877 protein-coding genes, 6 tRNA genes, 3 rRNA genes, 19 pseudogenes, 1 CRISPR repeat array, 6 riboswitches and 3 other annotated features (2 of these 915 running past the window's edge) are annotated in these 922,746 nt (G+C 36.4%); of the genes and pseudogenes, 245 read left to right on the top strand and 660 right to left on the bottom strand.

Features of this window, described 5'->3' with window-relative positions; all coding sequences use genetic code 11:
- The 45 genes from UtA1_RS08335 to UtA1_RS08115 form a co-directional block, all read right to left on the bottom strand.
- Window positions 1-251, bottom strand: partial view of a FliA/WhiG family RNA polymerase sigma factor gene (locus UtA1_RS08335; protein WP_096550672.1) — the beginning only. 514 nt of this gene lie to the left of the window's left edge; 251 of the gene's 765 nt are visible here — the first part of the coding sequence; it begins with the start codon at window positions 249-251; its stop codon lies beyond the left edge, outside the window.
- Between the two features lie 172 nt (window positions 252-423).
- On the bottom strand, window positions 424-786 hold the full coding sequence (locus tag UtA1_RS08330; RefSeq protein ID WP_232019922.1) for a hypothetical protein: 363 nt from the start codon (window positions 784-786) through the stop codon (window positions 424-426).
- On the bottom strand, window positions 783-1,286 hold the full coding sequence (locus UtA1_RS08325; RefSeq protein WP_016836781.1) for a chemotaxis protein CheD: 504 nt from the start codon (window positions 1,284-1,286) through the stop codon (window positions 783-785). The genes UtA1_RS08330 and UtA1_RS08325 overlap by 4 nt, the downstream gene beginning before the upstream one ends.
- A 1-nt stretch (window position 1,287) precedes the next feature.
- Entirely contained in the window at window positions 1,288-1,911 is a 624-nt protein-coding gene (locus tag UtA1_RS08320) for a chemotaxis protein CheC (RefSeq protein WP_096550671.1), read from the bottom strand.
- A gap of 24 nt (window positions 1,912-1,935) precedes the next feature.
- Window positions 1,936-2,382: a chemotaxis protein CheW gene (locus tag UtA1_RS08315; protein ID WP_096550670.1), complete on the bottom strand. Its 447-nt coding sequence runs from the start codon at window positions 2,380-2,382 to the stop codon at window positions 1,936-1,938.
- A gap of 23 nt (window positions 2,383-2,405) precedes the next feature.
- Window positions 2,406-4,478, bottom strand: a complete 2,073-nt coding sequence (locus tag UtA1_RS08310) for a chemotaxis protein CheA (protein WP_096550669.1) — start codon at window positions 4,476-4,478, stop codon at window positions 2,406-2,408.
- Between the two features lie 15 nt (window positions 4,479-4,493).
- The gene (locus tag UtA1_RS08305) at window positions 4,494-5,567 is read right to left on the bottom strand and encodes a protein-glutamate methylesterase/protein-glutamine glutaminase (protein ID WP_232019944.1); all 1,074 of its coding nucleotides are present in this window, start codon (window positions 5,565-5,567) and stop codon (window positions 4,494-4,496) included.
- A gap of 51 nt (window positions 5,568-5,618) precedes the next feature.
- A complete protein-coding gene (locus UtA1_RS08300) occupies window positions 5,619-6,488 on the bottom strand; it encodes a MinD/ParA family protein (RefSeq protein WP_096550667.1) in 870 nt (289 codons plus the stop codon).
- Window positions 6,485-7,621 (bottom strand): flagellar biosynthesis protein FlhF, encoded by a 1,137-nt coding sequence (gene flhF, locus UtA1_RS08295; RefSeq protein ID WP_126434462.1) that lies wholly within the window; start codon window positions 7,619-7,621, stop codon window positions 6,485-6,487. The genes UtA1_RS08300 and flhF overlap by 4 nt, the downstream gene beginning before the upstream one ends.
- Entirely contained in the window at window positions 7,618-9,651 is a 2,034-nt protein-coding gene (gene flhA, locus UtA1_RS08290; RefSeq protein ID WP_016836774.1) for a flagellar biosynthesis protein FlhA, read from the bottom strand. The genes flhF and flhA overlap by 4 nt, the downstream gene beginning before the upstream one ends.
- A gap of 18 nt (window positions 9,652-9,669) precedes the next feature.
- On the bottom strand, window positions 9,670-10,758 hold the full coding sequence (gene flhB, locus UtA1_RS08285) for a flagellar biosynthesis protein FlhB (protein ID WP_096550666.1): 1,089 nt from the start codon (window positions 10,756-10,758) through the stop codon (window positions 9,670-9,672).
- A 1-nt stretch (window position 10,759) separates the two neighbouring features.
- Complete coding sequence (fliR, locus tag UtA1_RS08280; protein ID WP_016836772.1) at window positions 10,760-11,533, bottom strand: flagellar biosynthetic protein FliR; 774 nt, start codon at window positions 11,531-11,533, stop codon at window positions 10,760-10,762.
- Between the two features lie 5 nt (window positions 11,534-11,538).
- Window positions 11,539-11,808 (bottom strand): flagellar biosynthesis protein FliQ, encoded by a 270-nt coding sequence (gene fliQ / locus UtA1_RS08275; RefSeq protein ID WP_016836771.1) that lies wholly within the window; start codon window positions 11,806-11,808, stop codon window positions 11,539-11,541.
- A gap of 13 nt (window positions 11,809-11,821) precedes the next feature.
- Entirely contained in the window at window positions 11,822-12,487 is a 666-nt protein-coding gene (gene fliP, locus UtA1_RS08270) for a flagellar type III secretion system pore protein FliP (RefSeq protein ID WP_016836770.1), read from the bottom strand.
- On the bottom strand, window positions 12,487-13,137 hold the full coding sequence (locus UtA1_RS08265) for a flagellar biosynthetic protein FliO (protein WP_016836769.1): 651 nt from the start codon (window positions 13,135-13,137) through the stop codon (window positions 12,487-12,489). Before UtA1_RS08265 ends, fliP begins: the two co-directional genes overlap by 1 nt.
- A gap of 8 nt (window positions 13,138-13,145) precedes the next feature.
- A complete protein-coding gene (locus tag UtA1_RS08260) occupies window positions 13,146-13,508 on the bottom strand; it encodes a response regulator (protein WP_016836768.1) in 363 nt (120 codons plus the stop codon).
- Window positions 13,509-13,535: 27 nt separating this feature from the next.
- A complete protein-coding gene (gene fliY, locus UtA1_RS08255; RefSeq protein ID WP_096550665.1) occupies window positions 13,536-14,768 on the bottom strand; it encodes a flagellar motor switch phosphatase FliY in 1,233 nt (410 codons plus the stop codon).
- A complete protein-coding gene (gene fliM, locus UtA1_RS08250; protein WP_016836766.1) occupies window positions 14,761-15,756 on the bottom strand; it encodes a flagellar motor switch protein FliM in 996 nt (331 codons plus the stop codon). Before fliM ends, fliY begins: the two co-directional genes overlap by 8 nt.
- A 28-nt stretch (window positions 15,757-15,784) precedes the next feature.
- On the bottom strand, window positions 15,785-16,213 hold the full coding sequence (fliL, locus tag UtA1_RS08245) for a flagellar basal body-associated protein FliL (RefSeq protein WP_096550664.1): 429 nt from the start codon (window positions 16,211-16,213) through the stop codon (window positions 15,785-15,787).
- Window positions 16,203-16,424 carry a flagellar FlbD family protein gene (locus tag UtA1_RS08240; protein ID WP_016836764.1) on the bottom strand — a complete coding sequence of 74 codons (222 nt, stop codon included), beginning with the start codon at window positions 16,422-16,424 and terminating at the stop codon, window positions 16,203-16,205. Before UtA1_RS08240 ends, fliL begins: the two co-directional genes overlap by 11 nt.
- A 91-nt stretch (window positions 16,425-16,515) precedes the next feature.
- Window positions 16,516-17,466 carry a flagellar basal body rod protein FlgG gene (gene flgG, locus UtA1_RS08235; protein ID WP_096550663.1) on the bottom strand — a complete coding sequence of 317 codons (951 nt, stop codon included), beginning with the start codon at window positions 17,464-17,466 and terminating at the stop codon, window positions 16,516-16,518.
- Window positions 17,467-17,549: 83 nt separating this feature from the next.
- Window positions 17,550-17,921, bottom strand: a complete 372-nt coding sequence (locus tag UtA1_RS08230) for a TIGR02530 family flagellar biosynthesis protein (RefSeq protein WP_026018946.1) — start codon at window positions 17,919-17,921, stop codon at window positions 17,550-17,552.
- 13 nt (window positions 17,922-17,934) lie between these two features.
- On the bottom strand, window positions 17,935-18,594 hold the full coding sequence (flgD, locus tag UtA1_RS08225; RefSeq protein WP_096550662.1) for a flagellar hook assembly protein FlgD: 660 nt from the start codon (window positions 18,592-18,594) through the stop codon (window positions 17,935-17,937).
- A gap of 3 nt (window positions 18,595-18,597) precedes the next feature.
- A complete protein-coding gene (locus UtA1_RS08220) occupies window positions 18,598-19,854 on the bottom strand; it encodes a flagellar hook-length control protein FliK (protein ID WP_096550661.1) in 1,257 nt (418 codons plus the stop codon).
- A gap of 15 nt (window positions 19,855-19,869) precedes the next feature.
- Window positions 19,870-20,481 carry a MotE family protein gene (locus tag UtA1_RS08215; RefSeq protein ID WP_096550660.1) on the bottom strand — a complete coding sequence of 204 codons (612 nt, stop codon included), beginning with the start codon at window positions 20,479-20,481 and terminating at the stop codon, window positions 19,870-19,872.
- 4 nt (window positions 20,482-20,485) lie between these two features.
- Window positions 20,486-20,935 carry a flagellar export protein FliJ gene (gene fliJ, locus UtA1_RS08210; RefSeq protein ID WP_096550659.1) on the bottom strand — a complete coding sequence of 150 codons (450 nt, stop codon included), beginning with the start codon at window positions 20,933-20,935 and terminating at the stop codon, window positions 20,486-20,488.
- Complete coding sequence (fliI, locus tag UtA1_RS08205; protein ID WP_096552460.1) at window positions 20,935-22,257, bottom strand: flagellar protein export ATPase FliI; 1,323 nt, start codon at window positions 22,255-22,257, stop codon at window positions 20,935-20,937. The genes fliJ and fliI overlap by 1 nt, the downstream gene beginning before the upstream one ends.
- 5 nt (window positions 22,258-22,262) lie before the next feature.
- Window positions 22,263-23,060, bottom strand: coding sequence for a flagellar assembly protein FliH (gene fliH, locus UtA1_RS08200; RefSeq protein ID WP_331855299.1), 798 nt, complete (start codon window positions 23,058-23,060; stop codon window positions 22,263-22,265).
- A complete protein-coding gene (fliG, locus tag UtA1_RS08195) occupies window positions 23,044-24,060 on the bottom strand; it encodes a flagellar motor switch protein FliG (RefSeq protein WP_096550657.1) in 1,017 nt (338 codons plus the stop codon). The genes fliH and fliG overlap by 17 nt, the downstream gene beginning before the upstream one ends.
- A gap of 18 nt (window positions 24,061-24,078) precedes the next feature.
- Complete coding sequence (gene fliF / locus UtA1_RS08190) at window positions 24,079-25,677, bottom strand: flagellar basal-body MS-ring/collar protein FliF (RefSeq protein ID WP_096550656.1); 1,599 nt, start codon at window positions 25,675-25,677, stop codon at window positions 24,079-24,081.
- Window positions 25,678-25,737: 60 nt separating this feature from the next.
- Window positions 25,738-26,007 (bottom strand): flagellar hook-basal body complex protein FliE, encoded by a 270-nt coding sequence (gene fliE, locus UtA1_RS08185; protein WP_408647339.1) that lies wholly within the window; start codon window positions 26,005-26,007, stop codon window positions 25,738-25,740.
- A 70-nt stretch (window positions 26,008-26,077) separates the two neighbouring features.
- Entirely contained in the window at window positions 26,078-26,533 is a 456-nt protein-coding gene (flgC, locus tag UtA1_RS08180; protein ID WP_096550654.1) for a flagellar basal body rod protein FlgC, read from the bottom strand.
- Window positions 26,534-26,535: 2 nt separating this feature from the next.
- A complete protein-coding gene (flgB, locus tag UtA1_RS08175) occupies window positions 26,536-26,928 on the bottom strand; it encodes a flagellar basal body rod protein FlgB (RefSeq protein ID WP_026018944.1) in 393 nt (130 codons plus the stop codon).
- Between the two features lie 397 nt (window positions 26,929-27,325).
- Window positions 27,326-28,105 carry a GTP-sensing pleiotropic transcriptional regulator CodY gene (codY, locus tag UtA1_RS08170; protein WP_016837419.1) on the bottom strand — a complete coding sequence of 260 codons (780 nt, stop codon included), beginning with the start codon at window positions 28,103-28,105 and terminating at the stop codon, window positions 27,326-27,328.
- A gap of 78 nt (window positions 28,106-28,183) precedes the next feature.
- Entirely contained in the window at window positions 28,184-29,572 is a 1,389-nt protein-coding gene (gene hslU, locus UtA1_RS08165; protein ID WP_016837420.1) for an ATP-dependent protease ATPase subunit HslU, read from the bottom strand.
- Window positions 29,572-30,108: an ATP-dependent protease subunit HslV gene (hslV, locus tag UtA1_RS08160; RefSeq protein WP_040764442.1), complete on the bottom strand. Its 537-nt coding sequence runs from the start codon at window positions 30,106-30,108 to the stop codon at window positions 29,572-29,574. The genes hslU and hslV overlap by 1 nt, the downstream gene beginning before the upstream one ends.
- 25 nt (window positions 30,109-30,133) lie before the next feature.
- Window positions 30,134-31,033 (bottom strand): tyrosine recombinase XerC, encoded by a 900-nt coding sequence (gene xerC, locus UtA1_RS08155; protein ID WP_172597855.1) that lies wholly within the window; start codon window positions 31,031-31,033, stop codon window positions 30,134-30,136.
- Between the two features lie 280 nt (window positions 31,034-31,313).
- Complete coding sequence (gene trmFO, locus UtA1_RS08150) at window positions 31,314-32,627, bottom strand: FADH(2)-oxidizing methylenetetrahydrofolate--tRNA-(uracil(54)-C(5))-methyltransferase TrmFO (protein ID WP_096550653.1); 1,314 nt, start codon at window positions 32,625-32,627, stop codon at window positions 31,314-31,316.
- A 19-nt stretch (window positions 32,628-32,646) separates the two neighbouring features.
- Window positions 32,647-34,725 carry a type I DNA topoisomerase gene (gene topA / locus UtA1_RS08145; protein WP_096550652.1) on the bottom strand — a complete coding sequence of 693 codons (2,079 nt, stop codon included), beginning with the start codon at window positions 34,723-34,725 and terminating at the stop codon, window positions 32,647-32,649.
- Between the two features lie 108 nt (window positions 34,726-34,833).
- Entirely contained in the window at window positions 34,834-35,715 is an 882-nt protein-coding gene (gene dprA / locus UtA1_RS08140; protein WP_232019921.1) for a DNA-processing protein DprA, read from the bottom strand.
- Window positions 35,716-35,835: 120 nt separating this feature from the next.
- Window positions 35,836-36,738, bottom strand: coding sequence for a succinate--CoA ligase subunit alpha (gene sucD, locus UtA1_RS08135; protein WP_016837427.1), 903 nt, complete (start codon window positions 36,736-36,738; stop codon window positions 35,836-35,838).
- 18 nt (window positions 36,739-36,756) lie between these two features.
- Entirely contained in the window at window positions 36,757-37,917 is a 1,161-nt protein-coding gene (gene sucC / locus UtA1_RS08130) for an ADP-forming succinate--CoA ligase subunit beta (protein WP_016837429.1), read from the bottom strand.
- Window positions 37,918-38,092: 175 nt separating this feature from the next.
- Window positions 38,093-38,368 carry an EscU/YscU/HrcU family type III secretion system export apparatus switch protein gene (locus UtA1_RS08125; protein ID WP_096550650.1) on the bottom strand — a complete coding sequence of 92 codons (276 nt, stop codon included), beginning with the start codon at window positions 38,366-38,368 and terminating at the stop codon, window positions 38,093-38,095.
- Window positions 38,365-40,221 (bottom strand): hypothetical protein, encoded by a 1,857-nt coding sequence (locus tag UtA1_RS08120; protein ID WP_096550649.1) that lies wholly within the window; start codon window positions 40,219-40,221, stop codon window positions 38,365-38,367. The genes UtA1_RS08125 and UtA1_RS08120 overlap by 4 nt, the downstream gene beginning before the upstream one ends.
- Window positions 40,218-40,997 (bottom strand): ribonuclease HII, encoded by a 780-nt coding sequence (locus tag UtA1_RS08115; protein WP_096550648.1) that lies wholly within the window; start codon window positions 40,995-40,997, stop codon window positions 40,218-40,220. Before UtA1_RS08115 ends, UtA1_RS08120 begins: the two co-directional genes overlap by 4 nt.
- A 148-nt stretch (window positions 40,998-41,145) precedes the next feature.
- Between UtA1_RS08115 and UtA1_RS08110 the strand changes: the two genes are divergently transcribed.
- Complete coding sequence (locus tag UtA1_RS08110) at window positions 41,146-41,631, top strand: PCYCGC motif-containing (lipo)protein (RefSeq protein WP_096550647.1); 486 nt, start codon at window positions 41,146-41,148, stop codon at window positions 41,629-41,631.
- Between the two features lie 52 nt (window positions 41,632-41,683).
- Here UtA1_RS08110 and ylqF read toward each other — a convergent pair whose 3' ends face one another.
- The 20 genes from ylqF to sdaAB form a co-directional block, all read right to left on the bottom strand.
- Window positions 41,684-42,559, bottom strand: coding sequence for a ribosome biogenesis GTPase YlqF (ylqF, locus tag UtA1_RS08105; RefSeq protein ID WP_096550646.1), 876 nt, complete (start codon window positions 42,557-42,559; stop codon window positions 41,684-41,686).
- A gap of 54 nt (window positions 42,560-42,613) precedes the next feature.
- On the bottom strand, window positions 42,614-43,177 hold the full coding sequence (lepB, locus tag UtA1_RS08100) for a signal peptidase I (RefSeq protein WP_016837437.1): 564 nt from the start codon (window positions 43,175-43,177) through the stop codon (window positions 42,614-42,616).
- A 107-nt stretch (window positions 43,178-43,284) separates the two neighbouring features.
- Window positions 43,285-43,629: a 50S ribosomal protein L19 gene (rplS, locus tag UtA1_RS08095; RefSeq protein WP_016837438.1), complete on the bottom strand. Its 345-nt coding sequence runs from the start codon at window positions 43,627-43,629 to the stop codon at window positions 43,285-43,287.
- A 194-nt stretch (window positions 43,630-43,823) separates the two neighbouring features.
- The gene (trmD, locus tag UtA1_RS08090) at window positions 43,824-44,561 is read right to left on the bottom strand and encodes a tRNA (guanosine(37)-N1)-methyltransferase TrmD (RefSeq protein WP_016837439.1); all 738 of its coding nucleotides are present in this window, start codon (window positions 44,559-44,561) and stop codon (window positions 43,824-43,826) included.
- Complete coding sequence (rimM, locus tag UtA1_RS08085) at window positions 44,558-45,079, bottom strand: ribosome maturation factor RimM (RefSeq protein WP_096550645.1); 522 nt, start codon at window positions 45,077-45,079, stop codon at window positions 44,558-44,560. The genes trmD and rimM overlap by 4 nt, the downstream gene beginning before the upstream one ends.
- A gap of 141 nt (window positions 45,080-45,220) precedes the next feature.
- Window positions 45,221-45,451, bottom strand: a complete 231-nt coding sequence (locus UtA1_RS08080) for a KH domain-containing protein (RefSeq protein ID WP_016837441.1) — start codon at window positions 45,449-45,451, stop codon at window positions 45,221-45,223.
- Between the two features lie 23 nt (window positions 45,452-45,474).
- Window positions 45,475-45,753, bottom strand: coding sequence for a 30S ribosomal protein S16 (gene rpsP, locus UtA1_RS08075; RefSeq protein ID WP_016837442.1), 279 nt, complete (start codon window positions 45,751-45,753; stop codon window positions 45,475-45,477).
- Between the two features lie 102 nt (window positions 45,754-45,855).
- Window positions 45,856-47,217: a signal recognition particle protein gene (gene ffh, locus UtA1_RS08070; protein ID WP_096550644.1), complete on the bottom strand. Its 1,362-nt coding sequence runs from the start codon at window positions 47,215-47,217 to the stop codon at window positions 45,856-45,858.
- 12 nt (window positions 47,218-47,229) lie between these two features.
- Window positions 47,230-47,562, bottom strand: coding sequence for a putative DNA-binding protein (locus UtA1_RS08065; RefSeq protein WP_016837444.1), 333 nt, complete (start codon window positions 47,560-47,562; stop codon window positions 47,230-47,232).
- Between the two features lie 178 nt (window positions 47,563-47,740).
- Window positions 47,741-48,982, bottom strand: a complete 1,242-nt coding sequence (ftsY, locus tag UtA1_RS08060) for a signal recognition particle-docking protein FtsY (protein ID WP_096550643.1) — start codon at window positions 48,980-48,982, stop codon at window positions 47,741-47,743.
- A gap of 1 nt (window position 48,983) precedes the next feature.
- Window positions 48,984-52,556, bottom strand: a complete 3,573-nt coding sequence (gene smc / locus UtA1_RS08055) for a chromosome segregation protein SMC (protein ID WP_096550642.1) — start codon at window positions 52,554-52,556, stop codon at window positions 48,984-48,986.
- 1 nt (window position 52,557) lies between these two features.
- Window positions 52,558-53,319: a ribonuclease III gene (gene rnc / locus UtA1_RS08050; protein WP_096550641.1), complete on the bottom strand. Its 762-nt coding sequence runs from the start codon at window positions 53,317-53,319 to the stop codon at window positions 52,558-52,560.
- A gap of 219 nt (window positions 53,320-53,538) precedes the next feature.
- Window positions 53,539-53,775, bottom strand: a complete 237-nt coding sequence (locus UtA1_RS08045; protein WP_096550640.1) for an acyl carrier protein — start codon at window positions 53,773-53,775, stop codon at window positions 53,539-53,541.
- Between the two features lie 111 nt (window positions 53,776-53,886).
- Window positions 53,887-54,633, bottom strand: a complete 747-nt coding sequence (gene fabG, locus UtA1_RS08040) for a 3-oxoacyl-[acyl-carrier-protein] reductase (protein WP_016837449.1) — start codon at window positions 54,631-54,633, stop codon at window positions 53,887-53,889.
- A gap of 4 nt (window positions 54,634-54,637) precedes the next feature.
- Window positions 54,638-55,576 carry an ACP S-malonyltransferase gene (gene fabD / locus UtA1_RS08035; protein ID WP_016837450.1) on the bottom strand — a complete coding sequence of 313 codons (939 nt, stop codon included), beginning with the start codon at window positions 55,574-55,576 and terminating at the stop codon, window positions 54,638-54,640.
- Window positions 55,577-55,588: 12 nt separating this feature from the next.
- Window positions 55,589-56,587 carry a phosphate acyltransferase PlsX gene (gene plsX / locus UtA1_RS08030; protein ID WP_016837451.1) on the bottom strand — a complete coding sequence of 333 codons (999 nt, stop codon included), beginning with the start codon at window positions 56,585-56,587 and terminating at the stop codon, window positions 55,589-55,591.
- On the bottom strand, window positions 56,584-57,162 hold the full coding sequence (fapR, locus tag UtA1_RS08025) for a transcription factor FapR (RefSeq protein WP_026018997.1): 579 nt from the start codon (window positions 57,160-57,162) through the stop codon (window positions 56,584-56,586). The genes plsX and fapR overlap by 4 nt, the downstream gene beginning before the upstream one ends.
- A 199-nt stretch (window positions 57,163-57,361) precedes the next feature.
- On the bottom strand, window positions 57,362-59,410 hold the full coding sequence (recG, locus tag UtA1_RS08020; RefSeq protein WP_408647338.1) for an ATP-dependent DNA helicase RecG: 2,049 nt from the start codon (window positions 59,408-59,410) through the stop codon (window positions 57,362-57,364).
- 7 nt (window positions 59,411-59,417) lie between these two features.
- Complete coding sequence (gene sdaAA / locus UtA1_RS08015) at window positions 59,418-60,296, bottom strand: L-serine ammonia-lyase, iron-sulfur-dependent, subunit alpha (RefSeq protein WP_096550639.1); 879 nt, start codon at window positions 60,294-60,296, stop codon at window positions 59,418-59,420.
- A gap of 13 nt (window positions 60,297-60,309) precedes the next feature.
- A complete protein-coding gene (sdaAB, locus tag UtA1_RS08010) occupies window positions 60,310-60,972 on the bottom strand; it encodes an L-serine ammonia-lyase, iron-sulfur-dependent subunit beta (RefSeq protein ID WP_016837455.1) in 663 nt (220 codons plus the stop codon).
- 204 nt (window positions 60,973-61,176) lie between these two features.
- Here sdaAB and UtA1_RS17640 point away from each other — a divergent pair.
- Window positions 61,177-61,567: pseudogene (locus UtA1_RS17640) on the top strand (IS5/IS1182 family transposase); the annotation flags it as partial.
- Between the two features lie 108 nt (window positions 61,568-61,675).
- Here the strand turns inward: UtA1_RS17640 and UtA1_RS08005 are convergent.
- The 4 genes from UtA1_RS08005 to UtA1_RS07990 are packed head-to-tail and all read right to left on the bottom strand — an operon-like array spanning window position 61,676 to window position 65,795.
- Window positions 61,676-62,761, bottom strand: coding sequence for a GerAB/ArcD/ProY family transporter (locus UtA1_RS08005; RefSeq protein WP_096550638.1), 1,086 nt, complete (start codon window positions 62,759-62,761; stop codon window positions 61,676-61,678).
- A gap of 32 nt (window positions 62,762-62,793) precedes the next feature.
- A complete protein-coding gene (locus UtA1_RS08000) occupies window positions 62,794-63,015 on the bottom strand; it encodes a hypothetical protein (protein ID WP_096550637.1) in 222 nt (73 codons plus the stop codon).
- A gap of 6 nt (window positions 63,016-63,021) precedes the next feature.
- Window positions 63,022-64,221, bottom strand: a complete 1,200-nt coding sequence (locus UtA1_RS07995; RefSeq protein ID WP_232019920.1) for a Ger(x)C family spore germination protein — start codon at window positions 64,219-64,221, stop codon at window positions 63,022-63,024.
- A complete protein-coding gene (locus tag UtA1_RS07990; RefSeq protein WP_096550636.1) occupies window positions 64,218-65,795 on the bottom strand; it encodes a spore germination protein in 1,578 nt (525 codons plus the stop codon). The genes UtA1_RS07995 and UtA1_RS07990 overlap by 4 nt, the downstream gene beginning before the upstream one ends.
- Before the next feature lie 291 nt (window positions 65,796-66,086).
- Between UtA1_RS07990 and UtA1_RS07985 the strand changes: the two genes are divergently transcribed.
- The 3 genes from UtA1_RS07985 (at window position 66,087) to UtA1_RS17125 (ending at window position 67,774) form a co-directional block, all read left to right on the top strand.
- On the top strand, window positions 66,087-66,668 hold the full coding sequence (locus tag UtA1_RS07985; protein ID WP_197722757.1) for a primase-like DNA-binding domain-containing protein: 582 nt from the start codon (window positions 66,087-66,089) through the stop codon (window positions 66,666-66,668).
- 360 nt (window positions 66,669-67,028) lie between these two features.
- A complete protein-coding gene (locus UtA1_RS17130; RefSeq protein WP_096550635.1) occupies window positions 67,029-67,361 on the top strand; it encodes a transposon-encoded TnpW family protein in 333 nt (110 codons plus the stop codon).
- 260 nt (window positions 67,362-67,621) lie between these two features.
- Window positions 67,622-67,774 carry a hypothetical protein gene (locus UtA1_RS17125; RefSeq protein ID WP_172597853.1) on the top strand — a complete coding sequence of 51 codons (153 nt, stop codon included), beginning with the start codon at window positions 67,622-67,624 and terminating at the stop codon, window positions 67,772-67,774.
- A 77-nt stretch (window positions 67,775-67,851) separates the two neighbouring features.
- Here UtA1_RS17125 and UtA1_RS07975 read toward each other — a convergent pair whose 3' ends face one another.
- The 3 genes from UtA1_RS07975 to UtA1_RS07965 all read right to left on the bottom strand — a co-directional run bounded on the left by UtA1_RS07975 (window position 67,852) and on the right by UtA1_RS07965 (window position 71,792).
- The gene (locus UtA1_RS07975; protein ID WP_096550634.1) at window positions 67,852-68,259 is read right to left on the bottom strand and encodes a YbaN family protein; all 408 of its coding nucleotides are present in this window, start codon (window positions 68,257-68,259) and stop codon (window positions 67,852-67,854) included.
- Between the two features lie 183 nt (window positions 68,260-68,442).
- A complete protein-coding gene (locus UtA1_RS07970; RefSeq protein ID WP_096550633.1) occupies window positions 68,443-71,130 on the bottom strand; it encodes a YhgE/Pip domain-containing protein in 2,688 nt (895 codons plus the stop codon).
- 446 nt (window positions 71,131-71,576) lie between these two features.
- Window positions 71,577-71,792: a helix-turn-helix domain-containing protein gene (locus tag UtA1_RS07965; protein WP_096550632.1), complete on the bottom strand. Its 216-nt coding sequence runs from the start codon at window positions 71,790-71,792 to the stop codon at window positions 71,577-71,579.
- 343 nt (window positions 71,793-72,135) lie between these two features.
- Here UtA1_RS07965 and UtA1_RS07960 point away from each other — a divergent pair, with 343 nt between their 5' ends.
- Together UtA1_RS07960 and UtA1_RS07955 are read left to right on the top strand one after the other, a co-directional pair.
- Window positions 72,136-72,369 carry a hypothetical protein gene (locus UtA1_RS07960; RefSeq protein WP_331855287.1) on the top strand — a complete coding sequence of 78 codons (234 nt, stop codon included), beginning with the start codon at window positions 72,136-72,138 and terminating at the stop codon, window positions 72,367-72,369.
- Window positions 72,321-72,596: a DUF4368 domain-containing protein gene (locus UtA1_RS07955; RefSeq protein WP_232019919.1), complete on the top strand. Its 276-nt coding sequence runs from the start codon at window positions 72,321-72,323 to the stop codon at window positions 72,594-72,596. Before UtA1_RS07960 ends, UtA1_RS07955 begins: the two co-directional genes overlap by 49 nt.
- Window positions 72,597-72,686: 90 nt before the next feature.
- Here the strand turns inward: UtA1_RS07955 and UtA1_RS07950 are convergent, their stop codons facing one another.
- Window positions 72,687-74,330 carry a DAK2 domain-containing protein gene (locus tag UtA1_RS07950; protein ID WP_096550631.1) on the bottom strand — a complete coding sequence of 548 codons (1,644 nt, stop codon included), beginning with the start codon at window positions 74,328-74,330 and terminating at the stop codon, window positions 72,687-72,689.
- Window positions 74,331-74,347: 17 nt separating this feature from the next.
- Window positions 74,348-74,713 carry an Asp23/Gls24 family envelope stress response protein gene (locus UtA1_RS07945; RefSeq protein ID WP_096550630.1) on the bottom strand — a complete coding sequence of 122 codons (366 nt, stop codon included), beginning with the start codon at window positions 74,711-74,713 and terminating at the stop codon, window positions 74,348-74,350.
- Window positions 74,714-75,029: 316 nt separating this feature from the next.
- Between UtA1_RS07945 and rpmB the strand changes: the two genes are divergently transcribed.
- On the top strand, window positions 75,030-75,218 hold the full coding sequence (rpmB, locus tag UtA1_RS07940; protein ID WP_096550629.1) for a 50S ribosomal protein L28: 189 nt from the start codon (window positions 75,030-75,032) through the stop codon (window positions 75,216-75,218).
- 430 nt (window positions 75,219-75,648) lie between these two features.
- Here rpmB and UtA1_RS07935 read toward each other — a convergent pair whose 3' ends face one another.
- The 15 genes and pseudogenes from UtA1_RS07935 to UtA1_RS07865 form a co-directional block, all read right to left on the bottom strand.
- Entirely contained in the window at window positions 75,649-76,305 is a 657-nt protein-coding gene (locus UtA1_RS07935) for a thiamine diphosphokinase (protein WP_096550627.1), read from the bottom strand.
- A complete protein-coding gene (gene rpe / locus UtA1_RS07930) occupies window positions 76,302-76,970 on the bottom strand; it encodes a ribulose-phosphate 3-epimerase (RefSeq protein ID WP_096550626.1) in 669 nt (222 codons plus the stop codon). Before rpe ends, UtA1_RS07935 begins: the two co-directional genes overlap by 4 nt.
- Before the next feature lie 2 nt (window positions 76,971-76,972).
- Complete coding sequence (gene rsgA, locus UtA1_RS07925) at window positions 76,973-77,857, bottom strand: ribosome small subunit-dependent GTPase A (RefSeq protein ID WP_096550625.1); 885 nt, start codon at window positions 77,855-77,857, stop codon at window positions 76,973-76,975.
- An 11-nt stretch (window positions 77,858-77,868) separates the two neighbouring features.
- Window positions 77,869-79,836 carry a Stk1 family PASTA domain-containing Ser/Thr kinase gene (pknB, locus tag UtA1_RS07920; protein ID WP_096550624.1) on the bottom strand — a complete coding sequence of 656 codons (1,968 nt, stop codon included), beginning with the start codon at window positions 79,834-79,836 and terminating at the stop codon, window positions 77,869-77,871.
- Window positions 79,837-79,839: 3 nt separating this feature from the next.
- Entirely contained in the window at window positions 79,840-80,586 is a 747-nt protein-coding gene (locus tag UtA1_RS07915) for a Stp1/IreP family PP2C-type Ser/Thr phosphatase (RefSeq protein WP_096550623.1), read from the bottom strand.
- 5 nt (window positions 80,587-80,591) lie between these two features.
- Window positions 80,592-81,728: a 23S rRNA (adenine(2503)-C(2))-methyltransferase RlmN gene (gene rlmN / locus UtA1_RS07910; protein ID WP_096550622.1), complete on the bottom strand. Its 1,137-nt coding sequence runs from the start codon at window positions 81,726-81,728 to the stop codon at window positions 80,592-80,594.
- Window positions 81,729-81,746: 18 nt separating this feature from the next.
- On the bottom strand, window positions 81,747-83,105 hold the full coding sequence (gene rsmB / locus UtA1_RS07905) for a 16S rRNA (cytosine(967)-C(5))-methyltransferase RsmB (RefSeq protein WP_096550621.1): 1,359 nt from the start codon (window positions 83,103-83,105) through the stop codon (window positions 81,747-81,749).
- The gene (gene fmt, locus UtA1_RS07900) at window positions 83,102-84,040 is read right to left on the bottom strand and encodes a methionyl-tRNA formyltransferase (protein ID WP_096550620.1); all 939 of its coding nucleotides are present in this window, start codon (window positions 84,038-84,040) and stop codon (window positions 83,102-83,104) included. The genes rsmB and fmt overlap by 4 nt, the downstream gene beginning before the upstream one ends.
- Before the next feature lie 3 nt (window positions 84,041-84,043).
- The gene (gene def / locus UtA1_RS07895; protein ID WP_096550619.1) at window positions 84,044-84,535 is read right to left on the bottom strand and encodes a peptide deformylase; all 492 of its coding nucleotides are present in this window, start codon (window positions 84,533-84,535) and stop codon (window positions 84,044-84,046) included.
- Window positions 84,536-84,553: 18 nt separating this feature from the next.
- Window positions 84,554-86,962, bottom strand: coding sequence for a primosomal protein N' (gene priA / locus UtA1_RS07890; RefSeq protein WP_096550618.1), 2,409 nt, complete (start codon window positions 86,960-86,962; stop codon window positions 84,554-84,556).
- Window positions 86,963-86,967: 5 nt separating this feature from the next.
- Window positions 86,968-87,513: pseudogene (gene coaBC / locus UtA1_RS07885) on the bottom strand (bifunctional phosphopantothenoylcysteine decarboxylase/phosphopantothenate--cysteine ligase CoaBC); the annotation flags it as partial.
- Between the two features lie 81 nt (window positions 87,514-87,594).
- A complete protein-coding gene (rpoZ, locus tag UtA1_RS07880) occupies window positions 87,595-87,819 on the bottom strand; it encodes a DNA-directed RNA polymerase subunit omega (RefSeq protein ID WP_096550616.1) in 225 nt (74 codons plus the stop codon).
- Between the two features lie 2 nt (window positions 87,820-87,821).
- Window positions 87,822-88,439, bottom strand: coding sequence for a guanylate kinase (gene gmk / locus UtA1_RS07875; protein WP_016837471.1), 618 nt, complete (start codon window positions 88,437-88,439; stop codon window positions 87,822-87,824).
- A gap of 37 nt (window positions 88,440-88,476) precedes the next feature.
- The gene (locus UtA1_RS07870; protein ID WP_016837472.1) at window positions 88,477-89,352 is read right to left on the bottom strand and encodes a YicC/YloC family endoribonuclease; all 876 of its coding nucleotides are present in this window, start codon (window positions 89,350-89,352) and stop codon (window positions 88,477-88,479) included.
- A gap of 98 nt (window positions 89,353-89,450) precedes the next feature.
- Window positions 89,451-90,371, bottom strand: a pseudogene (locus UtA1_RS07865) (NAD(P)H-binding protein).
- Between the two features lie 167 nt (window positions 90,372-90,538).
- Here UtA1_RS07865 and UtA1_RS07860 point away from each other — a divergent pair.
- Entirely contained in the window at window positions 90,539-91,975 is a 1,437-nt protein-coding gene (locus UtA1_RS07860; RefSeq protein WP_096550615.1) for a DDE-type integrase/transposase/recombinase, read from the top strand.
- A 320-nt stretch (window positions 91,976-92,295) separates the two neighbouring features.
- On the opposite strand, the gene UtA1_RS07855 is transcribed toward UtA1_RS07860, so the two are convergent.
- Entirely contained in the window at window positions 92,296-92,862 is a 567-nt protein-coding gene (locus UtA1_RS07855) for a TetR/AcrR family transcriptional regulator (protein WP_096550614.1), read from the bottom strand.
- A 202-nt stretch (window positions 92,863-93,064) separates the two neighbouring features.
- On the opposite strand from UtA1_RS07855, the gene UtA1_RS07850 reads away from it, so the two are divergent.
- A complete protein-coding gene (locus tag UtA1_RS07850) occupies window positions 93,065-94,750 on the top strand; it encodes an Rqc2 family fibronectin-binding protein (protein WP_096550613.1) in 1,686 nt (561 codons plus the stop codon).
- Between the two features lie 127 nt (window positions 94,751-94,877).
- On the opposite strand, the gene pyrE is transcribed toward UtA1_RS07850, so the two are convergent.
- The 47 genes and pseudogenes from pyrE to UtA1_RS07615 form a co-directional block, all read right to left on the bottom strand.
- The gene (gene pyrE, locus UtA1_RS07845) at window positions 94,878-95,507 is read right to left on the bottom strand and encodes an orotate phosphoribosyltransferase (protein WP_096550612.1); all 630 of its coding nucleotides are present in this window, start codon (window positions 95,505-95,507) and stop codon (window positions 94,878-94,880) included.
- A complete protein-coding gene (gene pyrF / locus UtA1_RS07840; RefSeq protein WP_096550611.1) occupies window positions 95,507-96,205 on the bottom strand; it encodes an orotidine-5'-phosphate decarboxylase in 699 nt (232 codons plus the stop codon). The genes pyrE and pyrF overlap by 1 nt, the downstream gene beginning before the upstream one ends.
- Window positions 96,205-97,116 carry a dihydroorotate dehydrogenase gene (locus tag UtA1_RS07835; RefSeq protein WP_096550610.1) on the bottom strand — a complete coding sequence of 304 codons (912 nt, stop codon included), beginning with the start codon at window positions 97,114-97,116 and terminating at the stop codon, window positions 96,205-96,207. Before UtA1_RS07835 ends, pyrF begins: the two co-directional genes overlap by 1 nt.
- Entirely contained in the window at window positions 97,113-97,886 is a 774-nt protein-coding gene (locus UtA1_RS07830; protein WP_096550609.1) for a dihydroorotate dehydrogenase electron transfer subunit, read from the bottom strand. The genes UtA1_RS07835 and UtA1_RS07830 overlap by 4 nt, the downstream gene beginning before the upstream one ends.
- A complete protein-coding gene (carB, locus tag UtA1_RS07825) occupies window positions 97,883-101,080 on the bottom strand; it encodes a carbamoyl-phosphate synthase large subunit (RefSeq protein ID WP_096550608.1) in 3,198 nt (1,065 codons plus the stop codon). Before carB ends, UtA1_RS07830 begins: the two co-directional genes overlap by 4 nt.
- Window positions 101,067-102,170 carry a carbamoyl phosphate synthase small subunit gene (locus tag UtA1_RS07820; protein WP_096550607.1) on the bottom strand — a complete coding sequence of 368 codons (1,104 nt, stop codon included), beginning with the start codon at window positions 102,168-102,170 and terminating at the stop codon, window positions 101,067-101,069. Before UtA1_RS07820 ends, carB begins: the two co-directional genes overlap by 14 nt.
- Entirely contained in the window at window positions 102,170-103,444 is a 1,275-nt protein-coding gene (locus tag UtA1_RS07815) for a dihydroorotase (protein ID WP_096550606.1), read from the bottom strand. The genes UtA1_RS07820 and UtA1_RS07815 overlap by 1 nt, the downstream gene beginning before the upstream one ends.
- Window position 103,445: 1 nt before the next feature.
- Window positions 103,446-104,315, bottom strand: coding sequence for an aspartate carbamoyltransferase catalytic subunit (locus UtA1_RS07810; protein WP_096550605.1), 870 nt, complete (start codon window positions 104,313-104,315; stop codon window positions 103,446-103,448).
- Between the two features lie 134 nt (window positions 104,316-104,449).
- The gene (locus UtA1_RS07805; RefSeq protein ID WP_016837485.1) at window positions 104,450-105,781 is read right to left on the bottom strand and encodes a solute carrier family 23 protein; all 1,332 of its coding nucleotides are present in this window, start codon (window positions 105,779-105,781) and stop codon (window positions 104,450-104,452) included.
- Window positions 105,782-105,802: 21 nt separating this feature from the next.
- Window positions 105,803-106,348, bottom strand: a complete 546-nt coding sequence (pyrR, locus tag UtA1_RS07800; protein ID WP_016837486.1) for a bifunctional pyr operon transcriptional regulator/uracil phosphoribosyltransferase PyrR — start codon at window positions 106,346-106,348, stop codon at window positions 105,803-105,805.
- A 114-nt stretch (window positions 106,349-106,462) separates the two neighbouring features.
- Window positions 106,463-106,606, bottom strand: a complete 144-nt coding sequence (locus tag UtA1_RS17120; RefSeq protein ID WP_172597783.1) for a hypothetical protein — start codon at window positions 106,604-106,606, stop codon at window positions 106,463-106,465.
- Window positions 106,607-107,282: 676 nt separating this feature from the next.
- Window positions 107,283-108,197: an RluA family pseudouridine synthase gene (locus UtA1_RS07790; RefSeq protein WP_096550604.1), complete on the bottom strand. Its 915-nt coding sequence runs from the start codon at window positions 108,195-108,197 to the stop codon at window positions 107,283-107,285.
- Complete coding sequence (gene lspA, locus UtA1_RS07785) at window positions 108,194-108,673, bottom strand: signal peptidase II (RefSeq protein ID WP_096550603.1); 480 nt, start codon at window positions 108,671-108,673, stop codon at window positions 108,194-108,196. The genes UtA1_RS07790 and lspA overlap by 4 nt, the downstream gene beginning before the upstream one ends.
- 464 nt (window positions 108,674-109,137) lie before the next feature.
- Window positions 109,138-111,900: an isoleucine--tRNA ligase gene (gene ileS, locus UtA1_RS07780; protein ID WP_016837490.1), complete on the bottom strand. Its 2,763-nt coding sequence runs from the start codon at window positions 111,898-111,900 to the stop codon at window positions 109,138-109,140.
- A 100-nt stretch (window positions 111,901-112,000) separates the two neighbouring features.
- Window positions 112,001-112,231 (bottom strand) — a binding site (T-box leader).
- 71 nt (window positions 112,232-112,302) lie between these two features.
- Window positions 112,303-112,857 (bottom strand): DivIVA domain-containing protein, encoded by a 555-nt coding sequence (locus UtA1_RS07775; protein WP_096550602.1) that lies wholly within the window; start codon window positions 112,855-112,857, stop codon window positions 112,303-112,305.
- An 86-nt stretch (window positions 112,858-112,943) separates the two neighbouring features.
- Entirely contained in the window at window positions 112,944-113,729 is a 786-nt protein-coding gene (locus UtA1_RS07770; protein ID WP_016837492.1) for a YlmH family RNA-binding protein, read from the bottom strand.
- A gap of 84 nt (window positions 113,730-113,813) precedes the next feature.
- The gene (locus UtA1_RS07765) at window positions 113,814-114,077 is read right to left on the bottom strand and encodes a YggT family protein (RefSeq protein ID WP_016837493.1); all 264 of its coding nucleotides are present in this window, start codon (window positions 114,075-114,077) and stop codon (window positions 113,814-113,816) included.
- Window positions 114,078-114,100: 23 nt separating this feature from the next.
- Window positions 114,101-114,559 carry a cell division protein SepF gene (locus UtA1_RS07760; protein ID WP_016837494.1) on the bottom strand — a complete coding sequence of 153 codons (459 nt, stop codon included), beginning with the start codon at window positions 114,557-114,559 and terminating at the stop codon, window positions 114,101-114,103.
- Window positions 114,560-114,571: 12 nt separating this feature from the next.
- On the bottom strand, window positions 114,572-115,243 hold the full coding sequence (locus tag UtA1_RS07755; RefSeq protein WP_096550601.1) for a YggS family pyridoxal phosphate-dependent enzyme: 672 nt from the start codon (window positions 115,241-115,243) through the stop codon (window positions 114,572-114,574).
- A 75-nt stretch (window positions 115,244-115,318) separates the two neighbouring features.
- Window positions 115,319-115,555: a hypothetical protein gene (locus UtA1_RS07750; protein ID WP_016837496.1), complete on the bottom strand. Its 237-nt coding sequence runs from the start codon at window positions 115,553-115,555 to the stop codon at window positions 115,319-115,321.
- Window positions 115,556-115,767: 212 nt separating this feature from the next.
- Window positions 115,768-116,547, bottom strand: a complete 780-nt coding sequence (gene sigG, locus UtA1_RS07745; RefSeq protein ID WP_026019001.1) for an RNA polymerase sporulation sigma factor SigG — start codon at window positions 116,545-116,547, stop codon at window positions 115,768-115,770.
- Window positions 116,548-116,652: 105 nt separating this feature from the next.
- Window positions 116,653-117,327: an RNA polymerase sporulation sigma factor SigE gene (gene sigE, locus UtA1_RS07740; protein ID WP_238536180.1), complete on the bottom strand. Its 675-nt coding sequence runs from the start codon at window positions 117,325-117,327 to the stop codon at window positions 116,653-116,655.
- A 53-nt stretch (window positions 117,328-117,380) separates the two neighbouring features.
- Window positions 117,381-118,208, bottom strand: a complete 828-nt coding sequence (locus UtA1_RS07735; protein WP_096550599.1) for a sigma-E processing peptidase SpoIIGA — start codon at window positions 118,206-118,208, stop codon at window positions 117,381-117,383.
- Between the two features lie 255 nt (window positions 118,209-118,463).
- A complete protein-coding gene (ftsZ, locus tag UtA1_RS07730; protein WP_016837500.1) occupies window positions 118,464-119,615 on the bottom strand; it encodes a cell division protein FtsZ in 1,152 nt (383 codons plus the stop codon).
- Window positions 119,616-119,667: 52 nt separating this feature from the next.
- A complete protein-coding gene (gene ftsA, locus UtA1_RS07725; protein ID WP_096550598.1) occupies window positions 119,668-120,960 on the bottom strand; it encodes a cell division protein FtsA in 1,293 nt (430 codons plus the stop codon).
- Between the two features lie 107 nt (window positions 120,961-121,067).
- Window positions 121,068-121,436, bottom strand: coding sequence for a small basic family protein (locus UtA1_RS07720; RefSeq protein WP_016837502.1), 369 nt, complete (start codon window positions 121,434-121,436; stop codon window positions 121,068-121,070).
- A 3-nt stretch (window positions 121,437-121,439) separates the two neighbouring features.
- Window positions 121,440-122,156, bottom strand: a complete 717-nt coding sequence (locus UtA1_RS07715; protein WP_016837503.1) for a DUF881 domain-containing protein — start codon at window positions 122,154-122,156, stop codon at window positions 121,440-121,442.
- 14 nt (window positions 122,157-122,170) lie between these two features.
- A complete protein-coding gene (locus UtA1_RS07710; protein WP_016837504.1) occupies window positions 122,171-122,893 on the bottom strand; it encodes a DUF881 domain-containing protein in 723 nt (240 codons plus the stop codon).
- Window positions 122,865-123,692, bottom strand: a complete 828-nt coding sequence (locus UtA1_RS07705; RefSeq protein ID WP_096550597.1) for a cell division protein FtsQ/DivIB — start codon at window positions 123,690-123,692, stop codon at window positions 122,865-122,867. The genes UtA1_RS07710 and UtA1_RS07705 overlap by 29 nt, the downstream gene beginning before the upstream one ends.
- Window positions 123,693-123,712: 20 nt before the next feature.
- Entirely contained in the window at window positions 123,713-124,801 is a 1,089-nt protein-coding gene (gene ftsW, locus UtA1_RS07700) for a putative lipid II flippase FtsW (protein ID WP_096550596.1), read from the bottom strand.
- Window positions 124,802-124,844: 43 nt separating this feature from the next.
- Window positions 124,845-126,197 carry a UDP-N-acetylmuramoyl-L-alanine--D-glutamate ligase gene (gene murD / locus UtA1_RS07695; protein ID WP_096550595.1) on the bottom strand — a complete coding sequence of 451 codons (1,353 nt, stop codon included), beginning with the start codon at window positions 126,195-126,197 and terminating at the stop codon, window positions 124,845-124,847.
- Complete coding sequence (mraY, locus tag UtA1_RS07690; protein ID WP_096550594.1) at window positions 126,194-127,168, bottom strand: phospho-N-acetylmuramoyl-pentapeptide-transferase; 975 nt, start codon at window positions 127,166-127,168, stop codon at window positions 126,194-126,196. Before mraY ends, murD begins: the two co-directional genes overlap by 4 nt.
- A gap of 161 nt (window positions 127,169-127,329) precedes the next feature.
- Window positions 127,330-129,249: a stage V sporulation protein D gene (locus UtA1_RS07685; RefSeq protein WP_096550593.1), complete on the bottom strand. Its 1,920-nt coding sequence runs from the start codon at window positions 129,247-129,249 to the stop codon at window positions 127,330-127,332.
- A 63-nt stretch (window positions 129,250-129,312) separates the two neighbouring features.
- Window positions 129,313-131,520, bottom strand: a complete 2,208-nt coding sequence (locus tag UtA1_RS07680; RefSeq protein ID WP_096550592.1) for a penicillin-binding transpeptidase domain-containing protein — start codon at window positions 131,518-131,520, stop codon at window positions 129,313-129,315.
- Entirely contained in the window at window positions 131,517-131,897 is a 381-nt protein-coding gene (gene ftsL / locus UtA1_RS07675) for a cell division protein FtsL (protein WP_096550591.1), read from the bottom strand. The genes UtA1_RS07680 and ftsL overlap by 4 nt, the downstream gene beginning before the upstream one ends.
- The gene (rsmH, locus tag UtA1_RS07670; protein WP_096550590.1) at window positions 131,898-132,848 is read right to left on the bottom strand and encodes a 16S rRNA (cytosine(1402)-N(4))-methyltransferase RsmH; all 951 of its coding nucleotides are present in this window, start codon (window positions 132,846-132,848) and stop codon (window positions 131,898-131,900) included.
- 30 nt (window positions 132,849-132,878) lie between these two features.
- Window positions 132,879-133,310, bottom strand: coding sequence for a division/cell wall cluster transcriptional repressor MraZ (gene mraZ, locus UtA1_RS07665; RefSeq protein ID WP_016837513.1), 432 nt, complete (start codon window positions 133,308-133,310; stop codon window positions 132,879-132,881).
- A gap of 186 nt (window positions 133,311-133,496) precedes the next feature.
- On the bottom strand, window positions 133,497-135,110 hold the full coding sequence (gene bshC / locus UtA1_RS07660) for a bacillithiol biosynthesis cysteine-adding enzyme BshC (protein WP_096550589.1): 1,614 nt from the start codon (window positions 135,108-135,110) through the stop codon (window positions 133,497-133,499).
- A gap of 108 nt (window positions 135,111-135,218) precedes the next feature.
- The gene (locus UtA1_RS07655) at window positions 135,219-135,611 is read right to left on the bottom strand and encodes a DUF3397 family protein (RefSeq protein WP_096550588.1); all 393 of its coding nucleotides are present in this window, start codon (window positions 135,609-135,611) and stop codon (window positions 135,219-135,221) included.
- Entirely contained in the window at window positions 135,608-136,501 is an 894-nt protein-coding gene (locus UtA1_RS07650; protein WP_016837516.1) for a ketopantoate reductase family protein, read from the bottom strand. Before UtA1_RS07650 ends, UtA1_RS07655 begins: the two co-directional genes overlap by 4 nt.
- 233 nt (window positions 136,502-136,734) lie before the next feature.
- Complete coding sequence (locus UtA1_RS07645; RefSeq protein WP_016837517.1) at window positions 136,735-137,133, bottom strand: transcriptional regulator; 399 nt, start codon at window positions 137,131-137,133, stop codon at window positions 136,735-136,737.
- Window positions 137,134-137,297: 164 nt separating this feature from the next.
- Entirely contained in the window at window positions 137,298-138,068 is a 771-nt protein-coding gene (locus UtA1_RS07640; protein ID WP_096550587.1) for an enoyl-CoA hydratase/isomerase family protein, read from the bottom strand.
- 176 nt (window positions 138,069-138,244) lie between these two features.
- Window positions 138,245-139,360, bottom strand: a complete 1,116-nt coding sequence (locus tag UtA1_RS07635; RefSeq protein WP_096550586.1) for an RNA-guided endonuclease InsQ/TnpB family protein — start codon at window positions 139,358-139,360, stop codon at window positions 138,245-138,247.
- 11 nt (window positions 139,361-139,371) lie between these two features.
- Window positions 139,372-139,757: pseudogene (gene tnpA / locus UtA1_RS07630) on the bottom strand (IS200/IS605 family transposase).
- Between the two features lie 274 nt (window positions 139,758-140,031).
- Window positions 140,032-140,175, bottom strand: coding sequence for a hypothetical protein (locus UtA1_RS17115; protein WP_172597779.1), 144 nt, complete (start codon window positions 140,173-140,175; stop codon window positions 140,032-140,034).
- Between the two features lie 497 nt (window positions 140,176-140,672).
- A complete protein-coding gene (rpmF, locus tag UtA1_RS07620; RefSeq protein WP_016837519.1) occupies window positions 140,673-140,846 on the bottom strand; it encodes a 50S ribosomal protein L32 in 174 nt (57 codons plus the stop codon).
- Window positions 140,847-140,867: 21 nt separating this feature from the next.
- A complete protein-coding gene (locus UtA1_RS07615) occupies window positions 140,868-141,407 on the bottom strand; it encodes a YceD family protein (RefSeq protein WP_016837520.1) in 540 nt (179 codons plus the stop codon).
- 158 nt (window positions 141,408-141,565) lie between these two features.
- Between UtA1_RS07615 and UtA1_RS07610 the strand changes: the two genes are divergently transcribed.
- Window positions 141,566-142,774, top strand: a complete 1,209-nt coding sequence (locus UtA1_RS07610; protein WP_096550585.1) for a nucleotidyltransferase — start codon at window positions 141,566-141,568, stop codon at window positions 142,772-142,774.
- 2 nt (window positions 142,775-142,776) lie between these two features.
- On the opposite strand, the gene UtA1_RS07605 is transcribed toward UtA1_RS07610, so the two are convergent.
- A complete protein-coding gene (locus UtA1_RS07605; protein ID WP_232019917.1) occupies window positions 142,777-143,826 on the bottom strand; it encodes a SepM family pheromone-processing serine protease in 1,050 nt (349 codons plus the stop codon).
- A gap of 217 nt (window positions 143,827-144,043) precedes the next feature.
- Here UtA1_RS07605 and UtA1_RS07600 point away from each other — a divergent pair, with 217 nt between their 5' ends.
- Window positions 144,044-144,838, top strand: a complete 795-nt coding sequence (locus UtA1_RS07600; protein ID WP_232019916.1) for a hypothetical protein — start codon at window positions 144,044-144,046, stop codon at window positions 144,836-144,838.
- 53 nt (window positions 144,839-144,891) lie between these two features.
- Here UtA1_RS07600 and coaD read toward each other — a convergent pair whose 3' ends face one another.
- Genes coaD through UtA1_RS07585 form a run of 3 tightly spaced genes read right to left on the bottom strand, consistent with a single transcriptional unit; the run spans window position 144,892 to window position 147,383 of the window.
- The gene (gene coaD, locus UtA1_RS07595) at window positions 144,892-145,377 is read right to left on the bottom strand and encodes a pantetheine-phosphate adenylyltransferase (RefSeq protein ID WP_016837525.1); all 486 of its coding nucleotides are present in this window, start codon (window positions 145,375-145,377) and stop codon (window positions 144,892-144,894) included.
- Between the two features lie 13 nt (window positions 145,378-145,390).
- On the bottom strand, window positions 145,391-145,942 hold the full coding sequence (rsmD, locus tag UtA1_RS07590) for a 16S rRNA (guanine(966)-N(2))-methyltransferase RsmD (protein WP_096550584.1): 552 nt from the start codon (window positions 145,940-145,942) through the stop codon (window positions 145,391-145,393).
- 19 nt (window positions 145,943-145,961) lie between these two features.
- The gene (locus UtA1_RS07585) at window positions 145,962-147,383 is read right to left on the bottom strand and encodes an RNA polymerase II (RefSeq protein ID WP_096550583.1); all 1,422 of its coding nucleotides are present in this window, start codon (window positions 147,381-147,383) and stop codon (window positions 145,962-145,964) included.
- A 55-nt stretch (window positions 147,384-147,438) separates the two neighbouring features.
- Here UtA1_RS07585 and UtA1_RS07580 point away from each other — a divergent pair, with 55 nt between their 5' ends.
- Window positions 147,439-147,828 carry a DUF7147 family protein gene (locus UtA1_RS07580; protein WP_096550582.1) on the top strand — a complete coding sequence of 130 codons (390 nt, stop codon included), beginning with the start codon at window positions 147,439-147,441 and terminating at the stop codon, window positions 147,826-147,828.
- A gap of 4 nt (window positions 147,829-147,832) precedes the next feature.
- Here the strand turns inward: UtA1_RS07580 and UtA1_RS07575 are convergent, their stop codons facing one another.
- Window positions 147,833-148,111: a YlbG family protein gene (locus UtA1_RS07575; protein ID WP_096550581.1), complete on the bottom strand. Its 279-nt coding sequence runs from the start codon at window positions 148,109-148,111 to the stop codon at window positions 147,833-147,835.
- Between the two features lie 181 nt (window positions 148,112-148,292).
- On the opposite strand from UtA1_RS07575, the gene UtA1_RS07570 reads away from it, so the two are divergent.
- The gene (locus UtA1_RS07570; protein ID WP_096550580.1) at window positions 148,293-149,231 is read left to right on the top strand and encodes a glycerophosphodiester phosphodiesterase; all 939 of its coding nucleotides are present in this window, start codon (window positions 148,293-148,295) and stop codon (window positions 149,229-149,231) included.
- An 84-nt stretch (window positions 149,232-149,315) separates the two neighbouring features.
- On the opposite strand, the gene UtA1_RS07565 is transcribed toward UtA1_RS07570, so the two are convergent.
- The 3 genes from UtA1_RS07565 to UtA1_RS07555 form a co-directional block, all read right to left on the bottom strand.
- A complete protein-coding gene (locus tag UtA1_RS07565; RefSeq protein WP_096550579.1) occupies window positions 149,316-149,759 on the bottom strand; it encodes a YlbF family regulator in 444 nt (147 codons plus the stop codon).
- Window positions 149,760-149,853: 94 nt separating this feature from the next.
- Window positions 149,854-151,344 carry a UDP-N-acetylmuramoyl-L-alanyl-D-glutamate--2,6-diaminopimelate ligase gene (locus UtA1_RS07560; protein WP_096550578.1) on the bottom strand — a complete coding sequence of 497 codons (1,491 nt, stop codon included), beginning with the start codon at window positions 151,342-151,344 and terminating at the stop codon, window positions 149,854-149,856.
- A 146-nt stretch (window positions 151,345-151,490) separates the two neighbouring features.
- Entirely contained in the window at window positions 151,491-152,540 is a 1,050-nt protein-coding gene (locus UtA1_RS07555; protein WP_096550577.1) for a CAP domain-containing protein, read from the bottom strand.
- 145 nt (window positions 152,541-152,685) lie between these two features.
- Between UtA1_RS07555 and UtA1_RS07550 the strand changes: the two genes are divergently transcribed.
- The gene (locus tag UtA1_RS07550; RefSeq protein WP_096550576.1) at window positions 152,686-153,048 is read left to right on the top strand and encodes a YugN family protein; all 363 of its coding nucleotides are present in this window, start codon (window positions 152,686-152,688) and stop codon (window positions 153,046-153,048) included.
- Window positions 153,049-153,166: 118 nt separating this feature from the next.
- Here UtA1_RS07550 and UtA1_RS07545 read toward each other — a convergent pair whose 3' ends face one another.
- The 6 genes from UtA1_RS07545 to coxB all read right to left on the bottom strand — a co-directional run bounded on the left by UtA1_RS07545 (window position 153,167) and on the right by coxB (window position 158,735).
- Window positions 153,167-153,628, bottom strand: coding sequence for a DUF420 domain-containing protein (locus UtA1_RS07545; RefSeq protein ID WP_016837535.1), 462 nt, complete (start codon window positions 153,626-153,628; stop codon window positions 153,167-153,169).
- A 19-nt stretch (window positions 153,629-153,647) separates the two neighbouring features.
- The gene (gene ctaG, locus UtA1_RS07540; RefSeq protein WP_096550575.1) at window positions 153,648-154,580 is read right to left on the bottom strand and encodes a cytochrome c oxidase assembly factor CtaG; all 933 of its coding nucleotides are present in this window, start codon (window positions 154,578-154,580) and stop codon (window positions 153,648-153,650) included.
- A 174-nt stretch (window positions 154,581-154,754) separates the two neighbouring features.
- Entirely contained in the window at window positions 154,755-155,096 is a 342-nt protein-coding gene (locus UtA1_RS07535; protein ID WP_016837537.1) for a cytochrome C oxidase subunit IV family protein, read from the bottom strand.
- A 1-nt stretch (window position 155,097) separates the two neighbouring features.
- Entirely contained in the window at window positions 155,098-155,724 is a 627-nt protein-coding gene (locus tag UtA1_RS07530) for a cytochrome (ubi)quinol oxidase subunit III (RefSeq protein WP_096550574.1), read from the bottom strand.
- Window positions 155,721-157,613 (bottom strand): cytochrome c oxidase subunit I, encoded by a 1,893-nt coding sequence (locus tag UtA1_RS07525; RefSeq protein ID WP_096550573.1) that lies wholly within the window; start codon window positions 157,611-157,613, stop codon window positions 155,721-155,723. Before UtA1_RS07525 ends, UtA1_RS07530 begins: the two co-directional genes overlap by 4 nt.
- A 45-nt stretch (window positions 157,614-157,658) precedes the next feature.
- Entirely contained in the window at window positions 157,659-158,735 is a 1,077-nt protein-coding gene (gene coxB / locus UtA1_RS07520; protein WP_096550572.1) for a cytochrome c oxidase subunit II, read from the bottom strand.
- A gap of 806 nt (window positions 158,736-159,541) precedes the next feature.
- Here coxB and UtA1_RS07515 point away from each other — a divergent pair.
- Entirely contained in the window at window positions 159,542-160,471 is a 930-nt protein-coding gene (locus UtA1_RS07515; RefSeq protein WP_016837541.1) for a COX15/CtaA family protein, read from the top strand.
- 225 nt (window positions 160,472-160,696) lie between these two features.
- Here the strand turns inward: UtA1_RS07515 and pyc are convergent, their stop codons facing one another.
- From pyc to UtA1_RS07500, 3 genes are read right to left on the bottom strand one after another with little or no spacing between them, the layout of a single operon-like run.
- The gene (pyc, locus tag UtA1_RS07510) at window positions 160,697-164,134 is read right to left on the bottom strand and encodes a pyruvate carboxylase (RefSeq protein ID WP_016837542.1); all 3,438 of its coding nucleotides are present in this window, start codon (window positions 164,132-164,134) and stop codon (window positions 160,697-160,699) included.
- On the bottom strand, window positions 164,131-165,318 hold the full coding sequence (locus UtA1_RS07505) for an FtsW/RodA/SpoVE family cell cycle protein (protein ID WP_016837543.1): 1,188 nt from the start codon (window positions 165,316-165,318) through the stop codon (window positions 164,131-164,133). The genes pyc and UtA1_RS07505 overlap by 4 nt, the downstream gene beginning before the upstream one ends.
- A gap of 54 nt (window positions 165,319-165,372) precedes the next feature.
- Window positions 165,373-165,660, bottom strand: coding sequence for a YlaN family protein (locus tag UtA1_RS07500; RefSeq protein ID WP_016837544.1), 288 nt, complete (start codon window positions 165,658-165,660; stop codon window positions 165,373-165,375).
- 177 nt (window positions 165,661-165,837) lie between these two features.
- Here UtA1_RS07500 and UtA1_RS07495 point away from each other — a divergent pair, with 177 nt between their 5' ends.
- Both UtA1_RS07495 and UtA1_RS07490 read left to right on the top strand, forming a co-directional pair.
- Window positions 165,838-166,338 carry a molybdopterin-binding protein gene (locus tag UtA1_RS07495; protein ID WP_096550571.1) on the top strand — a complete coding sequence of 167 codons (501 nt, stop codon included), beginning with the start codon at window positions 165,838-165,840 and terminating at the stop codon, window positions 166,336-166,338.
- Between the two features lie 10 nt (window positions 166,339-166,348).
- The gene (locus UtA1_RS07490) at window positions 166,349-166,552 is read left to right on the top strand and encodes a YlaI family protein (protein ID WP_016837546.1); all 204 of its coding nucleotides are present in this window, start codon (window positions 166,349-166,351) and stop codon (window positions 166,550-166,552) included.
- A 97-nt stretch (window positions 166,553-166,649) separates the two neighbouring features.
- Here UtA1_RS07490 and UtA1_RS07485 read toward each other — a convergent pair whose 3' ends face one another.
- The 6 genes and pseudogenes from UtA1_RS07485 to UtA1_RS07460 all read right to left on the bottom strand — a co-directional run bounded on the left by UtA1_RS07485 (window position 166,650) and on the right by UtA1_RS07460 (window position 170,058).
- Entirely contained in the window at window positions 166,650-167,444 is a 795-nt protein-coding gene (locus tag UtA1_RS07485) for an ABC transporter permease (RefSeq protein ID WP_016837547.1), read from the bottom strand.
- Window positions 167,434-168,198, bottom strand: a complete 765-nt coding sequence (locus UtA1_RS07480; RefSeq protein ID WP_016837548.1) for an ABC transporter ATP-binding protein — start codon at window positions 168,196-168,198, stop codon at window positions 167,434-167,436. The genes UtA1_RS07485 and UtA1_RS07480 overlap by 11 nt, the downstream gene beginning before the upstream one ends.
- 1 nt (window position 168,199) lies before the next feature.
- Window positions 168,200-168,664 (bottom strand): annotated as a pseudogene (locus tag UtA1_RS07475) (ABC transporter substrate-binding protein); the annotation flags it as partial.
- Window positions 168,665-168,882: 218 nt separating this feature from the next.
- Window positions 168,883-169,452, bottom strand: a complete 570-nt coding sequence (locus UtA1_RS07470; RefSeq protein ID WP_016837551.1) for a hypothetical protein — start codon at window positions 169,450-169,452, stop codon at window positions 168,883-168,885.
- Window positions 169,453-169,454: 2 nt separating this feature from the next.
- Window positions 169,455-169,730 (bottom strand): YpjP family protein, encoded by a 276-nt coding sequence (locus UtA1_RS18040; protein WP_126434567.1) that lies wholly within the window; start codon window positions 169,728-169,730, stop codon window positions 169,455-169,457.
- 22 nt (window positions 169,731-169,752) lie between these two features.
- A complete protein-coding gene (locus UtA1_RS07460) occupies window positions 169,753-170,058 on the bottom strand; it encodes a hypothetical protein (protein WP_096550570.1) in 306 nt (101 codons plus the stop codon).
- Window positions 170,059-170,321: 263 nt separating this feature from the next.
- Between UtA1_RS07460 and UtA1_RS07455 the strand changes: the two genes are divergently transcribed.
- The 3 genes from UtA1_RS07455 (at window position 170,322) to UtA1_RS07445 (ending at window position 174,579) form a co-directional block, all read left to right on the top strand.
- Entirely contained in the window at window positions 170,322-171,683 is a 1,362-nt protein-coding gene (locus UtA1_RS07455) for an IS4 family transposase (protein WP_096550514.1), read from the top strand.
- Window positions 171,684-172,767: 1,084 nt separating this feature from the next.
- Window positions 172,768-172,971, top strand: coding sequence for a hypothetical protein (locus UtA1_RS07450; protein WP_016837553.1), 204 nt, complete (start codon window positions 172,768-172,770; stop codon window positions 172,969-172,971).
- A gap of 21 nt (window positions 172,972-172,992) precedes the next feature.
- Window positions 172,993-174,579 carry a recombinase family protein gene (locus tag UtA1_RS07445; protein ID WP_096550569.1) on the top strand — a complete coding sequence of 529 codons (1,587 nt, stop codon included), beginning with the start codon at window positions 172,993-172,995 and terminating at the stop codon, window positions 174,577-174,579.
- A gap of 199 nt (window positions 174,580-174,778) precedes the next feature.
- On the opposite strand, the gene UtA1_RS17110 is transcribed toward UtA1_RS07445, so the two are convergent.
- The 7 genes and pseudogenes from UtA1_RS17110 to typA form a co-directional block, all read right to left on the bottom strand.
- Window positions 174,779-174,922, bottom strand: coding sequence for a hypothetical protein (locus tag UtA1_RS17110; protein WP_172597779.1), 144 nt, complete (start codon window positions 174,920-174,922; stop codon window positions 174,779-174,781).
- A gap of 499 nt (window positions 174,923-175,421) precedes the next feature.
- On the bottom strand, window positions 175,422-176,363 hold the full coding sequence (locus tag UtA1_RS07440) for a hypothetical protein (protein ID WP_096550568.1): 942 nt from the start codon (window positions 176,361-176,363) through the stop codon (window positions 175,422-175,424).
- A gap of 15 nt (window positions 176,364-176,378) precedes the next feature.
- A complete protein-coding gene (locus UtA1_RS07435; RefSeq protein ID WP_096550567.1) occupies window positions 176,379-177,005 on the bottom strand; it encodes a hypothetical protein in 627 nt (208 codons plus the stop codon).
- A gap of 72 nt (window positions 177,006-177,077) precedes the next feature.
- Complete coding sequence (locus UtA1_RS07430; RefSeq protein WP_096550566.1) at window positions 177,078-177,491, bottom strand: hypothetical protein; 414 nt, start codon at window positions 177,489-177,491, stop codon at window positions 177,078-177,080.
- A gap of 214 nt (window positions 177,492-177,705) precedes the next feature.
- A pseudogene (locus tag UtA1_RS07425) lies at window positions 177,706-178,197 on the bottom strand (ABC transporter substrate-binding protein); the annotation flags it as partial.
- Window positions 178,198-178,820: 623 nt separating this feature from the next.
- A complete protein-coding gene (locus tag UtA1_RS07420; protein ID WP_016837559.1) occupies window positions 178,821-179,186 on the bottom strand; it encodes a YlaH-like family protein in 366 nt (121 codons plus the stop codon).
- Window positions 179,187-179,221: 35 nt separating this feature from the next.
- Window positions 179,222-181,069 carry a translational GTPase TypA gene (gene typA, locus UtA1_RS07415; RefSeq protein ID WP_096550563.1) on the bottom strand — a complete coding sequence of 616 codons (1,848 nt, stop codon included), beginning with the start codon at window positions 181,067-181,069 and terminating at the stop codon, window positions 179,222-179,224.
- A 126-nt stretch (window positions 181,070-181,195) separates the two neighbouring features.
- On the opposite strand from typA, the gene UtA1_RS07410 reads away from it, so the two are divergent.
- Window positions 181,196-181,381: a DUF5325 family protein gene (locus UtA1_RS07410; RefSeq protein WP_016837561.1), complete on the top strand. Its 186-nt coding sequence runs from the start codon at window positions 181,196-181,198 to the stop codon at window positions 181,379-181,381.
- 171 nt (window positions 181,382-181,552) lie between these two features.
- Here the strand turns inward: UtA1_RS07410 and UtA1_RS07405 are convergent, their stop codons facing one another.
- Both UtA1_RS07405 and UtA1_RS07400 read right to left on the bottom strand, forming a co-directional pair.
- Window positions 181,553-182,344 carry an inositol monophosphatase family protein gene (locus UtA1_RS07405; RefSeq protein WP_096550562.1) on the bottom strand — a complete coding sequence of 264 codons (792 nt, stop codon included), beginning with the start codon at window positions 182,342-182,344 and terminating at the stop codon, window positions 181,553-181,555.
- A 339-nt stretch (window positions 182,345-182,683) separates the two neighbouring features.
- A complete protein-coding gene (locus tag UtA1_RS07400) occupies window positions 182,684-182,881 on the bottom strand; it encodes a hypothetical protein (RefSeq protein WP_016837563.1) in 198 nt (65 codons plus the stop codon).
- A 118-nt stretch (window positions 182,882-182,999) separates the two neighbouring features.
- Between UtA1_RS07400 and UtA1_RS07395 the strand changes: the two genes are divergently transcribed.
- Window positions 183,000-183,629 (top strand): YktB family protein, encoded by a 630-nt coding sequence (locus tag UtA1_RS07395; protein ID WP_096552451.1) that lies wholly within the window; start codon window positions 183,000-183,002, stop codon window positions 183,627-183,629.
- Between the two features lie 523 nt (window positions 183,630-184,152).
- Here UtA1_RS07395 and UtA1_RS07390 read toward each other — a convergent pair.
- A complete protein-coding gene (locus tag UtA1_RS07390) occupies window positions 184,153-184,443 on the bottom strand; it encodes a UPF0223 family protein (protein WP_016837565.1) in 291 nt (96 codons plus the stop codon).
- Between the two features lie 24 nt (window positions 184,444-184,467).
- Window positions 184,468-185,427 carry an NAD(P)H-dependent flavin oxidoreductase gene (locus UtA1_RS07385; RefSeq protein ID WP_096552449.1) on the bottom strand — a complete coding sequence of 320 codons (960 nt, stop codon included), beginning with the start codon at window positions 185,425-185,427 and terminating at the stop codon, window positions 184,468-184,470.
- Between the two features lie 145 nt (window positions 185,428-185,572).
- Here UtA1_RS07385 and UtA1_RS07380 point away from each other — a divergent pair, with 145 nt between their 5' ends.
- Entirely contained in the window at window positions 185,573-187,042 is a 1,470-nt protein-coding gene (locus tag UtA1_RS07380) for an aminotransferase class I/II-fold pyridoxal phosphate-dependent enzyme (protein WP_016837567.1), read from the top strand.
- A gap of 47 nt (window positions 187,043-187,089) precedes the next feature.
- Here the strand turns inward: UtA1_RS07380 and UtA1_RS07375 are convergent, their stop codons facing one another.
- The 8 genes from UtA1_RS07375 to pdhA all read right to left on the bottom strand — a co-directional run bounded on the left by UtA1_RS07375 (window position 187,090) and on the right by pdhA (window position 197,518).
- A complete protein-coding gene (locus tag UtA1_RS07375) occupies window positions 187,090-187,767 on the bottom strand; it encodes an LrgB family protein (protein ID WP_016837568.1) in 678 nt (225 codons plus the stop codon).
- The gene (locus UtA1_RS07370; protein WP_096550561.1) at window positions 187,742-188,197 is read right to left on the bottom strand and encodes a CidA/LrgA family protein; all 456 of its coding nucleotides are present in this window, start codon (window positions 188,195-188,197) and stop codon (window positions 187,742-187,744) included. Before UtA1_RS07370 ends, UtA1_RS07375 begins: the two co-directional genes overlap by 26 nt.
- A gap of 561 nt (window positions 188,198-188,758) precedes the next feature.
- Complete coding sequence (locus tag UtA1_RS07365) at window positions 188,759-191,833, bottom strand: efflux RND transporter permease subunit (RefSeq protein ID WP_096550559.1); 3,075 nt, start codon at window positions 191,831-191,833, stop codon at window positions 188,759-188,761.
- A gap of 236 nt (window positions 191,834-192,069) precedes the next feature.
- Entirely contained in the window at window positions 192,070-192,213 is a 144-nt protein-coding gene (locus UtA1_RS17105; protein ID WP_172597779.1) for a hypothetical protein, read from the bottom strand.
- 467 nt (window positions 192,214-192,680) lie between these two features.
- Window positions 192,681-194,093 (bottom strand): dihydrolipoyl dehydrogenase, encoded by a 1,413-nt coding sequence (gene lpdA, locus UtA1_RS07355; protein ID WP_016838298.1) that lies wholly within the window; start codon window positions 194,091-194,093, stop codon window positions 192,681-192,683.
- A 3-nt stretch (window positions 194,094-194,096) separates the two neighbouring features.
- Entirely contained in the window at window positions 194,097-195,413 is a 1,317-nt protein-coding gene (locus tag UtA1_RS07350) for a dihydrolipoamide acetyltransferase family protein (protein ID WP_096550558.1), read from the bottom strand.
- A 20-nt stretch (window positions 195,414-195,433) separates the two neighbouring features.
- Window positions 195,434-196,411, bottom strand: coding sequence for an alpha-ketoacid dehydrogenase subunit beta (locus UtA1_RS07345; RefSeq protein ID WP_016838296.1), 978 nt, complete (start codon window positions 196,409-196,411; stop codon window positions 195,434-195,436).
- Between the two features lie 3 nt (window positions 196,412-196,414).
- Window positions 196,415-197,518 carry a pyruvate dehydrogenase (acetyl-transferring) E1 component subunit alpha gene (gene pdhA / locus UtA1_RS07340; RefSeq protein ID WP_016838295.1) on the bottom strand — a complete coding sequence of 368 codons (1,104 nt, stop codon included), beginning with the start codon at window positions 197,516-197,518 and terminating at the stop codon, window positions 196,415-196,417.
- A 378-nt stretch (window positions 197,519-197,896) separates the two neighbouring features.
- Here pdhA and def (UtA1_RS07335) point away from each other — a divergent pair, with 378 nt between their 5' ends.
- Complete coding sequence (gene def / locus UtA1_RS07335; RefSeq protein WP_096550557.1) at window positions 197,897-198,451, top strand: peptide deformylase; 555 nt, start codon at window positions 197,897-197,899, stop codon at window positions 198,449-198,451.
- 115 nt (window positions 198,452-198,566) lie between these two features.
- Here the strand turns inward: def (UtA1_RS07335) and UtA1_RS07330 are convergent, their stop codons facing one another.
- Window positions 198,567-199,337 carry a Cof-type HAD-IIB family hydrolase gene (locus UtA1_RS07330; RefSeq protein WP_096550556.1) on the bottom strand — a complete coding sequence of 257 codons (771 nt, stop codon included), beginning with the start codon at window positions 199,335-199,337 and terminating at the stop codon, window positions 198,567-198,569.
- Window positions 199,338-199,757: 420 nt separating this feature from the next.
- Here UtA1_RS07330 and UtA1_RS07325 point away from each other — a divergent pair, with 420 nt between their 5' ends.
- The 7 genes from UtA1_RS07325 (at window position 199,758) to UtA1_RS07305 (ending at window position 205,685) form a co-directional block, all read left to right on the top strand.
- Entirely contained in the window at window positions 199,758-201,110 is a 1,353-nt protein-coding gene (locus UtA1_RS07325; protein WP_096549708.1) for a transposase, read from the top strand.
- A 226-nt stretch (window positions 201,111-201,336) separates the two neighbouring features.
- Complete coding sequence (locus tag UtA1_RS07320; protein WP_016838289.1) at window positions 201,337-201,546, top strand: DNA-dependent RNA polymerase subunit epsilon; 210 nt, start codon at window positions 201,337-201,339, stop codon at window positions 201,544-201,546.
- A gap of 5 nt (window positions 201,547-201,551) precedes the next feature.
- Window positions 201,552-203,216, top strand: a complete 1,665-nt coding sequence (gene rnjA / locus UtA1_RS07315; RefSeq protein WP_016838287.1) for a ribonuclease J1 — start codon at window positions 201,552-201,554, stop codon at window positions 203,214-203,216.
- A 955-nt stretch (window positions 203,217-204,171) separates the two neighbouring features.
- Window positions 204,172-204,357: a class I SAM-dependent methyltransferase gene (locus UtA1_RS17905; RefSeq protein WP_331855258.1), complete on the top strand. Its 186-nt coding sequence runs from the start codon at window positions 204,172-204,174 to the stop codon at window positions 204,355-204,357.
- Window positions 204,358-204,421: 64 nt separating this feature from the next.
- The gene (locus tag UtA1_RS17900) at window positions 204,422-204,592 is read left to right on the top strand and encodes a methyltransferase domain-containing protein (protein ID WP_331855257.1); all 171 of its coding nucleotides are present in this window, start codon (window positions 204,422-204,424) and stop codon (window positions 204,590-204,592) included.
- Between the two features lie 131 nt (window positions 204,593-204,723).
- The gene (locus UtA1_RS17895; RefSeq protein ID WP_331855256.1) at window positions 204,724-204,945 is read left to right on the top strand and encodes a hypothetical protein; all 222 of its coding nucleotides are present in this window, start codon (window positions 204,724-204,726) and stop codon (window positions 204,943-204,945) included.
- An 80-nt stretch (window positions 204,946-205,025) separates the two neighbouring features.
- Window positions 205,026-205,685, top strand: a complete 660-nt coding sequence (locus tag UtA1_RS07305; RefSeq protein WP_016838285.1) for a potassium channel family protein — start codon at window positions 205,026-205,028, stop codon at window positions 205,683-205,685.
- Between the two features lie 123 nt (window positions 205,686-205,808).
- On the opposite strand, the gene UtA1_RS07300 is transcribed toward UtA1_RS07305, so the two are convergent.
- Window positions 205,809-206,252 (bottom strand): TlpA family protein disulfide reductase, encoded by a 444-nt coding sequence (locus UtA1_RS07300; RefSeq protein WP_096550555.1) that lies wholly within the window; start codon window positions 206,250-206,252, stop codon window positions 205,809-205,811.
- 41 nt (window positions 206,253-206,293) lie between these two features.
- The gene (locus UtA1_RS07295; RefSeq protein ID WP_096550554.1) at window positions 206,294-206,836 is read right to left on the bottom strand and encodes a peroxiredoxin; all 543 of its coding nucleotides are present in this window, start codon (window positions 206,834-206,836) and stop codon (window positions 206,294-206,296) included.
- Between the two features lie 301 nt (window positions 206,837-207,137).
- On the opposite strand from UtA1_RS07295, the gene UtA1_RS07290 reads away from it, so the two are divergent.
- From UtA1_RS07290 to UtA1_RS07265, 6 genes are all read left to right on the top strand, one after another.
- Window positions 207,138-207,680: a helix-turn-helix domain-containing protein gene (locus UtA1_RS07290; RefSeq protein WP_096550553.1), complete on the top strand. Its 543-nt coding sequence runs from the start codon at window positions 207,138-207,140 to the stop codon at window positions 207,678-207,680.
- A gap of 18 nt (window positions 207,681-207,698) precedes the next feature.
- On the top strand, window positions 207,699-208,799 hold the full coding sequence (locus UtA1_RS07285) for an ABC transporter ATP-binding protein (RefSeq protein ID WP_096550552.1): 1,101 nt from the start codon (window positions 207,699-207,701) through the stop codon (window positions 208,797-208,799).
- Complete coding sequence (locus tag UtA1_RS07280) at window positions 208,792-209,598, top strand: ABC transporter permease (RefSeq protein ID WP_016838280.1); 807 nt, start codon at window positions 208,792-208,794, stop codon at window positions 209,596-209,598. The genes UtA1_RS07285 and UtA1_RS07280 overlap by 8 nt, the downstream gene beginning before the upstream one ends.
- Window positions 209,598-210,401, top strand: coding sequence for an ABC transporter permease (locus tag UtA1_RS07275; RefSeq protein WP_096550551.1), 804 nt, complete (start codon window positions 209,598-209,600; stop codon window positions 210,399-210,401). The genes UtA1_RS07280 and UtA1_RS07275 overlap by 1 nt, the downstream gene beginning before the upstream one ends.
- Window positions 210,398-211,474, top strand: a complete 1,077-nt coding sequence (locus UtA1_RS07270) for an ABC transporter substrate-binding protein (RefSeq protein WP_016838278.1) — start codon at window positions 210,398-210,400, stop codon at window positions 211,472-211,474. The genes UtA1_RS07275 and UtA1_RS07270 overlap by 4 nt, the downstream gene beginning before the upstream one ends.
- Window positions 211,475-211,693: 219 nt before the next feature.
- Window positions 211,694-212,809, top strand: a complete 1,116-nt coding sequence (locus UtA1_RS07265; RefSeq protein WP_096549683.1) for an IS4 family transposase — start codon at window positions 211,694-211,696, stop codon at window positions 212,807-212,809.
- Between the two features lie 187 nt (window positions 212,810-212,996).
- On the opposite strand, the gene UtA1_RS07260 is transcribed toward UtA1_RS07265, so the two are convergent.
- A complete protein-coding gene (locus UtA1_RS07260; protein WP_096550550.1) occupies window positions 212,997-213,449 on the bottom strand; it encodes a GNAT family N-acetyltransferase in 453 nt (150 codons plus the stop codon).
- Window positions 213,450-213,756: 307 nt separating this feature from the next.
- Between UtA1_RS07260 and UtA1_RS07255 the strand changes: the two genes are divergently transcribed.
- Window positions 213,757-214,959: an MFS transporter gene (locus UtA1_RS07255; RefSeq protein WP_096550549.1), complete on the top strand. Its 1,203-nt coding sequence runs from the start codon at window positions 213,757-213,759 to the stop codon at window positions 214,957-214,959.
- A gap of 116 nt (window positions 214,960-215,075) precedes the next feature.
- Here UtA1_RS07255 and UtA1_RS07250 read toward each other — a convergent pair whose 3' ends face one another.
- The 12 genes from UtA1_RS07250 to UtA1_RS07195 all read right to left on the bottom strand — a co-directional run bounded on the left by UtA1_RS07250 (window position 215,076) and on the right by UtA1_RS07195 (window position 227,554).
- Window positions 215,076-215,966, bottom strand: coding sequence for a LysR family transcriptional regulator (locus UtA1_RS07250; RefSeq protein WP_096550548.1), 891 nt, complete (start codon window positions 215,964-215,966; stop codon window positions 215,076-215,078).
- A 90-nt stretch (window positions 215,967-216,056) separates the two neighbouring features.
- A complete protein-coding gene (gene cbpB / locus UtA1_RS07245) occupies window positions 216,057-216,503 on the bottom strand; it encodes a cyclic-di-AMP-binding protein CbpB (protein WP_016838274.1) in 447 nt (148 codons plus the stop codon).
- Between the two features lie 110 nt (window positions 216,504-216,613).
- Complete coding sequence (locus tag UtA1_RS07240; RefSeq protein ID WP_232019915.1) at window positions 216,614-216,862, bottom strand: short-chain dehydrogenase; 249 nt, start codon at window positions 216,860-216,862, stop codon at window positions 216,614-216,616.
- A 79-nt stretch (window positions 216,863-216,941) separates the two neighbouring features.
- A complete protein-coding gene (fadH, locus tag UtA1_RS07235) occupies window positions 216,942-217,709 on the bottom strand; it encodes a 2,4-dienoyl-CoA reductase (protein ID WP_096550547.1) in 768 nt (255 codons plus the stop codon).
- A 377-nt stretch (window positions 217,710-218,086) separates the two neighbouring features.
- Entirely contained in the window at window positions 218,087-219,727 is a 1,641-nt protein-coding gene (locus tag UtA1_RS07230) for a putative bifunctional diguanylate cyclase/phosphodiesterase (RefSeq protein ID WP_096550546.1), read from the bottom strand.
- A gap of 97 nt (window positions 219,728-219,824) precedes the next feature.
- Window positions 219,825-222,002 carry an RNA degradosome polyphosphate kinase gene (locus UtA1_RS07225; protein ID WP_408647329.1) on the bottom strand — a complete coding sequence of 726 codons (2,178 nt, stop codon included), beginning with the start codon at window positions 222,000-222,002 and terminating at the stop codon, window positions 219,825-219,827.
- The gene (locus UtA1_RS07220; RefSeq protein WP_096550545.1) at window positions 222,002-223,549 is read right to left on the bottom strand and encodes a Ppx/GppA family phosphatase; all 1,548 of its coding nucleotides are present in this window, start codon (window positions 223,547-223,549) and stop codon (window positions 222,002-222,004) included. The genes UtA1_RS07225 and UtA1_RS07220 overlap by 1 nt, the downstream gene beginning before the upstream one ends.
- A 176-nt stretch (window positions 223,550-223,725) precedes the next feature.
- Window positions 223,726-224,628, bottom strand: coding sequence for a chemotaxis protein (locus UtA1_RS07215; protein ID WP_096550544.1), 903 nt, complete (start codon window positions 224,626-224,628; stop codon window positions 223,726-223,728).
- Window positions 224,629-224,704: 76 nt separating this feature from the next.
- A complete protein-coding gene (locus UtA1_RS07210) occupies window positions 224,705-226,012 on the bottom strand; it encodes an MFS transporter (protein WP_096550543.1) in 1,308 nt (435 codons plus the stop codon).
- A gap of 32 nt (window positions 226,013-226,044) precedes the next feature.
- Complete coding sequence (locus UtA1_RS07205; protein WP_096550542.1) at window positions 226,045-226,914, bottom strand: NAD(P)-dependent oxidoreductase; 870 nt, start codon at window positions 226,912-226,914, stop codon at window positions 226,045-226,047.
- 232 nt (window positions 226,915-227,146) lie between these two features.
- Window positions 227,147-227,317 carry an aspartyl-phosphate phosphatase Spo0E family protein gene (locus UtA1_RS07200; protein ID WP_096550541.1) on the bottom strand — a complete coding sequence of 57 codons (171 nt, stop codon included), beginning with the start codon at window positions 227,315-227,317 and terminating at the stop codon, window positions 227,147-227,149.
- Window positions 227,318-227,365: 48 nt separating this feature from the next.
- Window positions 227,366-227,554 (bottom strand): hypothetical protein, encoded by a 189-nt coding sequence (locus UtA1_RS07195; RefSeq protein WP_016838264.1) that lies wholly within the window; start codon window positions 227,552-227,554, stop codon window positions 227,366-227,368.
- 114 nt (window positions 227,555-227,668) lie between these two features.
- Between UtA1_RS07195 and UtA1_RS07190 the strand changes: the two genes are divergently transcribed.
- From UtA1_RS07190 to UtA1_RS07180, 3 genes are all read left to right on the top strand, one after another.
- Window positions 227,669-227,863: a YkvS family protein gene (locus tag UtA1_RS07190; protein ID WP_016838263.1), complete on the top strand. Its 195-nt coding sequence runs from the start codon at window positions 227,669-227,671 to the stop codon at window positions 227,861-227,863.
- 79 nt (window positions 227,864-227,942) lie between these two features.
- Window positions 227,943-228,560 carry a CPBP family intramembrane glutamic endopeptidase gene (locus UtA1_RS07185; RefSeq protein WP_096550540.1) on the top strand — a complete coding sequence of 206 codons (618 nt, stop codon included), beginning with the start codon at window positions 227,943-227,945 and terminating at the stop codon, window positions 228,558-228,560.
- A gap of 57 nt (window positions 228,561-228,617) precedes the next feature.
- Window positions 228,618-229,265, top strand: coding sequence for a hypothetical protein (locus UtA1_RS07180; RefSeq protein WP_096550539.1), 648 nt, complete (start codon window positions 228,618-228,620; stop codon window positions 229,263-229,265).
- 121 nt (window positions 229,266-229,386) lie between these two features.
- On the opposite strand, the gene UtA1_RS07175 is transcribed toward UtA1_RS07180, so the two are convergent.
- From UtA1_RS07175 to UtA1_RS07130, 10 genes are all read right to left on the bottom strand, one after another.
- Complete coding sequence (locus tag UtA1_RS07175) at window positions 229,387-229,833, bottom strand: MarR family winged helix-turn-helix transcriptional regulator (protein ID WP_016838260.1); 447 nt, start codon at window positions 229,831-229,833, stop codon at window positions 229,387-229,389.
- A 74-nt stretch (window positions 229,834-229,907) separates the two neighbouring features.
- The gene (locus tag UtA1_RS07170; RefSeq protein ID WP_096550538.1) at window positions 229,908-231,362 is read right to left on the bottom strand and encodes a PAS domain-containing sensor histidine kinase; all 1,455 of its coding nucleotides are present in this window, start codon (window positions 231,360-231,362) and stop codon (window positions 229,908-229,910) included.
- A gap of 567 nt (window positions 231,363-231,929) precedes the next feature.
- Window positions 231,930-233,279, bottom strand: coding sequence for a TrkH family potassium uptake protein (locus tag UtA1_RS07165; RefSeq protein ID WP_096550537.1), 1,350 nt, complete (start codon window positions 233,277-233,279; stop codon window positions 231,930-231,932).
- 101 nt (window positions 233,280-233,380) lie between these two features.
- Window positions 233,381-234,151: a TerC family protein gene (locus UtA1_RS07160; protein WP_096550536.1), complete on the bottom strand. Its 771-nt coding sequence runs from the start codon at window positions 234,149-234,151 to the stop codon at window positions 233,381-233,383.
- Window positions 234,152-234,597: 446 nt separating this feature from the next.
- On the bottom strand, window positions 234,598-235,722 hold the full coding sequence (locus UtA1_RS07155) for an IS4 family transposase (protein ID WP_096550535.1): 1,125 nt from the start codon (window positions 235,720-235,722) through the stop codon (window positions 234,598-234,600).
- 118 nt (window positions 235,723-235,840) lie between these two features.
- The gene (locus UtA1_RS07150; RefSeq protein ID WP_096550534.1) at window positions 235,841-236,941 is read right to left on the bottom strand and encodes an SDR family oxidoreductase; all 1,101 of its coding nucleotides are present in this window, start codon (window positions 236,939-236,941) and stop codon (window positions 235,841-235,843) included.
- 299 nt (window positions 236,942-237,240) lie between these two features.
- A complete protein-coding gene (locus UtA1_RS07145; protein WP_096550533.1) occupies window positions 237,241-238,818 on the bottom strand; it encodes a peptide chain release factor 3 in 1,578 nt (525 codons plus the stop codon).
- Between the two features lie 188 nt (window positions 238,819-239,006).
- Complete coding sequence (locus tag UtA1_RS07140; protein ID WP_096550532.1) at window positions 239,007-240,479, bottom strand: UDP-N-acetylmuramoyl-L-alanyl-D-glutamate--2,6-diaminopimelate ligase; 1,473 nt, start codon at window positions 240,477-240,479, stop codon at window positions 239,007-239,009.
- A gap of 81 nt (window positions 240,480-240,560) precedes the next feature.
- Complete coding sequence (locus UtA1_RS07135; RefSeq protein ID WP_096550531.1) at window positions 240,561-241,922, bottom strand: IS4 family transposase; 1,362 nt, start codon at window positions 241,920-241,922, stop codon at window positions 240,561-240,563.
- A 355-nt stretch (window positions 241,923-242,277) separates the two neighbouring features.
- Window positions 242,278-243,666, bottom strand: a complete 1,389-nt coding sequence (locus UtA1_RS07130; RefSeq protein ID WP_096550530.1) for an aldehyde dehydrogenase — start codon at window positions 243,664-243,666, stop codon at window positions 242,278-242,280.
- A 141-nt stretch (window positions 243,667-243,807) separates the two neighbouring features.
- Between UtA1_RS07130 and UtA1_RS17100 the strand changes: the two genes are divergently transcribed.
- Window positions 243,808-243,972, top strand: coding sequence for a hypothetical protein (locus UtA1_RS17100; protein ID WP_016838252.1), 165 nt, complete (start codon window positions 243,808-243,810; stop codon window positions 243,970-243,972).
- A 49-nt stretch (window positions 243,973-244,021) separates the two neighbouring features.
- Here the strand turns inward: UtA1_RS17100 and UtA1_RS07125 are convergent, their stop codons facing one another.
- Window positions 244,022-244,612: a phosphatidylglycerophosphatase A family protein gene (locus tag UtA1_RS07125; RefSeq protein WP_096550529.1), complete on the bottom strand. Its 591-nt coding sequence runs from the start codon at window positions 244,610-244,612 to the stop codon at window positions 244,022-244,024.
- A gap of 127 nt (window positions 244,613-244,739) precedes the next feature.
- Here UtA1_RS07125 and UtA1_RS07120 point away from each other — a divergent pair, with 127 nt between their 5' ends.
- Together UtA1_RS07120 and UtA1_RS07115 are read left to right on the top strand one after the other, a co-directional pair.
- Window positions 244,740-245,465 (top strand): alpha/beta hydrolase, encoded by a 726-nt coding sequence (locus tag UtA1_RS07120; RefSeq protein ID WP_096550528.1) that lies wholly within the window; start codon window positions 244,740-244,742, stop codon window positions 245,463-245,465.
- Between the two features lie 67 nt (window positions 245,466-245,532).
- Window positions 245,533-246,048, top strand: coding sequence for a 2'-5' RNA ligase family protein (locus tag UtA1_RS07115; RefSeq protein WP_016838249.1), 516 nt, complete (start codon window positions 245,533-245,535; stop codon window positions 246,046-246,048).
- Window positions 246,049-246,290: 242 nt separating this feature from the next.
- Here the strand turns inward: UtA1_RS07115 and UtA1_RS07110 are convergent, their stop codons facing one another.
- From UtA1_RS07110 to UtA1_RS07085, 6 genes are all read right to left on the bottom strand, one after another.
- Window positions 246,291-246,536, bottom strand: a complete 246-nt coding sequence (locus UtA1_RS07110; protein WP_016838248.1) for a stage VI sporulation protein F — start codon at window positions 246,534-246,536, stop codon at window positions 246,291-246,293.
- 11 nt (window positions 246,537-246,547) lie between these two features.
- Window positions 246,548-246,730 carry a YjcZ family sporulation protein gene (locus tag UtA1_RS07105; protein WP_096550527.1) on the bottom strand — a complete coding sequence of 61 codons (183 nt, stop codon included), beginning with the start codon at window positions 246,728-246,730 and terminating at the stop codon, window positions 246,548-246,550.
- A 69-nt stretch (window positions 246,731-246,799) separates the two neighbouring features.
- Complete coding sequence (spoVAE, locus tag UtA1_RS07100; RefSeq protein ID WP_016838246.1) at window positions 246,800-247,168, bottom strand: stage V sporulation protein AE; 369 nt, start codon at window positions 247,166-247,168, stop codon at window positions 246,800-246,802.
- A gap of 10 nt (window positions 247,169-247,178) precedes the next feature.
- Entirely contained in the window at window positions 247,179-248,174 is a 996-nt protein-coding gene (locus UtA1_RS07095; RefSeq protein WP_096550526.1) for a stage V sporulation protein AD, read from the bottom strand.
- Window positions 248,168-248,623: a stage V sporulation protein AC gene (gene spoVAC, locus UtA1_RS07090; RefSeq protein WP_096550525.1), complete on the bottom strand. Its 456-nt coding sequence runs from the start codon at window positions 248,621-248,623 to the stop codon at window positions 248,168-248,170. Before spoVAC ends, UtA1_RS07095 begins: the two co-directional genes overlap by 7 nt.
- A complete protein-coding gene (locus UtA1_RS07085) occupies window positions 248,623-249,018 on the bottom strand; it encodes a YhcN/YlaJ family sporulation lipoprotein (protein WP_096550524.1) in 396 nt (131 codons plus the stop codon). The genes spoVAC and UtA1_RS07085 overlap by 1 nt, the downstream gene beginning before the upstream one ends.
- Before the next feature lie 154 nt (window positions 249,019-249,172).
- On the opposite strand from UtA1_RS07085, the gene UtA1_RS07080 reads away from it, so the two are divergent.
- Entirely contained in the window at window positions 249,173-249,688 is a 516-nt protein-coding gene (locus UtA1_RS07080; protein WP_172597851.1) for a CotY/CotZ family spore coat protein, read from the top strand.
- A gap of 231 nt (window positions 249,689-249,919) precedes the next feature.
- Entirely contained in the window at window positions 249,920-250,267 is a 348-nt protein-coding gene (locus UtA1_RS07075; protein WP_016838241.1) for a hypothetical protein, read from the top strand.
- Between the two features lie 139 nt (window positions 250,268-250,406).
- Here UtA1_RS07075 and mgtE read toward each other — a convergent pair whose 3' ends face one another.
- The 5 genes from mgtE to UtA1_RS07050 form a co-directional block, all read right to left on the bottom strand.
- Window positions 250,407-251,780 carry a magnesium transporter gene (gene mgtE, locus UtA1_RS07070; protein ID WP_016838240.1) on the bottom strand — a complete coding sequence of 458 codons (1,374 nt, stop codon included), beginning with the start codon at window positions 251,778-251,780 and terminating at the stop codon, window positions 250,407-250,409.
- A 116-nt stretch (window positions 251,781-251,896) separates the two neighbouring features.
- Window positions 251,897-252,787, bottom strand: coding sequence for an RluA family pseudouridine synthase (locus tag UtA1_RS07065; RefSeq protein WP_172597850.1), 891 nt, complete (start codon window positions 252,785-252,787; stop codon window positions 251,897-251,899).
- A 5-nt stretch (window positions 252,788-252,792) separates the two neighbouring features.
- A complete protein-coding gene (locus UtA1_RS07060) occupies window positions 252,793-253,584 on the bottom strand; it encodes an NAD kinase (RefSeq protein ID WP_026019069.1) in 792 nt (263 codons plus the stop codon).
- Between the two features lies 1 nt (window position 253,585).
- On the bottom strand, window positions 253,586-254,251 hold the full coding sequence (locus tag UtA1_RS07055) for a GTP pyrophosphokinase (protein ID WP_096550522.1): 666 nt from the start codon (window positions 254,249-254,251) through the stop codon (window positions 253,586-253,588).
- Between the two features lie 36 nt (window positions 254,252-254,287).
- On the bottom strand, window positions 254,288-254,674 hold the full coding sequence (locus tag UtA1_RS07050; RefSeq protein WP_016838236.1) for a UPF0738 family protein: 387 nt from the start codon (window positions 254,672-254,674) through the stop codon (window positions 254,288-254,290).
- A 103-nt stretch (window positions 254,675-254,777) separates the two neighbouring features.
- On the opposite strand from UtA1_RS07050, the gene UtA1_RS07045 reads away from it, so the two are divergent.
- From UtA1_RS07045 to UtA1_RS07030, 4 genes are all read left to right on the top strand, one after another.
- Window positions 254,778-255,368, top strand: a complete 591-nt coding sequence (locus UtA1_RS07045) for a CYTH domain-containing protein (RefSeq protein ID WP_096550521.1) — start codon at window positions 254,778-254,780, stop codon at window positions 255,366-255,368.
- Window positions 255,369-256,067: a lytic transglycosylase domain-containing protein gene (locus UtA1_RS07040; protein ID WP_096550520.1), complete on the top strand. Its 699-nt coding sequence runs from the start codon at window positions 255,369-255,371 to the stop codon at window positions 256,065-256,067.
- A gap of 163 nt (window positions 256,068-256,230) precedes the next feature.
- On the top strand, window positions 256,231-256,632 hold the full coding sequence (locus tag UtA1_RS07035) for a globin domain-containing protein (protein WP_016838233.1): 402 nt from the start codon (window positions 256,231-256,233) through the stop codon (window positions 256,630-256,632).
- Window positions 256,629-257,453, top strand: coding sequence for a DsbA family protein (locus UtA1_RS07030; RefSeq protein WP_096550519.1), 825 nt, complete (start codon window positions 256,629-256,631; stop codon window positions 257,451-257,453). Before UtA1_RS07035 ends, UtA1_RS07030 begins: the two co-directional genes overlap by 4 nt.
- Before the next feature lie 579 nt (window positions 257,454-258,032).
- Here UtA1_RS07030 and pepF read toward each other — a convergent pair.
- From pepF to spxA, 4 genes are all read right to left on the bottom strand, one after another.
- Window positions 258,033-259,838, bottom strand: a complete 1,806-nt coding sequence (pepF, locus tag UtA1_RS07025; protein ID WP_096550517.1) for an oligoendopeptidase F — start codon at window positions 259,836-259,838, stop codon at window positions 258,033-258,035.
- A gap of 45 nt (window positions 259,839-259,883) precedes the next feature.
- The gene (locus tag UtA1_RS07020; protein ID WP_172597849.1) at window positions 259,884-261,020 is read right to left on the bottom strand and encodes a competence protein CoiA; all 1,137 of its coding nucleotides are present in this window, start codon (window positions 261,018-261,020) and stop codon (window positions 259,884-259,886) included.
- A gap of 138 nt (window positions 261,021-261,158) precedes the next feature.
- Window positions 261,159-261,803: an adaptor protein MecA gene (gene mecA / locus UtA1_RS07015; protein ID WP_016838227.1), complete on the bottom strand. Its 645-nt coding sequence runs from the start codon at window positions 261,801-261,803 to the stop codon at window positions 261,159-261,161.
- Window positions 261,804-262,196: 393 nt separating this feature from the next.
- On the bottom strand, window positions 262,197-262,592 hold the full coding sequence (spxA, locus tag UtA1_RS07010) for a transcriptional regulator SpxA (RefSeq protein ID WP_172597913.1): 396 nt from the start codon (window positions 262,590-262,592) through the stop codon (window positions 262,197-262,199).
- A gap of 434 nt (window positions 262,593-263,026) precedes the next feature.
- Window positions 263,027-263,239 (top strand) — a binding site (T-box leader).
- 56 nt (window positions 263,240-263,295) lie between these two features.
- Here spxA and trpS point away from each other — a divergent pair.
- The gene (trpS, locus tag UtA1_RS07005) at window positions 263,296-264,291 is read left to right on the top strand and encodes a tryptophan--tRNA ligase (RefSeq protein WP_016838221.1); all 996 of its coding nucleotides are present in this window, start codon (window positions 263,296-263,298) and stop codon (window positions 264,289-264,291) included.
- 267 nt (window positions 264,292-264,558) lie between these two features.
- Here the strand turns inward: trpS and fabF are convergent, their stop codons facing one another.
- A complete protein-coding gene (fabF, locus tag UtA1_RS06995) occupies window positions 264,559-265,797 on the bottom strand; it encodes a beta-ketoacyl-ACP synthase II (protein WP_096550515.1) in 1,239 nt (412 codons plus the stop codon).
- Between the two features lie 214 nt (window positions 265,798-266,011).
- On the opposite strand from fabF, the gene UtA1_RS06990 reads away from it, so the two are divergent.
- Window positions 266,012-267,373: an IS4 family transposase gene (locus UtA1_RS06990; protein WP_096550514.1), complete on the top strand. Its 1,362-nt coding sequence runs from the start codon at window positions 266,012-266,014 to the stop codon at window positions 267,371-267,373.
- A gap of 32 nt (window positions 267,374-267,405) precedes the next feature.
- Here UtA1_RS06990 and UtA1_RS06985 read toward each other — a convergent pair whose 3' ends face one another.
- Window positions 267,406-268,344: a beta-ketoacyl-ACP synthase III gene (locus tag UtA1_RS06985; RefSeq protein ID WP_096550513.1), complete on the bottom strand. Its 939-nt coding sequence runs from the start codon at window positions 268,342-268,344 to the stop codon at window positions 267,406-267,408.
- 190 nt (window positions 268,345-268,534) lie between these two features.
- Between UtA1_RS06985 and UtA1_RS06980 the strand changes: the two genes are divergently transcribed.
- A complete protein-coding gene (locus UtA1_RS06980; protein WP_016838218.1) occupies window positions 268,535-268,735 on the top strand; it encodes a DUF2929 family protein in 201 nt (66 codons plus the stop codon).
- 771 nt (window positions 268,736-269,506) lie between these two features.
- Here the strand turns inward: UtA1_RS06980 and UtA1_RS06975 are convergent.
- Window positions 269,507-271,642, bottom strand: coding sequence for an ATP-dependent Clp protease ATP-binding subunit (locus tag UtA1_RS06975; RefSeq protein WP_096550512.1), 2,136 nt, complete (start codon window positions 271,640-271,642; stop codon window positions 269,507-269,509).
- Between the two features lie 179 nt (window positions 271,643-271,821).
- Here UtA1_RS06975 and UtA1_RS06970 point away from each other — a divergent pair, with 179 nt between their 5' ends.
- Complete coding sequence (locus tag UtA1_RS06970) at window positions 271,822-272,529, top strand: Crp/Fnr family transcriptional regulator (RefSeq protein WP_408647337.1); 708 nt, start codon at window positions 271,822-271,824, stop codon at window positions 272,527-272,529.
- A 523-nt stretch (window positions 272,530-273,052) separates the two neighbouring features.
- Here the strand turns inward: UtA1_RS06970 and UtA1_RS06965 are convergent.
- The gene (locus UtA1_RS06965) at window positions 273,053-273,367 is read right to left on the bottom strand and encodes a metal-sulfur cluster assembly factor (RefSeq protein WP_016838215.1); all 315 of its coding nucleotides are present in this window, start codon (window positions 273,365-273,367) and stop codon (window positions 273,053-273,055) included.
- A gap of 76 nt (window positions 273,368-273,443) precedes the next feature.
- The gene (locus UtA1_RS06960; protein ID WP_096550510.1) at window positions 273,444-274,205 is read right to left on the bottom strand and encodes an alpha/beta fold hydrolase; all 762 of its coding nucleotides are present in this window, start codon (window positions 274,203-274,205) and stop codon (window positions 273,444-273,446) included.
- A gap of 118 nt (window positions 274,206-274,323) precedes the next feature.
- On the opposite strand from UtA1_RS06960, the gene UtA1_RS06955 reads away from it, so the two are divergent.
- Window positions 274,324-275,133, top strand: a complete 810-nt coding sequence (locus UtA1_RS06955; protein WP_096550509.1) for a Cof-type HAD-IIB family hydrolase — start codon at window positions 274,324-274,326, stop codon at window positions 275,131-275,133.
- A gap of 94 nt (window positions 275,134-275,227) precedes the next feature.
- Window positions 275,228-276,079, top strand: a complete 852-nt coding sequence (locus tag UtA1_RS06950) for a DegV family protein (protein ID WP_016838212.1) — start codon at window positions 275,228-275,230, stop codon at window positions 276,077-276,079.
- Window positions 276,080-276,181: 102 nt separating this feature from the next.
- Here the strand turns inward: UtA1_RS06950 and UtA1_RS06945 are convergent, their stop codons facing one another.
- The 13 genes from UtA1_RS06945 to UtA1_RS06885 all read right to left on the bottom strand — a co-directional run bounded on the left by UtA1_RS06945 (window position 276,182) and on the right by UtA1_RS06885 (window position 295,256).
- A complete protein-coding gene (locus UtA1_RS06945; RefSeq protein WP_096550508.1) occupies window positions 276,182-277,930 on the bottom strand; it encodes an oligopeptide ABC transporter substrate-binding protein in 1,749 nt (582 codons plus the stop codon).
- Window positions 277,931-277,999: 69 nt separating this feature from the next.
- Window positions 278,000-278,893, bottom strand: coding sequence for an ABC transporter permease (locus tag UtA1_RS06940; RefSeq protein ID WP_096550507.1), 894 nt, complete (start codon window positions 278,891-278,893; stop codon window positions 278,000-278,002).
- Window positions 278,894-278,914: 21 nt separating this feature from the next.
- Window positions 278,915-279,877: an oligopeptide ABC transporter permease gene (gene opp4B, locus UtA1_RS06935; RefSeq protein ID WP_096550506.1), complete on the bottom strand. Its 963-nt coding sequence runs from the start codon at window positions 279,875-279,877 to the stop codon at window positions 278,915-278,917.
- Window positions 279,878-280,822, bottom strand: a complete 945-nt coding sequence (locus UtA1_RS06930; protein WP_096550505.1) for an ATP-binding cassette domain-containing protein — start codon at window positions 280,820-280,822, stop codon at window positions 279,878-279,880.
- 21 nt (window positions 280,823-280,843) lie between these two features.
- The gene (locus UtA1_RS06925) at window positions 280,844-281,836 is read right to left on the bottom strand and encodes an ABC transporter ATP-binding protein (protein ID WP_096550504.1); all 993 of its coding nucleotides are present in this window, start codon (window positions 281,834-281,836) and stop codon (window positions 280,844-280,846) included.
- A gap of 225 nt (window positions 281,837-282,061) precedes the next feature.
- Window positions 282,062-283,525, bottom strand: a complete 1,464-nt coding sequence (locus tag UtA1_RS06920) for an alpha-amylase family glycosyl hydrolase (protein ID WP_096550503.1) — start codon at window positions 283,523-283,525, stop codon at window positions 282,062-282,064.
- 389 nt (window positions 283,526-283,914) lie between these two features.
- Window positions 283,915-284,277 carry a DUF1516 family protein gene (locus UtA1_RS06915; protein WP_016839267.1) on the bottom strand — a complete coding sequence of 121 codons (363 nt, stop codon included), beginning with the start codon at window positions 284,275-284,277 and terminating at the stop codon, window positions 283,915-283,917.
- 167 nt (window positions 284,278-284,444) lie between these two features.
- On the bottom strand, window positions 284,445-285,353 hold the full coding sequence (locus UtA1_RS06910; protein WP_016839266.1) for a fumarylacetoacetate hydrolase family protein: 909 nt from the start codon (window positions 285,351-285,353) through the stop codon (window positions 284,445-284,447).
- An 89-nt stretch (window positions 285,354-285,442) separates the two neighbouring features.
- Window positions 285,443-286,615, bottom strand: a complete 1,173-nt coding sequence (locus UtA1_RS06905; protein ID WP_232019914.1) for a DUF418 domain-containing protein — start codon at window positions 286,613-286,615, stop codon at window positions 285,443-285,445.
- A 74-nt stretch (window positions 286,616-286,689) separates the two neighbouring features.
- Window positions 286,690-290,415 (bottom strand): helicase-exonuclease AddAB subunit AddA, encoded by a 3,726-nt coding sequence (gene addA, locus UtA1_RS06900; protein WP_096550502.1) that lies wholly within the window; start codon window positions 290,413-290,415, stop codon window positions 286,690-286,692.
- Window positions 290,396-293,911: a helicase-exonuclease AddAB subunit AddB gene (gene addB, locus UtA1_RS06895; protein WP_096550501.1), complete on the bottom strand. Its 3,516-nt coding sequence runs from the start codon at window positions 293,909-293,911 to the stop codon at window positions 290,396-290,398. The genes addA and addB overlap by 20 nt, the downstream gene beginning before the upstream one ends.
- Before the next feature lie 134 nt (window positions 293,912-294,045).
- Window positions 294,046-294,693, bottom strand: a complete 648-nt coding sequence (locus tag UtA1_RS06890) for a TVP38/TMEM64 family protein (protein ID WP_096550500.1) — start codon at window positions 294,691-294,693, stop codon at window positions 294,046-294,048.
- Window positions 294,694-294,704: 11 nt separating this feature from the next.
- Window positions 294,705-295,256, bottom strand: a complete 552-nt coding sequence (locus tag UtA1_RS06885) for a helix-turn-helix domain-containing protein (protein WP_096550499.1) — start codon at window positions 295,254-295,256, stop codon at window positions 294,705-294,707.
- Window positions 295,257-295,531: 275 nt separating this feature from the next.
- Between UtA1_RS06885 and UtA1_RS06880 the strand changes: the two genes are divergently transcribed.
- A complete protein-coding gene (locus tag UtA1_RS06880) occupies window positions 295,532-296,257 on the top strand; it encodes an AzlC family ABC transporter permease (protein ID WP_232019913.1) in 726 nt (241 codons plus the stop codon).
- Window positions 296,254-296,577, top strand: coding sequence for an AzlD domain-containing protein (locus UtA1_RS06875; RefSeq protein ID WP_016839259.1), 324 nt, complete (start codon window positions 296,254-296,256; stop codon window positions 296,575-296,577). The genes UtA1_RS06880 and UtA1_RS06875 overlap by 4 nt, the downstream gene beginning before the upstream one ends.
- 157 nt (window positions 296,578-296,734) lie before the next feature.
- Here UtA1_RS06875 and UtA1_RS06870 read toward each other — a convergent pair whose 3' ends face one another.
- Complete coding sequence (locus UtA1_RS06870) at window positions 296,735-297,901, bottom strand: PDZ domain-containing protein (RefSeq protein WP_096550497.1); 1,167 nt, start codon at window positions 297,899-297,901, stop codon at window positions 296,735-296,737.
- Between the two features lie 317 nt (window positions 297,902-298,218).
- Here UtA1_RS06870 and UtA1_RS06865 point away from each other — a divergent pair, with 317 nt between their 5' ends.
- Window positions 298,219-299,340, top strand: a complete 1,122-nt coding sequence (locus UtA1_RS06865) for an RNA-guided endonuclease InsQ/TnpB family protein (protein ID WP_096550496.1) — start codon at window positions 298,219-298,221, stop codon at window positions 299,338-299,340.
- Between the two features lie 194 nt (window positions 299,341-299,534).
- On the opposite strand, the gene UtA1_RS06860 is transcribed toward UtA1_RS06865, so the two are convergent.
- The 5 genes from UtA1_RS06860 to ftsE form a co-directional block, all read right to left on the bottom strand.
- On the bottom strand, window positions 299,535-300,974 hold the full coding sequence (locus tag UtA1_RS06860) for a S41 family peptidase (protein ID WP_096550495.1): 1,440 nt from the start codon (window positions 300,972-300,974) through the stop codon (window positions 299,535-299,537).
- Window positions 300,975-301,043: 69 nt separating this feature from the next.
- Window positions 301,044-301,625 (bottom strand): peroxiredoxin family protein, encoded by a 582-nt coding sequence (locus UtA1_RS06855; protein WP_016839256.1) that lies wholly within the window; start codon window positions 301,623-301,625, stop codon window positions 301,044-301,046.
- Window positions 301,626-301,797: 172 nt separating this feature from the next.
- The gene (locus UtA1_RS06850) at window positions 301,798-303,027 is read right to left on the bottom strand and encodes a murein hydrolase activator EnvC family protein (protein WP_096550494.1); all 1,230 of its coding nucleotides are present in this window, start codon (window positions 303,025-303,027) and stop codon (window positions 301,798-301,800) included.
- Window positions 303,028-303,047: 20 nt separating this feature from the next.
- Entirely contained in the window at window positions 303,048-303,947 is a 900-nt protein-coding gene (gene ftsX / locus UtA1_RS06845; RefSeq protein WP_096552442.1) for a permease-like cell division protein FtsX, read from the bottom strand.
- Entirely contained in the window at window positions 303,937-304,623 is a 687-nt protein-coding gene (gene ftsE / locus UtA1_RS06840; RefSeq protein WP_016839253.1) for a cell division ATP-binding protein FtsE, read from the bottom strand. The genes ftsX and ftsE overlap by 11 nt, the downstream gene beginning before the upstream one ends.
- Before the next feature lie 638 nt (window positions 304,624-305,261).
- On the opposite strand from ftsE, the gene UtA1_RS06835 reads away from it, so the two are divergent.
- The gene (locus tag UtA1_RS06835; protein WP_096549658.1) at window positions 305,262-306,386 is read left to right on the top strand and encodes an IS4 family transposase; all 1,125 of its coding nucleotides are present in this window, start codon (window positions 305,262-305,264) and stop codon (window positions 306,384-306,386) included.
- Window positions 306,387-306,667: 281 nt separating this feature from the next.
- On the opposite strand, the gene UtA1_RS06825 is transcribed toward UtA1_RS06835, so the two are convergent.
- From UtA1_RS06825 to UtA1_RS06800, 6 genes are all read right to left on the bottom strand, one after another.
- Window positions 306,668-307,120, bottom strand: a complete 453-nt coding sequence (locus UtA1_RS06825) for a GNAT family N-acetyltransferase (RefSeq protein WP_016839252.1) — start codon at window positions 307,118-307,120, stop codon at window positions 306,668-306,670.
- 219 nt (window positions 307,121-307,339) lie between these two features.
- Window positions 307,340-308,569, bottom strand: a complete 1,230-nt coding sequence (locus UtA1_RS06820) for a DUF4097 family beta strand repeat-containing protein (RefSeq protein ID WP_096552440.1) — start codon at window positions 308,567-308,569, stop codon at window positions 307,340-307,342.
- A 432-nt stretch (window positions 308,570-309,001) separates the two neighbouring features.
- Window positions 309,002-309,553 carry an ECF transporter S component gene (locus tag UtA1_RS06815; RefSeq protein ID WP_096550492.1) on the bottom strand — a complete coding sequence of 184 codons (552 nt, stop codon included), beginning with the start codon at window positions 309,551-309,553 and terminating at the stop codon, window positions 309,002-309,004.
- 276 nt (window positions 309,554-309,829) lie between these two features.
- On the bottom strand, window positions 309,830-312,697 hold the full coding sequence (gene uvrA, locus UtA1_RS06810) for an excinuclease ABC subunit UvrA (protein ID WP_096550490.1): 2,868 nt from the start codon (window positions 312,695-312,697) through the stop codon (window positions 309,830-309,832).
- Window positions 312,698-312,832: 135 nt separating this feature from the next.
- Window positions 312,833-314,815 (bottom strand): excinuclease ABC subunit UvrB, encoded by a 1,983-nt coding sequence (gene uvrB / locus UtA1_RS06805; protein ID WP_096550489.1) that lies wholly within the window; start codon window positions 314,813-314,815, stop codon window positions 312,833-312,835.
- Between the two features lie 262 nt (window positions 314,816-315,077).
- The gene (locus UtA1_RS06800; protein ID WP_096550488.1) at window positions 315,078-315,314 is read right to left on the bottom strand and encodes an IDEAL domain-containing protein; all 237 of its coding nucleotides are present in this window, start codon (window positions 315,312-315,314) and stop codon (window positions 315,078-315,080) included.
- 352 nt (window positions 315,315-315,666) lie between these two features.
- Between UtA1_RS06800 and UtA1_RS06795 the strand changes: the two genes are divergently transcribed.
- Entirely contained in the window at window positions 315,667-316,203 is a 537-nt protein-coding gene (locus UtA1_RS06795) for a competence protein ComK (RefSeq protein WP_096550487.1), read from the top strand.
- Here UtA1_RS06795 and UtA1_RS06790 read toward each other — a convergent pair.
- On the bottom strand, window positions 316,193-316,570 hold the full coding sequence (locus UtA1_RS06790; RefSeq protein WP_016839245.1) for a hypothetical protein: 378 nt from the start codon (window positions 316,568-316,570) through the stop codon (window positions 316,193-316,195). The genes UtA1_RS06795 and UtA1_RS06790 overlap by 11 nt on opposite strands.
- 521 nt (window positions 316,571-317,091) lie before the next feature.
- Here UtA1_RS06790 and UtA1_RS06785 point away from each other — a divergent pair.
- A pseudogene (locus UtA1_RS06785) lies at window positions 317,092-318,448 on the top strand (transposase).
- A gap of 88 nt (window positions 318,449-318,536) precedes the next feature.
- On the opposite strand, the gene UtA1_RS06780 reads toward UtA1_RS06785, so the two are convergent.
- Together UtA1_RS06780 and UtA1_RS06775 are read right to left on the bottom strand one after the other, a co-directional pair.
- Window positions 318,537-318,782, bottom strand: a complete 246-nt coding sequence (locus tag UtA1_RS06780) for a hypothetical protein (RefSeq protein ID WP_096550486.1) — start codon at window positions 318,780-318,782, stop codon at window positions 318,537-318,539.
- A gap of 207 nt (window positions 318,783-318,989) precedes the next feature.
- On the bottom strand, window positions 318,990-320,192 hold the full coding sequence (locus tag UtA1_RS06775; RefSeq protein ID WP_096550485.1) for a transposase: 1,203 nt from the start codon (window positions 320,190-320,192) through the stop codon (window positions 318,990-318,992).
- A 230-nt stretch (window positions 320,193-320,422) separates the two neighbouring features.
- On the opposite strand from UtA1_RS06775, the gene UtA1_RS06770 reads away from it, so the two are divergent.
- From UtA1_RS06770 to UtA1_RS06750, 5 genes and pseudogenes are all read left to right on the top strand, one after another.
- A complete protein-coding gene (locus tag UtA1_RS06770) occupies window positions 320,423-320,716 on the top strand; it encodes a hypothetical protein (RefSeq protein WP_096550484.1) in 294 nt (97 codons plus the stop codon).
- Between the two features lie 15 nt (window positions 320,717-320,731).
- Entirely contained in the window at window positions 320,732-321,097 is a 366-nt protein-coding gene (locus tag UtA1_RS06765) for a hypothetical protein (protein WP_096550483.1), read from the top strand.
- Window positions 321,098-321,202: 105 nt separating this feature from the next.
- Window positions 321,203-321,589 (top strand): annotated as a pseudogene (locus UtA1_RS06760) (winged helix-turn-helix domain-containing protein); the annotation flags it as partial.
- A 115-nt stretch (window positions 321,590-321,704) separates the two neighbouring features.
- Window positions 321,705-322,016, top strand: a complete 312-nt coding sequence (locus tag UtA1_RS06755) for a DUF6220 domain-containing protein (protein ID WP_096550481.1) — start codon at window positions 321,705-321,707, stop codon at window positions 322,014-322,016.
- A gap of 105 nt (window positions 322,017-322,121) precedes the next feature.
- On the top strand, window positions 322,122-322,316 hold the full coding sequence (locus tag UtA1_RS06750) for a DUF5957 family protein (protein ID WP_096550480.1): 195 nt from the start codon (window positions 322,122-322,124) through the stop codon (window positions 322,314-322,316).
- A 90-nt stretch (window positions 322,317-322,406) separates the two neighbouring features.
- Here UtA1_RS06750 and UtA1_RS06745 read toward each other — a convergent pair whose 3' ends face one another.
- The 3 genes from UtA1_RS06745 to UtA1_RS06735 all read right to left on the bottom strand — a co-directional run bounded on the left by UtA1_RS06745 (window position 322,407) and on the right by UtA1_RS06735 (window position 323,931).
- Entirely contained in the window at window positions 322,407-322,475 is a 69-nt protein-coding gene (locus UtA1_RS06745; RefSeq protein WP_096552438.1) for a hypothetical protein, read from the bottom strand.
- 66 nt (window positions 322,476-322,541) lie between these two features.
- Entirely contained in the window at window positions 322,542-323,282 is a 741-nt protein-coding gene (locus UtA1_RS06740) for an SDR family NAD(P)-dependent oxidoreductase (protein WP_096550479.1), read from the bottom strand.
- Between the two features lie 406 nt (window positions 323,283-323,688).
- On the bottom strand, window positions 323,689-323,931 hold the full coding sequence (locus tag UtA1_RS06735; RefSeq protein WP_408647328.1) for a PepSY domain-containing protein: 243 nt from the start codon (window positions 323,929-323,931) through the stop codon (window positions 323,689-323,691).
- A 311-nt stretch (window positions 323,932-324,242) separates the two neighbouring features.
- Here UtA1_RS06735 and UtA1_RS06730 point away from each other — a divergent pair, with 311 nt between their 5' ends.
- Complete coding sequence (locus UtA1_RS06730) at window positions 324,243-325,598, top strand: transposase (protein ID WP_096550478.1); 1,356 nt, start codon at window positions 324,243-324,245, stop codon at window positions 325,596-325,598.
- 37 nt (window positions 325,599-325,635) lie between these two features.
- Here UtA1_RS06730 and UtA1_RS06725 read toward each other — a convergent pair whose 3' ends face one another.
- The 3 genes from UtA1_RS06725 to UtA1_RS06715 all read right to left on the bottom strand — a co-directional run bounded on the left by UtA1_RS06725 (window position 325,636) and on the right by UtA1_RS06715 (window position 327,379).
- Entirely contained in the window at window positions 325,636-326,202 is a 567-nt protein-coding gene (locus UtA1_RS06725) for a YheC/YheD family protein (protein WP_096550477.1), read from the bottom strand.
- A gap of 20 nt (window positions 326,203-326,222) precedes the next feature.
- Window positions 326,223-326,759, bottom strand: coding sequence for a hypothetical protein (locus UtA1_RS06720; protein ID WP_096550476.1), 537 nt, complete (start codon window positions 326,757-326,759; stop codon window positions 326,223-326,225).
- Window positions 326,760-326,827: 68 nt separating this feature from the next.
- On the bottom strand, window positions 326,828-327,379 hold the full coding sequence (locus tag UtA1_RS06715) for an SdrD B-like domain-containing protein (RefSeq protein WP_096550475.1): 552 nt from the start codon (window positions 327,377-327,379) through the stop codon (window positions 326,828-326,830).
- Between the two features lie 77 nt (window positions 327,380-327,456).
- On the opposite strand from UtA1_RS06715, the gene tnpA (UtA1_RS06710) reads away from it, so the two are divergent.
- From tnpA (UtA1_RS06710) to tnpC (UtA1_RS06700), 3 genes are read left to right on the top strand one after another with little or no spacing between them, the layout of a single operon-like run.
- Entirely contained in the window at window positions 327,457-327,783 is a 327-nt protein-coding gene (gene tnpA / locus UtA1_RS06710; RefSeq protein WP_096550474.1) for an IS66 family insertion sequence element accessory protein TnpA, read from the top strand.
- Window positions 327,773-328,129 carry an IS66 family insertion sequence element accessory protein TnpB gene (gene tnpB, locus UtA1_RS06705; RefSeq protein WP_096550473.1) on the top strand — a complete coding sequence of 119 codons (357 nt, stop codon included), beginning with the start codon at window positions 327,773-327,775 and terminating at the stop codon, window positions 328,127-328,129. Before tnpA (UtA1_RS06710) ends, tnpB (UtA1_RS06705) begins: the two co-directional genes overlap by 11 nt.
- A gap of 49 nt (window positions 328,130-328,178) precedes the next feature.
- On the top strand, window positions 328,179-329,774 hold the full coding sequence (gene tnpC, locus UtA1_RS06700; protein WP_096550472.1) for an IS66 family transposase: 1,596 nt from the start codon (window positions 328,179-328,181) through the stop codon (window positions 329,772-329,774).
- Between the two features lie 128 nt (window positions 329,775-329,902).
- On the opposite strand, the gene UtA1_RS06695 is transcribed toward tnpC (UtA1_RS06700), so the two are convergent.
- Window positions 329,903-332,737, bottom strand: a complete 2,835-nt coding sequence (locus tag UtA1_RS06695; protein WP_096552434.1) for a beta strand repeat-containing protein — start codon at window positions 332,735-332,737, stop codon at window positions 329,903-329,905.
- A 238-nt stretch (window positions 332,738-332,975) separates the two neighbouring features.
- On the opposite strand from UtA1_RS06695, the gene UtA1_RS06690 reads away from it, so the two are divergent.
- Window positions 332,976-334,247, top strand: a complete 1,272-nt coding sequence (locus tag UtA1_RS06690) for an IS4 family transposase (protein WP_096550285.1) — start codon at window positions 332,976-332,978, stop codon at window positions 334,245-334,247.
- A 150-nt stretch (window positions 334,248-334,397) separates the two neighbouring features.
- Here UtA1_RS06690 and UtA1_RS06685 read toward each other — a convergent pair whose 3' ends face one another.
- Entirely contained in the window at window positions 334,398-334,808 is a 411-nt protein-coding gene (locus tag UtA1_RS06685) for an S-layer homology domain-containing protein (protein WP_096550471.1), read from the bottom strand.
- A 976-nt stretch (window positions 334,809-335,784) separates the two neighbouring features.
- Between UtA1_RS06685 and UtA1_RS06680 the strand changes: the two genes are divergently transcribed.
- Both UtA1_RS06680 and UtA1_RS17095 read left to right on the top strand, forming a co-directional pair.
- The gene (locus UtA1_RS06680; protein ID WP_172597848.1) at window positions 335,785-336,765 is read left to right on the top strand and encodes an S-layer homology domain-containing protein; all 981 of its coding nucleotides are present in this window, start codon (window positions 335,785-335,787) and stop codon (window positions 336,763-336,765) included.
- Window positions 336,766-336,814: 49 nt separating this feature from the next.
- On the top strand, window positions 336,815-336,955 hold the full coding sequence (locus UtA1_RS17095) for a hypothetical protein (RefSeq protein WP_232019912.1): 141 nt from the start codon (window positions 336,815-336,817) through the stop codon (window positions 336,953-336,955).
- A 184-nt stretch (window positions 336,956-337,139) separates the two neighbouring features.
- Here UtA1_RS17095 and UtA1_RS06675 read toward each other — a convergent pair whose 3' ends face one another.
- On the bottom strand, window positions 337,140-337,727 hold the full coding sequence (locus UtA1_RS06675; RefSeq protein WP_096550469.1) for a PepSY domain-containing protein: 588 nt from the start codon (window positions 337,725-337,727) through the stop codon (window positions 337,140-337,142).
- A gap of 300 nt (window positions 337,728-338,027) precedes the next feature.
- Between UtA1_RS06675 and UtA1_RS06670 the strand changes: the two genes are divergently transcribed.
- The 3 genes from UtA1_RS06670 to UtA1_RS06660 are packed head-to-tail and all read left to right on the top strand — an operon-like array spanning window position 338,028 to window position 341,155.
- Window positions 338,028-338,933, top strand: coding sequence for a DoxX-like family protein (locus tag UtA1_RS06670; RefSeq protein ID WP_096550468.1), 906 nt, complete (start codon window positions 338,028-338,030; stop codon window positions 338,931-338,933).
- A 4-nt stretch (window positions 338,934-338,937) separates the two neighbouring features.
- Entirely contained in the window at window positions 338,938-339,552 is a 615-nt protein-coding gene (locus UtA1_RS06665; protein ID WP_096550467.1) for a DUF4166 domain-containing protein, read from the top strand.
- The gene (locus UtA1_RS06660; protein WP_172597846.1) at window positions 339,539-341,155 is read left to right on the top strand and encodes a YndJ family protein; all 1,617 of its coding nucleotides are present in this window, start codon (window positions 339,539-339,541) and stop codon (window positions 341,153-341,155) included. Before UtA1_RS06665 ends, UtA1_RS06660 begins: the two co-directional genes overlap by 14 nt.
- A 685-nt stretch (window positions 341,156-341,840) precedes the next feature.
- Here UtA1_RS06660 and UtA1_RS06650 read toward each other — a convergent pair.
- The 3 genes from UtA1_RS06650 to secA all read right to left on the bottom strand — a co-directional run bounded on the left by UtA1_RS06650 (window position 341,841) and on the right by secA (window position 346,020).
- Window positions 341,841-342,140: a hypothetical protein gene (locus UtA1_RS06650; RefSeq protein WP_096550464.1), complete on the bottom strand. Its 300-nt coding sequence runs from the start codon at window positions 342,138-342,140 to the stop codon at window positions 341,841-341,843.
- Window positions 342,141-342,159: 19 nt separating this feature from the next.
- Window positions 342,160-343,270, bottom strand: a protein-coding gene (gene prfB / locus UtA1_RS06645; RefSeq protein WP_184656240.1) for a peptide chain release factor 2 whose coding sequence is annotated in 2 segments (ribosomal slippage) — window positions 342,160-343,209 and window positions 343,211-343,270 — 1,110 coding nt in all. Because the reading frame shifts where the segments join, the coding sequence is not laid out codon by codon here.
- 245 nt (window positions 343,271-343,515) lie between these two features.
- Window positions 343,516-346,020, bottom strand: a complete 2,505-nt coding sequence (secA, locus tag UtA1_RS06640) for a preprotein translocase subunit SecA (RefSeq protein ID WP_096550462.1) — start codon at window positions 346,018-346,020, stop codon at window positions 343,516-343,518.
- A 234-nt stretch (window positions 346,021-346,254) separates the two neighbouring features.
- Between secA and UtA1_RS06635 the strand changes: the two genes are divergently transcribed.
- Window positions 346,255-347,376, top strand: coding sequence for an RNA-guided endonuclease InsQ/TnpB family protein (locus UtA1_RS06635; protein WP_096550461.1), 1,122 nt, complete (start codon window positions 346,255-346,257; stop codon window positions 347,374-347,376).
- A 208-nt stretch (window positions 347,377-347,584) separates the two neighbouring features.
- Window positions 347,585-347,962 (top strand): VOC family protein, encoded by a 378-nt coding sequence (locus UtA1_RS06630; protein ID WP_096550460.1) that lies wholly within the window; start codon window positions 347,585-347,587, stop codon window positions 347,960-347,962.
- A gap of 63 nt (window positions 347,963-348,025) precedes the next feature.
- Here the strand turns inward: UtA1_RS06630 and thiD (UtA1_RS06625) are convergent, their stop codons facing one another.
- A complete protein-coding gene (thiD, locus tag UtA1_RS06625) occupies window positions 348,026-348,856 on the bottom strand; it encodes a bifunctional hydroxymethylpyrimidine kinase/phosphomethylpyrimidine kinase (RefSeq protein ID WP_096550459.1) in 831 nt (276 codons plus the stop codon).
- Between the two features lie 663 nt (window positions 348,857-349,519).
- Here thiD (UtA1_RS06625) and UtA1_RS06620 point away from each other — a divergent pair.
- Window positions 349,520-349,768, top strand: a complete 249-nt coding sequence (locus UtA1_RS06620; RefSeq protein WP_126434446.1) for a hypothetical protein — start codon at window positions 349,520-349,522, stop codon at window positions 349,766-349,768.
- A 38-nt stretch (window positions 349,769-349,806) separates the two neighbouring features.
- Here the strand turns inward: UtA1_RS06620 and UtA1_RS06615 are convergent, their stop codons facing one another.
- A complete protein-coding gene (locus UtA1_RS06615; RefSeq protein ID WP_096550457.1) occupies window positions 349,807-350,019 on the bottom strand; it encodes a hypothetical protein in 213 nt (70 codons plus the stop codon).
- 434 nt (window positions 350,020-350,453) lie between these two features.
- Here UtA1_RS06615 and UtA1_RS06610 point away from each other — a divergent pair, with 434 nt between their 5' ends.
- Window positions 350,454-351,335 carry a DMT family transporter gene (locus tag UtA1_RS06610; RefSeq protein WP_172597845.1) on the top strand — a complete coding sequence of 294 codons (882 nt, stop codon included), beginning with the start codon at window positions 350,454-350,456 and terminating at the stop codon, window positions 351,333-351,335.
- A 261-nt stretch (window positions 351,336-351,596) separates the two neighbouring features.
- Here the strand turns inward: UtA1_RS06610 and UtA1_RS06605 are convergent, their stop codons facing one another.
- The 5 genes from UtA1_RS06605 to UtA1_RS06585 form a co-directional block, all read right to left on the bottom strand.
- Window positions 351,597-352,040: a hypothetical protein gene (locus UtA1_RS06605; protein WP_016838018.1), complete on the bottom strand. Its 444-nt coding sequence runs from the start codon at window positions 352,038-352,040 to the stop codon at window positions 351,597-351,599.
- Between the two features lie 25 nt (window positions 352,041-352,065).
- Window positions 352,066-352,878: a DUF3100 domain-containing protein gene (locus tag UtA1_RS06600; RefSeq protein WP_016838016.1), complete on the bottom strand. Its 813-nt coding sequence runs from the start codon at window positions 352,876-352,878 to the stop codon at window positions 352,066-352,068.
- Between the two features lie 26 nt (window positions 352,879-352,904).
- On the bottom strand, window positions 352,905-353,777 hold the full coding sequence (locus UtA1_RS06595; protein ID WP_232019911.1) for an NAD(P)-dependent oxidoreductase: 873 nt from the start codon (window positions 353,775-353,777) through the stop codon (window positions 352,905-352,907).
- Window positions 353,778-353,800: 23 nt separating this feature from the next.
- Window positions 353,801-354,205 (bottom strand): carboxymuconolactone decarboxylase family protein, encoded by a 405-nt coding sequence (locus UtA1_RS06590; protein ID WP_016838013.1) that lies wholly within the window; start codon window positions 354,203-354,205, stop codon window positions 353,801-353,803.
- Window positions 354,206-354,302: 97 nt separating this feature from the next.
- Window positions 354,303-355,502: a M20 metallopeptidase family protein gene (locus UtA1_RS06585; protein WP_096550454.1), complete on the bottom strand. Its 1,200-nt coding sequence runs from the start codon at window positions 355,500-355,502 to the stop codon at window positions 354,303-354,305.
- Between the two features lie 224 nt (window positions 355,503-355,726).
- Between UtA1_RS06585 and UtA1_RS06580 the strand changes: the two genes are divergently transcribed.
- The 3 genes from UtA1_RS06580 to UtA1_RS06565 all read left to right on the top strand — a co-directional run bounded on the left by UtA1_RS06580 (window position 355,727) and on the right by UtA1_RS06565 (window position 358,343).
- Complete coding sequence (locus tag UtA1_RS06580; RefSeq protein WP_096550453.1) at window positions 355,727-357,070, top strand: helix-turn-helix domain-containing protein; 1,344 nt, start codon at window positions 355,727-355,729, stop codon at window positions 357,068-357,070.
- Between the two features lie 522 nt (window positions 357,071-357,592).
- Window positions 357,593-357,829: a hypothetical protein gene (locus tag UtA1_RS06570; protein ID WP_096550452.1), complete on the top strand. Its 237-nt coding sequence runs from the start codon at window positions 357,593-357,595 to the stop codon at window positions 357,827-357,829.
- Window positions 357,830-358,112: 283 nt separating this feature from the next.
- Window positions 358,113-358,343 carry a hypothetical protein gene (locus UtA1_RS06565; RefSeq protein ID WP_096550451.1) on the top strand — a complete coding sequence of 77 codons (231 nt, stop codon included), beginning with the start codon at window positions 358,113-358,115 and terminating at the stop codon, window positions 358,341-358,343.
- Window positions 358,344-359,561: 1,218 nt separating this feature from the next.
- On the opposite strand, the gene UtA1_RS17815 is transcribed toward UtA1_RS06565, so the two are convergent.
- From UtA1_RS17815 to fliS (UtA1_RS06530), 8 genes are all read right to left on the bottom strand, one after another.
- Window positions 359,562-359,684, bottom strand: a complete 123-nt coding sequence (locus UtA1_RS17815; protein WP_269471063.1) for a hypothetical protein — start codon at window positions 359,682-359,684, stop codon at window positions 359,562-359,564.
- Between the two features lie 160 nt (window positions 359,685-359,844).
- Window positions 359,845-360,399, bottom strand: coding sequence for a ribosome hibernation-promoting factor, HPF/YfiA family (gene hpf, locus UtA1_RS06560; protein WP_096550449.1), 555 nt, complete (start codon window positions 360,397-360,399; stop codon window positions 359,845-359,847).
- Between the two features lie 120 nt (window positions 360,400-360,519).
- Window positions 360,520-360,912: a PilZ domain-containing protein gene (locus tag UtA1_RS06555; protein ID WP_172597844.1), complete on the bottom strand. Its 393-nt coding sequence runs from the start codon at window positions 360,910-360,912 to the stop codon at window positions 360,520-360,522.
- Between the two features lie 224 nt (window positions 360,913-361,136).
- Window positions 361,137-361,541: a flagellar export chaperone FliS gene (gene fliS, locus UtA1_RS06550; RefSeq protein WP_096550447.1), complete on the bottom strand. Its 405-nt coding sequence runs from the start codon at window positions 361,539-361,541 to the stop codon at window positions 361,137-361,139.
- 93 nt (window positions 361,542-361,634) lie between these two features.
- Window positions 361,635-361,994, bottom strand: coding sequence for a flagellar protein FliT (locus UtA1_RS06545; RefSeq protein ID WP_096550446.1), 360 nt, complete (start codon window positions 361,992-361,994; stop codon window positions 361,635-361,637).
- A 24-nt stretch (window positions 361,995-362,018) separates the two neighbouring features.
- Window positions 362,019-363,596, bottom strand: coding sequence for a flagellar hook-associated protein 2 (locus UtA1_RS06540; protein WP_096550445.1), 1,578 nt, complete (start codon window positions 363,594-363,596; stop codon window positions 362,019-362,021).
- A 26-nt stretch (window positions 363,597-363,622) separates the two neighbouring features.
- Window positions 363,623-363,982, bottom strand: a complete 360-nt coding sequence (locus UtA1_RS06535) for a flagellar protein FlaG (protein WP_096550444.1) — start codon at window positions 363,980-363,982, stop codon at window positions 363,623-363,625.
- Between the two features lie 99 nt (window positions 363,983-364,081).
- Complete coding sequence (gene fliS / locus UtA1_RS06530; protein WP_096550443.1) at window positions 364,082-364,480, bottom strand: flagellar export chaperone FliS; 399 nt, start codon at window positions 364,478-364,480, stop codon at window positions 364,082-364,084.
- Window positions 364,481-364,585: 105 nt separating this feature from the next.
- Between fliS (UtA1_RS06530) and UtA1_RS06525 the strand changes: the two genes are divergently transcribed.
- Window positions 364,586-365,395: a flagellin gene (locus UtA1_RS06525; protein ID WP_096550442.1), complete on the top strand. Its 810-nt coding sequence runs from the start codon at window positions 364,586-364,588 to the stop codon at window positions 365,393-365,395.
- A gap of 146 nt (window positions 365,396-365,541) precedes the next feature.
- On the opposite strand, the gene UtA1_RS06520 is transcribed toward UtA1_RS06525, so the two are convergent.
- A complete protein-coding gene (locus UtA1_RS06520) occupies window positions 365,542-366,666 on the bottom strand; it encodes an IS4 family transposase (RefSeq protein ID WP_096549658.1) in 1,125 nt (374 codons plus the stop codon).
- Window positions 366,667-367,317: 651 nt separating this feature from the next.
- Between UtA1_RS06520 and UtA1_RS06515 the strand changes: the two genes are divergently transcribed.
- The 4 genes from UtA1_RS06515 to UtA1_RS06500 all read left to right on the top strand — a co-directional run bounded on the left by UtA1_RS06515 (window position 367,318) and on the right by UtA1_RS06500 (window position 371,109).
- Window positions 367,318-368,754, top strand: coding sequence for a DDE-type integrase/transposase/recombinase (locus UtA1_RS06515; RefSeq protein WP_096549911.1), 1,437 nt, complete (start codon window positions 367,318-367,320; stop codon window positions 368,752-368,754).
- A gap of 347 nt (window positions 368,755-369,101) precedes the next feature.
- The gene (locus UtA1_RS06510; RefSeq protein WP_096550441.1) at window positions 369,102-370,457 is read left to right on the top strand and encodes a transposase; all 1,356 of its coding nucleotides are present in this window, start codon (window positions 369,102-369,104) and stop codon (window positions 370,455-370,457) included.
- A 205-nt stretch (window positions 370,458-370,662) separates the two neighbouring features.
- On the top strand, window positions 370,663-370,869 hold the full coding sequence (locus tag UtA1_RS06505; RefSeq protein WP_096550440.1) for a helix-turn-helix transcriptional regulator: 207 nt from the start codon (window positions 370,663-370,665) through the stop codon (window positions 370,867-370,869).
- Window positions 370,870-370,929: 60 nt separating this feature from the next.
- Window positions 370,930-371,109 (top strand): hypothetical protein, encoded by a 180-nt coding sequence (locus tag UtA1_RS06500; protein ID WP_096550439.1) that lies wholly within the window; start codon window positions 370,930-370,932, stop codon window positions 371,107-371,109.
- On the opposite strand, the gene UtA1_RS06495 is transcribed toward UtA1_RS06500, so the two are convergent.
- A complete protein-coding gene (locus tag UtA1_RS06495) occupies window positions 371,106-371,870 on the bottom strand; it encodes a hypothetical protein (RefSeq protein WP_096550438.1) in 765 nt (254 codons plus the stop codon). The genes UtA1_RS06500 and UtA1_RS06495 overlap by 4 nt on opposite strands.
- 66 nt (window positions 371,871-371,936) lie before the next feature.
- On the opposite strand from UtA1_RS06495, the gene tnpA (UtA1_RS06490) reads away from it, so the two are divergent.
- The 3 genes from tnpA (UtA1_RS06490) (at window position 371,937) to UtA1_RS06485 (ending at window position 373,680) form a co-directional block, all read left to right on the top strand.
- A complete protein-coding gene (tnpA, locus tag UtA1_RS06490; protein WP_096550437.1) occupies window positions 371,937-372,263 on the top strand; it encodes an IS66 family insertion sequence element accessory protein TnpA in 327 nt (108 codons plus the stop codon).
- Window positions 372,264-372,405: 142 nt separating this feature from the next.
- A complete protein-coding gene (locus tag UtA1_RS17475) occupies window positions 372,406-372,705 on the top strand; it encodes a transposase family protein (RefSeq protein WP_197722756.1) in 300 nt (99 codons plus the stop codon).
- Between the two features lie 12 nt (window positions 372,706-372,717).
- On the top strand, window positions 372,718-373,680 hold the full coding sequence (locus UtA1_RS06485) for an ISL3 family transposase (RefSeq protein WP_197722755.1): 963 nt from the start codon (window positions 372,718-372,720) through the stop codon (window positions 373,678-373,680).
- A 152-nt stretch (window positions 373,681-373,832) separates the two neighbouring features.
- Here the strand turns inward: UtA1_RS06485 and UtA1_RS06480 are convergent, their stop codons facing one another.
- The 13 genes from UtA1_RS06480 to UtA1_RS06420 form a co-directional block, all read right to left on the bottom strand.
- Window positions 373,833-374,651, bottom strand: a complete 819-nt coding sequence (locus UtA1_RS06480; protein ID WP_096550436.1) for a flagellin N-terminal helical domain-containing protein — start codon at window positions 374,649-374,651, stop codon at window positions 373,833-373,835.
- A gap of 213 nt (window positions 374,652-374,864) precedes the next feature.
- Window positions 374,865-375,083 carry a carbon storage regulator CsrA gene (gene csrA / locus UtA1_RS06475; RefSeq protein WP_096550435.1) on the bottom strand — a complete coding sequence of 73 codons (219 nt, stop codon included), beginning with the start codon at window positions 375,081-375,083 and terminating at the stop codon, window positions 374,865-374,867.
- Window positions 375,083-375,526 carry a flagellar assembly protein FliW gene (fliW, locus tag UtA1_RS06470; RefSeq protein WP_096550434.1) on the bottom strand — a complete coding sequence of 148 codons (444 nt, stop codon included), beginning with the start codon at window positions 375,524-375,526 and terminating at the stop codon, window positions 375,083-375,085. Before fliW ends, csrA begins: the two co-directional genes overlap by 1 nt.
- A gap of 14 nt (window positions 375,527-375,540) precedes the next feature.
- Window positions 375,541-376,104 (bottom strand): DUF6470 family protein, encoded by a 564-nt coding sequence (locus UtA1_RS06465; RefSeq protein ID WP_096550433.1) that lies wholly within the window; start codon window positions 376,102-376,104, stop codon window positions 375,541-375,543.
- 111 nt (window positions 376,105-376,215) lie between these two features.
- A complete protein-coding gene (flgL, locus tag UtA1_RS06460) occupies window positions 376,216-377,118 on the bottom strand; it encodes a flagellar hook-associated protein FlgL (RefSeq protein WP_096550432.1) in 903 nt (300 codons plus the stop codon).
- 38 nt (window positions 377,119-377,156) lie between these two features.
- Window positions 377,157-378,848 carry a flagellar hook-associated protein FlgK gene (gene flgK / locus UtA1_RS06455; protein WP_096550431.1) on the bottom strand — a complete coding sequence of 564 codons (1,692 nt, stop codon included), beginning with the start codon at window positions 378,846-378,848 and terminating at the stop codon, window positions 377,157-377,159.
- A 165-nt stretch (window positions 378,849-379,013) separates the two neighbouring features.
- Window positions 379,014-379,511: a flagellar protein FlgN gene (locus UtA1_RS06450; RefSeq protein ID WP_096550430.1), complete on the bottom strand. Its 498-nt coding sequence runs from the start codon at window positions 379,509-379,511 to the stop codon at window positions 379,014-379,016.
- A 119-nt stretch (window positions 379,512-379,630) separates the two neighbouring features.
- Complete coding sequence (flgM, locus tag UtA1_RS06445; protein WP_016837982.1) at window positions 379,631-379,894, bottom strand: flagellar biosynthesis anti-sigma factor FlgM; 264 nt, start codon at window positions 379,892-379,894, stop codon at window positions 379,631-379,633.
- Between the two features lie 151 nt (window positions 379,895-380,045).
- Entirely contained in the window at window positions 380,046-380,468 is a 423-nt protein-coding gene (locus UtA1_RS06440; protein ID WP_096550429.1) for a TIGR03826 family flagellar region protein, read from the bottom strand.
- Window positions 380,469-380,742: 274 nt separating this feature from the next.
- On the bottom strand, window positions 380,743-381,363 hold the full coding sequence (locus UtA1_RS06435) for a ComF family protein (protein ID WP_096550428.1): 621 nt from the start codon (window positions 381,361-381,363) through the stop codon (window positions 380,743-380,745).
- Window positions 381,364-381,389: 26 nt separating this feature from the next.
- Entirely contained in the window at window positions 381,390-382,814 is a 1,425-nt protein-coding gene (locus UtA1_RS06430) for a DEAD/DEAH box helicase (RefSeq protein ID WP_096550427.1), read from the bottom strand.
- A gap of 71 nt (window positions 382,815-382,885) precedes the next feature.
- Window positions 382,886-383,737: a DegV family protein gene (locus tag UtA1_RS06425; protein WP_096550426.1), complete on the bottom strand. Its 852-nt coding sequence runs from the start codon at window positions 383,735-383,737 to the stop codon at window positions 382,886-382,888.
- Window positions 383,738-385,497: 1,760 nt separating this feature from the next.
- The gene (locus UtA1_RS06420; RefSeq protein WP_096550425.1) at window positions 385,498-386,049 is read right to left on the bottom strand and encodes a nuclear transport factor 2 family protein; all 552 of its coding nucleotides are present in this window, start codon (window positions 386,047-386,049) and stop codon (window positions 385,498-385,500) included.
- A 446-nt stretch (window positions 386,050-386,495) separates the two neighbouring features.
- Here UtA1_RS06420 and UtA1_RS06415 point away from each other — a divergent pair.
- Window positions 386,496-387,612, top strand: a pseudogene (locus UtA1_RS06415) (IS110 family RNA-guided transposase).
- Window positions 387,613-387,955: 343 nt separating this feature from the next.
- Here UtA1_RS06415 and UtA1_RS06410 read toward each other — a convergent pair.
- Window positions 387,956-388,630 carry a response regulator gene (locus tag UtA1_RS06410; protein ID WP_016837976.1) on the bottom strand — a complete coding sequence of 225 codons (675 nt, stop codon included), beginning with the start codon at window positions 388,628-388,630 and terminating at the stop codon, window positions 387,956-387,958.
- Window positions 388,631-388,655: 25 nt separating this feature from the next.
- A complete protein-coding gene (locus UtA1_RS06405; RefSeq protein ID WP_096550424.1) occupies window positions 388,656-389,828 on the bottom strand; it encodes a sensor histidine kinase in 1,173 nt (390 codons plus the stop codon).
- Window positions 389,829-389,996: 168 nt separating this feature from the next.
- On the opposite strand from UtA1_RS06405, the gene UtA1_RS06400 reads away from it, so the two are divergent.
- Together UtA1_RS06400 and UtA1_RS06395 are read left to right on the top strand one after the other, a co-directional pair.
- Window positions 389,997-390,632 (top strand): YigZ family protein, encoded by a 636-nt coding sequence (locus UtA1_RS06400; protein WP_096550423.1) that lies wholly within the window; start codon window positions 389,997-389,999, stop codon window positions 390,630-390,632.
- 218 nt (window positions 390,633-390,850) lie between these two features.
- On the top strand, window positions 390,851-391,936 hold the full coding sequence (locus UtA1_RS06395; protein ID WP_408647327.1) for an LCP family protein: 1,086 nt from the start codon (window positions 390,851-390,853) through the stop codon (window positions 391,934-391,936).
- Between the two features lie 537 nt (window positions 391,937-392,473).
- Here the strand turns inward: UtA1_RS06395 and UtA1_RS17810 are convergent.
- The 4 genes from UtA1_RS17810 to UtA1_RS17805 form a co-directional block, all read right to left on the bottom strand.
- On the bottom strand, window positions 392,474-392,599 hold the full coding sequence (locus UtA1_RS17810; RefSeq protein WP_269471062.1) for a hypothetical protein: 126 nt from the start codon (window positions 392,597-392,599) through the stop codon (window positions 392,474-392,476).
- A gap of 124 nt (window positions 392,600-392,723) precedes the next feature.
- Complete coding sequence (locus UtA1_RS17090; protein ID WP_172597843.1) at window positions 392,724-392,891, bottom strand: hypothetical protein; 168 nt, start codon at window positions 392,889-392,891, stop codon at window positions 392,724-392,726.
- Between the two features lie 14 nt (window positions 392,892-392,905).
- Window positions 392,906-393,058 carry a hypothetical protein gene (locus UtA1_RS17085; RefSeq protein ID WP_172597842.1) on the bottom strand — a complete coding sequence of 51 codons (153 nt, stop codon included), beginning with the start codon at window positions 393,056-393,058 and terminating at the stop codon, window positions 392,906-392,908.
- A gap of 167 nt (window positions 393,059-393,225) precedes the next feature.
- Entirely contained in the window at window positions 393,226-393,351 is a 126-nt protein-coding gene (locus UtA1_RS17805; protein ID WP_269471061.1) for a hypothetical protein, read from the bottom strand.
- Between the two features lie 574 nt (window positions 393,352-393,925).
- Here UtA1_RS17805 and UtA1_RS06390 point away from each other — a divergent pair.
- The gene (locus tag UtA1_RS06390) at window positions 393,926-394,219 is read left to right on the top strand and encodes a helix-turn-helix domain-containing protein (protein ID WP_172597841.1); all 294 of its coding nucleotides are present in this window, start codon (window positions 393,926-393,928) and stop codon (window positions 394,217-394,219) included.
- The gene (locus UtA1_RS06385) at window positions 394,216-395,088 is read left to right on the top strand and encodes an IS3 family transposase (protein ID WP_096550421.1); all 873 of its coding nucleotides are present in this window, start codon (window positions 394,216-394,218) and stop codon (window positions 395,086-395,088) included. Before UtA1_RS06390 ends, UtA1_RS06385 begins: the two co-directional genes overlap by 4 nt.
- Window positions 395,089-395,505: 417 nt before the next feature.
- Here the strand turns inward: UtA1_RS06385 and UtA1_RS06380 are convergent, their stop codons facing one another.
- The gene (locus tag UtA1_RS06380) at window positions 395,506-396,570 is read right to left on the bottom strand and encodes a glycosyltransferase family 4 protein (RefSeq protein ID WP_096550420.1); all 1,065 of its coding nucleotides are present in this window, start codon (window positions 396,568-396,570) and stop codon (window positions 395,506-395,508) included.
- A 284-nt stretch (window positions 396,571-396,854) separates the two neighbouring features.
- On the opposite strand from UtA1_RS06380, the gene secA2 reads away from it, so the two are divergent.
- Window positions 396,855-399,215: an accessory Sec system translocase SecA2 gene (gene secA2 / locus UtA1_RS06375; protein ID WP_096550419.1), complete on the top strand. Its 2,361-nt coding sequence runs from the start codon at window positions 396,855-396,857 to the stop codon at window positions 399,213-399,215.
- Entirely contained in the window at window positions 399,215-400,111 is an 897-nt protein-coding gene (locus tag UtA1_RS06370) for an accessory Sec system S-layer assembly protein (RefSeq protein ID WP_096550418.1), read from the top strand. The genes secA2 and UtA1_RS06370 overlap by 1 nt, the downstream gene beginning before the upstream one ends.
- Before the next feature lie 28 nt (window positions 400,112-400,139).
- Here UtA1_RS06370 and UtA1_RS06365 read toward each other — a convergent pair whose 3' ends face one another.
- The 3 genes from UtA1_RS06365 to UtA1_RS06355 all read right to left on the bottom strand — a co-directional run bounded on the left by UtA1_RS06365 (window position 400,140) and on the right by UtA1_RS06355 (window position 404,016).
- A complete protein-coding gene (locus UtA1_RS06365; RefSeq protein ID WP_096550417.1) occupies window positions 400,140-401,786 on the bottom strand; it encodes an IS1182 family transposase in 1,647 nt (548 codons plus the stop codon).
- 469 nt (window positions 401,787-402,255) lie between these two features.
- The gene (locus tag UtA1_RS06360; protein ID WP_096550416.1) at window positions 402,256-402,771 is read right to left on the bottom strand and encodes a C40 family peptidase; all 516 of its coding nucleotides are present in this window, start codon (window positions 402,769-402,771) and stop codon (window positions 402,256-402,258) included.
- 309 nt (window positions 402,772-403,080) lie between these two features.
- Complete coding sequence (locus UtA1_RS06355) at window positions 403,081-404,016, bottom strand: C40 family peptidase (RefSeq protein ID WP_096550415.1); 936 nt, start codon at window positions 404,014-404,016, stop codon at window positions 403,081-403,083.
- A gap of 230 nt (window positions 404,017-404,246) precedes the next feature.
- Here UtA1_RS06355 and brnQ point away from each other — a divergent pair, with 230 nt between their 5' ends.
- The 3 genes from brnQ to UtA1_RS06340 all read left to right on the top strand — a co-directional run bounded on the left by brnQ (window position 404,247) and on the right by UtA1_RS06340 (window position 408,978).
- Entirely contained in the window at window positions 404,247-405,581 is a 1,335-nt protein-coding gene (gene brnQ, locus UtA1_RS06350; protein ID WP_096550414.1) for a branched-chain amino acid transport system II carrier protein, read from the top strand.
- 369 nt (window positions 405,582-405,950) lie between these two features.
- Entirely contained in the window at window positions 405,951-407,153 is a 1,203-nt protein-coding gene (locus UtA1_RS06345) for a transposase (protein ID WP_096550413.1), read from the top strand.
- 385 nt (window positions 407,154-407,538) lie between these two features.
- The gene (locus UtA1_RS06340) at window positions 407,539-408,978 is read left to right on the top strand and encodes a S41 family peptidase (RefSeq protein ID WP_096550412.1); all 1,440 of its coding nucleotides are present in this window, start codon (window positions 407,539-407,541) and stop codon (window positions 408,976-408,978) included.
- A 185-nt stretch (window positions 408,979-409,163) separates the two neighbouring features.
- On the opposite strand, the gene UtA1_RS06335 is transcribed toward UtA1_RS06340, so the two are convergent.
- Window positions 409,164-409,736: a TetR/AcrR family transcriptional regulator gene (locus UtA1_RS06335; RefSeq protein ID WP_096550411.1), complete on the bottom strand. Its 573-nt coding sequence runs from the start codon at window positions 409,734-409,736 to the stop codon at window positions 409,164-409,166.
- Between the two features lie 847 nt (window positions 409,737-410,583).
- Between UtA1_RS06335 and UtA1_RS06330 the strand changes: the two genes are divergently transcribed.
- The gene (locus UtA1_RS06330) at window positions 410,584-411,945 is read left to right on the top strand and encodes an IS4 family transposase (RefSeq protein ID WP_096549894.1); all 1,362 of its coding nucleotides are present in this window, start codon (window positions 410,584-410,586) and stop codon (window positions 411,943-411,945) included.
- On the opposite strand, the pseudogene UtA1_RS06325 reads toward UtA1_RS06330, so the two are convergent.
- The 5 genes and pseudogenes from UtA1_RS06325 to UtA1_RS06300 all read right to left on the bottom strand — a co-directional run.
- Window positions 411,941-412,453 (bottom strand): annotated as a pseudogene (locus tag UtA1_RS06325) (protein rep); the annotation flags it as partial. The gene UtA1_RS06330 and the pseudogene UtA1_RS06325 overlap by 5 nt on opposite strands.
- 244 nt (window positions 412,454-412,697) lie before the next feature.
- Window positions 412,698-413,960: a MobV family relaxase gene (gene mobV, locus UtA1_RS06320; protein ID WP_000119405.1), complete on the bottom strand. Its 1,263-nt coding sequence runs from the start codon at window positions 413,958-413,960 to the stop codon at window positions 412,698-412,700.
- 563 nt (window positions 413,961-414,523) lie between these two features.
- The gene (gene tet(L) / locus UtA1_RS06310; RefSeq protein ID WP_001574277.1) at window positions 414,524-415,900 is read right to left on the bottom strand and encodes a tetracycline efflux MFS transporter Tet(L); all 1,377 of its coding nucleotides are present in this window, start codon (window positions 415,898-415,900) and stop codon (window positions 414,524-414,526) included.
- Window positions 415,901-415,933: 33 nt separating this feature from the next.
- Window positions 415,934-415,996, bottom strand: a complete 63-nt coding sequence (locus tag UtA1_RS18035; protein WP_012779615.1) for a tetracycline resistance efflux system leader peptide — start codon at window positions 415,994-415,996, stop codon at window positions 415,934-415,936.
- A gap of 103 nt (window positions 415,997-416,099) precedes the next feature.
- Window positions 416,100-416,588, bottom strand: a complete 489-nt coding sequence (locus UtA1_RS06300; RefSeq protein WP_232019910.1) for a protein rep — start codon at window positions 416,586-416,588, stop codon at window positions 416,100-416,102.
- Between the two features lie 249 nt (window positions 416,589-416,837).
- Between UtA1_RS06300 and UtA1_RS06295 the strand changes: the two genes are divergently transcribed.
- Window positions 416,838-418,199 (top strand): IS4 family transposase, encoded by a 1,362-nt coding sequence (locus UtA1_RS06295; protein WP_096549894.1) that lies wholly within the window; start codon window positions 416,838-416,840, stop codon window positions 418,197-418,199.
- 1 nt (window position 418,200) lies between these two features.
- On the opposite strand, the gene murJ (UtA1_RS06290) is transcribed toward UtA1_RS06295, so the two are convergent.
- The 5 genes from murJ (UtA1_RS06290) to UtA1_RS06270 all read right to left on the bottom strand — a co-directional run bounded on the left by murJ (UtA1_RS06290) (window position 418,201) and on the right by UtA1_RS06270 (window position 425,833).
- A complete protein-coding gene (murJ, locus tag UtA1_RS06290) occupies window positions 418,201-419,736 on the bottom strand; it encodes a murein biosynthesis integral membrane protein MurJ (RefSeq protein WP_096550409.1) in 1,536 nt (511 codons plus the stop codon).
- Entirely contained in the window at window positions 419,733-420,833 is a 1,101-nt protein-coding gene (locus tag UtA1_RS06285; RefSeq protein ID WP_096550408.1) for a glycosyltransferase, read from the bottom strand. The genes murJ (UtA1_RS06290) and UtA1_RS06285 overlap by 4 nt, the downstream gene beginning before the upstream one ends.
- Window positions 420,830-421,975 (bottom strand): polysaccharide pyruvyl transferase family protein, encoded by a 1,146-nt coding sequence (locus tag UtA1_RS06280; protein ID WP_096550407.1) that lies wholly within the window; start codon window positions 421,973-421,975, stop codon window positions 420,830-420,832. The genes UtA1_RS06285 and UtA1_RS06280 overlap by 4 nt, the downstream gene beginning before the upstream one ends.
- A gap of 207 nt (window positions 421,976-422,182) precedes the next feature.
- Window positions 422,183-424,459 carry an S-layer homology domain-containing protein gene (locus UtA1_RS06275; RefSeq protein WP_172597840.1) on the bottom strand — a complete coding sequence of 759 codons (2,277 nt, stop codon included), beginning with the start codon at window positions 424,457-424,459 and terminating at the stop codon, window positions 422,183-422,185.
- Window positions 424,460-424,708: 249 nt separating this feature from the next.
- A complete protein-coding gene (locus tag UtA1_RS06270; protein WP_096550405.1) occupies window positions 424,709-425,833 on the bottom strand; it encodes an IS4 family transposase in 1,125 nt (374 codons plus the stop codon).
- A 238-nt stretch (window positions 425,834-426,071) separates the two neighbouring features.
- Between UtA1_RS06270 and UtA1_RS06265 the strand changes: the two genes are divergently transcribed.
- Window positions 426,072-427,985, top strand: a complete 1,914-nt coding sequence (locus UtA1_RS06265; protein WP_096550404.1) for an S-layer homology domain-containing protein — start codon at window positions 426,072-426,074, stop codon at window positions 427,983-427,985.
- A gap of 2,640 nt (window positions 427,986-430,625) precedes the next feature.
- Here UtA1_RS06265 and UtA1_RS06260 read toward each other — a convergent pair.
- The 11 genes from UtA1_RS06260 to UtA1_RS06210 all read right to left on the bottom strand — a co-directional run bounded on the left by UtA1_RS06260 (window position 430,626) and on the right by UtA1_RS06210 (window position 446,089).
- On the bottom strand, window positions 430,626-431,912 hold the full coding sequence (locus tag UtA1_RS06260) for an oligosaccharide repeat unit polymerase (RefSeq protein WP_096550403.1): 1,287 nt from the start codon (window positions 431,910-431,912) through the stop codon (window positions 430,626-430,628).
- A gap of 390 nt (window positions 431,913-432,302) precedes the next feature.
- Entirely contained in the window at window positions 432,303-433,481 is a 1,179-nt protein-coding gene (locus UtA1_RS06255; RefSeq protein ID WP_172597839.1) for a DHHW family protein, read from the bottom strand.
- A 48-nt stretch (window positions 433,482-433,529) separates the two neighbouring features.
- On the bottom strand, window positions 433,530-434,954 hold the full coding sequence (locus UtA1_RS06250; protein ID WP_096550401.1) for an MBOAT family O-acyltransferase: 1,425 nt from the start codon (window positions 434,952-434,954) through the stop codon (window positions 433,530-433,532).
- 182 nt (window positions 434,955-435,136) lie between these two features.
- The gene (locus UtA1_RS06245) at window positions 435,137-436,594 is read right to left on the bottom strand and encodes an N-acetylmuramoyl-L-alanine amidase (RefSeq protein WP_096550400.1); all 1,458 of its coding nucleotides are present in this window, start codon (window positions 436,592-436,594) and stop codon (window positions 435,137-435,139) included.
- A 295-nt stretch (window positions 436,595-436,889) separates the two neighbouring features.
- Entirely contained in the window at window positions 436,890-437,762 is an 873-nt protein-coding gene (locus UtA1_RS06240) for a C40 family peptidase (protein WP_096552431.1), read from the bottom strand.
- A 396-nt stretch (window positions 437,763-438,158) separates the two neighbouring features.
- On the bottom strand, window positions 438,159-440,123 hold the full coding sequence (locus tag UtA1_RS06235) for an N-acetylmuramoyl-L-alanine amidase (RefSeq protein WP_408647326.1): 1,965 nt from the start codon (window positions 440,121-440,123) through the stop codon (window positions 438,159-438,161).
- 221 nt (window positions 440,124-440,344) lie between these two features.
- The gene (locus tag UtA1_RS06230) at window positions 440,345-441,295 is read right to left on the bottom strand and encodes a C40 family peptidase (RefSeq protein WP_096550399.1); all 951 of its coding nucleotides are present in this window, start codon (window positions 441,293-441,295) and stop codon (window positions 440,345-440,347) included.
- Between the two features lie 242 nt (window positions 441,296-441,537).
- Window positions 441,538-442,638 carry a CAP and S-layer homology domain-containing protein gene (locus tag UtA1_RS06225; protein ID WP_096550398.1) on the bottom strand — a complete coding sequence of 367 codons (1,101 nt, stop codon included), beginning with the start codon at window positions 442,636-442,638 and terminating at the stop codon, window positions 441,538-441,540.
- A 257-nt stretch (window positions 442,639-442,895) separates the two neighbouring features.
- On the bottom strand, window positions 442,896-443,555 hold the full coding sequence (locus tag UtA1_RS06220; RefSeq protein ID WP_096550397.1) for an S-layer homology domain-containing protein: 660 nt from the start codon (window positions 443,553-443,555) through the stop codon (window positions 442,896-442,898).
- Between the two features lie 279 nt (window positions 443,556-443,834).
- Window positions 443,835-445,133: an S-layer homology domain-containing protein gene (locus UtA1_RS06215; protein WP_096550396.1), complete on the bottom strand. Its 1,299-nt coding sequence runs from the start codon at window positions 445,131-445,133 to the stop codon at window positions 443,835-443,837.
- 509 nt (window positions 445,134-445,642) lie between these two features.
- A complete protein-coding gene (locus UtA1_RS06210; protein ID WP_016839601.1) occupies window positions 445,643-446,089 on the bottom strand; it encodes an Hsp20/alpha crystallin family protein in 447 nt (148 codons plus the stop codon).
- Window positions 446,090-446,507: 418 nt separating this feature from the next.
- Here UtA1_RS06210 and UtA1_RS06205 point away from each other — a divergent pair, with 418 nt between their 5' ends.
- The 3 genes from UtA1_RS06205 (at window position 446,508) to UtA1_RS06195 (ending at window position 448,736) form a co-directional block, all read left to right on the top strand.
- Window positions 446,508-446,981 (top strand): hypothetical protein, encoded by a 474-nt coding sequence (locus tag UtA1_RS06205; RefSeq protein ID WP_096550395.1) that lies wholly within the window; start codon window positions 446,508-446,510, stop codon window positions 446,979-446,981.
- Between the two features lie 118 nt (window positions 446,982-447,099).
- Window positions 447,100-447,384: an amphi-Trp domain-containing protein gene (locus tag UtA1_RS06200; RefSeq protein WP_096550394.1), complete on the top strand. Its 285-nt coding sequence runs from the start codon at window positions 447,100-447,102 to the stop codon at window positions 447,382-447,384.
- Window positions 447,385-447,611: 227 nt separating this feature from the next.
- On the top strand, window positions 447,612-448,736 hold the full coding sequence (locus UtA1_RS06195) for an IS4 family transposase (RefSeq protein ID WP_096549658.1): 1,125 nt from the start codon (window positions 447,612-447,614) through the stop codon (window positions 448,734-448,736).
- Window positions 448,737-449,055: 319 nt separating this feature from the next.
- On the opposite strand, the gene UtA1_RS17800 is transcribed toward UtA1_RS06195, so the two are convergent.
- The 7 genes and pseudogenes from UtA1_RS17800 to UtA1_RS06160 form a co-directional block, all read right to left on the bottom strand.
- A complete protein-coding gene (locus UtA1_RS17800; RefSeq protein WP_269471059.1) occupies window positions 449,056-449,358 on the bottom strand; it encodes a macro domain-containing protein in 303 nt (100 codons plus the stop codon).
- A 262-nt stretch (window positions 449,359-449,620) separates the two neighbouring features.
- Window positions 449,621-450,671, bottom strand: a pseudogene (locus UtA1_RS06185) (tartrate dehydrogenase).
- A 251-nt stretch (window positions 450,672-450,922) separates the two neighbouring features.
- Window positions 450,923-455,323, bottom strand: coding sequence for an S-layer homology domain-containing protein (locus UtA1_RS17080; protein ID WP_172597838.1), 4,401 nt, complete (start codon window positions 455,321-455,323; stop codon window positions 450,923-450,925).
- Window positions 455,324-455,780: 457 nt separating this feature from the next.
- Window positions 455,781-457,433: an S-layer homology domain-containing protein gene (locus UtA1_RS06175; RefSeq protein ID WP_016839608.1), complete on the bottom strand. Its 1,653-nt coding sequence runs from the start codon at window positions 457,431-457,433 to the stop codon at window positions 455,781-455,783.
- Window positions 457,434-457,698: 265 nt separating this feature from the next.
- Window positions 457,699-459,054, bottom strand: coding sequence for a serine/threonine-protein kinase (locus tag UtA1_RS06170; protein ID WP_172597837.1), 1,356 nt, complete (start codon window positions 459,052-459,054; stop codon window positions 457,699-457,701).
- A gap of 338 nt (window positions 459,055-459,392) precedes the next feature.
- A complete protein-coding gene (locus UtA1_RS06165) occupies window positions 459,393-461,102 on the bottom strand; it encodes a phospho-sugar mutase (RefSeq protein WP_096550391.1) in 1,710 nt (569 codons plus the stop codon).
- A gap of 246 nt (window positions 461,103-461,348) precedes the next feature.
- The gene (locus tag UtA1_RS06160; RefSeq protein WP_172597836.1) at window positions 461,349-461,837 is read right to left on the bottom strand and encodes a competence protein ComK; all 489 of its coding nucleotides are present in this window, start codon (window positions 461,835-461,837) and stop codon (window positions 461,349-461,351) included.
- Window positions 461,838-462,160: 323 nt separating this feature from the next.
- On the opposite strand from UtA1_RS06160, the gene UtA1_RS06155 reads away from it, so the two are divergent.
- Window positions 462,161-462,652 carry a sigma-70 family RNA polymerase sigma factor gene (locus UtA1_RS06155; RefSeq protein ID WP_096550389.1) on the top strand — a complete coding sequence of 164 codons (492 nt, stop codon included), beginning with the start codon at window positions 462,161-462,163 and terminating at the stop codon, window positions 462,650-462,652.
- Window positions 462,653-462,936: 284 nt separating this feature from the next.
- On the opposite strand, the gene tnpC (UtA1_RS06145) is transcribed toward UtA1_RS06155, so the two are convergent.
- The 20 genes and pseudogenes from tnpC (UtA1_RS06145) to UtA1_RS06050 all read right to left on the bottom strand — a co-directional run bounded on the left by tnpC (UtA1_RS06145) (window position 462,937) and on the right by UtA1_RS06050 (window position 484,072).
- On the bottom strand, window positions 462,937-464,532 hold the full coding sequence (gene tnpC / locus UtA1_RS06145; RefSeq protein ID WP_096550388.1) for an IS66 family transposase: 1,596 nt from the start codon (window positions 464,530-464,532) through the stop codon (window positions 462,937-462,939).
- A gap of 49 nt (window positions 464,533-464,581) precedes the next feature.
- Complete coding sequence (tnpB, locus tag UtA1_RS06140) at window positions 464,582-464,938, bottom strand: IS66 family insertion sequence element accessory protein TnpB (protein WP_096550387.1); 357 nt, start codon at window positions 464,936-464,938, stop codon at window positions 464,582-464,584.
- Window positions 464,928-465,254, bottom strand: a complete 327-nt coding sequence (gene tnpA, locus UtA1_RS06135) for an IS66 family insertion sequence element accessory protein TnpA (protein ID WP_096550386.1) — start codon at window positions 465,252-465,254, stop codon at window positions 464,928-464,930. The genes tnpB (UtA1_RS06140) and tnpA (UtA1_RS06135) overlap by 11 nt, the downstream gene beginning before the upstream one ends.
- 206 nt (window positions 465,255-465,460) lie before the next feature.
- Window positions 465,461-467,035 carry an IS66 family transposase gene (gene tnpC / locus UtA1_RS06130; protein WP_096550385.1) on the bottom strand — a complete coding sequence of 525 codons (1,575 nt, stop codon included), beginning with the start codon at window positions 467,033-467,035 and terminating at the stop codon, window positions 465,461-465,463.
- 47 nt (window positions 467,036-467,082) lie between these two features.
- Window positions 467,083-467,436, bottom strand: coding sequence for an IS66 family insertion sequence element accessory protein TnpB (gene tnpB / locus UtA1_RS06125; protein ID WP_197722754.1), 354 nt, complete (start codon window positions 467,434-467,436; stop codon window positions 467,083-467,085).
- The gene (locus UtA1_RS06120; protein ID WP_096550383.1) at window positions 467,426-467,623 is read right to left on the bottom strand and encodes a hypothetical protein; all 198 of its coding nucleotides are present in this window, start codon (window positions 467,621-467,623) and stop codon (window positions 467,426-467,428) included. Before UtA1_RS06120 ends, tnpB (UtA1_RS06125) begins: the two co-directional genes overlap by 11 nt.
- Before the next feature lie 234 nt (window positions 467,624-467,857).
- Window positions 467,858-469,432 carry an IS66 family transposase gene (tnpC, locus tag UtA1_RS06115; protein ID WP_096550384.1) on the bottom strand — a complete coding sequence of 525 codons (1,575 nt, stop codon included), beginning with the start codon at window positions 469,430-469,432 and terminating at the stop codon, window positions 467,858-467,860.
- A gap of 47 nt (window positions 469,433-469,479) precedes the next feature.
- The gene (gene tnpB / locus UtA1_RS06110; protein ID WP_197722754.1) at window positions 469,480-469,833 is read right to left on the bottom strand and encodes an IS66 family insertion sequence element accessory protein TnpB; all 354 of its coding nucleotides are present in this window, start codon (window positions 469,831-469,833) and stop codon (window positions 469,480-469,482) included.
- Window positions 469,823-470,020 (bottom strand): hypothetical protein, encoded by a 198-nt coding sequence (locus UtA1_RS06105; protein WP_096550383.1) that lies wholly within the window; start codon window positions 470,018-470,020, stop codon window positions 469,823-469,825. The genes tnpB (UtA1_RS06110) and UtA1_RS06105 overlap by 11 nt, the downstream gene beginning before the upstream one ends.
- A gap of 126 nt (window positions 470,021-470,146) precedes the next feature.
- Entirely contained in the window at window positions 470,147-471,133 is a 987-nt protein-coding gene (galE, locus tag UtA1_RS06100) for a UDP-glucose 4-epimerase GalE (protein WP_096550382.1), read from the bottom strand.
- Window positions 471,134-471,443: 310 nt separating this feature from the next.
- A pseudogene (locus UtA1_RS06095) lies at window positions 471,444-472,578 on the bottom strand (IS3 family transposase).
- Window positions 472,579-472,670: 92 nt separating this feature from the next.
- Entirely contained in the window at window positions 472,671-474,197 is a 1,527-nt protein-coding gene (gene murJ / locus UtA1_RS06090) for a murein biosynthesis integral membrane protein MurJ (protein ID WP_096550381.1), read from the bottom strand.
- 30 nt (window positions 474,198-474,227) lie between these two features.
- A complete protein-coding gene (locus UtA1_RS06085) occupies window positions 474,228-475,346 on the bottom strand; it encodes a glycosyltransferase family 1 protein (RefSeq protein ID WP_096550380.1) in 1,119 nt (372 codons plus the stop codon).
- Window positions 475,346-476,821 (bottom strand): O-antigen polysaccharide polymerase Wzy family protein, encoded by a 1,476-nt coding sequence (locus UtA1_RS06080; RefSeq protein ID WP_096550379.1) that lies wholly within the window; start codon window positions 476,819-476,821, stop codon window positions 475,346-475,348. The genes UtA1_RS06085 and UtA1_RS06080 overlap by 1 nt, the downstream gene beginning before the upstream one ends.
- 68 nt (window positions 476,822-476,889) lie before the next feature.
- The gene (locus tag UtA1_RS06075) at window positions 476,890-478,179 is read right to left on the bottom strand and encodes a glycosyltransferase (protein ID WP_096550378.1); all 1,290 of its coding nucleotides are present in this window, start codon (window positions 478,177-478,179) and stop codon (window positions 476,890-476,892) included.
- Window positions 478,172-478,795, bottom strand: a complete 624-nt coding sequence (locus tag UtA1_RS06070; protein WP_096550377.1) for a sugar transferase — start codon at window positions 478,793-478,795, stop codon at window positions 478,172-478,174. The genes UtA1_RS06075 and UtA1_RS06070 overlap by 8 nt, the downstream gene beginning before the upstream one ends.
- Complete coding sequence (locus tag UtA1_RS06065) at window positions 478,776-479,678, bottom strand: NAD-dependent epimerase/dehydratase family protein (protein ID WP_096550376.1); 903 nt, start codon at window positions 479,676-479,678, stop codon at window positions 478,776-478,778. The genes UtA1_RS06070 and UtA1_RS06065 overlap by 20 nt, the downstream gene beginning before the upstream one ends.
- A 21-nt stretch (window positions 479,679-479,699) precedes the next feature.
- On the bottom strand, window positions 479,700-480,818 hold the full coding sequence (locus tag UtA1_RS06060) for an ATP-grasp domain-containing protein (protein WP_096550375.1): 1,119 nt from the start codon (window positions 480,816-480,818) through the stop codon (window positions 479,700-479,702).
- Between the two features lie 6 nt (window positions 480,819-480,824).
- On the bottom strand, window positions 480,825-482,054 hold the full coding sequence (locus UtA1_RS06055; RefSeq protein WP_096550374.1) for a DegT/DnrJ/EryC1/StrS family aminotransferase: 1,230 nt from the start codon (window positions 482,052-482,054) through the stop codon (window positions 480,825-480,827).
- Window positions 482,055-482,197: 143 nt separating this feature from the next.
- Entirely contained in the window at window positions 482,198-484,072 is a 1,875-nt protein-coding gene (locus UtA1_RS06050) for a polysaccharide biosynthesis protein (RefSeq protein WP_096550373.1), read from the bottom strand.
- 1,592 nt (window positions 484,073-485,664) lie between these two features.
- Between UtA1_RS06050 and UtA1_RS17470 the strand changes: the two genes are divergently transcribed.
- The 3 genes from UtA1_RS17470 to UtA1_RS17460 all read left to right on the top strand — a co-directional run bounded on the left by UtA1_RS17470 (window position 485,665) and on the right by UtA1_RS17460 (window position 486,903).
- Entirely contained in the window at window positions 485,665-485,964 is a 300-nt protein-coding gene (locus tag UtA1_RS17470; RefSeq protein ID WP_197722753.1) for a transposase family protein, read from the top strand.
- 12 nt (window positions 485,965-485,976) lie between these two features.
- On the top strand, window positions 485,977-486,606 hold the full coding sequence (locus UtA1_RS17465) for a transposase (protein WP_197722752.1): 630 nt from the start codon (window positions 485,977-485,979) through the stop codon (window positions 486,604-486,606).
- Window positions 486,607-486,699: 93 nt separating this feature from the next.
- On the top strand, window positions 486,700-486,903 hold the full coding sequence (locus UtA1_RS17460; RefSeq protein WP_197722751.1) for a transposase: 204 nt from the start codon (window positions 486,700-486,702) through the stop codon (window positions 486,901-486,903).
- Window positions 486,904-487,041: 138 nt separating this feature from the next.
- Here UtA1_RS17460 and UtA1_RS06040 read toward each other — a convergent pair whose 3' ends face one another.
- From UtA1_RS06040 to UtA1_RS06015, 6 genes are all read right to left on the bottom strand, one after another.
- A complete protein-coding gene (locus tag UtA1_RS06040; RefSeq protein ID WP_096550372.1) occupies window positions 487,042-487,728 on the bottom strand; it encodes a hypothetical protein in 687 nt (228 codons plus the stop codon).
- Window positions 487,729-487,782: 54 nt separating this feature from the next.
- Window positions 487,783-488,694: a nucleotidyl transferase AbiEii/AbiGii toxin family protein gene (locus UtA1_RS06035; protein WP_096550371.1), complete on the bottom strand. Its 912-nt coding sequence runs from the start codon at window positions 488,692-488,694 to the stop codon at window positions 487,783-487,785.
- Window positions 488,694-489,302 carry a type IV toxin-antitoxin system AbiEi family antitoxin domain-containing protein gene (locus UtA1_RS06030; RefSeq protein ID WP_096550370.1) on the bottom strand — a complete coding sequence of 203 codons (609 nt, stop codon included), beginning with the start codon at window positions 489,300-489,302 and terminating at the stop codon, window positions 488,694-488,696. The genes UtA1_RS06035 and UtA1_RS06030 overlap by 1 nt, the downstream gene beginning before the upstream one ends.
- 316 nt (window positions 489,303-489,618) lie before the next feature.
- On the bottom strand, window positions 489,619-490,005 hold the full coding sequence (locus UtA1_RS06025) for a type II toxin-antitoxin system PemK/MazF family toxin (protein ID WP_096550369.1): 387 nt from the start codon (window positions 490,003-490,005) through the stop codon (window positions 489,619-489,621).
- Window positions 490,005-490,313 (bottom strand): AbrB/MazE/SpoVT family DNA-binding domain-containing protein, encoded by a 309-nt coding sequence (locus tag UtA1_RS06020; RefSeq protein ID WP_096552427.1) that lies wholly within the window; start codon window positions 490,311-490,313, stop codon window positions 490,005-490,007. Before UtA1_RS06020 ends, UtA1_RS06025 begins: the two co-directional genes overlap by 1 nt.
- A gap of 353 nt (window positions 490,314-490,666) precedes the next feature.
- Entirely contained in the window at window positions 490,667-490,909 is a 243-nt protein-coding gene (locus UtA1_RS06015; protein WP_096550368.1) for a hypothetical protein, read from the bottom strand.
- 708 nt (window positions 490,910-491,617) lie between these two features.
- Here UtA1_RS06015 and UtA1_RS17455 point away from each other — a divergent pair.
- From UtA1_RS17455 to UtA1_RS17445, 3 genes are read left to right on the top strand one after another with little or no spacing between them, the layout of a single operon-like run.
- Window positions 491,618-491,827 (top strand): hypothetical protein, encoded by a 210-nt coding sequence (locus UtA1_RS17455; RefSeq protein ID WP_197722750.1) that lies wholly within the window; start codon window positions 491,618-491,620, stop codon window positions 491,825-491,827.
- A gap of 1 nt (window position 491,828) precedes the next feature.
- Window positions 491,829-492,335: a transposase gene (locus UtA1_RS17450; protein ID WP_197722761.1), complete on the top strand. Its 507-nt coding sequence runs from the start codon at window positions 491,829-491,831 to the stop codon at window positions 492,333-492,335.
- The gene (locus tag UtA1_RS17445) at window positions 492,280-492,891 is read left to right on the top strand and encodes a transposase (RefSeq protein WP_197722749.1); all 612 of its coding nucleotides are present in this window, start codon (window positions 492,280-492,282) and stop codon (window positions 492,889-492,891) included. Before UtA1_RS17450 ends, UtA1_RS17445 begins: the two co-directional genes overlap by 56 nt.
- A gap of 187 nt (window positions 492,892-493,078) precedes the next feature.
- Here UtA1_RS17445 and galE (UtA1_RS06005) read toward each other — a convergent pair whose 3' ends face one another.
- Complete coding sequence (galE, locus tag UtA1_RS06005; protein ID WP_096552425.1) at window positions 493,079-494,071, bottom strand: UDP-glucose 4-epimerase GalE; 993 nt, start codon at window positions 494,069-494,071, stop codon at window positions 493,079-493,081.
- A gap of 264 nt (window positions 494,072-494,335) precedes the next feature.
- Here galE (UtA1_RS06005) and galU point away from each other — a divergent pair, with 264 nt between their 5' ends.
- The 3 genes from galU to UtA1_RS05990 all read left to right on the top strand — a co-directional run bounded on the left by galU (window position 494,336) and on the right by UtA1_RS05990 (window position 497,527).
- Window positions 494,336-495,214: a UTP--glucose-1-phosphate uridylyltransferase GalU gene (galU, locus tag UtA1_RS06000; RefSeq protein WP_096550367.1), complete on the top strand. Its 879-nt coding sequence runs from the start codon at window positions 494,336-494,338 to the stop codon at window positions 495,212-495,214.
- Between the two features lie 266 nt (window positions 495,215-495,480).
- On the top strand, window positions 495,481-496,842 hold the full coding sequence (locus tag UtA1_RS05995) for an IS4 family transposase (RefSeq protein WP_096549894.1): 1,362 nt from the start codon (window positions 495,481-495,483) through the stop codon (window positions 496,840-496,842).
- A gap of 25 nt (window positions 496,843-496,867) precedes the next feature.
- The gene (locus tag UtA1_RS05990; protein ID WP_126434563.1) at window positions 496,868-497,527 is read left to right on the top strand and encodes a glucose-6-phosphate isomerase; all 660 of its coding nucleotides are present in this window, start codon (window positions 496,868-496,870) and stop codon (window positions 497,525-497,527) included.
- A 78-nt stretch (window positions 497,528-497,605) separates the two neighbouring features.
- Here UtA1_RS05990 and istB read toward each other — a convergent pair whose 3' ends face one another.
- From istB to istA, 3 genes are read right to left on the bottom strand one after another with little or no spacing between them, the layout of a single operon-like run.
- A complete protein-coding gene (gene istB, locus UtA1_RS05985; protein ID WP_096550366.1) occupies window positions 497,606-498,361 on the bottom strand; it encodes an IS21-like element helper ATPase IstB in 756 nt (251 codons plus the stop codon).
- Window positions 498,358-498,756, bottom strand: coding sequence for a hypothetical protein (locus UtA1_RS17630; RefSeq protein WP_232019834.1), 399 nt, complete (start codon window positions 498,754-498,756; stop codon window positions 498,358-498,360). The genes istB and UtA1_RS17630 overlap by 4 nt, the downstream gene beginning before the upstream one ends.
- 9 nt (window positions 498,757-498,765) lie before the next feature.
- Entirely contained in the window at window positions 498,766-499,890 is a 1,125-nt protein-coding gene (gene istA, locus UtA1_RS05980; protein ID WP_232019835.1) for an IS21 family transposase, read from the bottom strand.
- A gap of 157 nt (window positions 499,891-500,047) precedes the next feature.
- On the opposite strand from istA, the gene UtA1_RS05975 reads away from it, so the two are divergent.
- A complete protein-coding gene (locus UtA1_RS05975) occupies window positions 500,048-500,668 on the top strand; it encodes a glucose-6-phosphate isomerase (protein WP_197722748.1) in 621 nt (206 codons plus the stop codon).
- A 472-nt stretch (window positions 500,669-501,140) separates the two neighbouring features.
- Here UtA1_RS05975 and UtA1_RS05970 read toward each other — a convergent pair whose 3' ends face one another.
- The 10 genes and pseudogenes from UtA1_RS05970 to UtA1_RS05925 all read right to left on the bottom strand — a co-directional run bounded on the left by UtA1_RS05970 (window position 501,141) and on the right by UtA1_RS05925 (window position 513,829).
- The gene (locus UtA1_RS05970) at window positions 501,141-502,508 is read right to left on the bottom strand and encodes a sugar transferase (RefSeq protein ID WP_096550365.1); all 1,368 of its coding nucleotides are present in this window, start codon (window positions 502,506-502,508) and stop codon (window positions 501,141-501,143) included.
- Between the two features lie 96 nt (window positions 502,509-502,604).
- Complete coding sequence (locus UtA1_RS05965; protein WP_096550364.1) at window positions 502,605-503,357, bottom strand: glycosyltransferase family 2 protein; 753 nt, start codon at window positions 503,355-503,357, stop codon at window positions 502,605-502,607.
- A 3-nt stretch (window positions 503,358-503,360) separates the two neighbouring features.
- A complete protein-coding gene (locus UtA1_RS05960; RefSeq protein WP_096550363.1) occupies window positions 503,361-504,506 on the bottom strand; it encodes a glycosyltransferase in 1,146 nt (381 codons plus the stop codon).
- A gap of 214 nt (window positions 504,507-504,720) precedes the next feature.
- Window positions 504,721-505,845: pseudogene (locus tag UtA1_RS05955) on the bottom strand (IS4 family transposase).
- Window positions 505,846-506,252: 407 nt separating this feature from the next.
- Entirely contained in the window at window positions 506,253-507,281 is a 1,029-nt protein-coding gene (locus UtA1_RS05950; protein WP_096550362.1) for a glycosyltransferase family 4 protein, read from the bottom strand.
- 6 nt (window positions 507,282-507,287) lie between these two features.
- A complete protein-coding gene (locus UtA1_RS05945; RefSeq protein ID WP_096550361.1) occupies window positions 507,288-509,567 on the bottom strand; it encodes a methyltransferase domain-containing protein in 2,280 nt (759 codons plus the stop codon).
- Window positions 509,568-509,571: 4 nt separating this feature from the next.
- Window positions 509,572-510,837, bottom strand: coding sequence for an ABC transporter ATP-binding protein (locus UtA1_RS05940; protein ID WP_096550360.1), 1,266 nt, complete (start codon window positions 510,835-510,837; stop codon window positions 509,572-509,574).
- 13 nt (window positions 510,838-510,850) lie between these two features.
- On the bottom strand, window positions 510,851-511,639 hold the full coding sequence (locus UtA1_RS05935; protein ID WP_096550359.1) for an ABC transporter permease: 789 nt from the start codon (window positions 511,637-511,639) through the stop codon (window positions 510,851-510,853).
- 116 nt (window positions 511,640-511,755) lie between these two features.
- Entirely contained in the window at window positions 511,756-513,318 is a 1,563-nt protein-coding gene (locus UtA1_RS05930) for an O-antigen ligase family protein (protein ID WP_096550358.1), read from the bottom strand.
- A 16-nt stretch (window positions 513,319-513,334) separates the two neighbouring features.
- Window positions 513,335-513,829 (bottom strand): tetratricopeptide repeat protein, encoded by a 495-nt coding sequence (locus tag UtA1_RS05925; RefSeq protein WP_096550357.1) that lies wholly within the window; start codon window positions 513,827-513,829, stop codon window positions 513,335-513,337.
- Window positions 513,830-514,312: 483 nt separating this feature from the next.
- Here UtA1_RS05925 and UtA1_RS05920 point away from each other — a divergent pair, with 483 nt between their 5' ends.
- Window positions 514,313-515,587, top strand: coding sequence for an ISL3 family transposase (locus UtA1_RS05920; protein WP_096550356.1), 1,275 nt, complete (start codon window positions 514,313-514,315; stop codon window positions 515,585-515,587).
- 162 nt (window positions 515,588-515,749) lie between these two features.
- Here the strand turns inward: UtA1_RS05920 and UtA1_RS05915 are convergent, their stop codons facing one another.
- From UtA1_RS05915 to UtA1_RS05880, 9 genes are all read right to left on the bottom strand, one after another.
- Complete coding sequence (locus tag UtA1_RS05915; protein WP_096550355.1) at window positions 515,750-518,965, bottom strand: S-layer homology domain-containing protein; 3,216 nt, start codon at window positions 518,963-518,965, stop codon at window positions 515,750-515,752.
- A 666-nt stretch (window positions 518,966-519,631) separates the two neighbouring features.
- Entirely contained in the window at window positions 519,632-520,351 is a 720-nt protein-coding gene (locus UtA1_RS05910; RefSeq protein ID WP_096550354.1) for a WecB/TagA/CpsF family glycosyltransferase, read from the bottom strand.
- A gap of 238 nt (window positions 520,352-520,589) precedes the next feature.
- On the bottom strand, window positions 520,590-521,861 hold the full coding sequence (locus UtA1_RS05905) for a nucleotide sugar dehydrogenase (protein ID WP_096550352.1): 1,272 nt from the start codon (window positions 521,859-521,861) through the stop codon (window positions 520,590-520,592).
- A 222-nt stretch (window positions 521,862-522,083) separates the two neighbouring features.
- Window positions 522,084-522,344, bottom strand: a complete 261-nt coding sequence (locus tag UtA1_RS05900; RefSeq protein WP_126434436.1) for a hypothetical protein — start codon at window positions 522,342-522,344, stop codon at window positions 522,084-522,086.
- The gene (locus tag UtA1_RS05895) at window positions 522,299-522,487 is read right to left on the bottom strand and encodes a hypothetical protein (RefSeq protein WP_126434434.1); all 189 of its coding nucleotides are present in this window, start codon (window positions 522,485-522,487) and stop codon (window positions 522,299-522,301) included. Before UtA1_RS05895 ends, UtA1_RS05900 begins: the two co-directional genes overlap by 46 nt.
- Entirely contained in the window at window positions 522,484-522,660 is a 177-nt protein-coding gene (locus tag UtA1_RS17075) for a hypothetical protein (RefSeq protein ID WP_172597834.1), read from the bottom strand. The genes UtA1_RS05895 and UtA1_RS17075 overlap by 4 nt, the downstream gene beginning before the upstream one ends.
- A 16-nt stretch (window positions 522,661-522,676) precedes the next feature.
- A complete protein-coding gene (locus tag UtA1_RS05890; protein ID WP_145986154.1) occupies window positions 522,677-523,036 on the bottom strand; it encodes a hypothetical protein in 360 nt (119 codons plus the stop codon).
- Between the two features lie 27 nt (window positions 523,037-523,063).
- Entirely contained in the window at window positions 523,064-524,008 is a 945-nt protein-coding gene (locus UtA1_RS05885; protein ID WP_096550350.1) for a nuclease-related domain-containing protein, read from the bottom strand.
- A gap of 477 nt (window positions 524,009-524,485) precedes the next feature.
- On the bottom strand, window positions 524,486-525,340 hold the full coding sequence (locus tag UtA1_RS05880; protein ID WP_096550349.1) for a flagellin N-terminal helical domain-containing protein: 855 nt from the start codon (window positions 525,338-525,340) through the stop codon (window positions 524,486-524,488).
- Window positions 525,341-525,697: 357 nt separating this feature from the next.
- Between UtA1_RS05880 and UtA1_RS05875 the strand changes: the two genes are divergently transcribed.
- Both UtA1_RS05875 and UtA1_RS17070 read left to right on the top strand, forming a co-directional pair.
- Window positions 525,698-525,967, top strand: a complete 270-nt coding sequence (locus UtA1_RS05875) for a hypothetical protein (RefSeq protein WP_126434432.1) — start codon at window positions 525,698-525,700, stop codon at window positions 525,965-525,967.
- Between the two features lie 55 nt (window positions 525,968-526,022).
- Entirely contained in the window at window positions 526,023-526,175 is a 153-nt protein-coding gene (locus tag UtA1_RS17070) for a hypothetical protein (protein WP_172597833.1), read from the top strand.
- Between the two features lie 631 nt (window positions 526,176-526,806).
- Here the strand turns inward: UtA1_RS17070 and UtA1_RS05865 are convergent.
- Window positions 526,807-527,274, bottom strand: a complete 468-nt coding sequence (locus UtA1_RS05865; RefSeq protein WP_096550348.1) for an IDEAL domain-containing protein — start codon at window positions 527,272-527,274, stop codon at window positions 526,807-526,809.
- Window positions 527,275-527,870: 596 nt separating this feature from the next.
- On the opposite strand from UtA1_RS05865, the gene UtA1_RS05860 reads away from it, so the two are divergent.
- Window positions 527,871-529,430, top strand: a complete 1,560-nt coding sequence (locus UtA1_RS05860; RefSeq protein WP_096550347.1) for an SWIM zinc finger family protein — start codon at window positions 527,871-527,873, stop codon at window positions 529,428-529,430.
- On the top strand, window positions 529,427-532,201 hold the full coding sequence (locus UtA1_RS05855; RefSeq protein WP_096550346.1) for a DEAD/DEAH box helicase: 2,775 nt from the start codon (window positions 529,427-529,429) through the stop codon (window positions 532,199-532,201). The genes UtA1_RS05860 and UtA1_RS05855 overlap by 4 nt, the downstream gene beginning before the upstream one ends.
- A gap of 461 nt (window positions 532,202-532,662) precedes the next feature.
- Here UtA1_RS05855 and UtA1_RS05850 read toward each other — a convergent pair whose 3' ends face one another.
- Entirely contained in the window at window positions 532,663-533,055 is a 393-nt protein-coding gene (locus UtA1_RS05850; protein ID WP_096552423.1) for a single-stranded DNA-binding protein, read from the bottom strand.
- A gap of 262 nt (window positions 533,056-533,317) precedes the next feature.
- Here UtA1_RS05850 and UtA1_RS05845 point away from each other — a divergent pair, with 262 nt between their 5' ends.
- Window positions 533,318-533,734, top strand: a complete 417-nt coding sequence (locus UtA1_RS05845; protein ID WP_096550345.1) for a YwpF family protein — start codon at window positions 533,318-533,320, stop codon at window positions 533,732-533,734.
- A 165-nt stretch (window positions 533,735-533,899) separates the two neighbouring features.
- On the opposite strand, the gene UtA1_RS05840 is transcribed toward UtA1_RS05845, so the two are convergent.
- From UtA1_RS05840 to UtA1_RS05630, 42 genes are all read right to left on the bottom strand, one after another.
- Window positions 533,900-534,280 (bottom strand): hypothetical protein, encoded by a 381-nt coding sequence (locus UtA1_RS05840; RefSeq protein ID WP_096550344.1) that lies wholly within the window; start codon window positions 534,278-534,280, stop codon window positions 533,900-533,902.
- A 129-nt stretch (window positions 534,281-534,409) separates the two neighbouring features.
- Window positions 534,410-534,799 (bottom strand): hypothetical protein, encoded by a 390-nt coding sequence (locus UtA1_RS05835; RefSeq protein WP_096550343.1) that lies wholly within the window; start codon window positions 534,797-534,799, stop codon window positions 534,410-534,412.
- Window positions 534,800-535,001: 202 nt separating this feature from the next.
- Window positions 535,002-535,445 carry a 3-hydroxyacyl-ACP dehydratase FabZ gene (fabZ, locus tag UtA1_RS05830; RefSeq protein ID WP_096550342.1) on the bottom strand — a complete coding sequence of 148 codons (444 nt, stop codon included), beginning with the start codon at window positions 535,443-535,445 and terminating at the stop codon, window positions 535,002-535,004.
- A gap of 307 nt (window positions 535,446-535,752) precedes the next feature.
- A complete protein-coding gene (locus tag UtA1_RS05825; RefSeq protein WP_096550341.1) occupies window positions 535,753-536,037 on the bottom strand; it encodes a DNA-directed RNA polymerase subunit beta in 285 nt (94 codons plus the stop codon).
- Between the two features lie 37 nt (window positions 536,038-536,074).
- The gene (locus tag UtA1_RS05820; RefSeq protein ID WP_096550340.1) at window positions 536,075-536,914 is read right to left on the bottom strand and encodes a flagellar hook-basal body protein; all 840 of its coding nucleotides are present in this window, start codon (window positions 536,912-536,914) and stop codon (window positions 536,075-536,077) included.
- Window positions 536,915-536,928: 14 nt separating this feature from the next.
- Entirely contained in the window at window positions 536,929-537,747 is an 819-nt protein-coding gene (locus UtA1_RS05815; protein ID WP_096550339.1) for a flagellar hook-basal body protein, read from the bottom strand.
- 256 nt (window positions 537,748-538,003) lie between these two features.
- The gene (gene mreB / locus UtA1_RS05810; protein ID WP_016839307.1) at window positions 538,004-539,002 is read right to left on the bottom strand and encodes a rod shape-determining protein; all 999 of its coding nucleotides are present in this window, start codon (window positions 539,000-539,002) and stop codon (window positions 538,004-538,006) included.
- Between the two features lie 259 nt (window positions 539,003-539,261).
- Complete coding sequence (locus tag UtA1_RS05805) at window positions 539,262-539,519, bottom strand: sporulation transcriptional regulator SpoIIID (protein WP_016839306.1); 258 nt, start codon at window positions 539,517-539,519, stop codon at window positions 539,262-539,264.
- A 226-nt stretch (window positions 539,520-539,745) separates the two neighbouring features.
- A complete protein-coding gene (locus UtA1_RS05800; RefSeq protein ID WP_016839305.1) occupies window positions 539,746-540,405 on the bottom strand; it encodes a M23 family metallopeptidase in 660 nt (219 codons plus the stop codon).
- Window positions 540,406-540,597: 192 nt separating this feature from the next.
- Window positions 540,598-541,551 carry a stage II sporulation protein D gene (gene spoIID, locus UtA1_RS05795; RefSeq protein WP_096550338.1) on the bottom strand — a complete coding sequence of 318 codons (954 nt, stop codon included), beginning with the start codon at window positions 541,549-541,551 and terminating at the stop codon, window positions 540,598-540,600.
- A gap of 1,107 nt (window positions 541,552-542,658) precedes the next feature.
- Window positions 542,659-543,975 carry a UDP-N-acetylglucosamine 1-carboxyvinyltransferase gene (murA, locus tag UtA1_RS05790; RefSeq protein ID WP_096550337.1) on the bottom strand — a complete coding sequence of 439 codons (1,317 nt, stop codon included), beginning with the start codon at window positions 543,973-543,975 and terminating at the stop codon, window positions 542,659-542,661.
- Window positions 543,976-544,346: 371 nt separating this feature from the next.
- Window positions 544,347-544,592 (bottom strand): DUF1146 family protein, encoded by a 246-nt coding sequence (locus tag UtA1_RS05785; protein ID WP_096550336.1) that lies wholly within the window; start codon window positions 544,590-544,592, stop codon window positions 544,347-544,349.
- A gap of 134 nt (window positions 544,593-544,726) precedes the next feature.
- Window positions 544,727-544,876 carry a hypothetical protein gene (locus UtA1_RS17065; RefSeq protein WP_172597782.1) on the bottom strand — a complete coding sequence of 50 codons (150 nt, stop codon included), beginning with the start codon at window positions 544,874-544,876 and terminating at the stop codon, window positions 544,727-544,729.
- Window positions 544,877-545,334: 458 nt separating this feature from the next.
- Window positions 545,335-545,742 carry a F0F1 ATP synthase subunit epsilon gene (locus UtA1_RS05775; protein ID WP_016837233.1) on the bottom strand — a complete coding sequence of 136 codons (408 nt, stop codon included), beginning with the start codon at window positions 545,740-545,742 and terminating at the stop codon, window positions 545,335-545,337.
- 25 nt (window positions 545,743-545,767) lie between these two features.
- Window positions 545,768-547,183 (bottom strand): F0F1 ATP synthase subunit beta, encoded by a 1,416-nt coding sequence (atpD, locus tag UtA1_RS05770; protein ID WP_096550335.1) that lies wholly within the window; start codon window positions 547,181-547,183, stop codon window positions 545,768-545,770.
- 47 nt (window positions 547,184-547,230) lie between these two features.
- Complete coding sequence (gene atpG, locus UtA1_RS05765) at window positions 547,231-548,097, bottom strand: ATP synthase F1 subunit gamma (protein ID WP_016837235.1); 867 nt, start codon at window positions 548,095-548,097, stop codon at window positions 547,231-547,233.
- 79 nt (window positions 548,098-548,176) lie between these two features.
- Window positions 548,177-549,688: a F0F1 ATP synthase subunit alpha gene (atpA, locus tag UtA1_RS05760; protein WP_016837236.1), complete on the bottom strand. Its 1,512-nt coding sequence runs from the start codon at window positions 549,686-549,688 to the stop codon at window positions 548,177-548,179.
- Between the two features lie 20 nt (window positions 549,689-549,708).
- Window positions 549,709-550,251 (bottom strand): F0F1 ATP synthase subunit delta, encoded by a 543-nt coding sequence (locus UtA1_RS05755; RefSeq protein WP_016837237.1) that lies wholly within the window; start codon window positions 550,249-550,251, stop codon window positions 549,709-549,711.
- A complete protein-coding gene (atpF, locus tag UtA1_RS05750; RefSeq protein WP_016837238.1) occupies window positions 550,248-550,808 on the bottom strand; it encodes a F0F1 ATP synthase subunit B in 561 nt (186 codons plus the stop codon). Before atpF ends, UtA1_RS05755 begins: the two co-directional genes overlap by 4 nt.
- Window positions 550,809-550,997: 189 nt before the next feature.
- Window positions 550,998-551,210: a F0F1 ATP synthase subunit C gene (gene atpE / locus UtA1_RS05745; protein ID WP_016837239.1), complete on the bottom strand. Its 213-nt coding sequence runs from the start codon at window positions 551,208-551,210 to the stop codon at window positions 550,998-551,000.
- 83 nt (window positions 551,211-551,293) lie between these two features.
- The gene (gene atpB, locus UtA1_RS05740; protein WP_096550334.1) at window positions 551,294-552,019 is read right to left on the bottom strand and encodes a F0F1 ATP synthase subunit A; all 726 of its coding nucleotides are present in this window, start codon (window positions 552,017-552,019) and stop codon (window positions 551,294-551,296) included.
- Between the two features lie 29 nt (window positions 552,020-552,048).
- Window positions 552,049-552,423 carry an ATP synthase subunit I gene (locus UtA1_RS05735; protein ID WP_096550333.1) on the bottom strand — a complete coding sequence of 125 codons (375 nt, stop codon included), beginning with the start codon at window positions 552,421-552,423 and terminating at the stop codon, window positions 552,049-552,051.
- A 455-nt stretch (window positions 552,424-552,878) separates the two neighbouring features.
- On the bottom strand, window positions 552,879-554,003 hold the full coding sequence (gene wecB, locus UtA1_RS05730; protein WP_096550332.1) for a non-hydrolyzing UDP-N-acetylglucosamine 2-epimerase: 1,125 nt from the start codon (window positions 554,001-554,003) through the stop codon (window positions 552,879-552,881).
- Window positions 554,004-554,079: 76 nt separating this feature from the next.
- Entirely contained in the window at window positions 554,080-554,709 is a 630-nt protein-coding gene (gene upp / locus UtA1_RS05725) for a uracil phosphoribosyltransferase (RefSeq protein WP_016837243.1), read from the bottom strand.
- Window positions 554,710-555,865: 1,156 nt separating this feature from the next.
- Window positions 555,866-557,128 carry a serine hydroxymethyltransferase gene (gene glyA / locus UtA1_RS05720; RefSeq protein WP_016837245.1) on the bottom strand — a complete coding sequence of 421 codons (1,263 nt, stop codon included), beginning with the start codon at window positions 557,126-557,128 and terminating at the stop codon, window positions 555,866-555,868.
- A 217-nt stretch (window positions 557,129-557,345) separates the two neighbouring features.
- Entirely contained in the window at window positions 557,346-557,912 is a 567-nt protein-coding gene (locus UtA1_RS05715; protein ID WP_096550330.1) for a TIGR01440 family protein, read from the bottom strand.
- 8 nt (window positions 557,913-557,920) lie between these two features.
- A complete protein-coding gene (gene rpiB, locus UtA1_RS05710) occupies window positions 557,921-558,358 on the bottom strand; it encodes a ribose 5-phosphate isomerase B (RefSeq protein WP_096550329.1) in 438 nt (145 codons plus the stop codon).
- A gap of 471 nt (window positions 558,359-558,829) precedes the next feature.
- Window positions 558,830-558,922 (bottom strand): hypothetical protein, encoded by a 93-nt coding sequence (locus tag UtA1_RS18030; protein WP_408647336.1) that lies wholly within the window; start codon window positions 558,920-558,922, stop codon window positions 558,830-558,832.
- A 178-nt stretch (window positions 558,923-559,100) separates the two neighbouring features.
- Window positions 559,101-560,396 (bottom strand): methyl-accepting chemotaxis protein, encoded by a 1,296-nt coding sequence (locus UtA1_RS05700; protein WP_096550328.1) that lies wholly within the window; start codon window positions 560,394-560,396, stop codon window positions 559,101-559,103.
- Window positions 560,380-560,844 carry a low molecular weight protein arginine phosphatase gene (locus UtA1_RS05695; protein WP_016837252.1) on the bottom strand — a complete coding sequence of 155 codons (465 nt, stop codon included), beginning with the start codon at window positions 560,842-560,844 and terminating at the stop codon, window positions 560,380-560,382. The genes UtA1_RS05700 and UtA1_RS05695 overlap by 17 nt, the downstream gene beginning before the upstream one ends.
- Before the next feature lie 22 nt (window positions 560,845-560,866).
- The gene (locus UtA1_RS05690; protein ID WP_016837253.1) at window positions 560,867-561,364 is read right to left on the bottom strand and encodes a manganese efflux pump MntP; all 498 of its coding nucleotides are present in this window, start codon (window positions 561,362-561,364) and stop codon (window positions 560,867-560,869) included.
- A gap of 270 nt (window positions 561,365-561,634) precedes the next feature.
- Complete coding sequence (locus tag UtA1_RS05685) at window positions 561,635-562,684, bottom strand: L-threonylcarbamoyladenylate synthase (protein WP_096550327.1); 1,050 nt, start codon at window positions 562,682-562,684, stop codon at window positions 561,635-561,637.
- 155 nt (window positions 562,685-562,839) lie between these two features.
- The gene (locus UtA1_RS05680) at window positions 562,840-563,433 is read right to left on the bottom strand and encodes a stage II sporulation protein R (protein ID WP_096550326.1); all 594 of its coding nucleotides are present in this window, start codon (window positions 563,431-563,433) and stop codon (window positions 562,840-562,842) included.
- Window positions 563,434-563,478: 45 nt separating this feature from the next.
- Window positions 563,479-564,342 (bottom strand): peptide chain release factor N(5)-glutamine methyltransferase, encoded by an 864-nt coding sequence (prmC, locus tag UtA1_RS05675; protein ID WP_172597831.1) that lies wholly within the window; start codon window positions 564,340-564,342, stop codon window positions 563,479-563,481.
- Complete coding sequence (gene prfA, locus UtA1_RS05670) at window positions 564,329-565,405, bottom strand: peptide chain release factor 1 (RefSeq protein ID WP_096550324.1); 1,077 nt, start codon at window positions 565,403-565,405, stop codon at window positions 564,329-564,331. Before prfA ends, prmC begins: the two co-directional genes overlap by 14 nt.
- 1,144 nt (window positions 565,406-566,549) lie before the next feature.
- On the bottom strand, window positions 566,550-567,122 hold the full coding sequence (locus UtA1_RS05660; protein ID WP_096550323.1) for a thymidine kinase: 573 nt from the start codon (window positions 567,120-567,122) through the stop codon (window positions 566,550-566,552).
- A gap of 89 nt (window positions 567,123-567,211) precedes the next feature.
- Window positions 567,212-567,412 carry a 50S ribosomal protein L31 gene (gene rpmE, locus UtA1_RS05655; RefSeq protein ID WP_016837259.1) on the bottom strand — a complete coding sequence of 67 codons (201 nt, stop codon included), beginning with the start codon at window positions 567,410-567,412 and terminating at the stop codon, window positions 567,212-567,214.
- Between the two features lie 186 nt (window positions 567,413-567,598).
- Complete coding sequence (rho, locus tag UtA1_RS05650) at window positions 567,599-568,876, bottom strand: transcription termination factor Rho (RefSeq protein WP_016837260.1); 1,278 nt, start codon at window positions 568,874-568,876, stop codon at window positions 567,599-567,601.
- Between the two features lie 126 nt (window positions 568,877-569,002).
- Window positions 569,003-569,965 carry a class II fructose-bisphosphatase gene (glpX, locus tag UtA1_RS05645; protein ID WP_096550322.1) on the bottom strand — a complete coding sequence of 321 codons (963 nt, stop codon included), beginning with the start codon at window positions 569,963-569,965 and terminating at the stop codon, window positions 569,003-569,005.
- A 180-nt stretch (window positions 569,966-570,145) separates the two neighbouring features.
- Complete coding sequence (locus UtA1_RS05640) at window positions 570,146-571,432, bottom strand: UDP-N-acetylglucosamine 1-carboxyvinyltransferase (protein WP_096550321.1); 1,287 nt, start codon at window positions 571,430-571,432, stop codon at window positions 570,146-570,148.
- 191 nt (window positions 571,433-571,623) lie between these two features.
- Entirely contained in the window at window positions 571,624-572,274 is a 651-nt protein-coding gene (fsa, locus tag UtA1_RS05635; RefSeq protein ID WP_096550320.1) for a fructose-6-phosphate aldolase, read from the bottom strand.
- A 147-nt stretch (window positions 572,275-572,421) separates the two neighbouring features.
- A complete protein-coding gene (locus UtA1_RS05630) occupies window positions 572,422-573,279 on the bottom strand; it encodes a class II fructose-bisphosphate aldolase (RefSeq protein WP_016837264.1) in 858 nt (285 codons plus the stop codon).
- Window positions 573,280-573,485: 206 nt separating this feature from the next.
- Between UtA1_RS05630 and UtA1_RS05625 the strand changes: the two genes are divergently transcribed.
- Genes UtA1_RS05625 through UtA1_RS05595 form a run of 8 tightly spaced genes read left to right on the top strand, consistent with a single transcriptional unit; the run spans window position 573,486 to window position 575,610 of the window.
- Window positions 573,486-573,752 (top strand): hypothetical protein, encoded by a 267-nt coding sequence (locus UtA1_RS05625; RefSeq protein WP_096550319.1) that lies wholly within the window; start codon window positions 573,486-573,488, stop codon window positions 573,750-573,752.
- Window positions 573,742-574,044 carry a hypothetical protein gene (locus UtA1_RS05620; protein ID WP_126434426.1) on the top strand — a complete coding sequence of 101 codons (303 nt, stop codon included), beginning with the start codon at window positions 573,742-573,744 and terminating at the stop codon, window positions 574,042-574,044. Before UtA1_RS05625 ends, UtA1_RS05620 begins: the two co-directional genes overlap by 11 nt.
- Window positions 574,034-574,168: a hypothetical protein gene (locus tag UtA1_RS17795; protein WP_269471058.1), complete on the top strand. Its 135-nt coding sequence runs from the start codon at window positions 574,034-574,036 to the stop codon at window positions 574,166-574,168. The genes UtA1_RS05620 and UtA1_RS17795 overlap by 11 nt, the downstream gene beginning before the upstream one ends.
- Complete coding sequence (locus UtA1_RS05615; protein ID WP_126434424.1) at window positions 574,158-574,460, top strand: hypothetical protein; 303 nt, start codon at window positions 574,158-574,160, stop codon at window positions 574,458-574,460. The genes UtA1_RS17795 and UtA1_RS05615 overlap by 11 nt, the downstream gene beginning before the upstream one ends.
- A complete protein-coding gene (locus tag UtA1_RS05610) occupies window positions 574,450-574,668 on the top strand; it encodes a hypothetical protein (RefSeq protein WP_126434422.1) in 219 nt (72 codons plus the stop codon). Before UtA1_RS05615 ends, UtA1_RS05610 begins: the two co-directional genes overlap by 11 nt.
- Window positions 574,658-574,918: a hypothetical protein gene (locus UtA1_RS05605; protein WP_126434420.1), complete on the top strand. Its 261-nt coding sequence runs from the start codon at window positions 574,658-574,660 to the stop codon at window positions 574,916-574,918. The genes UtA1_RS05610 and UtA1_RS05605 overlap by 11 nt, the downstream gene beginning before the upstream one ends.
- Complete coding sequence (locus tag UtA1_RS05600) at window positions 574,908-575,168, top strand: hypothetical protein (RefSeq protein WP_126434418.1); 261 nt, start codon at window positions 574,908-574,910, stop codon at window positions 575,166-575,168. The genes UtA1_RS05605 and UtA1_RS05600 overlap by 11 nt, the downstream gene beginning before the upstream one ends.
- On the top strand, window positions 575,158-575,610 hold the full coding sequence (locus tag UtA1_RS05595) for a hypothetical protein (protein ID WP_126434416.1): 453 nt from the start codon (window positions 575,158-575,160) through the stop codon (window positions 575,608-575,610). The genes UtA1_RS05600 and UtA1_RS05595 overlap by 11 nt, the downstream gene beginning before the upstream one ends.
- Here UtA1_RS05595 and UtA1_RS05590 read toward each other — a convergent pair.
- Window positions 575,526-575,903, bottom strand: a complete 378-nt coding sequence (locus tag UtA1_RS05590) for a response regulator (protein WP_096550318.1) — start codon at window positions 575,901-575,903, stop codon at window positions 575,526-575,528. The two genes, UtA1_RS05595 and UtA1_RS05590, sit on opposite strands and share 85 nt — an antisense overlap.
- Before the next feature lie 169 nt (window positions 575,904-576,072).
- Between UtA1_RS05590 and UtA1_RS05585 the strand changes: the two genes are divergently transcribed.
- Complete coding sequence (locus UtA1_RS05585; protein WP_016837267.1) at window positions 576,073-576,603, top strand: DUF2529 family protein; 531 nt, start codon at window positions 576,073-576,075, stop codon at window positions 576,601-576,603.
- 127 nt (window positions 576,604-576,730) lie between these two features.
- Here the strand turns inward: UtA1_RS05585 and UtA1_RS05580 are convergent, their stop codons facing one another.
- The 23 genes from UtA1_RS05580 to speB form a co-directional block, all read right to left on the bottom strand.
- Window positions 576,731-578,383 carry an IS1182 family transposase gene (locus UtA1_RS05580; RefSeq protein ID WP_096550317.1) on the bottom strand — a complete coding sequence of 551 codons (1,653 nt, stop codon included), beginning with the start codon at window positions 578,381-578,383 and terminating at the stop codon, window positions 576,731-576,733.
- Between the two features lie 211 nt (window positions 578,384-578,594).
- Entirely contained in the window at window positions 578,595-579,797 is a 1,203-nt protein-coding gene (locus tag UtA1_RS05575) for a transposase (RefSeq protein ID WP_096550268.1), read from the bottom strand.
- 230 nt (window positions 579,798-580,027) lie between these two features.
- The gene (locus tag UtA1_RS05570) at window positions 580,028-581,635 is read right to left on the bottom strand and encodes a CTP synthase (RefSeq protein WP_096550316.1); all 1,608 of its coding nucleotides are present in this window, start codon (window positions 581,633-581,635) and stop codon (window positions 580,028-580,030) included.
- A 402-nt stretch (window positions 581,636-582,037) separates the two neighbouring features.
- Window positions 582,038-582,622 (bottom strand): DNA-directed RNA polymerase subunit delta, encoded by a 585-nt coding sequence (gene rpoE / locus UtA1_RS05565; RefSeq protein WP_096550315.1) that lies wholly within the window; start codon window positions 582,620-582,622, stop codon window positions 582,038-582,040.
- 69 nt (window positions 582,623-582,691) lie between these two features.
- Window positions 582,692-582,850: a hypothetical protein gene (locus tag UtA1_RS17060; RefSeq protein WP_016837270.1), complete on the bottom strand. Its 159-nt coding sequence runs from the start codon at window positions 582,848-582,850 to the stop codon at window positions 582,692-582,694.
- 251 nt (window positions 582,851-583,101) lie between these two features.
- Window positions 583,102-586,395: a fused isobutyryl-CoA mutase/GTPase IcmF gene (icmF, locus tag UtA1_RS05560; RefSeq protein WP_016837271.1), complete on the bottom strand. Its 3,294-nt coding sequence runs from the start codon at window positions 586,393-586,395 to the stop codon at window positions 583,102-583,104.
- Between the two features lie 158 nt (window positions 586,396-586,553).
- Window positions 586,554-587,189: a TetR/AcrR family transcriptional regulator gene (locus tag UtA1_RS05555; RefSeq protein WP_096550314.1), complete on the bottom strand. Its 636-nt coding sequence runs from the start codon at window positions 587,187-587,189 to the stop codon at window positions 586,554-586,556.
- A gap of 5 nt (window positions 587,190-587,194) precedes the next feature.
- Entirely contained in the window at window positions 587,195-588,334 is a 1,140-nt protein-coding gene (locus UtA1_RS05550) for an acyl-CoA dehydrogenase (protein ID WP_016837273.1), read from the bottom strand.
- A gap of 60 nt (window positions 588,335-588,394) precedes the next feature.
- Window positions 588,395-589,525 carry an acyl-CoA dehydrogenase gene (locus UtA1_RS05545; RefSeq protein ID WP_016837274.1) on the bottom strand — a complete coding sequence of 377 codons (1,131 nt, stop codon included), beginning with the start codon at window positions 589,523-589,525 and terminating at the stop codon, window positions 588,395-588,397.
- Window positions 589,526-589,540: 15 nt separating this feature from the next.
- Entirely contained in the window at window positions 589,541-590,392 is an 852-nt protein-coding gene (locus tag UtA1_RS05540; protein WP_096550313.1) for a 3-hydroxybutyryl-CoA dehydrogenase, read from the bottom strand.
- A 23-nt stretch (window positions 590,393-590,415) separates the two neighbouring features.
- Complete coding sequence (locus UtA1_RS05535; RefSeq protein ID WP_096550312.1) at window positions 590,416-591,603, bottom strand: acetyl-CoA C-acetyltransferase; 1,188 nt, start codon at window positions 591,601-591,603, stop codon at window positions 590,416-590,418.
- A gap of 1,420 nt (window positions 591,604-593,023) precedes the next feature.
- Window positions 593,024-595,174: a (Fe-S)-binding protein gene (locus tag UtA1_RS05530; RefSeq protein ID WP_096550309.1), complete on the bottom strand. Its 2,151-nt coding sequence runs from the start codon at window positions 595,172-595,174 to the stop codon at window positions 593,024-593,026.
- A gap of 280 nt (window positions 595,175-595,454) precedes the next feature.
- The gene (locus UtA1_RS05525) at window positions 595,455-596,015 is read right to left on the bottom strand and encodes a cob(I)yrinic acid a,c-diamide adenosyltransferase (protein WP_016837278.1); all 561 of its coding nucleotides are present in this window, start codon (window positions 596,013-596,015) and stop codon (window positions 595,455-595,457) included.
- A 15-nt stretch (window positions 596,016-596,030) separates the two neighbouring features.
- Window positions 596,031-596,444: an ATP-binding cassette domain-containing protein gene (locus UtA1_RS05520; protein ID WP_197722747.1), complete on the bottom strand. Its 414-nt coding sequence runs from the start codon at window positions 596,442-596,444 to the stop codon at window positions 596,031-596,033.
- Window positions 596,434-596,646 (bottom strand): hypothetical protein, encoded by a 213-nt coding sequence (locus tag UtA1_RS05515; protein ID WP_197722746.1) that lies wholly within the window; start codon window positions 596,644-596,646, stop codon window positions 596,434-596,436. The genes UtA1_RS05520 and UtA1_RS05515 overlap by 11 nt, the downstream gene beginning before the upstream one ends.
- Before the next feature lie 292 nt (window positions 596,647-596,938).
- Window positions 596,939-597,694 (bottom strand): amino acid ABC transporter ATP-binding protein, encoded by a 756-nt coding sequence (locus UtA1_RS05510; RefSeq protein WP_016837281.1) that lies wholly within the window; start codon window positions 597,692-597,694, stop codon window positions 596,939-596,941.
- Window positions 597,695-597,709: 15 nt separating this feature from the next.
- Entirely contained in the window at window positions 597,710-598,414 is a 705-nt protein-coding gene (locus UtA1_RS05505) for an amino acid ABC transporter permease (protein ID WP_096550308.1), read from the bottom strand.
- A 15-nt stretch (window positions 598,415-598,429) separates the two neighbouring features.
- Window positions 598,430-599,143, bottom strand: coding sequence for an amino acid ABC transporter permease (locus tag UtA1_RS05500; RefSeq protein WP_096550307.1), 714 nt, complete (start codon window positions 599,141-599,143; stop codon window positions 598,430-598,432).
- 73 nt (window positions 599,144-599,216) lie between these two features.
- Entirely contained in the window at window positions 599,217-600,095 is an 879-nt protein-coding gene (locus UtA1_RS05495; protein ID WP_096550306.1) for a transporter substrate-binding domain-containing protein, read from the bottom strand.
- 18 nt (window positions 600,096-600,113) lie between these two features.
- The gene (locus tag UtA1_RS05490; protein ID WP_096550305.1) at window positions 600,114-601,286 is read right to left on the bottom strand and encodes an acyl-CoA dehydrogenase family protein; all 1,173 of its coding nucleotides are present in this window, start codon (window positions 601,284-601,286) and stop codon (window positions 600,114-600,116) included.
- A 318-nt stretch (window positions 601,287-601,604) separates the two neighbouring features.
- The gene (gene argS, locus UtA1_RS05485; protein WP_096550304.1) at window positions 601,605-603,272 is read right to left on the bottom strand and encodes an arginine--tRNA ligase; all 1,668 of its coding nucleotides are present in this window, start codon (window positions 603,270-603,272) and stop codon (window positions 601,605-601,607) included.
- Window positions 603,269-603,706, bottom strand: coding sequence for a DUF1934 domain-containing protein (locus UtA1_RS05480; protein ID WP_096550303.1), 438 nt, complete (start codon window positions 603,704-603,706; stop codon window positions 603,269-603,271). Before UtA1_RS05480 ends, argS begins: the two co-directional genes overlap by 4 nt.
- A gap of 200 nt (window positions 603,707-603,906) precedes the next feature.
- Entirely contained in the window at window positions 603,907-604,779 is an 873-nt protein-coding gene (speB, locus tag UtA1_RS05475) for an agmatinase (RefSeq protein ID WP_096550302.1), read from the bottom strand.
- Between the two features lie 285 nt (window positions 604,780-605,064).
- On the opposite strand from speB, the gene UtA1_RS05470 reads away from it, so the two are divergent.
- Window positions 605,065-607,122 (top strand): transglycosylase domain-containing protein, encoded by a 2,058-nt coding sequence (locus UtA1_RS05470; RefSeq protein WP_096550301.1) that lies wholly within the window; start codon window positions 605,065-605,067, stop codon window positions 607,120-607,122.
- Window positions 607,123-607,425: 303 nt separating this feature from the next.
- Here UtA1_RS05470 and UtA1_RS05465 read toward each other — a convergent pair whose 3' ends face one another.
- Window positions 607,426-607,947, bottom strand: coding sequence for a YwhD family protein (locus UtA1_RS05465; protein ID WP_016837290.1), 522 nt, complete (start codon window positions 607,945-607,947; stop codon window positions 607,426-607,428).
- A 70-nt stretch (window positions 607,948-608,017) separates the two neighbouring features.
- Here UtA1_RS05465 and UtA1_RS05460 point away from each other — a divergent pair, with 70 nt between their 5' ends.
- Complete coding sequence (locus UtA1_RS05460) at window positions 608,018-608,203, top strand: 2-hydroxymuconate tautomerase (RefSeq protein ID WP_016837291.1); 186 nt, start codon at window positions 608,018-608,020, stop codon at window positions 608,201-608,203.
- 44 nt (window positions 608,204-608,247) lie between these two features.
- On the opposite strand, the gene UtA1_RS05455 is transcribed toward UtA1_RS05460, so the two are convergent.
- The 3 genes from UtA1_RS05455 to UtA1_RS05445 all read right to left on the bottom strand — a co-directional run bounded on the left by UtA1_RS05455 (window position 608,248) and on the right by UtA1_RS05445 (window position 611,687).
- Window positions 608,248-609,447 (bottom strand): polysaccharide deacetylase family protein, encoded by a 1,200-nt coding sequence (locus UtA1_RS05455; RefSeq protein ID WP_096550300.1) that lies wholly within the window; start codon window positions 609,445-609,447, stop codon window positions 608,248-608,250.
- Between the two features lie 439 nt (window positions 609,448-609,886).
- Entirely contained in the window at window positions 609,887-611,209 is a 1,323-nt protein-coding gene (locus UtA1_RS05450) for an HD domain-containing protein (protein WP_096550299.1), read from the bottom strand.
- Window positions 611,210-611,456: 247 nt separating this feature from the next.
- Window positions 611,457-611,687, bottom strand: coding sequence for a DUF1450 domain-containing protein (locus UtA1_RS05445; protein ID WP_016837294.1), 231 nt, complete (start codon window positions 611,685-611,687; stop codon window positions 611,457-611,459).
- Between the two features lie 250 nt (window positions 611,688-611,937).
- On the opposite strand from UtA1_RS05445, the gene UtA1_RS05440 reads away from it, so the two are divergent.
- Window positions 611,938-612,597 (top strand): RsfA family transcriptional regulator, encoded by a 660-nt coding sequence (locus UtA1_RS05440; protein WP_096550298.1) that lies wholly within the window; start codon window positions 611,938-611,940, stop codon window positions 612,595-612,597.
- A 7-nt stretch (window positions 612,598-612,604) separates the two neighbouring features.
- Here the strand turns inward: UtA1_RS05440 and UtA1_RS05435 are convergent, their stop codons facing one another.
- Window positions 612,605-613,438: a lipoate--protein ligase family protein gene (locus UtA1_RS05435; RefSeq protein ID WP_096550297.1), complete on the bottom strand. Its 834-nt coding sequence runs from the start codon at window positions 613,436-613,438 to the stop codon at window positions 612,605-612,607.
- A 181-nt stretch (window positions 613,439-613,619) separates the two neighbouring features.
- Between UtA1_RS05435 and hemQ the strand changes: the two genes are divergently transcribed.
- Entirely contained in the window at window positions 613,620-614,372 is a 753-nt protein-coding gene (hemQ, locus tag UtA1_RS05430) for a hydrogen peroxide-dependent heme synthase (RefSeq protein WP_096550296.1), read from the top strand.
- A gap of 32 nt (window positions 614,373-614,404) precedes the next feature.
- Here hemQ and UtA1_RS17055 read toward each other — a convergent pair whose 3' ends face one another.
- Entirely contained in the window at window positions 614,405-614,575 is a 171-nt protein-coding gene (locus UtA1_RS17055; RefSeq protein ID WP_016837298.1) for a hypothetical protein, read from the bottom strand.
- A 335-nt stretch (window positions 614,576-614,910) separates the two neighbouring features.
- Between UtA1_RS17055 and UtA1_RS05425 the strand changes: the two genes are divergently transcribed.
- Both UtA1_RS05425 and UtA1_RS05420 read left to right on the top strand, forming a co-directional pair.
- On the top strand, window positions 614,911-615,279 hold the full coding sequence (locus UtA1_RS05425) for a cell wall hydrolase (RefSeq protein ID WP_210730808.1): 369 nt from the start codon (window positions 614,911-614,913) through the stop codon (window positions 615,277-615,279).
- 30 nt (window positions 615,280-615,309) lie between these two features.
- Window positions 615,310-615,741, top strand: coding sequence for a spore coat protein GerQ (locus UtA1_RS05420; protein ID WP_016837300.1), 432 nt, complete (start codon window positions 615,310-615,312; stop codon window positions 615,739-615,741).
- 179 nt (window positions 615,742-615,920) lie between these two features.
- Here UtA1_RS05420 and UtA1_RS05415 read toward each other — a convergent pair whose 3' ends face one another.
- The 6 genes from UtA1_RS05415 to UtA1_RS05390 all read right to left on the bottom strand — a co-directional run bounded on the left by UtA1_RS05415 (window position 615,921) and on the right by UtA1_RS05390 (window position 620,711).
- A complete protein-coding gene (locus tag UtA1_RS05415) occupies window positions 615,921-617,591 on the bottom strand; it encodes a methyl-accepting chemotaxis protein (RefSeq protein ID WP_096550295.1) in 1,671 nt (556 codons plus the stop codon).
- A 102-nt stretch (window positions 617,592-617,693) separates the two neighbouring features.
- Window positions 617,694-618,869, bottom strand: a complete 1,176-nt coding sequence (locus tag UtA1_RS05410; RefSeq protein ID WP_096550294.1) for a M20 family metallopeptidase — start codon at window positions 618,867-618,869, stop codon at window positions 617,694-617,696.
- Window positions 618,870-619,056: 187 nt separating this feature from the next.
- On the bottom strand, window positions 619,057-619,440 hold the full coding sequence (locus UtA1_RS05405) for a DUF423 domain-containing protein (protein WP_016837303.1): 384 nt from the start codon (window positions 619,438-619,440) through the stop codon (window positions 619,057-619,059).
- A 29-nt stretch (window positions 619,441-619,469) separates the two neighbouring features.
- On the bottom strand, window positions 619,470-619,760 hold the full coding sequence (locus UtA1_RS05400; RefSeq protein WP_016837305.1) for a YwdI family protein: 291 nt from the start codon (window positions 619,758-619,760) through the stop codon (window positions 619,470-619,472).
- On the bottom strand, window positions 619,757-619,936 hold the full coding sequence (locus UtA1_RS05395) for a hypothetical protein (RefSeq protein ID WP_016837307.1): 180 nt from the start codon (window positions 619,934-619,936) through the stop codon (window positions 619,757-619,759). The genes UtA1_RS05400 and UtA1_RS05395 overlap by 4 nt, the downstream gene beginning before the upstream one ends.
- 97 nt (window positions 619,937-620,033) lie before the next feature.
- Complete coding sequence (locus UtA1_RS05390; protein WP_096550293.1) at window positions 620,034-620,711, bottom strand: uracil-DNA glycosylase; 678 nt, start codon at window positions 620,709-620,711, stop codon at window positions 620,034-620,036.
- Window positions 620,712-620,929: 218 nt separating this feature from the next.
- Here UtA1_RS05390 and thiD (UtA1_RS05385) point away from each other — a divergent pair, with 218 nt between their 5' ends.
- The 3 genes from thiD (UtA1_RS05385) to bshB2 all read left to right on the top strand — a co-directional run bounded on the left by thiD (UtA1_RS05385) (window position 620,930) and on the right by bshB2 (window position 623,015).
- Entirely contained in the window at window positions 620,930-621,763 is an 834-nt protein-coding gene (thiD, locus tag UtA1_RS05385) for a bifunctional hydroxymethylpyrimidine kinase/phosphomethylpyrimidine kinase (RefSeq protein ID WP_096550292.1), read from the top strand.
- A gap of 213 nt (window positions 621,764-621,976) precedes the next feature.
- A complete protein-coding gene (locus UtA1_RS05380; RefSeq protein ID WP_096550291.1) occupies window positions 621,977-622,324 on the top strand; it encodes a YojF family protein in 348 nt (115 codons plus the stop codon).
- 13 nt (window positions 622,325-622,337) lie between these two features.
- The gene (gene bshB2, locus UtA1_RS05375; protein WP_096550290.1) at window positions 622,338-623,015 is read left to right on the top strand and encodes a bacillithiol biosynthesis deacetylase BshB2; all 678 of its coding nucleotides are present in this window, start codon (window positions 622,338-622,340) and stop codon (window positions 623,013-623,015) included.
- A gap of 598 nt (window positions 623,016-623,613) precedes the next feature.
- On the opposite strand, the gene UtA1_RS05365 is transcribed toward bshB2, so the two are convergent.
- A complete protein-coding gene (locus UtA1_RS05365) occupies window positions 623,614-624,753 on the bottom strand; it encodes an IS110 family RNA-guided transposase (RefSeq protein ID WP_096549889.1) in 1,140 nt (379 codons plus the stop codon).
- 286 nt (window positions 624,754-625,039) lie between these two features.
- Window positions 625,040-625,519, bottom strand: coding sequence for a hypothetical protein (locus UtA1_RS05360; RefSeq protein ID WP_096550289.1), 480 nt, complete (start codon window positions 625,517-625,519; stop codon window positions 625,040-625,042).
- 529 nt (window positions 625,520-626,048) lie between these two features.
- Here UtA1_RS05360 and UtA1_RS05355 point away from each other — a divergent pair.
- A pseudogene (locus UtA1_RS05355) lies at window positions 626,049-626,285 on the top strand (helix-turn-helix domain-containing protein); the annotation flags it as partial.
- 218 nt (window positions 626,286-626,503) lie between these two features.
- Window positions 626,504-626,965, top strand: coding sequence for a hypothetical protein (locus tag UtA1_RS05350; RefSeq protein WP_096550288.1), 462 nt, complete (start codon window positions 626,504-626,506; stop codon window positions 626,963-626,965).
- 110 nt (window positions 626,966-627,075) lie between these two features.
- Here the strand turns inward: UtA1_RS05350 and UtA1_RS05345 are convergent, their stop codons facing one another.
- Window positions 627,076-627,372 carry a hypothetical protein gene (locus UtA1_RS05345; RefSeq protein WP_096550287.1) on the bottom strand — a complete coding sequence of 99 codons (297 nt, stop codon included), beginning with the start codon at window positions 627,370-627,372 and terminating at the stop codon, window positions 627,076-627,078.
- 339 nt (window positions 627,373-627,711) lie between these two features.
- Here UtA1_RS05345 and UtA1_RS05340 point away from each other — a divergent pair, with 339 nt between their 5' ends.
- Window positions 627,712-629,064: a YjiH family protein gene (locus UtA1_RS05340; RefSeq protein ID WP_096550286.1), complete on the top strand. Its 1,353-nt coding sequence runs from the start codon at window positions 627,712-627,714 to the stop codon at window positions 629,062-629,064.
- Window positions 629,065-629,408: 344 nt separating this feature from the next.
- On the opposite strand, the gene UtA1_RS05335 is transcribed toward UtA1_RS05340, so the two are convergent.
- Window positions 629,409-630,689, bottom strand: a complete 1,281-nt coding sequence (locus tag UtA1_RS05335) for an IS4 family transposase (RefSeq protein ID WP_232019937.1) — start codon at window positions 630,687-630,689, stop codon at window positions 629,409-629,411.
- Window positions 630,690-631,226: 537 nt separating this feature from the next.
- On the bottom strand, window positions 631,227-632,441 hold the full coding sequence (locus UtA1_RS05330; RefSeq protein WP_096550284.1) for an IS110 family RNA-guided transposase: 1,215 nt from the start codon (window positions 632,439-632,441) through the stop codon (window positions 631,227-631,229).
- A gap of 527 nt (window positions 632,442-632,968) precedes the next feature.
- Between UtA1_RS05330 and ilvA the strand changes: the two genes are divergently transcribed.
- On the top strand, window positions 632,969-634,228 hold the full coding sequence (ilvA, locus tag UtA1_RS05325) for a threonine ammonia-lyase IlvA (protein ID WP_096550283.1): 1,260 nt from the start codon (window positions 632,969-632,971) through the stop codon (window positions 634,226-634,228).
- A 168-nt stretch (window positions 634,229-634,396) separates the two neighbouring features.
- Here the strand turns inward: ilvA and UtA1_RS05320 are convergent, their stop codons facing one another.
- The 3 genes from UtA1_RS05320 to UtA1_RS05310 are packed head-to-tail and all read right to left on the bottom strand — an operon-like array spanning window position 634,397 to window position 637,272.
- Window positions 634,397-635,191 carry an ABC transporter ATP-binding protein gene (locus tag UtA1_RS05320; RefSeq protein ID WP_096550282.1) on the bottom strand — a complete coding sequence of 265 codons (795 nt, stop codon included), beginning with the start codon at window positions 635,189-635,191 and terminating at the stop codon, window positions 634,397-634,399.
- Window positions 635,184-636,215, bottom strand: a complete 1,032-nt coding sequence (locus UtA1_RS05315) for an ABC transporter permease (RefSeq protein ID WP_096550281.1) — start codon at window positions 636,213-636,215, stop codon at window positions 635,184-635,186. Before UtA1_RS05315 ends, UtA1_RS05320 begins: the two co-directional genes overlap by 8 nt.
- 34 nt (window positions 636,216-636,249) lie before the next feature.
- Window positions 636,250-637,272 carry an ABC transporter substrate-binding protein gene (locus UtA1_RS05310; RefSeq protein ID WP_096550280.1) on the bottom strand — a complete coding sequence of 341 codons (1,023 nt, stop codon included), beginning with the start codon at window positions 637,270-637,272 and terminating at the stop codon, window positions 636,250-636,252.
- Between the two features lie 372 nt (window positions 637,273-637,644).
- Window positions 637,645-637,688, top strand: a riboswitch (PreQ1 riboswitch).
- Window positions 637,689-637,696: 8 nt separating this feature from the next.
- Between UtA1_RS05310 and UtA1_RS05305 the strand changes: the two genes are divergently transcribed.
- The 8 genes from UtA1_RS05305 (at window position 637,697) to UtA1_RS17050 (ending at window position 645,072) form a co-directional block, all read left to right on the top strand.
- A complete protein-coding gene (locus UtA1_RS05305) occupies window positions 637,697-638,185 on the top strand; it encodes a QueT transporter family protein (RefSeq protein WP_016837317.1) in 489 nt (162 codons plus the stop codon).
- Between the two features lie 319 nt (window positions 638,186-638,504).
- Window positions 638,505-638,735, top strand: a binding site (T-box leader).
- A gap of 94 nt (window positions 638,736-638,829) precedes the next feature.
- Window positions 638,830-639,864, top strand: a complete 1,035-nt coding sequence (gene trpD / locus UtA1_RS05300) for an anthranilate phosphoribosyltransferase (protein ID WP_096550279.1) — start codon at window positions 638,830-638,832, stop codon at window positions 639,862-639,864.
- Entirely contained in the window at window positions 639,864-640,652 is a 789-nt protein-coding gene (trpC, locus tag UtA1_RS05295) for an indole-3-glycerol phosphate synthase TrpC (protein ID WP_096550278.1), read from the top strand. Before trpD ends, trpC begins: the two co-directional genes overlap by 1 nt.
- Before the next feature lie 4 nt (window positions 640,653-640,656).
- A complete protein-coding gene (locus UtA1_RS05290; protein ID WP_016837321.1) occupies window positions 640,657-641,268 on the top strand; it encodes a phosphoribosylanthranilate isomerase in 612 nt (203 codons plus the stop codon).
- Window positions 641,269-641,290: 22 nt separating this feature from the next.
- Window positions 641,291-642,478, top strand: a complete 1,188-nt coding sequence (gene trpB, locus UtA1_RS05285) for a tryptophan synthase subunit beta (protein ID WP_096550277.1) — start codon at window positions 641,291-641,293, stop codon at window positions 642,476-642,478.
- Window positions 642,475-643,254 carry a tryptophan synthase subunit alpha gene (gene trpA, locus UtA1_RS05280; RefSeq protein ID WP_016837323.1) on the top strand — a complete coding sequence of 260 codons (780 nt, stop codon included), beginning with the start codon at window positions 642,475-642,477 and terminating at the stop codon, window positions 643,252-643,254. Before trpB (UtA1_RS05285) ends, trpA begins: the two co-directional genes overlap by 4 nt.
- A 55-nt stretch (window positions 643,255-643,309) precedes the next feature.
- Window positions 643,310-644,473 (top strand): tryptophan synthase subunit beta, encoded by a 1,164-nt coding sequence (gene trpB / locus UtA1_RS05275; protein WP_096550276.1) that lies wholly within the window; start codon window positions 643,310-643,312, stop codon window positions 644,471-644,473.
- A gap of 455 nt (window positions 644,474-644,928) precedes the next feature.
- A complete protein-coding gene (locus UtA1_RS17050) occupies window positions 644,929-645,072 on the top strand; it encodes a hypothetical protein (RefSeq protein ID WP_172597779.1) in 144 nt (47 codons plus the stop codon).
- Window positions 645,073-645,241: 169 nt separating this feature from the next.
- On the opposite strand, the gene UtA1_RS05265 is transcribed toward UtA1_RS17050, so the two are convergent.
- The 3 genes from UtA1_RS05265 to UtA1_RS05255 all read right to left on the bottom strand — a co-directional run bounded on the left by UtA1_RS05265 (window position 645,242) and on the right by UtA1_RS05255 (window position 648,153).
- A complete protein-coding gene (locus UtA1_RS05265; RefSeq protein WP_096550275.1) occupies window positions 645,242-646,195 on the bottom strand; it encodes an NAD-dependent epimerase/dehydratase family protein in 954 nt (317 codons plus the stop codon).
- A gap of 143 nt (window positions 646,196-646,338) precedes the next feature.
- A complete protein-coding gene (locus UtA1_RS05260; RefSeq protein WP_016837326.1) occupies window positions 646,339-646,656 on the bottom strand; it encodes a YolD-like family protein in 318 nt (105 codons plus the stop codon).
- 198 nt (window positions 646,657-646,854) lie between these two features.
- Window positions 646,855-648,153, bottom strand: a complete 1,299-nt coding sequence (locus UtA1_RS05255; protein WP_096550274.1) for a Y-family DNA polymerase — start codon at window positions 648,151-648,153, stop codon at window positions 646,855-646,857.
- Window positions 648,154-648,388: 235 nt separating this feature from the next.
- Here UtA1_RS05255 and UtA1_RS05250 point away from each other — a divergent pair, with 235 nt between their 5' ends.
- From UtA1_RS05250 to UtA1_RS18025, 3 genes are all read left to right on the top strand, one after another.
- The gene (locus UtA1_RS05250) at window positions 648,389-649,897 is read left to right on the top strand and encodes a coiled-coil domain-containing protein (protein WP_096550273.1); all 1,509 of its coding nucleotides are present in this window, start codon (window positions 648,389-648,391) and stop codon (window positions 649,895-649,897) included.
- An 880-nt stretch (window positions 649,898-650,777) separates the two neighbouring features.
- Window positions 650,778-651,341 carry a coiled-coil domain-containing protein gene (locus tag UtA1_RS17045; protein WP_172597829.1) on the top strand — a complete coding sequence of 188 codons (564 nt, stop codon included), beginning with the start codon at window positions 650,778-650,780 and terminating at the stop codon, window positions 651,339-651,341.
- Window positions 651,342-651,363: 22 nt separating this feature from the next.
- Window positions 651,364-651,672: a coiled-coil domain-containing protein gene (locus UtA1_RS18025; RefSeq protein ID WP_408647325.1), complete on the top strand. Its 309-nt coding sequence runs from the start codon at window positions 651,364-651,366 to the stop codon at window positions 651,670-651,672.
- 55 nt (window positions 651,673-651,727) lie between these two features.
- Window positions 651,728-653,347: direct repeats of the CRISPR family, unit length 36 nt; unit sequence ATTCAACTATACCGAAAAACTGGAGAGTACCGAAAC.
- 35 nt (window positions 653,348-653,382) lie between these two features.
- Here UtA1_RS18025 and UtA1_RS05240 read toward each other — a convergent pair.
- Genes UtA1_RS05240 through cas1 form a run of 3 tightly spaced genes read right to left on the bottom strand, consistent with a single transcriptional unit; the run spans window position 653,383 to window position 655,359 of the window.
- The gene (locus UtA1_RS05240) at window positions 653,383-654,342 is read right to left on the bottom strand and encodes a hypothetical protein (protein ID WP_096550271.1); all 960 of its coding nucleotides are present in this window, start codon (window positions 654,340-654,342) and stop codon (window positions 653,383-653,385) included.
- Window positions 654,339-654,635, bottom strand: coding sequence for a CRISPR-associated endonuclease Cas2 (gene cas2 / locus UtA1_RS05235; protein WP_197722745.1), 297 nt, complete (start codon window positions 654,633-654,635; stop codon window positions 654,339-654,341). Before cas2 ends, UtA1_RS05240 begins: the two co-directional genes overlap by 4 nt.
- Window positions 654,636-654,651: 16 nt before the next feature.
- The gene (gene cas1 / locus UtA1_RS05230; RefSeq protein WP_232019936.1) at window positions 654,652-655,359 is read right to left on the bottom strand and encodes a type II CRISPR-associated endonuclease Cas1; all 708 of its coding nucleotides are present in this window, start codon (window positions 655,357-655,359) and stop codon (window positions 654,652-654,654) included.
- Between the two features lie 159 nt (window positions 655,360-655,518).
- Between cas1 and UtA1_RS05225 the strand changes: the two genes are divergently transcribed.
- A complete protein-coding gene (locus UtA1_RS05225) occupies window positions 655,519-656,721 on the top strand; it encodes a transposase (RefSeq protein ID WP_096550268.1) in 1,203 nt (400 codons plus the stop codon).
- An 80-nt stretch (window positions 656,722-656,801) separates the two neighbouring features.
- On the opposite strand, the gene UtA1_RS05220 is transcribed toward UtA1_RS05225, so the two are convergent.
- The 6 genes from UtA1_RS05220 to UtA1_RS05195 all read right to left on the bottom strand — a co-directional run bounded on the left by UtA1_RS05220 (window position 656,802) and on the right by UtA1_RS05195 (window position 664,772).
- On the bottom strand, window positions 656,802-657,029 hold the full coding sequence (locus UtA1_RS05220; protein WP_096550267.1) for a CRISPR-associated endonuclease Cas1: 228 nt from the start codon (window positions 657,027-657,029) through the stop codon (window positions 656,802-656,804).
- 174 nt (window positions 657,030-657,203) lie between these two features.
- Entirely contained in the window at window positions 657,204-660,398 is a 3,195-nt protein-coding gene (cas9, locus tag UtA1_RS05215) for a type II CRISPR RNA-guided endonuclease Cas9 (RefSeq protein WP_096550266.1), read from the bottom strand.
- A gap of 233 nt (window positions 660,399-660,631) precedes the next feature.
- The gene (locus UtA1_RS05210; RefSeq protein WP_096550265.1) at window positions 660,632-662,002 is read right to left on the bottom strand and encodes an RsmF rRNA methyltransferase first C-terminal domain-containing protein; all 1,371 of its coding nucleotides are present in this window, start codon (window positions 662,000-662,002) and stop codon (window positions 660,632-660,634) included.
- A gap of 177 nt (window positions 662,003-662,179) precedes the next feature.
- Window positions 662,180-663,232: a DUF4179 domain-containing protein gene (locus tag UtA1_RS05205; RefSeq protein WP_096550264.1), complete on the bottom strand. Its 1,053-nt coding sequence runs from the start codon at window positions 663,230-663,232 to the stop codon at window positions 662,180-662,182.
- Entirely contained in the window at window positions 663,216-663,767 is a 552-nt protein-coding gene (locus tag UtA1_RS05200) for a sigma-70 family RNA polymerase sigma factor (protein ID WP_126434413.1), read from the bottom strand. The genes UtA1_RS05205 and UtA1_RS05200 overlap by 17 nt, the downstream gene beginning before the upstream one ends.
- Window positions 663,768-663,977: 210 nt before the next feature.
- Entirely contained in the window at window positions 663,978-664,772 is a 795-nt protein-coding gene (locus UtA1_RS05195; protein ID WP_096550263.1) for a carbon-nitrogen family hydrolase, read from the bottom strand.
- A 137-nt stretch (window positions 664,773-664,909) separates the two neighbouring features.
- Here UtA1_RS05195 and UtA1_RS05190 point away from each other — a divergent pair.
- The 6 genes and pseudogenes from UtA1_RS05190 to UtA1_RS05165 all read left to right on the top strand — a co-directional run bounded on the left by UtA1_RS05190 (window position 664,910) and on the right by UtA1_RS05165 (window position 674,087).
- Window positions 664,910-666,089, top strand: a pseudogene (locus UtA1_RS05190) (aminotransferase class I/II-fold pyridoxal phosphate-dependent enzyme).
- A gap of 190 nt (window positions 666,090-666,279) precedes the next feature.
- On the top strand, window positions 666,280-668,874 hold the full coding sequence (locus UtA1_RS05185) for an ATP-dependent Clp protease ATP-binding subunit (protein WP_096550262.1): 2,595 nt from the start codon (window positions 666,280-666,282) through the stop codon (window positions 668,872-668,874).
- Window positions 668,875-669,356: 482 nt separating this feature from the next.
- Window positions 669,357-670,724: a dihydrolipoyl dehydrogenase gene (gene lpdA, locus UtA1_RS05180; RefSeq protein ID WP_096550261.1), complete on the top strand. Its 1,368-nt coding sequence runs from the start codon at window positions 669,357-669,359 to the stop codon at window positions 670,722-670,724.
- Window positions 670,725-670,849: 125 nt separating this feature from the next.
- Complete coding sequence (locus tag UtA1_RS05175; RefSeq protein WP_197722759.1) at window positions 670,850-671,785, top strand: thiamine pyrophosphate-dependent dehydrogenase E1 component subunit alpha; 936 nt, start codon at window positions 670,850-670,852, stop codon at window positions 671,783-671,785.
- Between the two features lie 30 nt (window positions 671,786-671,815).
- Window positions 671,816-672,850, top strand: coding sequence for an alpha-ketoacid dehydrogenase subunit beta (locus UtA1_RS05170; protein WP_096550259.1), 1,035 nt, complete (start codon window positions 671,816-671,818; stop codon window positions 672,848-672,850).
- Between the two features lie 16 nt (window positions 672,851-672,866).
- Window positions 672,867-674,087 carry a dihydrolipoamide acetyltransferase family protein gene (locus UtA1_RS05165; protein WP_096550258.1) on the top strand — a complete coding sequence of 407 codons (1,221 nt, stop codon included), beginning with the start codon at window positions 672,867-672,869 and terminating at the stop codon, window positions 674,085-674,087.
- A 132-nt stretch (window positions 674,088-674,219) separates the two neighbouring features.
- Here UtA1_RS05165 and UtA1_RS05160 read toward each other — a convergent pair whose 3' ends face one another.
- A complete protein-coding gene (locus tag UtA1_RS05160; RefSeq protein ID WP_096550257.1) occupies window positions 674,220-675,281 on the bottom strand; it encodes a nucleotide kinase in 1,062 nt (353 codons plus the stop codon).
- 68 nt (window positions 675,282-675,349) lie between these two features.
- Window positions 675,350-676,537 (bottom strand): glycine C-acetyltransferase, encoded by a 1,188-nt coding sequence (locus UtA1_RS05155; protein WP_096550256.1) that lies wholly within the window; start codon window positions 676,535-676,537, stop codon window positions 675,350-675,352.
- Window positions 676,538-676,785: 248 nt separating this feature from the next.
- Between UtA1_RS05155 and UtA1_RS05150 the strand changes: the two genes are divergently transcribed.
- Entirely contained in the window at window positions 676,786-677,283 is a 498-nt protein-coding gene (locus tag UtA1_RS05150) for a GNAT family N-acetyltransferase (protein WP_016837344.1), read from the top strand.
- Between the two features lie 105 nt (window positions 677,284-677,388).
- On the opposite strand, the gene UtA1_RS05145 is transcribed toward UtA1_RS05150, so the two are convergent.
- The 12 genes from UtA1_RS05145 to UtA1_RS05090 form a co-directional block, all read right to left on the bottom strand.
- A complete protein-coding gene (locus tag UtA1_RS05145) occupies window positions 677,389-678,036 on the bottom strand; it encodes a YczE/YyaS/YitT family protein (RefSeq protein WP_096550255.1) in 648 nt (215 codons plus the stop codon).
- Window positions 678,037-678,103: 67 nt separating this feature from the next.
- Window positions 678,104-678,589: a Cys-tRNA(Pro) deacylase gene (gene ybaK, locus UtA1_RS05140; RefSeq protein WP_096550254.1), complete on the bottom strand. Its 486-nt coding sequence runs from the start codon at window positions 678,587-678,589 to the stop codon at window positions 678,104-678,106.
- A 344-nt stretch (window positions 678,590-678,933) separates the two neighbouring features.
- On the bottom strand, window positions 678,934-681,117 hold the full coding sequence (locus tag UtA1_RS05135) for a DNA topoisomerase III (RefSeq protein ID WP_096550253.1): 2,184 nt from the start codon (window positions 681,115-681,117) through the stop codon (window positions 678,934-678,936).
- Window positions 681,118-681,245: 128 nt separating this feature from the next.
- Window positions 681,246-682,112, bottom strand: a complete 867-nt coding sequence (locus UtA1_RS05130; protein WP_096550252.1) for a glycosyltransferase family 8 protein — start codon at window positions 682,110-682,112, stop codon at window positions 681,246-681,248.
- Window positions 682,113-682,288: 176 nt separating this feature from the next.
- On the bottom strand, window positions 682,289-682,936 hold the full coding sequence (locus UtA1_RS05125) for a YdhK family protein (protein ID WP_096550251.1): 648 nt from the start codon (window positions 682,934-682,936) through the stop codon (window positions 682,289-682,291).
- Window positions 682,937-683,278: 342 nt separating this feature from the next.
- A complete protein-coding gene (locus tag UtA1_RS05120) occupies window positions 683,279-685,708 on the bottom strand; it encodes a heavy metal translocating P-type ATPase (protein ID WP_016837350.1) in 2,430 nt (809 codons plus the stop codon).
- Window positions 685,709-685,803: 95 nt separating this feature from the next.
- Window positions 685,804-686,010, bottom strand: a complete 207-nt coding sequence (gene copZ / locus UtA1_RS05115) for a copper chaperone CopZ (RefSeq protein WP_016837351.1) — start codon at window positions 686,008-686,010, stop codon at window positions 685,804-685,806.
- 19 nt (window positions 686,011-686,029) lie between these two features.
- On the bottom strand, window positions 686,030-686,347 hold the full coding sequence (locus UtA1_RS05110) for a metal-sensitive transcriptional regulator (protein WP_016837352.1): 318 nt from the start codon (window positions 686,345-686,347) through the stop codon (window positions 686,030-686,032).
- A gap of 138 nt (window positions 686,348-686,485) precedes the next feature.
- The gene (locus tag UtA1_RS05105) at window positions 686,486-687,613 is read right to left on the bottom strand and encodes a Ger(x)C family spore germination protein (RefSeq protein WP_172597828.1); all 1,128 of its coding nucleotides are present in this window, start codon (window positions 687,611-687,613) and stop codon (window positions 686,486-686,488) included.
- Window positions 687,585-688,703, bottom strand: a complete 1,119-nt coding sequence (locus UtA1_RS05100) for a GerAB/ArcD/ProY family transporter (protein ID WP_096550250.1) — start codon at window positions 688,701-688,703, stop codon at window positions 687,585-687,587. Before UtA1_RS05100 ends, UtA1_RS05105 begins: the two co-directional genes overlap by 29 nt.
- Complete coding sequence (locus UtA1_RS05095; RefSeq protein ID WP_096550249.1) at window positions 688,700-690,043, bottom strand: spore germination protein; 1,344 nt, start codon at window positions 690,041-690,043, stop codon at window positions 688,700-688,702. The genes UtA1_RS05100 and UtA1_RS05095 overlap by 4 nt, the downstream gene beginning before the upstream one ends.
- A gap of 543 nt (window positions 690,044-690,586) precedes the next feature.
- On the bottom strand, window positions 690,587-691,141 hold the full coding sequence (locus UtA1_RS05090; RefSeq protein WP_016837356.1) for an NADPH-dependent FMN reductase: 555 nt from the start codon (window positions 691,139-691,141) through the stop codon (window positions 690,587-690,589).
- A 519-nt stretch (window positions 691,142-691,660) separates the two neighbouring features.
- Between UtA1_RS05090 and UtA1_RS05085 the strand changes: the two genes are divergently transcribed.
- The 6 genes from UtA1_RS05085 to UtA1_RS05060 all read left to right on the top strand — a co-directional run bounded on the left by UtA1_RS05085 (window position 691,661) and on the right by UtA1_RS05060 (window position 695,715).
- Window positions 691,661-692,707: a PseG/SpsG family protein gene (locus UtA1_RS05085; protein WP_016837357.1), complete on the top strand. Its 1,047-nt coding sequence runs from the start codon at window positions 691,661-691,663 to the stop codon at window positions 692,705-692,707.
- A 194-nt stretch (window positions 692,708-692,901) separates the two neighbouring features.
- Complete coding sequence (locus tag UtA1_RS05080; RefSeq protein ID WP_016837358.1) at window positions 692,902-693,273, top strand: response regulator; 372 nt, start codon at window positions 692,902-692,904, stop codon at window positions 693,271-693,273.
- Between the two features lie 3 nt (window positions 693,274-693,276).
- Window positions 693,277-694,170, top strand: a complete 894-nt coding sequence (locus UtA1_RS05075) for a hypothetical protein (protein ID WP_096550248.1) — start codon at window positions 693,277-693,279, stop codon at window positions 694,168-694,170.
- 113 nt (window positions 694,171-694,283) lie between these two features.
- Window positions 694,284-694,469, top strand: coding sequence for an SE1832 family protein (locus tag UtA1_RS05070; protein ID WP_016837360.1), 186 nt, complete (start codon window positions 694,284-694,286; stop codon window positions 694,467-694,469).
- 348 nt (window positions 694,470-694,817) lie between these two features.
- Window positions 694,818-695,228, top strand: a complete 411-nt coding sequence (spx, locus tag UtA1_RS05065) for a transcriptional regulator Spx (RefSeq protein WP_016837361.1) — start codon at window positions 694,818-694,820, stop codon at window positions 695,226-695,228.
- A gap of 49 nt (window positions 695,229-695,277) precedes the next feature.
- Entirely contained in the window at window positions 695,278-695,715 is a 438-nt protein-coding gene (locus tag UtA1_RS05060) for a MarR family winged helix-turn-helix transcriptional regulator (RefSeq protein ID WP_096550247.1), read from the top strand.
- Window positions 695,716-695,846: 131 nt separating this feature from the next.
- Here the strand turns inward: UtA1_RS05060 and UtA1_RS05055 are convergent, their stop codons facing one another.
- Entirely contained in the window at window positions 695,847-696,392 is a 546-nt protein-coding gene (locus UtA1_RS05055; protein WP_016837363.1) for an RNA polymerase sigma factor, read from the bottom strand.
- 221 nt (window positions 696,393-696,613) lie between these two features.
- On the opposite strand from UtA1_RS05055, the gene UtA1_RS05050 reads away from it, so the two are divergent.
- Both UtA1_RS05050 and UtA1_RS05045 read left to right on the top strand, forming a co-directional pair.
- Entirely contained in the window at window positions 696,614-697,993 is a 1,380-nt protein-coding gene (locus tag UtA1_RS05050) for a dipeptidase (protein WP_096550246.1), read from the top strand.
- 243 nt (window positions 697,994-698,236) lie between these two features.
- Window positions 698,237-699,676 (top strand): tetratricopeptide repeat-containing diguanylate cyclase, encoded by a 1,440-nt coding sequence (locus UtA1_RS05045; protein ID WP_096550245.1) that lies wholly within the window; start codon window positions 698,237-698,239, stop codon window positions 699,674-699,676.
- Between the two features lie 470 nt (window positions 699,677-700,146).
- Here UtA1_RS05045 and UtA1_RS17040 read toward each other — a convergent pair whose 3' ends face one another.
- From UtA1_RS17040 to UtA1_RS05000, 9 genes are all read right to left on the bottom strand, one after another.
- Window positions 700,147-700,290, bottom strand: coding sequence for a hypothetical protein (locus UtA1_RS17040; RefSeq protein WP_172597780.1), 144 nt, complete (start codon window positions 700,288-700,290; stop codon window positions 700,147-700,149).
- A 468-nt stretch (window positions 700,291-700,758) separates the two neighbouring features.
- Window positions 700,759-701,646 (bottom strand): heme o synthase, encoded by an 888-nt coding sequence (gene cyoE, locus UtA1_RS05035; protein WP_096550244.1) that lies wholly within the window; start codon window positions 701,644-701,646, stop codon window positions 700,759-700,761.
- A 169-nt stretch (window positions 701,647-701,815) separates the two neighbouring features.
- Entirely contained in the window at window positions 701,816-702,865 is a 1,050-nt protein-coding gene (locus tag UtA1_RS05030; RefSeq protein ID WP_096550243.1) for an AbrB family transcriptional regulator, read from the bottom strand.
- A gap of 163 nt (window positions 702,866-703,028) precedes the next feature.
- On the bottom strand, window positions 703,029-703,301 hold the full coding sequence (locus UtA1_RS05025) for a DUF1292 domain-containing protein (RefSeq protein WP_016837368.1): 273 nt from the start codon (window positions 703,299-703,301) through the stop codon (window positions 703,029-703,031).
- A gap of 26 nt (window positions 703,302-703,327) precedes the next feature.
- A complete protein-coding gene (locus tag UtA1_RS05020) occupies window positions 703,328-704,779 on the bottom strand; it encodes a protein adenylyltransferase SelO (RefSeq protein ID WP_096552417.1) in 1,452 nt (483 codons plus the stop codon).
- 186 nt (window positions 704,780-704,965) lie between these two features.
- Complete coding sequence (locus tag UtA1_RS05015; RefSeq protein WP_096550242.1) at window positions 704,966-705,496, bottom strand: D-glycero-alpha-D-manno-heptose-1,7-bisphosphate 7-phosphatase; 531 nt, start codon at window positions 705,494-705,496, stop codon at window positions 704,966-704,968.
- 204 nt (window positions 705,497-705,700) lie between these two features.
- Window positions 705,701-706,711, bottom strand: a complete 1,011-nt coding sequence (locus UtA1_RS05010; protein ID WP_096550241.1) for a DUF1835 domain-containing protein — start codon at window positions 706,709-706,711, stop codon at window positions 705,701-705,703.
- Between the two features lie 195 nt (window positions 706,712-706,906).
- Complete coding sequence (locus tag UtA1_RS05005) at window positions 706,907-707,203, bottom strand: RNA polymerase alpha subunit C-terminal domain-containing protein (RefSeq protein ID WP_016837372.1); 297 nt, start codon at window positions 707,201-707,203, stop codon at window positions 706,907-706,909.
- 15 nt (window positions 707,204-707,218) lie between these two features.
- The gene (locus UtA1_RS05000; protein ID WP_096550240.1) at window positions 707,219-707,638 is read right to left on the bottom strand and encodes a hypothetical protein; all 420 of its coding nucleotides are present in this window, start codon (window positions 707,636-707,638) and stop codon (window positions 707,219-707,221) included.
- Window positions 707,639-708,264: 626 nt separating this feature from the next.
- Here UtA1_RS05000 and UtA1_RS04995 point away from each other — a divergent pair.
- On the top strand, window positions 708,265-708,849 hold the full coding sequence (locus tag UtA1_RS04995; protein ID WP_016837375.1) for a TetR/AcrR family transcriptional regulator: 585 nt from the start codon (window positions 708,265-708,267) through the stop codon (window positions 708,847-708,849).
- Window positions 708,849-709,244, top strand: a complete 396-nt coding sequence (locus UtA1_RS04990) for a DUF5367 family protein (protein ID WP_096550238.1) — start codon at window positions 708,849-708,851, stop codon at window positions 709,242-709,244. The genes UtA1_RS04995 and UtA1_RS04990 overlap by 1 nt, the downstream gene beginning before the upstream one ends.
- Before the next feature lie 119 nt (window positions 709,245-709,363).
- Here UtA1_RS04990 and UtA1_RS04985 read toward each other — a convergent pair whose 3' ends face one another.
- The 6 genes from UtA1_RS04985 to UtA1_RS04970 all read right to left on the bottom strand — a co-directional run bounded on the left by UtA1_RS04985 (window position 709,364) and on the right by UtA1_RS04970 (window position 715,721).
- Window positions 709,364-710,149: a PhzF family phenazine biosynthesis protein gene (locus UtA1_RS04985; protein ID WP_096550237.1), complete on the bottom strand. Its 786-nt coding sequence runs from the start codon at window positions 710,147-710,149 to the stop codon at window positions 709,364-709,366.
- A 607-nt stretch (window positions 710,150-710,756) separates the two neighbouring features.
- Window positions 710,757-711,821 (bottom strand): branched-chain amino acid aminotransferase, encoded by a 1,065-nt coding sequence (locus UtA1_RS04980; RefSeq protein WP_096550236.1) that lies wholly within the window; start codon window positions 711,819-711,821, stop codon window positions 710,757-710,759.
- A 313-nt stretch (window positions 711,822-712,134) separates the two neighbouring features.
- A complete protein-coding gene (locus UtA1_RS04975; protein ID WP_096550235.1) occupies window positions 712,135-714,270 on the bottom strand; it encodes a bifunctional diguanylate cyclase/phosphodiesterase in 2,136 nt (711 codons plus the stop codon).
- A 594-nt stretch (window positions 714,271-714,864) separates the two neighbouring features.
- Entirely contained in the window at window positions 714,865-715,017 is a 153-nt protein-coding gene (locus UtA1_RS17035; protein ID WP_016837380.1) for a hypothetical protein, read from the bottom strand.
- Between the two features lie 152 nt (window positions 715,018-715,169).
- Window positions 715,170-715,313, bottom strand: coding sequence for a hypothetical protein (locus tag UtA1_RS17030; protein WP_016837381.1), 144 nt, complete (start codon window positions 715,311-715,313; stop codon window positions 715,170-715,172).
- Window positions 715,314-715,448: 135 nt separating this feature from the next.
- Window positions 715,449-715,721 (bottom strand): DUF1450 domain-containing protein, encoded by a 273-nt coding sequence (locus UtA1_RS04970; protein ID WP_016837382.1) that lies wholly within the window; start codon window positions 715,719-715,721, stop codon window positions 715,449-715,451.
- A gap of 159 nt (window positions 715,722-715,880) precedes the next feature.
- Here UtA1_RS04970 and UtA1_RS04965 point away from each other — a divergent pair, with 159 nt between their 5' ends.
- Window positions 715,881-716,486: a class I SAM-dependent methyltransferase gene (locus tag UtA1_RS04965; RefSeq protein WP_016837383.1), complete on the top strand. Its 606-nt coding sequence runs from the start codon at window positions 715,881-715,883 to the stop codon at window positions 716,484-716,486.
- On the opposite strand, the gene UtA1_RS04960 is transcribed toward UtA1_RS04965, so the two are convergent.
- Entirely contained in the window at window positions 716,467-716,658 is a 192-nt protein-coding gene (locus tag UtA1_RS04960) for a hypothetical protein (protein WP_096550234.1), read from the bottom strand. The genes UtA1_RS04965 and UtA1_RS04960 overlap by 20 nt on opposite strands.
- A 332-nt stretch (window positions 716,659-716,990) precedes the next feature.
- On the opposite strand from UtA1_RS04960, the gene UtA1_RS04955 reads away from it, so the two are divergent.
- Entirely contained in the window at window positions 716,991-718,385 is a 1,395-nt protein-coding gene (locus UtA1_RS04955) for an amino acid permease (RefSeq protein ID WP_096550233.1), read from the top strand.
- Window positions 718,386-718,623: 238 nt separating this feature from the next.
- On the opposite strand, the gene UtA1_RS04950 is transcribed toward UtA1_RS04955, so the two are convergent.
- On the bottom strand, window positions 718,624-719,154 hold the full coding sequence (locus UtA1_RS04950) for a YceI family protein (RefSeq protein ID WP_016837386.1): 531 nt from the start codon (window positions 719,152-719,154) through the stop codon (window positions 718,624-718,626).
- A gap of 330 nt (window positions 719,155-719,484) precedes the next feature.
- Window positions 719,485-719,561: riboswitch (glycine riboswitch) on the top strand.
- Window positions 719,562-719,635: 74 nt separating this feature from the next.
- Here UtA1_RS04950 and UtA1_RS04945 point away from each other — a divergent pair.
- Both UtA1_RS04945 and UtA1_RS04940 read left to right on the top strand, forming a co-directional pair.
- Window positions 719,636-719,914 carry an ACT domain-containing protein gene (locus tag UtA1_RS04945; RefSeq protein WP_026018995.1) on the top strand — a complete coding sequence of 93 codons (279 nt, stop codon included), beginning with the start codon at window positions 719,636-719,638 and terminating at the stop codon, window positions 719,912-719,914.
- A gap of 14 nt (window positions 719,915-719,928) precedes the next feature.
- The gene (locus UtA1_RS04940) at window positions 719,929-721,290 is read left to right on the top strand and encodes a PFL family protein (protein WP_016837388.1); all 1,362 of its coding nucleotides are present in this window, start codon (window positions 719,929-719,931) and stop codon (window positions 721,288-721,290) included.
- Window positions 721,291-722,116: 826 nt separating this feature from the next.
- Here the strand turns inward: UtA1_RS04940 and UtA1_RS04935 are convergent.
- From UtA1_RS04935 to UtA1_RS04890, 10 genes are all read right to left on the bottom strand, one after another.
- Window positions 722,117-722,455 carry a rhodanese-like domain-containing protein gene (locus UtA1_RS04935; RefSeq protein WP_016837390.1) on the bottom strand — a complete coding sequence of 113 codons (339 nt, stop codon included), beginning with the start codon at window positions 722,453-722,455 and terminating at the stop codon, window positions 722,117-722,119.
- A 20-nt stretch (window positions 722,456-722,475) separates the two neighbouring features.
- Window positions 722,476-722,979 (bottom strand): DinB family protein, encoded by a 504-nt coding sequence (locus UtA1_RS04930; protein WP_016837391.1) that lies wholly within the window; start codon window positions 722,977-722,979, stop codon window positions 722,476-722,478.
- A gap of 181 nt (window positions 722,980-723,160) precedes the next feature.
- Window positions 723,161-724,054, bottom strand: coding sequence for a serine O-acetyltransferase EpsC (gene epsC, locus UtA1_RS04925; protein ID WP_016837392.1), 894 nt, complete (start codon window positions 724,052-724,054; stop codon window positions 723,161-723,163).
- 212 nt (window positions 724,055-724,266) lie between these two features.
- A complete protein-coding gene (locus UtA1_RS04920) occupies window positions 724,267-725,139 on the bottom strand; it encodes a cysteine ABC transporter substrate-binding protein (protein WP_096550230.1) in 873 nt (290 codons plus the stop codon).
- Between the two features lie 11 nt (window positions 725,140-725,150).
- Window positions 725,151-725,891, bottom strand: coding sequence for an amino acid ABC transporter ATP-binding protein (locus tag UtA1_RS04915; protein ID WP_096550229.1), 741 nt, complete (start codon window positions 725,889-725,891; stop codon window positions 725,151-725,153).
- A gap of 15 nt (window positions 725,892-725,906) precedes the next feature.
- Complete coding sequence (locus UtA1_RS04910; protein WP_096550228.1) at window positions 725,907-726,584, bottom strand: amino acid ABC transporter permease; 678 nt, start codon at window positions 726,582-726,584, stop codon at window positions 725,907-725,909.
- On the bottom strand, window positions 726,565-727,224 hold the full coding sequence (locus UtA1_RS04905) for an amino acid ABC transporter permease (protein WP_096550227.1): 660 nt from the start codon (window positions 727,222-727,224) through the stop codon (window positions 726,565-726,567). Before UtA1_RS04905 ends, UtA1_RS04910 begins: the two co-directional genes overlap by 20 nt.
- A gap of 2 nt (window positions 727,225-727,226) precedes the next feature.
- On the bottom strand, window positions 727,227-728,477 hold the full coding sequence (locus UtA1_RS04900) for a threonine synthase (protein WP_096550226.1): 1,251 nt from the start codon (window positions 728,475-728,477) through the stop codon (window positions 727,227-727,229).
- A 276-nt stretch (window positions 728,478-728,753) separates the two neighbouring features.
- Window positions 728,754-729,314: an NADPH-dependent FMN reductase gene (locus tag UtA1_RS04895; RefSeq protein ID WP_016837394.1), complete on the bottom strand. Its 561-nt coding sequence runs from the start codon at window positions 729,312-729,314 to the stop codon at window positions 728,754-728,756.
- 124 nt (window positions 729,315-729,438) lie between these two features.
- A complete protein-coding gene (locus UtA1_RS04890) occupies window positions 729,439-729,858 on the bottom strand; it encodes a hypothetical protein (RefSeq protein WP_016837395.1) in 420 nt (139 codons plus the stop codon).
- Between the two features lie 197 nt (window positions 729,859-730,055).
- On the opposite strand from UtA1_RS04890, the gene UtA1_RS17025 reads away from it, so the two are divergent.
- A complete protein-coding gene (locus UtA1_RS17025) occupies window positions 730,056-730,208 on the top strand; it encodes a hypothetical protein (RefSeq protein ID WP_168411853.1) in 153 nt (50 codons plus the stop codon).
- Between the two features lie 78 nt (window positions 730,209-730,286).
- On the opposite strand, the gene UtA1_RS04885 is transcribed toward UtA1_RS17025, so the two are convergent.
- The gene (locus UtA1_RS04885) at window positions 730,287-730,670 is read right to left on the bottom strand and encodes a hypothetical protein (RefSeq protein WP_016837397.1); all 384 of its coding nucleotides are present in this window, start codon (window positions 730,668-730,670) and stop codon (window positions 730,287-730,289) included.
- Between the two features lie 128 nt (window positions 730,671-730,798).
- Between UtA1_RS04885 and UtA1_RS17020 the strand changes: the two genes are divergently transcribed.
- A complete protein-coding gene (locus tag UtA1_RS17020) occupies window positions 730,799-730,942 on the top strand; it encodes a hypothetical protein (protein ID WP_168411855.1) in 144 nt (47 codons plus the stop codon).
- Between the two features lie 94 nt (window positions 730,943-731,036).
- On the opposite strand, the gene UtA1_RS17015 is transcribed toward UtA1_RS17020, so the two are convergent.
- A complete protein-coding gene (locus UtA1_RS17015; protein ID WP_172597779.1) occupies window positions 731,037-731,180 on the bottom strand; it encodes a hypothetical protein in 144 nt (47 codons plus the stop codon).
- Between the two features lie 546 nt (window positions 731,181-731,726).
- A complete protein-coding gene (locus tag UtA1_RS04875; RefSeq protein ID WP_096550225.1) occupies window positions 731,727-733,178 on the bottom strand; it encodes an aminotransferase-like domain-containing protein in 1,452 nt (483 codons plus the stop codon).
- A 102-nt stretch (window positions 733,179-733,280) separates the two neighbouring features.
- Here UtA1_RS04875 and UtA1_RS04870 point away from each other — a divergent pair, with 102 nt between their 5' ends.
- Both UtA1_RS04870 and UtA1_RS04865 read left to right on the top strand, forming a co-directional pair.
- On the top strand, window positions 733,281-733,892 hold the full coding sequence (locus tag UtA1_RS04870) for a LysE/ArgO family amino acid transporter (protein ID WP_016837400.1): 612 nt from the start codon (window positions 733,281-733,283) through the stop codon (window positions 733,890-733,892).
- Window positions 733,893-734,173: 281 nt separating this feature from the next.
- Window positions 734,174-735,385: a DUF5068 domain-containing protein gene (locus UtA1_RS04865; protein WP_232019906.1), complete on the top strand. Its 1,212-nt coding sequence runs from the start codon at window positions 734,174-734,176 to the stop codon at window positions 735,383-735,385.
- Between the two features lie 74 nt (window positions 735,386-735,459).
- Here UtA1_RS04865 and ltrA (UtA1_RS04860) read toward each other — a convergent pair whose 3' ends face one another.
- Window positions 735,460-736,722 carry a group II intron reverse transcriptase/maturase gene (ltrA, locus tag UtA1_RS04860; RefSeq protein WP_096552415.1) on the bottom strand — a complete coding sequence of 421 codons (1,263 nt, stop codon included), beginning with the start codon at window positions 736,720-736,722 and terminating at the stop codon, window positions 735,460-735,462.
- Window positions 736,723-737,429: 707 nt separating this feature from the next.
- Complete coding sequence (locus tag UtA1_RS04855) at window positions 737,430-737,663, bottom strand: hypothetical protein (RefSeq protein ID WP_096550224.1); 234 nt, start codon at window positions 737,661-737,663, stop codon at window positions 737,430-737,432.
- Between the two features lie 168 nt (window positions 737,664-737,831).
- Here UtA1_RS04855 and UtA1_RS04850 point away from each other — a divergent pair, with 168 nt between their 5' ends.
- From UtA1_RS04850 to UtA1_RS04835, 4 genes are all read left to right on the top strand, one after another.
- The gene (locus UtA1_RS04850) at window positions 737,832-738,329 is read left to right on the top strand and encodes an Lrp/AsnC family transcriptional regulator (protein WP_016837404.1); all 498 of its coding nucleotides are present in this window, start codon (window positions 737,832-737,834) and stop codon (window positions 738,327-738,329) included.
- Window positions 738,330-739,496, top strand: coding sequence for an aminotransferase (locus UtA1_RS04845; protein ID WP_096550223.1), 1,167 nt, complete (start codon window positions 738,330-738,332; stop codon window positions 739,494-739,496).
- 228 nt (window positions 739,497-739,724) lie between these two features.
- Window positions 739,725-740,324, top strand: a complete 600-nt coding sequence (locus UtA1_RS04840) for a hypothetical protein (protein ID WP_096550222.1) — start codon at window positions 739,725-739,727, stop codon at window positions 740,322-740,324.
- A 41-nt stretch (window positions 740,325-740,365) separates the two neighbouring features.
- Window positions 740,366-740,563 (top strand): hypothetical protein, encoded by a 198-nt coding sequence (locus UtA1_RS04835; RefSeq protein WP_232019905.1) that lies wholly within the window; start codon window positions 740,366-740,368, stop codon window positions 740,561-740,563.
- Window positions 740,564-740,700: 137 nt separating this feature from the next.
- Here the strand turns inward: UtA1_RS04835 and UtA1_RS04830 are convergent, their stop codons facing one another.
- A complete protein-coding gene (locus tag UtA1_RS04830; protein ID WP_016837407.1) occupies window positions 740,701-741,279 on the bottom strand; it encodes a YdhK family protein in 579 nt (192 codons plus the stop codon).
- Window positions 741,280-741,424: 145 nt separating this feature from the next.
- On the opposite strand from UtA1_RS04830, the gene UtA1_RS04825 reads away from it, so the two are divergent.
- On the top strand, window positions 741,425-741,607 hold the full coding sequence (locus tag UtA1_RS04825; RefSeq protein ID WP_016837408.1) for a hypothetical protein: 183 nt from the start codon (window positions 741,425-741,427) through the stop codon (window positions 741,605-741,607).
- Window positions 741,608-741,738: 131 nt separating this feature from the next.
- On the opposite strand, the gene UtA1_RS04820 is transcribed toward UtA1_RS04825, so the two are convergent.
- From UtA1_RS04820 to UtA1_RS04795, 7 genes are all read right to left on the bottom strand, one after another.
- The gene (locus UtA1_RS04820) at window positions 741,739-742,014 is read right to left on the bottom strand and encodes a CC/Se motif family (seleno)protein (protein WP_016837409.1); all 276 of its coding nucleotides are present in this window, start codon (window positions 742,012-742,014) and stop codon (window positions 741,739-741,741) included.
- Window positions 742,015-742,264: 250 nt separating this feature from the next.
- Window positions 742,265-742,402, bottom strand: a complete 138-nt coding sequence (locus UtA1_RS17010; RefSeq protein ID WP_016837410.1) for a hypothetical protein — start codon at window positions 742,400-742,402, stop codon at window positions 742,265-742,267.
- Window positions 742,403-742,509: 107 nt separating this feature from the next.
- Window positions 742,510-743,754, bottom strand: a complete 1,245-nt coding sequence (locus UtA1_RS04815) for a sensor domain-containing diguanylate cyclase (RefSeq protein WP_096550220.1) — start codon at window positions 743,752-743,754, stop codon at window positions 742,510-742,512.
- A gap of 102 nt (window positions 743,755-743,856) precedes the next feature.
- Window positions 743,857-744,471, bottom strand: a complete 615-nt coding sequence (locus tag UtA1_RS04810; protein ID WP_096550219.1) for a flavin reductase family protein — start codon at window positions 744,469-744,471, stop codon at window positions 743,857-743,859.
- Window positions 744,472-744,908: 437 nt separating this feature from the next.
- Window positions 744,909-745,145, bottom strand: a complete 237-nt coding sequence (locus tag UtA1_RS04805) for a hypothetical protein (protein WP_016837414.1) — start codon at window positions 745,143-745,145, stop codon at window positions 744,909-744,911.
- A gap of 564 nt (window positions 745,146-745,709) precedes the next feature.
- Window positions 745,710-746,153 carry an SgcJ/EcaC family oxidoreductase gene (locus UtA1_RS04800; protein WP_016837417.1) on the bottom strand — a complete coding sequence of 148 codons (444 nt, stop codon included), beginning with the start codon at window positions 746,151-746,153 and terminating at the stop codon, window positions 745,710-745,712.
- A 762-nt stretch (window positions 746,154-746,915) separates the two neighbouring features.
- The gene (locus UtA1_RS04795) at window positions 746,916-747,581 is read right to left on the bottom strand and encodes a hypothetical protein (protein WP_096550218.1); all 666 of its coding nucleotides are present in this window, start codon (window positions 747,579-747,581) and stop codon (window positions 746,916-746,918) included.
- A gap of 309 nt (window positions 747,582-747,890) precedes the next feature.
- Between UtA1_RS04795 and UtA1_RS04790 the strand changes: the two genes are divergently transcribed.
- Complete coding sequence (locus UtA1_RS04790) at window positions 747,891-749,030, top strand: IS110 family RNA-guided transposase (protein ID WP_096550217.1); 1,140 nt, start codon at window positions 747,891-747,893, stop codon at window positions 749,028-749,030.
- Between the two features lie 172 nt (window positions 749,031-749,202).
- Here the strand turns inward: UtA1_RS04790 and dcm are convergent, their stop codons facing one another.
- From dcm to UtA1_RS04735, 11 genes are all read right to left on the bottom strand, one after another.
- Window positions 749,203-750,462, bottom strand: a complete 1,260-nt coding sequence (dcm, locus tag UtA1_RS04785; RefSeq protein ID WP_096550216.1) for a DNA (cytosine-5-)-methyltransferase — start codon at window positions 750,460-750,462, stop codon at window positions 749,203-749,205.
- An 86-nt stretch (window positions 750,463-750,548) separates the two neighbouring features.
- Window positions 750,549-751,697: a hypothetical protein gene (locus UtA1_RS04780; RefSeq protein ID WP_096550215.1), complete on the bottom strand. Its 1,149-nt coding sequence runs from the start codon at window positions 751,695-751,697 to the stop codon at window positions 750,549-750,551.
- A gap of 5 nt (window positions 751,698-751,702) precedes the next feature.
- Window positions 751,703-753,064 carry a Sau3AI family type II restriction endonuclease gene (locus UtA1_RS04775; RefSeq protein ID WP_096550214.1) on the bottom strand — a complete coding sequence of 454 codons (1,362 nt, stop codon included), beginning with the start codon at window positions 753,062-753,064 and terminating at the stop codon, window positions 751,703-751,705.
- 255 nt (window positions 753,065-753,319) lie between these two features.
- Complete coding sequence (locus tag UtA1_RS04770) at window positions 753,320-753,766, bottom strand: NUDIX hydrolase (protein WP_096550213.1); 447 nt, start codon at window positions 753,764-753,766, stop codon at window positions 753,320-753,322.
- A 148-nt stretch (window positions 753,767-753,914) separates the two neighbouring features.
- Window positions 753,915-754,547, bottom strand: coding sequence for a malonate decarboxylase holo-ACP synthase (locus tag UtA1_RS04765; RefSeq protein ID WP_096550212.1), 633 nt, complete (start codon window positions 754,545-754,547; stop codon window positions 753,915-753,917).
- Entirely contained in the window at window positions 754,538-756,223 is a 1,686-nt protein-coding gene (gene mdcD, locus UtA1_RS04760; protein ID WP_096550211.1) for a biotin-independent malonate decarboxylase subunit beta, read from the bottom strand. Before mdcD ends, UtA1_RS04765 begins: the two co-directional genes overlap by 10 nt.
- Window positions 756,201-756,512, bottom strand: a complete 312-nt coding sequence (locus tag UtA1_RS04755; RefSeq protein ID WP_016838819.1) for a malonate decarboxylase subunit delta — start codon at window positions 756,510-756,512, stop codon at window positions 756,201-756,203. Before UtA1_RS04755 ends, mdcD begins: the two co-directional genes overlap by 23 nt.
- 17 nt (window positions 756,513-756,529) lie before the next feature.
- Window positions 756,530-757,387, bottom strand: a complete 858-nt coding sequence (gene mdcB / locus UtA1_RS04750; protein WP_096550210.1) for a triphosphoribosyl-dephospho-CoA synthase MdcB — start codon at window positions 757,385-757,387, stop codon at window positions 756,530-756,532.
- A gap of 16 nt (window positions 757,388-757,403) precedes the next feature.
- Window positions 757,404-759,062, bottom strand: coding sequence for a malonate decarboxylase subunit alpha (gene mdcA, locus UtA1_RS04745; RefSeq protein WP_096550209.1), 1,659 nt, complete (start codon window positions 759,060-759,062; stop codon window positions 757,404-757,406).
- Between the two features lie 13 nt (window positions 759,063-759,075).
- Window positions 759,076-759,996 (bottom strand): malonate decarboxylase subunit epsilon, encoded by a 921-nt coding sequence (gene mdcH, locus UtA1_RS04740; RefSeq protein ID WP_096550208.1) that lies wholly within the window; start codon window positions 759,994-759,996, stop codon window positions 759,076-759,078.
- Between the two features lie 14 nt (window positions 759,997-760,010).
- Window positions 760,011-760,664 carry a GntR family transcriptional regulator gene (locus UtA1_RS04735; protein ID WP_096550207.1) on the bottom strand — a complete coding sequence of 218 codons (654 nt, stop codon included), beginning with the start codon at window positions 760,662-760,664 and terminating at the stop codon, window positions 760,011-760,013.
- Between the two features lie 229 nt (window positions 760,665-760,893).
- Between UtA1_RS04735 and madL the strand changes: the two genes are divergently transcribed.
- From madL to UtA1_RS04695, 8 genes are all read left to right on the top strand, one after another.
- Entirely contained in the window at window positions 760,894-761,295 is a 402-nt protein-coding gene (madL, locus tag UtA1_RS04730; protein WP_096552413.1) for a malonate transporter subunit MadL, read from the top strand.
- Window positions 761,288-762,049 (top strand): malonate transporter subunit MadM, encoded by a 762-nt coding sequence (madM, locus tag UtA1_RS04725; RefSeq protein WP_096550206.1) that lies wholly within the window; start codon window positions 761,288-761,290, stop codon window positions 762,047-762,049. Before madL ends, madM begins: the two co-directional genes overlap by 8 nt.
- A gap of 915 nt (window positions 762,050-762,964) precedes the next feature.
- On the top strand, window positions 762,965-763,798 hold the full coding sequence (locus UtA1_RS04720; protein ID WP_096550204.1) for a PHP domain-containing protein: 834 nt from the start codon (window positions 762,965-762,967) through the stop codon (window positions 763,796-763,798).
- The gene (locus UtA1_RS04715; protein ID WP_096550203.1) at window positions 763,759-764,613 is read left to right on the top strand and encodes a sugar phosphate isomerase/epimerase family protein; all 855 of its coding nucleotides are present in this window, start codon (window positions 763,759-763,761) and stop codon (window positions 764,611-764,613) included. Before UtA1_RS04720 ends, UtA1_RS04715 begins: the two co-directional genes overlap by 40 nt.
- Window positions 764,591-765,355 (top strand): 5'/3'-nucleotidase SurE, encoded by a 765-nt coding sequence (gene surE, locus UtA1_RS04710; protein WP_096550202.1) that lies wholly within the window; start codon window positions 764,591-764,593, stop codon window positions 765,353-765,355. The genes UtA1_RS04715 and surE overlap by 23 nt, the downstream gene beginning before the upstream one ends.
- Window positions 765,356-765,370: 15 nt before the next feature.
- Window positions 765,371-766,426, top strand: a complete 1,056-nt coding sequence (locus UtA1_RS04705; protein WP_331855059.1) for an ABC transporter substrate-binding protein — start codon at window positions 765,371-765,373, stop codon at window positions 766,424-766,426.
- A 3-nt stretch (window positions 766,427-766,429) separates the two neighbouring features.
- A complete protein-coding gene (locus UtA1_RS04700; RefSeq protein WP_232019904.1) occupies window positions 766,430-768,139 on the top strand; it encodes an ABC transporter permease in 1,710 nt (569 codons plus the stop codon).
- Complete coding sequence (locus UtA1_RS04695; RefSeq protein WP_096550201.1) at window positions 768,129-769,187, top strand: ABC transporter ATP-binding protein; 1,059 nt, start codon at window positions 768,129-768,131, stop codon at window positions 769,185-769,187. Before UtA1_RS04700 ends, UtA1_RS04695 begins: the two co-directional genes overlap by 11 nt.
- A 347-nt stretch (window positions 769,188-769,534) precedes the next feature.
- On the opposite strand, the gene UtA1_RS04690 is transcribed toward UtA1_RS04695, so the two are convergent.
- From UtA1_RS04690 to UtA1_RS04670, 4 genes and pseudogenes are all read right to left on the bottom strand, one after another.
- Entirely contained in the window at window positions 769,535-770,089 is a 555-nt protein-coding gene (locus UtA1_RS04690; RefSeq protein ID WP_096550200.1) for a chromate transporter, read from the bottom strand.
- 995 nt (window positions 770,090-771,084) lie between these two features.
- Window positions 771,085-771,594 carry a YfiT family bacillithiol transferase gene (locus UtA1_RS04680; RefSeq protein ID WP_096550198.1) on the bottom strand — a complete coding sequence of 170 codons (510 nt, stop codon included), beginning with the start codon at window positions 771,592-771,594 and terminating at the stop codon, window positions 771,085-771,087.
- Window positions 771,595-771,658: 64 nt separating this feature from the next.
- A pseudogene (locus UtA1_RS04675) lies at window positions 771,659-772,564 on the bottom strand (tetratricopeptide repeat protein).
- 130 nt (window positions 772,565-772,694) lie between these two features.
- Window positions 772,695-774,212: a succinate CoA transferase gene (locus tag UtA1_RS04670; RefSeq protein WP_096550197.1), complete on the bottom strand. Its 1,518-nt coding sequence runs from the start codon at window positions 774,210-774,212 to the stop codon at window positions 772,695-772,697.
- A gap of 271 nt (window positions 774,213-774,483) precedes the next feature.
- Between UtA1_RS04670 and UtA1_RS04665 the strand changes: the two genes are divergently transcribed.
- Window positions 774,484-774,556: transfer RNA gene (locus UtA1_RS04665), tRNA-Ala, on the top strand.
- A gap of 312 nt (window positions 774,557-774,868) precedes the next feature.
- On the opposite strand, the gene UtA1_RS04660 is transcribed toward UtA1_RS04665, so the two are convergent.
- The 5 genes from UtA1_RS04660 to ggt all read right to left on the bottom strand — a co-directional run bounded on the left by UtA1_RS04660 (window position 774,869) and on the right by ggt (window position 779,989).
- Window positions 774,869-775,435, bottom strand: coding sequence for an NUDIX hydrolase (locus tag UtA1_RS04660; protein ID WP_096550196.1), 567 nt, complete (start codon window positions 775,433-775,435; stop codon window positions 774,869-774,871).
- A 107-nt stretch (window positions 775,436-775,542) separates the two neighbouring features.
- On the bottom strand, window positions 775,543-777,009 hold the full coding sequence (locus UtA1_RS04655) for a GGDEF domain-containing protein (RefSeq protein ID WP_096550195.1): 1,467 nt from the start codon (window positions 777,007-777,009) through the stop codon (window positions 775,543-775,545).
- Window positions 777,010-777,118: 109 nt separating this feature from the next.
- Window positions 777,119-777,646 (bottom strand): chromate transporter, encoded by a 528-nt coding sequence (locus tag UtA1_RS04650; protein WP_096550194.1) that lies wholly within the window; start codon window positions 777,644-777,646, stop codon window positions 777,119-777,121.
- On the bottom strand, window positions 777,643-778,197 hold the full coding sequence (locus UtA1_RS04645) for a chromate transporter (protein ID WP_016838807.1): 555 nt from the start codon (window positions 778,195-778,197) through the stop codon (window positions 777,643-777,645). Before UtA1_RS04645 ends, UtA1_RS04650 begins: the two co-directional genes overlap by 4 nt.
- Before the next feature lie 157 nt (window positions 778,198-778,354).
- On the bottom strand, window positions 778,355-779,989 hold the full coding sequence (ggt, locus tag UtA1_RS04640) for a gamma-glutamyltransferase (RefSeq protein ID WP_096550193.1): 1,635 nt from the start codon (window positions 779,987-779,989) through the stop codon (window positions 778,355-778,357).
- 257 nt (window positions 779,990-780,246) lie between these two features.
- On the opposite strand from ggt, the gene UtA1_RS04635 reads away from it, so the two are divergent.
- Window positions 780,247-780,600 carry a hypothetical protein gene (locus UtA1_RS04635; RefSeq protein ID WP_096550192.1) on the top strand — a complete coding sequence of 118 codons (354 nt, stop codon included), beginning with the start codon at window positions 780,247-780,249 and terminating at the stop codon, window positions 780,598-780,600.
- Between the two features lie 533 nt (window positions 780,601-781,133).
- On the opposite strand, the gene ltrA (UtA1_RS04630) is transcribed toward UtA1_RS04635, so the two are convergent.
- The 3 genes from ltrA (UtA1_RS04630) to UtA1_RS04620 form a co-directional block, all read right to left on the bottom strand.
- Complete coding sequence (gene ltrA / locus UtA1_RS04630) at window positions 781,134-782,390, bottom strand: group II intron reverse transcriptase/maturase (protein ID WP_096552407.1); 1,257 nt, start codon at window positions 782,388-782,390, stop codon at window positions 781,134-781,136.
- Window positions 782,391-783,347: 957 nt separating this feature from the next.
- Window positions 783,348-784,703 (bottom strand): aspartate aminotransferase family protein, encoded by a 1,356-nt coding sequence (locus tag UtA1_RS04625; RefSeq protein ID WP_096550190.1) that lies wholly within the window; start codon window positions 784,701-784,703, stop codon window positions 783,348-783,350.
- A 378-nt stretch (window positions 784,704-785,081) separates the two neighbouring features.
- A complete protein-coding gene (locus tag UtA1_RS04620; protein ID WP_016838803.1) occupies window positions 785,082-786,668 on the bottom strand; it encodes a PucR family transcriptional regulator in 1,587 nt (528 codons plus the stop codon).
- A gap of 241 nt (window positions 786,669-786,909) precedes the next feature.
- On the opposite strand from UtA1_RS04620, the gene UtA1_RS04615 reads away from it, so the two are divergent.
- The 4 genes from UtA1_RS04615 to UtA1_RS04600 are packed head-to-tail and all read left to right on the top strand — an operon-like array spanning window position 786,910 to window position 791,519.
- Window positions 786,910-788,550: an amidohydrolase gene (locus UtA1_RS04615; protein WP_096550189.1), complete on the top strand. Its 1,641-nt coding sequence runs from the start codon at window positions 786,910-786,912 to the stop codon at window positions 788,548-788,550.
- Complete coding sequence (locus UtA1_RS04610) at window positions 788,537-788,737, top strand: DUF3311 domain-containing protein (protein WP_016838801.1); 201 nt, start codon at window positions 788,537-788,539, stop codon at window positions 788,735-788,737. Before UtA1_RS04615 ends, UtA1_RS04610 begins: the two co-directional genes overlap by 14 nt.
- Window positions 788,734-790,248 carry a sodium:solute symporter family protein gene (locus UtA1_RS04605; RefSeq protein ID WP_016838800.1) on the top strand — a complete coding sequence of 505 codons (1,515 nt, stop codon included), beginning with the start codon at window positions 788,734-788,736 and terminating at the stop codon, window positions 790,246-790,248. The genes UtA1_RS04610 and UtA1_RS04605 overlap by 4 nt, the downstream gene beginning before the upstream one ends.
- Window positions 790,249-790,268: 20 nt before the next feature.
- Entirely contained in the window at window positions 790,269-791,519 is a 1,251-nt protein-coding gene (locus UtA1_RS04600; RefSeq protein WP_016838799.1) for a Zn-dependent hydrolase, read from the top strand.
- 166 nt (window positions 791,520-791,685) lie between these two features.
- On the opposite strand, the gene UtA1_RS04595 is transcribed toward UtA1_RS04600, so the two are convergent.
- Both UtA1_RS04595 and UtA1_RS04590 read right to left on the bottom strand, forming a co-directional pair.
- Window positions 791,686-792,309: an ECF transporter S component gene (locus UtA1_RS04595; protein ID WP_016838797.1), complete on the bottom strand. Its 624-nt coding sequence runs from the start codon at window positions 792,307-792,309 to the stop codon at window positions 791,686-791,688.
- Between the two features lie 349 nt (window positions 792,310-792,658).
- Window positions 792,659-794,185 (bottom strand): CoA-acylating methylmalonate-semialdehyde dehydrogenase, encoded by a 1,527-nt coding sequence (locus UtA1_RS04590; protein WP_096550188.1) that lies wholly within the window; start codon window positions 794,183-794,185, stop codon window positions 792,659-792,661.
- A 346-nt stretch (window positions 794,186-794,531) separates the two neighbouring features.
- On the opposite strand from UtA1_RS04590, the gene UtA1_RS04585 reads away from it, so the two are divergent.
- From UtA1_RS04585 to UtA1_RS04575, 3 genes are all read left to right on the top strand, one after another.
- Window positions 794,532-795,020, top strand: coding sequence for a DUF2269 family protein (locus UtA1_RS04585; RefSeq protein ID WP_232019903.1), 489 nt, complete (start codon window positions 794,532-794,534; stop codon window positions 795,018-795,020).
- Between the two features lie 344 nt (window positions 795,021-795,364).
- The gene (locus tag UtA1_RS04580; protein ID WP_016838793.1) at window positions 795,365-796,261 is read left to right on the top strand and encodes an Rpn family recombination-promoting nuclease/putative transposase; all 897 of its coding nucleotides are present in this window, start codon (window positions 795,365-795,367) and stop codon (window positions 796,259-796,261) included.
- Window positions 796,262-796,608: 347 nt separating this feature from the next.
- Window positions 796,609-797,505 carry a DMT family transporter gene (locus UtA1_RS04575; RefSeq protein ID WP_096550186.1) on the top strand — a complete coding sequence of 299 codons (897 nt, stop codon included), beginning with the start codon at window positions 796,609-796,611 and terminating at the stop codon, window positions 797,503-797,505.
- An 85-nt stretch (window positions 797,506-797,590) separates the two neighbouring features.
- On the opposite strand, the gene UtA1_RS04570 is transcribed toward UtA1_RS04575, so the two are convergent.
- Together UtA1_RS04570 and UtA1_RS17625 are read right to left on the bottom strand one after the other, a co-directional pair.
- Window positions 797,591-798,163 carry a methyltransferase family protein gene (locus tag UtA1_RS04570; RefSeq protein WP_197722744.1) on the bottom strand — a complete coding sequence of 191 codons (573 nt, stop codon included), beginning with the start codon at window positions 798,161-798,163 and terminating at the stop codon, window positions 797,591-797,593.
- Window positions 798,164-798,369: 206 nt separating this feature from the next.
- Window positions 798,370-798,555 carry a hypothetical protein gene (locus tag UtA1_RS17625; protein WP_232019902.1) on the bottom strand — a complete coding sequence of 62 codons (186 nt, stop codon included), beginning with the start codon at window positions 798,553-798,555 and terminating at the stop codon, window positions 798,370-798,372.
- A 508-nt stretch (window positions 798,556-799,063) separates the two neighbouring features.
- Between UtA1_RS17625 and UtA1_RS04560 the strand changes: the two genes are divergently transcribed.
- Entirely contained in the window at window positions 799,064-799,591 is a 528-nt protein-coding gene (locus UtA1_RS04560; protein WP_096550185.1) for a DUF2179 domain-containing protein, read from the top strand.
- 134 nt (window positions 799,592-799,725) lie between these two features.
- Here the strand turns inward: UtA1_RS04560 and UtA1_RS04555 are convergent, their stop codons facing one another.
- Together UtA1_RS04555 and UtA1_RS04550 are read right to left on the bottom strand one after the other, a co-directional pair.
- The gene (locus tag UtA1_RS04555; RefSeq protein ID WP_331855330.1) at window positions 799,726-800,580 is read right to left on the bottom strand and encodes a fructosamine kinase family protein; all 855 of its coding nucleotides are present in this window, start codon (window positions 800,578-800,580) and stop codon (window positions 799,726-799,728) included.
- Between the two features lie 200 nt (window positions 800,581-800,780).
- Window positions 800,781-801,895, bottom strand: a pseudogene (locus UtA1_RS04550) (IS4 family transposase).
- Between the two features lie 1,131 nt (window positions 801,896-803,026).
- On the opposite strand from UtA1_RS04550, the gene UtA1_RS17005 reads away from it, so the two are divergent.
- Complete coding sequence (locus UtA1_RS17005) at window positions 803,027-803,716, top strand: sensor histidine kinase (RefSeq protein ID WP_172597827.1); 690 nt, start codon at window positions 803,027-803,029, stop codon at window positions 803,714-803,716.
- Between the two features lie 15 nt (window positions 803,717-803,731).
- Window positions 803,732-804,490 carry a LytR/AlgR family response regulator transcription factor gene (locus tag UtA1_RS04540; protein WP_096550182.1) on the top strand — a complete coding sequence of 253 codons (759 nt, stop codon included), beginning with the start codon at window positions 803,732-803,734 and terminating at the stop codon, window positions 804,488-804,490.
- 125 nt (window positions 804,491-804,615) lie between these two features.
- Here the strand turns inward: UtA1_RS04540 and UtA1_RS04535 are convergent, their stop codons facing one another.
- Complete coding sequence (locus UtA1_RS04535) at window positions 804,616-805,212, bottom strand: nitroreductase family protein (protein WP_096550181.1); 597 nt, start codon at window positions 805,210-805,212, stop codon at window positions 804,616-804,618.
- 148 nt (window positions 805,213-805,360) lie between these two features.
- Complete coding sequence (locus UtA1_RS04530; RefSeq protein ID WP_232019935.1) at window positions 805,361-805,888, bottom strand: amidase domain-containing protein; 528 nt, start codon at window positions 805,886-805,888, stop codon at window positions 805,361-805,363.
- Window positions 805,889-806,108: 220 nt separating this feature from the next.
- Between UtA1_RS04530 and UtA1_RS04525 the strand changes: the two genes are divergently transcribed.
- Window positions 806,109-807,137 carry a DUF2804 domain-containing protein gene (locus tag UtA1_RS04525; RefSeq protein ID WP_096550179.1) on the top strand — a complete coding sequence of 343 codons (1,029 nt, stop codon included), beginning with the start codon at window positions 806,109-806,111 and terminating at the stop codon, window positions 807,135-807,137.
- A 213-nt stretch (window positions 807,138-807,350) separates the two neighbouring features.
- Here UtA1_RS04525 and UtA1_RS04520 read toward each other — a convergent pair whose 3' ends face one another.
- From UtA1_RS04520 to UtA1_RS04510, 3 genes are all read right to left on the bottom strand, one after another.
- Window positions 807,351-808,241, bottom strand: a complete 891-nt coding sequence (locus UtA1_RS04520) for a DMT family transporter (protein ID WP_096550178.1) — start codon at window positions 808,239-808,241, stop codon at window positions 807,351-807,353.
- A gap of 143 nt (window positions 808,242-808,384) precedes the next feature.
- Window positions 808,385-809,104, bottom strand: coding sequence for a glycerophosphodiester phosphodiesterase (locus UtA1_RS04515; protein ID WP_096550177.1), 720 nt, complete (start codon window positions 809,102-809,104; stop codon window positions 808,385-808,387).
- Between the two features lie 68 nt (window positions 809,105-809,172).
- Window positions 809,173-809,748: a TetR/AcrR family transcriptional regulator gene (locus tag UtA1_RS04510; protein WP_096550176.1), complete on the bottom strand. Its 576-nt coding sequence runs from the start codon at window positions 809,746-809,748 to the stop codon at window positions 809,173-809,175.
- A gap of 99 nt (window positions 809,749-809,847) precedes the next feature.
- On the opposite strand from UtA1_RS04510, the gene UtA1_RS04505 reads away from it, so the two are divergent.
- Entirely contained in the window at window positions 809,848-810,378 is a 531-nt protein-coding gene (locus tag UtA1_RS04505) for a hypothetical protein (RefSeq protein WP_096550175.1), read from the top strand.
- Between the two features lie 286 nt (window positions 810,379-810,664).
- Here UtA1_RS04505 and UtA1_RS04500 read toward each other — a convergent pair whose 3' ends face one another.
- From UtA1_RS04500 to UtA1_RS04455, 12 genes are all read right to left on the bottom strand, one after another.
- Window positions 810,665-812,812 carry a heavy metal translocating P-type ATPase gene (locus UtA1_RS04500; RefSeq protein WP_096550174.1) on the bottom strand — a complete coding sequence of 716 codons (2,148 nt, stop codon included), beginning with the start codon at window positions 812,810-812,812 and terminating at the stop codon, window positions 810,665-810,667.
- On the bottom strand, window positions 812,799-813,176 hold the full coding sequence (locus UtA1_RS04495) for an ArsR/SmtB family transcription factor (protein ID WP_096550173.1): 378 nt from the start codon (window positions 813,174-813,176) through the stop codon (window positions 812,799-812,801). The genes UtA1_RS04500 and UtA1_RS04495 overlap by 14 nt, the downstream gene beginning before the upstream one ends.
- Before the next feature lie 154 nt (window positions 813,177-813,330).
- Window positions 813,331-813,528 carry a hypothetical protein gene (locus tag UtA1_RS04490; RefSeq protein WP_096550172.1) on the bottom strand — a complete coding sequence of 66 codons (198 nt, stop codon included), beginning with the start codon at window positions 813,526-813,528 and terminating at the stop codon, window positions 813,331-813,333.
- Window positions 813,529-813,612: 84 nt separating this feature from the next.
- Window positions 813,613-813,741 (bottom strand): hypothetical protein, encoded by a 129-nt coding sequence (locus UtA1_RS17790; RefSeq protein WP_269471057.1) that lies wholly within the window; start codon window positions 813,739-813,741, stop codon window positions 813,613-813,615.
- A 110-nt stretch (window positions 813,742-813,851) separates the two neighbouring features.
- Complete coding sequence (locus UtA1_RS04485) at window positions 813,852-814,148, bottom strand: rhodanese-like domain-containing protein (RefSeq protein WP_096550171.1); 297 nt, start codon at window positions 814,146-814,148, stop codon at window positions 813,852-813,854.
- Window positions 814,149-814,163: 15 nt separating this feature from the next.
- Window positions 814,164-814,505 (bottom strand): rhodanese-like domain-containing protein, encoded by a 342-nt coding sequence (locus UtA1_RS04480; protein ID WP_096550170.1) that lies wholly within the window; start codon window positions 814,503-814,505, stop codon window positions 814,164-814,166.
- 72 nt (window positions 814,506-814,577) lie between these two features.
- A complete protein-coding gene (locus tag UtA1_RS04475; protein WP_016837692.1) occupies window positions 814,578-814,835 on the bottom strand; it encodes a metal-sensitive transcriptional regulator in 258 nt (85 codons plus the stop codon).
- Between the two features lie 105 nt (window positions 814,836-814,940).
- Window positions 814,941-815,078 carry a hypothetical protein gene (locus UtA1_RS17000; protein ID WP_172597826.1) on the bottom strand — a complete coding sequence of 46 codons (138 nt, stop codon included), beginning with the start codon at window positions 815,076-815,078 and terminating at the stop codon, window positions 814,941-814,943.
- 70 nt (window positions 815,079-815,148) lie between these two features.
- A complete protein-coding gene (gene thpR / locus UtA1_RS04470) occupies window positions 815,149-815,724 on the bottom strand; it encodes an RNA 2',3'-cyclic phosphodiesterase (RefSeq protein ID WP_172597825.1) in 576 nt (191 codons plus the stop codon).
- 39 nt (window positions 815,725-815,763) lie between these two features.
- A complete protein-coding gene (locus UtA1_RS04465) occupies window positions 815,764-816,081 on the bottom strand; it encodes a DMT family transporter (protein ID WP_096550168.1) in 318 nt (105 codons plus the stop codon).
- Window positions 816,063-816,419 (bottom strand): DMT family transporter, encoded by a 357-nt coding sequence (locus UtA1_RS04460; protein WP_096550167.1) that lies wholly within the window; start codon window positions 816,417-816,419, stop codon window positions 816,063-816,065. The genes UtA1_RS04465 and UtA1_RS04460 overlap by 19 nt, the downstream gene beginning before the upstream one ends.
- A 40-nt stretch (window positions 816,420-816,459) precedes the next feature.
- Window positions 816,460-816,550, bottom strand: a riboswitch (guanidine-I (ykkC/yxkD leader).
- Window positions 816,551-816,609: 59 nt separating this feature from the next.
- Window positions 816,610-818,301: an FAD-dependent oxidoreductase gene (locus UtA1_RS04455; protein ID WP_096550166.1), complete on the bottom strand. Its 1,692-nt coding sequence runs from the start codon at window positions 818,299-818,301 to the stop codon at window positions 816,610-816,612.
- A 350-nt stretch (window positions 818,302-818,651) separates the two neighbouring features.
- On the opposite strand from UtA1_RS04455, the gene UtA1_RS04450 reads away from it, so the two are divergent.
- Complete coding sequence (locus UtA1_RS04450; RefSeq protein ID WP_096550165.1) at window positions 818,652-818,864, top strand: hypothetical protein; 213 nt, start codon at window positions 818,652-818,654, stop codon at window positions 818,862-818,864.
- A 455-nt stretch (window positions 818,865-819,319) separates the two neighbouring features.
- Window positions 819,320-819,763 (top strand): hypothetical protein, encoded by a 444-nt coding sequence (locus UtA1_RS04445; RefSeq protein WP_096550164.1) that lies wholly within the window; start codon window positions 819,320-819,322, stop codon window positions 819,761-819,763.
- Between the two features lie 32 nt (window positions 819,764-819,795).
- On the opposite strand, the gene UtA1_RS04440 is transcribed toward UtA1_RS04445, so the two are convergent.
- From UtA1_RS04440 to UtA1_RS04425, 4 genes are all read right to left on the bottom strand, one after another.
- On the bottom strand, window positions 819,796-820,683 hold the full coding sequence (locus tag UtA1_RS04440; RefSeq protein WP_096550163.1) for a glycine betaine ABC transporter substrate-binding protein: 888 nt from the start codon (window positions 820,681-820,683) through the stop codon (window positions 819,796-819,798).
- 17 nt (window positions 820,684-820,700) lie between these two features.
- Entirely contained in the window at window positions 820,701-821,552 is an 852-nt protein-coding gene (locus tag UtA1_RS04435; RefSeq protein ID WP_016838371.1) for an ABC transporter permease, read from the bottom strand.
- Window positions 821,545-822,747, bottom strand: a complete 1,203-nt coding sequence (locus tag UtA1_RS04430) for a quaternary amine ABC transporter ATP-binding protein (RefSeq protein WP_016838372.1) — start codon at window positions 822,745-822,747, stop codon at window positions 821,545-821,547. The genes UtA1_RS04435 and UtA1_RS04430 overlap by 8 nt, the downstream gene beginning before the upstream one ends.
- 173 nt (window positions 822,748-822,920) lie before the next feature.
- Entirely contained in the window at window positions 822,921-823,556 is a 636-nt protein-coding gene (locus UtA1_RS04425) for a TrkA C-terminal domain-containing protein (protein WP_016838373.1), read from the bottom strand.
- 154 nt (window positions 823,557-823,710) lie between these two features.
- On the opposite strand from UtA1_RS04425, the gene UtA1_RS04420 reads away from it, so the two are divergent.
- The 6 genes from UtA1_RS04420 (at window position 823,711) to UtA1_RS04395 (ending at window position 829,138) form a co-directional block, all read left to right on the top strand.
- A complete protein-coding gene (locus tag UtA1_RS04420; protein ID WP_016838374.1) occupies window positions 823,711-824,475 on the top strand; it encodes a MerR family transcriptional regulator in 765 nt (254 codons plus the stop codon).
- A gap of 142 nt (window positions 824,476-824,617) precedes the next feature.
- A complete protein-coding gene (locus tag UtA1_RS04415; RefSeq protein WP_096550162.1) occupies window positions 824,618-825,298 on the top strand; it encodes a hypothetical protein in 681 nt (226 codons plus the stop codon).
- 87 nt (window positions 825,299-825,385) lie between these two features.
- Window positions 825,386-826,468: a type III polyketide synthase gene (locus tag UtA1_RS04410; RefSeq protein ID WP_096550161.1), complete on the top strand. Its 1,083-nt coding sequence runs from the start codon at window positions 825,386-825,388 to the stop codon at window positions 826,466-826,468.
- A gap of 1 nt (window position 826,469) precedes the next feature.
- Window positions 826,470-827,018, top strand: a complete 549-nt coding sequence (locus tag UtA1_RS04405; protein WP_016838377.1) for an isoprenylcysteine carboxyl methyltransferase family protein — start codon at window positions 826,470-826,472, stop codon at window positions 827,016-827,018.
- Window positions 827,019-827,495: 477 nt separating this feature from the next.
- Window positions 827,496-827,918 (top strand): DUF1641 domain-containing protein, encoded by a 423-nt coding sequence (locus UtA1_RS04400; protein ID WP_016838378.1) that lies wholly within the window; start codon window positions 827,496-827,498, stop codon window positions 827,916-827,918.
- Window positions 827,919-827,953: 35 nt separating this feature from the next.
- Window positions 827,954-829,138, top strand: a complete 1,185-nt coding sequence (locus tag UtA1_RS04395) for an NAD(P)/FAD-dependent oxidoreductase (RefSeq protein ID WP_096550160.1) — start codon at window positions 827,954-827,956, stop codon at window positions 829,136-829,138.
- A 34-nt stretch (window positions 829,139-829,172) separates the two neighbouring features.
- Here the strand turns inward: UtA1_RS04395 and UtA1_RS04390 are convergent, their stop codons facing one another.
- Window positions 829,173-830,411, bottom strand: coding sequence for an MFS transporter (locus UtA1_RS04390; RefSeq protein WP_016839070.1), 1,239 nt, complete (start codon window positions 830,409-830,411; stop codon window positions 829,173-829,175).
- Window positions 830,412-830,659: 248 nt separating this feature from the next.
- On the opposite strand from UtA1_RS04390, the gene UtA1_RS04385 reads away from it, so the two are divergent.
- On the top strand, window positions 830,660-831,826 hold the full coding sequence (locus tag UtA1_RS04385; RefSeq protein WP_096552405.1) for an MFS transporter: 1,167 nt from the start codon (window positions 830,660-830,662) through the stop codon (window positions 831,824-831,826).
- Window positions 831,827-831,921: 95 nt separating this feature from the next.
- Here the strand turns inward: UtA1_RS04385 and UtA1_RS04380 are convergent, their stop codons facing one another.
- A complete protein-coding gene (locus UtA1_RS04380) occupies window positions 831,922-832,539 on the bottom strand; it encodes a DedA family protein (RefSeq protein WP_016839068.1) in 618 nt (205 codons plus the stop codon).
- Window positions 832,540-832,747: 208 nt separating this feature from the next.
- Here UtA1_RS04380 and UtA1_RS04375 point away from each other — a divergent pair, with 208 nt between their 5' ends.
- On the top strand, window positions 832,748-834,277 hold the full coding sequence (locus UtA1_RS04375) for an NAD(P)H-hydrate dehydratase (protein WP_096550159.1): 1,530 nt from the start codon (window positions 832,748-832,750) through the stop codon (window positions 834,275-834,277).
- 101 nt (window positions 834,278-834,378) lie between these two features.
- On the opposite strand, the gene UtA1_RS04370 is transcribed toward UtA1_RS04375, so the two are convergent.
- The 4 genes from UtA1_RS04370 to UtA1_RS04355 form a co-directional block, all read right to left on the bottom strand.
- Complete coding sequence (locus UtA1_RS04370; RefSeq protein ID WP_016839066.1) at window positions 834,379-834,849, bottom strand: DinB family protein; 471 nt, start codon at window positions 834,847-834,849, stop codon at window positions 834,379-834,381.
- A gap of 138 nt (window positions 834,850-834,987) precedes the next feature.
- Window positions 834,988-836,256: a cytochrome P450 gene (locus UtA1_RS04365; RefSeq protein WP_096550158.1), complete on the bottom strand. Its 1,269-nt coding sequence runs from the start codon at window positions 836,254-836,256 to the stop codon at window positions 834,988-834,990.
- A gap of 107 nt (window positions 836,257-836,363) precedes the next feature.
- Window positions 836,364-836,924 (bottom strand): hypothetical protein, encoded by a 561-nt coding sequence (locus UtA1_RS04360; protein ID WP_096550157.1) that lies wholly within the window; start codon window positions 836,922-836,924, stop codon window positions 836,364-836,366.
- Window positions 836,925-837,529: 605 nt separating this feature from the next.
- Entirely contained in the window at window positions 837,530-837,673 is a 144-nt protein-coding gene (locus UtA1_RS04355; RefSeq protein ID WP_016839063.1) for a YpzG family protein, read from the bottom strand.
- Between the two features lie 196 nt (window positions 837,674-837,869).
- Between UtA1_RS04355 and UtA1_RS04350 the strand changes: the two genes are divergently transcribed.
- Entirely contained in the window at window positions 837,870-838,172 is a 303-nt protein-coding gene (locus tag UtA1_RS04350; RefSeq protein WP_016839062.1) for a YunC family protein, read from the top strand.
- A 43-nt stretch (window positions 838,173-838,215) separates the two neighbouring features.
- Here the strand turns inward: UtA1_RS04350 and UtA1_RS04345 are convergent, their stop codons facing one another.
- Window positions 838,216-839,355, bottom strand: a complete 1,140-nt coding sequence (locus UtA1_RS04345; RefSeq protein ID WP_172597824.1) for an MGDG synthase family glycosyltransferase — start codon at window positions 839,353-839,355, stop codon at window positions 838,216-838,218.
- 373 nt (window positions 839,356-839,728) lie between these two features.
- On the opposite strand from UtA1_RS04345, the gene UtA1_RS04340 reads away from it, so the two are divergent.
- Both UtA1_RS04340 and UtA1_RS04335 read left to right on the top strand, forming a co-directional pair.
- Complete coding sequence (locus UtA1_RS04340; RefSeq protein ID WP_096550155.1) at window positions 839,729-840,457, top strand: glycosyltransferase family 2 protein; 729 nt, start codon at window positions 839,729-839,731, stop codon at window positions 840,455-840,457.
- Entirely contained in the window at window positions 840,447-841,142 is a 696-nt protein-coding gene (locus tag UtA1_RS04335; RefSeq protein WP_016839059.1) for a lysophospholipid acyltransferase family protein, read from the top strand. The genes UtA1_RS04340 and UtA1_RS04335 overlap by 11 nt, the downstream gene beginning before the upstream one ends.
- 163 nt (window positions 841,143-841,305) lie before the next feature.
- Here the strand turns inward: UtA1_RS04335 and UtA1_RS04330 are convergent, their stop codons facing one another.
- Window positions 841,306-841,806 carry a pyridoxamine 5'-phosphate oxidase family protein gene (locus tag UtA1_RS04330; RefSeq protein ID WP_096550154.1) on the bottom strand — a complete coding sequence of 167 codons (501 nt, stop codon included), beginning with the start codon at window positions 841,804-841,806 and terminating at the stop codon, window positions 841,306-841,308.
- A 197-nt stretch (window positions 841,807-842,003) separates the two neighbouring features.
- Here UtA1_RS04330 and UtA1_RS04325 point away from each other — a divergent pair, with 197 nt between their 5' ends.
- Window positions 842,004-842,231: a phosphate-starvation-inducible protein PsiE gene (locus tag UtA1_RS04325; protein WP_096550153.1), complete on the top strand. Its 228-nt coding sequence runs from the start codon at window positions 842,004-842,006 to the stop codon at window positions 842,229-842,231.
- A gap of 45 nt (window positions 842,232-842,276) precedes the next feature.
- Here the strand turns inward: UtA1_RS04325 and UtA1_RS04320 are convergent, their stop codons facing one another.
- A complete protein-coding gene (locus UtA1_RS04320) occupies window positions 842,277-842,645 on the bottom strand; it encodes a thioredoxin family protein (RefSeq protein WP_232019901.1) in 369 nt (122 codons plus the stop codon).
- A 34-nt stretch (window positions 842,646-842,679) separates the two neighbouring features.
- Here UtA1_RS04320 and UtA1_RS04315 point away from each other — a divergent pair, with 34 nt between their 5' ends.
- Window positions 842,680-842,943: a YqhV family protein gene (locus tag UtA1_RS04315; protein WP_232019900.1), complete on the top strand. Its 264-nt coding sequence runs from the start codon at window positions 842,680-842,682 to the stop codon at window positions 842,941-842,943.
- A 9-nt stretch (window positions 842,944-842,952) separates the two neighbouring features.
- On the opposite strand, the gene corA is transcribed toward UtA1_RS04315, so the two are convergent.
- From corA to UtA1_RS04260, 12 genes are all read right to left on the bottom strand, one after another.
- Window positions 842,953-843,903 carry a magnesium/cobalt transporter CorA gene (corA, locus tag UtA1_RS04310; protein ID WP_096550151.1) on the bottom strand — a complete coding sequence of 317 codons (951 nt, stop codon included), beginning with the start codon at window positions 843,901-843,903 and terminating at the stop codon, window positions 842,953-842,955.
- A gap of 39 nt (window positions 843,904-843,942) precedes the next feature.
- Window positions 843,943-844,119 (bottom strand): hypothetical protein, encoded by a 177-nt coding sequence (locus UtA1_RS16995; RefSeq protein ID WP_172597823.1) that lies wholly within the window; start codon window positions 844,117-844,119, stop codon window positions 843,943-843,945.
- Window positions 844,120-844,129: 10 nt separating this feature from the next.
- Window positions 844,130-845,290 carry a Ger(x)C family spore germination protein gene (locus UtA1_RS04305; protein ID WP_096550150.1) on the bottom strand — a complete coding sequence of 387 codons (1,161 nt, stop codon included), beginning with the start codon at window positions 845,288-845,290 and terminating at the stop codon, window positions 844,130-844,132.
- The gene (locus UtA1_RS04300) at window positions 845,283-846,389 is read right to left on the bottom strand and encodes a GerAB/ArcD/ProY family transporter (protein WP_096550149.1); all 1,107 of its coding nucleotides are present in this window, start codon (window positions 846,387-846,389) and stop codon (window positions 845,283-845,285) included. The genes UtA1_RS04305 and UtA1_RS04300 overlap by 8 nt, the downstream gene beginning before the upstream one ends.
- A complete protein-coding gene (locus tag UtA1_RS04295; RefSeq protein ID WP_232019899.1) occupies window positions 846,386-848,542 on the bottom strand; it encodes a spore germination protein in 2,157 nt (718 codons plus the stop codon). The genes UtA1_RS04300 and UtA1_RS04295 overlap by 4 nt, the downstream gene beginning before the upstream one ends.
- A 125-nt stretch (window positions 848,543-848,667) precedes the next feature.
- Window positions 848,668-849,636, bottom strand: coding sequence for a bile acid:sodium symporter family protein (locus UtA1_RS04290; RefSeq protein ID WP_016839045.1), 969 nt, complete (start codon window positions 849,634-849,636; stop codon window positions 848,668-848,670).
- Between the two features lie 140 nt (window positions 849,637-849,776).
- A complete protein-coding gene (locus tag UtA1_RS04285) occupies window positions 849,777-850,655 on the bottom strand; it encodes a LysR family transcriptional regulator (protein WP_096550147.1) in 879 nt (292 codons plus the stop codon).
- A gap of 205 nt (window positions 850,656-850,860) precedes the next feature.
- A complete protein-coding gene (locus UtA1_RS17785) occupies window positions 850,861-852,174 on the bottom strand; it encodes a globin-coupled sensor protein (protein WP_096550146.1) in 1,314 nt (437 codons plus the stop codon).
- A gap of 332 nt (window positions 852,175-852,506) precedes the next feature.
- Window positions 852,507-852,866: a radical SAM family protein gene (locus UtA1_RS04275; RefSeq protein WP_232019898.1), complete on the bottom strand. Its 360-nt coding sequence runs from the start codon at window positions 852,864-852,866 to the stop codon at window positions 852,507-852,509.
- Between the two features lie 134 nt (window positions 852,867-853,000).
- On the bottom strand, window positions 853,001-853,561 hold the full coding sequence (locus UtA1_RS04270; protein WP_096550145.1) for a DUF4256 domain-containing protein: 561 nt from the start codon (window positions 853,559-853,561) through the stop codon (window positions 853,001-853,003).
- Window positions 853,562-853,734: 173 nt separating this feature from the next.
- A complete protein-coding gene (locus UtA1_RS04265) occupies window positions 853,735-854,598 on the bottom strand; it encodes a thermonuclease family protein (protein WP_096550144.1) in 864 nt (287 codons plus the stop codon).
- Window positions 854,599-854,899: 301 nt separating this feature from the next.
- A complete protein-coding gene (locus UtA1_RS04260) occupies window positions 854,900-855,475 on the bottom strand; it encodes a hypothetical protein (protein ID WP_096550143.1) in 576 nt (191 codons plus the stop codon).
- A gap of 149 nt (window positions 855,476-855,624) precedes the next feature.
- Between UtA1_RS04260 and mscL the strand changes: the two genes are divergently transcribed.
- Entirely contained in the window at window positions 855,625-856,020 is a 396-nt protein-coding gene (mscL, locus tag UtA1_RS04255) for a large conductance mechanosensitive channel protein MscL (protein WP_096550142.1), read from the top strand.
- Window positions 856,021-856,101: 81 nt separating this feature from the next.
- Here mscL and UtA1_RS04250 read toward each other — a convergent pair.
- Window positions 856,102-856,365, bottom strand: a pseudogene (locus tag UtA1_RS04250) (GyrI-like domain-containing protein); the annotation flags it as partial.
- Window positions 856,366-856,602: 237 nt separating this feature from the next.
- Between UtA1_RS04250 and UtA1_RS04245 the strand changes: the two are divergent.
- Both UtA1_RS04245 and UtA1_RS04240 read left to right on the top strand, forming a co-directional pair.
- Window positions 856,603-857,094, top strand: a complete 492-nt coding sequence (locus tag UtA1_RS04245) for a hypothetical protein (protein ID WP_096550141.1) — start codon at window positions 856,603-856,605, stop codon at window positions 857,092-857,094.
- Between the two features lie 226 nt (window positions 857,095-857,320).
- Window positions 857,321-857,656 (top strand): annotated as a pseudogene (locus UtA1_RS04240) (winged helix-turn-helix transcriptional regulator).
- Between the two features lie 172 nt (window positions 857,657-857,828).
- Here UtA1_RS04240 and UtA1_RS04235 read toward each other — a convergent pair.
- The 4 genes from UtA1_RS04235 to UtA1_RS04215 form a co-directional block, all read right to left on the bottom strand.
- Window positions 857,829-859,019: an MFS transporter gene (locus UtA1_RS04235; protein WP_096550140.1), complete on the bottom strand. Its 1,191-nt coding sequence runs from the start codon at window positions 859,017-859,019 to the stop codon at window positions 857,829-857,831.
- A gap of 701 nt (window positions 859,020-859,720) precedes the next feature.
- Window positions 859,721-860,581: a 23S ribosomal RNA methyltransferase Erm gene (erm, locus tag UtA1_RS04230; RefSeq protein WP_096550139.1), complete on the bottom strand. Its 861-nt coding sequence runs from the start codon at window positions 860,579-860,581 to the stop codon at window positions 859,721-859,723.
- 618 nt (window positions 860,582-861,199) lie between these two features.
- Window positions 861,200-861,721, bottom strand: coding sequence for a GNAT family N-acetyltransferase (locus tag UtA1_RS04220; protein ID WP_096550138.1), 522 nt, complete (start codon window positions 861,719-861,721; stop codon window positions 861,200-861,202).
- Between the two features lie 20 nt (window positions 861,722-861,741).
- Window positions 861,742-862,194 carry a MarR family winged helix-turn-helix transcriptional regulator gene (locus tag UtA1_RS04215; protein WP_096550137.1) on the bottom strand — a complete coding sequence of 151 codons (453 nt, stop codon included), beginning with the start codon at window positions 862,192-862,194 and terminating at the stop codon, window positions 861,742-861,744.
- A 167-nt stretch (window positions 862,195-862,361) separates the two neighbouring features.
- Window positions 862,362-862,473: riboswitch (TPP riboswitch) on the top strand.
- Window positions 862,474-862,526: 53 nt separating this feature from the next.
- Between UtA1_RS04215 and UtA1_RS04210 the strand changes: the two genes are divergently transcribed.
- The 6 genes from UtA1_RS04210 to UtA1_RS04185 are packed head-to-tail and all read left to right on the top strand — an operon-like array spanning window position 862,527 to window position 868,327.
- Window positions 862,527-863,615, top strand: coding sequence for a LuxE/PaaK family acyltransferase (locus UtA1_RS04210; protein ID WP_096550136.1), 1,089 nt, complete (start codon window positions 862,527-862,529; stop codon window positions 863,613-863,615).
- A complete protein-coding gene (locus UtA1_RS04205; RefSeq protein WP_096550135.1) occupies window positions 863,612-865,051 on the top strand; it encodes an acyl-CoA reductase in 1,440 nt (479 codons plus the stop codon). The genes UtA1_RS04210 and UtA1_RS04205 overlap by 4 nt, the downstream gene beginning before the upstream one ends.
- A gap of 12 nt (window positions 865,052-865,063) precedes the next feature.
- Window positions 865,064-865,813: an ABC transporter ATP-binding protein gene (locus UtA1_RS04200; protein WP_096550134.1), complete on the top strand. Its 750-nt coding sequence runs from the start codon at window positions 865,064-865,066 to the stop codon at window positions 865,811-865,813.
- Window positions 865,810-866,559 (top strand): ABC transporter permease, encoded by a 750-nt coding sequence (locus UtA1_RS04195; RefSeq protein WP_016839012.1) that lies wholly within the window; start codon window positions 865,810-865,812, stop codon window positions 866,557-866,559. The genes UtA1_RS04200 and UtA1_RS04195 overlap by 4 nt, the downstream gene beginning before the upstream one ends.
- 5 nt (window positions 866,560-866,564) lie before the next feature.
- Window positions 866,565-867,566 (top strand): ABC transporter substrate-binding protein, encoded by a 1,002-nt coding sequence (locus UtA1_RS04190; protein WP_096552399.1) that lies wholly within the window; start codon window positions 866,565-866,567, stop codon window positions 867,564-867,566.
- Window positions 867,563-868,327, top strand: a complete 765-nt coding sequence (locus tag UtA1_RS04185) for an SDR family oxidoreductase (protein WP_096550133.1) — start codon at window positions 867,563-867,565, stop codon at window positions 868,325-868,327. The genes UtA1_RS04190 and UtA1_RS04185 overlap by 4 nt, the downstream gene beginning before the upstream one ends.
- Before the next feature lie 196 nt (window positions 868,328-868,523).
- Here the strand turns inward: UtA1_RS04185 and UtA1_RS04180 are convergent, their stop codons facing one another.
- The 24 genes from UtA1_RS04180 to UtA1_RS04065 all read right to left on the bottom strand — a co-directional run bounded on the left by UtA1_RS04180 (window position 868,524) and on the right by UtA1_RS04065 (window position 889,604).
- Window positions 868,524-868,712: a hypothetical protein gene (locus UtA1_RS04180; RefSeq protein WP_096550132.1), complete on the bottom strand. Its 189-nt coding sequence runs from the start codon at window positions 868,710-868,712 to the stop codon at window positions 868,524-868,526.
- Window positions 868,713-869,146: 434 nt separating this feature from the next.
- On the bottom strand, window positions 869,147-870,262 hold the full coding sequence (locus UtA1_RS04175; RefSeq protein WP_096549683.1) for an IS4 family transposase: 1,116 nt from the start codon (window positions 870,260-870,262) through the stop codon (window positions 869,147-869,149).
- Window positions 870,263-870,359: 97 nt separating this feature from the next.
- The gene (locus tag UtA1_RS04170; RefSeq protein ID WP_232019897.1) at window positions 870,360-870,974 is read right to left on the bottom strand and encodes a TnsA endonuclease N-terminal domain-containing protein; all 615 of its coding nucleotides are present in this window, start codon (window positions 870,972-870,974) and stop codon (window positions 870,360-870,362) included.
- A 220-nt stretch (window positions 870,975-871,194) separates the two neighbouring features.
- Entirely contained in the window at window positions 871,195-871,785 is a 591-nt protein-coding gene (locus tag UtA1_RS04165) for a hypothetical protein (RefSeq protein WP_232019896.1), read from the bottom strand.
- A 168-nt stretch (window positions 871,786-871,953) separates the two neighbouring features.
- Window positions 871,954-873,756, bottom strand: a complete 1,803-nt coding sequence (glmS, locus tag UtA1_RS04160) for a glutamine--fructose-6-phosphate transaminase (isomerizing) (protein WP_096550131.1) — start codon at window positions 873,754-873,756, stop codon at window positions 871,954-871,956.
- Window positions 873,757-874,395: 639 nt separating this feature from the next.
- Entirely contained in the window at window positions 874,396-874,926 is a 531-nt protein-coding gene (locus tag UtA1_RS04155; RefSeq protein ID WP_016839585.1) for a type 1 glutamine amidotransferase domain-containing protein, read from the bottom strand.
- Between the two features lie 98 nt (window positions 874,927-875,024).
- Window positions 875,025-875,243, bottom strand: a complete 219-nt coding sequence (locus UtA1_RS04150) for a hypothetical protein (protein ID WP_126434408.1) — start codon at window positions 875,241-875,243, stop codon at window positions 875,025-875,027.
- Between the two features lie 89 nt (window positions 875,244-875,332).
- On the bottom strand, window positions 875,333-876,685 hold the full coding sequence (gene glmM, locus UtA1_RS04145; RefSeq protein ID WP_096550130.1) for a phosphoglucosamine mutase: 1,353 nt from the start codon (window positions 876,683-876,685) through the stop codon (window positions 875,333-875,335).
- Window positions 876,686-876,792: 107 nt separating this feature from the next.
- The gene (locus UtA1_RS04140; protein ID WP_096550129.1) at window positions 876,793-877,827 is read right to left on the bottom strand and encodes a CdaR family protein; all 1,035 of its coding nucleotides are present in this window, start codon (window positions 877,825-877,827) and stop codon (window positions 876,793-876,795) included.
- Window positions 877,820-878,656 (bottom strand): diadenylate cyclase CdaA, encoded by an 837-nt coding sequence (gene cdaA, locus UtA1_RS04135; protein WP_016839588.1) that lies wholly within the window; start codon window positions 878,654-878,656, stop codon window positions 877,820-877,822. Before cdaA ends, UtA1_RS04140 begins: the two co-directional genes overlap by 8 nt.
- Before the next feature lie 315 nt (window positions 878,657-878,971).
- The gene (locus UtA1_RS16990) at window positions 878,972-879,115 is read right to left on the bottom strand and encodes a hypothetical protein (RefSeq protein WP_172597779.1); all 144 of its coding nucleotides are present in this window, start codon (window positions 879,113-879,115) and stop codon (window positions 878,972-878,974) included.
- Between the two features lie 653 nt (window positions 879,116-879,768).
- On the bottom strand, window positions 879,769-880,389 hold the full coding sequence (locus UtA1_RS04125; protein ID WP_016839644.1) for an anti-sigma factor family protein: 621 nt from the start codon (window positions 880,387-880,389) through the stop codon (window positions 879,769-879,771).
- Between the two features lie 12 nt (window positions 880,390-880,401).
- A complete protein-coding gene (gene sigW, locus UtA1_RS04120; RefSeq protein ID WP_096550127.1) occupies window positions 880,402-880,965 on the bottom strand; it encodes an RNA polymerase sigma factor SigW in 564 nt (187 codons plus the stop codon).
- A gap of 139 nt (window positions 880,966-881,104) precedes the next feature.
- A complete protein-coding gene (gene rocF, locus UtA1_RS04115) occupies window positions 881,105-882,010 on the bottom strand; it encodes an arginase (protein ID WP_016839642.1) in 906 nt (301 codons plus the stop codon).
- Window positions 882,011-882,327: 317 nt separating this feature from the next.
- Window positions 882,328-882,402 (bottom strand) — tRNA-Gln (locus UtA1_RS04110).
- 5 nt (window positions 882,403-882,407) lie between these two features.
- A tRNA-Tyr gene (locus tag UtA1_RS04105) sits at window positions 882,408-882,492 on the bottom strand.
- A 22-nt stretch (window positions 882,493-882,514) separates the two neighbouring features.
- Window positions 882,515-882,590: transfer RNA gene (locus tag UtA1_RS04100), tRNA-Val, on the bottom strand.
- 18 nt (window positions 882,591-882,608) lie between these two features.
- A tRNA-Glu gene (locus UtA1_RS04095) sits at window positions 882,609-882,680 on the bottom strand.
- 149 nt (window positions 882,681-882,829) lie between these two features.
- Window positions 882,830-883,609 (bottom strand): ABC transporter ATP-binding protein, encoded by a 780-nt coding sequence (locus UtA1_RS04090; RefSeq protein WP_096550126.1) that lies wholly within the window; start codon window positions 883,607-883,609, stop codon window positions 882,830-882,832.
- A gap of 78 nt (window positions 883,610-883,687) precedes the next feature.
- Window positions 883,688-884,935, bottom strand: coding sequence for an ABC transporter substrate-binding protein (locus tag UtA1_RS04085; RefSeq protein WP_232019895.1), 1,248 nt, complete (start codon window positions 884,933-884,935; stop codon window positions 883,688-883,690).
- A 40-nt stretch (window positions 884,936-884,975) separates the two neighbouring features.
- Window positions 884,976-886,037: a branched-chain amino acid ABC transporter permease gene (locus UtA1_RS04080; protein WP_096552395.1), complete on the bottom strand. Its 1,062-nt coding sequence runs from the start codon at window positions 886,035-886,037 to the stop codon at window positions 884,976-884,978.
- A 5-nt stretch (window positions 886,038-886,042) separates the two neighbouring features.
- Window positions 886,043-886,924, bottom strand: coding sequence for a branched-chain amino acid ABC transporter permease (locus UtA1_RS04075; RefSeq protein WP_096550125.1), 882 nt, complete (start codon window positions 886,922-886,924; stop codon window positions 886,043-886,045).
- Window positions 886,899-888,818, bottom strand: a complete 1,920-nt coding sequence (locus tag UtA1_RS04070; protein WP_096550124.1) for an AMP-dependent synthetase/ligase — start codon at window positions 888,816-888,818, stop codon at window positions 886,899-886,901. The genes UtA1_RS04075 and UtA1_RS04070 overlap by 26 nt, the downstream gene beginning before the upstream one ends.
- A 12-nt stretch (window positions 888,819-888,830) precedes the next feature.
- Window positions 888,831-889,604: an ABC transporter ATP-binding protein gene (locus UtA1_RS04065; RefSeq protein ID WP_016839636.1), complete on the bottom strand. Its 774-nt coding sequence runs from the start codon at window positions 889,602-889,604 to the stop codon at window positions 888,831-888,833.
- A 516-nt stretch (window positions 889,605-890,120) separates the two neighbouring features.
- Here UtA1_RS04065 and UtA1_RS04060 point away from each other — a divergent pair.
- Entirely contained in the window at window positions 890,121-891,365 is a 1,245-nt protein-coding gene (locus UtA1_RS04060; RefSeq protein WP_197722743.1) for an ISL3 family transposase, read from the top strand.
- Window positions 891,366-891,640: 275 nt separating this feature from the next.
- Here UtA1_RS04060 and UtA1_RS04055 read toward each other — a convergent pair.
- The 4 genes from UtA1_RS04055 to UtA1_RS04040 all read right to left on the bottom strand — a co-directional run bounded on the left by UtA1_RS04055 (window position 891,641) and on the right by UtA1_RS04040 (window position 897,160).
- Window positions 891,641-891,715 (bottom strand) — tRNA-Asn (locus UtA1_RS04055).
- A gap of 478 nt (window positions 891,716-892,193) precedes the next feature.
- A 5S ribosomal RNA gene (gene rrf / locus UtA1_RS04050) occupies window positions 892,194-892,309 on the bottom strand.
- Between the two features lie 68 nt (window positions 892,310-892,377).
- Window positions 892,378-895,304 (bottom strand): 23S ribosomal RNA (locus UtA1_RS04045).
- A 303-nt stretch (window positions 895,305-895,607) separates the two neighbouring features.
- A 16S ribosomal RNA gene (locus UtA1_RS04040) occupies window positions 895,608-897,160 on the bottom strand.
- Together the 16S, 23S and 5S rRNA genes with 1 tRNA gene alongside form the textbook arrangement of a ribosomal RNA operon.
- A 243-nt stretch (window positions 897,161-897,403) precedes the next feature.
- Between UtA1_RS04040 and UtA1_RS04035 the strand changes: the two genes are divergently transcribed.
- The gene (locus tag UtA1_RS04035; RefSeq protein WP_096550122.1) at window positions 897,404-898,054 is read left to right on the top strand and encodes a hypothetical protein; all 651 of its coding nucleotides are present in this window, start codon (window positions 897,404-897,406) and stop codon (window positions 898,052-898,054) included.
- Between the two features lie 67 nt (window positions 898,055-898,121).
- Here UtA1_RS04035 and UtA1_RS04030 read toward each other — a convergent pair whose 3' ends face one another.
- Both UtA1_RS04030 and UtA1_RS04025 read right to left on the bottom strand, forming a co-directional pair.
- Window positions 898,122-899,774 (bottom strand): IS1182 family transposase, encoded by a 1,653-nt coding sequence (locus UtA1_RS04030; protein ID WP_096552131.1) that lies wholly within the window; start codon window positions 899,772-899,774, stop codon window positions 898,122-898,124.
- Window positions 899,775-899,950: 176 nt separating this feature from the next.
- The gene (locus UtA1_RS04025; protein WP_096550121.1) at window positions 899,951-900,625 is read right to left on the bottom strand and encodes a KinB-signaling pathway activation protein; all 675 of its coding nucleotides are present in this window, start codon (window positions 900,623-900,625) and stop codon (window positions 899,951-899,953) included.
- A gap of 153 nt (window positions 900,626-900,778) precedes the next feature.
- On the opposite strand from UtA1_RS04025, the gene gerD reads away from it, so the two are divergent.
- Both gerD and UtA1_RS16985 read left to right on the top strand, forming a co-directional pair.
- A complete protein-coding gene (gene gerD, locus UtA1_RS04020) occupies window positions 900,779-901,399 on the top strand; it encodes a spore germination lipoprotein GerD (protein WP_096550120.1) in 621 nt (206 codons plus the stop codon).
- A gap of 518 nt (window positions 901,400-901,917) precedes the next feature.
- Complete coding sequence (locus tag UtA1_RS16985; protein ID WP_172597779.1) at window positions 901,918-902,061, top strand: hypothetical protein; 144 nt, start codon at window positions 901,918-901,920, stop codon at window positions 902,059-902,061.
- A 79-nt stretch (window positions 902,062-902,140) separates the two neighbouring features.
- On the opposite strand, the gene UtA1_RS04010 is transcribed toward UtA1_RS16985, so the two are convergent.
- The 4 genes from UtA1_RS04010 to UtA1_RS03995 all read right to left on the bottom strand — a co-directional run bounded on the left by UtA1_RS04010 (window position 902,141) and on the right by UtA1_RS03995 (window position 907,845).
- On the bottom strand, window positions 902,141-903,193 hold the full coding sequence (locus UtA1_RS04010; protein ID WP_096550118.1) for an Mrp/NBP35 family ATP-binding protein: 1,053 nt from the start codon (window positions 903,191-903,193) through the stop codon (window positions 902,141-902,143).
- A gap of 78 nt (window positions 903,194-903,271) precedes the next feature.
- A complete protein-coding gene (cwlD, locus tag UtA1_RS04005) occupies window positions 903,272-903,985 on the bottom strand; it encodes an N-acetylmuramoyl-L-alanine amidase CwlD (protein ID WP_016839509.1) in 714 nt (237 codons plus the stop codon).
- 322 nt (window positions 903,986-904,307) lie between these two features.
- Window positions 904,308-906,113 carry an ABC transporter ATP-binding protein gene (locus UtA1_RS04000; protein WP_096550117.1) on the bottom strand — a complete coding sequence of 602 codons (1,806 nt, stop codon included), beginning with the start codon at window positions 906,111-906,113 and terminating at the stop codon, window positions 904,308-904,310.
- Window positions 906,106-907,845, bottom strand: a complete 1,740-nt coding sequence (locus UtA1_RS03995; protein ID WP_096550116.1) for an ABC transporter ATP-binding protein — start codon at window positions 907,843-907,845, stop codon at window positions 906,106-906,108. The genes UtA1_RS04000 and UtA1_RS03995 overlap by 8 nt, the downstream gene beginning before the upstream one ends.
- 196 nt (window positions 907,846-908,041) lie before the next feature.
- A riboswitch (cobalamin riboswitch) is annotated at window positions 908,042-908,216 on the top strand.
- 88 nt (window positions 908,217-908,304) lie between these two features.
- On the opposite strand from UtA1_RS03995, the gene cobT reads away from it, so the two are divergent.
- On the top strand, window positions 908,305-909,375 hold the full coding sequence (gene cobT, locus UtA1_RS03990; RefSeq protein WP_096550115.1) for a nicotinate-nucleotide--dimethylbenzimidazole phosphoribosyltransferase: 1,071 nt from the start codon (window positions 908,305-908,307) through the stop codon (window positions 909,373-909,375).
- Between the two features lie 44 nt (window positions 909,376-909,419).
- Here the strand turns inward: cobT and UtA1_RS03985 are convergent, their stop codons facing one another.
- On the bottom strand, window positions 909,420-910,097 hold the full coding sequence (locus UtA1_RS03985; RefSeq protein WP_096550114.1) for an SOS response-associated peptidase: 678 nt from the start codon (window positions 910,095-910,097) through the stop codon (window positions 909,420-909,422).
- A 122-nt stretch (window positions 910,098-910,219) separates the two neighbouring features.
- Here UtA1_RS03985 and UtA1_RS03980 point away from each other — a divergent pair, with 122 nt between their 5' ends.
- Window positions 910,220-911,074 (top strand): carbon-nitrogen hydrolase family protein, encoded by an 855-nt coding sequence (locus UtA1_RS03980; RefSeq protein ID WP_016839504.1) that lies wholly within the window; start codon window positions 910,220-910,222, stop codon window positions 911,072-911,074.
- A 13-nt stretch (window positions 911,075-911,087) separates the two neighbouring features.
- Complete coding sequence (locus UtA1_RS03975; RefSeq protein WP_096550113.1) at window positions 911,088-911,753, top strand: GNAT family N-acetyltransferase; 666 nt, start codon at window positions 911,088-911,090, stop codon at window positions 911,751-911,753.
- Window positions 911,754-911,818: 65 nt separating this feature from the next.
- Here the strand turns inward: UtA1_RS03975 and UtA1_RS03970 are convergent, their stop codons facing one another.
- From UtA1_RS03970 to UtA1_RS03950, 5 genes are all read right to left on the bottom strand, one after another.
- Window positions 911,819-912,889, bottom strand: a complete 1,071-nt coding sequence (locus UtA1_RS03970) for a PQQ-dependent sugar dehydrogenase (protein ID WP_096550112.1) — start codon at window positions 912,887-912,889, stop codon at window positions 911,819-911,821.
- 134 nt (window positions 912,890-913,023) lie between these two features.
- Window positions 913,024-913,845, bottom strand: coding sequence for a cobalamin-binding protein (locus UtA1_RS03965; RefSeq protein ID WP_096550111.1), 822 nt, complete (start codon window positions 913,843-913,845; stop codon window positions 913,024-913,026).
- Between the two features lie 37 nt (window positions 913,846-913,882).
- Window positions 913,883-915,274, bottom strand: coding sequence for an ABC transporter ATP-binding protein (locus UtA1_RS03960; RefSeq protein ID WP_096550110.1), 1,392 nt, complete (start codon window positions 915,272-915,274; stop codon window positions 913,883-913,885).
- Window positions 915,268-916,338 carry a FecCD family ABC transporter permease gene (locus tag UtA1_RS03955; RefSeq protein WP_096550109.1) on the bottom strand — a complete coding sequence of 357 codons (1,071 nt, stop codon included), beginning with the start codon at window positions 916,336-916,338 and terminating at the stop codon, window positions 915,268-915,270. Before UtA1_RS03955 ends, UtA1_RS03960 begins: the two co-directional genes overlap by 7 nt.
- Window positions 916,304-917,278 (bottom strand): ABC transporter substrate-binding protein, encoded by a 975-nt coding sequence (locus UtA1_RS03950; protein WP_096550108.1) that lies wholly within the window; start codon window positions 917,276-917,278, stop codon window positions 916,304-916,306. Before UtA1_RS03950 ends, UtA1_RS03955 begins: the two co-directional genes overlap by 35 nt.
- A gap of 150 nt (window positions 917,279-917,428) precedes the next feature.
- Window positions 917,429-917,628, bottom strand: a riboswitch (cobalamin riboswitch).
- A 150-nt stretch (window positions 917,629-917,778) separates the two neighbouring features.
- On the opposite strand from UtA1_RS03950, the gene UtA1_RS03945 reads away from it, so the two are divergent.
- On the top strand, window positions 917,779-918,411 hold the full coding sequence (locus tag UtA1_RS03945; RefSeq protein ID WP_096550107.1) for a LysE family translocator: 633 nt from the start codon (window positions 917,779-917,781) through the stop codon (window positions 918,409-918,411).
- A 229-nt stretch (window positions 918,412-918,640) separates the two neighbouring features.
- Here the strand turns inward: UtA1_RS03945 and UtA1_RS03940 are convergent, their stop codons facing one another.
- The 5 genes from UtA1_RS03940 to UtA1_RS03920 form a co-directional block, all read right to left on the bottom strand.
- The gene (locus UtA1_RS03940) at window positions 918,641-919,264 is read right to left on the bottom strand and encodes an ABC transporter ATP-binding protein (protein ID WP_096550106.1); all 624 of its coding nucleotides are present in this window, start codon (window positions 919,262-919,264) and stop codon (window positions 918,641-918,643) included.
- A complete protein-coding gene (locus UtA1_RS03935) occupies window positions 919,251-920,237 on the bottom strand; it encodes an oligopeptide/dipeptide ABC transporter ATP-binding protein (protein ID WP_096550105.1) in 987 nt (328 codons plus the stop codon). Before UtA1_RS03935 ends, UtA1_RS03940 begins: the two co-directional genes overlap by 14 nt.
- Before the next feature lie 15 nt (window positions 920,238-920,252).
- Entirely contained in the window at window positions 920,253-921,089 is an 837-nt protein-coding gene (locus tag UtA1_RS03930) for an ABC transporter permease (protein ID WP_096550104.1), read from the bottom strand.
- Window positions 921,086-921,937, bottom strand: a complete 852-nt coding sequence (locus tag UtA1_RS03925; RefSeq protein ID WP_408647318.1) for an ABC transporter permease — start codon at window positions 921,935-921,937, stop codon at window positions 921,086-921,088. The genes UtA1_RS03930 and UtA1_RS03925 overlap by 4 nt, the downstream gene beginning before the upstream one ends.
- A gap of 164 nt (window positions 921,938-922,101) precedes the next feature.
- Window positions 922,102-922,746: the 3' end of an ABC transporter substrate-binding protein gene (locus tag UtA1_RS03920; protein ID WP_096550103.1), read on the bottom strand. The gene runs 954 nt beyond the window's last position; only the last 645 of its 1,599 coding nucleotides appear in the window; its start codon lies off the right edge, out of view — the gene reads right to left on this strand; it ends in the stop codon at window positions 922,102-922,104.

Here is a 922,746-nt window from a genome sequence, read left to right as displayed (position 1 = left end):
CGAAAAGATGCGTATGTATCAAACTTTAAATCTCTATTAATATCAAATTTATTTAAAGCGTCAAATAGTCCCATCATACCTAAGCTAGTCAAATCATCCCGAGACACATTTTTTGGCAATCCAGTACCTATACGTTGAACATGATAGGACACAAGCGGTATGTATTTTTTTATTAGTAAATTCCCTGCATGCGGATCTCGATCTTTTATCCAGCTATTCCATAATTTTTGTTCATCTAGCTTACTTACCATCGAATCCACCTTTCTTTAACAAACGCTTTTCTTTCCATTATTATACCAAATATAGGTTTAAAAAACACAGCATTCTATAGGACTAAATCATTTACTAACCATTAGAAAATTCCTCTTAATAGATATGAAAAAAGAGCCTAAATTCGGCTCTCTACAATTTATAAAATAGTTCTTAGGTATCTCTTTCTTCTAGCAACCTACGCACGACATCTGCAATTTCTTCTGGATTTTCATCTTGAAAATCATTAGAAGCTCTTCTAAATCTATTATCCATTTCCTCATCCATTATATTTTCACTGTTCTTAGATGCAACTTCTTCAATAAAATCTGCAAAAAGCGCGTCATCGGGTGTATACAAAATATAGCCTATTAAATACCGTACAGCGAACATTACAACAAAGGCAGCGAGTGCAACAATGAATGAAACAAGTAAAATCTGCGAAGGAAATATAGAAATTTGAAACATAATCGCAAAGGTAATGGTAAATGCTATTAAACTACCCCAACAATTATAAAATATTGAGCCATACATCATATTTCGCTCACCCCTTTATTGACTGTTCGAATCATTAATTTACTAGTATCAGGATCAAATTCAATCGTCCTACCGCTATTACCACCTGTATCTTCCGCAATGAGAGGAATCCCCAATTCTTTTAATACTTTTTTCACAGCTTCAACATTGCGAGGACCTATTCTCATCATATTCTTATCTGAAGCAAATTGGAACATTTGGGCTCCACCAGCTATTTTGGCCTTTAACCGATACTTTTGAGCCCCTTCTACTAATAACATCTCTAGTAGACCTTGAATACCAGTATCGGCAAATTTTGCACAATTGATTGTTTCTGAACGGCTTAATGAAGAATCCGGTAACATAATATGAACAAGCCCTGCAACCTTCTTCGTTTCATCATATAAAACGACTCCCACACATGATCCTAGTCCCGAAGTTCGAATCGTATCCGGAGATTTGACTACATCCATTTGGGCAATTCCAACTTTAACTACCTTTCCTTCCTTCGATGCAAACATACTATTCGACCCCTAACGCCTTAAATATTACATTAAAAGACTCAGGGTCAGGTAATAATAAAAAGTGCCCTTTCATTTCTGTATTTTCAAGCCCTTCTTCCGAAATGGATGTATTGATGACAATCACATAGTCGCTTACTTGAGAAATTTCAATGAGGCCAATACTAATGATTGCCCCAAACATATCAATGCTTAAACCAGGTACTGTAGGATACATTTTTAATTGCAAAAAATCAGACAAGGCGGATAGATAAGATCCAGATAATATGTTTCCCATTTCTTGCATTGCGGACATTCCGATGAAAGAGCCATTGGATTGAAAATCGAACTGGTCATCTTGAATGAGATGTTGAATGAACCGATTGGCCTGTTCAATCGGCAATATGAAAAACATGCTTCCTTCTAAATCGCCTTCGATTCGCAAGAAAATACCTACAACTACTTTTTCCGGTCCGCCAGCTAAATCCATCATTTCATTAAATGTAATCATTTCTACTTTTGGGACGCGCATTTCGATTTTTTTCTTTAGCAAATCCGATAAAGCAGTCGCTGCATGAGCTGCACCTATATTTCCAATCTCCTTCAGAATGTCTAAATGCATAGAATTAATTTTAGGATGCCCCATATGAATCCCTACTTTTTTAATATACTATTCAGATATATTTAATACTTTATCTAAATGTAGCAATATTAATAAACGATTATCAATTTTAGCAACCCCTGAGATGAATGCTTCTTCTATCACACCTACTACTTCTGGTTGAGGTTCAATAGAATTCACTGGAAGATCTATGACATCGTTCGCGGAATCTACTACAAATCCTACTTCCATGTCATCAAACTGAACAATAATAATTCTTACGGATTCAGCATTTTCCGATGATGGAAGACCAAAACGTTCACGCAAATCAATAATAGGTGTTACAACTCCGCGCAAATTGATGACACCTTTTACGAATTTTTCTGTTCTTGGTACTCGAGTAATATGCATCATTTTCTCAATACCTTGAACTTGGCTTACAGGAATAGCATATTCCTTATCCATTAATTGGAAAACTATTACTTTTATACTTTCTTGCTCTACTACAGTTGCCATTTACAACACCTCATTTCATGGAATTATTTCATTAACGCATTAATATCAATAATTAACGCTACTTGTCCATTACCTAAAATTGTAGCACCTGAAATGGCAAAAATATTTTTTAAATAGTTGCCTAATGATTTTAAAACAATTTCTTGTTGGCCAATGAATGAATCAACGACTAAACCAGCTAATTTATCACCTTTTCGAACAATCACAACAGATAAATACTCATCATCATAAATTTCATTGCGCGGTACTTCAAATACTTCATCTAAGAAAATTAACGGAACAACTTTTCCTCGGAAATCAATTACTTTTTGATTATGAGCATTTAAAATCTCAGATTTCTTAATAATTGAAGTTTCGATAATTGATGATAACGGAATCGCATAAATTTCTTTCTCAATTTCTACGAGCATGACAGAAATAATAGATAGTGTTAATGGCAATTGAATGGAGAATTTCGAACCAACATCTTGTTCTGACTCAATAGAAATGCTGCCTCCAAGAGACTGAATCGTTGTTTTTACTACGTCTAAGCCGACACCGCGCCCAGAAACATCCGTTATCTTTTCAGCTGTTGAGAAACCTGATTCAAATATGAGTTCATTAATTTGCTTATCGGTTAATACTAACGCCGATTCTTTCGTCACAATACCTCGATCGATTGCCTTTTTTAATACTTTATCTTTGTTGATTCCAGCTCCGTCATCTTCTATTTCAATAAATACATAATTTCCACTATGATATGCCCGTAAGATGACCGTACCTTCTTCTGGTTTACCTTTTGCTTTTCTCACTTCCGGACTTTCGATACCATGGTCTACAGAATTACGGATTAGGTGAACTAACGGATCGCCAATTTCATCGATTACTGTACGGTCTAGTTCCGTTTCTGCACCGATAATTTCCAGATTTATTTTTTTATTTAAATCTCTGGATAAAGAACGAACCATTTTAGGGAAGCGGTTAAATACCGTTTCAATTGGAATCATGCGCATTGTAAGGACAATATTTTGTAAATCTCCCATCGTACGGCTCATTCGCTCAACTGTTTCTGTTAATTCTGAATGTTTAACATCTGTCGCAATCGATTGTAATCGTCCCCGGTCTATTACTAATTCTTCAAATAGATTCATTAAAATATCAAGGCGCTCGATGCTTACCCGAATCGTTTTTGACTGTGCACTTTGTTTCGTCGCATTCGATTCTTTCTTTAACGGTTCAGATTTTTTCTGCTGTTTTGAAGGTTGTTGTTCAGATTTTTTTGATTCTTGTTGAAGTTGTTCTTTTGAAACCAATTCTTCTTTGCTTGCTTCTTTAATCATTTCTTTCGTCAATGGCATTACTACAACTTTATCAATCTCAGAAACTTTATTAATTTTCTTTTGAATTTCTTCCGCAGAATCTTTCGTAATGAATGTTACTTGGAATGTTTGATCGAACTGTTCTTCCTCAAGCTTTTCAACCGTTGGAAAAGATTTTAATACTTCACCATTTTTTTCCAAAACCTCAAAAACCATGTATACTCGAGCTGCCTTTAATAGACAGTCAGGTCGAAGGGAAACAGTAATTTCATATACATTAAACCCTTGTTCTTTCGATTGTTGCAATACTGTAACATCGTACTCATCATAAATTAAATATCGGTCAGTAGTAGGTTCTTCCGTGTATACATCTGCTGCCATTTCTTGTTCAGTTGGAGTGCTTGTAGGAATCAGTTGACCTGCTTCAATCGCTTTTAATTTCGATACTATATCGGAAACATCCCGTTTCCCATCACCGCCATTTGCTATATCCACTATCATCGCTTCTAAATGGTCTACCGATTCAAATACAATATCTAATAGATTTGAATCAACAACGATTTTTTCATTTCGAATGGCATCTAGAACGTTTTCCATTTTATGTGTTAAATCCGCTAAGTCTTCAAATCCCATCGTAGCAGCCATTCCTTTTAATGTATGAGCCGAGCGGAAAATCTCATTAACGATGTATAAATCATTCGGATTCTTTTCAAGTTCTAATAATTGATCGCTACAAGCTTGTAAATGTTCTTTACTTTCTTCTATAAACATGTCCAAATATTGCTGATTCATTTCCATTCGAAAACACTCCCTTTATGACAAATATTTCATCATTGTCTCTGAAATTTCATCTAAATTGACTACTTCATCAACTAACTTTGTCTCAACGGCAGCTTTTGGCATACCATAAACGATACAAGTTTCAGCTGATTCAGCAATCGCGATGACATTTCCAGATTTCTTCAATGCCATTAACCCTTTAGAACCGTCATTACCCATCCCAGTCATGATGATTGCAATTTTATCTAATTCATTAAACTGGCTAATATTTTCAAAGAGAACATCAACGCTTGGTCTGTGGCCAGCTCTTGGTGGTTCCTGATTATCTAAAACAATTTGATAATGTTGGCCATTTTTTTTCATTTTTAAATGGTAACCACCTGGTGCAATATAAGCTGTTCCTTTTTCAACAATTTCACCCTGTTCAGCTTCCTTCACTCGGATTTTACTAAGATGGTTTAACCTGTCTGCTAATGATTTTGTAAACCCTGGTGGCATATGTTGAACAATTAATATGGGTGCCGATAAGGATTCAGGCAAATTTGTAATCACTTCTTGCAAAGCTCGTGGCCCACCAGTTGATGTACCTATTAATACAATCTTCTCTGAAGTTTTTGTCCAATTTTTATTACTAGTAGATGAAAATTCTGTTACTACTTGCGTTTCATTAATGTTTAGTGTTGTTTCTTGTTGAATATTGTTTATATAATGTTTTTTTGGATTAATTTGCTTTCTTAATTTTTCAATTGGAATTTTTGAAGCGAGCTCTACTTTTCGAATAAGCTCGTCCTTAACTTTATGTAAATCAAGAGAAATCGTGCCCCCAGGTTTTGTCACAAAATCAACTGCCCCATATTCCATTGCCTGCAATGTTTTCTGAGCACCTTTTTCAGTAAAACTGGATATCATAACGACAGGAACAGGGGAAATTTCCATTATATGCTTTAACGTTTCAATACCATTTAATTCCGGCATTTCAACATCCATTGTGACAACATCTGGGTTTAGTTGTTGAATTTTTTGAATTGCATCCTTTCCATTCCTTGCTGTACCAATTACTTCAATCGATGGATGTTGATGAAAGAAATCACTGATTACTTTCCTCATGAAAGCGGAATCGTCTACTATTAGCAATTTATGTTTTTTCGAAGGTTCCAATTAATCACGACCTTTCGAGAAAATACGTTTTAGTCTAGTAATAAATGAATTGGATGAAAGAGGAATCTCTTCTCCTAACTTATTATGAATAAAACGATTTACAATTTCATGTAATGATTTTGAAATTTGAGCATTTGGATATGAAATTGAAAAAGGAACTTGCTCAATCACTGCTTTTCTGACTGCACTATCCTCTGGTAACCAACCAAGAATCACAACTTCTTTTGATAAAAATTTCAACATTGCATTTTTTAGCCTCTGCAACGTTTCCCTTCCTTCTTCATTTGAAAACGCTCGATTACATAATAGATAAAATGTTTTACTCGGTTCTTTTAAATAAATGAATTTCATCATTGAATAGGCATCTGTAATCGAAGTTGGCTCAGCAGTTGTGATTACAATGACTTCCTCAATGGACGTAACCACATCTAGCGCCCAATTTGTTGCTCCTGCTCCCATATCGAATAAAATATAATCATAATTTTTCTGCAATTCTTCAAATGCATGTATGAAGGCATCAAACATCTCTTCTGACCATTCAATGACCGATGAAAAACCGGAACCTCCGGAAATGTAATGAATGTCTTGTGGACCTGCATAAATGATTTCTTCGAATGAAACATGTCCTTCTAAATAGTCCTTCAAATTATATTGAGCCTGTTTCCCTATTAAAATGTGAACATTTGCCATTCCGAGATCCATATCTAATATGACAACTTTTTTCCCACGTTTCGCTAGATTAATAGCAAAGTTTGTTGTAAAATTACTCTTTCCTACTCCGCCTTTACCGCTAACAACAGCGATGGATCTCCCTAATGCACCTTGACGCTCCAACATTTTCATTCGTAATTTTTCTGCTTGATCTCTCATTTGAATTCTCCTTGGAAGAACAATTCAAGTAATTTGTCTGCAGTTGCTTCTTCAATATCTTCCGGTACTTCTTGCCCAGTTGTATAGTAAGCAAGTCCTTTATTATATTTAATCATTAAATTATACATCGCGCCAATAGAATTTGTTTCATCAATTTTAGTGAAGACAAACTTCTCAACAGGTAATTCATTAAATTGTTCGATTATCGTTTCAATATCTTTCTCTTTAGCAGTCAAAGATAGAACAAGATAAGATTCAACTTCTTCATCGAAAGAAATCAGTTTCTTTAATTCATTCACATATTTTGCTTCTTTATAGTTGCGCCCAGCTGTATCAATGAACACTAAATCTAAATGTTCAAATTTTTTTATTGCTTCTTTATAATCATTGAAGTTGTAAACAATCTCTACGGGGGCTTGAAGAAGATTAGCGTATGTTTTTAACTGTTCAATTGCTGCAATTCGATATGTATCGGTTGTTATAAATCCGATTCTTTTCTTCTTCTCCAAAACACTTCGAGCTGCCATTTTAGCAATCGTCGTTGTTTTTCCTACCCCTGTCGGACCTAAGACACACACGTATTTTTTCTCATAGGATAAACCTCCTAATGGGAGGGGAGAAAGTTTCGCTTGTAAAATTTTTTTTGCAATGTTTTTTATTTCTTGATTAGATATTTCCTTCGTCGTTTGCATATGTACAAAAAGCTCATCACAAATGGCCGTGATGAGCTCTTGATTAAGCTCTTGACGTTTCATATATTCAGCAAATGGTTTAAGTTCATCAGGCAATGAAGATTGAATTGATTCATGTTTCATTGATTGTAATATTTTTTTTAAGCTGTCAATCTCTTCTTTTAGCTCCAAAACATTTCCTGCTATAGGTAGTTCGTCTTTTTTTGGAACGATGGGCTGAACTTTAACAGGGCTATCCATTTGTTCTGGCATATCAAATTTTGGACGTTCAACTACGTCAATTCCAGCCAGAACCTCAAAATTTTTCTGTCTTATCAATCCGAAAAATTTCTTTTTGACAATTACTTTAGAATTGATGATGACAGCATCTTCACCTAATTCTGAACGCACTTGTTTCATCGCTTCAGCAATAGAAGGTGCTATATATTTTTTCATTTTCATTCAACAGTCACCACCCCAACACTTTGGATTTCAACGTTGGCATCCAATTCGTTATAAGACAATATAGGAATTTGTGGGAAATATCGTTCCGTTAATTGTCTTAAATACATTCGAATACCTGGTGAACATAAAATAATTGGCGTTTGTTCCATGTATGAAACTCTTTCCACTTCTTTTGCAATGGACTCAAGAACGTTTTGAGATTCTTGTGGATCCATCGCCAAGTAATTTCCGTGTTCTGTTTGCTGAACGCTATCTGCAATGATTTTTTCTAATTTTGCCGGAACGGTAATTACTTTTAATTGCGATCCGTCTTGTACATATTGCCTTGTAATTTGTCGTGCAAGGGCTTGTCTTACGTATTCTGTTAGTACATCCGTGTCACTTGTCAATTTTGCATAATCTGCCAAAGTTTCAAAAATAACTGGTAAGTTGCGAATCGAAACATGTTCCTTTAATAATTTTGCGAGTACTTTTTGAATTTCACCAATCGATAATGGGGTTGGTGTTAGTTCGTCGACTAAAATAGCATGTGTTTCTCTCAAATGATCGATCAGTTGCTTTGTTTCTTGTCGACCGAGTAGTTCATGAGCGTTTGCACGAATGACTTCTGTTAAATGTGTGGATACAACACTTGGCGGGTCAACAACAGTAAATCCTCGCATCTCCGCCTCTTCTTTTACTTCCTCAGTAATCCATTTTGCAGGGAGACCAAAAGATGGTTCAATTGTATCAATACCTTCAATCGAATCGTCATCACCAGGGCTCATCGCTAAATAATGGTCTAATAATAATTCTCCCCTTGCCATTTCATTTCCTTTAATTTTAATACGATACTCATTCGGCTGTAATTGGATGTTATCTCGAATGCGTACAACAGGAATTACAAGACCTAGTTCTAATGCAAGCTGACGACGAATCATCACAACTCGGTCAAGCAAATCCCCACCTTGCTGCGCATCAACTAAAGGAATTAAACCATAACCAAATTCAAATTCAATTGGATCAACATTTAATAAATTGACAACATTTTCTGGACTCTTCATTGTATCGGTTACTTGTTCTTCCTCAATTTCCAGCAATTCTTCTGGGTCCTCTTCTTTTTTGCGACTCATTAAAAAGGCTCCAATGGCAAGTAATGCAGCAATTGGAATTGTAATCCAGTCAGGAATCGGAGTAAAGAGGCCAAGCAAGAAAATGGTTCCCGCTGCTACATAAAGCAATTTTGCTTGAGAGAATAATTGCCCTATTATATCTTCTCCGAGATTACCATCGCTTGCTGCTCGAGTTACTACAAGACCTGTTGCTGTTGATACAAGTAAGGCTGGAATTTGAGCAACGAGACCATCACCGACTGTTAATTTGGAGAAGTGGTCTGCCGCTTCAGAAAAAGAATATCCCATTTGTAACATCCCAATAAACAAACCAAAAATTAAGTTTATAAATACCATGATGATGGAAGCAATGGCGTCACCTTTTACAAATTTCGTAGCACCATCCATCGCCCCATAGAAATCTGCTTCTTTCGCAACTTTATCGCGACGTTCCCGTGCTTCCTTTTCAGAAATTAATCCTGCATTCAAATCTGCATCAATACTCATTTGCTTACCAGGCATCGCATCTAACGTGAAACGTGCTGCTACTTCCGCAACCCGTTCTGAACCTTTCGTAATAACGATAAAGTTCACAATGACAAGCAACATGAAAATAACTAAACCAACTAGTATATTACCGCCCGTTACGAATTCCCCGAACGTTTCAACGACGTCACCGGCATCTCCTTGAGAAAGAATGGCACGAGTAGTTGAAATACTCACACCAAGTCGGAACAACGTCAAAATCAATATAATTGACGGGAAAATCGCAAATTGCAACGCCTCTTTCATGTTCATTGCAGTGAGCAATACAAGTAAAGAAAGCGTAATATTAATGATGATTAAAAAACTTAGCAACCATGTTGGTAGAGGGATTACGAGCATCGCTACTATCACGATGATAAATGCTAATACTCCTAAGTCGCGAAATTTCATGTTTTTCCCTCCTACAAACTAAATTTTACGTTTAACTCGATAAACATAAGCTAATATTTCTGCCACTGCTTTGAAAAATTCTTCAGGCACTTCTTCACCAATTTCCACTTGATCATATAGCGCTCTTGCTAATGGTCTATTTTCTACCATGACGATATCATTTTCCTTTGCAATTAATTTGATTTTTTGTGCTACAAAGTCGACACCTTTTGCAACGACTTTAGGAGCTTCCATGGACTCATCATCATATCTTAAGGCAACTGCAAAGTGAGTTGGGTTTGTAATAACCACATCCGCTTTCGGTACTTCTTGCATCATGCGTCGCATAGCCATTTCTCGCTGCCGTTGCTTAATTTTCGATTTGATGAGTGGGTCCCCTTCCGTATTTTTATACTCATCTTTAATGTCCTGTTTCGACATTCTTAATTTTTTTTCATAATCGAATTTTTCATATATGTAATCTAGAATAGCGACTAATAGTAAGGCAATGGCACTAGCGATGCCCATCATAGCCGTTAGTTTTGCAACTATTATTAATGCTTCCCAAGGGCTATGAAATGCTAAAGACAATACATCGTCAAAATTAAGCCAAATAACAAATCCAGTTACTGTCCCAATAAATGCTACTTTTAACAAAGACTTAATTAAGTTCACAATAGCTCTTAATGAAATAATTTTCTTAATCCCTTTTATTGGATCAATTTTTTTCAAATCAAATTTTATTGTTTCTGTTGTAAACAAGAAACCAAATTGTAAAAAGTTAGAGAACATTGCCACAACCATTGCTACTACCATCACCGGTAATAAAATGACAGCCATTTCTGAAATAGAGTCAACATAGATATTCATGATGGTATCAACTGTCACTGTCTCAAAAAGTATGTATTTTTCAAAGGCTTGTATAAAAAAAGAAAGGAGACCTTTAAACATAAACGGTGCCATAAAGATGAGAAAAAGAAAAAGGATTAAAAACAAAATCGCTGACGAAAAATCTTGGCTTTTTACAACTTGTCCCTTTTTTCGAGCATCTTTCCGTTTCTTTGGAGTCGCTTTTTCTGTTTTTTCACCAGCAAAATATTGTAAGTCTAAAGGAAGCAGTAACTTCAAATTATGCACCACCTAAAAACTGCATGAATTCACGCATAACGGTAATCATTAATTCAATCACCTTTTGCATCACTTCAATCATAATCCCCATTGAAATGAACAATACAAGAAATCCTACGATAATCTTTAATGGAAATCCGATAATAAAAATATTTAATTGAGGAACCGTTTTTCCGGTAATACCAATAGCAAGCGTTAATAAAAACAATGCTGCTACTAAAGGTGCTGACATTTGAAAAGCAACCGAAAAGACTACAGCAATCAACTTTACTGTAAATTCCGCCATGCCAGCATCCCCAAAGTTCGGAAAATGATTAATTGGAATAAACTGATAACTATAGTAAATTCCATCTAAAATAAGGTGGTGACCGTTAGTAGCAATTAATAAATATAAAATTAGTAAGTTAAAAAATTGTCCCATCATTGGACTTTGTGCACCGGTAAGCGGATCAACGATATTTGCCATGGCAAATCCCATTTCAAAATCGATAAAACCACCAGCTATTTGTACGATGGATATTATGATGGTTGCAGCTAATCCAATAATAAGCCCAATCATCGCTTCTTTCATAATAAGCAATATGTAATTCCCATCAATTGGAATCACTTCTGTTTGAATCGTATAATACATCATCCAAGCAAGCATTAAAGCTAACAAAATTTTTAATTGGGGTGGTATCGTACGATATGAAAAAAAAGGGACGGTAACAAAAAATGCAGAAATCCTTACAAACATTAATAGGAATACAGAAAATTGTGGTATGATTTCTAACATTTATGTCACCCTATGTATCGCGTTAAATTGTTCAAAATGTCAATAAAGTATTCTGACATTTTTGACACCATCCATGGTCCAAAAAATACGATGGCTACTAACACCGCAATTATTTTCGGAGCAAACGCCAATGTTTGTTCTTGAATAGACGTTGTAGCTTGGAAAATGCTGATGATTAGACCAGTAACTAAAGCGACTAACATTAGTGGACCTGCAACTAAGAGGACAACCCATACCGCTTGTTCAGCTATTTGAATGACTGTTAATTGTGACATTGAGTTTCCTCCCTTAGAAACTTTGGAGTAAAGATTTAATGACTAAATACCATCCATCGACAAGTACAAATAATAAAATCTTAAATGGCAACGAAATCATGACAGGCGGTAACATCATCATCCCCATAGACATGAGTACACTTGCTACAACCATATCAATGACAATAAACGGAATGAAAATCATAAATCCCATTTGGAAAGCGGTTTTCAATTCACTCAAAGCATAAGCCGGTACCAATATGGTTAAAGGAATCTCCTCAATGGATTGTGGTCTTTCTGCTTGACTATATTGTAAAAACAGTTCCAAATCTCCTTGTCTTGTATGTTTTGCCATAAATTCCTTAAATGGAAGACTTGCTCTAGAATATGCTTCTTCAAGGCCAATCTCTTCGTTAAAGAGCGGTTGCAATGCTTCATCATTTACTTGTTGGAAGGTTGGAGCCATAATAAAGAAAGTTAAAAATAATGCTAACCCAATAATTACTTGATTGGGAGGCGTTTGATTCGTCGCTAAAGCTGTCCGAGTAAACGAAAGGACTATGACGATACGTGTAAATGATGTCATTAAAATTAAAATACTTGGTGCAAGTGATAATACTGTCAATAATAATAGTAATTTTACAGAAGTAGCGACGTTCGTAGGATCAGAGTCAGAAAAGAATGAGATAAATTGTTCCATTATTTATCGTGCTCCTTTTCCTTCCATTTTTCGAGCTCGTCGCGACGCATCTTTTGAATTTCAGATAAACGCTGATTTAACATATTCCCGAAATCTGAATGATTACTATTTTCACGCGTTTTTGACTGCCCTTTCAATTTTTTAAATAATTCTGCAATGAATGGTGGACTTGTTGTTAACATTTGTTTTTCATTGTAAAGATTAAGCAACTTGTCAATTTCATCACGATTTGAAATTTCCTTAATGAGTTCTACATTTTCACCTACACCAACGATGTACAGCTTATCTCCAATTTGCAAAATTTGAACAGACTTTTGTGAACCTACTGAAATACCACCGATATTTCGAACAATTTGATTTTGTTGAAAATGATAGCTTTTTTTATTAATAAACTTTAACACCCAAATTAATAATAAGAGTACAAAAATGAGTGCGAGCAGCATTTTGATATAATCCCAAGCTGTAAGACCTACAGCTGCCGATTCTTTGACAGCTGTAGAATCTTGATTGAAAGTTTCAGGATTATCAAAATAGCCTTCGTCAATCATTTTATTTTTTTGGTTCGCAAAAGTGAGCTGTGCTGGAGCAGTCATTATAAAAACTGCGAACAACATAAGGACAATGCTAATTTTTTTATAAAGGTTTTTCATCTTTCCTATCAACCTATTGCTTTTTGGATTGCTTCAATAACACGATCTGCTTGGAATGGTTTTACGATAAAGTCTTTCGCACCCGCTTGGATGGCATCAATGACCATCGCTTGTTGACCCATAGCTGAACACATAATTACAACAGCGTTTGGATCAATCGATTTAATTTGTTTCAATGCTGTTATGCCGTCCATTTCTGGCATAGTGATGTCCATTGTCACTAAATCTGGTCGCAATTCATTATATTTTTCTACAGCCTGCATTCCATCTGCTGCCTCTCCAACTACTTCATAGCCATTCTTCGTCAAAATATCTTTAATCATCATGCGCATAAATGCTGCATCGTCAACTATTAAGATTTTTTTAGACATAGTAAGATTCCTCCATTATTATTACATCTATCTTAGATTATTGATGCGTTCTTTCTGACTGATAATATCTGTAATTCTCACACCAAAGTTTTCATCAATGACTACAACTTCACCCTTCGCAATTAGGCGATTATTTACCAATATATCAACTGGCTCACCAGCAAGTCGATCTAGCTCTATAATGGAACCTGAAGCTAATTGTAATATTTCTTTCACTGAATGCTTCGTCCGTCCTAATTCAACAGTTACTTGTAAAGGAATATCAAGTAACATATTTAAATTTCGAGCTTCTGCCTCTGTCATCTTCGGTTGTTCAAATGTTGCAAATTGTGCTTGTTGAACATTTACCGGCTGAGGTTTTGGTTGTGAATAAGTTGTAAAACTTGGTATTTCATGAGTAGTAGCAGCTTGCTGCTGATATACTGGTTGATTAGCCTGTTGTATTGGTTGTTCCAATTGCGATGTTGTGCTTTGTTGCATTGGCGATGCAGTTAATTGTTTCGGCTCAGCTTGTGCATGAGGTTGTGCCTCAGGTTGATTCGCATCTGCATTTTCACCGAATAAGGATTTTACAAGCTTTTTACTTAGATCTAATGGTAGTAATTCCATGATTGTAGAATCTACTAAATCCCCGATGAGTAAACGGAAGGAAACTCTTACCAATATTTCATCATCAGGAATATTCTCTTCACCTTCATTTTCCTTAATATTTAGTAAAGCTAGAGAAGGTGGTGAAATATCTACTTTTTTGTTAAACATCGTAGACATGGAGGTTGCAGCTGAACCCATCATTTGATTCATCGCTTCTTGAACAGCACTTAATTGGATTTCTCCTAAATCTGGGTTCGGATTGCGTCCATCTCCCCCAAGCATTAAATCTGCAATGATTGCAGCGTCTGATTGTTTAATGACTAATAAATTCACACCGCTTATACCAGTTGTATATTCTACTGATACAGCAACATATGGATGTGGAAATTCTTCTTCCAAATTATTTCTATTAATTAGTGACACTACAGGAGTTGTTATTTCAACTTTTTGCCCTAACAATGAAGATAGTGCAGTTGCTGAGCTCCCGAAAGAAATATTTCCTATTTCACCTAACGCATCGCGTTCCATTTCTGTTAAATAATCTTCAACAACTAATTTTTCGTTTGAATTTGTTTTAGAATTTGAAGCCATTTCCTCGATTTTATCATCTAGTGTTCCACCTCGAAGTAGGGCTTCAATTTCTTCTTGGGAGAGCATATCATCACTCATCTTCTTCTCCTCCTTTCAACGTCTCAATAATCTGAACTGCCATTTTTTTCTTTAATTTACCCGGCTGAACAGTAAATTTTGGAATATCTCCAATTCTAAGAATTAATGGATCAGAAATTTTCTGATCGAGCTGGATGACATCACCGATATTCATCGTTAAAAAGTCTTCGATTGAAATCGTAGATGTACCGAGTTCAGCTACGAGCTGTAAGTCAGATTGTTTTACTTTTGTTTCTAACGCTTTGATTTGTGCTTCTGTTGGCTCTTTTGTATTCGATTGCATCCAGTATTGGACAGACAAATTATGTATAATTGGTTCCAATACGACATGTGGAATACAAATGTTAATCATGCCAGAAGTTTCACCAATAACGGTATTCATTGAAATAACGATTACTGTTTCATTTGGTGAAATCATTTGTAAAAATTGTGGGTTCACTTCGAGTTCAACAAGCATTGGGTCAATTTCAGCGATATTTTCCCAAGCTTCACGCAAATTATCGAAGGAACGTTCAAATAAGTTTGTCATGATTTTTTGTTCGATTTCAGTTAAATTGTCAACATTTGAATAACTTGTACCGCTACCACCCATGAGGCGATCTAACATGGAGTAAGCAATGTTTGGATTGATCTCCATTAAAATATTACCATCTAAAGGCGGTACTTCAAATACATTTATTAATGTCATATTTGGAATCGAGCGAACAAATTCTTCAAAGGGAATTTGGTCAACAGATGCTACAGAAATTTGTACATATGTTCTAAGTTGAGCAGAAAAGAATGTAGTTAAAAGTCTTGCAAAGTTTTCATGAATTCGCGTCAGACTTCGAATTTGATCCTTTGAAAAACGAAGGGCACGCTTGAAATCATAAACTTTGACTTTTTTCTTTTCTTCTTCTTTTTTCATTTCATCTGCTGACATTTCCCCAGTAGAGATTGCTGAAAGCAGCGCATCGATTTCCGATTGGGATAATACATCACCTGGCATTTGACCACCTCCATTTCAACAGATTTCTTTACTGAATGATGTAGGAGGTAATGTATACTTGTTGCACTTCACCCTCTTGCATCAATTCATTTAATCGGGCTTTAATCGTTGATTCTAATAGAATTTTTCCTTCTTTTCCTTTTAGGTTTTCCTCCGTTAATTCAGATAGTTCCTCTATGATAATGTTTTTTGTTTGGAAGTCGCGTTTAGCTAGTTCCTTTGCTGCTTTAGGGCTATCTGTTTGGATTTTCAATTCAATGCGGATATAATTTCCATCTGCTAAATTGGTCGTTATTTCAGGTACATCTACGCTAGATTCGATAATTTTATCGATGGTTGGTTCGAGGGTTGTAGATTGTTTATTGAATTGAGTCAATAAAACTACAAGTACAACCCCAATTAACGTAATCGACACTAAAATGATGAGCATTACTGTTAATAATTTATTATTCTTCATTTTCATCACCTCGTAGATGGGGGTTAGAAAGCACTTGAATCGTGCGATAATAATTTGTCACTTTTTTTCTAACTTCTTCTTCAGTTTCCTTTACAATATATTTCCGCCCAGTCGTTAGCGTAATGGTCGTATCTGGAAAGGATTCGACTGTTTCTATGTATAAAGCATTCAATGAAAATGTTTTGCCATTAAGGCGTGTTAGTTGAATCATTGAAATAGGGCCGGGAAGGATAGAGCCGGCCCGACCCTCCTTTTCTTTAAAATAATCTAAAGACTAGTAAGTTAAAAGATTACTAGATTGATTATCGTTTTAAGTTCACTAATTCTTCTAAAATTTGATCGGAAGTTGTAATTACGCGAGTATTTGCTTGGAAACCGCGTTGTGCCACAATCATTTCCGTAAACTCTTCTGATAGGTCAACATTCGACATTTCAAGGAAACCAGATTCAATGGATCCTAATCCTGAAGCAGTCCCCACTTGTAAGAATACTTCTCCGGAGTTCGTTGTATCTGTATAGTAATTGCTTCCTACTTTTTGAAGACCTCCAACATTAGGGAATTTTGCTAATACAATTTGACCAGCCCATCTTAATTCTCCATCAGCATCTACAAATGTAATTGTTCCATCTTGACCAATACTCATTTCAGAAGCATCTGTTGGAATTCGAATTGGTTGATAAGATCCATCATCTGCTGGTGATGTCCAAGTATCTCCTGCTAAATTCCCTAGTTCTTCGTCAATTTCTATCTCATCCGGAGTTGGGAATTCATCATACCCTGCTTCTAAATCTCCTGCAGCATCAGGAGCAATACCTACTAAATATTTACCTTCTGCATTTACAAGGTATCCGTCTTTGTCCATGTAGAAGTTCCCAGCTCTTGTATATAAAACATTATTAAAGTTAGTACCAGCAACACCTTCAGCGTCATCTTTATTTGCTACCATAAAGAATCCTTCACCATCAATGGCTAAATCCAGTGTACGCGCAGTGGATTGTAGTGATCCAGTAGAATGAATGATATCGATAGCTGCCATTGTTGACCCTAAACCAACTTGTTTTGGGTTCACCCCACCAAGGGTTTGAGTTGGAGATGATGCACTACCTAAATTTTGAGATACCATATCTTTAAAAATTGTACGGCTTTTCTTGAAACCGTGAGTGTTCACATTTGAAATATTATTACCGATAACATCTAGTTTTGTTTGATGATTTCTTAAACCTGAAATTGCAGAGTACATTGAACGTATCATACGTCTAATTCTCCTTTCGAATAATAGAAAGATATTGTTTGCTTCTGTCAGTCCGCAAACGAGGCATCCTACAAGGTCCTGCCTTATAATACAATAGTGCCATCAATATTTGTAAATAATTGTTCTTTTGCTTCATCTCTCTCCATTGCTGTAATGACTGTTCCATTTTTAGCGCTCACGATTAACGCAGCTTGATCCATTAATACGAGTGGTTGTTTAATCCCTTTCGAACGAGCTTCAATTACTTTGTCCGTAATTTTTTCCCACTCTTCTTCTGAAATTTGAATATTTCGTTCCCGAATTCTTTCATTAGCATGTTTGCTTATTTTCAGTTCATTTTTCGCTTGTTCAAAATGCTCAATGAAGCTTGTCGTCTTTTTTTCTGTTGTTGGTTTCGAGCTATGTTTTAGATGAATCGGTTGTAATGGTACGTGCTGAAATTGTATTCGATGCATGGATTCACCAACCTTATTCACTGACAATTTCAAATTGCTCTTTCTTTAACCGAACTTGGTTATCTAAAATATATTCAATTGTTTGATTGTTTGTTGTCACAGCTTCGATGATTCCTTGAACAAACTCACCGTTTTCATTTTGGTATTTGACAGTTTTTCCAATAAGTTTACTTACCTCTACTAGAGGATTTTCAACTACAGGTTTTTCGCTATTCTTTTTTAAAATAGAAGAAATATTGCCTACAGTAATTTCTTTTCCATCATCTAATATAAACAATGGCATGCCGTTTTTAAATTTTATTTCAACGATCACCCCTTGGCCTTCGTTAATCATCGGCTTTCCTTTTTCATCCAATTTATCGGTAATTTCATGCCATTTTACTTCTTGCCCTATGAAAGATGTGTATGCCATCAATTGTGTTTGCAATTGTGATTCGAGCAAATCCTCCATTGCTTTCGTCATGTTCTGCATTTGTTCTAATGTTGAAAACTGAGCCATTTGAGCAATGAATTCTTTATCTTCTACTGGATTAGTTGGATCTTGATGCTGCAACTGAGTGATTAGAATTTTTAGAAAATCATCTTTACCAAGGATAGAGTTTCCTGTACGTTTTTCTACTTTTTTATTGTTAGATAAATAGTAATCATTTGTGATTTTTGACATTTCTGCCATATGCTACACTTCCTCATTTACTAAAAATTCTTTAAAAGACAGTTTTTCATCATCTTGCTGCTCTTCTGAATCTTTATCATTTTCTTCAGACTGTTGCTGACCTTTAAACATATTGTTAAATAAATTTTGGTCACGTAAATCCGTCTCTTGTAAACTTTGTTGAATATCGATTCGATCAAGTTGAATGTTTTGTTGAACAAACGCTTGCTTTAATTGATGAATTTGACTATCCAGTAATTCTTTTCCAAGTGCAGTTGAAGCAAGCAATCTAGCAGAAATCACACCTTCTCTTTGTACTAATTCGATTCGAATAGATCCTAAATGTTCAGGATAAAGTTTTAATAATAATTTCGTTGTTCCTTGAGAATTGGATATTTGGCTACGTTGTAATATCGATTCAATTTGTTTTACTAATGATTCAGCCTGTGATCCATTATTTGTATTTGGCAAAGTAATCGTAATTGTTTTCGTTTCCGAATTTTGATGTAAAGAAATATTGGAAGTTGTATGAGCGTTAGAATCAACTTCTGTTTTTACCTGTTTAACTACGACTTGCTGGAAATTTTCTAATGAAAATTTGCCAGTTGATGTTGTCATTTCCTTTATAATTGTTTTTTCAATATTCAGTAAGAACGTTTTTAAGTTAGAAATCTGTTCTTGTTGTTCTAATTTTAATTGAGACTGTTCGCCAACTAATTGGGCTAATTTTATTACTTGCAAAAATTTCACTACATCTCTTTGTAATCTATTCTCTTCGCCAAATAAAATTGAAGTCATTTTGTCCAACAATTGCGACTCAACGTTGGCGTTTAAAGACTGCTGTTCATGATTTACGAGATGAATGAAATCCCAAATATTATCGATGCGAACTTCTTCTCCCAAAAGCTCTTGAGCAATTTCATTTAGTTGCTCAGTATTCATATTTAATAGTGTTAAAATGTCATCGATGTTTGACATTAATTCTTCTATTGTAATTACTTGCTCTTCTTCACCTTGGGAGAGTATAATCAATCCTTCATCGTTAGGAATTTCGAGTAAATCAAATATGTCTTCTACGGAATCAGCTTTTAATAGTGGTTGAATTTCTTTTTCTACCGTTTCCATAATTTCGGATGACATTTTCTCTTCACTTTGAACAACCTTAGTAAAAACATCACCAAACTTACTAAAACCTTCTTTGTTTTTGAAAACATTTTGCTGTCCTTTTATGGATCCTAACGATTGGGATTGAGATATAATAAATGGCATTCCTATACTCATTCTTTCACCTCCTTTCTAGTTGGTATTTGATTCTTTGTTTTTAGATAATAATTCTGTATATCTTGCAGCCTCTTTCGGATCCATTTTGGCTAAAACTTGAGAAAGTGTATCTGGCTTCAAATTCGATAATATTTCCAACGCTTGTTCATCTTTCATTTCTACAATGATTGGTGCAACTGCTTTAGCCGACATTTTTTCATAAGTGTTAACAATTTCTTTCAAATCTTTTTTTGATTCTTGTTTACCAGCTTCTAATTCTTCAATTCTTTTACGCAATTCTTTCTGTATTGCTATATGATTTTCGTTCTCAGCTAAAGCAGTATCCAATTCGCTTTGTAATTTTTCAATTTGCGCATCTTTTTCTTGAATTTGCGCTTGTAATTCAACAATTTTATTGTCCATATCAATAGCGCTGGCAGGTGTTTCTTCGTCAGTACGAGGCAACATTTCAGAAGCCTTTTCGAAGATGTTCGTATTTGTAAATTGAGCAACGACGAGCAAAATGGCTATAACGAATAGCAGCGGAATAATCACCCAAGCGAAGAATTTTTGAAAAAATCCTGGTGATTTTTTTTCCATAAAATCTTCAGTATAATCATTTTTCAGCTTTTTGTTCACTTTCACCATAAAATCACCTAAATATCTTCTTGTTGTACATAAGTGAGGAAATCTCATCCAAGTGTTGAGCCTCTAGGCGATTTTGTTCCTCTTGAAATGCGCTATAATCCTTCTCTCGCATTTTTTCATACTTACGTACTTCCAAGTTTTTTTCTACTAATTTGTGTTCATACCATTGCATTTTTACACGTGCTTGTTTTACTTTTTGTTGTACTTCATCAATGGTATGTTCCAAACTATCAATAAACTTTGCAAAATGGTGGATTTCATCAATCGTTAGTCCATTTTTTAACCGCTCATTTTGATATTCAATTAAGTTTTCTTTTTTCTTTAACAATTCATATAATTGTGTCGCTACTTTTTCGAAAGATCGAACCGCTTCTTTGTAAGCCATTTCTGTTTGCTGTTTTTCTTGTTCGCGAATTGTTAATAGTTTTTCAAATCGATACGTATATTGAACCATTATTTGCCACCGCCATTCGCTAAAGCAATTAGTTCATTAACACTTTCTTCAAGGGTTACTTTTTCTTTAAATCCTTGTTTTAAAAATTGAGTAATAAGGGGTTCATAATAAATCGCTTCGTCAATTTCTTTCGACGTTCCTTTTTTATAAGCCCCAATGTTTATTAAATCTTCTGATTTTGCGTATGTATAATACAATTCTCTAATTCTCTCAGCAGCTTTTACATGTTCTTCAGAAGAAATATGATTCATTAAACGGCTGACACTTTTTAGTACGTTAATAGCCGGATATTGTCCTTTATTTGCTAAGGTGCGGTCTAATACGATATGTCCATCTAAAATACCTCGAACTGCATCTGCAATTGGTTCATTCATATCATCCCCATCAACAAGCACCGTATAAAAGGCCGTTATACTCCCTTTCATGCTTGTCCCGGTTCTTTCTAACAATTTCGGTAATATAGAAAAGACTGATGGCGTATAACCTTTTTGAGCAGGCGGTTCACCTGTTGCTAATCCAATCTCCCGTTGTGCCATTGCAACACGAGTAACAGAATCCATCATTAACATGACATTTAAACCTCGTTCTCGGAAATACTCAGCAATGGCTGTCGCAGTAAAAGCACCTTTTATCCTCATTAATGCAGGCTGATCACCTGTAGCTGCAATCACGATGGATCGTTTTAATCCTTCTTCACCTAAATCCCGTTCGATAAACTCCCTCACTTCTCTGCCGCGCTCACCAATAAGAGCTATCACATTTAAATCTGCTCTTGTGTTACGTGCAATCATGCCGAGAAGAGTACTTTTACCCACACCAGAACCTGCAAAAATACCAACCCTTTGTCCGCTTCCTACCGTCAACATCGCATCAATGGCTTTTACTCCCACTTCCAATTGCCGATCAATGGGCGGACGATGCAAAGGATTTGGAGGTTCGTTTTCTGTAGGTACCGAAACTAATCCTCTCGGAAGAGAAGTCCCATCAAAAGGGTTGCCTAGCGAATCTAGTACTTTTCCAATTAATTCTGGACCGACTTTAACTTCTAATGGACTCCCTGTTCCTTCCACTAAACAGCCAATAGAAATTTCTCGTACGGAAGTAAAAGGCATTAACATAACATACTCATCTTTAAAGCCTACTACTTCCGCTAAAATTACTTCGTGCCCTTTTTTCGTACGAACATGAATTTTGCATACGTCATTGATGGAACATTCTGGACCTTGAGATTCTATCAATAGTCCAACAACTCTCGTAACTTTTCCATATTTTTTGAACGTGTTGATGGCAGGTATATTGTTGACCAAGTCAGCCGCTTTCATCGGAATCAATCCTTACTCTCCAAAATTTCACTAAGCTTTAAGCGCAATTCTTTCAATTGTTCATCAATTGATAATACGATGCGCCCATGATTTGTTTCAATGTAGCTATCTGTATCGTTCAAATCTTCATTTACAAAGATTAAGAACGGAACATCCGGCGGGAACATTGCTGCTAGTTCATCTCGATTTTCAGTTACCAACTTGTAATATACTGGTGATAAATATAGTTTAATTTCTTTGCTTTCTTGCGCTTCTTTTAAACCTCTTCGAACTATGGATAAAAATAACGCTTCATCTTTTTCTAGCGATGCACCAATAATTTTTTCCGCTGATTTAATCGCCAAATCTAAAATAACATGTTCCTGCTCCTCAACATATTTCATTCCATTGATGCGAGCATTCTCAACTGTTTCATTCGCTAGTTTTAACGCATTTTCCATATCTGCAGTCGCTTTCTGAATTCCTTCTTCATAACCTTGTTGAAAGCCTTCATCATATGCTTCTTTTTGAAGAATGAGCTTTTCCTCTTGCCATTGCTGTCTTAATTTCTCGATTTCTTCTAGTTTCGCTTGGCAATACAATTCAAATTCTTCCCGCTTTGAAGAGATTTCTAGATTTGCTTCTTCCAGAATGCGATCTCGCTCTTTGTACACCACGTCTAATGTGATTGAATGCTCCTCTTCTCCTATATCCTGGGTAGAATCAAACTGTTTCGCAAAAAGATTTCGAATTTCAATGTGAACCGGCCCATTTTGCTTTTTAATTGCCTCGCTCGAACGGATTAACTTAGACAATGACGTCATCTCCTCCACCTCGAGCTATAATAATTTCTCCAGCTTCTTCTAATCGACGAATGATAGCAACAATTCTCATTTGTGCTTCTTCTACATCACGTAGGCGTACAGGTCCCATAATTTCCATCTCTTCTTTAAATGTATCCGCCATTCGTTGTGACATATTGCGGAAAATAATTTCTTTTACCTCATCACTACATACTTTCATTGCGAGCAGCAAGTCTTCATTTTCACAATCTCGAATAACTCGTTGAATTGAACGATTATCGAGAGTCACAATATCTTCAAATACAAACATGCGTTTTTTGATTTCTTCTGCCAACTCTGGATCTTGAATTTCAAGCGCATCGAGTATTGTTTTTTCTGTTTGGCGATCCACACCGTTTAATACTTCTACTACAGCATCGATGCCGCCAGTTTCCGTATAATCTTGCGTAAAAGTGGATGACAATTTTCTTTCCAATACCGATTCAATTTCACTAATGACTTCTGGTGAAGTCGATTCCATAGTGGCAATTCTTCTTGCGATATCCGCTTGCACTTCTTGTGGTAATGAAGATAAGATAACACCAGCTTGCTGCGGATCTAAATATGACAAAATTAACGCAATTGTTTGCGGATGCTCATTTTGTATAAAATTTAAGATTTGTGATGGATCAGCTTTTCTAGCAAAGTCGAAAGGTCGAACTTGCAAGGAAGATGTTAAACGATTGATAATATTTTGTGCCTGTTCAGGACCTAACGCCTTTTCTAATATTGTTTTTGCGTAGCCGATACCACCTTGCGAGATATAATCTTGAGCTAGAGCAATGTTATGAAATTCTTCGATAATCTGTTCTTTCACTTCAGGTTCAACTTTTTTCACTGCTGAAATTTCTAATGTAAGTCGTTCAATTTCCTCTTCAGATAAATGTTTATAAACATTTGCGGAAACTTCTGGTCCTAAAGAAATTAACAGCAGTGCAGCTTTTTGTTTTCCTGTTAAAAATTTCTTTTCTTTTTTAGACACAGTCGAACCTCCTATCCATTAATCTTCAGCTATCCAGCTCCGCAATAATTTTGCAAAATCTTCCGGTTTTTCTTTTGCCATTTTTTCTAATTGCTTGCGACGAACTGTAGATTCTGTTTCTTTTTCTTGATTAATATCTTCCACAAGCAACTCTTCTTGTTCTTCAATAATTTCCATAGCTTCTTCTTCCGCTTTTCGCTTTTTCGAACGCAAGATGTAAACAATAAGAAGAAGAATTGCAGCAACTAAAATTCCACCAACAACCCAAATCCACCATGGAATCACTGGTGTTTCTTCGATATTTTCTACGTCATTGCCATAGAATTGTTGAACAGAAACAACAATTTTGTTTTCAATTTCTTCATCTGTTAATTCTCCAGCAGCTTCTTTATCAATTGAAGTTCGGACAATAGTTGCTAAAATTTGTTCAATATCTTCCACAACTGTAGCTGAAAGGGATGTTGGATCTTCAGGAACAGGTGGCTCAACCATGACTTGAATACCAATATCGCGAATTTTGTACGGGCTTTCTTGGATTACACGGTTAATGCGATTTACATCATTATTAATTGTTTCTTCAATTCGTTCGTAATCACCATTGCCATTTAAAGCTTCTTGATATCCGGTTGCATTATCAGTCGGATCGCCCATCTCCGTTGGACCTGTTGCGCCATTCATACCTGTATATGTTTCAGTAATGCGTTGGGCACTGATTTCAATGCCTTCCATATTCTCCTCATCTACAGGTTTTACTAATTTCTCCTCACGATTTTCTTTCTTAAAATCGATATCTGTAGTGACTGATACAACAACTTTGTTTTGTCCCATTAAGGTTCCAAGCATTTTTTGAACTTGACGTTCAAGATCACGTTCAATCGTTTTCTTTACATTCATTTGACCTTCTACAGAGTCGATTGAACCACTTCCAGCTATAGCGGATTCTAAATCGTAATATTCAGAATACTGATTAGATATTGTAATATTGTCTGTGCTTAAATTAGGAACACTTTTCGATACAAGGTTATATAATGTTTTAATTTGGTCATCAGTGAACTTATGACCTGGTTCAGTATGTAATACGACAGCAGCAGAAGCGTTTTGATTCTCCGCATTCTGATTAATGAATACACCTTTTTCTGGCATAGAAATCATAACTTTTGCATCTTTTACCCCATCGATTTTCTTTATGAGGTTTTCAAGTTCTGTTTCTAGGGCTTTATGCTTGATGACGTTAAATTCATTATCCGTCATACCAAAGCCAGCATTTTCTGTGAAGAAGGTTGTACTAATTCCTCCAGTTTCAGGGTATCCTTGTGCGGCTAAGGAAACTTTGATGGAATCAACTTGCTTTTCTGGAACTAAAATGTTCGTTCCACCTGGAGCAATTTCATATGTAACACCTTGAGAGCTTAATACTTCCGCAATCTCCCCAGTTTCCTTTGCTGATAATTCTGTGAAAAGGGGAACCATGTTTGTTCGAGTAGTAAAATATGTAATAATAGCCGCTATCGCTATAACCCCTACGAAGGTTCCAATTATTGCACCTTTCTGCTTCTTTGTCCGACTTTTCCAAAAATTAATGGAATCGGTTTTTAATTTATTAAGTCGATTATTCATTACAAATCCTCCGGTACTAGTGAATACACTAACACTTTATATTCCGTGCGTAACCGTAGATTATACAGTCATTCGCATAACTTCTTGATAAGCTTCAATTACTTTATTGCGAATTTCAACCGTAGCATTTAATGTAATGCTCGCCTTTTGTGCTGCAATCATTACATCATGCAACTCAACGTTTTCTCCATGAATCAACTTATTTGTTAATTCATCTGATTGAACTTGGTAATCATTTACTTTGTCAATCGCTTCTTTTAATGTATTGGCAAAACTTTTTTGCGCTTCAAATGGCGTTTGTTGATTGGATATCGCTCTATTACCATTCACATTTTGAAGTGGAATAGATAAGTTTACTTGGTTTATTGCCACATCAATTCACCCCTCTCATTGTTCACCCTTATTTACCTATTTCTAAAGCCTTTGTTAACATCGCTTTACTTGCATTTAAAACGGTTATATTTGCTTCGTATGAACGAGTAGCAGAGATCAAATCGACCATTTCTTTTAACACATCGACATTAGGCATTTGTACATATCCATCCTCGTTTGCATCTGGATGGCTTGGATCATATACGAGTTTGAACGGCGTTTCATTATCCTCATTTATTGTTGTTACTTTTACTCCATTGCCTACGCCATTGCTCTTCCCTACTGCTTTATTTAAAAAGGATGAAAATGTACCTTCATTTGCAGTCAGTGTCACCGTTTTCCGACGGTACGGCTCCCATTCACCATTCACTTGTCTAGCACGAGTTGTATCAACATTCGCTATATTTGAGGAAATGACATCCATTCGTAAGCGTTGAGCAGTTAAAGCTGATGTTGTTGTATTGATGCTAGAAAAGATTGACATTACTATTTCCCTCCTTTAATGACTGTATTTAATGTATTGAATTTACCGTTAATGCGATCAATCAAAGCATTGTAGTAAATCGTATTTTTCGCTAATTCTGCTTGTTCTTTATCCATATCTACACCGTTGCCGTTATGGCGATATTGAAAGTTTTCATAACTATAAACAACATGGGTAGATTGTTCAAAACTAAAATCATAATGTCTCTTATCTGATTTGTTCGCCCTAAGTTGTTTTTCATTTTCATCATTCAATAGTTTTTTAAATTTGACATCTTTTGCCTTGTAATTAGGCGTATCGACATTTGCAATGTTATGTGCAATAGTCTTATTTTTTAGCGATGCGTATTTTAAACCATGCTCTAAGTTACTTATTGTTCCTCCAAACAAGTTCAAACCGTTCACCTCGTTCTATTTCATTACAAAAATGACAAATTTCTTACTCAACACTAGTATTTATTGTAAATAAGATAATTCACAGTGTCTATCGTCTTTTGGCACTTTTTCATAGTCTATCTGAATCAATTTTTCATGCCATTTTTTTTAAAAGTTCACATTTCGATAACAAAAGTTTCAATTCGACAAATTTTTTGACTTTGCAATTCCCAAAAGTTACTATCAGCTATCACTTAATTGATAAAAAAGTACTACAATTATATAAAACTATTCCCTTAATGAAATTATTAAAAGGAAAATAAAAAGGTCTCATTAATAATGAGACCTTTTTAATAGTTGTAGTTATTACACAACAATATTGTTATGAATTCATTATTCTAGTATAGGAAGAACTTGCTTATTTCATTTTAATTTCAGCTAAAGCCGTCAAAAACTTATCATTTAATACTTTAATATATGTTCCTTTCATGCCGAGAGATCTTGATTCAATTACTCCTGCAGACTCAAGTTTACGTAATGCGTTAACGATTACTGAACGCGTAATACCAACACGATCAGCAATTTTAGATGCAACGAGTAAACCTTCATTTCCATCTAGTTCCTCAAAAATATGTTCAATTGCTTCTAATTCACTATAAGAAAGGGAGTTGATAGCCATTTGCACGACTGCTTTACTGCGAGCTTCTTCCTCAATTTCTTCAGCTTTTTCACGCAAAATTTCCATGCCGACTACCGTCGCACCATACTCTGCTAAAATTAAATCATCGTCACCGAATCGTTCCTCTAAACGCCCTAAAATCAACGTACCTAAACGTTCACCACCGCCGATAATAGGCACAATTGTCGTTAAACCATTTTTGAAAATATCGCGGTTTTCAATAGGGAAAATTGTATAATCACTATTGATATCAATATTTGAAGATGTTTCATTGATGTCTTTCAGACTATTTGTATATTCTTCAGGGAATTGACGTTCTTCTAACATTTTTTTCATTCTGTCATTCTCGATTTTTTGATGAATGGAAATCCCCAATAATTTCCCTTTTCGACTAACAATAAATACATTACTATCAATCGTTTCACCTAATGTATCTGCCATCTCTTTGAAATTAACTGGTTTTCCAGCTGTTTTTTGCAACAATGCGTTAATTTTTCTAGTTTTTGTTAATAAATCCATATTAATTGCCTCCTAGGGTTACATTGTTCAATTATTATCGTAGAAAATGCTTTATACTTATTTGCTAAAGTATTCATGTTAAAGGATAAATTGTGACAAATCCTTGTTCTTTGAAATTTCACCAAGTTTTTTGTCTACATATGAACGAGTGATTTGAATATGTGTTGGAGCAATTTCAGGTGCTTCGTAAGATAACTCCTCCAATAATCGCTCCATAATCGTATGCAATCTACGTGCACCAATATTATCCGTTTCTTGATTTACTTCCGTTGCAATTTCCGCAATGCGTTCAATTGCATCATCAGAAAAATCAATAGATACGCCTTCAGTTTCAAGCAAGGCTCTATATTGTAAAATAAGAGATTGATCAGGTTCTTTTAGAATCCGAACAAAGTCTTCTTTTGTTAACTTATCCAACTCTACTCGAATCGGGAAACGACCTTGTAACTCTGGAATTAAATCACTCGGCTTCGACATATGGAAAGCTCCTGCAGCAATAAAGAGCATATAATCCGTTTTAACAGGTCCATATTTTGTCGTCACTGTTGATCCTTCTACAATTGGGAGAATATCTCTTTGTACTCCTTCACGCGAAACATCCGCAGACGAATGCTGACCTCTGCTTGCAATTTTATCAATTTCGTCGATAAAGATTATTCCAGATTGTTCTGCACGTTTAATCGCTTCTTGCGCTAGCTCTTCGGAATCGATTAATTTGTTCGCCTCTTCGATTGCTAATACCCGACGAGCATCTTTCACTTTCATGCGACGCTTTTTCGTTTTTTTCGGCACAAGACTTGATAACATATCTTGCATACCGCTAGAGCCTAGTTCAGGCATTCCCGGAATCATCATGTCTAGAAATGCTGTATTTTGTTCAGTCACTTCTACAGTTACCCATTCGTCTTCCAGTTTACCTGCTAATAAGTCTTCCTTTACTTTAGAACGTTTTAATCGAATTTCAGTTTCTTCTTGAGAATCCGTTTGGCTTTCCGTTTTTTGTCCACCAAATAAAAGTTCAAATGGATTTTGCGTCATTTTTGACTTAGATTTAGAAGGAACAAGCAATTTTACTAACACTTCATTAGCCTGTTGTTCTGCTTGATCTTTAACTTTTTCCATCATCTCTTCTTTCACAAGTCTTCTGGAAGCTTCAACAAGATCCCGAACCATCGATTCCACATCTCGGCCAACATAGCCCACTTCGGTAAACTTTGTTGCTTCAACTTTGACAAACGGAGCATTTGTTAACTTAGCTATTCTTCTTGCTATTTCCGTTTTACCGACACCGGTAGGACCAATCATCAATATATTTTTTGGAATCACTTCACTTTTTAGTTCATCGCTAAGAAGCGATCTCCGGTATCTATTTCTTAATGCAATCGCTACTGCCCGTTTTGCAGCATCTTGACCAACAATATATCGGTTTAATTGTTCTACAATTTGTCTTGGCGTAAGTGTCGTCATCAGTTTAGCGCCTCCACAATAATGTTATGATTTGTATAAACGCAAATATCGGCTGCAATTGTTAGGGCCGCCTTTGCAATTTCTTCCGCTGTCATATGCTGCCCCGCATGTTGCTTTAAAGCTCTCCCTGCTGCAAGAGCATAGTTTCCTCCAGAGCCGATTGCAAGTATTCCATCATCTGGCTCAATTACTTCGCCGGTACCAGAAATAAGAAGCAACGTGTTTTTGTCCATGACAAGTAATAGCGCCTCTAATTGTCGGAGCATCTTATCTCCACGCCATTGTTTCGCTACTTCAACAGCTGCTCGTTGCAGATTGCCGCTATATTCATTCAATTTGGATTCAAACATTTCAAACAGCGTAAACGCATCAGCAACAGAACCCGCAAATCCCGCTAATACTTGCCCGTTAAATAATTTTCTCACTTTTCTAGCTGTATGCTTCATAACGACGGAATTCCCTAATGTAACTTGCCCATCTCCTGCCATTGCACATTTGCCATTATGATGAATGGCAAAAATCGTAGTAGCGTGCATTTCCAATTTTTATTCCTCCCTACCATTATGCTCTTGGATGCGACTTCATATAAGTACTTCGAAGGTGTTCCTTCGTCACGTGTGTATAAATTTGAGTGGAGGATAAATTCGCATGTCCTAGCAATTCTTGAACTGTACGTAAATCTGCCCCATTATTCAATAAATGCGTCGCAAAGGTATGTCTTAACATGTGAGGATAAATTTTCGTATGCATACAAGCATTTTGAATCATTTCATTTAAAATATAATGGACACCACGAGCAGTAAGTTCGCCTCCACGCATATTCACGAATAACCTGTTGTGCTTATTATTTTTCATAATCAATGGTCTTGCTTCATTGATATATTTTATTAAAGCATCATGAGCATATTGCCCAAATGGAACAATTCTTTCTTTCCTCCCTTTTCCCATCACCCGAAGAATGGAATAATGAAAATCGATATCGTCTAATTCAATCGATGTACACTCACTTACACGAATTCCTGTAGCATATAGTAATTCAAGTAGCGCCATATTGCGTAGTGATTTTAAATCGTCGCCTGCATTTGCTTCAAATAACTGTGCAAGTTCATCTTCATAAAAAAAATTGGGTAGTAATTTTTCTTTTTTCGGATGATATAAAGATAGAAAAGGCGAAAGGTCAATCCCATAATCTCGATTTAGAAAACGAAAAAATGTGCGAATGGAGGAAATTTTTCTAGAAACTGTTGTACGAGACAGTTTTTCTTCATATAGTTTGGTCACAAACAACCTTGCATGTATATACTCCACTTCGCGTAAATCGTCAACTCCTTCTGCTCTTAAAAAGGTAAGGAATTGGGTAATGTCTCGTTCATATTCCTTTACCGTATGAACAGAAAAATTTTTTTCCAATTGAATTACTCGGAGAAACTCATCCAAAGCTTTTGTTGGTTGAATATTCAACTTGGGTCACCTCTATTTCGAAGTACCATGAAGAAAATTGCGGCATTTAGGGCATATTTTTCGTCATTTCTTTATTGGAACACATACAGTGAAAACATCCATTCTCGACTGTATACCGAACTTCGAGATATATCAAGCAAAAAATCAGTAATTTTGTAAAAAATCAGTTTACCTTCACAAATTGTTAAAAATTTAACCTTTTTTATCCACGTTTATTCAAAGATGATGACATAAATAATAGCCTCTAAACATTATATCAACATTTAGAGGCTAAAATCAATTATATAGTTTGAGTATTCATAAAATTCCGAATTGTTTCAATTGCTCGCTCAGCATGTTTTAATGCTCGTTCTTGCTTAGATTTTATTCGTTCACCTAATTCCGGGAAGATACCAAAGTTAACGTTCATCGGTTGGAAGTTGTTTGGATCTGCTTCAGTAATATAGCGGGCCATGCTACCTAACGCCGTTTCAATTGGGAATTCAATCGGTTCTTTCCCAAGTGCCAAGCGGGCTGCATTCACTCCCGCAATAAGTCCGCTACCAGCCGATTCAACATAGCCTTCCACTCCCGTCATTTGACCAGCAAAGAATAAATTAGAACGAGATTTCAATTGATAAGTTTTCTTTAATACTTTTGGTGAATTAATGAATGTGTTACGATGCATTACCCCGTAGCGTACAATCTCTACATTCTCTAAACCAGGAATTAATCGAAATACTTCTTTTTGCGCTCCCCATTTTAAATGAGTTTGGAATCCAACAATGTTATATAATGTGCCAGCTGCATTGTCTTGTCGTAGTTGTACAACCGCATATGGACGTTCGCCAGTTCTTGGATCTTCCAATCCGACTGGTTTTAAAGGACCAAATAATAATGTTTGCGGTCCACGCTTTGCCATCACTTCAATCGGCATACAACCTTCAAAGTAAATTTCCTTTTCAAATTCTTTCAATTCGACTACTTCTGCATTTACTAAAGCATCATAAAATCGTTCAAACTCTTCCTTTGTCATTGGACAGTTTAAATATGCAGCTTCTCCTTTATCATAACGTGATTTTAAATACACTTTATCCATATTGATGCTATCTTTTTCAACAATTGGGGCAGCAGCATCATAGAAGTAGAGATAATCTTCACCTGTCAATTGTTGAATTTTCTTAGCCAAAGTTTCAGAAGTTAATGGTCCAGTTGCGATTACCGTAATGCCTTCAGGTATTTCCGTTACTTCTTCATTAACTACTTCAACAAGAGGATGATTTTTTAATTGTTCTGTAATAAATCCAGAAAATTCATGGCGATCGACTGCGAGAGCGCCTCCTGCTGGAAGGCTAGCCTGGTCAGCAGCTTTAATAACTAATGAGTTCATCATTCTCATTTCTTCTTTTATTACTCCAACTGCGTTTGTAAGCGCATTCGCTCGCAATGAGTTGGAACAAACTAATTCTGCAAATTTGTCTGTATGATGAGCTGGTGTTTGTTTTACAGGTCTCATTTCATAAAGTTTTACTTTTACACCACGGCTTGCAATCTGCCATGCCGCTTCGCTTCCTGCTAGTCCTGCACCAATTACATTTACTACTTGTTCTGTCATAATTATCATCTTCCTAACTTCATTGTGTTGGTTGTTCTTCGTAGTCACAATTTGTACATTGTACTTGAATACCTTTTTTCACTTTTTTCTCAACTAATAATGAACTACATTTTGGACAAGGTCTGCTGATCGGTTTATCCCATGAGACAAAATCGCATTCAGGATAATTTTCACAACCGTAAAAAATGCGTTTCGTTTTACTTTTTCTCTCCACAATTTCTCCAGTTTTACATTTTGGACATGTTACGCCGATTGGTTTTGTAATCGTCTTTGTATTTCGACATTCTGGGAAATTGGAACATGCCATGAATTTTCCATAACGGCCTAATTTAAATACCATTGGTGCTCCGCATTTTTCACAATCTTCTCCAGCAGGCTCATCTTTAATTTCGATTTTTTCAATCGCTTCATCAGCATGCTTTACATTTTTTTCAAATTCTTTATAGAAATTATCGATAATTTGAATCCAATCAGTTTTTCCTTCTTCAATTTTATCTAAATCAGCTTCCATTTTCGCGGTAAATTCAATATCGATAATTTCCGGGAAAAACTCCATCATCAATGAATGGACAATTTCTCCAAGCTCCGTCGGGACAAAACGTTTATTATCAAGTTGCACATAACCACGTCTTTGGATGACGTCCACAGTCGGAGCATAGGTGGATGGTCTTCCTATTCCAAGTTCCTCCAATTCTTTCACAAGTCTGGCTTCCGTATAGCGTGGAGGTGGTTGTGTAAAGTGTTGCTTTGGAATGATTTCAACTGATTTGATTTTGTCTCCAACGTGCAACTCTGGAAGTATTTTGGTTGTTTCTTCCGTTTGATCGTCAGTTCCTTCAATGTATACTTTCATAAATCCTGAAAATTTCAGTTGAGATCCATTTGCTCGGAAAATACAGCCAGAATTTTTTAATTCTACAGATACTGTATCTAGAATAGCTGGAGCCATCTGACTTGCTACAAATCGGTCCCAAATGAGACGATACAGACGCAATTGATCACGAGTTAATACATCTTTCAATTGGTCTGGTGTTCTTAACACGCTTGTTGGTCGAATCGCTTCGTGAGCATCTTGAGCATTTGTTTGTTTTTTCGCCTTCGGAATTTCTTCAGAGACATATTCTTTGCCATATTTATCGTGAATATATTGAATTGCTTCTGCTTTTGCAGCATCCGAAATACGTGTGGAATCGGTACGCATATACGTAATTAAACCGATCGTACCCTCATCTTTACCAATATCAATACCCTCGTAAAGTTGCTGAGCAATCATCATTGTTTTCTTTGCTCGGAAGTTCAATTTTCGCGCCGCTTCTTGTTGAAGTGATGAAGTTGTAAACGCTGGAGCAGGATTTCTTTTTCTCTCTTTCTTTGTCACATTTACAACTTCAAATTCGGATCCCTCTATTTTTTTTAAAATTTCTTCCACTTGTTGTTGATTTGTGAGCTTTACTTTTTCCTTTTCATCTCCATAGTAAAGCGCTTCAAATTGCTTTTTATTCTTTTCAAATTTTCCTTCAATTGTCCAGTATTCTTCTGGAACGAAATGTTTAATTTCATTTTCTCTATCGATAATCAACCGCATTGCAACGGACTGAACACGTCCTGCGGATAATCCTTTTTTCACTTTTCGCCACAAAATTGGGCTTATGTTATAACCAACAAGCCTGTCTAATACTCTGCGAGCCTGTTGAGCATCCACAAGATGCTTATTAATTGGACGCGGATATTTAAAAGATTCTAACACCGCATCTTTTGTAATCTCGTTAAATACTACTCGACAATCGCTTTCAGTATCGATATTTAAAGCTTTTGCTAAATGATATGCGATCGCTTCTCCTTCGCGGTCAGGGTCGGCTGCAAGATACACTTTTTTTGCCTTTTTCGCAGCTGTTTTTAACTCTTGTAATATAGGCCCTTTTCCACGAATGGTGATATATTTAGGTTTATAATTATCTTCCGTATCAATCCCCATTTGGCTCTTCGGAAGATCAATTACATGTCCAATGGATGCTTTTACTTTATATTTTTTTCCTAAATATCGTTCAATGGTTTTCGCTTTCGCTGGTGATTCTACTATCACTAAATAGTCTGCCATCTTCAACTTCCTCCTCACTAGAGGCACCTTTATATATTTTTAAAGAAATTCCTGTTGCAAAATGTATAACAGTTTGACTAATAATGCAACTTTTTTTCAATATATTTCCTAAAAAAACAAATTTAATTCATCTAAAATTTGTTGACCGTTCCATACAGGAATTGCTCCTTCTCTTAACAATCGATTCGTTCCCTCTGAAAGTTTTGAATCAATAGGGCCTGGTACTACAAATATATCTTTTCCATGTTCTAAAGCATGATCTGTCGTAATTAACGTACCGCTTTTCACCGCAGCTTCTGTTACTACAATCGCTTCACTAATACCACTTATAATACGATTCCTGAGTGGAAAATGCCACCTTTTGGGACCAACATAGGGTGGAAATTCCGTTACCAATAAGTGTTGATTAGCCATTATCGTCGCTAATTTCTTATTTTCTTTAGGATAAATATGAAATAATCCATTCCCTAATATACCAATCGTTTTCCCGCCGTATCGAATAGTTGCCTCATGAGCCATTCTATCTGCACCTTTTGCCAATCCACTAACGACAACTATATCCTTTTCAATTAAAGGTGGAACAATCGACTCCAGCGCTTTCACAGTATATTGTGTAGCCATTCTAGAACCGATAATAGCAATTTTTCTTCTAGTTAATAAAGATAGATCCCCTTTCGCATAAAGCACAGTAGGTGAATCGACTAATGTAAGTAAAGATAGGGGATAATTTGGATCGGTATAAGGAATTACATGTATTCCTTCATGATTATATGCATCAAGCAAATTTTTCTTTAACATTCTCTTATAATTAGTTAGGATTTTTTCTGCTTTTTCCGATGAAATTTGGAGAATGGACGTTAATTTTGTAGGCGATAAAAATTGCAGTTCATGAAGGGAGGAAATTTCATCTAATAATTTGTGAAATTGATTTAGTGGAAGTGGGTAAACATAGTGGAAGGTAATCAACTCATCAATTGAAAATGAGCTCACATTACCCCTCCTATAGTAGAACATATCCTTTTCGTGACCGCACAAAGAATTGTCCAAAAAATATTATAAAATAAAGAAATGAAAAAGTGTAACGCAAATAGATGCGCTACACTCTTTATATTAATGGGTTTTACATTTTTCGTATAGCCCTTTTTCTTTTAATACTTTAATTAATGTTTCACCAATTACAGACGGTGTTGGAGCGATTTCAATTCCCGCATCATTCATCGCCTTAACTTTTTCCGCTGCTGTACCTTTACCGCCAGAAATAATCGCACCAGCATGTCCCATTCGTTTTCCTGGAGGTGCTGTTTGACCTGCGATAAATCCTACAACCGGTTTTTTCATATTTTCTTTAATCCATGCTGCTGCTTCTTCTTCAGCTGTACCACCAATTTCACCAATCATCACAACTGCGTATGTTTCCGGATCTTCATTGAATTCTTTTAATACATCTACAAAGTTTGTACCGTTAACTGGGTCACCGCCAATTCCCACAGCAGTTGTTTGGCCAATACCAGCATCTGATAATTGAAGTACTGCTTCATATGTTAAAGTACCAGAGCGGGATACTAAACCAACATGACCTTTTTTCAAAATATATCCAGGCATAATACCGATTTTACATTCTTCAGCTGTCACGAGTCCAGGGCAGTTTGGACCTAGTAAGCGCGTTTTCTTCCCTTCCATAAAACGCTTAACTTTCACCATGTCTAATACTGGAATATGTTCCGTAATACAGCATGTAAATTCTAATTCAGCTTCTACCGCTTCCATAATCGCATCAGCAGCAAATGGCGCCGGTACGAAAATAACAGAAGCATTCGCTCCTGTAGCTGCTTTTGCCTCAGCTACCGTATTAAATACAGGTACTCCTTCGATTACTTGTCCACCTTTACCAGGTGTTACCCCTGCTACGATTTTTGTACCGTACTCCAACATTTGTTTTGTATGGAATAAAGCTGTTTCACCAGTAATACCTTGAACAATTACTTTCGTATCTTTATTTACATAAATCGCCATTGTTCTCCCCAGCCTTTCTTACCTTACGAGTTCTATAATTTTTTGTGCACCTTCAGCCATTGAAGTCGTTCCGATAATATTTAATCCAGATTTATTTAGTATTTCTTTACCAAGAGCAGAGTTTGTTCCTTCTAAACGAACAACTAACGGAACATTTAAACCAATTTGTTTCGCTGCTGCTACTACACCTTCAGCGATGACATCACATTTCATAATGCCCCCGAAAATATTTACAAAAATACCTTTTACGTTCGGATCAGAAAGAATAATTTTAAACGCTTCTGTTACTTTTTCCGTATTTGCACCACCACCAACGTCTAAGAAGTTGGCTGGAGAGCCTCCATAATAGCTGATTGTATCCATTGTTGCCATCGCAAGACCTGCACCATTAACAAGACATCCGATATTTCCGTCTAATGATACATAGTTTAAATCGTACTTTGATGCTTGAATTTCTTTTGGATCTTCTTCATCAAAGTCACGTAATTCAACGATATCAGGATGGCGATAAAGAGCATTTGCATCAAAGTTAAATTTCGCATCTAACGCCATAATTTTATCGTCTTCTGTTAGCACAAGTGGATTGATTTCAAGAATAGAAGCATCTTTTTCCACAAAAGCAGTGTATAATCCAATCATGAGTTTAGCAGCTTGATTTACTAACTTTGGTGGAATTTCCATATTAAATGCTAATCTTCTTGCTTGGAATGGTAATAATCCTGTTATCGGATCAATTACTTCTTTAAAGATTTTTTCAGGTGATTTTTCTGCTACTTCTTCAATCTCCATTCCACCTTCTGCTGAACCCATAACAGTAATGCGCGAAGTGGATCTATCCAAAATAAAACTGATATAGTACTCTTTTTTAATTTCGCAACCTTCTTCAATATAAAGGCGTTTTACTTCCTTACCTTGTGGACCTGTTTGTTGCGTAACTAAAATTTTTCCTAATAAATCCTTCGCATATGCACGAACTTCATCCAAATTTTTGGCTACTTTTACCCCGCCGGCTTTCCCACGTCCACCAGCATGGATTTGAGCCTTCACCACTGTGATATTTGATCCAAGTTCTTTTGCAACTTTAACTGCTTCATCCGGTGAAAAAGCAACTTTTCCGTTTGGAACTGCTACACCATAATTCCTAAGAATTTCCTTACCTTGATATTCATGGATATTCATTTGCCATCCTCCAATTCACCAATTTGGGAAATAGTTTGTTACCAATACTATTTTAATCAAACAGTAACCTATTGTCTATGTTCGCATTTTTTTCGTATTTTTCTTAATTTTCGACACATTTTTCTACTTCGCGTAAAATAAGCATTTTTGCTTTTACAATACTACAATAGTCATGTTAAGAATGTGAAGAAACTTTTCGATCTAATCGATAAATAAAAGCAAATACTTCTGCCACTGCTTCATATAAGTCTTGTGGTATCGACTCGTTTAAATCGAGTTGTCCCAGCAATTCTACTAGGCTGGGATCTTCATATATAGGTACATCGAATTCTTGCGCTTTTTGCAGGATATTTTCTGCAATTTTCCCTTTACCTTTCGCAATCACTTTCGGACTATTTTCTTCAGGATTATACATAAGGGCAACTGCTTCTTTTCTTTTTTCCGAATTCATACGCGAATATCCACTCCCCTTTGTACTGCCCCTCTGTCATTCAATTTTTCAATATTTTTCTCAAGATTTTTTTGCAAAGTTTTTTTATAAGGTTTAATCAATACACCGGATAAATGATAGTTTTTTTCTTCAAGGCCCACTTTTAAAGCTTTTTTTAACGGCTCAGCTAGTACATCTAACCCTTCCAGTTCATTGTACACATAAATTGAAACAATTCGGTTCTGCACCTGCATATCAATCACCGTTTCTTTTAATGCTTCCAAATTTAGATAAAATAAAATCCGAGCATAGTTGGAATCAATTTTTCCATCTTTTTTCATTCTTCCATTCCATTGAATGGTCGCATCTACGTGCTTTCCTAAAAATTGCAATGGAAGTTGCATAATGATTTGATGTTGATGACCTGTTTCTCCAGAAAGCAGTTGCATTCCATTTAATCGGGCTAACACCATCTCAGCACTATTCTTCAATTCTGTAGATGCCTTCTCATCTTGAATAAGGGACAATAATTGGGGCTTTATAGATTGGATGAGGTTTGTAACATCTTCTCCTTTGTTCAGTGCAGCTTCATAACTTAAACCAAGCCTTATTAATATTTGTTGAATCGCTTTTTGTATCCCTTGACTGTTCAACGATGACTCCAAAATTGCTTGAGATTCCGCCATCATAACTTGTGTAGATGGTTCTTTAGATGCTTGAAAAGCTTTTGCCATTTGAATAAATTCCATGTCGCTCTTTATAGTCATTTCCTGTTTTAGTAGTGACAATAAATGCTCCTTCGGCGAAACTCCATCTTCGTTTAAAAATAATCGATTTACTGTTTGTTCTGAAAAGGCTTTTAACAATTGGACATGGAGTTGTTTAGCCAATTGTTCAACATGATTAGTGTTTTCGAAGGATTTGAGCAATTCATGAATGGTATTTTTCTGTTGTTCTGTAAGCGTCACTTCCCCTTTAATCCAATGGGTAATCTGTTGAATTGTTTGAGCAATTGAAACAGTTGAACTTGATTGCAACTGTCTGACAAAGAATCCTGCTGTTTCATTGCGAGAAGAGAGCGTTGCGGTGTTCAACCAATTATTAAGTGTTGCATCTTTTGGTAAAATATTTGCTTCTTTTAAAATATTTAACGCTTCAAGTTGCTTTGTTTCTTGTCCATCACTTTGTAGAAGAATTTGCACAGAGCGTGCAATCATCATTCCCGCTGTTTCTGCTTCGAAAGGTTTGGCAATGGACTGCAACGCATTTAGTAAATTTTCTTTTATTTGAGGTGAAATTAAGTGATTTTGTTGCAATAATTGGGTAAGTTGTTCAAGGTTATTGGAAATGCCACTTGTTTTCGAACCGAGTAGTAGCGCCTTAAATGTTACTTCCGAAAAAGGAATTTTCAATTCCATCATCTTTTGCAATGTTTGTAACGCTTCTTGCTTTGTTACTCCGTCAGGTAAATTTTTCAACCATATGTCCGATTGCAATATTTGTTCCTTAACAATAGGAAGCTGATGTTTGATGAAATGCGTCAACAGTTGCTGCATTTCAGGAGACTTCGGCAAATGCAATGTTTCAATCAATTGTTGCACATTTACAAATTCCTTCGTCATTGGCCCTGTAACCACTTTTAACTCCGTCTGGGGGGAAGTGCTCATCACTTGGAAATAATGCGAATCTCCCGCTTTTAAAGGCGTTTCCAGTTTTGCTATGAGACGATGCTCGCCAATTTGGATTTCCGCCATTTGATTTGGATATAATTGTTTAATCTTTCCATGGAATACTTGTCCTTGTTTCAACACAAGAGGATTTATTTGTGCGGACACTTGTTGTTGTTGAATCGGTTGAAAGGAAGGAATTGTCATATCATCACCTTCTTCTCCAGCATTGTTTTAATTGGTTCAAATGATTTGCGATGATGAATGGTTGGCCCAAATTGTTCAATTGCTTCTAAATGTTGCTTTGTGCCATAACCAGCATGCTGATCAAATCCGTATTGAGGATATTCTTTATGTAACTTTTCCATATATAAATCCCGTTCGTGTTTAGCTAATATCGATGCCGCTCCAATCGCAAGACTTTTCGCATCGCCTTTTATTATATTTTTTTGAGGTATATCAATCGGGACTGTAACTGCATCTACAATGCAAAAATCTGGGCGTATTTTTAAACTTTCAACACACATTTTCATCGATTGTTTTGTTGCTTCTAAAATATTCATCTCATCAATGATTTCCGCGCTCTGAAAATGTATTGAATAATCAAGAGCATGCTTTTTAATTAACTCAGCAAATTCTGCGCGTTTCTTTTTGGATAGTTGTTTTGAATCATTGACTCCAACAAGTTCTGGACAATCCTTTGGTAAAATGACTGCGCAAGTGACAACTGGTCCAGCTAGAGGACCTCTTCCTGCCTCATCTATTCCAGCTAAATAGGCATCTTCAAAGGGAAGAAAACTTGCATCAAATGCTTGCTTTTGACGAAATTGTTCAAGCATTTTCTCCTGATTTTGTAATCTCTTTTTAAACTGTAAAAAAGCTTTTTGTACTCCCGCTCTTTCGTCATTTTCAAGTTCCTTCATCCATGGCTCATATGTATTCGCACTTTTTAATGCTTCTGTTATTTCCTTAATTGTTTTCATACTTGCTTTCTCCTAATATTTTTATTTTATATCGGCTTAAATAGATTTCTTATAAGATTGACTAGAGTGATTCCATGATTCCACTCATGCTGTACTTTATCATAAATTCATTCTATAATGAGGGGGAATATACTGTGGAGGAAAAGAAATGAAAAAAATATACATATTGCTCTCTCTTCTTTTTATACTGAGCGCTTGCAAAGGCGAAACAACTCAACAAGAAGTTCACAGTGATACAAGCCATATTCAGCACAATCCATTGTCGGGAGATTTACAAGAACTAACCTCTATTAATGAATTGCCTTCTTTTTTACAAGAAAAACATGAAAACATAACGACTGTATACAAAATCGCATTCGAACATGCCGATGTGTTGCAATGGATTCCTTGTTATTGCGGTTGTGGAGAGTCAGCTGGCCACCGAAGCAGTTTAAATTGCTTCGTTGCTGAAATTCGCGACGAACAAGTTCTGTGGGATGACCATGGAACTCGCTGTCTCGTATGTATGGAAATTGCAGTTGAATCTGCAAAGCTCTCAAATGATGGAAAATCCATTAAAGAAATTCGAAAATATATTGATGAAAAATATCAAGAGGGCTTTTCGAAACCAACTCCGACTGAAATGCCTGCATAAAATTAAACCATCCATAAAGTTTCTCGATGGGACTTTTGGATGGTTTTTTCATCTAATTGTGAACAAGTTCTTTTTCTAATTCTTCATCAACAAAATCAAAAGTTAATTTCCCTAATTCTAAATTGCGAATATCGCGTACAATCAATTCTGATACTTTATCATAGTCAATTGTACCACCAGGACCTAATACATTGCGCAATTTTCCGATATGGTCATAAGTCTTTACGATATCTTCATCTACTGAACTAATACCATAGCGTTCATTCATTCTCTCAGGATAATGGGTAGATAAAAAATTCAACGCATAAGTTGCTAAATCTTCCATATTGATGATTGTATCTTTAATTGCTCCCGTTAAAGCCAGCTTTAAACCTACCTCTTTATCTTCAAATTTTGGCCATAAAATTCCTGGCGTATCTAATAATTCTAATTCTTTTCCAACTTTAACCCATTGCTGGGCCTTCGTGACCCCCGGAGTATTACCAGTCTTGGCTATGTTTTTTTTGGCTAGACGATTGATTAAAGTTGATTTTCCTACGTTCGGAATCCCTACAATCATCGCTCGAATGGCGCGGGGTTTCATCCCTTTTGCTTTCATGCGAGCCCATTTTTCTGCTAATATTTGTTGAGCAGCTTTTGTGACCTGGTTTAATCCTTTCCCTTCAAAGGAGTTGATGGCAATTGCCGTTAATCCTTTATTTGAAAAATATTCAACCCATTTTTTCGTCTCTGTTTCATCAGCCATGTCTGCTTTATTTAATAATATCAATCGAGGTTTTTGGTTAATGACTTCATCAATCATTGGATTTCTTGAAGATAATGGCAATCGGGCATCAACTAATTCAAAGACAATATCAACAAGTTTTAAATGTTCTTGAACTTGTCGTTTTGCTTTTGCCATATGCCCAGGAAACCATTGAATTGTCATTGTTATTCCTCCTTCAGTCAAAAAAGAAAAGGAGTGTTCATCTACTCCTCTTTTTTATTTCACAATTTTTATTTCACTTAAAGGCCAAAAGACTACGCTTGTACTGCCAATGATTTCATCTTCACTGACGACTCCGATGTGGCGGCTATCCTTGCTGAATCGTCGGTTATCCCCCATTACAAATACATAACCTTCCGGAATTACGTCAAGGCTTGGATCAATATCTTGGAGGGTAAAATCTTGCGTTAATTGACCTTCTGAGAGTTGTGATTTATATTCATCTAAATATGGTTCATCGATGGGTTCACCGTTAATATACAACTGGTCATCTTTATATTCAATATGTTCACCAGGCAATCCAATAACTCTTTTGATATAGTCTTTGCCTTCTGGTGCATGGAATACAACAATGTCAAACCGCTTTGGTTCACCTAATCGATATCCGATTTTATTGACGATCATCTTGTCGCCATCTTTTAGCGTTGGCATCATCGATTCTCCATCTACCACAATAGGAGTAAATAAAAAGTAACGAATAACTACAGCAATGAGGAGAGCAATGATTAACGCTTTTGTCCATTCCCAAATCTCGTTTTTTTCTTTTTTTACTTTTTCCACGAGAGCATTCCCCCAAATCTACTATCTACATTTTATTTCATTCTTATTCTTTATGACAAGCAAAAGAAAGGAGGCTTTTTAAAACAAAGCCCCCTTTAGTAGAATGATTATCGAATTTCTTTAATACGTGCTGCTTTACCACGTAAATTACGTAAGTAGTAAAGTTTTGCACGGCGCACTTTACCTCGACGAACAACTTCTAATTTTGCAATTTTTGGTGTGTGAACAGGGAAAGTACGTTCAACCCCTACACCGTAAGAAATTTTACGCACTGTAAATGTTTCGCTAATTCCACCACCGCGACGTTTAATTACTACGCCTTCGAATACTTGGATACGTTCACGGTTACCTTCTTGAATACGAACGTGTACGCGAACTGTATCACCAGGGCGGAATTCAGGAAGATCTGTGCGAAGTTGTTCTTTTGTAATTTCTGCAATAATATTTGACATGTTTATTCTCTCCTTATACCGAATGTTCATATAGTCTTATTCACTACAGCGGAACACCGTAATTAAAGCTTCTCATAGAAGCACAGATTGAATATTATCATACTTTAAATCAACGTGCAAGGAAAATTCTAAACACGAATTAATAATCAACTAAAAGGGACTGTTTATTCATATTGATTATTTTTATAAAATATTCATGATTTTTCATTTTTTCTTTTTAAAGTTTCAAGATATTCCAGTTGTTTTGGTGTTAGTTCAATATTTTTCAATAAGTCAGGTCTTCGCTCAAAAGTGCGCTTGATTGATTGTTCCATACGCCATTCTTCAATTTTTTGATGATTTCCTGACAATAGCACATCTGGAACTTTCATTCCTCTAAATTCTTGGGGTCTTGTGTAATGCGGGTGTTCTAACAGCCCTGTAGAAAATGAATCATGAATATGTGAAGCTTCTTGTCCCAATACTCCAGGAATTAAGCGAACAACCGAATCAATAATCGCCATTGCCGGTATTTCTCCACCAGTCAATACAAAATCCCCAATGGATATTTCATCGGTTACAAGATGCTCTCGAATACGTTCATCATATCCTTCGTAATGTCCGCAAATAAAAACAAGTTCCTCTTCTTCCGCCAATTCTTCCGCTTTCGACTGAGTGAAACGTTCTCCTTGTGGACACATGAGAATAACGCGAGGATTTCGGCCTTCAGTAATCGATTCAACCGCATGAAACACTGGCTCAGGCTTCAACACCATGCCAGCTCCCCCACCATAAGGATAATCGTCTACCTGTTTATGTTTGTTGTCGCTGTAATCACGAATATTGGTTACTTGAATATCAACGATTCCTTTTTCTTGGGCTTTTTTTAAGATGGATGAACCGAACACACCATCAAACATTTCAGGAAATAAGGTAAGCACATGTATTTTCATGATAATAATCCTTCCATCACATGAATGGTAATTCGTTTATTGTCAACATCAATATCTTTAACTACATCTTCAATATAAGGGATATAATGTTTTTTCCCTTTTCCGTCTTTTAATTCCCAAACATCGTTAGCGCCAGTTTCTAAAATATTTGTGATTTCCCCTAAGTGTTCTCCTTCTTCTGAATAAACTTGGCAGCCAATGATTTCAAAATAATAATATTCGTTTTCGCCTAATTCGTCTTCTTTTAATTGGTCTTTTGAAATTTTTAATACACTGTTTTTAAATGGTTCTACTTGATTGATGTTATAATATCCTTCAAATGTTAACAAAATAAAGTTTTTATGTCTCCGGGCATTTTCTACTGTCACCCAGATTGGTTCTGCATTATCACTTTTAAAAATAGCAAGTTGCGATCCTTTTTTGAAACGAATATCTTCAAAATCTGTGGAAGAAATGACGCGCACCTCTCCACGAATGCCGTGTGTATTGACAATGCGACCCACATTTAACCATTCCATCAAACGACACCTCTTTACATTGAAAGTTTTCTAATTAACTGGCTTTTCTCCAACTAGTTCATCATGGTACACGATATAGTTTGATTAACCTAGGAAGATTTTATATGTATAAAAAAGGGGCTAAAGTAGCCCCTTTTTGCATTAGTCCAATATATCGACGTAAGTTTTTTTCTTTTGGTGACCGCTAGCTGAATAAACAATAGTACGAATCGCCTTCGCAACACGACCTTGTTTACCAATCACTTTTCCTCGATCCTCTGGATTGACAAAAAGTTTATAAACAATGCGACTAGCATTTTCATCTTTTTCAACGCGAACGTCTTCGGGATAATCAACTAGTGGTTTGACAATTGTTTCAATCAGCTTTTGCATGCGGACACCTCCAAAGTTTTTTATTAAGCGTTTTTATTGAATTTTAAATTGTGGAATTTTTCCATAATTCCTTGTTGTGAGAACAAGTTACGTACTGTATCAGATGGTTTCGCACCATTTGCTAACCATTTAAGAGCTTTCTCTTCATCGATATTGATTGTTGCTGGAACAGTTAGAGGATTGTAAGTACCAACTGTTTCAATTGAACGTCCGTCACGTGGAGAACGAGAATCAGCAACTACGATACGATAGAAAGGAGATTTTTTAGCTCCCATACGTTTTAAACGAATTTTTACTGCCATGTTTATTGCACCTCCGAATTAGTTTCACACAAGATAGAATAATATCAGTGTTTGATTTGTTTGTAAAGTGTTTTTTCTTAACAGTTCATTTTTTCTTTTATATTAAAATTTAAATAATGAATCGAATCCAGGAAGTTTCATTTTCTTCTTGCCTTTTCCCTGTGTCATGCTCGTCATTTGCTTCATCATTTTTTTCATATCTTCAAATTGTTTTAATAATCGGTTGACCTCCTGAATGGATGTACCAGAACCGTTTGCGATTCTCTTTTTACGGCTAGCATTGATGATTTCTGGACGCTCTCTTTCTTCAGGCGTCATGGAATAAATAATAGCCTCCAGGCGATCGATTTGTTTTTCGTCGATTTGAATATTATTTAAACCTTTTATTTTATTGGCACCTGGAAGCATTTTTAATAAGTCTTCCAACGGTCCCATTTTTCGGACAGCTTTAATTTGTTCTACAAAATCATCGAAAGTAAAGCTTTGCGTTTTAAACTTATCTTCCAATTCTTTCGCTTTTTCTAAATCCACATTTGCCTGTGCTTTTTCAATTAGCGATAGGACGTCGCCCATCCCTAGTATACGAGAAGCCATACGTTCTGGATGGAAAGGCTCTAAAGCGTCCATCTTCTCACCCATACCAACAAATTTTATTGGCTTTTCTGTCACAGCACGAATCGATAACGCAGCACCACCGCGTGTATCTCCATCTAATTTTGTTAAGATGACGCCTGAGATGCCAATTGCATCGTTGAAACTTTGAGCAACATTAACTGCATCTTGTCCGGTCATGGCATCAACAACTAAAAATACTTCGTCTGGTTCTTTAATGGCCCGAATATTTTTTAATTCGTCCATCAGTTCTTCATCGATATGTAATCGACCAGCTGTATCGATAATGACCACGTCATAATGTTCTTTTTTTGCATGTTCGATTGCTTCTTCCGCAATTTTCACAGGAGAAACATCCGCACCAAGAGAAAACACAGGAATCGAAAGTTGTTTTCCTAATGTTTCTAATTGTTTAATAGCTGCTGGACGATATATATCGGCAGCAACTAAAAGCGGTTTACGGTTGTATTTCTTCCTTAAAACATTTGCAAGTTTTCCGGAAGTCGTAGTTTTACCAGCACCTTGCAAACCTACCATCATAATGACTGTTGGAGGCTTTGTATTAAATTTAATTTGACTCTGTTCTCCACCCATCAACTCAGTCAATTCATCTTTTACAATCTTAATGACTTGTTGACCAGGTGTTAAACTTTTCATAACTTCAACGCCGACTGCTCTTTCACTTACTTTTTTTACAAAGTCTTTTACAACTTTTAAATTTACGTCGGCTTCAATCAATGCAAGGCGCACTTCCCGCATCATTTGTTTTACATCTGCTTCAGTAACTTTTCCCTTGCCTTTAATTTTTTGGATTGTGCTTTGGAGTCGTTCTGATAATCCTTCAAATGCCAAACTTTTCGCCTCCTAATCCGTTTCTTTTAATTGATCTATTAACTTTAATTGTTCTTCAATAGAGGCATTGCCTTTGATTGCAGCGGCTAGCTTTTCAATCGTTTGCTGACGCTTTTGAAACTTTTCAAATAACTTTAGTTTTTCTTCATATTCTTCAAGCATTGCTTCAGTGCGACGGATATTATCGTATACAGCTTGTCGAGAAACTTTGTAGCTTTCTGCAATTTCACCTAAGGAAAGATCATCTAAATAATATAGCTCCATATATGCCCGCTGTTTATCCGTTAACAAAGCTTGATAAAAATCGAAGAGAAAATTCATCCGCGTCGTTTTTTCAAGTAACATCGAATGTCTCTCCATTCATATTTTTTCTACTGTATCATATCGGTTTTACTTATAAGTGTCAAGTAAATTCCCTTTAACACTGATAATATACACGAATCGGAAATGTTATTGCTAGCGCCATTAAGTATTTGAGCCTGGCCAAAAATTTTTGGTCAGGCTCCTTTTCAAATATCTCTTCTTATTGTTCAGCTTTTTTCAATTCTTGGTCTAATGAATCAGCAAATAATCCGTATACATATCGTTCCGCATCAAATGGTTGTAGGTCATCAATTTTTTCACCTAAACCAACGAATTTAACCGGAATATTTAATTTGTTACGAATTGCTAAGACAATACCACCTTTTGCTGTACCATCCAATTTTGTTAATACAATCCCCGTCACATTTGTCGCTTCTTTAAATGTTTGAGCTTGAATTAACGCATTTTGACCCGTTGTCGCATCTAACGCAAGCAACACTTCATGTGGGGCGTTTGGAATTTCACGAGAAATAACGCGATGCACTTTTTCTAGTTCCTTCATTAAGTTCACTTTATTTTGCAAACGGCCAGCTGTGTCACAAATCAACACATCAACACCGCGCTTTTTCGCAGCATTTATAGCATCATAAATTACCGCAGCGGGATCTGAGCCTTCTGATTGTTTAATTACTTCGCAGCCAACTCGATCGCCCCAAACTTGAAGCTGTTCTATGGCACCAGCACGGAACGTATCACCAGCAGCAAGCATCACTTTTTTTCCTTGATTTTTCAAACGATGAGCAAGTTTACCAATTGTCGTTGTTTTCCCTACACCATTTACACCCACAAATAAAATAACTGTTAGCTCACCATTTGGTTGCAAATTAAGCTCAGAAATGCCTTCCTCGCCCTTTTCATAAATTTCCACTAATTTTTCACAAATAATTTCATAAATGCCATCTGTATCTTTTATATTTTTTCGTTGTACTTCAAAGCGGAGTTCGTCCATTAATTCCATAACTGTTTCAAAACCTACATCCGCTTGCAATAATATTTCTTCTAATTCTTCAAAGAATTCTTCGTCTACCTTGCGATAACGTGCAATTAAATCGTTCACTTTAGAAGTAAACGTATCACGGGTTTTTGCAAGACCTATTTTAAATTTTTGAGTGATCGACCATGCGGAAGGCTTCTTCTCCTCTTCCTTTTCATCCTCTTGTTGAACCGTTTCAACGTCGTCACCAAGAGTTTCTTCCGCTTTTTCGCTGTCATCGGAAAAAGTTTCTTCAGTTTCTATCGTTTCATTTTTTTCTTCAATTACTTCTTTTGATGTTTCTTCCACATCATCAGCTTCATTTTGAACATCTTCGCTTTGTTCAGCCGTTTCCTCAACCGTGTCCTGCTGTAATTTTTCTTCTGATTTTCCACTTAATTTTTCCTTCAAACGTTTAAAAAAGCTCATATTATTCGCTCCTTTGTCCAACAAGTACTACTTCATCTTCCAATTTAACCGAAACGAGCTTCGATACACCAGATTCTTGCATCGTAATCCCGTATAATACATCGGCTCCTTCCATCGTTCCTTTTCGATGGGTAATCACAATGAATTGTGTATCTCGGCTTAATTTTTTTAGATAGGTACTATAACGCTCTACATTTGCTTCATCAAGAGCCGCTTCCACTTCGTCTAAAATAACAAACGGTACTGGGCGCGAATTCAGAATGGCAAATAATAGGGCGATTGCAGTTAATGCTCGTTCACCGCCAGAAAGTAAGCTTAAGCTTTGCAATTTTTTCCCTGGAGGTTGAGCTACTATTTCTATTCCTGTTTCTAGTAAATTGTTCGAATCTAATAAAATTAAATCTGCATGGCCGCCGCCGAAAAGTTCACGGAAAACTTCGCGGAATTGTAGTTGAATTTTCTCAAAAGACTCTTTAAAACGAGTCGCCATTTCTTCATCCATTTCTCTAATTGTTTCGTTAAGCGTTTGTTGCGCTTCAATTAAGTCATTTCGTTGTTCCGTTAAAAATGTATAGCGTTCTAACACCCGCTCATACTCTTCAATAGCAGTTAAATTAACCGGCCCTAATTCTTCAATAGACTGTTTTAACAATTTTACTTTCTTGCGAATCTGCTCTACATCGTCCAGTTCAACAGCTTCATTTTTCGCTTCATCAAAATCAATTTCATACTCTTCTTCTAATAGATTAGTTAATCGATTAATTTCAAATTCGATACGGCTTTTCTTTACATCGATTGAACGTAATTGTTCTAAAAAACCTTTATGAATTCTTTGCAATTCCTTGAACTGTTCGTCCAATTGATAGAGCTGTTGTTGGTATTCAATTCGCAATTGACGATTTTCTTGAATTGTGAACGAATATTGATCACGCTTTTCAGCCCACTCAGAAATCGCTTGTTCAATTTCTTCATCGGTCAAATGATTGTCTCGCTCATTTTGAATCCATTCAATTTCTCGTGAAATGGATTCCATTTGTTGAAGAACTTTCGAACGCTTCAAAGCGATATCCGCCGTTTGAATTTGAAGTTGATTTAATTGTTCTTGCAATACCGCAAGTTCTGAGCGTTTTTCAGCTGACTGTTCACGAAGCAAGTCTTTTTCCGTTTCGCTTTGAATTTTTGCTTTGGATAATTGCTCAACTTTGTCGTTTACTTTTTGCAATTCTTTATTCAGTTCAGCTAGTCGTTCTTCTGTTTGGCTTTTTTGTTTAAGTAACGCCTCTCTTCTTGAAGATGCGGACGATTTTTCAGAAGTTGCGAGATTTACAGTATTTTTTAAGTTTTTCTCTTCCAATTCTAATTCAACATATTTCGAATGCAACTCCATTTCCTCTTGGCGGTATTGTTCGCTTTGCACCTTTAACAATTCCACTTGTTCACGTAAGGTTGTTAACGTTTCCTTTTCTGTTGCCAGCGTTTTTTCCGCTTGATAAATGGATTGCTCAATTTGGGATAAATTTTTCTTTAACTGTTCTAACTCCGCTTTTCTAGTAAATAAAGAGTTTTGTTGTTTGACGGAACCGCCTGTTAATGAACCGCCAGCATTTACGATATCTCCATCTAATGTAACAACACGATATTTATAGCCACATAACCTCGCGATTTGACTTGCTCCTTCTAAGTTTTCAGCAACAAGAACATTTCCTAATAAGTATTCCACAATATTCCGGTTATGTTCATCAAATTCTACTAATTCATGAGCAAGTTGAATATAAGCTGGATGGTTCATTGCTTCTTGAATTTGTGTAGTAGATAGTTTTCGAGATTTCATGACGTTTTTTGGCAAGAAAGTAGCTCGTCCAGCTTTTTTTGCTTTTAACCAGCCAATCGCTTTTTGCGCATCTTGCTCTGTATTTGTGACAATGTGTTGGGTTGCTGCTCCTAAAGCGGTTTCAATGGCTTTAGAATACTTACCTTCCACTTTTAACAGCTCTAGAACGGCTCCTTCAATTCCTTTTAATTCTCCCCGTTCTCTTGCTAGTAAAATTTCCTTCACACCAAAAGTGAAACCAGAAAAGTCTGATTCTAGTTCCTCAATCGCTTCTTTTCTAGACTTCAATTGTTGTTGATGTTGATATGCTTGATACAGCATTCGTTGTTTTTCTTCAAATGAGGAAGTGGCAGCGTTTAGTTGACGTTGTAATTGTTCATATTGCTCCAACACGTCACTAACTTTATTTCGTATATATTCGAGCTTTTGTGCGAGTTCATTTTTCATGTTGGAAACTTGTTTTAATTTTTTTAACATCTCTTCAGAGCGGTCGTTCATACGCTCTTCTGTTTCTTCATATTGGGTTAATTGCTGCTCAATATGTTTTAACTCATTCTTTGCAGTTGCTTCTTCGTTCAATAAATCAATATATAAATTTTTATATTCTTCGATTTGTTGTTCAATTTGAGAAACAGAACTATTTAACGAAACATCCAATTGTTTAATTTCAGCTTTTAGCTGTTGAATTTCATTTTTTTTCAAATCAAACAATTTTTTATTTTCTTCCTCAGTTTTCGCTAGTTCCATTTCTTCTTCTTTTGCTTCTTTTAAGGCAAGTTGCAATTGTTGAAACTGCTTTTCTGCATTGGAGCGTTTTTCCTGCATTAACGCTTTTCGTCCTTCCCAACGCTCCACTTCAGCACTCGCTTCAACTAGTCGTTCTTGCGCAGCATCAATCATCTCATCAATATTATGGATTTTTGTGCGGAGTTCGTCCATTTTTGTTTGGTAATTTGCAATTTCTGATGCTTGATGTTGCTCTTGTTGTTCCAGTTGTTCGTGCTCTTCCTTGACAATGAGTAGTTCTTGATGGTGCTTTTCTAAATCATGAACGATTAGGGACATATCCAATTCTTTCAATTCTTCTGTCATGTGAAGGTAGTCTTTTGCTGCAGAACTCTGGATTTTTAATGGCTCTAAACGGCTATCCAATTCATGTAAAATGTCTAACACTCGATGTAAGTTGTCATCGGTTTCTAATAATTTTTGCTCTGCCTTTTTTTTGCGCAGTTTATATTTTAATATTCCAGCTGCTTCTTCAAATATTGTTCGGCGATCATCCGGTTTACTATTTAAAATTTCATCAACTCGGCCTTGAGAGATAATAGAAAAGGCTTCTTTCCCTAATCCTGAATCCATGAACAAATCCGTAATATCTTTCAGGCGACATTGCTGATTATTCAATAGATATTCGCTTTCACCCGAACGATATACTCGTCGAGTTACGCTAATTTCAGAATAGGGAATACCCACTTCTTCATCTTCATTGTTTAAAATCAATGTAACTTCAGCAAAGTTCAAAGGTTTTCGAGATGCGCTTCCAGCAAATATAACATCTTCCATTTTCGAACCGCGCAAGCTTTTTGCCGACTGTTCCCCTAAGACCCAACGAATCGCATCGGTTACATTGCTCTTTCCACTACCATTAGGGCCTACAACCGCAGTTACCCCTGGAACAAAATCGATACCGATGCGATCCGCGAATGATTTAAAACCTACTACTTCAAGTCGCTTAAGGAACATATTATTCCTCCTTATGCAAGGACTGATTAAGCGCAACCATTGCATTTTGTGCAGCTTGCTGTTCAGCCTCTTTTTTCGATTTTCCGCGTCCAATTCCAAGTTCTTTGTCGTTTAGCAGTACGCGGGAAACGAATGTCCGATTGTGGGCAGGCCCTCTTTCATCAATAATTTCGTAATGTAATACTCCAGTATTTGATTGCTGCACCAATTCTTGCAATTGGCTTTTAAAATCCATCACATGCGAAAAAGCACCGACTTCAACTTTAGGGAACACGACTCTTTGTAAAAACTGAACAACAGAATCGAAACCTTGATCTAAATAAAGGGCACCAATAAAGGATTCAAATACGTCGGCAAGCAACGCTGGTCTCTCTCTTCCACCAGTCAATTCTTCACCTTTACCTAAAAGTACATATTTTCCGAAATTCAATTCGTTTGCGAATATCACAAGGGATGGCTCACAAACGATGGAAGCTCGAAGCTTCGTCAATTCTCCTTCACTCATATGCGGGTAACGATCAAATAAAAATTTAGATACTGATAGTTCAAGAACTGCATCACCCAAAAATTCTAATCGTTCATTATCTGCAAATAATCTTTTGCGATGCTCATTCACATAGGATGAATGGGTAAAAGCTTGGTAGAGTAAACTCTTGTTATTGAACGTGATATTTAATTCTTCTTGTAATTCTTCAAATTGCTGTTTAATTTTTTCGGGAAACACTCCATTTTTTTGTTGAGTACCTTTTCTTTTTATCGTCATGAACAATCTGCCTTCCTATTCATTTCTCTCGTAAATATATCGTTGTTATTCGAAACAGTAAAGATATAAGGATAAAAGATTTATCCACATATCTTCACATCGAATAAATACATTGTTTTTATTATAACCCAAATTCACTTTTCATTTTTCTTTTCATGAATTTAAGCAATGAAAAGAGGCACCCATCAGCCACGTTGTGCGGGATGTGCCTCTTATAAATTAGTTTAATTTACTTTCGATATACTTGATTGCATCGCCAACAGTAACGATTTTTTCTGCATCTTCATCAGAGATTTCCATATCGAATTCATCTTCAAGTTCCATAACTAATTCTACAACGTCTAATGAATCAGCACCTAAATCTTCACGGAAAGATGCTTGTTCTGTTACTTCGCTTTCGTCAACACCAAGACGGTCAACGATTACTTTTGTTACACGTTCTAATACTGTGCTCATTTAGGTCACCTCCCTTCAATAGTATACATAAAAGTGTTTCCTGTTCAAAGAGTCTTTCATGAAAGGATGGTTAATCAACATTATTTATAGTTAGTAGCCCACAATTTTTGATTACATTGCGATGCCGCCATCCACATGAAGAACTTGTCCAGTAATATATTCAGCATCGTCTGAAGCCAAAAATACAACTGCTTTTGCTACATGTTCTGGCTTACCAAGTTTGGCTAATGGAATTTGTGAAAGCATAGAGTTTTTAATATCTTCCGGAAGAGCGTCTGTCATTTCTGTCGTAATAAATCCTGGAGCTACAGCATTCACTAAAATATTTCGTGATGCCAACTCTCTTGAAGTCGTTTTCGTCAATCCAATAACACCTGCTTTTGCTGCTGTGTAATTGGCTTGTCCAGCGTTCCCCGTCACGCCAACGACTGAAGCAATGTTGATAATGCGACCAGAACGTTGTTTCATCATTTGGCGAGTTACAGCTTTTGTGCATAGGAATACGCCTTTTAAGTTCGTTTGAATAACTTCATCCCATTCTTCTTCCTTCATGCGCATCAATAAATTATCTCGAGTAATGCCTGCATTGTTTACGAGAATATCAATTGAGCCAAATTCATCTAATGCTGTTTTCATTAAGTTTTGTACTGATTCATTATCTGCAACATTAGCTTGAACTGCAATAGCTTTTTTACCAATTTTTAAAATTTCTTCTACCACTTCATCTGCTTTTTCTTTACTGCCGCTGTAGTTCACGACTATATTGGCACCCTCTTTTGCCAGTTCCAATGCAATGGCACGTCCGATTCCTCTTGAAGCTCCCGTTACAACTGCCGTTTTACCATCTAACTTTCCCATGTTTTCACCCCTTCAATTCCTTTACAACTTCTTCAAACGTTGCTATATCATATACACAATATGTTTTTACTGAGCGATCGATTTTTTTGACTAATCCTGATAATACTTTACCTGGTCCACATTCGATAAATGTTGTAACACCACATTCCAACATCTTGCGAACATCACGTTCCCATTGTACAGGGCTATAAACTTGTTCCACCATTTCTTTCTTGATGGATTCCACATCTTCCAATATTCCTGCATGTACATTACTAATAATCGGAATATTTGGTTGTGAAATTTCTACTTGCTCGATTTCCTTTTCTAATTTTATTGCCGCATCTTTCATCAATTCAGAGTGGAATGGTCCACTTACATCAAGTGGGATGGCTCTTTTCGCACCTTTTTCTTTCGCCAATTGAGATGCTTTTTCTACACCTGCTTTTGTACCTGAAATGACAATTTGGCCAGGGCAGTTTAAGTTAGCAAGTTGTACTAAATCACCGTTATTAGTGATTTCAGCACATACTTCTTTTAAAGGCTCTTCATCCATTCCTAAAATCGCAGCCATAGCACCTTGACCAGCTGGCACCGCTTCATTCATGTAAAGACCTCGTTTATGAACGATTTTGACAGCCTCTTCAAAAGATAACGATCCTGCAATAACGAAAGATCCATACTCTCCTAATGAATGTCCTGCTGTATAGTCAGGAGTAATACCAGCTTCCATTAATTTGGATGCAATCATCACTCCTGTTGTAAGCAGCGCAGGTTGAGCATGGTAAGTTAACGTTAGTTCTTCTTGTGGTCCCTCTAACATTAATGTTGATAGTTTAATATTTAAAGCTTGATCCGCTTGATCATAAAAAGCTTTGCTCGCTTCATCATTGGCTACAAACTCTGCACCCATTCCTACTTTTTGAGAGCCTTGTCCTGGAAAAATAAATGCTATTTTTGACATTTGTCGTCTCCTTTACTCATTTTCTTTCTGACTTTCTAGTATTGCTTGCTTCATGACGTTGACGATATCATTTTCAACCATCATAGCAGCTTGGCGTATTGTATTATAAATCGCTCTCGCATCGGATGATCCATGAGCTTTCACGACAGGAGCCTGCAACCCGAAAAGCAATGCTCCGCCATGTTCGGAGTAGTCTAGTTTATTTTTTAATCCTTTTAATTCATTTTTTACGAGTAATGCACCAAGCTTTGTTTTAGTAGAAGCCATGAATACGTCTTTTAACATTTTCATTAATGTTCCTGCTGTACCTTCAATGGACTTTAACACCATATTGCCTGTAAAGCCATCTGTTACAACGACATCTGCAACCCCTTCAAGCAAGTCGCGTGCTTCCACATTACCGACAAAGTTGAAATCTCCTTGCTGCAACATGCCATAAACTGCTTTTGTCAGTTCATTCCCTTTATTTTCTTCAGTTCCAATATTCAACAACCCAATTCGAGGGCGTGCTATTCCTTGAACTTTTTGAGCATAAATATTACCCATCACCGCATATTGAAAAAGATTTTCAGGTTTTGCGTCTGCATTTGCACCTAAATCTAGCATTAAAAACCCTTTACCATCGACTGTTGGGAGGATTGTTGCGAGAGCAGGCCTTGATACCCCTTCTATTCGCCCCACTTTGAATAATCCGCCGGACATATATGCACCTGTATTACCAGCAGAAATACATGCGTCTACTTTCCCTTCACTTACAGCTTCCAACATGCGTGTCATCGATGAATCCTTTTTTCGTCGAACGGAACGGACAGGATCATCTTCTCCAGTAATGACTTCTTCACAGTGAATGATTTCTAGACGGTCATTTTGTATAATGTATTTTTCTAATTCTTCTTTTCTTCCAAATAGTTGTATTTCTATGTTTGTAAAATCTTTTAAAGCTTCGTTGACACCTTCCACAATTTTCTGAGGTGCATGATCTCCGCCCATACCGTCAATTGCAATTTTCATTTTTGTTCACCTTCACCTTTCGTGCGATACATTTCAAATTCGCCTTTGAACACGGTTTCGTTGTTTACCGTCGAAATAACATCGATATACGTTCGATTTTTTTCAGTGTTAGTTTCTCGGACAATCGCTTTCGTTACTACTCGGTCTCCTGCACGAACAGGTTTAATAAATACAACATTTGACCGAACTGTTAATGCAAGTTCATCATTAATCACTGCAACACATAGGGAGTTGGCTTGGGCAAATAAATGATGTCCACGGGCGATTCCATTTCTTTGGAAAACATGTTCTTCTTTTACATCAAAAATGGATATGGCTCTCTTATCTAACTCGATATCAATAATTTCACCGATTACTTCGTTAATAGGTAATGACTTTACTTCATTTTCTAAATTTCTTTCCGCAACATCTTTTATTCGTTCTCTTAGTTCCGGAATTGATAATTCCATCCGATCGAGGCGAATCGTTTGAACGCTCACACCAAATTTTGTAGCAAGTTGTTCATCCGTGACGAATGGATTTTCCTCAATCGTTTCTAAAAGTAATTGTTGCCGTTCTTTTTTCGATTTTTTGATCAACATTCGTCACCTACTTTCTTTCCGTTTTAGCACTTGGTACTAATACCAGTATACATTTCCATAAAAAAGAACGCAACAACGAATTGTTACGTTCAAATATTGAGTTTTTTTCAATGCTGAAAAAGCTATTTCCTTTTGTTCAACAAAACTTCTTTCGAGTTTATGATTTGTTCTCGCCTTCTATTAATTGATATTATCAATCCATTCTTTCTCCGCTTAATGCACCGGATTGTTCCAGCATTTCTCGCAGATGCTTATAGTCATCTTCTCTCCAAAAACGCTCGTCATAGACGAGTTTTACCGCATCATTTCGAGCAACTTCTAACACACGATAATCATGTACTAAATCAGCAATCTTAAAATTTGGCAAACCGCTTTGTTTTTTACCAAAGAAATCTCCTGGACCACGCAATTCTAAATCTTTTTCAGCTAAACGAAAACCATCATTTGTTTCCGTCATGCTCCTCATTCGTTCGATTCCTTCATCGGTTTTCGGATTTGCAAGCAACACGCAATAAGATTGATAGTTTCCTCGCCCAACACGGCCACGTAACTGATGAAGCTGCGCAAGTCCAAAACGATCCGCATCATAAATTAACATAAAACTTGCATTCGGTACGTTCACACCCACTTCCACAACTGTCGTGGATACGAGCACCTGTAATTTTCCTTCTTTAAACTCTCGCATTACTTGATCTTTTTCATCGGGATGAAGCCGACCGTGCATGAGCCCTACTTTGTAGCGTCCGTGGAATATTCTTCTTAACTGTTCATATACCTCTACCGCGTTTTGTACATCTATCTTTTCAGATTCTTCAATAAGTGGACAAATTACATATGCTTGGCGACCTTTTTTTAATTCCATATCCATTTTCACAAGGCTTGCATTCAACTGTTCTTTTTTCATCCAGTGGGTTTCAATTTGTTTTCGTCCTGAAGGCATTTCATCGATGATAGAAACATCCATTTCACCAAATGCCGTAATTGCTAATGTTCGTGGAATCGGTGTTGCAGTCATAAAGAGCACATCAGGATGCATCCCTTTATCACGCAAGATTCGCCTTTGTTCCACTCCAAAGCGATGTTGTTCGTCAGTAATAACAAACCCTAAACGATGAAATGTTACATCAGGTTGAATAAGAGCGTGTGTGCCGATAATGATTTGAATTTCACCCTTCTCCAACTGTTCTAAAATCAATTTTCGTTCCTTCGCTTTTGTAGAACCGGTAAGAAGTGCAATTTTTACCCCCATCGGTTGGTACAATCTTTCAAAGGAAGCAAAATGCTGCTCAGCTAAAATTTCTGTCGGGGCCATTAAAGCACCTTGGAAACCCGCTGTAACGCAAGCATAAAGCGTAATTGCAGCGACAATTGTTTTTCCTGAACCAACATCCCCCTGCAATAGACGATTCATACGATAAGGGGATTTTAAATCTTTGCAAATTTCATTCACGACTCGTTTTTGGGCATTTGTCAATTCAAAAGGAATTTGTTGAATAAATTTCTTAAGTTTTTCTAAATCATACTGAATAACAATTCCTTTTTCATGATCTTTTCTCGACTTACGCAATGCTTGAATGCGCAGTTGAAACATAAGAAGTTCCTCGTAAACAAAACGCCTGCGAGCCTGCTTCAAATGATTAGCATCTTTCGGAAAATGAATGCCCTCTAATGCTTCTTCGATAGATAACAATTGATATTGTTGTCTTATTTTATTTGGCAGCTTTTCAGCCATCTGCCCTTTTGCAAGATCGAGTGCTTGCCGCATAAACTTCCGAAATTTATTTTGATGCAGATTGCCTTTTAAACGATAAACCGGTTCAAAATCTTGGTTAATCTCCTTCGCTCCAAATTTGACTGACGATGCAGTTATCGTTTGCCGTCCTCTATCCCATTTCCCTGAAACAGTAATAATGGTACCTGGAGTTAACCGTTCTTTTAAATAATGTTGATTAAAGAAAACCACTTTAACAATATGCCTACCAGAGAAAACGCTTACTTGAAGTCTTGACTTTTTCCGTCCGGTAAAAAAGACGACAGGCATGCCTTCTACTCTTGCTTCTATTGTTACTTGTTCGTTATGAGGCGTTTCTGCTAAATCCTTTAATCGAAAGTCCTCATACCGATATGGAAAATACATGATTAAATCATGTATATGATAAATCCCTAATTCATTTAATAATTCAGCGGTTTCTGTTCCTACGCCTTTAATATTGGTAACGGGTTCTAATTCGATTTGTCCCAATATATCTTCACGCTCCAAATATTTTTGCAGCAATTGCTTTTCCAGTCGGTGTAGCAGCAAGTCCTCCTCTACCAGTTTCTTTCAAGTTTGGATGCATTGTTTGCCCAATTCTAAACATAGCACCAATTACTTCATCACAAGGAATTCTACTTTCGATTCCAGCAAGCGCCATGTCCGCAGCAACAAGAGCGTTGTTAGCACCGATTGCATTACGTTTTACACAAGGAACTTCCACCAATCCAGCGACCGGGTCACAAACTAGACCTAGCATATTTTTTAACGTAATGGCGAAAGCTTCTGCACTTTGTTTTGGAGTTCCTCCAGCCATTTCTACAATGGCAGCAGCGGCCATTCCTGCGGCTGAACCTACCTCCGCTTGGCAACCTCCAGCTGCACCAGAAATGCTTGCGTTATTTGCTACTACAAACCCGAAAGCACCTGCAGTAAATAAATAACGAATCATTTGTTCACGAGTAGGATTAAGCTTATTCTTTACAGCAAAAAGAGTGCCAGGCACTACTCCGGCGGAACCAGCAGTAGGTGTTGCACAAATGATTCCCATAGCTGCATTCACTTCATTTGTTGCCATCGCCTTACTTACCGCATCTAACATCAATTCCCCTGATAGAGTGTTTCCTTTTTCAATGTACTTTTGCAATAAAACACTATCACCACCAGTCAAACCAGTGACTGATTTTACACCTTTTAATCCTCGTTCAACTGCTTGTTCCATCACAGTTAAATTTTTATCCATCTGCTCAATAATTTCTTCTCTAGAGCGATTCGTCATTAATATTTCTTGTTCAATCATCACTTCAGAAATGCTTTTATTTTCATTTTCACAAAGCTCAATTAATTCTCTGACATTTCGAAATAGTAAATCCATAGCATCTCCTCTTTTAAGTATTGATTTTCGAAACTTTCGTAATATTAGGGATTAAAGAAATTTGAGTTAGTATTTTTTCATCTACATTTTGGTCAACTTCAATAACCATTAATGCTGTAGAACCGCGGTCGATTCGAGACACTTCCATATGCCCGATATTCACATCATGCATGGCTAAAATGTTGGCTACATTGGCAATGCACCCTGCTCGGTCATTGTGAACGACTAAAATAGTAGGCATCCCGCCAGTTAAACGCAATTTAAATCCATTTACTTCACTAATTTCAATTTTTCCACCGCCAATCGAAATCGCTTCAATCGACAATTCCGATTCTTCATCACCCAATACTATTCTTGCTGTATTAGGATGTTCTTTGTTTGCTGTTTCTGGAATAAATTCAAATTGTAAATTTTCTTCTTTTGCATGCTTAAAGGAATCAATAATTCTAGTATCGAAAGTGTCAAAATTTAATAATCCACCTACAATGGCAACATCTGTCCCATGACCGCGGTAAGTTTCCGCAAAAGAACCATATAAATGGATTTTTGCCCACGTTGGTTTTTTTCCAAATAAATCCCTTGCCACTTTCCCTATCCGAACAGCTCCTGCTGTATGAGAGGAAGAAGGTCCTACCATGATGGGACCGATAATATCAAAAACAGAGGTAAATTTCATAACATCACCTATTTGTTAAGTTTGAATTAAGTGTAACATGAACTGTTATTTTGTATCAAAACAATAATTTTTATTTTTCTCTGCCACTAATTAGAAGTTCTATATATAAATAAAAAAACGTCCCTAAAAGAAGCGTTCACTTAGGGATGAAGAAAAACTTAAATGAACAGCTTCAAGCGGGGCAGAAAAAAAGACCAGTAAACTGACGATACGGTTGCCATAGATGCAACTCATATCGAAGCTCGAGATCAAGCGCCTATAAAGCAAGAAAATGAACAGCCAAAACCCAAAAAAACGTGGGCGAAAAACCAAAGCCGAACGTGAAGCTTGGCTGAAACAAAAACAAGAAGAAGAGGAACAAAAATCAATCTTTGAGAAAGAAATCGCCGCCTAATTTCATGAGCCGTTCCATGTTTTACGAGATCACATGCCCCTTGACCCGCAGTGGGGAGTCAAGAAAAATAGCGATGGAAAACATGTCTTTTGGTATATAGGTATAAAGGTTACCTTGACGTAGGGACACAGAGTCAATATATCCTTGGAGCCAAACTCTTCCCGGAACTTGAATGACAGTAAAGCCACCATTCCACTCCTAACAAGGGTATGGAGGTGCATGTCAAATCTTGGATAAGGCTATACGGCTTGTTCAACATTTTGAAGATACCGATGTACAAACACAACTCCTCAAACAACAGGAGATTGTTCAGTTATGCAATCTGTTTACTATCGAGACAATGCATAATAGGAGTGTTGGGATGATTACGAACATGGTTATCATGGCAAGAGTAACAGGACCAGCTATCGCTTCTGTTAGCACCTGGTAATTAGGAGCCACCCATTGGCTGAACAATAGAAGCAACAAGCCAAGCGGGTACACGATTGGCTGATAATTGGAAAGTTTCATCCATTGTGATGCGACAAGAACCGTAACATAATAAAATACACATATTTTAACAAATGCACCCAATACCCATATAATCATATACAGCGATTCCAGATGATTTATAAAATTTGAGATATTTATATATCTCGCTAATATAAGAAAAGGATACGAAAAATAGCCTGTTAATTCTCCGAGCAGCAGTAAGGTAGCCAGATTGGAAACAGAAAGCGTTACCATGATCGCTAGCAAACTTCTTGAGAGGTTCTTTTTCGCATTATGATGATCTGCTACAAAAGGGAGAAGAAATGATGCGATGATCATTTCACTAAACCAGGTTTGCAGCACAAAAGCTCCCTCTATCGAGGGTCTAATTCCCTCTCCCAATATAGGGAACAAGTTTGACCATTGCAAATCAGCAATGATCGGTATGATATTGAACAGGAAAAGTGTGATGAAAATTGGGAGAAACAGCTCGGCAAACCTTCCTACGATTTCTAAACCTCCTCGAACTGCCATAGCGCACACTAATACCATGAGTCCCGAAATGACGACAATTGGGGTCGTATGTAGAAATGTACTCACTACAAATTCGCTGTATTCTCTTACGATAACACCATTAACATACAAAATAAAAAGCAAATAGATGCCGCTAATTATCTTGCCGGGAATTCGTCTTCCAATTCGTTCCATAATCTGAATGATATTTTCGGATGGGTACATGCGATAAAACCGCAAAACAATAAAAAGGGTGATAAAACCGCTAATTGCCCATATTGGTGACAGCCACATATCCTGTTTAGCATATTTGAACGTTATGGAAGGTGTGGTGAGAAGCGAAGTGGGAATAATCGCCATATACAATATTTTTCCCAATTGGGAAGCTGAAATTCTCCCTTTTTCAATCATTTTTTCTCTGCCTACCTTTCAGTGATCCTAGATTACAATATGTTTGTAATCGGCCGACATACCGCATCTATTAACTGCGTAGGACCTGGCACATCAGGAAAGAGCAATAGTAAATAAGCAAGGATTACTCCTGAAATGACCAGTACAATGAAAGCAGTTTTTTCACGCTTCATCTGACGGCTCATCTTCTGCCATTCGATGATGACCATCAGGATCACGATTACTACGATCATAAAACCTGCAATCCATTTCATATGCGATTACTCCTGATTCGATTTCAAGATACTCTTTCCTATCTCTCCTGGTCTTGAAATTTTTGCATCAGCTTCGACAACAACATCTAGGTTAGTGAAAATATCGCTCCAACGATCTTTATTTTGTTTCCATATGTTAGGATATTTGCGATAAAACGCATCAGCAAATTGAAAAATATCGGCGTTCATCTGTTCTTGTGCAACTGTAAGCGCCTCATTTATACGACGCTTGATGTCATTCTCCAATTCCATTTCCAGTTCTTCAATATGTTTGGAAACTGATAAATCCAGATCTGTCGTATTTTCAATGATATCATCCAGCGTTTGAATTCTGAGCGTAATTCTCCAAAGATCCCCATGAATATGTGGAATGACTTCGGTAGAGCTGCGTAGCAATTGAAAAGAAATATATCCTTCAGAATTTTCCGGTGATATCGTCACAGTGCCTCTGTCTAATTCATTTCTAGCCCACATGATCCCTCTCGTTGTACTAGAATCTACAAGACCTGCGAGTTTCCCTTTTTTTAAAATTGCGCTTCCATGTATAAACGGATAGGATTGTTGGTGATCCTGTTTAGTCTCGATAATCAAGCATGGGATGACAGCTGCTTGCGATTTACTGATTATCATTTGCATTAACTCTTTCAATGTAATATTCAATCCCGTCTGCAATCTAGCCATTTCCAGTAAATCATCCGCAACATACTGATCTATTTGAGGAGCAAGAGAAAGGACTTCTTTGGCTGAGCCTATACTAATAAATATATTGGCTCTTTCTCTGGTATTTGGATGACGCATTAAAAATTCGAGAGGATCAGCAATTCCTTCTTTAGCCAGTTTTTCTCCAAAAATAATGATCTCGTTATGTCCCCAGAACAATTGTCGAGATAGCTTCTGCTGCAACTTTGACACTGCTTCCGCCAGTGCATTTCCAGTTGTTGACAGAATAACGGACACTCCATTTAGTTGCCCGCTGCTGGAATCACTATTTTCCTGTGGCTGTTGAGATGAAGTACGCGCAATATTTACCGATAGCTCCAATTGGTTTTCGTCTGTCAAATCCAAACCGGCCATCGTAACAATCGCTAAATCGTTCACCTCAACCTGATCCCAGCACCCGGTAAGCAAGAGCGAACAGGACATTAAAGCTAAGAGGATAAAGCTAATTTTTCGCCTATAATTCATAAAATCCACCCTCTTCATCATTCATCGTCATCCTCTGCTGGTTGATCCCCCCGCTGATTAGAAGACTGGCGGTAAAGATTCTGCATGCCAGTTAAGTGTGGTCTTGTATTCATTCTCCAGTGTGGAGCCCTCCACAGCACATCTTTGTTATCACTGCTTTGTACAGGAGCCAGCGGCGTTAAATAGGGTACCCCGAAAGATCGAAGGGCTAAAAGATGATTCAAGATGACAATCACACCAAGAAGCAATCCAAGCAATCCAAGAAATCCTGCAAGAAACATCAGCGGGAAACGGAGTAACCTGATCGGGATTCCTAAAACGTATCGTGGCACCATAAACGATGCAACGCCGGTGATGGCCACAACCATTACCATAGGTGCGGATACAATACCAGCGGATATAGCTGCCTGTCCAATGACAAGTGCTCCGACAATACTAACGGCAGCTCCAATTTGTTTGGGGAGTCTGGCACCAGCCTCTCGTAACGCTTCAAACATTATTTCCATTAGCAAGGCCTCCACAAGCGCTGGGAACGGTATTTGTTCACGTGATTTAGCCATCGTTAATAAAAGTTTGGTTGGAATCATCTCTTGATGAAAAGTAATTACTGCAATATAAATCGAAGGTCCAAGTAATGAAATAATAAAAAATAGATATCTAAGCCAGCGAATGGCAGTACTGCCCACATAGCGTTCATAATAATCCTCTGGAGACTGCAGTAAAGCAAACATCGTTGTCGGAGCAATTAGCACGCTAGGAGAGCCATCGACAAGGACAACGATATGCCCTTCTAATAAATAAGCTCCAGCTACATCAGGCCTCTCAGTCGAAAGAACTTGAGGAAATGGGGAGTATGGATTGTCCTCGATCAATTCCTCAATGTACATACTATCAAGAATGCCATCGATCTCAATCCGTTCCAAGCGACTCATCATTTCTTGGATCAAATCAGGCTCGGCAATTCCTTCTATGTAGGCAATGCCGATCGGTGTTGCAGTATAAGTACCGATGGACATCGTTCTAATTTTCAGATTGGAATTTCTCACTTTTCGACGAAGTAAAGCTGTGTTCGCTTGTAGCGATTCGATGAACCCTTCTCTTGGCCCCCGTAATACAGACTCTGCAGAAGGCTCTTCAATGCTGCGTGTTTTCCATTGGGATACCCCGATTGATAATCCTTGATTTTCTTGATCCACAAGCAGGAATGCATTTCCTACAGATATTTCCGCAATGATATCGTCGATTATTTCTACTTGTTTGATGTAAGAGACGGCAATTTTTTTGCGAATCGTTTCCAGATTGTATTCATGAGGAAAATCTTTCTGCAGCGGTGCCAGAACATGTTGATCAACTTCTTCGGTATTTGTAAGACCATCGATGTAAATGAGTACAGCTTGTATTTGATCTCCAATCCAAAAATTGTGAAAGATGATGTCGGAACAGTCCGCATAAACCTTTTGAAGCAATTGAAGATTGTTATCCAACTGATTGGATAATGCTGCCTTAGTTTTCTGTGTATGCTGAAGATCACGATTTACAGACCGTTGCCGTTCAGAACGAGACCAACGATTGATCAAATGTTTAAATAGACTCAAAGCACTCCCCCCATCGAACAGGATATTTCATTATATTGCATGGTCTGTTTCTCCTTCTAATATGTAATAATATTGTGCCTCCTCTTGACCATTTTTGTTAGTAGCAACCATCTTCTTGTAACCATCTATCAGGCATACACATATAAGAAATAAACAATCGAACCGTGGTCATATATGAAAGGAGTCTATCATGAGAATTCCACACATACCGGAATCCATACACAGACCATCCATGGATGAAGTGATTATTGCTAGAAGAGGACTTGTTCTAAATGCGGCGCAGGAAAAAGCATGACGGGCGGTGACACCATTAATGCAAGGTTTCTGCACGAGAATTCCTTTGACTTCTCACCGAAGTTTAAGTTGTATATCAACACCAATTATCTGCCTGTTATTACGGATATGACGCTGTTTTCCAGTGACAGAGTGGTGATGATCCCTTTTGAACGACACTTCGATGAAAGCGCGCAGGATAAAAACTTAAAACAATTCGCCAAATCGAAGAATCAAAGTGCTATCCTCAACTGGCTCATTGAAGGTTATCGACTGTTAAAGAAGGAAGGCTTGACGTTACCTGAATCCATTAAGACAGCAACGGAGGCATATAAACGTGACAGCAATAAAATCGCATTGCTCTTTGAAGATGCCTTGGAGGAAAGTCCTAACAGTGAGGTGCGGACATCCGAAGTGTATGACCGGTATCAGCGCTGGTGCAGTGCCAATGGCTGTTATTCGGAGAATGCCAGAAACTTCAAACAGGCCTTGTCCGCCATCACCCGTGAGGAGCGGAAACGACCCCGTTCTGGCGGTGGGATGACCACACTTTTAATTGGCTATAAGCTGGCCAATGACGATGAGTTTTTCTTCTTTTAAACACATTGTAGCAGCTTGTAGCAAGTAAAACAGGTTATATGAAAAAACGCTCTCGTATAGAGAGTTTAGTTTTTACCTGCTACATCTTGCTACAAAGCTTAAAAACATTGATAGTACAGGCTTTCATCCCATGTGTTCAACATGGAAAGAAAGGACGCAGAACATGATTAAAAATAGACTTTTCAAATCCTATGACCCTAGCGATTTTGATACAGAGCATGATGAAGGAATGTTTATACTACCACAGGCAAAAGGCTCTCCAGTAATTATTCAACGTAGTAAAAATGCAGATCCTTCGCACTGGTGTATCGTGCATGGATACTCCAGCAATGTCTATTACAGCTATCAGGAGGGCACGATATGGAAAATCAAATTAACATCCACACAACCGAATCTGCTATCGGAGGTACGGTCTATGTGGTGGAATCACGAGTAAGTGATTCTGCAAAGGAAAGTGCCTATTCCAAGCTGAAACGACTGATTACAGTCAACGCAAAAAGCCTTTCAAAGTTATCAGATAGTTCTTCTAAAAAATCCTACAAGAGCAAAGTCAAGATATTGAACAATCCAGAAGATTGGATGGTTTTCAAGCAAGTCCAATTTGCAGCCCTAATTCTTTTGCTTCTTCTAAATACTCTTTTACTCCTTCGCGCGCTTCCATTTTCTCCATTTGAATCGTATGTAAGCTTTTAGCCTTTGTTTCAATTTCTGCGAGATTGCAGCGCTCCCCTAGCTGTGCATGAAAGAACTCATGAAGAACGGTATCATCTGTGCCGACTCATTGACTAAACAGTTCAAGAGGCAATTCACAGTCATACGTTTTCATGGTTTCGTTAAAGGCATGGTACCAGGCGGTTTCTGTAAAAAGGGAAATATCTCACAAGTATGAGCTTAATTGCATATCGTGTATGCGTAGGCATTTTTAAAATGAAAAATAATGGAGGAACAACATCGTGGCATATGAAATGAAAAAAGCGAAAATTAAATGTGAATTTACAAATGATTTTTCCCTTGCCCCAGATGCTTCAGAGGAAAAAGCTTTACGGACGATTTTGAATGCAATTAAAAAAGGAGAAACTGCTGAAATTAAAATGGCGGTTGAATAGATGGATGGAACAGAGGCAGATTTTGAATTTGCAGATGAAGAGTTGGAAGACGAAGATGAATGACAAATCAGCCAGGGTTACCCTGGCTGATTCGTGTTTTCATGGTTGGATGGCTTTCGAAATGATTTAACGGATAGTACAATCACTGTCCAAAACAATGCACCGAAAATAAAAAAAGCTTTGAGCCAAATGTGGTCAACTACAAAGATAGCCGAAAAGCCAAATGACAGCCATACGGTCCCAATCGCCATCAGTTTTACTTTGATCGGAATGGCTTTTCCGGAACGGAAGCTTTGAATATATAAGCCGAGAACTTTATGTGTAATTAACCATTGATAAAGCTTTTCAGAGCTTTTAATATAACAAGCGGCGGAAAGTAGTAAAAATGGTGTTGTCGGCAATAAAGGCACAATAATCCCGAACACACCTAAAGCGAGGGAAATCAATCCAATAATAATTAATAACGTTTTAACGAATGGTTTCATCTAATCACACCGTTACAGTTAATGGTTGGACTCTCCATCTGAAAGAGAGCAGTATAACGCCCTAAATGTACAGTGATTATACGGTTGTGTCAACAACATAACATTGCCATGCTATTTGTTGCTTACATAAAAAAATGGAAAGACGCCTTTACAATGGCCGTCCTTCCATAAGAGTACATCTCATCAATGAATAATTTTACTCATTTTTGCCATTTCAGTTACACGCTTTGTCGATTTGCTGAGCGGTCCTTTTAAGGCGACACCGATTAAAAAAGCACCTGCGAGAAACAGCAATAAACAGACGATATCACGAATGACAATATCCGCTAGCATTCCTCCTACTGTTTCGCGCATTAAGCTAATCGCATACGTGAACGGTAAAAACGAATGAATAGCTTGGAAAAACGGTGGTGTAACTTGCACCGGAAACGTGCCGCCGGATGCAGATAACTGCAAGACAAGCATAATAATGGCAAATGCTTTTCCAATGTTGCCAAACACCGACACGAATGTGTACACGATAGTCATAAATACAAGACTAATCAATATCCCGAATAACACAAAGAAAAATGGGTCAGCCACATATGCTCCAAGTATTACCATATCCCCGATTGTTACAATAAGTGCTTGAAAAAATCCAATTGTCCAAAAGGTAAACAGGCGCCCAAAATAAATGTGATGGCTTTTATAGGCCTCTTCTGGATTTTCTACATCAAACCGCAGTAAGGACACAAGCAAAAGAGCGCCTACCCATAAGGATAATGTTGTGTAAAACGGTGACATAGCTGATCCGTAGTTTGGAATCGGAAATTTCTTGTTTTCTTTTAAGTGAACAGGATTAGCTAAAAAATCACTTTCGTTTTGAATATCATTTTTCAGCAATGCAATTATGTCATCCAAATCTTGTGACTGTTCAAATTGCCGAATTTTATCAGCTGCCTTTCTCACCGAGTCTTCTAATTCTGGTAAATCGGTACGAACAAGGTCCGCTAATCTATGCACACTTTCTTCAATTTCGGGCAGCTTTTGCTGAATAAAATCAGCCAATTGATGAATTTCTTCTTCAGCCTTTGGCAAATCGGTACGAACAAACTCTGCAGCTTCGCGAATTTTCGGTTCCAACTGCGGCCAATCTTGCTTCATGAAAGCGGCGGCTTGATTCACGGCTTCTGTCAGCTGATCCATTTTTCCTTGAATCGTTTCAGCCGCTTCATGCAAGTTGGTTCTAATAGCCGGCAATTCATTTTTTAGCCGGGCTAATTCTTCCTGACTATAGTCCACCCCTTTTGCCGCATCATCTAATATAGCTTCTATATCTGGCAGACGTGTTTGAGCCATTTCTAATACGTCAGCGGCGTTTTGAGCTGATGATTTCAAATTGGCTAGTGCTTCTTGAATGGATGGAACAATTTCTGTGTCATAGCGTTCTAAAATATCGCCAAGTGTGCGGCTGGCATTCTTTGATAAACTATTCAAATTGTTAATCGCTGTTTTGGCAGGCTGCTCTCCTCGCTCAATAACCGTTTGAATGCTTTTCATCGCTTCGGTTTGTTGCTCGAAATTTGTTTGCACATCGTTTAAACGCTGAATGACATGGTCAAGCGGTTGGGTTGGCAAATAGGCGTTCAGCTTTGTAAACAAATCAGCTATTCGACCTGCAATGGTTGCCCCTGAAGCAAGACGTTCTTGTAAAAAGGCTAAAGCGTCAAGCGTCGGTTCTGGATTAATCTTTTCTTGTTTCAGTATATCTGTCAGTTGAGTCACAGCATCAGCTGTTTGTTGAAGAAGACTTATATTTTGCTTTATCACAGGTGCAATCGCCGCAAACGCTCCGTCATTTTGCTGTAAAAAATCATTTAAGCTAGCAGCGAACGCCCCTCCATCTTTGGCGATTTTCTCTACTTTCGGCAAAGCTTCTTGTGCCTCACGAATAATTACATCCGCTTTTTCCGCATTCTCTATCGCTTTATTCAACGCTTCTTCTACTTTGTAAAAGTTTTGGTCAATTTCAACAATCCGGTCCACCGCTTTTTGGATGTCTGGTAGCTTTTGCTGAATAACGATGATTTCATTGCCAACTTCCTCTATTTTGGGGAGGGATTCTTCAAGCTTCAAAATATAGTCGCCCGCTTGCATAATTTCCGGGATTTTCTTCTCAAGCTCGACGATTTTTTCGCCTTTATCCCGAATCTCCGGTAGTTTTTGTTCGAAGGCTAATGCTTTTTTCCCTGCTTCTTCAATAGCTGGAAGACGCTTTTCCAGCTCGAACACACGCTGTTCCATATGCCGGATTGTTGGCAATTCTTTTTCAAGTTCAAGTCCAATTTTATTGAACTCTGTAAATAGCGCCTCACTGACCGTTTTCACAAAATTTTTGTTCACTTCTTCAATAATGCTTGTGGCTCCTTTTGCCGTAATTTTCGGAGCAATGGCATTAATTTTTTCATTAACGCTGTACTGAATTTCTGGATGTTCAGGATTTTCTTCTAAAATCGTCGCAAGCTGAGCAGAAAAATCATTCGGAATGAAAATACTTGCATAATAGTCGCCATGATTCACTCCTCGCTCCGCTTCTTCCGTACTGACAAATGTCCAGTCGAACACGGGATTGTCTTTTAAGCTTTTAACAACCTCTTCGCCCACCTTTATTTCTTTCTTTACACCTTGATGATCAATAACCGCTCCCTCGTCTTCGTTCGTAACAGCAATCGCAATCCCTGAAGTATCTCCGTACGGATCCCATGCTGCTTTTAAATTGAACCATGCGTAAAAAGATGGAAGAATCATTAATCCAACAATTAAAAATAAAGCGATTGGCATTTTGAAAATATTTCGCCAATCTGTCACGTAAATGTGAAACATCTTTTTCATCTATTGTCCAAGTCCCTTCTCTTGCCTTATTTATTGCTTCCCATGATTTGTTTTTTTGTATATTAAAAACATCTTTTCTGCCAAACCATTGCTCATCAATAAGATTGTTTTGTTCATTGCATATCCATGAAGGTGTAAAGACTTCAGCCTTTTCTCTTGTTCGAATACTCTTTTTCTTGTAACTCTTAGTTGTTCTAGGTTGTATCAGTTTTTTCTTAGGGTTTGTAATTAAATGTGCCTTAATTTCATATTCAGCCTTATACATATCGCCAAATTTTGAATAATCATTTGTAGCCCATATTATATTTTGATTTGTAGTTCTATCTTTCAGGAGAATATTTAGCAATGACTGATCATATTTCTCAAGATCTTCTTTGATATCCATAATTGCATACATCTTCATTCTATCCCTCCTTTTGTACAATTTATTATTAGCCAAATAGAAATTACTTTTTATCTTCATTCGGAACAAACTCCAATATATCTTCCACACCACAATTTAATGTTCTACATATACTTTCTATAGTTTCCAGCGAAACATATCCGTTTCGTTTAAGTCGAGTAATAATATTAGCGGAAAAACCAGCTTGTTTCTGTAAATCCGTATTTGTCATTTCTTTTTCTATTAACAAATGAAACAGTTTTTTATAGCATACTGCCATCTGTTTAGCCTCCTTGAAGTTTCATTTACTAACTTTATTAAGTATATCACGCAAACGTGAATTTTTCGACGTATAATGAGTATATTTAAGTGGTAGACAAAAAGTTGGAAAGTCTATTGTAAAAGCAAAAGTATGCAGCCTTCTTAAACTAAATACCACTTTTGCTCTAATTTGAGCAAAAGCATAAGCATTACAGCCGTCTTTACCGGAAAAAAGACAGGCTGTTTTTTATTTTAAGGGGTTCGAATTAGTTCTCATGAACTATCAATGAAATCATAGTTTTTCTCTCACTGCTCCTTGACAACTGAATACCCCGAAACGTAAGAGATACTTCAAGCAGACTATGCCATGTACTCTATTCCTGTTATCGATGGAGTTTCGTCCTCACAACAGTGAGGATAGACTCACAAAGATATCCAGCGTTAAATATGACCCAGAAGCAAAAAGCGAGCGCTGGAATAGATTCATTCATGAAATTATGAGCGGTGATGAGGAAAAGGCAAAATTCCCGAAGAGCGTTTTTACAAAATGTCAGCCGAATATGAAGCCGAGCAGAAGGCGCTGGAAGAAAGGATAACCAAATTAAAGCATACCATTGATGCAGCAAATGAACAGTCCCTCAATACCGACCGCTTCCTTGCACTGGTTAAAAAGTACACAGAAATTACAGAATTGGATGCAGAAATTATCCGGGAATTCATTGACAAAATTATTGTATTCAAGGCTGAAAAGGTGGATGGTCGCAGAACTCAGCGGATTCAGATTTTCTATAACTGCATTGGCGCTATCGATTTGCCAAACTAAACGAAAAACGGCATAGCCGCAAATCAACGACTATGCCGAATTTTTTAGGAATTATAAATCCCTATCTGACCGCTCCAAAAGAGACGTTTTTTATTCTACAGAGAATATGAATGGATATAATGCTTGTTTTCCATCAATAATATCCAATTCTACATTTGAATACTGTTCCTCAATGAATTGAACAACTGCATGAACTTGTTCTTTATTTACATCTTCACCATAAATCATCGTTACGATTTCCGTGTCATCATCAATTAGTCGAGTTAATAAATCTCGAGTAGCATCTAACATACTAGATGTTGATGAAACAATTTTTTCATCAGCTATTGCCATGTAATCATCTTTATGGATTTCTACGCCGTCAATTGTCGTATCTCTTACAGCAAAGGTAATTTGTCCCGTCTTCACTCCTGAAATCGCTTCTGTCATCGCTTCTTTATTTTCTTCAACAGATGCGCCCGGATTGAATGCAAATATCGCTGCCATCCCTTGAGGAATTGTTTTTGTTGGCACTACAGCCGCTTCAATATCTAATAGTTCTACCGCCTGTTCAGCAGCCATCACAATATTTTTGTTATTTGGTAAAATTATTACTTTTTCTGCACCGATTTCTTTTACTGCTCTCACGATATCTTCTGTGGAAGGATTCATCGTTTGACCGCCTTCTATGACATAAGACGCTCCGATGCTACGAAGCAAGTTGCTAATCCCTTCACCCATTGCAACTGTCACGATAGCATATGGATGTTTTTCAACAGTTTGTTTTTCATTCTTCTCGGGACTCACGATTGCTGAATGTTGTTCACGCATATTGTCGACTTTTATTTTAATGAGGCTTCCGTACTTTTGCCCTTCGTTTAGAACAACTCCAGGTGTTTCAGTATGGATATGTACTTTTGCAATTTCATTGTCTGAAACAACCAGTAAAGAATCCCCGAGCTTACTTAAATCTTCACGAAACTTCGCTTCATCAAAGGGATCTTTTCCCGACTCAAAACGAACCATAATTTCCGTACAATAACCGTATACGATATCCTCTGTGCTCATAAACTCTTGTGCCCGATGATGTTCAGCATTTACTAATTCTTCAAGATGATCGACTTTCGTTTTTTCTGGTAGCGCTTCCCCTTTTAATGATGCTAGAAAGCCTTCATAAATAAAAACAAGACCTTGTCCGCCACTATCAACTACACCAACTTCTTTCAGTACAGGGAGCAATTCTGGTGTGCGTTTTAATGAATTTTTAGCTTCTTCTACAAGCGCTTCCATCACTTTAATGATATCTTGTTCATGTTCTGCCACTTCAACCGCTTTTGCCGCTGCTTCACGAGCAACTGTTAAAATTGTCCCTTCTACAGGCTTCATAACCGCTTTATAGGCAGTGTCTACTCCCGCTTGAAAAGCTTGAGCAAATTGTTTCGCGTTAATTTCACTTTCTTTTTCTAAATATTTTCCAAAGCCACGGAATAGTTGGGATAAGATTACCCCAGAGTTTCCTCGCGCCCCCATCAATAAACCTTTTGATAAACTTTGGGCAGTTTTACCGATATGTTTTTGGGCGTTTGCTTCCGTTTCTTTTGCCCCGGATATCATTGATAAATTCATATTAGTTCCCGTATCTCCATCTGGTACTGGGAATACGTTTAATGAATCTACAAAATCTGCATTTTGAGTTAGATGGTGCGATCCCATCTGAACCATCTCTGCAAATTTTGTTCCATCTAATAACTTCATTCGATTAATATCCTCCTCTATTCACCGTTCATTACACGAACGCCTTGAACGAAAATATTGACTGATTTCACGTTCAAACCTAATGTCTTATTTATTGTGTACTTTACTTTTGATTGGACTTGATAAGCTACTTCAGAAATTTTAGTCCCATAGCTGACAATGATATACATATCAATGTGGAGATTTTCTCCTTCTTGCCGTACAATGACACCTTTCGCAAAATTCTCTTTTCTCAAAATATCCGTTAACCCATCTCGAATTTGATGTTTACTTGCCATTCCAACAATACCATAACATTCAATAGCTGCTCCACCAGCAATTTGAGCGATAACATCATTAGAAATATCAATTTGGCCGTAATCTGTTCTAATTTCGATTGACATGATACTGCCCCCTTGGCTCATTTTAACTAAAAATATTGTACTATACAAAATTTGATTATAAAAGAGAACGATGTTGCTCGTCTAGTTTATCAGTATTTTCCTATAACTTCGTTAAAATCTTGTGTTATATTTTATTTTGTAACAACATTTTTTCACCTAATCCTTCATCTTTTTTATTAGACTGTAAAGGCTTTTTTCTTGAAACTATTCTCTAAAATAGTTGCATAGATTTTTTGTCTATGTTAAATTATTATGGTATGTGAAATACTCGAACTGAAAAAAATCTTTCAGATTCATCTGTAAGGAGGGAATATAGATGCCAAAAAAATGTGTAGTAACTGGTCGTAAAACTCGTACAGGTAATAAACGTTCACACGCAATGAACGCTAACAAACGTACTTGGAAACCTAACCTTCAAAAAGTACGTATTTTAGTTGATGGAAAACCTAAACGCGTTTGGGTTTCTACTCGTGCTTTAAAATCAGGTAAAGTAGAACGTGTATAATGACGCGTATATAAAAGCGTAAGTAAAGTCGTTTTTACGTACTTTATTTACGCTTTTTTATTTTGAAAGAAAATAAAAGGAGGTGTGTAGAAAATTGAAAACTTTCTACACACCTACTTCTTATGTTGTCTCTGATAAATCTTTTACTCCTGCAGTAGTCAAAACAAAGTTTTCACTATCCTTGTCGCAACTTGTCTGTAACTATGCGTGCGCGACAGTCACAAAAAGACCGTCTCAAATTGCTTTTCAGACAGCCCCTTTACTGGGACCTAGACCAAAATAATCAAAGATCATAACAGATGAATACGATAAACTACTCTTTTCTTTTTTTCTTTTTATTACTGCCTGAGAACAAATTGATGCAAGAACGGGTAAGATTACTTAAAAACTTTGGCAATTGAAAAGTATAAACTCGCACACTGAGACCCCCTTATAAGTCACTGCTTCTTATCATTAAACATATGCCTGATGAAAAGGAGATATAACCTTGCTCCCCTATGAGCTCATTGCTAGTAAATCGGCTAGAACCCACTTCAATCCTTTCCCGCGTTGTCTCATATTTCACACCGCGTAACGTCACATTTTCTACCGCTTGTATAAAAGAGAAAAATGAAAGGTAACGATATCTTTCATCCCGATAAATCGTATGCGTTCCTGGTAACAGTATGCTAATTTCATTGTGGCTATTAATAATTCTATGTTCAATATGCGGACATTGTGCCTTCATTTTATATAAAGAACGAAGAGCCGCTTCAAAATGATCCAAGCGTCCACCAGTTACCCCTGTAATCAATATTTCATTTGGATTGTAGGAAACAGCTTTTAGCAGTGCTAAGTCGGTGTCAGTTTCATCTTTTTCTGAGCGATACTTTTCAATTTTTTTTACTTTAGAGTGAATTATTTTCCATTCTTCCTTCGATAATGAATCAAAATCCCCGATGATTTCATCTGGAACAATTCCTTTTTCAAGCAAATAAAGTGCGCCGCGATCTGCACCAATAAAATACATGTCCTTTTCTTTAGCATACATTTCAAATGAACATAATTCGTTTTTTGGACCGCCAGCACAAATTAATACTCTTTTCATTGTTGAATTGCAGCCTCACCACTCGTTTTAATAGCATGCAACGCAGATTTTCGATCTTCTTTATTGTAAATAGCTGAACCAGCTACAAAAATCGTCGCTCCCGCTTTCGCACACGGAATAATTGTTTCCTCCGTAATGCCGCCATCAATTTCAATTTCTACATTATATCCGTTTTCTTTAATCATTTTGGAGAGAGCTTCAATTTTGGGCACAACGCTATCAATAAACTTTTGTCCCCCAAAACCAGGGTTCACCGTCATCAACAATACAAAATCTACATCTCCTAAAACGTGTTGAATCATTTCAATCGGTGTGTGCGGATTTAATACTACTCCAGGTTTTACACCAAAAGAACGAATTAGTTGAATCGTGCGATGTAAATGTGGACAAGCTTCGACATGAACAGAAATCCAATCTGCTCCAGCTTTTGCAAATGCCTCAATATACTGATCTGGATTTTCAATCATTAAATGCACATCTAACGGTAATTTTGTAACGGGACGTAAAGCCTCCACAACGATAGGACCCATTGTAATATTAGGAACGAAATGACCATCCATTACATCAATATGAATAAGGTCTGCTCCAGCTTCCTCCACTTCCTTTACTTCGTCCCCTAATTTCGCAAAATTCGCTGATAATATGGATGGTGCTATTTTTATCATAACTAATACCTCGGCTTTCGATCTATTATTTCTTGCAAAAATTGTAAATAATGTTCGTAACGAAATTCTAGAATGTCTCCAGTTTCAACCCCAGCCTTTATGGCACATTTTGGTTCTTTCAAATGAAGACACCCACGAAATTTGCATTCATCTTTTTTTCGTTCAAACTCAGGAAAACAAGTTGTTAAATCCTCTTTTTCAAGATGGTCAAATTCAAAAGAACTAAATCCTGGTGTATCTGCAACAAGTCCACCAGCAACTTCGATTAACTCAACATGTCTTGTCGTATGCTTTCCTCTTCCAAGGCTTTGGGATATTTCCCCTGTTTTTAAATTGAGATTTGGAATTAAAGTGTTTAATAATGTAGACTTTCCAACTCCAGATTGTCCTGCCAATACTGTTGTTTTTCCTTTAAGGATCGGCTCTAATCTATCTAGTAATGTTGGATCGTTTTTGTAAGTATCTACCACTTCATAGCCAATATCTTTATAGATTTTGATATATGAATTTATTTCATCTTTTTCTTTTTCCGTCAACAAATCCATCTTAGTTAAGCAAATGATTGGGATCACTTGATGAGATTCCAATATTACTAAAAAACGATCTAGTAAAATTGTATTAAAATCAGGCTCTTTTACAGAAAATACGAGCAATGATTGATCAACATTTGCAATAGGTGGTCGTATTAATTCATTTTTTCGCGGAAAAATTTTCTTTATAACACCATCAGATCCTTCTTCCACTTTCTCATATTCAACAAAGTCGCCGACGAGAGGCTGTTCCCCTCGCTTACGGAATACCCCTCGTCCTCGACATTGCAATAATTTTCCTTCATCATATACATAGTAATATCCACTTAAAGCCTTTCGAATTTGCCCATTAGGCATCCAATTCCTCCTTAATCTCCTCTTTCAAATGGTATTGTATCTTTTTCAATAATTACCGAATCTTTTTCAATCATGTAGGATGCTGTTGAACCCTCTTGAATTACTAATTGAATTTGATAAGTCGTATCTTCAGTAATTTTAATTTCATCATACGGTTTATCCATCGTATTAGATTTGTCTTGAATATAAATTCTAACTATTTGTTCTTCACCCATTAATGCATGATCATACGGTATCACAACTTCTTTTACGTATAATTTTTCGCGTTTTTGTTTTGGTCCTTTTGATATTACTACGTTCACCGATTCTCCAATTTCTAATTTTGTGTTCGGCTTAGGATCTTGTGATACAACGCTTCCAGCTGGAATGTCGTCTGAATACACTTCTTCGACAATTTTTATTTTAAATCCTGAAGTCTTTTCATATTCCCTCATAGCAGATTGATTAAAGCCTGTTAAATCACTGACAGTTCCAATTTGTTTCCCTTTACTAACTGTAAGCGTTACAATTGAATCTTCAGGAACAACTTCTTCTCCCGGTGCTGGATCTTGACCAATGATTATCCCTTCCGGTTGATTTGAATATTCCTCGATGATTTTTACATCCTTAAATTCTTCACTAATGATGGAAAGAACTTGATTTAATTGTTTTCCTACATAATCGTTCATTTCAACTTTTTCGTTGCCAATTGAAATGATTAAATCAATTTCTGTTCCTTTTACTCTTGATAAACCAGCTTTTGGATCAGTTTCTATGACTAGCCCTTCTTCAATTTCATCGGAATTCTTTTCACGGATTTCACCGATGACAAATCCTTCCTTTTCTAGAATCTCAGTAGCTTCTTCCACTTCCATATTTGAAACGTCCGGTATCTCAACTTTATCCGGCATCATCAAGTTAACGAGTCCAATTAGTCCAATGATGAGAACAAGAGCAGCTGCCCCGATGATTGTCCAAAGTTTTTTTCTATTTTTCTTTAGTTTTGTAGGTTTCTTTTCCACTTCTTCATTTTTTGTTTTCTTTTTATGATCTGAAATGATCGGTTTTATTTCTTTCGTTTTTGCCAATTCATCGATCGGCATTACATCTTTTATAACTGGAATAGCTTTCGTTTCTTCATTATCAACAAGAGGGTGAAATTTCGGTTCATGTTGCCGAGAGGGAGATAATACCGTTTCTAAATCCGCTGCCATCTCTTCCACTGAAGCATATCTATGGTCAGGATTTTTTGCTGTCGCCTTTAAAATGACATTTTCTAAACTTTGTGGAATGGATGCATCGAAGTTACGAACAGAAGGTGTTTCTGCTTGCAAATGTTTTAAAGCAATTGATACTGCGGATTCCCCAGAGAAGGGTACCTCTCCAGTTAGCAACTCATATAACACAATCCCTAGTGCATAAATGTCTGATTTTTTCGTTGCTATTCCGCCGCGTGCTTGTTCAGGAGACAAATAATGAACTGTCCCAATGACTGAATTCGTTTTTGTATAACTTGTTGCAGCAAGGGAAGTAGCAATCCCAAAATCTGTTATTTTCACATTACCTGCTTCATCCATTAAAATGTTTTGCGGTTTGATGTCCCGGTGTATAATTTGATTTTCATGGGCATGACTGATGGCGCTCGTTAGTTGTTTCATAATTTGAACGCTTCGAGCAGGAGAAAGCGGTGCGTTTTCTTTTATGTACTGCTTTAGCGTTTTCCCTTTTACATACTCCATAACAATATAATGCATATCGCCATCTTCGCCGATATCATAAATACTGACGATATTCGGATGCATTAAACTTGTTGCAGATAAAGCTTCCCGATGAAAGCGGCGCATACTTTCTTCTTCATTTGTTGAATCATAACGCAACACTTTAATGGCCACATCTCGATTTAATATAACGTCATGGGCTAGATACACATAACTCATGCCCCCGCCGCCAATGAGTTCAAGAACTTTGTAGCGATCATTAATGCGTTTACCTTCAAGCATAATTTACACCTCCTCTTCAGTCATCATTAATAGAATGAGGGAAATATTGTCTTCTCCTCCGCTATCATTTGCTAATTGCACTAGTTTCCGACCTTTTTCAGCAATAGGCATCGGATAAGTAATGATGGCAGCCATTTCCTCCGTTGATATTTTATTGCTTAACCCGTCTGAACAGATAAGTAAATAAGAATATTCCTTCAGGGTTAGCTCGTAAAAATCCGGTTCAATGGTGGGTTCTGTGCCTAAAGCTTTCACAATAAAATTTTTTTGCGGATGATTTTGTGCTTCTTCCTCACTGATTTCTCCACTATCTACTAATATATTAACGTACGAATGATCACGAGTTATTAAGTCAACGCTAGTTGATGTAAAATGATATACTCGACTATCTCCAATATGACCAATTAAACAATGATTATGGTCAATCAACACCGCTATAAATGTCGTTCCCATTCCTTTACAGTTTTCGTGTTCTAAGGAATAGTTGTAAATTTTTTTGTTGATGTTTGATATGGCTTCCTGCATCCACTTTCGCTTTTCTTCCACCGTTGCATTTTGAAATTCTGCCTGTAGAAAATAATTGGACATTTCTTGAATTGCCATTTCACTTGCAACATCACCAGCGTTATGACCACCCATTCCATCAGCTAATAAAGCAAGTTTTAATGAATCAGGGCGCTCTAAAAAAGCTGCCCTATCTTCATTAACAACTCTTTTTCTCCCTACATCACTTTCAACCGTAAACTTCACAATTGTCACCTCGTCTCGTGAACTCTCTCTTTCGCCCGTAATTGCCCACACGCCGCATCAATATCTGAGCCATGCTCTCTGCGAATTGTTACATTGATGCCATTCTTTTTTAATGCTTTTTCAAAGGCAAATATTTGATTTCTTGGAGTACGCACATAATCTCGCTCTGGTACGTAGTTTACGGGAATTAAATTGACATGGCTTTTAATTCCTTTTATCAGTTGGGCTAGTTCTTCTGCTTGCTCAATAGAATCGTTTACACCACCGAACAACCCATACTCAAATGTGACACGGCGTCCAGTTTTATTCGTATAATAGCGTATTGCTTCCATTAATTTATCTAACTTATACGCTCTAGCAATCGGCATTAAACGTTCACGCAGTTCTTGATTTGGTGCGTGAAGAGACAATGCGAAATTAATTTGCAATTGTTCATCCGCGAACTGGTAAATTTTAGGTATTATACCAGAGGTAGAAACAGTTATATGACGCGCTCCAATATTTAAGCCTTTTTCGTGATTGATGACTTTTAAAAACTTCATCATTGCATCATAATTATCGAATGGTTCACCGATTCCCATAATCACCACATGGGATACTCTTTCTCCGACTTCATCTAACGTTTGTTGCACTTTGACCACTTGCTCAACGATTTCTCCTGCAAGCAAATGTCTTTTTAATCCGCCTAAAGTTGACGCACAAAAAGTACAACCAATCCGACAACCCACTTGCGTTGTCACACAGACGGAGTTTCCATAGTCATGGCGCATTAATACCGTTTCAATGGAATAGTTGTCTTGTAATTGAAATAAAAATTTGATTGTTCCATCTTTTGATTCTTGTTTTACAATCGTTGAAAGGGTTGTAAATGCAAAGTTTTCTTTAAGTTTATCTCGCAATTGCTTCGATAAATTTGTCATTTCATCAAAAGTTTTAACCCGCTTATTATAAAGCCATTCATAAATTTGTGTAGCACGGAATGGCTTTTCTCCATTTTCATTCAACCATTGTTTTAATTCATCCAATGTTAATGAATAAATGGATTCTTTTAATTGTGGTTTTTCTTTTTTTACACGTTTCTGTGATGATTCTGCATGTTCAACTAATTCATTTATACGTTCATTAAAAATAGCGTTATCCATTAAATAGGATTCTCCTTTTTACTTAACTTTTTCAAAGGCAGCAACAAAGAAACCATCACTTCCAAAGTCTTGTGGAAAAACTTGCAGCATGCCTTCGTGCTGTGCTTCTAGTAATTGCTTTGGCAAATGGTTTATTGGTACAAGTTTCATCTCAGGGTGAGACGCTAAAAATGCTTCGACTGTTCCTTCATTTTCTTTTTTGCTGACTGTGCATGTGCTATACACAAGTCTTCCACCAGGTTTTAATAATTTTTCAGCATTATCTAACAGCTCCAATTGAATTTCATGTAAGCGGTCAAAATCCTCTTCTCTTTTTGTATATTTGATATCCGGTTTTCGACGCATTACACCTAATCCAGAGCATGGTGCATCAACAAGGATTGCATCGAATGATTCAGGCTGTAATAATTCCACTGCTTTCCTACCGTCAATTGGCGCTGTTTCAACGATATTAATTCCAAGCCTTGCACAGTTTTCTTCAATTAAATCTAATTTATGAGGATGAATGTCCGTTGCAAGAATGGAACCTTCATTTTTCATGATTTCTGCCATATGAGTCGTTTTTCCACCAGGAGCGGCACACATATCTAGTACCCGTTCGCCCGGCTTTGGATTTAAAACGATTGCTGGCATCATTGAACTCTCATCTTGAATCGTTATGATGCCTTGTCGAAAAGTTTCCGTTCTAGCAGCTTGTCCATTTAATAGATTTAAACATTGTGGAATTACTTTACTTTGTTCTGCTTGAATATCTTCTTGAGCTAATAACTCTATTGCTTCACCTACTGTAGCTTTTAAAGTATTCACTCGGACAGTTTGCTTCGGAGGAATATTATTCTCTTTTAACATAGCAACCGTTTTTTCTAGTCCATATGAGTCAACAAACATTTCTACAATCCATCTAGGATGGCTTGTTTCTATAGCTATACGCTCAATCGAATCTTTTATTTTTTCTAGCGACGGAATGCCCATTCTGGTGATAGATCGCAAAATACCATTCACCATGGAAGCAATCCCTTTATGGCCTCTCCTTTTGGCAATTTCTACAGCTTCATGAACAATTGCATGCTCAGGAATTTTCGATAAATAGACCATTTGGTAAACCGAAAGTCTTAAAAGCCATCGAATCCATTGTTCTATTTTGCCACGAATATACGGTTCTAAATAATAATCCAAGGCATATTTATATTGAAGAGTTCCATAGGTTAATTCCGTCAGCAAGGCCCGATCTTTTGCTTCAATATGATATTTATTGATTGTTTGGTTTAATAATAGGTTGGAATATGCTTGGTTCTTGTCTACGGCAAGTAGTATGCTTAACGCCGCATCTCGCACATTACCATCCCAAATATGAATACTTTTCTTCTTCTTTCTCATTCAAATAAATCTCCAATCTGCAATTTTGAACCCACGCCACGTAAATAATCTTCCGCTGACATGCGTTTTTTACCTGCAGGTTGTAATTCGATTATTGCAAGGGTTCCTTCACCAGTAGCCACTTCAAAATAATCTTTTTCAATTTTCACCACTTCACCAGGACGAGCTGTAACTTGTGAGTCACCTACTTTTGCCCACCAAATTTTCACATTGTCACCTTTAAAGGTTGTATAGGCAATAGGCCATGGATGTAGGCCACGCACTTGGTTATAAATACTTCTCGCACTTTTTGTCCAATCTATTCGCTCTTGTTCCCTTGTAATAATATGTGCAAAAGTCGCTCTTGTTTCATCCTGCGGAATGCGTTCATTTGTACCATTTAGGATGCTAGGAAGCGTGTCCTTTAATAAATCTCTTCCCAAAAGGCTCAGTTTTTCAAACATGATGCCCGTATGGTCCATTTCTTCAATAGGGATTTCTCTTTGGGAAATGATATCACCCGCATCTAATTTTTCTGCCATATACATAATGGTAACGCCTGTTTTCTCTTCTCCGTCAATAATGGCTTGATGAATCGGCGCACCACCGCGATATTTTGGCAATAGCGATGCATGCACATTAATGCATCCCCATTTTGGCGCTTCCAACAACTCTTTCGGCAAGATTTGACCATAAGCAGCAGTAACAATTAAATCGGGATTCATATGAATTAATTCGCTCATTTCATCAGAACCTTTTAATTTCTCAGGTTGAAGAACTTTTAATCCTAAACGAAGGGCTTCTTCTTTTACTGGAGGAGGAGTTAGCACCCGTTTTCTTCCAACAGGACGGTCCGGTTGCGTGACGACTGCTGCAACTTCATATCCTTCTTCATGAAGCATGCGCAAAATAGGAACTGAAAATTCCGGAGTGCCCATAAATACGATTTTTGTCATATTTTATTCTTCCTCCTCCTCGAACATTTCCTCTAATTCTTCTTCAGTATAGACACGTGTAATTTTAGAATTGAATAAAATGCCATCTAAATGGTCAATTTCATGTAAAATACAGCGAGCATCGTAATCCGTTGCTTCCAATTGATATACTTGACCGTTTCGATCATGGGCTTCAATTTTAACATAATTCGGTCTTTCCACTTCTCCATAAAGCCCAGGGAAACTTAAACAACCTTCGATGTCCACTGATGAACCGTCCGTTTCGATGACTGTAGGGTTAATCATTTCGATCAACGTTCGCTCTTCACCTAACTCAACAATAGCAATACGAAGGGGAACATTAACTTGAGGAGCAGCAATACCCATACCGTCATATTCAACCATCGTTTCGTACATATCATCTAATAAAGTGATAATCTCTTCATCAATTACTGTTACTTCTTTACATGGCTGTGTTAATACTTTTGCCGGATGCTTTACGATTTCTCTAATCATTAGGTAACCTCTTTCTATTTAAATCATGGAGGGGTCTAAATCAATTGTTAATACGACACCCTTTTTTATCCAATCCGTACGATATATTTTCATTAACTGTAAAAATGTTGGAATTAAATTCGGCTCTATTTTGTATTTTATCAAACATTGATAGCGATATCTATTTAGCAGACGAACGATGCCTGCTGTCGTGGGTCCAATAATAGAAGCATTAAAAGAAAGATGTGTACGAAGAAATTCTGCACATTTATTAGCATATTCTGCTGCTAACAATACGTCTTCATGTGCTATTTGGATGAGTGCTATAAAATAATATGGTGGATATGCCGCACCATGGCGAACCATCATTTCTCTTTCATAAAATGGTTCATATTGTTGGGTTTTCGCAAGTTCAATTGCATAATGTTCCGGTGTGTAGGATTGAATAATTACCTCACCATGCTTTTCCGCTCTACCCGCACGACCACTTACTTGAGTAAGCAGTTGGAATGTCCGCTCAGCTGCGCGAAAATCTGGCAAATGCAGCGAAGTATCGGCACTTAGTACACCAACAAGGGTAATGTTTGGAAAGTCCAATCCTTTGGCAATCATCTGAGTTCCGAGCAGTATATCCGCTTTGCCAGCTCCAAAATTCTCTAATATCGCCTCATGTGCACCTTTCTGTTTTGTCGTATCTACATCCATTCTTAATACCCTTGCCTCTGGAAAGAGTTTCATCAATTCTTCTTCCACTTTTTGAGTACCTGTTCCAAAATAACGAATATGGTCGCTACCGCATTCTGGACAAATTGTTGGTACAAACTGTTCATATCCACAATAGTGGCATTTTAATTTTTCATTGTAACGATGATATGTTAAGGAAATATCACAATTTTCACATTGCATCACCGTTCCACAATCTCGGCATAAAACGAAGGAAGAATACCCTCTCCGATTTAAAAACAACACGATTTGCTCTTTCTTTTTTAACCGATTACGAATGGACTCAGTTAATTTTTCAGAAAACATGGAACGATTTCCCTTTTTTAATTCTTCCCTCATATCAACAATTTCAACAGTCGGTAGGGGTTGATTTAATGCACGCCCTTTTAATGTCAATAATTTATACACGTTTTTTCTAGCACGAGCATAGGATTCAAGGCTTGGCGTAGCGCTTCCTAAAATCACTGGACAATGATGATATTTACTTCTCCAAATGGCAACATCCCTTGCATGATATCTCGGTGTATCTTCTTGTTTATAAGACGATTCATGCTCTTCATCGAGGATGATGAGTCCTACATTTTCAAAGGGAGCAAATATTGCGGATCGCGCACCAACAACAACCTTCACTTTTTGTTGATGAACTTTCCTCCATTCATCGTACTTTTCACCGATCGACAAACCGCTATGCATCACCGCAACAAGTTCACCAAATCTTGAACGGAAGCGATTTGTCATTTGCGGAGTGAGGGAAATTTCTGGAACAAGTACAATCGCATCTTTACCTTGCTGAATGCAATGCTGAATTGCCTGCAAATAAACTTCCGTTTTACCGCTTCCGGTTACCCCATGTAATAAGAACGTTTCAGGGGAACGATTGTCCATCGCTTCTACAATTTTATGTAATGCTTGTTTTTGTTCCTCTGTTAAAGTTAAAAAATCTGTTTTTTTAACATCCTTCTTAAAAGGATTTCGATACACTTCTTCTAATATAAATTCAGCAGCACCTTGCTCAATGATTGCTTGTAACACTTGAGGGGAACAGTTTGTTTCCTTGTAAATAAAATCAGGTTCCAATATTTCCCCAACGTGTTGTTTCATCCATAAAAGCAGTTGTTTTTGTTTTTTGGCACGGTTGGATAACTTATCATATACTTCTTGAAGAAGTTGAAGATTATCTGAAACTTTTACTTTTCTAATTTCTTTTACTTGGCCTTTTTGTTTAACTACATTTTCAAGGGAAAGTAATTTCTTATTTAACGCTTTTTTTAAAGGGATGAGCAAATTATTTTTCTCAAATTCTTTATAGTTCACTTTTGTCGACTTTTGGAAGTAATGTTTTAAAGGTTCATCTAAATTTTCTACATTAGTTTGAAGAACGACCATTTTTTCATACTTTGCCCTAAGTGCTGATGGCAACATTACTTGTAAGCAATCGATTTCATAACAAATCGTTTCTTGTTTCAACCATTTTGCCAATTGAAGCATTTCACTTGTCAATACCGGCTCAATATCGAGTAATGACGCGATTGGCTTAATTTTATCTAACGGAACATCCGTCTCATTCTTTATCCCAACAACAAATCCGAGAACATTCCGATTTCCAAAAGGCACTTTTACTCGACAACCACATTCAATAAGCTCTTCTACTTGTTCTGGAATGAAGTAATCAAAAGGGCGGTCGACTGGATATGCGGACACGTCAACAATGACTTCGGCAATCATCATTTTTTCTCTTCTCTTTCAAAATATTGAATCACCAACTCCGTTATTTTCTCCGGCTCTTCTAATCGTCCCTTACCAACATATCCACAAGCTAAATACCCTTCTGATGGTTCAATAAAGGAATAGCCGTCTCTTGCAAGCTGTGCGATATTGCGTTTTACAGCAGGATGGTCATACATATGCACGTTCATAGCTGGGGCAATCCATACTGGGCTCGTTGTAGCGAGCAGTGTTGTTGTCAACATATCATCAGCAATTCCATTGGCAAGTTTACCAATGATATTCGCTGTCGCAGGTGCAACAATCACTAAATCCGCCCAGTCAGCTAATTCAATATGGGCAATTGAACTTGGATCTTTTTCGTCGAACGTATCAATATACACATCATTTTTTGACATTACTTGGAAAGTAAGGGGTGTAACAAATTTCATCGCTGATTCGGTCATCATTACTTTTACTTGAAACCCTGCTTGAGTTAATTTACTTACTAATGCTACTGCTTTGTAAACCGCAATACCGCCAGACACTCCTAGTAAAATTTTTCGACTCATCAACTTTCACCCTTTCAAAGGATAAGCTCCCAAAGAATGTTTCTCCGGGAGCTACTCGTAGTTTTACATTAAATTTTACTTCTATTGTTCATCAGAATAAACTTTGTTAGCATCTTGGATTTCCATTTCTAATAAACCTGCAGCAACTTCTTCCAACGCTTTCCCAACTGGTTTATGTGATTTATACTCAGACAATTTAAAGTTTCCAAGTTCTTGTAATTGACGGGCACGTTTTGATGCTAAACTAACTAATGAATATTTGGAGTCTACTTTTCCTTTCAACACATCAATGGATGGATATAACATCATCATTCTCCTTTCAACATCGATAAATATCTTTTTTCAACACGTTCACGGCGGCAATGTTCAGCCATGATGATTGCATTTATTTTTTCACAAGCTTTTTGAATTTCATCATTTTCTACAACATAATCATATAAACTCATCATTTCAAGTTCTTCTTTTGCAGTTTCAATTCTCTTTTGAATAATTTCTTCCGTTTCTGTACCGCGACCTATTAATCGTCTTTCTAACTCCGACAAACTAGGAGGTGCTAAAAAGATGAAAAGAGCTTCCGGAACTTTTTCGCGAATTTGAGCCGCTCCTTGAACTTCGATTTCTAAAAAAACATCGCGGCCTGCATCCAATGTTTCATTTACATAATCGAGAGGGGTGCCATAATAGTTGCCTACAAATTCAGCATACTCTAATAGTTTTCCCTCCTCGATTAATTTTTCAAACTCTTCTCGAGTTTTAAAAAAATAATCGACTCCATCGACTTCTCCCTCACGAGGTTTTCGAGTTGTCATTGAAATGGAGTATTCATAATTTGTATTCGGTTGTTTAAAAAGCTCTTTTCTTACTGTTCCTTTCCCAACACCAGATGGGCCAGAAAGAACAATTAATAATCCGCGCTCTTTTTTCATCGATTTCATACTCTCCCTTATTACTACCTTTCCAAGCTTATTCAATATTTTGAACTTGTTCTCGCATTTTTTCTAAAATAGTTTTTGATTGAACAACCACTGGTGAAATGATTACAGACTGATTTTTCGACCCAATTGTATTAATTTCTCTGAGCATTTCTTGCATAAGGAAATCTAATTTTCTTCCTATGGAAAAAGGTTCTTCTAACGTCTCTTCTAACTGCTGGAAGTGACTTTCAAGTCGATCCAATTCTTCCGATATATCAATCCGATCAGCGAAAATAGCGACTTCAGCAAGTATTCTATCTTCTACTTCTTCCACATTTGCAATTTCTGCTAATCTTTCTGTCAATTTTTCTCGATGTTTTTTTACTGCATCTTGCGAATGTTCACGAATAAATTTTACTTGCGCTTTAAGCTCATCATTATATTCGAGCAACACTTGTTTTAATTCTTGTCCTTCTCGCTCTCGCATTTCTACTAATTTTTCCATCGCTTCTCGGACAGCAATTTCAACACTAGATGCAATCTCTTCTGGTGTTAACTCTTTTTTTTCATATAAAAGTGCACCTTCTAATGATAGCACTTCTTGCATAGAATATTGCTCATCTATTGGGATTACTTGGCGAAGTTCATCTTTTGCATTTTTATAGGCTTCAATAAGAGACCAATTAATTTTAAAATCTTTTACTTCTTCACCAGTAAGTTTTAAGTTTACTAAACAATCAAATTTCCCTCGTTTTACATATTGAGATATGATTTTTTTTGCAAGCAGTTCTGCCTCTAACCACTCTTTTGGAAATTTTGTATAAATTTCTAAAAAGCGATGATTCACTGATCGAATTTCTACTGTCAGTTGATAATCATTCGTAGTTGTGACACCTCTGCCAAAACCAGTCATACTACGCACCAAGGTAAGTCACACCTTTCATAAAGCTATGCTCCAATTATAACACATGATTAAAAAATTATAACGTATTTATCCGTTATTAGAAGATTAACTTAGCTTTTTTATTTTATTTGAAAAATTTCTCTTAGTCCATCATAGTATGATGTTTTTGGTAGGGGACCGATTTCCCGCTCATATTTTTCACCGCTTAAAATAACAGGTTCATCAATTAAATAAAACATCTCCGAAAATTCACGCATAAATGGGTTGAATAATCCTACCATTTGAACCATTCTTTTCGTTACAATGGAGATTTTTTTATCATATCCCGTAAACTCTCGAATCATTTGAATGATTTCTTCCCCGGTAATCGGACCGTAAGAAGGAATATTCCACTCTTGCCCATAAGCCTTTTCATTCAATACTAAGTTTACAAAAGCCTTTGCTCCATCAGGCAAATAAATGTATTCCCTCGCCAACTTTGGATTCCCTATAAACATGGCCTTTTTATTGTTGATAACGGCACTGATGGTTGTATTTAATGTGGTATTGTCCGCATTTGGACCGTAAAAATCCGGGAAATGGGCAATTGTATATGTAATTTCGGAATTCTTGATTATGTTTTCTAATTGCAATCGGATTTTCCCTTTTTAAGTATGAGGATTTTTCGGCATATCCTCCGTCATTTTTTTGCCAACACTTCGACCATAAGCATATATATTATCAACATAAGCAAATTTTATGTTGTACTTTTTTACAGTTTGAATAACATTGTCTATTAATACAGGAAGTTTTTTCCATTCTTGATAAGGGATATTCACTGAATGGACGATTAAATCCACATCTTGGGCTGCTTTAAGTAAATCGGTTTGATTAAATAAGTCTCCTTGCACCACTTCCACTCGTTCTTCGTTGTGGAATAGCCTCAGCAATTTCTCCTTATTTCGTGCAAAAGCTTTCACTTCGATTCCCCGATCGGAAAATTCTTTTACAAGTGAAGAACCCATATTCCCTGAAGCACCAAGAACCAATACTTTTTTCATAAAAAACTCCTCCTTTTTATTGTCGTATTGTCAAAAATTACTTAATAAAACTTACGTTTTTGTTGATATAACTAGTTTTATATAAAAAAAACTTGCCACCCCCTTAAAATTAGGGTATTTATGAGGTAACCACACACTCAAAAATCCCTAATAAAGGAAGTGACAAGTTGTTACCTCAATTATTAACCTATTTGCTTGAATATATCAAGTACCAAGATCAAATGATTCGAACATTACTTACCCTTCTGATTGGAAAAAACATGTTTGATAAGCCAACTGAAAAGCCTGTCAATAAGCCTTATCAAAAACTCCAGGTGGATGAGCTGCCAATCATTGAAACTCTACAAAAGCTCGATTATCAAATTCTTCTCAAAGAATATTTGGAGAAGAACGGGAAACCTCTCAAACCTGTTCAGAGGCGTTCCAATTCAAAAGGTAAAGTACCTTCATCCATGAAATGTCCAAGGTGTGGTGCTCCGTCAGATTATCTTTATGCCAATAACGGAGGTAAAGGACAGTATCAATGCAAGGTGTGTGCGTGTCTGTTTAATAAAAAGAATCAATATGCCAAGGAGGCTGTACTAAAATGTCCACACTGTTCGAAAACACTCGAGAAGATCAAGGAAAGAAAAGATTTTCTCGTATTTAAGTGCAAAAACAATGACTGTCCGTATTACAAAAAGAAACTGCGAGGAATGTCTAAAAAAGAGAAAAAGCAGTTCGAAAAGGATCCTCAGTCTTTTAAAGTTCGATACATATTCCGTCAGTTTCAAATTGATTATCAGCCGTTAGCCAAACATTCACCTAAGAAGCCAAAAGTGGATTTGTCCAGGCTTCATGTGTCACCGCACACATTGGGGCTCATTTTAACCTACCATGTAAACTATGGCTTATCGGCTCGGAAAACAGCTGCACTGATGAAGGATGTTCATGGCGTACCCATCTCTCACCAGAGTATATTGAATTACGAAAACAGCGTAGCACTTCTTCTTAAACCTTATGTGGATCATTATCCTTACGAGCTTTCTGATCAATTCTGCGGAGACGAAACATACATTAAGGTGAATGGTCGTTGGCATTATCTTTTTTTCTTTTTTGATGCGGTAAAGAAAATTATTCTGTCCTACCCTGTTTCTCCAAATCGTGATACGGTATCAGCCATTCGTGCGATTGATGAGGCCTTATGGAAGATGAAAGAGATCCCGGAAGACCTCACCTTTGTCGTAGATGGCAATCCGATTTACCTTTTAGCACAACACTTTTTTGCCCAGCACGGTATTACGTTTGATGTGAAGCAGGTCATTGGACTAACCAACGAAGACCAGGTTTCAACGGAATACAGACCGCTAAAACAAATTATTGAAAGACTGAATCGAACATTTAAGGGCAATTACAGATCGACACACGGATTTGGATCAGATCACGGATCCGTTTCTTATGTGACTTTGTTTGTGGCTTATTTTAATTTCTTGCGGCCACATTCAGCCCTGGAAGGCAAAGTGCCTGTAGTTATTCCAGAGCTAAAAGGACTGCCGAATATGCCTGCACGTTGGACAAAACTGATTGGTTTAGCTCAACAATGGCTAGTAGAGCAAACTGCCTAACTTTTTGTTTAGCAGAGCCCTTACCAGCATCGGCGAAGCGAACTCTTGACAAACCGAACCAGTCAATGGTTTAAAATGGGAATTGGCAAGGGCTTCTTTGGTGTGCCTTCTTTTTGTTCCCTTCGCCCTTGTTGGTTCGAAATCAAACCATTGACGTGTTTGTCAAGAGCGATTGCGGCGGCATTTCCTCTAGTTTCGCTAGATCACATCCCTCCAAAACTAAGTTTTCATAGATTTTTTGACACTACCTTTATTGTCCAGTGATCAATTAAAGGTTCATCAAGTTTTATTGACCACTGGTTAAATATATGTAAAAAAAATTAACACACTCCCTTAAGCAAAAATTTCACATGATCAATCGCAGCACCCTCCACCTCATCATAACCAACAATATGCGATAAATAGTGACTGACAAAACCATGCAAGGAAAGAAAAATTGACCAAATATCCTTTAATTGCAATTTTTGATTCGATAATGTGTATAAAGCATTGGCAAACTTCTCATATACCTTCATCGGTTGTTCATTGATGAAATTGCGTACCTCATCATCTTTTAGCATAAACATTATTTCATAATGGCTCTGATGGTTTAAACCAAACTTGATATACCCAAGCATACATTGCTCAAGTTTTTCTAAATTTTCAATGTCCTTCTGTAATACATTGTTTAATTCCTGTTCTAATAGAACAAAATATTCCTTCACCAATGCATAAAATAATTCCGCTTTACTTTGAAAATGATAATACAGAGCTCCGTGTGAGCAGCCAAGTTCTTTTGCAATTTGACGCATCGAAACTTGCTGATAGCCGTTTTTTACGAACAAATCTCTTGCTGCATCCATTATCATGTTTGGCGTAAGAACAGGTTTTGACGCATCTCTTGCCATAATAAATCCTCCATGTCTTTCTCGTTGCAATCAATTGATTGACCACCGTTCAATAATAAGATAATTCAATTGTTGTTAAATGTCAAAAGAATTTTTCTTAATAAACTTTTCATATCTTGGGAATTGCTTTAGAATCAATGCAGAGATATAGAAACATAATAAAATAATATCTCAGTGATTTTTCAAGAAAAGAGGAACAATTATGGCATTTGATGGATTATTTACAGTAGCGATGATCAATGAACTGAAGGGACTTGAAACCGGACGGATTTCAAAAGTTCATCAACCGAATGCATTGGAAGTAGTGCTCCATATCCGGGCAAAAGGGAAAAATGAGAAATTATTATTTTCCATTCACCCATCATATGCCCGTGTTCACATAACAAAAGAATCGATTGATAATCCACAAGAACCGCCAATGTTTTGCATGCTCCTCAGAAAACATATCGAAGGCGGCATTATTACAAGAATTGAAAATGAAGGTTTTGAACGGGTGATCACGTTTCACATAGAAAGCAAAAATGAAATCGGCGATCCGGTCAACCGGAAATTGATCATTGAAATCATGGGAAGGCACAGCAATTTGGTCTTAGTCGATGGCGAAAGCAATAAAATCATCGATGGATTAAAACATTTACCACCTTCCGTTAACAGTTATCGAACAGTGCTTCCAGGATTTGAGTATATCCATCCACCAGCACAACAAAAAGCCAATCCGATTACAATATCTGATGAGGAGATTACGAACTTTTTCTCAAATGAAAAAACATCACAAGAAGTAGTTGCTCATTTTGCTGGATTTTCTCCTTTTCATGCGAAAGAATTATTGCATCGAATGAAGGACGAAAACAATAAAATTGAAATATTCCGCACGTTTATAAACGAAATTCTTGCTAGTGCTAATCCTACTTATTTAGAAGTTGATGGAAAACCTTATTTTTCACCGACAACAATTACTCATGTATCGGGGAAAAATACGTTTTTTGTTGATTTAAGCTCCCTCCTAGACCGAGCATTTTACAGAAGAGCTGAAAGGGACCGTGTAAAACAACAAGCGGGCGACTTAGAACGCTTTTTACAAAATGAAATCAATAAATTGAAAACAAAATTAAAAAAGTTACATAAAGATTTAGAACAAGCTTCCAAATTAAATCAATACCAGTTATATGGCGAACTATTAATGGCTAATTTATACCAATTCGACAAAGGCATGAAGGAAGTTACCGTAACGAATTACTACAATGAACAAGAATTGACAATACCATTAGATGAAAGAAAAACACCTATTGAAAATGCCCAAAGCTATTATGCGAGATACAATAAAGCTAAACATGCGCTCATTCGGGTAAAAGAGCAAATTGATAAAACAAAAGAGGAAATTGAATATTTTGAAATGCTCATCAACCAAGTAAACCAAGCAAGCCCAACGGATATTGAAGAAATTCGTGATGAACTGGCAGAACAAGGCTATTTGAAAAAAAGAAACAAAAAACAAAAGCAAAAACAATTAAAACCTGTTCCTGAAAAATTTATGTCATCAACAGGAGTTCCTATATCGGTCGGCAAAAACAATAAACAAAACGACTATTTAACCTTTAAATTAGCTAAAAAATCCGATACTTGGCTTCACACAAAAGATATTCCAGGATCACATGTCGTCATTCATTCGGATAATCCAGACGACACAACATTGAAAGAAGCTGCTATATTAAGCGCCTATTTTAGCAAAGCAAGAAGCTCCTCTTCTGTGCCAGTAGACTATACGAAAATTCGACATGTAAAAAAGCCGAATGGAGCAAAACCAGGTTTTGTGATTTATTTTGAACAAAAAACGCTCTATGTCACACCGGATGAAGAAGTTGTATTAAAACTTAAGAAAAAAGATTGATTTTTTACTATTTTCAGTCCAGGGCGATCCTTTTCATCCCGCACCGGATCTACTGGATATTTTTTCCTGGCTTTGCATAATAAAAAATTCTCCTGAATCATTTTAATGACTCAGGAGAATTTTTTTATTATAATCTACCAGCTTTCAAATCTTCATGCCAATTTTTTAAGAATGGAATATCGTCGGACTTAATAGCACCAGAATCTTTTGCCGCTTCAATTAAATAGTCGAAATTCGTTAAGCTGACATACTTTATACCCTCATTTTCAAAAGCATCCTCGGCTTTTGGCAAATTGTATGTATAAACACATACAACACCCACGACTTCGCATCCTGCATCTCTTAATGCTTTTACTGCAGTAAGTGATGAACCGCCAGTTGAAATGATGTCTTCTACAACAACAACCTTCTGACCTGGTTCTAGTTTCCCCTCAATTTGATTGCCTCGTCCATGATCTTTCGGTTTGGAACGCACATATACCATCGGCAATTGTAATACATCACTCACCCATGCAGCATGAGGAATTCCTGCTGTTGCTGTGCCTGCAACCACTTCTGTTTCAGGAAAATGTTCCTTAATTTTTTCCGCTAAACCTTTCGCAATTTGTTTTCTTGCTTCTGGATAAGAAATGGTTAAACGTGTATCACAATAAATGGGTGATTTAATTCCACTTGCCCAAGTAAATAATTCCGATGCGTTTAATTCAACAGCACCTACTAATAACATGATTTGGGCAATTTCTTTTTCAATAGCCATTAAATTCCCTCCCAAAGTTGGCATACCTTTTTATAAGCTGCTACAGGATTTTCTGCTTTAGTCACTGCTCGTCCAATAACAATATAAGAAGAGCCATTGATTCGGGCATAGTCAGGGGTTGCAATCCGTTTCTGATCGTGAGCATCTCCACCAGGCAGTCGAATTCCAGGTGTCACTCGTAAGAACGTTTCTCCACATACATCCGCAATATTTTTTGCTTCATGAACAGAGCAAACAACTCCATCTAATCCAGCATCTTTCGTTAATTGTGCATAATGCAATACTGAATCTAACAAGGATAATGGGATTTTTTGCTCCTTTTGCATTTGTTCTTCCGTTGTAGACGTTAATTGAGTCACGGCAATGAGCATTGCCCTTTTGTCAGTACTTCCTGCCTCTAATCCTTCAATGGCTGCTTCCATCATATTTTTTCCGCCGGCTGCATGCACATTTACTAAATCAACGCCCAAACGAGCTAGCCCTTTCATTGCAGATTTCACTGTATTTGGAATGTCATGAAGTTTTAAATCAAGGAATATATCATGTCCTAAATCCTTAATTTTTCTTACAATATCAGGACCTTCTTGATAAAAAAGCTCCATTCCAATTTTCACAAACAATTTTTCATCGAATTGGTTTAAAAATTGAAAAACTTTTATTTCACTTGGAAAATCTAATGCAATAATCGGTTTGTTCATTAACGATGGCTCCTTCCGATAATCTCTTTAATATGCTTTACTTCAAGCTCATCTAACTTCGCTGGAAGGGCATCAATAATATTCGGACAAATGAATGGATCGATAAAGTTCATTGTACCCACTGCAACTGCTGATGCACCAGCAGACATAAAGTCGATTACGTCTTGTACGCAAGACACGCCACCCATACCGATAATCGGAATATCTACCGTTTTATATACTTCATAAACCATTCGTAAAGCAATCGGTTTTACCGCTGGACCGGATAGTCCTCCTGTAACATTGGCGATGACTGGTTTTCCAGTTTTTTCATCGAGTCGCATGCCCAATAATGTATTAATCATCGTAATTCCATCGGCTCCGCCTATTTCAACCGCTTGTGCCATTTCCACGATATTCGTTACATTAGGTGAAAGTTTCACATATACAGGCACTTGAGAAACGGCCTTCACTTGTTCTACAAGTTCTCTAGCAATCACAGGGTCTGTTCCGAACGTAATGCCTCCTTGCTTAACATTCGGGCACGAAATATTTAATTCTAATGCTTTGACATTTGGAGCAGTTGAAATGCGTCTTGCCACTTCCACATAATCTTCCGGCGTTGTACCTGCCACATTGGCGATAATCGGCACATCAAAGCGTTCTAACCAAGGCAATTCTTCAGCCATGACTTTTTCGAGTCCTGGATTTTGTAATCCGATGGCATTCAGCATTCCAGCAGGTGTTTCTGCTACACGAGGCGTCGGATTTCCAAGTCGGGGTTCTACTGTCGTTGCTTTAATCATAATGGCTCCCAACTTGGAAAGGTCATACAACCCGGCATATTCACGGCCAAATCCGAAACAACCAGAAGCAGGCATAATCGGATTTTTTAATTGCAAACCAGGGAGTTGGATATCTAATCGATTCATAATTTCACAACTCCTTTCTCAAATACAGGACCATCTGAACAAATTTTAACGTAGCCTTTCTCTTGCCCTTCTTCTGTTTTGCAAATGCACGCAAAACAAGCACCAATACCGCAGCCCATTCGTTCTTCAAGGGATAAATATCCTTTTTTCTCCTCATACATTGAAGCCAATGCTCTTAACATCGGCAGCGGGCCACATGAATAAAAGATATTAAAATCTGGTTTTAATTCGTTCAATAAATCCGTTACAAATCCTTTAAATCCTTTTGATCCGTCATCCGTTACATAATAGGTTTCGCCCAATTTTGAAAACTCTTCTTCATAAAACGCTAACTCTTCTGTTTGGAAGCCAAATACGTGGATGGTGCGAACATCTCGAGCATTTAACTGCTTTGACAGCTCATATAGAGGGGGCACACCGATCCCACCTCCAACAAGAAGAGCAGTTTCTCCTTCACGTGCTGCTTCAACTGGAAAACCATTACCGAGAGGACCTAATACATCTACTTCATCGCCAACTTGTTTCTGAGATAAAACTTTTGTCCCTCTCCCTTGAGCTCGATAAATAATTGTAAATTCGTCTGCTTCTTTCTGAATATTCGCTATACTAATTGGTCGTCTTAACAAAGGCTCCAACAAATCTGAAACTCGTATATGAACAAATTGTCCAGGAGACATCTCCTGAACAATTTGCCCTTGCAAAGTCATTTCAAAAATGTCTTTCGCAATTTCCCTTTGACTTACTACCGTCATACGCTCTTGTCGAATCATGAATATACCTCCGCTTTCGGCATTTCCTGTATTGCAAATGTCATGGATTCAATGACTGTTATTAAAGCATTAGCTGTATCCAATGATGTTAAACAAGGAATGCCGTTTTCAACAGTTTCTCGGCGAATGCGGAAACCGTCGCGGGCAGGTTGTTTTCCTTTCGTTAAAGTATTAATTACGACTTGGGCTTCACCGTTTTGGATTACATCCACCAACGTTTTGCCTTTGCCCCCAATTTTATCTACTACTTCTGTTCGTATGCCTGCTTCTTCGAATTTTTTCGCTGTTCCCTCTGTCGCCATGATGCGATAACCTACAGATTGGAAACGTTTTGCAAGGCTAATGGCTTCTTCTTTATCTTTATCGGCTACTGTAAATAACACAGTTCCATACGGTTTGATTTCTATACCTGAAGCAACCAACCCTTTATATAACGCTTTTTCTAACGTTATGTCTTTGCCCATTACTTCACCAGTTGACTTCATTTCAGGGCCAAGTGTGATATCGACGCGTCGAAGTTTTGCAAAACTGAATACAGGTACTTTTACATATACACCTTTTTTCTCTTCAACTAGACCTGTTTCGTAACCTTGTTCAACAATTGATTGACCTAAAATCGCTTTTGTTGCAACATTCGCCATCGGGATGTTTGTAATTTTACTTAAGAACGGTACTGTTCTTGATGCACGAGGGTTTACTTCAATGACATATACATTTCCATCTGAAATGACATATTGGATGTTCATTAAACCGACAATATTTAATCCTCTAGCCAATCTAGTTGTGTAATCCACAATCGTATCAATTTGTTTTTGCGTTAAACTTTGTGGTGGATAAACAGAAATTGAGTCACCTGAGTGAACCCCAGCCCGTTCAATATGTTCCATAATGCCAGGAATGAGTACATTTTCTCCATCAGAAATCGCATCTACTTCTACTTCTTTACCTGTTAAATAACGGTCAATTAATACAGGATGATCTGGAGAAGCTTCTACCGCATTTTCCATATAATGTTTCAATTCATTTTCGTTATAAACGATTTCCATTGCACGGCCGCCAAGAACGTAAGAAGGGCGAACCAATACCGGGAAGCCGATTCTCTTTGCAATTTCCAATGCTTCATCTAATGAAACTGCAGTGTCCCCTTCTGGCTGTGGAATTTCTAATTCTTTTAAAGCTTGTTCAAACAAGTTGCGATTTTCTGCTCTGTCGATATCTTCTAATGATGTACCTAAAATTTTCACACCATTTGCTGCAAGTTTATCTGCTAAGTTAATTGCTGTTTGTCCACCGAATTGTACTACTACTCCAATCGGTTTTTCTAAATCGATAATGTGCATTACATCTTCAATCGTTAAAGGCTCAAAGTAGAGTTTGTCGGAAATTGAAAAGTCTGTTGATACCGTTTCAGGGTTTGAGTTGATAATAATTGCTTCATACCCTGCTTCTTGAATTGCCCAAACCGAATGCACTGTTGCATAGTCGAACTCAACGCCTTGTCCAATTCGGATTGGACCAGAACCAAGCACGATGACAGATGGTTTGTCGGAAACAATCGATTCATTTTCTTCTTCGTAAGTTCCGTAATAATAAGGAGTTGCTGATTCAAACTCCGCTGCACAAGTGTCAACCATTTTATAAACCGGTACAATACCATTTGCTTTGCGAAGTTCGTAAATTTCTTTCGCTTCCATATCCCAAAGCTCAGCAATTTTTTGATCTGCAAAGCCTAGACGTTTTGCTTGTTTCAACACTTCTAAATCATTTTTATTTTCAGAAAGAACAGTCTCCATGTCGATAATGTTTTTCAGTTTATATAGGAAGAATAAATCGATTTGTGACCATTTATGAATTTGTTCCACAGCGACACCGCGGCGCATTGCTTCAGCGATAAAGAATAGCCGTTCGTCGCCTGCTTTCTTAATGCGTTTTTCAATCCAGTTATCATCATGATCTTCTGCATGTTTTAAATCGATATGAACATGGCCAGTCTCGAGAGAGCGAACTGCTTTTAAGATTGCTTCTTCAAAATTACGTCCTAAAGCCATTACTTCCCCAGTGGCTTTCATTTGCGTACCTAAATTTCGTTTTGCTGATTCGAATTTATCAAAAGGCCAACGTGGAATTTTTGCTACTACATAGTCGATGGCAGGTTCGAAGTCTGCATATGTAGTGCCGGTAACAGGGTTTTTAATTTCATCCAGCGTTAAACCAACCGCAATTTTTGCTGCGATTTTTGCAATCGGGTAACCTGTTGCTTTGGATGCTAAAGCAGATGAACGGGATACCCGCGGATTCACTTCAATCACATAGTAGTTGAAGCTGTTTGGATCAAGGGCTAATTGAACGTTGCATCCACCTTCGATTTTTAATGCGCGGATTATATCTAATGAGATTTTGCGCAGCATTTGATATTCCCGATCAGTTAACGTTTGGACTGGTGCTACTACAATTGAGTCACCAGTATGAATACCAACTGGGTCCACGTTTTCCATGCTACATACAACAATCGCATTATTTTTCGAGTCGCGCATTACTTCAAACTCAATTTCTTTGTAGCCTGCAATGGATTTTTCAAGTAGACATTGTTTTACTGGGCTGTATTTCAAACCGCTTGAAACAATTTCTTCCAACTCTTGTTCATTGTGACAAATTCCTCCGCCAGTACCTCCTAGCGTAAAGGCTGGTCGAACAATCACTGGATAACCGATTTTTTCAACAAAAGCTTTTGCTTCTTCAACACTATGAACAATGTCGGATTCAGGCACTGGAGCACCTAATTCAAACATCAAACTTCTGAATAATTCACGGTCTTCTGCATGATGGATTGCTTCTAATTTTGTTCCTAATACTTCTATCCCTAATTCATCCAAAATACCTGATTTTTGAAGTTCAATTGCCATATTTAAGCCAGTTTGTCCACCAAGAGTTGGAAGTATGGCATCTGGTCTTTCTTTTCTCAATATTCGGGAAACAAACTCTAAACTAATCGGTTCGATATAAACCTTATCTGCAATTTCTGTATCTGTCATAATCGTTGCAGGGTTTGAGTTTATTAGAATCACTTTATATCCTTCTTCTTTTAATGCAAGACAAGCTTGAGTACCAGCATAATCGAATTCTGCAGCTTGCCCAATAACGATAGGACCTGAACCAATAACTAAAATGCTTTCAATATCTTTACGCTTTGGCATATGCTATTTCCTCCCCTGCTCGTTCCATTAATGCAATAAATTCATCAAATAAATAGTTCGAATCTTCCGGACCTGGTGAAGCTTCCGGATGAAATTGCACTGAAAAGACTGGATGTTTTTTATGTTTTAAACCTTCGATTGTACCATCATTTAATGAAACATGCGTAATTTCTAAATCCGTACCTTCCAATGAGTTTTCATCGATCACATAACCATGGTTTTGCGAAGTGATTTCAACAACACCAGTTTGAAGATTTTTTACTGGATGGTTTCCACCACGATGTCCGAAAGGTAACTTATAGCTTTTCGCACCGCAAGCCAATGCAATCAATTGGTGCCCTAAGCAAATACCAAACATCGGAACTTTCCCAATTAATTCTTTGATTGTTTCAATAGCTTCTGTTACATCGGCGGGATTACCTGGACCATTGGATAATAGAATGCCTTCTGGACGAAAACTCATGATTTTTTCAGCAGGTGTATTATAAGGAACTACAAGAACATCACAATGACGATTATTTAATTCACGCAATATCCCGTTTTTCATTCCAAAGTCCATTAGCACTACTCGTTTCCCTCTACCAGGACTTTGGAATGGCATTTTTGTCGAAACTTCTTTTACATGATTTTTCAAATAAGGCGTTTCATTTAATTGTTTAACAATTTCTTCTACATTCACTTCCTCGCCTGCTGCAGTTAACATCGCACGAACTGCACCTTTTGAACGAATGATGCGAGTAAGTTTTCTTGTATCAATTCCTTCAATTCCAGGAATATTATGTGTTTTTAAATACTCATCCAAAGTGATTTCAGAACGGAAATTTGATGGGATTTTCGTTAATTCACGAACAACAACACCTCGAATAACAGGAGCAATCGTTTCAAAATCATCGCTGTTTATTCCATAGTTACCGATTAATGGATAAGTAAATGTTACAATTTGACCGTAAAAAGAAGGGTCAGTAATTGTTTCTTGATACCCAGTCATCCCAGTTGTGAAAACAACTTCTCCTTGACTGCTTTGTTCACTTCCAAACGCTTCTCCCTGAAATACTGTCCCATCTTCCAAAATTAAGAGACGCTTTTTCATCATTCTTCCTCCTTATAAACCACATTTCCTTCAAAGATTGTCATGACCGGCCAACCTTTTGCTTTCCATCCATTGAATGGCGTATTGCGACCTTTAGAATAAAACTCATTTGCATCAATTGTTTTCTCTTTATTTAAATCAATAATTGTTAAGTCAGCAGGTGCACCTACCTCAATTTTTCCATAAGGAAGCTCGAAAATTTCAGCAGGTTTTGTAGCCATCCAATCCACTAATTGTTTTAGTGTAAAAATTTCTGTTTCTACAAATCTTGTATAAAGCAATGGAAAGGCTGTTTCAAATCCTACAATTCCAAAAGGAGCTCCAACCATTCCGCAACATTTTTCTTCAGTAGTATGTGGTGCATGGTCTGTGGCGATGCAATCGATCGTACCATCAAGTAATCCTTCAATTAAAGCTTTTTTATCTTCTGAAGCTCGTAACGGAGGATTCATTTTCCAATTTGCATCATCACTTGGAATGTCCATATCTTCTAATAGGAGATGATGTGGACAAACTTCTGCAGTAACACGAATGCCCGCTTTTTTAGCATCTCTTACTGTACGAACGGATTCTTTCGTAGAAACGTGACAAACATGATATCTTGCCCCAGCTGCCTCGGCAAGTAATACGTCCCGCGCAATTTGTACCGATTCACAAACGCTTGGAATTCCAGGTAATCCTAATTGTTTATTACGAACCCCTTCGTGCATTACACCGCCATAGATTAATGAGTTATCTTCACAATGGGCAACAACAATTGCACCAACTTTTGCTGCATCTTGCATTTGTTCATACATTGTTGCAGCAAGTTGAACACCCACGCCATCATCTGAAAAAGCTACAGCACCATGTTCTTTTAATTCAGCGATATTGGTACGTTTTTCCCCGGCTTCATCAACAGTAAGTGAGCCATAAGGAAGGACACGAACCACTGCACTATTTTTAATTAATCCTTTAATATATTCAAGGTTTTCAACAGAATCTGGTACAGGCTTTGTATTTGGCATAGCACAAATTGTTGTAAATCCACCTCTAGCAGCTGATCGAGTGCCCGTTTCAATTGTTTCTTTATGTTCAAAACCAGGTTCCCTTAAATGAACATGTACATCGACAAATCCTGGAGAAACAAAATTTCCTTTTCCATCAATTACTTCAGCATTTTCTGGTTTTGATTCACCGATTGCAGCAATTTTGCCTTGTTCAATCGTAATCGTTGTTTCAACAAGTTCACCGTGGTCATTTAACATCTTGATATTCTCTATAAACGTCGCCATGTTATCTCTCCTTCAAAATTGTTTCAAGAATTGCCATTCGAACAAATACACCGTTTTGTACTTGTTGAAAAATTCTTGAACGTCCGCATTCCACTAGTTCTGAAGCAATTTCCACATCCCGATTGACTGGCGCCGGGTGCATGATGATTGCATGTTCCTTCATTTGCTTTTCTCGTTCGGGTGTCAACCCAAATTGTTGATGATAATTTTCCTTAGAAAAATATACATCATGTCGTTCATGTTGAATTCGAAGCAACATAATCACATCACTTTCTTCTAACAGACCGTTCCATGCGTGCTGTGCCTCAAAATTACCGGCCCATTCAGGAGGACAAAGGAAATTTACATTTACTCCTAATCGTCGCAATGCGATGGCATCAGATTTTGCAACTCTGCTATGAGAGATATCCCCTGCAATCGTTACTGTTAAACCTTCGAAGCGTCCAAATTCTTTATAAATCGTATATAAATCCAATAAACTTTGGGATGGATGCTGTCCTGTTCCATCACCGGCGTTAATAATGCCGACATTAATTCCTTCAAGCAATTCTTTGTAGTATTCATCTTCCTTTGCCCGAATGACAACCGCATCAAGTCCAATCATTTCCAACGTTTTTACAGTATCGTACAAAGTTTCCCCTTTTAGCATACTTGAAAATCCTGCTTCAAAGGGGATGACTGTACATCCTACTTTTCGTTCTGCCATTTCGAAACTTGTTTTTGTTCGAGTGCTTGGTTCAAAAAATAAATTCGCTACATAATAGGAACGTGGTAGCTTCGTTTCCGCTCCCTGTTCAAATTCTCTTGCTCTTTCTAAAATAGCCAACACTTCATCGTTTGATAAATGTTCCATTGAAAGTAAATTTTTCATTGTCAGTTTCCTCCTAATTTTATTTACACTCATTGCCATATACATGGCTTAGGAGGGATGACAAGTATGCACTTGCCATTCGTCTCCTTTTTTGCCTCACTGGACAAATCATTAAAGGATTATTGAATATCTTCTTATTTAAATTCTTCTATATTCTTTTCTCTACCCGGAAGGATTAAGTTTAAGATAACGCCAACAATAGCAGCAAGTGCCATACCTTCAATCGCAAATGCTTCAGTAAATCTGATTGCTGCGCCACCAATTCCCACCACTAAAATGACAGATGCTATAACCATGTTGCGGTTTTGACCAAAATCAACTTTGTTTTCTACAACCATTCGAAGACCACTTGATGCGATAATCCCGAATAATAGGATGGAGATTCCTCCTAAAACGGCTGTTGGAATTGTTTGTACTAACGCCATAGCTTTACCGAAGAATGAAAGTAATATTGCTATCACTGCAGCACCCATGATGACATACACTGAATACACTTTCGTAATGCCTAATACACCAATGTTTTCTCCATAAGTCGTTTTCGGTGGACCACCAATTAGCGCACTTACAAATGTACCTAAACCATCACCAAGGATGGAGCGGTGCAATCCTGGATCTTTAATATAGTTTCGTTCAACGATTTTTCCTAATACAAGTTGGTGACCGATATGTTCTGAAATCGTTACGATCACAATTGGAACCATGGCTAATAAAATTGTTGATGTTACGTTAAACTCATAATGAATTCCAGGAATTAAAAAGTCTGGGACTGCAAACCATGATGCTTCTTTTACTTTTGTAAAATCTACGATACCGATGATTGCGGAATATATATACCCGACTACTAATCCTAAAAGAATTGGCATCGCGCTTAAAATATTTTTAAAGAACACGTTGAAAAATATCGCTGCAAATAAAGTCACTAATGCTGCTGAAAAATGCCAGCCACTATATTGTTTTACTAATTCTGTTTGACCTGTATCAGAATTTACTTGTTCCACTGAAATATTCATTGCCATATCTACCGCTACTCCAGCAAGTCCAAGTCCAATTACCATGATCACTGGTCCTACTACAACAGCTGGCAATATTTTCATAATCCATTTATAGCCGGTTTTATATATTAGTAATGAAACAATTCCATATACTAAACCAACTGCCATCGCACCAATCATTGCATTTCCAGGATTCACTGCTGCACCCTCTGGATCTAAACCGCCAGATACTAATAACATCGGTGCAATAAATGCGAAGGATGAACCTAAATAAGCTGGTACTTTAAATTGTGTTACAATCAAAAAGATTATTGTTGCAATACCGCTTGTTAAAAGTGCAATCGCTGGACTTAACCCAACTAATTGGGGCACTAAAATCGTCGATCCGAACATGGCAAACATATGTTGAAAACTTAATGTAATGAGTTGTCCACTAGAAGGTTTTTCATTAATATCAATAACTTGATTTGACATAATTTTACCTCTCTATCTTCATTAGTTTGATTTGTGTAAAGTAACTTGATCCTTTCCGTCTACTTCTGTTACATGAACAACAATTTTTTCAGAACTGGAAGTCGGAATGTTTTTCCCAACATAATCTGCCCGAATTGGCAATTCCCTATGTCCTCTGTCAATTAATACAGCAAGCTGTATTTGAGCAGGACGCCCTAAATCCATCACTGCATCAAGTGCTGCGCGTACAGTTCTACCTGTATAGAGCACGTCATCAACAAGAACTATTTTTTGATCATTCACAACGTAATCAATATCCACTTGTTGTACAGTTGGCTCGTCCTCATCAAATTTCGTAGATAAATCATCGCGGTATAATGTAATATCTAATTCACCTGTGCGAACTTTTGTACCTTCAATTTTTTCGATTCTCTCAGCCAATCTCCTTGCAAGATAAGTACCGCGAGTCCTAATGCCAACTAAAATAACTTTGTCAATTCCCTTATTTCGTTCAATAATTTCGTGAGCAATTCTCGTTAACGCTCGGTTCATCGCCTGTGCGTCTAACAATTCTGTGACTTGAGCCATTCATAAATTCCTCCTTATTTCATAATCCAATCACTTTGCAATCGAGTAGGAGGGAGCGATTAACTCCCGTCCTCTCACACCACCGTACGTACGGTTCCGTATACGGCGGTTCAATTAAGATGATTGACGCAAGTCTTTATAACTTCCGTGAATAGCTATTCTCTTTATGCCAGTGGTCACTCCACCCTCCAAGAGGTCTCCCACGGGATTCACCGCTTCCTTCCTCAAGTGAGGTACTACGTTTTCTGTGTTCATCATGACTCACTGAATGCCAAGGGCTATTCTCTCTTAATTGTTCGGTCCTTCTTAGTAGTTCTAAACCAACTAATACTATGACCTCTGCTGACTTCTGACGGTTCAGCTACTTATCACTAAGTAGGTTATGAAGCGTACTTCACATATCCGCCAGACCTCCCCGGGTAAGTACATGCACTTTCACACCATCTATCCGCCTCATCTACTCGATATGACCTTCGACAGAAAGAGCTTTGTTTTGTTTGGCAAACTCACTCAATCATACCTAGCCTTATATGAGGTTCGTGTTCCTCGGACCGGTGTTTTGCCTCCAGCTTCCTTCAGATTCCGCGTCACCACGGACACCCTTGCTCTTGGCTAACCTCTACTTCTGTCTTCGGGGTTCGGGACTTACACCCTATAGTTCATGTACATGCCGGGCGCACCAAAAAAACCTCTTAAGCCGTCAGCTTAAGAGGTTGAAGTTACAGTAAAATAGTATGTTGGTATAGTAATTGAGTACAGTAATCCCTGTAAAATTGGGTACACTTCACCCTAATTAGATATAATTATACCCATTCCATCCAACATATCTCATTACCTTTTCAGCCTCTCTGGACTGCCATTAAAGGTACTCATATTTTATTGTCGATTGATGTTATTCTACTTCTGTAAAGTATAGAACTAATTATCTTCCAAGTCAACACTCTTTTCTTAATTGTTCAAGTAAATTTACAAAATCATGAGGTAAAGGTGCTTCAAATTCCATAAATTCATTTGTTCTAGGATGCACGAAACCTAAAACACCTGCATGTAAAACTTGTCCTCCAAAATCAATCGTTTTCTTTGGACCATATTTCGGATCTCCCACTAATGGATAACCAATATATTTCATATGAACGCGAATTTGATGAGTGCGCCCTGTTTCTAATTGACATTCCACTAATGTATATTTTCCTCCAAAACGTTCCAACACTTGGAAATGAGTAATTGCTTCTTTTCCATTGTTGACAACAGCCTGTTTTTGGCGGTCTTTCGGATCCCGACCAATGGGAGCATCAATTGTACCTTTATTATGTGGAATATGTCCATGAACTAATGCAGTATATTTTCGTTTTACTGTTTTATTCACTAACTGTTCAACAAGCGAATGATGGGCTTGGTCATTTTTAGCAACCATTAACAGACCAGAAGTATCTTTATCGATGCGATGAACAATCCCTGGACGAAGAACCCCGTTAATTCCAGATAAATCTTTACAATGATACATTAAGCCATTCACTAATGTACCTGTCATATGTCCTGGGGCAGGATGAACTACCATCCCCCTTGGTTTATTCACAACAAGTACATCAGAATCTTCATACACAATATCCAACTCTAAATTTTCAGGGATTACTTCAAGTATTTCAGGTTCGGGAACATCTACTTCAATAGAATCCCCTTCTTTTACTTTATATTTAGCCTTTACTTCCTTGCCGTTTACTTTTATTAGCCCTTCTTCAATCCAATTTGATATTTGTGTTCTAGACCAGTCCTCTTGAATAGTTGATAAAGCTTTATCAATTCGTTCTCCTGCATGTTCTGCTTCAATTGTTATGGATACAACTGTCATTGTTTCACCTTTCTCTGTTCTTTTTGATCTTCCTTTAATATCACAATTATCAACATGACTACGGATATCGTCAATGCCGCATCAGCTACATTAAAAATAGGAAAATCATAGCGGATAATTGGAATGAAAACATCAATAAAATCAACCACTTCACCTCGAAAAACTCGATCAATAAAGTTGCCGAATGCTCCACCTAATAAAATCATTAAACTAACGCCAAGGAAAGGCTTATTTTTTCCTTCTTTATGAAAATAATAAATCACACCGACAATTACAATAATCGTGACAATATAAAAAATCCACATTTGTCCTTGAAGCATTCCCCAAGCTGCTCCACGATTTCGATGACTTAAAATACCAATCCAAGGATCCCATATGCCAATCCGATCACCTATTTGCATCCTCGTCACGATAAACCATTTTGTAATTTGATCAATCAATATGATGAATAGTGCTAAAACGTAGTATTTAAACACATTCTTTCCCCCGTTTGCCTATATATCTTCATTATTCTAACATATTCCTTCAATTAATACAGAGAAACTATTCCTTTTATTTCAATTCTGATGTAAAATTACAAAACACTTGTGCGGATACACTCCTCGCTCGTGTAGATAATCCTCCTACTTGTGCGAATACACTCCCCGCTCGTGTAGATATCCTCCTACTTGTGCGGATACACTCCCCGCTCGTGTAGATAATCCTCCTACTTGTGCGAATACACTCCCCGCTCGTGTAGATAATTCTCCTACTTGTGCGGATACACTCCCCGCTCGTGCAGATAACTCCATTGTTCATGTGAAAAACCATTTTGTAACAATCTTACAAATTCATATATCGCTCCATTAAATTTCCCTACTAACCATTTTATTAAAAAAGATGTATTTGCAAACAAAAACCGCCCTTGAATTACAAAAGTAATTCAAAAGCGGTCTATTAATTATTCGTAATGATTGATTACAATTTCTGCACAGCGAGCACACAATGTTGAATGTTTTTCGTTTTGTCCAACAGTTTCAGCATAAGACCAGCAACGTTCGCATTTTTCGCCATTCGCTTTCTCAACAGCGATGGATGTTTTATCTAACTCTACAGCATTGTTTGGTGCATCTTTTCTATTGCCTAGAACAACAAATTGTGATACGAGTGAAATTTGTTTAAAGTCAACATGTTCATCATTTAATAATGCTAATACTTCTTCATCATCTGCATAAACAGCCACTTTTGCATCTAATGGTTTACCAATGATTTTCGCGTTTCGTGCCTCTTCTAAAGCTTTTAATACTTCGTCACGAATCTCCATCACTTGATTCCATTTTTCACGAAGTTCTTTGAAGTTGCTGCGTTCATCAACTTCTGGGAAGTCTGTTAATTGAACAGAAGCTTCTTCTTCATTTAAATATGACCATAATTCATCCGTCGTATGTGGGATGATTGGTGTTAGAACCTTTAATAATGTATGCAAGCAATCATACATCACTGATTGCATCGCACGGCGAGCTGGATTGTTTGGCGCCTCAATATATACTACGTCTTTCGCAACATCTAAATAGAATGCTGACAATTCAACAGACACAAAGTTGTTGATGGAATGATAAACTGCTGAGAAATCATATCTGTCATATGCAGCACGCACTTGTTTTAATACATCCTGCAAGCGCATGTACATATATTGATCCACTTCACGCAATTCTTCATATGGAACTCGGTCCGTTTTTGGATTGAAATCATATAGATTCCCGTGTAAATAACGAAGCGTATTTCGGATTTTACGATACACTTCAGAAATTTGTTTTAACATGTCCATCGAAATACGAACATCACCTGTATAATCTACAGAAGCAACCCATAGACGAAGAATATCCGCACCATATTGTTTCATCACTTGTTCAGGAGCGATGACGTTTCCAAGGGATTTACTCATTTTGCGTCCTTCACCATCTAAAACGAACCCATGAGATAAAAGCCCTTTATATGGAGCATGTCCATTAATTGCAACAGATGTAATTAACGATGAGTTAAACCATCCACGATATTGGTCAGAACCTTCTAAATAAAGGTCAGCAGGATATTTCATACCTCGTTCAACAAGCACACCTTGGTGAGTGGAACCAGAATCGAACCACACGTCCATAATATCTTTTTCTTTCGTAAATTTTCCGTTTGGACTGCCTGGATGAGTAAAACCTTCAGGTAATAAATCTTTTGCTTCTTTTTCAAACCAAATATTTGAACCGTGTTCACGGAACAATTTTGCTACGTGAGCAATTGTTTCTGGTGTAATAATTTCTTCTCCATTTTCAGCGTAAAATACCGGAATTGGCACACCCCAAGCGCGTTGACGGGAAATACACCAGTCACCACGATCGCGAATCATGTTGTAAAGGCGAATTTTACCCCAGCTTGGTGTAAATGTTGTATTTTCAATAGCTTCCAACAATTGATCGCGGAACGGTTCGATGGAACAGAACCATTGCGGCGTTGCACGGAAAATAACCGGTTTTTTTGTACGCCAGTCATGTGGATAGGAGTGCGTAAAGAAATTTAATTTTAATAAAGCTCCGACCTCTTTTAATTTTTCAGTCACCACTTTATTGGCATCATCATAGAACATGCCTTCAAATCCAGGTGCTTCATTAGTATAGCAACCTCGGTCATCGATTGGGCTCAATACGTCCAAACCGTATTTTTTCCCTACGATATAGTCGTCTTCCCCGTGTCCAGGTGCAGTATGAACACATCCAGTACCTGCATCGAGTGTTACGTGTTCTCCAACCATTACTAAAGAATCGCGGTCATAGAATGGATGTTTCGCAACAATATATTCCAATTGTTGTCCTTTTACTTCTTGAACGATTTCAACTTGTTCCCATCCAATTTCTTTTGAAACGTTTTCAATCAATTCTTTTGCAACGATATATAAGTTGCCATCCACTTTCACAACGGCATACGTAAATTCCGGGTTAACAGAAATACCTAAGTTAGCTGGAATCGTCCAAGGTGTAGTTGTCCAGATGATGAATTTTGCATCTTCAGGAACAACGCCTTTTGCGTCTTTAATTTCAAAGCTCACATAAATGGATGGTGATTTCACATCTTTATATTCAATTTCCGCTTCCGCCAATGCAGACTCGGAAGACGGAGACCAGTAAACAGGTTTTAACCCTTTGTAAATGTACCCTTTCTCCGCCATGCGGCCGAACACTTCAATTTGGCGGGCTTCGAATTCAGGTTTTAATGTAATGTATGGATTTTCCCAATCACCCCGTACGCCTAAACGCTTGAATTGGGCCTTTTGATTTTCAATTTGTTCGTAAGCATATTCTTCGCAAAGTTTGCGGAATTCGGCAATTGACATTTCTTTGCGATTAACACCTTTTTTCGTTAACGCATGTTCAATTGGAAGCCCGTGCGTATCCCAACCTGGAATATATGGAACATGGTAACCTGTCATAGAACGATGACGGTTAATCATATCTTTAAGGATTTTATTTAATGCATGTCCAATATGAATATCCCCGTTTGCATATGGAGGACCATCATGTAATACGAATTCTGGTCGGCCTTTCGTACGGTCATTTACCAGCTTATTAATATTCATTTGTTCCCATTTTTCTTGAATTTTTGGTTCGTTAACCGGAAGATTTCCACGCATTGGAAAATCAGTTTTAGGCATTAATAACGTATCTTTATACTCTACCATTCAACTTCCTCCTTTAATTATTTTGACCTATACGTATTTTTAAATTTGGATTTTGCAAAATAGAAATTCACTCTCAAAATAAAAAAAGTTTCTCTATCCCTATAGGGACGAGAAACGATTGCCCGTGGTACCACCCTTATTCACAACGTCAATAAAATAATTGACCGTTGCCTCATGACACTGTAACGTCGTGTAAAACGAAATCACTTACTTTCCTTTCAGTGATTTGGCTCAGGAGCGATTTTCTTTTTTGCTGCTTGTTCGAGCTTCCACCGTCCTCGAATCGCTAGTTGCCGCAAGCAAAAAATACTGTCTCCGTCAACACCTATTATCCCTGTTGATTAAATTCCTGTGTATCAGTATATGAAAATCATACCACCTAGTCAAGTATTAAGAAAATTATTACAATTTCCCTTGTTCTGATGTACTATTTTTAATAAATTCTTCTTCATCCTCTAACTTAAATTGTTCTTGTATCTCCGTTAATCCAATATCGTATTCCATTAAGTGATCCCAATCATCGGCATTCAACAAGTCCAACTGCGCTTCTACTAACATTTTGAAACGGTTTCGGAATACTTTTGATTGCTTTTTTAATGCATCAATTTCAATTGTTATTTTCCGTGCTTTTGCTAATGCTTCATTGACAATACGATCCGCATTTTTTTCCGCTTCTTTAATGATAAGTTTTGCCTCTTGTTGAGCATTTCTGCGTACTTCCTCTGCCGCTTCTTGCGCTACGACAATCGATTTTTGCAAAGTATCTTCCATTGTATTATAGTGCTCCATTTGAGCAGTCATTTGTTTTACCTTTTCTTCAAGCTCTTTTTTCTCTCGAATAATGAGCTCATAATCTTTAATAATTTGATCTAAAAATTCATTTACTTCGTCTTCTGCATAACCTCGAAAAGCCCTCGTAAATTCTTTATTATGTATATCAAGAGGTGATAGTGGCATGGTCTCGCACTCCTTTAGTCAAAATGTAAGCTTATAATTATTATAACGTTCGATGAAGTTCTTTACAGTAAATTTTTAAAACAATCTTACTTTCGCTCAAATAGTCCTATTGTTAATCGAATTTTGTCTTTTTTCGTTCGCCCTTCAATACGTGTAATTTTGAAACGCCCAAAGCCTCGACAAGAAATTGTATCCCCTTCTTGCAGCTCATAGGATGTTTCTTCACAAAGAGCAAAATTAACTTTTACTTTACCTCCACGAATTAAGTTTTGGGATTTTTGCCTTGAAATATTAAAACTATTTGATAATATCGCATCTAATCTCATTGAAGATACAGTAAGCACTTTCTCTATCCATTCATCTTGCGGAAGAATTAGCTCTTCCATGTTTTCTAATTCATCAATCCGCACATTTACCCTGCCGATTTTCGTCAAATTAGTTTTCACGTATAGTGCAATCTCTTTTGTACAGGCAAATTGAATAATTTCCTTATCAATACGGATGTCTCCAAAATGTTTGCGGTCAATTCCTAAGGAAAGCAAAGCTCCTAACACATCCGGATGCCTTAATTCAACAAATTTAGAAGGGAATGTTAATTTTAATATGATAATTTCAAAATCTTTTATAGTTGGTTCAAAATAGGATGGGGCAATGTACAACCTTTTCCTTTCCGCTTCTTGAAACGCCCCTTCACTATAAACGTTAATTTCATCATGAGTTCCAATAACGGATTGTACTATATGTTGTTCTCTCGGATCTAAGAACACGGTTAATTTCGGGGCATATCGATCTTCCACTTCTTTTTTCCATTCAATGACACGTTCGATAAATGGTTGTTCATCTTTTCGAAAATGTTGCAAAATATTCTGCATGTCGTCAACTCTCTCATGAATAATTCAGAAAATAAAGAACATTATATAAAAAGGATGTGACTCTTCTTTGAGCCGCACCCATCGTTAAAATAGAATATAACTTAATACTTTATAAACTCCACGCTCAATAAATGTGAGAACAATTAAGGCGATAATTGGTGAAAAATCAATCATTCCAATCGGTGGAATAAATTTTCGGAAAAACCCTAAATAAGGTTCACAAAACTTTTCTAATATCTGACCAAAAGCAGTACCTCTAGATGCTGGAACCCAAGACATTAAGATATAAATAATCAACATTAATGAATAAATTTGAAATCCTATCGATATGATTTGTATGATTGCCATAAATTCCTAATTACCTCTCTATTTTAGATATCGTCGTAATAATAATTGGAAATTTCACCTTGCACTTCAACATTTTCTGGAGTGCATAGAAAAATATTGTCACCAATTCGCTGAATATCCCCACCTAGAGCATATACGGTGCCGCTTAAAAAATCAATGATGCGCTTTCCAGCCTCATGGTCAATTCGTTGAAGATTGACGATGATGGCACGTTTATTTTTTAAATGCTCAGAGATATCTTGTGCTTCAGCATACACCCTTGGCTCTACTATAACGACTTTGGCGTTTTTCAATGAATTTGCAGATTGAATATTAATAACATTTAACGTTTTCTCTTCACCATGGCTATTGACAATTTTTTTCGTTTTCCTAGTTACAGTCTCTTGTGGTAATGAAACTGGTTCTTTTGCTGTTGGTTGAATTTCTTGCTCTTCTTCTTCATCTAAGTAAAAGAAATTTTTTAATTTGCTAATCATGCCCATCTTTTCAACCTCCTATCCTACAAGAGCTGTTCCGATTCTTATAAAAGTTGCACCTTCTTCAATAGCAATCTCATAGTCGTTGGACATCCCCATCGATAACTCTTGGCATGGTGCATACGGTAAATTCAGCTTCATAACCTCTTGTTGTAATTCTTTTAAATCACGAAAAACTTTTCGAATAATTTCTTCGTTCTCTGTATTTGGAGCCATTGTCATTAAACCGACTACTTGAATTTTGCTGAATTTTTCTAAAGATTGAATGAAAGGAATCACTTCTTCTTTGCTTAAGCCATGTTTTGATTCTTCACCTGAAACATTTGCTTGAACAAAACATTTTACTGGTTTTATTGCTCGCTTTTCAATTTCTTCCGCTAAGCTCATACGATCCAATGAATGTAAATAATCAATTTCGTTAATGACTTTTTTTACTTTTTTTGATTGTAGGGTGCCAATATAATGCCAAGCAGCTTGATCTTGAATCGATTCTTTTTTCGCAAGTAATCCTTCTGGACGATTTTCGCCAAGATGAATTAATCCTGCATTTAATACTTCTTTCGTGCGTTCAACAGATACTTGTTTTGTTACTGCAATAATTTGAATATGATCATGTTGTCGGCCTGCTCTATTTTTGGCTCCTTCTATTCTTTGTTGAATAATTTCTAAGTTTTCGCGAATACTTGCCATCATAATCCCATCTTTACAACTATAGTTTCTTTCATTTTAACAATCAAATCTCTATTTTTCAATGAATACCAATAATTAAGAAACCCCTTTTACTAAAATGACATCTTTGCCGATTACTAAAATATCGTTGATGAATACTTTGCGAACAGGTTCTTCACCTTGTAGAAAGGTTAAAAACTTTTTTGGTTCTGATACAAGAAAAGCTGTAATCATTCCGGTTTGTTCACAAACTTCTGCATCGATAATGTACCCGATAAATCTGCCACTGCCCGCCTCAATTATTTCCTTTTGTTGAACTACTGAAAATTTCAATTGAATCTCCTTTCAATAAATGATTACTTCAAGAAAATACAAAACTTCGTTCAGAAAACTTCAAAATACTTTGAATTTATTCTAGAGCAGCGATGAGAAGATAAAATTTAATCTATTTTACGACAAAAGCATACTCGATAGGACCTATACTACTCTTTATAAAAATAAAAACGCACTTGTGAAAAGTGCGTCGGATTTTACAGTGATGATCCTTATCCTAATTTATAGTCTTTTTGCATGGTTTCAATCGCATTCTTTTCAAGTCTAGAAATTTGAGCTTGTGATATTCCAAGGGATTTTGCTATTTCTGTTTGTGTTTCGCCATAGTAGAAGCGTTTTGCAAGAATTAATTGTTGACGTTCATCGAGCTTTTGAATACTTTCTTTTACACTAACATACGCAACCCATTGGTCTTCTGACACGGCTTCATCCCTTAATTGGTCCATGATATATACTGCATCTCCACCATCGGAATAAATCGGCTCTTGAAGAGATAGTGGATCTTGTATCGCATCTAAAGCATATAGCACATCTTCTTTTTTCATGTCAATCATTTCAGCTATTTGTTCAATTGTTGGCTCATATAAATTTTCAGATATGAACTTTTCTTTTGCCTGCATTGCTTTATAAGCTATATCTCTTAAAGATCTTGATACGCGAAGAGCATGATGATCTCTTAAGTGTCTTCGAATCTCACCAATAATCATTGGTACAGCATATGTTGAAAATCTTACATTATGCTTTAAATCGAAATGGTCGATGGCTTTTAATAATCCGATACATCCAACTTGGAACAGGTCATCTGCTTGTTCACCTCGATAAGAGAATCTGCCGACGATACTCAGTACCAGCCGTAGATTACAAATCACCAATTCATCTCTAACCCATGTTTCTCCGTTTTTCAAACGAACAAATAGCTCTCTCATTTCTTCATGTTTTAATACTGGCAAAGAAGCAGTATCAACACCACAAAGCTCAACTTTTGTACGCACCATCTTCTTTTCCTCCAGACTTTTTATCTCTTGGATTGTTTTTTAAGTTTGTCCGAAAAGGAAAAGAATATGCGTATTGTTACTAGTCCAATTTCAGCCAATTCTTTATGAGATTGGTTGGTTTAAGGATTCTCTTAACTCGGAAATAATTTTCTTTTCTAAGCGAGAAATATATGATTGAGAAATTCCTAAGTGATCCGCAACTTCTTTTTGCGTCATTTCCTTTTTACCGTTTAAACCGAATCTGCATTCCATAATGTATCTTTCTCTCTCGCTTAATCCGTTAATAGCTTCAAACATTGACGCACGTTCAATTTTCTTCTCAACATCATTCATAATAATTTCTTCATCTGTGCCTAAAATATCTGATAGTAGCAGTTCATTACCGTCTGGATCTGAGTTTAATGGTTCATCTAAAGAAACTTCACCCTTCATACGACTTGTCTTTCTTAAATGCATTAAAATTTCATTTTCAATGCAGCGAGAAGCGTATGTGGCAAGTTTAATATTCTTTTCTTTATTGTAAGTTTCAATCGCCTTTATTAATCCGATAGAGCCAATACTAATTAAATCTTCTATAGGTGTACCTGTGTTATCAAAACGCCTTGCAATATATACAACAAGACGTAGATTTCTTTCAATTAATGTATCACGAGCTTTCATATCACCATTCATAAAGGCTTCTATTACTGACATTTCTTCTTCTCTAGATAATGGTACCGGCAATGAATCATGACCTCCTATATAGTATGTTTTTTTAGTGCGAAACTTACTAAATATTCTCGTGATCAGTTCTTTCAGTTTTTTAAACAACCATTCTCCCCCTTTATGAATTAGTTCAACGCTAAAACGTGGAGTATCATTTGTGCATTCTGCGGAAAACGAGCATCGTGTCTAGTAAAAACAACATATTCATCCAATATTTCCTTCTTTACGTTTCCGTAAAGAATCAGACGGTCAAAACGAAATGCTAATGCGGTTGACGTTTCTTTTTGGACCGTTGACAATATCAAAATTCTGATTTTAGGGTACATAAAGCTAGGAAACATTGTTAGTTGATAAGGATTCTTGTCGTCCCACGTAAGCAAACCTTCTTTTAACTCTTTTGGCAATTTTTCTTCTACCGCTTGATACGATAAGAAATGAACCGGTTTTCCGCTAATCGGTTCCACACATTCATTTCCCGTATCAATGAATCCTTTCAACGAATATGTTTTTTGAAATAGCTCTAATTCACAATCAACGACAAAGGATTGTTGCAACCTTTCTTTTGTCATATTTCTCCATTTCGAATGAATAAAAGTTAAACTAAGAACAGCGATACTTAAACAAAAGATAAAAAAAATAAGATCCGATTGTCTAAGTAAAAAAGGTAATAAACTTGTGAGCAACCCACCTAGAAAAAAGGTGGCAACAAGCAACACTGTTCCTTGTTTCAACAGTGTTTGAATTCGAAAGGAGAAAGCGAGTCCAATTAATAAAAGAAAACTTGCAACTGCTCCTATAAATGTGTGATAAAGTATTGAAGACACGAGTCCGCTAATGAATGCACTAAATAACAATCTTCTTTTCCTTACATACAATCCCGTTATTTCCTTCGTAAACTTTAATAAAAAGTAATTAAATAACGTATTGTATAGTACGAGTAATTCTCCAATCATTTTAGCGTCCTCCTATTGATAGATTATCACTGTCTCCATGTGGAAAATGTCAAAACGTTGTAGGGAAAGTGGAGTTTTTATTGACAAAATATTGCATATACCGAGAAAATATGCATAAAAAAAGGAACAATCTAGCGTAATTTTTAATACGCTAGATTGTTCCTTTGCTACTTTTTCGTTGATAGATAAATATTTTACTTGAGAAAATGTCGAATTTTCAATTTTTGTGTAACATTATTTCTTAATTTAAAATAGTTATTGGTTTCGATGACGACGATTTCTTAAAAATGTCGGAATGTCTAAAATATCTTCTTGTTGATTGCGATTATATTCCGCTTGCTGTTGCGGTTCTACATTGCGTTCCCGCATTGGTTGTTGTTGTTGAACTATGTTCTGCTGTGAGCTACGAGTATTGATAGAAGGTCTTACACTTTGTGTGTTTTGAGGTGCAGCATCTTCTGAAAAGCCCGTTGCAATCACTGTTACAATGATTTCATCATTTAAGTTTTCGTTAATCACTGATCCAAAGATCATATTCACTTCTTCATCAGATGCAGACGCAACGATATCAGCTGCTTCTTGCACTTCAAATAGACTTAAATTTGTTCCTCCAGTAATATTCATAATGACACCTTTCGCGCCATCAATGGAAGTTTCAAGTAGTGGACTGGAAATCGCTTTTTTCGCAGCTTCAGTCGCACGATTTTCGCCAGAAGCAATACCGATACCCATAAGTGCTGATCCCTTATTGGACATAATTGTCTTTACGTCCGCAAAGTCTAAGTTGATGAGACCTGGTGTAGCTATCAAGTCGGAAATCCCTTGCACCCCTTGACGTAATACGTTGTCAGCTTCACGGAAAGCTTCAAGCATTGGAGTGCTTTTATCCACAATTTGTAATAATTTATCATTCGGAATGACAATCAGAGTATCCACCGCTTCTTTCATTGCAGCAATACCACTAATTGCCTGTGTTTGTCTCTTCTTACCTTCAAAAGAAAACGGTCTTGTCACAACCCCAACAGTTAATGCTCCCAAATCCTTTGCAATTTGTGAGATAACTGGTGCGGCACCTGTTCCAGTTCCTCCACCCATGCCTGCAGTGACAAATACCATATCTGCTCCACGAACAACTTCTTCAATTTGTTCTCTACTTTCTTCAGCAGCTTTTTTACCTATTTCAGGATTTGCCCCTGCACCTAATCCACGAGTCAGTTTACTACCAATCTGTAATTTTATTTCCGCTTTTGATAGTTTTAAAGCTTGAGCATCTGTATTTACTGCAATAAATTCAACACCTTGAACTCCATGTTCAATCATTCTATTTACAGCATTATTTCCACCGCCGCCTACACCAATTACTTTAATATTGGCTAGCTGGTCAATATTCGTATCAAATTCTAACATTCTTTCTCCTCCTGCCACACTAGTCTAAGTTTTTTTATATTCTTCTTTTTATTTATTCAAAAAATTTATCAAATAACCTTTTTGCTTTATCGATAACGCTCGATTTATTACCGTTATCAGCTTTTTCAGATGCATGAGATTGTTTTTTAGGAGGAGTAGTAACTGAACCTACCGCTTGATAAACAGGTGCTTTTGATACCGGGCTTCTTCCAAAAAATTCATCTTCCATATGTGCATAACAAATTAAGCCAACAGCAGTTGTAAATGAAGGTTCTCGAACCCCGATATAATCAGGAATATAAATTCTCACGCGCGTTTGCAAAACTTGGCGTGCAAGTTGAGCAATACCTTCTAATGAAGCAACACCGCCTGAAATGACGATTCCACCAGGTAAATCTCTTACTCCTAAGCGAGCTAATTCGTCTAAAACGAGATCAAACAATTCTTCCAAACGGGAACTGATAATTTCCGCTAAGAATTTTTGACTGTACTCTTCTGTGGCATCTGTACCTACAACTGGCACTTCAAATACTTCCTCTTCCGAAGCATCCTCATAGAAGGCATGTCCATATTGTCTCTTTATTTTTTCGGCTTGTTCAGTTGGAGTTTTTAATATGATGGATAAATCTTTTGTAATATGGTCGCCACCAATCGGAACGACTCCTGTATGAGTTAACAAGCCATCTTCAAATACGGCAATCGTGGTTGAACCGCCACCAATATCAATAAATGCGGTACCTTGGTTCTTTTCGTCTTCCGTTAATGCAAAATATCCTGCTGCCAAGGGTTGCAAATAAATTTCTTTTATATCAAGTCCTGCACGCTCTACACATCTCAGAACATTATGCAACAATGTGCGAGATGTAGTAATCATTGTGGCATCCATTTCAAGTCGAATACCAATCATACCGCGGGGATCTTTAATTTCATCCAAGTTATCGACAATAAATTGTTTTGGAATTAAATTGACAAGTTCCCGCTCTGGTGGTATCGACATCACTTGAGCAGATTCAAACACTCGCTCTAATTCATCATCTGTAATTTCACGATTTTCGCTATTAACTGCCACAACACCTTTCACTGGCTGTAAGGCTGTTTGATTTGCAGGTATACCTAAAACGACCTCTCGAATTTGAATTCCTGTCATTCGTTCTGCCTGTTCAACGGCTTTTTTAATTGATTGAACGGTTGCATCTATATCAACAATTGCACCTTTTCTAACGCCATTCGTTTTGACGTTTCCAACTCCTATAACATGCAACTGGCCATCTGTTACATCACCAATTAATACTTTAATAGAAGAGGAACCTATATCGAGTGAAATATATATATTTTGATGGTTCATCTCACCGCACCTCCTTCGAATGCTACTACACTCATTTTATTTTAAAATACTATATATGTCTAAGTAAATTCTTGTATAACATAATACATAATAAAATTCTACAGCTATTATACAGTTTTTTCATCCTTTTTTACATGTCTGTCTTCCCACTTTTGTATCAAAATTCGTCGAATGATTGCAATATTTTGAAAAAGTCTGACTCCAAAAGCAAAAACCGCTGCTAAATATAAGTCTACTCCCAAATGGACACCTAAAAAAGCTAGTCCAATAGCTAACGCGATATTAAAGAAAAAACCTGTGATAAACACCTTATCATCGTAAACTTGTTGCAAATTTGCCCGAATTCCTCCAACAATTGTATCTAGCGCAGCAAGTACAGCTATTGATAAGTAATTTTCATAAACTGAAGGAATTTGAATATCGGTCAATAAACCTAAAGTTAATCCTAATACTAATCCTAAAAATGGTAACCACATATTCTAATCCCCTTCACTTTTCAGCAAATAAGTATTAGTTAAATCCCCATCATAGGCATCAATCGTAATCTCCTCTTTTGCTGGGTGTATTGTCAACTTCAAATTATCGAGATAAAAATCATCTTGAAAAGTCGAAGCATATAAATAGCTATGAAGTTTTTCTGCTTGTTCAAAGTTTTCCGTAATAATATAAATATCTACATTTGAATTGCTTATTGGAACACTGTTGACTGTCGTTTTTCCATTAATATCCCGAATGGCAGTAGTATGGACAATTCTCTGTCCATCTATTTCAATATAAAGACCGTTATAACGATATATTTCGTTCACAAGTCTAATTAAAAGATCAGGGGATATTGGTTCCACTTTATAGCCGCTCAGAATCAACTCTTCTGCAGGCCTAATATTTAAATGAACTCCTGGACCAACCACCTTTGTCAGACCTGCCCTCTTTTTTAAATTGTCAACAGTTGATTGTAATACTTTTCCTTGTTCTTCAATGTTTGCATCTTCATATTCTGCTGCAATTTTTTTTAATGAAACAATTTCGTTTAATAGTTCAGAGTGCACTTTTTTTTCTTCTGATAGCTCTTGACGTATTTCCCAAATGTCTCTAGTATCTCGTGATTCAGGTTTTTGTATTGTATTATATTGAACAGCAATCATTAACCCTACAATAAAAGAAATAATCGTGATTCGAATGACTACTTTATTTTCCACCTGCCTGCCCCCTTTTAAGAATTTATTGAAGGCATTTCAATATTATCCAATGCTTGAATAGTTACGATAATTGAATCATTTAATAATTGATCAAAAACTCCACCTGCTATTTTTAAAGAAGAAATTAATGTTTCTGAATTTCCGATTGCTTCAATTTCAAAAGGAGCAGGATATTGTGTTCCATCCACCGTAATCACAGGACCATTGCAATGAATATAAGAATTTGGTTTCAACCGATGTCCATTAATAGCAATTGCTTCAGCACCGGAAATTTTTAATTCATTAATGACCATAAAAATATGACTTTCATGAACAATATAGTCATTTGGATTTGTCGATTTCGGGTTGTAATGTCCGTCTTTTAGTGTAACTCTGATTCCTTCACCATGAGCAGGCAATTCGCCTAGTATTAGCCTCAATTTTTCAGCTTCCTGTGCTAATTCTTTATAGTCATTTGTACTTTCAGTAAAAGACTTTTCATATTCTCTTATTTGAGCTTTTAATGCATTGAGCTCATCCATCAATTCTTTATTTCTCTCTTGTTGCTCAATAAGCTCTGTGCGGTATATATCTTCCTGTTCAAAATAATTCGAATCAAATTGTTTATCGTCTCTTGCCAAATTATAGGCATAGCCAATAATGAAACCTGTTACGATACTAACGAATAGAAGGATAAAATGTTTTCGCTTAAATTTATTTTGTTTTTTCTTATGAAGTGGATTCATCATTTTCCACATCCTGTTCTTCCTTCTCACTATCGGTTTGCGTACCTATATTCAAAACCTTATATTCTTCTGAATAGGGTTTGTAATAAGAACCAACTTCAATATCGATAATTCCCTTTTCATACTCTCCAGTGCTTTCGATTTGAGCAACGATTGCCGGATAATATTTAAGTTTTTCAGCTAGAGAAGTAATTTCCGCCCTTACTTCATAGCCATCGTTCATAAACAATGTAATCGCAAATGGATCCGTTTCTGTAGAAGCTAAATTAATTTGTGAAATTAACGCTAGCACCTCTTCATCAAGTTCAGCCAATTCTTTTAGTACCAATTTCCTTAAGTCCTCATCATGGAAATGCAAAAAGATTGGTGCATCAATTGGAGGAAATTCTTCCGATTTTTTATAAACAACCCCATTTTCCAATATCGGGTAAAAATGATTATTTTCAAAGATGTAGGCTACTTTTCGATATTCTTCTATTTCAATTTCTACTGTTGTAAGCAATTTTCGCTTCACAACTACATGTTTGACCCATTCATCTTGTAAAGTTTCTTCAACGTTTGAAATTTTAAACCCCCACATTGAATGGCCGATTTCAAGTCCAGACTTTTGTAAATAATATTCTTTTTTTGCTAAGTCCGCTCCATGCACCGTAATTTTTTGTATATTACTATAAGGAGATTGGAAATAAAGGAGTAAAAATAACGTCGCTACAAATAGTGATATGATGACAGCAAACTTTATGTTTGTTCGTCTTCTTCTTTTTTTCTTCAAAGTTGGTATGCGTTCTTCTATATCAATAACTTTGTCCATTTTTACTCCTCCTTTCCAATTTATACGGTTCGATTGGATATTGAAACGATGACGCCAACAATAAACCAAATAATCATTAACGAAGTACCGCCATAACTAATAAATGGTAATGTCACACCAGTTACAGGAATCAGCCCGATTACAACACCAATATTTAACGCTGCTTGAAAACCAATCATTGCTACAAGGGAACTAATGGCGAAAAAATCAAAGCTTCTAGTTGCTTGCAGAGCTAATCCTATTCCGGAATAGATAAATAAACAGAACAGTCCAATGATTAAACAACCGCCCAAAAAACCGATTTCCTCTAAAATAATTGAAAAAATAAAATCATTTTGCGGCTCTGGCAAATATAAAAATTTTTGTCTACTTTGTTGAAATCCATGCCCGAGTAACCCAGCAGGTCCAATGGCCAGCAAAGACTGTACCGCTTGGAAACCGCTTCCTAATGGATCTTGCCATGGATCAATGAAAGCCTCAATTCGTTTCAAGCGATAAGGAGCCGTAGCAATTAGACCGATTAATCCGGCAACACCAAGTAAGATAAATGCCACATACAGTTTTATTGGATATTTTGCAATAAAGAGCAATATAAAAGAGGATACAATTAAAATAAACACAGATCCGAAATCGGGTTGTAACATGATTAAAGCACTTGGGATTAGAATGATGAGGAAGTGCTGGAGTCGGACAACCCGTTCACCGTTTGGCACTTTGCTTAATAGAAAACTTAAATACATTAATGTCGTAATTTTTACTAATTCGGCAGGTTGAACTGTCAATGGGCCAATTCCGATCCAGCTTTGTGATCCATTCCGCTCAAGACCAATTCCTGGAATTAAGACAAGAACAAGGAGTACGAGAGAAAATATATATAAGCTAATCCATGTTTTTTCATTGTGAAATATCGGCATATTCGAAACAATGTAGAAGACAATTAATGCCAATAAAAGATAAATGGATTGTTTAATGTAAAATGGAATTTCACCTTCATAGTGAATCGCACTCCAATATGTACCTGCCGAATAAATGAAAATTACACCAATAATCGAAAGTATGAATGCCGAAATAATAAATAGCCTTTTATACGTAAATTTCAGGGATGGCATCCTTTCCTAAATAATTTTTGCTTCAAAATCAAGTTGGCATTTTTTAAGAAAGCTTCATTGCCGCCTCGATAAATAAATCTCCTCGCACTTCAAAACTTTTATATTGATCCCAACTAGCACAAGCTGGTGACAATAATATAACGTCGCCATTCTCAGATAGTTGCGCAGCCTTTTCAACAGCTTCCTCGATATTTGTAGCAATGTCCCATTTCTTAACATTGCAAGATTTTGCAAATTCGATAAATCGGTGTTTCGTTTCGCCCAAAGCTACTACCGCTTTTACATTCTTCATTGCTTCACGCAATTCTTCAAAGGAATGTCCTCGATCAAGTCCACCGGCAATTAATACAATCGGCTGATGAAATGCTTCTAAAGCTACTTTTGTTGCTAAGCAATTCGTCGCCTTGGAATCGTTATAAATTTTTCGACCATTCCATTCACGTACAAATTGAGTACGATGGCGAACACCAGAAAAGTTTTTTAACACTTCTTCCATCGCTGATTTGTCGCATCCATAAATGTTGCAAGCAGCAATGGCTGCTAATATATTTTGCAAATTGTGTTTACCAGGTAAAGCAATCAATTCTCGATGAATAAACGGTTCTCCTTCCCAGTAAATCATAGAATCATCAGCACTAATTCCTTCTTTCATGCGACCTTTTACGCTGAATGGAATTTTTGTTGCATTGGATTTACTTGCCCAATCTGCAACCACATTTTGATCTTTGTTAAAGATTAAATAATCTTCTTCTGTTTGATTTTTGGTAATACCAAATTTCGCTTTTGCATAATCCTCAAAAGTTCCATGATAGTCTAAATGTGCATCATATAAATTTGTTAACACTGCAATTTTGGGCTTAAATTGTTCAATCCCCATTAATTGAAAAGATGATAATTCCGTTACAATTACTTCATCAATGCTGGCATTTTCAGCTACACCGCATGCTACAGTCCCAATATTTCCAGCAATTTTTGGCTTGCGATTCCCCGCTTTTAACATTTCAAAAATTAATGTCGTCGTCGTCGTTTTGCCGTTTGTTCCTGTAATACCAATCATTGGTGCTTCGCTTACTAGATATGCTAATTCAATTTCAGTAATGACAGGTATATTCTTTTTCAAAGCATCTTTGACAATTGAATTTGTATAAGGAATGCCAGGATTTTTTACAACAAGTTCGAAACCTTCATCCAACAAATCTTCTGGATGTCTCCCACATATTACTGTAATTCCCATTTTCAATAGATTTTGAGCATCGGGATTTTCTTCGAATGGCTTCGCATCATTAACTGTTACAAATGCCCCAAGTTTATGTAGAAGCATTGAAGCTGCTACACCGCTTTTTGCTAAACCTAATACTAAAACTTTTTTATGTTGAAATTTTGTTGTATGAATCATAAATATGCCTCCGCTATCACAGCAATCATTGCTACTAGTAATGCCGTTGACCAAAATACAGCGACAACTTTTCGCTCCGACCATCCAGATAATTCAAAATGGTGATGGATAGGGGCCATTTTAAAAATGCGTTTTCCTCTCGCTTTAAAACTTACTACTTGAAGGATAACAGATAATGTTTCAATTACAAAAACTAGCCCAATAAGCAATAGCAATAATTCTTCCTTTACAATGACAGATACGAGTCCTAGAGCTCCTCCAAGAGCGAGAGAACCCGTATCTCCCATAAATACCTTTGCTGGATTCGCATTGAAAATTAAAAATCCTAGCAAAGCTCCTGTTACTGCAAAAGTAAATAATGCCACATCCGTCTGCCCATTAAATAGTGCGATGACGCCAAAGGCACTAAAGGCGATTGATGCTGTGCCAGCCACCAATCCATCTAAACCATCTGTTAAATTGACCGCATTGGAAAAACCAACGAGCCAAAAAATTAAGAAGGCCACGTAAAGTATTCCTAAATCAACCGACCAGTCGGTAAAAGGAATGCTGATGGAAGTATCAAATGTACCTAGCCTTAATAGTAAAAAGGCTAAAATGGAAATAATGATTTGACCGACTAATTTTTGCAATGAAGTCAAACCTAAATTTCTTTTAAAAACAATTTTAATGCCATCATCAAGTAATCCGATGACACCAAATCCTGCCAAAACTAATAACATAACAACGGATTGGGTAGTAAATAATTGAAGCATTTTTCCAACAACGATTGTAGTTGTAACGATGGAAATTAAGAAAATCACTCCACCCATCGTTGGCGTTCCGGCTTTTTTCATATGGGATTTGGGACCTTCCGTTCTAATACTTTGGCCAAACTTCAACCGTCGAAGTATTGGTATTATCAACGGCCCCAATATTACTGAAATAAGAAAGGATACTGCTAAAATAGTTATTGTTATTTCAATAGACATGTTAGATCTCCCTCAAAAACTTCATTCTGAATCGATTTCTACAATATCATAGATGGAAGCATGGTACTATTAACAAAATAAGGAAAGTTCCTCTCTTGTTATTGATGAACTCCCGCGAGGAAAAGCTTCCTTGCCGCAGGAGCAGTAAAATTCAATTCTATTTAATCTCCTAAATATAAATGAATCGTTCCATCCACTTCAATAATATTATCCGGTTCAGGCAATTGACTTTTTACAACTTTTCCTGTTCCATGCATTTCAATATGGAATGGGTATTGAAGCTTCATGATTTCATCCACTTTCATTCCAACTAAGTTTGGTACCCGTTCTGTCATTGGATCTCCCCAACGATACTGCTTTTCCAATTGCCCTTCCCGATTACCTTCCAAACCGATGATTGGCGCAATGTCTTCTATAATTTGCCCGACGATAGGTGCTGCAATGGTACTACCAAAAACGACTGAACTTTTCGGACTATCAATCGCAACATATACAACGACTTGAGGATTATTACTCGGCGCAAAGCCGATGAAAGAAACAATATAATCCCCAACCTTATATCGACCATTTTCTACTTTTTGAGCAGTTCCTGTCTTCCCACCAATACGCAGCCCATCACGATATGCGTTTCGTCCGGATCCATTTGCAACAACAGATTCTAACGCATACCTTACCTTTTCGGAAGTTTGTTCACTGATAACCGTACGTTTTAATTCCGGTTGATTTTCAAGAATGATTTTTCCCGTTTCTGAATCAACAATTTTTGAAACGACATATGGCTTAAATAGTTTCCCTCCATTAATGGCTGCAGATACAGCTTGAACTTGTTGAATAGGCGTTACAGCAATTCCTTGCCCGAAAGACGTTGTTGCATGCTCAACAGGTCCAAAAGCTTCTTTTGAGAATAATATGCCGCTCGCTTCTCCGGCAATGTTTGATCCAGTCGGTTCACCAAAACCAAAGTTTTTAATGTACTGCAATAACTTATCTGGACCCACTCGATGCCCAAGTTCAATAAACCCCGGGTTGCAAGAATTTTCTACTACTTGTAAAAATGTTTGTTGTCCATGTCCCTCGCGCTTCCAACAGCGAAGTCTTGAATCTTCTACAATTGTATACCCCTTATCATAAAAAGTCTCTTTTTCTAAATCCACTTTCCCTTCTTCAATGGCAGCGGCTAGTGTAATGATTTTAAATGTTGATCCTGGCTCAAAAGTCATCCAAACGGGCAAGTTGCGGTTATAAATTTCAGGTTTCACTTTTTCTAAGTTACTTGGATCGTATGTAGGATAAGAAGCAAGGGCTAAAATTTCTCCCGTATTTGGATTCATGGCGATTGCTAAGGCTTGTTCTGCATTATATTTTTTCATCGCTTGCGACAATTCTCTTTCAACCACTTGCTGAACTTCTAAGTCAATTGTTAGTTGTACAGTTGCTCCTTGATGCCCTTCTCGCCACTCATCATCTACGTGTGGTAAAGTATTTCCTTTTGCATCCGTAAACAAACGAATTGCCGCATCTTTTGATGTGAGGTATTTGTCATATTGATATTCAATGCCTGCTAAGCCTTGCGTATCATAGCCAGTGAATCCAATAAAACGGGATAATAAATTCCCATAAGGGTAATGTCGAACATAATCGACACCTGTATATAGACCATCAATTTTTAACCCTTGAAGTTCAACAGCTTGTTCATAAGTAATGTTTTTTGCTTCTGGTGCAAGCTTTACTAAGTACGATTTTGAATTCATTTTTTCATACAACTTTTTTTCATCAACTTTTAAGACAGAAGCAATTTGTTTGGCAGCTTGTTCAATATTATCATTTTGTGCAGGCATAAAATACAAGGTCGGCGCTAATTTATTTGTTACAATGACTTCACCGTTACGATCGACTATTTCTCCTCTTTCTGAAGCAAATGGAATTTCTCGATCCCAGTTTTCCTTTGCCAGTTCTGTCAACTTGTCATGCTGAATAATTTGAACAATAAACAGTCGGACGATGGCGGCTATCACAAAAAGAATAAAGCCGTACATTACAATCCGCAACCGTTTTTTGGAGACGGTTGAAATCCACTTCATTCGACATCACACCTCGTTTTTTACAAGGTATGAAACGAACTTCTCATCTATTCAAAAGCTAAGCTAATCTTGGGGCAATTCCTCAGATTCCTCACCACTTATTAAGAATAATTCTTCAGGAGTTTTTAATTTAACAACGATCGGGGAGGAATCAGTAATTATTGTATTTTCTGATACACTTTGGCTTTCTACATAGCCTTCTCCTACGATTTCAATGTTTATACCGGACATCGCTTTATAGATTAGTAAATTTCTCAATGACCAATTTTCAAAAGAAGGCAATGTCACAACGCCATCCGTTTTTAAAAAGACGATGCTATCTTTTACCATTGAAACTCCTTCTTTCGGATATTGGTCAATAATTTCTCCGCCTTCACCAATGATAATTGTTTTTAAACCTTGACTCTCTAATTCTTGTTTTAAGTTCGCAGCTTTTTTCCCAATATAGTTCCCTATCGTTATTTTCTCTACAGGTTTCGCATCTTCTGGATTAATGTTTAAATATTTTAAGCTATTTTCCATTACAGGCTTAAATACTTTTTCCACCGGTTCAGAACCAATTTCAGTTCCTTTAAGTTTTGGTCTTTTCACTGCTACATAAACAATCAATTGTGGATCATCAACAGGGGCAAAACCTAAGAAGGAATATAAATAATTGTTTTTTCCATATAAATAGCCTCTTCCATTTGGATTCGGTATTTGAGCTGTACCTGTTTTCCCCGCAACTTCATATCCATCAATTTTATAGTTTCTCGCAGTACCTACTTCCGAAGTAACGGTAGAAGCCAAAATTGCTCTTACTTGTTTCGCTGTGCTTGCAGAAATCGGTTTTCCTTTTTCTTTCGGTTGATGATTTTCAATCACTTTTCCTGTGGAAGAATCCACAATTTTATCTATAACATATGGTTGCATCATAACGCCATCATTCGTAATGGCTGTCATGGCTTGCACTAGCTGTATCGGCGTCACAGTAGAACCTTGTCCGAATGAAGTTGTTACATAGTTAATTGGATATCGGGTTAAAATTGTTCCTGTTACTTCTCCCGGCAAATCAATGCCTGTTTTTTTCCCGAATCCAAAGGCTTCTAAATAATCAATAAAAGTATCATTGCCCATTAGTTCTAGTAAATTGGCCATCGCAGTGTTGGATGAACGTTGGAAACCTTCTAAATAAGTAATTCTTCCCCAACCATGAATATTGTGGTCACGAATCGTTCTGTCCAACACCCTATAAGAACCAGATTGATACGTAGCATTCGGATGCCAATTGCCTGTCTCAATTGCAGCAGCTAAAGTAAATGTTTTCATTGTAGACCCGGGTTCAATTACTTCTTGTGTCACGTAGTTTAACCAGTTGTTTTCCAAACCAATTCTAGTTTCAGGATCGAATGTAGGACGTTGAGACAATGCAAGAATTTCACCTGTTTTTGCATCCACTACAAGGCCAACCATCGAGTCAGGATTATATTCTCGGTCCACATTTGTCATCGCATCTTCCAAGAAGTTTTGAATTGTTTTATCAATTGTTAAATAAATATTGTCACCATTTTTCGCTGGTTGTACCATCTTATCTCTGTTTGGCAATAAATAGTGAAATGCATCGCTTTCATATTTAATTTTCCCGTTTTCTCCAGTTAATTGTTCGTTGTAAATCAATTCTAATCCCATTTTCCCTACAGGAATAAACGTTCCATCCTCTTGCTTTTCTCTTTGCGTAAAACCAATTAAATGGGATGCAAAAATACCGTTTGGATAATATCGCTTCGTATCACTTACAAATTTAATACCAGGTAATTTTTCCTTTTCAATTTTCGTTTTGATTTCGTGACTGATTCCTCTTCCTGCAGAACCGAATTCAACTTGATAATAATATCCACCATTCGGCCTTCGTTTTGTTAATATCTTATAAATAGTCGATTCATCCATATCAATATAATTTGCTAATATTTCAGCTGTTTTTTTAGGATCTACAACATGTTGTGGGTTATTTGGGTTTGTTGTTGCAACTGGATTGACAACGGCGATTAGTCGATAGCTTAACGTATCTTCTGCTATTACATTTCCATTCCGATCTAATATTTTTCCGCGTTCAGCAGTAATCACCGCTTCCTTTTGGTACAATGCTGCAGCCCTTGCCTTTAATTCTTCTCCTTCAACTTGTCCAGTAATTTGGATGTAAGTAATCCTTAAGAATAATGCAAAAAAGAGCCCTCCATATAATAAAAACATTAGAAAGGCTCCCCATTGAAAACGAAATTTCTTTTTCTTCATTCTCCCGGCACTACCTTTACGTTATCTTCTTTAAGAGTTAAACCGAGTGAATTGGCTTTTTCCCAAATTCTTTCATATGTTGATAATTCGCTAACCTGTACTTTTAAATCCGCATTTTCTTTTTCAATTTCTGCGATTTCTCTTTCAATTTTTTGTATTTCAATCGTTGTTTTTTGAATTGAGCTTTGTTTATGTAATACGAATACAGATAAAGTTGCAACAACTATAACAAATGCGATATATAAAAACTTTTCCCTTGCTGTAATGATTTTACGTTGCTTCTTTTTTGCTTGCCTTGTATTTGGTTGATTGGTGGGTTGTTGATAGGGTATTTCTTGTTGTTGATAATATAATGGTTGCCTAACCCGAACTGCCATTTAGCCACGCCCTTTTTCATGAATTTTTTCAGCGATACGTAATTTTGCTGATCTCGCTCGATTGTTTGCCAACAACTCTTCCTCCGATGGAACAATCGGCTTTTTCGTAATATTTTTTAATACCGGTTGGAATTCATCTGGTACGATTGGTAAACCTGGAGGTAATTCTGGTAATGATGAAGCCTCTTTAAATATTGTTTTAACTATGCGATCTTCCAAAGAGTGGAATGTGATAACGCTTATCCGACCGCCAATACGTAATAAATCAATGGCATCTGTCAGCGACTCTTCAATCGCCCCTAATTCATCATTCACTGCAATGCGAATTGCTTGGAAAACTCGCTTTGCTGGATGTCCACCTGTACGACGACGAGATGCTGGAATGCCCTCTTTAATTAAATCGACAAGCTGTCCTGTTGTTTCAATGGGTGCTTTTTTTCTTGCCATTTCAATTTTTCGAGCAATTTGCTTTGAAAATTGTTCTTCCCCATAACGGAAAAAAATACGCACTAAATCTTCATATGGCCATTCATTTACAATATGGTAGGCAGTTAGTTCTTGAGTTTGATCCATTCGCATATCTAAAGGAGCATCGTGCTGGTAACTAAATCCTCTTTCCGGAGTATCTAATTGGGGTGAGGAAACTCCTAAATCATAGAGAATACCATCAACTTTCTGAATATTAAGTTTATCCAATTCCTGTTTTATATACCTGAAATTGGAATGAACAAAATTCACTCTATCCTTATAATTTTCCAAACGTTTTTTCGCATGTTCAATGGCAGTTAAGTCTTGATCAAAACATATTAGTCTACCATTGCTAGAAAGTTGTTGAACTAAGTACTCGCTATGACCAGCACCACCTAATGTACAATCCACATATATTCCGTCTGGATGAATATTTAAGCCATCGACAGTTTCTTTTAATAGTACAGTTGTGTGATCAAACATGAAATGATTGCTCCTTCATCGATGTATTCGCTAGAAGTCAAAGCCAATAAGATTTTCTGCAATATCATTGAAAGATTCCTCTGCTTCGTTGAAATATTCTTCCCAAAGTTCTTTAGACCATATTTCAATCTTAGTTGAAACACCTAAAATAACACATTCTTTTTCAAGTTTTGCGTAAGTAGCAAGATTCGAAGGGATGTTAATGCGCCCTTGTTTGTCTAATTCAACTTCGGTAGCCCCAGAAAAGAAGAACCTAGCAAATGCTCTTGCATCTTTTTTCGTCATTGGCAAGTCTTTCAGTTTTTCTTCGAGCTTTCGCCATTCGTTCATAGGATAACCAAAAAGACAGTTATCAAGCCCCCGTGTAATGACAAAAGTATTTCCTAATAATTCACGGAATTTTGATGGTATGATTAAACGTCCTTTGGCATCAACAGTATGTTGATATTCTCCCATGAACATGCTACTCACCCCACTTTAGTAAATAATGTACCACATTCCCCCACTTTCCACCACATATTTCTTCGCATAGTTTGTAAACTTTTCACAAATTATGCCAATTGTACTCCGTAAACAGAGCAGTGTATAAGAAAAAAGAATTAAAAAAGCTATCTCCTACGAGATAGCTCTAAAAAAATAGAAAAAACGCTATAATTTTATCAAATAATGATAATTCCCAATTTTCATTGGTAATTGTAATAAGTGTGTAATAAGACTAAAGCCATAAAGATTTAAATATTGATATGGGTTAAATACACGTTCTTGGAAATTGTTGTTTGGATACAACTCACTTACAATTGTATTCAACCGGCGAATTGTGTGATGATGTTTTAGTAAGACTTCTTGTTTGATTTTTTGACTTAAATAATCAAGTTGCATATTGTGGTAATTCTTATTTCTTTCTAATATCCTTTCCAAATGGAGCTGTTTCGCATTCAATAGTTGTAATAACTCATCATATTGCTCGTCTAACATCTTTCTGATTCGCTGTATTTTTTCCTCTGCTTCAACCTCTTGAATATCCTGAATAAATTGTTTCATTATTTTTTGCACTTCACCAGCCATAACATCTTCAAAAGTTAGTTGATATTCAAAAAGCAGTTGTTCTACACGACGAGTAATAAAAGTAATATTTAACCTTGGGGCTAAAATCGGCATTTGTAAGTCTAATACTTCAAATGCATCTTTTAAAGCCGCCCAATAATGAAGTTCTCCAGGACCAGCCACAAAAGCCAATACTGGCAAACACATTTCTTGCATTAAAGGTCTCGTTACCACATTATTACTTAGTTGTTCTGGTGATTGTTCAGCAATTTGTAAAAGTTCTTCAAGGGTAAATTTTACGTTTGCAGCCGAATTAACAAATAAGCCATTCTTTCTTTCAAGTAAAAATCGTTCTCCATTTCGCACATAAAAGAGGTTCGCATTTTCCTCCGTTGCAACAATCGGAGTACCATACCCTCTCTTTTCTAATAATCGTTCCTTTTCAATTACTGCTAAACTAATCTCCTCATTTTTTTCGATGATTCGCTGGAAAAAAGTGGTTTGATATTGTCGAAATGGTAGAAACGCTGAATCGATCATTAGCAGTCCTTCATCTTTAAATAAATCATTCATTAAACGAGCGAAGAAATCAGTAAATGTTTCACTGTCATTCATATGTCGCAGTACCGAATGATAGAGATCATGCGTGTATTCCGTTTCACCATAATCTTTAAAAATTTCATCTATATAATCTTTCATTAACGAATGATCAAACCGAGTTTCGGAAGCAATTGTCTTTTTGCGAGGAGCTACGTCAAAAATTTTCTTTTTTGGCAATCCATCGACAATCGTATAAGTATGATTAATTTCTAAAATATCGTGGTCTTCACCCGCAATCCAAAAAATCGGTACGACATCAATACCTAGTTTTTCACTTTGTTCTTTCGATAGCAAAATAACACTAATTGCTTTATTAACAGAATAAAGCGGACCCGTCAACAATCCCGCTTGTTGACCACCAACAACTGCCAACGCACCTTTTTCTAATTTTTTTAGATTCTCCATTGATTTTTCTGAAATGCCAAAAGGCTCCATATACTGATAAATAACGTTACATAAACTTTTTCGATTATACGCTTGTTCTCTCAAATAATGAGCTCGTACTCGAAATGATTCATCTTTATATGGATATTGATAAAATGAGAGCAAATGTTCACTTTCCGCCCAATAATCAGATAACAATTGATTGTTAACTGGTGATAATTTTTCCAGTTTCATATTACTACTCCTCTACTTAACTCAATACGTTCATTTCATTGAAAGTCAATATTTATTCCTGTTATATTGTAATCTTTGAAACATTGTCTGAAAAGAAAATGGCTCAATCTATGTAATAAAAAATATAATACTTTGAATAATGCCTACAATCCAAACAATTGTATAGATGAAAATTAAATATAAAAATTGCATGCGCCATATTCTTCTCAATAAAGGAAATACTTTAATTTCTTTTTTCCTTTTCCATTCTTTATAAGTCATCAACATCGCAATCAATATGGAAATTACAACGGCTACAATACTTATTGTAGAGTTCCATAGGGTTGCAATGGAGAGGGTGACGGAGAAAAATAAAAAAAAGGTCGTGATATCTGCTGCTAAACTAAAACTACTGTCCGCCTGTTTTTTCAAGTATTTCCGAAATAAAAAAAATGAAATAATGAAGGCAGTCATTGGCAATAAAATTAGGGTGCCAAGAATGTATGTTAAAACTAATTTCACGTTTTTTCACCCTCTAGTGACAACACTAAATGATATAACGTTTTTAAAGTCGGTAAGCTTTTACCTTTTAATTCTGCTTTTTTTATGATTGCTCCGACAATCGATTCCACTTCTGTTTTCTTATTCATTAATCGATCTTGTAACATCGAAGAAGTGTTAGAAGCTGTTTTTTCGCACAACGAAACAACATCTTCAAATGAGACAATCATTCTTTGTTCAGGGAAAGCATTCATTAATTCTTCATATAAATCTTTTAACAATTTTTTCGCATGAATATTGTTGATTAATTCGCCGTTTTTTACTTGCAACACAGCTGTCAAGGGGTTGATAAAACAATTATATAACGCCTTCTCAAAAAGCATTTTTTCAGCATCATCGACAAATTGTAAAGGAAACAATTCGTTTTCTATCCCGTGTAACAATTGAAAAACCTCGTCATTTCCCCTTTCAACTGCTAATTTTAACACACCAATTCCATTATGAATAACTGTATAATCATTTGCCTTTTGTGCACCGAATTGGCATGAGCCAAATCCAATAGTCTGTTGAGGAAGTTTCAGCGCTTCTTCAAAATGAGCTAAACCGTTTTGTACAAATAAAATTGGTATGTCCTGTGGCAGCTTCTGAAGTTGCAGGAAAACTTCTTGCAGATGTGTATATTTTACTGCCACAATTACTAAAGATGCTGTCGCAATTTCATTATATGTAGTCGTAACATTCACATATTTCTTCGTAATAGTTCCATCCAAATTTTTTCTATAAAGGCCATGTTTTCGTATTGCTTCTTCTTGTTTTAGCCTTCGAACTATTAACGTTACTTCATATTTTTCAGCTAAAAACGAGGACATCAACATTCCGACAGAACCTGCACCAATTATAACTATATTCATACGCGCTTCCCTCTTTACAACTTATTTATTCCATTAAATTGATATTAATTGTTTTGCTGGTTTGTACATCCTTATTTTTTCAAGAACGAAAACGACAAAAAGGTGTGACCGAAAGAGTGTCACACCCTTTTTTTCATATTATACTGGAAATATTTGAAGTTTTCGATATTTAACTGCAGCTTCCTTTACCTTGATTGATGGATGATGGTGATAAAAAAGAGGAATAATGGCGATTATTGCTGCTGTTTTTGCTGTTGTTGTTCGATGAATATTGCACCTTGTTGAAGCCATTTTAGCACTCTATCATGCTCAGTTTGAAGCTCTCGATATTTTAGTTCTAATTCATTGTATGCTTCTGTCAATTCATCAAAACTATTAAGAGCAAGCTTTAAGTGGCTTCGCATTAATTGCTTTGGTCGTTTTCTAACACTATTTAACATTTGACCATATTGTTGCCTTAATGTTTTATTCCAGCGGAAACCGCAAGCCTGCTTTGTTCGATTCAGCACTTGCGCAGCCTCAGCAAACGCTTCTAATTGAGTTCTTCCATTTTGTACAGCTGTGATGACAATCTCTGCTAATTTTTCGTCATCTTCAGCTGTCCATTGATCTTTCCTTCTTTTCCCTTCCATACTTATCACCTCTCATTTTTTTACTACTATATGCAAAAAGAGAGTAAATAGAATTAAAGAACATAGAAAAAAATAGGTTGCGACATATAAAAATTTTGTCGCGACCTATTTTCAAATGGATATAACCGATTATTCAGTAGTATTGTTGAAGACAATATTTTGTATTATTTATGATTGCTTGATTTTGATAAGAAGCGTTCAACTGCTTTTTCATGATCTTCACTTTCCCAAAGTTTTGCACAAAGTTTGATTTCTTCCATAACACGTCCATACATATTTCGCTCTCTCCATTTGCGAAGTTCAATCTCTTTATATGCATGATGGACAGAAGGATGAATTTTTTTCATATCTTCAATAAACGCTTCCAATGCTTCTTCTTTTGGACCGTCAAATATTCTCATAGCCCAACCAATTTCATATAATTGCTGAGCAGTGTATGGCTTCGCATCAATCAGCATTTTTAATGCACGGTCATGACGCAATCCACGTTCAAATAAATACGTACCGCCACCCCATCCGGTCGTAATTGCCAACGTTCCTTGAATAAATCCGCATTTTGCATGACTTGCCACCAAACGAAAATCACATGCTGTAGCGATTTCACAACCACCCCCAACGGCTGTCCCGTTAATTAAGGCAATGGTTGGAACATGCAATGTAGCAAGTTCATATAATATATTTCCCATTTTGCTTAACATCCCAAAAGCTTCTTCAGCCGTTTTTAAACTATGAAATTCCGTCAAATCTCCACCAGAACAAAACGCTTTATCCCCCGCACCAGTAACAACTAAAAATCGCACATCTCTGTTCTCTTTAATATGTTTAATTACTTGTTTTAGGCCATTCATTACTTCGTCATTTACTGCATTTCTCTTTTCTTCTCTATCAATAATAAAAGTTAGAATACCGTCCTTTTGTTCAATTTGGTAAGACAATGAATACATCCCCTTTTTGATATTATTTCAACATAATACGATATGTTTTCATAGTAATAAAGGTTGTGAACTACCCTCCACCTACGCTTCGGTTAGAGGTGGGGGCTTCTCGGTTTATCGTATCTAACAATACGAAATAGACCGAGCTATCCCTCTCGTTCCAAGAGTTCTTTTTACTATACTAACCCTAACAACCGAAATCCTTCATGTTTGATATTGATAGAAGCGTTCCAATCACGGTCTGCCACAAAACCACAATCACAGCGAAATGTACGCTCAGAAAGAGATAGAGACTCCTTTACTCGACCGCAACATGAACAAGTTTTGGATGATGGAAACCATTTATCTATTTTGATAAGCTTTTTCCCTTGCTCTTCTAACTTGTATTGGAGAAATGTTGTAAACATCCCCCATGCGTTATCAGTAACACTTTTACCAAAATGTAGGGCTTGTGACATTCCCTTCATGTTGAGGTCTTCGACAACAACACAATCGTACTTGCTTGCAAGATGATGGGACAATTTGTGTAAAAAGTCTCTTCGTTGGTTTGCAACCTTTTCATGTAAGTTCGCTACTTTCAGTCGCTGTTTGTGCCAACGATTAGAACCTTTCTTCCTGCGTGACAAAATACGTTGTTCCTTCGCTAATTTTTTCAATGCTTGTCGATAGAAACGAGGATAATTGGCTCTCTTACCCTCTTCACTATCGACATACAGACCATCCATAGCAAAATCTAATCCAACCACATGTTGAATGTTTACTGTAGTAGTTTCTTTCTCATATTCTGTCAAAATCGAAATATAGTATTTGCCTGTCTTTGTTTTCGAAATAGTGCAAGATTTGATTTTGTAATCAGCAGGAATCTCTCTATGTTGCTTCATTTTCAGCGGCTTTTTGAACTTTGGTAATTTGATATGACCATCTTCAATCTTAATATTTCCATTGACCATATTGGTTGTATAGGATTGCTTGTGTTTTTTACTTTTGAATTTAGGGAACTCTGCACGACCTTCAAAAAAGTTCTTATAAGCATTTTGTAAATGGATTTGTGCGTTGGCTAAAGCTAAAGAATCCACTTCTTTTAGGAATGGGAATTCATCTTTGTACTTTGCCGGTGTCGGAAACTTTTGTTCTTTAAGCTTCTCTTTGTCGTCTTTGAACTTTTCATATATTTCTTTACGTTCTGCCAGCATCTGATTGTAAACAAAACGAACGCAACCGAAGATTTTCGCAAGAAGTTGCTCTTGTTCTTTCGTTGGGTACAGACGGAACTTATATGTTTTGTTTGCCATATCGAATCACCTCACTTCATCCCTTGATTTTCTATATACTGCTTTATCACTTCAATGGGGGCGCCACCAGTTGTAAGTAAGCAAAAGCTTCTTGACCAAAAATACTCTTTCCAAAGTTTTCTTTTCACTTGTTGATAAGTCGAGAACTTGCACTTTTATAGGCATTGATGAACTTTGATAATTCACTATTCGGATGTGCTTTGAACAAAATATGCACATGGTCAATATCGTGATTCCATTCGACCAAGGAAATATTGTAATTTTCACCAAGTCGAATAAACATATCTTTTGCATAGTCAGATATGGTATCATCAATCACTTTTCTGCGATATTTTACGACCAGGACAAGATGGTAATACAACAAGAACACTGAATGATTATTATTATCTAATTTCATTGATATAACAACCTTTCATTTATATAAGACTTATTATATCACAACACAAAAAAAGAGACATCTTTAGGCTACGCCTACCAAAATTCATCTCCCACTTTCACTGGTGCATATGCACCTCTCGTTTAGAAGTAGGAGACTTCTTTCGGAGGTATGTTAAATTTTGACAACAATTGGTTTTTACCTATTTCATGAACATAATGATCGAGTAGGAGGGAGCGATTAACTCCCGTCCTCTCACACCACCGTACGTACGGTTCCGTATACGGCGGTTCAATTAAGATGATTGACGCAAGTCTTTATAACTTCCGTGAATAGCTGTTCTCTTTATGCCAGTGGTCACTCCACCCTCCAAGAGGTCTCCCACGGGATTCACCGCTTCCTTCCTCAAGTGAGGTACTACGTTTTCTGTGTTCATCATGACTCACTGAATGCCAAGGGCTATTCTCTCTTAATTGTTCGGTCCTTCTTAGTAGTTCTAAACCAACTAATACTATGACCTCTGCTGACTTCTGACGGTTCAGCTACTTATCACTAAGTAGGTTATGAAGCGTACTTCACATATCCGCCAGACCTCCCCGGGTAAGTACATGCACTTTCACACCATCTATCCGCCTCATCTACTCGATATGACCTTCGACAGAAAGAGCTTTGTTTTGTTTGGCAAACTCACTCAATCATACCTAGCCTTATATGAGGTTCGTGTTCCTCGGACCGGTGTTTTGCCTCCAGCTTCCTTCAGATTCCGCGTCACCACGGACACCCTTGCTCTTGGCTAACCTCTACTTCTGTCTTCGGGGTTCGGGACTTACACCCTATAGTTCATGTACATGCCGGGCGCACCAAAAAAAGACTATTAGAGAGCCATGGTCACTCTAATAGTCTTTCGTAAGCAGCGTATAACGAATCTACGCTTTATTATTTACTTACCACTTCTTTACCTTTGTAATGTCCGCAAGATTTGCATACATGGTGAGATAAAGTTGGTTCACCACAATTTGGACAATTCACCATACCAGGTACTGATAATTTGTAATGTGTACGGCGTTTTCTTTTTGCAGTTTTAGAAGTTCTTCTAAATGGTACAGCCATGATTGGCACCTCCTTGCAGATTTATTCATCTGTTTTTGATTGATCAAAAAACTTAGCTAATCCAGCAAGTCTTGGATCCACTTTTGGTTCGTCATTTACTTTTTGACTAACGTCTTCTTCTGTTGAATAACTCCAGTCTTTACCACCTTTAATAGTACCTTCAGTACCTTCTTTAAATACTTGCATCGGCACTTCAAGAAGAATGATTTCTTCTAAGACTGGCTTCAAATCGATGACTTCTCCATCTATGTAATGGATATCTTCATCTTCTTCATTTCCCCGAAGTTCTGGATCAACCCAGCTAAAGACTTCTACCGTCTCAACTTCAATAGGAAATTCAACATCCTCCCAAGTACGAGCACAAGGGAGTATTAAGGTCGCTGTCAAAGTAAACTGACAAGTCATTTGTGAACTTCCGATTGTACAGTGACCTTTTACATGAACGGGTGAAATATCGCGAATTTCTTGATTTCGCTTTTTCACTTCATCCAATTGCACAACTGTATCGATCGGCATTCCTTTATGGCGATACTTCGAAAGTTGATGAATTGACCATTTCATTCACGAATCACCCCGAGACAACAATGTTGATTATATAATGAGGTAATATAGATGTCAAGATATTTTCTTGTCACTTTACAAAAACGCTTCTATAATTCAGTATTAACTAAAGAGATAATTTTAGAAGAAAGATTGTATTATTTGAAAGGGGCTTTTTTATGAAAGCGGTTGGAATAGTCGTTGAGTATAATCCATTTCATAACGGACATTACTATCATGTTACCCAATCTAAAAAGATTACAAACGCCGATGTAGTCGTCGCTGTTATGAGTGGCCCCTTTTTACAAAGAGGTGAACCTTCTCTTGTCTCTAAATGGCATCGAGCAAAAATGGCTTTACAAAGCGGTGTCGATATCGTTGTTGAATTACCATATGTTTATAGCACAGCTAATGCACCTGTATTTGCTGAAGGTGCGATATTTCTCCTTGACGCATTACAATGCGATGCTTTTTCATTTGGGAGCGAAGAAGGAAAACTCGAACCTTTTATTAACACTCTTAATCTAATTGAAGAACATAATGAAGAATATAATGCGCTCATCAAGAAGTACGTATCAACAGGAACCAGTTATCCACAAAGCTTATATTACGCTTATGAACAATTAAAACAAAAGAAAAATGAAAATTACATCGACTTGTCCAAACCAAATAACATTCTTGGTTATCACTATATTGCCGCTGCAAAAAAATTCAATTTATCAATTCAACCAATGACAATTCAACGATTGCATGCAGGCTATCACGATGCAATCAATGAAACATCGACAATCGCCAGTGCAACTGGTATTCGTAAAGAAATATTTCAAAAGAGAAATGTTGAAGCGATACGTAATTTCGTACCAAATTCAACTTACGTCCATCTTGTTGAATGGAAGCAACAATTTTCAAAATTTGTTGACTGGGATGCTTTTTGGCCACTATTAAAATATGCCATCATGCATTATCATCCAGAAAACTTGAGAGCCTTTGCAGATGTTTCGGAAGGAATTGAATATGCTCTCATCAAACATGTAAAACATAGTGAAAACTTTTCACAATTTATGTCAGAAATAAAATCAAAGCGGTATACTTGGACGAGATTGCAAAGAATGCTGACGCACATTTTTACTGGCATAACGAAAGATGAATTGCATCAATTCAAGCATCCAACCTACATTCGTTTACTCGGAATGACAAAAAATGGACAAGCTTATTTATCAGAAAGAAAAAAGAATTTAGAGTTGCCGATTATTAGCCGAGTAGCACAAGCAAAAGATCAAATGCTTCAAATCGACATTAGAGCATCTGAAATGTATGCTTTAGGCGTTGAATTATTTTCACAAAAGAAAATTGACGGAGATTATAAAACTCCGCCAATACGATTATAGAATTACGATTTATCTTTTTCAGGAAGACTTGCTAAATAATTTAATGCATCGTCAATCGTTTTTACCGGCACGATTTTCATGTCGGTATTTAATTTTTTTGCGATATTGACAGCAGCTTCATAATTGGAAAGAATGGCTGGATTATTCTTCTTGACTTCTTCAGGTATTTCATCATCAGGAGCGAAGAAAATTTCCATGCCATCTTCATGAGCTGCAACAACTTTCTTTTCAATGCCTCCGATACGACCGACTTTGCCGTCTTCATGGATTTCTCCAGTTCCTGCAACTAGATATCCCTTTGTAATATCTTCTTCTAACAGTTGATTCAGAATTTCTAAAGTGAACATTAACCCTGCAGAAGGTCCTCCAATATCTTCTGCATTCACTTTTACCATCGGTTCTGTTTTAATCGTTTTATTTTCGGAATAAGTAATCCCTAAACCAACCTTCCCATCACTATCTGGGATTTCCTTTAATGTAATAGTGCGATCCAGCAATTTATCATTGCGGTGAATCACTAATTGGACGACATCATTTTCTTTTTTCGTTTCTAAAATATGAACTAAATCTTCCGCTTTTTTTATAATATTCCCATCAATTTCTTGGATTTTATCTCCAGGCTCTAATTGCCCATCACTGGCACCACCAGCTAATACATTTAAAACAGTGATGCCCTGATAATCAACTGTATACGGTAAACCAGCCTTATTATAAGCGACGTAAATAGCATTAAATTGTGAATCCTTCATTAGCTTTAATTGACGAACGTTATATTCCCGTTCATCCTCTTCTTTATGGTAAACTTCCTCTTTTTTCAAAATATCTTCATACTCTTTAAACTTTGCGATGAGATATGTCAAGGGTGTCGCTGGTCCCATTGCAACCGTCATAAGACTGATTGTTCCTTCATCGTCCAAATCCCCATTTTCCACAGTAACAAATTCGCTAACATCATAGGAGCTTCCAGGTTTCATAATATAGTAGTCCAGCTTGTAAAAAGATAAAAAAAATAAAAACAACATCGTAACGATTATCGTAATAAAATGTTTCAAAAGTTAAAGCACCTCCTATGTTAGCTCGAAAAAGACTAAAAAAATTAAATCGTGCATATATTAGTTTAGCATTTGGTTCATCGAAAAAACAAAAGTTGAAAAGAGTTGATGGCTTATTCCACTACTATATCTTTTCGTATGTATAACGCTCATTTGTTTACTATTACTATTTCCAGGAATCGCTCATAAAGGAGCGGACCTTGGACTTCAACTATTCATGGAAGCTTTATTCCCATATTTACTTCCGTATTTGATTTTAACACAATGGTTTATTCGCTTAACACCTGAAAAGGAAAATTCCTTATCAAGATTCAAATTATATTTTAAAACATACGGCATCAGTGCACTCGGTGGTTTCCCAACCGGTGCCGCAACCATTGCCTATTTAAAAAGAACAAATCAAATTTCAAAAAGTGAAGCAAACGGCTTATTAAGTATTTGTCATGGTCCAAGCCCTTTATTCGTATTAGGATTTGTTGGACATGACTTACTACATGATACCCGCTTCAGCTGGCAATATTTAATTTTATATCATACAGTTTCTCTATTCCTTTTGCTGTTATATTATTTTTACCATCGTTCCAATCCTCGGCAAGAAATCAAATTAGACAACCTTAGAAGAAATGAAAATCCATTCATTTCTAGCATCAAAGACAGTATTCCTACTGTTCTTGTCGTTGGTTCAACAATCATTTTTTTTACAACAATTTATACCGTCGTCATGTTTACAATTCAGACAATTTTGCCAAATATACATAAAAATCTACTACTATTAACAGCAGCATCTTTAGAAATGACGAACGGACTTAAAATTGCACATAAGTTTTTTGCCGATGAATCAATTATACTTCCTTTGCTAATGGCTACTTTCTTATCAATCCAAAGTTTAAGCATTCATATGCAAGTAGCAGTCATCGCAAAAAGTGAAAACATTTCGCTCAAACCCTACATTCTATTAAGAGTTCTCATCACGATTATTATTCCGTTGCTATATTTTATATTATTTTTATAACTTTATAAAAAGAGAAAACTCGGCAGATGCATTTTATCTTGCCGAGTTTTCGATTATTGATGAAATTTCTTCTTTAATGCTTCTTCTACTTCACAAGGTACTAATCCTTTTACACTTCCACCATAGCGAGCAACTTCCTTCACAATACTAGAACTTAAGAAGGAATATTGATTTTTAGTCATGATGAAAAATGTTTCAATCGATTCATCTAAAAAACGATTCATCGATGTTATTTGCATCTCATATTCGAAGTCTGATACTGCTCTTAAACCTCGAACAATAGCGATGGCGTTTCGAGACTTCGCATAATCCACAAGCAATCCAGAAGAACTTTCAACGCGAATATTTGGAATATCCTTCGTTACCTTTTCGATCAACTCAAGTCTTTCTTCAATAGTAAACAACGGATTTTTTGAAGAATTTTTCAATGCAGCAACATATACAAGATCAAATACATCTGCTGCCCGTTTAATAATGTCTAAATGTCCATTCGTAATCGGGTCAAAACTTCCCGGTACTACTGCAATTTTTTGCGACAATTTCTCCCTCTCCCTAATTCATTCGATAAATTGAAATAATAGTATTTCCATAAGTTTCATCTCGGATGCATGAATATCGTCCGTAAGCATCTGGCAATTGTACTTCAGTCGAATGTTCACAAACGATTATTGCATCGTCAGCCAGCTTTCCGCCTTCTACAAGAAATGAAATGTAATCATAATATTCTAGCTTTTTATATGGCGGATCAACAAATAAATAATCTATTTGGATATCCCTTTTTAGCAGTGCCTTTACAGCACGGCTTGCATCTGTACAATACACTTCCGAAAACTCTTCGTAACGGCACTTTTTTATATTTTCTTTCAATACTTGAACAGCTCGGCGATCTTTCTCAATAAAGATAGCTTTTTCCGCACCTCTACTTAATGCTTCAATTCCTAGTCCGCCGCTGCCAGCAAATAAATCTAATGCTATTCCACCTTCGAAAAAAGGCCCGATGATATTAAATAGTGCTTCTTTCACTTTATCCGTTGTAGGTCTCGTAGTCGTTCCGGCAATCGCTCTGAGCGGTATCCCTTTCCTTTCACCGGCTACTACTCGCATCTTCATCACCAAGCTTTCACTATTGTTGTTCAGTGTCAATGTTTTTTATGGAAATAGAGTCTTTCTTTTTATCCATTTCAATGAAAAATAGCTTTTGCACCCAAGACTCTTCAATGTAATACTTATCAGCTATCACTTTTATTGGTTGTGACACGGTATTGTAGCGTCTTTGGTTATAAACATAAAATTCATGATTAAAAGGAAAACGATATTGTCTAATATCATTATTTACATAATAACCTTTTTCCCCAACTCGTGTTTCATAACCGAGATGATGTAATAAAGAGTCAGCAGAATATAACACTTGACCATCTTTAAAAATTACTTCAACGTCATCTACTAATCGAGCATTTACATAAACATCTCGGAAATCATTGAATAGTAACGGAAATACTCCATCAGTTGCGACGTTTGACTGGAAATATTGTGTATGGTTTGCAAACACTTCGCTTAATTGTTCATCTAAAAGCGCTGCATCGATTTTTTTACCTTCTAAATCATGTAACTTTTGTTTCCAAAGTTCAAGTTGTTCTTCTGTCAATCGACTTTTTAAAGTCATTGTTATTTCTTTAGCTTTTTCCCCACCAATCTCAGAATCAGATAAAATCGAAGCCATAACCTCAGTTACCCATGCAGGTACATTTTCAAACTGAAATTTCGTGCGTAATTGGGACAATATAACTTCTTCCTTTAAGGCTTCTATTGACAAATTATTAGAAAACAAAATACGTTCGCCTTGTTTACCAGAAAGATTCGAACCATGAACAACCGCGACGTGTTCATCATTTAAGAAATTCACTTTATTTAGCTGTTCTACTAATTCGTTTTCGATTTTATTTGTCGAATAAATAGAAATCAAATCAAGTTCATTTTGCAATTGTAAATGATCAGCATAAAAAAGTTCTTTCACTGGACCTGTGCCGCTAAACATTGAATAATGCACAAGGGATAATGATTGCTGACCAACTAAAGGTAAACCTGTAACCCATGTTCCAGCAATTGATTGTTCAGTTGTAATATGTACTGTTGAATAAGATACAATACCATTTTCTAACGTCACAAAAATATCTTTCATTAATTGATTTGGTTTTAATCCTCCATCAAGGGGTATTATGTATGAGATCGACTGAGTTTGTATATCACTTTCTTGGAATTTAGAAAAATCCTCGCTTAACCGTTTGCAGCTATTTTCTGATTCAATAAAACAATCGGGGTTTACAGCTTGTTCTGGCCAGTTGATAGAAATCGTTTGATTTGGTAAATTTCTAAAGTGATGACGAATATCTAAACTTTGACCTCTGTATACAATATCAATTTCTTGCGTGTAAGTAAAATCGTCTACTTCGCTCTCTCGATAATCGGAATAAACTTGGTATTGAAAAAAAAGCACGCCGCTAATAAGCAAAACTAGCAGACTAAAAAAACTAATGATATATTTCATATGCAAACCACCTCGAACATGCTACTATTATGTACATAGAAAGGATGATAACGATATGACGCAACAGTTTGTTGAACTCGGACAAGGCTACGGAGATATTTACGAGCTTTGTGAATTAATTCGTACAAATGAAAAAAGATTCCATAATGCCTTTTTGTTTATTTCTTATAAAGGTAATCAAGCATATGCCTCTCCTGCAGTAGCCTTTCAACCAGTTGGTGATAGCAACTTTATGCCAATATACATATGTAGAGAAGGGATACCATACACTCCAGAAAAACCTTCTAAACGGCTACAATTATTTGAAGAGTCATTAAAGGCAATTGGCAAAGAAGCCGTTCAAATGGATATTAAACATTCCTGCTATTATTCCGAAACGATTTTATTCTACCAACATTTGATTGGTGTATTAAGAATGAACCGTTTAATTCCGCAACTATCTTAATAATTCAAAGTCCTATTTTATAATCGTATTCTTGGTCCTGATCTTTCTTAGACTTTGAATTTTCAAATTCATTTTTAACAAACGGTAAGTACGATTCAACAACGTCTTTCACAAAAGGAAGGCGTTGTATTTTATTTTTTATATAAGAAATTTCATCTCGATTACAATAGAGCACCACGTATTTTAGTTTTCTTGAAATGTATTGGACATTTCCAAACTTCCTCAAGCTTTTAGCATGTTTCAGTTGATAAACATACACGATTAGCCCTTGACGTTCTTGCATTTTTATTACCCCTTTTCTTCATTTAAAGGATACCATATAGTTATTTTTGATAGCAACTGACATTCGTGACATGATGTAACAATTTCCGTTATAATCATCTTTATAAGATGTAATCTATACAAGTAATGATTATAGAAATCCTATTCGTTAATATATAGAAGCTCGTAAAGGAGGCCTAGTCATGGGTAAAAAAACGAAACTGGCACTGGCTATTGCCGCCGCAAGTGCAGCAGCATGGGCTGGAAGTAAAGCTTTTCTAAAACCCCAAAAACGTGAAGGAAAAGAAGTATTAAGCATGGATATACCTGTCGTCTTAGCTCATAGGGGCGGTGCACTAATCGCACCTGAACATACAATGATTGCTTTTGAAAAATCCTTTGAACTCGGGGTAGATGGTTTTGAAATTGATATACGATTAACAAAAGACGAAGAGATTGTTGTACTTCATGATGAAACAATTGACCGCACTTCTGATGGAATGGGTGCTGTAAAAGATTTTACCCTAGAAGAACTAAAAAACTTTAATTTTGGTTTCCATTATAAAGATAACAATGGAAATTTCCCTTATCGCAATCAAAAAGTAGAAATCGTAACGTTAAGAGAGTTATTTGAAAAGTTCCCAAATATGTTTATTAACATCGATATTAAAGATAGTCCAGAAACTTATGAAGGTAGTTTAATGCCTTCGAAACTTTGGAGATTGATTGAAGAATATAACGCAGAAAATCGAGTGGTGGTAACGAGCTTCTATAGTGAACAAGTGGATCGTTTTAATTTGTACGCCCAAAACCGAGTCGCATTAGGAGCTGGAGAATCGGATGTCCGAAAAGCGTTTGCAGCATTTACAAGCCAATTTGGTCATCTTTATCATCCAAAAGTAGATGTTTTTCAAATCCCAATAAAGTCCGGAAGGTTCTCTTTAGACTCACCGAAATTTATCGCCTTTTTAAACAATTTAAATATCCCTGTCCATTATTGGGTAATTGACGATGAAGAATTGATGAGAAAACTACTAGATAATGGAGCGCAAGGCATTATCACCGATAGACCGGATATTGCTGTTCCCCTCGTTCGGGATTGGGTAGAACACCATAAAGAAAAAGGGGAAAATCTTTCATAAAGTCTTTGAATTCTTCAAATAAAAAACGGCTTAAGCATTAATAACTTAAGCCGTTCATTTATAAACTAAATATATCACACGAAATCAAGCTGAACAGGAGCAACTTCCACCTGATCCGCATCCGCCTGAACTGCAAGATGTTTCAAAAAATGGGTTGCTAACTGGAACTTTAACCGCTTCAGAAACAGACTTTCCGATAATAAGACTTATTTCATCCAGCATATCTTGCAGCTCATTTTCTGCAAGCTTTAAATTCGCTACTTTTTCATCAAGATCCAGCTCTCTCTTCAACTTCCTGATTTCTTTCATAATTGTATGGTAATCGGGATGATATTTGCCAAAGCGTTGTACATCCTCGTACTGCACTTTCATTCGATTAAATGCGGCAATTTTTTCAACTAATACTCTATCACTATATACAGCATGATGAGCTTGTTGATAATTGCGTACGGGCTCAGAATTGAGAATCATTGAGCTTAACGCATCCGCTTCATCTAAAATGAAGGCCCATTCTGATGTCATCATCATCATTTATTCCTCCAATCTGTACATCTATCATAGCAAAATTTGAACAAAGTTTAAATTTGCAATTCTTGTTTTCTTGACCTTCATTTTGAAATTATTAAGACTGGCAATCATCCACTTTATTTTTTAACGATTTAGTTAGTACAGATTGCACACACTCATAATCGGAAAAATAAATCTCCTTATCTTTAAACGTTTGTGTCGTTTCATGGCCTTTACCCGCAATAACAATCGTATCTCCTTCTTTTGCAGATACAATCGCCTTCTCTATAGCTTCTGCCCGATCTAAAATCATTTCATATTTTTGAGTGGATATAAAACCAGCTGCAATTTGAGAATTAATATATGCAGGATCTTCACTTCTTGGATTGTCTGTTGTTAAATAAATCATATCTGCATACTTTGTAGCTACTGCTCCCATTTTAATTCGTTTATGTTTATCTCGATCTCCACCACAACTAAAGACTAATATTAAATCACCTTTGGCAGTTTTTCTTAATGTTTTCAATATTGCTCTAAGTGCTGCTTCTGTATGGGCATAATCGATATAAATAGACAAATTTAAATGGTTTGGAATGGACTCAAGCCGACCTTTAGGCAATCGCAACTGCTCTGCCGCTTCACAAATATTTTCGATAGAAAAGCCTAATTCGCATACTGTCGTAATAGCTGCAATAGCATTTTGCAATTGATGTTCTCCTACGAATGGCAGTGTAAATACTTTTTGACCTTTATCGCTCTGTAAACAGCAAGTGGAATGATGATTTCCCTCTGCTAATAGTTGCAATTGATAATTTACACGATTTCCAAGACCAAAGTAAGTTTTTTTCTTTTTCGATTGCAAGCCTACTGTGCGGCAAAATGAATCATCACCATTTAGTACTAATTTATCTGCTAGTTGAGCCAAAATTTGTTTTGATTGTTTATATTTCTCGTAAGATCCGTGATCTTCAATATGATCTTCCGTTAAATTTAAAAATACGCCAATATCAATATCACAATCATCTAGTCGATGAGTAGATAACCCCATGGAAGATGCTTCTAGTACGACATATTGAACTTTATTGCGTACTGCATATTGCAATATTTTGTGTAAATGTTTTGGTTGTAGCGTTGTTAATACTTCATATTCTATTTGTAATTCTTCACCGTTTATAAAAACTCCATTCGTTCCAATTACCATTACTTTTTTATGTAGTGCTTGTAGTAATTGACCAATAAAATGACTCACAGTCGTTTTTCCATTCGTCCCTGTAATGGCAATCACTTGCATCGCTTCTGCCGGAAATCGATAAATTTTTGCAGCACTAAATGACATGAATTTTAAACAGTTTGGTACCCAAATAAGTGGAACGGATAACTTTAATTGATCAAGTTGTGTTTCATCTTCAATGACAACTCCAACTGCTCCATTTTTTACTGCTAAATCAATATACTGATATCCATCAAATTTTCTTCCTTTTCGTACAACAAATAAGTCACCAGGTTTTACATGTTGTGCATAGTCTTCAACGCCCTTTACTTCTACACGGATGGAACCGCCTTTTACCGTACATGGCCAATCTTTCAATAATTCTGCTAATTGCACTGTGTCACTCCTTTTCCCTATCATATGCCTAGGTCGTTAATGTGACACTGTCAGAAAAGGGTTCGCAGCAATCTGTATAGACCATTTATTAAAAAAAAGCCACCATTGTCCCTGTGGGATATGGTGAACTTTTATTTAATGGCTCATTATTTATCAAGAAAGATTTGAGTATAATAATTAATGAAAACGCCTGATCCTACATGAGTGAAATCATCATTCAAAATTAATTGACGATGATCTTCCGAATTGAACCAACCGTGGGCAGCTTCAATAGCGTCAAAATAAGCAGTTGCCAAGTTTTCGCCAGCTTCATTATATGAAACAGAATGAGATTCCAATCTTTCTTTTAACGAACCAAATTTTGGCGAATCATGGGAAACATAATTTTCGGTATACATTTCTTCACTATGCTCCATCGCTACAATGCTTGTATCCACATCCCATTCTAAAGCTGGCAAGTGTTCATACTGCCTGAAAACATTCACAATATCAAACAATTGCCTTGAATATCCTTCATTGCTTTGTTGAAGGACATATGAATTTAAGTTTGGCGTTGGTATTAAATCTCCTACAAAAGTCATCTCATATGGTCTATGCTTCACAAGCGTTTCACTATTCAGAAAACGAATTCCAATTAAAGTGTCGGTGAATTGATCAATATATAATTGAGCAAAAACTTCGTCAAATTTTACTAAAATCCGGGTGTGCATATCGTATTCCGTCAAAGAAAAGGTATAAATATTTTCACCAATATTGACAGTAATTTCCGGATTCACAATCGTCATTCGATAAATTTCATCAAGAGTCTGGCCAATTTTATATGGCGTTACATCCAATTTTTCTCCTGCTATGTACGCTTGGACAATCTTCCCGCGTTCCACTCCAAACATTGCAATGGATTTATTATCATAATTATAAACCCACCATTCATAACCAAAAGCACTTTTATCAATTCGACTCGGTTCACCAAAGTCCTTGTATAGCTTTTTACTTTCTTGATTTATGTATGTAGAAATTCCTGTTTCAGGTCTTGGCAAGGCATCCTCAAACCCCTCCGGAACGACTGTTTTAGGAATTACCGTTGACTTAGAATTTGGACCCTCCAAAGGTTTTAATTCATCGGTTGAATCCGATGTATAATAATACAGAATGGCTAAAGAAAAAAGGACAATCAATATTCGAAAAAGAGTTTTCATACGATTCATATCCTTTGCTATAATGGTTTCATTATACTAAATTTATCTTGTATGACACAATGTTGTCATTGCAACTCTTGAGAAATTGCACTATTATAAAATTATGCGTAAAATTTTGTGCGATGTAACTAAAGGAGGAACATTCATGTATTTCGAAAACAAAACGCTTGAAGATATAGTAGTAGACCAAGCAGTACTTGTTGATATTATGGAAAAAAACGGTTTAGAATGCCATGGCGCATGGGACTATGATCGTATGACATTTGACAAACGCTTCGATATAAAAGAAGGCCGTTATTATCTACGCGTATTCTGCACAGCAATTTCAGGTGACTGTGGAAATAACACTGCAACTTTAAAAATCTTAAAACCTGCACTTGGTAAATATTATTATCCACATGGTGTAGAATACGGTGATGATGAAGTATTCCCAGCACATTTAGTAAAAAAATGTGAAACGATTTTAGAAAATGTGAAAAAAGATTTAGCCGAATTAGGCATCGCATAATGCACTCATATATTCATTTATTTTACAAAAGAGGCGGTTGAATAGCCTCTTTTTATTTTTGCTTCAAATTTTACTTAAAAAATAGAAATAAAAAAAGGAGCTATTAAATTAGCTCCTATTAAAATCCAAATATTGCTTTAATGACAGAAGTCGTTTCTCCACCTTCATAAATAACATATAGAAGTAAATAGACAATAACGCCTGTAATAGCAGTAAAGAACCATATAATACTCGTAATCGGTCCTAGTCGATTATGAGTTCGATATTTTTCCCTTAATCCTGTCACAATGCTAACAATACCGAAAACAGCTCCTACTGTAGCTAATAGGATATGGAAAAATAAGAAGAACGTATAATATATTTTTAACTCTTCCGGTCCACCAAAAGAAGTATTACCAATAAAGATAGTTCGACTAGCATAAATAATAAAGAATATTAATGCACTAACACCAGCTGCTAACATTACTTTTTTATGTGCTTCTTTTTTTCCTTTAATGATTAGCCCCCATCCAATTGCAACTAAAATTGCACTGATTACGATGAAGGCTGTGCTAATTGTTGGTAAAATTGGTACACCCATACTTTACAAACTCCTATTCTTAATATTGATTTCTTTTTTTCGCTTGAAACTCACTATATGCTTTCGCAGTAATTTCTTCTTCACTAATTTTGTGTTCATCTCTCCACCAGTCGATGAATACAAAATACAGCAAAATTCCTAAAATTATTTCTTGGATAATTTTCATAAGTACTCCGCCCAATTGTTGGTCACGAATTGGTGATAAATTCGTAAACAATTCTGGACCAGATAGTTGAACTGTTGTACTTATGCTAGCTAGAGTTTGATCCGGCACACATAGAGCCATTGCTCTTAACCATGCTTCTCCATCAGTATATGTTGCATAGACAGGATCTTTTGTAAAAATAATTAATGCACAAGCAGGAGTTATGACAACAGCTGTAGCAATTATATATCCAATCTTGTACAACCCTTTTAATTTCGGTTGCCCTGGCACTTCATTCACAAGTGGCCAGTACATAAAAAAGGCAGATAAAAACAATACAAGACTAGCTAAACCATGTAAAGTTTCATCAATTTTAATGTAGTCAAATACTAAAGGAATATGATATACAGAGAAAGTTAATGCAAAACCCAGTACCGAAACGATCGGATTTGTAAACACTTTAATTAGTTTATTGACTACCGGAAACCCAACTACGACTTTCCAAACCCACCATGGAATTCCTTTAATAATCAATATTGGTAGTAATAGCAAATAAAAGGCCATTTGAACCATATGCATTGTAAACGTTATATTCGACATTAAATCAATCGGCGATCCTTTTATTACATATAAAAGCACGATTCCTAAAACAAAGTAAATCGCCTCTCGTTTCTTCAATGGTTCACTCTCTTTAAAATCACTTCTCCAACGAATTGTAATGAGAAAATAGACAATGACTAAAAAAATCAATGTCCCAATCATATATGGGCTCCACAAAGCTTGAAACCCAAATATACTTAAAGGCATATTATCGCTCCTTAAAACCAAGTAGTAAAAATAGCAAAGTTCTATTGACATTATATCATTATTTCACTATACGAAATGTAATAAAAAGGCCATCTTTTTGAAGAAAATATGATATTTTTCAAAAGTAAATATATGTAAGAATGGCTGCCTAGAAATTCTAGACAGCCATTTTCATTACCACCAAATAATTGTGTTAAATGCCAAGAAGAATGTGAATGCAATGACAGCTCCTACCCATACAAAAGTGGAGATTACACCGATAAAAGGTGCATGTTTATCATCCATATGCATGAAGGAATATAGTTGTAATACAACTTGAATACCAGCTAATAGTAAGATCACTGGTTTAATAAAAGTTGGTGCAAAGTCAGCAACAACTGTTGCAAATGCAACGAATGTTAAGAAAATCATAATCGCAAAATTAATAACTTGCTTGCGCATTTGTACTGCGCTTTTTCTGCGATCAAATTCGTATTGGGACTGGCTTCTACCTTGAATCTCAGTATCGTGACTCATATTATCCTAACACCCCCATGAGGTATACTACCGTAAAGATGAATACCCAAACAACGTCAATAAAGTGCCAATAAATGGACGCTACAAAGTATTTAGGTGCGTTGTATAGATTCAGACCACGACTAGCATTACGGACGATTAAGCAGATCATCCAAACTAATCCGATAATTACGTGAAGACCGTGCGTTCCTACAAGTGTAAAGAATGCTGAAGAGAACGCAGATTGAGTATAACCAAAACCAATGTGTACATAGTGATAGAACTCATAAATTTCAAGGGCAAGGAAGCCAAGTCCAAGAAGAACTGTTACTCCAGTCCAAAGTTGAACCCCTTTGAAATTATAGTTTTTCAAATGATACATCGCATATACAGAAGTTAATGATGATGTTAAAAGGAACATCGTCATCACAAAGGCCAATGGTAATTCAAATAGTTCTTGAGATGTGAACTGCATACCTGCTGGACCTTTGTTTCTCAAAGAAATGTATGTTGCAAATAAACTTGCGAATAACACAATATCGCTACAGATAAAAATCCAAATACCTACGTACTTATTTTTACCTTCAAGTGTTGCTTGTTCTGGGTGTTCTGGCCAAGTTTGAGGGGTGAATTTAGTATTTAGCATTATTTATTTCCCCCTTTTCCATAAAGCTCATTTTCAATTGCAATAATTTCTTCTGCATGTAAGTGATACCCTAAATCATCTTTTACTGAACGAATAATCATTGCAAGCACAGTAATACCAATTCCAATTACCATTACTGGTACTGACCAAGATACTCCATCTGGATGATATAATGCACCAAATGCAGCGACGAATAATCCGATTGACATAATAAGCGGTAAAATTGAGTTATTTGGCATATGAACATCGCCAAGTGGCTCTGCATATGTCATGCCTTCAGGATTTCCTTCTTGTTTTTCAATCCAATATGGGTCAAATCCACGAACAAGTGGAGTTTGTTTAAAGTTATAGAATGGAATAGGCGTTTTTAATGCCCATTCTAAAGAACGTCCATCTCCCCAGTAATCGCGGCAGTTTAATGGTTCCGATTTAATTGATAACAACATGTTAATAACCATTAGCACTACACCAATTGCCATCATAATCGCACCGATGGATGAAATGAAGTTGAATAAATCCCAACCTTGACCTTCCATGTAAGTGAATACGCGGCGTGGCATACCCATTAATCCAAGGAAGTGCTGTACAAAGAATGTTAAATGGAATCCGATAAAGAAAATCCAGAATGTCCAATAACCTAATTTTTCGCTCATTGCACGGTTGAAGAATAACGGCCAATAGAAGTGGAATGATGCAAAGATTGCCGTTACGATACCACCAACGATTACGTAGTGGAAGTGTGCAACGATAAAGTATGAATCGTGTAATTGATAGTCAAGTGGTGCAGTTGCCTGCATTACACCTGTTACCCCACCAGCAACGAAAGATGGGATAAATCCTAAAGCGTAAATCATTGGTACAGTAACTTTAATAGAACCGCCCCAAATTGTCAGAATCCAGTTAAATACTTTCATACCTGTAGGAACAGCAATCGCCATTGTTGCAACTGCGAAAATAGCGTTAGCTGTTGCACCAAGACCAGTTGTAAACATGTGGTGAGCCCAAACCATGAATCCTAAGAAACCGATTAAGATTGTCGCGAATACCATTGAAGAGTATCCAAATAAACGTTTACGAGCAAATACCGGAATAATTTCAGAGAATAATCCGAATGCTGGTAAAACTAAGATATACACTTCAGGGTGACCGAAAATCCAGAATAAGTGCTCCCAAATAATCGTATTACCACCCATTGTATGATCGAAGAAGTTTGCATCGAACATACGGTCAACTAACATCAAGAATAACCCTACAGTAAGTGGAGGGAATGCGAATAAAATTAATGTACTAGAGATTAGCGATGTCCAAGTAAATAAAGGCATACGCATAAATGTCATACCTGGTGCACGCATAGTGATAATAGTAACAATGAAGTTAATACCAGAAATTAATGTACCTGCACCAGAAATCTGTAAACCTAATACATAAAAGTCAATACCATGTCCAGGTGAGTATAAAGATAATGATGCATATGAAGTCCAACCAGCATCAGGTGCTCCACCCATAAAGAATGATAAGTGCAAGAATGTAGCACCTAAGAAGAATAACCAAAATCCTAATGAGTTCAGGAATGGGAATGCTACGTCACGAGCACCAATTTGTAAAGGTACAACCATGTTCATAAAGCCGAATAATAGTGGTGTTGCTGCTAAAAAGAGCATTGTTGTACCGTGCATTGTTAATAACTCATTGAAAGTACCGGCAGAAATAAAGTCGCTATTTGGAAACATTAGTTGAATGCGCATTAAAAGCGCTTCAAAACCTGCGATAGCAAAGAATAATAGCCCAGAGAATAGGTACAATACCGCAAGTTTTTTATGGTCAACAGTTGTTAAATAGTCCCAAATAACCGCACCCACGCCCTTTTTCTTTGTGACTGCTACTGAGCTCACAACTTTAACCTCCTTAATTAATCTCTATCTATATCTTTTAAATGATTATTTTTCAACTGATAAGCTCATTAAGTAATCAGCTACAGCACTTACTTCCTCATCAGTTAATTCTTTATACATGTCAGTCATTAAGTTGCCTGGTTTATACTTTTCAGGATCTTTAATCCATGCTTCTACGTTCTCTTTCGTATGCTCTAAGAATCCTGCAACACGGTTGCGATCACCAAATGTTGCTAAGTTAGGACCCATTGCACCGGCAGGGCCAACAGCAGATACTGCGTGACATCCTAAGCAGTTTTGAGCAAATACTGCTTCACCTAAATCTGTTGAATCAGTAGAAGCTGTTTGACCTTCTGTAGCTTGCATAGCAGCTACCCAAGCATCAAAGTCTTGACGACTTAATGATTTTACTTTGAAATCCATTAATGCGTGAGAAGGACCGCAAAGTTCAGCACATTTTCCGTACCATACACCTTCTCCATCGTTTAAGCCTGCAGATTCTTTATCGAATACTAGATAGAATTTATTTACGTTTTCAACGTTAGTATCGATTTTTCCGCCGATTGCAGGAATCCAGAATGAGTGTTTAACGTCAGCTGCTTTTAAGTTGAAGTAAACCTTTTCATTTGTTGGAACAACTAGTTCTTGGGCAGTGACAATACCATATTCAGGGTATTCAAATTCCCACCAATATAATTTTGCAGTAACATTTACTGTTAGCGCAGTTGGATTACCTTCCTCATCCACTTCATCCATAGCAGATACATCGGCAAATTTATAAGTAGCCAAAATAGTTGGAACAGATAAAATTAATAAAAGAATAATTGGGATAACTGTCCAAATTACTTCTAAAGTGTGGCTACCTTCCACTTGTTTTGGCATGTAATCTTCGCCGAGTTTAGAGCGACGGAATTTCGCGAAAGTAAGTAAATAAAGAACTGAAACTACTATAACTACTAACGTCATGATGCTTGTAGCTAGTAATAGTAGATTAAATTGCTCTTTTCCGACAGCACCAGATGGTCGAAGTGTTGAAATATACTCTTCACCACAGCCCGATAAAATAATAGCAAATGCTGCTAATAACGGGAAAAGAGACCATTTTTTAAGCCCTTTCTTCATAGCTTAATTAAACCCCTCTTTCTTTTGATTGTCTTGTCTAACAGGACATTATGGCTCTATCTATTTGAATTCTTTATTGAAGAAAGAATCCCTGATGGTATAAAACTGTTAATTAATGAGTGAAATTTTTACTGTAATTCATATCATCAATCAAACTAATACAACATATACTTAGTATAAACAGTACTTAATCTAATAATGGTGCTTAATAAGTGCAAAAACCGCTATTTAGCAGTTTATACATAAAAATGAAACAATAACCATATTAACATACAATTTTCATTAGATGAATGACATTTTTTTAAAATAAAAATTTAAATATAACTCCATGCATTTATTACATACATGTCCTAATGAAAACACAGTTTCCCCATGAGCTCCATTTTCACTAGCTCTGAGTTTACTATGACGATCATTATATTGGCAAGAAAATTCAATGCCTCAAAATTTCAGCCCGCTATTATTTCCCTCCTTTTTTTCCTTTCAAAATTGTAAGCTTTACTTACTAAATTCTACTATATCGAACTTTGTGCCAAATTTCTAGATTATAAGGTGAATTTTGTGTGAAACACCAAGTTCAATGACCTTAATTTCTACTTTACTACAAAGCATATTATAAGGAACTATCAATTAATAGTATTTTTGTGAAATCTTTTTCACATTTCTGTGAACAGTTTGTGAAATTTCATATCAATTATTTCGTGCGAATTCTTTGAAGTTGTCTTTTTTGTATGAATTCGCTATCATCATAAAAGCATAGCTTTTTTCATGCAATTTTTACAGAGTATAAAAGTAGGTGTCAATTAATGCAACACAGGTATTATTGGATATTAAAATGGGTTGCAGTAGCTACTACCCTTGGTATGTTGCTTATTCTATTAGGGGGAGCTCTCGTAACAAAAACGGATAGCGGTTTAGGCTGTGGTCGAAATTGGCCAGATTGTAACGGATCATTGATTCCAAAAGAAATTACTACTGAAGTGTTGATTGAGTTTTCCCATCGCTTTGTTACCGGGGCAGTCTCCATCCTAGTTTTAATATTAGTTTTTTGGACATGGAGATCTCTCAGTCACGTTAAGGAAGTTAAATTTTTAGGATTTCTAGCAATCTTTTTCCTTGTATTGCAAGCATTAATTGGTGCTGCCCAAGTGCTTTGGGGACAAGGCGATTTTATTTTAGCCCTGCACTTTGGTATTTCCCTTATTTCCTTTGCAGCCGTAATGTTGCTTGCAATGATTGTTTTCGAAGTCGATCAGAAATTTGATGCTGATCGGGTTATTATTCGTAGAAAATTAAAGTGGCATACCATTGGTGTTACCCTTTATTCATACATAGTAATATATACCGGAGCGCTAGTTAGACATACAGGATCAAGTTTAACATGCCCTAGTTGGCCGTTTTGCTATAACGATAAACCATTTAGTTTACCTAGCAAAATGTATGAATGGGTGCACATGGGGCATCGTTTAGCCGCATTATTAATTTTCATTTGGATTTTATATATTATGATTCATGCCTTTAAACATTATAAAGATCAACGGGTTATTTATTGGGGCTGGATTATCGCGTTTATTCTTGTTGCTTTGCAAATTATTGCAGGCATGTTCATTATCTTGACTCAATTAAATTTAGTCGTGTCCTTACTGCATTCATTGTTTATTACACTATTGTTCGGACTGTTATGTTATATGATTTTATTAGTTGCCCGTAGTTCTTATAACGAAAATAAAAGATAATTTTCATGTGGATTGTTCTCTTAATGAGAGGCAATCCATTTTTATTTCATTACTATTGAATCGAATCTTCAAATCCTTAAAGATATTCCCCAAGCAATAATTGCTATACTACTATATTTCTTACGCTCTAGAGAATTTATCAACCAAATATTAAAAAAAATGAGCGAATTAGAAAACATATCGCTTTCTAAATTCGCTCCATTTATGAAATTTCATATTCTTACATTATTCAAGTTCAATTAATAAGTCACCAGTTGAAATGGCATCGCCTGGTTTCGCGTAAATTTCTTTTATAACCCCATCGTTAGGTGCTTGTACAGTCGTTTCCATCTTCATTGCTTCTGTAATTAATAAATGATCTCCACGTTTTACACGACTACCATTTGATACAAGAACTTTTAATACCGTTCCAGGCATTGTTGCACCAATTTGATTCGGATTATTCGGATCTGCCTTAATAGCAATTGTTCCATCTGCTTCAACCGTTAAATCTTCAACTACGACTTCACGAGGTTGACCGTTAAATTCGAAGTAAATAACTCTCGTTCCATCGTGTTCTGCTTCACCAATCGATACTAATTTAATAATAAGTGTTTTTCCTTTTTCAATTTCTACTTCAATTTCCTCTCCGATTCTTAAACCATATAGGAATGAAGGCGTATCTAAAGCAGAAAGGTTGCCATATTTTTCAACAGCTTTAAAGTAATCTTCAACTACTTTTGGATAAAGTGCATAGGAGATAACATCTTTTTTCGTTAACGATTTGTTAACTTTTTTCTCCAGTTCTTCTTTCAATTTGTCAAAATCAACTGGTTCTAATAATTCACCAGGTCGAACTGTAATCGGTTTTCGATCTTTTAATATTACTTTTTGTAGTTCTTCAGGGAAACCACCGTGAGGCTGACCTAAATATCCTTGGAAAAATTCAACTACAGAATCAGGGAAATCAATCGTTTTTCCTTTTTCTAAAATGTTTTCCTCATTTAAATCATTTTGAACCATGAATAATGCCATGTCGCCAACAACTTTAGATGATGGCGTTACTTTAACGATGTCGCCAAATAATAAGTTAACACGAGAGTACATCTTTTTCACTTCATCCCAGCGATCAGCAAGGCCAACTGCTTTCGCTTGTTGCTGTAGGTTACTATACTGACCACCAGGCATTTCATGAACATAAATTTCTGAATGCGGGCTTTTCATGCCGCTCTCAAAATCTCGATAAAACTCTCGAACATCTTGCCAATAATAGGATAATTGCTCAAGAGAATCGATATCCGCACGTACTTGTCGATTTGAGCCGCTCATGGCATAATAAAGTGTATTTGCACTAGGCTGAGATGTTAAACCTGCCATGGAACTTAATGCCGTATCAACAATATCAACACCCGCTTCAATAGCTTTTGCATATGTGTAAATTCCATTGCCGCTCGTGTCATGAGTATGCAAATGGATTGGCAAGTCTACAGCTTCTTTTAGTTCAGAAATAAGCACATAAGCAGCTTCTGGCTTCAATAATCCCGCCATATCTTTGATGGCTAAAATATGTGCTCCAGCTCGCTCCAATTCCTTCGACATTTCTTTATAGTATTGAATTGTATATTTCGAACGAGTTGGATCTAAAATATCGCCAGTATAACAGATCGCAGCTTCTGCGATTTTGCCTGTGTTTCGAACTTCATCGATGGCAATTTCCATACCTTTAATCCAGTTTAAGCTATCGAAAATTCGGAATACGTCAATTCCTGCATTTGCAGCTTCTTTAATAAATTCGCGAATTAAGTTATCTGGATAGTTTGTATAACCTACCGCATTAGCACCACGGAACAACATTTGGAATAATATATTCGGAATTTGTTCACGGAGTTTCACAAGTCTTTCCCATGGATCTTCTTTTAAGAAGCGGTAACTCACGTCAAATGTTGCGCCACCCCAAAGTTCTAATGAGAAGAAATTATGCAACATGCGAGCATTATAATCTGCAATTTGATACATATCTTGGCTGCGAACACGGGTTGCTAAGAGCGACTGGTGAGCATCACGGAATGTTGTATCCGTTAACAATACATCTTGTTGCTCCTTAATCCAACGAACAACCCCCTCTGGACCTTGTTCGTCTAAAAGTTGTTTTGTTCCCCGTGGTATCTCAGTGTTTTTAATATCCAATTTCGGTTTTGTCGGTTTGACAAAAATCGGTTTCTTCTTTTTCTCAATTCCAGGGAAGCCATTTAATGTTACATCCCCGATATATCTCAATAACTTTGTACCGCGGTCTTTGCGTGTAGCAAAGTTAAATAATTCAGGGGTTGAATCAATAAAACTTGTATCAAAATCACCAGATAAAAACTTCTCATGTAAAACAACATTTGTTAAAAATGGAATGTTCGTTTTTACACCACGAATTCGGAATTCACGCAAGTTTCGATCCATTTTCGCAGCAGCTTCTTTAAATGTTCTACCCCAAGTGGAAATTTTGACAAGCAAAGAATCGTAATAAGGGGTTACAACAGCTCCTTGGAATCCGTTGCCTGCATCTAAACGCACCCCGAATCCACCGCTTGAACGATAAACCATGATTTTTCCTGTATCCGGCATAAAATTATTTGCTGGATCTTCTGTTGTAACGCGAGATTGAATCGCATGTCCAAATAAAGGAATTTCACTTTGTTCAGGGATTCCGATTTCTTTGGAATGAAGATTGTACCCTTCTGCAATTTTAATTTGCGCATGAACAATATCAATGCCCGTAATCATTTCAGTGATCGTATGTTCTACTTGAATACGCGGATTCACTTCGATGAAATAGAAGTCGTCACCGGAAACTAAAAATTCTACTGTTCCAGCATTCACGTATTCAACGTTTTTCATCAACTTAACTGCAGCTTCACAAATGGAGTTTCTCAAATATTCTGAAAGCGAAATCGACGGCGCAATCTCTACCACTTTTTGATGACGACGCTGAATAGAACAATCGCGCTCATATAAATGAACGATATTGCCTGTTTTGTCCCCTAAAATTTGCACTTCTATATGTTTCGGTTTAATAATCGCTTTTTCCACGTATACTTCATCGGAACCAAAAGCAGCCTTTGCTTCTGATTTTGCCCTTTCATAGGCACTCTGTAATTCGTCTTTTGAATGCACCAATCGCATTCCTCGACCGCCACCGCCAAGCGCCGCTTTAATCATCACTGGATAACCTACATCATCTGCAAAGCGCTCTAATTCCTCAAAGGATGAAACAGGGCCATCGCTACCAGGAATAACTGGAATTCCCGCAAGAATTGCTTGTTCCCTTGCTTTCACTTTATCTCCAAAAATTTCTAAATGTCTAGAATTTGGACCGATGAAAATAATACCTTCTTCTTCACAGCGTTTCGCAAATTCAACATTTTCAGCTAAAAAGCCATAACCTGGATGGATGGCGTCTGCTCCTGATTCTTTTGCGATTTCAATGATGCCTTCAATATCTAAATAAGCATCGATTGGACCTTTCCCAACACCAACGATATAGGCTTCATCAGCTTTATAACGATGGTGTGAAGCACGATCCTCTTGAGAATAAATCGCAACTGTCTTAATGTCTAATTCATTGCAAGCTCGTAAAACACGAATTGCAATTTCCCCTCTGTTTGCCACTAATAATTTACGAATTTTTCTCATTGTGTCCCCCTAAGTTTTCTTTTTTCTAGTTTCTCATACATAGAAACATTGATTAATATGCCCATTGCGAAAGATAGAACCAATATAGATGATCCACCGTAACTAATGAATGGCAACGTTACCCCAGTTAATGGAATTAGTCCCGATAAACCACCTAGATTAGTAAAGGTTTGGATGGCAATCCAGCTAGCAATGCCCGCTGATATCATTCTTGCTAAAGGATCTTTCGTAAGCAAAGCAATCAAAATTCCTTTAAATACGATAAATCCTAAACCACCAAGTACAATAATAACGCCTAACAAACCCAATTCTTCCGCAATTACAGCCATTATAAAATCAGTTTGCGGTTCCGGTAAATACCCCAGTTTTTGTACGGATTGACCAAGACCTACACCTTCTAATCCACCAGAACCAATCGCCATATAGCCTCGAATGACTTGAAGGCCTGAACCTTGCTCATACTCAAATGGATTTAAAAAAGCTTTAATTCTCCCAATTCGATTTTCTGTAAAAATTGAATCCCTTTTAAATAACGCTAAAATTCCAATAATGGCTCCACCAAAAAGTGCTAATTCCGCAAAAAATTTAAAAAAGGTTCGTATGCGAATTCCACTTGCGGCAACAACTGCTATAGCGATGCCAGAAATAATAAGCACAGCTCCAATGTCAGTTTCATTTGCCACAAAAAAGATAATCGCAATCCATACTATAATGGGATAAATAATATGGTTTGGGTGTAAGTCTACCATCGGTGTTTTTAAACTTTTGTTATAAAAGGCACCGGCAAAATACAGTATGATTATCAGTTTTGCGAGTTCTGAAGGTTGGAATGACATAATTCCAAATAAATTAATCCAACTTCTTGATCCCGTCTCGGCTTCACCCGTACCAAATAGCAATAGCCAAAACATTAAAGTGATAATTAAGCCAACCATAAACATCATAATTTTTTTCCTACTATAATGTTTATACGGGAAAAAAGCACCGAGAACAAAGGTAAAAAATGCAACCACTAAATTAAATAATTGTTTTTTATAATAATAATCCGGTTCTTTACCGTTGACAATAGCTACCATCATACTGGAACTATAAATCATGACAAGTCCAAATAAACATAGGAACACATATACGAAAAATAATGGATAATCAAAATTTCTAATATAGTATGAAATATATTTTCTCATAGTAAAGACCTCTTTTAGAAAAAAAACTCAAATCAAATCGATTTGAGTCTTCTGTTACTTGTTTGTGTTTGTATATGCTTCATGTAACAAGGACAATTCCTTTTCTAATGTATCCAAAATCTTCCTGCCTTGTTCACGTTCAATCAATCCCAACTTTACGGCGAAATCGATTTCACGGGATAAGCCAAACATTTGTGTATCCAACACTTCTTCATACAAAGGACACTGTGGCATCGTTAAATGGTCCATTTGCACTTTAATTAAACGAGCTATTTTATCTGCATCTTCCAATAACAATTCTAAAGCTTTTTCTTGGAAGGAAGCTTGTGTTTTTTTCTCCATGAGGACGCCCCCATTAATGTGATTTCTTCTATTCTATCTTTATAAAGTTTAGCTTTTAGCACATAAAAATGCAAGTAGCAAACAATAGGTAGAACCGTGATAAATGATTATTTCTTTATTAAGATAGAATCTAGCTGTATACTGATATATGTAAAATAGTTAAGGGGGATATTTAAAATGGAAAGCATCATTCCAATTAAAGGTAAAGTCAAGTATAAATTAACATTAGATCCATCCGTATGGATTTTTGATGATCGCAGAATTGATTTAAAATCTTATTTCACCAATCCGAAACAAGAAGAAGATGAAGATTTAAAATACTTATTTAACATGGGAAAACACTGGTCCCGTGAAATCATGGAAGGTGCAACATTCCCTCCTACATTAAAAACTGAAAGAAAATTTGACCGTCAAGGTATGAAAACTGGTACATTCGGAATGGAAATTAAATATTTTTTAAATCACGCTGAAATTGAAAAAGATGCAAATACAATTGTATTTGAATGCAAAGATGGTTCGGAACATGCTTTTCCAATTGAAGAAGCATACAAATTTATTTTTAAATATAGCCAAGATGGTAAGCCGCTAACAGAGGATGGACCTGTTCATTTAATTTTTGGAGATGGTTCAAACGTGGACAATCCTATCAAAAATATTTCCGCTATCCGAGTGGAATAGGATTGAGTGTATGCGTGTCCAATGTGTACTTTGTGATACCATCCACGAACTGGAAGACGACTCACCATTGGCTAAAAAATTAAGAAATCGACCAATACACACATATATGTGTGAAACATGCAATGATCGCATTACAACGAAAACCCTTGAGCGATTAGCAACTGGAAAATTTCGATTTTTCCGCAGCTCATCCAGCATTGATGAAGAATTATAAAAAATATCCAATTAAACAACATATGACCTATTATGAAATTTACTCTATTTTCATAATAGGTCATTCTTTATCAAGAAACAGTGATTCCCTGTTGCTGTTATTCATTTTTAATTAATCTTTTCTCTAACATTTCAACCAATTGATACATGAGTGTTGCAAAAATCGCGATAATGAGCAACGACATTAACACGAGATTGAAATTAAACACTTGGAATCCGTAAATAATTAAATATCCAAGTCCTCGGGAAGAAACAAGGAACTCTCCAACAATAACCCCTACCCAAGAAAGGCCAACGTTTACTTTTAATGTAGAAATAATCGTTGGGAAAGAAGCTGGTAAAATCGCTTCCTTAAACATTTGCCATTTGGTTGCATTAAATGTTTGCAATACTTTTAAGTAATTGGCATCCACATTTCGAAAAGATGTGTAGATTACAATGGTTGAAATGATAACTGAAATGATTGCTCCCATCGTGATGATGGAAGTCATTCCTGGACCAAGCGCTACAATTAATATAGGTCCGAGTGCCACTTTTGGCATGGAATTTAAAACGACGAGATAAGGATCTAAAATTTTTGAAACAGTTGGGAACCACCAAAGTATGGCCGCTAAAATTGTTCCGATCAACGTTCCAAGAATAAACCCAAGAACTGTTTCAAATAAAGTATAGTTTATGTGGATAAATATCGTACCGTCTGATACCATATTCGTTAACAACTTAAATATTCTGGAAGGTGCACTAAATATGAGCGGATCAATCCAGCGTTTAGAAGAAGCCATCTCCCAAAGTACAAAAAATCCTACTAAAATGAAGAGCTGGTAAAACTTGATCCACCGTTTTTCCTTTGCTAACCGTTTTTTATATTGTAAATGAAGTTCTTTAATGTTCAAGATGTTCAAGCTCCTTCCATATTTGTTGGAATAATGGGGAGTAGCTTGAATGACTGCGAGCTTCAAATGGAGTTAACGTTCTAATTTCTTCAGGTATATCAAACACTTTATGAATTTTACCGGGTCTTGCGGAAAATAGATAGATACGGTCACTCATAGCTATAGCTTCACCTATATCGTGCGTAACAAGAATGGCCGTTTTATTATATTGCTTTAACATTTTTGAAACGAGATCCTCAAGCTTTAATTTTGACTGATAATCCAGTGCAGAAAAAGGTTCATCTAATAGCAAAATTTTCGGATCTACCGCAAGCGTCCTGGCTAGCGCCACCCTCTGTCTCATTCCACCAGATAGTTCTCTCGGATATTTTTTCTCCACTGGCGGTAACCCAACATCTTGCAATAATTTCGATGCAATGCTCATATCAACATGTTTGTTTAGTAGTTTTAATCCGAGTGTAATATTCTCTTCAATTGTCTTCCAAGGAAATAAATAATCTTGCTGAAGCATATAGCCAATGGATAACTCTTTATTTCCATACACTTGCTGATTTTCTATGAACACGTTTCCATAGGTCGGTTGAAATAATCCTGCTATTATGGATAACAATGTTGTTTTTCCACAACCACTCGGACCAATAAAGGAAACAAACTCTCCTTCTTCTATCGTTAAATGAATATCCCGTAACGCTTCCGTTGCCGCATCCTTTGAAAAATACGTATGGCTGACATGTTCTACAACTAAGAAACTCATATTACTTCGAAACCTTCTCTGCGAAAGTTGTATCTACTAGTTTCGAATAATCCATGCGCATCGGAAGTTCCCCTGCTTCATCCATAATGTCTTGCAAGTTATTCCACTCTTCTTCATCTAAAATTGGATCTTTGGCATAGGATTCTTGCTGGCGATAACGTTCTACAACTTGTGCAATCAATTCAATGTCCGTATCTTCAAAGAATGGCTGAATCGCTTTTGCCACCTCTTCTGCAGGTGCTTCATATACATAGTCTTGTGCTTTTTTAATAGCTCTTGTAAATTTCTCTGCCACTTCCGGATTTTTCTTTAAGTAGCTTTCTTTCGCCATAAACACCGTATATGGCACATGGCCGGATTCTGTACCAAAGGATGCAACTACATGGCCAATACCCTCTTTTTCAAACACACTTGCTGTCGGTTCGAATAGCTGTACGAATTCACCAGTACCGGATGCAAAGGCATGGGGGAACAAAAGACATTACTGAAAATGAAGGAGAAAGTAAAAATGAAGCAAGTAATATTTCATAGCGTTTTTACTAATTGGGGAACGAAAGTGGATTTTACACGAGAACCTCCTTATTGAACCATCCCCTATTAGCTATGCTAGCAGTGGAGGAAAGTTCAATAAGTCAGTTACCTGAATGGTTTTTTAAATAATTAAATTATTTAGAACATCGAAAGTCATAGATTTACCAAATTATAAATTTTCTGTATCCAATCTCTTACTTCTAATTTTCGCTTTTCATAACTTATTCCATAATCTAATTCTAAGGAATGTAACTCAGGAGGTAACAGCTGTAGTTGAGAACGAATCAATGCATTGCCTTCTGCTTCTTCATCTATTAAATAGACGATTGTTTTTCTATCAATTGTAACTAGAGATCGAGCAGAAAATTCAATATGATTTATTTCCACTTCAATATGGCCCCTAGCGTTAATTGGACAACGAATATGTTTGCCTTTAACAGAGATAGAAAGTGAATCTTCAAAATCTTTTAATTGTTCTTCGCTTATATGATATAGGTGAAAATAAAAATCTTCGAGCTTTCTATTATTCTCCCTATTCACATCATAAGCTTCATAACGAAATAATATTTTTCTTCCATCATCACAATCTAAAGTTTTAGGAATATCCTCTTCAGGAATACCATACCTTTCAATTTCAAACGCACTTAATTTATCTTTGACTAAATTGTTAATAACATAATAATCTAATCCGCAACCATAAGTAGCTAATAGTATTTTTTCCAAATTTATTCAGAACCCCATTTCGGTAAACTGTTATGTTGAAGTTGTATCTGACCGTAATGTTCATTAAAATTATCATCTCGAAGATGCCAATGCCATGTTGTAGTATTTCTACTAGGGTTTATATTAACATGGAAACGGATAAAATCCCCCTTATCATCTTGTATAGAAAGTATATGTTCACCTTGATTAATTTGTCCATTATCATATTCAGGACCTTTGTGGCCTTTATAACCATATTTTTTTGTAGCGTTTTCAGCAGCATCTTGGAATTTTGGGATTACTTTTTTTCTACTTCATCTCCTATACGTTCTTGAATTTTTTTCCCATTTTTTTCTTAACAGCTTGACTTACTAGTACACGGACCAAACTACCCCAAATAGTAGGTTGAATAATAGCATCATTTGAAGATAAGGTTCTAGCATTTACATTGTTATTAATTTGATCTGTATTTAAAAAATATAGTAGTAAAGCGGTATTTTCATCTTCAATATTATAAGAATCTAATTCTTCTTGATCAACAATCTCCATAAATAGCTCTTTGTTGTTTGAGATTAGTTCTAGACTCTTTTCTAAATCTTCATCAGATATATGCCATTTTTGTTGCAATTTTTCAATTTCATTTTCCTTAGCAAAACTAAAAATTGGAGTAGTTGTTACTATTAGTTAGAAAATCAAAGCAACAGAGATTAATTTAATAACTCAACTTTCGCAGAGTAATATCTTATTGCAACTCTTGATATGACTGTTTTATATCGTCTTTCATTATTTCTCTTGTTTTTTATTGATTTTATTTTTTTAAAAGAAAAAGACACCTATCTTTTGGTAAAATTATGGTGAACAAACCAAATACCAAAGAAGGTGTCACCATTATGATAACGAAAAAAGATACTTTTGCACAACTACCAAAAGAACTTGAACGAAGATTTTCTGAATTAAATATAGGCAAACATTTGAGAAAAGCGAGAATTACTAAGGGATTTGGTTATTCATGCTTATCTATTTTCCGTCTTATTTTTTTGCTTGTTTTCCAATATAAAAATTGGTTTCAAGCACTTCAAAGTAAGAAAGCCGTGGACTTACCTAAAAAAGATACGATCTACCGTTTTCTAAATTCATCTACTTATGCTTGGCGAACTTTTTTACTTTCCTTATGTCAAGATCTTACTGGACGTATAAAAAAGCTTACATCAAACAACAGAGTGAAGGTGTTTATTGTTGATGATTCACTCTTTTCACGCAACCGAAGCAAGTCTGTTGAACTTCTTTCACGAGTATTTGATCATACAGAGAAACGATTCTATAAGGGGTTTCAGTTGCTTACTCTTGGTTGGTCTGATGGATATTCTTTTCTACCTGTAGACTTTGCTTTATTGAGTTCAGCGAAAAAGGAAAATCAACTTAACGGGGTCGATGAATCCATTGATAAACGCACTTCCGGCTACAAGCGTCGTCTTGAAGCACAACAAGATAAGCCAAGCGTTGTCTCTGCTTTATTGGATCATGCCTTAAATGCAGGAATTACAGCTGATTATGTGTTAATGGATACTTGGTTTACGCATGAGCCTTTGATTGAAAAAATCACGGATAAAGGTTTATTTGTCATTGGTATGGTCAAGCAGCTAAAACAACGTTATTTCATAGATGGTGAAGCCCATACTCTGGATGAACTCTTTAAAAAAGCAAAGCGTACCATGGAAAAGAAAGACCTACTCGGTTCGATCCATGTTCATCTTGCAAAAGGACGACAAGTCAAGATTGTATTCGTGCGTAACCGCAATAAAAAGAGTGAATGGTTAGCCATTTTGAGTACAGATACCACACTTTCAGATGAAGAAATTGTGCGTATTTACGGGATGCGCTGGGACATCGAAACATTTTTCAAGTGTACCAAATCATTGCTTAACCTAGCAAAAGAATTTCAAGGTCGTTCGTATGATCTGTTGATTAGTCATACAACGATTGTGTTTACTCGCTTTATACTCTTAGAGTGGGAGCGTAGACAAAACAACGATCCTAAAACGATTGGAAATCTCTTTTTTCTATTATGTGAAGATGTAAAAGATATGAATCTAGAGAGTGCATTGAATCAATTATTAGCGATCTTCCAAACATTAGCAGAAGCTAATGTTTGTTTGAACATGGAATTATTTAAAAGTAAAGTACAAGAATGGATTGCGTCTTTACCCAATTACATCAAGAGATGTCTGACAATATCTGTGTGCGAAAGTTGAGTTAATAATATTCTTCATTTTTCCATCGTATTCTTTCTTCAATTAATTATTAGAGAGATTATTTTTTCTTCTTGCTACAATTCTGAAACACTGGCAGAATCTGTGTCGCTGAGAATTATAATAAGAAAGTAACGTTAATTATGTAGTAAATCTATTTTTCCAAGTCATTCCATCTCCTATATAATAAATTTTTACATAAATAGAAATTTTTATAAATGAATTCGACAAAACTAGTAATAATATTACATAAATTTACAACACATTATCACGAAGTAATTTAATAAAGGACTTGGAGAAATTGATGTAAATACCTTAAAAATAGGCCTTTCTTGTGAAATAATTTCCCTGTCCTGTTGTAAGTTCAATAAACTGCTTCTAATAAAGTAACTACATAAATGTTCTAAAAAAGACAATAAGAAATTAGAATTATCAGTGAGAGGTAACTTATTCAAAGAGATTGTCAAAGTTAAAAGATCAATTGTCATTCTATTTGGGACGTAGGGAAATTAAACTCATATCTGTTGTCCAAAAAAATGCGAAGGGTTAGTATTTTATATCTCAAAGATTGCACTGCTACTAGACTAATCTTTTATATTCATCAGGTGTCAAAAAACCGATGCTTCCATAAATTCGTTTTCTTGCACCTAATGAAGTTCATTTCAGTATTAGAAAAGCAAGTCGCTAAATATGAATGCTTATGTACGAATTGATTATAATTAATCAACTCAATTCATACCAATATATGTAAAAAACCTAAATGATACTTTAGTTCCATAAGAACCTGTATTATGATTACCGCTTGAGGTCGATAGCAACCAATTTATAAAAATACCTTTATAAGAATAGAGTCACCCTCAGTAGAGAACAAACATTCTCATACAACACCAAATTGGTAACATAAAATGATTGAACCCCATAGAAAATTACACATATGTGTATGTCATTTCAATGGGGTTTCCTTTAAAAAAATTTAAACCCGGTGGAATTAGTCGAGTTTTTTCGACATTTTCGCTTAGGAAAATGACTAATATAATCAATTCAAAGTGAATACAATTTAACACCCTACAAAATCGGAGGGATATTATTGAAGGATAGAACTCTCTCACAATCATTGGGTGAAATTGACATTGGCGGAGTAAAATATCTACACAAATCATATGGGCAATTTGATTATTTAACGGATATTTCAGACAACGAAGTGAAAATTCATTTAAAATTTACGAAAAACCCCGAAAAAAGAACATATGCCAAAAATGCATTAAAAACCTTTTTCTTAGAGCTTATATAATAGTGAAACGGGTGTGTGGAAATGAAGCGGGTTTGGTGTCTTTATCGGGTGTCGAAAAAACAACAAGTCAGTGCAGATGAAGACATTCCCATGCAAAAAAATGCTTGCTACGAATTCGTAAAAAACAAACCCGATTGGACCATCACAAATGAATTGTACGAAAAAGGTGTATCTGGTTGGAAAAAATCATTAAATGAACGCGATGAAATGGCAATACTTAAAGAAGGCGCATTAAATAAAGAATTCGACGTATTATTAGTGTTCATGTTCGATCGTTTAGGCAGGCGAGAAGATGAAACACCTGTCATGGTCAATTTTTTAATTCAGAACGGTATTGAGGTCTGGTCTGTTAAAGAAGGACAAAGAAAAATTGAATCTCATGTTGATAAGCTCCTCAATTACATTAGCTTTTGGCAGTCAGATGGTGAAAGCCAAAAAACATCCATAAGGGTTAAAGAAGCAAAAAAGCAGCTGAGCGAACAAGGATATTTTCAAGGTGGAACTGCACCCCTTGGATACAAAATTATTGAAACCAATCAACAACATTGGAAGTATAAAGATCGTCGAATTAAAGAACTAGTACCGGATGAAGTAGAATCACAAATGATTAAGTTAATTTATCATTTATATGTGAATAAACTAATGGGTTATCGAAAAATTACAGATTATTTAAATGCACATGGGTTTCGAACAAGGGATGGAAAAGAGTTTGTCATAAGCACTATAAAGAGAATATTAGAAAATCCAATTTACATTGGACGAAAACGATATAAAACTGCTACTGGCGGCACTCAGCCATTTAACAACAAGCTACAAATCATTTCGGAAGAGCTTTATTATCAAGCCGAACAAATAAGAAATACAAGACGCAGTTGTATTAAAAAACAAGATAAAACAGGCATTCCAAGATCCGGAAAACTCTTATTTTCAGGGTTAGCCTATTGTAAATATTGTTGTTCTAAATTAACCACTAACTATCTTTATAGGACATCAAAAAGAAAAAATGGAACTTATAAAAATGTCATTTATCGATATCGATGCCCTTTAAACAAAGGAAGTTTACATTGCAATCACGAACAAAACATTTGGGGCGGAAAAAAATACGATACGCTCATTCTTAATAAAATAAAAGTAATCTTATCACATTTCGAATTACAATCCTTCCTTGATTCAAGTAAGAATATGAAATCTGAATTACTTAGGATAAAGGAGCGTAATATTCAAAATTTAAAGAAGGAGCTTTCCGATTTAGAAAAGCAACATAATCGATTAAAACTTGAAATTGGGAAAGCACTACTTGGTGAAAGCACTTTTACTCCTGAACAATTATCTGACGTGATTACTGAATTAGAAAAACAGATAGAGGAAAAATCGGCTCAAATTCAAACGCTAAATAAAGAATTAGTAAAAGAGCGCGAGAATTATTCAGACGTCAATTACTTGGCTAACAAATTAGAAAATTGGGAGCAAAAATTCAACGAAGCAGACGAACATCTAAAAAAAGCCATGCTCTCAAGAGTAATCAATAAAGTTTACTTAGGGAAAAATGAAATTGAAATTGAACTGAACATCTGGTTGTCGGATTATTTTGAGGGGAGATTTGATTAGAATGTTCTGATTGAAAAATTGAAAAACTTTATATAGCGCTAGGTTAACTGGCAATTCGGACTACTGAATAAATTATCAATCTATCATAATAACAAACATATCCAAAAAAACAACATATATATTAAATCGAGTAGGAGGGAGCGATTAACTCCCGTCCTCTCACACCACCGTACGTACGGTTCCGTATACGGCGGTTCAATTAAGATGATTGACGCAAGTCTTTATAACTTCCGTGAATAGCTGTTCTCTTTATGCCAGTGGTCACTCCACCCTCCAAGAGGTCTCCCACGGGATTCACCGCTTCCTTCCTCAAGTGAGGTACTACGTTTTCTGTGTTCATCATGACTCACTGAATGCCAAGGGCTATTCTCTCTTAATTGTTCGGTCCTTCTTAGTTGTTCTAGACCAACTAATACTATGACCTCTGCTGACTTCTGACGGTTCAGCTACTTATCACTAAGTAGGTTATGAAGCGAACTTCACCTATCCGCCAGACCTCCCCGGGTAAGTACATGCACTTTCACACCATCTATCCGCCTCATTTACTCGATATGACCTTCGACAGAAAGAGCTTTGTTTTGTTTGGCAAACTCACTCAATCATACCTAGCCTTATATGAGGTTCGTGTTCCTCGGACCGGTGTTTTGCCTCCAGCTTCCTTCAGATTCCGCGTCACCACGGACACCCTTGCTCTTGGCTAACCTCTACTTCTGTCTTCGGGGTTCGGGACTTACACCCTATAGTTCATGTACATGCCGGGCGCACCAAAAGCACAAAACATTTATAAAATCAATGTTTTGTGCTTTTGGCTATATTCTATATTCATAGTATAAAGTCGAAGATCACGCTTGTTCTCCTTGCAACAATAGTTTCCAATAATTTTCGATTCGTTTAAATGTTTCTTCAGAATGTTGTGAAACAAATTCTCTCGATAATTGATAATCTGCATCCATTGGTGAAATTCCTTTGATTACAAATGAAAGAAGTTGTTCTTTGATTTCTAATAATGTTGAGGCCAAGCTCTCTTCATCTTTTATTTGCTTATATAATTCTTCATAATTTTTGATTACCGATTGAATTTCTTCGTGGGTATAAATGGTTTTTCCTAATTTATTTGTCATAGACAAAAGTTGTGATTGCTCGGAAGTCCTTGGTGCATTAATCCACTTTATTTTTGCTCGTGCAGCATAAAATCGTTCCTCTTCAGACTGATATTCCATCACTTTTTTCGTATTGTGTTGAACATATTCTTGAATGAGTTGATCAAATCCAGCTTTTACATCGCCACTTAAAAACTTGTTACTAAAATATTCAAGGGCAGCAGTCGATGAAGCTAATTCAAGCTGTGCTTCATAAGATTGAAGTTGTTGCTTTTTTATCCCGAATAAATTGATACCTGTATATTTAGCAATACTATCAATTCCATCTGTGATATGTTGTAAGATTGATTCAATGTCTTTTACATTTTCATCGCTTAATGAATCAAAATATTTCGCTTCATGCAAATATTGACTAAAGATAAGCCATTGATCTTGAGGACGATAAGAAAAAAGATCGGAAGGATCTGCATTTTTTACGTTAATATCTTTTGAAAAAAATTCTTCCATTGTCATTCTCATAAGCCCTTGAACTTGTTTGAATTCATCGGAAAAAGTGATTTGATAGGCAGTGCCGTTTTTGATGACTTCAACTTGTTTACCAGCCATTACATTTGTAGTTTCAAATAATCGCTTTTCACGATTTCGTGCTGCAATGGCTCCGATATATCCAAGATCTATTTTCATGGGTTATCACCTCTCTTATTGCAAATAAGAAATGGATGGTAATGGCTCAATTCCACTTGCATAATAAAAATTCAGTACACTAAAGAAGTCAATTGATTTTCCAGTTGTTAAATCTACAATTAAGATATGATTACCATAATTAAAATCATCAATATCCAATCTACGTGGTGTAGTTTTTCCTAAAGTGTCAACAAATGAACTGTAATAGTATGGGTTTGTACCAGATTGATATTGTGACTCATGATATGTGAATAATGTCCCTACATTTAAATAGACCATCATTGCAAAATTAGAACTTGCATAATTAGAAGAATAAGTAATTGGATTTGAAATAGCGGATATTTTTATATCTGATAGAGAATGTGTTCTTTGAGAGTATCCTCCATTATATGAAAAATAATATTTTCTTTCCCAATTAAGCTGTTCGTTAGTGCCATTAACATTCAAAATATATTTACCATTTGAATAAAGAGAACCATCACTATATTTTGCAACAAATCTAGTAAGATCTTGTGTGACAAAAATAGCTTCACTGAAATTAGCAGGATTGGAAGCATTCATTTGAATAGTGTATGAATCTCCCAAAGTTCCTTCTGAAATCACTCCTAAAGCATAATCACCCGCAGGTAAATTTACTAGCATTAGTTCTTGTGGTAAAGTGGAAATTTGTGTTGGATAGGCGAGTCCATTTTCGTAATCTATTACATAAAGTCGTTATGTATAATTTTCGTTTTCAGATAATATTCTAGAGATTAGAATTTTATTAGATGTTGGACTAAAGAAATATAAATCTAACGGGTTATTTTCTGTTAAAGTACCTTGTGTATTTAAGATTAATCCTTCTACATCATAGTAGGATTGAAGTTTGATTTTATTATTGTTTTTAATTTTTATAGCTTCATTTTCATCAATTTGTATCTCTGGTTTTATATTTTCTTTATTAATATCTACTATTAATGATTCTTTTGTAAACTGCATATTATTTTGGGATTCAATGATGGAATTCATATTTTGATCAAGTAAAAATTCTTTCGCATAGCTTCTCTCAAATCCAATCGCCATTAAAATAAAAATTACAGTAAAAGCCAAAAACAATATTTTGCCTTGTTTTCCAAAGAATGAATTCATTTGTACATTCCTCCTCCAAAATAATAGTTCATTATAATTATCGGATTTTAAAATCAACTCTTTACTAATTTGTGTAAAATTAAGTATATTATGGTTAATCACAAAAATTTTAGGATAATAAAATCAATGCCCTTTTCCAATCGCAATCGAAGGAACAAATGAGCATCGTTTCAGTAACGTTTTGAGACGATAGGTAGTGTTTTTTGTACACTCATGCAAAGGCTGTTGCAATATTGGCAAATTCAATGTTTTGGATTAAATTCAGATCCTTATGTGGATTGATTCCGTGTTTTTTAAGAACAAATTCTCCAACCATTTGCGGCATACCACCTTTACGTTGGCCAAGGAAAGTAGAACCTTTCAACATATCCCATGAAAATTCATCAATTTTCTCTCTAGACACTAAAAACGTACCATCTGTTTGAGTTAATTGAGCAAAGTTTTTTATCGGATCGTTAGCACCTTGAGCTGTCACATATATAGAAGTTTCAGCCCCTACAAGGGCAATATCTATCCCATCAGAAAGAAGTGCAGTCATTGTTTTATCCCCACCAGGGATAGTAGACAACTCTATTTCCAATCCTTCTTCTTCAAAATATCCATTGGAAATCGCAACGTATTGTGGTGCATAGAAAATCGAACGCGTTACTTCCCCTACTTTCACTTTTGTCATCTCTTTTTCTCCACAAGCAGCAAGGATAACCATTACCGCTGCCAGCAAGACAACAAGACTAATTTTCCACCATTTCATCCCTCTTACCTCCTTATTTCGTAGTTCTTTCAATTATCAAGAGTAGGTTATGCGAAGGAGAAAAGATGTGTGATTACCTAAAGATGGGAGAAAAATTCAATTTTGAGCGGATATTTTCTCCTCTTGAGAGGATAGCACACCGATTTGTGTAGATACGCTCCTTGCTTGTGCGAATACTCTCTTCACTCGTATAGATAGTACACCAGCTCGTGCGGATACTCTCTCTGCTCGTGAAAATATCCTCTCCTCTCGTACAAATAGCATACTCTGGTAGATACTCTCTCCCCCACACATAGAAATTCCTTATTTCTGTGAAATCTCTAACTACTTATAATGTTTAACATTTACTCTATTTACCAAAAAAGAGCGAATTGGGAAAACACAATGTTTTCTCAATTCGCTCTTCATCTAAGCTCATTTTTTCTGTGACGTGACAGGGATTCTTCTATTACTTAAAAGACACTGCTACTTGCAAATTCATTCATAGGAATTGTAATTGAATAGCGATAGGATCCCTAATCAATAATAAACTACCTAATATTCTAATGCATCTGGAATCACATTTTTCCACATACAAATTAAGCTTCTTGTTCTTCCTTCTTCTCTCGCCATAAACGAATTTTATAAAGAATTAATACAAGTGCTGCAACAATTAATCCTTCAATCATTGGCAAGAAAATCGCGAAGAATGTCAGAAGAATACAACCTAAAAATAGGAAAATATAAATAATTATATTTTTACCTAAACTAAGTTTTTTCGCAAAGCCGAGTTTATACACGATTGCAGATAAGATGAAAACTAAGAAAAAGATAATATATCCTGCAGTTGTATTGCTTGGAGCACTTTCGTAAACATAACGAGTAATCGGTGACATGCGATTAAACACTCGTTCTGTATCACTAAGTACTGGTGCAGACGCTAATATCAAACTGAAAAGCTTCAATTCGAACAACACCTTTCATACTTTAAAAGAAAGAATTATACTTGTTCAGCGTATTTTTTCTTTTTCGCTACTTTTTCTCTTTCGTTTTTATCTAATATTTGTTTACGTAAACGAATCGATTCTGGTGTTACTTCTAAGTATTCATCATCGTTTAAAAATTCCAATGCTTCTTCCAACGTTAAAATGCGTGGTTTTTTAATCACTGCTGTTTGATCTTTTGTTGCGGAGCGGATATTTGTTTTTTGCTTTTGTTTTGTAATATTCACAGCAAGGTCATTATCTCGGTTATTTTCTCCAACAATCATGCCTTCGTAGATTTCTGTTCCGGGCTCTACAAATAGAGTACCACGATCTTCAATTTGCATCATCCCATAAGTCGTTGCTTTTCCTGTCTCCATTGAAACCAGCGCTCCATTATGGCGTCCGCCAACACGACCAGGAACAACCGGTTGATAGCTATCAAATGAATGGTTAATAATACCGTACCCTTTTGTAATGGACATAAATTCCGTTGTATATCCAATTAGTCCTCGAGAAGGCACCATGAAAATTAGACGTGTTTGTCCATTTCCGTTATTTGTCATATCCATCATTTCGCCTTTACGATGTCCTAATGATTCAATGACTGTACCCACGTATTCTTCAGGAACATCCACTTGTACTCTCTCTACTGGTTCACATTTGACACCATCGATTTCTTTAATGATTACTTGCGGTTTCGATACTTGTAATTCATATCCTTCACGGCGCATGTTTTCAATTAAAATTGATAAATGCAACTCCCCACGGCCAGAAACGATCCATGCATCTGGAGAATCCGTATCTTCTACACGTAAAGAAACGTCTGTTTCTAATTGTTGTTTTAACCGTTCTTCTAGTTTTCGAGCCGTCACAAATTTCCCTTCTCGACCTGCAAATGGAGAATTATTTACAAGGAAAGTCATTTGCAATGTTGGTTCATCAATGTGAAGCGGTGGCAATGCGTCTTGATGATCAATCGGACATACCGTTTCTCCGACGTTAATCTCTTCCATTCCTGACACTGCAACAATATCTCCAGCGCTCGCAGATTCAATTTCTTCTCGTTTCAATCCTGAATAACCTAATAATTTCGTAACTCGATATTGCTTTACACTGCCGTCTAATTTCATTAGTGCAACTGATTGGCCAACATGAATTTTTCCTCGGAATATACGGCCTACCCCAATTCGGCCTACGTAATCATTATAATCGAGCATCGTTACTTGGAACTGTAAAGGCTCTTCTGAATTATCAACTGGTGCTGGGATGTGATCTAAAATTGTATCAAATAAACATTGCATATTTTCTTCTTGATTTGCTGGGTCCGGATCAAGACTTGCTGTACCATTGACTGCAGAAGCATATACGACAGGGAAATCTAATTGATTTTCATCGGCACCTAATTCAATTAATAAATCTAATACTTCATCTACGACTTCAAGAGGGCGGGCAGAATCTTTATCAATTTTATTCACCACAACGATTGGCGTTAACTTTTGTTCTAATGCTTTTTTCAAAACGAAGCGAGTTTGAGGCATACATCCTTCAAACGCATCAACAACAAGTAAAACTCCGTCAACCATTCTTAAAATTCGCTCTACTTCGCCGCCGAAATCCGCGTGTCCTGGAGTATCTAAAATATTGATTTTTGTACCTTTATAGTGAACGGCTGTATTTTTTGCTAAAATAGTAATGCCGCGTTCACGCTCTATATCATTCGAGTCCATTACTCGTTCTTCTACATGTTCATTTATTCGAAAAGTTCCAGATTGTTTTAATAATTGATCCACTAATGTTGTTTTTCCGTGGTCAACGTGTGCGATGATTGCAATATTGCGAATATCTTCACGTAATTTCGTCATATTTCCACTCCAATTTCTTTGTTCATAAGATTAACTGTGTTATTATATCACAAGACCGTAAAAAATTGTCCTTTTCTGAAATATTACATTTTTTTAACATTCGGAACATTAAAGGGGGCGCTATGCATGAATAAAGCGAAAATCGTGATGTTTATATTTTCCTTAGCCGCACTTTTGTCAATGATCTCCATCGGTTATGCAATTGCTACGGAAAGCGTTGTAACAATCATTGCAAGTATCATTGCATTATGTGCTGTCATGGGACTTGGATTTCGCATGAAAAAAAAGTTTCGAGAAAAGGGGCTTTTATAAAATAAATGGCCTGACTAAAAAGTTTTGCACTTTTTGGTCAGGCTTAACTATTTTTTATAGTTCTTTCTCTGCTATGGTCACATCAATTGCGTCTCCTCGTCGAATTTATCAGCGACGAAAGCGATAGCGGCAGTCGTAATTAACGCTCATTCTTTTTGTTACCTCAATATCCTATTTTAATTCGATAAATTCATCTAACAACTTTTGATGAATGGATGGATTTGCAATTAAAAATGTATCATTGGACAATAAATTGAATGGTTCACCTTTTAAATTTGTTACAACGGCTCCTACCTCTTGTGCAATCACCATTCCTCCACCAATATCCCATGGCGCTAATCGCATTGATAGATAAGCATCAAGTTTCCCAGTAACAACTAAAGCGATTTCCATGGCAGCAGAGCCATAAGATCGAGTTCCTCTAACCGTTCGAATGAGATTGGCGATTTTTTCATGATTGATTTTTCCATTTTGAATCACCCAACTTGAATTGATGCCAATAATCGCTTCTTCAATTGTCAAAGGTTCTAATTTGCGAATTGGATGATGGTCAATATACGCTCCTTCTCCTCGTATTGCATATATCAGCTCATTCCGCATGACGTCATATAAATATCCTAGCTTCCCTACTCCATCAACAAAAAAACCAACTGTAATCATGAAATTGCGATGTTGTTTAATAAAGTTCATTGTGCCATCAATCGGGTCAATAATCCAAATGGGGCCATCAAGTGTGACGATTTTGTCGCCCAACCCTTCTTCTCCCATAATTTTATGGGATGGATCTAATTCTTTTATTTTCTTTACAAAAAATTGCTCGATTTGACAATCAATATTTGTCACTAAGTCATTCGCATCTGTCTTCGTTTCTATAATCAATTCCTTCGAAAAGGATTCTCGTATTTGTTCGCCAGCATCATAAATCAATTTTATCGCAAATTCATTTATTTTTTGTAAATCCATTCCACTAACCCTACCTTCTTTATCAGCAATCGAATTCTTCTATTCTAGTATATTATTTACAAAATTCAGAAATTTACTTCGGATAAAATAAACGAAATATTCTAATACTTTAACATTTTAACATGAATTCTTCAAATGGACCCCTGTTTATTTTAGTTGTATATTTCATGTAAAGTCTTTATTTTTTTCATTTTCAAATTGTTATTATATACTTTTTGAGAAGGAAAGAGGGATAGCAGGGAGTAATTTTTTCAAAAATATTAAGGAGTTATATTTTCAAAATAAAAAATCACTTGCTCTACAAATGAAAGCAAGTGACTTTAATGGAAGGGAAAATGTTTACGCATATGCGTGCAGACCATTTAGCTCATCCTGAATTTCTTTTAAACGTTTTTTACATCTTTCCATTTCTTTCGTATCGTTTTCCTGCATCGCGGAATATAAGGAAGCCAACTCATAATCTAATTCTAACCGTAAAACATGTTCATATTGCTTTTCAATATCGACTTTGCGGATGATCTTAACCATTTGTTTCATGAACATCACTTTCCTTTCCCAATTATTTTTTGTCAAAAGGATAAATGCTATTGTTACAAGATTTTTCCCAAAAAACGTGAAAAATAAACATTTGATTCAAAAAGGAGGAAAACAAATCATGGTCGATATAAAATGGACAAATTCCGATTTCAATGTCTTTACCATTGACGGCTTAGATCATCGGATGGATGCACTAAAAACCATCGTACGTCCAAAATTCGAAGCATTAGGTAACCATTTTGCCGGTTATTTCAGCGCTAAAACTGGAGATGAATTTTTTGCCCATATAGCAAAACATGCAAGAAGAACAGTCAATCCGCCTAACGATTCATGGGTAGCATTTGCACCTTACAAACGAGGTTACAAATCACTTCCTCATTTTCAAATTGGGCTTACGTACACCCATTTATTCATTATTGTTGCAATTATTTATGAAGCCCCACAAAAATCTGCCATGGCAGATCGTCTATTAAATTCAATTGATGTTTTTTACGAATTGCCAGATGATTTTATTATTTCAGGGGATCATACATCTTTAGAAGCTATTCCGCTAAAAGAAGCATTGAACGGTCAATTGAATGAACTTCTTATTCGTTTAAGAGACGTCAAAAAAGGAGAATTTTTAGTTGGGCGTCATATTCCTCGGGAACAATGCATAAATCTATCTTCGGAAGAGTTTTTAAAAGTCGCTGAAAATACTTTTGAAGCCCTTTTCCCAATTTACGATATCATCGTTGGGAAAAATTAGGATTTCCAATCGGATATATTTACAGATATAATTTCCTATTTTGAGGAAAAGTCGATTTTCTGCTATATGTTGTATAATTAATATGCTCAGGACGACTTTAATCATTACATTTTTCTTCCGCTTTTTTTCATCAAATTCATTTATAAACTCCATTAATAATTCATATATTGATGTTTGGGAAAGGAAGAGGTTGAGACAAATCTAAAAAAAACATCATTTTCTCCAAGGAGAAAATGATGTTTTTTTGATATGTTATTAAAATTGATTTCCGTTCCAGGGACGCTTTCCGCGGGCCCGGATCGAGCCTCCTCTGATTCAATCCTTCGCTCCTGCGGTGTCTCGAGAGGGCTCGTCGCAGGAAAGCTTTGAATTTACTTCCTTGAACTTGCTCCGCTTTGCGACTAAGCGTGCGCGACAGAAACTTGCCCCGTCACTACAATCATTTTTTCGTTATATCAATTTTTTATCAAAACTCTTTCAACTGTCCCTTTATTTTTTGTTTATGTCCCTGCCTCTGTTGTCTTTATCTTCGTTTTTTTTGTGATTCAAGTACAATTGTTTCCCCATTTTCCAGTTTTCTTGCCTGTTTCACTACCGGGTAACTAGCATATCCACTGACCTCTTCAAATTCACGAAACAGTGTTTTTTCTTCTGCTTTCGATGGAACGATTTCTTTAAAACGCCGATACTTTTCTAACATCACTTCTCTTTTAATGCCTTTTTCATATGCTTGTTCAATTCCTTCAAAAAATTTTACTACCGTGATAATTTCTTCCGTTGTCCAATCCGGCGAAATAGGATACGCATATTCCATTGACAGTACCTCTCTTTTTTCTCTTTATCTTCCCCACTTTAATCGAATTTCTTCCGCTTCCCGGATCATTCGATCAATCAGTTCTTTTACGGTTGGTACATCTTTTATTAAACCAGTTACTTGTCCTGCCCAACCGAATCCGTTCTTTGCATCTCCATCGTAAATGAAGCGTTTATTGGCCTTTCCGCTTATGTATTCTTTTAACGCTTCATAAGTAGGGGTTTCCTTTTCAATTTCCAAAATTTTTTCAGTAAATTCACTTTTTAATGCGCGAGCTGGAGTTCCTAATGAGCGTTTGATAACCGTAGTATCTGTTTCTGTACTGTTGATTAGCGCGTCGATATAGGCAGGTGATGCATGCACACACTCTTTTGTCGCAATGAATCGTGTCCCCATTTCGATTCCTTCTGCCCCAAGGGACAATGCTGCCATCAAACCACGGCCATCCCCAATTCCCCCAGAAGCAATTACTGGGATTGAGACGCTATCTACTACTTGCGGAACGAGCACCATTGTCCCCACATCATCTCGACCTAAATGCCCTCCACCTTCTTGTCCTACAACCATCACTGCGTCCGCACCAAGTTCTTCAGCTTTTTGTGCTTGACGGCGTGCCGCTACTAATACTAACTTTTTCACATCAACACCTTCAAGTAATTTGAACATCGGTGCTGGATTTCCTCCAGTCATCGATATAACGGGCACTTTTTCTTCAATGGCTACTTCCATCATTGGCTCATATCCTTTCCCGTAATTGCCAAAAGCAAAATTGACGCCGAAAGGTTTATCCGTTTTCTCTTTCGTTTTTCGAATTTCTTCTCTTAATTGTTCTGGTGTTTCTAAACTGAGAGCAGTAATTTGTCCAAGTCCACCAGCATTAGATACGGCTGCAGCTAAATCTGAGTATGCTAAATAAGCTAAGCCACCTTGTATGATTGGATATTGTATTCCTAATAATTTCGTTACTCTTGTATCCCAATTCAACATTTACATCCCCTTTTCATCATAATTATTTATATAGTTCTTCAATAAAACTTGAATTTCCTTTAATTTTTTATAGCATGTGTAGCCTATAGATGCTATAATTTCTTTGTTTTGAATATTAATTAAAAGCGAGGTGGTACCTGCGTTGTCACAGTTAGAAACTCCTTTGTTCGACGCATTGCTAAAACATCGAAACAGACATCCAATCCAATTCCATATTCCCGGACATAAAAAGGGACAAGGAATGGATCCTGCGTTTCGAGAATTCGTCGGAGACAACGTTTTATCAATTGATTTAATCAATATTGCTCCACTAGATGATTTACATTCACCAAAGGCTGCTATTAAAGAAGCTCAAGAACTTGCTGCACAAGCTTTTGGTGCTGATTATACATTTTTCTCTGTTCAAGGAACTAGTGGTGCTATCATGGCGATGATTATGTCTGTCGTCGGTCCAGGAGATAAAATTTTGGTACCACGAAATGTTCATAAATCAACAATGTCAGCGATTATTCTTTCAGGTGCTATTCCGATATTTATTTATCCTGAAGTGGATGAAGAATTCGGTATCACCCATGGAATCTCAGCAGAATCCGTTGAAAAAGCAATCGAAACATATCCTGATGCAAAGGCTGTACTTGTCATTAATCCAACATATTTTGGTTTTGCTGCTGATTTAAAACGCATTGTGGATATCGCACATACTTCAAATATACCAGTAATCGTTGATGAGGCCCATGGCATTCATTTAAAATTCCATGATGAACTACCAATCTCAGCAATGGAAGCTGGTGCAGACATGGCCGCAACAAGCGTACATAAGCTGGGAGGGTCTTTAACGCAAAGTTCTGTATTAAACGTACGAGAAGGTCTTGTGAGCGTAAGTCGAGTTCAATCAGTGTTATCAATGTTGCAAACGACTTCCACTTCATATCCGCTATTAGCATCCCTCGACTGTGCTAGAAGACAATTAGCAGTTCATGGATATGATTTAATTGACCAAGCCATTCGCCTGGCAAAAGAAGCAAGAAAACGAATTAACAAAATTCCTCACTTAAAAGTTGCTGGAAGAGAAAAATTGCATTCTTCTGCTACATTCGATATGGATCAGACAAAATTGTTAATCAGCGTAAAAGATTTAGGAATTACAGGTCATCAAGCGGAGGAATGGCTTCGTCAAAATGCGAATATTGAAGTAGAGCTATCTGACCTATACAACATCCTTTGTCTTGTAACATTAGGCGATACAAAAAAAGAAATTAATTTGCTAATTAACGCGCTCCAACGTATGTCTCAAACCTTTGATTCTGAAGCTTGCGTGAAAGAAACAGAAGTCAATGTACCGGACATTCCTGCTCTTGCCATGACACCAAGAGATGCCTTTTATTCCAGTACGGAAGTAATTCCTTTTAAAGATTCCGCTGGTTATATTTGTGCTGAATTTATTATGGTATATCCTCCAGGCATTCCAATCTTTATTCCTGGGGAAGTCATTACAGAAGAAAATATAAAGTATATTCAAATGAATATTGAAGCAGGATTGCCGGTCCAAGGTCCAGAAGATGCGAGCCTACAAACCATTCGGGTTATTAAAGAACGCAAACCGATATATTAGTATGCATTAAAAGATGAAAGCATTCTAGAATCTACTAGAATGCTTTTTTACATAAAAATATATGCAAATATTGGACATAAAATCGCACCAATTACCGCACTAAGCCCCAAAGATAATGAGCCAATCGACAAATCCAGTTCACTATAATCCACAAGCTTAGACGTTCCAACTCCGTGACTAGCGCTCCCCATCGCAATTCCACGACTAATGGATGATTCAATTTTCCCAATGGAAAACACAACAGAACCAAGTAACGCTCCTGTAAATCCTGCAATCATTACCAATACGGCAGTAAGAGGTGGGATCCCGCCAATTGTTTCACTCACTTGCATTGCTACAGGTGTCGTAATGGATTTTGGTAAAGCTGTTAATATTAATTCTTTATCTAATTTAAAAATAACAAGCAAAGTATAAATACTAATTAAACCACTCACCATGGCTATCAAGATACCAGATAGAATCGTATATTTATATTTCAACACCATTTCCCACTGATTGTATAAAGGATAAGCTAATGCCACAACTGCTGGACCCAGCAAATGTTGTAAATAACGTCCGCCTTCCATATACACTTCGTAAGGAATATTCAATAAAAGCAGTCCTGCAATAATAATAATCGACGAAGTTAAAATTGGCATGAAAAACTGATAAGGGAATCGTTTATGTAATTTCACCATTAATAAAAATATGATAACGGTGCTAATGATGGATATACTTGCTTGCATGATCCATTTCTCCCTTCTCCTTCTTCTCTTTCATTGCTAGCTCTTTTTTCTCAATCCATTGACAGATTAAACTTGTTGTGATTAGTACAAATAGTGTACTAACAATAACGGATGCCATTAATAATGAGCCAGACAAGGAGAAAAGCTCAGGATAATTAATTATGCCAATCATCGGTGGAATAAAGAACAACATCATAAAACCAATTAAAAAGGATGCACCATCTTTTATATAATCTACTTTTATCCATTTTAATTGCAAGCATATAAATAAAAGCATTAACCCTATAACACTAGCTGGCAATGGTAGTTTTGTTAAATTACCAATTAATACACCAGCATAATAAAAAATATACAGAATCAAAATTTGAGCGATTATCCGAACGACTCTCATAGAATCATTAGAAAAAGGAAATCCTTTTTCTAAACTCACCTCCGTATCCGTTATTATATACATGTGACAAAGTAATGTCTATTCTTTTAAATTTATAAAAATCAAAACTATCTAAATATTGAAGGTAAATTCTTAATTTATGAGGATGAATTCTCGAATAAACGGATAAATGCATTTTTACAATGAAGGAGCTGGCATCATTTTTTTGATGTAATTGCTCCATTAAATAAGAATCTCCTTCTTTTGTAGATAACACTCTAGCTTGTGCAGATTAATACTGCTCTTGTGCATAAAATTCCTCAACTTGTGTGGATGCAACACCTGCTCGTGCGGATAGATCAACCCTTTACATCTTTGTAGATAACTTATCTGCTTGTGTGGATACATTCGCAGCTCGTGCGGATAGATTCCCCACTTGTGTGAAAAGCTTCTATTCTTGTGTAGATAACCCCTCAACTCGTGCGGATAACCCTCTAGCTTGTGTGGTTAGCCTAATAACCTTGCACGTTTTCCCTACAATACGTTTCCTCCTCATTATATGGATAAACAGAAATGCTGTACGAAAGACATTGTATATTGGCTTTCGTACAGCTTTTTCATTTAATCTAGCCGAATCGCTCTTCGATTTTTTCCAAAAAGTCTTGATAATGATTCGTATACAATTGGAACGATAAATAAAGTGAGAACTGTTGAACTAAATAAACCACCGATTACGGTAATGGCTAATCCTTTTGAAATTAAACCGCTTCCTTCTTCCTCAAATATAAGCGGAATTAATGCCCCCATTGTTGCAATAGCCGTCATCAATATCGGTCTTAATCGAGTGCTACCCGCCTCTAATATTGCTTCTCGCATCTTCATTCCGTCATATTCCATATGAACGATGCGGTCCACTAAAACAATCGCATTCGTTACAACAATTCCGATTAACATAAGAAGTCCCATCATCACTGAAACGGATATCGTTTCATCAAAAATCCATAGCAATCCTAAGGCTCCTATCACGGTAAAAGGTAAAGAAAATAAAATGGCAAATGGAGCGAGCCCTTCGCTGAACGTTACTACTAATATAAAATAAACAATCGCCACTGCCGCAAGACATGCAAGACCAAGTTTCACAAAAGCTTCTTCCATATCTTTTGTTACTCCTGCAGCTTCAATCTCAACGCCTTTTGGTAATTTTAATTTCTCAAACCTTTCTTCCACTTCCGTAGAAGCTTTCGTAATGTCCTTACTTGTAATCGTACCAGAAACTGTTGCATAAAATTTCCCTTTACTTCGCGAAACTGTATTGGCAACCGTTCCTTTTTTCACTTCAACTATATCTCCAATTGTCACAACACTTCCTGTTGGAGTAGAGAGTGGAGTTTGCAACAACGCTTCAAAGTTTTGTGGTATGATTTTATCTTTGCGAATAATAACATTGACGTCTTCTCCATCTTTTTCAATCGTTGTTAATACTTGTTCCGGCATATGAGGATTTAATAAATAAGCGATTTGTGCAGCTGATAAGTGATATTGCAAGAGGGTTTGTTGATTTACTTTCAATGTATATTCATCAAATCGTTCCGCCAGACTTGTCGAAACATCTTTTACATACTTTGAATCCTGCATTATATCTTCTATTTGCATAACAGCTTCTTCTAAATCAACTTGATCGTTGCCGTAAACTGTATAACTTAATTCGTTATTCGAGACGGACATATTGAAATTTTGATTTTTCCATTTACCAGAATGATCTAAATTGGCTAAGTAATTTTCGATCTCTTTTGTCACTTCATCAAAGTTTTCTGTTTCTTCATTAAAAATTAAGAACATTAAAGCTCCATTATTGCTGCCCATACCCATCATCATATTATCGCTTGAACCGATGGAAAGTTGAACAACCTCCACATCTTCTCTTGCCATCATTTCCTGTTCTACTTCAGACACATTTTGTAATATCGTATCTTCCGTTTCACCCGGCTCTGGTGTATAGGTGATATAAAGCATTTTTTGTTCTTCTGTTGGCAAAAAACTAAAGCCGAGAATAGGAATTAAACATAAGCTTCCAACAAGTAATAAAAAAGCAACAAATGAAGTAATCAGTTTATGATTTAATGTCCAATTTAAAAATTTCCTATAATATTTTGCCAACATGCTTTTGGTGGATCGATGCCCTGTAACTCTATTTTCCTTATATAATTTTTTCTTAAAAAGTGAATGTGAAAATGCTGGTACCACGGTAATTGCTACAAGCAAAGATGCGAGCAATGCAAAGGTTATTGTCAGTGCAAATGGGAGAAATAATTCCCCAATCATCCCTCCAACAAATACTAGTGGTAAAAATACTGCAATGGTAACCAATGTAGAAGATAATATTGGTTTAAACATTTCAATCGTTGCAGAGCTTATTAATGCTCGTCCATATAAAGGTTCGTTTCTTAAATGGAGCCTTCTGTAAATATTTTCAACGACCACAATCGAGTCATCAATAACCCTCCCAATTGCTATCGTCATCGCACCTAATGTCATCATATTTAACGTAATATCTAGAGAATACAAAATCATAAAAGCAATCAATAAAGATAATGGTATGGAAATTACAGAAATCAATGTTGATTTGATATCTCTTAAGAAGAATAAAATGACAACAATTGCTACCACTGCGCCAATAAAGGCTTTATTTAACATGGTTCTGACAGACTGTTCAATTGGTGCACCTTGGTCTAAAGTAACATCAATGATTAACCCTTGAACGGATGACGTTAATTCATTCGCTAACGCTTTCGCTTCCTTAACGACTTCCAGCGTATTGGCATCTTGCGCTTTAACAATTTGTAAAGTGATTGCCTCTCTACCATTCGTTCTTGATACAGACTCCACTTTCCCAACAAAATGAATAGTTGCAATTTCACCTAACGTAACAAAAGGATAAGGGTAAATCTGGGAAGGGGTAATTGGTATAACTATATTCTTTAATCCTTCAATTGTCGTCACTTTACCATCAATTACGATTGATTGCTCTTCATCCTGAAACGGAAATAATCCAAGAGGCACTCGGACGTTGCTCGATTGAATCATTTGTTTTACATTTTCCTCTGTTATCCCAAGAGAAGCCATTTTCTCTTCATTAAAATGTAACTCAATTTCATTTACATGTTGACCTGAAATCGAAACAGACGCCACACCATCAATTCCTTCAAATTTTGGTGCGACAATTTCTTCTACCGTCGTTGTAAGTTCTGCAATATCTTCTGTTTCACTTGAAATACTAAAAGCCAATATTGGAAATGCATTAATTGTTACTCGTGTAATATTTGGCTCCTCTGCATGATCTGGAAGTTTTATTTGTTCAATGGCTGACTTGATTTCCCGTTCGGCATTAACAAGGTCAATACCATACTCAAATTCAATTTGCACATTTGATAAATTGGCATAGGAATTAGAGTATACATTTAGAACTCCTTCTAAGTTTGCAACAACTTTCTCCAAAGGTTCTGAAATTTCTTCCATCACCTGTTTTGGAGTTGCTCCAGGATACACTGTCGTAACCGTAATAACTGGAATTGATATATCAGGAATAGTCTCCATATTCATTTTAGATGTAGAGTATATTCCTGTACCTAAGAAAATGAATGTTAGTAACCAGACAGCTAGTTTATTTCTTAGCACAAATCGAAGAATCCCATTCAATGGTCATTCACCTATCTTTAATGGTTAATTATTTATTTTTATTTTGTGCAATCTCATTTTTTCAATGCTGAAAATTCATCATTTTACGAGCTAGAGAATCAATTCATCATTTCCTATCAATTCGACCAGATATTTGCCAGCATAGAACGAGAAGCTTCAAAAATCGAGTAGGAGGGAGCGATTAACTCCCGTCCTCTCACACCACCGTACGTACGGTTCCGTATACGGCGGTTCAATTAAGATGATTGACGCAAGTCTTTATAACTTCCGTGAATAGCTGTTCTCTTTATGCCAGTGGTCACTCCACCCTCCAAGAGGTCTCCCACGGGATTCACCGCTTCCTTCCTCAAGTGAGGTACTACGTTTTCTGTGTTCATCATGACTCACTGAATGCCAAGGGCTATTCTCTCTTAATTGTTCGGTCCTTCTTAGTAGTTCTAAACCAACTAATACTATGACCTCTGCTGACTTCTGACGGTTCAGCTACTTATCACTAAGTAGGTTATGAAGCGTACTTCACATATCCGCCAGACCTCCCCGGGTAAGAATGTAATCTTTCCTTCCATCTATCTGCTTCATTTACTCTGTACCACCTTTGGCAGAAAGGACTTTGTTTTGTTTAGCAAACTCATCCAATGATACCTAGCCTTATATGAAGTTCGTGTTCCTCAGACCGGAAGTTTGCCGCTCGCTTCCTTCAGATTCCGCGTCACCACGGACACCCTTGCGTTAAGCTAACTGTTACTTCTGCCTTCACAGTTCGGGACTTACACCCTATAGATTACACCCATGCCAGGCGCACTAAAAAAAGCCCTTGTAATGAGTTACAAGGGCTCTAAACTAGTGATTATTTTGAAATAATGTGGATTGGGTTGCCAAGTAATACTTCCGCAGTTTCCATTGTGATTTCGCCTAAAGTTGGATGCGGGTGAATTGTAAGAGCGATGTCTTCAGCTGTCATACCGCCTTCGATTGCTAGGCAGATTTCAGAAATCATGTCAGAAGCACCAGCACCTACAATTTGTCCACCGATGATAAGGCCATCTTCTTTACGTGCAACAAGTTTCACAAAACCTTCTGTTTGATTTAATGCTAATGCACGACCGTTTGCTGCGAATGGGAATTTCGCAACAGTTACTTCGATACCTTCAGCTTTCGCTTGCTCTTCGCTATATCCAACAGATGCCATTTCTGGGTCTGTGAAGCAAACAGCTGGAATTGCTAAGTAGTCAACTACAGATTTATGTCCTGCAATTGCTTCAGCAGCAACTTTTCCTTCATAAGAAGCTTTGTGAGCAAGTTGTGGACCAGGAACAATATCACCGATTGCATAGATATTTGGAATATTTGTACGGCATTGTTTATCAACTTTAATTAATCCTCTTTCGCCAAACTCGATGCCGATTTGTTCAAGACCAAGTTCATCTGTATTTGGTCTGCGTCCAACTGTTACAAGTACGTAATCTGCTTCAACTTTCTTCTCTTCGCCGTTTACTTCATAAGTTACAATTACGCCATCTTTAGTTTCTTCTACACCTTTAGCAAGGGCGTTCACTTCAATTGTAACACCTTTTTTCTTCAGACCTTTTTTCACGATTTGAGTCATTTGTTTCTCAAATCCTGCTAAGATGTCGCTTGCACCTTCAAGGATTGTTACTTCAGTACCAAAGTTTGCATATGCTGTTCCTAATTCTGTACCGATGTATCCTCCACCGATTACAACTAATTTTTTAGGTAATTCTTTTAAGTTTAACGCACCAGTAGAGTTAATTACACGATCAGAATATTTGAATGTTGGGATTTCCACAGGACGAGAACCTGTTGCAATAATTGCATTTTTAAATTTATAAGTTTGAGCTTGGTCGCCATTTACAACGCGAACAGTATTTGCATCAACGAAATAAGCTTCACCTTTTACAACATCAATTTTATTTCCTTTTAATAGACCAGCTACTCCACCTGTAAGTTTTTTTACTACGCTGTCTTTGAAAGCTTGCACTTTTTCAAAATCAAGTTTTACATCAGAAGTAATAACACCCATATCATCTGAATGTTTTGCTTGTTCGTAGCGGTGAGCAACTGAAATTAACGCTTTTGATGGAATACATCCAACGTTTAAGCATACTCCGCCCACTTCATTTTTTTCAACAACTGTTACTTTTTGTCCAGTTTGTGCTGCACGAATTGCTGCAACATATCCACCAGGACCTGCTCCAACTACAAGAGTGTCGATTTCGATTGGAAAATCTCCTACTACCATTTGTTACGCCTCCATTAATAAAAGTTCAGGATCACTTAGTAAACGCTTCAAATAATTTAAAGCATTTTGAGCTAAAGCTCCATCGATCATACGATGATCAAAGCTCAATGATAATGCTAACATAGGTGCTGCTATAATTTCACCTTCTTTTATTATAGGCTTTTCTGAAATTCTTCCAAGTCCTAAAATTGCTATTTCTGGATGATTAATCACTGGTGTGAACCATTGGCCTCCAGCAGAGCCTATATTTGTGATGGACATTGAGCCGCCTTTCATCTCGTTTGGAGCAAGTTTTCCTTCACGCGCTTTTGTTGCTAAATCATTGATTTCGGACGCAATTGTAAAAATTGATTTTCTGTCCGCATGTTTGATAACTGGAACAAGCAACCCACGTTCAGTATCGGCAGCAATTCCAACATTATAATAATGTTTTTGAATAATTTCTTGTGTTGCATCGTCAAATGAACGATTAAATTCTGGGAATTCTCTCAACATTGCCACTAACGCTTTTACCACATAAGGTAAATATGTTAACTTGACGCCTTTTTCAGCCGCAACATCTTTGAATTTTTTGCGATGAGCGACTAAATTCGAAACATCTACTTCGTCCATTAAAGTTACATGAGGAGCCGTTTGTTTGGAATGAACCATTGCTTTTGCAATCGCTTTGCGAATTCCAGATATTTTTTCTCTCGTCTCTGGGAATTCACCTTCCAACACAGGAATTTGTGGAATTTCTGCAACCGCTTCTTGTTTTTCTTCCACAACTTTCGGCGCTTCTTGAACAGTTTGCCCGCCTTCCATATAACGAATGATATCCTCTTTTAAGATACGACCGTTTTTCCCTGTACCTTCCACTAATTGAATATCAACACCGTTCTCTCTAGCAAACTTGCGAACGGAAGGCATCGCGATTACACGTTTAGCAACTTCAATTTCAGAAGATAGTGGTACTTCCTTTGTTTCCTGTTGTTTCGTATCTTCTACTTTTCCATCTTCTGCTGTCGCTTGAACTTGCGCTTCAGTTTTAGATGAATCTTCCTCAACGTGCGCATCACCTTTAAATTGCATGTTTTCATAACCTGGTGCATCTAAGCGAATGAGCACATCTCCAACGACAGCTACACTGCCTTCATCGACTAAAATTTCTTCTACTTTACCTGCAACAGGAGAAGGAATTTCCACTACTGCTTTATCGTTTTGAATCTCACATAAAATATCGTCCTCATTTACCTCATCACCTGGTTTCACAAACCATTTTACGATTTCACCTTCGTGGATTCCTTCGCCGATATCTGGCATACGAAATTCAAACGCCATTACGTCCACCCTTTCATCAATTAGAATGTTAAAACTTTTTTCGCTGTTTCGATAATGTCTTTGTAATTAGGTAACCAAACATTTTCAGCTTGCGGGAACGGATAAATTGTATCTGGTGCTGCCACTCGAAGTACCGGAGCTTCTAAACTTAATACCGCTCTTTCCATGATTTCCGAAACGACATTTGCCGCGATTCCAGCTTGCTTTTGTGCTTCTTGAACAACAATTGCACGATTTGTTTTTTCTACAGAAGCAATGATTGTGTCAATATCAAGTGGTTGCACTGTGCGAAGGTCCACTACTTCTACAGAGTATCCTTCTTTCTCTAATTCTTCTGCAGCTTTTAAGCTTTCATGCACCATTAATCCGTAAGCGAAAATGGATAAATCTTTTCCTTCTCGTTTTACATCTGCTTTACCAATTGGAATTGTATAAGCTTCTTCAGGCACTTCTTGACGGAATGAACGATATAGTTTTAGATGCTCTAAAAAGATAACCGGATCATTATCGCGAATAGCTGAAATTAACAACCCTTTCGCATCATATGGCGTTGAAGGAATCACAACTTTTAAGCCCGGTTGTTGAGCCATTAATCCTTCTAAACTATCAGAGTGCATTTCAGGCGTGTGTACACCGCCTCCAAATGGTGAGCGAATCGTAATTGGCATATTAAACGTACCGCCAGTGCGGAAACGATAACGAGCAATTTGTCCGCTAATGGAATCCATTACTTCATATACGAAACCGAAGAATTGAATTTCCGGAACTGGACGAAATCCTTGTAAAGCTAAACCGATTGCAAGACCACCGATTCCTGATTCAGCAAGAGGAGTATCGAATACCCGATCCACTCCAAATTCCTTTTGTAAACCTTCAGTTGCTCGGAATACCCCGCCGTTTACACCGACGTCTTCCCCGAACACTAACACATTTTCATCATTTTTCAATTCTGTGCGTAAAGCATCAGTAATCGCTTGAATCATCGTCATTTGTGCCATAGGTTACTTCGACTCCTTTGCTTTATAGATTTCGTATTGTTCTTTTAGATTGAAAGGCAGCTCCTCATGCATGATGGAGATTAAGTCAGTTACTGTTTGTTTTGGAGCTTGGTCCGCTAATTTAATCGCTTCTTTGATTTCTTCTTTCGCTCTTTCAATCACTTCTGTTTCTTTCTCTTCAGACCAGAGTCCTTTGCCTTCTAAATATTTACGGAAACGTACAATTGGGTCTTTTTTCGCCCATTCATTATCAATATCTTCTGTACGATAACGCGTTGGATCGTCCCCTGACATTGTATGCGGTCCGTAACGGTAACAAATTGTTTCAATTAATGTCGGACCTTCACCAGCTACAGCACGCTCACGTGCATCTTTTGTTGCTACATAAACAGCTAATGGATCCATTCCATCTACTTGAACACATGGAATACCTGCTGCAATTCCTTTTTGTGCAAGTGTTTTTGCAGCTGTTTGTATGTCACGAGGAGTAGAAATCGCATATTGGTTATTTTGAATAAAGAAGATTGCTGGCGCTTTGTATGCCCCTGCAAAGTTGATACCTTCATAGAAGTCACCTTGAGATGAACCACCGTCACCTGTATATGTTACTGCTACATTCTTTCCGCCGCGCTTCTTAATTCCTAAAGCAACCCCAGCTGCTTGAATGTATTGGGCACCAATAATAATTTGAGGAGGTAAAATATTTACACCTTCAGGAATTTGGTTTCCAATGAAATGTCCACGGCTAAATAAGAATGCTTTCCATAACGGTAAGCCATGCCAAACGATTTGAGGAACATCTCTGTAACCTGGTAAAATCCAGTCATCTTTTTCCAATGCAAAGTGGGAAGCTAATTGGGAAGCTTCTTGTCCTGCAGTTGGCGCATAGAATCCAAGTCGTCCTTGTCGATTTAGAGAAATAGAACGCTGGTCTAAAACTCTTGTGTAAACCATGCGAGTCATCAGTTCTACCAATTCTTCATCAGACAATTTTGGTTCATACTCTGGGTTCACAACTTCTCCGTTTTCATTTAAAATTTGAAACATTTCAAATTTGCTTTCAACATCTTGTAATACACCTTTTGGATCAAAAACTTTCCCACTCATAAAACACCTCTCCTTTATCTGTATCATTTTTTATAACCCGAAAATTGATACAACCTTCAATTTACTACAGTATATATTACCATAATACAATCGGTCAATCGTTGTTTTTTCTTTTCAATTCAAAATTATGCTAGTTATTTGAATTTATCACAAAAAACATTCTGTTATACCACAAAACAAACTTGTATTATAACAGTTTAATTTTTTGACAAAATTAATATGATATGCTCATAAAATAATCCGTTGTACGAAATTCATTATCGCCTATAAATGACATATAATATTCATTGAAACATCTATTTGAAAAAGAAATTGACATATGGTATTTTTAAATAGAAAAACCTTCATTTTGATAGAGAAATTGAAAGGAAGTAAAATATGATTTTAATGAAAGATATTGTCCGTGAAGGTCACCCTGCTTTAAGAATGAAAGCAGAAGAGATGAAATTCCCGTTATCAGATGAAGAGCGTAAATTAGCAGAGGATATGTTGCAGTTTTTAAAAAATAGTCAAGATCCGGAAATAGCAGAAAAATATGAATTGCGTTCTGGAATAGGGCTTGCAGCAAACCAAGTAAATTGTTTAAAAAGAATGTTTGCCCTTCATATTGAAGAAGAAAATGGAGAAACACTCAGCTTTGTCGCAATCAACCCAAAAATCGTCAGCCATTCTGCTGAAAAAACTTACTTACCTAATGGTGAGGGTTGCTTATCCGTTGACCGCAATGTTCCTGGGTATGTTCCTCGATATGCACGGATTACGGTAAAATTCTTCACTGTTGATGGCGAAGAGAAAAAAATGCGTTTAAAAGGTCGTCCAGCGATATGTTTTCAACACGAATTGGACCATTTAAACGGGATTATGTTTTATGATCATATTAATAAAGAAGATCCGTTTGCTCCTATTCCAGATGCTTTTCCTTTTGAAGGTTAATAAGCATAAAAAAGAAAACCCTAAAAGCACCAATTTTGTCTTCAGTGCTTTTGGGGTTTCTACTTGTATGAGACAAATGCCGAGACTTCGAAAAGTCATCATGCATATAAATAGATTAGATGATTTCTAATTTTTTCATCACTTTCGCAAGCCCATCATTGTCAACATGTTCACCTACAACATCAGCTACTTCTTTTACTTGTTCTTTGGCATTACCCATTGCTACCCCTATACCAACTGCTTGAAGCATTTCAATGTCGTTTAATCCATCACCAAAAGCAATGGCATTTTCAATGGGAATATTCATTTTTTCCAATACTTTTTTAATCCCTCTCGCTTTTGAACCGTCTTTTGGAAGGATATCGCAAGAGTACGGATGCCAGCGAACAAATTTAACATTTGAAAATGTTTCGTGATAAATCGCTTCCTCTTCTTCTTCCATAAAAATAAGTGTTTGATAGACAGCATTTTCTTTATAAAAATGAGGATTAATTTCGGGATACGGGTAGCGTAACGATAGTAAACTTTGTTCGATTTTTTTGTTTCCTTCTGTTGTAGCAATCATTTTTTCGTCATCAATAAATACAACAGGATGATTGCGCATAGATCCGAATTCAATGATTTCCGTTAAATCGTCTTGTGGAACACTATCTGTAAAAATCACTTCATTTTTATAAACAACATATTGTCCATTAAAAGTTATAAAAGTATCAATCTCTAACTCTTTTAAAATCGATTGAATCATAAAAGGAGCTCGACCTGTAGCAATGGCAATTTCATAACCGTTCCTCTTTGCTTGATAAATTGCATCCTTCGCAGATGGAGGCAATCTTTTCTTACTATTATAAAGTGTACCATCTACATCAAAAAACAGAACCTTCTTCATTGTCACTAACCCTTCTAATGCATATTTATATGTAAATGAAAAATACTTTACATATATATAATTCTACCTTATACTTTAAACTAAGGAGTGATGTGCCATGTTAAAAAGACTCAAAAAGAAACTTTTGAAGCGTCTTAATGGCATCCTCGGTAAAAAATCAATCGCTTAAGCCCTTCAAAAACGGAGGGCTTTTCTTTATTTTAAAAGATTCACATGATAATATAAAGGAAATGCATTTTATTTCGCCATGTTACAAATTTGAAATTTTGGTATATAATGAATATTTCTTAATAAATGAGTTAATTTCATAACTCCAAACCCTTGTCTCACAAGGGTTTCAAAACAATAAAAAACGAGCACCTCCCCAAAATGGTATAATTTAAGTGACCAAACCAAAATTATCCACGAGGTGAATGCCCTATGACTATTGTAAAGCAAATGCGTCTATTTGACATCCATGAATTAATGGAAATGGAAAGTTCTCGTCGTTTCGATGCGATTTTAGCCACATTCGACTTACAACCGATTTTTCAGCTATTTCGTAAAAAGACGATGTATGGCGCACCACGAGAATTAAACTACGGTGCGATGGTGCAGTCACTTGTCATTCGGATTGTCGAGCGTATTCCAACTGTGAAAGATTTGGTCAAACGGTTGAAATATGACATTCTATTTCGTTTAGATTGCGGTTTTCTGCTCTCTGACTTTATTCCTTCTGAAGCCTCTTATTCACGTATGGTCAACGTGATTAGTGATTCGGATGCCTTCGTACAAATGAATGATCGAGTGATTCAAGCCGCTTTCACAGAAGGCTTTTTAAACGATGCGCATCTAACAGAAGATGCCACACATTTCGAAGCACGTGACGCAGCGAAGCCAACAGAAAAAAAGGAAAAAACACCAAAGAAACGCGGGCGCAAATCAAAAGCAGAGCGCGAAGCCTGGCTGTTAGAACAAGCAGAAATCGAAGCGAATCAGTCAACTTATGAAAAGAAAATGGAAACACAACTCACCGTGCCCACTGCGACACTTTTACAAGACATGCCCATCGAACCGAAGTGGGGCGTGAAGAAAAATAGTGACGGTAAAAACACGTTTTGGTTTGGCTATAAAGCGCATTTAGCCGTGTCTACGAAAAGCCAGTACATTGTCGCAGGTGTGATGTCTTCTGCTAATTTAAGCGACAGTAAAGCAGCCATTCCTTTACTGAAAAAGGTAGCGGACGTTTTACCGAATCAGTTTACGACCGTGATTTTAGACAAGGGGTACGATTATGAGCCTATTTACCGTCAAATCTTAAATCAAGGGATGAACCCTGTGATTCCTTATGTGAAACGGCGTGAATCCGAGCTACTAGGCTTTGACGAACATTTCCGTCCAACGTGCGTGCGCGAACATAGCTACTGTTACGATAGCTTCGACAAGAAATATCAAAGCTTAAAATTCACACGCCCAAAGGAATGTGGAACCTGTCCATTACGTGACGATTCACTGTGCCAAAAAGTCTTTAAAATCAAGTGTAAAACCGATATCCGCAAATATACGTATCCGGCAAGAGGTTCGGATTTATGGAAGCAACTCTATAAAGAACGCTCAGCTGTCGAACGTGTAAATGCGTATTTAAAAGAATACTTTCAATTAGATAATGTCCGTCATCGTTCTGGGAAAAAAGCAAAGCTGCATTTCCAGATGGTGATGTTTAGTTATAATGCCTGCAAGTTAGCAGCAGATCGAGTAAACGCCCAATTACAAAACCAACAGTCAGCAGCCTAATTTTTAAAAATAGCTATTTCGAAATTGGGTTCGTCTAAGCTATTGAAAAAAGTGACTTATGAAATTGATTCAAATTTTGTCACTTTAACTAATAGGCCACTTCATGCAGATGGTTGTGAAGATATAAACCATTTGCGTTAATATAATAAATACCAATTGATTATATTCGTAAAAAGTGGAAAAATAATAAATGCAAAAAATGTTCGGTTAAAGAGGGAGAGAAAAGATGATTTACAAAGTGTATTATCAAGAAAATCCAGATGAAGTACCAGTTCGCGAAAATACGAAAAGCCTCTATCTAGAAGCTAATTCAGAACGAGAAGTCCGCGAATATTTAAAAGATCGCCACATTTTGATTGAATATATCCAATTACTTGAGGGCAATTATTTAGAATATGAAAAAAATAGCCCGAATTTCCGTTTGGAGAATGCATAATCTATATGAAATTTGTAAAAAATGATCAAACTGCCGTTTTTGCTCTTGGCGGACTGGGCGAAATCGGCAAAAATACTTATGGAGTACAATTTCAAGATGAAATTATTATCATCGATGCAGGGATTAAATTCCCTGAAGATGATTTGCTAGGAATCGATTATGTAATTCCTGACTATACTTATTTAGTACGTAATGCCGATAAAATTAAAGGCCTATTTATAACTCATGGCCATGAAGACCATATCGGTGGAATACCGTATTTATTGCGCCAAGTAAATGTACCTGTGTACGGTGGAAAACTTGCCCTTGGGCTTTTGCGCAATAAATTAGAAGAACACGGTTTACTACGTCAAACGAAACTGATTGAAATTAAAGAAGATGATGTCATTAAATTCCGAAAAACATCTGTTAGTTTCTTTAGAACAACACATAGTATTCCAGATGCATTTGGAATCGTTGTAAAAACACCGCCTGGAAATATCGTTCATACTGGTGACTTTAAATTTGATTTTACACCAGTGGGTGAACCAGCCAACTTAACGAAAATGGCAGAAATCGGACGCGATGGCGTGCTTTGTTTATTATCGGACAGCACAAACGCAGAAGTACCTAACTTTACAATGTCAGAACGAAAAGTTGGTGAAAGCATCCACGATATTTTCCGTAAAGTTGAAGGACGTATTATTTTTGCAACGTTCGCTTCCAATATCCATCGACTTCAACAAGTAACAGATGCAGCTGCTCAATATGGAAGAAAAATTGCAGTTTTCGGACGATCGATGGATAATGCTATTTCCATTGGTCGAGAATTAGGATACATTACTGCACCAAAAGAAACGTTCGTTGACGCTCAAACAATCAATCGCCTACCAGCAAATGAAGTAATGATTTTGTGTACAGGCTCTCAAGGCGAACCAATGGCGGCTTTATCGCGAATTGCTAATGGTACTCACCGTCAAATTCAAATTCAGCCAGGAGATACAGTTGTATTCTCCTCTTCGCCTATTCCTGGCAATACGATTAGCGTCAATAAAATTATTAACTTATTATACCGTGCTGGTGCAGAAGTCATTCATGGATCTATTAACAATATTCATACTTCAGGTCACGGTTCCCAAGAAGAACAAAAATTAATGCTTCGCTTAATGAAGCCAAAATTCTTCATGCCAATTCACGGTGAATATCGCATGTTAAAAATGCATACGAAACTTGCTATTGATTGCGATGTACCGGCTGAAAATACATTTGTAATGGAAAATGGAGATGTACTTGCACTCAGCTCAAACGAAGCTTACGTTGCAGGACGCATCCCTTCAGGCGATGTTTACATTGATGGAAGCGGAATTGGTGATATCGGAAATATCGTGTTGCGCGATCGCCGAATTCTTTCCGAAGAAGGATTAGTCATTGTTGTTGTTAGCGTAGATATGAAACAACAAAAAATTGTAGCAGGTCCTGATATTATTTCTAGAGGTTTTGTTTATATGCGTGAATCTGCTACACTAATTAGCGAAGCACAGAAAATGCTTGCAGATCATTTAGCAGAAATGATTCAAGAAAAATCTCAATGGACAGAATTAAAAAATGAGATAACAGATATTTTATCTCCATATTTATTTGAAAAAACTAAACGTAGACCAATGATTTTACCAATCATTATGGAAGTATAAAAATCTGAGGCTGTCTAGAAAAATTAACCTTCTAGACAGCCTTATTTCTTCGATTCATGTTGTCATTCAATTTTATATATTGCTAACTCGCTTCCTTCTTTCTTTATCAATTGACTATTATGTCGGCTATTTTGACTATTATCCTCTCGTGAATGACTATTATCTGCGGAAGTTTGGCTATTATCTTCCTTTGCTCTCGGCTTTTTTTATCGATTGGCTATTATGTTCGTTCCTTTGACTATTATCCTCTCGTGAATGACTATTATCTTCGGAAGTTTGACTATTATCGCCCATCGATTGCGGCTTTTTTTATCGATTGGCTATTATGTTTGCTCCTTTGACTATTATCCTCTTGTGAATGACTATTATCTTCGGAAGTTTGACTATTATCTCCCTTTGCTCACGGCTTTTTTTATCGTTTGGCTATTATGTTCACTACTTTGACTATTATCCTCTCGTGAATGACTATTATCTTCGGAAGTTTGACTATTATCTCCCTTTGCTCTCGGCTTTTTTTATCGTTTGGCTATTATGTTTGCTCCTTTGACTATTATCCTCTTGTGAATGACTATTATCTTCGGAAGTTTGACTATTATCTCCCTTTGCTCACGGCTTTTTTTATCGTTTGGCTATTATGTTCACTACTTTGACTATTATCCTCTCGTGAATGACTATTATCTTCGGAAGTTTGACTATTATCTCCCTTTGCTCTCGGCTTTTTTTATCGATTGGCTATTATGTTCACTACTTTGACTATTATCCTCTCGTGAATGACTATTATCTGCGGAAGTTTGACTATTATCTCCCATCACAAATTTTTTTATCGCTTGACTATTATCTCCACAAGTTAACCTTTAAGAAAATAAATAAATGTTATAAACATAATTCATAATTTTCATTTTTTATTTTGGGTTACAACTTGTACAATGTCTCTAAAACAAAAAGAGGAATGTTTATGTCTACTATTCAGAAAGATCATTGGAATCCCGTACTTTATGATGAACAGCATTCTTTTGTATCAAAATTTGGGAGCAGTTTAATTGATTATTTAGCTCCGAAAAAGGGGGAAAACATTCTAGATGTTGGTTGTGGTTCAGGAGATTTAGCTCAAAAATTGCAAATACCGGAGCAAGTGTTATAGGAATTGATTTAAGTGAAAACATGATTGCAAAGGAAAAGAGAAATATCCTTACCTGACCTTTTTGGTGAGAGATATTACAAAACTGGATTATCATAATGAGTTTGATACTCTTTTTTCAAATGCCACATTACACTGGATCAATGAACCAGAAAAAGCGCTTACAAATATTTTCAAAAGTTTAAAAAAGGAGGAAGATTTATCGCTGAGTTTGGTGGGAAAGGTAATGTCCAAATGATTACTCAAGAAATCATCAATCAAATCAAAAGTGCAGGAATAGAAAAAGAAATTTCTTTTCCTTGGTACTTCCCGAGCATTGGAGAATATAGCACATTAATGGAATAAATGGGTTTTCAGGTTGCGTTTGCCATGCATTTTGATCGACCTACACCACTAGAAGGAGAAGAAGGACTAAAAAATTGGATTATCATGTTCTGCAGTGAACTATTTGAGGGAATGAAAGAAGAAGGTAAACATGCAATCATTGAGAACGAGGAAAAAGCTTTAAAGCCTTCACTTGTGATAATGGTGTTTGGTTTGCTTATTATAAACGTATACGATTCACGAAGTAAACCATATGGAAACAACTAAAAAATAACCTTTCCCTCTATTTGTGGATTTCGAAATAGTAAGCTAAAATAATGTCATCGATGCATGTACGGAGGTAACAAATGAGAAAAGAATTTGTAGTTATTGGGTTGGGACGATTTGGAGGAAGTATCTGCCGGGAATTAGTTCGACTTGGAGCAGATGTGATGGCAATTGATTCTTCATCTGATCGAGTGGAAGAATTTTCTAAAATTGCTACCCATGCGGTTATTGCAGATTCCACAGATGAGGAAGCATTAAAATCACTCGGTATCCAAAACTTTGAACATGTGATTGTGGCAATTGGAGACGATATTCAAGCAAGTATACTCACGACATTAATTATAAAAGAATTAGGTGTACCCCAAGTTACTGTGAAAGCGCAAAACGATTATCACGCAAAAGTATTACAAAAAATAGGGGCGGATTTAATCGTACACCCAGAACGAGACATGGGTATTCGCATTGCCAATAACATAATGTCGTCCAATGTCCTTGATTATTTAGAATTATCCGATGAGCACTCCATTATGGAAATTAAATCAAACCATCGCATTGCTGGATATTCTATTAAAGATTTAGATATTCGTGCGAATTACGGAATTAACATTATCGGGATTAAACGAGGCGAACAAATCATCATTTCTCCTAGTGCCGATGAAAAAATATTATTAGGCGATATATTGCTTGTCATCGGAGCTGTAGTGGATATTAACCGCTTCGTCAATCGGGCGATGACATAATAAGTGATATATTTCATGAAGCCTTGATGAAGCTTTTCTTTCCAAAAAACAACTCTTTTGAAACAATCATGATACAAAAAAAGCTGTCTGAAGAGTTTTCTTACCTTCAGACAACTTTACCTTTTATTTTTCCTCTATAATCCTGTTTACCCGCTGTTCTAACATTTTCATTCCTTTTCCACCAGCTTGATAGTGCCGCAAAAAACCGGAGCGGTCAAACAAATAATAGGAAGGCACATATTCATTTTCAAATAAATCCGATAATAATAAATCATTATCTACAAATATAGGCTGTGTCATATTTAACTTTTCCGCTACTTGTTTAATTGTTTCAATATCCGTATCTTCTTTTGAACGAGGCATATGCACTGCTACGACACTCAAGTAATCTTTATACTTTTCACGAAATCGATTAAAATCGGGCATAGCTTCTTTGCATAAGTAGCAGCTGATTGACCAAAAGTGGATTAACGTGAGTTTTTCTCCTAATAATTCTTCTTTTCGCACTTTCCCATTAATCCATATTGTTGCACCATCCAATTCTGGTAATGGTGAACGCAATTTCATCAACTTTCCCCCTTAAAAATATCTCCCATGCCTCTGTAAAATCATAATGTAGATTGACCAGGGCGCCAATTGGCTGGGCATAACCCGCCCGTTTGAAGAGCCTGTAATACGCGCAATACTTCATCAACATCCCGACCAATATTATTGTGATGTATGACTTGATATTGAATCTCACCATCTGGACTAATAATAAATAATCCGCGAAGCGCTACCCCTTCCTCTTCTATTAAAACACCAAACTTCCTTGAAACTACGTGATTGTGATCCGAAGCTAAAGGGTAATTTAGCTGTCCAATACCATTTTTCGTCCGCTCTGTATTGATCCATGCTAAATGAGTATATATTGAATCTGTCGACACACCGATTACTACTGCATTTAATTCTTCAAACTCATCATAGCGATCGCTCAATGCTGTAATTTCCGTGGGACATACAAAAGTAAAATCCATTGGATAAAAAAATAGAACAGTCCATTTCCCTTCATTCATGATATCTTCTAAAGCAACTTTTCCAAAGGTCTTATCCGGCATTACTGCATTCAATTCAAATAACGGAGCCTGTTTATTCACTAAACATTCTGCCATGTGAGATTCCCCCTAACCGCCAAAATGAAGGTAATACTTTCCTTTTTTACGTTAACAAATGCATTCCGTATTTTCAATTATTTTGGGTACAACGCTTCCTAATATCTTACTGAAAAGTTAAAAAAATATTGCATTTTTTCTTTATATAAATATGAAAATTTTATAAAAAATTGTTGCATTCCAATTAAAATTAGGTATAATCATTATCTGTAATTGTAAACTAAAAGTTTTGTAAAAGTAAACTTTCTTACAAAAAGTTTAGAAAAAATAAACTACTTGTCGAAAAAGAGGAGTTTTATCTATGCAAATCGGAAAGAAAATTAAAGCATTGCGCATTAAGAAAGGGTTAACTCAAGAAGAGCTCGGAGAAAGAACGGACTTAACTAAGGGTTACATTTCACAACTTGAACGCGATTTAAACTCCCCTTCCATCGACACGCTTTTTACCATTTTAGAAGTATTAGGTTCCACCCCTAAAGAATTTTTTGATGATGACTTTGAAGAACAAAAAGTGGTTTACAGCGAGGAAGACCAAACCACTTATATAGATGATGAAAAAAAATATGAAATCAAATGGCTTATACCGACTTCCAATGATAAAGAAATGGAACCGGTCATCATTACATTTCAAAAGGGTGGCGAATATAAACAATTCGAACCTTCTCTAGCCGAAACATTTATTTATGTATTAAAGGGTCGGATTCGAGTTGTTTTAGGGGAAGAAGAATACATCGCCAGTGAAGGAAATTCAATCTACTATGAAGCTTCAAGCAATCACCAAATATTTAATGCCAATGATGGTGAGTCACAATTGCTTCTTGTAGCAACAGAATCTTATCTATAGTGTTTAGGAGGCTTGGATATGAGTAACACAATTATTCAATTTGAAAATGTATCAAAATCTTATGACGATGGGACAGTAGTATTAAAAAACATTAACTTTGAATTGGAGAAAGGAAAGTTTTATACCTTACTTGGACCATCAGGTTGTGGAAAAACAACGATTCTTAGAATAATTGCGGGTTTTACAGAGCCTTCTAGCGGAAACGTCTATTTTAATGGAAAAAAAATCAACAACGTTCCTGCTCACCAACGACAAGTAAATACAGTATTTCAAGACTATGCGCTATTTCCACATTTAAATGTCTTTGAAAATGTCGCATTCGGATTGCGCATAAAAAAGATAAAAGAAAGTGAAATTAAAGAGCGTGTTATGGAAGCGCTGAAATTTGTCAATTTGGAAGGGTTTGAAAGCCGTGAAATTTCTGAGATGTCAGGTGGTCAGCGACAACGTGTAGCCATTGCACGAGCAATTGTCAATAATCCAGAAGTGATTTTGCTAGATGAGCCACTATCTGCCCTTGACTTAAAATTACGTTCTGAAATGCAATACGAACTCAGAGAATTACAGCAGCGACTTGGAAAAACCTTTGTTTTTGTCACTCACGACCAAGAAGAAGCCTTAGCGATGTCCGATGAAATTTTTGTATTAAACGATGGTGAAATTCAACAATCAGGTTCCCCTGTTGACATATACGATGAACCAATCAACCGATTCGTAGCGGATTTTATAGGAGAATCAAATATCGTTGAAGGCATTATGTTAGAAGATTACAAAGTGCAATTTGCCGGAAGAGTTTTTGATTGTGTTGATAAAGGCATGAAACCAAATGAAAAAGTAGATATTGTCATCCGACCTGAAGATTTGGAAATTACATCAGTGGACAAAGGAAAACTTGTTGTAACAGTCGATACTCAATTGTTCCGCGGTGTGCATTACGAGTTATCGACTTATGATAAAGACGGTAATGAATGGCTCGTTCATTCTTTGAAAAAGGCAGAAGTTGGCGAAGAAATCGGCTTAAACTTTGATCCGGAAGCAATCCATGTAATGCGTTTAAATGAGACGGAAGAAGAATTTGATAAACGATTAGAATCATATGGAGAGGGTAACAATGCGTGATCGTGTAGCAAAAGGGCCGCTCATTCCCTATCTCCTTTGGATTGCTTTCTTTGTCATTGCGCCAATTGCCTTAATCGTTTATTATTCCATGCTAGATTTAAACGGCAATTTCACATTGGAAAACTATAAACGATTCTTTTCGCCTGTTTATATCCAGATGACACTTACTAGCTTTTTTTACGCTGTCATCATAACTTTCTTTACATTGCTTATTTCTTATCCGATGGCATTTATTTTAACGAAAACGAAACACAAATATCTTTGGCTCATGTTTATCATTATTCCATCATGGATTAATTTACTTTTAAAAACTTATGCTTTCATCGGAATATTTGGTTTATATGGACCGATTAACGCAGTGGTCAGCGTATTTGGAATTGAGCCACAACAAATTTTATTCACTGATTTTAGTTTTATATTTGTGTCTGTTTATATCTTTATTCCATTTATGATTATTCCGATTTTTAACTCCTTAGATAAGTTAAATCCAACATTAGTGGATGCAGCAAGAGATTTAGGTGCATCACCTTTTACTACATTCCGCCGAGTAATTTGGCCATTAACAATCGAAGGCGTGAAGTCGGGAATTCAAGTTACATTTATTCCTGCATTATCACTCTTCATGATTACTCGCTTAATTGCAGGAAACCAAGTGATTACATTAGGGACAGCTATTGAACAGCAATTCCTCGTTGCCCAAAACTGGGGAATGGGTTCAACAATTGCCGTATTCCTTGTATTAATTATGTTAGTAAGTATGTTATTCACTGGTAGAAAAGCAAAAGGAGGTCGCGTGTAATGAATAGATTATCTACACCAGCAAAAATATATGTCGCCGTTGTATTCATCATATTATACGCGCCGATCTTCTATTTAATTTTCTACTCATTCAATAGCGGTGGTTCCATGCATAATTTTGAGTCGTTTACAATGGAACATTATCAAGCTGTTTTTGAAGATTCTCGGTTGTTAGTCATATTAATTAACACAATCATCATCGCCCTGTTATCTAGTTTCATTTCTACGATTCTCGGTACTTTAGGGGCCATTGGAATTGTGTCAATAAAAAACCGAAAAATGCGAAATACGTTGCTTTCATTAAATAATATTATGATTGTAAGCCCAGATGTAGTGATTGGTGCAAGCTTTTTAATTCTCTTTACGATGATTGGAGTAAAACTCGGATTTACGTCAGTCCTAATCTCACATATTGCTTTTAGTATTCCGATTGTTGTTTTAATGGTATTGCCGAAGTTATTAGAAATGAATCCAAATTTAATTGATGCAGCACAAGATTTAGGTGCCACTAAACGGGATGTTTTATACCGTGTAATCGTCCCTTACATTAAACCTGGCATTTTTGCAGGCTTCTTTATGGCACTCACCTATTCATTAGATGATTTCGCTGTTACGTTTTTCGTAACCGGAAACGGATTCTCTACATTATCTGTAGAAATTTATTCCATTGCTCGCGTTGGCATTTCATTAACAATTAATGCCCTTTCAGGAATTATCTTTGTCGTGACGGTTCTTATTGTAATTGGTTACTATTTCGTAACCCGCCGCACGAAGCTTGCTAACGGGGGGTTAGGACGATTATGAAATCATTAATTAACTTAAGTATCGCTATTTTGCTACTATGTGCGGGGCTTTACTTCGTTGCTGATCAATTGGAAGCTTCCGGTGGCAAAGGAAGTAAAGACACGATTACAATTTACAACTGGGGAGACTATATCGACCCAGATTTATTAAAACAATTTACTGAAGAAACTGGAATTAAGGTCATTTATGAAACCTTTGATTCCAACGAAGCAATGCTGACAAAAATCCAACAAGGTGGAACAACATATGACATCGCCATCCCATCTGAATATACTATTGAGATGATGATTGAAGAAGATTTACTCCACCCAATTGATCATTCAAAAATACCGAATTTACAATATATTGATCCCTATTATTTAGACTTACCTTTTGATCCGAAAAACAAGTATTCTATACCATATTTCTGGGGTACGGTTGGCATTGTCTTTAATCCAAATTTAATTCCAGATCATATCACTTTTGAATCATGGAACGATTTATGGGATCCTTCCCTGAAAAGAAAAGTATTTTTAGTGGATGGTGCCCGCGAAGTAATGGGAATGGGTTTAAACTCCATTGGCGAATCGTTAAATGCAAAAGATGAGAAATTGTTGCGTCAAGTAACTGATAAACTCGTCACCCTTTCTCCAAATATTAAAGGGATCATCGGTGATGAAATCATACCTTTAATGATTAATAATGAAGCAGCTGTTGCCCTCACATGGTCGGGATCAGCAGCTGATATGATGTCAGAAAATGAAGAATTAGATTATGCAGTACCACAGGAAGGATCAAATTTGTGGTTTGATAACTTTGTCATTCCTAAAACAGCAAAAAATATTGATGGTGCACATGCCTTCATTAACTTTATGCTGGATCCTGAAGTAGCAGCGCAAAATGCTGAATATGTTGGTTATTCCACACCAAATAAAGCTGCATTAGACATAATGGATCCAGAAATTGTTAACGATGAACGTTTCTACCCTCCTGAAGAAATAAAAGATCGGTTAGAAGTATATGAAAATTTAGGCTTAGAATGGCTAGGAAAATATAACGAATACTTTTTGGAATTTAAAATGTCCATCAGGTAGCTCTTTTGTCAATGACAAAAATGAATGATTTAGAGTTTCTTTTTAAGAAACTCTAAATTTTTTTCTTTTTCAGGGTTTTCACTAGCATTGCACTAATTAAATCTGATGATTCAAAATACTAAGAATGTTCAATTTTTTATTGATTTCGAAACAAAAAAATCCTTTACAATGGAAGTACAGGTGGTTCCTGTCCAAATCCAATCGTAAAGGATAAACGTTATGGACAAGAATACACTAATTTCATCATTTGGTAAATGGGTTTCACCCATAAATATTCAAAAACTTAGCGAACAAGTCAAAGAATTGAAACAGGACTATTACACAAAAAAGCTGACAACAGAAGCCTATATTAAACTTTTATTGGTAGCCCAGCTGCTCGAATTTAAGAGCTTAGAGGAAATGAGTGATGCACTTGTAGACGAAGATCTTCAAAAAGCACTCGGATTTGAATCGATAAGTGCCTCTCAGCTATCCCGAAAAAACAATCAGATCAACCCACTAATTCTTGCAAATTTGTTCTTGGATCTTGTTTGGAAAATTCAACGGTACCATTATAAAACCGGAAAGAATATGCCACTGAAAATCATTGATTCAAGTACACTCCCGTTGAATTTGACCAATTATAAATGGGCAAAATTCCGTAAAACAAAAGCTGGTGTAAAGCTACACTTACGGCTCGTTTTCATGGATAAAGACACCGTCTATCCTGAAAAAGCAGTGATTACGACAGCAAAAGAACATGACCGAAATCAACTCGAAGTCCTAGTGGATGATAAAGAAGCCATGTATGTGTTTGACCGCGGTTATGTGGACTATGAACGTTTTGATCGGATGACAGATGATGGCTATTTCTTCGTTTCAAGACTGAAGAAAAACGCAGTCATTCGTGAAGTCTATACATTTTCACTTCCTGATGATTGTCACGTTCTATCCGATAAAATGGTCTACATTGGTACCACACAAAATCGTACTGAAAATGTCTTTCGTCTACTAGAAGTTATGGACACAAAAGGGAACTTACTTCGTTTCATCACCAACCGATTTGATTTAAAACCAGAAGAGATAAGTGATATTTACCGATCTCGCTGGGCTATTGAACTCTTTTTCAAATGGCTCAAGCAACACGTAGAAATTAAGCACTTTTATGGAATGAGTGAAACAGCTATTCAAAATCAAATTTTCTTAGCCCTTATCACGTATTGCTTACATGTTCTCATTCAATTGGAGATGAAAAGTAAGAAATCTCTACTTCGAATTACTCGTTGGTTAAAGAGAGCTCTGTGGAAACCAGCTTATGTTTGGTTGCGAAAATTTGATGGGCGAGCCAGTCCATAATCTCCCTTTTGTCGTTGTCGCTCTGGTTTAACTGTATATATTTACCAAATGGGCAGTGCCACCTTTCTTTAGGTTTTGTCTTTTTGGCACAAATTCACAAAAATTAATTAACAGAAAATTCTAACTATATTTATGCAATGCTAATGCAGGGTTTTATTAATATAATCTTTTTCTTCTCATAGTCGTTCTATAATTCTTGGGATAGCCGAATCATATCCCTGCATTGAATGCCATTTTCAAAAATCTCTATATCGTAGTGCCTTATAAAATAATCTCTGTCGATACCGGTAATTCGAAAACCGCATTTTTGATAAAGAGCTAGTTGGGAGATGCTTGAGTTTCCGGTTCCAATTTCAATTGTTTTAAAACCTTTTTCTTTTGCTGTATTCACTGCATGCATAACCAAAAGTTTTCCTATTCCTTTTCCTTGATAGTTTTCAGCAACAGCAACATTCACGACTTCCATTGTTTTGGGTCTTGTCGCAAGCAGGACATAAACTCCTACAATTTGATGATTCATTTCCGCAACATAGCATTCACCTCTTTTTAAATATTCTTCCACATTGTCCACAGAAGGATCCGCCAATAACAACAAATCCATTGGCGGATTTTCATTGTTATTTAATAATCGTATAATCATAAAATCCCCCTTTTAAATTAAGTAAGGAAGTAAAATGCCAAAAGGTTATAAATAATAATTTGTCCACCTTCACAATTGGTTGGACCATATAAAATTTTACTGTTTTCTGTTGTAAATATCATGCTTAGCAATTTTAACTACGCTGTTCAGAGGAGGCAGATACAGTAATTGCTTTATATTTATATAGCAGATTGTTAAAATAATCGATTGATTAAAATTCTTTCTCCTATATTTTCCTTATTGTAATATGATAAAATAGTTCATTATTTCATAGTAAGTTTTTTGAATTAAATGGAAGGTGATCGGAATGTCACAGAGAAAGAAAAAGTTGGTCATGTTTATGTTAATGTTTAACTTATTCATTACAATGGGAGGCATTGGAATGGTGGTTCCGGTGTTACCTTCCTACCTGGATCTTTTTGGAGTTGGGGGTACCATCCTCGGATTTTTAGTTGCTGATTTTGCCTTTGCCCAATTTATTTTTTCGCCGATTGCGGGGAATCTATCGGATTTATATGGACGAAAATTCTTTGTCATTTTGGGATTAATCATTTTTGGATTTTCACAAATCTTCTTTGGGATAGCAAAAGCAATTTGGATGCTGTTTTTTGCCCGTTTCTTGTCAGGAGCTGGCGCTGCCTTCATCATGCCACCGGTGATGGCCTATGTAGCGGATATTACAACAGTGGAAGAACGGGGAAAAGGAATGGGATTTCTCGGAGCAGCCATATCTCTTGGATTTATGATTGGGCCAGGGATTGGTGGATTTTTAGCTAAAGTGAATTTGCATTTTCCCTTTTATTTTGGAGGGATCGTTGCTTTAATAGCAGCTATCGTTTCTTTTATCGTCTTACCGAATATTAAACAACAACAGAAAGAACGATTAATAACAAAAGGGAAAGATAACATCTTTCAACAATTATTACGTTCCCTTCATACGCCCTACTTCGTCATGTTATTAGTCGTCTTTGTTTTTAGTTTTGGTATCGCAAATTTCCAATCGACGTTGTCTATGTACTTAACTTATAAATTTGGCTATACGCCTATGGATATCGCTATCGTTATGATAATCGGCGGTTTTCTTGGCGTAATTTTACAAGTATATATTGTCGACCAGCTATTTAAACGATTCGGTGAGATGAAAGTTATATTAGTCAATTTGATTATTGCTGCCCTTTCCATGGTTGGTATGGTGTATATAAAAGGATTTTTCATTATTATTACCATTACGTCTATTTTCCAAATTGCCACAACTTTTATTCGGCCAGCAGTCAACACATTAATTTCGAAATTGGCAGGGGCTGAGCAAGGTTTTGCCGCTGGAATGAATAATGCATATATGAGTTTAGGTAATATGGTTGGTCCCGCCCTCGCAGGAATAATGCTTGAATGGAAATTATCTTCACCATTTATTCTTGGTGCATTCATCTTATTTGCCTGTTACATATTAGCTCACCTTTGGACAATGAAAAAAGCACCACAATTATTGAAAGCAAATGAAGAATATTAATAGAAAAAGAGCGGATGGAATAAAATCGTTCCATTCGCTCTTTATTTGTTTATTGAGAATTAGTTTTTCAAATACACACTATTGTTCATATTTCGCCATTGTTTTTCATCAATAAATTATCGTTGGGACTCATCTACTGAATCAGCATGTTTTTTCACTACTTCAACAAAAGCTTCCACTTGTCGTAATCGGAAGGAGGATTCATAACCAATCAGCCAAGTATCCCGAGTTAGCCCAATATCTGTATCTCCAGATGTTAATGCAATTTTGTTTACATTTTCTCCTCCATTTAATGTAATAGAAGGTAAAATCGCATATCCAATACCATTGAGCGCCATTTGCTTACATGTTTCAATTTGATCTACAATGATTTGTCTTTTAGGGCTAGATGCAAAGTGACCTTGCCACCAAACTTGAATTTCTTGATAATAATTGGAATCGCTTTTAAATTGAATAAATGGCCGTTCCGTCGTTAAAATTTCTTCTAATCTTTCAATTTCTTTATCTACTAGATACATTGTATCGCGGAATAAGTGCATCTTTTTCCCTTTCCACTCTGACTGGCCTCTGACAATACCAACTTGGGCTTCCCCATCATAAAGAGCTTTCACAATTTCAGAACTCCAACCGGTAATTAATGAAATTTTAACATCTGGATAAGTTGTGACAAATTCTTTTAACACTTTTGGTAACCAGTTAATTCCAACGATGGAGGCACAAGCGATTTTTAATGTACCATGCACTTTTGAATCTAGAGCTTGAATCCTTTCAAAAACTTCTTCTTTTTTTTGCAATGTCTCAATTGCATATTGAATAACTAATTCTCCTGCAGGTGTAGGCATCAATCCCTTTTGAGAACGAATGAATAATTGAGTACCCCAATATTTTTCAATCGATTGCAATCGTTGAGATAACGCAGGTTGTGTAATAAATAGCCGTTCTGCTGCCTTGCGCATATTTCGTTCTTCCGCTAATATTTTTATAATTTCTGCTTCTGTCGTTGTCATCCAATCACTCCAAAAAAATACGATACATAAAAATTCAATAAAAATCGACAAAATCCTTTTCATCCATGGATTTTGCCGATGATTGTTCAATTAATAATCTAATACTTGATAAATATATTTTTTTAATTGCTTTAAAATCACTCTTCTCGTTAATATCCCTGCAAAAGTACCTTCATGATCTACAACGCATAAAAAGGCATGGTTAATGACTAAATCTAATGCCCTTTGAATCGTATCATCGATTTTTAAATATGTGACATTTCGATCCATGCAGTCATCAACTTTAATATGAGCTAATTTTTCATACTCAATCCGCTCTAACCCAAGTATTGATTCGGTAATCATCTTTGAACTTACCAAACCATGAATTCGAAACTTCGTATCCAATACCGGTACTTGAGAATAACCTGTTTTAGTAAGAACTAACAATGCATGTTCAGCACTATTTCCAACTAAAACATGTGCTACTTTTTCTGCCGGAATAATAAAATCACTAATCGGCGTTTCCAAAAAGGCTCTTGTCTTTGTTGAAATCAAATCCTTCAACCCCTTCCATGAGGACCCCAGTTACCACTATCATATCATATTTGACAGTTTTATGACCATGACAATGACACATGAATTTTTGGGTTGAAGGATTTTTTGTTTTAATAAGAAGCAGATTTTGCCCAATAGTAAAAAATCATGATACCAGTAAATATACCGAAAATAATGTACATAATAATGATTGGATTCATTAAAATTGGATGTTCTCGAACAGTTTTACTAATAGGTGTATCCATAGCGGAAGCTCGCTCTTCTGTTTTCTTCATGACACTTACAGTCATGACATACGAAACACCAACAATAATTAAGCCTACAATAATTGTCGGAATGGTCCATCCACCCATCATCATACTCTCCCTTCTAGTCTTAAGAAGAGTATGTTTCTTTTTTTTATTTTTTATTCTTCTTAATAAAAACGACTGCTTTCAATTAAAATGGAAATTGGTTGAGCCATTGGCCGCCATCCAACGTTACGCATTCTCCGTTCATATAGGCACACTTTTCAGATAACATGAATGCTGCCAAATCCGCAATTTCTTCTGGTGTACCTAGACGTTTTAAAGGGACGGATTCAATCGTGCGTTTTGCTTGTTCTTCTGATTCCCAAAGTTTTTCTGCACCACCCGTTCTGTCAATCGGTCCTGGTGCAATGGCATTTACACGTATTCCATATTTGTGTCCCCATTCAACAGCAAGAGTACGAGTTAATGACAATACTCCTGCTTTGGCTGCTGCGGAGTGAACGACCCCTGCACCTGCTTGCCAAGCATATGTGGCTACCATATTTAAAATTTTTCCTTTTATCCCTTGTTCAATCCAATATTTTCCTACTTCTTGTGAGCAATAAAATGTTCCATTTAAAACAATATCAATAACCGCTTTCCAACCATTTGGCGATAATTTTTCTGCTGCAACAATAAAGTTTCCTGCTGCATTATTTACTAATCCATCAATTTTTCCAAATCGTTGAATGGCATATTGAACCATTGCCTTTACTTGCTCCACATCTCGAACATCCATCTGAAACGTTTCAATTGTATTGCCAAACTGTGAAATCTCATTTTTTGCCTTTTCAAGACGCTCTTCATTTCGACCAGTTATAAGGACATTAGCACCTTCTTGCACAAATTTTTTTGCCATAGCCATTCCCATTCCACTAGAGCCGCCTGTTACGATAATCGTTTCATTGTTTAACATAAACATTCCTCCCATCGTATATGAATGAATAACCATTCATCTCTATTGTACAAGAAAAGAAGTGCAAAGTTTGTCGAAAATTCAACTTTTGCTATTTTTTAAATAAAAAATAAATATTCTATATTTTTACATATTTAACATTTAGTATAATTGTTGTATAATATTTTCTATGTTTTGTTTTCTTGAAATTATTTCAATTATCAAAATCTTCGACATATGTAGTGTCGAAGATTGTATTTGATTGGTAGAAAAGTAATCTTTACTTACCTTTGTTTTTTATTCCAACAATGGAAGTTTGAATAATCCCGAATAGCGATCATGTCACTATTCGGGATATTGAAATTGGAAGCTATGTAGTAATCCTAAACGAATTGCATTTATTTACATTCTAAATATTTTTTAATAACTTCTTCCACCGGCATCGGTTTATTATACAAATAACCTTGTCCTTTTTTACAACGATTTTCCTTTAAAAATAATTCTTGATATTTTTCTTCCACACCTTCTGCGACCACATCCATCTCTAAATGATGTGATAAAGAAATAATCGCTTTTATTATGGCTTCATTTTTTTCATCTTTGTTAATATCCGAAATAAAAGATTGATCGATTTTGATGATATCAATCGGGTATTTTTTTAAATAACTTAAAGAAGAATAACCTGTACCAAAATCATCTACAGATACATAAACACCGAGCTTTTTTAGCTTTTTCAATATTTCTTCCGTTTCTTCTACATTTTCCATTGAACTTTCTGTAATCTCCAGTTCAATAAATTGTGGGTCAACCTCGTACTTCTTTAATACGGATTCAATTTTATTCGGGAAGTTTAGTTGTTTAAATTGCATTGGTGAAATATTTACTGCAATTCTTACAGGACGATATCCTTTTTTTCTCCATTCTCGCTGATAACTACAAACTTGTTCCAACACCCAATCTCCTATTTCAATAATTAAACCGCTTGATTCAGCTAAAGGAATAAATTGGGATGGTGGAACATAACCAAACTTCGGGTTGTTCCAACGGAGTAAAGCTTCAAAACTATCAATCTCATTCGTTAAATAATTTACTTGCGGTTGCAAGTGGATGGATAATTCATTAAACTCGATCGCCCGTTTTAAATGAGCTTCCATCAGCACTTCATTTTTAAAATCTTTACTCATTTCTTCACGATAGAAACGATAATGAGCACGGCCATGAGTCTTCACATAAAATAGTGCTTGTTCTGCTTGATGCAACAATGAGTTAAAATCTCTTTTTTGCTCAGAATTTAATGTAGCAATCCCAATGGATGCAGTTACAAAATATTCTTGTCCATCTATAATAAAAGGTACTTTTAACTCCTCTAACACTTGGTTAGCAAGAAGTTCCACTTCTTCTCGAAGATAATGCTTCATTAAATAAAGGAATTCATCACCATTATAATGATATAATTCAATGTTTTTTCCTTTTAATCGCTTAAATCGCTCACTAATTTGCTTAATCATTATATCTGCATTTTGTTTTCCTAACGACTCGTTATACTTTTTAAAGCGATCAAGATCTACCAATAAAATTGATAGATTCATATCATGATTATAGTTACGATATTTCTCATCCCAACGAAAATTTAATGCTCTTCGATTTAGCAATCCTGTATTTTCATCAATAAACGATATATAGCTAAATTCCTTCCCTTGACTCATGATGACCGCATAATACAATTCGTCATGAAACTTAATCGGTTCCACATACATTTGCAATTCTTCATCCATATTCATTGTTATGTATTGAATTTTCTCTTGCTTTTCTAATATCACTTTTTTGATTTCATTCCAATTTAATAGCTCAAAAAATTGTTCAGCGTCCATCCCTTTTTCAAAAGTATTGGGCGTTAATTTGTAAGCACTGGAATTAATCATTTCTACAGAAAATTTTCCAGCCCTTAACTGTTTTAATATGACAATCGCATTAAAAGGGTTAAGTTTCATGACATATTGTAAGTAATCTTTTTCTGTATTGGCTGGAAAGTTGATCATCGATGTTCCTCCATTACTATGTAAATGTATAAAAAGGTGTAGTTTATGTGTCGGGTCATTTATTCAATTAAACTACACCATGCATTCAATACAGTTCTTATTCCTCCATCATGACTGTACTAGTTGCTTCTAAAATAAATAGCTCCTGGCTATTGATTACCGACTCGCCTTCTTTACGTTCCTTATATCGATATTTTCCTGTTGAATCTTGAACACGAGCCTTTACATTATCAGCTAGTTGTGTTGAAAAAATATGCATTATTCGTTGTTTAATTTCAGCAGAATAGATTGGGAATAGTATTTCCACTCGACGCACCATATTCCGAGTCATCATATCGGCTGAAGATAAATAAATTTTATTTTCTCCGTTATGATGGAACCAATAAATGCGCGAATGCTCTAAGAATCGACCGACGATACTAGTAACCGTAATATTTTCACTAATGCCTGGTATACCAGGTCTCAAACAACAAATACCTCGTATTAGTAATTCAATTTTAACACCATTTATGGAAGCTTCATACAATTTCATAATTAAATCTTTGTCAGTTAACGCATTCATTTTTGCACGAATGAATCCATTTCCATATTTTTTATGAAACTCAATTTCTTGATCAATCATTTCAATAAATTTATCACGAATATCATAAGGTGATACGACAATATGGTGGAACCTAGGCTTTTCCGTATAACCACTTAAATAGTTAAAGAAATTCGTTGCATCTATACCAAACTCTTTATTCGTTGTAATAATCCCCATATCGGTATATGTTTTAGCTGTCGCATCATTATAATTACCTGTTCCTAAATGGACGAAACGCTCTATTTTTCCATTTTTCCGTCGAACTACAAGGGTTATTTTTGAATGGGTTTTTAAGTTATGCATTCCATAAATCACAAGGCAACCTGATTGTTCCAGCTCCTTCGCCCAATGCACGTTGTTTTCTTCATCAAAACGTGCTTTTAACTCTACTAAAACTGTCACTTGTTTCCCATTTTCAGCCGCTTGTTTTAAAGCTTGAATAATCGGTGAATTACCGCTTACTCGATATAAAGTCTGTTTGATTGCTAGCACTGTCGGATCATTCGCCGCTTCTGTAATAAATTCCACAATAGGCTCAAAGGATTCATATGGATGATGAAAAAATAAATCCTTTTCTAGCGCCTTTTCGTAAATATCTTCATCAGACTCTAAATCTAATGGACGTTGAGGAATAAAACTTTCATATAATAAATGCTCTCTTCCTTGAGACAACTTCTTCACAAAACTAAATAAAAACGTTAAATCAAGGGGGCCATCAATTTTAAAAACATCGGATTCACTAATTTCAAATTCTTCTAATAAATATTCTAAAACGTCATCATTCATTTCTCCATCGCGAACTTCAAGACGGCTTCCAATTCCCCATTTTCTTTTTTTCAATTCCTTTTCGATTTCAACGAGTAAATCTTGAGCGCCTTCTTCATGAATTGTTAAATCAGCATTTCTCGTTAATCGGAAAGCCTGTACCGATTTCACATTATAGCCATAAAATAGTCGATCTACATGTGAAGTAATGACATCTTCTAATAGAACAAATACTTTTCGATCAGGGCCAGCGGGTACTTCAATAAAGCGATCTAATACAGATGGGACTTGTATAATAGCTACTTTTTCGTTAAACTCGCTTAACACTTTTGTATCTTCTAACAAAACAAGCAAGTTTAACGTTTTTCCAAGTAATGTAGGAAAAGGGCGATAAGCATCTACTGCTATGGGTGTTAGTACAGGGAAAATGGTTTCTTCAAACATTTCATTGATATATTGCTGCTGTTCTTTCGATAATGATTTCATATCTGTTAAGTAGATATTTTCCTTTGGCAATAGCTCGAATATTAAATGACGAAAAACTTCCATTTGCCTACGAACAAGCGCTTGCGTTTTTTCAGCAATTTTCTCCAATTGTTCCTTGGGCGTTAAGCCCGCTTTATTTTCCGGTTTATGAAATCCCGCGCGAACTTGGTCTTGAAGTCCAGCCACACGCACCATAAAAAATTCATCTAAATTCGAACTAAAGATTGCGATAAATCTCAACCGCTCCAGTAATGGATTTGTTTCATCTTCCGCTTCTTCTAATACTCGTTCGTTGAATGCTAACCAACTTAATTCACGGTTATTATAATACTCAGGTTTCGATATTTCATCCAACATTTTCCTTCTATCAATATCCGTTAATTTATGATTATCTATAAGATTTTCCCTTTCAGGAGAGTTCAGCCCTGTTTCATCTGTCATTACTCATTCCACCCTTCATCGATTAACTCAATTTTTACCCTCTTCTTAAATAATCGTTCAATATGCTTCTTTTGGCTTTGTGCTCGATGGATTTCTGCCACTGCACGCCCTTTCGCAACAACAAATAGAGTAATGATATCCTTTTCTTGTAATTCCATTTTAATACTTTTTACGATATTTCTTTTTGAACTATTTAAGGAATATACAAATTTTAATAAAGCACCGAAATTCCGCAAAATTTTTAACTCTTCACGGGTAAACCATGTCAGAAACGGTTGACTAAGACGTCTGAAATAATCTCGGTTTTTATAAGATGCAAGCAATGCAATTTTTACCCGATTTTTATGGTTTAATCCGGGAATAGATTGATTGGCAATTAGATAAAAAGTGTGTTGATTCGATGAATCTAATTCGATATAATCTCCAATTGAAAATACTCTTGCTGCTTTTTTTAGTAAATTCAGATGTTCTTCATTAAATTGAAATAAGTTCCATTTACAACTTTCTCTATATATATTCTCTATCAATGTAACTAATGTACCTACTTCATCCTCCGTTCTCCCATATTTGAATGCTAGATGATTCGCATAATCTTCAAATACGTTAAAGGGTTGAAAAGCTTCAGGATTCGATTTCATCACGATATCCATGATTAACCCTTCCCGCAATCCTCTTTTACTAATGTAAAATGAATTTGAATCCACAACTTCCATTAAAGTTTTAAAAATGACTAAAGCAATTTCAATAATGTCCGCTCGATCGGAAGACAATCCATCAATTTGCTTTAATTGTTCAAAAGATTGTTTTCCTAAGTAACCACTCAAATTTTTTAGCGTTTCTTCATTCATTTCATAATGATGGATGCCAGATATTGGATAATCAATTAGATGCTGATGAATTTGCGCGAGATTTCGAGCACTGCCACCAATCCCCACAATTGGTAATTTAACATTTTTTAACCATGCTACATTTTCAAAATATTTCTTTATATTTTGATATAGTTGATATTTTTCCTTTTCGTTTATTTTATCACCGGTAACAAAACTTTGTTTTAACGATACAGTACCAAAAGGAAAACTTATAGAATGTTGTAATTCTTTATTTATAAACAACGTAATCTCCGTTGAACCTCCACCAATATCAATTGTAACGGCAGAAGGGATCTCCATCGAATGAACGACTGCTAAATATCCGAAATAGGCTTCCTCATCTTCCGATAATAAATCGATTTTTATGCCAGTATCTTTTTCCATTTGTAAAAGGATTTCTTGATTATTTTTTGCTTGTCGAATAGCAGCTGTTGCAGCAGCCTTTACGGTCGTCACACCGTAATCTTGCATTATTTCCTTGAACGAAATTAACGTATTTTTTAATACTTCAATACCTTCTTCAGACATATATCCATCAGTTTGAATATATTTCCTTAGCCTAGCAACCGTTTTCATATTTCCAATTTCACGTAATCCTTTTTCATGACTATATCTGTATAGCACTAGGCGAATTGTATTCGAACCGATATCTATAACCGCCATGTTTACTTCATTCACCGAATAAAATCCCTACTCTCTATATACGAATTCTAAGTTTAAGAATATTTTGTCATATGTTTAATGTTGGTTCAACGAATAAAAATTAATCAAAAACGTCGGAGCCTTTAAAGGCATCCGACAAATGTGAATTGAAAAAAGCTATTGAATTGATGGATACCTAAAATTGTGCTATGTTACAAAATCAATTCATCAATTTTTAAAATTAAATCTCCAATTTCAGGTTTCGAAATTTGATCATCTGCACCAACTCTTTCCCCTTTATGGCGAAGATCATCGGTAATTAAACTTGAGAAGATAATAACCGGTAACTTTTGTAGCTCTGAATGAGTTTTTATTCTTTTTGTTAAATGGTGTCCATCCATTTGTGGCATCTCAATATCCGTTACCACTAATTGTACATGCTTCGTAATATCATCATTCGTTTCTAATAAGTGTTCCAGATATTCAAAAGCTTCTTTACCATTCTCAAAAAACTCTAAATTAACATACCCTGCTTCTGTTAATGTATCATTTAACAATTTACGCAATAATGGTGAATCTTCTGCCACGATGATTCTTTTTTCTGATCGTTCCCTCTTTCCAAGTTTCTTTACAGAATCCATGCTAATTCCGGAATCTGGATTAATATCAACCATTATTTTCTCAAAATCAAGTAATAATATCATTGATTCACCTATTTTAATGACACCGATAACTTGGTTAGAACTTCCTTGATACATATCTGAAGGCTTTTCAATTTGATTCCAAGAAATACGATGTATCTGTGTAACATTATCCACATGGAATACCACTTTTTGTTTATTAAATTCTGCAACAATATATTTTTGCTGATCACTATAAGAGGCATTTGGTATTCCTAACACTTTCAACATATCGACAACCGGTAATACTTCTCCTCGCAACTGGACAATTCCCTCTATATGCGGATGAGCATGAGGAATAAATGTGACAGGAAGCGGCTGTATGATTTCTTTTACTTTTATTACATTGATTCCAAATTTATTATTTCCTACTTCAAATTCAACAATTTCTAATTCGTTGGTTCCTGATTCTAGTAAAATACCTTTTTGCTCCATCTATCATCATTCCTTCCTATATAACTAAATATAATAATATAACTTTTCTATAAATTCAGATGGTAATAATTTAAATTTAATGTTGCTCCTGCTGTACTTGCAAATGAACAATTAAACCAATAATCGTTAATACAATTAAAGAACCTAAAGCAATTCTTGATGCAAGGGGTCCATAATCCTTTAGCATGAACGTCACCGTTCCATATAACGCTGGGCCAATAATAGAAGAAACTTTTCCTGAAAAAGCAAACAAACCGAAAAATTGACCACGTTTTTCCTCCGGTGATAATTCAATAATCAATGTTCTAGAGGTTACCCACATGGAACCAAGTGACACACCGAACATGCTTCCCGCAATCCAAAACATCCATTCTTGTGTAGCACATACCGCTATTATTAAAGCGATAATCATAATGATGCTTACGATTGCAACGGCTTTTCGGGCACCAATTGCTTTTGTAATGTTGCCAAAAATGAAAGACCCAATCACAGTAGATATGGTACTTACTAAATATAAAATTATAAATTTCCCAGAAGTAAAACCAACAATCACTGTTGCGTAGACTGCCATCATCGCTATTGTCGTTGCAATGGCGTCGTTTAAGAAAAAGTAAGCAATCATGAAAGTAAAAATTGCTTTATATTTTTTCATATCTTTAAAAGTATCGACAATTTCTTTATATCCTTTAAAAAATCCAAACTTTTTTCTTTGATGTTTAGGGATTGGTCGATCTTTAATAAAGAAAAATAATGGTAAGGAAAATATAAGATAAAGAATTGCCGTTGGAATAAAAGCTCGATGAAAACCACCATCAGCTACGAAAAAGTATATCGATAACCCTACTATCGTTCCTAAATAACCGACAGCTACACCAAATCCTGAAATTAATGGTATCTCTTCACTTGTGCCAAGATCTCCTAACATCGTGTCATAAAACACTAAACTGGAATTAAAACAAAATTTTGCAATGACAAAACTAAGAACAACGAAACACAAACTGAGGGGCAATCCTGAAAAATAACTTGAAACATCCAGTTGAGCAAAAATTCCCATCATAAATGTAAAAAATATTGAGATAGATGCAAACCAAACGATAAATCTCTTTTTATAACCTGTTTGATCAATCCAAACACCATAAAGCGGAGAAAAGAGCACCAAAAAGAGACTTGCAAAAGCATTGGCGTAAGAAATAAAGGAGCTTGCAACCTGTTCCATCACTCTATCTGTTCCAAGCACTTCATCCATATAAAAAGGAAAAAAAACCGTATTAATATTGGATGAAAAAATCGTATTCGCAAAATCGTACAATGCCCATGAAAGAATTGGAAGGGAACAATATAATGCAAATTGATTCCTCTTCCTCAGGTTTTGGCCTTTAATCAAAAATATCGCCCCTATCAGTTTAAAATTGCCACTCAGACATTGTAGTATTTAATTAACGCTTGAGTTCCCAAATCACCATACCCTTTGTTTAACAACGTCTCATACATTTCTTTCGCCAAATGTAAACCTGGTAAATCTAATTCCATTTTTTCTGCTTCTTCCAAAGCAATTTTCATATCTTTAATAAAATGTTTAATATAAAAGCCTGGTTCTAGATCGCCTTTTAATATACGTGGTCCCAAATTTGATAATGACCATGAGCCAGCAGCTCCTGATGAAACCGACTCTAACACTTTATTTAAATCTAATCCTGCCTTCATTCCATATGCAATGGATTCACACACGCCAATCATGTTCGTCGTTATTAATAATTGATTGCACATTTTTGTATGTTGACCAGAGCCAGCTTTTCCTTGATAAACAATATTGGAGCCGAATAATTCAAAAATTGGCAACATTTCTTTAAAAACTTCTTCATCGCCACCTACCATAATGGATAATGTACCATTTCTTGCACCTATATCTCCCCCAGACACCGGTGCATCAAGACTCATTATTCCCTTTTCTTTCGCTGCCTCATATATTTTCTCTGCAAGGCTCGGCTTTGAAGTCGTCATATCTATGAGAGTCGAACCTTTTTTTGCTGTTTTGAAAATGCCATTATCTCCAAAATACACATCTTCAACATCTTTAGGAAAACCAACCATTGTAAAAATGATATCCTTGTTTTCAGAAGCAAGGGCAGGTGTATCAGCCCAAGTAGCTCCAAGGTCAATTAAAGGAATTGCTTTTTCCTTCGTACGATTATATAACGTTACTTCGTATCCCGCCTTCAATAGATGCTTTACGATACTAGTTCCCATAACCCCTGTACCGATAAATGCAATCTTTTTATTAAACATAATTCCCCAACACCCCTGTATCATTATTAAAAATATGCATATTTTACACTTTCTTGTAATGTACCATATAAATGGGCAATTGTTGATATGTAATGAAAAAATTGTTAATACATAGACAAAAAAAAGAGCAGCAAGATACGCTGCTTGAAAAGGGGGAAAATGAGAATGTTGCTGTGTTCAAAAAATACTATTGCCAATTGCATGATTTTTTATAACAAAAAATTGAAAAAAATTATTTTTTCGTCATAATCAATGGGGATTTTTCATGCTTTTGATATTGATTTAAAATCTGGTCCAGTTGTTTACTTAATCGAATCGTTTTTGGTGATTGCAGGCCATTTTCTAAACCTGAACGAATCATTTTTTCCCGAACGTACTCCAAATGTAGCTTCAATCTATCCATACTTCTAATCCCCTCTTTCATATAGAAATGGGTGGAAGTAGTTTTTTGTTATGCACGCGGTGTATCTGAATAAGTATAAATGACCCTTCCACCTTGTTTTGCTTCACCTCTAAAATGTTTAAACTTTTCATCATTCACAAGCACTTCACGAAACTGCAAAAATTCCTCTTTTGTAATTTCTATACTTTTTATTTCCCCATTTTTTAACTTTTCAATCATATCTTTGTAGTTATTCATAAATATTTTACCTCCTACTTCTTATATTTTCGAAATTATTCTAAAATCACTTTACATTTGTTCTATTATCATGCAAACTAACTTCATAGTAACTGATAGAGGAGGGGCACGCCAATGAAAATAGCAGAAGTGGGAGATATTATTGAATTTAAGGATGGACTTCGCGGAATGGTTGAAAAAGTCAATGATAATTCAGTAATTGTTGATTTAACAATTATGTCGAACTATCGTGACTTAGATTTGGAAGAAAAAACCGTCGTTAATCATAAACGTTATAAAATCGTAAAGTCAGTAAATGATTTTAAATAAAAAAACTTCCCCTTTTCATTTGTAATTGATGATAGGGGGAGTTTTTTTTGATATTATGATAACAAAGGAGGCAAGTAACATGAAATTTTCAAAACAAATGATTGTACTCCTTCTCTCGCTTGCTTTCATCTTTATAAGTATATATTGTTCCTTCGAAGTAAAAAAAATCTTCTGGCATTTATATACTTTTACTCTCCTCGTCGGTACTGCAATCTCCATCCTTTTTGGGAAATTCAAAGATGAACTCCCAACTTGGAAATATATCCTATTTGGTATCGGATTCGGCACAATTACTTATGGCATCATCCAACTTGGTTATATGTTGCTTAAGTTTACAGACAGTAGTTCAATAAAAACGATTCGCAAATTTTTAGAAACATATGGTCCGAATAATATTTGGCATTATTTATTGCTCATTTTTATCATTGTCGTCGGTGAAGAATTGTTTTGGCGCGGCTACGTTCAACATGCACTCAAACAATATGTTTCTCCAGTAATTGCTTGCATCATGACTAGCTTATTATTTGCATTGGCAATATCATTGAGCGGTTTTATCCATGGTGTCATTTGCGCATTCATTATATCCCTAATATTTGGGTTTTTATACGAATGGAAGAAAAGTATGCCATTAGTCATCGTTGCGCATGAAGTTTTTGTTTTGCTGTTATTTTTAATATTGCCTTTTATTCATTATTAAAAAAAATGAAACTTCCTTCGTTTCATATTCGTTTAATCAAAAAGGAGGTAGAGTAAAATGAAAAAGAAACTACAACTATTTATTTCAGTAACTCTATTAATGTTCCTTCTCGCTGCTTGTGGAACAACAAATGGACAAAATACGGAGCCAGATCAAACAACAGCAGATTCGGAAAAGGAAATAGAAAATGTTGAAGATGAAGAGACAACAGAGAATGGAGCACAAGACGAAGAAACAAATCAGCCTGAAAATAAAATTGAATACACATCAAAAGGTGAAGTGTATACTCATGAAACCGCAGTTGTAGAAGAAGAAAATTATACAATACAAATTTTAGAAGGGTATGAACTCACAAAAGAAGAACCAGGAAAAGAAGTTCTTTTCCTCCAAGATCATGATGCCATCTCCATGCGTATTGAAGTGTTTCCAAAAAATGCTTCATCATATGATCATCTCGTAAAAAGTACAGAAGAATGGATGGCAGCCATCAACGAATACAAACCATTGGATATTACTGAAGCGGTTAATAAACATCCGGAAATTACTAATTCTGTTGCATTCATAACTACCATTGAAAATGATGAAGTCGTTGGAATCGTTTACGAAAAAAATAATATACTAGTTCGTTTATCTGTTTTTGATCAAAAAGATTACGATTTAAAAGACGCACTCATCAAAATGGGGTTAACAATTGAAGAAAAATAACTTATCCCTCTAAAATTAGGTGGAGGATGAAGTTACAATAAAATAAAAAAATTTTTGAAGATAATTATACAATTCAAAAGAATATACAAACGAGCTGTTCGTCTTAGCGAACAGCTCGTTTTTAATAAGACAAATCTTTAATCGATAAACCTAATTTTTTCAACAATTCGATTGCTATTTCTTTTTCACTTGGTGTTAACGCGTTCATCAATTCATGTAAATTTTTCTCATGCTCTGGAAATATTTCTTCCATAAATTTATCGCCTTCTTCAGTTATCTCTGCATATGTGACTCTCCTGTCAGAAGGACAAGATACCCGTTTAATCAAACCTCTTTTTTCAAGTTTATCAACAACATATGTGATAGACCCACTTGCTAATAAAATTTTACTTCCAATTTTTTGTAAAGGTTGTCTTCCCTTATGATATAACAATTCCAACACAGCAAATTCAGTTGGATTTAAACCTTTTTGTTGAAAAAACTGATTTGTCACTTCATTAATCGCTTTATTTGCTCTTGATAACACAATATACAATTTTAACGATTGTTTCATCTCATTTGACGGCAAGACAAATCATCCTCTTTTTTCTATCTATATAAAAGCATTATATCTATTTGAGAGAAGATTTGTCAAAGTCGTGCCTATACAACTGGTAATGAATTAACTTCCTTGGTAGTCAACCATTTTTTCAGTTGGCTGTCGTTGTAATAAATCTTAGTATAACCCTCGGTATAATTTGGAAATTCTAAAATAAACGTAGATCCTACACCGACAGTACTTTTCACAACAATCTTCCCTTGATGTTCATCTACCACTTTTTTTACAAGACATAGACCTAATCCTGTTCCTTGTTCCTTTGTTGTAAAAAATGGCGTAAATAACTTGCTTAAATTTTCTTCAGGAATTCCTATCCCTTCATCTTGTACCGAAACTTGAATTTTATTGTGGACATCCTTTAATTCAATTGTAATCGTTCCACCTTTTTTCATTACTTCAATGGCATTTTTCACTAAATTAATGAACACTTGTTTTAACTGATTGACATTCCCCAATATCGTGGAATTGCAATTGTCTTCTGATTTTAATTGAATAAACACATTGTTCGAGTATGCATGTGGTTGCATTATTTGAACAACTTCTTTCAAAATTTGTAAAAGCGATACCTTTTCCTCAAAGGCCTTACTTGGTTTTGACAAATAAAGCAATTCTGAAAGAATGGATTCCATTCTTTCCATTTCAGATTCCATTACATGTAAATATTTTTTTCCTTCTTCGGTTGTATTATTATCTTTCAACAATTCAACAAAACCCTTTAATGATGTTACAAGATTTTTTATTTCATGGGTAATGCTTGCCGACATCCTACCCATTTTACTTAACCGTTCTAAATCTCTCATATTTTGCTTTAGTTTTACATTTTCCGTATTATCAATAACTGTCATCACATACATATCTAAATAATAATTGTATTTGCAGTTTAGTGTTAAATAAACCTCTTCTTCATTATTTAAATGGGAAATTTCCAACGTTGCTTGTCCATATTTTTTTAAATCAGACAGGAATTGTAATTTATTATTTTTATAGTCATGATATTTTGAGAGAAAAGATTCCAGTGACAAGTTTAAACCTTTTTCAACATCAATCTTTAATAATTCAACCGCTTGAGAATTTATTTCAAAAATTTGATCTTCTTTGAAGAATATGATGCCATAAGGCAAATCATTAAGAAAACCTCTACTGCTCACTTGAAACTTCTTTTTTTCATCATCACTTAATATTTTTAAAAATACTAAATTCTCCTTTTGGATAAACATTCCCAAAACTTTAATTTCCTTAAAAGATGAATCCTTATTTTTAATTTTAAATGAAGAGAAGGAAAAACTCTCTTGTCTAATTCTTTTTAAAAATGAATACCAACGTGATTGAGATAGTTTATCCATGGAAAGGGGCTTCCCAACCTCCACAGCTAAGTTCAACAATTCGGCTGCTTTTTGATTGATTGACTCAATTTTACATGAGGTGTCTAAAATAAGCACTGGATCATTATCATATTGGACTAATTCTTCCAAAAAAGGCAACATAGTGGCACTTTTCATTAAGATACACCAATCCTTCCCCTCAATCTTAAATTTCTCTTATTATCTTTTCTATCTATATATAATTTGCTAATTTTTAATTTTATAAAATTTTCTTAATTTAAATTTTGTACAAAATTATTTCATAAAACAATTCAAAATAAAATGGGTATAATATATCTATTTTCTAATTTTAACCAATACCGGATATCAATTTTGCATTTTTTTAAGTAATTTGGTTCTATTATTAATTCACTTATTCGATTATAATAGATTACTAATTACTACTTCCCCTTATTTTGTATATTCTTGTATTTTTTTGAAAAAAACCTTTTTTTACAAAACATATGACAAAAAGGACAAGGATATTCATATTTTTCAGAAAAGTTTTAATAATAACTTCTAATACGACAGCATAGAAAGAAAAAATGGTCAATTCGACTTATCATTTAGTCACCCAATTTGGTATTTTGCTGAACAAAATGGCATATTAGCTTTTATACTCTTTAATAATAATTATTGAAAAAAATTCACCACTTTCATTTTAAAAATGGTGAATTTTTTTAGTTTATTCACTTGTTCAACTCATTATCCAATAATTATTCGTTCTTCTGGGTACCGATATTTTGGAGTTTGGGCCTTTCCTCCCAAAGTAAATAAAAATGAAATCAACCCGACTCTTCCTATGAACATGAGGGTCATAATGACCAATTTCCCTGCAGTTGATAATTTTTCAGTAAGTCCAAGAGACATGCCACATGTTCCGAATGCAGATGTTATTTCGAAAATAATTTGTGTAGCAGTTCCATGGGGTTCCGTCACTACCAATATCATCGTCGAGATCATGACCATAAAGAAAGCTAAAATGATGACTACAAAGGATCTCAAAATATCATCCATACAAATTTCTCGACCAAACACTTGAATTTCTTTTCTTCCATTTGCGAAATTAATTAAAAATAATATAGCTATTGCAAATGTAGTAGTTCGAATACCCCCACCAACAGAACTTGGCGAAGAACCGACAAACATTAAAAAACTAAGAAAGATATTTGTCGCCTCATTAAACATCCCGATATCCATTGTCGTTAAACCAGCTGATCGTGTAGAAACAGAGTGAAACATAGCAACAAAAATTTTTTCATGCCATGATATACCTTTTAAAGAATGAAATGATTCAATAAATAAGACAACAAGTGTACCTAATATAAACAATCCCCCATACGTTACGGTCGTAATTTTAGTAAACAAACTAAAGCGAAATGCGGGATTCTTTTTCATTAAAAAATGTTTCAATTCCACTAATACCGGGAATCCAATGGCTCCGAGTACGATTAATATCATCGTAATAAATTGAACGAAATAATCGGAATAAAATGGTTCAAAGCTTTGACCCGTAATATCAAAACCGCTATTCGTCGTAGCAGAAATTGAAGCAAAAATCCCATGTTTAAAGGCCTCTGACCATGATTCAAAATATCTTTTAAAATGAACGCTTAAAATAAGTGCCCCTAATGCTTCAATAATAAATAAAATTTTTACAATTTCTTTCAGTAACCGAACAACCCCTGCAAGATGATGTTGGTTAAAATCAATCATAATCAACTGTCTTTCCCGCATCCCGATTCTTTTCCCTATCAATAACCAGATAAAGGTGCCGATAGACATAACACCAATCGCACCTAATTGAAAAATAATCAATAAAATAATCATTCCAAAATTAGTGAAAGTTTCCGAAATATCGAACACCGTCAATCCTGTAACACTGATTGCGCTGACAGCAGTAAACAGCGTATCAATAATTGATACTTCTTTTCCATTTTTATAGACAGCAGGGATTCGTAATAACAAAAATGATATTAATATAGCGATAAAATAAAATGAAACTAGCAGTTGAAATGGCGTTATATTTTTTATTCTCTCGGACATGTTTGCCATTTATTTCGCCCTCTTTATTGTCGAATAAACTTTTTATTAGTATAAGAAAAATTTTATATAAAATAAAGAGGAACAGCTACAAAAACTGTTCCTTCCTTACTTTAAATTTCTTTTGTTTTTTGTTTTTTATTTTTTACCATGCTAACAAACCATCCACCAATTGCAATGGCTAATAAAACGCCCCAGAAAGTAAGTTCCCAAGGGGTTGAATGCGGGAATTCATGTGGCAATATGCCAACTTTTTGATGCGATAATGTTAACACCACTAACTTCACCCCGACCCATCCTACAATTAAAAAGGCAGCAGTTTCAAGTTCAGGATATTTATTTAATATTTTCACAAAGGCTTGCGCTGCAAATCGCATTAAAATCAAGCCGATAACACCACCGAAGAACATAACAGCAAATTGTCCTCCGTTAATGCCACCGATATGGAAGTCACCAATTTCTGGTAAAGTTACTGCAATTGCAACAGCAGCAAGCATTGAATCTACCGCAAAGGCGATATCTGCAATTTCTACTTTTAATACAGTTACCCAAAAGCCTTTGCCTTTTTGTAGATGTTCATCTATCTTCTCTTCTTCATTCTTAAATTTCTTCTCGTAAATATTTTTAATGGCAATAAACAATAAATAAGCTGCACCAATCGCCTGAATTTGCCAATAATTTACTAAGATTGTAATCAAGAATAATGCTGTAAAGCGGAAGATGAACGCACCAAATAATCCGTAAAATAGTGCTTTTTTCTGTTTATCTTGTGGTAAATGTTTTACCATAACGGCCATTACAACCGCGTTATCTGCAGCCAATAACCCTTCTAAAACGACGAGAACGACTAAGACCCACAAATATTCCAAAATAATTGCTTCCACTAATAATTCCTCCTTAAATTTTTTATGCCCAACTTGTAACTGTTTTACTAGTCAAAGAACTTTAATTTTAAGCAAACGAAAAGACCTTTGCCTAATTAGGCAAAGGTCTTGCTAAGCAAAATTGAATAAGTTTGCTTTCATATCCGATGGCAATTGCCATGTAGTGACGAATATGAAGTAAGTATTTAGTCACGCTAAATACTTATAGCTACTCCCCTTTGACAATGTCAATGGATGTTCGATTTTCTATAGGATAAGTATAGCAATAGAATATTATATTTGCAATGAAATTATTTTATTGCACTACCGTCGCATAAATGATGTCTGAATTTTCAGTTTTATTTTTTCTGGACTTTAGAGAAAAAACGAAAACACCTAAGCGAGGGTAGTAAACATCCATTTTTTTACTATAACCTATGACTTGTGCAACAACGACTGGCAAACCTTTATGGGACGCCGTTTCCTTCGATTTTTCGTAACCAAATGTGAGCGGATTTCCACAAAGAAGCCTTCAAATAGCGACTAATTTGTAAGTAACTGCGTTCGCTATTCGTGTTCAGCTGAGCTAAAACATTCAGACAGTACACTATCATGGCTACGTACACTTGATTATGTACAGCTTGTTCACTGTGACCAAAAAACTTTTTAATGTTCAGATGTTGTTTCATCCATTTGAAAAAAAGTTCGATTGCCCAACGTGATTGGTAGGTTTCTGCAATTTCATCTGCGTCAATGTCAAACCGATTTGTCAGTAAATGAAGCTCATTTCCTTTTGTATCATGCAATTTGAGTAAGCGAAACACGTTTTCAGAACGATTTTGTGGTGTTCCAATGACAACCATTTCATCAGAGAATACGGGTGAATCTTCTGGTAACGAAAAGGATTCTAACACTCGGACAACAGCGTTTTTACGCAAACGGGTCACAAAGAAATAGCCATCTTCCGTCATTTGATCAAAGCGCCCATAATCCAAGTAACCACGATCAAACACGTACATGCATTCTTTGTCATCCACGAATACTTCTAGTTGACCACGATCATGTTCGTTGGCATTCGTGAGTACGGCTTTATCTGGATAGGAGAGTCCTTTTTCCATAAAAACAAGTCGTAAGTGAAGCTTGACTCCTGATTTTGTTTTTCGAAACTCTGCCCACTTATGATTGGTCAAATTAAGCGGTAATGTACTCGAATCAATGATTTTCAAAGGCGTTGTCACTTTTCTTCTTGTTTGGAAATTGGTTTTCCGGTGAATTTGTGCCACTAAATCGAGAAAAATCGTTTGAAAGAACTCAGTTGGGATGGTATTGATTCGTCTCCCTAACTGTGAAAAACTAATCGATTCCAATCCCGTTGCTCGTTGTAATTCTTCTAAAAAGACAGCGTCACTCAACGCCCGTAAACTCTCGGTTTCATGGAGTTGGGCATACAAAAGCAGTTTCATAAATGAAGCCATATAAAGCTTCTTGGTATAGTGATTTAATTGATGTGTTTTCACTAGGTCGTCAAATAATGGACGATTAATCGGTGAAAACCATTGTTCAAATGATGTTTTTCGTGTAAACTTATCCATAGTTTCGTCCTTTGTATTGGATTTGGATGGTTTACTACCACCCAACCATTATAAAGGATTTTTTTGTGTTCAGATTATATTTCAGAAAATTCGGTTTATTTGAAGGTGTTAAATTATTTTAATGCGACGCTAGTGATTTTATTGGAATATGAAATTGTTGGTTATTTTTATTTTTCTTATAAAATTGAACCATTGAGGGAATGGTTGCTATGAAATCCGGACAACTGATATTCCCTTTTGATAAAAGTTCTTTTGCTATCGAACAATCAAAGGTTGCATTCCATGTCAAATAATCAAGCGTTTCCTTTTCCACACCAAGTATTGTTCGAATCTTTTTTAATTGCAAAAATTTCTGCGCTATAGAAAGTGGAATTCTCCCTTTTGGGAATTTTCCTGTCATTTCCTTAACCATCGCCCGATATACTTCTTGAACAGGATGGGGATTGGGATCCGTTAAATGGACCGTCTTTCCAATCGCCTCTTCCTCTTCACAGAGGAAAATAGCCGCTTCTGTTATATAGTCTATGGGTACTACGTTAATATGTGTATCCGATTTTCCGATGTAAGGAATGAAAGGTAAAAAACTCAAACAATCAATCATATTTAAAAAGAAATATGGACCGTCAAATTTATTGGTCTCTCCTGTAATCGAATGTCCTTTCACAATGCCTGGACGAATGATAGTTAGAGGAATTTCTCCAATTAAATTTTTCACAAGCAGCTCCGCTTCAAATTTTGTTTCTTCATAATAGTTTTTGAATTCTTTTGGACGAATTAACTCCTTCTCAAGAATTACTCCTTCTCTTCTCCCTGCTACATAAGCAGTGCTAAAATACATATATCGTTTTAAATGAGGTAATGATTTGACAAAATCGTTTACATGGGAAGTCCCTAGCACATTGATTGTCCACGCCACATCTCGAGGAACTGCCAAATCATAGATTGCCGCTAAATGCCAAAAATAGCGAACTTCCTTTGCAATTCGATTAATTGTCTCTTCCTTTAAATTTAGTTTTGGTACTGTAATATCCCCTTCGATGATTTCAATCCTTCTTCCAGGATAAGTTTCTAAAATTTTTTCACGTTCTTTTTCCGCTTTCTTCATTTCCGTTCTTAACACAAGAACATACACGGAGTCCGTTATGTTTTTTTGGAACAATTCTCCAATTAATTGTCTCGCTATAAATCCAGGAAAACCTGTAAAAAAGTGAACTGCCATCGCCAATTCCTCCATCCCCCTTTTTTCTTTTATCAATTATTCTTGACAAAAATCCGTATTCCTTTCTTTCATATACTGTATTACAAATTTGTAATTGCATATTATACAATACCGTTTCTTACACTTCGTTAATAGTTAAAGTTGTCAGCATCATTGTCAATCTACAAGCCAAAATCGAAAAGAATAATGTAGAAAGATTGCAAAAAAGAAAAAGAGCGAAAGGATAACTCCTCGCTCTCTTCCTACACGCTTATTATTCGTAAACTTGTATTCTTGCATTACTTATACAACTAAACAACTTAAAGCAAACTATATAATTGAATATGCTCGTTTTTCTCTGAAAACCAACGCATTGCAAATTCATTTTCAAATAAAAAGACAAGATTGTCGAAACGGTCTTTTACGAGCATAGAACGGGATGAAGACATTGATTCTTTTACCTCATTTTCATTTTTAATCCAACGGGCAATTTTAGATCCGATTGGTTGCATTACGACTTCCACATTATATTCATGCTTCATTCGATGTTCAAATACTTCAAACTGCAATTGACCAACCGCACCAAGCATAATCTCTTCCGTGTGTAACGTTTTATAATATTGAATGGCTCCTTCTTGTACAAGTTGAAGAATTCCTTTATGGAACTGTTTGGATTTCATTACGTTTTTTGCACTTACTTTGACAAACAATTCCGGTGTAAATTGTGGGAGTTTTTCAAATTGGAATATTTTCTTTCCACCAACAATCGTATCACCAATTTGATATGTTCCCGTATCATATAGACCAATGATATCTCCCGCTACCGCTTCGTCAACGGTTTCACGAGTTTCAGCTAAAAATTGTGTGGATTGGGTCACTTTAAACGTTTTGCCTGTACGAGCTAAAGTAACATTCATTCCTCGTTCAAACTTCCCAGATACAATGCGAACAAAGGCAATCCGATCTCGATGGGCTGGATTCATATTTGCTTGAATTTTAAACACAAATCCGGAAAGTTCTTCATGTGAAACTGGATCAATCAATTGTTCGTCTTCAGTTAATCTAGGTTGTGGAGATGGTGCAAACTGTAAATAGGTTTCTAAAAAAGTTTGCACGCCAAAGTTTGTTAATGCAGAACCGAAAAAGACAGGTGTTAATTCACCGCGGCGAATTTCTTCTTCAGAAAATTCGTTACCTGCTTCATCTAATAAATGAATATCATCCATTGCTTGTGTATAATACGAAGTTTCCTTCATTGGATGATCAATAGCTAATTCTCCATTTTCATCTAATGGTAAAAAACGATCCTTCTCATCTACTCTGAATTGTTCAATGCGTCGATGGAAGCGGTCGTAAATACCGAGGAACTCTTTCCCCATACCGATTGGCCAGTTCATTGGATAGGCTTGGATTTCAAGCACTTCTTCGATTTCTTGAATTAATTCTAGCGGCTCTTTTCCTTGGCGATCCAATTTATTAATGAATGTAAAAATTGGAATTCCGCGCATACGACAAACTTTGAATAATTTAATTGTTTGTGCTTCAATCCCTTTTGCTGCATCGATGACCATGACAGCACTATCCACTGCCATTAATGTACGATACGTATCCTCTGAAAAGTCTTGGTGTCCTGGGGTGTCTAAAATATTCACTCGATATCCATCATAATCAAATTGCAATACGGATGATGTAACAGAAATCCCCCGTTGTTTTTCAATTTCCATCCAGTCACTCGTTGCAAATTTTCCAGTTTTTTTCCCTTTTACTGTTCCAGCAGCTCGAATGGCCCCACCAAATAGCAATAATTTTTCAGTCATCGTCGTCTTCCCTGCATCCGGGTGGGAAATGATGGCAAATGTACGACGAGATAAAATTTCTTGTTCTAATTTTGTAGTCATTTTCTACGTCTCCTTTTTCTACGTAAACAATAATAAAAGAATTTCCCCTATTCCGACAACCATTTTCTGATTTTCATGAATAGCCTTCTATAAATTAACAACGGAATCTCTTACATAACAATAACTTTTCTTATCATCATAATTTTAGCCGTCCCTCAATTATTTGAGACGGCTATATTTTCATAATATTATTTTACGAATTTTAATTTCGCAGCTTCTAATGCAATATCAGCATCACTATGCGGGTACTTTTTATTACCTATTATTTGATAGTCTTCATGACCCTTTCCAGCAAAAATGATAATATCTCCAGGATTAGCAACAGATACTGCATGGCGCACCGCTTCTGCCCGATCACCAATACAAGCATAATTCTCATGAAGCATTCCTTTCGCTAAATCCCCTGTAATACTTTCAAAATCTTCAAAACGTGGATCATCCGTTGTTAAAACAACATAATCAGCTTTGGATGCTTTTTCAGCCATTGTTGGACGTTTTGATTTATCTCGATTTCCACCAGTCCCCACAAGGAAGATGAGTTTATTTTCTGGCTTTTTAAAAGGCATTGCCGCTTCAATTGCTTTTTCAATCGCATCTGGCGTATGGGCATAATCAATAAAAATATGTAGTGGTAAATCTGTTTTAACCTTTTGCATGCGACCTCGAATCGGTACTAAATCTTCAATTTGCTCGATGATGATGTCAATCGGATACCCCCGAGCATATAAAACAGCTGCAGCAGCTAAAACATTATAAACATTAAACTCCCCTAGTAATTGCATTGTAACAGGGAATTTTCCTTCTGGTGTAATCATGTCAAAGGAAGTGCTTTCATCATTATACTCGCAATTTTCAGCCCGGAAATGAGCATCATTTTTTAACCCATATGTCCAAATTGGAAACGGTGTCATAGTTGCATACTTTTTAGACCAAGGATCATCCGCATTTAATACAACTGTTTTATTTTTTGTCAAATCTTGTCCTAATTGTGAAAATAATAGCCCTTTTGCGTAACCATACTCCTCCATTGTTCCATGGAAATCTAAATGGTCATGGGTTAAATTTGTAAATACAGCCACATCAAAATCCACACCCGCAAGTCTTCCTAATGATAGTCCGTGAGATGAAACTTCCATGACCATCGTGTGGCAACCTTCCATCTTCGCACGAAATATCATTTGTTGAGTGTTTAAAGCATCGCTTGTCGTATTCGCTGTTTCATACAGAACACCATTCAAATTAAAGCCAATAGTTCCCGATAAAGCAGATTTTTCTCCTATACCCACGTACATTTGATGAATGATGTTTGAAACGCTTGTTTTTCCATTTGTTCCAGTGACACCAATCATCGTTAAATCTTTTGAAGGATAATCAAAAAATTTAGCGGCAATGAGTCCTAATGTCCTCTCCGTATCCGGTACAATTACTTGCGCCACATTCCCTTCTAATTGCAACGGTCGTTCTGCAATCACAACCGTCGCACCTTGATTCACTGCATCTTGAGCAAAATCATGACCGTCTACCGTGTAACCTTTAATACAAATAAATAAACTTTTTGGTTGCACACTTCTTGAATCGTTGGAAATATCCTTAATAGTATTTGGCAATTGTCCAATTACTTGTTTTAGTGGTATGACGCTCAATAATTCTTCTGTAATCATTTTTCTTCCTCCGTATATCCAATGGTAAGTTACGATATAAACTCACTTTTCTATGTAGCAACGGTGTATATTGTTATTAACTCAACTTTCGCACACAGATATTGTCAGACATCCCTTGATGTAATTGGGTAAAGACGCAATCCATTCTTGTACTTTACTTTTAAATAATTCCATGTTCAAACAAACATTAGCTTCTGCTAATGTTTGGAAGATCGCTAATAATTGATTCAATGCACTCTCTAGATTCATATCTTTTACATCTTCACATAATAGAAAAAAGAGATTTCCAATCGTTTTAGGATCGTTGTTTTGTCTACGCTCCCACTCTAAGAGTATAAAGCGAGTAAACACAATCGTTGTATGACTAATCAACAGATCATACGAACGACCTTGAAATTCTTTTGCTAGGTTAAGCAATGATTTGGTACACTTGAAAAATGTTTCGATGTCCCAGCGCATCCCGTAAATACGCACAATTTCTTCATCTGAAAGTGTGGTATCTGTACTCAAAATGGCTAACCATTCACTCTTTTTATTGCGGTTACGCACGAATACAATCTTGACTTGTCGTCCTTTTGCAAGATGAACATGGATCGAACCGAGTAGGTCTTTCTTTTCCATGGTACGCTTTGCTTTTTTAAAGAGTTCATCCAGAGTATGGGCTTCACCATCTATGAAATAACGTTGTTTTAGCTGCTTGACCATACCAATGACAAATAAACCTTTATCCGTGATTTTTTCAATCAAAGGCTCATGCGTAAACCAAGTATCCATTAACACATAATCAGCTGTAATTCCTGCATTTAAGGCATGATCCAATAAAGCAGAGACAACGCTTGGCTTATCTTGTTGTGCTTCAAGACGACGCTTGTAGCCGGAAGTGCGTTTATCAATGGATTCATCGACCCCGTTAAGTTGATTTTCCTTTTTCGCTGAACTCAATAAAGCAAAGTCTACAGGTAGAAAAGAATATCCATCAGACCAACCAAGAGTAAGCAACTGAAACCCCTTATAGAATCGTTTCTCTGTATGATCAAATACTCGTGAAAGAAGTTCAACAGACTTGCTTCGGTTGCGTGAAAAGAGTGAATCATCAACAATAAACACCTTCACTCTGTTGTTTGATGTAAGCTTTTTTATACGTCCAGTAAGATCTTGACATAAGGAAAGTAAAAAAGTTCGCCAAGCATAAGTAGATGAATTTAGAAAACGGTAGATCGTATCTTTTTTAGGTAAGTCCACGGCTTTCTTACTTTGAAGTGCTTGAAACCAATTTTTATATTGGAAAACAAGCAAAAAAATAAGACGGAAAATAGATAAGCATGAATAACCAAATCCCTTAGTAATTCTCGCTTTTCTCAAATGTTTGCCTATATTTAATTCAGAAAATCTTCGTTCAAGTTCTTTTGGTAGTTGTGCAAAAGTATCTTTTTTCGTTATCATAATGATGACACCTTCTTTGGTATTTGGTTTGATCACCATAATTTTACCAAAAGATAGGTGTCTTTTTCTTTTAAAAAAATAAAATCAATAAAAAACAAGAGAAATAATGAAAGACGATATAAAACAGTCATATCAAGAGTTGCAATAAGATATTACTCTGCGAAAGTTGAGTTATTAATAAACATTTTCTTTAATGATAATAATCATATCAAAAATAGATAATATTCGACAAAAATAATTTTTGAAATACGAATTTTTTAGAATTATGTCGAATTTTGACGACATAAGCCGATTTTTTTCAAAATAAATACGCTATGAAATAATTTTTCTTTTTACCACAATTGAATAATTCAATTTATTTCAGGATTTTTCGAACTAATTTCACTTTTTGTTTATATGGTGGAAATAATAAGTTATTAGCAAATTTAGATGAACGCTTCAAAATCGATTTTGCATGGGTAAACGTTTCAAAACTCGCTTTTCCATGGTAACTGTTCATTCCAGAAGTGCCTACGCCTCCGAAAGGTAAATAGATATTGCCTACGTGAGTCACCGTATCGTTTATACAACCGCCACCAAAAGGTAACTCTTGTAAAAAATAATCAATTCGTTTTTCGTCTTCTGAAAAGAAATAAGCTGCTAACGGTTTTGGAAGTTTTCGAATTTGCTCAATTGCTCTTGATAAATCGTCGTACTTCAATACAGGCAATAACGGTCCAAATATTTCATCTTCCATAACAGGACTTTGCCAACTTATATTTTCAATGATGGTAGGCTCGATATATAAATCCTTTCTGTCCGTTCTTCCGCCTAAAGTGACATTGTGCTTTTCCGATTGTAAAAGTTTTGCAAGTCGATCAAAGTGTCGTTCATTGACGATTCGTCCGTAATCTTTACTTAATTGAGGATTCTTTCCATAAAAACTAACAATTGCTTGCTTTAGTTTTTTCATAAATTTTTCATAAATCGAAGAATGGACTAGAAGATAATCAGGTGCGACGCAAGTTTGTCCAACATTGTTAAATTTGCCCCATGTAATTCGTTTTGCTGCAACATCAAGATTTGCACTTTTATCTACTATTGTAGGGCTTTTTCCACCTAACTCAAGAGTAATTGGTGTAAGCCGTTCAGCCGCAGCACGCATGACAATTTTTCCGACCGAGACGCTGCCTGTAAAGAAAATATAATCAAAAGGAGCATGAATCAATGCATTTACTTCTTCCTTCTCTCCTTCAACAACTCGTATATACCGCGAATCAAAGGTTTCTTCAATAATTTTTTTAATGATTTGAGCAGTATGAATAGCAGACTCAGAAGGTTTTACAATGGCAGTATTTCCACCAATTATAGCTCCAATTAACGGCTCCATCACTAATTGGAACGGATAGTTGAAAGGACCAATAATCAATACAACACCATATGGTTCTCGAATAATCATGCTCTTTGCCGGTTGAAAGTGGAATGGCGTTTTCACTTCCACAGGTTTTGCCCACTCATCGATGGACTTGATCATATGTTGAATGCTGTGCAACACGAAACCAACTTCATTAGAATAAGCTTCGAATTCGCTTTTTCTTAAATCCAAATTTAATGCTTTTAATATTTCACTTTCATACTTTTTGATTGTATTTCTCAAGTTTAGTAATTGTTTTTTTCGATATTCTATATCCCTTGTTTGCCCCGAATAAAAAAAATCCTTTTGTTCTCGAATCATTACTTCCACATCATATATATCAAATTTCATTATTTCCTCCCGAATACATAAATTAATTTTTTCAGTCCATACTAACTACAGTAATATTACTACAACTTATTGAAGAACTCCTTTTAAAAATTAGCTATGGAGGTTCTTTAACAAGAATTTTTGAAGAGGGGGCAATGATGTATGATTTCGACTGAATATTGGTGGGAAGAAATTTTTTCTGGACCCTTGGCTATCGGAATAAATGAAGAAAAAATTCATCAATTAGAGGACGAATCGTTTTTATACTTTAAAGAACAATTACCACAAGAGGAAAATAATTATACTGGTGAGGAAACAGAAAATTAAACATTTAAATAAATAAGAACAGGCTGGGCATGTCTCACCCCAGCCTTTATTATGGTTCATCATCGACCGGCAACATTTCTCCTTCAGGTCCTAATTCCTTTGGAGGAACATCTTGAAATGTTTCCCCTTCTTCCTCTAAATCTCGCATTTTATGTGCAATACGGCTCGCAGCACATGCGGAAATACTAGCCACTAAATCATCTAAAAATGTATGGACTCCTTTGCCAGCTTTTGTGTCTAACTTTTTAATAATACCGATTTTATTTTTATCTAAATGACCATAAGTCGTTAATGCAATACTTCCGTATGTCAAAACAGAACCTAAAGCAATCGTTTCATCGACACCAAACAAACCCTCATCATTTTCAACAAGCGCTTGAAGTGGTTCTGAAAGCATCTTTTTTTCTGCTAATTCATCTAGTTCTATGCCGACAAGTATTGCATGTTGAACTTCCCGCTTCATAATAACGCGCTCAACGGAATTAATGCAATGTTCTAAAGTTAAGCCATGATTATATGGTGACTGCATTTCATACACAATTTCAGCTATATCTTCAATTGTTACGCCTCTTCTTTGTAATGCTTCCTTAGCTGCTTTCGTCACGTAATTCGAATGTACTCGACTTTTTTTCTCTTGCATTTGTGAATCCTCACTTTATTTGAATTTTCCTTTATAATGCTTATTTTAAATATTCTCTTATTTCATAATACACGATATTTTCGAATTATGATACAATTATGAACAACTGTTTTAAGGAGGATAAAAGGTGGAAAAAGGATCTATTCAAGAAATACCATTTTATAGTAATGCATTAGATGAACACTTTGAGTTGCTTGTATATACCCCTGGAAATTATACCCCTCTCTATAAATATAACATTTTAATTGCTTCAGATGGAAAAGATTACTTCCAATTAGGTGGAATTTCTCGTATTGCTGATGAATTAATGGACAATTATGAAATTGAAAACTTAATTATCGTCGGAGTGCCTTACAAAAATGCACAAGATCGTAAGAGAAAATACATACCGACAGGAGATCAACATGCTGCTTATTTGAAATTTTTAGCACATGAGCTAGTACCATTCATTGATAATGAATTTTCAACAACAGCGCTTGGTGCTAGTCGAGGGTTAATTGGAGATTCCATGGCAGCAGCTGTATCTCTTCTTGCCGCAATCAAATATCCACATACTTTTGGCAAAGTAATTTTACAATCACCTTATGTAGATGAATGGGTATTAAAAGCAGTTGAGGAAGCACCAACTCATAATACGTTGTCAATTTATCATGTTATAGGAAAACAAGAGAAGGAAGTTGTAACACTTGATAAAGAAGTGAAGGATTTCCTAACACCTAATCGGGAATTAAATAAATTGTTACACTCTAAAAATTATCTCAATATATTCTACGATGAGTTTGATGGCAACCATACATGGAAATACTGGAAACCAGATTTAAGAAGAGCACTTTGCAAAACTTTTGGAATATAAAATAATGTATTCTCCAGGTATTATTTGCTATACTTAAGTAAAATTTGCATTTTAGGGAGGAAAGCGGATGAAGTTAAGTGTTGTGGCATTTCCATCAAAAAAACTGCAAGATTTGGCGAATACTTATCGCAAACGATATGATTCCCATTATTCAAAAATTACCCCTTATATTACGTTAAAAGAAGCCTTTGAAGTGGATGAATCACAAATTGAAAGTGTTTCAAATACAATCAAATCCATTACAAATAAATATGGTCCGCTAAAAATACACGCATCGAAGGTCAGCTCGTTCTTTCCAACAACGAACGTCATTTACTTTAAAATTGAGCTAACGGATCAATTGCAAAACATTCACGATGATTTATATAAAGAAATCAACATTGGTGAACCAAAACATGTGTTTATCCCACACATTACAATCGGTCGTGATTTAACGGAGACAGAACATGACGATATTTATCCTCAATTGCGTATGATTGGTATTGATGAAAAGGAAGAAATTGACCGCATACACCTAATTTATCAATTGGAAGATGGGTCTTGGACAACTTACGAAACATATAAATTAACTGGAGAATTATAATCAAATTCATTGACACTTAAAAGCAGCTTAGCTTAACAATGGGCGAGTTTTTTAATTCGCTCATTTTCTTTTCTTAACATAACTGCATGAATACAAATGTAAGAGCCTTCTGAAAAGCCTTTTGAAAACTCTCCTTTTCAATGAGGAAACTTGTTTCAAATACCGCAGAAACAAAGATAGATAATCATAAGAAGTGAGGGTGTCTGGAAAGTCGAAAACTTTCTGGACACCCTCTTTCTACATTATCCTAACATTCTTTGAATGCTACTTAAATCTAATGATTCTCCATTATTTATAATTGAATTCACAATTTGATCTTCTAATTCCTTAGAAATCGGCTTATTTGCTAACTGACTAACTCGGCGAACAATTTTACGCACTTGCTTTTCATTTGTAAAATCCGCATGTTGGATCGCATTTGCTAGTGCAAATATTTCTTCCATGCTTACGCCAGTCTTTTTTTCAATTTGTTTAAAAAAATGATTCATGTTTCCCCTCCTTACCACTTACATGCTCCTACAATTATTAATAAGATGAATAATACAACGAGTAGTACAAACATGTTACCGTTGTATTTACATTTACTTTTATAATATGCAGGACTTACATATGAGGGTGCACAATAGTCATAGGCTGGCATAATTTGTTGATATTGTTGTTGGCATCCACATTTATTCCACATAAAAAATCCCCCTCCTTTCTATACAGTCGTAGTGTATGCATAGCTACAACGTTAAGGAGGGGTAATCGTCTAGTTGACTTTTCCTTTCGGCTTAAAAATTAACGCTGCAATAAACCCGAAAACAATGGCAGAACTAATACCTGAACTTGTTACTTCAAACATTCCAGTTAATACGCCTACCCAGCCATGTTTTTCGGCTTCTGCAATTGCTCCTTGGGTTAATGAATGTCCAAAAGATGTAATGGGTATTGTCGCTCCAGCACCCGCTAAGTCGATTAAAGGTTGATACCATCCTAATCCAGAAATAATTGAACCCGCAACAACTAGAATAGATAAAGTTTTTCCTGGTGTCATTTTTCCGACATCCATTAATAACTGACCTATAGCACAAATCAATCCGCCTACAATAAATGCAAGTAAAAAGTCAATGAATATCATCTTTATGCCCTCACTCCATCGTCACTTCGATTGCATGGGCAGTACAAGGAATTGTCTCCCCTTGTTGGAAAGTTAGTGGGGAGAGAAGAGAACCTGTCGCTACAAGCAATACTCGTTTATAACGCCCATCTTTTAATTGCTGAAGTATATAACTGAAATATACTGAAGCAGAACATCCAGCTCCACTAGCCCCAGCTAAAAAGGATTTATCTTCTCCGTAAAATTCTGCCCCGGCATCGCGGAAGATATTTAATTCTTCCTGGGTTGCACCTGTTTCAACAAACATTCTTTTTAATATTTCTAATCCGATTTTCCCTAAATCTCCTGTCATGATGACATCATAGTCTTTTATTGTTTGTTTCCGTTTTTCTAGATGTTTGGTAATGGTGTCATATGCAGCAGGCGCCATTGCAGCTCCCATATGAAACGGATTCGTTTGTCCATAATCTACAACTTTTCCAACAGTCGCAGCTACAATTGAAGGGTTTTTCGGATTATGTTTCCCAATTAAAGTAAAGCCTGCTGCCGTCACAGTCCATTGGGCAGTCGCTGGTTTTTGAGCACCGTAATAAATAGGATAACGGAATTGTCTTTCAGTTGAATTATGTTGGCTGGAAGCACCTGCAATAGCGTATTTTGATGCTCCTAATTCTGTCAGCAAACAAGCAATAATGACCGATGAAACCGATGTTGCACATGCTGAAAATAAACCTATAAAAGATGCAGCTATTTCTTTTGCTGCAAAATTCGTTGGCGTCATTTGATTCACCAAATCACCCGCTAAAAAGAAATCGATATCCAAATTATTTAAATTCGCTTTCTTTAGTATAATTTGGCAAGCTTCTTGAATCATCTTTGCATTACCCTGCTCATTCGTGGCTTGATGCCATCGTTCATCCTCTACTACAGAATCGAAATAAGAATAAAAAACACTCTTTCTTTCCAAAGGCCCTGCGACAGCTGCGCTTGCGATGATAGACGGTTTGCTCTGAAATATGATTACCATTCGATAACACCCATTGTTACAAGAATTAATTTAATGAGGGAGACAACAAAAGCTGAAGAAACGCCAAATAATATAACCGAACCAGCTAATTTAAACATATTGCCTCCCACTCCAAGCACAAATCCTTCTGTTCGGTGTTCAATTGCTGCTGAGATGACTGCGTTCCCAAATCCTGAAACTGGAACAGCACTTCCAGCTCCTGCAAATTGACCGATTTTTTTATATAAGCCAAAACCAGTCAATAACATGGAAATGAAAATAATTGTCGCAGCTGTCGGGTTCCCAACCGTTTTTTCTGTAAAATCAAAAAAGATAATGTAAAAGTAGGTAATAGCATGTCCAATTGTACATATAAGGCCGCCAACTAAAAATGCTTTTAACACGTTTTTCACATAGGGCGTTGGAGGGGTAATTTCCTGCTCAATCTTTTCAAATTGTTCCTGATTCATTACGTTTCCTCCTTTTTCAATTTTTTTAGCTTTTCCAATTTCTCCTTCACCTTTTCGCTGTCTTCTTCTTTCAAAAGTTTTTGCGCTTCCCAATAAAGTTTGTAATCCGAGGAAACAGTGATGTCGTATTCAGGCAAGATCTCTTCCAGCTTCTTTTTTAAATTTTTTTCAATTTTTGTTTTTTTATAATCCAACCAAGGTTTTGCTTGAATAGCAACCAACAATTGGTCTTCCACAAAAATGGCTCTTCCGCTGTTTATTTCATCTTCATTTTTAATAATTGCAGCAACTTCTTTCACTTCTTCACCATTTGCATTATTTACTTCAAGTGTTTTTTCATCATTGCATCCCACTAATAAAATCGAAAGAAAAATAGGAAGTACCAATTTTTTCAAGTTCCATCCCCCTTTTTAATGTCATTATGCGTTTTCATAAAAAAAACTATTCAAGAAAAATGACCTAATTGTTATGCCCATAGACAATCGCCCTTATTTCAATCGCACTTTTACATATTGTAGATTGAACAAAATTAAGTGAGGTGACATGATAATGGGTTGTGGAAGAAAGCATTTTGAGAGTTCATCTCATCATGGTCGTCGTCATGAAGGATGCATTTGCGAAGTAGTAGAAACAATATTAGAACTTCAAAATCATGTAGTGAAAGATGATGATGATACTTGTGGAACAAGTTGCTTCTTAGAACCTCTTGGGGGAATTAACAATAAAAATCGTCGCAACCATGCAGATACTCGGGTATTTATGTTACTAACAGAAGATGGTTCTCCATTTAAAGTAATGTTCTGCGATAAAGAATATGGTTGGTACAAAACGCCATTCTTCAGAGTGGAAGATATGTTCGGTGATTGCTGTGCTACACTTAGAGCAATTGCTCCAACAAGCGAAGCATATGAACCAATATCAGCAGTAGATGGAGAGACATTAGATGCTGGAGCAATGATGGATTGCTACCACTTCAAGAAAACAGATACTTGCGTAACAGTTGATCTATCACGTTTTGCTGGAATTCAATGCATTGCTGACGTAAATTTACACATTAACAAGTAAGGAATAACATCCACCAAGAGGAAGGGGCAGCTTGCTCCTTCTTTTTATTTACTTTTATTGATTTACTCTTGAAAATCTTCTTGAATCTCTTATAGGTATTAATTGAGCTGAATTCTAGTGATAATCCAGTACAAGAAAATCGTCTTAAAATGCAATTGAAACTGCTGAAGCTAGACAATTGTCACGAAATAAAATGAGTTGCATATTTTATGAAAAAAAGGATGTGCATCAGTGGAAGAACCATTACTATTTATTCAAACCCCTCCTTTTTATTACATCGAAGTTGATGAAGACACGGAAGAAGCGTCTCTTGAAGAAAGTACTTCTGTTTATGAAATTACGCGTAGAGAGCGAATTAAAAATTCCGTTATTGCAAGGCAATTGCATTATTTTTCACAACCCATCAACCGTAAAAATCGTCACTTAATTTTCCATTTAAACAATGGTGAAAAAATTACAGGAATCATTGAAGGGTTAGATGGCATTTTGATTAAAATCCGTACACAAGACGACTTGAAAACCATTAATGCCAACGATATCGAAACAATTACCGTGTCATCCAAAAAAGCATTTAAATAATTTTGTTGTAGGCAATTTGCCTTCTATAATTTTCAATATTTAGTTTCGTCCACTCCCCCGATAATTTTTCATTAAAAAAAGAAAAAATCTGCTCTTCCATTTAAAAGCAGATTTTTTCTTTCCATTTTTTTATGAAAGTTTACAACTGTCCTAACAATAACGTTGCCAATCCTAAATAAATTAAAATACTTGTAATATCATTTAAAGTCGTAATAAACGGCCCTGATGCGACTGCTGGGTCGATGCCTAATTTATGAATCAACAACGGAATAAAGGAGCCAGCAATCGTTGCTACAAAAATCGAACAACAGATGGCTGTCCCAACAAGCAACCCGATTAATAAGGATTGCTTCCAAACAAACACAACTCCTACTACAATCAAACCACAAACAATCCCTGTGATTAATCCGGTACCCATTTCACGAAAAATCATTTTTAGTTTGCTTTTTTCATCAATTTCTCCCGTTGCAATTCCTCGAACAACGACAGCTAGAGCTTGCGTACCACTATTTCCGCTAGTTCCAGAAATGAGAGGAATAAATAAAGCTAGCAACGCAACTTTTTCAAGTGTCTCTTCAAACTGGCCCATTAATGTCGCTGTAATCATTCCTAAAAATAGCAACATTACTAGCCAAGGTAATCGTTGTTTTGCAGCTTTGAATGGACTTGAAGCAATATCATCAATATCGGAAATACCGGCTAATTTTGAATAGTCGTCGCTCGCTTCTTCATCAATGACATCAATAATATCGTCTACAGTAATAATCCCTTGCAATACGAGATTGTCATCAACAACAGGAAAAGCAAGGAAATTGTAATCTTTAAAGATTTGGGCAATTTTTTCTTGATCATCTGTGACCTTTGCATAAACAACCCGATCACTCATGATATCTCGAATAAATGCATCTTCATCTGCAACAATTAAGTCTCTTAGCGATAAAACTCCTGTTAAACGATGAGATTCATCGACAACGAACACATAATAAATTGTTTCTGCATCAGGTGCCTCTTGACGAAGCACATTCATCGCCGAACGTACCGTTGAATTTTCTTGAATTGATACATATTCCGTCGTCATGATGGAACCGGCTGTATATTCTTCATACCCCAGCAACTCTGTAATTTCTTCTTTCGTTTCTTCATCCATCAATTCAAGAAAACTATTTCGATCATCTTGATCTAATTCATTTAATACATCCACCACATCATCGGTATACATGTAAGACAACATTTTTGCCGCATATGTGGGGTCCATTTCTTTAATAAAGTGTTCAACTTCTTCATCGTCCAATTCAATGGCTTCATAAATTTCCGCCATTTCTTCGGGAGACAAAAAATGATACATTGTCCTACGTATGTCTGGTCCAACCTTAACATAAAATTTCGCCCGCTCATACGCATGAAGTGATAAAAAATGCTTCCGGAATTCATCAATATTTTCTTCAATTAAATTTTGGAACAGCTGCTCCTCATCATAAGAAACATCCCGTTTTTCATCTTTTTCTTCGATCATTTTGTCTCCCTCCTCTCAACCTAAATGATAGGTTGCATTTTTAATCTCGACAATAAAATTTTTATGAATATTTTTGTGTATTTACAGAAAAAAAGATGCTCGAATAACTCGAACATCTAATTATGGATTATTTTTTTCATGGATTCAACTAGTTCACTAGAAAAAATAATTTTTTTCTTCAATAACGGATGAATCATTTCCAAGTATACGCAATGAAGGGCTTGACGATTTAATATATGTTTACTTCCTCCATATAATTCGTCGCCTACAAGCGGATGCCCGATATGCGACATATGAACACGAATTTGATGGGTTCTTCCAGTATGTAATCGTAGACGAACATGTGAAAGCGGCTCATTTTGATAAATGAAGCGGTTTATTACTTTCACATCGGTATGTGCATATTGTCCATCTTCTCTTACTTCCCGTTCGATTATACTTGAATCTTTCCTGCCTATTGGGAGAATAATGGAAAGATCCTTTGAAACATGTCCATGTACAATGGCTTCATATTCTTTTATGATTTGACCCTTTTGCAATTGCATACTCATTAAGTGATGAATATGCCGATGTTTTGCAATACAAACAAGCCCTGTAGTATCACGATCTAATCTAGTCACAACATGGACGGTGGAATCAATTCCTTGTTCCAAAAAATATCCATAAACAAAATTAGCGATACTTCCCGTCGGATGTTCCCTTGAAGGAATGGTATTAATAATAGGCGGTTTATCAATAATTAACAATGCATCATCTTCATAAACAATATTTAATTCTCCATACTCTGGTTTTAGATGCTCGCTCGCCTGTTCTTCAGGGAAAATGATTGTAATTTCATCCCCTTTCGAAAGGATGTGGCGAACATTTTGTTCTTCACCGTTCACTAAAATTTTGCCACCGCGAAATTTGATTGCCGTTAATGCCCTGCTCGAAATATCTTGTTTTAAAATCGCTTCTCTTAATAATTGTCCATCTTCCATTGCTTGAAACTGCAGTTTAAATGGCATTTGAATCACTCACTTGCAATAAAGGAATCATGAACCCTTTCCCAAAATGGAAACGGACGGAATCTTGCAAATCGCACTTTCTCTTTTGCCACTTTGAAAATGACATAATCCAATTCATTGTGGTCCAATTGCAGATGGTCAATTGTCATTGTGAACGTTTGGTTTTTGACCGGTTTTAATTTACATGTATGATGGGCTGGTAACACTAGGGAGGATCCGATTGTACGGAAAACGCGGTTATTGATTGATGCCATTTCCGTCACTTGAATCGCTTGCAATGTAGGATGAATGATTGCGCCGCCTAATGCTTTATTATACGCTGTACTTCCTGATGGGGTTGAAATACATAAACCATCACCGCGGAAACGTTCAAAATGGCGATCATTTAGAAACACATCCATCACTAACGTTACATTGGGCGATTTAATCGTTGCCTCATTGAGTGCAAGATAAGTACTGATTTCTGTATGATTGCACACATTTACTTCCAATAATGGATATTCAACAACCTTATATTGATTTTTCGCAATACATAATACTAACTTTTCCAATTCAGAAGGTTTCCAATCTGCGTAAAATCCTAAATGCCCAGTATGAATCCCTACAAAAGCCACTTTATCCAATCTTTTCACATGGTTGTGGAAAGCATGCAAAAGAGTACCATCTCCGCCAATGGAAATGACAATATCCGGTTCTACTTCATCCAATATTAATCCGAAATCCTGTAAGTAATTTTTTGCAAGTTCCTTCAATTCATTTGATTGAGAATCATTGCGTGATTGAATAGAAAACTTCAAATTATTCACGCTCCCTTTCCTCTCGGATCTTTGGATTTTGAGCTTCCTTATTTTCACTAAAATACGCCTGTGCTTCTTGTATTTCATAACGGATTGATGACATTTCTTCATCTAGTTGGAATGCTGCCTCAGCCGCACGTTTTAGGCGTAATTTAATTTCTTCAGGAAAATCGCCCTTATATTTATAATTTAAAGAATGTTCAATTGAAGCCCAAAAATTCATGGCTAACGTACGTATTTGTATTTCTACTAATACCGTCTTTTTCCCACTGACCGTTTCCACTGGATACTCTGCAATCATATGATATGAACGATAACCACTTGGTTTTTTATGAGTAATATAATCTTTTTCTTCAATTACTTTCAGGTCATCTCGCTGGCGAATTAAATTAACAACCGTTGTGATATCATCAACAAATTGACACATAATGCGAATACCAGCGATGTCTTGCAACTCCCTTGCTAATTGTTCTGAAGGTTCAAAGGGAATTCCTTTTTCAAAACTTTTATCATATATACTTGCTAATGGTTTCACTCGACCAGTAACAAATTCAATGGGTGAAGTTGTGCCTTCTGCAGAAAACTGAGATCTCATCCCTCTAAATTTCACTTTTAGTTCATCGACTGCTTGTTTATAAGGTCCTAGGAAGCGTTCCCATTGCCCCATAAAAATCCCCCCAATACGCTACAAAAACTCAATCAATTATTGTGCTTCTAATATTTCACGAAAAGTTTCTTCTACTGCTTGTACAAATTCATCACCGTAATTGCCATTTCCTTCAATGTTATATATGAGCATTTCTAATTCATTCGAAAAATTATGTAATAGTATGGATTCATTATCTAAAATTAATATCGGATCTTTCTTCTTTTTTATCATTTCTACTAATGCATGCCACACTTTTTTAGGAAATTGTAAATAACTATATTCGTTGTCTTCTTCAACGACATAAATAAAAGCAAGCTCGTCAGAATCCGTTAACACTTGTCCTGCCGGCTGAATTTGTATTTTGGAGTGATTTTTGTTTAAACTAAAATAAAGTTCATCATTTTCAAAACGATAATCATCAACGACATAAACGTTGCGCATTTATAACAATCCCTTCCTACCATTTCTCCTCATATTTTAACATAGCAGGAACTATTTTCGATAAAAAGGTTCAATAAAATGCATAAATGAAAGGGATCAAGTCATGAGTCAACAGTATGAAATTGAATTTAAAAACATGTTAACAAAAGAACAATATGAACAATTATTAACAGAGTTCAACATTCAAAAACATCAAATCGTTCGACAAGTTAATCACTATTTTGATACAGAAAATTGGCACTTGAGGAAATTTTCCAGTGCTCTACGCATTCGAGAACAAAAAGGAAAATATTTTTGTACTTTAAAAGAGAAAACGGCAAAACATATTCATCTTGAAACAACGGACATATTAACACAACAACAAAGGGATGATATGCTTTCTGGCAAGGGATTTTGGGCACCTTCTGTCAAGGAAAGATTACTGCGATTGCAAGTGCCTATTGAAGATTTACGCCCCTTTGGAACATTGACAACAGATCGGGCTGAGGTGCCATATGAGGGGGGGATTCTTGTTTTTGACCATTCCTTCTATTTGCACTGCGATGATTATGAGGTAGAATATGAAACAAATAACCCGACAGTAGGGGAGAAACGGTTTTTATCTTTTTTACAAGAACGAAATATCGATATACAAATAGCTGACAAAAAAATCGCCCGATTTATGAAAGCTGTCCAAGAGAAAGGAGTACAGTAAATGGATGCAACAATGATGAAAACCATATTAGAAATTGACGCATTGCGTTCCCTAAATAGCTCTTCTATCAATGCAACGACTGAGGAAGGTTTATTTGCAGAAATGCTAGAAGAAATATTGGCTACTACCCAAAATAGCGATAATCCAGAAAAAGCCCTACTTGAAGCGATTGAAAACTTTTCTTATAAAAACGGACTAAATGATGATGCAAAAGATTATATTTCAAAATTCATATTATCTAGCCCAAATCCGTACATAACAACATCCTATTCTCAATCTAACGCTTCCGAATCAGAAGCAAATATCGATTCAGCAACGCACGGAGATTATCGTGAAATGATTCAAAGAGCATCTGCCAAATACGGTATTCCTGAAAAATTAATTATGGCAGTTATAAAACAAGAATCGAACTTTAATCCAAATGCAGTAAGCTCAGCTGGGGCTACCGGGCTTATGCAATTGATGCCAGGTACCGCAAAATATTTAGGTGTAACGAATACGAAAGACCCTGAACAAAACATCATGGGTGGTACAAAATATTTGCGTCAAATGCTCGATCAATTTGATAATGACTTGGAACTGGCTTTAGCTGCATATAATGCAGGACCTGGTAATGTAAAAAAATATGGAGGCATTCCTCCATTTAAAGAAACTCAAAACTATGTTAAGAAAGTGTTAAATTATTATCGAACAATGTAGTTGGATAATTTCTATATTTCCCCTCAATTATCAACACTTGCTGAAAGCGATTTGTTTGAGAAAACGGTGAGTCGTTGATAGAATGAAATATAACGAATCAAGGTTTTCATAGTCGATCACAATTCGTACATGCGGGAAAAGAGTATAAAAGGAGTTTACACCTATGAATCGAAAGTATATGGTTCCTTATGAGGAAATTGGTGCTGAAAAGTTAGAAAAGCTTATTCATGCATTTTATAAACGAGTTGATGTCCATCCATTACTCCGTCCATTGTTTCCAGAAGATTTAAAAGAAACAATTCGCAAACAAATACAATTCCAAACGCAATATTTAGGTGGTCCGAATTTATATACTCAAGAACATGGTCATCCGATGATGAGAGCAAGACATATGCGCTTTAAAATCACTCCAGACCATGCTCAAGCTTGGCTGGAATGTATGAGTGAAGCGATGGATGAAGTAGGACTTGAAGGCCCATTTCGCGAACAATATTTCCAACGTCTTGTTTTAACAGCGCATCATATGATTAATACTCCGAGTGAGGATGAGGGGGGATTAGATTGAATAATATCCAGCTACTGTCAGAACCTGTCGCATCCACGAAGAGGACAAAACCAATTGAACTTTATATTTTTATTGACCCGCTTTGTCCAAATGCCTTTAAATTACAGTCAATGTTAAAAAAGCTACAATTGGAATACGAGCATTATTTCACTTGGCGATACGTACTGAGCACAGAATTACAAACTTTAAACTGTGTTACTAGACGTATCAAAGGGTGCTTAACAGGTACTGATGTGGATATTACTCATCCTGCCTTACCCTCACTTGCCATTAAAGCAGCAGAATTACAAGGTAAAAAAGCAGCAAATCGTTATATTCGAAAATTGCAGGAACATGCATTGTTGGGAACTAAAAATGTTCATTCCTATTCAGCTTTAGTAGAAATTGCGAAGGAAGCAACATTAGACCAAGAGGAATTTATTAAAGATTTCGGATCAAAAGAAGCGGTGCGTGCTTTTCAATGTGATTTATATATCACTCGTGAAATGGAAGTTGATGAAGTGCCGAGCATTGTATTCTTTAATGAATGCATTGAAGATGAAGGTCTAAAAGTAAGTGGAATGTATTCCTATGAAATATACGTTCAAATATTGCAGGAAATGTTGGATGAAGAAATCATCAGTAAACCGTTACCAACATTCGAAGAGTTATTCCAACGTTTTCAATACTTAACAACCGATGAAGTGGCAAGCATCTATTCGATATCCATGAGCGATGCGGAAAGAGAATTGAAAAAACGGATGTTACAACAAAAAATCGAACGTGTTTCAAATGACGCTGTTACATTATGGCGTTTAAAATCATCTTCTTTTTCACTCTAGTAATTGTGGATTAAATTTTTGATAATGATAGAATATCTAGATGCTTTTCTGAATGTAGACATGATATAGCATGTCTACATTTTTTTAACCAAAGCTATGTTGTTAAACGAGAAAGTTCTATTAGAGTTCTTATGGTGCGAATGTATCATTGATGAAAAGAAAGTAAAAGAGGCATTTGCTGCAGCAAATGCCTCCTTACACAAAGGGGATGGGAGAAATGTTCACGTTCAAACAAAGGGGTGTATGTTTGATATGTGATTTATTTCACGTTTTTAATTTATCATGGAATAATAATTTGTGCAATAAAGTTTAATGGAATTTCACAAATTCGACATAATGTAAACACTTTCATGAAACTTGTAAAAATTATTGAAAAATTAGGAACAATCAAGATTGTAAAAGCTATATATGTACTTCAAAAAACGTTCACATTCTCTAAATAAAATCGTCAAAAAAAATTATACATTAAAAACTTTTATTTCAAGAAAAAAAAGCTTCAAAAGAGATTTTATTAACTCTTTTGAAGCTTTTTTACTAACTTTAATGTGTATTTTACCGTATGAGTTATACAGTAATTCACTATTTCAATAACAGTGATTCTAATTGATTGAGTTTTTCTTCAAATACTTTGCAAGCTTGAGCGATTGGTTCTCTTGATTCCATATCTACACCAGCTTTTCGCAATACTTCAATTGGGAAATCAGAACATCCCGCTTTTAAGAAGTTGTTAATATAGCGATCTACTGCAGGACGTCCTTCTTCTAAAATTTGACGGCTTAAAGCAACTGCTGCACTTTGTCCTGTTGCATATTGATATACATAGTAATTGTAATAGAAGTGTGGTATTCTCGCCCATTCTAAGCCAATTTCTTCATCTACCGTCATTTCATCGCCGAAATATTGTTTATTTAAATCATAATAAATTTCTGTAAGATGTTCAGCAGTAAGCGCCTCACCATTTCGATCCATTTCATGAATCATATGTTCAAATTCAGCAAACATTGTTTGGCGATAAACCGTACTTCTGAAACTATCGAGCCAATGATTGAGCAAGTAAACTTTCACTTGTTTATCTTCCGTCGTTTTTAATAAATAATCGAATAAAAGCTCCTCGTTACATGTAGAAGCCACTTCCGCCACGAAAATGGAGTAATCCGCATAAGGATACGGTTGATTTTTCCGAGTATAGTAACTATGCATACTATGTCCAAATTCATGGGCTAACGTAAATAAATTATCAATATTATTTTGCCAGTTCATTAATACGTACGGATTCGTGCCGTATGTCCCTGAAGAATATGCTCCGCTTCGTTTTCCTTTATTCTCCATTACATCTACCCAGCGGCTATTTAATCCTTCTTGGACGATAGTTTGATATTCTTCCCCTAATGGAGCAAAGCTTTTCACCATAATATCTTTTGCTTTTTCATAAGGCATATCCATTTTCACTTTTTTCACAAGAGGTACGAATAAATCATACATGTGCAATTCATCCACATCGAGCACTTTTTTACGCAATGATACATAGCGGTGAAGTGCTGGTAAGTATTCGTGTATCGTTTCAATTAATTGATCATAGACCTTTTCAGGTATATGGTTGCCTGCTAATGCGCGATGACGAGCAGAATCGTAGTTCCGGATTCTTGCATAAACATTATGTGATTTTACGTTGCCTGCTAATGTGGAAGCAAAAGTATTAATATACTTGCCGTACGTATCATACATCGCTTTAAAAGCATTTTTTCTTACTTCACGATCTTCACTTTCTAAAAATGTGATGTAGTTTCCATGAGTCAGTTGTACTTCTTCGCCATCTTCATTCTTGATAGTTGGAAACTCTAAATCTGCATTATTCAAAGCGCTGAAAGTAGTACCCGGAGAGCTTGTCACTTCTGAAAATTGTGCTAATATAGCTTCTTTATCGGCCGATAATACATGTGGACGCTGTAAATTTAATTCTTTAAACATTTGCTCATATAGACGCAACGGTTCGTATTCTTCTAAATATTGTTGTATTTGTTCTTCCGATAAAGTTAAAATTTCAGGAGTTAAGAAAGACCATGCCGCATTAATCTTTGCTCCTAGAGAACGTGCACGGCTTTCCATCCCTTGATATTTGCTTTTCGTCGTATCTTCATCGTGTTTCAAATGACTATATACGTATAATTTCCCGAAGCGCTCAGAAATTTTGTCGCTAAATTGCAATGTTTCATATAAACTTTTTGCGCTTTCTGTTGCTTTCCCTTTATACTTTTCTGCTTCTGAAATTAATTGCTCAATCTGTTTAAATTCTTCCTCCCATGCCTCGTCTGAAGGGAAAATTGTTGATAAATCCCAAGTCAATTCGACAGGCACTTCATCACGTGTTAATAATTTTTTTGCCATGTCAATGCCCCCGTAATGATAAATTTTTTTCACAATCCTATTTTCTCAATATTTTCCTCTTGTTGCAAGAAATTGCCTATATAGCAATTCCTCTAATTGTTCTTTTTTCACTGTGCTCATCATATCTTCCACAGACAAATCTTTGAGAAGTTCTACATATCGATTAACAACTTGAATAGCCTCACTCGTACATACCCGCTTTGACCATCGTAAAAAGTCAATTATTACTTTTTGATTGATTGCATGTACCTTAATTCCCAATAAATGAATAAAATACATTAGTTCAGTTTGCCATTCTATTGCACATACATGAAATGCTTCATTTCCGCAAATAGGAATTCCTAAAAATATTGGAAATTGATAAAGGTCTATTCGCAGCTCATAAACACTTCTCAAAAATAAATCATTTACACCTTTTCGGCTAAATAATACCCTTGATTTTAAAAATTGATTGATAAAATTACGGTATGCATTTAATACATTGGAAAATTCCTTTTCTGTAAAAGGCCTCGGTATATAAAATGGGAATTTTTGTTTTAATAGTGGGAGAGGACTAATTTTTGATAAATAACTAATTCCCTTTAAATGAATGAGGTTAGATATATACAAAAATTGCTTTGTATTTGGATTATATGTCATTAAATATTTTGCTTTCTTTTCGCTAGTAATAAATTGTTGGAGTTGATGAGGAAGGGTAATTTTTTGTAAGCCATTTCCTTTTATTTTTTGAATAGGAGTCAATGGAATCCAAATAGGTTGGATATTTTTTTGATTGTAACCGTTATTTCGCTCAAGAAATCGTTCATGCTTTATTGGACTACATTGGAATTCAATGGCATACTGATATCCATTTAAATTTATTAGCAGATCTGGCTTTTGCTTTAGTTCAGCTATATAAGGCTCTAGCAATACGGGGACTTGAAGATATCGAAAAAGTTGAAACAGCTGTTCTTTTCCTTGGAGATGTTGTATTGTTTCACCTTCAGAAAAATAAGACTTGCAATGATTTATTGAAATGTGAGCAAAGTGAGGCACTTTAACGGTTCCAATTTTCAATTGGAGTTTTTCACCGCATTGTGGGCAATAGAATTGTCTTTCTTCTCTAAGTCGTTTTAATGTTGTATGAGGAATTGTAGAATCAATCACAAATCGTTCTTGATTTTCTGTAATTGCTACAAGCACAAAACCCCCCCTTTTCACACCATTTTATGGTAGAATTTTAGGATTGACAAGAGCATACAAAAAGATATATTTTTCAAGGGGGAGATTAACTGAAATTCAAAATATTAACATAAAAAAAGTGCCTACACTTAGGCACATTTAATTAAAGTAATGAACAATTGTTTCCAAGCAATCTTCTTCCATGATCGCTGTACCATACTCTTTTAAACGATATATTGTCATTTTTGAACTTGTTAAATATTCATTTAAAATCGAGCGTATATTTTGACGAGTTGCACTATCATTCACACCAGCAAAATCGATGGCAATATAGTAATAATTTTCATATTTATATAAAGAAGTGTGCAAGCCGTACTCCACTAATCGATTTGCTACTGGAATAATTTCGTCGATATCCTTGAATTTATATAATGACATGTTCGCAATTCCTTCATGATTTAACACATCATCATCTTCGAAGGGATTGAACGGGTCTTTATGGTTAACTGTAGCTTCATGATGTTCATCAAAATTAGAGAACAGAGAGCTTGGATCTGAATCATTTACATTGGCACGTGTGACGATTACTTCTAAACCTTGTTCTGAAGCATTCACGTGTATCCAAATTGGGCCATCTAAATCGAAATATTCTTCTGTGTTAATTTCACCAATCATATCCCAAAATAACTCTTCGCCTTTTGCTCTGTTATACCATATTTCTTCACGGCTATAACCGCGATCCTCAATATCACGATATGTGATAAAGAGCTTTATTGTATTTTCATTTACGCGTTCGATGTCCATGAGACTTCAACTCCCTTCACAGTCATTGGTTGAAAAACCGAAAGCGTGTACTTAGTATGTTTGAATCGGAGTAAAATACACCCCAATTCTTTAGTGCCTTTCCCCTTTACTTCCTTTGGTATACAGAACAAAACGCTTAATGAATATTTATGTTTCATTCTATGATTCTATTGTATGATGAACTAATAGAAAATGAAAAGGAAAAACACCCTTCAAATAAAATTATTTGAATTATTCAAAATTGTAGATGACAATATCAATTAAATCAAGTATTAAGTGAAAAAAGGATGAATTTTCTTTATGAAGGAATTCATAATAAAAATGCAATAAAAAAAGCGTAAACAAGTCAAACAAACGTTGACTGAATTTACACTTTTTCACTACATTATATGATTAATTGACCATTTTTTGGGCTTCCATTAATTGATAAGCACGTACTTTTCGAGGTAAAAATCGACGGATTTCATCTTCATTGTAACCAACTTGCAGACGCTTCTCATCTAAAATAATTGGTCTTCGGAGTAATCCTGGATGTTCTTGGATTAATTCATATAATTTTTGTAAAGGTAAACTCTCCACATCAACGTTTAACTTTTGGAATACTTTAGAGCGTGTAGAAATAATTTCGTCAGTTCCATCCTCTGTCATTCGTAATATTTCTTTAATTTCACTAATTGTTAGCGGTTCTGAAAAAATATTTCGTTCTCTATATGGAATATCATGTTGCTCTAGCCAAGCTTTCGCTTTTCTACATGATGTACAACTAGGTGATGTAAATAATGTTACAATCATTGTTACACTTCCCTTCTATATATAAATCAAAGGCATCTATGCTTTATTATTTATTTAGAATTAATATCATTTTAAATTCTGTATCAATTATACAACATTCTTTTTCTTTTGAATATAGGATAATTGAAAAATTCACATATTCATATGATAAATTTAAAAAAACATTCGTGAATCTTAGCTTTTTTTCACAATTAACATAAAATTTCCTACTAAAGTTGTATTTTCTCCCCTCCTTTATCTTCCAATTCATTTTCTCAATTAGATAACGACAATCGAGAATTTCTATATTTATTAATAAAATTTCCTTACATTTTCCTACTACCATACTACCCAAATCTTTTTCATCTCATTCCAAAATGAAAAATTTTTCACGTTTGATTTTTCCTTTGAATTACTTTATAATTCACTCATAATTTACCGAATATATACATTGAACAACGATGACGAAGAGTAGTACATTTGATTTCTGCGTTTAGAGAGTCTGTGGTAGGTGCAAACAGATCGCAGAGCAAATGGAATGGACTTTCGAGTTGGCTTTACGAAAGTGAGTAGTAAAGCTCGTACACTTCACGTTACGAAGAATCGAGAGTGGCCGTTTAAGGCAAACTGGGTGGTACCGCGGATATACATCATTCGTCCCAATACAATTTGTATTGGTCGTTTGATGTTTTTTTATGGATAAAAATAGGAGGTAGTGTTAATGAAGACTATTTTTTCAGGAGTACAACCAACTGGAGTTATTACATTGGGGAACTATATCGGAGCATTTATGCAATTCCCTGCACTTCAAGATGAAGGAAATGCCATTTACTGTATAGTAGACCAACATGCCATTACCGTTCCACAAGATCCAAAAGAATTGCGACAAAACATTCGCACCCTTGCTGCTACATATCTTGCAACGGGCATTGATCCGAAAAAAGCAACGTTATTTATTCAATCGGAAGTACCTGCTCATACAAAAGCTGGCTGGATGTTACAATGTATTTCATCCATTGGTGAGCTCGAAAGAATGACTCAATTTAAAGATAAATCAGCAAAGGAAGGAAAAGAATTCGTTTCTGTTGGTCTATTAACTTATCCACCGTTAATGGCTGCTGATATCCTATTATATAATACGGATATCGTTCCTGTTGGAGAAGACCAAAAACAACATATTGAATTGACTCGTGATTTGGCAGAACGATTCAATAAACGATATGGTGAAGTATTTAAAATTCCAGAAATTCAATTACCAAAAGCAGGAGCTCGCATTAAGTCATTGCAAGACCCGACGAAAAAAATGAGCAAGTCCGACCCAAATACAAAAGCGACAATTCGCTTATTAGATACACCTAAAGAAATCATGAAAAAAATTAAATCAGCCGTTACAGATTCAGATGGTGTTGTCGCTTTCGACGAAGAAAAGAAACCGGGTATCTCCAACTTACTTACAATTGAAGCAGCAGTAACAAATAAATCCATTGATGAGGTTGTAAAAAAATACGAAGGCCTTGGATACGGTGCCTTTAAAGAAGGAGTTGCTACTTGCTTAATTGAACATTTAACGCCCATTCAAGAACGATTCAACGAACTTATCGATTCAGAAGAATTAGATAAAATCTTAGATGAAGGTGCAGAAAAAGCCAATGCCATTGCAAACGAAACCGTTAAGAAAATGGAAATCGCGATGGGAATAGGTCGAATATCACGATAAATAATATTACTAATGATATGATCATTAAATACAATTCAGGAGAACCTAAAATATAAAAAAAGACTGCGCGCCAAGAATAACCAAGCGTCCGATAGTTTAAGTATAAAAGAAGATTGCTTACCGAAATAACGCAAATGCCATAGCTGAATAAAAACAGCATAAATCGAAATATCAAGCCACCATCCTTTACTACTCTTATTATTCATCAAATTAAGTAAAAATGCGTTTAGCTTTGAGCTAAACGCATTTTACTTATCGACAATTTTTTTATTCTTCTATTTTTTTGAATACAAGGCTTGCATTATGTCCACCAAATCCTAAGGAATTGCTCATAGCATATTGAATATCTGCTTTACGAGCTTCATTTGGTACATAATCAAGGTCACACTCAGGATCTGGATTATGCAAGTTAATTGTAGGTGGTAAAATTCCTTCTTTTAATGCTAATGCTGTAAAGATTGCTTCAATACCACCCGCTGCACCAAGCAAGTGACCTGTCATGGATTTTGTTGAACTCATAGCTAATTTATATGCATGGTCTCCAAAGACCGTTTTGACAGCCATTGTTTCATATAAGTCATTGTATGGTGTACTTGTTCCATGAGCATTGATATATCCTATTTCTGTAGGATCAATACCCGCATCTTCAATAGCTTGCTGGATAGCGCGGGCAGCACCTTCACCATTTGGCGCTGGAGCTGTAATATGATAAGCATCACCTGTTGCGCCGTATCCAACGATTTCCGCATAAATTTTTGCACCGCGAGCTTTTGCATGTTCATACTCTTCTAATACAAGAATACCTGCACCTTCACCCATAACAAATCCATCGCGTTCTTTATCGAATGGACGGGATGCCGTAGCTGGATCTGTGTTTAGCGAAAGCGCAGTGCTTGAACAGAATCCAGCAACAGCCATTTTTACGATTGGAGCTTCCGTTCCTCCCGTAATCATGACATCTGCATCGCCGCGCTGAATCACTTTAAAAGCATCACCAATAGAGTTTGTTCCAGAAGCACATGCAGTTACAGTACAAGCATTTGGACCTTTTGCTCCTAAATAAATCGAAACTTGCCCACTTGCCATATCTGGAATCATCATTGGAACGAAAAATGGACTTACTCGGCGGGCACCACGTTTTTGGAACACTTCAAATTGTTGTTCATACGTTTCCATCCCACCGATTCCAGAACCAATCCAAACACCAACGCGGTTAGCATTTTCTTCATTAATTACTAAATCTGCATCTTTTACTGCCATCAATGCAGAAGCAAGCGCGTAATGAGTGAAGCGGTCCATCTTTCTTGCTTCTTTTCGATCAATATATTGTTCAATATCAAAATCTTTTACTTCAGCAGCAACTTTAGCTGGGAATAATTCTGCATCGACTCTTGTTAACGGCCCAATGCCGGATTTCCCTTCTTTAATTGCTGACCAGGTTTCATCTACTGTATTACCTAGTGGTGTAACAGCACCTATACCGGTAATGACAACTCTCCTTTTCATGTATCTCTAGTACCCCCTTAGGATTAACTATACTTATAAATTACTCAACTTTCGCAGAGTAATATCTTATTGCAACTCTTGATATGACTGTTTTATATCGTCTTTCATTATTTCTCTTGTTTTTTATTGATTTTATTTTTTTAAAAGAAAAAGACACCTATCTTTTGGTAAAATTATGGTGAACAAACCAAATACCAAAGAAGGTGTCACCATTATGATAACGAAAAAAGATACTTTTGCACAACTACCAAAAGAACTTGAACGAAGATTTTCTGAATTAAATATAGGCAAACATTTGAGAAAAGCGAGAATTACTAAGGGATTTGGTTATTCATGCTTATCTATTTTCCGTCTTATTTTTTTGCTTGTTTTCCAATATAAAAATTGGTTTCAAGCACTTCAAAGTAAGAAAGCCGTGGACTTACCTAAAAAAGATACGATCTACCGTTTTCTAAATTCATCTACTTATGCTTGGCGAACTTTTTTACTTTCCTTATGTCAAGATCTTACTGGACGTATAAAAAAGCTTACATCAAACAACAGAGTGAAGGTGTTTATTGTTGATGATTCACTCTTTTCACGCAACCGAAGCAAGTCTGTTGAACTTCTTTCACGAGTATTTGATCATACAGAGAAACGATTCTATAAGGGGTTTCAGTTGCTTACTCTTGGTTGGTCTGATGGATATTCTTTTCTACCTGTAGACTTTGCTTTATTGAGTTCAGCGAAAAAGGAAAATCAACTTAACGGGGTCGATGAATCCATTGATAAACGCACTTCCGGCTACAAGCGTCGTCTTGAAGCACAACAAGATAAGCCAAGCGTTGTCTCTGCTTTATTGGATCATGCCTTAAATGCAGGAATTACAGCTGATTATGTGTTAATGGATACTTGGTTTACGCATGAGCCTTTGATTGAAAAAATCACGGATAAAGGTTTATTTGTCATTGGTATGGTCAAGCAGCTAAAACAACGTTATTTCATAGATGGTGAAGCCCATACTCTGGATGAACTCTTTAAAAAAGCAAAGCGTACCATGGAAAAGAAAGACCTACTCGGTTCGATCCATGTTCATCTTGCAAAAGGACGACAAGTCAAGATTGTATTCGTGCGTAACCGCAATAAAAAGAGTGAATGGTTAGCCATTTTGAGTACAGATACCACACTTTCAGATGAAGAAATTGTGCGTATTTACGGGATGCGCTGGGACATCGAAACATTTTTCAAGTGTACCAAATCATTGCTTAACCTAGCAAAAGAATTTCAAGGTCGTTCGTATGATCTGTTGATTAGTCATACAACGATTGTGTTTACTCGCTTTATACTCTTAGAGTGGGAGCGTAGACAAAACAACGATCCTAAAACGATTGGAAATCTCTTTTTTCTATTATGTGAAGATGTAAAAGATATGAATCTAGAGAGTGCATTGAATCAATTATTAGCGATCTTCCAAACATTAGCAGAAGCTAATGTTTGTTTGAACATGGAATTATTTAAAAGTAAAGTACAAGAATGGATTGCGTCTTTACCCAATTACATCAAGAGATGTCTGACAATATCTGTGTGCGAAAGTTGAGTAAATTACTATAACTGGAATATGAAAATCTATTATTTTCCCCATTTTATTACGGCGCCGCCCCAAGTGAGTCCTCCACCGAATCCTACTAATACTACGATATCATCATCTTTAATTTTTCCTTCATCCAGCTCATCTTTTAAAGCGATACCGATTGAGGAAGAAGAGGTATTGCCATATTTATGAATGCGTTTTGATAATTTATCTTCTTCCAATTCCAATCTTTCTCTCGCTGCTTCCATAATGCGGATATTCGCTTGGTGCGGAACTAGGAAATCAACATCTTCTTTTGACAATCCTGCCTTTTCAAGAACGGACAATGCTGTTGCACCCATTTGACGCACTGCAAATTTGAAAACTTCGCGGCCGTTCATATAAATGAAATTATCATCGTTCATATTCAAGTATTTTCCGCCAGTGCCATCAGCGCCTAATTCAAAGGCCAAAATCCCTCTTCCTTCAGATACTTTACCAACGATAGCAGCACTTGCACCGTCGCCAAAAAGGACAGCTGTATTGCGGTCTTTCCAATCCGTGATTTTTGATAATTTTTCAACACCAACAACTAATACATAGTCATAGCTGTTGCTTTCTACATACAATTTCGCTGTTGCAAGGGCATAAATAAACCCAGAGCAGGCAGCTGAAATGTCCATTGCAGCCGCATTGCTAGCTCCTAATCGTTCTTGAAGTTGACATGCAACGCTTGGAAAAGCTCGGTCCGGCGTAACCGTTGCTACTAAAATCAATCCAATCTGTTCTGGTGAAATCCCAGAGTTTTCAAGAGCTTCTTTTGCCGCTACAAATGCCATATCTGAGGAATCTTCATCTTCACGAGCAATTCTTCTTTCTTGAATTCCTGTACGCGTACGAATCCATTCATCATTTGTATCTAAAACTTTCTCTAAATCAAAATTTGTGACAATCTTTTCAGGAACATATTTTCCTAATCCTAGAATTCCTGCATTCATGGTATTTAACCCCCAATTTAATACTTACGATTAGTAGTTGGTCTTAATTATAGACCATAATAATGAAATTCACAACAGAAAAATTTGTTTCTACGAAAAGTTTATTGTTCATTTTTGTCGTACTATGTTATGATTATTAAGATGAGCAAAGTATATACTAGTAATTAAAGTTCGATAGAGGTGAAACGAAATGCAATATATTATGTCATTCATTTGGGGAATTTTGTTAATTTCTATGTTAAGCTACGTAGTTGGTTCTATTTTAGGAATTACAGTTTTTGACTTTGTTACAACTTTAGTAGTTGCTGTTATTTTCACAGTACTCGTTTGGGTTGTAGCTGCGATTATTCCTAGCGAATCTCCAAAAGAACTTAAAGCAGATCAACAATAATCTATTCAACAGCTTTGACAAGCACAAAAAAATTAACGAATGGGACTCCTAACTTTCCCATTCGTTTTTTATTTTTCTAACTATTAATTTATGCAATTATCGGTATAGGTATTCGCTTGAACATAATAGCCAAGGAATAGATAAACAGGTGGATACTTCCAAGATTTGAGTATATTGGTCAATATCGAACTCATAATAGTCAACCTGAAGTGGATATTAGACATTCTATGGAACTTATTAGTCAAACAATCAAAATGAGAGGCTGCGATTTACTTTATTAGTCAAAATCGAACTGATAATAGTCAACTTGGGGAAGATATTAGTCATTCTTTGGAACTTATTAGCCAAGCAAACAAAATGGGGGGACAGAGATTTACTTTATTAGTCAAAATTGAACTGATATTAGTCAACCTAAGGAAGATATTAGTCAATCTGTGGAATTTATTAGCCAAGCAAACAAAATGGGAGAACTGTGATTTGCTTTATTAGTCAAAATCGAACTGATATTAGTCAACCTCAGGAAGATATTAGTCAAACTTAAGAACTTATTAGCCAAGCAAATAAAATGAGGGAACTATGATTTGCTTTATTAACCAACTCGAACTGATATTAGTCAACCTGAGGAAGATATTAGTCAAACTTAAGAACTTATTAGCCAAACAATCAAAATGAGAAGCTTAGATTTGCTTTATTAATCAAAATCCATTTTATTTTCGCCTATTTTAAAAAAACGGCTGAGCAAAAAGAGCTCTAGCCGTTTTCACACGTACTTCATTCGCCTTTTGCTACTACTAATTGACCTTCTAGTAATGAAACCCTCATCATCTCGCCTGGAAGAATTTCTCCCTTTAACAACTCTCTTGCCACAGCCGTTTCAACATGTCGTTGCACAAATCGTTTTAATGGTCTTGCACCAAATTGTGGGTCAATACCGTTTTCTACAACCCAATTTACCACTTCATCATCCACGATTAGCGTAATTTCATTTTCAGCTACTCGTTGTTGCAATTGTTTAATGTATTTCCAGGCGATTGTAGTAAAGTGTTCATCCGTCAATGCATGGAATAAAATAATATCGTCTATCCGGTTTAACAATTCTGGCTTGAAATGTTTTCGAAGTTCTCTCATTACAACATTTTCAACCTCTTCGTCAACATGAGAGCCTGCTTCCAATAAATACTGAGAACCGATATTGGATGTCATAATGATAACCGTATTCGTAAAGTTTACAAGACGCCCTTGGCTATCCGTAATCCGACCATCATCTAAAATTTGAAGCAAAATATTCGCCACATCTGGATGGGCTTTTTCAATTTCATCTAATAAAATAACAGAATATGGATTGCGACGTACCGCTTCTGTCAATTGTCCGCCCTCTTCATAGCCAACATACCCTGGAGGTGCACCAACTAATCGTGATACACTATGTTTTTCCATATATTCGCTCATATCAATGCGAATAAAATGATCTTCTGAATCAAATAATTGTGCGGCCAATGCTTTTGCAAGCTCCGTTTTCCCTACTCCAGTTGGACCAAGGAAAATGAAGGAACCGATTGGACGGTAAGGATCTTTAATGCCAGCACGTGCACGCCATACAGCTTCTGTTACGAGTTTCACCGCTTCATCTTGACCAACGACTCTTTCATGGAGAGTATCTTTTAAACGCAATAATTTTTCCCGTTCACCTTCCACTAATTTTGTAACTGGAATTCCAGTCCATCGAGAAACAATTGTTGCAATTTCTTCTGCTGTAACTTCTTCTCTTAAAATCCGATTTTCTGAAGCATTGGCTAAAGTTTTTTCTAATTGTTTGATTTCTTTTTCCACAGCAGGAATTTTTCCGTATTGGAGTTCCGCCAATTTATTCAAATCTTGCCTGCTCTGTGCATCTTCAAACTGACGGCGGTACTCATCCAATAATGCCCTTTTTGTTTGCAGTTGCTCCAAACCTTCTTTTTCGAATTGCCATTTCTTTTTTAATTCTTTTTGTTCATCTTTTAGTTGTTGTAATTCTATTCTAAGGGCTTCTAAACGTTTTTTACTCGCCTCGTCCTTTTCTTTCATTAACGCCTGCTCTTCTATTTCCAGTTGCATCACGCGGCGAGTCACATCATCCAATTCTTGGGGCATGGAATCGATTTCCGTACGAATCATTGCGCAAGCTTCATCAATTAAATCAATGGCTTTGTCCGGTAAAAAGCGATCTGTAATATAGCGATTGGCAAGCTGAGAAGCAGCTATTATCGCACGGTCATGAATTCTTACTCCATGATGCAATTCAAAACGTTCTTTTAAGCCCCTCAATATCGAAATCGTATCTTCAACAGAAGGTTCTCTCACCATCACTTGTTGAAATCTTCGTTCTAAAGCTGGATCTTTTTCAATATATTTACGATATTCATCTAACGTAGTCGCCCCGATACAATGAAGTTCACCACGAGCAAGCATTGGCTTCAAAATATTCCCAGCATCCATTGAACCTTCTGCTCTACCTGCACCAACAATCGTATGAATCTCATCAATAAATAAAATAATGCGCCCATCTGATTCTCGAATTTCTTTTAATACGCTTTTTAAACGTTCCTCGAATTGACCACGGAAACTAGCTCCAGCAATCAATGAACTCATATCCAATTCCCAAAGAATGCAATCTTTCAATCCTTCTGGCACATCTTTACGAACAATTCGTTGAGCCAGCCCTTCAACGATTGCGGTTTTCCCAACGCCAGGTTCTCCAATTAACACTGGATTGTTTTTCGTTTTTCTGGATAAAATACGAATCACATTTCGAATTTCCTCGTCGCGACCAATAACAGGATCAATTTTCCCTTTTTTTACTTCTTCATTTAAATTGCGACCAAATTTTTCTAATGCACTTCGATTATCTTCCTGTTGTAATTGCATCCAATCACCTCTTACGTTTGACCTTCTTTGACTAACTTGATTATAAGATTACGATTATGGAAATGCAAAAAATATCTCCAAAATTATTCAAAAAAAAGTAGATTAATGTGGTATTATATATATAGGTTTAAATGTGTGTCGTTGAATGGAACCGACAAATTAACATCATTATTAAGGATGTGATGAATAGCATGGTCTTAGTCGATATGGTTCCTATGAATTTTAATTCGCTATTTGCAGAACATGGTCTGTTATTGAAAATAGATAAAGGAAATCAAATCTTCCAGGAAGGTGAAAATGCAGAAGAACTTTATCTTATTCAAAAAGGAGCCGTACAATTAAGCAAAGAAACAGAAAGCGGTAAAGAATTGACTCTAAGAATTTGCGGTCCTAACTCCATGATCGGTGAATGTTCTGTTTTTGGTCCTCCTATCAATCATACAATGACTGCTAAAGCAATGATGAATACTGAACTTTTGTCCATGAAAAAAGATTCATTAGAAATGCTTTTAACTGAGCAACCGACATTAATGATTGAATATATTAAATGGCTACAAAATGAACATCTGAAAACCCAAAGTATTTTACGGGATTTAGTGATGCACGGTAAAAAAGGAGCTCTTTACTCAACCCTCATTCGACTTGCCAATACTTACGGCAAATTGAATGAAAACAACGATCTTTACATTGATTTCAATTTAACGAATTCGGATCTTGCCAATCTTTGCTCCACAAGTCGAGAAATGGTGAATCGTATGCTGAATGATCTAAAAAAACAAGGAGTTATTTCATTTGATAAAAGCATCATTACCATTCACAATTTAGAGTATTTGAAGAAAGAAATATGTTGCGAAAACTGTCCGCTATCCGTTTGCCGCATTGATTAATCAAATTAGAGGGACTGTGAAATAGACAGTCCTTTTTTTATATATTTGGATAATATCCAGACAAGTTAATATCTTTTCCGCACAAGTTGATACACTATTTGCACAAGCTGAATCCTTATCTACACTAGTTGATACGCTATCCGCACGAGGCTAAAACCTATACACACAAGTAAACACTTTATCCGTACAAAGTAATTCCTCGTCCTCTCAAGTTGATACACTATCCACACAAGATTGAATCTATACACAAGTAAAACACTTTATCCGCACAAAATGTTTCCTCATACACACAGGATTATCTACACAAGTTTTAATCATATCCGCACAATTTTAATCCTTCCTACTAAGTATTAACCAATCCAAAAAAAGAGCGAATTAGAAAACCCATTGTTTTTCCAATTCGCTCTTTTTCATTTCATAAGGTGTCGGAAATGCCTAATTCGTACTCATCTTTTGATTATTAGTTTATCCAAATTATATAAAGAAATGCATATATTAAATTATTATGATTGCCCCAGTTGTATTAGCGTATTCCTAGAGCCATTTTTGCGTAACGGGACATCATATCTTTATTCCACGGTGGATTCCAAACAATATTGACATCTACATCTTTTACTTCAGGCAATTCGCTTAATACCGTTTTGATTTGATCAACAATGACAGGACCAAGTGGACATCCTAGAGAAGTTAATGTCATTGTAATTTTACATACTCCTTCATCATCCATATCCACATCATATACTAAACCTAAGTTGACAATATCTATACCTAACTCAGGGTCAATGACGTTTTCCAAAGCGCCAAGAATACTTTCTTTCATATCCGCATCCATTGCCATCTCTCATTGCTCCTTTCGTCCAAAATGATAACCATTCTCAATCATCATACTATACAATCGACAAAATTACAAAAATTTAATTTCCTGTTAAATGCTTCGCGAGGAAATCAGTCACAGCTAATACACCGCTGCGATTCACTTTATGTCCTTGATTTTCATCCACTATAAATTGCAAATTCTCTTGTTGCTGATAGTATGGACGTATTGATTCATAAAAATGTAGAGCATTCTCAATTGGTACTGTTTTATCTTTTTTGCCATGCCAGAAAATCACAGGACGGTTGTTTAATTGTTCTGGTGTTTTTGTTATATCATATTCAGAAAGCATATTATGTATCTGTTCGATTTGTTCATCACTAAAAGGAAGTTTTGCTCCTAACTTTTCAAATTCTTTCAATTGGTAATCTGCAAATGCAATATATCCTGGAGCACCCATACATACCCCAGCCGCATCAATCCAATTATATTTCTTTAAACAGCCGCATGTAACAATTCCACCCATACTTGTACCCGCAATACCTATTTTCGTTGGTTGGAATCGAGACTGTATTTCATTGTATATCTTGCCAACGTCTTGTATAGAATTCACTACGATGCTCCAAAACTTTAAGTTCATTTTTTCTTCCGATATTTGCTCACTTCTTCCACCATGAAATAGAGCATCAGGCAAAATGACACGAATCCCTTTTTTCACTAATTGATAAGCATAATGTAAATTGTGCTCTTTCGCACTTAAAAATCCATGTAAAAAAATAACAATAGGTGAATACTCATTCATTTCTTCGGTATAACAATGGATGAGCGGAATATCTTCCCATAATTCATCATTTATTATCATTACATTCACTCCTCAAAGGCTATCTCTTGTTATGTTAACAAAAAATATCAATAGAGACAAAATTTTGACGTACACGTAATGTCACGATAAAATCGAAAGAACAGAAAGGGGACTTTCTATGAAACAACATTTAATTGTATTAGACTTGGATGGTACTTTATTAACGGACAATCATGTGATTTCTCCAAAAACAAAACAAATATTAATGAAAGCAAAAGAAGCTGGACATCAAATTATGATTGCCACAGGAAGACCATTCCGTGCAAGCAATATTTATTATGAAGAATTGGGATTAACTACTCCGATTGTCAATTTCAACGGAGCTTATATACACCATCCGAAAAACCCATCTTGGCAAGCAATCCATTCCCCAATTGATATGAAAGTTGTACATGATGTCATTGACTCAGTAGATAAATATCAATACGAAAACTTAATTGCTGAAGTGATTGATGATGTTTATATTCATGTGGAAGATGCAACGATGATGGATATTTTCAAAATGGGTGACCCAAAAGTAAAGATTGGAAATTTACGTGGAAACTTAAGTGAAGACCCAACGAGCTTATTGATTCATGCTAATGAAAAAAATGTACCTTTAATTCGACAACACTTACAAGAAGTGCATGCTGAGCTGATTGAACATCGCCGTTGGGGAGCACCTTTTAACATTGTTGAAGTAGTTCGTAAAGGGTTAAATAAAGCAGTCGGTGTTTCCCTTATCGCGAAAGATTTAAATATTCCACGGGAACGAATCATTGCCTTTGGTGACGAAGATAATGATTTAGAAATGATTGATTACGCCGGCATTGGGGTTGCAATGGGAAATGGCATCAGTGAATTAAAAAACATCGCCAATGAAGTAACAGGAACGAATAACGAAGATGGCATTGCGAACTTCTTAATTGAAAGATTAAAATTAAAATAACACATTGTTGTTTTCCACGGAAAATCAACACCCTTCTTACTAATTTTGAAGAAGGGTATTATGATTTTTTAAAGGATGGAAAGGAGAGGAAAAGATGAAACTATTTACGGATAGCGGTAGTGATTTACCTAAAGAATTCTATGAAGAACATGATGTCACATTATTCCCGCTGCGTGTTCACCTGAATAACAAAGAATATGAAGATGTCATTGGCATCGACCCTAAAGAACTATACGAGGAAATGAGAAAAGGAGCTACTCCAAAAACCTCTCAAGTATCACCAGAAGTCTTTTTAAATACTTTTGAGGAATACGCAAAAAAAGGCGAAGAAGCAATATATATAAGTTTTTCTTCCCAACTTTCCGGCACGCATAATACCGCAGTAATGATTGCAATGCAATTAAGCGAAAAATATCCAGATTTCAAATTAAAAGTGATTGATACAAAATGTGCATCCCTTGGACAAGGGCTTGTTGTAAAAAAAGCAGTGGAATTAAGAGATGCTGGAGTTCCTTTTGATGAACTTATTAAAGAAGTAGAGAATTATGCAAAACATATGCAGCATATTTTTACCGTAGAAAATCTCGATTACTTAGCTGCGGGGGGCCGAATTTCGAAATCAAGTGCATTTTTCGGAGGTCTTTTGAGCATTAAACCTATTTTACATGTGGATGATGGCAAACTCATCCCTATAGAAAAAGTTCGCGGCAGAAAGAAAGCACTCGCACGAATGGTAGAAATTATGGCTGAACGCGGCGGTGATTTTTCTAATAAAATTGTAGGAATTTCTCATGGAGATGATTTGGAGGCTGTCAAGGAAGTCCAACAGATTATTGAAGAGAAGCTGCATCCAAAAGGTTTTGATATAACGATGGTTGGTGCTGTAATAGGTTCCCATTCTGGTCCAGGTACACTTGCTATCTTCTTTACAGACAAAGATTATTAAGGTCAAATAACAAAGCACCTTCAAATTAGACGAAGGTGCTTTTTTTATTGGCAAAATATACACTATTTATATTGTCACGTTTTGTGAAATTCATCATACTCTTCACTTACTCTTGATTGGCTCCTTCGCCAACAACTCGATTTCATGTAATTCAGTCGGATTGTCAAAATCGATGCTATAATGTTTGACCCGCTTATTCACAGGAACAATCTCATAGCTAAATTGGAGTGGGATGACTGGAGCTTGTTCTTCCATATATTGCTGCCAAATCCGAAACTGTTCTGCACGATATGATTGATCAAATGCTTCTGGAGAATCGATTTTTTGAATCGTCTCCTCTAAAAAGTCAGACGTAAAACGGCTAAAGTTAAAGGCATCGGATTTTCCATACAAGCCGGCTGGCGAAGGATTTGTCCCCGTTCCCCATGCAGCCATAAAGACATGGATTTCTGGATCATCTGCCTCCACTTTATCGTAAAAAGCATTCACTTCAATCGGTCTTCCTGTCGTTAAAGTGACATTTAATCCAACATCCCGCCAATTTTGTAAGTAGTAAGCAGCAATTTCATCTTGAATGGTATCTCCTGCCATTGTCGCAAACTTGATTTCCAGCTTATTTCCCTTTGTGTCTTCCCGGAAGCCATCCCCGTCAATATCGATGTAACCTGCCTTGTCTAAAATCTTTTTTGCCTTTTCGGGATTATACGTATATCCTTTCAGCATAGCATCATGGTAGGTTTTAAACGCTGGAGGAATCAATGAATTCGCCCGTTGACGAAAATTGAAAAAGAGCACTTCGCAAACCGCTTCCACATCCAACGCATACCCCATCGCTTGCCTTAAAGCCTGATCTCCTACAGGTGTGGAATTTAAATCAGTCACCACTTCTCTCTTTTTCGGGTCCCATTTTCCCAACTTAAATCCTAAATAGGAATAATATAATTCTGGCCTCCCTAAAATATCAATGTTGTTAAACTTCTGGATTTCCGGCCATTTTGTTGCAGTGAATCCTGACACAATATCATACTTTCCAGCCCCAATCGCAACAGATACTGAGCTGGATGGAACAACCTCCACAAAGACACCGTCCAATTTCGGTTCGCCTTTCCAATAGTATGGATTTTTCACAAATTGCACAGATTCCCCAGGAACAATTTTATGAAACTTGAATGGCCCGAGTGTCACAGGATTTTTTCGAACGGCGTCGCTTTCAATTAACTTCTTCACAGGAATGCCTTTCAGCTGATGGCTGGGTGCCGCATAGGTCCATAAACCGTCCCCGCCGGAAAATATCGCAGGCGACAACTTTTTGAATCGGATTTCCAATGTGCGCTCATCGATTTTCCGGATGCCGGAGATGGTTTTCGCTTTTCCTTCGTGGTATTCTTCCACCCCGATAATATTCTTGAATTCCGTATCATATCGGACGCCCGTATAATCAGGATGGGCAATAATTTCGTAAGGCAAAATCAAATCTTCTATTTTGAGTGGCTCACCATCGGACCACCGGACACCTTCACGAATAGTAATGGTCACTTTATTCTCTTCCTGATCCACTATCATGGATGCAATGCCCTCATCATTGATTAAAAAATCGCCATCCATTTCAAAAATGGCATTTGATGCATAGCTCATAATGGCAGCATCGTAGCGGTTTTCATAAAGTTCAGCCAAAAACACTCCTTGGAAAGGTTCATCTTTCACAATCCCTACTTTTAAAATACCTCCTTTGATTGGTGTTCCTTCATTTGTAACGGAAGTCGGCAATGTGATATTTTTTGAATAAACATTCGAATTCATTAGTGCTGTTATGATGATAATCGTGATGCAGAGTAATAATATTTTTCTCATGATGTCCTCCCTTGGTGCTGTTTTAGTTAATATTTATCAATAAATAAAACAATTCATTGACATCATCCATTATCCCAATCGCTGCTTCACATCCACCGATTTCCTTAAAGCTTGGCCGATATAATTGATGGCAAGCATCATGAATAAAATTAATAAAGATGCCGGAAGCCATACCCACCAATATTGTTGCAATACGGCTGGATTATTGGCATAGCTCACTAAGGTCCCTAATGAAGGGGTTGTGGGCGGCAAGCCAAAACCTAAATATGAAAGACCAGTTTCAATGCCGACGTTGCCCGCAAAATTCAATGTTAACTCAACGATTAATAATGAACTTAAATTTGGCGCCACTTCCCTCCGAAGTATGACAAAATCGCTCGTTCCAAGTGTCTTCGATGCGCTCACATAATCCCTTTTGCTTTCTGATAATGCCTTTGAACGAACAAGCCGGGCTGTTCCCGTCCATAAAAAGAGGCTCATAATCAGAATGAAAGAGGTTACCGAATATTTTGGCACAAGGGTTACAAAGACAATGATAAATAACAATGAAGGAATCGTTACGAAAAAATCAATGATTCTCATGATGATATAATCCACCCAGCCGCCGAAATAACCACAAATGAGACCTACCACAATGCCTATAAAACCAGTGATAAGCGTGATAGCAAGAGCAATGGATACGGAGTTTCTGGCGCCAATGATTAGTTGTCCCAAAATATCTTTTCCGCCCTGATCTGCACCTAACAAGTACTTCTCTCCCGGCCGACTATAACGGTCGTACAAATTAATGCGCATCAACTGCTCTTGATCAATGAAGAAAGATGCTATAAAAACAAATAGAATGAACAAAACTAATAAAAAGAGCGAAACCAAGGCGATTTTATCCTTTTGGAATTCCCGAAAAGCAACACCTATTCCTCGTGGACGACCATTTTTTCGATATCGCTTCTTCTTACGTCTCATTTTTCCACCATCCCCTCCTCACTATTCAATTCGAATGCGAGGATCCACAATACTTAAAATAATGTCGGAAAGCAAACTACCTAGCAATGTTAAAAAACCATACAGCATCACTAAAGCGCAAATGACGCTATAATCCCTTGAGGCAATGGAACTGACAAATAATTGTCCCATTCCTGGGTAGCCGAAAATCGTCTCAATAAATATAGATCCGCCAAGAAGTCCGGTAATGGTAAATCCTAAAAAAGCTGCAATCGGAATAAACGAATTTCGCAAAATGTGCTTCGTATAAATTTTCCTTAACGGCACGCCTTTGCTTCGGGCCGTTCGTACATAATCCATTGTTTTTGCATCGATGATTTCCGAACGCAAATATTGAATCACACCGGTCGTACCGAGAATGGCATACGTAATGGCTGGCAGTAGGATGTGATAAAAACGGTTCCATATGTACTGGATGGTTCCTGGTTCAACTTCGATATCTACGCTTCCGCTTGTTGGAAACCATTGCAATTTGTAGCCGAATATATATAAAAACAACAGAGAAAGTACAAACGTTGGAATGGCATAGGTGATGAAACTATAAAACACAATAAATTTATCTAGTCTTGACTGTTGGTATCGCCCCGCTAAAATCCCAAGAGGAATGGCTATTAGATACAATAAAATGACGCTGACAAAGGATAGCCAAAAGGTGTTCAACGCCCGTTCCCCAATGAGAGAAGTCACATCCCGCTGAAAAGTATAGCTCTTTCCGAAATCACCTTGCAGCGCATTTTTTACCCAGCGAACATATTGTATTGGTAAAGGGTCATTTAATCCCAATTCTTCCTTCAATTCTTCAATTCGTGCTGGGTCAGTTTCGGGTGTAATCATACCTGTAAATGGATCCCCCGGCATCATCTTTGCCATCACAAACACGATGATGCTTAAAGCAATCAGTTGTGGAACCATAAGAATGAGACGACGTACAATGGTTTTCCACATCTATACGACCTCCTTTACGCTCGAAGCCGAAACGTAATGGGTATCGGAAATCGGAATTAAATCATACACTCGTCCATTTTCATCAAAAGCTTTATGAATATGCTTTTCATACACTTTTTCAAACTCTTGTCGAGCCCATTTCCTTTTTTCCCTTCCCACAGGAGTTGTCGCCGGAATGGAATTAAGCAATCGCTTCGTGTAAAGATGCTTTGGATTTTGGTAAATATCCTGCTTTGTGCCGCATTCCACAAACCTTCCTTTATACATGATAAAAATATAGTCACACATATGCTTGACGACTCCTAAATCATGGGAGATAAACAAATAGGTTAATCCAAATTCCTTCTGCACATCTTTCATAAAATTGAGCACTTGTGCCTGTACAGATAAATCAAGAGCTGAAACCGGTTCATCAGCAATAATTAGCTTTGGATTCGTTGCAAGGGCTCTTGCGATATTGATGCGCTGCTTTTGTCCTCCTGAAAATTCATGTGGAAATTTTTCTTTTGAATCGCCCGGCATGCCAACTATCGCAAGAAGTTCATCAATTTTTTTCCTTTCTTCCCTAGGAGTTAAGTTCAAAAAATTTCGAATCGGTTCTGCAAGGATATCAGCAATCCGTTTTCTCGGATTTAAACTGGAATGGGAATCTTGAAAAATCATTTGCACTTCTCGATGAAAATGGGAGGTGCGAGATTTCCTCTCCTTCGTCACATCTTCCCCTTCAAAAAGGATTTTTCCCGACGTTATTTTCTCAAGGCCAATGATCGCTTTTCCCGTTGTCGATTTCCCACATCCAGACTCTCCCACAAGCCCGTAAGTTTTCCCCTGTTCGAACTCCATATCTATACCATCTACCGCATACACCCAATCAACGATGGAATTAAAAAATCCACCCCGAATCGGATAATGCACTTTTAAATCAATGATTTGCATGAAGCTCAAACTGCTTCCTCCTTCAATGATTTATGGAGCTTTTTCATGTTGAAAATTGAAATACTTCCAGCATGTGCACTTCACAAAATGCCCTTTTGAAATTTCGTGGAATATCGGTTGTTCTTCATGAGCATCTTTTGGAATCCATGGAATGCGAGATGCAAATCTGCATCCTGTTCTTGGTAAGTGGGTTAACGATGGAACGATTCCTTCAATGGCGTTGAGGCGTTCATTTGTGGAGTGGAGTTGTGGCATCGAGTTAAATAATAATCGCGTATATGGATGCTTTGGACTGGCAAACAATTTTTGTACTGGTGCTTCTTCAATGATTTCTCCCGCATACATCACCATCACCCGATCGGCCATTTCTGCAACAACCCCTAAATCATGGGTGATCAATATGATGCCTGCTTCTGTTTCATTTTGCAATTCCTTCAATAAATCTAAAATTTGCGCCTGTATCGTCACATCTAGAGCCGTTGTCGGTTCATCAGCTATAATTATTTTCGGTTTACAAGAAATGGCTATTGCAATCATAACCCGTTGCCGCATTCCCCCGGATAATTGATGGGGAAATTGCCTAGCAACTTGTTCAGGTTTTGATATACCGACTTGTTTTAATAATTGTAATACCTTTTCTTCCCGTTCATCACGAGAATAGTCAGTATGATAGGTTAACGCTTCTTCAATTTGATCACCAATTCGCATTAAAGGATTCAAGGCAGATAAAGGATCTTGAAAAATCATTGCTATTTCTGCACCGCGAATATGATTCATTTCCTCTTCTGAACATTCCAAGAGATTGCGTTCTCCAAAAAGGATTTTTCCCGTCACCCGCGCATTCTGTTCATGGTGGAGACCGATGATGGCTGTAGCAAGAGTACTCTTTCCACAGCCCGACTCCCCAACAATTGCAAGAATTTCGTTATTTTTTAATGTGAAGGAAACCCCATCCACCGCATCATAAAATGTATCATTTATTCGAAATCCAACATGTAGATTTTGAATGGCCAGTATGTCCATTTTGGGAGAGTCCCCTTTCTTGCAATTGACTTTAATGAAGTGTATGAATTGAAAAGAAGAAAATTAACCTAATTACATGAGAGTTAGTATCTTCTCAATGAATTTTCTACAAATGGGTTATTTTCAAAAATACCTACAATCTTCTCATCATTTTTCTTCGGCATCCTTGCTATTCAGTCATAAAAAAAACGAAATCAAAACTAGTTGATTTCGCTGAATTTTGAATTATCCTTGAGAACGTTTGCGTTTTCCTCGTTTAATTAAAGAAATGATAAAGACGATGAAAATTATATAAACGAAAGCCATCGCTAGAATATATGAAATATTGATTCCTTGTTCATCAATCACTTGATAAATTTCAACAACTTCTCGGTCTTGGATAATTCTAAAAATCCCGTCTTCACCTTCACGGAAAATTTCACTATTTAACATTCCACGAAGCTCTTTATTTTCTCCAACAAACTCTTTCGGAATTTCAATCTTTTCGCGCATTCCTGTGTTGTTGATGACAATAATCCAATTTTCATCCTCAGAAGAACGCTGGAAAACAATTAATCCATTTTTATTTTGAATTAGATTGAAATCTCCTCTGCGTAGAGTTTCCGATTTATTACGCAACAATTGGATATCTTCAATATATTTTTTTAATTCTGTTTCTGTTTTAAAGTTATAAATTTGATGAGCTTCAGGTCCAGCTTTACCGTTCATGGCAATCTCGGATCCATATTGCATAACCGGTACGCCCGGAAGTAGCAAAGTTGTTGCCAATGCCATTTTTAATCGAGTTGGAGGATAAATTTCCGCAGTATATAGAAAACGATCTGTATTTACACTGTCAATCATAATTTGCGTAGGGATTTCCTCTTCTCCCTTTGCATAGGGTTCAAAATGTTTCAATAAATCGGATGTATCTTCATCAATATTTTTAAACGCATGGCTAAAAATTTGGCTTACTTCATCATAAAATTTCGCATCAAATCGAGCATTGCTTTCAGTATTTGAAATCACATAAATTTGTTCATTGACTGATTTAATTGCATCAATCATCTCATTTAAAAATTCTGTATCGGCAATATCGAGATTTGTTAAACGGATACCATCAACATCATATGTAGAAGCAAATTGGACAACAGCATCAATTAGCTCCTTTTGTACTTCTTCATTTTTTAAATCCCAGCGAAGTTTTCCATTCGCTGTCCCTACAATCCAAGAAGCTTTTTTAGGATCTTTAGCCCATTCATGCTTTTCACTTACATTTGTTAACGGAAAATCTACCATAATGGACATGCCATTTTGTTTCACAATTTGAATCAACTTTTTGAACTCTTCTTCTGTCCCAAAATTGGGTTCCAATTGATGGTAACTTGTCACCATTGAACCGTCATAAGATTCTGTTGCAAAGACGGAGCCGATGGAAACAATCGTAAATCCCATATCTTTAATGTCAGAAAGTTTATCTATAATCCCTTGAAAATCCCCACCAGCGAATTTTTCTGGATTTTTTGGATCGGTCTTCGAAATATCGTCATTTTCATTCGTCGCATTAAAATAACGATCGACTAATAAATCGTATATACTCTCATCAGCAATTGAACGGGGTTTTTCAGCGCTTGCGATAGGCGTTGAGAAACTTGCAAATAATAATGTTGCCATTGCTGTCGTTCGAATCCATTTACTGAGTTTCAACATAATCCCTCTCCTTTAAACCAATCAACGACATTTTACCAAAAATATAGATACAACTCCCAATAAAACATAAAAGTTTAATAAAATGCGCTTATTTTTTGTCTAAAGTGTGACAAAAAATATAGAACCCCTCATGGTTATTCGTTCTTTTTATCTTCGAGTCCAATGAATTCTTCATTTCTATGATTACTCGGTTTTTGCAAAAAAACAAAAAGAATAAAAAGTAACATTAAAACAATCACAAATACAAGCATAACGATTGGAATCATAGCACATTCCCTTTCTTTTTTCTCATATTTGTTGAAATCATTTTAGAGTAATTGAGCAATAATTTCTATCTACAAACTAAAAAAACGCAAAGTATAAAATATACTTTGCGAACTCACGAATGATTAAGCTAAGAAATTCATTCCCATTGGTAATTTAAAGCCAAAGAATAACGTTAAAAATAAGAATACTGCAAATAAAACCCAAAATATTGTTGTTGGTTTGTCTTTAGCTTTACGAACAAGAACCATCTCCATCATACCAATCACTAAAATACCTAAAAGCAATTTGATTCCATAATTCAAGCCTTGACCGTAGTCCATTGCTTCAATAAATAAAGCTCCACCCGTAATGATAATGAGGATATAAAATAAGCGTAATGCCATTTGCAATCCTTTGTTTGGTTTAATGGCAGCAATTAAAAACAAAATAATTCCAACAAACCATGTTGTGATGTGTAAATGCGTTGAACTTGTTAAAAAATCCATCTACTTCCCACCTCATCGTATATTTCATAGATTATCCTAACACGTGAATAGTTTCTATTCAAATATAATACTTCTTTTTATTTTGTATTTATTTTAATAAAGAGAAAAAGAATCCGCAAGTTATCGCTGTTAACACAATCATTGCGGATTCAATTTCTTACCCTCTATTAAATTGATTCAAAACGATTTGTTAATGTACCAATACCTTCAATCGATATCTTCACTTCATCTCCAGCTTTTATAAATTGTGGAGGATTCATTCCTTTCCCTACCCCGGCAGGAGTCCCTGTTAAAATAACGTCGCCAGGTTCTAGTGGAACATGCTGAGAAATAATCGAAACCAACCGATCTACTGGGAACATCATATCTTCTGTATTTCCATTTTGGCGTACTTCTCCATTCACTTTCGTCACAATCGTCAAGTTTTGGGGATTTGGAATCTCATCTTTCGTTACAATGTATGGTCCCATTGGGCAAGTAGCATCCAAACTTTTACCTAAAAAATATTGTTGGTGTCTCTGTTGAATATCACGGGCTGTGATATCATTAGCAATCGTATACCCAAAAATATAATCATAAGCTAATTTTTCAGGTATATCTTTTCCGAATTTGCCAATGACAACTGCCAACTCTCCTTCATAGTCAAGGGAGTCCGTTTTTCCTTCATGCACTGGTAAAACATCGTGGTCTGCAGCAATCGTCGTCGGTGACTTTGTGAAAATGACTAAATCAGATGGAGCAGCTTCCACTCCCATTTCCTTTGCATGTTCATCATAATTTTTGGCTACACAAATAATATTTTTTGGAGTTCTTGGAATTGGCGATAACCATTCAATTTTGCTAAATGGTAATTTAAACTTTTCAACCTCTCCTGATTTTTCTGCTACTTCTACTAATCTTCTAATTTTTTCAACAAAATCATACCCTAATGCAATGCCTTCAATAATCGTTTGCGGAAACGATGGTAGCACTTGAAGCGTTTCTTGAATTGCTAACACATCCCAAACTGCTTCTTCTTTTTTTACTTTTGGACCAAACTTCACTTGATTATTGAATTTAAAGGATAAAATTTTCATTCGTAATAGCCCCTTTTCATTTTCACAAATTCTAATAAACTACGAAGCGTAGTATTAATAACATATTACATGAAAATCATTTATATTGCTCAATTTTCCGTAACGTTTTTTCCATAAGTGATGCGTTTTACAGCTTTTTCAAGCGGTCCTTGTTGATATTTCAAAAACCACAATTCAGATAAGGCTAACTGAACGACATAAATACCAATGGCGATAACAATTCCCATCATTACATCCACTTTTCCATATAACCCAAAACCGAAATTGTAAAATAATAAAGTGCAAATGATAGACTGCATGATATAGATAGTTAATGACATGCGTCCTACTTTAGCGATTGGGCTTAGTAGTTTTGTTGCAAATGGTATGAGACAAAGTACGACAATTAAAGACGCATACCCTACGGCTAATATGGGCCCTCCTATATAAACTCGGACATACTCTAATAAATAAGTACGCGTTACATGAAAAGGCACACTTTTAATAAAAAGCCCTCCAGCAATACAAATAATCGTTAGTATAATCCACATCACTTTCAATTCTTTTGCCCGCTCAACTAAACGCCACTTAGCAGCTGCTGCTCCGATCATCATATATGGCAAAATTGTAAACAACGCGCTAATCCACATACCTGGAGCCATTTGAACCGCTAAATCATTTAAACGTTGGAAAAAGGCATCAGTCCAAGTTCCAATACCGTAAGCTGTAATCGCATTATTAATTGCAGTAATATCGACATGAGGAGTTTCAAACTCTGCATTCGCTATACCTGCAATGGCATATAAGGAGAGGATGAAGAAATGCAATAGACCATTCATTGCTAAAGCAACGGTTAGCAACCATCCACTCTTTAATTTCAAACATAAAATTAAGAAAAATCCGCAAAAAGCATACATCGTAAGGATGTCTCCCCACCAAATAAGAAACGCATGCAACAATCCAATTATGAATAACACAACGAGACGTTTTGTTGCGAAAGGATAAAATCTCGTACCGGTTTGCTCAGCTTTGATCCACTGCATCGCTAAACCATAACCAAACAACATCGAAAATAAAGGATAAAAACTGCTTTGTACATAGATATCTAATGTTTGATATAACATTACATCCTGATAATCCGTAAACCAGCTATGCAAGTCAAGAATGTGGGGAAGCGGCAGGGAAAAGGCAAAGATGTTCACTATTAGAATGCCAAGCAAACTAAATCCCCTCATAATATCAAGGGTATGAATTCTTTCATTCAAAGACGTTGGTTGAAACACTACATTCGACCTCCTAAATACAATTAAACTATCATTTTCATGCAATTCTTACAAGAAGAAACGTCGAATGTTTATTACACCAGAGCTTCCAACTGTATTTCTTTCCCTGCCTCAAATAAGTAAAGCACCTTTTCATCTACTTTGATTTGTAAAATCTTTTCCACAGCTTCCGCATAAAGGCGAATTTGCACACTATAACGCTTCGACATTTCAGCTATTAACGCTTCCTCTTCATCAAAAAACGGTAATATTTTATCCGTTTTGTAATCGAGCAACACCCATTTTCCGTCATAATCTTGCATTAAGCAATCGACAATCCCTTGGATCATTTGAGAGTCGCCTTCCGCATCGGACACACTTAATGTAAACGGTACTTCTCGATACAATTTTTTCGCGTTGCTAAATCGTTTTCCGATTGGCGTAGCAAAAAAGTGCAATAGTTGTTCAATTTGGATAGCTTTCATCTCTTCTTCTCTAATTAATTGTTTTTCAACTAACGTTTCAAGGAACCGTTGTGCTTCTTCCGTATTGATAAACCCTTGTTGCGGTACATGTTGCATCACGGTATGCATCGCTGTACCAATCTCTGTCGCAGTTAATTGTTTTTCTTGCATAAAAATTGGCCGCTTGACGAATGATTTTTTGCGATTTTTATAATAAATTCCAAAGTACTCACTCTCATCTTCTTGCTGCAAGTTTTCAATGCGCTTCATTTCGGATACACTCGTTTTAGATTTTTTCTTAGTTGCTCTTTCAAATGGATAAATATGAGTAAATCGACGTTCCAATTCTTGCAATAAACTGTCATCTACTTCTTTCTTTGCAAGTTCGTTTTCCGTTTCTTCCATTTTCTCCTGTTTTTTCATGAATGAATCATTGGATATGACGCTTACTTGCCAAGTGGATGGATGTTGTATCGGCGTATAGTCTGTATCACTAAAATCTTTAAACGATGCATGTCGACTAATTGCTGGACCAATCCAGTCAAGATAATTTCGAGCTCGAGCCCTTACATAATCCGGCAACATTTCATCTTGAGCCAAACTTTGAACTTCACACCAATTTTGCTTCGTTTTCTCCCAATCTTTCACAGAGCCGACGAGAACGAGCTTTTCTTTTGCGCGGGTCATCGCCACATATAAAATGCGCATTTCTTCCGCTTTCATTTCTAACTTTTTCTTTTCCTTCATCGCTAAAAATGGCAATGAAGTATACATAATTCGATTGTCTGGGTCTATCGCTTTAACAGCTAAACCGTACTCTTGATCAAATAAATATGGTTGATTGAAATCCATTAGATTAAAATTACTACCTAATCCAGCTACAAATACAACGGGATACTCAAGCCCTTTCGAAGAGTGAATCGTTACTAAACGAACAACATCATCCTTCTCTCCAATCGATTTTGCAATTCCTAAATCATCCCCGCGGGATTTCATGCGATCGATGAATCGTAAAAAGCGGAATAATCCCCTGAAAGAAGATTTTTCAAAACTTAATGCTCGGTCATGCAGCGCTCGTAAATTAGCTTGACGCTGTTTACCGTTCGACATCGCGCCTACCATTTCATAATAATTTGTATCTAAATAAATTTGCCAAATTAGATCAGATAGACTGCCTCTGCGTGCTAAATCTCGCCAATTATCCAATTGTTTTAAAAACTTTTCAAGCTTTGCTTGTGTGCCTGTTTCAAGGCCTGAATGCTCTTTTTCAACAAATATTTTTACAGCTTCATAGAAGGATGCTTGCTTTTCAGTTAAACGAATGAGTGCCATTTCATTTTCCGTTAAGCCGACAAATGGAGCTCTTAATACAGAAGCGAGCGGGATATCCTGGTACGGATTATCAATGACTTTTAATAAATTAATCATGATCATCACTTCAAGCGCTTCAAAATATCCTTTGGAACTTTCGGCATATAGAGGAATATTTGCAGCTTTAAATTCTTCAATAATATCGTTCGACCAGGTCATTGATCGCATGAGAACGACGATATCGCTATAACGCATTGGGCGCATTCGCTTCCCTGGGTCTTTTTGCTTCGTATCGTACACTGTTGCACCAGCATCCATCATTTCTCGAATGCGTTGGATAATGTAACGAGCTTCTTGTTGAGATTTTTTCATTTCCTCTTGGATCATTAAATCAATATCCTCTTCTTCATTATCAGTAGAAGTATCTGGCTGTTCTTCATAAATGATTGCTAATTCCACTGGAACTTCGACATCATCATATGGTGCGCTTGGTTTTAAAGCTGCTTTCTCATCATATTTAATTTCTCCTACCTTCTCACCCATCACTTGCTCGAATATATAGTTCGTTCCGTATAGAACTTCCTTTCGACTGCGGAAATTGGCATTTAAATCGATTTTCAAACCGCTCGATTTCGGCTCTTCCTCAAATGTTAAATACTTATTTAAAAAGAGCATTGGTTCAGCCAATCGGAAGCGATAAATGGACTGCTTTACGTCCCCTACCATAAATAAGTTGCCGTTACTCTCATCGCCGCTTTTAACTAATTGCAAAATCGTTTCCTGCAGCATATTTGTATCTTGATATTCATCGACAAGCACTTCTTTAAAGCGCTGTTGGAATTCGATTGCTACAGGAGATGGTTTTATTTTCCCATCCTCTTCTATCGTTAATATTTCAAGGGCATAATGCTCTAAATCTGAAAAATCTACAATCGCTTTTTCTAATTTTGCTTGTTTAAACTTTTCATCGAATTGAAGTGTTAATTTTACCAATGTTTCAATTGTCGGAGCCATGAGCCGAATTTCTTCAATGAGCCGCTCTGGTTTTCTAGCAAAATACGTATCTTGAATTTTTTTTACGATGTCTTTTGCTTTATTTCGCTTATCTTTCGCTTTCTTTTTTAATTCTTCATCGCAAGAATCTTTCGCCACCCTTGCTAAAGTTGACCATTTTAATGTAGAAAAGAATTCGTATGCTTCTTGCCAAGAAGAGCGAATGCGACGAGATGCCTCTTGAATGAGCGCTAAATCCAATTCCACCGTTTCTCCGTATGGAGCCGGACCATCTGGCATTATAGCATATTTACGAACCGTTAAAAGGTGAGACCTTGCTTCCTCCAATTGAAACTCTATAGCACTTTTCAAATGCTCAATAAAAGGTAAATCATCTACTGTCACATCATTCGGAATCTGATATTGTTCCACTAGAGAATGAAGCCATTTTTTTGGCTCGGGATGTACTCGAGCAGTATCGTATAATTGATCAATCAAAACTTCGATATCTTGGTCATCTCGATCGGACGTAAAGCTATCCACTAACCGATAAATACGGTTAACTTCGTTTTCATCTTCAGCACTATAGGCTTCCTCTAGCACATCTTTTAACACATCATCCCTGAGTAAAGAAATTTCTCCTTCACTGGCAATGCGGAATCCCGGGTCAATATCGAGTAAATAAGCATATTGCCGAACAATAGATAAACAAAAAGAGTGCAGTGTAGAAATTTGCGCTTTGTTGACAAGGCTCAACTGCTTTCGTAAATGAGCATTATGGGGGTCTTTCGCAATTTCCTTCTCAAGAGCATCCGCTAAGCGGTGGCGCATTTCCGCAGCTGAAGCATTGGTAAAGGTAACGACAAGGAGTTCATCCACATCAATCGGGTTTTCTTTTGCAATGACCTTTTCGATCATCCGATTAACGAGCACCGCCGTTTTTCCTGAACCTGCAGCAGCGGAAACAAGAATATCATGTCCCGTTGCCCAAATGGCTTTCCATTGTTCATCGGTCCATGTAGCGTCTTTCGGCTTAGTTGGAATTGAGTTCATCGTCATTCAACTCCTTTCGAATTTTTTCTACGACATTTGGCATTTTATCTGCCTGCAACAGTTGATATTCACCGTCTGTCGGGTCAAATTGGCATACCGACTTAAATTCGCAATAATCACAAGCAGTTCGATCTTTTAACTTAAATGGTCGAATTGAAGTATCACCACTTAAAATGGAATCCCCTGCTTCCCTATGTTTTTTGCGCACAAATAATCGCAACTCTTCCATCGCTTCAGGCGGCACAACTTTCGAAGTTTTGGAAAATTCCTGTTTTTTCGTTATCGACACCGGAATAATAATCGACTTGCCATCCTCTTCTAAACGCTCGTCCATCGCAATCACAGCCTCTTGATTTTCGGATAACAACCCTTTCATTTTGTACATTTTTAATCGTTCTTCTTCGATTTGTAATTCATTTAACTCCTGCTCAATTTTTAACAAAGGATTTTGCACATGGACGTATAGGACACCCGCTGGCATTGCCGGTTCTTTTAGTAAAATCAATGAATTTTCAACGGCTACATCTAAATACGTTAATAATTGCAATGATAAGCCGTAATACACTTCATTTAAATCTAAATCTCTGCCAGAAGATTTATAATCGATGACACGCAAGTAGGATGTTCCACCAACTTTTGCATGGTCTATTCGGTCAATTCGCCCTCTCAATTTCATTTTTCGTCCGCCGTTTAATGCTATTTCTAAAGGCGGTAATTGTTCATTTTTGCTAGGGCCGAAAGACGCTTCCACAGCTATTGGCTTAAAGGTTGAATTCTTTGCATGCTGTGATAGGGCAATCATCGTTTTTTCAACGATGTGCATCAATTTCCGTTGAATATAGCGATAGCGTGAACTGCTTAACAAGATTTGGTGTGAAAAAGCCGGTACAATCTGTTTTACAGCTTCTCGTGCAAGATGGGCACATTGTTCTTTCGTTAATTTATTCCATGGCAAATTCAATCGGCTTGTCTCCTTCGAAATCCACTTTAAAGCTTCATGGAACAAATCCCCCATCTCAAATGTTTCTAAACGGAACTCCGGACGTTGTTGCAAGCGAAGACCATAGGATGCAAAATGGGCAAATGGACAACTAAAATACTTTTCAATTCGTGAAACGCTGGAGGTGAAGTCATCCCCATATAATGCTTCCGTCAAATCTTGAGCCAATTTTTCTGAAACATTTTTTTCTTTCAACGGTTTCATTACAACTTCAAGCACTGGTTTCCATTCATCACTTTGTTCATAAAACGTTTTTAGCGCTCTCCATTCTGGTGCAAGCTCCATTGATTCCGCTTGTTTCAATTGAGTCATTAAGTAAGCTAACGATGTTCTCGGATGTCGTAAGTAAGAAAGCACTTTTTCTTTATTCCATTCTTCAATCGGGTCAATAAAAATTCTTTCATGAGGCAATGTGTATTGTCCGTTTACTTCAAATAAGTTGAGCAACCGTTGTACATAAAGAGATGGTAATAAAGCTTTACTCTCCTCATCACTGCTGGAATATGTGACATATAAACGGTCTGTAGGGGAAGAAAAAGCACGATAAATATAAAAGTTTTCTTCCATGAGTCGATGCTTGGATGATGGGTACAATTCCACATCAATTCCTGAAAACCATTCCCTGTCCATATCGTTTATGAATCCTTCATAGTCAATACGCATTGGATATACTCCGTCATTCACGCCAATGACGAAAACAACTTTCATATTGTCAAAACGGGAAAACTCCACAGTTGCAACAGTCACTTCGTCAACAGCTGGAGGAATTTTTGAAAATTTCAGCGTGTCAAATCCCTCATCCAAGATTTTAGCGGCTTCTTCAATCGTTAAAGACTGGTCTCCAAACATGATAGCGAATTGTTCAAGTACGTTTACCCACTGGTTCCATGCCTGATCATGTTCCATCGCTTCTTCCAGTTTGCCTTCTTCCAGTTCTTGATCTTTTAACGCTTGAAGCTTTTCATAGATTTGCAATTCTTCAACGGTTGTAAATAGAGCCGTTGCGATTTCTTGTCCATTACGAGCCTTCTTTAATTGTTTTTCAAATTTTAATAAAGGTTCTCGAATGTAACCCTTCATTTCATCGATAATCGCTTGTATCTTTTCTTCTTCATCGGTTTGTTTCGTTGTCACAAACTCTAAACCTCGATATTTTTTATACATCCAACGGTCGTCTTGCATCCATCGGTCTCCATAAATTCCTTGAGCAATGACGAAGTTTTCAAATACATCCGCTTTCTCTCTTAATTCTTTTACATTAGAGTTTAATGGGAAAAATAAATCTGTTTTTACACTACGGAAAATCGGTTCATATTTCCAATGAGACGTAATCACTTCTAAAATAGAGCGGCTAAATTCAATTAACGGATGATGCAACATCGATTTTTTCTCATTGGTAAAAACAGGAATATCATATTGTGCAAATATTGTCGAAATTAGCGGATCATACACATCTGCTTGTCGATACATAATCCCGATATCACGATAACGAATACTTTCTTCTTGCACTAATCGTTTTATTTCCCGGGCAATGCCATGAACTTCAGCACGCCGATTTGCTCCTTCAATAATCTTGATAAAACCTTCTGCTTCGATTTTTTTTGGAGTTAGCTGATAAAATTGCTGTTCCACATGAAATAAATCTCGATTTTTATAGCGGTGAGTTGTTTCCAAATGAATTCTCGGTTCAATTTCGATACCTAATTTTGTCGCTTCTTGTTTTAATTTGTCGTATGTGAGAGCAGCACGATAAAACACTGCTTGTTCATTGTGTTTATCTTGTTCATCTTCAAAAGGAAGAACAATGCTAACTCTTTTCGTTAAAGATAAAAGCTGCTTGACAATTTCAAACTCACGCACTGTAAATGATGTAAATCCATCGATATATACATGAGTGTCTTTCAATTTTTCAGAGTATTTCATTTGCTGGATAAGGAAGGGATATAGTCCATCTCCTTCTACATATCGATCCCCTAAAATTTCTTCTAATTTTTGTATTATGATTTGTAAGTCTTTAGATTTCGCAATTAGTGTATGAGGAGCTTGGGCTTGTTCAAATTTTTCAATTGCTTCTTTTAATGCGATACTATCGATATTAAACTGATTAAATTCCTTCATTATCTTCTCAATTTCTTCGGTAAATCCTCGCTTATCAGCAGCTTGTCGGAATAAAGTAAAATGGTCTTTATTTTCTTCCAACAATCTTCTAAGGAGCATTCGATATCCAATTTTATCAACTTTATCTTTTGCGATGCCTCCCGTTTCTTGTAATACGTGCCAGGATAATCGCTTAAAAGTCATTACTTGCGCACGAATCAACCCTTGAATATCATAGTGATTCGTTAGCTGGTATTCCGTAGAAAAAGACATTTGGTCTGGCACAATTAAAAAAATCGGTGGGCCAAAGGGATTAGATTTTACCTCTTCCACAATTTCTCGATGAATGAGGGCTGTTTTCCCTGTCCCAGCTCGTCCGCTAATAATTCGTAATGACATGTTGCTCCTCCTTCAATTTCCTCTTGCTTTATTGAAAAATAGTATTTTATTTATTATAGTACATTTTCTAATAGATTCGATAAAAACGGGGCTGTCCACTTTTCATACGCCCCCTTTTCAATCAATTACCAAGCTTAATCTTTATAAGTTATTTTTAATTTCTTATTCTTTCTAAGTCTCGATACTTCTTTTAATTCTCTTTCAACTCGTTTATTTAAATATCGTTCAATTTGCTTTCCGATAATCCATAATAAGAAAATTGAGACAATGACAAGTACTAATTTTGTGGGACTTCGCAATAATGCATCGATATCGTAACCAAGTAAACTAATTGTTAAAATCATTACACATTTTCCTGCCAACAACACGACGAAGTAATATTTTTTCTTAATATTGGAAAGCCCTGCCACGATATTGACTAATACGGATGGGGTAAAAGGGAAACACAATAATAAAAACAGTGGGGCAATTCCTTTCATATCTACCCATTGAATGAGTTTTTGCATCTTTTCATACTTAATGAATTGTTGGACCCTACGATTATTTCCAAATCTACGAACAAGCAAAAAGACCGAATAAGACCCTAATACTGTTCCAACCCAGGAAAGTAGAAAACCAAACCAAAGCCCGTGAGAACTTGCATTGGCTACTACGAAAACAACTAGAGGTAGGAACGGCAAAAAGGATTCTAAGAAAGGGAAAAGGATTCCTATTAGCGGTCCTAGTGTTCTATATTGTGCTTCCAATGCTTCAATATTTTCTACCGTAAACCATTCACTCACCTGTTCCACCTCTATCGATATTGAATAATTAAATGTAAAATCGTCACCTTATCTGTTGGATTTTCGTATTGGTGCGGCTGATTAGCAGAAAACACGAGCGTTTCACCTTCTTCTAAACATTCCTTCATATTGCCGCATTTGACAACTGCCTGTCCTTCTATGACCGTAACTGTTTCCTCTACTCCTTCCGTGTGGGGCTCACTTTTATGTATCACCCCGGGATCCATTTCAATTTTATAAAATTCCCAACCCCGTTCTGGACTATAAGGGATAATGGAATATACACGGTATTTGCCATTTTCTTCAGACACATATGTAGAAGGATCCACACTATATTTTTGGAAAAATGTTTTCGGTGGCTGTAAAAGGGATGAAAATGAAATTTTTAACCCTGCAGCTATTTTCCAAAGGGTTGAAACAGTTGGATTTGCTTCACCCTTTTCAATTTGGGCAAGCTGTGCCTTACTTACATCAGTAGCTTTTGCCACATCATCCAAACTTAAACTCCGCTCTTTCCGAATTTTTTTTAATTGTATACCAATATTACGACTCATTTGATCCATTTTTTCATTCCACCCTATTGTCTATTTTAAAAGACAAATGTATACTATACTAAACGAAATGTGAATGTTCTGATTTTTTATTTTCTGTTTATTACCATTAATTAGCGATTATTTAAATTAAATTATCTCTGTATTTATCATAATACAAAATTTCTCTTTGTACTGTAACGATGATTTAGTCATTTATGCTGCTTACTGCTAAAATTCCGTCAATCTTTTAAAACAGTATTTTTCATTTATTATATTTGAAAATTTAGTAGAAAGGAATGGATAGTGTGGCAACGGAAGTCAAGGAAGTGAATCAACGTTTTTCTGATGACTCCTTTTTACAAGGTGCGAAGGATTGCGTTCCTACGTTATTAGGTTACATAAGTATAGGGCTTGCTTTTGGGGTAGTAGGCGTCACATCAAAATTATCGATTTTAGAAATCTTTCTACTTTCTGCACTAGTTTATGCTGGCAGTGCACAGTTCATTTTTGCAGGTTTATATTTAGCGGGAGCCCCAATGTACATCATGGTTATTACAACGTTTATTGTTAATTTACGATTCTTTTTAATGTCGCTTACTGTAGCACCGCATTTAACTCGTTATTCTGCTTTACGCAATGTCGGCTTTGGTTCGCTTTTAACAGATGAAACGTTTGGTGTTGCGATTACAAAAATAGGACGAGAACAATATCTTGGTGGTCGTTGGATGGATGGTTTAAATTTAACCGCCTATTTTACATGGATTGCAGCATGTGTTGTTGGAGGTCTTGTAGGAAATTGGATTCCAAATGCTGAAGCTTTTGGTCTTGATTATGCGTTAGTAGCGATGTTTATTGCGTTGCTAGTTTTAAACTTAGCAAATGTTCATAAAAGAAAACTCATGCATTATTTAAAATTAATCGGTTGTGTTTTTGGAAGCTTGTATATTCTTTCTTATTTCATGCCTGGTCATTTAGCTGTACTTTTATCGACGATTATTGTAGCAACGATTGGGGTGTTGACTGAAAAATGACGACTACGCTATCCATGTTTTTACTTATTTTAGGATGTGCTTTTGTTACGTGGGTACCACGCGTTACTCCATTTATATTAGTACGGAATATCCAATTACCGAATATCGTATTGCGTTGGCTCCAATTTATACCCGTATGCATTTTAAGTGCACTTGTATTTCAAGCCTTACTTCGTGAAGAAGGAAAATTTGTCACATTTGATATAGAAAGTACTATTGCATTCATCCCAACATTACTTGTAGCAATTTGGACGAAAAGTTTATCCATAACAGTTGTCGTAGGTGTGTTGACGGTAGCTGTATTGAGAAATTTCTTTTAATTACATCGGCGTTGCGATAATTTCGCACAGAGCCGATGTTTTTTATTGTGAAAATCACTTTCTTGTATTATTAAATTTTCCTCCATTGGTGAACGGGCCCCCAAACATAACGAAAATGGCCTAATTCTCTATAAAGAAAATTAAGCCATTTCGTATGTTACTCTACTACTAACAATCCAATGCGATAATGATCTTTACTATGGACAACATGCTGCGTTAAGCGCAATTCATTTTGATGATTTAACACTTCCAATTTACAATGAGCCGCATTGATTTGAAGGGCTTTATACAATTCCAATTCATTGTGCACTTCCATACCGTTTACTTTGCGAATAACCTCTCCTGCTTGAAGCCCCATTTTTTCTGCCGGTGAGTTCGGTAAAACAGCAGCAATCATCACACCATTTGGACGCGCAGAAACGGCATAGACATCACGACGCTCTCGAACTTTATAAATATAGGAGATTATTAAACGAAGGAATGCGCCGACTAATACAGTCACAACTGCAACAATAGGATAAAAATATCCTACAAGTCCTCCGATTAGCACCAATTCCCCTAAAATGAAAATCGCCCTTGATAATTTAGGATATACATTTAACGGCAATGAACGTCTCGTCTTTTGCTGGAATCCGATGATAGCAGGGAACAAAATCAATGTAAATTGTTGATGGTTTAGTGAAAATTGTGGCCACCACGGAAAATAAGCATCAATTGCTTGTCCAGGAATTACGAAAAAAATCGGCAACAACCAAATTTTTTTCGTGAAGAAAGCAACGCCATGTAATCCCCTTTTTGACTTTTCGATAATCGGGGATGCATAATACAATCCATATTTCTTCATTAAGCGACTTTCCCCCATTAACAATAACCCTGCAACCAATGCGCATGTTACCGCAGTTCCTTCAAGTACGTTTACCCCTTGAATTGTCAACCCTAATAATTGAAAGGACCAATTTAGAATATTCATCAAGATTATGGCAGCCATACTCAAGGCAAACAGAATGATTGGTGAAAGTAAATGAAACTGATAAAGAACAAGTCCTAAGATACTGAAAGCTGTAACAAAGAATAATAGTTCAACTGATTGAGTCAATCCGAAAAGGAGGGTAATGACGGAAATAATGAGCGCTAACCATACCCCTTCTTTTATGAGGCCTGCAAATTCCGACCAACCCCATAAAATTCGGATATTGAAATGTTTTCTCTCTCTTTTAACTCGTACATATCCTAAAAAAATCGACATAAAAATTGCAATATACAATAGAGGATTTAAAAACATTCTGCCGATTGCACTGAACAATTCTATTAATATCTCTATCACTCATCCCACCGCCGTTTCCTACTACTACTATTGTTCATTTTATCAAAGGAATGAAAATTTGCGTAGCATCAATATACCCGTCTTCCAACAAAAAATAAAATCATGTACCACACATCATTTCTGATAATTTAGAAAATTTAAAAATAGTTTATCATTTTTAACTTTTTCCGACAGAAGTCTCCCATCCTCAAGGAATGTGAAGGGCGATAGCCCAATGAGTAGGTGGGAGATGAATGTCGGTTGGCGATAGCCAAAACTTATGGTACAATAAACAAAAAAGGGAACTAGTGTTCGTGGTTAAAGTAAGGTGATTTGATATAACCAAGCAAAACAAAGCCTTCAAGTTTCGCATATATCCAAATGAAGAACAGAAAGAGTTATTGGAAAAAACGTTTGGTTGTGTTCGCTTTGTCTACAATAAGATGTTGGCAGAACGTAAAGAAACATATGAAAAACTCAAAGACGACAAAGAGAAACTTAAAGAACAAAAGTTCCCGACACCAGCAAAGTACAAAGATGAATTCCCATTCCTAAAAGAAGTGGATTCTTTAGCTTTAGCCAACGCACAAATCCATTTACAAAATGCTTATAAGAACTTTTTTGAAGGTCGTGCAGAGTTCCCTAAATTCAAAAGTAAAAAACACAAGCAATCCTATACAACCAATATGGTCAATGGAAATATTAAGATTGAAGATGGTCATATCAAATTACCAAAGTTCAAAAAGCCGCTGAAAATGAAGCAACATAGAGAGATTCCTGCTGATTACAAAATCAAATCTTGCACTATTTCGAAAACAAAGACAGGCAAATACTATATTTCGATTTTGACAGAATATGAGAAAGAAACTACTACAGTAAACATTCAACATGTGGTTGGATTAGATTTTGCTATGGATGGTCTGTATGTCGATAGTGAAGAGGGTAAGAGAGCCAATTATCCTCGTTTCTATCGACAAACATTGAAAAAATTAGCGAAGGAACAACGTATTTTGTCACGCAGGAAGAAAGGTTCTAATCGTTGGCACAAACAGCGACTGAAAGTAGCGAACTTACATGAAAAGGTTGCAAACCAACGAAGAGACTTTTTACACAAATTGTCCCATCATCTTGCAAGCAAGTACGATTGTGTTGTTGTCGAAGACCTCAACATGAAGGGAATGTCACAAGCCCTACATTTTGGTAAAAGTGTTACTGATAACGCATGGGGGATGTTTACAACATTTCTCCAATACAAGTTAGAAGAGCAAGGAAAAAAGCTTATCAAAATAGATAAATGGTTTCCATCATCCAAAACTTGTTCATGTTGCGGTCGAGTAAAGGAGTCTCTATCTCTTTCTGAGCGTACATTTCGCTGTGATTGTGGTTTTGTGGCAGACCGTGATTGGAACGCTTCTATCAATATCAAACATGAAGGATTGCGGCTGTTAGGGTTAGTATAGTAAAAAGAACTCTTGGAACGAGAGGGATAGCTCGGTCTATTTCCCATCATGAGATGGGATTACCCGAGAAGCCCCCACCTCTAAGCGAAGCGTAGGCGGCGGGTAGTTCACGATAAATATGGTAATATTTATGAAAATCTTTGATACAAAAAGCTGCCTAGAAATGTATTCTAGACAGCCTCACCTTCAAAACGTTAAATATCCCCTTTGATTTTATGAAGCATTACACTTAAGCCCATTTTCAACTGTACATCATGTTCCATATCTTCTTTATATAAAGCGACTTGATCTCGAATGCTTGCAAAAAACTCGTCATCCATATGCCTTCCGCTCTTCAAATCATGTTTTTGTCGATAGGAGGCCACTGCTTCTGCTGTTTGTTCATCATAAAATCCGTCAGTCCTCACCATGTTATAACCTAATCCATTTAATACCTTTTGTACGTAGGCTATCTCTTCACTATAGTCTCCTTCAGCAAATTCGCCTCGCAGCGGTGTAATTTCCATTGCAAACAGCGGATGTTGTTCCACTTCGATATCTGACTCGATTCCTTTTCCATGAATCCAATCTCGATTAGGAGTAAGCCATTTGTTCGTTGATAATTTTAATTCTCCACCATTTTCCAAATCATAAGTTTCTTGAACCGTTCCTTTTCCAAAACTTTTTAAACCTACGATAATTGCACGATTCCAACTTTTCAGCGCTCCTACCATCACTTCACTTGCCGATGCACTTCCTTCATTTTGGAGAACAACTAAAGGAATGACCTTCATTTTCTTCAAATAGTCCTCATCAACGTCAAGTTTTGTTGTTTTAATTGCTTCAAGCTTTCCTTCTGCATTTTGCATATAAGCAAAAACTTCTCCATCTTTCCCGATGCTACTTACGACGCCAGCAACGCTATGTAAATAACCTCCAGGATTATCGCGCAAATCGACTATCAACCCTTTTACATCATCCGATATCAATCTCGCAGTTGCTTCGATCCATTCTTCTACCGTCTCTTCTCCAAACATTGAGATGGAAATGTATCCAATTTTTGTATCATCAACCGGAATCACTTTCCATGATACCGTTTGATTATCAATTTCTGCCCGCTCAACAGTTACTTTAATGTGCCTGTCTGTGCTTGGACGATATAAAACAAGGGTTACTTTTTCTCCAGCTTTCCCTTGAATTAATTGCAACAACTCTCCAAGGGTTTTGCCCTCTAAACGCACACCATCCACTTCTACAATTTCATCATAAGGGCGTATACCTGCTTTTTCAGCAGGAGATGATTTAACAGGAGATACAACGATAAATCTTCCATCTTTTTCTGTAATTTCAATACCTATACCAACCCGTTGTCCTGCTAAAGACTGACGATGAATGGCTGCTTCTTTTTCGGTATAGTACGTGCTGTACGGATCCTTAATTGCTTCCGTCATTCCTCTTAACGCGCCTTCAATCAAATCCTCATCTTTTGCGTCAAAAACTGATTTTTCTTTTATGAGTGAAAAAGCTTGGTCAATTACAGGGATATCACTTCCTTTTACTGCTGTTTCGGATTTCATATCACTTTTCCAATACACAATGATGGCAGCTAACAAACAAACAATTGCCAAAATGAAAAAAAATCGACTCTTTCGCACTCACTTTCCTCCTCTCGTTCAATCTATGTAAGAACGAGTAGTAATAACACATGCAAAAGAGCGATTTTTTTACTCTAAATTTGTAATATAATCTCTTAACGTGTCTAGGTCTAACGGTCCTAAAATCTGTTTTTCAATTTCGCCTTTTGTATTAATCATGAATGTGGAAGGAATTGTGTATATTTTATATGTTAAATTTAATCCTTCTTCTTCCATTAGGAGAATGGGAAATGTTAAATCATAGCTTTTCACGAAGTTTTCAACATTGGTTAAATTATCGTTAAAAGTAAGATTCACTGCAACAATTTCCACATTATCTTTCTTTGCATATTTCTTATAATATTCTTGGAAATAAGGCATTTCGTCTTTACAAGGTGGACACCAAGATGCCCAAAAATTTAATATCACTTTTTTTCCTTTTAAATCAGAAAGAGTCATTGTATTCCCATCTAAAGTTTTTAAAGTAAAATCCGGTGCAGGCTTTCCTAACCCAACACTTTGGGGGCTGTCGGATTTCACTTCATACCCTGGAATATTATCATCAAGGGTATTTTTATTTATATCCAATTTTTTATTGATAAACGTAGTAACTGCAATAACTACTAATGCTATTATGAGCAATGCACTTATCACTTTCTTCTTGTTGTTCATTCAATCCCTCCAGATTGCTCCAAATGAAACCCATGTACTTATAGAATAACATAAATTTAGCAGAGTACATCTGGAGAATCTATGTCAAGATGATGAAAACCATAACTGAATAGCTATAAAAATAAATGGCTGCATAGAAAACAATACTTTCTATGCAGCCTTTATACTTTCATTATAGTGAAATATAGCGAAGTGGGTTTTGGACGCCGGCAGTTTGTCCTCTCCAAGTACCGATATGAACTTCAAAATGCAAGTGAGGACCTGTGGAACGACCAGTGGAGCCCATTTCAGCAATTTGTTGCCCTTGTTTCACGACATCCCCAACACTTACATTAAAGGATCTTAGATGAGCATATAGTGTTGTATAGATTTCGCCGTTAATATTGTGAGTAATCATCACAACATTTCCGTAAGTACTCAGTGATGAAGCATATGTCACAACTCCGTCAGCAGATGCTACAATTGGCGTTCCTGCACTATTTGCTAAGTCAATTCCATAGTGGAACTCAGGACCATAACCAAGATTTCGCCAGCCATAACCACTTGTTAAAACACCGTTTGTCGGTTTCATAAATCCGCTATCTGAAACTGGTAAATTACCTGCAGATTGAGCTTTGCTTAATTGTTGTCTTTGGATTTCTGCGATTTGTTCTTGCAGTTCTTTACTGATTTCGAGATACTCGGAATATTGTTTTTCTAATAATTTTTTCTCGTTTAATAGTTTTTGTTGTTCTTTTTCGAGTTCATCTATTAATCTATTTTTTTCTTGTTTTTGAGAAGTTAAAGATGCTTTTAAATTTTCTAGTTTTGATTGCTGCTCTTCAAGTTTGCGTTTCGTATTTTCAAGAACTAATTTTTGTTCTTCTAATTTCTGTTGGTCATTTTTTTGATCACGAATAATTTGGCGATCCGCCTCAATTAATGTATTAACCGCTGAAAAACGATCAATAAAATCAACAAAGCTGTTTGAACCTAACAAAACATCTAAGAAGGTGACAGAACCATTTGCTTGAAGAGCACGTGCCCGTTCTTCTAACAATGCATTTCGCTCATCAATCTTTTTCTGAAGCTCTTCGATTTCCTCTTCCAAAGCTTCAATTTTTTCATTTGCTTGTCCAATCTCTTTTTCTACTTGTTTAATTTCTTCATTCGTTTTCGAAATTTGATTCACAAGCTGATCAATTTGAGCTAACAATTGTTCTTGTTTGGATTGATTTGAATTAATTTCATTGGATTTTTGATGAATTTGTGCATTCAATTGTTTTTTCTGTTGCTCTACTTGACTTTGTTTATTTTTTAAATCCGACAAGTTCGCTGCATAGGTAACTGGTATTTGTATGAATAATAGTACAGCTACTAGAGCAGCAAATAATTTGAAATGGTGTTTTGCAAAGTTCCCCATCAAATGGTTCCTCCTTCAGCTTAATAGACTTTCAGGAATTTTCGTACAGACATGAAGCTACCCCAAACTCCTATAAAGATACCAAGCGCTAAAATTATTAAATTCACTTGATAGATTAGAGGAGTTACTTCTAACAGTTGTAACATTTTACCATGAATTTTTGGGGTCAATTTGTGGTAAAGGTTATAGTAAACGACAGATACGACAATCATTGGAATTATCGATCCAAATATACCAAGCCACAATCCTTCGAATAAAAACGGAATTCGTACAAAAGAGCTTGTTGCCCCTACAAGTTTCATAATTTCAATCTCATCACGACGAGCAATGATCGTAATGCGAATTGTATTGTAAATCAAGAAAATCGCTGTAAATAAAAGACCTAAAATTAAAACTAGGCCAATATTGCGACCAGTATTTAAGTAATTAAATAAATTTTCAACTTTTTCTTCTCCGTAAATAACATCATATGTATGGTCAAACTTTTCGATTTTCTTCGCAAGATCTGCTGTTTGTTCTGGCTCTTTTGCCTTTACATATAAAACGTTTCTTAACGGATTGCTTTGTTCATATAAGCTAAAATCTTCACCATAGTTTTCTATTAAAATTTGTAATTCGTCTTCTTTTGACGAGTATTTTACTTCTGCAACATCCGGTAAACTTTGCACTTGGCGAATTAACTTATCTTCTGCAATCTTCATTTCTTCAGGATCGTTAATAATATCAATCAAAACGCGGATTTCTACATCATTCTCAATATTGTCTGCAAAATTATTTAAGTTCATCATCACCAATGCAAAAATACCAACTAACAAAAGGGTTACAGTAACTGCACTGATGGAAGCGATTGACATCCAACCGTTACGGCTCAAACTTTTCAAACTTTCTCGAAAATGACGTTGGAGGGTTCTATATTTCATAACCATATTCACCTCCGAAAACGTCTCTTACAATCATACCACCTTCAATTGCAATCACTCGCTTGCGAATTTGATTGACAATTTCTCGGTTGTGAGTTGCCATGACAACGGTCGTTCCCATCGTATTAATTTCTTCGAAGATCCTCATAATCTCCCAAGAGTTTTCCGGGTCAAGGTTTCCTGTAGGCTCGTCCGCAATCACAACTTTTGGCATATTCACAATGGATCGAGCAATCGAAACTCGTTGCTGTTCTCCCCCTGATAATTCGCTTGGAAACATGCGAACTTTATGTTTTAGCCCTACCAGTTCCAACACTTCCATAACCCGTTTACGAATCACTTTTGGATGTTCTTCAATTACTTCCATTGCAAAGGCAACGTTTTCGTAAACAGTTAATTTTGGAAGCAATTTAAAGTCTTGGAACACAATACCAAGCTGCCTTCTAAAGTGAGGAACTTCCTTTCGTTTTAATTTTGATGTATTGACGCCATTTATGATGACTTCTCCAGAAGTAGGTACTTCTTCACGATACATAAGTTTAATGAATGTCGATTTCCCAGCCCCTGAGGGACCGACAACATAAACAAATTCACCTTGCTTTATATCTACAGAAATACCGTTTACAGCTACTACACCATTCGGGTATTTTTTGTAAACTTCTTTCATATGTATCATTAATTTTCACCTAAGTTCTATCTATAGTAAATTCACCAATTAATATTATATCACTTTATAGAACGCATAATTTTACATTTTCGTTTCATTCCTCAACAAAACTTACCAATTTCCTAATAAACTAGCAAAAAAAGCAAGCACCAAAAAATTTAATTCAATAATCAATAAAAAAAATCCTTCTATTTTCAAAAAAATATTAATAATTTATCGAATAGATTTCATATGTTCGATCTTTTTCGAGAAATTTTTAAGAAGAAATTGTTTCACTACTTTTAAAAAAAATATTTGCTTACTCTTAAAATTTTATAAATGAGCAATTCATTTTTTTACATACCATTTTGTGTTTTCCTCCCATATAAGCTATAGGTAGACTAAATAAAAAAGGGCTAAGAACCCTTGAAACTTTAGGATTCTTAGCTATTGTAGTTATTAAAATCACGAGAAATATTGTATATCAAGGTTTGAACCATGTTTACTTAGGTTTTTATATTAAAAATGAAAATCACTAGCGTCGCATTAAAATAATTTAACACCTTCAAATAAACCGAATTTTCTGAAATATAATCTAAACACAAAAAAATCCTTTATAATGGTTGGGTGGTAGTAAACCATCCAAATCCAATACAAAGGATAAAACCATGGATAAGTATACACGAAAAACATCATTTGAACAATGGTTTTCACCGATTAATCGTCCATTATTTGACGACCTAGTGAAAACACATCAATTAAATCACTATACCAAGAAGCTTTATATGGCTTCATTTATGAAACTGCTTTTGTATGCCCAACTCCATGAAACCGAGAGTTTACGGGCGTTGAGTGACGCTGTCTTTTTAGAAGAATTACAACGAGCAACGGGATTGGAATCGATTAGTTTTTCACAGTTAGGGAGACGAATCAACGCCATTCCAACGGTTTTCTTTCAATCGATTTTTCTCGATTTAGTGGCACAAATTCATCGGAAAACCAATTTCCAAACAAGAAGAAAAGTGACAACGCCTTTGAAAATCATTGATTCGAGTACATTACCGCTTAATTTGACCAATCATAAGTGGGCAGAGTTTCGAAAAACAAAATCAGGAGTAAAGCTTCACTTACGACTTGTTTTTATGGAAAAAGGACTCTCCTATCCAGATAAAGCCGTACTCACGAATGCCAACGAACATGATCGTGGTCAACTAGAAGTATTCGTGGATGACAAAGAATGCATGTACGTGTTTGATCGTGGTTACTTGGATTATGGGCGCTTTGATCAAATGACGGAAGATGGCTATTTCTTTGTGACCCGTTTGCGTAAAAACGCTGTTGTCCGAGTGTTAGAATCCTTTTCGTTACCAGAAGATTCACCCATATTCTCTGATGAAATGGTTGTCATTGGGACACCACAAAATCGTTCTGAAAACGTGTTTCGCTTACTCAAATTGCATGATACAAAAGGAAATGAGCTTCATTTACTGACAAATCGTTTTGATTTAAGTGCAGTTGAAATCGCTGAAATCTACAAGTCACGCTGGGCGATTGAACTGTTCTTCAAATGGATGAAGCAGCACCTGAACATTAAAAAGTTTTTTGGTCACAGTGAACAAGCTGTACATAATCAAGTGTACGTAGCCATGATAGTGTACTGTCTGAATGTTTTAGCTCAGTTGAACACGAATAGCGAACGGAGTTACTTACAAATTAGTCGCTATTTGAAGGCTTCTTTGTGGAAATCCGCTCACATTTGGTTACGAAAAATCGAAGGAAACGGCGTCCCATAAAGGTTTGCCAGTCGTTGTTGCACAAGTCATAGGTTATAGTAAAAAAATGGATGTTTACTACCCTCGCTTAGGTGTTTTCGTTTTTTCTCTAAAGTCCAGAAAAAATAAAACTGAAAATTCAGACATCATTTATGCGACGGTAGTGAATGAAAATGAATATTTGATTTCAGGACAAGTTTGGGCTGACTTTTGGGTTAAAATACTGATGAGCATGTATATGGTAATAGGTGAGTTGAACACCTTCAGTATGAATTTATAATTTTAAAATGCGTTATCCCCACTTAATTAGAGATATAAATAAGCGAATAATAACCATCTTCATCCGGTATCGAATTTTCAAATGAATATCCGACCGATTCAAAACATTTTAAGCAAGCAATGTTATCTGTCTCAATGTTTGCAATCCATTTTTTAATAGATTGAGTTGATGGTAAAGACATTACTTTTTTTACTAAGGCTTTACCATATCCTTTGCCACGCAAAATCGGGTTAATTACAAGCGCTATATAACCAACATAATTTGATTCTTGCTCTACCATGACGATTCCAATAGGTTGTTTATTTTCATCTAGTGCCGTCCACACTTGGTAATCTTCTTTACTTGCGACATAATTATACCACTCGGATAGCGGTTGCATGCCTTCCAAACGACGTTGAACTTCTGCATCTTCAAACCATCCTTTAATCGTTACAATATCACTCTCTCTAAAAACTCTCAGCTCTGTTATACTCAATTTATTTCTACTCTCCTATCATTTATATTTTTGAGCTCGTAACCTATATATTTCAGCATATTGTCCCCCATTACTTATCAATTTCTCATGGGTACCAGTCTATTTTTTTCACTTCAAAATCGAAGGATTTCTTTTGTTTCCTATTTGAACTTACTTTTATTGGATCCATAAACATTCTGTTAGGGCTTATGATAAAAAAGGCCATGAACCCTGAAAATATCAGGATTCCCCGCCTATCGTTGTATATCGAATGATGATGCTTCCTGTGCGGGATTCACCAGTCATTTTTAATACAGGGGCATTTTCGATAATCTTATCGAAATGCACTGTTTTCGTAAGGAATTGATCTTCAACTATTCGTGTCATCACATCTGATAGACCAAGATCTACTTTCCCTACATTTGTTGTTGCAGATCCGTTAATTGAAACCGTTTTTGGAACATATAGCTCCACTGCCCCTGCAACGGTTTGTGCCTTCACTTTTCGAGCATTTTTATCATTGGTTGTCACGATAACTGCTCCGTTCACTGATTCCGCTTCTACTTCTCGAAGTTCTCCGTCTACATAAATTCGGCCATTCACTGTTTGAACTTCTAAATCTTCACCTTTTACGCGAACAATTTCAATGGCACCATTTCCGGATTGCACATCGGCATTTTCAAATTGTCCATCCATATATTTAATTGAGCCATTATAAGTGCGGATTTTCACAAGTTTAGCATTTAACTCATTGATGGAAACGCCGCCATTCAGTAGTTTCATTAACACAATGTCGTATTCTTTCTCAGGAATCATGATACGTACATTTACTTGCGTTAATTTAGATGAGCATTTTAATTCTAGTTTTCCATCTTCAAATTCTACGAACTCCCGTTCAAATGCAGCGATTGTTTGCTCTTCATCATTATCGATCATGAATGTTTTTACTTTGGCAACCACTTTCAACTCACTTGTTTCAGAACGTACAGCTTCCACTTTCCCATTTGGAATTTCAATTTGAATTCCTCTCACTTCATTGCCATTAAAGGAATATTGCTTTTCAAAATCAATTTTTGTATTGTTCAATGGGAAATCTAAGTCAAAATCTTTCAGTTTTTTTAACGTTGTCCCAAATACGCCCATTAAACGACTTGAAAACTCGGTCAAATCTTCTTTGATTTCGTTCATGAACTCATCCATCTTTTTATTAAATTCTTTGTTGTTAAAGTTTTTCCCAAAAATATCTTCAAATCCAGTTGTTTTTTGGGAATGATCAGTAGTAGATTGCTGTTGAGATTTGTGACTTTGTTCTTCATTGGAAAGTGGTAATGAAACTGCGCTGGATTGAGATTGAGTCTGTGTTGCTGAATCTTGTTTTTTATTTAACGCTTCAAGTAAAGTGATAGCTTCTTCCGCAGAGATGGCACCTTCTTCAACTAATTTAATAATCCGCTTACGTTCATTATCCATAATTACTGCCTCCCTCTTTGTTCTATACCATTTATACGTTAGAATTCCCAAAAAAGTTTCTTTTTTCATCAAGTTTTCTTTGGAATGCATGACGATATGATGAACGATTTTGAGAGGCATTATTCTATGAAATTTGAAATTTTCTAGTGAAGTTTTGAACATTATTTTGTGGGTTTTCCTCTTACTTCAATAGAAATATTATTGAATTCGAATCATGAAATTGCGCTCCTGAAAAACTACACTTGTAGATTCTGCTTTTGAGACCTTGTCAGTTATTGCTACTTCGTTGTTAAAAAATTGGCCACTTTCCCAAATTTATTTGCCTTTCGAAAAAAATGCTACTTTTGCTTTTGCTATATTGGCCATTTCTTGAAAGTTATTAGCCACTTTGGATTCTATTTTGGCCAATGTCATAACAATATCGGCCATTCATCATCTAGTAATTGAAGCAAAATAAGGAATTTTTTTCAGTACCATGCAAACTGGAATTGCAATGATTATGCCGATTCCATTTTGTACAAGATCGCCTGGAATAGAAGCTAGCGGCATAATGAAACTTGAAAACATAATCGCTTCACCGATGTAATATACCCCCACCATCACAGGAATGGATACAATCGTTGCAATGATATTTTTAGCAAGGCTATCTCCACGGCTTCCATTTGACCAAGCAATTTTTCCAACAATATACCCTTGTAAAGCTCTAGATATAATTGTAATTGGAGCCCAAACAAGCCATCCGCCAACGAGATCAAATAGCCCCATGCCGACAGCACCCGCAATTGCACCTTTTTTTGGACCAAATAAGATAGAAGCAATAAATAGCATTGCAGTTCCTAAATGTACTAGACCTCCATTTGATGCAATGGGCAACTTAATATTCAAAAATATCGTAGAAATGAAAACTAATGCAACCAACATTGCTTGAATGACTAAATCGGTCGTTTTTCCACGTTGTTTTGAAAGAGTATTTGTCTTCTGCATTTTTTCAACCCCTCTGATGTAATAAAATTTATCATTACATTAGCAGAAGATTGGCACCTATAAAAGTGTCAATTATTATAAAAACTACAAGGTCAGTTTGATTTGCAAGTATTTTTATGTAAGCGTCGTTTTTGGTTTTGATTATTAAATTCAAAGAAAAATGCACTTGCTTAATAAGACGTTTGCCAACGTTGCATTCACATTTACCAAACGAAAAAAATAGCAACTCAAACGTTATCATCGTTTGAGCTGCTTATTCATATCTAGCTTATTTGCTTACTGATCCGCAATTTGCGCCAATAATTGTTCCATTCTTTTACGATCTCTCTCTAAAATAGGCTTTAAATATTGACCTGTATAGGAATTTTCATGGGCTGCAACCTCCTCAGGTGTACCAGTTGCTACGACTGTGCCCCCTTTATCTCCGCCTTCTGGACCTAAATCGATAATATAGTCTACCGTTTTTATTACATCTAAATTATGCTCAATCACAAGAACCGTATCCCCATTATCAACAAGGCGCTGCAACACTGTTAAAAGCCTTGCAATATCATCTGCATGAAGCCCTGTTGTTGGCTCATCTAAAATGTAGAAGGATTTACCTGTCGAACGACGATGCAATTCAGAAGCTAGCTTTACCCTCTGTGCTTCTCCTCCAGACATCGTTGTGGCAGGTTGTCCTAATTTCATATAACCTAGTCCTACATCTACAAGTGTTTGCAGCTTTCGATGGATTTTTGGAATATTCTCGAAGAACACGGTTGCTTCTTCAATGGTCATATCTAAAACTTCTGCAATGTTTTTGCCTTTATATTTTACTTCCAATGTTTCTCGATTGTATCGTTTTCCGTGGCACACTTCACATGGTACATACACATCCGGTAAAAAGTGCATTTCAATTTTAATAATTCCGTCGCCGGAACAAGCTTCACAGCGGCCTCCTTTAATGTTGAAGCTAAAGCGGCCTTTTTTATAGCCCCGCACTTTCGCCTCATTAGTCGCTGCAAAAACATCACGAATATCATCAAATACCCCTGTATATGTTGCTGGATTGGAGCGAGGTGTACGGCCGATTGGCGACTGATCGATATCAATCACTTTGTCTAAATGCTCGAGTCCCGTAATTTCTTTATGTTTCCCTGGTTTTGTTCTTGCACGGTTTAAATCCTGTGCAAGTTTTTTATATAAAATTTCATTGACTAATGTCGACTTGCCAGAGCCTGAGACTCCTGTTACCGCCACAAACATACCTAATGGAATGTCTACCTTAATATTTTTTAAGTTGTTTTCAGCGGCGCCTTTAATTGTAATTTTTCGACCATCTGGCTTTCTTCGTTCACGAGGAAGAGGGATGAATTTTTTACCGCTCAAATATTGTCCAGTAATGGATTTTTCATTTTTCATCACTTCTTCAGGTGTTCCCGCTGCCACAATTTCTCCACCGCGAGAACCAGCACCAGGGCCGACATCAATTAAATAATCTGCAGCAAGCATTGTATCTTCATCGTGTTCTACAACAAGCAACGTATTACCAATATCGCGCATCGTTCTTAACGTATTAATTAATTTGTCATTATCCCGCTGATGCAAACCAATGGACGGTTCATCCAGCACATATAAGACGCCTGTTAACCGAGAACCGATTTGCGTCGCCAAACGAATGCGTTGCGCTTCACCGCCGGATAATGTTCCTGCTGTGCGGCTTAATGTTAAATATTCCAAGCCGACATTTAGTAAAAATTCTAGACGTTCTTTAATTTCTTTTAAAATTAAGCGGGCAATTTGCATATCTTTTTCTGAAAATTGGATATTAAGAAAATAATTATAGAGTTCCGCTACAGATAAATTTGTCACTTCCGCAATATTTTTTCCGTCAATCCTTACAGCAAGGCTTTCTTTTTTTAGTCGTTGCCCTTTACATGATGAACATCGCTGCTCATTCATGAATTTCTCCATCGTTTCACGCACCCAATCCGATGAAGAATCTCGATAGCGACGTTCAATATTGTGAACGACTCCTTCAAAGACAATTTCTTTGTTGTGAACGCTGCCATATTCACTTTCATAATGGAAGTGGATTTTTTCATCTTTTGAACCGTATAAAATAATATCCATTTGTTCATCCGACAGTTGGGATACCGGCACATCCATTGGAATATTGAAATGTTTACATACCGCTTTCAACAATTGTGGATAATATTGGGAACTTGATGATTCCCAAGCAGCTATAGCATTTTCTTCTAATGTTTTATTCCAATCGGGAATCAATAAATCGATATCTACTTTTAATTTGGAACCGAGCCCATCGCACTCAGGACATGCCCCAAAAGGACTATTGAATGAAAACATGCGAGGCTCTAATTCCCCAATGGAAAAGCCACATATCGGACAAGCATGATGTTCGCTAAATAATAGTTCCTCATGTTCCATTACATCGACAATCACACGACCATCTGCAAGTTTTAAGGCTGTTTCGAGAGAATCGCTTAATCGTACTTCAATGCCTTCTTTTACAACAATTCGGTCAACGACAACTTCAATATTATGCTTTTTATTTTTATCTAGCTCGATATGATCGTCTAAATCGCGCAATTCTCCATCGATTCGAACACGGACAAATCCTTGCTTTTTCAAATCCTCAATGAGTTTGGCATGAGTCCCTTTTTTCCCGGAAATCACCGGAGCAAGTAGCTGCACTCTAGTTCGCTCCGGATATTCCATAATACGGTCAACCATTTGTTCAATCGTTTGCGATGTAATTTCAATATCATGAGTTGGACAAACAGGCTTCCCAATCCGAGCAAACAATAATCGCAAATAGTCATAGATTTCCGTAACCGTCCCTACAGTTGAACGAGGGTTACGGCTTGTTGTTTTTTGGTCAATGGAAATTGCCGGTGATAAACCTTCAATGGAATCAACATCTGGCTTGTCCATTTGCCCTAAAAATTGACGGGCATAGCTGGATAATGATTCTACATATCGTCGTTGCCCTTCTGCATAAATCGTATCAAAAGCAAGCGATGATTTACCGGAACCCGAAAGTCCTGTCAAGACAACAAGTTGATCCCGCGGTATCGTTACATCAATATTTTTTAAGTTATGTGAACGTGCCCCTCGCACGACAATTTGTTTATTTTCCACACTCGTCACCTTTCTAAATTCAAATGTATATTGTGCAGCACCTTTTTCACTTAAAGTAGTGAGACTTAAAGCAGTACGGGAAATTCATCTTTCCACTGGCAATCCCAAATTTGTGAAGCTTTTGGCGGTGGTCTGTCACCTTTCTGCTTTTAATTCAAAAATTGTATCTCGCAATTCAGCTGCGCGTTCAAAATCCAATGCTTTCGCAGCCTCTTTCATTTCTTGTTCAAGGGCTGCAATCAGTTTATCCAATTCGGATTTCGTTAATTTCTTACCTTTCGTTACTTTTGTAATATATTTTTCTTCTACTTCTGCTGTCTGTGTTGCACGAATAAGTTCAGGAATTTCTTTTCGAATCGTTTTTGGTGTTATACCGTGATCTTTATTATAAGCTTCTTGAATGGAGCGACGACGTTTTGTTTCTTCAATTGCTTTTCTCATCGAATCTGTTATCGTATCCGCGTACATAATAACATGTCCGTTTGCATTACGTGCTGCTCGTCCTATCGTTTGGATTAAAGATGTTTCCGAACGCAAGAATCCTTCTTTATCGGCATCGAGTATGGCGATTAACGAAACTTCTGGAATATCCAGCCCTTCTCGCAATAAGTTAATGCCCACAAGCACATCGAAGGTACCTTTTCTCAGTTCACGAATGATTTCAATTCGCTCGAGAGTTTTAATTTCAGAGTGAAGATACTCGACTTTAATTCCCATCTCTTTTAAATAATCCGTTAAATCTTCTGCCATCTTTTTCGTTAATGTTGTGACAAGTACTCGCTCATTCTTCTTCGCGCGTTTTTGAATTTCATCCACTAAATCATCAATTTGTCCTTCAATTGGACGAACGTCAATTGTTGGATCAAGAAGCCCAGTTGGTCGAATAATTTGTTCCACCATTTCGGAACAATGCTCTTTCTCGTATGGGCCAGGAGTTGCGGATACATAAATGGCTTGATGAATATAATTTTCAAACTCTTCAAATTTCAACGGACGGTTATCTAATGCTGAAGGCAGACGAAAACCATAATCTACTAATACTTGTTTCCGTGCTTGGTCACCATTATACATTCCCCGAATTTGTGGCAATGTAACGTGACTTTCATCGATTACGATTAAAAAATCATCAGGGAAGTAGTCAAGCAGCGTATACGGAGTTGCCCCTGGCTCACGCAATGTTAAGTGACGGGAATAGTTTTCAATTCCCGAGCAGAAGCCCATCTCACGCATCATTTCCAAGTCATACTTTGTTCGTTGTTCTAAACGTTGTGCTTCTAACAGTTTTCCTTCCGCTCTAAATTTCTCAAGCTGTTCTTCTAGTTCTTTCTCGATGTTTTCAATGGCCTTTTTCATTTTTTCTTCCCGAGTTACGAAGTGGGAAGCAGGATAAATCGCTACGTGGTTTCGTTCTCCTATAATTTCTCCTGTTAATGCATCGACCTCTCGGATACGATCTACTTCATCACCGAAAAATTCGATGCGAATGCAATGCTCATCTCGGGAGGCTGGGAAAATTTCCACAACATCTCCACGTACTCGGAACGTTCCCCGTTGAAAATTCACATCATTTCTTTCATATTGAACATCTACTAGTCGACGGAGCAGCTGGTTACGCTCAATTTCCATTCCTTTACGAATTGATACGACTAACTCGCGATATTCATCTGGATTACCTAAGCCATAGATGCAAGAAACCGATGCGACGATGATGACATCTCTTCTTTCGAACAATGCGCTCGTGGCAGAGTGTCGGAGTTTATCGATTTCGTCGTTGATGCTGGCATCCTTTTCGATGTATGTATCCGATTGAGGCACATACGCTTCCGGTTGATAATAGTCGTAGTAACTAACAAAATACTCTACAGCATTATTCGGAAAAAATTGTTTGAATTCGCTATATAATTGACCGGCTAGTGTTTTATTATGAGCAATGACCAACGTCGGTTTATTAACTTCTTTAATGACATTCGAAATCGTAAAAGTCTTTCCAGTTCCTGTAGCCCCGAGCAACGTTTGATGCTTTTTCCCTTCTCTGATGCCTTGGACAAGCTTTTCAATCGCTTGTGGCTGATCCCCGCTCGGCTTATAAGAAGAATGTAGTTCAAAAGTATCGGCCATAGTCAATCGTCCTTTCCCAATAGATCGTATGATTATTTTAGCATATCCAATTGTAAATATCATTTATTTTTCGAACGTATATTCTGAAATTGAGTACACCTAGATAACATTTTTTGGATGTAATTGTGAATCTCACAACGACTATTTTTCTCACAAAAGCACAGGAATTTTCAAAAAAATTGTATTGGAAATGCAAAAAAAGTCGCCTTTTGCACAGCTTGTATACTTGTGCAATAGACGACTTCTCTTTTATGGGAAATGCTTAATTCAATGACTCCTGTAATTCAATTAATTCTTGCGTATACTTATGAAATGCTTCTTCATTTCTTTCATCCAATGCTTGATCGATGAATTCCCTTAATTGCTCAATACGATGTAATCTTTGTAATCTGTTTAAAAACAAATCTACGTAAATCTCATTTAACAATTTTTCAGAATCGTTTACTACTGGATTTGAACCTGCTGCACTAAAATCTGCGTATGAATTATTTTTATCCATCGACATCACCCCGATTCCTTTTTTCTATTATAAAAAATCAGGGGTTAATTTTCAATATATTTAGAAAAATAAAACTCCCACAGTATAATATTAGGAAATTCTACTTTATTTCCCATATCATTTAGGTGTGAAAATTACTTGTGTGTACAATTATTTATACCCTTTTGAATATTGCCTCCATCCAACGTTAGAAAAGGGGTGAAAATTAAATTTTGGACGCCAAAAAACGCCCAAAAATAAATTTTGTCAGTTTTTTCTGTATATTCCAAATTTTTATTGATTTTATTCCGTTTTCTCATTATTATGATAATAAGACTATGAAATTTCCAATTTTTTAGAAAGGGTGAATTTTATGGTAGATACAGAGGTAATTGATTGGTACTATATAACTCCTAACACGTATTTAATTGAACCTGTAGAGCATAAGGGAAAACATTGCTCGCTTGTCTATGACAAATTCGGCATTTTTTACGTTGACAAAAAACCTTTGAAGCTTGTGGGTGATACTTTAAAAAAATTAGGTACTACTTACAAAGCATCAACAGACTTTTCAAAAAGGTTTTTTGGTAAGGAGAAGCACAAACTTCCAATCGTTTTGTCTTATGATCAACCTTACGCCTTTTTCCCGCTCTTATCACCCTATTCTTCTAAAAATATTTGGATAGCTCAGCACGCGATTATCAACATACAAAAATGTGAAGATAGTACAATCATAACTTTAAAAAATGATTATGAAATTACTTTACCAATACACTATCCTTCTTTTTGCACTCAATACGTATGCGCAACAATGCTTCTGAAATTCGCTTTGAAACAAAGGGAAGCCATTCATAAGGAATTAAGCCTTCTACAGATTGCTAAAGAAAAAGAAAATGCAATTATTGAATAGCTGAATGTGCTTGTGATGCCTTATTTAAGTACAAATTTAGCAATTCTTCAACCCGATTTCTCAACCGAATATTCGAATATCGTCTAACCTCTAAAATTTGTTTGTAATGAAAATGATATTCAGTAAATAATTCATCTCTTTCACCTTGGACAACTTTTAAATAATGGCTTTTTAAATATGCTTTTACATCTTGTAAATCTCTTTGTGCCAATTTTTTTGCTTCTTCAATTAAGTGGACATAAGGGCGCTTTAGCTTAAATTGTCCATGCTCTATTAACTCGTAATCTTTTTCTAAAACGATGAGCAGCATCGGTAAATAGATGGCTGATTCCAAATACGGGACAGCTTCAATGGGAATATGCGCCACAAAAACTCCTCCCTACTAAATTTAATGATTATCAAGAAGGGAACGTATGTTCTTTTAATATTATAATACATCTTCGTAAGAAAAATGCAATGACTTATAAAAAAATTTGACTCAGCTATTGACAAAATCGGTGAAATTAGTTAAAAAATATAGTAAATAAAGAAATTGTATCCAGTTCATTCAAGCTTATAAATTATTTAAAGGCTTGAATCAGGATATGATTTCTGATGAGTGCACTTCATTATATAAAGGAGTAATTGCAAAACCCTTTTCATTTCCGATTGGCAACGATGCAACCAATCGGATTTTTTTTATCTATAACAATCCTTGAGGAATAAAAACATCGTCAAAGTTTCTCTCACTAAAAGACTTATACCCGAAAAAATACACAATGGAGTTAATTTCATAATTCTCACCCCTTGATGTTCAAGGGATTCAAGACAATAAAAAATGGGTACCTCCCCAAATTTCGTTATAATGGTAAGTAACCAAACAAACCATACGAAAGAGGTGAGTACCCTATGACTATCGTAAAACAAATTTCTCTTTTTGACATCCATCAATTATTAGAAATGGAAAGTTCCCATCGTTATGATGTCATTTTTAGTGTGATCGACATTCAGCCTATATTTCAATTGTTTTCTAAAAAGACATTGAAAGGTGCACCACGTGAATGGAATGATGGTGCAATGATTCAATCGCTGATTATACGTATTGTCGAACGTATTCCGACTATCAAGGATTTAGTCAAACGTTTGGTCCATGATCCTTTATTTCGTTTCGACTGTGGATTCCTTGTGTCTGATGTCGTACCATCTGAAAGCTCTTATTCACGCATGATTCAAGTCATTAGTGAATCAGATGTGCTAGATTAAAATGAACGATACACTCATCAAAACAGCAATGTTGGAAGGCTTTCTACATGATGAACATGTCGCCATCGATGCGAGTCACTTTGAAGCTCGTGATGCTTTCACACCATCAGAAAAGAAAGCACCTAAAACTCCTAAAAAACGTGGTCGTAAAACTAAAGCTGAACGAGCTGTTTGGTTAGCCGAACAAGTAGAGAAAAAAGGAAATCAATCAACCTATGAAAAAGAACTGAAAGAACAGCTGGATATCCCATTAGAAACCCTTTGGAAGGATGTACCGATTGAGCCAAAATGGGGTGTGAAAAAGAATAGTAAAGGAAAAAATACATTCTGGTTTGGTTATAAAGCCCATTTAGCTGTTTCGACGAAAAGTCAATATATCATCACTCGTTTGATGTCCTCAGGTAATTTAAGTGATTGTAAAGCTGCGATTCCATTATTGAAAAAACTTCATCACTTAGGAAACGGACTTTTTACAATAGCTATATTTGATGCTGGTTATGATGTTGAACCTACTTACCGTCAAGCCGTATCACAGTCCATGCGAGTCGTGATTCCTTACAACGTTCGCCGAGAAGGAGAATATATAGGATTCGATGAACATTTTCGTCCAACCTGTGTGCGTGAACATAGTTACCAATATGACAGCTTTGACGCTAAGTACAATACATTAAAATTCACACGTCCAAAGGAATGTGCAACTTGCCCATTACGAGAAGACACCCTTTGCCAAAAAGTTTTCAAAATCAAATGTGATATAGATATCCGTAAATTTACCTATCCAGCACGTGGGACAGAACGATGGAAACAGCTTTATCAAAAACGTACAGCAGTCGAACGCGTTAACGCTTATTTAAAGGAATACTTTCAATTAAACAATGTCCGTCATCGTACAGGAAAGAAAGCAAAAATGCATTTCAATCTGGTGACGTTAATTTATAATACCTGCAAACTAGCAGTTGATCGAATCAATGCTTTATTACAGCAACAAAACCAAGTTGCATAATAAAAAAAAAAACGAAGTTTTTAGTATAGGGGTACTCTATACTTCAGAAAAACTATGATTTATGAAATTGATTCAGATATATAGAAATTCAGAAGATTGTTAAAAGAATAAAGGCAGCCCCTATTAATATACATAATATTCCTAAGCTTAATATCCATCCTAACAAATTATCTAAACTTAAAAATCCAATAAATGTAATAAAATATACAAATATTCTCTTAATCTTTGATACTTCTTTTACCATTTTTAATTCTTTCTTAAATTCAGAATATCCCACAGGGATTAAAATAATACCAATAATAATTAATATTATGCCTATAAGAATAGTAACCATCAGATATTGCCTCCATCAAACTTGCTGATAAAAACATTAAATTTTTATTCCTTAATTATTAAATGAGCATTTTGCAAAATTAGATTTTTTGGATAAAAGTATAAAAAATAAAGCACTCGACAAATAGCTACCAGCATGTTATTTTACAAAATATTACAATAATCCTGTTTTTGGGCATACCTGCAGAATTTTTCACATTGAATTTTTTTAAGCGGCTTTCTTCCCTTTATTTTCCTTTGCCATCGCTAGCGCTGAAACAAGTAATACAATAGCGTTCAGGTAAATATGGCTCTTTACTTTCTCAATTCCCCATACATGTAGGGAGTTCGACGTAAGGTAGCTTTTCATTCTTGAATTACAGCGTTCTACACTTGTCCTCTCGTTGTAAAGCTCTTTCCAACGTTTTGTATCACGGTGCGGATTGGAATATCGGCGCACATCCTTTTTGATGTCGACTTTTACCACCATTCCATAGTTGGAAGATGAACAGGCTGCCATTCCTAATGGGCAATCCACTTTGCCGGTTGCGTGAGGACATCTGAACTTGAGCTGGTCCTTATCAGCTCCCCAATAAGTCATTTCATAACCCATGGAACAACGCGGAGTTCCATTGGAAGAAATCCCTTCAGGAGGCTCTTTTTCGTTGCGCAAATTGAGCGGGATAATGGCTTGCGCTCCAATGTTTTTGGCTGATTCATAGTTTTTTAGTTGGTCATATCCGCCATCCATGATCAGAAATTCAATTTTGGATTTGGTACGCTCTGCCACTTGCTCGATTAATTCTGGTGCGACTTCTCCATCGTTCACATGGGCAGGGGTTACTTTTATGGCCATTGGCAGTTCGCTTGCGGTATCGACTGAAAGATGCATCTTATAGCCAAACCAGGTAATTTTATTGCCGAAGGAATCATATTTTGCGCCCCAATTGGCATTACCCGTTTGTTCACTACGCTTTTTGGGCTGTTTCTTTTCATAGGCATCAATGGCGGCACTGTCGATGGCCTGGTGGCTGCCGTCAATTATTCCTTCCTCCTGAGCTAACTGTACCAAGTCAAGGAAGATCTTTTCAGCCAGCTTTTTTTTGGTAAGTGCTGCAAAAACCCGGCTGAGAGTGGAGATAGACGGTGCGGGGCGATCAATCGATAAACCGCATTGATAACGGAAACGAAGGTCTTTATCCAATCGATGATGAAGGGCGGTAAAGGTGTCGATGCCTTCGAGTGGGGCAGCGATGAGAGCCCTTAGAATCCCTTCTCTGGAATGACCGTCAGCCCCTCGGGGTGAAGAACTTCTCAACTGTTTAGCATAAGGGCGTAAATCAAGCGAGCTAAAAAAGATAGGTAATTTCTCTTTTGACTCTAATTTTTTCAGTTCTTCAAAGGAAAATAGGCTTTCTTGTAGAATATACAAAGTGACTTCCTCCTTTTGAATTTTTTGTTGTTTCGTCACTTCAAAAATTCTACATTTTAGGGGTGAAGTCCTTTTATATGTCTTTGAAATCCTTATGGCTCTTGGGTCAAAAAATATGCAAAATGCTCAAATATCATACCAAACATAATATACCATTTACTTCAAAGAAAACAAATTATTTATTAACATTTTTTAAATTTTATGTTAAATTTATACAGTAGGTGATTTTAATGGCAGTAATATCTAAAGTAAAATCAACTTTGAATAGTTGGAGTGAACCAGATACAGTAAAAAATGAAATTGCAAAGAAATCAGCTTCGGGTGCAGCGATAGGTGCGGCAACAGGACATGCAGGGGCTACATTACTTAGCACAGTGCGTGGCAAAAATTCAGAATTACCTAAAGTTGGGGCAACTGGTGGAGCAGTAGTTGGAGCAAATATAGGTGCCATAAATGGAGCTTTTACTGGCTCTTTAAAATATGCTGCTGGAAATACTGCTAAATTCTTCGGACTAACAGATTAATAGAGGTAATCTTTCGTGTATATAAAAAAAATAACATTATGTGAATATGTTAATGAACAATTTGAACCTGTTAATAAGAAAAACATATTCTATTCAACAGATTTGAGTATTCAAGTCTTAGTACAATTAAATGAAATTCGACAAGATACTTTCATAAGATTCCATTGGTTTAAATTCCATAATGGAGAAGAACAAATAGTAGGTATTTATGAAATACCTATTATAGGAAAAAAAGGTATATCTCCTAGACACGCTATAGCTGGAATTGATATACCTATGTTAATGGAAGAAGAGCCAAATGGATTGTCTGAAAAATGGAGCATATTAATCGAAATTGAAAACCAAGTTGAAAAACGATATTTTGAATTAAAAAAAACATAAAAACTACGATAAAGAATTGAAATCGAGTATTCAAATAGGCACTACTTCAACTTTAGACTTTAAAGCGTAAATTATAGTTAGTTGTAAGAAAGGGAGCTGACATCCCAACCCTTTAATCCTAATGAGCTAGTGGCTAGAGTTAAAGCCCACATTGCACGATACGAACGATTAACAAACCGTCACCAACCAAAACAAGAAATTCGAGTAAGGGGGCTGGTGATTGACCAGGAATCCCGTCGAGTGTTTATTAATGATGTGGAAAAGATTTTTACTGCAAAAGAATTCGATTTATTAACTTTATTAGCTACTAATCCTAATCGGGTATTTAGTAAAGAGCATTTATTTGATCGAATATGGGGCATAGATGCTGTCGGTGATATTTCTACAGTAACTGTCCATATTCGAAAAATTAGAGAAAAAATTGAAACAGATCCATCCTCCCCAGTGTTTATTGAAACGGTATGGGGAGTCGGCTATCGATTTAATGATTAAGTAGAAAAGAAGCCTTAAATTCTTAGGGCTTCTTTTTGTCTATTTAAGAAATGGCTAATAGTTATTTTAGAATGCCTCTGTATTCTAGTACCTAGAACGAAGGAGGTTTTTAGATTTGGACAATTTACATGTGACGAAATTTCAAAAATTGAGTAGATACTTATTCTTTCTAGGAGCAGCTCTATTTTTAATTAGTGTAGCGATTCAAATATTTACAGCGGGATTGGCGATATTTGTAATACCAACCCATTGGTTATCCCATATAACTTATATACATTTATTCGGGTTTAACGTTCCAATATTTTTACTATTATTCGCTTATCTCGGAAAATTACCACGTTGGGGTTACCTTTACGTATTTGGCCTCATGTTTGGTGTATTTGGTATGTATTTACAGCGAATATTACATCAAGTATCCCGTGGGTAGGAGCACTACACCCTCTTATGGCAGTTTTCTTATCTTATGTGTCATATCAATTATTCATAAATACTGCAAAACTTATTTTTATAAAAAAGGTGGAATCAAATTAACATGAGAGTATTTCTATCGATTATTGTTGGTTTAGTTGGAGGATTTATATTAGGAATTGCATTATCGAGCTTTATTGGTATTATCTCAATAACATTATTTAAAGTACCGATGGGGATTAAATATTTACCTTACTACACAGCAATTTTATGCGCAATCATCCTACCTATGTATGAGCTAAAATTGAAAACACAGTAATTAACTTACGAGACTTTCAGTTTATTTTAAAATTATAGGCAGATTCAATAATCCGAATCTGCCCTCTTACAATTTTCAAAACATTAAACCTCATTTAATTGTTTTTAAAAAGGCAATATAATCAGTCGGTGTTCCTTCGTAGCCCATTTGTCTAATCATTGCAGCGGTATTTCCCCTATGGTAAGTTCCTGGTTTACAAGATGTTAAAATCAAATAATTGGATAACTATAATGCCGCAGCTCCACCATCAATTGAAATCACTGCGCCGTGGATATAGGATGCTTCATCACTAAGTAAAAAGGCTACAACATTAGCTACTTCATGGGGCTGACCTAGTCTACCCATTGGCACTGCTTCCGCCATTGCTTGAATTGCTTCTGGTGGAAATGCTTTTACCATCGGTGTCTCATTCGTACCTGGAGCAATCGCATTGATTCTTATATTTTCTCTGCCATATTCCCCTGCGATCGTTTTTGTTAAACCGATAATTGCATGTTTCGTTGCAGAGTAAGCACCTAGCGTAGGGATACCTACAACTCCACCTAATGATGCAGTATTCACAATTGAACCTCCGCCGGTTTTTAACATCTCATTCGCTACATATTTTAGCCCGTAAAAAGCACCTTTTAAATTCACGTTCACAATCGCCTCAAATTCATCATCGGGACATTCTAAAGTGAGTACACCCGATCCTGATATACCGGCATTGTTGAAAAACATATCAATTTTTCCAAAGCGTTCTACAGTTTCAGCAACGTATCGTTTTACATCTTCCACTTTACTAACGTCCGCTTCAATAAAAATGGCATCTACACCTATTTCTTTACATAGCTTTACCGTTTCATTTCCTTGTTCCTTCGACACATCTACAATACTAATATTTGCACCTCGTTCGGCAAGTTTAATTGCCGTTTCCCTACCAAATCCGCTTCCGCCACCTGTAATGATTGCTGTTTTTCCTTGCATGCCAAACACTCCTCTTGATGTTCATCTTATCTCTATTTTTAATCCACTGTTGGTGGTAAACATTGTATACCTACACTTATCACCTTTCGGTCAATCTTTTATTCAACTACATGGACTTTCATAGTATAAACGCGACATTAAATTTTTATCAACGATAGGAATAGTCTAGAAAAAAAATTGCATTTAAAATCGAACTTCTTATGAACTTTTGTAAATTTATCATAATTAATACAAATTTGTTTCCTTCTATATAACCGACGGCTAATTTCTTCTCTTAATCACAATACCCTTCCTTTTTTTAGCAATTTATACAATAAAAAAACCGAAATAAGCAGATTTACACTACTATTTCGGTACTGAAGTTCTCTTCATTTCTTAAAAAACTCACTTCTTTAAAGATTGTTTATTAATCATAATCATTTTCTCGGTCAACTTTTAATATTTGTCCGTTTCTTGCAAGAACTTCTACTTCGTATATCATTCCTTCTGCTGTCATGATAAATACTTCATAAACTAAAACACCATTTTCTAAATCCATATCTACATGCATAACTCTTCCAGGTACTCTTTGAAGTGCTATTTCTTGAGCTTGCTGCATTGTAATTCGTTGATTATACATTGGTTGATTACCGTATGGAAACTGATTCAACTGAAACTCCCCCTCATAAATCAAGTCACTTATTAATATGCAACTAATAAGTTTTAGGTTCCTGTACGATAGGGGTTGCTTGTACGATGAATACACGTTAGAACATGCAAATAAAAATAAAAAGAATTATGATTTCCCATTTCAAATTAATGTGGCTTCGATAAAGTTTTTATTAAACATAACTGAGTTAATTTCATAATTCTCACCCCTTGATTTTCAAGGGATTCAAGACAATAAAAAATGGGTACCTCCCCAAATTTCGTTATAATGGTAAGTAACCAAACAAACCATACGAAAGAGGTGAGTACCCTATGACTATTGTAAAACAAATTTCTCTTTTTGACATCCATCAATTATTAGAAATGGAAAGTTCCCATCGTTATGATGCCATTTTTAGTGTGATTGACATTCAACCTATTTTTCAATTGTTTTCTAAAAAGACATTGAAAGGTGCACCACGTGAATTGAATTATGGTGCAATGATTCAATCGCTGATTATACGTATTGTCGAACGTATTCCAACTATCAAGGATTTAGTCAAACGTTTGGTCCATGATCCTTTATTTCGTTTCGACTGTGGATTCCTTGTGTCTGATGTCGTACCATCTGAAAGCTCTGATTCACGCATGATTCAAGTCATTAGTGAATCAGATGTGCTAGAGAAAATGAACGATACACTCATCAAAACAGCGATGTTGGAAGGCTTTCTAAATGATGAACATGTCGCCATCGATGCGAGTCACTTTGAAGCTCGTGATGCTTTCACACCATCAGAAAAGAAAGCACCTAAAACTCCTAAAAAACGTGGTCGTAAAACGAAAGCTGAACGAGCTGTTTGGTTAGCCGAACAAGTAGAGAAAAAAGGAAATCAATCAACCTATGAAAAAGAACTGAAAGAACAGCTGGATATCCCATTAGAAACCCTTTGGAAGGATGTACCGATTGAGCCAAAATGGGGTGTGAAAAAGAATAGTAAAGGAAAAAATACATTCTGGTTTGGTTATAAAGCCCATTTAGCTGTTTCGACGAAAAGTCAATATATCATCACTCGTTTGATGTCCTCAGGTAATTTAAGTGATTGTAAAGCTGCGATTCCATTATTGAAAAAACTTCATCACTTAGGAAACGGTCATTTTACAATAGCTATATTTGATGCTGGTTATGATGTTGAACCTATTTACCGTCAAGCCGTATCACAGTCCATGCGAGTCGTGATTCCTTACAACGTTCGCCGAGAAGGAGAATATATAGGATTCGATGAACATTTTCGTCCAACCTGTGTGCGTGAACATAGTTACCAATATGACAGCTTTGACGCTAAGTACAATACATTAAAATTCACACGTCCAAAGGAATGTGCAACTTGCCCATTACGAGAAGACACCCTTTGCCAAAAAGTTTTCAAAATCAAATGTGATATAGATATCCGTAAATTTACCTATCCAGCACGTGGGACAGAACGATGGAAACTGCTTTATCAAGAACGTACAGCAGTCGAACGCGTTAACGCTTATTTAAAGGAATACTTTCAATTAAACAATGTCCGTCATCGTACAGGAAAGAAAGCAAAAATGCATTTCAATCTGGTGACGTTAATTTATAATACCTGCAAACTAGCAGTTGATCGAATTAATGCTTTATTACAGCAACAAAACCAAGTTGCATAATTAAAAAAAAAAACGAAGTTTTTAGTATAGGGGTACTCTATACTTCAGAAAAACTATGATTTATGAAATTGATTCGATTAAATGTATTTTTCAATTTATCATGATGATAAATTGTAAAGTTATCATCACATTCAGTGTGTATAAACTTAACGCCATTTCCTTTATGTCCATAATTTGGTTTTAACGCAATTTTTTCATACTGTTCACAATATATTAAAACTTCTTCAGCAGACTGGATATGATGTGTTGGAATCAAATGCTTTTGAATAACCGAGCCTTTATCAAATAAACGTTGATATTCTGACTTACTTATTCCTAATCGTTTAGTTGTGAATGGAATTCCTTTAGATTCCAGTTTGCGATATAATTTGTACGGCGTAGCATCTGTTTGTGGTAAATCGTTGTAAACAACGTCCGGAAATTCAGAATACCCGCTCTTCCAGACACCATTGACTAAACGTTTACATTTTATAATTTCATTCTCAAAATCTACATCATGAATATTAAAAAAAATCGCTGAGCCATTCAATTCTTTTACGTTCATAGCTGCCATTCTATCAATAATTGTTGGAGTTTTATATGCTTTTAATATTCCAACTAACATATCCGCTCACCTCCCTTTATTTAAACCCCAACCTTTATATCATCAACCACGAATTGCCAATAGTGTTTCGTTGAAAGCACAAGTTTAGTAATATTGTAGTAATTCGCATCTAACCAAAATGGTCCTAATGCTGACAGCGTATATTCTTCATCAACCACTAATTTTTCTCCACGCCATGCACGTACTTCTAAAGTTTCACCTTCTGCGTTATTTAACCAAGCAACACTAAAATATCCACCATAGAAGTCAAATCCATCTTCTAACGAAATTGTTACTGGATGCCCAGAAGAATTATAAGCTACGAATTCTCCAGAAATGGTACCGTTTGTATATCCCTCACCTTTATATAGCTTATTATGTGTCACGACAAAGTTTGTCCAATTTAAACCAGCTACCCCATTTGGTATTTTTTGAATCGTTGAAAGAGTAATATCTTCAAAATCAACAATATGAATCTTAGGTTTTGTTTCTTTAATTACTTCATCTCCCAAAATAATTGTAGATATTTTTACAGGTGCACGATTTACATTAATTACTCTCTCATAAGTTTCATCCATAAGTTTCGATATAAATTTTATTTTCCAATTTCCTGCATCAGCAATAAAAGAGTAACTGCCATCTTCCTCTAATGGACATCTTCCTCTAATGGAACTTCTCGCTCTTTCCCGCCTGGTGAAGTTGCTTTAATAACTACGTCACTAGTTGTTGCGTTGCTTACCGTTCCATCTTTTTCCCTTTTCTTTACAATTCCACTTACTGTTAGTATTGGAGCAATACCTACTGGATCTGGAACCTTATCAACAATAATACCTGGGCGTGTATGCGGAGCCTCCATATAAGTAGCTGTTTGAATTTTATTATTGCTTGTAATTTCCCATCCATCAGGAACAATTACTTCAAAAACATATTCGCCTGGCTCATAAACGTCGACTTTTTCTTCTGTTAATGAATGTGTGAAATTTGCAAAACCATTTAAGTTAGAACGTCGGACAACCCAAGTTCCATCAGGACGAGTCATTTTTACTGCGATTTTCATAAGAGGTTGGTCATCTACATCGTAAACTCCATTTCGATTCAAATCATTGTATATGTAGTTAGAAATGTTAGGACCTACTGCTTTAATTGGATACCAATTAGTCCGATTTGCGTAATAATTATTTTTATTCGTAAGCGCCAAATATCCCACACCTTCTAACCATTTTGATGTTTTGTGATAATGAGATCAACATCAAAAGTTAGGAGGTTTTTATTTTTATGTCCCCAGATGAACGAAAACAATTGTGGCAACAACGAATTGAATCTTATCGATCTAGTGGAGAGTCAAGTGTAAAAGCTTGGTGCAAACAAAATCAAGTAGGTCATCAAAGTATGTATAAATGGATGAAAAGACTAGAGTTAGAGACAACTGAAACTTCACGGACTTCCCCTCAATGGCTAACTGTTGAAGTATCCCATCCGTTGGATGAAAAAAACTCCCCGCTCATCGTTAACATTGGAGAATTTTCCATCGAAGTAAAAGAAGGTTTCAATCCACTCCTTTTCAACGAAGTGGTTCAGGTGCTGAAAACACATGTTAAGTAAAACACCCATTCAACATGTTTATTTAGCAGCGGGGGCAACGGATTTACGCAAGTCGATTGATGGATTAGCAGCCATTGTTCAAATGAGCTTTCAGTTAAATCCTTTCTCTTCTAATCTCTTTGTTTTCTGTAATCGGAAACGAGATAAATTGAAAATTCTCCATTGGGATCACAATGGGTTTTGGTTGTACTATCGTCGTTTAGAGAAAGGGGTCTTTCAATGGCCTGATGAAAGAACTCCCGGCCCTTTGTGCATCACTCCCCGCCAATTCAGTTGGTTGCTCGATGGTCTTTCATTTGAACAAAAACAAGCACATGAACAAGTATCAGCTAAAATCATGGTTTAAAAGGAATTTGACATTGACCTGTCAATTCCTTTCCTTTATTCTTTAACTTATGAACAAACACAAACAAACCAATGAATCAACAATTGAAGAACTGCAAGCGAGAAATGCGGAACTCAAAAAACAAAATGAAGCCTTACAGGCTAAAATCAAATGGTTGGAAGAACAATTCCGCCTTAGCCAACATAAAAAATTTGGGGCTTCCAGTGAAAAAACGAATCCGGATCAACTCGAACTTCCTCTTTTTAATGAAGCTGAAATCACAGCGGATACAGAAGTGGAAGAACCTACACTTGAAACCATTACTTATAAACGGAAGAAGTCTGTAGGACAACGCGATGCGAAACTAGAGAACTTGCCGACGGAAACGATTCACTATCGTTTAGCCGAAGAAGAGCAGGTTTGTTTGTGTTGCGGTGGAACCGTACACGAAATGAGTACGGAAATACGAAGAGAAATCAAGATTATTCCTGCTCAAGTAAAAGTCGTTGAGCATGTTCAACATATTTACAGTTGCCGTCAATGTGAACGGGAAGGAATCGAGACACCGATTGTCACAGCCAAAATGCCAACACCAATTTACCCAAAAAGTTTGGCATCTGCATCGGCTATGGCCTATATCATGAACCAAAAATACGTGGAAGGAATGCCTCTTTATCGTCAAGAAAAGCAGTTGGAACGATTCGGTGTGTATTTATCACGCCAAACGCTCGCCAACTGGATGATTTATGGTGCAACCAATTGGCTTTCCATTCTATATAAACGGATGCATGAGCTATTACTCGAAAACGATATTCTACATGCGGATGAAACTACACTTCAAGTTCTAGCAGAACCTGGACGAAAAGCGGATTCGAAGTCTTATATGTGGATGTATCGAACAGGACGGGACGTACCGCCAATCATCTTATATGATTATCAAACGACTCGTCACAGTAAACATCCGAAGGCTTTTCTAAAAGGATTTAAGGGATATCTGCATGTAGATGGATATGCAGGATATCATGAATTAAAGGATGTCGAACTGGTAGGGTGTTGGGCACATGCAAGGCGAAAATTCGATGAAGCACTGAAGGCATTACCAGCCAATGTGGATAAAACATCATCAACCGCTGCAGAAGGAATTCAATTCTGTAATCAATTATTCCAGATTGAAAGACAAATCAGTGAAAAATTTGAGAACTGTACTCCCGAACAGCGCAAAGAATACCGTCTTGAACACAGTAAACCTGTGTTAGACGCTTTTTTGGCATGGCTAAAAACAAAACGCCCTCATGTTTCCCCAAAAAGCAAATTGGGAGAGGCAATTACATATTGTATAAATCAATGGAGTAAGCTCATAGTGTTTTTAGAAGATGGTCGACTTGAAATCGATAATAATCGTGCAGAACGATCGATTAAACCATTCGTGATGGGCCGGAAGGCATGGCTATTTGCACAATCGATGAAAGGTGCATCAGCCAGCGCTATTATTTATAGCATTGTCGAAACAGCTAAAGAGAATCAATTAAATCCATTGAACTACTTAACCTATCTTTTCGAACAATTACCATTGATAGATCACAATGATGTAGAAGCCATCGATCAACTCCTTCCTTGGTCGAAGACAATTCCAGAAGAATGTCGCGTACCAAATAAAACTAAATAGAGCATATAATAAACGCCTACGAAAAAACACGTGGGCGTTATTTTACGCTTACTTTTATTCATTATAATCATCCTTTCATAGACAATAAAAGCATTGAGGCATTGCCTCAATGCTTTTATTGTTATTCTTTAATCTTCTTGCGATTCGTCTACTTTTTCTAAGTTATACGAATCATCACCTGCAGATCTAATAACTTTGTATCTAACACCGTCAATTTTTATTATTGTATTTTCTTCTATAACAATTGTCTCATCAAATGTAATAATCACTTTGTTATTCTCGGAAACTTCAACAATATCAGATTTTACCAACGATTCTCCAACTATTATATCAGGCAGATTTTCTGCATTTATTGGGTTTGTAAAAGTGATAGTTACTTTACTATCAATAATTTCTATTGCTGTTGGGACATTTACATCATTTGAGCCACCTTCGTTAGTGTCACCTTCGTTAGTGTCACCGTCGTTTACGCCACCTTCGTTAGTGTCACCGTCGTTAGTGTCACCTTCGTTAGTGTCACCTTCGTTTACGCCACCTTCGTTAGTGTCACCTTCGTTAGTGCCACCTTCGTTAGTGCCACCTTCGTTAGTGTCACCTTCGTTAGTGTCACCTTCGTTAGTGTCACCTTCGTTAGTGTCACCTTCGTTAGTGTCACCGTCGTTTACGCCACCTTCGTTAGTGTCACCGTCGTTTACGCCACCTTCGTTTACGCCACCTTCGTTAGTGTCACCGTCGTTTACGCCACCTTCGTTAGTGTCACCTTCGTTAGTGTCACCTTCGTTAGTGTCACCTTCGTTAGTGTCACCTTCGTTTACGCCACCTTCGTTAGTGTCACCTTCGTTAGTGTCACCTTCGTTAGTGTCACCGTCGTTTACGCCACCTTCGTTAGTGTCACCGTCGTTAGTGTCACCTTCGTTAGTGTCACCTTCGTTAGTGTCACCGTCGTTTACGCCACCTTCGTTAGTGTCACCTTCGTTAGTGTCACCGTCGTTTACGCCACCTTCGTTAGTGTCACCTTCGTTAGTGTCACCGTCGTTTACGCCACCTTCGTTAGTGTCACCGTCGTTTACGCCACCTTCGTTAGTGTCACCTTCGTTAGTGTCACCGTCGTTAGTGCCACCTTCGTTAGTGTCACCTTCGTTAGTGTCACCTTCGTTAGTGTCACCTTCGTTAGTGTCACCTTCGTTAGTGTCACCGTCGTTTACGCCACCTTCGTTAGTGTCACCGTCGTTAGTGTCACCGTCGTTAGTGTCACCTTCGTTAGTGCCACCGTCGTTTACGCCACCATCATTTGTGTCACCATCATTTGTGTCACTATCATCATTAATTGATGTCAATTCCACTTTTCCATTTATTTGACTCACATATTCTTCACCTTCTAAACGATAGGCAATTCTAGTTATTACTTCTCCAATATATCTGAATAGATTCTTTTCATCATTACTATCTGTCTTAATAATAACTACAATACTACTATCTCCAGAAGTTTTTATATTTGCTATGTCTCCTGAAGTAAATTCAATAGAATCTCCTGATGTCGTTATTGTAATACTATCAAAGGTACTGATTTTTGATGCATCACCGCTAGTTAAAGTAAATTCTATCGTTAATGTGTCTGTGCTTGCATTTAGTATCGCACTTTTTAGTGTTAAATTACCGTAAATATTTTCACCATCATTTGTGCCACCTTCGTCAGAGCCGCCTTCGTCTGTGTCACCGTCGCCAGGCTCTGGGTCTTTGTCACCTGGTTCTTGACCTTTATCATCTCCAGTGTCTTCGTCGCCTTTGTCACCGCCAGTTCCAGAATCACTTCCTCCTGAACCGCTTGAGCCACTACTACTTTTGCCTCGTCCGCCACCTCCGCCGGAGCTTCCAGTACTTACAGAATTTCCTTTAGAATCTTCTACTTTATCAATATTACTTCTTACACTGTTGTAGTTTGTGATTACTGAGTTAGCAGTTTTACCTTCTGGAACTACAACTGTTTGAATTTTAACATTTGTTCCAACTTCAACTTTTGCATTTTCATTGTTTACTGAAAGTTTTGCTACCTCTCCAGCTACTTGAAGTGCTAGTTCTACAGCTTTTTGTATTGCAACTTCATCGATGTTACCAGTACCAGTAACTGTTATTTTTACGTCAACGTCAACTATCACTTTTGTTACATCAGCGTCAATTTGAATTGTTGAAACGGAAGCTGTTACTACTACTTCAGGGAGTTTTGAATTCGATGCAATTGCTACACCGTCACGTTGAACTTCTACTTTTGTAATAGTAACGTTTTCTAAATTAACTTTTGGACCAGTTAATTCTGCAGCAACTGGAGTAAGCGATGCCACTTCGTTTTTCGCAGCTGCTATGATTAATTCACCTTTCGCTGTTACTCCGCTAGCAGAAAATTCTTTAGATACTTTATTTGTTAAAGTGATGTTGCCATCCACTTTTAAGTTTTTCACTGCAATGAAGTCCGCATTTACTTTCAAGTCACCAGCAATCGATGCATTTTTAGCGTCTAAAGTAACCAATGCACCCTCTTTTCCTGCTGCATTTAATTCAAGAGAGGTAACTGAAACGATTTGTCCATTGTTGACTTTTGCTTTTACAACTGCATCTTTTAATGCAGCTTTGTTAGATGTATTGAAAAGACCTTGTAATGCATTTGAAATTTCATATTTTTCATTACCAGCTGTGATTGTATTTCCTGAAATATCAGAGATTTTAATCGAAATTTCATTTGCAGTTTCAACTTGCACATTTTCAGCACGAACTACGAATGTAGCTAGTTGACCACGTGTTACATTAGTAGTTCCTCCGAAAGTTGTAGGAGTGTTTCCTGTTGTAATTCCAAGTTCATATAGTGCTTTAATGTAGCCATCATATTCCTTGATATTTAAGTCTGTAAACGGTGTTGTTACGTTTGAAGAAGGTTCTAAATTAAAGGCTGTAGCAATAATTTTTGCCATGTGATTACGTTGAACGGGAGCATTTGGTTTAAATGTGCCATCTGGATATCCATTGATAATACCAGCATTTGCTCAATGTCATCAACTTATATTTACAATTAATGGAAGTTTATTAAAATACCAATTTTTAATTTAATATTCACAAAGATAGGTAATAAGACTCTTGTGTTTTTAAAAAGTCCACCAAAATCGTTTTAGAAGCCAATTTTTGGTTAATAAAACGAGGATGGTGGTTTTTTTGAAATCAAAAAGTACTTTTTTAGGGGCAATTGAGATTACTCGAAAGATGCTGAATGATGTGATGTTTATGATTGAATCTCGAACAAAGGAAACGTACTTTACGCGAAAAGAAAAGAAGTTAAATTTCAAAAATACAATTTTATTTAATTTAAATTTTGTCAAAAAGAGTCTTCAGATTGAACTTGACGACTTTTTTGACAAGTTTAATTTATCAGATATTAGTATTTCTAAACAAGGCTATTCTGCTGCACGAAAGAAGGTTTCTCCCCTCGCTTTTGTAAAACTCTCAAAAGCGATTGTTAATTGGTATTATGAAGAAAATTCTTTTAAAACTTATCGTGGATTTAGGCTTTGCGCAATTGACGGAAGTGTATTACAAATACCTGACACCGAGGAACTTCGAAATTATTTTGGGTATGGAAGAAATCAAAGGTCAAGCTATGCAAGAGCTAGAGCCTCTTGTATCTATGATCTTGAAAATGGGATTATAATAACTTCTAAAATCGATCCTTATAAGGTAGCTGAGCGAGATAGTGCAAAGAATATGATTAAAGAACTCGTACAAACCGGATTGAAGAACGACCTAATTTTGTTTGATAGAGGTTATCCGTCAAGAGATTTTATCGCTTTTTTAGATGCCATTGGCATCAAGTATCTTATGCGATGTCAAAAAAATACGATAAAGGAAATTGTCGAAGCGAAGAAAGCTGATCAAATTATACAAATAACACATGAGGGCCAAGTGGTTAATGCTCGTGTAGTTAGGTTCTTACTAGATTCTGACACAGAAGAAATACTTGTCACAAATCTAATAGAGGAAGGCTTCAATATTTCTGAGTTCAAAACTCTTTATTTTAAACGCTGGGGAATTGAAACTGAGTATAATAACGTGAAAAATAAAATCGAAATAGAAAATTTTACGGGTGGTTCGAAAATCGCAATTGAACAAGATTTCTATGCATCAATATATTTATCGAATATGGTCAGTTTATTGAGAAATGATGCCAATGAAACAATTAATGAGGAGAGTAAGAAAAAAAGACGAAAACATGATTATCAAGTAAACACAAATATCTTAATAGGAAAATTAAAAGATAGGATGGTTCACTTATTATTAGAAGATTGTCCAATCAAAAGAGAGAGAATGTTTACAAAAATCATGAAAGTGATTATAAGAAATAAGACACCTATTCGGTTTGGGAGAAGCTACCCACGAAGGAATGGTCTGTCCTCAACAAAGTATCCCCTAAACCAAAAAAGGTGTCTATAAACAATACATAGGATAAATATAACCTATTTGTTTATTAAATGTAAATAAATTAGGGGCTTAAAAAATAAATATTTAAGCCTCGGGCATTCTATTGCCTTTTTTACCTAACTTTAGAAAATGATTAAAGCTATAAAGGATGATTTAATATTTTTAAAAGGAGGCAACCGGTGGTTGCCTAATAACTGTAAATTTTTGGTTCAATAACTTTATGACATTGGCATTTGCTAGGGCAGCAATGGCACCGTAATATTCATTCGTTGTGGAAACATCACTAAACCCTGGATTTTTAACATTAACAGTATCTAATCCTAGTACACCTGCGATAATTTTAGCTGCTTGTCCACGAGTAACATTTTGATACGGTTTGAATGTTCCATCAGGGAAACCTTTAATGATTCCACGATCTGTTAAACTTTTAACAGCTTCATTGAAGTAATCGGATGATTTCACGTCTGGGAATGATGCTGCTTCAGCAGTTGGAGTTGCTACAACTGCTCCTGATGCTACAACTGCAGCTGCAAGGGTAGCATTAAAATACTTTTTGTAAGACTTTTTCTTCAACCCAAATCCTTCCTTCCTAATTTCCAAATTTTAATATTGTAAAATAGCTTTTGAATTAGCTATTTAAACAAACAAATTTAACTAAATAAATGCAAAAGAATAGTGATGTTATACACCGTTAAAACAGTGATAAACAGAGTGGATATTTGTATCGATATGATCAAAAACTGATTAAAACAATATGCAAGTTTATTACTGTCGATTAATGTAGAAAAATGTTTTATTACTATAGAATGATAAAAAAGGGGGTAAATTCGCACAAACAATTTCCTAATTCACTCAATTGTTCACCATAAATATAATTCTAATTAACTTGTAAAATATTTCAATATTAAGATTTTGATACCATTTATACAATGAAAAATCCTTTTAGAATGCTCAAGAACACAACTTTTATACTTCATTAATCAATAGTAACAAAAGTCAGAATATTACAATACTTAAAAGTAACCACTATAATGGGAAATCATATTATGCCAAATAAAAAACGCTCAAAGAATCATTGAACGTTGAACAACGAAGTAATTGCATATCTCTCTTTCACTAAATTATGTCGTATTTTAATTTATACTTCTTTAAATACAGTTTTTTATGAAACCTTTGTATACTTTATCCGTCAAATTTAATGAATGGTGTCGTTGCCTAAAAACAAGTAGCAATAATTTTTGCCATGTGATTACGTTGAACGGGAGCAAACGAGATGTTTTCTATTGGTAACTATTAATATTGCTGTATTTGTTAAAGATGCAATGGCACCATCATATTTATATGAAGTTTGCACAACTATAGAACCTATTATCGAGACATTAAAACACCTCCGTAAAAAAATGGAGGTGTTTTTCTAATTTATCTGTTCAACATTATTCGAATTAACGAATCAGCCTCTTCATTTTTACTATTCTCTTAAGTAATCATGCCTGACACTCAAATTATTTGTATAATGTAAATGTTAATAACTTTTACTGGAGGGCTTGGAATGATTAGAAAAAGATTTATTTCTATGCTGATTGTTTTATTCGCTTTATTATTTACAATTCCAAATAGTAGTTTTGCGCAAACAATCACGTTTAAAGATGTTAATCGCAATTCTGAAGCGGGACAAGCAATTTATCAACTAGCGGAAAGAGGCGTTATTTCAGGTTATAAAGATGGGACATTTAAACCTCATGCAAGTGTTACAAGAGGCCAAGCAGCAAAGATTATTGCTGGCGCTTTGGAATTGAAAGCTTCCGATGTAAGCGAACCTTCACCTTTTAAAGATGTTCCTAATACCGATTCATTTTATCCATACATAAAAGTTTTAGCCGATAAGGGGATTATTAATGGGTATCCAGATGGCACTTTTAAACCTAACAATCCTATTACACGTACCCAAATGGCTAAAATATTAAGTCTTAGCTTCGATTTACCTGAAGGCCCTGCATTTCTTCCTTTTGAAGATGTGAAAAAAAGAGATGATAACTATTCATATATAAACTCACTTTATTCGTTCTTCATCACTTCTGGAACTTCCTATAAAACTTTCTCCCCAGGGGATAAGGTAACTCGTCAGCAATTATCTCTCTTTGTAACTCGTGCAGAAAATTTTAAAAAAACAGGAAAACCTAAAGTAGAAATATTAAAAGACAAAATAAAAGTTCCAGGTAAATTTAAACTTGATGTAGTTAATGTATATGGAACAAAATCGTACCTGAATCCTAATATTCATTCATACGAAGAACATATGAAATATACAGTGAATCCAATATTTGATTGGGAATATGATTATGACAGTCGAATTATTACGTTTACTGGAAAAACTGAAGGTGAAGATATTGTTTCTGTCTCCGCTTTACAAGTCCCTACTTACTTATCTGAAAGTAATTCTTGGGATAGATATTATAAGATTATTGGAAGTGCGAGATACTTTTCCTTATTTAGTTCCCACGGAGGATTGGTATCCTTTCAATTTTTATAAAGTAGATGTTAATTTTGAATTATATTCAAAGGACATGAAACCAGTCGATTTGAGCGAGGTAAATTTTCGAACAGAAGGAAATAAAATCCATTTTACAGTAGATAATCAAGATGGATATTATTTAGTGGCTCATTTCCCTTCTGGAATGCAACGAAAATATTATTTATTTGGTGTTGATATTTATCTATAATTATATATCCCATTTAATTATACGATTTACCAAGTTTTAAGTAAATTTACAACTCATTAAATGAAAATAAAAACACCGCATCATTTACACTATCTTCAAAAAAACTCATCATTTTCTCTTAAGAGAAAATAATGAGTTTATACTTTTGTCCCGGCATCCATTAACTTACATTTCTTTCTCTTGTTCAATCATCCATATCCACTTCTAAAATTTCTCCATTTGTTGCGTCGATTTTAATGTCGATATCAGAATTGTTCCTTTCATATTCAACTGTATATATTTGTTTTCCATTCTCCACTTCTAGTGTCCAACCTGTTGCAGAAAGTCCTTCTACTTCGGTTTTTGTTGAAGCAATTTCAATAGCTTCCGCTGGGTCAATAATAGCTGAAAAATCGATAGCTTCATCAGAAGTTCTTTCCCTTTCAACTTCATTTACAATGATTTCCTTTGTTGTTGCATCAATTTCTACATCATATTCTTTTGTTCCATCAAAACCATCGATATCATAATGTAATCGACCAGAAGAATCTGTATCTAATTCGATCGATTCAATCTTTGCATCTGGATAAGATTGTTTAAAGATGTCCACTGCCTCTGTCATAGAAACTGTTGGATTTGTAACGTCAACAGTATTATTGTTTACTTTATTCGCAACAGTTGCTTCTTCATCCTCGCTTATATTATTTTCAGTGTTCGCAATACTTTCTGGTTGATCTGTTGCAGTATCATCCTCTGTTGTCGCATTATTTCCACATGCTGTTATTAAAAACATTGTAATTACAGCTAGAGTCTATTTTTTGAACATTTCCATTCTCTCCTATCATTGTTGAATATAGCTTAAATTCTTGTTTCTTATTTTGTAATATTATTTGCAATGTATACTAAGAATTTTAAGTTTATCGTCAAATAAAATTTAAACCTTTACTTATGATCTTTGGCGCTGCAATCCATCGATAAAAGACTAGGGGGCAAATTTACTGCTTTCCGTTTCTTCAATACCAAATAGTGCCATGCTATACTATCCTTAATATGAAAGCTTCAATTTCCTGGAAAATAAAGGAGGCATTCGAATATGAAAAGTAAGCCTATTTATGTGGAAGTAGAGATTGATACAGAAATGGAAAAGTTATGGAACGCAACGCAAACGCCTAGCCTGCATGAAAAATGGGATCTCCGTTTTTCTTCCATTACATATTTACCAAAAAAGGAAAATGAACCTCAACATTTTTCATATAAACGAAATCTTGGGTTTGGATTAACGATAGAAGGATGGGGGATTACTGCTGGCAGTCATGAAAGTACAAATGGCGAAAGATCTTCTTCATTACATTTCGGAACAGATAATAAACTATCTCCTATTAAAGAAGGGAAAGGTTTTTGGAAATATATACCTAATGGTAACTCCATTACCTTTTTAACACAATATGATTATGAAGCGGGTTATGGTAAATTTGGACGCTTACTAGACCACTTCATTTTTCGTCCATTAATGGGTTGGGCTACAGCGCTTAGTTTTGATGTTTTAAAAAGATGGATGGAGAAAGATGAAGATCCATCCTCACAATATTTTCGTTTTTTTATTAGCTGGTTTATCACTTACCTATTTAGTTTTATTTGGCTTTATCATGGACTCATTCCGAAACTCATCTATATGCATGAAGATGAAATTTTGATGGTAATAAATTTATTTCATGTATCTTATGAAAAAGGTGCTTTCATTGTAATGATTACTGGAATAGCCGAAATTACTTTCGGATTAATCTGGTTACTTTATAGAAAGAAAAGGAGATTGCATCTTTTGCAAATTAGCTTGTTCCCTCTCCTTACGATCACTTCCATTTTAGCTAAACCAAGTTCATTAACTTTTCCGTTTAATCCATTAACATTTAATTTGAGCCTATTGCTAATTACAATTATCGGATTCGTAATAAGCAAAGATGTACCTTCATCGATTTCCTGTAAGAGAAAGAGAGGATAGTTAAATGTCAATTTATAAAAAAGTTTTAGGTACAGAGTTTTATAGATTGCATCCGATGTTACAAAAAAGATATGGATTTTCAAATAATAAACCTTTTCACGCAACAGGAGTAATGAAAACCATTAAAAAAGGACCGATATTTCTTTACCCGATTTATTGGTTAGGCACTAAATGGAAACTCCTTTATCCTGAACATGGTTCGAATATTCCTTTTACCATTTTGAATACACCTAAGATTGGCGCAAATGGTGAAGAACAAATTCATTGGGAAAGAATTTTTTATTTTAGGTCAAAGAAAAGGTATTTTAATGCATTGATGAGTTTTGATGCTGAACGGAATTTAATTAAAGATTATTTAGGTGAACCAAGTGTACTTTATTCAGATTTAGCATTTACCGTCTCTACTAATGGAGAGTTGAAAATTGAGTCTAGAAAACAGCGATTCGTCATTGGTAGATTTGAATTCCCTTTACCTAGAATTTTTCAAGGCTTAGCAACAGTGACAGAAAAATATATAGAAGATAATGAAGTTTTTCATGTAAAAGTTGAAGTGAAAAATCCAATGTTTGGCCTTATTTTCATGTATGAAGGAGAGTTTAGCAACAATGACTTGGAATAAATGGCTACCTTTTTCAATCATTTTGTTTTTAGTCGCTGTTATCTTTGGACAAGGACCATTGTATTTATTAATGCTCACTGTAGCTCAAGTCGTATATGTTCCTCTTACATTACAAATGATTAAGAAAAAAAATGATTGGTTCACTCGTTTCTATACATATTTTTCAATCCCAGCTTATGTTTCCGTCGTTCTGCTACATATTACAGAACCATCTAGTTGGGATGCTTTTCTTGCAGCAATTTATTTATTATTTACTTTAATTGTAGCTTTCTATGGAATGAATCGTTTTTTAACGAGAGGATTTATTCGTTTCGAAGAGTTTTCCATTGATATTGCCCTCGTATTTTTATCGATTGGTGGTATGTGGTACTTTACTCATATTACGAATATCGATACTGGCTTTTCACCAATTATCACGTGGTTAACGGCAGTTCATTTTCATTACGCAGCTTTTTTACTGCCCGTTTTTAATGGATTACTTGGTCGAATTTATAAACCTAAATTATATTCCTTTGCTGCATGTATTTTAATTATTTCTCTGATTCTCCTTGCCATCGGAATTACTTTTTCTGTCTGGATTGAATGGATTTCAGTCGTGTTTTATATGATAGGAATTTATATGATGATTTTCTATACTTGTCGAGCGCCTTTTACTAGACGATTACAAAAAATGTTCATAGTATTATCATTCGGCTCATTAGGTGTGACGATTCTGTTTTCCTTTTTATATGCCTTTGGTCGTTTAACAAATTTTATTTCCATCGGTATTCCTTTTATGCTGCAAACTCATGGCTTTTTAAATTGCGTAGTGTTTGCTTTATTCGGTTTAATCGGGTGGCTCATATCTGTTCCTACTGAAAATACAACAACTTGGACATTTCCGATTAGTGAAATTCGAGGATCGATAATCATTGGTGAAAAAGTTCTTTCTAAAATTCAGTGTGATTCGAAACCGCATAAAGGTTTAGTGGATGATATGAATATTTATGAACCTCATATCAATACATCCACTCTATCACCAATGATTCGTGACTTTTATGAAAATACAATGGATTACCGACTGTTTGCAGAAGTTCAATGGAAGGGTTGGTTTAAGCCATTTGCATATCTTTATCGTCTGATTAGCTCCGTTGTACAACAAATTAATCTCCCATTATCAAAGAAACGTATCGAAATGACTGGGGATGTATTGAAAATTAAAGAGGAATTAGATAGTAGAAAAAGCCCTAGAGCTTGGGTAAGAAAAATTCATGAGAAAGTTACTTTTATTGCGATATATTCGTGGCACAAAACAAATGACCGTACTTATATGAACATTGCTTTGCCACTTCCCTGGTCATCGATGATCGGAATATTAGAGGTCAATCAAATGGGCCATGTTCTTCATTTATCTAGCAAAAAAAGTGAGGCAAATTCAGATGCGGGCATCTATTTAGTTTGGAACAATCGTATTCTAGCATTACCAATAGAAGAAACTTTTTATGTTAAAGAAAGAGAGGATGGCACCCTCTACGCAAAACATCAAATGTGGATATTTTCCGTACCATTTTTAAAGATTAAATATGCGATTTATCATCGTGATTTCAAAAACGGCGAACAATAATAAATTCTCACTAAAAAGGGATTCTGCTCGATGAACGAAATATCGACAGAATCCCTAATTTATTATGGATTATTCTATATATGCACTCTAAATTTTATATCAATATTTAACTTTTCCTGCAATTCATTACAAGCTTTAGCATTTAGTCGGTAAAACTCTTGTTTCGTCATATAAGATGAAAACAATTGATCATAAGAATCGTCAATTCTACATAATAGCGGTCTCGACTCATAAATCGAACACTGATTATTTTTCAATTTATCGCAAATGCCATTTTGATTAAACTTACTTAAAAATTCAATTCCATCGATCGATGCACAACATGCTCCACAACTAGTACATGGGAATTTACTCATAGTTCTAACACATCATCACTTATCATAAATTCTTGAAACTCTTCTAATGTTTCATATTTAAATTTGACATTTAACTTTTTCCGACAGAAGTCTCCCATCCTCAAGGAATGTGAAGGGTGATAGCCCAATGAGTAGGTGGGAGATGAATGTCGGTTGGCGATAGCCAAATCTTATGATAAACTGAATGTATCATATGTTTCTTGATAAGTGGCTATATGGTGGTTGAGTGGACAAATGAATAGGCGAGAACCAAGCAGATTCCTTCCACTTGTAAAATAGCCAAGGTAGAAATGTCGGATATCTAGGGTTGGGACGACCCGAAGTCACGCTCAGGGAGACGAAAGGTGGCTTTCGTCGCGGAACTGAGAAGCTCCCACTTCAAGCAAAGCTAAGTGGGAGTAGTTCACACCTTCTGCTAAAGATACAATGGCTTTTTCCGTAAATTGATCATCAATAATCGCTAAATCCACCAGTTTTTTCAATTCAGCAAAAGTTTTTTCATACTCTTGATAATAATGAATCAACAATTGTTCTTCTTCTTTAATTTTTTCAATTAATACTTTACTTAAAGCTTCGGCTTGATAATAAAAAAATAAAAAGTGCACAAAACCAATGAAATGATTTTGCACACTTTGTTACTTATATCATTTAATTCTTCGCTGTGATTTGAGAGCGCAAATAAGCGTTAATGAATAAGTCAATATCGCCATCCATTACCGCTTGCACATTCCCAGTCTCCACATTCGTGCGGTGATCTTTTACCATCGAATATGGATGGAACACGTAAGAACGAATTTGAGAACCCCAACCAATTTCCTTTTGTTCACCGCGAAGTGCAGCAAGTTCTGCTTCCTGTTTTTCAATCTCTAATTGATACAATTTTGCTTTTAACATGTTCATTGCTTTTTCACGGTTTTTAATTTGCGAACGTTCCGCTTGGCAAGAAACAACGATTCCTGTTGGGATGTGCGTAATGCGGACAGCAGAATCCGTCGTGTTAACGTGTTGCCCCCCTGCACCTGTGGAACGATACGTATCTATTTTTAAATCTTCCTGGCGAACCTCGATTTCAATTTCATTATTGAACTCTGGCATCACTTCACAGGAAACGAAGGATGTGTGACGGCGACCATTAGAATCGAAAGGTGAAATACGCACTAAACGATGAACACCTTTTTCCGCCTTTAAATAACCGTAAGCGTTATGCCCTTTAATAAGCAATGTCACCGATTTGATACCCGCTTCATCCCCTGGTAAATAATCGAGGGTTTCCACTTTGAAGCCATGTTTATCTGCCCAACGAGTATACATACGAAGAAGCATTGAACCCCAATCTTGAGACTCTGTACCTCCAGCTCCTGGGTGAAGCTCTAAAATGGCATTGTTTTTATCATATGGTTCGCTTAATAAAAGCTGTAACTCAAAGTTCTCTAACTTCTCCTCAAACTCTTTCAATTCCTGAACAAGCTCTGCTTGAAGATCCTCATCAGGCTCTTCTTTTAACAATTCAAGAGTCATTTCTAAGTTTTCTTGAGTGGATAATAAATCATTTAATTCATTTACGATGGCCTTTAAACCGTTTACCTCATTAATGATGCTTTGCGCTTTATTTTGGTCATCCCAAAAGTCGGGCATCATCATGATTTCTTCTAATTCTTGAATGCGGGCTTCTTTGTTTTCTAAGTCAAAGAGACCCCCTGAAATCCGCCAATTTTTCGGCTGTAGTTTCTAAAGTATTTCGCACATCAGATAATTCCATAAAAGCTCCTCCAATTTAATTAGATTTGAAGAAATAAAATGACTTAACGGGAGAAGGTCGGCAAACTTATCTTACTCAATTGAATAGAGAATGTTCGAACCTACCTTGCACCCCAATACAAATAAACAGAATCATTTAATATGGAAGTAAGTCTCTTACCAAATCGCGAAACAAAACCGTGCCATCAAAAAGGGTGACAACGGTTTTGTAGAAAACTTTCAAAAGAGATGATGAGAGAAAATGAATTAAGATACTGCACCATGGCAGTTTTTATACTTCTTGCCGCTGCCGCATGGACATGGATCGTTTCGACCAATGTCTTGCTTTTTACGAATCGGCTGGCGTTTTGGTTTTTCCTCTTCTTTCGGATTCACTGCTTGACCTTTCGCCACTTCTTCCCGCTCCAGGTTATTGCGAATTTGGGCTTTCATTGCATACTTCGTGACATCTTCACGAATCGCAGCAATCATCTCTTCAAACATCGCAAATCCTTCTTGCTCATATTCACGAAGCGGATCTGTTTGACCATAAGCACGAAGATGAATACCTTGACGCAGTTGGTCCATTGCATCAATATGGTCAATCCATTTCGTATCGATGGAACGAAGTAAAATAACTTTTTCAAATTCACGCATACGTTCTGGCGTCAATTGTTCTTCTTTTTCATTGTAACGAGCCATTGCAGTAGCAAAGATGTAATCAATCATTTCTTCTGGTGATTTACTTTGAAGATCATTTACAGTAATATCTCCCTCATCTAGAAGGTTTGCTTTAATATAATCTTCAATTGCTTTAAAGTTCCATTCTTCTTTATTTCCAGAAGTATACGTATGCACCATATTTTCAATTGATTCGCGAATCATGTGTTCCACAACTTCGCGCATATTTTCTGATTCTAAAACAGCATTCCGCTCTTTATAGATGACTTCACGCTGTTGACGCAACACTTCATCGTATTGTAACAAACGTTTACGAGCGTCAAAGTTATTTCCTTCTACGCGTTTTTGTGCAGATTCCACCGCTTTTGACACCATTTTTGACTGAATTGGTTGGGAATCATCCATCCCAAGTTTCGACATCATGGCTTTCATGCTGTCTGAACCGAAGCGGCGCATTAAATCGTCTTCAAGGGATAAATAGAATTGAGTAATCCCTGGATCTCCTTGACGTCCGGAACGACCGCGCAACTGATTATCAATGCGGCGAGATTCGTGACGTTCTGTACCGATTACTGCAAGTCCGCCAAGCTCTTTTACACCTTCACCGAGCTTGATATCCGTACCACGACCAGCCATGTTCGTCGCAATCGTCACAGCACCTTTTTGACCAGCTTGAGCGATGATTTCAGCTTCTCGTTCGTGGTTCTTTGCATTTAATACGTTGTGTGGAATTTTATGTTTCTTTAACAATTCTGAAATAATTTCAGACGTTTCAATCGCTACAGTACCAACAAGAACCGGCTGCCCTTTCTCGTGACGTTCCGCAATATCTTTTACAACAGCTTCAAACTTCCCTTGCATGGTTGCGAAAATAAGGTCTGGTTTGTCAATACGGGCTATTGGTTTGTTTGTTGGAATGACAACAACATTCATATTATAAATATTTCTAAATTCTTCTTCTTCCGTTTTTGCTGTACCTGTCATACCAGCTAATTTCTTATACATACGGAAGTAGTTTTGGAATGTGATGGTTGCCATTGTCATCGATTCGTTTTGGATTTCCACGCCTTCTTTTGCTTCAATCGCCTGGTGAAGACCATCTGAATAACGACGACCTTTCATTAAACGGCCAGTGAAGCTGTCAACAATCACTACTTCTCCATCTTGCACAACATAATCGACGTCTCTTTGCATTGAAACATGGGCTTTTAAGGATTGATTAATTGCATGAAGCAAACGAACGTGAGCCAAATCATATAAGTTGTCGATTCCGAAAGCTTTTTCCGCTTTCGTCATACCGCTTTCTGTAAGTGTAACCCCTTTTGTTGTTTCATCGTAAGTGTAGTCTTCTTCCTTTTTTAACATGCGAACAAAGGCATTTGCTTGCACATAAAGTTTTGCCGAACGACCCGCATGTCCAGAAATGATTAATGGCGTTCTTGCTTCATCAATTAAAATCGAGTCCACCTCGTCAATAACGGCAAAGTTTAATGGGCGTTGCACACGGTCTTCTTTATAAAGCACCATGTTATCGCGCAAATAGTCAAAGCCCAGTTCATTATTTGTACTGTATGTAATGTCCGCTGCATAAGCCTCGCGCTTTTCTTCTTTCGTCAAGCTATTTAAATTGAGCCCAACGGATAGGCCTAAAAATTCATATAATTTACCCATTTCAGTAGCGTCACGTTTTGCCAAATATTCATTGACTGTCACAACATGAACGCCTTCACCAGTAAGGGCATTTAAATAAACCGCCATTGTGGAAGTCAACGTTTTCCCTTCCCCGGTTTTCATTTCAGCAATGTTACCATCATGTAGTACAGCCGCCCCCATCACTTGCACGCGATAAGGATACATGCCAAGCACTCTTCGGGAAGCTTCGCGACAAACAGCGAAAGCTTCAGGTAATAAGTCATCTAAAGTTTCACCGTTTTTATAACGAGATTTAAATTCTTCTGTTTTATTTTGAAGTGCTTCATCAGAAAGCTGTTCCATTTGTGGTGCTAATGCATCCACTTGGTCAGCAATTTTATTTAATTTCTTCAATTCTTTTTTGTTGAAATCAAATAATTTATTTAAAATATTTACCATTGAAAACATTCACTTCCCATTCAGTCTTAACTTTCATTTTATCATTGGTAGTATAATGGTGCAAATACACGCCTTTAACTTTTTCCGACAGAAGTCTCCCATCCTCAAGGAATGTGAAGGGCGATAGCCCAATGAGTAGGTGGGAGATGAATGTCGGTTGGCGATAGCCAAAACTTATGGTACAATAAACAAAAAAGGGAACTAGTGTTCGTGGTTAAAGTAAGGTGATTTGATATGACCAAGCAAAACAAAGCCTTCAAGTTTCGCATATATCCAAATGAAGAACAGAAAGAGTTATTGGAAAAAACGTTTGGTTGTGTTCGCTTTGTCTACAATAAGATGTTGGCAGAACGTAAAGAAATATATGAAAAGTTCAAAGACGACAAAGAGAAGCTTAAAGAACAAAAGTTTCCGACACCGGCAAAGTACAAAGATGAATTCCCATTCCTAAAAGAAGTGGATTCTTTAGCTTTAGCCAACGCACAAATCCATTTACAAAATGCTTATAAGAACTTTTTTGAAGGTCGTGCAGAGTTCCCTAAATTCAAAAGTAAAAAACACAAGCAATCCTATACAACCAATATGGTCAATGGAAATATTAAGATTGAAGATGGTCATATCAAATTACCAAAGTTCAAAAAGCCGCTGAAAATGAAGCAACATAGAGAGATTCCTGCTGATTACAAAATCAAATCTTGCACTATTTCGAAAACAAAGACAGGCAAATACTATATTTCGATTTTGACAGAATATGAGAAAGAAACTACTAAAGTAAACATTCAACATGTGGTTGGATTAGATTTTGCTATGGATGTTCTGTATGTCGATAGTGAAGAGGGTAAGAGAGCCAATTATCCTCGTTTCTATCGACAAGCATTGAAAAAATTAGCGAAGGAACAACGTATTTTGTCACGCAGGAAGAAAGGTTCTAATCGTTGGCACAAACAGCGACTGAAAGTAGCGAACTTACATGAAAAGGTTGCAAACCAACGAAGAGACTTTTTACACAAATTGTCCCATCATCTTGCAAGCAAGTACGATTGTGTTGTTGTCGAAGACCTCAACATGAAGGGAATGTCACAAGCCCTACATTTTGGTAAAAGTGTTACTGATAACGCATGGGGGATGTTTACAACATTTCTCCAATACAAGTTAGAAGAGCAAGGGAAAAAGCTTATCAAAATAGATAAATGGTTTCCATCATCCAAAACTTGTTCATGTTGCGGTCGAGTAAAGGAGTCTCTATCTCTTTCTGAGCGTACATTTCGCTGTGATTGTGGTTTTGTGGCAGACCGTGATTGGAACGCTTCTATCAATATCAAACATGAAGGATTGCGGCTGTTAGGGTTAGTATAGTAAAAAGAACTCTTGGAACGAGAGGGATAGCTCGGTCTATTTCCCATCATGAGATGGGATTACCCGAGAAGCCCCCTCCTCTAAGCGAAGCGTAGGTGGCGGGTAGTTCACTTTATCAGAGTCATAATAAAAATCTTATTTAATTATTGGAAAAAACGGCTAATGATATAACAGTAAATGATAAGGAGGATCAATTATGGCATAGTATATAGAGTTTTATGCAAAAGTGTTTGAAACGGAGAAGCCTTACATACAAACGTACGGAGAAGTTTACCAAGACAATTCAGAGTTTAACATGCCGGAAGAAGCAAAAAATCTAATTATGCATGCTAATCTAAACGTACGTGGCAGTCGGCTAATGTTTTCCGATACATTTCCAGGCAACCCTTATACAATAGGCAATAATATTACTGTCGCCTTCATTGATGATGATTTGAATTTTATGAAAAGGGCATTTGAGATGTTGAAAGAAGGGGGCAAAGTGGAAATGGAACTACAAGAAACGTTTTGGAGCAAAGCTTACGGATCACTAACTGACAAATTCGGAGTAAATTGGCAATTCAATCACGAAAGCAAAGGGCAATAAAGAAGAAAAGGCAGTCTATTGTTGAAAATGAATCAACATATACTGCCTATTTCATTCACTCCATTATATTCCAACTTCTGTCATCGTAACTTCATCTTCATCGTACATCTTATAGGCACGGTGATCAATCATCCCCGGTACCACTTCAAATGGAATGAAGCGTTTAATACCGGCAGTGACGAATTTTTTCGCATTGAACACTGCTTCCTCAATTGATTTTCCTTTTGCCAGTTCCGCTGTGATTGCTGCTGAATATGAACAGCCTGCCCCATTTGTATGGATTGTATCGATTCGTGGAGCTTCCAATTTTATCATTTTATGACCATCATACAATACATCAATAGCTGGTCCTTCTAAACGTCCTCCTTTTACAAGAACATACTTTGGACCAAGTTTTAAAAGATCTCTTGCTGCATCTTGCAAATCCGCAACTGATGTAATTTCTTGTCCATTAAGTAAATAAGTTGCTTCCGGCATGTTTGGTGTAATAATTGTTGCTTGAGGGATCAGTTTCGATTTCAGCGTTTCCATTGCATCAAAATCAAGTAAAGGAGACCCGAATTTACCGAACATTACCGGATCTACCACGATATTTTGAATGTTAGTTGTCGCCAACCAATCGGAAACAAGTTCGATAATTTCCTTTGAGAAAAGCATTCCCGTTTTTAATGCATCTAAATCCTCTTGTTCATTGATAATGAGGAGTTGTGCTTCAATTGCATCTAAAGGTTGAATGAATAAACTTTTTTCTTTGTTTGGATGTTTTGCATTGATGGCAGTGATAGCCGTAAAACCGTACACCCCAAGCTCTTGGAAAGTTTTTAAATCCGCTTGAATGCCGGCACCACTGCGGGCTGCAGCACCTGCAACTGTACATACTTTCGCTATTGTCATGTCTATTTCTCCTTTTGCTAATACCAAGTCAATCTATACTTGATTTTAAGGTTTTTAATAGAGGAATGGAAATATTCAGAATAGGCAATTTGATTGAGGTCAGATTTGTTGCGGGAGATCCTAATTACGTGTTTGAATTCAAACTTATGGAGAGTGATTTGAAAATATACTGGGAAAACTTGCGGGTTTGGCAGAAACACTTGCAAGTAAGCAAAATTCTATTATCAAGAGCAAAATAATATCAGGATCACCCTATGTATTGGAAAATGCAACTGCTGCTTGTTGAGATATTAGCCAAATCTAATAAGATCATTGCCAACTACGCCTAGATATTAGCCATTCTCAGAAAAATATTTGCCATTCAAAAAATTTCCTGCTTCTGCGATTAGGATATTAGTCAATCTCTGTTCGATATTAGTCAACTTAGCCAAAATATTAGCCATTCTTGAAAAGATATTTGCCAATCGAAAAAATTCCTGCTTCTGCGATTAAGATATTAGTCATTCTCCATTCGATATTAGTCAACTTCGCCAAAATATTAGCCATTCTTGGAAAGATATTTGCCATTCGAAAAATTTCCTGCTTCTGCGAGTGGGATATTAGTCAAACTCCCAGCGATATTGGCCAACTTCGCCTTGATATTAGCCATTCTCGGAAAGATATTTGCCAATCGAAAAAATTCCTGCTTCTGCGATTGGGATATTAGTCAATCTCCATTCGATATTAGTCAACTTAGCCAAAATATTAGCCATTCTCGGAAAGATATTTGCCAATCGAAAAAATTCCTGCTCTGACGATTCGGATATTAGTCATTTTCCATTCGATATTAGTCAACTTCGCAGAGATATTAGTCATTCTCAAGAAGATATTTGCCAATCCAAAATATCCTCGCTTCTGCAAGTGCGATATTAGTCAAACTCCCAGCGATATTAGTCAACTTAGCCAAAATATTAGCCATTCTCGGAAATATATTTGCCATTCGAAAATTTTCCTGCTTCTGCAAGTGCGATATTAGTCAAACTCCCAGCGATATTGGTCAACTTCGCCGAAATATTAGCCATTCTCGGAAAGATATTTGCCAATCGAAAAAATTCCTGCTTCTGCGATTCGATATTAGTCAACTTAGCCAAAATATTAGCCATTCTCGGAAATATATTTGCCATTCGAAAATTTTCCTGCTTCTGCAAGTGCGATATTAACCAATTTCCAATCGATATTGGCCAACTACGCCTAGATATTGGCCACTTTCGCGAAAATATTTGCCAATAAAAAAATCATTTCCGTCATCATTTCAACCACAAATCATTCATCCTTTAATAGCAATTCTCTTCAAAAGACCTTCCCCACTGGGCACCTACTACTGCATCTCAACATATACTAATGGGCACAGCTGGATTACGTATTTCAGAAAAAATGCTTATCAAATCATGCGAAAGAAATTTTGATAAATTCGATTGATTAAGCTGAGTTCTTCATCATTTGGAGGTTTTAGTTGCCTCAGATAAAGTTATAAAACACAATTCAAGTATTAATTTCCTCTAATAAACTCATAAACCTCACTCCAAAAACTAATTACATCATGGAAGAAGGTTGCTCATTGACAGAAAGTAAGAATCCGCTCGTCTCCTATTTACTTCTTGCATTGTTAATTATCATTTGGGGAGTTAGCTGGCCTATCTATAAACATGGCGTTAACTTCATGCCCCCACTCCTCTTTTCTGGAATCCGTTCATTTATCGCAGGAATTATTTTGTTAACCCTTGCTTGGAAAATGCGGCATCTCTTGAAATTTAAAGAACATTGGAAGTTTTACGTAATCTCAGCAATATTAAATAACATTCTCTACCTGGGACTTCAAACAGTTGGCATGGTGTATTTGCCAGGTGGATTATTTTCTGTACTAGTATACTTTCAACCAGTTATTCTGGGCATTTTATCTTGGTGGTTGTTGAATGAAGATATGACCGTTACGAAAATATTTGGCTTAGTGCTTGGATTTATCGGGATTGTGCTTGTAAGCATTGACGGATTAATTATCCACCTTTCTGCCATTGGTGTTGCACTCGCCCTCGCCACAGCTCTTGCTTGGGCAAGTGGAGTCGTATTTGTCAAAAAATTAAAATCCAGAGTCGACTTTTATTGGATGGTCGTTATGCAATTGATACTCGGTGGGGGATCGCTACTTGTTTTAGGATATTTCTTAGAAAATATCAATGCCATCGTTTGGAACATTGACTTAATCAGTACCATTATTTGGGGCGGAACAGCAGGAATGGCCGCGGGGCAAGTGATTTATTTTAAATTAATGAATGAAGGTGAAGCAAGCAAAGTCGGTTCCTACACCTTTTTAGTACCTATTATTTCAGTGGTTGTCAGTGCAATTTTTTTGAATGAAGCCATCACAAAAAATTTATTTATCGGCATGATTTTAGTAGGATCAAGCATCTATTTAGTAAATAAACAAATAGAAAAAACTTAAACTTTGGAAGAATAGTGCTGTTTTATGAAAATAGCGAAGGCATCCTGATTTGGACACCTTCGCTAATCATCTCTATTCCTCTTCAACACCATATAATCAAGAATAACAAACTTCAAATAAAAACCACTTTAAAATGCCTCAACACCAATTTCAACACCGCTATTACTACTTCTTCATCCAACCACTGAAAAATTTACCTTTTCCATATCATCTCCTTTCAATAAAATTCATGTTATCTATAGCAAAATAAACTATTGAATACTATTTAAATTGTCCCGTTAATCTAAATCCGATTTCCGCAATCAATGTAGCTAACAAGAAAGTTCCCGTGTACACAAAAAGTGATACGACAACAATTCGCCAGCCGAGCTTTTTAAATTCTTTTAAATCTTTTCCAAATGATAGACCCGCATAAGCTAAAATTGGAGTTGCTAACGCCATAAAGTTAATTTGCGTTGTGGCATCTACAATTGTTTGTTGCCAAGGGAAAATCGCTGAAGTCACAAATAACGCAATAACGGACACCCAAATAACTACTGGAATTTTTAATGGAACAATTTTTTCAATGGCATAACCTAAAATCGTAATTGCCGCAATAATCATCATTCCAGGTAAAGCATCAATTGGAGAGACACCATATCCAATCCAGTTCCCTACTATCGCAATGATTCCAATCAATATGAACGTTAATGTTTTATCCAACATATATGTGTACCCCCACTTAGCTCAATTAATTTTCACCATCTGTTTGAATTCTAGAACGTCTCCCCAAGATTGGTTCCAAATGTTTATATAAGAAATTTGTAAATGGTAGAGAGAAAACAACGCATACAAACGTACCAACAATCGTTGTAATTAAGTTAGCAGCCCCAGCAAACACTGCGATATCATCACTAGCTTCCGGAAAAATAATGGCTAATGCACCGGTCATTGCAGCCATCATACTACCGGATCCTACCCCAGCTCCCATCGCGAGAGAAATTGGATGGAACCAGCCGATACTTGCTATTAAACTAGCAAGTAAAGATAAATAGAGTGCTCCAAATAATGTTCCGCAAATATAAACGCCGATGGCACCGCGAGATTCAGGAGAGTCTGCACCATATTTTTCTGCTATAATCGCTAAATTCGGTTCCCGGTCGATGGAAAATGTCGCACCGATTGCTTCCCGTTTCATCCCAATTAGTAGAGCAACAGGTAAACCGAATACAATCGTTCCTAAAAAGTGACCTACCTCTTGCAACGTTAATGTTAACCCAGCATCTAATAATTGCGGGATAGAAGGCCCCATCAACGTACCTAACTTTGCAACGAATAACATAAAGGAGATTCCCAATATTTTTGAAGCAATATCCATCTCTTTATCGGATAAAATTTTAAATCTTGGCAAACTAATGATTGCTCCCAAAATTAACGCATACAGCATCGGGAAGAAGGCAATCGCTCCAACTCCAATGTTTAAACTTTTTACCCCAATAAATTCAGCAATACATACTAATACAAATACGAATGCATGGATTTTCCAGTTTAAGAGTTCCCTCATAATTTCACTCCTTTAAAGCTCAATAATTACGTAGTTGATAAAACCAATTTTTCAATAAATTGGCAAACTGCGGTTGTATCTTTGCTACCAAGTCCTTGAGATTTGGCAGCTTCAAAAAGTTGATACGTTTGTGCTCCCAATAAAACAGGAACTTGTAACTCTGCAGCTGTTTTTGTATAGAGAGAAACATCCTTATGCATATGGTCCAAACTAAACAAAACATTGTCATACGCTTTCTTTAAAATATTGTCTCCAAAAACTGCAAGAACTCTTGAAGCACTTCCTTTTGAAAGGATTTCTTCTAATTTTTCTAAATCTAAGCCAGCTTTTGATGCAACTGTATATGCCTCCCCAATGCTTGCAATGGTTGATGCAACGACGATATTATGACAAAGTTTTGCAATTTGGCCGTTTCCGTTTTTCCCTAAATAAATGATGTCCTTCCCTACAACCTGCAATATCGGAAGAATTTCATTAAACTTCTCTTGATCACCAGCAACCATCAATGTCAATGTGCCATTTCTCGCTCCATTAGGCCCACCACTTACTGGTGAGTCAAAAAAATACATTCCTTTTTCATTGTAAATCGATGCGATTTCTATCGCTGTGCCAGCATCTGTTGTGCTCATATCTACAATTACAGAACCAGGTTTTAACACATTTAACAATGCATTTAAATACACATCTTTTACGGCTTCAACTGTCGGTAACGATGAAATAATGAACTCCACTTTCTCCCCTAATTGTTGAAGAGAATCAACTGCAATGCCCCCATTTTCTTGGATCCAATCTTTTACTTGTGGATTTGTATCGTAAATATATACGTCATCCTTATTTTGAATGTAGTTGTAGGCAATGCCTTTTCCCATAAGTCCGCAGCCGATTATTCCAATCTTCACACACATCCCCCCGTGAATGGAAACTATTTACTTTCTATTTCTTTAAAAAATTCGAGTGCTGTCGCAATCCCATTTCCTGCTGCAGGAATGCCGCAATAAACGGCACATTGTAAGAAGACCTCCTCTATCTCTTCCTTTGTACAGCCATTATTGATAGCCCCTTGCAAATGAATTTTTAATTCGTGTTGATAATTTAATGCTGTTAACAATGCTATATTAATTAAACTTCTCGTTTTTCGATCGAGATTTGGGCGATTCCATATTTCTCCCCAACAATACTGCATAGCCAGTTCATGAAAAGAACGATTAAACTCATTCGTATTCCTAATGAACTGTTGGACATTTTCCTCGCCTAAAACTTCCTCTCTTGCTTTAAACCCTTCTTTATACATTTCTCTAAACGTTTCTTTAAATTTTTCTATCGTCACACACAACACCCCGCGATATTTTTGAAATGGACTAATTCGTCTCCATGCTCTGTTAGGCATGATTCCTATATGAATTCCTGCAATAAAAAAACCCGTTTTATTTTTTAATAAATGGCGTTGTAGCTAATGCAATATATAGAGCAATGCCAAATTTCATCGCTTCTGCATTAGGTAAAAATTTCTCATGATGGAGTTTATATGAACCCCCTTCATCATCTCCAACACCTAAAAACAAGAATGCACCCGGCACATGCTCAAGATAGAAAGCAAAATCTTCACTTGCCATACTTGGCTTTTCTAATATCTCTACAGCATCCGATCCAAATAATGCTTCTGCTAATTGTTGGGCATGCAACACATATTGTTTTGTATTGTTTGTAACGGGATAGCCAAAGTTGTATATGATATCTGCCTCAAGACGTAACGCGCTGCTCATGCCATAAATAATTCTCAAAAACTTTTTTTGAATACCTTTTCTTGTCTTATCACTCAACGTTCGAACAGTTCCTTTAAATACAGCTTTTTCTGGAATAATATTAAAGGCATTTCCAGCTTCCAGTTTCCCGATCGTAATCACCGCTGAATCTACCGGATCTATTTCTCTACTAATCACACTTTGTAAAGATGCAATAATATTGGCACTGCCAACAATGGCATCAATTCCTTGGTGTGGAGCTGCTCCATGACCAGCTTGACCAGTCAGTGCCACTTCAAATGTATCCATGCTCGCCATCAATGGCCCACTCTTAAAACCTATTTTTCCAATTGGTAGATCAGGCCACACATGAAAGCCATAAATGTAATCCACATTCGGATTAGTTAATGCACCATCTTGTATCATATATTTCGCACCAGCCAACATTTCTTCTGCCGGTTGAAAAATAAATTTAATTGTTCCAGCTATATGATCTTTGTATTTTGAAAGAATTTTCGCCGCACCGAGTAACATGGCCATGTGCATATCATGTCCACATGCATGCATTGCCTGTTCATGTTGTGACGCAAAATCTACCCCTGTACATTCTTTAATCGGCAATGCATCCATATCCGCGCGCAATCCAATAACCGGCCCCTCTTTCCCACCTTTTAATATGCCGACCACTCCAGTTTTCGCATATCCTGATTGCACTTCTATACCACAATTATTTAGAAAGTTTTTTACGATTTGAGATGTTTTATGTAAATCAAATCCGATTTCAGGGTATTTGTGTAAAGTCTTACGCAATTCAACAATTTCATCAAACTCATCTTTTATCCATTGTTGTATTAAATCAGAAGATAAAATGGTTTGGTTCATCAGACTCCCTCCTATCCAGAGTCAAAAGAGTAATATATTTACGGACAGGTTGATAAATAGTCCTAAAAATATTAAGAACAAATTAGCACATTTTCTATTATTTGTAAATATTCAATTTTCAGTATTTTAGAAATACTAAAAATTGACTAGTCAAAATCTCATTGTAAAAAGCAAATATTTCTTATAAAATTTTTCTAAAAGCATATTTGAGGCAGGGAGAAGTAATGGTTGTATACAATATTGGAATAGTCGGACCAGAAGATCTTGCAACAAAATTTAAAACACAGCTAGAGGAATTAAACTTGCTCAATGTATCCATTAACCTTTCAATTGTAAATCAATTTGAGGATACGAAGAAATTAGAGCTCTCTTTTGTCGAAAAATGCGATTTATTATGTTTTATGGGGCCAATTGGTTATGAAATATATCGTGAAGAAATTGTTCCTCGACTGAAAACAATCCCTCCTATCTCATTACATATTCGTTATGATAGCTCCGCTCTATACTTATGTCTTTATAAACTGCTGAGCAAAAAACAAGGGGATATTAATTTATTTACACCTTTTTCCATAGACTTATTAGCTGAAAAAGAGGTTAAAGTTGCACTTGAGGAAATCGATTTATCGCCCGATCAATACCTTCTAATTCATGGTGATACTTCCTATACAACGGAACACTGGGCAAATATTCACGAAGAATATTACCGAAAAGGAAAAACGAAATATGCAGTTACTTGTTTGACAAGTGTTGCCTATGAACTTCAAAAACGTCAAGTTCCAGTGATGCGCATTAAACCAACGTACGCTGCAATCTCAATGACAATCGAAATATTAATCGCAAAATTAGAACAATTAATTAGCAATGAGCTGAAAACCATTGCCATACTAGTCAAATGGCACGAAGCAGATCGCCGTCCAAAAAATCGATATACATTTTATAAGCAAAAATTAAAGTTCCAAGAAGCCATTATTAATTTTTGTGAGAAATATGAAATGTCACTCACTTTCGAAAACGATTTCAAAGCCATACTTTATACAAATCAATCAATTTTAAAAGAACTTACCAAAAATTATAAAGTGTTCCCTTTTACAAAAGAGATTGAGGAAATTTTAGGAACGAGAATCTCGATCGGTATCGGTGTTGGAAATGATGCAGCCCGTGCTGAAATTTATGCAAATCGTGCGTTAAAATTTGCTGAAGCAAAGCATACTTCGACCACATACTTAGCATATCAAAATGGCAGCATTATAGGGCCATTAAACAGTGAAGAAGTAGAACCCCTTTCCTTTTCAACGCATTTGAATAATCGTCATTTACAAGATATTGCAAAGAAGACTTCATTAAGTGCCATTACAATTTCAAAATTACGCTCACTTATTCAAAATCAAGAACATCCATATATAACAAGCCATCAAATTGCTGAAGCATTTGACATATCATTGCGCACAGCCAATCGAATATTACACACATTAGAAAGCTATCGATTCGCGAAAGTAATTGGTGAAGAACAACCTCCTGGAAGAGGTAGACCAAGAAAGCTATACGAACTGAAATTGACGGAAGAGTGATTGGATTTCGGCTTTGGCTATTATTTTACCTAGATTGACTATTATCTCGGCCGAGTTGGCTATTATCTTATTGGATTTGACTATTATCCTTTTTTTGCTGGAGCGAATTTTCGGCTTTGGCTATTATTTTACCTGGGTTGACTATTATCTTGGGCAGGTTGGCTATTATCTTATTGGATTTGACTATTATCCTTTCTTTGCTGGTTTGGGTTTTTGGCTTTGGCTATTATTTTCCCTAGATTGACTATTATCTCGGCCGAGTTGGCTATTATCCCTTTGATTTTGACTATTATTTCATCTCTGCTGGAGCAAATTTTCGGCTTTGGCTATTATTTTCCCTAGATTGACTATTATCTCGGCCGAGTTGGCTATTATCGCTTGGGTTTTGACTATTATCCTTTTTTTGCTGGAGCAAATTTTTGGCTTTGGCTATTATTTTACCTAGATTGACTATTATCTTCGGCGAGTTGGCTATTATCTCTTTGAATTTGACTATTATCTCATCTCTGTTGGAGCAAATTTTTGGCTTTGGCTATTATTTTCCCTAGATTGACTATTATCTCGGCCGAGTTGGCTATTATCGCTTGGGTTTTGACTATTATCCTTTTTTTGCTGGAGCAAATTTTTAGCTTTGGCTATTATCTTATCTGGGTTGACTATTATCTTGGGCAGGTTGGCTATTATCTTATTGGATTTGACTATTATCCTTTTTTTGCTGGAGCAAATTTTTGGCTTTGGCTATTATTTTATCTGGGTTGACTATTATCTTCGGCAAGTTGGCTATTATCTTATTGGATTTGACTATTATCCTTTCTTTGCTGGAGCGAATTTTCGGCTTTGGCTATTATCTTATCTGGGTTGACTATTATCTTGAGCAGGTTGGCTATTATCTTATTGGATTTGACTATTATCTCATCTCTGTTGGAGCAAAATTTTTGCTTTGGCTATTATTTTACTAGATTGACTATTATCTCGGCCGAGTTGGCTATTATCTCTTTGAATTTGACTATTATTTCATCTCTGCTGGAGCGAATTTTCGGCTTTGGCTATTATTTTACCTGGGTTGACTATTATCTTGAGCAAGTTGGCTATTATCTTATTGGATTTGACTATTATCCTTTTTTTGCTGGAGCAAATTTTTGGCTTTGGCTATTATCTTATCTGGGTTGACTATTATCTTGAGCAGGTTGGCTATTATCTTATTGGATTTGACTATTATCCTTTTTTTGCTGGAGCAAATTTTTGGCTTTGGCTATTATTTTATCTGGGTTGACTATTATCTTGGGCAAGTTGGCTATTATCTTATTGGATTTGACTATTATCCTTTCTTTGCTGGAGCAATTTTTTGGCTTTGGCTATTATTTTACCTAGATTGACTATTATCTCGGCCGAGTTGGCTATTATCTCTTTGAATTTGACTATTATCCTTTTTTTGCTGGAGAGAATTTTTGGCTTTGGCTATTATTTTACCTAGATTGACTATTATCTCGGCCGAGTTGGCTATTATCCCTTTGAATTTGACTATTATCTCATCTCTGTTGGAGCAAATTTTTGGCTTTGGCTATTATTTTACCTGGGTTGACTATTATCTTGGGCAGGTTGGCTATTATCTTATTGGATTTGACTATTATCCTTTCTTTGCTGGAGCGAATTTTCGGCTTTGGCTATTATTTTACCTAGATTGACTATTATCTCGGCCTAGTTGGCTATTATCTCTTTGAATTTGACTATTATCTCATCTCTGCTGGAGTGAATTTTTGGCTTCGGCTATTATTTTACCTGGGTTGACTATTATCTCGGCCGAGTTGGCTATTATCGCTTGGGTTTTGACTATTATCCTTTTTTTGCTGGAACGAATTTTTGGCTTTGGCTATTATTTTACCTAGATTGACTATTATCTCGGCCGAGTTGGCTATTATCCCTTTGAATTTGACTATTATCTCATCTCTGTTGGAGCAAATTTTTGGCTTTGGCTATTATTTTACATAGATTGACTATTATCTCGGCCGAGTTGGCTATTATCTCTTTAATTTTGACTATTATTTCATTTCTGCTGGAGCGAATTTTCGGCTTTGGCTATTATTTTACCTAGATTGACTATTATCTCGGCCTAGTTGGCTATTATCTTATTGGATTTGACTATTATCCTTTCTTTGCTGGAGCGAATTTTCGGCTTTGGCTATTATTTTACCTAGATTGACTATTATCTCGGCCAAGTTGGCTATTATCCCTTTGAATTTGACTATTATTTCATTTCTGCTAGAGCAAATTTTTGGCTTTGGCTATTATTTTACTAGATTGACTATTATCTCGGCCGAGTTGGCTATTATCTCTTTGAATTTGACTATTATCTTATCTTTACTAAAGTGATTTCTCGGTTTTTACTTACAATTTTTTCTTATTTAGATCCACTCCATATATCTATTCGGAATTCGTTCAATCGTGTGGTTAGCTCCATTGCTGGATTAGAAAAACACCTTGCTCGGGCAAATTACTTCTCAACTTGTATAGATAACTCCTTATTTTTGAGAGGATCACGACTCGTTAAGGGTGGAGTTGAATCAGAATCGGATTCCAAATTGACAGGGACGATATTTAGTTTTTCAACTGCCAAACAAAAACACCTCCTCTGTAATCGATAACTCTATCTTACAGGGAGGTACGATCGATTGATATGCGTCGTTTGAATTCGGGCTTACCATTGTATAATGCTTTCTACATGCGAAAATGGAAATTCCCCCTGCCTAAAGCAGAGGGGAATAGGGGTCTATTAATTAATTTGTTTCAATTAAACCGTATTTTCCGTCTTTGCGTCTATATACGATGTTTGTATTGTTTGTTTCCGCATCTGTATAAACATAAAAGTCATGCCCGAGCAAGTTCATTTGGAGAATGGCTTCATCTTCATCCATTGGTTTTAAGTCAAACTGTTTTGTACGAACAATTTCAAAATCTTCATCTTTGCTACTATCATTGTTATTTGGAGCAACATTATTAGCAAAATAAACGCCTACTCCTTCGCGATCCCGAAGTTTGCGGTTGACTTTTGTTTTATGTTTACGAATTTGTCGTTCGAGTTTATCTACAATTAAGTCAATACCAGCATACATATCTTCATGGCGCTCTTCAGCACGAAGCGTTAAGTTTTTTAACGGAATGGTTACTTCCACTTTTGTTTTCTTATCGTTATACACTTTCAAGTTTACATTGGCAGAAGCATTGACACCTTCGTTGAAAAACTTTTCAATTTTCTGAACTTTGTTGATGACGTAATCTCGAATAGCTGGAGTTACTTCAATGTTTTCACCGCGAATGTTAAAGTTTAGCATGTAAACTCCTCCTTTATTGACCCTATGTAAATTATATTCTACATAAGTTTGCAAATTCCTTCTAGAAACTATGTATTCTTTTTAGGAATTCGACAAATTTTTTACCTTTTAAAAACCGATTTATTTTTTTGAAATAACTTCTTTTCTTCTCCGGCGCTTCATTTCGCTAATAATCAATTCTTCAATATCTGGTTGATTTTCAAATTGCAATCCAAAATGAGCACCCGTACCAAAAAGTTTACACCAGCGTACATAACCAATAGCTTGAATTCTTGTAATATCCAAAACAAAATGCATCTGAAACTGCAACGATTCAGGAGGAATGTTGTATATTTTAGAAATATCTGAGTTCGTATACACTTTCATTCCCCGAGGACTAATATCAATAATTTTACATGGATGCATCTCACTATCAATCCGACGTCCGTTTACAAGCACCGAAAATTCAGCATCTATTGGTTGATTAAAAACGAACCGAAACGCCTCTTTGCGCTTATATTTTTTAGATATCATATTCATTCCCCCAAATTAATAACGTCTCTTTTTCAATTACTTTTTATTATAAATCACTTTAATAAAAAGGAAATATCCACCATGATAATTAATATTTTCTTCACAAAAATTGTGACAATTTAAAGATGGAACAAGCCCTTGAAAAAAAATAAAAAACGCCTTACAACCCTATATTTCGGATGTAAAGCGTTTTAAGATCCAAATGATTAGTAAACTTATTCCGACTACACTTGCTGCACATTTTGATATTGCTGTTGGCGATTTAGTTTAATAACTTCTTTCCAAGTATCACGGAATTCCGTAACCAATCCGATCACTTCATCAACGATTTCGACATCGTTTTTGATATTTGCTTCAATTAAGCGTCGATTCATATATTCATATAATGGAAGAATTTGTTTTGATATTTCGTAATCCATGTTGAGTGTAACGATTAATTCGTTAATGATATTTTGAGCTTTTTGTAGATTAGTATTTTTTTCTTCAAAGTGTTTTTCTTCAATTGCCTTTCTAGCCAAATTCAAAAATTTAATACATCCATTGTAAAGCATTAATGTCAGTTCGCCAGGGGAAGCTGTATTGATACTGTTTTGTTTGTACGCATTATATGCGTTATTATGTAATGTCATATAAGACACTCCTTTAATCACTAAGTAAAAAACACTATGAGTTTTTTACTATCATTTTATCATAGAAGATAATTCTTTTTTAGTTTCCCTCTATTATTTTTTCTTATCGTAATACATGCCGTCCATCACTTGCACGCTCGCATAAGGATTCGAATATTGCTTTTCGTGTTTTTTCACATTTTGCAAATCTTTTAAATCCTTTTTCACTGCATCCATAACAAGCTGAAGTCTTTTTCGAATTCCTTGGTCCAATTGCAAGAGCATCGAATGATCTTTTAATTCAGGCTGAATTTGAAATCCTTGACGCTTTAAAGAGTCGATGATTTCTCCCCGTGCATCCAGCAATTGATGTATGTTCTCTATATAATCGTCTCGTTCTTCTCCTTTTGGAATATCGGAAAGGAGTTGATACAGCTTAGCTGAAACTTGTAATAATTGTTTTGTTAAATCCATGTAATATCAACTACTTTTCAATCATTAATATTGAGGCATGAATAAACTTGCTTGCATGTTTGCCTTATTGATGGCTTGCTCCATGGCAGTGAATTGTCTCCAGTAGCGTTCTTCAATCGTAATAAGCTTGTCTTTCCAAGATTTAATACGAGACTCGATATCAGTTAAAGTTTTACCAAGAGTATACTGATTCGCAGTCATTGTAGTACGGCCAGCTTTTTTCTCTATTTTAAGTTTAATATTGTTCATTTCATCTCGCAGTTTTTGTAAGAAACCGCGGGTATCAGCTGTTTTTTCTTCACCGTTTACTAAAATTTTATCCTCTTTTTTGCCGGATGAATTCGTAAATAATTTAGTAACTGCATCCGGATCTTCTTCAAGTGCAGCACGTAGTTTATTTTCATCAATTTCCAATAATCCACCATCATTATAACTTTTTGTTGTAGTAATTCCAATGCTATATAAAGTATTATATTTCGTGTTTGATACGCCTGGATAAGCCTCATAAATTAAAGCACGCATTTTTGAGAGGCCAGCTCTAATGATTGAATCACTTCTTAACAGGCCGCTTTTCGCTTTTTCTTCCCAAAGTTCAATTTCTTTTTCATCCATTTCTTTTTTTTGGGCTTCAGTTAAAGGTGGGTAATCTCTATATTTTGATTCTTTAATTACATCGTTTAATTCTTTGATTAAACCATTATATGTGTTTACAAAATCTTTTATTTTAGAAATAATGTCATCTACGTTGGTTGTAGATGTTATCATAACAGGATTTGTTGTTGGCTCACCTTCAAGACTATTGAAAGTGTTTTTCAAAGTAATAGTATATCCTGAAATACTAAAAGTGTTCGTTGCTCTCTCCGTATCAATACCGTTTACTTGGAAAATAGCATTTTTTCCGTTATCCGCCAATTCTATAGGTTCACTATCGTCAGCAGATTCAAATCCTGTAAATTTAAAAGCTTTAAAAACTGCTTGTCCAGAATCGACAACAATTTCAGCTCCACCTTTTACATCACCAGTGTTTTTCGCAGTTATAGAAAGACGTCCATTTTCGAACACGGCACTAACACCAGCAGCACTGCTATTAATCTTGCTAACGAATTGATCAATTGTCATATTTTCTGTAAATTCTATTCTTGTGGCTTCAGCAGCTAATGTACCGTCCTTTTGAATGGCACGAATTTCAATAAAATTTTGACTTACTGTTACACCACTGTTCGCAAATAAATCTCCTAATGTTGTTGTACCAATCCCATTTACTTGCCCGCCTACTGCACGAGCAGCCGAAGCTAATTGAGAAACCCCTTCAATTGTCAAAGTGCCTGAAGCAGAACTTGTTGCTGTCACATCAATTAAATTTGTATTCGTGGAAGTAGCTGTTTTTGTATTGAAACTTTTTAACAGCAAATTATCTGCAATATACGTATCGAATGTTTGTAATTTTTTATTCACATCCCGATAAGCGTCGCGAGTCCATTCATAAATTTGCTTTTGTTGTTCTAATTTATTAAGTGGGGCACGCTCTGCTTGCATCAGTTTTTCAACTAATTCATCTATATCCATACCAGAAGCTAATCCACCGATACGAAGTTGTGACATATAAAAACCTCCCTAATATGTTCCCGTTAAATTTTTTCGTCTACAATCATGCCGACTAATTTCTGCATTTCATAGAAAGCATCAAGCAATTTTTTTGGCGGAATTTCTTTTATAACCTCATCTGTTTCCTGATCGACCAACTGAATATAGTAGCAATCCAACTCTTCATGCAAAACAAATTTGGACGATTTATAACTGATTTGCAAAAATTCATTCAATGAGTCAACAGCTTGACTCAACTTATCCCTGTTTAATTTAGATAATTCGATTTGTTTTTGTTCCTGTTTAGTCGTAATTTCATTATTTTTTTCCATATTATCGACAAATATATCTTGAGGCACATTTCTAGAAGAACTGTCAACGACGGATTGAGATGAAATACGCATGACTAAATATCCTCCTTTTTGAAAAACCGCACAAAATATACTCTACCGTTTATATCGGTAATGAAAAAAATTTTTATATAGTTTCAAAAAACATTAAGTTTAAATAATGTCATTGAAAGACATTTTTGCTCGCTTTAACTTAATTGCTTCCTCCATTGCTTTTTGAAGTTTTTTCAAATGTTTCTCCACTTCAGTAATTTTATAAATATCTTTATGGATATTTGCTTCTACTAATGAATGATGTAAATATTCATATAATGTGAGCAATGCTTTTGAAGCCTCTTGTTCGAAATCTAACAAGTTCATTAATTCAATAATAATGTCTTGAGCTTTTTTTAATTTTCGGTTGCGGCCTTCAATATCATTCACTTCAATCATATGTTTGGATTCTTTCAGGCATCCCAGGCAAAGCTTCAATAATCGCAATGCCACTTCGCTTGGCGAAAGGGTTGAAATACTGCTAGTTTGATAGGCAAGATGAGCTGATTTTTTTTGCATTAACTCATACCCCCAAATAAATAAGGTTTAAAACCATTTTAATATTAAAATGATTTGGTCGATATAAAATATGTAGTTGAAATTTCATGGATGGAGGGTACAAGCTTGAGAATACAAGATAAGTCATGGATGACATATGCAAGCAATCGAGTTGCTAAAACAGAATCTTCTATCACAAAAACATTGGAAAAACTTTCTGGTGGAGATAAAATTGTTCGCGCATCATTGAATGCATCAGGGCTTTCGATTTCAGAAACAATGCGCACACAAATTAGAGGATTATCTCGCGCCCAGCAAAACATTCAGGACGGGCTTTCGGTATTAGAGGTGACGGATGAGGGCTTGCAAAGTGTGAATAAAATTTTGCTTCGCACAAGAGAATTAGCAGTACAAGCTGCAAGCGATACATTAACGGATGAAGATCGTTCCCTTGCGCAAACAGAAGTCGATCAGTTAATGGAATCCATTGATAAAACTGCTGAATATATGGAGTTTAATACGCAAAAAATTTTAGGAGAAAATCGTCCGCTTTATATACACGTAGGCGCCAACAGCAATCAAAATCTTGCCATTGATACAGTTGATGTGAGTACAAAAAAATTAGGTCTTGAAAATGCCAGCTTAGAAACCCGTGAGAAGGCAAATAAGCTCATTCAAGATATAGATCATGCCTTAGAATATGTGTCAAAAAATTTAGCAAAAATAGGCGCCTCTTACAATCGCCTTTCAATGAAATATGAAAATGCAAGCCGCGTTCAAGAAAGCATTCAAAAATCCGAATCCCTACTCCGCGACCCTGACATGGCAACGGAAATGGTGGATTTTGTAAAACAACAAATCATCCAACAAGGTGAGCAATTATTAATTAAAAACACTAATGAGAATGTACGGGTGGTTTTGAATTTGTTTAATTAATCACTACCGTCGCATAAATGATGTCTGAATTTTCAGTTTTATTTTTTCTGGACTTTAGAGAAAAAACGAAAACACCTAAGCGAGGGTAGTAAACATCCATTTTTTTACTATAACCTATGACTTGTGCAACAACGACTGGCAAACCTTTATGGGACGCCGTTTCCTTCGATTTTTCGTAACCAAATGTGAGCGGATTTCCACAAAGAAGCCTTCAAATAGCGACTAATTTGTAAGTAACTCCGTTCGCTATTCGTGTTCAACTGAGCTAAAACATTCAGACAGTACACTATCATGGCTACGTACACTTGATTATGTACAGCTTGTTCACTGTGACCAAAAAACTTTTTAATGTTCAGGTGCTGCTTCATCCATTTGAAGAACAGTTCAATCGCCCAGCGTGACTTGTAGATTTCAGCGATTTCAACTGCACTTAAATCAAAACGATTTGTCAGTAAATGAAGCTCATTTCCTTTTGTATCATGCAATTTGAGTAAGCGAAACACGTTTTCAGAACGATTTTGTGGTGTCCCAATGACAACCATTTCATCAGAGAATATGGGTGAATCTTCTGGTAACGAAAAGGATTCTAACACTCGGACAACAGCGTTTTTACGCAAACGGGTCACAAAGAAATAGCCATCTTCCGTCATTTGATCAAAGCGCCCATAATCCAAGTAACCACGATCAAACACGTACATGCATTCTTTGTCATCCACGAATACTTCTAGTTGACCACGATCATGTTCGTTGGCATTCGTGAGTACGGCTTTATCTGGATAGGAGAGTCCTTTTTCCATAAAAACAAGTCGTAAGTGAAGCTTTACTCCTGATTTTGTTTTTCGAAACTCTGCCCACTTATGATTGGTCAAATTAAGCGGTAATGTACTCGAATCAATGATTTTCAAAGGCGTTGTCACTTTTCTTCTTGTTTGGAAATTGGTTTTCCGATGAATTTGTGCCACTAAATCGAGAAAAATCGATTGAAAGAAAACCGTTGGAATGGCGTTGATTCGTCTCCCTAACTGTGAAAAACTAATCGATTCCAATCCCGTTGCTCGTTGTAATTCTTCTAAAAAGACAGCGTCACTCAACGCCCGTAAACTCTCGGTTTCATGGAGTTGGGCATACAAAAGCAGTTTCATAAATGAAGCCATATAAAGCTTCTTGGTATAGTGATTTAATTGATGTGTTTTCACTAGGTCGTCAAATAATGGACGATTAATCGGTGAAAACCATTGTTCAAATGATGTTTTTCGTGTATACTTATCCATGGTTTTATCCTTTGTATTGGATTTGGATGGTTTACTACCACCCAACCATTATAAAGGATTTTTTTGTGTTTAGATTATATTTCAGAAAATTCGGTTTATTTGAAGGTGTTAAATTATTTTAATGCGACGCTAGTGTTAATTAATATTAATTAACCCTCCCTGTATGGTAAGCATAGGGAGGGATTTTGTTTATGAGGACAAGGAAAGAATTTGAGGTGCTTTGAATAATAATCTTGATAAAGGATTATTCTCATTAAATTCAAGAACTAAAATTAAAGCATCTGATGAAGGGAGATGGATTCTATTAATTATTATTCAAGCCTTTACTTTTATCCTAACTATAAAAGTAAATAAGAAACAGAAATTTTTTACTTGTCGAAAACAACTAAAATAAAGAAATTAAAATCATAAAAAAGAATTATATATTTATCTCAGTATATATCAGGTCATATACCCAAAAATTATAATTGAGTTAATTTCATAATTCTCACCCCTTGATTTTCAAGCGTATTGTCAAAAATTTATAGATAAAATCTAGATGATTTATTGATATATAAGGTTTTATAAACAAAAAACTTGCCACCCCCTTAAAATTAGGGTATTTATGAGGTAACCACACACTCAAAAATCCCTAATGAAGGAAGTGACAAGTTGTTACCTCAATTATTAACCTATTTGCTTGAATATATCAAGTACCAAGATCAAATGATTCGAACATTACTTACCCTTCTGATTGGAAAAAACATGTTTGATAAGCCAACTGAAAAGCCTGTCAATAAGCCTTATCAAAAACTCCAGGTGGATGAGCTGCCAATCATTGAAACTCTACAAAAGCTTGATTATCAAATTCTTCTCAAAGAATATTTGGAGAAGAACGGGAAACCTCTCAAACCTGTTCAGAGACGCTCCAATTCAAAAGGTAAAGTACCTTCATCCATGAAATGTCCAAGGTGTGGTGCTCCGTCAGATTATCTTTATGCCAATAACGGAGGTAAAGGACAGTATCAATGCAAGGTGTGTGCGTGTCTGTTTAATAAAAAGAATCAATATGCCAAGGAGGCTGTACTAAAATGTCCACACTGTTCGAAAACACTCGAGAAGATCAAGGAAAGAAAAGATTTTCTCGTATTTAAGTGCAAAAACAATGACTGTCCGTATTACAAAAAGAAACTGCGAGGAATGTCTAAAAAAGAGAAAAAGCAGTTCGAAAAGGATCCTCAGTCTTTTAAAGTTCGATACATATTCCGTCAGTTTCAAATTGATTATCAGCCGTTAGCCAAACATTCACCTAAGAAGCCAAAAGTGGATTTGTCCAGGCTTCATGTGTCACCGCACACATTGGGGCTCATTTTAACCTACCATGTAAACTATGGCTTATCGGCTCGGAAAACAGCTGCACTGATGAAGGATGTTCATGGTGTACCCATCTCTCACCAGAGTATATTGAATTACGAAAACAGCGTAGCACTTCTGCTCAAACCTTATGTGGATCATTATCCTTACGAGCTTTCTGATCAATTCTGCGGAGACGAAACATACATTAAGGTGAATGGCCGTTGGCATTATCTTTTTTTCTTTTTTGATGCGGTAAAGAAAATTATTCTGTCCTACCCTGTTTCTCCAAATCGTGATACAGTATCAGCCATTCGCGCGATTGATGAGGTCTTATGGAAGATGAAAGAGATTCCTGAAGACCTCACCTTTGTCGTAGATGGCAATCCGATTTACCTTTTAGCACAACACTTTTTTGCCCAGCACGGTATTACGTTTGATGTGAAGCAGGTCATTGGACTAACCAACGAAGACCCGGTTTCAACGGAATACAGACCGCTAAAACAAATTATTGAAAGACTGAATCGAACATTTAAGGGTAATTACAGATCGACACACGGATTTGGATCCGATCACGGATCCGTTTCTTATGTGACTTTGTTTGTGGCTTATTTTAACTTCTTGCGGCCACATTCAGCCCTGGAAGGCAAAGTGCCTGTAGTCATTCCAGAACTAAAAGAACTGCCGAATATGCCTGCACGTTGGACAAAACTGATTGGTTTAGCTCAACAATGGCTAGTAGAGCAAACTGCCTAACTTTTTGTTTAGCAGAGCCCTTACCAGCATCGGCGAAGCGAACTCTTGACAAACCGAACCAGTCAATGGTTTAAAATGGGAATTGGCAAGGGCTTCTTTGGTGTGCCTTCTTTTTGTTCCCTTCACCCTTGTTGGTTCGAAATCAAACCATTGACGTGTTTGTCAAGAGCGATTGCGGCGGCATTTTCTCTATTTTCGTTAGAACACATCCTTCCAATACTGAGTTTTCATAGAACTTTTGACACTACCTTTTCAAGGGATTCAAGACAATAAAAAATGGGTACCTCCCCAAATTTCGTTATAATGGTAGGTAACCAAACAAACCATCCGAAAGAGGTGAGTACCCTATGACTATTGTAAAACAAATTTCTCTTTTTGACATCCATCAATTATTAGAAATGGAAAGTTCCCATCGTTATGATGCCATTTTTAGTGCTATCGACATTCAGCCTATATTTCAATTGTTTTCTAAAAAGACATTGAAAGGTGCACCACGTGAATTGAATTATGGTGCAATGATTCAATCGCTGATTATACGTATTGTCGAACGTATTCCAACTATCAAGGATTTAGTCAAACGTTTGGTTCATGATCCTTTATTTCGTTTCGACTGTGGATTCCTTGTGTCTGATGTCGTACCATCTGAAAGCTCTTATTCACGCATGATTCAAGTCATTAGTGAATCAGATGTGCTAGATAAAATGAACGATACACTCATCAAAACAGCGATGTTGGAAGGCTTTCTACATGATGAACATGTCGCCATCGATGCGAGTCACTTTGAAGCTCGTGATGCTTTCACACCATCAGAAAAGAAAGCACCTAAAACTCCTAAAAAACGTGGTCGTAAAACTAAAGCTGAACGAGCTGTTTGGTTAGCCGAACAAGTAGAGAAAAAAGGAAATCAATCAACCTATGAAAAAGAACTGAAAGAACAGCTGGATATCCCATTAGAAACCCTTTGGAAGGATGTACCGATTGAGCCAAAATGGGGTGTGAAAAAGAATAGTAAAGGAAAAAATACATTCTGGTTTGGTTATAAAGCACATTTAGCTGTTTCGACGAAAAGTCAATATATCATCACTCGTTTGATGTCCTCAGGTAATTTAAGTGATTGTAAAGCTGCGATTCCATTATTGAAAAAACTTCATCACTTAGGAAACGGTCAATTTACAATAGCTATATTTGATGCTGGTTATGATGTTGAACCTATTTACCGTCAAGCCGTATCACAGTCCATGCGAGTCGTGATTCCTTACAACGTTCGCCGAGAAGGAGAATATATAGGATTCGATGAACATTTTCGTCCAACCTGTGTGCGTGAACATAGTTACCAATATGACAGCTTTGACGCTAAGTACAATACATTAAAATTCACACGTCCAAAGGAATGTGCAACTTGCCCATTACGAGAAGACACCCTTTGCCAAAAAGTTTTCAAAATCAAATGTGATATAGATATCCGTAAATTTACCTATCCAGCACGTGGGACAGAACGATGGAAACAGCTTTATCAAGAACGTACAGCAGTCGAACGCGTTAACGCTTATTTAAAGGAATACTTTCAATTAAACAATGTCCGTCATCGTACAGGAAAGAAAGCAAAAATGCATTTCAATCTGGTGACGTTAATTTATAATACCTGCAAACTAGCAGTTGATCGAATCAATGCTTTATTACAGCAACAAAACCAAGTTGCATAATTTAAAAAAAACAAAGTTTTTAGTATAGGGGTACTCTATACTTCAGAAATACTATGATTTATGAAATTGATTCAGATAGTAAAATGTTGCAAACAATTTTTTCATATTATAAAATAATTAAATTGAAAGAAAAATCAAAGAAAGGGAGGCATATTTACGTTTACAAGGTAAGATAAAAGGGAAAAGGAAGCTATCTAGAAATTATATGTCAGAAGTTCTTGGGGTAAGTAGAGCATGGTTTAATTCTATTGTTAATGATAAAAATGAGCCTAGCGATGAGTTGTTATTAAAAATTGCAAACTACTTAGAAATTGATGAACATGAAATTTTTAAGGTAGCAGGAAGAATTCACCCAGATGTATTAGAAAAATATAAAAGAGAATATCTTGGCAAGTATTATAGAAAGAATTAAAAAATGATGTATACAAAAAACTACTTTTAGTTTATAATTCAAATGAAAGAGGGAGATAACATGAATGAAAAAAACAAGAAAGACAAGAAACTTTGGGAAGCTGAAGATTGGGACAAAGTAAGCTGTATTCATAAAAAACATAGAGAGATTCTTGGTTATCCTCTTACAAAAGAAGTTGTAATATGTTATGTGTCAGTGGTGATTCTTACAATATTTGCTAAAATTATATTTAATTTTTAATTTAAAATCACATACAGTACTACAATGTGTGTTCTGTGGATATCATTCAAATCTAATAAAAACTCCCCCTTTATGCCCACCTTATCCACAGAACTTAACAATAACTCTTTCGTTTTCAAAAAATCCTCATTTTCGATTGGAATAGGAATAGTATTAAATACTTTTGATCTTAGCATTTCCACCCTTGCTTCATTAATCACTTGACCTTTTAAAATAAAATTGCTTCTTCCTTCCACATCATCAAGAGTTGTGATGATAATCGCATAACAACCTCTATTCATTAATTGTTTTAGTATCAATAATAATTCCTCAATTTCTTGTTCATCCGCATACAATTCAGGTAGCTCGATAATAATTAGAAGTCGCTTTGTAATTTCCTTTTCTAATAGTAACTTTAAAGTAAGAAGTTTGGAATCAATAGGAGTTAGTATGCCTTTATAACTTGATAAAATGAAAAAATCCTTTAAATTCGATTCATCAAACTCCTTTAATCTAAACTGTAAATCAAACTTTTCCAATATTGTTCTATTTATTATTTCCTCTTCCTCTTTAAGTACTTCCCATTCTTCTAATATAGATTCGTATTGAGGAGTTGCAGCTAGAAATTCAACAATCTTTTCATGAATTATTTTTAGCGGTAATTTCGTATTTACCTTATCTAACTGCAACGATTCATTAAATGGTATCATTAAACATTCCCAATCTTTTTTGTTTATTAATTCTCCATCTTCATAAATCTGTATGCGCCAAATATCCCACACCTTCTAACCATTTTGATGTTTTGTGATAATTAGATCAACATCAAAAGTTAGGAGGTTTTTATTTTTATGTCCCCAGATGAACGAAAACAATTGTGGCAACAACGAATCGAATCTTATCGATCTAGTGGAGAGTCAAGTGTAAAAGCTTGGTGCAAACAAAATCAAGTAGGTCACCAAAGTATGTATAAATGGATGAAAAGACTAGAGTTAGAGACAACTGAAACTTCACGGACTTTCCCTCAATGGCTAACTGTTGAAGTATCCCATCCGTTGGATGAAAAAAACTCCCCGCTCATCGTTAACATTGGGGAATTTTCCATCGAAGTAAAAGAAGGTTTCAATCCACTCCTTTTCAACGAAGTGGTTCAGGTGCTGAAAAAACATGTTAAGTAAAACACCCATTCAACGGCTCTATAATATTTGGTGTTGGTGAGTATAAACCAGCACCCATTTTTTTACACAAAAAAATGAGACATGTGACAAACTCTGGTAAAATGTAATCGACCAAAACCACATTTACAAGGAGTAATGTCACATGTCTCATCATTATTCTATACGTAATTTATTAAATATTAAAGACAAAAATATCACATTTGATGAAAATTTTTGTTCTACCGAAACGATCAAAAAAGTAAAAGCGAAAGTCTTTCATGGGACGTTAACGTATCAACCAAAAGCTTGTTATGCTTGTGGACATGTCTTCGATGATCAAATCATTAAACACGGTTTTAAAACGTCTCTCATTAAAATGCCTAGCATTTCAGGTTTTCATACCTACTTAAAATTGCGTAAACAGCGTTATTTCTGTAAACATTGTCATTCCACGTTTACTTGAAAAACGAACGTCGTGGCTAAAAACTGTTGTATTTCCAACAATACCAAAGTATCGATTGCTTTAAACGCCAAAGATAAAATATCCGAAAAAGATATTGCGATGAAACATCATGTTTCTCATGCCACTGTCAGTCGTGTCATTGACAGCTTTTATAGCTACTATCAACCAAATGTTCACTACCTTCCAAAGCATTTGTGTTTTGATGAGTTTAAATCAGTGAAATCCGCAGCTGGAGCGATGTCCTTTATTTTCAGCGACTCTGAAACGGGGGAGATTGTGGATATCGTGGAGGACCGGAGATTACCTGTCCTCAAAGAGTATTTCTTACGGTATTCCAAGAAGGCGAGAGATGCGGTAAAAACGATTGTCATCGATATGTACAGCCCTTATATTTCCTTAATCCAAGAAGTTTTCCCTAAAGCGGAAATCGTACTCGACAAATTCCATATCCTCCAACTATTTAGCAGAGCTTTAAACAAAACGCGCATCAACGTCATGAATCGGGATAAAAAGAATCACAATAAATTGAAAACATACTGGAAGCTCCTTCTGAAAGATCAAACAAAACTTGATTATAAGAACTATACATATCATCGTTGCTTTAAAAAGCATATGTGTGAGGTGGAGATTCTCCACTATCTCATTGATTTAGATTCTGAATTAAAAGCGTCCTATGAGTTATACCAATACGTTCGCCATTGCATCAAAACCAAAGACTTTGAGCTCCTAAAGAAAACATTAGAGAATAAACAAAATATCGTTTCCAGCTATATGAAAACCGCCATCAAGACAATCAACAAATACATCAATTACGTCGAGAATACGCTAAAGTACGATTATAATAACGGCATTTTAGAGGGGATTCATAACAAAATCAAAGTGATTAAACGCATTTCTTTCGGTTATCGATCCTTCTATCACTTTAGAAACCGAATATTCATTACCCAAAACTTAGCGAAAATAAAAACAGCTTAGGGGAACCTCGAATTTCCCCTAAGCCATCCGATTACATATTACCAAATAATGTCACTAAAATTTATTCACCAACACCATTTGACAAAGAACCAAAAAAAGCCGAAGCATTTAGCTTCAGCTTTTTTGCTTTCCATAAAATTAAAATGAAAAAATTATCGTAATAATTGAAGCACACCTTGTGGTTGTTGGTTCGCTTGAGCAAGCATAGATTGAGCAGCTTGCAATAAGATGTTGTTTTTAGTGAATTCCATCATTTCTTTCGCCATATCCACGTCACGGATACGTGATTCAGCTGCAGTTAAGTTTTCAGAAGTTGCACCTAAGTTGTTGATAGTGTGTTCTAAGCGGTTTTGAACAGCACCAAGTGCAGAGCGTTGGTCGGATACCGTTTTAATTGCATTATCGATAGTAGAAATTGCTGCATCTGCATCAGTTTGTTTTGAGATACTTAAACTATCTAATCCTGATGCTAAATCCGCTGCTTTCATTGAATTAATATCTAATTTAATAGATTGCCCACTATTAGCACCGATATGGAATACTTTACTACTGAAATTACCATCCAATAATTTCTGAGTGTTGAATTCAGTGTTTTCAGCAATACGATTGATTTCTTCGATTAATGCTTCAACCTCTTTTTGAAGTGCTTCACGGTCATCATCAACGTTTGTATCGTTCGCAGATTGTACTGCTAATTCACGCATACGTTGTAGGATAGCGTGAGTTTCGTTTAAAGCACCTTCAGCAGTTTGAATTAATGAAATACCGTCTTGAGCGTTTTTAGATGCCATGTCAAGACCACGGATTTGTCCGCGCATTTTTTCAGAAATCGCTAAACCTGCAGCATCGTCACCAGCGCGGTTGATTTTGTAACCTGAAGATAATTTCTCAAGGTTTTTAGCTGCTTGAGAGTTATTGAATGCTAGGTTACGGTGAGTGTTTAAAGCTGAAATATTGTGTTGAATTCTCATTATGAATTCCTCCTTGAAATTGTTATTAATTCATCCACATCCGTGTGGAAATTTTCGACTCAAGTCTAATTATGTATTTCTCGAGCCTTACACTTTATATATCGTAATGAAATTAAATTGTTTAATAGATTTTGAAAAAATTTTCTAGTCTTTTATTCTGAAATTTTTAATTTATAAAAGCCACCACATCTTGTGATGGCCAATACTGAATTATTATCTATTCGTTAGTTTGTGAATTATATTTGTATCAATATTTAATGCTGCTTTGTTTTGCTCTTGAATGGCTTCAAACACTTCACTTCGGTGGACTTTTACGGATTTTGGTGCAACTATACCTAATTTTACTTGTTCTCCTTCAATTGCTAATACTTTTATTTCAATATGATCTCCAATGATGATTGACTCGTTTGTTTTTCTCGATAAAACTAACATCACTTTACACTTCCTTTTAGTTCAGCGATAGGAAAGCGTAAAGGATAAGCTTGATTGTCTTGCAATACAATTTGTTTTCCACATTTTTTTACGCTATTAATTACAATTGGAGCAAGTAAATTTAGAGTTGATTCTTCAAAAGGTTCTTTTAATGTTACGATTGAATAAGCAATTAAATCTTCCTTTTTTTCAACTTGCAACTCTTTTCTATCTACTTCACTAATATCAAATGCATAATCCTTTTTAAAGGCAAAAGGATACGCAACGACAAAACCTATTTGCGATTCTTCAATGGATTGAAATATCGCCAATGGACTATCCTTATCTAAAGGAAGTAATACATATTTCGTATATTCTTCCAATCCTAAAAGTCCGCTCGTTAACGTGATAACTTCTTCTTCCTGTATTTCAACTTCACCTAAAAACTTTGTGTGAATTTGCATTTTACTTCTCCTATCTATAAGATGACATCGATTTCAACTCTTGGATATTGTAATACTTCTCCCGTTACTTTCCCAGGTGTATATTCATGAATTGGTTTATTCACTTGCACATCGATTTTCGGTTTTTGTGGTGTAATATTTATTTCCGTTTCACCCGGAATATAATCAATTTTTACAGAACCTACGGATGGGACAAATTTTACATTGAATGGTACACGTTTTGGACCATGGTTCTGTTTCGCAATATTTTGGATTGTTTGACGGCCTAAGCCTTTTCCAGCATTCTCCATCATTTGTCGCCCTTCTCTAGCTCTTCTTGCGATACCTTCCAGCACGGCCTTTTTTCCTTCTTTGGCATAATTTTCAACCGATTCCAATGGACCAATCATTCCGATGTCACGTCGAGCTTGAGATAAATCGATTATCAATTGTCCACGTATTGTGTTTATTTCTAAAATAGCAGCAGGTTGTTCGATATGCTGTGTGGCTTTTGGTTGACGAATAATTTGAACAGGATCATGAATTTGTAAATCCAAGATGATATCGTATGTACGAATTTGAATTTGGGGAAACTTCATTTAAAATCACCTTCATTTCAAGAAAAGCGTTTGAACAAATTGTCCAAACGCCTAATTTTATTTTAGTTTATTTTTCAATGAAGTTATCTTGTCGTAACTAACCAGCAACAATTATCGAATAAAATCGACTAGAGTTTGTTGAATAATCTTTGCTCCAACAGATAGAGCTGCTTGGTGAATCGATTCCGCTGTCACCATTTCCGTTATAGCTTTTGCATAGTCTACATCTTCGTTTTCAGACATTTGCTTTGTTACGTTAATTTCATGACTTTCTAATCTGTTTGTCATCATTTCCACACGGTTTTGTCGGGCACCAATATCTGCTCTGTGAGATAAAACATCTTCATAAATTTTTTCTAAACCTGGTATATCATCGTCTGCATTTATTCCTAATGTTTTTGAGAATTCTTCGCCTGTAGTTGCCGTCGCTAAAAGTTCAGAAACCTTTCCCATAAACTTATCGATGTCTCCAAAAAGTTTTTCACCAGGTGTATTTACTTTCATTGTAATTCCATCGAACACTTCAATGATTACATCTTCTGAATTGATGTTTGAATTAACTTCCTCTGCTCCTTTTTCAAATACTGCAGAGTGAGTTTTTGTACCAGAAAATACGTATTTATCTGCCACTTTTGTATTTGCTAAATCCCGTAATTGTTCTTTAATTTGATCGATTTCCGCTTTAATTTTTATGCGATCATCTAGTGTATTCGTATCATTAGCTGCTTGCACAATTAGTTCTTTTACACGATGTAAAGCTGAACCAACTTGATCTAAAGCATCGTCAGATGTATCTAACCATGAGTTGACAGTTCTTATATTTCGGTTAAATTGTTCTGCTTTATTTAAGTCCGTACGATAGCTCATACCCTTTACTGTAGAAACTGGGTCATCTGACGGACGGGTAAACTTTCTACCAGTTGTTATTTGGTCTTGTAATTTTCCCATTTTCGAATAACTGTTACTTAAATTCCGCAACATGTTACTCGATAACATCGATTGTGTTACGCGCATGTTTTTTCTCCTTTCCTCACGATTTGAAGGAAATTAAATTATAGTCCTACTCTTCCCATACCATTTATAATTTTATCTAACGTTTCGTCAATTACGGTTATCATACGAGCGTTGGCATTGTAAGCTTGTTGGAAACGAATCATATCTGTCATTTCTTCATCAAGTGAAACTGAACTCATAGAAGCACGATTGTTTTCCACTGTTAATCGAATCGTTTCAGAGTTTGTTTTTAATTGGTTTGCTTTCTGTCCATCTATGCCTAGTTGGCCAATTAAACCTTGATAGAATGATTGAAAAGTAGCTCCATCCATATTCAGATTGTTAGGTAAATCCACAGGTTCCAGTATTGGATTGCCGTCACCGTCTACTCCCGTTTGAACTGTGCCTACTGTGTGTTCATCTATTATCGGCATTGATTGTAGATTAGCTAAAACAAGCGCCCATTTACCATTTCCTTCTTCACCTTGAGTATCTGAAGCTGCAAGTAAATTTGGTTCTGCTATAATTTCATCTTTTACTTTAATAGTTCCAGCTGTAAGATTTTTTTCTTCAAAGAAAGGTTTACCTGTTAATGATGTATCAGGATCATCACTATCACCTAATGTGTATCCAGCTTCATGAATTTTATTAAAAGACTCTACAAAGGCTTTAGCCAATTTATCTAATTCACTTAACATATTTGGATAATATCCACCGATTGGATTATTCGTGTCATTAGTGCTATAGCCGTATGAGTCAATTAGGGAAAGTAGTTTTCCTTTAAATTCTTGAAAATCGGTTTGTTTTAATTTTAAGTCTTGTGTGCCTCCCCCTATCGTATTTACAACTAACTTATCAAAAGGGGAATAAGCTATATTAGGATTTCCTGCATCTTCATCTCCGTCTACATTATTACCATTCATATCAATCGCTTCTAATGTAGCAAAATTTCTACCATCTACTAAAACGATTTGTAGTGGTTTCCCATCAACATCTTTCAATTCACTATTTAATGTGATTTTATAACTTCCCTCAGCCACATCTGAAGCGTTTCCACCAGATGGTACTCGTTGGATAGAAACTGGTATATATTCATTTAATTCATCGACTAAAAGATCGCGTTTATCATATAAATCATTCGGCACGTAGCCATTTGGTTCTACGGCTTGGATTTGTCGGTTAATGTCTGCGATTTGTTGCAAAATGGAGTTGATTTGTTTAACGGAAACATTGATTTCATTTCCTAAGTTTCCTTGAATTTGCTTTAGCTGTGTGTCGATATAATTGAAAGAATCTGCTAAATGCACCGCTCTTTGGATGGCCACTTTTCGCGCGGCCGTGTCTTCCGGATTGGCGCTTACATCTTGTAGCGCACTCCAAAACATGCGGAAAGCTTCATCTAAACCATATTCTGAAGGCTCAGACATGATATCTTCCATTTGTGCAATTGCCTTTGCCTTCGATTCCCAATAACCGAGCTTATTTGTTTCTTGACGGTATTGGCGATCGATAAATTCATCTCGAATTCGCTGTACAGAGCCTGCTTTAACACCTGTCCCAATAAATCCAGGAGTTTTTGGAGCATTTAACCCCATACCTGGATATCCTAAAGTCGGCTCCATATTTACCCTCTGACGAGAATAACCAACCGTATTCGCATTCGCAATATTATGTCCTGTTGTATAGAGAGCGCTTTGTTGAGTAAAAATACCACGCTTACTTGTTTCTAACCCCATAAATGTGGAGCGCATAGGGTCTCCTCCTTATCCAAAGTTGATATTAAAAAACGAGGAAGGAATGAAATACCTTCCCCCAAATCGATTTATCATAAGGAAGGGGGGCAAGACCTCCCATATATTTCCTTTGTTCTATGTATTGTTAACTGCACGCTAAGCAAGAATTATTTTTTTAATCAACTAAGCCTGCGAATCAAACATCGACTTTCGCAAAACATTACCGCTGCGTACAGTTTTCTCCGAATAATTGAACTCTTCAGGTTGCGGTCGCAACATATTCAATGTCACATTCACTAATTGCAGTGAATTGTAAATAAGCTGTTGATTCAAATCATTTTGTTTTTTTAAATCATCAATTACTTTCAATAATCGATTTCGTACATCGGATAGTTGTTGGCTTTCTTCCTCGTCCTCAATTACTTCCAATAACTCAGCAACTGATGGAGGAGAGGATACTTTAATGCCTTTTAACTGAAAAAATTCCACAACCTTCTTTTGACGCAGCTGTTCTAATTGTTCGATCGCAGCCACATGGGATTGTTCAACTTTTAACATTTTATCCAGTTCTTCCATGTCATTGTTTTTCACAAGTTCCGTCTTTCTATACGCATGCTCCAGCAAACTTTTATGCATTTTTTCAAGCTTCTCTAAAATTGAAATAATCGGTTGAACTGACATGGTTTTGAACTCCTTTAAATAATTTCCTTTTGATCTCAAGAAATCTTTTCATCGAGCTTGCTTAATATAAGCTCATTGAAAAAATTTCTTTTATCTCGATGATTTTGTTTTGAGTCATCTTAACGGAGACGGTAATATTTCAACATATCCTCAGCCACTTTCTGAGCATCGACTTTATATTGACCTGATTGGATTTCCTTTTTTAATTTTTGGATTTTTTCCGCACGCTCTTGACTATAATCGGACACTACCTGCATTTCTTTTGCTGCATCTGAAATTTCTATTCTATCTGCAAAAGCATTTTTTGCTTTTACAGTATTCACATTTCGCTGTTGTTTCGTATAAGGATTTACTGAATTCGTATTGATTGGATTGATTTTCACAAGTTAGCCCCCCTTCATAACCTGTCTAGTTATTATTTCGGTTTGTTCACGAAAATGTTAAATGAGTTAAATAAAAAAACTCACATCTGCTTTACACCATTATTTAGTATAACAACAATGGCGACGTGAGCAAATTGTGAGCCGTTTATTATTATTTTTTATTTTTTTCCTTATCAGCTAGATAAGTAAGACGTTCACTTTTTTCAATACTTTCTCTAAATTCTTTCGCCGCTTCAAAAGTACGCAAATCTGATTTTAATTCAGTAACGCAACTTTCACATAGCTTCCCTTTTTTCGTTAAACGTCCACAGTTATCGCATGGATAGCCTAAGTTTGGAAAAACTGCTGGATGAAGGCGCCCTTTACGTACCCATTTAAACAATAATTCCCTATCTACTCCTGTTGCCTCTACTATTCGATCCACTGTCGCAGCACGGTTTTCTCGTTTTCTTAAAAAACGATAAACAATTTGATACATTTCTTCTTCTTTTTGAGAACATTTATAACAAACATCTCTAATGCCTGTATAGTTAAAAAATTCACCACAACTCGGACAATTTCGGATCTCTGCCAAAACTAGCCCCCCTATCAATAAAGAAGATTGACTAAAATATCCACATCGTATTAAAACCATTATACAACAATATAGTAAATTGTCCTATTTTGATAAAAAAATACTATTATCTAGTAACTAATTTTGTAAATAATGTTCACACTTTTTTAACATTTTGGCAAGATTTTAATTGTGACATTTTGTGTAATATATGCTAAAAAAACAGATTTTTTAATGGATCGCTCATTGCTTAGTTTCTTATCTCTACTCATAGGAGTTATTGCAAATTTTCTCTTCATTTATAGAAACCCGACTTTATTAACGTAAAAGCTTTTACCGATTTGGCACCTCCTTCAATAAGCACCCGTTTGGCATGTCTGATTGTCGTTCCTGTCGTATATATATCATCAACAAGGAGAATTTCTTTCCCTTCCACTTGTACCGTTTTTTTCAATTTAAAAATTTGTGGCGTATTCATCCGTTCCTCTCTCGTTTTTCCTCCTTGAGTTTCTGTCGTTATTTTCTCCAACAAATGAACATAAGGGATTCTTGCTTGCTTCAGTAATTCATCCACATGACTAAAGGTGCGTTCCTTTAATTTTTCAGGATGCATCGGAATTGGGACTATCATTTCTTTCCGATTTTTTAAATTGTAATAAATTTCCTCACGAAACACTTTTGCGAGCAGCACATCATGCATGAACTTATAACGATGTAAATAATCTTGCATCGCTTCGTTATAGTAATATAACGATACTACTTCTTCATCCTGTTCATGGAGACACCACTCAAATTGATTTTCACATTCTTCGCAAATTACTTTCGGAAATCGATTGAAGAAAAGCCGTTTCCAATCCATCTGACTATTTAATGGTGCGTTGCAAAGAAGGCAATTCTTGACTTCGTTGCGATTCATTTTATCCTCCTTTTTATTTGATTGTCCTATTGAAATCCCTCCTTATTTAATCGAAGGATTTCATTTCTCGCTGCATCCATTTCAACCGAGATTCCGTGATGGAAAAAGACGATCTCACCGCCAGGAAAATTTACATTTCTCCCAACACGACCGCTTATTTGAATCAACGCGCTCGATGTAAAAATTTTTGATTCTGCCCCTACGACCGCAACTTGCACATTGCTGATTGTTACCCCTCTTTCTAATATTGTCGTTGTTAATAATCCAGGGATTTCTTCATTTCTCAATTTCATGACTTTCTCTTTCCGTTCTGGATCTTTGGCATGAACGCTTAAAATGTCCGGATGAATTTGTTGAAATAGTGGTGCGGCTTTTTGCATTAAGTGAATCGTCGGAAAGAAAATGAAAAAGGGTTCTCCTTGCTCAATTCTCGATTTCGTCCATAGCGCTAATTTTTTTGGAATTCTTCCTTTATTTATTTGCCTTTCATAAAACCAAAGAGACTCAAATCGAGGTACTGGGAGCGAATGACCATGATATCGCTTCGGAATAAACGAATAACCCCATCCGTCTTTTTTAACCTTCGATAAAATTCGAACAGATGGAGTTGCAGTGACAAGTGCGACAGGAGCTCCTTTCTTCTTTGATTTCCATACCGCCTTTTGCAATGAAATATCGTAAGTATATGGAAACGCATCCGCTTCATCCACTATGACCATATCAAATGCCTCTTCAAAGCGATAAAGTTGATGTGTCGTTGCGATGACGAGTTGAGCGGTTCCCTTTTGTTTTGGGGCATTGCCATAATAGGCATGGATAACCGTATTCGGAAAAACTTTTTGAAAACGAGGAAATAATTCTAATACGACATCTGTTCTTGGCGTTGCAATACAAATTCTTAATCCTTCTTGTAAACAATGGAAAACGGCGGGAAACAAAATCTCAGTTTTACCCGCGCCACACACCGCATGCAAGAGATGGTTCCGTCGTTGAATTATGCTGTCTAGCAGCTCTTTTGAAGCTTTTTGTTGAAGCTCCGTAAACATGCCATTCCAGTCGAGTATGTGATGTTTAGGAAATTTTTCACTCGGACCATTCCAAACTAAAAGATCTGTACAACTACTCATCCTCCCCATGTTGATGCAATGTCTACAGTAAACGCAAATTTTCCTACATCGCGCACATTCAAATTCTACAAATTCTTGTTGATTATCATTAGAACAGCGGTTGCAAATATATTTTTTATTAAAGAAGGGGAAAAAAGAATGTTTTTCTGAAATAGCAGGCTTTACTTTGAAATAGTTGTTTTCGATATAACGATCAATCTTTTCTTTTGAAAAAGGAGTATTTTCCCTGGACCAAACTTTCCCGATAAAGAATTCACGAATTTCAGGTTCTACGATGATTCCTTTATATTGTCTTGCTTTAGTTAGCTGCACTTTGTGTTTCATACAATCCTCCTTTTTGAAGCTCCTAATATCAATAAAAAAGCCTCTACTATTACAGTAGAGACTACAAACGTTTACTCTTCTATTACCGGAACCCAGCCTAATCCTAATGAGCCTTCTCCTAAATGAGTGCCAATCACTGGTCCAAAATAACTTAAATGAAATTCCACGTTCGGAAACTTTTCTTGCATTTTCGCCATCCACTCTCGTGCTTCTTGTTCCCGATTGGCATGAATCACCATAGCATGAATACGATCATATTTTGCTGCATCTTGCGAAAGCAGTTCTTCCACACGATTTAAGGCTTTTTTCTTCGTGCGAATCTTTTCAAATGGGACAATAACTTTATTTTCGAAATGAAGAACTGGCTTAATTTGCAACAATCCTCCCACAATGGCAGCTGCAGATGATAATCTTCCTCCCCGTTGTAAGTGAGACAAGTCATCAACAATAAAATAAGCACGCATGCGGCTTTTTATTTCTTCTAATTTCTCTAATATTTCATCAGAAGTTTTTCCTTCTTTCGCCATTTTTGCTGCCTGCACTGCGTAGTATCCTTGCGGCGCACAAGAAATTTCACTATCAAAGCCATGCACTTTAATGCCTTCTACTAAATTGCCGGCCTGCATTGCACTTTGAAATGTTCCGCTAATTCCACTGGATAAATGAATGCAGATAACTTCATCATAGTCTTTCGATAATGTTTCAAATAATTCCATAAATTTACCAATAGGCGGCTGAGTCGTCTTCGGGAACACCTTTGCTTCACGAACTTTATCGTAAAACTCTTTTGCATGAATTTCGACTTCTTCTTCGAACACACCATCTTCTAATGTCACACTTAATGGAATCATATAAATATTGTATTTTTCACGTTCTTCAGGCGATAAATAAGCTGTACTGTCCGTTACAACTGCGATGCTCATATATTCACTCTCCTATGTAATTTATCATACAGTAATAATGCATTCTTGTTAATAAGAAAAAAACTACAAAAAGAATGATTGTGAGACTTGAAAGAGAAAAAACTTGCTCATGTGATATTAACAAAATTTAAGTATTAAAATTTTCTAAAAGGATAATAGTCAAACTTCAGAAGATATTAGCCAATCTGAGCATGATAATAGTCAAATTCGGGAAAATAATAGCCAAGCCTCAAAAAACCCTTTCCTAATCATGGGATAATAGTCAAACTTCAGAAGATATTAGCCAATCTGAGCATGATAATAGTCAAATTCGGGAAAATAATAGCCAAGCACAAAAAATCAATCCCCTGAAGATGGGATAATAGTCAAACTTCAGAAGATATTAGCCAATCTGAGCATGATAATAGTCAAATCTCGAAAAATAATAGCCAAGCCTCAAAAATTCCTTCCCTGATCATGGGATAATAGTCAAACTTCAGAAGATATTAGCCAATGTGAACAAGATAATAGTCAAATTCGGGAAAATAATTGCCAAGCCCAAAAAAATCCCTTCCCTAGCCATTGGATAATAGTCAAACTTCAGAAGATATTAGCCAATGTGAGCGTGATAATAGTCAAATTCGGGAAAATAATAGCCAAGCCTCAAAAAACCCTTTCCTAATCATGGGATAATAGTCAAACTTCAGAAGATATTAGCCAATCTGAGCATGATAATAGTCAAATTCGGGAAAATAATTGCCAAGCACAAAAAATCAATCCCCTGAAGATGGGATAATAGTCAAACTTCAGAAGATATTAGCCAATCTGAGCATGATAATAGTCAAATTCGGGAAAATAATTGCCAAGCGAAAAAAATCAATCCCCTGAAGATGGGATAATAGTCAAACTTCAGAAGATATTAGCCAATCTGAGCATGATAATAGTCAAATTCGGGAAAATAATAGCCAAGCGAAAAAAATCAATCCCCTGAAGATGGGATAATAGTCAAACTTCGGGAGATATTAGCCAATTCGAGCATGATAATAGTCAAATTCGGGATAATATTTGCCAAGCGAAAAAAATCAATCCCCTGAAGATGGGATAATAGTCAAACTTCAGAAGATATTAGCCAATCTGAGCATGATAATAGTCAAATTCGGGAAAATAATAGCCAAGCCTCAAAAAACCCTTCCCTGATCATGGAATAATAGTCAAACTTCGGGAGATATTAGCCAATCTGAGCATGATAATAGTCAAATTCGGGAAAATAATAGCCAAGCCTCAAAAAACCCTTTCCTAATCATGGAATAATAGTCAAACTTCAGAAGATATTAGCCAATCTGAGCATGATAATAGTCAAATCTCTAAAAATAATAGCCAAGCCTCAAAAATTCCTTCCCTGATCATAGGATAATAGTCAAACTTCAGAAGATATTAGCCAATTCGAGCATGATAATAGTCAAATTCGGGAAAATATTTGCCAAGCGAAAAAAATCAATCCCCTGAAGATGGGATAATAGTCAAACTTCGGTAGATATTAGCCAATCTGAACAAGATAATAGCCAAATCTCGAAAAATAATAGCCAAGCCTCAAAAATTCCTTCCCTGATCATGGGATAATAGTCAAACTTCAGAAGATATTAGCCAATGTGAGCAAGATAATAGCCAAATCTCGAAAAATAATAGCCAAGCCTAAAAACACTTCCTTAATTAGTCACTCCCGCCTACCTTCCTGCACAAAAAAATATCATCCAATCCAAAGTTGGATGATCCTTTTTCTTTTACTGGTCTAACTTTTCCATACCTACAATCCTTGTAATTTTCCAATCATCATTTTCCTTCACAAAGATTGTAACTTGTCTCACCGTACGATTAAGCGTTGCATCTGTTCCATGTTCTTTCACATGATAATCAATATTCGCAACCACATGAGCTTCGTCTTCATCATACTTCACAATCGTTGCATCTGAATCCTCTAATTTCACATCATGATTTTTAAATGTTTCTTTTAACATTTCAATTTCTTCTTCATAATTAAATCCAATTGCATTTTTGGAAAGAACATTTGCGTAGCGATTAATATCTTTCGCATTAAATGAATTAATATATTCATCAAAGGCAGCAATAATTTTTACTTTTTCATCAACAGGAACATTCGCCGCTTCAACAAATTGGTCACCGATCATTTCAAACCCAATTGTCTCTTCTGACTCCCCAATTGTATTTTCTACGGATGAAATCGCTTTAGAATTAGAATCAGTATCTGAATCATTATTTCCACAAGCAGTTAGCAGGAATACTGCAGAAACTACTAAGATTAACCAGTTCTTCATTTACCCTTACCTCCCAAGGCAATATTGTAGCATATGTGCAACTACCATTTCTATTGATGCAGATTTTTGTCGAAATTACAAGAAACATTTCATCATTTACTTAAGACGAAATCACCTTAAACTTAGTTGCCTCGATTTACAAATCCTCTCCATTACGCACCATTTGCATAATTGAATTCAAAACATACTAAGATTAGTAGTACAAACCAAGGCCAAGGTTTGTGCTTATAGTAGAAGTGAAGAAAAGTCGACCAGCCTCAGGGATCTTTGAATCCGTATTAAAAACTGGCTAACTTCACACCCTTATGAGAATCAGTTTAGTATGTTGGGTCCATAGAGATCGTGTATAAGAAAGTGGAATCGATAAGGTAATGTGAAGACTTCTATGAATTGGCAAAGAAGGAGTAATGGAATGAAACATGTTATTGGATTAGAGTACAGTAACGATCTATGATAGTTATCGTCAGTGCAAATATGAAGGTGAAATCAATCATACACGAAGAGATTTTGAATAATTGCATAAGCGAAAAGTAGATATTACATCACTTGATGACCAAGCACCAGACATTGTATTTGAAGCAACAGGTGTTTATTCAAAACCGATTGAAGCATTTTTAAAAGATTACGGTTATGCATATTATCCCCTTGAAGCGAACTGACAAATGGCGAAGATGCGTCGACATAAAACCGATATAAGCGATGCTCATGAATTAGCCAAAACACATTTTAAAACGGAGAGAGAACCAACCTATATCCTATGATGATGAAATTGATGAAGAAATGATTTTATTAAAAAATCGTATGCATTCCATTTTACAATTGAGTTTTCCAGAATTAGAAAAAATACTGACACCAAATTCTGCACTATTTTTAAATATAGTACAACTATACCCTCACCCAACACTTGTTTTAGCTCACTCTAAAACTGTCATTAAGAATCGCCTAAAAGCGAATACAAGAAAGAACCTTTCTTTAGAACGTGCAGAGAAAAAAGCAATTGCTTTATTAGAAGCTGCTCAAAATAGTTATCCAGCGATTAAATCTACCGATGTGCGATGTGAACAAGTCCGTGATTACGCAAATCGAATAGCAGAATTAAAGGATAAAAAAGAAGCACTTGTCCAACAAATGATTACTTTATCAAAAGATCGAAAAGAGTATATGGTTTTACGTTCCATCCCTGGTATCGGTGATTCTACTGCTTGTAGATTAATTGGGGAAATGGGTGATATTCGTCGCTTTCAAAATGCTAAACAATTGAATGCTTATGCGGGAATTGATATTATGCGCTATCAATCGGGGAATACACAGTATCATGATCGTATTAATAAAAGAGGTAACAAACACTTGCGAAAGCTTTTATATTTTATGGTGTGTGCCATGATTATGAAGAAGAAAGATAAACCGAATCATTTTGTAGATTACTATTATAAATTAAAAACACAACCTCAGAGAAAGCCTCATAAGGTTGCGATTATCGCCTGTATCAATAAATTTTTAAAAGTGACGTTCCAGTTACTGACACATGGCATTTTATACGATTATGAAACTGCCTTAAGTTAAATAATCGATTAACTACACTATACCATAAATGACCTTGCGAAAAAAATAAAAATCGTTAGGTCTTTTTGGCATGCCAAAATTTAGTTGTAGTTGTGAGGGGGTACCCCCTCACAACTACAACTAAAATAAAAACATATACAATTTACTTGACTAATCGTAAGAAAAGGCTGGGACAAAAGGTTTTCAGCCTATTTGAAACTCTATTTTGAGCTTCAATATCGTTCGGTTTTTTAATTATATACCAAAATGCGTATGATAATTCTTTTTAAGAAGGCTAATTTTAGTTCTGTCCCAACCTCTTACAAAATTACAGTATGTAAATTTGTTCTTGGTGCTTATGGAATTATCGTACTTCCACCCAACCGTTTTTAATAGCGGTTACGACAGCTTGTGTACGGTCATTTACATTCATTTTTTGTAGAATGCTAGATACGTGGTTTTTCACTGTCTTTTCAGAAATGAACAATGTTTCACCAATTGCACGGTTAGATTGTCCATCAGTTAATAATTGCAGTACTTCACATTCACGTTTTGTGAGCAAGTGGAATGGACGACGAATTTCTGTTTGATGGAAGTTTCCTTTATTTTCATGCTCACTTAGGCGACGGAATTCAGCTACTAAATTTTTCGTTACTTTTGGATGCAAGTAAGATCCTCCATTTGCAACAACCTTGATTGCTTCTACTATTTCATCTGCATCCATTTCTTTCAGCATATATCCTAAAGCACCGGATTTTAAAGCGTGCGTAACATATGATTCATCATCATGAATCGAAAGCATAATTACTTTTGCATCTGGAAATTCTTGAATTAATTCTTTTGTTGCATCTACGCCATTTTTACCTGGCATATTGATATCCATTAACACTACATCTGGTAAATAGTCTCTATATAAACTGATGATGTCGCTGCCGTCATCGCCTTCTGCAACAACCTCAAAGGATTCTTCAAACTCTAAAATACGTTTTACTCCTTCTCGGAATAATTGGTGATCGTCAATAATGATTATTCTTGTCACAAAGCATTCCCCCTTAACAAGTATATTACAGTTGAAATTTCTGTTCGTTATTTGGATATGGTATTTTAAACATAACTACAGTTCCATTTCCAATTTTCGTTTTAATGTCCATCGAACCTTTTAAAATTTCAACTCGTTCTCTCATTCCAATAATTCCAAAAGATTGCTCTCTTTTGGATTCTAAGTCGAAACCACTACCGTTATCTTTTACAATAACATTTAAATTGTTAAGATTCCATTCTAGTTTAACCCAAATATCTGTTGGGTTTCCATGTTTTACCGAATTATTCACGCATTCCTGCACTAATCGGAAAATTGCGACTTCATAATTTGAAGGAAGTCTCGTTTCATTATTAAGAGATTGAAAATGAATGTCTACACCCTTGTTATATTCCATAATTGTGGACAAATATTTTTTTAATGTCGGCACAATGCCAAGATCATCTAATGCCATAGGACGTAAATCGTAAATAATCCTTCTTACTTCAGACAATGCTTCTCTAACTGTTTTCTTGAGTTCTGAAATTTCCTTTATAGCGGCATCAATGCCTCTTTCACGATATGTTTTCTCAATTAAATCAGCTCGCATCAAAACATTTGCCATGATTTGTGCAGGTCCATCGTGAATTTCACGAGACAATTTTTTTCTTTCCTCTTCTTGAGCGGCAATAATGTTTATGCCAAATTCATGTTTTAATTTTGCCTGCTCAAGTGCTGCACCCACATTTTTCAAATCGGATGTTAAATAATTTAACACGACATTCACTTGATTAACAATATGGTCGGCTCGTTGTATTGTATCGTATAATACTTTTAGACGCCGTTCAAGGTCATCACGTTTCTCTCGTAGGCTTTTTTCTTCAGCCTCGGAAAGTGATAACCGAATTTGCAAGTCGTTGGCAGTTTCATAAGCCTCTCTGACTTGCTGTTCTGAATATTTATCGAAATGTCTGCTAACTTCTACTAGCCTTTGTTTTGCCAGTTGCGTTTGGCGAGCTAAATTATCACTATTCTGAATAACTACTTTTAATTTCTGCTTAATTAATTCCAATTCGATTTTCATTTCCTCAAAGCTTCTACGGCTTTGTTCACTGATTATAAAAATATCATTTTTCGAATTGGTAATATTTTCAATCATCCGATTAAAGATAAAATCAATCGATTGGATATCAATTTTGTTTTTTTCATCAAAATACATGATTTGTCCCCAATCCAATTGGTGTAATATAATAAATTATATGTGAGCAACTATTAGTATTTAATGATTATATTATTCTAACATTATTATACCATTTTCCAGTAAACTTTTAAGAAAATTTTTTATTACAAGGAATTCGTTTTTTTGGAAAATAAAGGAGTTTTTGTAATGCGAAAGGACTATAAAACTGTTAAGGGTTATGGAGAAAAAGAGATTGTTATATCGAAATCTCGATTTATCGCTTATGTTGACAGGGCTGAAACTGAAGAAGAAGCTATTAATTTTATTAATAAAATAAAAAAGATGCATTATAATGCTACCCACAACTGTTCTTGCTATATGATTGGCGAGCATAATCAAATTCAAAAAGCGAACGATGATGGGGAACCTAGCGGAACTGCTGGCGTTCCTATGTTAGAGGTGCTAAAAAAACAAGGACTACAAGATACTGTCGTTGTTGTTACTCGATATTTCGGTGGCATTAAACTTGGAGCTGGAGGGCTTGTTCGGGCATACGGAAAAGCTACTACAGAAGGGATTGCGGCTGCCCAAGTAGTGGAAAGAAGACTACATCATGTAATGAAAGTAACGATTGATTATACATGGCTTGGTAAAGTGGAAAATGAAATTCGAAATTCGAAATATACCTTAGCTGAAATCCAATATGCTGACAATGTCGATATCATCGTTCATGTTTTAAAAGACGAAGAACAAGCCTTTGTCGAATGGATGACAGAATTAACTAACGGACAAGCGACAATTACATGTATTGACAAAATATTTATTGAAAGAGTCATTTCATAATCGTTTCAGTCCTCGAAAAAATTTCTTTTTTGTCAATATTTCATTGTCATAATTTTTCAATTTACTGTTTTTCGACAACATTGTATAATTATACGTATTGAACAATTTTGCTTTTCACATAAGATTTACCTGTGATGAATCTTAAGTTGAAATCCATAATAAACATAACAAGCCGTACAAAATCAACATTCCTACATATATAGAGGAGAGTATATATAATGAAACGAATGCAGAAAAAGGAGAAAAAAGGAAAACGTTCGACAAAGTTTTCGCTAGTACTTAAAGTATTAGCACTTTTGTCGGCTTCATTCTTAATTTGTGCAACAGCTTATGGAATTTATTTAACGAAAAAAGCTGAATACGCAGCAAAACAATCTTACGAAGAGCTTGAGGAACGACAATCTTCTCCTAAAAGGGAAACAAAAGCTGAAGCTGAAATCGATAACATTTCCATATTGTTTATCGGTGTGGATGACAGCGAGACACGGGGTCAAGGTTCCGATCATTCTCGCTCAGACGCTCTTTTATTAATGACACTTAATCGTGAAGCAAAAACAGCAAAATTAGTCAGTATCCCTCGGGATTCATATGTGTACATACCAAAAGTAGGATATCAAGATAAAATTACGCACGCACATGCTTTTGGAGGCACAGTGGCAACAATCGAAACAATAGAAGAATTATTTGATATTCCTGTCGACTATTATGTACGCATGAATTTTAATGCATTTATCGATGTAGTCGATGCGCTTGGCGGTATCGATTTAGAAGTTAACATTCCATATGCCTTCTATGAAAAAGACGAAAACGACCGCTATTCTATTTATTTAGAGCCTGGATACCATCATCTAGATGGGCGAAAAGCATTAGCATTAGCACGAACTCGTAAACATGATACAGATTTTGCTCGTGGTGAGCGTCAACAAGATATTATTAAAGCCATTGCCAATAAAGCACTTTCCTTATCCTCCATCACGAAATACGATGAAGTTCTTTTGGCAATCGGTGACAACATGAAAACTAACTTAACATTCGATGATATGAAATCGTTCCTTACGTATTTCTCAGGTGGCATGCCGCAAATTGATACATTGACATTACAAGGTCAAGGTGACATGTCAACAGGCATTTATTATTACATGTTAGATGAAGAATCTTTAGAAGAAACTAAACAAATTTTAAAAAGCCATTTAGAAATCATTCCTAACAAAGCGAATTCAAACATCTCAGAAATCGGTAGTGACGATGAAGCACAGCAAGTAGACGTTGGTTCATATTCCTATTCATCAAATAGGAATCGATAAATAATTCACAAATAGGCAAAATACACTCTCAAAGAGCTTGAGAGTGTATTTTTTATATTGGAAAGGGGAGTAGTTTTTTCAATCTACAGTCTGAACAACTTAGCATCATTTTATTCACTGTAAAGAATTAATTCTTATGATTATTATAAAGAGATATACTTTTCACATGTATGGGTAATACTTTACGCTTATAAAGATAGCCTTCTAGCTCGTGTGGGTGCAACTGAAGCTTGTGCAGATAGTTCATTGCTCGTGTAGATGTATCCTCTATTTGTGCAGATAATTCTTTGGCTCGTGCGGATAACTTCTCAACTCATGAAGATATTACTTCAGCTCGCGCGTTTAGTTTCCCATCTTGTGTAGATGTCACTTCAGCTCGTGCGTTTAGCTCCTAACTCGTGCAGATAACACCCAAGCTCGTGTGTTTAACTCCTCAGCTCGTGCAGATAACACCTAAGCTCGTGCGTTTAGCTCCCCAGCTCGTGCAGATAGCACTCCAGCTCGTGTGTATAACTCCTCATCTTGTGCATATAACACCTAAGCTCGTGCGTTTAGTTTCCCATCTTGTGTAGATGTCACTTCAGCTCGTGCGTTTAGCTCCCCAGCTCGTGCAGATAACACCCAAGCTCGTGCGTTTAGTTTCCCATCTTGTGTAGATGTCACTTCAGCTCGTGCATTTAGCTCCTAACTCGTGCAGATAACACCTAAGCTCGTGCGTTTAGTTTCCCATCTTGTGTAGATGTCACTTCAGCTCGTGCGTTTAGCTCCTAACTCGTGCAGATAACACCTAAGCTCGTGCGTTTGGCTCCCCAACTCGTGCATATAACACCCAAGCTCGTGCGTTTAGTTTCCCATCTTGTGTAGATGTCACTTCAGCTCGTGCGTTTGGCTCCCCAACTCGTGCATATAACACCCAAGCTCGTGCGTTTGGCTCCCCAACTCGTGCATATAACACCCAAGCTCGTGCGTTTAGCTCCTAACTCGTGCAGATATCACCCAAGCTCGTGCGTTTGGCTCCCCAACTCGTGCAGATAGCACTCCAGCTCGTGTGTATAACTCCTCATCTTGTGCAGATAACACCCAAGCTCGTGCGTTTAGCTCCCCAACTCGTGCATATAACACCTAAGCTCGTGCGTTTAGCTCCTAACTAGTGCAGATAGCACTCCAGCTCGTGTGTATAACTCCTCATCTTGTGCATATAACACCTAAGCTCGTGCGTTTGGCTCCCCAACTCGTGCATATAACACCCAAGCTCGTGCGTTTGGCTCCCCAAATCGTGCATATAACACCTAAGCTCGTGCGTTTAGCTCCCCAGCTCGGGCAGATAGCACTCCAGCTCGTGTGTATAACTCCTCATCTTGTGCACTCAACACCCAAGCTCGTGCGTTTAACTCCTCAGCTCGTGCATATAACACCTAAGCTCGTGCGTTTGGCTTCTCAACTCGGGCATATAACACCCAAGCCGTGCGTTTGGCTCCCCAACTCGTGCATACAACACCCAAGCTCGTGCGTTTGGCTCCCCAGCTCTGCAGATAACACCTAAGCTCGTGCGTTTGGCTCCCCAGCTCGTGCAGATAACACCTAAGCTCGTGCGTTTAGCTCCCCAACTCGTGCATATAACACCTAAGCTCGTGCGTTTGGCTCCCCAGCTCGTGCAGATAACACCTTGCTATTATACCTGTAAAGTTTACACATTAAAGCGCCCATAAGATGAGCATAATAAATATAAAATGTGGGAATTTATTGGGTTTATTAAAAAGCCACAGCGTAGCTGCAATGCCATTGACACCTACCACGATTCTTAGTACTTGGTGGATGGGGTCGGGGCCCCGCCAACAAGTACTTAGAAGCGATTTGTCCGTAGTACAATGACAAACGGAGTGAGCGCAAGGAGCTATTTTTTGAGATCATCTGCAATCTACAATCACTACGGACAATCAGGTAGGTGTCAATGGTGGCGTACTTCGTACATGAATGGAGGATATGGAAATGGCGAAAAAATATCGATATTACACATTTGAATTCAAAAAACAAGTCATTGAAAAATATTTCGAAGGGTATTCTTCCACAGAGGTAGCTAAAATATATAACATTCATCGGAGAAGAGTCTCTGAATGGGTGAAAATTGTGAAAGAAGGAGGCTATGAAGCTCTCTTAACCAAAAGAGAAAAAGTAGCTAAACAGAAACAGTCGCCTGTTGAAAAATCTTTGGAAGAAAAATATCTCCTATTACAGTTGGAGAACGAATACTTAAAAAAGTTGTTAGATCTAAGAAAGGGGTGAATGACAAAGAACAACAATTTGCCTTTATTCACGCTTACGCAGAACAATATCCGATTTCTATTTTAGCGGAAATCGCCAATGTATCCCGTGCGGGTTATTATAAATGGTTAAAGAGAAATGGAGAAAAACATCGTGATCAAATTGATGAACGGTTAATCCCTTATATCCTAAAGGTGTTTAACGATCACCGTGGTACTGTGGGGAGAAAACGAATCAAAATTGAATTGGAAAGACAATATGGGTTAGTCATCAATGAAAAACGGATTGCCCGTTTAATGAGGAAATATGGATTGGTATGCAAAATTCGCCAAAAGAAATTTAGATATCGTCCAAGTGTTCATGGAAAAATTCCCAATCTTCTTAGCCGTAACTTCAAAGCCATTCGAGAAGGAGTAAAGTTTTCCATTGATATTACGTATATTCGCGTGAAAAGAGGACGTCAAAAATGGGTATATCTCTGTGCCATTAAAGACTTATTTAATGAGGAAATCGTGGCTTATTCAATGGGGACAAGTTTGGAAATGAAATTAGTGTATCGCGCCTTAGAAAAGCTTAAAAAAAGGGGATATAGTAAAGGAGCGATTCTCCATAGTGACCAAGGCACTCACTTTACTAATCCCGATTATCAAGAGTATCTCCGTGAGATGGAGATAACTCAATCCATGTCCCGCAGAGGCAACTGCTGGGACAATGCCTGCATTGAAAATTTCTTTAGTCATCTGAAGGTTGAACTTGGATGTTTTAGTCAACCCGAAACTGTACGAGAAATTTACGAAGCAGTAGAAAACTATATTAATTATTATAACACCAAACGTATCGTAACTAAACTAAAAATGAGCCCGATGGAATATAGAACAAAAGCAGCATAAATTTGGATTAATACGGGGCGGATAAAAATGTCTACTTGACAGGAGCATGAACACCTAAGCTCGTGCGTTTAGTTTCCCATCTTGTGTAGATGTCACTTCAGCTCGTGCGTTTAGCTCCCCAGCTCGTGCATATAACACCTAAGCTCGTGCGTTTAGCTCCCCAGCTCGTGCATATAACACCTAAGCTCGTGCGTTTAGTTCCCCAACTCGTACAGCTAATGCTCCAAGCTTTGGCATACATCCGCTCAACTTGTTCAAATGCAACTTCAAATATGTGCAGATAACCTCAAATTTGTTTAAAAGAAACCACAAGCAAATCAATTCCTCCAAACATAAAATAAAAGCCACTACTTCTTAGAAGCAGTAGCTCATCACATTTATCCAATTGCAAAAAAACTTCCCAATATGAAAACTCAATTACTTACTTAACATCTTCACTAAATTAATGAGCGGTCGGTAGTTTTTGCCCGCAAGACCTATTACTTCTACAAACAATTCAATGGCAACTAAAATAACAGTGATAAGAAGAATTGCTCCCCAAAGTTTTGCCATAGAGAATATGATAGATGCAATTCCAAACATTACTGCAATTCCATAGATAATCAATACTGTTTGTCGATGAGAGAATCCCATTTTCATTAAACAATGGTGCAAGTGAGATTTATCTGGATCCGACCATTTTTGCTTATTGCGTACGCGACGCACGATTGCAAAGAATGTATCTGAAATCGGTACACCTAACAAAATAACTGGGATAATGAATGATACTAACGTTAAGTTTTTAAAACCTAACAATGAAAGCACAGCAATCATAAATCCTAAAAACAGGGCACCCGTATCGCCCATAAAAATTTTTGCCGGATGAAAGTTAAAGAATAAAAATCCAATCGTACTACATGCTAATATCGCAGCAACGGCAAGTACAAATCCATTGCCCATAATATAGGCCATCGTTGCAAGAGTAATTAAAGCAATCGTTGACACGCCTGCTGCTAATCCATCTAAACCGTCAATTAAATTTACCGCATTTGTAATTCCAACAATCCACAATAGCGTTAACGGAATACTCAATAATCCAAAATTTAAAATACCGTTATCAAAAGGCAAGTTAATGAAGTCAATTTGCACACCGCCCATAAAAATAACAATGGAAGCGGCAACAATTTGCCCTAACATTTTTGCCTTTGCACTTATTTGATATTTATCGTCTAAAATACCAGTAATAACAATGACCAAAGCACCTAATACAATCGATAAAGGCATTAATGAACTTTCATATCGAGGACTTTCCGGTCTTAGTATCGCTAGTCCTATTAAAAAGGATAAAAATATAGCTAAACCACCTAGACGTGGCATTATTTTTTGATGCACTTTCCGATAATTCGGTGCGTCCACAGCACCTATGCGAAACGCTAATCGTCTAACAATCGGAGTCAGTATGATGGACGCGACTAGCGCCACTGCTAAAGACACGTAAACCATGTCTATCCTCCTTAGAAAAAGAATTCCATTTTACTATTATTAAACCTAAGATATTATAGCATGAATAAATAAGAAAACCTAGTCTTTCCTTTAAAATGTAATTAAATATCCAATAAAAATGAATCATCAATCAAATTACTATAAAAAGACAATACTGGAAATACTAATGATTACAATATCTTCATACTTATTTTCCCCGTGATTGAAGTAGTCATACATTCAAAAGTTTGATAGAATAACAAAGGTGTCTATATTTATTTAGACCACAAAAGGAGCGTAAAAAAATGTTCTCAATTTTCAAAAATAAGGAAAGAACAAGTAAACGAGAATTAAAACAATACTATAAGATAGTAGAAAAAATTAATCAACTCGAAGCTACATACTCATCGATGTCTGATGATGAGCTTAAAAATATGACTGTAAAATTTAAAGAACGCCTTGCAAATGGTGAAGATTTAACAAATATCATACCTGATGCCTTTGCTGTCGTTCGAGAAGCATCAAAACGCGTCCTCAACATGCGGCATTTTGACGTTCAATTAATTGGTGGTCTTGTTTTGACGGAAGGAAACATTGCGGAAATGGCAACCGGCGAAGGGAAAACTTTAGTTGCTTCTCTTCCTTCTTATGTGAGAGCCCTCGAAGGAAAAGGGGTTCACGTTATCACTGTCAATGATTACTTGGCAAAACGGGACTTCGAATTAATTGGTCAAATTCACAAATTCCTTGGCTTAAAAGTTGGTTTGAACTTGCCAATGATGGATTTAGAGCAAAAGAAAAAAGCTTACAATGCAGACATTACTTACGGTGTCGGTACGGAATTTGGCTTTGACTATTTACGTGACAACATGGCTCGTAATGTGGAAGATAAAGTGCAGAGGCCATACCATTTTGCCATCATTGATGAGGTAGACTCTGTTCTAATTGATGAAGCAAAAACTCCACTTATCATTGCTGGAAAAACTCCTTCTCAAGAAGAACTGCACCGTATTGCTGCCATGCTTGCAAAAACCTTCAAAAAAGATGAAGATTATGATTTCGATGAAGAAACAAAAGCTACTTCTCTTACAGATCAAGGAATCGACAAAGTTGAAGAAGCTTTCGGCGTTGATAACTTATACGATTTAGATCATCAAGTATTGTACCACTACGTCATTCAAGCGGTACGTGCCCACGTGATGTTCGAACGCGACGTGGACTACATTGTGAAAGATGATAAAATTGAGCTAGTCGACATGTTTACTGGCCGAATCCTTGAAGGACGTTCTTTATCAGACGGTTTACACCAAGCCATTGAAGCAAAAGAAGGCGTCACGATTACTGCTGAAAATAAAGCACAAGCTCAAATTACTATCCAAAACTACTTCCGCATGTACCCTAAACTTGCCGGAATGACTGGAACTGCAAAAACGCAAGAAAAAGAATTCATTGAAGTATATAACATGCGAGTTGTTCAAATTCCAACAAACCGTCCAGTCATTCGTATTGATCAACCAGACATCGTTTTCGAAACGCGGGATGCAAAATACGAATACGTAGCACAAGAAGCAAAACGACGCCAAGAAAAAGGACAACCAATACTAATCGGAACAACTTCCATTCTACAATCGGAAGAAGTAGCAAAATATCTAGATAAATATGGACTAGAATACCAACTACTCAATGCGAAAACAGTTGAACAAGAAGTGGAATTAATCTCTCAAGCAGGACAAAAAGGGCGAATTACGGTTGCAACAAATATGGCGGGACGCGGTACGGACATTAAACTCGGAGAAGGGGTTCCAGAGCTTGGCGGTCTTTATGTAATCGGAACAGAAAAGCATGAAAGCCGTCGTATTGATAATCAGCTTCGCGGGCGCTCCGGTCGTCAAGGAGACCCTGGGGAAACCCGATTCATCATCTCATTGGAAGACGATATGTTCCGTCGTTTCGCTAAAGAAGACGTTGAAAAATTCAAGAAAAAAATGGTCGTTGATGAGAAAAAGCAAATTCAAAACAAAGATGTACAAGAATTAATTGACCGTACACAACGGATTGTTGAAGGCGCTCACTTTGCATTGCGCGAATACAACTTAAAATTAGACGATGTCATCAATGAGCAACGAAAAATATTGTATACTTTAAGAGATAAAGTTCTACACGAAAAAGACATTATCGAAATCATTCAAAAAATGCTCTTTGATGCAATCGACTTTGCTGTCCGTGATAATGCTGATGAAGAAATTGGCCACGATGAATGGAATTTTGATGCAATAGAACAAACATTAAACTCCTTCTACTTAGAGAAAATTACATTAGACCGTACAGTAGCAAAAGTTAATCACATTTTCGACCAAGTAGAACCTGGTTACTTGCAATTAAAAGAATTTATCCAATCCTTCGAGAACGATGAAAGAGTACTTAGCATTTCACAACAAGTAATGCTCGGCTTCATTGATCGCATGTGGGTAAATCACTTGGCACAAATGACATATTTAAAAGAAGGCATCGGCTTACGCAGCTATCAAGGTGAAGATCCAATGCGAATCTACCAGCGAGAAGGACTCAAGTTATTCGGTAAGAACTTCCAGGAACTTCGCGTCCAAATCGTTACAGAATTGGTGAAATTTATGAACATTCGCCGAAAAGAGGAGGAAAATGAATAATGGGGCTTTTTGATTTTTTTAAGAAAACCGATAAAGTTGGAACAGACAGTGCAATCGACTCAAGTAATTTAATTGAAGGAATTGAAGAATCATCCGAAAAAAAATTAGTGAAAACAAAACTATCACTTCATCCGGATTGGAAAGTACCGCAAGAACAAAAATACGTTTTTAGCTTTTTAGCAAACCAATTAGTGCCGCTACGTCCAAATCAATTGTCTCTTGCAGCCATTGATATCGATGAAGATAAAAAAACAGGAACTTGGTACGTGCGTGCGTTCTTCCGCTCATCAATCCCCCACAATATTGAATTAGGGGAAATTGGGCTGCTTATATTAGATAAAAACAATAAACGCTTAGCTGGAAAAATATTTGATTTTAAAGAATTGGGTACTCTCCCACCAGAAAGCTGCCGTCCATGGGTATTCGTTTTTGAAAAGAAATATATCGAAACGGACGAACTTCCTGGCGAAGGTTGGAAAATTGCCTTTAACTTAAACACATTAAAAGAACATACGCTGGATTTAGATGAATCTTGGAAAAAGCAGCTTCCAATCGAACAACAAGAATTGCTTGCAAAAGTGGTAAGCAAACTGCCAGAACTAGGCCATAATGAAGTAAACTTCACTGGTTTACAAGCAAATTTACGTGATGATAAGAGCTTATCTGTATCCATCTTCATTCGAAATGGAAATGATCGTGCAATCAATGTTGAACAATTACCATTAGAAATAATTGACGCGAACGGCAAAAAAATTGCAAAAGGATCATTTACATTAAATCCACCTTTAACAATCAAAGCTCGTACAACGAAACCGTGGACATTTGTTTTCCCACCAGAATTAGTGGATGCAGAAGGTGCAGATTTATCTCGCTGGAAAGCTGTCGTACCGCAATAAAAAAGTAGAGGCTGGGACAAAACTAGCTTCAAGATAGGAAAAAGGAGAATTTGAGCCAACTCAAATTCTCCTTTTTCCATTTCTCTCCATTATTTTTGGTCAGTTGATTTTTGTTGGCCGTGTATTTCCGTAAATTCACGGCCATTAAGGCAATCCCCATTTCATTTTCTACCTTCGATTTTCCTCGGACGGAAAATCGAGTGAAACGCAAATTAGCCTTCAAGAATCCAAAAACTGGTTCTACGTCTATTTTACGTTGACGGAAAATAGATCCAGCTTTTTCTTCTGAAAGCTTCGCTCTTACATATTCTTTTTGTTGTTCCCATTTTTCATTCACCATGACCTTTCGGTGATTGCCTTCCTTTGCTTTTGTGCATGATGAACGAAATGGACATCCTGAACAGTTTTCACATTCATAAATTTTCAATTCTCGTTTGAAACCAGTCTTATCTGTACGTACAGAACGATAACGGAAGGTTACTCGCTGCTGATTTGGACAAATGTAGGTATCACTTTCTTCGTCGTACATCCAATTGTCTGGATGAAATGGATTTTGTTTATATTTCTTCTTTTGTTCTTTCTCATACATGGTATATGGAATGAGTGCCTCACATTTTCGATTCGAAAGGATGTCTTCATAGTTTTGTTCACTACCATAACCAGCATCTGCGACAATATACTTTGGCAACGGAAAATAATTCTTTTCTATCTTATTCAAGAACGGAATTAATGTACGTGTATCAGTAGGATTTGGAAAGATGCTATAAGCTAGTGCGTATTGACCTTCTGTTGCGATTTGTACATTGTATCCAGCTTTCAATTGACCGTTTTTCATATAGTCGTCTTTCATTCGCATGAACGTCGCATCTTGATCTGTTTTGGAATAACTGTTCCGTTCCCCCAAGATGTCCAAGTCTTTTTGGTATTTTTGTTTTCGTAGAATGAAGTCTATTAATTGTTTGTACGCTTGTTTTGGATATTTTCGTTCGCTTCTTAATGCTTTTCGTTCTGTGGCATCGGGCGATGTTTCTATCTTTTGGTCATATTCCTTAATGACTTCATCGACTTGTTGCACCATTTGAGCGAGTTCTTCAACGGACAGTTCTCCCTCATTTTCCCGCTCCATTTCAGGGATGATTTCTTTTTCTAATAGTTCGTTGTATAACTGATTGGACTTTTCAATTAAGTTTTGGTTGTATTTTTCAATGGATTTCTTCCATACGAAAGTAAATTTATTGGCATTCGCTTCAATCTTCGTACCATCGATAAAAATGGCTTCTTGATCGATTAACTTTTCTTCCACCAGTTGGCAACGGAATTGGACAAAACATTGACGAATTAATTCTTTTACTTCCGGATGCACACGAAAACGATTGATCGTCCGATAACTTGGTTCATATCCTTGTGCCAACCACATCATTCGTATACTGTCCTTTAATAGCGCTTCAATTTTTCGACCTGAAAAGACAGACTGCGAATAGGCACACAAAATAATTTTTAGCATCATGCGTGGATGATAAGCAGGACAACCTGTATTTCGAAGAAACGGCTGGAAGGCTTCATCTGGAATACTTTCAACTAAATGGTGAATGTGGAAGGCAATATCATTTTCTTGTAATTTTATTTCTAAATCTAGAGGCAAAACTAATTGATTCATGTTATAATATTTGAACATAAGGACCCTTCTTTCTGTTGGTTTTGGTGGTAACTTAATTTTAACAGAAGAGGTCCTTATTTTTTATTGAAAAAATGAAAAACAGCCCATGAAATTTCATTCCAAAATTTCATGGGCTGTTTCCATTTTAGAGGGGGTTTTGTCCCAACCTCTTTTTGCATTGTATTATATCTTACAGCTAATAACATTTTTACACGGGTTAAAAATTTAAACTTAATTTTCCGCTCTTTTGCTTTTCTTCAATTTATCTCTTTTTCTAAAATTTTATTTTGAACTTCTAAAGGTTTTTTTGTATCTTTTCTTTTGGCGTTTTAATCCATTTCCTTTCTGTATTGATGCACTTTTTCTGACATTAGTAAAATATTTCCATATTTAAGAGGGGTTATTTACAGACAATTAAAAAGGGGAACCCACAAAAAAAGGTTCCCCTCTACTTTTTATTTCCCCAAAATAATATATCTATAAAATTTTAATTTCCCTCAGAAACCAGTTCCACATCCGCCACACGCTTAGCCCCTACGAAACGGTCATACCAGTAGTATTGATCAAAGAAGTTCGATAAACTTACTCCTTCTCCTGTTTGAGCATGAATCATTTTACCATCACCATAATAAATTGCAACATGGGAGATTCCTGACCCTGATGTATTATAGAACAATAAATCTCCTGGCCGAATTTCACCAATCTTCACTGGCTCCCCAATCTCATACATTTCCTTTGCGGTACGGGGCAATTCTATTCCTAAATCACTAAATACTTTTCTGACAAATCCTGAACAGTCAAAGCCGCTTGTTGACGTTCCTCCATACAAATATCTTATCCCTAAATATTTGCTTGCAGTCTCCCGCAATTCCGTTGAAGTAAAATCTGTTGAATCCTTTTCCGTTGCACCAACTGCTATAGGAGAAAAACAAATGACAACACCAGCCAAAGTTGCCAAAAGCAATTGTTGAATATTCTTTTGGAAAATGATTGTACCCTCCATCGTGAAGTAGTCAGAAAATTCAATTATAAAAAGTGTAACATGTGGCGGTCTGTCGTAACATTACAGTTCATTTACATTCACATGACACCAAACATTCACGATATCGGCTGAATAAAACTTGTTAACCGGGGCCACAAAGCTTCTTACTGTAATGAATTTGTAAATCTATTTTACGAATATATCGAAAGAGAATCTAAGAAATCCTCTATTATTGCGTAATATTTGTAACTTGTATTTTTCTATAACATTAAAAGGGTATTTTTCTACTTTGATAGAAGAAATACCCTTTATAAAAACACGATAAAATTGTCAATTAATTCCTTTAAACCGTTTATATGTCACGAAATGTTTATTCCAATAGTCATAATTAACGTTCGATACTTCTACTCCATTGTCTCCTGCATGGATGAATTTTCCGTCCCCTAAATATATTCCCATATGAGATATGCCTGTTTTGTACGTATTTTTAAAGAAAATCACGTCGCCAGGAACTGGGTTTTTTACTACAGTGGTATCTTGGTTAAAATAGTCTTCACTGCTTTTTCGCTGAATATCCAATCCCGCATTAGCAAAAACGTACCGTACAAATCCAGAACAATCAAATCCTTCTGGTGTATTTCCCCCAAATAGATAAGGTACACCTAGTTGAGCATTAGCAATTTCCAACACTTTGTTATATATAGCTTGTCCTTTTTCTGAAGGATCCTTATCAATCATCTGTTCTTTTTCTAACTGTTTTTTAATTACTTCATCAACTAACAATTCATCATGCGGGGGATTCTTCACTTCATTCTCGATATGTTGGTTAGGTAAGTCTCCCTGCTCCTCATGATTTAGAGATTGAGAGGATGAATAAATTGTCAATATTTGACCAGCATATATCACATCAGCAGAACTTAACTGATTCCAATTCATCATGTCTTCAACAGTCACATTGAATTTTTTGGAAATTTTTGTTAAAGTATCCCCTTTAACCACTTTATATGTAATTTGAGAAGCAAGTTGTCTATCTGGAATATTTAATTTTGTCATTCTAGCTTTAGATAAAGTTTCTTTTCTCGTTTTAGAACGGTCGATATTCGAAAAATTATTAGGTAAAACGTTACTTTTTATGTTAAAATGTTCAAGTGTTTTTTTGCCGCTGCTTTTATCACTTTCCGTGGATGCATAAACACTTTGGGCGAAAATACAACTTGCCAACAAACCCGCACTTATTAATACAATCGACTTTTTTCGCCGGTACACTCTATCTCCCTCCTTATAAAAAGATTAACTATATCATACTTAATATTTCGGCTAAAAACTAATAATTTTTTAGAAATAATTAAACATTAAGTAAGGAATTCTTAAAATATCCAAAAATATTATTTGTCTTTTTCGACGATAGATGATATAATTCGACATTGTTACCGTTCTAATTATTTATTATTTTTAGAAATTTTCCGCTATTCGAAAATAAAGGAGAAAATGCAACTATGAAAAACTTAGGAGATCTTGTAAAAAACCATTTAGCTGTAGGATTTATGTTATTCGCTCTATTTTTAGGAGCTGGTAATATTATCTTTCCACCGCTATTAGGGCAACTGGCAGGAGAAAACATCGTACCTGCAATGATCGGTTTCCTTATTACCGGAGTGGGGTTACCGCTTCTAGGTATCGTAGCTGTTGCAAAGAATGGCGGGGATTTGCAAGAAGTAGCTAGTCGCATTCACCCTTGGTTTGGTGTTATTTTTACATCAGTCGTTTATTTATCAATTGGACCGCTTTTTGCGATTCCTCGTACAGGCGCAGTTACATATGAAATCGGTATTGCTCCTTACTTATCTGATGCACAAGCTGATAGCTGGGTACCATTATTTATAAGTTCATTTATTTATTTTGCTATTAGTTTATATTTAGCATTAAACCCAACAAAATTAGTTGACCGTATTGGAAAAATATTAACTCCAGCATTATTGATTGTCATCCTGTTGCTTGCACTAAAAAGTGTGATTACTCCATTGGGTCCTCTTCAAGAAGCACATGGAGATTATATGACAAAAGCCTTTTCAAAAGGGTTTGTTGAAGGTTACTTAACAATGGACGTGCTCGCTTCCCTTGTATTCGGAATCGTTGTGGTGCAATCCATTCAAGCAAAAGGCATCATAGTTCGTGCCAAACAAGTAACCATTACAATTTTTGCAGGAATTATAGCAGCCATTGGATTAGCGTTTGTATACATTTCTTTATCATGGATTGGAGCATCAAGTCCATCAGCTATAGGCTATTTTAATGAAGGTGGTAGCGTTATCTCAGCTGCATCCAAAGCATTGTATGGTAGTGGAGGAAGCATCATTTTATCATTAGTCATCATTCTTGCTTGTATCACTACTTCTGTGGGATTAATTACAGCGAATGCCACATATTTCGCTAAAATCTTCCCAAAAGCATCTTATAAATTATTAGTTGTAATCTTTACAGTATTTTCATTCTTCATTTCCAACTTTGGATTAGCGAAATTAATCGCGATTACTTTACCAGTTTTATTATTTATTTACCCTATTGCAATCGTACTCATGTTTATGGTGATGTTCGATAAAGCATGGAACCGAGCACCAATCGTTTACAGTCTTGCTCTAATTGCCACTGCTTTTGTAAGCTTATACGATGGAATTCAAGGGGCAGGATTTGAAATTAAGTGGTATGCAAATATTGTAAGTTCATTACCATTACACAGTCAAAGTCTTGGATGGTTACTTCCTGCAATAGTTGGATTAGTGATTGGTTGGGGGATTCATTTAATTACTAAATCCGCAAAACATGCTAAATAATTAAACTGTCTGAAAATTCATATTTAGACAAATCCTTTGCGATGAAACTACCGCAGAAGCAAAAATTTAGTAAAAATCAAGATAATGAAAAAATAAGGGTGTTTAGAAAGGTTTTGGCTTTCTAGACATCCAATTTATTGTTACAAAAATATTTCAAAAACAACGAACTTTTCGTTTTAATTACACTTCAATGTACATATGGTGTATTAAAGAAGACAAACTATTCTATTCTTTCATATACGAGCATTTTGCATATTTTTTGACCCAAGAGCCATAAGGATTTCAAAGACATAAAAAAGGACTTCACCCCTAAAATGTAGAATTTTTGAAGTGACGAAACAACAAAAAATTCAAAAGGAGGAAGTCACTTTGTATATTCTACAAGAAAGCCTATTTTCCTTTGAAGAACTGCAAAAATTAGAGTCAAAAGAGAAATTACCTATCTTTTTTAGCTCGCTTGATTTACGCCCTTATGCTAAACAGTTGAGAAGTTCTTCACCCCGAGGGGCTGACGGTCATTCCAGAGAAGGGATTCTAAGGGCTCTCATCGCTGCCCCACTCGAAGGCATCGACACCTTTACCGCCCTTCATCATCGATTGGATAAAGACCTTCGTTTCCGTTATCAATGCGGTTTATCGATTGATCGCCCCGCACCGTCTATCTCCACTCTCAGCCGGGTTTTTGCAGCACTTACCAAAAAAAAGCTGGCTGAAAAGATCTTCCTTGACTTGGTACAGTTAGCTCAGGAGGAAGGAATAATTGACGGCAGCCACCAGGCCATCGACAGTGCCGCCATTGATGCCTATGAAAAGAAACAGCCCAAAAAGCGTAGTGAACAAACGGGTAATGCCAATTGGGGCGCAAAATATGATTCCTTCGGCAATAAAATTACCTGGTTTGGCTATAAGATGCATCTTTCAGTCGATACCGCAAGCGAACTGCCAATGGCCATAAAAGTAACCCCTGCCCATGTGAACGATGGAGAAGTCGCACCAGAATTAATCGAGCAAGTGGCAGAGCGTACCAAATCCAAAATTGAATTTCTGATCATGGATGGCGGATATGACCAACTAAAAAACTATGAATCAGCCAAAAACATTGGAGCGCAAGCCATTATCCCGCTCAATTTGCGCAACGAAAAAGAGCCTCCTGAAGGGATTTCTTCCAATGGAACTCCGCGTTGTTCCATGGGTTATGAAATGACTTATTGGGGAGCTGATAAGGACCAGCTCAAGTTCAGATGTCCTCACGCAACCGGCAAAGTGGATTGCCCATTAGGAATGGCAGCCTGTTCATCTTCCAACTATGGAATGGTGGTAAAAGTCGACATCAAAAAGGATGTGCGCCGATATTCCAATCCGCACCGTGATACAAAACGTTGGAAAGAGCTTTACAACGAGAGGACAAGTGTAGAACGCTGTAATTCAAGAATGAAAAGCTACCTTACGGCGAACTCCCTACATGTATGGGGAATTGAGAAAGTAAAGAGCCATATTTACCTGAACGCTATTGTATTACTTGTTTCAGCGCTAGCGATGGCAAAGGAAAATAAAGGGAAGAAAGCCGCTTAAAAAAATTCAATGTGAAAAATTCTGCAGGTATGCCCAAAAACAGGATTATTGTAATATTTTGTAAAATAACATGCTGGTAGCTATTTGTCGAGTGCTTTATTTTTTATACTTTTATCCAAAAAATCTAATTTTGCAAAATGCTCATACATATAAAATCCTCAATTTCTGTCTTTTCTCCACTAAAGATTTACATAATCTACGATGTTAAATTATTTATATTTCGTTTCTCTTGGGAAGGGCATCTCAATCTATTTCCTCATTATCCTTCTCACTCACCAAGAAACAACCAGACTCTATCAAAATTTTACAAACGTATTAAAATTCAATTCTATTACGAAAAGTCAATTGCTATAATGGATATATCTAGAAAGAAGGGGTGTGCTATATGAAAAAATGGTTTCCAATAATCTCTATGATTTTTCTATTTCTTGCAATGCCATTCAATGTACAAGCTGCAACAACATTGCAAGAAATAAAAGAGATTGTCAAAAGTGAATATGTGGGCGAAATAAATGGAAATATCGATCAAGCGAATACCATCAATGAAATAATGGAAATGCTTGATCCATACTCCAACTATTATACCCCTGAACAATATGAAAGCTTTATCAAAAGCGTTGATATGAAGCAAATCGGCATTGGGGTTGTGATTCAAAAACATGAAAACGGATTGTTAATTACGGACGTATTAGAAAATGGAAGTGCTTACGAACAAGGGTTAGTAGTTGGAGACATCATTACAAAAGTCAATTCAATATCCCTTAAAGGAAAATCAGTTGAGGAAGGCCAGTCATTACTTTTAGGAAAAGAAAATACAACGGTAAAGCTTGAAATTTTAAAAGAAAATGGTACAACCGTTGTAAAGCAATTGACACGTAAAGCTTTCTCAATACCAAATACCACGAGTCAAATTCTATACGGAAATATTGGCTACATACGGCTTCAATCATTTTCTGAAGATGCTGCTGACCTTGTCAAAAAAGAATATGAAAAATTAACCCATAAAGGTGCGACTTCCTTTATTCTCGATTTGCAAAATAATGGCGGCGGTTATGTAGAATCTGCCGAAGAATTAATCGCTTTATTTAAAAACGCAATGTTTGCATACAAAGTCAAATATCAGGAAGGCAATACACAATATTATTTATATTACGATCGAGATCATTATAAATATCTATTAGAGCCAGACGGTACTCTGCTGGTAAACTTACCTTATTTTGTACAACCAATTTTTGATAATAATACGAAAGTGCTTGTCAATCGTTTTAGTGCAAGCGCTTCTGAAATGACAGTCGCTGCTTTATCGGATTATGACGCTGCTGTTGTTTATGGTGAAAAAACTTATGGAAAAGGCACGATGCAAGGGTTTTATCAATTATCAGATGGCAGTTATTTAAAATTAACAATAGGCGAATTTTTCGGCCCAAAAGGAACAGTCATTCGCGATCAGGGAATAATGCCACATATTAAAACAAATTCAAATCCTATTTATCAAGCACACTTCGATGCAATTGCAGAAAATCTAGTAAACTATAAAGAGTTGAAAGCATTATTAGATGTTCCGACGACGAAAACATTTAATATCACGTTAAATCGTCCATTAGGTGCTATTAATGAAAAGGATGTTGAATTAGTTGAATTAGGTGGGAATAAAGTAGATGTTAATATATTAACGGATGGGAATCAATTAATTGTGACACCGAAAAAACCGTTGAATGAAGGTGGAGAATATATGCTTCTCATTCATCCAACATTAAAAGACAATCAAAATCATCAACTGAAAAAAGGTGCTTACTTGCACATAACAGTAAAAAAAGAATTTTAAAAGGAACATCTAAAATGAGTCATATTTATTGGAGCGGAAAATAAATAATGGCTCATTTTTTATGTTTATTTAAGGAACCAAAAAAAATAATCCTTAAAAAGTTAAACTTTTTTAAGGATTCCAATTGATGAAGCAATCTAGTATTGGCAGAACTTTTCTATTAAGGTCCATCATGTAATTTATCTTTATCTACATATTAATTCTTTAGCAAAATAAATATTAATGAGTTCGGAAGCTAATTGCTCCGGCTCTTTTTCTTTTGTAAACAACATCGTTCGTGTAAGCCGCTCAATAGCACCAACAATACTGTTTATAAAAATACGAATATCATGATCCGAAAATTCTACTCGTTCTTTTAATTTTTCCTCAAGAATTTGTGAAAAGATGTTTTTTAATTCCTCCGACTCTTCTGTTTGGTAGAAACCGATTTTTGTCAGGTGTGGATTACTGGCGAAGAATTTAAAAAGAGCTGTAAAGTTTGTTTGTAATTTTTCGATGAAATTATCTTCATTCCCCACATTGATACGATTTACATTTTCTAAAAATTCATTTCTAAATTGTAATATCAAATCATTATATAGTGATTCTTTATTTTCAAAATAAAGATAGAATGTAGGTTGTGTTAAATTAGCAGCCTTTACGATATCGCTAATTTTAGTTTCATGATACCCAAATTGTGAAAATAATTCTATCGCCTTTTCTTGAAGTAATTTTTTACTTTTTTCTCCACTAGAGTTGACTTTTCGACCCCTCGGCAACTGGACTACCCCCATTCCAAAAACGGTGTGTTGAGTGTTGTGTAAGAATGAAATCGGCTCTTACGGAATTATATTCTTTTAAGAAAAAAGTCGTTTGTTGACAATATTTCCACTACGTAAAAAGTGTTTTAGTAATATAACGTTTCGAACTTTTCGTAAGAGGCATTTCATTTTATTATTAAATCAAGTTCATTATAAAATGGAAATACTTTAAATTGAAGATATTTATCATAATAATACAATTTTCAATCATAAAAGTAGATAAAATCAAACTATGTTTAAAAAATAATGCAAAAATAATCTAGTATTATTATCACAATACATTAGGTATTATGTATTAAATGTATTTTAATCTTTTATACCTATATTAATAATAAAACATTAAATTTCTTATTCTTCCATTTAATTACTTACTAATAATATCTTAATATAACTTAAATTTCGACAATTAATGTTAGCAAATTTCATTTATCCTACAATAGCAAATAGTAGGCTACCGTATTAATATGTCACCATTAATAAAAAAGTGGAATTTACTATAACCCCTCGGGAATTGTTGAATCTTAAACAATCCCGATAAAGCTAGTAAATTCCACTTCTTATTCATTATCCAATTAATTCACTGAGCATTATAACCTGTGATTTAACTTTAAGATTGAATCTAATTAATTTAATTACTTACTCAACTTTCGCACCTAAAAAATAAGCATTAATCATTGGTTTTATTGAAACCAGAGTTTATCAAATATATTCGTTGACAAATTTAAATAATCATGAAAAAACACCTCGTTCTTTGGTATAGTGTAATTGATGAAAAACACTACCATACAGAAGAGGTGTCCCCTATATGATAAACCAAAATAGCCAATTTAATCAACTACCAAAAGAACTTGACTCTGTTTTTTCTGAGCTTGAAATAAATAAGCATCTACGCCAAGCAGGAATTAAAAAATCGTTTGGCTTTAGCTGTTCTTACTTATTTCAACTTATTTTTTGTTTGATTTTTCAACATAGAAATTGGTTTTCCCTACTGGATTCAAAGAAAGCAGATCAATTTCCAGCTAAGGACGCTGTTTATCGTTTTTTAAACCAAGCAACGTTCAACTGGCGCCGCTTTTTATTACTATTGAGCACTTTTACCATTCGAAAAGTGGCAAGTCTTACGAATCGAACACGACCAAAAGTGTTCATTATTGATGATTCTTCCTATGATCGAAATCGCAGTAAAAAGGTCGAATTGCTCGCTCGTTGTTTTGATCATGCTTCACTTAAAATGCGCTTTTATAAAGGTTTTCGTATGCTTACTTTGGGTTGGTCAGATGGCCATACATTTATGCCAATTGACTTTTCTTTAGTCAGTTCGAGAAAGTCACAAATCAATGGTATTTCTGATCACATTGATAAACGCACATGTGGCTATAAACGTAGACAAAATGCACTTCAAACAGAGCCTGAACAGATTCCTGATATGATTAAGCGTGCATTAACGAGTGGAATCGAAGCCAGCTATGTTCTTATGGATTCTTGGTTTACCTTGCCACCACTTGTTAAAGCGATTGTCGATCAAGGATTAGATGTCATAGGGATGGTTAAAGAAACAAAACAACGCTATAACGTAAACGATAAAATGGTTTCACTAAAGCAACTTTATCGCTTAGCTGTACCTGTTCCATCCGGGAAAGGAGTTCTTCGTTCAATTCATACAACAATGGCTAACGGGACACCCGTTAAAGTGGTATTCATTCAAAATAGAAATAAGAAAAGTGAGTGGCTTGCCATCCTTAGTACCGATTGCACGCTCTCCGAACAAGAAATTGTGCGAATCTACGGAATGCGCTGGGATATCGAGGTTTTCTTTAAGACAACCAAATCCCTTTTAAAACTTGAAAAAGAGTTCCAAAGTCGTTCATATGATGCGCTTATTGCCCATACAACGATTGTATTTACACGTTTTATTGTACTCTCTTGGCAGAATCGTTGTAATACGGATGAACGAACAATTGGTGGTCTGTTTTATGAACTATGTGATGAAGTAAATGAACTTGATTGGGCTGTCGCATTGCAGCAGTTAATCGAGCTTCTTCAAGATGTAATAAAACAGACCAACAAGAAAATCAAAAAATTAATTCAAAGTCAACTAGAACAGTGGATATCCAACCTTCCTAGCTATATCAAGGCTTATTTGCCAATTTCAGTCTGCGAAAGTTGAGTTTATTATTTATTGTCACTTCCGTTGCACGCATAAAACCAACAAGATTTTTATTAATTTTTTTATATTGCATCATTCGGCGAAATCCTTGAGCCATATCTGACAAACTCTTATTTAATTCTTCGCCATCATAAACATTTTTAACTGTTAATGTGAGAAACAACCAACGAACTGTTGGCTTTTGTTTAATAACTTCAGCAACAACCTTTTGTGACTGAATGCCATGTTTCATTGCTCTCCTCCAGTTGCACATTGGACAAAGCCTGGATTTACAAAACCACACTCGATACAACTTTCTTTCGCCTGTTTCACGATTTTGTTTATACTCTAATATTTCAGCACAATCTTTTACTCTTTCAGCCTTTTTAAATTCAAGAATATGCAGAAGTTCAAAGTAATCAACATTAGCGATTTTCTTTTCTCTCCATGGTCTCACTTTTCCACTTTTTGTCTTGTCCACTAAAACCCTTGATTTTTCATCTGAATAAATGCTACTATTAGGACACATAATATTAAAAGAAACCCCCATCTATTTAGTTATTTGTTTGGTCACTTATAACTTTAACAGATGGGGTTTTTCTGTGCAACCAATTTTAAGGGTTTTCAATACTTTAAAACACATACATACCAACACTTCAACGCACCTTTCAGCAACTAAAATAAAAATGACGTTATTTCTATATGTATCAAGATAAGAAAGAACAAGTTCAAAACCATCAAAAAAAGACACCTTTTCAGGTGCTTTTTTTATTTTATAAACTCATTCCCTGATCTCGACTTCGTTCTTTTTTTACCTCTCGGTTATGAGTTAGTTCAAATTCGTTCTTTTTAGGTTCTAAATCGTGTTTTTCTTGGAATTGTGCTGTTTTATCCTTTACCTTGTCTACAAACCCCTTAAAAACGTTTTTAAAGGCTTTTAAGCCGTCTGTACGTTCCTTAAGGAATTCCTTAGTGCTTTCATAGATTAAACTCACATCACGCTTTAAATCGCTTATTTTAGACTTTAAAGACTTGTTTTCTTCAAGCAACTCATTATAATCATTTACATTTTCATTAAATCGCTCTACAAGACCACTATATTTTTCTTTAACTTGCCCATGTTCTTTACTTAATTTTTTATATTCTCTCGCCATATCAGTACTCATGAGATTTCTAACATGCTGTTTTAACCTATCGTTATCTCTCGCAGCAGTCACTAAGTTTTTATAATCACGCTCCGATATAACAACATTTTTGGTTGGTTTCTTTTCTGTTTTCATTATTTCTTTTCCCAAACCAAACATGGACTTTTCACCCGTTGGCACTTCAACACTTTTCATGTGTCGTTTCGCTGGTACTTCTAAATCTGATTTAACTTTATCGCTATAAGCAGTCCATTCATCTTTTTTAACTGCTAAATTTTTTTCTAGAAAATCAATCTCTTTTTCCAAAGTTTGTTTTTTAAATTTAGCTGTCTCAATATGTTTACGGTCAGAGCCACGTTCACCACGCTTCAACTCAAAACCCTGTTTTTTCATATGCTCGGGGAATTTATCTTGTAGCCATAACAGTTCTTGACGATTAAACACATTTTTTCCTTGCAGTTTTCCATCACGCATAGGCACAACACCTAAATGCATGTGAGGGGTTTGCTCATCATTATGAACTGTTGCATAAGCAATATTTTGCTTGCCATATCGTTCGGAAAATAATTTATAACTTTCCTCAAAAAATCGTTTTTGTTCTCCTGGATCCAGTTGCTCAAAAAAATCTCGGTCAGATGTTACTAGCAACTCATTTACAAGAACAGCATCTTTCCTCGTTTTTCTTGTACCTGTTTTTTGTGATTCAATAATTTCTTTGACACGTTCGTTGTAATCAATATTTTTATCATTTTTCAAATCATAATTTTCACGTGTTCGCTCATGGTCAATATCATCATTCGTTCTACTTTTTCGCTCTCTTTGATTATGAAATTGCATGCCTTTTAGTCCAGCTGATTTCACTTTTTGCATTCTACAAACTGCATAACTCATATGTAAATCGCTCCTTTTTAGGTGGCACAAATGTGAGGCATTTTCGCTCTTTCCGGCAACCACTTCCAAGTAAAGTATAACACACTATACTTTATATTCATAAAGTGTGTGCTCTGCGAGGCTGTCGGCAGTGCCGACCAAAACCATAAAACCTTTAAGACCTTTCTTTTTTTTACGAGAAAAAAGAAACAAAAAAACCTGCCCTCTGCCACCTCAGCAAAGGGGGGTTTTGCTCTCGTGCTCGTTTAAAAATCAGCAAGGGACAGGTAGTATTTTTTGAGAAGATCACTCAAAAAATCTCCACCTTTAAACCCTTGCCAATTTTTATTTTGTCCGTTTTGTCTAGCTTACCGAAAGCCAGACTCAGCAAGAATAAAATTTTTATTGTCTTTCGGTTTTCTAGTGTAACGGACAAAACCACTCAAAATAAAAAAGATACAAGAGAGGTCTCTCGTATCTTTTATTCAGCAATCGCGCCCTTTAATGGAACAAAAAGATTTGAATTCCTGTTATAAAAAAAGGATCAATTTTGAACTCTCTCCCAAAGTTGATCCCTTAACGATTTAGAAATCCCTTTGAGAATGTTTATATACATTCAAGGTAACCAGCCAACTAATGACAATGATTCCTGAAAAAAGTAATAACAAATTACTATACAGATAAGTTGACTGATCAACTTCCATAGGTAACAACCTTTGATCAAGTAAGGGTATGGATAATAAACCACCTACAATTGCAATACCTGTTCCCTCTGATAAAAAGCTGGTAAAGTTAAGCAAACTCATTCCAGCACCAGCTTCCTGCTGTTTCAAGCTACTTGAAACAATTGTTGATATAACTGTTTTGGTGAACGAAAGCCCACCTAAAACAAATACGATTATAATTGTCATGAACCATGATGTTGTTTCTAAAAGAAAGGAAGCAGTTAAAAAGCTAACAGAAAGAAATGTAACTCCGATGTTTAACACGTATAAAGGACCTCTTCTATCAACAAGTATCCCACCAATGTAGCCGAAAATAATGACACTCATTGTTCCAGGGAAAATAATTACACTTCCGATTTCGGCAGTACTTAGCTGGTGAACATCTTTCATCATATAAGGAACCATAGAGACAAACCCTGCTACTGTTCCAAATATAATTCCCCCACAAAGAACTCCAATCATAAAAGGTATATTTTTCCCTAATCCGGGATCAACAAAAGGATCTGTTACTTTCCTGATATGTTTTACAAATATCAGGAATGACAGCACGCTAACGATAAGAAAAGAAATGCTATATGATGTTGTAAACAACATAAAAAATACAATGCCTACAGACATTAGTATAATTCCTTTGATATCAAAATGACCTTTTATCCTTACTTCTTTCTTTAATAATTTCATAAGAAACGGAACAGTGATAATTGTTATCATAGGAATGAGTAGAAGATAGGACCAATGAATATAATGGGCTATCATTCCACCAATCGCTGGACCGACTCCTTCTCCCATGGCTACTATCGATCCAATAAGACCAAATGCTTTACCCCTATTTTCCTTTGGAATATAGCGCGCAACTACAACCATTACGAGTGCTGGAAATGCAGCTGCACCAGCCCCTTGAATAAAACGAGCCATAATAAGTAAGGAAAAGAAAGAATGGCCAACAAACCCAATTACCGACCCGAAACAATTTATTATAATTCCAAATAGGAGTAACCTTTTGATGCCTAATTGATCAGATAGCTTTCCATATACAGCTGTTCCAATGGAAAAGGTTAACATAAAGGCTGTGTTCACCCAGTTTGTACTCGCAGGTGGTTTATTAAAATCATTTGCAATATCAGGTAATGAGACGTTCAAAACCATTTCATTTAATACGCTAAAAAAAGATAAAATGCAAAGCCAAATTAAAATTTGGTTGTGTCGTAAATTCGATTGTGAATAGGATGTATTCACATTTCACCCTCCAATAATGAGGGCAGACGTAGTTTATAGGGTTAATGATACGCTTCCCTCTTTTAATTGAACCCTGTTACATTCATTACACTTCATAATTAATTCCTCCTAAACTTGATTAAAACATTTTACCACATATAAACTAAGTTTTAAATTCAGTATTTCATCACTTATACAACAATATGGCCCGTTTGTTGAACTACTCTTTAATAAAATAATTTTTCCGTTCCCAATTCCACATTGCAATAATAGAAAATCCATCTTCATCGGCTTTTTCGTCATCATCTGTATGAATCAAATCGCCTTCTTCTGTGTCATCAAGGTTTAATTTTTTATGTATTTCTTTTAACAAACCACCATAGGAGATTAACCTTTTACGGTGTAAACCTTCCTCCAAATCAGACAAACGTTTCAAATTCTTTTCTTCATCATCGGTCATAAAATCCGTATCCTTTACAGGATATTTTGCAGTTTCGTCAATTGCCGATTGTATATCCGATTTATATTTATTTTTCGGTCGAATCATTTGAACTTTTACATTTGGATCATAGTCTAATTTCATTGCCTTTTTCCAAAATTGAATCCATTGTTTTTGATTCACGTAGTTTTCTGTATTCTTAAAATAAGTTGGTTCCACACATACCAATACATGCATGTGCTGATTATAAGAATTATCTTTATTACTCAACTTTCGCAGTCCAAAATCTTGTTTAAATGCTTGATGTAAATGGTTTTGGGAAGTACAAAATTATCATTTGACATTTTTTAAAACTCAACTTTCGCACCTAAAAAATAAGCATTAATCATTGGTTTTATTGAAACCAGAGTTTATCAAATATATTCGTTGACAAATTTAAATAATCATGAAAAAACACCTCGTTCTTTGGTATAGTGTAATTGATGAAAAACACTACCATACAGAAGAGGTGTCCCCTATATGATAAACCAAAATAGCCAATTTAATCAACTACCAAAAGAACTTGACTCTGTTTTTTCTGAGCTTGAAATAAATAAGCATCTACGCCAAGCAGGAATTAAAAAATCGTTTGGCTTTAGCTGTTCTTACTTATTTCAACTTATTTTTTGTTTGATTTTTCAACATAGAAATTGGTTTTCCCTACTGGATTCAAAGAAAGCAGATCAATTTCCAGCTAAGGACGCTGTTTATCGTTTTTTAAACCAAGCAACGTTCAACTGGCGCCGCTTTTTATTACTATTGAGCACTTTTACCATTCGAAAAGTGGCAAGTCTTACGAATCGAACACGACCAAAAGTGTTCATTATTGATGATTCTTCCTATGATCGAAATCGCAGTAAAAAGGTCGAATTGCTCGCTCGTTGTTTTGATCATGCTTCACTTAAAATGCGCTTTTATAAAGGTTTTCGTATGCTTACTTTGGGTTGGTCAGATGGCCATACATTTATGCCAATTGACTTTTCTTTAGTCAGTTCGAGAAAGTCACAAATCAATGGTATTTCTGATCACATTGATAAACGCACATGTGGCTATAAACGTAGACAAAATGCACTTCAAACAGAGCCTGAACAGATTCCTGATATGATTAAGCGTGCATTAACGAGTGGAATCGAAGCCAGCTATGTTCTTATGGATTCTTGGTTTACCTTGCCACCACTTGTTAAAGCGATTGTCGATCAAGGATTAGATGTCATAGGGATGGTTAAAGAAACAAAACAACGCTATAACGTAAACGATAAAATGGTTTCACTAAAGCAACTTTATCGCTTAGCTGTACCTGTTCCATCCGGGAAAGGAGTTCTTCGTTCAATTCATACAACAATGGCTAACGGGACACCCGTTAAAGTGGTATTCATTCAAAATAGAAATAAGAAAAGTGAGTGGCTTGCCATCCTTAGTACCGATTGCACGCTCTCCGAACAAGAAATTGTGCGAATCTACGGAATGCGCTGGGATATCGAGGTTTTCTTTAAGACAACCAAATCCCTTTTAAAACTTGAAAAAGAGTTCCAAAGTCGTTCATATGATGCGCTTATTGCCCATACAACGATTGTATTTACACGTTTTATTGTACTCTCTTGGCAGAATCGTTGTAATACGGATGAACGAACAATTGGTGGTCTGTTTTATGAACTATGTGATGAAGTAAATGAACTTGATTGGGCTGTCGCATTGCAGCAGTTAATCGAGCTTCTTCAAGATGTAATAAAACAGACCAACAAGAAAATCAAAAAATTAATTCAAAGTCAACTAGAACAGTGGATATCCAACCTTCCTAGCTATATCAAGGCTTATTTGCCAATTTCAGTCTGCGAAAGTTGAGTTACTTATTGCTAAAATACTTCTTTTTGATTCCGTTAATATAGTCCTCAACTTCTTTTATTCTAAACAGCATGAATAGACCAATCGTACTTACACTGAAAATAACCAATCCTGTAATAAATGTAACCCACTTATAATCAAAAACGAGATATTTGCTCGATAAATACGTGATACAACCGATTAAAATAAGCGGTATGGATAGTTTGAAGGAATCCTTTAGTTTTCCATTACCTATCTTCAATCCATATCTAAAGTGTGCATAGATAATTAGCAACACTGTATTGACAACTGAACTGATTAACGTACCCCAAGCGATAGAATTAACTCCTGTTGAATCAGCAAGTAAATACATCACCGCAATATTCACGATGAATACATTGACGATGCTGAAAATAACCGGAGCGATCGAGTCTCCTTTTGCATAATAGAAACGAGTAATATACGTATTCGCAGCTAAGAAGAACATAGATAACACGAAAATTTGCATTACTGGTGTCGTTAATTTAGTTCCTTCTTTAGTAAAATTTCCGTACTCAAAAATCACTTGAATAATATTTTCCGCGTAGAAATATGCAAATATGGATACAGGAATCATCAACAATACTAAATAACGTAACCCTCTGCTATATAAACTTTTAATGGATTCATGATCATCTTCTGCTTCTTTGCGGCTTAATATTGGGTAGATTACCGTCGTCACCGCTGTAATTAAAATCGTTTGTGGAAACTGTGTTAAACGGGAAGCATAGTTTACAACGGAAATCGCACTTTCTCCAAACCCTAAAAGCTGAGCAAAGAAACGTTGCAACATGGCATAAATCTGAATTGTTCCACCACCAATCATGATGGGTACAACCATTATCCATAAGTCTTTTGTCGTCGCATCTCGTTTAAATGAGATTCCGATTGGATGTGAAGAATCCAGCTTGCGATAACCTACAATTAAGAAGTAAATCATAATGATGGAACTGGCAAAAGCACTTATACCGTAAGCGATTGGACCAATCACAAAAGATAATGCGACTGCAATAACTAAAAACGCCACATTATATATTAAAATCGAAAAACTGGATAAATGAAATTTATTATGAACATTTAGTAAACCGCTATAATACGATGCGAGAATTAAGAAAATTGATGAAGGCATCATCCAGTAAAATAAATGCTTCGTTAATTCAATTGCATCAGGTGCAATGTCTTCATTATTCTCAAATAACATTTTAATAATTGGGTCGGTAAATAGGAGTAATACCGCTGTCATGACGATTCCAGAGGTTAACACAATCGTGAAGGACTGTTTCACAAATTCCGATTGGTTCGTCGTTTTCCTATTATATAGAGAAATCACAGCTGTCGTAAAAGCACCGCCGACTACTAAATATAAAAAGTTCGGCACCATATAAGCGGTAAAAATACTGTCCGCTGCATAGGAAAATCCGTACTGGTACCCAACGGCCATTTCCCGGAAAAACCCGAAGATGCGGGCTGCTATATTAATGATAGCTACCGCTCCAACGATTTTTAAAAATTTATTCATAGGCTAGAACCTCCGTTCACCGCAGATTCATATAGCCTAATGACCCGTTTCGTAATTTCATCAGCATCATGAATATGCAAAATCTCATCACATGCCTCTTGATTGGTATACTGTTCTTTTGGTGTCGTTAGAGCATTGAACATTTCATCAGCCAGCGCTTTCGGATTTTTTGGCTCTACTAAATGCCCAGCACCATCTTTTAATAAATAAGTTAAACCTCCAACATCCGATGCAATGACAGGCGTTCCGCTAGCTATTGCTTCTAAAGCCACTAAACCGAAGCCTTCTAAATGCGAAGGTAATACAAACACATCGCTCGCTTGATACCATTTCACAAGCTCGTTTTGTTTCATTGGTCCATACATTAGCACGTCATCATCCATTAATGGCGATAGACTATTCACAAAACTTCTATCTCGTTGAGAACCAATGATCACAAGCTTTACTTTTCGATTCGCCTCTTTTTTCACTTGTTGAAAAGCGATTAACAGCTCTTCTACACCTTTTTGCTTAATGACATTCCCAACAAATAAATAGATAAAGGCATCATCTTCTAGATTTAATTCTTTTCTTACCATTTCTTTATTTCCAGGCTTGAATTGTTTCCGATTCACACCCATACTGCAAACCAAAATCCGCTCACGTGGAATGCCATAATCCTTTTCGATTTGCTCGGCAAGCACTGGACCAACGGCAATGACATAGCTGCTTTCCTGCAAGATTTTCTCCGTCCAGTTTCGGATGCTCGCACTTTTCTTCGCCATCCGCTCAATATCGCCGCCATGGGCAGTCACCACATACGGAATATTGAACATTTTCTTCATTATGAATGAAAAAACACCGGATGGGAAAACGTAATGAGCATGCGTAATGGAAATTTCCTTTTTATATTTTAAAGCTTTCGAAAGAACCTCTTTTGCCCACTTACTATATTTCAATATGGTATTTTTCTTACCTGTCTTTGGATTATCATTTGCTGCGACAATTACATCAATATTCGAATTTCGCAGTGCCTCTACTTGATTTTTTACGAAAATACCAAACGAGAGATGTTCTTTTGAAGGATACATATTGCTAATTACAAATACTTTTTTCATTTGTCCTTCACTGCCTTCATCATCAATTCTTTGCCTTTACTCGCTTCTTCATATGCCTTTGCAGCAATTTTTTTCGTTTCACTCACAACTTCTTTCCAATTTTCTCGAATATCGCTAAAGGAACGGGATATGATCATTTCATCCTTTTGAATATCTTCAATCGTAAGACATCTTTTTTCGTTTCCTGTTAATCTCATAAAATTCGTTACTTTTGGATGATAAGAAATCGCAATCACTGGTGTTGCGGAACAAGTTGCAATAATTAAAGAGTGCAAACGCGTACCGATGACTGCATCGTATTTACTCACCACGTCAATTAATTTCAGCGGTTTTAAATTCTCATCAATAATTTTTGTCTTCGATTGATGCTTCATTTTCTTTTGAATATCCTTCGTCACATAGACATCTTGAGGATATTTCGTAGCGAAAAAGGTAATATTGACATGTTCCTTCTCGATTAAATGATCTAAATTCTTAGCCATTCCAGTAATGTAACTTTCATATTTGTCGACGTCGCCAAAAGGCCAATAGTTCGCGTTATACATTGGAACACAAGATACGGCGACTTCCTTTGGCTCGTTAGAATAGCTATCTTTTGGACTGTATAAAGTAAAGGCAGGATCACCAATCACTTTAATTTCTTTATTGACACCTATTTTTTCTAATAGGTCTTTTGATTCCGGATCTCTCACTGAAATATTGAAGGCATGTTTACACATTAATCGAATCATTAGGCGCCCGGTAATGGTGTCGAGAGGACCAGCACCACAGCCATAAACGATATATGGCACTTTCGCATGCTTTGCCATCAGTGCATATGTGCTATATAGGTGAGCTTCACGGCGATAAAAATCCATTAAAATCCCGCCGCCGCCAATAATGAGTAAATCAAATTGAGAAACATATTTTTTATTCGATTGATATGTAGTATAAAAAGTTTTATATAAATTTTTGCGTTTATAATATAATGGATAGCTTTGAACTCCATATTGTTCACTCGTTTGTTGAGTGTTATTGCTAAAAACGGTGATATCTTCACGGGAAATGTTAAATGCTTGCTCGAGCTGCATAATGATGCTGAGCAAAATCGATTCATCCCCGTTGTTATCATTACCGTAATTACCTACGATTCCGATTTTCATGAACCTACATCCTTTATACTTAATAATGAACAATTATATCATATAAAAACTCTCCTCCACATCAAAGTAGGGGAGAGTTTTTTTATGATGAACCTAGATTTCCCATTCTATGATTTTTCTATTCAAAGGGATATGCCCCTTTATAGATAAGGTGGGCTATTCAACGTTAAATGACAAAGTACAGAGCTACCATTCTACTAACTTCAATTAACGATGTATAGCACGATATACGAATAGAACAAAATGCTGACGATTGATATTTTCATTTGGTTTAAATGTTCCATCTTCGTATCCCGTTGTGACTTTGCTATAAGCTAATGCATCGATATAAGGATATGCCCAATGATTTGTTGGAACATCTTTAAATTTTGTTGATTTACTTTCTGAACCATGCAATTCAAAGGCAATCGCTAAAATTTTCGCCATTTGTGCACGCGTCAGCTTACCTTTAGGATCAAAAGTGCCATCGTTTTTGCCGCTCACTAATCCGTAGTTTGCTGCCGCTGCAATTTCTTTGTAATAAGGATAATTCGTTGGAACGTCTTTGAAGTTCGGATTTTGAACATTTGTCGTATCTAATTTCAGAACTCTCGTTAAAATGACAGCTGCATGCTCCCGGGAAATATTTTCTGTCGGTCTAAATGTGCCATCACTGTACCCTGTGACGATATTGTTTTTTACGCTATAACTAATTTCATTGAAATAAGGGTGATTTGTAGGGACATCTTTAAAGATGACTTTCTCTTTTACTTTTACAGGAATTGAAACAGTCTTTGAACCTAACGTTGCAATAATTTTACCGCTACCTGCAGTCGTTGCTTTAAATTGTCCTGTAGAAGTAATGGTTCCGATATTTCCTTCTACCGACCATTTCACTTGATTTGCATTATAAATTAAATTTTTACCTTCCGCATCTTTTGCTTCAACTGAATAATTCTGCGTTGCACCAACGACTACTTCTTGTGCTCCTTTAATTGTCATTTGACTTGGTGCATCAACAATTGTCACTGGGAAAGATTGTACGACTTTTCCATTATACATAATGTAAATACGATCTTGTCCTGCTTTTGTTGTTGTAAATGTCGTACCACTAATCGTTAAAGTTCCATTTTGTGATGCTAGACTAATAGAATCAGGAGTAATTGGCAGCGGATTATAGTACTCGTCCAGTACATATTGTACGCTGACAGTGGAATTTGTTCCTTCCAACATCGTACCGACATTTGTACGAGTAAATTTCATTATTTTCGCCTCTCCAAGCGGTGCAGTGCTAATTGCTTCTAAAATCGCATGTACTGCACGTTGGGACCCACCTGATGGTTTATTCACGACAACTACATCATTGCTTCCATATTTACGCATTGCCATTGTTGTTGAACCGCCACCATCAAGGTTAATGGCCGTATCTACTCCTAAAGAAACTAGATAATCTGCAAGTTCTTTCATATTCATCCCTTTACTGTGGGACTGTCTTCCATCTACAGTAATGAAATGAACGGTTTTCTTATCTTTACTCACTGCTACAACTGTTCTAGGCGCTACTTCTCTTGCTCGGCTAGAAGCAGTGCTCATCATAATATACGGTTTACCATCGCGCACTAAAAAAGGCCCTGTCGCAACAATAAATTGTGCATCTTGCCATTTTGAGTCGATGGAAAAGTTCACATCAATTTGTTGACCAATTTGTAAACTAGACAACGTTTTACTTAAAGGTGAGCCGCCTTGGACAGATAGAATGAAACCATTTTTCGGAATAGGATGTTTTGATTCCCCATAAGGAGCGATTTCTTTCACTACCCCAGAAATCGTATCTCCGAAATATATTTCTCCGATTGGTGTATCTCCTTCAACAATAATGTCGAATCCATATTGATTATTATCTGTATAGCCTTTGTAATAGTTCGGTGTATAAACGATGACCTCATTGCCATTCCGAACACGGTCCATGCCAGTCAGTTGATACGATTGGCCATTTGTCGTCATCGTAATTTGAAAATCGAAATAATCGATAATGCCTTGTCCGTTTTTATCGATACCGAAAGCTGTTGGAACGTTCAAATATTGATCCGCACCTTCAGAGATCGCCCCACCGTTAATAATGCGATTATTTTTTGCAATTAAAAACAATGGAACCCCATCGCTCATATTGAAAAATGCAGCATTAATAGCTCCTACTACTCTATTACCATCTTTAGAGTCTCGATTTGCTATTGCCGTTACCGTTTCTCGCTTATTGTAAGCACTAGGTAAGCCAATATCTACTTTCGTAAATGAATCATTTAAATTAATTGATAGATGATTGATTACATTTGTTTTTGATGTTTTATATGTATATTGACTATACACCACTCCAGAAGACACTGGATATTGCTCATTGACTGATTGATTCGCTTGAGCAGGTGCCACAGTCCCAAACAAAAGCACAAAAGCAAATAATATTGAAATAATTTTCTTCATTTGATTTTGCTCAAAAAGAGCCCTCACCTTCCTTCCCCCCATACTTTCATTTCTTTTCCATTAAAACATATTAATCTATAAATATAAAAGGAAAAATACTAGAAAAATAAAATAATACTTTTTTCACTATTCACTACCGTCGCATAAATGATGTCTGAATTTTCAGTTTTATTTTTTCTGGACTTTAGAGAAAAAACGAAAACACCTAAGCGAGGGTAGTAAACATCCATTTTTTTACTATAACCTATGACTTGTGCAACAACGACTGGCAAACCTTTATGGGACGCCGTTTCCTTCGATTTTTCGTAACCAAATGTGAGCGGATTTCCACAAAGAAGCCTTCAAATAGCGACTAATTTGTAAGTAACTGCGTTCGCTATTCGTGTTCAACTGAGCTAAAACATTCAGACAGTACACTATCATGGCTACGTACACTTGATTATGTACAGCTTGTTCACTGTGACCAAAAAACTTTTTAATGTTCAGATGTTGTTTCATCCATTTGAAAAAAAGTTCGATTGCCCAACGTGATTGGTAGATTTCTGCAATTTCATCTGCGTCAATGTCAAACCGATTTGTCAGTAAATGAAGCTCATTTCCTTTTGTATCATGCAATTTGAGTAAGCGAAACACGTTTTCAGAACGATTTTGTGGTGTTCCAATGACAACCATTTCATCAGAGAATACGGGTGAATCTTCTGGTAACGAAAAGGATTCTAACACTCGGACAACAGCGTTTTTACGCAAACGGGTCACAAAGAAATAGCCATCTTCCGTCATTTGATCAAAGCGACCATAATCCAAGTAACCACGATCAAACACGTACATGCATTCTTTGTCATCCACGAATACTTCTAGTTGACCACGATCATGTTCGTTGGCATTCGTGAGTACGGCTTTATCTGGATAGGAGAGTCCTTTTTCCATAAAAACAAGTCGTAAGTGAAGCTTTACTCCTGATTTTGTTTTTCGAAACTCTGCCCACTGATGATTGGTCAAATTAAGCGGTAATGTACTCGAATCAATGATTTTCAAAGGCGTTGTCACTTTTCTTCTTGTTTGGAAATTGGTTTTCCGATGAATTTGTGCCACTAAATCGAGAAAAATCGTTTGAAAGAACTCAGTTGGGATGGTATTGATTCGTCTCCCTAACTGTGAAAAACTAATCGATTCCAATCCCGTTGCTCGTTGTAATTCTTCTAAAAAGACAGCGTCACTCAACGCCCGTAAACTCTCGGTTTCATGGAGTTGGGCATACAAAAGCAGTTTCATAAATGAAGCCATATAAAGCTTCTTGGTATAGTGATTTAATTGATGTGTTTTCACTAGGTCGTCAAATAATGGACGATTAATCGGTGAAAACCATTGTTCAAATGATGTTTTTCGTGTAAACTTATCCATAGTTTTGTCCTTTGTATTGGATTTGGATGGTTTACTACCACCCAACCATTATAAAGGCTTTTTTTGTGTTTGGATTATATTTCAGAAAATTCGGTTTATTTGAAGGTGTTAAATTATTTTAATGCGACGCTAGTGTTCACTATTATTATTATAAAATTCATATAATTGACCATTTATCCTATTAATAACTTAATAGAAATTTGTTAGTATGGGAGGTAGAGAAAGGAGAAGGTACTACATGAAGAAATTTCTATTAATGGCTTTTAGTATTTTGTTAGTTTTTTCGCTCTGTTCAACTGGCAAAGTACAGGCTGCAGACGATGTAACAGGCAACTATCATGAACGGGGATTACGATATTTAATTATGAAAGGGGCTTTAACGCCTGATGCGAATGGCAATTACAATCCAAACGCTACTGTAACACGCGGCCAATTCGCAGCGTTTATCTCCAGAGTAATCGGCTTACCAAAAGCGGAAGAAAATATTGATTTTAAGGACGTACCAACAAATAGTCCCTATTATCAAGATATTCAAAATGCCGCAGCATCAGGGATTATTACCGGATATGAAGACGGCACATTCAAACCGAATGATCCGATTACTCGCCAACATATGGCTGTCATGATTGAGCGAGCAATGAAACATTTAAAGATTCCTACGAGCACGGCGAAAGATTTGCAATTTAAAGATAAACATCAAATTTATAAAGAATATTATTCTGCGGTTGCAACAGGTGCAGAAAAGGGAATTATTCAAGGTTCCACAATGCCTGATGGCGTGTATTTTTATCCATTAAAAAATACGCCGGTATCACAAGCTGCAACGTTCATCATTCGGATGATGGAGGTAGCTGGTAATCAAGAAGCGATAAACTTTGGACCATATGAATTAAAAGATATTCAGGGTGGACAACTCGTTTCTACAAAAATTACTTCTTTTGATTATGACACTGTATTGAAAAACGTTTCAAAAGACACTCATGTTATTACAAAAAATAACAACATCATCTACATGAAGCCGGGTTCTGGTTTCGTCGTTGCAAAATCTTACACGGTTTTAGACTCTGAAACGGTAAAAGATAAGATTAGCGTAGCTTCAGAAACAGAAATGCAATATCTTCAATCTGAAGGCAACCGTGTGAAAGTGAATTTAGCAGGACAAGTTGGATATGTGGATGCAAACACTGTATCATTAATTCCTTTCTCCTTATCAAAAGGTCGCCACTATTACTTAAACGTTGGCGGAGAAATGAAACACGTCCTAGTAGATCACAAAACAGGAAACGATAAAGCAAGCTATATTTATGGAAAAGCACCAAGCCAAATGAAACCTGGGGTAAAATACTACAGCTGGGACGGCATTAATTTCTACAATGGTGGGGAAAAGTTTACATATTACAATTATTACCAATTCCTACCTGTTCACTCAAAAACACAGTATTCAACTGAAGAAATCGACAAGTACATTCAATACGCATTAGCAGAGCGAGAAAAAGCTGGCGGCCGTTATGTTGATGCTTCTAAGAAAAGTAAATTGATAGGATTAGGTAAACAGTTGAAAGCCATTGAAGAAGACTACGGGATTAATGCGATGATGATACTTGCCCTTGCAATGCACGAAAGCGACATGGGGATGAGTGATTACGCGCAGCAATACAACAACTTATTCGGTTTGTATGTGTATGACACTGATCCATTAAAGGTGAAATTCGATTCTCCTGAAGCAAGCATTCGTGAACTGATGGAAAAATTCTGGTGGAAAAACTACATTCCTGCAAATGCACCATTCGCTCACGGTCCTGTATTCGGAACAAAACGAATCGGATTTAATGTGAAATACGCATCCGATCCTTATTGGGGTGCCAAAGCAGCTGGCCACTACTACCGTGCAGATAAATATTTAGGATTTAAAGATGCAAATAACGCATATACAATCGGATTAACCAATATTGAAGGACTAAATGTTCGTTCTGTAGCTACATTAAATAACAACACGCCAATTTATCGATACAGCCGGACAAATATTCCAGTCATTGTTACAAGCACAAATCTTGCAGCAAACGGTTGGTATGAAATCATTCCAGACAGCCGTGACCATAAAGTCGCCTACGTAAGCTCACAATACGTTATCATCTTGGATACTGTTAAATAGAAGTAAGGATAGGATTGCTTCGAAATTAAAAAAGTGAAATCGACATAAACGAGTCGATTTCACTTTTTTATCTTTGGCTATTATTTTACCTAGATTGACTATTATCTCGGCCGAGTTGGCTATTATCTCTTTGAATTTGACTATTATCTCATCTCTGCTGGAGCAAATTTTCGGCTTTGGCTATTATTTTACCTAAATTGACTATTATCTCGGCCGAGTTGGCTATTATCCCTTTGAATTTGACTATTATCTCATCTCTGCTGGAGCAAATTTTCGGCTTTGGCTATTATTTTACCTAAATTGACTATTATCTCGGCCGAGTTGGCTATTATCCCTTTGATTTTGACTATTATCTCATCTCTGCTGGAGCAAATTTTTGGCTTTGGCTATTATTTTACCTAGATTGACTATTATCTCGGCCGAGTTGGCTATTATCCCTTTGAATTTGACTATTATCTCATCTCTGCTGGAGCGAATTTTTGGCTTTGGCTATTATTTTACCTAGATTGACTATTATTTCGGTCGAGTTGGCTATTATCCCTTTGATTTTGACTATTATTTCATTTCTGCTGGAGCAAATTTTTGGCTTTGGCTATTATTTTACCTAGATTGACTATTATCTCGGCCGAGTTGACTATTATCGCTTGGGTTTTGACTATTATCTCATCTCTGCTGGAGCGAATTTTCGGCTTTGGCTATTATTTTCCCTAGATTGACTATTATCTCGGCCGAGTTGGCTATTATCCCTTTGATTTTGACTATTATCTCATCTCTGCTGGAGCAAATTTTTGGCTTTGGCTATTATTTTCCCTAGATTGACTATTATCTCGGCCGAGTTGGCTATTATCTCTTTGAATTTGACTATTATCTCATCTCTGCTGGAGCAAATTTTTGGCTTTGGCTATTATTTTCCCTAGATTGACTATTATCTCGGCCGAGTTGGCTATTATCCCTTTGATTTTGACTATTATCTCATCTCTGCTGGAGCGAATTTTCGGCTTTGGCTATTATTTTCCCTAGATTGACTATTATCTCGGCCGAGTTGACTATTATCTCTTTGATTTTGACTATTATCCTTTATTTGCTGGAGCGAATTTTTGGCTTTGGCTATTATTTTCCCTAGATTGACTATTATCTCGGCCGAGTTGACTATTATCTCTTTGATTTTGACTATTATCCTTTTTTTGCTGGAGCAAATTTTTGGCTTTGGCTATTATTTTCCCTAGATTGACTATTATCTCGGCCGAGTTGACTATTATCTTATTGGATTTGACTATTATCTCATCTCTGCTGGAGCAAATTTTCGGCTTTGGCTATTATTTTCTCTAGATTGACTATTATCTCGGCCGAGTTGACTATTATCTCTTTGATTTTGACTATTATCCTTTTTTTGCTGGAGCAAATTTTTGGCTTTGGCTATTATTTTCCCTAGATTGACTATTATCTCGGCCGAGTTGACTATTATCTTATTGGATTTGACTATTATCTCATCTCTGCTGGAGCGAATTTTCGGCTTTGGCTATTATTTTCCCTAGATTGACTATTATCTCGGCCGAGTTGGCTATTATCCCTTTGATTTTGACTATTATCTCATCTCTGCTGGAGCGAATTTTTGGCTTTGGCTATTATTTTCCCTAGATTGACTATTATCTCGGCCGAGTTGACTATTATCCCTTTGATTTTGACTATTATCTCATCTCTGCTGGAGCAAATTTTTGGCTTTGGCTATTATTTTACCTAGATTGACTATTATCCCTTTGAATTTGACTATTATCTTATCTTTACTAAAGTGATTTCTCGGTTTTTACTTACAATTTTTTCTTATTTAGATCCACTCCATATATCTATTCGGAATTCGTTCAATCGTGTGGTTAGCTCATTTGCTGGAATAGAAAAACATCTTAATCCTTTTATTTACATCTAACTCGAGTGGATAAACGTCTTCCTTATGTAGATATATCCCCTGCTCGGGCAGATCCCCCTTCTCATGTGTAGATTAATCCCCTACTCGTTCGAATAAACTCCCTACTTGTGCAGATAATCTCCTAACTCGTTCGAATAAACTCCTTACTTGTGCAGATAATCCCCTACTCGTTCGAATAAACTCCCTACTTGTGCAGATAATCTCCTAACTCGTTCGAATAAACTCCCTACTTGTGCAGATAATCTCCTAACTCGTTCGAATAAACTCCCTACTTGTGCAGATAATCTCCTAACTCGTTCGAATAAACTCCCTACTTGTGCAGATAATCTCCTAACTCGTTCGAATAAACTCCCTACTTGTGCAGATAATCTCCTAACTCGTTCGAATAAACTCCCTACTTGTGCAGATAATCCCCTACTAGTTCGAATAAGCTCCCTACTTGTGCAGATAATCTCCTAACTCGTTCGAATAAACTCCCTACTTGTGCAGATAATCTCCTAACTCGTTCGCATTAACTCCCTACTTTTGCAAATTATCACGTTACTCGTGCGGATAGCTCCTCATGCTGCATATAATCCCTACCTTTATCTTGTCAGCTTATCCAACCAACAATCCGTGCAATTAAAAAACACCCTTTGAATGAATCGCTTCATTCAAAAGGTGTCAATACACTCAAAACACGTGTATAAATCTATTCGTCCATAAACTGCCTAAAGCTATAACATTACCCGATCCTTATCAGTCTTGCTAATTGCTGAAGCAAGGATTACGAAGCCTAGCATTAAGATGAAAATTAAATCTAGTAACCCTGTATGAATGGTTACGGTAAATAAAGTTAATACAAAAGCGTATGCAATTGTGTGGAAGCTTTTTACGCCTGCTTGTTTCACCTTATTATAAAGCATTGATACAAGTGCACCATAAAGCAAGAAGCCAATAATTACAAGTATATAGCCTCCATCTAAATACAATTGTCCAATGAATGTTGGTGTTGTCGTTCTACCAGGACGAGTAATATACTTCCCTTCCTCAACACTTAGCGAGTTCACTACTTCTGTAACTTGCATACGAGGGGAAATTTGTTCTCCTGGTAATACTGTACTAAAAATGCCTTTATGGATTTCTCCACCGAGATACCCTTCTTCTTCGGTATACTCAATAATTTTACTTAACACAATATGACCTGTAACCATTTCACCATTTAAAGCTAAAATCCATTTTGGTGTCGCATTTACTCTGTCTTCAGCAGTTAATAACTTCTCTAATTCATCTTCCTCTAAATGCTCGCGATCTGGTTGTTCCCGCGTATTGAATTCTTTTGATGTGTCTTCCATTACAACTCGGAAAAATCCAAATAAAGCAAATGAAATTGCAACGACTGTAAGAAACGTAAGGAACCAAGTGAGCTTAACTCGCTTCACCACATAATGGAATACGATAATGCCTGTAAATAACATTAACGCTAATGGTGTTCTATATCCCATTAATAAAAATAGGAACATCACTACACCATATAACCCAGCATAAACGAATGCTTTTTTCATTGTCATGTTTTTTTCTTTAATCATTTTATAAGAAAGGAGCAACAATACCCCGTACCATAACAAATGGCTGAAGAAATTTAATTTCGGGTCTAAATTTCGACGTACAGATTCATCAGAAAGCCCGATCATCCCTTGAGCAATCATCAACACGTACGCCACTAAACCGATTGCAGTTAAGAAGACAATAAAATGAACAATAAATTTACTTAACTTAGACAGCCCGAACGTTGGCAATGTCCAATTTTTTCGGTCAGCAATATATACACCTATGTAATAACAAAGAACGGACAAAATGACTGCCGGCCAAATCGATTTTCTAACATTAAATAAATCAAATCGCCAGAAGTCAAATAAACTAATGACAAAATAAGCCATTAAAATAAAAGGTAAAAAGAAATATGGCGAAAAAGTATCTATTTTATTTATATTCTTTACGGTTGCTTCTATCCTATCTTTCATAAACCATTGCGAACATCGAATGCAATTGGATGCTCTTCATTTCCCTCTCTTCATTATGTATTTTTTTCGACAAATCAAAGGCTATTATAGCACAATAAAGTGCTTGATTCATTTCTATCAAAAAATAAGTAGATTTCAATGCATTAACAAATTTCAGATAGCTCACTAGTCCCTCATCTACATTCATGCATTTTACATTAGATGAAATCGATTCGCAAATGTATTTTCGATAGATGCGCTTGGTAACTAATGGGTAGGAATAAATTATGGCAAATAGGAAGTATTATGTTTAAATAATAATTCCTGTCTGCCACAACATTTTCTCTTCTAACTTTCTAATTTCAGTATGGCTGAGCTTGAAACAATTATGAAAAGCAAACGATGCAAAATTTATTCATTTTTTAGATAAACATTCATATTTCGGTCATTATACGCTAAAACTACGTAATCTGGTTGAATTTCCAACAAATATTCAATTAGCGGCTTATCAAAATAGCGTAAATCAATCACCGTCAACTGACGGAAATGAGAAGCCACATGAAATTGAATTGGATTAAAATAAGAATCTTTAATCACTACAAGATGCTTGTCCACTTGGGATTTTTCATTAAAAATATTCAATTCTAAAAAGTCGCGACTATATCCCTCGCTATAGTTGACTGGCCTTAATTCGTCAAACCCCTTTGCCACTCCATAAATTTGCTCTACATCCACTTGAAATTCTCTCGTAGTCGTTCTCTCATAAATCGTTAATATCTCTGAAAAATCAATTGGCTCATTGTAACAAATTTGATCATCATGCTCTACCGTCATCGCCAAAATTTTATTCCAAGAACCTAAAAATTCATTTTTCAGACATACATTATTGTTTTCATCATATGGCATTGGGGATAAAGACCCATCTATTCTTTCGTTTAACGTTCGAATCAATGCTTCATAAGCTGCATATGCTCCTCTCATCGTCCAATGATGATCTGTTTTAAAATACATTTCTTCGAACGAAATAGTATTGTCTATGTAATCTATTAAACGAACTTCATCTACATTTTGTTCCTTCAATAATTCATGAACTTTTTGATTTCTTACTTGTCCAACATCTTCTGGCATATAGTCAGGAGCTTTCAAAATATATGTGGCTTTTGCAGGAAAGGAATAATAAGTAAAAGGTATGCCCGCTGCTGTCAATTCATTGGAAATGTCCGTTAATTCATTGACAAAATTTCTAATCGATTCATCTTCCATTTCCACTACTGGTTTAGCAGCAATCCAACCATCTTCTTCCACATAATATTTATCATTAAAATAGACTTTCCCAGTAAATTTTTGTAATAAAATATAATTTTTTAGCCATTCGTCTCGCTTTGGAAACTGATCTGTAAAATACTCCTCAAGATGTTTCGAATATTCGCCTGAAAAGATTTGTTCCATTGTTGGCTGTTTATTTAGCACCGTCAAATTGCGGTTTTCCATTTCAGATACTTTTTGATCCGGAATGAAGGCATGCCAGACAAACACGCCAAATATAACGATGAAGAAACTAATGGGCAACAGCAATTCTAATTTTTTCATCTTATCACCTAGCATCTATGCATTAATAAACAAGCTTACAAGCAACGATTAGAATCTGAAATAAATGAACGGATTATGTGTTGAATTCACTAAAAACATTGTAACAATCGCAACGATGATTAAATAATACACTGTCTGTACGAGTCGTAGTGAAATATAAAAACCGCTGTTTTCCTCGGCCTTTTGTTCACTCCATTTTAAATACCATTGATAAATCGGCATTGAGAAGATGATTCCAAGTACAAAATAAATCGTATAATCATTCAAAAACAACAATGTTTGATAATCATACAAAGGAACATCATTTAAAAAGAACATTGTTTGAATGTACTCAAAAGAATAAGCAAAATCATCTGCACGGAAAAATACCCAACCGACCATTACGATCAGTAGCACATATACATGGCGGAACACTCTTGGAATTTTGTCTAACCATTTCAATAAAAACCACTTTTCTAAGCAAATTAATACTCCGTAATAAAATCCCCAAGCCATGAATGTCCAGCTGGCACCGTGCCAAAATCCTGTTAATGTCCATACGACTAATAAATTTCGATACACTTTCCACTGGGCATCGACGCGGCTTCCACCTAACGGGAAGTAGACATAATCTCTAAACCAATGGCTTAACGAAATATGCCATCTGCGCCAAAATTCTGTTATCGTTTGACTAATATATGGATAATTGAAGTTTTCCAAAAACTTAAATCCAAAAATGCGAGCTAACCCGATCGCCATATCGCTGTATCCAGAGAAATCAAAATAAATTTGTAGCGTATAAGCAATGATTCCAATCCAAGCTGTCCCTGTCGTTAAGCTGTCACCTGAGAGTGCGAAACATTGGTCTGCAACAGCGCCCATTGGATTGGCGATTAACACCTTTTTCGCTAACCCTTGAATAAACCTGCGGGTACCAATCATGACATCTTCATTTTGTATAATTCTGTGCTTAATTTGATCAGCAATCGTTTGATAACGTACAATTGGACCCGCTACAAGCTGAGGGAATAAAGAAATAAATAGAGATAAATCAATTAAATTTCGCTGAGCTTTTACTTCTTGTCTGTATACGTCAATAATGTAGCTCATCGCTTGGAACGTGTAGAAAGAGATTCCAATCGGAAGAGGAACTTCCTCAAATGCAATGTCTACATGGAATAAATCTTCCCATATCCCAACAAAAAAGCCCGCATATTTGTAATAACCTAAAATCGCAATATTAATAACGAGCGTCAGAATCAACAAACGCTTCTTCTTAGCTGAAGGTGGCGTCTTATCAATGACAATCCCCATCACATAATTCACCAGTATGGAGATGAGCATTAAAAAGACGTACCTAGGTTCGCCCCACGCATAGAAAATCAAGCTCGCAATCAATAACAATATGTTGCGAAAACTTTTTGGGAATATGAAATATGCAATGATTATCAAAGGTAAAAATAAATATAAAAACACTAAACTACTGAAAACCATGGTATTACCCCAATACTTATAAAATAGTGTTTAGTTTTTTCGTTGAAATTCGTCATAACCTATTGACTTATGTCAAAAATCTCTACTTTGTTCATTGTAAACTAAAGTCTTCATCAGTGCTATCTTTAATTATATAGGTTGGTGTTTAAAGAAAAAATCAGCAAGAAAATTCCTGCTGATCTTTAATTACTATAATAATGAACGATTCCTTGATAAATAGCGTTTCCAAATACTTCTTGATAATTGCTATTTACAAGTTTTGAAAGGTCCTCATTATTTGTGATAAAACCTAATTCTACTAATACAGAAGGAAAAACGGAATGTCGAATTACATAATAGTCTGCTCGTTTTACTCCTCGATTTTGCATATTCGCTTGCTTTACAATTTCGTTATTAATATTGGTTGCAAGAGCGCGATCTTCTAATTCGTTATCATTCGCTGAAATACTATAATAAGTTTCCGTTCCTTTAGCGCTGGAACTTGACGCTGAATTTACATGAATGCTGACGAACATTTCGGCATAGTGTTTATGAGCAAAATCTACTCGATCTTGCAATGTAGGATATGTATCTCCTTCGCGCGTCATATAAACAATTGCACCATCATTTTCTAACTTCCGCTTCACAACATTGGCAACAGCTAAGGCTATGCGTTTTTCTGCGTATTTCCCTTTTACTGTACCCGGATCTTTTCCTCCATGGCCTGGGTCAAGGACAATAATGCGATTTTTTACTTTAGAACCGCTTTGGCTTAACAATTTTAAATAGGTTTTATGTACATATCCAATAGAACCTTGGTAGTTTACTTTCGCCCACCAACCATCAATCGAAATGACATATATTTCATCTCCACGATTCAATTTTCCAATTATCTCGGAACGATCATTCGCTTCACTTCTAACATTTAAATTATTTACTGTTGCCCGACCAATCGTATCTGTTTTTTCTGGAGCTGTTTGATGTTGGCATGGATTTTGAGCGTTGACAGGTTTTACGGTTAAACGGAATTGCTTGTCCATTGCCCGCGCAACAAATAAAGAAAATTGCATTCTTGTTAAATAACTATCTGGGTTAAATTTTCCTTTACTTCCTTGAGAAATACCATTGTAGTATAGGGCATTAATATATTTAAAATACGGATGATCCGAAGTAATATCGCAGAATGGTGATGGATAAGAAGCATATTCTTCTAAATCTAATTTGAAAGCAGTTGCCACAACTTTACTCATTTCTCCTCGAGTAAGTGGTGTGTGCGGTTTAAATCGTTTATCCGGTACCTCGTTAAATAAACCTAGACTCATTGCCCTTTCAACATATCCAGACAATTCCGGTTCTGTTTTTGGATCAATGTCGATAAAGGAAGATTGTGTTACTTTCAATGGTTTATAACCTGCACCTAATACAACCATTTTTGCAGCTTGTCCACGGGTAACATGTTGATATAATTTGAACACTCGTGTCCCATTTTCTGAATACCCTTCAATGATGCCCCTATCTTCCAAATAGTTGATTTGATGAAATGCTTCATGGGTTGAAGGGACGTCTGCAAATCTCTGGCTTGCATATGCCTCTGAACTGAATATAGCAAATATTGCAATGGCTAAAAATGAAAATAGAATACTCGTTTTTTTCAAAGACATTCCTTTTGTTCTCCTCCCTCCAATTAGTCCAAAATGTTATCCACTATTACCATTGATAACATTTTTTTGATGAAATTTAAAGTAATCACTCCATTTTTTTGGAATAAAAAATAGATTATTAGTATTTTTTAATAAAAATTTTCTCTCGCTTTAGCGGTCTATTTCTTCTTTATTGCACAATATTTCTTAAAAAAATACTTAATAAACAAATTTCTGCACTGCTTCAATAAAAGAGAAGAATTTCAAAACCAATTAAAGTTCTTCTCTTTTCTAGCAATGCAGAACCACTCAAAAATTATTTACTAACCGCACGCTGTATAAAAGTCTCTAACTGTGTAAGTGTCACATAGTCATTCGGTCCATATAAGCCATTTCCTTTTCCAATCGTAATACCATGTTGAGCTAAAATTGTAATATAGTCATATGCCCAATGATTTTGATCCACATCACGGAATTGCACAGTGTTTTTTCCAATTGGTTTTAAATTGAAGGCAACTGTTAGAACCTTCGCCATTTGTGCGCGAGTAATTGGGGAATTCGGATTGAATTTTCCTTGCTCATTCCCTTCAAAAATTCTCAATTTATTTAGGGCTGTTGCGGCTCCTGCTACATAATCTGTCGACTTTACATCGATAAATGGAGAGTTCGTATCGGAAGTATCAAGCCCTAGTCCTTCTGCCAATCGAAGAGCTACTTTCCCGCGAGAGGCATAAAAGCCCAAATCAACCGATGCATTTTTCACTTCAGAAGCTTGTTGCTTCGAAAAATCGATTACTCGTTTTGCACCAACATAGCGATTTTTCCAGTAGCTATTATCCAATGAAGCAATGCTTACCCCTTTACTTGAAGAAGCGTTAATAAATTGATTGTTTCCTATATAAATCCCTACATGGGAAACACCTTGCCCTGATGTATTAAAGAATACTAAGTCTCCTATTTGTAAATGTTGCTTTGAAACGGCTGTCCCTTGTGCAAATTGTCCAGCAGATGTTCGATTTAATTGGTACCCCAAATCAGCAAATACTTTTTGCGTGAATCCGGAGCAATCAAAACCACTTGTTGTAGTGCCGCCCCAAGCATACGGTACGCCTATGTATTGTTTAGCTGTTGAAACCAATTCTTGTGATGTTGCAGCTTCTGCATCAATCAAAGGAGATGTAAAAATCATGAAAGATGCAAATACTGGAATTAACCACTTTTTTTCACTGTCAATTCCTCCTTCAATTTCCTCTGTTCGCAATCTATTTCGAGCCTACCATAAATCCTGTCCCTGTGATTTTTCATTTATGTAACGTTTTATATTTCGTTATTGCAGAAATAAATCGATTAAAAAAGAAAAATTTATCATTAAAGAGAAAATTGTTATTTATGAGTATCATTTGTAATATGGGTGTAATATTTATTTGATACTAACCGGAAAAAATACAGGATAATGTTGGATTTTTATTAAAAATAAGGGTTGAATTCCAAATAATACGGTTGTCTAGAAATATAAAAAAGCGAATTGGAAAACACATCGTTTTTCTCAATTCGCTTTCATGTATTTCTAACGTAAGCCCAATTATTATTTTTGATAATACTCTACAATTCCTTTATAAATTGAATCACCAAAGATTTCGACATATTCATGATCTGTCAATTTTGCACGGTCTTCAGAATTTGTAATAAATCCTAATTCTACTAACACGGAAGGAAGAATCATATTGCGAATTACATAGTAATCTTGCTTTTTCACACCGCGATCTTTCATATCTGCATTTTTCACAATTTGATTGTTAATGGCTTTTGCCAATGTTTCATCTTCTTCAATATTCACGTTACCCGCAACGCTATAGTACGTTTCAGTACCTTTTGCACTCTCATTTGAAGCAGAGTTTACGTGTATACTCACAAACACTTCCGCGTAATTATTAAGCGCAATTTTCACGCGATCTTCTAACGTCGGGTACGTATCTCCCGTTCTAGTCATAATAACTTTTGCACCATCGGCTTCCAATTTATTTTTTACAACCGTTGCTACTTTTAATGTAATTTCTTTTTCCACCGCACCGTTGCTTGTTGCACCAGGGTCTTTGCCGCCATGGCCTGCATCAATGACAATCACACGGTCTTTTACGGGACTTCCTTTCTGGTTGATTAATTTCAAATATGTTTTATGCACAAAGCCTTTTTTTCCATTTGCCGTCGTAATATTTGCCCAGTTTCCGCTAATCGAATGAACAGCCACTACATCTCCATTATTTAATGTTCCAAGAGAATTAGAAGCAGCATCTGCTTTCTCTCGAATATTTAATGCATTCGTTGTAACACGACCAATTGTGTTAGTCGTATAAGTAGGTGTTTCAACAACTGGGTCTTTATCTACAGGATTTTTCACAGGCGGCGTTTCTACTGGATCTTTTACAGGCGGATCAACAGGCTTCTCCACAACCGGTTGTTTCGTAGCAGAAGCTCGAACGTATCCAGGAACTCCATCTTTTTCTGTTAAATACCATTCACCTACTGTTTTATAAACCGGTATTTGCTCGTCAGCGTTAAAAGAACCTATCACTTTTGAATTGGTATTGCTAGATTTATAAACATTCACTTTTCCAACTGCAATCACATGTTTCTGCACTTTTCCGAGAGGTTGTCCAGCCTCATCCACTACTTGAGCGTAATCTCTTGAAATATAGGCATATTGATCTTTATACATCACTTTAAACCAACCCGGTTGAATTTCAAATAAAGGGAGTTTAGTTCCTTTATTGATTTGGCCAATTCGATTGGCGTTTGTTGATGTATCGGTTGAAGTGCGGACATTTAAGTAATCAACTGTCGCCGCCACTGTTCCAATAGCATCTTTTTCATTCGGAACTTGCACGCCTTGCACTGGTAATTCTAATCGATATTTTTCCTCTTTCGCTCGGGCAATAAAGGAAGCAAATTGTCCACGTGTAACGGAAGATTCCGGCATAAATACGCGTTCTTTACCGGAAGGACTCCCTTTCGTAATACCGTTGTAATAAATTGCAGAAATGTATTTGTAATAAGGATGTTTCGGACTGATATCTTTAAAAGGTACCGTTAAGTTTGCGTACTTCTCCACATCTAATTGAAAGGCAGTTGCTAAAACTTTCGCCATTTCTTGGCGAGTTAAGTTAACGTAAGGACCAAATTCTCCATTTTTAAAAGCTGAAAAATATCCTTCTTTTACTGCTCTTTCCACATAACCTGAAAGTTCTGTCCCTGTTTGTACATCTTTAAAAGAAGATTGTTTTACTTTCAACGGTTGCAACCCGGAAGAAATCACTACCATTTTGGCAGCCTGTCCTCTCGTAACTGGTTGATGTGGTTTATAGTACGTTCCATTTTTCGTTTCATACCCTTTAATAGCACCTAAGTTAATTAAATATTGGATTTCTTCATAGGCATCATAAGATGGTGGAACATCGACAAACTGAACTTTTGCACTAGTTGTATGTATATTGAATAAAGATAAACAAAGTATAAAACCTATTAATAAACTTATTTTTTTTAAAGACAACACATTTCCCGCCCTTCTAAGATAGTATTTTTATTCTATCAAAAGAATTATTTTCATTCATCAGTCTTTTCTACCTGTTTCCCTAAATTTATCCTTATATAATCTATTAACGATTCTGGAATGAAGAAGTTCTCGCTGAATGATAAAAAAAGAGAGGTTCGTTAAACCTCTCTACTTATAAATTTATTTAATTTCCTACAAGAAAAGTTGGTAGCTAATATGGATTATTGTGCATTTTTAATACGTTCAATGAAAGTGTCCAAGTGTTCGAAAGTTGCGTATTCGTCTACTCCAAATGTTCCGTCTTCTCTACCAGTCGCAATGCCATTGGAAGCTAAAATAGCTACATATTCGTATGCCCAATGTTCTTTAGAAACATCAGCAAATGTTGTTGGTTCACCTTTTAATTCTAAACCGTACGCAATCACTAATGCTTTTGCCAGTTGGCCACGAGTGATTGGTGAACCTGGGTTAAATTTTCCATTTGAATCTCCAGTAAAGATATTTAATTTATTTAAGGCCGTTGTTGCACCAGCATATTTAGATTCTGGTTTCACATCAATAAATGGTGAATTTTGATCAGTTGTATCTAAGTTTAATGCTTCAGCAAGTCGGATTGCAGCTTCACCGCGGGATACAACAATGCTAAAATCGATTGCAGCTTCTTTTACTTCCACTTTTGCTTGTTCAGCTTGAATTTTTTCCACATCTTCAGTTGTAAATTCCGCAACACGTCTTGCACCAACATAACGGGAGCCCCAGTAGTACGGATCGTTTAGACTATCGATTTCCACTCCGCCAGATGTAGTAGCGGAAATGAACTTGTTATCCCCCAAATAAATTCCGACGTGGGAAACTCCTTTGCCTGAAGTATTGAAAAATACCAAATCTCCAGGTTGTAAATCGCTTTTGGAGACAGCTGTGCCTTGTGTGTATTGTTCTTTGGAAGTGCGCTTTAATGAAATGCCTAATTGGGAAAATACATATCTTGTATATCCTGAACAATCGATCCCTGTTTTAATATTCGTCCCACCATATTTATATGGCGCTCCTATGTACTGCTTCGCTGTATTTGTTAATTCATCCACTGTTGCTGCTTGTGCTGTGCTGTTTGCACCGAAACCTGATACAAGCATGAATGATGCGAAAATTGGCAATAACCATTTCTTTTTCACGAACACTTGGCCCCTTTCAAATCGAACATTGCTAAATCCGTTACTCTAAAACCTCACAGTTAATAGACTATCATAGAATGGTCTCTAGTAATTTTTCAATTGTGTAACTTTTTTGGCACATAAAAGAAAGTGCCGAAATCCTTACCTTTAAAGGAAATTCGACACTTCTAATAGAAAATTTATGAAATTGTTCGTATAGTTTTTGTAATATTCCTGTAATAAAAGATACTAGTTTATTACAGTTATTTACTAGAAAACAATTGAACCCAATAGTAGTTTCCTTGGGAATCCTGCTTGATTCCGACACCTATATTCGTATAATTTTCTTTTAAAATATTTTCCCTATGTTTCTCAGACGCCATCCATGCATTAACAACATCTTTTGGTTGATCAAAATTACGTGCAATATTTTCACCAAATCTCGTAAATTCATAGTCAAAGAGTGTCGCCATATCCCAAGGATGCCCGTAATAAGGAGAGAAATGATCAAAATATTTTCTCTGTATCATATCCTGTGCCTTAATAATCGCCAATTGAGTGAGTGCTAAATCTTGTTTCAAAGGAGGGACTCCAACTTTTTTACGTTCTTCATTTACTAAATCAATCACTTCATTTGTCCAATTCACTGCACTATTGACCGTAGAAATATAGTGTTTCGACAAATAGTCATAAGCTAACTGATAAGATTTTATTTTATTTTGAAATTCAATGCCTCTATAAACGAGAACTGCCAACTGTGCTCTTGTTACATACTGATTAGGTGAAAAAGTAGTAGGTGTTGTACCTTCGATGATTCCTACATCTGCTAGCGATTCTATATAATCTCTAGCCCAGTAATCCTTTTTGTAATCTTTAAATGAAGTTTTATTCACATGGTCCACTTGAACACCATAACTAAGAGCCAACATTTTAGCGATTTGTGCTCTTCTTAGCGGTTTTTCCGGACGAAAATGCTCACTATTTTGAACAATCCCTAGTTCTGCGAGCTTGCAGATTTCTTGATAATATTGATGGCTGGGTGATAAATCTTTTGCGTTTAATTCAAAATCCGTTTCGAGGGGAATTTCTAACGATCTCGCTATAACACTAGCCGCTTCCGCTCGAGTTGCATACTGATTCGGTTTAAAGGTGCCATCTTGATAACCATCCATGTATCCTTTTTCCTTTAGTGTCAAAATTGGTGTTGCAGCCCAAAAAGAACTGCTTATATCTTGAAAGGGAGTTTGCATTTCTGTTGAATTAACACTCTCTTCTCCACCCATTGCATGAACTCTATTATGTAAAAAACCCCCATTTAAAAATAATATGATAGCGGCGGTTATTATGATTGTGTTACGTTTCATATATTCTCTCTCCACTTCAATAAAACTAAAATAACTACCTTTTTTTATGTATTCTCTATTTTTATAAAAATTACCTTTTATTTTCAAAAAGTTCATGATTTGTTAATAGAGAAATATGTTTTGATAAAAAAGTATTACGATCTCAACATCAAAGGTATCAGATAAATTTTCTATTAATATCTTCAATAAAGTTAGGTAATCGTTTAAAAAGCATTATCTCGAGCAAAAGTCCCAAGATAATGCTTTACTTTGAAATATTATTCAACGCTAATAACTTGGAATCCTAGCCCATCCGTTGCTTCAAGAGCTCTTTTAATAAAAGTTGCCAATTGCCCTCGAGTTAGTGGAGAAAAAGGACGAAATGTTTCAGGAGTTGTGCCTGTTGTAATTTTATAATCAATCAACGTTTGAATATATTGTCTCGTTTCTAGATCATTGATGACATTGACATCTTTAAATGGTGTCGTTGTTTTATTCGATACTTGCAAGCCAAAACCTAATGTCACCATTTTTGCAATTTGCGAACGTTTTAACGTATTAGATGGACGAAATGTGCCATCTTGATAGCCTTGTATGATTCCTTTTTGGCTCAGCGCAGCAATAGCACCATAGTATTTGCTTGCTTTAGGTACATCAATAAATCCAGGATCTGCCACGTTCACTGTATCTAAATGTAATGCCTTGGCAATAAATAAAGCCGCTTCTTGTCTTGTTGCTTGTTTATAAGGTTCATATGTTGTCGCGCTCGTTCCTTCAACGATACCTTCGTTAATAAGGATTACAATCGATTCATAATGGGCATCTTTAACAGATACATCAATAAAAGGATTCTCCGCTGCATTGGCTGAAGTTGGAATGTAAATTGCAGCTACGATACCAAAGATGACAACGGATATCCAAAATTTCCATAGTTTCATGTGGATATTTTCCCCCCTATCCTACTCTCTTCAACCATTGTAACCCAAATTATGGTAGGTTTCTATAATAACTATTGACAGAAGGAATATAGGGAGTATTTTTTCGATAACACAATGGACCGAACAGAAAACCATTTGTCTCCATTCGGCCCCTCTATTTGGACTTTCCCTGCTATGTCCATCTATGAAGTTTAAGTATTAGTTGTTGGTTGGTAGCCTTTGAACTAATACTTAATAGCAAAAGTTAGTAGAGTTTCTCTTAAGAGTTCAAAGGGATTGTTATTCCACAATCTCAACAGGAATCGCTTCTGTTGCTTCGATTGTTTTATCTTTTAAATCTTTTATATCTGTTGTATTTAAAAGTTGGATTGAGATTGTATCATCTGCTTCGATAGTGAAATCTTCCAATTTGATGATGACTTTAGCAGCTTTTTCTCCTTCACCTTTGTTGGCATCAATTTCTAATGGAGTAGTTAATGACTTGCCATTGATGAGCACTTCAAAGTCATTTTTTGCATTTTCGCCATTTAATAATTTGATTTCTTCAGAATAAGTAATTTCAAGTTCTTTTGTTGTTTTATTAAACTTAGCTGAAATTACTGTAGGCGCTTCATTTGTGATTTCTTCAAATTTTACAGTTTTCTTAAATTCAGAAACGAATTGGTTTTCTTTTGTACCTTTTACTTTTTTCGGTTCGATTACAATTTCATATTCACCATTGAACAACGTTTGATTTGTGATTGTTAACGTTTTTCCATCTTCACTTAATGTAAATGTTAATGAATCAGGTGTTGTTGCATCTTCTTTTGCAATCACTTTTACTTGTTGTAGATTTTCTTGTGTATTATTAATTGGTTCATTAAATATTACTTCAATCGTTGAAGCTGTAGTGGCAGTCGCAGAGACAACTTTTAATTCATCTTGTTCAGAAACTTGAATTGTGCGATATAGGAATGAAGCGAATTGTCCGCGTGTTACCGTTTCGTTCGGTCTGAATTTTTCAACAACGGAAATTCCTAAGTCACGCAACGCTTGTACTGCTTCTCTTCTATTGTTATCGTTATAAACTTCATCCATGTCAACTACTGTTACATCATCAATCTCTTCAGCTAATTCGATTAATGATACACCAAACATTGCTTCATATGCACGATTTAAAGTTAAAGCCATTTGCGAACGGTCCATATTGTTCATGTGCATTAATTTGTTATCTGAACCAAGAAATACGCCATGATCTTTTACTAAAGCTGCGTATTTTACTAACTCTTCGTCTGCAAAGTCCACTGGCAAATCCTTGAAGCGTTGTACTGTATCCCAATCTTCTGGTATTTCTTTGCCTTGTTCTTCAAGCCAGCGACCCAACAATTTTACAACATCGCTGCGTTTCAACGTTTTATACGGTTTGTATGTACCATCTGGGTAACCTTTGATGATTCCCATTTCTGTTAAAGCATCGATTGCTTCTTTATGAGTATTATCTTCTACATCAGTAAAAGTTGCCGCTGATACAGCTGGAACGATTGCAGAAGCTACTAATGTCGCCGTAGCTGCCGATGCGAAAAATTTTTTATAATTCATCAACTACTACCCTCCAAGAAAATATCATTTTTTTATCATTTTTCTTTGTAAAACGATGCTGATTTCTATCAACAAAATCTAGTATATTAATATTATTTATTTTCGTCAAAGGTAATATTTAGTTGCTAAATATTAGTATAAATATCCATAAAATATCATTTTTTTATCTAGCTCGAATATTATTTTTATTCAATAGAGCTAAGAACATTTTGTTATTTTTTTGATACATTTCCTTTTTTGAAGAAAAAAAGAAAAAGCACAAACTTTCTTAGTTTGTGCTTTTTCTTTTGGGCTACCAACCTGGTATTTCCTAGCGGGAAAAGTAATTTATTGCTATAGAGGAAATAATCCTATATACAATTTTAGTCTATCACTTATAGAAAAAAAGAACAATGAATAAGTTGAATTTCATGAAAAATATTTATCGAAAATAACAAGAAATTGTAATTTCATTTAAGACAAAAAGTAAGAAAAAGAGCTATGACAATACGTCATAGCCCCATTCATTTTTATTTAATTTGTATACGTCTTGAAGGACTCTCATCATCCGGTGAAATTTTTGGCAGTGTAATTTTTAATACCCCATTTTCTAATTCTGCTTCGATTCTGTCTTGATCAATATCGTTTACATAGAATGAACGGTAAAATTCACCGAAATGACGTTCTTTACGGATAATACGATCTTTTTCATCTCGTTCTTCTAAGCGATCATCTCGTTTTGCACGAATTGTTAAATAGTTATTTTCTATATCAATTTGAATGTCATCTTTTGAAAAACCAGGTAAGTCAGCTTGTACAATGTAGGCATCTTTCGTTTCTGTAATATCTGTGCGGAGTGATTTGAAGTCATTGCCGAATGCAGGTAGGAAATCTTGATTAAACATATCATCAAAGGCACTTTTGAAACGTTCAAATAAATCATCATTTCTTCTTCTGAACGGTCTTAAATCGAACATCTCAATTCCTCCCTATTTATAATTTTGTACAAGTACTTGTTACATCTTTATTTTATCCTTTTTTTGCATTTTCATTTGAGCATTTTGTAAATTGAAGAGAATTTATCATATTTTTATCATACTTTTGACATACATTTATTACGGTTTCATCAAAAATTCTCCGCATTTCTGTAATATTTTATTCTCAAAGAAACGGAATGTGCTTTATTTTTTATGAGGAATTTTATTTCTGCGTTTTAAAGTTTAGACTTTTTACTTTTTAAAGAAATAATATTTAAGAAAAAAGTAATTTGTGAAGTAAGCTTTTTAAGCAGATTGATTCATTTTCTTGAGAAGTTGGGTTATTTCATTCAAATGGATACATATAATACATTGATTTTCCTAAGAAAGATTCCTATCTTTGGAAAGGAGGTGTAGGATGTCTCCGAATTTTGATGAGAGCTATATTGTTGGTCTTATTGGGGGATTCTTTGTACTATTAATTCTCGCTGTGATTTGCTATGTAATTACTGCACTTATTTACTTTTATACAGCCAAAACAAATGGTCCTGAAGATCTTGCATTTTTAGCGTGGATTCCTTTAGTCAATGCATATTTACTCTTTGCTTTTGGATCAAAGAAAACGACTCCGGAAGAAGTGAAAAAAGATGCATTAACATGGATGATTATATATGCTGTGTTATTTGTAGTGTCATTTATTCCATTTATCGGTTGGTTAGCTTCGTTAGCGATGATGGTAATCTTTATTTATTACAGTTACCGTTTATTTTATCGTTGGACAGGAGAATCAGGGAAAGCGCTATTATTTGTGATTCTTACTATCGTGACATTTAGCATTTTCTTCTACGTATATGGTTTAATCAAAATGAAACAAGAATTTGTTGCTGAATAAAAAAATGAGCTAGAAAGTATTCACAGCGAGTACTTTCTAGCTTTTTTGCATGCGGAAAATTATTTTTGCATCTAATGTCGTGTTACAATGGAAGTAAGAGATAAAGGAGGCGATCACAATGGAACATACAAATCAAGAAAAACCTTTCACACAAGTACTTATCAAACATAAGGAAGTTCAAAATGTCCAAGATTTTGCGACAATGCTTGAGAAAATTGCACAAAAGTTGAAACAAGAAGGAAAATTCACTTTTGTGCAAGGAACAAAACAAATCGAAGTGGCTCCAAGTAATCAATTGAAAGTGGATTATAAGTACACGGTAAAAGGAGACAAACACGAATTTGAAATTGAATTCGAATGGTCTCCAAATTCCAAGGTTGAGAATAAAATGACCATTGAATGATTGTATTGGCAAACTTTTTTTGAAAACGGTTTCAATTTTCTCAGTGTTTGGTAGAGGTTTAAAATAAATGTTTCAAATTATATATCATATTACACTAGCGTCGCATTAAAATAATTTAACACCTTCAAATAAACCGAATTTTCTGAAATATAATCTAAACACAAAAAAATCCTTTATAATGGTTGGGTGGTAGTAAACCATCCAAATCCAATACAAAGGATAAAACCATGGATAAGTATACACGAAAAACATCATTTGAACAATGGTTTTCACCGATTAATCGTCCATTATTTGACGACCTAGTGAAAACACATCAATTAAATCACTATACCAAGAAGCTTTATATGGCTTCATTTATGAAACTGCTTTTGTATGCCCAACTCCATGAAACCGAGAGTTTACGGGCGTTGAGTGACGCTGTCTTTTTAGAAGAATTACAACGAGCAACGGGATTGGAATCGATTAGTTTTTCACAGTTAGGGAGACGAATCAACGCCATTCCAACGGTTTTCTTTCAATCGATTTTTCTCGATTTAGTGGCACAAATTCATCGGAAAACCAATTTCCAAACAAGAAGAAAAGTGACAACGCCTTTGAAAATCATTGATTCGAGTACATTACCGCTTAATTTGACCAATCATAAGTGGGCAGAGTTTCGAAAAACAAAATCAGGAGTAAAGCTTCACTTACGACTTGTTTTTATGGAAAAAGGACTCTCCTATCCAGATAAAGCCGTACTCACGAATGCCAACGAACATGATCGTGGTCAACTAGAAGTATTCGTGGATGACAAAGAATGCATGTACGTGTTTGATCGTGGTTACTTGGATTATGGGCGCTTTGATCAAATGACGGAAGATGGCTATTTCTTTGTGACCCGTTTGCGTAAAAACGCTGTTGTCCGAGTGTTAGAATCCTTTTCGTTACCAGAAGATTCACCCATATTCTCTGATGAAATGGTTGTCATTGGGACACCACAAAATCGTTCTGAAAACGTGTTTCGCTTACTCAAATTGCATGATACAAAAGGAAATGAGCTTCATTTACTGACAAATCGTTTTGATTTAAGTGCAGTTGAAATCGCTGAAATCTACAAGTCACGCTGGGCGATTGAACTGTTCTTCAAATGGATGAAGCAGCACCTGAACATTAAAAAGTTTTTTGGTCACAGTGAACAAGCTGTACATAATCAAGTGTACGTAGCCATGATAGTGTACTGTCTGAATGTTTTAGCTCAGTTGAACACGAATAGCGAACGGAGTTACTTACAAATTAGTCGCTATTTGAAGGCTTCTTTGTGGAAATCCGCTCACATTTGGTTACGAAAAATCGAAGGAAACGGCGTCCCATAAAGGTTTGCCAGTCGTTGTTGCACAAGTCATAGGTTATAGTAAAAAAATGGATGTTTACTACCCTCGCTTAGGTGTTTTCGTTTTTTCTCTAAAGTCCAGAAAAAATAAAACTGAAAATTCAGACATCATTTATGCGACGGTAGTGATCATATTAGTAAATGAGGGGAATTCCTGGTGCAAAAGGAATTCCCTTTTTAATGTATTAGTAGCGGATGGAGAATTGTGAAAATGGTTGGGCTTAGGGAGCATTTGGCATGTTACATTCCGGAGCCATCATAAATTCTTGAGCAATTCTTTGCTAATCTGCACCATTTCTTCATCAAAAACCGTAATGTAAACATCCATTTCGTTTTCCTGTAAAAATCGACGGCAACTTCCAGCGCTTCCCTTTTAGGATAGCCAAAGATTCCTGATGAAATGACCGGGATTGGCAGCCGTGCTCCTTTGCAAGTTTCAATGATTCCGTATAGCAGGATGCTAGGGATTCCGGTTCATTGTGGTTCCCTCCCTGCCAAACAGGACCTACCGTATGAATGATGTTTTTTGCCGGCAATTGAAATCCATCCGTAATGACCACTTTTCCAACGGAGCAATGCCCAATTCGCTCACATACTTCCTGCAACTCTTTCGCACCGGCCGCTCGGAAAATCGCCCTACATACGCCGCGCCCATCTGCAATCTCGAATTAGCCGCATTGACAATCGCATCCACTTTCATTGTCGTGATATCCTTTTGAACGATTTGGAATGACATACAATCTCCCCCTGGATATTGAATTGAGACATAAGGATTTTGAAATTTTTGCAGGTTTTGTGGCGATATCGACAGGTTTTGTAGCAGTATTGACAGATTTTGTGACGATATCGACAGTTTTTGTGACGATATTAACAGTTGGGTGCCAGGCACTTCAATACTTCATCAATCACTTCAGCTGTTGTCGTTTTTCCGCCGATATCCGGCGTTTTTATTCCTGATGCTGTTGTTTCTTCAATGGCTTTCATTAAATGTGCCCCTAGTTCCTCGTACCCCATGTGGTCCAACATCATTTTTGCCGTCCACAGTTGTCCGATTGGATTGGCAATCCCTTTTCCAACAATATCAGGGGCTGAGCCGTGAACCGGTTCAAACATCGAAGGATATTTTCCATTCCAATTAATGTTTGCGGCAGGAGCAATGCCGATGCTTCCCATAATCGCAGCACCGATGTCCGTTAAAATATCACCAAATAAATTGCTTGCGACAATCACATCAAACTGCTCGGGCTTCAAAACAAAAAAGGCTGCCAATGCATCGATATGATTGGATTCAGTCGCAACTTTCGGATAATCTTTGCTCACTTCACTGAACACCTAGGCATGCTATAGACGATTCCATTTGATTTTGTCGCACTTGTCACCTTTTTATTGCGCTTCATGGCCAAATCAAATGCAAAGCGCATCGCTCTTTCTGTTGCTTTCCGAGTGAATACCGCATTTTGGATGACAATTTCATCCTCCCCATGATGGATACTGCCACCGGCTTCGCTGTATTCCCCTTCACTATTTTCCCTCACAACGAGAAAATCAAAAGAGGCCGCGTTCGCCAATTTGGAAGGTACTCCTTTAAGGCTTTTTACCGGACGTAAATTAATGACTTGCTCACATTCCCGTCGAATTTTAATCAAAAGCCCCCATAACGAGATATGATCCGGCACTAATTGAGGATTTCCCACTGCCCCAAATAAATTTGCTCAAAATTTTTCAAAGTATCAATACCGTCTTTAGGCATCATTTCACCATGCTCCAAATAATACTCACAGCTCCATGGAAATTCAGTAAATTTAAATTTTACTCCTCCATGAAGTCCAGCCAATCGATCCAGTACTTTTAATGTTTCAGGTACTATTTCTTTCCCGACTCCATCCCCTGGAATCACTGCGATTTCGTGTATGTTCATTTTATCCCCGCCAATCATATGGAATGAATAACTGTAAACAAACCAAATCAAGTAAAAAGTTTTCTCTCATTTTATCAAAAACTTTCCAAATTTTCTCCCAAGTCTTTAATAGAGGAGCATTATTGATTGTCTGAAAGTCTCCGTTCACTCACCCTTCACGGTTCGGGATTTGCCCCTATAAAATACACCCATGCCGGGCACAAAAAAGAGCCACCGCAAAATAGCGGTAGCCCTTAATGGTGCCAGGCACCTTATAATATAAACCATTTATCATTTATTTTTTCAAATATAACAAGAGTAGTGCCTTGACTTTCTAAAGTAATTAAATTATAGTCTTCGGGTATCTCTGAGAAAGTAAGAATTAAAGAATAACCCTCTACATCAACCGCTTCTGACACTTGTAAACTATCATTCTCTGTATTCACGATTGAAACAGAAGTAATGCTACTTAAATCCAATTCTTGCCAATCCAATTGTTTTGGACTAAAAGTCAGTTTTAATTCTTTATTATTTAGTTGTTCAACTTCTATCTCATGATCGTATTTGTCCGAATCTGTTTGTTTGTGTAATTGAATTGTATGTTCGGCTTTACCTTTTTCTCCTTCTGCAACAACCGTTACTGAATTTGCTGTTACCTTATTGGAAATCGTTAACAATCCGGTCTCTGGATTAATCGTTACGCCTTCTACAGGTGTTTTCAAGCTAAATGTACCATGTTGTTTAATTTTTGGTTGATAATAACCGTTCTCATCTTTTACTAAAGTGATTTCACCTGTAATTGGATGGTTAAATTGATCGATAGGTACAGCATTTAATTGATATGTTTGTACCCCTGAATAAGGAATCACCGCATTTTTCACGCCAGTAATGCCAAGTCCTTTGATCTCGGAAGTTGTTAGACGAACGTTATCAAAAAGCACTGCCGTTGGATAAATTGCGTCGCCTTCATCCCAAGTTTGTAATTTTAGTGTGATAGTTTTTCCTTGGTATTTGGAAATATCATAAGTTAACGTCTTCCATCCAGTCATATAAATAGTTTCGTCACCATCTGGGAATTTAGCATCTACACGACGTTCATTTCCAATGCCCCAATCTGATGAATTAATCGATTCAAAGGCTATTATCGTTTCATTCTCATCTACAGTCACAGATTCTATCCAATTATCTCCATATAAATCAGTATTTTTGGGCTCTTTCACTTTTCCTTCTACAATTGTTGCCTTGAATTTATCATCAAATATACTATTAATCCATTCAAACGGTTCATTTGACACTACATTATAATCAAATTTCAATACATTGACATCTTTAGGTACTGTGAATGTTTGGTAAATCCAACTTAACTTACCATCCAAAGCAGTATCATCTACTCCGGATGAAATAATTCCCATCATGCTACCTTCATAAGGTTTAATAGTGATCCAATCCGGATGTTTATTTAATCCTAATTGTGAAATTGTATCAAAGTGTCCTCCACTAATCCACGATTTTTTACCGTTTTCAAGATTTCCGTTTGATAAAGGTATTTCTTTTGTATATTTAAATGAAGCTGAACCTTTGTAGTCAATTTGGTCTTCAAATTCACTGATTGCTTCTTCTAATGTGTTTTCATTTACTAATTTTTCAAAGACATAATTTATTGTATCTGGAGAAGTAGTTTCTTTCACGCCAACATATGCTGCTGCATTATTGTGTATAAATTGATTAGCTAAAGTATCATTCGTTATACTTTGCGCAGTATTGGCATATACAAGGGAATTTGGCAATTGATCAATTTCACCATAAAATTTAACAAATGCAGGTGTAATTGCGTAATATCCATCCACAATTACAAGTCTTCCTGTTTTCAAGTCTCCGTTATATTTTTGCAGCGATTCCTCAGTAACTGCTTCACCAGTTAAAATTAAAACCTGTTTTTCGCCATCGAATAAATCACTTAAATATTTAAACTCTTCTCCTTTATTCTCATCTTTGAAGAATTCATCATCAAATAATGCCGCACCGAGAGTATCGAAAATGATTGTACCGTAAGAGAACATCTTTTTAAATTGTTCCACATTGGCATCTTCACCGACAAATAGTTCAACAGTAAATGAAATGTTACTGCTTTCTTCCAACTCTTTAGCTAATTTAACACCTGCACTATCCTTGCTTGTAGAGTAAATGACAACTCGTTGGTTACCAGCTGTAATTGAAGTAGAAGATGTTGGATTATCAGCCAGTAATTTTATAGCAAATGGTTCTAAGCTGACAGAATTTAATACTGCTAAGTTTTCGTCTTGTTTGTTCACAGAAGGGATCGTAATAGCACCTAATACACCCGATTTTAATGCATACCAAACGAAATCAGCAGAGTCGGATGTTGAAACCTTCGCAACTTCTTCAGGTGATTCTTGAATCACTTTTACAATTTCTTGTATTATTTCTTCCTTATTTTTATTTTTTAAATCTAAATTACTGATTGCATGTTGTACACTCGAATTGATATTTATAATTTTCGCTGCATCTTCAGTTGTCATAGGTTGCAATGCGAGAATTGTTGTCGGTGTACTTACTTCTTTCCAACTATCTCCTTCTTTTACACCTGCAACTATAGTAATAGGACCTGATTCAATAACTTTGATTTCAACACGGTTATTGTATATTCCGTCTCCTTGGAGTAAATCATTATTATTATATTGATTACCATTATCGTATAGATAAATTTCATTATCGTTAACATCTTTTAAAATCTCATATTTATCATTTACTTTTTTCAACAACACTAATTTTCCATCTTCAGTTTTCTTTCCATTGTAGTTAACTTGGAAATCAATTGTTGTTGGTTCATTGATATTGAATGTATAAACACTAACCCCTAATTTTTGCTTGATTATTTGGCCGAGGACCGTAACATATATTTCCAAAGATACCTTATTATTAGAATCATCCGTTACCGTATAAATAATTGTATAAGTACCTGGTAATGTTGTATCGATTGTTTGTACTACATTGCCGTTTGGATCACGAATTTCTTTTGTTAATTTCGAATTTTCATTTTTCGCTTTTACATTTAATTCTGGTACCGTGCCACCATATTCAACTGTAATTTGTTTTGGACCATCATACACAATTTCTGGTGGTACAGGATTTGGATTTTCCGGATTCGGTTTAGGGTTCGGATTATTTCCTCTATCAGTTCTGCTAGATGAAGAAGATGAACTATTGACAAAAGACTTTCCAATATTATTTCCATTAGCATCTACAACTGATTCGATATTATTTGCAACATTATTATAATTGCTAATGATATCTTTTAGTTCGACACCATCCGGCATAATTAATTTTGTAATTTTTACATTTTTACCTAACTCTACTTTGATATTTTTATCACTAATTACAAATTCACTAATCTTACCCGCTCCACTTACCACTAAATGTGAAGTTGAAAGAATTGTCAACTTTTCAACATCACTATTTAGCTCAATGGAAGAAACGTTATCCTTTACTTGGACTTCTGAAAGTTTTGTATCGGATGTAATCGAAACTCCATTTCGTTGAACAATTAAACTTTTAATAGAAGATTGTTTTAATGTGATACTAATATTGGAATTTGAAGCTGCAAAGAATTGCGTAGAAGCTACTTGATTATTTTCATTTAGAACTGTAAGCGTACCATTAACAGTTATTGCTTCTGAAGCAAAGGAGTTTGTCACTTTATTACTCAAAGTAACATTGCCGTTTACTGTGACATTTTTTAATACAACATAATCTCCATTGACAGTCACATTTCCATTTACTGTCGTTTTTCCACCATTAAATACTACTAAATTGTCTTTTGTACCTTTAGCATTAATCGTTATAGATGAAATGGATGTAATATTACCATCCACAACTGTTGCTTTAATTTCAGCATCTTTTAATGCTATTGCATTAGAAGTGTTGAAAATAGAATTGAGGGATGATGCAAACGTGAATGTTCCTTCAGTAGTTTGAACCTTACTATCTGTTATACTTTCAACCTTAAATGTAATGATTTTACCAGCATTATCTTTAATAGATTCTGCACGTGTTACAAAAGTTACGAGTTGGCCACGTGTAACCTTGGATGTTCCTCCAAAAGTTGTTGCAGTATTTCCTTTTGTCACACCATGTTCATATAAGGCATTAATATAAGGAACATATTCTTTAATTGTTAAATCTATAAATGGGGTAGCAGATTCTTCTGAAGGTTTTATATTAAATGCTTTCGCTATAATTTTTGCCATATGATTACGTTGAATTGGTGCATTTGGTTTATAAGTCCCATCTGAATAACCGTTGATTATACCTGCATTTGCTAAAGCAGCAATTGCACCATAGTATTCATTAGTTGTAGAAACATCAGAGAATCCAGGATTTGTTACATTTACTGTATCAAGACCTAATACACCAGCAATTATTTTTGCTGCTTGTCCACGTGTAACACTTTGATATGGTTTGAAAGTACCATCTGGGAAACCTTTTATTACTCCACGTTCTGATAAACTTTTGACAGCTTCGTAGAAATAATCAGATGATTTCACATCTGGAAAAGATGCTGCTTCTGCATTTGGTGCTGCCACTGCAGCAGATGCTACAACCGCTGTTGCAAGTGTAGCGTTAAAGTACTTTTTGTACGATTTTTTCTTCATCCCTATCCTTCCTTTACAAAATATTATATTAAAATAACTTTATTAAGAAATAAAGTTATTTTATCACCTATAATCTATGAATCTAGAAATAATTATTAATTACTAATAATATATTTTCTTAAAATATAAATAACAACTTATTTCACTACCACTCATCTTAATCAATGGATATTTTCGAGTAATATAGAACCAAATTACTAACAAATAACCAATAGGTAAGGGAGATTTTCTGATTAATTTTCCAATAATTGAAAATCTACCGCTGATTATATATTTTAGTTTAATTTTCCAATTATGACAATATTAATTATTTGACATTATTATTTAGCTAATTTTAAACCAACCAAATTATTTATTAATACTTAACAGTAATGTAATATTTCAACCATTTATTTTTTCCAAAGAAAAAAGCGGATTGGGAAACATCTTTTTCCTCAATCCACTCTGATTTTTAGCATTAATACTTTCCTAATCTCGGTTCAATACCTTCTCTTTTAAGGCGATGCATAAAGGTAATCGCTTGTGCTCGCGTCAAGTTGCCTGCAGGGTTAAAGTTCAAATAATCTTGTGGTTTAGAAACATTTGTACCTGTCGTAATTTTATTTTTATACATCCAATCTACTGCTTCTTCCTCTGACATATTTTGACCTGTGTAAACTTTTGCTAACATTTTCGCTACAAGACCTCGACGCAATGGCTCGTTCGGCTTTTTGCTCACTTCAATTTTTTCTCTTACCGCAATTTGATAATATGTGTCATACCAGTTCCCATTCGGCGAATCCTTTGCCTCATGTGGCAACGCATATCTTAATAACATCGCTAGCCATTGAGCTTCCGTAATATTTTGATTTGGATTTAAACGATTTGTTACTGGATCCCCTTTGATGACTTTGTTTTGAATGCCCCATTCAAAAGCTGGCACCCAATATGCTCCTGCTTCATAATCATTAAATTTCTCTATCGAAATGTTGCTATCAGCAATTCTGAAAGTATACGGAACTTTATTGTTTTCCCCTTGGTAATGAGATACTTTAATTGTGTAGAAACCTTGTACTAAATCTAGGTTTCCAACTTTTCCAACTGAACCATTCCCTTTAGTAGAATAATAATCTTTACGAACCTTTCCTAATGAATCTGTAATTTCTAATTTAAAAGTTGTTGAACTAGATTGAGTCATATACACATCGACATTTGTCTGCCCGTTAATATATAAGCGATAGTAATCTACATCATGATTTGTGCTTAATACCCCTTTTGCAAATTGGCCTAACTCAATCTCATTGGCAGTAGATGGGGTATTATTCACTTCTTTTTCAAAATTCGCATCCGCTCTGAAATTCACAGTGAAGTTATAAGGGATATTATTTAAATCTCCCTCTTTAGTAAGGATTTTTAAATAATAAGTTCCTTCTGGTAGCCCAGTATGGATAATTGTTGTTGTACCGGAAGCATAAGAAGTTTCCCAAGTTTCTATTGGATTTCCATTGGCATTTAACAAAGACACTTCAAATTTCGTTTTAGGCGATTGAGTGATGTTCACCTTTACCTCACTATTTGCTGCTAGCTTGAAAGAATAGAAGTCACTCGTTGGATCTGCCCAACCTGCATACGTTGTATTGAGTAAAATAGGATTTGCTTTATTTCGATCATTGTTATCTTCTTTTTCCACAAGATCTGTTGCTGTATAATTAACTCTTAATGTATATGGCGCATTTGTGCTATCGCCTTTAAAGTGTTCAACTTTTATATAATACGTTCCTTTATCTAATCCTTGGAAGAATAGCGTTTCTACTCCTTGATTTGGAGCACTTTTTGTTTCATATACTTCCAATTCTTTATTAAATGAATTGATAAGCGTTACGCGAAATTGGGTTTTTTCAATATTTGTCATCCCTACTTCGATTTTCCCTGCTCGATTTAGGGTAATTTTATAAAAGTCTTTATCATTTAAATTTGCGATGTTTGCATTCACAACTGCTCGGCCATTTTCAAACTTAAGTTCTTTTGCTTGGGATATAGAGTCATTTGGCTCGTTTTCTGCCGCAAAAGCTGTACTTATCGTAAATATAAGTGCAGCTACCATCGTAAAAACTTGCAATAATTTTTTCAACGCAATTCCTCCTCCTACCTAATTGTGTTTTCTAGGTATAATGTTAACAATAGAGGAATTGTTTGGTAGACCCATTTTCAAATATGGTCCTATATGCCTTGAAAAGCTACCAGGCATTTTTATGATGGTGCCCAACATTTCTTGTGAGAAACACAGTTTTCAGCATCTCTATGATTGGCGCTTCATTCCTGGTGCCAGTTACTTTTTGTATAGTGCAAGGTACTCATTTAGATGGTACCTAGAATGTTTTGAACTTTTAGCAAGTTCATATACTTACTTTTACTGACTGAATTGCTTTTGCAATGTTACGCGAATGTATATTACTTGCGTTTAACTTGTTCAATTTAACAAAATACATGCCTCTCTTTAAAATATAGTAAGCAAATTCTTCTTCTATTTCTGCAGGCACCTGATTTTTTGTAATGATATCTATGATTAAATCTTGTATAGCCCATTGATCATGATAGGAAGCTAACTCCCACATTTCTTTTAAGCATTCCAATTGGATAGCAGAACTTTGTGGTACAGCCTTAAAAAATCTGTTGAGGAAATAACCAAATGAGTTCATTGCACTGAATGGCCATCCTACTCGTGCATAACAATGGTTAAGATTTTGAATAAACAATTTTATAAATTTTAGCGCTTTATCTTCTCCTATATCTGATACAAACTTTGATATTTCGCTTATATTATCGAAGTAGTTTATTATAGGCTCGATAAAATCGTAATAAACATGATCATATATATTTGATTTCATAATAACTTCGTAAAGTTCTTTTGACTCAACACCGCTTTTTTGAGTTAAATATTCCCTCACAGTCATATGATCCAAATTAAAAAAACTGAACTTTGATTGCAGCATCTTATATTTGAGCAATTCCTTTTTTAAAACCGAAACATTTTCAAATCGATCCTCTATTTTTTCAGAAATTGCACCTTTAATAACGAATTTAAATGCTGATGGAGCATCACGCAAATTGCTTGGTTCTCTTCCTGTAAGAATAAAGTATAATATTTTCCCTAAGGAATATATATCGCTCTGAATAGTTGCATCCTTTAATTTATCTACTTGTTCTGGTGCTGCATAATAATATGTTCCAGAACAATATCCACCTTGAGAAAATCTAGAATAATCCTTTTCTACCCCAAAGCCGCTGATGTACCATTCCCCATCTATTAATAAAATATTTTGTGGAGTTAGATTTCGATGTAATATACTTCTAGAATGCGCAATTGATATTCCATCAAGAATACGTTCAAAAATATTGGTACGTGTTTCAATATTTAAGAGTTGATGATTACTTGTTATATATTGTTGCAAATTTTGTTCTGCATAAGGCATGATATACCACAGTTCATCTTCATTATAGGCTATTAATGGAACGATATGTGGTTCCCCTTTTAGAGCATGCAATATGTCAATTTCTCTTTTAAATCTTTTTACAGTTGCTTCATCGTTTTTAAATTCCCTCTTCAATTTTTTAACAGCGTATTTGTGACCATTCTCATCAACATATCTTGATACAATTGTAATTGCGCTTTCACCAATCATATCTTCATATTGTAGTTCGCATAACATGGCTTCTTCTTCCTTTAATGGGATTTTATTTTCATGGTTCAATTTAAACAATTCTGAAAGTATTAAGAATGTATTGCTAAATAGAAAACTCCACTTATGCATTATTAATATATTGTGATCCTGTACTGTCACTTGATCAACATGAAAATTTAAAAGAATCAGGGACATTACCATTTCATCATTATTTAATAATTGTATATCAAGTTCATACTACATTTATTCTTTTATTCATAATTAGGGATATTCTATTCATAAGTGTAAAAGAAGGTAGACCAATTATGAGAAAAACGGCACAAATTCTTGTGTGATAAGAATTTATGCCGTTTTTTATCCTTATAAAAATGTTTAGTGATAGGGTCTTACTCAGACACCTTTCTGTCTCATCTCGCCAAGTAGTGATGCCAAGCACTCACTAAGGATTCCAGCGACTCTTCCGCTGCTTCTCTGCTTTCTTTCACCACACCAAAGTAGAATTTACATTTTGGTTCAGTTCCGGATGGACGGATTGTTACCCAGGAGTCATCTGCCAACACAAACTTCAATACATTTTCCTTAGGCAAAGTTAATGGCTCAGTAGTGCCGTCCACCAAATACGCCAAACTCTTCCAGTAATCTTCCACCCTTACTACCGGCACGCCATCAACTTCCTTTGGTAAATCCTTACGCAACCCATCTAAAATGGCTATCATTTTCTCTTGTCCATCTTTTCCTTCAAACACTTTTGACACTAGAGCCTCACGATAATAACCAAACTCCCCATATAACTCTTCCAACACTTGCGACAATTTTTTTCCTTTCGTAGCATAATGGGCTGCCATTTCAGCGACCTGAATCGCTACTTGTACGGCATCTTTATCGCGAGCGAATGGCTTAATCAAATAACCGTAGCTTTCTTCATATCCAAGTATAAATGTATATTCTCCCGTTTTCTCAAACTCCGCAATTTTTTCAGCAATGTATTTAAATCCAGTTAATGTGTCAAAAGTCTTTACATTGTATTTCTTCGCAATCGCAGTACCCATTTCTGAAGTTACAATCGTCTTCACCATCGCGCCTTTTTCCGGCAAAGTGCCTTGCTCTCTCTTCGTCTCTAATAAATATTGTAATAATAGAGCACCAAGCTGATTTCCTGTCAAAAGCTCATACTTCTCCCCGTTCCAAACAGCAACACCGAGGCGATCGGCATCTGGATCGGTCGCCAATAACAAATCTGCCCCAACTTTTTCTCCCAACTCCGTCGCTAGCTTAAAAGCAGCAGGTTCTTCAGGATTCGGGTAAGCAACTGTTGGAAACGAACCATCTTGAGTTGCCTGAGATTCTACTACATGAATATTTGTAAATCCAAATGCCTCTAATCCCTTTGTTACTGGTACAAAACCTGTCCCGTGCAACGGGGTATACACAATGCTTAACCCGAGAGCTAAGTCTTGTCGATTCTTTAACGTCAATAAATTTGCCAAATACTTTTCATCATACTCTTCTAAAATCCAATGCAATAAACCTTGCTTCTCTAATTTATCTTCAGACGCCACTTCAATCGCAAAAATATCCTCAATCTTTTCCATATGATCCACAATTGTTTTCGCTGCTGATGGAACTAACTGCGCCCCATCTTCTCCATACACTTTAAAACCATTATACTGTTTTGGATTGTGGCTCGCCGTAATCACAACACCTGCGAAGGCATGTAACTCTCGAACAGTAAAGGACAATTGTGGTGTTGGCCGCGGTTCCTTATATAGATAAGAAGAAATTCCATGAGCCCCTAAAACACAAGCCGTCTCCAACGCAAATTCATAAGAATAATGCCGAGTATCATAAGCGATCACAACTCCCCGGCGTTTTGCTGATTCCCCTTGAGAATCGATATAACAAGCTAGCCCTTCAGCAACTCGACGAATTGTATAGATATTCATGCGATTCGTACCTGCACCAAGGATACCGCGCATCCCTCCTGTCCCAAAGGATAAATATTGATAAAACCTGTCCTCAATCGCAGCAAAATTTTCTGCAATTTGCTCCAGTTCTTCTTTTAAATAATTCGGCAAGTCTTCATTTTTCCAATGTTGATAAAGTGCTATCACGTTCATTTTGACACCTACTCAATAACGTAATTGTACCTTCATTTTCATGCTTTTAATTATGGCATAGATCAACTAAAAAGCCAATGTTTTTACCATAATTAGGAAATAGTTTGATTTTAATAAAAATGAAAGAGCAAATTGGAAAACGCTTCGTTTTCACAATTCGCTCCTTTTTCGAGACCATTAGATTGTCCCTTTATGATGAAGAGGAGAATGGCAACAATAGTTTAACAGATTTTAAAAAATATTCCATTAAAAATTGATAAAACTTCTCCTGCCTGAAATATATTTTGTTTCACATAACAATGCAAGGGCAAGTCTTCTTCTTTCCCACACTTTTTCCGCTGATAATCGAATAAGAAAGCGCTCGTTATTATGGAATATAATATGGCAATGATTTTTATCAACAGGCTGAACTTTGAATGTTAAATCAATAACCCATAATGGTTCTCGGTAATCTTTATAAGGAAATTGACAGGCTACAATTCCTCTTTCTTCTGAAATAGTAATGGGCGGATTTTTCCGTTTTCTTAAAATTCTTCTCGCTGATTTTAGTCGACCATTTAAATCTGAACCGAAATAAATACAAATGTCATCCAGAAGCTGATACGTGTTTTTGGTTGAAGCTATTTTCCCATAATCATAAGTCAAAACCTGAGATGAATGCACTTTAGTATAGAAAGGAGTAATTGCAAAAACATTGAAATTTTTCATCATGTCCAATTCATTGAATTCATTCATACAATAACTTCCTCCTATGCTAATTTGATTCATCAATTTTGAAATAGTAAATAGTTAACGAACTTCTCCAACTTTATTTATAAAGGATCATAGAATTGAATCGTTTTTACTACTTAACTAAAATTATACAGAATAAACAAAAAAATACAATAAAAAATTATGAAATTTTTAAAATTTTCTTTAATTTATAGATAATAGTATAGAAAAATCTAGTAATTATTAGTAGAAAATCATGGTAATAGTCAATTCGAAAAAATATAAATTTTCTCTTACGATAGTAGCACCCGGGAATATTGATCAGTGCTGATCGTAGGAGAAGAAGGATGGAAACATTTGATCAAGTACTCGAACAATATACACCGATGATTTATAGCGTAGTAAAACGAGCAAAAGTGTACAAAAACCACGACGATTATCGTCATTGTGCAACAATCGCATTATGGAATGCATGGAGAAACTATGAACCTTCTTACGGCCCATTTGCACCATATGCTTATCGCACAATGCTCACGACGATTTACCGAGAAATGAGCAAGGAAAATCATTATGAGAAACATTGTACAAGCTTCGACAAAGAAACTCTTACATTTTTAGCACAACAGATGGAAATCAAAAACGGTGGACAGTCAAGCTGTTCGGATATTTTTTTGAAGCTGGAGACAATCGTCTCGAAGGAAGAAATGGAACTGCTGTTGGATCTTTATGTTTACCGATATAAATACGATGAACTAGCGGAGAAATATCATGTTTCTGTTTCAGCTTTGAAGAAACGGAGAAATCGATTGATCAAACGGTTGCGGGAGGAGTTGGGGTGAGAGTGGGATCAGTTAGCAACTATGTATTGGGGGCCTGATTGTTGTCTCAAATTAAAGAATAGATACAAGGTACCTGCACAGGTGCCTAGCACAGTCTTTAAATCCAATTAGTTGTGCTGGGCACCTATATTGAACTTTCAAATCTCCATGCATCTCTACACATGTCAATAAGATTTCGTGTGGCTTTCCAACCTAATTCTTTTTCAGCTTTCGAAACGTCTGCATAACAAACGTAAGCGTAAAATAACGCCCACGTGTTTTTTCGTGGGCGTTTATTATATGCTCTATTTAGTTTTATTTGGTACGCGACATTTTTCTGGAATTGTCTTCGACCAAGGAAGGAGTTGATCAATGGCTTCTACATCATTGTAATCTATCAATGGTAATTGTTCGAAAAGATAGGTTAAGTAGTTCAATGGATTTAATTGATTCTCTTTAGCTGTTTCGACAATGCTATAAATAATAGCGCTGGCTGATGCACCTTTCATCGATTGTGCAAATAGCCATGCCTTCCGGCCCATCACGAATGGTTTAATCGATCGTTCTGCACGATTATTATCGATTTCAAGTCGACCATCTTCTAAAAACACTATGAGCTTACTCCATTGATTTATACAATATGTAATTGCCTCTCCCAATTTGCTTTTTGGGGGAACTTGAGGGCGTTTTGTTTTTAGCCATGCCAAAAAAGCGTCTAACACAGGTTTACTGTGTTCAAGACGGTATTCTTTGCGCTGTTCGGGAGTACAGTTCTCAAATTTTTCACTGATTTGTCTTTCAATCTGGAATAATTGATTACAGAATTGAATTCCTTCTGCAGCGGTTGATGATGTTTTATCCACATTGGCTGGTAATGCCTTCAGTGCTTCATCGAATTTTCGCCTTGCATGTGCCCAACACCCTACCAGTTCGACATCCTTTAATTCATGATATCCTGCATATCCATCTACATGCAGATATCCCTTAAATCCTTTTAGAAAAGCCTTCGGATGTTTACTGTGACGAGTCGTTTGATAATCATATAAGATGATTGGCGGTACGTCTCGTCCTGTTCGATACATCCACATATAAGACTTCGAATCCGCTTTTCGTCCAGGTTCTGCTAGAACTTGAAGTGTAGTTTCATCCGCATGTAGAATATCGTTTTCGAGTAATAGCTCATGCATCCGTTTATATAGAATGGAAAGCCAATTGGTTGCACCATAAATCATCCAGTTGGCGAGCGTTTGGCGTGATAAATACACACCGAATCGTTCCAACTGCTTTTCTTGACGATAAAGAGGCATTCCTTCCACGTATTTTTGGTTCATGATATAGGCCATAGCCGATGCAGATGCCAAACTTTTTGGGTAAATTGGTGTTGGCATTTTGGCTGTGACAATCGGTGTCTCGATTCCTTCCCGTTCACATTGACGGCAACTGTAAATATGTTGAACATGCTCAACGACTTTTACTTGAGCAGGAATAATCTTGATTTCTCTTCGTATTTCCGTACTCATTTCGTGTACGGTTCCACCGCAACACAAACAAACCTGCTCTTCTTCGGCTAAACGATAGTGAATCGTTTCCGTCGGCAAGTTCTCTAGTTTTGCATCGCGTTGTCCTACAGACTTCTTCCGTTTATAAGTAATGGTTTCAAGTGTAGGTTCTTCCACTTTGGCATCCGCTGTGATTTCAGCTTCATTAAAAAGAGGAAGTTCGAGTTGATCCGGATTCGTTTTTTCACTGGAAGCCCCAAATTTTTTATGTTGGCTAAGGCGGAATTGTTCTTCCAACCATTTGATTTTAGCCTGTAAGGCTTCATTTTGTTTTTTGAGTTCCGCATTTCTCGCTTGCAGTTCTTCAATTGTTGATTCATTGGTTTGTTTGTGTTTGTTCATAAGTTAAAGAATAAAGGAAAGGAATTGACAGGTCAATGTCAAATTCCTTTTAAACCATGATTTTAGCTGATACTTGTTCATGTGCTTGTTTTTGTTCAAATGAAAGACCATCGAGCAACCAACTGAATTGGCGGGGAGTGATGCACAAAGGGCCGGGAGTTCTTTCATCAGGCCATTGAAAGACCCCTTTCTCTAAACGACGATAGTACAACCAAAACCCATTGTGACCCCAATGGAGAATTTTCAATTTATCTCGTTTCCGATTACAGAAAACAAAGAGATTAGAAGAGAAAGGATTTAACTGAAAGCTCATTTGAACAATGGCTGCTAATCCATCAATCGACTTGCGTAAATCCGTTGTCCCCGCTGCTAAATAAACATGTTGAATGGGTGTTTTACTTAACATATGTTTTCAGCACCTGAACCACTTCGTTGAAAAGGAGTGGATTGAAACCTTCTTTTACTTCAATGGAAAATTCCCCAATGTTAACGATGAGCGGGGAGTTTTTTTCATCCAACGGATGGGATACTTCAACAGTTAGCCATTGAGGGGAAGTCCGTGAAGTTTCAGTTGTTTCTAACTCTAGTCTTTTCATCCATTTATACATACTTTGGTGACCTACTTGATTTTGTTTGCACCAAGCTTTTACACTTGACTCTCCACTAGATTGATAAGATTCAATTCGTTGTTGCCACAATTGTTTTCGTTCATCTGGGGACATAAAAATAAAAACCTCCTAACTTTTGATGTTGATCTCATTATCACAAAACATCAAAATGGTTAGAAGGTGTGGGATATTTGGCGCTTACAGGGAGGTACAATCGATTGATAGTAAGCCCGAAATATGTGAGATAAATAAAAAAATGCGCACCCTTCTGGTACGCACGACGAATAGCCCTTCAATCCAATATTTTTTCGGATTAAGGGCTATTTTGCCATTGCACATGATTCACAAATTGTTTTCGACCATGGCAAATAGCGATCTAATATTTCTGGCTGTTGATGGATTGGTAAACTTGGGAGTTCCGACAATACTTTCACTAAGTATTGATAAAAATCAATTCCATTAGCTTTTGCCGTTTCAGCCAAGCTTAAACAGATGGCATTTGCATCGGCTCCCGATTCACTCACGGAAAACAGCCAGTTTTTTCGTCCAATGACATTCGGCCGAATCGCATTTTCAGCTGGGTTGTTGTCCATTTCAATGCGTCCATCATACAGAAAAGCTTTTAAGCCTTCGGCGTGCTTCAATGTATACTCCGCAGCTTTTGCAAGGGCATTCTTCCCATAGAAAGGAGATTCATCAATCCATTTAAAAAATGCCTCGACGATTGGTTTGGACTCCTTTTGTCTTGCTTTTCTACGTTCACTCGGTCGAAGTTTTTTAAATTTACGTTCTAACCGATAAAGTTGATTGCAATAATCCACACCAATCCGTCCATTTTTACTATCAGCTTTTAACCAGTATCGACGAACATGAGCCCAGCAGTTGGCAAAATGAATATTTGGCACATCATGATATGCAGAATATCCATCGCAGATCATCGTTCCTTTAAAGCCTTTTATAAAGTCAGTCAAAATTTCCCGACTTCGAGATAAAGCACTATGGAACAGAACAATTGCTGGACCTTGAGATGCTACGCTACGGAATACCCAGTTGTAAGCCTTAGACTGGGCTGGCTTCCCATCAGAGCGGTTCAAAACTTGGGCATAGGTTTCATCGACATGAAGGATAGATTTTTTCAAGAGCGTTTCTTTCATCCGATTATATAATGGAAGAAGCCAATCTTCTGCAGTGCGAATCACCCAGTTGGATAGGTTCTTATCATTGGTTAGTAAACCATAACGATGCCATTCCTTTACCTGCCTATATAAGGGTAAATAAAGAATAAATTTATCATAGATGAGTTTTGCTAAGACCGTTGGTCCTGCGATACTTCGCAGAATGGCAGCTTGCGGTGCTTTTCCACGTTTGATTTGTGAGTCTTTATTCGAATCTTTTTTACAAGACCTGCACTCATAAGCGTGTTCAATATGCTGAACACGCTTCATAGTAGCTGGTATGAATTTTGCTTCTTCTCGTACAATCGTGCTGCCAATCTCTGTCATAGGTGATTGACAACACTCGCATTGTAAGTTTTCTGGATGATGATGAATTTCTTCAATTTCTAAACCATCCATAAAAGAATCATTTCGTTTTTTCTTGTTATGTCGTTTACGAACAACTGTGTATGTCACAGTGTCCGTGCTTTTTTCTCCTGTGTGCTCAGGTTCATTAAAAAAAGAGTCGTCATCAAACAAAGAATACTGTCCGTCTGGAGCTTGATACTTTGATTTTTCAGATTTTGAGCCATAAAGCCGTTTAGTTAAATAACGAACTTGTTGTGACAATAATTCAATTTGTTTCAACAGTTCATCATTTTTTTGATTGGCATGAGCTAGTTGCTCTTCTAATGACTGAATTAACTTTTCGTTTGAATCATTGTTCACAACATCCACCACTTTCCGTACTGATTCTATATAGACTTGATTATATCATGAATCGGTATTTAGAAGGCACCTTTTTTCGATTTTTGGATGGCTTTAGGTTGTTGAATCGAGAGCCCTTCGAGTAACCATCGAAGCTCCTGTTGAGTCAAATTTCGAACCTCATTTTCATTTCTGGGCCATTGGAGTTTGCCGTTATCGATTCGTTTGTATAACATGGCGAAGCCATCTCCATCAAAATACAAACATTTATAGCGGTCTTTCTTCCGTCCACAAAATAAGAAAATGGCGTTGCTATATGGATCCAGTTCGAAAGAATCCTGAATTAAGGTGGCAAGACCATCAATTCCTTTTCTCATATCCGTACGACCACAAATGATATAGATATTTTTACACTTAGTAAAATCATGAATCACTGCTATTCAACTCCTTGATGACCGTTTGAATGATGTGAGGTTTTACACCGGGGTAAAAGGAGATTTTAAAATTTGTTGCTTGAATAACGCATACAGGTTTGAGAGGACCACGACTCGTTGAGGGTGAAGTTGAATCAGAATCGGATTCCAAATTGACAGGGACGATATTTAATTTTTCAACTGCCAAACAAAAACACCTCCTCTGTAATCGATAACTCTATCTTACAGGGAGGTACGATCGATTGATATGCGTCGTTTGAATTCGGGCTTACGATTGATATGCGTCGTTTGAATTCGGGCTTACATTACAATAATTATTTTTACAGTAAGCCCGAAATATGTGAGATAAATAAAAAAATGCGCACCCTTCTGGTACGCACGACGAATAGCCCTTCAATCCAATATTTTTTCGGATTAAGGGCTATTTTGCCATTGCACATGATTCACAAATTGTTTTCGACCATGGCAAATAGCGATCTAATATTTCTGGCTGTTGATGGATTGGTAAACTTGGGAGTTCCGACAATACTTTCACTAAGTATTGATAAAAATCAATTCCATTAGCTTTTGCCGTTTCAGCCAAGCTTAAACAGATGGCATTTGCATCGGCTCCCGATTCACTCACGGAAAACAGCCAGTTTTTTCGTCCAATGACATTCGGCCGAATCGCATTTTCAGCTGGGTTGTTGTCCATTTCAATGCGTCCATCATACAGAAAAGCTTTTAAGCCTTCGGCGTGCTTCAATGTATACTCCGCAGCTTTTGCAAGGGCATTCTTCCCATAGAAAGGAGATTCATCAATCCATTTAAAAAATGCCTCGACGATTGGTTTGGACTCCTTTTGTCTTGCTTTTCTACGTTCACTCGGTCGAAGTTTTTTAAATTTACGTTCTAACCGATAAAGTTGATTGCAATAATCCACACCAATCCGTCCATTTTTACTATCAGCTTTTAACCAGTATCGACGAACATGAGCCCAGCAGTTGGCAAAATGAATATTTGGCACATCATGATATGCAGAATATCCATCGCAGATCATCGTTCCTTTAAAGCCTTTTATAAAGTCAGTCAAAATTTCCCGACTTCGAGATAAAGCACTATGGAACAGAACAATTGCTGGACCTTGAGATGCTACGCTACGGAATACCCAGTTGTAAGCCTTAGACTGGGCTGGCTTCCCATCAGAGCGGTTCAAAACTTGGGCATAGGTTTCATCGACATGAAGGATAGATTTTTTCAAGAGCGTTTCTTTCATCCGATTATATAATGGAAGAAGCCAATCTTCTGCAGTGCGAATCACCCAGTTGGATAGGTTCTTATCATTGGTTAGTAAACCATAACGATGCCATTCCTTTACCTGCCTATATAAGGGTAAATAAAGAATAAATTTATCATAGATGAGTTTTGCTAAGACCGTTGGTCCTGCGATACTTCGCAGAATGGCAGGTTGCGGTGCTTTTCCACGTTTGATTTGTGAGTCTTTATTCGAATCTTTTTTACAAGACCTGCACTCATAAGCGTGTTCAATATGCTGAACACGCTTCATAGTAGCTGGTATGAATTTTGCTTCTTCTCGTACAATCGTGCTGCCAATCTCTGTCATAGGTGATTGACAACACTCGCATTGTAAGTTTTCTGGATGATGATGAATTTCTTCAATTTCTAAACCATCCATAAAAGAATCATTTCGTTTTTTCTTGTTATGTCGTTTACGAACAACTGTGTATGTCACAGTGTCCGTGCTTTTTTCTCCTGTGTGCTCAGGTTCATTAAAAAAAGAGTCGTCATCAAACAAAGAATACTGTCCGTCTGGAGCTTGATACTTTGATTTTTCAGATTTTGAGCCATAAAGCCGTTTAGTTAAATAACGAACTTGTTGTGACAATAATTCAATTTGTTTCAACAGTTCATCATTTTTTTGATTGGCATGAGCTAGTTGCTCTTCTAATGACTGAATTAACTTTTCGTTTGAATCATTGTTCACAACATCCACCACTTTCCGTACTGATTCTATATAGACTTGATTATATCATGAATCGGTATTTAGAAGGCACCTTTTTTCGATTTTTGGATGGCTTTAGGTTGTTGAATCGAGAGCCCTTCGAGTAACCATCGAAGCTCCTGTTGAGTCAAATTTCGAACCTCATTTTCATTTCTGGGCCATTGGAGTTTGCCGTTATCGATTCGTTTGTATAACATGGCGAAGCCATCTCCATCAAAATACAAACATTTATAGCGGTCTTTCTTCCGTCCACAAAATAAGAAAATGGCGTTGCTATATGGATCCAGTTCGAAAGAATCCTGAATTAAGGTGGCAAGACCATCAATTCCTTTTCTCATATCCGTACGACCACAAATGATATAGATATTTTTACACTTAGTAAAATCATGAATCACTGCTATTCAACTCCTTGATGACCGTTTGAATGATGTGAGGTTTTACACCGGGGTAAAAGGAGATTTTAAAATTTGTTGCTTGAATAACGCATACAGGTTTGAGAGGACCACGACTCGTTGAGGGTGAAGTTGAATCAGAATCGGATTCCAAATTGACAGGGACGATATTTAATTTTTCAACTGCCAAACAAAAACACCTCCTCTGTAATCGATAACTCTATCTTACAGGGAGGTACGATCGATTGATATGCGTCGTTTGAATTCGGGCTTACTTTTTACATAAAAAATAACAGGATATAAGGTGTTAAACGCCTCATATCCCGCTTTCAAACCTCCACGCATCCCTGCACATATCAACAATATCCCGTTTCGCTTTCCAATCTAATTCTCTTTCAGCTTTGGAAGCATCCGCATAGCAAATCGCAATATCGCCCGGTCTGCGTTCTACAATTTCATATGGCACTTTGATGCCGTTCGCTTTTTCAAAGGCATGCACCAACTCCAACACGCTTGTCCCTTTTCCAGTTCCGAGATTATATATATGCACACCTTCTGTCAAATGTTTGTACGCCGCCACATGTCCCTCTGCCAAATCCATCACATGAATATAATCCCGAATGCCCGTACCGTCTGGAGTTGGATAATCATTGCCAAACACACGCAACTTTTCCAACTCGCCTTTTGCCACTTTTGTAATATACGGCATCAAATTATTAGGAATCCCATTCGGATCTTCCCCAATCAACCCGCTCTCATGGGCACCGACAGGATTAAAATATCTTAAAATAGAAACGGCAAACTTCGGATTCGCCTTTGCCAAATCCATTAAAATCCTTTCACTCATGGCTTTTGTTTCTCCATAAGGGTTCGTTGTCGGCAATAGCTCCATTTCCTCTTTAAAAGGCACTTTATTTTCACCATAAACGGTTGCAGAAGAGCTGAATACAAATTTATTCACATTGTATTTTTGACAGACCTTCGCTAAAATCATCGTGCTTCCCACATTGTTTATATAATAATTCAAAGGCTTTGCAACAGATTCTCCGACCGCCTTGTAACCGGCAAAATGAATGACTCCATCAATATCATGCTTAGCAAAAACCTGTTCCAACGCTTCTTCATCCGTTACATCGATATTGTAAAAAATAAAATTATCAATTAATTTTCTGAGATTTTCTAAAACTAGAGGCTTACTGTTTGAAAAATTATCTACAATGATTAATGAATACCCTTCCTTCATTAAAGAGGCACATGTGTGTGAGCCGATGTATCCCGCTCCTCCTGTTACTAAAATTTTCATCCTATTCAACCCCATTTTATTATTAAATAAGTCTATTCATTCCTAAAAAGATTATCACATCATATAAACTATGGCGACATTATTCATGAAAACCTTTAATTATTTTACAAAAAATGGATCTACGTAAAGTTTTTGGACACAAAAAGATTAAGTTTTTTTGCACAACAACCATTCATGGATTGAACCACGTCCCAAGCAGATTGTCAAAGTGAAAAGAGCCTTTGACAATCTACTTGGGACGTGGAGAAATAAACCCATGGCTGTTGTGCCAAAAAAATGTGAAGGGGGAAAGTGTTCTGTACCCCATGTTTTATGCTGCTATTCGGCACATTTTTTCGTATTCATCCGGTGTCAAATAACCAATGCTTCCATGAATTCGTTTGCGATTATACCAACCTTCGATGAATTGAAATAACGCAATTCTCGCTGTCTCAAAGCTTTCGTATTTGGTTAGATACACTTCTTCTTTTTTCAATATGGCATGAAAAGATTCAATACAAGCGTTGTCATATGGACATCCTTTTCGACTAAATGACGGAACCATTTCATGTTTTTTTAGTAGTTTTTGAAAGGCTTCACTTGTATATTGTGTTCCTAAATCTGTATGCACGATAAGACCAGGATCGGGCTTTTGATCTTGAATCGCATTCTGAAGTGCTTCCAGCACAATTTCTGTTGTCATGGTACGAGAGAATTTATATCCGACCACTTTTTTTGTATGTAAATCAAGAACGGACGCTAGATAACACCAACCATCACGAAGCGTATGGACATATGTAATATCAGCTACCCATTTTTCGTTGATTGTTGTTGTAGTGAAATCTTGATTTAATACATTTTCTCGTTCTTCTACGGGCTTTTGTGTTGGTGTTGGGCGGAATTTTTTACAATACATAATTGGATGCCTGCTTGTTTCATCAAACGTTGAACTCGATTGATACTGCCTGTATAGCCTTCTTTTTTAAGTATTTCAAAGATTTTAGGGGCCCCATAACGACCCTTACTTTCTTTATGGATTGCTCGAATTCGTTCAAGCAGTTGTTCGTTGGCGACATGATAGCTATTCGGCTTCTTGTGAAACGATTGATAATACGTACTTTTAGGCATCTTTAAAACACGACACATCATTTGGATTGGATGATGTTCGCTTTCTTTTGTAATCAAGTCAATCAGTTCTTGCTCATCTATTTTCTCGCGAATATGGTCATAGCCTTTTTTAAGATTTCGATCTCCTGTTTTAATCGAAGATTTTCCTTTTGAATGGCTTCTATATCAGCCAAAGTTAATTCCTGTTCACATTCAATTGGAGAGAGTTGCTTAATCCATTTATAAATCGTTACTTCTGAAACACCATATTCGCTAGAGAGTTGACTGACTGGAGTGCCTGAGCGATAAAGCTCAACTACTGTTTGTTTAAATTCTTGATTATACCGTTTTTGACTCATGATTCGGACACAACCTTTCGTTAGTTTAATATTAATGACTTAACCAAGTTGTGTCCATAAATCTATACTACATCTACTATACTTCAGAAAAACTATGATTTATGAAATTGATTCAACTTGCTTTTTAATAAAAGAATTATTAAATAAAGTTCTCTAACTTTAAATAAATAAATTAGTAGTAAATATAATATTACTCCAATAACTACCGAAATAATTAAAGCTATTGTTAAAATAATTTTACTACTAAGAATTTCAAATATAAGTAAAGTACTTAAGCCCATTAAGATTGAGGCAATGCTACACTTCAACAGTGTTACAATAATAGGTTTATAGTTTATTCTAACAATCTTTTTATTATAATTTATCGATAATAAAATAACCATAAATATTGCTGAAAGACTTGTTGATAAAGCAAGTCCACCAATCCCCAAATATTTTAATAAAATAAAATTTAAACAAATATTTAAGATCATCGAGTATACACTATTTATCAAAGGAGTTTTAGTATCAGTTATTGCATAGAAAGCACGTGATAATATCTCTCTAAAACCATATGCAGAAATCCCTATAGAATAATATAATAAAGCTTGAGAAGTCATATATATTGCGATTCTATCAAATGCACCTCTACCAAATAATACTTGTATTATTTGTTCAGAAAAAATTATCATTCCTACTGATAAAGGTACTGTAATAATAGTAACGATATTTAATGCCTCTTGCATTGAGCTGTTCAAACCCATCTTATCTTTTTTCAATGCCATTTTTGCCATTGTAGGATATAATACAGTTGCAATTGAACCCGCAAAGAGACTATTCATAAAAATATTTAATCGATTTGCATAATCAATAGAGGACATGGCTCCCGGTGCTATAGTGGAAGCTAATGTGCGATCAATTAGTACATTTATTTGATTTATATTCAAAGCAATAATTGCAGGAATTGCTATTACGAACATTTCCTTCAAATTTTTATCTTTTATATTAAAAGTAAATTTATATTTATATCCTTTTTTTATTATTGCAGGTAACCATAATAAAATTTGCGAAAATGCTGCTAATACACTTCCATAAGCTAAAACAACTAAACTGGTTTTTGTACTTATGAATATTACAATCATTGTTATAATATTCATTGGAAATCCAACTAAAACTGGTGTTGCAAAATCGCCTTTAATTTGTAGATATCCACTATAAATTGCAGTTAATACATAAAAGTATAACGTTATAAAACCTATTCTTGTAAAATCTACAGCTAATCTAAGTGTCTCACCTTCAAAGCCAATTGCAAAAATTTTTACTATTGGTTCAGTAAAAATTATTCCAATAACAATTATTAGAGTACAAAAAAACAATAATACATTGGTCAAATTATTTGTAAAACTAATAGCTTGAGTTTCATTAGTATTATCAGCGATTTTTGTAAAAGTTGGAATAAAACCTGTTGTAATTCCCATAGAAATAAAACTAAAAAAAAATGTTGGTATTGTTAATGATAATAAATAAGCATCACTAATATAAGAAGCACCGTAATAATAAGAAATTACAATATCTCTTATAAAACCTAATCCTTTGACAACTATCGTTAATATAATAATAAGAAATGCAGCTTTTTTCATAAATTACATATTTCCCTTCCTAATTCACTATCAACGATAGTCTTTTTTTACAACATCTAAATAAAATTGTTCCATATATCTAGCTACTGTCTTAATATCATAACCAGCATCTCTAATTTTTTGAATATTATTAAACCTCTTAATTTCTTTACTAATGTTTTCTAAAGCATCAACCCATTCTTTTGGATTGTCTATCGACTTAAAAGTAATTTGATTTGTAATCGAAATCTCATTTGTAACATTTGCTGAAATTAAACACGGTAAACCTGCTGTTTGCGCCTCAACTGCCACTATTGGAAAACCTTCAAATTTGGATGGTAAGGTAAATACATCCATTGCTTGATAGTAATCATTCACGTTTTTCTTAGCACCAGCAAAAATCACCTTATTAGTAAGATTTAAACTATTTACTTTAGCAATAATTTCGGTTTTCAACGGACCGTCACCAATTAATAATAATACTGCATTATCTTTTTTCTTTACAAATTCGTTAAAAACACTCACTAAAAAACTTTGATTTTTAACATCAATAAAAGTTCCAACATGCCCAATTACAAATTTATTTCTTAAACCTAACTCGTTTCTAATTTCCTCTCTTTTAAATTTGTTAAATTTAAATTTATCAATATCTATTGCATTCGGAATAACCTTATATGGTAAATCATTAAACATCCAATTCCCAGCGTTTTTTGAACATGCAAAATTATGTGTTGATAATTTATATAAATATTTTTTGTTTAGATTTTCAGTTAACCTTGCTATTCTGCCTAATGGAAAAATATATCCTGAACTGTGAGCATGAACAATTCTAACAGGAACACCACATAATTTCGCTACAATTAAATTATCTAAATCAGCAAGATTACTCTTATGAAAGTGAACAATTTTTATTTCTTTATGTGTTCTAAAAAAATGAAAAGGTAAATTTACAAAATGTTTTAAAACTTCTTTTCTCCTATGTATTATGGGATATACACGGCCTCCCATTTTAATTATTTCATCTTCGTAAGCTATCTTATTGTCACTTAAAGTCAAAAAATCAAATTGAACCTTAGAGCGATCTATTTGTCTATATATATTCATAACAAATGACTCCAATCCACCATGATTTGGAGTCATACCTACATGCAAAACTCTAACCTTTTCCATCAATCTCCCCCATTTTTACTAGTTTTAAATCTAAATCTATTTCCTTCAAGTAAATTGTAGATTACATAAGTAAAAAATAATAAAAAAATCAAGCAAACTATGTTTCCTAAAGTAACAGAAGCTGTTATAAAAGAAGTTGTTTCAGATCTAGCTATCATCATTAGATTTCTAATTAATAATAATGAAAAAAGCGATGTTATCGGACTCCTATAATACCATTTATAAAGAACAACAAATAGCACTCCTAATAAAAAACTTCCTATAGCTATACCTAAAAATCCAAAATCTACATAAAGTTCAGCTATATAACTTGATCCATAACCTCTACCTTGAAGGTATCCTGATGGTATAATGAAATATGAAATTCTATGTGAAAATAAATCACCATTTAAAGCTCTTTCTACAGTTTGTCCTGTATATACGGGAAAATCGAAAAATAATTGCGTAATAGTATTTTTTTTCAAAAATTCAGTTATTGTTCCAATACTATATAAAGTATTTTGATTAGGATATACTTCATTATACAATACACTATGTGCTAATGTACTCAATGTAACTCCTTGTTTGTAAAAAAATTCTAATATTAGATTACTAAAGGTTTGAGTTGTTGTTTCTAAACCTAAACGTTTATAGTTTACAATATTTAATACAACGGCTAAAGTAGGCATTGCTATTATAGTTACTATTATTTCTTTTTTACCCAACCATCTTTTTACACTATCACGATTTCTAAGAGCAAAGTATATCAAAATAATAATAATGTTTAAAACAAATCCAAATCTTTTTCCTGTTCCAAGTGAAAATACACCTTCAATTAGAAATAATAAAATAGGTATTGCTGCTTCCTTTTTTGTAGGTCTTAAAATTAAAAAAGCAATCAGCGGCAAAATATACATTTCTGATAATTTGATAACAAAAATCGGTAAATTAGAAGTAAACGAATTATATAATTCGAAATAACCCGATTGTTCTACAAACGAGATGCTTTCTTTTAAATATAAAAATCTAAAAACTAATAAAAAATAGAAAGTATATTTACTTATTACTTTAAAATAAATCCAAAAAGGCGTATTAATTTTCTTTTGGTCAAACGAAATTAAAATTTTATTATTTAATAATCTTTTCTCCATAAAAAGATTACCTAAATATAAAAAGAACATGCTAATATAAATCCCTATAAAGGTATTAATTATCACTTCTATATCAGATATTCCTGTTCCATAATAACCTTTTTCACTATACTGGTAGTTAAACAAATCTGAAATAAACGGTCTACCTAAAACAAAAATCAATAAAGTAAAATTAAATGAAAAGAAAATTACTCTTTCGGAAAATTTTTCTATAGCAAACCAAAAATTTTGAATTAAAAGCATTAAAACTGAAACAATTATAGAATTAATATCTTTTGTTAAAATTCCCATTATAAATACTAATATCGATCCAAAAAATAAGATGTTTCTTAATGTAGTTAACAATTTTTTCCACCTACTAATGAGATTTAACACTTAGAAAATTTTTTAATATATTTAACTTAAATCAATTGTTACCTTTTTAAATTAAATAACGTTTCACATTCGGTATTATTCGCTAATTCTTCTGCAAAATCGGTATACAGCTTTTTTGCACTACATCTTTCATACCATATTTCAATTGAGTTACGACACATATCACGATAATTATCTTCTGATGTTTTTTTTATATTAATTAGGGAATTTACAATTTGTTCAATTGTACAGTCCCTTGGTAATAAGTATCCATTCTTTCCATTTTCTACTATTTCCCTAGTCCCTCCTACATCAGTTGCTATTATTGGTAATCCAATAGACATTGCTTCCATAATTGAAACTGGTACTCCTTCGGAAAATGAAGTATTAACAAAAACAGTAGATGGATTATTTTTATACCATACCAATACTTCACTATTATTTATGTATCCAGTAAATTCATAATTTTTTTTATCTAATTTAGTTGAAGCTAATTTTTTAATATTTTCAAATTCTGGTCCATTACCAATATGTGTCCACTTGTAATCAATTTTTCTTTCTTCTAAAACTTGTAAAGCTTTAATCAACAAATCAATACGCTTTAGTTTTCTTACTGTTGAACAACTAACAATATATAATTTATCATTACTATGTTTTTTTTCTATTTCTATCTCCTTAGTACCAAGCCTTCTTATTTCTACTTTATGCCCATATTTAGGGTACTTCTTTTTTAAAAATTCCACACCATTTTGAGAAACAGGAAATACATTATCTAAATAATTCAACAAAAATTCTCTTTCAGGTAAAAATTTTATCATATTAACATGTTCGTTGATATCATATCCATGTGCCCTCGATATTGTATAAATATATCTATCTTTAAAATAGTTTTGTTTAAGTTCTACAGCAACTCTTGCAGTAATATAAAACCAATAACTATATATTGATATAGAATCATATTGATTTAAATTATATTTTTCTAATTCAATTTTAATTTTATTATAAACTTCCATAGAACGACATTCAAAGTAGTAAGAATACAGTTTCGGTAATATCTTACCTTTTGCGTCTTGGTTTATCATTATTTTCTTTTCATAATTTTTTCGAATTTTCTTATATTGTCTTAAGACCATTTTAATTTTTCCTACTAAATCATGCTTTACTCCTAACGAAATAACCTGTACGTTTTCTGGTACATTTCTAGTCTGTTTCATCTCATTAGAGACCATTGTAGATATAACAAAAATTTTTTTAAATTTTTCAGCCAAATATTCAATCTCCGTTTCTAAATACTCCTCACCCTTGTGAAAAGGATAATAATTTGTTAATAATAACAAACAATTATTCATTATATTCCCCTTTTTCTTTATTATTTAGATCATTGCGGTAAATATTTTTTGATTTTATTACAGATAATATGGTTAATAGTATTATTTTTAAATCTAAAATTAAAGAAACATTCTCTACATAGTATAAATCATTTTTTATCCTTTGTTCCATTGTTGATTGATTTCTTAAAAGTGCCTGATTGTATCCAGTAATACCAGGTTTCACTTCAAATTTTCTAAAATATTCTTTTGGATATAAATCCTTATTTCCTAATGGACTGGGTCTTGGTCCCACTAAACTCATATCACCTTTTAAAACATTTAATAATTGTGGTATTTCATCAATACTTGTTTTTCTTAAAAATTTTCCTACCCTTGTCACTCTCGGATCATTTTCCGAATTAAATGTACTACCATCTGCGTTTCTTATATCTGGAGCATTCACCTTCATAGAACGAAATTTATACATTTTAAATTCTTTCATATTTTTTCCGATTCTAGAAGCATTATAAAAAATAGGACCCCCATCATCAATTTTAATTGCAATTGCAACAGGTATCATCACAATTAAGAAAATTGGAAGTCCTAATAAAGAACAAAATAAATCTAAAAACCGCTTAATACCATAACGGTACATCATCTAACCCCCACATTAATGAATAGATTTCTTTCAATGCTTCTTCAAAAGTGTAATCCGAAGAAAAATTCAGCTCTTTTCTTGCCTTACTGCTATCCATATATGAGGACTTAATAGTTTCTTCTGCATCAGAATTCTTAATTAATAAATTTTTATCATTTCCAAATATAGCATTTATTTTTTCAGCAACTTCATAGTTAGTAAATGCATCACCACTGCCAATATTAAAAGTTCCAGAAACAGTACTATGCTTTAGTGCACAAATAATTGCCTTTGCTGCATCTTTTGCATATAAGAATTCTCTCTTTGCTACACTTTTTGTATTTATTACAAGTTGTTCTTTATGAAAAGCCTGTCTTAGAAATCTATTAATCATATAGTTATTCTTTTCGTTAAAACCGAATAAATGAGCAAATCTCAAATTTTTAATACAAAGTCCTTTTTTCTCGCTGTATAAATTTCCTATATATTCATTTGCCAATTTACTAATTCCATACATTAGACTTGGTGAAGGTAAATCTTTTTCTGTCCATGGCAATGATTTGGCATCTGAATAAACAGATATAGATGATGCAAAAACGATATTTGTAATATTATTTTCAAAACATGATTCATACAAATTTTGTGTTAAAATCTCATTGTTATGAAATTCAGATATATTTCCCTGACTTCCTCTCTTAGCTGCAAGATGTACTACAGCATCAACATCATGTAACTTTTGAATTAAATCATTTATGGTATAATCTGTCTTTCTATATTCAACATCATTTTCATTTTCTAAGTCTTTTCTAGTTAAGATTATTGACGTATGATTAAGATCTTTTATAGCATTAATTACATATCTTCCTAAAAATCCTGAACCACCGGTTATAGCAATCTTCATTTATAAAAGCCCCTTTTTTTCTCAATTTGTTTTATAAATAAAATAACCTATTTTATCAAATTTTCCATTTACTGGTCGGATATTTTCGCCCTGTTTATAATATTTAAAAGAGGATAAAGAATTATTTAATTCAGTTTGATACTGAGTATAATCAGCATTAGTATTTGGTTGTTGGCATATAAACTCCAATAAATATCCATCATTAAATTCTCTGAATATATTTTCTAATTCTGTAATATCATTTTTTAATAAGTGTTCAAAAGTAAGTTTTAATAAGTTGACCCCAGTATAATATTTTAATAGCTTCCACATATGACAACCATCAAGACGAGGAGTAATTTCAATAATATATGGGTTATCTTGTTCCAGTTTTATTTGAGAATAAACAGGACCATTTATAATTCCTAGTTTTTGACAAGCGGATTCAATTATATCTGTTATTTCTTCTCTTATTTCTGAATTTAGATTTTTTGAAGGGACTACATGTTTATGAATCAATCCAGTATATTCGGGCCAAGTTTCTCGATCCGATGGAATTAAAAATACTACTTTTCCATTAATTAAATAACCATTTATAGATAATTCAGGTCCAGAAATATATTTCTCTAAAATCACTAAACCAGACCGTGAATATTTTTTTGCTAACCTATAGCTTTCCAAGTACTCTGAAGAATTGTTAATTAATTTAACACCTCTTTGACCTTGAGAATCAGCAGGTTTCAAAATAAATGGATAATCTAAATTTACAATATCCTCTTCATTTTTTATTATTTGAAAATCAACATTTCCTTTAAATCCTTTTCCTAAAGTAGTACGCATTAAATCTTTATTATTACAAATATGAGCAGTTTCTTTTGAGACAAAGTGCGGTAAACCTAGTTTCTCACTTATATAGCAAGCCACCGGTATGGCCAAGTCAGACCCCACTGAATATACGACTGAAATTTCATTATCTTTTATATACTTAATAATTTCTTCAACATCTAAAATATTTATTTCTACGAATTGGTCTGCTACATCTGCTCCAGGTCCATCCTTTGCCATAGCACATGCATGCGTATCATAACCCATTTTTTTTAGTTCTAAAATAGCATCCATTTGTACCGCAGCGACACCTAAAATTAATACCTTTTCTTTCATAATTAATTATTTTCTCCCTCCAAAACACTCTAATGATTTTTTTAAATTTAAACAAATATATTCTAAATCCTCGTCACTTAGTAAAGTATGAAGAGGGAGCGAAATTTCATTTTTATACATATTAAAAGCATTTAAATAGTCCTTAGTTATGAAACCTAAATTTTTATAGGCGGTTAACATCGGTAATGGCTTATAATGAACATTACAAGCAATTCCTACATCAGCCATTTTAACAATAATTTCATTTCTTTCCTCTTCACTAATACCTGGTATCCTAGTTAAATAAAGATGTCCAGATGAGGAAAAGTCGGTTCCATAATGTTGCAGAGTTTGAATGCCTAATGGCAATAGTTCACGATCATACGTTTCGATAATCTCTCTACGTCTTTTTAATAGGGAGTTATATCTTTCTAACTGTACTAAACCAATACTTGCCATAATATCGGTCATATTGCATTTATATCCTGGATAAACTATGTCGTACTCCCATGCACCTTTTTGCGTTTTGGCAAGTGCATCTTTTGATTGGCCATGTAAACTGTACAACATAAATTGTTGATATAACCACGCGTCATCTAATCCAATATCGTTACGCCACACAACAGCACCACCTTCTGCTGTTGTTAAATTCTTTACTGCATGGAAAGAGAAAGTCGTGAAATCAGCAACTTGTCCACATTTCAATCCTTTTCTTTCAGCACCAAATGCATGAGCGGCATCGGACATTACAATTACTCTATTAAATACTTGTTGAATTTCGTTATTTGGTTTAAACAACTTTTTCTTACTTTCTACTATTTCAAAAATAGTGTCGTAATCACACATTTTCCCTGCCAAATCGACTGGGATAATAACCTTCGTTTTTTCTGTAATGGCATCAGCCAGTTTTTCGTAATCCATTTCAAACGAATCAGGAGCAGTATCAACTAAAACAATCTTCGCACCAACATGCTCTATCACAGAGGCAGATGCTGTATAGGTATAAGCCGAAGTAATAACTTCATCTCCTGGACCTACACCTAAAATTCGCAGAGTGAGCTCCATAGCTGCAGTAGCTGAATTTAAGCAAACTGCTTTGTTAGTTCCTACATATTCAACTATTCTTCTTTCAAACTCTTTTGTTTTTGGACCTGTTGTAATCCAACCAGATTTTAAAGTTTTTATTACTTCTTCAATTTCAGCATCTGTTAAATCCGGTGGAGAAAAAGGGATATTTCTAATTTCATTCTCAATCATTTTATTAGTCTCTCCTATAAGAATATATTGTTATTTAAACACCTATTTAGTTGAACAAAAAATAGCTAAACACCTCTTATTTCTAAAATTGAACTTGACAATGTGTATATTGAATCTTTTTATATCTTTATTAAAAGTGAGAATTATATAGCAGGTATAGTTGATTTTTCAAACATTCCTTTATGTTCATATCCAATTTCTTCATCGAAAATATCCCATTTTTTATTTGCCACATCAATCGTAATTCGTTTGATCTCGTCAGGATTTTTCAATGTTTTTAATTGCCCCAATAGCATCATCAACTGATGATGTTCCATGCAGTGGGCTTTGCCGACATGGATTTTCGGGTAGATGGATGCTTCCTGGATTTCTTCCGGATTGAGCAACTCTTCATACATTTTTTCACCCGGACGAATGCCAGTGAATTCAATTTTGATTTCATCTTCCATGAATCCGGACAGGTGGATGAGATTTCGCGCCAAGTCCACAATTTTCACCGGTTCCCCCATATCCAACACGAACACTTCTCCGCCTTTTGCCAGCGCGCCGGCCTGGAGTACAAGCCGCGATGCTTCCGGAATGGTCATGAAGTATCTTGTCATGTCCGGATGTGTCACCGTGACCGGTCCACCTTTGGCAATTTGCGCCTTGAACCGAGGCACCACACTACCTCTGGAACCTAGTACATTCCCGAAACGTACCGCTGCAAAATTGGTGTTGCTCCGTTTTGCCAAGTCCTGGACCACCATTTCAGCGATGCGTTTCGACGCTCCCATCACATTTGTCGGGTTGACGGCTTTATCCGTCGAAATCATGACAAAGTTTTTCACGCCATATTCGTGGGCGGCATCCGCCACATTTTTTGTACCAAAAATATTGTTTTCAACCGCTTCGGTCGGATTGTATTCCATCAACGGCACATGTTTATGGGCCGCCGCATGGTATATCACATCCGGTTTATATTGTTTGACGATTTCAAACATCCGTCTGCGATCCCGGATATCCGCAATCACCGGGATTAATTCGGTTTGACTGTTTCCATGTTTTTCTTTTAACTCCATCAAGATGGTGTAGATGGAGTTCTCCCCATGGCCTAACAATATCAATTTTTTCGGATTGAAATTCATCACTTGCCGGCAAATTTCAGAACCAATGGAGCCCCCAGCGCCTGTAATCAGGATGGTTTTATTCGTCAATTTTTTCGAAATGGCATTCATGTCGAGTTTGACTTCATCCCGTCCGAGCAAATCCTCGATGTTCACTTCTTTCATATCACTGACGGATACTTTCCCCGTCATGACATCTTCAATATTCGGCATGATTTTGACCTTGGCGTTGGTTTGCGCGCAACGGTCATAGATGCTTTTGATGCCAAAACGTCCTAAGGATGGAATGGCGATAAAAATCTCCTCGATATTGTATTTTTTTACAATTTCGGGTATATCGCGGGTTGTGCCTTTCACTGTGACGTCCAGGATTTTTAAATGTTGTTTTTTCGGATCGTCATCCACAATCGCAACTGGCCGATATTCCGGATTCGGGGACTGTTTCAAGTTACGTATGAGCATCGCGCCACCTTGTCCCGCCCCCACAATTAAAACCCGTTTCAAATTGTCCGCTCTTCTGAAAGACTCCCGATCATTGAGCATTCGGACAAGAAAACGGGATCCGCCGATTAGAATGATATGCAGCATCCATGTCACCATCATCACCCGGAAATAAACATCATGGTTGATGATGTATTGCATGAAGCTGGCGGTCAGTACGGAAATGGTCACCGCAACGCAAATGATGAGGAGTTCCCGGACCGAAGCCACACTCCACATCCGGTCATATAAATGGAAAAAGTAAGCCGCAATGTGGTGACTGATCAAAAGCGTTATGGCACTGAGTAAGATTAATTTGTTGTCATAGACATTCAGTGTCGGATGTAGCAGCCAATAGCTGATAAAGATTGCTGATAGGACAATGCATGAATCGATGGTGAAAAATAGGAGATAACGCTTTTGATAGCTCATAAAAAGTCAACCTTCTTTCTACTAAATTTCAAAGGTGTCGATTGCGAGAAATTCTTAGAGGTCTTTGATATGTATAACCGAGCATTTCAAGTGTTTTAATAGGATATCTTATGCTATTAGTAAACCGTTTGAACATGCACCCGATGTTCGCTCATAAAATGTGAATTCAGTTGATTAATTCATTCTATTATTTATTTCAGCCGGTTTCCCTTGTTAATTATTTGTGTAACCGTTATTAATCGGAGGTGCCCAGTTTTGATATTTGTGTTCGGGCGGAGGATTGGGTGTGATGTCGAAAAGCTGGTGTCATCATTGAACGGACTTCTGAATACGGCTTTGTTTATATGAAATCAATGCTCATCATGTTGATCCACAATGATGAGCAGCGTTTTGTATTTTTATTTACCATTTTGAAAACTTTGAAACTTCTTTTTCGTTATAAAAGTTAGGTGGGGTTCGAGTGTTTTCATTGAACAAAGGTAAATGTTTTTTGTGGCCGAACCCTCAACGGCGTAGCGATTTTAAATGAGGCTTGTCCGCTGAACCAGTGATTCGTACTGATCGTTCAAAAACCCATCGATTTCGACAAATCCCATCACATGAATAGCCTCTATCGACAACCCGCTGAGCGGCGAATGTTACTACCGTAAGAACACTGGAAATATTAAACGAAGAATATTCTGTCTACTCGAAATATTAGAACTATATATGAGTTTTGAATAAAATTTCCATATCGTTAAAACGAAACTTTCTATACAATATTATATTATATTACATATTTCTCTTGTATCAATCGCACTATTTTCTTAGTTGTTTTCAGTAAAAAGTCCAGGAATTTCGCACTAATCGTTCAAGATTCAACAAAAAAAAGAGAACCATTTCCCTTTGTGAATGTTTCATTCACCTCCAATGTTTCTCTTTACTTGACATTATACAACACGTTTTATCAGAAATCTACCAATATTTTCATAAAAATTATGATTCAGGTGCGTTTCCGGGTGAAAATCAAAAATTGTTTAAATGAACCACCTACGTTTTTCCTAATATATAAGAGTATATTAGACTACAATACTCTTACTGATTATTATTATTTTAATAAATACATCCAGATAAAAAATTACTATTTTTGTATAGAGTGGTTGGTCATAACGAACAAGCCAAAGCTGGGAATCCTCTGTTTCTCCTTTTCAAATTATGCCCCAAGTGATCAATTGATCGATTCCTTTTATTCTCTTTGATCTCAAAGCAGCCTTATCAAAATTTTCGAAATGCTCGAGTGAATTTTTTCTAATCTTTCTTTCTCTTCTCTGAATCCCCATTGATGCGGTTGAGTCTTTCCATCTTTATCAAATACAAAAGCGAATTTAATTAAATTTGCTTTTCCCTGCTACCGGAAAATTATTCTGTTTTTACGGTTAAAAACCTTTCCTACTGAAAACCCGAAATATAGGAGATAAATAAAAAGACTCTATAATATTTGGTGTTGGTGAGTAAAAACCAGCACCAATTTTTTTACACAAAAAAATGAGACATGTGACAAACTCTGGTAAAATGTAATCGACCAAAACCACATTTACAAGGAGTAATGTCACATGTCTCATCATTATTCTATACGTAATTTATTAAATATTAAAGACAATAATATCACATTTGATGAAAATTTTTGTTCTACCGAAACGATCAAAAAAGTAAAAGCGAAAGTCTTTCATGGGACGTTAACGTATCAACCAAAAGCTTGTTATGCTTGTGGACATGTCTTCGATGATCAAATCATTAAACACGGTTTTAAAACGTCTCTCATTAAAATGCCTAGCATTTCAGGTTTTCATACCTACTTAAAATTGCGTAAACAGCGTTATTTCTGTAAACATTGTCATTCCACGTTTACTTGAAAAACGAACGTCGTGGCTAAAAACTGTTGTATTTCCAACAATACTAAAGTATCGATTGCTTTAAACGCCAAAGATAAAATATCCGAAAAAGATATTGCGATGAAACATAATGTTTCTCATGCCACTGTCAGTCGAGTCATTGACAGCTTTTATAGCTACTATCAACCAAATGTTCACTACCTTCCAAAGCACCTGTGTTTTGATGAGTTTAGATCAGTGAAATCCGCAGCTGGAGCGATGTCCTTTATTTTCTGCGACTCTGAAACGGGGGAGATTGTGGATATCGTGGAGGACCGGAGATTACATGTCCTCAAAGAGTATTTCTTACGGTATTCCAAGAAGGCGAGAGATGCGGTAAAAACGATTGTCATCGATATGTACAGCCCTTATATTTCCTTAATCCAAGAAGTTTTCCCTAAAGCGGAAATCGTACTCGACAAATTCCATATCCTCCAACTATTTAGCAGAGCTTTAAACAAAACGCGCATCAACGTCATGAATCGGGATAAAAAGAATTACAATAAATTGAAAACATACTGGAAGCTCCTTCTGAAAGATCAAACAAAACTTGATTATAATATCATCATTGCTTTAAAAAGCATATGTGTGAGGTGGAGATTCTCCACTATCTCATTGATTTAGATTCTGAATTAAAAGCGTCCTATGAGTTATACCAATACGTTCGCCATTGCATCAAAATCAAAGACTTTGAGCTCTTGAAGAAAACCCAGCTATATGAAAACCGCCATCAAGACAATCAACAACTACATCAATTACGTCGAGAATACGCTAAAGTACGATTATAATAACGGCATTTTAGAGGGGATTCATAACAAAATCAAAGTGATTAAACGCATTTCTTTCGGTTATCGATCCTTTTATCACTTTAGAAACCGAATATTCATTACCCAAAACTTAGCGAAAATAAAAACAGCTTAGGGGAACCTCGAATTTCCCCTAAGCCATCCGATTACACATCACCAAATAATGTCACTAACATTTATTCACCAACACCATTTGACAAAGAACCTTTTTTCTAAAAAAGAGCCTGACTTTTTATCAGACTCTATCTAGCAACTACTGCTCGATTAATTTTTCAAATTCTATCCATTCTTTTCCTTTTTTGATGCTCTTATATTTCTTTGCATCAATTTTTTCAGCGACATTATTAAAGATTTTTGCCATTTCTACTTCATCTATTTCTCTTCCTTTTTCTGTCTCTACTTTTATCCTTTTCCATTCTGATTTCAAAATTACCTGTCCTATAAAAATGATAATTTGCATATTACTCATATACGTATTAAATACCGATTGATCCCTCTTATCCAAAGTATCTATAATCTTTAAAATATATTGATTTAACTTTATCGAAAAAAATTCAGTTGGATTCAATAAAAATTCAATATCAGCTTTTATTGCTGCTAATCGAGTTACTTTTTCTTTGTATTCACTATCTGTAATTTTAACTCTCTGTGATATATCAGAATCAGTCAGCATACCTAAATCTGTACAAATAGAGATAAATTCCACAAATTTATCTCTTAGCTTATTTATCCACTCAATCCTTTGCATACTTATAGCATCAATAAAACGTCTTTTCTCTAATGTTTCTATGTTTTTTTCGCTTATTTCCCTTGAAACCTTTTCATTACGCTTCGCCATTATAACCGTAACAAGCAGATTTATTAGGGTAACAAAAAGCCCAACTATACCAGAAATTATTGCTACTTGGGCCTGAACACTAAAATTCGTTAAAAACTTCATTAGACTTCTCTCCTCTAATTATAACCCCATAATTTTTTCTTTGATTTACTTCTATTACTCCCATTTAAGAATCTGACAATTCCACATTTTAAAAAATTCATCTTCATTTAAAATTGAGTCATATACAGGAAAAAGAAAATCTCGAATTTTCTCCATGACGAAGGGAAACTGTAGATCTTCTTTTATACCCGTTCTTTGCAAAAATGCCTTCCACTGTTTGTTTCGGCTCTCATCTTCTGCAAAAGAAGGTGAAAACACAGGATGTCCTTTTTCTAAATGCGTCCCACGTCTTTGAAATGTTTCAAATATCGCTTCCCATAAAACACGCCCATCAAAGTTTTCAGTAGATAAAAGCGTAAAAATATCATAGAAATCCTTCATTCTACTATTGACAACAGATAGTGAAATCATCGCCTCAAATTTTTCAGCTATTACTGAATAAGTTGAGTAGACTCGAATTTCCGGGGGCTTCATATTTAATAAAGTAGGATACTGCATCTCTTGTGGTTTTGGGATCACGACATCACCAAACCCAATATCCAGTTGCAATTGCTTTTTTATTTTGCCAAGTGCTGCCGGAATTTTAATACGAATCCCTTCATAATCAGCACCCTCTTTAATTCGTTCAGCCGTAATGCCCTTTACATCAAATTCGACTCCATCTTCTTCAGCGGTTAACGTACAAATGGACTCAAACGCAGCTTTGATATATTGAATATCATTCGAAATTTGTTTGGCTAAAAAGTCAATATCTTTTGTTGGTCTAGATTTAAATTGTGTTAAGGAAAATAAAACGAGACCGCCTTTTAGAACAAATTTATCCCGATAATTAGAAATGGAAAGTCGATATAGTAACCTTTCTTGAAAATACAACAATAAAATTAAATCAAAGGTTTTTCCGCTTTGTTTGGCAATATTCTTTAGTCTTTCACCAACTGAAGCAGATATATTTTTAACATTTCCCATTATAAAAGCACCTCTAAGTATTTTAATAAAACGGTCTTGATGCGCATTTTCTCAGCACATTCCACCAATTTATTTATATTTTTTTCAGGACTTTGTAAATAATTTCGCAAACCTTCTTTCATTAAATCGATTCCTATTTTTTCTCTGTATCGAATAATATCACAAATCGTTTTTTCACGATTATAAATGCTTATTTTATGGCCACCTACCTCCACTTCTTCAATTCCATATTCAAACTGTTTTTTTGAAAAGTAGAAAATTTTAATCGGTGGATAATCAGGCAAACTGGGTTTCCTTGATTTTCTTTCAATAGCAATTTGGTACTCCCACGGGTTATAAGTTGTTAACTCATAAAAAGACAACGCCGACAAAAGACAAAGAACACCATTCGGGACAACTTTTGATACTTCAACCACTTCTTCATTTTGATCATTTTCAAATTCAGCATAACGGTAAAGTCCACGTTTGATCCTAATTATTTCTCCATTTTGTTCGAACTTTCGAATATAATATTTGCTCACTCCTTCTCTAGTTAAGTCTTCTGTCGTCGCAAATCCCTTTTGGCGAACAAAAATATCTTTTATTATCTTGCTTACTTCTTTATTCATGTTATCACCACTCTTTTTCACCTAAAGGTCGGCATTTATCATTAATTGCAAACGTTTAATAAACTTCATTCTCCATTATATTTATAATATCCCTTTTTTATTTTAACGTATACACTTATAATTTTATGCCGATACTTAGTAAAATTTCTATCACTATATTTATCAATAATTGTAATAAATTGGTTATTGAAACTGTGACATCCCGTAATATCGAGAACTACGTCGTACTTATTCCTCCTAAAAAAGCTGTTCCTTGGAGAATTTTCTCTCCAAGGAACAGTTTCGATAATCCCTTTCTGAAAGAGAAAGGATCATGTCAAGTCAGATATGTTTCTATTTTCGCTAGGCATTCATCAATGATTTTATCTATTTCTTCAATTTGTGCATCTTCTGGATTATACTTCTTTAAAATTTTTAGATTACGAGCTTTCCAATCGAATGATTTAATTTGATCAGTTAAAACTACCCCTGTTATTGGATAGCCATCGCCATCAGGGGATATTCCTTCTTTTGGTAAATCCACTTCGAAGGGATAACCCTTCTTTTGATTGGTAATCGGACAAACAGCTATAAATCCTGTTGCTTGATTGAATTCTTTAGGCGATAAAACAATAGCATTTCTTCTCCCAGCCTGCTCATGACCAGCTTGTGAATTGAAGTTTAAAACAACGAAATCGCCTCTCTCTGGTACGTCTGCTGGCATTAAATCAATTCACGCCCTTCTATCCCGAAATCAATTTCCTCGTGTCGATTTTCAGGTGTAATCTGTGATATTAATTCTTCCAGTGTGTATTTCGTCCGTGTTCTTTTTGGCTTCAATGTGATGATACCTTCATTTCCAATCACATTTAATTCCATTTCGGAACCTTGTTTAATCCCTATTTTATCAGCAATATCTTTTGGGATACGAATGCCCAAACTGTTTCCCCATTTTTGAGCAACAACTGTAGACATGTAGTCCCCTCCTTTACTTTGGTTTATTTTGCTTTCTAAATGTTCCTTTGAGTTCATTATATCAACCCAACCCAAAATGTATATACATAGTATATACATGCTTCCGAAAAATGATACCCCTGATTTTTCCACCAACAAATATTCTCGTCGCAAAGGCGATCATTTGAATCGATTAATTAAAAATGCATTTTTCAGACTCAAAAGCATATATCAACAAGTATAGTTACAAACGTTGAACTGCGAAATGGTACCGTCAAGAATTTTGTGTAATGTAAGATAGTAGGGTATCTTTGAAATGAATTTGGAATGAATAGGGAACTAGTTTCCTCCACACAGGAGACTGAATATTCAGTCTCCTGTGTGGAAAGGGAGAATCCCCCTATTTTGTTTGTTTACTTTTCTTTTTCGCTCTAAGACAATTTATGAATCATTGCCATCCTTCCTTTTGGAAACACGACCTGATGATTCTCATCAAACGTCAATGGTTCGTTTACTTGGAAAATAAAGAATGCCTCTCCTTTTTGCATGGTTTCTTTAAAATCTTTATAACGTACTTTAAAGATTGCATTCACTTCATCCAGAGATAAAGCGTCGATCACAGCAAATTCTTCATCTTTCTCCTTTGTTCTTCGTACGACATAATAACGACTCATGAAAATCCCTCCATATTAAAATTGTTGATAAATAAAAAAACATCGGCAAGAATGCCAACGACTGTTTTTCGTCATACATCCTTACCGATGATTTTTAACCTATTCTTCGAACCCAAAAGGCCATCGTTTATTCAATTGTTAAAGCAAAAGTAAATAAAAAGAATTGTACACTATTATTCTAACGGATATTTTTTCCGGTTTTAACCTAATCTGCATATATTCCAATGCAAAAGAGCGCAGTCATTCTTTATTTGTTACAATAGATAAAAAAAACATTGTATTGAAATGGGATTGACTTTTGTGCAACAGGGATCAACGGAACAATCAAGAGAACGATGGACACAGGCAACATCCTTCCCCGTTCCCATCCCCTTATCATTGAGCAAGAAAACAAGCATATTTTCCATTCGTCCATTGACTCGACCATGCCAGCGGGAGAAAGGGGATTGCCGCTTCAAGAGACAAACCGAACCAAATCCATATAAGAAGGACGTGAAAAAACATGGATGATCACAAAGAATGTTGCCCTTATTACGGAGCCAATCTACAGGGAGACCCAATTCCGAAAGAACTGCAGCACCATTGGCTCTATAATATTTGGTGTTGGTGGATACAACCAGCATCATTTTTTACACAAAAAATGAGACAGTGACAAAACTCTGGTAAAATGTAATCGCCAAAACACATTTTCCAAAGGAGTTGTGTCACATGTCTCACCATCATTCTATACGAAACCTACTCAATATAAAAGACAAAAATATCACATTTGATGAAAATTTTTGTTCTACCGAAACGATCAAAAAAGTAAAAGCGAAAGTCTTTCATGGGACGTTAACGTATCAACCAAAAGCTTGTTATGCTTGTGGACATGTCTTTGATGATCAAATCATTAAACACGGTTTAAACGTCTCTCATTAAAATGCCTAGCATTTCAGGTTTTCATACCTACTTAAAATTGCGGAAACAGCGTTATTTCTGTAAACATTGTCATTCCACGTTTACTTTAAAAACGAGCGTCGTGGCTAAAAACTGTTGTATTTCCAACAATACCAAAGTATCGATTGCTTTAAACGCCAAAGATAAAATATCCGAAAAAGATATTGCGATGAAACATAATGTTTCTCATGCAACTGTCAGTCGTGTCATTGACAGCTTTTATAGCTACTATCAACCAAATGTTCACTACCTTCCAAAGCATTTGTGTTTTGATGAGTTTAAATCAGTGAAATCCGCAGCTGGAGCGATGTCCTTTATTTTCTGCGACTCTGAAACGGGGGAGATTGTGGATATCGTGGAGGACCGAAGATTACATGTCCTCAAAGAGTATTTCTTACGGTATTCCAAAAAGGCGAGAGATGCGGTAAAAACGATTGTCATCGATATGTACAGCCCTTATATTTTCCTTAATCCAAGAAGTTTTCCCTAAAGCGGAAAACATACTCGACAAATTCCATATCCTCCAACTATTTAGCAGAGCTTTAAACAAAACGCGCATCAACGTCATGAATCGGGATAAAAAGAATTACAATAAATTGAAAAAATACTGGAAGCTCCTTCTGAAAGATCAAACAAAACTTGATTATAAGAACTATACATATCATCGTTGCTTTAAAAAGCATATGTGTGAGGTGGAGATTCTCCACTATCTCATTGATTTAGATTCTGAATTAAAAGCGTCCTATGAGTTATACCAATACGTTCGACATTGCATCAAAACCAAAGACTTTGAGCTCCTAAAGAAAACATTAGAGAATAAACAAAATATTGTTTCCAGCTATATGGAAACCGCCATCAAGACAATCAACAAATACATCAATTACGTCGAGAATACGCTAAAGTACGATTATAATAACGGCATTTTAGAGGGGATTCATAACAAAATCAAAGTGATTAAACGCATTTCTTTCGGTTATCGATCCTTCTATCACTTTAGAAACCGAATATTCATTACCCAAAACTTAGCGAAAATAAAAACAGCTTAGGGGAACCTCGAATTTCCCCTAAGCCATCCGATTATATATTACCAAATAATGTCACTAAAATTTATTCACCAACACCATTTGACAAAGAACCTAAAAATATACTAGGGTCATTGTAACATAAATATAATTAAATTCACTAGAGTAATATTGGTAATATTTTGTTAAATGTTTGGGATGGACTAAAAACTTAACGACTTTGACGACTTTCAAATCTCCAAGCATCTCTACACATATCAACAATATTTCGTTTAGCTTTCCAGCCTAATTCTTTTTCGGCCTTCGAAGCGTCTGCGTAACAAACCGCAATATCTCCTGGTCTACGTTCCACTATTTCATATGGCACTTTTATTCCATTTGCCTCTTCAAAAGCATGAACTAACTCTAACACACTAGTTCCTTTCCCAGTGCCCAAATTGTAAATATGTACACCTTTTGAAAGATGCTTATACGCTGCTACATGCCCTTCTGCCAGATCCATGACATGGATATAATCTCTCACACCTGTACCGTCCGGTGTAGGATAGTCATTGCCGAATACTCTTAACTTTTCTAAATCTCCTTTTGCCACTTTTGTAATATATGGCATCAAGTTATTTGGAATGCCATTTGGATCTTCTCCGATTAATCCACTCTCATGGGCACCAACTGGGTTAAAATATCTTAAAATCGAAACAGAAAAGATTGGATTTGCCTTTGCCACATCCATTAAAATCCTTTCACTCATAGCTTTTGTTTCGCCATAAGGGTTCGTTGTCGGCAATAGCTCCATTTCCTCTTTAAAAGGCACTTTATTTTCACCATAAACGGTTGCAGAAGAGCTGAATACAAATTTATTCACATTATATTTTTTACATACTTTCGCTAAAATCATTGTACTTACTACGTTATTTAAATAGTATTTTAACGGTTCTGCAACAGATTCTCCAACCGCCTTATATCCTGCAAAATGAATAACCCCTTCTATATCATGTTTTAAAAAAATTTGTTCCAAGGCTTCTTCATCAGTCACATCAACATTGTAAAAAATAAAATTGTCATTTAATTTTCGAAGATTTTCTAACACTGGAGGCTTACTGTTTGAAAAATTATCTACTATAATCAATGAATAGCCTTGTTCCATTAAAGCCACACATGTATGCGATCCGATATATCCGGCTCCACCTGTTACTAAAATTTTCATCATTTTTCAACCTCATCTATTTATCAAAATTGCCCATCAAACTAGTAAAATAATAGCATTAGTAAACAGAATAAACTAAATTTTAATTATATACAATAACTCCACTAATTTGAATTCATTGAAAAGGTTTATTAATATATTTTTTCTTACATATTCTATATTTTTTAACTCTTTATTGCTAAATGGAATAGTGAGTTTAATGTCAAGTCTTTCATGCTTTGTGTTATGATTATGAGTGTATTTATTAAGAAGGAGAGAGTTTGTTTGAAAAAAATTCGAAAAGCCATCATCCCAGCGGCAGGTTTAGGAACACGGTTTTTACCTGTAACAAAAGCCATGCCAAAAGAAATGTTACCAATTGTAGATAAACCAACCATTCAATATATTGTCGAAGAAGCGATTGCTTCTGGAATTGAAGATATTATCATCGTTACCGGTAAAGGAAAACGAGCGATTGAAGACCATTTTGACCACGCCTTTGAACTGGAGGCAAATTTAATCGAAAAAGAGAAATTCGATCTATTGGTGAAAGTCCGTGTATCATCGGATATTGATATTCACTATATCCGTCAAAAACAACCTCTTGGACTTGGACATGCTATTTGGTGTGCTCGTAACTTTATAGGAAATGAGCCTTTTGCTGTCTTGCTTGGAGATGATGTAGTTCAAAGTGAAACACCATGCTTAAAACAATTGATTAATCAATACAATAGCACTTTTTCCAGTGTCATTGGTGTAATGGAAGTGCCGGATAGCGAAGTCCATCGTTATGGTGTCATCGATCCAATCTCAACAGACACTCCTTTAATGCAAGTATCAAAGTTTATTGAAAAGCCATCCAAAGAAGAAGCCCCTTCCAATTTTGCGATTATTGGAAGATATATTTTAACTCCTGAAATTTTCTGTTTTTTAGAACAAAAGAAAGCGGGAAAAGGTGGAGAAATTCAATTAACAGATGCCATTGAAGAATTGAATACAATCCAACGAGTATTTGCTTTTAGATTTGAAGGGAAACGCTATGATGTCGGTAATCAAATGGGCTTCATTGAAACGACGATTGATTTTGCTTTAAATCGTGATGACTTACGGGAAGATGTAAAAAAATTTATTTTAGAAAAAGCAAAACAATTATCTGAACAATGATTCATTATGGAGGAATTTTCAATCGTCTCCTCCAATAGACATTTTGTTTAAAACATTTCTATGTCATAATAGAAGGACGAATAAATAAATAAATAAATAACTCAACTTTCGCACCTAAAAAATAAGCATTAATCATTGGTTTTATTGAAACCAGAGTTTATCAAATATATTCGTTGACAAATTTAAATAATCATGAAAAAACACCTCGTTCTTTGGTATAGTGTAATTGATGAAAAACACTACCATACAGAAGAGGTGTCCCCTATATGATAAACCAAAATAGCCAATTTAATCAACTACCAAAAGAACTTGACTCTGTTTTTTCTGAGCTTGAAATAAATAAGCATCTACGCCAAGCAGGAATTAAAAAATCGTTTGGCTTTAGCTGTTCTTACTTATTTCAACTTATTTTTTGTTTGATTTTTCAACATAGAAATTGGTTTTCCCTACTGGATTCAAAGAAAGCAGATCAATTTCCAGCTAAGGACGCTGTTTATCGTTTTTTAAACCAAGCAACGTTCAACTGGCGCCGCTTTTTATTACTATTGAGCACTTTTACCATTCGAAAAGTGGCAAGTCTTACGAATCGAACACGACCAAAAGTGTTCATTATTGATGATTCTTCCTATGATCGAAATCGCAGTAAAAAGGTCGAATTGCTCGCTCGTTGTTTTGATCATGCTTCACTTAAAATGCGCTTTTATAAAGGTTTTCGTATGCTTACTTTGGGTTGGTCAGATGGCCATACATTTATGCCAATTGACTTTTCTTTAGTCAGTTCGAGAAAGTCACAAATCAATGGTATTTCTGATCACATTGATAAACGCACATGTGGCTATAAACGTAGACAAAATGCACTTCAAACAGAGCCTGAACAGATTCCTGATATGATTAAGCGTGCATTAACGAGTGGAATCGAAGCCAGCTATGTTCTTATGGATTCTTGGTTTACCTTGCCACCACTTGTTAAAGCGATTGTCGATCAAGGATTAGATGTCATAGGGATGGTTAAAGAAACAAAACAACGCTATAACGTAAACGATAAAATGGTTTCACTAAAGCAACTTTATCGCTTAGCTGTACCTGTTCCATCCGGGAAAGGAGTTCTTCGTTCAATTCATACAACAATGGCTAACGGGACACCCGTTAAAGTGGTATTCATTCAAAATAGAAATAAGAAAAGTGAGTGGCTTGCCATCCTTAGTACCGATTGCACGCTCTCCGAACAAGAAATTGTGCGAATCTACGGAATGCGCTGGGATATCGAGGTTTTCTTTAAGACAACCAAATCCCTTTTAAAACTTGAAAAAGAGTTCCAAAGTCGTTCATATGATGCGCTTATTGCCCATACAACGATTGTATTTACACGTTTTATTGTACTCTCTTGGCAGAATCGTTGTAATACGGATGAACGAACAATTGGTGGTCTGTTTTATGAACTATGTGATGAAGTAAATGAACTTGATTGGGCTGTCGCATTGCAGCAGTTAATCGAGCTTCTTCAAGATGTAATAAAACAGACCAACAAGAAAATCAAAAAATTAATTCAAAGTCAACTAGAACAGTGGATATCCAACCTTCCTAGCTATATCAAGGCTTATTTGCCAATTTCAGTCTGCGAAAGTTGAGTAAATAAATAAATGAGGCATGAAATTGGTCACTCATTTAGTACAAACTACACTTTTAAACTGTAATCTAGAAGAGCATGACATAGATCAATATAAAGATCAGGTTAAAGAAATCCACTATCAATTGGAAAATTCTAGTAATATGACGGGGTGGATCGACTACCCTTTACAAAATCATGATGAACTTTTCAAACAAATACAAAATTTGAAAAACGAAATCTGTGCAAAAGCAGATGTTCTAGTTGTTATAGGAATTGACGGATCATTTTTAGGTGCCCGAGCGGTGCAAGATGCGTTAACTCCTTATTTTGGCATACATAAAAATGGAATTGAAGTAATATATGTTGGGCATCATATGAGCGGTGCCTATATGAAACAAATTCTTACATATCTTTCTGATAAAGAAGTATACATCAATGTCATTTCGAAATCTGGAGGTACAATGGAGCCTGCACTTGCCTTCAGAGTGTTACGTCAGTATATGGAAGAACGTTACGGTGAAGAAGCTGTTCATCGAATCATTGTCACAACGGATCCTGAAAAGGGATTGTTAAAGAAAACCGCCGATTTAGCTGGATATCGCCGTTTCGAGATTCCTCCTAATATTGGTGGTCGCTATTCGGTGTTAACCCCTGTAGGATTGCTACCTCTTGCCATTGCAGGCATTGAAATTGGCCAATTGTAACCGTCAAGTAGAATTAAACAATTTTCCACAAATAATTTTAAACAGTTTTCTACAATTAAGATTCAACAGTTTGCTAAATTAAAATAATACCTTTCTGTATTTCATACGAATGCTATCCGTTTCGTTATCGAAAGTGATAATTTCACTCCTATGTAATAAACGGTCAAGTATAGCTGTTGTTAAAGTAGGATCACCAAGAAATTTTCCCCATTCATTTGGCCCTTTATTAGAGGTTAGAATGAATGCTGCTTTATCATATAAATCATAGATAAACTGGAAAAATAGATTGGCTTCCTGAGGCTCGTAAGTCATGTACATGACATCATCAATAATAATTAAATCCGAAGCTATAATACGTTTGTAGCGTATTTTAGATTTATTGATATATTCTTTTGTTTTTAAAATATACATAAGCTGATTCATGGAGACAAAGGATACTTTGTATCCTCTCTCCACAGCGTGTATTCCTAATGCAACGGATAAATGTGTTTTTCCTGCTCCTGTTGGTCCCATCAAAATTAAAGTAAAAAATTCTTCAATCCAATTCAGTTCTTTTAATACATTTAGTTGTTTTTCACCAAGAGCTGTTTGTTCCTTCAAATCATAGGTATCAAACGTCAATATTTCTGGGAACTCTGCCCATTTCATTAATCTCTCATTATTTTTCTGCTCTCTACATCGCATCTCATAGCTTAAGATTTCATAAACCAGTTCATGATATGTCCAATTCTTTGCTTCAGCTTCACGGAGTAAATTCGGTAATTCTTTAGCCGTCTCAGCGAGGCGCAAGGTACGACATTTATCTTGTAAAATTTCATAGGGATGATGATTCATTCATTTTCACCTCCAGATAAGACTTTTAAATAAATGTCTTCGGATCGTTCTGGTGCTGATAAATCTTTATACTTCTCATTCAATTCAACGATTTTAGGTGAACTTTTTTGATATTGTACAGATAATGCATGTGCAATATCCCGAAAATCATTTGCACTGGTCATTCCAAGTTTCTTCATTTCAGATAAAGCTTCCTCACAATGATTTGGGTAAATTCTGATGGCTTGTTGTAGTACTTTGAGTTGATCCACTAAATGACGTGGATATCGTTCTTTCAATTTGTGTATTAACCATTGAATATTCTCTTTATCTATGAATGTTTCTTGAATTTGATGAATTAAAAGATCTCGTTTACTTGTGCTATGTTCCCGATGGGAGGGATCTGTAATAATCAATCCTTTTCCTTAGGATATTCGGTGCTTTGCTAACTCCATCCCAGTTTCTTTCAGTCGAATAATTAACCAACCATCCTCTTCTTGTAAATAAGCAAGATTTGGGGCATCTGCTCTATATGTTCCTTTAGGAACGCTATATCGATTTCCTTCATAACGAATAACATTGTCCTTATGGATATTTCTTGTTATACTTGGAGTTGAAACATTTGCGAAAATGTAAGTACCAGAGACTTTCTTTAAGTGTTGCTTTTCCAGGGCGTGCACTTCAGAAGGTCTCTTTTTCGTATTATGATGAACTTTATAGTTTCCTGTTCTTTTCAACCAAGCGTGGCACGATTGATTCCAATCTGAAAGATGATCGAATACTCGATTTTTGCTAAAATTATTTTTTACAAATTTCACAACCTGTTCAATTTTACCTTTTGATTCCGGATCACTCTTTCTACATAAATAAACATTAAATTTACGGGTATGATGATATTTAGTAAATTCAGCTGTAAGAATTAAATCACCTGCATTTTCACTAACTGCTAATAACGCATCTTGGTCATAGACCATTTCTTCTGGCATTCCTCCAAAGTATTCAAATGCATTTTCATGCATTCGAATCATATCGGAAGTACGAAAAGGTCGATCGAGCCATTCTACATATTTATATCTTGAATGTGATAAAACAAATGCGATAAAATACAACTTTTTATTCTCACCTTGTCTGTTTTTGACGGTAGTTTGTCCAAAATCCACTTGAGCCTGTTTTCCCATTGGTAATTCTGGAACTACACTATATGTCCTCTGAACCTTTACCTTTGGAATCCGATAGTAATCCCTCATTTCGTTTAAATAATTTCGTACAGTGTTCTCAGCGACTTCCCTGAAACCTAACTTTTCTTCCAACCAATCATAAACTTGTGCAGCAGTTAAATCAGGATGTTCCTTCAACCACCCTAGAATTTGATCATGATAAGGGTCTAGTTTCTTTTCTCTTGTACGTAATGTACTTAAAAATTCTTCAAACTCATCAGTACTCATATTCAAATAATCTATCACTCTATTTCTTGAAATATTTAGTTTTCTTGCAATAGCACTCTTGGAGAATCCCTCTTTGTATAAACGATGAATCTCGATGTAAAGCATAAATCTGTTCACTCCTAATTCCTCACTTTCAATAGACTAGTAACAGTATATTTGAAAGTGATTGATGGTGGGGAAACTGTTTAATCTTATTTGGGGAATTCTGTTGAGTTCTATTTGTGGAAAACTGTTGATTCTAGTTTAGCGTTTACACCAATTTATGGAAGGTGCTAAAAAAGCAGCATGTGAATTAAAAGATCCTGATTTAGCAAATAACCATGCTTACCAATATACTGTCATGAGAAATAAGCTCTACAACGAAGGATATAGCGTGGAATTGCTAGCCTCCTTTGAACCGTCATTAAAGAAATTCCATGAATGGTGGATGCAGTTATTTGGTGAAAGTGAAGGAAAAGAAAGAAAAGGATTGTTCCCAACATGTGTTACTTACTCTACGGATTTACATGCAATCGGACAATTCATTCAAGAGGGGAGCCCAATCTTGTTTGAAACGCTTCTTCACTTCCATGATGTTGAAGGTGATTACATCGTGCCTTATGACGAACGGAATGAAGATGGATTAAATTATTTAGCAGGCCGCTCCTTTAACGAAATCAATGCAACCTCCAAACAAGGTACTGCTCTCGCCCATGCAGAAGGTGGAGTACCAGTCATACAACTAGAAATGACAAAACTTGATGCCTACCATTTAGGCTATTTAATGTACTTCTTTATGAAATCATGTGCCATGAGTGCAAAGTTAGAAGTTAATCCTTTCGATCAACCTGGAGTGGAAGCTTATAAAAAGAAAATGCTTGAGTTATTGAATTCTTCTCAGTAAACAGAAAATTAACTTTAGAACATCTCCCTCAATGTGTTAGTAATTGCTTCAGAATGTATGAAAAAGAAAATTAACGATTTCTTTTCTACGATACATTGAGACTTTTTAACAAAAGACTTTCTTCTAAAAAGAACTAATGGTGAACCTTTCGTTAGAGCATTTGAACCCACTCACATTATAAGAACAAATATATGAAAGAGGCTATTCAGAAAGTCGATCACTTTCTGAACAGCCTTAATTCTTATAGTAATATTCTCTTAAAAACTTTGCTCCTGTGGTGGTCACATCAAAATGTCACCATCCTCGTCGCAAAAGGGGCATCTCAAATTGACTTTTCAGACGCCCCCTTGACTGCTAAACATTCCTAAACATTCCTAAACATTCATTGTTTTTTGTTTATTTCATTTCTCTGCTCACTTTTGATTCACGTTTTTTTCAATTTATGTCTTTAAATTATTGTGTTCGAAAAACTTTAATAATGTAAAGAACGCTGTTTTTTCGGTTCTATATTCTCTCTTTCTTTCCTGCCTTCAGATTTTGATTTATCAAATAGTACAATTAATGTTCTAAACTGAATGATAATATCAAGTAAAAAAGAATAGTTTCGAATATAAAATAAATCAAATCGCAATTTATCGTCCACACTCGTTGTATATTTGCCCATAATTTGGGCATAACCAGTTATCCCCGGTTTTACTGTATTCCTATATGAGTAATATTTTAAATCCTTCTCGAATTGTTCGGTAAAGTAAGCTCTCTCAGGGCGAGGTCCAACAATAGACATGTCCCCCTTCAATACATTAAATAACTGAGGTAGTTCATCTATTCTTGTTCGACGAATAAAATGACCGACTCTTGTAATTCTAGGATCATTTTCACCTGCTAAAATCGGACCTGTATTCTTTTCAGCACCTTCTACCATGGAGCGAAACTTATAAATCGTGAATTCTTTATTGTATTTCCCTAACCTCTTTTGCTTATATAAAATACTTCCAGTTGGGTCATCTAATTTAATAATAATACTGATTAATAAAAATAGGGGAGATAATACAACTAATGCTATAAATGAAGCAACAATATCGTATAGCCGTTTAACTAATTGTTGTCCTAACGATAATCCAAACGGTTTTACAGCCATTGCCATTGTATCATCAATAGTAGTAATAATCGATTGAGATAGTAATAGATCATAAAAATCTGGAATAACATAAACAATTTTTTGATTTTTTACAGATTCAAAAATAATTTTCGATTTTACTTCACTGGAAATATTAGAACCGATAATTACGTAATCAACATATTGTAGCGTTTGATAAATGCGGTCCAATGATTCTTCACTCGAAGAATATTTGACTTTCATTCTCTTTCCAAATTGAAATTTTAATTGTTCAACAATCTTTTGTTTTTCCTCAATATCCCCTACAAAAAATACAATACCAGATTTTATGGACAATAGTTGCATTATTACAAGTTTGCAACATATTAAAAATATATTAATAAAAATATAAGCTATTAATATAACAGATCGTGGCAAGGCAAATTCACGAAATAAGAATGAGGCAGCCATTGTTATTAGCATCATTAAAGTAGAAGCAATAATCACATGACGAACTATATCCCATTTACTTTTTCGATCAACAGTATACAATTCGTACATTGTAACAAAAAACAATCCAATTAATAGTATCCAAGGAGATAAAGAAAGAAATGCATCCCAGTTTCGGTGTTCAATATTCTCAAAACGAATGCGGAAAGCTAATATATATGATAAAAAAATAAATGCTAAATCTATAAATATTAAAATCAGTTTTTGACTTCGCTGATTCGTTACACTAGACAAAAAAAAACCCCCTAGTAATTTTGGCTACTACTAGGGTTATTGTAACATAAAATTTAAACTTTTTTAGATGGAAAAATCAATACTAACATATTGTCTCTATAAATAATGTTTTTTTACCGCATTCCAAGCATAATGTGAAAAATTCCATAAAGAAGGAATAAAACTTAGATTTTCTGATTCCCTATAAACTTTCCACATTTTTTTGGCAACTTTAATTTTATTACTAGATGCTGAGTTTTTTACGATTCGGTAACTAGCTAATACTTCTTGTATGCAATAAGCCTTTTCACCTTTTCTTAAAATTTTCAACCATAGTGCTGTGTCCTCTGGTTGTAAATTGGGCATAATGGGTTTTCCTAATTTTTCAGTATCTAGCATTACCGTCAAACAACCAATTGTCGTATTTTTTAATAAATCTTTATAACTAATGACTTTTGGGCACTTAACAAGTCTATTTAAATCTTTTCCATCTTCATCAATCATTCGATAATTAGAAAAGGAAAAGGCACATTGTGTGTTTTGCATAAACTGAACCTGAATTTCTAATTTGTTTGGTTCCCATAAATCATCGCTATCAAGAAAAGCTATATATTTTCCTTTTGCTAATTTAATACCATGATTTCGAGTTAAAGCCGCTTTCGAATTTTCCTTCATTCGTTCAATTTTTATACGAGAATCTTTCTTTTGTAACTCTAACAATATGTCCCAAGTATTATCTGTAGAGCAATCATCTACTATTATGTGTTCAAAGTTATCAAAAGTTTGGTTCAAAACAGACTGTACGGTTTGAATAATAAATTTCGAACTATTGTAAGTAGGTGTAATTATTGAAACTAAAGGTTGGCTCATTATTTAATCACCATTATGAAGTTTTTGATAAAGCTCAATTAATTTCTTTTTGGTCTTTTCCCAACTATATTGAGGGTAGAGTGCTTTTGCATTTAATCCTTTTTTCATTAAATCCTTCTTATTTAATTTCATAACAGTATTTTTCAAATCTGTTTCGTTATATTCAACCACATATCCGATATTTTCTTTTTCAACTAATTTATCTATAGACGTTCCATTTGCAACAATACACGGTTTCCCGCTATAAAGTGCTTCAAATAATTTATTTGGAGAAGCAATTTGGTTATGTTGATAAGCTGGATCATAGACCATGTATATCAAATCAATTTGTTGTACAACGGAAAGCACTTGAGGAAATTCGAGATATCCCAAGAAATATACATTATCATGTTTTTCAGCATAAAGCGTAATCTCTTCCTGTAATTCTCCTTTTCCCGCAATCCAAATACATACATTGTCTAATGATGTTAATTGTAATAACAAATCTATGCCGCGGTCTTTACTTAATGCACCATAATATAAAATATTAATTTTCTCCTCAGATTTTTGAATAGGATACTCCTTAATCTCTTTAGGGGGATCTATTGTATTATTAATTACAAATGTTTTCGGATGCAATTCATTAGGAATATTAATGAATCGATTTTTATCTGGTATGATAATTACATCACAAAACTTCATAATTAGTTGGCTTACTCTTGTAATTTGATTTCGAACTATCTTTGGTATGGGGCTATGGAATGTTTCTACAAAATCCGCAATATCATAAATAAACTTAAATGATAGATTTCGCTTTATTTTTTTTGCTAAGAAAACAGGAAATCCTAAATCAAAATCAATTGCATGAACGATTTGATAGTTATTCCCGTTTTTTAACAAAAATTCAATTACCTTCATGGCGAATTTTAATTTTTGGAAAGCGGTCAATATTCCTTTACCATATGGAGTCACACCACAATAAATCGTGTGAACTTTTATTCCTTCTTTAGCAAATTGTTGAACAGCCATTTGAATTACTTCTGAATTGATCCCACGGTCCCAATTCAAAATTTCCACATCATAACCTGCCTGTTTTAATGCTCTTGCAGCTCGGGGTAATCGATTTGCAATGAAGGCACTATTTTGGCATAGCAAAACTTTTGCCTGCAAGTTTATTAACCTCCATTAAATTAAAAATACTATTCCAATATAACTTTGCTTATTTATATAAAAAACAATTCACTAACGTCGCATAAATAAGTTTTGAAAATTCAGATTTTATTTTTCTGGAAAATTAGCGAAAAACGAAACACCTAAATAAAGGTAGTAAACATCCATTTTTTACCTATAGCTTAAGGCGAGTGCAACAACGACAAATCAACCTTTAAGGAACGCTCTTCCTTTCGATTTTCCGTAACCAAATGTGTGCAGATTTCCATAAAGCTGCTTTCAAATATCGACTTATTTGTAACGTACTTCGGTCACTATTCGTGTTCAACTGAGCTAACACATTTAAACAGTATACAATCATCGCTACGTATACTTGGTTGTGTACGGCTTGTTCACTGTGGCCGTAGAACTTCTTGATATTCAAGTGTTGTTTCATCCATTTGAAAAAGAGTTCAATGCCCCAACGTGACTGATAGATTTCGGCGATTTCATCTGCATCCATATCAAAACGATTCGTCCGTAAATGAAGTTCATTTCCTTTTGTATCCAACAATTTGATGAGATGGAACGCGTTTTCAGAACGATTTTGCGTGGTTCCAATCACCAGCATTTCATCGGAGAATACAGGCGAATCTTCAGGTAACGAAAATCGTTCTAACACACGGACGACAGCGTTTTTTCGTAAACGTGAAACAAAGAAATACCCATCATCCGTCATACGGTCAAATCACTCATAATCTAAGTATCCACGATCGAACACGTACAGGCATTCTTGATCATCAATGAATACCTCTAATTGACCCCGATCATGTTCGATTGCGTTTGTCAGTACGGCCTTGTCGGGATAAGAAAGTCCTTTTTCCATGAATACAAGACGCAAGTGAAGCTTCACGCCCGATTTTGTTTTTCGGAACTCTGCCCATTTGTGGTTCGTCAAATTCAGTGGCAACGTACTCGAATCAATGATTTTTAGTGGCGTTGTCAGCTTTCTTCGCTTTTGAAAATGTGTTTTCTCATGAATTTGAGCCACTAAATCAAGAAAAATCGATTGAAAGAAAACCGTTGGAATGGCGTTGATTCGTCTTCCTAATTGGGAAAAGCTAATCGATGGAAGACCTGTTGCACGTTGTAATTCTTCAGAAAAAACAGCGTCACTTAAAGCTCGCAAACTCTCGGTTTCATGTAATTGAGCGTACAACAGTCATTTCAGAAATGAAGCCATATAAAGCTTCTTTGTATAGTAATCTAATTGATAGGCTTTCACCATATCGTCAAATAAGTTGAAATGAATTGGTGAAAACCATTGTTCAAATGATGTTTTTCGTGTAAACTTATCCATAATCATAATTCCTTTATATTGGATTTGGATAGGTTTACTACCACCAAACCATTATAAAGGATTTTTTTTTTGAAAAATATAGTTACAGAAAATTCAGATTTATTATGTCTATTGATATTTTTTATGCGACACTAGTGATAAAAAATATATTTATTATTCCGAAACATAACTAATAATTTATTATAAATTCATTAAAATTTCCTTCAATCCAATAAAATAAATGATGTTTCTCATCTCTGCTTATTAATTCCACTAATAAAACTGTTATTAACGGTAAAAATAATAAAAGAAAAAATCCAGTTTAGTTATTAATTTCCTACCTTCTGCTTCCATAATTCCTCCTCAAGAATTCGGACACCACTTTTATCAAATAAAACGATATTAAGTTGTGCCCTTAATTATACCCGTCATGTAATACTAAGCAATCCATTCCAGTCATGTATAAATATATCATTTGAAAAGTTTTCACTTATTGAACAAAGCTTATTCACAACATTCTCTCTATTGTCCAATATATACTTTATTTTTTTTACCGCTTCTTCAATATTACCAAGTTTATATAAAAATAAATTATCTTCGTTTACCAAATGACTATGTATATGTGAAGCAACAATTGGCACCCCGGAATAAATTGCTTCTGCGATAGATAAACCAAAACTTTCCCCTTTTGAAGAAGAAATAAAAATTCCTTCATTAACTTTAATAATTTCTAATAAAGATGGAATTTTTTCAAAAGAAATTGGTGGTAAATATAAAAAACGATTTAATAAATTTTTCTTTTTAATTATTTTTAATAGATCTACTTCCGGTGTAATAGGTCCTGCAATTAATAAAATAAAATGATCACCTAAACGCTTTTGTAAAAGCGAAAAAATTTCAATCACTTCTTCAGTATTTTTCAACTTATCTACACGTCCAATATAGGCAATTGGAATCTTATTAAATCTTTTTACTGATTGTGTAGTTATTTCAAAAAATTCTTTTGAGACGGAGTTTCTCAATATATAAGTTTTTTCTTGTAAAGGAATGGGGATTTCATCAATAATATCTCTTTTAAATTTTTCCGATGGAACTATAATTCCTTTTAAATCCAAAGGTAATTTTTTTATATATTGTCTATTCTCGGTATAAGCAGTATGGCACTCGAAAAAAATTTTACCGTTCCCTTTCATCATTTCAAAGATTTCGGGTGTATCTATAGAATGTACTACATCATATTGTTCAGGAGAAAAATTTTCTACAATTTGCAAATAGTAGTTTAAATTGTATTTTTCAATATATTTGTTTAATAGTCTTTTTCCTCCAGAATCGTGAAGGAAAAAGACATGTTGTAACACTTGAATTTTCGATGATTTAAAGGCTTGTGATCGATTTAATAAAACTCTTTCTACGCCTCCCATTGTTGCCCACTTGTAAACATACAATACTTTATACATTTTTTGTTACTCTCCTTCATAAATTCCCTGAAGAAAATTTTTTTCTTTAACATTCCTCATCATATAATCAAATCTTTTTTCCCATGTTGAATTTTCTAAAAATTCCTCTAAAACATCGTATTTTAACGTTCCATTTAATAATTCTTCATATCGGGTTTCAATTGTATTTAAAATTTCTGTCACATTTTCACAGTGTTCTACAAGTGGATAATTTCCGATATGTGGTATCCCTGTCGAAATGGTTGGTAATCCAAAAAATAGATATTCATAGACCTTAATGGGGTCTACAGCTATAGATAACTTTGACTTTTTAAATGGAATAATACCTAAATGCCAATTTTTTACGTGTTCATGAAGTTCTCCTGGATGAACTTTACCGTAAAATTTTACATTTGAATATTTATCTAACCTTTCCTTTATTGTATCACTAATACCATAACCGATAATATGAATGAATATATCTTCTTTTCTTTCTAGAATTTCAAATATTAGATCCCAGTCAAACCATGATGGAGTTAAATGTCCAAAGTATCCAATATGGATTTTTTTATCTTTTGCCTCTTTTCTTAAAGAAATATTTTTCAATTTAGAAATATTTTCATTATATCCATTTCCGATAACAAGAATATCATTTCTAATTGTTGAGAATTTTTGTTTTAATGGTTCTGATACAGCAATTACTGCATCAGAATTAATAATTATTGCTTCTTCAATATATTGTTTATACCACGGTGCTTCTCCAACATTATAAAATTCTTCCCAATCATCCATAATATCGTAAGTGATATAAAAACCTTTTCCTCTAAAAGGAACTATAAGATTGTAAAATTGTTCTGCAGGAAAAGTAATTATAAAATGCTTTTCTCTAATTTCTAGTAATGTATCTAATTGTGCATTTAAAAAATCATATAACGGTAATTGATAAATATTATCTAAAAAACATCTGTAATTGTTACTTAGAACTTCATTTTTCTTCCATTGCCAAGCTACATAAAGAACTCCATAACCTTTTTCTGATAAATATTTTGCTAAATTTATAGTTCTTTGATTGTATAGCTCGTCAAATTCAAAGGCAGATGGAATGATGGCAAGAGCTTTAATTTTGCCGTCTCTATATTTTGCAATCAAATCATTAAATACTTTTGTAATTTCTAAGTTATTTGAATTGTGAACTGGTGGTGCTGTATTTTTATCTTTCAAAAAAGTAAAAGTCCTTGAAATAGCTTCTTTTACCCCCTTAGTTTTCGCTACATAAAAAAATTTTTTTGAATTACTTTTCAGTTTTCTAACAGCATGTACACAATTATAATATTTTCCAACTAATCGCCATGCTTTTGTATTAGTCATATTAGATAATTCTTGATTTAAAATGTTAACATTGTGTTGTAGTTGGAGATTTATGTCTTTTTCTAAGTACAAATCCTCATTTATTTTTTCTATAACTTTATTAATTTTTTCAAGTTCATTTGCTGTTTTTTCAATGGATAGACTTAAGTTTCGAATTATATAGTCTTTTTCTTCCAATTTTTTATTACACCAATTAATTGTTTCTTCATTATTTTTTATTTTTATATGAAGTTCTTGTACTTCCTTCTCTTTCTGAAAGTATTTTTTTTCGTGGAAATTTCGATTTGCAGAGAAATTATCCAAAGTTAAATTCATATTATTTACTAATGTTTTATTTGAATAAATGATAATTGCCTGTTTTCCACTCCAATGTGTACCTTCAATAAACCTGCAATCAATCTCATTAAAATAAGTTAATTGATAGTTGTTAATTTGAAATGGGAAAGTTTGATAATCAAATGTGAATAAATGTTCATCAATGCGATTCATTTCTTGAAACGGAGTCATAATAATTAAATGTTGAATAGCATTTTCAATTAAACGAGGGATAACGTTAAAAGGTTGAGCAAAGTGTTCTAAAACATTCGAGCAAATAATAATATCATACTTCTCTTTAAGGTTATTTATATCGCCAACTTCAAAGGTGACTTCGGGATAATAACTTCTTGCTCTTTTAATGGCTTCATCTGAAAAATCAATACCCACCACTTTAGAATTAGGAAAATTTTTTGATAATAAGAAAGTACCTTCACCTTCCGCACAGCCAGCATCACAAATTGAGAGCTTTTTATCTTCTATATCATTTAATATCCAAATAGGTAAATTTTTTAATAACAAGTTGATAAAAAAAGTTGTTTGTTCTCTACCTAAAAAACTCTCCCAATTAGTTTGAAATCTATTATTCCAATATTCGAGACTATTTACTTTAAAATCACTCATCTTGCTACTCCTTTATAATGGTTATTGTTTGGCTAACTGGCGGATGGAAGAAACCAAAAATCTTTTTGTTGCTAATTACTTTAAAATACTTTGCCCCTTCAATATAGTCATAATATTCTGGTTGAATATTTTCTCGATCTTCAACTGCAACAACCAATATGTAATCATCATTTCGTAAATAATTTTCGAATTCAAAGATTACTTCAACAAGATTCGTATCACTTATCGAAAAATGGTAATTATGATCATATGTCGTACTTACCATTAAATCTGTTCCTTGTTTATTTTTAATAGAAAAAGCTACACTCAGATAATTCATATTTATATTTTTTGGGACTTCAAAGATGATTTTGATAGCAACTATTTCACCATGATTAAGAACACTCGTCTTTTCACCTTTAGAGTTAAACAACTCTACATATTTAATAATCCCCACATGTGAACCCCATCGATTAATTGGGTCAAATTCTGTAACAATTTCTTTTAATTGACTTTTTCTTTCCTCTGTAGTTTCTATAATATTTTCATTATCATTCATATATCTAACGTATTCTGCAGTAACATCTAGTGTATTTCCATATTGAACAACTTTTCCTTCGTGTAGCCATAGTGCAACATCACAAAAAGTTCTAATACTTGATACATCGTGACCAACAAATAATATAGTTACTCCTTTTTCCTTTAATTCATTTAATTTCTTGAAACATTTGGCCTGGAATTTCATATCCCCCACAGCAAGTGCTTCATCAATAATCAATATTTCAGGTTCTACATTGATTGCTACAGCAAATGCTAATCTTGCAAACATTCCTGAAGAATATGTCTTAACCGGTTGATAAATATAATCTCCAATATCAGCAAAATTTAATATTTCATTCATCTTATCTTCAATTTTTTGCTTTGAATAACCCATGATTGTTCCTTGTAAATATATATTTTCAATACCGGTATATTCAAGGTTAAAACCTGCACCTAACTCCAATAATGCAGATATTTTTCCACTTACATTTACATAGCCAGATGTCGGTGTTAAAACACCTGTTAATATTTTAAGCAAAGTGGATTTTCCCGAGCCGTTTTTACCTATTATGCCGAGTGTTTGTCCTTTATTTAAAGAAAATGACACACCATTTAGAGCATAGAAATCAGTATGGTATTTTTTTCTAGTAATACTTAAGGATTCTTTCAATCTATCGGTAGGTTTATTATACAGTTTATAAACTTTTACTAAATCCTTTACTTCAACTGCAACATTATTTAAATTTGTCATTTAAATTCCCTTCTTATAAAACATCTGAAAAATGCGGTTTTAATCTTTTAAACATTATTATTCCTATTATGAGGATAAATACTGTAACTAACCAATAATATATTGAAAGCATTGGATATTCCCAAAACCATTTCTGAAAAATCAAGGTATTACGATATCCTTCTACAATATAATAAACAGGATTCAATTTTAGCCAAAATTGTATATTCTCGGGAACAATTGAAAACGACCAAAATATGGGAGTTAACCAAAAACCAAATTGTAATATGACACCAACTATTTGGCCAACGTCCCTAGAAAAAACTGCTAAAGATGAAGTTATTAATGATATACCAAAAACTAAAATTACTGATGCAACTAAAAAGTAAAAAATTTGAATGTAGTATATATTAATACCATAACCATATATTAAAAAAAGTACTATCACTGCTATCAAAAAGATAATATGTATAAAAAGTGTTGATAGAATTTTAATAAAAGGCAATAAACTTACTTTAAATACAATTTTCTTAACTAAATAACTATAATCTATAATGGAGTTTGTACCATTTGTAATTGATTCTGTAATAAAAAACCAAGGGATAATACCCGCTACTAGCCAAAGTACAAATGGTACATTTTCCACCGGTGTTAATCTAAAACCTATTTGAAAAACGAACCAATAAGTAAGTATCAAAATAACAGGGTTTACAAATGCCCAAAACATTCCCAAATACGAACCCAAATACTTTACTTTAAAATCATTTTTTGCCAATTGAAATATTAAATTTCTATCTTTTATTAAACCTATGATGTAATTCATATACGAATTAACCTTTCTGAACTAAATTTTTTTTGGTAAGTGATTTTTTTACTTTCTCTAACTTATTTAACTCTTGAGTTTATTCAATAAACTCTTTTTCTTAAATAGAGAATATTTTAATAAGTTTGGATTTCTTCTTTGTTTATTTCTGAAAGTAATAGCCCCACAAATATTCCTATAGTTATCCATGCAACACCAGATATACCAGGTAGCGAATCATTAAACATTCCCTGAACGAAATAACCCAGCGATGCTATTCCCAGTATAAAATATTGTATATCAACTTTTTTGATAAAAGCTTTAATTAAATATATCATGGTTGTTGCAAATACTAGAATTAACGAAATAAATCCAACTAAACCTGTACCATATAAAATTCCTACAAATATATTATGGGGTTTATCAACAATTTGATTTTCATCAAATAACCCCGCTCTTGCATCAATATTATAATGTGGAAAATTATACATTAACGAATCTAAGCCATAACCTAAAAGAAGTCGATCTTTTAATAAATCAAAAGTTTTTTCCCAAATATAGACGCGGCCAGTACCAGCTGCTACTGCACGCTCTGGTAACTCCGGTAATTCGAAGGTACGATCTGATGCGTAAACTCTATTAATCAATTCAAAATTTGTAGTTGATTGTGATGCTGATTCTTCTTCATATGGGTTTTTATCTATAAGAAAACCAAATGATTCAGCCCATACTTTAGGATTTTCTTTAGATAGGAAATGAAGTGTTCCTCCTGATAATACTAAAAATATAGTTAGTATTATAATACCTTTTAATTTATTATCTAATCTAAAAAGGATAATAACTATTGGTAAAAATAGAATTAGAACAGTTACAAATCCACTAGTCGATATTGACATAAACATTATAGCAATAGATAACACTGCAACTACTGTATTGATTATACTATATAACCAATTTTCACCAACTAATGCGGCTGCCAAAAATATTACTGTCATTATAGCAAACATACCGCTCATATAGTTCCATTGGTTTAATGTACCAACTAACTGTGCGCCTTCAGCTAAATTAGCTCCTTCAGGTAAAAATACAGTTACAAGTTTTTTCACCCATTCCTTTTGCATTAAATCGTTACCTGTAAAGTTCATTGTAATGATAATAAAATTAATAAATACAAAAGGATAGAGTGAATATATAATTTTATTTACTGCATTTTTTGGGTAATTAATATTCATGGCAATAAACATTAATGCAATATAGCACAACCAGCTAATCGCACCATCACTTCTGTTATATTGTCCAGCTAAAGCAATAGATATGTTCGGTGAAAATATTGTTGAAATCACAATTGAAATTGCAAATAGACCCAAAATATAATTCAATACAGTTTTTCGAATTGTACCATTCATAAAAAATAATTTGATTAGTAATAAAATGGCTGAAACAATCGTAATAATTAAAATTAATAAAAACTTATAATAAGTAAAGATGTCGCCTTTTGTTCCAGAAAAAAGAAGACTAATATTGGATACTTGAGGACTAATTACTTCTCTAACGTGAGCCAATACAATTATAGGCATAAAACCAATCAAAATAAGTAACAATCTAAATATCCATTTATCTATATTTGCCCTTGATACTCGATTTTCTTCTTCATCTACTAATATATTTATTTGTCGATCTTCTCCATAAAATAAAGTCATATGTATACCTACCTTACTATTGATTTTGAATTGAAGTAAGCAATTCAGAAACTTTTTCTTGGTATTTTGGTAATTCTTCTGGTTCCCATCCCATCTCTTTACAATGATTTAAAACAACTTTTGCATCTTCATAACGCTCTGCTTGATAAAACACTTCCCCTAATTGAAGCATAAATATAGGATCTTCTACTTTATACGGATTAATATCAAGTGTTTTTTGTAACAATATTGCAGCCTTACTGTATTCCTTATTGATTGCAGTAATTAATCCTCCCATGTGGTTTACTGCCTCTGAATTAGGTTGAGTTTTTAATAATTCATTGATATAAACCAAAGCTTCTTCATAATTCCCACTATTATACATTTGTTGCACCTGATCATACAATAATTCATTTTTTATAAACTCTTGATCTTGTTTTTTTGCCATTACATTGGCTGTAATTAAACCAACGATAATGAACCCAATCATTCCTAACAATATGTATTTTCTATGAGATTCTCTTAATTTCATATTCTCATTCCTTTTATCATTTTTCATTACAGTTAATACCTAAATTATTATACACTATTTAATTATATATTGCTTTAGTATCATTTACATATTATTGCCACCTAAATCCTTATAGTAACGATTAGTTTTTATTCAACCTTTATTCTTTAGGAATAAAAAAAGAGAACCATTTCATTTTGTGAATATAAAACTCACAAACGATGTTTCTCTAGTATTATTATACATTAAATTTTAATACTTTACTATTAACACATGTTATTAATTATTTTCTACTCCTTGTATAATGCCGTTTAGCGATACAGTTCAGCAGAGTGTTTTCATTTTACTTTTTAAAAAAATTAGTTCTAGTTTATATGGCTCTATAATATTTGGTGTTGGTGAGTAAAAACCAGCACCAATTTTTTTGAACAAAAAAATGAGACAGTGACAAAACTCTGGTAAAATGTAATCGACCAAAACCACATTTACAAGGAGTGATGTCACATGTCTCATCATTATTCTATACGTAATTTATTAAATATTAAAGATAAAAATATCACATTTGATGAAAATTTTTGTGCAGAAGAACTCATTAAAGGGGTCCAATCAAAAGTCTTTTATGGCCAATTAACTTACCAACCAAAAGCGTGCTATGCTTGTGGACATGTCTTCGATGATCAAATCATTAAACACGGTTTTAAAACGTCTCTCATTAAAATGCCTAGCATTTCAGGTTTTCATACCTACTTAAAATTGCGTAAACAGCGTTATTTCTGTAAACATTGTCATTCCACGTTTACTTTAAAAACGAGCGTCGTGGCTAAAAGCAGTTGTATTTCCAACAATACCAAAGAATCAATTGCTTTAAACGCCAAAGATAAAATATCCGAAAAAGATATTGCGATGAAACATCATGTTTCTCATGCCACTGTCAGTCGTGTCATTGACAGCTTTTATAGCTACTATCAACCAAATGTTCACTACCTTCCAAAGCATTTGTGTTTTGATGAGTTTAAATCAGTGAAATCCGCAGCTGGAGCGATGTCCTTTATTTTCTGCGACTCTGAAACGGGGGAGATTGTGGATATCGTGGAGGACCGGAGATTACATGTCCTCAAAGAGTATTTCTTACGGTATTCCAAGAAGGTGAGAGATGCGGTAAAAACGATTGTCATCGATATGTACAGCCCTTATATTTCCTTAATTCACGAAGTTTTCCCTAAAGCGGAAATCGCACTCGACAAATTCCATATCCTCCAACTATTTAGCAGAGCTTTAAACAAAACGCGCATCAACGTCATGAATCGGGATAAAAAGAATTACAATAAATTGAAAACATACTGGAAGCTCCTTCTGAAAGATCAAACAAAACTTGATTATAAGAACTATACATATCATCGTTGCTTTAAAAAGCATATGTGTGAGGTGGAGATTCTCCACTATCTCATTGATTTAGATTCTGAATTAAAAGCGTCCTATGAGTTATATCAATACGTGCAACATTGCATCAAAACCAAAGACTTTGAGCTCTTGAAGAAAACCTTGGCGAATAAACAGAACAGCGTTTCCAGCTATATGAAAACCGCCATCAAGACAATCAACAAATACATCAATTACGTCGAGAATACGCTAAAGTACGATTATAATAACGGCATTTTAGAGGGGATTCATAACAAAATCAAAGTGATTAAACGCATTTCTTTCGGTTATCGATCCTTCTATCACTTTAGAAACCGAATATTCATTACCCAAAACTTAGCGAAAATAAAAACAGCTTAGGGGAATCTCGAATTTCCCCTAAGCCATCCGATTACATATTACCAAATAATGTCACTAAAATTTATTCACCAACACCATTTGACAAAGAACCGTTTATATTCACGAACACTAAAACTAATAAAACCGATCTAGAGTACTAGATCGGTTTTTTGAATTAGTTTATTATTTAATAACTTTAACACGTAGAGATTTGCTTACGCCATCTACTTTAATAGTTACAGTGAAGTAGTCACCCACACTTAGAGCTGGAGTTCCTCCAATTACTACATCATGGCGACCGTTATTTTTCACTTTAACATTATCATTTTGAGTAAATACATCAGAAATTGTTAAAGTTACGTCACTTCCAGTGTAAGTTGCATCGCTAGAATCATGAGTAAATTTAACTCTACCATTTGTAATATCATCTACAGTTACTTTTTTACCATACTGGTCTTTAATTTCAAATACATGTTTATCTAGTTCTTCTAAAATTTGTTCACCAGTGATAGCGTTTGTGCTTGTTAATTTTACTTCTAAGATTTCTAAATCTTTTTCACTGATAGAGTTGCTGTCTTTTAATTTGATGCTAGCAGCTTTACCAGGTGCTTCAGAAACTACTAATTTATGAAGAATCTCTTCACCTGTAGCGTTGATTACAACACGTACTCCTGTTTCGATATTTTGATAACCAGCAGCATTAAATGCATCTTTTAATGCTTTTGAATCTGCATCAGCATATACATCAATTACATCTGAAGTAGTAGCTGATGTAGAGTATTTTGGTTTTAAGTAGTCACCAGGTAATACTTGGAAAGCTCCAGGGATATCTGTAATTTCTACTTCAACTCCGTTTGATAACACACCGTAAACTTCAATTCCTGCAGTATCAGTAGATGTTTTGCCATATACATAGCCATCGCTCTTAACTTTGTATGAAGTGAAGTCATCATCTTCTACTGCACGGAATGTAATAGAAACTCTATCTGTTACATTTTTATTGCTTTCAGTTAAATCTTTAGCAGTTAATTGTAATTCGAAAGTACCGCTACCTTTCTTACCACGGTCAGTAGCTTTAACTTCAAATGTTAATTTGTCAGATGTATTTGTAATTGTACCACTTGCTTGAATAATACCATTTTCAGTATTTAGAAGTTCAATTTTGAAGTTAGGATCATTTGCAAGTTTAGCATTATCATCGAAGATACGTCCATATTGGTCTTCAATGATTAAGTCTTTTAATTTAATTTCAGCTTTTCCATCTTGGTGGAAGTATGTGTCAGCTTTATCTTTAACACCAATAATTTTTGCAGCATATGCATCTGGTTGGATTTTTAATGTGATTTCTGAATCTTGATCGTATTTTTCTACTGTTACCTCAATATCTACTTCTTCTACTCTTGGTTTAGAAGTGTTATATTTATTAGATACAGTTTTAAACTCTAGATATAATTGACCGTTTTCTTCAACGAATTGGAATCCTTTATCTCCATTAACAATACGTTTATCAGATGCTTTGAATGTAATTCCGTTATCACGGTCACCGATTTTTTTGTTTAATTCTGCTGCATTTTTAATAACTTCACCATTGATGTCAGTTGCAATTACAGGAAGTTTTACGATTTCATCTCCAGCAACTACTTCAGATGGAGCTAATAGTTCAATTTTGTGTACTTCTGAGCTTGCTTCTACTTTGTAAACTTTTGTTGTAACTTCTCCTGTTGCTCTTGCTCTAACTTCAACAGTGTTTTCACCAGCTTCAATACGTTTTGCATCGCGGTGTGCTACTTTTAATGCGAAGTAGTATTTACCATCTACGTTTTTTACTTCAATTTTTTCTTCGTCTTCTAATTCGAAGATGTCTCTGTCAGATACTCTTACTCGAAGACCTCGTTGTACTTCATCTAGGATTGTAGTATCATTTGTTGAAGCTTGAGATTTAGTAGATTTTGCAAATTCAGGATCGATTTCCACACCATATTGATCTTTTACTTTGAATAATAAGTAGAATTCTTCTTTATCATTTGCAACATCTTCTAGATTTTTCGTAGTAAGTGCTTTGCCGCTTGCATTATAAATGTCTAATAATTCAACTGAACCTGGCTCTGCGATATCAGAAAGAACAACATCTTGATAAGCGTGTAACTCGTAGTCACCGTTTTCGTAAGTGAATTCAACGCTACCTTCTTCGCCTTCTTTTTCGCGCTCTTCAACCCAAGTTATAACTCTACCATTTTTAACTTCAGTATCTAAGCCGCTACCTTTGCTAGCAGTACGAATTCCTCTTACTTTAGGATCTTCATAACGAGATTCAATTACGTTTTTCGTAATGTCTTCTCCGTATTGGTTATATGCAGCAAATGCAATAACAGCTTGTTTATATACACGATCTCCGTCTTTTGCTTCACGACCTGTAAGAACTAATTTGTTAGATAAGAATTCAATTTTTGTAACTTCTTCTTTTGTAGTAGTTACAGATTTAGTTAAGTCTTTTTCACCAAGTCCGCTAACTGTTAAAGTGTAAGTTGCATCAGCGAATTTGTGGTCTACAGTGATAACAGCTTCAGTTTTAGCATCATTCCAGTCAACGTCTTTAACAGTAATTGCAGTTGTTCCACGAGCTACAGCAAATTTAGCAGCTTCTGTGTCAACAGCTTTGTTGAATTTCACTGTTAATTGGCTAACACCAGTAGCTGTTAAAGATTCGATTTGAACTTCAGCTGGAGTTGCTGGGTTTCCGCCTTTGATAGAGATGCTTAAGAATTTAGCGAATTGACCGCGAGTTACAGCATCAGCTGGACGGAAGTTTTCAACTGTAGTGATTTTAAGATCAGCTAAAGCTTGGATGTATGGACGGAATTCAGCGAATGCTTTATCTAAGTCAGCAACTTTTACGTCTTCGATTTCAGCAGCAAGATCGATTAAAGATTTGCCGTTGATTTTTTCGTAAGCGTTGTTTAAAACTTTAGCCATTTGTTGGCGTTGGATGTTTTGTGTATAGTTAAGTTTACCGTTAGAACCAGTGAATACACCAGCGTCTTTTACAAGAGCAGCGTATTTAACTAATTCTTGGTCTTGAGCTGTTACAGGAACATCGCTGAAGCGTTGAACTGTTGCCCAGTCAGCTGGAACTTCAACACCGTTAGCTTCTAAGTAACGACCTAACATTTTTACTACGTCGCTACGTTTTAATTGTTTGTGAAGACCGAATGTACCATCTGGATAACCTTTGATGATACCAGCTTCTACTAATTCATCGATATATTGTTTGAATTCGTGGTCGCCAGGAACATCAGTGAATGATGCAGCTGAAGCAACCGGTACGATAGCAGATGCTACAAGTGTAGCTGTTGCAGCTGTTGCTACAAACTTTTTGTATTTCTTTGGTTGGTTAGCCATAGAAAGATTTCCTCCTCTAATTCAATTAATATTTTTAGTTATCCTCACAAAATATGAGAACATAAACTATTACACATAAAAGTTTAGTAGTATACGAATGGCTTGTCAATCATTTTTTAGTAACATTTCCATTAGTTTCACATGACTGTTACATTCGTAAAAAGGATAACTAAGAATCTCTTATATTATGACATAAATCGTTTGTAAAAAACAACCTTATTAAGCAAATATGTTTTAATTTTTCTACATTTTTTCAATACTACTACTGTAATCTCTAAATTTTTTACAATGATTAGATTATTTTGGATGTTAGTTAACTATTTTGTTTACTTTTAATTACATTGTGTTAATTCCTTTTACCCCGAATCAATATATTGATTGGATATTAGATTTATGACCACTAATTTTAATTTTTTCACAGTAATAAAGATCTCATCCGTGTCGCATAGATATAAAAAGAAGACCCCAGCATCTTTATGCTGAGGCCTTCTTTTTGGGCTACCAACCGTTTTTTCCTTGCAGGGAAAATGTATTGCTCTATATCGTAGAGGAAATCTTACTACTTCTTACAGTTTAACACCTTCACTGTAAATACACAATAAAATATTACAAAGATTACAAAATAATTTTCAATTGCATGATTTTGGCGCATCGAGGGAAATCTTGCTAATTTCGTTTTGTGTTTCGTACAACTTCAAGAAGAAATTTTGGCAATGCCATTTGTCTTTTAATACGTTTCGGTTCCATCATTAAACGATAAAACCATTCGAGTCCAACTTTTTGGAAAGCTTTTGGTGCTCGTTTCACATTCCCTGCAAGCACGTCAAAGGAGCCTCCTACTCCTTGATAGATTGTTGGGTATAATTGGTCGCGATTTGCATTAATCCAATTTTCCTGTTTTGGGCTCCCCATTGCGACAAATAAAATATCAGGTTTTGCTTCATTTATTTTGGCAATCACTTTTTCATTGTCAGTTTCATATCCGTGTTGAATACCGGCAATTTGAATACCAGGATATAGTGCTTTCAGTTTTTCAGCAGCTGATGCTGCTACACCTGGTTTCCCCCCATACAAGAAGATCGGTTTTTGTTTTGTTGCCGCTTCTTCGCAAAGCCGCATCATTAAATCGACACCTGTAACTCTTTCAGAGATTTGACCTTTTTGAATTTTGGAAGCTAAAATAACCCCAATTCCATCAGGGATTTGGAATTCCGCTTCGTTTAATAATTTTTTTAATGCAGGATCTTCTTTTGCTTTCATGATTTTTTCAGGGTTGATTGCGACAATGAGTGATTTTTCTTTCCGTTCAATGCGTTGAAATATTTGTTCGATTAGTTCATCGTAGTTTTCTGTGTTAACTTGTATCCCTAATACGGTTTCTTTCATCTTCGTTCATCCATTCAATTTTGTTGTTTCATTCCGTTAACCATCATACCAAAAATTTTGCGAATGTACAGAAAGCCCAGATTAAAAAAAGATGATAAAAACATGACAAAGTTTTTACCATCTAGAAATTGGGTAATTGTATTCTTCCTTGTTTGTTGGGGTTCTATACGAAATGAATCGATGAAGCGACAGAGCATTAACCACCCTGTCGCTTACAATTTTATTGTAGTTAAACTACTTATATATTTTTTGAATCGCCAAGTAAATGGAATTGGAAGCCTGCTTCTTTCCATTTATCGCATTCTAAGCAGTTTTTCGTGTCGAGTACAATTTTGTGTTTTGGTGTGATTGTTAATGGGTTGTATTCTTTAAATTCTTTATGGTCTGTTAATACTAATAAAATGTCTGCGTCATTTACTGCTTCTTCAAAGTTTTGTGTTTGTGTTGGATGGTTATTTTCTTTAATATGCGGGTCGAACGAAACGACTTCTAAGCCTAGTTGTTGAAGTTCATGAATCACTTCTAATGATGGGCTTTCGCGCATATCGTCGACGTTTCCTTTGAATGCAAGACCCAGTACAGCTACTTTGCCGCCCGCAATTTTGTTTTCATTCAAGATTTTTTGTGTTTTCTGTGCTGTGAATAGTGGCATGCCGTCATTGATGTTGCGAGCTAGATGAATCATTTGGGCTTTATCTCCGCCGAGTTCAACTAAAAACCATGGGTCAACAGCAATGCAATGTCCACCAACACCTGGTCCTGGGAAGTGGATGTTTACACGTGGGTGGAAGTTCGCATAGTGAATGGCTTCCCAAATGTTTACATCAAGTTCTTCCGCTAGTTTTGCTAATTCATTAGCGAATGCAATGTTTACATCACGGTATGTATTTTCCATGACTTTGACCAGTTCGGCAGTTGTGGCGTCCGTTAAATGGATTGGGCCTTTTACGAATAGTTCGTAAAGTTCTTTTGTCATTTCTGCAGATTTTTTATTGATTCCTCCGATGATGCGGCCGTTGTTGATTAATTCTTCAAAGATGCGTCCTGGAATTACTCGTTCTGGAGAGTGAGCGACGTATAGTTCTGTTCCAATATCTAATCCAGATTTAACGAGTTCAGGTATCATCACACGTTCCACAGTTTTTGGCGGAACAGTAGATTCCAAGATAACAAGATTTCCTTTTCTTAAATAAGGAACGATTGATTTTGTTGCTTCACGTACATATTCAAGGTTTGCTGTTTTATCTGCATTAATAGGTGAAGGAACCGCCACAATGAAAACATCTGCTTCTTGCGGTGTTGTGGAAGCTGTTAAGTACCCTTCATCTACCGCTTTATTCAGACGTTCTTGTAATCCTGGTTCTTCGATATGTAATTTTTTCTCTTGAATGCTTCGAACAGCAGCAGGGTTTACATCGACCCCGTGCACTTTTACTCCGTAATTTGCAAAAGTAACCGCAGTTGGTAATCCGATGTATCCTAGTCCGATTACACACATTGTTTTGTTCATATGAATCGTTACTTCCTTTCGAGTTTCAAGAACGAGAGGGAGCTGTTCTTTTAAGGATGCGCTTTTGTTTTGGGGAATTTTGATTATTAAGCGCGTTTTAAATAACTAGTGATGCTCCGAGACTCGTTTTGTTTAGAATGTCTGATAGTGTTGTTTTTCATTTTGTCCTGCGATTACAAGTATACAACTTTTAAGTGAAACTGTGAATTATTTTCACATTACCTACTCTTTTTGGTGTGGGTACGGTTTAAACTCGTGTATTTGCAAATTCAGCTTGTGTGGATGGTACCTTGGCTTGTGCGGATAGATTACTTGCTTGTGTGGATGGTACCTTGGCTTGTGTGGATAGATTACTTGCTTGTGTAGATAATACCCCCACTTGTGTGGATGATTCCCCACTTGTGCAGATAACTTCTCTGCTCGTGCGGATAGTTCACCTACTTGTGTAGATAGTACGTTGGCTTGTGCGGATAATACACCCACTTGTGTGGATGATTCCCCGCTTGTGCAGATAACTTCTCTGCTCGTGCAGATAGTTCATCTACTTTTGTAGATAACTCCTCCACTCGTGCGGATAATTCACCTATTGTGTAGATAATACCCCAGCTCGTGCGGATACGGTTCACACTCGTGCATTTGCAAATTTAGCTTGTGGCTCGTGCGGATAGATTACTTGCTTGTGTAGATAGTACGTTGGCTCGTGCGGATAATACACCCACTTGTGTGGATGATTCCCCGCTTGTGCAGATAACTTCTCTGCTCGTGCGGATAGTTCACCTACTTGTGTAGATAACTCCACGACTCGTGCGGATAATTCACCTATTGTGTAGATAATACCCCAGCTCGTGTGGATACGGTTCACACTCGTGCATTTGCAAATTTAGCTTGTGTGGATGGTACGTTGGCTCGTGCGGATAATACACCCACTTGTGTGGATGATTCCCCGCTTGTGCAGATAACTTCTCTGCTCGTGCGGATAGTTCACCTACTTGTGTAGATAACTCCTCCACTCGTGCGGATAGCACCTCCACTCGTGTACATAACTCCTTAACTTGTGTGGATAGTATTTCCTCTTGTGCAGATATCATCCAACTTGTGTGAATAGCTCCCTTTCTTGTGCAGTTAGAATACCAGTTCGTGTAAATACAATCCTCTCTCAAAAAAAGAGCGTGCATTCATTACTCTGCACACTCTTACAAATTTTATCCATTTATACTTAATTCATATTTACATGCTGTTGTGTTGCCTGTTCGGGATTTACTGTTAGCTTTTAATATTCTAGTTGCTTCGAAACGATTTCTTAATCTTAAGTAGTTCATCGCTTCACTAGGAGATATCGTTTTATTGATCAACATATAATAATCCCTCAAGGCTTTTTCATGGGCGTACATGCTCCGCGTATTACATTTTTCACAATGCCATGTACGTTTGAGTCGTTTCATCGGAATAGTGCCACAATTCGGACATTCTACTCCAGTTCGGATTTCTTGTGGGTTGATGCTGTAATACTGGGTTAGGGGGAAATGGTCCCAAATTCGTTCTTTTGAATATTGAATTAATAATTCTCCTACTTGTTTTGAAGGAATGACTTCTTTTTTTGGCAATGACCAAATGTATTGAATAATACCTCTTCCCATAAATAACGGGTATTTGGAAGGCGGTTTATCGATAATTGCATTGTTATACGGCAATACGATTGCACCATAAATGGGGACTTTGATTTGATGTTGTTCCAAAAATGTTGTTAACGCCAAAATATATTGGTCGATTTGGGCTTCTGGGCTGCGATAGGATAGCTTTTTATCTTCTTTCACGCAAATTAGTTGAGGTGGATTGTTTGTAAACGTTAGTTCTCCATTGAGATTTTTCACTTCTAAAATAAGGCACCAGCTTGGTGAAATGAGTATAATGTCGATTTGAATCGTGATGATGGATTTAATACTGATGTTATGAAGAATGTAGGTGTTTTTAGGCAATTGATTTTCTGTCAGGATGGTTAGCAAATGTTTTTCTCCGTTTTCTCCAGCTTCTTGCAACGATAATTCTTCTTCGATTTTGAAAGCTTTTTCGTGACCCGGATTTAAACGTTTGTGAAGAGACTCTAATGCGATTTTGTAATCACTTGTTTTGTATGGTTTGAGCAGCAAATATTTCCCTCCTTTTTCCTATTAAATTAGCAAATGGAAATTAAGAGGGGAATAGTTTGCTGTAAACTTTTATTTTCGCGGAATTTTTGGTGGGAAAATGAAAATTTCAATGTCTCTGGTACTCCATAAAAAAACTCACAGACGTCCATTTCTTTCCCGCCTGTGAGTTATTTTTTTCCGGAGTTTAGTAGCAGTGAACTACTCCCACTTAGCTTTGCTTGAAGTGGGAGCTTCTCAGTTCCGCGACGAAAGCCACCTTTCGTCTCCCTGAGCGTGACTTCGGGTCGTCCCAACCCTAGATATCCGACATTTCTACCTTGGCTATTTTACAAGTGGAAGGAATCTGCTTGGTTTTCGCCTATTCATTTGTCCACTCAACCACCATATAGCCACTTATCAAGAAACATATGATACATTCAGTTTATCATAAGATTTGGCTATCGCCAACCGACATTCATCTCCCACCTACTCATTGGGCTATCGCCCTTCACATTCCTTGAGGATGGGAGACTTCTGTCGGAAAAAGTTTAAAATGGATTGGGCTTGTTGTAGATGGAGCGCAAGAACTTGTTGTGCTGCCATCGCAAGAATGCTTGCTTTAGTATAGTTCATCATTTCTTTCGCGATATCTGCATCTCGTATTCGAGATTCTGCTGCAGTTAAGTTTTCTGCCGTGTTCATTACATTATTATAAGCATGTTCCATTCGATTTTGATAAGCGCCAAGCCGAGAGCGTTCACTGGATACTTGTTGTAAAGCTTTATCTAATGCACCAATCGCTTTGTCTGCACCGTCTCTAGTTGTGATGTCGTGATTATCTAGACCAAGGCTGGTGCTATCTACATTGCCAATATAGATCTCCATATATTGTCCAGCATTCGCACCTATTTGAATTTTTAATGGATTTGATTCGTAGTCACCGTTTAAGAGAGGGCGCGTGTTGAATTCTGTTTGTTTCGCAATTCTAGTAATTTCCTCTTTCAGTTGTTGGAATTCAAGATCTAGGTGCTTTCGATCATCATCAGTAAGTGTGTCGTTTGCAGCTTCGATTGCTAGTTCACGCATGCGCTGTATGATGGCATGAGTTTCATTGAGAGCGCCTTCTGCCGTTTGAACGAGGGAGATGCCATCCTGTATATTTTTACTCGCCATGTTGAGGCCGCGAATTTGAGCACGCATTTTTTCTGAAATGGCTAGTCCCGCCGGATCATCTGCCGCGCTGTTAATGCGATAACCTGAAGAGATTCGTAATAACGCTTTATTGGCATTCATCCAGTTTTGATGAAGATTATTTAAAATCATCAATCCCGTAGCCGACCATTGCCCCAGCATCGTATTCCTCCTTTCTTATGGCGAAGGTTCTATTAATATTCATATCGGTTTTTTTCAACGAATTTTTATGAGAGAATTAATAATTTTATTATTCATTGAATAAATTGGTTGAAATTAGGTTTAATAATTGGTTTATTGGGATATGCTGGCTCCCAAGGAGGGATTTGTCATGAAAGATATGAAACTTTCTTTCGAAGATTGCTTGTTTGGAATTATTGGTTCAGGGATTGCAGTGAGTGTACTTTATTTCTTTATCTCGTAATATTAGGTAGCGTTTTAGTAGATGCGCAGTAAGCCGATGTGGTTCTGGCTGAGGGAATTTATTGGGATTATGTACAGTTTCTTCCGTGCAGGGGGATGTCTGATTGTGTAGATAACATTTCTTCTTGTGCAGATATGCTTTTTGCTTGTGTTGATAATTCCCCTGCTTGTGCATTTACCACTTCCGCTTGTGCAGATAGTTACCCAACTCGTGCATTTACTACTTCCGCTTGTGCATTTGGATGTTTCACTTGTGTGGATGGCAATCTTACATGTGCAGATAACTCTTTCGCTTGTGCATATAATAACCCTACTCGTGCGTTTACTGCTTCCGCTTGTGCAGATAGCCCCTGCTCGTGTGGATAATTCCCCTGCTTGTTCGTTTACTACTTCCTCTTGTGCATTTGGATGTTTCACTTGTGTGGATGGCAATCTTACACGTGCAGATAACTCTTTCGCTTGTGCATATAATAACCCTGCTCGTGCGTTTACTACTTCCACTCGTGCAGATAGTTACCCTGCTCGTGCGTTTACTACTTCCGCTTGTGCAGATAGACCCTGCTCGTGTGGATAATTCCCCTACTTGTGCATTTACCACTTCCTCTTGTGCATTTGGATGTTTCACTTGTGTGGATGGCAATCTTACACGTGCAGATAACTCTTTCGCTTGTGCATATAATAACCCTACTCGTGCGTTTACTGCTTCCGCTTGTGCAGATAGCCCCTGCTCGTGTGGATAATTCCCCTGCTTGTTCGTTTACTACTTCCTCTTGTGCATTTGGATGTTTCACTTGTGTGGATGGCAATCTTACACGTGCAGATAACTCTTTCGCTTGTGCATATAATAACCCTACTCGTGCGTTTACTGCTTCCGCTTGTGCAGATAGCCCCTGCTCGTGTGGATAATTCCCCTACTTGTGCATTTATCACTTCCACTCGTGCAGATAGTTACCTAACTCGTGTAGATATCTCCTTCTCTTGTGTGAATAACATTGCTTCTTGTGCGGATATTTCCCCTACTTGTGCAGATAACTCTTATAGTGGGGCTTAATACATAGCATATTGTAAGGATTGATTTCACCAAAGCCTAAAAATGCCTCATCATCTAATTAAAAATATAAGCACCTTCAATTTTCAAATCGAGGTGCTTCATCATTGACTCTTATTCACTTTACTTCCTCCGTTAACTTCTTGCAATTTCCTACTCACTTGTTCTCCATATTTTTCTTTTTCGCCACTAATTCATAAAATCTTTGTTCGTCACGATTGGATAACGCTTCATCGATCAATCGATCAATATTTTCAGACTCCAATGAGCGGATGAGGTGATTCACTTCTGCGTTTTCTCCATGCGGGACGATATTGATTGTTTCTGATTTGTTGGCTGCTTCTTCAAGTATTGGCGCCAAATGTTCATGGATGTTGGATATCAATAGAAGCTGGTATAACGGCAATCGAAGAAAGCGATTTCCACGCTGGAAAACAAAAATTTCCGATAAATTTTCGATTTGCATCGTTTTTATGTTAACAATGATTTCTTTTCCTTCGATGGGTACAAAGTGAAACAGTTCGTTGTCTTTCATAATGGAAAAATATTGATAAGCAAAGACGAGACGCAATGTTTCCCCCGAGGCTTTCGTATAAAAAGGTTTCATATATTGGACATGGATCATACCTATCCCTCCTATATTGAATCTCTCTCTTTTTATTAGCCCGAAGTTGATGAAACGAAACTTTTTATTCGTAATCCGCAACTTGGAACTTTTATTAGGGTTTTCCAAAAAAGCTTATGTTTAAACTCGAATGATACAAATCGCAATTTCTAAATAATTCCAATCACTTATTCAAAAGAAAATAAAGCTTCCATTAAATATTGCTTAATGTATCATACGAATTTTGCTTTCCACATATTCCCCGCTTTTTATTTGGATGATATTCATATTTTTTCCCAAATTCCCCTTCTTCATCCAAGGAATCATCAATTTTTTGTATGAAATTTACAAAAGCAGTAAATAAATGGCGATTATAAGGAGTTCATATCATTTCTATTTATTTTAATCTCATTTTCAGATAATTTATCATTATTTTATACTATTTTTCTGAAAATTCATAATAATTTATACCGTTTTATAAAAAACTATTTTATTCAATTCAAGTCTGCTAATTTTATGTGACGACCGCAATTGCGAAAGTTTCAAAGGACAAGTCTTATCAAACACTAAATGCCGTGTTATAATGAAGGGAAAGACTTTTTTTAGGAGCGAATGTAATGGTATTATCAGTTGCACATATTGCAGAAGAGCAAGAAAAATTTATTCGCCAAACATTACGAACTATTGAGAGAGAGTTGCATCCTTCTGTCACAGAGGATGAAGAGATAATAAGGCGGGCTCTTTTTGCTGTTCGAAATCAATCAGTTGTTTTCCATCGATACGTTTCTGTTTTTTCCGTCCTTACTACAACTGTAAAAGATGTGCACCCAACAGAAGTGACGATTGATTTTCTCAGCAACTCCATCACTTGTACATGCCCGAATAATGGCTGGTGCCGACATAAGGTAAGCGTTCTATTGTCGTTATATCAACATATTGATTCCGTTCAAGAATGGATTAGCAATTGGCGTTCGAAAAAATCGGTCAATTTGCAGGCTCTTGCCAATGTTCGCACCCCTGATAATTGGTTGAAAATGGTCGATGAAGTGCTTAGCCATTATTTGGAGGGGGCGGTTGAAATTCCAAGCTTCCTCTATTTAAATATTGCAGAAAACGCTTTGGAAAAATTAAATAAGCAGATTCCTTTTGAACGGGAATGGCAACCGATTTACCGCTTATTTATGGAACTTGCTGTTGTTTATCAATTATCTCGCCATTTCACTGATTTAGAGTCAGAATTTCATGTCGACCATTACCAACACTTTTTTGATAAACGATTTCAATCTATCCAAAAAATCGTCCACGAAATCTCTGGAAAATCCCGTCTTTTCGTAACAGATCCGTTCTTTGATAAAATGCAAAGCATGCTTCGAGAAGTAATGCTTGAACGGGAAGGTTTTGTAAGTAGAAGAATGAATCTGTACTTACTGTTTTGGGATGAAGTGTTTTATGAGAAGAGACGGGTGTTAGAAGAATTAATTTTTCTTCAAGAGCAAAAGCATACTAAAATACCAGAACTTTTGATTGTATTCTATATTATTTTAAAAAATCATTCGGCATTAGAAGAAAATATGCGTCATATTCGTCCAGACCATTTAGGACTGTATATAGGATTGGTGAAGTTTGCTTATTCCAAGCAAAATGAACGAGCAGGGGAAATCCTCCTGAGAGGCATTCTTCCGTTTTTAGAGGCAAATATTCAAAAAGTTCAACCTGCCTTTCGTCCCTATGTTGTTTCATCCATTTATTCGTTATATGAAAAAATGGATTTAACAGAAGATGAGGAGCTTTTATTATACTCTTCTTTTGGAAAAGACGGGGTTCAGCCGTATTCGGATTATTTATTGAAACAGAAACGATATGAAGAATGGGTGGCATTGCAACAATTGTACCCTTCTTCAATTGAGTATTTAGAATTTTACGGGTTAAAGGAAGTCGTGGAAGAAGCTCCAGCAGTGGTTCTTCCGTTATATCATTTTTATGCGATGGAGGAAATTAAGCAAAAGTCGCGGCTTCATTACAAACAGGCCGTTCGAATTTTGAAAAAGATGAAAACTGCTGCGAAAAAAGCGGGAAAAATGAATTTTTGGGAAGAGTATATTGCTTCCATTCGCAACCAGTACAAAAGACTCCGCGCATTGCAGGAAGAATTGGAGAAAGGAAATTTATTTATATGAAAAATTTGCAATTAAAGAAAGTATCCAAACATACTTCTTTCGCAACCGTATATCAATTATCATTCGAACAACTGAAACAGGGATTGTACGCTGTTAGGGCTTTCGAAAACGGCTCTGTTGTTTCAGGAGAAAAATTAACATCGGCTTTCTTTTTCCGTTACGAACCAAACTTTTACGGTTTGCATGCTGAATTTAAGGGAGAGGCGCTTTTGATTACAGCTGTTGAATTGTTGGAATGCCTTTCCCCACAGTTCAAGCATCCTTTTGTGCATTTTGTAGGAGTAACAGAGGAAGATGCTTTATTGCTTGATAGTATCGAGCAAGCGCAAATGCTGTGGAACTCCCCTTCCCTATGGAATAATGTAGAAATGGTTGAGGATGAATTAGTCGTTCATTTACCCAATGGTGAAAGTGATCTGCAGAAGGAGTTTTTAACGACTGCGATCTATCAGAAATTGGCAAAGCGTGGCTTGCAACTTTCTGATGTACCATCACTTATTCCTTTCTTTAAAGAAGGCGGCTGGCCGCTGCAACAGGATCGAACTGTTGGTCATTTGAAAGTAGCACTTCGCTTGAATGAGCCGGAAGAAGATTCTGAGGAATGGTTATTGGAAACCGTAATTCTTTCATCCAGTTCGTCGAAACATTGGACGCCAGCTGTACGGAAGCGGCATCTGCCTATGAATAAGGCGCTTCCTGATAAGTGGAAGAACTATTCGGAAGAGATGAGGCAAACGCAAAAGCAAATGTTGGAATTGTTGATGTTGGATAATGTATCCGATGAATCATTTTTGCATATGCCATTAAGCGATGCCGAGGTGAGAACCCTTCTCCGCGATAAATTTGTAAAGTTAACGGCCTTAGGATTCGAAGTGATTCTTCCGGGCTGGTTGAAAGAATTAAGAAAAACGAAAATGCGAGTTCGTGTGAATGCGCAAAGTGGTTCGCAAAAATCGATGGCTGGGCTTGATGATATTTTATCTTTCCGATGGGAGTTGTCAGTCGGAGGAGAAAAAATTAGCCCGGAAGAATTTCGCAAAATTGTTGATGAAAAGCGGGAATTTATTCGAATCGGAAATGAATGGTTCCGCATGGATGCCGATTGGATGACGAAAGTGCGAGAATTAATGGACAAAGCTGAAAAAGAAAATTGGACCGTAAAGGAATTAGTTTTCCGCGAGATGCCAGAGGAGCTTTTAAATCCATCGTTGGAAGAAGAGGAAGATGCAGAACAGGACGATCCGCTCTTTGCTTTTGAAATGCAGCGTTCATTGCAGGCCTATGTGAATCTGTTGCAAGAAAAACAAGGATTGCCTTCTGTGAAATTGCCTAAATCTTTGAACGCAACGTTGCGGCCTTACCAACAACAAGGGTTTGAATGGCTCGTATTTATGCGAAATCAACAATTTGGTGCTATATTAGCTGATGATATGGGGCTTGGAAAAACGGTACAGCTCATTAGTTATGTTCTGCATTTATATGAAGTGTTGCGGGAAAAGAAACCGACGCTCATTGTTTGCCCGACTTCCGTTTTAGGAAACTGGCAGAAGGAATTAGCGCGCTTTGCTCCGACGTTAAAAGTTCATACTCATTATTCTTCTAGCCGTTTGAAAGATGAAGAATTTCATCATTTCTTGTTAAAGGAATCACCTCAAGTGGTTTTATCCACATACGGAACAATTTCACAAGATGTGGAGTTTTTGGATTCTATCGATTGGGCAGTGGTGACGTTGGATGAAGCCCAAAATATTAAAAATATGCAAACGATGCAGTCGAAAGCAATTCGCCGCTTACATGGCGACCATCATATTGCGTTGACAGGAACGCCTATCGAGAATCGTTTATCTGAATTGTGGGCGATTTTTGATTTTATCCATCGAGGATATTTAGGAAGTTTCAAGAAGTTCCAAGACGAGTTTATTGTGCCAATCGAGCGTGAAGATTCTGACCAGCATAAAACGAGGTTGCGTGCAAAAATTCGTCCATTCTTGTTAAGAAGAACAAAAAATGATCCAGAATTGCAGTTGAATTTACCGGATAAGCAAGAGACGAAAGAGTTTTGCCCGCTAACAGAAGAACAAGCCGCCCTTTATGAAGGCTACATTCAAGAGTCATTGGCAGGCTTGGAGCAAATGTCTCCTTTCGAACGCAAGGGGCGCATTTTGCAGATGTTGAGCAAGTTGAAGCAATTGTGCAACCATCCTGCTCTTTATTTGAAGGAACCATTTAGTGATGCACGAATCATGCTAGAGCGTTCTATGAAGTTAAAGCGCATCGTGGAATTGACACAGGAAGTTGTTGAGCGAGGCGAGCAGTGCTTGATTTTCACTCAATATATTGGCATGGGACACTTGTTGCAACATTGTTTTTTCGAGCTGTTTGATTGGGATGTGCCGTTTTTGACGGGAAGTATGCGTAAAGAACAGCGGGATGCTTTAGTTGAATCCTTTCAAGCTGGAGATTTTCCTATTTTCCTACTGTCATTAAAAGCGGGAGGAACTGGTTTAAATTTAACGGCCGCTAATCACGTTTTGCATGCGGATCGTTGGTGGAATCCTGCCGTGGAAAATCAGGCGACGGACCGTGCTTATCGCATTGGCCAGACGCAATTTGTACAAGTGCATAAGTTTATTACAATTGGGACGATTGAGGAGAAAGTCGATCAAATGCTGGAGATGAAATCCGCATTATCTGCAGAATTAATTCAGTCAAGTCAATGGCTGACGGAGCTAGAGGAAGATAAATTGATGGAATTGCTTAGGTTAGGGTAAGCAATAAAATTGTGATTGGAAAGGGTGCCTGGCACTCCTAGTAAATCCCTGTCTCAAAATCCAAGTAGAGGTGCCTGGCACAAAAAAATCCGAAGCATGTTGCCTCGGACAAAGTTTGGGAGGAAGAAGATTGGTCGAATTCTGATTTCCTCGTTTATCCGTTTATAGCCTCACTGTATTCAATTGTGGATTAATCGAACATGATAGATTCTTATTCCATGCACTGCTGGGCGGTCACAATCCAGCAGTGTTTTTTATCACCTCCAAAAACTTTTATTGCTATCATTTCCCTATTATTATCAATCCATTGCCTTCCGTTAATAAATTGCACCCTTCTACTATGTTTACCCGGAATCCTTTTACTTTTTCATCCTTATAGCCTTTTCCCATTTTTAAATGACATGTTGCCTACTTAATAAACCATCTTACTTTCTTCAACCCATTCCTCATTTTAGAGACTCTCACGTAACTGGTAATCCTTCTTCAGTTTCAGGAAGTACAAAATCTTTTTCAACTTCCGATTGCTTATTCGTTGGAGACTTTAGTAAGTAAAATCGGACCTCATCGGCAACGACTTCTGTACTAAACACTTTGAAATTCTCCTTATTCATATAGGAGCGTGATTGCAATCGCCCGTTGACTCCGATTAATGATCCCTTTCCGCAATATTGGACGATGCGTTCTGCTAATTTCCCCCATGCAGTGCATAAAACAAAATCCGCATCCACATCACCCTGATGATTGCGATAATTGCGATTAACAGCTACGACAAAGCTCGTGGCTACACGGTTTTCTGCAAATTCCCGAAGAACTGGATCTTTCGTTAATCGCCCGACTAGTCCGACATGATTCATCATTTCACCTCCTTTTTCTCCATCATATCGATTGCGCCTATTTTTGACAAAATCGCAAAATAAAAGAATGAGCCCTTTTTCTAATCCAAAATTTCCTTTTCGATATAGAATAAATGTTTGCAAAAATGCCAATACACTAGATTATTACAATGATTATCCGCATTTTCCAAAAATGGTCAAAATAAAAATTTAGCAGTTTTCTCATTTTATTTTTACACATCACCCTATGTTATACTTAATTAATAGTTGGGAGGTAAATTCAATGAAGACTTTCAAAATGATTTCCTTTCAATTGGATCTGGAGGGGATTGAGGTTCCACTGATTGATGGAATTACTATAAATCAAGAAAATAAAGAAAAAACGTGGATTTTGGAACTGTTTATTGAAAAACAATATCGAGAGTTGTTAGAAAAATATTTAGATTCAAAAGAATTCTTTGATGTGCAAGTGACAATTACTTCTCCGGATAATGAACCAGCACCTTTTACGGTGAAAGTGGAATCCATTGAAGAGTTTGAAGACCGAATTTCAATCTTATTGAAAGGCCATTTACGAGTTGTGCGATTAAAATATGCGGAGCAATTGTTACAATCTTTGCTGGAGAAAAACTTGTCCAATGAGGAATTATTAAGTGAATTTAAAAAAGGAATGCGCGAGCGTCCGCGGTTGAAGGGGTAAAATTAGCACCGCGATTTATAGGAGAGGGTCTTTTGCAGTCGACAAATCCTTTTTTATAAACACATGTTGAAGCCCTGCGTTTATATTTACAGATTTTGCTAAAAACAAAGGAGCTATCGCTTTGTGGATAGCTCCTGCATCATAGTAAGGGGGATTATGCGAGGATTATTCATCTTTTGTATCGCGGTCTCTGATATCTCTAGCGTCTTCGATGACATCTTCTTGGTTGCCGCGTTCATCCCCGCGAACTCCTTTATCGTCAGGGATGACATCATTATTGTCCAATACGCCATTGTTATCTTGGACTCCATCATTGATACCATCATTATTCAGATCGACATCATTATTTCTAGTGTCATTGTCAAGCGTTTCGTCGACTCCCTTTCGAACATCATTGATGCCTTCCCGAACGCCTTCACCTACATCTTCTACACCTTCTTTTACGCCATCCCCAACATCATTGATAGCGTCTTCATCGCCATTATTATTACAGCCCACTAATAAAGAAGACCCTAACAATAAGGCACAAAGGGTTGGTTTCCACATAAAAAAATTCCCTCCTTTCTTCGCTAATCGTCACTACTCGTGACTGATTTTAATTTGTGCGAAATAAGAGGGAACTATCCATTATCTATTTTAGAACTTTCTCCATATTATAGGAATAATGCGTGGGCGTTATTTTTGCTTCAATTGCTCTTTCAAAAGCTGTTCTACATAATTCGCTTCCGCCTTGCAGCCGTATGTGTAATTTGTGCCAAGCTCTTTTTGCATTTTTTCAATTGATTCGATCTGTTTCTTTGTTGGCTTTTCACTTAAAATTTTAGCGATTACTTCATCAATTTTTTGTGCAATTTCTTCATGGAATTCAGGGCTTAGTAATACTTCTTGTGGCACTTTATCAAACCATGCTGCGTTCTCTAAAAAATATTGTTGCCAATTTGCAATAAAATCTTCCATGGAAAATTGATCTTCATCCCAGCCGATGCTAGCTAAATATTGTTCAAATGCCGTCGAAATGGATCGAGTAATACTGATTTTTACGCCCGATGATAGCTGTTTATACATTCTAAAATTAAACCTCCTACGTTTAAAAAAGCCAAGGGTGCGTATACTTATATCTAAATAAAAATTCAACTTTTATATTCTATCTCTATTGTTAAAATTTTTCAAATTAGGAGTCATTTCAACAAATTTTACCTTTGTACTAAAGGTTGTCACAGTTCCGAAGTTTTTATTCCTTTGATTTTTGCACTTCTTTTACGAAAGTTTATTTTGCCTTTGGAGCTTCCGGGCCGATTGCAAATAAAATATCCGCTTCTGCTACGAGTTCGCCATCTACAGTTGCAACGCCATGCCCTTTTCCCATTGTGCCGCGCAATTTGACAAATTCTACTTCAAATTTTAATTGATCACCTGGAACTACTTGACGTTTAAATCGGGCATTGTCGATTCCTGTTAAAAATGCCAATCTTCCTTTGAATTGCTCGGAGTTTAATAATGCAACGCCCCCGACCTGTGCCATTGCTTCTACAATTAATACACCAGGCATAACGGGATAGCCTGGAAAGTGCCCATTAAAGAAAGGTTCGTTAATGGAAACGTTTTTAATTCCAACAGCACGTTTGCCCTCTTCAACTTCAAGAATACGGTCTACTAATAAAAATGGATATCTATGTGGCAAAATTCCTTGAATTTGTTCAACACTTAACATATGAATACCCCCAGTTATTCAAAATAAAACAAACGAAAGTAGTGGCTGCTTTTGGACGCAAGATGTCCTTTTATGTCGATTGGCACATTAGGCAAGACGCACATGTTTTTCATCGAAAACATTTGTAGAAACACCCAAAGACATGTCGTTAATGAAATTTGGATAATTGGACTCGTTCAATTCTTATAAACAATGAAATGACAAGACAACCATATGTTTCTATTCACATCGCATAATAGGACAATGTGGAAAGAAAGGATGGAAGTCTCCTCCTATTTGAATTCATCTTTCCACTAATAGAAAATACCTATTCAATTCCGTTTATAATGTCAAGGATGTGTTGATACGTTTCCCATTTTAACGCATCTAATGGGTTGCCGTCACCAATTACGCCGAATCCAATCATTAGTCCAAAAACGCTTGCAAGCAATAGAAGAACTAGCACAATGACGATTCTAAGCCATATAGGAATCAATCTTGTGCGATAAATTTTAAATTTTGGATGTTTCTCATTGCGATCTTGGCGTTTCGCTCTTTTTTGAGGGATGTCCTGATTCGACAAAGTAGAGCCACTTTTCATTTCGTTTGCCATTTTCTATTTCCCCTATTTTCTTAGAAGTATTTCAATATTAACGTATTCCATTGATTAATCCTAACATTTGATCTGCAATGGTAATCGCTCGGGAATTAAACTGATATGAACGTTGCGCTTGAAGTAAATTTGTCATTTCTTTAGTTAAATTAACGTTAGACATTTCTAATTTTTGATTTTCAAGACCGATATTTTCTCGCCCAAATCCTACTAAGTTTGTTAATATATCATTCTCATCATACCCTAATTCGTCTATATTTGCAGGTACCATTATGTATGAGCCTGTTTGCTCCATTACTTGCGGTAAATGAATTTCTGTAACACCTAGTAAAAATGATTGTTCATCACCATTTATAAAATTGACTTGCAATGTGCCATTTTCATTGAGAATGAATTTTTCTACATCGTCTCTAAAGATGATAGGATTGCCATAGCTGTCTGCTACTGCATAACCGTCAGCATTTACGAGCATCACTTGTCCATCTTCGACAGGCGTAACATAAAAGTTACCTTGACGAGAATAAACCATATTGATTTCATTGTTTTCATTTGGCATTAAGATATTAAAATATTGGCGTTCTTTTGTAAATGCAAAGTCTAAATCCCTGTCTGTGTTTTGCAATGATCCTTGTGCATTGTTTGTTTGAATTTGCGAAATTTTAGCACCAACACCGTAGCGAATGCCTGGTGGCGTCAATCTTGGGGCTTGTTCATCCTTGCGAGTGTTCAAGTATTCTTGGTAAAGCATTTCTGAAAAACGAGCTTCTTTCGCTTTGTAGCCAGCAGTGTTGACATTCGCAATATTATTGCTAATCGTATCGATTTGATGTTGGACTTGATGTAATGAGTTTGTTGCAGTGAGCATTGTTCGGAGCATCCTTAACTTCCTCCTTATACTTTACCAATTTCGTTTACTGCTTTTTCCATGCTTCTGTCATATGCTTGAAGTACTTTTTGATTTGCTTCAAAGGCACGGTAAGCTGTAAGTAATTCGGTCATTGCTTGTGCAGGATCTACATTGGAACCTTCCAAGAATTTTTGTTTCATAGCGAAAGTGATATTTCCTTGTGCGAAAGCAGATGGCAACGCTTGTCCATTTTGAGTACGGAATATCCCGTTATTTTGTTTTACAAGTTCGTTGGCATTTTCTACAAAGGCTACACCAATTGTCGCGATTTGTTGATTGTTAACGTATACGGCACCGTTGTCAGCGACTTGGAAATCTTCATTCGGTAGTTGGATGCGAGCGCCTGTTTCAGATAGAACATAGTATCCGTCTCCAGTGACTAAATATCCTTGTCCATCTAATGTAAAGTTTCCGTTTCTCGTATACGCTTCGCCACCATCCGGATGAGCTAAACGGAAAAAGATATTGCCTCCTGCTGGGATGTTTCCGTTTACTAAAGCGAAATCCGTATTTAAATTCGTTTCGTACACATCGCCTTGTGTAAAATTAGGCATTGTCTCTTGCAAGTAGATACCAGTTGAAATTGTGCCAATTTGTTGGATTTGGTTTAAATTTAACCCTTTTTTCGTAGGAACGTTTGTGTCATCAATGGCAGATAAAAGCATTTCAGGAAATGAACGAATCGACGTTTGTTCAGCTTTGAATCCCGGTGTATTCACATTTGCCATATTGTTTGTTAAAATTTCCGTTTTTCTCTGCTGTGCAAGCATGCCGGATGCTGCAGTGTATAATCCTTTAAACATCTCATTCACCTCTTTTTAGCAGCTGGTTCATTTTTTCTCTTCTTTAATATATCGGCGAAAAGTCGCAAATAACTATAGTCCGTTTTTCGCTTTTCTCTAGTTTTGGTAGATGATGTTCAATTCATGTATTGATTAACTATTTGTTTCGGACGTATGATTAAGTTATCGTTTTGATTTACATTTCCAATAAAAATACTTGCTTTACAATTTGTAATTCGAATTTATTTTTAGATTGTAGGCGGTTTTTCATCATACATTATAGTTTTGAACCAGGTGAACGATCAATGTTGTCCAGCATGATGCCTGTACCAATTGCAACACAGTCCATTGGATTTTCTGCAATGAAGACTGGTACTTTTAATTCTTGCATGAGCAATTGATCAATGCCGTGAAGTAATGCACCGCCACCAGTTAAAATGACGCCTCTGTCAATAATGTCCGCAGATAGTTCTGGCGGAGTCTTTTCCAATACGTTTTTTGCTGATTGAACAATCAATGCAACGGATTCGTGCAACGCTTTTTCAATTTCAGATGAATGAATGGTAATCGTGCGGGGTAAACCTGTTACCATGTCACGGCCGCGAATTTCCATTGTTTCATCGCGACTGCCAGGAAATACAGTTCCAATGTTGATTTTAATTGCTTCTGCTGTACGTTCACCGATTAATAGTTTATATTCTTTCTTTATGTATTGTAGTATATCGTTATCAAATGTATCTCCTGCTACTTTAATAGATTCGCTCGTCACAATATCTCCCATTGAGAGTACAGCTATATCTGTCGTACCACCGCCTATATCGACTACCATGTTACCACTTGGTTGGAAAATGTCCATGCCTGCACCAATTGCAGCCACTTTTGGTTCTTCTTCTAAATAAACTTTTTTTCCACCTGATTTTTCAGCAGCTTCACGAATTGCTTTTTGTTCAACGCTTGTAATGTTTGTAGGACAACAAATTAAGATGCGAGGTTTTGAGAAGAAGCCTTTTACGTCAAGTTTGTTGAGGAAGTGTCTTAACATTGCTTCTGTCAAGTCAAAATCTGCGATGACTCCATCTTTAAGCGGACGAATTGCAACGATATTTCCTGGAGTACGACCTACCATTTTTCTTGCTTCTTCACCAACTGCAAGCACTTTATTTGTTTTTTTGTCGATAGCTACGACAGAAGGTTCATTTAACACAATTCCTTTACCCTTCACGTAAATCAGTACGTTAGCCGTTCCTAAGTCGATCCCTATATCTTTAGAAAACATGATAATCTAATTTCTCCTTCCAAATTATTGCGACTCTAACGTTCAATATTTTACACATTATCTAGAATATTTTATCATATAAAAAATCTAATTACATCTAAATTATGGGTATTTTTGACTTTATTCAACCTATTTCAATTTCTTTGTTCATGTAAGATTCCTTTTTATTTTTTGTTGGATTTTGCGATGTGTACATTCAGTATGTGAAAATGAAAAAGCATTCAGCCTGACTTTATGCAAAGCCAAACTAAATGCCTTTTCATTGTTTTTTTTGGGACTGCCACTTTCTACGTGTTGCCTCGCCCCCTCGCAAATGACGAACGGATTTGTGATAGGCTAATATTTCTCTCACTTCTTTTGCCAATTCCTCATTTACTAGTTGTAATCGTTCCGTTAAGTCTTTGTGCACCGTACTTTTTGAATATCCTGTCATTTTCGCAAGGACTCGAACCGTCTCACCCGTTTCCACAAGCAGCTTTCCCAGTCGAACGCAACGGTGCCGAATATGCTCGTGCACGTTCTCTTCCTTTCTATCGGATATAAGAAAGTGCAGTTTTACTAACAATAAACAATCTATTTCGACGTTTTTCTGATACATGTATTTCATTGACGTTTGCAATTAGCGATTTAACGTTTATTCACAATATGTATGTTTCGCATTTTTCAGAACTTTTTTTCCCAGGAAAGTACAAAAGCGCAGCCCAATAAGACGGAATTTGTCTTTCAGGCTGCGCTTTTATCCTTTAGAAGTTTAAATAATTTCTTGGGTTTACATGTTTTCCATCTTCTAACACCTCAAAGTGAAGATGGATGCCGGCAGTTGGATTCCATTCGTTTTCAATCGTAGTTGCGATTGGTTGGCCTTGTTCCACTAAGTCCCCTTCTTTTACAAGGATGTCAGATACGGAACTATAGTGGGTTTCCATTCCGTTAGGGTGTGCGATGATAATTTTATTTCCAGTGAAAGAATCGAGTTTCACTTCTTTCACTTCACCGCTCATTGCAGCTAGTACTTCAAATGGCTCGTTGTTAATAGAAATTGACAATCCTGATGATGTTGAGAATGTTTGATCAAATACTAATAGTGCATTTTCACGTGTTTTTGCATCCGCATTCATGTCATAGAAGTCTTGTAATACTTTTACGTTTTCTAGTTGACTTTCATCAAAAGGATATTTTAGTGTTTCTGTTCGTGCATTTGTTTCGATGACTGGTGATTCATCTTGTACAGTTGGTTCGTTCACCGTTTCATTTTCATCTTCACGAGTGAGTGCTGAATAAGTGAAAATTAGACCAATGAGTACTACTGCAATGCCCCCGTATATTGTTGGCCAAAACCATGGTTTTTGCTGCCAGTTTGTTTTTTGAGAAGTTTTATTTTGTTTGTTGTTATCTTCTCTCATATGTTCATCACCTCTAAATGAAGGATGAACAAGTTTTGGAATTTCTAAACAATATTTTTGGAAAATTTCACTATTTTTTGCATATTATTTTTTCGCTCGTAATATTTGTTTATTAGCGTATGAATTTAGGACAATTTGTTCCAGAGTTTGATGATTGTTGAACTGCCCGTTAGTTGTTGATGTTAAATGCTTTTATTTTTTACACATCATTTTTTCAATGGTTGTGCCTTTGTAATAATGTGAAAGAATTTCATGAGCTGATCTTCCTTGTTTAGCCATCGCATCAGCTCCATATTGGCTCATACCAACACCATGTCCGTAGCCTTCTGCTGTGATTTCAATTTTGTCATTCACAACTTGTATAGTGAAATCTGTTGAGCGTAAATCAAGCAATGTTCGAAAATCACGACCTGTCCATTCTTTATTGCCAGCAATTACTTTTTCTACCCTCCCAGTATTGTTTTGTTTCGTACGGATTTTTTTAATATCATCGAGCGTCATGTTGACCTTTAATAGTTTATTCCATTCTGCTAAAGTGAGCGTTTTTTTCGAAACATAGTTTTCTGCATGAAAGTCCGCACTAGCCACTGATTGAAGATATGGTAAGTCGACCCCACTGTAATTTAGGGAGCTTTCTGTTCTGCCGTTACTCATTGAATGAAACATCGCAGTAATAAGTTCCCCGTCATATTTCAGTACTTCTCCTCTAGTGCTTTCTACCGCTTGTCTAATTTTTTGCTCGTATTCATCAAAAGTTGATTGCCAGTTTGCTTTTCTCGTATCTTCATCATAAAATACTTGTCTTAAAACAGTCGGTTCGATTTCCGTTTGGCCATTGTTTGTTGATTTTAGCACGTAGGTTCTTGCGGCAATCGCTTGAGCTTTTAACGCTTCAGGATGAAAGTTTGCCGGCATTTCCGCTGCAACCACACCAACGACATATTCTTCTAGAGGAATAGGATCCTTTTGTCCTGTGATGCGAATATAAATATTGCATTCTTCTTCTGCAACTACTAATGGCCATGACGCTTCTTTTAAAGTTTTGTTTGAGTTTTTGAATAAAAACGGCAAGAAAAATAAAGCTAAAATAAATAGTGCAATCGAGAAAATAGGGATTAGATTTTTGTGATTTTTTAATGGTTTCATACATATTACTTATGATTTGAAATGAGGAAATATATCTTTTTTATAGAAGATTTTTGGATGGGAATTTTCATTTGGTTGGAAGAAGTGGTATTGCTTTAAAGTTGGCGTATTTCTTAACCAATTTTTTGTATTTGGAAAGCACATTAGGTTTATTTGGCTAGTATCTAATTACTTTGGAAGAGAATCTTTCGTATGGCTATTATTTTTGCTCACTTGACTATTATTCTGTTTGATTTGGCTATTATCTTCCTAAGTTTGACTATTATCGGATTTCTCATGTAGAGATTTTTTTCGTATGGCTATTATTTTCTTTGAGTTGACTATTATCCTGTCGGGTTTGGCTATTATCTTCCCGAATTTGACTATTATCCGATTTTTCAGCAAGCGATTTTTTCGAATGGCTATTATTTTTGCTGACTTGACTATTATTCTATCGGGTTTGGCTATTATCTGCTCCTGTTTGACTATTATCCGATTTTTCAGGAAGCGATTTTTTTCGAATGGCTATTATTTTCGGGGACTTGACTATTATCCTGTCGGGTTTGGCTATTATCTTCCCGAATTTGACTATTATCTAATGTCTCTGGAAGGAATTTTTTTCGTGTGGCTATTATTTTCGGGGACTTGACTATTATCCTGTCGGGTTTGGCTATTATCTTCCCGAATTTGACTATTATCTAATGTCTCTGGAAGGAATTTTTTTCGTATGGCTATTATTTTCGGGGACTTGACTATTATCCTGTCGGGTTTGGCTATTATCTGATCCTGTTTGACTATTATCCGATTTTTCAGGAAGCGATTTTTTTCGAATGGCTATTATTTTCTATGGGTTGGCTATTATCTTGTCAGGTTTGACTATTATCTTCCCGAATTTGACTATTATCCAATATATAAGGATTATTTTCACAAATTTAACGAATAACTCCTCCATTCACTATCTTGTCTTTCAAGAAGCAAATAACCCTTTCTGCTTATTAAATGAAAGACAAAAATAAAACGACAAAACCTCACCCACAAGATTTTGTCGTTCTTTCCACGATTGATGGGAATAAATTAAACACACCTAACATATTGTGCAATAGAAAAATAGATTGCCCTTAAAATCACTTACACATTTAACGTAGTTTCCGTCGTAACAATTGGTTTCTCTTCAATTGTATTGCTAGAAACGCGTTCAATATTTGCTCCAAGCGCACGCAATTTCTTTTCGAAGTCGACATATCCCCGATCCAAATGATGCAGTTTCGTTACGCGAGTGACTCCTTCTGAAGCTAACCCAGCTAAAATCAATGCTGCAGCTGCACGCAGGTCTGTTGCTGCAACCTCTGCACCTTGCAATTTCACTGGTCCTTCGACAAATGTTGAACGGCCTTCAATTTTCAACGACGCATTCATGCGACGAAACTCTTCAACATGCATAAAGCGATTTTCAAAAACCGTTTCCGTAATGATACTCGTTCCTTGAGCTGTTAACATTAACGCCATCATTTGGGCTTGCATATCTGTAGGGAATCCTGGATATGGCATCGTTTTCACATCAACTGCTTTTAACGGTTCAGATGCACATACTCGTAGTCCATTTCCTTCTTCCGTAATCTTCACGCCCATTTCACTCATTTTTGCAATTAAAGCTGTCAAATGTTCAGGAATCACGTTTTCTATTAAAATATCACCACGAGTAATTGCTGCAGCTACCATAAAAGTCCCTGCCTCAATTCGGTCTGGAATTACATGATGAATTGTTCCGTGCAGTTCATCCACACCTTCAATGCGGATTGTGTCAGTTCCTGCTCCTGTGACACGACCGCCCATTTTGTTGATGAAATTTGCTAAATCGACAATTTCCGGTTCTTTTGCTGCATTTTCAATAATTGTTGTTCCTTCAGCTAAAGCAGCAGCCGTCATGATATTTTCTGTTGCTCCCACACTTGGAAAATCTAAATAAATATTCGCACCTTTTAAACGGTTTTCCACTTTTGCTTCCACATACCCATGACCGAAGGAAATTTTTGCTCCCATGGCTTCAAAACCTTTTAAATGCAATTCAATTGGCCGGGAACCAATTGCACAGCCACCAGGCATTGCAACACGAGCATATCCATTTCGAGCCAATAGAGATCCCATCACTAAAATTGAGGCGCGCATTTTGCTAACATAGTCAAAGGGAGCTTCACTTAACAATTTCTTTTCAGCATTTATATGAAATTCATTATTTTCAACATCATATTTTACTTCAGCATTTAAACTTTTTAATACTTCATTTATGGTATGAACATCCACTAAGTTCGGGACGTCTTTTATAACACTAGTATTCTTAGAAGCTAGCAACGAAGCAGTTAAAATTGGCAATACGGCATTTTTTGCCCCTTCTATTTTAACTTTTCCTTGTAATCTTCGGCCTCCTGTAACAATCATTTTATCCACAAATCGTCCCTCCGAATCCATTCTCCAATGATGTTTATCACAATCAATCAATAAAAAAACAAACCATATTCATAGTAATGCTTAAATCAAATATTTACAAGTGACTAAAAATACTAATTTCAGATATTTTTCATCATATATCTACAATAATATATTACGCACAACAGGGATTGATGGTGAATTTTTACGAAATATTAAATTTTGTATACTTTTCCAACTTTTTATGTCATTTTTGTCTCAAAATTATCTACATGATTGCCCAGGAAATAACACGTATATGTATTGTAACGACAAAGGAGTCATAAATTGTCATTTGCCCTTACAAACCATATAAATAACAGAAGGGAACTGTTATGCAAAATAAAAGTACATTACGAAAAAATAAACGGTAATTGTTTTGATAAACCTGTAAAATCAAGGACAAACTTTGATACACTGTATCCTAAAACAATGCTTAACAATATATACATGAGTTGAATTTGAAAAGTCTTGCCCTTTTTAAACACGACATCTAATCGAATAGATTGCAATGCATAGAATGCTATACAAATAAATAGAATATGAGAAATTAATCCAATTGCAGCTTGAATTCCAATAGTTTGATAAATATTATTCATATGCACGTCTCCTCAAACAGGATAGTCAAATTGAAATGATGTTTCTTCAAAGAAGGATCTAACAATCGAGTAGGAGGGAGCGATTAACTCCCGTCCTCTCATACCACCGTACGTACGGTTCCGTATACGGCGGTTCAATTAAGATGATTGACGCAAGTCTTTATATAACTTCCGTGAATAGCTGTTCTCTTTATGCCAGTGGTCACTCCACCCTCCAAGAGGTCCCCCACGGGATTCACCGCTTCCTTCCTCAAGTGAGGTACTACGTTTTCTGTGTTCATCATGACTCACTGAATGCCAAGGGCTATTCTCTCTTAATTGTTCGGTCCTTCTTAGTAATTCTAAACCAACTAATACTATGACCTCTGCTGACTTCTGACGGTTCAGCTACTTATCACTAAGTAGGTTATGAAGCGTACTTCACATATCCGCCAGACCTCCCCGGGTAAGAATGTAATCTTTCCTTCCATCTATCTGCTTCATTTACTCTGTACCACCTTTGGCAGAAAGGACTTTGTTTTGTTTAGCAAACTCATCCAATGATACCTAGCCTTATATGAAGTTCGTGTTCCTCAGACCGGAAGTTTGCCTCCAGCTTCCTTCAGATTCCGCGTCACCACGGACACCCTTGCGTTAAGCTAACTGTTACTTCTGCCTTCACAGTTCGGGACTTACACCCTATAGATTACACCCATGCCAGGCGCACTATTAAAAGCGGACAGTTAAACTGCCCGCTTATTCATTAAATTCTACCCTCATAAACGTTGATACGATTGATCGCACGTTTCAAAGCTAATTCTGCCCGTTTAAAATCAATGTCATCGGACTTACTTTGTAAACGTTCTTCTGCTCTTTTCTTTGCTGCTTGAGCGCGAGCAAGATCAATGTTCTCAGCAACTTCAGCTGAAGGTGCCAGAATCGAGATTTTATCTGGACGAACTTCAATAAAGCCACCGCTAACGGCTACTGCTTTTTGTGAACCGTCTGCTAACTTTAGTTTTACCGCACTGATTTCAAGCGGTGCCACTAAAGGAATATGACCTGGAAGAATACCGATATCCCCAGAAACTGTTTTAGCAATGACCATTGCGATTTCTGAATCGTATACTGGGCCGTCCGGAGTGACAATATTGACTTGAACTGTCTTCATTTTTTTTCCTCCTCCGTCCGTAACATTATACCTCTACGCCCATTGCTTTAGCTCTTTCGATTACGTCTTCAATGCTTCCTACTAAACGGAATGCATCTTCTGGTAAATGGTCATATTTACCTTCTAAGATTTCTTTGAAGCTGCGCACTGTGTCTTTTACAGGAACGTATGAACCTGGTTGACCAGTGAATTGCTCAGCAACGTGGAAGTTTTGTGATAAGAAGAATTGAATGCGACGTGCACGTTCAACTGTTTTCTTATCTTCTTCTGATAATTCATCCATACCTAAGATTGCGATGATGTCTTGTAATTCACGATAACGTTGTAATGTTTGTTGTACACCGCGAGCTACTTGATAGTGTTCTTCACCAACGATTTCTGGTGATAACGCACGAGAAGTAGATGCTAGTGGGTCCACCGCAGGGTAAATACCCATCTCAGATAATTTACGTTCAAGGTTTGTTGTAGAGTCTAAGTGAGCGAATGTTGTAGCTGGAGCCGGGTCAGTATAGTCGTCGGCTGGTACATAAATCGCTTGAATAGATGTAATAGACCCTTTATTTGTAGATGTGATACGTTCTTGTAAGTTACCCATTTCTGTAGCAAGTGTTGGTTGGTAACCAACGGCTGATGGCATACGACCAAGTAGGGCTGATACTTCCGAACCTGCTTGCGTGAAGCGGAAGATGTTGTCGATGAATAAAAGTACGTCTTGACCTTGTTCATCACGGAAGTATTCTGCCATTGTTAAACCTGTTAGGGCAACGCGCATACGTGCACCAGGTGGTTCGTTCATTTGTCCGAATACCATGGCAGTTTTACTAATAACTCCGGAATCGCTCATTTCATGATATAAGTCGTTACCTTCACGAGTACGTTCACCTACACCAGCGAATACAGAGATACCACCGTGTTCTTGTGCGATGTTGTGAATTAATTCTTGGATAAGTACCGTTTTACCTACTCCGGCACCACCGAATAGACCTACTTTACCACCTTTAATATAAGGAGCTAATAAGTCAACTACTTTAATACCTGTTTCAAGAATTTCTACTTTTGTAGATAATTCTTCAAATGTTGGAGCTTCGCGGTGAATTGGATCACGACGAGCTTCTCCTGGAATATCTTCTTTTTCGTCAATTGGTTCACCAAGAACGTTGAATACGCGTCCTAGTGTTACTTCACCAACTGGAACAGAGATTGGTGCATTCGTATTTGTTACTTCCGCGCCACGTTGAAGACCGTCTGTAGAGGCCATGGCAATTGTGCGGACAGAGTCGTCACCAAGATGTAATGCTACTTCTAATGTCAAAGTAACAGTATCTTCACCAGGACGATTGATGTTAACTGTTAAAGCATCGTAGATATTTGGTAATTGTCCGTTCGGGAATTTTACGTCAACGACTGGACCCATTACCTGAAGAACATGTCCTTTGTTCATTCCTGTGTACCCTCCTATCGTACATTTATACGCAACAAGAAGCTAGCCTATTGGATGGCTTCTGCTCCACTAACAATTTCAGTAATTTCTTGTGTAATCGATGCTTGACGAGCACGGTTGTATTCAAGTGTAAGTGTTTTAATAAGTTCATTCGCATTATCTGTCGCTGTTTTCATGGCAGTCATACGTGCAGCATGTTCACTTGCTTTCGCATCAAGTAGAGCACCATAAATTAAGCTTTCAGCATATTGAGGGAGCAATACTTCTAGAATTGCTTCCGCATTTGGTTCGAATTCATACGATGCTTGAAGCCCTTCTGTTGCAGGCGCTAAATCCGTAATTGGTAATACTTTTTTCTCTGTCACTACTTGTGAAATAACGCTCACGTAGTGGTTATAGTACATATAAAGTTCATCATATGTACCATCAGCGAACATACCAACAGCTTTTCGTGCGATTTGTTTAATTTGGGAGAATGATGGTTGGTCAGGAAGGCCGACAACGCTATCAACAACATTTAAGCCACGCTTTTTAAAATAATCTGTAGGTACACGCCCTATTGATAAAATGACATACTCGTCTTTTGATTTATGACGTTCTTCTATCGTACGTGATAATTCACGAATTACGTTCGCATTATAAGCTCCAGCTAATCCACGATCGGAACCAATAATGATATAACCCGTCTTCTTAACAGGGCGAGCTGTCAACATTGGGTGTGAGACATCTGATGCGCCGCTAGCAATCGATGCAACAACGTCTTGCACTTTTTCCATATAAGGAACGTAAGCTTTTGCATTTTCTTCCGCTTTTGATCTTTTAGAAGCGGACACCATTTGCATCGCTTTTGTAATATGCCCTGTTTTACGCGTTGAGTTGATTCGGTTTTTAATATCGCGCAAACTTCTTGCCACTGGTATTTCACCACCTTTTCATTTTAGTCATCATTCGTGCTACGAATCAGCAGAAGATCTTTCAGCAAAGCTGAAAGAATCATTCTTCTGATTTAGCAAATTGGTTTTTGAATTCTGTAAGAGCTGCTTTGAAGTCTTCGTCTGATGGTAAATCTTTTGTAGTACGAATATGTTCTAAAATGTGAGTGTGGTTTACATCTAACCAGCTGTACAACTCATTTTCGAAACGACGGATATCTTTTACTGGAATATCATCTAAGTAACCGCGAGTTAGAGCGTAAATGATTACAACTTGATATTCTACTTTAATTGGTTTGTTTAAGTCTTGTTTTAACACTTCAACTGTACGCTTACCACGTTCAAGTTTTGCAAGTGTCGCTTTATCTAAATCTGAACCGAATTGAGCGAATGCTTCAAGTTCACGGTACGCAGCTAAGTCAAGACGCAATGTACCAGCAACTTTTTTCATCGCTTTGATTTGCGCAGCACCACCTACACGGGATACGGATAAACCGGCGTTGATCGCTGGACGTACACCTGAGTGGAATAGGTCAGATTGTAAGAAAATTTGTCCGTCTGTGATTGAGATTACGTTTGTTGGGATGTAAGCAGAAATATCCCCAGCTTGTGTTTCAACGAATGGAAGAGCTGTAATAGAACCTGCACCCATTGCGTCACTTAATTTCGCAGCACGTTCGAGTAAACGGCTGTGTAAGTAGAATACGTCACCTGGGTAAGCTTCACGACCTGGTGGACGACGTAATAACAATGAAAGCTCACGGTAAGCTGCTGCTTGTTTAGAAAGATCATCGTACACAATTAAAACGTGTTTACCTTGTAACATGAAGTGCTCAGCCATTGAAACCCCAGCATATGGTGCTAAGTATAATAATGGTGCTGGTTGAGAAGCTGATGCTGTGATAACGATTGAATAATCTAACGCACCGTTTTTACGAAGCGTTTCAACAACCGTACGAACTGTAGATTCTTTCTGACCGATTGCAACGTAAATACAAATCATGTTTTGGTCAGCTTGGTTTAAGATTGTATCGATTGCGATAGATGTTTTACCTGTTTGACGGTCACCAATGATTAACTCACGTTGACCACGGCCGATTGGTACTAATGCGTCAATCGCTTTAATACCTGTTTGCAATGGTTCGTGTACAGATTTACGAGCCATAACCCCGAAAGCTGGGCTTTCGATTGGACGAGTTTTTGTTGTATTGATAGGTCCTTTTCCATCCACTGGCATACCAAGTGGGTTTACTACACGACCGATTAATTCTTCACCAACTGGAACTTCCATGATACGACCTGTGCGACGAACTGTATCGCCTTCTTTGATGCCAAGGTAGTTACCTAGAATAACGATACCGACGTTGCCTTCTTCTAGGTTTTGTGCCATACCCATTACACCATTTTCGAACTCAAGAAGTTCTCCTGCCATACAGTTGTCGAGGCCATGAGCGCGTGCGATACCGTCACCAACAGTGATTACAGTACCAACTTCATTTACTTCTAATTCAGATTGGTAGTTTTCAATCTGCTTTCTTAACAGAGCGCTGATTTCTTCAGCCTTGATGCTCATGAATGTCACCTCTCACTTTTCTATTTATTAACGACTAACGTGCGTCTGAGACTATCTAATTTATTCGCTACAGTGTTATCGAAAATCATGTTTCCAATTTGAACTCGAACTCCACCAATCACTGATGGTTCAATCACATTCGTAATGTTCAATGACTCTTTGCCAACTAATTTTGCGAAAGAAGTAGAAATGTCTTTTTTCTCTTCTTCTGTTAGTTCGCGTGTTGAGTATACTGTAGCTTCCGCAGTGCCTTGAGCGTCAGCTGCTAATGTTTTAAATGCTTCTGCAATATTCACTAATTCATTGATACGTTTTTTATCAATTAATAATTTGATTGTATTTAGTAAGATTGAATTCGCTTCCTTGAAAAGTTCGGAAACGATTTCCTTTTTTCGTTCAGAAGAAAACTTTGGATTCGTCAATAATGAAATGAAATCACGATTTGCACTTACGACTTTTGTCATTTCTTGAAGTTCTTGATTCACTTCATCGACGATATTTTGTTTTTGTGCTACAGAAAAAAGTGCTTCGGCATAGCGATTAGCTACAGTAGATTTACTCATTTCGCTTCGCCTGCCTTAGCAATCGTTTCTTTAATTAGTGCACTGTTATCTTCTTCAGAAATTTCTTTTTCAAGCACTTTAGATGCTGCAAGAACTGAAAGTGAAACCACTTCTTCACGCAATGAAGCGATCGCTTTTTCTTTTTCTGTTTCGATTTCACGAACAGCAGATTCTTTTAAGCGATTTGCTTCTTGACGAGCTGTTTCAACGATTTCATCACGCTGTGCTTCAGCTTGCTTTTTCGCGCTTTCAATAATTTTTTGTGCTTCTGTGCGAGCTTCTTTTAATAATGCTTTTTGCTCTTCTAAAGCTTTTGCAGCTTCTTTGCGAGCATTTTCAGCCGCGTCGATTTCACTTGCAACTAATTCCTCACGTTGTTTCATGATGCCCATTAATGGACCCCATGCAAATTTCTTTAATAATGCCATTAATACGAGGAAGATTACTAATGTTGCAAGAATATCTCCAAGGTTAACTACTTCAGCAACATCTGAACCTAATACTAGATATTCAAAATTCACGATTGTTTCACTCCCTTCAAGAGCTTCAAATTCCATTTAGTCTGCCCTACTTCAGTTCATTTCCAATCGAAAATTTGAAGAGAGCCTTTTATTTTCAAATCTATTGTTTGTGATTTAAAATTGTTTCTAACAGTCATTTTTATAAAAAATGGTTGCAGTTAAACCTTTAAATAAAAGGAATGGCGAAGTTTCTTATACAAATCATCCTTCGCCACACGGAACCAATTATCGGTTCATTACGATGAACGCAACTACTACAGCGATGATCGGTAAGGCTTCTACTAACGCTACCCCGATGAACATTGTAGTTTGAAGAACGCCACGTGCTTCTGGTTGACGTGCAATTCCTTCTACTGTACGAGATACGATTAAACCGTTACCAATACCTGCACCTAGTGCTGCTAAACCAATTGCAATTGCTGCTGCTAATAAACCCATCTTAATATTTCCTCCTTGGAATTATTTTTTATTTTTTTGAGATGAAATGCATAATGTGAAGATTACACTATGACTTTATAAAATTAATGGTCTTCACTCACTTTGTGTGAAATATAAACCATTGTTAACATTGTAAATACGAAGGCTTGGATAAAGCCGATAAAGATTGAGAATCCTAACCATGCCATTGTTGGGATAATGGCACCGATAAAGCCGAATATTGTTGAGCTAGCTAGTCCAGCAAGTAGACCTAAAAGAATCTCACCTGCATAGATGTTACCGTAAAGACGCAAACCAAGTGTTAACGTGTTTGCAAACTCTTCGATTATTTTTAATGGTAATAAGAATGCTTTTGGCTGAACAAAAGTTTTAGCATAGTGTCCTAAGCCATGCAACTTAATACCATAGAATGTTGCAAGTACTGTTACCATTGATGCTAACGTTAATGTTACTACAGGATCTGCAGTTGGTGATTTCCACCATAAATCACCATGAATATAAATACCTGAGAATGGTAGACCTAAAAGGTTCGCAACTGCAATAAACATAATAAGCGTGATTCCTAGAACGTGGAATCGACCACCTGTTTTCCAGTCCATGTTGCTTTTGATAATCCCTTTTACAAAGTCCATTACCCATTCCATGAAGTTTTGCATTCCCGTCGGCTTCAACTTTAAGTTTCTCGTTGAGATGAACGCGATGATAAATACAATAGTCGCTGTAACTAACAAAGTTAAGATTGTAGCCAAGTTGAATGTAATTGGAATATTTCCTAAATGCAGAGTATACTCCGGTGCTCCATGTTCCATTTCTTGCACTCACCTCACTTTCAAATGACCTATTTTCTAGTTTTGAGTAAACTGATGAAGGCCTCGATAAAGAGGAAAATATAAGGAATCATTAGCCCGATGACTGAGCTAACAACATTGAAGTATTTTGGCAACGCGATCGGTATTGCTACTGCAGCTACTGCAGAGGCAAAGCGTAAACCTGAACCAAGAGACACTGTTCGTTTTCCCTCTTGATAGGAACGGTCAAACTTGTCCATTCTTCGAACAAGAATCCAAAAGTTGTAAGTACCAAAGAGCGCACCAATCCCCATTCCCGAGAAAATCGTCGGATATGGCGTAAAAAACCATCCTATTATACATAGGGCAAGCAAAAAAAATAAAGCTTTTTTCTGCTTAATAAAAATTTGGTGCAAATCCAACATTGGTTCAATCTCCTGAATCCTTTTTATTCGCCGTGCCTATTGAGTTATACAAGAGTTTAGTGTCAAGTGGAAACAAATTTTACATATTTTCTCTGAGGGCAAAATTTTTTACCGCTATGTATTTTTCCCTTTTTATTACTCTTGTATTCAGACTCTTCCAACGTTGCAAAATTTCATTCTTTGTTTCCACTGTTTGCATAGTAGAAACTTGATATTACAAGGGTTTGAAAATCATTTTGTAATAGAATCCCCTTAATATTCATACACTTTGTAAGCATACAATAGGGGCTTTTTGATGTCAATTAGTTTTAGTGAAAATCTTCACAGCGAACTTACTTTGTCAAAATATTGACAAATTTCCAACAGAGAATCTATTTTAGACGATTTTTATTGTTACAAAATTTAATTTTCACAATATTTTCTACTTATTTAATAGAATCGAATTTCATGTAAAATTATTGTTTCTTCTCAAGGAAATATGTTAATAGCGCATCAACAATTCGACGAGATGCGAAGCCGTCACCATATGGATTGGATGCTTTCGCCATTTTCTCATATGCATTTTGATCTTCTAACAATTCCTTCGCTAAATGATAGATAGTTTCTTCATTTGTTCCAGCAAGTTTTAATGTCCCCGCTTCAATGCCTTCTGGACGCTCTGTTGTATCACGCAATACTAGTACAGGTTTTCCTAATGATGGTGCTTCTTCTTGCACGCCTCCTGAATCCGTTAAAATCATATACGAGCGGGCAGCAAAATTATGGAAGTCAAATACTTCAAGCGGTTCGATTAAATGAATTCTCGGATCATCACCTAAAATTTCATTTGCTACTTCTCTTACAGCTGGATTTAAATGAACTGGATATACTACTTGCACATCTTCATGTTCTTGAAGCAAGCGTTTGATTGCTCGGAACATGTGACGCATCGGTTCTCCTAAATTTTCACGTCGATGTGCTGTTAAGAGAATCATGCGATCGTTTCCGATTTTATCTAAAATCGGATGTGTATAGTGTTCTTTCACCGTTGTTTTTAATGCATCAATAGCTGTGTTGCCTGTGACAAAAATCGTGTCGGGATTTTTGTTTTCTTTTAGCAAGTTTTGTTTAGATTGTTCAGTTGGTGCAAAATGCAAGTCGGCCATGATGCCAGTAAGTTGTCTGTTCATTTCTTCTGGATACGGTGAATATTTATTGTGAGTTCTTAATCCTGCTTCAACATGTCCAATTGCAATTTGGTTATAAAAGGCAGCAAGGCTACCTACGAAAGTTGTTGTTGTATCACCATGAACTAAAACGATGTCTGGTTTTGCTTCCTTCATGACTTGATCTAAACCTTGAAGGGCATTCACCGTCACATCGATTAACGTTTGTCGATCTTTCATGATATTCAAATCGTAGTCAGGTGTAATATCGAAAGTTTCAAGCACTTGATCAAGCATTTGTCGATGCTGTGCCGTTACTGTGACAATTGATTCGATTTCATCTTGATATTTTTTTAGCTCCAACACGACCGGTGCCATTTTGATTGCTTCAGGCCTAGTACCGAAGATGGTCATTACTTTAATTTTATTTGTCAACGGATGATACTCCCTTCTGATTGTGCAAAATTTGCAGAAAACGCCCTTCATTTTGAAGGACGCATCTATTTTCTATTTATTTCGTACCGAATAGACGGTCACCCGCGTCACCTAAACCAGGAACAATGTAGCCATGTTCATTCAATTTTTCATCTAAAGCTGCAATGAAGATGTCTACATCCGGATGAGCTTCTTGTAATACTTGTACTCCTTCCGGTGCTGCAATTAAACACATAAATTTAATGTTTACTGCTCCTCGCTTTTTCAACGCGTTAATCGCTTCTACAGCAGAACCACCAGTTGCAAGCATTGGGTCTACTACGATAAATTCACGTTCTTTTACATCTTGAGGAAGTTTTACATAGTACTCAACTGGTTTTAACGTTTCAGGATCACGGTATAATCCGATATGACCAACTTTGGCTGCAGGAATTAATTTTAATACTCCGTCAACCATTCCGATTCCCGCACGCAAAATTGGAACAAGAGCGATTTTCTTACCTGCAAGTACTTTTGTTTTTGCTCTTGTAATCGGTGTATCGATTTCAATTTCTTCTAATGGCAAATCGCGAGTGATTTCGAATGCCATTAATGTTGCTACTTCATCAACAAGTTCACGAAATTCTTTCGTACCAGTGTTTTTATCGCGAATATACGTTAACTTATGTTGGATTAGTGGATGATCAAATACATATACTCTACTCATGTAGTTCGCTCCTAACTTCCGAAAAGATTAAATTTTTATCGTCTATACGGACTAAAGGTGGATTTTATTGTTCCACATTATCCAAATCAGTATAACAAAAAACATTTCATTAGAAAACAAATAATCGATGCATTTACATAGTTGTCAATTTCTTTTAAAAGTCGAAAATGTTTTGGAAGTTTATTTATGTCCTATGTAATTTTCGCAGGTTTTCAAGTGAATTATTACAGTATTCTGTGCGATGAAGTCTGTTTCTACAAGGAATTGGGACGTGGATTTTATTGATGGCTGCTAGGGTGGTGACTATTATCCCTTCTTTTTGGAGCGATTTTTCCCCTTTGGCTATTATGTGCACAGGGTTGACTATTATCTTCCTTTGTTTGGCTATTATGCTTTTGATTTTGACTATTATCCGTTTATTCATGTAGTTATTTTTCCTCTTTGGCTATTATGTGCACAGGGTTGACTATTATCTTCCTTTGTTTGGCTATTATGCTTTTGATTTTGACTATTATCCATTTATTCATGTAGTTATTTTTCCCCTTTGGCTATTATGTGCACAGGGTTGACTATTATCTTCCTTTGTTTGGCTATTATGCTTTTGATTTTGACTATTATCCGTTTATTCATGTAGTTATTTTTCCTCTTTGGCTATTATGTTTACAGGGTTGACTATTATCTTCCTTTGTTTGGCTATTATGCTTTAAATTTTGACTATTATCCATTTATTCAAGTAGTCATTTTTCCCCTTTGGCTATTATGTGCACAGGGTTGACTATTATCTTCCTCTGGTTGGCTATTATGCTTTAAATTTTGACTATTATCCGTTTATTCATGTAGTTATTTTTCCCCTTTGGCTATTATGTGCACAGGGTTGACTATTATCTTCCTTTGTTTGGCTATTATGCTTTTGATTTTGACTATTATCCATTTATTCATGTAGTTATTTTTCCTCTTTGGCTATTATGTGCACAGGGTTGACTATTATCTTCCTTTGTTTGGCTATTATGCTTTAAATTTTGACTATTATCCGTTCATTCGAAAAGTCATTTTTCCCTTTAGCTCTTATTTTGTAAAAAGCCGTTTCTGGATTAGCTATTCTCCACTCCCTCATAAAAAAATCCCGCTCAAACAGCTTGAGCGGGCATAAGAGGAATTATTCCCCTACTACTAAGTCTTCATAAATAGGATATTTATCTGTTAAAGCTTTAACTCGTGCAAGTGCTTCCTCTTTTACAGCTTCATCTTCAGGGTTTTTCAATACTTTCGCAATGATTAAACCAACTTCTTTCGTGTCTTCTTCTTTAAAGCCACGTGTTGTAATTGCAGGTGTACCGATGCGAATACCAGAAGTAACGAATGGTTTTTCTTCATCGAATGGAATAGAGTTTTTATTTACTGTAATTTTTACTTCATCTAATAATTTTTCAGCTACTTTACCAGTAAGACCTACGGATTTAACATTTACAAGCAATAAGTGGTTGTCTGTTCCGCCTGAAACAATTTGTAATCCTTCAGAAATTAAAGTTTCCGCAAGAACTTGAGCATTTTTCTTAATTTGTTTTGCATATTCTTTGAATTCCGGTTTTAACGCTTCTCCAAATGCAACCGCTTTTGCAGCAATAACATGCATTAATGGTCCACCTTGAATTCCAGGGAATACTGCTTTATCGATTTTCTTTGCTAATTCTTCATCGTTTGTAAGTATTAACCCGCCGCGAGGACCACGTAACGTTTTATGCGTTGTTGTAGTTGTGAAGTGAGCATATGGTACAGGAGACGGATGTTCACCAGCAGCAACAAGGCCAGCGATGTGAGCCATATCCACCATGAAATAAGCGCCAACTTCATCCGCAATCTCGCGGAATTTTTTGAAATCAATTTCTCTTGGATATGCTGAAGCTCCCGCAACAATCAATTTTGGTTTATGTTCTAATGCTTTTGCACGAACATCATCATAATCAATCACATTTGTATCTTTTGTTACGCCGTATTCAACGAAATTGTATTGAACACCAGAGAAGTTTACTGGTGAACCGTGTGTTAAGTGACCACCATGAGATAAATTCATCCCTAATACTGTATCGCCAGGTTGTAAAATTGTATAATACACCGCCATGTTTGCTTGAGCGCCAGAGTGTGGTTGAACATTGGCAAATTTTGCACCGAATAGTTCTTTGGCACGCTCGCGAGCGATCTCTTCTACTACATCCACATGTTCGCATCCACCGTAATAACGTTTACCTGGATAACCTTCTGCATATTTGTTTGTTAACACTGAACCTTGTGCTTCCATTACGGCTTCAGTCACGATATTTTCAGATGCAATTAATTCAATGTTTTCTTGTTGACGTTTCTTTTCATTTAAAATTGCTTCTAAAACTGCCTTGTCCTGTGCTGCTAGTTTTTCGTAAGCCATCAAAGATCCCCCTATTGTTATGTTTTTAAAATTAAGTGGGAAAAGGTTCCACTTATTATGCAACTAGTTTAAATAGAAGTTTTCCAACTGCTCGAAACTTTAAATTATTTTAACTATTCTTTCTGATTTAAATATAAAACAAATCACAGTTATTTTCACTATTATATAGGTACATTGAGTTATCGAAAATTATTAAAAAATCTATCAATTAAAATGATTAATGGCATGTTCTTCCTTCTTGCCGTTCATAAACTGCACGGCTACCACCGATGAGCTTTGGCCGAGTTTTTGCCGTAGTAACAATCGCTTCTCCGATTTGACGTACCGATGTGCGAACAGGAACGACTACTTCTTTTAAATGCATGCCAATGAAAGTTTGTCCTATGTCTATTCCTGCATGCGCGCGAACATGTTCTACGACGACTGGATTGTTCATTTTCGTATAAGCGTATGCACTCATCGATCCTCCAGCAGTTGCAACAGGAATTACAGATACTGGCTCTAGGCCATACTTCACCGCCGCTTCGTGTTCTAATGTTAATGCGCGGTTAATGTGCTCACATCCTTGAAAAACAAGATAAATATGATGTTTCTTCGCAAATTCATCCAATGCTTCATATAGCACTTGAGCAATTTCCATAGAGCCAGCAGTTCCTATTTTAGAACCTTTTACTTCTGATGTAGAGCAGCCTACGACAAATAACTGTCCAGGCATCATTTCAACTTGCTCTTCAAACTCTTTCAATAACTGTATTATTTGATTCCGAATGGTTTCTAGAGCCATTGGACGACTCACCCTTCAAGTTCAGTAATTTTATTTACACGACGTTCATGACGACCGCCTTCAAAATCAGTATTCAACCATGTTTTTACGATTTCTCGCGCAAGACCTGGACCAATGACTCTTTCTCCCATTGCAAGTACATTTGAGTCATTGTGACATCTCGTAGCTTTGGCACTAAATACATCGTGAACTAGTGCGCATCGAACACCTTTTACTTTATTGGCAACGATGGACATACCAATTCCCGTTCCACAAATTAAAATGCCTCGGTCGTATTTTCCGCTTGCTACTCCTTCCGCCACTGGAAGAGCATAGTCTGGATAATCAACCGATTCAGATGTTTTTGGACCAAAATCTTCATATTCAATATTCATCTCGTCTAACAGATCCATGATTTCTTTGCGTAAATTCATGCCACCATGGTCTGATGAAATTGCTACTTTCACCTGTTTACCTCCTAAAGCTTATTTACCAACAGTGTACCACTAATTATAAAAGATTAACACGGATTTTCACATCCTTTTCAGCCTATTTTTTATGAAAATACGAATATTTTTTCACCAAACATAAAAAATCGTTCATTTTTTATATAAAATCTTATCATATTTTCCTCTTTGCTTAAAATTATTCGGAAATTTTCTTTACATCAAATTAAATAGTTCTTAAATCCTTCCCCATACCGCATGGATAATCTTAATTTTTATACTTTCAAGAAATTGTGTAATCTGTCGATAATATCTATAAATAGAAATCAATTCCGCCTAACACTCTTCCAAAATAAAAAACCCGAACGTCATCATTTTTCGTTCGAGTTTTGTATCAATTGCTTGTCCTACTTTAATGTCAATAAATATTCGGCCACTTCTTCTTCCTTGACGTTTGCAGTACCAGGTGGCATTGATTTTCAGCCTTTTAATCTAATCTTTTGATAATGAGAGATTATGTAAATTTGGATCAAAATCACCTGAAAAATCAATTCCGTGGCAACCGGTACAACTTGATTTTACAATCTTTTCACCCTTAGCAGTAAGAGTACTATTTATTGATTCTTCTGATGCGTTTCAGTTGATTCATTACCCACTGCATGCACTGAGTCCCAAGATTAATTCGATGATGCCCCCTTTTGCATCGTTTCTAATATATCTCCCTAGAAAAGTTCCTATAAAGATATCCCCAGTTTCATAGAAATTAGTTTGAACGATCGAATTGTTGAATGAATCTGTATAATTGCTCAGACTGTTGTTTTAATTCTTGGGAAAGTTTTTCTACTTGCTCTAAACTTACAGCTTGTTCATCTGTTGAACCTTTCACTTCCGTCGCACCAGCAGATGTTTCTTCTGCAATCGCTGCAACTTCTTGGGATTGACGAGCAGTCGTTTCAATATTTTCCATTTGTTTCTCAATTAGTTGAGAAATTTGAATAACAGCATCTGCCATACTTCGAACGCTAGTTGACATTTGCTCAACAATTGCTGTTGCTTCTGTAATTTTCGTTGATTCTTTTTTCGCGAATGTTACTTGTTCATTCATTTGTCTTACAACGACATGCACGTTTTCTTGCATCGTTTTAATTAAATCTGCAATTCCTTGTACTGCCTTCGCACTTTCATCTGCAAGATTGCGCACTTCTTCAGCTACAACAGCAAAACCTTTTCCATGCTCACCAGCTCTTGCTGCCTCAATTGATGCATTCAATGCAAGCAAGTTTGTTTGTGCGGCAATATCACCAACAAGACTAATGATATTCCCAATTTGTTCGGCATTTTTTTCCAATTGATGAATGCTCTCAAGTGCTTTTTCATTTCCTAACGTAATTTTTTGAATGCTTTCAATCAAGTTGTTAAAAGCACTCGAAGTAATTTTTAAGTTTTCGATAATTTGCAAAGATTCTTCTCTTGAGTTTAATGCTTTTCGGTTTACTTCCGAAGCCAATTGTCGTACATCTTCAATGGCTTCAACTGTTTCTTGCACCGCAATTGCAGAAGCTTCTGCCCCCGCTGAAATTTGTCCAACGGTTTCAGCAATACCCTCTGCTTTTCTCGTTGCTCTCGTTGTTTGCTCGGATAGTTCAATAATGGTTTCATTCGTTTTTTGGAAGTTTACATCAATGCTTTCAACCATTTGACGTAAGTTTTGCAACATCAGTTGGAAAGCTTCTGCCACTGAACGAATTTCGTCATGAGTTTTTGGCATTTCCACATCTTGCCCAATTTTACCTTCCGCTACTCTCGTTGCTGTTTTCTCAAGTTTTTCAAGCGGTTTCGTCAATACAACGCTACATACGGCAGCTAAAATACATGACCAAGTAATACCTAGTAAGTATGTAATAATCTCAAAGATAAGTTTGTTTGAAAATATGCTAAATTGCGAGAAAAAGTAAGGATGTAAAAAGCGGATGAATACAAAGCTTGTTGAATAAGTGACAATGGCTAAAACTCCAACAAATAGAACAAGTTTCCAGCGAATACTAAATGTTTTCTTCATCTTCTTTACCACCTCCAGTTATTTTGTTCACTAATTCCTCAATGAGTCGATTTAATTCTTCATATGTGTTTTTATATGTGTTCAAATCACCACCATAAGGATCGGATACATCCAAAGAACTATATGGTGTTACATATTCTTTAAGAGTATAAGTTTTTCCTCTTGCTTGTTCATAAAATTGTAGAATCATATCGCGGTGAGCGGCTGTCATCGTTAAAATTAAATCTGCCCATGCAATATCTTCTTCATTTACTTGTCTTGTTGTGTGATGAAATTGAATATTTTCTTGCTCTAAAACGCTTTTAGAATGTTCTGATATCTTCCCTCCTTCTAGTGCGTATATCCCTGCTGACTTCACTTGGATGCCATCGATATTTTTGTGCTTTAAGATGGCTTCTGCCATCGGACTTCTACATGTATTTCCTGTACAAACAAAATAAATATTCATGGTACACTCTCACTCTTCCTTATTACTGATCCCATAATGTATATACACTTATTGTAATCAAAGATAAGCCCGCAATCCATTTAAATGGCGTACCTTTAAATAAAATGCCAGCTTTTGCTATATGTAATGCTATATATGATAGGATAAAAGTCCATATTCCTGCACTTAGTATAAAGTAATACTTTTGTAAGTTAAGCATACCAAAAGAAATGCTCACTGAAAAGGTGTCTAAACTTGCTGTAATGGCTAATAATCCAATCGGAAGAGTGCGATGTCCATTTTTTGAGGATAAAATAATTTGTAATCCGATAAAAAATAAAAGAATGCTAGATACAATATTGGACCATTGCATAAAAATCTGAAGCATCCAATTTCCTAAAGTAAATCCGATGACTGGAAAAATCATATGAAGAATGGCTGTCCACATAGAAAGTAAAAAACGGCTTTTTACATCTGTAATTAATAAATAGAGTGCTACCACATCCAGCGACACAATAAGACCCGAAAAAATTTCTTGCAATCAGCGTCCTCTTTTCTCCCAGAAAGATTTATACCATCTTATGAATTAGAAGACACAAATATTAAGGAGGGCTGTCCAGAAAGTCGAACACTTTCTGAACAGCCTTACTTCTTATAGTAATATTCTCTTAAAAACTTTGATCCTGCGGTGGTCACATCAAACGCGCCTACTCGTCGTAATTTATCTGCGGCGAAAGCTCTAGCGACAGCCGCAAAGGGGGACGTCTTGAAATGATTTTTCAGACGCCCCCTTCTATGATTGTCTCATTTTTCAAGTAGTGGTGTTAGGTGTGCCATACCATTTTCCTCCAGCAGCTTTGTGGAGGCGATTCATAATTGCTGCGCCAACTCCTTCAGTTGTAGTGGTTGTTGCTAATATGATTGAAGCATCTGTTTTATCACACGCGCGGAGATCGTCGTATAATTTCGCCGCCATTTGCTCTTTATCTTCCTCTTCACCATACGGGAAAAAATAGTCCGCTGTTGTTGATGAAAACTTAGATGGAGCAAGGAGAGCCACTTTATGTCCTTCTCGTTTCAATTCGTCAATGGCTCGTTCGATTCGCTCTCGATTATTTTCAATTAAATAAACAGGTGCATCTGGGGCATAATGGGTATACTTCATGCCAGGAGCTTTCGGAGTGGATTCAAGTTGCTGTTCTTTTGGAGTCGGTTCAATAACTTCACCGATTTCCTTCTCTATCATCTCCTTCGTTACACCACCTGGACGTAAAATAACTGGTGGATTTACCGTTACATCTATTACCGTTGATTCAATACCGATTCCTGTAGTGCCACCGTCCAAAATTAATGGGATTCGTCCTTGTAAATCTTCATAAACGTGCTCTGCTTTTGTAGGACTCGGCTTTCCGCTGCGGTTTGCACTAGGAGCTGCTACCGGTTTTTTCAACATTCTAAGCAAAGTCAATGCCACTTCATGATCTGGCATGCGAAGTCCAACCGTTGATAAGCCGGCTGTCACGCTTTTAGCAAGTACGTCTTTTTTTGCTTTCATAATTAAAGTGAGGGGACCAGGCCAAAAACGTTCCATTAAAGTTTTTGCCTTTTCTGGAATCTCTTCCACAAAATCCGTCACTTCTTCAATCGTTCCAATATGTACAATGAGGGGATTATCGGATGGACGCCCTTTTGCTTCATAAATTTTTTTCACAGCTTCATCGTTTGTTGCCACTGCTCCAAGGCCGTATACGGTTTCAGTTGGAAAAGCAACAACTTCCCCTTGATTTAATAAATCCACAGCTTGTGAATAAATTTTTTCTTTGTCCACGTTTTTATCCACAGTTAGTTGGATTGTTTCCATGTATGTCATCTCCTGAAAAACTGAATTTCTGAAATATTATCCACATTTTGTGGATAGTTTTGTGCAAAATGTGTATAACTTTTCTGAAAATAGTGGAAAACTATGTCGAAATTTTTCTATTGGGTACCCAAAATCAAACTCGTATGTGTATAACTTTAAGCAAACAACCTTTTTAGCCATTCCCACACAATGAAACGAACTTCTTTTTGCTCTTCTTCTTGTTTCACTTCTTCTTTTTCGCTTGGACGTTCGCACAAATTAGAGAAAATACTGCACCAGAAGTTGTCCCCGCGTCCTGCACCAATCGTTAATACTAATGTATCGTAATACGCTTGTGGATAAAAAGTATTCCCTTCGATTTTTGGTGGCGTTAAATGTTCACCGATATTAATTTTTACATCGTATTGTGAATAATTTTGCTGAACATATGTGGCTAATTTTGCGAAAGCTTCATCATTATCCACATTGTTATATTCATTGTGTAAAATTTCTGCAAAGATTGGCTGCAGGTTTGCAACCATCTCATTTTTTAATTGTTGATCGGCCTTTGTGTTGCTGTTTGCAATGACGCGGATTTTTAATGAATCATCTAGCATGTTTTCTCGAGCTTCATAGAATTTTTCTACCATATCTGGAACCATTAATAGAAAACAATATACAGCTAAACTAGAAGCAATTAATTTTAAAATACTGATTATCGGCTGAATTGGGTCTTTTTCATTTCTTATAATCTCGTAATCATTTAACATAATTCAATCCCTCCCTGCCATCATAATGGACAGGAAGGAAGATTTTTATACATCGATTATACAAAAAACAAATCTATTTTTTTTATTAATATCTTTTACTATTTCTACTTTAGCTTGCGGAAAACTTGATTTTAAAAGATTTGCCACCGCTTCTCCTTGTCTGTATCCGATTTCTACTCCCACCAAAGCTCGTTTATTTAATAAGTTTGGTAGTGATTGAGCTAATCGCTTGTAAAACTCGAGCCCATTATCCTTTGCAAAGAGCGCAAGATGCGGTTCGTGATCCAATACAACATCAGACATTTCTTCTGCTTCTTGATAGGCAATGTATGGTGGATTCGATAAAATCACATCCCATTTTTCATTTGCGATTGGTTCTGTTAAATCGCCTAAGCGAAAATCAATAGCTGCCTGTAAATTTTCTGCATTGCTTTTAGCAGTATTAAGGGCTGACTCTGAAATATCCGTAGCTGTCACTTTTGCGTTTGGCCATTCAAGCTTCATCGTAATCGCAATGATGCCGCTGCCTGTACCGATGTCTGCAATGTTTAGTTCCTCATTTTCACCGAAAAGTTGTTTCATGCGGTCAATGGCTCCGACAATCAATTCTTCCGTTTCAGGACGTGGAATTAATACAGATTCATCTACATGAAAGGTTCTTCCATAAAATTCTTCTATCCCCGTAATATATTGAACCGGTCTCCCATTCGCATGTTGCTCCACCATTTGTTGGTATTGTTCCAGCTTTTGTTGTGGCATTTCTTCGTGCATGCGCATCATGAGCCCTGAGTAATTTGTTTCGTATAAATATTGCAATAAAATTCTTGCAGCATTTTCGTCACGACCATGTTTCGTTAAAAAAGAAGAAGCCCAATGGAGGGCCTCAAACACAGTATTATGCTTCTTCATTTAGCTGAGCTAGTTTGGAAGCTTGTTCGTCCATGATGAGTGCATCAATGATTTCATCAAGCTTCCCTTCCATTACTTGATCTAGTTTTTGAATGGTTAAACCGATACGATGGTCAGTGACGCGGTTTTGTGGATAGTTGTACGTGCGAATGCGCTCTGAACGGTCTCCTGTTCCGACGGCAGATTTTCTTGCTGCATCTAATTCTTGTTGCTTTTCTCGGTTGTATAAATCTGCTACTCGCGCACGAAGAATTCTTAACGCTTTTTCACGGTTTTTAATTTGGGAGCGTTCATCTTGCATAGAAACGACAATCCCAGTTGGAATATGCGTCATACGAACAGCAGACATTGTTGTGTTAACGGATTGTCCGCCTGCTCCGGATGATGCGAAAGTATCAACGCGGATATCTTTTTCATGGATTTCTACTTCCACTTCTTCCACTTCCGGCAGAACGGCAACAGTTGCTGTAGATGTATGAATACGACCTTGGGATTCTGTTTGTGGTACCCGTTGTACGCGGTGGGCACCGTTTTCGAATTTAAATTTCGAATAAGCGCCATGACCATTAATCATAAAGATAATTTCTTTATATCCACCACTTGGGCTTGGAGAAGCTTCCATCACTTCTACTTTCCATCCTTGAGATTCAGCGTAACGAGTATACATGCGGAATAAGTCCCCAGCAAAAATGTTTGCTTCATCCCCACCAGCTGCTCCGCGAATTTCCATAATAACGTTTTTGTCATCATTCGGGTCTTTAGGAATTAGCAGAATTTTTAATTGCTGTTCAAGGTCTTCGATTTTCCCTTTTAAATTGTTGAACTCTTCTTTCACCAGTTCATGCATCTCTGGATCGAGTTTTTCTTCAAGCATTTCTCTTGCTTCTTCTAATTCAGCCTTTGTTTTTTTATATTCTCTGTATACTTCAACCGTTTCTTGTATGTCTGATTGTTCTTTTGAGTATTGGCGAAGTTTTTTGGCATCGTTTACGATGTCAGGATCGCTGAGTAATTCGTTTAATTTTTCGTAGCGATCTTCCACTGCTTGCAGTTTATCAAACATGTAGTTCACCTCTATTTTTGTTAGGTTTATATGAAAGAGTGTTGTGCTTTGTAATTTCTTAGACTTTATTAGTATAAAGAAAATGCAAGTGATGTGCTACTAGTTCATCAATTTTTGGAAAGTGATACTTTCTTGTGCAAATGGATGCAATGCCTGGGTAATTGGTGCTTGCTCATGAGAATAGGAAATTCCCACTTGTACGGATTAATCCTCTGCTCGTGAGGATAGCACTACCACTTGTGTGGATAACTCCCTTGCTCGTGCGGATGAATCCTCGGCTTGCGCGGATAGCACTACCACTTGTGTGGATAACACCCTCGCTCGTGCGGATACATTCCCACTAGTGTGGATAGCACCCTTGCTCGTGCGGATGAATCCTCGGCTTGTGTGGATAGCACCCTCGCTAGTGCGGATGAATCCTCGGCTTGTGTGGATAGCACCCTCGCTCGTGAGGATACATTCCCACTTGTGTGGATAACACCCTCGCTCGTGCGGATGAATCCTCGGCTTGTGTGGATAGCACCCCTGCTCGTGCGGATGAATCCTCGGCTTGTGTGGATAGCACCCTCGCTCGTGAGGATACATTCCCACTTGTGTGGATAACACTCTCGCTCGTGCGGATGAATCCTCGGCTTGTGTGGATAATACTCTAGCTTGTGCAGATAGATCCTTGGCTTGCGCGGATAGCACTACCACTTGTGTGGATAGCACCCTCGCTCGTGAGGATACATTCCCACTTGTGTGGATAACACCCTCGCTCGTGCGGATGAATCCTCGGCTTGCGCGGATAGCACTCCACTTGTGTGGATAGCACCCTTGCTCGTGCGGATGAATCCTCGGCTTGTGTGGATAATACTCCAGCTTGTGCAGATAGATCCTTGGCTTGCGCGGATAGCACTCCACTTGTGTGGATAGCACCCCTGCTCGTGCGGATGAATCCTCGGCTTGTGTGGATAACACTCTCGCTCGTGCGGATGAATCCTCGGCTTGTGTGGATAATACTCCAGCTTGTGCAGATAGATCCTTGGCTTGCGCGGATAGCACTCCACTTGTGTGGATAGCACCCTCGCTCGTGAGGATAGTACCACTGCTTGTGAAGTACTACCTTATCTCGGTTAACACCCTAACATCATTGCGTAGTTAATCACAATGGCGGATTGGCATGGCATTTACGGCAGACAGGATAATATGTATCATTACCACCAATTTGTATTTGTTCACCAACGTAAATCGGTTTTCCATTTTCATCAATCCGCAAATTCATCGTTGCTTTTTTATGGCAGAACCAACAAATGGTTTTCATTTCTTCAATTTTATCCGCGTAAATTAACATATATTTGCTACCTTCAAACAACTCATTTTGAAAGTCGTTTTTTAAACCGAAGCCCATCACCGGAATATCTAATACATCCACAATTTTCGTTAATTGTAATACATGTTCCTTCTTTAAAAATTGCACTTCATCAACAAGGATGCAAAACAATTTTTCTGGATGGCTTTTCACGATTTCAAAAATGTTTGTATCGTCAAAAATAGGAATAGCTTTTCTGCGTAATCCAATGCGACTTGAAACGTATCCGACTTCATCCCGATTATCGATTCCAGACGTAAACATTAATACCGGTTTATTCTGCTCTTCATAATTATGTGCAACTTTTAAAATTTCAATTGATTTTCCGCTGTTCATTGCACCATATTTAAAAAATAGTTGAGCCATCGTTCTCCCTCTTTTTTTACTACTTGGTGGTATGTAGAAATACTATCAAAAAAATGCCTGCCATTTTGTTGGCAGGCATTTTATGCTTCCTATTTGAGACCGTATTTTTTGTTGAAACGATCCACACGACCATCAGCAGCCGCGAATTTTTGACGTCCAGTGTAGAATGGGTGACATTCGTTGCAAACCTCAACGCGAATGTCAGCTTTCACTGAACCTGTTTGGAATGTGTTACCACATGAGCAAGTAACTGTTGCAGTGTAGTACTCTGGATGAATTCCTTGTTTCATATTCGTTTACTCCTCCCGCCCTGAACCATTCTGGAACAGAGTTATTTATCGTACTGTGCCTTACGTAACCCGAATATGCCAGTTACATATGCACACGTTACATACTCGACTATATTATCATACTACTTTTGAATATTCAAGGTAAAGTATAAATGAATTTAAAATAGAAATCAAAGGATTAATCCTTTATAAAAGACCTCTACCTTTTGCTTTTTTCATTTCTTCGTTTAAAATTTCAAAAAACTCTTCGTTAGATTCTGTTGAACGAAGTTTTTTCAAGAAACGTTCTGTAAAGTCTGGAGCATCGGTAAAGGTTTTTCGAATTGCCCATAGTTTATCTAATTGCTCTTGCGGAATTAACAATTCTTCTTTCCTTGTGCCGGATCGACGAATATCGAGCGCCGGGAAAATTCGGCGTTCTGCAAGATTACGATCTAAATGCAACTCCAAGTTACCTGTCCCTTTAAACTCCTCGTAAATTACTTCGTCCATACGTGACCCCGTATCGATTAAAGCAGTCGCTAATATTGTTAAACTGCCGCCCTCTTCAATATTTCGCGCTGACCCAAAGAAGCGTTTTGGTCGATGGAATGCCGCAGGGTCAATACCACCGGATAATGTTCTTCCACTTGGCGGAATAACTAAGTTGTAAGCGCGTGCAAGTCTTGTGATAGAATCCATTAAAATAATCACATCTCGCTTATGTTCAACGAGGCGACGTGCACGTTCCAATACTAATTCTGCAACTTTCACATGGTTTTCTGGTAATTCATCAAATGTCGAACTAACGACATCTGCTTTAACAGAGCGTTCAATATCAGTTACTTCTTCTGGACGTTCATCAATTAATAAAACAATTAGTTCAGCTTGCGGATAGTTTGTAGTGATAGCATTAGCAATTTCTTTTAACAATGTAGTTTTACCAGCTTTTGGTGGCGCCACAATTAATCCTCGTTGTCCAAATCCAACGGGAGCAACTAAATCCATTATTCTTGTCGATAATTTATCAGGTGTTGTTTCGAGTTTGATTTGCCGATTAGGGTAGAGTGGAGTTAGAGCTGGGAAGTGAACGCGTTCTTTCGCAATTTCCGGGTCTTCTCCGTTAACCGCGTCTACTTGAAGTAATCCGTAATATCGTTCGTTTTCCTTTGGTGGGCGTACTTTACCAGAAACTTTATCACCATTTCGAAGGTCAAAACGGCGAATTTGAGATGCAGAAATATAAATGTCTTCTTTGGAAGGTGAATAGTTAATCGGTCGCAGGAAGCCAAACCCTTCAGAATTGACAATTTCTAATATCCCTTCCATAAAGAAGTATCCTTCTTGTTCTGAACGAGATTTTAATATGGCAAATATCAATTCTTTTTTTGTTAATTTGCTATAATAAGAAATCTTATATTCCCTTGCGAGATTATATAATTCTTTCAATGTCATGTTTTCTAATTGAGCAATCGTAAGAGTCATAACATTACTCCAGTCTTTATAAATTTTTAATGTCTATGGAAAATTACTAGTGGATTTAGAAGGTAGAAGATGTCTGATGCATATTTTTAATATACTATCAGACATCTTAATATGGGAAGAATTTATTTATTTTTCGTAATTTGGCTTTTTAATCATATTGTGGCGACCTTCAATGAAACGAACTGTACCTGTTTTTGCACGCATAACAAGGGAGTTTGTTAAACAATATTCCCCTTTATACTGAACGCCTCTTAATAGTTCACTATCTGTCACTGCTGTTGCAGCAAAAATAGCATCATCACCTTTTACAAGGTCATCCAAGTATAATACTTTCGAAACATCGATTCCCATGCTGATGCATCGTTTTAATTCTTCATCGTTTTGTGGGACTAATCGCCCTTGGAAATCTCCGCCTAAACATTTTAATGCTACAGCGGATATCACGCCTTCTGGTGCTCCTCCAGTACCGAACATGATGTCGATACCCGTTTCATCGAATGCTGTGCTAATTGCAGCACTCACGTCACCATCTTGAATGAATTTAATGCGGGCTCCAGCAGCACGAATTTCATCTACGATATGTTGGTGGCGAGGTCTATCAAGTAAAATTGCAACGACGTCAGAAATTGATTTATTTTTTGCTTCTGCCACTGCTCTTAAATTATCTGTAACAGAAGCGTTTATGTCAACTTTTCCTCGGCTTTCAGGACCAACCGCAATTTTTTCCATATACATATCCGGCGCATTTAATAAATTTCCGCGGTCCGCAATAGCAACAACCGTAATCGCACCATTTCCACCTTTAGCAACAATGTTTGTTCCTTCTAAAGGGTCTACGGCAATATCCACTTCTGGACCACCATTGCGAAGGCCTAGTTCTTCACCAATATACAGCATTGGTGCTTCATCCATTTCACCTTCACCAATCACAACTCTACCGTGCATAGGGATTGTATCAAACAAAGCACGCATTGCTGAAGTAGCTGCTTGATCTGCTTCATTTTTCAGACCGCGCCCCATCCATTTGGCGGATGCAATTGCTGCTGCTTCAGTGACGCGAACTATTTCCATCGTTAAACTACGTTCCATTATTTTATTTTCCTCCTGCTACAAGTACGAAAACTTCCATATACCATTGTACCATAATTGTAAACTGCCCACCACCTAGTATGGAGTGTGGGCATTTAACCTTTACTTGTATCAACATTTACGAGAAAATTCGTCTCTCCCCTAGGCCAACAATTACATTTTTCTGGTGAGAGACTTCTTTTAAATTTTCTCAACTCTTTCAACAGTGTTTACCGTTATTGATTCTTTGCGTATATTTGCTCCGAGACTGCGCAATTTCTCAATAAAATTACTGTATCCTCTTTCAATATGATAAATATCTCGGATTTCTGTTTCTCCTTCTGCTAATAAAGCAGCCAGCACTAAAGCTGCACCTGCTCGAAGATCTGTTGCAGTCACCTTTGAACCGTGCAATTTTGTTGGTCCTTGAATGATTGCCGTATTTCCTTCTACTCGAACATTTGCGTTCATTCGTCTTAATTCATCAATATGTTTAAAACGAGAAGTATAAATGGTTTCCGTTATTTTTGAGGCACCGATTGCTTGTGTCATCAATACAGAGAGTGGTTGCTGAACATCAGTGGGAAATCCTGGATATACAAGGGTTTTTACGTCTACCGCTTGCAATTCATCCGATTTTGGAATAAAGATGCTCTCTTCTCCTTCTTCCACTCTTACTCCCATTTCACGCAATTTTGCTGTTACCGCTTCTAAATGGAGCGGAATGATGTTATCAATTGTGACTCCATCTCCTAACGCAGCCGCCATAATCATATAAGTGGCTGCTTCAATACGGTCTGGAATAATTACATGCTTCGTACCATGAAGTTCATCGACACCTTCAATACGAATGACACTTGTTCCAGCTCCTTTAATGTTTGCACCCATGTTCGTCAAAAGTGTGGCAACATCAATAATTTCTGGTTCTTTCGCAGCATTCTCGATAATCGTTCTGCCTTTCGCTCGAACAGCTGCAAGCATAATGTTAATCGTCGCACCAACGCTCGCAACGTCCAAATAAATTTTCGTACCAATTAATTCTTCTGCTCTTAAATAAATTGCGCCGTGTTCATTTGTCACTTTCGCCCCTAATGCTTCAAATCCTTTTATATGTTGATCGATTGGGCGCGGTCCTAAAAAGCATCCTCCAGGAAGACCGATGACAGCTTTTTTAAACCGACCTAGCATCGCTCCCATGAGGTAATAGGAGGCACGAAGTTTTTTCACATTGCCATTTGGTAATGGAATCAGCGTCATATTTGTAGGATCAATCGTCATTTGTCCATTTTCGAAAATAACTTCTCCACCTATTTCCTCAAGTAGAGCTTTCAACGTGAAAGCATCTGAAATTTCGGGAATCCCACCGATTGTCACCGGAGAATTAGCTAGGATTGACGCGGGTATTAACGCAACGGCACTATTTTTGGCTCCACTGACTTTGACTGTTCCTTTAAGACGATTTCCTCCAATAATTTTATATACATCCATAAGCGTTCTCCCTCGTGATTGGAAAGTTTCCTTTATTATGGTCTTTTTTCCGCTTAACTACGCATTTTTAAAATAAATTCATTTGTAATATTTAGTTTATTTCTACATCACAAAAAGTGAGATAACAATTTTGTCTTTTCTTTATTCTTTTCTGATAATGGAACAAACTAAACTACATCCTGGGAATTATATTATTTATTACTACGTTTTTCCCAGTCAGCTAAAAATGCTTCAATTCCTTTATCCGTTAATGGATGATGAAACAGTTGTTTTAGCACTTTAAATGGCACTGTGGCAATATCCGCACCAGCTAAAGCAGCCTCTACTACATGTTGCGGATGGCGAATGGACGCAGCAATGATTTCCGTTTCAATTTGATGCATATTAAAGATTTCTGCAATTTGCGCCACTAGTTGTACACCATTTTGTCCGATATCATCTAATCGACCTAAGAAGGGAGATACGTATGTGGCACCAGCACGAGCAGCTAGAAGGGCTTGGTTGGCACTAAATATTAAAGTGACATTTGTTTTGATGCCTTTTTCTGAAAAATATTTACATGCTTTTAATCCTTCTGGTGTCATCGGTAATTTCACTGTAATATTCGGAGCAATTTTTGATAATTCTAGTCCTTCTTTAATCATTCCTTCTGCATCTAGCGAAATCACTTCTCCACTAACAGATCCGTCAACGAGTTCCGCTATTTCACGTAGTCTGTCATGGAAAGAGATTCCTTCTTCTTTTGCAACTAATGAAGGATTCGTCGTTACTCCTGAAAGAATCCCCCAAGAGTGCGCTTCTTTTATTTCATCGAAGTTCGCTGTATCAATAAAAAATTTCATGATAGCCCTCCCCAATTTCATTAAAAATGAAGAGAAGGTCGTACGCTCGACACTTCTCCTTGTATTGTTTTCGAAGTGATATTTTTGTTATTAAAAACTATACTAGACACTTATTGTTAAAAAATAAACGATTATTTTGAACTATTTTTATGCTTTGTTTGAGCTTCCAAATTCACGAATTTTTCCGATTACTGTTTCTTTAATTGCTTCACGAGCTGGACCTAAGTATTTTCGTGGGTCATAAAGGTTCGCATCTTTTTCTAGAATTTCACGAACAACTCTTGTTGCTGCAATTTGGTTTTCAGTATTTACGTTAATTTTTGCTGTACCTAATGAAATTGCACGTTGAATATCTTTTGTTGGGATTCCAGTTCCGCCGTGAAGTACGAGTGGAAGGCCTGTTAATTGAGAAATTTCCTCCATCTCTTTGAAGCCAAGTTTTGGTTCGCCTTTATACGGACCATGAACAGAACCAAGTGCTGGAGCTAAGCAATCAATGTCAGTCAACTCCGCTAATTGTTTACATTCTTGCGGATCAGCATAAATAATCCCTTCTCCAACGACATCATCTTCTTGTCCGCCTACGATACCAAGTTCCGCTTCTACAGAAACACCTTTTGAGTGTGCATATTCAACAACTTTTTTTGTAATTTCTACGTTTTCTTCAAATGGTTTGTGGGATGCATCAATCATAACAGAAGTGAAGCCAGCATCTACTGCCTCTTTACATTTTTCAAAGCTGGAGCCGTGGTCTAAGTGGATGGCAACAGGAACTGTAATGTTGTAGCTTTCCATTAAGCCTTTCACCATGTGTACAACAGCAACGAATCCGCCCATATATTTTCCGGCACCTTCAGAAACGCCAAGAATTACCGGTGATTTTTCTTCTTCGGCAGCTTGTAAAATGGCTTGTGTAAATTCTAAGTTGTTAATATTAAATTGACCAACCGCATATTTTCCTTCTTTCGCTTTAATCAACATTTCTTTCATCGATACTAATGGCATTATACAAATCCTCCTCAGGATGGTTAATTTAATAATGATTTCCGTTTTAATAGTACCAAAATCAACTTTCCCCCACAAGTAGTGAGCAAATGTTGTGGAACGCTTGAGTCCTTACTCGGGCGGGTACTTCTTATGTGGATGGATTCTTACTGGAGAGGGTACTTCTTTGGCTTGTTCGGATGAATCCTTATTCAGGGGGTGCTTCTTTGGCTTGTGCAGATGCAACTTTTGCTCTTGCGAATGCGCCCTATTCTTGTGCAGATAGAACCTTAACTCGTGTGGATGCAACCTATTCTTGTGCAGATAGAACCTTAACTCGTGTAGATGCAACCTATTCTTGTGCAGATAGAACCTTAACTCGTGCGAATGCGCCCTACTCTCATGCAGATACAACCTTAACTCGTGTGGATGCAACCTATTCTTGTGCAGATAGAACCTTAACTCGTGTGGATATACCCTGTCTTGAGAGATAATCCCCTGACTCGTGCGAATGCGTCCTGCTCTCGTGCAGATACAACCTTAACTCGTGTGGATGCAACCTATTCTTGTGCAGATACAACCTTAACTCGTGCGAATGCGTCCTACTCTCGTGCAGATAGAACCTTATCTCGTGCGAATGCGTCCTACTCTTGTGCAGATACAACCTTAACTCGTGTGGATGCAACCTATTCTTGTGCAGATAGAACCTTAACTCGTGTAGATGCAACCTATTCTTGTGCAGATAGAACCTTAACTCGTGTGGATATACCCTGTCTTGAGAGATAATCCCCTGACTCGTGCGAATGCGTCCTACTCTTGTGCAGATACAACCTTAACTCGTGTGGATGCAACCTATTCTTGTGCAGATAGAACCTTAACTCGTGTGGATATACCCTGTCTTGAGAGATAATCCCCTGACTCGTGCGAATGCGTCCTGCTCTCGTGCAGATAGAACCTTAACTCGTGTAGATGCAACCTATTCTTGTGCAGATAGAACCTTAACTCGTGTGGATGCAACCTATTCTTGTGCAGATAGAACCTTAACTCGTGTAGATGCAACCTATTCTTGTGCAGATAGAACCTTAACTCGTGTGGATGCAACCTATTCTTGTGCAGATAGAACCTTAACTCGTGCGAATGCGCCCTACTCTCATGCAGATACAACCTTAACTCGTGTGGATATACCCTGTCTTGAGAGATAATCCCCTGACTCGTGCGAATGCGCCCTGCTCTCGTGCAGATAGAACCTTAACTCGTGCGAATGCGTCCTACTCTTGTGCAGATAGAACCTTAACTCGTGCGAATGCGTCCTACTCTTGTGCAGATACAACCTTAACTCGTGTGGATGCAACCTATTCTTGTGCAGATAGAACCTTAACTCGTGTGGATATACCCTGTCTTGAGAGATAATCCCCTGACTCGTGCGAATGCGTCCTGCTCTCGTGCAGATAGAACCTTAACTCGTGCGAATGCGTCCTACTCTTGTGCAGATAGAACCTTAACTCGTGTAGATGCAACCTATTCTTGTGCAGATAGAACCTTAACTCGTGTAGATGCAACCTATTCTTGTGCAGATAGAACCTTAACTCGTGTGGATGCAACCTATTCTTGTGCAGATAGAACCTTAACTCGTGTGGATATACCCTGTCTTGAGAGATAATCCCCTGACTCGTGCGAATGCGTCCTACTCTTGTGCAGATACAACCTTAACTCGTGTGGATGCAACCTATTCTTGTGCAGATAGAACCTTAACTCGTGCGAATGCGCCCTACTCTCATGCAGATACAACCTTAACTCGTGTAGATGCACCCTATTCTTGTGCAGATAGAACCTTAACTCGTGTAGATGCACCCTATTCTTGTGCAGATAGAACCTTAACTCGTGTGGATATACCCTGTCTTGAGAGATAATCCCCTGACTCGTGCGAATGCGCCCTACTCTCGTGCAGATACAACCTTAACTCGTGTAGATGCACCCTATTCTTGTGCAGATAGAACCTTAACTCGTGTAGATGCAACCTATTCTTGTGCAGATACAACCTTAACTCGTGTAGATGCAACCTATTCTTGTGCAGATAGAACCTTAACTCGTGCGAATGCGTCCTACTCTCGTGCAGATACAACCTTAACTCGTGTGGATGCAACCTATTCTTGTGCAGATAGAACCCTAGCATGTGTGTCTACACTTATTCTTCATCCCAATTATAATGAATCTTTTCTTCTACGATTACCTGAAAAAATAACCGTCCCAAAACTTGGAACGGCCATTTATTCGGATAAAACTTTCTTTCTATTTATCATCTTAATCACAGCATCTTTTAATTCAAAAATATTAAAGGGTTTCGTAAAATAATAGTCAGCTCCATAACAATTAGCTTGTTCCATCATTTCAGCTTCTTCACATGCGGACATGATAAATACTGGCATTTCAGGGTACAAAGTTTTCATTTTCCTTAGTATCTCTTTTCCATCAATTCCTGGTAATTTCATATCAAGAAGGACACCGTCCATTCTCGAATTTTCTATTAATTGAAGTGCTTCAGGCCCATTTGATGCTAAATACGTTTTCATCCCTTCCCTTTTGAAAATCTCGTCGAGCAACATTCTGATTCCTCTTTGATCGTCCACAATCAATATTTTTTTCACAGTCTTTTCCCCTTAAAACATTTTTTCCCCTACCCTTCCTTTTCCCTTAATTTTATTATAATAAACATGAATTTTACTTTGATATATAAAAAATTTACATACTTCCATCACAATTATGTAATTTTGCATTTCAAAGAGTAGAAAATTATAATTGGTTTGAGGTGGAAATATGTCAAAAATACTCGCTACACAATTAAATGGTTTATATCAAAAAATTGTTCAAAACGAAGAGGATGCAATTGAACAAACTGCCCGCCTTCTCGCACAAGCCAGTGTCGGTGAAGGGAGTGTTTACTTTGCTTGTTTTGATGAACTGCAAGGAATTGAATCCTACGCTTTATCTAACAAAGAACAACCATTTTTAAATCTCGTAAAATGGTCACCTGATGTTGAAATTCGTGAAACTGATCGAGTTTTAATATTTGCAAAAAGTTGTCAAGATAAAGAAGCCCTTCAACTTGCGAAGAAATTATATGAACAATTTATCCCTTTTGCAGCAGTAGCAAGCGAAGTTCCAAGCAATGATAATGAGTTAAGCGATCTTGCTTATACTTATATATCGATGCATGTTCGAGGTGGATTAATTCCCCATCCTACGAATTTAGGCGAACGGGTTGTTATTCCTCACCTACATGCTGGTCTCTTTATTTATGAAGCAATTAAACTTGCTTATGATGAAATGTTAGAAGATGAAATATAATCTTTGTTTACCTTTTGTTATTTTCAAATATAGTCAATTGTTTATTAATATAATGAAAATAGTAAAAAAATACAGTTTTTCCTTTTTTATCTGATATTTCATCATAATAAAAGGGGCTGGGACAAAACTAGCTTCTAGATAGGAAAAAGGAGAATTTGAGCCAACTCAAATTCTCCTTTTTCCATTTATCCCCATTATTTTTGGTTAGTTGATCTTTGTTGGCCGTGTATTTTCGTAAATTCACGGCCATTAAGGCAATGCCCATTTCATTTTCCACTTTCGATTTTCCTCGAACGGAAAATCGAGTGAAACGCAAATTAGCCTTCAAGAATCCAAAAACTGGTTCTACGTCTATTTTACGTTGACGGAAAATAGAACCAGCTTTTTCTTCTGAAAGCTTCGCTCTTACATATTCTTTTTGTTGTTCCCATTTTTCATTCACCATGACCTTTCGGTGATTGCCTTCCTTTGCTTTTGTGCATGATGAACGAAATGGACATCCTGAACAGTTTTCACATTCATAGATTTTCAATTCTCGTTTGAAACCAGTCTTATCTGTACGTACAGAACGATAACGGAAGGTTACTCGCTGCTGATTTGGACAAATGTAGGTATCACTTTCTTCGTCGTACATCCAATTGTCTGGATGAAATGGATTTTGTTTATATTTCTTCTTTTGTTCTTTCTCATACATGGTATATGGAATGAGTGCCTCACATTTTCGATTCGAAAGGATGTCTTCATAGTTTTGTTCACTACCATAACCAGCATCTGCGACAATATACTTTGGCAACGAAAAATAATCCTTTTCTATCTCATTCAAGAACGGAATTAATGTACGTGTATCAGTAGGATTTGGAAAGATGCTATAAGCTAGTGCGTATTGACCTTCTGTTGCGATTTGTACATTGTATCCAGCTTTCAATTGACCGTTTTTCATATAGTCGTCTTTCATTCGCATGAACGTCGCATCTTGATCTGTTTTGGAATAACTGTTCCGTTCCCCCAAGATGTCCAAGTCTTTTTGGTATTTTTGTTTTCGTAGAATGAAGTCTACTAATTGTTTGTACGCTTGTTTTGGATATTTTCGTTCGCTTCTTAATGCTTTTCGTTCTGTGGCATCGGGCGATGTTTCTATCTTTTGGTCATATTCCTTAATGACTTCATCGACTTGTTGCACCATTTGAGCGAGTTCTTCAACGGACAGTTCTCCCTCATTTTCCCGCTCCATTTCAGGGATGATTTCTTTTTCTAATAGTTCGTTGTATAACTGATTGGACGTTTCAATTAAGTTTTGGTTGTATTTTTCAATGGATTTCTTCCATACGAAAGTAAATTTATTGGCATTCGCTTCAATCTTCGTACCATCGATAAAAATGGCTTCTTGATCGATTAACTTTTCTTCCACCAGTTGGCAACGGAATTGAACAAAACATTGACGAATTAATTCTTTTACTTCCGGATGCACACGAAAACGATTGATCGTCCGATAACTTGGTTCATATCCTTGTGCCAACCACATCATTCGTATACTGTCCTTTAATAGCGCTTCAATTTTTCGACCTGAAAAGACAGACTGCGAATAGGCACACAAAATAATTTTTAGCATCATGCGTGGATGATAAGCAGGACAACCTGTATTTCGAAGAAACAGCTGGAAGGCTTCATCTGGAATACTTTCAACTAAATGGTGAATATGGAAGGCAATATCATTTTCTTGTAATTTTATTTCTAAATCTAGAGGTAAAACTAATTGATTCATGTTATAATATTTAAACATATGGACCCTTCTTTCTGTTAGTTTTGGTGGTAACTTAATTTTAACAGAAGAGGTCCTTATTTTTTATTGAGCATTTTGCAAAATTAGATTTTTTGGATAAAAGTATAAAAAATAAAGCACTCGACAAATAGCTACCAGCATGTTATTTTACAAAATATTACAATAATCCTGTTTTTGGGCATACCTGCAGAATTTTTCACATTGAATTTTTTTAAGCGGCTTTCTTCCCTTTATTTTCCTTTGCCATCGCTAGCGCTGAAACAAGTAATACAATAGCGTTCAGGTAAATATGGCTCTTTACTTTCTCAATTCCCCATACATGTAGGGAGTTCGACGTAAGGTAGCTTTTCATTCTTGAATTACAGCGTTCTACACTTGTCCTCTCGTTGTAAAGCTCTTTCCAACGTTTTGTATCACGGTGCGGATTGGAATATCGGCGCACATCCTTTTTGATGTCGACTTTTACCACCATTCCATAGTTGGAAGATGAACAGGCTGCCATTCCTAATGGGCAATCCACTTTGCCGGTTGCGTGAGGACATCTGAACTTGAGCTGGTCCTTATCAGCTCCCCAATAAGTCATTTCATAACCCATGGAACAACGCGGAGTTCCATTGGAAGAAATCCCTTCAGGAGGCTCTTTTTCGTTGCGCAAATTGAGCGGGATAATGGCTTGCGCTCCAATGTTTTTGGCTGATTCATAGTTTTTTAGTTGGTCATATCCGCCATCCATGATCAGAAATTCAATTTTGGATTTGGTACGCTCTGCCACTTGCTCGATTAATTCTGGTGCGACTTCTCCATCGTTCACATGGGCAGGGGTTACTTTTATGGCCATTGGCAGTTCGCTTGCGGTATCGACTGAAAGATGCATCTTATAGCCAAACCAGGTAATTTTATTGCCGAAGGAATCATATTTTGCGCCCCAATTGGCATTACCCGTTTGTTCACTACGCTTTTTGGGCTGTTTCTTTTCATAGGCATCAATGGCGGCACTGTCGATGGCCTGGTGGCTGCCGTCAATTATTCCTTCCTCCTGAGCTAACTGTACCAAGTCAAGGAAGATCTTTTCAGCCAGCTTTTTTTTGGTAAGTGCTGCAAAAACCCGGCTGAGAGTGGAGATAGACGGTGCGGGGCGATCAATCGATAAACCGCATTGATAACGGAAACGAAGGTCTTTATCCAATCGATGATGAAGGGCGGTAAAGGTGTCGATGCCTTCGAGTGGGGCAGCGATGAGAGCCCTTAGAATCCCTTCTCTGGAATGACCGTCAGCCCCTCGGGGTGAAGAACTTCTCAACTGTTTAGCATAAGGGCGTAAATCAAGCGAGCTAAAAAAGATAGGTAATTTCTCTTTTGACTCTAATTTTTGCAGTTCTTCAAAGGAAAATAGGCTTTCTTGTAGAATATACAAAGTGACTTCCTCCTTTTGAATTTTTTGTTGTTTCGTCACTTCAAAAATTCTACATTTTAGGGGTGAAGTCCTTTTTTATGTCTTTGAAATCCTTATGGCTCTTGGGTCAAAAAATATGCAAAATGCTCTATTGAAAAAATGAAGAACAGCTCATGAATTTTCATTCCAAAATTTCATGAGCTGTTTCCATTTTAGAGGGGGTTTTGTCCCAGCCTCTTTTTCATTAGCATTTATTGATTTTTGCGGTATTTGAAAGCTGCTCCGATAAACTCACGGAATAAAGGTTGCGGGCGTTGTGGACGAGAAACAAATTCAGGATGGAATTGGCATCCAAGGAAGAATTTTTTCTCTGGTAATTCGATAATTTCCACTAAACGATTGTCAGGGCTTGTACCTGAGAATACGAGTCCCTCAGCTTCCATTGCTTCACGGAATTCATTATTGAATTCATAACGGTGGCGATGACGTTCATATACTAACTCATCTTGATAAGCTTGTTCAGCACGAGAACCTTCTTTTAATTTACATGGATATAAACCTAAGCGTAATGTTCCGCCTAAATCCATATTTTCTTTTTGGTCTGGTAGTAAATCTATGATTGGATATGGAGTATCTTTCACAATTTCTGTTGTATGCGCTCCTTTTAATCCTAGAACATTTCGAGCAAATTCAATTGCCATCATTTGCATTCCTAAACAAATACCAAGGAATGGCACATCGTTTTCACGAGCATATTTAATTGCTGTGATTTTTCCTTCTGTACCGCGATTACCAAATCCGCCAGGTACAATAATTCCGTCTGCATCTTTCAATAATTCATGCACATTTTCTTCTGTAATATCTTCAGCGTTAATCCAATCGATGCAAATATCGGAATCGTAAACGTAACCAGCATGTTTTAAAGCTTCAACAACTGAAATATATGCGTCTTGTAACTCAACATATTTTCCAACAAGCGCAATGCGTGTTTTATGTTTTAAGTTTTTCACCTTATGCACTAGCTCTTTCCAATCAGACATATCAGCTTCTGGTGCTTCGATTCCGAAATACTCTAATACGATATCATCTAAATCTTGAGCATGTAGATTTAATGGCACTTCATATAAATGTTCCACATCTCGAGACTCAATAATGTTGCGAGAGGATACATCACAGAATAATGCTAATTTTTCTTTCATGTCCTCTGAAACTGGTTGTTCTGTACGCACAACTAAAATATTTGGTTGGATACCTAAAGAACGCAATTCTTTTACTGAATGTTGAGTTGGTTTTGTTTTTAATTCACCTGCAGCTCTGATGTAAGGGATTAGTGTACAGTGAACATACATCACATTTTCTGCACCTAAATCAGATTTCATTTGACGGATTGCTTCTAAGAATGGAAGCCCTTCGAAATCTCCAACTGTTCCCCCTACTTCCGTAATTACGATATCCGCACTTGTTTCTCTTCCAGCACGTTGAATGCGCTCTTTAATTTCATTTGTCACGTGAGGAATAACTTGAACTGTTTTTCCATTATAGTCACCGCGACGCTCTTTCGCTAAAACTGTTTGATATATTTTACCGGAAGTTACCGTAGAATGTTTACCTAAATTAATGTCAATAAAACGTTCATAGTGCCCTAAGTCTAAGTCTGCTTCAGCACCGTCATCAGTAACGAATACCTCACCATGTTGATAAGGGCTCATCGTACCAGGATCTATATTTAAATAAGGATCGAATTTTTGAATCGTCACTTGCAAGCCTCGATTTTTTAATAGTCTACCTAATGATGAAGCAACAATCCCTTTTCCTAAGGACGATACTACTCCACCAGTTACAAAAATATACTTCGTCATTTGTAAAATTCCTCCTCAAATATTTCCACTTTTATGAAATTACATAACTTATACTAAATCATTGCTGAATGTTAACTCATCAATAATCCTTTATTCATTTTTTCCTTTTCCTACATTTCCATGCTTACAAGCAACGTTCCAAAAGAGAAAGCACTAAACACAATTACCGAAATTTCCTCATGGCTTGTATTATACACTTCTCTGTGGAACACGTTTATAGGAAATAGGCTTCCTCAAGAACAAAAAATAAAAAACGCTCCTCCTGCATTTTGCAGGGGGAGCGTGAATATATCACGTTCATTCTCCTTCTTAAGGAGCCCAAATAAAAGATTAAACGGAACAAATTAATAAGTCAAGTAGTTTATATAAAAACCATTAAATTTACATATTTACAAAAATTTATTATTCTTCCTCTTCATCGATTTCTACATCTAATTCTTCATTTTCGATTAATAACTCTTCATCACCATCGATTAAATCATCATCGACTTCATCAATATCATCTGGAAGATCTACATCTAAATCATCAAGAGCATCATCGAAGTCGTCCACAAGTTCATCATCGAAGTCGATATCTTCTTCATCTTCATCCAAGAACTCTTCAAATTCTTCTTCAAATACTAAATCATCTTCATCAATGATTTCTTCGTCATCATCAAAGACAGCCATTCTCGCTCTACGTTTACGAGTTTTAATAGTAGGTGCTGTTTCTTCTTCGATTGTTTCGATTTTATACCATTCACGAAGTCCCCACGTGTTATCGTGGTTTAATAAGAAACGACCATCTACATTTAAATCCGTAAAAAATTGTACCAATACTTGTTTAACTTCTTCTTCAGAAAGCCCTTTTAATTCTTTAATTTCATCTAATAAATCGAAAAATGGAGTAGCTGTTTTTTTCTCTTCTAGAATTGCAAACGCTAAGTCTACTAACGATTCTTCTGCTATTTGCTCTTTTGTCATTTCACGAATCTTCAACTCGTGCACGCCCTTTCTTTAATACATACATTACACATGTTAACCATTATATACAAATAATTGTATACTATGCTAGATTCATTTATTGTTTTTTATTTTATAAAAATCTCTGATTGCCATATAAAATAAATAACCTGACAAGATGAGAAGCGGTATTGCTCCTAATTGTTTATTATACAAAAAGAAGGTTGCAATTAGGCATGATAAAATCATAAAATAGTGTCCGTATTGTTTCACTTGCAACCCTCCTCTTCTTGTAACAAACATTATAGCCAATTTTCCTCCAAAGTTGATAAAATTTGCAACAATTTTTTATGAATAAGAGGAAAATTTTCCAAATTTTTTATGTATATGTATAAGAAGAGGAAGCGCTCGGAAGCTAAAAACTTCGAACGTTCCCCCTTGATATGAACAATTAGGTGAAAATTACAACATCTATTATTTTACTATGTGCACTTTATATTTGTAAAAAATATCTACCATAAAGATTACATGTTTCTTCGATATTGGCCGCCAACTTCGTACAATGCTTTCGTAATTTGACCGAGACTTGCTACTTTTACTGTTTCCATTAATTCTTCAAAAATATTGCCGCCAGAAAGTGCAACTTCTTGCAATCGTTTTAATGCTTGGGCACACTCATCTTTATTGCGGTCTTGGAATACTCGTAAGTTTCGAATTTGTTGTTCCTTTTCTTCCTTCGATGCACGAGCCACTTCTAATTTATCAATTTCTTCAATGGAAGCATTCGGATTAATGTACGTATTCACACCGATAATTGGTAGTTCTCCGGAATGTTTCAATTGTTCATAATACATGGATTCTTCTTGAATTTTTCCGCGTTGATATTGCGTTTCCATCGCTCCAAGAACGCCACCACGGTCATTAATTCGCTCAAATTCTTCAAGCACTTTTTCTTCTACTAAATCCGTTAATTCTTCTACGATGAATGAGCCTTGTAATGGGTTTTCATTTTTCGACAGACCGTGCTCTTTCGTAATGATCATTTGAATAGCCATCGCTCTTCTTACGGATTCTTCTGTTGGCGTTGTAATCGCTTCGTCGTATGCATTTGTATGAAGTGAGTTACAGTTATCTTGTAATGCCATTAATGCTTGAAGCGTTGTTCGAATATCGTTAAAGTCAATTTCTTGCGCATGCAAGCTGCGTCCAGATGTTTGAATATGGTATTTCAGCTTTTGGCTGCGTTCATTTGCACCGTATTTGTCACGCATTACAATTGCCCAAATGCGACGAGCCACTCGACCAATCACTGTGTATTCTGGGTCAAGGCCATTTGAGAAGAAGAATGATAAATTCGGTGCAAAATCGTCAATGTGCATGCCACGGCTTAAATAATATTCCACGTACGTAAAGCCATTTGCTAGCGTAAAGGCTAATTGTGTAATTGGGTTTGCCCCAGCTTCCGCAATGTGATAGCCGGAAATTGATACAGAATAGTAGTTGCGAACTTTATGTTTAATGAAGTATTCTTGAATATCTCCCATCATACGAAGGGCGAATTCCGTTGAGAAGATGCAAGTGTTTTGGCCTTGGTCTTCTTTTAAAATATCCGCTTGTACCGTACCACGAACAACTTGTAGCGTTTGTTCTTTAATTTCTGTAAACTCTTCCACTGTTAAAATGCGACCTAATTCTTTTTCTTTCTTTTTCACTTGCTGGTCAATCGCTGTGTTCATGAACATCGCTAAAATGATTGGCGCTGGACCATTAATTGTCATCGATACAGATGTTGATGGGTGGCACAAATCAAAGCCTTCAAATAATTTTTTCATGTCATCAAGCGTGCAGACACTTACACCCGATTCACCAATTTTTCCGAAAATGTCTGGACGTTCATCTGGATCTTCTCCGTAAAGCGTTACAGAATCAAAAGCTGTTGATAAACGTTTTGCCGGATCATCTTTTGATAAGTAGTGGAATCGCTTATTTGTACGTTCTGGTGTTCCTTCTCCAGCAAATTGGCGTTTCGGATCTTCTCCTTGTCGCTTGAATGGAAATACTCCTGCTGTATACGGGAAGGAACCAGGAACATTTTCTTTATATACCCAGCGTAAAATTTCGCCGTAGTCTTTGAATTTTGGTAATGCCACTTTTGGGATTTTTGTTCCGGATAAAGATGTTGTTGTAAGTAATGTTCGAATTTCTTTATCGCGGATTTTTGTTACAAATTCTTCGCCTGCATATGCTTCTTTTACTTTCTCCCAGTTTTCTAAAATTCGTTTAGATTCTGGTGTTAATTCATTTTTTATTCCTTCCGCTAGTGTTTCGAGAGACTTGATAAGAACCTCATCCGGATTTTTTGCTTTTAATTCTTTGATTGTTCCTTCGATTTGGTAAAGTCTTGTTGCAAGTTCTGATTGTTGCTCTACTTTTTTATGATAGTTGCGAACTGTATCTACAATTTCGCGCAAATAGAATCGGCGGTCATTTGGAATGATCACATCTTGTTTTTCTGTTTTAGAGACGATTTCATAGGAAGTTTCCCAATTGTAGCCGAATTTTTCGTTGATTTTCTTCACAAGCGCTGCAAATAAAGCGTTTGTTCCTTTGTCGTTAAATTGACTAGCGATTGTGCCGTAAACCGGCATTTCGTCTAATTGTTGGTTCCATAATTCATGAGAACGTTGATATTGTTTTTGCACTTGACGAAGAGCGTCTTCAGAACCTTTTCGCTCAAATTTGTTGATAGCGATTAAATCAGCAAAATCAATCATGTCGATTTTTTCTAATTGTGTTGGTGCACCGAACTCGCTCGTCATCACATACATGGATAGGTCTGTATATTTCGTAATTTCCGCATCCCCTTGACCAATTCCACTTGTTTCTACAAAGATTAAATCAAAGCCCGCTGCTTTCACCACATCAAGAATATCGCCGATAGATGCAGAAAGTTCTGAACGAGATCCGCGCGTTGCAAGGCTTCTCATATATACTCGTTTATCGAAAATAGCATTCATGCGAATACGGTCACCAAGTAATGCCCCACCTGTTTTTTGTTTTGTCGGGTCAACAGAGAGAATCGCGATTCGCTTATCTGGGAACTCTCGTAAAAATCTTCGTACAAGTTCATCCGTAAGTGAAGATTTTCCAGCTCCCCCTGTTCCGGTGATGCCGACAACCGGCGTTCCTTTGCTTCTTTGGCGAGCTTGTTTCAACATTTCGGTAATTTCAGGGTCGCCGCCAACTTCCGCTGCCGTAATTAAGTTCGCTAATATTTCTGGTCGATCTGTCGATAATTTATCTAGAAGCTCTAAATAGTTCCCTCTCAGTGTTGAGAAGTCTGCTCCTTTGAGTTTTTCGTTTACCATTCCTTGCAACCCAAGGCGCATGCCGTCTTCTGGTGAGAAAATACCTGCAATACCATAGTCGTGGAGTTCTTTTATTTCTCTAGGTAATATAACTCCACCTCCACCTCCATAAATTTTGATGTGAGGTGCCCCTTTTTCTTTAAGCAGGTCGTACATGTATTTGAAGTACTCCATGTGACCGCCTTGATAAGAAGAAACAGCAACAGCTTGTGCATCTTCTTGAATCGCTGCGTTCACCACTTCTTCTACAGATCGGTTATGGCCAAGGTGAATTACTTCTGCCCCGCTTGCTTGAAGGATTCTTCTGATGATGTTTACCGATACATCATGACCGTCGAAAAGGCTAGATGCTGTAACGAATCGAACGTGATTCTTCGGACGATATACTTCCGTTGTTGGACGGTTTATTTCAGTCTTTGATGTCTTATTCTCTGTTTGCATTTGAACCATATAATAAAACCCCTTTCATTTAAAAGTGAACGAAATCTCCCGGTTGTTAAAGTGTACTTCTTTTCATGAAAGATGCACATCGAAGAAAAATAAGGTTGAGGCGATAAAACACCGCTTTGCAAACGAAGGTATCGTATGCAATTTAGCGGTGTTTACCCCTATTTTTCACGAAAATGTAGAATCCCCGATAAGAATAATCTCGTTTGCAATGCAATAAATTCTTCAGTTGTATATTTTTTGTGATACGCCCATTTGCGGAATGCCCAGCTTTGTCCTTGGATTACTAAGTGGTTTGCTGCTAAATAGATTTCTTGATCTGTCAGCTCTATTTCTCCCGATTTCACGCAAGATTTCAATATTTTCTCAAATAACGAAACCATCTCTAGCTCTTTGCTTAATACGTATTGCATTGCTTCTTTTGGCAATGATTTTGTCTCTTGATACATGACTGTAAATTCATCAATCATGCGATCAATTAACAAGAAGTATTGTCGAATTGCTTCTTCTAGTTCTTCAATTGTTCCCTTTTGCGTTGAAATGTCTGATAAACACATCGTTACTTTATTGTAGATGTGGTCACAAACTAAATAGAGTACATCTTCTTTCGTTCGAATGTATTCGTACAATGTTCCAATACTAAATCCAGCAGCTTTGGCTATTTCCCTTGTTGTTGCACGATGAAAGCCCTTTTCTTTAAATAATTTAACGCTTGCTTCAACGATTTGTTGGCGTCTTAATTCGATAAGGCTTTCATCTTTGACGGAAGTTTGTACGATAATTTTTTCCTTGCTCATACCTGTTACTTTGTCAACATGCGAGAGATTACAAGTCTTTGAATCTCTTGCGTTCCTTCATAGATTTGCGTAATTTTTGCATCACGCATGTAACGCTCAACAGGATATTCTTTCGTATAACCGTATCCTCCAAAGACTTGCACAGCTTCTGTCGTCACTTTCATTGCTGTATCTCCCGCCATCAATTTTGCCATCGCGCTTGCTTTTCCGTAAGGCAAGCCTTCGGATTCTAGCCAAGCTGCTTGATAAGTTAATAGTCTTGATGCTTCTACTGCTGTAGCCATATCTGCCAGTTTGAAAGAGATCCCTTGATTTGCTGCGATTGGTTTTCCGAATTGTTCGCGTTCTTTTGCATATTCAACAGCTGCATCCAACGCTCCTTGGGCAATTCCTACCGCTTGGGCTGCAATTCCGTTTCGTCCACCGTCTAATGTTTGCATTGCAATTTTAAAGCCTTCTCCTTCTGCACCAAGTAAGTTTTCTTTTGGAACTCGGCAGTTGTCAAAGATAATTTCTGCTGTAGGTGATGAACGGATTCCCATTTTGTCTTCTTTTTTCCCAACTTGGAAACCTGGGAAACTTGATTCAACGATAAAGGCGCTAACTCCTCTTGTTTTTGCTTCCGGATTTGTTAATGCGAAGACAATGTAGATGTCTGCGATACCACCATTTGTGATGAAGATTTTTGAACCGTTTAGCACGTATTCATCTCCATCCAGAACAGCTGTTGTTTTCATCGCGCCCGCGTCACTACCTGAACCAGGCTCAGTTAAGCAATATGCACCGATTTTCTTCCCTTCTGCCATAGGTCGAAGGTATTTTTGCTTTTGTTCTTCAGTACCGAATTTATAAACTGGCCAACCCGCTAATGAAGTATGAGCTGAGAGAGTTACACCTGTTGACGCACATACGCGAGAAAGTTCTTCTACAGCGATTACATAAGCTAAATAATCAAAGCCAGCTCCACCGTATTCCTCTGGCCAAGGGATTCCTGTCAGTCCAAGTTCCGCTAGTTTATCCCAAATTTCTCTATCAAAGCGTGCTTGCTCATCACGTTCTTGAGCTGTAGGTGCTACTTCATTTAGCGCGAAATCTCGTACCATTTCTCGCAGTTGTAAATGTTCTTCTGACAATTGGAAATTCATGGTTATCCCCCTTTTTTGAGTTTGGCACTTCTACTTGGATATTGAGACAGTACCAGAATCTTATAAATGTTTGCTAATTACAATGCGTTGAATTTCACTTGTGCCTTCGTAAATTTCAGTAATTTTTGCATCACGGAAGTAGCGCTCTACCGGATACTCTTTTGTATAACCGTATCCGCCAAATACTTGAACTGCTTCGATTGCCACTTCTCTCGCTGTTTGTGATGCAAACAACTTCGCCATCGACGCTTCTTTACCGCAAGGCAAGCCTTTTGAACGTAGGTCTGCCGCACGATAAACGAGTAGTCTTGCAGATTCTACCGCTGTTGCCATATCTGCAAGCTTAAACCCAATTCCTTGATTCGCAATAATTGGCTTACCAAACTGTTGACGCTCGCCTGCATATTTCACTGCAGCATCTAAAGCCGCTTCTGCAATACCAAGAGCTTGTGCTGCAATCCCGATACGGCCGACATCTAAGTTTGCCATTGCGATTTTAAAGCCTTCTCCTTCTTCTCCGAGGCGATTTGCTTCCGGCACTTCCATGTTTTCAAAGCTCAGTTCAACTGTTCTAGAACCGTGTAAGCCCATTTTTTTCTCATCTTTTCCTATGATGAGGCCTGGAGTATCTTTTTCAACAATGAACGCCGTTACCCCGCGGGAACCTTTTTCAGGATCTGTTTTAGCAAAGACGATATAAACATCTGCCTCTCCACCATTTGTGATGAAGATTTTTGAGCCGTTGATGATGTATTTATCGCCTTTTTTCACCGCTCTTGTTTTTAAGGAAGCAGCATCGCTTCCTGCAGATGGTTCTGTTAAACAAAAGGCTCCTAAATATTCTCCTTTTGCGAGTTTTGGCACATATTTTTGTTTTTGTTCTTCATTTCCAAAATATAGAATTGGATTTGTGCCAACAGAAGTGTGCACAGATAGAATAACACCAATTACCGCGCTTACTTTGGAGAGTTCATTAATGGCGATGATATACGAAATAAAATCCATTCCAGAACCGCCATACTCTTCTGGAACAGTAATCCCCATTAAACCGAGCTCAGCCATTTTGTTTAAAATCGGCCTAGGAAATTCACCTGCTTCCATTTTTTCGACAAACGGAGCAATTTCGTTTTGTGCAAAATCTCGAACCATATCACGCATCATGAGTTGCTCTTCTGTGAAGTTCAAATTCAACGGTTTCACTCCCTGCTATTCGTAGATGTAGAAACCGCGGCCTGATTTCTTTCCTAACCAACCAGCTGCCACGTATTTGCGAAGTAGAGGACACGGACGATATTTGCTATCTCCTAATCCTTCATGTAAGATTTCCATAATGTATAGACATGTATCTAAACCGATGAAATCTGCTAGTTGAAGTGGTCCCATTGGATGATTCATGCCTAATTTCATAACATCGTCGATTGCTTCTTTTGTCGCAACGCCTTCATATAGTGCATAAATCGCTTCGTTAATCATCGGTAGGAGAATGCGGTTGGATACAAATCCCGGGAAGTCATTCACTTCTACCGGTTTTTTGCCTAACTCAATCGCCATTTGTTCTACCGTTTTGTATACTTCATCAGCCGTTGCAAGACCGCGAATTACTTCCACCAGTTTCATAACTGGCACTGGATTCATGAAGTGCATACCGATTACTTTTTCAGGTCGTTTCGTTACTGCTGCAATTTCCGTAATTGGAAGTGAAGATGTATTTGTCGCAAGAATTGCATGTTCCGGTGCAATTTCATCTAGTTGCTTAAAAATAGATTGCTTGATTTCCATATTTTCTGTTGCTGCTTCGATTACAATATCCACATCACGAGCATCTTCTAAGCTCAAGGATTTCGTAATTCGATTTAAAATCGCTTCTTTTTCTTCAGCAGTTTTACGTCCCTTTTCCACATCGCGAGACAAATTTTTCGTAATTGTTGTAAGACCTCGTTCAAAGTATTCTTCTTTAATGTCGTTTAATTTTACTTCAAATCCTGCTGTAGCACATACTTGAGCAATGCCTGAACCCATTTGTCCAGCACCAACAACCATTACTTTTTTAATTGCCATTTCTTTTCCCCCATTTGTTTGAATTAATTTTTCGGTACTTCTACCATGATGGCATCCCCTTGACCACCGCCAGAGCAAATAGCTGCGATGCCAATTCCACCACCACGACGTTTTAATTCGTAGCAAAGAGTTAAAATGATTCTTGCACCTGAAGCACCAATTGGATGACCTAATGCAACCGCTCCTCCGTTTACATTCACTTTGTTTGGATCGAGTCCAGCAATTTGGTTGCTTACAAGAGCAACTGCTGCAAAGGCTTCATTAATTTCAATTAAGTCAATTTCATCAATCGTTTTGTTTGTTTTATTTAAAATTTCACGAATCACAAGTCCTGGAGTTTGTGGGAAGTTTTCTGGCTCAACAGCAACTTCCGCATGAGCTAATACATACGCGAGCGGTGTGCGTCCTTCTTCCTTCGCTTTTTTCTCACTCATTAATACAAGTGCACAAGCGCCATCATTTACTCCCGGAGCATTTCCAGCAGTAATTGTGCCGTCTCGGTCGAAAGCAGGTTTTAAATTTGCTAGCGCTTCCAATGATGTTTCTCTGCGAGGCGCCTCATCTTCTTTTACAACTAATGTATCTTTGCGAGTTTTTACTTCTACCGGAACGATTTCTTCAGCCAATTTCCCTTCATCAATCGCTCGGATTGCTAATTGATGGCTACGCAATGCCCATGCATCTTGTTCTTCTCTTGAGATGTTGAATTCCTTCGCTGTTCCGTTTCCATAAGTCCCCATATGAACCTTATCTGGATGGAAGGAACAAGATAGGCCATCATAAATCATGCCATCAACAACTGTTGAATCTCCCATGCGTAATCCCCAACGACCCTTTTGCAAGTAATACGGAGCATTGGACATCGATTCCATTCCCCCAGCAACAATGACTTCTTCTTCACCTAGGCGAATTAATTGATCAGCAAGTGTCACACTTCTCATACCTGATGCACAAACTTTGTTGATTGTTTCTGTTTTTACTGACCAAGGAATTCCCGCTTTTGCTGCTGCCTGGCGAGAAGGAATTTGTCCCTGCCCTGCTTGAAGAACCGTACCCATAATTACTTCATCCACTTGATCCACCTTGACATCTGCCCTTTTCAATGCTTCTTTAATGGCAATACCTCCAAGATCAGAAGCAGTAAGAGTTGATAATGCGCCACCGAATTTGCCAAAAGGTGTTCTTGCACCCTCTAATATAACTGTTTTCAAACATTCCACCCCTTTATCGAAACGTGCGTAAATCTTGAATGTTTTATTATTTTGTTAAATACAATAATAGTAGTACTGAGTGTTGATAATCGATTGAACGCTCGCTCAGTATTAATCATAAGAAAAAGCGGAGTTGTTTAGAACTCCCTTTTCTATTCTCCCTATTATTTTACTGAAAATTAAGTAGATTAGCAATCGATTTTTCTTATTTTTCTAGCAATTTAATATTTCAGTATAATATTTATACCCCAAATACCTCTCTTTATCCTTATTGGATGTACTCGCCTCGCCAATACTTTAACCTCCTCGTGAATCAATATTTTTATTCCCAAAGAATTCGCTAATTGTCTAATTCAAAAGAATTATAGTCAATCTTCAAAGGATAATAGTCAATGTCGAATACATAATTGCCAAGGGAACAAATATTGATTCCGACATTTACGATAATAGTCAACTTCCTGATAATAATAGCCATTCTTCAAAAGATAATAGTCAAAGCTGTGTACTTAATAGCCAATCCTATAAAAACAATCTCTGACAGACGAGATAATAGTCAAAATCCATCACATTATAGTCAACTTTCTAAAGATAATAGTCAAAGTCGTTTACATAATTGCCAAGGGGAACAAATATTGTTTCCGACATTTACGATAATAGTCAACTTCCTAATAATAATAGCCATTCTTCAAAAGATAATAGTCAAAGCTGTGTACTTAATAGCCAATCCTATAAAAACAATCGCTGACGGACGAGATAATAGTCAAAATCCATCTCATTATAGTCAACTTTCTAAAGATAATAGTCAAAGTCGAATACATAATTGCCAAGGGAACAAATATTGTTTCCGACATTTACGATAATAGTCAACTTCCTGATAATAATAGCCATTCTTCAAAAGATAATAGTCAAAGCTGTGTACTTAATAGCCAATCCTATAAAAACAATCGCTGACGGACGAGATAATAGTCAAAATCCATCACATTATAGTCAACTTTCTAAAGATAATAGTCAAAGTCGAATACATAATTGCCAAGGGGAACAAATATTGTTTCCGACATTTACGATAATAGTCAACTTCCTGATAATAATAGCCATTCTTCAAAAGATAATAGTCAAACTTGCGCATTTAATAGCCAACACCAATACACACGATTTCTAAAAGACGGGTTTGCATCCAAACTCCCAAATCGAAAAGGGGCGTCTGAAAAGTCATTTTGAGATGCCCTCTTTGCGGCTGTCGCTAGAGCTTTCGCCGCAGATAAATTGCGGCTGTCGCACATGCTTAGCCGCAGATAAATTGCGACGAGGAGGCGCGTTTGATGTGACCACCGCAGGAGCAAAGTTTTTAAGAGAATATTCCTATAAGAAGTAAGGCTGTTCAGAAAGTGTTCGACTTTCTGAACAGCCCCTTCAAACATTTTTACTGTACTTCTACAGTTTCTTCTTGTGATGATTCACCCGATTCGATTTCTTTTGCTCTTTCTCCGAAGACAGATCGTTCTAACAATTCACATACATCATATGTTCCGATTTTGTCTTCCACTTCTTTTGCTTTCGTGCCGTCTGTAAGCATCGTTAAGCAGTATGGACAGCCTGAAGAAATCACAGATGCATTTGTCGCTAATGCTTGTTCTGTACGAGCAACGTTAATGCGATTTCCTACACGGTCTTCCATCCACATTAATCCACCGCCTGCACCGCAGCACATTGCTGTTTCACGGTTGCGTTCCATCTCTACTAATTTCACGCCAGGAATCGCTTTTAAAATTTCACGTGGCGCATCATATACGTTGTTATAGCGTCCTAAATAGCAGGAATCGTGGAATACGATTGTTTCATCCACACGGTGGTTCAATACAAGCTTGCCTTCCTCAATGAGCTTGTATAACAATTCCGTATGGTGATAAACTTCCCCTTCCCATCCGAAATCTTTATATTCATTTTTGAAGATGTTGTATGCGTGTGGATCGATTGTTACAATCTTTTTCACGCCATATTTCTCGAACTCTTGAATGTTTCCTTGAGCTAGTTCTTGGAATAAAAACTCGTTTCCAAGACGTCTCGGTGTATCACCAGAGTTTTTCTCCTTATTTCCTAAAATCGCAAATTTAACACCCGCTGCATTTAATAATCTAGCGAAAGACATCGCGATTTTTTGTGAACGGTTATCGAATGAACCCATGGAACCTACCCAGAATAAATATTCGAAGCCTTCTTCAGATTTCATTGCTTCTTTTACTGTTGGAATGTGAACAGTTGAATCTGAGTCACGCCAGTTCTCTCTTTCTTTACGGTTAAGCCCCCATGGATTTCCTTGGCGCTCAATATTATTTAACGCTCGTTGTGCATCAGGATTAATTTTTCCTTCTGTCATCGTTAAATAACGGCGTAAATCGATAATTTTATCAACATGCTCATTCATTACTGGACATTGATCTTCACAATTTCGGCAAGTTGTACAAGCCCAAATCTCTTCTTCTGTAATAATATCACCAATTAATGATGGAGAATAAATATCTTCAATGACCGCACCTTCAGCACCTGCCGCCATTGCCAGTTGATTACCTTTCGTTTTATTCCAAACTAACGTTGGCACCCAAGGTTTTTTCTTTGTCACAACGGCACCAGTATACGTTAAATGGTCACGTAGTTTAACAATTAAATCCATTGGCGATAACATTTTTCCAGTGCCGGATGCTGGACACATATTTGTACAACGTCCGCATTCTACACAAGAATATAAGTCTAACAATTGGATTCTTGTAAAATCTTCAATTTTTCCAACACCAAATGATTCTGCTTCTTCATCCTCGAAGTCGATTTTGCGCAAGCGACCAGCTTTTCCTGCTCTTTTGAAGAAAAGACCAATCGTAACAAATACTTCGTGGAATTGTTTAGATTGGGGTACAAATACGAGGAATGTGAACACCGCTAACATATGTACCCACCAAAATACATTAAATAGCACATTTGCAACTACCGGGCTTAAGCCGCCAAAAAGGAATGCAAATATACCTGAAAATGGAGCAATGACAAAATTCGGCTCATTTTCATGTGCAACCGTTTCAAAACCTAGAGCAAGGAAAATAGAAAGACATAGTGTAATTAACGCAATATATACAAAAGCCGCTTTCTTATCTCTTTTCCATTGTAAACGTGTTAGCTTTTCACCATAACGGCGATAAGCTGCATAAACAAGAGCACATAACATTAAAAACATCGTCCACTCTTGCATAAACGTGAAGAATGGATGAAGAGCTCCTAACGGAAATGTATATCCTGGAATAAATCCTTTGATGATTAATTCAATTAATCCTAATTGAATAATAAAAAATGCATAAAACAAAATAAGGTGCATTACACCACTTTTACGATCTTTGAACAATTTGTTTTGTCCAAGAACGTTAATCCAAAAATTCTCAAATCGCTCTTTGAAACTGATTTCCAACTCTTCTTTTTTACCAAGTTTAATATATTCTAATCTTGTTTTCACTGAATAAACAAACAGATAAACTGCATACAGAACAACGGCTATAAATAATAACCCGTTCACTAGCAAAAAACCATTCATATCTAATCCCCCTTGTTTGTCATGTGAACACAACAATTTATATCATTCATTTTAATTATGAATGAGCATTCAGTCAACAACTATTCGAAAATTTCTAAATTTTTAGCCGGTTGAACTAGAATACTATATTTACTAAATATGATATATAATTTTACACAATTAAAAAAGTAGAAATTTTTACAAAAATATTGCCTAAAATACAAAAATCCAAGCGCAACATAAAAAATTTCACACTTGGATTTTTTTTACTATAGCAAATTCAATATTTTAATATACAGTATTATCGAAATACATCGCCGCCTCGAATATATTCCACATCTTTTACATTCAAGCGATAATTAACGGCACGAGCAGCAACAAAGAAATAATCTGAAAGACGATTTAAATATTTTTGAATTACTCCTGGGACATCTTCTACTTCATTCATCAGCGTAACTACCTGTCGCTCTGCGCGTCTTGTCACCGTTCGAGCAATATGGAGTGTTGCTGCTGCCGGTGATCCGCCTGGCAAAATAAATCGTTTAATTGGTGGCACTTCCTCAGAAAGTACATCAATACGTTTTTCTAACGCCTCTACGGAAGCTTCCTGCAATTTGTATTTTCTTTCTTTCATGACATTTGCTAAATCCCCACCGCAATCAAAAAGTTCGTGTTGGATTGTTTCAAGATCCTTCAGAATATCTTGAAATTTATTTGGATCTAATTCCGTTACAGCTTTACCAATAAATGAATTCAATTCATCGATTGTTCCATACGCTTCCACACGAACGTGGTCTTTACTAACTCGACCACCAATTAAACTCGTTTTCCCTTGATCCCCTGTTTTTGTATAAATTTTCATCGTTCCATCTCCCTTTTATAAATTTGAATGGCTTCCACCGTTGCTTACCCTTGTCGCATACCATCCTAAACCTGCATTATGAACCGCTGATGACAACACTTTTAAAGGCAATTCAGCAATAAAGGCAATGTAATCCTCTCCCTTTTGTATATTGGATAAGGAAACGGATTTTTCCTTTCTCCGCTCTTCAAAATCTGGGAGAATTGCCATTTGCGGTTTCGGTTGCTCAGGATGGGCTTGCGTTGAAATACGCGCTTCATATATATCCATGATTTGCTGTTCAATAATTACTTCATGAGGCTCACCGTATGCTTTTACGCTCCCAGCCTCCATGAGCAATAAATGATCGCAATATAGGGAAGCTAAATTGATATCATGAAATACCGATACAACGGTTAAACCATGTTCCGTCACTTCTTTACGTATCATATCCAAAATTTGTTTTTGATGTGCAATATCTAAATGGCATGCGAATATTCCATAAAATACTAAATGCTCTCGGATTGATTTCTTCATTCCATAAAGATGATAATGGAATATCAACAGAACCAATTGATACCCCAAACCAAAAGTTTATAAGTAATAGAAAAATAGAGGAGCCGTAAGCGAGTAATAATTTTTTCTTCACCATCTATCCTCTCCCCCTCTAAATTATGTATCGTAAGTTTCCATACGTCCTCCAATTGATTCGTATCAACTTTTGAAAAATAAAAAAGCTCCCGCCATAAAACGAGAAACAGATAGCCAACATGCGTACCTTGCTCCCTCAAAGATTGTGCGCTCTTCACCCAGAAAATTTCATCCTAATTATTCTTAATTATAGCTTATTCTTTAAGCATTATCGTACGAATTCTAAAAAACAGAAAAAGGTACAAAAAAACACTCTCAAATCTATAACATGAGAGCGTTTCATTAAATGAAGATTAAATTTCGTAATCAAAAGACCCTGGCAATACACGACGTAAAAATTGTTTTGTTCGAATCTCTTTAGGCGAAACAAAAATATCATGCGGTGTACCTTCTTCAACAATCACACCGCCGTCCATGAAAATCACTTTATTTGCGACGTCTTTTGCAAAGCCCATCTCATGGGTAACAACAAGCATCGTCGTACCTTCATTGGCAATCTCTTTCATCGTATTTAATACTTCCCCTACTAGTTCTGGGTCAAGAGCGGATGTTGGCTCGTCAAATAAAATAATATCCGGGTTTAAAGCGACAGCTCGAGCAATTCCAACACGCTGTTGCTGCCCTCCTGATAGCTGGCTTGGATAATAGTCGTATTTTTCGGATAAACCGACTTTATCTAATGCTTTTTTCGCAATTTCTCTCGCTTCGGCTTTCGGCACTTTGCGAGCAATAACTAACCCTTCCATTACGTTTTCAATGGCCGTTTTATTGTTAAATAAATTATAGTTTTGGAATACGAAGGCAGTTTTTTTACGTACTTGTTGCACTTCTTTTTTCGTCGCATTTTTTAAATCTACTTCTAAGTCCCCGAATCTTGCAGTTCCTTTATCTGCTCTTTCTAAAAAGTTAATGCATCTAAGCAGTGTCGTTTTCCCGGAACCACTTGGACCTAGAATGACTACAACGTCCCCTTTATTGATCTTTAAATCTACACCTTTTAAAATCTCATTTTTACCAAAGGATTTATGAATGTCTTTAATCTCTAACATTATTTGCCTCCTTCCTTAAGCATTGGCAACTTTGTAACGGCTTAACCGTTTCTCTAAATACTTAAATAATTGTTCGACCGCAATACAAATAATTAAATAGACAATGAAAATATCAATATATGCTTCCAAATAGTTATAACCAAAGTTTGCTGCTACTTTTGCCTTTAATGTAATCTCTTGTAAGGAGATGGCATAACCTAATGAGGTTGCTTTAATTAAGTTTACCGTTGTATTCGCAATGTTTGGCAAGGCAGAGACAAGAGCTTGCGGAATAATAATTCTTCGATATGCTTGAGCTGTCGTTAAACCGACAGAATAGGCAGCTTCCAATTGTCCTTTTTCAACAGTCGATAAGGCCGAGCGGAATACTTCAATTAAAACGGCTGACTTGTTGAAAGCGAAAATAACGAATGCATACCATATCGGATGAATTTTATACACTTCATAATCGATGTTATATTTTTCAAACGTCATATTTAATAGAATCGGTATAAAACTATATAAAACAAAAATTTGGATAATGATTGGCGTACCGCGAACGAATGATACATAAATTTTCGCTAGTTGATTCAGTACCGGAATTTTATTAATTCTTGTTAAAGCGAAGAAAAACCCGATCGGCAAAGCAATCGCAAGAGCAACAACAGTCACAAGCAATGCGATCGGCACGCCTGATAATGCAACGAAAAACGTATCGATTAAAAATTCTATATTTAACATTTGTTACTCCACCTCCTACGATGCCTTTATCGAGCGGGAACCTTTGCTGAAAGTTTTTTCAAGGAGTTCGAATATTTTTTCAATGACAATGGAAATAACCCAATAAATCACGGCTAATGCAATGTATATTTCTAACGCATGGGAATTAAAGTTACTTGCAATAATCAAGTTTGCTTTTCCAACAATGTCGATAAATCCAATTGTGTAAGCTAATGCCCCTTCTTGTAAAATGGCAATTAGACCGTTTCCGAAGTTAGGAAGAGCTACAACAAAAGCTTGTGGGAAAATGATGCGTCTGTATGCTTGCCATGGCGTCAGCCCAACACTTACCGCCGCCTCAAATTGTCCTTTATCAATGGATTGAATTGCGGAACGAATCACTTCAGACATCATGGCTGCAAATTGTAATGAGAACGTAATAACGACAAAAACACCTGTATAAATATTTTGTAAATTCACATTAAACAATGAATCTGCTAAAAATGGAACACCATAGTAGACTAAAAACAATAGAACGATGGATGGCGTACAACGCATAATCGTTGTATATCCATGGGCGATTACTTGCAGCACCTTACTTTTGCCCATTTTCATAAAGGCTAAGACTAAGCCAAGCAATGTACCAAAGAATACGGCAAGACCCGCCACAGCAAAAGTGATTTTTAAGTATGGCAATAATTGCGGAAATGCTCCCCATAAATAGCCAATATCAAAATACTTTTCAAACATTCTCTCACCACTTTTCATGAAAAAATGAAGGCTGTAAGGTGATTGGTACCCAACAGCCCGTATATCAAGATGATTATTTAGACTGACCTTCTACTCTTTCTAATACTTCAAATAGGTCACGTCCATAGTGTTTAACCATTAATTCGTTTAATGCATTTGTTTGTTTAATTTCTTTAATTACTTCGTCGAAAGCATCTGCCAATTCTTGATTGTTTTTGTTAAATAGTGTCCAAGTTTTGATAACAGTGAACTCGTTATACACTACTTCGTCTTTTAGATTATGGTATGGACCTTCTGGATCGTTGATTTGTTTATCGATAACTGGTTCAAGTGCAATTGCACCATCTGCACGTCCTTCGTTTACCCATTGTACAGCGTCCACAGCAAATGTATCGCCAGCAACTAATTTCACTGGGTTATCTGGATTTTCTTCGTTGTATTTCGCTACTACTGTGTATTGAGCGTTATTAGCTGCAATTGGAGCTAATTCTAAACCAGCAGCTGCGAAATCGGATAAATCTTTAATATGTTCATTTTCTTTTTTCAATAGTAATCCAACGCTGCTTAATCCTGTGAATTCTTTAGGGAAAACATATTTTTCTGCACGTTCATCTGTATAGAAAATGTTTTTAACCCCTAAATCGTATTTCCCTTGTTCTACACCGATTAATAAATCATCATCTGTAGTTCCGATATATTCAAATTCATAGTCTTCCAATTTTTCATCAACAAGTCTTAGCATATCTAATTCGTATCCTGCTGGTTCACCGTTTTCATCTTGATACGTAATCGGCTTCCAAGAAATTGCATAAGCGACTTTAATTTTTTTCACATCCGATGAATCTTGGGAAGTTTCTTTATCAGTAGATTTTTCATCTCCGCCACCACATGCAGCAAGGGATGCTGCTAGTAAACCAATCGCTCCTAATTTAAAAAATTTTTTAAAATTCATTGTTGTTTCCTCCTAAAATTATAATTTTAATGCTGATTCTGCTAATTTTTTTATTGTTAAATCATCCATTGGTGGATTATGAAGTCCTGCGCGAACATCGCGATAATATCGTTGAAGCGGATTGTTGCGTTGTAAACTTCTTGCTCCTACCACGCGCATTGCTTTATCCACGACTTGAATTGCATTATTTGTAACGGTATATTTTGCTACATTGACTGCATTTGCAATGTTGGCAGCGTCTTCTGTTGAAATTTCACCTTTTTGCATTAAATCGATACAACTTTGGGCTGCACCATAAAGGGTATAGCGAGCTTGCATCAGTAGCAAATCAATTTCTCCAATTAATGCTTGAACGTTCGGCAATGTTGCAATCGTTCCTTTAATGCTATTTGGTGAGTGTGTATTGGCAAATTCCACTGCATAATCGCGTGCTGCTTGCGCAATTCCTAGATATGTAGCTGGAATGATTAATAGCCATCCATTCAATTTAAAGCCTGTTTGGTATTTCGGAATTTCTACTAAATTTGATTCATCTACTTCTACATTTTCTAAAACTAGATCGTGACTGCCAGTCGATTTCATGGCTATTACGTCCCAAGTTTCATCGATTGAAAGGCCTTCTGTATCTTTATGAATTAGGAAGTTTCCGATATTTTCAATTTCTTGAATCCAAGCGGTTACTAAGAAATAATCTAACTCAGGTGAACATGTTGCATAAGCTTTACGACCATTGATCACCCACTTGTTTCCTTTCTTAACAGCGCTTGTTCCAGGACGGCCACCACGGACTGGACTTCCTGTAATGACTTCACTGAAAATTTTATTGATGATTGCTCCGTTTTTTACATCGTTTGCAAATTCTTTAAGCTTTTCTTCTGCCCAGCTTTTCGTTTCATATACATCCCCTACCGTGAGCAGAGTCCATCCAATAGAAAGAGCTGTACTGCCATCATAACTACCTAACGTTTCTTGCAGTAATATGGCATCATAAACATTCATCCCCTCGCCACCATATTCTGTAGGCAAAGTAACTTTTGGATATCCAATCTCACGTAACCTTTTTATATTTTCATGAGGGAAAATCGATTCTTCATCGTTTCGTTGGGCATTTTCTTTTATACCTTTTTCTAAAACAGCTAACTTTTCAAGCCATTCCCGTTGTTTTTCGGTTTTAATAAATAGTTCTTTCAAGTAAGATTTACCTGCCTTTCACAATAAAAAGGGATCTCTTATTTTTCCAACAAAAAAACTCAACTTAATGATATTTACTACGTCATGATTTTACTTTTTTCGACATTATTAGTCAATATATTCTTAGTTCATTAGTCGGAATTGTTATTTTATAGAAACTACATCTTTATCAATCACTTAATACCAACTTGTTTAGTTGGATTTATATTAATCAAATTTTACTCAATCGTACATTCAATGTCAATATAATTCCTATAAATTTTATAAGAATACAAAAGAAAAAAACCAGCCCCTATTATGAAGCTGGTTTAAAACAAATTACATTTTTTCTGGTGCTGAAACGCCGATTAGTCTTAATGCGTTGGCAAGAGTTACTCGAACAGCTTGAATTAATGAGAGACGCGCTTCTGTTAATTCTTTATTATCCGGATTTAACACTTTTTCCGCGTTGTAGAAGCTGTGGAATGCCGCTGCTAATTCTTGAGTATAGTTCGCAATGCGGTGAGGAGTGCGATGTTTTGCTGCTTCTGCTACGATTTGTGGGAAAGTACCTACCTTTTTCAACACTTCCTCTGATTTTTCATCCGTTAATAAATGTAAGTTTTCTAATGACGCTTGGAATCCTTGTTCTTCTGCACTGCGCAAAATAGAACAAATACGTGCATGAGCGTATTGTGCGTAGTATACAGGGTTTTCGTTTGATTCTGCAACTGCAAGATCAAGGTCAAAGTCCATATGGGAATCGCAAGCGGTTTTCACGAAGTAGTATCGTACTGCATCAAGCCCTACTTCTTCCACCAGCTCACGCATTGTTACAGCATTACCTGTACGTTTACTCATTTTATATTTTTCGCCGTTTTTATAAAGCTGCACCATTTGGATGACTTCGACTTCTAATTTATCACGGTCATAGCCAAGAGCTTGAATTGCCGCTTTCATACGCGGAATATAACCATGATGGTCTGCTCCCCATACGTTAATCAGTTTATCGAAGCCTCGTTGGATTTTATCTTCATGGTATGCAATATCTGGTGTTAAGTATGTGTATGAACCGTCTGATTTAATGAGAACGCGGTCTTTATCGTCGCCAAATGTTGTTGAGCGGAACCAAGTCGCTCCATCCTGTTCATAAACGTGGCCGTTTTCTCTTAATTTATTTAAAGCGTGGTCAATTTTTCCACTTTTATATAATGAAGTTTCGGAATACCATACATCAAATCGAACTCTGAAGTTTTCTAAGTCCTTTTTCAATTTTTCTAATTCAAGAGCTAATCCATTTTCACGGAAGAAGTTAAAACGTTCTTCATCGGATTTTTCTAAAATAGAATCGCCGTATCGTTCAACAAGTTTGTTTGCAATCTCGATAATGTCTTGGCCATAGTAGCCATCTTCCGGCATTTCCGCATCAAGTCCCAACGCTTGTTTGTAACGCGCTTCTAGGGAATAAGCCAAGTTGTTAATTTGATTTCCCGCATCGTTAATGTAATATTCACGAGTAACGTCATATCCAGCAAAATCTAAAACATTGCAAAGGGAGTCGCCGAATGCAGCACCGCGAGCATGTCCTAAGTGAAGGTCACCTGTTGGATTCGCCGATACAAACTCCACTTGAATTTTTTCTCCGCCTCCGCTATTTGAGCGACCATAATTTTCACCTTGTTCGAACACCGCTTTTACAATATCTGCAAGGAAATCTTTGCGAACAAAGATGTTGATGAAGCCCGGTCCTGCAATCTCAACTTTTTCAATATCAGTTCCTTCTGTTTCTAAATTTTCAACAATTGCTTCTGCTATTTGGCGTGGGGGTTTTTTTGCTAGCTTCGTTAGTTGCATCGCCAAGTTTGTTGCGAAGTCACCTTTTGTTTGATCTTTTGGCACTTCAATATGAACTTGAAAATCCGTTCCTTCTTCTAAAATTTGCGCTTTTAAAACAGCAGCTTTTAAAGCGTTTTTCAATGATTCTTGCAATTGTCCTACTGCATTCATGCTTGTCCCTCCGTGTATTGTATTTCCAATGTATAATGACCGACTGATTGTCCACTAATAATTAAATCATATTGCACATTAAATCTGCCACTTATATTATCTTCATCTACATGTTCGAACCCTAGGTGATAAGTTTTTGTTTGCAATGGCAACGTGCCATACATTGTGTCGTAGTGACCATTTTGTTTACATTCTGTGCTAAAAGGCAGCCGCATGTTGACAGCTCCACTTCGCAAAATGAGTGCATCGTCGTTATTCATTTTTACTGTTGTACGAATTGTTAGGTCTTCTATTATTTCTTCATAGCGTAAATACATTTTACCGTTCTTTTTTAGCCAAACACCTTGAAGCCACAGTTCATATGTTTCCTCGTCCCCTTCAATTGGGCAAATCGTCGAAATGACTTTTATTTTTACGTTTTTTTCAACACTCATTTCCTGTGGGCACTCCTTATGTATTACTATAACTTATACATTATATTATTGCCTTGCAAGAAATTTCAAGGGAACGAATGAAAATTCAAAAATATCAAGGCTTTGGCTTCATTTTAAACGGTTTTCCTTCTGATTAGGAAAAAATATCAAATAAAAAAGCGATTAAAGTTTTCCAATGAACTTTAATCGCATCAAGATTTTTATTTAATCCAACCTAGAATCATTTCTCTTAATAGTTTGGAAGCAGTATTGGCTGTCATTTCAGAGTGGTCGTATACAGGAGCTACTTCTACTAAGTCAAAACCAACGACATTTACTTCACTTCTTGCAATTTCATGGATTGATGCAAGCAGTTCTTTTGATGTAATGCCGCCGCAATCTACTGTACCAGTACCAGGAGCAAATGCAGGATCTAGCACATCGATATCCGTCGTGATATAAACGTTGCGACCTTTAAGCGTTGGAAGTACTTCTTTTAAAGGCTCTAACACTTCAAATTTCGCAATATACATGCCGTTTTCTTTCGCCCATTCAAATTCTTCTTTAAGTCCAGAACGAATACCGAAAGAATATACATTATGAGGACCAATCAATTCCGCAATTTTTCGGATTGGCGTAGCATGGCTTAATGGCTCTCCTTCATAATCTGTGCGCAAATCCGTATGAGCATCAAAATGAAGGATGGCTAAATCTGGGTATTTTTCATAAACAGCTTTCATTACAGGCCAAGACACTAAATGCTCTCCACCCATGCCGATAGGAATTTTCCCATCTGCTAACACTTTCTTTACAAACTTTTCAATTTCATCTAATGATTTTTGAGCATTCCCAAATGGAAGTGGAATATCCCCTGCATCGAAAAATTTTACTTCTTCTAATTCACGGTCTAGATATGGGCTATATTCTTCCAATCCAACAGAAACTTCACGAATTCTTGCGGGACCGAAGCGAGAACCTGGGCGGAAACTTACTGTCCAATCCATCGGCATACCATATAGGACTGCCTTTGATTCTTCGTAATTAGGATGGCTTTTTATAAAAACATTGCCAGAATATGTTTCGTCAAATCTCATATGAATCACCTACTCTATTCATCTTTTACTTACACTAATTCTAGTACCTATTACTTGAAAGCTGAAAATTTCGAATCCAAAAGAATCCGGAACTTTATTCGACATTTTTCGTATTCACTATTGATTACGAAAACAAAAACTTCATTTCAAGATGAAACAATTTTCATACAGAAAAAGTATAGACGTTTTTAGACAAAAGGCAACAGTTTTTTTATGTATATTTTCGATTAAACAGTAAATTTCAAGTCCATACTATAATTAGTTGATTGAAAAGAGGTGAAATGGATGGATAGACGTAGTTATCAGCGACATATTCGACGGAAAAAAAAGATTCGAAATATTGCTTTTTACTTGATTGCCTTTCTATGTGCAATTGTCGTATCGTTTGTAGGTTTAAGAATCTATGCGCAAGTTGCTGGAGCTCCACCACTCATCATAACGAAAGCATCCGTATTCTTAGACCGGAACGGCAATCAAATTGGCGATTATTTTACTGCTGAACGTCGATATTGGAAAGAACTAGATGAAATTTCACCTTATTTAATAGAGGCAACGATTGCAGTGGAAGATAAAGATTTCTATCAACATAATGGTTTTGATTATTCAAGAATTGCGAGTGCCGTTTTAAATGACTTAAAAACGCGCAGTAAAGCGGAAGGTGCAAGTACAATCACCCAGCAATTAGCACGGAATCTATATTTAACTTTAGAAAAAACATGGTCTCGTAAAATAATGGAAGCACTTTACGCATATCGTTTGGAACTCTTTTATTCTAAAGATGAAATACTAGAAGCCTATTTGAATACAGTGAACTATGGTCACGGCATGTATGGAGCTGAAGCAGCAAGTAGATATTACTTTGGTAAATCCGCAAGCGATTTAACGTTAGCTGAATCTGCTTTGCTTGCGGGCATCCCTAAAGGGCCAAGTATCTATTCTCCTCTTAATAATTATGACAAAGCCTTTAATCGTCAAAAGTTAATCTTATCGTTAATGGAAGATCAAAATAAAATTTCAAGTGCAGAAAAGGAACGAGCATTATCTGAAAACATCGTGTTAAAAAATGATCAATGGACTGCTTCTAAAACGATTGCGCCTTATTTCTTGGATGTTGTGTGGCAAGAAGCGACGAAAATTTTGGAAGAGAAAAAACTCAATATTCGAGAAGGGGGCTGGATTATTAAAACGACATTAAACCAAGCTCACCAAAAGGCTGCTGAAGAGGCAATTAATAAAAATATGCCTGATAATGAATTACAAGTGGGACTTGTCAGCATGGATGTAGAAACTGGCCAAGTAACCGCCCTTGTCGGTGGACGTAATTATCGAGAAAGTTCCTATAATCGCGTAACACAAGCACTTCGTCAACCAGGTTCTGCAATAAAACCAATCCTGTATGCAGCAGCACTGGAAAATGGCTTTACACCGCTCACCTATTTAGACGTAGGTGAAACGATTTTTACTTACGATGATGGACGGGCTACCTACAAGCCACAAAACGTCAATGGAAAATTTGCAGATGGCGACATGTCGATGGCTCAGGCGATTGCGATTTCAGATAACATTTACGCAGTTAAAACATTAGAACAAATCGGCTACGATAAATTCCGAGAAATCTCTGAAAGATTTAATTTAAGATATTCCAACAAAGACAATCCATCCATGGCGCTCGGAACGATTGAAAACTCGTTATATGACTTAACAAATGCTTACAATATCATTGCTGCAAAAGGGCAATATCGAAAACCGACTACAATTCTATCAATTCATAATGCGGAAGGCGAACTTGTGTATGAATATGAAGAACCTTCTGAAGAACAAGTCATTTCTGAACAAGATGCTTTCCTATTAACTCAAATGATGACAGGCATTTTTGACCCGATATTCAGTGATTATTCCCCTGCAACTGGGGTTTCCCTTCGTTCAAGAATGACGCATACGTATGCGGCAAAATCGGGAACAACGGTTTCAGATCAATGGTTGATTGGTTATAGTCCTTCCATTACGACAGGAGTTTGGAACGGCTATGATCAAGGAAAAACGTTATCTTCTTCTTCCGATATGTCCGCCCATAAACAAGTATGGATTGATTTTATGGAGGCCGTTCATCGTGATAAACCGAATGAATCTTTTGAAGTACCAAAAGGCGTCAGAGGGGTTATGATTGATATTGAAACGGGTAAACTTGCGACAGACGCATGCCCAAAACAACGTCTCATGTATTTAAAGGAAGAAGATATTCCGACGAAAAAATGTACAGACTTTGATTTCTTTCATGAAGATGGTTGGAATGGTCTTTTTGAATTATTTCCATTCGAGTCATTAAAAGGTTTGTTTAATTAAAAAAGATAAAAAAATAAGCTTTCTCTTTCTTGGAATTTTCACGAAAGAGAAAGCTTTTTTCGTAAACAGAGATAAATGAGACATTTTGCTTGGGAACATAAAATGCCACATTGATTCTACTCTATCTACTAAATGTCCTTGTCCTAGCTATACTATTATTTCAGCTATAAATTCAGTGTACTTATTTTTTAGAATGGTTTCAACAAAGGAATGAATATTACAACGTTTCGTCACAAATCTGACACTTTTAGATACTTTTTTCACAAATCCTATTGACAATAAAATCTGCTGTATATATATTTTTTATTTTTTTATAGCTAATTCATCTTTTAATTGTTGACTGCTTCGTTCCCACATGCCGAGATCGTGATTTTGTAGAAAATCCGCCAATATTTTTTTCGAATCATCATCCATATGATCGACAACAATTTTGCGTTTTAATGATTTGTCCATTTTATTTACATGGTCGGCAAGTATCTTATAACCTCTGCGCTTTTCTTTATTGACAACCATTTCGCATGCTGCAACCCCTGCGTAATATGGTCCATCTTCTTTTATATCGACAGTGACCCATACAAGCCAATATGGTTTACCGCCAGCTGAATCTTCACGGTTTGTCGTAAATTTAATGCGTTTTTCCACTTCACTCTTGGCATGCATTGCTCCCATATCGATAAATGCATGTTTTTCTTCTATATCAATAAATACTGGCGTTACATTCTCCAATGATATTGTACCTATTCCAAATCCTTTATGACCATCTGTTGGATCGTTTTTTATAATGGTAAAAGACATTTTTTGTTTTGGTTTTTCTTCGTTTGTCATATTGTCATCCCCTCCATTTAAACCTATTATAATGATTATACTTCAAATTTATCCACTAGGAGGTTGCGTCATGCCAGTAGTTACAATCAAAATGTTAGAAGGTCGCACAGATGAACAGAAAAAGGCGATGGTTGAAAAAGTAACAGAAGCTCTAGTTGAAACAATTAATGCAAAACCTGAAGCGGTAACAATTATTATTGAAGAAATGTCTAAAAATCATTATGCTACAGGCGGCGTTCGCGCTTCAGATAAGTAATGTACAAAAGGATGAGGGTGACCAATTCGGCACCCTCAAATTTTTTAATTGCTCACTTTTTTTGCAAATTCATTAATGGAAAGCCCCGGCTCAATTCCTAAACGCTCGAGTGTGTATAAATCTTCCCCTAAATTCACTTTTCCTCTTCTCGTAGAAACAGCCATTCGATAACCTGCTTTTTTCACTGTATCAATAAAGCGTTGATCATACTGACCAAAAGGATAGGCAAAATAATATGTACCTAAAATATTTTGACTTGTTAATAAGTCTTCATATAATTCTTCGCTTGAAACTGTAAGCCCCTTCGCTTTATTACCGATTAAACTATGTAAGTTGTGGGTATGGCTACCGTAGTGAAAGACATCGCTCATCTCATCCATATCTTGTTGACTGAAAAAACGCAGCGTGTCCCATTGAAAAGGCTGTTTTGATTTCGGAATTCTACTCGTAATAATAAATTGTTCCGCAATGAAGCCATATTGCTTTAACACTGGATATGCATATTCCCTAATACTTGTAATCCCATCATCAAAGGTCAGCACAACTGCTTTCGCAGGGAGATTAACTTGTTTATGTAAATATCGTTCTAAGTCATATAGCGAAATCGTCTCAAACTGATTTTTCTTCAACCACTCCATCTGGCTGTTAAATTCTGTTGTTGTGATCGTTGTTGAAGCATTCGCATATACAGAATTTGCTTTTTCTTCCGGTGTTAAAATATGGTGGTACATCAATATCGGTATACCGTTATCAACACTTGTTCTTGCTTTTGGCATATAGCCAATTCGACCGCCAACATCTACCTTCCAGAAGTTTCCGAACTCACTAATCACCGGATATCGTAATCCTGCCTTAATGGATACCATTGGAACTAATTTTCCGGAAGTATTATCATATACTTCTAAATCGTAATTGATTAATACCGTTTGATTTGAATTTTTTGCATTTGTATTGACGTTACGGGTTGTCCATGTTTCTGATTGATAAACATCGCTTTTACTTATATAGGCATAGCCGTTTCCAAATTTTATTTCCCACCAATCTTGTTCATATTCTTTATTAATAACAAGCGGCTGATCTTTTTTCATGGTGGCAACAGGAATAAATTCACCAGTACGATTATCAAAAATTTTGACGTTATCCTGCAATGGGACGGCATAACGAACCGTACTTGCTTCCCCCATATTTATAGCCATAAAAACAAGCGGAAGCAATAAAGCGATAATTTTATGAGCGATTTTCATGTCGTTAATCCTTTCTAAAAATATTAAATATATTATTATCCTATTATAATATAATTTCTAAATCATTACAGAAAACTTTAAATCTTCCATATCCCCATGATTAATTCGTGAATTAAGCAAAAAGAAGAGGTTGGGACAAATCTAAAAAACATCATTTTCTCCAAGGAGAAAATAATGTTTTTTTGATATGTTATTAAAAATTGATTTCCGTTCCGGGGACGCTTTCCACGGGCCCGGCTCGAGCCTCCTCTGATTCATTCCTTCGCTCCTGCGGTGTCTCGAGAGGGCTCGTCGCAGGAAAGCTTTGAATTTACTTCCTTGAGCTTGCTCCGCTTTGCGACTAAGCGTGCGCGACAGAAACTTGCCCCGTCACTTCAATCAATTTTTCGTTATATCAATTTTTTATCAAAATCCTTTCAACTGCCCTTTAATTTTTTGTTTATGTCCCAGCCTCTTTTGTTTCGTTCAATAATTTCTCGATTTCTACTTTCAAGTATGGATCAAGAGTTGAATCCATTAATACTTCTTTTGGATAATAGACTTTATGATCTTTTTTCATGCGGCCTGCGATAGCATCAACAATATAAGATTCCTTTGATAGCTCTCTAATTTCACCATTAGGCATTTCTAAAAAAATCGGCATTCGGTTCGTTTCTTCATCCGGTTCATAGTAATCGTAAGGTAAGTCAGAAGTGCAATCATGATAAATATAGTATTCTGTTTCAATACCAGCTTGTTGGAATAAATTTTTTAATTTCTCAAAGCGCTCCATCTCTTCTTCTGGATTGAGATTAATATACTCAAACAGTTTGCGGGTCACGAATCTCGTACTCAAATCTTGTAAAATAGGATCCTTTTCTTTCATCCACAATTTAAAATAAGTGATCAATAAATATTCGTCTAATTCAAGGTAATCTTCTACCGTTATATTATTTTCAAAAAAGGATTTAAAATGAACGGGTTCGACAGTAAATTGATAACCTTGCTCATATAAATGCTTCGTTCTTTTCAAGATGTTATTTAATAATACTTCCGCACTTCGAGAAACCGGGTGGAAATAGACTTGCAAATACATTTGATAGCGGGACATGATATAGTCTTCCACCGCATGCATTCCACTTGATTTAATCACAACTTTTCCTTTTCTCGGCCGCATTACTCTAAGAATTCTTTCCATATCGAAATGTCCATAACTAACGCCAGTATAATATGCATCTCTTTGTAAGTAATCCATTCGATCCGCATCTATTTGGCTGGAAATCAAGCTTACGACCAGTTGATTTTCATAGGTTTTTTCAATGACTTGTGCCACTTTTTCAGGAAAATCTTCCGATACTCTTTTTAATACCGTATTGACTTCTGTTTCTCCCAATAATATTTGCCTCGTAAAATATTCATGATCTGTTTTAAATACATTTTCAAAGGCATGAGAAAATGGTCCGTGGCCTAAATCGTGGAGTAGTGCTGCACATAGCACAAGAAGTCGCTCATCATCATTCCAATCAGATCTTCCATGAAATACATCATCCACAATGCGACGAACAACTTCATATACACCTAAAGAATGGTTAAAGCGACTATGCTCTGCACCATGAAATACAAGGTAAGTTGTACCTAATTGGCGAATTCGACGCAACCGTTGAAATTCTTTTGTTCCAATTAAATCCCAAATCACTTGGTCACGAACATGAACATATCGGTGCACGGGATCTTTAAATACTTTTTCTTCTGCAAGTTTTCTTTTTGCATATTCCACCAAAATGACTGCACCTCGTTCCTTCCAATTCTTACTATCTATTATAAGAAAGTTTCTATTTATTTACACGTAAATGGTATCATTCAGAGAAGTTTTTTTAGTATCGTTTCAAATTGTAAGAAACCGCAAGTAAATACAAGAACTTTCAAGTATTTTGTAGATTTCCCCAAATCCTTCGTTTAAAAACAACGCATTTTTCAAAAACTAATAAAAAAACAAGCTACCTTCTACCACAATAGAAAGTAGCTTTTGTTTAATCCATTTTTAATTTCGCTTTGACTTTTTCCATTAATTCTTCTTCTGTTAATGCATTAACTGGTCTCCCGTTGACAAAAGTAAACGTTTTCTTGCGACCAGGTCCGCAATATGATTGGCAGCCTATGACAATCGTTGCATCAGGATCAAGCTTTTTTAATTTAGGAATCAACGTTTTTAAATTGACGGCTTGACATTCATCGCAAACTTTAAATTCGTTTGCCGCCATAAGATCAACAACCCTTTCTATAATACAAATTCAATTCTACTTTTAGCCTAAGTGATATTTTAGACCATTACGTTACAACGATTCAAGTAAAAAAGACAAATATCCATCAAAGGACTGAAATGCATTTACGAAAGGAGCATTTTAGTAAATTCATATAAAAATTTTAAAAGAAAAATGAATAAATTTGGAACTTGTTGGACACGATAAGTTTTGATAATAAAAAACTACTATATTAACAGGAGGTTAAACGATGGTTAAAGTTCGACAAGATGCTTGGCTGAAAGAAAACGATGAACTACTTGCTGAAGCAGTATTAAGACATGTGAAAGAAGGCAGTACTCAACTAAATGCTTTTGAGGAAGCAGGAGACAAATTAAATAGAACTGCAGCAGCATGTGGTTTCCGATGGAATTCCGTTGTTCGCAAACGCTATGAAAAAGAACTAGAAGAAGCGAAAAGAATTCGTAAAGAGCGAATGAAATTATTAGGGATGAACGGTAGACGACGTTCACCAGGTGTTTATTTACTTCCTAGCGGTGATGGAGAACAATCCAAGCCAATCTCCTTATCTGATATGAATTTAGATATTGTTATTGCTTATTTGTTGCGTTTACAGTCTCAAAGTGGACATGACAATGAAGTTACTAAATGGCGTCAAATCGCAAACTCTGCTACTGAAAAAATAAAAGAATTAGAAAAAGAAATCGAAAGATTGCGCAAGGAAAACAAACAAATCCGGGAAGATTACGAACAATTCGTTCAAATTATGAATCGCGCTCGCAGACTTGTTACGTTGGAAGATGAAGAACCGCGCATTGCACCTGTTTTCAAAATGGAGAAGAACGGAAACTTAGTAGCTGATTATACTCACATGAATTCTAGTAAAGAAAACGTAGATGTGCCGAACTAATGCACATCTACTTATTTTTTCCAATCAATTTGTCATTACGCTCCAATACTCTCTTTAAATAAAAAGAATATAAATCTAATTCCTCCTCCAGCAGCGGCTGAAACAAAACGTTTCCAGAAAGTGAAGCGAGCAATTGTTGAACTTGGAAGACTGTTTCTTGAACAGTAATGGGGCGATTTAACAATTCGCTTAAACTAGCCATCACTTCCGGCTGTACGTTCGGATATTGGAATTTAGTTTGTACATCTTTTAAACTCGTTTCATACAATGCCCGAATAAGTTCTGCTCGCTCGCTTCCACTTCCTTCAATACATAAATAAATCTGTACAGCAACCCCATTTCGTATTCGACGTTGAGAAATCCCTGCAAACTTTTTTCCTCCGATGCTTAAATCATATGAACCTGGGCAATATGAGCCGACAATTTCATAGGCTTCGATTTGATGTGCAGCTTCTGAAAATAACAACTTAATAAATTGAAACATTAATTCATAGCCAGTATTTATACTAATGGAACCTGGTGCTTCTGAAAGGACAATGGAAATATTTAATACGCCTCGATCGAGTACAACTGCAAGACCACCGGAATTTCGGACAATCGCTTCATAATGTGCTTTTTTTAATCCTTCAATTCCCTCTTGAATGTATGGCATACGATGATCCTGAATACCAAGTACAACGTAAGGATGATGCACCCATGTGCGAACAACTGGAAAAGACAAGCCTTGGCCCACTAAATGGCAAAGGGTATCATCCATCGCAAAAGACTCGAGTGGGGTACGGTTAAAAGACATTGACTGATCGATAAAACGCCACGTTTTTTGCTGTAATAATGTTTGCATTGTATATACTCCTTGTATATTAATAAGCGTCTCTATTTCAAGGATACACAAAAGTATTTTTGAATGAAAGTAAACGATTTCATGAAAGGTTCATTAATTTTAAGTTTATTTGCAAGGAATATTTTATAATTTATGCTAAGATTATTGTGAATGATTATCAATTCGAAGGAGTGTTAAAGCAATGAGCGAAGCAGCATTAACTTTAGATGGCTGGTACTGTCTGCACGATTTTCGTGCAATGGATTGGGCTTCTTGGAAATTAATCTCTGAAGAGGAACGCCAAGCAGCGATTGAAGAATTTAATCAATATCTAGATAAATTAAATCAAGTTCACGAAGCTAAAACTGGTTCTCATGCCTTTTATTCTACAATTGGCCAAAAAGCGGACTTTATGTTAATGATTCTTCGTGAAACGCCAGAAGAAATTCACGAATTAGAAACTGAATTTAATAAATTAAAAATAGCTGATTTTACAATTCCAACATATACTTATTTCTCTGTTGTGGAGCTCTCAAACTATTTAGCAAGCGATTCGAACGAAGATCCATATCAAAATCCATATGTTCGTTCACGTTTATATCCGGAACTACCTCGAACTAAATATGTTTGCTTCTATCCAATGGACAAGCGCCGTCAAGGTAATGACAACTGGTACATGTTGCCAATGTCTGAACGCCGTAATTTAATGCGCTCCCATGGTGAAATTGGACGCAAATATGCTGGAAAAGTAAAACAAATTATTTCTGGTTCTACTGGTTTAGATGACCACGAATGGGGCGTAACATTATTCTCAGATGATATGCTTCAATTTAAGAAAATTGTTTATGAAATGCGCTTTGATGAAGCTTCTGCCCGCTTCGGAGAATTTGGCGAGTTCCTCGTTGGCAACTTATTAGATCAAGAAAAATTCGCAAAATTACTTGAAATTCGGTAATTAAAAAAGCGAGACGTGTTGTTGCGTCTCGCTCATTCATTTTCATCAGGCGTTTTTAAAATCATAATGATTGTTTGAAGTAAAAAGCCGATGAAAAGAATTAAAATAAACAGATACCAATGGAGCGGTTGATTGAAGAAACTTGCAATAATAAACGCCAAAATAGCACTGACGACAATCCCAATCCATACACCTAATTGCAATTTCACCAACTCCCACTAAAATAATCTAGTTGCTCTCTTCTCCCCTCTATTTAGTATTATCTATTCCCCAATTCGTCACAAACTAACACCTCTACTCATATTCTATTCAATAGTGTTGCATGTCGAAACACGTCAAACTTTTCAATTCTAGTTTATTGATATGAGTCTCACTTTATACAACTCCATGCCGTAAAATATCTTTATTCAAGTAAATGAAACATTTTTTGCAAATTTTATTCTGATTCGTGATGGCTTGCATACATTATTTTGAGGAGGTATGAAAAATCGCCGTCATTGCAACTAATGAAGCGCAAGTTGCCTTACTTGCTCGATTGATGAGAGCCGAAGCAGAAGGAGATGGAGACCTTGGCATGTTGTTAGTTGGGAATGTAGGGGTGAATCGGGTACGGGCAGACTGTCTAGATTTTAAAAACATACGGTCCATTGAAGATATGGTTTATCAAAGCCCTGGTGGTTTTGAGGCAGTACAAAAAAGTTATTTTTACCAACGAGCACGTCCGCAAGATATTGCATTAGCACGCAGAGTGATTAATGGAGAACGCTTCGTTCCTGGCGACAGAGCTCTTTGGTTTTTCATGCCTACAGGAAGCTGCCCTGCTCAATGGTATGGACAATGGAATACCGGTCGTTATAAGTCCCACTGTTTTTTTGCACCTGCTGAAGGCGTTTGTCCTGGTATTTAAGCATTAAATTATTATGAAAGGGTGTTTTGAGTGACTTACTATTATTGGGGTCCTGGTGCATCGGGAAATCAATACTATCAACAACCATTTATTGGCCAAGGCCAAATGCAGCAAACGCCACCTTCTGTACAAAGCGGAAATTGGATGACACCTTCCGGAACTGTGTTGCCTGGTACTGGGGGTAGACAAACAGAGGAATCTTACATTGAAAACATTTTACGTGAAAATATCGGTGTAACAGGTACATTTTCTTTCACATTCCCAAGTGCAGAAAATCCAAGCGAAAACAAAGGAAATACATTGCGCATTCGCGGAGTAGTCATGCAAGCCGGTCGAGATCATGCGGTGATTCGAGAAGCGAATACAAATCACGTATACTTATTACCAATGATTTACTTTGACTATGCGCGATTTGAAGAAGGATTTAGATATATTAATACACCGACTAGACCTCAGCGTTAGTGAAACAAAATCTACATTTTCAACTAAAATGCAATTACTTAATTTCTAACGCTACACATTTTCGTCAAACATCGACTATTAGACTAATAGACTACACAAAATTAAAAAGAGCGAATGGAAACTTTACATTTCCTTATTCGCTCTTTTTTGTGGGTTATTCGGACAAGTCGTTAATCCTTTTATTCGATGCGGAATTTTCTGATTTCCTTTTGTAAGTTTTGTGCATTATCATTTAATTCGGCAGCCACTTTATTCACTTGTTCAATCGTTGCAGCCTGCTCTTCTATATTTGTAGCAACCATTTGAATTTCGCTCGCAGATTCAGTGGATGCAATGGAAATTTCATTGATCGCAGCAGAAACCTCCTCAGCACTTGCTGAAATTTGTTCGCTTGTTGCAGATATTTCCTCAATCTGGATTTTCATCTGTTCAATTGCTTTCACAATGTTAGCGAAGTTTTGTCCTGCTTCTGAAATGACTTTTACGCCGTCTTCCACTGAACGTAATGAATTGGATACAGCTTTTTCGACATTTTCGGTATCTCGTTTAATTTCCACCGTCAGTTCAGTAATTTGACTTGCCGATTCTTTTGATTCTTCTGCAAGTTTACGAACTTCCTCAGCAACTACAGCAAATCCTTTTCCATGTTCCCCTGCCCGAGCCGCTTCAATAGCAGCATTTAATGCTAGTAAATTCGTTTGATCTGTAATTTCAGCAATAACCCTTGATATATTTTCGATTTCTTCTGTTTGTTTGCTCAATTTTTGAACTAAATCATTAACAAGGCTCGTAGAAAGACTAATGGTATCCATTTGTTTTTCTGCATGTAAAATAATTTCTCCACCGTGTACGGCCATATTGCTCGTATCTATAGAATTGGAATGTAAAAGCTGAGTGGATTCAGCAATTTTTTGTACGCCGATAGCTGTTTCATCCATCGCTCGAGCGGAATCATTTGCCGCTTGAGAGTTCGTCTGAGCCACTTCCGCTGTCGAATTAACGCGACGAGACATATCCTCACTTGTGGAAGTAATTTCCTCAGTACTCACAGAAAGCTGTTGTGCTGCAACACTTAATTGTTCCGAGTTTTGCTGTACGCTTTGAATGAGTGTTTTTAAATTATTTTTCATCGTATTAAATGCTTTTGAAAGCTGGCCAATTTCATCTTTTGAATTCACTTGTAAATCCTTTTCCGTTAAATTACCGGATGAAACCACTTTTACTGCTTCCACTACTTTTCTTAAAGGTAACGTAATTGTTTTTCGTACAAAATATACTAAAATTCCGCTGACAATTAAGCTGGCAATTAAGACAATCACGGCAGTAAAGTTGGATGAGTAGATGGCAGCATTGGTTTCTTTTTTTATCTCTTCCAATTGTTCCGTCTGGTATTGAGTTATTTTATCAATCGTATCAATAAGACCTTGTCGAATGGATTGAATATTTTCGTTATTTAATTCTTCATAATTAATCGTTTCGTTTACTATGGCAAACTCTGCATCGAATGCTTGTTTATATTGCTTTAATTCATCAATATAACCTTTCATCGTATCGGTAGCAGCCAATTCTTCCAACTTTGCTATTTGCTGATCGATTAATTGTGTGTATACACTGACCATTTCATAATTGGAATAATCTTTCGTAAGAAGAAATTTTGTGATTGAATTATCAAGTCTGGCTACTTGATAACGAACTGAAGAGACTTCTTGAAGCGCTACCACTCGTTCATTTAATGCCTCATCTACTTGATTATCGATTCTATTAAAATTTATAAAACTAACAATCATCGATATACACAGTAGCCCGATTAAGGAATAAAAAGCTACATTCATTTTTCCCCCGATGCTCATCCTGGTCACCTCATCATATGGAAATATACTATAAGTCTATTATACTATTTTCTTTTTCATTTTTTATTAGATATAAGGAAGATTTTATAAAAATTAATATGATTATCTATTTTCCAAATAAGTTAGTGTAGCAAGTCCCATCGTTTTTGCAGCAATTAACATCGCTCGTTCATCAAAATTAAATTTTGGATGATGATGTGGATATGCTGTTTCCCAATCTGGGTGTTTTGCACCAGTTATAAAAAATGTACCAGGCACTTTTTGCAAATAATAAGCAAAGTCTTCTCCAACCATCAATGGTTCACATTCTTTTACTTGATTTACTTCAGAAATGGCTTTTGCAATATCAGCTAAAAAGGCTGTTTCATCTGGATGATTCACAACGGCAGGATAACCTCTCGTATATTTAAATTCATAAGTCGCATTTGCTCCATCACATATCGCTTTAAGCAGAGATTCCAACTCTTTTTCAATTTGATTGCGCACCTCTTCATCGAGTGTACGGACAGTTCCTTTTAATGTAGCTTTTTCCGAAATAATATTGTACGCTTTCCCAGCTTCAAATTGTCCTACCGTAATGACCGCTTGTTTGAGTGGACTAATTCTTCGCGAAATGATGGTTTGCAACTGGCTTACATATTGAGCACCAAGGACGATGGAATCTATAGCATTATGAGGCTCTGCTCCATGTCCACCTTTACCATGAATTGTCACTTCGAACATATCTGGAGCTGCCATAATCGCACCACTTTTTACATGGATTTCTCCTAATGGCGTAGGAGCCCAAAGATGCGTTCCGAAAATCACATCTACCCCATCTAAACAACCATCTTCAATCATCGGTTTTGCACCGCCCGGAAGCACTTCTTCCGCAAATTGATGAATGAACACAATATTCCCGCTGATTTCTTCCCTCATTTCGTAAAGTGCTTTAGCTAATATTAAGAGCGTTGCCGTATGACCGTCATGCCCACAAGCATGCATAACTCCATCTACCTTTGATTTATAAGGGATATCGTTTTCTTCTTGGATTGGCAATGCATCAAAGTCAGCCCTGAGCGCCACTGTTTTTCCAGGTTTTGCTCCACGTAAAGTGGCTACAACTCCTCTTCCACCGACTCCTTCTCGAACTTCAAGGCCTATTTCACGATGGAAATTCGCAATATATTGAGGTGTGTGCACTTCTTGAAAAGATAGCTCTGGATTTGCATGTAAATATCTTCGAATGGAAACCATTTCCTCATAGTATCGATCTAACAATAGCAATAATTTTTCCAATGTAAAAACCCCTTTCCAAGTTGCGTCCTTTTACATATTATCGTACCATGAATAAGCACCATAGAATGTGTCGAAATATTGCGGAATATCAAATTATATTTTTTATACTTTCTTTAATATATTCCTAAAACCATAAAAAAAGCAGCTTAAAGCCGTTCACATGGACTTCAAACTGCTAAAGTTTTGATTAGTAAATTCTGCTTTTTGCTATACCAATGATGAGCAAAACCCATCCTGTTAAAAATAATACTCCACCGATTGGGGTAATAGCACCTAAAATTCCGATACCCGAAACAGCGAGTATGTATAAACTGCCAGAGAAGAATAAAATACCAATGGACATAGTGAGAAACGACCATTTTAAAGGAGACGTATCTCCTATTAATCTTGGATGCATTAAAATACCCACTAGAACGATGCCCGCTGCATGAAACATTTGATATTGAACAGCAGTATCCCAAATTCCTGCACCATAGTCATCCAATACTTCTTTTAATGCATGTGCACCGAATGCTCCTAATGCAACCGCTAAAAAGCCAAATACTGCACCTGTTATAATAGAACCTTTCATTTTACAAAACCTCTTTTTTATTTTTATTTTTAAAAATCAAAAATTGATTCCCCGTTTGCATCCTCTTCATCTAGTTTGGTTGAAGGGGGAAGTTGATTTCCGTGAGATACTTGCACATAGCTTGGCATTTGCCTTTGCACATAACTTTGCACTTGGTCTTTTTGGGCAAAGGACGTTGGTCGTTTTTCTGAGTTTAATGCTACATCACATAACGCTCGAATGGCGCTCAACAATTCACGTAACTCTTGTTCACTAGTCGTTTGTTTTGCTTGTACCACATAACGTTCAATTTCGTTAAACAATCTTTCGTAGGAAATCATTTTCTTTCCCCCTGTAATTCCTTTCGTTCAAACTTTAAACAATCCATCCCGGAAGATTGTTTTACAACAACAGACGGTAATTGTCTTGTTTTGAATTGATAAGCTGTACAACCTCGTGGATTGTTTGGATCCCACGTTACTTTAAAATATTTACACTTAAAACAGTTGACTTCCATGGGAAACCCACCTTTTATTTCACTCTACCAAATTTCCAATGTTGTGAAAAGTTCAATCAAAGTTGTTCAAAAACTTTCTAAAAAGTTGGTGCTCATTTTATGTTAAACACCAATCAATTGGTTCTTTTCCCCATTCAATTAACTGTGCGTTGATTTTAGAGAAAGGTCTACTCCCGAAAAATCCGCGATGAGCGCTTAATGGGCTTGGATGGGGCGCTTGTAAAATGCAGTGATGAGACCCCTTTCGTTGAATGATTGTCCTTTTCATTTGTGCAGGTCTTCCCCATAATACAAAAACGATTGGGTCTTGCCGCTCTGCTAATTTTTCAATAACGGTATCGGTAAATTGCTCCCAACCCATACCTTTATGGGAGTTGGCCTCCCCTTGTCTCACTGTCAACACCGTGTTTAATAAGAATACTCCTTGTTTCGCCCATTTCATTAAATAGCCGTCCTTTGGAATGGGACAGCCTAAATCATTATGTAATTCAAGGAATATATTTCGTAGACTTGGTGGATGAGGCACACCTGGTTTAACAGAAAAACACATGCCGTGAGCTTGTCCAGGTCCGTGATATGGATCTTGACCTAAAATGACAACTTTTACATCTTTGTATGGAACAGAGTAAAAAGCACTCATCACTTCATCAATTGGCGGATAAACAATTTTTGTACTATATTCTTCAGCTACAAATTTTCTTAAATTCTTGTAGTAAGTTTTTTCGAATTCATCTTGCAAAATTTCTTGCCAGTCATTATCGAATACTTTTTTCAAATCAGAACACCTCTCTTTCAACCTACTTGATTACGCGAAGATTATCAATAGTTTTATATAATCTGTTCGGACACGCTTTGGAAAACTTTCTCTTTATTTATAATTTATACCTAGCTAGTTGTGTTCTGGCTATATCATTTTTTATCATTCTGACCATTTTTGTAAAGTCAGATTAGGTATATACTAAAAACACAATCATTAAGTAGGAGTTGAGCAAATTGACATTGAAGAAAACATTAACAATTGCTGGGTCTGATGCATCAGGCGGCGCCGGAACTCACGCAGATTTAAAAACTTTCCAAGAATACGGCACTTATGGAATACAAGCTTTAACTTGCATTGCAACAATGGATCCAGATCATGGTTGGAGACATAGTGTATATACATTGCCTATTGATGTATTGAAAGCACAACTAAAAACGGCCATTTCTACCGGCATTGATGCAGTGAAAACTGGAATGCTTCCTAATGAAGAAGTGATTCAGGTTGCGGCAGAAGGCATTCAACAATCAGGAACTAATAATGTCGTAATTGATCCAGTGATGGTATGTAAAGGGGAAGATGAAGTATTAAACCCAGGTAATGTGGATGCCATGATTCAATATCTTTTACCTCTTGCCCTTGTCACAACTCCAAACTTGTTTGAAGCGGGACAATTAGCTGGAATGAAAACACCAAAAAACATTGAAGAAATGAAAGAGGCGGCAGAAAAAATTCATGCATTAGGCGCAAAAAATGTGGTTATTAAAGGTGGCCGTTCTCTCGGAACAGAAAAAGCCATTGATTTATTTTTCGATGGGGACAAGTTTTATGCATTAGAGACGGACCCTATTGAAACAAATTATAATCACGGCGCAGGCTGTACTTTCGCAGCAAGCATTACTGCAAATTTAGCAAATGGCTTATCCGTACAAGAAGCAGTTGTTGCTTCAAAAGAATTCGTTGCAGCAGCAATCCAGCATGGCTGGCGATTGAATCAATATGTTGGTCCAGTGATGCATGGAGCAAAAAACGTATTTGGAGCTCCAAAAGTTACAATAAATGAAATTTAATTTCCAAATACACTTTCCCAATGATATTCATCCAATCCCAAAAGCAATGAAATTTCAAAAAAATAGCATTTTATTAAGAAAACACCCGTACAATGAAAATGTACGGGTGTTTTTCATTCATTTCAATATTTTTCATTCGCATTGCTTTTTCTTTTCATCGAGTGAAATTTTTTACTATACTAATAACATAAGTCTCTGGAAAGGGGAATGAGAATGAAGGAAGTTGATGTGCTAGAGCTTCAAAAGTTAATTGACTCATTTGCAAATAAAGATGTTTATATACACCTCGAAACAACAAATGGCTCTTATGCCACTCACTATAACGAACAATTTTTTAATGCCAGCGCATTTATCCGCAACGCGAAAATTCGATATGAACATGGAAAAGTCATCAATGATAATCCCCACCGCGTCGGGCTTAAATTGGAAAACGGATGGGTTTATGCGCAAGGGATTACCCATTATGAATTAGATGAACAAGGTAGACTATTAATGGCTGGGTTAAACCACGAAGGAAAATTAGCGATTGCACTAGAAATTAGCGAAACGCCATTTACTTAAGGAGGGGATTAATATGACTTTAAAACCACAGCGCCACGTTTTAGTTGTTTTTCCACATCCAGATGATGAAGCTTTTTCATCTGCCGGCGTCATTCGACTTTATCGCAATATGGGAGTTCCCGTTACATACGCTTGTTTAACTTTAGGAGAAATGGGACGCAATCTTGGAAATCCTCCTTTCGCTACCCGTGAATCATTGCCTGAAATTCGTCGAAAAGAATTGCAAGAAGCATGCAAAGTAATGGGGATAGAAGATTTACGAATGATGGGCTTCCGAGACAAAACGATTGAATTTGAAGACGATGAAAAAATGGTGAAGCTCGTTCAAGATTTAATTTCGGAATTGAACCCTTCTCTCATCATCACATTCTTGCCAAATTACAGCGTTCACCCGGATCATGAAGCCACAGGCCGAGCAGTTGTTGAAGCAGTTCGCCGAATGCCGAAAGATGAGCGCCCGACTGTTTACGGTGTCGGATTTGCCAATAATACAATCGCTGAAAAAGGAGAACCAGACGTCATTATTGATATTACAACCGTCAAGGAAGATAAATTAAAAGCATTACTAGCTCATAATTCTCAAACAACATGGATGGTTGAAGAAAATCAAAAGAGGATTGATGAAGGTCAACCGATGAGTGATAGTTGGTTCCATTATGAAAAGTTTTATACAATTACGTTTGTTGATTAATTAAAAAGCATGCTTTTTATACAATCGAGTAGGAGGGAGCGATTAACTCCCGTCCTCTCACACCACCGTACGTACGGTTCCGTATACGGAGGTTCAATTAAGATAATTGACGCAAGTTTTCATAACGAGCTTCAAGACTTTTCGGCCCTTGGTTTCTCCAATAGGAGTTACCAAGGGTTCTGTGTAAATAATGTGTTTAGATGAGGGGGTTGTCCCGACCTCTTTCTCTAATTCCTATAATTTTGTATTAGAGTGATTAATTCTCTCTTACTTGATTGTATTAGTCTTGTTTTTCTTTTAATATAGCAACACCGAAAACTGCTCCTATTGCTGCAGATATCATATTTAATATAATTTTAATTGAAAGTGATAAATCATTAAAGAAATATTCAAAGATGGAATTAACTAAAAATACAGCTAGAGCAGCACAAATTGCAGGATAAAGTCTTTTTTCTGTGAAAATAATTTAATTCCACTTAGCCCATGAATAGCTTCAATCTATTGAGGGTAATATATAAATAACCTAAAAAAGACAATAAGAAAGCAGAGCTACCTAATGGAAGGTAACTTTGTTTAAACTTATTCTTCTTTGGTTATACTAATTAATTAAAGGTTCTTTATAAGGCTCCTTATTAATTAGCATGGAGTAAATGATTCGAAGCATTCGATGCGATATGGCAACGAGTGCTTTTTTCTTTCCTCTTCTTGCAGCAATCGACCAATATTTAGCAGCTAACCAACGATTCCTACTTCTAGAGATTGCCCATGCTACTTCGCACAGTACAGTTTTGATATGAGGATTCCCTTTAGTCGTTTTAGTTGACTTTCGTTTTCCTGCACTTTCATGATTTCCTGGAGCAACTCCGGCCCAAGACGCTAAGTGTTGAGAGGTAGGAAATTGTTCCATGTTCACCCCAATCTCTGCAATAATAATTGCTGCGGAATCCTTTTTAATACCCGGAATCGTTAGTAATAACTCCACTTCTTCTTTATAATTCTTCAGAATTTCATCTATTCTTTCCTCGATTTGGCTGATTAATGATTCTAAATAAACGATGTGTTGCCAAGATTGTTTGATTAGAAAGATTTGATGATCGTTTAAAGTACCGAATAAAGAGTCTGTAATCATTTGTTTTTTGTGCTTCATTCTTCCGTGAATACTATTTTCTACATCAATGGAATCAACATATCCATTTTGAATTAATTTGGATAGAAGTTTTCTTCCAGAAACACCAAACACATCTGAAATAACTGAATTTAGTTTAACATTTGAGCATTCTAATACTTTCAGAATCCTATTTTTTTCTGAAGTCAAATGGCCGATCCATTTTTTACGAAGCCGAGTTAAATCACGAAGGTTTCGTATATCTTCTGGTGGAACAAAACTTTTTTCAATCAGTCCATAACGCAATAACTTCGCAATCCACTCTGCATCCGAAACATCTGTTTTTCTTCCAGGGACATTCTTGATTCTTTGAGCGTTCGCTAATGTAATATCAAAGTAATCCTCCAAAATGTTATAAACAGGTTTCCAATAAACTCCAGTACTCTCCATCGCAATGTGCGTAATGCCATGGTTTTCCAACCACTTTAGTAAACGAAAGAGATCCTTTGTTAAAGTGGGGAAAGTTTCTGTTTCAATGAATAATTCATCGTCCTGTTCGCCAATCATGACACAAGCAACAATTGTTTCAGCATGTACATCTAATCCTGCACAACGTGTCATCAGTACATCCAATATAATCCCTCCCATAAAGTAGATTCACAAACAGCGAGTGAATTTGAAATATAAGCATTTTTCTGTACGTAGTCATCATTCCAAATGAATGAGCTAACAATGGGTTGTTCACCAAATCCACTCAAACAGTTTTTTATTCAGGGTATCATCCACCATAAAAGCCTACGTATTGTTAACTGTTTGTGTTATCTACATTATGGGAAAGAAATATCCATTTTCATGCCAGGGTTGTGAATGAAAATTCATGATTGTTTTTTATGTTAATCACCTTTCACTTAAAATTAATTTACTGTTTATAAACTCTTACACCGGTAGTCGGGTTCAAATATGGGATATAAATCACTAGTGGAACCGCATCTATATATTCATTAATAATTGTTGCAGCAGCAGCACCTATAGCAGCACCTCCAATAGCTCCCGGGATGCCACCATAACTACCAATTAAAGCACCTAAAGCAGCAGTTCCACCTGATACTCCGCCTTTTAGTATAGCATTAACATCGGTTTTTGTAAGGTAAATTTCCACATGATTCCAATATACTTTTATACCTCTTTTTCCTTCTTCACTTTTAGAAGCCGTCTTGACTGAACTCAGTGGTTTGTTTAATGATTCTTTGTTTAATGAAACAATAATTGTATCCCCGTTAGTTTCTAATGAATACTTGTTATATATTTTCGATTCTAACTTCATTGTTTGTAAATGTGCATTAACTTCTTCTAATATTTTGTTTACTTGTTCGAATTCTGATTGTGTAATATTTTTCATTAGCTCCGCTTCATTGTTGATTATGAATTTAAAATCAACTAACTCGATATAAGGGTCTTTTTTACCAACTCATCTGTTAGATTAGAGAAATTTGAGATAGATGAGTTTGAAACGATTTCTTGTTTGTTGATAGAATTCACATTTGAACTTCCAAAAGCAGTAGTTGGCATTATTAACGTAGCACTACATAATGCAGCAACTCCTATTTTTGTTATCTACGCATTTTATTTCCTCCTTTGAATATACTACTACAATTACAATATATTCAAGTAATTGGAAAAATATTGAAAATATATAAAATAATCTATCACGGCCACCTTTTAAAAAATACGAAAGTAGGGATGATTATGATAAAAATTAAAGTTTGTCAGTATGGTTATTCTGTTAATGAATTAATAGAATACGATGTTTGTGAGGCTCCTTTAAATATTGAAAGGCCAATGTTGAATTATGAAGAAAGAAGAATCGATTTGAGTGAAATATTTTTACCTTATTCAGTCCTCAAAAACTATAATTATTTAGATTTATGCAAACTTTTGGTTGTGTTCGTTTTGTCTACAACAAGATGCTAGCAGAACGTAAAGAAACATATGAGAAGTTCAAAGACGATAAGGAAACGCTTAAAAAGCAAAAGTTTCCGACACCAGCAAAAAATAAGAAAGAATTCCCGTTTCTAAAAGAGGTGGATTCTTTAGCTTTAGCAAATGCACAGATCCATTTGCAAAATGCTTATAAGAACTTTTTTGAAGATCGTGCGGAGTTCCCTAATGAATATCTCGAATATTGGAAAGTAAATAACATCATGTTTTATTAATTCCTTATAGTTATGACGTAAATTCCTTTCACAAACGTTGATATTATAAGGTTTTGTTGTAGTTACGTCTGACGTTGTGAAATAAGAAGATGGAATAACGTCTGACGTATTCACCTAAAAAGCTTGATATAATCAGTGTTTTACAAAAATTCCAAGAAAGGATGTTTTCTATGATCGGACTTACATTAAGAAACTTAGAACGTATAAGAACAAGTTTGTATTTGGAACAAGTAGTGCAAGTTGAACTCCCAAAAAATATGCTAAACAGACCAATCGAGCAATTCGCCCAGCCAATAATGGTTAACGGTTATCCAGTGATCCAATTCAGATACGAGGGTGCTATGCCTTTGTATAGTGAAAAGGACAAAGAATATACAGCACTTGTTAGAGATTATTATTTTCAAGTTACCTCTGATATGTACAATTACCCTGAACTAAATATTAGTTTCGATAAAGCAACATTAATAATTCAGCACGTTTTTCCAGATAGAATCATACGTGATTTAGATAATCGAAACAGAAAATACTTAATCGACGCTATTAAGTTCACAGAGTTAATTGATGATGATAATTTTCAAAAACTATCTATATACGAAGAAGGGTTTGTGAAGAAATTACAATTAATTTCTTAAAAATATCAATATAAACCAATGTACCAGAAAAACCTTTAAATGGTTATACTGGGAAAAGTAATTCCGAGACTTTTTATTGAAATCCGTTACGTGTTTCTGCAAAAATCAAGTTAAGAAAACAAGATATTGATTTTATCGTACTTCACTTCTTCCATAGCTTCTAATTTCCATTTCTCTATGTCAGCAAAGTAAACTAAAAGTTCCAGTAGATCCTTTTTTCCTTTTTTTAAATTTTGTACCCTAGGTAATACTAATCCGACAACTTTTTCCCCATTAAATTTGAAAGGACTTTCAAAGCGAATTGTTTCCTCATTTTCTTTCTCACTAACGCCCATATCATCTAATTTTGACAAATAAATCATATGTGCCGTTACTATATCGTCACGTTTAGTTAATACCGCTAACATTTGACCGGTGTTTTGCCTCCAGCTTCCTTCAGATTCCGCGTCACCACGGACACCCTTTCGTTGAGCTAACCTCTACTTCTGTCTTCGGGGTTCGGGACTTACACCCTATAGTTCATGTACATGCCGGGCGCACATCAAAAAAACACCATTTTTTCACAAATGGTGTTTTTTTATTTACCCTCTTCTCTTTTATGCAGTTTTTTGCTATTTTAGTGTAGTATAAAAGACAAAAAGTATAAAATTTTCGAAATACTATTATTTTTTCTATTTATATAGACATCAGTATAAATACCATTTATAGTGTATAAATATGCAACAAAAATTAATGAGGGGTTTATTATGGCAAAAAAATTTCATCCATATACATGGTTTTTATTTTTATGTCTTTCGATTTTAGGTATCTTTTTATTCATTATTCCTGTTAGTACGCCAGATGGACTTAAGGTTCCAATCGCACTTTTGGCGAACGGTCTTTCTGCTAATATCGTAACCTTTATCCATTGGTTTACGTATGTTGTCTTTATTATTGCTGCTGTTGGATCTATTGTGATGCACTTTGTACCGCAATCAGGAAAAGTGACGATTTTCGATGCTTTATTCCGTACTCATGCATTCTGGACAGTAATGCGAGTTTTAGCGGTCGTATTTGCAACGTTATATTTGTTCCAAATCGGGCCGGAAGCCTTCACTAGTGAAAATACATCTGGCTTGTTATTAAATCCTGATGGCGGCTTAGTAACAATGATGTTTTCATTGTTCTTATTTGCCGGGTTACTGTTGCCACTTTTGACAGATTTCGGGCTATTAGAATTTTTTGGTTCCATGATGGTAAAAATTATGCGTCCCATTTTTAAAATTCCTGGACGAGCTGCTATTGACTGTTTAGCTTCTTGGGTTGGAGACGGCACAATTGGTGTGCTTCTCACAAGTAGACAATATGAGCAAGGAAACTATACAGCGAGAGAGGCTGCTACAATCGCCACTACCTTTTCCGTCGTTTCGATTACTTTCTGTTTTGTGATTGTTGAAACGGTAGATCTTGGCCATTATTTCTTGCAATTTTACGGTACGGTCATTTTAGTTGGTTTAATCTTGGCTGTCATTATGCCAAGAATCTATCCTTTACGAAATAAACCGGATACGAATTTTGACGGATCTACTCCAGAAAGTCGCCGTGAAGATGTTCCGGAAGGATTTAATTCATTTACTTTTGGCCTACAAAATGCGTTAGATAAAGCCCATAGCAATCGAAATTTATTAAAAGTGGTTCGCTCAGGCTTTAAAAATGTTTTGGAAATGTGGTTTGCCATTACACCGGTCATCATGGCATTCGGTACAATAGCATTAATTCTTGCAGAATATACTAGTTTCTTTAAAATTTTAGGAATGCCATTCGAACCGATTTTGCAATTATTCCAAATTCCTTACGCAGACGAAGCTGCCCAAACAATGATTATTGGATTCGCGGATATGTTGCTTCCTTCTATATTAGGAGCTGGAATCGAGTCTGAATTAACTCGTTTCTTTATCGCAACAATTTCTGTTACGCAATTAATTTATATGTCTGAAGTTGGTGGCTTGATTTTAGGTACAAAACTTCCATTAAAAATTTGGGATTTGTTTATTATCTTCTTAATTCGCACAATCATTTCAATACCGATAGTTGCTTTCATCGCTCACTTAATCTTTTAACTTATGTGACGAGCTTGGGACAAAATATAAAAAACACCATTTTCTCACAGGAGAAAATGGTGTTTTTTTGATAATTGTAGAATTGATTTCCGTTCCGGGGACGCTTTCCGCGGGCCCGGCTCGAGCCCAATGTCATAAAGTTATTGAACCAAAAATTTACAGTTATTAGGCAACCACCGGTTGCCTCCTTTTAAAAATATTAAATCATCCTTTATAGCTTTAATCATTTTCTAAAGTTAGGTAAAAAAGGCAATAGAATGCCCGAGGCTTAAATATTTATTTTTTAAGCCCCTAATTTATTTACATTTAATAAACAAATAGGTTATATTTATCCTATGTATTGTTTATAGACACCTTTTTTGGTTTAGGGGATACTTTGTTGAGGACAGACCATTCCTTCGTGGGTAGCTTCTCCCAAACCGAATAGGTGTCTTATTTCTTATAATCACTTTCATGATTTTTGTAAACATTCTCTCTCTTTTGATTGGACAATCTTCTAATAATAAGTGAACCATCCTATCTTTTAATTTTCCTATTAAGATATTTGTGTTTACTTGATAATCATGTTTTCGTCTTTTTTTCTTACTCTCCTCATTAATTGTTTCATTGGCATCATTTCTCAATAAACTGACCATATTCGATAAATATATTGATGCATAGAAATCTTGTTCAATTGCGATTTTCGAACCACCCGTAAAATTTTCTATTTCGATTTTATTTTTCACGTTATTATACTCAGTTTCAATTCCCCAGCGTTTAAAATAAAGAGTTTTGAACTCAGAAATATTGAAGCCTTCCTCTATTAGATTTGTGACAAGTATTTCTTCTGTGTCAGAATCTAGTAAGAACCTAACTACACGAGCATTAACCACTTGGCCCTCATGTGTTATTTGTATAATTTGATCAGCTTTCTTCGCTTCGACAATTTCCTTTATCGTATTTTTTTGACATCGCATAAGATACTTGATGCCAATGGCATCTAAAAAAGCGATAAAATCTCTTGACGGATAACCTCTATCAAACAAAATTAGGTCGTTCTTCAATCCGGTTTGTACGAGTTCTTTAATCATATTCTTTGCACTATCTCGCTCAGCTACCTTATAAGGATCGATTTTAGAAGTTATTATAATCCCATTTTCAAGATCATAGATACAAGAGGCTCTAGCTCTTGCATAGCTTGACCTTTGATTTCTTCCATACCCAAAATAATTTCGAAGTTCCTCGGTGTCAGGTATTTGTAATACACTTCCGTCAATTGCGCAAAGCCTAAATCCACGATAAGTTTTAAAAGAATTTTCTTCATAATACCAATTAACAATCGCTTTTGAGAGTTTTACAAAAGCGAGGGGAGAAACCTTCTTTCGTGCAGCAGAATAGCCTTGTTTAGAAATACTAATATCTGATAAATTAAACTTGTCAAAAAAGTCGTCAAGTTCAATCTGAAGACTCTTTTTGACAAAATTTAAATTAAATAAAATTGTATTTTTGAAATTTAACTTCTTTTCTTTTCGCGTAAAGTACGTTTCCTTTGTTCGAGATTCAATCATAAACATCACATCATTCAGCATCTTTCGAGTAATCTCAATTGCCCCTAAAAAAGTACTTTTTGATTTCAAAAAAACCACCATCCTCGTTTTATTAACCAAAAATTGGCTTCTAAAACGATTTTGGTGGACTTTTTAAAAACACAAGAGTCTTATTACCTATCTTTGTGAATATTAAATTAAAAATTGGTATTTTAATAAACTTCCATTAATTGTAAATATAAGTTGATGACATTGGGCTCGAGCCTCCTCTGATTCAATCCTTCGCTCCTGCGGGGTCTCGAGAGGGCTCGTCGCAGGAAAGCTTTGAATTTACTTCCTTGAGCTTGCTCCGCTTTGCGACTAAGCGTGCGCGACAGGAGCACTCGCCCCGTCACTCCAATCAATTTTTTACAAAAAATCTTTTTGCAGCTCGTTCACTTTATTAGTTATATCCCAGCCTCGTTTCTTACGATCAGTCAAGTATATTTTATTAATTTGTATATGTTTTTATTTTAGTTGTAGTTGTGAGGGGGTACCCCCTCACAACTACAACTAAATTTTGGCATGCCAAAAAGACCTAACGATTTTTAATTTTTTCGAAAGGTCATTTATGGTATAGTGTAGTTAATCGATTATTTAACTTAAGGCAGTTTCATAATCGTATAAAATGCCATGTGTCAGTAACTGGAACGTCACTTTTAAAAATTTATTGATACAGGCGATAATCGCAACCTTATGAGGCTTTCTCTGAGGTTGTGTTTTTAATTTATAATAGTAATCTACAAAATGATTCGGTTTATCTTTCTTCTTCATAATCATGGCACACACCATAAAATATAAAAGCTTTCGCAAGTGTTTGTTACCTCTTTTATTAATACGATCATGATACTGTGTATTCCCCGATTGATAGCGCATAATATCAATTCCCGCATAAGCATTCAATTGTTTAGCATTTTGAAAGCGACGAATATCACCCATTTCCCCAATTAATCTACAAGCAGTAGAATCACCGATACCAGGGATGGAACGTAAAACCATATACTCTTTTCGATCTTTTGATAAAGTAATCATTTGTTGGACAAGTGCTTCTTTTTTATCCTTTAATTCTGCTATTCGATTTGCGTAATCACGGACTTGTTCACATCGCACATCGGTAGATTTAATCGCTGGATAACTATTTTGAGCAGCTTCTAATAAAGCAATTGCTTTTTTCTCTGCACGTTCTAAAGAAAGGTTCTTTCTTGTATTCGCTTTTAGGCGATTCTTAATGACAGTTTTAGAGTGAGCTAAAACAAGTGTTGGGTGAGGGTATAGTTGTACTATATTTAAAAATAGTGCAGAATTTGGTGTCAGCATTTTTTCTAATTCTGGAAAACTCAATTGTAAAATGGAATGCATACGATTTTTTAATAAAATCATTTCTTCATCAATTTCATCATAATAACGTGTCAATGCACGCATCTGCTCATAATAATCATCTTGGATATAGGTTGGTTCTCTCTCCATTTTAAAATGTGTTTTGGCTAATTCATGAGCATCGCTTATATCGGTTTTATGTCGACGCATCTTCGCCATTTGTAAGTTCGCTTCAAGGGGATTCATCCGACAATATGCATAACCGTAATCTTTTAAAAATGCTTCAATCGGTTTTGAATAAACACCTGTTGCTTCAAATACAATGTCTGGTGCTTGGTCATCAAGTGATGTAATATCTACTATTCGCTTATGCAATTGTTCAAAATCTCTTCGTGTATGATTGATTTCACCTTCATATTTGCACTGACGATAACTATCATAGATCGTTACTGTACTCTTTCCTTTACTAACATCTAAACCAATAACATGTTTCATTCCATTACCCCTTCTTTGCCAATTCATAGAAGTCTTCACATGACCTTATCGATTCCACTTTCTTATACACGATCTCTATGGACCCAACATACTAAACTGATTCGCATAAGGGTGTGAAGTTAGCCAGTTTTTAATACGGATTCAAAGATCCCTGAGACTGGTCGACTTTTCTTCACTTCTACTATAAAAAATAGTAGCACAAACCTTGGCCTTGGTTTGTACTACTAATCTTAGTATGTTTTTTTAAATACGGCTCCTACTTATGGAAGCATATGGATTATTCAAATAACTTTAACACTTTAACGTTTTAAATAAACAAATTTTTTTCTTTTTTTATCGATTTATACCTTGATTTTTTTAAAAGCTGTCTTTAGACTATTCTGTATATTATTTATATTTCAAAAGTTTTATGTATGAAATCATGTACATATAAGGGACTTTACAGTATGGTATTTATAAATCTCATAAAATACCGAATCTTATGTTAAAATAAATAAATGCTGGAACTAACGGAGGTTAAATTTAAAATGGAAGTTGCGGATAAAAGCTTTACTGTTGAAAACATCTTAAAAGCACAGCACCAATTAAAAGATGTAGTAATTCATACGCCATTGCAAAAAAATGAATATCTGTCAGAAAAGTACGGTGCGAATATTTATTTAAAACGTGAAGATTTACAATCAGTGCGCTCCTTTAAGTTACGGGGTGCTTATTATAAAATTAAAAAAGTTGAAGATGAAGCACGTGCAAGAGGTGTTGTTTGCGCCAGCGCCGGCAATCATGCCCAAGGGGTAGCTTATTCTTGTGCTCATTTAAAGATTAAAGGAACCATTTTCATGCCGTTGACAACTCCAAAACAAAAAGTCGACCAAGTGCGCATGTTCGGTCGCGATTATGTGGAGATTGTGTTAACTGGCGATACATTTGATGATTCAGCAAATGCAGCGATGGATTATTGTTTGGAACATGAAATGATCTTTATTCATCCTTTTGATGATTATGATATTATCGCTGGACAAGGCACATTGGGCGTAGAAATTTTAAATGACATTGAAGAACCTCTTGATTTTGTATTTGGAGGTATCGGTGGCGGAGGATTAATGAGCGGAGTTGCTGCCTATATTAAAAACATTTCACCACATACAAAAGTGATTGGGGTTGAACCAGAAGGCGCTCCAAGTATGAAAGCAGCCTTTGAAAATGGCGGACCTGTCACTTTAGAAAAAATTGATAAGTTTTGCGACGGTACAGCAGTTCAATCTGTTGGGCAAAAAACTTATGAAATTTGCCGCAAATATTTAGATGATATTATTACAATACCGGAAGGAAAAGTAAGTACAACTATTCTTGACTTATATAATAAACACGCTATCATTGCAGAACCATCCGGCGCATTACCAGTATCCGCCTTTGATTTTTTTGCGGATCAGCTAAAAGGAAAAACGGCCGTTGCGATTATTACAGGTGGCAATAATGATATCAGCCGTATGCAAGAGATTAAAGAAAAATCATTATTATATGAAGGTTTGCTTTACTACTTTATCGTCAACTTCCCTCAACGCGCAGGAGCATTACGCCAATTCTTAACGGTTGTTCTCGGCCCTAATGATGATATTATCCGATTTGAATATACGAAGAAAAACAATAAAGAAGAAGGTCCTGCACTAGTCGGAATTGAAGTAAGCAAGCCGGAAGATTATGAAGGCTTAATCGATCGCATGCGAGTGAATGGTTTTGAGTTTAAAGAAGTGAATAAAGACAGCACTTTATTTGGATTGTTGATTTAACAAAAAAGAAACCCGAGCGTTTAATGTGATCAACGCCCGGGTTTTAAATTTTATTAACAGATTTTGTATTATTTTTTTCAAGTTGGAAGGATAGTATTCATTTTTATTTTGGCATTTAAAAAAATAAAAACCAACCCTTATAATAAGAGTTGGCTGTATCAACATTAATTACCCCAACAACGCTCGGTCAGAATTCATTTTTTCACCGCGGATGAGTTCGAATTCAGCCATTAAGTCTGGAATTGTTAAGTTTGGTTTTTGAACTTCATCTACTTCTAAAATGATTTGCCCTTTATCCATCATAATTAAACGATTGCCTAAATCGATAGCTTGTTGCATGTTGTGCGTTACCATTAACGTTGTTAAATGATTTTCTTCTACCAATTGCTTTGTTAAGTTCGTAATCAATTCTGCTCGTGATGGGTCAAGAGCTGCCGTATGCTCATCTAGTAATAGAATCGCAGGTTGCGTAAATGTTGCCATCAATAATGACAATGCCTGTCTTTCCCCACCGGATAGCAATCCTACTTTTGCATTTAAGCGATTTTCTAAATTCAAATGCAATTTCTCAAGAGACGTGCGGAAGAAGTCACGTCGTTGTCGATTCACGCCTAATCGCAATGAACGATTGGCGTTTCGAGCATAAGCAATTGCAAGATTTTCCTCAATTGTCATAGATGGTGCAGTACCCGCCATCGGATCTTGAAAAACGCGCCCGATATAGTGAGAACGCTTGTATTCAGGTAAATGGGTTACGTCTTTTCCGTCTATCCATACTTTTCCAACATCTGGTTTTAATACCCCAGAAATCATATTCATCATCGTTGACTTTCCCGCACCATTACTTCCGATAACTGTTACGAAATCTCCTGGTTTTAAATGAAGATTGATATTATTCAATGCCACCTTTTCATCTGGTGTACCTTCATTAAAAATTTTGTTAATGCCTTCTAGCTTAAGCAAGGTGATCACCTCCTTGCTTTTCTAGTTGGGCAGCGGCTAACTTTTCTTGCAGTCGCTTCGCCTTCCGCTTCTTATCTTTTTGCTTATCAATCATTTGTGGAACTACTAACGCTAAGATTACAATAATGGCTGTAATCAATTTCATATCACTTGCATCGAGGAATGGCACTCGCAATGCAATCGCAAGTACAATCCGATAAACAATTGCTCCAACTATTACCGCAAAAGTAATGCGCATGATTGATTTCGTTCCAAAAATCGCTTCACCGATAATGACCGATGCTAGACCGACTGTAATCATCCCGATCCCCATTGTCGCATCGGAATATTTATTATATTGGGCGATTAAAGCCCCCGCTAACGCTACTAACCCATTCGATAATCCAACACCTAAAATAATTAAAGTGTCCGTATTCGCTGAAAAACTGCGAATCATTCGTTTGTTATCCCCCGTAGCTCGAATCGCTAGACCAATCTCTGTTTTGAGGAACCAATCCACTATGAACTTAATTGCTGTTGTAAGAATTATCATGACAAAAAGTATTTCCCAAGTTTGTGGAAGATTTTTTACTCCTAAACTCGTCAAAATGTTATTGAAAAATGCATCAATCCCTAAATGTTCCCAGAAAGAATAAATTTTAGTGAAGATTGTTTCACTATTTAGTAGAGGAACGTTCGGAAGGCTCGCTGCATTTTCACTTGAGAAGCCCATAATTCGCAGGTTTACGGAATAGAGGCCAATCATCATAATAATCCCGGCAAGGAGCGGATTAATGTTTCCTTTTGTATGGAGCAAACCAGTGATACATCCTGCAATAAATCCTACGACAATCGCTGCTAACGTAGCTAATATTGGGTGATAACCTAAAACAATCATTGTTGCAGCTGTAGCCGCACCCGAAACAAAGCTACCATCTACCGTCAAGTCTGGAAAATCTAACACTCGGAATGTTAGATACACTCCGAGTGCCATTATTGCGTAGATGATTCCTTGCTCAACTGCACCGAACATTGCTGTAAACATATTGAATCATCTCTCCTAACATGTTGAAAATATTTTATTGTTGTGTTTCGACAAGCTCAGCTTCCCACTCGTCTTTCACTTCAAGACCAAGTTTCTCAATTGCATCTTTATTCATTACTAATTTCAATGTATTTGGATATTCTGCTGGAATATCTGCAGGTGTCGCTTCACCTTTTAAGATTTTTGCAGCCATTTCACCAGCTTGATATCCGATATCGTAATACTCGAAACCAAATGCCAACAATCCGCCGCGTCTTACAGAGTCAAATTCACCAACAACAAGCGGTAGTTTATTGCTATCTGCTACTTGAATAATAGATTCTAGAGCGGATACGACTGTGTTATCTGTAATGATATAAAATGCATCAACTTTTCCGATTAAAGATTCTGCAGCTTGTTTGATCTCTGAACTTTGAGATACAGTAGCACCTTCTACTTTTAAACCTAATGAATCAGCAATCTCTTTCACTTGGTTTACTTGAGCTACTGAGTTTTGTTCACCTGCGTTGTAAACCATTCCGATTGATTTAACGTCTAAAGCGTCTTTCATGAATTCTACCGTTGTTTTAATTGCTTCTGGGTGCAAGTCAATCGTACCAGTAACGTTTGCACCAGGTGATTCAATCGAATCAATTAATTGAGCTGCAACCGGATCTGTTACAGATGTAAAAACAATTGGAATTTCAGTTGTTACATTTTTAGCAGCTTGTGCAGATGGAGTGGAGTTGGCGAAAATCAAATCTACTCCTGCACTTGCTAAGTTTTGTGCAATTTGCGTATTCAAACTATTATCGTTTTGTGCAATTTGATAATCATATTCAACATTTAAACCAGCATCTTTCAATGCATCTTGGAATCCTTGATATGCAGCGTTTAAAGATGGATGTTCAACAATTTGTGTTACACCAATCTTATAATTTTTTACTTCTTCTGTTGTTTCGTTTTCTGTGTTGTTTTCGCTCGATTCAGATGTATCATTACCGCCGCCGCCACAAGCAGCTAGAAGCAACATTAAACCAAAGAGCAAAAATGATAGTTTTTTCATGCTACTTTTCATACAAATATCCCCCACTATCCTTCGAAAAATTACTAACAATTTCGAATAAAAAATATTTTCACTTTATTCAAATAAAGCTAGAGTTTAACGATATATTACATTCTCATCGTTCAAGAGTCAATAACATTAGGAATGTTCTGAATTTAAGAAAATTCTTTTTATTACTTTAGTAATATTAATTTATCGCTTTAAATCGCTAAATTACGAGGATTTTCTAGAATAAATTGTTTTTTTGAAATAATGAATATTTTGTGACAAAATTGTGAACTTTATTTTGTTGTACGAAATCTTCCCTTTATCATCGTTAATTTTTTCCAAAGCTAAATTTGATTTTCTTTTTGTTTATGATAGAATTATATTTTGTGTGCTTATCACACCGTGGTTCGCGAAATCCCACGATAAAAAACTAAGGAGTGAAAATTTAATGAAAACAAAATTTATGGCAATGTCCGCAATCATAGCTGCACTTTATATTGCGGTAACGTATACGCTATCATTTTTAAGCTTTGGCGATATTCAATTTCGCATCGCTGAAATCTTTAACCACCTAATTGCCTTTAACCCTCGCTATATGCTAGGTGTTGTATTAGGCGTATTTATATCAAACTTATTTTCACCTCTAGGCTGGTTTGATTTAGTCTTCGGAGTAGCCCACTCCGTTATTTGCTTAACGATTCTTATCATCGTTAGCAAATATGTGAAAAACATCGCCTATCGTATGTTGATTAACTCATTTGTCTTCACATTCATGATGTGGATTATCGCTTTAGAATTAAAGTTAGCGTTAGAGCTTCCCTTCTGGCTTTCGTGGTTAACTACAGCCATTGGTGAAGCGGTTGTTTTACTAATCGGCATTCCAATTATGCAATTGCTAGATAAACGATTAAATTTCAAAAATTTAATCGATCAATAATATAAAACTAGTAGCACAGACTAATGTACAGTCTGTGCTATTTTTTTATACTAGGATTAAAAACGAACGAACTCTTTTGGATTTGATGGATTTTTACAATCAGTAATTATTTTTTTGAATTTAGCAATTTATCAATTCGAAAATACTTATTTATTCGAATAACATTTTCCTTCCCGAATTTACCGAAAATTATTGACATTCATACAATTTCAGAATAAAATATACTGCAATCAAACGTGGCGGAGAAAGGTTGTGGAAGCACAATCACCGCACCGGTAGCTTAGTTGAGCAGAGTCTGAGTTTAGTTGAGAATAGCCGAGCAAAATTGATGAGTAAGGAAAAGTAGCGAAATGTGTAATGCGATAGAGAGCTAGTGGTTGGTGGAAACTAGTGCATTCCTTTTCGTGAATGGGCCTTACGAGAGCAACTGCGCAAGTGGTTGACGTCTTTCCCGCGTTATTGGGAAGTGTTCACGACAGTGAGCACACCGAGGTGGAAGTCATAACTGCTTCAATAGAGGTGGCAACGCGGCAGCAAGGTCGTCCTCTGCAAATGGGTTTTCATGCCCTTTTGCAGAGGTTTTTTTATTTCTCCCACCGGCTATTCTATCTAAACTTCAAATTTTAAATTTGGAGGATGATAGAATGAACATTCATGTTTTTACAAAACGTGTTCAAGAAAAAGAAAACTTATCTTATGACGATATGATTCAAGCGGTAGAAATCATCTTTAACGAGGAAACACCAAAAGAAGCAATTGCTGAATTTTTAGTAGCACTTCATGAAAAAGGTGAAACAGCGGAGGAAATTGCCGCCCTTTCCATCGTGATGAAATCCAATGCCATTCATTTCCCTGTCACAAAAGGTACTTATATCGATATTTGCGGTACTGGGGGCGACGGTCTGAAAACTTTCAACATCAGTACAACTTCTGCCTTTGTGTTAGCCAGTAGTGGTGTCAAAGTTGCAAAACACGGCAATCGGAAAATTTCTAGTTCTTCTGGAAGTGCCGATGTCCTACAAGCACTAGGCATTCATACAGATTTTACTGTCCATGAGTCCGTACAGTTATTGGAACAAGAAGGAATCACTTTTCTATATGCCCCGGCCGTTCATCCAAAACTGAAACGCATCGGTGAAGTTCGTCGAGCAATTGGTAAGCCAACCATTTTCAACTTAGTTGGCCCCTTAACAAATCCTGTTGACTTAGAGGTTCAACTAGTCGGCATTAATCGTCCAGATTTCGTGGAGGAATATGCAAAAGTATTAAGTATTTTAGGGAGAAAGCGAGCTATCGTTATTTCAGGATCACAAGGCATGGATGAAGCTTCTCTCGACCACCGAAACCGTTCTGCCCTGTTGGAAAATGGCGAAATTAAACCTTTCACCATCAACATTGAAGAACTGGGTTTACAACCTGCATCGATATCACACCTCCGTGGTGGTACACCGGAAGAAAATTCTGAAATATTAAAAGAATTATTGAAAGGAAAACGCTCGCCATACTATGATGCAGTCGTTTTAAATTCAGCTCTCGGTTTCTTCGCATACGGCATTGCCGAAACATTGAAAGAAGGTGTTTCCATGGCTCGTGATGCCATCGAATCCGGTCGTGCTTATAAGAAACTAGAAGCAGTGATTGAATTTAGCCAAAACACAATAAAGGAGCAAGCAATTTAATGACGATTTTAGATATGATAATTGAACATAAAAAAGCGATTCTTTCAAAATTGAAAGAATCAAAGCCCCAATGGGACATTCCTTTAAAAAAACGGCCATCATTGTACGATGCATTACGAAAATCTGACACTCTTCAAATTATTGCAGAAATGAAGCGAGCCTCCCCTTCTAAAGGCATCATAAATGAGAACGCCGACCCAGTAAAACAAGCAAAACGATATGCACAAGCTGGTGCAGCATGCATCTCTGTTTTAACGGAAGAAAAGTTTTTCAAAGGATCTTTTGAAGACTTGGCCAGCATTGCAAATCATGTAGATACTCCAATTTTAAATAAAGATTTCATCATCGATAAAGCTCAAATCGATTATGCACTTCATGCTGGTGCATCGGTCATTCTTCTGATCGTCGCTGCATTAGATGATGAAACATTATCAGAATTGTATGAGTACGCAATCAGTTTAGGATTGGAGGTACTTGTTGAAGTACACAGCGAGGAAGAACTGAAACGAGCCCTTTGCCTTCATCCAAAATTGATTGGCGTCAATAACAGAGATTTAAAAACATTCCAAGTAGACTTGGCTCAAACTGAAAAGTTGGCAGAAACAATCAATCGAATTGATAACATTGCCTTTATTAGTGAAAGCGGCATTTTTGAAACAGTGGATGCCGAACGTGTTGCTAAAGCGGGAGCCCGTGGAATTCTTGTCGGCGAATCGTTGATGAGAAGCGGCAATGTGGAAGAGACATTAAAATCTTTCCAAATAAAACTTCCTCCCTTAAGGATGTAGAGCGATGACAAAAGTGAAAATTTGCGGATTAAAAGAAAAAGTTCACGTGCATTGTGCAGTTGCTGCAGGAGCGAATTTTTTAGGCTTTGTGTTTGCGCCAAGCAAAAGACAAATTTCCATCAGAAAGGCCTGTGAACTTTCACAAATAGTACCGAAACATGTGAAAAAAGTTGGTGTATTTGTCAATCCGACAGAAGATGAAGTGAAAGAAGCTTTTGAAAAAGTACCACTCGATTTCATTCAATATCATGGCAATGAAGAACCAACTTTTATCGAAAAACTAGGACTCCCTTCTATCAAAGCTTTTTCCATCCGCGAGCTTAGCGATGTTGAAAAAGCTAGCAAGTACAACGTAGATTACTATTTATTCGATGCTCCCGGAACAGATTTCGCTGGCGGGAGTGGTAAAGCATTTGATTGGTCTTTACTTGATCAACTTTCCATCCCTAAAGAGAAAGTAATACTTGCAGGAGGACTGAATGCTTTGAACGTGCAGCAGGCGATTGCAGCGGTACACCCTTTCGCTGTAGATGTTTCAAGCGGCGTTGAGCAAGATGGAAAGAAAAATTGTGAACTGATTCAATCATTCATCCAAGCAGCAACAACTTTACAATAAACGGTTAAAGGAGCTAAATGACATGACGAAAGTAAAAGGCAAGTTCGGTCGTTTTGGCGGTCAATTTGTTCCGGAAACATTAATGACAGCCTTACTGGAACTTGAAGAAGCTTATGAACAATATAAACATGATGAGTCTTTCCAACAGGAACTTCACTACTATTTAAAAAATTACGTTGGCAGAGAAACGCCCCTTTACTTTGCAGAACGACTTACTGAGCATTGTGGCGGCGCAAAAATTTATTTAAAACGAGAAGATTTAAATCACACAGGAGCCCACAAAATTAACAACGCTCTTGGCCAGGCATTGCTTGCAAAACGGATGGGCAAAACAAAAATTGTTGCCGAAACAGGAGCTGGTCAACATGGTGTCGCAACTGCAACTGCCTGCGCCCTACTCAACATGGAATGCATCGTCTTCATGGGAGCAGAAGATGTAAAGCGTCAAGCATTGAACGTATTCCGCATGGAACTTTTAGGTACAAAAGTGGTGGCTGTCGATAAAGGCTCAAGAACATTAAAAGATGCGGTCAACGAAGCGTTGCGTTACTGGGTGACAAATGTCGAAACAACCCACTACATTTTAGGCTCTGCCATGGGGCCACACCCCTTCCCTACAATTGTCCGCGACTTCCAGCGGATCATTGGCGATGAAACGAAAAAACAAATTATCGGAAAGGAAAACCGACTGCCTGATGCTGTTGTTGCTTGCATCGGAGGTGGCAGCAACTCCATTGGTATGTTCTATCCTTTCGTTGAAAATCAAGAGGTTGCTCTATACGGTGTGGAAGCTGCCGGAAAAGGCTTTGAAACCGGAAAACATGCAGCTGCTATTAACGGTGGAAAAACGGGTGTATTGCATGGCGCTTATATGTACTTATTGCAAGATGATGACGGATTTGTACAAGAAGCTCACTCCATTTCCGCAGGGCTTGACTATCCGGGAGTCGGCCCAGAACATTGCTATTTGTATGAAACTGGCCGCGCCCAATATGTCATGGCAACTGATGAAGAAGCGCTTGCGGCGGTTAAACTTCTTTGCCAAACAGAAGGGATTCTCCCTGCTTTAGAGAGCGCCCATGCCGTTTATTATGCTACTGAACTTGCAAAAACAATGAACCAAGATCAGATTATCGTCGTTTGTTTATCCGGCCGTGGAGATAAAGACGTTCATACAATTTTTGATGCCCTTGGAGGTGACTTATCATGAGCCAATTAACTGAAGCAATTGTAGAAGCAACTCGCCTAGGCCATAAAGCTTTTATTCCTTACATAATGGCTGGCGATGGCGGGCTTGATACGTTGAAACCGACGATTTTGAAATTGCAACAACTAGGAGTCACTGCGATTGAAGTGGGCATCCCCTTCACCGACCCTGTAGCGGATGGACCGACGATTGAAGAGGCTGCTGTAAGAGCATTAGCAAAGGGCACAACATTACGAAAAGTACTTGAAACTCTTGCCTCTTTCGCAGATGAAATTACCGTTCCATTAGTGGCAATGACCTATTTAAACCCGATTTTAGCCTACGGAATCGATGCATTTGCAAAAGATGCTTATGAGGCAGGCATTCGCGGCGTCATTATTCCAGATATGCCACTAGAAGAAAGTACTATCGTTCACCCTTCACTTAAGGCATATGGCGTTGACTTAGTTCAGCTTGTTTCATTGACAAGTACGCCAGAGCGAATTGAAAAGCTTACAAAAGCAAGCGAAGGATTTATTTATGCGGTGACAGTTAATGGAATCACTGGTGCTCGCTCCACTTTCGAAGGCGACTTAGAAAGCCACTTTAAAAAAATTCAAAGCTATACAGATACGCCTGTTTTAGCAGGGTTCGGCATTTCCACCCCTGAACAGGTTAAACAATTCGGCACCTTTACAAGCGGTGTTATTGTCGGCAGTAAAATCGTTGACAGTTTAGCAAAAGATGATTGGGATACAATTGAAAGTCTTGTGAAAGCTTCGAAGGTACAGATTTTGTGAACATATTGACTGTTTTTGTGACAAAATCAACACTTTGAAAAAGGAGTTGTAAATCTTGAGCAAAACTTTAATTAAAAATGGTTACTATGGAGATTTTGGTGGCAGCTTTGTTCCAGATGAGGTACAAAAAGTGCTCGACCGAATTGCAGAAGAATTTGGGAAAGTTAAAGACGACCCAGCTTTCAATGAAGAACTAAACTATTACTTAAAAGAATATGCTGGCCGCGAAACTCCCCTTTACTTTGCTAAAAACTTAACGGAAAAATTAGGCGGAGCAAAAATTTATTTAAAACGGGAAGATTTAAACCATACGGGCTCCCATAAATTAAACAATGTGCTTGGCCAAATTTTGCTTGCCAAACGTATGGGAGCTAAAAGAATCATCGCTGAAACGGGAGCTGGACAACACGGAGTTGCCACTGCGACAGCTGCTGCGATGTTCGGAATGGAATGCACGATTTACATGGGCGCAAAGGACACGAAGCGCCAAGCTTTAAATGTGTTCCGCATGGAGCTTCTCGGTGCTCAAGTAGTTGCGGTGGATAAAGGAAACGGCTTATTAAAAGAAGCGGTAGATGAAGCCTTCCTTGATTTAGTTAATAACTATGAAAATACTTTCTATTTGCTAGGCTCTGCTGTAGGCCCTACTCCATATCCTGAAATTGTGGAACATTTCCAATCCGTGATTAGCCGTGAAAGCCGCGCTCAACATTTAGAAAGAGAAGGCAAACTTCCAACAGCTATTATCGCTGCTGTCGGTGGGGGCAGCAATGCAGCTGGTGCTTTCTCCCATTATATTAATGATGAAAATGTGCGCTTAATCGGTGTGGAACCTGCAGGCGCTGCAACCCTTACGAAAGGTTCTCCTGGCATCCTTCACGGCTTCAAAAGCTATGTCCTTCAAGATGAAGAAGGCAACTTGCTCGATACAAATTCCATCGCTGCCGGTTTAGATTATCAAGGTGTTGGACCACTACACGCCTACTTGCATGAAACAGGCCGCGGCGAGTATGTTGCGGTCACAAACGAAGAAGTATTAGAAGCATTCCAAACGTTATCCAAAACGGAAGGTATTATTCCAGCTCTTGAAAGCTCTCACGCCGTTGCCTATGCTCTGAAATTGGCACCTACTTTATCACCTGAAGATAGCATTATCGTTAATATTTCTGGCCGTGGTGATAAAGATGTACAACAAGTATTTGAATTGCTGAAAAAATAAGGGGCTGTTCGAATTCGAACTCCCCTTTTCTTAGTGCGCCTGGCATGGGTGTAATCTATAGGGTGTAAGTCCCGAACTGTGAAGGCAGAAGTAACAGTTAGCTTAACGCAAGGGTGTCCGTGGTGACGCGGAATCTGAAGGAAGCGAGCGGCAAACTTCCGGTCTGAGGAACACGAACTTCATATAAGGCTAGGTATCATTGGATGAGTTTGCTAAACAAAACAAAGTCCTTTCTGCCAAAGGTGGTACAGAGTAAATGAAGCAGATAGATGGAAGGAAAGATTACATTCTTACCCGGGGAGGTCTGGCGGATATGTGAAGTACGCTTCATAACCTACTTAGTGATAAGTAGCTGAACCGTCAGAAGTCAGCAGAGGTCATAGTATTAGTTGGTTTAGAACTACTAAGAAGGACCGAACAATTAAGAGAGAATAGCCCTTGGCATTCAGTGAGTCATGATGAACACAGAAAACGTAGTACCTCACTTGAGGAAGGAAGCGGTGAATCCCGTGGGAGACCTCTTGGAGGGTGGAGTGACCACTGGCATAAAGAGAACAGCTATTCACGGAAGTTATAAAGACTTGCGTCAATCATCTTAATTGAACCGCCGTATACGGAACCGTACGTACGGTGGTGTGAGAGGACGGGAGTTAATCGCTCCCTCCTACTCGATTGCAATTTTTTCGTTAAGAAAAGTCGCAAAGTTTCGGAACTTCCAACTCTCCTTTTTCTTTACGTATCATATATAAATAAAATCCCTTTTACGTGTTATAGTGTCGTTTTGCTTTTAATGCCTCCACCGATTTTATCAAGCATATCGATTGTCATTGTCGTTAAATCATAAGTTGCCTTGAATCCCCAGTCAGCAATCGCTCGGGAAGAATCGATGGAATTTGGCCAACTTTCCGCAATACTTTGCCGCACCGGATCGACGTCATATTTAATTTCAAAATGAGGAATATGTTTTTTGATTTCCGCTGCAATCTCTGATGGATCAAAGCTCATTGCGGAGATATTATAGGCATTGCGAACAGTTAGTTTGGCAGGATCTGCTTCCATTAAATCCACAATCGCATTCAATGCATCAGGCATATACATCATATCCATATATGTTCCTTCTGCAATATAAGAAGTATAACTTCCCTCATTTACCGCTTTATGATAAATTTCCACCGCATAATCCGTCGTTCCTCCTCCAGGTGGTGTTCCTGGTGAAATTAAACCTGGGAATCGAAGACCTCTTACATCAACACCGTAGCGTAAGTGATAATAATCGCATAGCAATTCTCCTGCTACTTTATTCAGGCCATACATGGTCGTCGGCCGTTGCAATGTTTCTTGTGGTGTATCGATTTTCGGAGTAGTTGGTCCAAAGACTGCAATAGAACTCGGATTAAACAATTGCATGTTTAATTCTTTTGAAACCTCTAACGCATTTAATAAACCGCCCATATTTAATTCCCATGCAAGGATTGGTTTAATTTCTGCCGTTGCGGAAAGCAATGCTGCCAAATGAATCATCGTATCTGCATTAAATCTTTTCGCCACTTCGTACATTTTTAATGCATCGAGCACATCCAACACTTCAAAGGGACCGTCATGATTTTTGTCTTCTCGAATATCCGTTGCTAGTACATTATCTTTTCCGTATTCAAATCTGAGTTTTCTCACCAATTCCGAACCAATCTGTCCAAGCGCACCTGTTACAAGAATTCTTTTCATCTTGCCCCTCCTCTGGTGAATTACAGGCTTAAAAGCGACATTCTCACGATTCGCGAACAATATAAATTATGTTGTAAACTATTTATATGCCAGTGCTTTTTGTTGGGCTATTCTTTTGACTAGAGGAAGGGATTTTTCTATTTTTATTCCATAATCGTAATGCCATAGATCGATTCAAAGGAGAAGGTGCGGCCATCTTCGAATGTACAGCCATGTTCAGCATGGAGCTTGGCAATCTTCCCTGTCGCTTTGAAGATGCGCCCCTTGTGCCAAATTTTTAATTCGACTTCATAGCGATTGGTGAAGGCAATGAGCAGCTGTTCGTTTAAATCTTGCAATGCCCCTTCATCAAGAGTTGGTTTTTCTTCATATTTATCTTTTTCTCTCCATTCCCGGAGTACTTTCACATGTTCCGGAAGCATCATGGCATTCCATTTAATATTTCCACGATCTCGAATCACTTTCTCACCCCTTTTATACTCCATTTGTTGCAGGTCGTTGGAGGTGTGTTTGGGCATAGCAAGTTTCTTTCTTTTTCTCTTCGTTCGAAGAGATAATCCGCCTCTTGCTAGGGAACATACCTCTACAATTTGTTATATTCGCCGAGGAGTTAATCCGCCGTCTTCTCAGACATACACACAACAAGCCGCGTCCTCCTTCTATTTCTTATGTCCACCAAGAAGTTGAGCTCTCTCAAGGGCCGTTCCTGCTTCTGTATAAGAAACCGCACGAAGCACAGCAGTGGGCCCTATTTTAGAGCGCAAAGTATCCATTACCGCGCCAAGTTTTCGCCTTTTCCATTTTTGCTGGTCAAAAAAACTTAATTGCATGGAGCGTTCCGTTTCAAGTTTAGAGAGACTGATAGCAAGTTGTCTTACAGGGCGTTCGTCATAAAACTCATCAAGCAATTCTTTGCATACTTCATAAATTTTCATCGTATCATTCGTTGGTTCATCGATTGTTCGGGAGCGATAAAATCCTCCTCCAAAGGCATCTTTGCTGTAATTCACACCAAGAGAAACCGTTCTTCCTACTTGATACGCTTCCCTTGCTCGCCGCGCCACATCTTCACACATTTCTAAAATGACGGTAAGAATTTCGCTGCGTATGCGATAATCCCGCATAAGCACTTGCCCTTTGCCGAAGCTAATTTGCCCTTCTGCAAGTGGCGCACCAAGAGGGGATAAGTCAATTCCCCAAGCGTGATAGTACAATTGATTTCCTAAAATACCGAAGCGCTTTTCCAGCAGTTGTAAATCGGTTTGCGCTAAATCTCCTACTTTGAAAATGCCCATATTATTTAACGTGCGTTCCGTGCGTCGACCAATTCCCCACATTTCAGAAAGGGGCGCCACAGGCCATAATTTTTTCGGAACATCTTCATACGTCCATTGAGCAAATTCTGTTTTCTTCGCCTCTAAATCAAGAGCTAGTTTTGCCATGAGCATATTCGGCCCCATCCCTACCGCACTCGGAATTTGAAACTGGCTATATATTCTTTCTTGAATGTATTTGGCAGTTTTTTCAGGTGGCCCCCAAAGTTTTTCCGTGCCTGTTAAATCAACAAAACTTTCATCAATGCTATATACATGAATCGCTTCTTTCGGTACGAATTGGTTAATTAAATTCGTAATCTCCATCGACATTTGCACGAAAAATTCCATTTTCGGTTCGAACAATTTAATGTCTGGATGTTTGGGTATTTCATAAAGCCGAGATCCGGTTTTGATGCCAAAACGCTTCTTCATCGGTGGTGATGCAGCAAGCACGATACTGCCCTTTTGCTCAAAATTGCCCACCACCGCTATCGGCACTTCCATTGGATTTAAATTGTGAAGCATCGCCATGCAACTAGCATAAAAGCAACGCATATCAATGCAAATGATCGAACGGTTTGGGAGATGTTGATATAATTCTTCTGGGCTAAAGTTCGTGTAGTTGAATGTATTTATGCGCATACTTAACCACCTCCCTATTTTATCATACGAAGGGAACATTTGTTCTATAACTCATTTTAAAACGAGACCATTGAGACGACAAGTGAGATTATGTGGAAATAGGAGGATAAGGTTGGGGATTGGATTGAGGATGTTACCTTCACAAGCGGACATGCTATTTAGATAAGTTGAGGGGTTATCTGCACAAGGGAACATTTTATCTGAACAAGTTGCCGCGCTATCCGAACAAGCGGACGTGTTATCCGAACAAGTTGCCGCGCTATTCGAACAAGAGGACACCCTATTCGCACAAGTTGCCACGCTATTCGAACAAGAGGACACCCTATTCGCACAAGTTGCCACGCTATCTGAACAAGCGGACACCCTATTCGCACAAGTTGCCACGCTATCTGAACAAGCGGACACCCTATTCGCACAAGTTGCCACGCTATCTGAACAAGAGGACGTGTTATCCGAACAAGTTGCCGCGCTATTCGAACAAGAGGACACCCTATTCGCACAAGTTGCCACGCTATTCGAACAAGAGGACACCCTATTCGCACAAGTTGCCACGCTATCTGAACAAGCGGACACCCTATTCGCACAAGTTGCCACGCTATCTGAACAAGCGGACACCCTATTCGCACAAGTTGCCGCGCTATCCGAACAAGCGGACGTGTTATCCGAACAAGTTGCCGCGCTATTCGAACAAGAGGACACCCTATTCGCACAAGTTGCCACGCTATTCGAACAAGAGGACACCCTATTCGCACAAGTTGCCACGCTATCTGAACAAGCGGACACCCTATTCGCACAAGTTGCCACGCTATCTGAACAAGCGGACACCCTATTCGCACAAGTTGCCACGCTATCTGAACAAGCGGACACCCTATTCGCACAAGTTGCCACGCTATCTGAACAAGCGGACACCCTATTCGCACAAGTTGCCACGCTATCTGAACAAGAGGACGTGTTATCCGAACAAGTTGCCGCGCTATTCGAACAAGAGGACACCCTATTCGCACAAGTTGCCACGCTATTCGAACAAGAGGACACCCTATTCGCACAAGTTGCCACGCTATCTGAACAAGCGGACACCCTATTCGCACAAGTTGCCACGCTATCTGAACAAGCGGACACCCTATTCGCACAAGTTGCCACGCTATCTGAACAAGCGGACGTGTTATCCGAACAAGTTGCCGCGCTATTCGAACAAGAGGACACCCTATTCGCACAAGTTGACACGCTATCTGAACAAGCGGACACCCTATTCGCACAAGTTGACGCGCTATCTGAACAAGAGGACGTGTTATCCGAACAAGTTGCCACACTATTCGAACAAGAGGACACCCTATTCGCACAAGTTGCCACGCTATCTGAACAAGCGGACACCCTATTCGCACAAGTTGCCGCGCTATTCGAACAAGTGACACGCTATCCGAACAAGTTGCCGCGCTATTCGAACAAGAGGACACCCTATTCGCACAAGTTGCCGCGCTATTCGAACAAGAGGACACCCTATTCGCACAAGTTGCCACGCTATCTGAACAAGCGGACACCCTATTCGCACAAGTTGACGCGCTATCTGAACAAGAGGACGTGTTATCCGAACAAGTTGCCGCGCTATTCGAACAAGAGGACACCCTATTCGCACAAGTTGACACGCTATCCGAACAAGCGGACGTGTTATCCGAACAAGTTGCCGCGCTATCTGAACAAGCGGACGTGTTATCCGAACAAGTTGACGCGCTATTCGAACAAGTGACACGCTATCCGAACAAGAGGACACCCTATTCGCACAAGTTGCCGCGCTATCTGAACAAGCGGACACCCTATTCGCACAAGTTGCCACGCTATCCGAACAAGCGGACGTGTTATCCGAACAAGTTGCCGCGCTATTCGAACAAGAGGACGTGTTATCCGAACAAGTTGCCGCGCTATTCGAACAAGTGACACGCTATCCGAACAAGAGGACACCCTATTCGCACAAGTTGACGCGCTATCTGAACAAGCGGACGTGTTATCCGAACAAGTTGCCGCGCTATTCGAACAAGCGGACACCCTATTCGCACAAGTTGCCACGCTATCTGAACAAGAGGACGTGTTATCCGAACAAGTTGCCGCGCTATCCGAACAAGTGACACGCTATCCGAACAAGCGGACACCCTATTCGCACAAGTTGCCACGCTATCTGAACAAGCGGACGTGTTATCCGAACAAGTTGCCGCGCTATTCGAACAAGCGGACACCCTATTCGCACAAGTTGCCACGCTATCTGAACAAGCGACACGCTATCCGAACAAGAGGACACCCTATTCGCACAAGTTGCCACGCTATCTGAACAAGCGGACACCCTATTCGCACAAGTTGCCACGCTATTCGAACAAGCGGACACCCTATTCGCACAAGTTGCCGCGCTATCTGAACAAGCGGACACCCTATTCGCACAAGTTGCCACGCTATTCGAACAAGCGGACACCCTATTCGCACAAGTTGCCGCGCTATCTGAACAAGCGGACACCCTATTCGCACAAGTTGCCACGCTATCTGAACAAGCGGACACCCTATTCGCACAAGTTGCCACGCTATCTGAACAAGCGGACACCCTATTCGCACAAGTTGCCACGCTATCTGAACAAGAGGACGTGTTATCCGAACAAGTTGCCGCGCTATCCGAACAAGCGGACGTGTTATCCGAACAAGTTGCCACGCTATCTGAACAAGCGGACACCCTATTCGCACAAGTTGCCGCGCTATCTGAACAAGCGGACACCCTATTCGCACAAGTTGCCACGCTATCTGAACAAGCGGACACCCTATTCGCACAAGTTGCCACGCTATCTGAACAAGAGGACGTGTTATCCGAACAAGTTGCCGCGCTATCCGAACAAGTGACACGCTATCCGAACAAGAGGACACCCTATTCGCACAAGTTGACGCGCTATCTGAACAAGAGGACACCCTATTCGCACAAGTTGACGCGCTATCTGAACAAGCGGACGTGTTATCCGAACAAGTTGACGCGCTATTCGAACAAGCGGACACCCTATTCGCACAAGTTGACGCGCTATCTGAACAAGCGGACGTGTTATCCGAACAAGTTGCCGCGCTATTCGAACAAGCGGACACCCTATTCGCACAAGTTGACGCGCTATCTGAACAAGCGGACACCCTATTCGCACAAGTTGACACGCTATTCGAACAAGTGACACGCTATCCGAACAAGAGGACGTGTTATCCGAACAAGTTGACACGCTATTCGAACAAGTTGAAGCGCTATCTGAACAAGAGGACGTGTTATCCGAACAAGTTGCCACGCTATCCGAACAAGCGGACGTGTTATCCGAACAAGTTGCCACGCTATCTGAACAAGCGGACACCCTATTCGCACAAGTTGCCACGCTATTCGAACAAGCGGACACCCTATTCGCACAAGTTGCCACGCTATTCGAACAAGCGGACACCCTATTCGCACAAGTTGCCGCGCTATCTGAACAAGCGGACACCCTATTCATAAAGGCAGACAATCATACTAAGTGAAATCATGACTGAAGAGTACCGAAACGGTTGTACCTTCTTTTGTTTTGGAAGCAATATTCAACTATACCGAAAAACTGGAGAGTACCGAAACCCATCACTACGTCTGCGTCAAAATCACGACATTCAACTATACCGAAAAACTGGAGAGTACCGAAACACCCCTGAGGATAGAAGAATCACAAATGCGATTCAACTATACCGAAAAACTGGAGAGTACCGAAACAAGAACGCTATCAATCAACAATGGATGAAGATTCAACTATACCGAAAAACTGGAGAGTACCGAAACTGTACAACGGGGTCGATAATATCCTACAAAATTCAACTATACCGAAAAACTGGAGAGTACCGAAACTATGGCGCAGGAATGATGCGAGTTCGATTAATTCAACTATACCGAAAAACTGGAGAGTACCGAAACATTTTCCCCGCACAATATCTCCTGCATAAAATTCAACTATACCGAAAAACTGGAGAGTACCGAAACATTTTCCCCGCACAATATCTCCTGCATAAAATTCAACTATACCGAAAAACTGGAGAGTACCGAAACTGTATGCGTATGGTTAGATGGCGTATATGTATTCAACTATACCGAAAAACTGGAGAGTACCGAAACATGTCTTTATCCAACCATCCACGTTTTTTAATTCAACTATACCGAAAAACTGGAGAGTACCGAAACTAAGGAACGTAGGTTATCAAGTGTCTGAAAATTCAACTATACCGAAAAACTGGAGAGTACCGAAACATTCCTCGAATTGTTTCTCAAACGCCATATATTCAACTATACCGAAAAACTGGAGAGTACCGAAACTCACCTGCTTTAATGATCATGTTTCTCACAATTCAACTATACCGAAAAACTGGAGAGTACCGAAACCAATCCGCCAAAACTTATTGCCCCAATAATATTCAACTATACCGAAAAACTGGAGAGTACCGAAACACCTTGTGGAATACCATAACGAGCCATATTATTCAACTATACCGAAAAACTGGAGAGTACCGAAACTATAATGAGTGGATTGTTTTTATTGTTCCAATTCAACTATACCGAAAAACTGGAGAGTACCGAAACCCAATTGTTTGACGTTGGTTCAATGGGTCAATTCAACTATACCGAAAAACTGGAGAGTACCGAAACGTAACAGTAGTTCTTGGTCGACAACCATACATTCAACTATACCGAAAAACTGGAGAGTACCGAAACGCTTTACTGCATAAGTGTTGTGTTTTGGAAATTCAACTATACCGAAAAACTGGAGAGTACCGAAACTTAGTGAACCATTATACCTTTCTGTTCGTGATTCAACTATACCGAAAAACTGGAGAGTACCGAAACCACGTGTTTCCTTCCCGGATTCGTCCAACGATTCAACTATACCGAAAAACTGGAGAGTACCGAAACTTATATACGCACCCGATGAATGACACTAATATTCAACTATACCGAAAAACTGGAGAGTACCGAAACGAAGTCCTGGCTCTAATCCAAGTTGAGCTGATTCAACTATACCGAAAAACTGGAGAGTACCGAAACTGAACAGCTTCAATCACGACTGGTTTCTTAATTCAACTATACCGAAAAACTGGAGAGTACCGAAACTTGCTCTTCTGTTAGTCCAAGAGCAATTAAATTCAACTATACCGAAAAACTGGAGAGTACCGAAACCTCAATTTTATTATAGCAGAAGCATAAAAAAACGTTCAGTACTCAGCAAAAAATTTTTTAAGATTAGGCGGAAACTTTGTGAAATCAATATCCCATTCAATCTCCAATAATTTTAAAATTACATACAGTACTACAATGTGTGTTCTGTGGATATTATTCAAATCTAATAAAAACTCCCCCTTTATGCCCACCTTATCCACAGAACTTAACAATAACTCTTTCGTTTTCAAAAAATCCTCATTTTCGATTGGAATAGGAATAGTATTAAATACTTTTGATCTTAGCATTTCCACCCTTGCTTCATTAATCACTTGACCTTTTAAAATAAAATTGCTTCTTCCTTCCACATCATCAAGAGTTGTGATGATAATCGCATAACAACCTCTATTCATTAATTGTTTTAGTATCAATAATAATTCCTCAATTTCTTGTTCATCCGCATACAATTCAGGTAGCTCAATAATAATTAGAAGTCGCTTTGTAATTTCCTTTTCTAATAGTAACTTTAAAGTAAGAAGTTTGGAATCAATAGGAGTTATTATCCCTTTATAACTTGATAAAATGAAGAAATCCTTTAAATTCGATTCATCAAACTCCTTTAATCTAAACTGTAAATCAAACTTTTCCAATATTGTTCTATTTATTATTTCCTCTTCCTCTTTAAGTACTTCCCATTCTTCTAATATAGATTCGTATTGAGGAGTTGCAGCTAGAAATTCAACAATCTTTTCATGAATTATTTGTAGCGGGGATTTCGTATTTACCTTATCTAACTGCAACGATTCATTAAATGGTATCATTAAACATTCCCAATCTTTTTTGTTTATTAATTCTCCATCTTCATAAATCTTCACTTCAGAAACTCGGTTAGTAAAAAAGTCGTTGATTTCACGAGCAATTTTAAACCATGTTTTATGAGATCCTTTCATAATTGTGATAGGCCCCATATCCAACGTTACACAATTATCCCACGTATCAATTTGCCATAACCTCATAAAATCACCATCGATTCATTACTTATGGTTGATTCTTGTAAACTTTTCCCTCCAACTAGGACCTGCATATTTCCATATTGTTTTTCCGTTACAGCCATAATTCGAATGGAACCTTTTGAAGGCAAATTTCTTTTTAACCGTTCTGTATATTGCATTAAGGAATCACGATTTGGAAAAATTTTTACATACACTGAAAATTGCAACATAATAAATCCGTCTGAAATTAGCGTTTTTCTGAATTTTGAGTAAATTCTTCTTTCAGCTTTTGTAGTCATTGGGAGATCAAAAAACAAAAGCAATCTCATAAAGTTATATGGCGATCCCATCAGCAGGATATTGTAATAAATCGACATCTCTGTTATTCATCGCTTTTATAAACGATTGAATAAACAGATCGATTGCATTTAATACTGTTTGTTTTTGACCCCCAATGTTTATTTTTGCACTTAGTCGTGCAATAAGCTGTTGCTTCATTTCTCTAGTTAAGTAATCCTCTTCTTTTACACTTAATACTACCCATAAATCGATAACCGGCCTGAATACTTCCATACAATCATCTACCAAATTGAATGCATTGTATTGATTGCGGTGACCAATTCCTAACGCTGGGTGTAATCCATGAGCAGTTACTGCCCTGGCAACACAAGAGCGCAATACAATGTAACCATAATTTAATGCTGAATTAAATGCATCGACAGCTCCTCTTTCTCTTCTAAATGAATCTCCTAACAATTCTTTAAAATACAATGATGCTGCTATTCCTTCTCTATTAGTTGCATCCCCAGGCTCCACAGAATTTGCAAATTGAATCATTCGTTGAATAACTTCCGGGTTTTTCTTTAAAAGCTTTAAAATCGAAGTTTGATTATAAATTTTTATTTGTACGATTTTTTTCCACATCTCATCTTTTACTTTTTCATCCCATTTTAATTGTTTGTATAGCATTCCATAGATTCTATAGTGACTGTATAAACCAAGACAAAACATATTTGGGTTATGGGTTTCATCACAAAAAATTAATAAAATATGGTATTCCGATAATTTATTTGAGCATTTTGCATATTTTTTGACCCAAGAGCCATAAGGATTTCAAAGACATAAAAAAGGACTTCACCCCTAAAATGTAGAATTTTTGAAGTGACGAAACAACAAAAAATTCAAAAGGAGGAAGTCACTTTGTATATTCTACAAGAAAGCCTATTTTCCTTTGAAGAACTGCAAAAATTAGAGTCAAAAGAGAAATTACCTATCTTTTTTAGCTCGCTTGATTTACGCCCTTATGCTAAACAGTTGAGAAGTTCTTCACCCCGAGGGGCTGACGGTCATTCCAGAGAAGGGATTCTAAGGGCTCTCATCGCTGCCCCACTCGAAGGCATCGACACCTTTACCGCCCTTCATCATCGATTGGATAAAGACCTTCGTTTCCGTTATCAATGCGGTTTATCGATTGATCGCCCCGCACCGTCTATCTCCACTCTCAGCCGGGTTTTTGCAGCACTTACCAAAAAAAAGCTGGCTGAAAAGATCTTCCTTGACTTGGTACAGTTAGCTCAGGAGGAAGGAATAATTGACGGCAGCCACCAGGCCATCGACAGTGCCGCCATTGATGCCTATGAAAAGAAACAGCCCAAAAAGCGTAGTGAACAAACGGGTAATGCCAATTGGGGCGCAAAATATGATTCCTTCGGCAATAAAATTACCTGGTTTGGCTATAAGATGCATCTTTCAGTCGATACCGCAAGCGAACTGCCAATGGCCATAAAAGTAACCCCTGCCCATGTGAACGATGGAGAAGTCGCACCAGAATTAATCGAGCAAGTGGCAGAGCGTACCAAATCCAAAATTGAATTTCTGATCATGGATGGCGGATATGACCAACTAAAAAACTATGAATCAGCCAAAAACATTGGAGCGCAAGCCATTATCCCGCTCAATTTGCGCAACGAAAAAGAGCCTCCTGAAGGGATTTCTTCCAATGGAACTCCGCGTTGTTCCATGGGTTATGAAATGACTTATTGGGGAGCTGATAAGGACCAGCTCAAGTTCAGATGTCCTCACGCAACCGGCAAAGTGGATTGCCCATTAGGAATGGCAGCCTGTTCATCTTCCAACTATGGAATGGTGGTAAAAGTCGACATCAAAAAGGATGTGCGCCGATATTCCAATCCGCACCGTGATACAAAACGTTGGAAAGAGCTTTACAACGAGAGGACAAGTGTAGAACGCTGTAATTCAAGAATGAAAAGCTACCTTACGTCGAACTCCCTACATGTATGGGGAATTGAGAAAGTAAAGAGCCATATTTACCTGAACGCTATTGTATTACTTGTTTCAGCGCTAGCGATGGCAAAGGAAAATAAAGGGAAGAAAGCCGCTTAAAAAAATTCAATGTGAAAAATTCTGCAGGTATGCCCAAAAACAGGATTATTGTAATATTTTGTAAAATAACATGCTGGTAGCTATTTGTCGAGTGCTTTATTTTTTATACTTTTATCCAAAAAATCTAATTTTGCAAAATGCTCATTTATTAATCTACCAGTCACAGTCGTATGTTGATTATCTACTACAATTGAGTGAATATCAGAAAGTGGTATTAAAATTTCTTGATCGTCTTTTATTACTTTCAAATTGTCTAAATATAACCTCATCTCTTCGGCTTCTGAAATATAGACAATTCGCCAGCTCAAAAATTTTCCTCCTTCTTACAAAAATCGAAATTTTTAACAGTAAATTGTAAAATAAAAGAGCCTTCAAAAATGAAGGCTCTGAGTTCGGGATAAACCCTTGTTTCGGTAGGTTCTCCCAGTTTTTCGGTATAGTTACAATAAATATTTATCGTAACTATACTATAACATCAAAGCTCATTTTTGTAAAGTACTTCTAAATTCTTCTTTTTCAACTTTGTAACGATTACCAAGCACATCTACGTTAAATTTCGTAATTCTACTAATTGTTTTACCTACTGAGAATCTTACCCTTTCCTCTTTCGAATTACGTTTTTTATGAACATAATCCACTTCTATTACGTTATTACGAGGGTTATTATCACCGATAAAAATATATTCCAAAGTTTCATCTTTTTTCTCTATAGTAAATAAATCGTTTCGATATAGACTGAAAATAAATTCATATGAATCATCTATTTCTTTATATGGTAATAATTTTGCTTGATTATATTTTTCCATATCCAGTATCAAATTATTTCCATCATCTCTAAACCAGTGATGAGGTACACCTAAATATTTATATTTCCCTTCTGTATTTTTATAAATATCAATCCTTACACCTTTAATAGATTTTAAAACAACTTTATTTTTTGAACCTGGATATTTATTTGAAATATCTAAATGTATTCCTACACTTCCATCATAATATCTCAAAAACTTTACTGGGACTTTTCCATCTTTTAAGATATAACCGTGTTCATCATAATACGCTTTAAAAGGATTATCCGCCTTATCATATTCTTTGATAATTTTTAAAATCAGTTCAAATAATTCTGGATTATGTTTTGCAATGAGGAAAGTATCAGGTTTTGTATTAATCCTTTTTATTAAACTTGCTGCATCACTTTTGTTCAAAGTATAAATATTTTTTGATTTCCTTACAATGATTTCCTCATCATCAACTTTTCTTGTACTATAAATTGTTTGGTCAGAAATAGCACGATTCCCTTTTCTATCAACTTTGTGAGAATACTTGATTTTAGATTCATAATTCATGAGGCTTCTTATAAACTTATAGATATCCTCGCTAAAGAACTCTTTTTCAGTTAGAACCTCACCAGTCCTGCGATCATAACATACGCCAGTTTCATTTACACCAAAGTTTTGGAAAAATTTAAAGACTGGTAGTTTCCCTATCGCTGCTACAATTAATGCATCAATTGCATGATGGGCATAACTGCTTTCTCTGTCTTTATTCATTTTTGCTCGGCGTCGAATTGCGTTTGTGAATCCCCCCCTAATCGATAAAACAGTTGTTGGAATGTTATGATGTTTAAAGTATGAACGTAGATTCATGGAAAAGCTACGTACTGCGTATCTTGTATCTACTAAATTTCGATTAATAAATTGTTTTTGAAGTTCTTCGTTATTCATTATGTCCCGCTGTTCCAGTAAATATTCTCTCTTCTTATTAGAAATTTTTCCGCTATTATAAAGTTTCATCACATCTGCTCTAAATTCTTCGAAAGTTCTTTTTGCCTTTGGAGAACTTGTAAGATAATGGAATGGTGTTCGCTGCCCTTTTTCCTGGTTTTCCTCGCGATAACAGAGCACTTTATTTTCTTGACTATCGTCAAAGGAGATGGAAATCGGTATGATATGGTCAATTTCAAACTTATAAAAGTCTTGCACAATATCATAAGGATTTATTCTCTCACCAGAATATAAACATTGACCGTCTTGTGCATCCCAGAGTTTTAAAGCTATATGTTGTTTGGAATTTAACTTTAATTCTTTTAACGAGGAAACGCCTAAAATTTCGGCCATTTTCTTTTCGAATTTCCCCTGTTTTTTCTGGAAATCTTTATATCTTTGTTGCGCTTCTTCACTATTTTTCTCTCTTGCAGTTTCGATGACTATCGAATCCATCTCACCATATACTTCTCGTACTTTATTTACAATTTTAATTGCTTCTCGTTGCGCTCTTTTTGCAACTGTACTTAATATCGCAGTATCATCAAATTTAATCTTCTTTCCATTGGATATATTTTGATATCGTTTGCTTTCAAGTCCTAGTTCGCTAAATAGTTCCATTTGGTTTTTATTCGTTTTCCATAAATCTGGTAAAATTAATTGGATAGCCTTTTTTGAAAGCGCATGGTAGCCTTTAAAATCAGTATTTTCCTTCAAAGCAGCTATAATTTTTTCGTTTGTATCCTCATCAAAGCCAGCCAAATTTGTCAAAGCTTTCTTTAAATCCTTTTCTCTTCTTTCATAAGATTTTTCTGCTGTGAGAATTTCACTAATTTCATCTAGTAATTCAACGTTATCTAAAATTTCTTTTGGTAAATCATGTTCTTTTACTAATTTTAATATATTCTTGTATCCTTTAAATTCCGTGAAAATGGGTTTTTCATTCTTCAAATCTACTCTATATCCTCTCACATCCGTATCTTTTGGCAGCCCCTTATATTTTAAAATTCGATCTATTGTAACCTTCTGGCCCTTCTTAACAATTTCTTCAACTATATATTTTTTATCTTCCTCAGTTAAATACTCCCCATTTACTTGCAATTTATTTAAGTCACCGTTTAATAAATCATACAATTCCGCTGTAAATGACATTTTTGCAATGCGAGGTTGATCCGAGAAATAAGTACATTTCCCTCTCATTTTCTCAATCATCGACATCTCATGGAATTTCCCATTTTTTATAAAATATCTACCGTAAATGGTAGGAGATTTTTTAGATCCAGGGCCATCATAATAAGCTCTTCTTTTTTGAACTAACTCAATATACTTTTCAATAAATTCATCATTGATTTCTTGATGGAATTGGGCTTGTCTATTTAAAATAGCTCTTGCTTCCTTTATATAATCTTCCGTGCGGAAACGGTTCTCATGGGAACGAACTAATCCTTTTTTCAATCTTTCAAACTGTATTTCACAAACATATTTTGTTTCTAGTTCCTTACTATTTCTTTTTAATTGTTCTTTTGTTGATAATTCTCCACCCGTTTTTTCTTCTTCTAAAGGAGCATCTATTAAAGTACCCCTTCTTTTTACAATGTGATAAAGACCAATTGCTAATTCTTCCAACGATACTTTTTCTTTTAACGCTTTGCATCTAATTTCATATGGATTTCCTGTGCCGATGCAATTTGTCGGTATACCAAACTCTTCAAATAATTTTTTAGCTCGCTCTAATCGATGGTTTCTTCTTCTTTTTAATCTTCTTGCCCCCCGAAATCCACGTCGCTCTTCATTGGCATTTCTCGTTGCTTCCTCAAATAGTCTGACACCCGCATCAATTATCTCCATTTTTTCAGTGTCAATAATCCCCCAACCAACTGATGAAACCCCGATATCCAGACCTAGTACTTTACTCATAACTTCCCTTCCTCCACTAACTATTTATACTTATATATTATCCTATAATTTACATCCATTGGAAGGAAATTTACAATTTTATAAATAAAAACACCCCCCAAAGCCAGAGCAGCCTCGAGAGGTTAATTCTAATGTATGTAGAATTTTGAATTTGTTGCTACATGTAACAGGAATTTCATGATTCGCGGTGAAAGTTTAGCGTTATTCCCCCAACTCTTTTCGTAAGATAAAAACTAATTCCCCATCCACCGCAGTCCTTTTGGGTAATGGTTTTTCATCATATTCCCCGCGAGTTTTCCCCAACCAATCGAATAACCATCAACGGTGATTAAGTGCCATCCTTTTGGACCGCTAGCTTGTAAAACTTCTCCTTTCAAATAGGAAATGATTTCATCCGAATCCGCGGAAAGATTCGATACGCTTTTTGCTTCATCCTTTCGTAAAGCCAAGGCAAGGGCATGGGAAGGCTCGAAGCGGTTCTTTTTGAACGTTCCTAAATGCAATCCTGGACGGAGCACCTTTAATTTTTCTAATGTTGGTACTTCTTCAGGCAATCCATACAATTGGTCGTTGAAGGCAAGGAAATATCCAAAAGGCATGATATTTAATGTTTCGCCGGCAAAATCCTGGTACGCCTTCATCATTTTCGGGTCCAGTTTTTGTTTCGGATACTTTATGCGAGGCGCCTCGTCCCCGTCCTTCTTTTTTAACACCGCAATATAATGCCCTTCCCCTTTCACAAGATGAGGCCATATGCGAATCGTTTGTTCAATATTTGAGGCCGTATTTTCCACCCAATCCGCTCTTCCTTGGCTAAAGCCTTCATACACTTCCACTTGTTCAATCTCGAAGTGTGGATACTTTTCAAGAAAGCGGCTGATCGTTCCTTCATTTTCTTCTGGAGAAAAGGTGCACGTAGAATACACAAGACGACCACCTGGTTTTAACATGCTTTGCGCATACTCAAGAATATCGTCTTGTCTATTGGCACAAAGAGTTACATTGTCTGGACTCCAATGCAAGCGAGCCTCTTCATCTTTTCGAAACATTCCTTCTCCAGAACAGGGGGCATCCACTAAGATTCGATCAAAAAAACTTGGGAAACGCGCTGCTAAACGTTCCGGTGTTTCATTGGTCACGATGGCATTTTTGATACCCATTCGCTCGACGTTTTGCGATAGAATTTTTGCCCGTTGCGGATGGATTTCGTTCGAGACAAGCAGCCCTTCTCCATTCATTTTCGATGCAAGATGTGTAGTTTTCCCGCCCGGTGCTGCACATAAATCGAGAATGTATTCCCCTGGTTTGGGATCTACCAATTCCCCTACCGCCATCGCACTTGGTTCTTGGATATAATATAATCCCGCTTCATGGTATGGGTGTTTTCCTGGACGTTCATTGTTAGGATAAAAATATCCTTCCTTCACCCAAGGGATTTTCTCAGTCGTAAAAGGATTAATTTGTAAAAATTCATCTATGGAAATCTTTAATGTATTAATGCGCAACCCTTGATTCTTTTCTTCTTCGTAACTTCGAATAAACGCATCATATTCATCTTGTAATAATGTTTGCATTTTGTCTTTAAAGGTTTGTGGTAGATTCAATTTGTTCACCTCAACAGTTTAGTGCCATTGAATATATTATCATTCATTTTGGGGTGGAGAACACATTTTTATTTACAGTATTTGTAGCGGTATTTACTGATATTGAACAGCTCCCATTATTTATTGTCCAAACCGCAAAAAAGGGCATCTCTAAATTCAGGACGCCCTTTTCAATCATTAAGGTATTTTCACTGTAAATGATTCAAACTTAACGTCTTTTACTGCACTATAATCCTTTTCGATATATTTTCCGTTTTCATCTACCCCTCCACCACTAGATGGAATCACTAAATAAGGGGTAATGGTTAATTCCGTTACCTTTGAGTCAATTGGATCAAATTGCTTTGTACTTTTATACACGATTGTATCTTTCATTCTTTCCCCTGTCACTCCTCCTGAAAGATTTGTAATTTCGTTACCATCTTGATCTACTACTCGGAAATCGATATAATGCCCTCTCGTTTTATCAAAATCGCTCTCTTTTTCAGAACTCACAAAAGATACACTGACACCTGTTTTACTTATGGACACTTCTGTTACCGTAAGTTGTATGCCATCTACTGTTTGTTTATGTTGAACAGGAATTGTTTTTATGTCTTTTATTTTTTGGATTGGCGTTGAAAAATGCCATTTTTCACCCTTTTCTCCTTGAAGCGTTAGCCCCAGTTCAAATTGGTCAGGCATGTCTTCTGTAATGTTGATCGTTTGAATGGCCGTACGAGTTGTTGCTGATACTATTTCTTCTCCATAAGAACCTGTAACTGCTTTAGGCGATTTTCCATTAATCGTAATATCCATGCCAGCACCGAAATAATGTTCACCTAATTCCCTTTCAGACTCAATAATGAGGCCGATTGTAATATTGCTTTGATCATACAGAACTTCATTTAAAGTAACGGATATTCCATTAACCGTTTGTGTTTCGCCAATTTCGTCGATTAACCCTTCTTGGTAGGCATGTTGTAAACCAATAAAGTCGGAATCACCAAAAACAGAACCAATTAACGGTATTTTCGATAAACTCGTTGCAATCGCAGGAGAATATTGAGCTGAAATGAATAATCCAAATGCTGCAGCGACACTGCTTAAAAGATAAGTTATTTTTCTTTTATATAAAGGAGTTTTCACCTTTCCATCTATTTGCTCTTGTGCTTGAGCAATTCCAGTTCGAATCGCCAATCGAACTTCGTCTTGCGGAAACACTTCGAAACGATCATATTGTTCTTTCATTGAACTTATAACTCCTTTCTAATTCATTTTTTAAATGTTTTTTTGCTCTTCGCAAATAGGTTTTGATTGTTCCAACCGGTTTTCCCATTACTTCGGCAATATCCCGAATGGACAGGTCGTGATAGTAAAATAAAATAATCGAAGTTTGATACGATTCATTTAATTTTGATAATGCTTCGCCTAAATGTAAAGAATCAGATGGCAGCTCCTGTTTGTGTTCCATTTTCCTTAATAGTTCCATTTCATCGTACGGAATCATTCGATCGCGTTTCTTTAATAATTGGTAGCATTCACGAATGAGAATTCTAAAGAGCCATGTTGAGAAATATTCGGGATTTCGCAAATCTTTAATCGCGAGAAATGCTTTGCAAGCTGTTTCTTGTATGACGTCCAGTACGTCTTCTTTCCTTCCTACATAGGAAAGCGCTTTGTAATAAAGCATTTGTTCTTCCTTAATTAGCAATTGTTCAAAGGCTGTCGCATCTCCTTTGATTGCTTTTTCTACTAGTTCGATATCATGTTTCACTCTCTTCATCCTCCTTTCATTAATTAGAGCTTCAGGGATAATGGAAAAGTTTCAAAGGATTAAAGTTTTTTATCAACAGTTAAAAAGTCCCTATTTCAGAGATCTAATAATTGCCAACTCCTGAAAAATCATCGCCATTCGAAAAAATTACGTCCACTCAAGATTCGATAACCAATAAAAAAACCGAGCAATTTCCTACATTGCTCGGCTCACTTTCCTTTACTTTTGCTCTACTACTTTCCCATATAATTCTGGACGGCGGTCGTCATATACCGGAATTCGTGTGCGGACTTCATCCACTTTTGAGAAATCTACGTCAATTACCGCCAACTCCTCATCTTCTGCACCAGTCCATAACACTTCACCCCAAGGTTCAATCACCATTGACTGTCCATTAAAGTTTTCCGGTTTGCGGGAAATTCGATTTACTGCCACAACAAAACATTGATTTTCAATGGCACGGGCTTGCAAAAGTGTTTTCCAATGATCAATTCTTGGTGTCGGCCATTGAGCAGCAACGAACAACACTTTTGCTCCCGCTAATGCATGGGCGCGAAGCCATTCAGGGAAACGGATATCATAGCAAATCACCGCCGCTGCCGGAAGATCTCCCAAATCAAAGCGGTTCATGGATTCGCCAGCTTCTAAATATTTTTCTTCATCCATTAATCTGAATAAATGAACTTTGCTATATTCACTCACCAATTCCCCATCGCGGTTCACCACATACATCGTGTTATAAAATTTGCCGTTTTGCTTTGTTGCCACAGAGCCTCCAATGATATGTATGCCTAGCTCGCGGGCAAGAGTTTTTAAGAACGCTTTAGTGCGCTCTCCATTTTCATCCGCCAATTCTTCCAACTTTTCAAGGGCATAGCCGGTATTCCACATCTCAGGCAACACCACCATTTCTGCTCCTTGGCTTGCTGCTTCCCGAATCAACTGTTCTGCCCTCTGGAAGTTTTCTTCTACCTTCCCAAACCCGACATTCATTTGAATGCAACCTATTTTCATCTCAAATCCCCCTAGACAAGTATTCAAAAAAATAATAATATTCCTACATATCTACTTATAATTATATACGGACATTTCCTTAAAATACAGAATGACAGATTTTGTGAATCCAATCAAGATAAGAAAAGAGGATGGCCATGGAATTATCAAATACATTAAAAAAACTTCCTACTCAGTTTTTTGCTTCCCTTGTGCAAAAAGTGAATAAAGCGATTGCTGAAGGACGGGATGTGATCAATCTCGGACAGGGAAATCCGGACCGGCCAACGCCTCCTCACATCGTGAAAGCCCTCCAAGAAGCAGCAGCCGACCCTGCTACTCATAAATATTCCCTTTTCAGTGGCATCCCAGAATTAAAACAAGCCGTAAGCAACTTTTACAAAAGGGAATACAACGTAGACATCGATCCAAATGAAGAAGTGGCCATTTTAGGTGGTGCAAATCGAGCTTCCGTTGTGCGTGTTAAACCCTGGCGACTATATGCTGCTACCGGATCCAGGCTATCCGGACTATTTATCCGGTCCGGTGTTGGCGGATGTTCATTTTGATACAATGCCATTGCTTGAGGAAAATGATTTTCTCCCGGATTATAACACTTTACCTGATGAAGTGAAGAAACGGGCAAAATTGATGTATTTGAACTATCCAAACAATCCAACGGGCGCCACTGCCACTTTAGAGTTCTTCAATAAAACGGTGCAATTTGCAAAAGAACATGTTATTACCGTTGTTCACGATTTCGCATACGGAGCACTTGGATTCGACGGGGAGAAACCAGTGAGCTTCCTGCAAGCGGAAGGGGCAAAAGAAGTTGGAGTAGAGTTCTATACATTATCCAAAACTTATAATATGGCCGGCTGGCGTGTCGCTTTTGCGGTGGGTAACCGCGACATCATTGAAGCCATCAATTTGTTGCAAGACCATCTGTTTTGCAGCCTCTTCCCTGCCGTACAGCAGGCAGCCGCTTATGCATTGAACAGCGATCAATCTTGTGTGGAAGAACTGAGAAGCATTTACGAATCCCGTCGCAATGTGCTGGTGGAAGAAGCCCGTCGGATCGGATGGAACGTAAGAGCGCCAAAAGGCTCCTTCTTTGCATGGTTGCCGGTTCCGGAAGGGTTTACGAGCCAAGAATTTTCCGATTACCTATTGGATAAAGCGGATGTGGCAGTCGCAAACGGCAACGGATTTGGCGAACATGGCGAAGGCTATATCCGGGTGGGGCTGCTTGTGGAAGAAGAGAGGCTCCGAGAAGCCATCCGCCGCATTGAAGCATTAAGATTTTTCCAAAAAGATATAGCAAAAGTTCAAAAATGATATCGATCCCCTTCCCTTTTTTAAGAGAAGGGGGTAAATTTTTACCCTCTCTCCAGCCCTGCATCTCCAAAGATTCCCTCGACTGAATCTTCAATTGACAAAAAATTCAGAAATAAGATTGATTTTCATATGATTTTTCGCTTACGATAGATATACAAATATTGACTATTCCACAGCAAAGGGTGATAACATGACTGCCAAATATACAATTGCAGTTAAAGAAGGAATTCTCCATGCAAAGAAACTTGCTCGAAGCAAACAAAACTATCAGCTGGATATTCCTCATCTATGGACCGCTTTATTACAGCCCAACAACTTTGCCTATAACTTTTATCAAGAATTTAATATTAATATGAACGAGCTTATTCAACTAGTAAATAAAGAAGTAGATAAAATCCCCTCTTTAGCCGGTACGAATATGGCTTATGGAGAAAAAGAAAGCCAACGACTAAAAAGGCTGTTTAAACAAGCGGAAATCGAAGCGGAACGGCTACGAGATCGCTTTATTTCTGTTGAGCATTTAATGATTGCTTTGTTTGAACAAGATTTTAATCCTATTACAAAATATTTAACCGAACATCATGTAACGAAAGAATCCATATATGAAAAATTACATCAAACTCGAAACGGACAAACGGTCACATCCGACAATCAGGAGACGCTATACGACGCATTGAACAAATATGCAGTCAATTTGAATCAAAGATATGTAGATGGAAAAGTTGACAGAATCGTTGGAAGGGAAAAGGAAATCAATGATATTATCCGCATTTTAACAAGAAAAAATAAAAATAATGCGATTTTAATAGGCAGCCCTGGGGTTGGAAAAACCGCCATCGTTGAAGGGTTGGTTCAAAAAATTGTGAACAAAGATGTTCCAAATAATTTGCTCGATAAAGTCGTCTATAGTCTAGATATGGGCTCCCTTCTTGCTGGGGCTAAATATCGCGGGGAATTTGAAGAAAAATTAAAAGCCGTATTAAATGAAGTGAAACAATCAAATAATCAAGTCATCCTCTTCATTGATGAAATTCATACGATCGTCGGTGCGGGACGAACAGAAGGCTCCATGGATGCAGGAAATATATTAAAACCGATGCTTGCCCGAGGTGAACTTCGCTGTATTGGAGCAACCACACAAGATGAATATCGGGAATATATCGAAAAAGATAAAGCGTTGGAGCGCCGTTTCCAACGTGTGATCGTCAATGAACCGTCGATTGAAGCAACCATTGAAATTTTGCAAGGCATTAAAGAAGACTATGAATTATATCACGAAACCTTTATCACTGATGAAGCCATCGAAGCTGCCGTTAAACTTTCAAAACGATACATCACCGACCGCTTTTTGCCAGATAAAGCCATTGATTTAATGGATGAAGCAAGTGCAGTAAAGAGGATTTCCCTAAATGAAATCCCCTACTCCATCAAGAAAATCAACGAACAAATTTTTCAATCAAAAATCGCCCTTTATAAGCATGAGTTGGAACCCGACCCGGCATTTAACCGGCATACATTTGAACAACAGCTAAAAAATTTGGAAACCGAAAAGGAAAAAATGGAAAGACAATGGGCAAAAGAGCTGGAAATACTCCATTTTACGCAACGGGAAAAAAGAAATTTGGCAAGATTGCATAAGTTATATGAAAAAGCGGTAAAGAATAATGAAGTCGGCCAAATCGTTCAATTGGAAACCTACGATATTCCTGCATCTGAAAAGAGACTAAAAGAGCTCGAACAACAATGGAGTGTAATAAAAGAAAGTAAAACCTTTATCGATAATGTAGTGACCGCTGAAGATATCGAGCGCGTCGTGGAGAGACTAACCGGAATTAAAATTACAGGTGTCATGAAAAATGAACGGGAACGACTATTAAATTTGGAGAACGAAATACACAAATACATTGTGGGACAAGATGAAGCGGTGAAAAAAGTAACCCATGCCGTCTTGCGTTCAAGGGCTGGAATTAAAAACCCAAATAAACCGACCGGCTCCTTCCTTTTCCTTGGACCTACAGGTGTCGGCAAGACGAAACTGGCGAAAGTACTGGCAAAAGTGTTGTTTGGTACAGAGCTGGATATGGTACGGCTGGACATGTCAGAGTATATGGAAAAACATGCAGTCGCAAAACTCATTGGTCCTCCGCCAGGATACACTGGCTATGACGAAGGGGGCCACTTGACGGAAGCGGTCCGGCATCGTCTCCATTCCATCATCGTTCTCGATGAAATCGAAAAAGCACATCCGGATGTTTTCAACATTCTATTACAAGTGCTCGATGAAGGAAGACTTACGGACTCCCAAGGTAGAACGGTGGACTTTAAAAATACAATTTTAATTATGACAAGCAATATCGGATCGAAACTACTATTGGATTCGATAGAAAAATATAATGTTATTACATCTGAAGCAAGACAAGCGGTCATTAACGAATTGCGCTCCCATTTCAAGCCGGAATTTTTAAACCGGATTGATGAAACCATCATTTTCAACCCATTGGTGAAAGAACAAATGGTGACAATTGCCGAAATCATGATGAAAGAACTCAATGAACGATTAAAAGAAAACAAATTAATTTTGCACACAACTTCGGAAGTTATACAATGGATTGCGGAGAATGGCTACGACCAAATTAATGGCGCACGGCCAATTCAGCGGTTTATCGTCCAACATATTGAAACACCACTGGCTCGGGATATTATCGCCAATCAAATTGAAGAAAATGTCCGTATTACTATTTCCATCAAAAATAATGAACCGGTTTTTCTTTACGAACCGATTTAATTTCAACTTTCAAGTAGGAGGTTGTCCAGAAAGTCGAACACTTTCTGAACAGCCTTACTTCTTATAGTAATATTCTCTTAAAAACTTTGCTCCTGCGGTGGTCACATCAAACGCGCCTCCTCGCCGCAATTTATCTGCGGCTAAGCTTGTGCGACTGCCGCAATTTATCTGCGGCTAAGCATGTGCGACTGCCGCAATTTATCCGCGGCTAAGCATGTGCGACTGCCGCAATTTATCTGCGGCGAAAGCGTTAGCGACAGCCGCAAAGGAGGCGTCTCAAAATGACTTTTCAGACACCCTCTTTCCTAAACTTTCATCCCATCAAATATCGAAAATAGTTATTTTCCGCAATGAGGTTCCAATAATTCTCAAAAAATCTATAGACGGATATTTTAAAATCCGTTAAAATTAATTTACAATCATTTTATTATTCCGAAAATTCTAACTTTTGCAATTCATTCGAAAGAAAAGAAGGTGATTCCTTGAAAACTTATGATGTACTCATTATTGGAGCCGGACCCGGTGGATATGTTGCCGCAGAAGAAGCTGCACAGCTCGGTAATTCAGTCTGCGTGATTGAAAAAAATGCCATTGGTGGCTGCTGTCTCAACGTCGGTTGCATTCCTTCCAAAACTTATTTGCAATACAGCCACTGGTTGTCCGCTGTTCATGCTCTTAATGCAAACGGTTTATCAGTTACAGTGAATCAAATTGATTTCCCCTCCGTTGTGAAAAGAAAAAACAAGATTATCTCCACCTTACAATCCGGTATTCACGTGACGTTTAAAAAGAATGGTATCCAATATATTACAGGTGAAGCAAAATACGTAGAAGGAAAAATTTTCGAAGTGAACGGAGAGCGATACTACGGAAAAAATGTGTTACTTGCCATGGGCGGTGCCCCCTTCGTCCCAAACATCCCAGGATTAAGCGATGTAGATTATTTAACGACGAACACCTTTTTTGACATGGAAACATTGCCTAATCAATTGACCATCATCGGCGGCGGGGTAATCGGTGTTGAATTGGCCTATGCCATGAAAAGATTCGGCGCCGATGTCACGATTATCGAAGCCGCACCGGACATATTGTTGACGGTTGATTCGGAAGCCCGTTCCATTGTGAAAGAAAAGCTTCAGAGGATGGGTATAAAAATCATTACGAAGGCTTCCGTCCAAAAAGTGAAAAAAGGATGCGTCCTTCTTTCCAGTGAAGAAATTCCTTTTGATCAACTGCTGGTGGCAACAGGCAGAAAACAAAACTTGGAAATCCCGTTAGCAATGGGACTTGAATTGGATGAAAGAAAAGATTTTGTCAAAGTAAATGAATATTATGAAACAAGCATGAAAAATGTTTATGCCATTGGCGATTTAATTGGCGGTTATACATTGGCACATGCAGCCAGTGCGGAAGGCATAAAAGCTGTTCGTGCCATAAATGGAAAAAAAGAAAGGCCTGTATCTCCATATAGTATTCCTCGCCCGCTTTTCATCGAACCGGAAGTTGCTGAGTTTGGGATGAGCGAAGAAGAAGCAAGACAAAAAGGCTATGACGTAATCGTTGAAAAAATGCCTTTTTCATTTAATGGACGAGCCATTGCTGCCAATGAAACAGAAGGCTTTGTCAAAATCATATCCGAATCCAAATATCGGGAAATATTAGGTGCCGTTATTGTCGGTCCCAACGCAGCAGACTTAATTCACCAAATTCTAGCAGTTTATGAATCCGAAGGTACTGTTGATGAATTGGCAAACACAGTCTTCGCTCACCCTACTGTATCCGAGTTAATCCAAGAAACAGCAAAAAGAATTTATAAAACATCAATAAACTTAAGGAGGAATCAAGAATGACAGAAAAAGCAAAAGGCATGCCTAAATTGTTTGCGAGTGTTGATACGTTGGTGAAAGAATTGGTAGATTTAGAGATTCGTACAGCTACGGATACAGCAGAATTAACGAAAGATAAGGCAAAATCCATGTATAAATCAATGGAGGATATCCGCAATTTTGAAGAAAATGTAAAACGTTTCTTTGCTGCCGGAGAAATTCCAGGGTTTGTACACTTATATGCTGGTGAAGAAGCAATTGCTGTAGGTGTTTGTGCTCACCTATCCGATGAAGATTACATTACAAGTACCCACCGGGGACATGGCCACTGTATCGCGAAAGGCGGCGATTTAAAAGGAATGATGGCTGAAATCTTTGGCAAAGCCACAGGACTTTGCAAAGGTAAAGGCGGTTCCATGCACATTGCCGACATGGATAAAGGAATTTTAGGCGCCAACGGAATGGTTGGAGGCGGTTTCGGACTGGCAACAGGTGCGGCCATGCGCAACAAATATAAGAAAACTGACCGGGTTGCCGTTTGTTTCTTCGGTGATGGTGCAGCTAATGAAGGTGTATTCCATGAATGTTTGAACATGGCATCCATTTGGAAGTTGCCTGTGATTTTTGTATGTGAGAATAACCTTTTCGCAGAATCCACTCCACAATGGTATTCTTCCGCTTCCCGCACAATCGCGGAAAGAGCTGCCGCCTACAATATGCCTGGTGTTCGGGTGAACGGAAAAGATGTTGTCGCCGTATATGAAGTAGCTGGCGAAGCCATTGAACGCGCACGCAGAGGTGAAGGACCAACGTTAATTGAATGCGTCACTTACCGGAACCACGGACACTTTGAAGGTGACGAACAAAGTTACAAAGCGCCTAGTGGAGAAGAAAGAGAATGGGCAGAAGTGGATCCGCTTGAAGTATTCCGTCAATTTGCTATTGAAAACGGCTTGTTGACTGAAGAAGAATTGGATCAATTGAGAGAAAAATCCGTTCGCGATATTGAAGAGGCAATTGAATTCACGAAAGAAAGTCCAGAACCATCACCTGAATCACTCTATCAAGATGTTTTTGCGGACTAATCTAAAAAATTTGGAAAGGAGTTATAGAGAATGACTAGAGAAATTTTATTCATGAATGCAATCAATGAAGCGCTTGATCAAGCAATGGCAAAAGAAGAAAACGTCATTTTATTAGGTGAAGATATTGCAGGCGGAGCGGAAGTCCAACATTTGGAAGAGGCCAACAAAGATGCTTGGGGCGGTGTAATGGGCGTAACCCGCGGCCTTGCGCCAAAATACGGCCGTGAACGAGTCATCGATACGCCACTTTCCGAAATGGGTTATATGGCTGCGGCTGTAGGTATGGCTGTTACTGGTTTGCGTCCTGTAGCTGAGCTGATGTTTAACGACTTTATCGGCTTTTGCTTTGACTCCATCATCGGACAAGGTTCAAAAATGCGCTACATGTTCGGGGGAAAAGCGAAAGTCCCAATGACAGTGCGCACAATGCACGGTGCAGGGGTGAACGCAGCAGCTCAACACTCCGGCTCCTACTACGGTTTATTCGGTTCAATTCCTGGCGTCAAAGTCGTTGTCCCTGCAACACCATATGATGCAAAAGGTCTTCTCCTCTCCGCTATTGAAGATGATAACCTGGTCATCTTTTCGGAAGATAAAACATTGTACGGAATGAAAGGCGAAGTACCGGAAGAATATTACACAATCCCAATTGGCAAAGCTGCCATCAAACGTGAAGGCAAAGATTTGACAATTGTGACCATCGGAAAAATGTTGTACGTCGGCTTAGAAGTTGCAGACATTTTAGAAAAGGACAATATCTCAGTCGAAGTCATTGACTTGCGCACTGTTGCACCATGGGATGAAGAAACAGTACTGGAGTCTGTGAAGAAAACAGGCCGCTTAATTATCATCGATGAATCCAATCCGCACAACAACACGGCAACTGATATCGCTTCAGTTGTAGCAGACAAAGCCTTTGATTATTTAGATGGACCAATCAAATGCGTATGCGCGCCAAACACACCTGTTCCGTTTGCTGCTAATCTTGAAAAATTATATATCCCAGATGCTAATAAAGTATTGACAGTAGCGACAGAAATTATCGATGACTTGAGAGTTAAATAGAGAGGGGTGATTCATTATGGCTACGGAAATATTGATGCCTAAGCTAGGCTTGACGATGACAGAGGGTACAGTGGAACATTGGTTTGTAAATGAAGGGGATGAAGTTCATGCAGGTGATGCAGTGGCGGAAATCAGTTCAGAGAAATTGACCGGTGAAGTCGTTGCACCAGAGTCCGGTACAATCATTAAAATTGTCGCTCAAGCAGGAGATGTCGTACCAAGTAAGGCGCCCATCGCGTATATCGGAAAACCTGGTGAACAGATCGGCTCCCCTTCTCCATCATTAAGTGTAGAAGAACCGAAAAAAGCAGAAACAGTAAAAGCAGTTTCAACCGCAAAAACGGAGATGATAGAAAAAGAAGCTGGAGAACGAATCTTTATTACGCCGGTTGCCCGTAAAATGGCAAATGAACTTGGCATTGATATTCATAACGTAATAGGTACTGGCGGTAATGGACGCATTACTCGATTAGATATATTAAGATATCAAGCTTCCATGGAACAAGCAGCTCCTTCAATAGAAAATGCACCATCCACACAATCAGTTTCCTATGGTGCTGGACTATCCGGAATGCGCAAAACCATTGCTCAACGGATGATGCGCAGTGTTCAGACAACCGCTCAAGTAACAAACCATAGAAAAGTGGATATTACGGAATTAATGAAATTCCGTGAAGAAATAAAAACAAAAGTAAAAGAACCGCTCACAAATGGCGAGTTAAGCATCAATACCCTATTAACAAAAGCGGTAGTTTTAGCCTTAAAAGATACGCCGGATATGAATGCTTGGTATCATAACGGCGAATATATCCGCGTAGATGAAGTGCATATTGGAATGGCAACGGCAATCGAAGAAGGTTTAGTCGTTCCTGTTATTAAAAATACGCATCTCATGTCCTTATCCCAACTCGGTGCAGCTATTCAAAAAGTAACAACAGAAGCACGACAAGGTACGCTTGATGGAAGCCTCTATAGCGGGTCAACCTTTACGATTACCAACTTAGGCGGCTATGAAATCGAATACTTCACACCAATCTTGAATACACCGGAAGTAGGTATTTTAGGTGTGGGGGCCATCCAAAAAGAACTGGCACTAGAAGATGGCCAAGTTGTAGAAAAATTAAAATTGCCTCTCAGTTTAACATACGATCATCAAATTATAGATGGTGCACCTGCTTCTGAGTTTTTAAGTAAAATTGCTGATTATTTGCAAGACCCTTATCGTTTGCTTTTATAAAAAATAAAAGGAGTGAGTCATTCACTCCCCTGCCTCCTTATATATAAGGTTCCTAAAGAGATTTACACTCTTCACCCAATTCTTTAACCCTTGGTTTCTCACAAGAGAAATCCAAGGGTTTTAAGTTGATCGTTAAAACAAATGCGCAGATTGCGTTTTCCATTTTGATAGATTCGTTGATAAGTCAATAATTTCACGCATTTCTTTTTCGACCTCTGCATACAGTTTTGCGTAGTTTGTTGCATGTTGAATTGCATTCCGATATTCTTTTGAAATCTCTTGAATCTTCTCTTCTGCTTCTTCTGTTAGTTTACAATGTTTTACAATATCAACAATCTGATCACCGGCTCTTCCATCTTCAGGGAAGTATTCATGGGGAGCGGTACTATCAAAAATACAAAGCTTTAATTCTGGTAAAATAACCATGTCAATTGATTTTGAATCTAGTCCACACCATACTTTTTGTACATCAAATCCCCGTTTTAGCGCATCTTGAGTTAGTTTTTTTAACATGCTGGATTTGCCTGTTCCCGGTAGCCCTTTAATAAAGTATCTTCTTTCTAAATTTCGCGTAATATTTTGCAAATAATCTCTTGCCCCATTTGGCGTAAGCGTTCCGAATAATCGATGAGTTAACACCCCTTTTTTATTAAGAAGCATGCCATCAAAAATTTGATCAAACAGTTCATCCCGATGTTGTTCAAGCCCCTTCCAATCCATATGAGACTGCGTCTGTTTTTCCCACTCATCATGTATTTCAATGGCGGATTGGAGCGAAGCAAAACATTTATTATGCCATTTATTTATTTCTTCAGAAAGCTCCTTTATTCGTTGACCATGCTTTTTAAGTGATGCCTCATCTAAACATTCATAAAAGGAAATAATTTGATCGCGAGTACCCAGGTGAGTCGGTTCAATAGAAGGAGTGGAACTTTTGAGGAATAACGTATGGATGTCTTTAATGAATACTGCTTGAATTGTATTTTCAAAAAGAGGGTCATAGAAAAATTCAATATCATGGCCTTTGTTTACATAATGATAGCCAATTTCTTTCAATAAATTGGATACATTAAATCCAAAAATTCCTTTTAAAAAGTAGACTTTATCGGCTTCCTTGATAATCTCTTGATACAGATTTTTCATTCCTTGCCCGGTCATCGCCTGCCCGAAAAACTTCGTAATGGAACCTTTCAAATGATCATCCTTTCTTATTGGAATGCCAGGCACCTCTAATTAGATTTTGCAAATTCAATCCTTTACACTTAGATTACGCCTAGTTCACGCCCCACTTTTTCGTAGATTGAAAGTGCTTTATCTAGCATTGCTTTTGAATGTCCTGCTGTAGGCATATTGCGAATACGCCCTGTTCCCCTAGGCACTGTAGGATACACAATCGCTTTCGCATAAACACCTTCTTCCAGTAGACGATTGGAAAACCGTTGCGTCAGTTTTTCTTCTCCAATGATGCACGGAGTAATCGGCGTTTCCGAATTTCCAATATCAAATCCAAGCTGTTTTAATCCTTCTTTGAAATAATTTCCATTCTCCCATAATTTTTCTGTTAGTTCATTTGAATCCATTAACATATTTATCGCCGCAATGATAGCCGCTACATCACCTGGAGGCACTGCCGTTGAAAATAGAAACGGACGGGAGCGTACTTTCAGCCAATCGATTAACTTCCTTTTTCCTGCCACATATCCTCCGACAACGCCAATCGCTTTTGATAATGTACCAATTTGGAAATCAATGTCTTTCTCTAACCCAAAATGTTTTACCGTACCTCTTCCTTTTCCAGTGACCCCTGAACCGTGAGCATCATCGACATAAGTGATGAGATCAAATTCCTTTGCGATTTCCACAATATCCGGAAGCTTCGCCAAGTCCCCATCCATTGAAAACACGCCATCTGTGATGACCATGATTTTTTGATAACGTCCGCACTCTACAGCTTCCTTTGCTTTTTTCCGCAAATCATCCATATCAGAATGAGTATATGCAACAATATGTGCTTTTGATAATCGGCACCCATCTATGATGGAAGCGTGATTCAATTGATCCGATAAAATGCAATCATCTTTTCCCATGACAGCTGAAATGGCGGCCATATTGCAATTGAACCCAGATTGATAGCTAATTGCCGCTTCTGTTCCTTTAAATTCTGCTATCTTTACTTCCAATTGATCATGTAAATCTAGCGTTCCATTAATTGTGCGAACCGCTCCTGCTCCAACTCCATATTGATCGATAGCGCGTTTCGCCACTTCCTTTAATTCTTGATTCGTTGCTAATCCTAAATAATTATTGGAAGATAAATTAATTAACCGCTTACCATTGATTTGGATTTCAAGACCATTTGCCCCTTCCACCACATCAATTTCGTTGTATAACCCTTGGCTTTTCAATTGCTGTAAGTTTTCTTCAAGAAAAGAATCTAAAGCTTTCGCCAATTTTGCACCTCCAGACCAGGTTTCTAGAAACAATATATGATTCAAACTATAGATTCTTTTCTAGTCTTCATTAACTTTTCCGTTTGAAACGTACTTCGTAATAATATGAAGAATTTTATGACTACATCTAGCTCGAACAAAATCTGAGATAAATCAAAATGTAATGCTTTTCTCAAACAAAAAAAACGCATGTGAAAGTCATTTCATTTATACTAGAAATAAAGATTAAAAATAAAGGGATGACGATTATGACAATGATATTTCGAATTGCTACCCTTAATGATTTGCCAATTATTGTGGATATCTATAATTCTACAATTCCAAGTAGAATGGTTACTGCCGATATCGCCCCGGTATCAGTTGAAGATCGACTAAATTGGTTTCATGAACATCAGCCTGAAAAAAGACCTTTATGGGTTGTAGAATATGAAGGAGATATTTGTGGTTGGGTAAGTCTTCAATCGTTCTATGGAAGACCCGCTTATGATGCCACTGCTGAAATTAGTATCTACATTCACGAAAACTATAGAGGGAAAGGACTCGGAAAAAAGATTCTAAGCAAAGCGATTGAGGAAAGTCTTAAGTTAGAAATCGATACACTAATCGCTTTTATCTTCGGACATAATGAACCTAGCATTCGCTTATTTTCAAGTTTGGGTTTTGAAAAGTGGGGGCATTTACCAGAAGTTGCTAATTTAGATGGTGTGAAAAGAGATTTAGTCATTCTTGGGAAAAAGGTAAACTAAATTTACGACATGAATAAAGCACAAAAACCCAAGAAATACCGATAAAATATTTCTTGGGTCTTCAATTGAAATATTCAACTATTCAATTCTCTGAAACTCTCATGATTACTGATGAATAAACGGCTTTTCCTTTTCTATCGCTTCTTCCCCGATGCATTTTGTCAATAGTTTTTGGCAGTAAGGTAATGAAAATTGCACGATATAGCCAGAAACAATGGCAATAATGATTGTACCAACGCCAAGTGGACCACCTAACATCCATCCAATCACGGCAACGACTAATTCAATAGAGATGCGAGCTACTTTAATGCTTCCTCCTAATTTTTCTACAATCCACATCATTAAACCATCTCTAGGACCAGAACCTAAATTCGGTGATATGTACATACCCGTACCAAAACTTAGAACAAAAATTCCGACAACAAAATAGATTAGTTGGAAGGCAAATGACTCCGCATCGGGCAATAGCCAATAGAAGAAATCAATAAATGCACCAATCAACAGCATGTTTAACCATGTTCCGATCTTCGGAAAACTTCTATACATCAACGAAGTAAATGCCAAAATGACAAGTCCCGTAATGATTACCCAAGAACCAATCGATAAACCGATTGTTTTATACAAGGCAATATGCAACACGTCCCATGCATTAACCCCTATATCCTCTCCTTTAATTACCATCGCAATTCCTAATCCCATGATGATTAAACCGACAATGTAAAATCCCCATCGCCATGAATATTCTCTTCTCATTGAAAATGCGCCTTCTTTCTATCTATTAAATCGTAAATTTCTATGTTCATTATTTTAATGCAAAAAATCATGGTTTCGTAACCGGAACAAAAGTAGCATTTACTACATTCGCCAAATCGTTAGGCGCCAATTGTATTTGCAGTCCAATTTTTCCGCCGCTCACAATGATGTAATCCAATTCTTTTGCCGATTCATCAATAAAGGTTGGAAACAGCTTTTTCATTCCAATCGGCGAACAACCACCTCGTATATAACCAGTTGTAGCAAGTAAATCTTTTAGTGGTAGCATCTCTACTTTCTTTTCCCCCGCCACCCGAGCTGCTGCTTTTAAATCTAACTCTGCCTCAACAGGAATGACAAACACATAAAATTTCTGAGTACCTGCTGTTGTCACAAGCGTTTTGTAAACGTGATTTGCAGGATGACCGATTTTCTGTGCAACGGATACTCCATCAATAGCTCCTGCTGTCTCATAAGTAATCGTCTGATAAGGCACCTTTTGTAAATCTAATAACCGAATTGCGTTCGTTTTTGCGATTTTCTTTTTAGCCAACCCTTCATCACCTTCACTTCCAATGAATGTAATTTATATCATAACAAAAAATTTCAAATTTCTGAAAGTATGATTCTGAAATTCTTAATATAAAAAAGTTGTTCCATCATCGAAACGATCTGCTACGGCTCAAGTCGCTATGATAATCACCAAAATAAAAAATTGGGTTATCATATACTATTTAGTACAGCGACTTCAACAGCAGAGGAGCTTCTTGGACTAATCATTTGCCCAAGTACGATGTTTATTAATGGAGCAAGTTTCAGTCTCTTTTTGAGTTTCTTCATATTTAAAGATGCTATAAAAAGAAACTAGGCAGCATCTTATCTGCCTAGTTCTTCTATTTAATCTAATTTTAATTTCTTTAATGCTTCCGCAAGAGCGTTATTAATCGGTTCTTTTTCGTCTTCTTTCTTCAAATATTTTTGCAGAGTGCGCTTATCCACTTTACCATTCGTTTGTTGTTTTCGTTTTTCTTGGAACGTGGACCATTTTTCTCGGAATCCGCATTGACATACAAGAATTTGGCCCTCTCCTTCTCCTCGCAATTCCAGCTTCTTATGGCAATTCGGACAACGAACATTCGTGAAGCGAGAAATGCTTTTTCGATAACCGCATTGTCGATCTTGGCAAACAAGCATTTTCCCTTTTTTTCCGTTCACTTCTAGCATTGGCTTTCCACATTCAGGACAGTTTTTTGTTGAAAGATTGTCATGTTTGTATTTTTTATCGCTCGATTTGATTTCTCCAACAATTTCTTTTGTATACTGCTTCATTTCGTTGATGAACGTTTCTTTTTTCATTTTGCCTTTCGAAATTTGTTCCAACTTCATCTCCCACTCAGCAGTTAGAGCTGGAGATTTTAAATCTTCTGGCACTAAATCTAAGAGTTGACGCCCTTTTGAAGTTATATAAATTTCTTTTCCGCCCCGTTTTTCAATTAAGAAACTATTGAATAATTTTTCGATAATATCCGCGCGGGTCGCTACCGTACCAAGTCCTCCGGTAGATTTTAAAGTATCCGCAAGCTTTCGATTGCTCGACTCTAAATACTTTGTCGGATTTTCCATCGCAGAAAGCAATGTGGCTTCGGTAAATCTTGCAGGTGGTTTTGTTTGTCCTTGGGTCATTTGAATACTCGTAATCGTTAGTGTATCCCCTTTTTCCATTTGCGGTAAAATTTGCTCATGTACATCCTCTTCATCTTCTTCAACAAAATCATTTGCATATACTTTTTTCCATCCAGGTGTTAGTATGTTTTTTCCTTTTGCAATAAATGTTTCGTCCCCAATTTTTGCGTTCATTGTAAGCTGTACGTATTCGGTTGGAGGAAGGAGTACTGCCAAAAATCGTTTTACAACTAAATCGTAAATTTTTCGCTCTTTATCGGAAAAAGAAGAAAGATTGACGTTCTGTTCTGTCGGGATAATGGCATGATGATCGCTCACTTTACTGTTATCCACAAAAGATTTGTTAACTTTGATTGGCTTTTTTAATATTTCATTGGCAAGTTGTCGATATTCCCCTACACCACATGCTTTAAGCCTCTCAGGAATGGTAGCTACGATATCGGATGAAAGATATCGCGAATCCGTTCTTGGATACGTTAATACTTTATGATACTCATATAGCTTTTGCATAATATTCAATGTTTCTTTTGCGGAAAAGCCGAAAATTTTATTAGCATCCCGCTGCAATTCTGTTAAATCGTAGAGGCCAGGAGCGTAAGATTTTTTCGTCTTTTTCTCGATGTTTGTAACGACAGCATGTTTGTTGCTTAATTTTTGGATGATCGATTCGATTTTTTCTTTGTGGAAACTTTGAGTGTTTCCTTTTGCATCTTTCCATGTTAGCTTCACTTTGTCGCTAGTCGCTTGTATTCCATAATAATTTTTCGGTACGAAGTTTTTGATTTCTTCTTCACGAGCAGCAATAATGGCAAGCGTCGGTGTCTGCACCCGTCCGCAGTTTAGTTGGGCGTTGTATTTTGTCGTAAGAGCACGGGTAGCGTTTAATCCGATATACCAGTCTGCTTCTGAACGGGCAACCGCTGAGGCATATAAGTTCTCATATTGCTTACCAGGCTTTAAATTTTTAAAGCCTTCCTTAATGGCTTTATCTGTCACCGATGAAATCCAAAGACGCTTGATGGGTTTACGAACTTTCGCTTTTTCAATAATCCAGCGAGCAACTAACTCCCCTTCTCGTCCGGCATCGGTTGCAATAATGATTTCCTTTACATCTTTTCGAAGCAGTTGATTTTTCACCACTTGAAATTGTTTTGCGGTTTGCTTAATAACCGAAAGTTTCATTTGTTCTGGCAGCATTGGTAAATCTTCAAGTTTCCATGTTTTATATTTCACATCGTAACTCTCAGGGTCTGCAAGGGTTACTAAATGACCAAGAGCCCAAGTAACGATATATTGATTCCCCTCTAAAAATCCATTTCCGCTTTTTTTGCAATTGAGCACTCGAGCAATATCACGAGCCACTGATGGTTTTTCGGCTAATACTACACTTTTTGCCATAGGTTACATCCTTTCGTCAGTCATAGGATAACTATAGCATATCTCGTCTCTCCATTCATTTTCGAGCCAACTATTGTATTTCCATTTTCACTATGCTTCATGGATAACTGTTACAATACTATTGCCACTTAATATACTTTTCCACTAGTAGATTCAGCTTTCCAATCTTCCAATGCTAAAATTGTGTCTTTCGTTATTTTCTCGTAATGTTTATATAATGAATAAAATTTCCCGCTGTAATTTTTCCTCCATGGTTTCTTTTTCCCACAGAAATGTAGGATAACTGTATGATTCATGACATAATCCATATCTACTTTACCATTACTTTTTAGCTTATAAATGTTATAAAATCTAGCATCATAATTGTACTTTACTTCGTCAATCCCTTTAATTTTCTTGGAATAAAGGGCGTTCATAATATCTTGGTCAGGCATAATAAGCTTAGAATGATATTTTTTTACAAAATTAAATATATCCTTTTCATCAATAACTTCCCGTTGCAATGCTAAGTTCATTAATAAAACGCCAGAGTTATAATACGCTTCCAAATCAAATGGATTGAATCGTATTTTATTAATTTCTACTATTGGCATTGTTCGATGATCTGCTGCTGCATAAAGATATCCTTCCAAATCAAGCTCATACAGTTCTCTGATTGGATTAATCACTAATATATCTGGATCTAAATAAAGTATACGGTCAATTGTTTGCGGCAAAAATTTATGGGCAAGTAATCGATAATACATCGTTTTCGTATAGTGCAAAAGAGTTGGGGCTTCGCTAAACAACTCTTCATCAATTTGAATAGGATGAAATTCATGACCTTCGCTCGCAATAAAAGCTTCTAATGATTCTAGTTGTTGAGCAGATATTGAAGAATGGACAAGATAAATGGAGAAAGGCTCTTGTGGATTGTTCATAAACAGTGATTTTAACATTATTTTTAAAGGATAAAGATAATTGGAGTCAACCGTTGCAAGAATATTCTTCTTCATGGCGTTCATTCCTTTATATGAGTGCTAATAAGAATATCTTAATAAAAAAATCTGCTTATTAACAAATAATTGAAACAAAGCAACGTTCATAAACAATAAAAAACACACCATTTTGAGCTCTAATGCAAAATGGTGTGTTTTGATTGTTTCATTTTCGGATGTCACACTATCAATATTTATTTTGCTGGAGATAATTCGCTTTCTTTGAGCCATTGATAATTTTTTACAGGTTCTCCTTCTTTATCGATATAATCTACCATATAAACTACCGTTTCTTCAACGGTATCAATGACTCCTTCCGCTCCTTTCATCCCCTCTTCTCTGTCAGCTTCAATAATGACTTTAGATCCAACATCTAATTTTTTTTCACCAAGTGGCTGGATTTCTTCTCGAACAAACCATTTTTCGTTTTCTTCCAGTTCTTCATCGTGTGTCGATACATAAGAAATGGAATATACTGTTGTTTCATAGGCTCCGACAATGGTTCCTTCTGATCCTTGCATATCATCATCATGAGCTGCATTGATGATGACTTTGTCTCCTATTTTATATTTCGGGTTTTTAGCTTCTTTTAATCCTTCCGGTATTTTTCCCCAAGTAGCATGCGATACATCGGCATGACTCTCTACACCATCCATGTTTGGCCCAACTACTTTATCTCCGTCTGCTTGATTGTTTGTTACGATATTGTCAGCTGAATCGTTATCCGTGTATTGAGCTGGATTTTCTGAATTTTCCATAGAGATGTTTTCATCTTTTTTTCCACATGCAGTTAAAGAAAAAACGCAAAGTGCTGCTGTGAGTATTAGAAGCTGCTTTTTCATTGGAATTCCTCCTGTTAGTGATGAAGTTTCTCTGGCAGACTCCACATTTGTTATATTTACAGCATTTGCATTTCATAGGGATTTATGCGTTGAAGTTAAATAGGAAGTTGCAAGTATTTTATTCAAAGTCGCAAGTATTTCAAATTTTCCCGAAACTTGCGAGGTAACGATAATTTTTGAAAAAGGGGACGCCGGAAAAGTCATTTGAGACGAACGCTTTGAGACGAGGATAATGGGAACTAGTTTCGACTACCACAGGAGCAAAGATTTTTAAAAAATCAAGATTATCAAGAGATAAGGGTGTCTAGGAAATTGTCGACTTTCTAAACACCCCTCATAACGCTATGAATTTAGTTTTACTCGTTGCAATCTTAATGCATTCAATACAACCGATACCGAGCTGAAGGCCATCGCTGCACCGGCAACCCATGGTGCAAGGAATCCTGCCGCTGCAATCGGAATACCTATCGTATTATAGGCAAAGGCCCAGAACAAATTTTGCTTAATGTTTCGCATTGTTTTATGACTCATCAAAATCGCATCCGCAATGCTATTTAAATCACCGCGCATTAACGTAATATCCGCTGCCGCTATTGCTACGTCTGTTCCGGTACCAATCGCCATTCCGATATCTGCTACAGCTAAAGCAGGAGCATCGTTAATGCCATCTCCGACCATTGCGACCTTTTTTCCTTCATTCTGCAATTTTTTAATTTCTTCTGCTTTCTGTTCTGGAAGCACTTCAGCGATTACTTGATTAATGCCAACTTCCTCTCCAATTGCTTTCGCCGTTCGTTCATTATCTCCTGTCAGCATAATCACTTCAATGTCCATTTCTTTTAGTCGTTGAATTGCTCGTTTTGACGTATCTTTCACCGTATCGCTGACAGCAACCAACCCTGTATACTTGCCGTCAATGCTCACTAACATAGCGGTTTTTCCTTTTTGCTCAAACTGTTCCATAAGAGGTAAAACGTCCGCTATCTCCACATGATTGTTTTGCATTAACCTTCTAGTTCCGATGAGCACTTCTTTTCCATCGACGCTTCCTTTAACACCCATGCCAGGAATTGCTTCAAATGCTTGAACTTCTCGAAAGGCAATTCCCTTCTTTTCAATCCCCTTCACAATAGCTTGGGCTAAAGGATGTTCTGATTGCTTTTCAATAGAACCAATTAAGGAAAGAAAAGTTTCTTCATCTTCACCTTCTGCCAAGGAAAAATCCGTTAATTCTGGTTCACCTTTTGTAACAGTCCCTGTTTTATCCACTACGACCGTATCAATATGGTGAGCCTGTTCAAGATACTCTCCACCTTTAAATAAAATCCCGAACTCTGCAGCTCTTCCCGTACCAGCCATAATAGATGTCGGTGTTGCAAGACCTAGTGCACAAGGACAAGCAATGACTAAAACGGAAATCATTGCTTCTAATGCCGGTGTCACTTCCCCCGGTGTAATAATGAAAATCCAAGCTATAAAAGTTATAATCGCAATACCTACTACAATCGGGACAAAAATGCCAGATATTCGATCGGCAAGTCGTTGAATTGGAGCTTTTGATCCTTGAGCAGCTTCTACAATTTTTATAATTTGAGCAAGTGCTGTGTCGCGCCCAACTTTTGTGGCTTTTATTTTCATGAAACCATTTTTATTAATAGTTGAACCGTATACAATGGAACCAACTGTTTTATCTACTGGAATGCTTTCGCCTGTTAACATCGATTCGTCTACAGCCGTTATTCCTTCAATCACTTCGCCGTCTACAGGAATTTTCTCTCCTGGTTTTACGAAAATAATATCACCAACAACTACTTCTGCTAGAGGAATTTCCTTTTCCACACCATCCCTTAAAACAAGGGCAGTTTTTGCTTGTAACCCCATCAGTTTCTTAATCGCTTCTGATGAACGTCCTTTCGCTTTCGCTTCAAATAATTTCCCTAAAAGAATTAATGTAATTAATACTGCGCTTGTTTCAAAATAAAGTTCAGGGTGCATATGAGTACCAAATGTTTTCAGTGTTTGATATAAACTGTAAAAATATGCGGCGGACGTACCGAGCACAACAAGAACGTCCATATTGGCACTGCCGTTCTTTAATGCTTTATATGCACCAACATAAAACTGCCATCCAATGATAAATTGCACTGGGGTAGCAAACGCCAATTGTACCCACGGATTCATTAAAAACTTAGGCATATAGATGAATGAAGTAAACGGAAAATGCCCTACCATTGTCCATAATAATGGTAAAGAAAAGATAGCAGCAATGATGAATTTACTCTTTTGCTTGCGGATTTCTTGAGCGCGATAATCCAGCTCTTCTTGATCATTTTCTTTTACGTGGGCGCCATAACCTAATTTTTCAATCCGCTGAATAATATCTGAAAGGCTGACTTCAGAAGGATGAAATTCGACCGTCGCATTTTCTAAAGCAAGATTGACCGTAGCATTTGAAATGCCAGACATTTTATTAAGCCCTTTTTCAATGCGATTGGCACAAGCCGCACAAGTCATTCCTGTAATGACGAGTTCCTTTTTCTCTTTTGCAACGCCATAACCTAAATCTTCAATTTTCTTTTCCAATTCTTTTACACTAATCTTGTTTGGATCAAAATCAATCGTTGATTTTTCTAATGCCAAGTTGACATGGGCATTCTCAACCCCGGGCATTTTCTTTAATCCTCTTTCAATGCGATTAGCACAAGCTGCACAAGTCATTCCTGTTATTTGCAGCGATGTTTCTTTTACATTAGGGTTTTGTTCTTGATTCATAATGAGGTTCACCTCTTGCGTATACCTTTATAGGGTATATTAAATGGAAGAAGAAAAGTGCTTCATTTGAAAAGCACTTTCCCTAATTACGTTTATTATTCCACATCGTAACCTTGTTCATCGATTGTTTCTTTAATTTGATCGATTGTAACTTTTGATTGATCAAAAGTTACATTTACTTCGCCAGCTGCTAAATTCACTTTTACCTCTTGTACACCATCTAAAGCACCAACGCTTCCTTCAACGGCTTTTACACAGTGATTGCAAGACATTCCTTTTACCTGTAATGTAACGTTTTCCATCACGTTTCCTCCCTCAAATTTATTTGCGCATCAACTTTTGAATCGTTATAACCAATTCATCGATGATTTCCGAATCTCCTTCTGCTAATCGATCGACAACACATCCTTTAATGTGTCCTTCTAATAAGATTTTGGCGACGCTATTTAAAGCCGATTGAGTAGCAGCAATTTGCGTAATCACATCATCACAATATACATCCCGTTCAATCATACCTTTAATGCCACGAATTTGTCCTTCAATTCGATTCAAACGGGTGATTAAATCCTTTTTTACATGTTCTGGATGGTGGCTCTTTCGGTGAGAACAATGCTCTTCATTTAGATTTTCCAGTTTCATCTACCTCCAATCCTTAAACTCATTATACTATACGGTGGTATGGTATGCAATTAATTAGAAGAAAGAAAAAAGATCTAATATGGAATTGTTTTTTCCAACTCGATCTTTTTCCACGACTTTCCTCTATACTGGTTCAATTTATTGAATGCTACCTGTACTTTTCAAATTTGACTTCACAACGACTTCTACATCTGCGTTTTTATATGCTTCTAGCCATTCCTCGTGAGTCATTCGATTTTTAGGCAAAGTATGAGCATAATATTTTAAACCGAAACCGAACGGGTCATATCCTTCCCTTTTCATCTCATGAATAAATTCTGATACTTTTTCCTTCATTTCCTCATCTAACATTTTGCTATATCTTGATAATTCTTTACTGCTTAATGTATTCTTTGATTCTGTGATCATCCCTGCTAATTTCATTTCGATCTTTATGGAAGCTTTATTATTTTCTACATTTACATTGTATTTTGACTTGATGGAGTCAATTCTAGAAACAAAATATTCACCTTCTCTTTTTACAGCAAAGAATATCGTCTTTGCATTCATAGAAAGTGTTTTAAAAAGTAAAGTTTTGTCGGTATCTAATTCGTATGGAGGCCGATTATCTGCCAGTACTATTGATTTATTAATAATAAAATGTGTTTTCGGTTCGTTCATTTCAACAATCGGTAAAATTGGATCAATTCCTTCTTCTTTTAACCTTCTTCGAAAATCAAATAAAAAAGTGGAGATAATGTATGAACTTTCTGCTCCGTTATTGTCAAAATAATTGAAGATGGTTGGTTGTAATGCTGTTTCCCCTGCAGGTAAAAATTTAATAATCTCTTCAGCATTAGGTCTACCCACTGCAAAATAAGAAATCATTTGAATATCAGGTCTTCGTATGAGAAAATCCAATATTTCCTTATAATTATCATTTTGAAGTATTTTCTCCCCAACCACAATTAGCTTCGAGTGGCCAAAATCCAATTCTTTATCTAAATGAGATTCCAATATCGAAATCGTTTCTGCCAACGTCTTACCGTTTTTTGAAAGATATGTGTACTCAGGCGTTGGATTTTGTCTAAACGAACTCGTTGGAACGTAAAGCTTTAAGATGATTTTGTATGGTTTTTCAGGATCATCGGTCTCATCAATCCCAATCATCGAAACAAACACCATTTTATCTATATCTTTGAATTCTCCGCAACCTGTGAGAACGATGAGGAATGGAATCGTTATTAGGATGAATAATTTAACTTTCATTCGCTTTTTTATTAGCACCTTTCATCCTCCTAATGATATAGATAAATAAAAAAATCATAGCAAAGAAATTGACAACAGCTATGTTGAAGAAGTATTTGGAGTATTGAAACAACTGATACTCTGTTAATGATACGATTATATAGAGAGAACTAACGGTGAAAAAGACAATCAAAATGATATAACCGATATTTATTCCTTTAAATTTCATTTTTTCTAATTTGAAAATATACTTGAATAACTCGACCGCTACATGCCAGTGAATCAAGATACTTAAAAAAGCCATTGATAAATAAAGAAGTAAAAAAACATATACTAGACGTTCTATTACAAAATATCTCATTCTCATGGAGTCGCTCGTAGCAATCCATGGATAAATAAGCTCACCAACTGTCTCCGAACCATGAAAACCGATTGGTATAAAATAAGTCGTAAAAGTGGTTGCAATGGCGATAAAAACAAGTACAATGATTTGTTTTAAACCAAAGTTTTGTTTTTGGGTAAAGAAACGGTTAAAAATCACGAGATTCACTACGCCAAGAAATAAAAATATACTTGAAGAAACTGCATGTATATTGGGTGCTTGCACAACATGTAACATTGCTTCCCTAATAAAATCCCAATTTAAATTTTTGCTTGTATATGCTTTGATAATAATAAAAATAATGATAGGAAAATTAATTACAAAAACGATTTCGATGGTGTATAACACTCGATCGGTTTTCATAAAACATCCAAATATAATAGATAAAATTAAGGTTAACCCAATAAGCATAATTGGTATATCAGGAGTTAAATACCGTATAAGCAAAAAAGAGTAAGTAATTAATGTGCTTATCCCTGCAATAAACCACATAACCGCCATAAAAAATAATAATGGATAGTAAAACCATTTAGATGTCGTTTGTACCAACAGTTCCGGAAATGTCTTCCCTGGGAAGGCATTAAAAAATTTCGTATAAACAATCACAATTACTAGCCCTAATATGATACCGACAATTAAAGACAATACAGCTCCATCGTTTCGATACCGCAAAAGAATGGTAGGAACAGCTGAAATAATATTTGCAATCATATTAATCATGACTAAATAATAATAAAATCGACTCAAGCCTGTCCCTCCGAATCCTGATTACCTTTTCGGTAGTTATAAAACCTTAAATACGGTTCCCCAAAGCTTGTCAAATTTACTAGATACATAATGAAACATAAAAAACCTAATGTGAGGCCAGCTAAACCAAAAATACTTGCAACTACAATCAACATCAATCGTACAATGCGAATGGCAAAGGCCATTTCATTTACTGGAATGACGAAGGTCGAGATTGCAACTGCCGATACGATAATGACCATGATATTAGAAGCAAGGGCCGCTTCCGTTACAGCTGTTCCTAAAATAAGACCTCCAACCGTTGCTGCCGTTGCACTAATCGCCTTCGGAAGTCGAATACTCGCCTCGAGTAACAGTTCCATAAAAAAAAGCATAAATAATACTTCTACAAAGGAAGTAAATGGAACTCCCATTCTGCTTCCTGCGATGGTCAACATTAATTCTGTTCGAAATACCTCTGGTGAAAAGGACACAGCGCCTATATAAATTCCTGGAAGTAAAATACATACGAATATACCAATATAACGCAGCAATTTTAAATAATATGAAATCGCTAATGTGTGGTAATTATCTTCCATGGTTGTCATAAAATCGAAAAATACGACAGGCGCAATCATTGATTGAGGGCTACCGTCTACCAACAATATCACTTTCCCACCAGCAAGGTTGTAAACAATTCGGTCTGGTCGTTCTGTTAGTAACATTTTAGGAAATAAGGAATACCGTTGATCATTTAATAAAGTATTGAATTGAGGTGCCTCTGTAATGACTTGCATATCAATTTTCTCTAATTTTTCCCTGATACTTTCCAATGCCTTTCGTTTTACTTTTTTATCATCATAAATTAGCGCCATTTTTGGCTTATTTACTTCACCTTTTTCGAAATATTCAATCATTAAAGACGGTTGATGATACGAAGAACGTATCACATTAATATTGGTCATCAAGTTATCACTTAATGCCAATTCAGATCCATGGATGGTTGTTTCAACAGAAGTAGAATTGACATCACTATTTTTTGATAACTTGAAATCAAGGGAATATAAATTGTCTTGAATTTCAATAAGTACATTCCCTTCCATCACAAAATAAAGTGCTTTTTCTTTTGAAGGGACTTCTTGAAATTGAGGTAATGCAAATAAGTAAAGGTTAAATTGTTCTTGTGTCGGCAATTCAAAAAATGGATTAATAATGTATTTTTGATATAATTCTTGGTCAATTAGCGATTTAATAAATAATACTGTAATTTGTTTATGATCTAACTCTAACTTCTTTTGTATCAAATCATTCTTATCTTCAAATTGACTGGCAATCCATGAAAGATTTACTTTTGAAGACATTGGTATAATCTCCAATCTTCTATAGTATGAAGCAGTATATATTTTAGAATATCCAATTCACATACTTGCTAACCGTAAATTTATGAAAACGATTTATGCTCTTTACACACAAAAAGGATAAAAATTAGTGATGAATTGAAAAAATAAAAGAGGTTGGGACAAATCTAAAAAAACATCATTTTCTCCAAGGAGAAAATGATGTTTTTTTGATATGTTATTAAAATTGATTTCCGTTCCGGGGACGCTTTCCGCGGGCCCGGCTCGAGCCTCCTCTGATTCAATCCTTCGCTCCTGCGGTGTCTCGAGAGGGCTCGTCGCAGGAAAGCTTTGAATTTACTTCCTTGAACTTGCTCCGCTTTGCGACTAAGCGTGCGCGACAGGAGCACTCGCCCCGTCACTTCAATCAATTATTCGTTATATCAATTTTTTATCAAAACTCTTTCAATTGCCCCTTTAATTTTTTGTTTATGTCCCAGCCTCTTTCAATTAAAGTCTTTCTATTTTCAAATTTAGAAAAATTAATTAGTCGCGATTTATTCAAAATTAGTGTTTATCAATCGGTTCTTTTGTTAGCGATTCGCTCATTTTGCAATATTGAACGAAGACGCGAGCTAATTCACGTAAACGCTCATGAATATCCTGATCGATTATTTGATCATTTTCACCAAAATGGGATGTATGAGTATATACATAGTTTGGAGTGACTAAACAGCGGAAATAATCTAAAATCGGTCTGAATTGATTTTCCACAACTAAATGGTGTTGGAATGTGCCACCGTTAGCCACAATTGCTGCTGGTTTATAGCGCAACGCTTTTGGTGGCAACATATCTAAAGCATTTTTTAATACGCCAGGAATGGACGCTTGGTAAATAGGCGTTGCAAATATATAGCCATCCGCTTCTTCGAATTTTTGAATCATCATTTTCATATCGTCATTTAGCGGACTTCCATCTAAAATTTGATGTTTTAATTTAGAAAAATATAATATTTCCAATTCCAAACTGGAATCAAATTCTTTTATATATTGCTCCACCTGTCTTAAGAGTGCACCCGTCTTTGTACCAAAAACTGTACCATCTACGAGTAGAATTTTCATGTTGTAAATCCTCCATCTATTGTTATCATCCATCTGTTAATTGTAGCAAATGCACAAATCTTTCGATAGGGAACCGTATTAAAAAAGAAAAAGTTCAGTCTTTAGGCTGAAAATATTATTCCATTGTTAGTTTACTGACGGGTATTTTAACGCGCATTCTCATTTTATTATGGAGCATTCATTTAATTTATACTAAACGAAAATTTATTTTTGTTTTTTAATTCATCAACAAAATCAAATTATTTACAAACACTTGCCAGTTTTCGGACTTGCGGTTTCTCTCAAACTATTCGCCAGGTCTGATATGATAACAGAAAGCATTCCCACTGTTCCGCCAAAAACCATAGCTGAACGTCTGTTCATAGTAAACAACCTTTCATTTTCTTCCTTTCCCCATCATAAAATAATCAATATTTCAAAGCTAGAAAGTTGAAAATCTTTTACTTATTTATAATTTCACACATACTTTCAAATATTTAACCATATTTTAAATAATGATTGGGAAAGGATGGGATTGGTATGCAGAATGATTTGAGTAGAAAACCAAAAAAGAAAATTGCTTTTATCGTTGAGTATAGTGCTATTAAAGGCTACTACCCATTTGAAAGAACGAGCATCCTTGCAAAACTATTAAAAACTGAAGAGGACGTTACGGTTTTTCTTAAAAATGTATCAGATGAAGCATTAGAAATATTTACAGATGCACAACTTTCACCGATACTCTATGACCATATCGACGAACTAGTAAAACACCTGAAAGAATTGCAGCCAGATTTAATTGTACAAGATGGAAAAGATACGTATGTTGAATATGTAGAAACGATTAGACCGCTGTGCAAAACGTTAGTGCATTTCGATGATTTTGGTGAGGGAGCAGAGCTTGCTGATTGTAATATTATGTCTATATTAGAAGAAACGAGAGAAACGACTGCTCAAAATATTCTAGCAGGAAGCTTCGCCTTCGCGGTTACGGATACACTAAAATCAATTGCTGAATCTAGAGTTTCTAACGAATTATCAAACCCGCCACATATCATCGTTGCTTATGAAGATGGAGACGACAACAACTTAACATACCGCACTTTGCGCCACTTAACCCACCTACAAATCCCACTAAAAGTGACAATAGCAATCGATCGAGAATATAAGCATTCAATCAGCGATTTACAAATGATGGCGTTGAGCCGAAGAAATACAAAAATTTTCAAAGATGATAAACCACTCGATAAATTATTGCCAGTTGCAGATATCGTCATTTGTAACGCCAACTATACGCCATATAAAGTGGCTGCCGTCGGTATCCCTTGCATCGTATCAGCACAAAATGAACGGGAATTAAATAATATCTTCCCAAGAGAAAATAACGGTTTTATAAACTTAGGATTGGGCCGCAAAATGAAGCAGTCTAACATTCAAAATGCTGTTATGGAATTATTACTCCATGAAGCAAGACGTGAACGAGCAGTTCGAAAACAAATTCAATTAGAAATCCAAGATAATAATGAAGTATTAAAATCGCTTCTACTAGATTTCGCCTATGAACGGCATAATATTGTATCATTATAACCTAGCTTTTCAATACTATTTTCCTATATATCTAAACTTTTTAGCCGGTTCGATTTTAGAATCGGCTGTCTTTTTATATTAAATATCCATAAATTTTGTTAATTGTTAAAATTTTTGGATAGTCATCTAGAAAATCTTCATAGGTATGTAGTACTATATAAATAAGCAGGTATTAATAAAAGGAGCTGATGGCATTGGAAAAATTTACAGTTCTAATTTGTGACGATTCTCTCCTCATTAGAAAGAAATTAAAAGAAGCCCTCGAAGAATTAAATTTTCAAGCAATCTATGAAGCACAAAATGGCATTTCAGCAGTAGAACAAGTAGAAAAATATAAGCCAAATCTAGTATTTTTAGATATCGTTATGCCTGAAAAAGATGGAATTGAAACACTTAAAGAAATCAAAGAAATCAGTCCTGAGACGAAGGTTATAATGGCCTCTTCCGTTGGTACAAGCAGCAAATTAAAAGAAGCCCTTCAACTTGGTGCATATGATTTTATTCAAAAACCTATTCAATTTGAAACTCTTACGAACATTGTTGAGAAAGCCTTAAAGGAGGGATAATCCATGTTTAGCCAATATTTCGGTCACTACTTATTAAATCGTGGATTGATTACAAATGAACAACTTCAAGATGTGCTAGAGTATCAAGAAGCGGTGCACGTAAAGTTTGGTGTTATTGCTGTCGACAAAGGTTTGATGACTTCTAATCAAGTAAATGAAGTCCATGAAAAACAAAAACAAATGGACAAGCGTTTCGGTGAAATTGCTATTGAACTTGGATATCTAACAGAAGAACAAGTTGAAGAGCTTATTTCCCATCAAAAACAAGGCCATCTATATTTAGCACAAGCGTTAATAGACCGCGGTTATATGACAATGGATGAATTCAGTTCAGCTTTAAATGACTATAAGAAAGAATATAGTCTATCCACCGAAATGTTTGAGGAAATTCAAAGCGGAAATATCGATGCATTAGTGGAAAACATTTTAACTAAAGATCACAAAGAAATTCGTGAACAATACGGAGACTACATTTCCCTTTTTGCGAAAAATATGATTCGCTTCATTGATCGCCAAACATTCCTTAAAATTTCAAACGAAGAAGTTCATCATTCAAAATGGTTCGTAAGTCAAGAAATTACTGGAAGTGCTCCACTATTTACAGCAATTGCAGCTGATGATCAATCGTTGCTGCACATTGCATCGAACTATGCAGAAGAGAATTTAACTGAAATTGACGAACTTGCCAAAGATGCCTTTAGTGAATTCTTAAATTTACATAACGGAATCTATTTAGTCAACATGTCGAACTGGGGTACAGAACTTTCTATGAATCCTCAAAAATTCCAAGAAAATGTCAAGGTCTCAGGCGAATTTGTAACGGTAACAGTGAAAACTCAAAAAGGATCCTTCCAATTAATCCTTTCTACAAATCCCGAAAAAGTGAACATCCATTAATTTGCATCAATGGTCGAATACGGCCATTGTTTTTTTAGATGAATGAAAACTCCAATCCTTTATGATACAATAACCATATTAATGTGACTGAACATGAAAGATGGGAGTTAATTATGTTGACAAAACGAGAAATTGAACAGCAAATTGCTGAAATTAAAATGGATTATATCAATTTGCAAGGCGATATAGAGAAACTTGAAAATACTGGCCATATTGATTCGGTAATGCAAGCAGAAGAACGACTAGCTCGTATGGAAAAGAAATTAGCAGAGCTCAATAAGCTACTCGCGGAAATGTAAATCGCGAGTTTTTCTTTTTTTCAATTCATTTCCCTTTCTAACAGAAATTGTACTTTGCATTATTATAATTAAGAAATCCATTAAATTCTCTTACTCTTCCAGAAAATTTATTTTTACTGTGAAAATCAAAATTTCCCCTTCTGTAATATTCAAATAAAATAATTTCCCTAAAATTGAAACTTTCGCCCAATAAAAACGTAATTATTATTAGAAAAATGGTTATACATTATTTAGTCGTCCACTTTTTTTCAAAATTGACTTTGATTTATCTTACTGGTAAGATATCTAATGCTGTTTTCTCTTACAATACCAAAACACAACTCTAAACCATTATTGGAGGCGGTATATATGACAGTTACCATCTACACCCAATCTAGTTGTTCTTCTTCACGCAAAGCAATTAAATGGCTTAAAGAACACAATATCCCATTTACAGAAAAACGCATTACATCTCAACCACTTACATTATCAGAGTTCAAAAACATATTGCGCATGACGGAAGATGGGACAGATGAAATTATTGCAACAAACTCAAACGACTTCAAAAACTTAGATGTTGACATTGATCAACTTTCCATCCAAGAGCTTTATGAATTAATTAAAGAACATCCTCGAATGCTGCGTAGTCCAATTTTAATTGATGAAAAACGCATCCAAGTCGGTTATAACGAAATGGACATCCGTCGATTTATTCCACGCAAAGTTCGTGTATATGAATTAAATGAATTGAGAAAGCATGCTGACGAAATTGTAAGTTAAATTATCTTCCCCTACCCTTGTACTGAAAATGAAAGTGGAGCTGAAAATAATGGATAACCAACGATATGAGACCATTTCCAGCCTATTTGAAGTGGTTTCAACGCTAGAGCGAAAATGGTCTAATGAATGGAATCAACTTAATGATTTAGGTTTTTCAAAAACCCATATTCTTTTGTTAGATTTACTTGCAAAAGAAGGTCCAAAGCGCCCTTCTCTCATTGCGGAACGATTAAAAATTACAACAGGTGGAGTAACCGTTTTAACATCGAAACTGTTAAAAAGCGGATATATTCAAAAAACACAAAGTGCAAACGATCGCCGCGTATCTCAAATCGCAATTACTCCTGAAGGAAGAAAAGCATTAGAACAATCCAAAACTCCGGTGATGGCATTAGTTCATTCCATGTTTGGCATGTTATCAAACGAGGAAATCCAAACATTGCATAACATTTTTGAAAAATGTTTAGAAAATTATCCTTATAAATAAAAAGGGTGTGGAAGTATGTTTGTACGTCGAATGTTAAGGAAAATGCAAGTTGCCTATAATAGCAGCTTGCATTTACTGTTTCCATAGAAAAAACTTGTGGCCATTGGATGACCACAAGCTACTTTTCAATGTTATACCGGCACAACCACATCTACCAAGTTGTTATCTGACATTAAAATTTCTTTCAGTCTTTGCTTTGCACGGAATAAGCGGGATTTTACAGTGCCGATTGATACTTTCATTAAATTGGATATTTCAGCTAAAGAATATTGCTCAACGTAAAAATACCAAAGCGTCTTTTGATAAATACTATCTAATTGTTTCATTTTTTCCTGCACAATTTTAGTAATGACCACTTTTTCAATTTGTTCTTCTGTGGAAACTTCATTATTTGGAACCAATTCTAGTATTGGAACGTCTAAAGTTTCAGGTTGATTCATTACATACTTACTGCGGCGCACATTTTTCCGATAACGATCTCGAAACGTATTCATTGTAATGGTCGTAAGCCATGCTTTTACATGATCAACTTGTTCCACTTGCTTTTGGTTGCGGACAACTTTTACCCACACCTCTTGCATTAAATCCTCAGCTTCTAAAGGATTGCGCGTTAATTTTAAACATAAATGATATATATAACGATTAAACTCTTCGTAAACATCACAAATTTTACTCATCGTTCAATTCCTCCGTATTTAAGAGCTTTCTGTATACATTTTCCCAAAAATTTGTATTACACTCTATATGATTAGCTTTCAATTACATTACATTTCTGTAAGATTTCTATTATTGCTTCCCCCTTTTTATTACCTTTCTCAAAATGTTTTGACATTCGCTTGAAATTTCCAATTCTATGATATACTAATTTTTAGAAAATTTTTTGAATCGGGGGATTTATATGGACTTGCAACGTTTTCATGAGTATTTTGAAAAAAATCGCGAAAAGCATTTACAGGAGCTGTTTGAATTTTTATCTATTCCTAGCATCAGCGCACTATCCGACCATAAGCAAGATATAGAGCGTGCAGCTCAATGGCTAAAAAATCAGATGGAACAATTGAATCTTGAAAATGTATCCATTGACCAAACAGCTGGGCATCCTGTCGTTTATGGTGAATGGCTTCATGCTGAAGGAAAGCCTACAGTGTTAATTTACGGACATTATGACGTTCAACCAGTTGATCCATTACACTTATGGAAAACAGAACCTTTCAAACCTGAAATCATTGAAAATAAATTGTATGCTCGAGGAGCGTCCGATGATAAGGGACAAATATTCATGCACCTAAAAGCAATTGAAGCACTTTTCGCGATTCTCGGTACATTGCCTGTCAATGTAAAATTCATTTATGAAGGTGAAGAAGAAATTGGAAGCGCTAACCTTCCTTCTTATATAGAGGAAAATAAAGATAAATTAGCAGCAGATTTCATTTTAATCTCTGACACAAATATGTATGGTCCAGGTAAACCGGCAATCTGCTATGGATTACGAGGACTTACAGGCCTCCAAATCGATGTGCGTGGAGCGAAAAGCGACCTGCACTCTGGTCTTTACGGTGGTGGAGTGCAAAATGCAATCCATGCGTTAGTAGCAATTCTTGATTCATTCCGAGATCATACAGGTAAAATTTTAGTCGAAGGATTTTATGATGACGTTCGACCACTATCAAATGAGGAACGTAAAGCCTTTGCTGACCTACAATTTAATGAAGAAGCATTAAAAGAGGAACTGGGAGTTGATGAATTGTTTGGTGAGGAAGGCTACTCCTATCTTGAAAGAACTTGGGCTCGCCCTACTTTAGAAATCAATGGAATTTTCGGTGGATTTTCCGGAGAGGGAATTAAAACCGTTTTACCAAATGAAGCAGGAGCAAAAATAACTTGCCGACTTGTTCCAGACCAAGATCCCGACAAAATCATTGCGTTAATACAAAATCATATTGAAAAACATACACCTAAAGGGGTAACCGTCACTGTAACGAAATTTGACAGCGGGGCACCATATCTTACACCTTTTGACCACCCATTAATTCAAACAGCAAGCAAATCGTATGAAAAAGTGTATGAATCCCCTACTGCATTCACTCGCGGCGGAGGATCTATTCCAATTGTTGCAACCTTTGATCAAATCTTAAATATCCCTGTCGTGTTAATGGGATTTGGTTTAAGTACAGAAAACTTCCATGCACCAAATGAACACTTCCACTTAGAAAACTTTGATAAAGGATTGCGTGTTCTTTGCGATTATTTATGTGAAGTTGCCAACCTCTCTTTGTAATTGAGTAGTAAAATTTTCGTTAAAACTTTTTCTCACTAACCTAAATTTTCCATAAAAAACGTTTAAGAATTTTGTACTGTTTAGACCCCTTATGAAAAGTCATGAAATTACTTTTATATTGTCAAATATTGTATACATTTTAGTATCCCTTTGAAGTTTATAATATAAATAGGGAAGAAATACCCAGAAAACCATTGTGTTTCCAAGGTATTTCTTCCTTCCTTCAACGAGAGGGGTAGAAAAATGAACGCTCAATTGTACCATTTAACAAGGTTGGAATCGCTCACAGGAAACCTTTTTATCGATGGCAAGTATAAAGAAGCTATTGAGTTGGGGAAAGAACTATTAGAAACCGCTAAAAAAACCGAAGATATTAAGGCCACGATGAATGCCCATTTGAATCTTGCTTGTTGTTATTATTATTTAGGTGAAATTGAAATCGCTTTCCAACATATTCTTGATTATAAAGTTTTGTGTGATGAATTCGGAGACGATCGGGATAAGTATTACTTATATTATTTGAGTGCTTTGATATATGCTTATGAAGAAAATTTCGAAGAAGCAAAAGAAGCGATGAAGCAATGTATACGGATTGCACAAGAATTAGAAATGTTTTATTCAGTAAGCAGCAGTTTCAACTCCTACAGCAACTACTTATTGCATGAAGGAAACTATGAAAAAGCACTTCACTATGCGTTAAAAGCATTAGCCATTGCAAAAGAACATTGCCCTAGTGAAATATTATTGCAATGTCATATCTATTTAAGTATTGCATCAAGTTATATCGGTTTGAATGAATTATCGAAGGCAGAAAAAATTATCAATCATCTAGAGCTCAACCAGTATATCAACAACCTACCTCATGAAAAAGCGCACTTTCTCCATGTGAAAGCCACATTTCATCGTTCCAAAGGTGAGTATGATATAGCATTGCAATTATTACATAAATCTTTCAACATATATTCTGAATATAATAATCAAATGAAATTAAAGTCTATATTGAAAGTAATTGCAGAAATTTATGAATCCCTTGGCAATTATAAGAAATCTTACGAAGCGATTAAAGAATATTTAACAATTGTTGAAAAACTGTTTTCCACTCGCCTTTCATCTAAAATACGAGAATTGGATGTCAATCAAAGCATTAAAGCGATAGAAAAACGGGCAAATGTGGACAGTTTAACAGGAGTATATAATCGTTATTATATTGAAACAACATGTGACAAGTGGCTCAAAGAAATAAAAAAAACAGATGAACATATTTGTTGTGTCGTCATCGACATTGACTCGTTTAAAAATATTAATGATACCTTTGGCCATTTAATAGGTGATGAAGTGATTAAAGGGGTCGCACAGGCTTGTTTAAAGGTGGCTAATGAAGATAAAGAAAATATCATCGTCGGTCGTTACGGTGGGGATGAATTTATTGTCCTCTTAAAAGGATATCCTTCACATTCCATTATGGAAAGAGCAAAACAACTTTATAATGAAATTACTTCCTTTCAGATAAACTATTTAACAAATGAAATTAAAGTGACTGTTAGCATCGGAGTAGTATGTACCAATAGCATTCCATATGCTAAAAAGTTCACTCAAATCTTTAAAGTTGCCGATCAAGCTCTCTATATGGCAAAAAGACAAGGAAAAAATCAAATTGTCTACCTCTCAAATGAAAACTGTTAACATACAAAAAGGCTGGTTCGCCAATGCGTCCAGCCTTTTCCAAACCTTATAAGCTAGTTATAAAAAATATAGGGGAGGTTTTATTGATCAGTCGAACAAATTTTAGGTTCTTATGAGCTTACATGATACTTTTACTAAAAGAGCAATTTTTTATACAGCAACTACATTTTTCGCTGTATTGTAATATTACTATAGCACCCCATCATCTCTTTGTACATCAACTCTCGAAATATGTCACATTTTTATCATATTTTTGTTCACAAATTTAATATTTTTATTTTTTCATCATTGCATTTTTTGTTACATATACAGGAATTTCCTTGCAACTAAACTTTATTGACATAGTTATGGCAGAGTTTTTATGAATAACTATGTTAATTTATTGATATATGTAAAATCGAGTAGGAGGGAGTGATTAGCTCCCGTCCTCTCACACCACCGTACGTACGGTTCCGTATACGGCGGTTCAATTAAGATAATTGACGCAAGTTTTCATAACTTCCGTGAATAGCTTGTCTTCTTATGCCAGTGGTCACTCCACCCTCCAAGAGGTCTCCCACGGGATTCACCGCTTCCTTCCTCAAGTGAGGTACTACGTTTTCTGTGTTCATCATGACTCACTGAATGCCAAGGGCTATTCTCTCTTAATTGTTCGGTCCTTCTCAGTTGTTCTAGACCAACTAATACTATGACCTCTGCTGACTTCTGACGGTTCAGCTACTTATCGCTAAGTAGGTTATGAAGAGTACTTCACCTATCCGCCAGACCTCCCCGGGTAAGTACATGCACTTTCACACCATCTATCCGCCTCATCTACTCGATATGACCTTCGACAGAAAGAGCTTTGTTTTGTTTGGCAAACTCACTCAATCATACCTAGCCTTATATGAGGTTCGTGTTCCTCGGACCGGTGTTTTGCCTCCAGCTTCCTTCAGATTCCGCGTCACCACGGACACCCTTGCTCTTGGCTAACCTCTACTTCTGTCTTCGGGGTTCGGGACTTACACCCTATAGTTCATGTACATGCCGGGCGCACCAAAATCAGACCGAAAGTTAACAATAACTTTCGGTCTCATCATACTTTAACGTAATATCATTCCTACTCCGGCATAAATAATGACTGTGGCAAACACTGCTGTCATGTAAATTAATGAATAGCCAAACATTTTATTTGCCCATTTATTCCCGTCCATTTGTCTATATCCTACTAAACTAATCCATAGCCAAATGCCGCCAAGCATTAGTGAAGAAAGCGTTAACCCCCAGCTTAACGGAACAAACAGAAAGCTCGTTAGCATGAGCAAAATTAAGTACACATTCGTTTGGATATATGTGCGTTTAACGCCCTTTACAACTGGAAGCATTGGGATTTTTGCTGCTGCATAATCATCCTTCTTACGGATGGCCAGTGCATAGAAATGCGGCATTTGCCAAATGATCATAATGATAAAGAGCGCCCAACATGCTGGGTGCCAGATCGTAGGTGCAACAGCCGCCCATCCAATTAACGGTGGAACCGCACCAGAAATACTCCCCACTTCAGTGTTCCAAATAGTTCTTCTCTTCGTCCACATCGTATATGGAACAACGTAGAAAAATACACCAAGGAATCCAAGAATTGCAGCTGTTAGTGTTGTTAAGGCTAAAAATCCAAGTCCGATAATCAGTAATAGTATTCCGACAATCAACAACGTGCGAAGATTAATTTCACCAGTAACAGATGGTCTCAATTTTGTACGGGACATCTTCGCATCAATATCATGATCATATATATTGTTGAATATTCCAGCTGCTCCGATGACTGCCGCCGAACCGATAAGAGCAAAAATCATATTCGGTATATTTTCAATAAAACTTAAATGATAAGTATAAAGGGCAAGCATTAAAGCGGCGAACATCGGAATTAAATTCGACTTGATGATTCCTGTTTTCACAGCTTTTTTCCACAATTCTATTTTTTTGTTTTGCATTTTATGTCATATTCCCCTTATCATTTCATAGACAAACTAATATATATCATACCATTTTTTCTTGTGAATCAACAATCGACAGTTTTTTACTATATTCGTCTGGTTTTTATGGCGACCCTACCATTAATAGTATCTATAAATGTTACTAGAAACAACCTTTCTGATTCTTTTAAGTATTAGTATTCCTTTCATCAATCTTTCGACAAGATACTTTTAATAATGGTAAAACAACGATAAAAACAAATAAAATTCGAAACATTTGAAAGACCGTCACGATCGATACATCCGCTCCAATGGCACTGGCAAGTAGACTCATTTGATCCAGCCCTCCTGCCGCTGTACTTAATATACTTGTTGACAAAGAATATTTCATCATTTGTGTCAACATCCACCCTTGTACAAAAGTAAAGAGCAACAGGAATATGGCAGTTCCAACACCTAATAATAGAACCTGCTTCCCCAATTTTAGCATGTTTGGCTTTAGCAGCTGTCCTATATAAGCACCAATCATTAACTGAGCCATATTGAGAAAAAGGCTTGGGACTTCTGGCATTTTAATCGAAAACAATTGGAGACCAATCACGAATAAGACGGGAGATAAAAAAGAAGAAACCGGAATTTTTATCTTCTTCCCTATCCTTGCAGCTACTATAGATCCGAGAATCAGTAGCAATAATGCCATCATTGAAGAGAAGGATAACATCGCTTCTTTCTTATCAGCTACTGCGTGGGCATGTAATATTAAGGGAATACCAATCACAATAGTGATTACACGAACAACATGAAAGTACGTGACAATGGCAATATCAATGCCTTCTTCCTCTTCTGCAAAGGCCACAATTTGAGAAAGTCCTCCGGGAACCGTACATGTCAATGCGGTTTTTAATGAAAGCTCCCCCACTCTCACAAGTCCAAATGCTAATAGAACACTAAATATTATAATCATGATGTTCAATAACAACATGATTCCAATAAGCCAGCCCATGCCGGAAAAAACAGTTAATTGAAAGCTTTGGCCAATGGTAATTCCTACGATGATTAATCCGAAGTTGCGTAATGTCGATGGCCAATAGAGGTGTGTTTTGATAAAAAATTGACTGATTAACACTGTAAAAATCGGACCGAGTAACCAAGGAACGGGTAAATGCAAAATGTTAAAAAGGTATACGCCCAATAAACTGATAACTAATACAATGCCCATCGATTGAATTTTGTGCACATAGAAGTCCCCTTTTTCATTTTCTTTCTATAAATCTAACATAATTTAACAATGCTTAAAATCTGCTTGCCAATATGGAGGGCTGCAATAATCATAAATATTTGATTATTATTTCTATAGATGAAAAAAACGGGAGCCTGTAAATCTTGCTCCCGTAAACATATTACTCTTCATCCATTTCATCCATCATTTGATCAAAGGCTTCTGACACTTTATCGAATTCTTCATCGGATTCAATCACGTCGAAGTCTCCCTCATCATCCACTTTCAAGAAAAAGACTTCGATATCCTCTTCATTCTCTTCATGTAAATCATCTGTAAAGGCAACTGCGACATAATCTTGTCCATCTACTGTCAGCGTTGCAACAACTTCAACTTCCTCTTCTTGTTCGTCATCCCCGATGGTAAACACTTCGCCAACTTCGATTTTTTCCATTTGAGTTCCTCCATTCTTTGCGAGTTTTACGTACCGCAATAGGTAATATACGGTTCATCTGGATATTCAGGCAATGTACAGTATTCCTCTTGTTCCGCTGAATATGCATAAGGATTCGTGATAATCGATAGCAATTTTTTCATAACGGTGAAGTCTCCTCGCTCCACCGCTGCTTCGATTGCTTCTTCTACCCGGTGGTTTCGAGGAATCACAGAAGGGTTATGTTGCTTCATTATTTGCATGATATCTATAGAATTTTGGCGTTTTAGGCAATCTTGATAACGTTGGTACCAATCTTGAAATTCTGGAGTTTGGAAAAATGGTTCTTCGAATTTTTGCAAAGTTAACGCTCTAAACGTATTTGTATAATCTTGTTTATATGTTTCCATTAATTGAAGTAAATCTTGTATGAGTGCTTCATCTTCCGCTTCTTCATTAAGGAGCCCTAATTTTTTACGCATACCGTCGAGATAATAAAATACGTAAAGGTCTGGGTAAGTTTCTATGGCTTCTTTTGCCAGACCGACCGCCTTTTCTTTATTTTCATCAAGCAGCGGAATAAGCGCCTCGGCAAACCTTGCTAAGTTCCATCCTCCAATTTTAGGTTGATTTCCATAAGCATAGCGGCCGTAAGTATCAATCGAACTAAAAACTGTTTCAGGATGATAAAGATCCATAAAAGCGCATGGCCCGTAATCAATGGTCTCCCCGCTAACGGTCATGTTATCAGTATTCATCACACCATGGACAAAGCCGACGAGTTGCCACTTAGCAATAAGTGCTGCTTGCTTTTCGATGACTTCTTTTAATAATTGCAGATATGGATTCTTTTCTTTTGCAAGATGAGGATAATGTCTTTCAATAGTATAGTCGCAAAGAGCTTGTAAGTCTTCTTTTGAACCAAATTTTCGTGCAAATTCAAAAGTTCCAACGCGGATATGGCTTGAAGCCACTCTTGTTAAAATAGCACCTGGAAGCAGTTGTTCTCGAATGACCGTTTCCCCTGTTGTGATAACGGCTAAACTTCTCGTTGTAGGAATCCCAAGGGCATGCATCGCTTCACTAATAATGTACTCTCGAAGCATTGGTCCAAGAGCTGCTCGTCCATCACCGCCGCGGGAATATGGCGTTCTCCCCGAACCTTTTAGCTGTATATCAAAGCGCTGATTCTGAGTATTCACATGCTCTCCCAAAAGAATGGCTCGTCCATCGCCCAACATAGTGAAATAACCGAATTGATGCCCTGCATAAGCTTGAGCGAGCGGTTCCGCTCCTTCCGGTATTTTGTTACCCGCAAATGTAGCAACCCCTTCTTCTGTCTGCAGTGCATCACTATTCAATTTCAATTCTTCAGCAAGAGATTCATTGAAAACAACTAGCTTGGGAGATGCTACTGGTGTAGGGTTTAGTTGTGTATAGAAAATGGGTGGTAATGTTGCATAACTGTTATGGAAATTCCATCCAGGTTTTAATTGCATTTGAATCGTTCCTTTTTTCTTTTTTATTTTTGCAAGTAAGTGGCGGTTTATACTTTCTTCGCATTTAGGATATGTGATGAACAAATTCATGCGGTATCGAGCGAAGGTAGTTTGGCAATTAATCAAATACTTGCGACATGCGCCCATTTACTTGCAGCTTTCAATAAAATATTCGCATCTCTCATATTAATGCAATTTTGAATCCTTGATTATCCAATCGACTGCAGTCAATAAATTCGGAAAGGTTGCATCGGCTAAAGGTTCCTCGTCTCCAATAAAAACCGTCTTTGTACCTGCATTTTTCCCTGCTAGGATATCTGTATCCGTATCCCCCACAATGTAAGATTTGGGCAGGTCCACGTTATATTTTTCAGCCAAATCTTCAATCATTTTAGAACCTGGTTTGCGACAGGCACATCCAGCTTTCGGTTTATGTGGACAATAGACAACATCATGTATAATTGCCCCTTGTTTTTTCAATTCATTCACCATATGCTCATGAACCTTTTGAAGCTGGATTTCTCTCATAAATCCAAGCCCAACGCCTCCTTGGTTCGTCACCACGAAAATATAATCAAAATGTTCATTTAGTTTTCGAATAGCTTCCGGTACGCCCGGTAAAAAGTAAAGATCTTTTGGTTTATTTACGAATTTTACTCTCTCTGTAAGCACTTCATTAATAACGCCATCTCGATCTAAAAAGACCGCTGATTTCATTTTGCCCTCCTCCTCTTGTTATTGTTTGCGGAGATACTTAAATTCATTAAATGAATCTGAGCGATAAAATGAACTGAACTTTATTCAAACACTTGATAATTACTTGCGGTTTACCGCTAAATACTTGCATCATCACAAATTCATACAATGAAGAGCAATAAAATAACGCCACCCTATAATAATAAAAGCATGTATAAACATGCTTTAACCAACAAGCGCTTCCTTCAATTTGACCTCATAATATCTCATGCCTCGGAGTTCGCCTTGATATTCTACTTTCCCTTCGGCAATTAATTGGCGCAAGCGGTACTCAAGCCATTCATAGCTCGTATGCTGCTGCATATGACCAAGCACTTCTCCAATTAATCTAGCAGCTTTAAGGAAATCCTTTTTCCCTTGCGTTTCATGAATCTCCTTCAATTTTTCAATGATGAACTCGTCATCCCGATTACTTTCAGCGCTCAAAATTTGCCCATTTTTATACGTTCGTAAAATCGACTCGGAAGTGAATAATTGTTCCCCTTCTTTTGCTAAAGAATGGCGCATTTCTACCGTCAATTCTTTCATTTCTACAAGTTCGTAACATGCACGTAACTGTTCAATATTTAATTCTCCCGTATGGCGAGGAAAATCTTCTTCTTTTCCTTTGTAAAGTTTGTGATAAGCTTCATACGTATTGATTTTACATACCGCATTTGTTTTTTCTTTCAATAAATAAAGCACTAGACGTAATCCTGTTTGTTCACTTGCATTTGAAGAAGTCCAAATCACCACTCGCTGCTCAGGGTTAATCGATTGAATTTTTTCAAACGCTTCTTTCATTTTAAATTTGTACCACTCTGCATGCTCTGAATCCCACTGATAGTTTTCTTTAAACCATTGATAACGTTGTTCGAAACCTTCTGGGGTATGATAATGTTTCAATGGACCTTCTGCAAAATAATCCGGTAATTCGATGATTTCCTCTGTTTGTTGATCTTTAAAAGCGTGTTTCAAACCACCAGCTGCAGAAGCACCGAATACTATATGGATGGTTTCAGGATTTTTCATGTTCGGTGTTTTTTCTCTTTTAATAAGGGCATTTTTCAAGGATTGCATAAATTCTGGGAAGTCTTCATCAATATGTTCAGAACGGATCATAATCAAATGTAATAAACTTTTGACTTCCTGCTCGCTGAGGTTTGAAATTGCTTTTTTTAATTGATTGATATCCATTTTTTACTCCCCTTTCTGAATTTTTAAAAGGCAATTGAAGCAGCAATAATAACGAAAAGTAACGACCATGCGGAAATTTCATCGAATGCAATTGTTTGTGAAGTCGACGATGAGAAAAAATTTTAAAATAAAGCCCGATATTAGAGAGTGTTCATTTATTTATGACGACAAATGGAAAAAATTTCAAGATTAAAATTATTCCTTACTAAAACTTAATCCCGCTTCATCTAAAGCCTCTTTCATTTTCTGAAGCGCAGTTTTACCAATGCCATGAAGGGACATGATTTCTTTCTCCGTATATTTCGAAAGTTCCTCAACAGTTGTAATCCCCTGGCTTTCAAGTGCTCTTCTTGCCGGGGCGGAAAATCCAGCTAAGAAACCCTCTGTTGGTTTTCGTTCTGCTTCACAAGTTGGACAAGTGTTGCAATCACTGCTTTTATAATATCGATGACCCTTCTCACAAACTCTTAATGTTTTTTCCGAACGCTTCATCATCATTCCACCTTCCTACTCGACGTCCAAGTCGGTATCATCCGTTAATGAAGCTCGAATGAGGTAAAGTACAGGAATATGTGTATTCTCCTCAACCAATTCTTGAGGAGGTGATTGACTAGTACGGACACTTATCGAGCTCCCGTCATGTGCTTCAAAAAGTCCCATATACCCTAATACTACATCCTCTGTCAGAGGAACCTTATCACTGACAATCGAACTCCAAGATCCCGCTTCTAATGTTTCACCCGGTTTGGAAATATGGCTACTCGACATAGAATGACCTGTTTCATTGATAATTGCACTACGCAAATAATAGTGTTCCCACTCAAGATTTTCTAGAAAATAAACGAGAATTTCTCCCTCTTCATTTTCAATGATTCCCCCGATGTCTCCAACCTGCTCAACTAAATTTCCGTATTCATAACGTTCCACCTATACCCGCAATAATTTTTCCTTTTCCGCTTTGTATTCATAATGAAAAATCTTTCCCCCAACTGCTGCCATTAACCTGTTACGTTCTTCATCGGATTAATTTTTTTGCTTAATCGTATTACTCTTTGTCACTTGATTGTTACAAGCAGCTAATATTAGAGTTGCTAATACTATAATGAACAAACGAAATTTCACTTTATCACCTTCATGTAAACTTTTAGTAATTATAGATTTTTACTGCCTACTATTTCAATCGAAAAAACAATAAACTACTCCTAGGATGAAATTGTATGAGTTCTGGATTTTTAGGGATTTATTGTAAAATCAATAATGAAAGGGGGACAAATCAATGTGGAATTGGATTTCTTATATTGGAGGAGTTTTAATGGGTTTATCCGTTCTATTAATTGCTTTCGATATAGGAATGCTAATTCCAACTTTAGTATTTATTTTTGGGTGTTTAGTTGTAATTTTCAGGAATGATATACATAAAGAATTATCCCTCTTAAAGATATACGTATATAAATTGATAAGCAAAATATTTAACAAGTTGATTGTCATGTTTTATATTCGTTGTTATTATAATGTTAAGTTAGTTAGTTGAATAACTAAGAAGGGGTGATGAAATGGCAAAACCTAATGGTATCAGTAAAAGTGAACTGATTAAATATGCGAAGGAATGTTTAGTGAATAAAGGGATTGAAAATTTCACCTTAAGAGCAGTGGCTGAGACGGCAGGTGTAACACAAGGCACAATTTACTACCATTTTAGAACGAAGGAACAATTGTTAATTGATATTGTTCAGGACATTTGTGACAACAGCTGGCGGGAAATAGCGGAGAATAAAGAAAATATGATGGAGCAAGCGATTGCATCAGCAAAAAGTCGTTGTTCATATGAATCGTTTTTCCATAAATTATTTATTTCATTGGTTGCTTCCAGTTTTAACAACGATGAGATAAGAAGTAAACTTGGCGAAATCATCCAGTTAGAAAATAAAACTCTGTCCGAGAAATTATCAAACTTGTGGATGGAATCACCAATAAAAGGCGTTTCTTTTGAAACATGGGGGATTTTATTAAATGCTGTAGTGGATGGATTGGCATTGCAAGCATTATTACAAAAAGACTTGCCTATTGATCAAATATACAAAGAACTCGAGCATTTCATTAATGGGCTTAGTCATTTGAAAGGTATGGAGGGGAAATAATGAAAAATTACTTCTTCACAGCTATGTGGGGGTTGGCAGTTTGGTTATTTGCCACATTATTTTTCAGATTTTTCGGTGAATATGTTCTCTTTAGCCCAAGTACGAATAAGTTTTTGATTAGCACTACCCTATTATTAGTTGGAACTGCAGCTTTATTGTGGGGTGTAACTTATGTTTATCATATCTTTGATAAGACCAATAATGCACCATTAAAGTTTGGATTAATCGGTACTATGATTGGTTTAGTATTAGATACATTTTCGTTATCCTTTCATCATATCGTTTTTCCGAAATTAGATGATTCACAAGTTATTGCATTTACTGCATGGATGTCTTTTGCGTATGCGTTATATTTATTGATTCCTCTCATGATAAATCATAAGGTAAGTGGATAAGAAAGAATTCAAGTATAAGGCAAGTGCCGTTCTAGTATTCCATATGAATGGCCGTTTTCAAAATATCTAACTGGAAAAGGGGGTTTTTTCCCCCTTTGCATCCTAATAACCTTCTTCCATCAAATAAATATTTTCCCCTCTAAATAAACAACCGCTTCGCCGGATATTTGAATTTCATCTCCTACATCTTTACACAAAAGTTTTCCTCCACGGGAGGACAATTGCAACGCTGTGAACTCCCCTTTCTTTAAAACTCTTTTCCAATAAGGAACCAATGTGCAATGGGCGGAACCTGTCACCGAATCTTCATCTATTCCAGCCTTTGGTGCAAAAAATCGAGAAACGAAATCAACCTCTTTCCCCTTCGCAGTCACAATTACGCCGAAAGCATCTAATTTCTTTAATTCTTCCACATTGATATTTAGATTTCGAATCTCTTCTTCTGTATCAAACACCGCTAAATAGTCCCTAGCTACATACACCTCTTTCGGTCTTTTGCCTAAACCTTTCACAAGAGCTTCTGGAATTTCACAAGGCTGCCCTTCCCGTGATGGAAACGACATCGTTAACAAGGAACCGTTCTTTGTCACGGTTAAGATACCGCTTTTTGTATGGAATTTTACTTGTGTCATGGATCGGTTAAGATATTGGAAAACGACAAATGCTGTTGCTAATGTAGCATGTCCACACAAATCGATTTCAGTTTTCGGTGTGAACCAACGTAACTCGTATTCTTCATTTTGTTGATGAACGACAAAAGCTGTTTCAGATAAATTATTTTCCGCCGCAATTTGTTGCATCATTTCATCTGAAAGCCAATTCTCAAGAGGAACGACCGCTGCTGGATTCCCTTTAAACGGTTCACTTGTAAATGCATCTACTTGGTAAATGGGTATCATTGGCATTTTAGACAATCCCCTTTCTTTTATAAAATTTGCCTTAGTTGTTATAAGAGATAATAGTCAAAGCAGAGACAATAATAGCCATTCTTCATCCGATATTAGTCAAAGTCTGCAATAAAATTGCCAACCGAAAAAAATCTACTCCCCCAAGGAACGATAATAGTCAAAGTCTAGAACTTTATAGTCAAATCCTAAAAGATAATAGTCAAACTCCTCAATATATTTGCCATCCGAATAAAATCGGCTCTCGTAAGAAACGATAATAGTCAAAGTCTAGAACTTTATAGTCAAATCCCAAAAGATATTAGTCAAACTCCTCAATATATTTGCCATCCGAATAAAATCGGCTCTCGTAAGAAACGATAATAGTCAAAGTCTAGAACTTTATAGTCAAATCCTAAAAGATAATAGTCAAACTCCTCAATATATTTGCCATCCGAATAAAATCAGCTCTCGTAAGAAACGATAATAGTCAAAGTCTAAAATTTTATAGTCAAATCCCAAAAGATAATAGTCAAACTCCTCAATATATTTGCCGTCGAAAATGCACAAGATGAAAACTGAAAAACTCGCACCTTAGCGAAAGGTGCGAGTAGAACATTAAATTAAATTATACGCGTACAGTCCATCCGAATGGATCTTCAATTCTTCCGTATTGGATGCCAGTTAACTTATCATAGAGCATTTGAGATACTTCGCCGATTTTTCCGTCATTTATGATGATGCGATGGTCTAAATATTTTAATTCCCCTACTGGTGAAATCACCGCGGCAGTGCCTGTCCCAAATACTTCTTCTAGCGTTCCGTTATGAGCAGCCTCCACTACTTCATCAATTGAAATACGTCGTTCTTCTACTGGGATATTTTTAGATTGTAAAACTTTAATCATCGAATCACGCGTAATACCAGGTAAGATGCTTCCTGTAAGCGCTGGCGTAATGACTTTACCATCAATTTTGAAGAAGATGTTCATACTCCCTACTTCTTCAATATAGCGTTTTTCAACACCGTCCAACCATAATGTTTGAGAGTAACCTTCTTTTTCAGCGTTAATTTGTCCAATTAAGGAGCTTGCATAGTTACCACCTGTTTTTACTTCACCTGTTCCACCCACTACTGCACGAACATATCGCTCTTCTACCATAATTTTTAGTGGATTAATGCCTTCTTTATAATAAGAACCGCTTGGAGACAAGATAATCATAAACAAATAGTTTTTAGCAGGATGTACACCTAAAAACGGCTCAGTTGCAATGATGAATGGACGGATGTATAAAGAAGTTCCTGGTGCATCCGGTACCCAATCCCGGTCAATATCCACTAATTTTTTTAGCGCTTCTAATGCAAGATCTTCATCCACTGGTGGGATGACTAATCGTTCATTGGAATGATTTAATCGTCTAAAGTTTGCATCCGGGCGGAATAACTGAACTTCTCCATCTAGTGTTCGATACGCTTTTAAACCTTCAAACACTGTTTGGCCATAATGGAATACCATACTGGATGGCTCTAGACAAATTTTTTGATAAGGTACAATGCGGGGGTCGTGCCATCCTTTCCCTTCTGTATAATCCATTATAAACATGTGATCAGTAAAATAATGTCCAAAGCCAAGTTCGTCCGGAGCTGGCTTTTCTTTCGGTTTGTCTGTTAATTCTACTGTTATTTCTGTCATAGTAAAGCCTCCAATATTTTGTTGAATATTCAGAAAAAAATTCTGTTATTAAAATAGTATAATACTTTTTTTAACAATTGTTAAAAGAATATTTAGAAAAAACTAACTAAATTTTATATCGAAATGCTATTTGATGAACTATTTTATAAAATAGTATTTTAACATAGAATTTCTATTAATATTTCAGTTTCTTTATTCTTATAAAGTAAGACAAAATTATTTTCATATAAAACAAAGATGAAAGCTTAGAAAAAAATCCTGCGATTAAAGATATCGCAGGACAAATTTTGTACAATCAAACTATATTACTTGATTAAGATGTAATAAAACCTTTACTACGGATATATTCTTCAAATGCTTCTTTTCTCAATGGACGGCTATAAAAATAGCCTTGTCCAAAGATACAACCATCATTGCGAAGCGCTCTCACTTGCTCTTCAATTTCTATCCCTTCCGCAATTACTTTTAACCCAATTGTTTCTGCCAAATTAATAATTGCTCTTACAATGGCCTTACTCTCCTCATTTTTATGAATATCCTTAACGAATGAAGCATCTACCTTTAACGTGTCAATTGGAAGATGCTTAATATAGCTTAATGAGCTATATCCCGTGCCAAAATCATCCACCGAGATATGAATTCCAAGACTGCGAAGGCGTTTCAATATCGGAGTTATGCAATTTAAATCTGCAAAAATACTTTCCGTCACTTCCAACTCAAGCAATTTCGGATTAAATCCGGTCTCCTTCAACACTCGCTCTACCTGTTGAACGAATTTTGGATCTTGCAATTGACGAACCGAAACGTTGACAGATACAATTAACTGCCCGAAACCTTTTTCTTGCCACTCTTTTGCTTGTTTGCAGCTTTCATTTAAAATCCATTCCCCTAATGGAATAATTAAGCCTGTTTCTTCAGCAAGAGAAATAAATTTCCCCGGAGGAATTGTTCCTAAATCTGGATGATTCCATCGAACCAACGCTTCCATACCGACAATCTCATCACTATGAATATTGAATTTTGGTTGATATTCTAAAAAGAATTGATGTTCGTTTAATCCTTTTCGCATAGCATTCTCAATTATGCGTCGCTCTAAGGACATATTCTCCAATTTTTTATTGTAAACAGCATAATTGTTTTTACTGTTTTGTTTTACTTGAGTTAAAGCAGAATCTGCGTTTTTAATAAGCTCTTCCGGTGTTGTGCCATGTTCAGGATATGAAGCCACTCCAATACTGCAAGTCAATACATGGTCCTTTCCGTTTACAACAATGGGTTTTTGAAACTTCTCAATTATGTTATTCACTATGTTAATAGTATCTTGTTCGTCTTTAATATCACGCAACAGTACAATAAACTCATCACCGCCCATTCGAGCCACTAAATCGATCTCTCGAATCGATTCTCGAATGTTTTCAGCAGCTTTCACAATGACTAAATCCCCATTATCATGCCCAAGTTGTTCATTGATTAATTTAAAATTATCTAAGTCAATGAATAAGATAGAAAATTTTTTATTCGTTAATCGAACATCCATAACATACGATCGAAGCTCATTCATAAAAGTTGGACGATTAGGGAAATTTGTTAAACTATCGTGATAGGCTAAGCGATAAAGATTCTGCTCTACTTCTTTACGAACACTTATGTCGCTCATGACAATTAATACTAAATTGTTTAACGGATTTTCATCATTATGAATGATTTTAATCGTCGCTTCCACATCAATGTATCTTCCATCACCATGGAGCAATCGAAACTCCAACTTACGCGAAGATTTCCTTCTGGACATATTCAATAATTTTTGGATTTCCTTTTTTAACAGTTCTGAATCTTCCAAGTGAATTAAATTAAATACATTTTGTTTTTCTAATGATTTTAAATCATAATGTAGTAGTATTTGGAATGTTGGAGAGACGTAATGAAAAGCACCATCTTCATCAACTAACGCTACAAAGTTGTCGGAATGTTCGGCGATTAACTCATATTTTTTGTAGCTTCGTTCTAGTTCTTCTTCCAATTCTTTTTCTTTCGTAATATCTGTTCGAATGGAGAGATATTTATATGGTTTTCCTTTCTCATTTAAAAAAGGAACAATAGTCGCATGGACCCAATAATAAGAGCCATCTTTCTTTTTATTTTTTATTTCGCCTCTCCATATGTTCCCCTTCCCTATTTCACTCCACATTTGTTTAAAAAATTCTTTTGAATGAAAACCAGAATTGATGACACGGTGAGTCTTCCCTATTAATTCTTCTCGAGAATATTGGGCAATTTCACAAAATAATTCATTGACATATGTAATTCTTCCTTGTGCATCCGTAATAGCGACAATAGAGGATTTATCTAATGCATATTTCAGTTCTTTTAATTCTTTCAATTCTTCAGCCAAACTTTGTATGTCAATTTGCTGTTCAACATTGAACGAAACATTTATTTTATCATCCATAAATCATTAATGCTCCTTTACAGAAATCGAAAAAATGTCCAAAAAATACCATTTTTCTATTATCCATACTTAAGCGCTCTTGGAAATTACACTAATTTTTTACTATTTTTATAATACCATATTAACAAAAACCTATAATTAAGGTGAAAAAGTAATAATTAATATGAATAATTTTTATAAATTTGTTGAAATTATGTCATAATTTCTCTAATTTTATTTGCGGAGCATATTTTTATTGGATTTCCACCTTATAGTAACGTAAAAATTAAGGTGAATGTTGAATAAATTTATTGAAAGAAGATGAACTAGCTTTTCTGTGCGAGATAAAACGAAAATGCTTAGATATATACTATTGTTTGTGAGGAGAAAAAATTCAATAAATTGATAGGAATTTTCGTTTCTGGGAGAAAACACATCTTGCATATGAGAATGAAATTGACTTGGGGGAAGAATAGCTTGTATTTCATTGCAAGAGAGAAAATGGCTTAAAAAAAGCTGAACCGCAAACCGCTAACGGTCTTTACGGACAGCCTTTTAGAAAAGAGAGGTTATGAGGTTAAAGTTGTAGCTATAATTTGTGTAAAGTCGGAAAAATTATTCCTTTGATGAAAGCAACTTCATTAGGCTTTTTATGTCTTCTTGCAAGGATTTCACTTCATCTTCAAGCCGATCAATTTTTTCATGCAATGGTTGTAATTCTCCATCTAACATATTTTTTAGACGTTCTGCTTTTTCATTTTGTTCCATAAACTATTCCTCCAAACAGTTTGCTGAACTTAAAGATGTATTCCGTTTACATCTTTATTGTATAACATCTTTTCTATAAAAATAGGATTTTACGAAAATCGTCATGTGATTGTCATTTTTCGATCAAATAAAAAAAGGCTTAAGGAAATTCCTTAAACGCCCGCCCCGAATATCAAACTGTATATGAAGCCGTAAATGACACAAACAATTGTTGCAATAATAATGAAGACACCTAAATAATATAAAATATTGATTAAGATCTGCTCAAATCCATAACCCATGGGATAATAACCCATTTCCTTCCCTCCGTTGCAGAAGATTCGTTCACTTTTGATATATGCAAAAACGGTTGAACTGTTACTTCTAGAGGAATTCTGTATTCATCGAAGAAAACTGTAAACCACCTGTTTGCTTCTTCAAATTGCGGCTCTTCACTCAATCGGATTCAACTTGATTTCTTCATCGATTTTTTCTAATAACTCTTTTGCGTTGTCTGCTGAAATTGGCTCGCCATTAACAAGGGCATAATAATGACCGTCGCAAATTTCACAATAGGAATTACACCCTGTATCTTCCACTATTACATCTTCTCTCTGTTCCAACTCATCGTATACATCTGGATGGCAATAAGCCTTGTTCGATACACAAAATTCAACTCTATGTTTGAAAGGTTCACTTTTTCGACCGAATAATTTTTTGAACATGTGCGCACTCCTTCACTATGTAAACCGTTAATTAATTATATTATACTATGTTCTACTCTTTTCATCGTGAATAAACTTTGACAAACCAACTAAAAGGATGTACACCTTTTCACCTCTTCGATATACTAAAAAACACCTTATAAAGATGGGAGAATAATGATGAACGAAACAGAATATGATCGCTTCCTCCATATTGAAACTTGTGGATCGAATAACGGTATCTATCAATCCATTCATTATAATCGCTATGAACCCACTCCTTATTCTGCCTTAGAAGAATTGCTAAAAAATTATCAAATCAACGAGAACGACTCCATTGTCGATTTTGGCTGTGGATTAGGGAGATTAAGCATTTTCCTCCACTACAAAACAAATGCGTCTGTCTTGGGTATCGACATGAACGAGCAATTCATAAAAGAAGCAATGAAAAACCGAGAACGATATTGCAAGAAGTTTAAAAAAAAGGAAGATAAAATCCAGTTTCTCCGCTGTTTCGCTCAAGATTACCCAATTCAACCGACAGAAAATAAATTTTATTTTTTCAACCCTTTTTCCTTGCAGATATTTATGAAAGTGCTACATCATATCATGCTCTCAATCGAAGAGAAAAAGCGACCTGTGGACGTAATTTTATACTATCCATCAAATGACTACATCGATTATATAAATCATTACACTCCTTTTGAAAAAGTAATGGAAATTCCCATTCCTACATTGCACGAAAAAAATTGGCAAGAACGTTTTATTATTTATCGATTAAACTAGGAGCCATTGTTTTAATGGCTTTTTTCATTATTTTTTGCCGTTCTTTTAAGATAAATCCCCCAAAAATGACCGTGCATCCGACAATGGAAATAATTAGTGCGAAGGCTGTCCATTTTGAAAAATAAACGCCAAATAGCAATAAAAATATCCCCATCCATATAAATATGTTCATATTTTGATTCTCCCTTTTCTAATAATGTTCTATCAAGTTCATTACACTTTCCCCATTGTATGAGAGAGCCTTACTAGATATGCTTCACATGCTTTGAATATGTTTTTAAAATGTAGGACAACTTAATAAGGATGGGAATAATTTATATTGTTATATTACAATAATAAAAATTGATATAATAATCAGAAATTTGTTAATTAATTAAAAATTATAACTTTTTGATTCTTCAACACTTCAACGCGAAAAAGTGCTATACTTTATTCGATTTTATTTTTAAGTAATAAAAATCACCAATAAATAAATTATTATATCAAAATAGGATGGAATGAGCTATGAAAAATCAATTATTTCGAAAATTATCTTTAAGCGAATTATTGAATCAAAAAGGCACATCACAGTTTAATAAAACAATGAATTCATTTGATTTAATCGCTCTTGGTGTTGGAGCAGTTGTCGGAACAGGGATTTTCATTTTACCAGGTACTGTAGCTGCTGTTCATGCAGGTCCTGCCATCGTTTTCTCATTTATTTTGGCAACAATTGTATGCGCTTTTTCAGCCTTATGTTATTCGGAATTGTCTTCATCGATTCCAGTAGCTGGTAGTGCCTATACATATTCCTATGTGATCTTTGGCGAGCTAATCGCTTGGATAATCGGATGGAGTCTTTTGCTTGAGTATGGTTTAGCTGTTGCAGCAGTGGCAACTGGTTGGTCTGCTTACTTTCAATCTCTTGTTGAAGGATTTGGCATTCACGTACCGCAAGCATTATCAGGTCCATTCAGTCCAGCAAACGGAACATATATCAATTTACCAGCCATTATAATTATTTTACTTTTAGCTTCCTTCCTATCATTAGGAATGAAAGAGTCTAACCGATTAAATAAAATCATGGTTTTCATTAAACTAGGGATTATTTTACTCTTTATTCTTGTTGGAATGTTTTATGTGAAGCCTGATAACTGGCAACCATTTATGCCATTTGGTTTTGGTGGGATTTTATCAGGAGCGGCACTAGTAATCTTTGCTTATTTAGGTTTTGATGCGGTATCTTCCGCTGCTGAAGAGGTAAAAAATCCACAGCGAAACATGCCAATTGGAATTATCGGAACGCTCGTGATTTGTACAATTTTATATGTAGCCGTTTCCCTTGTGTTAACAGGGATGGTTCCATATACAGAATTGAATGTAGGAAATCCTGTTGCTTATGCGATGGAAATGAAAAATCTTGATTGGGTATTTGGTGTTATTTCGCTCGGAGCAGTCATTAGTATGATGACGGTGATTTTCGTTATGCTTTACGGAGGTACTCGCTTAGTGTACTCCTTTGCTCGTGACGGAATGCTTCCAAAAGTGTTATCAGAAATTCACCCTCGCCGTAAAATCCCGTTAAAAAATACATGGATTTATGCAATATTTGTATCTTTATTCGCTGGTTTTATTCCGATTGATAAGTTGGCAGAACTTGTGAATATCGGTACATTGATTGCTTTTGCTGCTGTATCGATCGGCGTTATCTTTATTAGAAAAATGAAAATTGATGGATTAAAAGAAGGATTTAAAGTACCATTGTTCCCAATTGTGCCAATTCTTTCCTTCCTCCTTTGTATTTTCATGATCGTCCAATTATCTACATTCACCATGTTTACTTGTCTTATCTGGATGATTATTGGTTTATTAGTGTATTTTGTGTATGGAAGGACGCATAGTGTATTGAATAAAAAATAGAATCAAAAAGCTTGTTGCCATGAGTGCAACAAGCTTTTTTTCGCTTGAGCATCATTTTAAAACAATAAGCTTTTTCTTTCCTTCATAATTAATAAAAGTTCTCTATTTGAGTCAACACCTTTGCGACGAAGATATGTTTCCCGCCGGAGTAATGTTCGGTAAAAGAAAAATTATTATCAAAAAGTAAGGGTGTCTGGAAAGTTTTCGCTTTCTAGACACCCTCTTCTTCCCCCACTAATTAGCTTGCAGGGTTCACTTCTAATTCTGCTTTTATTTTAATGTCTTTTCCTACCAATACGCCACCTGTTTCAAGGGCAGCGTTCCATGTAAGCCCGAATTCTTCACGGTTGATTTTTGCTTCCGCTTCGAATCCGTAAACTTCCACGCCCCAAGGGTTTTTCCCTTTACCATTGTACTCCACTTCGAATGTGACTGGTTTTGTTACATCTTTAATTGTTAAATCCCCTGTCACTTCAAATTCGTTATCATCTGTTTTCGTAATCACTTTGGATTGGAACGTAATTGTTGGATATTTTTCCGCATCAAAAAAGTCTGCGGATTTTAAATGATTATCGCGATCTTCTGATTTTGTATTAATGCTCGCAACATCAAAGGTAAATGCAATTGTAGCAGTTGTCAGATCCGTTAAATCTTCCGCTTCAATTTCAGCCGTATAAGAATCAAAATGCCCTCTCACCTTTGACACCATCATATGCTTTACTTCAAAACTAATTTCTGAGTGTGATTTATCAACAACCCACTTCGCCATTTTCATACCTCCCATATTATCCTATTTTGAATTCAAGATATATATGAATATTTATTTCGAATTAATTTATTTTGAATTCGAGATAAATATATCATGCACTTATTTTTTTGTCAATCCTTCCATTTATGAATCTCATGTTTTATTTCATATATTCCCTCTTCTTTACGAAAAAAACATTTAATCTACATTTTGAATCATAGATTGAATTTTCCTTTTTATGAAAAATTTCAATATATTTTTTGTTGACCAATTGTTCCAAAGGTGTTAGTATCTTTTAGTATTGGAACTGAATAGGTGTAGCGATGAATGCTGTGGGTAAAACTACACGCAGGAGCAGCTTCTGGAGAGACCACGTTTTGTGGCGCCGAAGGATTCACAATCTCAGGCAAAAGGACAGAAGAATGATAAACCTTATTATTCTTTTGTGTTTGAGATTGGGAAGCCAATCTCTTTTTTTATTACATCAATTGAGGTGAAACAAATGAGTGAACGTAGAAAAGCAATTGTAAGTGTCATTGGAAAAGATCAAGTTGGCATTATCGCAAAAGTAACGACTGTGATTGCAGATCGAAACATCAACATTTTGGATATCAGCCAAACGATTTTACAAGATTTCTTCACAATGATGATGGTGATTGATGTGACCGATTTACCTAATCTTGAAACTCTACAACAAGAACTTAATGAACTTGGTCAATCAATTGGCGTTGTCATTACTGTACAACTTGAAGAAATTTTCCAAGCAATGCATCGTGTGTGAAAGGACGTGCAAATATGAATTTTGAAATTCAAGAAATGATGGAAACCATCCGAATGGTTCGAACTGAAAACTTGGATATCCGTACAGTTACGATGGGGATTAATCTCAGAGACTGTGCAAATTCCGATTTCGATAAAATGAATCAAAAAATTTATGATAAAATCACTCACTACGCAAAAGATTTAAAGACAACAGCTGAAAAAGTGGAGAAAGAATACGGCATCCCTATTATTAATAAACGTATTGCCGTGACCCCAATTGCAGATCTTCTAGGCAATGCAACAAAAGATCAAGCAGTGGAACTTGCCAAAACATTAGACCGTGCTGCTGTAACCCTCGGTATTGACTTTATCGGTGGATTTTCGGCCCTCGTGCATAAAGGAATTGCGAAGGGAGACCAAGTATTATTTGATGCCCTACCAGAAGCTCTAGCAGTCACGGAGCGAGTTTGTGCATCCGTTTCTGTTGGAACAACAAAAGCCGGCATCAATATGGATGCAGTTCGTCAATTAGGTGAAATCATTAAAGAAACAGCAGAGCTTACAAAAGATAAATCGGGTCTCGGCTGTGCAAAGCTTGTTGTGTTCTGCAACCCTGTAGAAGATAATCCGTTTATGGCAGGAGCTTTCCTCGGATCCGGTGAAGGAGAAGTTGTGTTGAATGTCGGAGTTTCCGGACCAGGAGTTGTGTTGAATGCACTAAAGCGTTATCCAGATGCGGACTTAGGTGAAGTGGCAGATATTATTAAGAAAACCGCATTTAAAATTACCCGCGCTGGTGAATTAATTGGCCGAGAAGTAGCAAAACGCTTAGGGGTCCCATTCGGCATTATGGATTTGTCACTGGCACCAACAAATGCAATGAACGACAGTGTTGCTGAAATCTTAGAAGAAATTGGTTTGGAACGTGTTGGTACACACGGCACAATCGCCGCCCTTGCATTAATGAACGATGCAGTGAAAAAAGGCGGAGCGATGGCTTCTTCCTATGTGGGTGGATTAAGCGGTGCCTTCATCCCAGTTAGTGAAGATAACGGCATGATTCGTGGTATTGAAGAAGGTGCTCTAAGCTTATCAAAGTTGGAAGCGATGACATGCGTATGTTCAGTAGGGCTTGATATGATTGCCATTACGGGAGACGCACCTGCTAGTACCATTTCTGCAATGATTGCAGATGAAGCGGCTATTGGTATGATTAATAAAAAGACAACAGCCGTTCGCGTCATCCCTGTGCCTGGCGCAAAAGAAGGCGAAATGGTGGAATTTGGCGGCCTGCTTGGACGAGCACCTGTGATGGGCGTAAATCCATTTAGCTCTGAAAAAATCATTCGCCGAGGTGGACGCATTCCAGCTCCACTACAAGCGTTGGGGAATTAATTGATATAAGTGATAGAGCGAATGTAGAAAGTGATGAAGAGAGCAGCTTTCTCATTCGCTCTTTTACTTGGCTATTATGAAATTAATCGATTGACTATTATGTTTACAGGTTTGGCTATTATCCCTTGATGATTGACTATTATTGTCATGACTTTGGCTATTATCACATGACCCGAAAGCCATTTTTTGTTGATTGGCCATTATATTCGCAAGTTTGACTATTATCTTCCGGAGCTTGACTATTATCAGCTCGATTCTGACTATTATCTCTCTTTTCAAGTGTAGATTTTTTTCGATTGACTATTATGTTCACAAATTTGGCTATTATCCCTTGATGATTGACTATTATTGACATGGCTTTGGCTATTATCACATGCCCCGAAAGCCATTTTTTGTCGATTGGCCATTAGATTCGCAAGTTTGACTATTATCTTCCGGAGCTTGACTATTATCAGCTCGATTCTGACTATTATCTCTCTTTTCAAGTGTAGATTTTTTTCGATTGACTATTATGTTCACAAATTTGGCCATTATCCCTTGATGATTGACTATTATTGTCATGACTTTGGCTATTATCACATGATCCGATATCCGTTTTTGGTTGATTGCCAATTTCACCTTAGCGGATATCTTGTAATACTAAAGATGAAATGGGCGCGCCAAAACAATAAACTATCCTGCCAAAGTGCTTCCAAGACAGGATAGTATGTCCTCCATTCAGATACATTAACTTCTATCCTCAATGTAAATCCACCAAAAAAGCAAACTTTTCAGAAAGCCAATCCAATACCCACAGCTACTATACAACATTAAAACGTCTTACGACTTACTTCTTTATATAATCCTTCCAAGCTGTGAGTCCCCCATCTAATACAACTACATCATAATCATGTTTGGATAGAATGTTTGCACATTTTGTTGCAGAATTGCCTGTTGTGCAAGTGACAATGATTTCGCCTTTCTCAGGTAAAGCTGATATGTTTTTATCTTGATTATTTTCTAACTCGAAAATCTCTGTTTTATGGATATTAAGTGATTGGATGTTTTCCCCTTCAATATGGAAGGTATTATATTTCTCTTGATCTCGAACATCTAAAATCGTGAGTTGCTCACCTTGCTGCATTCTTTGGAACAATTCTTCTGGTGAAATTTTTTTCAATACCATCTTAAAATCCTCCTATGAAATTATAGTGGTGGTTCCTCTACTCCTAGATTAATCCAATCTTCTTTCGGCGGCCCATAAACGCCAAACGGTTTTAGCCCTGCTTGTCTCATTAGTACTGTTGCTTGTCCACGATGATGAATAATGTGTTTAATAAGCCCCATTAATATTTGGGCATTTGTTTCTTCTCTTCCAAAAGCAATTTGCACTTCTTTCAGTGATTCATCTGTCCATTGTTCTTGAATGACTTTCGCTGCACGAGCGCTCACTTCTTTAAAAGTATCCGCAATTTCCTTCGCCGAATCAGGAACTTTATCTGCATTTTCGACTAATTCCATTCTCAAACCAAAATGCACTAAATATTCCGGAATATTAGTTGTAAAATGCCAAACAATTCTTCCGAGCGTACGCCCTTCCGGATAAACTTTTTGTTTTAGAGACTCATCGGTTAGCCCTTCCAAAACCTTTTGCGTTAAGTTCGCCTCCCAATTCCATTCTCTTATAAAATCTTTAATTGTTACATACATAAAAAATTGCCCCCATTCTTTTGAAAAGATAGATAAGAACATTCGTTCTAATATTGTACCCGTATCCAAATAAAATATCAATTTTTTCCACGTTTTTGTTTTTGGAATATTGAGACCATAAGACTACATGAAGATATAAAAAACCCTTAAGCAATCATGTTTGCTTAAGGGATAGACAATCCTATTCTTTTTTCTGCTTAATATTTGGAAGCGGTTGGGAGTTGTAAATTCTTGAATATGGTGGAACGGATTGAGTTAACCAAATGTTACCGCCAATGACGGAATCATGTCCGATTTTCGTATCTCCACCTAGAATTGTTGCTCCCGCGTAAATCACTACATTATCCCCAATGTCTGGGTGACGTTTAATTCCTTTAATCGGGTTTCCATTTTCATCTAACGGGAAGCTTTTTGCCCCAATCGTTACACCTTGATAGATTTTAACATTTTTACCAATTGTGCTTGTTTCTCCAATCACCACACCTGTTCCGTGGTCAATGAAGAAGTACTCGCCAATTTTTGCTCCTGGATGAATATCAATACCTGTTAAACTATGAGCATGCTCTGACATAATTCTTGGGATAATTGGAACGCCTGCTTGGTATAATTCGTGAGCTATCCTATGTATCGTAATGGCTGTAATGGATGGATAGCTGAATAAAATTTCTTCTAATGATAAAGCTGCAGGGTCTCCATTGTAAGCCGCTTGAATATCCGTTTGTAGAATTTCACGAATTTCAGGTAATTTGTTGAGTAAATCCACAACGATTTCTTCTGCTCTTACTTCCGGTTGGCTTTCTCCATTATTTTTGAGCACTTTCGAAATGATATCTTTTAAATCTAGTGCAGTTGATCTTAATAGATTCCCAATGTTTGTCTCAATGCGCAATTCGTCTTTAAAGGTGTCGCAAAAACAAGGGTATAACACTTTACGGAAGTTCTTCAAAATTTTAATAATCTTTTCTTGCCCTTCAAAGCCGATAGATTGTTCAATTGGAAAGTGTTGTTTATGAACATCGAGCAATGAATTGGCGATGTTTGGTACACCATTGTTTAACCATTCATCTAATTTCAATGAATCCACCACCCTATTTTTTTTCGAAGGAAAGGAAAGGAACCCCTTTGCTAGTAAATTCTTTTTCCTTAGATTTTATTTATTGCTATCATATAAAACTTGCACTAGGTTTATCAACTATCTTGATTTTTTCATAAAATTTGACAATTAGAAAACTATTGATAGAACTAAAAACTTGCTGGATAAAACACTCCAGCAAGCATTTTTTAACATTATTCAACTTTACTTTCAACTACTACAGCATCAGCCTTGATTGTTTCACCGAAAGCAGGTTTTAATGTTTCTTCATATGCTTTTGTAAAGAATTTTTCTTCATATAAACTTTCAATTTCTTCATTTAACCATTCTAATAATTCTGTATTTCCTTTTTTAACAGCTGGAGCGATATAATCCAATTCACCTAAAGTAGGTAATGCTACTGTAAATCCTGGATTATTATTTGCCCAACTAAATAGTAAAGCGTTATCTTGAGCTAAAGCATCACCGCGTCCATCTTTTAGCGCTTCAAATGCTTCATTAATTTGATCATACTTCACCAATTCTACTTCCGGATAATTTTTCATGAAGAATGTTTCTGCAGTTGTCCCTTTAGGCACAATTAATGTTTTTCCTTTTAATTCTTCCACAGAAGAAATTGGCGATTTTTCAGATGATACAACACCGATTGCTACTTTCATATAAGGATGTGCAAAATCTACTTGCTCAGCTCTTTCTGGTGTAACTGTAAAGTTTGCCAATACGATATCTACTTTATCCGATTTTAATAAGTCAACACGAGCTTGTGGTTCAGTAATCACATATTCGATTTTTGACTCATCACCAAGTAAATCTTTTGCAATGCGTTTAGCTAAAACAATATCATATCCTTGATTTTCGCCTTTTTCATCAACATATCCAAATGGCGGTTTATCGCTGAATACTGCAACACGTAGTACCCCGCGCTCTTTAATTTCATCAATAACGGATTTTGTTTCAGTTTGAGCAGTTTCTTCTTCATTAGCTGATTCGTTGTTATTACTATTGTTGCATGCAGCTAATACTAGTATTAATAATGCAATCAATAAGTACGAATAAATTTTCTTCATCTTTCTTCCTCCTAAAATTGTAATATATTAATAAATTGTTGCGCACGTTGTGTTTGGGGATTTGAGAAAAAGTCTTTAGCTTGTGCTCGTTCATGAATCTTCCCTTTATCCATAAAAATCACTTCATCTGCTACTAATTCAGCAAATTTCATTTCATGAGTAACAATTAACATCGTCATTCCTTGTTTTGCTAATTGTGCAATGACCTCCAACACTTCTCTTACCATTTCTGGATCAAGGGAAGCCGTAACTTCGTCGAATAGCATAATCTTTGGATTAGTACAGAGCGCACGAACAATGGCAATTCGCTGCTTCTGTCCACCTGATAATTGCCGCGGATAATCATTAGCACGATCTAAAAGCCCCACTCGATCTAGTAGTTCTCTCGCCTGTAATTCTACTTCTTCCCGCTTTCTTTTTTGTACTTTAATAGGTGAAAGGAGAATGTTCTCCATTACTGTCATATTCGGAAAGAGGTCATAGCTTTGAAATACCATGCCAATTTTTTGGCGAACTTCCCGCCATTTTGAAGTTTTCGTCAAATCCTCTCCCTCGAAAATAATTTCGCCATCTTGTACTTCTTCGAGGCCATTAATACATCGTAAAAACGTACTCTTTCCGCAGCCAGATGGCCCTAAAATTGCAATGACTTTCCCTTGTTCAACATGTAAATCTATGCCGTCTAATACAACCTTATCGCCATATTTCTTTACGAGACCGTTTATTTGCAATATTGGACGATTTTCAACCAAAGTTACTCCACCTCCTTAAGTTGCCCATTTTTGTTCTAGCTTGCGTGAGATTCGAGACAACGGAAAACAAATACAGAAATATAAGAAAAAGATAATCCCGTATATCCAAAATGAAACAGTAGGGTATTCAGCATTGTAAAACTGAATAATTTGTTGACCTACTTTGATTACTTCTACAACACCAATCATTGTAAGTAGTGCTGTTGTTTTAATAATTCGTGTAATAAGATTAATTGTTGGAGGAATTGAACGCTTTGCCGCTTGTGGAACTAGCACATAACGATACATTTGAACTTTACTTAGCCCAAGTGCAAGGCTCGATTCCACTTGATGTTTTGGCAGAGAAACAATGGCTCCTCGCACAATATCACTCAATTCCGCTGTACCCCATAAACTGAAAACAATCAGTGCAACCACTTCTGCACTTAACTCCACATTAAAGTTCACCGGAACAATATAGTAGATGACAAACAACCATACTAAAATGGGAATAATACGAAATAACTCTAAATAAATTTTGAACAGGAATTGCAAAAACTTATTTTTCGTCGTTCGTATTATGCCGATAATCGTGCCCAAAACAATCGAAATAATGATTGCAATCACCGCAATTTTTAACGTATGGAAAAGCCCTTCAAGCAGCCTAAGGAAATTGATTCCCTCAAATAAAACACTAATGCCCGAATTCAGCATAACGAACTCTCCTCTCAAGCCACATTAAAAATAATGTGAAAGGAAGTAATATAATCAAATAGCCGATGACAAGCATAAACAATGCTTCATTCGTCTTATAATAAATTCCCATTAAGTTTTTCGTTGTATTGGTAAGTTCTAATATGGCAATTCCACTAAATACGGATGTTTCTTTTATTAAGAAAATGCAATTTGCTCCAAAGGCTGGCACGCTATAAGAAAAGGCTTGCGGAAAAATAACGTAACGTACTAGTTGAAAATTGCTTAGTCCCAATGCTTTCCCACTTTCCACTTGTGATTTTGTGACAGCTTCCATGCCGGCGCGGAATGCTTCAGCCATATAACTTCCGCCTAGGAAAGTCAAACCGATAATTGCACACATTTCCCCGCTTAACGTTAATCCTATTTTCGGTAACCCAAAATATAAGAAAAATAATTGAATTAACAATGGTGTGTTTCTAGCAATCTCTAAATAAACTTGGACGATGTGATTCAACACTTTGACCTTAAAATATTGGATTACACTGCAAATGAAGCCTGTAATCGTAGCAAAAACAATGCCGATTGCTGCAAGCTTAATCGTTAGCCATAACGCAGTCTTATAAAACGGTAATACTTCAACAATGTATTGCCAGTCCATGATTAATCTCTCCAGTTACTGTCTTGTGGAGATTGTGCATAGAGCGCATCTCCCGGTTGTAAGACTTGTACTCCTTGAATATCTACCGTTTCAGGATATTTAATTCCCGCTCCTGTATTCAGGCATACAACAAGCTCCTCTTCTTGAATCCATCCTTGCTCTCGTAACTTTCTTGCAGCAGCAAATGTAGTAGCGCCTTCTGGACAAATGAAATTGCCCTCAAGAGAAGCTACATGTTTTTGCGCTTCCAATAATTCATCTTCAGAGACTGCGACTGCACAACCATCCGTATTGTAAATAGCTTCAAGTACTAAGAAATCTCCGAGTGCTTTCGGTACATTGATGCCGAATGCACAAGTTGTAGAGTTTTCGAAAAATACGGATTCCTTTTCTCCCTTTTTCCAAGCTTCCACAATTGGCGCACATCTTTCTGCTTGAACAGCAACTAAACGAGGCAATTTCCCTTTCTCAATCCAACCGATTTCTTGCATTTCAAGCATAGCTTTATAAATTCCAATGATTCCTACTCCGCCGCCCGTTGGATATAAAATGACATCTGGTACTTTCCAACCAAGTTGCTCCACAATTTCATAGCCCATTGTTTTCTTTCCTTCAATTCGATATGGCTCTTTTAAAGTAGAAGCATCATAAATTCCTTCATGTTGAATTAAATGTGCAACCACTTTTCCTGCATCGCTGATTAAACCATTTATTAAATGTAAATCACCACCTGCTATATACACTTCTTTTCTAGTAATGAGCGGTGCATCTAAAGGCATGACAATCGTCGCTTTAATACCTGCTTTTGATGCATATAGCGCCCACGCAGCCCCCGCATTTCCATTAGTCGGCATCGCTAGTTGTGTCACACCAAGTTCTTTCGCCTTCGATACACCGACACTCGCTCCTCTTGTTTTAAAAGAACCAGTTGGTATAATCCCTTCATCTTTTATGTAAAGATTTTTTAAACCATATTTCGTCCCTAACGTTGGGAGATGTTCTAAAGGAGTTCCACCTTCACCTAGTGAAATGATATGTTCTTCATTTTTGACTGGAAGAACTTCGTGGTATCGCCATAAACTTTTTGGGCGATTTACAAGCTCTTCTTTCGAAACGTTTTCCTTTACTTTTTTCAAGTTATATCGAACCAGTAGAGGCGATCCGCATTTACATAACTGTTGAACTTTACTTTCGTCATAACGTTCATTACATTTAGGACATTCTAGATGTGAAATATAGCTAAACTTCGTCATGAAAATCTCTCCTCCTGATAAAATGAAAAAAGACTACAAAATCCTCAATAAATAAAAGAATTGAGAATTTTGTAGTCTTTGGTCTGTCCAATCAACTACATCATTTATAATAATCATCATTTTATTCAAACTATTCCTATTTGTCAACTTTATTTTAAAGGTGATATATTTAAAATCATAATTAGTATCTATTTATCTAATAAAGCTCCCCTTCTTTACAATTGTCTTTGCTAAAAAATCTGCTCCATTGTATGAACTGGAGCAGATTTTATAAAGTTAATAGTTATTGCGAATTGTTTTTAAAGCTTTGGACCATTTAAGCAGTTGGTCGAGCATATCATTTACAGTTTTTGTATGCATTTCTGCTGGTTTGAACTTTGTCATGTTTTCAAAATCAGTGAAAAGAGATAACGCAGGGTGTGTCCGAACATCTGCCACCGCTAATTCTCCCAAAATCCCGCGTAGATGTTCAGCAGCACGTGCTCCTCCAACAGAACCGTAGCTGACAATGCCAGCCGCTTTATTATTCCAAACTTCTCTAGCTAAATCGAGCGCGTTCTTTAAAGCCCCTGTAATACTGTGGTTATATTCTTGCACAATAAAAATAAATCCGTCTAAACTTGCTAATTTTTCATTCCATTTAGCTACTCGAGGATCTACTGTATCAGATGTTGTCGTACCAAAAAAAGGCAAGTCGTAATCAGCGATATCAACGATTTCAAATTCCGCTTCTTCACGATTATCAGCTATTTCTTTTACCCATTTGCCAACTTGAGGACTTACTCGACCTTCACGTGTACTTCCTAAAATGATCCCAATTTTTAATTTCTCTGACATTGTAAGTTCCTCCTAATTATTTTTCTAAAAAACTCTTTATGATAACAATGTTGCCAATTTGTCGAAAAGTTATGATGTCGGAAAATGTAATTTTTATGGATAGATTTTGTCTTGATATTCACATCTATATGTCATGCTGTTTGTTCTTTCGTTCTTCCAAAATATCTTTAATCATTTCAATATGGGAAGACGCCCATGCCTTTTCCCTAAAATGAAGAAACAAAGCAAATGTAATACCTGTGATATAACAAACAATGAAAATCATCCAATTTCGCGTTCCTTCTTGAAACAGGATTTTCTGAAGATGCTCGGAAAAAATTAAAAATAAAAAAGGGATGGACGAAACAAAAATCGGAATCATGCCTGACCCATTTTCCTCTTTTACTAATCGATAGTAAATTAATTGCAACACATCGCTTTCAATTGACTCATAAAATTTTCGAACTTCATAAAGATCTTTTAAATATTTTGATTCATGAATGGCATCTTGATTTTCTTTAAGCCGCTTATAAATTTTGTGAGCGTCTCCACGAAAAATGTTCATCACTTCTCACCCCACAGCGTGAAATTTAGTGGGTTCACCATATTGTTTGCACTCCTCCTATTTGGACTACTTTTATTATTCTTCATCCTTTTAAAAATAAACTTTTCACAATTTTTACGAAATATTAGGCGTTTATCTGTTGTATATCAGTTTTATATATAATATAATTGTTATATATCACATAGGAGGGGATGGCCTTGTTGAGCAATAAAGAGCGTAAAAATATGGTTCAGTTTTTGGTGAAGTATTTTGGACTTGAACCAATTCAGCTTGTAAACATTTCTGATCGTATGTTAGAAGCTACGTATGATTTTGCGTATTCTCGATTTGAAATGGAAACGGATATTTAATGGCATGAACAAAGGGGTAAACATATAAAAGTCGTTTCTCATGGGAAGAAACGACTCATTTTATTTCATCCAAACATATCACTCTTCAATCTTTTCAAATTGTAATGTAAACAATTCAATTTGTCTGCCCCATTCAACGGCCATGTTGATTTCCGTCTCTTCATTTACATTTGTACATTCCCCACAAACATCTGTAATCATTAAGATCCCCTGATCATTTAATAAACCGATTTCAGTGGAAGAACCGGATGGTGTTTCTATACGATAGCCGATTTGTTTTGGAATTGGTTTCTTCCCGATGTATTCGATTTGAAGTATTGATGATTCCTGTTTTTTCTCCATTACCACTTCATAGACAACTCGCCAATTTTTCGTTTCACCGACAAAAGTCCATTCTTTCGTATTTTGGCATGCTGTAAGCACAATGAGAACAATGAAGACAAAAATTGCTCTTTTTATCACTTTGTCACCTCTTCATTCGTATTCCTATGAAATCATTTTGGATCTATGCATTAAAGAGAAGAATTTTGAAGGAATAGTTTCATTGAATTGACGCACGCTAAATTCAAGATTTTTGGGAGGTGATAAGGATGGCGAAGAAAAATAAGACGAGTTTTAAGAAAGATAAAAAGGAGAATAAAAGATCTAATCAACGGGAAGAATATTCAAAAGAGTTTAATCAAGTAATCCACAACAATCCTCCTGCTGAAGTAAGAAAACCCCGAAATGCTTAATTTCAATGGGTACTAGCCCAATCGAGTAGGAGGGAGCGATTAACTCCCGTCCTCTCACACCACCGTACGTACGGTTCCGTATACGGCGGTTCAATTAAGATGATTGACGCAAGTCTTTATAACTTCCGTGAATAGCTGTTCTCTTTATGCCAGTGGTCACTCCACCCTCCAAGAGGTCTCCCACGGGATTCACCGCTTCCTTCCTCAAGTGAGGTACTACGTTTTCTGTGTTCATCATGACTCACTGAATGCCAAGGGCTATTCTCTCTTAATTGTTCGGTCCTTCTTAGTAGTTCTAAACCAACTAATACTATGACCTCTGCTGACTTCTGACGGTTCAGCTACTTATCACTAAGTAGGTTATGAAGCGTACTTCACATATCCGCCAGACCTCCCCGGGTAAGAATGTAATCTTTCCTTCCATCTATCTGCTTCATTTACTCTGTACCACCTTTGGCAGAAAGGACTTTGTTTTGTTTAGCAAACTCATCCAATGATACCTAGCCTTATATGAAGTTCGTGTTCCTCAGACCGGAAGTTTGCCGCTCGCTTCCTTCAGATTCCGCGTCACCACGGACACCCTTGCGTTAAGCTAACTGTTACTTCTGCCTTCACAGTTCGGGACTTACACCCTATAGATTACACCCATGCCAGGCGCACTAAAAAAGAGCGAATGTAGAGAACGATTCGCTCTTTTTTGTAAAGGATGGATATTGATGATTGAAAAATTTAACATTCTCTTTAGAGAATTTTGCTAAAAAACAAAGCTCCAATTTTAAAATTCCTATTCGCTTCCTTCTATTCCTCTATTCATCGAAACTTTAGAGATTTTCCGCAAAATTTCTAACCCCTTAGCCAATTCATCAAAAGATGCATATGCGTATGAAAGTCGTATATGATGCAAGTCGTTTGCAGCATAAATATATCCGGGATTAATCAAAACCTTTTCATTCAACAGTTTTAAAAAGAAAGCTTTATTGACAATCGGCTGATGGAACCTAAGCCAAATATAAAAGCCCCCTGCTGACTTATTCCATGAGGCAATATCTTTAAACTCTTCTTCCAATATCTTTTCTACAAAGGCAACCCTCTCTTTTAGTTGATGTCGGAGCCATGAAACATGATTTTTATATAATTCCGTTGATAACCAGTGAGCCACAATTTCTTGTGAGAAGGAGCTAGACCCATAATCTGTTTGCATTTTAATATCGGCTAATCTCTGGATTACTTGCGTTGGCCCTACTACCCAACCAATGCGTAATCCTGGACTTAACGTTTTCGAAACGCTCCCGATGTATAGCACTTGTCCTGAAGAATCGAAGGATTTAATCGGCGGTGTCGGAGAATCAAATAATAATTCATGGTACACATCATCTTCCACAATCGGAATTTGCAAAGCATTGCACACTTCATACAACTGTTTCTTTTCTTCCACTGAAAAATTTATTCCTGTTGGATTATGCAATGAGGGAATGCAATAAAAAATAGACTGCCTTTTCTTTTTTAAAGATTGTAGGGTTTCTTGTAAATGCTGATTTCGCTGAACCGAGATCATTTGCATCCCCGCAGATTGAAATGGATGCACTGAAGTTAAATAAGATGGATCTTCATGAAATACGATTGAGCCTTCCTCTAACAAGCCAAGAGCAATTAATTGCAATGCTTGAAGTGCCCCTGAAACAATTAAGATATTTTCAGGAAAAGTATAAATCCCCCGCTTTTGTAAATATTCGCACAAAATCTTTCGCAATCGTTCATTCCCTAGAGGTGATGAATAGCCGATTACTTTCGCATCAAGAGAAATTGATTGAAGAGACTGCTTCAACTCTTTTGTCGGAAGTAATTCCGGTGACAACTCCCCTGTTCCAAGGCGAATGACGTCATCGTATTGCTCGTATTCATTAATCAATTGAATGGTATGAATGTTTGGTTTATGAATACTCGATTCAATATGTTGTTTCCAATTCGGTTGGGATTTGTTTAACAGGGCATTCCAAGAATGATTCGCCACATAGACTCCAGAACCCACTTTCGATTCCAATAAGCCATCCGCTTTTAATTCTTCTATCGCCTGTTGCACCGTGCTACGATTTACTTTCAATTGGCTCGCAAGTTTTCGTTGGGGTGGAATTTTTGTGCCAACCGTCCAATCTCCTCTTTCAATGCGAGACCGCATCCAATTGACAATTTGTTCTTGTAGGGTTAAATGGGAATTCCGTTCTGGTTTCCAGTCCAAAAAAATCACCTCTTTAAAATTGGATGGTGCAAAATCCATCCAATTGGTCGTTTTCTTTTAGTTATAACAAAGTATGATTGATTTAGAAAGCGGGGTGAAGAAATGGAACCACTATTACACGGAATCATTTTAGCATTTGGATTGATTTTACCTTTAGGGGTTCAAAATGTATTTGTTTTTACACAAGGTGCTATGCAGCCGAATCTTTTCCGCGCCTTTCCTGCGACAATTACTGCAGCGATGTGCGATACATTGTTAATTTTACTTGCTGTTTTTGGATTATCCGCAATTGTGTTGCAATTTGAATGGTTGCGAATAGGGCTTTTAATGGTGGGAGTCGTATTTTTGTTATATATGGGGTATGCCATTTGGAAAAGCAAACCAGCAATCACTGAAACAAACAACGCGTTGCCAGCCAAAAAGCAAATTATCTTTGCGATTTCCGTTTCCGTCTTGAATCCTCATGCTATTTTAGACATTATAGGTGTGATTGGAACGAGCGCGCTGAAATATGAAGATATCGAACAATTATTATTTACCTTAGCCTGCATCAGCGTATCTTGGATTTGGTTTGTTGGCCTAACCATAGCAGGGGGAGTCTTGAAAAAGTTAGATCGCTCCGGAAGGATTTTAATGATTTTTAACAAATGTTCAGCCATTTTTATTTGGGGCACTGCTATTTATTTAATGACTGATGTATTTGGCCAGCTCTAGTCTTTTCCAATGAAATGCTTAAGAATAGGTTTTCCTTTTTAATTAAATAAAGAGCCATTGCATTTACTTCTGACAAGCTTGTACAAAAAACAAATTATACCAATTAGCTATTTAAACTTTTCAATGTTATGAACATTATCCCACTTTACTTACAAACCTTTTTCATAATCCAAACTCGAAAATGCTATACCTTTCTCTCATTTTTGATGGATGCTCTTATAATAGAGAAAATTTTCTATATAATTGTTCACGTGACAAAAAATTTGAAAGGTTGTGAAAAAGTGGGTAAATTTCATTGGTTCGTTGTCACGCTCTTGGCAATGCTATTAGCAGCCTGTGGTGGAAATGAAGAATCAAAAAACCTTGAAGAAAATGCAGATGTAGAAGTAGACATAAACGAAGAAAAAAATGAAAAAGTAAACGGAGCAACTACATCTTTTGATGAAGTAAATAAACTCATTCAAGAAGCAACAGAAGGAAATATAGAAGTTGTATACACAAACGAGAGCGCAAATTATTCCCATGATATGAAAGGTTTTATTGTCGACGTTCCTGCCTATCAAATTGTGAAAGTCACTGATATGAATCGAGATTTTCTTATTCAATTTGATGACCAACAAGAAGGTTATATCATCATTGCTAAAACAATCATAAACAATACAACAGAGAAAGATATGTACTACAACCTCAATTTTAATATTCGTTTAACACACGAAACAGATTACATCCCATTTGACCTTACATTTTTAAGAAAAGAACTTTTCCCTCGCCCACAAAACGAACAAACACGTGCTTGGGCTCCAGGTGAAATAGCGGAAGGCTATGTCACATTCACTTTAACAAATGAACAATTTGAAGCTATATCTTCTGTAAAACCGAAGTTTGTCATTGAAGGTGGCGTATCTGAAAATGAGTCATTCAAAGAAAGCTTCCTTGATGATGCTGTGTTTGACTTCGTATATAGTGAAGAATATGCAAAAGAAGTTGGAAACGCACCACAATTTTACCCAGATCGTTTAACAACGGCAAACTGGGCTGATAAAGTAATGATTTTTGAAAAATCAAATATCAATGAAACAAAACAAATTGACAATGTAATCATTACGTTAGATGGTGTTCAATATACAGAAGTCATTCCAACCGCTGGCAATGAAGAACGTTTCCGTAACTTTGGCGATAGCGGTGTCGTGGCAATTACGGTGAGACTTTTGATCGATAACCAATCCAGTGAAAAAGTTAATATTGATCAAATTGGTTCAAAATTAAGAATCGATGATAACCGCGGTACAGCTATTGCTAGCGGCATGGTGGAACCTTCTGATGAAAGGGAAGTGCAACCAGGAGAACAAGGCGTTAAACATCATGTCTTTCTTTTTAGAAAAGATGAATTTGAAATTTTCAAGAGATTTGATTTAGAATTTGGTCCATTCACAAATGATGAAGGAAAAGATCAATTTAAAGGAAAGACAGTTACTTTTACATTACCAAGATAAATCGAGTAGGAGGGAGCGATTAACTCCCGTCCTCTCACACCACCGTACGTACGGTTCCGTATACGGCGGTTCAATTAAGATAATTGACGCAAGTTTTCATAACGAGCTTCAAGACTTTTCAGCCCTTGGTTTCTCCAATAGGAGTTACCAAGGGTTCTGTGTAATATTGGACTTTTTGAAATACGCCAATAACTCTTCCGAGTATTTCCCCATTCATACGCTTGCCATTGTGGTACGCCAAGTTGAATAAGGTTGCGTAACTTTGTTTTCGGTTTCTTCCAGTTCTTCCATAGACACATTCGAAGTCTTCTACGAATCCATTTATCTAATTCAGGGAATATAGATTTGGTGTCTGCTAACGCAAAATATCCACACCATCCCATTAGATATTGATTCAGTTTCTGAATGCGGTATTCCATCGGGTAGGGCATCTTGCGTGATGTGATTTCACGAACTTTATTCTTCATTCGTTTAAGGCTTTCTTTTGCGATACGAACCTTTGGCTCTTTATGATAGGTAAAGCTAAATCCTAGAAACTTACGTTTCCATGGACGGTCGACCGCTGATTTCTTTTCATTTACTTTCAGTCGTAGTTTTCCTTCAATAAATCGCTGGATACTTGCCATTGTGCGAAGTCCTGCTCGTTTACTTTTCACGTAAATGTTACAGTCATCCGCATATCGAACGAATTTGTGTCCTCTTCTTTCCAATTCTTTATCTAGTTCATCTAGTACAATGTTAGATAGTAGCGGACTTAATGGTCCTCCTTGTGGAGTTCCCTCAAATGTGTTTGACACCACACCATTAATCATGACGCCCGATTGTAAATACTTACGAATCAATTTCAGTAATGGTTTATCTTGGATTCTCTTCGCGAGTGTACCCATTAATCTGTCATGGTTGACCTTATCAAAGAATTTCTCCAAGTCCATATCTACAACCCATCGATGTCCATCTCTTATATATTCTTTCGCTTTCCTCACCGCATCATGGGCACTTCGGTTTGGTCTAAATCCGTAGCTGTTTTCAGAGAATGTAGGGTCATACACTTTTGAAAGTACTTGGGCGATTGCTTGTTGAATCAAACGGTCTGTTACGGTAGGGATTCCTAGTAAACGAACACCGCCATCAGGTTTCGGGATTTCGACTCTGCGGACTGGCATCGGTTCATAAGTTCCCTTGAGAATTGCTTCTTTAATCGATAGCCAGTTTTCAACTATGTGCTGTCGTAGATTTTGTACGGGCATCATATCTACTCCGTGGCTTCCTTTATTCTGTTCTACACGTTTTAGTGCTTGAAGCATGTTCTCCCGTGACAGGATTTGATTCAAAAGCATCGTTATTCTCCTTCCGTGAATAGCTGTTCTCTTTATGCCAGTGGTCACTCCACCCTCCAAGAGGTCCCCCACGGGATTCACCGCTTCCTCCCTCAAGTGAGGTACTACGTTTTCTGTGTTCATCATGACTCACTGAATGCCAAGGGCTATTCTCTCTTAATTGTTCGGTCCTTCTCAGTTGTTCTAGACCAACTAATACTATGACCTCTGCTGACTTCTGATGGTTCAGCTACTTATCACTAAGTAGGTTATGAAGTGTATTTCACGTATCCATCAGACCTCCCTGGGTAAGAATGTAATCTTTCCTTCCATCTATCTGCTTCATTTACTCTGTATCACCTTCGGCAGAAAGGACTTTGTTTTGTTGTGCAAACTCATCCAATGATACCTAGCCTTGTATGAAGTTCGTGTTCCTCAGACCGGAAGTTTGCCGCTCGCTTCCTTCAGATTCCGCGTCACCACAGACACCCTTGCGTTAAGCTAACCGTTACTTCTGCCTTCACGGCTCGGGACTTGCACCCTATAGATTACATCCATGCCAGGCGCACACAAAAAAACACCACGTATCGATGCGTGGTGTTTTTTTAAAGAGGTTATACACCTGTAGAGACATCGAAAGGTACAAACTCACCATTTATATATGCTTCTAAATATTCTTTGTTACCTTAAACACATGTTTTCTTTCTGTATTTTGCTCTTCTTGTTCATCAAGCTTTACAATTAGTGTAGTCCCGATCAATTCTAATCTCTTCTACATTTGCAGTAGATGAATAAACAATATAAAAAACATTCCCTTTCGTATTCAATATTTGGAGCTTAGCGTATTCATCTATTCTCTCTTGCACTTTTTTCAGAACAACCTCTAATTCACTTATGCTGAATTGAGATGTCTGACACGATGCTAAAAACATCAGCATAAAAATAAATACATATTTCTTCATCTATTTCTCTCCCCCTATTTCATTGATTCTACAAAAATTTTCCATCACCTCTTAGATGACTTAAATGCTTAGAAAAACGCAATAACTTCGTCAGATTTGTACTTGAACTCTCTATTCATAGTGCTAAAATCTATAAATAAACTACACATAGTTGGGGGTCTTTTTTCAATGAAGCTAAATGAAAAAGAATTAGAAATACTTGGAGTGTTAGAGAAAGACGCTCGAATCGAAACAGCAGACCTTGCAAAAATGGTGGGCTTAAGTATAGAAGAAACAGAATCCATTCTAAAAAAACTTGAGAGTGATCAAGTCATTGTTAAATATTTAACAATGATTGACTGGACAAAAATCGATGAACATCAAGGCGTTCGAGCAATGATTGATGTGAAAGTAACCCCTAAACAAGGCGTTGGCTTCGATGAGATTGCTGAAAAAATTTATCGTTATGATGAAGTACAATCTGTTTATTTAATGTCCGGTACTTATGACTTATCCGTTATTGTTGAAGGCAACACTTTAAATGAAGTGGCAAATTTTGTATCACAAAAATTGTCTACATTGGAATCTGTCGTATCAACAACAACTCATTTCATCTTGAAAAAATACAAACATGATGGAATTATTTTAGAACAAGAGAAAAAAGATAAAAGAATTGTGGTGTCATAAATGAAGGCAACAAAAAGTACATATATTTCCAGAACAGTTAGAGAATTAAAACCCTCAGGTATTCGTCGTTTTTTTGATTTAGCTGCAGGAATGGAAGGCGTCATCTCCCTCGGTGTTGGTGAACCTGATTTCGTCACTCCTTGGCATGTTCGAGAAGCGGCGATCCGTTCCATTGAAGAAGGATATACTTCCTATACACCCAATGCGGGTCTTCTAGAACTACGCGAAGAAATCACAAATTATGTAAAAAACCGTTATCATGTGGAGTATTCCCCTTCCGAAGTCATTGTCACAGTGGGGGCAAGTTCAGCAATCGATACAGCGATGCGCACGATTATCGATCCAGGCGATGAAGTTATTGTTGTAGAACCCTGCTTCGTATCATACAGCCCTACCGTCACTCTTGCAGGCGGCATCCCAGTCCCAGTGCAGGCGTTAAAAGAAAATGACTTTAAAATTTTACCAAGCCAAATTGAAGCAGCAATCACTCACAAAACGAAAGCGATGATTATTTGCTTCCCTAACAATCCTACAGGTACGCTATTAAATAGAACTGAATTAGAAGCTCTAGCTGAGATTGCCAAAAAATATGATCTACTCGTAATCTCTGATGAAATTTATGCCGAACTTACATATGATGATTCCTTTACAAGTATGGCCACTCTCCCTGGTATGAGGGAAAGAACCATTTTAGTGAATGGATTCTCAAAAGCCTTTGCCATGACAGGTTGGCGACTAGGTTATGTATGTGCACCGGAAGAAATTGCAAGTGCGATGTTGAAAGTTCATCAATATGCATTGATGTGTGCATCAACAAATTCACAATATGCCGGTTTGGAAGCGTTGCGCAATGGACAAGGCGAAGTGGAGAAAATGGTGAAAAGTTATCGTCTCCGCCGTAATTTCATTGTGAATTCCTTTAATGAAATGGGGCTTACTTGCCACATGCCAGGAGGTGCTTTCTATGCCTTCCCTTCCATTGAATTAACTGGACTCAGTTCTCAAGAATTTGCAGAACGATTATTGTTAGAACAAAGCGTTGCCGTTGTACCAGGTGATGTCTTTGGCGAAAGCGGCGAAGGCCATATCCGCTGCTCTTACGCAACATCAATGGAAGAATTAAAAGAAGCAATGAAACGAATTAAACACTTTATTGATTCGTTGTAATATTAGACTTGATTTGTACAGGCTGTTAAGGTTGCTTAGCAGTCTGTTTTTTTATTGAACATGATAACTTTGGCGAAATACTTGCAACTTTATTTTAAATATTCATTTCTTCCCTTCCTTCTCCCTCCAAAAAAACAGGACATTTGCAACTTTCTCTTTTTTCATTTCCTTGCTACACTCCTTTATAACAAAATCTATTTTTTGAAATTTTTTACTGAGGTGATTCATTTGAAATACAAGTTATTTAGTAACTTATTGTTGTTTTCAATCATCCTTCTCGCCGCTTGTTCTACCACCAATGACGACGTTCCTGCAACGATAGAAGCCAAACCTGACACCGGATATGGTAAAACCTTTCAAGAACTCAGAATTGGCAACCTATTAAACTTTGATTTCAAATTAAATAATGCGGATCAAACGTGGGTAACGATTTGGGTGGAAAGTTATCAGGATGGAAAACAAAAAGAACAATCGGCCGCTCAATTGGCTTATGGATTAAGCCCTAACAAAACAGAGCAGGGTCCTTTAGGAATCGGTATGTTTGAAACCGTCGATGGATCATATCTATTTATTTATTCCAACAACATCTCATTGAAGCCAACAAAAATTGATATCCCCAATTCCGAAAACATCATTAGCGAATGGAAATATGCTTTAAATGAAGAAACATTAGAATTAAATCAGTCCTATCTATTAGGAGTATATCGAGCATCAGAAAATGAAATGGCAGTTTACGATTTACAAGATGAAAAAGAAGTCGAACAAATGATTCAAGACTCTAAGTATGTCCTACTAGTGAAAATGAAAATTGAAGAAAATGAAGATTAAAATTGAGGATGATAAATAACTTCTGTAAAGGAGTTGAAAATTTGGATAATATTGTATCAGAAATTTTATTTTCCATTTATGTCATCATCATGATTATTACTTCTGGTGTTTATTTACGCCAATTAGAAAAAGCACGAAAACACCGAGCGTTGACTGCTTTTGAACGGACGATGTATATCCTAATTCAAGTTAGCTATTTGTTATTTGCGGCTAGCCTGCTTATTTCTGTATTTACTTAGACGTGAAAAAGCCTGATCTAAAAGTCCAAAACTTTTGGATCAGGACCGACTCCTTATGATGAATATTTCTCTCCTTATAGTAATCACATCTAGCGTACCGCCTTGTCAAGCGGAAGTATCGGTCAAAAAGTGTGCCTTTACGGAGCAACAAGTTCCCCTTCAACTAGCCATTTGTAGTTTTTTACTTCTTCTCCTGTTGTTGTTGTAAAGTCCACCATGTAGACAGGTCCTTCTTCTGCCGTTTCAATCGTTGCCGATGCACCTCTCATGCCTGGTATATGTTCCGTATTAATTACCAATTCCCTACCAGGTTCCATTGGATCTCCACTTGCTCCTTCTAACTCCTCATGAATCACCCATTTATAATGTTTTACTTCCTCACCGCCATCTGTTGGTCTAAAAGATACAGAGTAAGCCGTTGTATCATAAGCTCCGACAACTACTCCTTCTGCTCCTTCCATGCCATCCATATGGTTTGCATAAATTTTTACTTTACTGCCAACTGGGAAGGCTGGATTGTCTGCCACTTTTAAGTCTAACGGTACTTTCCCAGAACGATCTTCAATGGCATCTGCTTGTTTCGTTTCTACTTGTTCTTCAGAAGTTTGTTGATTTTCCACTTTATTCTTGTCTATTTGTTCAGATGTATCCCCACATGCTACAACAGTGAATAAAAAAGATAGTAAAAATAATGTAAAAGTCCAATTTTTTTTCATGAAAACCCTCCCCTGCTTTTTATTATTAGGTTTGTCAATTTTAATCTTTATATACATAAATCTGCCTGATTGAACCCTAATTCAAACGCTTTTGAAACCAATTGGAAAAAGAATCGTAATTATGAATAAAAAGGGGAGGATGGATATGGAAACAAAAAAATGTTTTAAATGCGGAGGAACGGAATTTGCAGAAGGCACAGACTACATGCCAATTAAACCAAGCCTCATGTCGATGAGTGGTGCAAATAAAATTTACACATTTTGTTTACATTGTGGAGAAGTAGATTCCATACGAATCGAAAACACAACGATTTTCAAAAAGAAATAGGGGCTTTCCTCCCCTCGCTTTCTTAAGCTTTTAACAAACTTTCTCCTACAGTAGTCGAAACAAGTTTGCACAATCCTCGTCGCAAAGGGGCCATCTCAATATGACTTTTCAGACTGCCCCATGATAACTACTTATTGCACTCTTGCTATAACCGTTTTAAAAATGCCAAATCCCTTTAATTGAAGAACGAGCTTTTCTTTCATAGCAATAGGAGTTTGTACATAAACAGACAAGTCATCTATGGTAAACTCTCGATAGTTTTGCACATTCTTCGGTTTTCTTGGCAACACAACGAGCTCTTGGATATCTGGAGCACAACACCCTTTCACTTCTAACAATTGCACCGTTAATTGATTCCCCTTTGAACGAATCCAGTCTTTTACACCCTCATGGATTTCTACGTGCATGTTCCTCCCCCCGTTTCGGTCAAATTTTTTCTTTATCATATATGATGCAAAAGATGAAGAAAATACTTTTGTTTAGGAACAGCACTTTACATTGAGAATCACACATAAACCGCAAGTCGCACGAAAACGACTTCCCTCCACTTACTCGATTCAAGTGCAATTAAAATTGATGAATTCAGGGAAACCTATCATGTCGCTTTTTTATTAACGATTTCTTTTCCAAATAAAAAACTGATAAGAAAAATTCCTATCAGTTTTCCAAATGTTCTTGATGGTCCTGTTTGTTTTCATTTTCGTAGGCTATTAATGCGACACCAAGTTTATGCTCCAGCGCCTTAATTTCTGCCAACTGTTCTTCCGATAAGTGTGCGTATTGCCAATCCTCCATATTTTTCACCTCACAAAGAGTATGGTCAAAAAAAGAAAAAAATACGCTTCTTCCTTTTTATTTTGACCTTATACCGGGCACATCATCTTATACTCATACCATTTCTTCTACTCTTTATAGAATACAAATCCTTTTCGATATTTTTTTGCTTCATATAAAGCTTGATCAGAATTGGATATAAGCGTCTTTACATCAATGCCGTCTTGAGGGAAGATGGCAATACCGATGCTCGAAGTGACGACTATCGATTGATCCTCTATTTGATAAGGAACTTGAAAGGCTTTTTGTAACCTCGTTGCAATTTCAACAAGGGTTTGTTTTCCACGGATATTTTTAATTAAAATCAGAAATTCGTCGCCACCAATGCGGCAAAGGACATCTCCTTCACGCACATTCTTTTTCAACCGATCGGCAAATTTTATTAATAATTGGTCCCCTACTTCATGGCCGAGAGTATCATTCACCTTTTTGAAATCATCCATATCGATAAACATAACACCGAACATGCCATTATTTCTTCTTGCTTCTTCTACGACTTTTTTCATTTCTTTTGTAAAATAACGCCGGTTCGTCAGTCCTGTTAACGGATCGTGGTACGCAAAATATTTTAACTGTTCCTCATAGTGTTTCTTCTCGGTTACGTCTCTCACTACAAGCTGATTCACATATTGCCCTTCAAAAAACACACGCATCATTGTAATTTCCGCCCACAAAACTTCCCCATCGACCCGCTTCATTTTCTCGAGTACTGTTGTTTGAATTCCTTCTATTAATAACTTTCTAATCGAAAACTGTTGCTCCGTATGAATCAATTGCCATACAGACATACCTAATACGTCTTTTTTGGAACGAGCGCCAATCAGGTCCATGCCAGTTTGATTGATGTAGATGACAGCATCATCTTTTATCATAAAAACCGCATATGGAAAAAACTCCAATAAATTGCGGTAACTTTCTTGATTCGATTCGAGTTTCCGTCGAATTTCCATTTGCTCTGTAAAATCTTTATACGTACCAACCGCAAGGACATTGCCTTCATTTACTGCACCATAGGAAGCTAAAATATCTAATACTTTTCCATCTTTTCGTTTTCTTTTCGTCATATAATAGGGAACATTTTTTCCGCTTTTTAAAGTATTCAATAGTTGTTGAAATTCTTCTTCGTCTTGCTCCTGAAAAACAAGTAAATGATTAGGAACTTGCCAATCTTCCTCCGCACACCCAAGAATCTTTGCGAAAGCAGGGTTTGCCATTAACACTTTCCCATCATAATCAACAGTAAATAAGGCATCATTGGAGTTATTCCATACGAGTTCCAATACATCAGGATCTACAGATTGTTTAAAATCCATTCCATTCTCTCCTTTGAAGGATAAAAAAAGGGTCTCAACATGAGACGCTCACTTCTGTTATTGTCAGAAAACCAAGATGAAACTATACATTTTCATATTGTATTACTTCGGCCTTTCGATTAAAAATATATTGCCTATCGTAGCATATTTCGGACCTGCTAATCGGCTGATAGGATTGAGTTCTCTTGTTTTAATATATGAATGGTCATAGATTTTTTCATCTAAATGCACGAGCACAATTTCACCTATAAATAAATCGCAGCTCGGCCCTTCACCATTGATGCCCCCTAAAGGAATCCCTTTTACCAGTTTACATTCCAATCGCACTTTCGCTTCTTCTACTCCCGGAACACTTACCATTTCACTTTCTACTGGAGTTAATTTTGCATATTCCAGTTCACTTTTATCACTTGGTAAGTTTGCCGATGCCAAATTAAATTTTTCTATATTTTCATGATCCGCAACATGCACAACAAATTCCTGCGTATTGTAAATATTTCGAGCAGTGTCTTTCATTCTTCCATCTTTTCGTTGTACAGAAATCAAAAGCATCGGTGGGTTGGCTGAAACGATATTAAAATAGCTAAAAGGTGCTCCATTGACAACGCCTTCAGTGGACATCGTCGTAACAAAGGCAATCGGTCGAGGAATAATCATGCAAGTGAGTAAAGTATCATTCTCTCTTTCACTTATTTCTTTTGGATTAATGGAAAGCATGCATAAGTCACCTTTTCTAAAAGATTGTCCGGCCCACTACAGCCTTCTTGATTTATTTTATTACATGATAATTAAATATTTTCCTCAATATAACTTTCGAATGGGGAAAATATTATTTTTTCAGAAATGTCGCGGGACTGACGATGGAAAGAGTTTGTTGAGGATTGGTTTAAGATCCATCCCCTTAATTAATAAGAGTCTTGGGGACTTAAATTGGGCACTTGTGCAAACAATGAATACGAGGGCTTCTTCAATAAAGGTTACATTCAAAATAAAGAATTGAGGTTAAATGAGGATTTATGGGAATGGACTTATGCAAAAGTCGTTTAAAGGAGAGAAAGGCACTTTGTCATGGAAATTGTGAGGAAAATGGCAACGTTTGTAATCACTAAGCAGACAACAATTTTCAACGTTCCATTTCCCCCACTACTAACACTTTAGAAATACACGACCGTCCAGACGACGGATGTTATAAAGTAGGTAATCGCAAAGGGAGTTAGTTTCGGGACAAACTTTACAAACACCACAAACAGCACTGCACCAATACACAATAATAAAACCCACGGATGAACATTCAGCACATTGACCGTAAACATGTGCACAAATGTCGCAACAAATGCAGCACTAAATGCTTTTAATAATAAGATGAGTTCTTCTTTTTGATGCGTTGACAAAACAATCCCTCCCCTCTTACCCCCAATGTATTATTTTCCACAGGAAATAGAACTCTGTTTACAGAAATTCCAATCATTCGTAATTTTTTCGTGCGTATCTTCTAGAAGCTGTGTGGAGTATTGAGAAGATAATTGAATACGGATGAAGTAAACGGTCGGTATAACGCTTTTTCCAAAAAGAAATGATTTGATCTTTTAATCGCCCTTGAGTGCTACACTCTTTTTGCAACAGGAGAAATGGAATGTAAAGTTGGTGGGATGATACACTTTGATGATGGGAAAGAACGACCTATATCGCTAACGTTAGAATTGCCAAAACAATTTTCTTCACGTGAAATAGTGGATTTAATTCATTAGATGATGTGGAACAAGGAGGCATCATGACATTACCCATAAACAGCTATCGATGTTAAATATACTAGTCCAAATGGGGAATGGCGAACCTGTTCAATGGCAAAATAGCGCAAAAGAATTACAGGATATGTACGGAACATTGTTTCAAAAGTAAATAAAAATAAGGCAATCAACAAAACGTTGGTTGCCTAAATACCCATAGCAAACAAATTACGAAAGCAGTTCCCGCAACTCTATTGTCATGGCTTCGACAAGTTCAGGTCTTCCATGGAACTGAGCAGGTGTATTTTGAAACAATTCAATAAACCAGTGATCGTCTTTTCTCACCGCTACAACTGTATGATGAGCATTGACGGAAGGTTCAATATCCGATTCTCCAGGCGGGACCATCCCAGCAATCGCACGTAAGAAGGCAATATCGCTTCCTAAAAAACGAATATCCTTCACCTTCGTTACATAAGGAGCCGTTGGATGACTTTCAAAAATAGGCGCTAAATGCGAGAGGATTGCTTCCTGGCCAATCGCCATACTTCCATCAAATCCAATCTGTACCCCTTCTTCCCCAAACAAAGCAGCCATGCCTTCTGCATCTCTTCGATTCCATGCTTCAATCCATTGTTCATATAGTTTTTGGATTTCTAGTTTACTAGACATTTCTTTCCCTCCCCTAAAGCAGCTAACACTACTCAGTGTACGCATTTCCCATGCTTTGATATAACAGCACTTCTACCACGTACAAAATACTGCTATGGTTTGATAATACTCGAAAATCAATAATTTTTCGATAAAAATCGAGGATTTCAATCTAAACTTTAGTATGGAAAGAGGGGTTTCTATTTAGACATAACATATAGATGACAACCAACAAGTAAATGGAAAAAATATTCCTTGTACCAGTATTATAGATACAGTATTAAAATACAATCAATCATGATGAGACACATGTACCTATAGTCTAAAACTAATTACTACTGGAAGTTCAACCCTGGATTGTAAAAAGTTCTTGTAGAAAAACCAGATTATTTTAAATGAATCAATATTCAAAAAAATCAGTACTATAGAAACTGTCTCCCTCATTTGCGTGACAACATTACGTAAACTATTACTTTTGCTGGATTTAAACGTCTAAGTAAGTCAGAACCAGATGGTCAATTGCTTTTACAGTGAACTATGATGACTTGTATCACACTAAAATACCAAATAAAGATAAGTGGTTACCTGACTATTCTATTTATAAAGAAGGAATTTGATTTAGAGAAAATAAAGCAGTGGGAAGCCGATACAGAAGTACGAAACTTCTTTGAAAAACTATTAAAGTAGAATTAAAACATGTAAAGTATCAACTACCTGAAACATCTTGTGAACTTGGAAATATGTATTTGGATAGAACTCTGATTTCACATTCAGAGATAGGATTCAACCATTTCCTTTTTTCAACAAGTTTTGATATCCAAATGGAGTTACATTATAATATGCTTTAATCGCATTACTCTTAAGCAACTCTTCTTTTTGAAAAATGATATTAATAGGTTTTTCTGCAAGTTGGGTCGAAAAGTAATATTTAGCACTACTTTCCTTCGCAATAGTGGAAGGTTCATCAATTTGCCCATTTTCTCTGATTTCTCTTGCTTTAGCATAAAAATCTTCTTTTTTTAGATTGTATTTTAAAAATATATATTTTTGAAACTCATATCTATCTACAAGCATTAATTCCGCTGAATAAATATGTTCAACTTTCAATTTTTCAAGTGGAACATCCTTACGAATCGGCCATATTAAAATATAATGATTTGTTTCTTTAGTATTATCGTAGAACCAACCTTCTTTAACTTTTCCGTCTTTAATGTAGGTTAATTCAAATGCAAATGTAGGAAGTCCATTTGGATATCTTATTGCTGCCTTCTCATCCACTATATATTCTTTTTGCTTAGTTGAAAATTTTAAATCTACTCCTTTATTTTGCATATCTTTATCTACAAATCGATGATAAGTTTCAAAATTAAAATTTGAATAAAAATATTTTTCTAAAAATTCAACAACCACATTTTCACCTTTTATATCATTATCAAATTCACTTTTCATTACAACCACCTCAAATTTAGTTATTCTATATAGAACTTACAAATTCCTCCATAAAAAACAATCATGAATTTTCATTCACAACCCTGGCATGAAAATGGATATTTCTTTCCCATAATGTAGATAACACAAACAGTTAACAATACGTAGGCTTTTATGGTGGATGATACCCTGAATAAAAAACTGTTTGAGTGGATTTGGTGAACAACCCATTGTTAGCTCATTCATTTGGAATGATGACTACGTACAGAAAAATGCTTATATTTCAAATTCACTCGCTGTTTGTGAATCTACTTTATGGGAGGGATTATATTGGATGTACTGATGACACGTTGTGCAGGATTAGATGTACATGCTGAAACAATTGTTGCTTGTGTCATGATTGGCGAACAGGACGATGAATTATTCATTGAAACAGAAACTTTCCCCACTTTAACAAAGGATCTCTTTCGTTTACTAAAGTGGTTGGAAAACCATGGCATTACGCACATTGCGATGGAGAGTACTGGAGTTTATTGGAAACCTGTTTATAACATTTTGGAGGATTACTTTGATATTACATTAGCGAATGCTCAAAGAATCAAGAATGTCCCTGGAAGAAAAACAGATGTTTCGGATGCAGAGTGGATTGCGAAGTTATTGCGTTATGGACTGATTGAAAAAAGTTTTGTTCCACCAGAAGATATACGAAGCCTTCGTGATTTAACTCGGCTTCGTAAAAAATGGATCGGCCATTTGACTTCAGAAAAAAATAGGATTCTGAAAGTATTAGAATGCTCAAATGTTAAACTAAATTCAGTTATTTCAGATGTGTTTGGTGTTTCTGGAAGAAAACTTCTATCCAAATTAATTCAAAATGGATATGTTGATTCCATTGATGTAGAAAATAGTATTCACGGAAGAATGAAGCACAAAAAACAAATGATTACAGACTCTTTATTCGGTACTTTAAACGATCATCAAATCTTTCTAATCAAACAATCTTGGCAACACATCGTTTATTTAGAATCATTAATCAGCCAAATCGAGGAAAGAATAGATGAAATTCTGAAGAATTATAAAGAAGAAGTGGAGTTATTACTAACGATTCCGGGTATTAAAAAGGATTCCGCAGCAATTATTATTGCAGAGATTGGGGTGAACATGGAACAATTTCCTACCTCTCAACACTTAGCGTCTTGGGCCGGAGTTGCTCCAGGAAATCATGAAAGTGCAGGAAAACGAAAGTCAACTAAAACGACTAAAGGGAATCCTCATATCAAAACTGTACTGTGCGAAGTAGCATGGGCAATCTCTAGAAGTAGGAATCGTTGGTTAGCTGCTAAATATTGGTCGATTGCTGCAAGAAGAGGAAAGAAAAAAGCACTCGTTGCCATATCGCATCGAATGCTTCGAATCATTTACTCCATGCTAATTAATAAGGAGCCTTATAAAGAACCTTTAATTAATTAGTATAACCAAAGAAGAATAAGTTTAAACAAAGTTACCTTCCATTAGGTAGCTCTGCTTTCTTATTGTCTTTTTTAGGTTATTTATATATTACCCTCAATAGATTGAAGCTATTCATGGGCTAAGTGGAATTAAATTATTTTCACAGAAAAAGACTATGGATTTACCATAGCCTTTAAACAAATAATTCTATTTGTTCGGATGTCACTAGTTCTTTCGAATCAATCTCAATAATTGTTTGTCCCATTTTTGTAATTAAATCCACTACTAGAGCATTTCCCATGCAAAAATATCGCATACGTTCAGACATACCAGCAGTCCAATTATCAGGGAAAGAATTTAACCGTTCGCATTCTATCGGTGTTAAAAATCTTTTTCTTCCATTTACTTCAACAATATGAGTGCTCCGATTTACAGTACCTTCACTTGTTAGCATTGTTCGCCCAGGACCATTTAAATCATCTGTCGGAGACATGCCGCCTTCGGAGAAAATATATCTATGCCCATTAGCTGAGATACGCTCAATTTTTTTTGGTCCACGTAAATATTCAAACTTTCTTTCTGTTTCCTCGTCTAGGTAATACTTTTCATCCACTTCATCTTCATTTAGCAAAATATCTTTTAATGGTGTAAACTTTTCTTCCAAAACTTCCGGATGTGCTGTAAACACTTCATCCCCAATCATAACACCTGCCGGATAAAAACCAAACGAAAATTTATCTGAAATATCCACGATATCTTTATTAAGTTTTACATAGTCAACTCTATTTTTGTATGCTTCTTCTTTTACCGGGAAAGTCTTCGCGAAAAATCCTTCTTTAAAAATAATTTCATACGGATTTAGACGCTTTTGACGGTATGCAAAGTCTGAATTGTTTTTATAAGCAAAGATAAAAATTCTTCTTCTCTTTTGTGCTCCGCCATATTCAGCTGCATTGATTACTCGCCATTCCACGATATAATTTAAATCCCTTAAAGTAGCAAGCATAATAGCAAAATCACGGCCACGTTGTTTTGATGGGGATTTTAATAGTCTATCTACATTCTCAAGTAAAATATATTTTGGATGGGAATTTTCAATCACTCTTTTGATTTCCCAAAATAATACTCCTTTTTTTCCTTCAATTCCTTTTTCTCCAGAAAGAGATCTTGCAACAGAATAATCTTGGCATGGAAAGCCCCCAACTAATAAGTGGATATTTAACTGTTGAAATTTTTCACTAGGAACTTTCGCAATATCCATATTGCTATATTCATCTATACCAATATTTTTGAAATTCCTTGAATAACATTCAAAAGCATCTTGAGTTTTTCTGGCCGGTTCCCATTGGTTAGCCCATACTGTTTTGAAAATATCTGCATTCGCTTTTTCCAATCCCAGCCTAAAACCGCCCACGCCAGCAAATAACTCGACTACATTTAGAGTCTTATTCACAAGGCGAACATCCTTTCCCTTTTTTTATGTCTATTATAATAAAATTCTATGAAAAGATCAACAATTTTCTACTTTTCATTTAATTTTTACTTTACCTCTTCAAATTCTAAAATTGATAAATCTTGATTAAATTTATACTTTATTAGTTTTAAATTCGACCATTCAGCGGTTATTGGTGGTCTTCTACCCTGAATAAAATTTCTTTTACCAATACTATCTTTTAATTTTATCACTTCTTTAGGAAAATCTTTAGCAACAATAAATGCCTCTATCATATTATAATCGCCAAAACTATATTCTTGGTTAATCCAATCCACATATTTCATTGCTTGATGTACTACTTCTGTTGTTGCAGTGTCTTTTTTTATTTCAATCATTAGGTATCTAGATATCGTATTAAAACCAGGAATATATCTATATCCGAATATGTCCATCTTGTCCATGTAGTAAACGGGTTTAAAAGGGGATGCTACGACCTGGTGAGAAATGTAATCCCAACTACCAAAAATACCATTTCGATTATTCATAATATAATCTATTATTCCCGCTTCAATCGCCATTTCATGCTTTATTGTTTCTCCATTTGAAGCTAATTTCAAAATGTTATTAGCCGTAATTTTATAGTCATCATTATATATTTCCTTAATTCTTTCATGCACATCCTTGGAAACTTCTATTATATTATTAGGCTTTTTTATTTCATTTTCATTTCTTTTTAGAATAATATCTAATAGTGCCTTATTTTCAACATCATCAATTTTAATAAAAGATAGATTTGCAAAAACGCGCAACATTTTAAAAGCAGATGGATTGGATGATAAGACATCATCCGTATCTATACCTTCAGTAAAAAAATATGGTGCTGGCTCAAAAGTACAAATAAATCTGTTCTTTAGGTTTTCATTTTTATCCAAAATCATTTTTGATTTTAACAATTCATATTTTTCAACTTTTGGTATATCTGCTCCAGGAAAATTTAAAAACTTGCAATCGCCTTTAATATTAACCAATTTACCTACACCATAAATTTTACGATCTATGAAGAAATAGACATTATCTCCTTCCTTCATAGATAAGTAGTCAGCAATTGTTCCTTCCTGAGGAGTGTTCCATTCTTCTTTATTGATGTTTAAGTTAGTACTATATACACCCGATTGAATTACTTTATTAAGTACATTTTTTATTTCCGATTCCTTTTTATTTTTACTTTGTAGAGCAAATATATATCCCGCCATATCAATTACTCTCCAATGTCTTTTACGATTTCATAGATATAATCAGCATTTAACCAATAACATTGCTTCGTAATCCACTGTCCATCAGGTAATTTTACTTTGTCACTAGCATCTTTTCCTTTTGGACGAACATGAAGTACACCGTTGAAATTTGACTTAGGAAAGTTATTTTCTACGCCTTTCTTTGTTTGTTTCAAAATAACGCCTTCTTTTAAAACTCTCCTTATTTCTTTCCAATATTCAAATACTTCATTTTCAATCGTTTCAACTGGCATATGCCAAAGCTTAATACCTTTAAATCGAAGAACATTATTTTCATCGTATTGAAATACAACAAAGAGTATTTGTGTTTCTAAAAAGTAATTTCGAATAAAACTATTTTCCCAATTTTCCTCTAATATTTCATAGAAATCAATATTCACAAAAGACATACTTTCCTTTGGACGACCATTTTGTTGTAAACGAACTGTTTTAAATTGAATATTTGCTTTTGCAAACTCTGAAATTTTATCAAGTTTTGTTCCTTTGACACCAAGTAATGCACTTATTAAGTTCGGAACTGCAGCCCTATTTTTTGGATTGATTTTTATATTTAGTTTGTCCGCCATTTCTTGCATAGACATGCCAATATAAGGTGAGAACTTTTCATGAAGTAATTGTTCAATTGTTTTCTCTTTTAATTCATCGAATTTAGCGAATTTTACCAATTTTTCTTTTAAAATAATTTGTCTAACAAGAGCTGTCATATATGATGTTTTCAAAGAATAAGCCCTTTGCATGGCTGGAATATCACTGAAAGGTTGTTGTCTTAATGAATTTTTATTAGCCCCTTTGGTACAAGCACCTAAATATTGGGTATCACCTTCTGATAATTTATGCGCCTCTCCTGCACGAATTTTATTTACAATGTACTCCCAATCTTTTTTTATGATTTCTAAATCTTCTTCCGGAAACGTAAATAAAATAGTTTCTACAATACGATAGTCACCACGATCAATATTCGGCTTCCATTCGTAAAACATTAGCAATAATTTATTGTTTTTTTCCCAAAAACTTGAGCTCCAAAAATCTTTTTGGACTTCTTCCATATAATTAATTATGTTTAATACTAATCTTTCTTTAGCTGATAATGTTTTATTTTTATTTTGTTTAAAGGGGGTTACTTTCAATTCAATACCCAAATTAGAAAAATCTGCTTCAGCTTTAGAGTTTACCTCATATCCAAAAAAACTTTCTTCAATAATATTACCTAATGCACCAGTTGCCCCCTTCTTACTGAGGCGATTATACTTATCAATTTCCTTAAATGTTTTTCCCCTAGCTTGTTTTGCTTTTAAAAGTAGCTCTTCTTCATTAAAATATTTCATTCGCCATTCACACCTATTTACTAAATGATAATTTAGATTATTATTGTTTAAAGTATAACAAGGATGTTTTACATACATCCTTGTTTCTAACAAACAATGTATTTTTACTCTTAATTTAAATTATAGCTGAAATATTCAGTTAATTAATAATATCTATTAACTCTAAAGTACATAAAAATTGCATTTAGTTTGATGGCTCATAATTTTACATGATGTATGATTCCTTTTTTAAAAGATGTAAAAATATATCTTTTCCTATCGAAAATTTTCTAGTAACTGAACAAACCTCCTATGACTCCCCACCATGTTTTCCGGCAAGTTGCTGCGTTTAAAGAAGCGGACTTCGAGGGTTTCGGAGGGTTGGCATTGCAGGGTTCCTTCGAATTCATTCGTATAAAATACCGCTGTAACGCTATAAAACTCATCGCCGTTTGGGGTTTTGGTGTAAAATTCCTTCCCTGAGAAAACGTGAAGGAGTTTTAAGTTTCGGATTTCCAAACCGATTTCTTCTCGCACTTCCCGCTCCGCCACTTCTTCAAAGCTTTCCCCCAGCTCCATCAAGCCGCCTGGAAGTCCCCATCTACCTTCTGGCCGTTTTTGCAACAGCACTTCTCCTTTTTCGTTGCAGATGATCACTACCGATCCCGGTAAAATTAACGGTTTTGTCCCAACATACTGTCTTAAAAATTTATAGTATTCCATCACATGTCTCCTGTTCGATTATTTCCATTCCTATTTTTTTCTTGCATTTACGCTTATACCAACATGCCTTTTCTCTTATTGTGACCCTATTATCCCGTTTTGTGAAGTGATTGAGTTGCAATAAAAAAAGAGACGCTTTCGCATCTCTTTATTGATTTACAAGTAATCGAATTTGATTTTCTACTGTCGTGCATAATTGAGGACCAAATGGCGTTCTTATCACAAACCCTAATTTTTCGTGTTTTAAAAAGTCATGTAATAAAAACGCACCGACAGAAGCCAGTTCAACCTGTACGTCGACTCTTCGCTCCAATTTTTCTAAAAACTTCCCTACTTCTACTAGCAATTCCCTATCTATTGCATCCATATAAATGCATAGGTCAAGATCGCTTCTTTCTGTCGTCACCGAAATATCTGTGGCGAGCTCAAATCCGACGCTTCCAGTCGGCCCCCATCGTAAGTTGAATTGTTCAAAAGCCTGTTTTATTTTTTTCAAAGTGGGAAGATGTATTTCATTGGTATATCCTTCAATTCGATCCACTAATTCAATAGGTGTCATCACTTCTACAATACGGCTTTTATGAATAAACGTTCCGAAGCGCTGTTCTCTTGTATTGCCGCGTAAACCGATTGGAACCATATCGTCCATAATGGGCATTCTTCTGACTACCCCATAGTTTTTCGCTGCAGGTGCATTAAACACCCAATCTGGAATTGGAGTCGTTTTTTCGAGAACATCAATGCTTTCAAATTTCACAATATCATGTACCTTTATTTCCATTGTGCCTCAATCATCTCTCTTACTTTAATAGAAGCTGCTCTGCCGCCGTTTTTAGCAATTTCAGATGTTAATCGGCAAGATAAATCTCGATCATTGTGCTTTTGAATGTCGTGATATGCGTCGATAATAGCATCCATTAACACCTTTTTGTCATCATCATTTGGATTTTTCCCATTTACCCCATCCAGCAATTGATAGAGTGCTCCAAGCTTTTGGAATGATTGGATATCATAAGCCATCGCCGGAACTTCCTTCGCTGCTTCATCCAGTTCTTCAATGGAACGCATCGTGATGATTGCCGCTGATTTTTTCGACATCACATGGACGTTGACGCCATCATCATTTAAAGCAATTAAGCGATTCCCTTGCATGCCGTGGGATAAGAACGCCCCGGAAATCGCATTTCCAACAATCGCCGTCACAATTGGATGCCCCGCAAGTCTCGCTGTTGCATATGCATCGATTGCCGCGGAACAAGCCAAATAAAGGCCGAGCAATTCTTCATGATAACCAAAGGCTTGGCTTGGTACATCGACAATTGGAATAATTAGTCGTTTTTCGGCCGCATCGCAGTCCTCATCAATCGCCTGCTGCACATATTTTGCGATGGTCCATCCTTCCAATAAACCAACTTCCCCTTTCCGGGCACGGTAATAAATGTTTTCTGGATTTGGCACAACCGCAATGACTCGCGCTTTAATGCCATTTATCGTTGTATCTGCTACTAATACCGATGGAACTTCACTAATGGATGGTTTGCCATTCGTCAATAAGTTGAACCACTTTCTTCCTGTGCTTTCTACAACTTCTGTTGGAACTGGCAATTCTGTATCTTGAATTTCTGTGTCTGTCGCTAACAATTCCCTTGCGACTTCTGGCAATATTCTTTCTTCTAATGTACAAGATTTATATAAGGATAAATAATGATCAATTTGTTTTGTTCTATTTTTGAATTCAATTTCTCCGTTCCAAACGCTCAAAATCGCTTCTTTAAAGTTTTGTACATCATCTTCTACTAAAATATCAATCAATCCAGCTTCTTTACGAGCTGCTCCACCAATCATTTTCCATATTAATGGATTGTTTCTGGAATCCAGTTCTCGAATTCCCGCTTCTTGCTGGATGACTTCCGGTCCATTCATTCCTAAACGGCCTTCCCGCGTCATAATCAATGCACTGCATAATCCTGCTGTTAAGGACATGCCACCAAAAGATCCGATTTTTCCTGGAATGATGCCAACAACAGGCACATACTCGCGCAATTCCACGATGGCCGCACTAATTTCCGCAATGGAGAGCAAGCCGTAATTTGCTTCTTGCAAACGCACTCCACCTGTATCGTAAATGATAATAGGATATATTCTATTGCCCTTCTTGCATTCTTTTAAGATTTTTTCCAATGTACCTGCGAATTTGGCTCCCGACACTTCTCCAATTCCGCCGCCTTGGAATTTTCCTTCAATGGAAATCACAACGGCATCATTGCCATTCAGTTTTCCTTTTACAATAATCATGCCATCATCAAATTGTGGTACGATGTTTTGTTTTTCCAAGTGCGGAGACCCAAATCGATCAAAAGGGCCTAATATTTCATAAGCGCTTCCTTGGTCCAGTAGCTGGAATGCTCTTTCCCGCGCTAAACTTTCTACTAAACTATTCGTCATAACCTTTACCATTTCCACTCACCTCCACTGCTTGTGCCAAACGAAGGGAAACGATTCCCGGTGTTGCCCCGAAATCGTTAATCGTAATGCGGGCTGAAACATCATTTAGGCTGACAAAACGCTCGATGACTTTTTTCCACGTATCTTGGAAGCCCGTAATCCCAGTACGAATTTCAAATACTGCTTGATTATCATCAGTCGGTTCCACAAGCACTTCCAAATCGCCTGATCCGACAACGCCAACATGGGCTCGATTTGTAATTTTCTTTGTCGCTGGAAATGAATATGTGAACTTCTCCACTCTACCTCTCCCCTTTTTTAAGTGGTTGTGACAACTTCCATTTGATGTGCATATTGCGTTTGACAAATTTTATAGATATAAATGGTAGCGGCTAGTAAGTCAGCGCTCCCTCCTGGCGATAAGTGCCGCTTCACAAATTGCTCATTCATATCTTCCAGTTCTTCTAAATTCCCATTATTCAGAACTTTCTTGGCGTACCGTTTGGCAAATATTAAACCTTCCATTCCGCCACGGTGCAATAGGCACGTATCATCTAAATTTGCCATTAGCGCTAGTAACGCTCTGAACTTTGCAATTTCATAATTATAACGTTGTAACGATGACTTAAATTCCGGCAAACTGTAATGGCGAATGTGGGGAAAAGCCAGTTGTGCCTCTGCCTTCGCACCCAAAACTCCATATTTTTGAATCGCCTTCATGCCATTAGTTCGTTGAAAGGGAATAAATCGATCTTCGTATCGCGCAATTTCTCCCGCAGTAAAACAAAGGGTTTCTTCATCGGTTTCTTCATCGCACGCTCCGCAATGGATGGCTGCTGCGGCTGTTATTAATCCAAGCGACCAAATGGCTCCTTTATGGGTGTTGACGCCCTTTGTCACTTGAAACATCCTCATTTCGCCTTGTCTACCAATCTCACCGATTCTTTCCCGCAAATATTGAGAAGGCTTTTCACCATATGACTCAAAGGCCATTTGATAGAAGGTTTCTCGTAAACTTTGCGCTGACTCAATCATCATGTGATACGTTAAATCATCATGTGAACCTTGGTCATTTCGGTCCACAAGCCCAGGTTTGGGAGTTAGCGATACTTCTTCAATGAGTGAGGAAACTGCTAATTCAGCTAATGTGGATGATAATTGGTATGCATCAATCACTTGTCTCCCCCTCTCCTTACCAACTGCGGAATCTGGCTGGTGGGTTGTACAATCCTCCTGACCATTGCACGAGTTCATCAATATTTTTAGCGGCAAGCAATGAACGTTTGGCATCAGAACGGCGAATTCCTAAGTCTTCAGGCATTGCAATAAGCCCTTTCTCTCGCAATTTTTCAGTTGATTTCGGATTATGCTCCATACCAATCGGTGTTACCCCTGCAATCGCCGCAATCATTTCTCGTCTTTCAGCCATACTATCTGATTTGTAAAGGTAAGCAATTCCTTCCTCCGTCACAATATGTGTTACGTCTTCTCCATAAATCATCACTGGCGCCACTCGTAGCTTTGCCTGATCTTTCACATGAATAGCATCAAGAGATTCAACAAATACTGGCTTGTTTGCTTCTTGGAATGTTTCAGCCACTTGCACGACTAACTTTTTGCCTCTTGCCAGCGGATCATCAGAAGTTTTGAGATTATACCAAGCATCTGTTGCGTGTCTTCGTCCACCAGGGTTATGCCCCATATTCGGTGCTCCACCATAGCCGGCCACTCGCCCTCTCGTTACAGTGGATGAATTTCCTAAAGCATCCATTTGCAAAGTGGAGCCAATAAATAAATCCACTGCATATTGGCCAGCTAGTTGGGCTAAAGTTCGGTTTGAGCGAAGACTGCCATCTTTTCCAGTGAAGAAAATATCTCTTCTTGCTTCAATATATTTTTCCATTCCTAACTCGCCGCCGAAACAATAGACGCTCTCTACCCATCCAGACTCAATCGCTGGAATTAATGTCGGGTGCGGATTTAGAACCCAGTTCGTACAAATCTTTCCTTTTAACCCTAATGATTCACCGTACGTTGGCAACAGCAATTCTACAGCGGCTGTATTAAAACCGATGCCATGGTTTAACGATTTAACCCCATGTTTTTCGTAAATGCCGCGAATAATCATCATTGCTTGTAAAATTTGAATATCTGTGATGTGTCTTGGATCTCTCGTAAATAACGGTTCCAACTCATAAGGCTCATCTGCCACTACAACAAAATCCACCCATGAACTTGGAATATCAACTCGAGGCAACTCATCGACTATTTCGTTTACTTGCACAATGACAATGCCGTCATGGAACGCAGTAGCTTCTACTAATGTGGGCGTTTCTTCTGTATTTGGGCCAGTATAAAGATTCCCGTATGGATCTGCCTTATCTGCCGCAACGAGAGCCACTTGCGGAATTAAGTCTACAAACAATCGCCCATAAAGCTCGATATACGTATGCAAGTCGCCTAATTCAATTTTTCCATCTTCTATCATTTGAGCGATGCGAAGGCTTTGTGGACCCGCATAGGAAAAATCTATTTTTCTAGCAATTCCATATTCAAATAAATCTAAATGTTCTGGTCTTGAAATGCTGGAAATAATCATGTGCAAATCGTGAACTTTTTTCGGATCTACTTGCACTAAAGATTTCGATAAAAACGAAGCTTGTTTTTGGTTATTTCCTTCCAGTACAACTCGATCGCCAGGTTTTATTAACCGCTCCAATACTTCCACAATACGCTTGGTCGGAATAATCACTCCGTCAACCAGACCTTGGACGCTTTCGATGGTTTTCTTTTTCGCTTCGACTCTTGTAGTCCAAGATTTCCTTTCCATTTCCACCTTTGAAATCACCATTATGAACACCCCTTTATTGATTTGACATGACGTATAAACAATCGTCTATTCCATTCATTGTGACAGACATCGTTTGAACGGGAGGAAATGCTTGTTGGGCTAACTTCGATAAAACATTTCCTGGTGGCATTTCAATCATACATTTTGCTCCCATCTCATATAGCAAGTTGACAGCATCATGCCATCGAACCGGATAACAAATACTTTTTGCTAAGTCTTCTTTTACCGCATCAGCCGTCGTTAATAATCTTGAATTGATATTGCTAGAAATCGGAATTTTCGGATTTTTTAGCTCACAATTATCCAGTTCCTTTTTTAGCTCTTCACTTACCTGTTGAAACAACGGACAGTGAGAAGGAGTCGATACATTTAGCAGATGAGCCGATGTAGCGCCATTGGCTTTCACATATTCGATGACTCGTTCTAAACCCTTGATAGAACCAGACAGGGTGATTTGGGTTGGCGCATTTCGGTTAGAGACATATACCGGTTCTTTTTCATCGAATAGCTCGTTAACGATTTCGGATAGTTTATATTCATCTAATCCTAATACAACAGCCATTCCGTATCCCAAATCATAGGCTTTTTCCATGAGTTCGCCTCGTTTTGTGACTAACTTTAATGCTGTTTCAAATGAAATAACACCTGAAGCTACAGCAGCTCCAAATGCGCCAACAGAATGGCCCGCAACAAAATCAGGGATTAGCCCATTTTTTTCAAACACTTTCAATGCACTGACAGAAGCAATTAATAAACATTGTTGCACCGCCTTAGTTGATGAGAGAGCTTCTTTTGTATGCAATGAATCAATTGAAATATTTAATATTTCTTCGCTTTCTTTTAAGATTTCTTTTACGGTTGGATCATCAGGTAAATCATAGAGCATTCCTTCGTATTGAGAACCTTGCCCTGGAAAGAGAAAAGCACTTTTCAATATAAGCCTCCTCTCTAGAATAAAATTTTACTAACATTTGTAATCACATCTTCCGTATGTTTGCGAAGCAGTGAAATAAATTCTTCAACTCTATTTTCTTTTAAAAACTCATACATTTTTCGATGCTCTGTTTTCGAGTTTTCTACCGCTTCCGTTAATGAAAAGTGAATGCTTTGAATTCGAATAAGAGGAAGGCTAATTTTACTATACACTTCTTCTAATACGGAACTTTCGCTAAATTTGATGAGCGTATAGTGATATGCGTAGTTAAGATATACGTATTGCAGTCGGTTGCAACAGTCATCCATTTCATCCAAAATAAGCTTCAATTCTTTTAATAAATCTTGTTTTTTATGTGGATCTCGAATTTTTTTCGCTGATAATAGCTCAATATTATTTCGAATATCTAATAAATCTTGTATTTCAGATAGTGTATACCCTTTGACAAAGGCACCTTTTCTTGGAATTCTTTCAATTAATCCTTCTGTTGTGAGCAAATAAATCGCTTCTCTAACTGGAGAGCGGCTGATGTTAAACAATTCGGCATAAGTGCTTTCAACAATTTTATCCCCTGGTTTTAGTTCCCCTTTTAATATTTGCTCGATGATTTTTTCTGCAACCATTCTTGATAATGCATTATCTGATGGATAATTAATAAAAAATTCCATGTTCATCACTTCTCTATTCTATATTCTGTATTTTTTCTTTTTTTAGAATATACAGTCGACTGTGTACATAAATCATAATATAGAAAATGCATATTTTCAATCGAAAATTCGTTTTTTTTCTATTTATTTCAATTTTGTTCTTGATTTATTTCTTTCTCTGAAATATGATATCTTACAAATATACAGTCGACTGAATATTCTATTAATTCACGAAAAGGGGTGTTAAATGTTGGTCATCTACGGGGTTGCAATTTTAGCTGGGTGTTTTTTGGTTGGTTCAATTGTCGGTGAATTCATTGGGGCTTTGATGGGAGTAGATTCAAATGTTGGTGGCGTAGGAATTGCCATGCTGCTTTTAATCATTATTGTTGATAAGTTGATAAAAGCAGGGAAAATTTCTAAACCTTCTTTAGATGGTTTAAGTTTTTGGAATCAGATGTATATTCCTGTTGTCATTGCGATGGCAGCCAGTCAAAACGTATTGGGAGCGTTAACAGGCGGTCCATTAGCCATTCTTGCTGGAATCGGCGTTGTTGTAATTAGTTGGGCATGTGTTCCCCTGCTCAGCGGAAAAAAACATTCTGAATCAACATTTCATGAAGCCATCGTGAGGGGGGAAACGGATGCTTGATTTAATCAAAAATGTTTTCGTAAATAATGGATTGATTACTGCATTTGTTGTAGTCGGATTAACGATGTGGTTAGCTTATTTCATATCTGATAAATTCACAAAAGGTAGGATTCATGGCTCTGCTATTGCCATTGTGATTGGTTTAGTATTAGCTTACTTTGGTGGAGTAGCAACTGGTGGCACGAAAGGAATAGCAGATGTGAGTTTTTTAGCAGGAATGGGCTTTTTAGGCGGCAGTATGTTAAGAGACTTCGCCATCGTCGCTACTTCTTTTGGTGCAAACTTTGATGAAATTAAAAAAGCCGGTTTTAAAGGTGTCATCTCCCTATTTATCGGCGTCGTGTTGTCCTTTATTGTAGGGGTAATCTTCGCATTTGTATTCGGCTACCGAGATGCGGTGAGCATTACAACCATTGGTGCTGGAACCGTTACGTATATTGTTGGTCCGGTGACAGGTGCCGCATTAAATGCAAGTTCAGAAGTGATTGCCATCAGTATTGCAGCAGGTTTAGTAAAAGCCGTATTAGTGATGGTTGGTACTCCATTTATTGCTAGATTCATAGGCTTAAATAATCCAACGTCTGCCATGGTTTATGGCGGATTAATGGGGACAACTTCCGGCGTAACGGGTGGTTTAGCAGCGACTGATCCAAAATTAGTACCATATGGCGCTGTAACAGCAACGTTCTACACTGGTTTAGGATGTTTGTTATGCCCAACTCTATTATTCTTAATTACAGAGTTCATATTTTAATTAAAAGTTTTACGAATGGAAGCCGATTTGAACCTGAATGTGTTCAAATCGGCTTTTTTAGTGGCTCCCTTTAGTTAGACTTCACACTTCCGCCAAGGATATCCTCAGATTTGCCGGGTTTTGTGACAATATCGATGAGCTTGGGCGTTTTCACTGGATTTTGTGACGATTTCGATGGGCACGGGCGATTTCACTGAATTTGTGACGATTTCGATGGGCTTGGGCGTTTTTACTGGATTTTGTGACGATTTCGATGGGCTTTGTGAACTTATCGCTGGATTTTGTGACGATTTCGATGGGCTTTGTGAACTTATCGCTGGATTTTGTGACAATTTCGATGGGCTTGGGCAATTTCACTGGATTTTGTGACGATTTCGATGAGCTTGGGCAATTTCACTGGATTTTGTGACAATTTCGATGAGCTTGGGCGTTTTCACTGGATTTTGTGACGATTTCGATGGGCTTTGTGAACTTATCGCTGGATTTTGTGACGATTTCGATGGGCTTTGTGAACTTATCGCTGGATTTTGTGACGCTGAACATATGCCTCTCCAAATATTTTTGCCCTGTTTTGTGACAATATTGCTCCCTTTTGTGAAGTTATTGCCCTACTTTGTGGCAATATCGCCCCCTTTTATGAACTTATCGCCCTCTTCCAATAATTTCGCCCGAATATCACTATTCTTATTCAATATTTAACTTTTCCATAATTGTAAACGCCGCATTTACAATCTAACCCTTCCAAAACTCTGAATATTAATTCTGTGTAAATATTCCCTTCCCAAACCCTTCTTTCCCATCAAAATCCACTATTTTTCTTTACATTTTTCTAACAATCCTTAAAACAAACCCGTTAATCATCTTTACAATTCTCTCCTAAACTTAAAAGCGAACTGAAAGAAAGGTGTGGATTTGTTGAAAATCGATTTACATATGCATACGACCTGCTCTGATGGTGAAATGACACCTGAAGAACTATTGCAGCTTGCACTCACGCAAAAGCTTGATTTTATGTCTATTACGGACCATGATGCGCTCGGTGCCTATACCGCGCTCGAAAATCACCCTTCCTTGCAATCGACCAATTTAATTGTAGGGATGGAATTTAATACAGATGGTCCAAATGGTGAATTGCACATTTTAGGCTATGGAATTGATCCAAACCATCCTTCCTTAAAGGCCTACTGTGAATTTCGAAAAAATGAACGCATTCGTTGGAGCCAAAAAATCGTAGAAAAGCTCAGGCAGCTCGGCTACAACATCGAATGGGAACATTGTATGAACCGGGCAAAAGGTGGCATTATTGTTCGCACTCATATCGCGGATGAATTGGTATCTATAGGTGCCTTTGAAACAGCTGATGCGGCCTACAATGCCCTCCTGAAAAAAGGTGCTCCTGCCTTTGTTGAACGGGCCGGCAAAACTTCCAAAGAAGCAATTGACATTATTCACGAAGCTGGTGGCCTTGCCTTTTTAGCACACCCTGGTATTTACAAATTTGAATTTCAGTTCGACGAAGTGCTAAAGGAAGGAATTGACGGAATCGAAGTCTTTTATGCCCTCCATAGTAAAGAAACGACGGAACACTGGTACACCATTGCAAAAGCCCATCATTTATATACAAGCGTGGGAAGTGACTTTCATGGTTTCACTTCAAAAAATCCGCAAATGATTGGCAGTGTTCCTTTTATAGAAGAAGAATTAATGAAATGGATTCCACAAGTAGTGAAAAAGAAGGTGCTTCAATGAAAATCTATGCCTCCTCTACATTGTTTTGGGGACATTCTTTTGAACATATTTGTCAACAAGTGAAGTCCGCTAATTTAGCAGGAATTGAAATATGGGTGGAACAGCTTCAATTCCAACAATGGACAATTGAAGAGATTCAATATTTTTTAAATTCCTATCAACTAGAAGCAACGATCCACGCCAATAGTTGGGACTTAAATTTATGCTCACTCAACGCTGGGATTCGAAAACAATCATTACGAGAGATTGAAGCATCCATTCACATCGCAAAACAGTTAGAAGTTCCATCCATCACTGTTCATCCTGGAAAAAGAACGGTGAACAATCGGTTTGGAGAGATTCATGAACGATTGATGATTTCCACTTTACAACAATTACAGGAACTCTCTTTGGAATACGGTGTGAACATTTCATTGGAATTAATGGAACCGGTAAGAAAAGAAATGTACTGCACAAGTCAAAAAATGAATGAATTGTTAGCCCACTGCAACGATTCAATCACAACAACTTTTGATGTAGCCCATATTCCACAACATTTATCTATTGTGGATGAACTGAAAACGTTAAAACGAATAGACAAAATTCATATAAGTGACTCCACGAAGTCCACTTATCATGTACCACTAGGGAAAGGCGAGTTATTGCTCGATGCAAACCTTTGGGAAACCATCGATGCGCTGGGCGTACCGGTCGTATTAGAAGGCCTTGACTCATCGGATAGTCACGACTTCTTCTATGATCACCTAGATTATTTACAAACTCCCCTACTCCATCTTTTAAGGAGCTGTATTCATGAATTTTTTAGTAACCAATGATGATGGCATTTTTGCCCCAGGAATTAAGGCTTTAGTCGACGTATTATCTAATTTCGGCAAAGTGTATGTCGTAAGCCCAAACACAGAAAAAAGTGCAGTGAGTCACTCGATTACGATGAGACAGCCTATTTCTGTCGACTGTTACAACCCTTTCCATGACCAAGTGAAGTCTTGGAGCGTTTCCGGTACTCCTGCAGATTGTGTGAAACTCGCGCTAGAAGTACTCATTGATGAACCGATTGATGTTGTTTTTTCGGGGATTAATTTAGGTTCGAACATCGGACGAGACGTGTTTTACTCAGGAACAATTCATGCGGCAATGGAAGCCCAACTTTTTGGTTTACCAGCAGTCGCTTTATCCATTGATTCGTACAATCCGCAAGAAACGAACTTTACTCATTGTAAGAAATGGCTGTTTGAATTTTTATCAAAACTTCTCAAACAACCTTTAGATCCGAAAGTGTTATTGAATGTGAACTTCCCTTCTGTTACAAAGGAAGAATTTAAAGGCTTTACAATGGCAGATTTAGATTTTTCGGTAGATCGTTATAAACACGTAACCTTTGACGATGCTTTTGGTCAACTCGTTTACTGGTTGAAAGATCGACGTTCTAGCATTACAAGTGAACAACTCGATCACGACTTTATGATGATTAAAGAAGGTTACGCAACGATTACACCGATTCAATTAAGTTTTACAAATAAAGCTTTAAAAGAAAAATATCAAAATCTATTAATCTAAAAGGAGAGTTTATTGATGAAAATGAAAAAATTATGGATGGCACCAGCAACACTTACTCTAGCATTAGGATTAGCAGCTTGTGGATCAACGGAAACAGGTAAAGAAGAAACAGAAACAAATACGAATGATGCACCAAAAACAGAAACTTCTAAGCTTAGCGGAACTTTATCATTCTATACTTCTCAACCGGAAACAGACGCTACTGCTTTAGTGGCAGAATTTAATAAACTTCACCCTGAAGTAGATGTGGAAATTTTCCGTTCTGGAACGGAAGAAGTCATCGGTAAAATTATGGCGGAAAAGCAAGCAGGTGACGTGCAAGCAGACGTGTTACTTGTAGCCGATGAAGTAACATTCGAAAACTTAAAAAATCAAGATTTACTAGCAGCTTATGAATCACCTGAATTTGCAAACATTCCTGAACAATATATCGATCAAGACTACATGTACGCAGGTACAAAAATAATGTCTACAGTAATTGCTTACAATACAGATTTAGTTTCTGAAGCTCCTACTTCATGGTTAGATTTAACGGATGCCTCAACAAAAGGCGAAACAATTATGCCTAGCCCATTATATTCTGGTGCTGCAGCTTATAACTTAGGCATCTTCACTCGCACAGACTACATTGGTTGGGACTACTATGAAAACTTAAAAGCAAATGGTGTGACAGTTGGTCAAGGTAACGGCTCTGCATTAAAAGGGATTCAAGCTGGTGATCAATCTTATGCCATTATCGTGGACTATTTAGTAAATAATGCGATTAAAGATGGTTCTCCTCTTGCGATTGTTTACCCTGAAGAAGGTGTTCCAGTAATTACTGAGCCAATCGCGTTAATGAAAGAATCTGACAATGAAGAAGCAGCAAAAGCATTTATCGACTTCGTATTATCAAAAGAAGGTCAAGAATTAGCAGCAAGCCTTGGCTATGCACCAATTCGTTCTGATGTAGATGCTCCAGAAGGGTTAAAAGGTGTAGATGAATTAACAGTGCTTGGCGCAGACGTTTCTGAATTATATCAAAACCGCGAAACAGATAAAGACCAATTCAAAACAATGTTTGGAGAGTAAGCAATGACGAGTAATGCTTTTATGAGTACGAAAGCAAATAAAGGAAAAAAAAGCAGTGAATTGTTTTCACTGCTTTTAAAAAAAGGAGGACTTACCCTTAGTCTTCTCCTTGTTCTTCTTTTCTTTGTTGTTCCTGTTGTTAGACTTTTATGGATGAGTTTTCAAGTAGACGGCACCTTTTCCTTTGATAATTATACAAATATATTAAGTGAACAATATACGTGGACAGTCATAAAAAATACCTTTTACATTGTCCTTGGTTCGACGGCTATTTCCCTTGTCCTTGGCGTCGCTTTAGCTTGGTTTGTCGCTTATACAAATATCCGATTGAAAAAATGGATGCAAGTGTTCATTTTACTTCCGTTTATCATTCCATCTTATATCGTGACGATTGCCTGGACCCAATTTGCTGGGGATATCGCTTGGGTAGATATTAATCTTTATTCCATGGGTGGGATTATTTTTATCCTTGGTGTATCCCACTACCCGCTTGTGTATTTATTTACAGTAAGCGTGTTGAAGCGGATTCCCCGTGAATTAGAGTGGGCCGTTCGCACGTCTGGTGGTGGGCGTTTCCTTACCTTTTGGAAAGTGACGATTCCATTGGCGTTACCTGGGATTGTTGGCGGTGGGATGATTGCCTTTTTATCAAACTTAGATAATTTCGGTATTCCTGCCTTTTTAGGAATCCCTTCAAATATTACGGTGTTAAGTACGGCTATTTATCAAGAAGTAATTGGGTTTGGCAACAATGCTTTTTCACGAGCGGCTACCTTTTCTGTGTTGCTCGCATTGTTCGCACTACTCGCAACAGGTGTTCAATGGTTTTTATTAAGAAAATCAAAAGTGACAGAAACGGCTGCAACGGATCATTCTCCGCGCATTCAGTTGCAGAAGTCTCGTCCTTTTGTGGAAATGTGCATTTGGGTATTTATTTTAGGCGTGAGCGTTGTGCCGATGTTTTCGATGATTAAAACGTCGTTAATTAAAACATACGGTTTACCGTTTATACCAGAAAATATTACCCTTCATAACTATAATTATCTTTTATATGATTACGGAAAAGTGCAAGATGCGTTGTTGAATAGTTTACAACTGGCTGGCGGCACGATGCTCATCTGTTTAGTCGTTGGAACAATGATTGCTTACGTGCGAGTGCGGAAACCTTCCTTCTTATCAAAGTTTTTAGAAGTGGCTGTGACGATTCCGTATACGTTGCCTGGTATGGTGTTGGCATTAGCGATGATTTTTGCGTGGATGCAGCCGATTCCGGGATGGAACCCATGTATTTACGGTTCCATTTGGATATTGTTGATTGCTTATGTGACAAGATTTATGGTACTCCAAATGCGTGGTAGTTCCTCAGCCATTACCCAAGTGTCTGTCGATTTAGAAGAGGCGGCCCATATTTTCGGGGCGAATGTTTGGACGAAGTGGCGCTCCATTTTATTCCCTTTAATTTTACCTGGGGTTTTAAGCGGAAGTATTTTAGTCATGTTAACGGCGTTAACGGAACTGACGATTTCTTCTTTGCTCTGGTCATCTGGTGCGGAAACGATCGGTGTCATTATTTTTAACTTTGAACAAGCAGGCTACACAACTTATTCGACTGCCTTTTCTGTCATTACACTAATGTTTATGGGAATTCTCGCTGCAATGGTTTATGGCTTTATTTATGTTTGGCAAAGGAGAGTAAAATTAAATGAAAACTGAACTAGTGAACATTAAAAAACGTTTCGGTTCTTTCGAAGCTTTAAAGGGAATCAATTTAACGATCGAAGACGGAGAGTTTGTTGCCATTGTCGGTCCTTCTGGATGCGGAAAAACGACATTGTTACGCTTGCTTTCCGGATTCGAGACTCCTTCTGAAGGCGAGTTATTGATGAACGGAGAAACAGTGGCATCGGAATCTAGCTTTATGCCTCCTGAGAAGCGCAATATCGGCCTTGTATTTCAATCCTTTGCGTTATGGCCACATATGAAAGTGAAAGAGCAAGTGAAATTTCCGTTGAAACATCATCGATTTGTTAGTTCCGAGCTGAAGAAAAATGCGGATGCTCGTGTGGAAGAGATGTTGAAAATTGTAGGCTTGAGCCATTTAGCAGACCGGATGCCAAGCGAATTATCCGGGGGACAAAAACAGCGAGTGGCGATTGCACGTGCGTTGAGCCCCTCCCCTGCACTTTTATTAATGGATGAGCCGTTAAGTAGTTTAGATGCGAAGTTACGAATTGAATTACGCAATGAAATTCAGCTCATTCATCGCCAAATTAAAACATCTATCGTGTATGTGACCCACGACCAAAGTGAAGCCCTCGCGATGGCGGATAAGATCGTTGTAATGAAAGATGGTTTAATTGAGCAAGTCGGAACTCCGAAAGAAATTTACTTCCATCCAAAGACGGAATTTGTCGCGACCTTTATTAGTAAGGCAAATATGATGAAAGGTGTTTGGCATGGAGATGAATTTACACCTATGGATGCACCTGACGTGACGTGGATAATGCCAGATGTGGATAAATCCTTTAAGTTAGCGGGGCTGTGCCCTGTGCGACCGGAGCAATTCCATCTGTCGGATGCAGGTTGTGGATTGCGTGGCATTGTGAAAAACCTGTTGTTCCAAGGGCGAGAAGTACATGCCATTGTAGAGGTTGGCGGTGAGGAAATTCATTTGATTACAGATATGCATTGCCCTGTAAGAATTGGCGATACGGTTTGGGTGAATGTAGTTGGTGCGGCTGAAAAAATGGCCGTCGTTTGATAGATTCAAAGCTGAATTGTGGATATATTTTGGGACAGTGTTTATATCTGTCCCGGATATCCACTTTTTTTGACTATATCTACGGATTTTATGAACATATCAACAGATTTTGTGGCAATTCTTCCGATTTTTGTGACAATGTTCACACCTACCCCTTAGTTATTCACGAGTTTTGTGAGCATATCAACAGATTTTGTGGCAGAATCTTCAGTTTTTGTGACAGTATCCACATCCACCCCAGATTTTCTCGGTTTTTATGAACATATCCACAACCTTAGTAACATTATTCACTTCACATTTAAATTATTATAATAGGTAGAAGAAGGCTAAAAATAATTGCACGTATATCATTCACTACTCTCCTCCTTCTTCACCGGTAAAAGCAGTGCTACGAGAAGTAATGCTCCGATAATAAGACCTGGGTGAAGTTTTAAAAGGAGCATTCCAACTATGGATAAAATGAGGATCAAGCCGCCAATTTTCCAACCAAGAGACTTCTTTGATTTTTTAAGAAAATCCCATGTGAGCACTCCAAGCATCACCGCTACAACTGGAACGACACCATTCGTCATCCCTTTTACAAAATCAAAATCTTTAAATTGTTTTAACGTTGCTAAAAACACAATCATCAAAATAACCGTTGGAAGGATTGTTGCGATTAATGCGTTAATGAGCCCAAGCCAGCCGCCTACCCGATAGCCGATATAGCCGGCCATTTTTGTGGCAATCGGGCCGGGCAATGTATTCCCAATAGCTAACACGTCAGCAAATTCTTCATTTGTCATCATTTGAAAAGTATCGACCACTTCTTTTTGCACGAGCGGAATTGTGGAAGGTCCTCCTCCAAATCCCAAAATCCCTGAACGGAAAAAGACAATAAAAATCTCTTTCTGTTTTGCCATGTGTTCATCCCCCCTGTGATTTTGTCTTTATACGATTCTCTTTCTCTATCCCGTAGCAATATTTTACAGCAAAAAGGGATGAGTTAGTGAAATTTTGTCTGCATGATTAGCGCGTGCCACTTGAAGGCGATTGTCTTAGTAATGAAGCCATGAACGAAATCTATCATTTTTCATATGATAAGTAAAAAGGGATGATGGGTTTTGAAAAGTTTTCCTTATGTGGACGATGTTTTTTTAGATATTGACCGTTGGGAAGATGAAGGTGGGCGAATTGTTGGGACAAGTGGTGCTGATGATAAAACCTTTTAATAAAGAATCGAGTAGGAGGGAGCGATTAACTCCCGTCCTCTCACACCACCGTACGTACGGTTCCGTATACGGCGGTTCAATTAAGATGATTGACGCAAGTCTTAATATAACTTCCGTGAATAGCTGTTCTCTTTATGCCAGTGGTCACTCCACCCTCCAAGAGGTCTCCCACGGGATTCACCGCTTCCTCCCTCAAGTGAGGTAACGTTTTCTGTGTTCATCATGACTCACTGAATGCCAAGGGCTATTCTCTCTTAATTGTTCAGTCCTTCTTAGTAATTCTAAACCAACTAATACGATGACCTCTGCTGACTTCTGACGGTTCAGCTACTTATCACTAAGTAGGTTATGAAGAGTACTTCACATATCCGCCAGACCTCCCCGGGTAAGTACATGCACTTTCACACCATCTATCCGCCTCATTTACTCGATATGACCTTCGACAGAAAGAGCTTTGTTTTGTTTTGCAAACTCACTCAATCATACCTAGCCTTATATGAGGTTCGTGTTCCACGGACCGGTGTTTTGCCTCCAGCTTCCTTCAGATTCCGCGTCACCACGGACACCCTTTCGTTGAGCTAACCTCTACTTCTGTCTTCGGGGTTCGGGACTTACACCCTATAGATTACACCCATGCCAGGCGCACTAAAAAAACCGGCTGCCGAATTCCGGCATGCCGATTTGATTTATTTGGATAATGCGATTTTAATCTGGGCCAAATGATGTTCTTCGTGCCAACGCATTTTTGCAAGTTCCGACGCTACAGCAGTTGGGCCGTTGATTTGATGGTTGTATGTGCGCTTCAGTTGTTCTTCCGTTAGCGTCTTTCCCAATGAAACGATGCGTTCATTCGTTCCCTCCAGGATTTTAATGGAGCTTTCAACAGGAAGAGTTGTATCCGGAAGAACTGCCCACAGATTTTCATCGAATACCGGCACAGTTGCATGGTCGTCTGTGAGCGCCAATTTCAATCGAATATACATGTTTACTTGGGCATCCGCTATATGATGGACCAGTTGGCGAACTGTCCATGCCCCCTCACGGTATGTTTTATCCAACTCCTCGCCGCTCAATCCGTCCACCGCTTCCCGCAATCGACGTCCGAACGTTTCAATTTCCTTTAGCCACTCTTGCACTTGTCCCAACGTAATGTTTTCAGGAACTTGCAATTCCCCAATAGGATATCGAACATCCATTCTTCATACACCCCTTTTTTTCAACAGTTCATTGCCCTATTAAACTTTGCCTGGATAGAGGCCTCTAGCCTTGATATTCCGGATTCCCGTGGCGCTTGCATCCAAACAAGTAGCATGCACTCGTAAACGGAGCAGAAAATTGCAATTGCGGAACATATCCGGAAGTGACCCGCTCTTTCAATTGTTTATAATAGTTGTATTCCCTCGTATAATTTTCGAGTGCGTCTCTCTTTTGCGCCTCGGTCCAGTTTTCATTCACTTCTTCCTGCATAATGGCTTTGTTTGTTTCTTCAATCTCCTCTTTAATGACTTCATCTAAACGGGAGAAATTATTCGTCTTATACAAAGCATACACAAATCGGCTAATCCAATAGGAGCTGCCGGAGTATGCATTATACCCTTTTTCAAACCATTCGATTGCTTCGTTGTAGCAGTCCAGCTCAACGTATAAATTGGCAATTTCGATTTCGCCAATCAAATGATAGGATCCCTTGTTAATGAAATCCAATTTTTCTTTTGCTTCCTTTGTTCTTCCCAAATCGATCAAGCATTTTATATAGCTATACATGGAAATGTCCGAATCTTTCTCTGCCAGCAAGTAATACTTTGCTGCAAGCTCCAGTTCCCCAAGATGATAATAGACTCCCGCCAAATTGATGAAGGCTTCGTTTGATGGCTGAATCGAAATGGACTTCTGTAATGCCTCTTCCGCTTCCTTCCAACGTCCCTGTTTAATTCAAATTTCTTCCAAAATATTATAAGGAAAATAGGAAGCAGGATTCATCCCAACCGCTTCTTTAATCAATTCAAGGGCCCGGTTGACATCCTCTTTCTCATAAAGGTACATCCAGGCCAGATTGTTCAAGGATTGTACGTTTTTCGATTCATCCACTGCTTTCAAAAACAGTTCCATTGCCTTCTCATATTCGTTTTGTTCATACAGTTCAATTGCTCTCTGATTCGTATCCAACTAACAATACACCCCATAAATTAGATTTGATGAAATAATCATGATTGTGAATTCATAACAATAACTGTATTCTCCATATTTAAAAGGGTTACGTGTGGAAAAACGTAACCCATTTCTATACTATATTATATTATTTTACTTCTGCTCCTTCAAAAAGCATAGTACCTTTTTCTTTTAAGTTTGTATGGAAGGAGAAGGCTTTTTCAAGGATGTGTGGTGTTTGTCCACCCACTTTTTCTTTTGCTTCTTCAAAGTATGCACGTAATTGTGATCTGTACATAGGATGTGCAATTTCGATAATTTTTTCTGCTCTCTTCACTGGTGGAAGTCCGCGAAGATCTGCATATCCTTGTTCAGTAATAATTACGTCTACATCGTGCTCTGTATGGTCAACATGCGATACGAATGGTACGATTGCTGAAATTGCTCCACCTTTTGCTAATGAAGGCGTTACGAAGATAGTAATGCGAGCATTACGTGCAAAGTCACCAGATCCACCAATACCGTTCATGATATTAGTACCGCTTACGTGTGTTGAGTTTACGTTACCGTAAATGTCAACTTCTAAAGCTGTGTTAAATGAAATAACTCCTAATCGGCGAATAACTTCTGGGTTATTTGAAATTTCTTGAGGTCTGAACATGATTTTGCCTTTGTATTTTTCCAAGTCTTCCGCTAATGAATCAACGCGTTTCTTAGAAAGCGAGAACGCAGTACCAGATGCGAATTTAACAATCCCTGCATCAATTAAGTCAAAGATTCCATCTTGTAATACTTCAGAGTGAACTTCTACATCTCTGAATTGAGCATCTTTCATATTTTTAAGAACTGCGTTAGCAACAGAACCTACTCCAGATTGTAGCGGAGCTAAAGAAATTGGTAATCTTCCCTCTTCTACTTCTTTATTTAAGAAGTCGATTAAGTGGTCTGCAATTGCTTGTGTTTCTTCATTTGGCTCAAATAAAGGAGAAGGAATATCAGGTTGTTCAGATAAAATAACACCTTTTACTTTTGCAGGATCAACTTTGATTCCAATTTCACCAATGCGGTCAGAAACGTTGTAAATTGGGATTTCTCGACGTTCACCTTGTTCTTTTTGTACATAAATATCGTGAAGACCTTCATATGCTCTAGGTGCAGTTAAGTTTACTTCGATGATAACGTTTTCAGCTTTCTCAACAAAAATTGGAGAGTTACCTACAGAACCAGTTGGGATAATTAAGCCATCTTCAGTGATTGCTGCCGCTTCAATAATCGCATAATCAATTTTTCCTAAAGTACCTTTTCTTACTTCTTCAGCCGTATGAGACAAATGTTGATCGATATAGTACATTTCGCCACTATTGATTTTTTTACGCATTACCGCGTTTCCTTGATATGGAACACGTAAATTAATGATTCCTGCTTCAGCCATAGCTTGGTCAGCAGCTGGTCCAAGTGAAGCGCCAGTATAAACATTGACTTTAAAGTTTTCTTTTTTGCCACGTTCTGAAAGCGCTCTTGGGAACTCTTTTGGCTCACCGAAAAGTGTGAAACCACTCATACCAAGGTTCATTCCATCTTCAATCCAAGAAGCTGCTTCCTCAGCAGATACTATTTTGTCTAAGAAAGCTTTGTGTCGAATAACTTGGCTTAAATCCTTTTCCATTACATGTCACCTCGTATTAATTATAATTTAGTATTAAATATATGAAGAATTTTTAAATAAAACACAATTTTTCGAATACGAAGCCTAAAAAAGTGTATATTTTTTCACTTACCTTTAAATTTTATTGTAAATATGAACCATATATTCGTCTAATAAAAGATTTCTATGATTATAATAGAAAAAAACTATCATTATATAGAAATAATTGCTTTTTCAAACTTTTCTCAAAGGATTGATAACTTTATAAAAATAGGTATAATATTGATTAATCGGGGCATTAGCACAGTTGGGAGTGCGCTACGCTGGCAGCGTAGAGGTCACCGGTTCGAGCCCGGTATGCTCCATTTTAAAAGAACCGCTAATCATTCCGCGGTTCTTTTTATTTTATATTAAAAAACAATTTTTTAACTGTTCGATGCAATTTTTTCTGCTTATCGAAAATTAACATATTCCTTTTTATAGTTATAGATGATATAATTTTATATCTCCATCTTCAATTGTTCTTTATGACCATATTCTCATTCCATATTCCCTCAAACATGCAAAAAAGCAGGTATTGCCGGCTTCCATGCTAGTTTAAAATAGAAAAATTCTTCTTATGCATAAATATTCATATTATTAACCATTAAGATATGGAAGAATCATCCCTAAATGGTTCATTTTCCTTGTAATAAACGCAACTTTTCATTTAATTTTTTATACACTACTTGTAACTCCCTTTCCGTGCTTGCTTCCACCGCTTCATCTAATAAAAACCACTTGATATCGCTGTTTTCATCTGGTTTAATATGCAATAATTCGTGTTCATTTGCTTCCAGTAAGAAAGTAGCATTGAGATGCAAATGAGTCGCCACATGTCTACCTTTTTTTTCATGGGCTGCGACACCTAAAATTTCGATTGAAAATATATCTTTCAATACAGGGGTTACTTGTTTTAAACCCGTTTCTTCCTTCGCCTCTTTCATAGCTACTCCTAATAAGTCGGCATTTCCATCGGCATGCCCCCCTACCCATGACCATGATTGATAAATATTATGGTAGACCATTAACACTTTTGTACGGTCTTTATTCACAAGCCAAGCAGATGCAGTAAAATGGGCAAATTCATTATCACGTGTCAATAAGTTATCAAAAGTATCCATATAACGTAAGATAAGTTCTTGATCCTTTGCCTCTTGTGCGTTATATGGCGTATAGTTTTTTATTTGTTGTCGTAAATCCATGATTGCTACCTCGATTCTTCTTTATTTTCATTAATGGTTTGATTAGTGCAACATGTTAACAAAATAGGCGTCTTTTTCATATCAAGACGCCATGATTTATCCAGATTTTAATACTCTGTTTCGAAAATAGAATATTGGCCTTTTCCCTTTTCTTTTGCTGTATATAAAGCCACATCCGCTTTTTTATAAAGCAAATACTTATTATCCCCATCGTCAGGATAAAAAGAAATGCCAATACTTGCAGAAACCCCAAGATTATCAATGTCTGTATTTTGTTTAACAAGTTGATTAATTTCCGTAATGATTTTCTGTGCCAATTCTTTCGCTTCTTCGGTCGTTGTTGAATTCAGAACAACAATAAATTCATCTCCACCATAACGATAAGCCTCCCCATTTTTCGGGATGAGGGTGCGAATAATTTGAGCCACCTTTTTTAACAGCACATCTCCTGATTGATGTCCTAACACATCATTAACTTCCTTAAAATGATCTAAATCAATCATGAAAAAGGCTGTTTTCTTCCCTTTTTTTGTTTTGATTGCCGTTATAAATTCATCAAATGCAGAGCGGTTCGCAAGTCCCGTTAAGCGGTCATGGTAAGCTAAATACATTGGTCTTGCAATCACAAAAGATAGTACTAGTACGAAGCTAAAAATAATGATTAATTGAATGACAAACATTTTTTTTATTTGATGCAGATTGGCATTCCATAGTTTTTCATCATAGATGATTTCAATTACTTTGTTTTGAGCAAAGTCTCGATCAAATTCTGATTCATAAAACATGTAACGGAAAGTAGCAGGTGTACCATTCCAATAATAATCTATTTCTGTCGGTTGTTTCGATGATAACGTTCTGTCAAAGGCTTCCTTTTCTTTTTTCGTTAAGCGCCTTTCATTAGTAGATTTGCCAAGCGTTAATCCTCCAATGTTCAAAATATGAATGTCATAAATAAATGGATATAATTCTTTTAATTCTTGGATGTGATTAAAAAAGTTAAACGCCTTGAAAATATTATTTTCATTTAAAGAGTAGCTCAATTCAATCACATACTTTTTATCTGGTGTCGCCATGTAACTATACTTCTTTATTTCCCCTGTTTGTTGCTCTATATCTAACGCATCATGATAAAACTCTCCAGTCGCTCTTCTTTCATTTAATAGGGTGGTTAGTTTTTTACAACATTTTGTAAAATCTAGACCAATATCTTGTTCAAAACTACTATGAGTAATCACATTTTCTGTGTTGATTATGTATATATGCATCCCTAATGCTTGATTCAAGCCTTGGAAATCCCATTCATCAAAGTTTGGATTTTCATTATACTTCTCTATTAACATCTTCGTATATTCTTTCATTTTTTCAGCGCTGTTATCATCTAGTAGTAGAATCGCCTTTTCATAGGATTTTAAAGAATCTTTGATTGTGTCTTCTATCCTTTTAAATACGAATTCATTTTCCGTCTCCGTTTGTTTCTTCAACTGAAAAAAAGAAACGATTGCTAGAAAAGTGCAACTCATAATCGCTAATATTACGATACTTACTATTAATTTGACCCTTAAATTATATTTCATCTAACCACCTATATTTCATAGTTGAAAAGTATTTTCATGACACAAAGATAGAAGGCAAAATGGTGACACCCTAAAGAATGCCTCATATTGCCTATCATAACAACTTGTATTAAAGAAATATCCCACCAATTATAAGTCCCATCATCACAACAAAAGCAGGATGAATTTTTAATTTTTCAAGAGCAATGTATGCACCTACGATGAGTATAATCGTATAAATTATTCCAATTGTATCATAAGACGTTCTCAAAAAATCAAAGGTCAATTCTGCAAGCAATACAACAACTGCCGGTAAAACGAAACTAGACAATCTTTTGACTTTCGGGGATTGCCGATAACGATATAAAATGTTAAGTAAAATCAACATGGCAACTAATGAAGGCCCTACTGTTGCAAACAATGCTACAATCGCCCCCAAAACGCCCCCGACCTCATAGCCAATGTATCCTGCCATTTTAATCGCAATCTGTCCAGGCAATGAATTTCCTAACGCCAATACTTCGCTGAACTCTGATGTATTCATCCAACCATACTTATCAACAACTTCATATTCAATTAACGGAATGGAAGCAGGCCCCCCTCCATATCCTAAAATCCCTGGGTAGAAGAAGGCCAGAAATAATTGTATATAAATCATTCTATTCTCTCCTCTTTTTTGATTGGGAGAAGTAATGCAATCAAAAGCAATCCTGCAATGATGATGCCTGGATGAAGCTTCAGAATCAGCATTCCAACGATTGAAACGCACAAAATAATGCCTCCGACTTTCCACCCAAGAGACTTATGAGATTTTTTAAGAAAATCCCAAGTGAGTACTCCAAGCATTACGGCTACAATTGGAATAACTCCATTCGACATTCCTTTTACAAAATCAAAATCTTTAAATTGTTTGAGTGTGGCAAGGAAAAGAATCATTAATATAACCGATGGGAGAATAGCAGCGATTAAAGCATTGATTAAACCTAGCCATCCACCTACTCGATAGCCAATATATCCAGCCATTTTTGTAATAATGGGGCCAGGTAAAGTATTACCTATTGCTAACACATCCGCAAATTCTTCATCGGTCATCATTTGAAAGGTATCCACTACTTCTTTTTGAACAAGAGGGATAGTTGATGGCCCTCCACCAAATCCCAACATACCAGAACGGAAAAAGGCAATAAATATATCTCTCTGCCTTGCCATACTTTATCCCCCTTTATCGTAATGTAGGTAAAATTCTTATAGAATAGTATTTATATTATTTTTATATACTTTATATCTTTCTCTATATATTTTTACAAAATTTTCACATTTTGTGAATCAATTGTTATATTACGAACGAGAGGAATTGGAAAATTTTTTAATATCCAATGGCTATACCATCACCACGAGGATCTGCTCCTCCATACTTCACTCCCTTTTCATCGATATATATCGCTCCTGCGTGTCCCATCAAATCCGAAAACTCTTCTACCACTTCCACCTCATGCCCAAATCGTTCCAACTCCTTTTGCACATTTTTTGGAATACGGCTTTCCACTTTTAATGTATTAGTGGTTGCTCCCCAAGTCCTGCCATATAAAAATCGCGGAGCTTCGATAGCTTCCTGTACATTCATACCGTAATCGATAATGCGTGTTGCAAGGAGCGTTTGCGTTTGTGGCTGACCTTCTCCCCCCATAGTTCCGTAAATTAAGACTGGGCGATTATCCTTCATCAGCATGGCAGAATTGAGCGTATGGAAGGAGCGTTTTCTCGGTTGCAAGGAATTCACGTGTTTGTCATCTAAAGAGAAGAAGCTGCCTCGATTTTGCAATAATACCCCTGTTCCTTTTGGAATAAAAGCGGAACCAAATTCATGATAAATGCTTTGAATGCAGGAAACAGCATTTCCTTTTTCATCCACCACCGCAAACCAAACCGTATCCCCCTTTGGATCCATGGCAGGTAATGCCGTCGCATGGCAACTTTCTTTTATCTTTTCAGCAAAGCCAACTCCTCGCTCTTTACTGAGCAATTCGTTCAGCGGAATATGGTTGTATGTTGGATCAGTTAAATACTTGTCACGGTCTCGGAAGGCATGTTTGATGGCTTCTGCTAATAGGTGATAATGCTGTGCAGAGCCTTCTTCAATCTCCGCTAAATTCAATTGATTTAAAATATTCAATATGGATAAAGACGCCAATCCTTGTGTATTTGGAGGAAGATTATAAGCCACAAAGTTACGATAAGGCACTGAAATGGGCTCCACTAAATCGCTCGTATGTTTTTGGAAATCCTCTTTTGTCAAAATGCCTCCGTGTTTCTGCAAGTCTTCCACCATACGTTCCGTCAATTCACTATCATAAAAATAGTCCGCGCCGTTTTGTGCAATGAGTTCCAATGTGTGTGCCAAATCTTCTTGAATGAAGATATCTCCCACTTTGTAAGGCTTACCATCCTTTAGAAAGATGCGAGAAAACTCTTCAAAACGATTTAATGCACGAAACGTTTGATCTTTTTCATCCAAATTTACTTTCGTCCATGTGTGTTGGCTTGGAGTCACAGGAAAGCCTTCCTTTGCATAGGCAATCGCTTGTTCAAGGAGCTTATGCCATGGCATGGTACTTCCCATTTCATCTTGTCCGTATTGATATGCTACATTCCATCCCCGAACTGCACCGGGTACCGTAATAGCCGCAAGTGGACCGCGCGCAGGAATTGTTTCGTATCCTTTGGAGCGATAAAATTCAATGCTTGCCCTTTCGCCGGAACGACCACTTCCATTAATCGCTGTGATTACCCCGTTGTTTGCGTTATAAATGAGCCAAAAGTTATCTCCACCAATGCCATTCATGTGAGGATAAACAACGGCAATGGTTGAAGCCATTGCAATAGCAGCTTCAATTGCATTCCCTCCCTCTTTTAACACAGAAAGGCCTGCCTGTGATGCTAAGTAGTGTGGCGACGTCACCATCCCTTTCATTGCCATTGTCGTTGCTCTATATTGAACCATTCTCCTTCCCCCCTGTATAATCCATCAATCAATCTACATAATCTTCATTTTATTCTGTAAATTGAAAATGTAAAGAGTTTACAGTTTTTTATTTTTGATTTCTTCAAAAGGAAGGAGATTTGCCAAAACTGTTTAAACCTTTAGTTAATTTATCGACAAACTGCAAGGATTTTTTGAAATTCATGAGTAATATATTAATAATGTCGAATCGCAATTCTAGTAAAGTTATTTAGTTACTAAGCGGGAGGTGTTAAATTTTGAAAAAAGTCCGTATGTTAATGATTTTGCTTATTTGTATTCTTCCCTTGACAGCATGTATACAAGAAATTCTTTTATTTACTGGGGAAAGCGATTATTGGAGTATACGTTATGAAGTGAATAAAAGTGAAGTTTGCGGAAAATCAAGTGGAGCTATTAAATATATAGGCAATGAGCCAGTTCCCGAAAGTATAAAGTTCTCCATTGATAATTTAGAAGGAGATGTTTCACTAGAACCTGAAGGAGTATTCAGTTTACCTTTTGGATGTTCTAATGTGAGTAAAGAATCGGAAATTGAAGCTATAATAGAATGGAATGGCAAAACAGAAACCATTGCACTAGAGTTAAATTGATGAATAGATACGGGTATAATCTCAACTTATCAACAACGAGGGGACTTCTCCTCGTTTTTCTCAATATTAAAGGGTCATTTAATGCCTTATTTACAATAGCAAAAGTAAGCGGCTTTTTCTTCACGAAGGCGAAATGAAGTCGAGATTTTCGAATAATAAACTTTCGTCCAACACCTACTTCCCCTCGTCAGATAATAAAGGAATAGCCACTTAACGGGGATAACGATTTGTCGCTACGAAAAAGTTCCTTCCCTCCAAAAAAGTTTTTATTCCAATAGAAGATCATATTTAGTTGTCTCTCAGATAGAATTCAACCCCTTCTGTTTCATGTATCAAATCTTCGACATTCAAGGAAATTCCCCTCCCAAAATAAGACATTTCTCGGGAAATAATGCAACATTTCATCTTTTCTAACGATTAATTATCTTCCGTTTTCTACATTTATATCTACAAATCGAGTAGGAGGGAGCGATTAACTCCCGTCCTCTCACACCACCGTACGTACGGTTCCGTATACGGCGGTTCAATTAAGATCATTGACGCAAGTTTTCATAACGAGCTTCAAGACTTTTCAGCCCTTGGTTTCTCCAATTGGAGTTACCAAGGGTTCTGTGTAATATTGGACTATTTGAAATACGCCAATAACTCTTCCGAGTATTTCCCCATTCATACGCTTGCCATTGTGGTACGCCAAGTTGAATAAGGTTGCGTATCTTTGTTTTCGGTTTCTTCCAGTTCTTCCATAGACACATCCGAAGTCTTCTACGAATCCATTTATCTAATCCAAGGAATATAGATTTGGTGTCTGCCAAGGCAAAATATCCACACCATCCCATTAGATATTGATTCAGTTTCTGAATGCGGTATTCCATCGGGTAGGGCATCTTGCGTGATGTGATTTCACGAACTTTATTCTTCATTCGTTTAAGGCTTTCTTTTGCGATACGAACCTTTGGCTCTTTATGATAGGTAAAGCTAAATCCTAGAAACTTACGTTTCCATGGACGGTCGACCGCTGATTTCTTTTCATTTACTTTCAGTCGTAGTGTTCCTTCAATAAATCGCTGGATACTTGCCATTGTGCGAAGTCCTGCTCGTTTACTTTTCACGTAAATGTTACAGTCATCCGCATATCGAACGAATTTGTGTCCTCTTCTTTCCAATTCTTTATCTAGTTCATCTAGTACAATGTTAGATAGTAGCGGACTTAATGGTCCTCCTTGTGGAGTTCCTTCTAATGTGCTTGACACCACACCATTAATCATGACGCCCGATTGTAAATACTTACGAATCAATTTCAGTAATGGTTTATCTTGGATTCTCTTCGCGAGTGTACCCATTAATCTATCATGGTTGACCTTATCAAAGAATTTCTCCAAGTCCATATCTACAACCCATCGATATCCATCTCTTATATATTCTTTCGCTTTCCTCACCGCATCATGAGCACTTCGGTTTGGTCGAAATCCGTAGCTGTTTTCAGAGAATGTAGGGTCATACACTTTTGAAAGTACTTGGGCGATTGCTTGTTGAATCAAACGGTCTGTTACGGTAGGGATTCCTAGTAAGCGAACACCGCCATCAGGTTTCGGGATTTCGACTCTGCGGACTGGCATCGGTTCATAAGTTCCCTTGAGAATTGCTTCTTTAATCGATAGCCAGTTTTCAACTATGTGCTGTCGTAGATTTTGTACGGGCATCATATCTACTCCGTGGCTTCCTTTATTCTGTTCTACACGTTTTAGTGCTTGAAGCATATTCTCCCGTGACAGGATTTGATTCAAAAGCATCGTTATTCTCCTTCCGTGAATAGCTTGTCTTCTTATGCCAGTGGTCACTCCACCCTCCAAGAGGTCCCCCACGGGATTCACCGCTTCCTCCCTCAAGTGAGGTACTACGTTTTCTGTGTTCATCATGACTCACTGAATGCCAAGGGCTATTCTCTCTTAATTGTTCGGTCCTTCTCAGTTGTTCTAGACCAACTAATACTATGACCTCTGCTGACTTCTGATGGTTCAGCTACTTATCACTAAGTAGGTTATGAAGTGTACTTCACGTATCCATCAGACCTCCCCGGGTAAGTACATGCACTTTCACACCATCTATCCGCCTCATTTACTCGATATGACCTTCGACAGAAAGAGCTTTGTTTTGTTTCGCAAACTCACTCAATCATACCTAGCCTTATATGAGGTTCGTGTTCCTCGGACCGGTGTTTTGCCTCCAGCTTCCTTCAGATTCCGCGTCACCACGGACACCCTTGCTCTTGGCTAACCTCTACTTCTGTCTTCGGGGTTCGGGACTTACACCCTATAGTTCATGTACATGCCGGGCGCACAAAGATAGACCAGTCGAAACTAAAATTCGACTGGTCCATGCAATCTATTCCTTCATTCATAACCACACGCAATTAAATATTTTAATAGATTCGCTTCAACTTTCAAAGTAATTATCACAAATTCATAAAAATTTATTCGAATTAACACGTTCTATTTAAAACAAGGGGGACGGACGAAAGTAGTTTCGCCGGTTTCTTCATAGGGATGTGCTTCAACTTTCACATTCGAAAGAGATTCAATTGAGTTTCTTACATCATGCACTTTATGCAATTATCACCAAAACGCAACATATGCAACCTTCAATTTTTAGGGATTCATTTGATCGAACCATCAAGTGTCCACTTTGAATTCGTACAATGTCGTTCACTTTATTACAACATTATTTTAAAGGTATGTGTGTACGTAACTTTATTTCAACTCTTTAATTGCTTTAGAAACGACTTTCACAACTGTTTCAATATCTTCATCTGAAATATTTAATGGTGGTGCGATTGTTAAAACGTTATTATAGCCTGCCACTGTTACGCCGTTCTTATTAATAATGACTCTTTTCTCTTTACTTTTCGCAATGACTTCATTCACTAGTTTCACATCAAGCGGCTCTTTTGTAGCTTGATCTTTCACAAGTTCAATTCCAATCAGCAATCCTTTTCCTCGCACATTGCCAACATACGGTGCATTTTTCAACTCATCTTGGAATGCTTTCAACATTTCAGCACCTTTTACCGCTGAACGTTCGAATAGATTTTCTTCTAGCATAATATCAATATTTTTAATCGCTACTGCACTTGCTGCTGGATTTCCGCCGAACGTATTCACATGACGGAAGAAATCATATTCTCCACTATCTTTAAAGGCTTCATAAATTTCCCGTTTCACCGCAGTTGCTGATAAAGGTAGATAAGCACTCGTAATACCTTTTGCCATCGTAATGATATCTGGTTTAACGCCGTAGTTCATAAAGCCAAATGGTTTTCCAGTGCGGCCGAACCCGCAAATCACTTCATCAACAATCATTAATGCTCCGTGCTTTTTACATACCGCTTCGATTCCTTTTAAATAGTTTTCTGGAGGAATGAGGATGCCGCCCCCTGTAATAATTGGCTCTAAAATCATTGCCGCAATTGTTTCGCTGAACTCCCAAGTCATGACTTTGTCGACTTCTTTTACACTTGGAATTTCAAGTGGGTCTGTATAATGATCTTCATTGTTGCGATAAGAATCAGGCGGTGTTACATGAATGAATCCTGGTGCTAATGGCTCGTAACGGTATTTTCGTTCTGCTTGACCAGTTGCTGCCAGTGAGCCCATAGAGTTCCCATGATAGGCACGGTAGCGGGAGACGATTTTCCAGCGGGATGACTCGCCTTTTTGATGGTGATATTGTCTTGCGATTTTAAAGGCTGTTTCATTTGCCTCAGAACCACTATTGGAGAAGAAAATGACATAGTCATCGCCTAACAGCTCATTAATTTTTTCTGCTAACTCAATAGCTGGTGCATGGGAAAAGGATAGTGGCGTGTACGCATTTTTTATCATTTGATCATATGCTGCTTTCGCTAACTCTTCCCGACCATATCCAACATTCACACACCAAAGCCCTGCCATCGCATCGATATACTCTTTTCCGTCCACATCAACAACTCTTGCGCCCGTTGATTTTTCAATTACAAAGGTTGCATTAGGGTTGTATGGTTTCATGGAGTGCCACACATATTTTTCATCTTTTGCCAACAACTCTTTCCCAGCATTTGTACTTAACATTTCATCACGCTCCTATTCATTACTTTCATCATTCCGCTTACAAAAGAAACCCTTTTCAAAAATCAATAGAATGCTAGCTAGAAAGGCACTTGTTGTATGTATATTATGAATGGGAAGTAGGTGTTTTTCATTGAACAAAACGTTAAATAAAATTCAAAATATTGTACAAAACGTAAAAATAACTCCCCTCCGCTCTTGTCGTAAAAGGCTTTTCAAAAAATGTAAAAAGCCGACCAAAAAATGTAAAACTTTTTGGTCAGGCTCAAATCTTATCAATAAATATCTTTTTTAATCTCTCCCACCAATGGTCACACTCGTCGCAATATATCTGCGACGAAAGCAGAGCGAGCCATAAAAGAGACCCATCAAAATGACTTTTCATGCGCTCCCTTTCTTCATCGGCACTAAAAACTTTCTTGCAAGCAGCATAAATTCTAATGCAAGTCTTTTTTCACCATTCATAAAATCTTCCCCTAGTAAACTTTCTATCTTTCGAATGCGGTGATACAACGTTTGCCGTACTATATATAACCTTCTTGCGGTTTCCTGTTTCGAACCATTCGTTTGCAAATACACTTCTAACGTTTCAAGCAATTGGCCATTGTTCTTTTCATCAAACTCAATTAACGGTTGCAAATAATCTTCTACCATTTGCTCTAAATCTACATGTTTTTGCAAATTATAAATCAATCGGAATAAATGCAAATCATCATAAAATTGAGCAGGTGTCCCTACTTTTCTTTTAATATATAACGTATCCAACGCCGTCTGAAAGCTATCATGCATGCAATGTAGATCATTGGTGATTTTTCCTACAGCAAATTGGAAAGAAGATGGATGAATTTTCGCTAACACTTCAGAATTTCCCAGTTTGCTCAGGGCTTCTTTCATTCGATCTTTCATTGAACCTTCTCTTTTATTTAACAAGATAAAAATAATATACTTTTTCTTTTCTATAATTAATGTTAAAAATCCGTACTGTTCGAAAATAGACCGCCCTAACAATTTGTAGTAAGTAATATCAAGTTTCTGCTGTGAGAAAGATTCATTAAATTGGGTGATAAATACCGCTCCGCCTTGTAAAGAAAGGCTTGGCCATTGCGAAAATAGGTAGTGATGAATTTCATCCTTTGAATGCTTCCCTTCAATCCATCCCTCTATCCAGTGAGCGTCTTCCATTCCCTTTTTCTCTTCCACATATAATTTTCGAATAAAAAGTTGGCCAAGGGCAGTCGCTGTTCTGTCCAAAATGAGTGTTTCAAATTCAGTTATAGAAGCTTTCTCTTCTACTAACATCACTTCTGCATATTTATGTTCAAATAGATGGATAGGTTGCACGAGTAGTTTTTGAACATATGATTCTTCTTCTAGCTTTTGTAACAAACAAGCTTTTTGTTTTTTTGAAGTGTTTGGATATAAAATGGGTTCTTGTCCATCGATTTTCAAGACAAGTGGTTTTTCTAAATATTTATAAGTAATTTTTAAGATTTCTTCCGGTTGCTGTGCGTACAATGTTTCTTTATTCAACATTTCGGAATAGCTCTCTAGCTTTGAAACCATCGCATATTGCCTATTAATAATGAGGGAATGCAGTTCTTGAGTAATTTCTATAAAGGCCACTTCTTCTTTAAAAACAATGATAGGAAAGGCATGCTTATCTGCAAGTTGAACCACTTCATAAGGCACTTGTTGAATATATTGCCCATATTCAATACAAAGAGCCGCGCAATTGGATTCAATTAGCCCTTTTACAAAATGTAAAAATTTATCTACATCATTTTGGATGCCCAGTCCAGTTGTTAATACAAGCTCATTGCCTTTTACAAAGTTTTCAACATTGACAATTTCTATAATATGTACCCACTTTATGACATTGTGTAAACCTAATCTTCCTGCGATCACTTCCGCCTTTTGAAAATGTTTGTTGTGCAAAATATCTTGAACTTGCATGGAGTAATGATTCAATCGCTATCCCTCCTTATTTATTTATATTGTTAATACATTGTCTGATAGAACAAAACTAACAAATTTTCAGTATAATAGAGAAATAATATAACTTTTTGTAGTTACGATATGTATAATCATACTTGAAAGTATTTAACAAAGTGTCTATATTTTTCTGAATTTTATAAATGTTAAATTTATTATACCTATACACTAATCCCTTTCTAGGTGTATAGGTATTTTTTGTATAAGGGGTGAATGTATGTTTTTTGCAGATTATGTATTTTATGATGGAGAAGTAATCACAGTAGATCGGTTTGATTCAGTCGTTGATTGTGTTTGTGTAAAAGGAAGAAAAATTCTTGCAACAGGTGAATACAATTCTCTCCAACACTTGATAGGTCCAAATACAAAACGGATTCGTTTAAATGGAAGATCTCTTCTTCCAGGGTTTAATGATGCCCATTTACATCTTGTTTTATATGGAGTAAATCAACTAGCCATCAATTGCAAAGAATCTGGAATGGACTCCTTAGAAGCCATTATTCATGCCTTATCAGAAAAGGCGAAAAGCACTCCCCCCGGAAGATGGATTCGAGCATGGGGATTTAATGAAAGAAAAGTAACAGAACAGCGCTACCCTACACTGGAAGAATTAGATGCCATCTCAACAGAACACCCTATTATCATTACTAGAACATGTGGCCACATTTCCGTTGTCAATAGCAAAGCATTGAAACTTGCAAATATTGATCAACACACACCTAATCCTCAAGGAGGTATCATTGAAAAAGATCAAAACGGCCATTTTACTGGTCGACTTATTGAAGCAGCAAATATGGAAATGAATCAAGTTGCCAGCTATACGGAAGAAGAGTTGTTAAAAGCGATTGAAATTGCCAATCGGGATTTTTTAGCAGCTGGCATAACAAGTGTTGGTGAAGCTGGAGCGTTTAATGCGGATAGTTTTCGAGCACTCCAAATTGCGAGTCAACAAGGCTTGTTGCAATTACGAATATATGCATTATTAGGTTCATTAGTTGATTCAAAAGACTTTCTAAAGAAAATCATAGCCTCTGGAACGCTCACTGGGACAGGCAATGAATGGTTCAAATTAGGACCCGTTAAATTATTTTTGGATGGTAGCAGCACTGGCCCAACCATTGCAACGCGTGAAGGATATACAAGTGATCCAGCAAATCATGGCATTCTCTATTACTCTGAAGAAGAGATTTATAACATTTTAGGACATGCTCATAAACTGGGGTATCAAATTACCGTACATGCTCAAGGAGATAAGGCAATTGAAATGTATTTGAATGTTGTTGAGCGAGCATTGAAAGAACACCCGCGAAAAGATCATCGCCATCGTATTGAACATGCTGGCATTTCGACTCCAGATTTGCAAAAGCGAATAAAGGAACTAGGCTTGATTCCTGTTCCAAATCCGCCATTCCATTATGAGTTTGGTGAATCGTATATCCACAATTACGGAGAGCGAGTTCGTTACATGTACCCCGCTCGAGATTTCATTGATCAAGGCATTCTGGCTGCAGCTGGTTCAGACTCCCCTGTTACAGACTACAATCCTTTAGTTGGAATTCATACAGCAGTGAATCGTAAAACGAGCGAAGGGACACCGATTGGAGAAAATCAATCCATCAACGTTTTAGAAGCAATCAGAATGTATACTTACAACGGTGCTTATGCCTCCTTTGAAGAGCACATAAAAGGTAGCATCGAACCAGGAAAACTTGCTGATCTCGTTGTGTTAAATGATAGCATTTTGAATATTCATCCTCATCACATTAAAGATTTACAAGTGGATTTAACAATGATTGATGGAAACATTCTTTATCAGAGAAAGGATTCAAAGGAGGTAGGATTCTATGAAGTACATTAAATTGTTGCTGATTATTCCTTTTATTGGGATGATTGTCTGTCTCCCAATGGTGAATCGCATTGAACCTTATGTATTTGGCTTGCCTTTTTTATTATTTTGGATTGTGTTTTGGATGATTCTTTCATCAGTCATCATGGCCATTATTTATCGATTTGATCCAGATAATAAGGAAGGTGAAGCTGAATGAATACTTCATTAATCATTATTTTTGCCTTTGCCCTATTCGCTTTGTATTTAGGGATTCGTTCATCTCGCGGGAAAGATATTAATTTAGATGAATTTGCTGTCGGTAATAAAGGTTTCGGAACGCTATTTGTGTTCTTGTTAATTGCTGGGGAAGTTTATACAACATTTACGTTCTTAGGAGGTAGTGGTTGGGCATATTCTAATGGTGCAGCAGCCTTTTATGTCCCTGCTTATATTTGCTTGGCGTACGTGTTATCCTATTGGCTCATTCCAAAAGTTTGGCGATATTCAAAAGATCATCACATTATTTCTCAGCCAAGCTATTTTGCATCCTTTTATAAAAGTACAGCTTTAGGGATTATCGTTGCGATTCTCGGAACAGCCGCTCTCGTTCCTTATATTATGATTCAATTAAAAGGTTTAGGGATTATTGTATCAGAGGCATCTTATGGCGCAATCTCCCCTGCTATCGCAAGTACAATTGGAGCGGTTATTGTAACAACGTACGTCATTATTTCAGGTATGCACGGTTCTGCTTGGACAGCCGTTGTGAAAGATATAATGATTCTAGCCGTGATTATCTTCTTAGGGCTATATATCCCTTATCATTACTTCGGTGGAATCCGACCATTGTTTGAAGCTGTACAAGCTACACAGCCAGAAAAATTAACACTTGCAGATTCCGGTTTTAGTATTTCTTGGTTTATTTCAACTGTATTATTAAACGCACTCGGCTTTTATTTGCTTCCAAACTCGTTCTCTGTCGCGTTAACGGCTAACAGTGAAAAAGCATTACGGAAGAATGCGATTACATTGCCACTCTATACATTGTTATTATTGTTCGCCTTTTTCATCGGCTTTGCGGCAATTGTGCAAATACCTGGATTGCAAGGTTCTGAAGGAGATTTGTCGTTATTGCGTTTATCCATTCAAACTTTTGACCCTTGGGTAATTGGAGTCGTTGGTGCAGCTGGATTATTAACAGCGTTAGTCCCTGCTTCCGTTATGTTAAATTCCGCTTCCATTGGTCTTACAACAGGAATTTACCGTGTCATTAATCCAAATGCTAGCGAACGAAAGCAATTGCTCCTATCCAAAATACTTATCGTTGTTATCGTCATCATCGCCCTTTACTTCGCTGTAAATGGTAGTGATGCTCTAGCGATGTTAAACATTTTATCGTATGCGATTATTACGCAATTAGCACCTGGACTGTTGTTTAGCTTCTCAAAGAAACCATTGTTGAATAAGTACGGGGTTATTGCAGGGATCTTAGCTGCGGTTGCAGTGATTTTCTACATGAGTTTAACAGGAGCTAAGATTGCAACCTTCTTCCCTAACGTTCCAACATTTATTAACGACATTAGTACAGGCATGCTTGCTCTGATCCTGAACTTCATTGTTGCCATTTGCGTGAGTTTGCTAACGAAAAGTTTGGTGAAGGAAAAAGAGGAAGAAGCGGTATTGCAACAAAGCCCTGCACAACTAGAGGAAACATCTATCACAAAATAATTTGATTGGAGGAATGGAATATGAAAGTTTGTAATGCAAATCGACTTCGTGAAACGATTGAAGCTTTTGCAGAGATTGGGAAAACGAAAAATAATGGTGTAACGCGCCTATCCCTCTCTAAAGAAGATATTGAAGCACGAAAATATTTTATTAAATGCTGTGAAGAGTTAGGAATGTCCATAAAAATTGATGACATGGCCAATATTTATGCCACACTGCCAGGTAAAAAGGATCTTCCTCCGATCCTTATGGGTTCGCATCTAGATTCTGTTGAAAAAGGCGGTCGTTTCGATGGAGTTTTAGGAGTGGTGACACCGTTAGAAGTCGTTCGCACTTTGAAAGATTTAAACATAGAACTAGAATTTCCAATTACACTTGTGAACTTCACGAATGAAGAGGGCGCCCGCTTTGACCCAGCGATGATGAGTTCTGGCGTACTGACAGGGAAATTTGATAAAGAAAAAATGCTGAAATCCACAGATAAAAACGGCATTACTTTTGGAGAAGCTCTCGAAAATAGCGGATTTAAAGGTGATGAGCAAAACCGTTTGAAAGAAGGAACAGCCTTTATCGAACTTCATATTGAACAAGGTCCTGTCCTTGAGTCCGAACAGAAAGAAATTGGAGTGGTTGAAGGCGTCGTTGGAATGGTGTGCTACGAAATTACAGTGAAAGGTGAATCCAACCATGCCGGTACTTTCCCAATGAAACATCGAAAGGATGCCCTCTTCTTAGCGGCTGATTTAATTACGCATTTAAAACAAGAACTCGGAAAACTTGATGAAGAACTCGTGTATACAATGGGGCGAGTCAATGTGCATCCAAACATTCATACAGTGGTGCCAAATCTAGTGAAATTTACGCTAGAATCTCGCCATAAAGATCCGAACGTCATTAAACAAGTGGAAACAATCATTCACTCACTCCCTACCGAGTCGAATGGATGTACCGTTAGCTTTGAGAAGCTTTGGGGCCGTGATACAGTTCCATTTGATGAAACGATTGTAAATACAATTGAATCCGTAAGCAAATCATTAGGATATTCTACTAGAAGAATGTACAGCGGGGCTGGCCACGATGCGCAGTTTATTGCAAGCATTGTTCCAACAGCGATGATTTTTGTACCGAGTGTAGGTGGACGCAGCCACTGTGAAGAAGAGTTAACTTACTACGAAGATTGTTATAAAGGTGCCAACGTATTGTTGCAAACTTTACTTTCCCTTCACGATCACTATTTATCAAAATATTCATCAGCTTCGAAAAATCAATAAAAATACCTTGGGGCTGTCCAGAAAGTCGATCACTTTCTGAACAGCCTTACTTCTTATGGTAATATTCTCTAAAAACTTTGCTCCTGCGGTGGTCATATCAAAATATCACTATCCTCGTCGCAACTGTCAGCATTTTAGCATAATGTATTGCCAATTGTTTTAATTCCTATTTCTTCGCGATTTTTAGCAACGGCGGCACCACCACTGCTGTAGCTACTGCTGCCAGCGTGGCTTCGGCAATGCCATTGGTGAAAAACACCGTTAACACGGCAGCTATAACGCCAAGCACGCTATCCACTTTCATTGCTTGCGCATAAGCGTCATGGAACACTAAAGCAATAGACCCCATAATCAAAAACGTATGTAAAACCGTAGTCAATAGTCCCGTTAAAAATAAAGACACTTTCAGATTGGATTTCATCTTTGCCAAAACTTTTTGAAGGAACTTATAAAGAAAATATGGAAGAATACCGACTATCACCCTTGGCACAATGGCAATAAATAGCGCCCATAAACTGCCTTGGCTTGTCCCTAACACAGGGATAGCTGGTGAAAAAGCGAAAGATAATAAGGTTGGTGCAATTGTATTCGTAATAACACTTGAAATTCCAAAGGCAAGTCCGAGAAAAGCCCCAATTCTTGGTCCTAAAATAATAGAAGCAATAATGATTGGAATATGAATAATTGTAGCTTTAATCACACCTAAATGAATAAATCCAATGGGTGTAAGCGCAAATAATAAAATGATTGCTAAAAATACGGTTGTTAGCGTAAAATCTCTTATTTTCATAACTAATCCCCTTTTTATAACGATCTAGTATGAAACGGTTACTCTAAGATTTTCCCATGAATGCTCGAAATTGTCATTCATAAAATATTTCACTATTGTATTCATTTTTTATGAATCTGCATTGAACAATGGATTTTCTACCTATCTTCTCTATATTAAGATAATTTATCGATATTAATGGACGCGGCATTCTTTAAAACTAGGCCGCATTGTTCTCTGCAATGAAAACCTACATCATCTCATAAAAAAAGCCGCCTAGAAAGGAAATACCCTCTCTAGACAGCCTCATAAGGGGGATTTTTATATTTTTACTTAGGAAAGCAAAGAACCTATTACCCCAAATGAAAAATTATTTTGTATTGTCATTGCTAGGGAATGCAAATGTAACTTTTGATTCTGTATCCACATCAAGCCATTTTTCAGAAATTGTTTTTCTCTTCGTGTAGAAGTTCGCTTGATCTGGACCGAACATGACACCTGTACCGAAATTTGAACGTTTCCAACCAGCGAAGTTGTGATAACCTACTGGAATTGGGATTGGCACGTTGACACCAACCATTCCTACTTCGATTTCGTCTTGGAACTTGCGAGCAGCTGCACCATTGTTCGTAAAGATTGTCACCCCATTGCCAAGCTCATGGGAATTAATGATATCAATTGCTTCTTGTAAAGAATCTGCTCTCACCACAATTCGTACAGGGCCGAATACCTCATATTTAAAGATTTCCATATCTGGCGTCACTTCATCTAGTAAAGTTGGACCTAAATAGAAACCATTTAAAGTTTTCAAGATTTCAGGATTTCTGCCATCTGTTACAAGTTTTGCTCCTTCTTTTAGGCTTCGCTCAAGATAGCCAAGAATCGTTTCTTTTGATTCTTTCGAAATAACCGGACCGAAGTCTACATTATCGTCTGTATATGGACCTACTTTTAATTTCTCGATTTTTTCTTTTAAGATGGCAACGAGTTTATCTGCCGTTTCTTTCCCCACTGGAATTACTCCTGATAGTGCCATACAACGCTGGGAAGCTGCACCATAAGCCGCTCCAATAAATGCATTTGCCGCCTTTTCTAAATCCGCATCTGGCATGACAATCATAAAGTTTTTACCGCCACCAAGCGCCGCTACCCGCTTATTATATTTCGTTCCAGTGTGATAAATATACTCTGCAATTGGTGTTGAACCTACAAAGTGAATCGCTTGTACTGTATCGTTTTCTAGCAATTCATTTACCGCCTCTTTATCTCCATTAATAACCGTCCATACACCATCTGGTAATCCTGCTTCTTTCCAAAGGTTTGAAATATATAGCGCAGAAATCGGCACTTTTTCTGATGGTTTTAAAATAACGGTATTTCCTACGGCAACCGCCATACTTGTTTGAGCAAGCGGCACCATAACTGGGAAGTTAAACGGTGAAATAGCTGCCACAACTCCAAGAGGATCTTTGCGGGAGAATGCATTAATATCGCCACCTACATTTACGGAATACTCCCCTTTTACCATGTGTGGAGCATTAATCGCTAAATCTACTGATTCTAAACCGCGCTGAATTTCTCCACGAGCGTCCTCTTTCGTCTTACCGCTTTCCTCACAAATAATTTCGATTAATTCTTCTTGGTTTTCTGCGATTAATTGGCGGAATCTTTGCACAATCTCAGATCTTTTTCCGCCAGACATCGCCTTCCATTTTGGAAAAGCATTTTTCGCCACTTCAATTGCATGGCGAACTTCTTCTCGAGTTGCAAGTGGTACACGTGCAATGACTTCTCCTGTGCACGGATTGTACACATCCGAAAAACGGCCACTTGTTCCAGGCACTAACGAACCATTTATAAAATGTTGTAACTCACGAATTTTTTGTTCAACTGCCATATTATACACCCCTTGTATTGTTTAATTTAAATATTCTCTTCCTCCAAATATGTCCAGCTGTTGTCCTGTTATCCATAACTGTAATGGAAACGGAATGAAAATGTAATGGACAGATAGTAAACAACAAAATGAATTTATTTAACAGAATGTATAAGTTCATTGATTGATAGAGTCATGACTCCACTCTTTCAATACGGCTTGCGTAAGACCATAGATGTAGAGAAAAATACACCTGCCGCTCATTAAAAGCTTATTATGTTCCTACTATAATCATTCTTGTGTTAATAATCATTCATCCATTAAGCAACTCGGAGGTTTAATAATAGAAAAAAATGGGTCAAAAGTCATGAAGTGGTTAAAGATCATCCATGTGTTTCTAGTAGTAGTCTTTTTCGGAGGCATTTTAAGTTCGATTGTATTAAATTTACATATTGATTTCACAAAATATGATGAATCCTATCTCGGCTATAATAATATGATTATCCTTAGCGATTATATCGTTCGATTGGGTGCTGTAGGGACTTTATTAATCGGATTTGTTTACGGTTTTTTCACCAATTGGGGATTTTTTAAGCATCGATGGGTTGGCGTTAAATTTGTTCTATATATCATCCAAACAATCGTCGGTATTTTTATTGTTGACGAATTAATGGTGAGAAATATGGAAATGTTGGAAGAGCAAAGAGAAATGGCAATCAGCAATCCAACTTTCATTCAAAACCATAAGGTCATGCAATCTGCAGTGTTCTTCCAAATCACCGTAACCATTTTCATCTTCGTTATTTCGTACTTAAAACCTTGGCGGAAGAAAAAAGTTCAAGCGAAACAAAGTTAAAACTACAAAAAAGCGTGGCCGTTGAAACCGCGCTTTTTTATTTTATACTGTGGAAACATCCATATCATTACAATGGATGTAGCTTTAAAATAAAAGGCAACCCCCTCACTTGTTCTTTCGTAACGACTGCACCAAAGTACATCAACCTCTCAAAGAAAGCTTGAAATTTACATTCCCATTTCGACTTATATCCATTTACGGTTTCATCCTGTAAACCTAAATTAACTAAAACTTCCAAAGGACATCTGGATTTATTTATATCTGCCGCCGACCGCTGTCATAGCACCAATCATTAAACGATAAAGTAGTGTAAGAGAATTCCTGATTCCTACGAGGTGATGAGTTTGAGCAACTATAAAAAAGCAGCTCTTCAAAAATTGATGGATTTGAAAATTGATGTTGCCTTCCAAAAGGTGATTGGCTGGGAACAGCATCATAACGTGACGCTCACTTTTTTAAATGAGATCCTGAACCGAGAGCCGAGACAAAAGATTCAACGCATCACCGTTCCATCCAATTACTTTTATGAAGAAAATATACTAGCACCCGTCCATTTTATCGGTATTACAAAAGACAGCAAAAAACTGCATATATTAATTAACTTTTTTAATCGTTTCGATATTGTAAAACGCTCTCTTTATTACGCAACGAAAGCCTATGCAGAACAAAGTGAAAACGACTTGCAACCTGTTATTTTCATCAACCTTTTAAGCTATGAATTATTCAATCAAACCGAAAACTTTCATGCGGTTTATCTTTTGCAAGAGCAACATACTGGCACTCCCCTCCCCGATGTATTCGAATTGCATTTCATCGAATATCCAAAAATAATACGGGATTTTGAAGCGAAAAAAATCGATCCTTGGAACGACGCAAAGGCAAGATGGCTTTTACTGCTCGCAATCGTTGACCATCGCAATGGAAATGTATATAACGACATTTATAAAGAGTTAGATCTAATCTCTTTAAGGGATGACCACATTCGAGCAGCGTTGAATCGTTGGAAAGAGTTAAGCCAGTCAAAAGATGAAATGGAAGTCTATGAGGAACGCTTGAAGCAAACACTTGAAGAGGAGGTGGAAGTGCGGGAAGCAAAACGTCGTGAAGATGAAGCCTTTGAAAAAGGAGCAAAAAAGCTGCAAATGGAAATTGCAAAAAAAATGCTTGCTGAACAAATGGATATCCAATCCATTTCAAAAATCACTGGGCTATCTCTAAAGGAGATTCAAGAATTAAGGTAGTTATATTCTTCAAAGCATGCGTGTTGTTCTGTTGAAATAAACTATTGTCGATGATGGGGTTATTTATTTGGACTGATGTGTTCTAAAGGCGTTCGTTTTTGCAACGCTTTTTATTTTGCTTTCGTTCGCTAATCTGCCCTCTACAATTTACCAAATATCTATAGAAACGTAGAAACCATACTATTTTATCCCCCTCTGTTCATATTTCTCAATGTCTACTAGTTGACTAATACGAATATGTAATGATAGTCTATCTCTTGATTTTAATTTATCGAATATTAATAATCTTCTAAATTTATATCCTATTATTGCTTAATGATAAATCAATCTATGGGGAGGGATTTTAAATGAACAAATGGCTTTTTAGCATGTTAGTCATCTTAACAACCTTTTTAATGGGTTCATCTTTTGCTATCGGTAAGATTGGCCTTTCATATACAACACCGCTTTTATTAGTCGGCATACGTTTTTCTTTAGCAGGAGTGATTATGGCCATCGCTGTTCGATTATTAAGAATCCCTCATCCTAAAGCCTTTTTCCAATGGATCAAAATCGCTGTCATCGGTTCCTTTCAAACAGCTGGCGTTATGTCATGTATCTTTCTCAGCTTAAGGACAATTTCAGCGGGGCAATCTTCCATATTAACATTTATGAACCCACTTTTAGTCGTTATCTTTGGAACGATTTTTATGAAATTATCGTATAGCCTACGCCAATGGACAGGTGTGATATTAGGTTTTATTGGAGTATTCATAACCCTTGGGGCGAAGTTAAGTTTTGAAATCGGGTCGATCCTCGCATTTCTATCTGCAGTTTCATGGGCAATTGGCACATTGCTCATAAAAAAATGGGGAAATGAATTTAATACATGGGTATTGACGGCCTACCAAATGTTATTTGGCGGCATCATATTGTTAATGGGAAGTCTGATTTTAGAAAATCCCTACTTCCGAATAAATGGCACATCCATTTCTATCGTATTGTGGCTCGCCATTATGGCATCCATCGTCCAATTTGCAGGCTGGTTTTATTTGCTTCAAAAAGGCGATCCCGGCAAAACAAGCGCCTTTTTGTTCTTGGCACCATTTTTCGGGGTTCTTTCTGGATGGTTAATATTAGATGAAACGATTAATTGGTATGTGACCATCGGAGGTCTTTGCATATTTACTGGAATCTTCTTAGTGAACTGGACTAGCAGCAGGAAGATGGAGGCTGGCTCGTTGGAAACTTCATTAAATAAATAAAAATATTTCTTTTTCATGCCAAATAAAATCAATGGGCATTGCAGTTTCATTTACTTTCTGTTATGCCCCTCTATCATTCTTTTAATCAGCCAATCTTATAAATATCTCCGAACTGTTTTACAGTATTCTTCATATTTTTCCCATATATTTTTCTCAAAGATGCCTCTTCTAACTTCACTTGCCGATTAAAAAGCCATCCTCCAGCTAAGTCGTACAATAATTTTATCCAGTTTGGCATGATGAAAAATATCCCTGCTAATACCATTCCAAAAGATGTATAAATGGGATTGCGGCTAATCGCAAAAGCCCCTTTTGTGATGAGTTCACCAGGCTTTTCTTCATCAATCCCGATCCTGAAACTTTTCCCGAATGAAATTAAACTCCACAAGAATAACATTATTCCCAATGTACATAAAACGACACCAACCCAACTGACAATCCCGTTATAAAACAGCCTTGAGCCTAATTTCGGAAAACCGAACACTTCGGCGAAAATGAGATAGAAATACAATAATGCAAAAGGCGGAATCAAGAAATCCTTCTTATCCAGCTCTCCGAATCGAAACACTATGATTCCCTTTTTCCCAATCATTTTCGCACGAATAATGACCAATATAATCAATGAAAGCAATGTTAAAATTGCAAAATATCCTTGCACCGCAGCCCCACCTTTTTTATCCCATGGCTACAAAAACCTGATACTCACCTATTTCATTTCTTCCACTTTAAACCTTCACACTGTTTTTAATTTTTCCGGCGCCGTTTTTCTCGGATCTGAAATATAGATTTCTTTATGTTTTTTTCTTCCCGCTTTAAGTTATTTTCTGCACAATACGGTTCCATCCGTTCGAAAGTTCCCATTCATCATCGACTGCCGATATGCATTCCTTGTACACATAACCCTTCCGAAATCGTTTCAAATTGAACTTGGTTGACATCCAAATCCGGCTTTTTCTTCTTCACCGTATCCCGCGCATATTGAAACAATTCTTCCGTTACAAAATCCGGTTGCCGAATCATTAATTTATACACGAGATGATTTTTATCCAAATAATCTAATCTTTCGTTCTCCCCTCTTCATCCAAATCCCAATGCCCTTCCAATGGAAACACGGTATATTCATAATACCCTTCCGGCGTAATCCCCTTTTTCGGCATCATTCGAATCGCATAGGATAAAGCATAAAGAATTTCGATATGTTCTTGAAATGGTTTCCGTTCGGATTTCCCTTGCCATCAATCGTAAAAAATTTCATTGGTGGCACATGAATAGTGGTTGGTTGCGTGCCGGGCAAGTAAAGTCTTTTAAATGTTTTCTCCATTCAAATTTACTCATTTATTATCACTCTCTTCTTACAAAACATTTTATCTTCTGTTAATATCAATATTATTAGCGGAAACGGATTAAAATCATTCACTGAAGAAACACTTTCACTCAAATTATTGACACAATCAGGAAATTCTTTGCATTTTAGCTACAATGGATATAAGAATCTTAGACAATACCTAGTTATGAGTACAATACTAAAATCGATAATCGCTAAAGAAAGGGATCAAGGATGACAAATATTCTCCTCATCTTAGTTTTACAGTTGATTTATGTTCCGTTGCTTACATTGCGCACAATCTTTTTAGTCAAAAACTTAACGTTCCTAGCAGCAATGATTGGAACGTTAGAAATGCTCATTTACGTCTTTGGGCTTTCCCTCGTATTCAGCGGGGATCAAAGTTTTCTTGCAATGATTGTATATGCAGTCGGCTTTGGATTAGGTATCTTTTTAGGAACGAAAATTGAAAATAAATTAGCGATTGGTTACGTGTATGTAACCATCAATACTCAAACGAAAAACCATGAATTAATCAATACACTCCGCTCCAACGGTTTTGCTGTTACAACCTACGTTGGTGAAGGACGAGACAGCGAACGTTACAAATATGAGATTTTAGCAAAACGAAATCGTGAGAAAGAGCTCTTTGAACTCGTTAACTCCATCGAGCCAAAAGCATTCATTATTTCCTATGAACCGAAATCCTTTAAAGGCGGTTTCCTTGTTGATCGAATGAAAAAACATCAAAATCATTCATAACAAATTCATTTTGAGACAGCGAAGATTGCGGAATCTTGTCTCGACAACCGCAGAAGCAAAGAGTAAAAGATTATTGGACAAGTGGGGGTGTCTGGAAAGTTATACGACTTTCTAGACACCCCTATAATATGCTTTTATCCTACATATCGGCGTAATATGCGATCCACCGATGGACCATATGATTCCCCAAACATATTTAAATGCACTAATAAATAATAGAGTTGATACAATTCTTTGCGCTCTTCATATTCTGGTGAAAGCGGGAATACCGATTGATATGCCTCGTAAAATCGTCGAGAAAAACCACCGAATAATTCCGTAAAAGCAAGTTCCATTTCATGATCTCCGAATAGGATTGCAGGGTCAATTAAATACGGAACCCCTTCCGGACCCGTCATCCAATTACCTCCCCACAAATCCCCATGCAATAAGCAAGACTTTGGTGTTCTCGGAATCCACTCATCTAATCTCTCCATCAGTTTTACAAGCCTTTTTTCGCGTGTCTGTCCCATTGTACCTGAAGCTTTTCCCCGCTTCCATTGGCCAACTAAACGCACGTCCCGATAATATTCTACCCAATCATCCATCAATCGATTTTGTTGCGGCAACTTTCCAATATAACTTTCCCCTTCTAAACCATATCCTTTTGCATCGGCAAGGTGAAGTGCTGCTAGACGTTCTCCTAATAGCGCATCCGTTTCATAAGTCTTTTTCCCTTCAATCCACTCTAGCCAAAGCATGGGAATGCCTTCTATTTCTAAGCAACTTAATACATTTGGTACATTGATTGTACCGGTCCCCTGAATCATTTTCAGCCCGCGCTCTTCAAATTGGAAAAAGCCGATATTCATTTGTTGATTCAGCTTTACAAAATATTCATGTTGATTTGTTAGCACATAATATGCTTTATTAATATCGCCGCCGGATACTGGATGAATTTCTTGAATTTTTTCGTGGGGTGAAATCGTTTGTAATCCTTTTTTTATCATCGTAATCAATTTGACCACCCTTATCATTGTTCTATTGATTAATACTATCCTCATCATTAGCATTGCATAAATATAGTTAGAATTTTCTGTTAATTAATTTTTGTGAATTTGTGCCAAAAAGACAAAACCTAAAGAAAGGTGGCACTGCCCATTTGGTAAATATATACAGTTAAACCAGAGCGACAACGACAAAAGGGAGATTATGGACTGGCTCGCCCATCAAATTTTCGCAACCAAACATAAGCTGGTTTCCACAGAGCTCTCTTTAACCAACGAGTAATTCGAAGTAGAGATTTCTTACTTTTCATCTCCAATTGAATGAGAACATGTAAGCAATACGTGATAAGGGCTAAGAAAATTTGATTTTGAATAGCTGTTTCACTCATTCCATAAAAGTGCTTAATTTCTACGTGTTGCTTGAGCCATTTGAAAAAGAGTTCAATAGCCCAGCGAGATCGGTAAATATCACTTATCTCTTCTGGTTTTAAATCAAATCGGTTGGTGATGAAACGAAGTAAGTTCCCTTTTGTGTCCATAACTTCTAGTAGACGAAAGACATTTTCAGTACGATTTTGTGTGGTACCAATGTAGACCATTTTATCGGATAGAACGTGACAATCATCAGGAAGTGAAAATGTATAGACTTCACGAATGACTGCGTTTTTCTTCAGTCTTGAAACGAAGAAATAGCCATCATCTGTCATCCGATCAAAACGTTCATAGTCCACATAACCGCGGTCAAACACATACATGGCTTCTTTATCATCCACTAGGACTTCGAGTTGATTTCGGTCATGTTCTTTTGCTGTCGTAATCACTGCTTTTTCAGGATAGACGGTGTCTTTATCCATGAAAACGAGCCGTAAGTGTAGCTTTACACCAGCTTTTGTTTTACGGAATTTTGCCCATTTATAATTGGTCAAATTCAACGGGAGTGTACTTGAATCAATGATTTTCAGTGGCATATTCTTTCCGGTTTTATAATGGTACCGTTGAATTTTCCAAACAAGATCCAAGAACAAATTTGCAAGAATTAGTGGGTTGATCTGATTGTTTTTCGGGATAGCTGAGAGGCACTTATCGATTCAAATCCGAGTGCTTTTTGAAGATCTTCGTCTACAAGTGCATCACTCATTTCCTCTAAGCTCTTAAATTCGAGCAGCTGGGCTACCAATAAAAGTTTAATATAGGCTTCTGTTGTCAGCTTTTTTGTGTAATAGTCCTGTTTCAATTCTTTGACTTGTTCGCTAAGTTTTTGAATATTTATGGGTGAAACCCATTTACCAAATGATGAAATTAGTGTATTCTTGTCCATAACGTTTATCCTTTACGATTGGATTTGGACAGGAACCACCTGTACTTCCATTGTAAAGGATTTTTTTGTTTCGAAATCAATAAAAAATTGAACATTCTTAGTATTTTGAATCATCAGATTTAATTAGTGCAATGCTAGTGTATCCTCATATAAAAATAATAAATCAAAATTACTACGGTTTCTTTTCTAATGTTCTTTTTTAAGATACAAACAATATAGTCAAGTCTTTCACCCATATAAAATTATCTTTTCTGAAATAATAATCATAGTTCTTTTTCACTACTTTTTTTGGGATTGTTTATATTTTCCTTCCTTATTATTCCAATATAGATAAACTCTATAATCTCGTTGATTTTCAACTGATTATCAATAACGTTAATGAGGTTAAATAGAACGATTATGAGTTTTCTTATGAATATCTTTTTATATTTGTTATCATTATGATAGTATATTTATCCCATAAAAATTGAAAAATTATGAAATTATAAAATTCCGAAAATAAATATTTTGATAGATACTCTAGGAAATTTACTTTTTCCTTTAGAGAGGAAGATTCATATTATCCAATATAGTTTAGGGCTGATTGGGACTCTATACACGATTATTGCCCTTCATTATACGTTAAACATTAGTTTTTCATTAAAAAATGTATTTTATATCATGCTTTTTATTGTGCTTCCCTCCCTCATCTCATATTATTTTTTTCCTGTTTGGGTTTGGATTTTTATATCATTCATTACGATTTGTGTTGTATTTTTCTATATTACGAGAACAACTAAAGCTCTCTATCATGTGTTATTACTAATTATTGGACAAATGATTTCATACTCTCTAACGAAAATTTTCATGTTGCCAATTGTGTTAAACGCTTTCGCTTGGCTAGAGCATGTTTTTATGATTCTATTAAATGTAATCTTTGTATATATTTTCTTCAAGCGATTAAATAAAGGAATTGAATTTACTAATTTCACTATGAATATGCAATTATTTATTTTTTTTATTTTATGTTCCTCATTCATAGTGTTTCTGATAAACATTTTTTTTAGCACATTAGTGATAGATAGTTTTTGGATATATGTTTATTTTTTTACACAATTTTTGTATCTCGTTATTCTATTGACAGTGCTGTATTTGTTGCAACGTCAATTCCACAAAAATCAGCATTTAAAGATGGAAATGGTGAAACAGAATCAGTTGTCAAATTATATTGTTGCTCTTGAAACAATTAATGAAGATATGAAGCATTTTCGCCATGATTATGCTAATATCCTCTTTACACTGCAAACATTTATCGAAACAGAAGACATACAAGGATTAAAACATTATTTCCAATCTCGAATCTTAAAAGTAGAACAGCAAACACTCCTAACCAACAAAGCATTTTGCCAAATTAAAAACTTAAAACTCATGGAGTTAAAGGGGTTAATCGCTTCAAAACTGCTCGTTGCTGAACAATTAGGGATAAATGTTCATCTAGAAATTCCGGAAGAGGTCCATACAGCTCCCGCTGATATGATTGACTTATCACGAATCATTGGAATCTTAATTGATAACGCAATTGAAGCAAGTGAAAAAGCATCTACTAAACAAATTCAAATCGGATTCATTCAAACTCCTTCATCAATGTTAATTGTCATAAAAAATACTTTTGATGAAATGCCGGATATGAATCTATTATTTAAAGGATATTATTCTACAAAAGGGGAAGGACGCGGAATCGGACTTGTCAATGTAAGAAAACTATTGCATAAATACCCGAATGCAACTATGAATACTCGCATCGAAAATGGATGGTTTATCCAAGAATTAGAATTTCGTTAGACGGAGGTGCCGAGTGTGAATATTGTAATTTGTGAAGATAACTATGAACATCTACAATTTATTCAATCTCAAATTTTAAAATATTCAACTTTTCATGAACCTAGTATAGAAATTGTATTATCTACAGGGCAGGCCGAGGATGTATTAAGTTTTATTGAAGAGCAACGAGGGGATTGTTATTTTCTCGACATTGAGCTAAATAATGAAAAGGTGAAGGGTTTAGAGTTAGCTGCTGCAATACGCAAAAAAGATCCATTGACCAACATTATTTTTATTACACAACACGCAGATCAACTTCAACTTACTTTTTCGTATAAAATCGCTGCATTGGACTTTATCGTAAAAGATAGCCCCACTCTACTATCAAAACAAATTATCGATGCTTTAAAAGTGGCCTTCGAGCGTTATAAACAACTGGGTGAATCGAAGGAAGAACCCATTTTCCAAATTAAAATAAGAGAAAAAATTAAAAATATTTTATTGGACGATATTTACTATTTTGAAACATCCCATATCATTCATAAAATCATGCTCTATGAAAAAAATGGCTGTTATGAGTATTATGGGAAACTAAAAGAAATTGAGAAAATTGATGACCGCTTTTTCCGATGCCACAAAAGTTACGTCATCAATTTACAGCATGTAAAAGAAATAAATAAAAAAGATCGCATTGTCATTATGACAAATGGCGGTATATGCCAAGTTTCTCATCGCAATTTGCGTCTTCTGCAAAGACGGTTAGATGAATTTTTATGCAATTGTTTAGAAAAATAGAAAACCGAAGCTTGACCCACTTAACCTTAAGTCGTCAGGGTGATTAAAAAATCAGCGCCTCCGAATTGTTTTGCTTGCATTAACCAAATCGGAGGCGCATTTTTTTCGTATTTTAATCATTGCATCTATTCTTCTTTATGCTCTTCTTCGTTCTCACCAAAAATTGTCACAATCTCGTCAGATTTTTTACGTTCTTTTCTTTTTGGCAGTTCATCAAAATAACCAAATTGCACCATGCCTACAATTCGTTCTCCAGGCTTTACTCCTAGTTCTTTACGAAAATCTGGTTTATCTAAAAATTCCGGCGTTTTCCAACAAGATCCAATGCCGTAATCCCATGCTAGAAGCATCATATTTTGAATGAGTGCACATGCTGCTGCAAAGTCTTCTAATCGTTCCTTTTGGCGAGGGTCTTCTGGAACAATCACAAACACATAGCCACCTGGTGTTGTGAATTTTTGCATGCGTTTTTCTACTTCTTCCTCCGACAGCGTTCTCCAATCCGGAATCGTTGTATTGCGCAGTAAATCATGAAGTTGGAACAGTTCTTTACCACATGCCACGACAAGTCGCCAAGGTTCACGGTTTTGATGATTTGGCGCCCAAACGGCATCATCTATAATTTGCAATAAATCCGCTCGATCTACAGGCTGTCCGTTGAATTTTTTAATCGATCGTCTTCCGATAATGGCTTCTCTTACCGTTAACGCTTGTTCATTCATTCGTTCATTACTCTCCTTAAAAATATAGGTTGAACTTTATTACGTTTATCTCCAAACAACCTTATCACAAAACTTGTTGAATTTAAATATCCATTATTAGAGCCTCTATTCTTTATTATATAACACACTTCCTATTCGGTCGAAAACGTTAATAGAATATATCATCTATTTTAAAGAAATAATATTGTATATTTGGCGTATAGGCATATGAATTGGAATAATCATAGTGTCGGTCCGCACTAGGTCCTGTATGGGCATGAACGTAAGGAACACCATCAATCACGCTTGTCACAATAGTGCTATGATCGATGACTCCATTCCCTTGAAAGTCATAAAAAATTACATCTCCAGGTTCTAATTCGGAAGGAGTATAAACACGCTTAGCCGTTAACCCTGCTTTAGAACTCTCCAAATACCATCTTAAACTATGAGCAACCGCCCAACTATAACTCCATGTTTCATTTGGATAATAGTATTCTCTCGCTCCAACTTTCCAGCCATCCGTAATCCACCAACCCTTGTTTCGATTCGGATAACCTGACATCGGAGCTCCTCCTGCACGCAGCGCTTGTGATACAAAATTTGTACAATCCACTGTAAAAATAGGATAATTTGGATTAAACGAATCCCACCAAGTTCTTGCATAATCGACAGCTGCTTGCCGATTGTAATAAATTGCTATTTGCTTACCTCCTTTTTTCCATCATCTTATGAATAAATCGCTGTTTTCTGAACTTCCTACATATTGTTCTAATCAAGAAAAAATTGTAAAATTCTGATACAATATTATTTATGAATATCTATGTATCCACATTATTTTCATGGTAAATTTTTGAAATTTCATCATATATTTATTAGGGAATTCTTTTGAATTATGGATTGAGAGGATGTTGACATTGGTGCAGCATGCTGAAAGAGAAATTTTTGAGTGGACTAGTTTATGCGATAAAAAGGGAAATTTAAATCCTGCTGCTATTGGTTATGCAAGAAAACCAATTATCGAATGTAATTTATCTGGACATTTTATGCGAAAGAAGAAATGGAATTATTGGTGTTGTTACGGAGAAGATGTATTATTTTCTGTTACGATCTGTCATTTTGATTACGCTGTTTCTTGCTTTATTTACTTTCTAGAATATGAAACTCAACGTTTCTTTGAAAAAACCGTTACTATTCCATTAGGCGTTGTAAAAAAATTAAAAATGCCAACTCATGTACTTGAACCAATTCGATTTACAAACAGCGAAATCAATGTCAATATCTCTTATTTTCAAAATCAAACATTGCTAGCGGTCAGTTGCGATAACTTTGATAACGAACCCCTAAACGTTAATTTGAAGATATTGCATCCTGTTGACGATGAATCGTTGAATGTCGTCGTACCTTGGAACCGCCACACTTTTCAATTTACCGCCAAGCATCACATTCTGCCTACGAAAGGATTTATCAAACTTGGAAATAAGCGATATGAATTTTATGAGGAAGAGTGCTTTAGCGTATTGGACTTCGGAAGGGGTGTATGGCCACGGGAAGTGATATGGAATTGGGCAAATGCTTCCCAGCGCCTACGCAATAAGCGAGTGGGATTAAATTTTGGAGGCAAGTGGACGGACGGTACAGGCATGACGGAAAACGCCGTATTCGTGGATGGAAAAATGACAAAAATCCACGAAGACGTCATTTTTGAATATGATCGCTCTAACTTCAAAAAACCTTGGTACATTACGACAAAGTTTACCGACTCCATTATGCTCACATTCCATCCATTTTTTGAAAGGGTAGCAAAAACGGATTTAAAGCTTGTGCAATCGGAAGTACATCACCTAGTTGGCTATTATAACGGCAAAGTTAAATTGGAAGATGGAAGCACTCTCATTATTCAACAAATGTTAGGCTGTATTGAGGAACATGTTGCTAAATGGTAACTTCTGTTAGTAGAAAAAGCTCTGTAAATTACAGAGCTTTTTTGCGTAGTTACAGGACATTTATCATAAATGATGAATAGTTTCTTTTGAATAATGAATTCATAATTTTTACAAACATGAATGGTATATACTTCGAGATTGTTAAGCTCTTCTTCCGTTAAAGAGAGAATAGGAGAGCTTTTCGTTTCCTCCCATTCCCTCTTTAATGCTCTCTTACAATTTCACCAATTTTCCCCTACTAGTAACTTTTTTCGGTTGAAACCATTCCCCCAACGCAGCTCCACCTAAAATTAACGCTGCGCCAATCATTTGGCGGAAGCTTAACTGCTCAGCTAAAAACAAAGCTGAAAAAACTAATGCTGAAAGTGGATCTAAATAACCGAGAATTGACACGGATTGAACGGGCAAATGACCGATGGAAGAAAAGTAGAAATAACACCCGATTCCCGAGTTAACAATACCTAATATAAGGATTGGCAGCCAATTTCCTTCAACTACATTTACAACTAATCCTTGTTTAAACATCATAAAAATAGCAACCGTTATAAAGCTAACGACTAATTGGCAAGTAGCGTTTTCCAAACCTTTTATCGTTACAGCCTTTTTATTAAAAATCACTATCATTGCATACATGATGGCTGAAAGCAGCCCGAAAATCAGCCCCCTAGAGATTTCACCTTGCAAAAAAGCTTCCTTGTTTACAAAAAGCATCCCTAAAATCACAGCTATAAATCCAAGCATTTTCGCCATCGTCATTTTTTCTTTAAAAAGTAGTGGCGATAGAATCATGACCATAATTGGACCGCAATAGTAAGCAAGGGTCGCAATGCTTACACCTATTTGTTTATATGCTTCAAATAAAAACAACCAACTTGCCCCCATCGCCACACCGGAAATCACTAAATACAAAAAGTGCAATTTATTTTTCCAAAACTGTACTTTCTGTTTCGTCAGCACAAAAATCAATATAAGCAATAAACTTCCGATGAGCGTTCGCAAATAAACGATTTCAACACTGCTCAATAAAATGTAACTTGCGACAATTCCATTCGACCCAAAGAGCAGCAAAGCAAAAATATATTTAATGTATGAGGCCGATTTCATGTTTTTCCTCCTATTTTAATCAACGAAAAGAGTTTTATATGTAATGATAAATAAAAGTCATTTAACTAGAAATAGTTACTTTTTTAATCTTGAAAATAGAAAAAACCTCTTTGAATCTCGTTCGTTCAAAGAGGTTTGCTTTATTATTTATTTAGCACTTCGTACAGTTCTTCAGGACAATCCGTAATGATTCCTGCCACTCCTAAATGCAGTAACATTTTCGCTTGTTCTTTATCATTGATTGTATATACCCTTATAGGTATCCCTACTTTCAAAGCCTCCAATACAGGACGTCGCCTCACTGCCCTATATGCTACATGTAGCGCATTTGCTGGAAATAAAGTTCGGTACCACTTCATGTTTAAAATGCTATAAGAAAACAACGGAGCAGTTTCGACATCTGGTGCTAGCTCTGCCATTCGCTTAACAGCTTCGTGATCGAAGGAAGAAATAATGACCCGATTTCTTAATTGAAATTGGTCTACTTCTTGTAAGACAAGTTCTTCCAGCCCTGGATAGACAAATTTATCTGATTTCAATTCAATATTTATCTTATGATGAGTATCTTTGAGTAAATCAAGCACTTCCGCTAATGTAGGGATTTTTTCGCCCTGAAATTTTGGATGAAACCAAGATCCAAAATCAAACTTACGTAATTCTTTCAACGTCATGTCTTTGACATAACCTTTTCCATTGGACGTTCGATTAATTTTTTCATCGTGAATGACAACAATCTTCCTGTCCTTTGTAAGATGAACATCCAATTCGACACCGGTAATCTTTAGCTTTGCCGCCGCTTTAAAAGCTGCGAGTGTATTCTCAGGATACTTTGATGAATAGCCTCTATGGGCAAAAATGTGCATGAAGTAACTCCCTTCACATAGATGTGATTCACTCTGTTCATGTAGGCTGTCTTGCACTCTTCGTTCAACTATTCCACAAAAATTCGATTCAACTCTTTCTCCAATAAATAGCGTATGCGGCCTCTTTCAATTGGAACCAGCCCCATTAAAATATGTAAAGCAATTCCGTCAATTAACGCATGCAACAAAACAATTTCTTCTTCCAAAAGGATATCCTCTTTTAATAAACCCGCTTTTTGCAAGCGGTGTAAAATCTCCACAATAACTTCATGTACTGATTCTTTTTGTAATTCCTTTTTGCGAATTTTATAGGAGATATACTCAAGCCATACTTGCATTTCTATTTTCTTTTCTTCAGGAGGAATCAACTCCATGAATATATTGAGCACTTGGTCTCTAGGTGGAAGCGGGCTTTGGATGTGCTCCATTATTCGTTCTGTTACTTGTTCTTGAACGAGCTGCATCGCAAACTCCAACAGTTCTTCTTGCGTTTGAAAATAATGACGAACAGCTCCTAATGAAAGATTCGCCTCCTTTGCAATAGAACGAACTGAAGCACCTCCTAACCCCTCCCGTGCAATTACATTCCAAGTTGCTTTCGCGATGATTTTTCTTCTTTCTTCATGGTCAACAATTTTTGGCATGATTTTATTATAACATTTTTTAATACAGTTGTATTAAATAATAAAACGTAGTAATATTTTAATACAGATGTATTAAAAAAATGTGAGGTGAGCTATTGAATGCTTTTTTGGATCATTGCCGCTGAAATTGCTTTCTGGATTGTGATTATTGCAGGGCTTTTCACACGATATATATGGAAACGAAATAGACTCAGCATCTTCTTTTTCTTACTTACACCCGTTATAGATTTTGCTTTGCTAGTACTTACTGCAATCGATTTGAAAAACGGAGCCACAGCAAGCTTTGCCCATGGTCTTGCTGCTATTTACATTGGAGTTTCTATTGCTTACGGAAAATCTATGATTGCCTGGGCGGACAGCAAATTCCAAAGTTGGATATTAAAGAAGCCTTCCAAGAAAAAAATATTATATGGCAAGGCTAAAGCTGTTTATGAAATGAAGATGTGGGGCCGCCATCTTATAGCATTTATCATTGGAGGAAGCCTCCTTGGACTTATGATATGGTATGTTGGGGAAGAAATTGATCCACTGATGCGTGTTTTAAGTCTGTGGACAATTGTATTGATTATAGATTTTCTAATATGTTTTTCATACGTGATTTTTCCAAAAAGAGAGGAGAAAAAAGGATAATGATGTACGCACTTTGTTATACAAGGTGCGTTTTTTCATGGTTTGTTACTAGAAAATACTAGCGATTTTAAAATACTGGTAAGTTATAAGAAAATATGGTTGTCATCTAGGTATTCGCCCCAACTTTCATGTGCGATGTTTTTCCCTTTTGGAACTACATATCTTGACTTACCCGGGTTTTCCCCATTACTTGCAACTTTTTCGAAAACCGCTTTCCCAAATTCTTACCTATCCCCAATAAAAAAATTCCATCAGCAAAAATCAAATTATTGCTGATGGAATGACTTCATTCTCTAACTCTCAATAACCTCATACTATTTAATGTAACTAATAACGTTGCGCCCATATCTGAGAAAATGGCAATCCAGAGAGTTAACCACCCTGGAACGACAAGTAGCAACGCAAGAAGTTTCACCGCTAAAGCAAAGGCGATGTTTGTTTTAATAATAGCCAATGCTTTGCGACTTAATTTGATCGTAAAGGGTAGTTTGCTTAAATCATCGGACATAAACGCAACATCAGCAGTTTCAAGGGCTGTATCTGTTCCCGCACCACCCATAGCAATGCCAACTGTGGCGGCCGCTAAAGCGGGGGCATCGTTTACACCATCCCCTACCATCGCTACTTTACCATATTGTTTTCGCAACGTTTTCACAAACTCTAACTTGTCTTCAGGCATTAAATCCGCTTTTACTTCTAAAATTCCTGCTTCAATCCCTATGGCTTTTGCGGTTGCTTCATTATCCCCTGTCAATAACACCGTTTTTTCAATGCCGAACTCATGCAATTTTTCCAGCATTTCTTTGCTAGTTTCGCGAAGTTCGTCTCTAACGGCAAAGACCGCGAGAATTTTTTCTTTTGTTCCTAAAAACATCACCGTTTTGCCCTCATTTTGAAGTGTCGTCGCTTCTTTCTGAATAACTTCCATCAAACCACTTTGGAAAATCTCTATAAATAAATTGGGACTTCCAATATAATACGTTTCTCCTCCAATGGTCGCTTGAATTCCCTTACCTGTGATGGATTTGAATTGCTCCACTACCAATTCAGAATGATTAACTCCTGCCTCTTCTGCCCTTCGCACAATGGCCGATGCCAGCGGATGACTGGAGCTTTTCTCTAATGCATAAGCGATCGCCAGTATTTCTTTTTCATTTGACCCTTCATCCATTACCTTCACATCTGTCACCACAGGTAATCCTTTCGTCAACGTACCAGTTTTATCAAAGGCGATAGCTTTTAATGAACCCATTTCTTCAAGATAAATACCGCCTTTGATGAGCACGCCCTTTTTCGCAGCAGAACCAATAGCCGAAACGATCGAAATTGGCGTTGAAATTACAAGGGCGCATGGACAACCAACAACTAATACTGCTAACCCCTGATAAATCCACTCTAGCCAAACTCCACCGAAAAATAATGGTGGAACAATCGCTACATGCAAAGCAATGATCATAATAATAGGCGTATAGTATTTTGCAAATCGGTCGATGAAGGCTTGTGCAGGAGCCCTTTCTTCTTGCGCTTCTTCAACTAATTCAATGATTTTCGATAAGGTTGTATCTTCTACATATTTTGTAATTCGAATTTCCAATAATCCTTCTTCATTGAGCGTCCCAGCGTAGACTTCATCTTTCTCCTTTTTCTCAACAGGAATCGATTCACCGGTAATTGCTGCTTCGTTTACAGTTGATGTCCCCTTCACCACAACGCCATCCATTGCAATCTTCTGGCCAGGTTTTACAATCATAATATCCCCAATCTTTATCTCTTCAACTGGAAGGATTAATTCTTCACCGCCTCGTCGAATCAAAGCTTCATTCGGAGCAAGTTCCATTAACGAACGAATGGATTTTCTCGCTTGATCCATTGAATATCGCTCTAAATTTTCACTAATGGCAAACAAAATGACGACAATGGCACCTTCCGCCCATTCACCGATAATAGCCGCACCAATAATTGCAACTGTCATGAGCGTTCGCATATCAAAGTCGAGATGGATTAAATTATTTAACCCTACTTTAAACAGCGAATATCCTCCTATGATGATAGAAGAAATAAAGAGCAACACAGTAATGAGATTATCTTCCCCATTTACAAAGGTTGAAACATACCCGAGAACAATCAGTAACCCAGAGAATAATAACGTTTGATATTTTTCATAAAAGGGTACTGTCGATTCTTGCTGATCCTCTTTTTTAGTCGAGGATTTACGAATCACTTTATCCGGATATACTTTTAAATTTTCAAAGGCTCCTGCTCGTTCCAATTCTTCTACTGTCGCATGCCCAAATACGGTGATCTTAGATGCGCCAAAATTGACTTTTGCATCCTCCACTCCCGGCAATGCCTTCACATTCCGTTCAAATTTCCCCGCACAATTTGCGCATGAAAAGCCTTCTACACGATAAATTTGTTTCTCAACTTCTTTCAACTTTCGTCACCTCTTGTTGGTGCTTGAAAGCAATCTCTATGAGCTGCTTCACGCAATCATCATCGAGAGAATAATAAACAAGCTTTCCCTCTTTCCTATATTTTGCTAGCCCCAAATTGCGTAACAACCTTAAATGATGGGAAGCAGTTGCAGTGGAAGCATTGATAATATTAGCTACATCACACACACATAACTCTTCTTCCACGGCTAATGCATATGCAATTTTTATGCGTGTTTCATCAGCAAGGGCTTTAAAAATCTTGGCCACTTCCAGCGTTTTTTGTTGAGCAAGTTGCTCCTGAACTCTCTTTACTTTTACCTCATCGATACAGGTAACTTCACAAACATCGTGTTCTTTTGGCATATCGTTCCCCACTATCATTCAAATACTTATTTGAATATTAGTATATCATGTAAAAGGTTAATATTCAAATATTTATTTGAATGTAATAAATAAAAAAATCCGTACATCTAGTAGAAGATGCACGGTTTGAATCGTATTTCCTGACAACACTTGCTTAATTCCATACAGCGACCATAGGTGAAATCATGATTAGTAATGCAAAACCTGCAATAAAAATTGGCTTTGTAGATGCTCGTTGATCCTTTATAAATGAAGCAACCGAATAAACGAGAGAAAATACAAAAACAAACGGCCAAACAAACCAAGTCCAATAAAATAATATAGCTATGCCATTTAAGACTTCTATCAACATTTCTCCATCCCCTATTCAAACTACATAAAATAATCAGTTAAATTTTACCACAAAATAAAGCTGTTCCTAAATAGTAGAACAGCTTTATTTTCTCGGAGGTACTCGAACATACCCTTTTTTCTTCATCTTTTTCATGGCAACTTCCGTAAAAACTTTTAATAATTTTCGTTCTCTTTTTGGCGTGTTTGATTTAGGTAAACCTGGAATTCTCATTGAAAACAACTCCTTTTGTATATCTTATTAAAAAAGATAGAAAGTATGCCTTTTCAACGAGAACCCTAATATTTATTTGAACCCTTCAAAATTAAATGATCCTCACACGACTACTCAACTTCACCTTCCCAAGCACTCATGCCACCAATCATATTTGTAGCATTAAACCCATTTTTCTCTAAAATCGTTGTTGCTTGGGCACTGCGACCACCTGCTAAACAAACGACAATATACGGTTTATCTTTTGACAATTCATTCATGCGAATAGGAAGTAACCCTAATGGAATATTAACTGCTCCCGGAATATGCCCTCCGTGGTATTCCTCTATTTCACGAACATCCAGTATATTTAGTCGCTCTCCACCTTCTAAACGTTGTTGCACTTCTTTCGCACTAATTTCTTTCATGCATAAATCCTCCTTTTAATTTTTCCAAGCATTCATGCCTCCACGAACATTTGTGACACGTTCATAACCTAGCTTTTTTAATTGTTTGCAAGCTTGGCTACTTCTCATCCCGCTTTGACAAATGACAATGATTTCTTTATCCTTTGGAAGCTTTGTAAAATCTGAACCTAATGGCAAGTTTTGAAATTGCCGAATATGATTGGCTTTATATTCTGCAGGAGTTCGTACATCAATCAATACTTTGTCCTTGTCATTTAACATATTCTTCAATTCGTTTGTTGAAATAGTATTCACATTTACCGGCTTTAAGCGCCATGCAATGAACACCATGATGACTGCTAACACTATCCATTCCATATTTCTACCCCCCCTATACCCTTATAGGTATAATTTTTAAGCTAAATAAATAGCTGATTATACAGCTATCTTTTAACGGCTCTTTACGATTAAATTAATGGCTTCTTGTACTAATTCATCTACATCTTCTGATTTACTATTATTCATACATTCAATTAAATTTTCGCTTACAATAACGCCAATTGTTCGATCGACTGCAGAACGCACAGCGCTAAGTTGAGTTACAACATCTTTACAATCTTTTCCTTCTTCCATCATGCGCAGTATTCCGCGTATTTGCCCCTCAATACGTTTAATGCGATTTTTTGTTTTCGCATCATATTTTTTCAATTATGTATCCCTTCTTTCTTGACGCTTATTCTAATTTTAGTTTATACCCTCGTAGGTATAAAGTCAACTATAATAAAAGCGATTAAAGGAACGAATCGCTTTATTTCATCTATGAATCATGATTAATAATCCAGACATTATAATGGAAAACTGAACGGATTGCAGCGGTTCACGGTCATAAATAAAAAAATAAGCAATAGCAAATAAAAGTATTAAGTATACGAAAGCTTGTCTTAATTTCATAAGCAACCCCTTCATCTGTCTTACTACTATCCTATTAAGGAAGGGGTAAGCTTATGATACGGATTTTAATTTAACCGCCTGGAATTGCTAAAGGAAAGCTTACATACTCATGATATTTCGGCGTTCGATCTAAATGTGTTTCGTAAAGAACAATTTCCGTTACATTGAAAGAAAAGGTTTTTCCATCTTTCTCCCGAATTTGTAATAACGTTCCTTCTTCAAAAGCATCCTCACTCTTCCATTTTCTCGCTAACGTTATATGCGGACGGAAAGGTTTTTTATCCAATTGAAAACCCGTTTTTTCACATTCCCTATATACCGATTTTTGGATGGAAAAGAGCTGTTCCGATGATTCCACATCTGCCCAAAAAATTCTGGGAGCCTTTTTCGGACCGAAAATCCCTAAAGAATTCAACGTCAAGGTGAAAGAAGATTCTTTTTCTAAGATTGGTTTTACCTTTTCCACGACTTCATCTAGCATCAATTTTTCAGCAAACCCTAAAAAAGCTAAGGTGATGTGGTAATCTCCCGGATGAACCCACCGAGTAAAAGGGAAATCTCCTTTTCTTTCTTGAATCCATTCATATAAGAAATCTTTTGCTTCTTTCGGTAATTTTACTGCAAAAAAATAATGATGCTTTGCCAATAAAATCCCCCGTTCCTAATTAACAATTCATTATAGTATTTACCCCTCTAATAATTTTAAACCAATCTCCGCTAATAGAATGGTAAAAATACACACGATTCTTTTCCAATTACGTGATTCTTTGTAAAAGAGCATACCAACTAGGGTACCACCGACAACACCTATTCCTGTCCAAACTGCATAAGCTGTTCCCATTGGAATTGTTTGCATCGCAAATTGCAATAGAAACAAACTTCCAACAAAACTGGTACTAAATATCACAATCGGTCTCCAACTGCTACGAGCTGCATATTGATTCATCGCCGCAACAACTAACGTTTCCAATAATCCAGCTATAATTAACGCTCCCCATGCCATTCCTTATTCACATCCTTTTTCTCTTCATCTGTCACAAGTTTCAATCCGATCACACCTGCTAAAATGAGCAATATGAATAAAATTTTTAAAAGATGAAAAGGCTCGCTAAAAAATACAATTTCACTGATGACAGCCCCTATACTCCCTAATCCAACAAATACTGAATATACTGTTCCTGCAGGCAAATATTGAGATGCATCGATTAATAAATAATTGCTTAAGATGATGGCGATGATTGTTCCTAACCATTCAAGGAAAGTACCTGCATGAGCAAGACCAATAACCCAAAGCACTTCAAATAAAGCTGCGACATAGACTTTCATCCACTGTTTGTTCATATTCACTCCTCCAACAAAAAAAGCCTAAAGAGATAGATTTATCTCCCAGGCTTTTATCCTTCCGTGTACGCAAATGCGTCGTTTTCTCTCGGACCAGACCTACAAATAGCGGAACCCTAGAAAACTGTTTTTTTGTTTAATTTGATAATTATTGTGCCATATTGGCAAGAAAGTTGCAAATCCGAACTGTTTATTTGAAATTGTAATCTGTTACGATTTTTTCTCTGCTAGTTGTCACATCTGTAAAGTATTCATATAAACAAATCCCTAAAAATGAACCGGAAACGTTATAAACATTTGCAAAGCCTAAGTGTTGTAAGATTTTTACTGCATTGTAGCTCCGTTGTCCTGAACGGCAATGGATATAAACCGGTTTATCGCGAGGAATTTCATCTACCCGCTCGCGCAATTCGCTCAACGGAATGTTAATAGCATTTACTAAATGGCCACTTTCAAATTCATGGTTTTCCCGAACATCAATAAATGTTGCTCCTTGTTCAACTAAGTTTCGCACTTTGGAAACGTGAACTTGCTTATAATCTGCATGTAAAATATTTAATCCGACAAGAGCAGCGATATTCACAACATCCCTAGCGGTGCTATACATTGGAGAATAGGTTAATTCGAGCTCTTTTAAATCTTCAAGGGTACCCCCCATCGTAATTAAAGCGGCAATCACATCAATTCGTTTATCTGCATTTCCTTTTCCAATGGCTTGAGCACCAAGGATTCTACCTGTAGGTACTTCAAAAATGAGTTTAAAATGAAGCGGATTGCTGTTTGGCATGAGTCCCACTTTATCCGGTGCAATCACATAAACACTATCATATCTGATGTTAGCCTCTTTTGCTGCTCTTTCATTTAATCCCGTCACGGCACAATTTAAGTCAAAAATTTTGACGCTTGATGAACCAATAACTCCTTTATTATTCGTTTTTTGACCATATATATGGTCTGCTGCCGCTCTTGCCTGTCGCACAGCTGGTCCTGCTAAAGCAAGTCTTGTTGGTTTGTGGGTTAAGCGGTGGTACACTTCGATGGCATCTCCTACCGCATAAATGGATGGATCAGACGTTTGATAGTTGGCATTGACTTTAATGCCGCCCAACTCGCCAATTTCAAGTCCTGCTTCTTTCGCAAGAGTGATTTCAGGCTTTACCCCAATTGCCAGCACAACCGCTTGGGCTTCCACTTGTTTTCCTGAATTAAGTTCAATTGCATTTTCCGTTATTTTCTTCAGTCCATCTCCCACAATTAATTGAATACCATGGTCGAGCATTTCTTTATGCAGAATCTGCACCATATCTTCATCAAACGGTGCCATAATTTGCGGGGAGTACTCAACCAATGTGACTTCTTTTCCAGCTTCTCTCAAGTTTTCTGCCACTTCTACTCCGATGAATCCACCGCCAATGACAGCAATTCTTTCTACATTCGACTGATTCACATATTGATGTAATCGTTCAATATCGGCTACATTTCTTACAGTAAATACATGAGGCAGGTTCACCCCTTCAAAAGGAGGCACAACAGGATTTGCCCCCGGTGAAAGAATGAGAACATCATAGCTTTCCTTATACACTTCATTTGTTTCTAAATTTTTTATTTCCACTGTCTTTTCTTCAAGATGAATTCGAATGACTTCTTGATTCACGCGAGCTTCAATATTGTATTTCGATTTAAAGCTTTCCGGTGTCATCAACACTAATTTTCCCTTAGTTTCAACAATACCGCCTAAATAATACGGCAATGAACAATTGGAAAAAGACACGTGTGGGCCTTTCTCAAACATAATAATTTCCGCTTTCTCATCCAAACGACGAATCCTTGCAGCAGCTGTTGCCCCACCAGCTACGCCTCCTACAATCAATACTTTCTTCATATCAAGCACTCCTTTATACCATAAATGGTATTTTGTTTCATCACCTAAACTTCATTGCATCAACAATAATTTTTCAAGTAGAACTAATGTAATTACAATATATACCCCTATAGGTATTTTGTCAACAAAGCTTTTCTTGGAGAATGAATGTAAGATGCAGTATTGTTAACATTAACGGAACTTCCTTGAAAAAGGGGTTAAATGTCAAAAGAGGAAAAAGATGAGTTCGATCCTATTAGTGTAGAAGAATTTCTTGAACTCGTATTTAGAAGCACAAGAGGAAGCGTTAGAAAAAGAGCGGGAAGCCAAGCTAAAAGGAATCACAGAACCGAAAAAAAACGCCTCATAAAGTGAAGTTCGTTGCTTGGATTATGGCGATTATGCTCACCTTTAGCACCTTTGCCGTAATTTTTGAAATTTACTCCATCCCCGCACTCGAATTTCTAAAAACATCTGCAAAGCTATCCTCTCAAGAGGACATTCAATCTTACAAAAAAGCGGTTGTTCAAATCACGACGGAAGATGGAAAAGGCACAGGTTTTTGCATTTCTAAAATAGCTTGATTGTTACAAACGAACATGTAGCGACGCTCTACTTACCAATATTCATCTAATCGAGTAACTTTTTGGCTACTCCTTAATATCGAAATTGATACTTACGAACAGTATAGACAACTGTCGGAAATTACGCTTATTACCCTGCACACAATTGATCAATCGGAATGGATGGACAGCAAATTTTTGATATTCGTTCCTATAATAAACATTTATCCCAAATTCATATGCAAGATATTCAAGGTGCGTTATGCGAATTCTAAAGCTAAAAGAAAAATATCAACTTAGCCACTCACTAATTCCAAATGCCAACATAGAAGAATTAAACAAAGAAATTCATACTATTCTTGACAAGAATAATTAATATTTTCATCTAATTTGTAAATAATAAAGTTAAAACAAAGCTACTATAATTTAGAACATGTTTCCTCTTAGGAAATCTGGAAAAGACGGAGGTTTTCACTGTGGAGATTATGGACTATAATGCAATTCCAGCATATCTTGAATCAACCGAACTAACTTTTGAATTAGAAAGTGTTGGAATATATGAAAACATTATGTTCCCAGTATCAGCGAAAGAAATTTCTCCTCAAGTAGAAGTTCAATATAATTTAGAAATAGAAAAGAATACTCAAAAAAGTGTTGATGAGGGGCATTCGCCGTGGAGACTTGATGCTATTGCAACCACACAAGTGTTTGTAAGTCTTCAAATCTCACCAAGCGGTATTGAAGGGGAATACCCAATTGAACTGGAGAATTTAAAATTGCTTCATAGCGATAACGAACTAGCAATCGTTGAAGTGAATGATTCAGATACAAACATTCAAACAGTATACTTAAAAAGGCTTATTCGACAAGATGAAACAGGCATTTGGACGGTTATAGGATACGATGTAAAAGAAAAATAAAGGTGATGCGTTAATCGCATCACCTTACTTCATTATTCGATTCCTTCTGTCCATTTAGCTACTTTTTCGGCATTTTCTTCAACCCATTTGCTCGCAGCATCTGCTGGACTCATACCATTACTGATATCAAGCATTACTGATTCCATATCTGCCGTTGTCCAGTGGAAATTATCTAACACTTTAAATGCATCTGGCATTTCATCTTCTAACCCTTTTCTTACAAATGTGTTAATTGTTTCTTCCCCACCAAATACTCCTTTTGGATCTTCTAAATACTTCAATTCGTATTTCGCAAATTTCCAGTGAGGAGTCCATCCAGTGACAACAATTTCTTCTTTATTTTTAATTGCTTCTCCTAAAGCAACCGCCATCGCCCCTGAAGAAGATGGTACTAATTCCCAATCGGCTAAATTTTCATATTCTTTTAGGGCTCTTTCCGTTGCTTGCATTACACCGGCACCTGATTCAATGCCTGTTATTTGCATATTAGCGTGTTTATTCAAATCCTCAATGGAGTCTACATTTTCCATGTATTCAGGTACAACTAATCCAATTTTTGCACCTGATAAGTTTTCACCTAAGTCAACAATATCATCCTTATATGCTTCATATTGTTCACCATGAGTAACTGGTAACCACGCCGCTACTGATGCGTCTGCTTCTCCATTTGCAACAGCTTCCCACATAATGGCATTATCTAGTGGCGTTAATGTTACATCATAACCTAAATCTTCTAACACCTTTCCAATGACATGAGTTGATGCTATTTCAGAATCCCATTCAACATACGCTAAATTGATTTCTTTATCCTCTTCCTTATTTGAATTGTCAACATCATTAGAAGATCCATTTCCACACGCAGCTAAAGCTGCACTCAAACCTAAAGCTAGTCCAATCATCTTTAATTTTTTAAATTTCATTATATACTTCCTTCCTATTAATATTTCTTTTTATTTAAACTTTGTGTTAAGCGATCAATGATAATGGCAAAGATAACTAAACTGATACCTGCAACGAATCCATTTCCTACTTGAGCTCTTTGCAGTGCCGACAATACATCCCGACCTAATCCAGGTGCACCAATCATCGATGCAATGACGACCATTGATAATGATAAAAGCACTGTCTGGTTAATGCCTGCCATAATTGTTGATTTGGCTAATGGAAGCTCTAATTTATACAATTTTTGCCAACCTGTACTTCCATAGGAATCCGCAGCTTCCACCAACTCTTTCGGCACTTGTCTTATACCTAAATTCGTAAATCTTACCGTAGGCGGCAATGCGAAAATGACCGATGCAAAAACACCCGGTACGACACCAATACCAAAAAAGGCTACGGCAGGTATTAAATATACAAATCCCGGCATTGTTTGCATGAAGTCCAAAATCGGCTTAATGATATTCTCCGCAACATTACTTTTTGACATTAAAATTCCGATTGGTATACCAATAATGATTGCAATGATACTTGAAAACACCACTAACGTGACGGTATTCATGAGTTCTTTCCAAAGATCTTGATTGTAAATAAACGTTAATCCAACAATCGTAAATACCGCTAATCCGAATTTCTTTTTTGTGGCAAAGAAGGCGATGATAGCGACAATGAGGATGAACAAAATAGGTGGAATAAGCAGCAATAAATCCGTAAAGGATTCCATCGAATTTTTGCCCCATTTTTGAATAAAGGAAAACATTGAGGCAAAATTGTCTGTTAATAAATCCATGAACGTTTCAACCCAATCAGCAACTGGAAGTGAAGGAATAAAGTCGAGCATTTTATTCATCATCAACACCTCCATTACCGTTAGATGAAGAGAGTGTCTCAATCACTACTCCTCTTATTAATACGCCAAGTAATTTTCCGTTTTCCACGACGGCAATCGGTGTAGGTGAATCGGACATCGGCCCTAACACGTCTTGAATTAACGTATCTGGTGGTACCGTCTGCATATCATTTCTTAATATTCCATGTAGATGCCTTTCACCACGCTTAGATGCTTCAAGGGCATCGTTAGCAGTAATATATCCTTTAAAGTTTCTTTGTTTATCAACCGCTAAGATGACGCTCACTTTTTCTTCTCTCATCAACTGTAAAGCAACTTTTGGTCCATCAGCTTCAACGTTAATGGATACTGGACGTATCATTGCGTTTTCGACAGTCAATACTTTCGAACGGTCGACATCTTCAGTGAAGCTTCGAACATAATCGTTCGCTGGATTTGTTAATATTTCTTCTCCTGTTCCGATTTGAATAATTTCACCATCTTTCATTAACGCAATGCGATCCCCTATGCGAAGGGCTTCATTTAAATCATGAGTAATAAATACAATTGTCTTCTTCATTCTTTGTTGCAAATCTAATAATTCATCTTGCATTTCTTTCCGAATGAGTGGATCGAGCGCAGAAAAAGCTTCATCCATTAGTAAAATATCCGGATCATTAGCAAGTGCTCTTGCAAGACCAACCCGTTGTTGCATTCCGCCTGATAATTGGCTTGGATACTGGTCTTTATAAGGCAACAGTCCAGCATTGTCTAAAGCCTTTTCTGCTTTCAATCGCCTTTCCTCTTTTGGAACTCCCTTAATTTCGAGACCATATTCTGTATTTTGCAAAATTGTTCGATGAGGAAATAATCCAAAGTTTTGGAAAACCATGCTCATTTTATCTCTTCGAATTTTTCTTAATTCCTTTTTATTTAATTTGGAGATATTTTGTCCGTCGATGTATATGTTTCCGTTAGTAGGGTCTATTAATCGATTTAATAGACGGATTAATGTCGATTTACCGCTGCCCGAAAGACCCATGATTACAAAAATTTCTCCTTCGTTTACTGTGAAATTCGCATCGTAAACCCCTATTGTTGCGCCGGTTTCTTTGAGAATTTCTGTTTTGCTTTTTTTCTGTTCCACGAGTTTCATCGCAGCATTTATATGTTTACCGAAAATTTTCGTCACATGTTCAACTTTAATTTTTTCCATCTCATACTCCTTTCCACCATTTTTATCTATTTAAAAATGAATAGAATGTTACAAAAGTGACAACTCAATATTAACAACAGGTTGTTACTTTTGTCAAATTGCTAATCTCGGAAACTACAAAAATATAATAAGAAAGGCTTACAAAAGCTCAATTTTGCTTCTGTAAGCCTTTTTTAATTAGGAAATAGAAATTTTTGTACTCTTTCTAGACATTCATCGTTTCCAATAAAATAGATGACATCGTTCAGTTCAATTGTGGTATATGGTCCAGGTGATATGATTAGTTCTTCCCCACGACGTATACCTACAATCGTTGCCATTGTATGATGCCAAAAATTTATTTCGCCAATCGTTTTAGATAAGTATGGGGAATTCTTTATTACTTCTAAATGAAATGGAACAAAAGGATTAATTGAACGAAAGCGCTCTGTTCGGCTGACTAATCTTTCTGCAGTCTCTTTTAGTTGATCCAGTTCCTTTTTTTGTCGGTCAATGCTCTCTAACATTTCCAATTGTATTTGATGAATGGATTGAACATCTAAAAACTGCTTTATATAATTTGCCGCTTTTTCATAAGACTTAATAACAACACCGCTCCCTTTCGTAGCTTCCACAATTTCTAAGTCTTGTAGAACGGCAATAGCTCTCCTTGCAGTTTCAGCTGAGACCCCATACTGACTTGCCAATGAAGATCTTGCATATATTTTTTCGCCTATTAAATATTTTCCCTCAACAATTTTTGACGCTATGTCGGCAGCAATTTTTTGATATTTTGGTTGCTTTACAATCTTTAATTCTTTATCTCCCATCTATTGCATCAACCTTTCATTCCGTTACTACAAAGTTAAATATAATCGATGTCTATATCAGTAGCCAGTTTTTTCTCTAAAAAAATATTTTCATTTGTATATTGACCTTCACGTTACGTCAACCTTTATGATGAAGTTGTCAGGAGGGATTTCAATGGAGTACACAATTAGTCAATTAGCAAAATTAGCAGGCATCAGTACAAGAACATTGCGATATTACGATGAAATTAATTTATTAAAACCAAAACGAATCAACAGCTCTGGCTATCGGATTTATGGTCAAGAAGAAGTGAATCGATTGCAACAAATTCTATTTTTCCGGGAATTAGACGTCAACATTGAAACAATTATTTCAATCATGAATGATCCAAATTACGATTCAATAAAAGCGTTGGAAAATCATTTAATACAGCTTAGAAATAAGAGATCCCGCCTAGACCGATTAATTGAATCCGTAAAAAAAACGATTGCCCATGAGAAAGGAGAAATGATGATGAGCAATGAAGAAAAATTTGAAGCTTTTAAGGAAAAACTGATAGAAGAAAATGAACAAAAATATGGTGAGGAAATTCGCCAAAAATATGGTGAGAATGTCGTCAGCAAGTCCAACGAAAAATTCCGCAACATGTCGAAAGAAGACTACGAAAGATTTGTGCAACTTGGAGACGAAATACTAAAACTACTAGCAAAAGCTTATGAAATTGGAGATCCTACATCACCACTTGCACAAGAGCTTGCCGCGAAACATAAACAGTGGCTCACTTTCACTTGGCCATCTTATTCAAAAGAAGCTCACCGGGGACTTGCGGAAATGTATGTCGCTGATGAACGCTTTAAAGCTTATTATGACCAAAAAGTTACGGGTCGTACAGAATTTTTGAGAGATGCCATTATTCATTACCTTGAAAACAATTCATAACAGATATAGTGAAAAGTCGCTCCGAATTTAATCGGGCGACTTTTTCCACTTTTTATAAGTATTGAATGATTTCTTAAAAAATTGGAAATAATAGCTGAAGAAACAATCGTTCACTAACTGCTCATAAAGGAGATTTGCCCTAATGATGCAAAAAAATGAGAAAAAACTAACAAAAGTTAAATACAACCACGACAACCGAGAATACATAATTTTAAATAAATGTCCGCACTGCAATTTAGATATACATCCTACGGTTGAAAATACCTATCGATTTGAAAATAAAAGTTTTGAAATTCATATTTTGTCATTAACTTGCCCTTCCTGCCGAAAAGACTATTTTGTTGTTAATAATTGTGGAGAACTAAACAATAACCAAGAGCGATACTTGTTAACGATACCGGGTCATACATTTCAAGATGAATCTCTCATTCAAAATACATCGAAGAAATTTCAAAATTTATATACCCAATCCATCCATGCAGAATTGCAAGGAAATGATGATATCGCCTTTTTTGGATATATTAAATCTCTTGAAGTACTTGTGAAAGATATCGCAATTATCGAACACCCTGATTCTGAAGATATGGTGCTATTCAGCAGCCTTATTCAGTGTTTAGAAAAATTCCACTCAACTAATATTCATTTATTCTCAAAAAAATTGTTGGAAGTATTAAAAAACGACTATTTGCATTATCAAAAGGGGCCGGAGTTTTCCTCATACACAGAACTTGTTAAAGACTGCATCGATTACTTCTTATTGTATTTAGAGTTATTGCAAAAAACTTTTTCATTAAATGATAAACGCACAGAAAAAGAAGCTTGAAAATAGGAAATTGCTCTTATCCACTATTTGCATACTCGTTCATCCACTTGGAAATGCTAGAAATAAAATTAATAAAGGAAGATATAAATGCCAAAAATTGTATCTGTCAGTACTTATAAACCTCCCTACACATTACATCAACATGAAATAGAGCAATTTACAAAGGCATTATTTCAAAATAAAATTCCGCAATTAGAGCGGCTATTAAAAGTGTTTGAAAATGGGGAAATAAAAACGCGGCATTTTTGCGTACCGTTAGAATGGCATAAAGAAGATCATACTTTTGAAGAACGCAATCAATTATATATTCAATTGTCAGTGGATTATAGTGTAAAAGCTATTCAAAGTTGTCTACAAAACGAACTATATTTAAAAAGACCAATTTCGACAGAAGAAATTGATGCCATCTTCTTTGTATCTAGCACAGGCATATCAACTCCCAGCATTGATGCTCGAATCATGAATAAATTGAAATTTTCAAATCGGATAAAACGTTTACCTATTTGGGGGCTTGGTTGCGTTGGAGGAGCATCTGGAATTAGTAGAGCCTACGATTATTGTCTTGCCCATCCAAAGGAAAAAGTGCTTGTCATCTGCGTGGAATTATGCAGCCTCACTTTCCAACGAAATGACTTTTCAAAAAGCAATTTAATTGGCGCATCACTTTTTGCTGATGGTGTTGCTTGCGCCTTAATTTGTGGTGATGAAGCGAAAGTAGAAAATCGAAAAACAGTACCATATATCATTCAAACAGCTTCAAAATGGATGCCTAACTCGGAAAATGTGATGGGTTGGGACGTTAGAAACGATGGGTTTCATGTCATCTTTTCAAAAAGTATACCGACGATTATTTCTAATTGGCTAGGGCCATTCATCCATTCATTTTTCAAAGAGGCAGGCATTTCATTAAATGATCTTGAACATTTCATTGCCCATCCTGGCGGGAAAAAAGTGTTATTAGCTTACGAAGAAGCACTGAATTTAAGCGACAAACATACAGCTATTTCTCGAAAAATTCTTCAACAAAACGGCAATATGTCATCGCCGACGGTACTATACGTTTTAGATGAATATATGAAAACCGTCGAGAAAGATGAATCATATGGATTAATAGTAGCTCTTGGACCTGGATTTAGTGGAGAAGCAGTATTGTTGCAATGGAGGGATTAATATGCTAATTTTTATGATTGTAACAACAATCGTCATTTTACAAAGAATTTTTGAATTGTTTATTGCAAAACGAAACGAGAGACAAATGCTGCAACTTGGGGCTTATGAAGTAGGGGCCTCACATTATCCCTTCATGATATTGTTACATGTAAGTTTCTTCATCAGTTTAATTGTAGAAGTCATTGTATTTGAACGTACAATATCCCCACTTTTTCTACCTTTATTTATTATTTTTCTACTCGTACAATCTTTAAGAATATGGTGCTTATCTTCATTAGGTATGTATTGGAATACGAAAATTATTGTGTTGCCAGGAGCTCAAATTGTTAAAAAGGGACCATATGCTTTTCTTAAACATCCAAATTATTTCGTTGTTTGTTGTGAAATTATTATATTGCCAATTATGTTTCAAGCTTATTTTACTGCCATTGTATTTACCTTGTTAAACTTCATTATGTTATCGATTCGAATACCAATTGAAGAAAAAGCATTAATGGAAGCGACAAATTATGAATATGTATTTAATAAAAAAATTCAGCATCATAGCTGAATTTTTTCCATTTTCATCAACATAATTTTTATTTTCGTAAACATAATAATAAAAAATCTTTGTTTTAACTTTTCGTTATCAATTTCTAATAACAAATAGCAAAATAATATTAGAAATTATAATAGATAAAGCGTATAATTCAAATTGACGGCAAATTCAAAAAAAGTCAACACTTTTGTAAAATATTTGTCACAATTTAAGAAATATTCAAAAAATGATTGGGTTTTCTTTTTCATTATTAATAGTTATAAAAAAGGAAAACGCTTTCAATCTTCATTTTTATTCATACCATCCAATAAAACACTCACTATTAAAAACAGTACTTGATTTACGAAATATTTGTATTATATTTAAACTGTAGTTAACATTGTTAAACATTTCACATAGTTATAATTGAAGAGTTTTTTCTTTATTGTATGTGAAATATCTATGCTGTTTTTAATAATGGGCACAATGATAAGTAAAGGAGAATGGGTAATGGCAGAAGAATTAGTGAATCAAGTTCAAGAGTCGGCTTTGAAAGAAAAACAAGATTTACTGGATCAATTATTAAAACCAGAAGTGCAAGAGTCCTTAACATATTTAGTAGAACAGCTTCCAAAGCTTGCCGAAGTAGTAGGACTTCTTACAAAGGCTTATGATTTTGCACAACAAGTAGCAACAGATGATGTATTAAAGAGCGACACAGTTAACGCAATTAAAGAAGTTTCTGAACCAGTTGTGAGTACTGTAAAAAGCTTAGCACAAACAGCTATTGAAGCAAAAGAACGTGCAGACGAATCTAAAGAAGCAATCGGTTTATTCGGAGTATTAAAATTGTTGAAGGACCCAGAAGTTCAAAAACTATTACGCTTTGCTAATGCCTTTTTAGAAGTTTCAGCTGAACGCAAAAATCAATAAGGGTTTATTTAATAAAGTAAGGACGGAGGAATAATATGTCAAAGGAAATCGTCATCTTAGGTGCAGGCTACGGTGGTTTATTAACTGCCCTAACATTACGTAAATATGCAAATAGAGATGAAGCTAAAATCACAGTTGTGAATAAATATCCTAATCACCAATTAATTACTGAATTACACCGTCTTGCAGGTGGAACAATTTCTGAACAAGCAATTTCATTCCCATTAAAGAAATTATTTAAAGGTAAAGACATTGAAACGGTTATACAAGAAGTAAAATCATTCAATGTGAAAAATAAAGAAGTATATTTAGCAAACGGCTCTGTCTTATCTTATGATTATTTAGTTGTAGCACTTGGTAGCCAAACTGGTTTCTTCGGTATTCCTGGTTTAGAAGAAAACTCAATGGTATTAAAATCTGTAGATGATGCAAAAAGAATTTACAACCATATTGAAAGCAAAATTGCTTCCTATGCAAAAACAAAAAATATTGCGGATGCAACAATCGTCATTGGTGGCGGCGGTTTAACAGGTGTGGAACTTGTTGGTGAAATTGTAGACAACGCTCCAAATATTTGTGCAAAATACGCAGTTGACCCTAGCGAGTTGAATATTAAACTAATAGAAGCTGGTCCAAAAATTTTACCGGTATTACCTGATGAATTAATTGAACGCGCAACAAAAAGCTTAGAAGCTCGTGGAGTTGAATTCTTAACTGGCCTTCCTGTAACAGGTGTAGAAGGTAATGTAATTTCACTAAAAGACGGTTCCACAATTACAGCAAACACATTTGTTTGGACAGGTGGAGTTGCAGCTCTACCAATCGTTCAAGAATCTGGTCTTGAATGCGACCGTGGTAAAGCAATCATCGATGAATATTTACGTTCTAAATCTCATCAAGATGTATTTGTTGTTGGAGATGCTTCCGTTGCTCTTCCTGAAGATGGAGGTCGTCCATTATATGCACCAACTGCTCAAAATGCATGGCAAATGGGAGAAGCTGCAGCTTACAACATTTACGCAACAATTAAAGGCCAAAAACTAAAAGAGTTCAGCCCAGTTAATTCTGGTACTCTTGCAAGCCTTGGACGTAAAGACGGTGTAGCAACTGTTGGTAAAAACAATATTCACCTAAAAGGTTTACCAGCTTCACTTATGAAAGAAGCAAGCCATGTACGCTACTTATCACACATTAAAGCATTATACGGTTTAGTATATTAATGACCAAAAAAGTGCGGCAATCATGCCGCATTTTTTATTGGCTGGATTCCATATTCTTTGGTTTTCCCGCCTCTACTAATACTTTGTTTCCTACTAAAACAAAACTAAGAACGAACATCGCTACTCCTGTTCCTAATAATAACCACTCAATTTTAATGAAATCGCTAATCGGACCAAAAATTAGCATTCCTAAAGGCATCATGGAAGTAGAAATCATTGTCAGCACACCAAAAATTCTCCCTAAATAGTCTCCTTCAACTTTTTCTTGTAAAAGTACGGTTGAAGGTGTATTAAATAACGGCATCGCTACTCCAGCCAACGCCATAATGGAGCAATAAAACCAAAAGTTTGGCACAATCCCTAATAAAAATGTGCAAACTCCGAATATTATACTTGATAATGCCATCGTATATGTTCGGTTTTTAAATCCTCCCCATACAGCAATGACTGCTCCCCCAGCCATCATACCGATAGAAAATGCAATTTCGATCGCTGAAAGCCGCCATACATCTTCTCCGAATGTACGAGTTACTTGCAACGGTGTTAAGAATGAAACAGGGGCTGCCATAACAAAAAATATCGCAAAATATATAAATAAAATTTTCAAGAATTCATTGTTTTTAATATAAACAAGTCCCTGTTTAAAGTCAGCAAAATAGCTGATTTGTTGTTGTAATGCTTTTTCATGCGGGGGAATTTGTAAAAAGAATAGCAAAGTTGCCACCGCAATCGCAGCTGTTACGACATCAATAAAAAATAGTGTTTCCAACGTTGTAATAGTAAGCAAAGCCGCACTAACCATTGGTGAAAGCAGCATTACAAGGGCTTGAATACTGCCATTAATTCCGTTCACTTTTGTTAAATGCTCTTCAGGAACGATTTGTGGTAATATTGCCCCTACTGTCGGCGTTTGAATACCAGTTCCAAATGAGCGAATGACGTACATTATAAAGAGCATCCAAAGAGATTCATAACCGCTTAAAAATAAAATAGCTAGAATAAGTGTAGCCAAAGCAATGGCGGAATCTGATAAGATAATTAACATTTTCCGGTTATAACGATCTGCCCATACTCCTGCAAAAGGCGATAATAAAAAAGTAGGAACAAATCCACAGAGAATGGCAATCGTCATCATGATTCCCGACTGAGTCGTTAACGTGATATACCACATAATGGCGTATTGAACGATTGAAGAACCGAAAAGCGATATCGTTTGACTCGTTAGAAATACGCTAATATTTCGTTTCCAATGAATATAATGATTTGTTTTCATAGGCAATTACTTCCTTTATCGTATAATTCATTTTAAAATTGTTTATTGTAAATGGTTAAAACAATTTATTATCATTTAGGGTTTACCCTTTGAAGAAATAACCTATTCAAATAAAGTAATCTAGCCATTAGTAATAGATTGAATGTTGATGTAATGTGGAATTATAAGCATATAAAGTATTAATCAATATTTAAAGGTGTGACGTTCCATTGGTAGAAAATAACATACGGACTCCCATTTACCCTATCATGATTGCCATTGCAATAGGACATTTAATTAATGATACTGTTCAAAATATTGCACCAGCAATGTTCCCTTATCTTGCAAGAGATTTAGGTTTTACTTTTACTCAACTGGGGCTTATTAGTTTTGTATTAAATATGGTTTCTTCAACACTTCAACCGATCATCGGCTTTATTAGTGATAAAAAACCGATTGCATACGCATTACCTATAGGAATGATGAGCGTCTTCATCGGTTTAAGTATGTTTGCATTCGCTAATCAATATTACATCCTTTTAATTGCTGCCATCTTTTTAGGATTTGGTTCAGCCATTTTCCATCCGGAAGGCTCTCGCGTTTCATTTATGTCTGCAGGCAATAAGCGGGGCCTATCACAATCGATTTACCAAGTCGGTGGAAATTCTGGGCAAGCTATTGCTCCTTTAATTGGTGCCTTTATTTTAGATGCATTAGGACAAAGAGGGGCTGCTGTATTGCTTCTTCTCGTTGCTATCGGAATTGTGTTGTTATTTAACATTTCAAAATGGTATGCTCGACAATTAAATGTCGAGAAATTAAACCAAAAGCAAAAAAAAGTGCTAATTTCTTCCTTGCCACCATTAACAAAAAAACAAGTGGGAATCGCTCTCATATTGCTGTTTACGATTATTTTTGCACGCTCTTTTTACACAACGAATATTCAAAATTACTATGTGTTTTATTTAATAGATCATTATGATTTGACTACCCGTATCGGCCAAATTTTAATCTTTATATTTATGGCTTTTGGCGTTGTTGGAACATTTTTTGGAGGATCCCTTTCCGATCGCATCGGTCGGAAAAATGTCATTTTACTTTCAGTAGTTGTACCGATTCCTTTATGTTTATTACTGCCGTACATGCCTCTTTGGCTTGTACCTGTATTTTTAATTATTATCGGAACACTAATAATGATTAGCTTCTCTGTAACTGTCGTTTATGCTCAAGAATTAGTACCTAGCAAAATCGGAACAATGGCAGGACTGACAACGGGGTTTGCCTTTGGAATGGGTGCAGTTGGATCTGTCGCTATCGGTTGGCTACTGGATACAATAGGAATAGAAATGACAATAAAAATCATCTCCGTATTACCAATCATCTTAGTAGTCGCATTTCTATTGCCTAAGGATCAAGTCAAAAAAGAACTGAGTTAATAAGCTAATCGATACTTGCCAAGTGCATCAAGGCATATTGTATCTTTTTCGTAACGCTAATTTAAAAGTAAGGGGGAAGAATACAACTCTTCCCTCTATTTTCTTTTAAATAACTTTTTCTTACGAATGAATCGTACAACAAACCAAATGAATACAACAGCTATTACTGCATAGGCAATGTTTGAATAGACGTCCATCACTTCTACAATTTTCTCCCAATTCTCTCCAACTGTTGCACCAACATGCACCAATACAGTATTCCATATTAACGTACCTAATGTCGTTAATAAAATGAATAGCCAGAATTTCATATTACTCATCCCGGCTGGAATGGAGATTAAACTACGAATGAGAGGTATAAATCGACAGAAGAACACAGTCCAAAAACCATATCTGTCAAACCAAGCATCAGCTTTATAAATATCGTTTCTTGTTAATCTTAAAATGTGACCATATTTATCAACTATTTTTACTAGCCGTTCGACATCCAACAACAAGCCAATACCGTATAAAATGATTGCGCCCGCAACGGAACCAAGAGTTGAAGCAATGATTACTCCTGTGACCGTCAAATCAGTAAAAGTAGTCATAAATCCACCAAAGGTTAAAATAACTTCTGAAGGAATTGGAGGAAATAGGTTTTCTAACATAATTAACAGGAATACACCTATATACCCAAAATCCTCCATAATTCTTTGAATCCAAGTTTCCATCTATTCTTCCCCTTATGTATTTCTTATATTTATTTCTATTTTCACACTAACTATATCATTATGAATTTATTCCTTCTCATAGTCAAACTAATCAAATTATTAGACTGTATATCGTTTCCATAAGTTTCATGATTATGGATCATTTTATATTGTAAAATTAAGTTAAGAAGAAAAATCTCAGAACATCTTATGTAAAGGAGGTTTGTTTATGTATGTTGCCGATCAAAAAACAATGCAACTGCTTGACCATTTTACAATGGAACAGCTAGGGCTACCTGGTGCTGTATTGATGGAAAACGCAGGGAACGCTGTCGTGCAAGCAATTTTAAAGGACTACCCCAAAAATACTAGTGTACTTGTGTTATCTGGGCACGGGAATAATGGTGGTGATGGCTTTGTTATCGCGAGACGATTAATTGATTTTGGATACGATGTATTACTTTGTTTTATTGGAAATGAAGCTAAACTAAAAGGCGATGCTCGAATACATTATCAAGTATACAAAAATCGTCAGTTGCCTTTCTATCACTTTAATGCTGAAGAAAATGATATATTTACATATATTCAACAGGCGGATGTCATTATTGATGCGATGCTAGGAACTGGAGTTTCCGGTGAAGTTCGATTTCCGTTCAATCAAATCATTGAAGCTGTTAATGATTCAAAAAAAGATGTAATAAGTGTGGATATTCCTTCTGGGCTTAACTCCGACACGGGTAAAGCCGCAAGTACAACGATTAAAGCAACGAAAACAATTACTTTTGCCATGCCAAAAATGGGATTTTTTGTTGGTGATGGTCCTACAGTGATTGGCAAATGGGAAGTTGCAGATATTTCCGTTCCTGATTCAGTTGTTGAGACCCTTCAATTAAAACTGCCTAAACTACTAGATGAAGCTACTGCAATATCCTCTCTGCCACAAAGAATAAAACATGGACATAAAGGAGCTTTCGGACACTGCCTTGTAATAGGTGGTTGTAAACATTATGTAGGGGCGCCAGTCTATACAGCAAAGGCTGCTTTTCACTCAGGAATTGGTCTTGTAACCCTTGCTATTCCAGAAAAAATTTATCCACTTGTTGCTGGAACATGTCATGAAAGTCTCTTTATCCCACTATCCGATTCAAATGGATTTATTAACTGGAAAGCTATTGAAACAATCGACTTTTCTAAATATACAACAATCGCCTTTGGGCCTGGATTGGGAAGAGAGTTAGACGGCGATGCAATAATTCGAACATTGCTAGATCAGCTAACAACACAAACACTCATTATAGACGCAGATGGATTGTATTTTCTTAAAAACCATTTAGAACAGTTGCAACATTATAAAGGGGATATTATTTTAACTCCACATCCAGGAGAAATGGCTACCTTGACGGGAAAATCAGTTGCTGAAATTGAAGCGAATCGCTTAGAAACAGCAAAAAATTTTGCTGCAACATACGGAGCTTATTTATTGTTAAAAGGACATCGACCAATCATTGCAACACCTACTAGCGAACTTTGGATAAATCCTTATGGAAATGATGCTTTAGGTAAAGGTGGCAGTGGAGACGTATTAACTGGTTTAATTGCTTCCCTAGTTTCCCAGCATCAGAATCCCCTAAAAGCCATGTTATGTGCAAGTTTTTATCATGCTATTGCCGCGGAAGAATTAGGGAGAAATTCGTCCAATTATGGAGTAACTCCAATGGATATCATCCATTATATCCCTATACTATTCGGCCGTAAATAAACAAATAGTATTGAAAGTCCTTGTGATGAAATCTGCTACAAGGACTTTCTTTGACATTCTCTTTATAAAAAAACAAAAGGCCCTATTCATGGAGGCCAAAACTATTTTTTTAAGTATAATGCTTCTCTCACTTTATTAAACTGTTTTAAATCATAATGAATATATTCAAACAAATAGGACGAAATAGTATATTTGGATGAATGAATGCGATAACTTTTCGACCATTTTTCATCTTCTAAATTATTTACAGCAATAATAAGGCTTCTTCTAACAGAGGTAAATTTTTCTATAATCTCTTCCTTTTTTCTTTTTCTACTCTCAATTAATGATTGTTGTTTGATTGCTTGTTTGTCTAGTTCTTTTGGAAAAACTCCATCTTTTTTAAAGTAGGGAATTCGTTTTTGAAGGACAAATTCATCTAACGCAATGAAATGAGTGACAACGCCTGCAATTGTCCATTCGTCATTTGTTAATGATAAGTACCATTCATTTTCCGTCAGTTTTGATAAATTTTTTACAAAATCCACTGAATTCTCGAAATGAATTAATATTTTTTCTTTATTTTTATCCAAGAATGTCAGCTCCTATAGGTTTACTTATTGTAGTAATCCTTCGATACAAAAAAGAAAACTCCTTCTCTTTTCAATTTAAATTTTTTTATTTTCGAAAAAAATGCCCCAAAAGTAGAAAACTTTTGAGGCTTCTTATTACTAATGAATGCTTTCTTTTAATCGCTTAACATTTTTTAATATCACTTTACTTTTAGGAATACTTGGTATCGTATCCATCGTGATATACATGTCCTGTTCTGGAATCTCATAATCCATTTTATTTAACAAATACTCTAAACTTAATTTCATCGCTTCAATGGTTAGTTGTTCACCTGGACAACGATGGGTTGTTTCATATCTTCCGCCGCCTTGCGGAATGAAACTGAATTGGTCATCCTGCCATTGGGCAAAACGTTCAGGTTGAAATTCATCGGGATTTACCCAAATATTCGAATCATGATTAGTACCGTAAATATCCAATAAAACGAGCGTCCCTTCATGAAATGCATATCCGTTCCAAGTAAAACTACTTTTAGCCTTTGCTGCAGCAACAGGAACAAGAGGATAAAAACGTCTTACTTCTTGAATAAATAAGTGGATATAATCAGGCGTATTTTTTAATTTTACTCTTTCGTGAGGAAATTGGGATAATGCCATTACAATGAAATTAATATAGATGGAAATCGCAACAATAGGTCTTAAAATATTAATAATCTCAACTGCCACTGTTTCTACATCTAACAAACTGCCATTTAAATCTTTATAAAATACAAATTGATGTAATATCGATTCACTTTGTACTTGTACTTCGTTGGAGCGTATTTTTTCTATCAATTTCTCCATCTTTTTTTCCAATTGATTTCTTTTATTTCTGCCTATCCAATGTTGCAGGCCAAATGCGATAGGCGTTTCAAACATCGCTCCGATTTCGTTCATCAATATTTCCGTATCTTTTTCATGGGGAGGATACCCAATCCATTTAAATGCCGCTTTACATAACAGCGTTTTCATTTCTTCATAAAAAATAATTTCTGTTTCTTTACTCCATTGATCTAATGCTTTTTCCCATTCAAGTTTTGCAATATCTAAAAACTCATTTATTTTTTCTTTTGTCAAGACATTCATAAACATTTTTTTGCGATGTCGATGAGCTACTCCATCAAGGGTTTGAACGCTATTTTTCCCGAATAAGGTTTCAATGATGCGGTTTGGAACAGCATCTTGACGTTGAAATTTTGTTTGATCATAAAACAATTGTGCCGCTTCTTTCCCACCCATGCATATCGCCTTTTTCCCCAATATTCTTGTTTCAAAAATATTGGTTTGCAAGCTTTTTCTGCGATTTAAAATGTATTCATACCCTTCTTTTAAAAGTGCTAGGCTATGATCAATACCTTCATCTCTTGGAATTTCATTGATATTTTCCATTGTTGCACCTCACAAACAATATTTGGCTATATTTATTTTGTTACAGGTTTTATATTTCATACAGAGATACAACAATTGCTAAACTAGACTGACAAGTAAAGTTTCCCTTATCCAACATTATATCGATATAAATCATTCATTCGATTTTCGTTCATTATTAAATGAAATAAAGGTCCTTCATATTCCAACTGCAAATTCGTTAAACACTGTAAATCATAAGGGGAAATCAGAGAAATCGGTTTATGAAATTCATAATTCGCCCCTTCTTTTAAAACGTGAGCAACAAATTGAGAGCAAAAATAAGCATTTTTTCGATGTGATGGTTTATTAAAAGTGTATGTAATAAGCCCTGTTAAATTGTATTTATATTTTTGTTGTTCTGCTTCAATAGATTTTATGATTTCTTTCATACGAGCAATTTGTTCTTTTGTAGCCCAAATGCTATATACAGCTCCTCTACTTTTTAAAAAAAGCGCACTACGTAAATCTTCCTTTACAAAACCGCCGATAAATGGATTATTTGGATATTTTCTTCCAAAACTGTACACTTCCTGAAAATTTGAGTCAAATGCAATGGATGCATGATTATAAGTTTTTTTCGTATAAAGCTTAATCATTCTCGTAAAAAGCGTTCCAGTATCGGTAAATAATAAATATACTTTTTCCATCTCGACTTTCTCCTTTGTAAATATACCTCCATTCTAACGACATTACATACACCATTAAACCGCCCGAAGAAATATATTCTTTTCAGTCTTAGGTCGTATTTAATCAATATGTAATGAATTGCAATGGAAATAATATTGTTTATTTGAGATGGATAAATCATAAACAGCGCAATAGTTGGAGAATGGACCTACAAATAGGGGATTGTTATGGAAGGGAATGGGCATATTGTGTTCATCTCTTATTTGTCATTTTCCTATTTGATAAAAAAATTGACCCGGAAACTAAGTTCCGGGCCTCGATTTCACAAATCACGACATGAATTCAGAAACTCTTCGGTGTTACTCCATATTCAATTTACTTTTGAACAATGGACTTTCCTTCACCTTGACGAGTTTTCGGCGGAGTGTCAGAATCAAATTGGTCTTTGATCTTTTCCATCGGGAAATCCCTCCTGTTTATCATGTCGGATTGTCTTGTGAAATCATTATTTATTATGACTGCTTTACAAATATTTATACACAAATCGCTACTTTTTTGAAAAAATATCTGAAAAAAACCCGGAAACTAAGTTCCGGGCACTTTCACTAGGGCGCCATGATGCTCTTTAATACTGCCTTGCCTTCGCATCCGTTCTCAAAATTTGGTTATGAAGTGATATTTCCGTTTGACCGTTAATTTGAGATTTTTGATATTTCGGCTTTAAGTTTTGATTTCGAAGAGCTTTCGGAAAAACTTCCTTCTTACTCATCGGCAATCACCTCTTTCATCATGGTCGATTTCCTTAGTGAAATCATTGTTAGTATGAAAAATTCAGCAAACAACTATGCTTTCCTAATATTTTCATTTATTTTGCAACACACTTAGAATGGACATAAAATTTCTTCGACACCATTTGAACATTTTTTTCGTCGCTCCATATTTTATTAAAGAAAGGAGCGATGTGGTTGATCTCAATTGAACCCATTGAATTACAAGGACATATGTACACTGCCGTCACTGTTCACTTGCCGAAAACAACTTTATTAACAATCTCGAATGAAATTGGGTACATTATGTGTGGTGCGCTAGATGTTGAACTATTGAACACTCGGTTAGCTGACAGAAAAATTATTGCAGGTCGTGCAGTTGGGGTAAAAACCATTGATGAATTATTAAAAGCTCCGCTCGAATCTGTTACAACTGAAGCCGAAAAAATGGGAATTGTTAAAGGAATGACCGGAGAAGAAGCATTATTAAAAATGATCTAAAATTTTACAAATTGAAAGGAGGTTCTACTTGTTGATCCTCCTTTTATCCGATAAATCGATTAAATTGGTGTTTTTGTTCAACTAATGAAATAACATCTTCGCAAATAACTTCAGCTGATCTTGGGCAATATATTTCTTTCATATTATCAATTAACCGGTTTCGATGGTTTTCATCTCCAATTAACTGAAGTACAGACATAACTAAATCATCAGGTTGATTCACAATAATTGCCGCATCCTTAGACTGAAAGTAATTTGCATTTTCCAACTCTTGACCAGGCACTACTTGATACAGCAACAGCGGTACTTGAACAGCTAATGCTTCACTTAACGTAATTCCTCCTGGCTTTGTAATCATTACGGTAGCCATTTTCATCATTTCATCCATTTTGTTCGTGTACCCAAATATTTTAACATTTTGATTTTCGGAAAATTTTTCTAATAGATTATTTTTCAACTCCTCATTCTTCCCGCATATGACGAGTATTTGATTATTGTCATGCTGCAATAATTTCTCCATGATTCCTTCAATATCTTTTATTACTCCATAAGCTCCCGTTGCAATTAAAATTACAGGCTTTTTTGAATCTAAACCATAAGATTCAAGAAGATCGTTTCGGTCCACTGAGCGTTCAAACTTTTCTTCAATTGGAATTCCTGTGACCTTAATTTTATAATCAGGTGTTCCAGCGTTTATTAAATTTTGTTTTAAATCTTCAGTTGCCACATAATATCGGTCTATATAATCATGAATCCAATTTTTATGAGCTTGAAAATCTGTAATCACATTTACAATGGGTAATTGAATACCTGTTTTTCTTTTTAATTCTGGTACAACTAGCATTGGAAATGTATTCACTATAATATCTGGCTTTACTGTCTCAACCATTCGCATCAGTTTTTTCATTCCATAAGTATTCATAAATTCAATATCGAAATACCTTTTATTTCTTCTACCTCCATAATATAGTAATCCATAGATTTTCCGACCATAATTAAAACTCTTTATATATAAATATTTTGAAGCCTTTGTTAATAATGGGTGAGAATCGTAGTAAAGATCAGATTCTATTACATCTGTAATGCCATAGTTAAAGAATGTATTTTTTAACGTATTTGATACTTTTAAATGACCATTTCCATAGCTCCCCGTTAATAGCAGAATCTTTAAATCCCTCTCCACAATATCACCCTCACACATAAAATCCATCGTTTTCATTTTATTTAAACAATATTGAATAGGTAATCATTCCAAAAAATAATACTTATTTTTATAACTTATGCCTAACAATACGTAGTTAATGTGCAAAATTTTCTATTACACATAATTGATTTTCAAGCAAAAGAAAACTTTATTAAAATTTTATTCTGTTTAACTAGAGTCACCTTATTTTTCATTCTTTTGGAATGAAATTCAAACTTATGAATATACATGAATATAAGATTTTTTATGAACTTGGAAAACTAATATTAGAATCCATATATTTAAAAATTTCTACTTCAAATTTGCTGAAAGATTTGAAGTCAACATAACGGTTTAGAAAGGAAGGGACGATATGAATAAAGTCTGCGTTATCATTCCCGCCTTGAATCCGACTCGTGATTTAATCGATTATATATACGATTTAAAAAGTCATAAAGTTTCACAGATTGTCGTAATTAACGATGGAAGTATGACTAGTTGCAATGCAATATTTCATCAAATTGGATTAATACAAAATTGCACCGTGCTGACACATGAAAAAAATAAAGGCAAAGGTCGTGCATTAAAAACCGCATTTCAACACGTTTTGAAGCACTGTCATGTGGACGGGGTGATAACGGCTGACGCAGATGGTCAACATTCCATTGAAGATGTCATCAACATTGCTGAATTACTCAGTGATGTTCAAGATGCCATTCTTCTTGGCGTCCGAAATTTTGACCAAAAAAATGTCCCGATTAGAAGTTATATTGGAAATAAAATTACTAGTTATTTATTTACAGCATTATTTCAAATTCATCTTCAAGATACGCAAACAGGCCTTCGGGGCATTCCAATAAAAATACTTCCTTCACTCCTTGCTTTAGAAGGAGAACGTTATGAATATGAAATGAACATGTTAATTGCTGCCGCCAAAAAGAAGATCCCTATCATGCAAATTCCTATCCAAACTATATACATCAACAAAAATAGAAGCTCTTATTATCACCCTATAAAAGATTCTTTAAAAATTTTTACAATGATTATTTCTGGAATTTTTGCAAATAAGAAGCTGGATGAAGGTGAAGAACATGGTATCTAATTTTTACGGTAAGTTCTTCCTAATCTCTCAATGGATTATTCGTCAAATATACCCTACCTATAAAGTAGAAATTCCTGAAAATACTCAAGAGCCTGTTGTTTATATTTCACACCATCAAAATCTTTTTAATCCATTTATTATATATTTATGGTTTCCGAAAAGTTTGCGAACTTGGATTTTACATGTTTTTTTAGACCGTAAATCATGCTATCAACAATATGTGGACTACACATTTACAAAAAGAATGGGAATGAATAAAACAATCGCAAAACTATGTGCATATCCCCTTTCATTTATTATTTCTAACCTGTTGAAATCCGGCAAAGGCATTCCTGTGTATAGAGGATCTAGAAAAATAGTAAATACGTTTCAACTTTCTGTGGAAGCGTTGAAAAGAGGCGAAAGCATCGTCATTTATCCAACGATTGACTACACGAATACTTCCAACGAAACAAAGGCAATGTATGAAGGATACCTATATATTGAAAAATATTATTTTAAAGAAACTGGCCAACACGTTCGTTTTGTACCTTTACACGTAAGCAAAAAAAATCGACTGATTATTGCTGATGAGCCAATTTCATTTCAAGAAAATGAACATTTTTCAGAGGGTCAAAAAAGAATCGAACATTATATTCAAAACAAATTATATGAATTAGCCAAAAAGTGTGGGGATATAGAATAAAATACATAAAATAAATATTCTTTTCAAATAGCTCTTTAAGGAAGGCTATAAATTCGAAAAAGCCGTAAACATTTTACAATCGTAAAATGTCTGCGGCTATTTTTTCGAATGAAACGAATTGCGATTAGCCCTCAATCGGTTTCATGCAAGTTAATCACAACTACTAATGACTTAAAGCTTCACTTAATTTTCCTGTAATATTTTCAATGTCTACTTCAAATACTTCAGTTTTTGGCAAAGCAGGATAACCACCTTTTTCAAATTGCCAATGTGGATCGCCATATTTTTTCCAAAGGCAATCATAAAACCATTCTTTCTTTTGTTCATCTTCAATTCGATGAATCTTCCCAAATAATACGACGCTTGTATAAGCTAAAGCCGATTGACAAGCGTATTTCTTTCCAGGAACGATAGCTCCCATTTCACAAACTTCAATACTTACCCGCGGATTCTTTTTAACATTTTCCCAAAAATGACTTTCTCTTAAATTGCCTATATGCAAGTACAATTTTTTCCCTTCTTCATAAACAAAAACAAACGGAATGACATAAGGATAGCCGTCTTCTCCTACTGTTGCAACATGAGCAACTTTCGCTTCCCGCAAAAAAGCTAATGCATCATCAACTGAAATTTCTCTTTTTTTGTTGTTTATAATTCCTCTCACTTCTCCCAACTCCTTTCTACAAATATATATTCTAAATACTTCTTTAAAACCCTTTTAAAATAGCAAAATTTTTATCATGGATAAAACTAGTGCACCAATTCCATTAAAATTCCATTTTTCAAATATATTTCAATATCCAAAAAAGTATAATATTATGGTACTATGAACTATAGGAAAGATTTTAGGGGGGAATAAAAATGGGTAGCAAAGCATTGAATACAAATGCCAAAATTACACCTGAACGCGTAGATGAAGCATTAGACATTCGTGACCGTTTAATTATTGAACTATTAGTAAGCGTACTTGACGAAAAACAAGTTATTGAACGCCATATTTTAAAAGAGCGCCTTGCTAACTTAATTCAACTTTCCGATCACGATGATGAATTAAAAGAAACAATACATGCGCTTGTGAACAAGCTATAAAAAGGAAAAGGAGACGTCAAATTGGAACGCCTCCTTTTTTCTTTACTATTTTTCTTCATACATTTGCACAATTTTATTTAATTTTTCTTTTAAAATATCCATGTGCACAAATCTTGCTTCTCGAATAGATTCTTTTCCTTCTACAAAAAACAGTAGTACAGGCACTGTAAATATCGAAAAGCGTCCAGCTGTTTCCTCCACTTCATCTACTTTTATATACCCAAAAGCGATTCTAGGATAATTTTTTAACATTTCCTCTACCCGAGGAAGTAGTGCATGACAACCCCCGCAATTCATTCGTGAAAAGTAAAGAAAAGTGAGTGGGTTTCTTTCAATAAAAGAATTAATTTCATCCAACGTAGATAGCTCAATCATAATCTCACCAATTGTTAATAATATTTCTTGGCCAAGCATATCATTTTCCAAGAAACAGTGGAAGGATGACGAATTGGAAAGTGCACTTCTTTATATGGTGTTATTAAGATATTTATCTGGAAGTATCGAATTATTAATTGCCACACTGATGTGGAGGTCCAATGATTTAGAAAAAGCATTGATGCTCAATTCAATGTTAGCGTTAGTTGGTCCAACTATCTTAATAGTGACAACTGGAATAGGAATTAGCGGACTTTCTGAAAAAATTTCTTTCTTAAAAATGCTTTGTCTATTTTCAGGCATCGTGCTCATTATTATCGGCATGAAAATGAAATAATTCAGGATATTATCTGAACCAGCCTTTTCTTTTAAACCACAAGAGCATCGATATTCCAATGAGAAACATGATAAAAAGAATTACAAAATAACCATATTTCCAAGATAATTCAGGAATGTTTTTGAAGTTCATCCCATAAATACCTGCAATAAATGTTAATGGGGCAAAAATAGATGTAATAATTGTCAGTAGTTTCATGACATTATTGGTTTGATGTGCATTTAAGGAAATATAACTGTCACGAATATCTGCCGTTACTTCTCGATTAGACATGACCATTTCGGATAATTTTAATAGATGGTCATGAATATTTGAAAAGTATTCTCTTCTCTCGTCAATTTGATTTAAATTCAAATGATGAGAGTTTAACATGCGATATAATAAATCCCTCATAGGATTGACAGAATGCAACAACTGTAAAAGCATATTTCTAGCTTCCATCAAGCTATTCATCGGTTGAATGCCTGTTTGTATAATAATTTTCTCAAGTTCATCTTCTATTTTATAGATAATGGGAAAATAATGATCGACAATTTTATCTAATAATTCATAAAATACATAATACGGATCCCATTGTTCGATTGAAGTTTGAGCAAGCAATTCACTCCATACTTTTGTAACTTCTACAGAAGGATGTTTGTGAAAGGTAACAATAAACGATTCTCCTACAAAAAAATCTAGCTCCTCTTTAATTAGTCTACCGTTTTCTTCACGAACTGTATGAGTAACGAAAAAGGTGTAATGATTAAAATAATCTAATTTCGGCCTTTGAAGATCTTGTACACAGTCTTCTATTGCTAAAGGATGAAAGTGGAAGGTATTTGATAAATGCTTCATTTCTTCTTCTGTCGGTTCGCTAAAATCTACCCAAAACCATTTATAACTGGTAATGTCAATATTATTTATTGAATCTCCTTTTTCTAAATGGTTATCTTTTGTAATGCCTATATAGTAAATCATGAAATGCTCCTTTTCTTCCGAAATTCCGATGAGCAATTTCTAATTATCTTGCAGTTCTTCATTATTTCCTTTTAACCGTTCCTCTTGTTTCCAAGGTGGATCCATTACAATATGAATTTTTTCATTAATTTTGTACACAGTAAAAGGAACTAAAAATGCGAAAACTGTGCAAACAATTGCATATGTTGTAGGTAAATGCTCGATAATAAATTTCATGTGCATCACCTCATTTAGATGTTGTTTTATTAATGCTTCCTGGTTCCTCGATTACGATCTTCACTTCACAATCGATATCACTTTTTGAGAAATAATTTTTCCCATTATCCCATTCATCTTGTACTTCCTTCCATATTTTTGGATAATAACGGTTTAAATACTCCCCCAATCCCATGGCATCTGTTTGAAAATCATTTTGCAGTTTATTAATTGTATTCTTAACCATTTCTTCAATTTTCTCGCTCGTTTTTTTATAAAACTTATTTAACACTTCATATTCCTTTAAATTTTCCCAACCAGATTGGTCTGCAATTGCTCCCTTAATTTGAATTTTGATAGAGAATTGTAAGTTATTTGGATCATTATTGGTTAGAGTAATTTTTCTTTTTATCGTAAGAATTTCAATCGTCATTGGCCCACCATCGATTTCTGTATTAATGGAACCATTATTTTTTAAACCTCTAATATAACTTAACGCTTTCGCATCATCTCCTTTCAATACTCCTACCATCCGCTCTTCTTTACCGTTATAAATAGCTATTCCTTCATAATCAATGACTGTGGAACTAATTTTTTTTAGGTATGGTAAAGGGAAACTTGTCTCTTCATATAGTTTTTCATCGATATCTCCAATTCTCACCAAATCAGTAACATCCAATCTTTTTTTATTTTCTAATAAATTTTTTATATATTCTGCTGGTATTTTTTCATGTTCCGCTTCAACATATAGTAAGTCTTCCGCTAACCCATTTGTAATCGCTAACTTAATGCCTCTACGCATGCGTTTTTCACGAAAAAAAATATCAAAATGTTCTTTAAAACGCCCTGGTTGTTTCATGATATCTTCAGAAAATAGAATCACACCTAAATGGGTAGAATCTATTGAACGACTTGCCTGTTTTGCTAAATCTAAATTAATTTCATAAATGGTCTTTCCTGTGCTCGAAAGGTTCCGATAGGCTTTTCCCGCGCCTCCTCCAGCATTTGCAGCAACGGTTGCCATATTTTTAGGAACAACAAGTTGTTGGGTTAATTTGACTTCAGTTTTGTCTGCTGCATCTATAGCCATTCCAAATATAAAAGCTCTTTCTTCAATTTCAATTTGATCCCAGCAAGCTGCCAAAATTAAAGTACACATCATCAAAATTAGCATCGCATTCAATTTATTCACTTGAATTCCCACCTTTAATCTTGAATGCAATCCCTAAAAGTATGGTAACTAATAGAAAATATATAATTGTAAAATGGCCAAGGAGGCGATTAAAAGAGACTACATCTAAGTAACTTTTCGGAACCATGCTTGTAAAATATATAATTGGTGACAACATGATTACTGCATTTATCTTTTTGAAATTTCTAAAAACCATTCTAAGTGTCATGACTGTCACATCTAAAGCCATCGTAGCTGTCGTAAAAAAAATGATTGTCCAAAACAAAAAAAGAAACGCATCAAACCGCTCAAAAAAACCTCCAGGAATTTCAACCGTTCTTGACAAATCGAAGGTCGGAAAGAACATATTCCTCATCGTCGTATTTCCAAAAACCCCAACACATACAAGGTAAATAACCAAATTGAAACCCATTGTTACCAATACTCCATAAGCAGTCATTTTGGGCGTATTTCGCGGATTTTTTACAAGTCCAATATAAAAAAAGACAATTGCAAATCCTAACATATTAACGACGCTAAAATATGTCCCTTTCAAATACCCCTCAAAGTCCGTTTGAAATAACGGAAGAAATCCTTCCCAATCTATTAACCCTATCGGAAGAAAAATTACTAAAAATAATCCAACTACTAAAATCGGAAAAAATAACACGTTTAAACGGAAAATACCGGCCTGAGAACCAGATACCGCATAAATAACAACGAACAAAAATGTTAATGAAATAATTTCTTGAGGCGTATGGTCAAACAAATATTGGTGTGAAAGGGCCGCTAATTCCCTAACATAAAAAACTGTTGTCATAAAAAATTGTAATGAAAATATTAATGTCATCACGATTGCAACAGGTTTCGATAGTAAATAAGACGTATAAGTTAAAAACGATTGATTCGGAAAGGATGAAGCAATTTTTGCAATAAACCATCCACAAAGACTCGCTATGATGCCGCCAAGTAAGACAGTTATCCAACCATCGGAAGAATTTGTTACTTCTGCAACTACTCTCGGAGAAGTTAACGTTAATACTCCAATAATATTTGTAATCACTGTTATTAAAATATCTCTATCACTAACAATTCCTTGATAATCAGGCGACCGATTCATTGTCGTCGACCCCCACTATTTACTTTTTGATCATCTATTGGCTCTAAATAGGGTGGGCGCTTTTTAAGCGTCATAATTGGCGCGCGAATAAAGGTGTTTTTCAAAGCGTCTATGAAATAAGGGGCAAATGGTCCAGAGTAAGGTGTACCCATACTTTTTAAATTAACAATATGAATACAAATCATAATAAACACTAAGATAATCCCATATAACCCAAATATGGATGCCGCGATGACAAAAATGAATCTCAAAATACGTAAACCAATGGACATGCTATAATTCGGTATAGTAAACGAACTCATAGCAGTTAGAGAAGTAACAATTACTAATGCGGGACCCACGATTCCTGCACTTACTGCAACATCTCCAATCACAATACCTCCAACAATACCTACTGTTTGACCTATTACTTTTGGAAGCCGTATACTCGCTTCTTGCAAGATTTCAAAAGTTACCGCCATTAATAGAACTTCTACAATCGCTGGAAACGGTCCCCCTTCTCTAGTGGCTGCAATCGAGATTGTTAATTGTGTTGGCAGCATCCCAGGATGGAAGGAGGTTAATGCAACATATAAACCAGGTAAAAATAATGCAATAAACATTGAAAAATATCTTAACAATCTCATCGATGTAGCAATAATCCATCTTTGACTAAAATCTTCAATCGTTAAAAAGGCATCAACAAATGAAATAGGAGCAATCAAAGCAAAAGGACTTCCATCGACTAGTATGGCAACTTTTCCTTGCATAAGATTGTAAGACACTCGATCAGGTCTTTCCGTATCCAGTAATTGCGGAAATGGAGATAGAAAGCTATCTTCAATCCATTGTTCGATAACTCCAGAATCTGGTGCAAAGTCTATATCAATTGTTTTAAGTCTTCGATTGACCTCATCTAAAATGTCTGGGTTAACGATTCCTTCCACATAACAAACGGCAATTTTTTGCTTAGAACGCCTTCCAACTTCATGCATTTTAAAACGTAAGTTAGGGTCCTTTAATTCTCGCCTGATTAATGTTAAATTTGTTTCAATACTTTCAATAAAAGCTAAGCGTGGCCCTCGAATAAGCGCCTCCGACTGCGGTTCATCAAGGGCACGTTTCTCGGAACCGGCAGTCCCCATATCTAGAGCCGTCATTTTTCCATCTATTAAAAAAATGGATCTCCCTGATAACAGTGCGTGTACCACTTGTTCAAGGGTATTAACTCTTTTTGTTTCTGTAACAGCGATAATTTCTTGATAAATTTGATCAAGTATGTCCCCATTAAATTCAATTGTTTTCCTCTGAAGAGTTTTTAAAATATTGTCATTTATAATATTTGTGTTTGATAATCCACTGAGATATAAAATACTACAATGAATTTTTTGTTTTTTTTGTTTGGCTTTTTCTAAAGGTCGTTCATCTATAATGTTTAGTTGATTTATCTTGCTATCATTATTCTCTGGATCGCTTAAAGTTTGAATAGGCAAGTTCCCGTCATCATGTCCACTTCGACTGCTCGGACAATCTCCTTGTTCATTTTCATGATTGTCGTTAAAAGTTTCTAGCGTTAATTCACGAATCACTAAATCATCCGGATTCCCTAATAACCTTCTAATGAATTCAATATTATTATTCATTTTTTTATATATGGGCACGTGTATTTCCATTGATACATTCTGGTTGTTGGTTTGTGTTGCATTTGAATTCGCATTGCCGTTTTGTTTAAGAGATGGACTTTGGTTTTGTGATGTTTTTTGGTTCTGCGATTGAACATTGTCTTGAGACTGGTTATGGTTTTGTGTTTGAGTTTGGTTTTGTAACTGATGATTTTTTAGATGGCATTGGCACTGAATACTTTGTTGAAACTGTATATTTTGATTTGATTGAATACTGCTTTGAGTATGTTGATAATCTTGACTATGTTGCGATCCAACATTTTCATTATTTAAATTGTTTCGTGTTCCTTGTATATGTTGAGCCTTTTGATTTTGCTGAAACTGAGGGTTACATTGACACTGTTGCACATTTATTTCTTGTTGAATACCATTTATGTCATTTTGTTTATGTTGAGTATTTATGCTATTTTGATGCTTGTTTGTTGAATTTTTTCTAGGCACTTTTCGATAAAATCGTCTCATACATATACTCCCACTAATAGCATTTACCATTAATGTGGTTCATTTATTTGTTTTTATACCATCTACAGTTACCTTTATTAATTTTTTGCATGAATAAAAAGACTGCTCAAAGCATGTATCACTTTGAACAGTCTCCCAATTAACCATTTGTTTGCTTAACTTTTCACTTCATTTCCAACATTCAGATTAAACTTCTCTCGATATTTCTCCAACCCTTTACTAAATTGTGATGCCAATACTTGTTGGAACAGCATACCAAATACAACGGGAAGCACTACTCTTGATGGAAAATATGTACTGGCCACAACAACACCAACCGCTATGTTGCGCATTCCTCCTGTAAAAACAAAAGTTGTAATCAAATCGATTCTTCTCCATAAAAAATGTCCAATAATCAGACAAAAGGTATAGCCGGATAAAGATACAACTAAAACTAATAGAATAATTCCAACTATATCCCATGAGATATTTTTTAAATAGGGTGCAATGACACTACTATTGATAAACACGATGAGGAATATACTGACTTTCTGAAAAGGAGCGAAAGTTCGGGATAATTTTTTGACAAATTCACTTTTCCCCAACTCATTCATCAACATGCCAAGCATGGATGGAAATGCAATCATCCAAAGTAAATCGATCATGATAGACGTGGTGTCAATCGCTACTATTTGTCCCGCAGCCAATTTAGCTATGAGCGGTATGATGAGGGGAGAAAGTATTGTATCAATTAATATAATGGATAAGCCAAGTGGAATATTTCCTTTACAAATGCTAATCCAAATAAAACTTGTCACACCTGTTGGAACTGCTACTGACAAAATAAAACCAACCGTTAATAAATGATCATTCATTATTAGCGCTGACAATACGTAAGCCCAAAACGGCATCAATACATGTAAAAACAAAATCGTAATGAAAATGAACTTTGGATATTTTTTTAAACTTTTTAATCCTTCAAAGTTGATGCTAAGACTCCCAGCAAAAGTCATAAAAGCAAATATCCAAGGAACTAGGAAAAGCAAATGCCCACCGACTTTTTCAAATATCACCCCTATAATTAGACTTAATGGCGTCAAAATAGGCATTAACTTTTGCAAGTATGCGTTAAAACGGTGTAACATTTAGCAAAGCCTTCTTTCATTAGATGTCTTTATATTTTATCAAATTTTAAATAAGGGAAATTCCTGTTTCAAATAAATTCATACCGCCTGAACTTCTTATGCTGAAAATAAAAAAGCAGTACAATTCATGATTTGTACTACTATTGATTGAAATGCCCATGCATAAATCGCTTATTTTCTTCAATTGTTTCTATAAATTTTTCCATACTTGATGTTAAATACGAATCAGCCCTTCTTATAAAAACTGTTTTTACTTTACTATATTTTTCAGGTAAATTATAACAGCGAATTTCTCCGCTTTGTTCTAAATGAGCAACGGCGGATTTCGGTACGAATGAAACACCAAGCCCCATAGCTACACTTCGTAAAATCGTTTCCAGGGTTCCAAATTCCATGATTTTTTGTGGTGTGATGTTCTGATCCTTGTACCACTGTTCTAGACGTGCACGATATCCACAACCATTGCTAAAACATAAGATTGGTTCATCTTTTAATTCTTCCATCATCAGTTCCCGATTATCTGAAATTAATACTAACTCTTCATCAAATACATCATACGTCTCCAATTCAGGATGAAAATCCGACTTCGTGACAAATGCCCCATCCAATTTATGATTTAATACTTCTTCTTCTAAACTGTCCGTTACCCCTGTAAAAAGAGATAACTCCACATTTTTATATTTCTTTATATAATAAGAAAGTATTACGGGTAAATGATAAACTGTTTCGACTGTACCAATCTCTAACTTTCCAGAAGGTTCGTCATGATTTTGGACAGCCTTTTTCATTTCAGCTGTTAACCTTAATATTTTTTCACTGTAAGATAATAGTTTTTTTCCTTCCGGTGTTAAGGTCATCCCTCGACGATGACGATGAAATAAAGGGGTATTCAGCTCCGCCTCAAGTTTTTGTATACGAGATGTAATGTTCGATTGAACATAATTTAATTCCTTTGCTACTTCGGTAACTGTCCCTTTCTCCGCCACTAACTGGAAAATCTCCAAATCCTTTAATTCCACTTTTAAACCTCCTAGAAATTCCTATTAACTATTATACTATCAAAAATAATGATAATAATCTTCCTTTTCACGCAATATTTTTGATGTTAATTAAAGGCGATTTTTTGAAAGGCAAATTATTCATATTGCAAATAAAAAATGATCATCGAATTGATGATCATTTTACAAACAGTATATTAAATTTACTTATCCCGCCCGATGCTCTCTATAGATTAACAGTTTTTTCATATAATTCTCTTGCTTGATTAGCAACCTTTAAAGTATATTGATTGATATTATCTATGGTTTCAACGAGAGTTTCTAAGTCATTACCAACCGTTTCAATCTGCTTTTTATTTTCTTGCAGTGCATTTTCAATTTGATTAAATGTCTTTTTCACTTTTATTCCACTTTCTAACCCGGTTGTTACCGTTTCTCGAATAGTTCGAGTTGTAGAAACTGTATTTTCCGTAATTTTAGATGTATTTTCTATAATCTCAGTAATTTGTTTTACTGATTCTTTAGACTGGTTCGCTAATTTTCGTACTTCTTCTGCTACAACCGCAAAACCTTTTCCGTGTTCTCCAGCTCTTGCAGCCTCAATTGCTGCATTTAACGCTAAAAGATTTGTTTGGTCAGCAATTTGGGTAACGATGGATATAATGTTATTGATTTTTTCAGAAGATTTTTGTTGTTCTAAAACAAGATCTTCCATTTCTTTTGTTCTCTCTGAAATGGATACGATTTTTTCCTCCAAATGTTCCATTAAAATATTTCCACCGCTAGTATTCTTCTCCATTTCTTTTACTTGACCAATATAACTTTTAGTATAGTTTTTAATTTCTAATGAATAATCGATAATTTCTTTGATGGAATTTGTTGTCTCCTCTGACAATTGCGCTAAATTTTTCATAATGAGGGAAAGATTATTTTTTAATTCATCTTTCACTTGATTATGCTGTAATTCGATATATTGTTTTTTCTCTTTTTCATACTCTTCTAAAACTATTTGTGTTTCAAAATTTATAAGTTTTATACTTAGAACTGTTGCTTTTTCGATACTTTCTTTTGACCAATTACTTCGATTGATAATGTTAATAATTGAATTTAAGATATTTTGAAAAGCCCCGATATACCATTTCGGCAATAAGCCAATTTTTAAATGTACTTGGGCAATGCGCATTCTTTTCTGAATAAATTCTTCATTTATTTTTCCAGAAAACATTTCTAATATATGTACACTAAGGGTCTTTTTCAATCGTTCCACTGTACTATGTTGATTAATAATACTCTTTAGTTGTGGAATGGAGCTTAATGCATCATAGAAAGTGTCTACTATTTCTTCAATTGATTTTTCAATGTATGGTTTAATACAAGTTAATAAGTTTAAATCTTCTTCTGTTAAATGAATCAATTTTAATTGTGCATAAACGTCTGAATCTCTACTAATTTCCAGTAAATTTTCCTGTTGGCTGTTCACTCCAATCCATTTAGGCTCTTCGTAATTAGGATTTTTACTGATTCTTCTAAAAATGGCCAACTCTACCCCTCCTTTTTAACCAATTGACACTACAACGCACCATTATATATTCCCCATTCCCCTTATAACAAACAGGAAGATAACTTGAATATAAATTACTTTTTTCTTATTATCATACTATCATTTTTTTATAAATCATGTCTTTATAATCGAAATATCCATAGAAAAATTTATCAAAAATAAAAATATAGACAATATTAACTATTATTTTAAAACATTCACAATAGTTTTTGTTAATTTTAGGAATAATAGTAATGAAATGTTTGTGACAATTTATCTATCCAACAGAACATTCCGACTATTATTTCTCATGTACTTTCTAAAACGAATATTTATTTTAAAAAAGCTTCTTGTTTAGAAACCCGAATCATTTCGTTTGGAAAATATCGCTTAAAATATTCAGCCACTTTTATATGTAAATCTTGTTTGTACCATTCTGAAAAATGATTTTCTACAAAAAGATCTGGCATTTTTAATCGCAACGAACGTTTCCCGTCCGCACCATCGCCAATTGTTAATGTATCAATCCAAATATAATCCACTTTATCTTTTAACCTTTTTGGGAATTCATGAGTAAATGGTAATACAGGGGAGACGGCAGCTTGTGTTGTAATATTAGCATCATGCAATTTTTTAAGAACCTCTAATCTCTTGTTAATACTTGGGGCATAAGGAGCAAAAATTTGTTTCACATCCTCTCGATCAGTTTCAATTGTCAGTGAAACAATCAGCTTACATTATAGGTAAATAATTTCCAATATACAACGTTAAAATCGAAAGAACTTAGGATTATCCTAATCTCTTTCGATTGAATACTGCGAATTGATTATACCTTTAATAATCCACGAAATCCTCTTGAGCTGTAATAAGAATCTGCTCCGTTGTGGTAAACAAAAACGTGGCCATAGCGATAATCACAAAATAAAGCTCCACCCCGTTCTCGGATATCTGCCGGCGTCTTTATCCAACTGGAAGTTTTTGTATCAAACGGCTCTAACTTTTGCAGTTCTCGATATTGTTCTTCCGTTAGTATTTCAATTCCCATTTCTTTTGCCATATCCATGGCGCTATTTTCTGGTTTATGCTTTTTCCTAGCTTCTAATGCCTCTCGATCGTAGCACAAGCTTCTGCGTCCTTTAGGACTTTCTTTCGAACAATCACAAAAAAGATATTCTCCTGTCTTCTCATCAAACCCGATGACATCTGGTTCGCCCTCCGTTTTTTCCATTTCATTTAACGACCATAGCTTCATAGGATTCGCTTCAAGCTTTTGTTGAACTTGATCCCACTTAAGTCCTTCATGACGGTGCATATTTTTTACAAACCGTTCTTTCAATACGTTAAACAATTCTACTTTTTGCTCCTCGGTTAATTCGCGATTTTCCATGTAGAACCTCCTCTTATTTCCCCTTTGCAATTCTAAGGTCTCAACAAGCATCATTTTCGTTTTACTTTCTATTTTACCCCTTTTAAAAGGATATAGTCTGATATCATTTCAAAAAAGGAATTGAGATAAAAAATGCCTCTACATAATAGTAGAAGCAAAAATTATTTTGATGATTATCTTTGACTTGGTCTGAATCCTGCTTGTTCCGCTTCTTCTCGACTGCAGAAGTATCGCTCACCTTTTGAAAGATCGATTTTGGTCACATCATAAAATTGTTGACCCGGCATGTGATAAATTTTTTCACCATTTGATGAAATATTTCCTTTGATATTACAATCTCCTGAGGTGTTTGAATTTGGTTGATTATTTGTTTTTTCATTATTCCCTACATGTTCTTCTATTACTTCTTTATGAAATCCATCTTCTTGTGCATAGTTTTCAATGCTCCAAATACCAATCCCTTTCTTTTGAGCCTCTTTTTGAATTTCATAGTATCGGTCTACATATTTTGTATTCGGTACATAGACGTAAGCAACCCTTGCTAGTCCATTTCTTAACAATTCTTCTTGAACACTTTTCCCATCAACATAAACGTAATATAAAAGGCGACCGTATTTATCCCGTTCACTCACATCTTTTTCAAGTTGAACAGTTTTGCCTTCTAACATCTTCTTCGTAAAGGCTTTTGCCTCTTGGCCAAAGGGTTGTTCACCGAGCCGTGGATGGTTTGTTTCCGGTGTATCTACAAGTAAAAATCTTACGGATTCTACTTTTCCATTAATCTTTACTTTAATAGTATCTCCGTCCACAACTGATACGACTTCCGCATCGAATGTTTTAATATCCGCTGGCAGCTCAGAGTTTACCGGAATTTGTTGTTCTTCATTAGGGTTAACATCTGTCGATTCATCCGCTCGATCCTCTATTAGATTATCCTCTAGTTCTTTTTCATCTAAATAATCTGCACCTTCACTGGCACAACCAAATAACATCACGATGGAAAGTAAAACATATAGTAGGAACATTCTTTTTTTCAATGTTGCTCTCTCCTTTGTTGCATTGGCATATACATTTTTCTACAATACTTCATTAGTATATAAAATATTTAACTGTTATTGTAACAATTACAAATAAAGTTTTTTCTTTGCAATATAATTATTGAATTTATCGATTCCAACATATTAAATTAATAAATTTTTGTAAAATGCATTTACAAAGAATCAATAAATTAGAGAGTATAATTGACTTTCATAACTCACTACAACAGACTATATTATAAATAATAAACTCCATTATGAACTTATTAGTTTCATAATGGAGTTATTAAAATTTAACTTCTTAAATAATATTTGAAATTACATAGGAAAAGATAAATGTAAAGAATACGATTGCAAGTACAATGCCTAAAACAATTGCTACAAGTACAGATTTCCAAGTGTAGCCTTTCAATTCCTTTACTGAAGAATAATCAATTTTTCGATTGTGGATAAGCAGCGAAACATTTGCTGTTATCAATAATAAAATTGTGATTCCAACAAACATTCCAATCATATCTGGCCGGAGAAAATTCACTGTAGAATTCCAATTCATATAAGATTGTAGTAATGCAATACAACCTATTATCAAATAAACAATGTTTTTTAATTTGCTCTGCTTATACCATTCATCACCTAGTTTTTCTTTTTCATAGATCGCTACTTTTTCATAAATTGGAATGATTGACTTTGTAGACCCGCCTTTTTTCATCCGAACACCCGCATGAATGAAACATAGTATCCCTAGTACAAGAAGAATATGGGCAATGTTCATTGAAAAAAATATCATTAAATAAAAAAGTATAAGGCATGATAACAAAATGACATTTGTTACGGCTAATTGCTTCATTCTTAAATTTTTGATTTCATGTCCATTCATTTCTCCCACCCCTCAGGTATTTAAGTGTTTTATGGAAAATATTTCTATATTTATTATACACAATCTGTTAATTCCTGAGAACCAAGTGGTTTATGAAATAACATTTAAGGGAATAGGTTAACGAAATGCATTAATATTGGAGGCTTTTTATGTGGAAAGAATTTAAAGAATTCGCTATGAAAGGAAATGTAATTGATCTTGCCATTGCGGTCGTGATTGGTGCTGCATTTGGGCAAATTGTTTCTTCTCTAGTGGACAACATCATCATGCCGCTTGTCGGCATTCTTACAGGAGGAATAGATTTTACGAAGTCATTTATATGGCAAGTGGGAGATGCAACTGTTTCCTTTGGAATATTCCTTCAAAGTGTTATGGACTTCTTAATCATTTCTTTTGCCATATTTATGTTTATTCGAATCATAAATAAGATAGCAAAAAAGAAAAAAGAAGAAGCTGTGGAAGAAAGCGCACCTGAGTTAGATACGAAGGAAGAGTTATTAAAGGAAATTCGCGACTTATTAAAAGCCCAAAATACAAATAATTAAAGTTTGTAGTGATTGGGTAAAAAAATAGGCATAACATATTCTATTAAATATGTTATGCCTATTTCTACTCATCCTATTAATTTAACTTCCCTTTTTCTTTACAGCAAACCAAATCTCGCTATACACATTGTTCATATCACTTAAATCGCCTGTAAAGGAAATGTTGGGAGCTTCTACTAATTCATAATCCGATGAAGGTAGCCATTCTGAAGCAACTTTTGCCCAAGTCTCTTGCATGACGTTTGGAAATGGCCCTTTTGATGAAAAAATCGCCCAAGTAAGTGCAGGAACTTCAACGACATCAAATTCTTCAAAATCTAAGTTTTTTGTAGTTAAGTAGCCAATCGTAAAAACATGTTGTGGAAAACTCGGAAGATTCGGAAATCAAATTAATAAAATCTGAAACACAAAAAGACCCGAAAACATAAATTCGGGTCTTTGTAAGTTTTATCCAAAGTCTTTTTACATCTTTCCAACATATAATGATTTAAATCCAAAAAGCTTTTCTCAATTTACATTATCCAAAGGCAATGTGTAATCAATTATAACTGGTATTCCCCCATAATTTTATTGGAGGTTTCTATGACAAATTTTTATTCATTCAGTGGAACTGTTACTGCCATTAGCGATTTTTTTACAGGTCAACGTGATGAAATTGAGGGCTGCAATAAATTGTTTACCGTTGAAAATGACGATGGTTTAATTGTTCATTTTATTGTTTCCCCTTCAACTTACTTCATTGATCAAGAAACAGTCAAAATTGGGGATAAGGTGACTGGTTATTATGATGGAGACTTACCCGCCATCCTCATTTACCCACCCCGATATCAAACGATAGTGATGGTGAAAGAGTATCCAAATCGAAATGTAAAAGTAAGTTATTTTAACCATCAACTATTGAGCAGTGATGGCCAATTGCAATTACATTTAACTCCTTCTACTCCCATATTGTTAACAAATGGTCAGTTCTTTTCAAAATATCCTGGGAACCGCGATTTAGTCGTGATTTATGGTCCAACAACTCGTAGCATTCCTGCACAAACTACTCCATATCGCATCATCGTTTTATGTTAAACTTACTATTTCTCCATGATGACAATCCCCAATCGTTAGAAGATCTTCTTACAATTGGGGATATTACTTATTTCACCAACTATGCGTTCTATCGTATTTAAGCACTCCTCTAGAACCCCTCTTTCAAATTTCTGTTCACAATGCTAATATAGTCAGTAAAGTAAAAAAAGGAAGTACAACTTAAAAGCATCATAATTGACAAAAAGATACTAAAGGAGTAATTAGAATAAATATAGAACCAGATTTTTGTCGTGTTGAAGATGCTTTAGGCATATTAGTCGGAAAATGGAAACCCATTATCTTATTGCATTTATTGAAAAATGGTACTCAAAGATTTAGTGATTTAAAACGAAGTATACCTGGAATTACACAAAAAATGCTGACCAATCAATTACGTGAGTTAGAAAACGAGGATATTATTCAGCGTGTTGTCTATCCATAGATTCCTCCTAAAGTGGAATATTCGATTACCGAGTACGGCCGGAGCTTAGAACCAATCTTACACGCAATGCACGAATGGGGAACAAACCATATCCAGCATAAAAAACAAAAAAATGAATGAATCGATGAGTAAATAAATACTTAAAACACCCAGCTTCTTCGCTAGATAGCTGGGTGTTTTCAAAAAGTAAAAGAAAGAATCATTCACATTCTGGCTCAATATCCAATTATCCTAACCTTCATTTCACCTTGCAATAATATGACTTGCTTAAACGACGGTTTGCTTCCCACCATTATCTTGTGCTTTTCCCTTGAATGTGTAATGTGTTAACACTTCTTTTTGCGGTTGCTGCAAATTGAAAAATCATCATTATTAGAACAATCACTATCATTCCAACTACTGCAGAAGTAAAGCTGTTCGTTGCGTCATAAATCCAACCGAGAATAATAGGACCTAATGCACCAATTACATAACCAGCAGATTGTATCATGGCCGACCAAGAGGCTGCTTCATGAGCGTTATCTGTAGCATCAATTGGCAAAAGAAGATTTAAAGGAAACAATCCGCCTGCTCCAATACCTATCAATGCAGAAGCTAGCAACGGTTCAATATTTAGCACGAGTAAAATAAATCCAACAAGTTCTATTATGGATTCTACAATCAACCAGAAACGACGGGAGTGAAACCTTCTTAACAAAATTGGAAGCACTAGGCTAACTGGTATTTGCACGACTACGAAAATTGTTAATGCGATTGCGGCGTAATCTTTCGTGTACCCCATTCCTTGGATGATTTGAGGTAGCCATGCCGTAATTGAGTAAAATAGCATACCCATCAGACCAAAGGACAATGTAAGAATCCATGCTTTACCGTTCCCCCACGGCAATTGAACTTTTGTTCCAGAAGTAGCAGTGTGAGCTGATTTTTTGACTTGTTGATTTACAAATAACCACCAGATAACTGCAGCTACAAATGCTATAATTGCCCAAAATGCAAGGGAAGTTTGCCAGGAGTTAAAGCTATTCTCTAGCGATGTAGAGAGTGCAGAACTAATTGCTGCCCCCAAAGTCAGAGCTACGGTATATACTGAAACCATAAAAGGTACTTGATTAGGAAAATGCTCTTTAATGAAACCAGACAACAGTGGACCTATCAAAGCGATACCGATACCTGCAATTATAGCTGTTGTTACTAGAAATGATACAGAATCTGTGAACAAACGAATAACAGTACCAACTCCAATAATTAAAAGCGATAAGCCGATTACCCGTTCAATTCCCCATTTTCCCCCAGCTTTCACGGCGATTGGAGAAAAAAGACCCATACAAAGCACTGGAATGGCAGTCAACAAACTTGCGACAGCTGCACTCATTCCAAGATCTGTTCTAATGCTCTCTAGTAAAGGGGCGATTGAGTTAATAGCTGGACGTAGATTTAGCGAAGCCATAAATAAAGCGATAATTAATAAGACACTTTTTTTCATCTAATATCCCAACTTTCTTTATGCTTTAATTAGATTCATTCAAAAAAGTACCGTTTCTATAATCTTCACATACTTGTTGAATATCTTCTTATTCATAACGAATGGGCTCCTGCCAAAAACAAGTTCACCATGTCGTTCCCAAGGACCCGATTCGATAATCTTTTGTTGCAAGTTTTGTTTTAAATCCCTCCATTAAATTGTTTTGTTCAACGAAATCCATTATGCCAATGAAGTATGAAAGTGATAAGTAGGCACTTTAATGTGGTTTAGTTTCTTTGAAGATACTATTGGAGATGTAGCAAGGTTAAGACTATAAAATTTAATATTTACTTCCCTCTTTTCTCCGTTCTGGCTTGTATCAAATATTCTGTTAATGTTATTAAATTCTTCCATTTAATTAATAGAAAAGAAGTTGATACTTAACTGGCTTAAATATAATAAAAAAGGAGAATCCTTCTTTTACTTTTGTACATGATGAATGTAATGGATATCCTGAAAGTTTTTTAAAACCTAAAAAAATATAAACCCATGAAATTTTGCAATGTGCAAAACTTCATGGGCTATTTTTCTATTTAGGAGGATTTTATCCTAACATCTGCTTCAATTTCCATTCTAAATACATCTTGTTATTCAGATTTTATTGTTTAGTATGAGGTAAAGTAATTAGATTACCTTCAATTATAATGTTTATATTCCTTCATTTATCGTTTAGAATTTTTCCATTTGATTAATTTCCGCTTGTCTAATTTAGGCCATCTGTGTTTTGGAACATATTTTACCATCGTTTCAAACAACATACCCCATTGCTCTATTGATAGGATGCCAACTGGCGTTTCACTTTTTATGCCCAAACTTCTTTTAACCCTTTTGATTTGCTGTGCTGTAAAAATGCCCCTTAATGCAAAGTCAATTGGCATCTGCGGGTTTTGCAATACATAGTCTGCGAATCCCCAAAAAATGAAATAATCTTTATAAGGAACTTTTGGATTTACTTTTCTTTTTATCGTAATCAGTGCCGAATCTACTTTTGGTTGGGGAGAAAAGTTTTTCTTAGAAATTTCTTTTACGTATCGAATATCAAACCACATTCTCCAAGCAATGATATATGGATCCTTCACAAATTGAGAGGTGAATCTTTTTGCCGCTCCCTTTTCCATTACTATTGCTCCTCTCTGAAATCCACTTATCGGATGATTCAATAACATCTTCATAATGGGCGTCGTAATCGAATAGGGAATATTCGAAACAACGATAAAAGGTTCTTTCGGCAATTGAATTTGTAATATATCGTGATGAATGATTTTAACATTACCGGTTTCAGCAAATTTCTCTTTTAATAAACTTACAAATTTTCCTTCATATTCTATAGCCAGTATCCCCCTTGCTTTTTTACTTAACACCGACGTCAATGCACCTTTTCCAGCACCAAACTCTAAAACTAAATCATGTCGAGTTACATTTGCAATTTCTACTATTTCATTTATTAATTTCTTATTATGCATTAAATGTTGTCCTAAAAAATTGGGTGGTTCACTTCTTCGATGTTTACGATTTTTAGTCATTAATTCTTCTTCCTTTCTAAAAAAATCACAAGCATCTGCTTGCGATTTAGAGCAAATGGAAGAAGATCCGCCCTCATTAGTTTGGAATAACATATTGACAAGATAGGCATCAAAAAAGGACTTGTACTTAGGTGTAGTACAAATCTATCGAAAGAAAGTGAAATTCCTTAATAATAGAAAAAAGGCAGAAATAATCTGCCTTCGGAAATGACGTTATTAACCCATTAATTAATATCAACCATAAATAGTGATATTACAAAAATGTGGTTCAAAAATGAAAAATGAAGATTATTAAAAAAGGACAGACTACTCCCATTTACTCTGCCGTTCACAAGCAGAGCCTTTGAACATATTCAATTCATTAGTTCAAAGTTGGGAAACGTAGTCTCATTGAGTGTGTCACTTTTTTAATAATCCTCCTTTAATGATGAATACAAAAACAGTATATTGGTCCTGAATCAAATTGTCAAATGGAACTATTGGGGACAGTCTATGTGTTCGAACCTAATGATAAATATGATTTGTTTGACGAATGCGAAAGTTTATTAACTGAATCATGAAATATAGAATCATAAGAAATGAAATTTATATGCCAATATTTCAGTATATACATGCTAATCAACCTTCCAATGTTTTGATCATAATCAAGTCAGTCTGCTCTTCATCCCCCATATAAAAGGAATGAGATTCTTTTTGAACAAATCCCATTTTCTTATAAAAACCAATTGCATTTTCGTTCTTTTCCCAAACCCCAAGCCAAATTTTCTTTTTATTCCATTCCTTTGCAACTTCAATCGCTTTATTTAGCAAGGCTTTTCCAAGTCCATGCTTCTGAAATTTCTCTCGAATATAAATTCTTTCAATTTCAAGGAATTCATCGCCCATTTTTTCCGTCTGAGCATCATCACTATTGACTTTTAAGTAACCCGCCAATTCATTTTGGTAATAGACAAAGAAAAATTGTGAATGAATATTGGATAGCTCTTTCTCTAATTGTTTTATATTAAATGCCTTTTCTAAATATACTTTCATATTTTCAGGTGAATTTTGATCTTTAAATGTGTAATAAAACGTTTCAATGCCCACTTCTTGTAATGTGTGCAAATCTTCAAGGGTACATGTTTTTATTTTAATTGTCATAGTGAACATCTCTCCTCATATCAATAATTTCGTTTGTTTCCCTTCTTAACGTATTCCCAATCTTTTTCAACATTTTTTCTTACCCGCTCTAAAAGATTGAATAATGTTTCCACTTCTGCTTCAGATAATCCTTGTAAAGCTACAGCGTTAGAATGATCATGTTCTCTTATTAAAAACGGATAAACATTATTGCCTTTCTCGGTCGCATAGAGTTTCTTAATTTTTTTATTTTGTGGATCCTCTCGCTTTTCAACAAATCCGTTCATTTCTAGTTTTTTTATGGCGCGTGATGCAGTTGTCCGATCCACTTTGATCATTTCAGCCAACTTTTCTTGAATAATTCCCGGGTTCTCACATATTCGTACAAGGTACAAATACTGACCTTTTGTTAAGTCATATTCTTTAAACTCGATATTACTGATTGAATCTAGTGCTCGTGCTATCATCCCAATTTCACGAAGAACTTCTTTCATAATGAACTCCTTCATTTTTATTGCAAATGCAATATTTTTAATTCATTTTAATCAAACTTTGTTGCATTTGCAACAAAAAATAATTGAATATCTACATAATTTTAGGGTGATAATTCAAAAGAATTTGCAATCTTTCATAAGAATAAGTAGACTTTATATTGAAATTGAATATATTAACCGGGGGCTTGCGGAAGCAGGCTGAGAGTACGACTAATCCGTCGTTGACCGTTTGAACCTGATTTGGGTAATGCCAGCGCAGGGAGTGTAGTAAGTCGAATTATGCACTTTGCTTAGGCAGAGTGCATTTTATTTTGCGGAAAGGGTGAAAACCGATGACTCAGCAACGAGAAATCATAGAGGAACTTTCTCAATTTATCAAAAAGAATCAAGCTTCAGAAGAAGAGTTTAATAGCTTGGCTTTACATATTTTTAATTATCAATACAAACATAATCTCCCCTATCAAACATTTTGCCGCCAAAAAGGAAAGACACCGCGGCTTGTGAAAAATTGGCGAGACATTCCTTATGTGCCGATGAATGCCTTTAAAGAGGTTCCATTGACATGTACAAATCCAGAGGCAGCAGTCAGAGTCTTTATGACAAGCGGAACAACCCAAGGAAAACAAGGCAAACACTATCATTCCACTCTCGAAATCAGGGAACTTTCCATGATCATCAACTTTAAAGAACGGTTTATGAAAGAAACAGATCGCATTCGCATGGGAATTTTGTTTCCAACTGAAGAGGAAATGCCGCACTCATCCTTAGCCCATTATTTAGCCCTAGTCATGAAAGAGTTTGGCACAGAGGACAGCTGCTATTTATTAAAAGAGAACGGCTTACATATGGAAAAAATCATCAGTGAGCTGGAACATGCCGAAAAAACAGGCGAACCATATGCGTTACTCGGAGCAAGCTTTAGTTTTGTTCATTTGTTTGAGGAATTGGAGCGTTTAGGAAAAACGTTTAATCTGCCTAGGGGGAGCAAAATTCTTGATACTGGTGGTTATAAAAATAAATCCAAGGAATTGGATTTAAATGAATTTTATCAGTTGCTTGAAAGATATTTCGGTGTGGAAAGAATCAATTGCATCAATATGTACGGGATTACGGAGTTAAGTACACAATTTTATGATAATGGCAATGAGGTCGTTCCATCTGTGAAGACAGGACCTAGTTGGATTCGTACGAGAGTCATCAATCCATTAACAGGTGAAGAGGTTGCAGAAGGAGAACGTGGCGTTTTAGTTCATTATGATTTAGCCAACTTCAATTCCGTATTGGCGGTTGCTACTGAAGATGTAGGAATGGCGGTTGATGAAGGATTTTATCTGTTCGGTAGAGTTCAAGGGGCCGAGGCAAGGGGATGCTCGCTAGCGGTAGAAGAATTTATTCAAATGGCGAAAGGAACAGCACAATGAGAATAACGGCTGGGTATATTCCAAATATCGGAGAATCGAAATTTGATAAGAAAATCCTGAAGTTTCAGGATTTAGAAGTGGAACTGCCTCTCCTTACATTAGAGCAAATGCAGAGGGTCATTGACACGGTGAAAAGAGAAAGTGCGGAAATCTTAAAATCACTGTCGGTATCAACAGTAGTGGACATCATCGGTTATGTAACGGAACAATTTTTGGACCGCAGTTCATCTTATCGACAGCAGGCGGAAAAGTTGCTTCCGATTGTCACCGGCTATGATGAGGAGGTAATTCGCCTTGGTCTTACATCTTTTTTAAAAACATTTCGCAAGCACGAACTCCAGCGTTTCCTAGTAGAAGATTTAGGAAATCCATTATTATTAGATCATTTTCAGCCGCGCGCAAAAGGTGGTTTTTCAAAAGCAATTGGACCAGAACTCATCACCCATGTATGGGCAGGGAATGTTCCAGCACTGCCTATTTGGAGTTTCGTATCTGGTCTGCTAGTAAAAGCAGGAAATATCGGAAAAGTTTCAAGTTCTGAACCTCTTTTTGCCGGCTGGTTTGCAAAAGCCTTAGCAGAGGCCGAGCCGAGTCTTGCCAATTGCTTTGCAGTTGTGTGGTGGAAAGGCGGCGATGAAAAGCGAGAGAAGATGATATTTGAAAAGTCGAATCTCGTTATCGGATACGGTAACAACGAAACGCTGCAAGCTTTAAAAAAACAAGTTCCCATTACTACTCGCTTTTTACCTTTTGGTCATAAAGTAAGCTTCGGCATCATTTCAAAATCTGCCTTAGATGCGCACAAAGCATGGCGAATTGCTCATCAAGCCGCACTTGATGTCATTCGTTACGATCAGCAAGGTTGTTACTCACCGCACTTATTTTATGTGCAAAAAGGCGGAAAAGTATCGCCAGTGGAATTTGCCCGCTTGATTGCGGGGGAGCTAGAAAACTTCGAAAAGCGTTATCCAAGGCGTAAGCTTTCCATGGAAGAATCAGTTGCTCTTGCTTCATGGCGGCAAAAGGAAGAAATGAGCACTTTTACAGCAACAGGAAAAGAAGTGCTTGGAACTTCCACACATCAATGGACGGTCGTTTATGAAGAAGAGGAAAAAGTTTTTACGGCAAGTCCGTTGAATCGAGTAATTCGGGTTATTTCTTTTGAAAAATTAGAAGACATTCTGCCATACATCAAGCCATACCGCTCATTTCTTCAAACGATTGGAATGGCCGCAACCCCTAAAGAACTTTTCCACTGGGCAGAGTTGTTGGCTAACGTTGGCGTAACACGAATCACAGCACTAGGAAAAATGACTTCCCCTGAAGCAGGTTGGCATCATGATGGACGGTTCAATCTACTGGATTTAATTCAAATGGTAGACATCGAATCATCGGCAATAGTGGATAGTGAACAATTTGCTCCTTATGTTGATTAGGAGGTTTTTAATATGAGTTTTTTGGTAATGGAGGATGTAACATACAGTTATGAACAAGGAAAAAATCAAATTTTACGTGGGATTAGCTGGGAAATCAATAAAGGAGAGTTTCATTGTCTGCTTGGAAAAAGCGGCTGCGGAAAAACGACCTTATTAAAGCTTGCTGCTGGCCTGCTTTCATCTGAGAATGGAAGCATTCGCCTGCAAGGAACGGAAGTAATCAAACCTTTACCTAATTGTAGTTTTGTCTTTCAAACTCCAACTCTATTGGAATGGAAAACAGTTATTGAAAATGTGCTTCTCCCTATTAAATTGAAACGGAAAATCAGAAGTGAGGATATGGAGCAGGCAATGGAATACTTAGAGCTTGTTGGCTTAGCCTCTTATCGAGATTGTTATCCTTTACAGCTTTCCGGTGGACAACAAAGCCGGGTCGCTCTTGCACGAGCCTTAATGCAAAAGCCTTCTTTATTATTTTTGGACGAGCCTTTTGCAGCATTAGATGCCATTACAAGAGAAGAACTGCAAGATGATCTTTTAAAAATGTGCAATATGCATAATATTACTGTGCTCTTTATTACCCATGATATTGAGGAAGCAGTATATTTATCCGATAAAGTTGCTGTCATGGCACATGGAGAAATTGTCTATCAAACCCCAATCATGCTTGAACGCCCACGTAGAATGGAAATGAGATACGAGACTTATTTTAACGAACTATGTTTCACGTTACGTCAAGTAATGAATGGTGAACGCTTATGAAAAAAACATCCGTTTATTCATTCTTATTATTCATTTTTTTACTAGTTATTTGGGAAATATCATCCAAGTCCTATTCCGAACTTGTATTACCAGCTCCTTCTGTAATAGTACTCACCCTTGTTGATGGACTTTTAAACGGCTATTTTACACAGCATATTCAACGGACTGCCGCTGAAGTAATTCTTGGTCTCTTTTTTGGTGGTGCAGCTGGATTTACAGTAGGAGTTCTAATGGGAGAAGTGGCCTTTTTACGTAAGCTTCTCTTTCCTTATATTATAGTGAGTCAAGCAGTTCCCAAGCTGGCATTGGCTCCGTTATTTATTCTTTGGTTTGGCTTCGGCATGACGTCCAAAGTTGTTATTACTGCACTTGTATGCTTTTTCCCATTGCTTGAAAATACAGTAACAGCGATTCAGTCAAGCGATACACAAAAGCAGGAACTATTTAAAATGCTTGGTGCAACACGGCTACAAACATTAATTCACTTAAAAATTCCTTCTGGTATGCTGGGCATTTTAGCTGGACTTCGTGTTTCGGTTGTCCTTGCAATTGTGGGGGCGGTTGTCGGAGAATTTATCGGCGGCAGTGAAGGACTAGGGGCGCTTATTATCGCAACCCAAGCAATGATGGATACCGCCCTTATGTTTGCCACATTAATTTTATTAACAATTTTCGGTATGATTCTTTACTTAACTGTATCTTGGCTTGAAAAAATGTGGATGAAAAGATTGAAGAAGGAGATATGAAAGATATGAAGTTGAAACATATAATCATCGCATTTCTTTTATTACTTCTAACAGCATGCGGTTCAAAAGAGGAAGGCTCGAATGAAAAAGAATCATTTGCACAGCTGACAGTTGCACTCTGGAGCCAGCCTATTACAGAATCTGTCAACCTATTAGTCGATGATGAAAAAGGATTTTTCAAAGAAAAAGGCATTGATTTGAAGGTGATTCCCGGTGCTGGTGGTGGAGATGCTATTAAAAATATTCTTTCCGGTAAAGCAGATATTGCCTTTACTGACCCTGGATCTCTTTATTTTGCTTTAGACAAAGGAGAAAAATTAAAAGTTATTTATAATATTTATCCACAGAACGTGTTCAATATTGTGGCGTTAAAAGAAAGCGGTATTGAAAAGCCAGAAGATTTGAAAGGAAAAACAATTGGTGTTTACAGCCTAACAAGTGGAACGCGACAAAACTTATTAATCCTTCTCCACCAAGTTGGTTTGACGGAGGATGATGTCAAGATTGTGGAAACAGGCATATCAAATTTTGCCCCACTAATACAGGGTCAAGTGGATGCAACTGCAGCAACTGATACCGGATTATACCTTGCAAAACAAAAAGGATTAGGCGATGTAAATATAATTGAAGTGAGAGATTATTTAAATATACCAAGTGATGTCTTTGTTGTGACAGAAAAAACGTACGAAGAGAAAAAAGAGGAATTGAAGCGTTTCGTTGCCGCATACAGAGAAAGCGCCCAATGGATGCTTGAAAATCCGGAAGAAGCTGCAAAACTTGCGAAAGAATTTGCTATTGATGGAAAAGATGAAAACATCAATTTAGAGATAATTAAGCTACGTAATGCTTCTTCAGTTTCAGAAGATACGGAGATAAAAGTATTAGGTGCTATTGATGCCGATGTATTACAAAAGGGAGCAGACACATATCAACAGTTAGGTTTAGTGAATAATCAATTGGACATGTCACAAGTCATGACTGAGGAATTTTTGGAGGCAGAGCAATGAACTTTGAGGGTAAAGTTGTCCTAGTTACCGGAGCAAGCCGCGGCATTGGTGCAGCAATTGCTCGTGCTTTTGCAAAGGAAGGGGCTTTTGTCATTGTCAATTATTTGCAGAATAAAATGCTTGCTGAAAAAGTGACAGCTGAATGCATACAGCTTGGTGGTGACGGTTATGCCATTCAAGGAGATGTTACATCTGAAGAGGCTGTGAATCAAATGATTGAGGAGATTATGTTAGAAGCAGGCAAAATTGATGTAGTCGTTAACAATGCCTTTAAATCTTTTCAGTTTAATCCTGAAACTCGCAAGTTAGCTTGGGAAGTGCAATGGGAAGACTATCAGGGGCAAATTGATGGAGCAGTACGCTCAGCCCATTATATTTGCCAAGCAGTCATCCCCATCATGAAAAAACAAAGCCAGGGCAGTATCATTAATATCATTACGAACTTAGTTGAACGCCCCATCGTCCCGTATCATGAATACAATACTGCCAAGACCGCACTTATGGGGTATAGTAGAAATTTGGCTGCCGAAGTCGGCTCCTTTGGCATCCGCGTCAATTGCGTCGCCCCTGGTCTAGTTTATCCAACAGATGCGAGCCGAACAACAAAGGAAAATCTAAAGGAGCTGATTATCGCTCAAACGCCGTTAAAGCGAATTGCCACTCCAGAAGATATTGCTGGTCCTGTTCTGTTTTTAGCCTCTGACTGGAGCCGCTTTATGACAGGACAAACTCTTTATGTCGACGGCGGGTTTGTAATGTAGTAAGGGATTGCTCGCAGTATTTTATGCTGCAGCAATCGCTATTTTTTTTTAAGACAAATTATATAAATAAAAAAACTCCTATTTGTATTGCAGTACAAATAAGAGTTTAAATAAAGTTTGTTTCCATGCTACCTCCTGAATTTATGTCGTTAATAAGAGGGTTCGGGTTTCAATATTCCATAATACAAATACTATTTCATTTATCAGAATCCCCATGCTCACTGTCTACAGTAAAGTCAGCAAATTTACGTATTGCTCCATCGACAAACATTTGATGGTCAATATCCAGTTGATTATATAAAGCTTCAAATTCTTTTTCATCCATTATTTCGATTTCGTTCATGATTTTAGCCACAATTTCTTTTTGCTTAGAATTACTCACCATACCACTCAACTCCTTTCATTGATTTGTTAATTTAATCATATTGAATTTTTTAATTACCATTTTTTACAATACAGTGTCGTTCTTGAACAATCTATGTAGTTTGTTTGTTTATAGCGTATACTCCGTTTCGAATTGAAAAGGTGTCAATACAAAATAAAAAAGACTGAATCCTAATTGGATCCAGTCCGAAACTATCAATAATATATGGTTGCCTGCTTTCTAACAGGAGTAGAAACGACTTCGATAACTTTATTCACTTAGGAAAGATTATATTTTTTTACATGATTTCATTAGCATTGCATAAATATAGTTAGAATTTTCTGTTAATTAATTTTTGTGAATTTGTGCCAAAAAGACAAAACCTAAAGAAAGGTGGCACTGCCCATTTGGTAAATATATACAGTTAAACCAGAGCGACAACGACAAAAGGGAGATTATGGACTGGCTCGCCCATCAAATTTTCGCAACCAAACATAAGCTGGTTTCCACAGAGCTCTCTTTAACCAACGAGTAATTCGAAGTAGAGATTTCTTACTTTTCATCTCCAATTGAATGAGAACATGTAAGCAATACGTGATAAGGGCTAAGAAAATTTGATTTTGAATAGCTGTTTCACTCATTCCATAAAAGTGCTTAATTTCTACGTGTTGCTTGAGCCATTTGAAAAAGAGTTCAATAGCCCAGCGAGATCGGTAAATATCACTTATCTCTTCTGGTTTTAAATCAAATCGGTTGGTGATGAAACGAAGTAAGTTCCCTTTTGTGTCCATAACTTCTAGTAGACGAAAGACATTTTCAGTACGATTTTGTGTGGTACCAATGTAGACCATTTTATCGGATAGAACGTGACAATCATCAGGAAGTGAAAATGTATAGACTTCACGAATGACTGCGTTTTTCTTCAGTCTTGAAACGAAGAAATAGCCATCATCTGTCATCCGATCAAAACGTTCATAGTCCACATAACCGCGGTCAAACACATACATGGCTTCTTTATCATCCACTAGGACTTCGAGTTGATTTCGGTCATGTTCTTTTGCTGTCGTAATCACTGCTTTTTCAGGATAGACGGTGTCTTTATCCATGAAAACGAGCCGTAAGTGTAGCTTTACACCAGCTTTTGTTTTACGGAATTTTGCCCATTTATAATTGGTCAAATTCAACGGGAGTGTACTTGAATCAATGATTTTCAGTGGCATATTCTTTCCGGTTTTATAATGGTACCGTTGAATTTTCCAAACAAGATCCAAGAACAAATTTGCAAGAATTAGTGGGTTGATCTGATTGTTTTTTCGGGATAGCTGAGAGGCACTTATCGATTCAAATCCGAGTGCTTTTTGAAGATCTTCGTCTACAAGTGCATCACTCATTTCCTCTAAGCTCTTAAATTCGAGCAGCTGGGCTACCAATAAAAGTTTAATATAGGCTTCTGTTGTCAGCTTTTTTGTGTAATAGTCCTGTTTCAATTCTTTGACTTGTTCGCTAAGTTTTTGAATATTTATGGGTGAAACCCATTTACCAAATGATGAAATTAGTGTATTCTTGTCCATAACGTTTATCCTTTACGATTGGATTTGGACAGGAACCACCTGTACTTCCATTGTAAAGGATTTTTTTGTTTCGAAATCAATAAAAAATTGAACATTCTTAGTATTTTGAATCATCAGATTTAATTAGTGCAATGCTAGTGTCATCCGATAAAAAATAAGCTGAATGTAACCACTTGATATTGTCTATTGCATCTCTTGGTAATTCCTTTTCTGTTACGATGCCCCAGTCTACACCTTGTTTTGTCCAATATTCTCTTTCGATTTCAAACTTTTCGATAACCCTTGATGAATTTAATTCTTTATTTTCTTTTACTGTTCTGGCAAAGTAAATAATTTCTTTTTCTTTTCGTACTGTGATGAGAAAATCTGTCGTCATTACAATCGGGGTCTGTGTTGCGGAATCTATGGGGTGTTTTATGTTTTTCTCCTCAGCGATGGGAAGCGTCACATCACGTGGTAGAGGGAATTGTTCTCTAATATCAATAACTTCATCTGCCCAATCGAGTAAGCAAAAATAATTATATTCCATATCGGATAGGAGGTGATGTGTTCGACTTGTGGTCCAACCTTTTACACGATGGGCTCGTCCACTTGAAGGCACGTCTTGAATCATTAACCAAGGCGTATAATTAGATAACTCGCCTTGGCCACGACCTTCTTTATAGTAACGAGCAATTTTTTCCTCCGTCCAACCTGTTTTGCGTTTTGGCATATAACCACCTCCTAGGACATTAGAACTGTAATTACATAACCAACAATTCCCGAAATTGCTGCTCCTAAAAGAAAAATGAATAAATTATATCCCCAATTCTCTTTAACTAATTCATAGAATCCTTGAGGAGTTAGACCGTATACTTCCCTTAAGGATGAATCAGTTTTTAATTCATTGTCTATTATTCGGTCCACAATAATATGAAGTATATCTACTTTCCTTAAAGTTGATTGATGTAATTTAACAAACTCTTTTTTTCAAAAGCCTCTGCTTCCTCTGCTCCAGAAAGAAAATCTCTTTTTGTAATATTGTTTTTATCCACTAGCTTTTCAAAACGAGGATGTTCTTTAATATAGTTAGTACCATATATATCGACTATTTTCCTAGCAAGGTCAAATTTGTTTTTATCGTGAATAACAACCGGAGTTCCACCTAGAACACTGTATCTGTGATTTATAGCTTCAAAACCATAATTGATATCCCTCATGTTCCAATGAATCCAGTTATAATTATTATGACTGGTTACAAATTGAAAAAATTCATCTAGCATTTCTCTTTCTAATTCATCATAATGCTCTTCTATTCTATCTAACTTACCTTGCTTCTCTGCTACTTTATGAATAGAAAAAGAAACTGTTTGACCCGTACTATAATACCTAACTGCTATAGAGGTTATTCTAGGGGTTCTGCCATCCTTGATATTGTAGAAACTCTCACATGAATAATGAATTAATAATAAATTAGAATCTCTTTGAACCAGTTCGTTTAATTCTTTTAATGCATCCTTCCGCTTTTTAATTCTATTTTTCACATTCGCAAACAAAATCACCTCACAAAAAAAACACACGTTCGGAGTTACTTCCATTTTACTCCATAACGTGTGTTTTTTTAAACAACTTTTTTATTTTTTAAACGACTTTTTTATAATTTAAACGACTTTTTTATTACTCGACAAAAAGGTTAAAAGTGTATTGATTATTTACTCCACTGTTACAGACTTCGCCAAATTTCGCGGTTTGTCAACATCGCATCCACGATCTAAAGCAGCATAGTAACTAATGAACTGCAACGGCACTACAGCAACAAGCGGCGTAAGAAGAGCATGCACTTTCGGAATGACAAGTCGGTCTTCGTCTTCATTTAAACCTTCCATTGAAATAACGCATGCATTAGCACCACGTGCCACTAGTTCTTTCACGTTACCGCGGATATTTAATGCCACTGGCTCTTGTGTAACGAGAGCAAAGACAGGTGTTCCATTTTCAATTAATGCAATCGTTCCATGCTTTAACTCCCCACCAGCAAAACCTTCCGCTTGAATATACGATATTTCCTTTAATTTAAGTGCGCCTTCTAAACTTACATAATAATCGATATTTCGACCAATGAAGAACGCATTACGAGTATGATTTAAATATTCATTTGAGATGTTATGCAGTTCTTCTTTAGAATCCACGATTGTTTGAATTGCATTTGCAGCAAAAGCAAGCTCTGTTTTTAAATCGAAGTTCATGATGTTTCCTTTGCTTTTACCCGTAACATAAGCAGCAATTGCTAGAACGGCTAATTGTGCCACATATGCTTTTGTTGAAGCAACAGCAATTTCAGGACCAGCGTGTAGTAATAGCGTGTAATCCGCTTCACGGGAAAGCGTTGAACCCGCAACATTTGTAATGGTTAACGTAGGATAGCCTAATTCTTTTACTTTTACAAGCACCTGTCTGCTATCCGCTGTTTCACCAGATTGAGAAATAAATATAAAGAGCGGTTTTTCAGATAGTAATGGCATATTATAGCCGAACTCACTAGAAATATGAACCTCCACCGGAATTCCAGCAAGCTTTTCAAAGTATTGTTTTCCTACAAGTCCTGCATGGTAGCTCGTTCCTGCCGCAATGATATAAATTCGATCTGCATTGCGTAAAGCAGATAATATTGCTTCATCAATTGTTAATTCTCCAGCATTATTACTATATTCTTGAATGATTTTTCGAACGACACCAGGCTGCTCATCCATTTCTTTTAACATGTAATGAGGATATGTTCCTTTTTCAATGTCGCTAGCATCTAGCTCCACTGTATAAGGTTTCCGTTCAATTTGACGTCCATCTATTGTAGAAATTTCAACTTTATCCTTCGAAACCAATACAACTTCTTTATCATGTAATTCAATAAATTGATTTGTCACTTGCAACATCGCCATTGCATCCGATGCAACTACATTAAATCCTTCACCTACACCGACAAGCAATGGTGATTTGTTTTTAGCAACAAAGATGGTTTCAGTATTTTCCATATCAAGTAAAGCAATCGCATAGGAGCCATGCAATAAAGATAGGGTCTTACGAAACGCTTCTTCAGTTGATGAACCTTCATTAGAGAACAATTCTACAAGCTGGACAATTACCTCTGTATCTGTATCTGATTGCATTGGAGCATCTTTTAAATATTCTTTTTGTAGTAGGTGATAGTTTTCAATGACTCCGTTGTGTACAATCGTAAATCGGCCAGAAAGACTTTGATGTGGATGCGCATTGATTTTATTAGGCTCACCGTGTGTTGCCCAACGTGTATGACCAATGCCGATGTTTCCTTTCATTTTGTCGTCTACAATTTTGCGTAAGTCAGCAATTCTTCCTTTTTCTTTGAAAACTGTAATTCCTTCTTGATTTTGAATGGCTATACCTGCTGAATCATAGCCGCGGTATTCGAGCTTTTCTAGTCCTTTTAATAAGATTTCCTTTGCATCTAAATATCCGTTATATCCAACTATTCCACACATTTACATACCTCCGTCAATAAGCGATACCATACTATCAATTTTCCAAAAAATTGTAGAATTTTGTTACCTGAAAAAGGCAACAGAAAACTAAACCTACTTTTTTGCTCTTTTTTTGAATTTGAACTCTGTCCAGTTCAATATGTCCAAAAAAAAGAATTGTAGGTTTGATATCGCTATTTATTTTTATTGCTTTGCCTTTTCGTTCCTTTGTCCATAAAATTGCTTTTATGTTTTAAGAACGAAATTACGACCGGGCAATGCGATCGGGAGGCATCCGCCGAATATTTCGATAAACCTCCACCTCGTCAACTAAGGATTGATTACCGTCCGATTTCCTTAGTCCTGGCGCTTTCATTGTTTTCCATCGCATTTATATAGCGCGAAACTAACCTCCTTTACCGCGCTCGCTTAATTTTTCTAAAAACTGGAATTTATACTTATAAAAAATTAAGCATTCTCATCATACAGAATATGTATCTATACGTCAATGATTTACTAATGTTACTTATTATTTTTAGATATCAAGAGTTACAATATTCCAAATAAATTTGCCCAAGATAGGAAATTCCCTAGCTTGGGCAAGCAAATTCATAGAATTTATTTTTATTATAAGGGGTATCAAAGGCAATGAATGTTATTTTATTTCTGAAACTCTTTCTCCTTTAATAAATTTACAATTTCTCGGTTAAATTCAGGTAAATCATCTGGTGTTCTGCTTGTAACTAACTGATTGCCACATACAACAACTGGCTCGTCATGGAATTTTGCACCGGCATTTTCTAAATCGACTCGAATCGACTTATATCCTGTCACGTCACGTCCTTCTAATTCTCTTGCCGAAATTAAAAGTTGAGGCCCGTGACAAATGGCAAATACAAGCTTATTCGCTTTCATAAATGATTTAACAAATGCCACTACTCGATCATCATCACGCAACAAATCCGGTGAAAATCCTCCTGGTATGAATAAAGCATCAAAGTCATCTGGATCTACATCTTCAATTCCATAATCAATGTCGACTTTTGCTTCTCCCTTTTTGCCTCTAACGGTTTTGTTACCTACTTTATCAATCGTCACAACTGTATGACCAGCAGCTTCCAACGCTTCTTTCGGACTTGTAAATTCTACATCCTCAAATAAATCTGTAATTAATGTCGCGATTTTTGCCATCATTTCACACTCCCTTTCATATTTCACATTTATTACTATTGCCGATTCCTTCTGTAAATAATCAAAAAGATGGATGAAAAACAGCTTGCGGGGATATTTCACAAATGTAGTTTAAACTCGTATGGATATGAATGATGGCCCACTTGTGCAGATAACCTCTTAACTTGTGTGGTTAGGGTACTAGCTTGTGTAGATAAATTATCAATTTGTGCGGATGATTCCACAGCTTGTGTGGATGTAATTCCTGCTCGTGCTGATGTTTCCGTAACTTGTGTGGATGCAACTTTAGCTTGTGCAGATATAACTCCCGATAACATAGAAACTTATGGATTCTTTTATCCAGACATAATAAAAAAGCTGTGTGTAAAGTCAATGTATTTTGACATTACCCACAGCACTGTTTATGTTATTCAGTAATACCCATTTCTTTTTTTACAACTTCTGCAATGCGATTTACATAGCTTTCACATTCTTCATCCGTTGGTGCTTCCACCATTACTCGAACTAATGGTTCTGTTCCAGAAGGACGAACTAGTACTCGACCATTGTTTCCAAGTACATCTTCCACTTCTTTAATTGCTTCTTGCACTTTTGGATTGTCCTTCACTTTATTTTTATCTGTAACACGTACGTTAACTAAACGTTGCGGGAATACTTTCATTTCTGATGCTAGTTCAGATAAACGCTTACCTGTTAATTTCATAATATTTACTAATTGGATAGCTGTTAGCATACCATCGCCAGTAGTGTTGTAATCAAGGAATACGATGTGGCCAGATTGTTCGCCACCTAAGTTGTAACCATTTTTACGCATTTCTTCAACGACATAGCGGTCACCAACAGGCGTTTGTATACTAGTCATTCCGTTTTCTTCTAATGCTTTATAGAATCCCATGTTGCTCATCACAGTCGAAACGATTGTATTTTTCTTTAAAAGCCCTTTACTATTTAAATATTTCCCGATGATAAACATGATTTGGTCGCCATCGACAATATTCCCTTTTTCATCGACTGCAATCAATCGATCTCCATCTCCGTCAAAGGCTAGCCCAACATCCGCTTCTCTTTCCACAACGAATTCTGCCAGCTTTTCAGGGTGTGTAGAACCTACTCCATCATTAATATTTAATCCATCCGGAGAAGCACCCATTGTTGAAATATCTGCCTCTAAATCTGCAAATAAATGCGTTGCTAATGAAGAAGTAGCTCCGTTCGCACAGTCAATCGCAACGTGAATACCTTCAAAATCTTCATCAACCGTTTGTTTTAGATAGGAGATGTATTTCTGACCACCTTCAAAATAATCGCTGACTGTGCCTAAATCTGCCCCAATTGGTCTCGGCAGTGTATCTACCTCAGCATCTAGTAATTTTTCAATCTCTTCTTCTTGTTCATCTGTTAATTTATAACCATCTGGACCGAAAAATTTAATTCCGTTATCTTGAACTGGATTATGTGAAGCTGAAATCATAATTCCTGCATCTGCATTCATTACTCGAGTTAGATAAGCAACACCCGGTGTGCTAATGACACCTAATCTCATGACTTCAACTCCAATAGAAAGCAAGCCAGCAACTAACGCTCCTTCTAACATATGACCAGAAATTCTTGTATCTCGACCAATGATGACTTTTGGTCTTTCATTAGCATTTTTGGTTAAAATGTATCCCCCTACACGACCTAATTTAAATGCAAGTTCCGGGGAGAGCTCTGTATTTGCGACTCCTCGTACGCCGTCTGTTCCAAAATATTTTCCCATAACTATTCTCTCCTTCAACACTTGACATTCCATATTTGAATAATTCATGGAATCAAAACAAGCTATTTATGTTATTTGAGTAGTTTTTTATTTTGAAATTCAAGATTTTATTCGCTTTTTATTTCCTCATCAACACTATTTGGCTCATCCATATTTTGGTCTTCATCGGTTTCTTCATCAACTGAATCTGGTTGAGTTGGTGTTTTTGTAACATTAGCGCGTACAATAATTTTATCAGTTCCTAATTTAGTAGCTCCCTTCGGCAAGTTTAGGTCCACTTCATAATTTCCTGAGCGGTCAACCTTCGATACGTCAAATTCTACGACTAAAGACTTTAGGGAGTCAATAATAGATTTTGGACCGAACAATTCAACCGTCTTTGTATCTGTATTTAGTTCATTAATTACTACACCTTGTTGTGGTGTTCCTATTTTCCTGAGTGTGATTGGAATATCTCTGCTATATTCCTCCACTTCAACAGTCACATTAACCGTTTCTGGTTGAATAGATACATCTAGTTTATTTAAATTACTATCTAATACTTTGACATTCGCTTCTTGGGTAAAAGATTCCTTAATTCCTTCCGGTACTGAAACTGTTGCTTTTACATAACTTATGTTTTCAATTATGCTCTTGGCACCTGTTACAATCACTTTACTCGGCTCAGCCATCATCGATTTTAACACATAACCTTCCGCAAACAATCGGTTATTGATTTCAGGATCGACCCTAAACTCTTGAGTTACTTTTTCTTCAATAACAACATCCACTACCTCTGGGTCAATTGTCACATTCAGTTTATCAGAAAAATTTTCATGCTGTATTGTAACTCTATGTTCACCAATTAACAATGAATTTAAGTCAACAAATACTTTAAAATCTTTTTGGAATTTTGTTTTTAACACTATTTGCATTGGGCCTTCAATCGTTACATCTACAGTTTCTGGCAACCCAGTAACAATTAAATTTTCGGAATCATAATAGACCTCTAAAGGAATATCCGTAATAATATCTACATGATTATTCGATGTAGATTCTTTTCCACCACCAGTTAATTCTGCTTTCACGTAAAAGAAGAGAAGAAACGCTAATATGAAGGCTGTTGCTCTCAACACCCATATATTATCAAAAAATTTATCCATGTTTTTTCCCCCTCCAAGTCCACTTAGAGGATGCGTCTAGTTCCATTTCTGGCCCAAACCATAATGTTCTAAGTAAAGATTCGAAATTTTCTAATGTGAGATTTCTATGTAGATTGCCATTCACTGCAATACTAACTGCACCTGTTTCTTCCGATACAACAACTACGATAGCATCTGTAACTTCACTTAACCCAAGAGCAGCTCGATGCCTTGTACCAAGTTCTTTTGATATCAATGTGCTTTCTGATAATGGTAAATAACATGCCGCTGCTGCTATTCGATCTTTTTGTACAATTACTGCTCCATCATGAAGTGGGGTATTTGGAATAAAAGTATTAATAATCAATTCTGACGTGATATGGGCATCAAGTCGAATACCTGTTTCGATATATTCGTTTAAGCCTGTTTCTTTTTCAATGGAAATGAGTGCACCAATTCGTCTTTTCGCCATATAACTTACAGCTTTTTTCATTGCTTCAATAAGACGCGCTTGTTCATCTTCCAATTGATTTACTGGACGTTGAAATAATCTACCGCGTCCAATTTGTTCAAGGGCTCTTCGAATTTCAGGTGTGAAAATAATAATAATCGCTAAAAATCCCCAATCAATTACTTCTTGGAGCATCCAGCCTAATGTATCCAAACCAAAGATTTCAGTTGCAATTCTTGCAATGATAATGACGAATAAACCTTTTAATAACTGAACGGCTTTCGTCCCTTTTATAAGGGTTAAAATTTTATATATAACGTACCAAACAAGTATGACGTCCAATAAACTAAAAATAATATTTACAGGAGTAAAGTCAGTAAATTGCTCAATTATATTCATGTGGCATCCCCCACTTAATTCACCAAATCAATAACAAAAAAACACATGCGATATAGTTTATGCATTTTTTATAAAAATAGTATATAAAAAATTCCATTTTTATAAATTTAAAAAATTCCCAATTATACTATCAACAAGTATATCATAATCAAATCCATAAAGCTTTTATAGTATTGACGAAACTTTTATATCAATTGTTTCTTTTTTTCTTTTCTTGTCTAAAAATATCGATTTTGATTAAATCGAGTAGGAGGGAGCGATTAACTCCCGTCCTCTCACACCACCGTACGTACGGTTCCGTATACGGCGGTTCAATTAAGATGATTGACGCAAGTCTTTATAACTTCCGTGAATAGCTGTTCTCTTTATGCCAGTGGTCACTCCACCCTCCAAGAGGTCTCCCACGGGATTCACCGCTTCCTTCCTCAAGTGAGGTACTACGTTTTCTGTGTTCATCATGACTCACTGAATGCCAAGGGCTATTCTCTCTTAATTGTTCGGTCCTTCTCAGTTGTTCTAGACCAACTAATACTATGACCTCTGCTGACTTCTGACGGTTCAGCTACTTATCGCTAAGTAGGTTATGAAGAGTACTTCACCTATCCGCCAGACCTCCCCGGGTAAGTACATGCACTTTCACACCATCTATCCGCCTCATCTACTCGATATGACCTTCGACAGAAAGAGCTTTGTTTTGTTTGGCAAACTCACTCAATCATACCTAGCCTTATATGAGGTTCGTGTTCCTCGGACCGGTGTTTTGCCTCCAGCTTCCTTCAGATTCCGCGTCACCACGGACACCCTTGCTCTTGGCTAACCTCTACTTCTGTCTTCGGGGTTCGGGACTTACACCCTATAGTTCATGTACATGCCGGGCGCACCAAAAAAATTATCATCCATTTTCGGATGATAATTTTTTGTTTAAATCATTATTGTTTCAAAAGAAGAACATACTAGAAATGCTTCTTTGCCACTTTTCAGACATTACTTTCCTTAAGAATGCATGCATAGAAACTGTCTATATGTCCACGCCACATGTAAGATTACAGTTCTTTAAAAACACATTTAATTTCTGTTACATCTACTTGCTGCTGAACAATCCAATTCCTATTTTATTCTTCATCTTTTTCAAACAGTGTCACAAAGTCCGATGCCATTCGTTTAATCTCATACCATATCCATTCAAACACTTGATCAATTTCTTGAATCTGTCCCGATACAACTGCCGTAGATGCCATATATTCCCCATTAATGACGATTATATTGCCATCTACTTCTCCTTCAACTACAATATCTCCGTTTTTTACAACAATATCACCTTTTACGACTTCACCTTCAGGAACAATGACCGTTTGCCCTTCAACGATTAAGTTTGGTTGTTTCGTTACTGAAAATTTATCATCATTAAAACTTCCAAATAAGGTTGCACTCATAAATAAAACAAACATTGCGGCCGCTACTAAAAATGGATGTCTTCTAAGCCATTTTTGCACGCCTACTCGACTTTTCGGTCTAGGCAGACGCTTCATTACCTTTTCCTCAAAATGTGGAGGTGCTGTAATATGCGCTGCACTTTTAATAAATGCAATCGTGTCACTCAGTTGATGCATATGTTGTTGACATTCCGTACATGTCTTCAAATGCTGTTTTAGCACTTGTTCGTGTTCACGGCTAATGTCGCCATCTAAATACTCGTGCATATAGTCAATAATGTGTTGTGGACACGTACTCATGCAATTCCCCTCCTACAATTTGTTAAGCTGCTTTCTTAACGCTTCACGGCCTCTATGAATTCTAGTTTTCACCGTTCCCAAAGGCAAGTCAAGTATTTCACTTATTTCTTGAAGAGAACATTCTTCAATATATTTTAGTACTATCACCGTACGATATTTCTCAGGTAATCTGCTAATTTCATATTGGATGCGTTCTTGAATTTCCATTTGGAGAGCTACATCTTCAGGTAGATCTTCTTCAGTTGCAATATGTGAATACATATTTAATCCATCAGTACCATCTACCTCAGCATCTAAATAGTAATCTGGTTTTTTCTTACGAATTCGATCTATACATAGGTTCGTTGCTATGCGATAAAGCCAAGTTGAAAATTTCCTATTTTGATCGAACGTATGTAAATTAATATACGCCCGAACAAAAGCTTCTTGAGCAATATCTTCCGCCTCTTGCTTATTTCCAAGCATTCGATAACAAATTTGGTATAGCTTGTGCTGGTAGAGGCTCACAATATCTGAAAATGCGTTTTGATCACCTTTTAGCACTTGCTTTATTCTTTTGTTCACTAACGCATCCATGTGTTTCTCCACCTTTTTTGGCTTAACGTAATATACGAATGAATTCTTCACAAAGTTTCATTTTTTAGTTGAAATACAAAAAAGAATTCTGACCCTAATAAAGTATAAAATACCAAATTTATCAAATAAATAGTACATTTTACACTAATTTTTCGCCTAGCAACGACCCCATTAATGCTACCGCAGTATCAGCCGTTTTATTGCGCTCATCAAGAATTGGATTTACTTCCACAAATTCACATGAAGTAATAATTTTTGCCTCTTCCAACATTTCCATTGCTAAGTGGCTTTCTCGATAAGTAATTCCTCCAGGTACTGGCGTTCCTACTCCAGGTGTATAGATAGGGTCCAAAGCATCTAAATCAATGGAAATATGCACCCCATCAACTTCCCGTTCTCTTAAATATGCCACTGTTTCTTCTATTACTTTTGTCATACCCACTCGATCGATTTCATGCATTGTAAAAATTTTAATCCCCTTTTCTTTAATTAAAGCTCTTTCTCCCTCATCAATCGAACGAGCGCCTATAATGACAACATTTTCATATTTAATCGTTGGTGCATTTTTTGCGATATTAATTAATCGTTCATCACCAAGTCCAAGGTTTACCGCTAAAGGCATACCATGAATATTTCCGGAAGGAGTTGTTTCTGAAGTATTGATGTCTGTATGAGCATCAAACCAAATAACACCTAAATTGTTATAATGTTTTCTTATTCCAGCAATGGAACCGATAGAGATACTATGGTCTCCTCCAAGAATTACAGGAAATCTTCCTTGCTGAATAACTTCATCCACTTTGTCCGCTAATTTTTCACTAACCTCTAGAACTTCTTCTAAATTTAACAATTTCTTATCGCTAATCTCACTTTTTTTCGTTTTATGAACTGATACATTTCCTTCATCAATCACTTCATATCCTAATCTTTCTAATCTTTCAATTGCGCCAGCGTATCTCATCGCGCTTGGCCCCATATCTACCCCTCTACGTTGTTGACCATAATCTGACGGAACTCCTATAATTGATATTTTTTTTCTTTCCATAAAAACACCCCCTGATAAATTTAATTCTATAAGAGTATGATGGTTTGACTCAACTTGACAAAAAATTGTATAAATATACATAAAAAAACGCAGAATATAGCGATTTCTTCATATAGAATGTATTTCAAAAATACGTTTTAACCAATCCATTAAACTTGTAAGCATGGAATTAAATTATAGTTTTTCGTGTACTCTTGACCTTTATACAATAAAAAAAATCCTTTACTCATTGAGTAAAGGATTGACTAGTTAAAATTATTTATTCGATTAACACTTTATTGAAGGGTAATATACAATCTTAAGCAATATTATTTTAGTGGCTGGGGTACCAGGATTCGAACCTGGGCATGACGGAATCAAAATCCGGTGCCTTACCGCTTGGCTATACCCCAATAAATGGTGGAGGGGGGCGGATTCGAACCGCCGAACCCAAAGGGAACGGATTTACAGTCCGTCGCGTTTAGCCACTTCGCTACCCCTCCAAATGTATATCCAAACAATATATGGTGGAGGATGACGGGATCGAACCGCCGACCCCCTGCTTGTAAGGCAGGTGCTCTCCCAGCTGAGCTAATCCTCCTAAATTAATAAAAAATAATGACCCGTACGGGATTCGAACCCGTGTTACCGCCGTGAAAGGGCGGTGTCTTAACCACTTGACCAACGGGCCATTGTCTCCTTAACAAGACAAGAATTATAATATCATGTATTACTGAACTATGCAATAGAAAAATTAAATTTTTTTCAAAAAAATTTATATCTACCTTAAAAGTATGCTAATACCTTTAAGGTAGCCAATTCTATAATTGTAAATACTTCTTACCAAACAATTCTTTGTCGGCGTCGATTGCTTCTACCTTCTTTTATATCTTTTCCAGTGCCTAAATAATGTTCACTAATATTTTTATCTTCTAATAATGCCGATGCTTCACCTTTCATTACAACCCTACCATTTTCGATAATATATCCATAATGTGCTATAGAAAGGGCGATGTTAGCATTCTGTTCGACGACTAATATCGTCAAACCTTCTTCTTCGTTAATCTTTCTTATATTCTCAAAAATTTCCTTTACAAGCAATGGGGCAATGCCCAATGATGGTTCATCAAGCAGTAATAATTTTGGTTTTGCCATAAGTCCTCTGCCAATGGCCAACATTTGTTGTTCTCCACCAGATAAGTAACCTGCTTTTCGATGTTCAAGCATTTTTAATTTTGGGAAGTATTCATAAATCTTTTCAATGTCACTTTTAATTGAAGAGCGATCTTTTCTTGTATATGCTCCTGCATATAAATTTTCTTCCACCGTTAAATCTTTAAATATTCTACGACCTTCCATACACAAAAAGATTCCCTTTTTCACCAACTGATCGGGAGAAATATTGTTTATGATTTCTCCTTGAAATTCAATTGTTCCTTCCGTAATATGTCCGTCTTCTGCAGCCAATAGACCTGAAATAGCTTTTAAAGTTGTTGATTTCCCCGCACCATTACTGCCAAGCAGTGCAACTATTTGCCCTTCTTTAACATTAAGCGAAATTCCTCGCAATGCTAGAATCATTTTTTGATAAACCGCTTCTAAATTGCTCACACGAAGCATTTTTTTATCTCCTTCCATCAATCGTTAAAGAGAAAAAGGGACAATAGAATGTTGTCCCTTTCATTAATTTTGATTTTTTCAATCTTTGTAGCTGAAGTAATCAGTAATTGGCTCCCATTTTCCGTTTTTCACAATACCAAGTCGAGTCATTTCTGTACCAGCATGATTATCTGGAGCAAAGGATACATTTGCAGCTAAACCGCCTAAATCTAAGTTTTGAATGGATTCAAGACCTTCGCGAATTTGTGGTCCTGTTAAATCGCCTTCAGGATATTTTTCTGCAGCGATTTTAATTGCTTCAACCATAATTTTTGCTGCAATCCATCCTTGTACAAATTTTTGATTAATATCATCAACTGTCTTACCTTTTGCATCTAAATATTCTTTAATCTCCGCCATACCAGGCATATCTTCATAAGGGAATGCATGGGAAAGGATACCTATATATCCTTCTGCAACATCTGCACCTGCAATATCAATAATTCCTTCACCTGCTGCCCAGTTTAATCCGATAAATTGCGTATCAATGCCTAATGTTTTTGCATCACGTAAAATTGTAGATGTAGCTCCCCAAGTTTGTTGAATAATAGCATAATCTGGATTTTTCTTTTCCATATTTAACAATTGAGATTGAGCTTCTGTTGCTTGAACATCAATAACTTGTTCATCAACTACTTCCACTCCAACTTCTTTTGCATATTCTTTAATATCTTCAATTGGTGAACGCCCAAATGCTGTGTCATTGTAAAGCAATGCTAAAGTTGGAGCATCGTCTCCTTCATGGTTTTCAACAATCCATTTAAGAATTGCTCGTCCTTGATCTGAATAGGAAGCAGCTGTTAAGAAATTGTATGGACTTTCATTAATATTTTTCAAGTTTTCAGAGTAAGAAGCTGAAATAAATGGTAATTGGTCTGTAGCTACTTGCTGTCTTAAAGCTTCCGTGTCACCTGTACCCCAACCTAAAATAGCAACAGCCTTTTCCTTATCACGCAATTCTTGATAAATTTTTTGAGCTTCTGGAATTTGGTAGGCGTAATCTTTACCGATTAATTTTAGGTCAAGTCCTTCCACTCCGCCTTTCATTTCTAGATACTCAAAATATGCTTTTTCTCCTTCCGCATAAGGTGTTCCTACATCTCCAGTACCACCTGTGATATCATACAAACCTCCAACAACGACTGTGCGTTTGCCTCCACTATCGCTCGAATTCGATGAACTACCATCGTTCGAAGTGCTTGGATTTGCTGAGTCTCCACCTCCACAAGCTGAAAGGATGATGAGTAACACCCCTAGCATAACCCCCAAAAGTTGTTTGCTTTTCAAAACAAAATCCCCCTTTTTTATATAAAATTTATTAACTAACTTAATAGGAGAATGGCCAAACTCTGAAATAGTTTTTTATGTTATGCCAAATATGAGCTAAACCACCTGGTTCAAAAATTAAAAACAGAATAATCGCTAAACCGAAAACAAATTCTTTAAAGGCTGAGAATAATTGGTATAAGTTAGGCATGTATGCAGTTAACAAATCAACAATAGATGTTAGTCCTACAGGTAAAAGGGTAATGAATATAGCCCCTAAAATAGATCCTAAAATGCTTCCTAGCCCACCAATCAACACCATGGCGAGGTATTGAATGGAAACATGGATATTGTATAGTTCAGGACTCACAATCATTGTGTAATGAGCTAATAATGCTCCCGCAATCCCAACGAAAAAGGAACTTATAATAAAGGCTAGTACTTTATAGTAGAATAAGTTAATCCCCATAATCTGCGCAGCAATATCTCGATCTCGAACAGCTAAAAAGGCTCGCCCGACTCTCGTTCTTAATAAGTTCACCGAATATATGACAGTTAAAATCAAAATGATAATCGATAAATAATAATAAGATGCGTTAGACATGAAAGAGTAGCTTCCGATGCTAGGCCGACTCAATACCATTCCTGCTGTTCCACCTGTGACGTTATCCCATCGGCTGATGATGAATGTAATAATCACTTGTGCTGCCAATGTGGCAATGGCTAAATATAACCCTTTTAGTCTTAAAGATGGGATTCCAAACAATCCTCCAACCAATGCTGTCACAATACCAGCTAGCGGGAGAGAAACCCAGAAACTTAAACCATAAGTTGTAGTGAGTATCGCTGTTGTATATCCTCCTACCCCTAAAAATGCACCAACTCCGATAGAGATTTGTCCAGTAAATCCGGTTAAAATGTTTAAGCCAATTGCACCGATAGCGGAAATAGCACAAAGGGTAAGAAGCCCTACCCAATAATTCGATACGTAGAGCGGTAATGTTAGTAAAATGATGAACAAAAAAAGCCATTTTACGATTTCACTCTTCGTTCCAAAGAGTTTCATATCATCTTTATAGGATGTTTTGTAATTTCCACATTCTCTTACAAACAAATTCCTCAACAACGTCACACCCTCTCAATACCACGGCTACCAAACAAGCCATATGGTTTTAACATTAGGATTAATAGAACCACAATAAATGGCACTACATCTTTTAATCCTCCTCCTACGAGAGGATCTAAATAACCTCCTGCCAAGTTTTGTATAATGCCAATGAGAAAACCTCCAATAATTGCCCCCATTACACTATCAAGTCCTCCAAGAATCACAACCGGTAATACTGTTAAACCAATTGCTGACATAGTAGGGCTAACTCCATTAATATTTCCAAGCAATATTCCTCCTATTGCGGCTACCATGGAGGCAATCATCCAAGTCATCGCTAAAACGAACTTTACGCTCATCCCCATGGATAATGCAGCTTGTCGATCGTCTGCAACCGCACGCATCGCTAGACCCATTTTGGAGTATTTGAAAAAAATTGAAAAAATAACTAGTAAAATCATGACAATAATAAAGGACCATAAATAGACTGGTGTAATTATGATTCCTCCTATATTCAGCGGCGTCTGCGGAAACACAGGTGGAAAAGTTCTAGTTGTATGTCCCCAAATAATATGAACAGCACCAGCTAGTAAACTTGATAATCCTAGTGTTGCCATAATGACAGAAATTGTCGGTGCATTTTGTAATTGCCGAATGACTAGTCGCTCAACGACTAACCCTAAAAATGCACTAAATAATAACGTCCCTATAAATGCAACAAGGAAAGGCACGTTTAAAGCCGTCATAATGACTAAACAAACATATGGGCCAAATAATACAAATTCACCATTAGCTAGGTTTAGCGCTCCACTGGCTCGGTAAATCAAAACAAAACCGAGAGCTACAAGACCATAAATACTACCAACGACAATTCCATTAATAAGCATTTGCAAGAAGAACATCCTCAGGCACCTCCAAATTCTGCTCCAATTGAACGATGCGCAATGGAATCTCCTCTACTGATTCTGTTTCCGATATGCGCACTTGAATCAATTGATTATTTGAATACATTGCATCGATTAGCTCTTTATAAGCATTTTCAACGAAATTTCTTCGGATTTTTAATGTTCTTGTCAGTTCTCCTGCATCTGCTGAAAATTGTTTGTGTAAAATGATAAATCGCTTTACCCGTTCTTGTGGAGGTAATTCCTCCATTAACCTTTTTACTTCTTGTTGAATTAATTTAATCACTCTGTTATTTACTGATAAATCAGAAAATTCTGTATATACTATGCGCTCTTTAGCCGCCCATCTTCCAACAGTAGTCATATCGATATTAATAAGTGCAGATAAAAATGGACGATTTTTTCCAAACACAATCGCTTCTTGAATATATGGACTGGACTTTATTATATTTTCAATTTTGTGAGGATAAATTTCTCCTTTTGGCATGACGATCACATCTTCTTTTCTATCCAAAATATAGAGATGACCATCCTTATCAATGAAACCTTTATCTCCAAGGGAAATCCATCCATCAATCACCAATTCCTGATGTTCATCGTTTAAATATCTAGAGAAAATGGCATTGTTTTTTAAATATACTAGTCCATCTTCTCCAATTTTTACTTCCGTATTTGGAAGCGCCATACCAGAACTGCCCACTTTGATATCATCATCTCGTTGAACAATGGCAATTCCCGCTACTTCTGTTCCACCATACGTCTGCTTCACATTTACACCGATGCTATGATAAAAATATAATGCTTCAGGGTGCAATGCTGCTCCTGCAACATATGCTCTTCTCGTTCTCGCTAAACCTAAATGATCGCGAATTGCACTAAAAATAATGACATCTCCAAGGAAGTACATAAAACGTTCAAATGCAGTAAGCTGGAGATTCTCCAACTTTGCCTTTGCGCGCTTATCACCATATTTTTTAAATAGTTGATATACTTTTCTTTTGAACCAACTAGCTCCTTCCATACGAACTTGAACATTTGACATGATCGATTGATACACTCTCGGAGAAGCAATTATTGTTTGTGGTCCAATTTCTCTTAAATCACCAATAACTGTATCCGAACGTTCAGGGAAATTTACTGTCAACCCAATAACTAAAGGAACCACAATCCCCATAATTTGCTCATGTATCCAAGCAAGCGGGAGAAATGAAAAATAATCATCCGTTTTTTTCATTTCATCTAGTTGAGTTAAATTTTTGGCTGCTTCAATTAGTTGATAATGGGTGTATACGGCTGCTTTTGGGTTTCCACTTGTTGCGGCACTGTAGGAAATAAGCGCTTCTCTTTGCTCTTCTAAATGGCCAATCTGTTCTTCGAAAAAATTCGGATGTTCTTTTAATCGTTCTGCACCAATATTCAGTAATTCTTCCAAGTAAATTAGTTTTGGGTGACGATAATGTCTTAAACCTCGAGCATCATAATAAACAATATGTTCTATGAATGGGACTTCATTTTCAATTGCTAATAATTTATCCACTTGCTCCTTATCTTCAACAATGACGATTCTCGGTCTTGTATCATTCAAATAAAATCGAATTTGCTCTTGTAAAGATTCTTGATAAATTCCTACTGATATTCCACCAATTGTCTGTGCTGCAAGCTGAGCATATAGCCATTGTGGTTTATTTTCCCCTATAATGGCTAGCGTTTCCCCTTCTTTAAAATCATAATGTTTCTGTAAAGCAATCGATAATCTCCTTACATTCTCTAAGTAATGGCTCCACGTGATTTCTTTCCATATTCCCAATTGTTTCTGTCTAAAAGCTACTCCTAAAGATTCGATTTTCGCTCGTTCAAATAAAAGTGACGGTAACGTGACCGTTGTTACCATGTTTTTCCCCCTTCAAATAACTGTTTCTTCTCCAATATAAGCTTTTATTACATCTGGATTTTCTCTTACTTCCTTAGGTGTTCCAAAACCTATGCGTTTCCCAAAATCCAACACTGCGATGTGATTAGATAAGCTCATTACAACACCTAAATCATGTTCAATAAGTACTACTGTAATTTTCATGACTTCATGCATATCTAATATAAATTGAGACATTCTTTCTTTTTCGGCACCATTCATCCCAGCCATTGGTTCGTCCAATAAAATCAGCTCGGGATTTAAGGCTAACGCTCGGCCTACTTCTACTCTCTTTTGTAGTCCATATGGAAGAGTGCCAACGGGTTTATGTCGAATATCCTGTAACTCTAAAAACTCTATTACTTCTTCTACTTTTTCACGATGTTCTATTTCTTCTTTTGATGCTTTACCTACATAAATTCCACCACTAAACACACCTGATTTCATTAATGTATGTCTACCTAATTTAATATTGTCCAATACTGACATATGCGCAAATAACGCTATATTTTGGAAAGCACGTGCAATTCCGAGGGTTGTTCGTTCATAAGGTTTCATATTAGTTATATCTTTCCCTTTATAGCGGATTGAGCCGCTTGTTGGATGATACAATCCACTGATACAATTCAACATGCTCGTCTTTCCCGCACCATTTGGACCTATAAGTGAGAATATTTCTCCTTCGTTAATATGAAATGAAACTTGATCTAAAGCTTTCACTCCTCCAAAGTGTAATGAAACATTTTCTATCTCCAATATCGGCCCCAATAAAGTTCCCCCTTTTAGTTTATTAGTTACATTAGCAGTTAATAGATGAGATGTTTTGTATAATATACTAATCATTTTTTTTATTTATGAATAAAATTTTCTAATTTTTGAGATTTTTTATAACAAAATACCCCCTTACTTTTTATTAGTTAGAGGGTTAAATTATTCTAATATGATATTTTTGTCATATGGAGCATTAATAGTGTTGTGCTGATTTAAGAAAATTGTTTTATCAAATAAACTATTGTTCTATTTTACAATTTTTCCTACTTGCATACTTTATATTGTATAGTAAACATGGAAACTGTTTTTAAAAATAATAGATGCTTTGTTGAGGAATTTAGAATATATCTAATAGAATGGTGTTAACGATATTGTAAGAAAATTGGGCTCTATAATATTTGGTGTTGGTGAGTAAAAACCAGCACCATTTTTTTACAAAAAAAATGAGACATGTGACAAACTCTGGTAAAATGTAATCGAACAAAACCTCATTTCCCAAAGGAGTTGTGTCACATGTCTCACCATCATTCTATACGAAACCTACTCAATATAAAAGACAAAAATATCACATTTGATGAAAATTTTTGTTCTACCGAAACGATCAAAAAAGTAAAAGCGAAAGTCTTTCATGGGACGTTAACGTATCAACCAAAAGCTTGTTATGCTTGTGGACATGTCTTTGATGATCAAATCATTAAACACGGTTTTAAAACGTCTCTCATTAAAATGCCTAGCATTTCAGGTTTTCATACTTACTTAAAATTGCGTAAACAGCGTTATTTCTGTAAACATTGTCATTCCACGTTTACTTTAAAAACGAGCGTCGTGGCTAAAAACTGTTGTATTTCCAACAATACTAAAGTATCGATTGCTTTAAATGCCAAAGATAAAATATCCGAAAAAGATATTGCGATGAAACATAATGTTTCTCATGCCACTGTCAGTCGAGTCATTGACAGCTTTTATAGCTACTATCAGCCGAATGTTCACTATCTTCCACAGCATTTGTGTTTTGATGAGTTTAAATCGCTGCTGGAGCGATGTCCTTTATTTTCTTCGACTCTGAAACGGGGGAGATGGTGGATATCGTGGAGGACCGAAGATTACATCCTCAAAGAGTATTTCTTACGGTATTCCAAGAAGGCGAGAGATTCGGTAAAAAACGATTGTCATCGATATGTACAGCCCTTATATTTCCTTAATCCAAGAAGTTTTCCCGACAAATTCCATATCCTCCAACTATTTAGCAGAGCTTTAAACAAAACGCGCATCAACGTCATGAATCGGGATAAAAAGAATTACAATAAATTAAAAAAATACTGGAAGCTCCTTCTGAAAGATCAAACAAAACTTGATTATAAGAACTATACATATCATCGTTGCTTTAAAAAGCATATGTGTGAGGTGGAGATTCTCCACTATCTCATTGATTTAGATTCTGAATTAAAAGCGTCCTATGAGTTATACCTATACGTTCGCCATTGCATCAAAACCAAAGACTTTGAGCTCCTAAAGAAAACATTAGAGAATAAACAAAATATCGTTTCCAGCTATATGAAAACCGCCATCAAGACAATCAACAAATACATCAATTACGTCGAGAATACGCTAAAGTACGATTATAATAACGGCATTTTAGAGGGGATTCATAACAAAATCAAAGTGATTAAACGCATTTCTTTCGGTTATCGATCCTTCTATCACTTTAGAAACCGAATATTCATTACCCAAAACTTAGCGAAAATAAAAACAGCTTAGGGGAACCTCGAATTTCCCCTAAGCCATCCGATTACATATTACCAAATAATGTCACTAAAATTTATTCACCAACACCATTTGACAAAGAACCTGTAAAAATCGGATTCTGATTACCCAAAATTTAATCACAATGAAAAAAGCTTAGAGGATTCGAAGTTCCTCTAAGCTGTGCGGTTGCATATACCAGGAAAGTCACAAAATTTTTTCACCAACACTATTTGACAAAGAACCGAAAATTGATAGAAGCATTGTTATTGAAAAAAATGCAAAAAAAATGGCTCCGAAGGTAGGATTCGAACCTACGACCAATCGGTTAACAGCCGATTGCTCTACCACTGAGCTACTTCGGAACAATGATATATTTATAATGTTATTGCGTACAAAATATATTATATCCATTTTTTTTATTTTTACAAGTGGATTATTATAATTTTTTGCCACTAAATGTTGTTTTGCTCCCATCTTTTAAACCGTTAGATTTTTACTTGTGAAATATGCACCACTTTGCAGTGGTATTATGGAATAGCAACGTCCTACTCTCACAAGGAGGGCCCCTTTCTACCATCGGCGCTAACTCCGAAGCACGTTGACCGGCGAATTTCTGTGTCAGCTTCGGCAGTCCGGTGCTCACGTACTCTGTACGCTCCGCTCCGGGCTTCCTCGCTTCCTTGAACTTCTTGGTCTCCGTGCTTCTCGTTTCCTCCAAATAATTGTTTTTCTTTCGTTTTAAATGCCACTCCTCTATCGCGCCGATCGGACTTTCAGTCCTTGGTAGTAAGGGGCATAAAAAAAGCCACTACCGACCTTACGTCAGTAATAGCTTTTTGAGCCTAGCAACGTCCTACTCTCACAAGGGGAAGCCCCTTACTACCATCGGCGCTAAAGAGCTTAACTTCCGTGTTCGGTATGGGAACGGGTGTGACCTCTTTGCCATCGTCACTAGACTCATTTGATTATGTATGTAATTACAGAGAGGTTGTTCTCTCAAAACTGGATAACGACATTGAAATGATTGGTTAAGTCCTCGATCGATTAGTATCCGTCAGCTCCACACGTCACCGTGCTTCCACCTCGGACCTATCTACCTCATCGTCTTTGAGGGATCTTACTTGCTTATGCAATGGGAAATCTCATCTTGAGGGGGGCTTCATGCTTAGATGCTTTCAGCACTTATCCCGTCCACACATAGCTACCCAGCGGTGCCTTTGGCAAGACAACTGGTACACCAGCGGTGTGTCCATCCCGGTCCTCTCGTACTAAGGACAGCTCCTCTCAAATTTCCTACGCCCACGACGGATAGGGACCGAACTGTCTCACGACGTTCTGAACCCAGCTCGCGTACCGCTTTAATGGGCGAACAGCCCAACCCTTGGGACCGACTACAGCCCCAGGATGCGATGAGCCGACATCGAGGTGCCAAACCTCCCCGTCGATGTGGACTCTTGGGGGAGATAAGCCTGTTATCCCCGGGGTAGCTTTTATCCGTTGAGCGATGGCCCTTCCATGCGGAACCACCGGATCACTAAGCCCGTCTTTCGACCCTGCTCGACTTGTAGGTCTCGCAGTCAAGCTCCCTTATGCCTTTACACTCTGCGAATGATTTCCAACCATTCTGAGGGAACCTTTGGGCGCCTCCGTTACCTTTTAGGAGGCGACCGCCCCAGTCAAACTGTCCACCTGACACTGTCTCCCAAGCCGATCAGGCTTGCGGGTTAGAATTTCAGTACAACCAGGGTAGTATCCCAAGGGCGCCTCCAGGGAAGCTGGCGCTCCCCCTTCTACGGCTCCTACCTATCCTGTACAAGTTGCACCGAAATTCAATATCAGGTTACAGTAAAGCTCCACGGGGTCTTTCCGTCCTGTCGCGGGTAACCTGCATCTTCACAGGTACTATAATTTCACCGAGTCTCTCGTTGAGACAGTGCCCAGATCGTTACGCCTTTCGTGCGGGTCGGAACTTACCCGACAAGGAATTTCGCTACCTTAGGACCGTTATAGTTACGGCCGCCGTTTACTGGGGCTTCAATTCGGAGCTTCGCTTGCGCTAACTCCTCCTCTTAACCTTCCAGCACCGGGCAGGCGTCAGCCCCTATACTTCACCTTACGGTTTTGCAGAGACCTGTGTTTTTGCTAAACAGTCGCCTGGGCCTATTCACTGCGGCTCATCAGGGCTTGCACCCCAATGAGCACCCCTTCTCCCGAAGTTACGGGGTCATTTTGCCGAGTTCCTTAACGAGAGTTCTCTCGCTCACCTTAGGATTCTCTCCTCGACTACCTGTGTCGGTTTGCGGTACGGGCACCTCCCGCCTCGCTAGAGGCTTTTCTTGGCAGTGTGAAATCAGGAACTTCGCGCGTAACGCGCTCCCCATCACAGCTCGGCGTATTAGGAAGCGGATTTGCCTACTTCCACGCCTTGCTGCTTGGACACGCTCGACCAACGGCGTGCATTCCCTATCCTCCTGCGTCCCCCCATCACTCAAACGGCGGGGAGGTGGTACAGGAATATCAACCTGTTGTCCATCGTCTACGCCTTTCGGCCTCGACTTAGGTCCCGACTAACCCTGAGCGGACGAGCCTTCCTCAGGAAACCTTAGTCATTCGGTGGATGGGATTCTCACCCATCTTTCGCTACTCATACCGGCATTCTCACTTCTAAGCGCTCCACCAGTCCTTCCGGTCTGACTTCGACGCACTTAGAACGCTCTCCTACCACTCGTGCAACGCACGAATCCACAGCTTCGGTGAATCGTTTAGCCCCGTTACATTTTCGGCGCAGCGTCACTCGACCAGTGAGCTATTACGCACTCTTTAAATGATGGCTGCTTCTAAGCCAACATCCTGGTTGTCTAAGCAACGCCACATCCTTTTCCACTTAACGATTACTTTGGGACCTTAGCTGGTGGTCTGGGCTGTTTCCCTTTTGACCACGGATCTTATCACTCGTAGTCTGACTCCCGTGTATAAATAGCTGGCATTCGGAGTTTGTCTGAATTCGGTAACCCGAGGTGGGCCCCTAGTCCAAACAGTGCTCTACCTCCAGTATTCTTCACACGAGGCTAGCCCTAAAGCTATTTCGGAGAGAACCAGCTATCTCCAAGTTCGATTGGAATTTCTCCGCTACCCACACCTCATCCCCGCACTTTTCAACGTGCGTGGGTTCGGGCCTCCAGTGAGTGTTACCTCACCTTCACCCTGGACATGGGTAGATCACCTGGTTTCGGGTCTACGACCACGTACTCAAAACGCCCTATTCAGACTCGCTTTCGCTGCGGCTCCGCATTTTCTGCTTAACCTTGCACGTAATCGTAACTCGCCGGTTCATTCTACAAAAGGCACGCCATCACCCGTTAACGGGCTCTGACTACTTGTAGGCACACGGTTTCAGGTTCTCTTTCACTCCCCTCCCGGGGTGCTTTTCACCTTTCCCTCACGGTACTGGTTCACTATCGGTCACTAGGGAGTATTTAGCCTTGGGAGATGGTCCTCCCGGATTCCGACGGAATTTCACGTGTTCCGCCGTACTCAGGATCCACTCAGGAGAGGATGGATTTTCGACTACAGGGCTTTTACCTTCTCTGGCCGTCCTTTCCAGAACGGTTCATCTAACCCATCCTTTTGTAACTCCGTATAGAGTGTCCTACAACCCCAAGAGGCAAGCCTCTTGGTTTGGGCTGTTCCCGTTTCGCTCGCCGCTACTCAGGGAATCGATTTTTCTTTCTTCTCCTCCAGGTACTTAGATGTTTCAGTTCCCTGGGTGTGCCTTCTTAACGCTATGGATTCACGTTAAGATACTGTTCCATTACGAACAGTGGGTTCCCCCATTCGGAAATCTCCGGATCAAAGCTTACTTACAGCTCCCCGAAGCATATCGGTGTTAGTCCCGTCCTTCATCGGCTCCTAGTGCCAAGGCATCCACCGTGCGCCCTTAACAACTTAACCTTTACGGTTTTCGATACGCTGCGCAATACTTCGTCAATTTCGCTCGTTCGAATCCTCATGTACGCATATAGTACACTCCGGTTCTCACTCGCTTATTTCCTTGTCTTGCTTGCGTCTCGCAACCCTTACGGCTTTAATCCACGTCGCATTTACGTCGTGTTAGCCTAGTTGTTTGCGCTTTACAGTAAATTGCTTGCTTTCAATGTCGTTTATCCAGTTTTCAAAGAACAACACTATAACTTTGAAGGTCATAAACCTTCAAAACTGAACACAAAACGCTAATGCTTCCGTAAATATCCTTAGAAAGGAGGTGATCCAGCCGCACCTTCCGATACGGCTACCTTGTTACGACTTCACCCCAATCATCTGTCCCACCTTCGGCGGCTGGCTCCCGAAAGGGTTACCTCACCGACTTCGGGTGTTACAGACTCTCGTGGTGTGACGGGCGGTGTGTACAAGGCCCGGGAACGTATTCACCGCGGCATGCTGATCCGCGATTACTAGCGATTCCGGCTTCATGCAGGCGAGTTGCAGCCTGCAATCCGAACTGAGAACGTTTTTTTCGGATTGGCTCCGTCTCGCGACTTCGCGACCGTTTGTACCGTCCATTGTAGCACGTGTGTAGCCCAGGTCATAAGGGGCATGATGATTTGACGTCATCCCCACCTTCCTCCGTATTTGTACGGCAGTCTCCTTAGAGTGCCCAACTGAATGATGGCAACTAAGGACAAGGGTTGCGCTCGTTGCGGGACTTAACCCAACATCTCACGACACGAGCTGACGACAACCATGCACCACCTGTCACCGCTGTCCCCGAAGGGAAGGCTATGTCTCCATAGCGGTCAGCGGGATGTCAAGACCTGGTAAGGTTCTTCGCGTTGCTTCGAATTAAACCACATGCTCCACCGCTTGTGCGGGCCCCCGTCAATTCCTTTGAGTTTCAGTCTTGCGACCGTACTCCCCAGGCGGAGTGCTTAATGCGTTAGCTGCAGCACTAAGGGGTGGAAACCCCCTAACACTTAGCACTCATCGTTTACGGCGTGGACTACCAGGGTATCTAATCCTGTTTGCTCCCCACGCTTTCGCGCCTCAGCGTCAGTTACAGGCCAGGAAGCCGCCTTCGCCACTGGTGTTCCTCCATATCTCTACGCATTTCACCGCTACACATGGAATTCCGCTTCCCTCTCCTGCACTCAAGTCTCCCAGTTTCCAATGACCCTCCCCGGTTAAGCCGGGGGCTTTCACATCAGACTTAAAAGACCGCCTGCGCGCGCTTTACGCCCAATAATTCCGGACAACGCTTGCCACCTACGTATTACCGCGGCTGCTGGCACGTAGTTAGCCGTGGCTTTCTAGTAAGGTACCGTCAAGGTGCAGCCAGTTACTACTGCACTTGTTCTTCCCTTACAACAGAGCTTTACGATCCGAAGACCTTCTTCGCTCACGCGGCGTTGCTCCATCAGGCTTTCGCCCATTGTGGAAGATTCCCTACTGCTGCCTCCCGTAGGAGTCTGGGCCGTGTCTCAGTCCCAGTGTGGCCGATCACCCTCTCAGGTCGGCTACGCATCGTCGCCTTGGTAGGCCGTTACCCCACCAACAAGCTAATGCGCCGCGGGCCCATCCTATAGTGATAGCAGAACCATCTTTCAACATCAAAGTATGCACTCTGATGTGTTATCCGGTATTAGCACGCGTTTCCGCGAGTTATCCCAGTCTATAGGGCAGGTTACCCACGTGTTACTCACCCGTCCGCCGCTAACCTCATGAAAGCTAGGCTTTCAATTGGTTCGCTCGACTTGCATGTATTAGGCACGCCGCCAGCGTTCGTCCTGAGCCAGGATCAAACTCTCCATAAAAGAAAATTTGATTTGCTCAAAATTTAATGTCCGAATCTAGTTTGTCAACGAGGGTTAACAACTAGATAATTTATTGCATTAACGTTTTGTTGTTCAGTTTTCAAGGTTCATTTGACATATTTCGCTGTCTTTCGACGACTTTTATATATTAACATCTTTCATTCATGAAAGTCAACACTTTTTCATAAGTTTTTTTAGGAACCATTTTTACTAAACAAAATCCTATAAAAAGGGGACAAACTGATGTTTCGTAAAATGATATTGGCACTATTTATAGTAATGGTGATTTCCTTTTTAATTTATCCTCAGAAAACTTCGATTGTTTCAGTTTTTCGAATGACCCATGAACCGCTAGTTATATCTAAGGGTAATTATGGACAATCATTAATAGTGGAAATTTCTTTTACTCACGAAGGATTGCCTGAATGGTTGGAATCACTTCATGCTCCTTATCCTATATTAATGCTGGATGCAAAATGGATTGAACGTTCTCCAAAGCTAGTAGAGTTAATTCAGAAAAAAAACATTTCCACTGGCTTACTCGGAGGTTATGGTAAAGAAGAATATAGCATAAAAACTTTTAATAAAGAAGTGGAGATTTATAAAAAATATTTTAATCAGAAGCCTCTATGGTTTATGACGAAGGATTATGAATTTCCTGGAGAGTTGAAACAAGCTGCCTTTCACGAAGAAATCAATTTATTATCACCATCTCACATTTATGAAGAAGGTAACCACTATCATGATGTAAAAGGTGCTATCATTAGTTTACAACTAGATGAACAATCAAACCCTAATTTCAAAAATATTTCGAAATTTATTCAGCAACATAAATTCATTTCATTAGAAGAAAACATTTTCGGTTACTCCATTAAATCGACAAAAATGCCATGAAAATAATTAATAACATTACATCCAACAGAAAAAATATTAAATAAAAATTGAAGGGGCTGGGACAAAACTAGCTTCTAGATAGGAAAAAGGAGAATTTGAGTTGGCTCAAATTCTCCTTTTTCCATTTATCCCCATTATTTTTGGTTAGTTGATCTTTGTTGGCCGTGTATTTTCGTAAATTCACGGCCATTAAGGCAATGCCCATTTCATTTTCCACTTTCGATTTTCCTCGAACGGAAAATCGAGTGAAACGCAAATTAGCCTTCAAGAATCCAAAAACTGGTTCTACGTCTATTTTACGTTGACGGAAAATAGAACCAGCTTTTTCTTCTGAAAGCTTCGCTCTTACATATTCTTTTTGTTGTTCCCATTTTTCATTCACCATGACCTTTCGGTGATTGCCTTCCTTTGCTTTTGTACATGATGAACGAAATGGACATCCTGAACAGTTTTCACATTCATAGATTTTCAATTCTCGTTTGAAACCGGTCTTATCGGTACGTACAGAACGATATCGGAAGGTTACTCGCTGCTGATTTGGACAAATGTAGGTATCACTTTCTTCGTCGTACATCCAATTGTCTGGATGAAATGGATTTTGTTTATATTTCTTCTTTTGTTCTTTCTCATACATGGTATATGGAATGAGTGCCTCACATTTTCGATTCGAAAGGATGTCTTCATAGTTTTGTTCACTACCATAACCAGCATCTGCGACAATATACTTTGGCAACGGAAAATAATCCTTTTCTATCTTATTCAAGAACGGAATTAATGTACGTGTATCAGTAGGATTTGGAAAGATGCTATAAGCTAGTGCGTATTGACCTTCTGTTGCGATTTGTACGTTGTATCCAGCCTTCAATTGACCGTTTTTCATATAGTCGTCTTTCATTCGCATGAACGTCGCATCTAAGTCTGTTTTGGAATAACTATTCCGTTCACCCAAGATTTCGAAGTCTTTTTGATACTTTTGTTTACGTAAAATCAAGTCAATCAACTGTTTGTACACTCGCTTCGGATATTTCCGTTCGCTTCTTAATGCTTTTCGTTCTGTGGCATCGGGCGATGTTTCTATCTTTTGGTCATATTCCTTAATGACTTCATCGACTTGTTGCACCATTTGAGCGAGTTCTTCAACGGACAGTTCTCCCTCATTTTCCCGCTCCATTTCAGGGATGATTTCTTTTTCTAATAGTTCGTTGTATAACTGATTGGACTTTTCAATTAAGTTTTGGTTGTATTTTTCAATGGATTTCTTCCATACGAAAGTAAATTTATTGGCATTCGCTTCAATCTTCGTACCATCGATAAAAATGGCTTCTTGATCGATTAACTTTTCTTCCACCAGTTGGCAACGGAATTGGACAAAACATTGACGAATTAATTCTTTTACTTCCGGATGCACACGAAAACGATTGATCGTCCGATAACTTGGTTCATATCCTTGTGCCAACCACATCATTCGTATACTGTCCTTTAATAGCGCTTCAATTTTTCGACCTGAAAAGACAGACTGCGAATAGGCACACAAAATAATTTTTAGCATCATGCGTGGATGATAAGCAGGACAACCTGTATTTCGAAGAAACGGCTGGAAGGCTTCATCTGGAATACTTTCAACTAAATGGTGAATGTGGAAGGCAATATCATTTTCTTGTAATTTTATTTCTAAATCTAGAGGCAAAACTAATTGATTCATGTTATAATATTTGAACATAAGGACCCTTCTTTCTGTTAGGTTTTGTGTGCTAACTTAATTTTAACAGAAGAGGTCCTTATTTTTTATTGAAAAAATGAAAAACAGCCCATGAAATTTCATTCCAAAATTTCATGGGCTGTTTCCATTTTAGAGGGGGTTTTGTCCCAGCCTCCTTGATTATTTTCTAAATATTATTATTTACCAACATTCTTCTGCTTTCTTGTTTTTTTGCGCTCATCTAATTTTTTTCGATCTTCATTGGATTTTTGATTGTATTTTGGCAAAGCTAATAATTGATAAGCGTTTACTGCAATTAGAGGGAATAATAATAGGGCTACATATGTATCAATATTGCCCTTACGCCCCATCAACGGAATAATCCACTCTAAACAAGTAATAACAATCATAAAGAACAAAGATGAAATTAAAATATGTTTTTTTCCAGTTAATTGAACTTTTTTTATAGCAGTTGCAATAGCACTAGAGATTAGAAAAATTAATAGTCCTCCATAGAAGAGCCAATCTTTAGCGCTCTCGGCAACCGGAGCAAAACGGAAAATAATTAAATCTCCGACAACCACGATCATCAAAAGAACTTGTACCCAATTCCATAAAGTTAATGTTTTAAAAACACCGACTCCAATTTGATGAATTGTTAAATATGCAAAGAAGCCTGCTTGGGCAATTACGCTCATTGTAAAACCTAAAAAAATCATCCATACAAAAGCGGCAAAAAACTCTACTATTTCTCCTGCGGCTAAATATGAACTAAAAAAATTCCATCGAATGATGATGCCTGCCACTCCTGTGACAACACCGCCAATTAACATACACATCGAGAAAAATTTTATCCAATTTCGTATTGTCACGACACAATGCTCCCTTTATTTTTTTCAATCTCTTCATTATTTTATCAATGGTTTTTTAAAAAAGCTATCGAAGTTATAAACATGTACATATTATGAAAAGAATTGTGAAGAATAAATAAAAAGAGAGCCTTTATATAGAAAGGACTGAGAAAGTTGAAAAATCCCCTGTTTAATCGATTATTGATCCTATTCTTCATATTGATATTGCTCGCGAGTTGTTCCGATTCACCGAACGCCCAACCGTCTTATGAAGAAGTAAAGAAAATTGTCGTCGATGCTATTCAAACAGAAGATGGAAAAAAAGCAATTAGACAATTATTGGAAGACCCTAGTTTTAGGGAGTTAGTTATTTTAGAACACGATGAAGTGGAAACATCAATCAACAATTCATTATTGTCAGAGCAGGCCCAAGAATTTTGGAAAAAAACCTTTGAGGATCCAAAATTTAAGGAATCAATGGCTAAAAGCATGAAAGAACAGCAAACTGAAATTATGAAGCAATTAATAAAAGACGCCTCTTTTCAAGAAGACTTAATTGCATTTTTTGGACAACCTGAAATGAAAAAAGAATTAGAATCCATTTTAAAAAGTGCAGAATTAAGGAAAGAAATTGAAAAAGTTGTAATGGAGACAATTGAAAATCCGTTGCTGCAAACAAAATGGCAAGAGTTAATTAAAAAGAACGGTGAATCTGGCGGTTCAAAAGAAAAAGGTAAAGAAAGTAGTAGTGGGGGACAAGATGAGCAAGGTCAAGACCAAGGTGGCAGCAGTTAATTATTTAATAAGAAAAGCAAATTGCGATTATATACTCGCTACTCAAAATTTTAGAGCGAATTGGAAAACATATCGTTTTCTCAATTCGCTCTTTTGGTGCGCCCGGCATGTACATGAACTATAGGGTGTAAGTCCCGAACCCCGAAGACAGAAGTAGAGGTTAGCCAAGAGCAAGGGTGTCCGTGGTGACGCGGAATCTGAAGGAAGCTGGAGGCAAAACACCGGTCCGAGGAACACGAACCTCATATAAGGCTAGGTATGATTGAGTGAGTTTGCCAAACAAAACAAAGCTCTTTCTGTCGAAGGTCATATCGAGTAGATGAGGCGGATAGATGGTGTGAAAGTGCATGTACTTACCCGGGGAGGTCTGGCGGATATGTGAAGTACGCTTCATAACCTACTTAGTGATAAGTAGCTGAACCGTCAGAAGTCAGCAGAGGTCATAGTATTAGTTGGTTTAGAACTACTAAGAAGGACCGAACAATTAAGAGAGAATAGCCCTTGGCATTCAGTGAGTCATGATGAACACAGAAAACGTAGTACCTCACTTGAGGAAGGAAGCGGTGAATCCCGTGGGAGACCTCTTGGAGGGTGGAGTGACCACTGGCATAAAGAGAACAGCTATTCACGGAAGTTATAAAGACTTGCGTCAATCATCTTAATTGAACCGCCGTATACGGAACCGTACGTACGGTGGTGTGAGAGGACGGGAGTTAATCGCTCCCTCCTACTCGATCTATCCTATTCCAATTTATTAATAACTTTTTGAGCTATATCTAAATAGATTTTTCCTGTTGGATGGTTTTCTTCATAGATTGATGGAGCGAAATCCTCGTTATCCCAGTCAGGTTGTCCAAGCGGAATTTGTCCTAATAAGTCTGTGCGCAATTCTTCAGCAAGCTTTTGTCCTCCGCCTTTACCAAAAACATATTCTCGCTCACCAGTTTTCGACTCATACCAAGCCATATTTTCAATAACACCAAGAACTTCATGGTTAGTTTGAACGGCCATTGCACCAGCACGCGCTGCAACAAATGCTGCTGTTGGATGTGGTGTTGTGACGATAATTTCTTTGGATGTAGGCAACGCTTGGTGAACATCCAATGCTACGTCTCCAGTACCTGGTGGTAAATCTAATAGTAGATAGTCAATATCTCCCCATTCTACATCACGGAAGAATTGATCTAATACTTTACCAAGCATTGGACCACGCCAAATAATCGGTGCATTGTTCTCCACGAAAAATCCCATGGATATGACTTTTACCCCTTTACGTTCCACAGGATAAATTCGATCATTTTTTACAATCGGCATTTCCTCAATTCCCATCATATCTGGGACACTGAACCCATAAATGTCCGCATCAATTAAGCCCACTTTTTTCCCTAAACGAGCTAAAGAAACAGCTAAATTTACTGATACTGTGGACTTACCTACACCACCTTTTCCTGATGCAATGGCAATCACTTTTACTGTAGATAATGGTGATAAAATATCTCGGGACTCGGCTTCATTTGCTTTTCCACGGAAACGTTCAAGAACTTCCGTTGGCAACTCTTCGAATCGAATTCCTACAGTTGAAGCACCGGCTTCTTTTAATTTTTCAACAATTTTCATTTGCAATTGTAATTGTTCTGGGGTATTCGTTTTAGCAATCGCAACTTTTACACTCACATGATTTTTTTCTTCTTTTATTGATACATTGACAATACCGTTTGTTTCTTCAAGCGTTCTATGTAAAAACGGGTCTTGTAGTTGTCCTAAAATTTCACGGACTTGTTGTTCATTGATCACGATAAACACTCCCCTATATTAGCTTCCGATTGATAGTATAAGTATAACATACCAAGTGTTTAATCATAGCGATATTGCTTATTCAATCTCCAAATTTACATAATTTTCAATTCCGTTAACAATTGCATCTGCCATTTTGTCTTGATACTTTTCATCTGCCAATAAACTTCTTTCCTCAGGATTGCTTAAGAATCCAGTTTCCACCAAAACCGCAGGAACTTCGGTTTTTTTCAGTAGATAAATTTGTTTGATTGCCAAAGCCTCTCGATCTGTATTTTGTAACTTTTCTCTTATTGAAGATTGAATGGCTTTAGCTAGCAGCTCACTGTTTGGGTGCCCTTCTTTATGATAAAATACTTGAGCGCCTCGCCACTTTTCTTCTGGGATAGCATTTGCATGAATCGTAATGAAAATATCGGGCTCATTTTCTTTTACAATTTTTTCTCTTAAGAAAATATCTTGTTTTTTCCTTTCTCTTAATGTAGAGAACTCTTCACTTGGTGCGTGTTCCGAAAGAACATCGCCATCTGAAGTTCTTGTCATCACAACTTCCGCACCCATTCGTTTTAATTTTTGTTCAACCTTTTTTGCAATTGCTAACGTAATATCTTTTTCAATAACATTTTCTGCCGATGCTCCCCCATCAATCCCACCATGACCTGCATCCACAACGATTTTCACCCCACCAAGCGGCTCCGGAAGGAAAAATCGATTGTCGGATGCGCTTGTCTCATACATAACCACTAAAAAACAGCAGAGCAAAATGACAATTAGTGCAATCCATCGTTTCAAATCTACTACACCGCCTTTTGCAACCTTTTGCACTACTATACGCTGAAAGGAAGGCTTGTATGCGTAAAGAATTTCTATAAAAAGTTGATTATTTTTATTACCCAACTTGCTTGTTAAAAGACTTTGTTCATCCTAATCTTTGTTTCAGTCATCTTAAAATTCAAATGATTATTAAGAAACGAATAGATTTAAAATGATTCCTGAAAGACACAAACTGTATACTTTACTAAACTCAAATATTTTATTCATGTATCCGAAATTTGATGATGATAGAAAAAAACTGCCCCCTATGCTTTATAAACATTAGTGGGACAGTTTACTGCTAAATTTCTACTTGATGATATTGATTATGCAATTGGGCATAAAATCCATCTAAAGACATTAAGGAATTATGATTTCCTTGCTCGATTATTTCTCCATCTTTTATGACTAAGATTCGATCTGCATTTTCGATTGTTTTTAAACGGTGGGCAATGACGAAACTCGTGCGGCCTTGCATTAAATTGTTTAATCCTTTTTGAATATGCACTTCTGTCATTGTATCAACACTTGAAGTGGCTTCATCCAAAATTAGAATATCCGGATCTTTTAAAATAGCTCGTGCAATCGCAATCAGTTGTCTTTGCCCTTGACTTAAGTTTTTACCACCTGATTCAAGCAATGTATCATACTGCTCCGGCAAATATTTTATGAAGGAATGGGCATAGGCGATTTTTGCTGCCATTTCTACTTCCTCATCGGTAGCATCTAGTTTTCCATATCGGATGTTTTCTCTTACCGTTCCTGAGAATAAATACGTATCTTGCAATACAACACCTATTGAATCTCGTAAATGTTCCATTGAGTAAGATTGAATATTTTCACCATCTATTAAAATTTCTCCTTCAGTTACATCATAAAAACGGCTTAATAACTGTACGATGGTTGTCTTCCCTGAACCAGTTGGGCCAACAAGAGCAACAATTTCACCAGCATTCGCTTGAAATGAAATGTTTTTTAACACCGGCTTATCTTTTACATAATAAAAACTGACATTTCGAAATTCAACATTTCCTTCTAGAGGTTGTCTAGGAAGAGAATGTGGTGAATCCATTAATTCAATTCGTTCATCTAGTACTTCAAATACCCTCTCGGCTCCAGCAATTGCAGATTGAAAAGTATTTAATAAGTTTGAAAGTTGGTTAATTGGGCGGAAAAACTGTCTTGCATATGTTAAAAATGACGTTATAACACCTACCGTAACGAGAGAATTGGCCGCCATAATAGCACCAACTCCAACAATTAAACCTGGTCCGAGGTTATTGATAAAGTTATTGGTTGGTCCTAACAAACCAGATACTATTTCTGATTGCATTGCAGAATAGCGCAACTTCTCATTCGCCTCTTTAAATTGTTGAATAGTTTGTTGTTCTTTTCCAAAGAGCGTCACAACTTCCGAATTAGAAATCGTTTCTTCAATAAATCCATTTAAATTTCCTAAATCTCGTTGTCTATTTCGATAATTCATGCTACTACGTTTCACAATCTGTTTTGTAGCCCAAACAATTAACGGAACGACCAAAAGGGTAACAATGGCTAATATCCAGTTTAAATACACCATCGCAATGGCGGTACCTACAAGAGATAATACAGACGATACGATTTGAATGACGCTTTGGGAAAGAGCGAAATTCAAATTGTCGATATCGTTCGTCATGCGGCTCATCAAATCGCCTTGCTGTTTTTGATCGAAAAACGAAATCGGCAATGATTGCATTTTCTCAAACAGTTCGATTCTCAAATTTTGAATTGTTTTTAAAGATGCTCGAATCATGACAAAAGTTTGCAACCAAGTTAATAAGGATGATGCGATAAAAATTGCTGCAAGCAACATTCCCATCCGAATAGTTCCTTCAATGTCGAGGGGAAGAATATAGTTATCTATAATAACACCAATCATCAAAGGCCCTAAAATATTTAACATCGATGTAATCAGCACAAGAATAATAACAAAATTAATGCTGAGTCTTTGTTTCTTTAAATAACTCCAAATCCTTTTAATTGTAGCCTTTTGATTTTTAGCCTTTGCTGCTGGACCACGGCCTCGACCACTACCTCTACCTGTAAGGGATTCTTGTAGCTTATTCATCAATCGCACCTCCCCTTTCAACTTGAGTTGCTACAATCTCTTTATAATGCTCGCTCATTTTCAGTAATTCTTCGTGGGTTCCTTGAGCAACAATTCGACCGTCTTCTAGCACTAGAATCAAATCTGCGTGTTTAATAGAAGAAATTTTTGATGATACGATAAATTTCGTACTGTCTTTAAGAGCTTCTTTCATGTTTCGCTGGATAATCTTTTCAGTGATGCTATCTACCGCTGATGTTGTATCATCTAATATTAAAATTTTTGGTTTTCTTATAATTGCACGACTCATTGCCAAACGTTGCTTTTGCCCACCGGATAAGTTCGTAGCTCCCTGCGTTAATTCATGTTGTTCTTTATGATCCAATTTTTCCACAAACTCAAAGGCGTTTGATGCAAAGAGCGCTTCTTGAATGTCTTCTTTAGTTGCGTCAATTTTTCCATACTTTAAGTTTTCTTCAATCGTTGTTGAAAACAATGTTGCCTTTTGTGGGGCAAAAGCCATAGCATTTCTTAACATGTCAATGTCATATTGCTGTATGGGAATGTTATCAATGTAAATAGTTCCTTCATCGACATCCATGAGTCGACCGAGCAATTTGATTAATGTCGATTTTCCACTGCCTGTCATACCGATAATCCCTACTGTACTGCCGGCTTTCGCTTCAAAGGAAATCTCTTTCAACACCGGTTCAACGTGTTTGTTATAAGAAAAACTAACCTTGTCAAATTTCACATTTCCTTGAATTTCTTTTTTCACTGGGTTTTCAATATTCGTAATATCAGACTGCTCTTCCAATACGACAACGACACGTTCTGCACTTGGTATAGCCCGCGCAATTTGAATCAGTACGTTGCTGGAACTCATAAGGCCGTTCATAATCATCATCAAATAGTTGATGAATGCAACAATTACCCCAATTTCAATAGCTCCTGCATCAACTTTCACGACACCAAGCATAAGTGCAAGTACAATTCCGATGTTGACAACAAATTGGGTAATCGGCATTAAGGCAGCTACCACTTGATCTGCCGTCATATTGCGTTTCGTTAATTGATGATTGACAGTTGCAAATTGCTTCATTTGATATCGCATACGGTTAAATGCTTTAATGACGCGAATCCCCGCCAAGTTCTCCTGCACACGTGTATTCACTTGATCGATTGATTCCTGCACCTTTCGAAACAGCTTAATCGATAATTGAATAAAAATATATAAACTGATGATTAATACAGGCACCACAAAAAATAGTACTGGAAATAAATCTCTTGCCGTAAAAAATACGACAATGACCGCCCCAACAAACATAAAAGGCCCGCGAACGAATATTTTTAATAACATGTTTAAGGCCCTTTGCAACCTTTCGATATCATTTGTTAAGTTGGTAATCAATTTTCCTAAAGTGAACTTGTCCTTATTGCTATTCGCAAAATATGTAATAGTTTCATATAAATCCGCTCGAACATCAGATGCAAAGTTTACCGCCGCTTTCGAACTGAAATATGTACAACCTGCACCTCCAAGCCATCCTATCATTGCACACAAAATTATTGCAGCAAACATCATAATGATATACTGTGTATCATTCGTTGCAATTCCTTTATCGATTATTTTCTGCATAATCGTTGGCTGAATTAAATCCATCGCTACTTCCAACACCATAAGTATCGGCGCTAAAATCGCAAAATGCTTATAGGGCTTTAAATATTTTGAAAGCTTTAACGCTGCACGCATTTTGTTACTCCTTTTCTTTATTACCATCGTTTAATTTTTGTATACAATTGTATACTAACCGTCAAGTTGATACCCTTACATTTCCAACTATAACTGAATAGATTCCATAATATTTCACCACTAAAATAATCTTTTAGGCAATGGAAGTTTTCAAAAAACTTGACTAAAGTTTCATTTCATTTTAGATTATTTAAAAAGTATATCTATGTAATTAGGTGCCCTTTTTAGGGAGAATAGGGAATAAAGTGAGAATCTTTAGCGGACCCACCACTGTATCGGGGAGCAATATAGAAAATGCCACTGGGAAACTGGGAAGGCCTATATTTGCGATGAACCTAAGCCAGGAGACCTGCCTAATTACTTGAAAACATACAGTACGATGGTAAAGTCTGTAGTTTATTTGGCATGCCAATAAACTGCAGACTTTTCTTATTTCAATAATCGATGGAGGAGATTCAATTGGAACTATTGCAATCGACATTACAAAACATTAAACAACTTAATAAAGAAGTGATGGAAAAAGCAAGAGAAAGAGTAGATGCTCTTTGTAAACCGCCAGGCAGTTTAGGAAAATTAGAACAAATCGCGATACAACTTGCTGGAATAACTGAGAAACTAGAGCTTGATGTATCCAATAAAGCGGTTATTTCATTAGCTGCGGATCACGGTGTATATGAAGAAAATGTTTCAAATAACCCCCAATTTGTAACGGTAATGCAGGCAATTGGCTTTGCTAAAGGTTTTACAGGAGTATGTGCTATTGCAAAAGCAGCAGGTGCAAAAGTCGTTCCAGTAGATATTGGCATTAAAGAAGATTTACCAAAAGATTCTGGAGTCATCGTCAAAAAAGTGAAATACGGAACGGATAATATGGCTAAGGGACCAGCAATGTCACGACAAGAAGCGATTCAAGCGATTGAAGTAGGTATTGAAATTGCCAATGAACAAGTGAAACAAGGTATCCATGTTTTAGCAACTGGAGAAATGGGAATTTGTAATACCACTCCAAGTAGTGCTGTCCTATCAGCATTCTGTGGTTGTGACCCGGCTATTGTAACAGGTATGGGAGCTGGGGTAGATAGTCTTCAACATAAGATTGACGTCATTCGAAGAGCTCTTGACATAAATACGCCAAATCCAGATGACCCAATTGATGTGTTAGCGAAAGTTGGCGGTTTGGAATTAGGGGGAATGGCAGGCGTAGTCCTAGGTGCTGCAGCAAATCGTATTCCTGTAGTAGTGGACGGTTTTATTTCCACAGTTTCTGCACTTATTGCTTATAAATTAGAACCGAAAGTGAAGGATTACATTATTCCATCCCATCTTTCAGAAGAGCCTGGAGCAAAAATTGTAAACGAGGTATTAGGGTTAGAGCCTATGTTGAATATGAATATGCGATTAGGTGAAGGTTCAGGAGCAGCCCTTGCTTTTCCTATTCTTGATGCCGCATGTTCTATGATGAACACCATGACTACTTTAGAAGAATCCCATCAATATATGCTAAAAATCATGGGGAGTCAAACAATTTAAAAGATAAGGCTATCTAGAAGACTATCTAGATAGCCTCTTTATTATCATAAAGAAACTCTTTCAATTAATTCCTTTGAATTGTTTTTCGGAGAATTTACTAGATTAGATACTGGATAGGCAGTTAACCACTCTGAAGGGCAAGGTTTAAGCAGCGATTTTAATTTCTCTCGCCCCTTTAAATGAGGGTCTAACCATTCTTTTTGCTGTTCCTTATTTAAAATGACCGGCATTCGGTCATGGATTGGGGCCATTAATTCATTTGCCTTCGTTGTTAAGATCGTACACGTATGAATCTTTTCTCCCTCTTGACTCCGCCAAGTATTCCATAATCCCGCAACTGCAAATACTGCGTCATCTTTCCTCTTTATTCGCATTGGGACTTTCGAATTTCCTTCCCTTTTCCATTCGTAAAAGGAGTCCATCGGGATAATACATCTCCGTTCATAAAATGATTTTTTAAAACTTGGTTTCTCGTCGACAGTTTCAGAACGAGCATTGATCATTTTCGATGCTATCTTTTCATCTTTTGCCCACGAAGGAAGAAATCCCCATTTTAAGAACCCCATACGATTTTTATCTCCATCATTAATGATTGCTACAATTTGTTGACTTGGAGCAATATTATAACTTTCCTTATATAACTCTTCGGAAAAAGCCTCTGCTACATCAAATTCTTCAATCAACTGATGATACGAGCAAAACAACGTAAATCGACCGCACATAGCCATCCCCCAAAAAATTAAAGTTTTCATTATAAGTATTTTCTACTTCATTTCATCATAAAAAATACAGTATGGAAAGCAATATCCGGACTTTCAATTACTGCAATAAAGGAGCGAAGCATATGAAATTAAGAGTATCTGCAGTTCAATATCATTTACACACGATTCAATCATTCGAAGATTTTGCCATGCAATGTGAACACTACATCAAAACCGCTTTGGAATTTGATTCGGATTTTATCGTGTTTCCAGAATTTTTAACAACTCAATTACTTTCTTTCAAAAAGCAAAATGGTTCAAATCAAACAATCCATGATTTACCTAGTTATACAGAACAATATGAAGATTTATTTCTTAAATTAGCTAAAAAATACAATATCCATATTATCGGCGGAACACATGTAGTAGAAGTTAACAATCAACTACGAAATACCGCATTTTTCTTTGACCCTGAAGGCCGCATTATGCGACAAGAAAAGCTGCATATCACGCCAGTTGAAATCAGCGCTTGGAATATGGCAAAAGGAGAAGAATTAAAAATTTTTGACACCAAATATGGAAAGATTGCGATTTTAACTTGTTACGATATTGAATTTCCTGAAATTGTACGTATAGCGAAAGCGCGAGGAGCCGATATCATTTTTTGTCCTTCCTGTACCGATAACCAACACGGGTATTATCGTGTTCGATATACAAGTCATGCTCGGGCAATAGAAAATCAAGTATATGTCGTTCTATCTGGAACAGTAGGTTCACTTCCGACTGTTGACTTTATGAGATCGAACTTTAGTCAAGCAGCTATTATCACTCCTAATGATATTCCTTTCCCTCCAAAAGGGGTTTTAGCAGAAGGAGAAGTCAATCAAGATATGATTATTACCGCTGATTTAGATTTAAACCTTCTCTATGAAGTAAGGAACCATGGTTCAGTAACAACCTGGAAAGATCGTAGAACCGATTTATATACGGATTGGTAGAGGAGGAGAATCCATGTACAGAAGCGAACAGTTTATTTTAATCGGACAAAAAGCCGTTCCTATCGTCATTCGTAATTATAAAAAAGAAGATTTTACACAACTAATCGACCTTCAAGTTGAATCTTTCCCTCCGCCATTTCCACAAGAACTGTTGTGGAATGAAAAACAATTAAAAAATCATATTAATATTTTTCCCGAAGGTGCTATATGTGTTGAAATTGATGGAAAACTAGCTAGTTCCTTAACAAGTCTCTGTGTACAATTTGACCCTGCCAAACCAAAACATTCTTGGGCAGAAATAACCGACAATGGTTATATTACAAATCATGATGCAAATGGAAATACTTTATACATTGTCGATATTTGTGTTCGACCAAGCTTTCGTTCATTAGGCCTTGGTAAACTCATGATGCAGACAATGTATCATATTGTAATCGAAAAGAAACTAGATCGCCTTTTAGGTGGTGGAAGAATACCGGGCTATAGCAAATATGCGGATAAGATGAGTGTGGAAGAGTATTTAGAGGCGGTCATCAACGGAACATTACAAGATCCCGTTATCACTTTTCTGTTAAGTTGCGGGCGTGTCCCTATTGCGATTGTTGAAAACTATTTAGAAGATGAAGAATCCTGTAATTATGGAGTGTTAATGGAGTGGAAAAATCCGTTTAAAAAGTGAGCAATAATGGGGCTCTCAAGGAATCATGACTGTGAGCAGCCCCATGTTTTTCCAATCTTTTTGATTTAATCGATAGCTGATAGCGAAATGCGATATAATTTATCATCATTTCTTTCTGGGTTTCCACGACCGTCTGTATTATTGGTGATAAAGTACAAGTTATTCTCCTCAATTAAGACATCACGAATTCTACCAAGTCCATTAACGATTTCTCTATTTGCACCAGTATTTAAGTTAAATTCCAATACAGCACTACCCCTTAAAGCGGCAACGTAAAGCTTGTTATCAAAATAGGCAATTCCGGAAGGAGCCCACGTATTGTCTGAGCCTGATGTAAAGAGAGGAGCAACCATATTTTCTTTTTCTCTAGTTCCTTCAATCTCTGGCCAACCATAGTTTTTACCAGGTTCAATACGGTTTATTTCATCATTCGCATTATTGCCATGTTCACTTGCATACATCGTTCCATCTGGTGCCCATGTTAAACCTTGAGGATTTCGATGTCCAAAACTATATACGTAAGAGTTAGGAAAAGGATTATCGGATGGAATCGATCCATCTAAGTTAAGTCTGAGAATTTTTCCACCTAATGAGTTAACATCTTGAGCGCTATCAGACTGTAATGCATCGCCAGTTGTTGCATAAAGTTTACCATCTGGGCCAATTTTAAGTCGACCTCCATGATGAACCCGTCCACTTGGAATTTGATCTAGTAGTACTTCCTCTTCTCTCCAAGTATCATTTTCTAGCTTTAAGCGAACAATGCGATTAAATTGACCTGTATCATCTTCGTAAGTGTAATATCCGTAAGCCTGATTTGATTCGACAAAGTCTGGTGCTAAGACAAATCCTAAAAATCCAGCTTCCGATGCCGTTGAAAGAGGTTTTTCGAGTTGTACTTGCTGTTTTTCCACTTGTCCGTTTTCTACTTTTACAATATTTCCGCCACGCTCAGAAAGGTAGAATGTATTCCCTATTTTGTTGATGGACCACGGAATTAGAAGATCAGTTGCTATGATTTCTATTTGTTGGCTTGCTGTAGTTTCAGTCTTTTGTTCATTTGCTTTCGGTGGTTGTTTAGGTGAACAACCAGTTAAGACTAAAGCAATTATTAAAAAAGGAATATAAATCTTCATGTCCGTCCCCCTTGAGTTTTTTCTATCATTAACTTTAACCATTTTTTGATACACTAATCCTTTAAGATGAATCTTAATAGCTATAATTGAATGATTGCAACCAAACAAAAAATCCTACTCTCTATGAGCAGGATTTACTTATTATCTAATAATGGATCTTTCTTTTGATCATACGAAGGATAAATATGAGGATGTAAGATAGAACCTAATTTCACTAAACCTTGTGCGAGTTTTAGTGAAGGACGGCAAAATAAAGATTCTTCTAAAATATATAATTCATTGATTTGAATTGCTTTTATCTCATGTACACCTGGTCTTTTTAATATTACTTTTGGATTGACTCTTTTCGTTTCAACTCCTACCCAAGCCACACAAAATACGTCTGGATTTCTGCTTTTCACTTCTTCCCAATCTGTTTGGACACTTGATTTGTGTATATCTTGGAAAATATTTCGCCCTCCAGCAAGCTCACACATTTCGGTTAACCAATTCGTTGCACCAGGGGTAAAAATCGGTTTTGCCCACCATTCGAAGTAAACGGTTTTTGGATTATCAACTTGTTCTGATAAACTGCGATATTGTTCAAGCAAATGAATATATTGATCGTACAATTCCTTGGCCTTGTCCTTTGTGTTTGTTGCATTGCCAACGAATAATAAACTTTCTCCCACTTCCGTTAATGTGTTTGGATTAGGTACTATACAATATGGAATATTCCGTTTTTCCAGCCTTTCAATATTCTTTTCCATGCCCGGTACTGAGAGGGATGCCAATACTAAATCAGGCTGCAATGCTTCTACTTTATCTATATCAATATCTAAATCAGGACCTAATCTCGGTAATTGATGAATATCTTCTGGCCAGTCGGAGTAGTCATCTACTCCAACAAGTGAAGGTGTTAAACCTAAATAACCTACTAGCTCTGTATTGCTTGGACAAATGGAGATTAATCTCACCATACTCCCCCTTTATTGAAAGTATTCAATTGTTCAATCAAACAACAACTTTTTCTTTTTGATATACTTGTTTTACAGCAAGTTGTACCATCTCTCGCAAAGTTGCCTCGACAGCTCTTTGCGTTACTGACTTATCACCTTTTTGCGTAACCGCTAAATAGAGAGCCTCATTTGTTTCATTAGCTTCATCCATTCCAAATTGTTGCATTGCTTTCATTTTTTCTTTTGTTGCAATAAGCAAACTATTAACTAAAGCTCCCTCGTTAAAATATCCATCCATAAAAACCATCATATTGAATCCGCGAATTTTTTCATTCATTTTCGTAGGTGTAACGATGATGAGAATTTTTGTATCCTCAATTTCTCTCTCAACTTCAACGACATCACCTATGTTCCCTTCAACAATTGTGGCAACTGTTTGTTCGGGAGTAATAGAATATTGTTCCATGATGGTTTGTATTTCTTCCTCTGGGGGAATTGTGGAATATTGTTTACACGAAAAGATGCAATAATCTTTTATCCACTGTATACCATTTCCTACCATTCCATTTGATATCGTTCGTAGTGGTTTTTGAAATTGAACATGAACAAATTGTTCATTGTTGTTTATTTTATAATTTCCCTTAAAGAACGTAGAATGTGTTGAATTCGGTAAACTTGGTGCTAGTAATAGTTGCGGTTTAGGGACTGTTGGATGCGGTTGGACATGGATTTGTACTTGATATATTTTATTTAAAGTATCTACTTCCTTTAGTAAGCTTGCATCCCCAACTTCTAATAAACTACCGTTGTACAGCAGTGCGAATCGGTCTGCATAAAGCGATGCCACATTTAAATCGTGTAAAATTGAAAAAATCGTTAATCCTTTTTCTTCTTGCCTCTTTTTTAATAAATCTAATAGTTGAAAGGTATGTTTTATATCTAAATGATTTGTAGGCTCATCTAACAGTAGTAGCTCCGGTTCTTGAGCCAACGCTTTTGCTAATAGCACCCGTTGCTTTTCACCGCCGCTAATCTTTCGAAATTGAGTATGCCTAAATTCGGTTACTTTCGTTAGTTCCATTACTTCTTCAATTATATGCCAATCTTTTTTTGATAAATTTTTCAATATTCCTTTTTGATGAGGGTATCGCCCAAGACTGACGATTTCTTCAACTGTATAGTCAAAAGAAACAGAAGTTTCTTGGGAAAGAACTGCGATTTTCTTTGCTTTTTCTAATTTTGAATAAGATGAGAGATCCTTACCCGATAACAATACTTTCCCCTTTTGAATAGGCAACTGACCGGTAATTAATTTAAAGAGCGTTGTTTTTCCGCTTCCATTTGGGCCGAGAAGGGCAAAAAAATCACCATTTTGTACTTCTATATCAATATTTCTTAGGATCGGGTTATTGCTATATCCACCCGTCACATTTTGAATCTTTAGCATCTATTTTTGCCCCTTCCAATCTTTTCTCTTATTAGCAGAAACGCAAATACCGGTGCACCGATAATCGCTGTTATAACTCCAATTGGCAATTCTCGCGGTGCAATAACAATTCGAGCCAGCAAATCCGCAAACATTAGAAAAGTACCACCAATGATAAATGACAACGGTAATACATGTCGATGATTTGGTCCAACAAGGAGTCGTACAAGATGAGGGATGACGAGACCAACAAAACCAATGGAACCAGAAACAGCAACCGATGCACCAGTTAATAACGATGCACCAATTAATATCATAGTCTTGCCTCTTTTGACATTGACACCAATATGATCTGCAGCCTCTTCACCAAGTGCAAAGGCATTTAATTCTCGAGAATGAATTAACAAAATGAATGTCCCCAATATCATAAACGGGATGATGAGTTGTATGTATTCCCAACCTCTCATTCCAACGCTCCCATATAACCAATAAAGAATTTGGGTCATTGCATCTCGATCTCCCAATGAAATGATTAGAGAGACAATGGCACTGATAAAGGAACTGACGATAATACCTGCAAGCACAATCGTTTCGATTGCTAAACTTCTACTGCTTAGCCTTACCAACCCAAATACAATTAATAAAGTGATAAAACCACTTACAATTGCGACGATTGGAAGCGTAAAATTTCCTAATCCTATTATGGTAACTTGGAAAAATATAACTAACACTGCTCCTAAAGAGGCGCCTGATGATACACCAATTGTATATGGATCTGCTAATGGATTTCGTAAAAGGCCTTGGAAAGCAGCCCCCGCTAGCGATAGGGATGCCCCAACACAAAAGGCAAGGATGACTCTCGGCAATCGAATATTCCAAATAATCATTTCCTCATTTTTTGGTACTTCCATCCAAGTGATATGGAGGGTTTTCTCAAATATTATGTGGATAATTTTTTCCACAGCAACGGGTACACTGCTTATAAATAAACCTAAAATGATTGCCGCGGCAAAAAGAATACCACTCCCTACATAAATCCAACCAATTTTATTATTCAAAAATTTCAGGATAAATAAGTTTCGCAAGAGTTTCGACTCCTTCAATTAAACGAGGGCCTGGTCTTGTTACTGTATCGCTGTCCACATCGTAAACTTCGCCATTTTTTACCGCAGGAACCGCTTGCCAACCATTACGAGCAAGTACTTGTTCCTTTGGATTCTCTATATAATAGCCGTATGTCGTTATAATCACATCCGGGTTTAATTTTACTATTTCTTCCTCATTCATCTTTACCCATCCTACTTGATCACCTGCTACGTTAATGGCTTGGATGGATTCTAACATTTCATGCATAAAGGTATTTTTTCCAGTCGTAAAAATATCTGGTTCTGGTGATACTTCAACCCAAACTCTTTTTTTATCTACAACGGCTTTCGCTTTCTCTTTAATGGCTTCATGACGTTTTTTCATATCAGCAATAATCTCTAAAGCTTTATCTTTTGTTCCAGTGGCTAAACCAATCATTTCAATGTTTTCATAAACATCTTCAAAAGATGCTGCACTACCAACGACGATGGTTTGAATACCCGCCTCTTCAAATTGTTTTAATACCGTCGGATGAGCTTTGTAATGATAATCTGTCACTAATGCTATATCTGGAAGTAGAGATAGAACTAGCTCCACATTAATGTCCTGTCCTCCCACCTTTGTAATATTTTCTGTTTCAGCCGGGTAATTACAATAATCTGAAACACCGATAATTTTGTCGCCTAGTCCAAGAGCAAAGGCAATTTCCGTATTACTTGTTTGAATGGAAACGATTGTTTCTGGTTCTTCTTCAATCGTAATTTCCCTGCCTGCATCATCAGTAAATGTAACTGGGAAAGTAGCATTCTTCGATTCGTTTTCTTTTGTCACCGTTTCCTGGGTGTTATCATTTGTTTCATTGCTAGCACAACCAGCAATGAATGGGATGGTTAATAATAAAACTAATGCTAGAAGTATTGCTCGATTCATTTTTAACATCTTTCGTCTCCTCCTTTTATAAAAAATAAAAAACGCTTCCCCCTCTTGGAAAGCGTTGTAAAGGCAGATATGTATACTCTAACCATATGCATAATGACACATATACATTCAATTGGTATCTGCTCTTTAAACATCCCTTTCCTCGAAGGATGTTTAAAATACAAATAGGCAGGTCTCCTGACTTACGGGTCATCGGTTTGTTACTCCTTCCCATGTTCAACAACACAGTGGATAATTGCAACTACCTACCCGATTACAGTGGCGGGACCGTGTTGGATTTTCACCAACTTCCCTCTTAGTCTTAAATGTAATGAATTTACATTTAAGAAACCTATTTGTTTGTTATTCAATTATTTGTTCTAGTGCCATTATAGTAGAATAACCGTACCTTGTAAAATAAATGTTTTTTATCTTGCTTCTGGCCATTGAAAAAAACACTAATACTGAATACAATTTAACAATAAATATTCTGAAATTTCGTGTTCGAAAGGAATGAAATGATGGAAAACTTTTTTCTATTTGTTTTGATGTGTGTTTTGTTAATCCTTTTACCTGGCCCTGATTTTGCCATCGTCACTAAAAACACTGTTACTCGTGGCAAATTTGGCGGAATGAAAACTGCTTTAGGTACTTGTTGTGCCCTGCTAATTCACACTACTGCCGCGATATTAGGATTATCTGCGCTCATTGTAAAATCAGCCTTTTTATTTTCTATTTTTAAGTATGTTGGAGCCATTTACTTAATTTATCTTGGAATTAAAACTTTTTGGTCTTTGAGAAAAAAGAAAGATGAAGTAGAGGTAGAATTTGTGCAAGAAGGTACATTGAGTAATACATCTTGTTTCAAACAAGGATTTTTAACTAATATATTAAACCCTAAAGTTGCACTATTTTTCTTAACCTTCTTCCCTCAATTTGTAAATACTAGTAGCGATACATTTATGCCGTTCCTTATTATGGGAATTACTTATACCATTCTTACGGCCCTGTGGTTCGTTTTCTATATTTATTTAATCGATCATATTAGTGCATTTATAAAAAATGCTCGCACTCAAAAAGTTATTGAAGGAATTACTGGTGCCATCTTGATTGGTTTTGGTTTAAGACTTGCCCTTGAAAAAGCAAACCCATAATAATTGAGGGGCTGTCCAGAAAGTCGAACACTTTCTGAACAGCCTTACTTCTTATAGTAATATTCTCTAAAAACTTTCCCTGCGGTGGTTACAAAACGCGCCTCCCCGTCGCAATTTATCTGCGGCGAAAGCATATGCGACAGCCGCAATTTATCTGCGGCGAAAGCATATGCGACAGCCGCAATTTATCTGCGGCGAAAGCATATGCGACAGCCGCAAAGGGGGCGTCTCAAAATGACTTTTCAGACGCCCCCTTTAATTGATTAAAATCAATGATGCGATCGCTAATTCGTTCCAGCAAGGAAATGTGGTGACTGATGGCCAATACTCCGATATTCCGCTCTTTTACAAGCCGAATGAGGGCATGCCAAATTTGCGCTTGGGTAATGGCATCAAACATGCTGGTGATTTCATCTGCAATAATGTACCGAGTATCAGGATGAAAGGCGCGGGCAATGCAAAACCTTTGCAGCTCGCCGCCAGAAAGCTCATGAGCCCTGCGATTGAGCCACTCCTCTTTAATGCCAAGGATAGAGAGGATTTCTTGATCCAACTTTTTTGCTTCCTCAAAAATTTTGGAAAGCTTCCATTTAGGATTGATAGCCTGTTCAGGATGCTGCCAAATCAATTGCACTGGGTACACTTCCGAAAAATTGCTCTTTTCACCATCCACTAGAACTTCCCCTTCCATAGGAGAAAGATAGTTTGCCATAATTTTCGCTAGGGTTGTTTTTCCCGATCCGCTTTTACCGTATATGCCGACAATTTCTCCCCGTTCAATGGATAAATGGATGTTTCGAAACAGCCAACTTGAACGATTGTAATAAAAACCAATATTTTTACATTCCAGCATAGAAGCACCTAACCATTTCGTCTTGGCCAATCTCTTTTAATAACGGCTTTTCCATATTGCATTTTGTCGTTGCTTTCGGACATTGCTTTGCAAAAGAACAACCGGTCAGTTTTTCCGTGGCGGAAGGCTGCGAGCTATCAATGGCAATAAACCCGTTTTGCGGCAATGCATTCCACAATGCCCTGGAATAGGGGTGACGGAACTTCCCGCCTTTTTTCAAATGTTTTTTGTCAACCACTTCAACGGTTTCCCCCGCATAGAACACGGATATTTTATCGGCTACTTTCATTGCCGCTTCTAAATCATGGGTAATCATGATTACTCCCCTGTTGTCCTTTGCCAACATTTTTATTTGGAATAACATTTCATCTAATGATTCATAATCCAGTCCATTCGTTGGTTCATCCGCAATGATTAACTTCGCTTCACTCGCCAACGCCATGGCAATAAAAATTTTTCGAATCATCCCTCCTGAACATGCGGAAGGAATTTGATCATAAACATCTGGGTCCAGTCCTACCTTTTGGAAAATTTGCTTCACCGCTTTTTGATGATTGTTTTGTTTCATTAACGTCTTTACTTGTTTTCCAACTTTCATTAAAGGGTCTAAGGCATTGGTCATTTGAGGAATCAACAGAATATCATTGCCCCGAAGCCGTTTTCTTCGTTTCTCCGTCAACAGTTCGTTTTCGTATTTTATCATCCCATCAACAATTGAATTCTTCGGATGAATTCCTAAAATGGCGTCCGCTAACAAACTTTTGCCTGACCCACTGGCACCTACAATTGCCACTACTTCTCCATGATGAATCTTTAAATGAAAGTCTCGAATAACATATAAACGTTCCCTTGTCCATCCTTTGCCAAATCGTTCAATGGTGAGGGATAAATTTTTTACTTCCAGCAAAAGATCGTTTTGTATTTTCTCTATTTCTTCCTGTATTTCATGATTCAATTCATAAACAATATGCATGAATGAAATCCTTTCTTAATTCGGATTCAACAGTTTTCTTAAGTTATTGCCCAACGCATCAAATATCACGACCATCCCAATCAATGAAAGACCAGGAAAAACAACAAGCCACCACATGCCCATCGTTAAATATTTCATCGCCTCTGATAATATTATGCCGATAGCGGGCTGTTCCGGCGATAATCCAAACCCTAAGAAAGTAATGGCGGATTCATGCAATATGGCATGTGGAAACAGTAAGATAAAGCCAACAAACAATTGGGACGCTAGCTGCGGCAAGTAGTGATGCCGGATTATCCACATGCGGGATTTTCCTAACTTCCTAGATACGTGTACATATTCCGCTGATTTGATTTGCAAGATTTCCGCGCGCAACACCCGCGTCAGCGAAGGCCAATGGGTAAATGCAATCCCAATCACAATGCCTTTTACCCCTCCGCCTAACACAAAGGCAATTAAAATTAAAGCAACGAGATGGGGAATGCTTAAAAACAAATCGATGAGCATTGTTACAAGCGAATCAAAAAATTTATTGATCGATGATAGCAAGCTTAATGTCAATGCAATAGCAGTACTTATGACCGCTGCGAATAATCCAACCTTCCAACTTAAATGCAGCCCCGAAAGCGTTCGAAAAAACATATCACGCCCTAGCCAATCTGTTCCAAAAGGATGTTCCAGGGAAGGGCTCAGATTCTTTTCAACCATATTTGCTTCGATCTGTTCTTCCCCAATCCAAAAACCACTTAGGGCAACTAGCAAAAAGAGGCATACAAGTCCAATGATTTTCCAAAAAACTCGTCTTTTGTAGTTTGTATTATCAAAATCAATAGAAAGAAACTGATTTTTCATATCGTTTCACCATTTTTTATCCGCAGATCAATGAAGTAATACAATAAATCTGCTAATAGGTTGCCAATAAAGACAAACAATGCACTAAACGCAACGATTCCCAGTAAGAGAGGAACATCGCTATTTAACCCTGCTTGAACAATGGCTTGCCCTAAACCAGGATAAGTAAACACTTGTTCCGCTAAAATTACTCCTCCAAACAATTCTCCGAATGAGGCAAAGTGCACAGAAATGGCAGGGAATAACGTATTTCGCAAACCATGTCTGGCAAAAAGCCGGAAACCTTCTTCCCCCTTTGCCCGGGCAAATCGGATAAATTCACTCTCGAGAACGTCCATCACTTTTTGCCTTGTATGCAAAGTGATATTGGAAACGCCAATAATACTTAATGTCAATGCAGGGAGAATGATATGTTTTAACCGGTCCCATACCGTCACTTCTTCAGCTAACATTCCAATGGGCATGCTTAAACCAATAGGAAACCAACCAAGCCACAAGGAAAAGACAATTAATAATAATATGCCTATCCAAAAGGCAGGTGTTGAAGCGAGGATGAAACAAAAGGATTTAATGGCTTTATCTATCATCGTTCCTTTATTCATCCCTGCAATGACACCTAATGCATAACCAAAAATGCCAGAGACTATCCATGAAATTGCCATTAATGCAAAAGAGGCCAGAAATCTTTCTTGTATTACGGCGATTACCTCTTGCCTGTATAAGAGGGAAGTGCCCAAATCCCCATGCAAAAACATATTCAACCAATTAAGAAATTGCTGTGTTTTTGATTCATTGACTCCGAAATATTCAGCAAGTCGTTCCTTTTGCTCTTCGCTGACCACCATCATCTCCGCCCCGAGATAGGATTGGATGGGATCGACAGGCGAGAAGCTGACGAGTATGAAAGAGAACAAGACAACGGCAAATAGCAATATGGCAAATTTCAATGTGCGCAATAGAATAAATTTTCCTATATTCAAGAGTTGCAATGCCCTCTACCTTCTTTCCATACTCACTCTTCCCATGTCCAATCTGCAATAAATTCCGTTATCGGCCATCCGTGTCCATGGGGTTGTATCTTCTGTTCGCCTATATTCAAATGTTCATTCACAAAATATAAGTGCTGAAGATTCACCAACCAAACCCATGGAGCATCGCCCAAAGCAGAAAAGCCCGTTTCTCCATCCCATTGGGCTTTTTTCCAATATTCATTAGCTTCCTCCGGCGTTATAGCATGAATAGCCTGGTCCATATATTGGTCGACTTTTTTGTTCGAATAATAGTTAGCATTGGAATAGCCTTGGCCACGGTATTTGCTATGGTACAGGTGGTAAATTTCAATCGGGTCATGGCTTCCCCATCCCATAACGACTGGCGTTGAATGCATAACTTCCTCGATTTCGCTCCAGCTTTTGCCTTCCGTGTTGACCTCAATGCCGATTTCTTTGGCCATTTGTTTAAATGCAATGGCCAACGATTGGCGCGTTTGGTCACTGGCGGGATATACCAATGTAAAACTTGCCTTCTCTCCGTCTTTTTCAAAAATTCCATCCGCGTTTTTCCGCCATCCGGCATCCATTAAAATTTGTTCTGCCGCTTCTATATCCCCATCTTCAAAAACGGTCTCTTCATTCCACCATGGCAGTTTGTCCGCTAC

The sequence above is a fragment of the Ureibacillus thermosphaericus genome (assembly GCF_002370195.2).
Lineage (GTDB): Bacteria > Bacillota > Bacilli > Bacillales_A > Planococcaceae > Ureibacillus > Ureibacillus thermosphaericus.
Note: the sequence above shows the minus strand (reverse complement) of the source record. Positions and strands in the feature narration are given on the sequence as shown.

Excerpts from the sequence above, each read along its gene's own strand:
- UtA1_RS04680 (WP_096550198.1), bottom strand. The coding sequence starts at position 771,594 with ATGGATGTTCGATATCCTATTGGGGAATTGCAAGTTCCTGAAAACATT.
- UtA1_RS04270 (WP_096550145.1), bottom strand. The coding sequence starts at position 853,561 with ATGGAAAATCGCGAATTAACCGAGGAGCAAAAAGTAGAATTGTTTAAC.
- UtA1_RS06500 (WP_096550439.1), top strand. The coding sequence starts at position 370,930 with ATGAATGAAAAAAACAAGAAAGACAAGAAACTTTGGGAAGCTGAAGAT.
- UtA1_RS04260 (WP_096550143.1), bottom strand. The coding sequence starts at position 855,475 with ATGAATGGACATGAAATCAAAAATTTAAGAATGAAGCAATTAGCCGTA.
- UtA1_RS06955 (WP_096550509.1), top strand. The coding sequence starts at position 274,324 with ATGAAACAACATTTAATTGTATTAGACTTGGATGGTACTTTATTAACG.
- murJ (WP_096550409.1), bottom strand. The coding sequence starts at position 419,736 with ATGAATAAATTTTTAAAAATCGTTGGAGCGGTAGCTATCATTAATATA.
- UtA1_RS17065 (WP_172597782.1), bottom strand. The coding sequence starts at position 544,876 with ATGATGAACACAGAAAACGTAGTACCTCACTTGAGGAAGGAAGCGGTG.
- UtA1_RS07635 (WP_096550586.1), bottom strand. The coding sequence starts at position 139,360 with ATGGCAAACAAAACATATAAGTTCCGTCTGTACCCAACGAAAGAACAA.
- UtA1_RS06340 (WP_096550412.1), top strand. The coding sequence starts at position 407,539 with ATGAAAAAATGGTTTCCAATAATCTCTATGATTTTTCTATTTCTTGCA.
- ctaG (WP_096550575.1), bottom strand. The coding sequence starts at position 154,580 with ATGCCTTTAAGTATATTTGGGTTTCAAGCTTTGTGGAGCCCATATATG.
- UtA1_RS06480 (WP_096550436.1), bottom strand. The coding sequence starts at position 374,651 with ATGAGAATTCAACACAATATTTCAGCTTTAAACACTCACCGTAACCTA.
- UtA1_RS06510 (WP_096550441.1), top strand. The coding sequence starts at position 369,102 with ATGACTATTGTAAAACAAATTTCTCTTTTTGACATCCATCAATTATTA.
- flgL (WP_096550432.1), bottom strand. The coding sequence starts at position 377,118 with ATGCGCGTAACACAATCGATGTTATCGAGTAACATGTTGCGGAATTTA.
- UtA1_RS06265 (WP_096550404.1), top strand. The coding sequence starts at position 426,072 with ATGAAGAAATTTCTATTAATGGCTTTTAGTATTTTGTTAGTTTTTTCG.
- UtA1_RS06025 (WP_096550369.1), bottom strand. The coding sequence starts at position 490,005 with ATGCCAGCAGACGTACCAGAGAGAGGCGATTTCGTTGTTTTAAACTTC.
- UtA1_RS07790 (WP_096550604.1), bottom strand. The coding sequence starts at position 108,197 with ATGACAGTTGTATCCATAACAATTGAAGCAGAACATGCAGGAGAACGA.
- UtA1_RS06400 (WP_096550423.1), top strand. The coding sequence starts at position 389,997 with ATGCGAAAGGACTATAAAACTGTTAAGGGTTATGGAGAAAAAGAGATT.
- UtA1_RS06680 (WP_172597848.1), top strand. The coding sequence starts at position 335,785 with ATGATTAGAAAAAGATTTATTTCTATGCTGATTGTTTTATTCGCTTTA.
- tnpB (WP_096550473.1), top strand. The coding sequence starts at position 327,773 with ATGTTAAGTAAAACACCCATTCAACATGTTTATTTAGCAGCGGGGGCA.
- fabZ (WP_096550342.1), bottom strand. The coding sequence starts at position 535,445 with ATGTTAAGTGTTGAACAAATTCAAGGAATTTTGCCACATAGATATCCA.
- UtA1_RS17450 (WP_197722761.1), top strand. The coding sequence starts at position 491,829 with ATGCCTAGCATTTCAGGTTTTCATACCTACTTAAAATTGCGGAAACAG.
- UtA1_RS06580 (WP_096550453.1), top strand. The coding sequence starts at position 355,727 with ATGGTTGTATACAATATTGGAATAGTCGGACCAGAAGATCTTGCAACA.
- UtA1_RS04175 (WP_096549683.1), bottom strand. The coding sequence starts at position 870,262 with ATGGACAAGAATACACTAATTTCATCATTTGGTAAATGGGTTTCACCC.
- fliY (WP_096550665.1), bottom strand. The coding sequence starts at position 14,768 with ATGAGTGATGATATGCTCTCCCAAGAAGAAATTGAAGCCCTACTTCGA.
- UtA1_RS05120 (WP_016837350.1), bottom strand. The coding sequence starts at position 685,708 with ATGAATCAAGAACAAAACCCTAATGTAAAAGAAACATCGCTGCAAATA.
- UtA1_RS04170 (WP_232019897.1), bottom strand. The coding sequence starts at position 870,974 with ATGCCAAAACGCAAAACAGGTTGGACGGAGGAAAAAATTGCTCGTTAC.
- UtA1_RS07580 (WP_096550582.1), top strand. The coding sequence starts at position 147,439 with ATGACGCAACAGTTTGTTGAACTCGGACAAGGCTACGGAGATATTTAC.
- UtA1_RS06885 (WP_096550499.1), bottom strand. The coding sequence starts at position 295,256 with ATGGATCAAATGAGTCGTAATATTGGTATACAATTAAAAAAAATTCGG.
- UtA1_RS07215 (WP_096550544.1), bottom strand. The coding sequence starts at position 224,628 with ATGGAGCAAAAAGGTATTTTACTAGAATCAGGAACCAACGAATTAGAA.
- UtA1_RS06295 (WP_096549894.1), top strand. The coding sequence starts at position 416,838 with ATGATAAACCAAAATAGCCAATTTAATCAACTACCAAAAGAACTTGAC.
- UtA1_RS07565 (WP_096550579.1), bottom strand. The coding sequence starts at position 149,759 with ATGATGATGACATCAGAATGGGCCTTCATTTTAGATGAAGCGGATGCG.
- UtA1_RS08240 (WP_016836764.1), bottom strand. The coding sequence starts at position 16,424 with ATGATTCAACTAACACGCCTTAATGGCAAAACATTTTCATTGAATGCT.
- UtA1_RS05495 (WP_096550306.1), bottom strand. The coding sequence starts at position 600,095 with ATGAATTTTAAAAAATTTTTTAAATTAGGAGCGATTGGTTTACTAGCA.
- UtA1_RS05505 (WP_096550308.1), bottom strand. The coding sequence starts at position 598,414 with ATGTTAAATATAGAATTTTTAATCGATACGTTTTTCGTTGCATTATCA.
- UtA1_RS04975 (WP_096550235.1), bottom strand. The coding sequence starts at position 714,270 with ATGGATGATAAAATAAATGTTTCGTTCAATGTTGAACAGCAAATTGAC.
- mgtE (WP_016838240.1), bottom strand. The coding sequence starts at position 251,780 with ATGATCGAAGAAAAAGATGAAAAACGGGATGTTTCTTATGATGAGGAG.
- UtA1_RS05825 (WP_096550341.1), bottom strand. The coding sequence starts at position 536,037 with ATGGCAAACGAAATGAAAAGTGGCTCTACTTTGTCGAATCAGGACATC.
- atpD (WP_096550335.1), bottom strand. The coding sequence starts at position 547,183 with ATGAACAAAGGACATGTTCTTCAGGTAATGGGTCCAGTCGTTGACGTA.
- UtA1_RS04605 (WP_016838800.1), top strand. The coding sequence starts at position 788,734 with ATGAATACTTCATTAATCATTATTTTTGCCTTTGCCCTATTCGCTTTG.
- UtA1_RS04700 (WP_232019904.1), top strand. The coding sequence starts at position 766,430 with ATGACGAGTAATGCTTTTATGAGTACGAAAGCAAATAAAGGAAAAAAA.
- cyoE (WP_096550244.1), bottom strand. The coding sequence starts at position 701,646 with ATGCAAAACAAAAAAATAGAATTGTGGAAAAAAGCTGTGAAAACAGGA.
- UtA1_RS05890 (WP_145986154.1), bottom strand. The coding sequence starts at position 523,036 with ATGCACGCTCTTTTTTTGAGAGAGGATTGTATTTACACGAACTGGTAT.
- rpsP (WP_016837442.1), bottom strand. The coding sequence starts at position 45,753 with ATGGCAGTAAAAATTCGTTTAAAACGTATGGGAGCTAAAAAATCTCCT.
- fliL (WP_096550664.1), bottom strand. The coding sequence starts at position 16,213 with ATGAAGAATAATAAATTATTAACAGTAATGCTCATCATTTTAGTGTCG.
- UtA1_RS05550 (WP_016837273.1), bottom strand. The coding sequence starts at position 588,334 with ATGAATTTCCAATTGTCAGAAGAACATTTACAACTGCGAGAAATGGTA.
- UtA1_RS06660 (WP_172597846.1), top strand. The coding sequence starts at position 339,539 with ATGACTTGGAATAAATGGCTACCTTTTTCAATCATTTTGTTTTTAGTC.
- UtA1_RS04850 (WP_016837404.1), top strand. The coding sequence starts at position 737,832 with ATGAAGCTAAATGAAAAAGAATTAGAAATACTTGGAGTGTTAGAGAAA.
- prmC (WP_172597831.1), bottom strand. The coding sequence starts at position 564,342 with ATGAAGAAGCATAATACTGTGTTTGAGGCCCTCCATTGGGCTTCTTCT.
- UtA1_RS17475 (WP_197722756.1), top strand. The coding sequence starts at position 372,406 with ATGTCTCATCATTATTCTATACGTAATTTATTAAATATTAAAGACAAA.
- lpdA (WP_016838298.1), bottom strand. The coding sequence starts at position 194,093 with ATGGTAGTAGGAGATTTTCCAATCGAAATCGACACTCTTGTAGTTGGA.
- UtA1_RS04425 (WP_016838373.1), bottom strand. The coding sequence starts at position 823,556 with ATGGGAGATAAAGAATTAAAGATTGTAAAGCAACCAAAATATCAAAAA.
- UtA1_RS07495 (WP_096550571.1), top strand. The coding sequence starts at position 165,838 with ATGGAAAGCATCATTCCAATTAAAGGTAAAGTCAAGTATAAATTAACA.
- UtA1_RS05905 (WP_096550352.1), bottom strand. The coding sequence starts at position 521,861 with ATGAACAAAACAATGTGTGTAATCGGACTAGGATACATCGGATTACCA.
- UtA1_RS04320 (WP_232019901.1), bottom strand. The coding sequence starts at position 842,645 with ATGCTTGGCCAAGAAATATTATTAACAATTGGTGAGATTATGATTGAG.
- surE (WP_096550202.1), top strand. The coding sequence starts at position 764,591 with ATGAATTTTTTAGTAACCAATGATGATGGCATTTTTGCCCCAGGAATT.
- UtA1_RS07430 (WP_096550566.1), bottom strand. The coding sequence starts at position 177,491 with ATGAATTCATTCTTTGGAAAACAAGGCAAAATATTGTTTTTGGCTTTT.
- UtA1_RS05025 (WP_016837368.1), bottom strand. The coding sequence starts at position 703,301 with ATGGAAAAAATCGAAGTTGGCGAAGTGTTTACCATCGGGGATGACGAA.
- UtA1_RS05915 (WP_096550355.1), bottom strand. The coding sequence starts at position 518,965 with ATGGCTAACCAACCAAAGAAATACAAAAAGTTTGTAGCAACAGCTGCA.
- UtA1_RS05865 (WP_096550348.1), bottom strand. The coding sequence starts at position 527,274 with ATGATCCATGTCCAATATATGAAACCTTTTTATACGAAAGCCTCGGGG.
- UtA1_RS07390 (WP_016837565.1), bottom strand. The coding sequence starts at position 184,443 with ATGGAATATGCGTATCCTATTTCGCCGGATTGGACAACGGAAGAAATT.
- UtA1_RS06725 (WP_096550477.1), bottom strand. The coding sequence starts at position 326,202 with ATGTTAGTTGGAATATTAAAAGCATATAAAACTCCAACAATTATTGAT.
- UtA1_RS05700 (WP_096550328.1), bottom strand. The coding sequence starts at position 560,396 with ATGAAGAAAACATTTAGTATTCGCTGGAAACTTGTTCTATTTGTTGGA.
- UtA1_RS04735 (WP_096550207.1), bottom strand. The coding sequence starts at position 760,664 with ATGGAATTTTTTATTAATTATCCATCAGATAATGCATTATCAAGAATG.
- UtA1_RS17050 (WP_172597779.1), top strand. The coding sequence starts at position 644,929 with ATGATGAACACAGAAAACGTAGTACCTCACTTGAGGAAGGAAGCGGTG.
- UtA1_RS06945 (WP_096550508.1), bottom strand. The coding sequence starts at position 277,930 with ATGAGAAAAATATTATTACTCTGCATCACGATTATCATCATAACAGCA.
- UtA1_RS04000 (WP_096550117.1), bottom strand. The coding sequence starts at position 906,113 with ATGAATAAGCTACAAGAATCCCTTACAGGTAGAGGTAGTGGTCGAGGC.
- UtA1_RS05090 (WP_016837356.1), bottom strand. The coding sequence starts at position 691,141 with ATGAAAATTCTACTCGTAGATGGTACAGTTTTTGGTACAAAGACGGGT.
- UtA1_RS04895 (WP_016837394.1), bottom strand. The coding sequence starts at position 729,314 with ATGTCAGAGAAATTAAAAATTGGGATCATTTTAGGAAGTACACGTGAA.
- UtA1_RS06085 (WP_096550380.1), bottom strand. The coding sequence starts at position 475,346 with ATGGAAAAGGTTAGAGTTTTGCATGTAGGTATGACTCCAAATCATGGT.
- UtA1_RS05735 (WP_096550333.1), bottom strand. The coding sequence starts at position 552,423 with ATGTTGGATTTGCACCAAATTTTTATTAAGCAGAAAAAAGCTTTATTT.
- UtA1_RS04810 (WP_096550219.1), bottom strand. The coding sequence starts at position 744,471 with ATGCTTTCCATTAATCCAAAAGAAATAAGTGAAAGAGAGAATGATACT.
- UtA1_RS07775 (WP_096550602.1), bottom strand. The coding sequence starts at position 112,857 with ATGCCACTATCACCTCTTGATATACATAATAAAGAATTTACGAGGGCT.
- UtA1_RS04195 (WP_016839012.1), top strand. The coding sequence starts at position 865,810 with ATGAAAAAAACATCCGTTTATTCATTCTTATTATTCATTTTTTTACTA.
- UtA1_RS03935 (WP_096550105.1), bottom strand. The coding sequence starts at position 920,237 with ATGCATATTGTTTATGAATTGAATCATGAAATACAGGAAGAAATAGAG.
- UtA1_RS04430 (WP_016838372.1), bottom strand. The coding sequence starts at position 822,747 with ATGGAAAAAATTAAAGTTGAACATGTGACGAAAATTTTCGGTAAACAT.
- UtA1_RS04400 (WP_016838378.1), top strand. The coding sequence starts at position 827,496 with ATGGCAGAAGAATTAGTGAATCAAGTTCAAGAGTCGGCTTTGAAAGAA.
- typA (WP_096550563.1), bottom strand. The coding sequence starts at position 181,069 with ATGACGAAATTACGTGAAGATATTCGCAATATTGCAATCATCGCACAC.
- UtA1_RS05265 (WP_096550275.1), bottom strand. The coding sequence starts at position 646,195 with ATGAAAAGAATTCTTGTAACAGGTGCGCTTGGACAGATTGGTTCGGAA.
- UtA1_RS05500 (WP_096550307.1), bottom strand. The coding sequence starts at position 599,143 with ATGTTTGAAAAGTATTTTGATATTGGCTATTTATGGGGAGCATTTCCG.
- UtA1_RS06215 (WP_096550396.1), bottom strand. The coding sequence starts at position 445,133 with ATGAATTATAAAAAATTTTTCGCATCGGCAGCTACGGCGACATTAGTA.
- fliR (WP_016836772.1), bottom strand. The coding sequence starts at position 11,533 with ATGTTAGAAATCATACCACAATTTTCTGTATTCCTATTAATGTTTGTA.
- sdaAB (WP_016837455.1), bottom strand. The coding sequence starts at position 60,972 with ATGAAATTTACCTCTGTTTTTGATATTATCGGTCCCATCATGGTAGGA.
- UtA1_RS07225 (WP_408647329.1), bottom strand. The coding sequence starts at position 222,002 with ATGACAGATGAAACAGGGCTGAACTCTCCTGAAAGGGAAAATCTTATA.
- UtA1_RS04395 (WP_096550160.1), top strand. The coding sequence starts at position 827,954 with ATGTCAAAGGAAATCGTCATCTTAGGTGCAGGCTACGGTGGTTTATTA.
- UtA1_RS07280 (WP_016838280.1), top strand. The coding sequence starts at position 208,792 with ATGCGTGATCGTGTAGCAAAAGGGCCGCTCATTCCCTATCTCCTTTGG.
- rpmB (WP_096550629.1), top strand. The coding sequence starts at position 75,030 with ATGCCAAAAAAATGTGTAGTAACTGGTCGTAAAACTCGTACAGGTAAT.
- UtA1_RS07570 (WP_096550580.1), top strand. The coding sequence starts at position 148,293 with ATGGGTAAAAAAACGAAACTGGCACTGGCTATTGCCGCCGCAAGTGCA.
- UtA1_RS06225 (WP_096550398.1), bottom strand. The coding sequence starts at position 442,638 with ATGAAACGTAACACAATCATAATAACCGCCGCTATCATATTATTTTTA.
- sucD (WP_016837427.1), bottom strand. The coding sequence starts at position 36,738 with ATGGCGATTTATGTAAATAAAGATACGAAAGTAATTGTTCAAGGTATT.
- UtA1_RS04650 (WP_096550194.1), bottom strand. The coding sequence starts at position 777,646 with ATGATTTATATACAATTATTTCTGGCCTTCTTCTACCCAGGGATTTTA.
- corA (WP_096550151.1), bottom strand. The coding sequence starts at position 843,903 with ATGATTTACTATATAGGCATTACAAAAGATAACCATTTAGAAAAAGGA.
- UtA1_RS06065 (WP_096550376.1), bottom strand. The coding sequence starts at position 479,678 with ATGAAGATTGCTATAACCGGTGGTTCAGGATTTTTAGGAAGATATGTA.
- UtA1_RS07555 (WP_096550577.1), bottom strand. The coding sequence starts at position 152,540 with ATGAAAACTCTTTTTCGAATATTGATTGTCCTTTTTTCTTTAGCCATT.
- UtA1_RS07720 (WP_016837502.1), bottom strand. The coding sequence starts at position 121,436 with ATGTGGTTACCATTTTTAGGATTAGTATTAGGATTAACTTTAGGTTTA.
- fliW (WP_096550434.1), bottom strand. The coding sequence starts at position 375,526 with ATGCAAATTCACACAAAGTTTTTAGGTGAAGTTGAAATACAGGAAGAA.
- UtA1_RS03925 (WP_408647318.1), bottom strand. The coding sequence starts at position 921,937 with ATGATGGTGGTCAGCGAAGAGCAAAAGGAACGACTTGCTGAATATTTC.
- UtA1_RS04765 (WP_096550212.1), bottom strand. The coding sequence starts at position 754,547 with ATGGAAATAAAGGTACATGATATTGTGAAATTTGAAAGCATTGATGTT.
- UtA1_RS17080 (WP_172597838.1), bottom strand. The coding sequence starts at position 455,323 with ATGAAGAAAAAATCGTACAAAAAGTACTTTAACGCTACACTTGCAACA.
- UtA1_RS07185 (WP_096550540.1), top strand. The coding sequence starts at position 227,943 with ATGAAATTTTCAAAACAAATGATTGTACTCCTTCTCTCGCTTGCTTTC.
- UtA1_RS05815 (WP_096550339.1), bottom strand. The coding sequence starts at position 537,747 with ATGTTTAAAGGATTATACACTGCAGCATCCGGCATGCTTGCACAGCAG.
- UtA1_RS04035 (WP_096550122.1), top strand. The coding sequence starts at position 897,404 with ATGTTTCGTAAAATGATATTGGCACTATTTATAGTAATGGTGATTTCC.
- UtA1_RS07765 (WP_016837493.1), bottom strand. The coding sequence starts at position 114,077 with ATGGCAATCATACAAATCATATCGATAGGATTTCAAATTTATTCATTA.
- UtA1_RS05680 (WP_096550326.1), bottom strand. The coding sequence starts at position 563,433 with ATGTTAAATGATTACGAGATTATAAGAAATGAAAAAGACCCAATTCAG.
- UtA1_RS04140 (WP_096550129.1), bottom strand. The coding sequence starts at position 877,827 with ATGGATAAATTTTTTGATAATATATGGGTGTTGAGAGCAACAGCCTTC.
- atpE (WP_016837239.1), bottom strand. The coding sequence starts at position 551,210 with ATGGGTTTATTAGCAGCAGCAATTGCAATTGGTTTAGCAGCACTAGGT.
- UtA1_RS07155 (WP_096550535.1), bottom strand. The coding sequence starts at position 235,722 with ATGGATAAGTTTACACGAAAAACATCATTTGAACAATGGTTTTCACCG.
- addB (WP_096550501.1), bottom strand. The coding sequence starts at position 293,911 with ATGTCATTACGAATTATTAGCGGACGAGCTGGGACAGGGAAAACAGCC.
- UtA1_RS05975 (WP_197722748.1), top strand. The coding sequence starts at position 500,048 with ATGGAAGGTGCTAAAAAAGCAGCATGTGAATTAAAAGATCCTGATTTA.
- glpX (WP_096550322.1), bottom strand. The coding sequence starts at position 569,965 with ATGGAACGTAGTTTAACGATGGAAATAGTTCGCGTCACTGAAGCAGCA.
- coxB (WP_096550572.1), bottom strand. The coding sequence starts at position 158,735 with ATGAAGAAAGGGCTTAAAAAATGGTCTCTTTTCCCGTTATTAGCAGCA.
- UtA1_RS08045 (WP_096550640.1), bottom strand. The coding sequence starts at position 53,775 with ATGAGCACAGTATTAGAACGTGTAACAAAAGTAATCGTTGACCGTCTT.
- UtA1_RS06820 (WP_096552440.1), bottom strand. The coding sequence starts at position 308,569 with ATGGATAATGAACGTAAGCGGATTATTAAATTAGTTGAAGAAGGTGCC.
- UtA1_RS07140 (WP_096550532.1), bottom strand. The coding sequence starts at position 240,479 with ATGATTACAGAAGAATTATTGAGCGTCATACCACTAAAACAAGTAATT.
- UtA1_RS07950 (WP_096550631.1), bottom strand. The coding sequence starts at position 74,330 with ATGAAGTTATTAGATGGAACAAAATTTGCAGAGATGGTTCAGATGGGA.
- UtA1_RS05395 (WP_016837307.1), bottom strand. The coding sequence starts at position 619,936 with ATGGAAGTCAACTGTTTTAAGTGTAAATATTTTAAAGTAACGTGGGAT.
- UtA1_RS04295 (WP_232019899.1), bottom strand. The coding sequence starts at position 848,542 with ATGGTAAATGCTATTAGTGGGAGTATATGTATGAGACGATTTTATCGA.
- UtA1_RS08120 (WP_096550649.1), bottom strand. The coding sequence starts at position 40,221 with ATGACAATTCCTTCCTTTCAACCGATTCAACAACAACAAGTGTCCGCA.
- UtA1_RS04670 (WP_096550197.1), bottom strand. The coding sequence starts at position 774,212 with ATGGAAAAGGATTTAAGCCAAGTTATTCGACACAAAGCTTTCTTAGAC.
- UtA1_RS07615 (WP_016837520.1), bottom strand. The coding sequence starts at position 141,407 with ATGAAATGGTCAATTCATCAACTTTCGAAGTATCGCCATAAAGGAATG.
- UtA1_RS06695 (WP_096552434.1), bottom strand. The coding sequence starts at position 332,737 with ATGGCAAAAATTATTGCTACAGCCTTTAATTTAGAACCTTCTTCAAAC.
- UtA1_RS04900 (WP_096550226.1), bottom strand. The coding sequence starts at position 728,477 with ATGACGAAGTTTAGCTATATTTCACATCTAGAATGTCCTAAATGTAAT.
- UtA1_RS05170 (WP_096550259.1), top strand. The coding sequence starts at position 671,816 with ATGACTAGAGAAATTTTATTCATGAATGCAATCAATGAAGCGCTTGAT.
- UtA1_RS08230 (WP_026018946.1), bottom strand. The coding sequence starts at position 17,921 with ATGCATCGAATACAATTTCAGCACGTACCATTACAACCGATTCATCTA.
- murJ (WP_096550381.1), bottom strand. The coding sequence starts at position 474,197 with ATGAAAAAAGCTGCATTTCTTATTATTATATTAACGATAGTTGTCAAA.
- mraY (WP_096550594.1), bottom strand. The coding sequence starts at position 127,168 with ATGTCTATTGAAATAACAATAACTATTTTAGCAGTATCCTTTCTTATT.
- codY (WP_016837419.1), bottom strand. The coding sequence starts at position 28,105 with ATGGATTTATTAACAAAAACTAGAAAAATTAACGCATTGTTGCAAAAA.
- murD (WP_096550595.1), bottom strand. The coding sequence starts at position 126,197 with ATGATTCATACAACAAAATTTCAACATAAAAAAGTTTTAGTATTAGGT.
- UtA1_RS07535 (WP_016837537.1), bottom strand. The coding sequence starts at position 155,096 with ATGAGTCACGATACTGAGATTCAAGGTAGAAGCCAGTCCCAATACGAA.
- UtA1_RS05540 (WP_096550313.1), bottom strand. The coding sequence starts at position 590,392 with ATGGCAATTAAAAAAGTAATGGTTGTTGGTGCTGGACAAATGGGTTCA.
- UtA1_RS05345 (WP_096550287.1), bottom strand. The coding sequence starts at position 627,372 with ATGTTAGCGGTATTAACTAAACGTGACGATATAGTAACGGCACATATG.
- UtA1_RS07500 (WP_016837544.1), bottom strand. The coding sequence starts at position 165,660 with ATGGAGAAAAAAACACAAGCTTCCTTCCAAGAAAAAGCTTTAGAATTG.
- UtA1_RS04075 (WP_096550125.1), bottom strand. The coding sequence starts at position 886,924 with ATGTTCTTCTTGCAAATGCTTATTAATGGAATTGTCGTTGGTAGTATT.
- UtA1_RS17035 (WP_016837380.1), bottom strand. The coding sequence starts at position 715,017 with ATGGAACAAAATGAAAAAGCAGAACGTCTAAAAAATATGTTAGATGGA.
- UtA1_RS05060 (WP_096550247.1), top strand. The coding sequence starts at position 695,278 with ATGGATAACCAACGATATGAGACCATTTCCAGCCTATTTGAAGTGGTT.
- UtA1_RS05315 (WP_096550281.1), bottom strand. The coding sequence starts at position 636,215 with ATGTTTACAGCAATGTTCGGTGCAGTTGAGCAAGGAATCATCTACGCA.
- UtA1_RS07255 (WP_096550549.1), top strand. The coding sequence starts at position 213,757 with ATGTCACAGAGAAAGAAAAAGTTGGTCATGTTTATGTTAATGTTTAAC.
- UtA1_RS16995 (WP_172597823.1), bottom strand. The coding sequence starts at position 844,119 with ATGAAATTTATTATCGAGCATTTACCTACAACATATGCAATTGTTTGC.
- UtA1_RS06770 (WP_096550484.1), top strand. The coding sequence starts at position 320,423 with ATGGCAGTAATATCTAAAGTAAAATCAACTTTGAATAGTTGGAGTGAA.
- UtA1_RS04485 (WP_096550171.1), bottom strand. The coding sequence starts at position 814,148 with ATGAAAGAAATTAGTGCGAAAGAAGTGCAACAACGTTTAGAAGGTGGA.
- UtA1_RS07240 (WP_232019915.1), bottom strand. The coding sequence starts at position 216,862 with ATGATGATGGGTGGATGGACCATTCCGACAATTATTGTAGGCTTAATT.
- UtA1_RS07230 (WP_096550546.1), bottom strand. The coding sequence starts at position 219,727 with ATGATCAACTTTCCAGCCAATACAGAAAAAGATTACTTACAATATGTC.
- UtA1_RS06240 (WP_096552431.1), bottom strand. The coding sequence starts at position 437,762 with ATGATTTTTACATCTCCTTTGATTGATGCAGAAGCTGCAACATCACAA.
- UtA1_RS08065 (WP_016837444.1), bottom strand. The coding sequence starts at position 47,562 with ATGTTACTTGAAAAAACGACGCGGATGAATTTTCTCTTCGATTTTTAT.
- fliS (WP_096550443.1), bottom strand. The coding sequence starts at position 364,480 with ATGCAAAAAAAATCAGCTCATCTTGCCTATCAAACTAGCAGTATTTCA.
- UtA1_RS06780 (WP_096550486.1), bottom strand. The coding sequence starts at position 318,782 with ATGGTTACTATTCTTATAGGCATAATATTAATTATTATTGGTATTATT.
- smc (WP_096550642.1), bottom strand. The coding sequence starts at position 52,556 with ATGTTCCTTAAGCGACTTGAAGTAGTAGGTTTTAAATCATTCGCGGAT.
- UtA1_RS07305 (WP_016838285.1), top strand. The coding sequence starts at position 205,026 with ATGAGAAAAGAATTTGTAGTTATTGGGTTGGGACGATTTGGAGGAAGT.
- UtA1_RS04830 (WP_016837407.1), bottom strand. The coding sequence starts at position 741,279 with ATGAAAAAAAATTGGACTTTTACATTATTTTTACTATCTTTTTTATTC.
- UtA1_RS03930 (WP_096550104.1), bottom strand. The coding sequence starts at position 921,089 with ATGAAAAATCAGTTTCTTTCTATTGATTTTGATAATACAAACTACAAA.
- UtA1_RS04585 (WP_232019903.1), top strand. The coding sequence starts at position 794,532 with ATGAAGTGGTTAAAGATCATCCATGTGTTTCTAGTAGTAGTCTTTTTC.
- UtA1_RS04220 (WP_096550138.1), bottom strand. The coding sequence starts at position 861,721 with ATGACAATTAAAATAAAAACATGTACCCTTGAAGATTTGCACACATTA.
- UtA1_RS04845 (WP_096550223.1), top strand. The coding sequence starts at position 738,330 with ATGAAGGCAACAAAAAGTACATATATTTCCAGAACAGTTAGAGAATTA.
- UtA1_RS04905 (WP_096550227.1), bottom strand. The coding sequence starts at position 727,224 with ATGGACTGGCAATACATTGTTGAAGTATTACCGTTTTATAAGACTGCG.
- priA (WP_096550618.1), bottom strand. The coding sequence starts at position 86,962 with ATGATTGCCGAAGTCATTGTTGACGTGTCCGCATATCCAGTCGACCGC.
- UtA1_RS06465 (WP_096550433.1), bottom strand. The coding sequence starts at position 376,104 with ATGAAGTTTCCCCAAATTCAAATTCGTACATACGATATCATCTTGGAT.
- plsX (WP_016837451.1), bottom strand. The coding sequence starts at position 56,587 with ATGAAAATTGCAATTGACGGTATGGGCGGAGATCATGCACCTCAGAAA.
- UtA1_RS08000 (WP_096550637.1), bottom strand. The coding sequence starts at position 63,015 with ATGAAATGGATTGCAGGTTTTATGATCGTAGTAATCGTGATCCTGATG.
- sdaAA (WP_096550639.1), bottom strand. The coding sequence starts at position 60,296 with ATGGATTTACTATTTCGAAATGTCAGAGAATTAATTGAGCTTTGTGAA.
- trpA (WP_016837323.1), top strand. The coding sequence starts at position 642,475 with ATGAGCCAATTAACTGAAGCAATTGTAGAAGCAACTCGCCTAGGCCAT.
- UtA1_RS06245 (WP_096550400.1), bottom strand. The coding sequence starts at position 436,594 with ATGTCTTTGAAAAAAACGAGTATTCTATTTTCATTTTTAGCCATTGCA.
- UtA1_RS06555 (WP_172597844.1), bottom strand. The coding sequence starts at position 360,912 with ATGATATCTAAAAAATATAAGCGCAAAGAGGCGTTTCGGTTCGTTTTT.
- mdcD (WP_096550211.1), bottom strand. The coding sequence starts at position 756,223 with ATGGTAAAGGTTATGACGAATAGTTTAGTAGAAAGTTTAGCGCGGGAA.
- UtA1_RS05470 (WP_096550301.1), top strand. The coding sequence starts at position 605,065 with ATGGATAGACGTAGTTATCAGCGACATATTCGACGGAAAAAAAAGATT.
- UtA1_RS04955 (WP_096550233.1), top strand. The coding sequence starts at position 716,991 with ATGAAAAATCAATTATTTCGAAAATTATCTTTAAGCGAATTATTGAAT.
- UtA1_RS17455 (WP_197722750.1), top strand. The coding sequence starts at position 491,618 with ATGTCTCACCATCATTCTATACGAAACCTACTCAATATAAAAGACAAA.
- UtA1_RS07545 (WP_016837535.1), bottom strand. The coding sequence starts at position 153,628 with ATGGGTGTACCAATTTTACCAACAATTAGCACAGCCTTCATCGTAATC.
- UtA1_RS05465 (WP_016837290.1), bottom strand. The coding sequence starts at position 607,947 with ATGACAAACGAAGAAAAACCAAAACAAAAAATGTCTTTTACCATTATA.
- UtA1_RS05875 (WP_126434432.1), top strand. The coding sequence starts at position 525,698 with ATGTCTGATTGTGTAGATAACATTTCTTCTTGTGCAGATATGCTTTTT.
- UtA1_RS06850 (WP_096550494.1), bottom strand. The coding sequence starts at position 303,027 with ATGGGGAACTTTGCAAAACACCATTTCAAATTATTTGCTGCTCTAGTA.
- UtA1_RS04380 (WP_016839068.1), bottom strand. The coding sequence starts at position 832,539 with ATGGAAACTTGGATTCAAAGAATTATGGAGGATTTTGGGTATATAGGT.
- UtA1_RS06965 (WP_016838215.1), bottom strand. The coding sequence starts at position 273,367 with ATGGCAATGGATGCGGATATGAAAGAAAGTATTCTTGGCGCTTTGGAA.
- UtA1_RS08330 (WP_232019922.1), bottom strand. The coding sequence starts at position 786 with ATGATGTATGGCTCAATATTTTATAATTGTTGGGGTAGTTTAATAGCA.
- UtA1_RS07130 (WP_096550530.1), bottom strand. The coding sequence starts at position 243,666 with ATGAAATTTGATATATATGATGTGGAAGTAATGATTCGAGAACAAAAG.
- hslV (WP_040764442.1), bottom strand. The coding sequence starts at position 30,108 with ATGCACGCTACTACGATTTTTGCCATTCATCATAATGGCAAATGTGCA.
- UtA1_RS05585 (WP_016837267.1), top strand. The coding sequence starts at position 576,073 with ATGTCAAAAATACTCGCTACACAATTAAATGGTTTATATCAAAAAATT.
- UtA1_RS05580 (WP_096550317.1), bottom strand. The coding sequence starts at position 578,383 with ATGTTTAAATATTATAACATGAATCAATTAGTTTTACCTCTAGATTTA.
- UtA1_RS08215 (WP_096550660.1), bottom strand. The coding sequence starts at position 20,481 with ATGGTGAAAGTGAACAAAAAGCTGAAAAATGATTATACTGAAGATTTT.
- UtA1_RS07405 (WP_096550562.1), bottom strand. The coding sequence starts at position 182,344 with ATGGATTTACAAAAAATAAATGAATTTGCGATAAAATTGATTTATGAT.
- UtA1_RS08260 (WP_016836768.1), bottom strand. The coding sequence starts at position 13,508 with ATGTCTAAAAAAATCTTAATAGTTGACGATGCAGCATTTATGCGCATG.
- UtA1_RS07770 (WP_016837492.1), bottom strand. The coding sequence starts at position 113,729 with ATGCAGAATATTTTGCAACATTTTCGAAAAGATGAACAACCATTTATC.
- pyrR (WP_016837486.1), bottom strand. The coding sequence starts at position 106,348 with ATGGCTCAAGTCACAGAATTGTTAGACGCACAGGCGATGAACCGAGCG.
- gmk (WP_016837471.1), bottom strand. The coding sequence starts at position 88,439 with ATGAAAAAAGAGCGCGGATTATTAATTGTTCTTTCTGGCCCATCTGGT.
- UtA1_RS06915 (WP_016839267.1), bottom strand. The coding sequence starts at position 284,277 with ATGGATTTTTTAACAAGTTCAACGCATTTACACATCACAACATGGTTT.
- fliH (WP_331855299.1), bottom strand. The coding sequence starts at position 23,060 with ATGACGTCATTGTCTAAGTTAATCCGTTCGAGCGAGGCAATTAAAAAG.
- UtA1_RS07300 (WP_096550555.1), bottom strand. The coding sequence starts at position 206,252 with ATGAAATTGCGTTCACCATTACCAGAATTGGATGGTGCAACAATATGG.
- UtA1_RS04935 (WP_016837390.1), bottom strand. The coding sequence starts at position 722,455 with ATGGTATTGAAAAAAATTTCACCAGAAGAATTGTTCCAAAGAATGCAG.
- UtA1_RS05715 (WP_096550330.1), bottom strand. The coding sequence starts at position 557,912 with ATGGCTCTAGAAACCATTCGGAATCAAATAATACAGTTATTGAAAGAG.
- UtA1_RS06855 (WP_016839256.1), bottom strand. The coding sequence starts at position 301,625 with ATGAACAACAAGAAGAAAGTGATAAGTGCATTGCTCATAATAGCATTA.
- UtA1_RS05840 (WP_096550344.1), bottom strand. The coding sequence starts at position 534,280 with ATGTGGAAACCAACCCTTTGTGCCTTATTGTTAGGGTCTTCTTTATTA.
- UtA1_RS08110 (WP_096550647.1), top strand. The coding sequence starts at position 41,146 with ATGAAAAAAATATACATATTGCTCTCTCTTCTTTTTATACTGAGCGCT.
- secA (WP_096550462.1), bottom strand. The coding sequence starts at position 346,020 with ATGGTAAATATTTTAAATAAATTATTTGATTTCAACAAAAAAGAATTG.
- UtA1_RS07325 (WP_096549708.1), top strand. The coding sequence starts at position 199,758 with ATGACTATTGTAAAGCAAATGCGTCTATTTGACATCCATGAATTAATG.
- UtA1_RS06060 (WP_096550375.1), bottom strand. The coding sequence starts at position 480,818 with ATGAAAGAAAAGGTATTAATTTTAGGTGTCGCTGCGGTACAAATGGAT.
- UtA1_RS07285 (WP_096550552.1), top strand. The coding sequence starts at position 207,699 with ATGAGTAACACAATTATTCAATTTGAAAATGTATCAAAATCTTATGAC.
- UtA1_RS07275 (WP_096550551.1), top strand. The coding sequence starts at position 209,598 with ATGAATAGATTATCTACACCAGCAAAAATATATGTCGCCGTTGTATTC.
- fliS (WP_096550447.1), bottom strand. The coding sequence starts at position 361,541 with ATGACATTACATAATAACGCATATAATGCGTACAAACAAAACAGTATC.
- UtA1_RS06365 (WP_096550417.1), bottom strand. The coding sequence starts at position 401,786 with ATGTTCAAATATTATAACATGAATCAATTAGTTTTGCCTCTAGATTTA.
- UtA1_RS05920 (WP_096550356.1), top strand. The coding sequence starts at position 514,313 with ATGTCTCATCATTATTCTATACGTAATTTATTAAATATTAAAGATAAA.
- UtA1_RS06585 (WP_096550454.1), bottom strand. The coding sequence starts at position 355,502 with ATGAACCAAACCATTTTATCTTCTGATTTAATACAACAATGGATAAAA.
- UtA1_RS07330 (WP_096550556.1), bottom strand. The coding sequence starts at position 199,337 with ATGAAGAAGGTTCTGTTTTTTGATGTAGATGGTACACTTTATAATAGT.
- prfA (WP_096550324.1), bottom strand. The coding sequence starts at position 565,405 with ATGTTTGATAAACTGCAAGCAGTGGAAGATCGCTACGAAAAATTAAAC.
- UtA1_RS04820 (WP_016837409.1), bottom strand. The coding sequence starts at position 742,014 with ATGCACGTAGAAATCCATGAGGGTGTAAAAGACTGGATTCGTTCAAAG.
- rlmN (WP_096550622.1), bottom strand. The coding sequence starts at position 81,728 with ATGGATAACGCTATTTTTAATGAACGTATAAATGAATTAGTTGAACAT.
- tnpA (WP_096550386.1), bottom strand. The coding sequence starts at position 465,254 with ATGTCCCCAGATGAACGAAAACAATTGTGGCAACAACGAATTGAATCT.
- UtA1_RS06815 (WP_096550492.1), bottom strand. The coding sequence starts at position 309,553 with ATGCAGAAGACAAATACTCTTTCAAAACAACGTGGAAAAACGACCGAT.
- glmM (WP_096550130.1), bottom strand. The coding sequence starts at position 876,685 with ATGGGAAAATATTTTGGAACAGACGGCGTACGAGGAGTCGCAAATACA.
- UtA1_RS05020 (WP_096552417.1), bottom strand. The coding sequence starts at position 704,779 with ATGCAATTAAAACCTGGATGGAATTTCCATAACAGTTATGCAACATTA.
- UtA1_RS07290 (WP_096550553.1), top strand. The coding sequence starts at position 207,138 with ATGCAAATCGGAAAGAAAATTAAAGCATTGCGCATTAAGAAAGGGTTA.
- UtA1_RS06210 (WP_016839601.1), bottom strand. The coding sequence starts at position 446,089 with ATGTTCGATTTAAGACCGTTCAGAAGAAGAAATGATGATTTATTTGAA.
- UtA1_RS07445 (WP_096550569.1), top strand. The coding sequence starts at position 172,993 with ATGAAGCGGGTTTGGTGTCTTTATCGGGTGTCGAAAAAACAACAAGTC.
- UtA1_RS06055 (WP_096550374.1), bottom strand. The coding sequence starts at position 482,054 with ATGATTGAGAATGAAATTAGAAATATCCCTTTTTCTCCACCGGATTTA.
- UtA1_RS17895 (WP_331855256.1), top strand. The coding sequence starts at position 204,724 with ATGCATTTTGATCGACCTACACCACTAGAAGGAGAAGAAGGACTAAAA.
- UtA1_RS05855 (WP_096550346.1), top strand. The coding sequence starts at position 529,427 with ATGAAAAATTTGCAATTAAAGAAAGTATCCAAACATACTTCTTTCGCA.
- fmt (WP_096550620.1), bottom strand. The coding sequence starts at position 84,040 with ATGACAAAAATCGTATTTATGGGCACTCCGGAATTTTCAGTTCCTATT.
- rsgA (WP_096550625.1), bottom strand. The coding sequence starts at position 77,857 with ATGCCTAATGGGCAAATTCGAAAGGCTTTAAGTGGATATTACTATGTA.
- rpmF (WP_016837519.1), bottom strand. The coding sequence starts at position 140,846 with ATGGCTGTACCATTTAGAAGAACTTCTAAAACTGCAAAAAGAAAACGC.
- UtA1_RS07265 (WP_096549683.1), top strand. The coding sequence starts at position 211,694 with ATGGACAAGAATACACTAATTTCATCATTTGGTAAATGGGTTTCACCC.
- istB (WP_096550366.1), bottom strand. The coding sequence starts at position 498,361 with ATGAATCATCATCCCTATGAAATTTTACAAGATAAATGTCGTACCTTG.
- UtA1_RS04200 (WP_096550134.1), top strand. The coding sequence starts at position 865,064 with ATGAGTTTTTTGGTAATGGAGGATGTAACATACAGTTATGAACAAGGA.
- cas9 (WP_096550266.1), bottom strand. The coding sequence starts at position 660,398 with ATGAGTAAAGTACTAGGTCTGGATATCGGGGTTTCATCAGTTGGTTGG.
- pdhA (WP_016838295.1), bottom strand. The coding sequence starts at position 197,518 with ATGAGTGGGAAAGTTTTTGATCCAAAAGGTGTATTACAAGATGTTGAA.
- UtA1_RS06800 (WP_096550488.1), bottom strand. The coding sequence starts at position 315,314 with ATGGATAAAAATAATTCATACGCAGATTTTAGTGCAGCAGGTTCAAAT.
- UtA1_RS05110 (WP_016837352.1), bottom strand. The coding sequence starts at position 686,347 with ATGAAACTGGAAAATCTAAATGAAGAGCATTGTTCTCACCGAAAGAGC.
- UtA1_RS04480 (WP_096550170.1), bottom strand. The coding sequence starts at position 814,505 with ATGGAATGGATAGTGTTAGCAGTCATCATGGTGTTCATTGCATGGCGC.
- erm (WP_096550139.1), bottom strand. The coding sequence starts at position 860,581 with ATGACTAAAAATCGTAAACATCGAAGAAGTGAACCACCCAATTTTTTA.
- UtA1_RS03985 (WP_096550114.1), bottom strand. The coding sequence starts at position 910,097 with ATGTGCGGTCGATTTACGTTGTTTTGCTCGTATCATCAGTTGATTGAA.
- UtA1_RS04655 (WP_096550195.1), bottom strand. The coding sequence starts at position 777,009 with ATGAAATATAATTTAAGGGTCAAATTAATAGTAAGTATCGTAATATTA.
- UtA1_RS07760 (WP_016837494.1), bottom strand. The coding sequence starts at position 114,559 with ATGGGCATGATTAGCAAATTAAAAAATTTCTTTTACTTAGATGAAGAA.
- UtA1_RS08265 (WP_016836769.1), bottom strand. The coding sequence starts at position 13,137 with ATGAAAAACCTTTATAAAAAAATTAGCATTGTCCTTATGTTGTTCGCA.
- UtA1_RS04355 (WP_016839063.1), bottom strand. The coding sequence starts at position 837,673 with ATGAGTAAGAAGGAAGTTTTTCCGAAAGCTCTTCGAAATCAAAACTTA.
- UtA1_RS06720 (WP_096550476.1), bottom strand. The coding sequence starts at position 326,759 with ATGGATGAAACTTATGAGAGAGTAATTAATGTAAATCGTGCACCTGTA.
- UtA1_RS06075 (WP_096550378.1), bottom strand. The coding sequence starts at position 478,179 with ATGAATAATTGTTTGTTATTATTAACAAATTATTATCCTTTTCACAAG.
- ltrA (WP_096552407.1), bottom strand. The coding sequence starts at position 782,390 with ATGCTTTTGAATCAAATCCTGTCACGGGAGAATATGCTTCAAGCACTA.
- UtA1_RS07515 (WP_016837541.1), top strand. The coding sequence starts at position 159,542 with ATGCAACACAGGTATTATTGGATATTAAAATGGGTTGCAGTAGCTACT.
- UtA1_RS07195 (WP_016838264.1), bottom strand. The coding sequence starts at position 227,554 with ATGAATAACTACAAAGATATGATTGAAAAGTTAAAAAATGGGGAAATA.
- fliF (WP_096550656.1), bottom strand. The coding sequence starts at position 25,677 with ATGAATAATCGACTTAATAAATTAAAAACCGATTCCATTAATTTTTGG.
- UtA1_RS04410 (WP_096550161.1), top strand. The coding sequence starts at position 825,386 with ATGCCAAAAATTGTATCTGTCAGTACTTATAAACCTCCCTACACATTA.
- UtA1_RS04205 (WP_096550135.1), top strand. The coding sequence starts at position 863,612 with ATGAGAATAACGGCTGGGTATATTCCAAATATCGGAGAATCGAAATTT.
- UtA1_RS07080 (WP_172597851.1), top strand. The coding sequence starts at position 249,173 with ATGGGTTGTGGAAGAAAGCATTTTGAGAGTTCATCTCATCATGGTCGT.
- UtA1_RS06975 (WP_096550512.1), bottom strand. The coding sequence starts at position 271,642 with ATGCAATTACAACAGGAAGATAATCGAAGTGCATTAGAAAAATTTGGT.
- UtA1_RS04535 (WP_096550181.1), bottom strand. The coding sequence starts at position 805,212 with ATGAATGAACAAGCGTTAACGGTAAGAGAAGCCATTATCGGAAGACGA.
- UtA1_RS05405 (WP_016837303.1), bottom strand. The coding sequence starts at position 619,440 with ATGAAAGGTTCTATTATAACAGGTGCAGTATTTGGCTTTTTAGCGGTT.
- UtA1_RS05045 (WP_096550245.1), top strand. The coding sequence starts at position 698,237 with ATGAACGCTCAATTGTACCATTTAACAAGGTTGGAATCGCTCACAGGA.
- UtA1_RS05290 (WP_016837321.1), top strand. The coding sequence starts at position 640,657 with ATGACAAAAGTGAAAATTTGCGGATTAAAAGAAAAAGTTCACGTGCAT.
- UtA1_RS06990 (WP_096550514.1), top strand. The coding sequence starts at position 266,012 with ATGATAACGAAAAAAGATACTTTTGCACAACTACCAAAAGAACTTGAA.
- UtA1_RS06035 (WP_096550371.1), bottom strand. The coding sequence starts at position 488,694 with ATGGGAAATGTTAAAAATATATCTGCTTCAGTTGGTGAAAGACTAAAG.
- UtA1_RS05125 (WP_096550251.1), bottom strand. The coding sequence starts at position 682,936 with ATGAAAAAGCAGCTTCTAATACTCACAGCAGCACTTTGCGTTTTTTCT.
- UtA1_RS17905 (WP_331855258.1), top strand. The coding sequence starts at position 204,172 with ATGTCTACTATTCAGAAAGATCATTGGAATCCCGTACTTTATGATGAA.
- UtA1_RS17015 (WP_172597779.1), bottom strand. The coding sequence starts at position 731,180 with ATGATGAACACAGAAAACGTAGTACCTCACTTGAGGAAGGAAGCGGTG.
- ftsX (WP_096552442.1), bottom strand. The coding sequence starts at position 303,947 with ATGAAATATAGAACCCTCCAACGTCATTTTCGAGAAAGTTTGAAAAGT.
- sigW (WP_096550127.1), bottom strand. The coding sequence starts at position 880,965 with ATGGATGCGTTAGTGAACAAAAGAATAAAGCAAGTGCTAAAAGGTGAT.
- UtA1_RS07755 (WP_096550601.1), bottom strand. The coding sequence starts at position 115,243 with ATGGCAAGTATTCGCGAAAACTTAGAAATTATTCAACAAAGAATAGAA.
- UtA1_RS17040 (WP_172597780.1), bottom strand. The coding sequence starts at position 700,290 with ATGATGAACACAGAAAACGTAGTACCTCACTTGAGGAAGGAAGCGGTG.
- UtA1_RS04325 (WP_096550153.1), top strand. The coding sequence starts at position 842,004 with ATGGGTAGCAAAGCATTGAATACAAATGCCAAAATTACACCTGAACGC.
- UtA1_RS04365 (WP_096550158.1), bottom strand. The coding sequence starts at position 836,256 with ATGGAAAATATCAATGAAATTCCAAGAGATGAAGGTATTGATCATAGC.
- UtA1_RS07065 (WP_172597850.1), bottom strand. The coding sequence starts at position 252,787 with ATGCCATTTAAACTGCAGTTTCAAGCAATGGAAGATGGACAATTATTA.
- UtA1_RS17790 (WP_269471057.1), bottom strand. The coding sequence starts at position 813,741 with ATGAGAATTCCAGGTTTACCTAAATCAAACACGCCAAAAAGAGAACGA.
- UtA1_RS07180 (WP_096550539.1), top strand. The coding sequence starts at position 228,618 with ATGAAAAAGAAACTACAACTATTTATTTCAGTAACTCTATTAATGTTC.
- UtA1_RS04235 (WP_096550140.1), bottom strand. The coding sequence starts at position 859,019 with ATGAAAAAAAGTGTCTTATTAATTATCGCTTTATTTATGGCTTCGCTA.
- upp (WP_016837243.1), bottom strand. The coding sequence starts at position 554,709 with ATGAGTAGAGTATATGTATTTGATCATCCACTAATCCAACATAAGTTA.
- UtA1_RS04290 (WP_016839045.1), bottom strand. The coding sequence starts at position 849,636 with ATGTTACACCGTTTTAACGCATACTTGCAAAAGTTAATGCCTATTTTG.
- UtA1_RS04855 (WP_096550224.1), bottom strand. The coding sequence starts at position 737,663 with ATGAAGAAATATGTATTTATTTTTATGCTGATGTTTTTAGCATCGTGT.
- UtA1_RS05555 (WP_096550314.1), bottom strand. The coding sequence starts at position 587,189 with ATGAGCAAGGAAAAAATTATCGTACAAACTTCCGTCAAAGATGAAAGC.
- UtA1_RS04360 (WP_096550157.1), bottom strand. The coding sequence starts at position 836,924 with ATGGAAAAAGTATATTTATTATTTACCGATACTGGAACGCTTTTTACG.
- UtA1_RS04595 (WP_016838797.1), bottom strand. The coding sequence starts at position 792,309 with ATGAAAATAAGAGATTTTACGCTAACAACCGTATTTTTAGCAATCATT.
- tnpC (WP_096550388.1), bottom strand. The coding sequence starts at position 464,532 with ATGAACAAACACAAACAAACCAATGAATCAACAATTGAAGAACTGCAA.
- bshC (WP_096550589.1), bottom strand. The coding sequence starts at position 135,110 with ATGAAACTGGAAAAATTATCACCAGTTAACAATCAATTGTTATCTGAT.
- UtA1_RS17460 (WP_197722751.1), top strand. The coding sequence starts at position 486,700 with ATGAAAACCGCCATCAAGACAATCAACAACTACATCAATTACGTCGAG.
- fabG (WP_016837449.1), bottom strand. The coding sequence starts at position 54,633 with ATGGGAAAGTTAGATGGTAAAACGGCAGTTGTAACGGGAGCTTCAAGA.
- UtA1_RS05165 (WP_096550258.1), top strand. The coding sequence starts at position 672,867 with ATGGCTACGGAAATATTGATGCCTAAGCTAGGCTTGACGATGACAGAG.
- UtA1_RS07645 (WP_016837517.1), bottom strand. The coding sequence starts at position 137,133 with ATGGAAGGGAAAAGAAGGAAAGATCAATGGACAGCTGAAGATGACGAA.
- UtA1_RS06260 (WP_096550403.1), bottom strand. The coding sequence starts at position 431,912 with ATGAAAGATAGGATAGAAGCAACCGTAAAGAATATAAATAAAATAGAT.
- UtA1_RS05515 (WP_197722746.1), bottom strand. The coding sequence starts at position 596,646 with ATGGTGAAGAAAAAATTATTACTCGCTTACGGCTCCTCTATTTTTCTA.
- ltrA (WP_096552415.1), bottom strand. The coding sequence starts at position 736,722 with ATGCTTTTGAATCAAATCCTGTCACGGGAGAACATGCTTCAAGCACTA.
- UtA1_RS06280 (WP_096550407.1), bottom strand. The coding sequence starts at position 421,975 with ATGAAAATCGGAATCGTAGGTAATTACGGTAATGATAACAACGGGGAT.
- UtA1_RS08305 (WP_232019944.1), bottom strand. The coding sequence starts at position 5,567 with ATGAGGAAAGTAATCAGTGATTTCTTTCATCAACATCCATCGATTGAA.
- UtA1_RS07710 (WP_016837504.1), bottom strand. The coding sequence starts at position 122,893 with ATGTGGAAAATGATGAATCCACTTCATAAGAAAAAACAAAATAAATTT.
- UtA1_RS04970 (WP_016837382.1), bottom strand. The coding sequence starts at position 715,721 with ATGTTCAAAAAATTATTCGGTCGAAAAAGTGAACCTTTCAAACATAGA.
- addA (WP_096550502.1), bottom strand. The coding sequence starts at position 290,415 with ATGAACTCAATTCCAACTAAGCCGAAAGACGCTACATGGACCGATGAA.
- UtA1_RS05240 (WP_096550271.1), bottom strand. The coding sequence starts at position 654,342 with ATGAGGTTATGGCAAATTGATACGTGGGATAATTGTGTAACGTTGGAT.
- UtA1_RS05570 (WP_096550316.1), bottom strand. The coding sequence starts at position 581,635 with ATGACGAAGTATATTTTTGTAACTGGTGGAGTAGTATCGTCCTTAGGA.
- pepF (WP_096550517.1), bottom strand. The coding sequence starts at position 259,838 with ATGGCAAAAAAATTATTAACACGTGATGAAGTGCCTGTCGAATTGACT.
- ylqF (WP_096550646.1), bottom strand. The coding sequence starts at position 42,559 with ATGACAATTCAATGGTTTCCTGGGCATATGGCAAAAGCAAAACGACAA.
- UtA1_RS05255 (WP_096550274.1), bottom strand. The coding sequence starts at position 648,153 with ATGCGCATAAATACATTCAACTACACGAACTTTAGCCCAGAAGAATTA.
- UtA1_RS05415 (WP_096550295.1), bottom strand. The coding sequence starts at position 617,591 with ATGAGCATCGGGGGAAAAATGAATGTAGCTTTTTATTCCTTAATCGGG.
- UtA1_RS06420 (WP_096550425.1), bottom strand. The coding sequence starts at position 386,049 with ATGAAGAACTGGTTAATCTTAGTAGTTTCTGCAGTATTCCTGCTAACT.
- UtA1_RS07350 (WP_096550558.1), bottom strand. The coding sequence starts at position 195,413 with ATGGCGTTTGAATTTCGTATGCCAGATATCGGCGAAGGAATCCACGAA.
- UtA1_RS03940 (WP_096550106.1), bottom strand. The coding sequence starts at position 919,264 with ATGCTGGAATGTAAAAATATTGGTTTTTATTACAATCGTTCAAGTTGG.
- UtA1_RS07035 (WP_016838233.1), top strand. The coding sequence starts at position 256,231 with ATGAATCGAAAGTATATGGTTCCTTATGAGGAAATTGGTGCTGAAAAG.
- UtA1_RS05400 (WP_016837305.1), bottom strand. The coding sequence starts at position 619,760 with ATGATTTCCTACGAAAGATTGTTTAACGAAATTGAACGTTATGTGGTA.
- UtA1_RS07400 (WP_016837563.1), bottom strand. The coding sequence starts at position 182,881 with ATGAAACAAATGGTTAAGATCATCCGCAAAGTCGATATTGAAAAGCAA.
- UtA1_RS04505 (WP_096550175.1), top strand. The coding sequence starts at position 809,848 with ATGCTTTTTTGGATCATTGCCGCTGAAATTGCTTTCTGGATTGTGATT.
- UtA1_RS05340 (WP_096550286.1), top strand. The coding sequence starts at position 627,712 with ATGGCAAAAAAATTTCATCCATATACATGGTTTTTATTTTTATGTCTT.
- UtA1_RS05880 (WP_096550349.1), bottom strand. The coding sequence starts at position 525,340 with ATGCTGGGGCAATGGTCGGCTACGGGATTGATGATTTTAAATAATCTT.
- UtA1_RS04405 (WP_016838377.1), top strand. The coding sequence starts at position 826,470 with ATGCTAATTTTTATGATTGTAACAACAATCGTCATTTTACAAAGAATT.
- UtA1_RS07995 (WP_232019920.1), bottom strand. The coding sequence starts at position 64,221 with ATGATGAAGAGGGTGGATTTTATGAATTATAGGCGAAAAATTAGCTTT.
- UtA1_RS06670 (WP_096550468.1), top strand. The coding sequence starts at position 338,028 with ATGAAAAGTAAGCCTATTTATGTGGAAGTAGAGATTGATACAGAAATG.
- UtA1_RS04375 (WP_096550159.1), top strand. The coding sequence starts at position 832,748 with ATGTATGTTGCCGATCAAAAAACAATGCAACTGCTTGACCATTTTACA.
- UtA1_RS04770 (WP_096550213.1), bottom strand. The coding sequence starts at position 753,766 with ATGGAATACTATAAATTTTTAAGACAGTATGTTGGGACAAAACCGTTA.
- UtA1_RS08220 (WP_096550661.1), bottom strand. The coding sequence starts at position 19,854 with ATGAGTATAGGAATGCCATTTATTATATCTCAATCCCAATCGTTAGGA.
- mobV (WP_000119405.1), bottom strand. The coding sequence starts at position 413,960 with ATGAGTTATGCAGTTTGTAGAATGCAAAAAGTGAAATCAGCTGGACTA.
- UtA1_RS07685 (WP_096550593.1), bottom strand. The coding sequence starts at position 129,249 with ATGAAGTGGATTTCAACCGTCTCCAAAAAACGGTTGCGGATTGTAATG.
- UtA1_RS05085 (WP_016837357.1), top strand. The coding sequence starts at position 691,661 with ATGCAGAATGATTTGAGTAGAAAACCAAAAAAGAAAATTGCTTTTATC.
- ftsW (WP_096550596.1), bottom strand. The coding sequence starts at position 124,801 with ATGCCATCCCTGAAATTTACGTATAAAAGGCTATTTATTATTTCGGCA.
- madM (WP_096550206.1), top strand. The coding sequence starts at position 761,288 with ATGCTTGATTTAATCAAAAATGTTTTCGTAAATAATGGATTGATTACT.
- UtA1_RS07260 (WP_096550550.1), bottom strand. The coding sequence starts at position 213,449 with ATGATTATACGATTATTAAATAACAATGAAAATCCGCCAATGGATTTG.
- glmS (WP_096550131.1), bottom strand. The coding sequence starts at position 873,756 with ATGTGTGGAATAGTTGGATATAACGGATATTTAGATGCAAAGGAAATC.
- UtA1_RS05460 (WP_016837291.1), top strand. The coding sequence starts at position 608,018 with ATGCCAGTAGTTACAATCAAAATGTTAGAAGGTCGCACAGATGAACAG.
- UtA1_RS05950 (WP_096550362.1), bottom strand. The coding sequence starts at position 507,281 with ATGTATAAAGTATTGTATGTTTACAAGTGGGCAACAATGGGAGGCGTA.
- UtA1_RS06390 (WP_172597841.1), top strand. The coding sequence starts at position 393,926 with ATGGCGAAAAAATATCGATATTACACATTTGAATTCAAAAAACAAGTC.
- UtA1_RS05175 (WP_197722759.1), top strand. The coding sequence starts at position 670,850 with ATGTATAAATCAATGGAGGATATCCGCAATTTTGAAGAAAATGTAAAA.
- UtA1_RS06270 (WP_096550405.1), bottom strand. The coding sequence starts at position 425,833 with ATGGATAAGTTTACACGAAAAACATCATTTGAACAATGGTTTTCACCG.
- UtA1_RS06600 (WP_016838016.1), bottom strand. The coding sequence starts at position 352,878 with ATGAGGGAACTCTTAAACTGGAAAATCCATGCATTCGTATTTGTATTA.
- tnpA (WP_096550474.1), top strand. The coding sequence starts at position 327,457 with ATGTCCCCAGATGAACGAAAACAATTGTGGCAACAACGAATTGAATCT.
- UtA1_RS06980 (WP_016838218.1), top strand. The coding sequence starts at position 268,535 with ATGCAATATATTATGTCATTCATTTGGGGAATTTTGTTAATTTCTATG.
- UtA1_RS06795 (WP_096550487.1), top strand. The coding sequence starts at position 315,667 with ATGGTAGATACAGAGGTAATTGATTGGTACTATATAACTCCTAACACG.
- UtA1_RS05195 (WP_096550263.1), bottom strand. The coding sequence starts at position 664,772 with ATGAAAATAGGTTGCATTCAAATGAATGTCGGGTTTGGGAAGGTAGAA.
- flhF (WP_126434462.1), bottom strand. The coding sequence starts at position 7,621 with ATGAAAATGAAAAAATATATAGCACCTTCTATTGCTGAAGCGATGAAA.
- ftsL (WP_096550591.1), bottom strand. The coding sequence starts at position 131,897 with ATGGCAGTTCGGGTTAGGCAACCATTATATTATCAACAACAAGAAATA.
- UtA1_RS06730 (WP_096550478.1), top strand. The coding sequence starts at position 324,243 with ATGACTATTGTAAAACAAATTTCTCTTTTTGACATCCATCAATTATTA.
- UtA1_RS06250 (WP_096550401.1), bottom strand. The coding sequence starts at position 434,954 with ATGGTTTTCAGTAGTTTAGTGTTTTTATATTTATTTTTACCTTTGATA.
- UtA1_RS17030 (WP_016837381.1), bottom strand. The coding sequence starts at position 715,313 with ATGGGTTATTATCCCATGGGTTATGGATTTGAGCAGATCTTAATCAAT.
- UtA1_RS07115 (WP_016838249.1), top strand. The coding sequence starts at position 245,533 with ATGAAGTTAAGTGTTGTGGCATTTCCATCAAAAAAACTGCAAGATTTG.
- ggt (WP_096550193.1), bottom strand. The coding sequence starts at position 779,989 with ATGGTTCAATATAGAGCAACGACAATGGCAATGAAAGGGATGGTGACG.
- flgK (WP_096550431.1), bottom strand. The coding sequence starts at position 378,848 with ATGCGCTCCACATTTATGGGGTTAGAAACAAGTAAGCGTGGTATTTTT.
- UtA1_RS06740 (WP_096550479.1), bottom strand. The coding sequence starts at position 323,282 with ATGCAAGGAAAAACAGCAATCATTACAGGTGGCGGAAGCGGATTTGGT.
- UtA1_RS04245 (WP_096550141.1), top strand. The coding sequence starts at position 856,603 with ATGACAAATTTTTATTCATTCAGTGGAACTGTTACTGCCATTAGCGAT.
- UtA1_RS04440 (WP_096550163.1), bottom strand. The coding sequence starts at position 820,683 with ATGAAATTTAAAAAATTAAAGATGATTGGACTAGCTTTAGGTTTGAGT.
- UtA1_RS06675 (WP_096550469.1), bottom strand. The coding sequence starts at position 337,727 with ATGTTTTTAATAACAGCATGTGGAAATAATGCGACAACAGAGGATGAT.
- UtA1_RS05800 (WP_016839305.1), bottom strand. The coding sequence starts at position 540,405 with ATGAGAGAAGATAACAACAAACAAAATAAAACTTCTCAAAAAACAAAC.
- fsa (WP_096550320.1), bottom strand. The coding sequence starts at position 572,274 with ATGAAATTTTTTATTGATACAGCGAACTTCGATGAAATAAAAGAAGCG.
- UtA1_RS06040 (WP_096550372.1), bottom strand. The coding sequence starts at position 487,728 with ATGAAGTTTTTAACGAATTTTAGTGTTCAGGCCCAAGTAGCAATAATT.
- UtA1_RS06505 (WP_096550440.1), top strand. The coding sequence starts at position 370,663 with ATGTCAGAAGTTCTTGGGGTAAGTAGAGCATGGTTTAATTCTATTGTT.
- UtA1_RS05930 (WP_096550358.1), bottom strand. The coding sequence starts at position 513,318 with ATGACTTTATTTTATGGAGAAGATCGACAAATAAATATATTAGTAGAT.
- UtA1_RS06015 (WP_096550368.1), bottom strand. The coding sequence starts at position 490,909 with ATGAGTCGTTATTATGTCGTACGAAGAACAAAGGAGAAAGATGAAGAA.
- rocF (WP_016839642.1), bottom strand. The coding sequence starts at position 882,010 with ATGGAAAGAAAAAAAATATCAATTATAGGAGTTCCGTCAGATTATGGT.
- UtA1_RS07585 (WP_096550583.1), bottom strand. The coding sequence starts at position 147,383 with ATGAAATATATCATTAGTTTTTTTAGTCTGCTAGTTTTGCTTATTAGC.
- UtA1_RS07810 (WP_096550605.1), bottom strand. The coding sequence starts at position 104,315 with ATGAAAAATTTACTTTCAATGGAACATTTATCAAACGATGAAGTGTTG.
- UtA1_RS04555 (WP_331855330.1), bottom strand. The coding sequence starts at position 800,580 with ATGATAAAAAAAGGATTACAAACGATTTCACCCCACGAAAAAATTCAA.
- UtA1_RS07550 (WP_096550576.1), top strand. The coding sequence starts at position 152,686 with ATGTATTTCGAAAACAAAACGCTTGAAGATATAGTAGTAGACCAAGCA.
- pknB (WP_096550624.1), bottom strand. The coding sequence starts at position 79,836 with ATGCTTGAAGGTAAACGCATTAATGATCGCTACAAAGTTCTTGAACTC.
- UtA1_RS07970 (WP_096550633.1), bottom strand. The coding sequence starts at position 71,130 with ATGAAAAAGATGTTTCACATTTACGTGACAGATTGGCGAAATATTTTC.
- UtA1_RS05940 (WP_096550360.1), bottom strand. The coding sequence starts at position 510,837 with ATGACAAATTTAAATAATGTTGCAGTTGAAGTAAAGGATTTAGTAAAA.
- UtA1_RS07320 (WP_016838289.1), top strand. The coding sequence starts at position 201,337 with ATGATTTACAAAGTGTATTATCAAGAAAATCCAGATGAAGTACCAGTT.
- UtA1_RS16990 (WP_172597779.1), bottom strand. The coding sequence starts at position 879,115 with ATGATGAACACAGAAAACGTAGTACCTCACTTGAGGAAGGAAGCGGTG.
- tnpA (WP_096550437.1), top strand. The coding sequence starts at position 371,937 with ATGTCCCCAGATGAACGAAAACAATTGTGGCAACAACGAATCGAATCT.
- trpD (WP_096550279.1), top strand. The coding sequence starts at position 638,830 with ATGAACATTCATGTTTTTACAAAACGTGTTCAAGAAAAAGAAAACTTA.
- glyA (WP_016837245.1), bottom strand. The coding sequence starts at position 557,128 with ATGGCTTACGAAAAACTAGCAGCACAGGACAAGGCAGTTTTAGAAGCA.
- UtA1_RS04575 (WP_096550186.1), top strand. The coding sequence starts at position 796,609 with ATGAACAAATGGCTTTTTAGCATGTTAGTCATCTTAACAACCTTTTTA.
- rnjA (WP_016838287.1), top strand. The coding sequence starts at position 201,552 with ATGAAATTTGTAAAAAATGATCAAACTGCCGTTTTTGCTCTTGGCGGA.
- UtA1_RS04030 (WP_096552131.1), bottom strand. The coding sequence starts at position 899,774 with ATGTTCAAATATTATAACATGAATCAATTAGTTTTGCCTCTAGATTTA.
- UtA1_RS17000 (WP_172597826.1), bottom strand. The coding sequence starts at position 815,078 with ATGAAATTAAGACAAGCTTTCGTATACTTAATACTTTTATTTGCTATT.
- UtA1_RS17130 (WP_096550635.1), top strand. The coding sequence starts at position 67,029 with ATGGAAAATCAAATTAACATCCACACAACCGAATCTGCTATCGGAGGT.
- UtA1_RS04945 (WP_026018995.1), top strand. The coding sequence starts at position 719,636 with ATGAGTGAACGTAGAAAAGCAATTGTAAGTGTCATTGGAAAAGATCAA.
- UtA1_RS03975 (WP_096550113.1), top strand. The coding sequence starts at position 911,088 with ATGTACAGAAGCGAACAGTTTATTTTAATCGGACAAAAAGCCGTTCCT.
- UtA1_RS03970 (WP_096550112.1), bottom strand. The coding sequence starts at position 912,889 with ATGAAGATTTATATTCCTTTTTTAATAATTGCTTTAGTCTTAACTGGT.
- UtA1_RS07935 (WP_096550627.1), bottom strand. The coding sequence starts at position 76,305 with ATGAAAAGAGTATTAATTTGTGCTGGCGGTCCAAAAAACGAATTATGT.
- UtA1_RS05925 (WP_096550357.1), bottom strand. The coding sequence starts at position 513,829 with ATGAAATTAAGAGAATCTCATAGAAAATACATATTGTTAGGAATGATT.
- hslU (WP_016837420.1), bottom strand. The coding sequence starts at position 29,572 with ATGACGACACTTACGCCAAGACAAATTGTAGAACAATTAAACCGATAT.
- UtA1_RS06540 (WP_096550445.1), bottom strand. The coding sequence starts at position 363,596 with ATGTCACAACTTCGTATCGGTGGATTAGCTTCTGGTATGGATATAGAT.
- UtA1_RS05200 (WP_126434413.1), bottom strand. The coding sequence starts at position 663,767 with ATGAAGAGAGTGAAACATGATATCGAACTAGTAGAAAAAGCAATCAAA.
- mdcA (WP_096550209.1), bottom strand. The coding sequence starts at position 759,062 with ATGGTGATTTCAAAGGTGGAAATGGAAAGGAAATCTTGGACTACAAGA.
- UtA1_RS05010 (WP_096550241.1), bottom strand. The coding sequence starts at position 706,711 with ATGGATATCAATCAATTAAAAAAAGCAATTTCAAACCTCAGCGAGCAG.
- UtA1_RS07975 (WP_096550634.1), bottom strand. The coding sequence starts at position 68,259 with ATGAAACCATTCGTTAAAACGTTATTAATTATTATTGGATTGATTTCC.
- UtA1_RS05860 (WP_096550347.1), top strand. The coding sequence starts at position 527,871 with ATGGTATTATCAGTTGCACATATTGCAGAAGAGCAAGAAAAATTTATT.
- pyrE (WP_096550612.1), bottom strand. The coding sequence starts at position 95,507 with ATGGCTATTGAAAAAGAAATTGCCCAAATCATGTTATTAGTAGGTGCT.
- UtA1_RS08320 (WP_096550671.1), bottom strand. The coding sequence starts at position 1,911 with ATGGGGCATCCTAAAATTAATTCTATGCATTTAGACATTCTGAAGGAG.
- flgD (WP_096550662.1), bottom strand. The coding sequence starts at position 18,594 with ATGGCAGAAATGTCAAAAATCACAAATGATTACTATTTATCTAACAAT.
- UtA1_RS07945 (WP_096550630.1), bottom strand. The coding sequence starts at position 74,713 with ATGTCAATCGAAATTAGAACAGATTACGGCCAAATTGATATTTCTAAT.
- UtA1_RS06405 (WP_096550424.1), bottom strand. The coding sequence starts at position 389,828 with ATGTATTTTGATGAAAAAAACAAAATTGATATCCAATCGATTGATTTT.
- uvrB (WP_096550489.1), bottom strand. The coding sequence starts at position 314,815 with ATGGCCGATACTTTTGAACTACATTCTTCTTATAAGCCGAGCGGGGAT.
- tnpC (WP_096550472.1), top strand. The coding sequence starts at position 328,179 with ATGAACAAACACAAACAAACCAATGAATCAACAATTGAAGAACTGCAA.
- UtA1_RS05130 (WP_096550252.1), bottom strand. The coding sequence starts at position 682,112 with ATGAAGAAGAATATTCTTGCAACGGTTGACTCCAATTATCTTTATCCT.
- mecA (WP_016838227.1), bottom strand. The coding sequence starts at position 261,803 with ATGGACATCGAACGCGTAAATGAAAATACAATAAAGCTCTTTATCACA.
- UtA1_RS06165 (WP_096550391.1), bottom strand. The coding sequence starts at position 461,102 with ATGAACGTGATAGCACTTTATCAACATTGGAAAAATGAAGACTTGCCG.
- spoVAC (WP_096550525.1), bottom strand. The coding sequence starts at position 248,623 with ATGAATCAGGAACAATTTGAAAAGATTGAGCAGGAAATTACCCCTCCA.
- copZ (WP_016837351.1), bottom strand. The coding sequence starts at position 686,010 with ATGGAAAACGTTACATTACAGGTAAAAGGAATGTCTTGCAATCACTGT.
- UtA1_RS07295 (WP_096550554.1), bottom strand. The coding sequence starts at position 206,836 with ATGGCAGAATGTTTAGTGAATAAACAGGCTCCGTTATTTGAATTGAAT.
- UtA1_RS05480 (WP_096550303.1), bottom strand. The coding sequence starts at position 603,706 with ATGAGTGTTGAAAAAAACGTAAAAATAAAAGTCATTTCGACGATTTGC.
- UtA1_RS04520 (WP_096550178.1), bottom strand. The coding sequence starts at position 808,241 with ATGAAATCGGCCTCATACATTAAATATATTTTTGCTTTGCTGCTCTTT.
- UtA1_RS06635 (WP_096550461.1), top strand. The coding sequence starts at position 346,255 with ATGACCAAGCAAAACAAAGCCTTCAAGTTTCGCATATATCCAAATGAA.
- UtA1_RS06285 (WP_096550408.1), bottom strand. The coding sequence starts at position 420,833 with ATGAAAAAAGTATTTGTAATTAGCAATATGTATCCTTCAAAAGAACAT.
- UtA1_RS04930 (WP_016837391.1), bottom strand. The coding sequence starts at position 722,979 with ATGTATGTAACAATTAAAGATTTTATAAGAGAATGGAATTGGGAGGCG.
- UtA1_RS04890 (WP_016837395.1), bottom strand. The coding sequence starts at position 729,858 with ATGAACATTTTTCGTGGAGACGCTCACAAAATTTATAAGCGGCTTAAA.
- flgC (WP_096550654.1), bottom strand. The coding sequence starts at position 26,533 with ATGTCAATCTTTTCTAGCATCAATACAACAACATCAGCTTTAACTGCT.
- UtA1_RS05135 (WP_096550253.1), bottom strand. The coding sequence starts at position 681,117 with ATGGCAAAAAGTGTAGTATTAGCCGAAAAACCATCAGTGGCTCGTGAT.
- UtA1_RS07815 (WP_096550606.1), bottom strand. The coding sequence starts at position 103,444 with ATGGCGACGTTTATAGAGAATATCAAGATGTTAAATGACCACGGTGAA.
- UtA1_RS07045 (WP_096550521.1), top strand. The coding sequence starts at position 254,778 with ATGAGTCAACAGTATGAAATTGAATTTAAAAACATGTTAACAAAAGAA.
- UtA1_RS04510 (WP_096550176.1), bottom strand. The coding sequence starts at position 809,748 with ATGCCAAAAATTGTTGACCATGAAGAAAGAAGAAAAATCATCGCGAAA.
- UtA1_RS07250 (WP_096550548.1), bottom strand. The coding sequence starts at position 215,966 with ATGACAACGACAGAAGCAGAAATTATAAAAATATTAGCGGAAGAACGA.
- UtA1_RS03960 (WP_096550110.1), bottom strand. The coding sequence starts at position 915,274 with ATGCTAAAGATTCAAAATGTGACGGGTGGATATAGCAATAACCCGATC.
- UtA1_RS05530 (WP_096550309.1), bottom strand. The coding sequence starts at position 595,174 with ATGAATGGTTTTTTGCTAGTGAACGGGTTATTATTTATAGCCGTTGTT.
- UtA1_RS07830 (WP_096550609.1), bottom strand. The coding sequence starts at position 97,886 with ATGATTCGACAAGAGCGTATGACGGTAGTAAGTCAAAGGGAAATTGCG.
- topA (WP_096550652.1), bottom strand. The coding sequence starts at position 34,725 with ATGGCAGACTATTTAGTGATAGTAGAATCACCAGCGAAAGCGAAAACC.
- fliM (WP_016836766.1), bottom strand. The coding sequence starts at position 15,756 with ATGCCAGGTGATGTATTATCCCAATCGGAAATCGATGCGCTGCTTTCA.
- flgG (WP_096550663.1), bottom strand. The coding sequence starts at position 17,466 with ATGATACGTTCAATGTACTCTGCAATTTCAGGTTTAAGAAATCATCAA.
- UtA1_RS07455 (WP_096550514.1), top strand. The coding sequence starts at position 170,322 with ATGATAACGAAAAAAGATACTTTTGCACAACTACCAAAAGAACTTGAA.
- UtA1_RS05050 (WP_096550246.1), top strand. The coding sequence starts at position 696,614 with ATGGACTTGCAACGTTTTCATGAGTATTTTGAAAAAAATCGCGAAAAG.
- UtA1_RS06195 (WP_096549658.1), top strand. The coding sequence starts at position 447,612 with ATGGATAAGTATACACGAAAAACATCATTTGAACAATGGTTTTCACCG.
- UtA1_RS17120 (WP_172597783.1), bottom strand. The coding sequence starts at position 106,606 with ATGATGAACACAGAAAACGTAGTACCTCACTTGAGGAAGGAAGCGGTG.
- rsmB (WP_096550621.1), bottom strand. The coding sequence starts at position 83,105 with ATGAGAAAGAAGAAGAAAAGTATTCATATTTGGGATGGTAATGTGCGA.
- UtA1_RS07735 (WP_096550599.1), bottom strand. The coding sequence starts at position 118,208 with ATGATTGGAGAATTACTCGTACTATACAATACGTTATTTAATTACTTT.
- UtA1_RS08315 (WP_096550670.1), bottom strand. The coding sequence starts at position 2,382 with ATGGCAACTGTAGTAGAGCAAGAAAGTATAAAAGTAATAGTTTTCCAA.
- ilvA (WP_096550283.1), top strand. The coding sequence starts at position 632,969 with ATGGAAGTTGCGGATAAAAGCTTTACTGTTGAAAACATCTTAAAAGCA.
- UtA1_RS05455 (WP_096550300.1), bottom strand. The coding sequence starts at position 609,447 with ATGAAAATCGCTCATAAAATTATCGCTTTATTGCTTCCGCTTGTTTTT.
- UtA1_RS05845 (WP_096550345.1), top strand. The coding sequence starts at position 533,318 with ATGAAGACTTTCAAAATGATTTCCTTTCAATTGGATCTGGAGGGGATT.
- atpA (WP_016837236.1), bottom strand. The coding sequence starts at position 549,688 with ATGAGCATCAAGGCTGAAGAAATCAGCGCTCTGTTAAGAAAGCAGATT.
- UtA1_RS08310 (WP_096550669.1), bottom strand. The coding sequence starts at position 4,478 with ATGGAAATGAATCAGCAATATTTGGACATGTTTATAGAAGAAAGTAAA.
- UtA1_RS04215 (WP_096550137.1), bottom strand. The coding sequence starts at position 862,194 with ATGAAAGAAGTTCTTCGTGAAATTGGGATGATAGCACGAGCACTAGAT.
- UtA1_RS04960 (WP_096550234.1), bottom strand. The coding sequence starts at position 716,658 with ATGAACATATTTATATGGATGGGGATATTTTTATTGCTATTTGGCGTT.
- UtA1_RS06920 (WP_096550503.1), bottom strand. The coding sequence starts at position 283,525 with ATGTTGAAACTCAGTAAATGGATTCGAACGACAGCAATGGCAACATTA.
- UtA1_RS06155 (WP_096550389.1), top strand. The coding sequence starts at position 462,161 with ATGGAAACATTTGATCAAGTACTCGAACAATATACACCGATGATTTAT.
- UtA1_RS06370 (WP_096550418.1), top strand. The coding sequence starts at position 399,215 with ATGGGGCTTTTTGATTTTTTTAAGAAAACCGATAAAGTTGGAACAGAC.
- UtA1_RS04415 (WP_096550162.1), top strand. The coding sequence starts at position 824,618 with ATGATGCAAAAAAATGAGAAAAAACTAACAAAAGTTAAATACAACCAC.
- UtA1_RS05755 (WP_016837237.1), bottom strand. The coding sequence starts at position 550,251 with ATGAGTAAATCTACTGTAGCTAATCGCTATGCCGAAGCACTTTTTTCT.
- trpS (WP_016838221.1), top strand. The coding sequence starts at position 263,296 with ATGAAGACTATTTTTTCAGGAGTACAACCAACTGGAGTTATTACATTG.
- UtA1_RS06360 (WP_096550416.1), bottom strand. The coding sequence starts at position 402,771 with ATGGAGGGTACAATCATTTTCCAAAAGAATATTCAACAATTGCTTTTG.
- UtA1_RS04180 (WP_096550132.1), bottom strand. The coding sequence starts at position 868,712 with ATGGTGAGTAATTCTAAGCAAAAAGAAATTGTGGCTAAAATCATGAAC.
- UtA1_RS04060 (WP_197722743.1), top strand. The coding sequence starts at position 890,121 with ATGTCTCACCATCATTCTATACGAAACCTACTCAATATAAAAGACAAA.
- UtA1_RS06050 (WP_096550373.1), bottom strand. The coding sequence starts at position 484,072 with ATGAGCTATCAAAAGCGTTATCTCCTATTTTTCACCATCGATTCATGC.
- UtA1_RS07600 (WP_232019916.1), top strand. The coding sequence starts at position 144,044 with ATGGAAGCTTTATTCCCATATTTACTTCCGTATTTGATTTTAACACAA.
- UtA1_RS07135 (WP_096550531.1), bottom strand. The coding sequence starts at position 241,922 with ATGATAACGAAAAAAGATACTTTTGCACAACTACCAAAAGAACTTGAA.
- UtA1_RS07055 (WP_096550522.1), bottom strand. The coding sequence starts at position 254,251 with ATGGGGCAATGGGAACGCTTCCTAGGACCTTATAAACAAGCAGTCGAT.
- thiD (WP_096550459.1), bottom strand. The coding sequence starts at position 348,856 with ATGACAATAGCGAAAGTATGTACAGTTGCAGGTGCTGCAGCCCGCAGT.
- UtA1_RS17110 (WP_172597779.1), bottom strand. The coding sequence starts at position 174,922 with ATGATGAACACAGAAAACGTAGTACCTCACTTGAGGAAGGAAGCGGTG.
- UtA1_RS04590 (WP_096550188.1), bottom strand. The coding sequence starts at position 794,185 with ATGGCAGTTGAACAAAAAATTCGTGAGTTACAACATTTTATAAATGGT.
- UtA1_RS04155 (WP_016839585.1), bottom strand. The coding sequence starts at position 874,926 with ATGGCAAAAATCGCGACATTAATTACAGATTTATTTGAGGATGTAGAA.
- hemQ (WP_096550296.1), top strand. The coding sequence starts at position 613,620 with ATGAGCGAAGCAGCATTAACTTTAGATGGCTGGTACTGTCTGCACGAT.
- UtA1_RS05055 (WP_016837363.1), bottom strand. The coding sequence starts at position 696,392 with ATGAGTAAAATTTGTGATGTTTACGAAGAGTTTAATCGTTATATATAT.
- UtA1_RS05995 (WP_096549894.1), top strand. The coding sequence starts at position 495,481 with ATGATAAACCAAAATAGCCAATTTAATCAACTACCAAAAGAACTTGAC.
- speB (WP_096550302.1), bottom strand. The coding sequence starts at position 604,779 with ATGAGATTTGACGAAACATATTCTGGCAATGTTTTTATAAAAAGCCAT.
- flhA (WP_016836774.1), bottom strand. The coding sequence starts at position 9,651 with ATGAAATTTCGCGACTTAGGAGTATTAGCATTTATCATCGTGATAGTA.
- UtA1_RS05310 (WP_096550280.1), bottom strand. The coding sequence starts at position 637,272 with ATGAAAAGTAGCATGAAAAAACTATCATTTTTGCTCTTTGGTTTAATG.
- UtA1_RS05305 (WP_016837317.1), top strand. The coding sequence starts at position 637,697 with ATGAAAACAAAATTTATGGCAATGTCCGCAATCATAGCTGCACTTTAT.
- UtA1_RS04560 (WP_096550185.1), top strand. The coding sequence starts at position 799,064 with ATGACAAATATTCTCCTCATCTTAGTTTTACAGTTGATTTATGTTCCG.
- sucC (WP_016837429.1), bottom strand. The coding sequence starts at position 37,917 with ATGAATATCCATGAATATCAAGGTAAGGAAATTCTTAGGAATTATGGT.
- fliJ (WP_096550659.1), bottom strand. The coding sequence starts at position 20,935 with ATGGTTCAATATACGTATCGATTTGAAAAACTATTAACAATTCGCGAA.
- bshB2 (WP_096550290.1), top strand. The coding sequence starts at position 622,338 with ATGACTTTAAAACCACAGCGCCACGTTTTAGTTGTTTTTCCACATCCA.
- spoIID (WP_096550338.1), bottom strand. The coding sequence starts at position 541,551 with ATGAAACCATTAAAAAATCACAAAAATCTAATCCCTATTTTCTCGATT.
- UtA1_RS06395 (WP_408647327.1), top strand. The coding sequence starts at position 390,851 with ATGAAACGAATGCAGAAAAAGGAGAAAAAAGGAAAACGTTCGACAAAG.
- UtA1_RS04965 (WP_016837383.1), top strand. The coding sequence starts at position 715,881 with ATGAACGAAACAGAATATGATCGCTTCCTCCATATTGAAACTTGTGGA.
- UtA1_RS05075 (WP_096550248.1), top strand. The coding sequence starts at position 693,277 with ATGTTTAGCCAATATTTCGGTCACTACTTATTAAATCGTGGATTGATT.
- spx (WP_016837361.1), top strand. The coding sequence starts at position 694,818 with ATGACAGTTACCATCTACACCCAATCTAGTTGTTCTTCTTCACGCAAA.
- UtA1_RS07680 (WP_096550592.1), bottom strand. The coding sequence starts at position 131,520 with ATGAAGAAAAAGAAATTTCGTTTTCAATGGGGAGCCTTTCTAATGTTT.
- UtA1_RS06925 (WP_096550504.1), bottom strand. The coding sequence starts at position 281,836 with ATGGACATACTGGCCATTCAAAATCTACATGTTGGATTTCGAATAAAT.
- UtA1_RS06200 (WP_096550394.1), top strand. The coding sequence starts at position 447,100 with ATGGAACATACAAATCAAGAAAAACCTTTCACACAAGTACTTATCAAA.
- brnQ (WP_096550414.1), top strand. The coding sequence starts at position 404,247 with ATGAAAAACTTAGGAGATCTTGTAAAAAACCATTTAGCTGTAGGATTT.
- UtA1_RS06605 (WP_016838018.1), bottom strand. The coding sequence starts at position 352,040 with ATGTTGGATAAAACATTAACGTTCATATTGATTGGAATCATTGCGATA.
- UtA1_RS05440 (WP_096550298.1), top strand. The coding sequence starts at position 611,938 with ATGGTTAAAGTTCGACAAGATGCTTGGCTGAAAGAAAACGATGAACTA.
- UtA1_RS07110 (WP_016838248.1), bottom strand. The coding sequence starts at position 246,536 with ATGAATCATTTTTTTAAACAAATTGAAAAAAAGACTGGCGTAAGCATG.
- UtA1_RS07505 (WP_016837543.1), bottom strand. The coding sequence starts at position 165,318 with ATGAGAAAATATATTTCATACTATATTAGAAATTTTGATTATCCATTA.
- UtA1_RS06950 (WP_016838212.1), top strand. The coding sequence starts at position 275,228 with ATGAAACTATTTACGGATAGCGGTAGTGATTTACCTAAAGAATTCTAT.
- UtA1_RS07835 (WP_096550610.1), bottom strand. The coding sequence starts at position 97,116 with ATGAATCGATTAGATATCCAACTCCCTGGTTTGCAATTAAAAAATCCG.
- UtA1_RS04190 (WP_096552399.1), top strand. The coding sequence starts at position 866,565 with ATGAAGTTGAAACATATAATCATCGCATTTCTTTTATTACTTCTAACA.
- UtA1_RS07375 (WP_016837568.1), bottom strand. The coding sequence starts at position 187,767 with ATGCAAGCAAGTATATCCATCATTAGCACCGTTATCATATTTTTATTA.
- UtA1_RS17115 (WP_172597779.1), bottom strand. The coding sequence starts at position 140,175 with ATGATGAACACAGAAAACGTAGTACCTCACTTGAGGAAGGAAGCGGTG.
- UtA1_RS05695 (WP_016837252.1), bottom strand. The coding sequence starts at position 560,844 with ATGAATATTTATTTTGTTTGTACAGGAAATACATGTAGAAGTCCGATG.
- UtA1_RS06255 (WP_172597839.1), bottom strand. The coding sequence starts at position 433,481 with ATGAAAAAATTAGAATTGCTGTTGCCCATTAGTTTCTTCATCGTTATA.
- UtA1_RS06425 (WP_096550426.1), bottom strand. The coding sequence starts at position 383,737 with ATGAGCATCGCAGTTGTAACGGACAGTACAGCTTATTTATCGCCTGAA.
- UtA1_RS07150 (WP_096550534.1), bottom strand. The coding sequence starts at position 236,941 with ATGGCAGTTCACTTTTTTACAGGTTTTCCTGGATTTATAGCGAGACAA.
- UtA1_RS06435 (WP_096550428.1), bottom strand. The coding sequence starts at position 381,363 with ATGAATCGCAACGAAGTCAAGAATTGCCTTCTTTGCAACGCACCATTA.
- UtA1_RS04515 (WP_096550177.1), bottom strand. The coding sequence starts at position 809,104 with ATGCACATTTTTGCCCATAGAGGCTATTCATCAAAGTATCCTGAGAAT.
- UtA1_RS06070 (WP_096550377.1), bottom strand. The coding sequence starts at position 478,795 with ATGTACCGTTATGGTATTAAGCGGTTTTTAGATTTATTTTGTTCTTTA.
- argS (WP_096550304.1), bottom strand. The coding sequence starts at position 603,272 with ATGAATGCAGTAGGACAATTGCAAGAATCATTGAAAAACGCTTTAAAA.
- UtA1_RS04800 (WP_016837417.1), bottom strand. The coding sequence starts at position 746,153 with ATGTCTAGTAAACTAGAAATCCAAAAACTATATGAACAATGGATTGAA.
- ftsY (WP_096550643.1), bottom strand. The coding sequence starts at position 48,982 with ATGAGCTTTTTTAAACGTTTGAAGGAAAAATTAAGTGGAAAATCAGAA.
- UtA1_RS04690 (WP_096550200.1), bottom strand. The coding sequence starts at position 770,089 with ATGGCAAAACAGAAAGAGATTTTTATTGTCTTTTTCCGTTCAGGGATT.
- UtA1_RS05935 (WP_096550359.1), bottom strand. The coding sequence starts at position 511,639 with ATGAATTACATCATAGGTTTAATAAAAGATAGAAATTTAATATTTCAA.
- cdaA (WP_016839588.1), bottom strand. The coding sequence starts at position 878,656 with ATGAATATAATTGAGCAATTTACTGACTTTACTCCTGTAAATATTATT.
- UtA1_RS04150 (WP_126434408.1), bottom strand. The coding sequence starts at position 875,243 with ATGTTATCGGGAGTTATATCTGCACAAGCTAAAGTTGCATCCACACAA.
- UtA1_RS04090 (WP_096550126.1), bottom strand. The coding sequence starts at position 883,609 with ATGCTTCGTGTGAGCAATTTAGAAGCGGTTTATCAAAAAATGATTCTA.
- UtA1_RS08125 (WP_096550650.1), bottom strand. The coding sequence starts at position 38,368 with ATGAATTCGGAAAAAAGAAAAGAAGCAGTTGCCCTTATGTATAATCCT.
- UtA1_RS06910 (WP_016839266.1), bottom strand. The coding sequence starts at position 285,353 with ATGAAAATTTTATCCTTTAAATTCAATAATCAAGTGAAGTTTGGTCCA.
- UtA1_RS04600 (WP_016838799.1), top strand. The coding sequence starts at position 790,269 with ATGAAAGTTTGTAATGCAAATCGACTTCGTGAAACGATTGAAGCTTTT.
- UtA1_RS04795 (WP_096550218.1), bottom strand. The coding sequence starts at position 747,581 with ATGAAAAGTGAATTTGATAATGATATAAAAGGTGAAAATGTGGTTGTT.
- UtA1_RS04645 (WP_016838807.1), bottom strand. The coding sequence starts at position 778,197 with ATGGCAAGGCAGAGAGATATATTTATTGCCTTTTTCCGTTCTGGTATG.
- trmD (WP_016837439.1), bottom strand. The coding sequence starts at position 44,561 with ATGAAAATACATGTGCTTACCTTATTTCCTGAAATGTTTGATGGTGTG.
- UtA1_RS07650 (WP_016837516.1), bottom strand. The coding sequence starts at position 136,501 with ATGAATATAGTTATAATTGGTGCAGGTTCTGTCGGAATGTTGATGTCC.
- UtA1_RS05850 (WP_096552423.1), bottom strand. The coding sequence starts at position 533,055 with ATGAATCATGTCGGACTAGTCGGGCGATTAACGAAAGATCCAGTTCTT.
- UtA1_RS07960 (WP_331855287.1), top strand. The coding sequence starts at position 72,136 with ATGCCATGTACTCTATTCCTGTTATCGATGGAGTTTCGTCCTCACAAC.
- fliI (WP_096552460.1), bottom strand. The coding sequence starts at position 22,257 with ATGAAAGCGGCTGACTTGGTCAACAATATACCTGCCATCAACACGTTC.
- UtA1_RS04385 (WP_096552405.1), top strand. The coding sequence starts at position 830,660 with ATGATTGCCATTGCAATAGGACATTTAATTAATGATACTGTTCAAAAT.
- UtA1_RS04610 (WP_016838801.1), top strand. The coding sequence starts at position 788,537 with ATGAAGTACATTAAATTGTTGCTGATTATTCCTTTTATTGGGATGATT.
- UtA1_RS04910 (WP_096550228.1), bottom strand. The coding sequence starts at position 726,584 with ATGCTGAATTCGGGCATTAGTGTTTTATTTGAGGGAATCAATTTCCTT.
- UtA1_RS07850 (WP_096550613.1), top strand. The coding sequence starts at position 93,065 with ATGGCATTTGATGGATTATTTACAGTAGCGATGATCAATGAACTGAAG.
- UtA1_RS07490 (WP_016837546.1), top strand. The coding sequence starts at position 166,349 with ATGCGTGTCCAATGTGTACTTTGTGATACCATCCACGAACTGGAAGAC.
- UtA1_RS05775 (WP_016837233.1), bottom strand. The coding sequence starts at position 545,742 with ATGAAGACAGTTCAAGTCAATATTGTCACTCCGGACGGCCCAGTATAC.
- UtA1_RS06450 (WP_096550430.1), bottom strand. The coding sequence starts at position 379,511 with ATGTCAGTTCAACCGATTATTTCAATTTTAGAGAAGCTTGAAAAAATG.
- UtA1_RS04660 (WP_096550196.1), bottom strand. The coding sequence starts at position 775,435 with ATGGATTTACGACAACAAATAAAAAACTATACGCCATATAACGCACAA.
- UtA1_RS04125 (WP_016839644.1), bottom strand. The coding sequence starts at position 880,389 with ATGAGTACGTGTCCACAACACATTATTGACTATATGCACGAGTATTTA.
- UtA1_RS07270 (WP_016838278.1), top strand. The coding sequence starts at position 210,398 with ATGAAATCATTAATTAACTTAAGTATCGCTATTTTGCTACTATGTGCG.
- UtA1_RS04340 (WP_096550155.1), top strand. The coding sequence starts at position 839,729 with ATGAATAAAGTCTGCGTTATCATTCCCGCCTTGAATCCGACTCGTGAT.
- UtA1_RS07955 (WP_232019919.1), top strand. The coding sequence starts at position 72,321 with ATGTCAGCCGAATATGAAGCCGAGCAGAAGGCGCTGGAAGAAAGGATA.
- UtA1_RS03995 (WP_096550116.1), bottom strand. The coding sequence starts at position 907,845 with ATGCGTGCAGCGTTAAAGCTTTCAAAATATTTAAAGCCCTATAAGCAT.
- UtA1_RS07345 (WP_016838296.1), bottom strand. The coding sequence starts at position 196,411 with ATGGCACAAATGACGATGATTCAAGCGATTACTGATGCTTTACGCACA.
- UtA1_RS05070 (WP_016837360.1), top strand. The coding sequence starts at position 694,284 with ATGTTGACAAAACGAGAAATTGAACAGCAAATTGCTGAAATTAAAATG.
- mraZ (WP_016837513.1), bottom strand. The coding sequence starts at position 133,310 with ATGTTCATGGGAGAATATCAACATACTGTTGATGCCAAAGGACGTTTA.
- trpC (WP_096550278.1), top strand. The coding sequence starts at position 639,864 with ATGACGATTTTAGATATGATAATTGAACATAAAAAAGCGATTCTTTCA.
- atpF (WP_016837238.1), bottom strand. The coding sequence starts at position 550,808 with ATGGAATTTGAAGCTCTTGAAGGGAGTGAAACAATCGTGAATTTTGAA.
- atpB (WP_096550334.1), bottom strand. The coding sequence starts at position 552,019 with ATGGAACATGGAGCACCGGAGTATACTCTGCATTTAGGAAATATTCCA.
- UtA1_RS05380 (WP_096550291.1), top strand. The coding sequence starts at position 621,977 with ATGAAGGAAGTTGATGTGCTAGAGCTTCAAAAGTTAATTGACTCATTT.
- UtA1_RS06615 (WP_096550457.1), bottom strand. The coding sequence starts at position 350,019 with ATGGCAAATATATTTCCGAGAATGGCTAATATTTTGGCTAAGTTGACT.
- UtA1_RS06960 (WP_096550510.1), bottom strand. The coding sequence starts at position 274,205 with ATGATAATAAATGATGAATTATGGGAAGATATTCCGCTCATCCATTGT.
- hpf (WP_096550449.1), bottom strand. The coding sequence starts at position 360,399 with ATGCTAAACTTTAACATTCGCGGTGAAAACATTGAAGTAACTCCAGCT.
- istA (WP_232019835.1), bottom strand. The coding sequence starts at position 499,890 with ATGCTTTACATCGAGATTCATCGTTTATACAAAGAGGGATTCTCCAAG.
- rpmE (WP_016837259.1), bottom strand. The coding sequence starts at position 567,412 with ATGAAACAAGGAATTCATCCAGAGTACTACACTGCAACAGTTACTTGC.
- UtA1_RS06220 (WP_096550397.1), bottom strand. The coding sequence starts at position 443,555 with ATGAAACTATGGAAATTTTGGATATCCGTTGTCATCTTTGGTATCGTA.
- UtA1_RS04210 (WP_096550136.1), top strand. The coding sequence starts at position 862,527 with ATGACTCAGCAACGAGAAATCATAGAGGAACTTTCTCAATTTATCAAA.
- UtA1_RS08080 (WP_016837441.1), bottom strand. The coding sequence starts at position 45,451 with ATGCAAAAGCTGATTGAAACAATTGTCAAACCACTAGTTGATTATCCC.
- UtA1_RS04465 (WP_096550168.1), bottom strand. The coding sequence starts at position 816,081 with ATGGCATGGGGAGCGTTAATTATAGCTGGATTATTGGAAACGTTAGTT.
- UtA1_RS04490 (WP_096550172.1), bottom strand. The coding sequence starts at position 813,528 with ATGTTGATAGAAGTCTTAAATGGCATAGCTATATTATTTTATTGGACT.
- UtA1_RS08325 (WP_016836781.1), bottom strand. The coding sequence starts at position 1,286 with ATGTTTGCATCGAAGGAAGGAAAGGTAGTTAAAGTTGGAATTGCCCAA.
- UtA1_RS05445 (WP_016837294.1), bottom strand. The coding sequence starts at position 611,687 with ATGGCGGCAAACGAATTTAAAGTTTGCGATGAATGTCAAGCCGTCAAT.
- UtA1_RS05005 (WP_016837372.1), bottom strand. The coding sequence starts at position 707,203 with ATGAAGCGTTCGGAAAAAACATTAAGAGTTTGTGAGAAGGGTCATCGA.
- UtA1_RS05630 (WP_016837264.1), bottom strand. The coding sequence starts at position 573,279 with ATGCCATTAGTATCGATGAAAGAAATGTTGATTAAAGCGAAAGAAGGA.
- UtA1_RS07480 (WP_016837548.1), bottom strand. The coding sequence starts at position 168,198 with ATGAGTTTCTTAGTTGTAGAACATGTCAGCCATACGTATTTTTCAAAG.
- UtA1_RS04940 (WP_016837388.1), top strand. The coding sequence starts at position 719,929 with ATGAATTTTGAAATTCAAGAAATGATGGAAACCATCCGAATGGTTCGA.
- UtA1_RS05150 (WP_016837344.1), top strand. The coding sequence starts at position 676,786 with ATGACAATGATATTTCGAATTGCTACCCTTAATGATTTGCCAATTATT.
- UtA1_RS07855 (WP_096550614.1), bottom strand. The coding sequence starts at position 92,862 with ATGGCAAGAGATGCGTCAAAACCTGTTCTTACGCCAAACATGATAATG.
- ftsZ (WP_016837500.1), bottom strand. The coding sequence starts at position 119,615 with ATGTTAGAATTTGATACGAATATTGACCAGCTAGCCAATATTAAAGTA.
- UtA1_RS17470 (WP_197722753.1), top strand. The coding sequence starts at position 485,665 with ATGTCTCATCATTATTCTATACGTAATTTATTAAATATTAAAGACAAT.
- UtA1_RS07440 (WP_096550568.1), bottom strand. The coding sequence starts at position 176,363 with ATGAAAATAGATCTTGGATATATCGGAGCCATTGCAGCACGAAATCGT.
- UtA1_RS05425 (WP_210730808.1), top strand. The coding sequence starts at position 614,911 with ATGAGAGCCGAAGCAGAAGGAGATGGAGACCTTGGCATGTTGTTAGTT.
- UtA1_RS04715 (WP_096550203.1), top strand. The coding sequence starts at position 763,759 with ATGGATTCCACAAGTAGTGAAAAAGAAGGTGCTTCAATGAAAATCTAT.
- UtA1_RS07805 (WP_016837485.1), bottom strand. The coding sequence starts at position 105,781 with ATGTCAAATCAAGTTATTGATATTAATGAAAAACCTTCTAGTGGACAA.
- rsmD (WP_096550584.1), bottom strand. The coding sequence starts at position 145,942 with ATGCGAGTAGTAGCCGGTGAAAGGAAAGGGATACCGCTCAGAGCGATT.
- UtA1_RS06535 (WP_096550444.1), bottom strand. The coding sequence starts at position 363,982 with ATGCGTATTTCATCTCAATCCGTCGTTGACAGTTCTTCTAGAAATGTG.
- UtA1_RS07395 (WP_096552451.1), top strand. The coding sequence starts at position 183,000 with ATGGTCGATATAAAATGGACAAATTCCGATTTCAATGTCTTTACCATT.
- UtA1_RS07165 (WP_096550537.1), bottom strand. The coding sequence starts at position 233,279 with ATGGCAAACATGTCCGAGAGAATAAAAAATATAACGCCATTTCAACTG.
- UtA1_RS04815 (WP_096550220.1), bottom strand. The coding sequence starts at position 743,754 with ATGGATTTTAAACAATCTGTAGATCCTGATGTATTGGAACTCGTATGG.
- pyc (WP_016837542.1), bottom strand. The coding sequence starts at position 164,134 with ATGAGAAAAATTCGTAAATTATTAGTGGCAAACAGAGGGGAAATTGCA.
- UtA1_RS04985 (WP_096550237.1), bottom strand. The coding sequence starts at position 710,149 with ATGCCAATGATACCCATTTACCAAGTAGATGCATTTACAAGTGAACCG.
- rnc (WP_096550641.1), bottom strand. The coding sequence starts at position 53,319 with ATGACGATAAAAAGAAAAGGTACTCAACAAAAAAATGGAGTGTTTCCC.
- ileS (WP_016837490.1), bottom strand. The coding sequence starts at position 111,900 with ATGGTAGAGTATAAAGATACGTTATTAATGCCTAAAACTGATTTTCCA.
- UtA1_RS17105 (WP_172597779.1), bottom strand. The coding sequence starts at position 192,213 with ATGATGAACACAGAAAACGTAGTACCTCACTTGAGGAAGGAAGCGGTG.
- UtA1_RS04435 (WP_016838371.1), bottom strand. The coding sequence starts at position 821,552 with ATGAATAAAATGCTCGACTTTATTCCTTCACTTCCAGTTGCTGATTGG.
- UtA1_RS07410 (WP_016837561.1), top strand. The coding sequence starts at position 181,196 with ATGAATAAAGCGAAAATCGTGATGTTTATATTTTCCTTAGCCGCACTT.
- UtA1_RS04990 (WP_096550238.1), top strand. The coding sequence starts at position 708,849 with ATGAAAAATTACTTCTTCACAGCTATGTGGGGGTTGGCAGTTTGGTTA.
- UtA1_RS04625 (WP_096550190.1), bottom strand. The coding sequence starts at position 784,703 with ATGTTAAGTACAAATGCTGGGAAAGAGTTGTTGGCAAAAGATGAAAAA.
- UtA1_RS17020 (WP_168411855.1), top strand. The coding sequence starts at position 730,799 with ATGGCGAAGAAAAATAAGACGAGTTTTAAGAAAGATAAAAAGGAGAAT.
- tnpB (WP_096550387.1), bottom strand. The coding sequence starts at position 464,938 with ATGTTAAGTAAAACACCCATTCAACATGTTTATTTAGCAGCGGGGACA.
- UtA1_RS07170 (WP_096550538.1), bottom strand. The coding sequence starts at position 231,362 with ATGAAAAGTGCCACTATGTTGCCTTTTTTGGAAGAATTAGTCCAATAT.
- UtA1_RS06160 (WP_172597836.1), bottom strand. The coding sequence starts at position 461,837 with ATGAATGAATTCAATGAATTGGACATGATGAAAAATTTCAATGTTTTT.
- UtA1_RS05685 (WP_096550327.1), bottom strand. The coding sequence starts at position 562,684 with ATGGAAACAATCCAACTAACTGTGGATAAAAACGTGGACAAAGAAAAA.
- UtA1_RS04460 (WP_096550167.1), bottom strand. The coding sequence starts at position 816,419 with ATGAACAAACAGTGGATGAAAGTCTATGTCGCAGCTTTATTTGAAGTG.
- spoVAE (WP_016838246.1), bottom strand. The coding sequence starts at position 247,168 with ATGATATTCATTGACTTTTTACTTGCATTTATTGTAGGCGGATTGATT.
- UtA1_RS04185 (WP_096550133.1), top strand. The coding sequence starts at position 867,563 with ATGAACTTTGAGGGTAAAGTTGTCCTAGTTACCGGAGCAAGCCGCGGC.
- fabD (WP_016837450.1), bottom strand. The coding sequence starts at position 55,576 with ATGTCAAAAATAGCATTTATTTTTCCAGGACAAGGCTCTCAAAAAGTA.
- UtA1_RS06020 (WP_096552427.1), bottom strand. The coding sequence starts at position 490,313 with ATGAACTCAAAGGAACATTTAGAAAGCAAAATAAACCAAAGTAAAGGA.
- fliQ (WP_016836771.1), bottom strand. The coding sequence starts at position 11,808 with ATGTCACAATTAACAGTCATTCAAATAGCTGAACAAGCGGTATGGGTT.
- UtA1_RS07050 (WP_016838236.1), bottom strand. The coding sequence starts at position 254,674 with ATGCGCAACGTTTATGTCGTTGATGATTATCGTTTTGAAAATGATGAA.
- UtA1_RS17010 (WP_016837410.1), bottom strand. The coding sequence starts at position 742,402 with ATGGAGGATTGGCAATACGCACACTTATCGGAAGAACAGTTGGCAGAA.
- def (WP_096550557.1), top strand. The coding sequence starts at position 197,897 with ATGATTTTAATGAAAGATATTGTCCGTGAAGGTCACCCTGCTTTAAGA.
- UtA1_RS05360 (WP_096550289.1), bottom strand. The coding sequence starts at position 625,519 with ATGAAAAATATTACACAATCAGAATTCGAACAAGTAAACAAAATATTA.
- UtA1_RS07820 (WP_096550607.1), bottom strand. The coding sequence starts at position 102,170 with ATGAAAAAGCGTCTCTTAATTTTGGAAGATGGGACAGTATTTCAGGGA.
- UtA1_RS08300 (WP_096550667.1), bottom strand. The coding sequence starts at position 6,488 with ATGAGAGATCAAGCAGAAAAATTACGAATGAAAATGTTGGAGCGTCAA.
- UtA1_RS07575 (WP_096550581.1), bottom strand. The coding sequence starts at position 148,111 with ATGCAAGAACGTCAAGGGCTAATCGTGTATGTTTATCAACTGAAACAT.
- UtA1_RS05185 (WP_096550262.1), top strand. The coding sequence starts at position 666,280 with ATGACTGCCAAATATACAATTGCAGTTAAAGAAGGAATTCTCCATGCA.
- UtA1_RS05660 (WP_096550323.1), bottom strand. The coding sequence starts at position 567,122 with ATGGCTCAACTATTTTTTAAATATGGTGCAATGAACAGCGGAAAATCA.
- UtA1_RS07125 (WP_096550529.1), bottom strand. The coding sequence starts at position 244,612 with ATGCAAGAGAAAAAAAGTCGAGTACATTCGAATTACGTGACGAAAGCA.
- UtA1_RS06940 (WP_096550507.1), bottom strand. The coding sequence starts at position 278,893 with ATGAGACGTAAGAAGAAGCGATATCGAAAAAATGGTCGTCCACGAGGA.
- UtA1_RS04775 (WP_096550214.1), bottom strand. The coding sequence starts at position 753,064 with ATGAAATATTTTAATGAAGAAGAGCTACTTTTAAAAGCAAAACAAGCT.
- icmF (WP_016837271.1), bottom strand. The coding sequence starts at position 586,395 with ATGGTTCAAATGCAAACAGAGAATAAGACATCAAAGACTGAAATAAAC.
- UtA1_RS05205 (WP_096550264.1), bottom strand. The coding sequence starts at position 663,232 with ATGAAAGAACAATATGATCGTTTCGAAGTGTTTCCGCAAGACGAAGTT.
- UtA1_RS06875 (WP_016839259.1), top strand. The coding sequence starts at position 296,254 with ATGACGACTACGCTATCCATGTTTTTACTTATTTTAGGATGTGCTTTT.
- UtA1_RS04615 (WP_096550189.1), top strand. The coding sequence starts at position 786,910 with ATGTTTTTTGCAGATTATGTATTTTATGATGGAGAAGTAATCACAGTA.
- UtA1_RS04335 (WP_016839059.1), top strand. The coding sequence starts at position 840,447 with ATGGTATCTAATTTTTACGGTAAGTTCTTCCTAATCTCTCAATGGATT.
- UtA1_RS05965 (WP_096550364.1), bottom strand. The coding sequence starts at position 503,357 with ATGAGCCAACCTTTAGTTTCAATAATTACACCTACTTACAATAGTTCG.
- UtA1_RS04995 (WP_016837375.1), top strand. The coding sequence starts at position 708,265 with ATGGCAAAACCTAATGGTATCAGTAAAAGTGAACTGATTAAATATGCG.
- UtA1_RS06380 (WP_096550420.1), bottom strand. The coding sequence starts at position 396,570 with ATGGTTTACGTGTCTTTAGCAGTGGCGCTAGTCGCGTCCATCATACTG.
- ftsE (WP_016839253.1), bottom strand. The coding sequence starts at position 304,623 with ATGATACATATGAAAGAAGTTTACAAAAAATACCCGAATGGTGTAGTA.
- UtA1_RS04870 (WP_016837400.1), top strand. The coding sequence starts at position 733,281 with ATGGAACCACTATTACACGGAATCATTTTAGCATTTGGATTGATTTTA.
- galE (WP_096552425.1), bottom strand. The coding sequence starts at position 494,071 with ATGAAAATTTTAGTAACAGGTGGAGCCGGATATATCGGATCGCATACA.
- UtA1_RS04420 (WP_016838374.1), top strand. The coding sequence starts at position 823,711 with ATGGAGTACACAATTAGTCAATTAGCAAAATTAGCAGGCATCAGTACA.
- UtA1_RS06835 (WP_096549658.1), top strand. The coding sequence starts at position 305,262 with ATGGATAAGTATACACGAAAAACATCATTTGAACAATGGTTTTCACCG.
- UtA1_RS05525 (WP_016837278.1), bottom strand. The coding sequence starts at position 596,015 with ATGAAAATTTATACAAAAACAGGGGATCAAGGGAAAACGAGTTTAATT.
- UtA1_RS04950 (WP_016837386.1), bottom strand. The coding sequence starts at position 719,154 with ATGGCGAAGTGGGTTGTTGATAAATCACACTCAGAAATTAGTTTTGAA.
- opp4B (WP_096550506.1), bottom strand. The coding sequence starts at position 279,877 with ATGTGGAAAACCATTGTACGTCGTCTCATTCTTATGGTTCCACAACTG.
- UtA1_RS04070 (WP_096550124.1), bottom strand. The coding sequence starts at position 888,818 with ATGGTAACAACGGTCACGTTACCGTCACTTTTATTTGAACGAGCGAAA.
- fadH (WP_096550547.1), bottom strand. The coding sequence starts at position 217,709 with ATGTTAAACAATGAAACGATTATCGTAACAGGCGGCTCTAGTGGAATG.
- UtA1_RS03945 (WP_096550107.1), top strand. The coding sequence starts at position 917,779 with ATGGAAAACTTTTTTCTATTTGTTTTGATGTGTGTTTTGTTAATCCTT.
- UtA1_RS05145 (WP_096550255.1), bottom strand. The coding sequence starts at position 678,036 with ATGAGAAGAGAATATTCATGGCGATGGGGATTTTACATTGTCGGTTTA.
- UtA1_RS07965 (WP_096550632.1), bottom strand. The coding sequence starts at position 71,792 with ATGGCAGTATGCTATAAAAAACTGTTTCATTTGTTAATAGAAAAAGAA.
- UtA1_RS06520 (WP_096549658.1), bottom strand. The coding sequence starts at position 366,666 with ATGGATAAGTATACACGAAAAACATCATTTGAACAATGGTTTTCACCG.
- UtA1_RS08115 (WP_096550648.1), bottom strand. The coding sequence starts at position 40,997 with ATGAAAACAATTAAGGAAATAACAGAAGCATTAAAAAGTGCGAATACA.
- UtA1_RS08005 (WP_096550638.1), bottom strand. The coding sequence starts at position 62,761 with ATGATTGAAAAAGGGAGAATTTCAGCTTCCCAATTGGGAAAAATATTG.
- UtA1_RS04455 (WP_096550166.1), bottom strand. The coding sequence starts at position 818,301 with ATGAAGAAAGTATTGATTGTAGGAGGCGTAGCTGGTGGGGCAACAGCT.
- UtA1_RS04825 (WP_016837408.1), top strand. The coding sequence starts at position 741,425 with ATGGAAACAAAAAAATGTTTTAAATGCGGAGGAACGGAATTTGCAGAA.
- secA2 (WP_096550419.1), top strand. The coding sequence starts at position 396,855 with ATGTTCTCAATTTTCAAAAATAAGGAAAGAACAAGTAAACGAGAATTA.
- UtA1_RS07705 (WP_096550597.1), bottom strand. The coding sequence starts at position 123,692 with ATGGACAAAGTTATTGATATAGAAGAACGCATACCAACTTTGAAGAAA.
- UtA1_RS07200 (WP_096550541.1), bottom strand. The coding sequence starts at position 227,317 with ATGGATAGATTGAAGCTACATTTGGAGTACGTTCGGGAAAAAATGATT.
- fliP (WP_016836770.1), bottom strand. The coding sequence starts at position 12,487 with ATGGAACAATTTATCTCATTCTTTTCTGACTCTGATCCTACGAACGTC.
- UtA1_RS04705 (WP_331855059.1), top strand. The coding sequence starts at position 765,371 with ATGAAAATGAAAAAATTATGGATGGCACCAGCAACACTTACTCTAGCA.
- UtA1_RS06205 (WP_096550395.1), top strand. The coding sequence starts at position 446,508 with ATGTCTCCGAATTTTGATGAGAGCTATATTGTTGGTCTTATTGGGGGA.
- trmFO (WP_096550653.1), bottom strand. The coding sequence starts at position 32,627 with ATGACAGAACAAGTAGTAAATGTAATTGGTGCAGGACTAGCAGGAAGC.
- UtA1_RS05510 (WP_016837281.1), bottom strand. The coding sequence starts at position 597,694 with ATGTTAGAGATTAAAGACATTCATAAATCCTTTGGTAAAAATGAGATT.
- UtA1_RS03950 (WP_096550108.1), bottom strand. The coding sequence starts at position 917,278 with ATGTTAAAAATGAATCGAGCAATACTTCTAGCATTAGTTTTATTATTA.
- UtA1_RS06330 (WP_096549894.1), top strand. The coding sequence starts at position 410,584 with ATGATAAACCAAAATAGCCAATTTAATCAACTACCAAAAGAACTTGAC.
- carB (WP_096550608.1), bottom strand. The coding sequence starts at position 101,080 with ATGCCAAAGCGTAAAGATATTGAAAGCATTTTAGTTATTGGTTCAGGT.
- UtA1_RS05015 (WP_096550242.1), bottom strand. The coding sequence starts at position 705,496 with ATGAAATCAGCGGTCTTTTTAGATCGAGATGGCGTTATTAATGAAGTG.
- rplS (WP_016837438.1), bottom strand. The coding sequence starts at position 43,629 with ATGTCAAATATTATTGCAGAAATTACAAAAGAACAACTTCGCACAGAT.
- pyrF (WP_096550611.1), bottom strand. The coding sequence starts at position 96,205 with ATGAACAAACCGATTATTGCATTAGATTTTCCAAGTGAAATAAAAGTT.
- UtA1_RS06985 (WP_096550513.1), bottom strand. The coding sequence starts at position 268,344 with ATGAATGCAGGAATTCTAGGATTAGGAAAATATGTTCCTGAAAAGATT.
- rpoZ (WP_096550616.1), bottom strand. The coding sequence starts at position 87,819 with ATGTTATATCCATCCATTGATGTGTTGAAAGGAAAAGTAGACTCCAAA.
- UtA1_RS05910 (WP_096550354.1), bottom strand. The coding sequence starts at position 520,351 with ATGAAAGAAACCGTATTAGGGATACAAGTTAACACAGAAAACTACGAT.
- def (WP_096550619.1), bottom strand. The coding sequence starts at position 84,535 with ATGATTAGAGAAATCGTAAAGCATCCGGCAAAAGTATTAACACAGCCA.
- UtA1_RS05785 (WP_096550336.1), bottom strand. The coding sequence starts at position 544,592 with ATGAATAATATTTATCAAACTATTGGAATTCAAGCTGCAATTGGATTA.
- UtA1_RS06430 (WP_096550427.1), bottom strand. The coding sequence starts at position 382,814 with ATGAAACACAAAGTGCAGCTAACTAAAGCAAGACAATATAAAGGAATC.
- UtA1_RS06030 (WP_096550370.1), bottom strand. The coding sequence starts at position 489,302 with ATGAATAAAGAAGTAAGCAAGATAATAAAAGATATTTTTGTTCGCCAA.
- UtA1_RS06665 (WP_096550467.1), top strand. The coding sequence starts at position 338,938 with ATGTCAATTTATAAAAAAGTTTTAGGTACAGAGTTTTATAGATTGCAT.
- rsmH (WP_096550590.1), bottom strand. The coding sequence starts at position 132,848 with ATGTTTGATCACACAACTGTACTATTAAAAGAAACTGTCGATGGCTTA.
- UtA1_RS05435 (WP_096550297.1), bottom strand. The coding sequence starts at position 613,438 with ATGCAAACATTATTACAGCAAAAAACGTGGCGTTTTATCGATCAGTCA.
- UtA1_RS03980 (WP_016839504.1), top strand. The coding sequence starts at position 910,220 with ATGAAATTAAGAGTATCTGCAGTTCAATATCATTTACACACGATTCAA.
- UtA1_RS07095 (WP_096550526.1), bottom strand. The coding sequence starts at position 248,174 with ATGGTAATCATATTTCAGAGCAAACCGTCTATCATCGCAAGCGCAGCT.
- galE (WP_096550382.1), bottom strand. The coding sequence starts at position 471,133 with ATGAAAATTTTAGTAACAGGAGGAGCGGGATACATCGGCTCACACACA.
- mscL (WP_096550142.1), top strand. The coding sequence starts at position 855,625 with ATGTGGAAAGAATTTAAAGAATTCGCTATGAAAGGAAATGTAATTGAT.
- fabF (WP_096550515.1), bottom strand. The coding sequence starts at position 265,797 with ATGAAAAGGAGAGTTGTCATTACCGGTATAGGTGCTGTTACACCACTA.
- UtA1_RS07985 (WP_197722757.1), top strand. The coding sequence starts at position 66,087 with ATGACGGGCGGTGACACCATTAATGCAAGGTTTCTGCACGAGAATTCC.
- ftsA (WP_096550598.1), bottom strand. The coding sequence starts at position 120,960 with ATGAACCATCAAAATATATATATTTCACTCGATATAGGTTCCTCTTCT.
- mreB (WP_016839307.1), bottom strand. The coding sequence starts at position 539,002 with ATGTTTTCTAAAGATATAGGGATCGACTTAGGAACGGCTAACGTACTG.
- UtA1_RS07145 (WP_096550533.1), bottom strand. The coding sequence starts at position 238,818 with ATGACTACAAAATTAGAACAAGAAATTTTATCTCGTCGTACATTTGCC.
- UtA1_RS04495 (WP_096550173.1), bottom strand. The coding sequence starts at position 813,176 with ATGCCAAAAGAACACGATGTTTGTGAAGTTACCTGTATCGATGAGGTA.
- UtA1_RS07435 (WP_096550567.1), bottom strand. The coding sequence starts at position 177,005 with ATGCTAGTAAATTTACCTGCGGGTGATTATGCTTTAGGAGTGATTTCA.
- UtA1_RS07610 (WP_096550585.1), top strand. The coding sequence starts at position 141,566 with ATGAAAGCGGTTGGAATAGTCGTTGAGTATAATCCATTTCATAACGGA.
- UtA1_RS05350 (WP_096550288.1), top strand. The coding sequence starts at position 626,504 with ATGATCGGACTTACATTAAGAAACTTAGAACGTATAAGAACAAGTTTG.
- UtA1_RS07105 (WP_096550527.1), bottom strand. The coding sequence starts at position 246,730 with ATGTGGAATAAATGTGGATGCCAACAACAATATCAACAAATTATGCCA.
- rimM (WP_096550645.1), bottom strand. The coding sequence starts at position 45,079 with ATGGAATGGTTAAATGTGGGTCGCATTGTCAATACACACGGCATTCGT.
- UtA1_RS04300 (WP_096550149.1), bottom strand. The coding sequence starts at position 846,389 with ATGAATCGGTCGCCTGATTATCAAGGAATTGTTAGTGATAGAGATATT.
- csrA (WP_096550435.1), bottom strand. The coding sequence starts at position 375,083 with ATGTTAGTTTTATCGAGAAAAACAAACGAGTCAATCATCATTGGAGAT.
- UtA1_RS05520 (WP_197722747.1), bottom strand. The coding sequence starts at position 596,444 with ATGATACGTAAAGAAGTGACGGAACATGGTTTAACCGTTGTATCGGTA.
- UtA1_RS06750 (WP_096550480.1), top strand. The coding sequence starts at position 322,122 with ATGAGAGTATTTCTATCGATTATTGTTGGTTTAGTTGGAGGATTTATA.
- UtA1_RS04920 (WP_096550230.1), bottom strand. The coding sequence starts at position 725,139 with ATGAAGAAAATTTATTCGTACTTATTGATTGCATTATTAATACTAGTA.
- UtA1_RS05835 (WP_096550343.1), bottom strand. The coding sequence starts at position 534,799 with ATGTATAAACAGCTATCATCGGGCGTAAAAATCAGTATTACTCGATCC.
- UtA1_RS05820 (WP_096550340.1), bottom strand. The coding sequence starts at position 536,914 with ATGCTCCGAACAATGCTCACTGCAACAAACTCATTACATCAAGTCCAA.
- UtA1_RS05640 (WP_096550321.1), bottom strand. The coding sequence starts at position 571,432 with ATGGATGTATATAAAATTATTGGAGGAAATCGTCTTAAAGGAACAGTC.
- UtA1_RS07040 (WP_096550520.1), top strand. The coding sequence starts at position 255,369 with ATGGATGCAACAATGATGAAAACCATATTAGAAATTGACGCATTGCGT.
- rho (WP_016837260.1), bottom strand. The coding sequence starts at position 568,876 with ATGACTCTTACGATTGCTCAATTAGAAAACATGACATTGAAAGAATTA.
- UtA1_RS04390 (WP_016839070.1), bottom strand. The coding sequence starts at position 830,411 with ATGAAAACAAATCATTATATTCATTGGAAACGAAATATTAGCGTATTT.
- UtA1_RS04980 (WP_096550236.1), bottom strand. The coding sequence starts at position 711,821 with ATGACAGAAATAACAGTAGAATTAACAGACAAACCGAAAGAAAAGCCA.
- UtA1_RS04695 (WP_096550201.1), top strand. The coding sequence starts at position 768,129 with ATGAAAACTGAACTAGTGAACATTAAAAAACGTTTCGGTTCTTTCGAA.
- UtA1_RS05945 (WP_096550361.1), bottom strand. The coding sequence starts at position 509,567 with ATGAGTGATTTTAAAGTAAATAGTCTCGAATATTGGAATAATAGATTT.
- UtA1_RS04780 (WP_096550215.1), bottom strand. The coding sequence starts at position 751,697 with ATGGCGGGATATATATTTGCTCTACAAAGTAAAAATAAAAAGGAATCG.
- rpe (WP_096550626.1), bottom strand. The coding sequence starts at position 76,970 with ATGATAAAAATAGCACCATCCATATTATCAGCGAATTTTGCGAAATTA.
- UtA1_RS05095 (WP_096550249.1), bottom strand. The coding sequence starts at position 690,043 with ATGTCTTCAAAAGTAAATCTTTCATGGATTGCCAGTCAATTTGAAGAT.
- UtA1_RS17100 (WP_016838252.1), top strand. The coding sequence starts at position 243,808 with ATGATTTCGACTGAATATTGGTGGGAAGAAATTTTTTCTGGACCCTTG.
- UtA1_RS05330 (WP_096550284.1), bottom strand. The coding sequence starts at position 632,441 with ATGAAACATGTTATTGGTTTAGATGTTAGTAAAGGAAAGAGTACAGTA.
- UtA1_RS16985 (WP_172597779.1), top strand. The coding sequence starts at position 901,918 with ATGATGAACACAGAAAACGTAGTACCTCACTTGAGGAAGGAAGCGGTG.
- UtA1_RS07205 (WP_096550542.1), bottom strand. The coding sequence starts at position 226,914 with ATGTTTAATAAAAAGATTGCATTTATCGGTACAGGGGTTATGGGAACT.
- UtA1_RS07190 (WP_016838263.1), top strand. The coding sequence starts at position 227,669 with ATGAAAATAGCAGAAGTGGGAGATATTATTGAATTTAAGGATGGACTT.
- UtA1_RS06545 (WP_096550446.1), bottom strand. The coding sequence starts at position 361,994 with ATGGATTTAACAAAACAATTATTACAAGTTTCAGCTAAGCTGTATCAA.
- trpB (WP_096550277.1), top strand. The coding sequence starts at position 641,291 with ATGACGAAAGTAAAAGGCAAGTTCGGTCGTTTTGGCGGTCAATTTGTT.